At 63.0% G+C, this 922,746-nt stretch carries 814 protein-coding genes, 3 tRNA genes, 6 pseudogenes and 2 riboswitches (1 of these 825 only partly in view); of the genes and pseudogenes, 379 read left to right on the top strand and 444 right to left on the bottom strand.

Going from position 1 to position 922,746, the window contains the following annotated elements; translation table 11 throughout:
- Positions 1–1,742: the 3' portion of a putative bifunctional diguanylate cyclase/phosphodiesterase gene (locus tag JG746_RS24685; RefSeq protein ID WP_202355098.1), read on the top strand. The gene continues 400 nt to the left of window position 1, outside the view; only the last 1,742 of its 2,142 coding nucleotides appear in the window; the start codon falls outside the window, past its left edge; its stop codon occupies positions 1,740–1,742.
- A 12-nt stretch (positions 1,743–1,754) separates the two neighbouring features.
- On the opposite strand, the gene JG746_RS24690 is transcribed toward JG746_RS24685, so the two are convergent.
- Positions 1,755–2,645, bottom strand: a complete 891-nt coding sequence (locus tag JG746_RS24690) for a fatty acid desaturase family protein (protein WP_202355099.1) — start codon at positions 2,643–2,645, stop codon at positions 1,755–1,757.
- A 112-nt stretch (positions 2,646–2,757) separates the two neighbouring features.
- On the opposite strand from JG746_RS24690, the gene JG746_RS24695 reads away from it, so the two are divergent.
- On the top strand, positions 2,758–3,675 hold the full coding sequence (locus tag JG746_RS24695; RefSeq protein ID WP_202355100.1) for a LysR substrate-binding domain-containing protein: 918 nt from the start codon (positions 2,758–2,760) through the stop codon (positions 3,673–3,675).
- A 12-nt stretch (positions 3,676–3,687) separates the two neighbouring features.
- Here JG746_RS24695 and JG746_RS24700 read toward each other — a convergent pair whose 3' ends face one another.
- The 8 genes from JG746_RS24700 to JG746_RS24735 all read right to left on the bottom strand — a co-directional run bounded on the left by JG746_RS24700 (position 3,688) and on the right by JG746_RS24735 (position 13,213).
- The gene (locus tag JG746_RS24700) at positions 3,688–3,960 is read right to left on the bottom strand and encodes a DUF3303 domain-containing protein (protein WP_202355101.1); all 273 of its coding nucleotides are present in this window, start codon (positions 3,958–3,960) and stop codon (positions 3,688–3,690) included.
- Between the two features lie 18 nt (positions 3,961–3,978).
- The gene (locus JG746_RS24705) at positions 3,979–5,445 is read right to left on the bottom strand and encodes a RimK family protein (protein ID WP_202355102.1); all 1,467 of its coding nucleotides are present in this window, start codon (positions 5,443–5,445) and stop codon (positions 3,979–3,981) included.
- Positions 5,442–6,548 carry a GNAT family N-acetyltransferase/peptidase C39 family protein gene (locus tag JG746_RS24710; RefSeq protein ID WP_202355103.1) on the bottom strand — a complete coding sequence of 369 codons (1,107 nt, stop codon included), beginning with the start codon at positions 6,546–6,548 and terminating at the stop codon, positions 5,442–5,444. Before JG746_RS24710 ends, JG746_RS24705 begins: the two co-directional genes overlap by 4 nt.
- A 206-nt stretch (positions 6,549–6,754) precedes the next feature.
- Positions 6,755–7,546 carry an anti-sigma factor family protein gene (locus JG746_RS24715; RefSeq protein ID WP_202355104.1) on the bottom strand — a complete coding sequence of 264 codons (792 nt, stop codon included), beginning with the start codon at positions 7,544–7,546 and terminating at the stop codon, positions 6,755–6,757.
- Positions 7,543–8,061: an RNA polymerase sigma factor gene (locus tag JG746_RS24720; protein ID WP_202355105.1), complete on the bottom strand. Its 519-nt coding sequence runs from the start codon at positions 8,059–8,061 to the stop codon at positions 7,543–7,545. Before JG746_RS24720 ends, JG746_RS24715 begins: the two co-directional genes overlap by 4 nt.
- Positions 8,062–8,235: 174 nt before the next feature.
- The gene (locus tag JG746_RS24725) at positions 8,236–10,971 is read right to left on the bottom strand and encodes a DUF2339 domain-containing protein (protein ID WP_202355106.1); all 2,736 of its coding nucleotides are present in this window, start codon (positions 10,969–10,971) and stop codon (positions 8,236–8,238) included.
- A 192-nt stretch (positions 10,972–11,163) separates the two neighbouring features.
- On the bottom strand, positions 11,164–11,925 hold the full coding sequence (gene recO, locus JG746_RS24730; RefSeq protein ID WP_202355107.1) for a DNA repair protein RecO: 762 nt from the start codon (positions 11,923–11,925) through the stop codon (positions 11,164–11,166).
- A gap of 136 nt (positions 11,926–12,061) precedes the next feature.
- On the bottom strand, positions 12,062–13,213 hold the full coding sequence (locus JG746_RS24735; protein ID WP_202355108.1) for a porin: 1,152 nt from the start codon (positions 13,211–13,213) through the stop codon (positions 12,062–12,064).
- Positions 13,214–13,496: 283 nt separating this feature from the next.
- Here JG746_RS24735 and JG746_RS24740 point away from each other — a divergent pair, with 283 nt between their 5' ends.
- Together JG746_RS24740 and JG746_RS24745 are read left to right on the top strand one after the other, a co-directional pair.
- Positions 13,497–13,784, top strand: coding sequence for a hypothetical protein (locus JG746_RS24740; RefSeq protein ID WP_202355109.1), 288 nt, complete (start codon positions 13,497–13,499; stop codon positions 13,782–13,784).
- 141 nt (positions 13,785–13,925) lie between these two features.
- Positions 13,926–14,717 carry a CPBP family intramembrane glutamic endopeptidase gene (locus JG746_RS24745; protein WP_202355110.1) on the top strand — a complete coding sequence of 264 codons (792 nt, stop codon included), beginning with the start codon at positions 13,926–13,928 and terminating at the stop codon, positions 14,715–14,717.
- Positions 14,718–14,785: 68 nt separating this feature from the next.
- Here the strand turns inward: JG746_RS24745 and era are convergent, their stop codons facing one another.
- The 9 genes from era to rpoZ form a co-directional block, all read right to left on the bottom strand.
- Positions 14,786–15,718, bottom strand: coding sequence for a GTPase Era (gene era / locus JG746_RS24750; RefSeq protein ID WP_202355111.1), 933 nt, complete (start codon positions 15,716–15,718; stop codon positions 14,786–14,788).
- Positions 15,703–16,416, bottom strand: coding sequence for a ribonuclease III (gene rnc / locus JG746_RS24755; RefSeq protein WP_202355112.1), 714 nt, complete (start codon positions 16,414–16,416; stop codon positions 15,703–15,705). The genes era and rnc overlap by 16 nt, the downstream gene beginning before the upstream one ends.
- 2 nt (positions 16,417–16,418) lie before the next feature.
- Positions 16,419–17,168, bottom strand: coding sequence for a signal peptidase I (gene lepB, locus JG746_RS24760; RefSeq protein WP_010915103.1), 750 nt, complete (start codon positions 17,166–17,168; stop codon positions 16,419–16,421).
- Between the two features lie 78 nt (positions 17,169–17,246).
- Complete coding sequence (acpS, locus tag JG746_RS24765; RefSeq protein ID WP_202355113.1) at positions 17,247–17,660, bottom strand: holo-ACP synthase; 414 nt, start codon at positions 17,658–17,660, stop codon at positions 17,247–17,249.
- The gene (locus tag JG746_RS24770; protein WP_202355114.1) at positions 17,657–18,256 is read right to left on the bottom strand and encodes a DUF2062 domain-containing protein; all 600 of its coding nucleotides are present in this window, start codon (positions 18,254–18,256) and stop codon (positions 17,657–17,659) included. The genes acpS and JG746_RS24770 overlap by 4 nt, the downstream gene beginning before the upstream one ends.
- A 261-nt stretch (positions 18,257–18,517) precedes the next feature.
- Positions 18,518–18,898, bottom strand: a complete 381-nt coding sequence (locus tag JG746_RS24775; RefSeq protein ID WP_202355115.1) for a VOC family protein — start codon at positions 18,896–18,898, stop codon at positions 18,518–18,520.
- A 13-nt stretch (positions 18,899–18,911) separates the two neighbouring features.
- The gene (gene pyrE / locus JG746_RS24780; RefSeq protein ID WP_202355116.1) at positions 18,912–19,490 is read right to left on the bottom strand and encodes an orotate phosphoribosyltransferase; all 579 of its coding nucleotides are present in this window, start codon (positions 19,488–19,490) and stop codon (positions 18,912–18,914) included.
- Between the two features lie 67 nt (positions 19,491–19,557).
- Positions 19,558–21,786, bottom strand: a complete 2,229-nt coding sequence (locus tag JG746_RS24785; RefSeq protein WP_202355117.1) for a RelA/SpoT family protein — start codon at positions 21,784–21,786, stop codon at positions 19,558–19,560.
- 128 nt (positions 21,787–21,914) lie between these two features.
- Positions 21,915–22,316 carry a DNA-directed RNA polymerase subunit omega gene (gene rpoZ, locus JG746_RS24790; RefSeq protein ID WP_056563448.1) on the bottom strand — a complete coding sequence of 134 codons (402 nt, stop codon included), beginning with the start codon at positions 22,314–22,316 and terminating at the stop codon, positions 21,915–21,917.
- Between the two features lie 315 nt (positions 22,317–22,631).
- Here rpoZ and JG746_RS24795 point away from each other — a divergent pair, with 315 nt between their 5' ends.
- Both JG746_RS24795 and JG746_RS24800 read left to right on the top strand, forming a co-directional pair.
- Positions 22,632–23,213 carry a LabA-like NYN domain-containing protein gene (locus JG746_RS24795; protein WP_010915096.1) on the top strand — a complete coding sequence of 194 codons (582 nt, stop codon included), beginning with the start codon at positions 22,632–22,634 and terminating at the stop codon, positions 23,211–23,213.
- A gap of 11 nt (positions 23,214–23,224) precedes the next feature.
- Positions 23,225–23,881, top strand: coding sequence for a uracil-DNA glycosylase (locus JG746_RS24800; protein ID WP_202355118.1), 657 nt, complete (start codon positions 23,225–23,227; stop codon positions 23,879–23,881).
- Positions 23,882–23,887: 6 nt separating this feature from the next.
- Here the strand turns inward: JG746_RS24800 and JG746_RS24805 are convergent, their stop codons facing one another.
- A complete protein-coding gene (locus JG746_RS24805; protein WP_202355119.1) occupies positions 23,888–24,901 on the bottom strand; it encodes a zinc-binding alcohol dehydrogenase family protein in 1,014 nt (337 codons plus the stop codon).
- Between the two features lie 110 nt (positions 24,902–25,011).
- Here JG746_RS24805 and JG746_RS24810 point away from each other — a divergent pair, with 110 nt between their 5' ends.
- Positions 25,012–25,374 carry a winged helix-turn-helix transcriptional regulator gene (locus JG746_RS24810; protein ID WP_202359457.1) on the top strand — a complete coding sequence of 121 codons (363 nt, stop codon included), beginning with the start codon at positions 25,012–25,014 and terminating at the stop codon, positions 25,372–25,374.
- A gap of 136 nt (positions 25,375–25,510) precedes the next feature.
- Here the strand turns inward: JG746_RS24810 and JG746_RS24815 are convergent, their stop codons facing one another.
- The 3 genes from JG746_RS24815 to dapA all read right to left on the bottom strand — a co-directional run bounded on the left by JG746_RS24815 (position 25,511) and on the right by dapA (position 27,689).
- Positions 25,511–26,221: a glycoside hydrolase family 25 protein gene (locus JG746_RS24815; protein ID WP_202355120.1), complete on the bottom strand. Its 711-nt coding sequence runs from the start codon at positions 26,219–26,221 to the stop codon at positions 25,511–25,513.
- 81 nt (positions 26,222–26,302) lie between these two features.
- A complete protein-coding gene (smpB, locus tag JG746_RS24820; RefSeq protein ID WP_006202221.1) occupies positions 26,303–26,782 on the bottom strand; it encodes an SsrA-binding protein SmpB in 480 nt (159 codons plus the stop codon).
- Between the two features lie 25 nt (positions 26,783–26,807).
- Complete coding sequence (gene dapA, locus JG746_RS24825) at positions 26,808–27,689, bottom strand: 4-hydroxy-tetrahydrodipicolinate synthase (protein ID WP_202359458.1); 882 nt, start codon at positions 27,687–27,689, stop codon at positions 26,808–26,810.
- Between the two features lie 349 nt (positions 27,690–28,038).
- Here dapA and JG746_RS24830 point away from each other — a divergent pair, with 349 nt between their 5' ends.
- Both JG746_RS24830 and JG746_RS24835 read left to right on the top strand, forming a co-directional pair.
- Positions 28,039–30,069 (top strand): lytic transglycosylase domain-containing protein, encoded by a 2,031-nt coding sequence (locus JG746_RS24830; RefSeq protein ID WP_202355121.1) that lies wholly within the window; start codon positions 28,039–28,041, stop codon positions 30,067–30,069.
- Positions 30,070–30,322: 253 nt separating this feature from the next.
- Complete coding sequence (locus JG746_RS24835; protein ID WP_202355122.1) at positions 30,323–31,222, top strand: alpha/beta fold hydrolase; 900 nt, start codon at positions 30,323–30,325, stop codon at positions 31,220–31,222.
- Positions 31,223–31,280: 58 nt separating this feature from the next.
- Here JG746_RS24835 and JG746_RS24840 read toward each other — a convergent pair whose 3' ends face one another.
- Positions 31,281–32,357, bottom strand: a complete 1,077-nt coding sequence (locus tag JG746_RS24840; RefSeq protein WP_202355123.1) for a tyrosine-type recombinase/integrase — start codon at positions 32,355–32,357, stop codon at positions 31,281–31,283.
- A gap of 241 nt (positions 32,358–32,598) precedes the next feature.
- Positions 32,599–33,747 (bottom strand): porin, encoded by a 1,149-nt coding sequence (locus JG746_RS24845; protein ID WP_202355124.1) that lies wholly within the window; start codon positions 33,745–33,747, stop codon positions 32,599–32,601.
- A 451-nt stretch (positions 33,748–34,198) separates the two neighbouring features.
- Between JG746_RS24845 and JG746_RS24850 the strand changes: the two genes are divergently transcribed.
- Positions 34,199–34,289, top strand: a tRNA-Ser gene (locus JG746_RS24850).
- 293 nt (positions 34,290–34,582) lie between these two features.
- Positions 34,583–35,773 (top strand): porin, encoded by a 1,191-nt coding sequence (locus JG746_RS24855; protein WP_064985030.1) that lies wholly within the window; start codon positions 34,583–34,585, stop codon positions 35,771–35,773.
- Between the two features lie 193 nt (positions 35,774–35,966).
- Here the strand turns inward: JG746_RS24855 and JG746_RS24860 are convergent, their stop codons facing one another.
- A complete protein-coding gene (locus JG746_RS24860) occupies positions 35,967–37,631 on the bottom strand; it encodes a tetratricopeptide repeat-containing sulfotransferase family protein (RefSeq protein WP_202355125.1) in 1,665 nt (554 codons plus the stop codon).
- A gap of 695 nt (positions 37,632–38,326) precedes the next feature.
- Positions 38,327–40,006 carry a tetratricopeptide repeat-containing sulfotransferase family protein gene (locus JG746_RS24865; RefSeq protein ID WP_202355126.1) on the bottom strand — a complete coding sequence of 560 codons (1,680 nt, stop codon included), beginning with the start codon at positions 40,004–40,006 and terminating at the stop codon, positions 38,327–38,329.
- Positions 40,007–40,126: 120 nt separating this feature from the next.
- Between JG746_RS24865 and JG746_RS24870 the strand changes: the two genes are divergently transcribed.
- Complete coding sequence (locus tag JG746_RS24870; protein ID WP_202355127.1) at positions 40,127–41,239, top strand: pyridoxal phosphate-dependent aminotransferase; 1,113 nt, start codon at positions 40,127–40,129, stop codon at positions 41,237–41,239.
- 98 nt (positions 41,240–41,337) lie between these two features.
- Here JG746_RS24870 and JG746_RS24875 read toward each other — a convergent pair whose 3' ends face one another.
- Entirely contained in the window at positions 41,338–41,904 is a 567-nt protein-coding gene (locus JG746_RS24875; RefSeq protein ID WP_244730436.1) for a MarR family winged helix-turn-helix transcriptional regulator, read from the bottom strand.
- A gap of 142 nt (positions 41,905–42,046) precedes the next feature.
- On the opposite strand from JG746_RS24875, the gene JG746_RS24880 reads away from it, so the two are divergent.
- The 3 genes from JG746_RS24880 (at position 42,047) to JG746_RS24890 (ending at position 44,290) form a co-directional block, all read left to right on the top strand.
- Positions 42,047–42,331, top strand: a complete 285-nt coding sequence (locus JG746_RS24880; RefSeq protein ID WP_202355128.1) for an acylphosphatase — start codon at positions 42,047–42,049, stop codon at positions 42,329–42,331.
- Between the two features lie 81 nt (positions 42,332–42,412).
- Positions 42,413–43,072, top strand: a complete 660-nt coding sequence (locus tag JG746_RS24885; RefSeq protein ID WP_202355129.1) for a TetR/AcrR family transcriptional regulator — start codon at positions 42,413–42,415, stop codon at positions 43,070–43,072.
- Between the two features lie 54 nt (positions 43,073–43,126).
- A complete protein-coding gene (locus JG746_RS24890; protein ID WP_202355130.1) occupies positions 43,127–44,290 on the top strand; it encodes an isovaleryl-CoA dehydrogenase in 1,164 nt (387 codons plus the stop codon).
- Positions 44,291–44,307: 17 nt separating this feature from the next.
- Here the strand turns inward: JG746_RS24890 and JG746_RS24895 are convergent, their stop codons facing one another.
- A complete protein-coding gene (locus JG746_RS24895; RefSeq protein WP_202355131.1) occupies positions 44,308–44,700 on the bottom strand; it encodes a hypothetical protein in 393 nt (130 codons plus the stop codon).
- Here JG746_RS24895 and JG746_RS24900 point away from each other — a divergent pair.
- From JG746_RS24900 to JG746_RS24920, 5 genes are all read left to right on the top strand, one after another.
- Positions 44,699–44,875 (top strand): hypothetical protein, encoded by a 177-nt coding sequence (locus JG746_RS24900; protein WP_202355132.1) that lies wholly within the window; start codon positions 44,699–44,701, stop codon positions 44,873–44,875. The genes JG746_RS24895 and JG746_RS24900 overlap by 2 nt on opposite strands.
- Before the next feature lie 83 nt (positions 44,876–44,958).
- Positions 44,959–46,566: a carboxyl transferase domain-containing protein gene (locus JG746_RS24905; RefSeq protein WP_202355133.1), complete on the top strand. Its 1,608-nt coding sequence runs from the start codon at positions 44,959–44,961 to the stop codon at positions 46,564–46,566.
- Position 46,567: 1 nt separating this feature from the next.
- A complete protein-coding gene (locus tag JG746_RS24910) occupies positions 46,568–47,098 on the top strand; it encodes an O-acetyl-ADP-ribose deacetylase (protein WP_202355134.1) in 531 nt (176 codons plus the stop codon).
- Between the two features lie 129 nt (positions 47,099–47,227).
- The gene (locus JG746_RS24915) at positions 47,228–47,596 is read left to right on the top strand and encodes a hypothetical protein (protein ID WP_202355135.1); all 369 of its coding nucleotides are present in this window, start codon (positions 47,228–47,230) and stop codon (positions 47,594–47,596) included.
- 175 nt (positions 47,597–47,771) lie between these two features.
- Positions 47,772–49,754, top strand: a complete 1,983-nt coding sequence (locus tag JG746_RS24920) for an acetyl/propionyl/methylcrotonyl-CoA carboxylase subunit alpha (RefSeq protein WP_202355136.1) — start codon at positions 47,772–47,774, stop codon at positions 49,752–49,754.
- 78 nt (positions 49,755–49,832) lie between these two features.
- On the opposite strand, the gene JG746_RS24925 is transcribed toward JG746_RS24920, so the two are convergent.
- Both JG746_RS24925 and JG746_RS24930 read right to left on the bottom strand, forming a co-directional pair.
- Positions 49,833–50,954, bottom strand: a complete 1,122-nt coding sequence (locus JG746_RS24925; protein WP_027046653.1) for a branched-chain amino acid ABC transporter substrate-binding protein — start codon at positions 50,952–50,954, stop codon at positions 49,833–49,835.
- A gap of 437 nt (positions 50,955–51,391) precedes the next feature.
- The gene (locus tag JG746_RS24930) at positions 51,392–51,658 is read right to left on the bottom strand and encodes a sel1 repeat family protein (RefSeq protein WP_202355137.1); all 267 of its coding nucleotides are present in this window, start codon (positions 51,656–51,658) and stop codon (positions 51,392–51,394) included.
- 438 nt (positions 51,659–52,096) lie between these two features.
- Between JG746_RS24930 and JG746_RS24935 the strand changes: the two genes are divergently transcribed.
- From JG746_RS24935 to JG746_RS24945, 3 genes are all read left to right on the top strand, one after another.
- Complete coding sequence (locus JG746_RS24935; RefSeq protein WP_202355138.1) at positions 52,097–52,438, top strand: DUF2147 domain-containing protein; 342 nt, start codon at positions 52,097–52,099, stop codon at positions 52,436–52,438.
- 53 nt (positions 52,439–52,491) lie between these two features.
- Positions 52,492–54,015, top strand: coding sequence for a recombinase family protein (locus JG746_RS24940; protein WP_202355139.1), 1,524 nt, complete (start codon positions 52,492–52,494; stop codon positions 54,013–54,015).
- A gap of 576 nt (positions 54,016–54,591) precedes the next feature.
- Positions 54,592–55,248, top strand: coding sequence for a hypothetical protein (locus JG746_RS24945; RefSeq protein ID WP_202355140.1), 657 nt, complete (start codon positions 54,592–54,594; stop codon positions 55,246–55,248).
- Positions 55,249–55,624: 376 nt separating this feature from the next.
- On the opposite strand, the gene JG746_RS24950 is transcribed toward JG746_RS24945, so the two are convergent.
- Positions 55,625–56,041, bottom strand: a complete 417-nt coding sequence (locus JG746_RS24950; protein WP_202359564.1) for a hypothetical protein — start codon at positions 56,039–56,041, stop codon at positions 55,625–55,627.
- Positions 56,042–56,245: 204 nt separating this feature from the next.
- Between JG746_RS24950 and JG746_RS24955 the strand changes: the two genes are divergently transcribed.
- From JG746_RS24955 to JG746_RS25005, 11 genes are all read left to right on the top strand, one after another.
- Positions 56,246–58,081: a type I restriction-modification system subunit M gene (locus JG746_RS24955; RefSeq protein WP_202355141.1), complete on the top strand. Its 1,836-nt coding sequence runs from the start codon at positions 56,246–56,248 to the stop codon at positions 58,079–58,081.
- The gene (locus JG746_RS24960) at positions 58,078–59,352 is read left to right on the top strand and encodes a restriction endonuclease subunit S (protein WP_202355142.1); all 1,275 of its coding nucleotides are present in this window, start codon (positions 58,078–58,080) and stop codon (positions 59,350–59,352) included. The genes JG746_RS24955 and JG746_RS24960 overlap by 4 nt, the downstream gene beginning before the upstream one ends.
- On the top strand, positions 59,349–60,263 hold the full coding sequence (locus JG746_RS24965) for a GIY-YIG nuclease family protein (RefSeq protein WP_202355143.1): 915 nt from the start codon (positions 59,349–59,351) through the stop codon (positions 60,261–60,263). Before JG746_RS24960 ends, JG746_RS24965 begins: the two co-directional genes overlap by 4 nt.
- Positions 60,260–63,391 carry a type I restriction endonuclease subunit R gene (locus JG746_RS24970; RefSeq protein WP_202355144.1) on the top strand — a complete coding sequence of 1,044 codons (3,132 nt, stop codon included), beginning with the start codon at positions 60,260–60,262 and terminating at the stop codon, positions 63,389–63,391. The genes JG746_RS24965 and JG746_RS24970 overlap by 4 nt, the downstream gene beginning before the upstream one ends.
- Entirely contained in the window at positions 63,378–63,983 is a 606-nt protein-coding gene (locus tag JG746_RS24975; RefSeq protein WP_202355145.1) for a hypothetical protein, read from the top strand. Before JG746_RS24970 ends, JG746_RS24975 begins: the two co-directional genes overlap by 14 nt.
- Before the next feature lie 81 nt (positions 63,984–64,064).
- Positions 64,065–64,646, top strand: coding sequence for a hypothetical protein (locus JG746_RS24980; protein WP_202355146.1), 582 nt, complete (start codon positions 64,065–64,067; stop codon positions 64,644–64,646).
- Positions 64,647–64,657: 11 nt separating this feature from the next.
- Complete coding sequence (locus JG746_RS24985) at positions 64,658–65,398, top strand: DUF4145 domain-containing protein (RefSeq protein WP_202355147.1); 741 nt, start codon at positions 64,658–64,660, stop codon at positions 65,396–65,398.
- Between the two features lie 436 nt (positions 65,399–65,834).
- Positions 65,835–65,990, top strand: a complete 156-nt coding sequence (locus tag JG746_RS24990; protein WP_202355148.1) for a hypothetical protein — start codon at positions 65,835–65,837, stop codon at positions 65,988–65,990.
- A gap of 41 nt (positions 65,991–66,031) precedes the next feature.
- Entirely contained in the window at positions 66,032–66,226 is a 195-nt protein-coding gene (locus tag JG746_RS24995) for a hypothetical protein (RefSeq protein WP_202355149.1), read from the top strand.
- Positions 66,227–66,342: 116 nt separating this feature from the next.
- Positions 66,343–67,806 (top strand): AMP nucleosidase, encoded by a 1,464-nt coding sequence (locus JG746_RS25000; RefSeq protein ID WP_244730437.1) that lies wholly within the window; start codon positions 66,343–66,345, stop codon positions 67,804–67,806.
- A gap of 112 nt (positions 67,807–67,918) precedes the next feature.
- Complete coding sequence (locus JG746_RS25005) at positions 67,919–68,950, top strand: endonuclease/exonuclease/phosphatase family protein (protein WP_446721218.1); 1,032 nt, start codon at positions 67,919–67,921, stop codon at positions 68,948–68,950.
- 52 nt (positions 68,951–69,002) lie between these two features.
- On the opposite strand, the gene JG746_RS25010 is transcribed toward JG746_RS25005, so the two are convergent.
- Both JG746_RS25010 and JG746_RS25015 read right to left on the bottom strand, forming a co-directional pair.
- Positions 69,003–69,599: a DUF922 domain-containing Zn-dependent protease gene (locus JG746_RS25010; RefSeq protein WP_202355151.1), complete on the bottom strand. Its 597-nt coding sequence runs from the start codon at positions 69,597–69,599 to the stop codon at positions 69,003–69,005.
- Between the two features lie 135 nt (positions 69,600–69,734).
- A complete protein-coding gene (locus tag JG746_RS25015) occupies positions 69,735–71,414 on the bottom strand; it encodes an electron transfer flavoprotein-ubiquinone oxidoreductase (protein WP_202355152.1) in 1,680 nt (559 codons plus the stop codon).
- A 219-nt stretch (positions 71,415–71,633) separates the two neighbouring features.
- On the opposite strand from JG746_RS25015, the gene JG746_RS25020 reads away from it, so the two are divergent.
- The 3 genes from JG746_RS25020 to JG746_RS25030 are packed head-to-tail and all read left to right on the top strand — an operon-like array spanning position 71,634 to position 74,071.
- The gene (locus JG746_RS25020) at positions 71,634–72,278 is read left to right on the top strand and encodes a hypothetical protein (protein WP_202355153.1); all 645 of its coding nucleotides are present in this window, start codon (positions 71,634–71,636) and stop codon (positions 72,276–72,278) included.
- 51 nt (positions 72,279–72,329) lie between these two features.
- Positions 72,330–73,205 carry a uracil-DNA glycosylase gene (locus tag JG746_RS25025; RefSeq protein ID WP_202355154.1) on the top strand — a complete coding sequence of 292 codons (876 nt, stop codon included), beginning with the start codon at positions 72,330–72,332 and terminating at the stop codon, positions 73,203–73,205.
- Positions 73,206–73,258: 53 nt separating this feature from the next.
- A complete protein-coding gene (locus JG746_RS25030; RefSeq protein WP_202355155.1) occupies positions 73,259–74,071 on the top strand; it encodes a helix-turn-helix domain-containing protein in 813 nt (270 codons plus the stop codon).
- Here the strand turns inward: JG746_RS25030 and JG746_RS25035 are convergent, their stop codons facing one another.
- Both JG746_RS25035 and JG746_RS25040 read right to left on the bottom strand, forming a co-directional pair.
- Positions 74,072–75,031: a DMT family transporter gene (locus JG746_RS25035; protein WP_202355156.1), complete on the bottom strand. Its 960-nt coding sequence runs from the start codon at positions 75,029–75,031 to the stop codon at positions 74,072–74,074. It abuts the gene before it with no gap.
- Positions 75,028–77,334 (bottom strand): xanthine dehydrogenase family protein molybdopterin-binding subunit, encoded by a 2,307-nt coding sequence (locus JG746_RS25040; protein ID WP_202355157.1) that lies wholly within the window; start codon positions 77,332–77,334, stop codon positions 75,028–75,030. Before JG746_RS25040 ends, JG746_RS25035 begins: the two co-directional genes overlap by 4 nt.
- A gap of 152 nt (positions 77,335–77,486) precedes the next feature.
- Between JG746_RS25040 and pepN the strand changes: the two genes are divergently transcribed.
- A complete protein-coding gene (gene pepN, locus JG746_RS25045; protein WP_202355158.1) occupies positions 77,487–80,132 on the top strand; it encodes an aminopeptidase N in 2,646 nt (881 codons plus the stop codon).
- Between the two features lie 196 nt (positions 80,133–80,328).
- Positions 80,329–82,650, top strand: coding sequence for a PAS domain-containing sensor histidine kinase (locus JG746_RS25050; RefSeq protein ID WP_202355159.1), 2,322 nt, complete (start codon positions 80,329–80,331; stop codon positions 82,648–82,650).
- Positions 82,651–82,696: 46 nt separating this feature from the next.
- Here the strand turns inward: JG746_RS25050 and JG746_RS25055 are convergent, their stop codons facing one another.
- The 20 genes from JG746_RS25055 to JG746_RS25150 form a co-directional block, all read right to left on the bottom strand.
- Positions 82,697–83,167, bottom strand: a complete 471-nt coding sequence (locus JG746_RS25055; protein ID WP_202355160.1) for a hypothetical protein — start codon at positions 83,165–83,167, stop codon at positions 82,697–82,699.
- Positions 83,168–83,215: 48 nt separating this feature from the next.
- Positions 83,216–86,161, bottom strand: a complete 2,946-nt coding sequence (locus JG746_RS25060) for a bifunctional [glutamine synthetase] adenylyltransferase/[glutamine synthetase]-adenylyl-L-tyrosine phosphorylase (RefSeq protein ID WP_202355161.1) — start codon at positions 86,159–86,161, stop codon at positions 83,216–83,218.
- Positions 86,161–87,639, bottom strand: coding sequence for a sensor histidine kinase (locus JG746_RS25065; protein WP_202355162.1), 1,479 nt, complete (start codon positions 87,637–87,639; stop codon positions 86,161–86,163). The genes JG746_RS25060 and JG746_RS25065 overlap by 1 nt, the downstream gene beginning before the upstream one ends.
- Before the next feature lie 92 nt (positions 87,640–87,731).
- Entirely contained in the window at positions 87,732–88,406 is a 675-nt protein-coding gene (locus tag JG746_RS25070) for a response regulator transcription factor (RefSeq protein ID WP_027041628.1), read from the bottom strand.
- 355 nt (positions 88,407–88,761) lie between these two features.
- Entirely contained in the window at positions 88,762–90,312 is a 1,551-nt protein-coding gene (locus tag JG746_RS25075; protein ID WP_202355163.1) for a Do family serine endopeptidase, read from the bottom strand.
- A gap of 133 nt (positions 90,313–90,445) precedes the next feature.
- Positions 90,446–90,913, bottom strand: coding sequence for a cytochrome c-type biogenesis protein (locus JG746_RS25080; protein ID WP_202355164.1), 468 nt, complete (start codon positions 90,911–90,913; stop codon positions 90,446–90,448).
- Positions 90,910–92,901, bottom strand: coding sequence for a heme lyase CcmF/NrfE family subunit (locus tag JG746_RS25085; protein WP_202355165.1), 1,992 nt, complete (start codon positions 92,899–92,901; stop codon positions 90,910–90,912). The genes JG746_RS25080 and JG746_RS25085 overlap by 4 nt, the downstream gene beginning before the upstream one ends.
- Positions 92,902–92,939: 38 nt before the next feature.
- The gene (ccmE, locus tag JG746_RS25090) at positions 92,940–93,383 is read right to left on the bottom strand and encodes a cytochrome c maturation protein CcmE (protein WP_199642776.1); all 444 of its coding nucleotides are present in this window, start codon (positions 93,381–93,383) and stop codon (positions 92,940–92,942) included.
- A 2-nt stretch (positions 93,384–93,385) separates the two neighbouring features.
- Complete coding sequence (ccmI, locus tag JG746_RS25095) at positions 93,386–94,525, bottom strand: c-type cytochrome biogenesis protein CcmI (RefSeq protein ID WP_202355166.1); 1,140 nt, start codon at positions 94,523–94,525, stop codon at positions 93,386–93,388.
- Between the two features lie 118 nt (positions 94,526–94,643).
- Positions 94,644–95,081, bottom strand: a complete 438-nt coding sequence (locus JG746_RS25100) for a hypothetical protein (RefSeq protein ID WP_202355167.1) — start codon at positions 95,079–95,081, stop codon at positions 94,644–94,646.
- 187 nt (positions 95,082–95,268) lie between these two features.
- Positions 95,269–96,639: an ATP-binding protein gene (locus tag JG746_RS25105; protein ID WP_202359461.1), complete on the bottom strand. Its 1,371-nt coding sequence runs from the start codon at positions 96,637–96,639 to the stop codon at positions 95,269–95,271.
- A 40-nt stretch (positions 96,640–96,679) separates the two neighbouring features.
- On the bottom strand, positions 96,680–97,345 hold the full coding sequence (locus JG746_RS25110) for a response regulator transcription factor (protein ID WP_019857144.1): 666 nt from the start codon (positions 97,343–97,345) through the stop codon (positions 96,680–96,682).
- Positions 97,346–97,416: 71 nt separating this feature from the next.
- A complete protein-coding gene (locus tag JG746_RS25115) occupies positions 97,417–97,716 on the bottom strand; it encodes a hypothetical protein (RefSeq protein ID WP_202355168.1) in 300 nt (99 codons plus the stop codon).
- A gap of 171 nt (positions 97,717–97,887) precedes the next feature.
- Positions 97,888–98,295, bottom strand: a complete 408-nt coding sequence (locus JG746_RS25120; protein ID WP_202355169.1) for a DUF3168 domain-containing protein — start codon at positions 98,293–98,295, stop codon at positions 97,888–97,890.
- Positions 98,296–98,502: 207 nt separating this feature from the next.
- Positions 98,503–99,225, bottom strand: coding sequence for an SDR family NAD(P)-dependent oxidoreductase (locus JG746_RS25125; RefSeq protein ID WP_202355170.1), 723 nt, complete (start codon positions 99,223–99,225; stop codon positions 98,503–98,505).
- A 93-nt stretch (positions 99,226–99,318) separates the two neighbouring features.
- Positions 99,319–100,125 (bottom strand): ABC transporter permease, encoded by an 807-nt coding sequence (locus JG746_RS25130; RefSeq protein ID WP_202355171.1) that lies wholly within the window; start codon positions 100,123–100,125, stop codon positions 99,319–99,321.
- Entirely contained in the window at positions 100,125–100,958 is an 834-nt protein-coding gene (locus JG746_RS25135; RefSeq protein WP_202355172.1) for an ABC transporter permease, read from the bottom strand. The genes JG746_RS25130 and JG746_RS25135 overlap by 1 nt, the downstream gene beginning before the upstream one ends.
- A gap of 20 nt (positions 100,959–100,978) precedes the next feature.
- Entirely contained in the window at positions 100,979–102,091 is a 1,113-nt protein-coding gene (locus JG746_RS25140; protein ID WP_202355173.1) for an ABC transporter substrate-binding protein, read from the bottom strand.
- Between the two features lie 68 nt (positions 102,092–102,159).
- On the bottom strand, positions 102,160–103,254 hold the full coding sequence (locus JG746_RS25145) for an ABC transporter ATP-binding protein (RefSeq protein WP_202355174.1): 1,095 nt from the start codon (positions 103,252–103,254) through the stop codon (positions 102,160–102,162).
- Between the two features lie 136 nt (positions 103,255–103,390).
- A complete protein-coding gene (locus JG746_RS25150) occupies positions 103,391–104,278 on the bottom strand; it encodes a LysR substrate-binding domain-containing protein (protein WP_038645582.1) in 888 nt (295 codons plus the stop codon).
- A 75-nt stretch (positions 104,279–104,353) separates the two neighbouring features.
- Between JG746_RS25150 and JG746_RS25155 the strand changes: the two genes are divergently transcribed.
- The 5 genes from JG746_RS25155 to JG746_RS25175 all read left to right on the top strand — a co-directional run bounded on the left by JG746_RS25155 (position 104,354) and on the right by JG746_RS25175 (position 110,550).
- The gene (locus tag JG746_RS25155; protein WP_202355175.1) at positions 104,354–105,940 is read left to right on the top strand and encodes an amidohydrolase; all 1,587 of its coding nucleotides are present in this window, start codon (positions 104,354–104,356) and stop codon (positions 105,938–105,940) included.
- 40 nt (positions 105,941–105,980) lie between these two features.
- Entirely contained in the window at positions 105,981–106,913 is a 933-nt protein-coding gene (locus JG746_RS25160) for a dimethylarginine dimethylaminohydrolase family protein (RefSeq protein ID WP_202355176.1), read from the top strand.
- A 225-nt stretch (positions 106,914–107,138) separates the two neighbouring features.
- Positions 107,139–109,292, top strand: a complete 2,154-nt coding sequence (locus JG746_RS25165) for a transglycosylase domain-containing protein (protein WP_202355177.1) — start codon at positions 107,139–107,141, stop codon at positions 109,290–109,292.
- 111 nt (positions 109,293–109,403) lie between these two features.
- Positions 109,404–109,988: a DUF1214 domain-containing protein gene (locus JG746_RS25170; protein WP_202355178.1), complete on the top strand. Its 585-nt coding sequence runs from the start codon at positions 109,404–109,406 to the stop codon at positions 109,986–109,988.
- The gene (locus JG746_RS25175) at positions 109,981–110,550 is read left to right on the top strand and encodes a DUF1254 domain-containing protein (protein ID WP_202355179.1); all 570 of its coding nucleotides are present in this window, start codon (positions 109,981–109,983) and stop codon (positions 110,548–110,550) included. Before JG746_RS25170 ends, JG746_RS25175 begins: the two co-directional genes overlap by 8 nt.
- Positions 110,551–110,659: 109 nt before the next feature.
- Here JG746_RS25175 and JG746_RS25180 read toward each other — a convergent pair whose 3' ends face one another.
- The gene (locus JG746_RS25180) at positions 110,660–110,845 is read right to left on the bottom strand and encodes a hypothetical protein (RefSeq protein ID WP_244730439.1); all 186 of its coding nucleotides are present in this window, start codon (positions 110,843–110,845) and stop codon (positions 110,660–110,662) included.
- Positions 110,846–111,055: 210 nt separating this feature from the next.
- Here JG746_RS25180 and JG746_RS25185 point away from each other — a divergent pair, with 210 nt between their 5' ends.
- Entirely contained in the window at positions 111,056–112,090 is a 1,035-nt protein-coding gene (locus tag JG746_RS25185; RefSeq protein WP_202355181.1) for a hypothetical protein, read from the top strand.
- Here JG746_RS25185 and JG746_RS25190 read toward each other — a convergent pair.
- From JG746_RS25190 to JG746_RS25200, 3 genes are all read right to left on the bottom strand, one after another.
- Positions 112,068–112,415: a DUF1491 family protein gene (locus JG746_RS25190; RefSeq protein WP_202355182.1), complete on the bottom strand. Its 348-nt coding sequence runs from the start codon at positions 112,413–112,415 to the stop codon at positions 112,068–112,070. The two genes, JG746_RS25185 and JG746_RS25190, sit on opposite strands and share 23 nt — an antisense overlap.
- Positions 112,416–112,483: 68 nt before the next feature.
- A complete protein-coding gene (locus JG746_RS25195; protein WP_202355183.1) occupies positions 112,484–113,296 on the bottom strand; it encodes a peptidoglycan-binding domain-containing protein in 813 nt (270 codons plus the stop codon).
- The gene (locus JG746_RS25200) at positions 113,271–115,034 is read right to left on the bottom strand and encodes a sensor histidine kinase (RefSeq protein ID WP_202359462.1); all 1,764 of its coding nucleotides are present in this window, start codon (positions 115,032–115,034) and stop codon (positions 113,271–113,273) included. Before JG746_RS25200 ends, JG746_RS25195 begins: the two co-directional genes overlap by 26 nt.
- A gap of 531 nt (positions 115,035–115,565) precedes the next feature.
- Here JG746_RS25200 and JG746_RS25205 point away from each other — a divergent pair.
- The gene (locus tag JG746_RS25205; protein ID WP_095791376.1) at positions 115,566–115,916 is read left to right on the top strand and encodes a DUF5330 domain-containing protein; all 351 of its coding nucleotides are present in this window, start codon (positions 115,566–115,568) and stop codon (positions 115,914–115,916) included.
- A 100-nt stretch (positions 115,917–116,016) separates the two neighbouring features.
- A complete protein-coding gene (locus tag JG746_RS25210) occupies positions 116,017–116,445 on the top strand; it encodes a SufE family protein (RefSeq protein ID WP_095770788.1) in 429 nt (142 codons plus the stop codon).
- A gap of 90 nt (positions 116,446–116,535) precedes the next feature.
- On the opposite strand, the gene JG746_RS25215 is transcribed toward JG746_RS25210, so the two are convergent.
- Together JG746_RS25215 and JG746_RS25220 are read right to left on the bottom strand one after the other, a co-directional pair.
- A complete protein-coding gene (locus JG746_RS25215) occupies positions 116,536–116,961 on the bottom strand; it encodes a MucR family transcriptional regulator (RefSeq protein ID WP_202355184.1) in 426 nt (141 codons plus the stop codon).
- A 445-nt stretch (positions 116,962–117,406) separates the two neighbouring features.
- On the bottom strand, positions 117,407–117,775 hold the full coding sequence (locus JG746_RS25220) for an SH3 domain-containing protein (protein WP_202355185.1): 369 nt from the start codon (positions 117,773–117,775) through the stop codon (positions 117,407–117,409).
- Positions 117,776–117,890: 115 nt separating this feature from the next.
- Here JG746_RS25220 and JG746_RS25225 point away from each other — a divergent pair, with 115 nt between their 5' ends.
- The 3 genes from JG746_RS25225 (at position 117,891) to JG746_RS25235 (ending at position 121,179) form a co-directional block, all read left to right on the top strand.
- Complete coding sequence (locus JG746_RS25225) at positions 117,891–120,014, top strand: S9 family peptidase (RefSeq protein ID WP_202355186.1); 2,124 nt, start codon at positions 117,891–117,893, stop codon at positions 120,012–120,014.
- On the top strand, positions 120,011–120,637 hold the full coding sequence (locus JG746_RS25230; RefSeq protein WP_202355187.1) for a LysE family translocator: 627 nt from the start codon (positions 120,011–120,013) through the stop codon (positions 120,635–120,637). The genes JG746_RS25225 and JG746_RS25230 overlap by 4 nt, the downstream gene beginning before the upstream one ends.
- A 152-nt stretch (positions 120,638–120,789) precedes the next feature.
- On the top strand, positions 120,790–121,179 hold the full coding sequence (locus JG746_RS25235; protein WP_202355188.1) for an SET domain-containing protein: 390 nt from the start codon (positions 120,790–120,792) through the stop codon (positions 121,177–121,179).
- 135 nt (positions 121,180–121,314) lie between these two features.
- Here the strand turns inward: JG746_RS25235 and JG746_RS25240 are convergent, their stop codons facing one another.
- From JG746_RS25240 to JG746_RS25255, 4 genes are all read right to left on the bottom strand, one after another.
- Positions 121,315–122,262 (bottom strand): cytochrome c, encoded by a 948-nt coding sequence (locus JG746_RS25240; RefSeq protein ID WP_202359463.1) that lies wholly within the window; start codon positions 122,260–122,262, stop codon positions 121,315–121,317.
- A 9-nt stretch (positions 122,263–122,271) separates the two neighbouring features.
- Positions 122,272–122,709, bottom strand: a complete 438-nt coding sequence (locus JG746_RS25245) for a c-type cytochrome (protein WP_202355189.1) — start codon at positions 122,707–122,709, stop codon at positions 122,272–122,274.
- A 160-nt stretch (positions 122,710–122,869) separates the two neighbouring features.
- Positions 122,870–123,469, bottom strand: coding sequence for a superoxide dismutase (locus JG746_RS25250; RefSeq protein WP_095786539.1), 600 nt, complete (start codon positions 123,467–123,469; stop codon positions 122,870–122,872).
- A 177-nt stretch (positions 123,470–123,646) separates the two neighbouring features.
- Positions 123,647–124,528 (bottom strand): branched-chain amino acid aminotransferase, encoded by an 882-nt coding sequence (locus JG746_RS25255; protein WP_202355190.1) that lies wholly within the window; start codon positions 124,526–124,528, stop codon positions 123,647–123,649.
- Between the two features lie 153 nt (positions 124,529–124,681).
- Between JG746_RS25255 and JG746_RS25260 the strand changes: the two genes are divergently transcribed.
- Together JG746_RS25260 and JG746_RS25265 are read left to right on the top strand one after the other, a co-directional pair.
- A complete protein-coding gene (locus JG746_RS25260; RefSeq protein WP_202355191.1) occupies positions 124,682–125,341 on the top strand; it encodes a haloacid dehalogenase type II in 660 nt (219 codons plus the stop codon).
- Between the two features lie 175 nt (positions 125,342–125,516).
- Complete coding sequence (locus JG746_RS25265; protein ID WP_202355192.1) at positions 125,517–126,350, top strand: L,D-transpeptidase; 834 nt, start codon at positions 125,517–125,519, stop codon at positions 126,348–126,350.
- Between the two features lie 85 nt (positions 126,351–126,435).
- Here JG746_RS25265 and JG746_RS25270 read toward each other — a convergent pair whose 3' ends face one another.
- The 7 genes from JG746_RS25270 to JG746_RS25300 form a co-directional block, all read right to left on the bottom strand.
- Positions 126,436–127,248 (bottom strand): 3-methyl-2-oxobutanoate hydroxymethyltransferase, encoded by an 813-nt coding sequence (locus tag JG746_RS25270; RefSeq protein ID WP_202355193.1) that lies wholly within the window; start codon positions 127,246–127,248, stop codon positions 126,436–126,438.
- 10 nt (positions 127,249–127,258) lie between these two features.
- On the bottom strand, positions 127,259–128,041 hold the full coding sequence (locus JG746_RS25275) for a hydroxypyruvate isomerase family protein (RefSeq protein WP_202355194.1): 783 nt from the start codon (positions 128,039–128,041) through the stop codon (positions 127,259–127,261).
- A 1-nt stretch (position 128,042) separates the two neighbouring features.
- Positions 128,043–128,354: a MocE family 2Fe-2S type ferredoxin gene (locus JG746_RS25280; RefSeq protein WP_202355195.1), complete on the bottom strand. Its 312-nt coding sequence runs from the start codon at positions 128,352–128,354 to the stop codon at positions 128,043–128,045.
- A gap of 106 nt (positions 128,355–128,460) precedes the next feature.
- On the bottom strand, positions 128,461–129,285 hold the full coding sequence (locus JG746_RS25285; RefSeq protein WP_202355196.1) for an ATP-binding cassette domain-containing protein: 825 nt from the start codon (positions 129,283–129,285) through the stop codon (positions 128,461–128,463).
- Complete coding sequence (locus tag JG746_RS25290) at positions 129,285–130,286, bottom strand: ABC transporter permease (protein ID WP_202359464.1); 1,002 nt, start codon at positions 130,284–130,286, stop codon at positions 129,285–129,287. The genes JG746_RS25285 and JG746_RS25290 overlap by 1 nt, the downstream gene beginning before the upstream one ends.
- Positions 130,287–130,533: 247 nt before the next feature.
- Complete coding sequence (locus tag JG746_RS25295; protein ID WP_202355197.1) at positions 130,534–131,514, bottom strand: sugar ABC transporter substrate-binding protein; 981 nt, start codon at positions 131,512–131,514, stop codon at positions 130,534–130,536.
- A 107-nt stretch (positions 131,515–131,621) separates the two neighbouring features.
- Positions 131,622–132,629, bottom strand: coding sequence for a sterol desaturase family protein (locus JG746_RS25300; RefSeq protein WP_202355198.1), 1,008 nt, complete (start codon positions 132,627–132,629; stop codon positions 131,622–131,624).
- A 267-nt stretch (positions 132,630–132,896) separates the two neighbouring features.
- Between JG746_RS25300 and JG746_RS25305 the strand changes: the two genes are divergently transcribed.
- Positions 132,897–133,934, top strand: a complete 1,038-nt coding sequence (locus JG746_RS25305; protein WP_202355199.1) for a LacI family DNA-binding transcriptional regulator — start codon at positions 132,897–132,899, stop codon at positions 133,932–133,934.
- A gap of 32 nt (positions 133,935–133,966) precedes the next feature.
- Here JG746_RS25305 and JG746_RS25310 read toward each other — a convergent pair whose 3' ends face one another.
- Positions 133,967–135,514 (bottom strand): helicase HerA-like C-terminal domain-containing protein, encoded by a 1,548-nt coding sequence (locus JG746_RS25310; protein ID WP_202355200.1) that lies wholly within the window; start codon positions 135,512–135,514, stop codon positions 133,967–133,969.
- Between the two features lie 308 nt (positions 135,515–135,822).
- On the opposite strand from JG746_RS25310, the gene JG746_RS25315 reads away from it, so the two are divergent.
- Complete coding sequence (locus JG746_RS25315) at positions 135,823–137,265, top strand: methylmalonyl-CoA mutase subunit beta (RefSeq protein WP_202355201.1); 1,443 nt, start codon at positions 135,823–135,825, stop codon at positions 137,263–137,265.
- On the top strand, positions 137,262–139,382 hold the full coding sequence (scpA, locus tag JG746_RS25320; protein WP_202355202.1) for a methylmalonyl-CoA mutase: 2,121 nt from the start codon (positions 137,262–137,264) through the stop codon (positions 139,380–139,382). Before JG746_RS25315 ends, scpA begins: the two co-directional genes overlap by 4 nt.
- A 299-nt stretch (positions 139,383–139,681) precedes the next feature.
- On the opposite strand, the gene greA is transcribed toward scpA, so the two are convergent.
- Positions 139,682–140,155, bottom strand: coding sequence for a transcription elongation factor GreA (gene greA, locus JG746_RS25325; RefSeq protein WP_202355203.1), 474 nt, complete (start codon positions 140,153–140,155; stop codon positions 139,682–139,684).
- Between the two features lie 120 nt (positions 140,156–140,275).
- Here greA and JG746_RS25330 point away from each other — a divergent pair, with 120 nt between their 5' ends.
- Positions 140,276–141,652: a TIGR03808 family TAT-translocated repetitive protein gene (locus tag JG746_RS25330; RefSeq protein WP_202355204.1), complete on the top strand. Its 1,377-nt coding sequence runs from the start codon at positions 140,276–140,278 to the stop codon at positions 141,650–141,652.
- Here JG746_RS25330 and JG746_RS25335 read toward each other — a convergent pair.
- Positions 141,645–142,649 (bottom strand): asparaginase, encoded by a 1,005-nt coding sequence (locus tag JG746_RS25335; protein ID WP_202355205.1) that lies wholly within the window; start codon positions 142,647–142,649, stop codon positions 141,645–141,647. The two genes, JG746_RS25330 and JG746_RS25335, sit on opposite strands and share 8 nt — an antisense overlap.
- Before the next feature lie 25 nt (positions 142,650–142,674).
- Entirely contained in the window at positions 142,675–143,841 is a 1,167-nt protein-coding gene (locus JG746_RS25340; RefSeq protein WP_202355206.1) for an acetyl-CoA acetyltransferase, read from the bottom strand.
- Between the two features lie 200 nt (positions 143,842–144,041).
- Here JG746_RS25340 and betI point away from each other — a divergent pair, with 200 nt between their 5' ends.
- The 5 genes from betI (at position 144,042) to betB (ending at position 150,347) form a co-directional block, all read left to right on the top strand.
- Entirely contained in the window at positions 144,042–144,632 is a 591-nt protein-coding gene (gene betI / locus JG746_RS25345) for a choline-binding transcriptional repressor BetI (protein ID WP_202355207.1), read from the top strand.
- Positions 144,629–146,158 carry a choline-sulfatase gene (gene betC, locus JG746_RS25350; protein ID WP_202355208.1) on the top strand — a complete coding sequence of 510 codons (1,530 nt, stop codon included), beginning with the start codon at positions 144,629–144,631 and terminating at the stop codon, positions 146,156–146,158. The genes betI and betC overlap by 4 nt, the downstream gene beginning before the upstream one ends.
- On the top strand, positions 146,158–147,159 hold the full coding sequence (locus JG746_RS25355; protein WP_446721079.1) for a threonine/serine dehydratase: 1,002 nt from the start codon (positions 146,158–146,160) through the stop codon (positions 147,157–147,159). The genes betC and JG746_RS25355 overlap by 1 nt, the downstream gene beginning before the upstream one ends.
- Positions 147,152–148,804, top strand: a complete 1,653-nt coding sequence (betA, locus tag JG746_RS25360) for a choline dehydrogenase (protein ID WP_202355210.1) — start codon at positions 147,152–147,154, stop codon at positions 148,802–148,804. The genes JG746_RS25355 and betA overlap by 8 nt, the downstream gene beginning before the upstream one ends.
- A 79-nt stretch (positions 148,805–148,883) precedes the next feature.
- Positions 148,884–150,347 carry a betaine-aldehyde dehydrogenase gene (betB, locus tag JG746_RS25365; RefSeq protein ID WP_202355211.1) on the top strand — a complete coding sequence of 488 codons (1,464 nt, stop codon included), beginning with the start codon at positions 148,884–148,886 and terminating at the stop codon, positions 150,345–150,347.
- 7 nt (positions 150,348–150,354) lie between these two features.
- Here the strand turns inward: betB and JG746_RS25370 are convergent, their stop codons facing one another.
- Positions 150,355–152,595: an AGE family epimerase/isomerase gene (locus tag JG746_RS25370; protein WP_202355212.1), complete on the bottom strand. Its 2,241-nt coding sequence runs from the start codon at positions 152,593–152,595 to the stop codon at positions 150,355–150,357.
- 190 nt (positions 152,596–152,785) lie between these two features.
- Between JG746_RS25370 and JG746_RS25375 the strand changes: the two genes are divergently transcribed.
- Positions 152,786–152,862, top strand: a tRNA-Pro gene (locus JG746_RS25375).
- Between the two features lie 151 nt (positions 152,863–153,013).
- On the opposite strand, the gene JG746_RS25380 is transcribed toward JG746_RS25375, so the two are convergent.
- A complete protein-coding gene (locus JG746_RS25380; protein WP_202355213.1) occupies positions 153,014–153,229 on the bottom strand; it encodes a hypothetical protein in 216 nt (71 codons plus the stop codon).
- 43 nt (positions 153,230–153,272) lie between these two features.
- On the opposite strand from JG746_RS25380, the gene JG746_RS25385 reads away from it, so the two are divergent.
- Both JG746_RS25385 and JG746_RS25390 read left to right on the top strand, forming a co-directional pair.
- The gene (locus JG746_RS25385; RefSeq protein ID WP_202355214.1) at positions 153,273–153,470 is read left to right on the top strand and encodes a hypothetical protein; all 198 of its coding nucleotides are present in this window, start codon (positions 153,273–153,275) and stop codon (positions 153,468–153,470) included.
- A 125-nt stretch (positions 153,471–153,595) separates the two neighbouring features.
- Complete coding sequence (locus JG746_RS25390) at positions 153,596–153,907, top strand: hypothetical protein (protein ID WP_202355215.1); 312 nt, start codon at positions 153,596–153,598, stop codon at positions 153,905–153,907.
- Positions 153,908–154,039: 132 nt separating this feature from the next.
- Here the strand turns inward: JG746_RS25390 and JG746_RS37760 are convergent, their stop codons facing one another.
- Positions 154,040–154,321, bottom strand: a complete 282-nt coding sequence (locus JG746_RS37760; RefSeq protein WP_202355216.1) for a hypothetical protein — start codon at positions 154,319–154,321, stop codon at positions 154,040–154,042.
- A 613-nt stretch (positions 154,322–154,934) separates the two neighbouring features.
- On the opposite strand from JG746_RS37760, the gene JG746_RS25400 reads away from it, so the two are divergent.
- The 3 genes from JG746_RS25400 to JG746_RS25410 all read left to right on the top strand — a co-directional run bounded on the left by JG746_RS25400 (position 154,935) and on the right by JG746_RS25410 (position 156,256).
- The gene (locus JG746_RS25400; protein WP_202359465.1) at positions 154,935–155,150 is read left to right on the top strand and encodes a hypothetical protein; all 216 of its coding nucleotides are present in this window, start codon (positions 154,935–154,937) and stop codon (positions 155,148–155,150) included.
- A gap of 4 nt (positions 155,151–155,154) precedes the next feature.
- Positions 155,155–155,589 carry a hypothetical protein gene (locus tag JG746_RS25405; protein WP_202355217.1) on the top strand — a complete coding sequence of 145 codons (435 nt, stop codon included), beginning with the start codon at positions 155,155–155,157 and terminating at the stop codon, positions 155,587–155,589.
- Positions 155,590–155,911: 322 nt separating this feature from the next.
- Entirely contained in the window at positions 155,912–156,256 is a 345-nt protein-coding gene (locus JG746_RS25410; RefSeq protein ID WP_202355218.1) for a hypothetical protein, read from the top strand.
- Between the two features lie 31 nt (positions 156,257–156,287).
- Here JG746_RS25410 and JG746_RS25415 read toward each other — a convergent pair whose 3' ends face one another.
- The 4 genes from JG746_RS25415 to JG746_RS25430 form a co-directional block, all read right to left on the bottom strand.
- Entirely contained in the window at positions 156,288–157,907 is a 1,620-nt protein-coding gene (locus JG746_RS25415) for an ABC transporter ATP-binding protein (RefSeq protein ID WP_202355219.1), read from the bottom strand.
- 14 nt (positions 157,908–157,921) lie between these two features.
- Complete coding sequence (locus tag JG746_RS25420; RefSeq protein ID WP_202355220.1) at positions 157,922–159,043, bottom strand: ABC transporter permease; 1,122 nt, start codon at positions 159,041–159,043, stop codon at positions 157,922–157,924.
- Positions 159,036–159,959, bottom strand: a complete 924-nt coding sequence (locus JG746_RS25425; protein WP_202355221.1) for an ABC transporter permease subunit — start codon at positions 159,957–159,959, stop codon at positions 159,036–159,038. Before JG746_RS25425 ends, JG746_RS25420 begins: the two co-directional genes overlap by 8 nt.
- Before the next feature lie 162 nt (positions 159,960–160,121).
- Positions 160,122–161,714 (bottom strand): peptide ABC transporter substrate-binding protein, encoded by a 1,593-nt coding sequence (locus JG746_RS25430; RefSeq protein ID WP_202355222.1) that lies wholly within the window; start codon positions 161,712–161,714, stop codon positions 160,122–160,124.
- A 283-nt stretch (positions 161,715–161,997) separates the two neighbouring features.
- Between JG746_RS25430 and JG746_RS25435 the strand changes: the two genes are divergently transcribed.
- Positions 161,998–162,444 carry a TadE/TadG family type IV pilus assembly protein gene (locus tag JG746_RS25435; protein ID WP_202355223.1) on the top strand — a complete coding sequence of 149 codons (447 nt, stop codon included), beginning with the start codon at positions 161,998–162,000 and terminating at the stop codon, positions 162,442–162,444.
- Positions 162,445–164,214: a TadG family pilus assembly protein gene (locus JG746_RS25440; RefSeq protein WP_202355224.1), complete on the top strand. Its 1,770-nt coding sequence runs from the start codon at positions 162,445–162,447 to the stop codon at positions 164,212–164,214.
- A 48-nt stretch (positions 164,215–164,262) separates the two neighbouring features.
- Here the strand turns inward: JG746_RS25440 and bglA are convergent, their stop codons facing one another.
- The 10 genes from bglA to JG746_RS25490 form a co-directional block, all read right to left on the bottom strand.
- Positions 164,263–165,897: a beta-galactosidase BglA gene (gene bglA, locus JG746_RS25445; protein WP_202355225.1), complete on the bottom strand. Its 1,635-nt coding sequence runs from the start codon at positions 165,895–165,897 to the stop codon at positions 164,263–164,265.
- Complete coding sequence (gene glgX, locus JG746_RS25450) at positions 165,897–167,951, bottom strand: glycogen debranching protein GlgX (RefSeq protein WP_202355226.1); 2,055 nt, start codon at positions 167,949–167,951, stop codon at positions 165,897–165,899. Before glgX ends, bglA begins: the two co-directional genes overlap by 1 nt.
- Positions 167,952–168,108: 157 nt before the next feature.
- Entirely contained in the window at positions 168,109–169,737 is a 1,629-nt protein-coding gene (locus JG746_RS25455) for an alpha-D-glucose phosphate-specific phosphoglucomutase (RefSeq protein WP_202355227.1), read from the bottom strand.
- 3 nt (positions 169,738–169,740) lie between these two features.
- The gene (gene glgA / locus JG746_RS25460; RefSeq protein ID WP_202355228.1) at positions 169,741–171,186 is read right to left on the bottom strand and encodes a glycogen synthase GlgA; all 1,446 of its coding nucleotides are present in this window, start codon (positions 171,184–171,186) and stop codon (positions 169,741–169,743) included.
- 83 nt (positions 171,187–171,269) lie between these two features.
- Complete coding sequence (gene glgC / locus JG746_RS25465; protein ID WP_202355229.1) at positions 171,270–172,535, bottom strand: glucose-1-phosphate adenylyltransferase; 1,266 nt, start codon at positions 172,533–172,535, stop codon at positions 171,270–171,272.
- A 19-nt stretch (positions 172,536–172,554) separates the two neighbouring features.
- Positions 172,555–174,789 (bottom strand): 1,4-alpha-glucan branching protein GlgB, encoded by a 2,235-nt coding sequence (gene glgB / locus JG746_RS25470; RefSeq protein WP_202355230.1) that lies wholly within the window; start codon positions 174,787–174,789, stop codon positions 172,555–172,557.
- A gap of 106 nt (positions 174,790–174,895) precedes the next feature.
- Positions 174,896–177,364, bottom strand: coding sequence for a glycogen/starch/alpha-glucan phosphorylase (locus JG746_RS25475; RefSeq protein WP_202355231.1), 2,469 nt, complete (start codon positions 177,362–177,364; stop codon positions 174,896–174,898).
- A gap of 131 nt (positions 177,365–177,495) precedes the next feature.
- Positions 177,496–178,299: an ATP-binding cassette domain-containing protein gene (locus JG746_RS25480; protein WP_244730442.1), complete on the bottom strand. Its 804-nt coding sequence runs from the start codon at positions 178,297–178,299 to the stop codon at positions 177,496–177,498.
- Positions 178,275–179,336 (bottom strand): ABC transporter permease, encoded by a 1,062-nt coding sequence (locus tag JG746_RS25485; RefSeq protein ID WP_019857056.1) that lies wholly within the window; start codon positions 179,334–179,336, stop codon positions 178,275–178,277. The genes JG746_RS25480 and JG746_RS25485 overlap by 25 nt, the downstream gene beginning before the upstream one ends.
- 161 nt (positions 179,337–179,497) lie before the next feature.
- Positions 179,498–180,475, bottom strand: coding sequence for a sugar ABC transporter substrate-binding protein (locus JG746_RS25490; protein ID WP_167448946.1), 978 nt, complete (start codon positions 180,473–180,475; stop codon positions 179,498–179,500).
- Positions 180,476–180,744: 269 nt separating this feature from the next.
- Here JG746_RS25490 and JG746_RS25495 point away from each other — a divergent pair, with 269 nt between their 5' ends.
- The 4 genes from JG746_RS25495 (at position 180,745) to JG746_RS25510 (ending at position 184,743) form a co-directional block, all read left to right on the top strand.
- The gene (locus JG746_RS25495) at positions 180,745–181,971 is read left to right on the top strand and encodes an ROK family transcriptional regulator (RefSeq protein ID WP_202355232.1); all 1,227 of its coding nucleotides are present in this window, start codon (positions 180,745–180,747) and stop codon (positions 181,969–181,971) included.
- Positions 181,972–182,418, top strand: coding sequence for an RbsD/FucU family protein (locus JG746_RS25500; protein WP_202355233.1), 447 nt, complete (start codon positions 181,972–181,974; stop codon positions 182,416–182,418).
- The gene (locus tag JG746_RS25505) at positions 182,415–183,338 is read left to right on the top strand and encodes a carbohydrate kinase family protein (protein ID WP_202355234.1); all 924 of its coding nucleotides are present in this window, start codon (positions 182,415–182,417) and stop codon (positions 183,336–183,338) included. Before JG746_RS25500 ends, JG746_RS25505 begins: the two co-directional genes overlap by 4 nt.
- A gap of 262 nt (positions 183,339–183,600) precedes the next feature.
- Complete coding sequence (locus tag JG746_RS25510; protein WP_202355235.1) at positions 183,601–184,743, top strand: DegT/DnrJ/EryC1/StrS family aminotransferase; 1,143 nt, start codon at positions 183,601–183,603, stop codon at positions 184,741–184,743.
- A 14-nt stretch (positions 184,744–184,757) separates the two neighbouring features.
- Here the strand turns inward: JG746_RS25510 and cysQ are convergent, their stop codons facing one another.
- The 3 genes from cysQ to cysD are packed head-to-tail and all read right to left on the bottom strand — an operon-like array spanning position 184,758 to position 188,411.
- Positions 184,758–185,555 carry a 3'(2'),5'-bisphosphate nucleotidase CysQ gene (gene cysQ / locus JG746_RS25515; RefSeq protein WP_202359467.1) on the bottom strand — a complete coding sequence of 266 codons (798 nt, stop codon included), beginning with the start codon at positions 185,553–185,555 and terminating at the stop codon, positions 184,758–184,760.
- Between the two features lie 10 nt (positions 185,556–185,565).
- Positions 185,566–187,503: a sulfate adenylyltransferase subunit CysN gene (gene cysN / locus JG746_RS25520; RefSeq protein ID WP_202355236.1), complete on the bottom strand. Its 1,938-nt coding sequence runs from the start codon at positions 187,501–187,503 to the stop codon at positions 185,566–185,568.
- A gap of 2 nt (positions 187,504–187,505) precedes the next feature.
- On the bottom strand, positions 187,506–188,411 hold the full coding sequence (gene cysD, locus JG746_RS25525) for a sulfate adenylyltransferase subunit CysD (protein WP_202355237.1): 906 nt from the start codon (positions 188,409–188,411) through the stop codon (positions 187,506–187,508).
- Between the two features lie 39 nt (positions 188,412–188,450).
- Here cysD and JG746_RS25530 point away from each other — a divergent pair, with 39 nt between their 5' ends.
- From JG746_RS25530 to JG746_RS25540, 3 genes are read left to right on the top strand one after another with little or no spacing between them, the layout of a single operon-like run.
- The gene (locus tag JG746_RS25530; RefSeq protein ID WP_202355238.1) at positions 188,451–188,906 is read left to right on the top strand and encodes a hypothetical protein; all 456 of its coding nucleotides are present in this window, start codon (positions 188,451–188,453) and stop codon (positions 188,904–188,906) included.
- On the top strand, positions 188,903–190,255 hold the full coding sequence (locus JG746_RS25535; protein WP_244730444.1) for an O-antigen ligase family protein: 1,353 nt from the start codon (positions 188,903–188,905) through the stop codon (positions 190,253–190,255). Before JG746_RS25530 ends, JG746_RS25535 begins: the two co-directional genes overlap by 4 nt.
- A gap of 17 nt (positions 190,256–190,272) precedes the next feature.
- On the top strand, positions 190,273–191,223 hold the full coding sequence (locus JG746_RS25540) for a UDP-glucose 4-epimerase family protein (protein ID WP_202355239.1): 951 nt from the start codon (positions 190,273–190,275) through the stop codon (positions 191,221–191,223).
- On the opposite strand, the gene JG746_RS25545 is transcribed toward JG746_RS25540, so the two are convergent.
- The 9 genes from JG746_RS25545 to JG746_RS25580 form a co-directional block, all read right to left on the bottom strand.
- Positions 191,205–191,741 carry a sugar transferase gene (locus tag JG746_RS25545; protein ID WP_202359469.1) on the bottom strand — a complete coding sequence of 179 codons (537 nt, stop codon included), beginning with the start codon at positions 191,739–191,741 and terminating at the stop codon, positions 191,205–191,207. The two genes, JG746_RS25540 and JG746_RS25545, sit on opposite strands and share 19 nt — an antisense overlap.
- An 11-nt stretch (positions 191,742–191,752) precedes the next feature.
- Positions 191,753–193,741: a nucleoside-diphosphate sugar epimerase/dehydratase gene (locus tag JG746_RS25550; protein WP_202355240.1), complete on the bottom strand. Its 1,989-nt coding sequence runs from the start codon at positions 193,739–193,741 to the stop codon at positions 191,753–191,755.
- 192 nt (positions 193,742–193,933) lie between these two features.
- Positions 193,934–196,393 (bottom strand): glycosyltransferase family 4 protein, encoded by a 2,460-nt coding sequence (locus tag JG746_RS25555; protein WP_202355241.1) that lies wholly within the window; start codon positions 196,391–196,393, stop codon positions 193,934–193,936.
- A 205-nt stretch (positions 196,394–196,598) separates the two neighbouring features.
- Positions 196,599–197,345: an FkbM family methyltransferase gene (locus JG746_RS25560; RefSeq protein WP_202355242.1), complete on the bottom strand. Its 747-nt coding sequence runs from the start codon at positions 197,343–197,345 to the stop codon at positions 196,599–196,601.
- Positions 197,285–197,569 (bottom strand): FkbM family methyltransferase, encoded by a 285-nt coding sequence (locus tag JG746_RS37850; RefSeq protein WP_446721081.1) that lies wholly within the window; start codon positions 197,567–197,569, stop codon positions 197,285–197,287. The genes JG746_RS25560 and JG746_RS37850 overlap by 61 nt, the downstream gene beginning before the upstream one ends.
- A 105-nt stretch (positions 197,570–197,674) precedes the next feature.
- Positions 197,675–200,917 carry a glycosyltransferase gene (locus JG746_RS25565; RefSeq protein ID WP_202355243.1) on the bottom strand — a complete coding sequence of 1,081 codons (3,243 nt, stop codon included), beginning with the start codon at positions 200,915–200,917 and terminating at the stop codon, positions 197,675–197,677.
- Between the two features lie 390 nt (positions 200,918–201,307).
- Entirely contained in the window at positions 201,308–203,650 is a 2,343-nt protein-coding gene (locus tag JG746_RS25570; protein WP_202355244.1) for an FkbM family methyltransferase, read from the bottom strand.
- A gap of 237 nt (positions 203,651–203,887) precedes the next feature.
- On the bottom strand, positions 203,888–204,628 hold the full coding sequence (locus JG746_RS25575; protein ID WP_202355245.1) for an ABC transporter ATP-binding protein: 741 nt from the start codon (positions 204,626–204,628) through the stop codon (positions 203,888–203,890).
- 8 nt (positions 204,629–204,636) lie between these two features.
- On the bottom strand, positions 204,637–205,446 hold the full coding sequence (locus JG746_RS25580; RefSeq protein WP_202355246.1) for an ABC transporter permease: 810 nt from the start codon (positions 205,444–205,446) through the stop codon (positions 204,637–204,639).
- A 373-nt stretch (positions 205,447–205,819) separates the two neighbouring features.
- On the opposite strand from JG746_RS25580, the gene JG746_RS25585 reads away from it, so the two are divergent.
- From JG746_RS25585 to JG746_RS25600, 4 genes are all read left to right on the top strand, one after another.
- Positions 205,820–206,938 (top strand): glycosyltransferase family 4 protein, encoded by a 1,119-nt coding sequence (locus tag JG746_RS25585; protein WP_202355247.1) that lies wholly within the window; start codon positions 205,820–205,822, stop codon positions 206,936–206,938.
- Position 206,939: 1 nt separating this feature from the next.
- Complete coding sequence (locus JG746_RS25590; protein WP_202355248.1) at positions 206,940–208,049, top strand: glycosyltransferase; 1,110 nt, start codon at positions 206,940–206,942, stop codon at positions 208,047–208,049.
- 225 nt (positions 208,050–208,274) lie between these two features.
- Positions 208,275–210,587: a glycosyltransferase gene (locus JG746_RS25595; protein WP_202355249.1), complete on the top strand. Its 2,313-nt coding sequence runs from the start codon at positions 208,275–208,277 to the stop codon at positions 210,585–210,587.
- A gap of 110 nt (positions 210,588–210,697) precedes the next feature.
- Positions 210,698–211,762, top strand: coding sequence for a glycosyltransferase (locus JG746_RS25600; RefSeq protein WP_202355250.1), 1,065 nt, complete (start codon positions 210,698–210,700; stop codon positions 211,760–211,762).
- On the opposite strand, the gene JG746_RS25605 is transcribed toward JG746_RS25600, so the two are convergent.
- Positions 211,759–213,432 carry an FkbM family methyltransferase gene (locus tag JG746_RS25605; protein WP_202355251.1) on the bottom strand — a complete coding sequence of 558 codons (1,674 nt, stop codon included), beginning with the start codon at positions 213,430–213,432 and terminating at the stop codon, positions 211,759–211,761. The genes JG746_RS25600 and JG746_RS25605 overlap by 4 nt on opposite strands.
- Before the next feature lie 350 nt (positions 213,433–213,782).
- On the opposite strand from JG746_RS25605, the gene JG746_RS25610 reads away from it, so the two are divergent.
- Positions 213,783–215,351 (top strand): glycosyltransferase, encoded by a 1,569-nt coding sequence (locus JG746_RS25610; protein ID WP_202355252.1) that lies wholly within the window; start codon positions 213,783–213,785, stop codon positions 215,349–215,351.
- Between the two features lie 36 nt (positions 215,352–215,387).
- Here JG746_RS25610 and JG746_RS25615 read toward each other — a convergent pair whose 3' ends face one another.
- From JG746_RS25615 to JG746_RS25685, 15 genes are all read right to left on the bottom strand, one after another.
- Complete coding sequence (locus tag JG746_RS25615; protein WP_202355253.1) at positions 215,388–216,173, bottom strand: hypothetical protein; 786 nt, start codon at positions 216,171–216,173, stop codon at positions 215,388–215,390.
- A 226-nt stretch (positions 216,174–216,399) separates the two neighbouring features.
- Positions 216,400–217,140, bottom strand: coding sequence for an ABC transporter ATP-binding protein (locus tag JG746_RS25620; protein ID WP_202355254.1), 741 nt, complete (start codon positions 217,138–217,140; stop codon positions 216,400–216,402).
- Between the two features lie 8 nt (positions 217,141–217,148).
- On the bottom strand, positions 217,149–217,958 hold the full coding sequence (locus JG746_RS25625; RefSeq protein WP_202355246.1) for an ABC transporter permease: 810 nt from the start codon (positions 217,956–217,958) through the stop codon (positions 217,149–217,151).
- Between the two features lie 141 nt (positions 217,959–218,099).
- Complete coding sequence (locus JG746_RS25630; RefSeq protein ID WP_202355255.1) at positions 218,100–218,789, bottom strand: hypothetical protein; 690 nt, start codon at positions 218,787–218,789, stop codon at positions 218,100–218,102.
- Positions 218,790–218,879: 90 nt separating this feature from the next.
- Entirely contained in the window at positions 218,880–220,124 is a 1,245-nt protein-coding gene (locus JG746_RS25635) for a class I SAM-dependent methyltransferase (RefSeq protein ID WP_202355256.1), read from the bottom strand.
- A gap of 48 nt (positions 220,125–220,172) precedes the next feature.
- Positions 220,173–221,129: an NAD-dependent epimerase/dehydratase family protein gene (locus JG746_RS25640; protein ID WP_202355257.1), complete on the bottom strand. Its 957-nt coding sequence runs from the start codon at positions 221,127–221,129 to the stop codon at positions 220,173–220,175.
- 21 nt (positions 221,130–221,150) lie between these two features.
- Positions 221,151–222,140 (bottom strand): GDP-mannose 4,6-dehydratase, encoded by a 990-nt coding sequence (gene gmd, locus JG746_RS25645; protein ID WP_202355258.1) that lies wholly within the window; start codon positions 222,138–222,140, stop codon positions 221,151–221,153.
- Between the two features lie 109 nt (positions 222,141–222,249).
- Positions 222,250–223,665, bottom strand: a complete 1,416-nt coding sequence (locus tag JG746_RS25650; RefSeq protein WP_202355259.1) for a mannose-1-phosphate guanylyltransferase/mannose-6-phosphate isomerase — start codon at positions 223,663–223,665, stop codon at positions 222,250–222,252.
- Positions 223,666–223,668: 3 nt separating this feature from the next.
- Positions 223,669–225,096 carry a phosphomannomutase gene (locus JG746_RS25655; protein WP_244730445.1) on the bottom strand — a complete coding sequence of 476 codons (1,428 nt, stop codon included), beginning with the start codon at positions 225,094–225,096 and terminating at the stop codon, positions 223,669–223,671.
- A gap of 429 nt (positions 225,097–225,525) precedes the next feature.
- Positions 225,526–226,422, bottom strand: coding sequence for a dTDP-4-dehydrorhamnose reductase (rfbD, locus tag JG746_RS25660; RefSeq protein WP_202355261.1), 897 nt, complete (start codon positions 226,420–226,422; stop codon positions 225,526–225,528).
- Complete coding sequence (rfbB, locus tag JG746_RS25665) at positions 226,419–227,489, bottom strand: dTDP-glucose 4,6-dehydratase (RefSeq protein ID WP_202355262.1); 1,071 nt, start codon at positions 227,487–227,489, stop codon at positions 226,419–226,421. The genes rfbD and rfbB overlap by 4 nt, the downstream gene beginning before the upstream one ends.
- A 19-nt stretch (positions 227,490–227,508) precedes the next feature.
- Entirely contained in the window at positions 227,509–228,060 is a 552-nt protein-coding gene (gene rfbC / locus JG746_RS25670; RefSeq protein ID WP_202355263.1) for a dTDP-4-dehydrorhamnose 3,5-epimerase, read from the bottom strand.
- Positions 228,061–228,063: 3 nt separating this feature from the next.
- Positions 228,064–228,945: a glucose-1-phosphate thymidylyltransferase RfbA gene (rfbA, locus tag JG746_RS25675; protein ID WP_202355264.1), complete on the bottom strand. Its 882-nt coding sequence runs from the start codon at positions 228,943–228,945 to the stop codon at positions 228,064–228,066.
- Between the two features lie 84 nt (positions 228,946–229,029).
- Entirely contained in the window at positions 229,030–230,064 is a 1,035-nt protein-coding gene (locus tag JG746_RS25680) for an NAD-dependent epimerase (RefSeq protein WP_202355265.1), read from the bottom strand.
- A gap of 64 nt (positions 230,065–230,128) precedes the next feature.
- A complete protein-coding gene (locus JG746_RS25685; protein ID WP_202355266.1) occupies positions 230,129–230,719 on the bottom strand; it encodes a biotin transporter BioY in 591 nt (196 codons plus the stop codon).
- A gap of 115 nt (positions 230,720–230,834) precedes the next feature.
- Between JG746_RS25685 and JG746_RS25690 the strand changes: the two genes are divergently transcribed.
- The gene (locus JG746_RS25690; protein ID WP_202355267.1) at positions 230,835–231,743 is read left to right on the top strand and encodes an MBL fold metallo-hydrolase; all 909 of its coding nucleotides are present in this window, start codon (positions 230,835–230,837) and stop codon (positions 231,741–231,743) included.
- A gap of 18 nt (positions 231,744–231,761) precedes the next feature.
- Here JG746_RS25690 and JG746_RS25695 read toward each other — a convergent pair whose 3' ends face one another.
- Positions 231,762–232,547 carry a DUF1499 domain-containing protein gene (locus JG746_RS25695; RefSeq protein ID WP_202355268.1) on the bottom strand — a complete coding sequence of 262 codons (786 nt, stop codon included), beginning with the start codon at positions 232,545–232,547 and terminating at the stop codon, positions 231,762–231,764.
- An 80-nt stretch (positions 232,548–232,627) separates the two neighbouring features.
- A complete protein-coding gene (locus tag JG746_RS25700; RefSeq protein ID WP_202355269.1) occupies positions 232,628–234,256 on the bottom strand; it encodes a fatty-acid--CoA ligase in 1,629 nt (542 codons plus the stop codon).
- A 323-nt stretch (positions 234,257–234,579) separates the two neighbouring features.
- Between JG746_RS25700 and JG746_RS25705 the strand changes: the two genes are divergently transcribed.
- Both JG746_RS25705 and JG746_RS25710 read left to right on the top strand, forming a co-directional pair.
- Positions 234,580–234,936 carry a hypothetical protein gene (locus JG746_RS25705; RefSeq protein WP_010914922.1) on the top strand — a complete coding sequence of 119 codons (357 nt, stop codon included), beginning with the start codon at positions 234,580–234,582 and terminating at the stop codon, positions 234,934–234,936.
- Positions 234,937–235,067: 131 nt separating this feature from the next.
- Entirely contained in the window at positions 235,068–235,457 is a 390-nt protein-coding gene (locus JG746_RS25710) for a DUF427 domain-containing protein (protein WP_202355270.1), read from the top strand.
- Between the two features lie 34 nt (positions 235,458–235,491).
- Here JG746_RS25710 and JG746_RS25715 read toward each other — a convergent pair whose 3' ends face one another.
- Both JG746_RS25715 and ppdK read right to left on the bottom strand, forming a co-directional pair.
- Complete coding sequence (locus tag JG746_RS25715) at positions 235,492–236,232, bottom strand: polysaccharide deacetylase family protein (RefSeq protein ID WP_202355271.1); 741 nt, start codon at positions 236,230–236,232, stop codon at positions 235,492–235,494.
- 169 nt (positions 236,233–236,401) lie between these two features.
- Positions 236,402–239,080, bottom strand: coding sequence for a pyruvate, phosphate dikinase (gene ppdK, locus JG746_RS25720; protein WP_202355272.1), 2,679 nt, complete (start codon positions 239,078–239,080; stop codon positions 236,402–236,404).
- Between the two features lie 226 nt (positions 239,081–239,306).
- On the opposite strand from ppdK, the gene JG746_RS25725 reads away from it, so the two are divergent.
- Together JG746_RS25725 and JG746_RS25730 are read left to right on the top strand one after the other, a co-directional pair.
- A complete protein-coding gene (locus tag JG746_RS25725) occupies positions 239,307–239,651 on the top strand; it encodes a VOC family protein (RefSeq protein ID WP_202355273.1) in 345 nt (114 codons plus the stop codon).
- 127 nt (positions 239,652–239,778) lie between these two features.
- Positions 239,779–239,853: transfer RNA gene (locus JG746_RS25730), tRNA-Gln, on the top strand.
- 58 nt (positions 239,854–239,911) lie between these two features.
- On the opposite strand, the gene JG746_RS25735 is transcribed toward JG746_RS25730, so the two are convergent.
- Positions 239,912–240,613 (bottom strand): WbqC family protein, encoded by a 702-nt coding sequence (locus JG746_RS25735; RefSeq protein ID WP_202355274.1) that lies wholly within the window; start codon positions 240,611–240,613, stop codon positions 239,912–239,914.
- Between the two features lie 56 nt (positions 240,614–240,669).
- The gene (gene rffA, locus JG746_RS25740) at positions 240,670–241,848 is read right to left on the bottom strand and encodes a dTDP-4-amino-4,6-dideoxygalactose transaminase (RefSeq protein WP_202355275.1); all 1,179 of its coding nucleotides are present in this window, start codon (positions 241,846–241,848) and stop codon (positions 240,670–240,672) included.
- A gap of 248 nt (positions 241,849–242,096) precedes the next feature.
- Here rffA and JG746_RS25745 point away from each other — a divergent pair, with 248 nt between their 5' ends.
- Positions 242,097–243,101, top strand: coding sequence for a glycosyltransferase family 2 protein (locus JG746_RS25745; RefSeq protein WP_202355276.1), 1,005 nt, complete (start codon positions 242,097–242,099; stop codon positions 243,099–243,101).
- On the opposite strand, the gene JG746_RS25750 is transcribed toward JG746_RS25745, so the two are convergent.
- Complete coding sequence (locus tag JG746_RS25750; RefSeq protein WP_202355277.1) at positions 243,069–244,169, bottom strand: class I SAM-dependent methyltransferase; 1,101 nt, start codon at positions 244,167–244,169, stop codon at positions 243,069–243,071. The genes JG746_RS25745 and JG746_RS25750 overlap by 33 nt on opposite strands.
- On the opposite strand from JG746_RS25750, the gene JG746_RS25755 reads away from it, so the two are divergent.
- From JG746_RS25755 to JG746_RS25770, 4 genes are all read left to right on the top strand, one after another.
- The gene (locus JG746_RS25755; RefSeq protein WP_244730446.1) at positions 244,138–244,821 is read left to right on the top strand and encodes a methyltransferase domain-containing protein; all 684 of its coding nucleotides are present in this window, start codon (positions 244,138–244,140) and stop codon (positions 244,819–244,821) included. The two genes, JG746_RS25750 and JG746_RS25755, sit on opposite strands and share 32 nt — an antisense overlap.
- Entirely contained in the window at positions 244,818–245,483 is a 666-nt protein-coding gene (locus tag JG746_RS25760) for an acetyltransferase (protein WP_202355278.1), read from the top strand. Before JG746_RS25755 ends, JG746_RS25760 begins: the two co-directional genes overlap by 4 nt.
- Positions 245,480–246,406 (top strand): hypothetical protein, encoded by a 927-nt coding sequence (locus JG746_RS25765; protein ID WP_202355279.1) that lies wholly within the window; start codon positions 245,480–245,482, stop codon positions 246,404–246,406. The genes JG746_RS25760 and JG746_RS25765 overlap by 4 nt, the downstream gene beginning before the upstream one ends.
- Positions 246,407–246,775: 369 nt before the next feature.
- The gene (locus JG746_RS25770) at positions 246,776–247,531 is read left to right on the top strand and encodes a class I SAM-dependent methyltransferase (protein WP_244730447.1); all 756 of its coding nucleotides are present in this window, start codon (positions 246,776–246,778) and stop codon (positions 247,529–247,531) included.
- Between the two features lie 84 nt (positions 247,532–247,615).
- Here JG746_RS25770 and JG746_RS25775 read toward each other — a convergent pair whose 3' ends face one another.
- Positions 247,616–247,942: an EamA family transporter gene (locus JG746_RS25775; protein ID WP_202355281.1), complete on the bottom strand. Its 327-nt coding sequence runs from the start codon at positions 247,940–247,942 to the stop codon at positions 247,616–247,618.
- Positions 247,943–248,263: 321 nt separating this feature from the next.
- Between JG746_RS25775 and JG746_RS25780 the strand changes: the two genes are divergently transcribed.
- Positions 248,264–250,348 (top strand): hypothetical protein, encoded by a 2,085-nt coding sequence (locus JG746_RS25780; RefSeq protein ID WP_202355282.1) that lies wholly within the window; start codon positions 248,264–248,266, stop codon positions 250,346–250,348.
- 19 nt (positions 250,349–250,367) lie between these two features.
- On the opposite strand, the gene JG746_RS25785 is transcribed toward JG746_RS25780, so the two are convergent.
- Both JG746_RS25785 and JG746_RS25790 read right to left on the bottom strand, forming a co-directional pair.
- Positions 250,368–251,183 carry a phytanoyl-CoA dioxygenase family protein gene (locus tag JG746_RS25785; protein ID WP_202355283.1) on the bottom strand — a complete coding sequence of 272 codons (816 nt, stop codon included), beginning with the start codon at positions 251,181–251,183 and terminating at the stop codon, positions 250,368–250,370.
- Entirely contained in the window at positions 251,180–252,181 is a 1,002-nt protein-coding gene (locus JG746_RS25790; protein ID WP_202355284.1) for a class I SAM-dependent methyltransferase, read from the bottom strand. Before JG746_RS25790 ends, JG746_RS25785 begins: the two co-directional genes overlap by 4 nt.
- A gap of 396 nt (positions 252,182–252,577) precedes the next feature.
- On the opposite strand from JG746_RS25790, the gene JG746_RS25795 reads away from it, so the two are divergent.
- Positions 252,578–252,946, top strand: coding sequence for a hypothetical protein (locus JG746_RS25795; protein WP_202355285.1), 369 nt, complete (start codon positions 252,578–252,580; stop codon positions 252,944–252,946).
- Positions 252,947–252,995: 49 nt separating this feature from the next.
- Here JG746_RS25795 and smc read toward each other — a convergent pair whose 3' ends face one another.
- From smc to JG746_RS25810, 3 genes are all read right to left on the bottom strand, one after another.
- Positions 252,996–256,454 carry a chromosome segregation protein SMC gene (gene smc / locus JG746_RS25800; protein WP_202355286.1) on the bottom strand — a complete coding sequence of 1,153 codons (3,459 nt, stop codon included), beginning with the start codon at positions 256,452–256,454 and terminating at the stop codon, positions 252,996–252,998.
- Positions 256,455–256,514: 60 nt separating this feature from the next.
- Positions 256,515–257,258: a DsbA family protein gene (locus tag JG746_RS25805; protein WP_202355287.1), complete on the bottom strand. Its 744-nt coding sequence runs from the start codon at positions 257,256–257,258 to the stop codon at positions 256,515–256,517.
- Between the two features lie 154 nt (positions 257,259–257,412).
- Entirely contained in the window at positions 257,413–257,922 is a 510-nt protein-coding gene (locus tag JG746_RS25810) for a DUF721 domain-containing protein (RefSeq protein WP_202359471.1), read from the bottom strand.
- Positions 257,923–258,037: 115 nt separating this feature from the next.
- Between JG746_RS25810 and mutY the strand changes: the two genes are divergently transcribed.
- Both mutY and JG746_RS25820 read left to right on the top strand, forming a co-directional pair.
- A complete protein-coding gene (gene mutY, locus JG746_RS25815) occupies positions 258,038–259,111 on the top strand; it encodes an A/G-specific adenine glycosylase (protein WP_446721084.1) in 1,074 nt (357 codons plus the stop codon).
- Positions 259,112–259,121: 10 nt separating this feature from the next.
- Entirely contained in the window at positions 259,122–259,760 is a 639-nt protein-coding gene (locus JG746_RS25820; protein WP_202355289.1) for an HAD family hydrolase, read from the top strand.
- A 40-nt stretch (positions 259,761–259,800) separates the two neighbouring features.
- On the opposite strand, the gene JG746_RS25825 is transcribed toward JG746_RS25820, so the two are convergent.
- Entirely contained in the window at positions 259,801–260,934 is a 1,134-nt protein-coding gene (locus JG746_RS25825; RefSeq protein WP_202355290.1) for a site-specific DNA-methyltransferase, read from the bottom strand.
- Between the two features lie 176 nt (positions 260,935–261,110).
- On the opposite strand from JG746_RS25825, the gene JG746_RS25830 reads away from it, so the two are divergent.
- Positions 261,111–261,800, top strand: a complete 690-nt coding sequence (locus tag JG746_RS25830; protein WP_202355291.1) for an HAD family hydrolase — start codon at positions 261,111–261,113, stop codon at positions 261,798–261,800.
- A gap of 40 nt (positions 261,801–261,840) precedes the next feature.
- Here the strand turns inward: JG746_RS25830 and JG746_RS25835 are convergent, their stop codons facing one another.
- Complete coding sequence (locus JG746_RS25835) at positions 261,841–262,602, bottom strand: hypothetical protein (protein WP_202355292.1); 762 nt, start codon at positions 262,600–262,602, stop codon at positions 261,841–261,843.
- A 130-nt stretch (positions 262,603–262,732) separates the two neighbouring features.
- On the opposite strand from JG746_RS25835, the gene thrC reads away from it, so the two are divergent.
- From thrC to JG746_RS25855, 4 genes are read left to right on the top strand one after another with little or no spacing between them, the layout of a single operon-like run.
- Positions 262,733–264,130 carry a threonine synthase gene (thrC, locus tag JG746_RS25840; protein ID WP_202355293.1) on the top strand — a complete coding sequence of 466 codons (1,398 nt, stop codon included), beginning with the start codon at positions 262,733–262,735 and terminating at the stop codon, positions 264,128–264,130.
- A gap of 14 nt (positions 264,131–264,144) precedes the next feature.
- Positions 264,145–265,437: a M16 family metallopeptidase gene (locus tag JG746_RS25845; RefSeq protein WP_202355294.1), complete on the top strand. Its 1,293-nt coding sequence runs from the start codon at positions 264,145–264,147 to the stop codon at positions 265,435–265,437.
- A 14-nt stretch (positions 265,438–265,451) separates the two neighbouring features.
- Positions 265,452–266,048 carry a GNAT family N-acetyltransferase gene (locus JG746_RS25850; RefSeq protein WP_202355295.1) on the top strand — a complete coding sequence of 199 codons (597 nt, stop codon included), beginning with the start codon at positions 265,452–265,454 and terminating at the stop codon, positions 266,046–266,048.
- A gap of 3 nt (positions 266,049–266,051) precedes the next feature.
- Positions 266,052–268,940, top strand: coding sequence for an EAL domain-containing protein (locus JG746_RS25855; RefSeq protein ID WP_019857005.1), 2,889 nt, complete (start codon positions 266,052–266,054; stop codon positions 268,938–268,940).
- Between the two features lie 24 nt (positions 268,941–268,964).
- On the opposite strand, the gene JG746_RS25860 is transcribed toward JG746_RS25855, so the two are convergent.
- Entirely contained in the window at positions 268,965–269,573 is a 609-nt protein-coding gene (locus tag JG746_RS25860; RefSeq protein ID WP_027046619.1) for a YqgE/AlgH family protein, read from the bottom strand.
- Positions 269,574–269,743: 170 nt separating this feature from the next.
- On the opposite strand from JG746_RS25860, the gene JG746_RS25865 reads away from it, so the two are divergent.
- The 3 genes from JG746_RS25865 to JG746_RS25875 all read left to right on the top strand — a co-directional run bounded on the left by JG746_RS25865 (position 269,744) and on the right by JG746_RS25875 (position 271,685).
- Entirely contained in the window at positions 269,744–270,550 is an 807-nt protein-coding gene (locus tag JG746_RS25865; RefSeq protein ID WP_202355296.1) for a protein-disulfide reductase DsbD domain-containing protein, read from the top strand.
- 83 nt (positions 270,551–270,633) lie between these two features.
- On the top strand, positions 270,634–271,116 hold the full coding sequence (locus tag JG746_RS25870; RefSeq protein WP_202355297.1) for a peroxiredoxin: 483 nt from the start codon (positions 270,634–270,636) through the stop codon (positions 271,114–271,116).
- Between the two features lie 92 nt (positions 271,117–271,208).
- The gene (locus tag JG746_RS25875) at positions 271,209–271,685 is read left to right on the top strand and encodes a DUF2938 domain-containing protein (RefSeq protein ID WP_202355298.1); all 477 of its coding nucleotides are present in this window, start codon (positions 271,209–271,211) and stop codon (positions 271,683–271,685) included.
- 4 nt (positions 271,686–271,689) lie between these two features.
- Here JG746_RS25875 and JG746_RS25880 read toward each other — a convergent pair whose 3' ends face one another.
- The 13 genes from JG746_RS25880 to coxB form a co-directional block, all read right to left on the bottom strand.
- Positions 271,690–272,274, bottom strand: coding sequence for a histidine phosphatase family protein (locus JG746_RS25880; protein ID WP_202355299.1), 585 nt, complete (start codon positions 272,272–272,274; stop codon positions 271,690–271,692).
- Positions 272,275–272,313: 39 nt separating this feature from the next.
- Positions 272,314–272,847: a ribonuclease HI gene (gene rnhA / locus JG746_RS25885; protein WP_202355300.1), complete on the bottom strand. Its 534-nt coding sequence runs from the start codon at positions 272,845–272,847 to the stop codon at positions 272,314–272,316.
- Positions 272,844–273,821, bottom strand: a complete 978-nt coding sequence (locus JG746_RS25890) for a homoserine kinase (protein WP_202355301.1) — start codon at positions 273,819–273,821, stop codon at positions 272,844–272,846. Before JG746_RS25890 ends, rnhA begins: the two co-directional genes overlap by 4 nt.
- A 5-nt stretch (positions 273,822–273,826) precedes the next feature.
- Positions 273,827–274,837, bottom strand: coding sequence for a 4-hydroxy-3-methylbut-2-enyl diphosphate reductase (gene ispH / locus JG746_RS25895; RefSeq protein ID WP_202355302.1), 1,011 nt, complete (start codon positions 274,835–274,837; stop codon positions 273,827–273,829).
- A 106-nt stretch (positions 274,838–274,943) separates the two neighbouring features.
- On the bottom strand, positions 274,944–275,699 hold the full coding sequence (locus JG746_RS25900) for an SURF1 family protein (RefSeq protein ID WP_202355303.1): 756 nt from the start codon (positions 275,697–275,699) through the stop codon (positions 274,944–274,946).
- Complete coding sequence (locus JG746_RS25905) at positions 275,696–276,082, bottom strand: DUF983 domain-containing protein (protein WP_095771026.1); 387 nt, start codon at positions 276,080–276,082, stop codon at positions 275,696–275,698. Before JG746_RS25905 ends, JG746_RS25900 begins: the two co-directional genes overlap by 4 nt.
- Positions 276,083–276,103: 21 nt before the next feature.
- The gene (locus JG746_RS25910; protein WP_202355304.1) at positions 276,104–276,595 is read right to left on the bottom strand and encodes a L,D-transpeptidase family protein; all 492 of its coding nucleotides are present in this window, start codon (positions 276,593–276,595) and stop codon (positions 276,104–276,106) included.
- Between the two features lie 92 nt (positions 276,596–276,687).
- A complete protein-coding gene (locus tag JG746_RS25915) occupies positions 276,688–277,566 on the bottom strand; it encodes a cytochrome c oxidase subunit 3 (RefSeq protein ID WP_202355305.1) in 879 nt (292 codons plus the stop codon).
- Between the two features lies 1 nt (position 277,567).
- Complete coding sequence (locus tag JG746_RS25920) at positions 277,568–278,200, bottom strand: cytochrome c oxidase assembly protein (protein WP_202355306.1); 633 nt, start codon at positions 278,198–278,200, stop codon at positions 277,568–277,570.
- Entirely contained in the window at positions 278,200–278,358 is a 159-nt protein-coding gene (locus JG746_RS25925; protein WP_202359565.1) for a hypothetical protein, read from the bottom strand. The genes JG746_RS25920 and JG746_RS25925 overlap by 1 nt, the downstream gene beginning before the upstream one ends.
- Positions 278,359–278,360: 2 nt before the next feature.
- A complete protein-coding gene (locus JG746_RS25930) occupies positions 278,361–279,305 on the bottom strand; it encodes a heme o synthase (protein ID WP_202355307.1) in 945 nt (314 codons plus the stop codon).
- A 74-nt stretch (positions 279,306–279,379) separates the two neighbouring features.
- Positions 279,380–281,032: a cytochrome c oxidase subunit I gene (gene ctaD / locus JG746_RS25935; protein WP_202355308.1), complete on the bottom strand. Its 1,653-nt coding sequence runs from the start codon at positions 281,030–281,032 to the stop codon at positions 279,380–279,382.
- A gap of 38 nt (positions 281,033–281,070) precedes the next feature.
- Positions 281,071–281,955 carry a cytochrome c oxidase subunit II gene (gene coxB, locus JG746_RS25940; protein WP_244730448.1) on the bottom strand — a complete coding sequence of 295 codons (885 nt, stop codon included), beginning with the start codon at positions 281,953–281,955 and terminating at the stop codon, positions 281,071–281,073.
- A gap of 376 nt (positions 281,956–282,331) precedes the next feature.
- Between coxB and JG746_RS25945 the strand changes: the two genes are divergently transcribed.
- From JG746_RS25945 to JG746_RS25965, 5 genes and pseudogenes are all read left to right on the top strand, one after another.
- Positions 282,332–282,892 (top strand): invasion associated locus B family protein, encoded by a 561-nt coding sequence (locus tag JG746_RS25945; RefSeq protein ID WP_202355310.1) that lies wholly within the window; start codon positions 282,332–282,334, stop codon positions 282,890–282,892.
- Between the two features lie 74 nt (positions 282,893–282,966).
- Complete coding sequence (locus tag JG746_RS25950) at positions 282,967–283,434, top strand: YbjN domain-containing protein (protein ID WP_202355311.1); 468 nt, start codon at positions 282,967–282,969, stop codon at positions 283,432–283,434.
- Positions 283,435–283,552: 118 nt separating this feature from the next.
- Complete coding sequence (gene tldD, locus JG746_RS25955; protein ID WP_183457445.1) at positions 283,553–284,965, top strand: metalloprotease TldD; 1,413 nt, start codon at positions 283,553–283,555, stop codon at positions 284,963–284,965.
- A 26-nt stretch (positions 284,966–284,991) separates the two neighbouring features.
- Positions 284,992–285,265: pseudogene (locus JG746_RS25960) on the top strand (AbrB/MazE/SpoVT family DNA-binding domain-containing protein).
- A 147-nt stretch (positions 285,266–285,412) separates the two neighbouring features.
- Positions 285,413–286,174 carry a transglutaminase-like cysteine peptidase gene (locus tag JG746_RS25965; protein ID WP_446721219.1) on the top strand — a complete coding sequence of 254 codons (762 nt, stop codon included), beginning with the start codon at positions 285,413–285,415 and terminating at the stop codon, positions 286,172–286,174.
- Positions 286,175–286,384: 210 nt separating this feature from the next.
- On the opposite strand, the gene JG746_RS25970 is transcribed toward JG746_RS25965, so the two are convergent.
- The 4 genes from JG746_RS25970 to JG746_RS25985 form a co-directional block, all read right to left on the bottom strand.
- A complete protein-coding gene (locus JG746_RS25970; protein WP_202355312.1) occupies positions 286,385–286,666 on the bottom strand; it encodes a hypothetical protein in 282 nt (93 codons plus the stop codon).
- A 136-nt stretch (positions 286,667–286,802) separates the two neighbouring features.
- A complete protein-coding gene (locus JG746_RS25975; RefSeq protein ID WP_202355313.1) occupies positions 286,803–289,361 on the bottom strand; it encodes a caspase family protein in 2,559 nt (852 codons plus the stop codon).
- 141 nt (positions 289,362–289,502) lie between these two features.
- Positions 289,503–290,741 (bottom strand): class I SAM-dependent RNA methyltransferase, encoded by a 1,239-nt coding sequence (locus JG746_RS25980; protein ID WP_202355314.1) that lies wholly within the window; start codon positions 290,739–290,741, stop codon positions 289,503–289,505.
- A complete protein-coding gene (locus JG746_RS25985; RefSeq protein ID WP_202355315.1) occupies positions 290,738–291,502 on the bottom strand; it encodes a TlyA family RNA methyltransferase in 765 nt (254 codons plus the stop codon). The genes JG746_RS25980 and JG746_RS25985 overlap by 4 nt, the downstream gene beginning before the upstream one ends.
- A 162-nt stretch (positions 291,503–291,664) precedes the next feature.
- On the opposite strand from JG746_RS25985, the gene JG746_RS25990 reads away from it, so the two are divergent.
- Positions 291,665–292,066, top strand: coding sequence for a GFA family protein (locus tag JG746_RS25990; protein ID WP_202355316.1), 402 nt, complete (start codon positions 291,665–291,667; stop codon positions 292,064–292,066).
- Here the strand turns inward: JG746_RS25990 and JG746_RS25995 are convergent.
- The 6 genes from JG746_RS25995 to JG746_RS26020 all read right to left on the bottom strand — a co-directional run bounded on the left by JG746_RS25995 (position 292,063) and on the right by JG746_RS26020 (position 297,110).
- Positions 292,063–292,356, bottom strand: coding sequence for a hypothetical protein (locus JG746_RS25995; protein ID WP_202355317.1), 294 nt, complete (start codon positions 292,354–292,356; stop codon positions 292,063–292,065). The two genes, JG746_RS25990 and JG746_RS25995, sit on opposite strands and share 4 nt — an antisense overlap.
- 148 nt (positions 292,357–292,504) lie before the next feature.
- Positions 292,505–294,418 (bottom strand): 1-deoxy-D-xylulose-5-phosphate synthase, encoded by a 1,914-nt coding sequence (dxs, locus tag JG746_RS26000; protein ID WP_202355318.1) that lies wholly within the window; start codon positions 294,416–294,418, stop codon positions 292,505–292,507.
- Between the two features lie 183 nt (positions 294,419–294,601).
- Positions 294,602–295,522 carry a pirin family protein gene (locus tag JG746_RS26005; RefSeq protein WP_202355319.1) on the bottom strand — a complete coding sequence of 307 codons (921 nt, stop codon included), beginning with the start codon at positions 295,520–295,522 and terminating at the stop codon, positions 294,602–294,604.
- Positions 295,523–295,562: 40 nt separating this feature from the next.
- Positions 295,563–295,829 carry a DUF2277 domain-containing protein gene (locus tag JG746_RS26010; RefSeq protein ID WP_202355320.1) on the bottom strand — a complete coding sequence of 89 codons (267 nt, stop codon included), beginning with the start codon at positions 295,827–295,829 and terminating at the stop codon, positions 295,563–295,565.
- A gap of 99 nt (positions 295,830–295,928) precedes the next feature.
- On the bottom strand, positions 295,929–296,180 hold the full coding sequence (locus JG746_RS26015; protein WP_013532792.1) for an exodeoxyribonuclease VII small subunit: 252 nt from the start codon (positions 296,178–296,180) through the stop codon (positions 295,929–295,931).
- Between the two features lie 3 nt (positions 296,181–296,183).
- Entirely contained in the window at positions 296,184–297,110 is a 927-nt protein-coding gene (locus tag JG746_RS26020) for a histone deacetylase family protein (RefSeq protein ID WP_202355321.1), read from the bottom strand.
- 164 nt (positions 297,111–297,274) lie between these two features.
- A riboswitch (cobalamin riboswitch) is annotated at positions 297,275–297,468 on the top strand.
- A gap of 94 nt (positions 297,469–297,562) precedes the next feature.
- Here JG746_RS26020 and bluB point away from each other — a divergent pair.
- Positions 297,563–298,147 (top strand): annotated as a pseudogene (bluB, locus tag JG746_RS37250) (5,6-dimethylbenzimidazole synthase); the annotation flags it as partial.
- Positions 298,148–298,263: 116 nt separating this feature from the next.
- Here the strand turns inward: bluB and JG746_RS26030 are convergent.
- Both JG746_RS26030 and JG746_RS26035 read right to left on the bottom strand, forming a co-directional pair.
- A complete protein-coding gene (locus JG746_RS26030; protein ID WP_244730449.1) occupies positions 298,264–299,247 on the bottom strand; it encodes a hypothetical protein in 984 nt (327 codons plus the stop codon).
- A gap of 96 nt (positions 299,248–299,343) precedes the next feature.
- A complete protein-coding gene (locus tag JG746_RS26035) occupies positions 299,344–299,952 on the bottom strand; it encodes a TetR/AcrR family transcriptional regulator (protein ID WP_202355322.1) in 609 nt (202 codons plus the stop codon).
- 120 nt (positions 299,953–300,072) lie between these two features.
- On the opposite strand from JG746_RS26035, the gene JG746_RS26040 reads away from it, so the two are divergent.
- On the top strand, positions 300,073–301,296 hold the full coding sequence (locus JG746_RS26040; protein WP_202355323.1) for an MFS transporter: 1,224 nt from the start codon (positions 300,073–300,075) through the stop codon (positions 301,294–301,296).
- Between the two features lie 60 nt (positions 301,297–301,356).
- On the opposite strand, the gene ribB is transcribed toward JG746_RS26040, so the two are convergent.
- The gene (gene ribB / locus JG746_RS26045) at positions 301,357–302,457 is read right to left on the bottom strand and encodes a 3,4-dihydroxy-2-butanone-4-phosphate synthase (RefSeq protein ID WP_010914867.1); all 1,101 of its coding nucleotides are present in this window, start codon (positions 302,455–302,457) and stop codon (positions 301,357–301,359) included.
- A 101-nt stretch (positions 302,458–302,558) separates the two neighbouring features.
- Positions 302,559–303,677 (bottom strand): chorismate synthase, encoded by a 1,119-nt coding sequence (aroC, locus tag JG746_RS26050; RefSeq protein ID WP_202355324.1) that lies wholly within the window; start codon positions 303,675–303,677, stop codon positions 302,559–302,561.
- Between the two features lie 184 nt (positions 303,678–303,861).
- On the opposite strand from aroC, the gene JG746_RS26055 reads away from it, so the two are divergent.
- A complete protein-coding gene (locus tag JG746_RS26055) occupies positions 303,862–304,122 on the top strand; it encodes a DUF1344 domain-containing protein (protein WP_095771047.1) in 261 nt (86 codons plus the stop codon).
- Between the two features lie 27 nt (positions 304,123–304,149).
- Here the strand turns inward: JG746_RS26055 and JG746_RS26060 are convergent, their stop codons facing one another.
- From JG746_RS26060 to JG746_RS26075, 4 genes are all read right to left on the bottom strand, one after another.
- Positions 304,150–304,737, bottom strand: a complete 588-nt coding sequence (locus tag JG746_RS26060) for a histidine phosphatase family protein (RefSeq protein WP_202355325.1) — start codon at positions 304,735–304,737, stop codon at positions 304,150–304,152.
- A 51-nt stretch (positions 304,738–304,788) separates the two neighbouring features.
- Positions 304,789–305,607, bottom strand: a complete 819-nt coding sequence (fabI, locus tag JG746_RS26065; protein WP_202355326.1) for an enoyl-ACP reductase FabI — start codon at positions 305,605–305,607, stop codon at positions 304,789–304,791.
- 105 nt (positions 305,608–305,712) lie between these two features.
- The gene (locus JG746_RS26070) at positions 305,713–306,636 is read right to left on the bottom strand and encodes a DnaJ C-terminal domain-containing protein (protein WP_202355327.1); all 924 of its coding nucleotides are present in this window, start codon (positions 306,634–306,636) and stop codon (positions 305,713–305,715) included.
- 99 nt (positions 306,637–306,735) lie between these two features.
- On the bottom strand, positions 306,736–307,197 hold the full coding sequence (locus tag JG746_RS26075; protein ID WP_199644985.1) for an RT0821/Lpp0805 family surface protein: 462 nt from the start codon (positions 307,195–307,197) through the stop codon (positions 306,736–306,738).
- A gap of 40 nt (positions 307,198–307,237) precedes the next feature.
- On the opposite strand from JG746_RS26075, the gene pdxH reads away from it, so the two are divergent.
- Complete coding sequence (pdxH, locus tag JG746_RS26080; protein ID WP_202355328.1) at positions 307,238–307,855, top strand: pyridoxamine 5'-phosphate oxidase; 618 nt, start codon at positions 307,238–307,240, stop codon at positions 307,853–307,855.
- Positions 307,856–307,867: 12 nt separating this feature from the next.
- Here the strand turns inward: pdxH and JG746_RS26085 are convergent, their stop codons facing one another.
- Positions 307,868–308,620: a crotonase/enoyl-CoA hydratase family protein gene (locus tag JG746_RS26085; RefSeq protein WP_202355329.1), complete on the bottom strand. Its 753-nt coding sequence runs from the start codon at positions 308,618–308,620 to the stop codon at positions 307,868–307,870.
- A 31-nt stretch (positions 308,621–308,651) separates the two neighbouring features.
- Complete coding sequence (locus tag JG746_RS26090; RefSeq protein WP_202355330.1) at positions 308,652–310,421, bottom strand: acyl-CoA dehydrogenase; 1,770 nt, start codon at positions 310,419–310,421, stop codon at positions 308,652–308,654.
- A gap of 212 nt (positions 310,422–310,633) precedes the next feature.
- On the opposite strand from JG746_RS26090, the gene JG746_RS26095 reads away from it, so the two are divergent.
- Together JG746_RS26095 and JG746_RS26100 are read left to right on the top strand one after the other, a co-directional pair.
- A complete protein-coding gene (locus JG746_RS26095) occupies positions 310,634–310,870 on the top strand; it encodes a hypothetical protein (protein WP_202355331.1) in 237 nt (78 codons plus the stop codon).
- 129 nt (positions 310,871–310,999) lie between these two features.
- Positions 311,000–312,112 carry a glycoside hydrolase family 25 protein gene (locus tag JG746_RS26100; RefSeq protein WP_202359474.1) on the top strand — a complete coding sequence of 371 codons (1,113 nt, stop codon included), beginning with the start codon at positions 311,000–311,002 and terminating at the stop codon, positions 312,110–312,112.
- A gap of 9 nt (positions 312,113–312,121) precedes the next feature.
- Here JG746_RS26100 and purD read toward each other — a convergent pair whose 3' ends face one another.
- Positions 312,122–313,399 (bottom strand): phosphoribosylamine--glycine ligase, encoded by a 1,278-nt coding sequence (gene purD / locus JG746_RS26105; RefSeq protein WP_202355332.1) that lies wholly within the window; start codon positions 313,397–313,399, stop codon positions 312,122–312,124.
- A gap of 155 nt (positions 313,400–313,554) precedes the next feature.
- Complete coding sequence (locus JG746_RS26110; protein WP_202355333.1) at positions 313,555–314,376, bottom strand: phytanoyl-CoA dioxygenase family protein; 822 nt, start codon at positions 314,374–314,376, stop codon at positions 313,555–313,557.
- An 89-nt stretch (positions 314,377–314,465) separates the two neighbouring features.
- Between JG746_RS26110 and JG746_RS26115 the strand changes: the two genes are divergently transcribed.
- Positions 314,466–315,377, top strand: a complete 912-nt coding sequence (locus JG746_RS26115) for a LysR family transcriptional regulator (RefSeq protein WP_202355334.1) — start codon at positions 314,466–314,468, stop codon at positions 315,375–315,377.
- Positions 315,378–315,445: 68 nt separating this feature from the next.
- Entirely contained in the window at positions 315,446–316,429 is a 984-nt protein-coding gene (gene ubiA, locus JG746_RS26120) for a 4-hydroxybenzoate octaprenyltransferase (RefSeq protein ID WP_202355335.1), read from the top strand.
- Between the two features lie 256 nt (positions 316,430–316,685).
- Here the strand turns inward: ubiA and JG746_RS26125 are convergent, their stop codons facing one another.
- The 3 genes from JG746_RS26125 to JG746_RS26135 form a co-directional block, all read right to left on the bottom strand.
- Positions 316,686–317,252 carry a DUF6101 family protein gene (locus JG746_RS26125; RefSeq protein WP_010914851.1) on the bottom strand — a complete coding sequence of 189 codons (567 nt, stop codon included), beginning with the start codon at positions 317,250–317,252 and terminating at the stop codon, positions 316,686–316,688.
- 184 nt (positions 317,253–317,436) lie between these two features.
- Positions 317,437–318,867 carry an FAD-binding oxidoreductase gene (locus JG746_RS26130; RefSeq protein WP_202355336.1) on the bottom strand — a complete coding sequence of 477 codons (1,431 nt, stop codon included), beginning with the start codon at positions 318,865–318,867 and terminating at the stop codon, positions 317,437–317,439.
- Positions 318,868–318,876: 9 nt separating this feature from the next.
- Complete coding sequence (locus JG746_RS26135) at positions 318,877–319,851, bottom strand: L-threonylcarbamoyladenylate synthase (protein WP_202355337.1); 975 nt, start codon at positions 319,849–319,851, stop codon at positions 318,877–318,879.
- Positions 319,852–320,067: 216 nt separating this feature from the next.
- On the opposite strand from JG746_RS26135, the gene JG746_RS26140 reads away from it, so the two are divergent.
- Both JG746_RS26140 and JG746_RS26145 read left to right on the top strand, forming a co-directional pair.
- Positions 320,068–320,475, top strand: a complete 408-nt coding sequence (locus tag JG746_RS26140; protein WP_202355338.1) for a hypothetical protein — start codon at positions 320,068–320,070, stop codon at positions 320,473–320,475.
- A gap of 175 nt (positions 320,476–320,650) precedes the next feature.
- Positions 320,651–321,040 (top strand): hypothetical protein, encoded by a 390-nt coding sequence (locus JG746_RS26145; protein WP_202355339.1) that lies wholly within the window; start codon positions 320,651–320,653, stop codon positions 321,038–321,040.
- A gap of 73 nt (positions 321,041–321,113) precedes the next feature.
- Here the strand turns inward: JG746_RS26145 and JG746_RS26150 are convergent, their stop codons facing one another.
- Together JG746_RS26150 and glyS are read right to left on the bottom strand one after the other, a co-directional pair.
- On the bottom strand, positions 321,114–321,452 hold the full coding sequence (locus tag JG746_RS26150) for an ATPase (RefSeq protein WP_202355340.1): 339 nt from the start codon (positions 321,450–321,452) through the stop codon (positions 321,114–321,116).
- A gap of 197 nt (positions 321,453–321,649) precedes the next feature.
- Entirely contained in the window at positions 321,650–323,806 is a 2,157-nt protein-coding gene (gene glyS, locus JG746_RS26155; RefSeq protein ID WP_202355341.1) for a glycine--tRNA ligase subunit beta, read from the bottom strand.
- Positions 323,807–323,995: 189 nt separating this feature from the next.
- Here glyS and JG746_RS26160 point away from each other — a divergent pair, with 189 nt between their 5' ends.
- A complete protein-coding gene (locus JG746_RS26160; protein ID WP_202355342.1) occupies positions 323,996–324,175 on the top strand; it encodes a hypothetical protein in 180 nt (59 codons plus the stop codon).
- Here the strand turns inward: JG746_RS26160 and JG746_RS26165 are convergent.
- Entirely contained in the window at positions 324,172–325,116 is a 945-nt protein-coding gene (locus JG746_RS26165) for a glycine--tRNA ligase subunit alpha (RefSeq protein ID WP_202355343.1), read from the bottom strand. The two genes, JG746_RS26160 and JG746_RS26165, sit on opposite strands and share 4 nt — an antisense overlap.
- A 267-nt stretch (positions 325,117–325,383) precedes the next feature.
- Between JG746_RS26165 and JG746_RS26170 the strand changes: the two genes are divergently transcribed.
- A complete protein-coding gene (locus JG746_RS26170) occupies positions 325,384–325,845 on the top strand; it encodes a GNAT family N-acetyltransferase (protein ID WP_202355344.1) in 462 nt (153 codons plus the stop codon).
- Between the two features lie 63 nt (positions 325,846–325,908).
- On the opposite strand, the gene JG746_RS26175 is transcribed toward JG746_RS26170, so the two are convergent.
- From JG746_RS26175 to JG746_RS26195, 5 genes are all read right to left on the bottom strand, one after another.
- The gene (locus JG746_RS26175; protein ID WP_202355345.1) at positions 325,909–327,684 is read right to left on the bottom strand and encodes a tetratricopeptide repeat protein; all 1,776 of its coding nucleotides are present in this window, start codon (positions 327,682–327,684) and stop codon (positions 325,909–325,911) included.
- Positions 327,685–327,867: 183 nt separating this feature from the next.
- Complete coding sequence (locus JG746_RS26180) at positions 327,868–328,305, bottom strand: DUF1284 domain-containing protein (RefSeq protein WP_202355346.1); 438 nt, start codon at positions 328,303–328,305, stop codon at positions 327,868–327,870.
- Entirely contained in the window at positions 328,302–328,895 is a 594-nt protein-coding gene (locus JG746_RS26185; RefSeq protein ID WP_202355347.1) for a biotin transporter BioY, read from the bottom strand. The genes JG746_RS26180 and JG746_RS26185 overlap by 4 nt, the downstream gene beginning before the upstream one ends.
- 192 nt (positions 328,896–329,087) lie before the next feature.
- The gene (locus tag JG746_RS26190; protein ID WP_202355348.1) at positions 329,088–329,756 is read right to left on the bottom strand and encodes a GntR family transcriptional regulator; all 669 of its coding nucleotides are present in this window, start codon (positions 329,754–329,756) and stop codon (positions 329,088–329,090) included.
- A 108-nt stretch (positions 329,757–329,864) separates the two neighbouring features.
- Positions 329,865–330,881 (bottom strand): polyprenyl synthetase family protein, encoded by a 1,017-nt coding sequence (locus JG746_RS26195; protein ID WP_019856937.1) that lies wholly within the window; start codon positions 330,879–330,881, stop codon positions 329,865–329,867.
- Between the two features lie 201 nt (positions 330,882–331,082).
- On the opposite strand from JG746_RS26195, the gene JG746_RS26200 reads away from it, so the two are divergent.
- From JG746_RS26200 to JG746_RS26230, 7 genes are all read left to right on the top strand, one after another.
- The gene (locus tag JG746_RS26200) at positions 331,083–331,307 is read left to right on the top strand and encodes a putative signal transducing protein (protein WP_202355349.1); all 225 of its coding nucleotides are present in this window, start codon (positions 331,083–331,085) and stop codon (positions 331,305–331,307) included.
- Entirely contained in the window at positions 331,307–332,122 is an 816-nt protein-coding gene (locus JG746_RS26205; protein ID WP_202355350.1) for a tRNA1(Val) (adenine(37)-N6)-methyltransferase, read from the top strand. Before JG746_RS26200 ends, JG746_RS26205 begins: the two co-directional genes overlap by 1 nt.
- A gap of 80 nt (positions 332,123–332,202) precedes the next feature.
- A complete protein-coding gene (locus JG746_RS26210) occupies positions 332,203–333,063 on the top strand; it encodes a S49 family peptidase (RefSeq protein ID WP_202355351.1) in 861 nt (286 codons plus the stop codon).
- 140 nt (positions 333,064–333,203) lie between these two features.
- Positions 333,204–333,389 (top strand): membrane protein, encoded by a 186-nt coding sequence (locus tag JG746_RS26215; protein WP_013896713.1) that lies wholly within the window; start codon positions 333,204–333,206, stop codon positions 333,387–333,389.
- Positions 333,390–333,415: 26 nt separating this feature from the next.
- Positions 333,416–334,303: a 4-(cytidine 5'-diphospho)-2-C-methyl-D-erythritol kinase gene (locus JG746_RS26220; protein WP_202355352.1), complete on the top strand. Its 888-nt coding sequence runs from the start codon at positions 333,416–333,418 to the stop codon at positions 334,301–334,303.
- A 1-nt stretch (position 334,304) separates the two neighbouring features.
- Complete coding sequence (moaB, locus tag JG746_RS26225) at positions 334,305–334,859, top strand: molybdenum cofactor biosynthesis protein B (protein ID WP_202355353.1); 555 nt, start codon at positions 334,305–334,307, stop codon at positions 334,857–334,859.
- Positions 334,860–334,974: 115 nt separating this feature from the next.
- Positions 334,975–335,436, top strand: a complete 462-nt coding sequence (locus JG746_RS26230) for a GFA family protein (protein WP_202355354.1) — start codon at positions 334,975–334,977, stop codon at positions 335,434–335,436.
- Here the strand turns inward: JG746_RS26230 and JG746_RS26235 are convergent.
- Positions 335,426–336,400: a hypothetical protein gene (locus JG746_RS26235; protein WP_202355355.1), complete on the bottom strand. Its 975-nt coding sequence runs from the start codon at positions 336,398–336,400 to the stop codon at positions 335,426–335,428. The two genes, JG746_RS26230 and JG746_RS26235, sit on opposite strands and share 11 nt — an antisense overlap.
- Before the next feature lie 143 nt (positions 336,401–336,543).
- On the bottom strand, positions 336,544–337,071 hold the full coding sequence (locus JG746_RS26240; protein ID WP_202355356.1) for a glycosyltransferase: 528 nt from the start codon (positions 337,069–337,071) through the stop codon (positions 336,544–336,546).
- Between the two features lie 150 nt (positions 337,072–337,221).
- Between JG746_RS26240 and JG746_RS26245 the strand changes: the two genes are divergently transcribed.
- A complete protein-coding gene (locus JG746_RS26245) occupies positions 337,222–338,376 on the top strand; it encodes a PA0069 family radical SAM protein (RefSeq protein WP_202359475.1) in 1,155 nt (384 codons plus the stop codon).
- A gap of 153 nt (positions 338,377–338,529) precedes the next feature.
- Positions 338,530–339,225: a ribonuclease HII gene (locus JG746_RS26250; RefSeq protein ID WP_202355357.1), complete on the top strand. Its 696-nt coding sequence runs from the start codon at positions 338,530–338,532 to the stop codon at positions 339,223–339,225.
- A gap of 338 nt (positions 339,226–339,563) precedes the next feature.
- Here the strand turns inward: JG746_RS26250 and JG746_RS26255 are convergent, their stop codons facing one another.
- The 7 genes from JG746_RS26255 to JG746_RS26285 form a co-directional block, all read right to left on the bottom strand.
- The gene (locus tag JG746_RS26255; RefSeq protein WP_019856926.1) at positions 339,564–340,055 is read right to left on the bottom strand and encodes a F0F1 ATP synthase subunit B; all 492 of its coding nucleotides are present in this window, start codon (positions 340,053–340,055) and stop codon (positions 339,564–339,566) included.
- Between the two features lie 10 nt (positions 340,056–340,065).
- Positions 340,066–340,662 carry a F0F1 ATP synthase subunit B gene (locus tag JG746_RS26260; RefSeq protein ID WP_202355358.1) on the bottom strand — a complete coding sequence of 199 codons (597 nt, stop codon included), beginning with the start codon at positions 340,660–340,662 and terminating at the stop codon, positions 340,066–340,068.
- A gap of 67 nt (positions 340,663–340,729) precedes the next feature.
- Positions 340,730–340,954: a F0F1 ATP synthase subunit C gene (locus JG746_RS26265; RefSeq protein ID WP_013896722.1), complete on the bottom strand. Its 225-nt coding sequence runs from the start codon at positions 340,952–340,954 to the stop codon at positions 340,730–340,732.
- Between the two features lie 84 nt (positions 340,955–341,038).
- The gene (locus JG746_RS26270; protein WP_019856924.1) at positions 341,039–341,797 is read right to left on the bottom strand and encodes a F0F1 ATP synthase subunit A; all 759 of its coding nucleotides are present in this window, start codon (positions 341,795–341,797) and stop codon (positions 341,039–341,041) included.
- Positions 341,798–341,881: 84 nt separating this feature from the next.
- Positions 341,882–342,289: an AtpZ/AtpI family protein gene (locus tag JG746_RS26275; protein WP_202355359.1), complete on the bottom strand. Its 408-nt coding sequence runs from the start codon at positions 342,287–342,289 to the stop codon at positions 341,882–341,884.
- Positions 342,290–342,545: 256 nt separating this feature from the next.
- On the bottom strand, positions 342,546–343,730 hold the full coding sequence (locus JG746_RS26280; RefSeq protein ID WP_202355360.1) for a cell wall hydrolase: 1,185 nt from the start codon (positions 343,728–343,730) through the stop codon (positions 342,546–342,548).
- Positions 343,731–343,874: 144 nt separating this feature from the next.
- Positions 343,875–345,167, bottom strand: a complete 1,293-nt coding sequence (locus tag JG746_RS26285) for an MFS transporter (RefSeq protein WP_202355361.1) — start codon at positions 345,165–345,167, stop codon at positions 343,875–343,877.
- Positions 345,168–345,286: 119 nt separating this feature from the next.
- Between JG746_RS26285 and JG746_RS26290 the strand changes: the two genes are divergently transcribed.
- Positions 345,287–346,204 (top strand): LysR substrate-binding domain-containing protein, encoded by a 918-nt coding sequence (locus JG746_RS26290; RefSeq protein WP_202355362.1) that lies wholly within the window; start codon positions 345,287–345,289, stop codon positions 346,202–346,204.
- 18 nt (positions 346,205–346,222) lie between these two features.
- On the opposite strand, the gene der is transcribed toward JG746_RS26290, so the two are convergent.
- Both der and JG746_RS26300 read right to left on the bottom strand, forming a co-directional pair.
- Positions 346,223–347,662, bottom strand: coding sequence for a ribosome biogenesis GTPase Der (gene der, locus JG746_RS26295; protein WP_202355363.1), 1,440 nt, complete (start codon positions 347,660–347,662; stop codon positions 346,223–346,225).
- 63 nt (positions 347,663–347,725) lie between these two features.
- A complete protein-coding gene (locus tag JG746_RS26300; protein WP_202355364.1) occupies positions 347,726–348,391 on the bottom strand; it encodes a tetratricopeptide repeat protein in 666 nt (221 codons plus the stop codon).
- Positions 348,392–348,654: 263 nt separating this feature from the next.
- On the opposite strand from JG746_RS26300, the gene JG746_RS26305 reads away from it, so the two are divergent.
- Complete coding sequence (locus JG746_RS26305; protein WP_202355365.1) at positions 348,655–349,656, top strand: polysaccharide deacetylase family protein; 1,002 nt, start codon at positions 348,655–348,657, stop codon at positions 349,654–349,656.
- A gap of 30 nt (positions 349,657–349,686) precedes the next feature.
- Here JG746_RS26305 and sbmA read toward each other — a convergent pair whose 3' ends face one another.
- From sbmA to JG746_RS26320, 3 genes are all read right to left on the bottom strand, one after another.
- The gene (gene sbmA / locus JG746_RS26310; RefSeq protein WP_202355366.1) at positions 349,687–350,946 is read right to left on the bottom strand and encodes a peptide antibiotic transporter SbmA; all 1,260 of its coding nucleotides are present in this window, start codon (positions 350,944–350,946) and stop codon (positions 349,687–349,689) included.
- Positions 350,947–351,060: 114 nt separating this feature from the next.
- The gene (locus JG746_RS26315) at positions 351,061–352,221 is read right to left on the bottom strand and encodes a YbfB/YjiJ family MFS transporter (protein WP_202355367.1); all 1,161 of its coding nucleotides are present in this window, start codon (positions 352,219–352,221) and stop codon (positions 351,061–351,063) included.
- A 116-nt stretch (positions 352,222–352,337) separates the two neighbouring features.
- Positions 352,338–352,562: a hypothetical protein gene (locus JG746_RS26320; protein WP_202355368.1), complete on the bottom strand. Its 225-nt coding sequence runs from the start codon at positions 352,560–352,562 to the stop codon at positions 352,338–352,340.
- 96 nt (positions 352,563–352,658) lie between these two features.
- Here JG746_RS26320 and JG746_RS26325 point away from each other — a divergent pair, with 96 nt between their 5' ends.
- The 3 genes from JG746_RS26325 to JG746_RS26335 all read left to right on the top strand — a co-directional run bounded on the left by JG746_RS26325 (position 352,659) and on the right by JG746_RS26335 (position 355,292).
- Positions 352,659–353,573 (top strand): LysR substrate-binding domain-containing protein, encoded by a 915-nt coding sequence (locus tag JG746_RS26325; RefSeq protein WP_202355369.1) that lies wholly within the window; start codon positions 352,659–352,661, stop codon positions 353,571–353,573.
- An 85-nt stretch (positions 353,574–353,658) separates the two neighbouring features.
- Positions 353,659–354,915 carry an aminopeptidase gene (locus JG746_RS26330; RefSeq protein WP_202355370.1) on the top strand — a complete coding sequence of 419 codons (1,257 nt, stop codon included), beginning with the start codon at positions 353,659–353,661 and terminating at the stop codon, positions 354,913–354,915.
- A 23-nt stretch (positions 354,916–354,938) separates the two neighbouring features.
- Positions 354,939–355,292 (top strand): DUF488 domain-containing protein, encoded by a 354-nt coding sequence (locus JG746_RS26335; protein ID WP_202355371.1) that lies wholly within the window; start codon positions 354,939–354,941, stop codon positions 355,290–355,292.
- Positions 355,293–355,392: 100 nt separating this feature from the next.
- Here JG746_RS26335 and JG746_RS26340 read toward each other — a convergent pair whose 3' ends face one another.
- Positions 355,393–355,743 carry an ArsC family reductase gene (locus JG746_RS26340; RefSeq protein ID WP_202355372.1) on the bottom strand — a complete coding sequence of 117 codons (351 nt, stop codon included), beginning with the start codon at positions 355,741–355,743 and terminating at the stop codon, positions 355,393–355,395.
- Positions 355,744–355,912: 169 nt separating this feature from the next.
- Between JG746_RS26340 and JG746_RS26345 the strand changes: the two genes are divergently transcribed.
- Both JG746_RS26345 and JG746_RS26350 read left to right on the top strand, forming a co-directional pair.
- Positions 355,913–356,269 carry an ArsR/SmtB family transcription factor gene (locus JG746_RS26345; protein ID WP_202355373.1) on the top strand — a complete coding sequence of 119 codons (357 nt, stop codon included), beginning with the start codon at positions 355,913–355,915 and terminating at the stop codon, positions 356,267–356,269.
- The gene (locus JG746_RS26350; protein WP_202355374.1) at positions 356,266–356,745 is read left to right on the top strand and encodes an SRPBCC family protein; all 480 of its coding nucleotides are present in this window, start codon (positions 356,266–356,268) and stop codon (positions 356,743–356,745) included. The genes JG746_RS26345 and JG746_RS26350 overlap by 4 nt, the downstream gene beginning before the upstream one ends.
- Positions 356,746–356,842: 97 nt before the next feature.
- Here the strand turns inward: JG746_RS26350 and JG746_RS26355 are convergent, their stop codons facing one another.
- Positions 356,843–357,196 (bottom strand): SnoaL-like domain-containing protein, encoded by a 354-nt coding sequence (locus JG746_RS26355; protein WP_202355375.1) that lies wholly within the window; start codon positions 357,194–357,196, stop codon positions 356,843–356,845.
- A gap of 185 nt (positions 357,197–357,381) precedes the next feature.
- Here JG746_RS26355 and JG746_RS26360 point away from each other — a divergent pair, with 185 nt between their 5' ends.
- Positions 357,382–358,086 (top strand): SOS response-associated peptidase, encoded by a 705-nt coding sequence (locus tag JG746_RS26360; protein WP_202355376.1) that lies wholly within the window; start codon positions 357,382–357,384, stop codon positions 358,084–358,086.
- 457 nt (positions 358,087–358,543) lie between these two features.
- Here JG746_RS26360 and JG746_RS26365 read toward each other — a convergent pair whose 3' ends face one another.
- From JG746_RS26365 to JG746_RS26390, 6 genes are all read right to left on the bottom strand, one after another.
- On the bottom strand, positions 358,544–359,629 hold the full coding sequence (locus tag JG746_RS26365) for an ABC transporter ATP-binding protein (RefSeq protein ID WP_202355377.1): 1,086 nt from the start codon (positions 359,627–359,629) through the stop codon (positions 358,544–358,546).
- On the bottom strand, positions 359,619–360,227 hold the full coding sequence (locus tag JG746_RS26370) for a cupin domain-containing protein (RefSeq protein WP_202355378.1): 609 nt from the start codon (positions 360,225–360,227) through the stop codon (positions 359,619–359,621). The genes JG746_RS26365 and JG746_RS26370 overlap by 11 nt, the downstream gene beginning before the upstream one ends.
- Positions 360,228–360,527: 300 nt before the next feature.
- Entirely contained in the window at positions 360,528–361,598 is a 1,071-nt protein-coding gene (locus JG746_RS26375) for an ABC transporter substrate-binding protein (RefSeq protein ID WP_202355379.1), read from the bottom strand.
- A gap of 26 nt (positions 361,599–361,624) precedes the next feature.
- The gene (locus tag JG746_RS26380) at positions 361,625–362,446 is read right to left on the bottom strand and encodes an ABC transporter permease (RefSeq protein WP_202355380.1); all 822 of its coding nucleotides are present in this window, start codon (positions 362,444–362,446) and stop codon (positions 361,625–361,627) included.
- Positions 362,443–363,327 carry an ABC transporter permease gene (locus JG746_RS26385; RefSeq protein ID WP_202355381.1) on the bottom strand — a complete coding sequence of 295 codons (885 nt, stop codon included), beginning with the start codon at positions 363,325–363,327 and terminating at the stop codon, positions 362,443–362,445. The genes JG746_RS26380 and JG746_RS26385 overlap by 4 nt, the downstream gene beginning before the upstream one ends.
- Positions 363,328–363,527: 200 nt before the next feature.
- Positions 363,528–364,466 carry an SMP-30/gluconolactonase/LRE family protein gene (locus JG746_RS26390; protein ID WP_244730450.1) on the bottom strand — a complete coding sequence of 313 codons (939 nt, stop codon included), beginning with the start codon at positions 364,464–364,466 and terminating at the stop codon, positions 363,528–363,530.
- Between the two features lie 72 nt (positions 364,467–364,538).
- Between JG746_RS26390 and JG746_RS26395 the strand changes: the two genes are divergently transcribed.
- From JG746_RS26395 to JG746_RS26460, 14 genes are all read left to right on the top strand, one after another.
- Entirely contained in the window at positions 364,539–365,261 is a 723-nt protein-coding gene (locus JG746_RS26395; protein ID WP_202355382.1) for a FadR/GntR family transcriptional regulator, read from the top strand.
- A complete protein-coding gene (locus JG746_RS26400) occupies positions 365,258–366,460 on the top strand; it encodes a mandelate racemase/muconate lactonizing enzyme family protein (RefSeq protein ID WP_202355383.1) in 1,203 nt (400 codons plus the stop codon). Before JG746_RS26395 ends, JG746_RS26400 begins: the two co-directional genes overlap by 4 nt.
- 25 nt (positions 366,461–366,485) lie before the next feature.
- On the top strand, positions 366,486–367,463 hold the full coding sequence (locus tag JG746_RS26405) for a sugar ABC transporter substrate-binding protein (protein WP_202355384.1): 978 nt from the start codon (positions 366,486–366,488) through the stop codon (positions 367,461–367,463).
- 78 nt (positions 367,464–367,541) lie between these two features.
- Positions 367,542–368,519 carry an ABC transporter permease gene (locus JG746_RS26410; RefSeq protein ID WP_202355385.1) on the top strand — a complete coding sequence of 326 codons (978 nt, stop codon included), beginning with the start codon at positions 367,542–367,544 and terminating at the stop codon, positions 368,517–368,519.
- 3 nt (positions 368,520–368,522) lie between these two features.
- Complete coding sequence (locus JG746_RS26415; protein ID WP_202355386.1) at positions 368,523–369,254, top strand: ATP-binding cassette domain-containing protein; 732 nt, start codon at positions 368,523–368,525, stop codon at positions 369,252–369,254.
- A gap of 15 nt (positions 369,255–369,269) precedes the next feature.
- Positions 369,270–370,025, top strand: coding sequence for an SDR family oxidoreductase (locus tag JG746_RS26420; protein WP_202355387.1), 756 nt, complete (start codon positions 369,270–369,272; stop codon positions 370,023–370,025).
- Between the two features lie 16 nt (positions 370,026–370,041).
- Positions 370,042–370,911, top strand: a complete 870-nt coding sequence (locus JG746_RS26425; RefSeq protein WP_244730452.1) for an aldose 1-epimerase — start codon at positions 370,042–370,044, stop codon at positions 370,909–370,911.
- 160 nt (positions 370,912–371,071) lie between these two features.
- The gene (locus JG746_RS26430) at positions 371,072–372,229 is read left to right on the top strand and encodes a fumarylacetoacetate hydrolase family protein (RefSeq protein WP_202355389.1); all 1,158 of its coding nucleotides are present in this window, start codon (positions 371,072–371,074) and stop codon (positions 372,227–372,229) included.
- A gap of 103 nt (positions 372,230–372,332) precedes the next feature.
- Positions 372,333–373,862, top strand: a complete 1,530-nt coding sequence (locus JG746_RS26435) for a sugar ABC transporter ATP-binding protein (protein WP_202355390.1) — start codon at positions 372,333–372,335, stop codon at positions 373,860–373,862.
- On the top strand, positions 373,859–374,893 hold the full coding sequence (locus JG746_RS26440; protein ID WP_202355391.1) for an ABC transporter permease: 1,035 nt from the start codon (positions 373,859–373,861) through the stop codon (positions 374,891–374,893). The genes JG746_RS26435 and JG746_RS26440 overlap by 4 nt, the downstream gene beginning before the upstream one ends.
- A 224-nt stretch (positions 374,894–375,117) precedes the next feature.
- Positions 375,118–376,053 (top strand): substrate-binding domain-containing protein, encoded by a 936-nt coding sequence (locus JG746_RS26445; protein WP_202355392.1) that lies wholly within the window; start codon positions 375,118–375,120, stop codon positions 376,051–376,053.
- A gap of 119 nt (positions 376,054–376,172) precedes the next feature.
- Complete coding sequence (locus JG746_RS26450; protein ID WP_202355393.1) at positions 376,173–377,159, top strand: ABC transporter permease; 987 nt, start codon at positions 376,173–376,175, stop codon at positions 377,157–377,159.
- Positions 377,160–377,162: 3 nt separating this feature from the next.
- Positions 377,163–377,954, top strand: coding sequence for an ATP-binding cassette domain-containing protein (locus JG746_RS26455; RefSeq protein ID WP_202355394.1), 792 nt, complete (start codon positions 377,163–377,165; stop codon positions 377,952–377,954).
- Positions 377,955–378,096: 142 nt separating this feature from the next.
- A complete protein-coding gene (locus tag JG746_RS26460) occupies positions 378,097–379,119 on the top strand; it encodes a LacI family DNA-binding transcriptional regulator (RefSeq protein ID WP_202355395.1) in 1,023 nt (340 codons plus the stop codon).
- Positions 379,120–379,453: 334 nt separating this feature from the next.
- On the opposite strand, the gene JG746_RS26465 is transcribed toward JG746_RS26460, so the two are convergent.
- Positions 379,454–380,044 (bottom strand): TetR/AcrR family transcriptional regulator, encoded by a 591-nt coding sequence (locus JG746_RS26465; RefSeq protein ID WP_202355396.1) that lies wholly within the window; start codon positions 380,042–380,044, stop codon positions 379,454–379,456.
- 244 nt (positions 380,045–380,288) lie between these two features.
- On the opposite strand from JG746_RS26465, the gene JG746_RS26470 reads away from it, so the two are divergent.
- Genes JG746_RS26470 through JG746_RS26480 form a run of 3 tightly spaced genes read left to right on the top strand, consistent with a single transcriptional unit; the run spans position 380,289 to position 384,880 of the window.
- Complete coding sequence (locus JG746_RS26470) at positions 380,289–380,540, top strand: hypothetical protein (RefSeq protein WP_202355397.1); 252 nt, start codon at positions 380,289–380,291, stop codon at positions 380,538–380,540.
- Complete coding sequence (locus JG746_RS26475) at positions 380,525–383,710, top strand: efflux RND transporter permease subunit (protein WP_202355398.1); 3,186 nt, start codon at positions 380,525–380,527, stop codon at positions 383,708–383,710. Before JG746_RS26470 ends, JG746_RS26475 begins: the two co-directional genes overlap by 16 nt.
- A 15-nt stretch (positions 383,711–383,725) precedes the next feature.
- Positions 383,726–384,880, top strand: a complete 1,155-nt coding sequence (locus tag JG746_RS26480; protein ID WP_202355399.1) for an efflux RND transporter periplasmic adaptor subunit — start codon at positions 383,726–383,728, stop codon at positions 384,878–384,880.
- Between the two features lie 38 nt (positions 384,881–384,918).
- On the opposite strand, the gene JG746_RS26485 is transcribed toward JG746_RS26480, so the two are convergent.
- On the bottom strand, positions 384,919–385,833 hold the full coding sequence (locus JG746_RS26485) for a LysR substrate-binding domain-containing protein (RefSeq protein WP_202355400.1): 915 nt from the start codon (positions 385,831–385,833) through the stop codon (positions 384,919–384,921).
- 101 nt (positions 385,834–385,934) lie between these two features.
- Here JG746_RS26485 and JG746_RS26490 point away from each other — a divergent pair, with 101 nt between their 5' ends.
- From JG746_RS26490 to JG746_RS26525, 8 genes are all read left to right on the top strand, one after another.
- Complete coding sequence (locus JG746_RS26490) at positions 385,935–386,723, top strand: HalD/BesD family halogenase (protein WP_202355401.1); 789 nt, start codon at positions 385,935–385,937, stop codon at positions 386,721–386,723.
- Positions 386,724–386,841: 118 nt separating this feature from the next.
- Positions 386,842–387,534 carry a GntR family transcriptional regulator gene (locus tag JG746_RS26495; RefSeq protein ID WP_202359477.1) on the top strand — a complete coding sequence of 231 codons (693 nt, stop codon included), beginning with the start codon at positions 386,842–386,844 and terminating at the stop codon, positions 387,532–387,534.
- A 37-nt stretch (positions 387,535–387,571) separates the two neighbouring features.
- A complete protein-coding gene (locus tag JG746_RS26500; protein ID WP_202355402.1) occupies positions 387,572–388,678 on the top strand; it encodes a mandelate racemase/muconate lactonizing enzyme family protein in 1,107 nt (368 codons plus the stop codon).
- 1 nt (position 388,679) lies between these two features.
- Positions 388,680–389,864, top strand: a complete 1,185-nt coding sequence (locus JG746_RS26505) for a mandelate racemase/muconate lactonizing enzyme family protein (protein WP_202355403.1) — start codon at positions 388,680–388,682, stop codon at positions 389,862–389,864.
- Positions 389,865–390,123: 259 nt separating this feature from the next.
- Positions 390,124–391,788, top strand: coding sequence for an ABC transporter substrate-binding protein (locus JG746_RS26510; RefSeq protein ID WP_202355404.1), 1,665 nt, complete (start codon positions 390,124–390,126; stop codon positions 391,786–391,788).
- A 70-nt stretch (positions 391,789–391,858) separates the two neighbouring features.
- The gene (locus JG746_RS26515) at positions 391,859–392,812 is read left to right on the top strand and encodes an ABC transporter permease (RefSeq protein WP_202359478.1); all 954 of its coding nucleotides are present in this window, start codon (positions 391,859–391,861) and stop codon (positions 392,810–392,812) included.
- Positions 392,809–393,687, top strand: a complete 879-nt coding sequence (locus JG746_RS26520) for an ABC transporter permease (protein WP_019856877.1) — start codon at positions 392,809–392,811, stop codon at positions 393,685–393,687. The genes JG746_RS26515 and JG746_RS26520 overlap by 4 nt, the downstream gene beginning before the upstream one ends.
- A complete protein-coding gene (locus JG746_RS26525; protein ID WP_202355405.1) occupies positions 393,680–395,737 on the top strand; it encodes a dipeptide ABC transporter ATP-binding protein in 2,058 nt (685 codons plus the stop codon). Before JG746_RS26520 ends, JG746_RS26525 begins: the two co-directional genes overlap by 8 nt.
- 18 nt (positions 395,738–395,755) lie before the next feature.
- On the opposite strand, the pseudogene JG746_RS26530 reads toward JG746_RS26525, so the two are convergent.
- Positions 395,756–396,657: pseudogene (locus JG746_RS26530) on the bottom strand (LysR family transcriptional regulator).
- 117 nt (positions 396,658–396,774) lie between these two features.
- Between JG746_RS26530 and JG746_RS26535 the strand changes: the two are divergent.
- From JG746_RS26535 to JG746_RS26560, 6 genes and pseudogenes are all read left to right on the top strand, one after another.
- Positions 396,775–398,430, top strand: coding sequence for an ABC transporter substrate-binding protein (locus tag JG746_RS26535; protein ID WP_202355406.1), 1,656 nt, complete (start codon positions 396,775–396,777; stop codon positions 398,428–398,430).
- 175 nt (positions 398,431–398,605) lie between these two features.
- The gene (locus tag JG746_RS26540) at positions 398,606–399,475 is read left to right on the top strand and encodes a DUF427 domain-containing protein (protein ID WP_202355407.1); all 870 of its coding nucleotides are present in this window, start codon (positions 398,606–398,608) and stop codon (positions 399,473–399,475) included.
- A 91-nt stretch (positions 399,476–399,566) separates the two neighbouring features.
- Positions 399,567–400,331, top strand: coding sequence for an SDR family oxidoreductase (locus tag JG746_RS26545; protein WP_202355408.1), 765 nt, complete (start codon positions 399,567–399,569; stop codon positions 400,329–400,331).
- A 421-nt stretch (positions 400,332–400,752) separates the two neighbouring features.
- Positions 400,753–401,727 (top strand): annotated as a pseudogene (locus JG746_RS26550) (ABC transporter substrate-binding protein).
- 77 nt (positions 401,728–401,804) lie between these two features.
- Positions 401,805–402,878 carry a quaternary amine ABC transporter ATP-binding protein gene (locus JG746_RS26555; RefSeq protein WP_202355409.1) on the top strand — a complete coding sequence of 358 codons (1,074 nt, stop codon included), beginning with the start codon at positions 401,805–401,807 and terminating at the stop codon, positions 402,876–402,878.
- Positions 402,875–404,854, top strand: coding sequence for an ABC transporter permease (locus JG746_RS26560; RefSeq protein WP_202355410.1), 1,980 nt, complete (start codon positions 402,875–402,877; stop codon positions 404,852–404,854). Before JG746_RS26555 ends, JG746_RS26560 begins: the two co-directional genes overlap by 4 nt.
- A gap of 19 nt (positions 404,855–404,873) precedes the next feature.
- Here the strand turns inward: JG746_RS26560 and JG746_RS26565 are convergent, their stop codons facing one another.
- A complete protein-coding gene (locus JG746_RS26565) occupies positions 404,874–406,232 on the bottom strand; it encodes an NAD(P)-binding domain-containing protein (RefSeq protein ID WP_202355411.1) in 1,359 nt (452 codons plus the stop codon).
- 262 nt (positions 406,233–406,494) lie between these two features.
- Between JG746_RS26565 and JG746_RS26570 the strand changes: the two genes are divergently transcribed.
- Positions 406,495–407,208, top strand: a complete 714-nt coding sequence (locus JG746_RS26570) for a helix-turn-helix domain-containing protein (RefSeq protein ID WP_202355412.1) — start codon at positions 406,495–406,497, stop codon at positions 407,206–407,208.
- Between the two features lie 154 nt (positions 407,209–407,362).
- Here JG746_RS26570 and JG746_RS26575 read toward each other — a convergent pair whose 3' ends face one another.
- Genes JG746_RS26575 through JG746_RS26590 form a run of 4 tightly spaced genes read right to left on the bottom strand, consistent with a single transcriptional unit; the run spans position 407,363 to position 411,146 of the window.
- Positions 407,363–408,403, bottom strand: a complete 1,041-nt coding sequence (locus JG746_RS26575) for a heme-dependent oxidative N-demethylase family protein (protein WP_202355413.1) — start codon at positions 408,401–408,403, stop codon at positions 407,363–407,365.
- Between the two features lie 9 nt (positions 408,404–408,412).
- Positions 408,413–409,378, bottom strand: a complete 966-nt coding sequence (locus tag JG746_RS26580) for a PDR/VanB family oxidoreductase (protein WP_202355414.1) — start codon at positions 409,376–409,378, stop codon at positions 408,413–408,415.
- Positions 409,375–409,971 carry a dimethylamine monooxygenase subunit DmmA family protein gene (locus tag JG746_RS26585; protein WP_202355415.1) on the bottom strand — a complete coding sequence of 199 codons (597 nt, stop codon included), beginning with the start codon at positions 409,969–409,971 and terminating at the stop codon, positions 409,375–409,377. Before JG746_RS26585 ends, JG746_RS26580 begins: the two co-directional genes overlap by 4 nt.
- A 41-nt stretch (positions 409,972–410,012) precedes the next feature.
- Positions 410,013–411,146, bottom strand: a complete 1,134-nt coding sequence (locus JG746_RS26590) for an aminomethyltransferase family protein (protein ID WP_202355416.1) — start codon at positions 411,144–411,146, stop codon at positions 410,013–410,015.
- Positions 411,147–411,432: 286 nt separating this feature from the next.
- Here JG746_RS26590 and JG746_RS26595 point away from each other — a divergent pair, with 286 nt between their 5' ends.
- The 16 genes from JG746_RS26595 (at position 411,433) to JG746_RS26670 (ending at position 428,932) form a co-directional block, all read left to right on the top strand.
- Positions 411,433–411,720 (top strand): hypothetical protein, encoded by a 288-nt coding sequence (locus JG746_RS26595; protein WP_202355417.1) that lies wholly within the window; start codon positions 411,433–411,435, stop codon positions 411,718–411,720.
- 12 nt (positions 411,721–411,732) lie between these two features.
- Positions 411,733–412,110 carry a hypothetical protein gene (locus JG746_RS26600; protein ID WP_202355418.1) on the top strand — a complete coding sequence of 126 codons (378 nt, stop codon included), beginning with the start codon at positions 411,733–411,735 and terminating at the stop codon, positions 412,108–412,110.
- 23 nt (positions 412,111–412,133) lie between these two features.
- Positions 412,134–412,295 (top strand): hypothetical protein, encoded by a 162-nt coding sequence (locus tag JG746_RS26605; RefSeq protein ID WP_202355419.1) that lies wholly within the window; start codon positions 412,134–412,136, stop codon positions 412,293–412,295.
- A 14-nt stretch (positions 412,296–412,309) separates the two neighbouring features.
- Entirely contained in the window at positions 412,310–413,704 is a 1,395-nt protein-coding gene (locus JG746_RS26610; RefSeq protein WP_202355420.1) for an APC family permease, read from the top strand.
- Between the two features lie 45 nt (positions 413,705–413,749).
- A complete protein-coding gene (locus tag JG746_RS26615; RefSeq protein WP_202355421.1) occupies positions 413,750–414,439 on the top strand; it encodes a hypothetical protein in 690 nt (229 codons plus the stop codon).
- Positions 414,436–414,765, top strand: coding sequence for a hypothetical protein (locus JG746_RS26620; protein WP_202355422.1), 330 nt, complete (start codon positions 414,436–414,438; stop codon positions 414,763–414,765). Before JG746_RS26615 ends, JG746_RS26620 begins: the two co-directional genes overlap by 4 nt.
- 85 nt (positions 414,766–414,850) lie before the next feature.
- Complete coding sequence (locus JG746_RS26625; RefSeq protein WP_202355423.1) at positions 414,851–415,747, top strand: class II glutamine amidotransferase; 897 nt, start codon at positions 414,851–414,853, stop codon at positions 415,745–415,747.
- A 4-nt stretch (positions 415,748–415,751) separates the two neighbouring features.
- Entirely contained in the window at positions 415,752–416,483 is a 732-nt protein-coding gene (locus JG746_RS26630; protein ID WP_202355424.1) for a GltB/FmdC/FwdC-like GXGXG domain-containing protein, read from the top strand.
- Between the two features lie 6 nt (positions 416,484–416,489).
- On the top strand, positions 416,490–417,818 hold the full coding sequence (locus JG746_RS26635) for an FMN-binding glutamate synthase family protein (RefSeq protein WP_202355425.1): 1,329 nt from the start codon (positions 416,490–416,492) through the stop codon (positions 417,816–417,818).
- 33 nt (positions 417,819–417,851) lie between these two features.
- Positions 417,852–419,159: a type III glutamate--ammonia ligase gene (gene glnT, locus JG746_RS26640; RefSeq protein ID WP_115143675.1), complete on the top strand. Its 1,308-nt coding sequence runs from the start codon at positions 417,852–417,854 to the stop codon at positions 419,157–419,159.
- Between the two features lie 36 nt (positions 419,160–419,195).
- On the top strand, positions 419,196–420,449 hold the full coding sequence (locus JG746_RS26645) for a sarcosine oxidase subunit beta family protein (protein ID WP_202355426.1): 1,254 nt from the start codon (positions 419,196–419,198) through the stop codon (positions 420,447–420,449).
- Positions 420,450–420,465: 16 nt separating this feature from the next.
- The gene (locus JG746_RS26650; protein ID WP_202355427.1) at positions 420,466–420,741 is read left to right on the top strand and encodes a sarcosine oxidase subunit delta; all 276 of its coding nucleotides are present in this window, start codon (positions 420,466–420,468) and stop codon (positions 420,739–420,741) included.
- Positions 420,741–423,722: a sarcosine oxidase subunit alpha gene (locus JG746_RS26655; protein WP_202355428.1), complete on the top strand. Its 2,982-nt coding sequence runs from the start codon at positions 420,741–420,743 to the stop codon at positions 423,720–423,722. The genes JG746_RS26650 and JG746_RS26655 overlap by 1 nt, the downstream gene beginning before the upstream one ends.
- Positions 423,715–424,338, top strand: coding sequence for a sarcosine oxidase subunit gamma (locus JG746_RS26660; RefSeq protein ID WP_202355429.1), 624 nt, complete (start codon positions 423,715–423,717; stop codon positions 424,336–424,338). The genes JG746_RS26655 and JG746_RS26660 overlap by 8 nt, the downstream gene beginning before the upstream one ends.
- 261 nt (positions 424,339–424,599) lie before the next feature.
- Entirely contained in the window at positions 424,600–426,969 is a 2,370-nt protein-coding gene (locus JG746_RS26665; protein ID WP_202355430.1) for a DUF1989 domain-containing protein, read from the top strand.
- 253 nt (positions 426,970–427,222) lie between these two features.
- A complete protein-coding gene (locus tag JG746_RS26670) occupies positions 427,223–428,932 on the top strand; it encodes an APC family permease (protein WP_202355431.1) in 1,710 nt (569 codons plus the stop codon).
- A gap of 62 nt (positions 428,933–428,994) precedes the next feature.
- Here the strand turns inward: JG746_RS26670 and JG746_RS26675 are convergent, their stop codons facing one another.
- The 5 genes from JG746_RS26675 to JG746_RS26695 form a co-directional block, all read right to left on the bottom strand.
- Complete coding sequence (locus tag JG746_RS26675; protein WP_202355432.1) at positions 428,995–430,350, bottom strand: LLM class flavin-dependent oxidoreductase; 1,356 nt, start codon at positions 430,348–430,350, stop codon at positions 428,995–428,997.
- A gap of 190 nt (positions 430,351–430,540) precedes the next feature.
- On the bottom strand, positions 430,541–433,681 hold the full coding sequence (locus JG746_RS26680) for an efflux RND transporter permease subunit (RefSeq protein ID WP_202355433.1): 3,141 nt from the start codon (positions 433,679–433,681) through the stop codon (positions 430,541–430,543).
- 238 nt (positions 433,682–433,919) lie between these two features.
- Positions 433,920–435,062, bottom strand: a complete 1,143-nt coding sequence (locus JG746_RS26685; protein ID WP_202355434.1) for an efflux RND transporter periplasmic adaptor subunit — start codon at positions 435,060–435,062, stop codon at positions 433,920–433,922.
- A 48-nt stretch (positions 435,063–435,110) separates the two neighbouring features.
- On the bottom strand, positions 435,111–435,716 hold the full coding sequence (locus JG746_RS26690; RefSeq protein ID WP_202355435.1) for a TetR family transcriptional regulator: 606 nt from the start codon (positions 435,714–435,716) through the stop codon (positions 435,111–435,113).
- Positions 435,717–436,096: 380 nt separating this feature from the next.
- Positions 436,097–437,737 (bottom strand): acyl-CoA synthetase, encoded by a 1,641-nt coding sequence (locus JG746_RS26695; RefSeq protein WP_202355436.1) that lies wholly within the window; start codon positions 437,735–437,737, stop codon positions 436,097–436,099.
- Positions 437,738–437,940: 203 nt separating this feature from the next.
- On the opposite strand from JG746_RS26695, the gene JG746_RS26700 reads away from it, so the two are divergent.
- The 4 genes from JG746_RS26700 to JG746_RS26715 all read left to right on the top strand — a co-directional run bounded on the left by JG746_RS26700 (position 437,941) and on the right by JG746_RS26715 (position 441,638).
- Positions 437,941–438,906, top strand: coding sequence for a sugar-binding transcriptional regulator (locus tag JG746_RS26700; RefSeq protein WP_202355437.1), 966 nt, complete (start codon positions 437,941–437,943; stop codon positions 438,904–438,906).
- 87 nt (positions 438,907–438,993) lie between these two features.
- Positions 438,994–441,048, top strand: coding sequence for a bifunctional aldolase/short-chain dehydrogenase (locus JG746_RS26705; RefSeq protein ID WP_202355438.1), 2,055 nt, complete (start codon positions 438,994–438,996; stop codon positions 441,046–441,048).
- A 57-nt stretch (positions 441,049–441,105) separates the two neighbouring features.
- Positions 441,106–441,363, top strand: a complete 258-nt coding sequence (locus JG746_RS26710; RefSeq protein WP_202355439.1) for a type II toxin-antitoxin system RelB/DinJ family antitoxin — start codon at positions 441,106–441,108, stop codon at positions 441,361–441,363.
- A 2-nt stretch (positions 441,364–441,365) separates the two neighbouring features.
- Complete coding sequence (locus JG746_RS26715; protein WP_202355440.1) at positions 441,366–441,638, top strand: type II toxin-antitoxin system YafQ family toxin; 273 nt, start codon at positions 441,366–441,368, stop codon at positions 441,636–441,638.
- Positions 441,639–441,721: 83 nt separating this feature from the next.
- Here JG746_RS26715 and JG746_RS26720 read toward each other — a convergent pair whose 3' ends face one another.
- The 3 genes from JG746_RS26720 to JG746_RS26730 form a co-directional block, all read right to left on the bottom strand.
- Positions 441,722–442,774, bottom strand: a complete 1,053-nt coding sequence (locus JG746_RS26720) for a substrate-binding domain-containing protein (protein WP_202355441.1) — start codon at positions 442,772–442,774, stop codon at positions 441,722–441,724.
- Positions 442,775–442,821: 47 nt separating this feature from the next.
- On the bottom strand, positions 442,822–443,817 hold the full coding sequence (locus JG746_RS26725; RefSeq protein ID WP_096455690.1) for an ABC transporter permease: 996 nt from the start codon (positions 443,815–443,817) through the stop codon (positions 442,822–442,824).
- Between the two features lie 81 nt (positions 443,818–443,898).
- Entirely contained in the window at positions 443,899–445,410 is a 1,512-nt protein-coding gene (locus JG746_RS26730; protein WP_202355442.1) for a sugar ABC transporter ATP-binding protein, read from the bottom strand.
- Between the two features lie 137 nt (positions 445,411–445,547).
- On the opposite strand from JG746_RS26730, the gene mtnK reads away from it, so the two are divergent.
- Together mtnK and mtnA are read left to right on the top strand one after the other, a co-directional pair.
- The gene (gene mtnK, locus JG746_RS26735; RefSeq protein WP_202355443.1) at positions 445,548–446,819 is read left to right on the top strand and encodes an S-methyl-5-thioribose kinase; all 1,272 of its coding nucleotides are present in this window, start codon (positions 445,548–445,550) and stop codon (positions 446,817–446,819) included.
- Positions 446,816–447,910, top strand: a complete 1,095-nt coding sequence (gene mtnA, locus JG746_RS26740) for an S-methyl-5-thioribose-1-phosphate isomerase (RefSeq protein ID WP_202355444.1) — start codon at positions 446,816–446,818, stop codon at positions 447,908–447,910. Before mtnK ends, mtnA begins: the two co-directional genes overlap by 4 nt.
- Before the next feature lie 12 nt (positions 447,911–447,922).
- Here mtnA and JG746_RS26745 read toward each other — a convergent pair whose 3' ends face one another.
- Complete coding sequence (locus tag JG746_RS26745) at positions 447,923–448,462, bottom strand: Lrp/AsnC family transcriptional regulator (protein ID WP_202355445.1); 540 nt, start codon at positions 448,460–448,462, stop codon at positions 447,923–447,925.
- Between the two features lie 48 nt (positions 448,463–448,510).
- On the opposite strand from JG746_RS26745, the gene JG746_RS26750 reads away from it, so the two are divergent.
- From JG746_RS26750 to dhaL, 4 genes are all read left to right on the top strand, one after another.
- Entirely contained in the window at positions 448,511–449,686 is a 1,176-nt protein-coding gene (locus JG746_RS26750; RefSeq protein WP_202355446.1) for an MFS transporter, read from the top strand.
- 100 nt (positions 449,687–449,786) lie between these two features.
- A riboswitch (FMN riboswitch) is annotated at positions 449,787–449,929 on the top strand.
- A 78-nt stretch (positions 449,930–450,007) separates the two neighbouring features.
- Positions 450,008–450,481: a 6,7-dimethyl-8-ribityllumazine synthase gene (locus JG746_RS26755; protein ID WP_202355447.1), complete on the top strand. Its 474-nt coding sequence runs from the start codon at positions 450,008–450,010 to the stop codon at positions 450,479–450,481.
- 69 nt (positions 450,482–450,550) lie between these two features.
- A complete protein-coding gene (locus tag JG746_RS26760) occupies positions 450,551–451,564 on the top strand; it encodes a dihydroxyacetone kinase subunit DhaK (protein ID WP_202355448.1) in 1,014 nt (337 codons plus the stop codon).
- Positions 451,565–451,579: 15 nt separating this feature from the next.
- Positions 451,580–452,215: a dihydroxyacetone kinase subunit DhaL gene (gene dhaL / locus JG746_RS26765; protein WP_202355449.1), complete on the top strand. Its 636-nt coding sequence runs from the start codon at positions 451,580–451,582 to the stop codon at positions 452,213–452,215.
- On the opposite strand, the gene derI is transcribed toward dhaL, so the two are convergent.
- From derI to JG746_RS26780, 3 genes are read right to left on the bottom strand one after another with little or no spacing between them, the layout of a single operon-like run.
- The gene (gene derI / locus JG746_RS26770; protein WP_202355450.1) at positions 452,212–452,652 is read right to left on the bottom strand and encodes a D-erythrulose-4-phosphate isomerase; all 441 of its coding nucleotides are present in this window, start codon (positions 452,650–452,652) and stop codon (positions 452,212–452,214) included. The genes dhaL and derI overlap by 4 nt on opposite strands.
- 28 nt (positions 452,653–452,680) lie before the next feature.
- On the bottom strand, positions 452,681–453,439 hold the full coding sequence (locus JG746_RS26775) for a triose-phosphate isomerase (protein ID WP_202355451.1): 759 nt from the start codon (positions 453,437–453,439) through the stop codon (positions 452,681–452,683).
- Between the two features lie 48 nt (positions 453,440–453,487).
- Positions 453,488–454,258 carry a DeoR/GlpR family DNA-binding transcription regulator gene (locus JG746_RS26780; protein WP_202355452.1) on the bottom strand — a complete coding sequence of 257 codons (771 nt, stop codon included), beginning with the start codon at positions 454,256–454,258 and terminating at the stop codon, positions 453,488–453,490.
- Positions 454,259–454,533: 275 nt separating this feature from the next.
- On the opposite strand from JG746_RS26780, the gene fba reads away from it, so the two are divergent.
- Positions 454,534–455,598 carry a class II fructose-bisphosphate aldolase gene (gene fba, locus JG746_RS26785; RefSeq protein WP_202355453.1) on the top strand — a complete coding sequence of 355 codons (1,065 nt, stop codon included), beginning with the start codon at positions 454,534–454,536 and terminating at the stop codon, positions 455,596–455,598.
- A 66-nt stretch (positions 455,599–455,664) separates the two neighbouring features.
- Here fba and JG746_RS26790 read toward each other — a convergent pair whose 3' ends face one another.
- The 17 genes from JG746_RS26790 to ftsZ form a co-directional block, all read right to left on the bottom strand.
- Complete coding sequence (locus JG746_RS26790) at positions 455,665–456,603, bottom strand: sugar phosphate isomerase/epimerase family protein (RefSeq protein ID WP_202355454.1); 939 nt, start codon at positions 456,601–456,603, stop codon at positions 455,665–455,667.
- A 46-nt stretch (positions 456,604–456,649) separates the two neighbouring features.
- Positions 456,650–457,738 (bottom strand): class II aldolase, encoded by a 1,089-nt coding sequence (locus JG746_RS26795; protein ID WP_244730454.1) that lies wholly within the window; start codon positions 457,736–457,738, stop codon positions 456,650–456,652.
- Positions 457,708–459,225, bottom strand: a complete 1,518-nt coding sequence (locus JG746_RS26800) for a glycerol-3-phosphate dehydrogenase (protein ID WP_202355455.1) — start codon at positions 459,223–459,225, stop codon at positions 457,708–457,710. The genes JG746_RS26795 and JG746_RS26800 overlap by 31 nt, the downstream gene beginning before the upstream one ends.
- A gap of 45 nt (positions 459,226–459,270) precedes the next feature.
- Positions 459,271–460,311 (bottom strand): 2-hydroxyacid dehydrogenase, encoded by a 1,041-nt coding sequence (locus JG746_RS26805; RefSeq protein WP_202355456.1) that lies wholly within the window; start codon positions 460,309–460,311, stop codon positions 459,271–459,273.
- Positions 460,312–460,321: 10 nt separating this feature from the next.
- Positions 460,322–461,875 (bottom strand): FGGY-family carbohydrate kinase, encoded by a 1,554-nt coding sequence (locus JG746_RS26810; RefSeq protein ID WP_202355457.1) that lies wholly within the window; start codon positions 461,873–461,875, stop codon positions 460,322–460,324.
- Positions 461,875–462,999, bottom strand: a complete 1,125-nt coding sequence (locus tag JG746_RS26815; RefSeq protein ID WP_202355458.1) for an ABC transporter ATP-binding protein — start codon at positions 462,997–462,999, stop codon at positions 461,875–461,877. Before JG746_RS26815 ends, JG746_RS26810 begins: the two co-directional genes overlap by 1 nt.
- Positions 462,996–464,114, bottom strand: coding sequence for an ABC transporter ATP-binding protein (locus tag JG746_RS26820; RefSeq protein ID WP_202355459.1), 1,119 nt, complete (start codon positions 464,112–464,114; stop codon positions 462,996–462,998). The genes JG746_RS26815 and JG746_RS26820 overlap by 4 nt, the downstream gene beginning before the upstream one ends.
- A gap of 2 nt (positions 464,115–464,116) precedes the next feature.
- Positions 464,117–464,974: a carbohydrate ABC transporter permease gene (locus JG746_RS26825; protein WP_019856823.1), complete on the bottom strand. Its 858-nt coding sequence runs from the start codon at positions 464,972–464,974 to the stop codon at positions 464,117–464,119.
- A gap of 9 nt (positions 464,975–464,983) precedes the next feature.
- On the bottom strand, positions 464,984–465,907 hold the full coding sequence (locus tag JG746_RS26830; RefSeq protein ID WP_023777019.1) for a carbohydrate ABC transporter permease: 924 nt from the start codon (positions 465,905–465,907) through the stop codon (positions 464,984–464,986).
- A 158-nt stretch (positions 465,908–466,065) separates the two neighbouring features.
- Positions 466,066–467,511, bottom strand: a complete 1,446-nt coding sequence (locus tag JG746_RS26835) for an ABC transporter substrate-binding protein (protein ID WP_202355460.1) — start codon at positions 467,509–467,511, stop codon at positions 466,066–466,068.
- A gap of 45 nt (positions 467,512–467,556) precedes the next feature.
- Positions 467,557–468,531, bottom strand: a complete 975-nt coding sequence (locus JG746_RS26840; protein ID WP_095198847.1) for a sugar-binding transcriptional regulator — start codon at positions 468,529–468,531, stop codon at positions 467,557–467,559.
- Between the two features lie 232 nt (positions 468,532–468,763).
- Positions 468,764–469,999, bottom strand: coding sequence for a VWA domain-containing protein (locus JG746_RS26845; RefSeq protein WP_202355461.1), 1,236 nt, complete (start codon positions 469,997–469,999; stop codon positions 468,764–468,766).
- Complete coding sequence (locus JG746_RS26850) at positions 469,992–472,235, bottom strand: DUF5682 family protein (RefSeq protein WP_202355462.1); 2,244 nt, start codon at positions 472,233–472,235, stop codon at positions 469,992–469,994. The genes JG746_RS26845 and JG746_RS26850 overlap by 8 nt, the downstream gene beginning before the upstream one ends.
- Before the next feature lie 4 nt (positions 472,236–472,239).
- Positions 472,240–473,319: an ATP-binding protein gene (locus JG746_RS26855; RefSeq protein ID WP_202355463.1), complete on the bottom strand. Its 1,080-nt coding sequence runs from the start codon at positions 473,317–473,319 to the stop codon at positions 472,240–472,242.
- A 31-nt stretch (positions 473,320–473,350) separates the two neighbouring features.
- Complete coding sequence (locus JG746_RS26860; protein WP_202355464.1) at positions 473,351–474,778, bottom strand: DUF5691 domain-containing protein; 1,428 nt, start codon at positions 474,776–474,778, stop codon at positions 473,351–473,353.
- Positions 474,775–476,160 carry an SWIM zinc finger family protein gene (locus JG746_RS26865; RefSeq protein ID WP_244730456.1) on the bottom strand — a complete coding sequence of 462 codons (1,386 nt, stop codon included), beginning with the start codon at positions 476,158–476,160 and terminating at the stop codon, positions 474,775–474,777. Before JG746_RS26865 ends, JG746_RS26860 begins: the two co-directional genes overlap by 4 nt.
- 205 nt (positions 476,161–476,365) lie before the next feature.
- Positions 476,366–477,397 carry a cell division protein FtsZ gene (gene ftsZ, locus JG746_RS26870; protein WP_202355466.1) on the bottom strand — a complete coding sequence of 344 codons (1,032 nt, stop codon included), beginning with the start codon at positions 477,395–477,397 and terminating at the stop codon, positions 476,366–476,368.
- Positions 477,398–477,784: 387 nt separating this feature from the next.
- Here ftsZ and JG746_RS26875 point away from each other — a divergent pair, with 387 nt between their 5' ends.
- Together JG746_RS26875 and JG746_RS26880 are read left to right on the top strand one after the other, a co-directional pair.
- Positions 477,785–478,483 (top strand): GntR family transcriptional regulator, encoded by a 699-nt coding sequence (locus tag JG746_RS26875; RefSeq protein WP_202355467.1) that lies wholly within the window; start codon positions 477,785–477,787, stop codon positions 478,481–478,483.
- Positions 478,484–478,770: 287 nt separating this feature from the next.
- The gene (locus JG746_RS26880) at positions 478,771–480,126 is read left to right on the top strand and encodes a glutamine synthetase family protein (RefSeq protein WP_202355468.1); all 1,356 of its coding nucleotides are present in this window, start codon (positions 478,771–478,773) and stop codon (positions 480,124–480,126) included.
- Positions 480,127–480,130: 4 nt separating this feature from the next.
- On the opposite strand, the gene JG746_RS26885 is transcribed toward JG746_RS26880, so the two are convergent.
- Entirely contained in the window at positions 480,131–480,991 is an 861-nt protein-coding gene (locus JG746_RS26885; protein WP_202355469.1) for a MurR/RpiR family transcriptional regulator, read from the bottom strand.
- 164 nt (positions 480,992–481,155) lie between these two features.
- Here JG746_RS26885 and murA point away from each other — a divergent pair, with 164 nt between their 5' ends.
- The 9 genes from murA to JG746_RS26930 all read left to right on the top strand — a co-directional run bounded on the left by murA (position 481,156) and on the right by JG746_RS26930 (position 491,971).
- Entirely contained in the window at positions 481,156–482,412 is a 1,257-nt protein-coding gene (gene murA, locus JG746_RS26890) for a UDP-N-acetylglucosamine 1-carboxyvinyltransferase (protein ID WP_202355470.1), read from the top strand.
- Positions 482,409–483,293: an N-acetylglucosamine kinase gene (locus tag JG746_RS26895; RefSeq protein ID WP_202355471.1), complete on the top strand. Its 885-nt coding sequence runs from the start codon at positions 482,409–482,411 to the stop codon at positions 483,291–483,293. Before murA ends, JG746_RS26895 begins: the two co-directional genes overlap by 4 nt.
- Positions 483,294–483,453: 160 nt before the next feature.
- A complete protein-coding gene (gene murQ, locus JG746_RS26900) occupies positions 483,454–484,377 on the top strand; it encodes an N-acetylmuramic acid 6-phosphate etherase (protein WP_202355472.1) in 924 nt (307 codons plus the stop codon).
- A 148-nt stretch (positions 484,378–484,525) separates the two neighbouring features.
- Complete coding sequence (locus JG746_RS26905) at positions 484,526–486,043, top strand: ABC transporter substrate-binding protein (RefSeq protein WP_202355473.1); 1,518 nt, start codon at positions 484,526–484,528, stop codon at positions 486,041–486,043.
- 33 nt (positions 486,044–486,076) lie between these two features.
- Positions 486,077–487,036: an ABC transporter permease gene (locus tag JG746_RS26910; protein WP_202355474.1), complete on the top strand. Its 960-nt coding sequence runs from the start codon at positions 486,077–486,079 to the stop codon at positions 487,034–487,036.
- Positions 487,036–487,875: an ABC transporter permease gene (locus tag JG746_RS26915; protein WP_202355475.1), complete on the top strand. Its 840-nt coding sequence runs from the start codon at positions 487,036–487,038 to the stop codon at positions 487,873–487,875. The genes JG746_RS26910 and JG746_RS26915 overlap by 1 nt, the downstream gene beginning before the upstream one ends.
- Positions 487,872–489,620 (top strand): ABC transporter ATP-binding protein, encoded by a 1,749-nt coding sequence (locus tag JG746_RS26920; RefSeq protein WP_202355476.1) that lies wholly within the window; start codon positions 487,872–487,874, stop codon positions 489,618–489,620. Before JG746_RS26915 ends, JG746_RS26920 begins: the two co-directional genes overlap by 4 nt.
- Positions 489,621–489,840: 220 nt before the next feature.
- Positions 489,841–490,845: a serine hydrolase domain-containing protein gene (locus JG746_RS26925; RefSeq protein WP_202355477.1), complete on the top strand. Its 1,005-nt coding sequence runs from the start codon at positions 489,841–489,843 to the stop codon at positions 490,843–490,845.
- 10 nt (positions 490,846–490,855) lie between these two features.
- Positions 490,856–491,971, top strand: coding sequence for an anhydro-N-acetylmuramic acid kinase (locus JG746_RS26930; RefSeq protein WP_202355478.1), 1,116 nt, complete (start codon positions 490,856–490,858; stop codon positions 491,969–491,971).
- Positions 491,972–492,068: 97 nt separating this feature from the next.
- Here JG746_RS26930 and JG746_RS26935 read toward each other — a convergent pair whose 3' ends face one another.
- From JG746_RS26935 to JG746_RS26945, 3 genes are all read right to left on the bottom strand, one after another.
- Positions 492,069–492,491: a GNAT family N-acetyltransferase gene (locus JG746_RS26935; RefSeq protein ID WP_202355479.1), complete on the bottom strand. Its 423-nt coding sequence runs from the start codon at positions 492,489–492,491 to the stop codon at positions 492,069–492,071.
- Positions 492,492–492,558: 67 nt separating this feature from the next.
- Entirely contained in the window at positions 492,559–493,944 is a 1,386-nt protein-coding gene (locus JG746_RS26940; RefSeq protein ID WP_202355480.1) for a sigma-54-dependent transcriptional regulator, read from the bottom strand.
- Positions 493,941–495,761 carry a sensor histidine kinase gene (locus JG746_RS26945; protein ID WP_202355481.1) on the bottom strand — a complete coding sequence of 607 codons (1,821 nt, stop codon included), beginning with the start codon at positions 495,759–495,761 and terminating at the stop codon, positions 493,941–493,943. Before JG746_RS26945 ends, JG746_RS26940 begins: the two co-directional genes overlap by 4 nt.
- A 299-nt stretch (positions 495,762–496,060) precedes the next feature.
- On the opposite strand from JG746_RS26945, the gene JG746_RS26950 reads away from it, so the two are divergent.
- The gene (locus JG746_RS26950; RefSeq protein ID WP_202355482.1) at positions 496,061–497,389 is read left to right on the top strand and encodes a dicarboxylate/amino acid:cation symporter; all 1,329 of its coding nucleotides are present in this window, start codon (positions 496,061–496,063) and stop codon (positions 497,387–497,389) included.
- Between the two features lie 65 nt (positions 497,390–497,454).
- On the opposite strand, the gene JG746_RS26955 is transcribed toward JG746_RS26950, so the two are convergent.
- The 12 genes from JG746_RS26955 to JG746_RS27010 form a co-directional block, all read right to left on the bottom strand.
- Positions 497,455–498,474 (bottom strand): ROK family protein, encoded by a 1,020-nt coding sequence (locus JG746_RS26955; protein ID WP_202355483.1) that lies wholly within the window; start codon positions 498,472–498,474, stop codon positions 497,455–497,457.
- The gene (locus JG746_RS26960; RefSeq protein ID WP_202355484.1) at positions 498,471–499,193 is read right to left on the bottom strand and encodes a ribulose-phosphate 3-epimerase; all 723 of its coding nucleotides are present in this window, start codon (positions 499,191–499,193) and stop codon (positions 498,471–498,473) included. The genes JG746_RS26955 and JG746_RS26960 overlap by 4 nt, the downstream gene beginning before the upstream one ends.
- Positions 499,190–500,023 carry an alpha/beta fold hydrolase gene (locus tag JG746_RS26965; protein ID WP_202355485.1) on the bottom strand — a complete coding sequence of 278 codons (834 nt, stop codon included), beginning with the start codon at positions 500,021–500,023 and terminating at the stop codon, positions 499,190–499,192. The genes JG746_RS26960 and JG746_RS26965 overlap by 4 nt, the downstream gene beginning before the upstream one ends.
- The gene (locus JG746_RS26970) at positions 500,023–500,841 is read right to left on the bottom strand and encodes a sugar phosphate isomerase/epimerase family protein (protein ID WP_202355486.1); all 819 of its coding nucleotides are present in this window, start codon (positions 500,839–500,841) and stop codon (positions 500,023–500,025) included. Before JG746_RS26970 ends, JG746_RS26965 begins: the two co-directional genes overlap by 1 nt.
- Positions 500,841–501,917 carry a Gfo/Idh/MocA family protein gene (locus JG746_RS26975; RefSeq protein WP_202355487.1) on the bottom strand — a complete coding sequence of 359 codons (1,077 nt, stop codon included), beginning with the start codon at positions 501,915–501,917 and terminating at the stop codon, positions 500,841–500,843. The genes JG746_RS26970 and JG746_RS26975 overlap by 1 nt, the downstream gene beginning before the upstream one ends.
- Positions 501,918–501,928: 11 nt before the next feature.
- A complete protein-coding gene (locus tag JG746_RS26980; protein WP_202355488.1) occupies positions 501,929–502,750 on the bottom strand; it encodes a sugar phosphate isomerase/epimerase family protein in 822 nt (273 codons plus the stop codon).
- A gap of 53 nt (positions 502,751–502,803) precedes the next feature.
- Entirely contained in the window at positions 502,804–503,646 is an 843-nt protein-coding gene (locus JG746_RS26985) for a carbohydrate ABC transporter permease (protein ID WP_202355489.1), read from the bottom strand.
- 5 nt (positions 503,647–503,651) lie between these two features.
- Entirely contained in the window at positions 503,652–504,548 is an 897-nt protein-coding gene (locus JG746_RS26990) for a carbohydrate ABC transporter permease (RefSeq protein WP_202355490.1), read from the bottom strand.
- Positions 504,549–504,687: 139 nt separating this feature from the next.
- On the bottom strand, positions 504,688–505,935 hold the full coding sequence (locus tag JG746_RS26995) for an ABC transporter substrate-binding protein (protein ID WP_202355491.1): 1,248 nt from the start codon (positions 505,933–505,935) through the stop codon (positions 504,688–504,690).
- 125 nt (positions 505,936–506,060) lie between these two features.
- A complete protein-coding gene (locus JG746_RS27000) occupies positions 506,061–507,206 on the bottom strand; it encodes an ABC transporter ATP-binding protein (protein WP_202355492.1) in 1,146 nt (381 codons plus the stop codon).
- An 89-nt stretch (positions 507,207–507,295) separates the two neighbouring features.
- Positions 507,296–508,246, bottom strand: a complete 951-nt coding sequence (locus tag JG746_RS27005) for a PfkB family carbohydrate kinase (RefSeq protein ID WP_202355493.1) — start codon at positions 508,244–508,246, stop codon at positions 507,296–507,298.
- Between the two features lie 3 nt (positions 508,247–508,249).
- Complete coding sequence (locus JG746_RS27010) at positions 508,250–509,050, bottom strand: class I fructose-bisphosphate aldolase (RefSeq protein ID WP_023756676.1); 801 nt, start codon at positions 509,048–509,050, stop codon at positions 508,250–508,252.
- Positions 509,051–509,211: 161 nt separating this feature from the next.
- Between JG746_RS27010 and JG746_RS27015 the strand changes: the two genes are divergently transcribed.
- The 3 genes from JG746_RS27015 to JG746_RS27025 all read left to right on the top strand — a co-directional run bounded on the left by JG746_RS27015 (position 509,212) and on the right by JG746_RS27025 (position 512,440).
- Positions 509,212–509,973 carry a DeoR/GlpR family DNA-binding transcription regulator gene (locus JG746_RS27015; protein WP_202355494.1) on the top strand — a complete coding sequence of 254 codons (762 nt, stop codon included), beginning with the start codon at positions 509,212–509,214 and terminating at the stop codon, positions 509,971–509,973.
- A gap of 267 nt (positions 509,974–510,240) precedes the next feature.
- Positions 510,241–511,389 (top strand): Gfo/Idh/MocA family protein, encoded by a 1,149-nt coding sequence (locus JG746_RS27020; RefSeq protein WP_202355495.1) that lies wholly within the window; start codon positions 510,241–510,243, stop codon positions 511,387–511,389.
- 100 nt (positions 511,390–511,489) lie between these two features.
- Positions 511,490–512,440 carry an alpha/beta hydrolase gene (locus tag JG746_RS27025; protein ID WP_202355496.1) on the top strand — a complete coding sequence of 317 codons (951 nt, stop codon included), beginning with the start codon at positions 511,490–511,492 and terminating at the stop codon, positions 512,438–512,440.
- Here the strand turns inward: JG746_RS27025 and JG746_RS27030 are convergent.
- The gene (locus tag JG746_RS27030) at positions 512,428–513,462 is read right to left on the bottom strand and encodes a LacI family DNA-binding transcriptional regulator (protein ID WP_202355497.1); all 1,035 of its coding nucleotides are present in this window, start codon (positions 513,460–513,462) and stop codon (positions 512,428–512,430) included. The two genes, JG746_RS27025 and JG746_RS27030, sit on opposite strands and share 13 nt — an antisense overlap.
- Before the next feature lie 263 nt (positions 513,463–513,725).
- Here JG746_RS27030 and JG746_RS27035 point away from each other — a divergent pair, with 263 nt between their 5' ends.
- Together JG746_RS27035 and JG746_RS27040 are read left to right on the top strand one after the other, a co-directional pair.
- Positions 513,726–514,679: a tagatose kinase gene (locus JG746_RS27035; protein WP_202355498.1), complete on the top strand. Its 954-nt coding sequence runs from the start codon at positions 513,726–513,728 to the stop codon at positions 514,677–514,679.
- Entirely contained in the window at positions 514,676–515,959 is a 1,284-nt protein-coding gene (locus tag JG746_RS27040) for a D-tagatose-bisphosphate aldolase, class II, non-catalytic subunit (RefSeq protein WP_202355499.1), read from the top strand. Before JG746_RS27035 ends, JG746_RS27040 begins: the two co-directional genes overlap by 4 nt.
- Before the next feature lie 50 nt (positions 515,960–516,009).
- Here the strand turns inward: JG746_RS27040 and JG746_RS27045 are convergent, their stop codons facing one another.
- Genes JG746_RS27045 through JG746_RS27075 form a run of 7 tightly spaced genes read right to left on the bottom strand, consistent with a single transcriptional unit; the run spans position 516,010 to position 522,323 of the window.
- Complete coding sequence (locus JG746_RS27045) at positions 516,010–516,801, bottom strand: sugar isomerase domain-containing protein (RefSeq protein ID WP_202355500.1); 792 nt, start codon at positions 516,799–516,801, stop codon at positions 516,010–516,012.
- Positions 516,802–516,836: 35 nt separating this feature from the next.
- Positions 516,837–517,607 (bottom strand): GntR family transcriptional regulator, encoded by a 771-nt coding sequence (locus JG746_RS27050; protein WP_202355501.1) that lies wholly within the window; start codon positions 517,605–517,607, stop codon positions 516,837–516,839.
- Complete coding sequence (locus JG746_RS27055) at positions 517,604–518,479, bottom strand: ROK family protein (RefSeq protein WP_202355502.1); 876 nt, start codon at positions 518,477–518,479, stop codon at positions 517,604–517,606. Before JG746_RS27055 ends, JG746_RS27050 begins: the two co-directional genes overlap by 4 nt.
- A complete protein-coding gene (locus JG746_RS27060) occupies positions 518,476–519,216 on the bottom strand; it encodes a PIG-L deacetylase family protein (RefSeq protein WP_202355503.1) in 741 nt (246 codons plus the stop codon). Before JG746_RS27060 ends, JG746_RS27055 begins: the two co-directional genes overlap by 4 nt.
- Positions 519,213–520,070 carry a carbohydrate ABC transporter permease gene (locus tag JG746_RS27065; RefSeq protein ID WP_202355504.1) on the bottom strand — a complete coding sequence of 286 codons (858 nt, stop codon included), beginning with the start codon at positions 520,068–520,070 and terminating at the stop codon, positions 519,213–519,215. Before JG746_RS27065 ends, JG746_RS27060 begins: the two co-directional genes overlap by 4 nt.
- A complete protein-coding gene (locus tag JG746_RS27070; RefSeq protein ID WP_202355505.1) occupies positions 520,067–520,999 on the bottom strand; it encodes a carbohydrate ABC transporter permease in 933 nt (310 codons plus the stop codon). The genes JG746_RS27065 and JG746_RS27070 overlap by 4 nt, the downstream gene beginning before the upstream one ends.
- Positions 521,000–521,051: 52 nt before the next feature.
- Positions 521,052–522,323 (bottom strand): extracellular solute-binding protein, encoded by a 1,272-nt coding sequence (locus JG746_RS27075; RefSeq protein WP_202355506.1) that lies wholly within the window; start codon positions 522,321–522,323, stop codon positions 521,052–521,054.
- Between the two features lie 322 nt (positions 522,324–522,645).
- Between JG746_RS27075 and JG746_RS27080 the strand changes: the two genes are divergently transcribed.
- Genes JG746_RS27080 through JG746_RS27090 form a run of 3 tightly spaced genes read left to right on the top strand, consistent with a single transcriptional unit; the run spans position 522,646 to position 525,688 of the window.
- Complete coding sequence (locus JG746_RS27080) at positions 522,646–523,938, top strand: ABC transporter substrate-binding protein (protein WP_202355507.1); 1,293 nt, start codon at positions 522,646–522,648, stop codon at positions 523,936–523,938.
- Positions 523,938–524,828, top strand: coding sequence for a carbohydrate ABC transporter permease (locus JG746_RS27085; RefSeq protein ID WP_202355508.1), 891 nt, complete (start codon positions 523,938–523,940; stop codon positions 524,826–524,828). The genes JG746_RS27080 and JG746_RS27085 overlap by 1 nt, the downstream gene beginning before the upstream one ends.
- Positions 524,825–525,688: a carbohydrate ABC transporter permease gene (locus JG746_RS27090; RefSeq protein ID WP_202355509.1), complete on the top strand. Its 864-nt coding sequence runs from the start codon at positions 524,825–524,827 to the stop codon at positions 525,686–525,688. Before JG746_RS27085 ends, JG746_RS27090 begins: the two co-directional genes overlap by 4 nt.
- Before the next feature lie 5 nt (positions 525,689–525,693).
- On the opposite strand, the gene pobA is transcribed toward JG746_RS27090, so the two are convergent.
- The 6 genes from pobA to pcaD are packed head-to-tail and all read right to left on the bottom strand — an operon-like array spanning position 525,694 to position 530,506.
- On the bottom strand, positions 525,694–526,866 hold the full coding sequence (pobA, locus tag JG746_RS27095) for a 4-hydroxybenzoate 3-monooxygenase (RefSeq protein WP_202355510.1): 1,173 nt from the start codon (positions 526,864–526,866) through the stop codon (positions 525,694–525,696).
- Positions 526,866–527,918, bottom strand: a complete 1,053-nt coding sequence (locus tag JG746_RS27100) for a 3-carboxy-cis,cis-muconate cycloisomerase (RefSeq protein WP_202355511.1) — start codon at positions 527,916–527,918, stop codon at positions 526,866–526,868. Before JG746_RS27100 ends, pobA begins: the two co-directional genes overlap by 1 nt.
- A 19-nt stretch (positions 527,919–527,937) precedes the next feature.
- Positions 527,938–528,552, bottom strand: a complete 615-nt coding sequence (pcaG, locus tag JG746_RS27105; protein ID WP_202355512.1) for a protocatechuate 3,4-dioxygenase subunit alpha — start codon at positions 528,550–528,552, stop codon at positions 527,938–527,940.
- The gene (pcaH, locus tag JG746_RS27110; protein WP_202355513.1) at positions 528,552–529,307 is read right to left on the bottom strand and encodes a protocatechuate 3,4-dioxygenase subunit beta; all 756 of its coding nucleotides are present in this window, start codon (positions 529,305–529,307) and stop codon (positions 528,552–528,554) included. Before pcaH ends, pcaG begins: the two co-directional genes overlap by 1 nt.
- Positions 529,297–529,704, bottom strand: a complete 408-nt coding sequence (gene pcaC, locus JG746_RS27115) for a 4-carboxymuconolactone decarboxylase (RefSeq protein WP_202355514.1) — start codon at positions 529,702–529,704, stop codon at positions 529,297–529,299. Before pcaC ends, pcaH begins: the two co-directional genes overlap by 11 nt.
- Positions 529,697–530,506 (bottom strand): 3-oxoadipate enol-lactonase, encoded by an 810-nt coding sequence (pcaD, locus tag JG746_RS27120; RefSeq protein WP_202355515.1) that lies wholly within the window; start codon positions 530,504–530,506, stop codon positions 529,697–529,699. The genes pcaC and pcaD overlap by 8 nt, the downstream gene beginning before the upstream one ends.
- A gap of 93 nt (positions 530,507–530,599) precedes the next feature.
- Here pcaD and pcaQ point away from each other — a divergent pair, with 93 nt between their 5' ends.
- From pcaQ to JG746_RS27160, 8 genes are all read left to right on the top strand, one after another.
- Positions 530,600–531,517 carry a pca operon transcription factor PcaQ gene (gene pcaQ, locus JG746_RS27125; RefSeq protein ID WP_202355516.1) on the top strand — a complete coding sequence of 306 codons (918 nt, stop codon included), beginning with the start codon at positions 530,600–530,602 and terminating at the stop codon, positions 531,515–531,517.
- 141 nt (positions 531,518–531,658) lie between these two features.
- Positions 531,659–532,975 carry an ABC transporter substrate-binding protein gene (locus tag JG746_RS27130; protein ID WP_202355517.1) on the top strand — a complete coding sequence of 439 codons (1,317 nt, stop codon included), beginning with the start codon at positions 531,659–531,661 and terminating at the stop codon, positions 532,973–532,975.
- Positions 532,976–532,996: 21 nt separating this feature from the next.
- Positions 532,997–533,740, top strand: a complete 744-nt coding sequence (locus JG746_RS27135) for an ABC transporter ATP-binding protein (RefSeq protein ID WP_202359480.1) — start codon at positions 532,997–532,999, stop codon at positions 533,738–533,740.
- Positions 533,737–534,465, top strand: coding sequence for an ABC transporter ATP-binding protein (locus tag JG746_RS27140; protein WP_202355518.1), 729 nt, complete (start codon positions 533,737–533,739; stop codon positions 534,463–534,465). The genes JG746_RS27135 and JG746_RS27140 overlap by 4 nt, the downstream gene beginning before the upstream one ends.
- Positions 534,462–535,358 (top strand): branched-chain amino acid ABC transporter permease, encoded by an 897-nt coding sequence (locus JG746_RS27145; RefSeq protein WP_202355519.1) that lies wholly within the window; start codon positions 534,462–534,464, stop codon positions 535,356–535,358. The genes JG746_RS27140 and JG746_RS27145 overlap by 4 nt, the downstream gene beginning before the upstream one ends.
- Positions 535,355–536,419: a branched-chain amino acid ABC transporter permease gene (locus tag JG746_RS27150; RefSeq protein ID WP_202355520.1), complete on the top strand. Its 1,065-nt coding sequence runs from the start codon at positions 535,355–535,357 to the stop codon at positions 536,417–536,419. Before JG746_RS27145 ends, JG746_RS27150 begins: the two co-directional genes overlap by 4 nt.
- A 2-nt stretch (positions 536,420–536,421) precedes the next feature.
- Positions 536,422–537,207 (top strand): coniferyl-alcohol dehydrogenase, encoded by a 786-nt coding sequence (locus tag JG746_RS27155; RefSeq protein ID WP_202359481.1) that lies wholly within the window; start codon positions 536,422–536,424, stop codon positions 537,205–537,207.
- Between the two features lie 33 nt (positions 537,208–537,240).
- On the top strand, positions 537,241–538,686 hold the full coding sequence (locus JG746_RS27160) for an aldehyde dehydrogenase (protein WP_202355521.1): 1,446 nt from the start codon (positions 537,241–537,243) through the stop codon (positions 538,684–538,686).
- A 33-nt stretch (positions 538,687–538,719) separates the two neighbouring features.
- Here the strand turns inward: JG746_RS27160 and JG746_RS27165 are convergent, their stop codons facing one another.
- The gene (locus tag JG746_RS27165; protein ID WP_202355522.1) at positions 538,720–539,646 is read right to left on the bottom strand and encodes an aldose 1-epimerase; all 927 of its coding nucleotides are present in this window, start codon (positions 539,644–539,646) and stop codon (positions 538,720–538,722) included.
- 61 nt (positions 539,647–539,707) lie between these two features.
- Between JG746_RS27165 and JG746_RS27170 the strand changes: the two genes are divergently transcribed.
- The 8 genes from JG746_RS27170 to JG746_RS27205 all read left to right on the top strand — a co-directional run bounded on the left by JG746_RS27170 (position 539,708) and on the right by JG746_RS27205 (position 547,970).
- Positions 539,708–540,499, top strand: coding sequence for a FadR/GntR family transcriptional regulator (locus tag JG746_RS27170; protein WP_202355523.1), 792 nt, complete (start codon positions 539,708–539,710; stop codon positions 540,497–540,499).
- Positions 540,496–542,223 carry an IlvD/Edd family dehydratase gene (locus JG746_RS27175; RefSeq protein WP_202355524.1) on the top strand — a complete coding sequence of 576 codons (1,728 nt, stop codon included), beginning with the start codon at positions 540,496–540,498 and terminating at the stop codon, positions 542,221–542,223. Before JG746_RS27170 ends, JG746_RS27175 begins: the two co-directional genes overlap by 4 nt.
- A gap of 11 nt (positions 542,224–542,234) precedes the next feature.
- Positions 542,235–543,014, top strand: coding sequence for an SDR family NAD(P)-dependent oxidoreductase (locus JG746_RS27180; RefSeq protein WP_202355525.1), 780 nt, complete (start codon positions 542,235–542,237; stop codon positions 543,012–543,014).
- A gap of 32 nt (positions 543,015–543,046) precedes the next feature.
- Complete coding sequence (gene araD1 / locus JG746_RS27185) at positions 543,047–544,045, top strand: AraD1 family protein (RefSeq protein WP_202355526.1); 999 nt, start codon at positions 543,047–543,049, stop codon at positions 544,043–544,045.
- Positions 544,046–544,097: 52 nt separating this feature from the next.
- On the top strand, positions 544,098–545,123 hold the full coding sequence (locus tag JG746_RS27190) for an ABC transporter substrate-binding protein (RefSeq protein ID WP_202355527.1): 1,026 nt from the start codon (positions 544,098–544,100) through the stop codon (positions 545,121–545,123).
- 77 nt (positions 545,124–545,200) lie between these two features.
- A complete protein-coding gene (locus JG746_RS27195; RefSeq protein ID WP_202355528.1) occupies positions 545,201–546,304 on the top strand; it encodes an ABC transporter ATP-binding protein in 1,104 nt (367 codons plus the stop codon).
- Positions 546,301–547,173, top strand: a complete 873-nt coding sequence (locus JG746_RS27200) for an ABC transporter permease (protein WP_202355529.1) — start codon at positions 546,301–546,303, stop codon at positions 547,171–547,173. Before JG746_RS27195 ends, JG746_RS27200 begins: the two co-directional genes overlap by 4 nt.
- Positions 547,170–547,970, top strand: a complete 801-nt coding sequence (locus JG746_RS27205) for an ABC transporter permease (RefSeq protein WP_202355530.1) — start codon at positions 547,170–547,172, stop codon at positions 547,968–547,970. The genes JG746_RS27200 and JG746_RS27205 overlap by 4 nt, the downstream gene beginning before the upstream one ends.
- A 24-nt stretch (positions 547,971–547,994) precedes the next feature.
- Here JG746_RS27205 and JG746_RS27210 read toward each other — a convergent pair whose 3' ends face one another.
- From JG746_RS27210 to JG746_RS27240, 7 genes are all read right to left on the bottom strand, one after another.
- The gene (locus tag JG746_RS27210; protein ID WP_202355531.1) at positions 547,995–549,392 is read right to left on the bottom strand and encodes an FAD-binding oxidoreductase; all 1,398 of its coding nucleotides are present in this window, start codon (positions 549,390–549,392) and stop codon (positions 547,995–547,997) included.
- A 206-nt stretch (positions 549,393–549,598) separates the two neighbouring features.
- Positions 549,599–550,858 (bottom strand): ABC transporter substrate-binding protein, encoded by a 1,260-nt coding sequence (locus JG746_RS27215; RefSeq protein WP_202355532.1) that lies wholly within the window; start codon positions 550,856–550,858, stop codon positions 549,599–549,601.
- Between the two features lie 49 nt (positions 550,859–550,907).
- Entirely contained in the window at positions 550,908–551,339 is a 432-nt protein-coding gene (locus JG746_RS27220; RefSeq protein WP_202355533.1) for a hypothetical protein, read from the bottom strand.
- Positions 551,336–552,391 (bottom strand): aldo/keto reductase, encoded by a 1,056-nt coding sequence (locus JG746_RS27225; protein ID WP_202355534.1) that lies wholly within the window; start codon positions 552,389–552,391, stop codon positions 551,336–551,338. Before JG746_RS27225 ends, JG746_RS27220 begins: the two co-directional genes overlap by 4 nt.
- Positions 552,388–552,741 (bottom strand): TIGR04076 family protein, encoded by a 354-nt coding sequence (locus JG746_RS27230; protein ID WP_202355535.1) that lies wholly within the window; start codon positions 552,739–552,741, stop codon positions 552,388–552,390. The genes JG746_RS27225 and JG746_RS27230 overlap by 4 nt, the downstream gene beginning before the upstream one ends.
- Before the next feature lies 1 nt (position 552,742).
- Positions 552,743–553,231 carry a DUF3830 family protein gene (locus JG746_RS27235; protein WP_202355536.1) on the bottom strand — a complete coding sequence of 163 codons (489 nt, stop codon included), beginning with the start codon at positions 553,229–553,231 and terminating at the stop codon, positions 552,743–552,745.
- Complete coding sequence (locus JG746_RS27240; RefSeq protein WP_202355537.1) at positions 553,228–553,956, bottom strand: GntR family transcriptional regulator; 729 nt, start codon at positions 553,954–553,956, stop codon at positions 553,228–553,230. Before JG746_RS27240 ends, JG746_RS27235 begins: the two co-directional genes overlap by 4 nt.
- Positions 553,957–554,080: 124 nt before the next feature.
- Here JG746_RS27240 and JG746_RS27245 point away from each other — a divergent pair, with 124 nt between their 5' ends.
- Genes JG746_RS27245 through JG746_RS27265 form a run of 5 tightly spaced genes read left to right on the top strand, consistent with a single transcriptional unit; the run spans position 554,081 to position 558,810 of the window.
- Entirely contained in the window at positions 554,081–554,881 is an 801-nt protein-coding gene (locus JG746_RS27245; protein WP_202355538.1) for an ABC transporter ATP-binding protein, read from the top strand.
- Entirely contained in the window at positions 554,878–555,627 is a 750-nt protein-coding gene (locus tag JG746_RS27250; protein WP_202355539.1) for a branched-chain amino acid ABC transporter ATP-binding protein, read from the top strand. The genes JG746_RS27245 and JG746_RS27250 overlap by 4 nt, the downstream gene beginning before the upstream one ends.
- Positions 555,624–556,532, top strand: a complete 909-nt coding sequence (locus JG746_RS27255) for a branched-chain amino acid ABC transporter permease (RefSeq protein ID WP_202355540.1) — start codon at positions 555,624–555,626, stop codon at positions 556,530–556,532. Before JG746_RS27250 ends, JG746_RS27255 begins: the two co-directional genes overlap by 4 nt.
- Complete coding sequence (locus JG746_RS27260; RefSeq protein ID WP_202355541.1) at positions 556,529–557,509, top strand: branched-chain amino acid ABC transporter permease; 981 nt, start codon at positions 556,529–556,531, stop codon at positions 557,507–557,509. The genes JG746_RS27255 and JG746_RS27260 overlap by 4 nt, the downstream gene beginning before the upstream one ends.
- On the top strand, positions 557,506–558,810 hold the full coding sequence (locus JG746_RS27265; protein WP_202355542.1) for an NAD(P)/FAD-dependent oxidoreductase: 1,305 nt from the start codon (positions 557,506–557,508) through the stop codon (positions 558,808–558,810). Before JG746_RS27260 ends, JG746_RS27265 begins: the two co-directional genes overlap by 4 nt.
- 24 nt (positions 558,811–558,834) lie before the next feature.
- Here the strand turns inward: JG746_RS27265 and JG746_RS27270 are convergent, their stop codons facing one another.
- From JG746_RS27270 to JG746_RS27285, 4 genes are read right to left on the bottom strand one after another with little or no spacing between them, the layout of a single operon-like run.
- Complete coding sequence (locus JG746_RS27270; RefSeq protein WP_202355543.1) at positions 558,835–559,491, bottom strand: GntR family transcriptional regulator; 657 nt, start codon at positions 559,489–559,491, stop codon at positions 558,835–558,837.
- A gap of 12 nt (positions 559,492–559,503) precedes the next feature.
- Positions 559,504–560,820 carry an aspartate aminotransferase family protein gene (locus JG746_RS27275; RefSeq protein WP_202355544.1) on the bottom strand — a complete coding sequence of 439 codons (1,317 nt, stop codon included), beginning with the start codon at positions 560,818–560,820 and terminating at the stop codon, positions 559,504–559,506.
- A complete protein-coding gene (locus JG746_RS27280; RefSeq protein WP_202355545.1) occupies positions 560,821–561,879 on the bottom strand; it encodes a phosphotransferase in 1,059 nt (352 codons plus the stop codon). It lies immediately after the preceding gene.
- Complete coding sequence (locus JG746_RS27285) at positions 561,876–563,177, bottom strand: ArgE/DapE family deacylase (RefSeq protein WP_202355546.1); 1,302 nt, start codon at positions 563,175–563,177, stop codon at positions 561,876–561,878. Before JG746_RS27285 ends, JG746_RS27280 begins: the two co-directional genes overlap by 4 nt.
- Positions 563,178–563,354: 177 nt before the next feature.
- Between JG746_RS27285 and JG746_RS27290 the strand changes: the two genes are divergently transcribed.
- The 8 genes from JG746_RS27290 (at position 563,355) to JG746_RS27325 (ending at position 572,419) form a co-directional block, all read left to right on the top strand.
- The gene (locus JG746_RS27290; protein WP_202355547.1) at positions 563,355–564,002 is read left to right on the top strand and encodes a GNAT family N-acetyltransferase; all 648 of its coding nucleotides are present in this window, start codon (positions 563,355–563,357) and stop codon (positions 564,000–564,002) included.
- Positions 563,999–566,713 carry a LuxR C-terminal-related transcriptional regulator gene (locus JG746_RS27295; protein ID WP_202355548.1) on the top strand — a complete coding sequence of 905 codons (2,715 nt, stop codon included), beginning with the start codon at positions 563,999–564,001 and terminating at the stop codon, positions 566,711–566,713. The genes JG746_RS27290 and JG746_RS27295 overlap by 4 nt, the downstream gene beginning before the upstream one ends.
- An 84-nt stretch (positions 566,714–566,797) precedes the next feature.
- Positions 566,798–567,919: a class II histone deacetylase gene (locus tag JG746_RS27300; protein ID WP_202355549.1), complete on the top strand. Its 1,122-nt coding sequence runs from the start codon at positions 566,798–566,800 to the stop codon at positions 567,917–567,919.
- Positions 567,909–568,781, top strand: coding sequence for an urea ABC transporter permease subunit UrtB (gene urtB, locus JG746_RS27305; RefSeq protein WP_244730459.1), 873 nt, complete (start codon positions 567,909–567,911; stop codon positions 568,779–568,781). The genes JG746_RS27300 and urtB overlap by 11 nt, the downstream gene beginning before the upstream one ends.
- Positions 568,778–569,764, top strand: coding sequence for a branched-chain amino acid ABC transporter permease (locus JG746_RS27310; RefSeq protein WP_202355550.1), 987 nt, complete (start codon positions 568,778–568,780; stop codon positions 569,762–569,764). Before urtB ends, JG746_RS27310 begins: the two co-directional genes overlap by 4 nt.
- Positions 569,761–570,465: an ATP-binding cassette domain-containing protein gene (locus JG746_RS27315; RefSeq protein ID WP_202355551.1), complete on the top strand. Its 705-nt coding sequence runs from the start codon at positions 569,761–569,763 to the stop codon at positions 570,463–570,465. Before JG746_RS27310 ends, JG746_RS27315 begins: the two co-directional genes overlap by 4 nt.
- A 2-nt stretch (positions 570,466–570,467) precedes the next feature.
- Positions 570,468–571,169 (top strand): ABC transporter ATP-binding protein, encoded by a 702-nt coding sequence (locus JG746_RS27320; RefSeq protein ID WP_202355552.1) that lies wholly within the window; start codon positions 570,468–570,470, stop codon positions 571,167–571,169.
- An 80-nt stretch (positions 571,170–571,249) separates the two neighbouring features.
- A complete protein-coding gene (locus JG746_RS27325; RefSeq protein WP_202355553.1) occupies positions 571,250–572,419 on the top strand; it encodes a substrate-binding protein in 1,170 nt (389 codons plus the stop codon).
- A 44-nt stretch (positions 572,420–572,463) separates the two neighbouring features.
- On the opposite strand, the gene JG746_RS27330 is transcribed toward JG746_RS27325, so the two are convergent.
- Both JG746_RS27330 and JG746_RS27335 read right to left on the bottom strand, forming a co-directional pair.
- Positions 572,464–574,110 carry an acetolactate synthase large subunit gene (locus JG746_RS27330; protein ID WP_202355554.1) on the bottom strand — a complete coding sequence of 549 codons (1,647 nt, stop codon included), beginning with the start codon at positions 574,108–574,110 and terminating at the stop codon, positions 572,464–572,466.
- Between the two features lie 89 nt (positions 574,111–574,199).
- Entirely contained in the window at positions 574,200–575,102 is a 903-nt protein-coding gene (locus JG746_RS27335) for a LysR family transcriptional regulator (protein WP_202355555.1), read from the bottom strand.
- 102 nt (positions 575,103–575,204) lie between these two features.
- On the opposite strand from JG746_RS27335, the gene JG746_RS27340 reads away from it, so the two are divergent.
- From JG746_RS27340 to JG746_RS27365, 6 genes are all read left to right on the top strand, one after another.
- A complete protein-coding gene (locus JG746_RS27340) occupies positions 575,205–576,194 on the top strand; it encodes a zinc-dependent alcohol dehydrogenase family protein (RefSeq protein WP_202355556.1) in 990 nt (329 codons plus the stop codon).
- A 234-nt stretch (positions 576,195–576,428) separates the two neighbouring features.
- Positions 576,429–576,728 (top strand): TFIIB-type zinc ribbon-containing protein, encoded by a 300-nt coding sequence (locus JG746_RS27345; RefSeq protein ID WP_202355557.1) that lies wholly within the window; start codon positions 576,429–576,431, stop codon positions 576,726–576,728.
- Between the two features lie 78 nt (positions 576,729–576,806).
- Positions 576,807–577,793: a Tim44 domain-containing protein gene (locus tag JG746_RS27350; protein WP_202355558.1), complete on the top strand. Its 987-nt coding sequence runs from the start codon at positions 576,807–576,809 to the stop codon at positions 577,791–577,793.
- A 358-nt stretch (positions 577,794–578,151) separates the two neighbouring features.
- Entirely contained in the window at positions 578,152–578,703 is a 552-nt protein-coding gene (locus tag JG746_RS27355; RefSeq protein WP_202355559.1) for a MaoC family dehydratase, read from the top strand.
- A gap of 2 nt (positions 578,704–578,705) precedes the next feature.
- Complete coding sequence (locus tag JG746_RS27360) at positions 578,706–579,866, top strand: CaiB/BaiF CoA transferase family protein (RefSeq protein ID WP_202355560.1); 1,161 nt, start codon at positions 578,706–578,708, stop codon at positions 579,864–579,866.
- Between the two features lie 14 nt (positions 579,867–579,880).
- Positions 579,881–581,023, top strand: coding sequence for an extracellular solute-binding protein (locus tag JG746_RS27365; RefSeq protein WP_202359483.1), 1,143 nt, complete (start codon positions 579,881–579,883; stop codon positions 581,021–581,023).
- Positions 581,024–581,085: 62 nt separating this feature from the next.
- Here the strand turns inward: JG746_RS27365 and JG746_RS27370 are convergent, their stop codons facing one another.
- Entirely contained in the window at positions 581,086–581,925 is an 840-nt protein-coding gene (locus JG746_RS27370; protein ID WP_202355561.1) for an amidohydrolase family protein, read from the bottom strand.
- Positions 581,926–581,990: 65 nt separating this feature from the next.
- Positions 581,991–582,776, bottom strand: a complete 786-nt coding sequence (locus JG746_RS27375; protein WP_202355562.1) for an IclR family transcriptional regulator — start codon at positions 582,774–582,776, stop codon at positions 581,991–581,993.
- A 169-nt stretch (positions 582,777–582,945) separates the two neighbouring features.
- Between JG746_RS27375 and JG746_RS27380 the strand changes: the two genes are divergently transcribed.
- The 8 genes from JG746_RS27380 (at position 582,946) to JG746_RS27415 (ending at position 590,184) form a co-directional block, all read left to right on the top strand.
- Positions 582,946–584,265: an ABC transporter substrate-binding protein gene (locus tag JG746_RS27380; RefSeq protein ID WP_202355563.1), complete on the top strand. Its 1,320-nt coding sequence runs from the start codon at positions 582,946–582,948 to the stop codon at positions 584,263–584,265.
- An 84-nt stretch (positions 584,266–584,349) separates the two neighbouring features.
- Positions 584,350–585,246, top strand: coding sequence for a carbohydrate ABC transporter permease (locus JG746_RS27385; RefSeq protein ID WP_202355564.1), 897 nt, complete (start codon positions 584,350–584,352; stop codon positions 585,244–585,246).
- Positions 585,246–586,112, top strand: a complete 867-nt coding sequence (locus JG746_RS27390; protein ID WP_202355565.1) for a carbohydrate ABC transporter permease — start codon at positions 585,246–585,248, stop codon at positions 586,110–586,112. The genes JG746_RS27385 and JG746_RS27390 overlap by 1 nt, the downstream gene beginning before the upstream one ends.
- Positions 586,113–586,116: 4 nt before the next feature.
- Complete coding sequence (locus JG746_RS27395) at positions 586,117–587,214, top strand: ABC transporter ATP-binding protein (protein WP_202355566.1); 1,098 nt, start codon at positions 586,117–586,119, stop codon at positions 587,212–587,214.
- Between the two features lie 3 nt (positions 587,215–587,217).
- Complete coding sequence (locus JG746_RS27400) at positions 587,218–588,330, top strand: mandelate racemase/muconate lactonizing enzyme family protein (RefSeq protein WP_202355567.1); 1,113 nt, start codon at positions 587,218–587,220, stop codon at positions 588,328–588,330.
- Between the two features lie 9 nt (positions 588,331–588,339).
- Positions 588,340–588,669, top strand: a complete 330-nt coding sequence (locus tag JG746_RS27405) for an L-rhamnose mutarotase (RefSeq protein WP_202355568.1) — start codon at positions 588,340–588,342, stop codon at positions 588,667–588,669.
- Complete coding sequence (locus JG746_RS27410; RefSeq protein WP_202355569.1) at positions 588,662–589,738, top strand: Gfo/Idh/MocA family protein; 1,077 nt, start codon at positions 588,662–588,664, stop codon at positions 589,736–589,738. Before JG746_RS27405 ends, JG746_RS27410 begins: the two co-directional genes overlap by 8 nt.
- Positions 589,735–590,184 carry a MaoC/PaaZ C-terminal domain-containing protein gene (locus tag JG746_RS27415; RefSeq protein ID WP_202359484.1) on the top strand — a complete coding sequence of 150 codons (450 nt, stop codon included), beginning with the start codon at positions 589,735–589,737 and terminating at the stop codon, positions 590,182–590,184. The genes JG746_RS27410 and JG746_RS27415 overlap by 4 nt, the downstream gene beginning before the upstream one ends.
- A gap of 11 nt (positions 590,185–590,195) precedes the next feature.
- Here the strand turns inward: JG746_RS27415 and JG746_RS27420 are convergent, their stop codons facing one another.
- The 9 genes from JG746_RS27420 to JG746_RS27460 all read right to left on the bottom strand — a co-directional run bounded on the left by JG746_RS27420 (position 590,196) and on the right by JG746_RS27460 (position 600,927).
- The gene (locus JG746_RS27420) at positions 590,196–590,993 is read right to left on the bottom strand and encodes an ABC transporter permease subunit (RefSeq protein ID WP_202355570.1); all 798 of its coding nucleotides are present in this window, start codon (positions 590,991–590,993) and stop codon (positions 590,196–590,198) included.
- A gap of 2 nt (positions 590,994–590,995) precedes the next feature.
- The gene (locus tag JG746_RS27425; protein WP_202355571.1) at positions 590,996–591,853 is read right to left on the bottom strand and encodes a 2-aminoethylphosphonate ABC transporter permease subunit; all 858 of its coding nucleotides are present in this window, start codon (positions 591,851–591,853) and stop codon (positions 590,996–590,998) included.
- A complete protein-coding gene (locus JG746_RS27430) occupies positions 591,846–592,991 on the bottom strand; it encodes an ABC transporter ATP-binding protein (RefSeq protein ID WP_202355572.1) in 1,146 nt (381 codons plus the stop codon). The genes JG746_RS27425 and JG746_RS27430 overlap by 8 nt, the downstream gene beginning before the upstream one ends.
- 32 nt (positions 592,992–593,023) lie before the next feature.
- Positions 593,024–594,055, bottom strand: a complete 1,032-nt coding sequence (locus tag JG746_RS27435) for a 2-aminoethylphosphonate ABC transporter substrate-binding protein (RefSeq protein ID WP_202355573.1) — start codon at positions 594,053–594,055, stop codon at positions 593,024–593,026.
- Between the two features lie 254 nt (positions 594,056–594,309).
- Positions 594,310–595,323: an NAD(P)-dependent oxidoreductase gene (locus JG746_RS27440; protein WP_244730461.1), complete on the bottom strand. Its 1,014-nt coding sequence runs from the start codon at positions 595,321–595,323 to the stop codon at positions 594,310–594,312.
- Entirely contained in the window at positions 595,323–596,681 is a 1,359-nt protein-coding gene (gene pbfA, locus JG746_RS27445; RefSeq protein WP_202355574.1) for a (R)-1-hydroxy-2-aminoethylphosphonate ammonia-lyase, read from the bottom strand. Before pbfA ends, JG746_RS27440 begins: the two co-directional genes overlap by 1 nt.
- A gap of 71 nt (positions 596,682–596,752) precedes the next feature.
- Positions 596,753–598,210 carry a phosphonoacetaldehyde dehydrogenase gene (gene phnY / locus JG746_RS27450; protein WP_202355575.1) on the bottom strand — a complete coding sequence of 486 codons (1,458 nt, stop codon included), beginning with the start codon at positions 598,208–598,210 and terminating at the stop codon, positions 596,753–596,755.
- Positions 598,211–598,444: 234 nt separating this feature from the next.
- Positions 598,445–599,701, bottom strand: coding sequence for a phosphonoacetate hydrolase (gene phnA, locus JG746_RS27455; RefSeq protein ID WP_202355576.1), 1,257 nt, complete (start codon positions 599,699–599,701; stop codon positions 598,445–598,447).
- Positions 599,702–599,727: 26 nt separating this feature from the next.
- Entirely contained in the window at positions 599,728–600,927 is a 1,200-nt protein-coding gene (locus tag JG746_RS27460) for a 2-aminoethylphosphonate--pyruvate transaminase (RefSeq protein WP_202355577.1), read from the bottom strand.
- 267 nt (positions 600,928–601,194) lie between these two features.
- On the opposite strand from JG746_RS27460, the gene JG746_RS27465 reads away from it, so the two are divergent.
- Entirely contained in the window at positions 601,195–602,064 is an 870-nt protein-coding gene (locus JG746_RS27465) for a LysR substrate-binding domain-containing protein (protein ID WP_202355578.1), read from the top strand.
- A 6-nt stretch (positions 602,065–602,070) separates the two neighbouring features.
- On the opposite strand, the gene JG746_RS27470 is transcribed toward JG746_RS27465, so the two are convergent.
- The 13 genes from JG746_RS27470 to ehuR all read right to left on the bottom strand — a co-directional run bounded on the left by JG746_RS27470 (position 602,071) and on the right by ehuR (position 616,613).
- Positions 602,071–604,545: a GcvT family protein gene (locus tag JG746_RS27470; RefSeq protein WP_202355579.1), complete on the bottom strand. Its 2,475-nt coding sequence runs from the start codon at positions 604,543–604,545 to the stop codon at positions 602,071–602,073.
- 81 nt (positions 604,546–604,626) lie between these two features.
- Positions 604,627–605,415 (bottom strand): DeoR/GlpR family DNA-binding transcription regulator, encoded by a 789-nt coding sequence (locus JG746_RS27475; RefSeq protein ID WP_202355580.1) that lies wholly within the window; start codon positions 605,413–605,415, stop codon positions 604,627–604,629.
- A gap of 68 nt (positions 605,416–605,483) precedes the next feature.
- Positions 605,484–606,605 (bottom strand): acyltransferase family protein, encoded by a 1,122-nt coding sequence (locus tag JG746_RS27480; protein WP_202355581.1) that lies wholly within the window; start codon positions 606,603–606,605, stop codon positions 605,484–605,486.
- A gap of 211 nt (positions 606,606–606,816) precedes the next feature.
- Complete coding sequence (gene doeB, locus JG746_RS27485) at positions 606,817–607,818, bottom strand: N(2)-acetyl-L-2,4-diaminobutanoate deacetylase DoeB (protein WP_202355582.1); 1,002 nt, start codon at positions 607,816–607,818, stop codon at positions 606,817–606,819.
- Between the two features lie 5 nt (positions 607,819–607,823).
- On the bottom strand, positions 607,824–609,002 hold the full coding sequence (gene doeA / locus JG746_RS27490) for an ectoine hydrolase DoeA (RefSeq protein ID WP_202355583.1): 1,179 nt from the start codon (positions 609,000–609,002) through the stop codon (positions 607,824–607,826).
- Between the two features lie 88 nt (positions 609,003–609,090).
- Complete coding sequence (locus tag JG746_RS27495) at positions 609,091–610,083, bottom strand: cyclodeaminase (RefSeq protein ID WP_202355584.1); 993 nt, start codon at positions 610,081–610,083, stop codon at positions 609,091–609,093.
- On the bottom strand, positions 610,080–611,066 hold the full coding sequence (gene eutB, locus JG746_RS27500) for a hydroxyectoine utilization dehydratase EutB (protein WP_202355585.1): 987 nt from the start codon (positions 611,064–611,066) through the stop codon (positions 610,080–610,082). The genes JG746_RS27495 and eutB overlap by 4 nt, the downstream gene beginning before the upstream one ends.
- 5 nt (positions 611,067–611,071) lie before the next feature.
- Entirely contained in the window at positions 611,072–611,851 is a 780-nt protein-coding gene (gene eutA, locus JG746_RS27505) for an ectoine utilization protein EutA (RefSeq protein ID WP_202355586.1), read from the bottom strand.
- Positions 611,852–611,854: 3 nt separating this feature from the next.
- Positions 611,855–612,514 (bottom strand): ectoine/hydroxyectoine ABC transporter permease subunit EhuD, encoded by a 660-nt coding sequence (gene ehuD, locus JG746_RS27510; protein WP_202355587.1) that lies wholly within the window; start codon positions 612,512–612,514, stop codon positions 611,855–611,857.
- On the bottom strand, positions 612,514–613,173 hold the full coding sequence (ehuC, locus tag JG746_RS27515; protein WP_202355588.1) for an ectoine/hydroxyectoine ABC transporter permease subunit EhuC: 660 nt from the start codon (positions 613,171–613,173) through the stop codon (positions 612,514–612,516). Before ehuC ends, ehuD begins: the two co-directional genes overlap by 1 nt.
- Positions 613,174–613,386: 213 nt before the next feature.
- Complete coding sequence (gene ehuB / locus JG746_RS27520; protein ID WP_202355589.1) at positions 613,387–614,238, bottom strand: ectoine/hydroxyectoine ABC transporter substrate-binding protein EhuB; 852 nt, start codon at positions 614,236–614,238, stop codon at positions 613,387–613,389.
- A 64-nt stretch (positions 614,239–614,302) separates the two neighbouring features.
- On the bottom strand, positions 614,303–615,088 hold the full coding sequence (gene ehuA, locus JG746_RS27525; RefSeq protein WP_274609310.1) for an ectoine/hydroxyectoine ABC transporter ATP-binding protein EhuA: 786 nt from the start codon (positions 615,086–615,088) through the stop codon (positions 614,303–614,305).
- 139 nt (positions 615,089–615,227) lie between these two features.
- Entirely contained in the window at positions 615,228–616,613 is a 1,386-nt protein-coding gene (ehuR, locus tag JG746_RS27530) for a MocR-like ectoine utilization transcription factor EhuR (RefSeq protein ID WP_202355590.1), read from the bottom strand.
- A gap of 83 nt (positions 616,614–616,696) precedes the next feature.
- Between ehuR and JG746_RS27535 the strand changes: the two genes are divergently transcribed.
- From JG746_RS27535 to JG746_RS27555, 5 genes are all read left to right on the top strand, one after another.
- A complete protein-coding gene (locus JG746_RS27535) occupies positions 616,697–617,188 on the top strand; it encodes an Lrp/AsnC family transcriptional regulator (RefSeq protein WP_202355591.1) in 492 nt (163 codons plus the stop codon).
- A 129-nt stretch (positions 617,189–617,317) separates the two neighbouring features.
- Complete coding sequence (locus JG746_RS27540; RefSeq protein ID WP_202355592.1) at positions 617,318–618,811, top strand: NAD-dependent succinate-semialdehyde dehydrogenase; 1,494 nt, start codon at positions 617,318–617,320, stop codon at positions 618,809–618,811.
- 33 nt (positions 618,812–618,844) lie between these two features.
- Complete coding sequence (locus JG746_RS27545; RefSeq protein WP_202355593.1) at positions 618,845–620,224, top strand: aspartate aminotransferase family protein; 1,380 nt, start codon at positions 618,845–618,847, stop codon at positions 620,222–620,224.
- A gap of 8 nt (positions 620,225–620,232) precedes the next feature.
- Positions 620,233–621,336 (top strand): alcohol dehydrogenase family protein, encoded by a 1,104-nt coding sequence (locus JG746_RS27550; protein ID WP_202355594.1) that lies wholly within the window; start codon positions 620,233–620,235, stop codon positions 621,334–621,336.
- A gap of 139 nt (positions 621,337–621,475) precedes the next feature.
- Positions 621,476–622,972 (top strand): HAL/PAL/TAL family ammonia-lyase, encoded by a 1,497-nt coding sequence (locus JG746_RS27555; protein WP_202355595.1) that lies wholly within the window; start codon positions 621,476–621,478, stop codon positions 622,970–622,972.
- A 39-nt stretch (positions 622,973–623,011) separates the two neighbouring features.
- Here the strand turns inward: JG746_RS27555 and JG746_RS27560 are convergent, their stop codons facing one another.
- On the bottom strand, positions 623,012–624,451 hold the full coding sequence (locus JG746_RS27560; protein ID WP_202355596.1) for an NAD(P)-dependent oxidoreductase: 1,440 nt from the start codon (positions 624,449–624,451) through the stop codon (positions 623,012–623,014).
- 215 nt (positions 624,452–624,666) lie between these two features.
- Entirely contained in the window at positions 624,667–626,013 is a 1,347-nt protein-coding gene (locus JG746_RS27565; protein WP_202355597.1) for an NAD(P)/FAD-dependent oxidoreductase, read from the bottom strand.
- Between the two features lie 319 nt (positions 626,014–626,332).
- Here JG746_RS27565 and JG746_RS27570 point away from each other — a divergent pair, with 319 nt between their 5' ends.
- Both JG746_RS27570 and JG746_RS27575 read left to right on the top strand, forming a co-directional pair.
- Positions 626,333–628,216: an ABC transporter ATP-binding protein gene (locus JG746_RS27570; RefSeq protein ID WP_446721100.1), complete on the top strand. Its 1,884-nt coding sequence runs from the start codon at positions 626,333–626,335 to the stop codon at positions 628,214–628,216.
- Positions 628,216–630,108, top strand: a complete 1,893-nt coding sequence (locus tag JG746_RS27575) for an ABC transporter ATP-binding protein (protein ID WP_202355599.1) — start codon at positions 628,216–628,218, stop codon at positions 630,106–630,108. Before JG746_RS27570 ends, JG746_RS27575 begins: the two co-directional genes overlap by 1 nt.
- 187 nt (positions 630,109–630,295) lie before the next feature.
- Here the strand turns inward: JG746_RS27575 and JG746_RS27580 are convergent, their stop codons facing one another.
- From JG746_RS27580 to JG746_RS27615, 8 genes are all read right to left on the bottom strand, one after another.
- Complete coding sequence (locus JG746_RS27580) at positions 630,296–631,078, bottom strand: ABC transporter ATP-binding protein (RefSeq protein ID WP_183456902.1); 783 nt, start codon at positions 631,076–631,078, stop codon at positions 630,296–630,298.
- Positions 631,079–631,088: 10 nt separating this feature from the next.
- Positions 631,089–631,856 carry an ABC transporter permease gene (locus tag JG746_RS27585; protein ID WP_202355600.1) on the bottom strand — a complete coding sequence of 256 codons (768 nt, stop codon included), beginning with the start codon at positions 631,854–631,856 and terminating at the stop codon, positions 631,089–631,091.
- Between the two features lie 124 nt (positions 631,857–631,980).
- The gene (locus JG746_RS27590; RefSeq protein WP_202359487.1) at positions 631,981–632,988 is read right to left on the bottom strand and encodes an ABC transporter substrate-binding protein; all 1,008 of its coding nucleotides are present in this window, start codon (positions 632,986–632,988) and stop codon (positions 631,981–631,983) included.
- A 214-nt stretch (positions 632,989–633,202) separates the two neighbouring features.
- Positions 633,203–634,501, bottom strand: a complete 1,299-nt coding sequence (locus JG746_RS27595) for a hypothetical protein (protein ID WP_202355601.1) — start codon at positions 634,499–634,501, stop codon at positions 633,203–633,205.
- Between the two features lie 109 nt (positions 634,502–634,610).
- On the bottom strand, positions 634,611–635,342 hold the full coding sequence (hutC, locus tag JG746_RS27600) for a histidine utilization repressor (protein ID WP_202355602.1): 732 nt from the start codon (positions 635,340–635,342) through the stop codon (positions 634,611–634,613).
- Between the two features lie 31 nt (positions 635,343–635,373).
- A complete protein-coding gene (locus tag JG746_RS27605; RefSeq protein WP_202359488.1) occupies positions 635,374–636,399 on the bottom strand; it encodes a zinc-dependent alcohol dehydrogenase in 1,026 nt (341 codons plus the stop codon).
- 15 nt (positions 636,400–636,414) lie between these two features.
- Complete coding sequence (hisD, locus tag JG746_RS27610) at positions 636,415–637,737, bottom strand: histidinol dehydrogenase (protein WP_202355603.1); 1,323 nt, start codon at positions 637,735–637,737, stop codon at positions 636,415–636,417.
- A 79-nt stretch (positions 637,738–637,816) separates the two neighbouring features.
- Positions 637,817–638,590, bottom strand: coding sequence for an SDR family NAD(P)-dependent oxidoreductase (locus JG746_RS27615; protein WP_202355604.1), 774 nt, complete (start codon positions 638,588–638,590; stop codon positions 637,817–637,819).
- Positions 638,591–638,817: 227 nt separating this feature from the next.
- Between JG746_RS27615 and JG746_RS27620 the strand changes: the two genes are divergently transcribed.
- Together JG746_RS27620 and JG746_RS27625 are read left to right on the top strand one after the other, a co-directional pair.
- Entirely contained in the window at positions 638,818–639,921 is a 1,104-nt protein-coding gene (locus tag JG746_RS27620; protein WP_244730463.1) for a histidinol-phosphate transaminase, read from the top strand.
- Positions 639,922–640,084: 163 nt separating this feature from the next.
- A complete protein-coding gene (locus tag JG746_RS27625; RefSeq protein WP_202359489.1) occupies positions 640,085–641,368 on the top strand; it encodes an NAD(P)/FAD-dependent oxidoreductase in 1,284 nt (427 codons plus the stop codon).
- Positions 641,369–641,395: 27 nt separating this feature from the next.
- On the opposite strand, the gene JG746_RS27630 is transcribed toward JG746_RS27625, so the two are convergent.
- Positions 641,396–642,202 carry an SDR family NAD(P)-dependent oxidoreductase gene (locus tag JG746_RS27630; RefSeq protein ID WP_202355606.1) on the bottom strand — a complete coding sequence of 269 codons (807 nt, stop codon included), beginning with the start codon at positions 642,200–642,202 and terminating at the stop codon, positions 641,396–641,398.
- Complete coding sequence (locus JG746_RS27635; protein WP_202355607.1) at positions 642,199–643,053, bottom strand: NAD-dependent epimerase/dehydratase family protein; 855 nt, start codon at positions 643,051–643,053, stop codon at positions 642,199–642,201. The genes JG746_RS27630 and JG746_RS27635 overlap by 4 nt, the downstream gene beginning before the upstream one ends.
- Before the next feature lie 235 nt (positions 643,054–643,288).
- On the opposite strand from JG746_RS27635, the gene JG746_RS27640 reads away from it, so the two are divergent.
- The 3 genes from JG746_RS27640 to JG746_RS27650 are packed head-to-tail and all read left to right on the top strand — an operon-like array spanning position 643,289 to position 645,760.
- Positions 643,289–643,933, top strand: a complete 645-nt coding sequence (locus JG746_RS27640) for a cysteine hydrolase family protein (protein WP_202355608.1) — start codon at positions 643,289–643,291, stop codon at positions 643,931–643,933.
- A gap of 44 nt (positions 643,934–643,977) precedes the next feature.
- A complete protein-coding gene (locus tag JG746_RS27645; RefSeq protein WP_202355609.1) occupies positions 643,978–644,526 on the top strand; it encodes a MarR family winged helix-turn-helix transcriptional regulator in 549 nt (182 codons plus the stop codon).
- A gap of 40 nt (positions 644,527–644,566) precedes the next feature.
- Entirely contained in the window at positions 644,567–645,760 is a 1,194-nt protein-coding gene (locus tag JG746_RS27650) for an amidohydrolase family protein (RefSeq protein WP_202355610.1), read from the top strand.
- Between the two features lie 15 nt (positions 645,761–645,775).
- Here the strand turns inward: JG746_RS27650 and JG746_RS27655 are convergent, their stop codons facing one another.
- Positions 645,776–646,360 carry an amino acid synthesis family protein gene (locus JG746_RS27655; RefSeq protein WP_202355611.1) on the bottom strand — a complete coding sequence of 195 codons (585 nt, stop codon included), beginning with the start codon at positions 646,358–646,360 and terminating at the stop codon, positions 645,776–645,778.
- Positions 646,357–646,941 (bottom strand): amino acid synthesis family protein, encoded by a 585-nt coding sequence (locus JG746_RS27660; RefSeq protein WP_202355612.1) that lies wholly within the window; start codon positions 646,939–646,941, stop codon positions 646,357–646,359. The genes JG746_RS27655 and JG746_RS27660 overlap by 4 nt, the downstream gene beginning before the upstream one ends.
- A 255-nt stretch (positions 646,942–647,196) precedes the next feature.
- On the opposite strand from JG746_RS27660, the gene JG746_RS27665 reads away from it, so the two are divergent.
- The 6 genes from JG746_RS27665 to JG746_RS27690 all read left to right on the top strand — a co-directional run bounded on the left by JG746_RS27665 (position 647,197) and on the right by JG746_RS27690 (position 653,837).
- Positions 647,197–648,201: a BMP family lipoprotein gene (locus tag JG746_RS27665; RefSeq protein WP_202355613.1), complete on the top strand. Its 1,005-nt coding sequence runs from the start codon at positions 647,197–647,199 to the stop codon at positions 648,199–648,201.
- A gap of 139 nt (positions 648,202–648,340) precedes the next feature.
- Complete coding sequence (locus JG746_RS27670) at positions 648,341–649,861, top strand: ABC transporter ATP-binding protein (protein WP_202355614.1); 1,521 nt, start codon at positions 648,341–648,343, stop codon at positions 649,859–649,861.
- The gene (locus JG746_RS27675) at positions 649,858–650,898 is read left to right on the top strand and encodes an ABC transporter permease (protein WP_202355615.1); all 1,041 of its coding nucleotides are present in this window, start codon (positions 649,858–649,860) and stop codon (positions 650,896–650,898) included. Before JG746_RS27670 ends, JG746_RS27675 begins: the two co-directional genes overlap by 4 nt.
- The gene (locus JG746_RS27680; RefSeq protein WP_202355616.1) at positions 650,886–651,869 is read left to right on the top strand and encodes an ABC transporter permease; all 984 of its coding nucleotides are present in this window, start codon (positions 650,886–650,888) and stop codon (positions 651,867–651,869) included. The genes JG746_RS27675 and JG746_RS27680 overlap by 13 nt, the downstream gene beginning before the upstream one ends.
- 13 nt (positions 651,870–651,882) lie before the next feature.
- Positions 651,883–652,893 carry a nucleoside hydrolase gene (locus JG746_RS27685; protein WP_202355617.1) on the top strand — a complete coding sequence of 337 codons (1,011 nt, stop codon included), beginning with the start codon at positions 651,883–651,885 and terminating at the stop codon, positions 652,891–652,893.
- 11 nt (positions 652,894–652,904) lie between these two features.
- Positions 652,905–653,837 carry a nucleoside hydrolase gene (locus JG746_RS27690; protein WP_202355618.1) on the top strand — a complete coding sequence of 311 codons (933 nt, stop codon included), beginning with the start codon at positions 652,905–652,907 and terminating at the stop codon, positions 653,835–653,837.
- Between the two features lie 24 nt (positions 653,838–653,861).
- On the opposite strand, the gene fghA is transcribed toward JG746_RS27690, so the two are convergent.
- Together fghA and JG746_RS27700 are read right to left on the bottom strand one after the other, a co-directional pair.
- The gene (gene fghA, locus JG746_RS27695) at positions 653,862–654,716 is read right to left on the bottom strand and encodes an S-formylglutathione hydrolase (RefSeq protein ID WP_202355619.1); all 855 of its coding nucleotides are present in this window, start codon (positions 654,714–654,716) and stop codon (positions 653,862–653,864) included.
- A gap of 71 nt (positions 654,717–654,787) precedes the next feature.
- Positions 654,788–656,857, bottom strand: coding sequence for an oxidoreductase (locus JG746_RS27700; protein WP_202355620.1), 2,070 nt, complete (start codon positions 656,855–656,857; stop codon positions 654,788–654,790).
- Between the two features lie 273 nt (positions 656,858–657,130).
- On the opposite strand from JG746_RS27700, the gene argE reads away from it, so the two are divergent.
- On the top strand, positions 657,131–658,297 hold the full coding sequence (gene argE / locus JG746_RS27705) for an acetylornithine deacetylase (RefSeq protein WP_202355621.1): 1,167 nt from the start codon (positions 657,131–657,133) through the stop codon (positions 658,295–658,297).
- On the opposite strand, the gene JG746_RS27710 is transcribed toward argE, so the two are convergent.
- The 9 genes from JG746_RS27710 to JG746_RS27750 all read right to left on the bottom strand — a co-directional run bounded on the left by JG746_RS27710 (position 658,285) and on the right by JG746_RS27750 (position 667,910).
- Positions 658,285–659,229, bottom strand: a complete 945-nt coding sequence (locus JG746_RS27710; protein ID WP_202355622.1) for a LysR family transcriptional regulator — start codon at positions 659,227–659,229, stop codon at positions 658,285–658,287. The two genes, argE and JG746_RS27710, sit on opposite strands and share 13 nt — an antisense overlap.
- 50 nt (positions 659,230–659,279) lie before the next feature.
- Positions 659,280–660,770 (bottom strand): aldehyde dehydrogenase, encoded by a 1,491-nt coding sequence (locus tag JG746_RS27715; RefSeq protein WP_202355623.1) that lies wholly within the window; start codon positions 660,768–660,770, stop codon positions 659,280–659,282.
- Between the two features lie 41 nt (positions 660,771–660,811).
- Positions 660,812–661,486 (bottom strand): DUF1028 domain-containing protein, encoded by a 675-nt coding sequence (locus JG746_RS27720; RefSeq protein ID WP_202355624.1) that lies wholly within the window; start codon positions 661,484–661,486, stop codon positions 660,812–660,814.
- Positions 661,487–661,491: 5 nt separating this feature from the next.
- Positions 661,492–661,908, bottom strand: coding sequence for a RidA family protein (locus tag JG746_RS27725; RefSeq protein WP_095775926.1), 417 nt, complete (start codon positions 661,906–661,908; stop codon positions 661,492–661,494).
- Between the two features lie 142 nt (positions 661,909–662,050).
- Positions 662,051–663,325: a flavin-containing monooxygenase gene (locus tag JG746_RS27730; RefSeq protein WP_202355625.1), complete on the bottom strand. Its 1,275-nt coding sequence runs from the start codon at positions 663,323–663,325 to the stop codon at positions 662,051–662,053.
- A gap of 147 nt (positions 663,326–663,472) precedes the next feature.
- Positions 663,473–665,077 (bottom strand): GMC family oxidoreductase N-terminal domain-containing protein, encoded by a 1,605-nt coding sequence (locus JG746_RS27735; protein WP_202359490.1) that lies wholly within the window; start codon positions 665,075–665,077, stop codon positions 663,473–663,475.
- 62 nt (positions 665,078–665,139) lie between these two features.
- Positions 665,140–665,943, bottom strand: a complete 804-nt coding sequence (locus tag JG746_RS27740; protein WP_202355626.1) for an ABC transporter ATP-binding protein — start codon at positions 665,941–665,943, stop codon at positions 665,140–665,142.
- Between the two features lie 13 nt (positions 665,944–665,956).
- On the bottom strand, positions 665,957–666,769 hold the full coding sequence (locus JG746_RS27745) for an ABC transporter permease (protein WP_244730469.1): 813 nt from the start codon (positions 666,767–666,769) through the stop codon (positions 665,957–665,959).
- A 151-nt stretch (positions 666,770–666,920) separates the two neighbouring features.
- A complete protein-coding gene (locus JG746_RS27750; protein WP_202355628.1) occupies positions 666,921–667,910 on the bottom strand; it encodes an ABC transporter substrate-binding protein in 990 nt (329 codons plus the stop codon).
- Between the two features lie 313 nt (positions 667,911–668,223).
- On the opposite strand from JG746_RS27750, the gene JG746_RS27755 reads away from it, so the two are divergent.
- Positions 668,224–668,757: a peptide deformylase gene (locus tag JG746_RS27755; RefSeq protein ID WP_202355629.1), complete on the top strand. Its 534-nt coding sequence runs from the start codon at positions 668,224–668,226 to the stop codon at positions 668,755–668,757.
- A 99-nt stretch (positions 668,758–668,856) separates the two neighbouring features.
- Here JG746_RS27755 and JG746_RS27760 read toward each other — a convergent pair whose 3' ends face one another.
- The 13 genes from JG746_RS27760 to JG746_RS27820 form a co-directional block, all read right to left on the bottom strand.
- A complete protein-coding gene (locus JG746_RS27760; RefSeq protein ID WP_202355630.1) occupies positions 668,857–670,476 on the bottom strand; it encodes a GMC family oxidoreductase in 1,620 nt (539 codons plus the stop codon).
- On the bottom strand, positions 670,473–671,987 hold the full coding sequence (locus JG746_RS27765) for an FGGY-family carbohydrate kinase (protein WP_202355631.1): 1,515 nt from the start codon (positions 671,985–671,987) through the stop codon (positions 670,473–670,475). Before JG746_RS27765 ends, JG746_RS27760 begins: the two co-directional genes overlap by 4 nt.
- A 22-nt stretch (positions 671,988–672,009) precedes the next feature.
- Entirely contained in the window at positions 672,010–672,852 is an 843-nt protein-coding gene (locus JG746_RS27770; protein ID WP_202355632.1) for a class I fructose-bisphosphate aldolase, read from the bottom strand.
- Entirely contained in the window at positions 672,843–674,534 is a 1,692-nt protein-coding gene (locus JG746_RS27775; protein ID WP_202355633.1) for a glycerol-3-phosphate dehydrogenase/oxidase, read from the bottom strand. Before JG746_RS27775 ends, JG746_RS27770 begins: the two co-directional genes overlap by 10 nt.
- A 19-nt stretch (positions 674,535–674,553) precedes the next feature.
- Positions 674,554–675,549: an aldo/keto reductase gene (locus JG746_RS27780; protein ID WP_202355634.1), complete on the bottom strand. Its 996-nt coding sequence runs from the start codon at positions 675,547–675,549 to the stop codon at positions 674,554–674,556.
- The gene (locus tag JG746_RS27785; protein ID WP_202355635.1) at positions 675,546–676,526 is read right to left on the bottom strand and encodes a sugar-binding transcriptional regulator; all 981 of its coding nucleotides are present in this window, start codon (positions 676,524–676,526) and stop codon (positions 675,546–675,548) included. Before JG746_RS27785 ends, JG746_RS27780 begins: the two co-directional genes overlap by 4 nt.
- 24 nt (positions 676,527–676,550) lie before the next feature.
- Complete coding sequence (locus JG746_RS27790) at positions 676,551–677,537, bottom strand: ABC transporter permease (RefSeq protein WP_202355636.1); 987 nt, start codon at positions 677,535–677,537, stop codon at positions 676,551–676,553.
- Positions 677,538–677,556: 19 nt separating this feature from the next.
- A complete protein-coding gene (locus JG746_RS27795; RefSeq protein ID WP_202355637.1) occupies positions 677,557–679,092 on the bottom strand; it encodes a sugar ABC transporter ATP-binding protein in 1,536 nt (511 codons plus the stop codon).
- Positions 679,093–679,184: 92 nt separating this feature from the next.
- The gene (locus tag JG746_RS27800) at positions 679,185–680,216 is read right to left on the bottom strand and encodes a substrate-binding domain-containing protein (RefSeq protein WP_202355638.1); all 1,032 of its coding nucleotides are present in this window, start codon (positions 680,214–680,216) and stop codon (positions 679,185–679,187) included.
- Positions 680,217–680,561: 345 nt separating this feature from the next.
- Positions 680,562–681,584, bottom strand: a complete 1,023-nt coding sequence (locus JG746_RS27805; RefSeq protein WP_202359491.1) for a zinc-binding alcohol dehydrogenase family protein — start codon at positions 681,582–681,584, stop codon at positions 680,562–680,564.
- Positions 681,585–681,683: 99 nt separating this feature from the next.
- A complete protein-coding gene (locus tag JG746_RS27810; protein WP_446721220.1) occupies positions 681,684–682,550 on the bottom strand; it encodes a sugar ABC transporter substrate-binding protein in 867 nt (288 codons plus the stop codon).
- A gap of 141 nt (positions 682,551–682,691) precedes the next feature.
- Positions 682,692–683,477 (bottom strand): ATP-binding cassette domain-containing protein, encoded by a 786-nt coding sequence (locus JG746_RS27815; RefSeq protein ID WP_202355640.1) that lies wholly within the window; start codon positions 683,475–683,477, stop codon positions 682,692–682,694.
- A complete protein-coding gene (locus tag JG746_RS27820) occupies positions 683,474–684,526 on the bottom strand; it encodes an ABC transporter permease (protein ID WP_244730471.1) in 1,053 nt (350 codons plus the stop codon). The genes JG746_RS27815 and JG746_RS27820 overlap by 4 nt, the downstream gene beginning before the upstream one ends.
- 166 nt (positions 684,527–684,692) lie before the next feature.
- On the opposite strand from JG746_RS27820, the gene JG746_RS27825 reads away from it, so the two are divergent.
- Positions 684,693–685,589: a GntR family transcriptional regulator gene (locus JG746_RS27825; RefSeq protein WP_202359493.1), complete on the top strand. Its 897-nt coding sequence runs from the start codon at positions 684,693–684,695 to the stop codon at positions 685,587–685,589.
- 103 nt (positions 685,590–685,692) lie between these two features.
- Here the strand turns inward: JG746_RS27825 and JG746_RS27830 are convergent, their stop codons facing one another.
- On the bottom strand, positions 685,693–686,394 hold the full coding sequence (locus tag JG746_RS27830) for a GntR family transcriptional regulator (RefSeq protein ID WP_244730473.1): 702 nt from the start codon (positions 686,392–686,394) through the stop codon (positions 685,693–685,695).
- Between the two features lie 353 nt (positions 686,395–686,747).
- Here JG746_RS27830 and JG746_RS27835 point away from each other — a divergent pair, with 353 nt between their 5' ends.
- The 5 genes from JG746_RS27835 to JG746_RS27855 all read left to right on the top strand — a co-directional run bounded on the left by JG746_RS27835 (position 686,748) and on the right by JG746_RS27855 (position 692,102).
- Positions 686,748–687,908 carry a mandelate racemase/muconate lactonizing enzyme family protein gene (locus tag JG746_RS27835; RefSeq protein ID WP_202355641.1) on the top strand — a complete coding sequence of 387 codons (1,161 nt, stop codon included), beginning with the start codon at positions 686,748–686,750 and terminating at the stop codon, positions 687,906–687,908.
- 38 nt (positions 687,909–687,946) lie between these two features.
- On the top strand, positions 687,947–689,212 hold the full coding sequence (locus JG746_RS27840) for an ABC transporter substrate-binding protein (protein WP_244730474.1): 1,266 nt from the start codon (positions 687,947–687,949) through the stop codon (positions 689,210–689,212).
- Positions 689,213–689,275: 63 nt separating this feature from the next.
- Positions 689,276–690,202 carry a carbohydrate ABC transporter permease gene (locus tag JG746_RS27845; RefSeq protein WP_244730475.1) on the top strand — a complete coding sequence of 309 codons (927 nt, stop codon included), beginning with the start codon at positions 689,276–689,278 and terminating at the stop codon, positions 690,200–690,202.
- A 61-nt stretch (positions 690,203–690,263) separates the two neighbouring features.
- Entirely contained in the window at positions 690,264–691,043 is a 780-nt protein-coding gene (locus JG746_RS27850) for a carbohydrate ABC transporter permease (protein WP_244730476.1), read from the top strand.
- 3 nt (positions 691,044–691,046) lie between these two features.
- Complete coding sequence (locus JG746_RS27855; RefSeq protein ID WP_202355642.1) at positions 691,047–692,102, top strand: ABC transporter ATP-binding protein; 1,056 nt, start codon at positions 691,047–691,049, stop codon at positions 692,100–692,102.
- Positions 692,103–692,115: 13 nt separating this feature from the next.
- On the opposite strand, the pseudogene JG746_RS37260 reads toward JG746_RS27855, so the two are convergent.
- A pseudogene (locus JG746_RS37260) lies at positions 692,116–692,279 on the bottom strand (protease); the annotation flags it as partial.
- A gap of 466 nt (positions 692,280–692,745) precedes the next feature.
- Between JG746_RS37260 and JG746_RS27860 the strand changes: the two are divergent.
- Both JG746_RS27860 and JG746_RS27865 read left to right on the top strand, forming a co-directional pair.
- A complete protein-coding gene (locus JG746_RS27860; protein WP_244730477.1) occupies positions 692,746–694,284 on the top strand; it encodes a DJ-1/PfpI family protein in 1,539 nt (512 codons plus the stop codon).
- Positions 694,285–694,633: 349 nt separating this feature from the next.
- A complete protein-coding gene (locus JG746_RS27865; RefSeq protein WP_202355643.1) occupies positions 694,634–695,581 on the top strand; it encodes a helix-turn-helix domain-containing protein in 948 nt (315 codons plus the stop codon).
- A gap of 156 nt (positions 695,582–695,737) precedes the next feature.
- Here JG746_RS27865 and JG746_RS27870 read toward each other — a convergent pair whose 3' ends face one another.
- The 10 genes from JG746_RS27870 to JG746_RS27915 all read right to left on the bottom strand — a co-directional run bounded on the left by JG746_RS27870 (position 695,738) and on the right by JG746_RS27915 (position 704,245).
- Positions 695,738–696,691 carry a branched-chain amino acid ABC transporter permease gene (locus tag JG746_RS27870; RefSeq protein ID WP_202355644.1) on the bottom strand — a complete coding sequence of 318 codons (954 nt, stop codon included), beginning with the start codon at positions 696,689–696,691 and terminating at the stop codon, positions 695,738–695,740.
- A 53-nt stretch (positions 696,692–696,744) separates the two neighbouring features.
- A complete protein-coding gene (locus tag JG746_RS27875) occupies positions 696,745–697,641 on the bottom strand; it encodes a branched-chain amino acid ABC transporter permease (RefSeq protein WP_202355645.1) in 897 nt (298 codons plus the stop codon).
- Positions 697,638–698,345, bottom strand: coding sequence for an ABC transporter ATP-binding protein (locus tag JG746_RS27880; protein WP_446721103.1), 708 nt, complete (start codon positions 698,343–698,345; stop codon positions 697,638–697,640). The genes JG746_RS27875 and JG746_RS27880 overlap by 4 nt, the downstream gene beginning before the upstream one ends.
- A gap of 1 nt (position 698,346) precedes the next feature.
- Positions 698,347–699,084, bottom strand: coding sequence for an ABC transporter ATP-binding protein (locus tag JG746_RS27885; protein WP_096448716.1), 738 nt, complete (start codon positions 699,082–699,084; stop codon positions 698,347–698,349).
- A 99-nt stretch (positions 699,085–699,183) separates the two neighbouring features.
- Positions 699,184–700,392, bottom strand: coding sequence for an amino acid ABC transporter substrate-binding protein (locus JG746_RS27890; RefSeq protein WP_202355647.1), 1,209 nt, complete (start codon positions 700,390–700,392; stop codon positions 699,184–699,186).
- A 56-nt stretch (positions 700,393–700,448) separates the two neighbouring features.
- A complete protein-coding gene (locus JG746_RS27895) occupies positions 700,449–700,838 on the bottom strand; it encodes a nuclear transport factor 2 family protein (RefSeq protein WP_202355648.1) in 390 nt (129 codons plus the stop codon).
- Positions 700,839–700,856: 18 nt separating this feature from the next.
- On the bottom strand, positions 700,857–701,651 hold the full coding sequence (locus JG746_RS27900) for a MoaF C-terminal domain-containing protein (protein WP_202355649.1): 795 nt from the start codon (positions 701,649–701,651) through the stop codon (positions 700,857–700,859).
- Positions 701,652–701,684: 33 nt separating this feature from the next.
- On the bottom strand, positions 701,685–702,473 hold the full coding sequence (locus JG746_RS27905) for an SDR family NAD(P)-dependent oxidoreductase (protein ID WP_202355650.1): 789 nt from the start codon (positions 702,471–702,473) through the stop codon (positions 701,685–701,687).
- Positions 702,474–702,722: 249 nt separating this feature from the next.
- Positions 702,723–703,304 (bottom strand): YceI family protein, encoded by a 582-nt coding sequence (locus JG746_RS27910; RefSeq protein ID WP_244730478.1) that lies wholly within the window; start codon positions 703,302–703,304, stop codon positions 702,723–702,725.
- A gap of 41 nt (positions 703,305–703,345) precedes the next feature.
- On the bottom strand, positions 703,346–704,245 hold the full coding sequence (locus JG746_RS27915; RefSeq protein WP_202355652.1) for a hypothetical protein: 900 nt from the start codon (positions 704,243–704,245) through the stop codon (positions 703,346–703,348).
- A 208-nt stretch (positions 704,246–704,453) separates the two neighbouring features.
- Between JG746_RS27915 and JG746_RS27920 the strand changes: the two genes are divergently transcribed.
- Complete coding sequence (locus JG746_RS27920; RefSeq protein WP_202355653.1) at positions 704,454–705,956, top strand: aldehyde dehydrogenase family protein; 1,503 nt, start codon at positions 704,454–704,456, stop codon at positions 705,954–705,956.
- Position 705,957: 1 nt separating this feature from the next.
- Positions 705,958–707,544: a GMC family oxidoreductase gene (locus JG746_RS27925; protein ID WP_202355654.1), complete on the top strand. Its 1,587-nt coding sequence runs from the start codon at positions 705,958–705,960 to the stop codon at positions 707,542–707,544.
- A 649-nt stretch (positions 707,545–708,193) separates the two neighbouring features.
- On the opposite strand, the gene tssH is transcribed toward JG746_RS27925, so the two are convergent.
- Complete coding sequence (gene tssH, locus JG746_RS27930) at positions 708,194–711,031, bottom strand: type VI secretion system ATPase TssH (protein ID WP_202355655.1); 2,838 nt, start codon at positions 711,029–711,031, stop codon at positions 708,194–708,196.
- A 331-nt stretch (positions 711,032–711,362) separates the two neighbouring features.
- On the opposite strand from tssH, the gene tssA reads away from it, so the two are divergent.
- The 17 genes from tssA (at position 711,363) to JG746_RS28015 (ending at position 731,614) form a co-directional block, all read left to right on the top strand.
- Positions 711,363–712,538, top strand: coding sequence for a type VI secretion system protein TssA (tssA, locus tag JG746_RS27935; protein WP_202355656.1), 1,176 nt, complete (start codon positions 711,363–711,365; stop codon positions 712,536–712,538).
- Between the two features lie 5 nt (positions 712,539–712,543).
- Positions 712,544–713,080, top strand: a complete 537-nt coding sequence (tssB, locus tag JG746_RS27940; protein ID WP_202355657.1) for a type VI secretion system contractile sheath small subunit — start codon at positions 712,544–712,546, stop codon at positions 713,078–713,080.
- Between the two features lie 3 nt (positions 713,081–713,083).
- The gene (gene tssC, locus JG746_RS27945; protein ID WP_010910844.1) at positions 713,084–714,589 is read left to right on the top strand and encodes a type VI secretion system contractile sheath large subunit; all 1,506 of its coding nucleotides are present in this window, start codon (positions 713,084–713,086) and stop codon (positions 714,587–714,589) included.
- A gap of 82 nt (positions 714,590–714,671) precedes the next feature.
- Complete coding sequence (locus JG746_RS27950; protein WP_023780776.1) at positions 714,672–715,121, top strand: Hcp family type VI secretion system effector; 450 nt, start codon at positions 714,672–714,674, stop codon at positions 715,119–715,121.
- Positions 715,108–715,860 (top strand): type VI secretion system baseplate subunit TssE, encoded by a 753-nt coding sequence (gene tssE / locus JG746_RS27955; RefSeq protein ID WP_202355658.1) that lies wholly within the window; start codon positions 715,108–715,110, stop codon positions 715,858–715,860. Before JG746_RS27950 ends, tssE begins: the two co-directional genes overlap by 14 nt.
- 1 nt (position 715,861) lies before the next feature.
- Positions 715,862–717,736: a type VI secretion system baseplate subunit TssF gene (gene tssF, locus JG746_RS27960; protein ID WP_202355659.1), complete on the top strand. Its 1,875-nt coding sequence runs from the start codon at positions 715,862–715,864 to the stop codon at positions 717,734–717,736.
- The gene (gene tssG / locus JG746_RS27965) at positions 717,700–718,767 is read left to right on the top strand and encodes a type VI secretion system baseplate subunit TssG (protein ID WP_202355660.1); all 1,068 of its coding nucleotides are present in this window, start codon (positions 717,700–717,702) and stop codon (positions 718,765–718,767) included. The genes tssF and tssG overlap by 37 nt, the downstream gene beginning before the upstream one ends.
- Entirely contained in the window at positions 718,764–720,221 is a 1,458-nt protein-coding gene (tagH, locus tag JG746_RS27970) for a type VI secretion system-associated FHA domain protein TagH (protein ID WP_202355661.1), read from the top strand. The genes tssG and tagH (JG746_RS27970) overlap by 4 nt, the downstream gene beginning before the upstream one ends.
- 3 nt (positions 720,222–720,224) lie before the next feature.
- The gene (tssJ, locus tag JG746_RS27975) at positions 720,225–720,677 is read left to right on the top strand and encodes a type VI secretion system lipoprotein TssJ (protein WP_202355662.1); all 453 of its coding nucleotides are present in this window, start codon (positions 720,225–720,227) and stop codon (positions 720,675–720,677) included.
- 39 nt (positions 720,678–720,716) lie between these two features.
- Complete coding sequence (gene tssK / locus JG746_RS27980) at positions 720,717–722,051, top strand: type VI secretion system baseplate subunit TssK (protein ID WP_202355663.1); 1,335 nt, start codon at positions 720,717–720,719, stop codon at positions 722,049–722,051.
- Between the two features lie 4 nt (positions 722,052–722,055).
- A complete protein-coding gene (tssL, locus tag JG746_RS27985; RefSeq protein ID WP_202355664.1) occupies positions 722,056–723,384 on the top strand; it encodes a type VI secretion system protein TssL, long form in 1,329 nt (442 codons plus the stop codon).
- Position 723,385: 1 nt separating this feature from the next.
- Complete coding sequence (gene tssM, locus JG746_RS27990; protein WP_202355665.1) at positions 723,386–726,928, top strand: type VI secretion system membrane subunit TssM; 3,543 nt, start codon at positions 723,386–723,388, stop codon at positions 726,926–726,928.
- Positions 726,910–727,452: a type VI secretion system-associated protein TagF gene (gene tagF, locus JG746_RS27995; RefSeq protein ID WP_202355666.1), complete on the top strand. Its 543-nt coding sequence runs from the start codon at positions 726,910–726,912 to the stop codon at positions 727,450–727,452. The genes tssM (JG746_RS27990) and tagF overlap by 19 nt, the downstream gene beginning before the upstream one ends.
- Entirely contained in the window at positions 727,452–728,558 is a 1,107-nt protein-coding gene (locus JG746_RS28000; protein ID WP_202355667.1) for a DUF2169 family type VI secretion system accessory protein, read from the top strand. Before tagF ends, JG746_RS28000 begins: the two co-directional genes overlap by 1 nt.
- On the top strand, positions 728,559–729,572 hold the full coding sequence (locus JG746_RS28005; RefSeq protein WP_202355668.1) for a beta-ketoacyl synthase N-terminal-like domain-containing protein: 1,014 nt from the start codon (positions 728,559–728,561) through the stop codon (positions 729,570–729,572).
- On the top strand, positions 729,569–730,570 hold the full coding sequence (locus JG746_RS28010) for a DUF4150 domain-containing protein (protein ID WP_202355669.1): 1,002 nt from the start codon (positions 729,569–729,571) through the stop codon (positions 730,568–730,570). The genes JG746_RS28005 and JG746_RS28010 overlap by 4 nt, the downstream gene beginning before the upstream one ends.
- Positions 730,571–730,633: 63 nt before the next feature.
- A complete protein-coding gene (locus tag JG746_RS28015; protein WP_202355670.1) occupies positions 730,634–731,614 on the top strand; it encodes a hypothetical protein in 981 nt (326 codons plus the stop codon).
- 29 nt (positions 731,615–731,643) lie between these two features.
- Here JG746_RS28015 and JG746_RS28020 read toward each other — a convergent pair whose 3' ends face one another.
- The 3 genes from JG746_RS28020 to tssI are packed head-to-tail and all read right to left on the bottom strand — an operon-like array spanning position 731,644 to position 734,769.
- Complete coding sequence (locus JG746_RS28020) at positions 731,644–731,994, bottom strand: hypothetical protein (protein ID WP_202355671.1); 351 nt, start codon at positions 731,992–731,994, stop codon at positions 731,644–731,646.
- Complete coding sequence (locus JG746_RS28025; protein ID WP_140775179.1) at positions 731,994–732,431, bottom strand: DUF6484 domain-containing protein; 438 nt, start codon at positions 732,429–732,431, stop codon at positions 731,994–731,996. The genes JG746_RS28020 and JG746_RS28025 overlap by 1 nt, the downstream gene beginning before the upstream one ends.
- A 10-nt stretch (positions 732,432–732,441) precedes the next feature.
- On the bottom strand, positions 732,442–734,769 hold the full coding sequence (tssI, locus tag JG746_RS28030) for a type VI secretion system Vgr family protein (protein ID WP_202355672.1): 2,328 nt from the start codon (positions 734,767–734,769) through the stop codon (positions 732,442–732,444).
- A gap of 246 nt (positions 734,770–735,015) precedes the next feature.
- On the opposite strand from tssI, the gene tagH (JG746_RS28035) reads away from it, so the two are divergent.
- The 8 genes from tagH (JG746_RS28035) (at position 735,016) to JG746_RS28070 (ending at position 749,358) form a co-directional block, all read left to right on the top strand.
- Positions 735,016–736,089, top strand: coding sequence for a type VI secretion system-associated FHA domain protein TagH (gene tagH, locus JG746_RS28035; protein ID WP_202355673.1), 1,074 nt, complete (start codon positions 735,016–735,018; stop codon positions 736,087–736,089).
- A 283-nt stretch (positions 736,090–736,372) separates the two neighbouring features.
- Positions 736,373–737,887, top strand: a complete 1,515-nt coding sequence (tssL, locus tag JG746_RS28040; RefSeq protein ID WP_202355674.1) for a type VI secretion system protein TssL, long form — start codon at positions 736,373–736,375, stop codon at positions 737,885–737,887.
- On the top strand, positions 737,887–741,414 hold the full coding sequence (gene tssM / locus JG746_RS28045; RefSeq protein WP_202355675.1) for a type VI secretion system membrane subunit TssM: 3,528 nt from the start codon (positions 737,887–737,889) through the stop codon (positions 741,412–741,414). The genes tssL (JG746_RS28040) and tssM (JG746_RS28045) overlap by 1 nt, the downstream gene beginning before the upstream one ends.
- Before the next feature lie 135 nt (positions 741,415–741,549).
- Positions 741,550–742,329, top strand: coding sequence for a PP2C family protein-serine/threonine phosphatase (locus tag JG746_RS28050; protein ID WP_202355676.1), 780 nt, complete (start codon positions 741,550–741,552; stop codon positions 742,327–742,329).
- On the top strand, positions 742,326–744,875 hold the full coding sequence (locus JG746_RS28055) for a serine/threonine-protein kinase (RefSeq protein ID WP_202355677.1): 2,550 nt from the start codon (positions 742,326–742,328) through the stop codon (positions 744,873–744,875). Before JG746_RS28050 ends, JG746_RS28055 begins: the two co-directional genes overlap by 4 nt.
- Before the next feature lie 12 nt (positions 744,876–744,887).
- Positions 744,888–745,388 carry a DUF1036 domain-containing protein gene (locus tag JG746_RS28060; RefSeq protein WP_202355678.1) on the top strand — a complete coding sequence of 167 codons (501 nt, stop codon included), beginning with the start codon at positions 744,888–744,890 and terminating at the stop codon, positions 745,386–745,388.
- The gene (locus JG746_RS28065; RefSeq protein WP_202355679.1) at positions 745,385–747,817 is read left to right on the top strand and encodes a M23 family metallopeptidase; all 2,433 of its coding nucleotides are present in this window, start codon (positions 745,385–745,387) and stop codon (positions 747,815–747,817) included. The genes JG746_RS28060 and JG746_RS28065 overlap by 4 nt, the downstream gene beginning before the upstream one ends.
- Positions 747,818–748,038: 221 nt before the next feature.
- The gene (locus JG746_RS28070) at positions 748,039–749,358 is read left to right on the top strand and encodes a caspase family protein (RefSeq protein WP_202355680.1); all 1,320 of its coding nucleotides are present in this window, start codon (positions 748,039–748,041) and stop codon (positions 749,356–749,358) included.
- Positions 749,359–749,450: 92 nt separating this feature from the next.
- On the opposite strand, the gene JG746_RS28075 is transcribed toward JG746_RS28070, so the two are convergent.
- Positions 749,451–749,954: an OmpA family protein gene (locus tag JG746_RS28075; protein WP_202355681.1), complete on the bottom strand. Its 504-nt coding sequence runs from the start codon at positions 749,952–749,954 to the stop codon at positions 749,451–749,453.
- Between the two features lie 290 nt (positions 749,955–750,244).
- Here JG746_RS28075 and JG746_RS28080 point away from each other — a divergent pair, with 290 nt between their 5' ends.
- Positions 750,245–750,712: a DUF6931 family protein gene (locus tag JG746_RS28080; RefSeq protein WP_244730482.1), complete on the top strand. Its 468-nt coding sequence runs from the start codon at positions 750,245–750,247 to the stop codon at positions 750,710–750,712.
- A 54-nt stretch (positions 750,713–750,766) separates the two neighbouring features.
- Here the strand turns inward: JG746_RS28080 and JG746_RS28085 are convergent, their stop codons facing one another.
- The 5 genes from JG746_RS28085 to JG746_RS28105 all read right to left on the bottom strand — a co-directional run bounded on the left by JG746_RS28085 (position 750,767) and on the right by JG746_RS28105 (position 771,721).
- On the bottom strand, positions 750,767–751,972 hold the full coding sequence (locus JG746_RS28085; RefSeq protein WP_244730484.1) for a caspase family protein: 1,206 nt from the start codon (positions 751,970–751,972) through the stop codon (positions 750,767–750,769).
- Positions 751,973–752,012: 40 nt separating this feature from the next.
- Entirely contained in the window at positions 752,013–753,113 is a 1,101-nt protein-coding gene (locus JG746_RS28090) for an OmpA family protein (protein WP_202355683.1), read from the bottom strand.
- A 528-nt stretch (positions 753,114–753,641) separates the two neighbouring features.
- The gene (locus JG746_RS28095; RefSeq protein WP_202355684.1) at positions 753,642–754,979 is read right to left on the bottom strand and encodes an HlyD family type I secretion periplasmic adaptor subunit; all 1,338 of its coding nucleotides are present in this window, start codon (positions 754,977–754,979) and stop codon (positions 753,642–753,644) included.
- Positions 754,980–754,998: 19 nt separating this feature from the next.
- A complete protein-coding gene (locus JG746_RS28100) occupies positions 754,999–756,693 on the bottom strand; it encodes a type I secretion system permease/ATPase (RefSeq protein ID WP_202355685.1) in 1,695 nt (564 codons plus the stop codon).
- Positions 756,694–756,757: 64 nt separating this feature from the next.
- Positions 756,758–771,721: a beta strand repeat-containing protein gene (locus JG746_RS28105; RefSeq protein WP_202355686.1), complete on the bottom strand. Its 14,964-nt coding sequence runs from the start codon at positions 771,719–771,721 to the stop codon at positions 756,758–756,760.
- Between the two features lie 1,322 nt (positions 771,722–773,043).
- Between JG746_RS28105 and JG746_RS28110 the strand changes: the two genes are divergently transcribed.
- Positions 773,044–773,949 (top strand): LysR family transcriptional regulator, encoded by a 906-nt coding sequence (locus JG746_RS28110; RefSeq protein WP_202355687.1) that lies wholly within the window; start codon positions 773,044–773,046, stop codon positions 773,947–773,949.
- On the opposite strand, the gene JG746_RS28115 is transcribed toward JG746_RS28110, so the two are convergent.
- The 5 genes from JG746_RS28115 to JG746_RS28135 all read right to left on the bottom strand — a co-directional run bounded on the left by JG746_RS28115 (position 773,933) and on the right by JG746_RS28135 (position 779,538).
- On the bottom strand, positions 773,933–774,637 hold the full coding sequence (locus tag JG746_RS28115) for a peroxiredoxin-like family protein (protein ID WP_202355688.1): 705 nt from the start codon (positions 774,635–774,637) through the stop codon (positions 773,933–773,935). The genes JG746_RS28110 and JG746_RS28115 overlap by 17 nt on opposite strands.
- 140 nt (positions 774,638–774,777) lie before the next feature.
- Complete coding sequence (locus tag JG746_RS28120) at positions 774,778–776,124, bottom strand: dihydrolipoyl dehydrogenase family protein (protein ID WP_202355689.1); 1,347 nt, start codon at positions 776,122–776,124, stop codon at positions 774,778–774,780.
- A gap of 18 nt (positions 776,125–776,142) precedes the next feature.
- The gene (locus tag JG746_RS28125) at positions 776,143–777,537 is read right to left on the bottom strand and encodes an NAD(P)/FAD-dependent oxidoreductase (RefSeq protein WP_244730486.1); all 1,395 of its coding nucleotides are present in this window, start codon (positions 777,535–777,537) and stop codon (positions 776,143–776,145) included.
- 34 nt (positions 777,538–777,571) lie between these two features.
- Positions 777,572–778,729 (bottom strand): patatin-like phospholipase family protein, encoded by a 1,158-nt coding sequence (locus JG746_RS28130; RefSeq protein ID WP_244730488.1) that lies wholly within the window; start codon positions 778,727–778,729, stop codon positions 777,572–777,574.
- Between the two features lie 26 nt (positions 778,730–778,755).
- A complete protein-coding gene (locus JG746_RS28135) occupies positions 778,756–779,538 on the bottom strand; it encodes a 3-hydroxybutyrate dehydrogenase (protein WP_202355690.1) in 783 nt (260 codons plus the stop codon).
- 118 nt (positions 779,539–779,656) lie between these two features.
- On the opposite strand from JG746_RS28135, the gene JG746_RS28140 reads away from it, so the two are divergent.
- A complete protein-coding gene (locus tag JG746_RS28140; protein WP_244730490.1) occupies positions 779,657–780,718 on the top strand; it encodes a LysR family transcriptional regulator in 1,062 nt (353 codons plus the stop codon).
- 65 nt (positions 780,719–780,783) lie between these two features.
- Here JG746_RS28140 and JG746_RS28145 read toward each other — a convergent pair whose 3' ends face one another.
- The 6 genes from JG746_RS28145 to JG746_RS28170 all read right to left on the bottom strand — a co-directional run bounded on the left by JG746_RS28145 (position 780,784) and on the right by JG746_RS28170 (position 785,163).
- Positions 780,784–781,248, bottom strand: a complete 465-nt coding sequence (locus JG746_RS28145; protein ID WP_202355691.1) for a DUF302 domain-containing protein — start codon at positions 781,246–781,248, stop codon at positions 780,784–780,786.
- Positions 781,249–781,291: 43 nt separating this feature from the next.
- Positions 781,292–782,494, bottom strand: coding sequence for an MFS transporter (locus JG746_RS28150; protein ID WP_202355692.1), 1,203 nt, complete (start codon positions 782,492–782,494; stop codon positions 781,292–781,294).
- A 92-nt stretch (positions 782,495–782,586) separates the two neighbouring features.
- Complete coding sequence (locus JG746_RS28155; RefSeq protein WP_202355693.1) at positions 782,587–783,087, bottom strand: cupin; 501 nt, start codon at positions 783,085–783,087, stop codon at positions 782,587–782,589.
- Positions 783,088–783,275: 188 nt separating this feature from the next.
- A complete protein-coding gene (locus tag JG746_RS28160; protein ID WP_202355694.1) occupies positions 783,276–784,190 on the bottom strand; it encodes a LysR family transcriptional regulator in 915 nt (304 codons plus the stop codon).
- A gap of 228 nt (positions 784,191–784,418) precedes the next feature.
- Entirely contained in the window at positions 784,419–784,694 is a 276-nt protein-coding gene (locus tag JG746_RS28165) for a hypothetical protein (protein ID WP_027169812.1), read from the bottom strand.
- Positions 784,695–784,887: 193 nt separating this feature from the next.
- Positions 784,888–785,163: a hypothetical protein gene (locus tag JG746_RS28170; RefSeq protein ID WP_202355695.1), complete on the bottom strand. Its 276-nt coding sequence runs from the start codon at positions 785,161–785,163 to the stop codon at positions 784,888–784,890.
- 233 nt (positions 785,164–785,396) lie between these two features.
- Here JG746_RS28170 and JG746_RS28175 point away from each other — a divergent pair, with 233 nt between their 5' ends.
- The 6 genes from JG746_RS28175 to JG746_RS28200 all read left to right on the top strand — a co-directional run bounded on the left by JG746_RS28175 (position 785,397) and on the right by JG746_RS28200 (position 789,816).
- Positions 785,397–786,248 (top strand): patatin-like phospholipase family protein, encoded by an 852-nt coding sequence (locus JG746_RS28175; RefSeq protein WP_202355696.1) that lies wholly within the window; start codon positions 785,397–785,399, stop codon positions 786,246–786,248.
- Positions 786,249–786,479: 231 nt separating this feature from the next.
- Complete coding sequence (locus JG746_RS28180) at positions 786,480–786,749, top strand: BufA1 family periplasmic bufferin-type metallophore (RefSeq protein WP_202355697.1); 270 nt, start codon at positions 786,480–786,482, stop codon at positions 786,747–786,749.
- Between the two features lie 41 nt (positions 786,750–786,790).
- The gene (bufB, locus tag JG746_RS28185; RefSeq protein ID WP_202355698.1) at positions 786,791–787,822 is read left to right on the top strand and encodes an MNIO family bufferin maturase; all 1,032 of its coding nucleotides are present in this window, start codon (positions 786,791–786,793) and stop codon (positions 787,820–787,822) included.
- Between the two features lie 16 nt (positions 787,823–787,838).
- Positions 787,839–788,594 (top strand): HvfC/BufC N-terminal domain-containing protein, encoded by a 756-nt coding sequence (locus tag JG746_RS28190; protein WP_244730492.1) that lies wholly within the window; start codon positions 787,839–787,841, stop codon positions 788,592–788,594.
- A gap of 11 nt (positions 788,595–788,605) precedes the next feature.
- The gene (locus JG746_RS28195) at positions 788,606–789,082 is read left to right on the top strand and encodes a DoxX family protein (protein ID WP_202355700.1); all 477 of its coding nucleotides are present in this window, start codon (positions 788,606–788,608) and stop codon (positions 789,080–789,082) included.
- Positions 789,079–789,816 carry an NAD(P)H-dependent oxidoreductase gene (locus JG746_RS28200; RefSeq protein WP_202355701.1) on the top strand — a complete coding sequence of 246 codons (738 nt, stop codon included), beginning with the start codon at positions 789,079–789,081 and terminating at the stop codon, positions 789,814–789,816. The genes JG746_RS28195 and JG746_RS28200 overlap by 4 nt, the downstream gene beginning before the upstream one ends.
- 65 nt (positions 789,817–789,881) lie before the next feature.
- Here JG746_RS28200 and JG746_RS28205 read toward each other — a convergent pair whose 3' ends face one another.
- Entirely contained in the window at positions 789,882–790,790 is a 909-nt protein-coding gene (locus tag JG746_RS28205; protein WP_202355702.1) for a LysR family transcriptional regulator, read from the bottom strand.
- Positions 790,791–790,956: 166 nt separating this feature from the next.
- On the opposite strand from JG746_RS28205, the gene JG746_RS28210 reads away from it, so the two are divergent.
- Both JG746_RS28210 and JG746_RS28215 read left to right on the top strand, forming a co-directional pair.
- Positions 790,957–792,033 (top strand): class I SAM-dependent methyltransferase, encoded by a 1,077-nt coding sequence (locus JG746_RS28210; protein WP_202355703.1) that lies wholly within the window; start codon positions 790,957–790,959, stop codon positions 792,031–792,033.
- 30 nt (positions 792,034–792,063) lie between these two features.
- On the top strand, positions 792,064–792,363 hold the full coding sequence (locus tag JG746_RS28215; RefSeq protein WP_202355704.1) for a putative quinol monooxygenase: 300 nt from the start codon (positions 792,064–792,066) through the stop codon (positions 792,361–792,363).
- A gap of 589 nt (positions 792,364–792,952) precedes the next feature.
- Here JG746_RS28215 and JG746_RS37855 read toward each other — a convergent pair.
- Positions 792,953–793,141, bottom strand: a complete 189-nt coding sequence (locus tag JG746_RS37855) for an SLOG domain-containing protein (protein WP_202355705.1) — start codon at positions 793,139–793,141, stop codon at positions 792,953–792,955.
- A 273-nt stretch (positions 793,142–793,414) separates the two neighbouring features.
- On the opposite strand from JG746_RS37855, the gene JG746_RS28225 reads away from it, so the two are divergent.
- From JG746_RS28225 to apnL, 7 genes are all read left to right on the top strand, one after another.
- The gene (locus JG746_RS28225) at positions 793,415–794,242 is read left to right on the top strand and encodes a phosphogluconate dehydrogenase C-terminal domain-containing protein (protein WP_202355706.1); all 828 of its coding nucleotides are present in this window, start codon (positions 793,415–793,417) and stop codon (positions 794,240–794,242) included.
- A 304-nt stretch (positions 794,243–794,546) separates the two neighbouring features.
- Positions 794,547–795,488: a D-ribose ABC transporter substrate-binding protein gene (locus JG746_RS28230; protein ID WP_202355707.1), complete on the top strand. Its 942-nt coding sequence runs from the start codon at positions 794,547–794,549 to the stop codon at positions 795,486–795,488.
- 78 nt (positions 795,489–795,566) lie between these two features.
- Positions 795,567–796,232 carry a DUF2291 family protein gene (locus JG746_RS28235; RefSeq protein ID WP_202355708.1) on the top strand — a complete coding sequence of 222 codons (666 nt, stop codon included), beginning with the start codon at positions 795,567–795,569 and terminating at the stop codon, positions 796,230–796,232.
- Positions 796,229–797,788: a sugar ABC transporter ATP-binding protein gene (locus JG746_RS28240; protein ID WP_202355709.1), complete on the top strand. Its 1,560-nt coding sequence runs from the start codon at positions 796,229–796,231 to the stop codon at positions 797,786–797,788. Before JG746_RS28235 ends, JG746_RS28240 begins: the two co-directional genes overlap by 4 nt.
- Positions 797,788–798,852, top strand: coding sequence for an ABC transporter permease (locus JG746_RS28245; RefSeq protein WP_202355710.1), 1,065 nt, complete (start codon positions 797,788–797,790; stop codon positions 798,850–798,852). Before JG746_RS28240 ends, JG746_RS28245 begins: the two co-directional genes overlap by 1 nt.
- 2 nt (positions 798,853–798,854) lie before the next feature.
- Positions 798,855–799,889, top strand: a complete 1,035-nt coding sequence (locus JG746_RS28250) for a Gfo/Idh/MocA family protein (protein WP_202355711.1) — start codon at positions 798,855–798,857, stop codon at positions 799,887–799,889.
- Positions 799,886–801,724 (top strand): D-apionate lactonase, encoded by a 1,839-nt coding sequence (gene apnL / locus JG746_RS28255; protein WP_202355712.1) that lies wholly within the window; start codon positions 799,886–799,888, stop codon positions 801,722–801,724. The genes JG746_RS28250 and apnL overlap by 4 nt, the downstream gene beginning before the upstream one ends.
- A gap of 2 nt (positions 801,725–801,726) precedes the next feature.
- Here the strand turns inward: apnL and JG746_RS28260 are convergent, their stop codons facing one another.
- A complete protein-coding gene (locus tag JG746_RS28260) occupies positions 801,727–802,440 on the bottom strand; it encodes a transcriptional regulator NanR (RefSeq protein ID WP_202355713.1) in 714 nt (237 codons plus the stop codon).
- Between the two features lie 183 nt (positions 802,441–802,623).
- On the opposite strand from JG746_RS28260, the gene oiaX reads away from it, so the two are divergent.
- Positions 802,624–803,874 carry a 3-oxo-isoapionate-4-phosphate decarboxylase OiaX gene (gene oiaX, locus JG746_RS28265; protein WP_202355714.1) on the top strand — a complete coding sequence of 417 codons (1,251 nt, stop codon included), beginning with the start codon at positions 802,624–802,626 and terminating at the stop codon, positions 803,872–803,874.
- Between the two features lie 8 nt (positions 803,875–803,882).
- Positions 803,883–805,208, top strand: a complete 1,326-nt coding sequence (locus JG746_RS28270; protein WP_202359503.1) for a four-carbon acid sugar kinase family protein — start codon at positions 803,883–803,885, stop codon at positions 805,206–805,208.
- Positions 805,209–805,460: 252 nt separating this feature from the next.
- Here JG746_RS28270 and JG746_RS28275 read toward each other — a convergent pair whose 3' ends face one another.
- From JG746_RS28275 to JG746_RS37860, 7 genes and pseudogenes are all read right to left on the bottom strand, one after another.
- Complete coding sequence (locus JG746_RS28275; protein WP_202355715.1) at positions 805,461–806,525, bottom strand: ABC transporter ATP-binding protein; 1,065 nt, start codon at positions 806,523–806,525, stop codon at positions 805,461–805,463.
- Positions 806,526–806,541: 16 nt separating this feature from the next.
- The gene (locus tag JG746_RS28280) at positions 806,542–808,059 is read right to left on the bottom strand and encodes a DUF5060 domain-containing protein (RefSeq protein WP_202355716.1); all 1,518 of its coding nucleotides are present in this window, start codon (positions 808,057–808,059) and stop codon (positions 806,542–806,544) included.
- 18 nt (positions 808,060–808,077) lie between these two features.
- Positions 808,078–808,944, bottom strand: coding sequence for a carbohydrate ABC transporter permease (locus tag JG746_RS28285; RefSeq protein WP_202355717.1), 867 nt, complete (start codon positions 808,942–808,944; stop codon positions 808,078–808,080).
- The gene (locus tag JG746_RS28290) at positions 808,941–809,894 is read right to left on the bottom strand and encodes a carbohydrate ABC transporter permease (RefSeq protein ID WP_202355718.1); all 954 of its coding nucleotides are present in this window, start codon (positions 809,892–809,894) and stop codon (positions 808,941–808,943) included. Before JG746_RS28290 ends, JG746_RS28285 begins: the two co-directional genes overlap by 4 nt.
- An 85-nt stretch (positions 809,895–809,979) precedes the next feature.
- On the bottom strand, positions 809,980–811,224 hold the full coding sequence (locus tag JG746_RS28295) for an ABC transporter substrate-binding protein (RefSeq protein ID WP_202355719.1): 1,245 nt from the start codon (positions 811,222–811,224) through the stop codon (positions 809,980–809,982).
- 457 nt (positions 811,225–811,681) lie between these two features.
- The gene (locus JG746_RS28300; protein ID WP_244730494.1) at positions 811,682–812,647 is read right to left on the bottom strand and encodes an ROK family protein; all 966 of its coding nucleotides are present in this window, start codon (positions 812,645–812,647) and stop codon (positions 811,682–811,684) included.
- Between the two features lie 111 nt (positions 812,648–812,758).
- Positions 812,759–812,887, bottom strand: a pseudogene (locus JG746_RS37860) (hypothetical protein); the annotation flags it as partial.
- 157 nt (positions 812,888–813,044) lie between these two features.
- Here JG746_RS37860 and JG746_RS28305 point away from each other — a divergent pair.
- From JG746_RS28305 to JG746_RS28335, 7 genes are all read left to right on the top strand, one after another.
- Positions 813,045–814,298 carry an ABC transporter substrate-binding protein gene (locus JG746_RS28305; RefSeq protein WP_244730496.1) on the top strand — a complete coding sequence of 418 codons (1,254 nt, stop codon included), beginning with the start codon at positions 813,045–813,047 and terminating at the stop codon, positions 814,296–814,298.
- Between the two features lie 65 nt (positions 814,299–814,363).
- Positions 814,364–815,299: a carbohydrate ABC transporter permease gene (locus JG746_RS28310; protein ID WP_202355722.1), complete on the top strand. Its 936-nt coding sequence runs from the start codon at positions 814,364–814,366 to the stop codon at positions 815,297–815,299.
- Positions 815,292–816,197, top strand: coding sequence for a carbohydrate ABC transporter permease (locus JG746_RS28315; protein ID WP_202355723.1), 906 nt, complete (start codon positions 815,292–815,294; stop codon positions 816,195–816,197). Before JG746_RS28310 ends, JG746_RS28315 begins: the two co-directional genes overlap by 8 nt.
- A 52-nt stretch (positions 816,198–816,249) precedes the next feature.
- Positions 816,250–817,356 (top strand): ABC transporter ATP-binding protein, encoded by a 1,107-nt coding sequence (locus tag JG746_RS28320; RefSeq protein ID WP_202355724.1) that lies wholly within the window; start codon positions 816,250–816,252, stop codon positions 817,354–817,356.
- Between the two features lie 30 nt (positions 817,357–817,386).
- Entirely contained in the window at positions 817,387–818,154 is a 768-nt protein-coding gene (locus tag JG746_RS28325) for an SDR family NAD(P)-dependent oxidoreductase (RefSeq protein ID WP_202355725.1), read from the top strand.
- Between the two features lie 26 nt (positions 818,155–818,180).
- The gene (locus tag JG746_RS28330) at positions 818,181–819,179 is read left to right on the top strand and encodes a sugar phosphate isomerase/epimerase family protein (RefSeq protein WP_202355726.1); all 999 of its coding nucleotides are present in this window, start codon (positions 818,181–818,183) and stop codon (positions 819,177–819,179) included.
- Complete coding sequence (locus tag JG746_RS28335; protein WP_202355727.1) at positions 819,179–819,991, top strand: SDR family NAD(P)-dependent oxidoreductase; 813 nt, start codon at positions 819,179–819,181, stop codon at positions 819,989–819,991. Before JG746_RS28330 ends, JG746_RS28335 begins: the two co-directional genes overlap by 1 nt.
- A gap of 742 nt (positions 819,992–820,733) precedes the next feature.
- On the opposite strand, the gene JG746_RS28340 is transcribed toward JG746_RS28335, so the two are convergent.
- From JG746_RS28340 to JG746_RS28350, 3 genes are all read right to left on the bottom strand, one after another.
- Positions 820,734–821,618, bottom strand: coding sequence for a carbohydrate ABC transporter permease (locus JG746_RS28340; protein ID WP_202355728.1), 885 nt, complete (start codon positions 821,616–821,618; stop codon positions 820,734–820,736).
- Positions 821,608–822,540: a carbohydrate ABC transporter permease gene (locus JG746_RS28345; protein WP_202359504.1), complete on the bottom strand. Its 933-nt coding sequence runs from the start codon at positions 822,538–822,540 to the stop codon at positions 821,608–821,610. The genes JG746_RS28340 and JG746_RS28345 overlap by 11 nt, the downstream gene beginning before the upstream one ends.
- A gap of 139 nt (positions 822,541–822,679) precedes the next feature.
- Entirely contained in the window at positions 822,680–823,849 is a 1,170-nt protein-coding gene (locus JG746_RS28350; protein ID WP_202355729.1) for an ABC transporter substrate-binding protein, read from the bottom strand.
- A gap of 547 nt (positions 823,850–824,396) precedes the next feature.
- Between JG746_RS28350 and JG746_RS28355 the strand changes: the two genes are divergently transcribed.
- Both JG746_RS28355 and JG746_RS28360 read left to right on the top strand, forming a co-directional pair.
- Positions 824,397–825,407, top strand: a complete 1,011-nt coding sequence (locus JG746_RS28355; RefSeq protein WP_202355730.1) for a Gfo/Idh/MocA family protein — start codon at positions 824,397–824,399, stop codon at positions 825,405–825,407.
- A gap of 17 nt (positions 825,408–825,424) precedes the next feature.
- The gene (locus JG746_RS28360; protein WP_202355731.1) at positions 825,425–825,844 is read left to right on the top strand and encodes a GlcG/HbpS family heme-binding protein; all 420 of its coding nucleotides are present in this window, start codon (positions 825,425–825,427) and stop codon (positions 825,842–825,844) included.
- Between the two features lie 28 nt (positions 825,845–825,872).
- On the opposite strand, the gene otnC is transcribed toward JG746_RS28360, so the two are convergent.
- From otnC to JG746_RS28390, 6 genes are read right to left on the bottom strand one after another with little or no spacing between them, the layout of a single operon-like run.
- Positions 825,873–826,511 carry a 3-oxo-tetronate 4-phosphate decarboxylase gene (gene otnC, locus JG746_RS28365; RefSeq protein ID WP_202355732.1) on the bottom strand — a complete coding sequence of 213 codons (639 nt, stop codon included), beginning with the start codon at positions 826,509–826,511 and terminating at the stop codon, positions 825,873–825,875.
- Positions 826,508–827,779, bottom strand: a complete 1,272-nt coding sequence (gene otnK, locus JG746_RS28370; protein WP_202355733.1) for a 3-oxo-tetronate kinase — start codon at positions 827,777–827,779, stop codon at positions 826,508–826,510. Before otnK ends, otnC begins: the two co-directional genes overlap by 4 nt.
- Positions 827,780–827,831: 52 nt before the next feature.
- Positions 827,832–828,932, bottom strand: a complete 1,101-nt coding sequence (locus tag JG746_RS28375; RefSeq protein ID WP_202355734.1) for a threonine aldolase family protein — start codon at positions 828,930–828,932, stop codon at positions 827,832–827,834.
- A gap of 5 nt (positions 828,933–828,937) precedes the next feature.
- A complete protein-coding gene (locus tag JG746_RS28380) occupies positions 828,938–829,594 on the bottom strand; it encodes an aspartate/glutamate racemase family protein (RefSeq protein ID WP_202355735.1) in 657 nt (218 codons plus the stop codon).
- A 26-nt stretch (positions 829,595–829,620) separates the two neighbouring features.
- Positions 829,621–831,309: a GMC family oxidoreductase gene (locus JG746_RS28385; protein ID WP_202355736.1), complete on the bottom strand. Its 1,689-nt coding sequence runs from the start codon at positions 831,307–831,309 to the stop codon at positions 829,621–829,623.
- Positions 831,302–832,798, bottom strand: a complete 1,497-nt coding sequence (locus JG746_RS28390; RefSeq protein WP_202355737.1) for an aldehyde dehydrogenase family protein — start codon at positions 832,796–832,798, stop codon at positions 831,302–831,304. The genes JG746_RS28385 and JG746_RS28390 overlap by 8 nt, the downstream gene beginning before the upstream one ends.
- A 484-nt stretch (positions 832,799–833,282) precedes the next feature.
- Here JG746_RS28390 and JG746_RS28395 point away from each other — a divergent pair, with 484 nt between their 5' ends.
- Together JG746_RS28395 and JG746_RS28400 are read left to right on the top strand one after the other, a co-directional pair.
- Positions 833,283–835,373, top strand: coding sequence for a hydantoinase/oxoprolinase family protein (locus JG746_RS28395; protein WP_244730497.1), 2,091 nt, complete (start codon positions 833,283–833,285; stop codon positions 835,371–835,373).
- Positions 835,373–837,031 carry a hydantoinase B/oxoprolinase family protein gene (locus tag JG746_RS28400; protein ID WP_244730498.1) on the top strand — a complete coding sequence of 553 codons (1,659 nt, stop codon included), beginning with the start codon at positions 835,373–835,375 and terminating at the stop codon, positions 837,029–837,031. The genes JG746_RS28395 and JG746_RS28400 overlap by 1 nt, the downstream gene beginning before the upstream one ends.
- A gap of 77 nt (positions 837,032–837,108) precedes the next feature.
- Here the strand turns inward: JG746_RS28400 and JG746_RS28405 are convergent, their stop codons facing one another.
- The gene (locus JG746_RS28405; protein WP_202355739.1) at positions 837,109–837,816 is read right to left on the bottom strand and encodes a cytochrome b561 domain-containing protein; all 708 of its coding nucleotides are present in this window, start codon (positions 837,814–837,816) and stop codon (positions 837,109–837,111) included.
- 347 nt (positions 837,817–838,163) lie between these two features.
- Between JG746_RS28405 and JG746_RS28410 the strand changes: the two genes are divergently transcribed.
- The 3 genes from JG746_RS28410 to JG746_RS28420 all read left to right on the top strand — a co-directional run bounded on the left by JG746_RS28410 (position 838,164) and on the right by JG746_RS28420 (position 841,261).
- A complete protein-coding gene (locus tag JG746_RS28410; protein WP_202355740.1) occupies positions 838,164–838,919 on the top strand; it encodes a FadR/GntR family transcriptional regulator in 756 nt (251 codons plus the stop codon).
- Positions 838,920–839,064: 145 nt separating this feature from the next.
- On the top strand, positions 839,065–840,165 hold the full coding sequence (locus JG746_RS28415; RefSeq protein ID WP_202355741.1) for an ABC transporter ATP-binding protein: 1,101 nt from the start codon (positions 839,065–839,067) through the stop codon (positions 840,163–840,165).
- Positions 840,166–840,262: 97 nt separating this feature from the next.
- On the top strand, positions 840,263–841,261 hold the full coding sequence (locus tag JG746_RS28420) for a Gfo/Idh/MocA family protein (RefSeq protein WP_202355742.1): 999 nt from the start codon (positions 840,263–840,265) through the stop codon (positions 841,259–841,261).
- 107 nt (positions 841,262–841,368) lie between these two features.
- Here the strand turns inward: JG746_RS28420 and JG746_RS28425 are convergent, their stop codons facing one another.
- Complete coding sequence (locus JG746_RS28425) at positions 841,369–842,250, bottom strand: MBL fold metallo-hydrolase (RefSeq protein WP_202355743.1); 882 nt, start codon at positions 842,248–842,250, stop codon at positions 841,369–841,371.
- Positions 842,251–842,340: 90 nt separating this feature from the next.
- Complete coding sequence (locus JG746_RS28430; protein WP_202355744.1) at positions 842,341–842,964, bottom strand: FMN-dependent NADH-azoreductase; 624 nt, start codon at positions 842,962–842,964, stop codon at positions 842,341–842,343.
- Between the two features lie 122 nt (positions 842,965–843,086).
- Between JG746_RS28430 and JG746_RS28435 the strand changes: the two genes are divergently transcribed.
- Positions 843,087–844,043, top strand: coding sequence for a LysR family transcriptional regulator (locus JG746_RS28435; RefSeq protein ID WP_202355745.1), 957 nt, complete (start codon positions 843,087–843,089; stop codon positions 844,041–844,043).
- Between the two features lie 26 nt (positions 844,044–844,069).
- Here the strand turns inward: JG746_RS28435 and JG746_RS28440 are convergent, their stop codons facing one another.
- Positions 844,070–844,666, bottom strand: coding sequence for a TetR/AcrR family transcriptional regulator (locus JG746_RS28440; RefSeq protein ID WP_202355746.1), 597 nt, complete (start codon positions 844,664–844,666; stop codon positions 844,070–844,072).
- A 102-nt stretch (positions 844,667–844,768) separates the two neighbouring features.
- On the opposite strand from JG746_RS28440, the gene JG746_RS28445 reads away from it, so the two are divergent.
- The 10 genes from JG746_RS28445 (at position 844,769) to JG746_RS28490 (ending at position 855,341) form a co-directional block, all read left to right on the top strand.
- On the top strand, positions 844,769–845,059 hold the full coding sequence (locus JG746_RS28445; RefSeq protein ID WP_202355747.1) for a DUF1330 domain-containing protein: 291 nt from the start codon (positions 844,769–844,771) through the stop codon (positions 845,057–845,059).
- A 170-nt stretch (positions 845,060–845,229) separates the two neighbouring features.
- On the top strand, positions 845,230–845,967 hold the full coding sequence (locus JG746_RS28450) for an alpha/beta fold hydrolase (RefSeq protein ID WP_244730499.1): 738 nt from the start codon (positions 845,230–845,232) through the stop codon (positions 845,965–845,967).
- Between the two features lie 579 nt (positions 845,968–846,546).
- On the top strand, positions 846,547–847,605 hold the full coding sequence (locus JG746_RS28455; protein WP_202355749.1) for a substrate-binding domain-containing protein: 1,059 nt from the start codon (positions 846,547–846,549) through the stop codon (positions 847,603–847,605).
- 107 nt (positions 847,606–847,712) lie between these two features.
- Positions 847,713–849,203 carry a sugar ABC transporter ATP-binding protein gene (locus tag JG746_RS28460; RefSeq protein WP_202355750.1) on the top strand — a complete coding sequence of 497 codons (1,491 nt, stop codon included), beginning with the start codon at positions 847,713–847,715 and terminating at the stop codon, positions 849,201–849,203.
- A gap of 1 nt (position 849,204) precedes the next feature.
- Positions 849,205–850,152 (top strand): ABC transporter permease, encoded by a 948-nt coding sequence (locus tag JG746_RS28465; protein WP_202355751.1) that lies wholly within the window; start codon positions 849,205–849,207, stop codon positions 850,150–850,152.
- Positions 850,149–851,123, top strand: coding sequence for an ABC transporter permease (locus JG746_RS28470; RefSeq protein ID WP_244730500.1), 975 nt, complete (start codon positions 850,149–850,151; stop codon positions 851,121–851,123). The genes JG746_RS28465 and JG746_RS28470 overlap by 4 nt, the downstream gene beginning before the upstream one ends.
- A 161-nt stretch (positions 851,124–851,284) precedes the next feature.
- Entirely contained in the window at positions 851,285–852,454 is a 1,170-nt protein-coding gene (locus tag JG746_RS28475) for an MFS transporter (protein ID WP_202355752.1), read from the top strand.
- Between the two features lie 195 nt (positions 852,455–852,649).
- Complete coding sequence (locus JG746_RS28480; protein ID WP_202355753.1) at positions 852,650–852,865, top strand: hypothetical protein; 216 nt, start codon at positions 852,650–852,652, stop codon at positions 852,863–852,865.
- 151 nt (positions 852,866–853,016) lie between these two features.
- On the top strand, positions 853,017–854,162 hold the full coding sequence (gene alr / locus JG746_RS28485) for an alanine racemase (protein WP_202355754.1): 1,146 nt from the start codon (positions 853,017–853,019) through the stop codon (positions 854,160–854,162).
- Positions 854,163–854,312: 150 nt separating this feature from the next.
- Complete coding sequence (locus JG746_RS28490) at positions 854,313–855,341, top strand: Ldh family oxidoreductase (RefSeq protein ID WP_202355755.1); 1,029 nt, start codon at positions 854,313–854,315, stop codon at positions 855,339–855,341.
- Between the two features lie 64 nt (positions 855,342–855,405).
- Here JG746_RS28490 and JG746_RS37695 read toward each other — a convergent pair whose 3' ends face one another.
- The 12 genes from JG746_RS37695 to JG746_RS28545 all read right to left on the bottom strand — a co-directional run bounded on the left by JG746_RS37695 (position 855,406) and on the right by JG746_RS28545 (position 870,648).
- Positions 855,406–855,537: a hypothetical protein gene (locus JG746_RS37695; RefSeq protein ID WP_274609311.1), complete on the bottom strand. Its 132-nt coding sequence runs from the start codon at positions 855,535–855,537 to the stop codon at positions 855,406–855,408.
- Between the two features lie 22 nt (positions 855,538–855,559).
- Positions 855,560–856,396, bottom strand: a complete 837-nt coding sequence (locus tag JG746_RS28495; protein ID WP_202355756.1) for an inositol monophosphatase family protein — start codon at positions 856,394–856,396, stop codon at positions 855,560–855,562.
- Positions 856,396–859,347, bottom strand: a complete 2,952-nt coding sequence (locus JG746_RS28500; protein WP_202355757.1) for an NAD(P)-dependent oxidoreductase — start codon at positions 859,345–859,347, stop codon at positions 856,396–856,398. The genes JG746_RS28495 and JG746_RS28500 overlap by 1 nt, the downstream gene beginning before the upstream one ends.
- 103 nt (positions 859,348–859,450) lie before the next feature.
- A complete protein-coding gene (locus tag JG746_RS28505; RefSeq protein ID WP_202355758.1) occupies positions 859,451–860,944 on the bottom strand; it encodes an aldehyde dehydrogenase in 1,494 nt (497 codons plus the stop codon).
- A 35-nt stretch (positions 860,945–860,979) separates the two neighbouring features.
- Positions 860,980–862,011: a proline racemase family protein gene (locus tag JG746_RS28510; protein ID WP_202355759.1), complete on the bottom strand. Its 1,032-nt coding sequence runs from the start codon at positions 862,009–862,011 to the stop codon at positions 860,980–860,982.
- A gap of 134 nt (positions 862,012–862,145) precedes the next feature.
- Complete coding sequence (locus tag JG746_RS28515; RefSeq protein WP_202355760.1) at positions 862,146–863,024, bottom strand: dihydrodipicolinate synthase family protein; 879 nt, start codon at positions 863,022–863,024, stop codon at positions 862,146–862,148.
- 210 nt (positions 863,025–863,234) lie between these two features.
- A complete protein-coding gene (locus tag JG746_RS28520) occupies positions 863,235–864,869 on the bottom strand; it encodes a choline dehydrogenase (protein WP_202355761.1) in 1,635 nt (544 codons plus the stop codon).
- A gap of 20 nt (positions 864,870–864,889) precedes the next feature.
- Positions 864,890–866,377, bottom strand: a complete 1,488-nt coding sequence (locus JG746_RS28525) for an aldehyde dehydrogenase family protein (protein ID WP_202355762.1) — start codon at positions 866,375–866,377, stop codon at positions 864,890–864,892.
- A gap of 16 nt (positions 866,378–866,393) precedes the next feature.
- Positions 866,394–867,461, bottom strand: coding sequence for an ABC transporter ATP-binding protein (locus JG746_RS28530; RefSeq protein WP_202355763.1), 1,068 nt, complete (start codon positions 867,459–867,461; stop codon positions 866,394–866,396).
- 10 nt (positions 867,462–867,471) lie between these two features.
- Complete coding sequence (locus JG746_RS28535) at positions 867,472–868,314, bottom strand: carbohydrate ABC transporter permease (RefSeq protein ID WP_202355764.1); 843 nt, start codon at positions 868,312–868,314, stop codon at positions 867,472–867,474.
- Positions 868,314–869,309: a carbohydrate ABC transporter permease gene (locus tag JG746_RS28540; RefSeq protein ID WP_202355765.1), complete on the bottom strand. Its 996-nt coding sequence runs from the start codon at positions 869,307–869,309 to the stop codon at positions 868,314–868,316. The genes JG746_RS28535 and JG746_RS28540 overlap by 1 nt, the downstream gene beginning before the upstream one ends.
- A gap of 37 nt (positions 869,310–869,346) precedes the next feature.
- Positions 869,347–870,648 (bottom strand): ABC transporter substrate-binding protein, encoded by a 1,302-nt coding sequence (locus JG746_RS28545; RefSeq protein WP_202355766.1) that lies wholly within the window; start codon positions 870,646–870,648, stop codon positions 869,347–869,349.
- A 270-nt stretch (positions 870,649–870,918) separates the two neighbouring features.
- Between JG746_RS28545 and JG746_RS28550 the strand changes: the two genes are divergently transcribed.
- Both JG746_RS28550 and JG746_RS28555 read left to right on the top strand, forming a co-directional pair.
- Complete coding sequence (locus JG746_RS28550; RefSeq protein ID WP_202355767.1) at positions 870,919–871,941, top strand: LacI family DNA-binding transcriptional regulator; 1,023 nt, start codon at positions 870,919–870,921, stop codon at positions 871,939–871,941.
- A gap of 48 nt (positions 871,942–871,989) precedes the next feature.
- Positions 871,990–872,655: an HAD family hydrolase gene (locus tag JG746_RS28555; RefSeq protein WP_202355768.1), complete on the top strand. Its 666-nt coding sequence runs from the start codon at positions 871,990–871,992 to the stop codon at positions 872,653–872,655.
- Positions 872,656–872,747: 92 nt separating this feature from the next.
- Here the strand turns inward: JG746_RS28555 and JG746_RS28560 are convergent, their stop codons facing one another.
- Positions 872,748–873,653 (bottom strand): GntR family transcriptional regulator, encoded by a 906-nt coding sequence (locus JG746_RS28560; protein WP_202355769.1) that lies wholly within the window; start codon positions 873,651–873,653, stop codon positions 872,748–872,750.
- 283 nt (positions 873,654–873,936) lie between these two features.
- On the opposite strand from JG746_RS28560, the gene JG746_RS28565 reads away from it, so the two are divergent.
- The 4 genes from JG746_RS28565 (at position 873,937) to JG746_RS28580 (ending at position 877,835) form a co-directional block, all read left to right on the top strand.
- The gene (locus JG746_RS28565) at positions 873,937–874,869 is read left to right on the top strand and encodes an ABC transporter permease subunit (RefSeq protein ID WP_202359507.1); all 933 of its coding nucleotides are present in this window, start codon (positions 873,937–873,939) and stop codon (positions 874,867–874,869) included.
- On the top strand, positions 874,866–875,654 hold the full coding sequence (locus JG746_RS28570) for an ATP-binding cassette domain-containing protein (RefSeq protein WP_202355770.1): 789 nt from the start codon (positions 874,866–874,868) through the stop codon (positions 875,652–875,654). Before JG746_RS28565 ends, JG746_RS28570 begins: the two co-directional genes overlap by 4 nt.
- Before the next feature lie 85 nt (positions 875,655–875,739).
- Complete coding sequence (locus tag JG746_RS28575) at positions 875,740–876,660, top strand: sugar ABC transporter substrate-binding protein (protein WP_202355771.1); 921 nt, start codon at positions 875,740–875,742, stop codon at positions 876,658–876,660.
- A gap of 149 nt (positions 876,661–876,809) precedes the next feature.
- The gene (locus JG746_RS28580) at positions 876,810–877,835 is read left to right on the top strand and encodes a zinc-binding alcohol dehydrogenase family protein (protein WP_202355772.1); all 1,026 of its coding nucleotides are present in this window, start codon (positions 876,810–876,812) and stop codon (positions 877,833–877,835) included.
- Between the two features lie 77 nt (positions 877,836–877,912).
- Here the strand turns inward: JG746_RS28580 and JG746_RS28585 are convergent, their stop codons facing one another.
- The 4 genes from JG746_RS28585 to JG746_RS28600 all read right to left on the bottom strand — a co-directional run bounded on the left by JG746_RS28585 (position 877,913) and on the right by JG746_RS28600 (position 882,503).
- On the bottom strand, positions 877,913–879,322 hold the full coding sequence (locus JG746_RS28585; protein WP_244730503.1) for an FAD-binding oxidoreductase: 1,410 nt from the start codon (positions 879,320–879,322) through the stop codon (positions 877,913–877,915).
- A gap of 78 nt (positions 879,323–879,400) precedes the next feature.
- A complete protein-coding gene (locus tag JG746_RS28590; RefSeq protein WP_202355773.1) occupies positions 879,401–880,273 on the bottom strand; it encodes a carbohydrate ABC transporter permease in 873 nt (290 codons plus the stop codon).
- Positions 880,263–881,159 (bottom strand): carbohydrate ABC transporter permease, encoded by an 897-nt coding sequence (locus JG746_RS28595; RefSeq protein ID WP_244730505.1) that lies wholly within the window; start codon positions 881,157–881,159, stop codon positions 880,263–880,265. The genes JG746_RS28590 and JG746_RS28595 overlap by 11 nt, the downstream gene beginning before the upstream one ends.
- A gap of 90 nt (positions 881,160–881,249) precedes the next feature.
- On the bottom strand, positions 881,250–882,503 hold the full coding sequence (locus tag JG746_RS28600) for an ABC transporter substrate-binding protein (protein WP_244730507.1): 1,254 nt from the start codon (positions 882,501–882,503) through the stop codon (positions 881,250–881,252).
- 391 nt (positions 882,504–882,894) lie between these two features.
- Between JG746_RS28600 and JG746_RS28605 the strand changes: the two genes are divergently transcribed.
- Positions 882,895–883,767 carry a dihydrodipicolinate synthase family protein gene (locus tag JG746_RS28605; RefSeq protein ID WP_202355774.1) on the top strand — a complete coding sequence of 291 codons (873 nt, stop codon included), beginning with the start codon at positions 882,895–882,897 and terminating at the stop codon, positions 883,765–883,767.
- Between the two features lie 98 nt (positions 883,768–883,865).
- Here JG746_RS28605 and JG746_RS28610 read toward each other — a convergent pair whose 3' ends face one another.
- From JG746_RS28610 to JG746_RS28650, 9 genes are all read right to left on the bottom strand, one after another.
- Positions 883,866–884,675, bottom strand: a complete 810-nt coding sequence (locus JG746_RS28610; RefSeq protein WP_244730509.1) for an IclR family transcriptional regulator — start codon at positions 884,673–884,675, stop codon at positions 883,866–883,868.
- 302 nt (positions 884,676–884,977) lie between these two features.
- Positions 884,978–886,390: an aspartate ammonia-lyase gene (locus JG746_RS28615; protein WP_202355776.1), complete on the bottom strand. Its 1,413-nt coding sequence runs from the start codon at positions 886,388–886,390 to the stop codon at positions 884,978–884,980.
- Between the two features lie 193 nt (positions 886,391–886,583).
- Entirely contained in the window at positions 886,584–888,080 is a 1,497-nt protein-coding gene (locus tag JG746_RS28620) for a GMC oxidoreductase (protein ID WP_202355777.1), read from the bottom strand.
- A 9-nt stretch (positions 888,081–888,089) separates the two neighbouring features.
- Positions 888,090–889,190, bottom strand: a complete 1,101-nt coding sequence (locus JG746_RS28625) for an ABC transporter ATP-binding protein (protein WP_202355778.1) — start codon at positions 889,188–889,190, stop codon at positions 888,090–888,092.
- Between the two features lie 4 nt (positions 889,191–889,194).
- On the bottom strand, positions 889,195–890,073 hold the full coding sequence (locus tag JG746_RS28630; RefSeq protein ID WP_202355779.1) for a carbohydrate ABC transporter permease: 879 nt from the start codon (positions 890,071–890,073) through the stop codon (positions 889,195–889,197).
- Positions 890,063–890,959, bottom strand: coding sequence for a carbohydrate ABC transporter permease (locus JG746_RS28635; RefSeq protein WP_202355780.1), 897 nt, complete (start codon positions 890,957–890,959; stop codon positions 890,063–890,065). Before JG746_RS28635 ends, JG746_RS28630 begins: the two co-directional genes overlap by 11 nt.
- 90 nt (positions 890,960–891,049) lie before the next feature.
- Positions 891,050–892,303: an ABC transporter substrate-binding protein gene (locus tag JG746_RS28640; protein WP_202355781.1), complete on the bottom strand. Its 1,254-nt coding sequence runs from the start codon at positions 892,301–892,303 to the stop codon at positions 891,050–891,052.
- 64 nt (positions 892,304–892,367) lie between these two features.
- Positions 892,368–893,678 (bottom strand): histidinol dehydrogenase, encoded by a 1,311-nt coding sequence (gene hisD / locus JG746_RS28645; RefSeq protein WP_202355782.1) that lies wholly within the window; start codon positions 893,676–893,678, stop codon positions 892,368–892,370.
- 100 nt (positions 893,679–893,778) lie between these two features.
- Positions 893,779–895,581, bottom strand: a complete 1,803-nt coding sequence (locus JG746_RS28650; protein ID WP_202355783.1) for a thiamine pyrophosphate-binding protein — start codon at positions 895,579–895,581, stop codon at positions 893,779–893,781.
- 372 nt (positions 895,582–895,953) lie between these two features.
- Between JG746_RS28650 and JG746_RS28655 the strand changes: the two genes are divergently transcribed.
- Complete coding sequence (locus JG746_RS28655; protein ID WP_202355784.1) at positions 895,954–896,829, top strand: sugar phosphate isomerase/epimerase family protein; 876 nt, start codon at positions 895,954–895,956, stop codon at positions 896,827–896,829.
- A gap of 41 nt (positions 896,830–896,870) precedes the next feature.
- Here the strand turns inward: JG746_RS28655 and JG746_RS28660 are convergent, their stop codons facing one another.
- Positions 896,871–897,626 carry a DeoR/GlpR family DNA-binding transcription regulator gene (locus JG746_RS28660; protein WP_244730919.1) on the bottom strand — a complete coding sequence of 252 codons (756 nt, stop codon included), beginning with the start codon at positions 897,624–897,626 and terminating at the stop codon, positions 896,871–896,873.
- Positions 897,627–898,207: 581 nt separating this feature from the next.
- Between JG746_RS28660 and JG746_RS28665 the strand changes: the two genes are divergently transcribed.
- From JG746_RS28665 to hisN, 3 genes are all read left to right on the top strand, one after another.
- Positions 898,208–899,326: a Gfo/Idh/MocA family protein gene (locus JG746_RS28665; RefSeq protein WP_274609334.1), complete on the top strand. Its 1,119-nt coding sequence runs from the start codon at positions 898,208–898,210 to the stop codon at positions 899,324–899,326.
- Positions 899,327–899,468: 142 nt separating this feature from the next.
- Positions 899,469–900,494: a glycoside hydrolase family 3 protein gene (locus tag JG746_RS28670; protein ID WP_202355787.1), complete on the top strand. Its 1,026-nt coding sequence runs from the start codon at positions 899,469–899,471 to the stop codon at positions 900,492–900,494.
- A 149-nt stretch (positions 900,495–900,643) separates the two neighbouring features.
- Complete coding sequence (hisN, locus tag JG746_RS28675; RefSeq protein WP_202355788.1) at positions 900,644–901,435, top strand: histidinol-phosphatase; 792 nt, start codon at positions 900,644–900,646, stop codon at positions 901,433–901,435.
- A 262-nt stretch (positions 901,436–901,697) separates the two neighbouring features.
- Here hisN and JG746_RS28680 read toward each other — a convergent pair whose 3' ends face one another.
- From JG746_RS28680 to JG746_RS28690, 3 genes are read right to left on the bottom strand one after another with little or no spacing between them, the layout of a single operon-like run.
- A complete protein-coding gene (locus JG746_RS28680) occupies positions 901,698–902,489 on the bottom strand; it encodes an ABC transporter permease (RefSeq protein ID WP_244730512.1) in 792 nt (263 codons plus the stop codon).
- Positions 902,486–903,382 carry an ABC transporter permease gene (locus tag JG746_RS28685; protein WP_202355789.1) on the bottom strand — a complete coding sequence of 299 codons (897 nt, stop codon included), beginning with the start codon at positions 903,380–903,382 and terminating at the stop codon, positions 902,486–902,488. Before JG746_RS28685 ends, JG746_RS28680 begins: the two co-directional genes overlap by 4 nt.
- Positions 903,364–904,446, bottom strand: coding sequence for an ABC transporter ATP-binding protein (locus JG746_RS28690; protein ID WP_244730513.1), 1,083 nt, complete (start codon positions 904,444–904,446; stop codon positions 903,364–903,366). The genes JG746_RS28685 and JG746_RS28690 overlap by 19 nt, the downstream gene beginning before the upstream one ends.
- Before the next feature lie 410 nt (positions 904,447–904,856).
- Between JG746_RS28690 and JG746_RS28695 the strand changes: the two genes are divergently transcribed.
- Both JG746_RS28695 and JG746_RS28700 read left to right on the top strand, forming a co-directional pair.
- Complete coding sequence (locus tag JG746_RS28695; protein WP_202355791.1) at positions 904,857–905,900, top strand: extracellular solute-binding protein; 1,044 nt, start codon at positions 904,857–904,859, stop codon at positions 905,898–905,900.
- An 82-nt stretch (positions 905,901–905,982) separates the two neighbouring features.
- Positions 905,983–906,654 (top strand): SGNH/GDSL hydrolase family protein, encoded by a 672-nt coding sequence (locus tag JG746_RS28700; RefSeq protein ID WP_244730514.1) that lies wholly within the window; start codon positions 905,983–905,985, stop codon positions 906,652–906,654.
- A gap of 130 nt (positions 906,655–906,784) precedes the next feature.
- Here JG746_RS28700 and JG746_RS28705 read toward each other — a convergent pair whose 3' ends face one another.
- The gene (locus JG746_RS28705) at positions 906,785–907,498 is read right to left on the bottom strand and encodes a FadR/GntR family transcriptional regulator (RefSeq protein ID WP_202355793.1); all 714 of its coding nucleotides are present in this window, start codon (positions 907,496–907,498) and stop codon (positions 906,785–906,787) included.
- Between the two features lie 223 nt (positions 907,499–907,721).
- Here JG746_RS28705 and JG746_RS28710 point away from each other — a divergent pair, with 223 nt between their 5' ends.
- From JG746_RS28710 to JG746_RS28730, 5 genes are all read left to right on the top strand, one after another.
- On the top strand, positions 907,722–908,630 hold the full coding sequence (locus tag JG746_RS28710; RefSeq protein ID WP_202355794.1) for an ABC transporter substrate-binding protein: 909 nt from the start codon (positions 907,722–907,724) through the stop codon (positions 908,628–908,630).
- A 68-nt stretch (positions 908,631–908,698) separates the two neighbouring features.
- Positions 908,699–909,379, top strand: coding sequence for an amino acid ABC transporter permease (locus tag JG746_RS28715; protein WP_202355795.1), 681 nt, complete (start codon positions 908,699–908,701; stop codon positions 909,377–909,379).
- On the top strand, positions 909,376–910,131 hold the full coding sequence (locus JG746_RS28720; protein WP_202355796.1) for an amino acid ABC transporter ATP-binding protein: 756 nt from the start codon (positions 909,376–909,378) through the stop codon (positions 910,129–910,131). The genes JG746_RS28715 and JG746_RS28720 overlap by 4 nt, the downstream gene beginning before the upstream one ends.
- 48 nt (positions 910,132–910,179) lie before the next feature.
- Entirely contained in the window at positions 910,180–911,103 is a 924-nt protein-coding gene (locus tag JG746_RS28725; RefSeq protein WP_202355797.1) for a dihydrodipicolinate synthase family protein, read from the top strand.
- Positions 911,104–911,262: 159 nt separating this feature from the next.
- Positions 911,263–912,264 (top strand): glycoside hydrolase family 3 N-terminal domain-containing protein, encoded by a 1,002-nt coding sequence (locus tag JG746_RS28730; protein WP_244730515.1) that lies wholly within the window; start codon positions 911,263–911,265, stop codon positions 912,262–912,264.
- Between the two features lie 218 nt (positions 912,265–912,482).
- Here JG746_RS28730 and JG746_RS28735 read toward each other — a convergent pair whose 3' ends face one another.
- From JG746_RS28735 to JG746_RS28775, 9 genes are all read right to left on the bottom strand, one after another.
- Complete coding sequence (locus tag JG746_RS28735) at positions 912,483–913,712, bottom strand: metal-dependent hydrolase family protein (RefSeq protein WP_202355798.1); 1,230 nt, start codon at positions 913,710–913,712, stop codon at positions 912,483–912,485.
- A 34-nt stretch (positions 913,713–913,746) separates the two neighbouring features.
- Positions 913,747–914,496 carry an SDR family NAD(P)-dependent oxidoreductase gene (locus tag JG746_RS28740; protein WP_202355799.1) on the bottom strand — a complete coding sequence of 250 codons (750 nt, stop codon included), beginning with the start codon at positions 914,494–914,496 and terminating at the stop codon, positions 913,747–913,749.
- Positions 914,493–915,635 carry a M24 family metallopeptidase gene (locus JG746_RS28745; protein ID WP_202355800.1) on the bottom strand — a complete coding sequence of 381 codons (1,143 nt, stop codon included), beginning with the start codon at positions 915,633–915,635 and terminating at the stop codon, positions 914,493–914,495. Before JG746_RS28745 ends, JG746_RS28740 begins: the two co-directional genes overlap by 4 nt.
- On the bottom strand, positions 915,632–916,891 hold the full coding sequence (locus JG746_RS28750; RefSeq protein WP_202355801.1) for an acyl-CoA dehydrogenase family protein: 1,260 nt from the start codon (positions 916,889–916,891) through the stop codon (positions 915,632–915,634). Before JG746_RS28750 ends, JG746_RS28745 begins: the two co-directional genes overlap by 4 nt.
- Before the next feature lie 54 nt (positions 916,892–916,945).
- Complete coding sequence (locus JG746_RS28755; protein ID WP_202355802.1) at positions 916,946–917,422, bottom strand: heme-binding protein; 477 nt, start codon at positions 917,420–917,422, stop codon at positions 916,946–916,948.
- Between the two features lie 192 nt (positions 917,423–917,614).
- Entirely contained in the window at positions 917,615–919,213 is a 1,599-nt protein-coding gene (locus JG746_RS28760) for a GMC family oxidoreductase (RefSeq protein ID WP_202355803.1), read from the bottom strand.
- A 79-nt stretch (positions 919,214–919,292) separates the two neighbouring features.
- Complete coding sequence (locus tag JG746_RS28765) at positions 919,293–920,177, bottom strand: carbohydrate ABC transporter permease (RefSeq protein WP_202355804.1); 885 nt, start codon at positions 920,175–920,177, stop codon at positions 919,293–919,295.
- Positions 920,164–921,180 carry a carbohydrate ABC transporter permease gene (locus tag JG746_RS28770; protein WP_244730516.1) on the bottom strand — a complete coding sequence of 339 codons (1,017 nt, stop codon included), beginning with the start codon at positions 921,178–921,180 and terminating at the stop codon, positions 920,164–920,166. The genes JG746_RS28765 and JG746_RS28770 overlap by 14 nt, the downstream gene beginning before the upstream one ends.
- A 31-nt stretch (positions 921,181–921,211) precedes the next feature.
- Positions 921,212–922,483, bottom strand: coding sequence for an ABC transporter substrate-binding protein (locus tag JG746_RS28775; RefSeq protein WP_202355805.1), 1,272 nt, complete (start codon positions 922,481–922,483; stop codon positions 921,212–921,214).
- Positions 922,484–922,746: the final 263 nt, after the last annotated feature.

Genomic DNA, 922,746 nt, shown 5'->3' on the forward strand with positions numbered 1-922,746 from the left:
TGGCCGTGGGCGGCTGGGTCTCGATCTACGAGGACATCACCGAACAGCGGCGCGCCGAGCAGGACCTCAAGGAGCAGCATCGCCGTTTCGACGCAGCGCTCGCCAACATGTCGCAAGGCCTGCTGATGTACGACGCCGACGGCAAGATGATCGTACGCAACCGGCGTTTTCTGGAGCTCTACAAGGTCACCGCGGCGGACTTTCCGCTCGGAACGACGCATCGCGACGCACTCGAAAAACTGCTGGAACTCGGCATCTATCAGCAGATCGACGTCGACAGCGAAGTTGCCAAGACCGAAGCCTGCCTGGTGGCGGCGAAAATGCATTCGGCCTATCGCTATCTTACCGACGGCAGGACGGTTCTGGTCACACGCCAGCCGATGAGCGGCGGCGGCTGGGTGGTGACCTTCGATGATGTCACCGAACGTCGACGCACCGAAGAGCGCATGATCCATCTTGCGCATCACGACACGCTGACCGGACTGCCCAACCGCTCGATGTTTCGCGAACGGCTCGACCTGGCGCTGGAAGATGCGGCGGCACCGCCTCTGGCGATCTTCTCGCTCGACCTCGACCGCTTCAAGGCCGTCAACGACACCTGGGGACATCCCGCCGGCGACTGGCTCCTGAAAAGCGTGGCCGAGCGGCTGCAGCGCTGCCTGAGTAATGAGACAGATGTCGTCGCCCGCTTCGGCGGCGACGAGTTCGTCGTCATGCAGTTCAACTCCAGGGGCATCGCCGATGCTGAAAAACTGGCGAAGCGCATCGTCGAGGCCATCGCAAGACCGTTTCGCGACAAGAGCCGGGATATGCATATCGGCATCAGCCTGGGCATTGCCGTATTCCCTGAAGACGGCAAGGACGCCGATACGCTGCTGAAAAACGCCGATACGGCGCTCTATCGGGCGAAGAGCGAAGGGAGAAACCTCTATCGCTTCTTCGAGCCCGCGATGGACGCCATCGTGCAGGCCCGGCGGGCGCTCGAAGTCGACCTCGACGCGGCGCTGCCGCGCCAGGAGTTCGATCTCGATTTCCAGCCCATCATGAACATCGCCTCCGGTGAGATCATCGGCGCCGAGGCCTTGATGCGCTGGCATTCGCCGGCGCGCGGCACCGTCGCGCCTGACACGTTCATTCCGGTCGCCGAAGAAACCGGGCTGATCGTGCCGCTCGGCGAATGGGCGCTGAGAAAGGCCTGCGCAGCGGCAGCCAGCTGGCCTCCCGGTTTGCGCATCGCGGTCAATGTCTCGGCCGTGCAGCTCAAAAACGGCGGGTTTGCCCGCAGCGTCATATCGGCCCTGGCCTTTTCAGGTGTGCCGGCCGCACAGCTGGAACTGGAAATCACCGAAACCGTGTTGATGGACGAGAGCAAGGCCGTGCTGAAGACGCTGCGGCAGTTGCGCGATCTCGGCATCCGCATCGCGCTGGATGATTTCGGCACCGGCTATTCCTCGCTCGGCTATCTCAGGAGTTTCCCGGTCGACAAGATCAAGATCGATCGCTCCTTCATCCATGACATGGGCAATCGCGACACGGCGGCGATCGTGCGCACCATCATCGGGCTCGGCAACGAGCTTGGCGTTGTCGTCACCGCCGAGGGCGTCGAGACCGAGGTGCAACTCGACATGCTGCGCGACAATGGCTGTGCCGAGGCGCAGGGCTATCTGATCGGCGTGCCGTCGAAGGCGGCGGACATCCAGCGCCTGCTGAAGTCGCGCGCCCTGCACAGCCAAACTGGCTGATGGCATCGGCGGTCAGTTCAGCGTTGCCAGATATTTCTCGTGGAAGCTGACATAGCCGGGCTCGACCACCTTCAGGTGCCGTTCGATCAGCGCGTGAAACTGCGGCAGCTGATGGAACGGCACGCCGGGATAGGCATGATGCTCGGCATGGAACGGCATGTTCCAGGCCAGCTTGCGCACCAGCCAATTGGTCAGCGTGGTTCTTGTATTCTCCAGCATATTGGCCACGAACGGACAGCGGCCGTGCTCGGCCAGCAGATAGAGGCGCAAAAAGGGCTGACCGAGCAGAGCCGGAATGATCCAGACATAGACAAGCACAGTGAGCCGGAAATAGACGGCGAGCAGAATGACGACGGCATAGAAGGCGATCATGGCGCGCGCTTCGGCCCGCACCTTGGGTCGGCCTTTCGGCGGCACATAGCTTTCCTGGCCGCCGCCAACTGCATTGGCGTAGAGCGTCTTGAGATGGCCCCACCACAGCGGGATGCCGGACACATGCACGAGATATTGCCGCAGCGTTTCCGGTTTGGGAAAGGCCAGTTCCGGATCGTTCTCGGGATCCTGGGTGAAGCGGTGATGGGCGAAATGGAAATAGCGGAACCAGTCGGCCGGCAGCGCGAGCGCCAGGCTGCATACCCGCGCCACGACGTCATTCAACCACTGTGTCTCGAAGGCCGTGCGATGAACCGTCTCGTGCAGCAGCGTGAACAGGAAGACGATCAGGATACCTTGGGGCAGCATCAGCAGCGGCCAGAATGGCACCCTGGCCGCAATCAGCGATCCGATGATCGCAATCGCACCCCAATGGGCGCCGAGCTGAGCGAGACCCGCAACGTCGGATTTGGCGGTCAGGCGATTGCGCTCTTCCGGGGTCAGTGACGCGATTATATCGCGATGGTCCATCGGCTTCGATCCAGGCTGGCGATTTGGCGAGCCCACTCTAGTCGATGAAAAAGCTTTCCAAAAACGACGATTCCTGCAATTTGGATAAGTTCATCTTATCTATCTGGCGACTATGGTCACATCTCCATCGCTGAAAGGACTTCAGGCCTTCGAGGCTGCGGCGCGCACGGGCAGCTTTGCCGCGGCGGCGGAAGAGCTTTCGGTCTCGGCGGCGGCTGTCAGCCAGCTTATCCGCACCGTCGAGGAACAGATGGGGCGCAAGCTGTTCCACCGGGTCAACCGCAAGGTTGTCCTCACCGAGGCCGGCGTGGAAATGCTGCCACGGTTGACCATGGCCTTCCAGGAAATCGGCAGCGTCTCGCGCGAATTGGGCGGCGATGCCTTCCGCCCGCGCCTGGTGGTATCGGTGCCACCTTCGATGGCGATGGGCTGGCTTTCGCAGCGCCTCGCCGGCTTCGTCGCAAGCCACGGCGCCGCAGACATATCGCTGCGCGGCGATGACGACCCGGTGCCGTTCGACCGTGAGCTGATCGATATCAGGCTCTCCTACGGTCCGCATTATCGCGAGCACCCGACCGAGGACATCGCCCGGGACGCCGTCTATCCCGTCTGCGCGCCAAAACTTGCCAGCAGGATCAAGGCTGACGGCGGTCCACTCGCAGGGCTGCCGCTGATCCACACCGATTGGGGACCGACCGGCGCCTCGTTTCCGTCCTGGCGAAACTGGCTCGAGGCGGAAGGCGTCCAGCCCGGCCGGGCGGCGCAGCGCGGCCTGTCGGCCAACTCGTCGCGCGCCGCCCTCGACCTCGCCATTTCGGGGCTGGGCGTGGCGCTGGCGCAAGGGGTCTATTGTGCCGAAGCGGTGGAGGACGGCAGGCTGGTCCGGCCCGCTGCCAGGGCGATCGCGCTGCGCCAGCCCTATTGCCTGACCATTCCCGAACGCAGCGCCAGGCGCGATGTCGTGGCGGCGTTCCGCGATTGGATGACCGAGGAATGCCGGCGCGCCGTGGGCGCGCCGGCGCTGACCTGACGATGGCGATGGTCAGAGGTGCCCGCTCAAGGCCGCCACCATGTCCTTGCTCGTCGCCACCGGAACAATCTCGAACTCGACCAGATCAGCCCATTCGATCACCCAGCGCTGCAGGAGCGTGACGTCGTCCGTCTCCACCAGCAGGAAGCAGCGGCTCATATCCGCGGCGATCCAGCTGTGGTGCACGACCAGCTCATCCGGCTTCAGGCGGCCCCGATCGCGGAAGCGACGGTAGATATCCTTGCGGTCGCAGCCGGTGAAATCCTCGATCACGATGAACTGCATGTTTTCCCCTTGGCTGAACTACTGTCGCCCCGGCCGGTCGAGCCGCTCCAGGAACCACTGCGTCAGCCGCACCCAGACCTCGTCCTTCTCGCCGGAGTCCTCCCAGCCGTGGTCGAGATTCGGGTTGTCGTTGACCTCGATGACGAAGACGCCGTCCTTGGTCTCCTTGAGGTCGACGCCGTAAAGGCCGTCGCCGATGCAGCGTGCCGCCTTGACCGCGGTCTCGACGACATGCGGCGGCGTCTCCTTCAGCGTGAAGGTCTTGATGCCGCCCTGGTCGGGCTTGCCATTGGCCTTGTGGTTGACGATCTGCCAGTGCTTCTTGGCCATCAGATAGTGCACGGCAAACAGCGGCTGGCCGCCGAGCACGCCGACGCGCCAGTCATATTCGGTCGGAATGAATTTCTGCGCGATGAGGAGGTCGGAATCTTCCAGCCACTCGGTCGCAAGCCGTGTCAGTTCCTCGAGATTCTCGCATTTCTTGACGCCGCGCGAGAAGGACGAATCCGGGATCTTCAGCACCAGCGGGAAACCCAGTGTCTGCGCGGCCAGTTCGAAATCGGAGGTGCCGGCGATCATCACGGTCGGCGGCACCGGCACCTTGTTGTAGGCCATCAGCTCGTTGAGATAGACCTTGTTGGTGCAACGGATCATCGACAGCGGATCGTCGATGACGGGCATGCCTTCCTGCTGGGCGCGGCGGGCGAAACGATAGGTGTGGTTGGAGATCGAGGTGGTCTCGCGAATGAACAGCGCATCGTAGTTGGCGAGCTTGGCGAGATCCTTTTTGGTGATGGGCTCGATTTCGACCCCCATCTTTTCGGCGATCTTGGCCCAGTAGCGCAGCGACGAGATTTCCGACGGCGGCAGTTCCTCATGCGGATCGACCAGCGTGGCGAAGGTGTAGCGCGCCGGCGTGCGCCCCTTGGTGTCGCGCCACTCGCGGTTGGTGTAGGTCTCCAGGCACTGGATGAAGTTTTTTTCCTCATCCTCGGTCATGCGCGCCAGCGGATGGAAGCCGATCTTGCGGATCGAAGCCCATTCGGCGCTGTCCTTGATATGGACCTCGAGCGCCGGCGCCCGGAACCAGTCGAACAACAGCTTGGCGAAGCGGTCCCACACCTTGGAGGGGCCGATGCCGAAGAAGATGCAGACCTTGGCCGGAAAGGCGCCGCCGAGGTCCTTGCGGCATTTGTTGAGCGCCAGTTCCAGTTCCGGCAGCGCATGCTCGTAGAGCTTGCGTTCCGACAGGTCGATCATCGTCTCGACGGTCGGGATGACCTTGTGGCCGCGCGAGCTCGCCAGCAGCGAGGCGTAGTAGCCGCGGCTCTGGTAGCCGTAATTGTTCGACAGGTTGATGACCTTCGGCCGCTGGCCACGAAACAGCGAAGGATGCGCGAGATAGTCGCGGTTGGTGATGATCTTATGCGGTGTCGCCACCTGGTCGAGATCGCTCTGCCGGCCGGTAAGGATGACCCAGGTCATTTTGTGTCGCGCTTCCCCAGAGTGATGGCGGCACGCAGTCCGTCGCGGCCGAACTGCGCCATGTTCATGAAGATGCCGTAGGGCACGGGAATGTTGGCGGCATCAAGGATGGTTTCCTGCCTCTCGTCCTCGACCCAGGGATCGTGGATCAGAATATGATCGCCGTCATCGCCGATGGCCAGCACCCAATGCGGCACCTTCTTGCCGAACATCAGGAAGCCGCTGATCAGCACCAGCACCAGTTTTCCCGCGGCGATGGCGGTTTTGATGTCGTCGATGGTGAACGGGCGATAATTCACCGGGATGCCATATTGTTCCGCGCGGCGGCGAAAGTCGACCTGGGCCAGTTCCATCACCCGGCGCTTGTCCTCGCTGCGCACCGACTGCAGGAACAGTGCGCCGTAGAAGGAAACGAAGATCTCCGCCGCGAGGCCGCTTTCATACCCGGAAACAGCCAGGCCGAATGGTTCGCAGCCGCCCGGCCCCGACATCATGAAGACGGTCGTCGCCTCGCGCCAGAGGCGAATTTCCATCACCGGATCGGGCACGAAATCCCGGTCGAAATTCGCCATGGCCATCATCAGGCAGCACGGGCCGCAGGTGAATTCGCAGGTCTGCTGGTAGAACGGCACTCTTGTGGCCACCGGAAGGTCGCCGCGCAGGGTTTTCTCATAACGAAGCGCGGTCGCACCGTCCTCGTAATAGCCCGGCTCGCGGCCAATCTTGCGGTAGCCGGCCTGCTCGTAGATGCGGATGGCCCGGCCGTTGTCCTCGCGCACTTCCAGACGCAGCATCATGCGGTCGTGCTCGAAGGCCGCCTCCTCAGCCGCCGTCAAAAGCTGGCGCCCGATGCCGAGCGCGCCGAAAAAAGGACCGACGGCTATGGAGTAGAGCCGCGCCACGCCACTGCCCTTGCGAAACAGCACGATCGCGTAGCCGGCGACGCGGCCATCGACTTCGGCGACCAGCGTCTCGGCGGTCTCGCGCTCGATGAACAGGCGAAAGGAGCGACGGGAGATGCGATCGCTCGAGAAAACGGCTTTCTCGATGGCGGCGAGATCATCGACGTCAGACGCGCGGGCCGTACGGATCTCGGCAGGCATGCGACTTGAGAAAACCTCGATTGCGTTGCGGAAACGGCCCGGTCAAAAGCGTCGCAAACACCGGCCGAAGCGCCGGTATTCATCAAGCGCTATCGCTCCTTGATTAGGGCCGAATTGTGACAGTTTCCGCGGCGGCAAGGAAGCCCGCGAGCTTTGAACAGGATCGCTGTTTTGACGGACCACCGGCCGCGAATAATCGCGGCCGCTCAGCTTGCGAGGCCAGCCAGAAGCTGGCCATAGGCACTCTTGGCCACGGCCGCCAATTGCTCGCGCGGCAGCGAGCCGACGACGGCGCAGCCATAGCCCTTGTCCAGCCAGTAGACCGCCTGCGGACCGTCCTGCGCCGAAGCATAGATGCCCTTGGCGTTCTCCGTTGATTCCGCGGTGACGAAGAGCGATACGCGCTCACCCTTGTCGTCCTCGTAGAGCAGCATCGCGGCCTTGCTGTCGCCGGCGGGCAGCAACCGGCCGCCAATCAGTTGGAAGCCGTTCGCGGTCAGGTCCGGCGCCACCAGCTTCAGCCCGACTCTATTGGACAGCCAGGTCTGCAAATGATCCTTGTCGCTGGCCGGCACTTCCACAGCATGCCGCTTCTCGGCGGCGTAGATGACATGGGCGGCAATCGCCTGTTCGGCAAGCCGATCCTCCGCCGGATCCTCCTGTGCGGTGCCGTCGATGCCGGCAAAATAACCGCCAAAACCGCCCGTGGCCAAAAGCACGGCCGCTGCGGCGGCAAGCCACCAGCGCGAGCGCGGCGCCGCAGCCTTAACGGGCGCCTCGCCGAGCACCACCTTGCGCAAGCGCGCGGGAACAGGCTCATCCGGCACGCCGGCAAAGGCCGAGCGCAATGCCTCCCGGTCGGCTGTGAAGCGGGCGCTCCTGGCCCTCATCTCGGGGTTGGCGTCGAGCCAGGCATCATAGGCGGCACGCTCGTCGGCCGGCAGTTCGCCGTCGAGCGCCATGTGGATGTCACGTTCTGAAAAATCGCGGCGGATCATTTCTCGACGATCCTTATGGCGCGGCGGCGCGCCGTGTCATCCAGCAAGCCGCGCAGTTCCTCACGTCCGCGTGCGATGCGCGACATCAGCGTGCCGGCGGGCACGCCCAGCATGTTGGCGGCCTCGGCATAGGAGAAGCCTTCGATGGCGACCAGGACAAGGGCCGCGCGGCGATCGGGGCTGATCGCATGCAGCGCGTCGATGATCTCACGCGAGGCGATGCCCTCCAGCTGCTCGGCTGGCTGGGCAACCGCCTCGCCTGCTTCCAGGGGCAGCATCGCCGCTTCGCCGCGACGGTTCACCTTGCGCATCTGGTCGATGAACAAATGATGCATGATCGTAAACAGCCACCTCCTGGGGCTTTCTCCCGTCTGCCAGTTGTCGAGCCGCATCAGTGCGCGCTCGAGGCAGTCCTGAACGAGGTCGTCGGCAGAATCGCGGTCGCGCAACAGCGAGCGTGCGTAGCGGCGCAGGCGCGGTATTTCGCCGAGGATTGCTGCCTTCTTTTCGTCCATGACCGCTGGTTCTGAAATCGCCCTTATTGAACCCGATTCAACGCGCCTTCCGAGCGCGACGCAAGCGGCCAGCGCGAAGCGGTCCGCCGCCCCGGTCACCCAAGCAATGAGATAACGAGAGGATTGGTCAAATTATTCCCGACCAGACTGAAATCTTGTTGTTCTTGCTTGCCTTTATCCGTTTTCCCTCGCCGCCCTCGTCAAAAGCCGCTGGTAGAACAGCCCGATGCCGATCAGCACCGCACCGAGGCCGATGAATGACAGCGCCCTGAGCACGCCTTCCAGCTCCGACATGTCGAAGAGGAAGACCTTCAGCACGGCGATCGCTATCAACGCGGCCGAGGCAATGCGCAGCACCTGCGACTTCAGCCAGACGCCGGCGGTGAGCAGCGCCACGCCGATCACCAGCCAGAGCGCCGAATAGGAGTAGGTCTCCAACTGGCCAAGCCCGCTCCACAGGCCGATGAACTCGCCCTTGAACAGGCGCCTGACCGACAGAGTGGCATAGGCAAAGGCAAGCAGCGCCGCGACCAGTGCCAGCATTGCCGAATACCATTTTGGCCGCTTGCCTCTGACATAGAGCGCCAGTCCGCCGGCGGCGATGGCCGGCAGGAGATAGGCAAGGAACAACAGGTTGAAGACCGGGATTCGGCCGGTCGATTCGTCCGTAAACAGCGGATTGAGCACCACGAAATGCCGGATGACGATCAAGGCGACCGAAACCACGCCCACCGCCATCGAACCATAGCGCAGCACCGAACTTGGCGAGCGCATGTCGATGGCGACAAGGATGGCGCCGGCACCGATGGCGATCAGCGTGTAGATCGCCTGCTCGGCGAGCGTCATCGGACCAGTGTCGATGACGCCGCCATGCATGGCGTGGCGCACCAGCATGGCAAGTGTCAGCAGCGCAAACAGCGCCGCCGCCGCTTCCATGACGAGGCGCGGCCGGCCATTGGTGGTGCGGGCGAGCTGCCAGGCGGCGAAGCCGAAGGCGAGCGCCGGAACGCCATAGCCCGGGAGGAGCCAGTTGAACAACGGTGTCGTCGACAGGAACTCGGCGCCGACGATGGTCGGATCGAAGGCGACACGGCCAAGCACGGCGATCACGGCACCAACCGAAATCCAGCCAAGCACGGGATAAGAGCGCCAGCGCGTGGCCAGCGCCGGCACGATGACTGCCGCACCGAGCAGAATGGTGGTCCAGCCGGAGTTGAAAGCCATGTGCAGCATCAAAAGGCCGGCGAGCGCCGCACCGCTGAGGGCAAACGACACGGCCACCCCGCCCTTGAGCGGCGGCTCTTCGGCGCGCGCGATCCACTCGCCGCCGGCGGCGAAAACCATGACCAGCAGCGCGGCGACGGCGGCATAGACAAAGTCGCGGTCGAGATTGCCGAAGGTGAACCAGAGCGCCAGCAGGATGACCAGCGGCACGGCGACACCCCATGCCGCCCAAGAGGCGGATCGCGGCCGGGACGACGCCGCGAACTTGCGGGCGCCCCACAGGCCCGCGCCGATGAAGACGAGGCCGAGTGCGATGCCGATGCGCAAGGTCAAGGCATTGGACGTGGCCACGGGCAAGCCATCGACACCGAGAGCACCGGCCGAAAAGTCGGACGCGATCGAAGCTGGCGGGATGATGCCGAGATAGATCATGACCGTCGCCAGTCCGGCGGCATAAAGCAGCGGCAGCGCCAGCGGGCGATAGAGCGCGACGGCCACCATTACGGCCAGGATCGCGGCGCCATGCAAGGCGTAGCCGGCCGTGGCGAAGGCCGGGTCGACCGACAGGCCCAGCGCCGAGAAGGCAACGAACAGGCCAGGCACGATGGACGGCCAGTCGAAGACCCTGGCGGTTTCGTCGCGATGGCCGCCGAGCCAGACCAAAGCGAGCGCAGCCAGGGTGACGGCGTCGATGAACAAGATGGCAGACAGGTTCGCGCCCGGCGCGTCGCTCATGTAGAGGATTGTCCAGATGCCGGTGCCGAAAAAGGCCGCCGCCATCAGCGCCTTCCAGTCGCGCATGCGAGCGATGACGCCGGTGGCGGCGAGCACGATGGCGAGATAGCCGAACAGCGCCCAGGGGTTGGGCGCCTGCGAGGCGATCAGCACCGGCGTCACCATGGCGCCAACCAGACCGATGCCGGCCAGCGCCTGGCCATGGACCAGGGCGGCCGCGATCGTCGCCACGCCGATGGCACCGAGCAACGTGAAGGCAAGCGCCGCGCCGATGAAGCCGTAAATTCCATGCGCGGCATAGACGGTGCCGAACAGGATGAAGGCACCAGCCGCCGTCAGGATCGCCGGAATATAGGCACCGGCAACGCCTTGCACGGGCACCTTGAACCCGGTGCGGCGAATGAACTCGCCGCCGGCGACCAGCACCAGCCCGAGTACCGCCGCCATGGTAAGCCGCACGCCGGGGCCGAAAATGCCCGCCTCGATGGTGTAGCGGATCAGGAACAGGCCACCCAGCGCCAGCGCGATACCGCCGACCCAGACCGCCCAGCGGGTGCCGAGCGCAGTTTCGATGTCCGGCTTGCCGGGAGTCTTGGGGGCCGCAACCGGCTCGGCAGGTTCTGCTGCCTTGGGAGCCTCGACCGCGGACCAGGGGCCGGACACAGCCTCGCCGGCCGGAGCTTCCGTTTCTGTAGCCGGCGCCTGCGCGACCGGTTCGCTCACCGTTGGCGAGGCGATATCGGCCGCTGCCGCAGCGAAAGGCGCCGCTTCCGCCTTGCCATCGGCCGCCATCTGTTCTGCCGGCTTGGCTGCCGGCGGCACCGCGCCTGAAAGGACGAGACTGCGCAGCGCGCCAAGCTCACGCTCGACAAGGCCGATGCGGCTCTGCTGACGCGAAATGATGACGAACAAGGCGATGATGGCGACAAGGCCGATCAGGCTTTCAAACATGGCGGTTCCCCCAAACCAGGCCAGTTTTCACTGACGTTTTATCTCACTGACATCCAAATACGGCGGCTAAACGGCTGAAAAACTCGGCGTGCCGCCAGACTGGCGGCTGGAAATATCGAACATGTCTTGGCACCGAAAGCCAAGTGCTTGGCTCCAAACGACGAACCCAGCGTGAATAAGGTTCGACCTCTCTCATGCGGCATTGTCTCCGGCAATGGCCTTGCGCGTCGCGTGATGCTTGCGCAAGGCGGCGAGGAAGCCGGCGCGAGCATCGGGCTGTTCGATGGCACGCGGCTCGTAGACGTGGCGGGTAAAGAAGAAACCGGTGAGCCGGAAGGCATCCTCGATCGCGGCCGGATCTCCGCGCAGGCCGGAGCCGCGCTGCAAAAAGGCCGGCAGCGCCAGCATCTTGTCGCGCCATGGCAAGCCTGCTTCGCGCGACACCGCGCGGCCCGACTTCGGCGAGACATAGGCCAGATCCTGCCTCGTGCCGGTGGCGGCGCATTGGCTGAGATCGAGGCCGAAACCGAGTTCATCGAGGATCAGGAGCTCGAAGCGCGCCACCAGTTCGCCGGCGGCATCGGCATCGTCGAGATGGATGATCATCACGGAAAGTGCCTCGTAGAGGCCGCCATGGGCGTCACGCTCTGGCAAGAGGCGCAAATGCGCGGCCATGGTCTGCAGGCCGTAGACGGCGACGGCGCTGTCCATCAGCCTGGCGGCATTCATTTCGATCGCCTCGGCCTGGAACGTGCCGAGATGCTCGTCAAGCCGGGCCCGCCACAACAGGTCGACGCGATTGCCGGGTTGGAGAACGGGCTGCTGCTTGCGCGAGCGACCGCCGCGCACGAGACCGAGATGGCGGCCATGCGCGCGGGTCATCACCTCGAGGATGGCGCTGGTTTCGCCATGCTTGCGGGTGCCGAGAATGATTCCCTCGTCGCGCCATTCCATGCCTTGAGCTTTTCACCGATCGGGTGGCGAAATCAAGGTATGGGCCTGGCGCCTGGGCCGGCCCTCGCACCAACGCACAAAAAAAACCGCCCGCAGCAATATGCTGCGGGCGGCCTGGTAAGGGTCAGTCGATCGATTAGAAGTTGCGCTGGAAGCGGACGATGCCGCCGACGCTGTCCTTCTTGTTGGCCTTGCTCCAGTTGCCGTAGAGGGACGGGTTGCCGTAGTTGCCGTAGTGATCCCAGTCGACTTCGGTCGTGATCGTGAAGCCGGGGACGATGGTATAAGCGACGTTCGCAGCCAGGGCGTAGTTCTTGTCGTCGTCAGCAGATGCCTGGACGTTGAACGCCGTCTTGTCGTTGAACTTGTAGGTGCCGCCGCCCCAGACGGCCCAATTGCCGCCCCAAGGCTTGTACTGGCCACGGCCTTTGGAGAAGTCGCGGAGATTATCGTCAGTGCCATAGCCGCCCATGACGAAAAGGGTCAGTTCCTTGGTGACGTTGACATCCAAGCGAACCTTGCCGGCCACTTCCTCATAGTTGCTGTCATAGGCAACAACACCGGTGATCGCACCCCAGTCACCCTTGTACTTCAAGCCACCGACGACATGCGGAACGTAGCTGTCGATCGTATCGCTGATGCCCGAAGCATCGGTGCCTTCTTCGAGCGAGACGACGCCCGAGAAGCCGCTGCCGGCGTCAAAATAGTAGCTGATAAGGTTTGTGTCCTTGATACCATACGGGATGATGGTGTCCTGGATGACATTGCCGGCGTAGCCGATGAACGAGTCATACGTCGTCTCGTCCTTACCGACGCGCAGACCACCGAGCTGGATCCAGGCGAAGTTCAGCGTTACCGCCTTGTTGACAGCCTGCCAGTCAGTGGCGCCGCCGGTATAGTCACCAGACTTGTTGCCGAACTGGAAGCGGGTCTCGGTGAAGGTCTTCAACGTGCCGAGCTCGGTTTCCTGACCGGTGTAAGTCCTCAGCGCGAAGCGCATGTTCTTGTAGTAGGTGTCGTGTCTACCGTCGCCCATGTGATCGGCAACGTTGTTGACGCCATCCAGCGTGCCGGCATCGCCGACGCCAATGTCATAGCGGAGATAGCCGCCGATGCGCAGGCAGGTCTCGGTGCCCGGGATGTAGAAGTAGCCGGCGCCGTAGACGTCGCAGATCTTGACGTATTCGGCCGGTTCCGGTTCGGCGACGACGACAGCGTCCGCGGCGCGAGCGCCGGACACCGCGATCATTGCCGCGGCTGAGCCGAGAAGGAGGCTCTTGATGTTCATTTTCTGACCTCTCCAGTCATAGTTTAAAATGGCTTCGGATTTGTGGCTGGCGGCTATTTTTTGCTGCCTCAACTCACACGAAAAGGCGCGCACCGCGTCCCCTTTTCGCGGCGAACATACCCATCAAGCTTCCGCCTTCAATGACAGTTTTAGAAATAACGGCGATTCTGCGAACAGTTTTATGCTGTGTTGCACAAATAACACTGGAATTGGCACAATCGGCACAACGTCATAAAATAAATATATATGCCGAAAATTTCTCGGCTAACTATATTTTCAAGGCATGAAATTTCGCCATAGCCATTCAAAAAGTCACTATATTCTCTACTCTTCAAAGATATCCTTATTATTTTTGGCGGAAAAGGCCATGGCAATTCATCGTCTGTTGCGGGCGCATCGGCGCTGCGAGGATGCCCGCAGCCGATCGGCTTTGCCGGGGCAAGCCAAAAACCGCATGGAATGTTGCCGCATCGATGATTGGGTGACGGAGCCGACCGGGCACGACGCAAAACAGAATCGGCCCACCATAAAATCGGAAATCCTTCAGAAAGCGCTCGGGATTCTTGGCTGAAAAGGCGCCAAAAATGGCGGGTCGGCCGAATTGGTCGACACGGCCTGCTGAACAATTCGGCTGGCTCGTTTCCAGAGGCAAATCGACCGATCGGGCAGTCCGGCGACCTCTCATAAATCCTGCCCGCTGAAAGGACCTGAGATGACTTCCCTGTTGAGCCTGGTGCGAAGGCACCAGCTGACCGCCTTCTTTTCCTTGACGATTGGCCTGACCTGGCTGGCCTTCATTCCATTCTATTTGTCGAATGGTGACAGCATTCCCTGGTTCACCTTCGGTCCGATGGTTTCCGGCTTTGTCGTCGCGGCTGTCTCCGGCGGCTGGAGTTCGGTCAAGGCCATCCTCAATGCAATGGTGAGGTGGCGGGTTCGTCCGATATGGTACGTGGTGGCGTTCGGCCTGCCGTTCGCAACGCAGTTGGCCTCCATCCTGATCAATCCGCTGTTTGGCGCCGGGGCACCGGCCTGGAGCAACATCCCGGCTCTCTCCGAGATGCTGCCGATCATCGCGCTCTATGCCGTCTTCAGCGGCCCGCTCGGCGAAGAGCCGGGGTGGCGCGGTTTTGCGACGCCACGTCTGCTTGCCAGTCAGCCGGCACTCACCGGCAGCCTGATTCTCGGCGTGATCTGGGCCATCTGGCATTTTCCGCTCGGCCTTGTCGGCGACCTCAGCTTGTACAGCACCATCAACGTCGTACTGGCGGGCGTCGTGTTCACCTGGCTCTATCAGAACACCGGCAGCGTGCTTCTCGCCATCATCATGCACGTCACGCACCAGAACAGCGTCCGCTTCCTGGGCAAGGTGTTCACCGGCGGTGACTATGTGCAGCAGCAGTGGATCGCCGTGGCGATCTGGGCAATCATCGCGGTCGCCATCGTCGTCTATTACGGAGCGGAGAGCTTCGCCCGGCGGCGGATGGCTGCGCTCGCCGCCTGAGCCATGTGCTGGATTCGCCGATCACGCCCGATGCTTGTGATCGGCGAGCACCAAAACGGTGAACTATCCTAGTGGGGAAACTCCAGCCCCATCTCGCGATAGCGCTCGGGATCGTCGCCCCAGTTCTCGCGCACCTTGACGAACAGGAACAGGTGCACCTTCTGCTCGAGGATGCCCGCGATCTCCATGCGCGCCGCCTGGCCGATGGCGCGGATGGTTTCGCCCTTGTGGCCGAGCACGATCTTCTTCTGGCTGTCGCGCTCGACATAGATGGTCTGGTCGATGCGTACCGAGCCATCCGGCTTCTCTTCCCATTTCTCGGTTTCGATATGCGAGGAATAGGGCAGTTCCTGATGCAGCCGCAGATAGAGTTTTTCGCGGGTGATCTCGGCCGCCAGTTGGCGCATCGGCAGGTCGGAAATCTGGTCTTCCGGATAGTACCAGGGGCCGGCCGGCAGCGCCTGCGCCAGATATTCGAGCAGGTCCTTGCAGCCGGAACCGGTCAGTGCGGAAACCATGAAGGTGCGCTTGAACGGCACTCTTTCATTGGCTGCCGCGGACAGGGCCAGAAGCGTCTCGTGCTTGACCCGATCGACCTTGTTGAGGATCAGCGCCATCGGCTGGCGCACATCCTTCAGCCGTTCGAGGATGGCGTCGGCGTCGCCCCTGATGCCACGCTCGGCATCGATCAGCAGCAGCACGATATCGGCATCCTTGGCGCCGCCCCAGGCGGTGGTCACCATCGCGGTGTCGAGGCGCCGCTTGGGCTTGAAGATGCCGGGCGTGTCGACGAAGACGATCTGCGCATTGTCATGCGTGGCGATGCCGCGCACGATGGCACGGGTCGTCTGCACCTTATGGGTGACGATCGACACCTTGGCGCCGACCAATTGGTTGACCAGCGTCGACTTGCCGGCGTTCGGCGCACCAATCAGCGCGACGAAGCCGGAATGCGTGGCGGGGGTTTCTGCAGTTTCAATATCGGTCATGCCGCGTTCCATACACCTTCGCGCAGCAGAAGGGCAGCCGCGGCTGCCTGCTCCGCTTCACGTTTGGAACGGCCGCTGCCGGTCGCCGGCTGAAATGCGCCAACCTTGACGCTGACGGTGAACAACGGATCGTGGTCCGGCCCCTCGCGGCTGTCGATCTGGTAGGCCGGAACGGCACTCGCCGCCTGATGCGCCCATTCCTGCAATTCGGTCTTGGCGTCGCGGCGCGCCGCGCCGGAAGCCTGCGAACGCGGCTGCCAATATTTGTGGATGAAGGCGCGCGCCGCCTCCAGCCCGCCGTCGAGATAGAGCACGGCGATCAGCGATTCCAACGCGTCGGCGCGCAGATTGACGCGCTTGCGCCCCTCGAGCCCGCGCACATCCGATCCGGCGCGGATCAGGTCCGGCAGCCCGATATGTTCGGCGATCTCGGAAAGCGCCTCGGCATTGACCAGCGCATTGAGCCGCAGCGACAACTCGCCTTCGGCCGCATCGGGAAACGCGGCCAGCAACATGTCGGCAACGACCAGGCCGAGAACCCGGTCGCCGAGAAATTCAAAACGCTCGTAGTCGGTGCCGGCATTGGCGCCGCGGGCGCTGGCATGGGTGAGCGCACGCTGCAGGCGCTGGCGGTCGGCAAAGGCATGGCCCGTGCGTTCCACAAGCGCTTCGGCGAGCGCATCGGCGGTCAGCCGCTTCGCCGCTGCCATCCCTAGTTGACGAAATGGAACAGGCGCGAAACGCGCATCAGCGACGGCCATTTCCAGATTTCGAGGGGGCTTGCCTTGCCGGCGATCGAGAAGAAGACAAGGTTGGCGCGGCCAACCAGGTTCTCTGCGGGAACATAGCCGACGGTGAACCGGCTGTCGGCGGAATTGTCCCGGTTGTCGCCCATCATGAAATAATGGCCTGGCGGCACGTCGAATTCACGCGTGTTGTCGCCGATCGAATTTGGATTGAGGTCGAGCGTGTCGTAGCTGACGCCGTTGGGCAGCGTTTCGCGATAGACGTCGATCGGCTGAGGCATTTCGGTGATGTCGGGATTGTCGATCTGGCCGGTCTTGACGCGCGGCACGCCGACGCCGTTGATGAAGAGCTGGCCGTTCTTCATCTGGATCTTGTCGCCGGGAAGGCCGACCACGCGCTTGATGTAGTCAACGGACGGATCCGGCGGGAACTTGAACACCACGACGTCGCCGCGCTTGGGCTCGGAGCCCCAGATGCGGCCCGAGAAGAGGTCAGGTCCGAAAGGCAGCGAATAGCGCGAATAGCCGTAGGACCATTTGGTGACGAACAGATAGTCGCCTTCCAGAAGCGTCGGCCGCATCGATCCCGACGGGATCGAAAAGGGCTGGAACAACAGCGTGCGGATGACCAGGGCGAGCAAAAGCGCCTGGACGATGACGCTGACGGTTTCGCCAAGCCCGCCGGATTTCTTCTGGGATTTTTCAGCCACGCTCATGTCGTCCTCGATTGTGCGTTGGATGGTATAGAGTCTCGGCGCGCGCTGGGCAACGTCAATGCCGGTCGTCAGATGCAATCAATGTGGCGCTTCTTCGACGGGTAACGCCTCGATGATCACAAAGGCTTGAGCAAGCGGAAAATCATCCGTGATAGTGAGGTGGATCGCCGCCCGATGCCCTGGGGGCAGGATATTTTGCAGTCTAATCAGCGCACCGCCGGTCAGCGCCATGGTCGGCGCGCCGCTGGGTAAGTTGACGACGCCCATGTCGCGCCAGAAGACACCTTGCGCCAGACCGGTGCCCAGCGCCTTGGCGCAGGCCTCCTTGGCGGCGAAGCGCTTGGCGTAGGAAGCGGCGCGGGCACGGCGGTTCTCCGAACGCGCCTGTTCGAGCTCGGTGTAGATTCTCTCAACGAAACGCCGGCCATGACGCTCCAACGATTTCTCGATGCGCCTGATGTCGATCAGATCGCTGCCGATGCCGATGATCATCGTGCGGCGGAACCGATGCTTGGACCCGGATGGGCCGACTTCTCGCGACGGCTTGCGCGCTCGGCCAGCCGCTTGCGCCTCTGCTCGCGGAAAACATTCATGCCCCAGCGCGTGATACCGTAGAACACTAGACCGAACACCAGCCCGAGCGGCACCGCGCCGATCAGCATGGGCTCCAACACCGGATGCCAAAGTTTCGCGAAGGAAAGCGTGTGCAGCATCTCGCCCAGATGCGCCGGCGGACCATGTGCCGGCAGGCGATCGTGCAGGATGAGCTTGCCGGTTTCCCAGGATGCGCCCCACAGAATGGGAAAGGTCAGCGGATTGCCGAAGAAAACAGCGCCCAGTGCCGCCGCCACCAGATTGCCGGCGATCACCCAGCACAGAACGGCGGCGATGATGAAATGGAAGCCAACGGGAAAGAACGAAGCGAAGACACCAGCCGCGACCCCGGCGGCCACCGCATGCGGCGTGGCCTTCAGACGCAGGATGCGTTTCGAGAAATACTGAAGCGAGCGCGAAAACGAACGGCGCGGCCACAGATAGGTGCGCACCCGTTCGAAAAGGCCATCAGGCTTGCGACGTCGAAAAAGCACTCTGTTCCCGTTCCACGGCTCTCGCGCCGGCAATATCTGCCGAATGTGAGATGTATCATCTTGCGCTAAACGATCGCCCAATGGCAATCGCAACGTTGATATAGCGACGCACTTCCGGAAGAACAACCGAACACCGTCTGTGCGGCGCCTACATGTTTCCGTCCTTTCGGCATAGGCAGTCCTCGGTTCGAACATTGGACAATCGCGGCGAATTTATGGAGCCGGCAGTTGCTTCGCCGAAGGGCACGGCCTTGCTGACGGCTAAGACCGGTATTCGCTGACCTCGACCAAATTGTCGTCCGGGTCGCGGAAATAGACAGACATCATTAGGCCCCGCGCCCCAATGCGTTCGACCGGTCCCAGCTCGAGCACAACGCCATTGGCGTCGAGACGGGCACGGATTTCGTCGAGCGGCCGTTCGGTGATCAAGCAGAAATCACCTGACCCTGGCGTCGGCACCTTCGCCTTCGGCTCAAAAGTGCGGCGGACTTCGTGGACATTGATCTTCTGGTTGCCAAAAGCCAGCGCCGTCGGTCGGCCCGGCGTATCGATGCGCTCAAAGCCCAGCACGCGCTGGTAAAAGGCGCAGGTCGCTTCGAGCGACGCCACCGTCAGCACGAAATGATCGATACCGACGATCATCTCGCCCTCCTCGCTAGATATTGCGACTGCCGGGCTTGATCGCCGGTATCGCGGCAAGCTCCGGCGGCAGCCGATCCGGCGGATAGGCCGGAACCTCGTATTCGGCGAGCGCGATCAGCGGTACGCCGACATGGGTCTTGCCGGCTGAGCGATCGATGATGCAGGCGGCCGCCACCACCTCGGCGCCAAGCTCGCGCAGGCATTCAATGGTTTCGCGGATCGACAGGCCGGTGGTGACTATGTCCTCGACGATAACGACGCGCGCGCCCCTGGCGATCTCGAAGCGGCGCAGGCGGAACTCGCCCCCTTCCCGCTCGACCCAGATCGCCGGCACGCCGAGATGGCGCGAGGTCTCGTAAGCCGGGATCAGGCCGCCGATCGCCGGGCCGACGACATAGTCGATCTTTCCCGGCACCGCGGCGCGGATCTTCTCGGCCAGCGCCTTGCACAGGCGTTCGGTCTTGTCGGCATGCATGAACACCCGTGCCTTCTGCAGGAAGACCGGGCTGCGCAGGCCGGACGTCAGGATGAAATGCCCCTCCAGAACAGCACCCGCCTCGCGGAAAATGCCCAGCACTTCATCGGTCTTCATCTGCGTCCCTTTTTTGATTGACCATGATCTTGTCCGAAAACCGGTTCCCACTTTTCGGGATCATGGTCTAGCCATTGACGCGCCGTGCGTCGCTGACGCTCGAATTGTCCTTGAGCTGCGACAGCAGCCGGTTGAGATGCTTCAGATCCCAGACTTCGAGATCGATCAGCATTTCGGTGAAGTCGGGCGCCGTGCGCACCATCGACAGCGTATGGATGTTGGCGTCGTTGGACGCTACGACCTGGGCAATGTCGGCGAGCGACCCCGGCGCGTTGATGGCGGTAACCGAGACACGCGCCGGAAAGCGCTCCTTGGTGCGCTCGTCAATGTCCCAGCGCACGTCGATCCAGCGCTCGGGCTGGTCGTCGAAGGCCTGCAGCGCCGGCGACTGGATCGGATAGATGGTGATGCCGGTGCCCGGCTGGACGATGCCGACGATGCGGTCGCCAGGCACAGCACCTTCCGGCGCGAAGCGCACCGGCAGGTCGCCGCGCACGCCGCGGATCGGCACGGCGCCGTCGCGCGGCTCGTCCTTGTCCTTGCGCGCGGCACGTCCTGGAATCTGGAACAGCATGCCGGCGGCATTGCGGATCTTCGACCAGCCTTCCTCGCGCTGCTTGGGCGCTGCCGGCGTGACACGCTCGTCCTTGTAGTCGGGGAAGACCGCCTTCATGACGTCGGTGGAGGCCAGTTCGCCACGGCCGACCGACGCCAGCACGTCCTCTATGTCCTTGCGCGCCAGCCGGTGCAGCACCGGTTTCAGGCTTTCCTTGGTGAAGGTCTTGCCGGCCCGTTCGAAGGCGCGTTCGAGAATACGTGCGCCGAGACCCGAATACTGCTTGCGGATGGCGTTCTTGGTGGCACGGCGGATGGCGGCGCGCGCCTTGCCGGTGACGACGACCGATTCCCACGCCGCCGGCGGCACTTGCGCCTTGGAGCGGATGATCTCGACCTCATCGCCATTCTTCAACTCCGTCATCAGCGGCATGATGCGGCCATTGACCTTGGCGCCGACGCAGGTGTCGCCGACATCGGTGTGCACCGCATAGGCGAAATCGATGGGCGTGGCGCCGCGCGGCAAGGCAATCAGCATGCCTTTCGGCGTGAAGCAGAATACCTGGTCCTGGAACAGTTCAAGCTTGGTGTTTTCGAGGAAATCCTCAGGATTGTCACCTTCGGCGAGCTGCTCGATGGTACGCCGCAGCCAGGCATAGGCATTGGTCTCCTTCGAGATCGCATGGGCCGCGCCATTCGTCTTGCCGCCCGTGTCCTTGTAGATCGAGTGGGCCGCGACGCCGTATTCGGCGATCTTGTTCATCTCGCGGGTGCGGATCTGCAGCTCGACGCGCTGGCGCGAGGGGCCGACGATGGTGGTGTGGATCGAGCGGTAGTCGTTCTGCTTCGGCGTCGAGATGTAGTCCTTGAAACGGCCGGGCACCATCGACCATGTGGTGTGGATGGCGCCGAGCGCGCGATAGCAGTCCTCGACCGTATCGACGACGACGCGGAAGCCGAAAATGTCGGACAGTTGCTCGAATGACAGCGCCTTGGCCTCCATCTTACGGAACACCGACCAGGGCTTCTTCTGGCGGCTTTTGACGCCGGCGTTGATGGCATGCTTTTCAAACAGCGCCGATAGCGCCTTTTCAATGTCGGTCAGCACGCCCTTGTTGCGCTCGAATATCTCGGCAAGCCGCGCGGTGACGGCGCGGTACGCTTCCGGATTGATGTAGCGGAAGGCGATTTCCTCCAGCTCCTCGCGCATGCCTTGCATGCCCATGCGCCCGGCCAGCGGCGCATAGATGTCCATCGTCTCCTCGGCGATGCGCAGGCGCTTGGCCTCCGGCATGTGGTCGAGGGTGCGCATGTTGTGCAGGCGGTCGGCGAGCTTGACCAGCAGCACGCGAACATCTTCCGAGATCGCCAGCAGCAGCTTGCGCAGGTTTTCCGCCTGCTCGGCCTTCTTGGAGACGAGATCGAGCTTCTTCAGCTTGGTCAGGCCCTCGACCAGCTTGCCCATTTCTGGGCCGAACAAATCATCGATCTCGGCCCGCGTCGCCGTGGTGTCCTCGATGGTGTCGTGCAGCAAAGCGACAGCGATCGTCGCCTCGTCCATATGCATTTCGGTGAGGATGGCGGCGACTTCGAGCGGATGCGAGAAATAGGGATCGCCGGAAGCGCGCTTCTGGTGGCCATGCTTCTGCATGGCATAGACATAGGCTTTGTTGAGCAACGCCTCGTTGACGTCAGGCTTGTAGCGCTGGACGCGCTCGACAAGCTCATACTGACGCATCATGGGCGGAATCTCTCAGCGATGAAATGAATCATGCGCCGCACTGCTGTACGGCGCATGTCATAGATAGCCACGAAACTGCCGGGACGGAAGTGCCGGAAACGTGTTCCAGGCAGGTCCAGAAAACTCTCTTAGTAGTCGTCGCTCTTTTCCGGCGGCACCAGACCTTCGATGCCGGCCAGAAGATCTTCCTCGGTCATGCGATCGAAGGTGATGTTGTCCTCGGCATCGTCGGTTTCGGCGGCCGCGACAGCGCCACCGGTCTGATCGGCGATCACCTCGCCATCGGCCTCGGGCTCGTCAACCTCGACATGCTTCTGCAGCGAATGGATCAGATCTTCCTTGAGGTCGTCGGGCGACAGCGTCTCGTCGGCGATCTCGCGCAGTGCGATGACCGGGTTCTTGTCATTGTCGCGAGGAACGGTGATCTGCGCGCCCTGGCTGATCTGGCGAGCACGGTGGCCGGCCAAAAGCACCAGCTCGAAGCGGTTGTCGACCTTGTCGATGCAATCTTCAACGGTTACGCGGGCCATGGACTGCCCCTTTCATGCCTGGATTTGATGGAAAACAGGCGCGGTCCATAACCCGAACGCCGCCAAAATACAAGCATCATGCCAAAGTCGGCACTGCAGGACACGCAATCCTGCGGTCGAACGCCCGATTGAAGCAAACGCCGTCGCGTCCTATGCCGCGATCACAATTGCTTGCATTGCTCCATCACGCCTTGGATTGCCACCAAACTGGCGCTATCTCGGATGGACAGGTCAGCCGGTTTATTATGAGCCTGACCGATAGTCGCTACCGCATTTCGTTTAGACGGCCGCATTTTTCGAAAAGGAATATTTTCCATGTTCGACCCTCGTGAAAAAATCGCCCTGTTCATCGACGGCGCCAATCTCTACGCCACCTCGCGCGCGCTTGGCTTCGACATCGACTATCGCAAGCTCTTGTCGAGTTTCCAGAAGCGCGGCTATCTCCTGCGCGCCTATTATTACACGGCGCTGGTCGAGGATCAGGAATACTCCTCGATCCGCCCGCTGATCGACTGGCTCGACTACAACGGCTTCAAGGTGGTGACCAAGCCCGCCAAGGAGTTCACCGACTCGACCGGCCGCCGCAAGATCAAGGGCAATATGGACATCGAACTGACGGTCGATGCGCTGGAACTCGCCGATGTCGTCGACCACTATGTCATCTTTTCCGGCGACGGCGACTTCCGCACCCTGGTCGAGGCGCTGCAGCGGCGCGGCCGCAAGGTGTCGATCGTCTCGACCATGGCCTCGCAGCCGCCGATGATCTCGGACGATCTGCGCCGCCAAGCCGATCATTTCATCGACCTGACGACGCTGAAGAACGAAGTCGGCCGCGATCCGTCGGAGCGGCCCGTGCGCCGGCCCGAACCGGCTGAAGTCGACGAGGACGACTACTGAGGCCGGTAACCTTGACCGCCCTCCCCACTTCCGAACCAAGCCGCAACTGCCCGCTCTGCCCGCGGCTGCATGATTTTATTGCTGAGTGGCGGCAGCGCGAACCGTCCTGGTTCAACGCGCCGGTGCCGACCTTCCTGCCGCCGCAGGGCGAGGACGCCGTCCAGCTTCTGATCGTCGGGCTGGCGCCCGGACTGCGTGGCGCCAACCGCACCGGCCGCCCCTTCACCGGCGACTATGCCGGCGACCTGCTCTACTCGACGCTGATCGCGCACGGCTTCGCGCGCGGTGAGTTCAAGGCGCGGCCCGATGACGGGCTGGAGCTTGTCGGCACCGCGATCACCAACGCGGTGCGCTGCGTGCCACCGGAGAACAAGCCCGTCGGCGCCGAAATCTCGACCTGCCGGACATTCCTGGTGCCGACGATCGCCCGCTTCCCAAACCTGCGCGCCGTGCTGGCACTGGGGTCGATCGCCCACCAGTCGACGGTGCGCGCGCTCGGCGGGCGCGTCGCCGCCTATCCGTTCAAGCATGGCGGGCAACTGCCGGCCGGCGGCATCACGCTGTTTTCCAGCTATCACTGCTCGCGCTACAACACCAACACCGGTGTCTTGACGGAAGAAATGTTCGTCAACGTGTTCGGCGAGATCGCGGCGTTCCTGCGGAAATAACGCCAGTCAGAACCCTTCCAGCACGATCTTGCCCTTGGCCTTGCCGGTCTCGATCAGCGCATGGGCGCGCTTCAGATTGGCGGCATTGATCCGACCGAAGGTTTCGCCCAACGTGGTGCGGATGGTGCCGGCGTCGACAAGGCGCGACAACTCGTTCAGATACTCGCCCTGTGCGGCCATGTCCTGCGTCTCGAACAGCGAGCGGGTGAACATCAGCTCCCAATGGACCGAAACGCTCTTGCGCTTGAAAGGATTGATGTCGAGCGTCTGGGGATCGTCGATCAAGCCGAACCGGCCTTGCGGTGCGATCAATTCAGCGATCTCGGCCAGATGCTTGTCAGTGTTGGTTGTCGAGAAGACGAAGGCTGGCGCGCCGATGCCGAGTGCCGTGACCTCGCTGCTGAGCGGCTTGGAATGATCGATGACATGATGGGCGCCAAGCCCAACCACCCAGTCGCGTGTTTCCGGCCTCGATGCGGTGGCAATCACCGTCAGATCGGTCAGTTGGCGCGCAAGCTGGACCGCGATCGAGCCGACGCCCCCGGCGCCGCCGATGATAAGGATGGCATTCGCGGCACCCGTGACAGGCTTCCTCGCGTCAAGACGGTCGAACAGCGCCTCAAAGGCGGTGATCGCCGTCAGCGGCAACGCGGCTGCCTGCGCATAGTCGAGCGAGCCGGGCTTGCGGCCGACGAGGCGCTCATCGACGAGGTGAAACTCGGCATTGGTGCCTTGCGGCGCGAGCGCTCCGGAATAGAAGACGTCGTCCCCAGCCTTGAACAGGCGGGCATCCGGCCCCGCTGCAGCGACCCGGCCGGCTGCGTCCCAACCAAGCACCCGCCAGCTCCCGGCTTCGGGTTTGGCACTTCGCCTTATCTTGGTGTCAACCGGATTGACCGAGATCGCCTTTATCTCGACCAGCAGTTGACGGCCTTTCGGCTCCGGCTTGGGCAGGTCGATGTCGACGAGGGAGGCCTCATCGGTGATGGGAGCTGGGATTTGATAGCCGACGGCGCGCATCTCGATCTCCGCGATTGCTGTTGAGCTTTGTCTGGGGCAGAGATGCGGATTATGTGCGCGAAGCGCAAGAATGCACATATAAAGCACATAGTGTCGAAAAGGATACCGTCATGCCGCGCATTCGCCATGAACGATTCGATTGCAGCCCCGGCTGCACCGTGGAGGGAACGCTGCGCTATATCGACGGAAAGTGGAAAGGCGTCGTGCTCTACCATCTGTTCGAGGGGACGTTGCGCTTCAACGAGATCCGCCGGCGCATTCCGAACTGCACGCAGCGCATGCTGACCAACCAGCTGCGCGAACTGGAAGCCGATGGGCTGATCGCCCGCAAAATCTATCCGGAAGTGCCGCCGAAGGTGGAATACAGCCTGACACCGCGCGGCAGGAGCCTGGAACCAGTGATCACAGCGTTGAAGGCGTGGGGCGATGCGAATGTGACGCTTGTACCAGAGGTGTCCCAGGCCGCTGCTTGAAGCGGTGGCAAGACACGCGGCCAGGGCAGTTTGGCGAGACGGCCAACAGCCGGATCATCAATATCTGCAACGGCATAGCCCGATTTGTGAAGAAACCGATTCGGACGTGTGGCCAGATCGCTTCGGCCGGAAGACCTCAATGCGCTGATGCAAGCAGCGCCGCCAATTTCTCCGGCCCGCCCTGCAAAACGTTCAAGTCGACGTCACCCACAATGCCGTCCACACGCCCCCTGTTGTGATATTGCCAATAGACCCAGTCCTGGCGGTCCGGTTCCATCAGCAGCGAGCGGAGCCAGAGCGGGCGAGTAGCGATCCGCCCGGCATAGGCGGTCTCTGCCTCATCGGTCAGGTAGACGATCGCCGTCTTGCCGAACGCCGCTTCGACGGGTCCGAGGAAAGCTTGGAGCTCGGCATTCAACTGTTCGGGCGACGGACGCTGCGGACAGTTGCCGCCGAACTCGACATCGACGACCGGCGGCAGCAGGGGCTGATCGTGCGGGACGACCGAGATGAAATTCTTCGCCTGGTCGGCGCCGGGCCGGCAGAAGGTGAAGAAATGATAGGCGCCGACGGCGATGCCGGCCGCGCGGGCCTCACGCAGATTGGCGGCAAAGGCTTTGTCGACATGATCGCCGCCTTCGGTCGCCTTGATGACGGCGAAGGCGACATCGTCAGCGGCAACGCGCCGCCAGTCGATCTGGCCCTGATGATGGGAAACGTCGATGCCTCTGACCGGATATTTGCCACGGTCGGGAGAATAGGTGTGGAAGTAGAAGAAGCCACCGGCCACGACCAGCGCTGCAAAAACCAGGCAGACCGATCCCCACAGGATGATCCGGTTTTTCAAGGTGGTCCCCTCTGGTATTTGCAGGCTCGGCTGTACGAAACCTGAAGCCAACAGCAGGCTTTTCTAGGGCGATCGCCCTTCTCAGCCGCGTTCCTTCAACAGCCGGCCCTTCTCACGCGACCAATCGCGCTGCTTCTCGGTCTCGCGTTTGTCGTGCAGCTTCTTGCCGCGGCCGACGGCGAGCAAGAGCTTGGCGCGGCCCTGGTCGTTGAAATAGATTTTCAGCGGCACCAGGGTCATGCCTTCGCGGTCGACGCTCTGCGACAGCTTGGCCATCTCGCGCTTGTTGAGCAGGAGTTTGCGGCGCCGCCTGGGTTCGTGGTTGAAGCGGTTGGCCTGCAGATATTCGGGCAGATAGGAATTGATCAGCCAGATCTCGCCGCCTTCGACCGAGGCATAGCTGTCCTGGATATTGGCCTGGCCCTGGCGCAGCGACTTGACCTCGGTGCCGGTCAGCACCAGGCCGGCCTCGATCGTGTCGAGCACCTCATAGGAAAACCGCGCCTTGCGGTTTTCCGCAACGGTCTTGTTGTTGGGATCGGCTTTTCTGACTTGATTCATGATGTGGAGAGGTGGCGCCTCATCCTCAATTAATCAAGCCGGCGTGCTTCATGGCCGCATCGATCTTCGCCGCGGTCGCTTCCTCGACCGTGACAAGCGGCGACCGCAGCACGTTCTCGACCTTGCCCAGCTTCGACAGCGCGTATTTGGCGCCGGACACGCCAGGTTCGAGGAAGATCGCCTTGTGCAAGGGCAAGAGACGGTCTTGCAACTCAAGCGCCTTGGCGCTGTCGCCGGACAGCGTCGCCTCCTGGAATTCGGCGCACAGCCGCGGCGCGACATTCGAGGTCACCGAAATGCAGCCAACACCGCCATGGGCGTTGAAGCCGAGCGCCGAGGCATCCTCGCCGGAAAGCTGGATGAAATCCTTGCCGCAGGTCATGCGCTGCTCGGACACACGCTCGACCTTGCCGGTTGCGTCCTTGACGCCGACGATGTTCTTGAAGTCGTGCGCCAGCCGGCCCATCGTCTCCGGCATCATGTCGATCACCGAGCGCGGCGGGATGTTGTAGATGATGATCGGCAGCTTCGTCGCCCTGGCGACGGCGGCGAAATGCTCGTAGAGGCCGCGCTGCGTCGGCTTATTGTAATAGGGCGTGACGACCAGGGCGGCATCGGCGCCGGCCTTTTCGGCATATTGCACGAGGCCGACGGCTTCGGCAGTGTTGTTGGAGCCGGCACCGGCGACGACCGGAGCGCGGCCCTTGGCCACCTCGATGCAGACCTTGACGACATGGCGATGCTCATCATGCGACAGGGTCGGCGACTCGCCGGTCGTGCCCACCGGAACCAGGCCCGTCGTGCCTTCCGCGAGTTGCCATTCGACGAATGCGCGAAAGGCTTTCTCGTCGAAACGCCCGCTCTTTTCGAACGGTGTCACGAGCGCAGTAAGCGAGCCTCTCAGCATGTCGTCCAACTCCTTGGGACTTCCTTGTTTATGCATGCCGTCATCCCAAAACCGGTATCCACTTTTGGGCGACATGCATCTTTGGTCTATGCATGCCGTTGTCCCAAAACCGGTATCCACTTTTGGGCGACATGCATTGGTGTTTTGTCGTGCGCGCCTTCTAACCGAAAGCGAAGCGGCGCACCATAGTCTCGACATGGTTGCGCGGCAAGCATTGCCATGGTGCCAGCGAGCGCAATTCGAACGGCCTCGATAACTCTTTGTTTACGAGCCGTTCACGACCTAAGTTTAGGCTTCGAGGCATCTTCGCCTGCTGGTAGAATGCTGGACTAGGGAAAGACACGAGATCATGCCGACCCGTCGGCCCCACCTCTTCGCGCTGCTTGGAGCCGTCGCCGCGCTGATGCCCGGCGTGGCGATCAGCGGCAGCGTGGATGCGCGGGTCACCTCGGCGATCCCAATCCAGAGCCCGCAGGATAGTGGGCAGCAGGCCCCCTCACCCAGCGTCGCGCTGTTGAAAACGGGGCTCGACTCACTGGCCGCCGGCGATATTCCCGGGGCCCGTGGCGTGCGCGATGCGCTTCCCGCTCAATCGCTCGACCAGCACATACTGGCTTGGGCGATCGCGCTTTACGGTGGCGACAAGGTTCCGAGCGGCGACATCGCCGCTGCCGCGAAGATGCTGCCCAACTGGCCGGGCACAATTGCCTTGCGCAAGAACAGCGAGCGGGCGCTCTACCGGGAGAACCCCGCTCCCGACATCGTCATTGCGGCATTCGACGGCAGCCAGCCGCAGACATTCGAAGGCGTCATGGTTCTCGCCCGCGCCTATGTGGCGACGGGCAACGTCAAGGCGGCGCGCTCGGTGCTGTCGCCGTTCTGGCGCACCACCATCCTGGAAGCCAAGGACGAGACGGCGCTGATCAAGGAATTCGGCAGTCTGATCCCTGCCGCCGACCACCGTTTTCGCCTGGACCGCATGTTCTATGCCGACCGGGTGAATTCCGCGCTGCGCATTGCCGGCCTTGCCGGCGCCCAGCAGTTTGCCGAGGCCTGGGCCGCGGCCGACAGAGGCGACAAGAATGCGCTGAAACTGCTGAAGGCGGTCCCGGCGGCCCAGCGTTCTGCCGGCTACTTCTTCGCGCAGGCCGAATATATGCGCAAGCAGGATGACTTTGGCGGCGCCGCGGCCGTAGTCATGAAGGCGCCGACGGACCGCGAGGCTCTGGTCGATCCGGATGCCTGGTGGGTCGAGCGCCGGGTGCTGTCGCGCGAACTGGTCGACGAGGGCGACATGAAGACGGCGTACAGGATTGTCGCCACGCATGCCGCCGAAAGTGCCGCCAATGCAGCCGAAGCCGAGTTCCATGCCGGCTGGTATGCGCTGCGAGGCCTGAATGATCCCAAGCTTGCCGCGACGCATTTTGCGCGCATCGCCGACCTTGCCCAGGGGCCGATGACCCTGTCGCGCGCCTATTACTGGCTTGGCCGGGCGGCGGAAGTCGGCGGCCCGGGCAATGCCAAGGACTATTTTGGGCGCGCCGCCACTTACGGCACGACTTTCTATGGCCAGCTCGCCGCCGAACGTGTCGGAAGGCAGGCGCTCAACATCGTCTATCCCACGCCAAGTGCCGCCGACCGGCAGAATTTTGCCGGCCGCGAGGCTGTCAGCGCCATCAAGCGGCTGCAGGAGGCAGGCTATGACCGCTATGCCGAAACGCTCTATCGCGACCTCGCCGGGCAGCTGACCAGCCCAGGCGAACTGGCGCTGCTCGCCGTCCTTGCCGAAAAGCAGGACAATCATTTCATGGCGCTGAAGGTCGGCAAGATCGCCGGCGCGCGCGGCATCGATGTCGGCGCACTGTCGCACCCGCTCGGCGTCATCCCTGATTCGGCCAATATTTCCGGCTCGGGCAAGGCGCTGGCCTATGCAATTGCCCGCCAGGAGAGCGAATTCAACATCGGCGCCGTATCCAGCGCCGGCGCGCGCGGGCTACTTCAGCTGATGCCGGGAACCGCCAAGCAACTGGCGAAGAAGGCCGGGTTGCAGTTTTCTCAAGCGCGGCTGACCACCGACGCAGGCTACAATGCCACGCTCGGTTCGGCCTTCCTTGGCGAGCAGCTCGACCGCTTCAACGGCTCCTATGTGCTGACCTTTGCCGGCTACAATGCCGGACCCAATCGGGCCAGCCAGTGGGTGGCGAAATATGGCGACCCGCGCGGCAAGGACATCGATGCGGTGGTCGACTGGATCGAACGAATTCCCTACACGGAAACAAGAAGTTACGTACAGCGTGTGATGGAGAATTACGAAGTCTACAAGATGCGTATTTCCGGCAAATACGACATCGTCGGCGACCTGGTGAACGGGCGCAGTTGAGGCCTTTCTGTCCCTCTCCGCTTGTCGGAGAAGGTGTCGCCAAGGCGACGGATGGGGGCCATGGAACACCACCGCCTCTCTCCGTCCCCCACCTCTCATCCGTCTCGGCGCGGCGCGCCGATCCTCTGCCTTGGGCAAGTCACGCGCCTCGCCCGCCCTTCAGCCCCCACAAGGGAGTACGAAAGGCCTTCATTTGACGCTCCCCGCCCTCGCCTGTAGCAGTCAGGCAAGCAGCGGAAGGAATCGTGTCCAGATGTCGAACACCGAAGGCTTTTCCGATTTCTTCTACGCCGCGCCAGATGGGCTGAGACTTCATGCGCGCGTGTATGGCGATGCTAATTCCGGGCGCTGGCCGGTCGTCTGCCTGCCCGGTCTGACCCGCAACGCGCGGGATTTTCATGAGCTGGCGCTCTATCTTTCGACACGATCCCCGGCATCACGCAAGGTGGTCGCCTTCGACTATCGCGGACGCGGCCGGTCAGCCTACGATCCCGATGTCAGCCACTACAATGTCGGCGTCGAGGCCGGCGATGTCCTTGCCGGGCTGACCGCACTCGGCATCGAGGAGGCCGCTTTCATCGGCACTTCGCGTGGCGGGCTGATCATCCATGTGCTTGGCGCGCTGCGGCCGGCCGTGCTGAAAGCCATTGTTCTCAACGACATAGGCCCGGCGATCGAAACGGCCGGCCTCGCCCACATCCAGTCCTATCTCGAACGCGCCCCGACGCCGAAAACCTTCATCGAGGCCTTGGATGCCCAGCGCAGCGTTCACGCCAAGGATTTTCCCGCACTTACAGACGCCGACTGGACTCGGATGGTGGGCGCGCTCTACCGCGAGACGGATCAAGGGCTGTTGCCGGATTTTGATCCGAAACTGGCCGACACGGTCGCCGGTCTCGACCTGTCACAACCATTGCCGGCGCTGTGGCCGCAGTTCGAGGCGCTGGCGGGCATTCCCTTGCTCACCATCCGCGGCGCCAATTCGAAATTGCTGTCGGCTGAAACCATGGATGGGATGCGAAAGCGCCATCCGATGATGGAAGCGATCACGGTCGAGGGCCAGGGCCACGCGCCATTCCTCGAAACGGGCAGCTTGCCCGGCGATATAGCGACCTTCCTTGATAGGGCTCAGCGCAGACATCAAACAAAGTAAGCCCTAAGGCCAGATCTGGTCTTAGGGTCGTCATGACAGTATATGCAGGTCTTACGAACTATTTGGCTTTCGAGCTTTTCCCTGACGCTTTTGCTGGCTTGGCCGCCCCCGCCTCGCCTGTCTTGCCCCGCTTTGGCGTCGAAGCCGCGGTCAATGGAGACGAGAACAACGAGCTTTCGGTGTCGTGCGGCGACGCTTCGCTTCGCGGCGTTTCCAGCACCACAACGCAGCCGTCGAGATCATTGGTCGCCAGATGCGCGTAGCGCATGGTCATCGACAAGGTCTGATGGCCGAGCCACATCTGCACGCGCCTGATGTCTATGCCGCCCTGGACAAGACGTGAAGCACAGGTGTGGCGCAATATGTGCGGTACCACCTGATCGTCGGCGCCAAGACCGACTTCAGCCTTCGCCTCGTTCCAGATGGCACGATATTGCGCCTGGCTGAGCTTGGTGAACGGCCCCTTGGGCCGGCGGCCCTCGGTGGGGGGCAGCTTGATGACTTCCTTGACCCGCTCCGTCATCGGAATCGTGCGGCTGCGGCCGGATTTGGTGATCCAGAAGGAGACGCGATGTTCCTGGATGTCGTTCCAGATCAGTCCGAGCGCCTCGCCGAGACGGCATCCAGTGTCGACCAGGAAGACGGAAAGCCTGTAGGCATCCTCGCTGCGGCTTCTGATGGCAGCGAACAGCCTTGCCTCTTCCTCCCTCTCGAGGAAGCGAATCCGTCCCGCCCGCTCCTTCTGTCGGCGGAACTCGGGCAGGCTGTGGATATCTCCCATCTTGTAAGCCTTGCGCAGCAGTTTGCTGAGGGCAGCAATCTTTCGATTGATGGTTGCGTTGCTGTTGCCGCGCTGGCGCAAGGTGCCGATAAGGTTATCAAGGGTACTTTGGTCAAAGGCGCTGAAATGCTCCCCTAGGAGGATTTCGTCTATTTCGCCAATGAAAGAGCTGACATTGTATTTATGCCGCCCATCATCCCACAGTATGTCTCGATAGGCTGAAAAAAGCTCTCGGACTCGGTACGACTTTACTTCTCTTATCTTGTTGTAGGTGTATTTGATCTTTGAATTCTGAGAAGAAAACATCGAAAACGGATCTGAGGGACTAGCCTCCTGGATCGCTTCGTTGGTCATAATTCGTCACACCCCCGAGTGGATAGATCAGCCCTATCCGCTTGGAAGCGTCCTTTCAAGAGATTTTAATCACGCGGTTGTGACCTCATCCGCCCATCTGCGAATCCCACGAAATCACTCTGCGGACCTGTTCAGCTACCGATTCCCCCTCTTCCTTCGTTTGCGTTGACCCAGTCACGAAACAAAAACAGCCCGGGCGTTTGTGCGCCCGGGCTGGATTTCACCTGTAAGGAACCAGCCCTTAGAACGAGCGCTGGAAGCGGAGCATACCGCCGATGCCATCGAACTTGGAGTGATAGTCGCTGTTCGAAGCATTGATGTAGTCAACTTCGCCGGTGATGGTGAAGCCGGGAACGATGTCGTAGGCAACGTTGGCTGCGAGGCCAAACTTCTTGCCTTCGTCATACGACGCCTGCACGTTGAACGAGGTCTTCTCGTTGAACTTGTAGCTGCCGCCACCCCAAATGGCCCAGTTGCCATCCCAGAGCTTGAAGAAGTTGTGCCCAGACGGGTTCGGCTGGAAGCCGCCAACGTTGAAGTCCTCAGAGCCGTAACCGCCCATGACGAACAGCGACAGTTCGTTGGTGGCATTCACATCCAAGCGGACCTTGCCGGAAAATTCTCCGAAGTTGCTGTCATAGGCCGCAACACCGGTAATGGCGCCCCAACCCTGCGTCCACTTCACACCGCCGACGACATGCGGAACATAGCTGTCGATGGTGTAGCTACCCGAGCCCTCTTCCAACGAAACCACGGCCGAAAAGCCGTTGCCAGCGTCGAAATAGTACTGAACGACATTGGTGTCGAACGAGCCGTAAGGAACAAGCGTGTCTTGAATGACGTTGCCAGCGTAGCCGATGAACGTATCGAAGGCCGACTCGTCCTTACCGACGCGGAGACCACCAAGCTGGATCCAGGCGAAGTTCAGCGAAACGCCCTTGTTGTAAGCGAAGTTGTCAGGGCCGGCACCAAGAGTAGTGCCATCGATAGAGTAGGAGTGACCGAAGCCGCCCTGATTGCCAAAGTTGAAGCGGGTCTCGGTGTAGGTCTTCAAGGTGCCGAGTTCGGTTTCCTGACCGGTCCAGGTCTTCAGCGCGAAGCGGGCATTCTTCTGAAAGGTTTGGTTGACGCTGCCGTCCTGCTTATCAGTGGTCGACGCACCATCAAACGATTCGTCATCACCCACGCCGATGTCGTAACGGACATAGCCGCCGATGCGCAGGCAGGTTTCGGTGCCGGGGATGTAGAAGTAGCCAGCGCCGTAGACGTCGCAAATCTTGACGTATTCAGCGGGTTCCGGCTCGGCGACGACGACGGCGTCGGCGGCGCGCGCACCGGAAACTGCGATCAGGGCCGCAGCGGAGCCGAGAAGAAGGCTCTTGATGTTCATTTTCTGACCTCCAGTCAAAAGTTAAAAAACGGGTCTGGGTATTCTTTGCTGAAGGACAGCGTTCCCTGCCCCATCCCCACTACCGAAAAAGATGCGCACCGCGCCGCTCCTTCGAATTCGACATTACCCATGAGGCGGCGGCGTTCAACCACGATCGTACCGGCGAAAGGGCTGTTCGGCTGCTATCCCCCAGCGTTGTTGCACAAATGACACGATTTGGCCTCACTCAGAAAGCTCTCGTTAACCATCGGGGCTGCCGCAACCGCCTATTTCCAACCGAATCCGGCAACCGGCTGACGGAATCAAGGCAAGGCCGCGAGTCATTGGCCAGGGATTTGCCGCAGAACCGCCCAACCTGGGAAAGGCGTGGTTCGGTTCGCCTGATATTTTTCCATATAATGACGCGGGCTTGTTGATTGTGCCGGCGCTTTTCTTTATCCAGCGGCGCAACGGAGAGGTGGCCGAGTGGTCGAAGGCGCTCCCCTGCTAAGGGAGTAGAGGTCAAAAGCTTCTCGTGGGTTCGAATCCCATCCTCTCCGCCACCTTGCTTCGCACTGCGCGCTTCGAATCACATCAACCAGGCTGTTTAACGTCGACCAAGTCTCATCTGGCTGTCGCCTTGAAGGCGTGTGTTACCGTCGAAACCGAGACCAATGCACGGCAGTTGGGGCGGTATTTGACGACCGGACAAACGAGACTTTTGCGAGCAAGCGATTTTGGCGAACTGCGTCCCACCGACGGCCCAGGATGCTATCTATCTGAGATAAAAAGAAAAACGGCCATTCGATCCGTTTTTCGCCGACCTGTACTCCCGATTCTGACTGGAGGTCAGAAAATGAACATCAAGAGCCTTCTTCTCGGCTCCGCTGCGGCCCTGATCGCAGTTTCCGGTGCGCGCGCCGCCGACGCCGTCGTCGTCGCCGAGCCGGAACCCGCTGAATACGTCAAGATTTGCGACGTCTACGGCGCTGGCTACTTCTACATCCCCGGCACCGAAACCTGCCTGCGCATCGGCGGCTATGTCCGCGAAGACATCGGCGTCGGCGATGCCGGCTCGTTCGATGGCGTCAATCACGTCACGGATCACATGCACGGCGACGACAACTCGACGTACTGGAAAAACACTCGCTTCACGCTGAAGACCTGGACCGGTCAGGAAACCGAACTCGGTACGTTGAAGACCTACACCGAGTATCGCATGAACTTCGGCAACAACTACGGCGACTATGGCAGCTCAACGCTCGCGGGCGGAACTGAGCCAAATCCCAACGCCGGCACCGCCGGCTGGCGGGCTGGCAACAAGAGCAGCGCCCTTGAATTCGCCTGGATCCAGCTCGGCGGTCTGCGCGTCGGTGCTGACGAATCGGCCTTCGATACGTTCATCGGCTACGCCGGCAACGTCATCAACGACACGATCGTCCCCTATGGCGGTTTCCAGACCAACGTCATCCAGTACTACTTCGACGCCGGCAATGGCCTGTCGGCCGTGGTCTCGCTCGAAGAAGGCTCAGGTTCCGATACAATCGACAGCTATGTTCCGCATGTCGTCGGCGGCTTGAAGTGGACGCAGGGCTGGGGCGCCATCACGGGCGTTGTCGCCTATGACAGCAACTACGAAGAAGTCGCCGGCAAGGTTCGCCTGGACGTCAACGTGTCCAACGAACTGTCGCTGTTCGCCATGGTCGGCTACGGTTCGGACAACAACCTCAACGACCCAACCAATAACATCGACGCGCTCGGCCGCGGCTTCTACAAGCTGTGGGGCGGCAACTGGGCAGTGTGGGGCGGCGGCACCTACAAGTTCAACGAGAAGACCTCGTTCAACCTTCAGGCCTCGTATGACGACTGGAAAGACATCGGCCTCGCGGCGAACGTCGCCTACACCGTCGTTCCCGGCTTCACGATCACAGCGGAAGCCGACTGGCAGCGTGTTGGCCAGGGCGCCATCGACAACGACTCGGTTTGGGTCAGCGCGACCAAGAAGAACAACGTTGGCGGCATCCTCCGCTTCCAGCGCGACTTCTAACAGATTTCGCCTCGTCGAAATCGAAACCCGGCGGGCAACCGCCGGGTTTTTTCATGGGGCACATCAAAAATCCAGACCTACTGCCACCAGACTGGGTGCCTGTTCCTGTGAAGGTTTGCGGGCGTCTAGCGACTCAGCCGGTAGACAGCTCCATCACATGGTCGCGTGACCCTGGGAGAGCTTTCGTGCAGGATCAGACCCCAGCCAAATCGCCCAACGCATCGACCAGCGGCTGGATTGCGCTTCCATAAGCCTTCCAGCGATTGACGGACGAGGTGTAGATCGGCTGCCGAACCTGCCAGCGGCTGAACGTGTTCACCGAACCGCCCTTGTCAAAGAATCGCAAGCAGGCGTCGTCCCAGGGCAGGCCCAGATGGTCTATCAGGCGGCGAGATTGCCTTTCCTGATCGGCGACCATGTCCTCATAGCGGTTTTGCAGGATCTGCCCGGGAAAAACCGTATCCCAATGACGCATCAGCCGGTCGTACTCGCGGTAGTACAGTCCGAGCGTGTGAAGATCGGCGGTATAGCTATTGTCCTCGTTGAAACTCAGGAAATAGCATGAAAGGCAATTGTCGATGGCGTCGCGGCGGCAGTGAATGATGCGCGCCTTGGGGAACAGGAGCCTTATCAAGCCGACTAGCTCGAAATTATGAGGCAACTTGTCGACGATTCGTGAAGCTTCCGGCGATTTTTGCCTGATGTGGGCGAGATATTCTTCAGCCAGGGACTTCGACTGATCGACCGTCATGTCCAGGATCGATCTGCGCAATTCCTCCGGCGAGCGTGTTTTGGGCGCGAGCCTGTTGGTGATACGCCGCAGCTTTGTCAGCTCGCCGGCGCCATAAGCATCGGGGTGGCTGGCCAAGATCTGCTCGGTCAAGGTAGTGCCCGAACGCGGCATGCCAAGCACGAAGACGGGCACTTCGGATGAACTGCCATGTCCGGCCTTGGCGGCCAGCATCTGCGGACTGAACAGTTCGATCATGAAATCGATGCTGCGGCGATAGGCTTCCAGGTCAAAGCGGGGGACTGAGCGTTTTGCCTGCCGGAGGTGGTCCATTGCCTCGTCATAGCGTCTGAGATCGTTGAGCACCTTGCCCGCCGCATGATGGAGCTGCTGTATGCTTTTCTTATCAAGCGCCGGATTTCTTAGCTCAGCCAGGATTGATTTGAGTTCGGCCGGCTCTTCCGTGAATTTTCGGATGCTGACCAGGCCGTTGTAAGCAGCCGCGACATCCTGGCGACGGCTGATCGCTTCCTTCATATGGGTTGTCGCCTCGTCCATTCGGCCGAGGCTCACAAGCGCATTGGCCAGCCCCATTTGGATAGCGGGACGGGCGCCGTCGATCTTGAGCGCTTTCCGATAGAGTGGCACCGCGATATCGGCCTTGCCGAATTCAGTATAGGCGCGGCCCAGCGCGCAAAGCGCCTCGACCCAGTCGGCTTTCAGCTCGCAGGCACGTTCAAAATGCTTGATTGAACCGGAGTGCTCGCCGACTTTCGAATAGGTTTCACCCAACGCCAGATGGTAGTGTGGGTTTTGAGGCGCTGCTTCCACCGCCCGCTCAAAACACCGGATGGCCATCTCGTCGTCCAGGCCGAGCGCAAACGTTCCCAAGAGATACAAGGCGAGAGGGTGTCGCGGGGCATGAGCCAATACGCGCTGACACAGTGCCTCCGCCTCCAGCAACCGATTTGCCCGATTAAGTTCGACGGCCTGCCTGAGCAGTGCATCATCGGCCTGCGCTTGGGATAGCGTGCTTGCCTTCGGTTGGGCGATTTTCGGCTGCGATTTTTTCGGTCCGGACGGAGTTTTCAGATGCCTCGACCAGGCGGGCGGCAGACGATTGTTCATGGTCCTTCGCTAGCAAAAAAGGCCAACCAAATCTATAATTCTAAGCCCATTCGAAGCTTTTTTAGGTACCCAACCTTACAGGCTAGCGGCGAAGAATTCAGTCAAGAGTCGCATCGTCCGCTCAGGCGAGGCAGCGAGTTCACTCTTGCTGCATTGGCAGGACGGATTTGGCTTCGGCAATTTAGGTTTCATAGCCGGGCCAGCTTTCAGGCGCTGGCAACCAAGTTGGCAGCGGACGATTGTCATGTTGTTTCCAGCAAGAAGCCGTTGAGGAACGTTAGATGCGCTCCTGCAAGCAAAGCAAATTCGGACGCCGCCTCTGCCAAGTGCCTGCTCGCAACTCGATCCGTACGAACCCTTCCGACGTGTGGATTAGGCCGCAGGCCTTCCGCGACCGCATCGATGCTATCGCTGTCGCGGGGATGCAAAGGAGATTCCTCAACAAGACTAAAGCACGGCCGCTCGAAGCGTTCAGACACTCGAACAGGCGTTAAGCATCCTGTTTTTTGGTTGCCTGCCAGAAAATCGGTCCACGAAATTCACAACGACTATGGGCGAGATAATTTAAAGAAAACGCGACTGTCTATTCTCAAACATTTCGTAAAAGAAACTAGGCAATGAAGATCCAAAGTCCCAAGTTTCACCGTAAGATTGAGGGGGTAATGGCATTCTCGCCACATCGCCCGCTATTGAGGTCAAACGTCAGCCAAGTCGCCTAAGGCTTCGATCAACGGCTGGATCTTGCCTTCATAGTTCTTCCACCGCTTAACGGACGACGAGTAAATGGGCTGGCGGACCTGCCAGTGGCTAAGTGTTTTGACGGACCCCTCTTTTTCAAAGAAGCGGAGACATGCGTTATCCCAGGCTAACCCAAGGTGATTTATCAGACGCCGAGACTGCCCTTCCTGATCCGCAATAAGATCTTCATAACTATTATCGAATATTCTCCCTGGCATAATAGACTTCCAATGACACATGAGACGATGATACTCACGGTAATAAAGTCCAAGGGTCGTGAGGTCCGATGTATAAGTATGAGTACCCTTCAGGCTCGATACAAAGCACGACAAGCAACTGTCAATTGGGCTTCGCCTACAATGAACTATGCGAGCGTTGGGAAAAAGAATACCAATGAGCCCTATTATTTCAAAATTGTGCGGCATCTTATCAACAATTCGAGATGCGAGCGGCGAATAAATTCGCAAGTTGGATAGATATTCTTCAGCGAAAATCTGAGATCGCTCGGCGGTCATCAATTTGACCATTTGTCCAAAAGCTGGTCCCAACTCCATCTTCAAATTTGTGGAGACAGCAATTCGGCCCAGTTTGGTGAGTTCTCCGGCGCTGTGTACGTCTGGATGGCTTGAGCAGATTTGCTCAGTCAAGGTTGTGCCAGAGCGCGGCATCCCGAGCACAAATACAGGCACCTCAGATGGATCGCCATATCCGGCCTTGGTCGCTAGCAACTCCGTATCGAACAAGGCGATCATGGAATCGACCCACCTGCGGTAGGACTCAATGTCACAAGTTTGAGCCCTGAACCCCTTTGCTTTCAGGTAATGCTCTATCGCTTCGTCATAACGCTCAAGATCGTTCAAAACCTTGCCCGCGGCCTGATGGAGGTTATATGCTTCGTCCGCTGAGTTGGGCGAATTGCTAAGTTCGGTTAAAATGGAATCGAGCTCCGGCGGCGCGGTCGAAAATCTTCGAATGTTCACAAGAGCCATGTAGGCAGCGGACACGTTTTCGCGCCGGGCGATTGTTTCTTCCAAATATGCTGTCGCCTCCTCCATTCTTCCCAAATCTATCAGAATACGCGCCAATCCTATTCGGACCAGGGGGTGATCTCGGTTTAGCTCAAGCGCTTTTTGGTAGACTGGCAAAGCCATCTCGCCCTTGTCAAAATCGACATAGGCCCGCCCTAAAGCACACAGGGCTTCGACCATATCGGGCTTTAATTCACAGGCTCGCTGCAAATGCGCTATCGCCGGCAAATAATCACCGAGTTTCAAATAGCATTCGCCCAATGTGAATTGAAAGTATGGATTACCGGGCATTTCAGAGCACGCCTGGCTCAGGTATTCCAGGGCCAACTCGTCATCAAAATTCAGCCCTATCGTGCCAAGTACATACAGAGCTAACGCATGGTTGGGTTTTCTTGTCAGAATGCGGTGGCATAATTCCTCAGCCTCCGGCAATCGGTTGGCCCTCTGCAACTCTATGGCCCGACGCAGCAGCGTGTCATCGTCCTGCGCGCCTGACATTTTAGGCATCGGCGACGGTGTTGGCAGGCCGGTTTTCATAGACCCGGCCTTTTTGGGCAGGATTTGGACCTTAAGATGCCTGGACCAGGCGGGCGGCAGACGATTGTTCATCGTCCTTCGCTAGCAAAAAGGGGTGACGGAATCCAGGGTTACGGCTGGAAGCCGCGGGGTGCTTGCACGGCCAGCCCGGCCACGCTAGCAAGAAGTCCCTTTTTGAAGCGAGCTCCCACCATGCGTCAGCGCCCTGCCCTCTCGCCGATCATTGCAGCCCTCCCGTCGACCGTGCCTTTTGTCGGCCCGGAAGCGCAGGAGCGCGAGCGCGGGCGGGCTTTTCGCGCCCGTATCGGCGCCAATGAAAGCAGCTTTGGCCCGTCGCCGCGCGTCATTGCCCGCATGGAGCAGGTCGCACGCGACCAGTGGATGTATTGCGATCCCGATAACTACGAGCTGAAGGTGGCGGCGGCCGCGCATCACGACGTGGCGGTCGAGAATGTCGTTGTCGGCGAAGGCATCGATGGCCTGCTCAGCCTGGTGGCGCGTATGTATGTGGCGCCTGGTGATGCGGTGGTCACCTCGCTCGGCGCCTATCCGACCTTCAACTTCCATGTTGCCGGTGTCGGCGGGCGGCTGGTGACCGTCCCTTACGAGAACGACCGCGAAAGCCTGGACGGTCTGCTGGCGGCCGTCGTCAAGGAGAAGGCGCCACTGGTCTATCTGTCCAACCCGGACAATCCGATGGGCAGTTGGTGGGAAGCTGACGAGGTGATCCGCTTCATCGAAGCGCTGCCGGCGACCACCATGCTGGTGCTCGACGAGGCCTATGGCGAATTGGGGCCGGCCTCGGCCCTGCCGCCGATCGATATCTCGCGGCCGAATGTCATACGCATGCGCACCTTTTCAAAAGCTTATGGGCTTGCAGGGATACGCTGCGGCTATGCGGTGGCGGAGGTCCAGGTGATCCGCGACTTCGAGAAGATCCGCAACCACTACGGCGTCAGCCGCATGGCGCAGATCGCCGGCCTCGAGGCGCTTGCCGATCAGGCCTATCTCGAGACGGTGGTGGCGCGGGTGGCCGCCGGGCGCCAGCGCATCGCTGATATCGCCGGGCAGAACGGGTTGAAGCCGCTGGCCTCGGCGACCAATTTCGTCACCATCGATTGCGGCCACGATGGTGCCTTCGCGCTGAAAGTGCTGCAGGGGCTGTTGTCGCGCGACGTCTTCATCCGCAAGCCGATGGCGCCAGGGCTCGACCGCTGCATCCGCGTCAGCGTCGGCCTCGACCACGAACTGGATATTTTCGCCGAGGAATTGCCCGGCGCGCTGGCGGCGGCGCGAGGGAATTAATGCATGTCGCCCAAAAGTGACCTCGGTTTCGGGAGAACGACATGCATAAAACAAGGACCTAAAGCGCGTCGCATGAATCCGTTTCGATGTGACGCGCTTTAGGCAATTTCGTTGCGTTCGGATGCCGGTGCTCCGCCCAGCAGATGCCTGACGCGCGTCAGCATACCCGACAACTCGGCGGCTTCCTCGTCGCCAAGGTCCGCGGTCAGGCGAGCAAGATCGCGATCCGCGGCCGCCTGGAGCGCGGCAAGCGCGACTTCACCGCGCGTGCTGAGCGAGAGGACGCGACGGCGCAGGGACCCAGGTCCGGCACGCGTTTCGATCAGGCCGGCGGCAGAGAATTTTCGAAGGATTCTCATGACATAGGCTGGGTCAAGCTGGAGTTCCCCGGCAATGTCGGACGCTGCTGGTCCGAAATCGATTTGAAACGCCCTTGCCAGAAAGCCTGCCTTGCCAGGGGCGGTGGCAATGTGGCCGGATCGACGAGCCAATTCGAACAGCACCCGCGCCTCGGTCAGCGTATAGGCGCTGTGCGTCAAGGTCTCGTCGAGCAGCCCAATCAGACCGGTGTAGAACCGGTTGAAACATCTGAGATCGCTGACCAAGTCACTCCGATTGGCTGGCATGTGACGCGCCTTCCCTGAGATTCCATATTGCTGGATCATTGCGTAAAAGTTGACCAAGTCAACTATTTATTGGATCCAGTCATCCATCTTGCAAAACAAACCTCGGCTGCTGTTCGATAGTCCCCTCAAACCAGTTGCCTTCGCCCGATCCTGCGCCAGACTCCATGCAAGGGAGCACGCGATGAACAATCGGAAAAGGGCAGTGCAGGCCCGCGTCCATGGCAGGGTGCAAGGCGTCGGCTACAGGATCTGGGCGAGAGGCGAAGCTGCGGGGCTTGGGCTGATGGGCTGGGTGCGCAACGAAAGAGACGGCTCGGTCACGGCATGGCTTGCCGGCGCCGACGCGGCGGTTTCGGCCATGATCGAACGGCTTCGGCAAGGCCCGGCGGGTGCTTCAGTCTCGCGGGTCGATGTCGAGGAGATCGAGACCTGGACCGCGCCTGGAGACTTCAGGATTGTCGCGTAGGCGGATGCGCGTCTGAGTTAGTTTGCCGCCCTTGAATTAATTGAACGTTCGTTTTATTATCTCCGCGTTAATGAGGCGATCATGGCGCGCACCACAGGATCCGACGGCGAACGAACCGAGGCGGCAGTCCGCGAAGCGGCGGTCAACCTGATCGCACGTTACGGCTACGAGGCGATGTCGATGCGCCAGCTGGCGGCCGAGGTCGGCGTGCAGGCGGCCGCGCTCTACCGCTATTTCCCGACCAAGGAAGACCTGCTGTTCACGCTGATGCGCGAGCACATGGAGGGGCTTCGGGAGGCTTGGGGACACGCGAGGCCAACCGGTGCAGATCCGGCGGAGCAGCTTGCGGCCTATGTGCGCAACCACATCGCTTTTCACATCGAGCGCCGGCACGCCACGCATGTGTCGAACATGGAACTGCGCAGCCTGTCGCCCGACAGGCTGACACAGATCCTGCGCATGCGCACGGCCTACGAAAAGGAGCTGCGCACCATCCTGCGCGACGGTGCCGACGCTGGCGCCTTCAGCATAGAGGACACCGGCCTGACGGCCATGGCGCTGATCCAGATGATGACCGGCGTCATCGTCTGGTTCCGGCCTGGCGAGCGGCTTTCGGTCCCTGAAGTAACGGCGACATATCTTTCAATGACAATGCGGCTCGTCGGCGCGAAGATCGCTGACAGCGCCGCGCGTCCATCGGACGCGCAAAGGACGCTGTCCCACTTCAATTTTCGCGCATGATCCTTTCCGAAAATCGAAGTCGATTTTCGGGGTCATGCGGCACGGAGGAGAAACATGTACACGAACACGCTCAGCTTCGGGCATGACGAGGACATCGAGGCGCTGCGGGACCTGGTGCGCCGCTTCGCCCAGGACAGGATCGCGCCGATCGCCGGCGATATCGATCGCCAGAACGAATTTCCGGCGCATCTGTGGCGCGAGATCGGCGCGCTCGGCCTGCTCGGCATCACCGCCGACCCCGATTTCGGCGGCAGCGGCATGGGCTATCTTGCCCATGTGATTGCGGTGGAAGAAATTTCCCGCGCCTCGGCTTCGGTCGGCCTCTCCTACGGCGCCCACTCCAACCTCTGCGTCAACCAGATCAACCGCTGGGCGACGCCGGCGCAGAAGGAAAAATTCCTGCCGCAACTGTGTTCGGGCGAGCACGTCGGCGCGCTGGCCATGTCGGAATCCGGCGCCGGCTCGGACGTCGTCTCGCTCAAGCTGCGCGCTGAAAAGCGCAATGACCGCTACGTGCTCAACGGCACCAAGATGTGGATCACCAACGGCCCGGACGCCGATACGCTGGTCGTCTATGCCAAGACCGATCCGGAGCGCAAATCACGCGGCATCACCGCCTTCATCGTCGAGAAGGCGATGAAGGGGTTTTCCGTCGCGCAGAAACTCGACAAGCTGGGCATGCGCGGCTCCAACACCGGGGAGCTGGTGTTCGAGAATGTCGAGGTGCCGTTCGACAATGTGCTGCATGAGGAGGGACGCGGCGTCGAAGTGCTGATGTCGGGCCTCGACTATGAGCGCACCGTGCTCGCTGGCGGCCCGATCGGCCTGATGGCGGCTTGCCTCGACGTGGCGATCCCATACGTTCACGAACGCAAGCAGTTCGGTCAGCCGATCGGCGAGTTCCAGCTGGTGCAAGGCAAGCTTGCCGACATGTACACGGTGATGAGCGCCGCACGCGCCTATGTCTACGCCGTTGCCGCCGCCTGCGATCGCGGCCAGACCACACGCAAGGATGCTGCCGGCTGCGTGCTGTTCGCGGCTGAAAAAGCAACTCAGATGGCGTTGGACGCCATCCAACTTCTGGGCGGCAACGGCTATATCAACGACTATCCGACCGGCCGGCTGCTGCGCGACGCCAAACTTTACGAGATCGGCGCCGGCACCAGCGAGATCCGGCGCTGGTTGATCGGGCGCGAGATCATGGCGGAGGGGGCGTGATGTCCCCCTCCACCATTTCAGCCGAATGCGTTGGGCAGATCATCGGTTGGCTTGGCAACGATCTGGTGCGCGTCGCGCCACAGAACCTCGCGTTGGCGCGCCGACGTGATCGAACGCACCGGCAAACCACCCTCCTCGATCAGCCACGCGCAGTAGCGTGCACGGCTGATCGCTTCCTTGGCATCCGGTTCAAACCAGCAGATGCCCCAGATCGGGTTGCGTCGCTTGAAATGCCGGCCAACTCGGCCAGGAAGCGGCAAGTGCTGATTGAACCAGTCGAACTGGCCCTGCAGTTCGCCATGAATCCAGTCCGGGCAGCCGGTATGATGCAGATACCAGGACGCATGGAAGAAGCCTGTCTCCACCCGGCTGTCCGGGTGGATCAGCGGTGTTACGAACCGCACATACATGATGACACCCGCGGTGATCGCTCACACCGCGTTCCTTTTGCTCAAATTCGGGATGCAGAAGACCGCCCTTCGGCGGCGTCAGGCCATGGCCGAAGGGAGACGTCTGGTGAAATGCACAATCATGCTTTTCATCGTTGCCTCCGAGGAGTGTCAGTTGCAGGAGACCGCCGTGTAGCGAACGGCACCCACGACGGTCGGACGCGGGCTGATACAATGGTCGAGCTGAAGCATCAAGGGATTTGAGGAAGCGACAACACGATGGCTACGCTGCAAACCCAGATCTCCCCCTCCTCCGAAACCTTTCGCGCCAATGCCGAACGCATGCGCGCACTAGTCACCGACATTGCCGAAAAGGCCGCGACCGTCGAGCGCGGCGGCTCGGAGGAGGCGCGCGAGCGCCACATCTCGCGCGGCAAGCTGTTGCCGCGCGAGCGCCTGGCGCAATTGCTCGACACCGGCTCGTCCTTCCTGGAAATCGGTCAGTTCGCGGCATGGTCGATGTATGGCGAGGAGATTTCCGCGGCCGGCCTCATTGCCGGTATCGGCCGCGTCGAAGGCGCCGAGGTCATGGTCGTCGTCAACGATGCCACGGTGAAGGGCGGCACCTATTATCCGCTGACGGTGAAAAAGCATCTGCGGGCGCAGGAGATCGCGCTGCAGAACAATCTGCCCTGCATCTACCTGGTCGACAGCGGCGGCGCCAACCTGCCCAACCAGGACGAGGTGTTTCCCGACCGCGAGCATTTCGGCCGCATCTTCTACAATCAGGCCAACATGTCGGCCGCCGGCATCCCGCAGATCGCCTGCGTTATGGGGTCCTGCACCGCCGGCGGCGCCTATGTCCCGGCGATGTCGGACGAGACGATCATGGTGCGCAACCAGGCGACGATCTTTCTCGGCGGCCCACCGCTGGTAAAGGCGGCCACCGGTGAGGACGTCAGCGCCGAGGATCTGGGCGGCGCGGATGTGCATACGCGGCTTTCCGGCGTTGCCGATCATTATGCGATGGACGACGAGCATGCGCTCGCCATCTGCCGACGCATCGTCAAAAACCTGAATCGTAACAAGACTGTAAGCCTGAACTTACAGAGATCGATTCCGCCGCTTCATCCGGCGGATGAACTCTACGGCGTCGTGCCGACTGATCTGCGCCAGCCCTACGATGTGCGCGAGGTTATCGCGCGTCTTGTCGACGGCTCCGAATTCGACGAGTTCAAGCAGAACTACGGGACGACGCTGATCACCGGTTTTGCCCATCTCCACGGCATGCCGGTGGGCATCATCGCCAACAATGGCGTGCTGTTTTCCGAAAGCGCGCTGAAGGGCGCGCATTTCATCGAGCTGTGCTGCCAGCGCGGGATCCCGCTGGTCTTCCTGCAGAACATCACGGGCTTCATGGTCGGCCGGAAATATGAGGCCGGCGGCATCGCCAAGGACGGCGCCAAGCTGGTGATGGCGGTTGCCACCGCCAGGGTGCCGAAGGTGACCGTCATCATCGGCGGTTCGTTCGGCGCCGGCAATTACGGCATGTGCGGCCGCGCCTATTCCCCACGCTTCCTGTGGATGTGGCCGAACGCCCGCATCTCGGTGATGGGCGGCGAACAGGCGGCAACCGTGCTTGCCATGGTCAAGCGCGAGGGCATCGAGCGCAAAGGTGGCGAATGGAGCGCCGAGGAGGAGGCGAAATTCAAGAAGCCGATCCTGATGAAATACGAGCATGAGGGCCATCCGCTCTACTCGTCCGCCCGCCTCTGGGATGACGGCATCATCGATCCGGCGAAGACGCGCGAGGTGCTGGCGCTGAGCCTGTCCGCCGCGCTCAATGCCGAGATCGAGGAGACGCGCTTCGGCGTGTTCAGGATGTGAGATGAGCAGGGCGCTGGACAGGATCCGCATCCACACCGGCGACATTACGAAGCTGGATGTCGACGCCATCGTCAATGCCGCCAATTCGTCGCTGCTTGGCGGCGGCGGGGTCGATGGCGCCATCCATCGCGCCGCCGGCCGCGAGCTCGAGTTCGAATGCCGGATGCTGGACGGATGCAAGGTCGGCGACGCCAAGATCACCAAGGGTTACAAACTGCCGGCTCGGCACATCATCCACACGGTCGGGCCGGTCTGGCAAGGCGGCGGCAAGGGCGAAGCCGAATTGCTGGCGTCATGCTATCGCAGGTCGCTGGAACTCGCGGCCGCCCATGATTGCCGTTCGGTGGCGTTTCCCGCGATCTCGACCGGTGTTTACCGCTACCCGAAAGATGAGGCGGCCGAAATCGCTGTCAGCACGATCTGCATGATCGTCGAAGACAAAACCATACCCGAAACCGTCATCTTCTGCTGCTTCGACGAGCATATGGCGGAACTATACCGGCGAGCCGTTGCTGTGCTCCGGAAAGGTTGAATTGTATGGACCAATCGATTCATCAGCACAGGCGAACTCGGGCCCCCGACAAGGAACTGGCGGCGAGGACAAATATTCGCTACTGCTTGCCCCGCGCAATGCAATGGGGACAATGTGGACAGGGTGGAAATGAAACTGAAATATTTCCGGCGGACAGCTGCGTCGATACTTGCAGGATTACTAATATTAACGACAGCCGGCGCCAGCCAGGCGGGATCGCTCGCAGGAAGCAAGGGAGACGTGCGTTTTCCGCCGACCCTGGGCACGGGCGAATGCAACGTTGCCTACAAGGGCTACGTCGCGGCGAGCGGTCATTCGGCCTACGCCACAACCTTTTATTCGCGCGTCGTCGACCTCTACATCATCTGCGGGACGAAGCTCAACGCACCGTCCCAGAAGGCCGCGGAAGAGATCGCGCTGCGCAACTGCCAGGCCGGCTTGACGCGTTGGAAGCTCAAGACCGCGAGTGGCGGCTGCGCGATCTCGGCATCGAAATAGGCAAGTGCGCTTCGCTCGCAGAGCACTCCCTTGGTAAGGGAATGCTCTGCATCAAGTGCCGAACTGCAAGGCAGCATCCGGCGAAGGGAACGCCTGCCCGTATAGGTTTGCGGGACGGCGGGAGCGCGAAGGGACGCCTGGGGCGCTTTCATCAAGCCCGGGCTACGGAGGCTCCATGTTCAGCAAAATCCTGATCGCCAATCGGGGCGAGATCGCCTGCCGTGTCATCCGCACGGCCCGCAAGCTCGGCGTGCACACCGTCGCCGTCTATTCGGACGCCGACGCGAAAGCTCTGCATGTCGAGATGGCCGACGAGGCCGTTCATATCGGCCCCTCGCCCGTCGGTGAGAGCTACCTGCGCGGCGACAGGATTGTCGCGGCGGCGCTTTCGACGGGGGCGCAGGCCATCCATCCCGGTTACGGCTTCCTGTCGGAAAACCCTGATTTCGTCGACCAGGTGGTTGCGGCGGGGCTCACCTTCATCGGCCCGCCGGCGGCCTCGATCCGCGCCATGGGGCTGAAGGATGCCGCCAAGCGGCTCATGGAGAAAGCCGGTGTTCCCGTCGTTCCGGGCTATCATGGCGAGGCGCAGGAGATCGTGCTGCTTGCGTCCAAGGCACGCGAGATCGGCTATCCCGTCCTGATCAAGGCGCGGGCCGGCGGCGGCGGCAAGGGCATGCGGCGCGTCGAGCATCCCGATGATTTCTCCGAGGCGCTATCAGGCGCGCGGCGCGAGGCAAAGGCGGCTTTCGGCGACGACCGTGTGCTTGTCGAAAAATATGTCGACAAGCCGCGACATATCGAAGTGCAGGTGTTCGGCGACAATTTCGGCAATGCCGTTCATCTCTATGAGCGCGACTGCTCGGCGCAGCGCCGCCACCAGAAGGTGATCGAGGAGGCACCCGCCCCCGGCATGACGCCGGCGCTGCGCAAGGCGATGACGGAGGCGGCGGTGAAGGCCGCCAAGGCGATCAATTATTCCGGCGCCGGCACCATCGAGTTCATCGTCGATGCCTCGCAAGGGCTGAAGGCCGACCGCTTCTGGTTCATGGAAATGAACACCCGCCTGCAGGTCGAGCATCCCGTCACCGAGATGGTCACCGGCACCGACCTGGTCGAGTGGCAGTTGCGGGTCGCCAGCGGCGAAAGGCTGCCGAAGACGCAGGGCGAGATCACGCTTGCCGGCCATGCCTTCGAGGCGCGCATCTATGCCGAGGATGCGGCAAAGGGGTTCCTGCCCGCAACGGGCACGCTGCACCATCTGAGGTTCCCTGAAGCAGCCCCCGAAGATGCCACGATGCGCGTCGAGACCGGCGTGCGGGCCGGCGATGCCATCTCCCCCTATTACGATCCGATGATCGCCAAGCTGGTCATCCATGCAAAGGACAGGCAAGCGGCGCTGGAAGCGCTCGGTGTGGCGCTGTCGCAGACCGAAATTGCTGGTTCCACCGTCAACACCGGCTTTCTTGCCGCTCTTGCCGCCGATCCCGACTTTTGCGCCGGTGACGTCGACACCGGCCTGATCGGCCGGCATCAGGCGGCATTGACCGAGGTCGCGCCGCCGAGCGGCGAAATTATCTCGGCAGCCGCCCTTGCCGCCTCCGGTGCACAAGCTTTGCCACCATCGAACGACCCATGGTCGTCGCTGTCCGGCTACGCGCATTTCCACGGCGTGGCCCGGCGCACGCGGCTGAAGTTCGGCGAGACCGATATTCTGGCAAAGGTTTCAGCGCGGCCGGATGGGCGCTTCCAGGTGGCGCTCGATGCGCCCTATGACAGCGCCAATTCGCATGATTTCCGCGCCGCTCCCCGCCTCGCCCGCTGGCCTGGCCACATCACTGTGTTCGAAGGCGCCGTCGGCTACACATTCACGGTACCGGACCCGTTGGCACGCAGCGATGACGCGGCAGCCGCCTCCGGCAGCCTGCGCGCGCCGATGCCGGGTCTGGTGAAGCTGGTGCGCGTGGCCAAGGGCGACGCGGTGATCAAGGGCCAGCCGCTGCTGATCCTCGAGGCGATGAAGATGGAGCACACCATTGCCGCCCCGCATGACGGGGTGGTTGCCGAGATCGCCGTGGAAGGTGCGCAGGTTACCGACGGAACGGTGCTTGTGCGGTTCGTCGAGGAACAGAGCGCTCCGACCGCCGCCGCAGGCTGACAAACGGAGCGCATCGCGGACCGCAAAGCAAAATGGCCGGGGCGAACCCCGGCCATTTCTCTGGATCATCGCGTCAGGTTACTGCGCGATCGGCGCGTACTTGCCGTCATGCCACTGGTTGATGTCGTAGCTGGCATTCTTGAGGTCGCCCTTCTCGTCGAAGGTGACGTCGCCGACAACCGTGCTGATCGGCGTGCCGTTCTTCAACGCTTCGGCGACCTTGGCCGGATCGTCGCTGCCGGCGCGCTTGATGCCTTCGGCGAAGGCCTGGACCACGGCGTAGGAGAAAAGCGTGAAGCCTTCCGGCACGAAGCCGCCGGCCTTGATCTTCTCCACCGCAGCCTTGGCTTCCGGCTTTGCCTGCGGGTCCGACGGGAAGACGAACATGGTGCCTTCGCCAGCCGGGCCGGCAACCTGCCAGAATTCCGGCGAGGCGATGGAATCCGGCATGATCAGCTGGAACTTCAGGTTCTGCTCAGCCGACTGACGCAGGATCAGCCCGGCCTCAGGGTGGTAGCCGCCGAAATAGACGACGTCGGCCTTGAGATCCTTCAGCTTGGTGACGAGCGCCGAATAGTCCTTCTCGCCGGGATTGATGGCGTCATAGTAGACTTCCTTGAGGCCGCCCGTGTTCATGGTCGCCCTGACGGCATCAGCCACGCCCTGCCCGTAGGCGCTCTTGTCGTGCAAGATGACGACGTTCTTGCCGGCATACTTCTTGGCGATCCACGGACCGATGAAGGCGCCCTGTGCATCGTCACGCGTGTAGAGGCGCATGATGGTCGGCCAGCCGGCCTTGGCGGCCGCGTCGGTCAGCACCGGGTTCGAGGACGCCGGGCTCATCATCAGCGCGCCGGCTTCGGCATAGACGGCCGAGGCCGGAATGCTCGAGCCGGAGCAGGCATGGCCGTCAATGAACTTGACGCCGTTGGCGACGATGCGGTTGGCGACCGACACGGCCTGTTTGGGATCGCACTGGTCGTCCTCGATGTCGAGCTTGATCATCGAGCCGTTGACGCCGCCGGCGGCGTTGATGGCGTCGGCGGCGGCCTGTGCACCCTGCTTGAACTGGTCGCCGATGGTGGCGAGCTGTCCGGTCATCGGGCCGACCACCGAAACGGTGATGTCGTCGGCGAATGCGACCGGCGCACTCATCATCAGGCCGAAAATGGCCGCGCTCAAAATACTCATTTTTTTCATGGCAATAGAACTCCTCCACTCACGCGCGGCCGCCCCGGCCGCGCTTCTTCCAGAGAGGCGGGACAATTTCATCCTTCATTGGGCCTGTCTAGGCGCATTTGGCGCCGCTCGATTGGGCCTGTGAGCCCTCATCCACGCAAAAAAGCCACGCCAGCCTTGTTTCGGCCGGTCGTGGCTTTTTGCCTATCGGGCTGTTTCCCCAGCGCCCCCGCGCCGCGAACCCAACGTGGCCTTCCCTGTCTTCCCTGCCATGACCTTGTCCGAAAACCGGATTTCCAGGTTTCGGATCATGGTCCATCGTACGGGTTGGGCCGGTGCGGCCTGCCGCATTCTTGTCGTTGATGGCCTGTGGCCTGGCTGTCTGCGCAGCCTTATCCCTGTTTTGGCCCGACCGTCTTGGAGCGGTCTTGGCCGGAGCGTCCCCGTCTGCCGGAAATCTAGTGCATGGTCATCCATTCGCGGGCTTCGCGCAGCGCCTTGGCGATCTCGACCTTCGACATGGCGGCCGACAGTTCCGAGCGCAGTTCCGCGGCACGGGCCGAGCCCTTGATGGCGGCGATGTTGAACCATTTGTGGGCGGCAACGACGTCGGTCTCGCAATCGCGGCCGGTCGCATACATCATGCCCAGTTCGAAAAGGATGTCGGCCTGGGCAGTTGTCCCCATGGCGCCGAAACCTGCTTCAAGCATTTCAAAACGTGCCATTTTAGTCCCCTGTCTGGCTCCCGAGAGCTGCCTCCGTTCGTCTTGTCCGGGCCGCTCTTTCGATGCTTCCGAGAATGCCGATCAGGCTTGAATCCGTCGTTAAATGGCGTGCTTAATTTGAAGAAAACAAAGCTAAAACAAGAGGTAAACGCTGAAATTCGTTAAGGATACGAAGCCAGCAATTCAGCCGATTTTCGTCAAATTTGACGAAAATTCTCGGAGCCTCGATCAACACTCCGCTAACCACGGGAAACAAACAGGACACGCCGGTCGTTTTTCTTTCCTCGCCCACAGAGCCAATTCAGGCGGCTTCAAAATGCCGAAATCTTCCCTAGCGGCACCGCTTTTGTTTTGCCGGGAGCTGGATTAGCTTACGTTTGCGTAAGCGGCAGACCGGCGAGGCGGAGAATTCGGCCGGCTATCCAAAGGGAGCAAGACATGTTTCGAAAAGTGAGCCTGGCTCTTGCAGCCACATTGATCATGGTGGGGACGGCATGGGCCGATCCGATCGAAGGCAGCTGGAAGACGCAATCCGGCGAGACCGCAAGCATCGCCGGCAGCGGCTCGTTTTCCATAACGCTCAAGACAGGCAAGCATGCCGGCAAGACGATCGGCTCGCTCAAGCCGGCCGGCGACAACAAATATGCCGGCAGCATCACCGACCCGGCAAACGACAAGACCTATTCCGGCAAGGCGACGTTGTCGGGCACTTCGCTCAAGATGAGCGGCTGCGTGCTTGGCGGACTGATCTGCAAGAGCCAGACCTGGCATAGACTTTAATTCTGCAGAGTGCTATCGGGCGGTTTCCATACACGAACGGAGACCGCCCACCCATGCTACAGCCGCGAGACCTCAAGGGCCGCAACGCGATTTCCTATGCTCGCTGGTCATCCGGCAAGCAGGCCCAAGGCGACAGCCTTGCCCGACAGACCAAGAATGCCGAGACCTTCTGTTCTACGTTCGGCCTAATCCTTGACAGGCAATTGGTCGATGACGGTGTATCTGCCTTCAAAGGTGGCAACCTGGACCTGGAGGCGAGCCTTGGGACGTTCATTGCAGATGTGAAGGCGGGGGTTATCCCTAGTGATACCGTTCTCCTACTAGAGAACCTCGACCGCTTCTCGCGCATTCATCCTATGGATGCCCAGCCCGTCCTGTCCGAACTCCTCAAGACCGGCCTCACCTTGGTGACACTGCAAGACCAGAGGGTCCACACCTATACCGACTACCGCGCCAACTTCGCCAGCCTCATGATGTCTCTCATGTCCATGCAGGCTGCGTACGAGTACAGCGCCAAGCTGTCCCATCGGGTGGGCGAAGCATGGAGCCGCAAGGCCGAGAAGGCGCGGGCAGCTGTCGCAAGTGGCGGGACAAGGATCAAGGTTGCAAAGGTCCCCTTCTGGATTGACCGCGAAACGAACGAGCTCAATGGGCGAGCCGATGACGCGCGGCTGATCTTCGAGCTTGCGAAGGAAGGGCACGGGCAGCAGACCATCACACAGATGCTCAACACGCGCGGCATCCCCTCTCCCTCAGGGAAGACATGGGCTCAAGCCGTTGTAGGTGAAGTCCTCCGCTCTCCAGCCGCCTATGGGTGCCTTGTCCTTAAGGGCGAAGAAGTCCCCGGCTATTTCCCGACGCTGATCAGTGAGACCGAATGGCTGGCCACCCGGCAACGCACCAAGGCTCGGCGTCACAGTAGACAGGTGGGGCGCACGTCGAACCTGTTTTCCCGCATGGTCCACTGCGGACACTGCGGCTCTCCGATGGTCCTCACGTCTTCCAAGAAGGGCGGGATGTCGTGGGGCTATTTCACCTGCACGGGGAAGACGTTCAAGCGCACGGAATGCACCGCGCCTAACTGGCGCTATGACCAGTTCGAGCAAGAGATGATTGACCGCATTGGGTTCCTGGCAGTTCCTATACCGCAGGACCAGACAGGCCCCGATCTCTCAAGGGAACTTGAGGAAACCATAGGTGCCCTCGAGGCCAAGCGCGAGAACGCCCTTGCTGGTGCCCTCGACGCTGAAACCGCCGAAACTCGCAAGGCCTTCTCGGGGAAGGCCGATGAACTTACCCGCCAGATCGAGGCCAAGCGCCGGGAGATAGTAGTCATCCGTGAGAATGACGCGAGATACCGTGAGAGCGCGGCGGCTGTCGTGGACTTTGAAATGGATCAGGAGGAGATCAAGCGGCTGGCTGAGGAGGACCGGAAGGGAGCTCAAGGGCTCATCTCCAGCCTCGTACAGCGCATCGATCTTGAGAGCGACAGCAAGACCCTCAGGCGGGCGGTTGTCACCATGCGAAGCGGCTACAGCCACTCCCTTGTTTTCGACAGCACCGGAGAACCGGGCTGATCACAGCCTCATATGGAGTATAGAGACGGCGCATTAGCGACATCTAATTTCCTGCCATAATGTACATAGAACGCGCGCTCCTATCGGGCAGCGGCTGATTAGCTACTCATACTGCACATAGAAGCGCCCCGCCCTTAAGGTCAGATAAGAAAATTATTGCTCAACCCCTCCCGCAAAGAGGGGGTGGTTAGAACAAAATAATTACCCGCTCACATGGTACATAGAACGGGAAAATCTTCCTTTCCTTCTCTCCCGCAATATCCCTCCATACTGTACATAGAAACTCCTGCTATTGGGCGACTGCTGCCTCGCTGCGGAAATCGCCACGAGGGCACCCAGCGCCCCAAGGACACCCAAGACCTCAGGTCGACTGGTTCACCCGCCGCCACTCGGTCGATGCACTCAAGAACTTTGGGACGGCAAGGACGCATAGCGGCTCCTTGCGTCACCCGCGCCACCTGTAGCGCCGCCACGGCTTACCGCCCTCTGCTCCTCTCCTATACCCGCCCAACGCCAGACCTTCCCCAGAGACCTCCCTGTGCCCCCTGCGGCCAGAAAGAAAGGCATTCCATCACCATGACCATGCATAACAATCCCACGCCCGCCTTCGAGGGATGGATCAGGCAACAGATGTTGGCCGCTGTTGCCCGAGGCGGTCGGCCATTCACCGCCGCACAGGTGATAGCCGAGAGCCGCCGCTTCAAAGGCGGGTTCGATCGACCTCTCCTTGCTCGCGGAGAAATCCTCAACCCGGTCACTGGCGAGATCGTCACCGACTGCCTGTCACTCTCGAAGGCCCTTGATGTCCTTCGGGAGCGCCACGGGATCGATACCACCGTCCGAAAGCTGATTACCATGCTGGGACGCAAGAAACTCGTCGAGTTCCGCCTTGCCTGGCGCATGGTGCCCATGGCGACCGACCCTACCGCAAGGAAACCGGAGTATCGGCACGAAGCAATAGCCACCAGAACAGCGATGGACGACGGCCTCCTTATATCCATCGACTACGGACGGAACGGCGAGAAGTGGGTGCGGACCTTGGCGACCCCCGATGGACTTGCGTTTCTCGCCGGGCTCCTGAAGGCACCGGCGGGAGCCGTCAAGAAACCCAAGGCTCGGGATACTGTGCGGGCATTCCTGGCCGGAGGCAGAACGCAGGCCGAGATCGTTCAACTGAGTGGCATGTCCAAGCAGGTGGTCTCGTACCACGCAAAGTCCATTAGCAATCTCTAAGTCAAAAAAATCGGTCGTCGCTATACTATAGACGAGAGGTAACTGGCGTCCCTGTCAGACCCCATAAAGGAGATCACTGGCGGTACCAGTCGGTAAGCCCATGGCTGGAGACGGCTTCGCCGTTCATTGGATAACCGACCGTGCTGCCAGCTTCGCTGCGGAGACAAGATTGATGGTCATCACTGATAATCATTTCTTTTGTCTCACCTGAGCAACAGCTTCAGGACCGTCAGGACGCTCTATCGGTACGGGCGAAGCCCGTCTCTGCGATAGCCTACCTGACGATAACCTGAAGCTCGTGTCTCTGACTGCTTGAACCCCCCTGCGTCCTTGCTCCCACCTTTTTTGCTGGGTGGAGAGCGCCACGCTGGGCCACTCAGTACGCTCTACAGTTCGTATAGATGCCCGTACTTATGCACCTCACCTGGTTACCGCCAGGACGCGCGATAGGCGTCACCTGCGGAATGCCCATCTGGGGATACCGCATAGCAGTCGCGGCAGCCATTGCCTGATTGTTCGCGGCTAAAGTCGCAGCTTGCTGTTGCGCGATCATCTGCTCCTGCATTCGCATCTGCTGGTACATCATAAGCTGCTGATCTGTCATCGCATCGCGATAACCTGTCTGCTGAGCTTTTGCGTTCAGGCACATGACTCTGGTTGGAGAAATTGACTGCACACGGACACAGCTTTCGTCCCCGGCCATGTAGTAGGCGCCATTGTAAAAATTCGGAGCGGGGCTGGTCGCGCACCCCGTAAATAAAATCATGCTCAAAAGAGCCCAGCTGCGTCTCAAGATTTCAGTCCCCCGTGTCTGTGTAGTCAGGGTAGTAGTGCAGCCCGGATAGACGTGTTCTTAAATTGCGTTGTGCCAGCGATTGACGCAGCGGCAGGTACCTCAAGTCAACCCTCTGGTCCCGTGGAAGACCTCTGCATTGCCGTTGCCATTTGTTGACCTCTCGGCTTTAGTCTCCACGAACTGATTTGGGGGGCTCAACAATTGAACCAGCAGGCACTTTCGGCGTTCATCTGGTCCGTGGCTGATCTCCTCAGGGGCGACTACAAGCAGGCCGACTACGGCAAGGTCATTCTCCCCTTTACCGTGCTGCGGCGTCTGGACTGCGTGCTTGAGGCGACCAAGGAAGCCGTGCTGGCCGAACATGCCGCAAAGGTTGCCCAAGGCATGAACCCCGAGCCCTTCGTTCTGCGCAAGGCCGGGCAGACCTTCTACAACACCTCAAAGCTCGACATGCGCAAGCTGATGGGCGATCAGGACAACATCGCCCAAAACCTCTTCGCCTACATCCAGGCCTTCTCGCCCGATGTGCGCGACGTCTTCGAGCGGTTCGAGTTCGCGGTACAGGTGGAGCGGCTGACCAAGGCCGGGCTGCTCTATCAGGTCACCGAGAAATTCGCCCGCATCGACCTGCATCCCGGCAAGGTCGACAACCACCAGATGGGGCTGATCTTCGAGGAACTGATCCGCAAGTTCTCGGAACTCTCCAACGAGACCGCCGGTGAGCATTTCACGCCGCGCGAGGTCATCAGGCTGATGGTGAACCTGCTGTTCGTCGAGGACGATGACATCCTGTCGAGGCCCGGCGTGGTGCGCACGATCTACGATCCGACCGCTGGCACCGGCGGGATGCTGTCGGTGGCCGGTGAACATCTGGTCGAACACAACGACAAGGCCTCACTGGTCATGTACGGGCAGGAACTGAACCCGGAGGCCTACGCCATCTGCAAGGCCGACATGCTGATCAAGGGGCAGGATGTCGCCAACATCGTTTTCGGCAACACGCTCTCCGACGATGGCCATCAGCAAGAGAAATTCGACTACATGCTGTCCAATCCGCCCTTCGGCGTGGAATGGAAGAAGGTCGAGAAGGAAGTCCGCCGCGAGGCCGAGCAGCAGGGCTTCAATGGCCGTTTCGGTCCCGGCCTGCCGAGGGTCTCCGACGGGTCCCTGCTGTTCCTGCTGCATCTCCTTTCCAAGATGCGCCCTGCTGTCGACGGCGGCAGCCGCTTCGGCATCGTGCTGAACGGCTCGCCGTTGTTCACCGGCGGGGCTGGCAGCGGCGAGAGCGAGATCAGGCGCTACGTGCTGGAGAACGATCTGGTCGAGGCCATCGTGGCCCTTCCCACCGACATGTTCTACAACACCGGCATCTCCACCTATGTGTGGGTGCTGTCCAACCGCAAGCCAGCGCATCGCAAGGGCAAGGTGCAGCTCATCGACGCCTCCAGCTTCTGGCGCAAGATGCGCAAAAGCCTCGGCTCCAAGCGCAAGGAGATGGGCGACGACGACATCGCCACCGTCACGAAACTGTTCGGCGGCTTCCACGAGGCCCGTCTTGCAACTGTGCAGGATGCCGACGGCAAGGAAGTGGCGCGAAAGGTGGTGCTTGAGGGCGAGCAGCCTCCTCAGGCTGCCGAGGGCGGCAAGGTCAAGCTCGCGCCGCTGTCGCTGGTCTTCCCCAACGAGGCGTTCGGTTACCGCACCATCACCGTCGAGCGCCCCTTGCGTGACGACAAGGGCCGGGTGGTTCTTGGCGAGCGCGGCAAAAACAAGGGCAAGCCGCAGGCCGACAGTGCCTTGAGGGACACCGAGAACGTGCCGCTGGCAGAGGACGTGGAGGCCTATTTCCGGCGCGAGGTTGTGCCCCATGCCGGGGATGCATGGATCGACCACGAGAAGACCAGGGTCGGCTACGAGATACCCTTCAACCGGCATTTCTACGTCTTCGAGCCGCCGCGCCCATTGGCCGAGATCGACGCCGATCTGAAGCAGGTCACCGACCGCATCATGCGGATGATCGGGGAACTGTCGGCATGACCGGCAATTGGACAGAGACCCGGCTACGCTTCGCGGTCCAACTCAATCCTTCCAAGTCCGAGTTACAAGGAGTTACGGAGGAAACCGAGGTCACGTTCCTCCCCATGGAAGCCATAAGTGAAGATGGCTCAATTCGTCTCGATGCTACTCGACCGCTGAGCGACGTCCAGTCGGGCTACAGCTATTTCCGTGATGGTGATGTGACCATAGCGAAGATCACGCCCTGCTTTGAGAATGGCAAGGGAGCTCTCATGCATGGTCTTCTGGGCGGCGTCGGGTTCGGCACTACAGAGTTGATCGTGGCGCGGCCAAGAGCCAACGTCGCTGATGGCGCGTTCCTGTACTGGCTGTTCTCCTCACCGGACTTCCGCCGTTCCGGCGAAGGGTCGATGTACGGTGCCGGGGGCCAGAAGCGCGTACCGGATGACTTCGTACGAGACTTCCGGGTCGCCCTTCCGTCCCTCCCCGAGCAAACCGCCATTGCCGCGTTCCTCGACCGCGAGACAGGCAAGATCGATGCGCTGGTGGAGGAGCAGAAACGGCTGATTGAGCTGCTCAAGGAGAAGCGTCAGGCCGTCATTTCCCACGCAGTCGCCAAGGGGCTGAACCCCAATGTCCAGATGAAGGCCTCTGGCGTCGAATGGCTGGGCGACGTGCCGGAGCATTGGGAGGTCGTGTCCTTAGGAGCCCTTTTCCGGTTTGTGAAGCGTCAGAACGGCGACGAATACGAGGTGTTGTCGGTCTATCGAGATCATGGGGTCATCCCAAAGGCGTCTCGAGACGACAACATCAACAAGACGCCCGAGGACCTCTCAAAGTATCAGACGGTACTACCGGGTGACCTTGTAGTGAACAAAATGAAAGCCTGGCAGGGGTCGCTTGGCGTATCGAAACACACGGGCATCACCAGCCCCGACTACGCAGTGTTTGCTCCTCTCCACACTGCGGCGAGTGATTACCTGAACCTGATGCTTCGTTGCAGTCTGCTGCCCAGCATATATCGATCTATCTCGAACGGCATTCGACCTGATCAATGGCGTGTCGAACCCGACAAGCTCAAGGAACTCAAGGTCCCTCTTCCGCCCCGAAGCGAGCAAGATGCTATAGCCCACCACTTAGTTGCCTCGGTCGGTAGGTGGCACGAACTGAGCGATAACGCGGAGAAAGGCATCCTCCTTCTACAGGAGCGTCGTTCCGCACTCATCTCTGCCGCCGTCACTGGCAAGATCGACATTCAAGAAAAGGCTCAACCCGACGTGGAGGCGGCATGACCAGTCGTCCAGAAGGTCGCTCGCTCGAACTCTACTTCATCGACGGCAGGCCGGATGGCATGCTTACCGCCGAGGTCTTCAACTGGACCGGCCACATCCTTATGGCTCCCCGCACCCAGATCGGCACGGCGTTGGCACGGAGGGAAGCTCGACACGCGGGCGCTTACATTCTCTTGGGGGAACAGGGCGGCAAGCCGACGGCCTATATCGGTGAGGGTGACGACATTGGTCAGCGTATCAAGAACCATGACATCAATAAGGATTGGTGGACCAGCGTCGTATTGATCACATCGGCAGCTAACAATCTTCACAAAGCCCACGCGCAATACCTCGAAGCCCGACTGGTTGAAGTTGCCCGCACCGTTGGACGAGTGTCGCTGGACAACGGCAATAACCCAGCCCGACCGACCCTTTCGGAGGCGGCCACGTCGAATATGGAGGGCTTCCTCGACTATCTGTTCATGGTGCTACCCGCGCTACGCGTGGACATGTTCCTGGAGAATACGAGGCCACAGAGAAACGTCGGTGCGACAACCCCGACAGCTGCTACGCCCGTGTTTGAGCTGACAAGTCCCAAGCACGGCCTTCACGCAACGGCCCGCCTGGAAGGGGGCGAGTTCATCGTAGACGCGGGTTCACAGGCTCGCACGGACTGGGAGAGTGCCCGGGATGAACACACGTATGGACGACTACATGCTGAACTCGTCGACGCAGGTGTCCTAATCCTCGATGGATCACATCGAAGGTTCGCAGAAAGCTATGCCTTCAGGAGCCCGAGCGCCGCTGCTGCCGTAGTCTTTGGGCGGCCAGCCAATGGTCAAGTCGAATGGAAGATGAAGGGCACGTCCACGACGTACAAAGATTGGGAAGCACGGCAGATCGGGAGTGCATCGCCCGGAGAACCCGGATGAGCCTACACAAGGAGATCAGCTTCGAGGCCGAAATCTGCGCTCACCTTGCCGCCAACGGCTGGCTCTATGCCGACGGCGATGCCGCCGCCTATGACCGGACCCGAGCGCTGCTTCCCGCCGATGTGGTGGCGTGGGTCAAGGCCAGCCAGCCGAACGCCTGGGACACGCTGAGCAAATCCCATGGCGCAGCGTCGGAAGCGACGCTGCTCGACCGTATCCGAAAGCAGCTCGACGAACGCGGGACGCTCGACGTGTTGCGCCACGGCGTCGAGATGATCGGCCTCAGGGCGCCCCTGGCGCTCGCCCAGTTCAAGCCAGCCCTGGCGATGAATGCCGACATCCTCGCCCGCTATCAGGCCAACCGGCTGCGCGTCGTACGGCAGGTGCGCTATTCCCTTGCCAACCAGAACGCCATCGATCTCGTGCTGTTTCTCAACGGGCTGCCGGTCACCACCGTCGAACTCAAGACGGACTTCACACAATCGGTCACCGACGCGGTGGACCAGTATAGGTTCGACCGCCTCCCGAACCCCAAGGGCCAGAGCCCCGAACCACTGTTGAGCTTCCCGAGCGGGGCTCTGGTTCACTTCGCTGTCAGCAACGCGGAAGTGATGATGACAACAAGTCTTGAAGGCCCGCAGACGCGCTTCCTGCCCTTCAACAAAGGCAATGGCGGGGGCAAGGGAAACCCGCCGAACGCCGAGGGACACCCGACGGCTTACCTATGGGAGGACATCTGGCAGCGGGGCTCGTGGCTGGAAATCCTCGGGCGCTACATGGTGGCCGAGCGGGACACGAAGAAAAAGATCAAGGGCATCATCTTCCCGCGCTTCCACCAACTCGACGCAACACGCAAGCTACGCGCCTCGGTGCTGGCCGAAGGGGCTGGCGGCAAGTACCTGATCCAGCACTCGGCTGGTTCCGGCAAGACCAACTCCATCGCGTGGACCGCGCACTTCCTAGCCGATCTTCACAACGAGAAGCATCAGAAGGTCTTCGACACGGTTCTGGTGGTGTCCGACCGCAACGTCATCGATACGCAGTTGCAGGAGGCGATCTTCAACTTCGAGCGGACTACCGGCGTCGTCGTCACCATCAAGAGCGACAGCGGCGCTAAAAGCGGGCAACTGGCGGACGCGCTGGCTGGCGGCAAGAAGATTGTCGTCTGCACCATCCAGACCTTCCCCTTTGCGCTCAAGGCCGTGCAGGAACTGGCGGCATCGCAGGGCAAACGGTTCGCGGTCATCGCCGATGAAGCGCACTCGAGCCAGACCGGCGAGGCGGCGGCCAAGCTGAAGGCCGTGCTTTCCCCCGAGGAGCTTGCCGATCTCGGTGACGGCGGAGAGATTAGCTCCGAGGACATTCTCGCCGCCCAGATGGCTGCCCGGGCAAGCGACAAAGGGATCACCTATGTTGCCTTTACCGCCACGCCCAAGGCGAAGACCCTTGAGCTGTTTGGCCGTCGCCGCTTTCCAGATCAGGCTGCAAGCGAGACAAACCTGCCAGCGGCCTTCCACGTTTATTCCATGCGACAAGCGATTGAGGAGGGTTTCATCCTCGATGTGCTGCTTAACTACACGCCCTACAGCCTTGCCTTCAAACTTGCCCATGATGGTAAGGAGATTGACGACACCGAGGTCGAGCGCAGCGCTGCAGTCAAGTCCCTAATGCGCTGGGTGCGGCTCCACGACTACAACATCAGCCAAAAGGTTCAGGTGGTGGTCGAGCACTACCGGTCGCTGGTACAGCCACTGCTCGACGGCAAGGCCAAGGCGATGGTGGTGGTGGGCAGCCGTATCGAGGCCGTGCGGTGGCAACTCGCCATCAACAAATACATCAAGGAGAAAGGATACAAGCTGGGGACGCTGGTGGCGTTCTCGGGCGAGGTCAACGATCAGGCGAGCGGACCAGACCCGTTCAGCGAAACGAGCAAGGAACTCAACCCCGGCCTAAACGGACGCGACATCCGCGAAGCCTTCAAGCTGCCGGAGTATCACATCCTGCTGGTGGCCAATAAATTCCAGACCGGGTTCGATCAGCCCCTGTTGTGCGGCATGTATGTCGACCGGCGGCTGGCGGGCATCCAGGCCGTGCAGACGCTCTCGCGGCTCAACCGGGCGCACCCCGGCAAGGACACGACCTATGTCCTCGACTTCGTCAACAGCAGCGACGACATCCTCAAGGCGTTCCAGACTTACTACGAGACCGCCTCGCTGGAGAATGTGACCGACCCCAATCTCGTCTTCGACCTGCGGGCCAAGCTGGACGCCTTGGGGTACTACGACGATTTCGAGGTCGAGCGAGTGGTCAAGGTCGAGTTAGACCCGACATCAAAGCAGGGCGACCTCGTCGCCGCCATCACGCCTGTCACCGACCGGCTCTTGCGATCCTACCGGGACGCACAGGAGCTCTTGCGGATAGCTCGGTCGAAAGATGATACCAAAGCGGCCAAGGACGCTCAGGACACGATGGATGCGCTCGTGCTGTTCCGTGCTGACATGGGGGCGTTCGTGCGCCTTTATGCGTTCTTGTCTCAGATATTCGACTACGGCAACACCGCTATCGAAAGCCGCCATATCTTCTTCCGCCGCCTCATCCCTTTGCTGGAGTTCGGGCGCGAGCGGCAGGAGATCGATGTTTCCGGGCTGGTGCTGACCCACCACAAGCTGGCCGACAAGGGGAAGCGTACGCTGGTGCTGGGCGGGGAAAGCGAAAAACTCCAGCCGATCATTGAAACCGGCTCAGGCTCTATTCAGGAGAAGCAGAAGGCGTTGCTGGCAGAGATCGTCGCCAAGCTCAATGACTTGTTTCAGGGCGATGTGACCGATGATGATCAGCTTATCTACGTCAACAACGTCATCAAGGGCAAACTGATGGAGTCTGACACGCTCGCCCAGCAAGCCGCCAACAACACCAAAGAGCAGTTCGCGAACTCACCTGACCTGTCAAAGGCGATCCTCGACGCCATCATCGACGCCTTCGAGGCGCACACGACGATGAGCAAGCAGGCGCTGGACTCTGCAAAAATTCGCGAGGGTCTCAAGGATGTGCTTCTGGGACCGGGGCAACTGTGGGAAGATCTAAGGGACGCGCGGGAGAGCAGAGAGGCCAATCATGTTCAGCGATAAATGGTCTCCTACTCTCGCACTCACCGCTTTGGTATTCGCGGTTATTCAGTGGACCATTTCGCTACGGGCAGCGAAGCGAAAGCGCGACAGCGAACTTACTAACTGGGGCGGCGAAGTTATCCGTCTTATGGCTGAACTTGAGACGCTCTGCCATCCTATCGTGAAGGGGAGCAGTCTCGACCGGGTTGCTGTGGAGCGGCTCAGCTACCATGCGAGCGCGTTAGTCGACAAAGGTCGACTCTTCTTCCCTAACGTAAAAAGCAAATGGCGCACGCGCGGCGATGGTACAAGAACAAAAATCCTCGATGAAGTTCTGCGAGCTTGTTACGCGGCGCGACACTTGGCTGCGTATGGAAGCGGCCCGAACGACAGGCTGCATCGCGAACAGGTCTGGGCAATGCGCAAACGCTTTGTCGAACTTCTCCAGAAACAGGTGGGACCCACTCTTCTGAAAGTCGGGAAAGATGATGTTGGTCAGCATGTCGAGATGGATCCAGCGTTGTGGATAGACCATCGAAGAAAACTCGTATTGCCCGTTGACGCAGACGGCACGAAGCCGATCGATCCGGCCATCCGAGGGATAGCGTTGTAAATGGGAAAAGGTGGGTATCTCGGCGGCAGTACTGTAGTAGGTGGGTTTGGTTGGTCCTCCTTTGACCCTGCAAGTGGAAGGATGGCAAAAGGCAAGGCCATGCCAAAAAAGCAGTCGCCTCAGAAGGCGAAGGCTCAGTCTACGAGGAAAAAAGCGTCGGTTGAGCCGCCAAAGAAGATGGCTCAGAAGGAAAACCGGCAGCCTAACATCAACCTGTTTCGGCGGATATATCTTGAGGCTATCATCGACGCGGCGCTTCGAGCCATGGCCGCGCCTTTGCCACCGAAGCGCGCTCGTGAACAACTGAACGCGGAAACCCTGTTGGCTGGTGGTCCTGTCCGATGGGCGAAGGCCCAGCCCGAGTATCAGGTCACGTTAGAGCGGAAACAGCAGAGACTTGCCAGCAAGGCCCAAGCTCCTCTGGAGCAAGAGGGCAATGCCTCCGTGGTGAAGAAACGCATCTGGACGCTGGACGCCCCTCCCAAGGGATCGCGGCAGCGGCCGGTAGTTGAGGTCAACCGAGCCTCCGTCCAGTCTCTGTGTGAGGAACGGGCGCGACTTAGCACCGCTCTTGCTGCTGCCGAGGCCGACATCCGCAGGCATAGAGAGGCTATTGCCGAAATTGACCGGCGACTTGCGACGGCAAGCTCAAACCGAAGGTAGGACGGGACCCAATGGCTACGCTACCAGGAACACAGACCACTCAAATCACGAGTGGACTTCGGGACGCTCCCGTTGAAGGCGACTATACGCCAAAGTTCAGGAAGACGAAGTTCAAATGCCCACGCTGCCCGGTGATCGCCGCACAGACGTGGACGGTCCCTTACAAGAAGGAGCACAAGCAATTCAATCAGAAGTTAGTGGCTCTCGACGAGCAGATTTCAGACTTAGGGATTTCACAGTGCGTGGCATGTGGAGGTCGTTCACTCTGGTTCGAAGGAACCTTGGTATACCCGAGCCAGTCGGGCGATCATCCGATACCGCAAGATCTTCCTCCTCAGCTTCAAAAGGATTTCGAGGAGGCTGCAGCGGTCGCTGCGGCTAGTCCCAGGGCAGCGGCGGCTTTGCTTCGCATGTGCATCGAAGGCCTTTGCAAGTTTGCCGCCCAGAAAGACAACTTCAACGATGCGGTTTATGAACTGGAAAAGCAGGGCGTTCCAACGCAGATAACCGTAGCTATGGATGTCGTAAGAATGACTGGCAACGAGGCCCTACATGCTTCACGCCTGTACGGGACGGACGACGCGACGACGGTGTCGATTTTGTTCCGTCTCGCCAACTCCATTGTTCAATGGGCGATCACTGACAAGAAACAGCTTGAAGGATTAGTTGCGGAGATCGGCTCTGAGCGGTTCGCAAAGAACGCTGCAGCTAGGCAGAGGAACGCCGAGAAGGCCGCTCGTGCGGGAAGCTGACTGATCGGTTGCGGACCTTTCTGAGAAAAATTCGTATCCCCGAATGTTAGAGAGGTGTAGCCTCAGTCCCCCCGTGGGGGCGGCTGTAGTACCTAATGTCCACCTATACGACGATACCTTTAATCCGCACCAAATCACCGGCCCGAACTCGCTTTCCAGCTATGCGTCCAGCACATTCCGTAAAATAAAAGCTAAGTCTGGCACAAGCTCTGATCGACCCTATCCTTGTGATCTGACGACGGGGCCCAGCAGGCCCCGTTTTCGTTTTAGCGGCACGTCGAGCCCTGGCGCGCTCGCCCTGCCGGCTGTGGCCGCTTAGTTCCCGGCACCCGCTCAGATCCCGTCAATCAATTTGAACCGCAGATGAACGCCGGCATCAGAGCCGGTTCAGAGGCGTTGGGGCATTCTCCGCCGTGTTGAAGGAGACACGACCCCAATGCTTGCTCGCCGCTTTACCATCGTCTGCCTGCTGATGAGCCTGTTTGGAATGTTCTTCGCCATCCTCGTCGCCGAAGCGGGCCGTTCTCCCCGCTCCTGGGACGAAGCCAACAGACTATGCCGTCTCGCCTGCCCGACCAACCTTCGCCACTGAAACAAAGAAACCCGGACCTCGAAAAGAAAAGCTCAGAGATCATGACCCGCATCGCCGCCAACACCCTGAAGACCCTTCGGCTCCTGCCGCGGGCGGTGCTTATCCTGATGCTCCTGGCTGCTCCGGTCCTGGCGGTGCCGATGATGCGCGCCGATGCCGGCTCGACGATAGAGGCGCCGGCCCTGAGGAAGTCCGGCGTGGGTTTCGTGCTGCTGGTCAGCCTGCAGAGGGGATAAAGAAAAATGGCGCTTTGAGCGCCTTCGGCAGCGAGCCCCCTCCCAACCGCTCGTGCAAGTCTCTATATTGAGCCATGGAAAAGCGAATCTACCCCCAAGCCATCGAATCTGTCGTCATGCCGGAGCCTTTTGGCCGGCAAAGCTTTGACAACGCCGAAAAGGCCGTTGCCGCACTGCAGCTGCTTTACGACCGCAACACCAAGTTCCTGCGCGACGCCTTCGCGGCCCTGGCGGCCGACGGCGGCGACAGCAGCAGGCGCTACCGCGCCTTCTACCCCGAGATCGGCGTCACCACGAGTTCGTTCACCCAGGTCGACTCGCGCCAGGCCTACGGCCACATGCCAACGCCCGGCCATTTCGCCACCACGATCACGCAGCCGCAGCTGTTCGAGCGCTATCTGATAGAACAGCTGCGCCTGATCATGCGCAACCACGGTGTCGCGGTCACAGTTTCGGAATCGACCACGCCCATTCCGCTGCATTTCGCCTTCCTGGAGGGAACCTACGTCGACGGCGCCGCCGCGGAGCGCATCAAGCGGCCGATCCGCGACCTGTTCGACGTGCCTGATCTCGACGGCACCGACGACCAGATCGCCAACGGCACGTTCGAAGTGGCCTTCGGCGAACCGAGACCGCTGGCCCCGTTCACGGCGCAACGCATCGACTATTCGCTGCACCGCATGACCCACTACACGGCGACCAGCCCGCAGCATTTCCAGAACTTCGTGCTGTTCACCAACTACCAGTTCTACATCGACGAATTCGTCGCCCGCGCCCGAGACCTGATGGAGAAGGGCGGCGGCGGTTACACGGAATTCGTCGAGCCAGGCAACGTCGTGACCAGAGCCGGACAGAGCGCACCGAGCGAAGGCGTTGGACCGCAGCGCCTGCCGCAGATGCCGGCCTATCACCTGAAGAAGCCGAATCATGGCGGCATCACCATGGTCAACATCGGCGTCGGTCCTTCGAACGCCAAGACGATCACCGACCACGTAGCCGTGCTGAGGCCGCATGCCTGGGTGATGCTTGGCCATTGCGCCGGACTGCGCAACACCCAGGCGCTCGGCGACTACGTGCTGGCGCATGCTTATGTGCGCGAAGATCACGTGCTGGACGACGACCTTCCGGTCTGGGTGCCGATCCCGCCGCTGGCGGAGATTCAGGTGGCGCTGCAGGAGGCGGTCGCCGAAGTCACCGGCCTGTCAGGCTATGATCTGAAGCGCATCATGCGCACCGGCACCGTCGCCACCATCGACAACCGCAACTGGGAACTGCGCGACCAGCGCGGGCCTGTGCAGCGCCTGTCGCAGTCGCGCGCCATCGCGCTCGACATGGAATCGGCGACGATCGCCGCCAATGGCTTCCGCTTCCGCGTGCCCTACGGCACGCTGCTATGCGTTTCCGACAAGCCGCTGCATGGCGAGTTGAAACTGCCTGGCATGGCGACCGAATTCTACAAGCGCCAGGTGGCGCAGCACCTGACCATCGGCATCAGGGCGATGGAGAAGCTGGCCGAGATGCCCATGGAGCGGCTGCATTCACGCAAGCTCCGGAGCTTTTCGGAAACGGCGTTCCAGTAGGGCGGCCGCGACGCCTCGGCGAGGCAAATCGCCATCTTGCCCAGGACGCATTTTGGCCGATAAGCAGATGGAACGGATCGTCAGGCGGCATTCGGCAGACACGACCTCGATGATGACAGGCGCGCGCTTGAAAATGACGGCTGGGTTGGCATTCCTGGCAATGACGGCATTGTCGGCTGCGCTGTTGGCCGGGTTCTTCGGCACCCTGCATCCGGCTTTCGATTCCTTCTCGCATTTCCGCATGCACTTCAGCGTGCTCATGGCGCTTCTGGCACTGCCGCTGCTTGCCAGTTCGTTTCGGCTGCAAGCGGCGGCGGGGTTGCTGTTTGCCATCGCCTGCCTGGTCACGACGGCAAGCGCCCTGCCGAGGCTTTGGCCGCAGGCGGCGGCCGCCAAACCCGCCGACCAGATCGTCTACAGCCTGCTGCAGATGAATTTGCGCTTCAACAACCCGACACCGAAGAAAGTGCTCTCGCTGATCGGCCGCACCAATCCGGACGTGATCACCCTCGACGAGGTGTCGCAGATGTGGACGACAGAGCTTGGCACCATCACCAGTGCCTATCCCTACCGTATCCTGTGCCCTTACCCGAACGGGGCGTTCGGGGTGGCGTTGCTCTCCCGCCGGCCCTTCATGGCCGGCACGAAACCCAGTTGCGAGCCGCGCGGCGCGATGGCAACCGCCACCATCGACTTCGGCGGGATCGACGTCGATGTGGCCGCGATCCATTTGAGCTGGCCGTGGCCGAAGGAACAATACTGGCAGATCGGCGAACTGTCGCAGACATTGGCCGGGCTGGGCGAGACCGCGATCATGGCTGGCGATTGCAACGCCGCGCCGTGGAGCGCGGCGGTGCGTCGGGTCGCGGCTCTCGGCGGGCTGACACTTATGCCTTCGGCTGGCCCGACCTGGATCCACCGGACACTACCCGACGTCCTGCGCCGCTATGCGGGCCTGCCGATCGATCAGGTGTTCAGCAAGGGTGGCTTGACCATCCTGTCTTCGCAGCGGCTGGAGGACACCGGCTCCGACCATCTGCCGGTGCTGGTCGAGTTCACGCTACGCCCAGACGACAAGCAGCATGAGAATGACCACGCCACAGCGCTCGCGGCGAGCGACTTGTCGGCCAAGCCGCACGGCTGAATCCAATTCTTGTTTTAGTGCAATTCCGGACGGAAAACCGTTTTGCCCTGGTTCACGGTTTTCCGGTCAAGGCAGCGATCAGATGTTCGACATGGCCGCCATTGCTGTGTTCGCGCCGATCGAAGGCGTTTTGTTTGGCCTCATATTCGGCATAGACAGCCCGGATGCGCAGTTGCGCTTCGCGGCGCGCCTTGGAGCAGGACGGATCGTTTGCGATCCGCAGGCCGGTTATCGACTTCTCCGTGGCGCGCATCATCTGCCTGGCGATGCGCCCATGTGTTTCCTCATGGGCGCGAACACCTGCGAAAAACGCGTTCCAGCGTCTCTTCAGCGCCGGCGTCGCGGGGGAGGCAAGGCGCGGGAACGTATAGGAGAGATTGAGCGTGCCGTTGGCCCGCTGCACTCGGCAAAAGCCGTTGGCCTCACGGGCGTTGAGGTTCCAGTCGACGGTATAGGCCGTGGTGGCGATGGCATGCGTCATGAAGCCGTGCCTGGGGCCTTTGCTGTCCATCGCATCGACGAGAGCGGCCCCTGAGCTTCCCGTGACGTCGTAGGTCCGCGTCTGGACCACTGCCCTGGTGCCGGCCGAGGCCTCCTGCGCACAGAGCGCCCCGATGGCGACGAGGCATTTCAGAACTGTCCGGCGCATCGGCCTTCTCCCTATTCCTGGAGAAGGAACCATAGACCGGTGGCCGTTTCAACGGTCCTGCCGGCCTGCATGCCCACGCAGCCGGCCCCCGCCCGCATTTTTGCCGCCGAGTCCGAAACCGCCGGCGGCGCGACGTCACATACCCTGGTAGACCGGGCCCTCGCCGCCTTGCGGCGGCACCCAGTTGATGTTCTGGTTGGGATCCTTGATGTCGCAGGTCTTGCAGTGCACGCAGTTCTGCGCGTTGATGACGAAGCGCACATCCTTTGCCGCCGGATCGGCGGCGGCATTGCCGTCCTTGTCGACCCATTCGTAGACGCCGGCCGGGCAATAGCGTGTCGAAGGCCCTGCAAAGACATCGTGCTCGGACCGCTTCTGCAGTTCCATATCACCGACCAGCAGGTGGACCGGCTCGTTCTCTTCGTGATTGGTGTTGGACAGGAACACCGAGGACAGGCGATCGAAGGTCAGCACGCCATCAGGCTTCGGATAGGCGATCTTCTTGTGCTGGGCGGCCGGCTCGAGCGCGGCATAGTCGGCCTTGCCGTGCTTCAGAGTGCCGAAGGGCGAGATGCCGAACAGCGTGTTCAGCCACATGTCGAGGCCGCCGAGGCCGACGCCGACGATGGTGCCGAAGCGCGACCAGAGCGGCTTGACGTTGCGCACCTTCTTCAAATCCTTGCCGATGTCGGTCGCACGCCATGCTTCCTCGTACGAAGTGAGTTCGTCATTGGCGCGGCCGGCGCCGATCGCCTCGGCGACATGGTCGGCCGCCAGCATGCCCGACAGCACGGCATTGTGAGAGCCCTTGATGCGCGGCACGTTGACGAAGCCGGCAGCGCAACCCATCAGCGCGCCGCCGGGGAAGGACAGTTTCGGCACCGACTGCCAGCCGCCCTCGGTGATCGCGCGCGCGCCATAGCCGAGCCGCTTGGCGCCCTCGAATGTTCCCGCGATCGCCGGATGGGTCTTGAAACGCTGGAATTCCTCGAAGGGCGACAGATACGGGTTCTTGTAGTTGAGGTGGAGGACGAAGCCGACCGCCACCTGGTTGTCCTCGAGATGGTAGAGGAAGGAGCCGCCGCCGGTCTTCATGTCGAGCGGCCAGCCGAAGGAATGCTGAACCAGGCCCGGCCGGTGGTTCTCCGGCTTGACCTGCCAGAGTTCCTTGAGTCCGATGCCGTATTTGCCGGGCTCGCGGCCGTCAGAGAGTTTGTATCTGGCGATCAACTGCTTGGCGAGCGAGCCGCGCGCGCCTTCGCCGATCAGCACATATTTGCCCATCAGCGCCATGCCCGGCGCAAAGCCCGGCCCATGCGTGCCATCCTTCTCGACGCCCATGTCGCCGGTGACGACGCCGGTGACGGCGCCCTCTTCATTGTAGAGCAGGCCGGCGGCGGCAAAGCCCGGATAGATCTCGACGCCGAGCGCCTCGGCCTTGCCAGCCAGCCAGCGGCAGACATTGCCGAGCGAGACGATGTAGTTGCCGTGATTGTTCATCAGCGGCGGCATCAATATGTTGGGCAGGCGGAACGAGCCGGCGGGGCCGAGCACCAGGAAATGATCCGCCGTGACCGGCGTCTTGAAAGGATGGCCCTCCTCCTCGCGCCAACCGGGCAGCAGCCGGTCGATGCCGATGGGATCGACGACGGCGCCGGAGAGGATATGGGCGCCGACCTCGCCGCCCTTTTCCAGCACGACGACGGAAAGCTCGGGATTGACCTGCTTGAGGCGGATGGCGGCGGCAAGGCCGGCCGGACCGGCGCCGACGATGACCACGTCGAATTCCATGCTTTCGCGTTCGATATCGCTCATCAACCCCTCCGCACTGGCTTGCCGCTGTTGCGTATCTTGCTGGCTCCTGCGCTGCATAGCGCATCAATTGGCGACAGGAAACCGGCGCAGACGTGACAATGCGGATTTGGCCAAAAAGTCGCGCATCTTGCGGCAGGACAGCCATTTGCGCCTGATAAGACCGGCCCGCCTTGCTTTTTTAATTGTTCGGCGGCTTGCTTATCGGCCATACTTCCCGCCATGCGCTTTCCTGGGCCAGCGGGCTTTTCTTCGACGCGCTTTGTTTTCCCGCCCGGCCGGGCCTGCCGGGCGATTCTTCCGGCCCTTCTGATGTTGGCATCGGGGCACGCCGCCGCGGACGAGGTCAAGGTCTGGGCGACGGGCGCCTACTCCTTCTCCGACGAGCTTGGCGGCTTCCGCATCACCGGAGCCTCCGGCATCGGAACCAAGGACGATCCGCTGGTCATCACCGAGGAGCTGAATTCGGCAACACCCGTGACGCTGACCATCCGCACGACAAAGCCGATCGAGACATTCGGCAAGGCGGGCGAATTCGCCAATGGCATCATGTATATGCGCATCAACGTGCTCAACAACAGCGGCCAGGCCTGGATCGAATTCCAGTTCGAGCTTCAGGAGATACTGGATCAGCCGAGTGTGTTTGGTGATGGGCTGTCTTTCGACCAGCGCAACAAGACACCGGACAATATCTGGTCGAGCAATTTCGCCGATTTCGACCGCGACTTCGAACCCTATGACCGGCTGCTGTTCAAGAACGGCAAGGTCGACCCGCTGAAGACCGTCAGCTTCGAGTTCCTGATGACGGATTACACGCCACGCTGGACCTTTTATCTGGTGCAGGATCCGCGCATCCCGACGGGATAGGGCAAGCCGCCGGTCTTGCAAATTTCGGCCATGGGGACGAATGTGCGCGCCATGACTGCCGCCTCCCCCAACAGCCCGACCGATATTGCCGACATCCTGGCCTTCTATGCCAGCGCCGGTGTCGATGAGGCGTTGGAAGACGCCCCGGTGAACCGCTTCGCCGAGGCGGCGCCGAAGCCTGTCGAACGCGCACCGGCACCAGTGGCGCCCGCTCGCGAGGACACGGCGCCCGAACGGCCAGCGGCACCGCCCGGGCTGGATGCAAGCAAGGTGCCGGATGCGCCACCGGCGCGTTCATCGGTCGCCGCGGTGCCAGACGAAGCCCAGGCGGCGCTCGCGCGCCAGCTGGCGACGACGGCAACGACCCTGGACGAGTTGCGCCAGCACATGGCTGCCTTCGACGGCTGCAATCTCAAGGCCACCGCCAAGAACCTGGTGTTCGCCGACGGCAACCCGGAGGCCGCGGTGATGCTGGTGGGCGAAGCGCCGGGCCGCGACGAGGACATTGAGGGGCTGCCCTTCGTCGGCCGTTCGGGGCGGCTGCTCGATCGCATGCTGGCCGCGATCGGGCTCGACCGCACCTCGGTCTACATTGCCAACGTCATCCCGTGGCGGCCGCCGGGCAACCGCACGCCGACGCCGCACGAGACGGAAATCTGCAGGCCGTTCATCGAGCGGCAGATCGAACTGGTCAATCCCAAGGTGTTGATCAATCTCGGTGGACCATCGGCCAAGACGTTGCTCAACACCTCGGAAGGCATTTTGCGGCTGCGCGGCAACTGGCGTGTCCACACGACCGCCTCCGGCATCGCCATTCCAGCCATGCCGACGCTGCATCCGGCCTATCTCCTGCGAACGCCCGCTCACAAGAAGCTGGCGTGGCGGGATTTTCTCGAGGTAAAGGCGAAGCTGCGGACGCTCTCCTAGCGATAACCTCGGAGGTAATTGAAATCGCTGTGCCGCCGCCTTAATCCTGACCCATGACATCAGCCCAAACCTCCGCCGGCAGTCTCATCCGCGAATGGCGCACGCGCCGCCGCATGTCCCAGCTCGACCTCGCCACGGAAGCCGAAATCTCGCAGCGGCATCTAAGCTTTGTCGAGAGCGGGCGCGCCGCGCCGTCGCGCGACATGGTGCTGCATCTGGCGGAGCAGCTTTCGATCCCGCTGAGGCAACGCAACCAGCTGCTGCTGGCCGCAGGTTTCGCGCCGAGCTTCAGCGAACGGCCGCTCGGCGACACGACCTTGGCACCGGCGATGGCGGCGGTCGAGATTGTGCTCAAAGGACATGAGCCCTTCCCGGCGCTGGCGGTGGACCGGCACTGGAACCTGGTTTCAGCAAACGCCGCGATCGCTCCTTTCCTTGCCGATGTCAGCGAGGCTTCGCTGCTGGCACCACCGGTCAACGTGCTTCGCCTTTCCCTGCATCCCGGCGGCATCGCACCGCGCATCGTCAACCTCGCGGAATGGCGCACGCACCTGCTTGAGCGTCTCAAGCACCAGAACGATGCCAGCGGCGACCCGGTGCTGGTCGAACTGGAGCGCGAGCTGCGAACCTATCCGTCCGGGCTGAAGGGCAGCAGGCCAACACCGGTCGAGCCCAATGCCATCGTGCATCCGCTTCGGCTTGCCCATGGCGATCAGGTGCTATCGTTCATCAGCACCATCACCGTCTTCGGCACGCCGCTCGACGTGACCTTGTCGGAACTGGCGATCGAATCTTTCTTTCCGGCCGACGAGCAGACCCGCGCGGTGCTGGTGCGGCTGGCCAAGGAGCGGTCGGAACGGTCCTGATCAGCCTTGAGGCAGTGTTACCTTGCGCGTTCGCGTGCGCTCCAGGCCCAGTTGCCGCTCGCGCCAGATGATGAAGATGCCGGCGGCTACCACGATCGCACCGCCAAGCAGCGTGTTGAGCGAGGTCACGTCGGAGAAAATGAAATAGCCGACGACGACGCCGAGGATCATCGAGGTGTATTCGAACGGCGCCACTACCGAGGCCTCGGCATGGCGGTAGGCCGAGGTCATCAGGATCTGGCCAAGGCCGCCGCAGAAGCCGGCCATGATGAGCAGCGCCGCTTGCGCCGGCGCCAGAGCTTGCCAGCCGAAAGGCAGCGTCAGCAGCGAGAGCACGCTCGCCGTCGACGAGAACCATAACACGATGGTCGCCGTCTTCTCCGTCTGCACGAGATTGCGCACGAGCAGCATGGCGACAGCCGAGATCGCCGCCGCCACCAGCGCGGCCATCACGCCCAGCACCTCCTGGTCGTCGAGCGCTTCATCCGAGTTGAGCAGGGTCAGTTCCGGCCAGGAAATGACGAGCACGCCAATGAGACCGACGGCGACAGCGCTCCAGCGATAGATACGGATCGACTCGCCAAGGAAGATCGAGGAGAACACCACGACCAGCAGCGGCTGTGCGTAGTTCAAGGTGATCGCCTCCGGCAGCGGCAGCCTGGTGAGCGCGAAGAAGCCAAGCCCCATGGCGCCGACGCCGACAACGCCGCGCGCGACATGGTTGAAGGGACGTTTGGTGACGAATGCCGTCGCCAGCTGTCCCTTCAACGCCAGGAAGGCAATGATCGGAAAGATGGCGAAGAAGGAGCGGAAGAAGACGATCTGTCCCGCCGGCACGTCGCCGGCCGCCTTGATGCAGGTTTGCATGCCGACAAAAACCGCGACGGACACGATCTTGAGGGCGATGCCCCTCAGCGTGCCGTGGCCGGCCGTCGTTCCTGGTTCCACCCCTGACGTCACGCTGGCGATACGCTCCTGATCGCGGCCCAGATGCGCGCCGGCGTCGCCGGCATCTCGATATGCCTGATGCCATAGGCGCGCCACAGCGCGTCGGTGACGGCGTTGAGCGCCGCCGGTGTCGAGCCGATCGTGCCGGCCTCGCCGGCGCCCTTGATGCCCAGCGCATTGGTGGTCGAAGGCACGTTCCGGGTCTCGAAATGGAAGAACGGGACATTGTCGGCGCGCGGCATGGCGTAGTCCATGAAGCTCGCCGTCAAGAGTTGCCCATCATCGCCATGGATGGTGTTCTCGGTCAGCGCCTGACCGATGCCTTGCACGACGCCGCCATGCACCTGGCCGGCAAGCAGGATCGGATTAACGGTGACGCCGAAATCGTCGACGATGGTGTAACGGACAATCTCGGTCGCGCCGGTATCGGGATCGATCTCGACCTCGCATATATGGGTGCCGTTCGGATAGGTGCACTCGTCCTGCACGAACTCACCGAACCCCTTGAGGTCATCAGGCGTCTTCGCAGCCTTGGCGATGCTCGAGAAATCGATGCTCCTGTCGGTGCCGACGATACGGGCAACGCCATCGAACAGTTCGATATCGCCGGCCGAGGCCTCAAGCTCGTCGGCGGCGATGCGCTTGATCTTGTTGGCCAGATCCTCGCCCGCGCGGGACGCCGATACACCCCCCAGCGGAATGGAGCGCGAGCCGCCGGTGCCGCCGCCCGCCTTCAATTCGTCGGTGTCGCCCTGGCGGACATGGACCTTGTCGATGTCGAGATTGAGTTTTTCCGACAGGAACTGCGCATAGGCGGTGGCATGCCCCTGGCCGTTGGTCTGGGTGCCGATCTTCAACGTCACCGTGCCGTCGCCATTGAGCTCGACAAAGGCCGGTTCGGAGCCCGGAAAGGCGCAGGCCTCGATATAGGTCGCCATGCCGATGCCGCGGATCTTGCCGCCGGTCTTGGACTGTTCCAGCCGCCGCGGGAACGCCTTCCACTCAGACCGTTCGATGGCACGGTCCATATGCCCTTCGAATTCGCCATTGTCGTAGAGCCGGCCGGTCTGCGTGCGGTAGGGAAACTGCGCGGGCCGGATGAAGTTGCGGCGGCGGATTTCTTCGACAGGCAGGCCGAGATCATGCGCGCAGGCATCGACCAGCTTCTCCAACAGGAACGCCGCCTCGGGACGCCCGGCGCCGCGATAGGCGTCGACCGGGCAAGTGTTGGTGTAGAGGCCGGTCACCGAGACATCGAGCGCCCTGATATCATAGACGCCGGTCGACATGGTGATGCCGACATAGGGAATGAAAGGGCCATATTGCGAGACATAGGCGCCGATATTGGCGAGCAGCTCGACCCTCATGCCAAGAAAGCGCCCATCCTTGTCGAGCGCCATCTCGGCCGTCACCGCGTTGTCGCGGCCCTGCGCGTCGGTGAGGAAATGTTCGGTGCGGTCGCCGGCCCACTTCACCGGGCGGCCAAGCCGCTTCGCCGCCTCGAGCACCAGCGGATATTCGCGGTAAACGAAGCTCTTCGGCCCGAAACCGCCGCCGACATCGGGCGTGATGACGCGCAGCTGGTCCTTCTTGATCTTGAACACGCTGGCCAGGATATACTGCATGGAATGCACGCCCTGCGACCCGGTGGTCAGCACGAAGCGGTCTTCCCCGGCATTCCATTCGCCGATCGCCGAGCGCGGCTCCATATAGTTGCAGACGAGCCGGTTGTTGATGAATTCGATGCGGGTGACGTGAGCGGCCCCGGCGAAAGCCGCGTCCGTCTTTTTCCTATCGCCCATATGATAGGTGAAGGCGCGGTTGGAGCCGAGTTCCGGCCAGACCAGCGGCGTGCCTTCGGCAAGCGCCGTCGCGGTGCCGGAGGCGGCGTCCTCGCCGTCATAATCGACCTCGATCAGTTCGGCGGCATCCTGCGCCAAGGCACGGCTGTCGGCGACGACAAAGGCAACCGCATCGCCGACATAGTTGACGCGGTCCCGGCACAGGATAGGAATGTCGCGCGTCGGCGCTTTGGTGCCGTCCGGCTGTGCCTGCATGACGCCAGACTTGAGATCGCGCAGATGGGGGAGATCCTTGCCGGTCAGCACCAGATGGACGCCGGGTGCCGTCTTCGCCGCGTCGATCGAGCCGATGGTGAAGCTCGCCTTGGCGATCGGCGAGCGCAGGACATAGCCGTGCAGGACGCCGGCCGGCTGGATATCATCGGTATAGCGGCCCAGCCCCTGGATGAAGGCGGCATCCTCGCGCCGCAGCACGGAAGCGCCCATGCCGAATTTCGGTGTGACGACGGTCATGACTGCCTCGCGCGGATGTGGAGAAGGAATGCCTGAAATAGGCATCGGCCGAGTTTTGTCGAGGGACCATTTCGTGTAAAGAGCGCGGACTTCAAATTTCTTGGACCAGCGGGAATTCCGCGTCCAAAGCAATCGACAGGAAAAACAACGGAATGCGCACGGACACCGGCCAGGTCTTCAAGCTCGAAGACTATCGCCCCAACGACTATCTCATTCCGCAGACCAACCTCACCTTCCGCCTTTCGCCCGAGGCCACGATCGTCACCGCGACACTGACGGTCGAACGTCGCGACGGCGTAGCCGCGACCGCGCCATTGGTGCTCGACGGCGACGGGCTGACGCTCAAGCGCATCGAGATCGACGGCAAGAAGGCAAAACCGGCAGACCTTCTGGTGACGCCTGACCAGCTCACTATTCTCATGCCGCCGGCCGCGCGCCGCTTCCAGCTGCTGATCGAGACCGAACTGGCCCCTGCGGTCAACGAGGCCCTGATGGGTCTCTATCGCTCGAACAACGTCTATTGCACGCAATGCGAGGCCGAGGGCTTTCGCCGCATCACCTATTTCCTCGATCGCCCCGACATCCTGTCCGTCTACACGGTGCGGATCGAGGCGCTGCGCGACGAGGCACCGCTGCTCCTGTCCAATGGCAATCCGGGAGACAAGGGCGACGTCGGCGACGGTTGGCACTATGCCGTCTGGCATGACCCCTTCCCCAAGCCGTCCTACCTGTTCGCGCTGGTGGCCGGCAATCTCGGCCAGGTCGCCGACAGTTTCGTCACGATGTCGGGCCGCGAGGTCGAACTCGGCATCTATGTCGAGCGCGGCAAGGAGAAGCTGGCCGGCTACGCCATGGACGCCCTGAAGCGGTCGATGCGATGGGACGAGGAGGCGTTTGGCCGCGAATACGACCTCGACGTCTTCAACATCGTTGCCGTGTCCGACTTCAACATGGGGGCGATGGAGAACAAGGGGCTCAACATCTTCAACGACAAATATGTGCTGGCCGACCAGGAGACGGCGACGGACGCCGATTTCGCCAATATCGAGGCGATCATCGCGCATGAGTATTTCCACAATTGGACAGGCAACAGAATCACTTGCCGCGACTGGTTCCAGCTTTGCCTGAAGGAAGGCCTGACGGTCTTCCGCGACCATGAATTCTCCGCCGACCAGCGCTCGCGCGCGGTCAAGCGCATCGCTGAGGTGCGTACGCTGCGCGCCCACCAGTTTCCCGAGGACCAAGGCCCGCTGGCGCACCCGGTGCGGCCGCGCCGCTACCGCGAGATCAACAATTTCTACACGGCGACGGTCTACGAAAAGGGTTCCGAAGTGGTGCGCATGATCCGCACCATTCTGGGGGCAGATGCCTTCCGCGCCGGCATGGACCTGTATTTCGACCGGCATGACGGCGAAGCGGCGACCATTGAGGATTTCATCAAGGTGTTCGAGGATGCCTCGGGCCGCGACCTGTCGCAGTTCGCGCTCTGGTATCATCAGGCAGGCACGCCCAATCTGACCGTGAGTTCGACGCACAATGCGGCTGCCCAGGAATTCACGCTCGAAATCGAGCAGTCGGTGCCGCCGACCCCCTCCGAAAGCCGCAAGCGGCTGATGCATATTCCGCTCGCCTTCGGGCTGATCGGCGCCGGCGGCAAGCCTGTCGCGTATAGCGGCGTCGAGGGCGCCAGCGTCGAGGACGGCGTCATCCATCTGCGCAAGCGCCGCCACATGGTGCGGTTCTCGGGTGTTGCGGAACGTCCGGCGGTGTCGCTCAACCGCGGCTTTTCGGCGCCGGTGACGCTGTCGGTCGAGCAGAAGGCCGACGACCAGTTCTTCCTCGCCCGCCATGACAGTGATGCCTTCTCGCGCTGGCAGGCGTTCAACACGCTGCTTACCGATGCGCTGATCGCTGCCTTCCGTGAGTTTCTTGGCGGCAAGCAGCCGGTCTTCGCGACACGGCTTGTCGAACTCGCCGGCAGCATCGCCGCCGATGAGATGCTGGAACCTGCCTATCGGGCGCTGGCGCTGGCACTGCCCGGCGATGCCGACATCGCCCGCGACATCGGCAGGAATATCGACCCCGACGCCATTCACGCGGCCCGCGAGGCGCTGGCGCTGGCAATCGCCACCGCCAATGGCGCGGCATTTTCCAGCCTCTACCACAGCCTCGCGGACAAGGCTGCGTTCAGCCCGGATGCGGCCAGCGCGGGACGACGCGCCTTGCGCAACATTTTGCTGGATTATCTCTCGCTGCTGCCGGGCGGAGCAGCATTGGCGGCCGGGCATTTCCAGTCCGCCACCAACATGACCGACCGCGCGTCCGCCCTTGCCGTGCTTGCGTATCGCCACCATGGTTCGCCGGAGGCAAACAAGGCGCTGGCGGCTTTCGAGAAAAAGTACGCGTCCGACCCGCTGGTCATGGACAAATGGTTCCAGATCCAGGCCGGCGTGCCGGGACCGCAGGCTGTGGCCACGGTTCGGGCGCTAACCGCTCATGCGGCCTTCTCGATGGCCAATCCAAACCGGGTGCGCTCACTGATCGGCACATTCTCCAGCGCCAACCAGACGGGCTTCCACCGCGCCGATGGCGAAGGCTACCGGTTTTTCGCGCAGACGGTGCTCAAGGTCGAAAAGCGCAACCCGCAAGTGGCGGCAAGGCTGGCGACGGCACTGCGGTCGTGGCGCTCGCTCGAACCGGGCCGGCAGGCCAAGGCCCGGGAAGCGCTGCTTTCGATCGCCAGCGCCGAAAACCTGTCGGCGGATCTGCGCGATATCGTCGAGCGCACGCTGGCCTAGGCACCCTTGCCTTCTCCCATGCGGGGAGAAGGCCCGAGCCGTCGCGCCTCCAAAACCGATTATTTTAGTCGATTTTTAATCTTTTTTCGCCGGGCCACTGGACAAGGCGAATCACGTTTGATTCTTTACTGACGATTCGGAAGTGCGGCGTTTGCCGGATCACAAAGCAGCATAGGCAATTCGGGGAGTGCCATTTATGGCGAAGGCGGACGCGTGGGGCGCGCCCGGTGGGATGGTTTTTGCGCGTCGCGAGACGCGCAGCGACGGCCTTGCCGGGAATACGCGGCTCATTGCCGAACCGGCCTACAAGCGGCTCCTGGCCGCCGAACCGCTGCTGCGCCGTTCGATACCGGCCCTCATCATCATCTTCCTGCTCGTCATCGCGGCGCTTCGCGTGCTGTCGCTGATGAACGAACGCGACGATGTCGAGCGCGACGCCAAGGCGATCCTGACGCTGGCGGCGGGCCAATTGGCCAGTTCTCTGGCCACCACCTCGGACACGGTGCCCGGTGCCGTCCAGGACCTGCTGGAGACCACCAGCCGGCAGGGCGCGATGGGCCGCAGCCATGTGCTCGTCATCACCGACAGCGCCTTCCGGATCACCGCGGTGACGCCGCGCTCGATGCCGTGGCAAGGCCATTCGCTCGACGGCCTCGTCCAGGGCGGCCAACCGTTGTTCATGTTTGGCGACCGCGCCGGCGTCATGGAGGTCAATATCGGCGGCCGGGACTGGTACGCCGCGGTCAGCGTTGCCAAGGATCGGAAGGGAGCTGCGGCAGCGCTGGTGCCGCAAGAAGCCGTGTTCGACACATGGCGCAAGACCGTCTCGCTGAACGTCACCCTGTTCGTGCTGACGGCCGGCGTGCTGATCATCATCCTCTACGCCTATTTCGGGCAGGCGGCGCGCGCCCAGGCGGCCGACCGCATCTATCTCGAAGCGCATCAGCGCATTGACATGGCGCTGGTGCGCGGCCGCTGCGGCCTGTGGGACTGGGACATGGTGCGCGGCAAGATGTACTGGTCGCGTTCCATGTACGACATGCTGGGCTACGAGCCCTGCGAGACGATGCTGTCCTTCGGCGAGGTCGACGAGATCATCCATCCCGAAGACGGCGACCTGTTCGAGCTCGCCAACAGAATTGTCGCCCGCGAGATCGACCATATCGACCAGGTGTTCCGGATGCGGCATGCCGATGGCCAATGGGTGTGGATGCGCGCCCGTGCGCAGGTCATGGATCCGGAAGCGCCGGAAATCCAGCTAATCGGAATCGCCGTCGACGTCACCGAACAGCGCCATCTGGCCCTGCGTTCGGAGGCGGCCGATCTTCGGCTGAGGACCGCGATCGAGAACATCAACGAATCCTTCGTGCTGTGGGATTCGGCGCAGCGGCTGATCATGTGCAACTCCAAATACCAGCAGGACAACGGGCTGTCGGATCGCGACGTGATGCCGGGTGTGACTCGCGCTTCGCTGGAAGAGCGGATGCTGGCCTTCGCTTCCGAGCGCCGGCTTGCCAACACCAATGGTCCGCAAGGCGGCGCCACTTTCGAGCGGCAGCTGTCCGACGGCCGCTGGCTGCAGGTCAATGAACTGAGGACCCGGGATGGCGGCATCGTCTCGGTCGGCTCCGACATCACCCAGATCAAGCTGCACCAGGAGAAGCTGGTCGACAGCGAGCGGCGGCTGATGGCGACGATCCATGACCTGAGCCTCGCCCGCCGGGCCGAAGAGGAACGGTCGCGCGAACTCGTAGACCTCAACCGCAAATACATGAAGGAAACCGAGCGCGCCGAGGCGGCGAACCGGGCCAAATCCGAATTCCTGGCCAACATGTCGCATGAATTGCGCACGCCGCTGAACGCCATCATAGGCTTCTCCGAACTGATGGAACAGGGGCTGTTCGGGCCGCTGGGCTCGTCGCGCTACGAGGAGTATGCCACCGACATCAACAGCAGCGGCAAATACCTGCTCGGCGTCATCAACGACATTCTCGACATGTCCAAGATCGAGGCCGGCCAGTTCTCGCTGGACCAGGAGCAGATCGACCTCGGTCCGCTGATCAGCGAGACGGTGCGCGTCGTGTCGCTGCAGGCCGCGCAGAAGGCGATCACCGTGGAAACACGCATCGCCGACGCGCTGACGCTGATCGCCGATCGCCGGGCGATCAAGCAGATCGTCATCAACCTCCTGTCCAACGCGGTCAAGTTCACTGGCCAGGGCGGCCGCATATCGGTCAGGGCCCGCAACACATCGGGCGCGCTGATACTGACCATCGAGGACAATGGCTGCGGCATCCCGAAAGAAGCGCTCGGCAAGCTCGGCCGCCCCTTCGAACAGGTGCAGAACCAGTTCTCCAAGAACCACGCCGGATCAGGCCTTGGCCTTGCCATCTCACGCTCGCTGGCCGAGCTCCAGGGCGGCGCGCTGAAGATCCGTTCGACCGAGGGCGTCGGCACGATCGTGTCCGTGCGCATTCCGGTGAAGAAGGCGCCTCCGGCGGTCAAGGCCGCCGCCTGAGCAAGCAGGCTCCGGGCGATGTCGCCGGAGCCTTGGTCAAACAATCTTATTGGACGCTGCCGTCGTCATCCGATTGGCGGTGATGACCAAAGCGATGGCCCTTCGGCAGTTCGCTCTTCTCGATCTTGCCGTCATTGTTCTTGTCGAGCATGGCGAACACCTTCTTCTCACGGCCGGTAATGTCGTCCGCGGTCAGCGTGCCGTCGCCCTTGGTGTCGTAGCGGGCGATGATGCGCCTGGCCATCCGCTCGAAGCGCGCCTTCTCCAGCGCGTCGGCGAGTTGGGCGACGGTCAGCTTGCCGCCATTGTCGGCCACGAGCTTCTTCAGCCGCGCGTTCATGGCGTCGGAAAACTGGTCGAAGGTGATGGCACCGTTTGAATCGCTCATCGCCTTGTCCAGGCGGGCCATCATGCCGTGGCGCATTTTGGCGCTGGCATTGTTTTCGGCATAGGCGGTGGTGCCGACAGCGCCGGCGAGCGCTGCGAAGGCAAGGGCAAGCTTGGTTGACTTTCTCATGGTCTTCTCCTGTTGCATCGTCACCCCCGATGCGGCCGGACAACCGTTTCACGGTCGTCCGGTACGAAACAAAAGATCAAAGTCCTTTCTGACCTTTTGCGACGTCTCCTTGAGATGTGCTTCCAGCACACCGAAATCCGGCAGGTCGGTAACCGCCAGAAGCAGATCCGAAAGCCCCGGCGGAACGTCGTCGCGCTCGAACGGGCCGGTGAGGCACAGCCGGGTCATCTGGGTCAGCGCCAAATAGAGTGCGAAGGCGGCACCAAGCTCCTGCCTGATCCCGGCATCGGCGAAGCCAGGCGCGAGGCGGGACAGGATCTCGGCCGTACCGGTGACACGCGGCCCGGCCTCGACCTGCCCGGTGATGACGGCGACCTGGGCGATGAATTCGAGATCGATCAGCCCGCCAGGGATCAACTTGATGTCCCAGAGGTCACGCGGGGGCTTTTCCTTCTCGATCATAGCCCGCATGTCCGCGGCCTCGGTCTTCACCTTTGCCGCGTCGCGCGGCTGGCCAAGGACGGCGGCAACTTCCGCTTCGACCTCGGCGCACAGACCGGCATCGCCGCCAATGGCGCGCGCCCGCGACAACGCCATGTGTTCCCAGGTCCAGGCCTCCTGGCGTTGGTATTTCTTGAAGGCGTCGATGTGGGTGGCCACCGGCCCCTTGTTGCCGGATGGCCGCAGCCGCAGATCGAGTTCGTAGAGCACCCCTTCCGCCGTCGGCGCCGATACGGCCGAGATCAGCCGCTGCGTCATGCGGGTGTAGTAGTGGGAAGGCGCCAGCGGCTTGTCGCCGTCGGAGTCCTCGGCGTCCGCGTCATGATCGTAGAGCAGGATGAGGTCGACATCCGATCCCGCGGTCAATTCGCGGCTGCCGAGCTTGCCCATGCCGAGCAGTGAAACCACGCCGCCGGCAATCGTGCCGTGGCGCGCCGCGAATTCGGCGGTCACCGCTTGCAACGCCGCCTCGATGGTGAGATCGGCGAGATCAGAAAAGGCCCGGCCGGCCCGGGCCGGATCGATCGAACCGGCAAGCAGCCGGACGCCGATCAGGAACTTTTGCTCCGAGGCAAAGATGCGCAGCCGGTCTAGCACCTCCTCAAAGGCCCTGTCGCCTTCAAGGAAAGCCGAGAGCCGCGCCGAGAGATAGGCGCGGTCGGGCAGTTCGGTGAGAAGCGCTGGGTCGAGCAGGCCGTCGAAAACATGCGGCCGGCGCGTGATGATCGCCGCCAGCCGGGGCGCAGCACCCATGATCGTCGCTATCAGCTTGAGCAGCGCGGGGTTCGACTGCAGCAGCGAGAACAGCTGGATGCCGGCCGGCAGACCGGCGAGGAATTCGTCGAAACGGATCAAGGCTTCGTCCGCCCGGCGCGTTTGGCCGAAGGCCTTGAGCAGCGCCGGCGTCAACTCCGTCAGCCGCTCGCGTGCTTCCGCCGACCGGGTGACGCGATAGCGGCCGAAATGCCAGCCGCGGATGACCCGGCAGATGTCGCTCGGCCGCTGGAAACCGAGACCCTGCAAGGTCTGCAGCGTGTTGGGGTCGTCGACATCGCCGGTGAAGACCAGATTGCCGATGCCCGCCGAAAGCTCCGGGGCAGTCTCGAACAGTGCCGCGTAATGGCGCTCGACCTGCTGCAGCGAGGCGCGGAACGCCAGGGAGAACGCCGCCGCATCGGCGAAGCCCAGCATATGGGCGATCCGCTCCAGCCCTTCATCGTCCTCCGGCAGCGTATGCGTCTGCTCGTCAGCCACCATCTGAACGGCATGCTCGACGCGGCGCAGAAACCAGTATTGGCGGGCAAGTGCGTCACGCGCATCAGCGGTGATCCAGCCACGCGCGGCGAGCTGGCCGAGCATCGGCACGGTTTCGCGGCCGCGCAGTTCCGGGAAGCGGCCGCCGGCGATGAGCTGCTGGGTCTGGACGAAGAACTCGATCTCGCGAATGCCGCCGCGACCGAGCTTGACGTTGTGGCCCTTCACGGCGATCTCGCCATGGCCTTTGTGCGCGTGGATCTGGCGCTTGATCGAATGGACGTCGGCAATCGCCGCGTAGTCCATGTATTTGCGCCAGATATAGGGCTGGAGTTCCCTAAGGAACGCAGCACCCGCAGCGAGATCGCCGGCCACCGGGCGCGCCTTGATCATCGCCGCACGTTCCCAGTTCTGGCCGCGCGCTTCGTAATAGCGCAGCGCCGCCTCGACCGGGATCGCCAGTGGCGTCGAACCGGGATCGGGGCGCAGCCTGAGATCGGTGCGGAAGACATAGCCGTGCTCGGTGCGGTCCTGCAGAATGCGCACCAGGCGGCGCGTTAGCCGCGAAAACAGTTCGGTGGCGTCGAGCGGATCGACGACGGCCGGCGCTTCCGGATCGAAGAAGACGACAAGATCGATGTCGGAGGAGAAATTCAGCTCATGCGCGCCGAGTTTGCCCATGCCGAGCAGGATCCAGCCCGATGGCCGCGACGGGTTGTCGAGATCCGGCAGTTTGAGCTTGCCCTGGCCATGCGCGTCGCGCAGCAGGAAGTCGACGGCCGCGCGGGTGCAGGCATCGGCAAGGTCACTCAGCCGCCGCACCGTCAGCGATGTTTGCGCCTCACCGGCAAGATCGGCCAGCGCGATCAGGAAATGCGCCTCGGCCTTGCACTGGCGCAGCTCCATCATCAGGCTGGATTCGGAGATCGTCCCGGCCAGCGGCGCCTGGTCGATCGCGGCGGTGATCGCTTCCAGGCGCGCCTCGACCGGCTGGTCGAAAAGAGCATCCAGGATCCGGGGCCGGCGACGCGCCGTGTCGCGCAAAAACGGCGAGAGGTCGAAGACGGCAGCCAGGAAATCCTGGCCCTCCCCCTTGCCGGCCAGGAATTTGGCCAGCCGCGCCAGCCCTTCTTCACGTGCCGCGGTGGCGATCTCGGCCAGTTCCTGGCGCGCCCGACCTTCGTCGAGAGGGACAAGCCCGAGCGCCGGTTTCAGCAACCAGTCCGCAACCGCAGCCATCAGTGATCCTCCCGTGTGGGGAAACTCATGACCACGGATAGTCCCGGATTGCCAGGCAAGAGATCAAGCCGTCCATAGTGGAAGGTCATGACCGCCTTGGCGAGGCTGAGGCCAAGGCCGGAGCCCGGCTGCGAACGGCTCTTCTCCAGCCGCACGAAACGTTCGGTCGCCCGGGCCCGATCGGCATCGTCCGGAATGCCCTGGCCGTTGTCGGCGACGCAAAGCCTGATCTCGCCATGCGTCCGCTCGAGCGTCACACGAACCGCCGGCTTGGACGTTGAGTCCGTCGAATATTTGATCGCATTGTCGACGATGTTGGACAGCGCCTGGCCGATCAACTCGCGGTTGCCGTCGACGAGAAAAGCCCCATTCACCTCGGCTTCGAGCGAAACGCCGGCCTCTTCCGCCACCGGCTCGTAGAGCTCGACGACATCACGCACGGCCGCCGCCAGGTCGACGCGGTTGGTGTGTTCGGAAGAATATCCGGCCTCCAGCCGGGAGATCATCAGGATGGCGTTGAAGGTCTTTATCAGCTGGTCGGACTCGGCGATGGTGCCTTCGAGCGCCTGACGGTAATCGGCAGGCTTGTGCTTGCCAGAAAGTGTCGCTTCGGCGCGGTTGCGCAGCCGGGTCAATGGCGTCTTCAGGTCATGCGCGATGTTGTCGGAAACCTGCTTGAGGCCTTCGTTGAGCGTGGCGATCCTGGCCAGCATGGAATTGAGGTTTTCCGAAAGCCGGTCGAACTCGTCACCGGCGCCGGTCACCGGCAGCCGCCCCGAGAGATCACCACCCATGATGCGACGGCTGGCCTCCGACACGCTGTCGATGCGCTTCAGCGCGGCACGGCCGACAAAGAACCAGATGAGCAGTCCGCCGAGCCCCATCATCCCGAGCGCCAGCATCAGCGCGCGGCGTATGACGGCGCGAAAGCGCTCCGGTTCGCCAAGATCGCGGCCGACCAGCATGATCATCTGGTTGGGCAGACGAAGCACCAGCGCAATGGCGTTGTGACCCTTCTCGCCTTCGGTCTGCACCGTGTTCTCGCCGGTCGAAGGCGGCGGCGTCTGGTCGGATGTTCCGCTGCGAAGGCGATCAAGCTCGCCTTCGCCAAAGCGCTTGTAGGAGAACGGCTCGGTCGTCCAACCCTCCGTGTCGATCACCCCCGGTTCGAGGCTCTGCACGTTGCCGGTCAGGATCTGGCCATTGGCATCGGCGATGAGATAGAGGTTGGCACCAGGCTGACGGGAGCGGTTTTCGACCACGCGCACCAGCACGGGCAGGCCACCGCGCTGATAGGCGCGGGCGAGGCCCAGCACTTCATCGTTGATGGTCTCCTGCGTCTGCGCCGTCAGCATGCGGGCCGACAGCGACGTCATGTAGAAGACAAGCAGCACGGCGCAGAGCGCGAAGAGCAGAAGGTAAAGCGCCGAAAGCCGAGCTGCCGTCGTCCTCATGATGGCCGGCACGGAAAGAGCCATGCTGTCGCCTAGCTCTTTGTTGGAGCATGATCTCTGGACAAACGGAAACCGTTTGCCCGAGAAAACCGGTTCCCACTTTTCGGGATCATGCTCTAGCCGCCCTTCAGCATGTAGCCGGCGCCGCGAACCGTATGCAGGATCGGCTTGTCGAAGCCTTTTTCGATCTTGCCGCGCAGCCGCGAGACGTGGACATCGATGACATTGGTCTGCGGATCGAAATGATAGTCCCAGACATTTTCGAGCAGCATGGTGCGCGTCACCACCTGGCCGGCGTGGCGCATCAAATATTCGAGCAGGCGGAATTCGCGCGGCTGCAATGTGATCTCACGCGCCGCCCGGCGGACCGAATGCGACAGCCTGTCGAGTTCAAGGTCGCCAACCCGGTAGACGGTCTCGGCCTCCTTGGCGCTGGCGCGGCGGTTCAACACCTCGACGCGGGCCAGAAGTTCGGAGAACGCATAGGGCTTGGTCAGATAATCGTCGCCGCCGGCGCGCAGGCCGGTGACCCTGTCATCGACCTCGCCCAACGCCGACAAGATCAGCACCGGCGTCGTGTTGCCCCGGGAGCGAAGGCCGGCAATGACCGACAGGCCGTCGCGGCGCGGCATCATCCGGTCGATGACCATCACATCATAGTCGCCGGCGTCGGCCAGCGCGAAACCGGTTTCGCCGTCACCGGCGACATGCGCGGTATGACCAGCCTCGGCGAAGGCTTTCTGCAGATAATCGGCAGCCTCGCGATCGTCTTCTATGACGAGAATCTTCATCGGTCCGTTATACGCGATTTCGCTGGAAGGTTGAGTAGCCGGCATCTGCATTTTAGCCTTTGCCAAAGCGCATCGCGATCAAGATGATCGAGACCGCGCGCGATAAAATCTTATTCTATGGCCGTTTTCATCCCGGACATGTCTGTCCGGGGCAGGATTGTGCAATTGCCACCCGATCCTCCAGGCCAAGGCCCGAGGGAATGTTCCGGGCGGCTTCCAAAATGTGCGGCAGCGGGCGATGGGAGGCCCGCTGCCGCTGGAGGAGAGCACGATGACTGACTAACGTACCCGGCTCCATGCTTTCCCATGCGGCGGCTCGGGGGTGTTTGATACCGCCGCATCGGAAAAGTCGTTGTCAGCCCTTGGCGACCGGCAGCGCGACGAAACGATTGTTGTTGTCGCGGGTGATCTGCATCAGTACCGCCTTGCGGCCGGCCTTCACCGCGTCGGTCATCGCCTTGGTGACGTCCTCGGTGCCGTTCACTTCGTTCGAATTGACCGCGGTGATGATGTCGCCCGGCTGGATGCCGCGATCTGCGGCCTCGCTGTCGGGATCGACGTCGGTCACCACAAGACCCTTGCCGTTTTCGGACTTGGTGACGGTGAGGCCGAGATCGGCCAGTGTGTCGGGCTTTGCCGGCGTGGCGGGCTGCTGTTGCTGGTTGTTCGAAGCCTGCTTGTCGCTGGCCGGCAGCTTGCCGAGATCGACCTTGATCGTCTGGCTCTTGCCGTCGCGCCAGACTGTGACGTCGACCGACTTGCCGGGCGAATAGGCGCCGATCAGGCGGGCGAGTTCCTTCGGCGAAGCGACGTCCTTGCCTTCGACCTGGGTGATGACGTCACCGGCCGTGATCCCAGCCTTCTTGCCGGGGCCATCATCCTGGGCGCTCGACACCAGCGCGCCATTGTTGGACTTCAGACCAAGCGATTCGGCGATGTCGGATGTGACCGGCTGGATTTCGACGCCGAGCCAGCCGCGCTGCACCGCGCCGCTCTTCATCAGGTCCTCGACAACCTGCTTGGCGGTCGAGGCAGGAATGTCGAAGGCGATACCGACACTGCCACCCGAAGGCGAGAAGATCGCCGTGTTGATGCCGACAACCTGACCGTTGAGGTTGAAGGTCGGGCCGCCCGAATTGCCGCGGTTGACCGACGCGTCGATCTGGAGGAAATCGTCGTAGGGGCCGGCGCCGATGTCACGGCCGCGCGCCGATACGATGCCGGCGGTGACGGTGCCGCCGAGGCCGAACGGATTGCCGACAGCCACAACCCAGTCGCCGACGCGAACCTTGGAATCATCGGCGAAATCGACATAGGTGAACTTGCCGCCGCCTTCGACCTTGAGCACGGCGAGATCGGTGCGCGGATCGGTACCGACCAGCTTGGCGTCGAGTTCCTTGCCGTCATTGGTCACCACGGTGAAGGCGGTGCCTTCTTCGACGACGTGGTTGTTGGTGACGAGGTAGCCGTCCTCGGAGATGAAGAAGCCGGAGCCCTGTGCCACCGGGCGCGGCTCGTCATTGCTGCGGTCGCGGTGACCGAAGCGGCGATGGCCGTCATCATTCTGGCCGCCCTGATCGCCAAAGCCGCGGAACTCCTTGAAGAAGCGGCGCAGCTGCGGATTGTTGGGAAGATTGTTGAAGCCGTCCTGGTCATCGGAGCCATCGTCGGCGGTCGGCTGGATCTTGGCCTTCACCTTGACGCTGACCACGGCCGGCGAAACGCGCTCGACGACATCGGCGAAGCCTTGCACCTGCGGCGCCTCGACACGTACGGCATCGGCCAGGACGGGGCTGGTTCCGCTGGTCAGCGCGCCAACGCCGATCACGCCGGCAACGGCGACGGAAGCGGCGGCAGCCAGGAGACGCTTGCGGGTGCGGGAATATGAATTGGGGGCAATATTCATGGGTCTCTTATCCTCTTTCAAAGGGACGCTGCTTGATCGGCATCCTCGGGGAGAGAGAATTAGAGAGGCGCACATTACAGCGCCATTTCCGACACATGAAACTTTGGTAATGTTGGCGGCGCGGTCGTGGCCGTCAGTCGCGGCGAAGAATGGCGTCCAATGCCGCCTGCTCGTCGGGAGATAGCGATTTTGTCGCCAGCGTCCGGCGCGACCGCGCGGTCAGCACAATGAAAACGCCTCCGACCAGCAGCAACAGCACGGGCGTGCCCCAAAGCAGCGCGTTGCGCAGATCGAAGCGCGGCTTCAGCAGCACGAACTCGCCGTAGCGCGAAACGACATAGTCCATGACCTGCTGGTCCGTGTCGCCGGCGACGAGGCGCTGGCGCACCAGGATGCGCAGGTCGCGGGCGAGGTCGGCATCGGACTCGTCGATCGACTGGTTCTGGCAGACCATGCAGCGCAGGCCCTCCGACAGGGCCCGCGCCCGCGCTTCGAGCGCCGGATCGGCCAGCATCTCGTCGGGCTTCACCGCCATTGCCGTGCCGGCAAAGCCGAGCGCCAGCATCAGGACAAGCAGCGCGGCGGACAACCTTGCCTTCATGGCAGGGCCGCGGGCGCCACGGCGCTCGCCTGCTTGCGCCGGCGCGAGGGCGCGCCGACACGCAGGCGCCTGTCCATCAGCGACATGGCAGCGCCCGCCATCATCACCAGCCCGCCGCCCCAGATCAGCGTCACCAGCGGTTTCCACCACAGGCGCACCACGACCGAGCCGTCCTTGGCTTCGTCGCCAAGCGAAATGTAGAGCTGGGAAAAACCGAGGGTCTTGATACCGGACTCCGTCGTCGTCGTCTGCCGCACCGGAAAGAAGCGCTTGGCGGAACTGATTTCGCCGACAGCATTGCCGCTGACGCCGATCAGTTCGAAGCGGCCACGATCCTCGCTGTAGTTTGGCCCCTGCGCCGGATAAAGCCCGACGAAACGCAGCGTATGGCCTGACAGTTCCACGGTCTCGCCAGCGCGCATGGACAGGATCTTCTCGGTGCCGAAGGAGAGCGTGGCGACGATGCCGAGCAAGGTCAGGCCGAGGCCGAGATGAGCCAATGCCGTGCCGAAGACCGAGCGTGGCAGGCCGGCGAAGCGCCGGACCATAACGGCCGGCGCAACCGATCCGACGCCGGACTTGACGGCAAGGTCGGTAAGCGCGCCAGCGACCAGCCAGACAGCCAGGCCGATGCCGAGGGCAGCGAACACCGAGGCGCCATCGATAAACAGGCCGGTGACCAGCATTGCCGCCAGCGCCACCGCGAAGGCCGCCATCAGGCGCTGCGACGCGGCGATGATGTCACCGCGCTTCCAGGCCAGCAGCGGACCGAACGGCACGAGGACCAGAAGCGGCAACATCAATGGGCCGAAGGTCAGATCGAAGAACGGCGCCCCGACCGAGATCTTGTCGCCGGTCAGCGCCTCCAGCGCCAGCGGATAGAGCGTGCCGACGAGCACGGTGGCGGTCGCCGTGGTCAGGAACAGATTGTTGAGGACGAGTGCGCCTTCACGCGAGATGGGGTGGAACAGGCCGCCGGCCGTCAACCGCGAAGCGCGCAGCGCAAAGAGCGCCAGCGAGCCGCCGATGAACAGCGTCAGGATGCACAGGATGAAGACGCCGCGCGCCGGGTCGGTGGCAAAGGCATGCACCGAGGTGAGCACACCCGAGCGCACCAGGAAGGTGCCGAGCAGCGACAGCGAAAAGGTCAGAATGGCGAGCAGCAGCGTCCAGATCTTCAACGCCGAGCGCTTTTCCATGACGATGGCCGAATGCAGCAGCGCGGTGCCCGCCAGCCACGGCATGAAGGAAGCGTTCTCGACCGGATCCCAGAACCAGAAGCCGCCCCAGCCGAGCTCGTAATAGGCCCAGTAGGATCCCATGGCGATGCCGCCGGTGAGGAACATCCAGGCGACCAGCGTCCATGGCCGCACCCAGCGCGCCCAGGAGGCGTCGATGCGCCCCTCGATCAAGGCGGCGACCGAGAAGGAGAAGCAGATCGAGAAGCCGACATAGCCGAGATAGAGCAGCGGCGGATGAATGGCGAGGCCGAGATCCTGCAGGACCGGGTTGAGATCGCGGCCTTCGATCGGCGCCGGATTGAGCCGGATGAAAGGATTGGACGTCGCCAGGATGAACAGAAAGAAGGCGGCGCCGATGGCGCCCTGCACCGCCAGCACATTGGCGCGCAGCGTCGCCGGCAAATTGGAGCCGAAAGCCGCGACAAGCGCACCGAAGAAGGTCAGGATCAGCACCCAGAGCAGCATCGAGCCTTCGTGGTTGCCCCAGGTTCCGGTGATCTTGTAGATCATCGGCTGCAGCGAATGCGAGTTTTCCCAGACGCTCGCCACCGAGAAATCGGAGCTCGCATAGGCGCTCGCCAGGGCGGCAAAGGACAGCGCCGTCAGGGCGAAGCCGGTTATCGCGACAGGACCGCCGACAGCCATCAGACGCTGGTTGTCGAGGCGCGCGCCGAACAGCGGCACGATCGTCTGCACCAGCGAAAGCGCGAACGCCAGGACCAGCGCGAAATGTCCGGTTTCAACCATGGTTGTTCCCGAAATCCACGTTTGCTCTCCCGCCAGAGTTACTCACTTTTGCTCTCCTGCCAGACACCCTTGGCCTTCAGCCCGTCGGCCACTTCTTTGGGCATATAGCGCTCATCATGCTTGGCCAGCACGCTGTCGGCAACGAATATGCCATCCGGGCCGAAACTGCCCTCGGTGATGACGCCCTGCTCCTCGCGAAAGAGGTCGGGCAGGATGCCGGTATAGGTGACTTTGACCGATTTGTGCGTGTCGGTGACGGAGAAGGCGACCGTCGCGCCCTGCCCGCGCTGGATGGTGCCTTTTTCAACCAAACCGCCGAGTCTGATGCGCTGGCCGGGCTGGACACTCGCCGTGGTGAGGTCGGCCGGCATGTAGAAATAGGAGGCCTTCTGACCGAGCGCATAGAAGGTCAGCCCGGTGGCGGCGCCCAGGAAAGCCAAGCCACCCACGATCACCGACAACCGTTTCTGCTTGCGCGTCATGTCTACTCCGTCGCCGTCAGGCCGAGCGAGGCGGCAAAGGCGGTGAATTTCTTGGCTTCGTCGCTGCCGGCGCCAAAGACGGCGATGGCGCGCCCCAGCGCCTCGCGCGCCTGATCGGCCTTGCCCAGCACGACATAGGAACGAACGAGCCGCATCCATCCTTCCGGGTCACGCGGATTTTGCCGCAGTTTTTCATCGAGGCCGGCGACCATGGTGTTGATCATGGCTTCACGATCCTGCGGTGACAGGGAGGACGCGGCGTCGACATCAGCGGCATCGGGACCTTTCGCTGGCGCGCCGGACGCGACTTCGGGGCTGGCTGACTTTGCCAGCGCCTGTTCGACGGCGGCGCGCCAGGGCGAATCCGGCGGCAATGTGCCCAGCATTGCCTGCCAGGCCGCCGCGGCTTCCTTGTTTCGTCCTTCCTGCGCCAGGGCCATGGCCAGATAGAAGCTGGCTTTGGCATTGGCAGGATCGAGCTTCAACGCCGCCTCGAAGGCATCCTGGGCGTCGGCGGAAACTATACCGCCCGCGGCACCGGCAATCGCCTCGCCGAGGCCAGCCTGGCGAACGGCGCTGTCGCCGTCGAGGCGGATGGCGTTACGGTACGCGGCCGCCGCGTCGGAAAAGCGCTGCATGCGCAGATAGACCGGGGCCAGCACATCCCATCCCCTGCCGTCGGACGGGTTGGCGGCAAGGTGGGCCTCGGCCCGCGCCACCAATTCGTCGACGGAACTGTCGGCCGGGTTCTTGGCCAGCCTTTCGCTGAGCGGCTGCGCCGGCAGGTCAGGCGAGCCGATCTGGCTGTAGACACCCCAACTGACAAGCGGCACCGCCAGCACGGCGACGGTCGCGACAAGCCGTGCCGTGACCGAGGCCTGCCTGGCCGATGCCTCGCCGGCCGTATCGGCACCGTCGAGGCGAAGGATGCGGCGCGCGATCTCGGCGCGCGCCTCGGCCGCTTCCGCCGGCTGGATCAAGCCGCGGCCGGCGTCGCGGTCAAGCTCGGACAATTGATCGCGATAGACTTCCAGATCATGATCGCCGCTCGACGACGCGCCCCTGGCTCCTGCGGCCAGCGGCAGCAGCACCGCAAGGCTCGCGCCGAGCGTCAATATTGCGGCTATGACCCAGAACAGCATGGTTCTTCCAATAACGACAGAGCCCTGCCCTGCCAACACAAGCATCCTGCGACGCTTTGACGGTCAGCGCGCCGAAAGTCCTTGATCGACATCAACCGGCCTGAGCCCGAGCTGGATATCAGGTCAGCGGCGTCCAGCTGCCATCGGCGTTGCGGCAAGCGGTTCCGCGCGCCGTCACCCCGGCTCCGCCGGTGAACACCGTCTGCGTGTACTGGCGGCAGTCCTGCGAACCGACGCGGTAGGGCTGGGCCGGAACGACCTCGCCATAATGCGAAGCCTGATCGCCCTTCCATGCCACCTTCTGGCCGCTCGTCGTATACTCGAGCGCCTTGTACTCGGCCTCAAGCGCGCTGCGCTTCTCGGCATCGCTGAGGCCATTACCGATCGAGCCGCCGATGAGGCCGCCATCCATCGCCGAAATGATCGACTTGGTGACCTTGCCGCTTGTCGGAAGCGTCGAGGCAGGTGTCGGCGCGAGCGTTGGGCCCTTGCCGCTCAAGGTGGAGCAGCCGGAGACGGCCAGCAATGCGGAAACAAGCGCGACGCGAATCTTCATGCCAACAACCGGTTTTCTTGAGTTGGAGCCTGCCATGGATGCGCCGGGGGCCGCGTCATCGGAGAAGTAGGCGTGGCCATAGTATTGATATTTGTCGGAAATTTGGCCGCTGCCGGCCGGCTCAAAATCAATCGATATGCCGCCATAACATGGGTCGTCCACAACTGTCGATTGGCCTGGGAAAGCGTCACTGAAGGCTCCGCAAGCGTACCACTGCCTTCAATCCGCCCAGGCCGGACCGTTCGAGCGCGAGAACGCCTCCATACTCGTTGACGAGGTCGGCGACAATGGCCAGCCCCAGACCTGTTCCCGGTTTTGTCTCGTCCAGGCGCCTTCCACGCTTCAGCGCATCGCGTGCCTTGTCCTCGGGAATGCCGGGACCGTCGTCGTCGATGCTGATCTCGAAGAGATTGTCGTCCTTGCCGGCGAGGGGCGCCACAGTGACCGAAACCGCGCTTTTTGCCCATTTCATCGCGTTTTCGAGAAGATTGCCGAGCAGTTCCTCGAGGTCCTCGCGCTCGCCGGCGAAGACGATTTCGGTGGCCGGCAGGGTCAGCGACAGGCTGGTCTGCGGGTTGAGCTTCTGCAACACCCGCACCATGCGCTGGACCAGCGGCGCCACCGGCGTGCGGTAGACGACGCTGTCCCGCTGCGCCGCGACGCGGGCGCGCTGCAGATAATGGTCGACCTGCTTCTGCATCGAGGCGGCCTGCTCGGCGATCAATTGTCCCTTGGCGCCGCCAAGGGCGCGGCCTTCGTTGAGCAGCACCGCCAGCGGCGTCTTCAGCGAATGGGCGAGATTGCCGACCTGGGTCCGCGAGCGCTCGACGATGCGTTTGTTGTTTTCGATCAAGGCATTGGTCTCGTTGGCCAACGGCTCGATCTCGGCTGGAAAGCGGCCGTCGAGCCGCTGCGCGGTGCCTTCGCGCACCATGGCAAGGGCGTTGCGCACCCGGCGCAGCGGCTGCAGGCCGAGCAGGATGGCAATGGCGTTGATGGCGATCATGCCGACGCCGAACAGGCTGAGATAGGTCAGCAGGCGGCGCTGGAAGGTGGCGATCTCCTGTTCGAGTTCGCTTTGGTTGCCCATCACGCGAAAACGCGCGGCGCGGTTCTTGGCATCGAGCACGAATTCGCTCTCGAACACTTCGAGTTGCTCGCCGTCGATGCCTTCGGCCGAATAGCTGCGCTGGAAGCTGGCGTTGAAGGGCACCTCGGCGACGCTTGGCGACGGGATCTTGCTCGTCATCGACGACGAATGAAGGTCGCCATGCACGCCTTCCGAGGCCGGCTCGACCGACCAGTACCAGCCCGAATTCGGCTCAGAGAAGCGGAGGTCGCCAAGGTCGGGAGCGCCGGTGAGCGCTCCCGTGTCGGAAATGCCGATGGACCCGATCAGGTTGAACAGATGTGCCGAAAGCAGGCTGTCGAAGCCGCGCTCGCTGGCCTGGCGGTAGAGCGTGGTGATCAGGGTGAAAATGACGACAAGGGTCAGGATCGCCCACACGGTGGAAAAGGCGATGACGCGGAACGTCAGCGAACGCGGCCACAAACGCAGCGAAAGCGGCGCCCTTGCGGTTGGTTTGAGCGGTTCCGAGTTACGCCTCCGGCTCGCGCATGCGGTAGCCCATGCCACGCACGGTTTCGATCATGTCGATGCCCATCTTCTTGCGCAGCCGCCCGACAAACACCTCGATGGTGTTGGAATCGCGATCGAAATCCTGGTCGTAGAGATGCTCGACCAGTTCGGTGCGCGAGACCACCTCGCCCATATGGTGCATCAAATAGGCAAGCAGGCGGAATTCGTGAGAGGTCAGCTTCAGCGGCACGCCGTCGACATCGGCCTTCGAGGCCTTGGTGTCGAGGCGCAGCGGCCCGCAGGTGAGTTCCGACGAGGCATGGCCGGCGGCACGGCGGATCAGCGCCCTCAGCCGCGCCAGCACCTCCTCGATGTGGAAAGGCTTGGTGACATAGTCGTCGGCGCCCGCATCGATGCCGGAGACCTTGTCGCTCCACCGGTCGCGCGCCGTCAGGATCAGCACCGGCATCTTGCGGCCGCCGCGGCGCCAGCGCTCGACCACGCTGATGCCGTCCATCTGCGGCAGGCCGATGTCGAGCACGACGGCGTCGTAAGGTTCGGTGTCGCCGAGGAAATGGCCCTCCTCGCCGTCAAAGGCACGGTCGACGACATAGCCGGCGTCGACCAGCGCGTCCGCTATCTGCCGGTTGAGATCCTTGTCATCCTCGACGACGAGTACGCGCATGCGGAGATCGATACCTTTTGAAGGACTTGTTCAGATATAGGCCGATTCCGGCGGCCTGGGAAACGGGCGGGTCAGTCTTGCGGAACGACGATCTCGGAACGGCGCGGACGCTGACCGTCCTTGCCAGGGACCAGCACGACGATGACGCAGACCGGCTGGCCACCGCGTGTCGACTGCGAGGCCTTGGCCAGTGTCCCGCCATTCTGCTCGGCCACCTGCTGGCCGATCGCGTAGCAGTCGGATGCGGCCAGGATGATCGGGCTGGACTGGTCGGGCGCGATCATCGGCGTCGCCATCGCTTGCGACGCGAACAGCCCGGCGGCACAGAGCGCCAGGGTCGCGGTTCGAAAGTGGGAGCGAAGCGTTTTCATGGTCAGCGTTGTAACGCATCGGTGCTGAACGTGAAATGAACGGTGATCGATGCACAACCCATGCCCGCTACCCCCTGAACGCGAGACGACCGGCCGTGATTTCGACGCCCCAACCCGACGAAATTCCGGGGACGCCAGTGTAGACTCCGTTTCGGTCGGATTGAAAGCGCGTCAGGCATTTTCCTGCGTCAGCGCGCGAAACCGCAGCAGCCCGTGATGCACGAGGAGATCCTCGTCGTAACGGGCCTCCTCGAACTCAAGCGACAGCCGCGTTTTGCCGCGCGGGCCGACCACCAGTGCGGTGTTGGCAAGGCGGGCCTTGATGGCGGCCATGATGGCAAGGGTTTCGTCTTCACCGTGAGCTTTCGACCAGACATGGAGCGTAATCAACTGATCGTCGTTGTTCTCGGCGCCGGTGTCCCAGTCAAAGGCGCTGGTCTGACCAAAAGTCACGTAGGGAAAAGCGGCATTTTCGGTCGCCCGTTCGAGCAGCCCGGCGCCACCAAGCAGCGCGGACAGCGACTTATCGCTTTTGAGCCTTAGAAAAAGTGCCTGCAGCAAATCGCCGGGCGCGGTCATTTTGTCGTCCCCCTCCCTGTCACGCCTTCAAGCCATTCGCCGTACTGGCAAATTCGCACTTAGCGTAACCCAACTCGACAAGCCTGCGCCATACCGCATGATTCGTCTCGGCGATCATGATCGCCGATGATCTCGAAAATACGACCCTGTTATGAACAGATTGCCATGCCGGGCTGCCCCCCGCTTGAGGTCGGTGGGCGTATCCTGTCAGTATCGAGCCCGGCCGCCCGACATGTCGAAGACAGCGCCGGTGTTGAATGCGCTGGCATCCGAGCAAAGCCAGACCACGAGCGCCGCGACCTCGTTCGGATCGCCGAGCCGCTTCAGCGGACTTGCCGATATCATCGCGTCCACGGTCTCATTGCCGAGATCGCGGATAAGGCGCGTATCGATCGGACCCGGAGCGATGCAGTTGACGCGAATATCGGTGTCGCTGACCTCACGCGACAGCGCCTTGGTAAAGGCGATGACACCGGCGCTGGCGGCGGAATAGGCCGCAAGGCTCGGCAGTCCCTCTTTGCCGGCAAGGGATCCCATGTTGACAATACGACCCTTGCCCGCTCGTCGCATAAGGGGGAGCACCCGATGCGTTACTTCGAACGTGCCAAGGAGGTTGACCTGCAGGATTCGCTGCCATTCCACCGGTTCGAATTCCTCGAACGGCTTGTAGCTACCCAGCCACCCCGCATTGTTGATGAGAATGTCGACCCCGACTTCGCCCATGGCGGTCAGCGCCTGCATGACGCTATCGCGTTTCGTCACGTCCACTGAAAGAGAGCGTGTGCCTTCAAGCTCGACGGGCTCAATATCCCAGATCCAGACGTCCGCTCCACTCAACGCCAGCTTCTGGGCTACCGCTCGGCCGATACCACGGGCGCCGCCTGTGACGATGGCTGTCCGGCCCGTAAAATCATACGTCACCGACACCATCACCTCCATGAAACGCCAGTGCTTGGTATATTTTGCGCCGCGTCGTGGGTGAAGTCGAGGAGACAGGCGAAGCTCGGCCGCGCCTCGGTTTGTCTAGTGCCCGGCGCGCTGCCTGGTGACCACACTGCGCACCGCCAGCACCAGCACCGTGATGATGATCAGGATCACCGAGAGTGCAGCGATCGCCGGGTCGATGTTGTCGCGCAGGCCCATCCACATCAGGCGCGGCAGCGTGATGGCGTTGACCGAGGTGATGAACAGGGTAACGCCGATCTCTTCCCAGGACAGCACGAAGGACAAAAGCGCTGCCGTGACGATGCCGAACTTGATGTTGGGCATGATGACGCGGGTGGCGCGCTCCCAGACGGTTGCGCCGAGCCCCCTCGCCGCCAGGTCAATCCGCCGGTCGAGCTGGCTGAGCGAGACCAGGATCAGCACGGTTGCGAAAGGCACCGTCATGACCGAATGGGCCATGGCAACGCCGAGCCAGGTGTCGTAGCCGAAGAACGAACTGAAGCCCGAGATCGAGGTCAGCAGGAAGTAGAGCGTGATTGCCGAGACCACCGGCGGCACCACCATCGGCAGCAGCACGAAACCGACGAGCGCTGCGGTGAACCGGGGCTGGAACATCCAGACGCCGAGGCTGAAGCAGAGCGCCAGGACGGTGGAGATCGCGCTGCTGACTACGCCGATCCGGATCGACAGCAGGATCGACTGGAGCCAGCGCGGATCCTCGATCAGCGAGCGATAGTGGCGCAGCGAAAGTTCACCCGATGGCATGGCCAGCATGCGGCTCGGTGTCAGCGACACCGGAATGACGGCAAGCAGCGGCATCAGCAGGAACAGCGCCACCAGTGCGGCGAGGATCAGCGAGACGGGCCCGGGGCGATAGGTCGGCATCAGATCAACTGCTTGGGTTTGACGTAGCGGAACAGCAGGGCCATCAGCGCGCCGACGAACAGCACCAGCACGACGCTGATCGCCGCCCCCAGCCCCCAGTCCGGGCTCTGGAATATCCTGAGGTAGATCAGCTCGGCGATCATGACGCTGCGGCCGCCGCCAAGGATCGCCGGTGTGACGAAGAAGCCAAGCGAAAAGACGAAGACGATCAGCGCCGAGCCGATGATGCCGGAGCGGGTCATCGGCACGAACACCGTCCAGAAGGTGCGCATGCGGCTGGAGCCGAGCCCGCGCGCCGCGAGCAGCACGCGGTCGTCGAGGCTGCGCATGGCCGATGCCAGCGGGAAGACCGCGAAAGGAATGAGGAAATGCGTCATGCCGATGACGACGCCGAGTTCGTTGCGCACCAGCGTCAGCGGTTCGGAGATGAAGCCTAACGATTGCAGCCAGGTGTTGATCAGGCCGCGATTTGACAAAAGCGCCACCCAACCGAAGGCGCGCGTCAGCACCGAGATCCAGAACGGCACCAGGATGCAGAATTCGGCGATAAGGCGCTGCGCCGGGCTGCCGCGCACCCAGACGACCGTGATGGCATAGGCGGCGGCGACGGATACAACCGTGACGATCGCCGCGATGCGCAGCGTGCGGATGAACACCGACTGGACCAGATCGTCGGTAAGCAAGGCATTGTATTGGCCAAGTCCCGGCGTCGGCAGGGTGAAACTCCATTTCACCACGCCGAGAAACGGCCAGGCATAGGCGAGCACAAGGAACAGGAGCAGCGGCGCCATCAACAGCGCCGCGCCCATCCTGTCGGAGAGAACGCCTCTCATCTCAGATCAGCATCCAGCTCTCAGGCGGAGATGATCTTGGTGTATTCGTCGAGTGCGGCGCCGTAGTTCTTGGCGTACCACTCCATGTCCAGCGCGATCTGCTTCTTCATGTTTTCGGGATCGACCGGGTTGATTCGCTTCTTGTCGGCCGGGATCAGCGCGTCGGCCGCTGGATTGGCCGGGCCCTGGCCGAGCTTGTCGAACATGACGAGCTGCTTTTGCGGGTCCTGTGCGCTTGCGATGAACTTCATCGCCGCGTCCTTGCCGCCGGGGTTGTTCTTGAGCACGGCCAGCGCGCCGGGCGAGATCAGGCCCTGGTCCCAGATGAACTTGATCTTGCCGCCGGAATCCTGCTCGATCAGCGAAGCGCGGGTCGACCAGACGATGGCCATCGAGGCTTCGCCATTGAGCAGCACGCTCTGGCTCTCGGCGCCGCCACCCCAGTAGGCGACGACGTTTTCCTTGAAGGCGGCGATCTTGTCGTGGGCTCGCTTCAGGTCGAGCGGATAGAGCGAAGCCGGCGCGATGCCATCGGCCAAAAGCGCCGCTTCCCAGCTCGACACGCCCCATTTGTAGAGCGAACGCTTGCCGGGGAACTTCTTCACGTCGAAGAAGTCGGCCATGCCGGTCGGGGCATCCTTGCCGTATTTCTCGGAATCATAGGCGATGACATAGGAGAAGAAATAAGTCGAAGCCGCATACTCCCAGCCGAAGCCGGGCCGCATCTTCGTCTTGTCGACGATCTTGTAGTCGATCGGCTCGAGCGCGCCCTGGGCGCCGAGCGTGATCGCCGAAAACGGGTCGACGTCGACCAGATCCCAGGTCGGCGCACCGCTCTTGAACTGCGCCGAGATGGCGCCTTCGGTCGGGCCGGAGCCGTCCATCTTGACGGTGATGCCGGTGTCCTTGGTGAAGGCCTGGCCGTAGGCCGCATCATAGGCGGTGATGGCGTCGCCGCCCCAATTGACCAGCACGAGTTCCTTGGCCTGGGCAAAGGCACCGGTCGAGCGCAGCAGCATCGGTGTGCCGGCGAGCACGAGCGCTGCCAGCTGCGTGAACTGGCGGCGTGAAATCTCGCCGCGTCTGGTCCTTTCGGACAGCGTTTCGATGGCGTTTTTCTTGGTGTCGTTCATGTCAGTTCCCCTTTGTTTTCGTTGATTTCAGTCCGCAAGCCGGTGCGATAGGCCAGCCGCGCCGGTGTTCAATGTCCTCCGTGCGGGAGGAGGAAACCCTTTTCCGCCGGCCAGGTCAGCCAGACGGAATTGCCTTTGCTTAGTGCCGCGGCCGCGACTTCGTTCGGCACCGACACGGTTACTTTGGCGCCTTGTCGCGTCGTCAAATCAAGCTTGGTCGCGGAACCCATATAGGTCGAAGCGATGGCGGTCGCGGCAATGCCGTTCTCACCGACCATCGCCTCTCGCGCGATCGACATATGTTCGGGCCGGATCGCCAGGATCGCGTCACCACTGACTTTCTCGGCCTTGCAGTGCATGTTGACGGCGCGGTCCTCGCAGAGGCCCGTCGAGCCATTGTCGGCGGGCTTGACCCCCTTCAGCGGCAACATGTTGATCTCGCCAAGAAATTCGGCGACGAAGCGGTTATCCGGCCGGTCGTAGACTTCGTCCGGCGCGCCGACCTGCAGCAGTTTGCCGTGGTTGAAGATGGCGACGCGCGAGGACAGCGCCAGCGCCTCGCTCTGGTCGTGGGTGACGAAGACGAAGGTGGTGCCGGTTTCCTGGTGCAGGCGCTTCATCTCGGCCTGCATCTGGCCCCGCAGGCTCTTGTCCAGCGCCGAGAACGGCTCGTCGAGCAGAAGCACGCCCGGTTCGAACACCAGCGCGCGGGCAAGTGCCACGCGTTGCTGCTGGCCGCCGGAGAGCTGCGAGGGCAATTTCTTCTCGTGGCCGACCAGGCCGACGCGCTCGATCATTTCGCCAACGCGCTTCTTGATGTCGGCGGCCGATTTCTTGCGCACCTTGAGCGGGAAAGCAATGTTGGCCTCGACGCTCATATGCGGGAACAACGCATAGCCCTGGAACACCATGCCGGCGGCACGCTGCTCGGCCGGGCGGTCGGTGATGTCGGTGCCGTCGCTGAAAAGCTTGCCTTCGGTCGGCTGCACGAAGCCGGCCAGAATCATCAGGAAGGTGGTCTTGCCCGAGCCGGAGGGCCCGAGCAGCGTCAGGAACTCGCCGCGGCCGATATTGAGCGACAGATTGTCCAACGCACGGAACGAGCCAAAGCTCTTGCCGATTCCAATTGCCTTGATCTCTGCGGCCCGGCCGGGTTGCTGCATCCTGCCTCTTCCTCAGTGTCTGGTGAAATCGTAGGCAGGCTGGCGGCTCACCGCAACCGAATAGTTTTCGCCTGATCAGCAAATTTGATTCACGTCTGGGAGTTGGGACGCACCAAATCTCCGCCTCGAGGGGAGATTAAAGTCTGCTCTCCGATAGCTTCGCCCTGAGCCAGTCGCTGAAGGCGTTGAGCACGGGATGGCCGGCCTTGGCGTGTTCGAAGACCAGGAAATAGGAGCGTGGCGAGGGCACGGACGCTTCAAACGGCTTGACCAGCCGGCCCTCGCTCAGTGCCCGGCGGCCGGTCAGCTCGTCGCCCATGGCAATTCCCTGGCCGGCGACCGCCGCCGAGAAGACGAGGTTCATGTCGGAAAAGAAGATACCGCCTTCGGTATCGGGATTCTCCACCTTGGACAGCGCCAGCCAGCGCGCCCAGTCCTCGGTGTCGGAGAGATGCAGCAGGTTGGCGCGCAGGACGTCCGCCGGTTTGGAAAAGCCGCCGACCTTGTTGAGCAATGTCGGGCTGCAGAGCGGCGTGAAGTGGACTTCACAGAGCAGCTCCACCGCCCGGTTCGGCCAATTGCCGACGCCGAAGGCGATGAAGGCGTCGGCGTCCGGATTCGAGACGTCGTCGAGCCGGCGCGGCGTCAGCACCGAGAGCGCCACATCGGGGTACATCTGCTGGAACTCGCCGATATGGGTGCACAGGAACATGGAGGCGAAGCCGGGCGGGCAGGAGATGGCGAAGGAGCCGCCGACGCCGGCGCCGTTCGTCTGCGCTCCCGCGTCGCCAAGCACTGTCAGCGCCTTCCTGACATCGGCTGCGTAGCGCTGGCCGCGCGGCGTCAGCGCCACGCCCTTGCCGATGCGCTGCAGCAGATCGAAGCCCAGATCGCGTTCGAGCAGGCGCAACTGGTGGCTCACCGCGCTGCGCGTGAGATGCAGTTCGTCGGCGGCACGCCAGACGCTGCCATGCCTGGCGAAACTGTCGAGCGCGCGCAGCGCCTGTGTGGAGGGAATTCTCAAGAGGTGAACCGAATTTGCACGAACCGGGAAAACATATCACTTTTTGGCGAGCCGCTTCACTGCTTTCTTGGATGCATGGACAAACCGTTGACAACATCAGTGCAAGAGACGGCCCTTGCCTGCCTCGACGGCATCCAGCCGCTGCTGTCGGCGTGGACGCGCACCATCTTCGATTTCGGCGAGACCGCCTGGCGCGAATACCAGTCCGCGGCCTGGTACGTGGAGCGACTGAAGCGTGAAGGCTTTGCCGTCGAGGAAGGTTCCGGCGGCATGCCGACGGCGTTCTGTGCCCACTGGACGAACGGCGCCGGGCCGACGATCGGCATGTATGCCGAGTACGACGCCGTGCCCGGCAACTGCCAGGATGCGGCAACGGTGAAGCAGCCGCGGCCCGGTCTTGGCGTCGAGGCCGGCGGCCACACCGATCCGCATTCGGGGCTCGGCATGGCCAGCCTCGGCGGCCTGCTGGCCACCAAGGCGGCGATGCAGCGCCACGGCATTCCAGGCACGCTGCGCTTTACCGGCGAGCCGGCCGAGAAGGTGCGCGGCTCGAAGCCGATCCATGCGGCCAAAGGCTATTACGACGGCCTTGCCGGCATAATTTCCTTCCATCCCTTCTACATGCTGCCGCTCTGCAACACGGCGCGCTGGGACACGCATTGCGGTGCCGCCTACGCCATGATCTACCGCTTTGTGTGCGACGAACCCGAAAACTGGGTTCGCGCAGGTGACGGCGCACCGATCCCGCAGGCGCATTCGGCGGTCCGCGCGCCCGGCGCCAACGACGCGCTGATGACGATGTACATGGCCTCCAAGGCGCTGCGCGATTCGATGCTGCCGCATCAGGGCGGCTGGTCGATCAGCGAGGCGATCCTGACGGCGGGCCAGGCGACCGCCGACAATCTGCCGGCGGGGCTCGCCGAGATCCAGTACATGATCCGCGTGCCGACCATCGGCATGGCCGAGCAGGTGACAGCCGTACTCGACCGCAATGCGGCGGCTGCCGCCGCGATCAGCGGCTGCCGATACGAACGTCACTGGGTGTCGAAGTCGCGGCCGGGGCTGGCCAATCACGCCATGGCCGAGATCGCCTATGAGGCGCTGTCGACGGTCGGGCCGCCCCGATGGAACGAGGCAGCCAGGGCGATCGGCCGTGACATCCAGGTCAATGCCGGTGGCACGGCAACCGAGAATCCGTTCATCGACGAACTGGAGCGGCTGATTTCGCCAAAGGACGCGGAAGCGATCCTGCGCCGCGACCTGCCGCCTTCGCAGTTGAATTCGACCTCCGACGACTATACCGACATGAGCTGGCATGCGCCGACCGCGCGCTTTTATGTCGCCCGTCCGGCGCTGCGCTCGGCGGATGGCCACGCCTATCCCTCCTGGGTGATGAATGCTCTGGGCGGCATTTCCGCCACCATCGACCCGATGGTCATCTGCGCGGCCAAGACCGTCGCGCTGGCGGCGCTGCGGCTGCTCGAGGACGGGAAAGCCCGCGAGGCGGCGATGGACGAGTTCACCGCCCGCGCCGGCGGCGGCGTTGGCGGCACGAACTGGATCGCGCCGCTCTGCGACTACGAACCGCCGATCAACTTCCGCTGGCCGGAATATGTCACCACCGCACGCGGCCGCGACTGGTGGATCCCGCACAATGCATGACCCGAGCAACTCTTGAGAACAAGCTTACGAGGAGAACCGCATGACCGTTCATGATCGCATCGTCGCCGAGCCGTTTTCGCTGCAGCGCCGCAATCCGGCCGGCGGCACCAAGCCGCTGACGTCATGGGGCTTCGCCAACGAGACCGACGTCTTGACCGATGTGCTGCTCGGATCGCCGAATTTCCTGCGGCATCTGTCGACCAGTTCGCTGTCGCGCAAGCATCTGCGCGAAGCGCCCTGCAATGTCCAGATCGCGCAGGCGCAGCACAAGGACCTGGTCGCCGCCTATGAGCATTTCGGCGTCAACATCCACTGGCACGAACCGACACCGGAACTGCCGATGCAGGTCTATTCCCGCGATTCCAGCGTCATGACGCCCTACGGCGCCTTCATCACCGCCATGGCCAATTGGTGGCGGCGCGGCGAGAACTACGCGGCCATCCGCACCTATGAAAAACTCGGTATCCCGATCTACGACATGGTCACTGCAGGCACGTTCGAAGGCGGCGACTTCAATGTCATCGAAGAAGGCGTGGTGCTGATCGGCTGCGGCGGCGCCCGCACGCAGGAAGAAGGCGCCCGCCAGGTCCAGTCCTGGTTCGAGAAAGAGGGCTGGGAAACGCGGCTCGCCTTTATCGACGAATATTACGTCCATATCGACCTGATGGTGGTGCCGATCGCCGAAAAACTCACGGCCGTTTGCCTCGCCTGCACCGAACCCGGCATCGTCGACTGGCTGAAGGGCAAGGGCCACGAGATCATCGACGTGCCCTTCCAGGACACGATGGCGCTCGGTTGCAACTTCATGTCGCTGGGCAAGGACAGGGTGATCGCGCCAACCTCGAGCCAGACGCTCATCGGTCAGCTCAAGGCGCGCGGCTTCGAGGTCGCTGCCGTCGACATGAGCGAGATCTCCAAGACCGGCGGCGGCATCCACTGCATGGCGCAGGCGCTGAAGCGCGAGCCGGCCTGAACCGCCCAGGCCGCCTCTCATATCAGTCTCCCCGCCTGCGGTGACCGGGCGGGGGACTATCGGTTGCGACCGCTCCCCTGCCCCTTGCGCCAACAAACCTTTCAGCTGTGTCTTCGCTGCCCTTGTGAGCATCCCCAAAATGGATGAATAGTCGGGACAGGGCGCCGCCCTGAAATTGCCGGCTTGCGGTTTTCAGGTCACGCCACAGCCGAGCCGGGTTTTTGAATGGTCAGCCCTGAACCGCGCAAGAGAAGAGGTCCGATCGCGTCGCGCCTTCTGGCGCTGGACGCCTGGCTCGATTCCTCGCTCTACGAAATCGGGTTCAAGGCGCGGCAATTCTGGGAAGCCGCGACCATCTTCTCGCGGCGCTTTCGCCTGAAAGGCTGGCGGCGCGGCATCATCGAGATTTTGAGCGAAGGTTTCACGCTCGGCGCCGGCGGCTTCGTGGTGATGTTGGCGCTGGCCATTCCGGCTTTCCAGGATACCGCCGGCGACTGGCGGGCCCAAGGCGATTTCGCCGTCACCTTCCTCGACCGCTACGGCAACGAGATCGGCCAGCGCGGCATCATCCAGCGCGATTCGGTGCCGGTCGACGAGATGCCCGACCACGTCATCAAGGCGGTGCTTGCGACCGAGGACCGGCGTTTCTTCGATCACTACGGCATCGACGTGCTCGGCCTGTCGCGCGCGATCTTCGAGAATGTGCGGGCGAACTCCGTCGTCCAGGGCGGCTCAAGCATCACCCAGCAATTGGCCAAGAACCTGTTCCTGACCAATGAGCGCACCTTCGAGCGCAAGATCAAGGAAGCCTTCCTGTCGCTGTGGCTCGAAGCCAATCTGTCGAAGAAGGAAATCCTGCAGCTCTATCTCGACCGCGCCTATATGGGCGGCGGCACGTTCGGCATCGAGGCGGCGGCGGACTTCTATTTCGGCAAGAGCGTCAAGGACCTTAACCTCGCCGAGGCGGCGATGCTGGCCGGCCTGTTCAAGGCGCCGACCAAATACGCGCCCCATATCAACCTGCCGGCGGCGCGCGCACGCGCCAATGTGGTGCTGTCTAACCTCGTCGATTCCGGCTTCATGACGGAAGGCCAGGTGCTGCAGGCAAGGCTGCATCCGGCCGACGTCGTCGACCGCGGCGAACAGAAGAGCCCCGATTATTTCCTCGATTGGGCCTTCGATGAGGTCAAGAAGATCGCCAAGCCCGGCCAGCATTCGCTGGTTGCCCATACCACCTTCGACGCCAACATCCAGAAGGCGGCGGAAGAGTCCGTCGAGTTCCACCTGCGCCAGTTCGGCAAGGAGTACAACGTCACCGAGGGTGCTGTGGTGGTCATCGAGACCAATGGCGCGGTCCGCGCCATCGTCGGCGGCCGCGACTACGGCGCCAGCCAGTTCAACCGCGCGACCAAGGCGCTGCGCCAGACCGGCTCGTCCTTCAAGCCCTATGTCTACGCCACGGCGATGGAACACGGCTTTACGCCCAATTCGATCATTTCCGGCGGGCCGATCAGCTGGGGCAACTGGTCGCCGCACAATTACAGCGGCGAATCAGCCGGCAACATCACGCTGATCATGGCGATGGCCAAGTCGATCAACACCGTGCCGGTGCGGCTGGCCAAGGACCACCTCGGCATCGCGCCGATCAAGGCGATGGCCGAGGCGATGGGCGTGGAATCGCCGCTCGAGGCGCACAAGACAATGGTGCTCGGCACGTCGGGCATGACCGTGATGGACCAGGCGACGGGCTACAGCGTGTTCGCCCAGAACGGCTTCGTCGGCTCCCGGCACGGCATCACCCAGCTCGTCACCCGCACCGGTGACGTTGTGTATGACTGGACAAAGGACGCGACGCCGCCGCACCGGGTGCTGTCCGAGCAAGCGCTGAAATCCATGAACACCATGCTGGCGGCCGTGCCGGTGATGGGCACCGCGCGGCGGGCGCAAATCCCCAACATCGTCGTAGCCGGCAAGACCGGCACGACCCAATCCTATCGCGACGCCTGGTTCGTCGGCTTCACCGGCAACTACACGGCGGCCGTGTGGCTGGGCAACGACGATTTCACCCCGACCAAGAACATGACGGGTGGATCGCTGCCGGCGATGGTTTGGCAGCGCCTGATGGTCTATGCGCACCAGAACATCGACCTGAAGCCGATCCCCGGCATCGACAAGCCGTTCGTTGACGAGGACACCGCAGCCAAGGCCGCGGAAGCCCAGAAGAAGAGCGAGGAGCAAGCCGCGGCCGACGCGGCGGCCGAACGCCCGGCGGTGCTGTCCAGCCGGACCACGCAGACACTGAGGGACATGACGCAGCTGTTCCAGTCGGCACCCAAAATCGACGCCCCCGCCTCGCCCGAAACGCTTTCAGCGCTGTGAGTTCGGCCTCGGCGCGGGCCGGGCCAACAGGCAAATCCATCACGCCCGCTTGCCACAAGGCCCCGCGCCGCGATATCCCCGAACGGCAATCCTTCGCGCACGCGGCCCTTCATGCTCAAGAACGCCTTCCTGATGCTGCTTTCGCTTGCCATAGCCATTGGCGGCGGCGGCGCCAGCGTCTGGTATGCGCTGAAGATCCAGGATGGCGTCGGCGCGATCCGCATCGGCCAATGGACCGCCTTCCCCGATATCGGCACGCCGGCCGCCGACCCCTATTCCAAGGCCCGCGTGGCGCGCGAGGGCGTGCTTGCGCTCGGCCGCGCCGAGGGCCTGTCCTTCGTCGCGGAAACTGACGCTGCGGGCGACCAGCTCAAGCGGGAATGCAGCTACAGGATAGAGGGCGGATTTCCGACCGCCCGCTTCTGGACGCTCTATGCCGCGGACCAATCGCTCGGCGTCGTCGAGACCGGCAAGCCGCGACTTGCAGCCCTTCAGTCCTATGAGGTGCTGCGCCAGGCGGACAATTCGGTGATCATCTCGGTCGGGCATCACCCGATGTCCGGCAATTGGCTGCTGACAGACGGTTCCGGACGGATGTATTTCGTCCTGACCTTCTACGACACGCCGATCGCAAGCAGCACCGGCCTGTCGGATGTTTCGCTGCCCAGGATCGTGAAGGCCGGCTGCGATGCGTAATGTCCTGGCCGCACTGCGCCGTCTTTTTCACGCCGTGCTGCTCGGCCTTGTCGGCGCCGGAATCGTGCACATCGTGGTGCTGCTCCTGGTGCCGGAATTTTCCGAACGCGACGCCTGGTCGCGACTGTCCATGGCATCCGATCTCTACCGGATGAACCGGCTCGATGCCGAGGCGGGCGGCGCGCCGGTGGTGAAATCGGTCGACCCGCTGTTCTACGCCACGGCCTGCCGGTTCGATCTCGAGGAAGGCATGGTCCGGATCAAGGCGCCAGGGAACGTCCCCTTCTGGTCGGTGTCGGTCTATGACCGCAACGGCCACAACATCTATTCCTTCAACGACCATACGGCGACCGACGGCAAGCTCGATGCCGTGGTGCTGACGCCGGCGCAGATGATCGATGTGCGCAAGGACTTGCCGGAGGATCTGCAGGGAGCGATCTTCGTCGAAGCGCCAATCGACGAGGGTATCTTCGTCATCCGCAGCTTCGTGCCGGACGACAGCTGGAAGCCGATCGTGTCGCGTTTTCTCGATCAGAGTTCCTGCGAGCTACAGGAATTCTAGACTCTTTGTCTTTGACGCAATTTCAGACGGAAAACCGCTTCACACTTTTCCTGAAATTGCTCTTGGTCAAAGGCCCGAGGCCGATAACCCGACGGACCAGACCAAGGCTTCAGTGGTGAGGCACCGGTGTCCGTGGCGATCCCGGCTTGTCGGGCCCGGCAGGCCGCGCTTCGCCGGTGGCGGACCGCTCATAGCGGATGCCGGGAAAGATGATCACCGCCGCCGGTATTTCGGTGGTTTGCTTGGTTCGATTGGTCGGTGCCGCACGCGGCACGAAAGACAGTACCATGCCCATGATTCGCGCATTCCTCTCGGTTTCCCCGGAGCACAACGCAACGCCTCCAAATATCATTAAGGCAGGCAGAGGGTTAACGGAGCGCTAACGGATCACCGCTAACTTGATCTTTGTCTTGAGGTCAGGAGGTTCTGACCGGGGCAATCGCGAAACCGACACAGTCCCGGTTGAGCGTGATCAAGGCTGTGTGTCGAGTATCGGGTATCCTTCGTGTCATCTTCGGACTTCAGGCAAATCGCGATACGAACGGAATCGGGCAAGGCCGAAAGGCTGTTCCGCGCCGCGGTGTCGGCGTTCTGCTCGCTGACCCGCCCATCGCGCCGCGAGATCGGCCAGCTCGAAGACCTGACGCTGCCGCTGTTTGACGATGTGTCCGTCGAATCGCGACGATACGTGGCCGCCGCCCTTTCCGAATGCGAATACGCGCCCGCGGCACTCGTGCGCCGCCTGTGCGAGGAACCGGTCGACATTGCCGCGCCGCTGCTGATCCGCTCGCGCGCCGTCAGCGATATCGACCTGATCGCGCTGATCGGCCGCCACGGCCTGCCGCATGCGCGCGCCATAGCGCGCCGCAAGGACCTGAACCCGACCATTGCCGACCTGATCAGGGCGCTCGAACGGCCGACACTGGTGCGGGTGCGGGAAGCGGACGTGCAAGCCCCCACGGCGCCAGCCGCGATCACCGCAAATGCGGAAATGGCCGGAGAGAGCGCGACGAACCAACAGTCTCCCGGCATTGCCGCCGAGAATGCGCGGCGCAGGCTGCGCTCCATGATGCGCACCGGCGACGAAGCATCGGCGGCGAAGGTCGATGCGTTCCCCGGCTCGGATACCTATGTCAAACTGCGCGAGACGGCGCTGACGGGAAACGCCGCTTTCTTCCAGACCGCGCTTGCGGATGCTCTCGACATTGATTTCTCGACCGCGCGCTCGCTGACCGCCAGCCAGAACTATGCCTCATTGCTCGCGGCGCTGCGCTCGCTCGACTTCAGCGAAGACAGGGCCTTCCTGATCACGGTCGCCATCTACCCCGGCCTGTTCCCGCATCCGCAGGCCATTCGCACCTATCTCGACCGCTACCGCCTGCTGCATCGCGACGTGGCTCTGGACAGGGTGCGAGGATGGAAGGCCGAGGCCCTTTCCAGGATGGTTCGTGACGCCTCGCCCGCAAACAGCGACAGCCGCAAGGCATCGAACAGCGACGAAGCCGCGGCTCCCGCCCTCAGGGCGTCTTCACGGAAATAAGCTCCTCGACGGGAACGGTGCCGGCCTCGATCTCGACCACCCAGATGTCGGGATCGAATTTCTTTTCCTTTTCAAGACGGGCATCGAGCATGGCCGGATCATCACCGGCGGCGAGAAGGCTGAAAAAGCGGTCGTCGGGCTTTGCCGAATCATAGCTTGTCTGCGGCGCCGGCCCGTAGAGGGCGACGTCACCCAACCTGCCCCGCGTCAGCACGAAAACAGCACCGGCCTCGGTCGCGCCACGGTTGACCACCGCGGCAAAGCCGCCGGCGCTGAAAACCCGGCGCACCAGGGCAGAAACCCACAAATCCGATGTGACGCGCATGAAAACTCCGCAAACCGTGCGGGCTATCTAGCGATATTTCCGCCGCTCGGCGAGCCGTCGCTTCCCGATCAGTTGGTCAGGCCGATTTCGCGCATCTTGACGTAGACGATCTCGTCGGGTTCGCCGGTCTGCGGCAGGCCGAACAGCGACTGGAATTCCTTGATCGCCGCCTTGGTGCGCGCACCGACGACACCATCCAGCTGCATGTCGTCATTGCCGAACGCCTTGAGCCCGGCCTGGATCTTGACGATGCGGGGGTCGGGTCCCTGGGTCGGGCCGGCATCCGCCTGCCCGGCAGTCGTCTGCCCGGAATTTGTCTGCCCGGAACTTGTCTGCAAGGAAACCGGAACGGCGGCCTGCGTATCCGGCCGCGGCTGCGGTCTGGGCACGGAGGCGGTCTTCGGCGTTGCGCCAAGCTGATCGAGCAGAAGCGCATCGATCTCACCGGAAGCGTTGAGACCGACCTTCTGCTGGTAGGCCTGGATGGCCTTGCGCGTGTTGGGGCCGGAAATGCCGTCGACCGTGCCGGAATAGAAGTCGAGATCCTTCAATATGCCTTGCACCTGCTCGACCACCGGATCGCCCTTCATCGGGGCGGGCGCCGCATTGGGCCGCACGATGTTGATCGTCGTCTCCGGCTCATCGGAGGTGGTGTGCGGAAAACCCTGGAAATGCCGGGTGGCGAAGAACGCCCCGGCATGCGGGAAAGGCTGATACCACAGCGCATTCGCCGAGACATAGAACAGCGTCACCAGGAATGCCGTCGATCCGCCCACCAGGACGGGGTTGCGCGAAATCATCCCGCCGACGGCCATTGCGCCGTCCTGGAAGGCGTTGCCGCGGCGTTTGACCGCCTTAGGCTGTTTTGCGGAGCGAGCCATTTCTGTCCCCTTTCGCCCTCGTCACCGGCATCGTCAGCACCCCCGCCTCGTTCGCCGGGCGCCCCTTCGGCCCGTTGACCGGCAGGCTGATGGTCACCGTGGTGCCCTCGCCCGGCATGCTTTCGATCGACATGGTGCCTTCGTGCAGCGCCACCAGCCCCTTCACAAGTGACAGGCCAAGGCCGGTCCCCTCGAAACGGCGCGTATAGTCGTTCTGGATCTGCGTGAAGGGCTTGCCGAGATTGGCGAACTCCTCCTCGGCGATGCCGATGCCGGTGTCCCTGACCCAGAAATGCAGGCGCGAACCGATGCGCTTGGCGCCGACGACGACATCGCCGCCGTCAGGCGTGAACTTGATGGCATTGGAGACGAGATTGATCAGGATCTGCTGCACGGCGCGGCGATCGGCATTGATGTCGCCGGCGTCGGGAGCGATCTGCGTCTGCAGGTCGATGTTCTTGGCCTGCGCCTGCAGCCGCATCATCGACTGGCACATGTCGACGGCTTCCATGAACCGGAACGGCTCCGGGTCCGCCGTGTAGGCGCCCGCTTCGATCCTCGATACGTCGAGTATGGATGTCACGACGGCCAGAAGATGCTGGCCGGAATCCCGCACCAGAGTGACATATTCCTTCTGGCGCGGATCCTTGAAGGCGCCGAACATCTCGTGCAGCAGCATGTCCGAAAAGCCGATGATCGCGTTCAGCGGCGTGCGCAGTTCATGGCTGACCACCGCCAGGAACCGGCCTTTGGCCACTTCCGCGGCTGCCGCCGTCTCATTGGCCTGCGCGAGTTCCTCACGCAGCCGGGCCGTCTCGTCATTTTCGCGCAGCACCAGCGTGAAGACATCGCTCTGCTCCTCGCCACGCAGCAGTTCGAGCAGGAACGGCCGGTAGTTGTCGGCCATCGAGCGACTGTCATTTTGGCGCATGTCATTCTGGCCATTGCCGTTCTGGGGCAGCCTGACGCGCAGTTCCAGGCGGCGCGAGGCCGCACCATCGCGCATGTCCGCCAGGGCGCTGAGATAGGAGACACGGTCCGACAGATGGACACGGTCGAAGAAGCCGGTTCCGGAAAGCAGTTCCGGCGGCAATTTCAAAAGCGTGCGCGCCCTGGCGGACGCATCGAGCACCTCGCCGTGGCGGGCGACCCGCAGGATCACCGCATCGATGATGTCTTCCAGCCGGTCGCCGGTCTCGTGCGTATCGGCCGCACCGCTGCTGTCGCGAAACGCCGACAGGCGCGGGATCAGCGTCAGCGCCCAGGCCAGCGGCACCAGCCAATGCCAGGCCGCGATCTGCGCGCCCGCGAAGGGCAGGAAGGCCGCTGCCAGAGGCTGAAGGACAATGGCGGCAATGGCCGAGACCGCTCCCCACAGGGCCGCGCGCCGCGAAGCGCCGATCCACCAGGCTTCGAAGGGCAGCGCCACGGCAAGCATGGCGACGGGAGAGCTCAACCCGCCGGCGGCGGCGATGAGGCCGCCAAGGGCAACAGCCGCCATCGCCAAGGCGATTGGGGCGGCCGCGGCCATCTTGCCGGTCGCCGCCACCAGCAAGGCGACGAACCAGCACAGACCGAAGGCAGCGAAAATGGCGGCCATGGTCACAGCGGCGCCCATGCCTGACGTGACCAGCGTGACCGCGGCACCGGCGGCAAAGAATGGCGCCGCCAGCATGACGCCGATGAAACGGCGCTGGCGCTCGCGGCCGCTCTGCCCAAGAATGGAGGGATGGACCATACGTTCGCAACCGGCGGCAATCGCGCCAGGCAATTCAGCGTATCTGGCCTTGATCGGCATCAACTCAACGCACTCGCACTCATCGTGAACAGCTCTGCTTTTGCAGATTGTTTTGGTTGGCTCCGAAACTCTCATCCAGCGTTTAAGGAATGGATAAGGCAGGGCCGACCAAAGCCCGGCCTGTGGCAAATATCGGGATGCTTGCTGCCGAAAACCCGGGCAAATGCCGCCATAGTAAATGGAGGGTTATCTGCGAACGCTTGCCGTCAGTGGATCATGGATTGGGAGAGACCCGAGCGAATTCCAGGAAATTTCAATGGAAACAACCAAATAGATGGTTATCAAGAGGTAACGAAAATCGTCCCGATATGAAACAAATCCATGGCAAAACGCTTCGTTTCGAATTTGCCTAAAATTTGAGGAAAATTGTCGCTGTGCACGCAAGCCGTCCTTTGTGCCTGTGTGCCAACATCCTGCCCATAAAAGAGGTCATGCCATGATGCATGATCCGGTCACGACGAGAGGCAAGGCATGTTCTTCCTGATAAGAATGGCTTTCTGGTTTTCACTGGTGCTTTTGGCGCTGCCGCTGAGTGTCGGTTCCGACGAGCCGGGGCAGGAAAGCGTCGGGCCGATCCAGGCCCTGTTCGCGGCACGTGACGCGGTGGGCGACATTGCCGGCATCTGCGAGCGCAAGCCCGATGTCTGTGAGACCGGCAAGTCGGCGATGCACACCATCACCGCCCGCGCCAAGGAAACCGCCAAGATCGCGGCCGCCATGCTGGACGACAAGTCCACCGGCCCCGACACTTCGACAATGACGGGCAGCGTGGCGGAAGAGATCGTCCTGCCCGAGACCGTCAACCTGCCGGTCAAGAATTAAGCCGTCTCGACGGCGCACCGCGGGCAGTCTGCCCTCTCGACGCCCGCGGTGTCCTTGTTTTTTCCGTGACGCGGGGCTGCCGCGTGACTATATCCGGGTCATGACGACCACGATCCAGACGATCCGCGACGACTTCTCCTTCCTTGACGAATGGGAGGACCGCTATCGCTACGTCATCGAGCTCGGCGAGGCGCTGCCGCCCTTTCCTGATGAAGAGCGCAATGCCGCCAACAAGGTGCCGGGTTGCGTCAGCCAGGTCTGGCTGACCACCGAACAAGGACCGGGCAGCGATCCGGTCATCACCTTCACGGGGGATTCGGACGCCCATATCGTGCGCGGGCTGGTCGCGATCATGCTGGCGCTGTTTTCCGGAAGGACGGCCAGCGAAATCCAGAAAACCGATGCGGAAGCGACGCTGAAGGCACTCGGCCTGGACGAGCATCTGTCGCCGCAGCGCGCCAATGGCCTGCGCTCGATGGTCAAGCGCATCAAGCGCGATGCCGAGATGGCGCTCAAGCAGACCGCCTGACGCCGCTCCGGTCAGCCGGCAATCCTGTTCCCAAAATCAAACGGCGCCCGAAGGCGCCGTCAATGTCGGTTCGACCTGGCGAAGCAGCGATTACCGCGCCTTGCGCTTGCGGCCGAGGCCCATCTTCTTGGCGAGCTGCGAGCGAGCTGCCGCATAGTTCGGAGCAACCATCGGATAGCTCGGGTCGAGATTCCACTTTTCGCGGTACTGGTCCGGCGTCAGATCATAGTGGGTCATCAGGTGACGCTTGAGCGACTTGAACTTCTTGCCGTCTTCAAGACAGACAATGTAGTCGTCATGAACCGAACGCTTCGGGTTGACAGCCGGCTTCTGCTTGTCGGCAGGAGGCAGTTCGGCGGTTCCGCCCACGCGCCCGAGAGCGGCATGGACATCGGATATGAGGCTCGGCAATTCGCCGACCGGCACCGGGTTGTTGCTGACATAGGCGGCCACCACATCGGCGGTCAGCTCGATCAGCGCATCGTTGTTTCTGGAAGGTGTTTCGACAATATCCATGGTTTTCAGGCCCCAACAAGAGTTACGTCGATATGCCCTTTTTTACAGGCAGGGCATCGCACGAATTTTGAGCAGATAGAGTTTCCACGATTCGTGTCGCGGGCACATCAATGCGACCATGGAGCAAGTAAGTCAATTCGCCCTTTGCATAATATTTAGGAAAGTTGATCAACTATTCGCCAAACAGCTTCAATCTTTCGTGCATCACGTAATTTTTCGATATTTCTCTCGCCAAACCGACATCGCCTGACGTTACGTCAGCTGATCGTTACATTCGCGATAACTCACAAAACAAGTGTCAATGCTCTGCTTTGCTTTGCCAGGACGCCGTCAATCTTGGTTGTTCACATCTGTCCACAAAACCGCAGGTTGCCGCTCAATCTTTTTGCGGACAACCAGGCGGCATGTCCCGCCGGCGGCATCACGATTGATCGACGGCCGATGATCAATACGGGGTGATGTACTTGCCATAGGCCCAGCCGGTGACGAACTCACCGTTCTTGGCCGGGTCGTGCCAGACTTCGCACCAGCGAAAGCGAACCGTCTGCCGTTGCTTCCATGCCGGTTGACTGGCGATGTCGAGCAGGTTGACGCCGCCGGTACATCGTCCGGTCATCTGCAGGACCGTCCCGTTCGGGTATGCGGCCTGCTTCTGGGATGTGGCGGACGGATATTTGCGCAAGTTGAGCGTGTCGCCGAACGGTACATTGGCCACTTGCCAAGCCGCGAATACGGTCGCATGAGACTGGCCGGCAAAGACCAGAGCCAGCGAAGCAACGGCGAAGGCTGCTGCAATCCGAGATCGAATAGTCATCATCTTTCCTCCCGGCCCATTCTCATGGAGCCGACATCACCTCTAGGTGCGGCCCTTGAACCCACCCTGATCGGCGTGTTCATTCATCATTCAAGAAGTTCCCAAGCGAGACGCAATGACCAAGACTTCCCGATTTCCGATCGCCAGCCCGCCGACGCCGCAGAAGCGGCCGGTCTTCGACACGCATCACGGCATCACGCGAACCGATGAATATGCCTGGCTGCGGGCCGACAACTGGCAGGAGATGTTTCGGGATCCCTCCTTGCTCGATGCGGGCATCCGCGCCGAACTCGAAGCCGAGAATGCCTATCAGTCGAAGCTGATGGCCGACACATCGGACCTGCGGAAGCAGCTTTTCAAGGAGATGAAGGGCCGCATCAAGGAAGACGATTCCTCGGTTCCGATGAAGGACGGGCCTTACGCCTATGGGTCTTCCTTCAAGCTCGGCGGCGAGCAGCCACGCTATTTCCGCATGCCGCGCGACGGCGGAAGCGAGCAGATCCTGCTCGACGGCGACCTCGAGGCGGAAGGCAAGGCCTATTTCCGGCTCGGCGGCGTCGACCATTCGGCCGATCACCGCAAGCTGTTGTGGGCCTTCGACGACAAGGGCTCCGAGTTCTACACGCTGCGCGTTCGCGACCTTGCCGATGGCAATGAACTCGCGGACCAGATTCCCGCCACAGGCGGCTCGGGCGTGTGGGACGCAGGCAATGACGGGTTTTTCTACACGCGTCTCGACCCCAATCACCGGCCCTCGAAGGTGCTGTTCCACGCGCTTGGACAGGACCCTGAGACCGACCGCCTGATCTATGAGGAAACCGATCCCGGCTTCTTCATGAATGTCGACGGCACCCGCGACAACCAATGGATCATGATCGGCATCAACGATCACGAGACCTCGGAATATCGCCTGTTGAGCGCCAGCGATCCGTTTGCCGAACCCAGGCTGGTTTCAGCACGCGAGACCGGCCTTCAATATGAGCTGGAGGAAGGCGGCGACATCTTCTTCATCCTGACCAATGCGGACGGCGCCAAGGACTTCAAGATCATGACGGCGCCGGCAGGCGATCCGGTCCGCGCCAACTGGCGGGAACTGGTGCCGCATGAACCGGGCCGGCTGATCCTGTCGGTGATCGGCTTCAAGGACCATATGGTCCGGCTTGAGCGCAAGGAGGGCCTGCCGCGCATCGTCGTGCGCGACCGCGCCAGCGGCGAAGAGCATCTCCTGTCTCTCGATGAGGAGGCTTTTTCGCTCGGCCTGTCGGGCTCCTATGAATACGACACCGAGATCATGCGCTTTTCCTATTCGTCGATGACGACGCCGGCGCAGGTGTTCGACTACAATATGCGCACCCGCGAGCGGGTCTTGCTCAAGACCCAGGAGGTGCCATCCGGTCATGATGCGGACCACTATGTCACCAGACGACTGATGGCGCCCGCCGCCGATGGCGAACTGGTGCCGATCTCGCTTCTGCATCATCGCGACACGCCGCTCGATGGATCGGCACCTTGCCTGCTTTACGGCTACGGCTCCTACGGCATCACCGTGCCGGCGGCCTTCAACACCAACTGCCTGTCGCTGGTCGACCGCGGCTTCGTCTACGCCATCGCCCATGTCCGCGGTGGCAAGGACAAGGGCTACGGCTGGTACGATGACGGCAAGCGGGCGCACAAGATGAACACCTTCACGGATTTCATCGCCTGCGCGCGCCATCTCGTTGCCGAGCGTTATTCCGCGCATGACCGCATGGTCGCGCAAGGCGGTTCGGCCGGCGGCATGCTGATGGGCGCCATTGCCAACATGGCGCCGGACTGCTTTGGCGGCATCGTCGCCGAGGTTCCCTTCGTCGACGTGCTCACCACCATGCTCGACGCGACCCTGCCGCTGACGCCGCCGGAATGGCCGGAATGGGGCAATCCGATCGCGTCGGCCGACGACTACCGGACCATCGCAGCCTACTCGCCCTACGATAATGTCGCGGCCCTCGACTATCCGCCGATCCTGGCGCTCGCTGGTCTCACCGATCCGCGCGTCACCTATTGGGAACCGGCCAAATGGGTGGCGCGCTTGCGCGACCGCAAGAGCGGTGACAATCCGGTGCTGTTCAAGATCAACATGGATTCCGGCCATGCCGGCGCGTCTGGCCGGTTCTCACGCCTGGAAGAGATCGCTTATACTTATTCCTTCGCGCTGAAGGTGACGGGAAAGGCGCAGCTTGTCGAGGAGACCCTTAAATGATCGATCTGTCCACGTTGATTGCCTATATCGCCGTCGTGCTCGGCTTTGTCTTTATCCCGGGTCCGGCCACGCTGTTGACGATCGCCCGGGCAACGAGTTCTGGAACGAAGGTCGGGATTGCGACCGGCGCCGGGATCGCGGCCGGCGACATATTTCACACCGTCATGGCGATGGTCGGCATCTCGGCGATCATCGCCACGTCGGCGACGCTGTTCAGCATCGTAAAATATATCGGCGCGGCCTACCTCGTTTACCTTGGCATTCGCGCCATCATCGAGAAAACGCCGACCGAACCCTCGGCCGGCGCGCTCGCCATCTCCGCCGGCAAGGCGTTTCGGCAGGCCGTCCTGACCGAAGTGCTCAATCCCAAGACCGCGCTGTTTTTCCTGGCCTTCCTGCCTCAGTTCGTGCGGCCCGAAAACGGCACGGTGATGCTTCAGTTGGCCGTATTGGGCATTGTCTTCGTCGTGCTCGGTCTTTTCAGCACGGTCGTCTTTGCCGTGAGCGCCGGCCGCCTGGGCTCTTTCCTGCGCCGAAATCAGACCGTGATGAAATGGCAGGGCAAGGTTGTCGGCGGCATCTACTGCGCCCTGGGCGTCCGCCTGGCCTTGCAGCAACGCTGAGGGCTCGGGACAGCACGTTCACTTTTGGATTTGGCGATCATGACTTTTTGAATTCCGCATTGCTCATTTCCACTCGCAATTGCGACAGTCGCGCGTTACCCAAGGCACGGCTTTCCCGGGCGATGAAGCCCGTACTCGCACAAGGGTCCATTATGCTGCTCGTCGACGTCTATCTCGACAAATCGCCGATCCAGGGCATCGGCGTCTTTGCCAAGCACCACATCCCCAAGGGTGCGCTGATCTGGAAGCTCGACCCCCGCTTCGACCGGATCATCGACGTCGAGACCTATGAGGGCGAAACCGGGCCGGTGAAAAGCTATCTTGACCGCTATTCCTACCCGGACCGGCGCGATCCGGCCTACATCGTCTTCGAAGCCGACGACGCCCGCTACATGAACCATGACGACGAGCCGAATTGCGATGTCTCCTCGCCCGAGGAAACCTTTGCGCTGCGCGACATCGCACCCGGGGAAGAACTGACCTGCAACTACAATCATTTCTTCGAGACGGGCTTCGACTTCCTCGGCGACCGGCACCTCTAGAGCCTTTCACCGTTTCATGGAAACGGTGAACCACTCTAACTCTTTGTTTTGCCGCAATTCCCAAGGGAAAGCGCGCTATACGCTTTTCCCGGGAAAACCGCTCACACTTTTCCTGGATTTGCCAAAAGGCGGAATTCAGCTTGCCGGTTTGCGGGCCGGATAACCGTTGGGGTGCGGCGGTACGGCCTTGAGATAGGCGGCGATCGCGGCGCGGTCCCCTGCTGTCAGCTCGGCCATATTGCGCTGCACGTCGACCATCGCGCCGCCGACGGAATCGAAATTGGGTGTGAAACCGGTTTCGAGGTAGTTGGCTATGTCGGCTTCCGACCAGTTGGCGATGCCGCCCTTGCCCGATGTGATGTTGGGCACGACGCCTGGGCCTTCTGCTGCCACGGCACCCGCCAGCCACTCGCCTTTCTTCATCCCGCCGGCGAAGTCGCGCGGCGTGTGGCACTCGCCGCAATGGCCCGGCCCCTCGACCAGATAGCGGCCAGCCACCACCGGATCGGGCGCGCCATCGGCCAAGGCAACAATAGGCTGGTCGGCAAGGTAAAGGCGCTTCCACAGGCCGATGCCACGCCTGATGTTGAACGGGAACGCCAGCGAATTGTCCGGCGCCTTGCCGGCGACAGCGGGCAACGTCTTCAGGAAGGCATAGAGATCGGCAATATCCGACGGCTTCATGCGGGCGTAGGAGCCATAGGGGAAGGCCGGATAGAAATGCTGGCCGGATGGTGAAACACCCTTGAGCATGGCATTGGCGAGATCCTCGACCGACCACGCACCGATGCCGTCCTTGGGGTCTTGCGAAATGTTGGGCGGAACAAAGGTGCCAAACTGCGTCTTGAGTTGGAGGCCGCCGACCAGTTGAAGCCGGGCATCGCCCTGCGAACCCGGCTTGGCGTGGCAGGACGAGCAGCCGCCAGCATAGAAAATGCGTTTGCCCTTGGTCGCGTCGCCCGGCCCAAGCTGCGCCAGCGCCGCGGCATCGAGCCTGACCGGCGCCGACAGCAGCCAACCAGCGGCCGCGCCAGCGCCACCCAGGATGAGGGTCGCGCCGACGAGCTTCTTCAGCCATGCCATGTCAGGCAATCAGCTTTTCTTGATCCTGTAGCCCTGATGGCAGGTGCCGCAGTCCGAACCGATGGCGCCGACCTGCGCCTTCAGCGCGTCGACATCAGCGGGAGCCGCCGCGACGGCGGCCTTAACGTTGGCCAGATACTTGTCCTCGGCGGCCTTGAAGCCGGCCGTGTCTTCCCAGATTTTCGGCCCCGCCGTGGTGTCGCCGGCATCGCTGCCTTTCGGGAACAAGGTATCGACATCGAACTTTTCAGCATTCGCCTGCAGCGCCTGCAACTGCGTCAGCACGGCAGCGGCATCAAAGGAGTCCTCGCCCTTGGCGACCTTCGCCAAACCGCCGACGATCTTTCCACGCTCCTTCATCAGAGCCTGCCGGTCGAGGACCGGATCGGCAAAGGCCGCCGAACCGGCGAAGGCGAGCATTGAGATGGCGATGACAAGCTTTCTCATTCATTTGGCTCCGTGATGAAGGTATTTGGGACACGACGTTAACGATGCGGCGGACGGAATATTCCCTCTCCTCGGATGGTTTTTTCCGGGCCTTCGCAGCCACCGATATCGGCACAGAAAAGAAAAAGCCCCGGGATTGCCGGGGCCTTCTGATGATCGATTACTTCGCCTTTTCGTAGAGTTCCAGCACATGATCCCAGTTGATCAGGCTGTCGACGAAGGCCTCGAGATATTTCGGCCGCGCGTTGCGATAGTCGATGTAGTAGGAGTGCTCCCAGACGTCGACGCCGAGGATCGGCGAGGCGCCATGGACGAGCGGGTTTTCGCCATTCGGGGTCTTCGAGATCGCCAGCTTGCCGTCCTTGACGGAAACCCAGGCCCAGCCCGAACCGAACTGCGTCGTGCCGGCGGCGATGAAATCGGCCTTGAACTTGTCGTAGCCGCCGAGATCGCTGTCGAAAGCCTTCTGCAGCGCGCCCGGCAGCTTGTTGCCGCCGCCGCCCTTCTTCATCCACTTCCAGAAATGGATGTGGTTGTAATGCTGCGCGGCATTGTTGAAGAGACCGGCATTCTTGCCGAACGACTGCTTGACCACCTCTTCGACCGACAGATCACCCATTCCGGCCTCGGCGGCCAGCTTGTTGCCGTTGTCGACATAGGCCTTGTGGTGCTTGTCGTGGTGATACTCCAGCGTCTCTTTCGACATGTAAGGCTGCAAAGCCTCATAGTCGTAAGGCAGAGCGGGCAATTCAAAAGCCATGGGTAGTACTCCCTCGTGGAAAAATCCGGTGTCGATACCGGACTAACATAGGACTGGATTGAGCTGGAACAACTCCGGAAGTGAAGCGCCGGTTCCCTTTCTAAGCGGGTTCCGGAAAACTGTCACACGGTTTTCCTGGGGTGAAGCGCGCAGCGACAAAAAGGCCGAACCGACGCCTCAGCCGGCCGATGCCGACGAATGCGCCCAGTCCCAATAAAGCTCGCGCGCCTTCTTGGCCACCGGTCCGGGTTGCAGATTGCGATCCTCGATGCGGGTGACCGGCACCACCTTGGAATGGTTCCCGGTCGAGAATATTTCGTCCGCTTCGAGGAAATCGCGCACCGACAGCGTCTTTTCCGTCGTCTTGAAGCCATACTCGCCCAGCAGCGTCATCGTGCGCGAACGTGTAATGCCGGACAGGAAGGTGCCGTTCGGCGCCGGCGTCAGCACGTGGCCATCCTTGACCAGGAAGATGTTGGAGCTTCCCGTCTCGGCGACGTTGCCCAGCATGTCCAGCACCAGCGCATTGTCGAAGCCGCGCATCTTGGCTTCGAGGATGGCGCGGCCATTGTTGGGATAGAGGCAGCCGGCCTTGGCGTTGGTCGGCATGGTCTCGATCGTCGGGCGCCGGAACGGCGACACCGTCACCGAAAAGCCGGTCGGCGAAATCATCGGCGATTCATAGAGGCAGAGGCAAAAACGGGTCGAAGCGGGATCGGCCGGCACGCCCATGTAGCCGCCATGCTCTGCCCAGTACATCGGCCTGACATAGACCGCGGTCTTGCCATCGAACTTCTTCAATCCGTCCCAGGTCAGCCCGACGATCTGTTCAGGCGACATGTTCGGCTTGAGGCCGAGCGCGATCGCCGAGGCATTGACCCGCCTGGCATGCAGGTCGAGGTCGGGCGCCACGCCCTCGAACCAGCGCGCTCCGTCGAAGACGCTGGTGCCAAGCCACATGGCGTGGCTGCGCGGACCCAGAATTGCGACATTGCCCTCGTACCAGTCGCCGTCGACGAAAGTCCATGTCGCGGATTGCGCCGCTGCCGCCAGTGTCATCGCGTTGTCCCGTTCCGATCAATCTTGTGTGACAACATTGGATGATGCTTGGCCGTGGCCGTCAACCGGCATCGGGGAGTTTTGTTGAGGCCAGCGGTGGTGCGATGCAATCAAGGCTTGCACCTTGCCCCGCCTCGCCTCAAAACTGTCGCCATGCAATACGCCGCCTATGTTTTCGACGCCTACGGCACGCTGTTCGACGTGCACGCCGCCGTGCGCCGCCATGCCGACCAGATCGGTCCGGAGGGCCAGTTGCTGTCCGAGATCTGGCGCGCCAAGCAGCTCGAATATTCCTGGGTGCGCACGCTGATGGGCGCCTATGCGGACTTCTGGCAGCTGACCGAACAGGCGCTCGACTTCGCCTTGCGCAAGGTCCCCTCCGCCGATCCCGGCCTCAGGACAAAACTGCTGGAAGCCTACTGGCGGCTGGATTGCTACCCGGAAGTGCCGGCCGTGCTGAAGGCGCTCAAGGCGTCAGGAGCCAGGCTGGCGATCCTCTCCAACGGCTCGCCCGAGATGCTGGAAGCGGCGGTCAAATCCGCGGCGCTCGACCAGGTTCTGGACGACATCTATTCGGTCGATACGGTGCGGCGCTTCAAGACCGATCCGGCGGTCTACGACATGGTCGCCACAGGCTGGCGCCTCTATCCCGGCGCTGTGTCCTTCCAGTCCTCCAATCGCTGGGACATTGCGGGCGCCACCAAATTCGGCTTCCGCACGGTGTGGATCAACCGCTCCAACCAACCCGAGGAATACCGGGACTTTCCGCCGGCCCTGATCCTGCCGACCCTCGAAGCCCTGGTCACCGCCTGAGCTGTCGACCTGTGGCCCTGGCGCCACAGTTGCGGCGCAGTCACAGCTTCGCCTTTGTTTGTCCACGTTCGGGCCAGAATCGGAACCGCCTATCGCCCCAGGTGTTGTCAGGCACCTGCAACGGTCGTCGGCGTATTGACGCTTTGTTGCGATTTGAGTCCTAAAGAAGGCAGCCATGTCCACAACCGAAATCGAATCCTATCGCCTGAGCCGTCGCGGCTTTCTCAACGCCGCAGCATTGGGCGCCGCATCGATCGCGGTTTCCGCATGCGCGACCACCGGGCCGGGACCGGTGGAGCCACCGCCGCCGACCTATGTCGAGCCCCCGCTTGCCGATTATGCGTCGATGTACGCGGCCGTCAGCGATGGCGGATTCGACCTCCCGCCCATCCCCTTCGACAGGATCGATCCGCAGTTCCTGCGCCAGATCGTTCCCGACCCGACCGGTCAGAAGCCGGGAACGATCGTCGTCGATACGACGGGCCATTTCCTCTATCTGGTTCGTCCGGGCGGCCAGGCGATCCGCTATGGCGTAGGTCTCGGCCGGGCCGGCTTCGAATGGTCGGGCGACGCTGTCGTACAGTGGAAGCAGAAATGGCCAAAATGGACGCCGCCGGATGAAATGATCGCCCGGCAGCCGGAATTGAAGCCATACAGCGCCGACAATGGCGGCATGCCCGGCGGGCTGAAGAACCCGCTCGGCGCCCGCGCGCTCTATCTCTTCCAGGGCAATGTGGACACGCTTTACCGCCTGCACGGCTCGCCGGAATGGAAGTCGATCGGCAAGTCGGTCTCATCCGGCTGCGTTCGCCTGATGAACCAGGACATCATCGACCTATACGACCGCGTGCCGTCGAAAACCCCCGTCATCGTGACCAGCGACGCCAGCCAGCCGATGGCGGCGGCGGCAGCGACGGCGAACCGCAAGGCCATCCCGATCGACGCCGGCGTGCCGGACGGATCGGTGCTGCTCGGCCCGGTCAAGGCGGTCACGAACGCGATCTTCTGAGCTTGTCGGGGGAGCGACGGCCAGCCGTCGCTCCTTTCATGCATGCCGGTGCCCACAGCCTGCGATTTCGGGGCCGGGGCATCCGTCAGAGGCCAAGCGGAGCCCTGAACGCCGCCAGCTCTTCGTCGGCGATCGCGACGACATGCTGCGGCTCGGGGTAGGCGCCCGTCTGCACGTCTGAGATGAACTCGCGATAGGCGGCGATGCGTTCCCGCTGCAGCCGCTCATACTCGGCGGCGAAGTTGCGGTAAGTCTTGGCGTGGCGCGGCTTGTGGCCTGAGGTGTGGCCAAGCACGTCCTCGCTGAACAGGTACTGCGCATCGGCATGCGGTCCGGCGCCCATGCCAAGCATGATCATCGGCGTGCTCTTGGTGATCAGTTCGGCAATCCGGTCCGGCACCACTTCCAGCTCGGCGCCGAAGCAACCGATGGTTTCAAGGCGCTTGACGTGGTCCCACACCGCACGCGCGCTCTCGGCCGTCCTGCCGACGGCCTTGAAGCCGCCGGTCCAGGTGCATTGCGAGGGGATCAGGCCGACATGGGCGACGACCGGCACGGCGTTGTCACAGAGCGTCTTCTGGATGTCGAGCGAGGCGGCACAGTAGAAGCAGTCGCCGCCGATGCGCATGAAGTGGTAGGCGGTTTTCAGATAGTCCGCCGCCGTGACCAGGTTGCCTGCGGGACCGTAGGGAAGCCCTACCTGCACGAAGCAGCGGCCGGCGGCCTCGCGCATCTCAGGAGAGAAGAAGCGGCCCTCGATCGAAAGCATGTCGACGCCGGCCGCGTCGGCCGCGGCCGCTTCTTCGAGCGAGGTGACGTAGAGCATGGAGATCTTTTGCCCGCGGCTCTTCATGGCTCGGATGTCGGCGACGGTGGGCCGGCTGTTCTTGGTGACCATTGTTTTTCCCTCAGACGGTGAAAGTTTCGCGAAAGGCCTGCAGGGCCACTTCAGGGGCACCGGAGGCGAATGCCTCCATGCCGACCGGCCCGCGATAGCCCATGTCCGTCAGCGCATGGGCAATGCCCCGGTAATTGATCTCGCCGCTGCCAGGCTCCATGCGTCCGGGCACGTCGGCCACCTGGACCTCGCCGATCCATGGCAGGCAGGCGCGGCACAGTTCAATCAGATTTCCTTCGCCGATCTGCGCATGGTAGAGGTCGAGATTGAGGCGCAGACCCGGCCGGTTGACGCTTGATACCAAGGCAAGCGTATCCTCGGCGCGCCCGAACGGCACGCCGGGATGGTCGACCGGCAGGTTCAGATTCTCCAGCGTGAAGGTCACGCCTTCCGCCTCGGCAAGGTCGGCAATGCGGTTCAGCGTGTCGCGCGCCTTGAGCCACATGGCGCCGGTGACGGTCTCGCATGGTGTGACCGGAAGGCCGCGATCGCCGAGCCCCGTCCCGTGCAGATTGAGCCGAGCGACGCCGAGGCGCTTGCCGACCGCGGCCGTCTCCTTCGCCGTCTTCAACAGCTCGGCCGCACCCTCATCATCGGCCAGCCTGCCGCGGAGATAGCCGTTCATGATCGAGAAGGTGGCGCCGGATCTTTCCAACATTGCGAGGTCATGCTCGGGCCAGTTCCACAGGCCCACCTGAAAACCCATTTCGGTGAGGCGCTTGACGCGCCATTCCATCGGCCTGTCGCGCCACAGCATCTCGGCGCAGGCGGCAAGCGTAAACGTATCGGACATGTCAGACCTCGATGTACACGCGGCCGTCCTCGACCTTGGTGGCGTAGGTTTTCAGGTTCACGCAGACCGGTGCGCGCAGCGCTTCGCCGGTCCGGTAATCGAACACGCCGCTGTGTTTCGGGCATTCGATCCGGTGTTCCATGACCAGCCCGTCGCTCAGATGCACCTTCTCATGCGTGCACAGCCCGTCGGTGCAGAAAAAGGCATCGTCGGGACTGCGGTAGATGGCGAATGTCCGGCCCTCGTGATCGAAGCGGATGACGTCCTCTTCGTCGATGTCATCGGTCGCGCACGCATCAATCCATTTTGCCATAGCCACTCTGCCGTCTGTTCTTTGGTTGGTCGAAAAGGCGGCCAGCGGGATTTCCGCCGGCCGTACAGGAAGATGCCCGGGAGGAGGAGATGGGCGTCTTCACTGGTCACGCATGGGTCGCGCCCTGCGGCGCATGCCCATCGTCAGCCGCCGAGAAGCTCTCGATCTCGGCTTCCAACTCCGCCATCTGCTCGCCTCCCGCCATAAGGTCGGTGATCGCCTCGCGGCTTTTCTCGCCCTTGCGGAAGTCGGCGGCCTTGGCGCCCCTGATGAGGACGGCGAAGTGGTCGCCGACGGTGAGCGCATGGACGACATTGTGGGTGATGAAGATCACAGCGATGCCCTTGCGCCGAGCCTGGAGCACAATGCGCAGTACATGCGCCGCCTCCTTGACGCCAAGCGCCGCGGTCGGTTCGTCGAGGATCAGCACGCTCGCGCCGAAATGCACGGCGCGTGCGATCGCCAGCGCCTGGCGTTCGCCACCCGACAATCCGCCGACGAGGCGATCGCCGTCGTCGATGCGGGTGATGCCGAGCTGGCGCATCTCGGTGACGGCGATCTCATTGGCCCGCTTGCGGTCATAGATGGTGAGCGGCCCCCAGCGCCGCGTCGGTTCCGCGCCGACGAAGAAAGAGCGGCCGATGCTCATCAGCGGGAACGTGCCGCCGAACTGGTGAACGGTGGCGATGCCATGGTCGCTGGCGTCGCGGGGGCTGTCGAAGGCGACGGATCTGCCGTCCATTTCCATCGTGCCCGATGTTGGCCTGTGGACGCCGGAGAGGATCTTGATCAGCGTCGACTTGCCGGCGCCATTGTCGCCGAGCAGGCACAGCACCTCGCCTCGGTTGACCTCGAGCGAGATGTCGTGGAGCACGTCGATCGGGCCGAACGACTTGTTGATTCCAGTCAGCCTGAGCAGGGGCGTCGTCATCAGCGGACCCTCGATTTGGTGCGCGGCGCGTAGGTGAGCGCCATGGTGCGGAAGGTGTTGTTCATCAACACGGCGGCGAGCAGCAGGACGCCGATGATCAGGCTCGCCCAGTTGGCGTCGAAGCCGGTGTAGAAAATGCCCTGGTTGACGATGGCGAAGGTCAGCGTGCCCAAAACGATGCCGACCACCGAACCGTAGCCCCCGGTGAGCAGCACGCCGCCGATGACCACCGCGATGATCGAGTTGAAGATGAAGGACTGCCCGGCGGCCACCTGGGCGCTGTTGTAGAGGATCGCCTGCGACATGCCGACGAAGGAAGCGCACAGGCCGCTGCTCATGAACAGCGCGATGGTCACCCGGTCGGTCGGGATGCCGGCATTGCGGGCGCTCACCGCGTCGCCGCCCATGGCCAGGATCCAGTTGCCGAAGCGCGAGAAATTCAGGATGAAGCCGACGATCAGGATGGCGGCGATCCACCAGAACAGCGTCACCTCGAACTTGCCGCCCAGATAGTCGCCGAACAGAAGCTTGGCAGTGGGGCCGCTCTTCAGCGCGACGCTGGTGCTGCCGGACAGGATGACCGAGAGGCCGAGCGTCAGGCCGGCCAATGCGAACAGCGTGGCGAGCGTAACGACGAAGGACGGCACCTTGGTGCGGATCACCAGCACGCCGTTGATGAAGCCGACGGCCAGCCCAAGGCCGAGCGCGGCGAGTATGCCGACGATGATCGGCAGGCCGTAATGGCCCGACAGGATGGCGATGGTCATCGAGCTAGCGGGAACCATCGAACCGACGGAGAGATCGAGATGCCCGGCGATCATCAGCAGCCCGATGGGAAGCGCGATGATGCCGAGTTCGGAGGCGACGTTGAGCCAGCTCGCCGCCCCCCCGGCCGACATGAAATTGGCGCCGCCGAAGATCGAGAAAAAGACCAGAACGGCGACCATGCCGATCAGCGAGCCGACTTCGGGGCGCCGCACCAGGCTGCCGATCGAGGGCATCGAAGAATGCTGAGGGGGTGGCGCGGTGGCCGTCGCGGATTGGGCTTGGGATGTCATCGAAATGTCCCTGGCGTTGTGGCTTGAAACGCGGCTCCCCTTCTCCCCTTGTGGGAGAAGGTGTCGCCGAAGGCGACGGTTGAGGGGTGTTCCAGCTTTGCGGTGACAGCATCCCGTCACGCACCCCTCAACCGTCTCGGTGCTACGCGCCGATCCACCTTCTCCCACAAGGGGAGAAGGCCAAGTGGCGCTAGCGAGCGCCGGCCGCGGCACCGGCCATTGTCGCGTCGACATTGGCGGCGTCGACGATCCCCGGTCCGGTCAGCACCGGTCTGGTCGGCAGGTCGAGCCCGTAATTGACGAAGCCGTTCAGCAGCGAGACCGCGAGATAGCCCTGCAGATAGGGCTGCTGGTCGACAGCGAACATCTGCGTGCCGGTCTTGATGCGCTGCAGGCCGGTCTCATCCATGTCGAAGGAAGCGAGCTTGACCTTGTCGCCGGCATTGGCCTGGCTGATGGCGTTGGCGGCGCTGTTGGCGTCGCCGGCGCTGATGGTGATGACGCCGTCGATGGTGTTGTCCTTCAGCACGGCGGCCTTGATCGCCTCGGCGACCGCGGTCGGATTGCCGAAACTGGACGAGGGCAACGGCAACTGGCTGGACTTGCCGCCACTCTTGGCGATGGCGTCGGCAATGCCCTTGCAGCGGTCTTCGGTGTTGGTGGCACCTGGCAAGGTGTTGACGCACAGAACGTTCTTGGCGCCATGGCTGCCGTAATAGGTGCCGCCACCGAGGCCCGCTGCATATTCTTCATTGCCGACATAGTTCATGGCGCCGAGGCGCTTGGCCGCGTCCATGCCCCCGGAATTGTAGATGATGAGCGGCACGCCGGCGGCAACGACTTCCTTGAAGGCGTCGTCCATCGCCTCCGGCACCCAGTCGGGGCCGACAATGGCGCTCGGCTTCTGGCTGAGCGCGGTGCGGATCAGCTTGGCCGCATCCGGACCGAGATTGTCGTAATTCTGCGGACCGAGCCAGGTCACGGAGCCGCCGGTCAGCTCGGCGACCTTGCCGGCATCGTCGGCACCCTTCTTGACCTTCGACCAGAACGGGTCGTCCGCCTTGCCGCCAATGACGAAGATCTTCGCCCCATCAGCCATGGCCGACGTGGCCGATGTCGCTGCCGCGCCCGCAAGCATGATCGCCGTCAGCAGTTTCGTGATCGTTTTCATTTCATTCCTCCCGGTTGCCGTCGTCAGACGGGTTAGAAAAACAGCTTCGTCGTTCCATGCGCGCCTCTCTCCCGATTGCGCGTCACGAATGCCTGACCCGGCGTTGCTCACGCCCTGGCGTTCATGCGTTCCTTCTTTTTCTGGAAGCGGGCGTCCATCATGGCTTCGCCCTCCCTGGTGCCGTCGTGCCAGGTGCCGAACCATCTATCGAGCGGGATCAGCCCGTCGCCGCCATAGTTCACCTCGAAATATTTGTGGTGCAGATAATGCGTATAGGCATGGCTGTTGACGGCCGTGTCCTCGGTCACCTCCAGCTTGTCGAAGCCGAGATGGCCATTGACGGCGCCGAAGCCGGCGACATGCAGCTGGAACAGCGCGACGATCGGATTGGACGGAATGATCAGGTGCCAGAAGGCGACCGCGTGATAGAGGAACCCTTCCACCGGATGCATCGACAGTGACGACCAGGGCGATGGGTTGATCGAATTGTGGTGGACCGAATGGATCCAGCGATAGAGCGGTCCCCAGTGGATCAGGCGGTGGATGAAGAAGAAATGCACCTCGTGGATGGCCGGCGCGATCAGCACCAGTGCGGCGAGGTAGACCGGATGATCCTGCCAACCGACCCACGGCGCGTAGCCATTGGCAAAGCACCAGAGGAAGATGACCTCAACCACTGTCCATAGCGGAATGGTGATAAAGAACGAGCGCAGGAAGTTGTCGAGGTTCTGGCTCTGGAACCAGAAGACGTCGGAGGGCGCATCGGCGGGGAACTTGTGGTTGTATTTGAAGCGCGTCGCCTGGGCGCGCTTGATGTAGTAGCGCAGCTCGAAGATGCCGTAGAAGACAAGGATCGCGGCGGCATTGACGGCATAGAGCCATAGCGCCCAGCCCCAGCCGATGGTCTTCATCGTCTCGACGCCAGGAACGATATAGAACCAGTAGAGCAGTGCCGTGGCCATGTGGAAGGCATTCCACGGCCAGATATAGCCGGGCAGCCACGCCAGGATTTTCGGCAGCCTGGGCGGCCAGTTCCACAAGGGCGCCCCCTCGATGCGTCCGTTCGGCTTCCAGTCGCCGCGCTTGTCGCGTACGCCGTATTTGAGATCGTCCATGCAATTCCTCCCGCGCCATGCCTGGGGATGGCCCGCACGCGCGCTGCCTCACACCGCTTGAGGCGGTGAGCGAGAAGCTGTCTGCGCTGTTTTGCTGCTATCCCTGGGCTGGCGGTGCTTCCGCCTTGCTTGCTTCCCGGAGATAAACATCTTGATCCAAAATGAATCAAGAATAGAATTTTTGTTCCAAATTGATTGTTTCATTCATATCAATCTCACTCGGACAATGATATTTTTGTATCAAATGCGACAGGCTGATGAGATAAAATGGATCAGGGCAAGCGGCCAACGATCAAGGATGTAGCCGCCGAGGCGAATGTTTCGGTGGCCACCGTCAATCGCGTGCTGAGCGGCTCGGGCGCCGTCCGCCAGGGCATGCGCGAGCGCGTCCGGCTGGCGGCCGAGCAGATCGGTTTTTACGGCATGGGCGCGTTGCGCAGCCGCGTGGCGGCCGCCCGCCCGCGCTACCGGTTCGGTTTCCTGCTGCACCAGCCCGGCCGCGCCTTTTACCGCAATATGGCCGAGGCGCTGCGCCTGGCAACCGAAACGATGCCCGACTGCGAGATAGAGCTGCGCACGGAATTTCTGGACGACCTGTCACCGCAGAACGTCGCCTCGCGGATGCTGGCGCTCGGCGCCGAATGCGATGCCGTCGGCGTCGTTGCAGCGGTGCATCCTCTCGTCACCCAGGCGGTGGACACATTGCATCTCCGCAACGTGCCGGTGTTTGCGCTGATCTCGCAGATCTCGGCGACCGGGCATGTGCGCTACATCGGACTGGACAATTGGAAGGTTGGGCGCACCGCGGCCTGGGTGTTCGAGCATGTCTGCCGTGCGCCCGGCAAGCTCGGCATCCTCGTCGGTAACCACCGCTATCGCTGCCAAGAGATGAACGAGAGCGGCTTTCGCTCCTATTTCCGCGAGCACGCCCCTGGCTTCACGCTGCTCGAACCGCTGCTGACCTTCGAATCCAGCGCCATTGCGCAGGAGATGACCGAGAAGCTGCTGAACGAAAATCCGGATCTGTCCGGACTTTATGTCGCCGGCGGCGGCATCACCGGCGCCATCACCGCGCTCCGCTCCACCGGCCGCGCCGGAAGCCTCGTCGTTGTCGGCTACGAGCTGATGGAGTCGACCCGCCCGGCGCTGCTCGACGGCACGCTGACCTTCATCATCTCGCACCCCCTCGCCCGCATCGCGCAAGAGACCCTGGCGGGCATGATTCGCGCTGTCTCAGCACCGAACGAAAGCGGGAGTTTTACAAACATCCTGCCCTTCGAGATTTACACCCGCGAAAACATTTAGCCGGCAGCGCCAGACACGCTGTCGGCCTGGGCTTAGCGCCCCCGCGCGAGACTCCCCAAAATCCCACGCACGATGGCGCGTCCGACCGACGAGCCGACCGAGCGCACCACCGACTTGATCGCGGCCTCGGCCACAGTCTGGCGATTGGACGGGCGTGGCGCCGGCGCGCGGCGACCGCCGGACTGCGGTGCGGGATCGTCATTGCCGAAGCCCGGAATGGTCCAGCGCGAGCCGCCGGTGCCAGCCTGCTGCGCCTGCGCTTCGGCGTCCTGCGCGTCCTTGGCCTTTTTCTGCAGGATCTCGAAGGCCGATTCGCGGTCGATGACTTGGTCGTACTGGCCAATGACAGGGCTTTCCGCGATCAGCTTTTGCCGCTCCGCGGGGGTTATGGGTCCAAGCCGCGAGGATGGCGGTCGGATCAGCGTGCGCTGCACCATGGACGGCACGCCCTTGGCTTCCAGCGTCGAGACCAGCGCCTCGCCGGTGGCGAGCTGGGTGATTGTGGTGGCACAGTCGAAATCGGGGTTGGGACGGAAGGTTTCCGCCGCCGTCCGAACCGCCTGCTGCTCGCGCGGCGTGTAGGCACGCAGCGCATGCTGGACGCGGTTGCCGAGCTGTGCCAGCACCTTCTCGGGGATATCCAGCGGGTTCTGCGTGACGAAATAGACGCCGACGCCTTTCGAGCGGATCAGACGGACCACCTGCTCGACGCGGTCGACCAGCACTTTCGGCGCCTCGTCGAACAAAAGATGCGCCTCGTCGAAGAAGAACACCAGCTTCGGCTGGTCAGGATCTCCCACTTCGGGCAGTTCCTCGAACAGCTCCGACATCAGCCAGAGCAGGAAGGTCGCGTAGAGCCGCGGATTCATCATCAGCTTGTCGGCGGCCAGCACGCTGACGGCGCCCCGGCCGTCACGCGTGGTGCGCATGATGTCGGAGATGCGCAAGGCCGGCTCGCCGAAGAAGTTGGCCGCGCCCTGCTGCTCCAGCACCAGCAGCGTGCGCTGGATGGCGCCCACCGATGGCTTGGTGACATTGCCGTAGCGGGCGCTGATCTCTTCGGCGCGCTCGGCGATGTTGGCAAGCAGCGCCTGCAGGTCCTTGAGGTCGAGAAGCAGCAGACCCTCTTCATCGGCGATGCGGAAGGCAATGTTCATGATGCCCTCCTGCGCGTCGGTCAGGTTCATCAGCCGCGACAGGAGCAGCGGGCCCATTTCCGAGATTGTCGCGCGGATGGGATGCCCCTGCTCGCCGAACAGGTCCCAGAAGATGACGGGAAATTCCTGGAAGTCGTAGGGGTCGAGCTTGACCTGCGCGGCCCGCTTGACCAGGAAATCCTGCGCCGTACCCATCATGGCGATGCCCGACAGGTCGCCCTTGATGTCGGCGCAGAACACCGGAACGCCGGCATTCGAAAACCCTTCGGCCAGGATCTGCAAGGTGACGGTCTTGCCGGTGCCGGTGGCGCCGGTCACCAGGCCATGGCGATTCCCGTATTGCAGCAGAAGCTGTTCGGGGCGCTGATAGCTGTCGTCGGGCTTGCGGCTGGCGCCGATGAAAATACTGGTGTCGTCAGCCATATCAAGGGTCTCCGCAAACTGATGTGTCAAAAGCCAGCCTTTGCCCGAAGGTATAGTGAGGCTGGCGCACAGCGACAATGCCCCATTGTCCGGAGCGGAGCCAATCGCCCCAATCAGGCCTATCGTCGAGATCGGATTTTGGAACTTGCGGATTTTGCTGGTGTTTGGCAATCGTTCATGGTTCGTCCATGCAAGCCGACCTATATCTGGTGGATCGAATTCAGACCCGGGATGCGCATTGCGATAACCGACCGGGAACCGTAGACTGAACCGCCCGGCTGGTGCGGCCATATGAACGAGGAAGATGGATGGGCGCCGGAGCCTTGACCAAGGATGTTGAACCAGCGGGCGCCGAGCGCCAGCGATGGCTGGCCCTGGCTGAAAAGGCACTGGCCGGCGCATCCTTCGAGGAAAAGCTGGTCTCGCACACCGACGACGCCATCCGCATCGAGCCCCTCTATGACCGCGCGACGGGAGCCGAACCGCTCGTGCGCGCGAATCCCCGATCGTCCTGGATCGTCAGCCAACGCGTCGACGACCCTGATGTCGATCGCGCCAAGGCCCAGGTTCTGGACGATATCGCGCAGGGCGCAACGGGCCTGTCGCTTGTCTTCGAAGGGGCACCGAACGCATTCGGCTACGGCCTGCCGAGAACCGCGCAGGCGCTGGAAACGGTGCTGGAGGGCGTGCCCCTCAACCGCATCCAGATCCGCATCGACACCCACCCCTGGAGCCGCCCCATGGCCGACTGGCTAGTGGCGTTCCTGAGCAAGCGCCGCTCCGATCCGGCAAAACTCAACCTGTCCTTCGGCATCGATCCGGCGGCGATCCTTGCCGGCACCGGCCGGCTGCGCATGTCGATCGAGGCGCTGCAGGAATCGATGCCGCAATCGCTGGCGCATTTCTTCTCGATGGGCGTTCCCGGCGTGCTTCTGGAGGCGGACGGTCGCGTCTTCCACAATGCCGGCGCCACGGAGGTGCAGGAGCTCGGCATCATGCTGGCCTCGGCGGTATCGTATCTGAGAATGTTCGAGAAGGCGCGGCAGCCGCTGGTCTATGCCGCCCCGCATATCGGCTTCGCGCTCAGCGTCGACCAGGACCAGTTCCTGTCGATGGCCAAGGTGCGGGCGTTGCGCAGGCTGTGGGCACGCGTGCAGGAGACCTGCTCGATCCCCAACTCCACGGCCAACATCCATGCCGAGACATCATTCCGCATGATGACGGCGCTGGATCCCGAAACCAATATCTTGCGCACGACGATCGGCTGTTTCGCCGCGGCAGCGGGCGGAGCCGATTCGATCTCCATCCTGCCGCACACGATCGCGCACGGCCTGCCGGCGCCTTTTGCCCGCCGCGTCGCGCGCAACGCGCAACTGATCATGGCCCATGAAAGCCACGTCGATCACGTCGCCGATCCCGCCTATGGCTCCGGCGCGGTCGAAGCGCTGACATCAGACCTTTGCGAGGCCGCCTGGGCGGAGTTGCAGGCGATCGAGGCCGAAGGAGGCGTATTGTCGAGCCTTCGGGACGGACACATCCAAAAGCGTGTTCGCGAAGCCGCCGCCCGGCGCGACGCTGCCTTCAAGGCCGGTGAGCGGGCCATTATCGGCACCACGCTCTATCCGCAGAAGAGCGAGCGCCCGGTTGAGACGCTGGATGCGGAGCAGCGGCCTGAATTCACCGAAGGTGTCGTGCTGTGCGAAGCGCTGTCTCCGGTCCGCATCGACCAATCCATCGGGGCCGCTTCTTGATCCCGGATTTCAGTCAAATCGGTTGGGCGCCGCCGCGCCGCGCACCTGTCGAGGTCAAGGGGCAGCGGACGACGCCGGAAGGCCTTATCGTCAAGCATCTCTACAATCAGGGCGACCTCAAGGGCTTGTCGCATCTCGACACCTATCCGGGCCTGCCGCCCTTCGTGCGCGGCCCCTACCCGACCATGTATGTCCAGCAGCCGTGGACGATCCGGCAATATGCCGGCTTCTCCACGGCCGAGGAATCCAACGCCTTTTACCGGCGCAATCTTGCCGCCGGCCAGAAAGGCCTGTCGGTCGCCTTCGATCTCGCCACGCATCGCGGCTATGACAGCGACCATCCGCGCGTTGCCGGCGATGTCGGCATGGCGGGGGTAGCCATCGATTCCATCCTCGACATGCGTCAGCTGTTCGACGGCATTCCGCTCGGCGACATGACGGTGTCGATGACGATGAACGGCGCGGTGTTGCCGATCATGGCGCTTTACATCGTCGCGGCGGAAGAACAGGGCGTTGCCCAGAAGGACCTGGCCGGCACCATTCAGAACGACATTCTGAAGGAGTTCATGGTCCGCAACACCTACATCTATCCGCCAAAGCCCTCGATGCGGATCGTGTCGGACATCTTCTCCTACACGTCGAAGAACATGCCGAAGTTCAATTCGATATCGATCTCCGGCTACCACATGCAGGAGGCCGGTGCGACGGCCGACCTGGAGCTCGCCTATACGATCGCCGACGGCATCGAATATGCGCGCGCCGGTGTCGCGGCGGGTCTCGACATCGACCGCTTCGCGCCACGCCTGTCCTTCTTCTGGGCGATCGGCATGAACTTCTTCATGGAAGTGGCCAAGCTCAGGGCCGCGCGGCTGCTGTGGGCGACGCTGATGAAGAAGAATTTTGCACCGAAGGACGAGCGCTCGCTGTCGCTGCGCACCCATTGCCAGACGTCCGGCTGGTCGCTGACGGCGCAGGACCCGTACAACAACATCATCCGCACCATGATCGAGGCGATGGCCGCGACGCAGGGCCATACCCAGTCGCTGCACACCAACTCTTTCGACGAGGCGATGGCGCTGCCGACCGACCATTCAGCGCGCATCGCCCGCAACACGCAGCTCATCCTGCAGAAGGAATCCGGCACCACGCGCATCATCGACCCGTGGGGCGGCTCGGCCTATCTCGAACGGCTGACGCATGACCTGGCGGCGCGCGCGCTGAGCCACATCGAGGAAGTCGAGGCTCTCGGCGGCATGGCGGCCGCTACCGAACAAGGCATTCCGAAGCTGCGCATCGAGGAAGCCGCGGCGCGCACGCAGGCACGCATCGATTCCGGCGAACAGATGCTGGTCGGGGTCAATGCGCATCGCCCCGAGAACGACATCGAGGTCGATGTGCTGAAGATCGACAATGCCGAGGTCAGGGCCCGGCAATTGTCAAAGCTGCAACGGCTGAAGGGCACGCGCGATGTCGGTGCCGTTGAGAGCGCGCTCGATGCGCTGACCCGCGCCGCGCAAGGCAATGAGAACCTCTTGGAGTTCGCCATCCGCGCCGCGCGGGCCAATGCCACGGTCGGCGAGATTTCGTTTGCACTCGAAAGGGCCTTTGGCCGGCACGTCGCCACGGTGCAGACCATTTCCGGCGTTTACCGCAAGGCGCTTGGCGACAGTCCCGTAGTCGACGGGCTGCAGGACAAACTCGCAGCTTTCGAGAAGAAAAACGGCGGCAAGCCGCGCATTCTCGTCGCCAAGATGGGACAGGACGGCCACGACCGTGGCCAGAAGGTGATCGCCACCGCCTTCGCCGATCTCGGCTTCGATGTCACCGTCGGCGCGATGTTCCAGACACCGGAAGAGATCGCCAAGCTGGCGGTCCAGCATGACGTCCACATCATCGGCGCCTCGTCGCTGGCCGCAGGACACCTCACGCTGATCCCGGAATTGCGCGATGCACTGAAAAAGCTCGGTCGCGGCGACATGCTGATCGTCGCCGGTGGCGTCATCCCGCCGCAGGACTACGACGCGGTGCTGAAAGCCGGCGCGGCGGAAATTTTTCCGCCAGGGACGGTTATTCCGGAGGCGGCGGACCGGTTGATGGACCGGCTCCTGGCGGGCTGAGCGAAACATTCCGTATTGCTGGAAAAGGTTGTGCCACAATGGCGGACGCAACCAAGGGCAACAGCAGTGAAGACTCTCGTCCACAAGCTCGACGACGGATCAGGAGCCGTGATCTTGCCACGGGAAGTGCTCGACAGCCTGAAGCTGGAATTGGGCGATCAACTCAGATTATCGAAACCGATGGCGGCGTCGTCCTAAGACCCATGGAGAGTAACGACGTCGAACGGCAGATGCGCGCTGCTCGCGATGTCATGGACAAATATGAGGTCGCTTTGCAAAGGCTGGCCAAGTAAACGAAATCAGCTATCCGACAGCTTGACGATTTCCCATTCCTTGCCGTTGACTGCGGCCACGTCACCGACCTTCTTGCCGAACAGGGCGACCGCCATCGGCGAAACATGCGAAATGCTTCCTTTGGTGGGATCGGCCTCGTCCTCGCCGACGATCTTCCAGTGCACCTTCTTGCCGTCATCGCCTTCCAGCGTGACACCCATGCCGAAGCGGACGACGTCGCTGCCGGGCTCGGGCACGGACAGTTCGGCGTTTTCCCGCCGCGCGGTCCAGTAGCGCAGGTCGCGCGACACGACCGCGATGCGTTCGCGGTCGGCCTTCCTCTCGGCTTTCGCCAGGATGTCACGCAGATCGGCCAGATTCTCCTCGATCTGCGCCAGGCCACGCTCTGTCACCAGGTTGCGGTGCGGGCTGATCGGCCGCTCGCCGACGCCGGCGATGGCGTTTTCGCTGTCTTCTTCGCGGGTAAAAGCTCTGCTCATAGCCTGAACCTAGGCCTCGAATGGCTGCTCGACAAGTCATTGTCGATAGCTCGCGAAGAGGAATGGAACATCTGGCACGATTCCTGCGGTCTCAGCATTGAACACCGGGATTCTGTGCCAATGTTGAACAGACGAACACTGCTGACCGGGACCGCCGGCTTTGCCGTCATAGGCCTGGCGCCTGGCAAGGCTGCCGCCGCCAGCCTGACCGGGATCGAGAAAGCCTCGATGCGCGGCTCGATCAATGCCACCGAACTTGGCGTGCAGCCCGGCACATTCGACGACCAGAGCAAGGCCTTCGCCAAGCTGCTGCGCGACGCAAACAGCCGCGACATACCGGTGTTCCTGCCGGCAGGCACCTATGTGGTTTCCAATCTCTCGCTGCCCAGCCGCGTGCGCCTTTCCGGCGTGCCGGGGGCAACGCGCATCGTCTATGGCGGCGACGGCCATCTCTTCATGGCCGAACAGGCCGATCATATCGAATTGAGCGGGCTGGTCTTCGACGGTTCGAACCGCTCGATGGGCGACTATGCGCAAGGGCTGCTCGACCTGCGCCGGGTCGGCCATCTCGTCGTCGACAATTGCCAGATAACCGGCAGCGGCAAGAACGGACTGGCGCTGGAACACGCCGCAGGCCGCATCGAACGTTCGGACATATCGGGCGCGGCGGACGCCGGCATCTATTCAGTCGAGGCGGCTGGACTGGCGATATCAGGCAACACGGTGTCCGACTGCGCCAGTGGCGGCATTCTGGTGCACCGCTGGCAGGCTGCTGAAGACGGCACGATGGTGACCGGCAACCGGGTCGAACGCATCGGCGCGCGCAGCGGCGGAACCGGCCAGAACGGCAATGGCATCAACGCCTTCCGCGCCGGCAACGTCATCATTTCGGGCAATGTCGTCTCGGATTGCGCTTTCTCGGCGATCCGCGCCAACAGTTCCAGCAATCTGCAGATTTCCGGCAACACCTGCTCACGTTCGGGCGAGACCGCGGTCTATTCCGAATTCTCATTCGAGGGTGCGGTCATCAGCAACAACATCGTCGACGGCGCGGCCAACGGCATCTCGATCGTCAACTTCAATGAAGGCGGCCGCATGGGCGTCTGCTCCGGCAACATCGTGCGCAACCTGTCGACCAGCGGGCCCTACCCCGCTGACCCGCCCGGCTTCGGCGTCGGCATCGGCGTCGAGGCAGACACCATCGCCTCCAACAACGTCATCGAGAACGCGCCGCTCTACGGCATGTCGATCGGCTGGGGACCGTATCTGCGCAATGTCGTGGCGACCGGCAACATCATCCGCAAGGCCGGCACCGGCATCGTCGTCAGCGTGGTCGAGGGTGCCGGCACGGCCGTCATCTCCGACAATGTCATCGACGGCGCGTTGAAGGGCGCCGTCATCGGCCAACGCTGGGCCGAGCCGGTGACGGCTGACCTCACCCAGTTAAGCAGCAGCGGTTTTGCCCATCTGACGGTTGAGCGCAACCGCGTCAGTTGAGGGCGGCCGTCGGCCTCAGCGAGCCTACCTTGGCGCCGATCCGGCTTTTGATCGGCGCGTTTGCCTGTTCGACGACCTTCGCCGCCAGGGCCTCGTCCGCGCGCAGCAGCTTGGCGAGCACGGCAGCAACCATGGCTTCACTGGCGCGGCCGGCGCCATCATCGCATTTGATCGCGATGCCGAGGCCAAGTTCAGGTATCGCGCTGCAGTGGACACCTTCGGCGCCGCCTTTCGCAAAGATCCGGCCCGGGGCTGCTTCCATCAGGGCGACGTCTTCGCGGCCGGTGCCGGCGACGAAGAAGGGCTCGGCCATGCAGGCGGCGAGCAGCCGCTTTGCCGCCTTGGCCCGCTCGGGGCCGAAACCATTTGCCGTGGCCATGCGGGCAAAGCCCAGCGCGAAGCTCCTGAGCGGCACCGCATACGTCGGGATCGAGCAACCGTCGATCGCCCGCTCATCGGCGCCATGGACAGCACCGGTGACCGACTGCATGGCATCGCGCACCATCTCCTGCAGCGCGTGCCCCGCCTCGACGTAACCATGGTGCGCAATGCCGGAATGCACGCAGGTGCAGAGGAAACCGGAATGCTTGCCGGAGCAATTGTTATGCAGCGGGTTGGGGGAACCGCCGGCGCGGGCAAGTGCGATCTCGGCGTCATGACTGGACGGCCAATGCGCGCCGCATTCAAGGGCTGACCCGTCGAGCCCGGCCCTGGCCAGCATGGACCGCGCCAGTTCGACATGCGCCGGTTCACCCGAATGAGAGGCGCAGGCCAGCGCCAGTTCGCGGTTGCCGAAGCCATAGGCATCCGCAGCACCCGTTTCGATCAGCGGCAGCGCCTGGATCGCCTTCACCGCCGAGCGCGGGAACACCGGTCTCAAAGTGTCGCCGATCTCCAGGACCGCCTTGCCGTCGGCATCGAAGACCGCGACGGCACCGCGATGCGCGCTCTCGACGATCGCGCCGCGCAGAACCTCGATCAGAACCGGATTTGTCATATCGCCTCCCGTAAATGCGGGCGGTTTACCTGATCCGGTCGAGAATGGAAACGTAGTTGGCGACCGCAGCGCCACCCATGTTGAAGATGCCGCCAAGCTTCGCGCCCGGCACCTGGATGCCGCCGGCTTCGCCGACCAGCTGCATGGCGGTCAAGACATGCATGGAGACGCCGGTGGCGCCGATCGGGTGGCCCTTGGCCTTCAGCCCGCCGGAGGGATTGACCGGCAAGCGGCCGTCCTTCCCCGTCGTGCCGTCCAACGCCAGCCTGGCGCCCTCGCCGGGCTTGGCCAGCCCCATCGCCTCGTACTCGATCAGCTCGGCAATGGTGAAGCAGTCATGCGTCTCGACGAAGGAGAGATCGTCGAGCGTCACGCCGGCGTTCTTCAGTGCGCGGGTCCAGGCCTGTTCGCAGCCTTCGAAGGAAAGGATATCGCGCTTCGACATTGGCAGGAAATCCTGCACATGTTCGTTGGCGCGGAAGGCGACGGCGCGGCGCATCTTCAGCGCGGTTGCCGTGTCGGCAAGGATAAGGGCGGCGGCGCCGTCCGAGACCAGCGAGCAGTCGGTGCGCTTCAGCGGGCCGGCCACGAAGGGGTTCTTTTCGCTCTCCTGGCGGCAGAATTCATAGCCGAAATCCTTGCGCATCTGCGCATAGGGATTGTCGACGCCGTTCTTGTGGTTCTTGGCGGCGATCATGGCGAGCGCATCGGACTGGTCGCCATAGCGCTGGAAATAGGCCTGCGCGATCTTGCCGAAGACGCCGGCAAAACCGGCCGGTGTCTCGCCGTCTTCAGGCAAATAGGACGCTTTCAGCAGGTTCTTGCCGATCTCGGGTCCGGGCGTCGTCGTCATCTGCTCGGCGCCGACCACCAGCACGATGCGGGCAGCGTTGGCGTCGATGGCTCGGATGCCTTGCCGGACCGCCGCCGAACCCGTGGCGCAGGCGTTCTCGACGCGCGTCGCCGGCTTGAAGCGCAGCCGGTCGTCGGCCTGAAGCACCAGGCTCGCTGTGAAATCCTGCGCCGAAAAGCCGGCGTTGAAATGGCCAAGCACGATCTCGTCGACCTCGTCGGGGCCGATGCCGGCATGATCGAGCGCATCCGTCGCGACCTTGACGATGAGGTTTTCGAGCGTCTCGCCTTCGAGCTTGCCGAAGCGCGAATGCGCCCAGCCGACTATGCATGCGGTCATGGCAATCTCCATCCGTGGCGCCAGCCTAGCATATCGGGCTCATGGCGCACTTCGCCTTTATTGTTCAAATATAAACATTCTCGCCCAAAGCGTGAAGAGCCGGAACAAGACAATCGCTTGGTACAGGTCGAACTCACGTCGATTTTTTGTTGATTGACCCGTCAATAAAAAATAATCTCCGCGCCAAAATCGGGAACAGCATGCCGAAAGTTGGAATGGAGCCACTGCGCCGCAAGGCGCTTATCGACGCGACGATCTCGGCGATCGGCGAGCGCGGCTCGCTTGACGTGACCATGTCCGAGATCGCCGGGCGCGCCGGGGTCTCCTCGGCCCTTGCCCATCACTATTTCGGCGCAAAGGACGAATTGCTGTTCGCGACGATGCGGTACATCCTCGCCGAACTGACCATCGACATGCGCCGCGCCCTGCAATCGGCCACATCGCCGCGCGAACGCGTTTCGGCCGTGGTCGCCGTCAACTTCTCCGACATCCAGTTCCAGGCCGAAACCATCGCCGCCTGGCTCGCCTTCTATGTCGATGCGCAGAAATCATCGGCTTTGCGCCGGCTGCTCAAGGTCTATGCGCGGCGGCTGCATTCGAACCTGATGAGCGGGCTGACCGGCATACTGTCCCGGACCGAGGCCGACCGCGCCGCCGAAGCGACGGCGGCGATGATCGACGGGCTCTACATCAGGCGTGCGCTGAAGGACGGCGTGCCCAACGCCGCGACCGCGATCGCGCTGGTCGAGGACTATCTCGAAACCAAACTCGGCGGGCGGCAAAAACAGTGACAGCGAAGCGACCCAATTTCCTGATCGTCATGGTCGATCAGCTCAACGGGACTCTTTTTCCCGATGGGCCGGCGGCGTTTCTGCATGCGCCGCATCTGAAAGCATTGGCCAAACGTTCGGCTCGTTTCAAGAACAACTACACGGCCTCACCGCTCTGCGCGCCGGGCCGCGCCTCGTTCATGAGCGGCCAGTTGCCGTCGCGCACCGAGGTCTATGACAACGCGGCCGAATTCGCTTCGTCGATCCCGACCTTTGCCCATCATCTGCGCGCCGACGGCTACCACACCGTGCTGTCGGGCAAGATGCATTTCGTCGGGCCGGACCAGTTGCATGGCTTCGAGGAGCGGCTGACCACCGACATCTACCCGGCCGATTTCGGCTGGACGCCGGACTACCGCAAGCCCGACGAGCGCATCGACTGGTGGTATCACAATCTAGGCTCGGTGACCGGCGCCGGCGTCGCCGAGATCTCGAACCAGATGGAATATGACGACGAGGTTGCCTTCCACGCGGTGCAGAAACTCTACGACTTCGCCCGCGTCTCCGACGATGCCGCGCACCGGCCCTGGTGCCTGACCGTCTCCTTCACCCATCCGCACGACCCCTATGTGGCGCGGCGGCAGTACTGGGATCTCTACGAGGATTGCCCGGCAATCGAGCCGGAGATCGGCTTTATTCCGTACGACGGCCAGGACCCGCATTCGCAGCGGCTCTACAGGGCTTCCGACTACGACAGTTTCGACATCACGGCCGAACAGATCCGCCGCTCGCGGCGCGGCTATTTCGCCAACATCTCCTATCTCGACGACAAGGTCGGCGAGCTGCTGTCGGTGCTCGAGCGCACGCGCATGCTCGACGACACGGTCATCCTGTTCTGCTCGGATCACGGCGACATGCTCGGCGAGCGCGGCCTGTGGTTCAAAATGTGCTTCTTCGAAGGCTCGGCGCGGGTGCCGCTGATGATCGCCGGCAAGGGCGTGCCGGCCGGCCTGATCGAGGCGCCGGTGTCCAATCTCGACGTGACGCCGACGCTGTGCGATCTCGCCGGCATCGACATGAGCGCGATCGCGCCCTGGACCGACGGCCAGTCGCTAACGCCGCTGCTGAATGGGAAGCCACGCAGCGCGCCGGTGCTGATGGAATATGCGGCCGAAGGCTCCAACGCACCTTTGGTGGCGATCCGCGACGGCCACTACAAGTTCGTCCATTGCGAGATCGATCCGCCGCAACTTTACGACATCGAAGCCGACCCGCATGAGTTGAGCAATCTCGCCGCCGATCCGGCGCATGCCGATCTGGTGGCGGCTTTCCTGGCAAAGGTCCGCGCGCGCTGGGACATGGCGGCCTTCGATGCCGCCGTGCGCGCCAGCCAGGCGCGGCGTTGGGTGGTCTATCCGGCGCTGCGCAACGGCACGCACTACCCCTGGGAGTTCCAGCCGCTGCAGAAGGCCTCGGAACGCTACATGCGCAACCACATGGATCTCAACGTGCTCGAAGAGCAGAAACGGTTCCCGCGAGGCGAATGATGACAGACCTTCTCGTTCCCTCGCTGGCCCACCTCAAACAGGCCTATGCCGTCACCTCCAGGGCGACGCAGGTCACACCGCTATTGGAGTCGACGGCTCTCGCCAGGGAGACCGGCGCGGCCCGCGTCTTCATCAAGCCGGAATCGCTGCAGTGGGCAGGTTCCTTCAAGATACGCGGCGCCTATTGGCGCCTGAAGCGGCTGTCGGCCGACGAGGCGAAGAAGGGCGTCGTCGCCTACTCCTCCGGCAATTTCGCGCAAGGACTGGCTGCCGCCGGCCAGGCGCTCGGCATTCCCGTCACGATCGTCATGCCGATCGATGCGCCGGCGGCCAAGCGCGACGCGACCGCGGGCTACGGCGCGCGCGTCGTGCTGACCGACCATGGCGAGCGCGCGCGTGAAGAGGTCGCCGCCGCCAAGGCGCGCGAGATCGCTCAGACGGAAGGGCTTGCCCTGCTGCATCCTTTCGACGATCCGGAGATCGTCGCCGGCCAGGCGGGCGCCGGCCTCGAAGCACTCGACCAGCTCGAGGCCAAGGATGCCAGCGCGGACCTTTTGTTCTGCTCGGTCGGCGGCGGCGGGTTGATCGGCGGCGTTTCGCTCGCCTTCCACTACCTGTCGCCGGCCACCGAGATCATCGGTGTCGAGCCGGAAGGCTTCAATGGCATGGGATCGTCATTGGCGCATGGCAGCATCGAGACGATGCCGATCGGCCCGAAGTCGATCTGCGACGGGCTGATGTCGCGGCGGCCGGGCGACGCGCCGTTCGCGGCGGTCAAGACCGCTGGCGTTCGCGGCATCACCGTCAACGATCAATCTGTGCGCAGCGCCATGCGGATCGCCTTCGAGCGGATGAAGCTGGTGCTGGAGCCGTCAGGGGCTGCGTCGCTGGCGGCGCTGCTTGGCGGCAAAGTGGATGTGGCGGGAAAGACCGTCCTTGTTGTGGCAACCGGCGGCAACGTCTCGCTCGCCGATTTTATGGCGCATATGAACCATGCTTGAAGCGGATTTTGTCATCATCGGCTCCGGCTCGGCCGGCTCGGCCATGGCCTATCGCCTGTCGGAGGACGGCAAGCATTCGGTCATCGTCATCGAATTCGGCGGCAGCGATATCGGGCCGCTGATCCAGATGCCGTCGGCGCTGTCGATCCCGCTCAATATGAGCCTCTACGATTGGGGCTTTGCCAGCGAGCCGGAGCCGCATCTCGGCGGCCGCGTGCTGGCGACGCCGCGCGGCAAGGTCATCGGCGGCTCGTCCTCGATCAACGGCATGGTCTATGTGCGCGGCCATGCCCGCGACTTCGACCACTGGGCCGAAGAAGGTGCGACGGGTTGGGGCTTTGCCGACGTGCTCCCCTACTTCAAGCGCATGGAGGACAATGACGGCGGCGAGGATGGCTGGCGCGGGCATGGTGGCCCGCTGCGTGTACAGCGCGGCTCGCGCAAGAATCCGCTCTACGGCGCCTTCGTGGAAGCGGGCCGCCAGGCCGGGTTCGAACTGACCGACGACTACAACGGCTCCAAGCAGGAAGGCTTTGGGCCGATGGAACAGACCATCCGTGGCGGCCGCCGCTGGTCGGCGGCATCAGCCTATCTGAAGCCGGCGCTCAAGCGGAAAAACGTTAGCTTGGTCAAGGGCTTTGCCCGTCGGGTGATCATCGAGAATCAACGCGCGGTCGGCGTCGAAATCGAAGCTCACAAACAGATTCAGGTCGTTAAGGCGCGACGTGAGGTGATCGTCGCCGCGTCCTCGATCAATTCACCCAAGATCCTGATGCTGTCGGGCATCGGACCGGCCGAACATTTGCGCGAAAACGGCATTGCCGTGATCGCCGACCGGCCCGGCGTCGGCCGCAATCTGCAGGATCATATGGAGCTCTATATCCAGCAGGAATCCACCAAGCCGATCACGCTGAACTCAGTGCTCAACCCATTCTCGAAAGCGCTGATCGGTGCGCAGTGGCTGTTCTTCAAGTCCGGCCTCGGCGCCACCAACCATTTCGAGGCCGCCGCCTTCGTCCGCTCACGCGCCGGTGTCGATTATCCCGACATTCAGTACCATTTCATTCCGGCGGCGGTGCGCTATGACGGCAAGGCGGCGGCCAAGTCGCATGGCTTCCAGGCGCATGTCGGGCCGATGCGCTCGAAGTCGCGCGGCTCGGTGACGCTGCGCTCGCCGGATCCGAAAGCCAAGCCGGTGATCCGCTTCAACTACATGTCGCATCCGGACGATTGGACAGAGTTCCGCCACTGCATCCGGCTGACCCGCGAAATCTTCGGTCAGTCGGCCTTCGATGCCTATCGCGGCCAGGAGATCTCGCCGGGCAGCCATGTGCAATCGGACGACGATCTCGACGTCTTCATCCGCGACCATGCCGAGAGCGCCTACCACCCCTGCGGCACCTGCAAGATGGGTCGCGCCGATGATCTGATGAGCGTCGTCGACCCGGAATGCCGGGTGATCGGCGTCGACGGGCTGCGGGTCGCCGATTCCTCGATCTTCCCGCGCGTCACCAACGGCAACCTCAACGCGCCATCGATCATGACCGGCGAGAAGGCATCCGACCACATCCTTGGCCGCACGCCGCTGGCGCCGTCCAACCAGGAACCATGGATCAATCCGCGCTGGCAGACCTCGGACAGATAGCGCATGATCCACGCGACAAATCGAGCTGCCCGATAGATTGAGCCGCCCATTTGGGCGCCGGACCACTTGGAGACCTCCCATGCGCGCCCAGCCCACGGCATCGCACTATGTCAACGGACGCTATATCGACGACGAGCAAGGGGCGCCGCTGCCGGTCATCTACCCGGCCACCGGCGAGACCATCGCCATGCTGCGTTCGGCGACGCCGAACGTGCTGGAGCTCGCCATCGAGGCCGCACGCGCCGCGCAGCCGGCCTGGGCGCGGCTGAAGCCGGTCGAGCGCGGCCGCATCCTGCGCCGCGCCGCCGACATTCTGCGCGCGCGCAACGCCGACCTCGCGCGCATCGAGACGCTCGACACCGGCAAGGCGATCCAGGAGACGCTGGTGGCGGACGCGCCGTCGGCCGCGGACTGCCTTGAATATTTCGGCGGCGCGGTTGCTGCCTATAATGGCGAGGCCGTCGATCTCGGCGGGCCTTTTGCTTACACGCGGCGCGAGGCGCTCGGCGTCTGCGTCGGCATCGGCGCCTGGAACTATCCGATCCAGATCGCCGGCTGGAAGTCGGCGCCGGCGCTCGCCATGGGCAACGCCATGGTATTCAAGCCGTCGGAGAACACGCCGCTGTCAGCACTGGCACTGGCCGAAATCTATAGCGAGGCCGGCCTGCCCGACGGGTTGTTCAACGTCGTGCAGGGCTATGGCGATGTTGGCGCAGGCCTGGTTGGCCATGATGTCGTCGCCAAGGTTTCGGTGACCGGCTCGGTGCCGACCGGGCGCAAGGTGTTGTCGCTTGCCGGTTCGAAGATGAAGCACGCGACGATGGAACTAGGCGGCAAGTCGCCGCTGATCGTCTTCGATGACGCCGACATCGAGAACGCCATCGGCGGCGCCATGCTCGGCAATTTCTACTCGACCGGCCAGATCTGCTCCAACGGCACACGGGTCTTCGTGCAGAGCGGCATTCACGAACGCTTTGTCGACCGTCTGATCGAGCGGACCAAGAAAATCCGCATCGGCGATCCGCTCGACCCCGAGACCCAGATGGGGCCGCTGGTGTCGAAGGCGCAGCATGAGAAGGTGGTCGGCTATATCGGGATCGGCAAGCAGGATGGGGCTGTTCTGGCCTGCGGCGGCAATGTGCCGTCGCTGCAAGGTTTTGACGGCGGTTTCTTCGTCGAGCCGACGGTGTTCACCGGTGTCACCGACAATATGCGCATCGCCCGCGAGGAGATTTTCGGACCGGTCATGAGCGTGCTGAAATTCGACGGTGAGGACGAGGTGATCGACCGCGCCAACGACACCGAGTTCGGCCTTGCCGCCGGTGTCTTCACCCGCGACCTGCCGCGCGCCCACCGCGTCATCGCTGAATTGCAGGCCGGCACCTGCTGGATCAATGCCTACAATCTGACGCCGGTGGAAATCCCATTCGGCGGCTTCAAGCAGTCCGGCATCGGCCGCGAGAACTCGCTCGCGGCACTCGCGCTCTACTCGCAACTGAAGTCGATCTACGTCGAGACCGGCGACGTGGCGAGCCCGTATTGATCCGGGCTTAGGCCGCCTTCTCCGCCGTCCCATCCAGATACTGCGTCAGCGCGCAGACCAGGTGGTAGAAGATGCTGGCCGGCACGTCGGTCGCCAGCGAACGGCCACGCTCGTCGATGCGGTCGATCCAGAGGCCGAGCGGGGCCGGGTCGATGTGCCAGCGGAACAGCCTGCCGACACGTTCCTCGATCTCCGGCTTGAGATCGGGGCCGCCCGAACCATCCAGCGCAATCGCCGCCTTGACCGCTTCGGCCTGCGGCCAGCTGCGCGAGATCAGGTCCAGCGGCAGGCCCTGCCGGGAGACGGCGCCATAGGCAAGGCCGGTGGCGCGGTTGAGGCCATTGGCGATGGCCGAGGCATAGAGTTTCCTGGCGAAGCCGTTCAACTCGGCCTGGCCGCTGCGTCCGGCGAAATCGACCAGCAGTGACGCCCATTCGAAGTGATGGCCGGGCTCGGTCCATGCGCCCTTGTCGCCGGCTGACGGCTTCCATTCATCATCGAAATATTCACCCAGCGTCCAGCTTTCCCGGTCGAAGAAATGGCTGCGGAAGAGATCGATGATGCGTGCCGCGCGGCGCAGATGGGCGCGCTCGCCGGTTGCCTGATGCCAGGCCAGGAAGGCTTCGAGCAGATGCATATGCGGGTTGGAGCGCCGCTCGCCCTCGCCGTCCGACGTTTCGAGGAAGCCGGTCATGCGGTGATCCTCGAGATGGGCATCAAGGAAGGCGAAGGTTTCCTCGCCAAGCCGCAAGGCATCGGGATTGCCCGACATGTGCGCATGCGCAAGCGCCAGCAGCACGCAGGAATGATCGTAGGCGTCCTCGGTGGCGTCGGCGACGGAGCCGTCGACATGCAAGGTGCGCACCCAGCCGCCCTTGTCGGTGCGGCCGTTCCTGACCATGAACTCGATGCCGTGGCTGATCAGCCGGTCGGCCGGGCCATCCCAGCCGCGCGCGCTGGCGACCGCGAAGGCATAGACCTGCCTGGCCATTGTACGCATGCGCTTGGGCTTCATCAGCGGCGCGCGATCAAAGCCCAACGCCTCATGGAAACCGCCATGGCGCTCGTCGACACCTGATGTCGACCACAGCGGCAAGGTCTCCTGGAACAGCCAGTGGTGCACACGCCGCCGCCAGGCGCCGCTTTCGATGACACGATCATGCGCCGGCGTGAACCTGGTTTCCAGGCGACCGGATTTCTCGAGTTGCTCGACCACCTTCTTGACATGCTGGCTGTGGCTGACCGGCGCGACGAAAGTGGCATCGGCGGTCGAGACGATGGCGACATCCTTCATCCCGATCGCCGACAGCAGGCGGCCGTCGCTGCGGATGTAGGAGTTCTCGCAATCGATGGCGACGACATCGCCGATGACGACATTGCCCTGGTCGTCGGCCGGGCCGACATCGAGCAGCGATTGCCAGGAGCCGAGATCGTTCCAGCGGAAGTTGGCCGGCACCATGGCAATGCCTTGCGCCCGTTCCATGATGGCATAGTCGATCGATATCGAGGGGATGGCCTCATAGAATTCCAGCGGCATATAGAGGCCGGACAGGTCCGAAGTCGCCGCCTTGTAGGCGACTTCGGTGGCCCGCCAGATGTCGGGCTCGAAAGCGGCGAAGGCGTCACGCATCGCAGCGGCGCGAAACAAGAAGATGCCGGTGTTCCAGTAAAAGCTTTGCGCCTTGAGATAGCCCTGCGCGGTGGCGAGGTCCGGCTTTTCGACGAAGCGCGTGACGTCGAAAATACCGTCCTGCGCGTCTGCCACCTCGATATAGCCATAGCCGGTTTCGGGTTGAGTCGGCTTGATGCCGAACACCACGAGCCGGCCGGCATGTGCCGCCTCGGCGCCGGCCTCGACGCCCTGCCAGAATTGTCCCGCGGTCGATATTTCGTGGTCTGACGGCACGACAAGGACCAGGCTGTCACCGAATTCGGACAAAGTGCGCAGCGTTGCCAGTGCGATCGCGGCGGCGGTGTTGCGCCCTGTGGGCTCGAACAATGGACCACCACCGGCGAGATCGAGACCGGCCAAGTCGGCATGGACGCGGTCGGCATGGCGCTCGGAGGCGATCAGGAAGATCGGCGTTTCGCCGGCCGGCCTTGCCGTCAGCCGGCGCAAGGTCTTGGCCAGCATGGAGCCATCGCCCGAAAAATCGTGAAACTGCTTGGGATTATCCTCTCGCGACAACGGCCATAGCCGCGAGCCGACGCCGCCGCTCATGACAAAACTGACGATGCGCTGGCTCATTCGGGTCTCATGCGCAGAAGGCTGTGGTGGCCGGTAGCTAGCACACATGCGCTCAGCGGTGTTAGTCCGATCGGGTGTGCGCTGCGATCCCAGCCAGACGTCTGGCGAAGGCTGATGAAATGCGACAGAAGTGCTGCCATTGCCGCTTGCAGGAATGAAGCATGGCGGCTATAAGCCCGCCGACTGGTCACGGAGTGTAGCGCAGCCTGGTAGCGCACCTCGTTCGGGACGAGGGGGTCGCAGGTTCAAATCCTGCCACTCCGACCAGAAAAACAGATACCTGGATATCTGTGTCTCCCGACACCCACAAAAAACGCGATATCCGGGACATGCCGATCCTCGGCAACCGGTCCCGTTGAGCGCCAACGCGCTACGCCAGTGAGTTTATTGGAAACGTCGACGACGTAGCGGCTGTCGGTCATTGCTCGTGAATTTTCATCCGTCGGGCGGCATTCAACAACGCCGCGCCGTCTGTCTCGATTCTGTCGACAAGTTCGCTTGCCTGGTCCGCGCTGATGCCTGTTTCATTGGACAGGAACCAGACGCGAAAGCTCCTGTCTTCAGGCGGAACAGAAGCAATGAACTTCTCGGCATCGTTTCGGTCTTCTCCAGATGGCCTGCGGCGCTTTCGCATTGTCCGCTTCGGCTGGTCACCTTCCGATAGAGGGTCAGCTGGCATGACTCAGCCGCGCCTACCGCAGACCGAAGAAGCTCAATATCGCTATGACGATGACCACCGCTCCGACGAGCCAAATGATGTTGTTCATGATCTTTCTCCTGTTGCCTGGAAAGCCCGCGCCTCTGGCGGAGGAACGTGGGCCGACCAACCCTTCCCGGCTGATCCTCAGCAGACACCAAGCGATGGTGCCGGCTGAGAGGAGAACTATTAGGCGAACCTAATGTTCCATCCATCAGCAAGATCGGGCAATGGCCCCGTGATTGCTTTTATATTAGCTATAGCGCATGTTTCCCGAGAGAATGGCAGAACGCCGGGGCCACTATGGAACGACTGGCTTTCACAGCAGCGGTATTCGCGTTTGCCTGCCATTGCGCGCCCTCCCACGCGGACGACGAGCGATCATGCCAAATCATGGCGACGGCGGCCCAGCTTTCAGGGAAGACCAACTGTAGAGACGGCGATATCGCCATCGTCTACGGCATGACCGCCAAAGACTTGCCGGACGCAATAGTACGATATTGCGATTTTTGGGCGCAGATCGTCGTGCTGCCCGACGCCGGCGCGACCGATGCATCGAGCCACTTCGTTCTTTGCAAATTCCACCAGCGTGAGGCCGCCCCCTCTCAGCCTTAGGCGATGCCGGATCGTCCGTCCTTCGACTTCCCGTACGCTTCCCTATCGTCCTTGAAAAACCCGGAACCAAAGGCCCCAGCGGCAGTTATCCAACGAAAGGCTAATCAAGGTAACGGAGAAATTGCAATGAAATCAATGATCATGTGCGCTTTGGCGATTTCGATCGGATTGCCGGCTGTCGCTTCGGCGGCAGAGACCGTAATCATCAAGACCCACCATCGCCACCACAGCAACGTCAAGATCATCAATGAGGACGGTCAGCGCCTGCATCATCGCCACCACGGTACGATGGCTTTTTACGATCACGGCCGCCGGTACCATCGCCACCACGGTACGGTCGCTTTCTACGATCACGGCCGCCGCCACCATCGCCCTGATGCTGTCGTTATTACGAACTCGGTGTCCAAGCACCATCATCGCCGCCCTATGGTAATCGAGAACAACGATTATTGATCGACCGACCGAAGGCCCGGTTCGTTTGCAGCCGGGCCTTCTGCAAGAAATCTGAACCATCGCGGGTGATCTGGCGTGCCGAGACAAGGCATTATCAAATGCGATGCCCCCGAAATAGATCGCGGAATCTCGCCACGTTGGCTGGAAAGCTGGCTAGGGCTTGCAGATATTCAGGGTTCGCCCGCCACGCGGGCGCGGCGGGCGAACCCTATCGGCGCAGGAAGGGACGTAGCTACGCCAATCTGCCAATATTCGTACTCTCGGATGGTCAGCCAAAGGCTATTGCGATTGCAATCAATGTGATGGGCATGGCGAAGATCACCGCAAGCAACCAGCGCGCTTGACCAACACTCTTGTCCATCAGCTTCCTCCCGAACGTGTAGCGGACAACGGCTACGAACGGCGGCCGTTCCTTGCAGAACCACGGGCAAGACCATTGCATCTTGCGGCCAGACAAAGGTCCGATGCGCCACCAGACCGAGGTCCGACCAGGGAACGTTTGCGCTTCGACGCTGTTCGATTGGCTGGGCGCGAGGACGATCAGACGAGGAAGCGAAACTGAATGAACGTCACCATGTCCAACAGTGAGGCCATACAATCCGATTTCTTGGGGGAGCGCGTGGCTGACCTCAAGGCCAGGATGAAGCAGGCCCGGATCACCATGAGCGAAATGAAGACCTTCCAAAAGGTCGCGGCCACGCTGGTCGACGGGCGGGGAAGCATTGATGGCGACGACTTGATCGCCGCGTCCTTCGTTGCCGATGGGTTGGTTGACGAGAAACCGCTCTGAGACCATGCGGACAATCAGCAAGCTTTTTGATTCCCACGCCGAAGCCGCCAGGGTTGCTGGAGAACTGGTTGCGGTCGGTGTTCCTCGCGTTCAGATCGCCATTATCGGACCCTACAAGGACGAACTGGCAGTTCTAAGGTCTCCGAGTGTCATCCTCTGTGCCGTCGGTGCGGCATTGGCGTGCATGAGCGCCTTGGTCGTCCACGCGGCCAGTTCCCTTCCGGCCGGACTGCCGGCAACAGCACTGGCTTGCGCGGTCTGCGGCGGCGGTGCCGGCGGGCTGCTCGGTGCCTTCATGACCGCGGCGGCAAAGCCGGATAAACGGAGCGTCGCCGATGGCATCGTCTTGGTGACGGCGCATGTCGATGAAAATGCAACCGACATCGCCCGAGCAGTGCTCGGCGGCCGTACTCCCACCGCAATCGCCGAAGCAGCCTGAATTCCAGGAAAGCTGAACGATGGCGCCGCACGAGGGCTGGTGTCGCAAACAGCGCGAACCGCCGAGGTGGCGCCGTCGGCCAAGGATGGACGAGGGGCCGCTCCGGCGTCAGCCGAGGCGGCCCCTCTTCGTTTCCAGTGATTGCATTTGGACACTCGACGCACACCAACTTCGAGTGGCCGAGAACGTTCCCATATTGGCTGGCCGCCGTCGGCCCATGCCCAGGGGTTCTTCGCGAGCGCAATCTTTGACGAAATAATCGTCGGCTCCAGATAGTTCGATGGATATGATGGGGCCAGTGAAACGGTGAGCCGGTGTGGACATGAATTCGATCTCGACGACGACCTCGACACCGGTTTTTGTGATTGTGGTGCTTCTCGTTGCCGGCTGCTCGTCGATCGGCAGGACCGCCGATCCGGCGAAGTACGAGAGCATGAGCTGTGTCGAGCTCAATGGAGCGCTGGGTGAGAACGCCGGCGAAATCTCTCAGACAGCCATTACCCGCGGCAAGGTGGCCAACACCAGTGTTCCGCGCTGGCTGCTTGGCGGCTCGCGGGTGAAGGCCGCCGTCGCCAACCGTGAAACAGCCAGGATCGACCGGCTGAAACAGCAGCAGGATGCCATTGCCGCCGTGCGGGAGCGCAAATGCCCGAGATCAGCCGGCTGAGCGGACGGGCGTCCTCACCTGAAGCGCCGTCTCACGCGCTCAGCCGAAAGCGCGTGACATCGATCGCGGCAGCCATCAGCGTCTGCGTGTAAACGTGCTGCGGATTGCTGAAGATCGCCTCGGTCGGCCCCTGCTCGACGATCTTGCCCTGCTTCATGACGATGATGTAGTCCGCCATGGCGCGCACGACCGAGAGATCGTGGCTGATGAAGAGGTAGGACAGTTCATGGTCCGCCTGCAGCTTGCGCAGCAGTTCGACGATCTGTTTCTGCACCGAGCGATCGAGCGCCGAGGTCGGCTCGTCCAGCACGACCATCTTGGGCTTCAGGATCATGGCGCGGGCAATGGCGATGCGTTGCCGCTGGCCGCCGGAGAATTCGTGCGGGTAGCGGTTGCGGGCGTTGGGGTCGAGGCCGACCTCGAGCAAGGCCTCGACCGCGCGCTGGTCGCGCTGCTTGCCCGAAAGATTGGGCTCGTGCACCAGCAGACCTTCGGTGATGACCTGGCCGACGGTCATGCGTGGCGACAGCGAGCCGAACGGATCCTGGAAGACGAGCTGCATCTGGCGCCGCAGCGGCCGCATCGCCTGCCGGTCGGCGGTGGAAATGTCGCGATCGCCGAACCGGATCAAGCCATCGCTCGGCAGCAGCCGCAACAGAGCGCGGCCGAGCGTCGATTTGCCCGAGCCGGATTCGCCGACAATGCCGATGGTCTGGTTGCGCTGCAGCCGGATCGAAATGTCGTCGACGGCGCGCAGCATCAGCGGCTCGCCGGCCAGAAACCCGCCGCCGATCCTGAACGTGACCTCGACATTCCTGCCTTCCAGCACCACCGGGGCATTGACGGGCGGCGCCGCCTTGCTTCCCGTCGGCTCGGCCGCCAGCAGCATCTTGGTGTAAGCGTGCTGCGGGTTGGCGAAGATCGCTCCCGCCTCGCCCTCCTCGACCACCTCGCCCTGGCGCATGACATAGACCCGGTCGGCGAAGCGCCGGACGATGCCAAGATCGTGGGTGATGAAGACGATCGCCATGCCGAGCTTGCGCTGCAATTCGGCGAGCAGCATCAGGATCTGCGCCTGGATGGTCACGTCGAGCGCCGTGGTCGGCTCGTCGGCGATCAGGATGTCCGGGTCGTTGGCGAGCGCCATGGCGATCATCACACGCTGGCGCTGGCCGCCGGACATTTCGTGCGGGTAGGATTTCATCCGCCGCTCCGGATCGGGAATGTGCACCAGACGCAAGAGCTTGAGTGCCTCTTCGCGTGCCTCGGCGGCATTCAGGCCGCGATGCCGGCGGATCGGTTCGATCAGCTGATTGCCGATCGAATAGAGCGGATCGAGCGAGGTCATCGGCTCCTGGAAGATCATGCTGATCTTGGCGCCACGCACCTTGTTCAGGTCGGATTTGCTTAGGGTCAGCAGGTTGCGGCCGCGATAGTCGACGCTGCCCGTGGCCTCGCCGTTCGAGGCGAGCAGGCTCATCGCCGCCATCATGGTCTGGCTCTTGCCGGAGCCGGATTCGCCGACCACGGCAACGGTCTCGCCCGCATTGACGTGGATGTTGATGCCCTTCACCGCTTCGACGGCGCCGTCGAGCGTGCGGAAGCGGACGCGCAGGTCCTTGACGCTGAGGATCGTTTCGGGCGTGGCCATGACGGTCCCCATCTTTACCGGTCTCTCGGGTCGAGTGCGTCGCGCAGGCCGTCGCCGACGAAGTTCAAGGCAAACAGCGTCGAGACGAGGAAGAAGGCGGGAAACAGCAGCAGCCAGTTGGCGGTGCCGATGTTCTTGGCGCCGACCGAGATCAGCACGCCCCAGCTGGTCATCGGCTCCTGCACGCCGAGGCCGAGGAACGACAGAAAGCTCTCCAGGATGATGACCTGCGGCACCAGCAGCGTCATGTAGATCACCACCGGACCGAGCAGATTGGGGATGACATGGCGCAGCAGGATGCCGCGCTGGCCGACGCCCATGGCTTCCGCCGCCTGGACATATTCCTGGCGGCGGATCGATAGCGCCTGGCCGCGCACGATGCGCGCCATGTCGAGCCATAGCACTGCCCCGACCGCCAGGAACATCAGCACGAAGTTGCGGCCGAAGAACACCACCAGCATGATGACGAAGAAGATGAACGGCAAGGAGTAGAGCACATCGACGATGCGCATCATCACCTCGTCGATCTTGCCGCCGGAGAAACCCGCGGCGGCGCCGTAGATGACGCCAATCACCACCGCGACGACACCGGCAAGCAGGCCGATGGCCAGCGAGATGCGCCCGGCCATCAGCGTGCGCGACAGCAGATCGCGGCCGGTGTTGTCGGTGCCGAACAGAAAATATTGCTGCTTGACCGACGCGCTCATCGTTGCTTCGAGGCCGTCGGCGGACTTGTCGACGATCTTGGTGTCATCAAAGGCGTCGGATCGGTCGAGGTAGCGGATATTGCGGTCATCGATCGGCTTGGTCGACTTGACCGTGACGAAGACCTGATCGCCCTCCTGGTGCCATTCCTTGATATCGACCCGCATGCGCTTGATCGCATCATTGAGCGCGGACTCGATCATGTCGGGCTTCGGATAGGCCATCAGGCTTGGCGGCATGCGCACATAGTCGGCATAGATGGTCGTGTACTGATGCGGCACGAACCAGGGGCCAAACACGCTGACGAGCCCGATCAAAGCGAGGTAGTAGAGGCTGAACATGGCGGCGCGGTTGGCCTTGAGGCGCGCCCAGGCATCGCCCCACAGCGAGCGGCCGACAATAGCGGGAGCAGTGGCTGCGATGTCAGTCATAGCGAACCCTCGGGTCGACGACCGCGTACATGACGTCGACGATCAGGTTGAAGACGATGGTGAAGATCGCGATCACCACCACCGTCCCCATCACCAGCGTGTAGTCACGGTTGAGTGCCGCATCGACGAAATAGCGGCCGACGCCGGGAATGGAGAAGATCGTCTCGACGATAACGGAGCCGGTCAAAAGGGCCGCCGCCGCCGGGCCGGTGAACGAAACGATCGGCAGGATGGCGCCACGCAAGGCGTGCTTGACCACCACAGACCAATCGGAAAGGCCGAGCGCACGGGTCGTGCGTATGTGATGGGAGCGCAACGATTCGATCATCGAGCCGCGCATCAGGCGGGCGACGATGGCGATCTGCGGCAAGGCAAGCGTCAGCACCGGGCCGACCTTGTTGATGAAGGCGCCGTCGCCCCAGCCGCCGATCGGCAGAAGCTTCCAGGTCAGCCCGAAAAGCAGCTGGATCACCGGCGCGATGACGAAGGTGGGGATGGTGCTGCCGGCCGTCGCCAGCGCAATCACCGTATAGTCGCCAAGCTTGTTCTGGTTGAGCGCGGCAATGGTGCCGAGCACGGAACCGAGCAGCAGCGCCAGGATCAGCGCCGAGGCGCCGAGCTGGACGGAAATGGGCAGGCCCTTGGCAAACAGTTCGGTGACGGTGAAATCCGGCATGTTGTAGCTCGGACCGAAATTGCCGCGCAGCAGATTGCCGAGATAGTGGACATATTGCAGCCAGAGCGGATCGTTGAGGCCGAACTGGGCCTCAAGGTTGGCCTTGATCTCGGGGCTCAGCCCCCGCTCCTGGTTGAATGGCCCGCCTGGCGCGACGCGCATCAGGAAGAACGCCATCGTCACGATGACGAACAGCGTCGGTATGGCGGTTAAAAGCCGCCGGAATACGTATCGCAGCATCGGTGCCCCACTTGATCCGGAACACGCCTGTCCGATTGGACCATTGTGCTCCAGCCTTCAAATCTTCGCACCGGATTTTCCGAAAATCGATTGCGCTTCCCGGCCGATGCGATGGCAAACCAGCACCGCCGCGCACGAAGTGCGCGGCGGCTTGGCCAGGGATCAATCCTTGCTGACGAAACGCGACGGATGGACATCCATCACATTGTCGACGAAGCCATGCAGCTTCGAGGACACGATGTCGTGGTAGCTGTAGTAGAGCAGCGGGATCTGGCCGACGTCGTCGACGAGAATGCGCTCGGCCTCGGAGAGCTCCTTCATGCGCTCCTCTGGCTTGCCGCCGGCGGCGGCTGCCTTGTCCATGGCCGCTTCGTAGGCCGGGCTGTTGTAGTTCGAGTAGTTGTTGCCGCTCGCCTTGCGCGAGATGCCAAGGAAGGTTTCCGGGTCCTTGTAGTCGGCGATCCAGGCGGCACGCGCCACGTCATAGTCACCCTTCTGCTCAAGGAAGGAATAGTGGGTCTTGGTGTCGGTGTTGAGCAGCGTGACGTCGACGCCGAGCGGCTTCAGCTGCTCCTGGATGGCCACAGCGGTGTTCTTGTGGTTCTCCGAGGTGTTGTAGCGGATTTCCATCTTCAGCGGATGCTCGGGCGTATAGCCAAGCTTCTCGAGGATCTTCTTGGCGGCGTCCTCACGGTCGATCTGCGGCATGTCGGCGTATTTGGCCATTGCCGGCGTGTAGCCCTCGATGCCGGGAGGCACCATCGAATAGCCGGGCAGCATCGAGTTCTGCCAGACCTTTTCGGCGATGAAGTCGCGGTCGATCGCCATCGAGATGGCGTTGCGCAGTTCAGGATTGTTCCATGGCGCCTTATCGGTCTTGATCGCGTAATAATAGGTGCCGAGATACGGGCCGACATGGATCTGGGCGCCGAACTTGGTCTTGAGGTCGGCGAGCTGTTCGGTCGGCAGGTCGTCATAGCTGTCGAGTTCGCCGGCCTCGAAGCGCTTCATCGCCGATGAGCGGTCTTCGGTCGGGATGTAGTTGACCACGTCGAACTTGACGGTCGCGGCGTCCCAGAATTTCGGATTCTTGACCAGCTTCATGTGGTCGTTGGGAACCCATTCGGCCAGCGTATAGGCGCCGTTCGAGACGAGGTTGCCGGGCTTGATCCAGTCCGCGCCGAGCTTCTCGATCGAAGCCTTGCTGACCGGATAGGTCGCCTGATGGGTCAGCATCTCCAGGAAATAGGGGGTGGGCGCCTTCAGCGTCACCTCGAGGGTGTTGGCGTCGACCGCCTTGACGCCCATGTCCTCGGGCTTGCCTTTCTTGGTGTTGACGTCCTCGGCGCCCTTCACCGGATACAGCATCGAGGCGTATTCGGCGCCGGTCGCCGGGTCCTCCAGCCGATGGAAGGCGTAGACGAAGTCGTCCGCCGTCACCGGGCTGCCGTCCGACCACATGCCGTCCTTGCGCAGCTTGAAGGTGTAGACGGTGCCGTCATCCGATACCGTCCAGCTTTCGGCGGCACCCGGAATGAGGTTTGCCTTCTCGTCCTGCATGACCAGTCCCTGGAACAGGTCGCGCAGCACATTGGCTTCATAGACTGTCGAGGTCTTGTGCGGGTCGACCGATTCCGATTCAGCCGCGGTGCCCCGGTTGTAGACACTCTCGGCGAACGCCGGCGAGTAGAATGCGCCGGCGGCTACCGCCATGGTGGTGGCGAATACCGTCGCCTTCAGCATGTTTTTCAGCATGAAGTTCTCCCTGTCGGCGCTGCCGTTGGCGCGCCTTTAAGTGTTGACGCCCCGGAACCGATGCCTGGTTCCTTCGAGCGCGCCGCCGGTTCCCTCCGGCAGCTGGTGGCAGGAGACTAGACAGGAGGTAAGCTCTTTTCAACCGAGTACTGATTGACCCTAAGTCAATCCCTAGAATCGAAGAAGCAACTGCTAATTTAGAGCGACGTTTTCAATCGCAGGCATCCTCAGGTTGTACCCTGAGTTTTCGCTTTCTGCATGCGAACTTTGGCATGCTGGTATCATGGTTCAGAACCTCATTTCCAGGCTCCGAAGGCGCGCGTTCCGAACAGACAATTCGGGAACTTCAGCGGTCGAGTTCGCTCTGCTATCGCCGATCTTTATCCTTCTTCTGCTCGGGATGGTTGCGTACGGTATCTATTTTGGCGCCGCCAGCTCGGTCCAGCAGATCGCGGCGGATGCCGCGCGGACGGCCATAGCCGGGTTGAACCAGACCGAACGGCAGACGCTCGTCGCCGCCTTCCTCACCAACAATGCCGGCGGTTACCCCTTCGTGGACGCCAGCAAACTGACCTACCAGGCCAATGACAGCGTGGCCGACGGCAGCCAGTTCGTGGTGTCGATCTCCTACGATGCGCGCAACCTGCCGATCTGGAATCTCTTCCCGGGCATAGCCTTGCCGGCGACCACCATCAAGCGTCAGTCAACGATCAGGGTCGGGGGTATTTGAATGCTGCAGCGTGCGGGCAAGGGCATCGGCCGGCTTGCACGGTCGATGGTGGGGGACAGGAAGGCCAATTTCGCCGTCATGACCGCGCTGAGCGCGCCGGTCGCGCTGGCGCTGGCGGCGGTGGCCATCGATGAAGCATCCATCTACACCGAGCGCCGGCAAGCCCAGGCGATGGTCGACCTGGCGGCGATCACTGCCGCCTCGAACATCAACAATGTCAACACGGCGGTCGTCACCACGCTTACCGACAACGGCATGCCGGGAGTCGTCGTTCAAGCCTCGGGCCAGACCATTGCCCCGGCTGTCGGAAAGACGGTGGTGACGGTCACGCAAGGCCGATATGCCTCATCGACCACCAATGTCACCCAGCGCTTCCAGCCGGGCGTGACCCCCTACAATGCGGTGCGTGTGACGCTGGCGAAAATCCCCGCCCGCTATTTCGCGAGTTCGCTCATCCCCACTCCGGTCATCGGCACCCAGGCCACGGCCAGCATGACGCCGCAGGCGACATTCTCGGTGGGGTCGAGACTGCTCAGCGTCAATGGCGGCATCCTCAATGCTCTGCTGAGCGGGCTGCTGGGCGGCAATATCTCGCTCAGTGTCATGGACTATAACGGGCTGATCTCGGCCGATGTCAGCGTGCTGTCCTTCATCAGTGCCCTCGCCACACAATTGAACATCACGGCTGGCACCTATTCGGACGTGCTGGCCTCGAAAGCGACCGTCGGTCAGATCGCCACCGCCATGGCCAACGTCCCTGGCCTCGGCAACACGGCCAAGGTCGCCCTGCAGACCATCGCCTCCAAGTCGACCAGCACGGTCAAGATCCCGCTTAGCAGCCTTGTCGATCTCGGTTCCGTCGGCAGCCTGGGGCTCGGGCAACAGCCTTCCGGCCTCGGCGTCGACGCAAGCGCCATGGGAATGCTGACCGCCGCCGCCGTGCTCGCCAACGGCACCAACCAGGCTGCGGTCGATCTCGGCGCCACCATTCCGGGACTGCTCTCGACCAAGCTCAACATCGCCATCGGGCAGCCGGCGCAATCCTCGCCCTGGCTGGCGGTCGATGGCATCGGCACTGTCGTGCGGACTGCCCAGACGCGCATCAAACTGACGGCCTCCGTCGGTGTCGGCACGCCCGGCCTCGGTGGTGGCATCAGCCTGCTCGCCGTCAATCTGCCGCTCAATGTCGAAGTCGCCTATGCCGAAGCCAAGCTGACCGACATCACCTGCCCGACAGGGCCTTCCAGCATCAGCGTTTCCATCGCCGCACGCCCGGGTGTTGCCCAGCTGAATCTGGCCAACAGCAACAATCCCTCCGGCTTCGCCGATTTCAGCCAGCCGCAGACGTTCACCGATGCCGACATCGCCGATGTGAGCCTGCATCTGCTGCTGCTCAACATCCCGCTGATCCAGGTGATGGGGTTGGCCGCGACCGCTATCACCAACAACAGCCCGCAGACCTTGACCTTCAACGCGACCGACATCGCCAACAAGACGGTGAAAACCGTTTCGACGCGCAACATCTCGCAGTCGCTCACCACATCGCTGGTCAACAACCTGTCGCTTTCGGTCGGTGTGCTTGGTCTCGGTATCGATCTCACCGCCCTGCTCGGAACGGTCAAACCCGCGGTGGTGACGCTGCTCAACGGTGTAACGGCGCCCGTCGACGACTTGCTCTACAATGTGCTGTCGGCCCTGGGTGTCGGTGTTGGCCAGGCCGATGTGCGTGTCACCGGAGCGACCTGCGGACGGGCTGTGCTCGTTCAGTAAGTTCTGTGGCCAGGCGGTTGCCTGGCCGAGGCGCGGTCGAACCGCCAGTCATTCGAGCCGACCAAGGAAGCAACCGAGAGCCGGCAGCGAGAGCGCTTCTTCCCCGACAGCGACGGTGCCACCCAAGACAGCAGCAACCGCTCCGACATCCCTTGGCAACGGCCAGTCCACCGGCTCTCCGGCGAAATTGAAGACGCAGAGCAGTCTCTGCCCGCCGCCTTCGCGGATGAAGGCGAGCACGTCGCCTTCGGCGTCGAGAAAGCGGATCGAACCGCTGACCAGTGCTGGATGGCGCCTGCGCAAGTCGAGCGTCGACCGGTAGGCGGACAGCACCGATTGGTCGTTGCCGTTCTGGACATCGGCGGCGCGGGCGCGATGGCTGGCCGGGACCGGCAGCCACGGCTTGCCCGTCGAGAAACCCGCATTGTCGGCGCCGGCCTCCCAGACCATCGGGGTGCGGCAGCCATCCCTGCCCTTCACGCCGGGCCAGAAGCGGATGCCGACGGGGTCGCGCAGATCCTCATAGGCAAGCTCCGCCTCCTCCAGGCCAAGCTCCTCACCCTGATAGAGGCAGATCGAGCCGCGCAGGCAGGCGAGCAACATGATCGAGAATCTGGCCACCGCGTCGGCATCGCCGTCAGGCCCTGTCCAGCGGCTGACATGGCGCACCACGTCGTGATTGGAAAACGCCCAGCAGACCCAGCCATCGGCAACTGCATTTTCGAAGGCCTCGACGCAGCCGCGCACATGCGCCGCCGAAAACTGCGGACCGAGCAGATCGAAAGTGTAGCACATCTGCAGCTTGTCACCGCCGGCGGTGTAGGCGGCCAGCGTCCGCAGCGAGCGGCCCTCATCGCCGATTTCGCCGACGGCCGCGCGACCCTCATACTCATCCAGCAATGCCCGGAAACGCTGGAGAAAATTCAGGTTTTCCGGCTGCGTCTTGTCGAACAGATGCTCCTGGTAGAGGTAGGTGTTGGTCTCGCCATTGGTGCCGGCGACGCTCGACGCCAGAGGCGGATTGCTGCGCAGCCAGCGGTCGTGGACATAGTAGTTGACCGTATCGAGCCGGAAACCGTCGACGCCACGCTCCAGCCAGAAGCGCACTGTGTCCAGCAGGGCGTCCTGGACCTCCGGATTGTGAAAATTCAGGTCGGGCTGCGAGGCGAGGAAATTGTGCATGTAATATTGCCGGCGGGTCGAATCCCACTCCCAGGCCGGCCCACCGAAGACGGACAGCCAGTTGTTGGGCGCGTTGCCGTCGGGTTTCGTATCGGCCCAAACGTACCAGTCGGCCTTAGGGTTGTCGCGGCTGGTCCGGCTCTCGACGAACCATTCGTGCTTGTCAGATGAGTGCGACAGGACCTGGTCGATGATGACCTTCAGGCCCAACCGATGCGCCTCGGCGACCAAGGCATCAAAGTCCTCCAGAGTGCCGAACATCGGATCGACGGCGCGATAATCCGACACGTCGTAGCCCATGTCGGCCATCGGCGACTTGAAGAAGGGCGACAGCCAGACGGCGTCGACGCCGAGCGAGGCGATGTGAGCAAGCCGGGTCGTGATCCCCTTTAGATCGCCGCTGCCGTTGCCGGTCGTGTCCTGGAAGGAGCGCGGATAGACCTGGTAGATGACGCAGCCGCGCCACCATTCGGCCCCCTGCCCCGCATTGTTGTCGGCCATCACGAACCCTTCCCGGCGCGGCGGCCTGTTACGGCCTGGCGCGAACTCATTTTTTTCGCATCGGATTGCCCGAAAACCGGTTGCGACTTTTCGATCCGATGCTCTGTCATCAAATGGACGCTGCGGCCCGGCAGCGGCCGCGCAAGGTCGATCGCCTGCGTTTCGATCGCCGGCTGCCACCGAAGGCCTTCCCGATCGGGCAAGGTGAAGACGCATTGGCGACGATCGCCGTTGACGATGACGGCAAGCCGGCCGCCGGCATCGCCGAGCAGCATGACGAGGCGATGCCGCGCTGGGTCGTTCCAATCCGCCTCGGCAAGCGGCATGCCGGTCTCGGTCAACCAGGCGACGTCGGGGATGCCATCGGCCGGTTCTCCCGTGAGGAAATGCGTGTCGGCCAAGGCCGGAATGGTGCGGCGAAGCCTGCCGAGCGCCGATGCGTAGCGCTCCAGCGCCTGGTCGCGGCCAGCCCAGTCGAGCCAGGTGATGGCATTGTCCTGCGCGTAGGCGTTGTTGTTGCCCTTCTGGGTGCGGCCGAATTCATCGCCGGCGGTCAGCATGATTGTGCCGCGCGAGGCAAACAGCGTGGCAAGCAGCGCGCATTGATCGTCGAAGCGCGCCTTGGCGATCGCCGCGCTGTCAGTCTCGCCCTCGGCGCCATTGTTCCAGGACAGATTGTCGTTATGGCCGTCGCGGTTCTGCTCGCCATTGGCTGCGTTGTGCTTGCGCTCATAGGCGACGATATCGGCCAGCGTCATGCCGTCATGGGCGGCGATGAAGTTGACCGTGCGGCTGGCCGGCTGGCCGGCCTTGCCAAAAATATCGGATGAGCCGGCAAGCCGGGTCGCCAGCGCTCCAATCGCGCCGGCATCGCCACGCCAGAAGCGCCTGGCATCGTCGCGATAGCGGTCGTTCCATTCGAGGAAGCGCGGCGGGAAGTTGCCGAGCTGATAGCCGTCAGGGCCGATATCCCAGGGCTCGGCGATCAACACGCGATCGGCAAGCACCGAATCCCCCGCGATTGCCTTGAGCAAGGGTGCCGCAGGATCGAACACACCGCCGACGCGGCCCAGCACCGGCGCCAGATCGAAGCGGAAGCCGTCGACGCCAGCATGACGGACAAAGTGGCGGAGCGTGTCGAGCACGATGTCGCGCACCGCCGGATGGTCGCAGGCGACGGTGTTGCCGGTGCCGGTGTCATTGACCAGCCTGCCGTCCGGCTGGTGCCGGTAGTAGGCCTGGTTGTCGAGCCCGCGCAGCGACAGCGTCGGCCCCAGCCGATCGCTTTCGCCGGTGTGATTGAAGACGAGGTCGAGGATGGTGCCGATGCCGGCCTTGCGCAGCGCCGTCACGGTGTCACGCAATTCCTCGAGGCCGCCGGGCGCCAGACGCGGGTCGAGCGCCATGAAGGTGACGGGGTTGTAGCCCCAGGCATTGCTCAGGCCCAGCGGCGGCAGGTGCCGCTCGTCGATCGAGGCCGTCACCGGCATCAGTTCGACGGCTGATACGCCGAGCCCTTGCAGGTGATCGATGATTGCGGGGTGGGCGAGCGCCGCGATGGTACCACGCTGCCGTTCGGGAATGTCCGGATGCAGCTTGGTGAAGGCGCGCACCGGCACCTCGTAGACCAGGCCGCCCGGACGGAACAGCGGCGGGAGGATAGGCACAGCCTCGGGCAAGGCCTTCGCCACGGCCTTCGGCATCAGCGGCGCGGTGTCGGCGCCCTCGTTGCGCCGCGCGGCGAGTCGCCAGTGGTAGGCATAGGGCCGGTCGATTTCGACGGCATAGGGATCGGTGAGCAGCTTGTCGGGGTCGAACCACAACCCGCGATCGGGCGCATAGTCGCCATCAGCGCGAAAGCCATACCGCGTGCCGGCGGCGAGGCCGGGGACCAAGAGCGCATGCACACCCTCGCCTTCCGGTCGCAGTTCCAGCCGGTCGAGTTCGTGGTTTCCCTGCCCGTCGAAGATCGACACCCGGAGGCGACGGGCCGACGAGGACCAGGCGGCGAAGCGGATGCCTTCTGGGGTGACGGTGGCGCCGAGTTGGATCATGGGTGCGTACCCCACCCTCCCCCTTGTGGGGAGGGTCGCGAACGAAGTGAGCGGGGTGGGGGGCGGCGCAGGGAAAGCGCTTTACGAGCACCCCCACCCCGATCCGCTGCGCGGATCGACCCTCCCCACAAGGGGGAGGGTAAAATCAGCACCACCCTCAAGTAATCACGCTCGGCTTGTTGCGGCCGGTGTGGCTCTTGATGCCGGCAATGTCGTCGGCGGCGGCGATGAGGTCGGCAAGGGCTGCCTGGGTGTCGAGATCGTGCCTGGCCTTGTCCGGCTCGTAGCGCTCGATATAGACGCGCAGCGTGGCACCCGACGTGCCGGTGCCGGAAAGCCGGAAGACGACGCGCGAACCGCCTTCGAACAGGATCCTGATGCCCTGGTGCTCGCTGGTCGAACCATCGACCGGGTCGTGATAGGCGAAATCGTCGGCCTTGACGATCTTCAGGCCGCGCACGCTGGTGCCGGGCAGCGAACCGAGCTTGGCCCTGAGTTCGTCGACCAGCGCATTGGCGCGGTCGCTCTCGACCTCCTCATAGTCATGACGCGAATAGTAGTTGCGCCCATAGGCCGCCCAGTGCTCGGTGACCACCTGCTTGCAGCTTTCCCCGCGCGCGGCGAGGATGTTGAGCCACAACAGCACCGCCCACAGGCCGTCCTTTTCGCGCACATGGTTGGAACCGGTCCCGGCGCTCTCCTCGCCGCAGATCGTCGCCATGCCGGCATCGAGCAGATTGCCGAAGAACTTCCAGCCGGTCGGCGTCTCGTAGATGCCGATGCCGAGTTTTTCGGCGACGCGGTCGGCCGCACCACTGGTCGGCATCGAACGGGCGATGCCCTTCAGCCCGGCCTTGTAGCCGGGCGCCAGGCGGGCATTGGCGGCAAGCATCGCCACCGAATCCGACGGGGTGACGAAAATGCCCTTGCCGATGATCAGATTGCGGTCGCCGTCGCCGTCGGAAGCGGCGCCAAAATCCGGCGCGTCCGGCCCCATCATCTCGTCATAGAGATGTTTGGCGTGCACCAGGTTCGGATCGGGATGATGGCCGCCGAAATCCGGCAGCGGCTTGAAGTTACGGCAGGTGCCGCTGGGTGCGCCAAGTCGGTTCTCGAGGATCTCCTTGGCATAGGGACCGGTCACCGCATGCATGGCGTCGAAGCGCATGCGGAACCCCGATTTGAACAGTTTGCGCAGCGCGTCGAAATCGAACAGGCTTTCCATCAGCTCGGCATAGTCGGCGACCGGATCGATGATCTCGACCGTCATGCCGGCGGCCTTCACCGTACCGATCGTATCGATGTCGATCGGATCGATGTCCGATGTCTTGAAGCTCGAAATCGCCTTGGTCTTGGCGAAGATGGCGTCGGTGAGCTTTTCCGGCGCCGGGCCGCCATTGCCGGCATTGTACTTGATGCCGAAATCCTCATGCGGGCCGCCGGGATTGTGGCTGGCCGACAGGATGATGCCGCCGAAGGTCTTGTATTTGCGGATGACATGCGAGGCGGCCGGCGTCGACAATATGCCGCCCTGCCCGACCATGACCTTGCCGAAGCCGTTGGCGGCGGCCATGGCGATGGCCTTCTGGATGACCTCGCGGTTGTAGAAGCGGCCGTCGCCGCCGATCACCAGCGTCTTGCCCTGGAAGCCGTCGAGCGCGTCGAAGATCGACTGGATGAAGTTCTCGGCATAGTGCTCCTGCTGGAACACGGGCACCTTCTTGCGCAGGCCAGACGTGCCGGGCTTCTGGTCTGAATAGGGCTTGGTGGGGACGGTCCGTATCATGCTTCAGGCAACCCTTTTCGAAAGCAGCAGGCGATAGAGTTCAAGATATTTTTCCGCGCTCTTGTCCCATGACACATCGGCCTTCATGCCCTGGCGCTGGATGGTCTCGAAGGAAGCGGGATCGGCGTAGGCATCGGCCAGGCGGCGTATGGCGTGCAGCATCGCGCCGCCATTGTTGGGAGCGAACTGGAACCCTGTCGCGACGCCGGCCGCCATCGCCGCTTCGTTGGCGTCGACGATGGTGTCGGCGAGGCCGCCGGTGCGGGCGACCACCGGCACGCAGCCATAGCGCAGGCCGTAAAGCTGCGTCAGTCCGCAGGGTTCGAAGCGTGACGGGATGATGATGGCGTCGCAGCCGCCCTGCATGGTGTGCGACAGCCCCTCATCATAGCCGATGACCACGCCGATGCGGCCACGGTGGCGTGCGGCCGCGGCAAGCAGTGCGCCTTCGAGGCCGGCATCGCCCGAGCCCAGTATGGCCAGCCGCGCGCCGGTCGCGACGATGCCGTCGATGACCGTCGCCAAAATGTCCATGCCCTTCTGCCAGGTCAGCCGGCTGATGACGCAGACGATCGGGGCGTCATCGCGGTCGAGGCCGAAACGCTCCTCAACGGCTGCCCTGTTCGGCGCCCGCGCCTTGAGCGTGGCGGCCGTATAGTTCGACACCAGATGCTTGTCCGTCTCCGGATCCCAGATGGCGGTGTCGATGCCGTTGACGATGCCGTAGAGGTCGCTGGAGCGCATGTTGATCAGGCCGTCGAGGCCCATGCCGAATTCCGGCGAGCGGATCTCCTGCGCATAGGAGGGGCTCACCGTGGTGATCGCCCAGGCGGCCTGCAGACCGGCCTTGAGGAAGCCGACGCCGCCGTAATATTCGACGCCGTCGAGCGCCATCGCCACCGCCGGCAGGCCGAGCTCGCCGAAGATGCCGGCGCCAAACTGGCCCTGGAAGGCGAGATTGTGGACGGTCATCATCGACGGCGTGCCGACCGCCTTGCCGTAGCGCATATAGGCCAGCGTCATCGCCGACTGCCAGTCATGGGCATGGACGATGTCGGGCAGGTAGCCCGAGATGGCACCGCCTGCGATATCGGCGCCGGCCTGGCTCAGCGCCGCGAAGCGCCGCCAATTGTCCGGCCAGTCCGCGCCCGAAGCATTGCCGTAGGGACCGCCGGGACGGTCGAACAGATGCGGCGCGTCGAGCACGAACAGGTCAAGCCCGGCGATCTGCACGGCATGGATCGAAGCCTTGCCGCCCTGCAGCAGCGGATATTGGTAGACAGCCTTCTTTTTCTTGAAGGCGTCCATCACCACGGGAAAGCCTGGAATGAGCGTGCGCATGGTCACGCCCTTGGCCGCGAGCGCGACGGGCAGCGCACCGGTCACGTCGGCAAGCCCGCCGGTCTTGATCAGCGGGAATATCTCGGGCGTGACCGACAGAACCTGCATGCGTCTATCCCGATCCTGTCCAATTCTTCGTTTCCAGGCAACTCCCGGACGGAAAACCGTTTCGCACTTTTCCTGGAACTGCTCTAGAGCCCGAGTTTGTTGATCATGTCCTGCGTGATCAGGCAGATGCCTTTCTCCGAAACGCGGAAGCGCTTGGCGTCGAGAGCGGGATCCTCGCCGACGACCAGCCCCTCCGGTATCCTTACACCGTGGTCGATGACGACGCGCTTCAACTTTGCGTTCCGGCCGACATGAACGTCGGGCAGCATGACAACCTCTTCCAGCGTCGAATAGGAATTGATGCGCGCGCCGGTGAAGATCAGGCTCTTCTTCAGCGAAGCGCCGGAGACGATGCAATCGCCCGAGACCAGGGAGGAGACGGCCGAGCCGCGCCGGCCATCCTCGTCATGGACGAATTTTGCCGGCGGCTTCAACTCGGCATAGGTCCAGATCGGCCAGTCGCGGTCGTAGAGGTCGAGCTCCGGCGTGATGTCGGTCAGGTCGATATTGGCTTCCCAATAGGCATCGACCGTTCCGACATCGCGCCAATAGGCTTCGTTCTCGGCGGTCGAGCGCACGCAGGACTTGGTGAAACGGTGCGCGATCGCCTTACCATGCTGGACGATATAGGGAATGATATCCTTGCCGAAGTCGCGGCTCGAGCCCGGCTCGGCGGCGTCGCGGCGCAGCTGCTCCATCAGGAACTTGGTCTTGAAGACGTAGATGCCCATCGAGGCCAGGGCGAAGTCCGGGTTGCCCGGAATGCCGGGCGGATCGGCGGGCTTTTCGACGAAGGCGATGATGTTGTCCTTGGCATCGACATGCATGACGCCGAAGCCGGTGGCTTCCATGCGCGGCACTTCGAGGCAGCCGACGGTGACGTCGGCATTGGCGTCGACATGCTGACGCAGCATCATCTCGTAGTCCATCTTGTAGATGTGGTCGCCGGCGAGGATGACCATGTATTCGGGGCCATAGGCCTCGATGATGTCGATGTTCTGGTAGACGGCGTCGGCCGTGCCTTCATACCATTGCGTTTCCGAGACGCGCTGGCTGGCCGGCAGGATGTCGAAGCTCTCGTTTCGTTCCGGCCGCAGGAAGTTCCAGCCGCGCTGCAGGTGGCGGATCAGCGAATGCGCCTTGTATTGCGTGGCGACGCCGAGGCGGCGAATGCCGGAGTTGAGCGCGTTGGAGAGCGCGAAGTCGATGATGCGCGTCTTGCCGCCAAAATAGACCGCCGGCTTGGCGCGGCGGTCGGTCAGTTCCTTGAGGCGGCTGCCACGGCCGCCGGCCAGTACATAGGCCATGGCATCGCGCGCCAGCGGCTGGGTCCGTTTCAAGTCTGCCATTTCTACCCTCCCAAGTTACTCAAGTCTCGCCCTGTTCGTCGGCCTCGGCGACGAGTTCGAGCATGATCGTCGACAGCGGCGGCAAAAGCATCGTTGCCGAGATGCTCTTGCCTTCCGCCCTTGCCTCGACCATGCCGCCATTGCCCATGCCGGAACCGCCATATTCGGATGCGTCGGTGTTGATGATCTCGCGCCACTTGCCGGCCTTCGGCAGCGGCACGCGATAATTGTCGCGCGGCACCGGCGTGAAATTGGAGATGACAGCCACCGGGCTGCCGCCCGGCGCGTTGCGCACCCAGGCGAAAACCGAATTCTGGCTGTCATCGACGATCAGCCAGGAAAACCCTTCCGGCTCGCAGTCGCGGCCATGCAGCGCCGGGCGCGAACGATAGAGATAGTTGAGATCGCGCACCGTCTGCCAGACACCGCGATGCGGTCGGAAATCGAGCAGGTTCCAGTCGAGCGCGCGCGCCTCGCTCCATTCGCGGCGCTGCGCGAATTCCTGCCCCATGAACAGGAGCTTCTTGCCGGGATAGCCCCACATGAAGCCGTAATAGGCCCGCAAGGTCGCGAACTTTTGCCAGTCGTCGCCGGCCATCTTGCCTAGCAGCGTGCCTTTGCCGTGCACGACCTCGTCATGCGAGAGCGGCAGCACGAAATTCTCTGAGAAGGCGTAGGTCAGCCCAAAGGTCAGGTCGTTGTGATGGTGCTTGCGGAAAATCGGCTCCTTGGCAAAATACTCCAGCGTGTCGTGCATGAAGCCCATGTTCCACTTGAAGCCGAAGCCGAGCCCGCCTTCATGCACCGGCGCCGAGACCTTCGGCCATGAGGTCGATTCCTCGGCGATGGTCATGACGCCCGGATGGTGACCGTAGACTTCCTTGTTCATTTTCTGCAGGAAAGAGACCGCCTCGAGGTTCTCGCGGCCGCCCTTCTCATTGGGAATCCACTCGCCGGCCTTGCGCGAATAGTCGAGGTAGAGCATCGAGGCGACCGCATCGACGCGCAAACCGTCGACATGGTATTTTTCGGCCCAGAACAGCGCGTTGTTGACCAGGAACGACACCACCTCGCGGCGGCCGAAATTGTAGATCGCGGTGTTCCAGTCGGGATGAAAACCCTTGCGCGGATCGGCATGTTCGTAGAGCGCGGTGCCGTCGAAATGGGCCAGGCCATGCGCGTCGACCGGGAAATGCGCCGGCACCCAATCGAGGATGACGCCGACGCCGGCGCGGTGCGCGCCATCGACGAAACGGGCAAACCCGTCGGGATCGCCGAAGCGGGCCGAGGGCGCATAAAGGCCGGTCGTCTGATAGCCCCAGGACGGGTCATAGGGATGCTCGGAGATCGGCATGAACTCGATGTGGGTGAAGCCGGTCTCGACGACGTAAGGGATCAGCCGGTCGGCCATTTCGTCCCATGACAGGAAGGTACCGTCGTCGCGAAGCTGCCAGGACCCGGCGTGGACTTCGTAGATGGAGATCGCTTCGCGGCGGTGATCGGCATTGCGCCAGAAATTGCGGTGCGCTTCGTCGCCCCATTCATGCGCCGGCGGCACGGCAACGACCGAAGCCGTGGCCGGGCGGAGTTCGGATTTGAACGCAAACGGATCGGCCTTCAGCGGCAGCCTGACGCCATCGGGCCCGATGATCTCGTATTTGTAGGGCCGCCCGGCACCGATGTCGGGCACGAACAGCTCCCAGATGCCGGTGTCGCGGCGATCGCGCATCGTGTGGCGGCGGCCATCCCAGTCGTTGAAATCACCGACCACCGAGACGCGCCGCGCATTGGGAGCCCAGACGGCGAAATGCACGCCGGTGGCGCCCTCATGATCGATGACATGCGCGCCAATCTTGTCGAACAGCCTGAGGTGCGACCCCTCGGCGATATAGTAGTCGTCCATCGGCCCGAGCACCGGACCGAACGAATAGGGATCGGTCAGCCACCAGTCGCCGCCGGCGTTCCTGGCGTGATAGCGCAGCGGCTGGCGCTTCTTGATCGACAATTTGCCTTCGAAGAAGCCCGCGTCGTCCCGCCTCGACAACGCGCCGGCCTCGAGGCCCGTCAGCGTATAGGCGGTGACAGTCTCGGCATGCGGAACGAAGCAGCGGGCAAACAGGCCTTTGCCGACCTCATGGACACCAAGGATCGCGAACGGATCTCCGTGCGTACCGGCGACAATTGCCGCAACATCGCTGGCTGGCGCCAGTCCGTCCGGCCCGCTTGTCGCAGCGGTCGCGCGCGGCTTCCTCATCAGGCAGTGTCCCTCCCAGGGCACCAGGTGTCTATTTCTGGCTATGCGGGTTGGCATTCAACCCACGTCACCGGGACCACATTGTTCGTGGCCTCATGCAATCACATCAGGCAGGCACGTTCCAGATTTCTTTCGCGTATTGACGGATGGTGCGGTCGGACGAGAACCAGCCGACGCGCGCGACATTGCGGATTGCCCTGGCATACCAGTCCGGGCTGTTGCGCCAGACAGCGTCTACATCGCGCTGGGCGGCGGCGTAGGTGTCGAAATCGGCGGCGACCATGAACCAGTCGCTGTCATAGAGGCCGTTGATCAGGTCGCGGTAGCGATTGGGATCGTCGGGCGAGAAGACACCCGAGGAAACCGCCGCGACCGCCTGCGCCAGTTCGGAAGAGCCCTCGATCACGGCGCGGGGGTTGTAGCCATTGTTGCGCCGCTCGGCGACCTCGGCCGTGGTCAGGCCGAAGATGAAGATGTTGTCGTCGCCGACGCATTCCTTGATCTCGACATTGGCGCCGTCGAGCGTGCCTATGGTCAGCGCGCCGTTGAGCGCGAACTTCATGTTGCCCGTGCCCGACGCTTCCATGCCGGCGGTTGAGATCTGCTCGGACAGGTCGGCGGCGGGCATCAGCACCTCGGCCAGGCTGACATTGTAGTTCGGCACGAACACCACCTTCAGCAGGCCGCGCACCGCCGGATCGCGGTTGATGACCTTGGCGACGTCATTGGCGAGTTTGATGATCAGCTTGGCGTTGTGGTAGCTGGGCGCCGCCTTGCCGCCGAAGAATTTCACGCGCGGCATCCAGTCACGTTCGGGGTGCGAGCGGATCTGATCGTAGAGTGCGATCGCCTCAAGGATGTTGAGGAGCTGGCGCTTGTATTCGTGGATGCGCTTGACCTGGATGTCGAACAGCGCCGACGGGTCGACCTTGATGCCGAGCCGGTCGGCGACGAGATTGGCCAGCCGCGCCTTGTTCTGGCGCTTGACCCCGGCGAACTTCTCCCGGAACGCACTGTCGTCGGCAAAGTTGTCGAGCCCTTTGATGGCGTCGATGTCATCGAGAAAACGATCGCCGATCGCCTCGCGGGCGAGCGAGGTCAGCCCGGGATTGCACTGGATCAGCCAGCGTCGCGGCGTGATGCCGTTAGTCTTGTTGTTGATGCGATCGGGATAGAGCTTGTGCAGGTCGGCGAACACCGTTTCCTTCATCAGCTCGGTGTGCAGCGCCGACACACCATTGATCGAGTGCGAGCCGACAAAGGCCAGATTGCCCATGCGCACGCGGCGGTCGCCATTTTCCTGGATCAACGAAATGCGGCTGATCTGCTCGCCCGAGAACTGGTCGGTGGCGCGCGCCTCCAGCAGCACCTGCGCGTTGATGGCGTAGACGATCTGCATATGACGCGGCAGAAGCCGCTCGAACAGCGGCACCGGCCAGCTTTCCAGCGCCTCGGGAAGAAGCGTGTGGTTGGTGTAGCCGAAGGTGCGCTTGGTGATGCTCCAGGCGAGGTCGAAGTCCATGCCGTGGACATCCATCAACAGCCGCATCAGCTCCGGCACGGCGATCGCCGGGTGGGTGTCGTTGAGGTGGATTGCCGCCTTGTCGGGCAGCGACTTCAGGTCGCCATACTGGCTGAGGTGACGCTGCACGATGTCCTGCAGCGATGCGGTCGAGAAGAAGTACTCCTGCCGCAGCCTGAGCTCCTGCCCGGCCATGTGGGAATCGGCGGGGTAAAGCACGCGCGACAACGCGTCCGCCTTGTTGCTTTCGGCGAGCGCGCCGATGTGGTCACCGGCATTGAACTTGTCGAGCAGGATCGGATCGACCGGCATGCCAGACCACAGCCGCAGCGTGTTGACGCGGTTGCCCCGCCAGCCAACGACAGGCGTGTCGTAGGCGACAGCCAGGACATGTTCGGTCGGCTTCCAGACGTGGCGCTCGAGCCGACCGTCCTTTGACGTGATGGACTCCACCGAGCCGCCGAAGCCGACTTCGAAGGAGCGCTCGCGCCGTTCGAACTCCCAGGGGTTGCCGTGATCGAGCCAGGTTTCGGGCAGTTCGACCTGCCAGCCGTCATGGATCTCCTGGCGGAACATGCCGTTGGCGTAGCGGATGCCATAGCCGTGTGCCGGAATGTCGACGGTCGCCATGCTTTCCATGAAGCAGGCTGCGAGCCGGCCGAGGCCGCCATTGCCGAGCGCGGCATCGGGTTCGAGCGCGGCGATCAGATCGAGGTCGACGCCGAGCGACGACAGCGCCTCGCGCATATTGTCCATCAGGCCAAGATTGGAGAAGGCGTCGCGCATCAGGCGGCCGATGAGGAACTCCAACGACAGATAGTAGACGCGCTTTTCCTGCTGGTCGTAGGCCTCTTTGGTTGCCTGCATCCAGCGATCGACGATGCGGTCGCGCACGACCTTGATCGAGGCGGTCAGCCAGTCGTACTGGGTCGCAACGGTGGTGTCCTTGCCGACCCGGTATTTGAGGGCCACCAAGACTTCCCTTGCGAGCGTCTTCGGATCAGGATTTTCGAGCAGGGGCGGAAGGGTTTCGGATGTCATTGCGCGCGTCATGCTGCCTCTCGTGCGGTTGCAACGATCATACCGGCTTTCACCATTCATCCCAGCCTATGTTACTGCATTGCAGCATATATTCAATCGATTTAGATGAACGTGCTCCGGCTTACCCTGCGGCAATTTGACAATCAGGCGGCGAGCGCCGCCTCAGGAGGCGCCTTGGCGCCGGTCATGAAGGCGACGGCATCGGACATCGTATATTGCTTGGGATCGATGACTGCGAGGCGACGGCCGAGGCGATGGATGTGAACACGGTCGGCCACCTCGAAGACATGCGGCATGTTGTGCGAGATCAGCACGATCGGCAGGCCGCGTTTTTTCACGTCGAGGATCAGTTCGAGCACACGGCGGCTCTCCTTGACGCCAAGGGCCGCCGTCGGCTCGTCCATGATCACCACGCGGCTGCCGAAGGCCGCGGCGCGCGCCACCGCCACGCCCTGGCGCTGGCCGCCCGAGAGCGTCTCCACCGCCTGGCCGATGTTCTGGATGGTCATCAGGCCGAGTTCGGTGAGCTTGTCGCGGGCGCGCTTTTCCATGGCCGGGCGGTCAAGCATGCGCAGCCACTGGCCGAGGAAACCGGGTTTGCGGATCTCGCGGCCGAGGAACATGTTGTCGGCGATCGACAGGGCCGGCGAAAGCGCGAGGTTCTGGTAGACGGTTTCGATACCGGCTTCGCGGGCTTCCATCGGCGACTTGAAGGCAACGGTCTTGCCTTCAAGCCGGATTTCGCCCTCGTCGGGCACGACAGCGCCTGAAATCGCCTTGATGAGCGACGACTTGCCGGCGCCATTGTCACCGATGACGGCGAGGATTTCGCCGGGATAGAGGTCGAAGTCGGCATTGTCGAGCGCGGTGACGCGGCCGTAGCGCTTGACCAGGCCACGCGCGGTGAGAATGGGCTCCTGGGTCATGCCGAAACCTTTCTGATCCATTGGTCGACCGCCACGGCGCCGATGATCAGCACGCCGGTGAGCAGAACTTTCCATTGCGGGTCGGCGCCCAGCATGTTGAGGCCCATGGAGACGACGCCGACGATCATCGCGCCGAACAGCGTGCCCAGGATCGAGCCGCGCCCGCCGAAGAGGGAAATACCGCCGATCACCGTCGCGGTGATGGCTTGCAGATTGTAGTCGGTGACGGCCGCCGACGGCGAGATCGACCCGTTGCGGCCGATGGAGACCCAGGCGGCGAAAGCGGCGATCAGCCCGGCAAGCGTGTAGACCGTCACCAGCACCTTCTTGGTCTGGATGCCCGACAGTTTGGCCGCCTCCTGGTCGTCGCCGACGGCGTAGACATGGCGGCCCCAGGCGGTGTGGTTGAGCACGTACCAAAGCAGCAGCACCAGCGCGACCATGGCGATGACGCCGAGCGTCAGCACCGCGGTGCCGACCTTGAAGCTCAGGGCGAACAGATGCAGCAGCGGCGCCTGGGTGTCGACGTCGGTGTCGCGGATTGTTTCATTGGCCGAATAGATGAAGTTCGTGGCCATGACGATGTTCCAGGTGCCCAGCGTCACGATGAAAGGCGGCAGCTTCATGTAGGCGACCAGCAGCCCGTTGAGCAGCCCGCAGGCAGCACCGGCGGCTAGCCCGAGCGCCACGGCAACCACGCTCGGCAAGCCGTAACTGACGGCGCAATTGCCCATGATCACGGCTGAAATGACCATGATGACGCCGATCGACAAGTCGATGCCGGCGGTCAGGATGACAAGTGTCTGCGCAGCACCCAGAATGCCGACGATGGCGATCTGCTGCAGGATCAGCGTCAGCGTGTAGGACGAGAAGAACCGCCCGCCAATGGTGATGCCGAAGATGATGATCGACAGGACCAGCACGATCAGCGGCACCGCCGCCGGCGTCGAATGCAGGAAGTGCTGGACGCGCCTGACTGCCGATTTGTGTTCGTCGAACGCGGCAACGCTGGTGTCGCTGCCCGAGAGAACCTTCTCGAATTCCTGAGCTTGAGCCATGTTTCCTCCCCGTGAGGTGTCAGCCTAGCGCCGACGCCCGTCCACGCCTTTCCGGTCTGTTGCCGGGATTGTTCGCGGTCACGCGACCCATCGTCCACCCGAAGCGGCCGGGGATCAAGCCCCCGACCGCTCGAGTTCGATAATTGCCGGTCAGACCAGCATCAGCCCCAGCACTTGGCGAGGCCTTCCTTGGTGTCGATGGACTTCACGCCGTTGGCCGGCTTGTCGGTCACCAGGTTGACGCCGGTGTCGAAGAAGTTCTTGCCTTCGGTCGGCTTCGGCTTGGTTCCGTCCTTGGCGAAGGCGGCAATCGCCTCGATGCCGAGCGCTGCCATCTGCAGCGGGTACTGCTGCGACGTTGCGCCGATCACACCTTCGGTCACCGACTTCACGCCGGGGCAGCCGCCGTCGACGGAGACGATCAGCACCTGCTTTTCAAGGCCGACGGCCTTGAGCGCCTGGTAGGCGCCGACGGCAGCCGGCTCGTTGATGGTGTGGATGACGTTGATGGTGTTGTCCTTCTGCAGAAGGTTCTCCATCGCCTTGCGGCCACCCTCTTCATTGCCATTGGTGACGTCGTGGCCGACGATGCGCGGATCGGTTTCGTCGCCGATCTTGTTGGGGTCCTTCACGTCGATGCCGTAGCCCATCATGAAGCCCTGGTCGCGCAGCACGTCGACGGTCGGCTGCGACGGCGTCAGGTCGAGGAAGCCGATCTTGGCGTCCTTGGCCTTGTCGCCGAGAGTGGCGGCGGCCCAGGCGCCGATCAGCTTGCCGGCCTCGAGATTGTCGGTGGCGAAGGTCGCATCGGCCGCGTCGATCGGGTCTAGCGGCGTGTCGAGCGCGATCACCAGCAGGCCGGCGTCACGCGCCTTCTTGACGGTCGGCACGATGCCCTTGGTGTCGGATGCGGTGATCAGGATACCCTTGGCGCCGTCGGCGATGCAGCTTTCGATCGCGGCCACCTGGCTCTCGCTGTCGCCGTCGATCTTGCCGGCATAGGTCTTGAGGTCGACGCCGAGTTCCTTGGCCTTGGCGGTCGCGCCTTCCTTCATCTTGACGAAGAAGGGGTTGGTGTCGGTCTTGGTGATCAGGCAAGCGCCGACGCCGGCCGCGGAAGCCGATGATGCAAACGCCATCACGCCCAGGGCGGCCGCTGCAAACACGGTCGATTTCAACAATTTTGTATTGGTCACGATCTTCCTCCCAGTGGAACCATTCCGGATGCCGGCCACCGGCATCTACGGTGCATCCTACGAAATTTCTCCCAGCGTGGACGCCCCCTCAACAGACACCAGACCGAAGGCGCTGTCAATAATTAAATCACTCTTATTTATTATTGACAGCCTTGCGTCGTTCACTCATTCTGGCCCAAAAGCATTGAGGGGAAACGACGGGAGGAACTAGGGTGGAGACCGCCACTGCGAGGCACGGTTCGCCCGAAGCGAATGACAGCCTGATTCACCGCGGCACCAACCAGAGCGGCATGCGCGATCACAACGAGCGGCTGGTGCTCTCGCTGGTGCGTCAGCATGGCAGCCTGGCGAAATCCGACATCGCCCGCATGACCGGACTTTCGGCGCAGACGGTTTCGGTCATCATGCGCGAACTGGAGGAAGAAGGCCTGCTCGTGCGCCAGGCGCCGCTGCGCGGCAAGATCGGCCAGCCCTCCATCCCTATGGCGCTCAATCCGGAAGGCGCCTTCTTCATCGGACTCAAGATCGGCCGCCGCAGCGCGGAACTGGTGCTGATCGATTTTCTTGGGCACGTGCGCTCGATGCTGCAGCACTCCTATCGCTATCCGGCACCGCGCGAGACGGTTGAATTCGTCACATCGGGCATGAAGAAGATGCGCGACGAACTGACGCCGGCGCAGGACAAGCGCATCGCCGGCCTCGGCATCGCCATGCCGTTCGAACTGTGGAACTGGGCCGACACCGCAGGTGCGCCGCGCGATGTCATGGACGAGTGGCGCCACCGCGACATCAGGTCCGACATCCAGGCGCAATGCGATTTTCCGGTTTATCTGCAGAACGACGCCACTTCGGCCTGCGGCGCCGAGCTCGTTTTCGGCCAGGCGGGCGGCGCGCGCGACTTCGTCTATTTCTATATCGGCGCCTTCGCCGGCGGCGGCATTGTGCTCAACGGCCGGCTGTTCGGCGGCCCGACCGGCAATGCCGGCGCGCTCGGCTCGATGCCGGTGCCCGGACCGGACGGCAAGCCGACCCAGCTGATCGATGTGGCGTCGATCGCCATGCTGGAAAAAGCGCTCAATGCCCGAGGCGTCGAGGCCTCGCACCTATGGACCTCACCCGAGGACTGGGGCGAGATCGGCGCCGAGCTCGACGATTGGATCGCCAGCGCTTCGCAGGCTCTCGCCTATGCCATCGTCGCCGCATCCTCGGTCATCGATTTCGAGGCGGCGGTGGTCGACGGCTGGATGCCGCAGGCGGTGCGCCGCCGGCTGGTCGATGCCATTGTCGCCGCCATCGCCACAATCGATGGCGAAGGCCTGAAACTTCCCACCGTTCGCGAAGGAACCGTCGGCATCCACGCCCGGGCGCTCGGCGGCGCCAGCCTGCCGCTTTCCGAACGCTTCCTGATTGGCTCGACGACGATTTCCAGGAGCGCCTGAATGCTGATCGGAATCCCGGCGCTGCTCGGTCCGGACCTGCTGGCGACACTGCGCGCCATGGGCCATGGCGACGAGATCGCCCTTGTCGACGGAAACTATCCGGCAGAGGAGCAGGCAAGGCGCCTGGTCCGGGCCGACGGCCATCATCTTATCCCTGTGCTCGATGCGATCCTGAGCGTGCTGCCGGTCGACGACGCCGTTCCGGAAGCCCTGTTTCGCGCCTCGGTCAAAGGCAATCCCTCGATTGCCGATCCGGTCCATCACGAGATCGAGGCGATCTGCGCCAGGCGCGCGCCGGGCCGCAAGGTGGTTGCGCTGGCCGGCGCCGACTTCTATGCACGGGTCAAATCGGCGCATGCCATCGTCGCGACAAGCGAGCCCAGGCTTTACGCCAACATCATCATCCGCAAGGGCGTGATCTATCCGCCGGAGACCAAGACGCCATGATCCTCTGCTGCGGCGAAGCCCTGATCGACATGCTGCCGCGCATCACGACGCAAGGTGAGCCGGCCTTTGCCCCCTATGTCGGCGGCGCGGTGTTCAACACGGCCATCGCGCTTGGCCGATTGGGCGCGCCGGCCGGCTTCTTTTCGGGCCTGTCGTCGGATCTTTTCGGTGGCCAATTCAGGGACGCGCTGGGCGCAAGCAAGGTCAGCTCCACCTATGCCCATACCTCGCCCAGGCCGACCACGCTCGCCTTCGTGCGGCTGACCAATGGTCAGGCGACCTACACGTTCTACGACGAGAACACCGCGGGGCGCATGCTGACGATCGATGACCTGCCGTCGCTCGGCAACGAGATCGAGGCCATGCTGTTCGGCGCCATCAGCCTGATCTCGGAGCCAGCAGGCGGGGCCTATGAAGAGTTCATGCGGCGCGAGCATGCAAGCCGCGTCATGATGCTCGACCCCAACATCCGGCCGAACTTCATCCCGGACAAGGCCAAGCACCTCAGGCGCATCCGCGAGATGATGGCGATGGCCGACATCGTGAAACTGTCTGACGAAGACCTCCATTGGTTCGGCGAAGCCGGCTCGCATGAGGATGTCATCCGCAACTGGCTCGACCGCGGACCCAAGCTGATCGTCGTGACCCATGGCAGCGAAGGCGCCGTCGGTTACACCAAGGACCACACCGTCACCGTGATGCCGCAAAAGGTCGAGGTAGTCGACACGGTCGGTGCTGGCGACACGTTCAACGCCGGCATCCTCGCCTCGCTGCATGAACAAGGCCTGCTGACGAAGGCGGCCATCGGCGACCTTACGCAAGACGCCATCCGCAAGGCATTGGCGCTTGGCGCCAAGGCAGCGGCGGTGACCGTGTCACGCGCCGGCGCAAATCCGCCGTGGCGGCATGAAATCGCCTGAGCAGTGCTCACCTTAAGTTGAGCCAGCCGATCACTTTATGTTTCGCGGGGCCGCCCGGCGGGACTATAAGGGCGCAAACGCGCCCGACGAAGCCCGGATTTCCGGCATCTTGCTCATATACGCAGGAAATCGGAGGTAACAGACTGCGATATCCAGGCAATTGGCTGCCTTGGCTGTCCGGCTTTCTCGGCAAGCACAACTCTGGTACCAGCGGGCCGTTATCTGGCTAGACCGCCTGGTTAAAATCGTTTTTGAGGCTGACATGCAGTTCATCGATCTTGGCGCGCAGCGCGAACGCATCCGCGACCGGCTGAAGGCCGCGATCGACCATGTCGTCGAGGACGGCCGCTACATCCTGGGTCCGCAGGTCGCGGAGTTCGAGAAGAAACTCGCCGCCTATATCGGCACCAAGCATGTGGTGGCCTGCGCCAACGGCACCGATGCGCTGCTGCTGCCGCTGTTTGCCGCCGGCATCGGCCCGGGCGACGCGGTGTTCGTGCCGAGCTTCACCTTTGCCGCCACCGCCGAAGTGGTGGCACTGGCCAAGGCGGAACCCGTCTTCGTCGATGTCGACCCGGTGACCTACAACATCGATATCGCCAGCCTCGAGGCGGCCATCGCCATGATCAAGAAGGAAGGCCGGCTGCGGCCGAAGGCGATCATCCCGGTCGACCTGTTCGGCCTCGCCGCCGACTATGATGCGATCATGGCGATCGCCAGCCGCGAAGGCCTGTTGGTGATCGAGGACGCCGCCCAGTCCATGGGCGGGTCGCTTGACGGCAAAATGTGCGGTGCGTTCGCCCATGTCGGCTCGACCAGCTTCTATCCTGCCAAGCCGCTTGGCTGCTACGGCGATGGCGGCGCGATGTTCACCAATGACGACGAGATGGCCGACAAGCTCAGATCCTTCGCCTTCCACGGCAAGGGCGAGACGCAATATGACAATGTCCGCGTCGGCATCAATTCGCGGCTCGACACGCTGCAGGCCGCGATCCTTATCGAAAAGCTTGCCATTCTCGAAGACGAGATGGTGGCGCGCCAGGTGGTGGCAAACCGCTATGCCGAAGGGCTTGGCGATATCGTCACGGCGGCCCGCAACCTCGACGGCAGCCGCTCGGCCTGGGCGCAGTACGCCATCGAGACGCCCAAGCGCGACGGCCTGAAGGCGCACCTGAGCGAAAAGGGCATTCCGTCCGTCATCTACTACGTCAAGCCGCTGCATGCACAGGTCGCCTACAGCGACTACCCGCGCACGCCGACCGGTCTTGCCGTCTCGGAGGACTTGCCCAAGCGCATCCTGTGCCTGCCGATGCACCCCTATCTCAGCGAAGCCGACCAGGACCAGATCATCGAGACGATCCGCAACTATATCGGCTCGAACTCGGCGCAGGCCGCAGCGGAGTAAAAGGCAGCAGCAAGTCAGGCTGGGCTGCCGCCGGCCCCTGCCCTGCCACTGGCGATGAAATGCGGGTTGGCGAAATCCTCGTCATCGGCCTGGTCACGTTTGCCGTAGGCCAGGGGCTTGCCGTCCAGCGTGCGTGTCGTGCCGCCCGCCGCGCGCAGTACCGCGTCGCCGGCTGCGGTGTCCCATTCCATGGTCCGGCCGAAGCGCGGATAGACATCCGCCTCGGCGCTGGCCAGAAGGCAGAATTTCAGGGAAGACCCAACGGAAACGATCTCAGCTGCGCCGAGGTCGCGAATATAGGCTTCGGTTTCGGGTGTGTTGTGGGAGCGGCTGGCAACCACGGCCAGCGGCGATGCGGCCCTTCTCACCGAAATCGGCCGGCGTCCGACGATCTGATAGTCGCCATTGATTTCCAGCGCTTCCGCGCTGCCCGGCCGTCCCGAAAAGAAGCGGCCGGTGCAAGGTGCGAAGACGACGCCGACTTCCGGCACGCCATGGCGGACAAGCGCGATGTTGACGGTAAAGTCGGTGCGGCGATTGACGAATTCCTTGGTGCCGTCGAGCGGGTCGATGAGGAAGAAAGTGTCGCCGAGATCGGTCGGCATGATCCCTGCCGCCGTTTCCTCTTCGGCCACGCAGGGGATGTCGGGAAATGCGGCGCGCAAGCCGGCAAGGATGATCTTCTCGCTCTCGCGGTCCGCCTCGGTCACCGGCGAGGCGTCTGATTTCCGGTCTACGGCGCAGCCGGCGTGGAACACGCGCATGACCTCGCGCCCGGCCGCCAGGGCCAGTCGCTCGAAGGTGTCGAGCATCGACCTGTCGTCAGATACCGCCGCCATTGTCATATTGGTCTTCGGCAATGTCACGCTCGTTCAGCCAGTGTTCCAGGGCATCTACCATCTCTTCGGCCGATTTGCCGAGCGTCTTGAGATGGATCTCCGGTTTTTCCGGCGCTTCGTAAGGCGAATCGACACCGGTGAAGTTCTTGATCTCGCCATTCAGCGCGCGCGCGTAGAGCCCCTTCGGATCACGCCTGGCGCACTCCTCGAAAGGCGTGTCGACAAACACCTCGATGAACTCGCCATCGGCCATCAGTTCGCGCGCCATGCGCCGTTCGGCGCTGAACGGCGAAATGAACGAGACAATGACGATCAACCCGGCATCGGCCATCAGCTTGGCCACTTCAGCGACGCGGCGGATGTTCTCGACGCGGTCGGCATCGGTGAAGCCGAGATCGCGGTTGAGCCCGTGACGGACATTGTCGCCATCCAGGATATAGGTGTGGCGGCCGGTGGCGAACAGCTTCTTCTCGAACAGATTGGCGATGGTCGACTTGCCGGAGCCGGAAAGCCCGGTGAACCAGAACACGGCAGGCCGCTGGTTCTTCATGTCGGCGCGGACGCGCTTGCCGACATCGAGCGATTGCCAATGGATGTTCTCGGCACGACGCAGCGAGTGCACGATCATGCCCGCGCCGACGGTGGCGTTCGAGATGCGATCGATCAGGATGAAGGCGCCGGTGGTGCGATTTTCGGCGAAGGGATCGAAGGCGATCGGCGCCCGTGTCGAGATGTTGCAGATGCCGACTTCATTCATTTCAAGCGACTTGGCCGCCTCATGGGCGAAGTCATTGACATTGATGCGGTATTTCAGGTCGGTGACGGTGGCGCTGGTCTGGTCGGTTTCAGTGCGCAGGATGTAGGAGCGGCCCGGCAGCAGCGCATGCTCGTCAAACCAGACGATGTTGGCGGCGAACTGATCGGCGACCTGCGGCCTGGCCGCCGGCGAAACCAGCATATTGCCTCTGGAGACCTCGACCTCGTCGTCGAGAACAAGCGTGATGGCCTGTCCGGCCACCGCCTGTTTGAGATCGCCGCCATGGGCGACGATACGTTTGACATGCGAGGACTTGCCGGATTTGGCGACGACGACCTCGTCGCCTTGCGCAACGGCGCCTGACGCGATCGTGCCGGCAAAGCCGCGGAAGTCGAGATTGGGGCGGTTGACGTACTGCACCGGGAAACGGAACGGCTGCTCGACCGCAGCCTCTTCGACCGAAACGGTCTCGAGGTGCTCGATCAGCGTCGGCCCGGAATACCACGGCATGTTCTGCGAGCGGCCGCTGACATTGTCGCCGTAGCGGGCCGACATCGGGATCGGCACGATGGTCTGGAAGCCGAGATCGCGCGAGAACTGCCCGTAGTCCTCGACGATCCGGTCGAAGACCGCCTGGTCGAAATCGACGAGATCGATCTTGTTGACGGCCAGCACGATGTGACGGATGCCGAGCAGCGAGGCAATGATCGAATGACGCCTGGTCTGGCGCAGCACCCCTTGCCTTGCATCGATAAGCACGATCGCCAGGTCGGCTGTCGAAGCCCCTGTCGCCATGTTGCGCGTATACTGTTCGTGGCCGGGCGTGTCGGCGACGATGAACTTGCGCTTCGGCGTGGCGAAGAAGCGGTAGGCGACGTCGATGGTGATGCCTTGCTCGCGCTCGGCCTCGAGACCGTCGACCAGCAGCGCGAAATCGATGTCATCGCCGGTCGTGCCGTGCTTGCGCGAATCGCGTTCGAGCGCGGCGAGCTGATCCTCGAAGATCTGCTTGGTATCGGACAAGAGGCGGCCGATAAGCGTCGACTTGCCGTCATCGACGGAACCGCAGGTCAGGAAGCGCAGCAGCGACTTCTTCTCCTGCGCGGCCAGGTAGTCGCGGACGCTGTCGGTGGGGGCGAGGCTTTTTGCCATGATGTGACGCATGGTCAGAAATACCCCTCGCGCTTCTTCTTTTCCATGGAGCCTGCCTCGTCACGGTCGATGAGGCGGCCCTGCCGCTCGGAAGTGCGCGCGGTCAGCATCTCGCCGACGATGGCTTCGAGCGTGTCGGCATCGGACTCAATCGCGCCGGTGAGCGGATAGCAGCCAAGCGTGCGGAACCGCACCAGCCGGTTCTCCACCGTCTCGCCGGGACGCAGTTTCATGCGCTCGTCGTCCTTGAGGATCAGCATCCCGTCGCGTTCCACCACCGGCCGTTCCTTGGCGAAATAGAGCGGCACGATAGGGATGTTCTCCTGCAGGATGTACTGCCAGATATCGAGCTCGGTCCAGTTCGACAGCGGGAAGACGCGGATCGATTCACCCGATGCGATGCGGGTGTTGAATATCTTCCACATTTCGGGGCGCTGGTTCTTCGGATCCCACACATGCTGGGCGTTGCGGAACGAGAATATTCGCTCCTTGGCGCGCGACTTCTCCTCGTCGCGGCGGGCGCCGCCAAAGGCGGCATCGAAACCGTATTTGTCGAGCGCCTGGCGCAGCGCCACGGTCTTCATGACATGGGTGTGGGTGTTCGAGCCGTGGTCGAACGGATTGATGTTGTCGCGCACACCGTCTTCATTGACATGGACCAAGAGGTCGAAGCCGAGTTTTTGCGCCATCTGATCGCGAAAAGCGATCATTTCACGAAATTTCCAGGTGGTGTCGACATGAAGAAACGGGAACGGCGGCTTGGCGGGATAGAACGCTTTCATCGCCAGATGCATCAGCACGGATGAATCCTTGCCGACCGAATAGAGCATGACCGGCTTGGCGAAGGCGGCCGCAACCTCGCGGAAAATGTGGATGGACTCGGCTTCAAGCCGCTGCAGGTGCGTAAGCGCAATTGTCATGGACTGTAAGCGTTCTCTCGTGCCTTGCGACAGAAGACCTTGCGTCAAATCATCGAGCTTTGTGCCCGGTTTCAAGCTTCGCTTCTGGACAAAGTGTTTCTTGCGGGCGTTCTAGCAGATCGGCGCACGGCAGAACAATGCAAGACGAGCCCGGCACCGGTCAGTTCGGGAATGATTTTTCCATGCTTTTGGCAGAACCCGGAAATTTCTGTTCGCGAAGCTTGCAACCAGGAAAATGCTGGGAAAAAATTGCCCGGCAGGCCATCACAACAAACGCTTCTTGAGCCCCTCCCCATCGTTGGGCATGGGCAACCGATTTTAGGCGACGACAAGCTCCGCCGCACTATCGAAAAGACAGCCCAGCCGCTATACAACCTGCGGAAGCGGGCAAGATGCGTCATCAGGCATGGGCAAATTTCAACGCGAGCACATTCGGTTCCGTCGAACTGGATGTGCCGCATAGAGCTACTCGAGAATAGCGAGCCCGAAACTTGACCCGGCTTTCGTCTGCAAGACTGCAACTCACGCCTTCGCGGATCAATATCTACTTTTCCACCCTTTGCTTCTTTTTCCCACCGGTTCTGGGGTCGGTGGTCAGCTTCGTGTTCAATGGTGGTGCCCTGTGGTCCGTCCTGCTGATCGCCTTCAGGAAAAGACGCTTCAACATCGACCCGGCGATGATGGCGATGACGATCGCGATCTATGCCTATTGCGCGGCCAATCTGGTGGCGTCCCTTGTCAACAACGCGATCGCCAGGGATGCGCTGCACCTGATCCCGCTCGTGACCTTCCTGTTTTTCCCCATCTCCTATTCGACCTGGAGCATTACGCACAAGACAACGCTGGTGCGTATCATCGTGCTGAGCAGCATGGCGGCCTGTTTTGTCGCGCTGCTTCTGGCGATCTTCCAGCAACATTGGCTTGGTATCCGCGCCGAGGGTGGGGCTGGAAATGCAATCGTGTTTGCGGAGGTGCTCTGCCTTGCCGTGATGGTCTGCGTGGCCGGCGCCCTGTCGGATATCGCGAGACATCGGATCGCCCTCATTTGCGCGGCAATTGGCGGGACGATCGCCATCATCTACTCCGGCAGCCGCATTGTCTGGGTGGCAGTGCTGATTGCCGGTGTCGCCGTTCTGCTGATCAACCAGCATAGGCTGAAAGGGAGGAACGCCATTCGCTTGCTGGTGCTGTTGCTGGCGGCTGGCGCCGTGATCGCGGCTGTCGGCTTCCAGACAATATCCGGGCGTGTCGACTTCATGCGTTCCGACCTGGACGCGCTCGCCACCAATGGCGACCACACGACGCCTATCGGATTGCGATTCGCCGTGTGGGATATCGGCCTGAAGGCGTTTCGCGAGATGCCTTTGTTCGGACACGGAGTGGGGGCCACCCAGACCTTGATAAAACAGGGCTTCCGCGATCAGTTCGGGATGGATGCAGGCTTCAATCATTTCCATAACGGCTTTCTCACCGCCCTGGTGCAGGCGGGTCTCCTGGGTGCCGTGACGCTGGCGGCGATCTTTGTCGTTGCCGCCAGGAATGCCGCCGTGGTTTTGCGAAACAGCGCCGATCCGATCGAGCGCTTTGGCGCTACAATGATTGTCGTCGTGGTGATCACCTATCTCACGTCCGGGATGACAGGCATCCTGATTGGTCACGACATTCTGGACTCTGTGCTGATGGTCTTCCTGGTGTCGGGAACGTATCTCGCCTCGGGCCGTCAGGCTCCGCTGCCACAGGACCAGGCGCTTGCGCCCGAGACGAAAGAGCGAGTGCTGCCGCCTGTGACGGAAGACGCCCTTCTTCCAGCAATGGAAGACCGGGCGCTTCGATCCACCCGATAGCAGTCTGGGCAAGACCAATGAAAGTCCTGGTCACAGGCGCGACAGGCTTCATCGGCCGTCAGGTAGTCAATCGGCTTCGCGCGGCGGGTGCCGAGCTTCGCCTCGCGTCCCGCTACCCGCAGAGGCTAGGTCCGGGACATGACGCCATGCAAATGCCCGGTTTCGACGCGCCGACGGCTGCCTTCCTGGCGCTTGTCAGGGGTGTTACGGATGTCGTTCACTGCGCGGGCCTGAACAATGATGAAGGCGACGCCACCGAAGCCGATTTTCAGGCGGCCAATGCGGAATTGAGCACAAGGCTGGCGCAAGCGGCTGCCGAACAGGCAAGCGGACGGTTCATCCAGCTCTCCTCGATCCGCGCCGTGATCGGCGCGCGCGTCAGCGCAACGATCGACGAGGACACGATCCCCGATCCGCAATGCGCCTATGGGCGTTCGAAGCGCGACGCAGAGATCAGGGTTCTGGACGCCTATGCGTCGCGTGGCCGTTCCGACGCCACCGCATTGCGGCTGCCGCCGGTCTACGGAACCGGCATGAAAGGAAACCTGGCGACGCTGATGCGCCTGGCCGATACGGGCCTGCCGCTGCCGACAGGCGCGCTGACGGGAACCCGCTCGCTGCTGTCGTCGCAATCGACGGCAGACGCGGTGTGGCACCTGCTCAGCCATTCGGAACCGTTGCGCCCGATCTATTTTGCCAGTGATGTGCCGCCGGTCTCGATCGCCGACATTGTCGGCGCCTTTCGCAGCGGTTTCGGACGGCCGGCGCGCCTGATGGCCGTGCCGGCCGGGCCGCTGCGGGCAGCCGCGATCCTCCTGGGCAAGCGGACGTCCTGGGACAGCCTGACCGCGACACAGATATGCGCCCCTTCCCTTCTCGTATCCGAAGGCTGGCTGCCGGAAACCGGCACGCTGGAACGGCTGGCCGAGATAGCGCGGCTCAGAGATGTTCAACCGCCATTGCGGTAGAGCGTGCCAAACAGGATGCGAAGGTCGAGCCAGAACGACGCCGCCTTGAGATAGGCGGCATCCGTTTCAGCCAGCAGCCGAGGGTTCGACATGTCGATGCCCCTGATCTGCGCCATGCCGGTAATGCCCGGACGTGCCGCCAAAACCCCCAGCCGCCTGCGACGCTCGATCAGCTCCGTCTGTGTCGGCAGGCAAGGGCGCGGCCCGACCAGGCTCATCTCGCCGCGCAGAACATTCCAGAATTGCGGCAGCTCATCGAGCTTGAACTTCCGCAAGGTCCGTCCAACCGCGGTCACGGCATTCGCCGGCGCCTCGTGCGAGGGCAAGGACGGCGTTCCCTGCACCATCGTCCGCAATTTGTGGCAGCGAAACAACACACCATCGCGACCGACTCGCGTCTGCGAAAAAATCACCGGACCGGGCGACGATGCCCGCACCGCAACGACGCAGAGCAACAGAACAGGGGACGTCACCAACAACAGCAGGGCCGTCGCGACGAGATCGAAGGCTCGCTTCAGCTGCAACGTATCTAACCTGCTTGCCCGACAGTTCTCGAGCCAGTTTCCTGCGGCATCTCGGGCGCTGGTGGCTCCGGCTGATGGAGTTGCGCCAACACCCCGAGGGCGGAGGCCTTGTCCTGGTTCTTCATTGCCGCCTGCAGCGCGGCCAGCCCGGCCTGAACCGTCGGCCACGCCACCACATCGGTTCTCAGGCCGAAGATCTTGGCGATGTCGAGCGTGACGATCTCTTCATTGGCCCCTTGAAGCGTCTCATGCAGCTTTTCACCCGGCCTGATGCCGGTGAAGCGGATCGGGATATCGGCATAGGGCGTCTTGCCGGCCATGCGGATCATGGTTTCGGCGACTTCGAGAATCGGCACGGGTTTGCCCATATCCAGCATGTAGATGGCATAGTCGTCCTTGCCTTCACGAGACTGTGCGTCGGCGGCCGCCATGATGACGAGGTCGACGGCTTCCGCCACCGTCATGAAATAACGGGTCATGCGTCGATCGGTAATCGTGACCGGACCGCCGGCCTCGATCTGTGCCTGGAAGATGGTCGCCACCGAACCATTGGAGCCAAACACGTTGCCGAACCGCACGGCTATGAACTTGGTGCCGGAACGGCGCCCGTCCGGCGCGATTGCGTGGCTTTCGTGCAGGGCGCTGACAAGCTGCTCGGCGGCTCTCTTGGTGATGCCAAGCACCGAGGTCGGATCCACGGCCTTGTCGCTCGATATCAGCAGGAACTGTGGAACCCCACATTTGGCGGCAACCTCAGCGCAGACAAGCGTGCCGAAAACATTGGTCTGGATGGCCGATTCCCAGTTCTCCTCGAGCAGCGGGACGTGCTTCAGCGCGGCGGCATGAAAGATGATGTCCGGTTTGAATTCCGTGACGACACGGGTCATCTGGCGACGGTCCGCGACATCGACAATGCGGACCTTCAGGCGATCATGGTCCTTCTCGTCGACATACTGGCTCAACTGGAAGATGCCGAACTCGGAATTGTCAGCGACCAGCACCGCCCCTGCCCCCAGCTCCAGCGACCGCTTGACCAGCGTGCGGCCGATGGATCCGGCGCCTCCCGTCACCAGGACGCGCTTGCCGCCGACGAAGGCACCAATACGGGCGATATCGGACGGCACCGTCGGGCGGCGCAGAATCGTTTCCATCTCGACTTCGTCGAGAACGATCTTTCCCTCCTGCCCGAGCTGTGAAAGCCTCGAGAACTGCAGGACGGCTATGCCGCCATGCCGGGCGACACGCACAAGCTCGGAATACTCCTCGATCTCATGCTCGACGCCGCTGCCGAAAATAAGCAGGTCGATGCTCTTGGTGCCGGCGGCGTAGTCCTCCAGGACATCGATCAGGCGTGGCCTGGAAGCGACCACGGGAACACCTTGAATCCGGGTGCCCAACGGCGCGCCGCGCTCTGTCGCCATGATGCCGGCGATGGAATAGTCGGCCGGCTCTGCCGTGCGCGTGAAGCGAATGATCAGGTCGGCCTCGCCAAGCCGACCGACGAACAGCGCCCGCCTGGCCTGCACTTCATCGGCCTTTTGGGTGAGGATGCCCCAGCTCGCGCCGTCGCGAAGAAATCGGTAGAAAAGCCGAGGCGCCGATATGATGGTGAAGGAAACGAGGAAGAAGACGATGAATTGGCGCTCGTTGAGACCAGCCACAGGCTGGAAGAAACGAGACGTCAGCGAAAGAGTATAAAGCACGACCGTCAGAATCGCACAGCTCTTCAGAATGTTGAAAAAGTCCGGGGTCGAGGCAAAGCGCCAGATCGTGGTGTAGAGACCGCAATATCTGAACAGCAGGTGACTGATAAGAACGATCCCGACCCAGGTGAAGAGGCCTTCGTTGGAGAACGCATCGAACGAAAGATTTGACCTGGAAAGGACGAGACTAAGCGCCACCGCAACCAGAACCATGGCCATATCCTGGACCATGATGATCGCCCGCCGCATCTCCGGCCGACTTCCGGACACGGCTTTTACATAGGAAGTCATTGGCCAGTACTACACTCCAGGCGAAGGATTCGAACAGTACAACCTAGCGCGATCGAATGACATCCCCTCATCGATCGCTCGTTTCGAAGTTCTAGCCCTCAGCCCCCGCTGCAATCACCGCATAGCGTGGAGTTGCGGCCATCGCCAGAGTTTTTTTGATTTCCGGTTGGGCAGGCCCTTGGGCGACATGCATCAAGACCTGAACAGCTCAAACAATCCGCGCTTGAAGTTGTCATAGGCGAATTTCCGGGACGAAAGGGCTCTGGCGTCCTCCTGCCGGCGCACTGCAGCGGGGCGATCCGCGAGGATCGACACAACCCGATCGGCGAATCCCTCGCAGTCGCCGACATCGACCAAATCCAGGGAGGCCGATGCATCCCCCAGTTCCAAGGTAATGAGAGGAATGTCGGTGGCAACCACCGGCACGCCCAAATGCAGCGCCTCGGTGATCTGCGTTGGGAAGTTCCCTTCCATTTCAGATGTAAACAGCAGGCACAGCGCGTTCTTGTACAGATATCCGAGCTCGGCGTCGGTCAGCTCCGAAAGCGAAATCAGATGCTCCTCGGCTCCGGCCGCCGACTTGCCTGTCAAAGGCGTGGTCAAAATCCCGGTCAGTTGATCCTTGCTTCCGGCCGCCTTCAGCCGCTCGTTTACGATCGCCACGGTCTTCGCGAAATCCACGAGCCGCTTTGAAGGCCGGTTCCTGGTGGGATAAAATACGTAGTGCGCCGGCAGCGCTCCAATCCGGTCAAGGGATTCGGCGATACTTGAACCGTCGTTCAGGAACGGCAAGGGAATGTGGGCGATGGTCTCAGGCCGCGGGGCCAAGACGGTCTGAGGCAAATAGGACGCGGTGAACGCGGAGTTCGTCAGGATGCGGCGCGCCTTCGCGACCATCTTTTGACCGATCATGGCGGTTTGCTGCGTGGCCCCCATCTCGGCCGAATCCTTGTAGAAATGGGGCATATAGTCGGGAAGATAGAGAACGACGTTCTTGCCTTTCAGACGGGAAAGCTCGGGGAACATGTAGTAGTGCGGTATCAGAACATGATCGATGCCGGCGTCCGCGTTGATCACGTCGACATATCTTTCATGCGGAGCGGCATCACTCGCGAGCTTGACACTCGTCAATCGAAGTTGCGCCCTGCGGAGGGCCTTGAAGGCTCCAATGACCGCCGTCGATGCCAAAGCGCGCGGTACCCGCTTGAAATCCCTTGCAAGGTAGAGGGTCTTCAGATGATCGATGTTGGCTGAGAATGGCCGTGTCGATGCGATCCGGTTAAGGCGGTCGATTGCCGTCCCGCCACCAGCCATCTCGTCGTCGATCACCATGATTTTCAGATCGGGCCCGGCAGCGGGCGCGAGAAAGCCTCGAATGCGGCCGATGTCATCCTTACGACTCGTGACGACGATCTTGAAACCAAGGTCGGAGAGCGCACGAATGATCTGGCGGACAACGCGCGCGATCCCCTCCGCGCAGTGGTATTCGCCGTTGTGATGCACCACCAACGGTCCAAAGCCATGGAAGGCAACGAGCACCGTTTCGCCCGTCGGCGCCTTCCCCGTCGGCGTCGGCACACGGATCGGCCCGGACGCCGGATTTTCGCCAGGTTCGCCCAATGTCTTCATCATGGCCTCGTCGAACAGGGGCCAGACATGCTCCGGCTGATAGAGCTTCCGCACCTCTGTCTGGCTGTCGATGATGTCGTGCGCAAGCGAGCCATCGCCATTCCTCAGTTGCTCCGACCGCCGCACCAGATCTTCAATGCTGCCGACCCGACCGGGCGCCCCGGCAGGGAAGTAGCGCGAAAGCAGGGACCCATCCTTGAACAGCACCGGGCCGCCGAGCGTCATGTACTCTATCGGCGGCAGATAGCAAACGGTCGGCTCTTCATAATGATAGGCAAAGCCGCGCATCTGCGCCAACCGCCTGAGGAACTCCGGTCGCTCGACCGTGCCGATCACCTGGTCGTCGCGGACGGCCACCTTCTGCGCGCCAAAAATCCTGTAGCCTTCCGATGGGAAAGACCTCTTCAGGAGACGGTAGTTGTCCCGGTAGTAGGAAATGTCCATCGCCCGCGGGCAGAGCAATCCGATTTCCGGCGTCGATACGCCGCCAGCCCAGGTGTCCCGAAGGTCGACGACATCCTGCGCGACGCAATAGGGAACAACCATCATGCGCGATCGTAGCCAGTCGTCCTCTATGGCGGCCACTTTTCCGGAATGCGGCATGAACCAGAAATCGGCCCGCTCCGTGACGAGCGACAATCCACCCAAAGTGATGAGATCATTCGACAGGACGGAAGGCTGGCCATAGGTGCGGTAGATGACACTGCCATGATACGCTTTCAGGAAACGCACCAACCAAAGCGCATTGATCGTGACGATGGCGGCGTCAAAATAGGTGTTGAGAACCTCCGCTGCCTCCTGCGGAATCTCGTCGTAAAAGAAGTTGGTTTTTGCCAGGATCTCCTGGGCTTCCTTCGGCAGGCTTGAGTCTGGTGGAGTCCAATCGTAGATAGCGGATTGATCGTAGATATCGCTCAGATAGGGCGGATTGTACACTTCGTAGCCGAGAGCCCGCAGGCGAGGAAGCTCAGTCTGCGTGAGCACTTTGTGCGTACCCAGCCAAAAGACTCGTTTCTTCCTCATCCACCTTTTCCGACTCTTGAGGACGGTCTGGTATTGTAGGGCGTCATTGATTGTCAAACATGGTCCCCTCGACGACTGACGACTTTGGGACTGGCGGAAATTTGCAGATCGCAACGCCTCTAAATCAATGAGATGGAATATGACGCCCGGACAAACGGTACCCGATTGTCCGGCAAAACCGCTTCACACTTTTCATCATCATGCCCTAGCGTCCTGCCAGCCACCTGACGGCGCGCATAGAAAATCGCAGCGGCTCCGTGATGCGCCAGGAGGTTGAGGCATAGATCGTAGCGAGCCTGCCTTCCAGTGCATGTCTGGCGTGCCTTTCCGACTCCAGGGCGGATTCCGCGCCCCGTTGCTGAACCTCGAGCGAGGATTTCGCGTTTTGCTCCTCAGCCAGGCGTACTTCCAACGCGGCTCTGTCGTTGCGTTCCTCCGTCAGTTGTTGACGAAGGACGTCGATCTCGACATTCGCGTTGCGACAGAGCCAAGACGTATTGCTAGCCACGAACGCGTCGAAATAATTGGGGCCAACACCAAATTTCGACCTGAGCTCGGCGTGCGAATGGCTCAGATAAAATCTATTCAGACCGTCGAAATAGACAAACCAGTAGCCAAGATCCAGTAGTTCCGACTCCCAATTGTCGTGGTTCTGCTCCTGTGAATTTGGCTTGGTGCTCTCGACGACCACGACCCACGGTCGAGCCGTCGCGGGGAGCCAGCTTTTCATAACCTGTCTTTCCATGCCCTCGACATCGATCTTCATCCAGTGAATGTCTCGATCGCCGTGGCGCGATAGAATTGCCGAAAGCGGTTGGGACGCAACCGATACCGACCTTACTTTGAACCCGTCGCTCTCGTGCTTTCTGGCAATCTCCTCATCGCCTGTGCTCATGCCGGTGTTGGGGATATCGAAGAACGCGATTTCGCCGTCCTGCAGAGCGACAGCCACCTGAACACCTCTTCGTCAGGTCGCGCGGCACGGAGTTTTTCCGCATAATTGGCACTTGGCTCGACATGAATGCCCCGCCAGCCCCGCTCGTAAAATGCAAGGCTTACGGAATCGACGACTGGATCTTGAGCGCCGATGTCGATGTAGAACCCGCGCTCAACATGCTCCAGTGCACGCCAGAGGATGACGTCCTCAAAATTTTGGGCATAAGACGTGATCGGCATCGTCTACAACTTCTCCGCATTTATGCCCTGCAGTGACGGACCGCGGTCCGCGAGGGGTATTCTCTGCATCAGAAAATGCGTTCTGTTCGTCACCCCGCCTCCAGCTCAAGGGTGTTGAATCTGAAAGGCGCTGAACAACTCGGAAGGCGGCATGCCGGCCGCCGGATGGCCGACTTCGTGGGCTTTAACATAAATGCGGTGCATTTCGGGTACGTAGGCATCGATCTCCGGTAGATGCTTCAATCGCATCAATACCCGTGCGGCATTGAAATAGGGACTGTTGTTGGCCCGGTCATTCTCGAAGATGTCCTTCCACATCATGGCGACAAGCCACAGCCGATTGGCCCGGCGCCGGTCGACTGCGCCCTGGTCTGCACCGTTGCGCTCCGCGAGATCCCAGGCACGCGGCAGTTGCTCAAGATCAAACAGCGTGCCGTAGTCTACCCAAGACACGTTCGAATTCACGACGAGTGACGGGTCCCCGATCCAATAGGCGGGTTCGTCCGGCATAAAGTTCAGCACGTAGTAGGAGGTTGGTATGCACGTCAGCATTGAGGAGAAGGGGCGACCTACCGTTTGTTGACAATAAGATCGCATGGCATGGTCGCGCCGATACACATGGGAGTAGATGGCAGTATAGAAATTCTCGTTTTTGGCAGCGAGTTCCTTCACCGTCGACAGTTCATCCGGCCCGGCCGGCTCCAGCACATTGTAGGCGTTGAGGAAGCCTTCGAGGTCAGTGATCCCTAGTGGATTCGCTTCCGATGTATAGCCGTAGTTGAGGTAGACGAGGCCGATGCCGGGGTGACGGTGCAGGACGTCCAACACCGTTGCTATGCAACCGGCTCGCGTCAGGTCGTCGTCGCCAATGATCCATACATACTCACCCCTGGCGCGCTGCGCTGTCACGGCCAGGTTGCCGAGCATTCCGACGTTCTTGGCATTTCGGTGGAAACGGAAATTCGGTCGGTCAAAGAAAGCGCTGACGACATCGGGAGTGTTGTCTTGCGAGGCGTTGTCCACAACGAGCACTTCAAGGTCTTCTCGCTCACCCGAAATTTGCGAGTAGATATTCGCAAGATTGCGCGTCAACCAGCCGGCGCGATTGTAGGTGCTGAGACAGATGGACAGCCTGGGGCGCCGGGCTAATTTGAGCGGGGACGTAGAGGCGTCCTGTCGTGGTTTGCCCAGCGGCCGCCGCACGTCGCCGAGCCGATCAGCGGCTAATTCCTCACACAGCGTTTGGGCATAGTCTGCCCAGGCGCGGACGGGTCTCGCCACAGCCTCCTCGCTGAGGGCCTCGCGCCATGCCGGCCGGATCATACGCACCAGCCCGTCGAACAAGCTGTTCCCGCTCTCGAATCCGACATTAATTGTGCCGGACTCCGGTTCGACATCGGCATGGCCGCCAACAATACAGGGCACCCCTTTCCAAAGGGCATCCAGCACATCTGGCTCGTCCACGCCAAACTTCCCCGCGTGAAGTACGAAATCGGCTTCCGCAAGGACGCTCTCCCGCTCCAGCCGGTCGCGCAAGTGGAGCGTAACCGGAGATCCTTTGTCCAGCACACCGGCCGTTTCAGGCCTCAAGGGATCGAAAATGGTGATGTCGAGCAAAGTGCCTGTCTGGCGCATGGCCTTGTCAGCCACATCGAGGATCCTCGTAAGAATTACTGGTTGGTCCGCCGGGACCCACATGACGCATTTCACCGCGCCCGCACCTGCCTTCCGGGGCCTGACGCCGCGCCGGATGCCGAGCCTTTCGGTCGGTCCTTCCAGGATCTTGAAGCGATCCTCGAGAGTGTGGACCTTGCCCCGCCAAGACAGCAGGCATCGGTACAAGTGCTCGTATCTGTCTGCCGAAAGCGCCAGAATCTTGTCCGCCCGCACCAGCCCCTCATAGGCCGACCATTCGATCTCCGAGAGCGTCCGGCTCATCGAGCGGTTCTCGTCTCCCAAGATGACTGCAAGCCGAAGCCCTCGGGCAGCCATGGAGGAGACTGCATCCTTGAGATCGCCTGTCGTGGCGTCTGCGGCGGCAAGTACCCATTGCGGGGCGTCGGCCGCCGACGGGTCGACCCAATCGCTCCACGCAATGGCTTCTCCGCCGCCGACAGGTTCGGCGGCCTCCAGTTTGCTGATGGCCGCATTCCATTTGACCGGAACGAGCCGAATTCCCATCTCGGCCAGAGTTTGCGCGAGTGCTTGTGCAAAGGCCAACCGAGGCGGAGAGGCGAGCGGGGGAATCCAGTAATACAAGGCATTGATGCGGCGAGCCGCGTCCGACGTCCGACGTAAAACCCCTCTTGTGAGCCGGACATAGTCCGACCAAGCGACGACATTCGAGCGGCCTTCCGCTGCGGGCGGCACGATGGTCTCGATTACAGGTCCCCAATCGGCGAAATGGTGCTGCGTGAAGATGGTGACAAGGTCATCAGCGGCTTCGCGAGATACTGGCAGCACGACATCAGCGAGGAGGAGTGCCTGCAGGTACGCCTCATGGGCCTGAGCTTCGCCTTGCTGGTTCTCTGGCCGGCGCAAGGCATCGGCGCCCTCGAAGATGAAGGCCGTACGCAAGCCGAGGCGATGCGCCTCCATAACAACATCGACGCCTACGAGATCCGTCGTCCCGGGGGCCGGATGCAAAGCCGCAGGCACCAAAAGCCAGCCTCCGCCGGAGCAGGAGGATGGGTCAAGAACCAACTCGTTCGATTGTGACGCGCCATCGATGTCGGTCGGGTGCAGTTTCCTCGATACGGTGCTCCAGACTATCGGGCGAACGTGGCCGCGTGCGGCCCAGGCCGTGCGCAGATGACGGAGACGTTCACTGGCAGGCTCGCTTAGCTGTTCATGCACCCCCAGGAGCAGAAAGACGTCATCGACATTGGCTCTTTTGCCGCGAGGCGCGACGACCTCCATGGGAATGCCAACACGAGATCGAGAAGGCCACACGATTTGCCCCGGCTTAACCGAGACGTCAGACGCGCGTGTGCCATTGTCGGCAGCATCCTGCGTCCCACGACGCAAGGCGTTCTGCGCGATCTGGTCTCGGCCGCGGCGAGTCTGGCGGAAGACATGCCGGATCAAGGGTGCCCGAAGGAGCCGCATCCGCCAAGCGAGTCCTGGCATCCCCGGGATGTCCACGCCGCGCTTTCGGGCCTCAGGCGATCTGGCAATGCCTAGAAGCACCACCCCTCGAAATTCGCCATGCTGGAGCCGGGACAGATTGTCTGCGGCCCCGCCTGCGTCGGGTGCCCTCCCCAGGACAGTCTCGTAGGCAGCGCGAATAAAGGCTTGATCATCCGATTCGGCGAGGATTTCGGCCGCCGTGCGAACCTTAAGTGTCATTCTCATCGCACTCCTTGATTTCCGCTGCCGCTCTGAACAAAGGAGCGGGCACCGGCGGCGAGATCCTATCCATCATAGTCAGCAAGAAGCTTGATGTGCATGAAGTTTCCCAACTCCAGCAGCGCGCGCACAGCCTGCCGGTCGAAGACTGCACCTTGCCCGCTTATATCGGCTTGGCGGTGTTGACCGCCTTCAGCGTTGCCGAAAAGGAGCGGCGATCCCTGGTATTCGCAACATCCGCTTGCGTGGCAATCTGCAGGAGCGGATTTGGCTCGTGTTGGACATGGGCAGGGTCAGCGAGGCACTTCAACTTGGTCTCCATGACGCGTATCCGATCGAAAAATTCCCCCTTGGGCAGGAAGCCGATATATCTGCCAGAAGCAACAATCTCTAGGCATGCCAGCGCCCGGGATCGCGGCGGATTGCCTCAATCATCCCCATGAGAATCGCTCCTTGATTCTTGAAATCGTGCGCATTCCGCCATTCCAGGGCAGCGCTACGCACCGACCGGCATTGCTGGGTATCGTGTTCCAGGTGACCGAGCGTCTCCGCGATGCCTTTTGCGATGTCGCCCGGTGAGACGCCCGGCATACGGAAAACAGCGTCCCCAAGTTCGTCGAAGATGGGAATCGGAGTGACCAATAGAGGACTGCCTGATGCCAGACTAAACCGAGCTGCTGCGCTGGCTGCCTCGCCGGTCGCCTGATAGGAATTCACGATCAGGTCCGCCTCTTGCAGCAGAAGCAGACACTGCTCATCCGACAGATAGTCCGTGCGGAGGTCGACCAGGCCCTCCAGGTCGAATTGGTGGATTGTTCTTCGGACCTTTTCCACCTCATCCTCCGAAACGCTGGCAGGATATTGCGCGTTCAGCATCAGCAGGCGCATGGAAACCCCTTGCTTAACCAGAATTCCGATGGCTTCGACCAGTTCGGGAAGCCCTTTCCCAGGCAGGCAGAAACCAAAGGAGGCGATGAGCGTGCCGTCCCGACTCTGTCGCGCTCTGGCCGGGCGATCCGCGCCGGCGATGACGCCCAGGGGAAAGAGCGTCACGTTGTCGATCAAGCCCATAGCCTCCAGTCGTGCCACATCGGCGGGAGCATGAGCGAGCAGGCGATGGCATTTCCTGAGGCCGGAGATCAGGCTGGCCAGTTGAAGGTTCGGATCGTCCTTCGAATGATCGACCGTAGAGTGGAGCTCCATGATCACCACAATTCCGCGTGCGACTGCTTCCTCGATAAATGCTGCGAGTTCGGTGTGGTTGTAGAAGCCATAATTGAAGTGGATGACCAACGCACCAACCTCGGCCTGCTCCAAATCATCGAGTATGGCAGACAGGCCATTCACGCCCTTGCCGAGCGACCATATCCTGCGGCAGTTTTCCGCGTCGGGCCGGGTGCGAGGCTCCTGGTGCGCGGCATAGACAACCACATTCTCTTGCGGCAAGCCGTCGATTAGATGCGCAGCCGCAGCGGCTATGCCGCATTTGACGTTCCACGTCGTGACCCATCCTACCTTGCGATGACGGCTCACCGATCTTGAGGCGGGACGTCCGGCCCTTTTGCTGAAAACATCGCGCTCGACCGATTTGAGCAGACTGAGCTTACCCGCCAAGTTCTTCAGGCGCTCTACAGTTGGCGGTGCCATCCCCATTTCCTGCAAGGCGAGTCCCGCTCGGCCACGCATAAGTTCCCGTGCGGCACGGATTGGACCTGTCAGCCGCCACGATGTACTGGCGTGCAATTGAGCCAATCGCGCTTTGATCTCGCCGGCGTGTATGGCTGCGCGCGTTTCCGCCTGCGCCCTGCGGGTCTCCGCATCTGCCGCGCGCGCCTGCGCTTCTGTCATACGTGCTTCTGCCTCAACTGAGCGCGCTTGTGCCTGCGCTATCTCTGCCTCTGCCTCTGCTGCGCGGGTTTCCGCCTGCGTCGCACGTGCCTCTGCCTCGGTGACGCGCCTGTCCGCCAACGCGACTGTCTGTCCTGCACGCGCTTCCGCCTCCCCGGCACGCCTTTCGGCGCCGACGATCCTGTTGAGATGCTCCGCGTCGGTCGCGCGGATAAAGTCGTCGAATATATTCGGCGGCGCCGCGAACGATGGCGCCAATTCGTCCCAGAGTTCCGCAGCAATGTAGAATCTGTTCAAACCGTCGAACCACACGAACCGGTAGTTTGCGGCCAAAAGTAGCGGCTCCCAAATCGCATGATTCTGTTCTTGCGAATTTGGCTTCGTCGCCTCGACCAAGACGATCCAAGGTCGATGGTTTGTGAAATCTGCTCCGGCCAAGACATCGCGCTCAGCCCCTTCAACGTCGATTTTCAGGAAATGGATATCTGCTGGAGCATACTCGGCGCAGATAGAAGCCAATGTCCGCGACGGAACCTCGTGTTCCCGGATCTCGTATCCGGCCAAACGATGCTGTTCGGCGATGACCCGGTCCATGGTCGACATGCCGGTGCCGACCACCTCGAAGAAAGGCACCTTCCCTGCACTGGCGCCGGCCGCGACAGCCAAAGTCACGTCGCGGGGGCGCGCGCCGGCGATGCGCGCGACATAGGGTGGATTGGCCTCGATATTGATCCCACGCCAGCCATGGTCGCTGAAGGCCCGCGTAACAGAGTATTCGTCCGGATGCGCGGCGCCCACATCAATCCAGAATCCTTGCGGGATATGCTTGAGAGCCCGCCAAAGCATAACATCTTCAAAATTCTGAGCGTATGAAATGAAGGTCAAAGGAAGTACCGTTGTGTCCGAATCTCGATTGGTAGCCAGCTCGGCTTAGTGTCAGGCGCAGTCTCTCGGCCCCCTAAGCGAGCGGTGCGAAGAGCGGGGTAGGCGAGCCGAGTCGGATTTGCTTTAGCGTACCGTCTCATCCATCGCGCCGTTGGCTGGGCTTCAGCCTACACATACATAAGGGCCTGCGATTGGCATCGTCTACAACCTCGTTGCATTTATTCTTGGTTCAAACACTCAACCGAAATAGGCAGGCAGGACCTCATCTGTAGGGCCGTCCATGCGCACACGGCCGTGTTCCATCCACAGGATGCGGTTGCAATTCTTTCGCAGCAGATCGCACGAATGGCTGGCAAGGACGAGGATCTTGGTCGTCTCCACGATCTCGCGCAGCCGCCGGTCGGCCTTGTGCTTGAAGTCCTCGTCGCCGGTCGAAAGCCATTCGTCCATCACCAGGATCTCCGGCCGGATCGCCGTCGACGTCGAGAACGCCAGGCGAAGCTGCATGCCCGACGAATAGGTCCGGAACGGCATATCAAGAAAATCGCCCAGTCCGGTGAACTCGGCGATCTCATCGAATTGCTCGCGCAATTCATTCGGCCGCATGCCCATCATCGCCGCCCGCAGCCTGATGTTCTCGCGCCCCGTTGCTTCCGGGTCGATGCCCAGGGAGATGTTGATCAGCGATACGCATTCGCCCTGGATCACCGCCGAGCCGCTCGTCGGCCTGTAGATGCCCGACAGCACGCGCAGCAGTGTCGTCTTGCCGGAGCCGTTGTGGCCGACGAGGCCGATGCGGTCCCCCTCGTTCACCGAAAAGCTCACATCCTCCAGTCCGCGCACGATGACATGGCCATCGACCCGACGGTCGATCGCGCCGCCCGTGGCCACACTCAGCACCCTGTTCTTGAGGGACCGGCTTGCTGCGTTGAAGACCGGAAATTCGACCGAGACGCCGGTCGGTATGATGGAAGCCATAGCAGGGATCATAGCCAATAGGGGATGCGATGACGATAACGGCCAAACAGCAACAGGGCGGCCGCCCAGCCAACGATCGCAAACACGATGCACGTCATCCAGCTCGTCGCCGACGCGAACTCGCCCAGCAGCGGGTCGCGCACGACACTGAGGAGGTGGTAGAAGGGATTGAGCTCCAGCAACAACCTTGAAATGCCCTCGGGCAGCGTTCGCGTCATCCACATGACCGGGGTCAGGTACATGACGACCTGCAGGAGGTTCTGCATCACCTGCGTCATGTCGCGGTAGCGCGCGCACAGCACCGCCACGATCAGCATGATCCAGAGCAGATTGAGCGACAAAATGACAAAGCCGGGCAGCGCCAGGAAAACCTGCCAAGTCGGCATGCGCCCGACAGCCAGCAGGACCAACGGGTAGATGAGAATGTTGTGGCCGAAAATGATGGCGTTGCGGTAGAGCACGCGCAACACATGGGTGAACAGCGGCATGCGCACCTGCAGGATGATGCCCTCGGCTCCGACAAAGGCCGTACATCCCTCGTTGATCGACGACGCAATGAACCCCCAGAAGATCAGGCTGACGCAGATATAGGGCAGATATTCCTGCATCGGCGTGCGAAAGAGCGTGCCGAAGACGAGCCCGAGCGCACCGATCAGGACGCCCATGTTGATGGTCAGCCAGAACGCGCCGACCCGCGAGCGCCGATAGCGCTGGGCCACATCCTGCCAACTGAACGTCGTGGCAAGGTGGTGTTTCTTCAGCGAAGAACTTATGTCGGCGAAGGCCTCTTCGAGGACGCCTGTCTTGGTCGGCAGCATATGTCGAGATGTCCCGATCGCGTGTTCTGCCCAGGCCCGGCGGTGTGCGACGGCTTCGATACATGATTGCCGTGTGCGCTTCAAGTTCATGAATGTCGAAGTCAAACCGATTGGGCAATGCGCAATTCGCGACGAAATCACGACGTGGGCCCTCCAGCCAGATGCGTTGGGGTCCTCGTCACCATGGCTCGCATTACACCTGGCGTACAAGATCCGCGCGTGTCGCAGCCATGTTGCAATGGAGTTCAACTCTGCTATGCGGAAGGAAGTCTCGCGCCAGGCATGAAATGTCGGGATCAATGCGGAAACCTGATATCACCACTGAAGTGCCCGCTATCTGCACCGCACGCAGTTCATTGTACCCAGATCGTAAATGAAAATCGGAATCGACGCACGCAACCTTGTGCCTGGCCTCACGGGTATCGGAAGATATGTCGTCGAGATGACGCGGGCGCTCGTCGCAGCCGAGCATCGACCGATTCTCTATCTCCCCGAACCGCCGGCCAAGGGGCTTGGCGAACTCGTTGGGGCCGATATGCGTGTCGCGGCTTTCCCAGGCGCTGCCGCTCGCATGATCTGGTCGCAAACGGCGCTGCCGCTCGCCGCGGTCAACGACGCGGTCGATGTCTTTTGGGGACCGGCACACCGGCTTCCCTTCCGTCTGCCAGCGCCGATGCCGCGGGTGGTCACGATTCACGATCTGGTTTGGGCCCATGCGCCTGAAACCATGCGTTGGCAGACATGGGCGGCGGAGCGCGCCTTTGTGGGAGCCGCGGTGCGCCGGGCTGACGCTATTGTCGTGGACTCGAATTCAACGGAAGGCGCGCTCAGGAAGAGATACCCCGGCCTGGAAGCTCCAGTGACAACGATCTATCCCGGCCACACCCGCCTCTTGCCAGGCGACATCGCGGCCGCGCGCGCGCGTTTTGGAATTGACCGGCCCTATCTGCTGTTTGTGGGGACCCTTGAGCCCCGCAAGAATCTGGTTCGCCTTTTGCAGGCCTGGGCCGGCCTTGACCCAGTGGTCCGTTCCGGGCATCTGCTGGTTATCGCCGGTGGGCAGGGTTGGCACCTCGGCGATCTCCGGTCTCGCCTGGCGGATCTCGGCATTTCCGACCAGGTGCGGCTTACCGGATATCTGGATGACACCGATCTGGCATCGCTTTATGCTGGAGCCCGGGCCCTTACCATGCCGTCGCTCTATGAAGGGTTCGGCTTGCCCATTCTGGAGGCAAATGGTTTTGGGGTACCGGTTCTGACCTCCAACGTCTCTTCAATGCCCGAAGTTGCCGGCGAAGGCGCCATGCTGGTCGATCCGCTGTCCGTCAGCGACCTCGCCGCAAGACTGCACCAACTGCTTGCCGACGATCGGGATCTTGCGCGACAAGCCGCGATCGCCAGGGCCAATGCCGCGCGTTTCGACTGGCACCTCAGCGCAAGGCGCTTGGTCGAGGTTTTCGACAAGGCCATTGCCAAGCGGAAAAGCCGCTGACATGCGCGTCCTTCACTTTTTCAAGACTTACTGGCCCGACACGTTCGGCGGCATGGAACGAGCAATCCATGCAATCGCATGTGGAACATCGAAACTGGGTGTCGAGCCAACGGTGCTCTCGCTCAGCCGCAAGCCGGAGGAGAACAGCGTCTTCTTCGATGGGCATTGGGCCTACAAGGCACACCTCGATCTGGAAATCGCTTCGACGGGTTTTTCGCTCGGGGCCTTCAAGCGCTTCGGCGAACTGGCGTCGCAAGTCGATGTGATTCACTATCATTTTCCCTGGCCCTTCATGGACCTGGTTCATTTCGGCATGCGGGTGCGAAAGCCAACCGTGGTCACCTATCAGTCTGACATAGTCAAGCAGAGCACATTGCTGCAGATTTATCGTCCGCTGATGCACCTCTTCCTCGACAGCGTTGATCGCATTGTCGTCGCGTCCCCCAACTATCTGGAAACGAGCACGGTCCTGCGAGGACAGCGTGCCAAGACAATCGTCATTCCGAACGGCCTGGATGTGAAGACTTATCCGGTCCCCTCCGAAGCACGGCTGCAACAATGGCGTGCGCGGTTTCCCGGCAAATTCTTCCTGTTCACCGGCGTGCTGCGTTACTACAAGGGTCTGCATGTGCTGATCGAGGCGGCACGCCTGAGCGGCTATCCGGTCGTTATTGTCGGCTCAGGTCCGATGGAGCAGGCCCTGCACGAGCAAGCTGACCGGCTGTCGAACGTGCATTTTGTCGGCGCACTGGACGAAGAGGACAAGACAGCACTTCTGACCCTGTGCAGCGGGGTCGTCTTCCCGTCCCATCTGCGCTCCGAGGCTTTTGGATTGTCTCTCGTCGAAGCTGCCATGTTCCGCAAACCCATGATCTCCTGCGAGATCGGCACCGGCACGAGCTTCATCAACCTGGACAAGGTGACGGGATTGGTCGTCCCGCCCGCCAATGCGCAAGCCTTCGCCGCAGCCATGGCACGAATATGGACGGACACGGACATGGCTCAACGCTTCGGCCAAAACGCAGCTGAGCGATACGAGAGCCTGTTCACGTCCGAGAAAATGGCGACCTCTTATATGAATCTCTACCAGGATCTCGTCGGCAATATCTAACACTCCTCGGCAGCATCCAATAAACCTCAAGTCACCACGCCTTCCACGTCAGGCGACCCAAGCAACGGCCACGATTCACCTCGACATTTATATTAATAAAGACTAACCATCGAATCGACTCCTGGACGGGCTCTTCCCATGGACGTGATATCCCAGGTCCTTTTCGCTTGTCATTCTCCGTTTGCAGCGAGTAGGAAATGGACTACGATTGCGCTGGGTTGCGGCATGGACAACTGCGAAATTGTATTCGATCTGAGATGCCTGCAAGATCCTTCTTACAGGGATCGCGGTGTCGGCAAGCTGTCGGCCAATCTGGTCAGAGCCGTTGGCCTCCTTCGGGGAAGAATCGGAGTATCGACTCTCGGGCTGGTTGATCCCGCCCTGCCACCGCTCGAGGATCGTTTCCGTCATCTCGTCGATCGGGTTCGTAGCAACGCCTATCTGGACGTCAAGGGAAGTTCGACAGTGTTTTTCGAACTGTCCCCTATGACCCACGATCCGTTCTTCCTGGGTCGCATCGTGAACGACCCGGATATTCTCAAGCTCGCGATTGTCTACGACTTCATCCCGCTCATGAAGCCGGAACGATACCTGCCGACGGCTTCCAACCGCCTCGACTATCACACCCAACTCATTTGGCTTTCTCGCTACGACCATTTCTTTCCCATCTCGCAGCATACATCCGATGAGCTTCGGCGCCTTCTTGGCGTGAACCCGTTGCGCATTACGAAGACCGGGGCGCCGATAGATAGCGCTTTCGAGCGCGCCGGCACTTCCAGGCGGCAGGAGGCATTTTTCGGGCGCTATGTCCTTGCCTGCGGCGGGGCCGAGCCTCGAAAGAACGTCGAGTGCCCTATTCTCGCCCATGCCGGAAGCAGCGTGATGCAAGAGGCCGGCATTCGGCTCGTGGTCACTGGGAACTACCCGCCGGTTTGGCAGGCAATCTTGCGCGATCTGCACACCGGAAATGGCGGCAGGCCCGAGCTTCTTGTTTTCCCGGGTTTTGTCGACGAGGATGAACTCGTATCGATCTACCGGGGCGCGCTTTGCACGGTCGTTGCAACGCATATGGAGGGGTTCTCGATTCCGGTCGTTGAGGCGATGGCGGCGGGCTCGCCGGTAATCGCGTCTTCCATCCCCGCTCACAAGGAACTGATCGGGCGCGACGATTTGATGTTTTCTCCAGACAGCGCGCAGGAACTCAGAAAGAAGCTCGAGGCGCTTATCGTCGATCAAACGGAACGCACCGAAGTCATCCAGGATCAGTCGACACGGTGGCAACGATTTCGGGCTGACAAAATCGCGGCTCAATTCTGGTCGACGGTGGGTGACTTGGTTACGCTTCGTCAGCCCAAGCGCGCAGGCATCCTCAGAGGCGCGCGACCACAAATCGCATTCCTCAGCCCGATACCGCCCGACCGGTCCGGAGTCGCTGATTATTCGGCCGCAACGATCCGCGAACTCGGCAAATTGGCTGATGTCCATGTCTTCTCAAAACACGCGCCTGTGACCACACCTGAGGGAGCAGCATCGGCGCAGCGGATCACCACCCTTCCCTGCTTGTCTTCGGGCTTTGATCGAGTGGTCGGGGTGATGGGAAACTCGAATTTTCATCTGGAGGTGTTTCAGATGCTTGAACGGTATGGCGGAGCTTGTATCGAGCACGACAATCGCCTGCTCGGCTTCTACGCAAGCCTCCTGGGTTCGTCGCGCACCCGGGCGGTTGCGGAGGGTGAGCTTGGGCGACCTGTGAGCGACGAGGAGATCGGTTCCTGGCTGCAAGACGAATCGAGGCTGCGAGCAACATTTCTCGGCGAAATCGCCGAATGGGCTTCGCCCATGTTCGTCCATTCGCGCGTGACGGCTAAAATCGTTCAGGACCGCTTTTCCAAAATGGCGATCTATCTGCCCTTTTCAATCTATCGGCAGTGGGAGACCGATCCGACCAATCAAAGACTAAAATCGGCGGCCAGGCTGAGGGCCGGCATCGCCAAAAAAGAATTTGCAATCGTATCGCTTGGCTATGTCCATTCCAACAAGGCGGCCGAGGAATGCATTTGGGCTGTTGACCTCCTGCGAAGCTGGAGCATTCCCGCGAAACTGTATTTTATTGGCGGATTTGCGTCGGATGAAAGCCCGTTCAGGAATTTGGTCTCCAGCCTTGGGCTGACAGATCATGTGGTGTTCTCGTCGAGCTTCGTCGATGAGGCGCAATACCGAGATTATCTGCTCGCAGCCGACGCCGCGGTTCAGTTGAGAACCCACTTCTTCGGAGGCTTGTCCGGCGCGCTGCTCGACTGTATCGCCGTTGGGCTGCCCACCGTTGCAAACGAGGATTTGGCGCTGGCAATGGAGGGGCCGACATATCTCGCTACCGTGCCCGATCATCCGAGCCCGGTTCTCATCGCGGAAGCGCTGGCCAAGATCAGCCAGCAAGACGCCAATCGATCTCAATTTGACGAGGCGCGGCGAGAATACTGCGAAGTTCATAGTTTCAAAAGCTACGCGCGGCAGCTGTGCGGGGGACTTGGATTCTGAGACCGTCGCCAATCGCCAAAGACCGGAAGAGAAGAGCATTGCCGCGAGCCCCAATCTTTGTCGATCTGACCGAGTTGACGAGCCATCCGTTGCGCACGGGGATCCAGCGGGTGGAGCGCGCGATCTTGCGCCGTTGGAACGGCCCACGGCCACTCGTCCCGTGTCGGTTCGACCCGGAGAAATTGGTTTTCTGCGCGCTCCCGGACGAAGTGGCGGAAACACTCACCGGCGACGGCAAGCACTCTGTCGATGAAGAAAGAGAACGACTTCTGCCTTACCTCCTGAAGGGCACCCCGATTTCATCGACCGATCTCAAAGCCGGCCTGCACAATCCCGAGGTGTTTTTCGATCTGCAACGAGCCGAAGCGTATCGGGCCCTGTGCCATGAGGGCGCCGCCTCGGTCAGTTGGCTGGTGTACGATTTCCTGCCGTTTCTTCATCCGCAGGATTGGGAGCCGCGCACGACAGGGCGACTGATGCACTATGTGCGTGCGCTTCGCGACGTGCCGCGCGCTGCCTTTATCAGTGAACAGACCCGTCGCGAGTACGTACATCGCGTCATACGAAAGGTTGGCCACGCAGGTCCGGCGATTCCACTTGGGGGCGACGGTGTTGCGGTGCCCAGGCAGGCATTTGATGCCCAAAAGCGAATGTTCACATATGTCGGGACAATCGAGCCAAGAAAAAACGTCGCCGATATTCTTGAGGCGTTTGAGCTGCTTTGGCAGCAAGATATCGACGTCGAATTGACCGTCATTGGTCGGATAGAAAGCCGCTCGACACGCGAGCCAGCGATCCTGGAGCGTCTCAAGGCCGAACCACGGTTCAGATATCTGGGTCACGCAAGCGATGATGCGATCAGGCAAAGTCTGCAAAAGACCAGGGCAACCCTGTTCGTCAGTTCACTGGAGGGTTTTGGCATTCCGCCCTATGAAAGCCTGGCAAGTGGCATCCCAGTCATTGCATCGGCGAACCTGCCAAGTCTCGATGTTCTGCCGCCAGGCGGCCGTGTCATCCTCGACGAGATAAGCTCCACGGCGATAGCCGATGCAGTGCGTAAACTGCTTGATGATCCGTTCGCGGAAAGGCTTTGGGATGAGGTGACGAGACTGCGGATACCGACTTGGGACGAGTTTGTGCAGACGCTCGCATCGTGGCTGCACGACGCAGGTTAGCGCTCCCTCGGCGGGTTCGACGCGATGGTCAGCGCCAGCGCTTCCAAGCTCCTCACGAGCTGCGCCTGCTCCTGACGCAATGCCTGGATGTCATCCGAGCGCGCATGATTTTCCAAGCTCATCGCAAGCTGCGCCTGCTCCTGACGCAATGCCTGGATGTCATCCGAGCGCGCATGATTTTCCAAGCTCATCGCAAGCTGAGCCTGCTCGTGACGCAGCACCTCAATCTCATTCGAGCGCGCGTGATGAAGGCCCTCATATGAGCGATCGAGCTTCTCGTGGACGGGTTGCAACAGAAATGTTCGGATCCGCCACATGACCGGACGCGCGAAAGGCCTGAAAAGAAGCTTGTAGACACCGAGAGCGCTCTTCTTCACGGTTGACCGTAGGCGACCTGGAGCAGGGCTGGAGGGTGGCTCAAAGCTAGCCGGCGAAACCATGGAACTCTCCATAGGAGTGATGTTAGTCGTGTTGCCACGCCCATTCTCATCGTAAAGCTCAAGGACGAGGCGATCGTAACGTGCGGCAAGAGAGGCTGCGGAAGCAAGTGAACGACGTTCCTGCTCCAGTTGTTCGGACAGGGCATCAACATGGGCAGTTAGACGCCTGCCCTCCTCCTCCGCCCGCTCGCGTTCTTGCTCCAGTTGCTTGTACTGGGCTGCCGCCTGGTCTGTCAGGCGCTGGCTTTCAGCCTCGGCTTGCCGCTGTTGTTGTTCCAGTTGCGCAGACAGGGCATCCGCCTGGGCTGTCAGGCGCTTGCGTTCGGCCTCCGCCTGCTTTTGTTCCCGCGCAAGGCGTTTGGACAGAGCCGCCGCGTGGCCTGTCAGACGCTGGCTTTCAGCCTCCGCCCGACCGATCGCCGCCGTGAGCTCAGCCAATCGGCTTTCAATTTCCGCGTTCTTTTGGCGTTGAGCTTCGGATGCTGCGGAAAATCGATCTCGTTGCGCAATGATCTCACTGCGTTCAGTCTTCAGCTGCTCCACGGTTACGCTTGAATGCCATTGTCCGAATGTCACATGGCCATCGAGAACGTTTACTGGCACCTGGAAGTGGCGAAGCAGCTCTTTGCTCTCTGCCCTCACATAAAAGACGTTGATACCATCGAAGTACGCACGCAAGAACCCGCTCGCGAGCAAGGTAGGCTCCCAATTCTGATTGACGAGCTCGTTCGACCACGGCGCCGTTGCTTCTATCACCAGCACCAGCGGGCGAATGGAGCTCCAGTCTGTCGCTCGAATGATTGCAGCTTCCGACCCTTCCGCATCGATCTTGAGAAAGTTGATTTCTCGTCCGGAGGCATGCCGGGCGACGAGACTGTCCAGCGTCACAGCCCGAACTCGAACTATCTGCCCTTCGCCGTCGGCCATACCAGGCCCGTCGGCCACCTTTGACATGCCAGGATCGGATTGATTCTCGACGAAATCAACCTGCCCCTCCTGGTCTGTGACCACGGCCCTGACATTTGTGTCGCGCGGTCGTTCCCGCACCAACTCGTCGAAAACCGCTCCCGGTTCAACGTTTATGCCGGACCACCCTCGATCGTAGAAGGTTTTGGTGACGGATCCGATGGTTGGATGATAGGCACCGATGTCGATATAGAAACCGGTCGCGGCATCCTTGAAAACGCGCTCGAGCAAAACGTCTTCACAATTTTGGGCGTAGCTGATCATAGCGGTCGCTGCCGGTGGGGGCGTTGCGTAAGCGCCCATGGTTTTTCCGTACATTTCATTCGAATCGAAAAAAGCCCCATTGATCCCGCAGCCTCCCTTTCTAGCTCAGCTGAAGCCATTTGACATTAATGGGAAACTGAGATGTACGGCAGTGACCCCGTATACCTCCAGTACAGTTCCTGGCCGGATCAATCTGGCCAGATTTCTCACCTCAATTCATGCGCGGTTTCGCGATCTGAAACGCGCCATAGCCGGGCAGCAATTTCCTGTCATATCGTCGACAAGTTATAGAGTTGGCGCATGTGCCGTGAACCGCCCTGGACAGTTCCTCCTAAGGAGCCTGCCTAACCATGACCTTCGAACAGCCGCTGACGGTCCTGATCGCCAACATTTATCTGACGGGCCGTTCGGGAACCGAGATCGTCACCCGGGAGGTCGCCTTCGCCCTCATGCGCGCCGGGCACAGACCGATCGTCTATGCGCCCGGCCTGGGACCGATCGCGGAAGAGATCCGGGCCCGTGGCATACCTGTCACCGACGACATCTCGACCATCGCCGCGGACATTGACATCATCCACGGCAACCACACCCAGGTTACCGCGATCGCCGCCGCGCGCTTCCCGAATGCCGCGGCACTCTATTTCGCACATGATTTCGTCGCCTGGCACAGCGCTCCACCGCTGCTCGCCAGCATCCGCAAATATGTTGCCGTCGACGACACGGTTGCCGAGCGGCTGCAGTTCGAGGCCGGCATTCCGGCCGACCGCATCGTTACACTGCTCAACGCTGTCGACACCGATCGTTTCCTGCCCGGGCCGCCGTTGCCGGAGCATCCGCGCCGAGCGCTGGCCTTCGCCAAGAACACGCAGCATTTGCACGCAGTGCGCGCCGCCTGCGCGGAGCGCGGCATCGAACTGGATGTGATCGGAGCGTCCATCGGCGGCATTGTGAGCGAACCCGAAACCCTGCTGCCGCAATACGACCTCGTCTTCGCGTCGGCGCTAAGCGCCCTTGAAGCCATGGCATGCGGACGCGCGGTCATCGTTTGTGACGGCCGCGGCCTTGCCGGAATGGCTCGTTCCGACACCTGGGATGGATGGCGGCGGCGCAACTTCGGGCTGCGGGTGCTGCAGGAGCGCCTGTCGCACGAGGCAATTGCAGCCGAGATCGACCGCTACGATGCCTTCGACGCGGCGGAAATCTCAAGGAGAACCCGCCAAGAGGCCAGCATGTCAAAATGGCTGGACGCTTGCCTCTCACTCTATGGCGACGCAATCAGCCAACACCGCGCCACACCTGTCGATAAGGACGAATTGAACCTTTCGCTGGCGCGTCACATGCAGGTCTGGCTGCCGAAGCCCGGGCCGATATGGCCGTGGATGACTGAGCGCGAGGATCTGTTGGCGCAGTTGGCTCGTATGCGGGCGGAAGTGGAGCGGGTCGAACTCGAGCCAGCCGGGCTGGAACCAGTCGAGGTGAGCAAGGTTTTGTCCTTGGCCCAGGTCGACGATCCCGAAAGATTTGTGCGCCTGACAGGGTTCTCCGCGCTTGAGCACTGGGGAGCCTGGACAGACGGCGACCTTGCGATGGTCGAGATCAAAAAATCCGCCGCGGCCGCGCCGACCTCGCTAAGACTGGGTTTGGTGCCTTTCCTCCATGAGAAGCACCCGAAACTCGTCGCCGAGCTTTTCATCAACGGAATATGGATTGAACGGCGGGTGTTTGGACCGATCGATTCTGGTGCGCCGCTTTTCCTTCAGCAGGACTGGCAAGTGACGTTGCCGCCCGAAACTGCGCGGGCACGGCGTCTCACTGTTGGCCTGAGGATCGAGAATCCGGCAAGCCCACGGCAGGTGGGCCTGTCGGACGACCAAAGGCGGCTTGGATTGGGGCTGTGCCTGATCGAACTTGGCGAATGAGGTTCTGATCTCTGGTCAGGAATGCTCGACCGGGACTCAAGTCGCCAGGTGCCTGGCCAACGGCTCGACATGGTCCCTGAAGCGAAGCACCGTCTTGTAGTAGCCGCTTTTCACGCGTTCCGTTCCCCAATGCTCATAGGCCGGCGGCTGCTCGGAACATTCTGAAATGTCCATGCCGTAGTCGACCGGGGTGAGGCGCTCCACACTGAAGCTCGTAAGACCATGCGCCGCGCGCAGACGGTCGGCTTCCTCGGTCAATTCCGGATACTTGTCGACAGCCCTGAGCTTGCGGTCGAATGCTTTGGCGTCGAGATGAAGTTCTATCCCCTCTCGGGTCGCGGTTTGGCGACTCAGTGCGGCCGACTCGAGCGGAAATTCGAGATTGGGCAGATCGCGACCATCCCGGTCGTGCAGCCGCGCCAACGCAGCATTGACGAGCAGCCGACAAACGTCATGTCCCGGATTGAAGCCCTCGACCGCGTCGGCGGCGACATACTCGATCGCCTCGCCGGCGAGAACCGCGGCCATTTCGTCAACGAGTGCTCTGAACATCTCCACGTCACCGTCCAGGATGGCCCGGTAGAGATCCCGATCCGCCATCCTGCCGAAGAACGATGCCGCCGGACGCGCACCGGCGCCGGCCAGCACTTCGGCCGTGCGATCGAGCCGGCCGGCGTCGAGATGGCCTGAACCGTCCGTCAGCACCATGACCAGAGGCCTGCTGGTCTCCATCCAATGGTGGACCCGCAATTCATGACCGGGATGGGCAACGACCAGCGCCGCCTTTTTGCCGCGCCACCAGCTTTGGTCGCTGCTAGCCATGCGTGCGCCTCGAGGCCATCGGATGCATTATCGCAAGCCTGGGTGCCGATTGGCGCAGGTTTCCCGCTGCGGGCTCGAGATGGGCGCATTCCGTGCGGGCACTGCCTGAATCTCCGTTATTTCTCCGTACATCTCATTCGAATCGTACGAGTTCCAGCGACCGCATGAATATTGATTGTTATTGTCGATCCTAGCCGGGATCGTTCTACCTGCATTCGAAAAACTATCAACCGAAATAGGCAGGCAGGACCTCATCTGTAGGGCCGTCCATGCGCACACGGCCGTGTTCCATCCACAGGATGCGGTTGCAATTCTTTCGCAACAGATCGCGCGAATGGCTGGCAAGGACGAGGATCTTGGTCGTCTCCACGATCTCGCGCAGCCGCCGGTCGGCCTTGTGCTTGAAGTCCTCGTCGCCGGTCGAAAGCCATTCGTCCATCACCAGGATCTCCGGCCGGATCGCCGTCGACGTCGAGAACGCCAGGCGAAGCTGCATGCCCGACGAATAGGTCCGGAACGGCATATCAAGAAAATCGCCCAGTCCGGTGAACTCGGCGATCTCATCGAATTGCTCGCGCAATTCATTCGGCCGCATGCCCATCATCGCCGCCCGCAGCCTGATGTTCTCGCGCCCCGTTGCTTCCGGGTCGATGCCCAGGGAGATGTTGATCAGCGATACGCATTCGCCCTGGATCACCGCCGAGCCGCTCGTCGGCCTGTAGATGCCCGACAGCACGCGCAGCAGTGTCGTCTTGCCGGAGCCGTTGTGGCCGACGAGGCCGATGCGGTCCCCCTCGTTCACCGAAAAGCTCACATCCTCCAGTCCGCGCACGATGACATGGCCATCGACCCGACGGTCGATCGCGCCGCCCGTGGCCACACTCAGCACCCTGTTCTTGAGGGACCGGCTTGCTGCGTTGAAGACCGGAAATTCGACCGAGACGCCGGTCGGTATGATGGAAGCCATAGCAGGGATCATAGCCAATAGGGGATGCGATGACGATAACGGCCAAACAGCAACAGGGCGGCCGCCCAGCCAACGATCGCAAACACGATGCACGTCATCCAGCTCGTCGCCGACGCGAACTCGCCCAGCAGCGGGTCGCGCACGACACTGAGGAGGTGGTAGAAGGGATTGAGCTCCAGCAACAACCTTGAAATGCCCTCGGGCAGCGTTCGCGTCATCCACATGACCGGGGTCAGGTACATGACGACCTGCAGGAGGTTCTGCATCACCTGCGTCATGTCGCGGTAGCGCGCGCACAGCACCGCCACGATCAGCATGATCCAGAGCAGATTGAGCGACAAAATGACAAAGCCGGGCAGCGCCAGGAAAACCTGCCAAGTCGGCATGCGCCCGACAGCCAGCAGGACCAACGGGTAGATGAGAATGTTGTGGCCGAAAATGATGGCGTTGCGGTAGAGCACGCGCAACACATGGGTGAACAGCGGCATGCGCACCTGCAGGATGATGCCCTCGGCTCCGACAAAGGCCGTACATCCCTCGTTGATCGACGACGCAATGAACCCCCAGAAGATCAGGCTGACGCAGATATAGGGCAGATATTCCTGCATCGGCGTGCGAAAGAGCGTGCCGAAGACGAGCCCGAGCGCACCGATCAGGACGCCCATGTTGATGGTCAGCCAGAACGCGCCGACCCGCGAGCGCCGATAGCGCTGGGCCACATCCTGCCAACTGAACGTCGTGGCAAGGTGGTGTTTCTTCAGCGAAGAACTTATGTCGGCGAAGGCCTCTTCGAGGACGCCTGTCTTGGTCGGCAGCATATGTCGAGATGTCCCGATCGCGTGTTCTGCCCAGGCCCGGCGGTGTGCGACGGCTTCGATACATGATTGCCGTGTGCGCTTCAAGTTCATGAATGTCGAAGTCAATTCGGTAGAGCAAAGTACGTTTGACGCAACAGTTGCCTAAGAGTGTTGTCCGGGGCGTATGAGATTGCCGTTGCCGTCTAGCCATGGCGCCAATCTATTTCGGATATACGCCAAAACCTCCGGTCTCGTATCGAACTTGCTGCGATCTGAAATATGCCGACGATGAAAAAAAGTCTCCTCGTCGTAGTAAGTCCACCCACCCTCTACCACCTTGCGTTTCTTGTCCTCGACCTCTTTCAACAGGTCCGAGACGCGGCGTTTGCTGAAATTGCGACAATCCTTCATCCATTCGACCGGACTGTAGTCGGGACAGGCATAGCGGCCAATTTTCCAGGTTGAGCGAAGTCTTCGGCCCTCAATTTCGTCTAGACTGATGACGAGTGAATGCGCGGCAATGCGTTCATAGAGGCGCATCCATGGCAGCATCACCGTGTCGATGACTTGCGTGGGTTCTCCACCGAATGTGTTTAGCCAGGAGAGAACCGCGATTTCGGGCTTTCTGATGGTGCAGATCGATTTTATGGAGCCATTCTGGAGCAAAGAGAGCAGTTCATCATCTGCGTCATGCGCCTTATAGATGGCGTGATTGGTCTCGCCAGATGTGAACTGTGCACGCCTGTCAGAAGTCACCGAGGCAACATCGCCTCGCCGGGACAGAGCTTGCTTGACTACATTGAAGGAATAGGTGGAACCGCTACGAGGCATCCCAGCGATGAAGATCAGCATTTGTGCAATCCATTTGGAGCGTTCGGGCTAGGTCAGTCGTTCAAAATACTCCTCATCGAAACATGACAAACTACCGCGCTGGCCCCTTCCCTATATGATCTCTATCTCGGGGAACGGGAAAATAAACCTGCCGCCGTCGGCGAGATATTCGCGTTCACGACGCAAGATACCGTCCTTGAAATGCCACGGCAGGACCAGGAAATAGTCCGGCTTCATCGCTCGCGCTTCGGTTTCAGATATGATCGGTATGTGCGTCCCGGGGGTCATGCGGCCGAACTTTTCCGGATTGACTTCGGCGATGGCCGGGATCTCGGCTTGCGTGAAGTTGCAGAATTGCAGGACGACATTGCCCTTGGTCGACGCGCCGTAGCCCAGCACCTTCTTGCCGTCGGCTACGAGTGTCCTGATAAGACGCGACAGGTCGTCCTTGTGCCGGAACACGCGCTCCTCGAAGTCGCGAAAAGGCCGCGGCGTGGACAGTCCCATGCGGTCTTCCTGTTGCAGCAACCAATCGATGACCGGTTGATCGGCTTTGAGACTCGTGTTGCCCTTGTGGGTAGCCGTGACCGCGAAGCTGCCGCCGTTGATGTTGTTCATGACGACGTTGACGACCTTCAGACCAGCCGCCTCCAATATCTTGGCCACAACTCCGAGGGAATAATACTCGATATGCTCATGGCAAATCGTGTCATAGGAGTTGAGTCGAAGCATGGACGGCATGTAGCTTTGTTCGAAATGCCAGATGCCGTCCTCGGCAAGGACCTCGGCCACCTGGCGCGCAAAGGCGATCGGATCTTCAAGATCATAGAACATCGCAATGGATGTCACGATCTTGGCCCGCTTTTGCGAGATGCTCCGATAGGCTTCGGCCGAGAAAAAGTCGGGCACCAGCTTTACATCGTCCGGATAATACTGCGCGAACTTGCGGCCCGTCGGATCGATGCCTATGCGCGTCAACCCCGCGGTCGAATAGGCCTTGAGGGTCGTGCAGTCGTTGCTCCCGATGTCGAGAACGACGTCACCGCCACGTGGCGAGGCGAGCCTCTCCAGGAAGCGAACCTTGTGCGTCAGATGATCGACCATCGACTGGTTGAGGCCCGAGCGATAGCCGTAATTGTCGCCGTACATTTCGCTCGGCTCATAGGAATGCCTCAGCTGCAGAAGTCCGCTGGAGGCAGACCAGACCAGTTCGAGCGGCCCTCTGGTCACTGGTTCGGACGCCGATTTGGGAAACACTCCGGTGAGTGCCTGCTCACCGAGATTGAGCACGGAGACGAGATCCTTGTCCTTGCCGACACGGCAGGTCTCGATGGCGTGATACCTTACCTCGTTCATGAATTCTGACTCTCAATTTGTTGGTGAAAGGGCATTGATTGCAGTTCTCTACGCTTGGGCTACTCGTGCGCGGCAATCCTTCAGAACCGCGGCAAGGGCCTCCTCGAACGGATGCTCGGGCATCCAGCCAAGACGCATTCGGGCGCGAGCTGCATCCCCCACAATGCACGGCAAATCACTCGGCCGCAGCCGCAGCGGATCTTGTTCGGTGACGATCTTGACACTGCTTCGCGCCAGGAGCTGCTCCAAAATATCTCCCATCCGCCATGAAATGCCAGATGCGACATTGAAGATGGTGTTCGGTGCGAGACCATCGCTGTTCAGGGCGACGCGCGCATAGGCACTGGCGACATCCCGCGCGTCCAGGAAATCCCGCTCCGCGTCAAGATTGCCGACGCGGATGACCGGCGGAGCCAGGCCTGCTTCAATCCGCGCGATCTGCATGGCGAAGGCAGGAACGGCAAATGCCTCGGTTTGCCCTGGCCCCGTGTGGTTGAAGGGGCGCATTCGAATGCATTTAAGGCCGTGACGGGAAAGCGCACCCAAGGCGAGGTCGGCCGCGGCCTTGGTCACCGCATAGTCATCCATCGGCGCAAGCAGTGCATTTTCGTCAACCGGCCGGCCGGCTTTCGCGGTCTCGCCATAAACCAGACCCGATCCGACATAGATCAACCAACAGTCCGGCGCCTCGTCGAGAATGGCGTGGGCCACGTTGAGCGCGCCCTGGACGTGGATGCGCCAGGTGTTCTCGGGATCGGCCTGGGCGGCGCCAAGGGCGGCGACGGCCGCCAGATGGACAAGGTGCGTCGGCTTGTGACGAGCGATAGCCTCACGAACAGCCGCCCTGTCCGTCACGTCGAGCGCTTCGACCTGACCGAATACGGGATGCGGCCCTCCATCCTTGGAGGTCGCAACAACCGTTGTGTCGCGACCGCAGATGCGGCGCAACGCTTCATGGACATAGGGACCGACAAAGCCCCGCGCTCCCGTGATCAAAACCCGCATGCCGACCTCGCTAACCGCGCCTCAAAGGTGTCGGTCACGTCTTACACGCTCAAGATCGGCTTCGACCATCTCAATCACGAGTTCCTTGAGGCTGGTCTTTGCCTCCCAGCCCAATTTCTCTTTGGCCTTGGTCGGGTTGCCATGCAGAACTTCGACTTCCGCGGGTCGCAGGAAGCGTTCGTCGATGGAAATGTGGTCCTCCATATTGATACCGGCATGATCGAAGGCCAGTTTGCAAAACTCCCGAACGGAGACGGTCTTGCCCGTCGCGACCACATAGTCGCTTGCCGTGTCCTGCTGCACCATCAGCCACATGGCTTCCACATAGTCACGCGCGTGGCCCCAGTCGCGCTTGGCGTCCAGATTGCCGAGCGCCACCTTTTCCTGCAACCCAAGCTTAATGCGCGCGACGGCGTCGGTAATCTTGCGGGTGACGAATTCGATGCCGCGCAGGGGCGATTCATGATTGAAGAGAATGCCGCTCGACGCGTGGAGCCCAAAGCTCTCGCGGTAATTGACCGTCATCCAATGTGCATAGAGCTTGGCCGCGGCATAGGGAGAGCGCGGATAGAAAGGGGTCTTTTCCGACTGGATCGGTTCCTGGATCAGCCCGAACATCTCCGAAGAGGATGCCTGGTAGAAACGGGTTTCGGGACACACTATCCGCACCGCTTCCAGCACGTTGGCCGCGCCAATGCCCGTCACGTTGCCGGTCAAAAGCGGCTGTTGCCAGGACGATTTGACGAAAGATTGCGCGGCAAGATTGTAGACTTCGGCCGGACGAACGTCCTGAAGCACCCGGATGAGGCCGGAGAGATCCGTCAGATTGCCATCGTGGAGTACGATCTTGTCCGCGATTCCAAGCCATTTCAGCCGCGAACCGACCACATCGGCCGAGGCACTGCGCCGCAAAAGGCCGTGGACCTCGTACCCCTTCTCAAGCAGGAACTTCGAGAGATAGGCCCCATCCTGACCGGTCACGCCAGTGATAAACGCTACTTTGGAATTCATGATGAACCTGTCTCTACTTTCTTGATCGCCAATTCAGGAATGCAAACCGTCTGCCCGAAAACGCTAAACGTACCCAATGTGCAGACGTGCCTGATGGGTCGTCCTCAGGTTAGGCGCGGCCATAAACATCATCGAACCGCACAATATCGTCTTCGCCAAGATATTCCCCGCTTTGCACTTCGATCATGACCAGCGGAAGAATGCCGGGATTTTCGAGGCGGTGCTTGTGGCCGCAAGGGATATAGGTGGACTGGTTGGTCGCCAGCAGGATCTCACTCTGGCCATTGACGACCTTCGCGGTCCCGCTCACCACGACCCAGTGCTCGGAGCGGTGATGATGCGCCTGAAGGCTAAGGCGCGCGTTCGGCTTAACCTCAATCCGCTTGATCTTGAAACGCGGCCCCTCCTCCAGGACGGTGTAGGTACCCCACGGGCGATGCACGGTGCGATGCACGGTCGCCGCCTCGTGACCCTCCAGCTTGAGGCGATTGTAGAGGTCCTTGACTTCCTGCGCCTTGTCCTTGTGGGCGATAAGAAGCGCATCCGGCGTGTCGACGATCAACAGATCCGAAACGCCAACGAGACCCACAAGCCGGTCTTCGCTGTGCACGTAACAGTTCGTCACATCATGGAGCATCGTTTCGCCGGTCGTGCGGTTGCCGCTGTCGTCGGCTGGAACAAGCTTCGAAAGAACGTTCCATGAGCCGATGTCGGACCAATCGAAGCTGCAGGGAACGAAACCCACATTCCTTGCTTTCTCCATGACAGCATAGTCGATGGACACGGCAGGAACGGCCGCGAAACCATCCTTGTCAATCTCGACGGTGACGCGGTCCGCGGCATCGCTTGTCCTGGCTTTCTCCAGCGCCGTGCGCGCATTGGACAACACGTCCGGACACAGTTCCTGCATCGCGGCGATCATGGAGCGGGCAGCAAAACAGAACATGCCCGAATTCCAGAAAAAACGGCCGCTGGCGATGAATTGAGCCGCTCGTTCCGCATTCGGCTTTTCCACGAACCGAAGGACCGTGTCCCCCTCGGCCTCGATATAGCCAAATCCGGTTTCAGGGCTCTCGGCCTTCATGCCAAATGTCACGATCCGTCCCGTGGACGCGATCGCGGCCGCCTTTGCCACGGCCGCGCCAAAGCTGACTTCGTCCAGGATCAGGTGATCCGCGGGCAGCACAACCAGAACCGCGTCTGGATTGTCGCGCGCGACCTGCAACGCTGCAAGCGCGATCGCGGCCGCCGTGTCACGACCGAAAGGTTCCAGCAGGAACGTGTTCTTTACCCCTGGCGCCGCCACCTCCGCATATTCGTCAGCCGTCAGGAACAGCAGATCGCGGTTGGTGACCGTCACAATCTGCTCAACGCCGGCAAGACCGGCTGCGCGGGCGTAGGTCCGGCGAATAAGGGTTCCCCCTCCCGGCAAGGGAATAAAGGGCTTGGGGTGCAACGCACGCGAAATAGGCCAGAGGCGGGAACCGACACCGCCACTTATGATGACAGGAACGATATTGGTCAAACTTCAGCTTTCCAGGATTTGAGTTCGGCTGAGGTCAAGACCCCAACCGAGCAATTCGTGTGCACGGGATTCTGTCTTAGCCTCGATATAGCACCGCAATTCTGGCGCGTTGCCTGACGCACGGAAGTGAACGACCTCTCCGTTGCCGGCGGTGATACGCACGCCGTCGCGATTGTCAATATCGGCGACGCCCCCGAGAATCTCGAAAAGAGCGCCGGCATAGGCGGTATCCGTCGACAATTTCTTGAGGAAAGACGCGCTGTCTTCCGCCGACACGCCTTCAAGCCGGCCGCTATCCGCGGCGAGGAACCCGAAACCAGCGGCGATCTCGGCGAGCGGGCGACCTGTCGCAGCAATCGTCGACAGCGCACACAGAATTGGCAACAGCGAATCCCGGGTCAGCAAGGCTGTGAGCGTGCGGCCATCCTTCTCGACGGACGAACCCAGAAGAACGCCGCCATTGGCTTCGAAGCCCACGACGCATTTTGCCCCTTGAGCAAGGGCCGTGCCGATGCCTTCGATCACATAGGGCGAGCCTATGCGTGTGCGCATCACGGTTGCGAAATGCCCGCAGCGCTCCAGGGCGGAATTGGAACTGACTGGCGTCACGATGCAGTCGGCATCGAGAAAACGCGCCGTGATCGCGCCGATCAGGTCGCCGCGCACAAAACTGCCATGCGCATCCGCCACAAGTGGCCGGTCGCCATCGCCATCGGCGGACACGATGGCGTCGAACGGCTCAGCCGCCGCCCAGTCCTTGAGAAGCACAAGATCTTCCTGCCTGAGCGCTTCGGTATCCACCGGAATGAAATGCGAGGACCTGCCCAAGGGCACCGCCTCAGCTCCCAGCGCCCGAAGGATATCGACAAGGACATCCCTTGCCACGGACGAATGCTGATAGACGCCGACGCGCACACCATTCAGGCTACCCGGCTGAAAGAAGCCAAGAAAATGATCCCGGTAACCTGCGGACGGATCCGAGCCCGGCTGTACCGGCTCAACGGATGGCTGCGACCGGTCGGCTCTCTGCAAGCCTGCGTGGATTGCCACAATTTCAAGCTCATCGCGCTTGTCGATCTCGCCGTCCGCCCGGTAGAATTTGAGCCCGTTCCTGTCGTCGGGGATGTGACTGCCGGTCACCATGATCGCCGGGGCATTCTTAGCCCCGGCATAAAGCGCCAGTGCCGGTGTCGGCAAGGCTCCGCAATCGACCGCCACCAGACCGGCTTCGGCGATCGCGGCATGGACAATCCCTGCAATGTCGGGGCTGGATGAGCGAAGGTCACGCCCTACGAGAATCTTGTCGCCCTCGTTCAACACACCACGCCCCACAAGCATGCGTGCGAACGCGATCGTATACGTGCGCGCCGGTGGCCCTCTGAGCTCACTGACGAGACCGCGCAACCCGCTGGTGCCGAACTTCAAAGTCACGGATTGCCACCTTTTTCCGGGAATCCGGCCCTGGCACAGACTGCGGCAAGGCCCCTCACCTGTCGCAGCCCGCGACAGCATGAAAGTTGGCGAGCGAGGTCGGACAGCGCGCCACTATAGATCAAGGCCGGCGACCTGATCTCTGTATAAGGGCAGTTTTTGCTTAGAGCCCGCTAATATTATTGGGTACAGCGCGTTCTCATTGCCTCGAGCAAGGATGATCCCTTTCAAGAAGCTCTCCGTGAATTGCCAAGCCCCCACCTGACACCCAAGTTGCCCGTGCTTAGGTTTCGCGCAATGGCTTGTCAATCTCGGACGCCGGACCGCACCCAATTTCAACAACGCCGTGGAATTCAGGCAACCTCGACGATGACAACCCTGCGGACCAAGCCTACGGTGTTTCAGGCAAACCGAATAACGGCTGGAATCTCAAGCGACCTGCTGACCATCCACGATGCGGCGCACGACCCTCTCGGTGGATTGTCGCCATTCCGGCGCGCTCCATCCGAATACGGACGCGAATTTCGCGCTCGACAGCCGCGAATTGGCGGGGCGGCGTGCCTTGGTCGGATAGTCCTTGGTCGCGATATCCCGCACCTGCGCCCACGGACCGCCAGCCGCCCGGCTGGTGTCGAGGATATGACGGGCAAAGCCGCTCCAGTTCGTCTCGCCTGTGCCGGCCAGATGATAGGTGCCGAAGGCAGCAAAGCTCCTCTCGCGATGCAGCATCGTCGCCGCATGCAGGACGGCATCGGCGATATCGAGCGCGCAGGTGGGATTTCCCCATTGATCGGCCACCACTGAAATCTCGTTGCGGTCGGCAGCCAGCCGCAGCATGGTTTTGACGAAATTCCTGCCGAACGGGCTGTAAACCCAGGCGGTGCGCAGGATCAGGTGGCGCGGGCCGGCGGCAGCCACCGCCAGTTCGCCAGCGAGCTTAGAGGCTCCATAAACGCCAAGGGGGGCCGTCGTGTCGGTCTCGACATAGGCGCGAGACCCGCTGCCGTCGAAGACGTAATCGGTCGAAAGATGAATGATTGGAACACCGAGCCGCGCCGCCGCTTCAGCCACCTTGCCGGCGCCGGTTGCGTTAACGGCAAAAGCGATGTCGGGCTCGTCCTCGGCCTGGTCCACGGCGGTGTATGCGGCGGCCGACACGACAATATCCGGCTTGCCGGCCGCAATGGCGTCGATGACGGCTTCGGGTCTTGCGAGGTCGAGATCCGGACGGCCAATGGCGACCACCTCCACGCCAGCATGCGCCTGGCCGGCCTCCAAAAGACTTGCCGCGACCTGGCCGTCGCGTCCGGTGACGAGGAGCCTCACGCGCCGGCCTTGCGCGCTTCGCCCAGCCGTTCACCGGCGTAGCGCTGTTCGCGGATCGGCCCCCACCACCATTTGTTGTCGAGGAACCAGTCCACGGTTCTGGTCAGGCCGCTGTCGAAGTTCTCGCTCGGCGCCCAGCCGAGCTCGCGGCCGATCTTGGAGGCATCGATGGCGTAACGGCGATCGTGGCCGGGGCGGTCGGTTACGAAGGAGATCAGCTCGCGATAGCGCTTGCCGCCGGCCCGGGGACGCCTGGCGTCGAGCAGGTCGCAGATCGTCTCGACGACGGCAAGGTTCGTCCGTTCCGAATTGCCGCCGACATTGTAGCTTTCGCCCGGCGTGCCCTTGGTGGCGACCAGTTCCAGCGCCCGCGCGTGATCCTCGACGAACAGCCAATCGCGCACATTGGCGCCGGCGCCGTAGACCGGCAGCGGCTTTTCGTCGAGCGCGTTGAGGATGACGAGCGGGATCAGTTTTTCGGGGAAATGATAGGGGCCGTAATTGTTCGAACAGTTGGAGAGCACGACCGGCAGGCCATAGGTCTCGTGCCAGGCGCGGACCAGATGATCCGAGGCTGCCTTGGAGGCGGAATAGGGCGAGGATGGCGCGTAAGGCGTCTCCTCGACGAACATGCCGCCGTCGAAAGGCAGATCGCCGAACACCTCGTCGGTGGAGACATGGTGGAAACGGAACCGGCTTTTCCTGTCGTCGGCAAGGCCGCGCCAGTATTCGAGCGCCGCATTGAGGATCCGGTAGGTGCCGACGATGTTGGTCTCGATGAAGGCGCCGGGCCCGTCGATCGAACGGTCGACATGGCTCTCGGCGGCAAGGTTCATGACGATGTCGATATCGTCGCGGCGCAGGAGATCAAGCACCGCCCTCTCGTCGCAGATATCGGCATGGGCGAAACGATAATTATGCGCATTCTCGATTTGCCGCAGCGAAGCCAGATTGCCGGCATAGGTAAGCTTGTCGAGATTGGTCACCCGATAGGCCGGATTGGCGCACAAATGCCGGCACACCGCCGAACCGATGAAACCAGCCCCGCCTGTCACCAGAAAATTCATGCCGCTATCCTCATGCCCATCAGGCAAACACGTCCGCTTCGGCCAGCATCGGCGCCTTGAGGTCCTTGTCCGAAAGCTGGAACCCGCCAGTCACTGAAGGCCATTCGATGCCGATGTCGGGATCATCGAAGCGGACAGACCGATCGTGCTCGGGCGAATAGGTATCGGTGACCTTATAGAGGACCTCGGTGTCGGGCACGAGCGTCACAAAGCCATGCGCGAACCCCTTTGGCACCAGAATCTGATTGCCCTTTTCGGCCGAAATCTCGTGAGCGACCCACCTCCCGAAGGTTTTCGATCCTCGGCGGATATCAACAGCGACGTCGAGGACGCTGCCGCGAATGACGCGCAGCAGCTTGTCCTGGGCTCGCGGCGCGAGTTGATAGTGAAGCCCTCGCAAGACGCCTGCCGCGGCGGAATAGGAGTGGTTGTCCTGCACGAAAACCAGGTCGATGCCTGCCTGCGAAAACCGCTCGGCATTGTAGGTTTCCACGAAGAAGCCGCGTGCATCGCCATGTCGCTTGGGCACGATTTCGAGCACGCCTTCCAGACCGAGGGACCTGATCTCCAACGCTCAGCCCTCTGACAGATCGGCGACGCGCCGCCGCAGATAGGCGGCATATTCGTTTTTGCCCAACCGGGTCGCGCGTTGCAGCACTTGTTCCGCCGTCAGCCAGCCCTGCTCGAAGGCGATCTCCTCGGGGCAAGCGACCTTGATGCCTTGCCGATGTTCGATCGTGCGCACAAAGGAAGACGCGTCGTTGAGGCTGTCATGGGTCCCTGTGTCGAGCCAGGCATAGCCGCGCCCCAATCGGTGCACCTGCAGCAGGCCGCGATCTAGATAGGCATTGTTGACCGCCGTGATCTCGAGTTCGCCGCGGGCCGAAGGCCGGATGGCCGAGGCGATGTCGACGACACTGTTGTCGTAGAAATACAGCCCGGTGACGGCCCAATTGGATTTTGGCTTTTGCGGCTTTTCCTCGATCGTCAGCGCGGTTCCGGTGGCCTTGTCGAAGGACACCACGCCGTAGCGTTCCGGATCGTCGACACGATAGGCGAACACCGATGCGCCGGTGTCGCGCGCGGCGGCGATGCGGCAAAGCTGCGACAGCCCGTCGCCGAAATAGATGTTGTCGCCCAGGATCATCGACACGCTGTCCTTGCCGATGAAGTCGCGGCCGATGATGAAGGCTTCAGCAAGCCCATTGGGGTGCGGCTGCTCCGCATAGGAGATATCCAGCCCAAACTCCGATCCGTCGCCGAGCAATTCACGGAAGACGGGCAGATCGCGCGGTGTCGAAATGACCAGGATTTCCCTGATATCCGCGAGCATCAGCACGCTCAGCGGATAATAGATCATCGGCTTGTCGTATACCGGAAGAATCTGTTTGGAGACCGCCAACGTCAGCGGATAAAGGCGCGTTCCACTGCCTCCGGCAAGGATGATTCCTTTCAAGAAGATCTCCCCGGCATGCTCAAATCCCCTCCGCAGCAACGGGTAGCCATACTACACCTGGAAAAAGCTGCTGCCAGCGCCCGCTTATATCCTGGAGTCGTTACTAAAATACGCCTGGTACCACTCGACGAACCGCCCCACCCCTTCCGACACGGATGTGCCGGGGCGATAGCCGACGGCATCTTGCAGAGCTGAGGTGTCGGCGAAAGTGTCCGGCACGTCGCCGGCCTGCAGCGGCAAGAGCTCGATGATGGCCTTGCGGCCAAGCGCGCTTTCCAGCGCCTCGACATAGGCGGTCAGCTTCACCGGATTGTTGTTGCCGATGTTGAAGATGCGCCAGGGCGCGCTGCTGGTTGCCGGATCCGGATGGCCGGAATCCCAGGCGGGATTACCGGCGGCAGGGCTATCGCTGGTCCGGATCACACCTTCGGCGATGTCATCGACATAGGTGAAGTCGCGCGTGTGGTTGCCGTTGTTGAACAGCTTGATCGGTTCGCCAGCCAGGATGCTCCTGGTGAACAGGAACAGCGCCATGTCGGGACGCCCCCAGGGGCCGTACACGGTGAAGAAGCGCAGCCCGGTGGTCGGCAGCCCGAACAGATGGCTGTAGCTGTGCGCCATCAGTTCGTTGGCGCGCTTGGTCGCGGCATAGAACTGCAGCGGATGATCCGCCGGGCGATGCTCGGAAAACGGCATGTCGGTGTTGGCGCCGTAAACGCTCGAGGTGCTGGCATAGGTCAGGTGCGCTATGCCGCCGCCGCGGCAGGCTTCCAATATGTTGGTGAAAGCGATGATGTTGCTTTCGACATAGGCGCGCGGGTTTTCCAGGCTGTAGCGCACCCCGGCCTGGGCTGCGAGGTGGATCACCCGGTCGAAACCATGATCGGCAAAGCAGCCATCCACGGTTCCTCTGTCGGCAAGATCGCCGTGGATGAAATGATAGCCGGAATTGATGCTTCGGCTGGCCTCGGCAAGCAGCCGCAACCGCGCCTGCTTGATCGCCGGATCATAGTAATCGTTGACGCTGTCGATGCCGACGACCTCGTCGCCACGCTCCAGGAGCCGCCTGGCGACATGATAGCCTATGAAGCCGGCGGCGCCGGTGACCAGAACCTTCATCGGAAGCGTCCGTCCTCGGGAATGGATCCCTGACGTCTATGGTACGCCAAGCTTCCTGCAGAGATCAGGAGCGCTTCAGCAGCGACCAGACGGCCGGCACAAGGCTGGCTGCGAGCGCAACCTTGATCAGGTCGCCGACGATGAACGGCACGACGCCGAACTGCCAGGACTTTTCCGGGCCGATCAGCAGCGCCAGCCAGGCAAAGGCCATCGCCATCATCACCACTTCAGCAACCAGCATCGCATTGAAAAGCTTGATCGGGTGGCGATCCCAGCCGCGATCCGCGGCCCAGCCGACAATCGCCGCCATGACGACAAAACCCGCGAGATAGCCACCCGTCGGGCCGACCATGTAGGCAAGGCCGATGCCCTTCTCAGGCGTGCCCTGGAAGACCGGGAAGCCCATCGCGCCTTCCGCCATGTAGAGCAGCAGCGTGGCGACGCCGAGTCGCAGGCCGAAGGCGGCGGCGATCAGCAGGACGGCGAGCGTCTGCATGGAGAGGTCGACGGGGCCCAGCACGACCTTGGTCTTGGCCGACAGGGTCAGCAACAGTGTTCCGGCGATCGCCAGGAAAAACTGTGTTGCCAGTCGCGCCGCGCCTTCCTGCGGCAAAGCCAAAGAAACAAGCGGGCGCATCGTCGTTGCAGTTGCCATGGTCTTCCCCAATCCGATCTGTCGCGATCCGATAATCGCGGTCTCAGCGTTTTCCTATATTGGCTTGCGTGCTATGCGGCAATCGGTTTTGCCGTTCCGGGAGCAATGTGCCGATATGGCGCTCAAATTCGATACCAGCTTCGATCCGCACTACGGCCAGGGCGTGAACGTGGCACCGGACGTGCAGCGCGTCACCGTCCGGAACCCCAGCCCCTTCACCTTTCATGGCACCAACAGCTATGTCGTCGGGCGCGACACGCTGGCGGTGATCGATCCCGGGCCGGAAGACGAGGCGCATCTTCAGACCTTGCTCGGCGTGATCGCCGGCAGGCCGGTCAGCCATATCTTCGTCAGCCATACGCATCGCGACCATTCCCCGCTGGCGGCCCGGCTGAAGGAAAGCACCGGCGCGTTGCTGATGGCGGAAGGGCCGCACCGGCCGGCAAGGCCGCTGCATATCGGCGAGACCAATGCGCTCGACGCCAGCGCCGACACCGCCTTCGCTCCCGACATCGCACTGCCGGACGGTGCGCTGGTCGCCGGCGACGGCTGGATGATCCGCACGGTCCTGACCCCCGGCCACACCGCCAATCATGCGGTGTTCGCGCTGGAAGGAACCGGCATCCTGTTTTCGGCAGATCATGTCATGGCGTGGGCGACGTCGATTGTCGCGCCGCCGGACGGGGCGATGGCCGACTACATGGCATCGCTGGACCGGCTGATCGAGCGCGACGACCGCCTGCTGCTTCCTGGCCATGGCGGGCCGGTGACGAAGCCGCGCGCTTTCATGCGCGGACTGAAGACCCATCGCAAGATGCGCGAGCGGGCCATATTGGAGCGGCTCCGAGCCGGGGACCGGACGGTTCCCGATATGGTCAAGGCAATCTACAGGGATACCGATCCCCGGCTGCATGGCGCCGCGGGACTGTCGGTGCTTGCCCATCTCGAGGACCTGGTGGCGCGCGGCACGGTATCGACCGACGCCGCCCCCGCCATCGACGGCATTTTCACGCCGGCCCCGTAGGCCTGCCGGCCCAGGCTCCTATTCGGCCGGCGCCGCTCCGACCTGGCCGGCGACTTCCTGATCCAGTTCCGCCAGGAAGTCGGTGATGCGCTGGGCATTGTCGCCGAGGTCGTAGCGGCCGTAACGCGAAGCCGACCGCATGTCGACGATGACGCTGTCGCCATCGTCCGTCACGCGGATCGCCACATCGGCGGGAAGGCCGAGCACGAAGCCCTTGGCGACAGCGGTGATGGTCACGTCGCTTTGCCCGGCAAGGTCGGGATAGGGTTCGGAAAGATCCCAGCTGCGCCGGTCGAGAACGGTTTCGACGGCATTGACGATGGTCTCGAATGGCAGGTCATAGCTGCGCGCGGTGACCAACGGATAGCTGTCGGCCTGCAACCTCTGTTCGCCTGGCGTAGATGGGGACAGCACATTCATGTCCTTTGTGCGCTCGCTGACGTCGAGCGCGGGCGGCTCGTCGAAATCGGTCGAGATGTCCCGGAGCGGCGGATAGATCGTCGCCCAGTAGGCGGCGACGCCATAGGGGACCAGCACCAGCAGTGCCAGCAAGGCGCCGACGGTCAGGTCGCGGCCGCCCCGGTCACCGAACTTCCACAGTCTCGAAAAGGCAAAGGCGGCGAACAGCAGCGCCAGCGCCGCCAGCAGCGCGACGATGCCGAGCACCCACAGGAACACCGGCGTTTCGACGAGATCGAAGCGGTGGCCGACGAAGTCGGTCAGCAGAAGCACCATTGAAAATGCGGCCGTGCGCCGCGACCAGCCGGCAGCCTTCGACGTTCGCCGTTCGGGAATGCTAACCATTGTTCTCTGCGTTGCCCCAACCCGGACGGAGGTTTAGTGAATTTTCGCGACGGCTTGAAGCCGAAACACGCAACATCCCCTTAATCCGTCGGCAAGCGGTAGTCCCTGAACTGCTGGCGCAAGGTGATCTTCTGGATCTTGCCGGTGGCGGTATGCGGTATTTCGCCGACGAAGGCGACATCGTCGGGCATCCACCACTTGGCCACCTTGCCATCCATGAAACCGAGAATATCCGCCTTGGTCGGCTCCTTGCCCGGCTTGGCGACGACGATTAGCAAGGGCCGCTCGCCCCATTTCGAATGATGGACGCCGATGGCCGCGGCTTCCGCCACGTCCGGATGGCCGACGGCCAGATTCTCGAGGTCGATGGTCGAAATCCATTCGCCGCCGGACTTGATGACGTCCTTGGCCCGATCGGTGATCTGCATGTAGCCGCCGGCGTCGATGTGGGCGACATCTCCCGTGTCGAACCAGCCGTCCTCGTCGAATTGTTCCACCCCGGCGCCACCATAATAGGCTCGAGCGACGGCCGGCCCGCGCACTTTCAGGCGGCCAAAGGTCTTGCCGTCCCAGGGTTGCGGATTGTTCTCGTCATCAGTCACCTTCATTTCGACGCCGAAGGGCGGAAAGCCCTGCTTCTGCTTGACATCGAGCCGGGCCTCGCCCTCGAGAGCGGCGTATTCCGGCTTCAAGGTGCACAGCGTGCCCAGCGGCGACATTTCGGTCATGCCCCAGGCATGGATGACCTGGACGTCGTAATTGTCCTGGAACTTCGTCATGATCGCACGCGGGCAGGACGAGCCGCCGATGACGACCTTGTTCAGGTAGGGAAGCTTCTTGCCGGTCTCCTCCAGATATTGCAGCAGCATCATCCAGACGGTCGGCACGGCGGCACTGAAGGTCACTTTCTCGGTGTCGAGCAATTCATAGATCGAGGCGCCGTCCATCTTGCAGCCGGGCATGACCAGCTTGGCGCCGATCATCGGCCCGCTCTGGCCAAGGCCCCAGGCATTGGCATGGAACATCGGCACCACCGGCAGGATCGTGTCGCGCGACGACAGGCCCATCGCGTCGGGCATGGCGGCGATCATGGCGTGCAGCACGTTCGAGCGGTGGCTGTAGACAACGCCTTTGGGATCGCCCGTGGTGCCCGATGTGTAGCACATGCCGGCGGCGGTTCCCTCGTCGAAGGTCTTCCAGGCGAAATCGCCATCGACCTCGCCAAGCCACTCCTCATAGGCGACGGCATTGGGCAAGGTCGTCTGCGGCATGTGCGCCTTGTCGGTCAGCACGATCACCTTTTTCAGCGATTTGACGGCGCCGGCGATCTTCTCGAGCAACGGTATGAAGGTAAGATCGACGAAGACGGCCTTGTCCTCGGCATGGTTCATGATCCAGACGATCTGCTCTGGAAACAGGCGCGGATTGAGCGTGTGATAGATGGCGCCGACCCCCATGATGCCGTACCAGGCCTCGAGGTGGCGCGCCGTGTTCCAGGCGAGCGTGGCGATGCGGTCGCCCAACCCATAGCCGTCCCGCTCCAGCCGCTGGGCGACCTTGAGAGAACGACGATGGATGTCGGCATAGGTGGTACGCTCGATCGGGCCCTCGATCGAGCGCGACACGATCTCGCGCACCCCGTGCTGCCGTTCGGCGTTGTCGATAAGCTTGTGGCACAGCAGCGGCCATTCCTGCATCAGCCCCAGCATCCGGTTCCTCCTCCCTCGCGCATTTTGCGTCGTAGCTTTGGCGCATTGTGAAGCGAACCGGCCGATTGTCCAGTCACCCGCTTGCGTGGGACACGAATTTCAGGGCGCGCGCCGCGACGGCAAGCGGTTGAATTCTGGCGTGTTTTGGATTTTGGACTGCACGGCATTCGTGCCAGCGAAGTGGCAGGAGGGTCAAACCCGCCACAGGCGCGACGGTGTCCCATAGCACGAAATGACTAGGAAATCCGCCACAATCCGGCCATCGTCGGCGTTAAGCTTCGTTAACGGGTAAAGGGGGCGATTGGCGACTGAAAGAGGTTCGCATGGACACGCAGCTCGACGACAAAGCCCTTGAGAGTACACTTGCCGAAAGCCTGGCCGATCTGGTGCCGGACGAAAAGACTGTTTCCGAAGACGAATTTGTTGAAGTTGTCGGCGGCGCGCTCGAAGCGGTCGGCGGCACGCTGCTGTTCAAGATGTGCGTCCAGAACGAAGGGGAAGGCCAGCACGTCGCGGCCGCATCCGTCGGCGCTGGAGGCAATCGCCAGTTCCTGCTGCTCACCTTGCCGACCGGCGGCGGCTCGCTGAAAGTCGAGACCGTTTCGAGGAGCAGCAACCCGGTGGCCGGCATCGCAGCCGCCTATGCCGGACTGATGGACGCATTCAAGACCGCCGCCTGAGACGCGGCTGTCATTAGAAGCGCTGCAGCGCCACGCCTCGGCGATTGGCGCGCCGGTTTTCGTGATGCGAACGGACCTTGCGCAACAGCTGTGCCCGCCACACTTTAAGGGGCCAGGCAAGGAGAACCAGCATGGACAAGATCGCCAACCCGGCACCCGGCTTCCAGCGCAACCCCGACAAGATCATCACCATCGAACCCTATGTCGGCACCGTTACGGTGCGCGCCGGCGATACGGTCATCGCGCTGTCCACCAAGGCCAAGGTGCTGAGCGAAGCGCCCTATTCTCCTGTCTTCTACATTCCGTTCGCCGACATCGATTTCGCCAAACTCAGCAGCACGCAGCACTCGACCCATTGCCCCTACAAGGGCGATGCCAGCTATTGGAGCGTGGTGCCTGCCGGCGAAACCGGTCAGAATGCGATGTGGGCCTACGAGCGGCCTTTCGACGAGATGACCGAAATCCGCGACCACGGCGCGTTCTACGCCAGCAAGGTGACAGTCGAAGCCACGCCGGGTTGAGCAGCAGGGTCAGTTCCAGGGCGTCCCTGCGGGATCAGTCGGTGGTGCCGTGATTGCCGGTGCCGTCGGCGTCGTCGAGGCGCACGAAGGTCATGCCCTTGTCCTTGAGCGCCAGCAGGCCTTGCACCACGCCCTCGCCGGCGGCATGGGTCGGCTGGTTTATGTGGGCGATGATGACGTCGCCGTCCTTAGCCGCCGCGATGCGCCTGGCGGCTTCCTTGGCGCCCAGCAGCGAGCCGCCATCGCCATTGATCGAGAAGCCGGCAATCTTGAAGCCGAGCTTGCGGATCATCGCGATCGCCGAAGGGCTGTATTCGGCGGTGGCGCCGCGGAACCATTTCGGCGCCGGCTGACCGGTCCTGGCAAGCGCCGCGGCCCCCGACTCGACCTCGGCCAGCACGGCATCCGGGCTGCCGGCGCTCTTTATGCCATAGATCCTCTGCGGCGTGTCGACCGCCGGAATGTGGCGGCCGCCGTGATTTTCCAGTTCGAAAAGATCGGGATGCGCCCGCATGATCTCGACGGCCGCGGTATTTCGCTTCAGCCAGATTCCGGTGACGAAAATGGTGGCCGGGATCTTGTTTTCCACCAGCGCCGAGAGGATGCGCGTATCGGTGTGTCCGTCACAGGCATCAAGCGTCAGCGCAACGCGACCCGCTCCGCTTGCCGCTGGCTTGATGTGCAGCGTGGGTTCGACCAGCGGCGCTGCATGAGCGCTGGGTGCAGCCGCCAGCGACATGGCGATCATGCAGAGATGTCTTTGCAGCAGACGCATCAAACCCGAATTCCCGATTGGCGATTTCAAGCCGGTATCCAAAGCCCCGCATGAAGGCGGAAATCGGGACGATGGATAGCAGAAAAATGCTCGGCGCGGCAATTTGACTGCCCGCCGCTGCTCAGACAGCGCGTTCCCGCTTCATCTCAGTGACAGGCTTCACCTGCAGCTATCCGCGCCCGGTTTTCGCCAGTTGCACCGCGGCCTGCGCCGCCGCCAGCCTGGCGATCGGCACGCGATAGGGCGAGCACGACACGTAGTCGAGCCCGACTTCCTCGCAGAAGCGGATCGATGCCGGGTCGCCGCCATGCTCGCCGCAGATGCCGAGCTTGATGTCCGGCCGCGTCGCCCTGCCCTTTTGCGCGGCCATGCGCACCAGTTCGCCGACGCCATCGATGTCGAGCGAGACGAAGGGATCCTGCTCGATGATGCCTTTCTGGCGGTAGGTCTCCAGGAACGAGGCCGCATCGTCGCGCGAGATGCCGAACGTGGTCTGGGTGAGATCGTTGGTGCCGAAGGAGAAGAACTCGGCGGATTCGGCGATCACATGGGCACGGATCGCCGCGCGTGGCAGTTCGATCATCGTGCCGGTGAGGTAATCGATCTTGACGCCGCTCTCTTCCATGACGCTCTTGGCGACCGCATCGATGCGCGCCTTCACATAGTCGAGTTCCTTCACCAGGCCAACCAGCGGCACCATAATCTCGGGCACTACCAACGCACCGGCTTTCTGACCGGCTACTACAGCCGCCTCGAAAATGGCGCGCGCCTGCATCTCGGCGATCTCGGGATAGGAGACGGCGAGACGGCAGCCGCGATGGCCGAGCATCGGGTTGAATTCGTGCAGGGCCTCGGTGCGCTGCCTGAGCTTGTCGGGCGATACATTCATGACGGCCGCGACCTCGGCGATTTCGGCCTCGGTCTTGGGCAGGAATTCGTGCAGCGGCGGATCGAGCAGGCGGATCGTCACCGGCAAGCCGGCCATGATCTCGAACAGTTCCAGGAAATCCGAGCGCTGCATGGGCAGAAGCTTCGCGAGGGCGGCGCGCCGGTCCTTTTCGGTATCGGCCAGGATCATCTCGCGCATGGCGACGATGCGGGCGCCGTCGAAGAACATGTGCTCGGTGCGGCAAAGCCCGATGCCCTCGGCGCCGAAAGAGCGCGCCATGCGGGCATCGAGCGGGGTTTCAGCGTTGGTGCGCACCTTCATGCGGCGCACGGCGTCGGCCCATTCCATGATGGCGGCGAAATCACCGGACAGTTCAGGCTGCAGCATCGCCACGGCGCCCTTCAGCACCTGGCCGTTGCCGCCGTCGATGGTGATGATGTCGCCCTTGCGGAAGGTCTGCCCCATCGAGAGCAGCGTGCCGGCCTTGTAGTCGACGCGCAGCGAGCCGGCGCCCGACACGCAAGGCTTGCCCATGCCGCGCGCGACGACTGCGGCATGGCTGGTCATGCCGCCGCGCGTGGTCAGGATGCCCTCGGCCGCATGCATGCCGTGGATGTCCTCGGGGCTGGTCTCGATGCGCACCAGGATCGCCTTGCGGCCCTGGGCTTTCAGATCCTCGGCCTCACCGGAGGAAAAGACAATCTCGCCGGTGGCAGCGCCAGGCGACGCCGGCAGGCCGACGCCGATGACATCGCGCGCGGCCTTCGGGTCGATGGTCGGGTGCAGCAATTGGTCGAGCGAGGCCGGATCGATGCGGGCGACGGCTTCCTCCTTCGTGATCAGGCCGTCCCTTGCCATTTCGACGGCAATCTTCAGCGCCGCCTTGGCGGTGCGCTTGCCCGACCGGGTCTGCAGCATCCACAACTTGCCGCGCTCGATGGTGAATTCGAGGTCCTGCATGTCGCGATAGTGCTTTTCCAGACTGTCGGAGATGGTGACGAAGGACTGGAAGGCATCCGGCATCAGCTTCTGCAGCGACGGCTTGTCGGAGCCCGCGGCGATACGGGCGGCCTCGGTGATGTTCTGCGGCGTGCGGATGCCGGCGACGACATCCTCGCCCTGCGCGTTCACCAGGAACTCGCCATAGAGCTGCTTTTCGCCGGTCGACGGGTTGCGCGTGAAGGCAACGCCGGTGGCCGATGTCTCGCCCATATTGCCGAACACCATGGCCTGGACGTTGACCGCCGTGCCCCAGCTTTCGGGAATGTCGTGCAGGCGCCGATAGGTGATGGCGCGGTTGTTCATCCAGCTCGAGAACACCGCGCCGATGGCGCCCCAGAGCTGCTCCTGCGGATCCTGCGGGAACGGCCTGCCGAGTTCTTCCTCGACCTTGGCCTTGTAGAGCGCGATCACGCCTTGCCATTCGATGGCCGTCAGCTCGGTGTCGAGCTCGTGGCCGAGGCTGGCCTTCTGGTCTTCGAGGATCTCCTCGAACACCTCGTGGTCGAGGCCCATGACGACATCGGAATACATCTGGATGAAGCGGCGGTAGCTGTCATAGGCAAAGCGCGCATCGCCGGAATCGGTGGCCAGCGCCTCGACCGTCTCGTCGTTGAGGCCAAGATTGAGCACGGTGTCCATCATGCCCGGCATCGAGGCGCGGGCTCCGGAGCGCACCGACACCAAGAGCAGCTTCGACGGATCGCCGAACCGGCGGCCGGTCAGCCGGCCGATCTGATCGAGCGCGACCGCGACATCGGCTTCCAACCCCGCCGGATAGGCGCGGCCATTGGCATAGTAGGCATTGCAGACCTCGGTGGTGATGGTGAAGCCCGGCGGCACCGGCAGGCCCAGGCTGCACATCTCGGCCAGGTTGGCGCCCTTGCCGCCCAGCAGATTCTTGTCGCCGGCACGGCCTTCCGCCGCACCGTCGCCAAAGGTGAAAACCCATTTGGTCATGCTTTGCTCTCCGGTTGCAGGAGATTGGAAAGATTGGCGAAACGGAAAGTTCCACCCTGGTCCGACTTTGGAGCGATATGATGCTGCAGTGCGAAAGGCAAGCGCCCGGCGGAGCCGTCCCGCCGCTACAATCGATTAAGAAAAAGCCCTGCCCGGGCATGCGGCAAAAAGACTTGCCACCTCACGGTCAGATGACTAGAACATAAAGGGAACGAAGAGGTGTCCCATGAAACTGACCGGAAAAATCGACTATCTCGAAATGCCGGCGACCGGCGGCACGCTCGATCGGCTGAAGGCTTTCTACAGTTCAGCCTTTGCCTGGTCCTTCACCGACTACGGACCGACCTATTCGGCCTTTGCCGAGGGCCTGGATGGCGGTTTTCAGGCCGATGCCGCGGAAGCACCGGCCAAGCCGCTGCCCGTGCTCTATAGCGACGACCTCGAGGAAACGCTGAGCGCCGTCGAAAGTGCGGGCGGCACGATCGTCAAGCCGATCTTCCCGTTTCCCGGCGGCCGGCGCTTCCACTTCGTCGATCCGGCCGGCAATGAACTGGCTGTCTGGGGTGAGTAGCCCGCTCGAATGCGATCCGGCGGCGTTGTGGATTGCTCGATTTGGGCATTCCCGCCATCGCTCATAAGCATTGTGCTTTTCGGCCGCTCTGCTAAGAACGCGCCGCACAAGCGACTCTGACGGCTATTGGGGCGTCGCCAAGTGGTAAGGCATCGGTTTTTGGTACCGACATTCCCAGGTTCGAATCCTGGCGCCCCAGCCAATCAATGACTGTGTATCAAAGCTAATAACTTACTAAATTTTCGATCAGGGCGCCGGAACTAGGCTCTCTTGGCAACGAACCGCATGAACTGAGGCGATTGCTTTCCGCAGTTGAACAGCAGATCGAGGATCGACACCTGGTGTATGAACCCCGTCCAGAGCTGGGGATAGGTAGGATAACCCTCATAGTCGAACCATTCGAGATCGATGCCCTTGAGCTCGAAGACCTCGGGCACGATGTAGTCTTTCGCCGACGGCCCCGAAACGTAGACCGTCCCTCCCGCCTGGGTGCAGATGTCAGCCAACCGCTCGGTTTTGGCACCGTTGAGCTGGTACGCGCTGGATGAGGTGATGGCCGTGGTGATCCCCAGATAACCGCATATTGCCGCGAGAAAGCAGCGGTTCAGCTCCGATATATGCGTGTAGTGGCTGATATAGAGCGGCTCCAGCCATTCAGCTATTTCCGAGAAACAGCTTGCCCGGCGGTAGTTCTGCTGCAGCTGCCGCCAGTGCGATTGAGCCCAGTCGGCGCCGTCTATCTCGGTCTCGAGGATCTTCTGAAGGTATTTTCCCTTGGTCACGACAGGCACGGTCAGCCATTGCGCGCCGGCGGGCGTCTTGATCTTGTTGCGATTGCGCCAGTCGCGCCGTGTAAATTGCATGTCGTCGTAGAGGATGAACTCGTCGACCGATGCGATGAGGTCGAAATATCCCTTCCACGGGATATAATTCGACTGGAGAATGGCCACACGTTTCGTCATCTGCCCGCAGCTTCACTCACCCAAGAATCCCTGGAACAGCCCAACGTCCTTGCTGTTCAGTGGTGACCGGCGCCAAGCACCGCGGCCACGCCCTCCTGGGCGGCGAGACTGAGCCCATACCATAGCGGCAGCCTGATCAGCCGCGCGGCGGCTTCGGTGGTGACCCGCAGGTCGCCGTGTGTTCTGCAATAGCGTCGGCCGGCAGGCGCGTCGTGCAGCGGAACATAGTGGAAAATGGCGTCGATACCGTTTTCGCGAAGACGGGCCAGCACGCCACGCCTGTCAACGCCCTCAGGCAACAGCACGTAGTAGAGATGTGCATTGTGTTCGCATTCGGCCGGGACAATCGGGCGACGAAGCAGCCCGGCCTGCTCCAGCGGCGCCAGCAACTCGTGATAGCGGTCCCATACCCGCAAGCGCTCGGCGGTAATCGATTCGGCATCTTCGAGCTGGGCGAGCAGGAATGCCGCCAGCAAATCGCTGGGAAGATAGGAGGAGCCGACGTCCTGCCAGGTGTATTTGTCCACCTCGCCGCGGAAGAACCGGCTGCGGTCGGTTCCCTTTTCACGGATGATCTCGGCCCGTTGGCTGAGCTCGGGGTCATTGATCAGCAGCGCCCCGCCCTCACCCGAAATCAGGTTCTTGGTCTCGTGGAAGCTCAGCGTCCCCAGATCGCCGAGACTGCCGAGCGGCCGCCCCTTGTAGCGTGACATCGCACCCTGGGCGGCATCTTCGACGACCTCGAGGCCGTGCCGGCGCGCTATATCAAGAATGGTGTCCATCTCGCAGGCCACGCCGGCGTAGTGGACCACCACGATCGCCCGTGTCCTCGGGGTAATCGCGGCCTCTATCAGGCGCTCGTCGAGATTGAGCGTATCTTCCCTTATGTCGACGAATACGGGTACGCCGCCCCGCAGCACAAACGCGTTTGCCGTCGATGTGAAGGTGTAGGACGGCATGATGATTTCGTCGCCGGGAGCGATATCCAGGAGGAGAGCCGACATCTCCAGCGCCGCCGTGCATGAATGGGTCAGAAGCGCCTTGGCACACCCGACATGCTCCTCGATCCAGGCATGGCAGCGCTTGGTGAACGCCCCGTCACCGGACATGTGCTGGGCGACCCGCGCCTCCGCGATGTAGAGCATCTCCCGCCCGGTCAAGTGCAGGCGATTGAATGCAACAGGCAGCGACCCTGCAGTCCGCAAAGGCTTGTTCAAAGAATCGGACACTGTCATCCCCTGTCAAACGGCGCTACTGGTAGAGCCGAAAGAAAGTACCTCCTGCACTTCAACCGGGACAGTTCCATTAATTGCCGGCTTGAGCAAGCCAACTTGGGAAATTGGGCGCTAGAACATCCGATCCGGGTGCCGAGGGCGTAGAACGAAGGAAGCCAGGTTGACGGTGTTGCTTTTCCTGGGGCAACGATAGCTGAAATGAGACGTCGGGAGGAAGCGCCCGGCGCAGCAACGGACCTATTCCCCTCATGAAGCTTTCCGTCGTCAGCACGCTCTACAAGTCAGAGCCCCATATCGCCGAGTTTTGCGACCGGGTCTCTGCCGCCGCGCGCCGCCTGGTCGGGGACGACTTCGAGATCATCCTCGTCAATGACGGCTCTCCCGATGGCAGCCTGGATCTGGCCGTCGCGCGCAGCGCGATTGACCGGCACGTGACCGTTATCGACCTGTCGCGGAACTTCGGCCACCACAAGGCGATCATGACCGGGCTGGCGCATGCCAAGGGCGATCGGGTGTTCCTCATCGACAGCGATCTCGAGGAAGAGCCCGAGTGGCTGCTGCCCTTTGCCGACCAGATGTCGGACCGTAAGCTCGATGTGGTCTATGGGGTGCAGGAATCTCGCCGTGGCGGCTCATTTGAACGATGGACCGGTGCGATATTCTTCTCAGTCAATGACTGGCTGAGCGACTTCCATCTGCCGCGCAATCTGGTGATCGCGCGGCTCATGACGCGCGCCTACGTCGCCGCGCTCGTCAGCCACCAGGATCACGAGTTTATCATCGCCCATCTGTTCCAGCTGACCGGTTTCCGGCAAGATTCACAACTCGTCGTCAAGCACGCTTTGTCGCCAACGACATATTCGATCAGCCGCCGCATTCAAATGGCGATTCGCTATTTGATGACGACGTCAACCAAAATTCTTTACCTGATACTGTATTTCGGGTTAACCATTTCAATTCTATCCGTTCTTACTATGGCTTTTTATCTTATAAGATATGCAGTCCACGGCATAGGCGTTAGCGGGTTTACTTCCATAATCATTTCGATTTGGTTCTTTGGCGGCATGACGATGCTTGTCCTTGGCCTTCTCAGCGTCTACATCGCCAACATACTGTCCGAAACCAAACGCCGTCCGTACACGATCATCCGAGATATCCATCGCGGCGGCGCGACGGGCATCGAGGGGCAAGCCGATGGTGTTGCCACTGCGGAAGACCGGTCATCCCTCAGGTCGGAGAGGGCTCGCGACTAGCTGGTCGTCGGCGCCATCACACGGGGCATTTTGCACGGCCCTGCCAAGTGCTTTTTCCAGCCAGGCGACCACGGATATCCCCTCGGTCGCCGCCGCATCCAGCACCTGGTCGCGCAATTCAGGCGAAACGCCCTCCAATTTGCCGAAGTAGCGGGTTCGGTGCGATCCACCCCGTCGCCCGGGGAATGTGACGTCGAGATCGAGCGGCGGCTCTCCCTGGCCGTTCACGAAGCTTATCAGATAGAAGGATCCGCCGAGGATCCACCGGCAGGCAACCTGCCGCGCGGCGACCGGAATACAGTCCAGCGGCGCGCGATGGCGAAACAGGGGATTGGAGTTTTCCAGGATCTTGGCGAATTCGCTGTTTTCCAACCAGGGCGCGATTCCTTCGTCGCCAACCACGACCCGCCCGTTCGGCCTCACGACACGGTTGATTTCCGCCAAAGCTTGCCTGTGGTCGGGGAACAGGTTGAAGCCGCCGAAATGAAAGGCAGCATCGAAAAACCCGTCCGCGAAAGGCAAATGCATCACATCGGCGCAGAACAATTGCAGGCGCGAGGTGTCCTTTCCCGCACGGCGCAGGCGATCCTGGCCCGTCAGAAGCATTTCGAGGGACAGGTCGCCGGCAAACACGTCAATGGGCATATCGAGCAGATGGATGGTGTCGCGGCAGGTCCCGCAACCAATCTCAAGCACCCTGCTGTCCGGCCGAAGCTCGAGTTCAGCAAACATGTCCCTGCGCGTTTGCTCCTCGTCAGCAAGCAGGGTGGCGAACATTGCCGCGATGCCGCGATCATATTCGCTTGCCCGGTCGCGGTAATAGGCCTGGCTCTCGGAGGAGGCCTGCACCTGGCCGGAGCGGATGAGCAGTTGCGGAATGCCTTCGATCAGGGGATAGCGCTCATCCGGCCCGCCCAGCAAAGCGGAGCCGTCCGGCGCCTTTGTCAGCGGCTGCCTTGTCGAAGGGGAAGCAAAGCCCGATGCCCGTATCATTCGCGGCTCTGTCCACTTACTATCAATCAGGATATACGATTCTGTGCGCGACAACCCACCGATGGTTATGCCCATGACGTCTATTGACGCCCCGGCAACAGACAAGAGCGGGGCAATGTTGCTTGAAGTCGCCCGCTACTACGGCGACAAGGTGCAAGCGCACGGCCCCAGCCCCAAGGGCGTGGATTGGAATACGGAAGAAGGCCAGATCCTTCGCTTCAGACAATTGGCATCGTTGATCGACCTGCCGGGCGACTTCACGGTCAACGATCTGGGGTGCGGCTACGGCGCCTTGCTGCCGTTCCTCACCGATCGCTTTCCCGGCGTGCGATACTATGGCTGCGATGTGGCTGCAGAGATGATCGAAGCCGCGGCCGCACTCTTTGGTAACAATCCCCAGGCACAATTCGCCGTCGGATCCGTGCCGGCGCAGACTGCCGATTTCGGCTTCGCGAGCGGTATCTTCAACGTCAGGCTGACACGCCCGGACGATCAATGGGCAGCCTATCTGGAGGCAACGCTGGATGTTCTCCATGCCACCAGCCGGCGTGGCTTCGCCTTCAATTGCCTTACCTCCTATTCGGATCCGGACAAGAGAAGAGCCGATCTCTTCTATGCCGATCCAACGCGGCTTTTCGACATCTGCAAGAGAAAATACACGCAGCGCGTGGCACTGCTGCACGACTACGGTCTCTATGAATTCACCATCCTGGTCAGGAAGTCATGAAGCGGCCCATCGTCATATTCGGAGCAGGCGATATCGCTGAACTCGCCCACTACTATTTCACGCACGATTCCTCTTACGAGGTCGTCGCCTTCACTGTGGACAGTGCATTCCTGACCCAGGACCGGCTGGCGGGTCTTCCTGTCGTGCCCTTCGAGACGTTGACCCGGGACTATCCGCCGAGCAGCCATGGTGCGTTCGTGGCGCTCAGCTACAGCAAATTGAATGAGCTTCGCCGCGAAAAATATCTGGCGCTCAAGGCATTGGGCTACGATTTCGTGAGCTATATCAGTTCCAGGGCCACCGTCCTCAATGACGGCAAGATCGGCGAAAACTGCTTCATTCTCGAGCACAATGTCATTCAGCCTTTCGCATCGATCGGCAACAATGTGACACTGTGGAGCGGCAATCACATCGGGCACCACTCCCGCATTGCCGATCATTGCTTTCTTGCCTCGCATATCGTGGTCTCGGGCGGGGTCGATATCGGCGAGGCCTGCTTCCTGGGTGTCAACGCGACGCTGCGCGATCATATCCGTGTGGGCGAGCGGTGCGTGATCGGCGCAGGAGCGTTAATCCTGGCGGATGCGGAGCCCGACGGCGTCTATCTCGGCAACGCGACGGAGCGGTCGAAAGTGCCGAGTTCGCGGCTGAGAAAGATATGACGCGATCCCGTTTCAAGCGCGCCGGGTTGGTATGCCGGCCGGGCGGCTCGCCGTGGGAGCGGTCGCATTGCCAGAACCCCTTTGCCCAGAGGCTGGGCAACGAAAAATACCGCATTCATTTCGCAAGTCGTGATGACAGCAATCGCTCGCGTGGCGGCTGGGCCGAGGTCACCGCGACCGCCGACGGATTGACCCAGACCGTCCGCTCGGAGGGCCCATCGCTCGATATTGGCCAACCGGGGACATTCGATGATTCCGGCGCCATGCCCGGCTGTCTCGTCGAACACGAAGGCCGCTTGTTGCTCTACTATACGGGATGGTCGCTCACCCGCACGGTGCCATTCACCTTCTCCATCGGGATCGCGGAATCACGCGACGGAGGCCGTCATTTCGATCGCCTGTCCGAAGCGCCGGTGCTCGGCCGGAACCACTACGACCCCCTGCTTGCCGGCGCGCCCTGGGTGCTCGTCGAAGACGGCAATTTCCGTATGTGGTATGTGTCGGGACTGCGGTGGGAGGTCGACCCGGAAGGGAAGACTGCTCCGATCCACTACTACACCGTCAAACACGCGACGAGCCGCGACGGCATGAATTGGACGACCAACGAGCATGTCTGCCTGCCTTTCCATGAAGGAGAGCACGCCATCGCCCGACCGGTCGTCCAGAAGACCGATGCCGGCTACGACATGCTCTATTGCGCAAGGCGTTTGGGCGAAACGTACCGCGTGTACCGCGCCACATCCGTCGACGGGATTCACTGGGAGCGCGACAGGGTGCCACTGCTCGACACCAGCGCCAGCGGATGGGATTGCGAGATGGTCTGCTACGCCAGCCTGCTGCACACGGCCAAGGCCAGCTTCCTGCTCTACAACGGCAATGGTTATGGGAGGGATGGGGTCGGTGTCGCCATCCTGGAATCGTGACGGTCTACGATGCCGCGTTCGCGGCTCAGAGGGATATGACCCGGTGCGACGGGAGAGAAGCTCGGCCGCGTGTTCTGCTCGACCGGTGATACCGAGCGCGCATGGCACATACCGATCGCCAAGCGTGTTTCGGGCGCAGCGCGGCGCTCGCGTACCGGCCATGCCGTCGTTGACCGCTGCAGGTTCTATAACCGCAATGGGCACGGGAAGACCGGGGTCGGCCGGGCCGTTCTGGTCTAGCAGGGCTAGAGCGGACACATGATCGTTTGTCCGCGCTGCAGTCTGCACCAGGCGTCCCAAGACGCATTCTGTCCGGGCTGCGGGTTTGCCCCAGCCAGCCAGGACGGCTTCCCCGCCTGGGCACCCGAAATGGCAGACGAAGGCGGCGGGTTCCACGAGAGCTTCTTTCCCGAACTCGCCAGGCTCGAGGCGGGAAATTTCTGGTTCGAGGCCCGCAATGCCATCATCGTTCGCACGCTGCGGCGGTTCTTTCCGCAGTTCCGGTCGTTCCTCGAGATCGGCTGCGGCACGGGCTTTGTGCTGAGCGGCATCGCCCACGCGTTTCCCGACGTTCGGCTGGTCGGGACTGAAATCTTCATTGCAGGGCTGCCCTTTGCCGCCGCCCGCGTGCCGTCGGCAAGCTTTGCCCAGATGGACGCAAGGCGACTGCCCTATACCGCGGAATTCGATGTGGTCGGTGCGTTCGACGTGATCGAGCACATCGAGGAAGATGTCGACGCATTGAAGAACCTGAAACGCGCGGTGAAGCCTGGAGGCGGCGTGATCATTTCAGTGCCGCAGCACAAATGGCTGTGGAGTGAGATCGACAAGCAGTCGTTTCACTTCCGGCGTTACGAAAGGCGGGAACTGCATGAAAAGATCGAAGGCGTGGGACTTGAGATCGTCTACAGCACGTCGTTCGTATCGCTTCTGCTGCCGCTGATGTTCCTGTCACGGCGGCGCAAGAGCGAGAGCCCGGAGTTGGACGCCGGCAGGGAATTGCGCCTTGGACGGGCCACAAATGCCTCTTTGCGGGCCGTGATGCGCTTCGAAAGCCTGATCCTGGCGACGGGCCTTACCTTTCCCGTCGGCGGATCCCGGCTGGTGGTGGCAAGGCGCCCGTGACTGCTGCGGCAAAGGCGGCGCTTCGCGTATCACCGCACCCGACAAAGTGGCCTTTTGGGTTTCCCGCCGGCTTCGGTGCGCACCTTATGGCAACCGGGTCGCGGCCAGCATCACACCGAGGACAATCAAGCCATTGCCCGCAAGGGACTGCCAGCTGAACCGTTCGTGCAGGAACACGATCGAACCGGCGAAAATCAGGGGATAGGACAAGGCTGCAAACGGGAAGGCCACCGAGAGGGGAATTCTCGATACCCCTGCGTACCAGAAAAGACTGGAGGCCACGAGGCCAAGGCCGCCTATCCAAACCTTCCAGTCGGCGAGCAGGCCAAGCAGATAGGGCCAGCCCGCCTCAAAGCTGAACGGCACCGTCCCATGTTCAGTCAGGCGAGACTTGATGATGATTTGGGCCATGGTAAGCAAAATAACGGCCGCAACAATGAGGGCAACGCCGGTGGCACGGTTATCCAGTTTGCTTCTCCATTCGCTCGAATCGCCGGCGCTTTGGCGTTTTGGACTGTATCATGCCAACTGTCCGTTTGGGCTGCGTTGCCGCTGCAAGCGCGGGGCACCCTCGGGCAACCTCTCCATCCGGCAAGAACCGTTGTTGATACCAGCTTGGATTGTCCCGCGCAGGTTGACAAAGGCGAAGCCAAACGGTCCATCTAGGCCGGTTGTCGTGTCCGGCCCCGATTTCGAGCGGTGTGCACGATTCAAGGGGAGCTCAACCGAACCATGGCAATCCAGGAGCAGTCCCGGACAATTCTGGCTGAGCAGAATCTGCCGGCAGAGGACTTGTCCAAAGTGGGGTCCTCTTGGTTTCCCGCGGCTGTATTAATTCTGGCGATCAATTTCTGCTTCCTCGTATTCTACGTTTTCGTAAAATACAAAGGCCTTTTTCACTCCGACAGCGCGATGAAGGTTTTGCTGGCGCGAGAAATCGTCAGCAGTGGAAACTTCTTCCCACCGGGTTGGTATTATGGAAACAACGACATTGTCGTTGTTTTTGGCCATCTCTTCATCATACCGATCCTGGCTTTTCTTCCTGCCGGTTTCACAGCCCATGCGATCTCGGGCCTTGTCACATCGATACTCGTGCTGCACAGCGTCTGGCTGGCTGCCGGCCTGGCGCCGATCGGCAGAACACGGCGGACGCTGATAACAGCATCGGTAGCGGCGGGAATGTCCGGAGTCTTGGCCGAAAATCTCTACGGACAGGCGTCATACGGCACAATTCTCTACATGTCGCTGTATTCGATATACTGCCTCGTGCGGTTGATGAGAGAGAAATCGGCGAAGAACGTCGTCATATGGAGCGTTCTGCTGTGTGCGCTGATCACGGCCGAGTTTTGGGGTAATCCTCAGCGCGCGATCGTTACCGTAGGGATGCCGCTCATCGTCGCCACGCTGTGGTCCATCCACAGGCTGGGACTGCATCCCGCAGGTGTGGGGCGAGCATCCCTTGTGGGCGCGGCCGCTTCGATGTGCGCAGCGATAGGTGGCGGAAGCATCCTCTATGGAGTGACCTTTGCTCATGTAAACAATGCCGCGCGCGCCGCGTCCTCCGTCAAATGGCTGCCATACGATGCGATCGTCAGCAACCTTGCGGTCCTGGGCAAGGCGGTGCTGGCGGTTTTCGGCGGATCTCCGCCCGGAGACAGCGGACTTCTGACCGTGATCGGCCTCTACGGCGCCCTACGGTTGATTGTCGCGGTCATATTGGTGGCGTTGATCGTGCGTTCGGTGGCAACATCGGCGAGGCCGGGCGACGAGGTCAGGCCGCTGGCCATCTTTGGATCGGTGGCGCTTCTGCTGGTGTGCTTTCTGCAAGTGGCAACGACCATTCCGGACCTTTCCGATCCGATCGGCAGTTCCCGTTACCTGGTACCGTCGCTCGTCACGATGACCATCGTGGCGTTGGCCACACCTCTCGACATGCGACTGAGGCCCATCGAGTTCCTCAGCGTGGTGGTCGTTTTTGCCGGATTGCTGACAAGTGCTTACCCGGCTTTTGTCAGGTCGGATGCGTGGTCGCCTTTGACCTCGGGGCAGCGGAAATCCCCTGCCGTCAATTTTTCGGACTTGGCGCGCTACCTCCAAGCCAATGGGCTGAACTATGGCTACGCCACCTATTGGAACGCCGGCACGGTCAGCGTGTTGTCCGACGAACATGTCCTGGTTCGGCAGATCACGCTGGACGGCGCTTTGCCAATGCCCTTGCGTTTCCTGTCAGCGGACCGCTGGTACAATACCGAGACCTGGAAGGGCGAAACATTTCTTCTCCTGACACAGGATGAAGCCAACAAGGTCGACTGGAAACTGCTGGCGGAACTTGGCTTGCCGATTTCGCGGAAACTTCAATTCGGCAATCTCGGCATCTTTGTATTCGCAGACAACATTGCCACCAAGGTCGCGGGCTGGGACGTTGAATTCAAGCGGCCGACAACATTTCATGCCGATGCCGGCGCGCTTACCCAGGTGGGTTCACTGGAGCAACACGGAGGTGAGAAGGTGCTGGTGGCGCCCTCGAAATCGCCGGGTGCGCTGTACTATGGGCCATTTGTGAAGGTCGTTCCCGGCACGTATCGCCTCACCTTTGACGTCGAAGCCGGCAGCAATCCGGCTGCCACGCTGCGCCTTGACGCGGCCACGTCGCCGGACGGCATGGTCCTGGCGCAGAAAGACCTGACGGAAAGTCGTGGACCCCAACAGCTGCTCTTCTCGCTCGACCACACATCGATCATGGAATTTCGCGTCTGGGCTCTGGGCAATGGCGAGGTGACGTTCAAATCGGTCACCATCGAGCGCACAAGTCCGTAGCGATGGAAGCTCGTAGAATCTACTTCTTCGCTCGCGCGCTGAACCACGCGTCCACCGAGCGATACTCGTCCAGACCGAATCCCAGAATCTTCTTCTGATCCGCGCTCAATCCCGGGAAATCGGACAAGATCGACGGCAAATGAAGCTGCTGCCGCAGCATCGGGATGGTGAAGACGTGGTTCACGCCGCGCCGGTTCCTGTCGGTGTGGTTGGTCGATCCGGCATGGTAGAGCATGCAGTCCAGAATGATGAATGTCCCCCGCGGCACGGTTACCTGGGACTGACGCCGACGCACCGTCTCGTCCGAGGGAAAATCCTCGCGATGATGGCTGGCGGGTATGACCCGGGTGGCGCCATTTTCGGCCGTGAAATCGTCAAGCGCGAAAAGGGCGTTTATGGCAAGCGGCCGTGAACTGACGAAGTGCTGGTAGGGGAGATCGCGATGAAAGGACGCCTGGCCGTACTTGCTCCCATTGGCACGATTGATCAGCCCATTGACCTGATTGAGGATGTAGTAGCCACCGAGCATCCTTGAGAGCATTTGCGCCAGGCGCTCATTGAAGGCGATGGCCATGAACGCCGGAGCATATTTGGGAAGGACGCGGATCGTGTCGCGCTCGCCGATCGTCGAAAGGTCGTAGCCGGCGCTTGCGGCTTGCTCGGCGTATTCCACTTCAGCAGCGTCAAAGTCACTGGACAAAGCGTCCAACTGCTCGCCCGTCAACCCTGCGTCGAGCGTCGTATAGCCGGTGAGCCGGAGATCCTCGATCAGGACATCGATGTCGTCGCGTACGACCGCGGTTTCCTTGACCCCGTAGCGATCGATCTCGGTCACAGCTGCTCCTTGAGAAGGCTGGAAAAGAGGTAGGGATGGACGATCTGTGCGCCGCTGCTCCGAAACTTTCCGGCCACCACCGGCCAGCTTCGCGGATTGACAGCGGCCACCATGATAGTCTGGGGATGCGTGGAAGCATACTCGTCGGCTCTCAGCCACGGCCGGCCGTCGAGAGTTGTCGCGAGTGGCTCGTCCGTCAGGAATGCTTCGGCTCCCTTGACAAGCCGAGGAGCATAGGCCCGCAGCAGATTCCGGAACTCCCCGGCTCCAAAGATCGCGTAGGGCCTGTTGTCCAGCCACTCTGACGCGCCGGCATCAATTTCCGACCAACCCTTCAGGAAATCCGATCGCGCCTGCGCCAGTGACAGGTACCGGAGAGTCCCGGGATCCTGCGGTGCGCTCGTGCTGGGTTTCAAGAGGGTCAGTCGAAAGCCCTTTTGCTGTCCACGCAGCGCAATGCTTCCAATGACCTGCAGTCCTGCTGCCGCAGCGACCATCCGCAGCGACGGTTCGGAGAAACTCGAGACATGATCGAGGAACAACAGCTCCGTGTCGGCACTATCACCGTCCGGGCAGATCACCACCACGTGGCCTTTATCCGAGAGGGCCTGGCTCGACACGGAAAGGAAGGCCTGCGGGCTGAGAGCGTGCTCAAGGACGTTCACCGAAAGGCAGAGGTCGTACCGCCCGGCAATCGCACCGAGGGCCTCTTCGGCATAGCCCTGCCGGATTGTCGCGCGCGCGTGATCCCGACGCTGCGCTGCAGCGACCAATTGAGATGCCGCCTCGAAGCCCAGCGCTTCCGTCAATTGCCATCGCCGCGCCAGCTCTTCGAGCAGGGCACCGGTCCCCGCCCCGAACTCGACGACGTTTCGGGGGCGAAGAGCATGGCCGAACAGCGCGACCGCGGCTTCGTCCATGCAACCGGCATAGGCTTCGGCTCGGGCGGCATCGGCGGCCGGGTCAACCAGGCCGAGATTGTATCCGTCGCTGTACACAGCATCCCGATCTTCAGGCTTCAGTGGGGTGAGATGAAAGCCATGCCCGCATCTCAGGCATGAGGCCTTCTCAAGGGGGCGGCTGAGAATTGTGCCATCGCTCGTCATGGAAAGCGATGGATGGGGTAGCGCCAGCCTCATCGGTGCGCCGGCCCCGCAAGCAGGACAAACGGATTCACTCAAACTGTCGCCCCTCCGCCAATTCCATATTCGGCCAATGGCCATGCGGCGTAAATCCCCCAACGCGCCTCGAGGTCTCGCCCTGCCCGCGCGGGCGAAGGTTCGTTGCTTTTCTGGCCATGCGATGCAATCGTGGCGCTCTGCGCTGCCCTGCTTCGTGCATAGGAACCACCGGCAGGCTTCGACCTTGGCGGTCGAAATCATTGTTGGATCATAATGACATCCTGTTCAGCCGTCTTATGGGCCGCCTTCATCGTCACGCTCGTTGCGGTTCTGGTGCTCGCCCTTTTGCCCGTGCCCGAGCTTCAGGAATTCGGGCTCGACATCGGTTTCGACAATGACAAGCTCAATCATGCCAGCGCATTCGCCACCCTGGCTGTTCTTGGCGGTCTTGGGTGGCCCGGGCGCAAGGTCAGGCTGGCCATTTTCCTGGCTCTGGTCGGGGCGGTGATCGAGGTCCTTCAGGGCACCCCGCTGATTGACCGCGACCTCGACGTGTTCGATTGGGTTGCCGATTGCATCGGCACAGCGTGCGGCCTCGCGGTGGCGATGTGTGTAAACTGGGTCATGCACCGCAAGGGCTGATGGCCAATCGCACCCTGCCCTATGGGCTGGAAGCGCCAACCCGAACGCTTCAGCTCGCCTCGCGCATCGCCTCGGCGGCCTGCAGGTCGACCGAAACGAGCTGGCTGACGCCCTGCTCGGCCATCGTCACGCCGAACAGCCGGTCCATGCGCGCCATGGTGATCGGGTTGTGGGTGATTATGACGAAGCGCGTCTCTGTGGTCTTGGCCATCTCGTCCATGAGATTGCAGAAGCGTTCGACATTGTGATCGTCGAGCGGCGCGTCGACTTCGTCGAGCACGCAGATCGGCGCCGGGTTGGTCAGGAAGACGGCAAAGATCAGCGACATCGCCGTCAGCGCCTGCTCGCCGCCGGACAGCAGCGTCATGGTCTGCGGCTTCTTGCCGGGCGGACGGGCCAGGATTTCGAGCCCCGCCTCGAGCGGATCGTCGGATTCGATCAGCTGCAATTCCGCCGTGCCGCCACCGAACAGATGCGAGAACAGCCGCTGGAAGTGGCTGTTGACGACATCGAAGGCGGCGAGCAGCCGCTCGCGGCCTTCGCGGTTGAGGCTCTGGATCGCTTGCCTGAGCTTACGGATCGCCTCGATGATGTCCTCGCGCTCGGAGACGATGGTCTCCAGCCGGTCGGAGAGCTCCTTCTGCTCTTCCTCGGCGCGCAGATTGACGGCGCCGAGCCGTTCGCGCTCGATCTTCAGCCGGTCGAGCTGGCGTTCGATCTCGGCCATTTCGGGCATCGGGTCGTCGGCTTCCAGGCCGGTATGGCGGATAACCAGATGCGGCGGCGTGTTCAGCGTTTCCTGGATGCGCGCTTCGACCTCAAGCCGGCGCTCGTCGGCCGCCGTCAGTCTTTCCTCGGCGCGGGCACGGGTCTCGCGCGCCTCGGCCAGCGACTGGATGGCTGATGTGGCCCCCTTGTCCAGTTCGGCCTGCCGGTTTTCCGCTTCCTGCAGCCGGTCGGCGGCCGCCTTGCGCAAGGTCTCGGCCTCGGTGAGCTGCGACAGCAGCGCGCGGCGCTTCGCGTCGATCTCGTCGGGCGCATCGGCCAGCCGTTCGCGCTCGGCCTCGGCCTCGGCCTTGCGTTCACCGAGCGAGGCGATCTGCGTCGAGGCGTTTTCGGCGCGGACCAGCCAGTTGCTGCGCTCGGCGCCGATGGCATCGAGCCGGCGCGTGCGCGCCTCGGCCTCACGCCGCAGCCCTTCATGGACGGCACGCGCATCGGCAAGCGTGGCGCGATCGCGCGAGACATTGGCCGAGGACTGTTCAAGCTGCAATTGCAGGTCGCCGAGATCGGGCGCGTCCTGCAGCAGCATTTCGGCCTCGACGAAAGCCGCCGAGGTTTCCTCATGGCTGTCGACGATGCGCGCGCGGGCCTCATCTAGCGCCGCGCGCCGGCTCGCCAGTTCGCCGCCGGCCTTTTCGGCCTCGGCCAGCGCATTGCGGGCGGCGTCCAGCCGGTGCTGGGCGTCGCGCCCGGCCTGGCGCATGTTGCGTTCGGCCTCGCTTGCGTGGCGAAGCGCCTGCTCGGCCTGCGCCAGCGCCTCCTCGGCGTGACGCAGCACAAGTGTCGCCTGCACCGCTTCGGCATCAAGTTCGGCAAGCCGGTTCTTCTGCGCCAGCCTTTGCGCCGCGGCCGTCGGTGCATCGGCGCTGGCGGTCAGGCCGTCCCAGCGCCACAATGCGCCTTCACGGCTGACCAGCCGCTGGCCGGGTGCGAGCAGCGCCTGCAGCCGGCGGCCGTCGGCGGCCTCGACAATGCCGATCTGCGCAAGGCGGCGGGCGAGCTGCGCCGGGGCACGCACCACGCTGGCAAGGCTCTTGATGCCTTCCGGCAGGGCGGCGTCGCCGGGCTGGATCTGGCTCTCGCCCCAATGCGCGGGCGCGCTGCGGTCAAGCGGCACGTCGAGATCTTCGCCAAGGGCCGCACCCAGCGCCGTCTCGAAGCCGCGCTCGACGCTGATCTGCTCCAGCACCGAAGGAAAGAGATCGCCGCTGGCGGCATTGAGGATCTTGGCCAGGGTGCGTGCTTCGGTCTCGATCCGCGCCAGTTCGGCCCTGGCGTCCTGAAGCGGCGGGCGGGCAGCGCTTTCGGCGGCTCGGGCATCGATGACCGACTGCTCGGCCTGCGCCACGGCGGCCTCGGATTCTTCCAGAAGCGCCATGGCCTGTTCGACAAGTATCCGCTTCTCGGCCGGGTCCGGCAGGCCGGCGACCTTGGAGAGAATATCCGACAATTCGCGATCGACCTCGGCGAGCTGGCGTGCGAAGCGGTCGCGGCGCTCGGCGGTTTCGCGCAAGGTGCGTTCAATCTGGTGGCGCGACGCGGCGGCTTCGGCCCGTTCGGCGGTCAGCGCGGCGAGCCTGGCTTCGCTTTGCGCAAGCGTCGATGCCGCCTGTTCGAACGCCGCGCGCGTGGTGGCCTCGCGCTCGGCCGCACCGGCGTTCTCGGAATTGAGCGTGGCTTCTTCGGTGCGCAGGCGTTCGAGAACATCGGCATTGTCGCGCACCATCCGCTCCTCGCGGGCGATGTCGCCGTCGAGCTGCTGCAAGCGGCGCTCGATTTCAGCCTGGCGGTTGCGGATGCGCCCGGCCTCCTCCTCGATCTGCGACCTGGCGATCGACAGGCGCTGGAAGGCGGCCGCGGCGGCGGCTTCCGCGTCGCGCAGATCGGGCAGGCGATGAGCACTGATGCCCTGTTCCTTGGCCGCGTTCATCTGCGCGGCGGCGCGATCGCCGACCAGTGCCGTGGCAACAGCCAGCGCGGAACGTGCCTCGCCTTCCTGCGTCTTGGCCAATGTCCAGCGCAAATGCAGCAATGTCGCTTCGGCCTTGCGGATATCGGCCGACAGGTTCTTGAACCGCGAGGCCTGGCGCGCCTGGCGCTTCAGGCTTTCGATCTGGCCTTCCAGTTCGCCGACGACGTCGTCGAGGCGTTCCAAATTCTGTTCGGCCGCCTTCAGCCGAAGTTCCGCCTCGTGGCGGCGGGTGTGCAGGCCGGAAATGCCGGCCGCCTCTTCGAGCAGGGCGCGGCGCGCCTGCGGCTTGGCCTGGATCAGTTCGCCGATACGGCCCTGCCCGACCATCGAGGGAGAGCGCGCGCCGGTCGACTGGTCGGCGAACAGAAGCTGCACATCCTTGGCGCGCGCTTCCTTGCCGTTGATGCGGTAGAGCGAGCCAGCCTCGCGCTCGATGCGGCGCGACACCTGCAACTCGTCGGCGTCGTTGAAGGCCGCGGGCGCCGAACGGTCACTGTTATCGAGGAAAAGCGTGACTTCGGCGGTGTTGCGGGCGGGCCGCGTGCCTGAACCGGAAAAGATGACGTCGTCCATGCCGGACGCGCGCATGTTCTTGTAGGAGCTTTCGCCCATCACCCAGCGCAACGCCTCGACAAGGTTCGACTTGCCGCAGCCGTTCGGCCCGACAATACCGGTCAGGCCGCGTTCGATGACGAACTCGCCGGGCTCGACGAAAGACTTGAAACCAAGGAGGCGGAGGCGCGAAAATTTCATTCACGCCGCCCCATAGAGATGGGCACGCCGAAGCGCTGCCGCCTCAGCGCTGAGCTGATGTCAGAGCAGAGGGTCGATGATGGCCGACATTTCCTCAATCGACATCGCCCCTTTGTAGGTCTTACCGTTGATGAAGAAGGTCGGTGTCGAGTCGACCTTGAATTCATTGGCGCCGCGCTTCTGGACCGATCTCACATCGTCCAGAAGTTTCTGGTCCGTCAAGCAGGCCTCGAAGGACTCCTGTGTAAAACCGGCGAGCTTCGAGATTTGCAGCAGCGCATCCTTGGTGTTCGACACGCCAACCCAGTTCGCCTGCTGCCGGAACAGAACGTCGACCATCGGGAAATAGTTATCCTTGGCGCAGCGCGCCAGCATGAAACCGGCTTCCGCACTCGGGTCGAACGGGAATTCGCGCAGGATATAGCGCGCCTTGCCGGTGTCGATGTACTTCGTCTTCAGGTCCGGGAAGGTGGTTTCGGCGAAATGCGCGCAATGCGGGCAGGTCATCGAGGCGTATTCGACGATGGTGACCTTGGCGTCATCCTTGCCGAGCTGCTTGTCGGGCAGTGCGCCGGGCTTCAGCAGTTCCGCCATGTCGACATTGCCCTGGGACTCGGGAACCTTGGCGGCAGCCGGCGTGGCCGGCTTTGCGGGAGTGGCCGGATCCGCGGGCTTCACATCCGCCGCCTTGGCCTGTTCGCCGGAGTCGCTGCATGCGGCGAGCAGAGCCACCGCCGGAATGGCGGCCAGCGAAGACAGGACGTTTCTGCGAGACAGACTTTTGCCGAACGGAGGACGGTTCATACGAATCACCTGACAAGGGTTGAATTTTGCAATGCAAAGGCACGAAAAGGCGAGAGTTGGCGCGAATTAAGGCATCTCCATCCCCAATCCAATCGTGAAACCTGACAGAGGCGATCACGAATGCGAGATGTTGGCGACAAATCAATGACTGTCTTCAAGGGGTTTTTGACTTCCTTTCACCCAAAATGGTTGCGCCAAGCCTTTCCAGCGAGGCGCGCAGACCGTCATCCTCGATCCGTCCGACCGTAGTGGACAATCTGGTTTGCTCCGCCGCCGTCAAGGGCCTGAAGGTCGGTTTAGGCCGTCCTTTCTCCGCCGTCACCGGTTTTTGCACGATCCTGATGCGGCCTATTGCCGTAAAGCCGAGGAAAGCGTTGACCCGGTTGATGATCTCGCCGGTCTCGTGCTGCAAATGAAGGGCGGCCATGCCTTCGCAAGCAATGACCAGCACCGCCGGCTCGAACGGATCATCCTCATGCAGCCGGCGCGGCCACTGGATCTTTTCGGGACGCGAGCGGCTGGCCAGGCGCGGGCCGGCGATCTCTTCCCAAGACTGGACGAGACCAATCGAGATGCCTGCGCGTTTGCGCAGCACCGGATCGAGGATTTTGGTGGCGAGATCGCTCACCGGGACGGGATTGCCGTAGGGCGTTCTCCCTGCCATGTACGTTCTCCAGCCACGACCCCAGCAGATTACCGGCCAGGCCAATACACGATCAATGGCACCAGCAGACCCGACCCGCAAGGCCCAGACACGCAAGGCCCAAAAATCCAGGGCAATGCCGGACGACACTGCGTCGCGCCTGCTCGCCTGGTACGATGTGCATCATCGCGAGCTGCCGTGGCGCGTGAGCCCGCGCGAGCATGCCCGCGGCGTGCGGCCCGACCCCTACCGCATCTGGCTGTCCGAAGTCATGCTGCAGCAGACCACCGTCGAAGCGGTGAAATCCTATTTCCGCGCCTTTGTCGAAAAATGGCCCGATGTCGAAGCGCTGGCCGCCGCGCCGACCGAGGACGTTATGAAGGCCTGGGCGGGGCTCGGCTATTACTCCCGCGCCCGCAATCTCAAGGCCTGCGCCGATCTGGTGGCGGCGCGCGGCGGCCGGTTCCCCGACACCGAGGCCGGTTTGAGGGACCTGCCCGGCATCGGCGCCTACACTTCGGCGGCGATCACCGCGATCGCTTTCGACCGCCCCGCCGCCGTGGTCGACGGCAATGTCGAACGCGTCATATCGAGGCTTTTTTCGATCACGACGCCGCTCAGCGAAGCCAAGCCCGAGATCCGCGCCCATGTCGAGGCCATGGTGCCGGCGGCAAGGCCGGGCGATTTCGCCCAGGCGATGATGGACCTCGGCGCCACGATCTGCACGCCGCGTCGGCCGCGCTGCATGCTGTGCCCGCTGCGCGAGGGCTGCAGCGCCGTCGTTTCAGGCGATCCGGAAAATTTCCCGGTGCGGCTGCCCAAAGCCGACAAGCCGCAGCGGCGCGGCGCTGCTTTCGTCGCGGTGCGTTCGGACGGCGCCATCCTTCTGCGCAAACGGCCCGAAAAAGGTCTGCTCGGCGGCATGACCGAGGTGCCGACAACGGCCTGGACGGCGCGGGTGGACGGCGCCACCACGCACGCGGCTGCGCCCTTTCCCGGCGACTGGCGGCGCGCCGGCACGATCACGCATGTCTTCACTCATTTCGCGCTCGAACTCGAAGTCTTTCACGCCCACATCAAAGGTGATGCGCCGGCCGGGCATTTCTGGTCGCACGCCCACGAGATTTCCGGGGAGGCCCTGCCCACTGTCATGAAAAAGGCAATCGAGGCTGCGATACCCGGCGCGACGAAAAAGCAACGCCCGCATTGAAAGAGGCTTCATGACCGAGATCCGCCACATCGTTTTCGACATCGGCCGCGTGTTGATCCACTACGACCCGAACATTCCGTTCAGCCGCCTCATCCCCGATACCGAAGAGAGAAAGTGGTTCTTCGACAACGTCTGCACGCATGACTGGAACATCGAGCAGGATCGCGGCCGGACATGGGAAGAGGCAGAGGCGCTGCTGATTGCGGACTATCCCGACCATGCGGAAAACATCCGCAATTTCCGCCGCCTCTGGCACGACATGGTACCGCACGCCTATGATGACAGCGTCGCCATCATGCTCGGCCTGATCGAAAGCGGCCACGATGTGACCATGCTGACCAATTTTGCCTCCGACACGCTTGCCGAAGCACGCAAACGCTTCGATTTCCTCAATCGCCCACGTGGGGTGACCATCTCCGGCGAGATTGGCCTGATCAAACCGGACCGCGAAATTTACGACCACCACGTGGCTGCGTTCGGGCTCGAACCATCGGCGACACTGTTCATCGATGACAGCCAGAAGAATGTCGACGGCGCCAAGGCCGCGGGCTGGCATGCCGTGCTGTTCACCGATGCCAGGACGCTTCAAGCGGATCTTGAACGCTTCGGAATCGAGGCGCGATCTGAATCGCTTGCGGCGATCCGCTGAGATTCTGATTCAACGCGATGCGTGACAGTTCGGGCGGGGGTCAGCCCCCTGCCCGCTCCATGCCGAGACGGGCGATGCGGCGCAGTTCGTCGATCGGGGTCAGCCCGCCGCTGCGCTCATAGTGCCAGAAGGTCCAGCCATTGCAGGCGTCCAGGCCCTGCACCTCGGCGCCGATCTTGTGGATCGAGCCGGCGCTGTCGCCGATCGCCACCGTGCCGTCGGCGCGCACCTTGGCCGCCCAGCGCTTCTTGGCGTCGTAAAGCGTCGCGCCAGGCGTCACTAAGCCGGTGTCGATCAGGCTGACGAAGGCAACGCGCGGCTCGGCACGCTTGCCGGTCAATACCGTCAAATCGGCATCCTCCAGCGGCCGCACCGCATCGATGCGCTCGTTGGCGGCGTCGATATAGGCCTGCTCGCGCTCGATGCCGACGAAATGACGGCCGAGGCGTTTGGCGACCGCACCGGTCGTGCCTGAGCCGAAGAAGGGATCGAGCACGATGTCGCCCGGCTTGGTCGAGGCCATCATGATGCGGGCGAGCAGCGCTTCCGGCTTCTGTGTCGGGTGCAGCTTGTCGCCATTTTCGTTCTTCAGCCGCTCGCCACCGGTGCAGATCGGGAACAGCCAGTCCGAACGCATCTGGATGTCGTCGTTCGATGCCTTCAGCGCCTCATAATTGAAGGTGTAACCCTTGCCCTTCTGGTCGCGGGAAGCCCAGATCATCGTCTCATGCGCGTTCTGGAAACGCCGGCCGCGGAAATTCGGCATCGGATTGGTCTTGCGCCAGACCACGTCGTTGAGGATCCAGAAGCCCAGATCCTGCATCTTGGCGCCGACCCGGAAGATGTTGTGATAGGAGCCGATGACCCAGATGGTGCCGTTGGGCTTCAGCACGCGGCGCGCCGCCAAAAGCCAGGCGCGGGTGAAGGCATCGTAGGCTTCGAAATTCTCGAACTGGTCCCAGTGATCGTCGACCGCGTCGACCTTGGACTGGTCGGGCCGGTGCAGGTCGCCGTCGAGCTGCAGATTGTAGGGCGGATCGGCGAAAATGACGTCGACCGATTTTTCCGGCAGGCGGTCGAGGGCCGCGACGCAGTCGCCCTTGAGGATCGTGTCCAGCCATTCGGATTGCTGGGGAGCGTGGGACAACTCGTGGAGAAGACGCACGGCAGACATTTTTACACCCAAGGCACGCGTTACTGTTTACTCCCCGTTATGGTTACCGATCAGCGTAAATATTCGGTGAAGGCTCGCGGACAGGCCTGCCAGGTTTGCGAAGGCCGGGCCATTGGTGTATGCCGCGCCGCCCGAGGCCCTCAAGGCCGCCTCACCCTCACTTTGTCCGGATCGCCATGCCCCAGCCAGACCTTGTCATCTTCGATTGCGACGGCGTGCTCGTCGATTCCGAAATCATCGCCGCGCGGATCGAGGCCGAGTTGATAACGCTCGCCGGATATGAAATCTCGGCCGAGGAGATTGCCGAGAGCTATGCGGGCCTGACGTTCAAGGACATCCTTCTGCGGATCGAGGAGAAGTCCAAAATCCCGTTCCAGGCGTCGCTGATCGACCGCGCCGAAGAGCTCGTCGACCGCAAGCTGCGCAGCGACGTGCGCGCCATCGACGGCGTCCGCGAAGCAGTCGCCTCGGTCACCACGCAGCGCTGCATCTGCTCCAACTCACGCTCGGAGCGGATAGAATTCATGCTGGAGAAGGTGCATCTGCTGCCGTTCTTCGCCGGCCGCATCTTCTCGGCGCTGGAAATACCGAGCAAAAAGACCAAGCCGGCGCCGGACGTGTTCCTGCTCGCGGCGGAAAAGCTCGGCGCGAACCCAGCGAACACTTTCGTTATCGAGGATTCCGTGCACGGCGTCACCGGCGCCAGGGCAGCCGGTATGCGGGTGATCGGCTTCACCGGCGCCAGCCACAGCTATCCCGGCCACGCCGACGCGCTGACCGAGGCCGGCGCCGAAACGGTGATCCGCCGCTGGGCAGAGCTGAAAAGCGTGATCGCGGCGCTGTCGGAATGGTCAGCCGACGCCTGAGGCGCGCGCCGAGCTGAGCGCACGCTATGCCGATGACCGCTCAGTTCGTCGCCGCGGCCTTCTTCCTGCGGGTCTTCTTCGGCTTGTCGGTCGTCGCCTTCGGCGCGGTTTCATCATAGCCGGCATAGGCCTGATAATCCTGCGCCGTCGGCGCCGGCACCACGATATTGGAATCGGTGAAGACGAACTGGGTGGCGACCGACGGATCGGTGACCTGAACCTGATACTGGTGGATCTGCGAGTAGAGCACGTCTGTGCCGTGCATCACCGCGGTGCGGATCGGCATGGTGATGGTGCCGGGCGAGAACTTCGGTCCCGGCACGATCTTGCCGGCGACCGCGATCTTCATCGTCAGTTGTCCGTCGGCGCGGCTGCAATCGCGGGTCACGTCGGCAATCGAGGCCTGATAGATGATCCTCTGAGAATCGTCGGGTGCGGCCGCAGCGGCGGCGGCGTCGGCAGCGGCCTGTGCCTGTGCCTCCTGCGCCTGCTGGTCGGCTTCGGCCTGGTTCCTCGGCTTGCGCATGGGCTTGGACTTCGGCTTCGGCTTCTGGACGTCCTTGGAGTAGGTGTTGAAGAAGGCCGTGCCGTCGCGCACCGTCACGCGCGGGCAATAGGCATTCAACTGGCTGGCCAGAATCTTGGGATCCTGCGGAGGTGGCGGCGCGGCTGGATCCTTCTTGCCGCCCAAGCCGAGGTTCAGGATGCCATTGTCGCCCGATTGGCAGCCGGCGGCGGCGAGCATAAAGCCAGTGAGCGCAAGACCCGCCAAAAAGCGGCCACTTGATGTACGAAACGCCATGAAACTCCCACTTCCCTCTCGTAAAGCTGGTGACGTATATCAACGGCGCGGCAAAAATGCGACTGGAGCCGGCACAGAAATTAACCACCTTGTGGTGAACGGAAAAGCCAAGCGGCAACGGGACTGAGACATGCAATATGTGAGTACGCGCGGGGAAGCACCCGCGCTTGGATTTTCCGATGCCGTGCTGGCGGGGCTGGCGCGCGATGGCGGGCTTTACGTGCCGCGCGAATGGCCGCAGTTTTCGGCTTCAGAGATCCGCGCCATGCGCGGCCTTGCCTATCCCGACCTCGCCATCCGCGTGCTGTCGCCGTTCCTTGGCGGCGAAATCCCGGCGCCGGTCTTCGAACGCCTGGTGCGTGAAGCCTATGCCACCTTCCGGCATGAGGCCGTCTGCCCGCTGGTGCAGACCGGCTCCAACACTTTTGTCCTCGAACTTTTCCATGGGCCTACGCTGGCGTTCAAGGACGTGGCGATGCAGCTGCTCGCCCGGCTGATGGACCATGTGCTTGCCGAACGCGACCAGCATGCCACCATCGTCGGCGCCACGTCAGGCGACACAGGCGGTGCTGCGATCGACGCCTTTGCCGGGCGCAGCCGCACCGACATCTTCATCCTGTTCCCGCATGGCCGTGTCTCGCCGGTGCAGCAGCGACAGATGACGACGTCGAAGGCTGAAAACGTCCACGCGATGGCGATCGAAGGCAATTTCGACGACTGCCAGGGCCTGCTTAAGGACATGTTCAACGACCACGCCTTCCGTGACAGGGTGGCGCTGTCAGGGGTCAATTCGATCAACTGGGCCCGCATCATGGCCCAGATCGTCTATTATTTCTCCTCGGCCCTGTCGCTCGGCGCGCCGGACAGGCCGGTGTCCTTCACCGTGCCGACCGGCAATTTCGGCGATATCTTCGCCGGCTATGCCGCCAAGAAGATGGGCCTGCCGATCGAACGGCTGGTCATCGCCACCAACGACAACGACATATTGGCGCGCACCTTCGCCACCGGCGAATACCGCACCAAGGGTGTCTTTGCGACCACCTCGCCATCGATGGACATCCAGGTGTCGTCGAATTTCGAACGCCTGCTGTTCGAAGCCTCCAACCGCGACGCGGCGACCGTGCGGCGTTACATGGACGGCCTGAAGCAGTCCGGCGCCTTCACCATAGAAGCCGGCGAAATCAATGGGATGCGCTCCGAATTCGATGCCGGCCGCGCCACCATGGACGAGGTCGCCGCCACCATCCGCTCGACGCTCGCGGCCAGCAACTACCTGCTCGATCCGCATACCGCCGCGGCCATGCATGTCGCGGCCGGCAAGGCATCGGGCGCCGTGCCGATGGTGGTGCTGGGCACTGCCCATCCGGCAAAATTCCCGGGCGCCGTCGAGGCCGCCAGCGGTGTCTCACCCGCCCTGCCCGCATGGCTAGGCGGATTGATGACATTTGAGGAAAAATACACGGTACTTCCATCCGACCTGAAAATGGTGGAAGATTACGTCAGCCGCCGCGCGCGGGCGGCGCGTTAGGGAGTACGAACCATATGGGTGTTGAGGTAAGCCGTCTGTCGAACGGCCTGACAGTCGCCACCGAAACCCTTCCAAGTATCGAATCGGTTGCTCTTGGTGCCTGGGTCAAGTCGGGTGCCCGCAATGAACGTGACGACGAGCATGGCATGGCCCATCTGCTCGAGCACATGGCGTTCAAGGGCACGAAGCGGCGAAGCGCCTTCGAAATCGCCTCGGAAATCGAGGATGTCGGAGGCGAGATCAACGCCGCCACGAGCGTCGAGACCACCTCCTACTACGCCAGGGTGCTCAGCGATGACGTGCCGCTGGCCGTCGACATCCTTGCCGACATCCTGCAGGAGTCCGAATTCGACCCGCAGGAGCTCGAGCGCGAGCAGCACGTCATCCTGCAGGAGATCGGCGCTGCGCACGATACGCCAGACGACATTGTCTTCGACCGTTTCACCGAGACGGCCTTTCGCCACCAGACCATCGGCCGCTCGATCCTGGGCACGCCGGAAACCGTCAAATCCTTCACGTCCAAGCAGTTGCACGATTTCATCGAACGCCAATATGGCGCCGAGCGGATGGTGATCGTGGCTGCCGGTGACATCAAGCACGACAATTTCGTGCGCGAGGTGGAGAAGCAGCTCGGCGGCTTCCGCAGCAAGGCCGACAGCACCATCCCGCAATATGCGCAATATGTCGGTGGCGATTTCCGCGAGGACCGCGACCTGATGGACGCGCAGATCGTGCTGGGCTTCGAGGGCCGCGCCTACCATGTGCGCGACTTCTACGCCTCGCAGGTGCTGTCGATGATCCTCGGCGGCGGCATGTCGTCGCGCCTGTTCCAGGAAGTCCGCGAGAAACGCGGCCTGTGCTACTCGGTCTATGCCTTCCACTGGGGCTTTTCAGACACCGGCATTTTCGGCGTCCACGCCGCGACGGGCCAGAGCGACATCGCCGAACTCGTACCTGTCATCATCGACGAGTTGCAGAAGGCCGGCGAGAACATCCTGCAGGAAGAACTCGATCGCGCGCGTGCGCAGTATCGCGCCGGGCTGATCATGTCCGCCGAAAGCCCGGCCAGCCGCGCCTCGCAGATCGCAAGGCAATTGCTTTTGTTCGGCAGGCCGATCGCCAAGGAGGAATTGATGGAGCGCCTGTCGGCGCTGACGGTCGAACGGCTGACCGACCTGTCGTCGCGGATGTTCTCGACCAAGCCGACGCTTACCGCTGTCGGGCCCGTGGGTACGCTGGCACCATATGAGGCGATCCTCGATTCGCTTCCGGGCACGCAGACCACGGCCCGCAGGCTCGCCGTCTAAGTCCCCCAGGCGTCGTGTTCGCGCTCCCTTTCTTTCGCCGTGACCTGCCGGCGCTGAAGGGCAATCTCGTCACGTTGCGCGTGCCATACACCAACGACTATCGGGAATGGTCGGTGCTGCGCGGCGAAAGCCGGGCCTTCCTGGAGCCATGGGAGCCGCGCTGGACCCCCGACGAGCTCGACCGCACGGCATGGCGCCTGCGCATCAGCCGTTATCGCGAAGATTATGCGCAGGGAACCGCGATCGCCTTCTTCATCTTCGAGAAGTCGAGCGGCAAGCTGGCCGGCGGCATCACGCTCGGCAACATACGCCACGGTGTCTCCCAAAGCGGCCATGTCGGCTACTGGATCGGCGAGCGCTTCGGTGGCCGCGGGCTGATGACCGACGCGGTCAAGGTGGTGGCTCGCTTCGCCTTCGATACGCTGAGGTTGCACCGGATCGAGGCGGCCTGTATTCCCGACAACATCCGGTCGATCCGCGTGCTTGAAAAAGCCGGATTCCGGCGCGAAGGACTGTTACGATCCTATCTCAGGATCAACGGCATCTGGCAGGACCACTATCTCTACGCCCGGATCGCGGACGATCCGCTGGACGCAGGAACGAAGGACTGATTTTTGACGAATTTCCTGCGAAACGGGCCGCTGTTCGCCTTTGTCCTCGCGGCAATCCTGACGCTGTGCGCGGCTTCGTCGGCCTTTGCCGTCGAACCGATCAAGATTGCCCGCGACGATGTCGCGCTCGACCTGTCGCGCGCCTTCGAGATCTACCGCAACCAGGGTGAGAACTTTCAGGTGTCGACCGCGCCCGGGCCGGACGGCATCGTGCGGCGCATCGAGGTCGAGGCCAATGACGCACGCTCGACCGGCGACTGGGCGGTGTTCGCGCTGGCCAACACCACCGACCAGCAGCTCGACAGGCTGATCGTGGCGCCGCATTTCCGGCTGGTCAATTCCGGCATCTTCTGGCCCGATCTCGGCGCCACCCGTATTGCAGCTATCACGCCCAGCGAGGGCTTCGCGCTCGACCGCCAGACCAGCCCCGACGCCGACGTGTTCCGGGTGACGCTGAACCCGGGAACGGTGATCACCTTCATCGCCGAACTTGCCTCGCCCAAGCTGCCGCAGGTCTATCTGTGGGAGCCGGAAGCCTATAAGGACTCGGTCAACTCCTACACGCTGTTTCGCGGCATCGTCATCGGCATTGCAGGCCTTCTGGCGCTGTTCCTGACCATCCTCTTCGTCGTCAAGGGAACCTCGATGTTCCCGGCGACCGCGGCCCTTGCCTGGGCGGTGCTTGCCTATATCTGCGTCGATTTCGGCTTCCTCAACAAGGTCATCGAGATTTCGCCCGGCAATGAGCAGATGTGGCGGGCGGGAACGGAGGTGGCGCTTGCAGCGACATTCGTGGTCTTCCTGTTCGCCTATCTCAACCTCAACCGCTGGCATGGCCATTTCAGCTATGGCGCGCTGGTCTGGATCCTCGGGCTGGTGCTGATTGCGGGCGTCGCCATCGTCGATCCGGCGGTAGCCGCCGGCATCGCCCGCATCTCCTTTGCGGCAACAGCTTTGACCGGGCTGGGCCTGATCATCTTCCTCGGGATACGCGGCTATGACCGCGCTATCATGCTGGTGCCCAGTTGGGTCATGGTGCTGTTGTGGCTATGCGGGTCGTGGATGGCGATCACCGGCATGCTCGACAACGACATCGCCCAGCCGGCGCTCGGCGGCGGGCTGATCCTGATCATCCTGCTCATCGGCTTCACCGTCATGCAGCACGCCTTTGCCGGCGGCGCGCTGCATCAGGGGCTGTTCTCCGACCTCGAACGCCAGGCGCTGGCGGTTGCCGGGTCGGGCGACACGGTGTGGGACTGGGACGTGCTGCGCGACCGCGTCGTCACCAAGCCCGATGTCAGCATTCAGCTCGGCCTGGCGCCCAACAGTCTTGGGGGTGCGGCGCGCAACTGGCTGCCGGTGCTGCATGCCGACGACCGCGACACGTTCCGCACGACGCTCGACGTGGTGCTGGAGCACCGGCGCGGCCGGGTGGCGCAGAATTTCCGCCTGCGCGGCGCCGACGGGCACTATCACTGGTTCGCCTTGCGGGCGCGGCCGGTCATCGGATCGGACGGCGAGGTCATACGCTGCGTCGGCACCATGGTCGACGTCACAGAGCAGAAGAAGTCCGAGGAACGGCTGCTGCACGACGCCGTGCACGACAATCTGACCGGCCTGCCGAACCGCGAATTGTTCATGAACCGGCTGGAAGCGATCATCTCGATCGCCCGCACCGAAGAGAAGGTGCGCCCGACCGTCTTCGTCATCGACATCGACCGCTTCAAGCAGGTCAATGACGGGCTCGGCATCTCGGCCGGCGACACCATCCTGCTGACCATCGCGCGCCGCCTGCACCGGTTGCTCAAGCCGAAGGATTCGCTGTCGCGCTTTGCCGGCGACCAGTTCGCGCTGATGCTGTTGTCCGAACAGGACCCTGCCCGCATCGCCGGCGTGGCGGACGCCATCAAGCATGCGATCAACAACCCGATCACCTTCGCCAAGCGCGAGATCGTGCTGACCGCCTCGATCGGCCTGATCACCTGGACCTCGGCGCAGACCTCGGCCGAGGACATGGTCAAGGACGCCGAGCTTGCCATGCATCAGGCCAAGCGTTTCGGCGGCGACAGGATCGAGCCGTTCCGCCCGGCCTTCCGCACCGTCGGCACCGACCGGCTGCAGTTCGAATCCGACTTGCGGCGCGCCATCGAGCGGCGCGAATTCACCCTTGCCTACCAGCCGATCGTTCGGCTGGAGGACGGCAGCGTCGCCGGCTTCGAAGCCCTGCTGCGCTGGGACCATCCGCGCCGCGGTATGATCCCGCCGGCGGATTTCATCCCGGTCGCCGAAAGCTGCGGGCTGATCGTGCAGCTTGGGCTGTTCGCCATGCAGCAGGCAGCCGAGGACCTGGCCGGATGGCAAAAGCAGATCGGCGATGCGCCGCTGTCGGTCTCGGTCAATCTGTCCAGCCGCCAGTTGATCCGCCGCGACCTGGTCAGCGATGTCCGCTCGGTCATTGCGCGGGCCAATCTGAAGCCGCGCTGTTTCCGGCTCGAGCTCACCGAGTCCCTGGTCATGGACAATCCCGAGCAGACGGCGCACGTGCTGACCAAGCTGAAGCAGCTCGGCATCGGCCTGTCGCTGGACGATTTCGGCACGGGCTATTCCTCGCTCGCCTACCTGACGCGGTTCCCATTCGACACGATCAAGATCGACAAGAGCTTTGTCGACGACAGCACGCCGAAGCGCGCCGTGCTGCTCAAATCCATGGTCAACATGGCGCATGAGCTCGGCCTGTCGGTGGTCGCCGAGGGCATCTCGGACGAACGCGATGCGCTGGAACTGCGCCAGATGGGCTGCGAATATGTGCAGAGCTTCATGTTCGGCGCGCCGATGCCGGGCGACCAGGTGCTGAAGACGCTGAAGGAACAGTATCCGCTGACGCAGGCTTAGAGGCCTCTGCGCCGGCGTTATGGGTCAGGCGTGCCCGGCAGCCAGGCTCAAATGCGCCAGATCGATGCCGATCGAGGCGAGGATGCGGTCGTATTTGCGCTCGATGTCGGCGTCGAAGAGAAGCTCGGGACTGGCCGGGCAGGTCAGCCAGCCATTCTCGGCGATCTCGGTTTCCAGCTGGCCGGCGCCCCAGCCGGAATAGCCGAGCGCCATCAGCGCGTGACGCGGGCCGCGGCCCGACGATATGGCGCGCAAAATGTCGACCGTCGCGGTCAGGCAGATATCGTCGGAAACGGTCAGCGACGATTCCACGCGGTAATCGCCCGAATGCAGGACGAAGCCGCGGCTGCGATCGACAGGCCCGCCATTGCGCACGACGAAATCGCGGGCCTGCGCCGGCAGGCGGATCGCCTCCTGCTCGTTCATGATGCCGAGTTGCACCAGAAGGTCGGGAAACAGCATCTGCTGTGTCTGGTTGATGATCAGGCCCATCGCGCCTTCGTCGCTGTGCGCGCAGATGTAGATGACCGAGCGCGTGAAACGATCGTCCTTCATGCCGGGCATGGCAATCAGGAACTGATCATCGAGAAAGCCGCGTCCAGCAGCCGTCTTCTTGTGGCGCAACAAATCCATGACAGGGAAGGTACCGTGTTTCCCCGACGCCGAAAAGATGCGCCGCGCCTGATTCGACCAAAGCCCATGATGCCAGGCCGTCATGGCTTGCCCGCGAGGTCACGCAAATATGATATCAACAAAGCCCTGAGAACATAGCGCGGCCACGAACGGACGATCAAATCACCGCCATGCAAAGCTTGAAAATCCTGCTGCTCGGCGCCGCCATCGGATCGGCGAGCGCTCTCCCCGCCTCCGCCTCCTCGTCAGCCTGGTATAACAGCGAAGGCGGCAAGGTGCGGCTGGTGACATCAGGCAAGCCCGACGAGGCCGGCCGCATCCAGGGCGTTCTCGACATCGCGCTCAAGCCGGGCTGGAAGACCTATTGGCGTGATCCGGGCGACGCCGGTGTGCCGCCGCAGCTCGGTGTTTCGGCCAGCACCAATATTGCCGATGCCACAATCTCGTTTCCGGCACCCCAACGCCACGACGATGGTTATGGCAAATGGGCAGGCTATAATTATCCCGTCTCTCTGCCGGTGGTGTTCACGCTGTCGGAAGCGAAGGATCCGGCCGTCATTGACGCCGACGTCTTCCTCGGCATTTGCGAAACGATCTGCATACCGGTGCAGACGCGGTTGACGGTCGACCCCGGTTCCGACCCCGATAATGCGGACGATGCAGCCCTGGTGAAGGCGAGTTTCGCGGCGTTGCCGGCGCCCGCGAGATCGGATTTCGGCATCAACGTCCTGCCGGGCGATCACGAGACGCTGGTTGTCGAGGCGAGTTTTCCTGGTGCCTCCGAGGCGGCGGATTTCTTCGTCGCCGGCGAGCGCGACTACATGTTCGGCGCCCCTTCCCGCAGCGAGAAGGACGGCAAGCTGATCTTCACCGTGCCGATCCTCGACCGCCCTTCGACGACGCCGACGGATGGCGGGCTTCACTACACGCTGACGAGTTCGACGGGCGCGGTCGAAGGGCTGTTGCCTTTCCCTTGATCCAGTCTGCCCGAACGGTTGCAGGACGCCGCTGAGTTCGCTACGCAAGCATGCATCCTTCCCATTCCCCAAGCGAGGAACTCATGACCATTTCCGTTGGCGACAAGCTGCCCGAGGTGACCTTCAAGACGATGACCGCCGACGGCGCCAAGGCGATCACCTCGGCCGAGATTTTCCCGGGCAAGAAAGTGGTTCTGTTCGGTGTTCCCGGCGCCTTCACGCCGACCTGCAGCAACAACCATCTGCCCGGCTATCTCGAAAACCATGACGCCATCCTGGCCCGCGGCGTCGACACCATCGCCGTCGTTTCGGTCAACGACGTTCATGTCATGGGCGCCTGGGCGCACTTCACCGGCGGCGAAGGCAAGATCCTGTTCCTCGCCGACGGCAGTGGTGATTTCGCCAAGGCGGTCGGGCTCGACAACGACCTCTCCGCAGCCGGCATGGGCCTGCGCTCCAAGCGGTTTTCGATGATCGTCGACGACGGCAAGGTCACCGCGCTCAATGTCGAGACCAAGCCCGGAGTAGACGAGTCCGGCGCGGCTCACATTCTCGGGCAGCTCTGAGCTTCAACGGTCGCATCGGGCGAGGCGGCACGGCCGGCCTTGCCCGATAACCGCTTGTATTCCAGAACTGCCGGCTTTCGGGGGATCCAACGATGTTTGACATCTTCTGGCGCGCTGTCGTGATCGGCATCGGCGCCACGGTGCTGATGGATCTCTGGGCGATGGTGCTTCACAAGGCGTTCGGCCAGCCACGGCCGAACTGGGGACCGGTCGGCCGCTGGGTCTGGCACCTTGGAGACAAGGTCTTTCACGATGATATCGGCGAGGCGGAGCCTTACGCGCATGAAATGGCGCTGGGCTGGGCGTTTCACTATTTCGTCGGCATCGTCTACGGCATCATCCTGGTCGCGCTGGCCGGAACCGGCTGGCTCGCCGCGCCGACCTTCCTGCCGGCCTTCATCCTCGGCATCGTCACCGTCGGCGCCGGCTGGTTCCTGCTGGCGCCGGGCATGGGTGCGGGATGGGCAGCCTCGAAGCGGCCCAATCCGATGCAGATCCGCGCGCTCAACCTGGTCTCGCACACGGTCTTCGCGCTCGGGCTTTGGGGCACCGCGCTGCTGATCCGTTGAGGGTTTAGACCTGCTCCAGCCTGTCGATCGGCCGCCATCCATGGATGACGCGGCGGGCGCCGATATCATAGGCAAAATAGTTGCCGCCGCCTGCCGGTTGGTCCGCTTCGCGGCTGATTTTCTGCCCGCTGAGAGACAGCAGCAGGAGCGTTCCCACGCCTCCATGGCCGACAAAGGCCATGTCTCCGGTCCCGCCCTCATCAAGCACGGCCTCGACCTCGCTCACAATGCGTTGCTGCGCATCGCTGGCGCGCTCCCACCCCCGAATGCTCTTGTGCGGACTGGCGAAGAACTGGTCGGCGACCGCTTCGAACTCCGGCGGCGGCAGGAAGCCGGTCGCGGACCGGTCGTTCTCATGCATCCGTTCCCTCACCTCGACCGCAAGGCCGAGATGGCGTGCCAGGATTTCGCCCGTTTCTATCGCCTTGCGCTCACCCGACGAAACGATGCGCCGGATCGATCCGACCCATGGCTGATCGAGCATGGCGACAGCCCTCGCCCGTCCGATATCGGACAGCCCCCATTCCGGCACGGGAATGGCGGCATCGATCCGCACCTGGGGATGCGTGACATAGTAGAGGATCGGCACGATCGAGATTCCTGGCTGAAGCGGACCGGCCGCGGGAACTCAATAGCTCTGGGTCGAACGACGCGCCTTCGTAGCCAATGGCTGCTTTGCCTGGACATCCGGCTTCGGCGCTGAAACCGCCGGCTTGAAAGAGCCCTTCTTGAACGGCGCCATACCTTCCCGCGCGAGCTCGTCGGCGCGCTCGTTCTCGGTGTGGCCGGCATGGCCCTTGACCCAGTTCCAGGTGACCTTGTGGCGCCGGTTGGCTTCATCCAGCGCCTGCCACAGTTCGCCGTTCTTGACCGGCTTCTTGTCGGCGGTCTTCCAGCCGTTCTTCTTCCAGCCATGGATCCACTTGGAAATGCCGTCCATGACATATTTGCTGTCGGTGTGCAGCTCGACCGTGCAAGGCTCCTTCAGCGCATTCAGCGCCGAGATGGCGGCCAGCAGCTCCATGCGGTTGTTGGTCGTTTCAGCCTCGCCACCTGAAAGCTCCCTGGTGGTGCCGTTGAAGCGCAGGATGGCGCCCCAGCCGCCAGGGCCAGGATTGCCCGAACAGGCACCGTCGGTGAAGATTTCAACCTGTTTGCTCATGATACCCCGTATTCGGCCAATCCATATTCCGAAGCCGATTTGATTGCCCGATGGAACCGCATCCGCCTGATATATTCAGTCGGGTCGCGCTTCATCACCAAGCCGCCATCGGGAACGGTCAACCAGTCGTAGAGCCGGGTCAGCATGAAACGCAACGCCGAACCGCGCGACAGCATCGGCAGCGCCGCCTTTTCCTCTGCGCTCAGCGGGCGCACGCTCTGATAGCCGGCGAGCAGTGCCTTGCCCTTGGTGAGGTTGAAGGAGAAATCCTTCTCGAAACACCAGGCGTTGAGGCAGGTGGCGACATCATAGGCATAGAGGTCGTCGCAAGCGAAATAGAAGTCGATCAGGCCGGAGAGTTTTTCGCCGAGGAAGAAGACATTGTCCGGAAACAGATCGGCATGGATAATGCCTGCCGGAAGGCCCTTCGGCCAGTTGCGCTCGAAATCGGCGAAGTCGGCATCGACCTCGGCCGCCAGGCCCGGCTCGACCTCGTCGGCGCGGTTGCGGGCCGCGTTCCAAAGCTTGCGCCAGCCGTCGATGGCGAGCGCATTCGGACGGTTCATCGGAAAATCGGCCCCGGCCAGATGCAAGGCGGCCAGCGCCTTGCCGACCTCGGCGCAATGCGTCGCCGTCGGCCGCCGCAGCGAAAGCCCTTCGAGGAAGGTGATGATGACCGCCGGCCTGCCGGCCAGCGTGCCGATGACGCTGCCGTCATGCGCGGTCACCGGCAGCGGGCAGGACACGCCCTTGTTGGCGAGATGGCCCATCAGCCCGAGAAAGAACGGCAGATCCGCCTTGTCGACGCGCTTCTCATAGAGCGTCAGGATGTAGGAGCCGCTGGAGGTGTGCAGCAGGAAGTTGGAGTTCTCCGTACCTTCGGCTATGCCCTTGTAGGACAGGAGTTCGCCAACCGGATAGTGCTTCAGGAAAGCGCCGAGTTCGCCCTCCGCAACGTCGGTGTAGACCGCCATGTGCCTTACGCGGCCCCATTGACGAAGGCCATGTCGGCCGGCGTCAGTTCGACATCGCGCAGTACCCGCATGACCGGAAAATCCTCTGTTTCGGTGGCTGTGATGGCGAGGTCGATGGTGACATCGAAGCGTTGTCGGAACGCGTCGATGATCTCGTCGACGATGATCTCCGGCGCCGAAGCCCCCGCCGACAGGCCGAGCGTCGAAATATTGCCGATGTCATTCCACGGAATCTCGGCTGCGCGCTGCACGAGAAGCGACATCGTGGCGCCGGCACGCTCCGCCACTTCGACAAGGCGTCGCGAATTGGAGGAGTTGGGGGCGCCGACGATCAGATAGAGATCGGCGCCCGGGGCGGTGTCCTTGACCGCTTCCTGGCGGTTGGTGGTGGCGTAGCAGATCGATTCAGCCGCAGGCGCCTGCAGATCGGGAAAGCGGTCCTTCAGCGCACGGATGATGCCGGCAGTGTCCTCGACCGACAATGTGGTCTGGGTGACGAAGCCAAGCGCCTTCGGATCGGCGGGCACGAGCTTCGCGGCATCTGCTTCGGTCTCGACCAGCGTGACCGCGCCCTCAGGCAATTGCCCCATCGTGCCGATCACCTCGGGGTGTCCGGCATGGCCGATCAACAGCACATGGCGGCCAAGCCGCTGATGGCGCATCGCCTGCTTGTGGACCTTGGAGACCAGCGGACAGGTGGCGTCGAGATAGAAGAGGTTGCGCGCCTGGGCATCCGCCGGCACCGATTTCGGCACGCCATGCGCCGAGAAGACGACCGGCGACTGCCGGTGCTCGGCCGGGATCTCGGAGAGTTCCTCTATGAAGACGGCGCCAAGGCTTTGCAGCCCTTCGACAACGTAACGGTTGTGCACGATCTCGTGGCGGACATAGACCGGCGCGCCGTATTTCTTGAGCGCCAGCACGACGATCTGGATGGCGCGGTCGACGCCGGCGCAGAAACCCCGCGGCTGGCAGAGCCGGATCGTCAGCGGAGGCTTGTTGGTTGTCTGAAGCATTAAATCCTGGCCGGTTCGTCAGCGCCGAAATGAGGTGCCTACCCCTGTTCTGTCAAGAGCGGGCCCTGTCAAGGGTATCGATGGAAAGGAAGTGCGCTGCTTGCGTTCATTCCTCTTTCGCGGGACGGCGAAGCCGCAGGATGAGCACGGCGGCGAGTGCCGCTGCAAGTCCGTACCAGGTCATCGCATACTGCAGATGGCTGTTCGGCAGGTCGATGATGGTGACGCCGCCGACCGGCAGACCGCCGGGATTGGGCGTCTTGTCGGCATCGATGAAGATCGGCACCAGGGTGAACCCGGCTGGCAGGCCGGCACTTGCTGCCATGACGTCGCGGTCCTTCCAGTAGAAGATGTTCTTGGCCACGTCATTGTCGGGAAGCATCATCGACGGCTTTGCCGGCAGCGGATTGCGGGCAAGCCCGGTGATGGTAACCTTGCCTGTCACCTGCCCCTTGGCGCGCTTGGCGGGGTCTTTCAGATCATAGGGTATGAAACCACGATTGATCAGCACGAAGCGGCCATCGTCGAGCGCAAGCGGCGTGTAGACGTTGAAGCCGGCGTCACCATCCCAGGTCGCATAGAAATGCCGTTCGCCCGAATGCAGGAACGTGCCGGAGACGGTGACCGGCGTGTAGTCGACGTCGCCGGTCGAGGCGAATTGCTTCTCGACCTCGGCCAGCGGCTGCGGCGCCGAATGGGTGCGCTGGTCGATGGTCTGCAGGAGACCTTCCTTCCAGTGCAGGCGCTGGACCTGCCAGGTGCCGAGCGCCAGCAGGATCAAAAGCAGCACCAGGCCAAGACCGAGCAGCAATGCCGATCGTGGCCGCGAACGGCCGGTACTTTTGACGGATGCCTCGCTCATTCGCCGCGGTCCAGCCGGCCTTCAGCCGCCTTGTTGGCATATTGGAGAGTGAGCAGCACGCCCTTGATCAGCCGCAGCGCCGTCAGGCACAGCACCAGGGCCAGCGGGATCCAGACCAGCAGATGGAGCCAGAGCGGCGGGCTCAGCGTCACCTCGACCCAGAGCGCCAGGCCGACGATGATGAAGCCGATGATCAGGATGACGAAGACCGCCGGTCCGTCGCCGGCATCGGCGAAGGAATAGTCGAGGCCGCAATTGACGCAGCGTTTGCCGACGGTGAGGAAGCCCGAAAACAGCCGCCCTTCGCCGCAGCGCGGGCAGCGGCCGTGCAGGCCGGCCGATATCGGTTCGATCGGAGGCCAGATCGCCTTGTCTTCACTCATGGGTAGGGCCGCCACTCATCGCTATTGCTCGATCTCGATCGGTGTCCCATCGGCCACCATTGCCCAGATTTCGTCCATGTCGGAGTCCGTAACGGCAATGCAGCCGTCAGTCCAGTCGACCAATTGAAGCAGCCAGCCCCACCAGCCGAACCCATTCGGCTGGCCGTGGATCATGATCATGCCACCGGCGTCGATATTGCGCGCCTTTGCCGCCGCCAGATCGTCGGCATTGGGATACGAAATATGGATCGATCTGTGCGCGATGCTGTTGGGGTTGCGCCAGTCGAGCATATAGCGCCCCTCTGGCGTGCGCTGGTCGCCCTCCTGGTGCTTGTGGCCGACGGGATTTCCGCCAAGCGCGATGCCGTAGCTGCGCAGGACCTTGCCGTCACCGATCAGTTCCAGCCGCCGCTCCGCCTTGTGGACACGCACCAGATCGACCTTCTCGGCCCCCAGAGCCGGGAAAGCCAGGAGGATGAAGGCGCAGATCGCCCAGGGAATTGTCAGCCGCATCGGCAATCGATCGGCAATCATTGCGCCGAAAAGAAGAAGGCGGCCACGTCACCGCGGCCGCCTTCATGAAAATCGAAATGCTAAGGACCGGATCAGTGGCCTTCAATCACCGCGCCGACCGATCCCCAGACATAGATCGAGGCGAACAGGAACAGCCAGACCACGTCGACGAAGTGCCAGTACCAGGCGGCGGCCTCGAAGCCGAAATGCTGCTTGGGCGTGAAATCGCCCTTCATCGCCCGGATCAGGCAGACCAGCAGGAAGATGGTGCCGATGATGACATGGAACCCATGGAAGCCGGTCGCCATGAAGAAGGTGGCGCCGTAGATGGAATCCTTGAAGCCGAACGGAGCGTGCATGTACTCATAGGCCTGGACCATGGTGAACAGCATGCCGAGGCCGACGGTCAGCACCAGGCCGTTGATCAGGCCCTTGCGGTCGCCATGGATGAGCGAATGGTGCGCCCAGGTGACCGTGGTGCCCGACAGCAGCAGGATGATGGTGTTGTAAAGCGGCAGGTGGAAGGGATCGAGAACTTCCATGCCCTTCGGCGGCCAGACACCACCGGTAAATGTGTGGCGCGCGTAGTTCTGCACCTCGCCGGCAAAAAGGCTGGCGTCGAAATAGGCCCAGAACCAGGCGACGAAGAACATCACCTCCGAGGCGATGAACATGATCATGCCGTAGCGCAGATGCAGCGACACGACCCGCGTGTGATGTCCCTCATGCGCTTCCTTGATCGTGTCCGACCACCAGGCGAACATGGTGTAGAGGACGATCACCAGGCCGATGAAGAACAGCCACGGGTTGGCGATGTTGTAGCCGAAGATCGGGAAGGAGCCGCCCTTCAAATACTCCATGAGGCAGACGCCGCCGAAGGCCATGACGAGTGCGCCTACCGATCCCAGGAAAGGCCACGGGCTTGGGTCGACGAGATGATAGTCGTGATGTTTTGCGTGCGCGTCTGCCATATCAACCCCCGAGATTTGCTTCGGTATCTGAAACTGTCTTGCTGGTGCCCTGGACCGGCTCCGAAGAGGCAACCGGCTTGTTCTTCTCGACCGGGAACATCGTATAGGACAGCGTGATCGTCTTCACGTCCTTCAGTTCCGGCACATTCACGATATCGGGGTCCACATAGAACAGGACCGGCATGTCCAGCGTCTCGCCAGGCTTCAGCGACGTATCGGTGAAGCAGAAACACTCGACTTTGTTGAAGTAGGGCCCCGCCAGTTCCGGCTGCACGTTGAAGGTGGCGCGGCCGGTGACGGGGCGATCGAACTTGTTGGTCGCCTGATAATGCGCCTGCACCGTCTCGCCGATCTTCATGGTCATCGAGCGCTGGACCGGCTGGAACTCCCACGGTACGCCGGCGATGTTGGCGTCGAAGCGCACGGTGATCTCGCGGTCGAGCACGCGGCCGGCATATTGCTTCTCGACACGTTGCGTCGTGCCGCCATAACCGGTCGCCTGGCAGAACATCTTGTAGAGCGGCACGGCTGCATAGGCCATGCCGATCATGCCCGTGAAGAAGGCAAGGCAGACAGCCGCGACGACGCGGTTGCTGTTTTTGCCGACCGGCTTCTTGGACATCTCGACGCTCATCACATCGTGCCCAGATTGTGGCCGAACTTGACGATCGTGGCGATGTAGAAAATAACGACCAGCACCGCCAGCGCCACGCCTATGGCGATGGATCGGCTGCGCTGGGCCTTCCTCTGGCGATCGGTCAAGGTGACCGTCTCAAGCTTTTCCTCGACCATGATCATGCTCCACCCATGGCAAGCGCGCGTTCGACGACGCTGTCGGCCAGGTAGGCAGCGAAGATGGCGAAGAGATAAAGCAGCGAATAGGCAAACAGCGCCTTGGCCGGCTTCATGACGCGGTCGTCGTCGGCCATGCGGAGCACTTTCCACGCATACCAGACAAAGCCGAGCCCGAGCAGCATGGCGGCCACGCCATAGAAGGGCGTGGTGTAGCCGAGCAGCCATGGCGCCACGCCGACCGGGGCCAGCACCAGCGCATAGGCGAAAATCTGACGGCGGGTCGACGCCTGGCCGGCGACATTGGGCATCATCGGGATGCCGGCGCGCTCATAGTCTCCGGACTTGAACAGCGCGAGCGCCCAGAAATGCGGCGGTGTCCACAGAAAGATGATCAGGAACAGGACGATGCTTTCGAGGCTGACCGATCCGGTCACCGCGGCCCAGCCGATCACCGGAGGAATGGCACCGGCCGCGCCGCCAATGACGATGTTCTGCGGCGTCCAGCGCTTCAGCCACATCGTGTAGACGACGGCATAGAAGAAGATGGTGAATGCCAGCAGCGTCGCGGACAGCCAATTGACCAGCACGCCAAGCGTCATCACCGACAGCACCGACAGCACCAGGCCGAAGCTCAGCGCCTCGTGCGGCTGGATGCGGCCGGACGGCACCGGGCGGCTTGCTGTCCTGGTCATCACCGCGTCGATGTCAGCGTCGTACCACATGTTGAGCGCGCCCGAGGCGCCTGCACCGATGGCGATAGACAGGATGGCGATCACCGCCAGCAGCGGGTTGATGGTAACCGGTGCGGCGACCAGCCCGACAAAGGCCGTGAACACCACCAGCGACATGACGCGCGGCTTCAGCAGGGCGAAGAAATCGCCCGCCGTCGCTTCCGACATGCGGAAGCCCGCTTCGTCAATGCTGGTTTCGTCAACTAGGGCCATGCGTACTCGGTCCATCATTCCGTTGGCCAAAACCGCCGGCGAACCGGCGGTTTCGTATTCGGGCGGGTGCCGCCTTACTTGATCTTCGGCAGCTGCTCCCACTGGTGGAACGGCGGCGGCGAAGGCAGCTGCCATTCGAGCGTGGTGGCGCCCTCGCCCCACGGGTTGGCACCGGCGATCCGCTTCTTCTGGAAGGCTTCGAACACGCCGTAGAGGAAGATCAGGACGCCGACGGCGGAGATGTAGGAGCCGATCGACGACACGTAGTTCCAGCCGGCAAACGCGTCCGGATAGTCGATGGTACGGCGCGGCATGCCGGCGAGGCCGAGGAAATGCTGCGGGAAGAAGATCAGGTTGACGCCCACGAAGGTGACCCAGAAGTGGGTGTTGGCGATGACGGGCGAGTACATGTAGCCGGTCATCTTGGGGAACCAGTAGTACCAGCCGGCGAAGATCGCGAACACCGCACCCAGCGACAGCACATAGTGGAAGTGGGCGATGACGAAATAGGTGTCATGCAGCGAGCGGTCGAGGCCGGCATTGGCCAGCTGGACGCCGGTGACGCCACCGATGGTGAACAGGAAGATGAAGCCCAGCGCCCACAGCATCGGCGTCTTGAACGAGATCGACCCGCCCCACATCGTCGCGATCCAGGAGAAGATCTTCACGCCCGTCGGCACCGCGATGACCATGGTTGCGAAAACGAAGTAGCGCTGCGTGTCGAGCGACAGGCCGGTCGTGTACATGTGGTGCGCCCAGACGATGAAGCCAACGGCGCCGATCGCGACCATGGCGTAGGCCATGCCGAGATAACCGAACACCGGCTTCTTCGAGAAGGTCGAGACGATGTGGCTGATGATGCCGAAGCCCGGCAGGATCAGGATGTAGACTTCCGGATGGCCGAAGAACCAGAACAGGTGCTGGAACAGCAGGGGATCGCCGCCGCCATCAGGCGCGAAGAAAGTGGTGCCGAAATTGCGGTCGGTGAGCAGCATCGTGATGCCGCCGGCCAGGACCGGCAGGGACAACAGCAGCAGGAAGGCGGTGACCAGCACCGACCAGGCGAACAGCGGCATCTTGTGCAGCGTCATGCCCGGAGCACGCATGTTGAAGATGGTGGTGATGAAGTTGATGGCGCCGAGGATCGACGAGGCACCGGCGATGTGGATCGACAGGATCGCCAGATCCATGGCAGGCCCGGGCTGACCCGAGGTCGACAACGGCGGATAGAGCGTCCAGCCACCACCGACACCGTAAGCGCCCGGCGCGCTCGGCACGAACATCGAGGTCAGCAGCAGGATGAAGGCCGGCGGCAGCAGCCAGAAGGAGATGTTGTTCATGCGCGGGAACGCCATGTCGGGCGCGCCGATCATGATCGGCACCATCCAGTTGGCGAAGCCGCCGATCAGGGCCGGCATGACCATGAAGAAGATCATGATCAGCGCATGCGCGGTGGCGAAGGCATTGTACATGCTCTTGCCGCCGTCGACCGCGGCGTCGCCGTTCATGCCGTAGACCATCTGCGCCAGACCGCTGAAGATCTGGATGCCGGGCTCCTGCAACTCCATGCGGATGGCAACCGACAGGGCGCCGCCGATGATGCCGGCCATGATCGCGAAGATCAGGTAGAGCGTGCCGATGTCCTTGTGGTTGGTCGAATAGACCCAGCGCACCCAGCCATGATAAGGCTTGTGGTCGTGGCTGTCGTGAGCTGCAGCGTCTGCCATGTTCCGCTCCGTTCCCTAAATCTTGCTAACCCGCGGCATCAATTGCCGGCGGCCGCTACCTTGTTCTGGCCATCGACCTCGGCCATCAGCGTCTTGTTGGCGCCGGGCAGATCGGTCTTGGCCGCAGCCAGCCAGGTCTTGAACTGCGCGTCGGAGACGACGCGAATGGCGATCGGCATGAAGGCGTGGTCCTTGCCGCAAAGCTGCGAGCACTGGCCGTAAAAGATGCCTTCCTTCTCCGCCTTGAACCAGGTCTCGTTGGTGCGCCCCGGAATGGCGTCGATCTTGATGCCGAAGGACGGCATGGCGAAGGAGTGGATCACGTCGGTCGCGGTGACGAGCACGCGCGTCATCGTGTTGACCGGCACCACCAGTTCATTGTCGACGGCGAGCAGGCGCGGATAGACCTTGCGATCCTCCTTGCCGGCCTTGGCGCGATCACCATCCTGGAGGATGGCCGAATTGAAGGAGAGCGTGCTGTCGGTCTGGTATTCGTAGTCCCAGTTCCACTGATTGCCGGTCGCCTTGACGGTCAGCTTGGCTTCTTCCGGCGGCGTGTACTGCGCGGTCAGGAGCTGGAACGAGGGGATGGCGAGGCAGAGCAGGATCACGACAGGACCGACGGTCCAGATCACCTCGATCAGCGTGTTGTGGCTGGTCTTGGAGGGAACCGGGTTTGCGCTCGCGCGGAACCTGACGATGCAGTAGGCGAGGAGAAGCAGCACCAGAATGGTGATCGGGACGATGAACCACATCGTGTAGTTTCCGAACCATTCGATCTGCCGCATCATGTCGGTCGCCGGCGCCTGGAAAGTCGTCTCCCACGCCACGGGCTGGTCGGCATGGGCGGACGTGCCGGCGAAAAGCGCGGTGGCAGCCCCAGCACTGGCTAGAAACTTGGCGTCTGCTAGGAAATTTCTCATCGCCCTCTTCGTCTCCCAGTTCCTCGCGGCCGTGCCAACGAGAATAACGAACAATGCCGGGACGGGAATCCCGACAGTCTCAAGGTGGTTCAAACCATACTCTTTTTCCCTCCGCAAGAAAGGAGCGGAGGAAACTGTGCGGCATTTTTGCGCGCAGGCTGAGATGGCTCTTGTGGGGCAGCGTCCATGGCGGCGAATCGCCTATGTTCGACAGGCAACCCGCCTCACACCGGCGACGTGCGCGAAGCGTCGTAATTCAGGCGAATTTGGTAGGGAAAAGCGCTGTATTGCCTGTTTCAGGACAGTTCGGCAGCGGTCTCGTCCTTTACTTGGCATAAGCGCGGCTTAAAGTGCCGTGATTCGCAATGGAGCCGTCATGAACTCTTGGCTTTCGGAACTGGGGCATACGAGACCGGGGCTTTCGAGCAGCCTGGTCAGGGCCATGTTTCTTGCCGCTTTATCCGCGGCCGGTCTGTTCGTCGCCGGTCAAGCCAATGCCGCCCAGCCAAGCGGCACGGTGCGCTCGACGCATGGCGCCTGGTCGATCATCTGTGACACGCCGGCGGGCGCCACCTCCGAACAATGCGTGATGATGCAGAATGTCGTCGCCGAGGATCGTCCGGAGATGGGGCTGTCGGTGGTCGTGCTGCGCACCGCCGACAACAAGGCCGAGATCCTGCGCGTGCTGGCGCCGCTCGGCGTGCTTTTGCCGAACGGGCTCGGCCTCAATGTCGACGGCAAGGACATCGGCCGCGCCTATTTCGTGCGCTGCTTCCAGGACGGCTGCTATGCCGAGGTCATCCTCGAAAAGCCGCTGCTCGACACGCTGAAGACCGGCACGTCGGCGACATTCATCGTCTTCCAGACGCCGGAAGAAGGCATCGGCATTCCTGTCGACCTCAAGGGTTTTGCCGACGGCTTCGCCGCCCTTCCCTGACGGCCAGGCGCTTGCGAAAAACCTGACCCTGACGCAGAATTCCCATGGGATGGGGTTTGGCGGTGGGGGTCATCATGCGTTCGTTTTCCTTGCTTTTCTCCGCAGGTCTGATTTTTACCGGCGCCGGTTCCGTTGCCTGGGCTGAAGATACCGAAATCATCACGGCGCCTGATCCGGCGGCAATTCTCGAAATCGCCAAGGGTTACGGTTCCGCCAAGCTGGACAAGGACGATGGCGGCGACCCGATGGTCTCCGGCCGGCTCGAAGGCATGAAGTACGTGATCTACTTCTATGGTTGCGAAAACCACGAGAAGTGCAAATCGATCCAGTTTTCCTCGGGCTACACCGATGCCTTCACGGCCGAGCAGGCCAATGCGTGGAACAAGAAGTACCGCTGGGTGAAGGCGTTTTCCGGCGACGGTTCCAACTTCAAGATGGATGTCTCCTTCATCGGCGGCATCACCAAGGCCAATCTCGAGGAACAATTCTCGAACTGGGATTCGATGACCACCAACATCAAGGATTTCATCAACCAGAAGTGACGCCGGCGGTCTGTCGGCGAAGCGCATTTGCCCTTGCGGCGCGTCGGGACGATTGTCTCGGCGCGGCTTCGCGCCTACATCGGGGGAAACAAGCTCTCTTCCGACGAATGGATGCGCCATGAACAGCCTGATCGGCCAATTCGATATTTCCGACGATCGCATCAAGCAGATCGTTGCCGACACCATCAACGGCGCCGACGACGGCGAACTGTTTCTCGAATACAGCGAGAGCGAGGCGCTGATGTTCGACAATGGCCGGCTGAAGACCGCCAATTTCAACACCGACCAGGGCTTTGGCCTGCGTGCCGTCGCCGGTGAGGCCAGCGGCTACGCCCATTCGAGCGACTTGTCCGAGGCCTCGCTGCTGCGCGCCGCGGCTGCCGTTTCGACCGTCAAGGGCGGCTATTCCGGTACGCTTGCCGCCGCGCCCGCTCGCACCAACCGCCATCTCTACGGCGACGAGAACCCGATCCCCTCGCCTTCCTTCGAGGCCAAGGCAAAGCTGCTGCAGGAAATCGATGCCTGGCTGCGCGCCGAGGATCCACGTGTGCGCCAGGTGACGGCCTCGCTCGCGGCGTCCTGGCAGCATGTCGAGATCGTGCGCGCCGACGGCCAGGTGGTGCGCGATATCAGGCCGCTGGTCCGCATTAACGTCTCCGTCGTGGTCGGCGACGGCGACCGCCAGGAAAGCGGCTCCTACGGCATGGGCGGACGCAAGGCGTTCGGCGACTTCCTGATCGAGGACAGCTGGAAGCACGCCGCCAAGGAAGCGCTGAGGCAGGCGCTGGTCAATCTCGAGGCCATCCCCGCCCCCGCAGGCACCTTCGACATCGTGCTGTCCAGCGGCTGGCCGGGCGTCATGCTGCACGAGGCCGTCGGGCACGGGCTGGAAGGCGACTTCAACCGCAAGAAGACCTCGGCCTTCGCCGGCCTGCTGGGCCAGCAGGTCGCCGCCAAGGGCGTCACTGTCGTCGACGACGGCACCATCCCCGAGCGGCGCGGCTCGCTCACCGTTGATGATGAAGGCACGCCTTCGGCCCGCAACGTGCTGATCGAGGACGGCAAGCTGGTCGGCTACATGCAGGACCGGCAGAACGCACGGCTGATGGGCATGAAAGCAACCGGCAACGGAAGGCGCGAAGGCTATGCGCACCAGCCGATGCCGCGCATGACCAACACCTACATGACTTCAGGCGACATGGAGCCGGACGAGATCATCGCCTCGGTCAAGAACGGCATTTACGCCGTCTCCTTCGGCGGCGGCCAGGTGGACATCACCTCGGGCAAATTCGTGTTCGGCTGCACCGAGGCCTACATGATCGAGAACGGCAAGGTGACGCAACCGATCAAGGGCGCCATGCTGATCGGCAACGGGCCCGACGCCATGCACCGCGTCTCGATGGTCGGCAACGACATGAAGCTCGACAACGGCATCGGCATGTGCGGCAAGGCCGGACAGGGCGTGCCGGTCGGCGTCGGCCAGCCGCATCTCAGGATGAACCAGATGACGGTGGGCGGCACCAGGGTTTGATCGAGACTGCATCGAGGTAAGCTCTGATGGCTAGCTCCGAAAAACCCATCACCACTGTCTCGACCGAGGGGCAAGTGGTCCTGCCCAGCGCGATCCGCAAGCGCAGGAAATGGGGCGTTGGTACCCACCTGGAGGTCGAAGATACGCCGGAGGGCGTTCTTTTGAAGCAAGCAACTCCCTTCGCCGCAACCCGGCCTCAAGACGTCTTTGGTTCCCTGCCCCACAGCTGCAGGCCGAAGACGCGAGGAGATGGACGGCGGCGTTCTCGCCGAGGCACGGCGGCGGCAAGCCAGCGATTGATACCAATGTCGTCTTTCGGTGCCTGGCAAGCCGCTGGGTTTGGGGATGTGAAAGAAGCATAGCGCGATGACGGCTTGGCGGAGTGCGTCACCCCGCGTTGCGTGCCCCGAACACGAACATGTTAACGCCTTCTTAAATGTTTAATTGATCGCGCACGATCGCCACATTAGCTTTGATCGATCCTCTCGTGCGATGGTGTTGCCAGTGCTGCGTTCCCTCGGCGTCCTGACTTCCTCGTTCCTGCTTGGCTGTGTTTCGCTGATTGGCGCAACGTCGCTGGATGTCAGTTCGGCGTCAGCGCAATCCACCTTGCCCCAGCAGCCGGCATTGTTCGGGAAGACGCAATCGTCCTCGGATGCCTCACGCTTTGCCGCGGTTGGCGGCCCCACCAGCATTCCCTACGGGTGGGTCGATTTCTGTCATCGCCGGCCAAAAGAGTGCAAGGTGCCCGCTCTACCGGCCGTCAGCGTCAAGCTGACGGCGCAGAACCTGCGCACCCTGAAGCGGATAAACCAGAAGGCGAACAGTTCCATCAAGCCCGTCAGCAATTTCGACCACTGGGGCACGATGGCCGACCACTGGGACTACCCGGTCGACGGCAAGGGCGACTGCAAGATCTACGCGCTCTACAAGCGCAAGCTTCTTCAGGAGGCCGGATTCCCCCGGCAGGCACTGCTGATGACCGTGGTCCACGACCTCGACAATGAAGGACACACCATCCTGACGGTGAAGACCGACAAGGGCGACCTGGTTCTCGACAATCTGGTCGACGAAATCCGGCCCTGGAACGCGACCGGCTACTACTTCGTCAAACGCCAGTCGCAGCAGAACCCGAATATCTGGGTGTCGATCAACCGGCGGGGCGGTACGCCGAAGACCCTCACCAACGTTGCCAAGCTCGTGGACTGAGCGACCTTTCAGGCCGCAGTGGTGCAGGCGCCGCGGATGGCCGGTGCCTTTCCAGCGCTCGGGATGGAATATTCGGCGACCGTGTCATGCGCCCTTGACCGAGCCCAAAGAACCCGGCTTCAGAGCAGAACCCTATTCATGTTTTCCGGAACTGCCGCCAGCCTCCCCCGGCGGGGAAGGCTGGCAACGATAGCCGGGAACAGGCGCTGATCAGGTGGCCTTGCCACCGTTCTTCTTGCAGTCCGCCCGGAATTTCTCGCGTGCCTTGCCGTGCAGCTTCTGGGCATCGGCGAGTGCCGAACATTGCTTCGAAATCGCGGTTTTCTCTGGCGTCATGACAGTCGTCTTTGCCTTTTTCGCGGGAGCGGCGACCGGGGCTGTGGTGGTGGTGGCGGGCGCCGTGGTGGCTGCCGCTGTGGTCGCTGCCGTGGCAGCTCCCGTCGCAATGAACCCGGCCACGGCGATGGATGTCAGAACGCTTGCAATCCGCATTGTGGTTACTCCCTTGGGCGCCCCACCCAATATGGACTCGTAACAGCGCGCCAAAGCGGCGCGCAATCTTGGCCTTGGGCAACCACGAAGTTGTGATGGCATCGTGTGTCGCGCGGCATCTTCGCGGTCCCACACGCTATTTCTTGCAAGCGGGCTCATTGGGGTGCCCGCAAGACGGCTTCTTGCCGGCCGGCGGCTGCGGCGGCCTTGGTTGTGCCTGCCGCTGCACCTGCTGCTTCGGCTGGGCATGGAACTCCGGCCTCTGCGGCTTGGGCTGACCCAGCACCTTCAGCTGAGGGTTGCCATTGCTGACTTTGAATTTCTGCTGGACATTGCCGCCACCGCTTCCGTTGGCAGCAAACTTGTGGAATTTGGGACCGTTGCCGTCGCCCATGGGCCCATTGCCTTGCCCATTGGCCTGGCCGAAGCCCTGATTGTGAAGTTTCTTGAGCTTGCCGTTGGGCGGGTTCTGGCCTGAATTCTGGCCATTGGCCGCCGATGGGTTGTTCACGCCATTCGCCGCTGGCGTGCCGTTGGCGCCCGGGATCTTGCGCAACTTGGCATCCTTGCCGGTCTTGCCGATACCATTCTGGGCCTGCCCGTCACCCTGGCCATTGGCGCCGTTTTGTCCATTCACCGCCGGGTTGCCGGTCACGGCGTTTCCACTTACCGTGGCCTGCTTGTTCAGGAGCTTCGTGGAGTTGTTCTTTGGCAGATTTGGGTTGTTGGGCAGGTTCTGTCCATTCAGCACCGGCTTGCCATTGACGAGCGGCAGCACCTTGCCGTCGGCACCGGGCAAGGCATGACCTGTCAGCTTGTCGGCGGGCAATGTCTTCGATAGCGGCGTGACACCGCCCGGCTGCTGGCCACCCTGCCCGGGCTTCTGCGGGAGGCCGCCCGGGTTCTGCTTAGGCAGGTTCGGGGTGTTGGGCAGGTTCTGTCCATTCAGCACCGGCTTGCCATTGACGAGCGGCAGCACCTTGCCGTCGGCGCCGGGCAAGGCATGACCTGTCAGCTTGTCGGCGGGCAATGTCTTCGATGGCGGCGTGACACCGCCCGGCTGCTGGCCACCCTGCCCCGGCTTCAGCGGGAGGCCACCCGGGTTCTGCTTGGACAGCACGGTTTCCTTTTTCTGCAGGAAGGCCGGCAACGCCACCTTCGTTGCCAGCGCGGCCGCACCCAGGCCCACGGCGCCAGCAGTCAGCTTCTGACCGGTGGTGAGGCCACCGCCCTGGTTATTGTTCTCGTTGATCGTCGTGTTGTTGACGATGGTGGTGTTGTGGATGTTGTTGAAGATGACGTCGTTCGGTGGCGGGAGGATGTCATGCGGCGGGTTCACCCAGGCCGGCACAGGCACGAAGACGGGCGTCGGCAGCAGGAAGATGCCGGCAGGCGGCGGCGGTGGCGGCAGTTCGATGAAGTCGCGCGGCCGTGGCGGCAGGAAGATCACCGTCACGGGCGGCGGTGGTGCGAAATCGAATTCCGGGTCGTCGAAATAGAGCACGGGCCGGTCGACATAGACGATCTCATCGGGTGGTGGCGGCGGCACGTCGTAGGCGTAGACCGCAAAACCCTGCGGCGGTTCGAGCGCGGCATCGAAATGTTCTAGCCGGCGGCGGGCATCCCAGGCGTGCGGGCCATGCGGATAGCGATCGAGATAGGACCAGTAGGCTTCGGGCGTGTCCCTCAGCCAGGTCTGGCGCCAGGTGATCGCCTCGCGCCGCGCCGCCAGGATGGCGCGCACGCGCCTGGCCAGGGGATCGTGGGGATAGGCGACCAGAAAGTCCTCGTAGCCGCGCATCGTGTCGCGATCGAGAGCGGCGATATAGGCGTCATGCGCGTCGAAGTCGCGGATTTCCTTGGTCCGCATCGTGCGGATCTCGGCGGATGAAACCTGCGGCGGCGGGGCATCCGGGCCACGGTCGAAGAAGAGGAAGGGCTGCGTGATCTTCGACTCGTCCCAGGGCAGTTCCGCGCCTTGCGTCACCTCGTTGACGCGCAGGCGCGTGCGATCGAACACATCGCCCAGTTGCAAGCCGCCATCCCTGATCATCTCGGCGAGCGCCTGCGCATAAGCGCCATAAGGACCCTTGCCGTCCGGCGCGACCGTGCCGGGGGCGGCGTTGAAGGCGATCAGCATGTTCGGGTCTGGATCGACCAGCGCAAGGCCGCCGGCCAGCGGCTGGTTCGACCTGGCGAAGGAATTTGGCCGGGCCGCGTCGAGCACGACGATGTTGACCTTGGTCGGCAGTGCTGCAAGCGGCTTGGTGAGGTCGGAGACCCGCACAGCGGCCATCGGAACGTCGGCGGCGTTGGCGATCTGCGCATCGACGGGCACGAAATAGTTCTCACCCTCGAACTGCAGGCCCTGGCCGGCCAGATAGACGAACACTACCGCGTCGGGACCGGCAGCCGTGACCTTGGCGAGGAAATCGCGATAGGCGCCACGCAGCGATTCCTGGTCAACATCGCGCGCGCCGACCACGTCGAACCCCGCCGCCTGCAATGTCTGGGCGATGAGGCCAGCGTCGTTGGCGGGCGTCGCCAGCGCGCCCGAGGGGTAGGCGGCGTTGCCGATGACGAAGGCGAGACGTTTTTGGCTCTGCGCCAGCGCCAGGGCTGTCGGCCCGAACGCGAAAATGGAGAGGGCAAGGAAAAAAGCGAGGAGTTTCGAGACCGTCCGCATTACGATCATCCGTCAGGTGAGAGTGCCGATGTTTCCGCCCCGGCCGGACTAGGCCGGGGCAAAAAGGCGGCTTTGCGGCGTCAATCCGGCCGCTTTGGGCCGGGAGAGGCTGAAGTGCCCGGTCTCAACCAAACGTGATCATCAGCCGGCTCAGCCGCGCCTTTTTCTCGGCTTTTCCAGCAGGGCGACCGCTTCGACATGGGGTGACCACAGGAACTGGTCGATCGGCGTCACGCCTTTCAGTTTATAGCCGCCGTCGATGAGGATGCGCAGGTCGCGCGCCAGCGTCACCGGATTGCAGGACACTGCGGCGACGAAGGGAACATCCGAGCGGGCGATCTGCTTGGACTGGTCCTCGGCACCCGCGCGCGGCGGATCAAAGACTAGTCCATCAAAGGCGTTCAACTCCTTGAACGTCAGCGGCCGGCGGAACAGGTCGCGGCGTTCGGCCGTCACCCGCTTCAAACCGGTCGCGAAACGTGCCGCCCGATCGAGCGCGGCGAGGGCCGCGGCATCGCCTTCCACCGCGTGCACTTCCGACTTCTCGGCCAGCCGCAAGGCAAAGCTGCCGCAACCGGCGAAAAGATCGGCGACCTTCTTGGCGCGCTTCAGATGTCCACCGACAATGTCGGCCATGGTCCGTTCGGCAGCCTCGGTCGCCTGCAGGAAGGCGCCGGGCGGCACGGCGACCGCAACGCTGCCGAACATCACCACGGGCTTGCGCGGTTCGATGATGATCTCGTCATCGATGGACAGCCTGGCAAAGCCCTGCGCCAGGACGAAATTGGAAGCGATGCGGCGCTGGTGTTCGCCGAGCTTGCCGGACTCATGCACCGCGACATCGAGGCCGGAGCCCGTCGCGGTGACGGCCATGCGGAACGATTTGGTGGTTGCGCATATCAAGTCTGCCAGCGCCCGCAACCGGTCGAGTGCCGCGACGATCTCGGGCAGCGAGATCGGGCATTCGGAGATGGAAATGATTTCCGGCGACAGATGACGGTTGAAACCGAGCAGCATGCCCGTCTCGCTGCGCCGGGCGGTGAGAACGACACGGCGGCGCGTGTGCGGCGCGCAGGCGACCAGCGCGTCGATGCCGCAATCAATGCCCTTCAGCGCGTGCACCACCTTGTCGCGTTTCCACTGGTGATAGGCTTCGGCCTCGAAATGCTGGAGGGCGCAGCCGCCGCATTCGGTGAAATGGCGGCAGGCGGGTTCGATGCGCAGCGGCGAGGCCTCCAGCACCGCCATCAGCGTGGCGCGATCCCGTTCGCGTGCGGCGGTGACGATCTCGCCAGGCAGGGTGAAGGGAATGAACAGGTCGCCGCTTTCGGTTTCGGCGATGCCGTCGCCCTGGGCGCCAAGTTTTTTGATGGTGAAGCGCGCGCTCATCGATCCTTGATCCCACCGAGCAGGAATTCGCGATTGCCGTCGCCGCCTTCGATCGGCGACAGGTGCAGGCCGAGCGAGCGCCAGCCGGGAACGGCGTCCAGCCAGTCCTGCAGCAGGCCGGCGACACGGGCGGCATCGAAGGGGTCTTTCAACAGCCCGCCTTTGCCGATCGCCTCACGCCCCGCCTCGAACTGCGGTTTGACCAGAAAGACCGCGGCAGCACCAGGCCTCGCAATGGCGAGCGCCGGCGGCAGCGCCAGTTTGAGCGAGATGAAGCTGACGTCGGAGACAATGAACCCCGGAACACGGCCGGCAAGATCGGCGATGGTGAGATCGCGGGCGTTCAGGCCCTCGATGACCGTCACACGCGGGTCCTTGCCGATATCGGGATGCATCTGGCCGTGCCCAACATCGATCGCGGTGACATGGGCAGCACCACGCTCCAGCAGCACCTGGGTGAACCCGCCGGTCGAGGCGCCGATGTCGAGCGCTTCGCGACCAGCCGGATCGAGGCTGAAGTGATCGAGCCCGCCGATGAGCTTAAGCGCCGCGCGCGAGACATAGCCTTGCGCCGGATCGTCGATGGCAACAAGGCATTGCGGTGAAACGTTCTGGCCGGGCTTGCGGGCAACGGTGCCGTCAACCGTCACCGTGCCGCGTTCGACCGCGTCGCGGGCACGCGAGCGGCTGGCAAACAGGCCGCGCTGGACGAGCAGGTCGTCGAGCCGCTGGCGGGTGTTGGCTGGCAGAGGCAAGTTCATCGGCCTTCATGGCGAAAGCCGGCAGCGAAGGCAAGGACATTGGGGCGGACGAAGGAAAGAGCGGCGAAAGCATTGGGCCGCGTGGCGGCTTGCGTGCATCGCATCGGGTCCGCAAAATGGGTAATAGGAGAACCTTCATCGTCGCAACTCGGGGGAGAACGAATGCTGACGGGAACCTGCCACTGCGGCGCAGCCCACTGGACGCTGGAAGGCGATCCCGGGCCGGTGACAGCTTGCAACTGCACGCTTTGCCGTCGCTATGGCACGCTCTGGGCCTATGACTATGTCAATGAGCGCATTCACGTTTCGGGGCTGACGGGCAGCTATACGCGCGCCGGAAAGGATGCGCCTTCGCTCGAAATCCTGTTCTGCCCGACCTGCGCCTGCGTGCTCGCTTGGCGCGGCCTGCGCGCCGGCACCTCCGGCCGAACGCGCATCGCCGTCAACGTCAGGCTGGCGCCGCCCGAGGCCGTCGCCGATCTGCCGATCGACCATTTCGACGGTCTCGACACTTTTGACGACCTGCCCCGCGACGGGCGTTGCGTGCGCGATATGTGGTTCTAGAAGATGGTCCGCGACACCTGGCGCTCGACGGCCGGAGACAAACCGTCGTCCCGATCCCCCGATGCCTGCACGGCAGGATGCTCGGTGGCGATGACGGGCGGCGTAACGGGATCCGGCAGGACCACGAGCTGCGGCACCTGCCTGTAAGAAAAGCCACCGCGGATATCACCCATCTTGCTGGCGACGATGCCCAGCGCCGCCTTTTCGAGATTGCGGTCATAGCGCGTCTCGGCGGCGGCGGGTGCAGCGATCATGGTCAGAAAAGCCACGCCGCATAGAAGCGTCTTCATTGTTTTTGTCTCCCTGCCTGACGCCGGTCTAGCAGGGTGCCGTTGAAAAACGGCCAAGGGATACGGTAAGCAAAACGCCAAACGGCAGTGTTAACAATGCGTTACAAAATCAAGACGGCAAACTGATTCAAGCGCTTGAGGTTTTGAATCAGGCACGCTGGGCGCGGGCCGTATGACCGAGCGCGGTGAAAACGGTGCGTACGATGCCGGCGGCGTCGAGCCCTGCATCGGCATACATCTTTTCCGGCTTGGCGTGGTCGGCGAACACGTCGGGCAGCACCAGCGGGCGCACCTTCAGGCCGCTTTCCAGCAGTCCCTCATGAGCGAGGAACTGCAGCACGTGGCTGGCGAAGCCGCCAATGGCGCCCTCCTCCACTGTGACCAGAACCTCGTGCGAGCGGGCGAGCCGGCGGATCAGATCCTCGTCGAGCGGCTTGGCGAAGCGGGCATCGGCAACGGTGGTGGAAAGCCCCGCCGCGCCGAGTTCCTCGGCTGCGATCAGGCAATCCTGCAGGCGCGTGCCGAAGGACAGCAGCGCCACCTTGGTGCCTTCCCTGACGATGCGGCCCTTGCCGAGTTCGAGAACCGAACCGCGCTCCGGCATGTCGACGCCGACGCCATTGCCGCGCGGATAGCGGAAGGCAATCGGGCCGCCATCATAGCTTGCCGCGGTGCGCACCATGTGGCGCAGTTCCGCCTCGTCGGCCGCCGCCATCACGACGAAGCCCGGCAGGCTCGCCAGGAAGGTGGTGTCGAACGCGCCGCAATGGGTGGCGCCATCGGCGCCGACGAAACCGGCGCGATCGATGGGGAAACGCACCGGCAATCTCTGGATCGCGACATCGTGGACGACCTGGTCATAGGCGCGCTGCAGGAAGGTCGAATAGATCGCGGCGAACGGCTTGTAGCCTTCCGTCGCAAGGCCGGCGGCGAACGTCACCGCGTGCTGTTCGGCAATGCCGACATCGAAGGTCCTTGACGGGAACACTTCGCCGAACAGGTCCAGCCCGGTGCCGCTCGGCATGGCGGCGGTGACGGCGACGATGCGGTCATCCTCGCGGGCTTCCCTGATCAGGCTTTCGGCAAACACCTTGGTGTAGGCCGGTGCGTTGGCCGGCGCCTTGGCCTGCGCGCCGGTGATGACGTCGAACTTGTTGACGCCGTGATATTTGTCGGCGGCGGCTTCCGCCGGCGCGTAGCCCTTGCCCTTCTGAGTGACGACATGGATCAGCACCGGGCCTTCGCCATTGTCGCGGACGTTCTTCAGCACCGGGATCAGATGCTCGAGATTGTGACCGTCGATCGGGCCGATGTGGTAGAAGCCGAGCTCCTCGAACAGCGTGCCGCCGGTGACATAGCCACGTGCATGCTCGACCGCTCTTGTGATCGCGCGGTCGGCGCGCTTGCCGAGATAGGATGTCAGCTTCTTGCCGAAGTCGCGCAGGCCGGCATAGGCCTTGCCCGAGGCCAGACGCGCCAGATAGGCGCTCATGGCGCCGGTGGGCGGCGCGATCGACATGTCGTTGTCGTTGAGGATGACGATGAGCCGGGCATCGAGCGCGCCGGCATTGTTCATCGCCTCATAAGCCATGCCGGCCGACATGGCGCCGTCGCCGATGACGGCGATGACGTTGTTGCGGCCGCCGGAGAGGTCGCGGGCGGCGGCCATGCCGAGGCCGGCGGAGATCGATGTCGAGGAGTGCGCGGCGCCGAAGGGATCGTATTCGCTCTCGGCGCGGCGGGTGAAACCGGACAGACCGCCTTCCTGGCGCAATGTGCGGATGCGGTCGCGGCGGCCGGTCAGGATCTTGTGCGGATAGGCCTGGTGGCCGACATCCCAGATCAGCCGGTCGTCAGGGGTGTTGAAGACATAGTGCAGCGCCACCGTCAGTTCGACCACGCCAAGCCCGGCGCCGAGATGGCCACCGGTGCGGGATACCGCGTCGACCAATTCGAGGCGAAGCTCGGACGCCAGTTGCGGCAGTTCGCTCTCGTCAAGCGCGCGCAAATCCGCCGGGATGCGGACCTTGTCGAGAAGCGGCGTATGCGGCGTTGCGTTCACGGTGCTCAGGCTTTCTGTTCAACGGCGGGATAGGCCGCCGGCCTGCGAAAGTAAATGCGTGTCTGTGACGCGGGTCTGCTCCCAAAAGGACAGCGCGTCGAAACAGTCTATGCCCGCGCTTTCAAGCCCTTGTTTTCATGCATATTGTGGTCCCGAAACCGGGCCGCTTTTGGGCGATATTCCTTAGTTTTCCGGCAGTGGGATGAACTCTTCCTCATCTCCAGGAACGATATCGAAGCGGCCCGTCTTCCATTCCTGCTTGGCCTGCTCGATGCGTTCCTTCGACGAGGAGACGAAATTCCACCAGATGTAGCGCTGCGAGCCGAGCGAGGCGCCGCCGAACAGCATGAAATGCGCACCGGTTTGCGACGATACGATGATCTCGTCACCGGGCCGGAACACCAGCAGCCGTTCGGCCGGAAAGACGTCGCCCGAAATCGCGACCTCGCCTTCCAGCGTGTAGATGGCGCGTTCTTCCGCATCGGCCGGGATCTTTATGCTGGCGCCGGGCGCCAGCCTGAGGTCGGCGTAGAGCGTCTCGGTATCGGCCCGCACCGGGGAGCGCAGTCCCTGGAAATCACCAATGACGATGCGGCCGCGGACGCCTTCGGCATCGATCTCGGGCAGCCGCAAGGCGGCGGTGTTCTCGAACACAGGCGCCACTTCCTCCTTGCCATCGGGCAGTGCCAGCCATGTCTGCAGGCCGGAGACCGACATCGGCGCGCCGCGCAATTCCTCCGGCGTGCGCTCGGAATGCACGATGCCGCGGCCGGCGGTCATCAAATTCACGTCGCCGGGCTGGATCACCATTTCGGTGCCCAGGGAATCGCGATGCCTGATCTTGCCGTCGAACAGATAGGTTACCGTCGACAGGCCGATATGCGGGTGGGGACGGACGTCGAGCGCCTGGCCCGCCCGCAGGATTGCCGGCCCCATGCGGTCGAAGAAGATGAACGGCCCGACCAGACGCCTCCTGGCGGTCGGCAAAGCGCGACGGACCTCAAAGCCGCCAATGTCCTTGGCGTTCGGGATAACCATCAGCTCGATCTGATCGCTGGCAAAGGCGTCGCCGGCTTCAGGGTCTTTCCCCGGGAAGAAGCTCATGAACTCTCCTTGTCAGCGCGCGATGGCCATTTTGGCGGCATCAGGCGAAGCGGATCGCCGCCTTTGCCCGCAATTTGGCCGCCACCTCTTCACGATTGCGCGGATGCTGGTTGGTTTCGAGTGAATCAAGAAGTTCGCGCGCCGATGCCGCGATGGCTTCGACGGCGAGATCGAACGCATGCTGGTTCTGTTTCGACGGCCGTGTCGTTCCGCTCAGCTTGCGGACGAACTGAAGGGCAGCGTCGCGGACTTCGTCATTGGTTGCGGGCGGGTCAAAATTGAACAGGGTCTTGATGTTTCTGCACATCGTTTCCGTATCTCCTATTGTCCTGGAGCCGTTTCAATCGGGACGAGCTTAATCCTCAGCCATGATCGTGTCCAAAAACCGGTAAGGCAAGACCGCCATTCAATCCGCGTCGAGCGGCTCGGTTCCGACCGGCTTGCCGTCGCGCGACAGCCTGATCTTCTCGACCTTGTCCTCGGCGGCCTTCAGCAGCCGGTCGCAATGCGCCTTCAGCGCCTCGCCGCGCTCGTAGATGCGGATCGACTGGTCGAGCGGTACGTCGCCGCGCTCCAGATCATCGACGATCTTCTCCAGCGCGTCGAGCGCCTGTTCGAAGCTCATCGCCTTGACGTCTTCGTTGGTTTCACCAGCCATCATTCACCCTTTCATCAGTCGCCCGACATGGGCGGCGACCGAAAATGCCAGTCCCTGCAGATCGTAGCCGCCCTCGAGCAGGCTGACGAGCCGGTTGCCGCTGTGGCGCGCGGCGCGCTGCATCAGCTGGCCGGTCGCCCAGTCGAAATCGTCCTCGGTCAGGTTGATCTCGGCCAGCGGGTCGCGGTGATGCGCGTCGAACCCGGCCGAGATGATGATCAGATCGGGCGCGAAATTGTCGAGCGCCGGCAGCACGCGCGACAGGAAAGCATCGCGAAACACCTCGCCGCCGGTCCGTGGCGCCAAGGGCGCGTTGACGATGTTGCCGACGCCGGTCTCGCTCTTCGCGCCGGTGCCGGGATAGAGCGGCATCTGGTGCGTCGAGCAATAGAGCACCGAGGGATCGTCCCAGAAGATATCCTGGGTGCCATTGCCGTGATGGACGTCCCAGTCGACGACCGCGACGCGCTCGGCGCCATGCTTCTTCTGCGCATAGCGGGCCGCGATCGCCGCCGTGTTGAAGAAGCAGAAACCCATCGCGGTGGTCTTTTCGGCATGGTGACCGGGCGGGCGGGCGGCGACGAAGACATTGTCGGCGCGGCCTGCAAAGACATCGTCGACGGCGGCGTTGGCGGCGCCGATCGCGGTGATCACCGCCTGCCAGCTCTTCGGGCTGGCGGTGGTGTCGGCATCGATACGGGCAAGGCCCTCTTCGGGGATTGCGGCGCGCACGCGGGCGACGAAATCGGCGGGGTGCGCGTAGAGGATGGTGGCCTCGTCGCCTTCCGGCGCCTTGACGCGATCAAGCGCGGCAAAGGCCTCGTCGTCGAGCACGCGCTCGATGGCGCGCAAGCGATCCGGCCGCTCGGGGTGACCGGGCGGCGTGATGTGATCCAGGAAGATCGGATGGGTGTAGAGACGAGTGGCCATGCCCCCTATCTAGTGCCCCGGCGCCGCGATGGCCATGCATTGCGGCTTGATGACTGGGGAAAATCGCGCCTGCGTCCATTGGCGTCGCTACGGGGATTGGCGCCGCCAAGGCTTCGGCGTAAGGTCGCAGCCACTGCCTGGTGCCCGCCAGTCTGTTTGTTTAGTCGCATTCTGCGACGCCGAGTGATTCCACTTGGCTGCAAATGCTCTGGCGGGAGAATCGGGAACACGGTTGAATTCCGTGGCGTGCCCAACGCTGTGAGGGGGACCGCGCCGGTAAATGCCACTGTCGATGACGGGAAGGCACCGGACGTGGGTTGATCCCGAGCCAGAAGACCGGCCTGGCAGGCATCGTCATCCGCATGGTCAGGCGGCTGGCATTGATTGCAATCGCAAGGGGACAAGCGATGCCGAAAACCATGACCGCTCCTATGGGCGACGGATTTGACCAGATGGCACGCGATGCGGTCTACCGCGCCATGTTCACGCGGCGCGATGTGCGCAGCCATTTCCTGCCCACAGGGCTCGACGACGAGGTGTTGGCAAGGCTGCTGCTTGCCGCCCATCATGCACCGTCGGTCGGCTTCATGCAGCCGTGGAATTTCATCGTCATCCGCGATGCCGCGCGACGGGCTGATGTGCGCGACCTGTTCCTGGCCGCGCGCGAACAGGAACTGCCCGAAATCGATGCGGAAAGACAGGGGCTCTACCGCAAGCTCAAGCTCGAGGGCATCTGCGAAAGCGCCCTCAACATCTGCATCACCTGCAACCGCCGGCGCTCGCAGGGTTCGCCGCTGGGGCGCTGGCACAATCCGGAGATGGATCTCTACAGCACGGTCTGCGCGGTGCAGAATTTCTGGCTGGCGGCGCGCGCCGAAGGCGTCGGCGTCGGCTGGGTCAGTATCATCGAGCCACAGGCGCTGAAAAGCCTGCTGTCCATTCCGGAGCACGTGACGCCGATCGCCTATCTCTGCGTCGGCCGGGTTTCCGAGTTCGCGCCCAAACCCGACCTTGAAACGCATGGCTGGGGCCGGCGGCTGCCGCTGCCCGAACTGATCATGAGCGAGACGTTTTGCGGGCAAGGCGAGGCATCGCTCAAGTCAGCGGTGGCACACCTAAACACCGCCGCCTGCGCGCCCGCATGTGCCCCCGATCAACGCGTTGCGCCGGCCGTGCCCCAGCGCGAGCCGCCAAAGGAGGCCAATGCCTTGTCCTTCAGTTCCCTGAACTTCGACGACGCCTCGGCCAGCCTGATGTCCCAGGCCGGATCGGGCACCTGGCCGGCGATGGTCTTGAAATAGACCTGCATCAGGCAGGCGATTGCGAAGGGTTCGATGAAGGCCGCCTTGAAGGCCCAGGCGAAAACGATGGCGAGCACGAAGGCCCAGCCGGCGAGTTGTCCGGGCATCATGAAGAGAATGGCGCCGGCCGGGGCCAGCATCAAAAGGAAGATCACGAAGGACACGCCCCACATGATGACCGCCAGCCAGACGGCGTTCTTCACCATGGTCTTGCCGTTCTGGGCGTAGAGCACGACGCCTTGCCTGGCGGTTTCGAAGGGCGAGGACGAATTGATGCGGATGTTGTAGCCGAGGATGATCTCGTCGACATAGGTCAGCGACAGGCGGATCACCGTGTTGATGAAGGAGACCAGGCCGCTCAAGCCAGGTATGGGCAGGAAGGCGGCGATGCCGCCGAGCAGGCCGGTGATGGCGCGGATGGCGCCCTTGACCAGCTGGTCGACGACGAAAAGGATGTTGGCCTCGGCGAAACGCTCGGTCACGACCTGCCTGGCATAGGCGATCTGGTTCTGGCCATCGGGCACATCCCGGCCGTCGATCAGATGGACCATGACGGCGATATGGCCGGCCTTGACGACGTAGAGGATGTATTCGCGGATCCAGTAGACGGCGATCGAAACCACGCCGAAGCCGACCACGCCGCCCCACAGGGCAAAGGACATCGGCCCGTCGGGATCCGTGGAGATATGGCCGACGCCATAGCCGACCGACGCGCCGGTGCCGGTCGCCACGATGTAGGCCAGCGTGATGCCGAAATAGACGATCATGCGAAAGACAATGAAAGGCCAGGTCCGCATCATGATGGACACCGACCTGCCGATATCGAAATCCCACATGTCCCGAATCTCCCCTCCAGAGATGGCTGGGGAGGATGCGCTCAACCCGGGGATTGTCAATCGCGGGCGGTGGACAGCGGCGCGCGCAAAGGGGATTTAGCTCTGCTGCGAAGCCGGTTTTCTGAGCAGTCCCTCGAGCAGTTGCTTGAACGCTGCAACCACCATCTTAGACGTCGCTTCGGGGTCGTTCGAATTGGCGATCCGCTGCGCCGCCTGGCTGCTCGCCCCATTGATCAGCCGCGCGGCGGTCTCGGGGTCGACGTCCGGGACGACTACCCCTTCCCCCTGCAGCGCGGTCAGATGATCGGTCATTGAACCAACGCAGGCATTGGCATTCGACCAAAGTGCTGGATCACCCAGCACGGCCGGACCGTCGCGGAACATGATGCGCTGGATTTCCGGCTCGAGCGCCATTTCGATATAGGTCGTGCACTCGTCGACGAAATGCTGCCAGCGGTTCGGCGCTCGCGACGCGACCTCATTCACCCGGGCCGCCATCTCGCCGTCGATTTCGGCTATAACCGCCTGCAGCAGGCCCTTCTTGTCGCCGAAGTGATGATAGAGCGCGCCGCGCGTCAGCCCGGCGGATGCGGTGAAATCATCCATCGACGCCTCGGCATAACCGATCGTGCCAAAGGCCTGGCGGGCCGCGGCGATCAGCTTTGCACGCGTTTCGGCGATCATTTCCTTGCGGGGTCTGTGCATTTCCGCCTGGTCCTATTCACATACGTTTCGTATGCCAATTGACATACGCCGCGTATGCTCTATCTATTTCTCATACGCTTCGTATGTAATTGTCAAACCGGCCTTTGTCGAGGAACCATCATGCAAAACCCCTATTCGGAAATTTTCCGCGCCCCAGGAGCCAAGGGATTTGCAGCCGCCGGCTTCATGGCGCGCCTGCCGATCGCCATGGCGCCGATCGGCATCGTGGCGATGCTGTCGCAGACGCGCGGCGAATACTGGCTGGCGGGCGCCGTCTCGGCGACATTCGCGCTGGCCAACGCATTCCTGGCGCCGCAGATATCAAGACTGGTCGACCGCCTTGGCCAGACACGGATCGTCGTGCCCACGACAATCGTCTCCGTGCTCGCCTTCATCACGCTGGTTGCGGCCGCCAATCAGGACTGGCCGGTCTGGACGCTGTTCGTGTCGGCGCTGCTGGCGGCGGCCATGCCCAGCATGCCGGCCATGGTGCGCGCGCGCTGGACCGAGCTTTTCCGGGGACGGCCCGAGATGAACACCGCCTTCGCCTTCGAATCGGCGGCGGATGAGCTGGTCTATATCGCCGGCGCATCGCTGTCGGTCGGCCTGAGCGCCGCCCTGTTTCCGGAGGCGGGCATGCTGGCGAGCACGCTGTTCCTTGCCCTGGGCTCGACGGCCTTCATCCTGCAGCGATCGACCGAACCGCAAGTGCGAGCGGTGGACCATGGCTCGAGCGGCTCGGCGATCCGCCTGCGGCCAGTGCAGATCATCACCTTTGCCCTGATCTTCATCGGCGCCACCTTCGCAACGACCGAAGTGAGCACCGTGGCCATCACCAAGGAGCTTGGCCAGCCCGGCGCCGCCAGCCTCGTCATCGGTGTCTACGCGCTGGGGTCGTTCGTGCTCGGCATCATTGTCGGCGCACTCAACCTGCAGGCACCGCTGCAGCGCCAACTCGCCATCGCGGTCGCCCTGGTTGCGCTCGGCACGCTGCTGCCGCTCACCGCCGGCAGCGTGCCGCTTCTGGCGCTGACTGTCTTCCTCAGCGGCGTGGCGATCTCGCCGACCTTCATCACGGCCTTTGGCCTGATCGAGCGGCATGTGCCTGAAGCGATGCTGACCGAAGGCATCACCTGGGTGACCACCGGGATCGGCATCGGCATGGCGCTGGGCTCCTTCGCCGCCGGCGCGGTGGTGGATGCGTTCGGCGCGCAGAACGGGTTCTGGGTCTCCGTGGCATCAGGCACGATCGCGCTGGCCACCGTGCTCGCCGGCCAGCGCGTCCTGGCCACCCATAGATGCGAGCTGGACGGGTGCGAAGCCGCCGCCGTTCCGGCAGAGTGACAGCCAGGAGATGTGCAATTGAGATGAGGCCGACCGGCCTCATCTCAATATCGACATATCCTAGAGTATCTCGGTCTTGGCGATGTGGATGCCAAAGCCTTCGAGGCCGACATAATGGCGCTCGCGCGAGGCGATCAGGTTGATCGAGGAAATGCCGAGATCCTTCAGTATCTGCGCGCCGAGGCCGATTTCGCGCCATTCGTTCTCGCGGCGGCGGGCCTCTTCGTGATCTTCGCGGTCGCCGCTCAGCGGGCGCTTGCGCTCCTGGTGCGCGACGCCGACGGAGCCCTCCCTGAGATAGACGATGACGCCACGCTTGCGTTCGCCCATCGCCTTCATGATGCCGTCCAGCCGATGGCTGGTGCCGAAGACATCGGTCACTACATCCTCGGAATGCAGCCGCACCGGCACCTCCTCGCCATCGCGGATGTCGCCGAAGACGACAGCGACGTGATGCATCGTGTCCCAGGGCAGCGTGTAGGTGAAGACCTGCGCCTTGCCGCCGAGCGTGTCGATATCGGAGCATGCGACGCGCTCGACCAGCGTCTCCTTGCGCTGGCGGTAGGCGATGAGGTCGGCGACCGACACCTGCTTCAGGCCATGCTCTTCGGCGAAAGCCTGCACCTGAGGGCCGCGCTTGACGGTGCCGTCGTCATTGACCAGTTCGGAAATGACCCCGATCGGCGGCAGGCCGGCGAGCTTGCAGAGATCGACCGCCGCTTCGGTATGGCCCGAACGCATCAGGACGCCGCCCTCGCGCGCGATCAGCGGGAAGATGTGACCGGGACGGACGAAATCGGAAGCGCCGACATTGCCATTGGCAAGGTTGCGCACGGTGAGCGTGCGGTCGTCGGCCGAAATGCCTGTCGTCGTGCCATGCTTGAAATCGACGCTGACGGTGAAAGCGGTGGTGTGGGCTGAATCATTGTCGGCGACCATCGGCTGCAAATTGAGCCGCTTGGCTTCCTCGCGCGGCATCGGCGTGCAGACGATGCCGGAGGTGTTGCGCACGATGAAGGCCATCTTTTCCGGCGTGCAGTGGACGGCGGCGACGATCAGGTCGCCCTCGTTCTCGCGCCCGTCATCATCCATGACGACGACGATCTCGCCGCGTTCGAAAGCGCGGATGGCTTCGACAATCTTCTTCTGGTCGTAAGGCATGGACGCTCGCTTTGCTCGCAGGGCAGTAGGGGAATAGGGCAGTAAGGCAGTAGGGGAAAGCAAAAATTTGGCTGTCTGGGCGCTGGGCGTAGCATGCCGCCCTACCGCCCTACTGCCCTACTCCCCTGGCCCGTCTGTCCCCTATGCCGCAAATAGTGGTCGGCAATCGCGCAGGCAACCATGGCCTCGCCGATCGGCACGGCGCGGATGCCGACGCAGGGGTCGTGCCGGCCCTTGGTCATCACCTCGACGTCGTTGCCATCCTTGTCGATCGACTTTCGCGGCGTCAGGATCGACGATGTCGGCTTGACGGCGAAGCGCGCAATGATCGCCTGGCCGGTCGAGATGCCGCCAAGGATGCCGCCGGCATTGTTGGACAGGAACACCGGCTTGCCGTCATTGCCGATGCGCATCTCGTCGGCATTCTGTTCGCCGGTGATGCGCGCGGCCTCGAAGCCATTGCCGATCTCGACGCCCTTGACGGCGTTGATCGACATCAGCCCCGACGCAATGTCCTGGTCGAGCTTGGCATAGATCGGCGCGCCAAGCCCCGGCGGAACGCCGTCGGCGACGATCTCGATCACAGCGCCGACCGAGGAGCCTGACTTGCGGATGCCGTCGAGATACTGGGCGAAGACGGGAACGGAAGCGGGATCGGGCGTGAAGAACGGATTTTCGGCGTCGCCGATGAAATTCCAGTTCCAGTTGGCGCGGTCGATCGATTTTTCGCCCATCGACACCAGCGCGCCGCGCACCACCATGCCCGGCACCACTTTGCGCGCCAAGGCACCCGCCGCTACCCGTGCCGCCGTCTCGCGGGCCGAGGAACGGCCGCCGCCGCGATAGTCGCGTATGCCGTATTTGACGTCATAGGTGTAGTCGGCATGGCCCGGCCGGTACTGGCGGGCGATCTCGCCATAATCCTTCGAGCGCTGGTCGACATTCTCGATCAGCATCGAGACCGGCGTGCCGGTGGTGATCATCGTCTCGCCGTCCTCGTCGAGGACGAAACCCGACAGCACCTTCACCTCGTCCGGCTCGCGGCGCTGCGTGACGAAGCGCGACTGTCCCGGCCGGCGCTTGTCCAGTTCTGCCTGGATTTCGTCGCGCGTGAAGCGGATGCCGGGCGGACAGCCGTCGACCACGCAGCCAAGCGCTGCGCCATGGCTTTCGCCCCAGGTGGTGACGCGGAAAAGGTGGCCGAACGTGTTGTGAGACATGGAAAAGTGCCCTGCCCGGCAGCGGAGCCGGTTGAAGCCTGCCTTCTATTGGCGTTTTTTGCGGTGGTCAAACTGTCATCCCCGCCGTTTAAGTTTTGACACATTCGGCTGGTTTCTGCTTTCTTCCATCCGCCGTTGAGGATCCGCCGCCACAGTGCCGGCGCAATGACCAAAGAGGACGATCATGCGTACCCTGATTGGCGCTGTTGCCGCCGCCCTGCTCTATTCCACCGCCGCCTTTGCCGGACAGACCGAAGGCCTGATCAAGAAGATCGACAAGGACGCGCTGACCCTGACGCTGGACGACGGCAAATCCTACAAGCTGAACGCCGAAACGGATCTCGACTCGCTGAAGCCGGGCATGGACATCGTCATCGCCTACGACGTGACCAATGGCGAGAATGTCGTGACCGATATGCAGCTGCCTGACAGCGACACGAACTAGGGAATATTTGTTCCGCCCCAGGCCGGCCTAAAGCCATTCCAGGCTCTGGCCTTCGAGTTTGAGCACGCGATCATGCGGTATCTCCAGGTTCGCGGCCTCGTCCTCGGCCATGTCGAGCACGATGCGGAACAGGGTGCGCATGACGCCGCCATGCGTTACGCAGACCGTCTTGCGATCGATCTCGTCGAAGCAGGGTTTCACCCGTTCGAGCAGCATCTGGTAGCTCTCCGCCCCCTCGCCGGGTGGCTGAAAATTCCATTTGTCCAGTGCGCGGGACCGACTTGCCCCGGGAGACTGCGTCTCGAGCTCGGCAAAGGTAAAGCTCTGCCAGTCGCCGAAATTGACCTCGATCAGCCTGACATCGGTTCGATAGGCCAGCGGATCGAGCTTCATCGCGGCGCGGATACGTTCCATCGTTTCGCGCGTCCGCCGCATCGGGCTGGCGACGAAATCGAAATCCTCGGGATCACCGACAAGTTGGGCCAGCCGACGCCCGTTTCCGGTCGCCTGCTCGCGGCCAAGGGCATTGAGGTCGGTGTCGGCTTGGCCCTGAAGCCGGAATTCGGCGTTCCACGCGGTCTGGCCGTGGCGCACGATATAAACCAGCGGGTACATCAGGTCTTCCGGAGGTCGGGCCAGGGCCTGGGCGGAGGATGAACGGAGGGGCTATTCCTTGACGGTCGAAATGTCAGGCGCGTCGACCGCCTTCATGCCGACCACGTGATAGCCGGAATCGACATGGTGCACTTCACCGGTGACGCCACGCGACAGGTCGGACAGGAAATAGACGCCGGAATCGCCGACCTCTTCCTGCGTGACCGTCTGCTTCAGCGGCGAATTGTATTCGTTCCACTTCAGTATGTAGCGGAAGTCGCCAATACCCGAGGCGGCCAGCGTCTTGATCGGGCCGGCGGAGATGGCGTTGACGCGGATCTTCTTGCCGCCGAGATCGACGGCGAGGTAACGCACGCTGGCTTCGAGCGCGGCCTTGGCGACACCCATGACGTTGTAGTGCGGCATCACCTTCTCGGCGCCATAATAGGTCAGCGTCAGCAGCGAGCCGCCATCGGTCATCAGCGCCTCGGCGCGCTTGGCGATGGTGGTGAAGGAAAACACCGAAATGTCCATGGTGCGCAGGAAATTGTCGCGCGTCGTCTCGACGTAGCGGCCGGTCAGCTCGTCCTTGTCGGAGAAAGCGATGGCGTGGACGAGGAAGTCGAGCTTGCCCCAGTGCCTGGCGACATTGGCGAAGACTTCGTCGAGGCTCGCCGGATCGGTGACATCGCAATGGCCGGCGACAAAGGCGCCCAGTTCAGCCGCCAACGGCTCGACGCGCTTCTTGAACGCCTCGCCCTGATAGGTCAGCGCGATCTCGGCGCCATGGTCGACGCATGCCTTGGCAATGCCATAGGCAATCGACCTGTTGTTCGCGACGCCAAGAATAAGGCCGCGCTTGCCGGCCATCAGGCCCTGTCCACCCGCCATGTGAGCGCTCTCCGCAAGGTTTGTGCTTTGTGGAGTGCCTATCGCACAGGCACACAGCCCCTTCAAGCGCTCAAACCGGACAGTTCGGGGGACAAGAGCGCTGGATCAGCCTTTTTGACCACGCATCAACGCTTCGAGAGCGCTGTCGCCGCCCTCCGGCAGCATGATGCGGACATGGGCGTAGAGGTCGCCATGGCCGCCGGCCTTTTCCGGCAGACCCCTGCCCTTGAGCCGCAGCACCTTGTCCGAACTCGACCAGGCGGGAACGTTGACCGCGAGCCTGCCGGTCGGCGTCTCGACCGGCACCTTGGCGCCCAGCACCGCATCCGCCAGCGATACCGGCAGATCGGCATGCAGGTCGCGGCCCTCGATGCGGTAGCGCGGATGCCGGCGGATATGGATCTTGACCAGCGCGTCGCCGGGCTGGCCCGGCCCCTGCTCGCCCTGCCCCTTCAACCGGATGGTCTGGCCATCCTCGACAAAGGCCGGCAGTTTGACCGCCACCTTGCGGCCATCCGGGAACATCGCCGTCACCTTTTCGGCGGTGGCCGCTTCCTCGATGGTGACGTCGAGCGTGACGTTCAGATCGGCCGCCGTCGCCGGCTGGCGGCGGTCGCCAGCGCCGCGCGCGCCGGAAAAGGCGTCGCCGAAAATCTGGCTGAAAATATCGCTGTTGCCGTCGAACGGATCGCCGCCCGGGCGCCCCGAACGGAATTCGAATCGCGAACCGCCGGCCCCTTGCTGGCGGCGAAACCCGGCAAAGGGGTCGCCGCCACCGGCGGCACCCTCAAAACCCTGGAAGCGCGGCTTGCCGTCGGCGTCGATCTCGCCGCGATCGAAAGCGGCACGATTCTTCTCGTCGCCGACGATCTCATAGGCCTGGTTGGCCGCGGCAAAACGGTCCTTCGCCTTGGGATCATTCGGATTCTGGTCCGGATGATGTTTCTTGGCGAGTTTCCGGTACGCCGATTTTATGTCCTTGGCCGATGCGTTCTTTGCAACGCCCAGGACCTCATACGGGTCGCGCATGCTTCCTGCCCTGGAAATGAGTTGAGTCCATACTTGCCCCCTATATGCGCTCGCATAGGAAGAAATTCCAGTAGCGGAGCGTCATATCAAAGGCGGAAATTAGAGCGCCTTGAAGCCCTGCATGCGCCAGCCGCCGGCGCTGGCCAGGCAGAGTTCGCCCTCGAACATGGCAACGCCGTCGAAACTTTCGCGCGAAGCCTTGAAGCGGCGGCAGGTCTGGCCCCTGTCCTTCAATTCCGCCAGTTCGGTGATGGAGCCGCGAGAGCCGGTGCCGGCATTCGCCCACGGCACGGCCTGGCCGCCAAGCTGCTCGATGTCGGCGGACGACACCGCGTTGCCGATCGTCGTCTGGTCTGAGTCGCGATCCGAATCGGCCGGCACCGATGAAGCCTGCGTGCTGCTGGTCAGGATCGAGCGGTCGACTTCGGCTTTTTCCAGGCTGAAGCCACCCGCGCCGCAGGCGGCAAGCGGCAAGGCCGCCGCCACGATCGCCGCTTTCGCGCTGGCCGAAGCGATAACGCCCCATTGCCTGCTGTCAAAAGCTTGCGCGATACGCGACAATCGGCAACCTCCCTGATCTCGTGACAATTTGAGAAAAACTATGAGTGACACAGAGTTAACAACCGGTGACTTTACCGAAGCGGCCGAGCCGTTTCGCCTTTTTGCCGCATGGCTTGATGACGCCACCAAGAGTGAGATCAACGATGCCAACGGCGTGGCGCTGGCGACCGTTGACGCCGAAGGCATGCCGGATGTGCGGATGGTGCTGCTGAAGGGGTTCGATGAAGGCGGCTTTGTTTTCTACACGAATTTCGAGAGCGCGAAGGGCCAGGAGATTCTTGGCAGCATGAAGGCGGCGATGTGTTTCCACTGGAAATCGCTACGCCGCCAGGTGCGGATTCGCGGCCCGGTGGAGATCGTCAGCGACGCCGAAGCCGACGCCTACTACGCGACGCGCCCACGCGGCAGCCGCATCGGCGCGTGGGCGTCGAAGCAGTCCCGGCCGCTGGAAAGCCGCTTTGCGCTGGAGAAGGCTGTCGCCGAATACACGGCGCGATACGCCATCGGCGAGATCCCGCGGCCGAAACACTGGTCGGGGTTCCGCATCGTGCCGAGGACGATCGAGTTCTGGCACGACCGTCCGTTCCGGCTGCACGATCGGGTGGTTTTTTCCCGTAACGCGAAAGGCGGCTGGGACAAGGCGCGGCTTTATCCCTGAAAGGGCAAGGCCTCAGCTCTTCTTCCTGGTCATGAATGCGGTGAGCGCGGCGCGCGCCTCGTCCGACTTCAGTCGCTCGCGGAAATGTTCGCTTTCCTCGCCGATGCGGGCGACGAGGTCGTCGCGCGAGCCGCGCATCAGGTCGCGCGCGATCTTCAGCGCCTGCGGCGGCTTGGCGGCGATCTGGCCGGCGGCGGCGAGCACCGAGGCCTCCAGCGCGGCCTCCTCGACCACCTCATAGATCAGGCCGGCGGCCTTGGCGCGTTCGGCGGAAAAACCCTCGCCGAGACCGAGCAGCGCAAAGGCGCCCTGCTGCCCCAGAATGCGCGGCGCCAGCAGGCTCGATCCCGCCTCGGGCACCAGGCCGAGGTCGACGAAAGGCGTCCTGAACACGGTGCGCGGCGTGGCGAAGGTCAGGTCGCAATGCAGGTTGATCGTCGTGCCGATGCCGACCGCGATGCCGTCGACGCCGGAGACGATGGGCTTTTCGACGCTGGCCAGCGCCATCAGGAAATCCCAGACCTCCGTGCCGCCATCGCCGCCGGTGGCGACAACCATGAAATCGGCAAGGTCATTGCCGGAGGAGAAGGCGCCGGGCACGCCTAGGACGACGTGGACGCGGATTGCCGGATCGGCGTCGCCCTCGGCAAGCGCCGCCGACATCTTTGCGTACATGGCGCGTGTCAGCGCGTTCTTCTTGTCCGGGCGGTTCACGCGGATGATCTGGATGGCGCCCTGGCGCTCGACGAGGATATGGTCTGTCACGGTCTTTTTCCCTGGTGAGCGCTGTGAGAATTCAAGCTGATATCAGCGTCTTGCCGGCGGCAGCGAGGCTCTCCGCGCCGTCGATGACGCGTTCCTTCAAAGTGCGTGCCTCGCCGAGCAGGTTTTCGGCGAAGAACCGGCACAGCGCGATCCGGCCCTGGTCGGCGAGCGCGCCGCGCGCCAGATAGGCGCCGCCGGCGGCAAGCGAGATCAGCCTGAGATACGGCGTCGCTCCCGCCAGCGCCTCCTCCATCCGGCCGTCGGCCGACAGTTTCTGCAGGAAGCGCGTCGCCTGCGTCAGATCGCTGAGTGCAGCATCAAGCGCATCGGCGGTGCGGCCGAAACCCTGCAGGTTGGAAGTGCGCACGGCATTGGCGACGGCGGCCAGTTCGCCGATGAAGCCATGGACATGTTCGCCGCCGCCGAGCGGCAGCTTGCGGGTCACCAGGTCGATCGCCTGGATGCCGTTGGTGCCCTCGTAGATCGGCGCGATGCGCGCGTCGCGGTAGAAGGCCGCCGCGCCCGTCTCCTCGATGAAGCCCATGCCGCCATGCACCTGCACACCGAGCGAAGCCACTTCGACGCCGACATCGGTCGAAAATGCCTTGGCGAGCGGCGTCAAAAGATTGGCGCGGTCGCGCCAATGCGCTGCCTCGTCACCGTCCGAGACCCGGGCCATGTCGATGGCGTGGGCGCAGGAATAGCTGATCGCCCGTGCCGTCTGCGTCAGCGCCTTCATGGTCAGGAGATTGCGCTGCACGTCGGGGTGATGGACGATTGGTGCCATGCCGGCGCCGGCATAATCCGCCGCCTTGCCCTGGCGGCGCTCATTGGCATAGGCCATCGCCTTCTGCGTCGCGGCTTCCGCGACCGCGACGCCCTGCATGCCGACGCAAAGCCGCGCATTGTTCATCATGGTGAACATGCAGGCGAGGCCCTTGTTCTCCTCGCCGATCAGCCAGCCAACGGCGCCGGGCCTGGCGCCCTGGAACCCGTCGCCATAGATCATGGTGCAGGTCGGCGAGGCATGGATGCCGAGCTTGTGCTCGAGGCCGGAACAGAACACGTCGTTGCGGCCGCCGAGCGAGCCATCATCGTTGACGAAGAATTTCGGCACCAGGAACAGCGAGATGCCGCGCGTGCCGGCCGGTGCGTCCGGCAGCCGCGCCAGCACCAGATGGATGATGTTGTCGGTGAAATCGTGCTCGCCATAGGTGATGAATATCTTCTGGCCGAAGATGCGATAGGTGCCGTCGCCGGCGGGCTCGGCGCGCGAACGCAAGGCGGCGAGATCCGAGCCCGCCTGCGGTTCGGTCAGGTTCATCGTGCCCATCCACTCGCCGGAGACGAGCTTTGCCAGATATTTCGCCTTGAGCGCCTCGGAGGCATGCTTGTCGAGCGCTTCCACCGCGCCCATGGTCAGCGTCGGGCCAATGCCGAAGGCCATGGCGGCGGAGTTCCACATTTCGAGCGCCGCGACGCCCAGCATGGTCGGCAGCGCCTGGCCGCCATAGTCTTCAGGGCCGGACAGCGCGTTCCAGCCGCCATCGATCCAGCGGCGATAGAGGTCCTTCCAGCCGGGCGGCGTGTTGACGGCGGCGTCTTTCAGCACGGCACCGTGTTCGTCGCCGATCTTGTAGAGGGGCGCCACCTCCTCGGTGGCGAAACGGCCGGCCTCGCCAAGGACGGCATCGACCAGATCCTCAACGAGATCGCCGAATGTGCCGGCATCGAGAGCGGATTTCATACCCGCCACATGCTTCAGCGTGAACGCGATATCCTCGACCGGTGCCCGATACATGCCGCTCGATCCTCCTGATGCATCGGCCTCGCCAACCTAGAGCCGGTGCGGCCGTAAAACCATCCGCCTTTGGGCGGTCTCCCGGTTTCTTTTTACGTAAACGTCAAACTTTGTCACGTGGATTTTGCAATCGCGCCGGCCTGTATTAAATTCAACGGACGCCGTATCAAGCCGACCCCCGACAGACCAGAACCAGCCGACCGGAACCGCCCATGCTCGCCAGACCCGACGCCTATCGCTGCATCGAATGCGGCTTGCCCTACCGCGCGACGGGATTCTGGCATCACGGCGGCCAGTTGGAGCACGGCGCGGCCTACTGGTCGGATCGCGGCATATTGTGCTCGCCGCAATGCTCGCTCGCCCACCACCGCAAGCGCGTCGCCGAAGGCACGCTCCAGCAAGAGCCCGCGCCCGACCCGTTCGAATTCCAGCCGTTCAGCCGGCGCTAGCCCTACGCCCCTGCATAGAGAAGCATTCCTTAACCATAGCGGTTCACCATCGGTGTTTGATCAACGGGGACCCCCTGTTTGAAAACGCCGGCGCATCTTCTTCGCCGCTCAGCGATCGCTCTTGCGGCGATGATGGCGCTGATATCGGCGGCAACGGCCTCGGACTTCTCCGAGCCATGGAAGAACGCCGACCGCGCTCTGGTCATCGACGCCTACGAGTACAATCCCATCGACTGGGGGCAGCTTGCCACCGACAAGCGCATCGCCGCCTTCATCAACAAGGCCTCCGACGGCATGCCGCCGCCCTATTTCTGTTTCGGCAGCGACACCGACGTGAAGCTGTGCAAGGCGCTGTGGAAGCGCCATGCGGTGACGCGCGAACTGTTCCAGACGCGCCGGGTCGTGGCCAAGGCGCTCGGCATGAAATGGGGGGCCTATCATCTTGCCCGGCCCGGCAATCCGGTCGAGCAGGCCAATAATTTCCTCGATTTCGCCGATCCCGCGCCGGACGATCTCATGGCGCTCGACATCGAAGGCATCGATCCCTCGCAATGGATGTCGCTTGACGATGCGGAGGAGTTCGTGCGCCAGGTGCACCGGCGCGTCGGCCGTTTCCCGGTGCTCTACACCAACGGCAAGACCGCGCAGTACATCGCCGACAATCGTTACAAATACCGGCTCCTGTCGCGGCTGCCGCTTTGGTACGCACGCTACAAACCTGATATCGACGTGCATTTCCCGATGGGCAACTGGCAGGGCTACGCGCTCTGGCAATTTTCGGCGCAGGCCAATTGCGGCCGCTTCCGTTGCCCCTACAGGGTTGCCGGCACGCCCAACAATATCGACGTCAACGTCGTGCCGACGGATGCCGCTACGCTGCGCCAGCAATGGCCCTTTGGCGGGCTGATCGACGTGCCATCCGACTATCTTGCCAGCGTGCCGGTGCCGCTCTCGCGCGAAGCCGCGCTCGCCGGCAAGACCACCCTCATTTACGCCGATGTGGCAACGCCGCCGACCTTCGAGGAAATGGTCTCGGTGCTCGGCTCGCGCTGGTCGAAATTCCGCGAGGGGTTCCACATGCCGGTCGTGAAGACGGTGCCGCGCAGGCCGGGTTTCGGCATCGTCCAATATGTCGCCTGGAAGCGGACCGGACAACGCTCACCCGAGCAGTTGAACGCAGCCTTCGCCGCGGCCGACCCGGTCAGCACCGGTTCGACCGAAATCGATCGCGGTCAGCCGTAAACCGAAATCTCAGCTCGCCCTCTCGCGCGCCACGGCCTGCCAGCCGATGTCGCGGCGGCAGAAGCCATCCGGCCAGTCGATCCGGTCGAGCGCGGCATAGGCCCGCTTCTGCGCCTCGCCGACCGTGGTCCCGGTCGCCGTCACATTGAGGACACGGCCGCCATTGGCGACCAGCGCGCCGCCATTGATGGCGGTGCCGGCGTGGAAGATCTGGACGCCGTCGCCAGCCGCGTCCTCGACGCCGCGGATGACCGAGCCTTTTTCCGGCGTGCCGGGATAGCCCCGCGCCGCCATCACCACGGTGAGCGCCGCCTCGTCGCGCCAGCGTATGGACGTGTGCGCCAGCTGACCGTCGACGGCGGCATTGAGCAGCACAAGCAGGTCGTCCTTCAGCCGCATCATCAGCACCTGGCATTCCGGATCGCCGAAGCGGGTGTTGTATTCGATCAGCTTCGGCCCCTTGTCCGTGATCATCAGCCCGGCGAAAAGGATGCCGGCGAAAGGCGCGCCAAGCTCGGCCATGCCGCGCATGGTCGGTTCGACGATCTCGCGCATGGTGCGCTCGACCATCTCCGGCGTCATCACCGGAGCCGGCGAATAGGCGCCCATGCCGCCGGTGTTGGGGCCGGTGTCGCCGTCGCCTACACGCTTGTGGTCCTGCGCGGTGCCGAAGGGCAGCGCTGTGGTGCCGTCGCAAAGGCAGAAGAAACTCGCCTCCTCGCCAGTCATGAATTCCTCGACCACCACCTCCGCGCCGGCAGCGCCGAAGGAACCCTCGAAACAGGCATCGAGGGCCGCCCTCGCCTCGTCCAGGGTCATTGCGACGGTGACACCCTTGCCGGCGGCGAGCCCATCGGCCTTGATGACGATCGGCGCGCCCGTCTTTTCGACATAGGCCTTGGCCGAGGCCAGATCGTTGAAACGGCCATAGGCGGCGGTGGGGATGTCGTATCGGGCGCAGAGGTCCTTGGTGAAACCCTTCGACCCTTCTAGCCGCGCGGCGGCCTTCGAAGGGCCGAAGACGCGGATGTTTTCAGCGCGCAGATCGTCCGCGATGCCGGCGACCAGCGGCCCTTCCGGACCGACCACGACGAGGTCGATCTTTTTCTCGCGGCAGAAGGCGGCGACGGCGGCGTGATCCGCAACGTCCAGCTTTACCAGTTCAGCCTCGGCGCCGATGCCGGGATTGCCGGGAGCCGCGTAGAGCTTGGTCAGCAGCGGCGAGGCGGCGATCTTCCAGGCAAGCGCATGTTCGCGGCCGCCGGAGCCCAGAAGAAGAACGTTCATGGCCACCTCTTGATGCAAACCCTGGAGAGCACCCGCTATTGCTCTCCGGGCGACGGGTCAAGGCATCAGGGTGTTTTGATCCGAATTGCGCACGGGAACGTTATCCAGCAGAAAATCGGCGGCGGCCATCGCCGCCGATTTTCTGGCAATTCGACTCAGCCGGGAAAAACGACTGGGAACCAGTCCTCACGCAGTTTCTGGCCCGGCTGCATGCCATGGCCGTGATAGGGCGGCGAGGTGCGGCCCGGCCGCTCGACATAATGGGCATCGTCGCCGACCCAGCGCAGCGACAGCGCCCGGCGCCGGGCCGCTGTCAGATTGCCGCGCGCGCCGTGCGCGGTGCGGAAATCGAACAGGATGGCGTCGCCCGGCTCCATCTCCCATTCAAGCACCTTCATCGACGGATCGTTGTCGGGATCGGGCACCGGCAGGTAGTCGCCCTCACCGGCATAAAAATTGCTGTCGTCGAGCCAGCGCACCGGCAGGATCATCTTGTCCCATTTGTGCGAGCCGGCGATCAGGCGCAGCGTCGCCTCCTTCACCGGATCGATGGGGATCCAGAAACTGACCGTCTGCTGGCCATCGACGAAATAATAGGGGATGTCCTGATGCCAGGGCGTCGGCTTCTGCGTGCCCGGCTCCTTGACCAGCACATGATCGTGGAAGAACTGCGCGGTGCGCGACTGCATCACCGCCGCCGCCAGTTCGGCGGCCGGCGACTTCCGCACCACCTCGACGAATTCGGGAATGCGCTCCCAGTTGCAGTAATCGTCGAAGAAACTGCCACGGCCATTGGCGATGTCGGACGCGGTGGCGCTGCGGTTCTGCATATTGCGCTCGATGCCGGCGGCAATCGTATCGACCCAGCCCTTGAAGGCGCCGCGGATGCAGACGGCGCCGTCACGCTGGTAGTCGGCAATGGTGTCCGCATCGATCAGGCCGGTGTCGATGGCGCGGGCGGCAGTCAGGGAAGCCATGGCGTTCTCCTCTTGGGATGAACCGACTATCGCAACATCAATTCATTCAGTAAAATAATAACTTCTCATCTGACACATAGAACAAAACTATGAACCTCACCCTCACTCAACTGCGCTACCTGGTCGCCGTCGCCCGCCACGGCAGCGTAACCAGCGCGGCCAAAACTCTGAACATCTCCCAGCCCTCGATTTCGGTGGCGATCGACGCGATCGAAAAGAATTTCGGCCAGAAACTGTTCGTGCGCCAGCGCGGAAGCGGCGTTTCGCTGACCTCCTTCGGCCGCGTCGTCGTGGCCAAGGCAAAACAGGTTCTTGCCGAGACGGATGAGTTGATGAGCCTGGGCTCGGGCAATTCAGCTGTCGGCGGCGAGCTGGTGCTTGGATGTTTCGAGGATCTGGCGCCGTATTTCGCGCCGGGTCTCATCCGCGCTTTCTCCGAACGCCATCCAAATGTCGATGTCATCGTTCGCGACGAGACGTTCGAGACGCTCGGGCGGCGTCTGGCGGATGCCGCCCTCGATCTCGGCCTCAGCTACGATCTCGGCCTGCCCGCGCATTTCGCTCGCATCCTGCTGCACGAGTTGCGGCCGCATGCGCTGTTGCCGGCCGGCCATAAGCTGGCTGACCACGCCGAGGTCAGCCTGGCGGACCTGGCCGCCTATCCGCTGATCACGACGGACCAACCGCAAAGCTGGCAGCACATGCTCGACCTGTTCCGCAGCCGCGGCCTCTCGCCGGTGGCCGACAGGGCGACAAGTTCGTTCGAACTCCAGCGCAGCATGGTGGCGAATGGTTTTGGTGTCGCCGTCAGCTACACCCGCCCGCAAGGCGACCGCAGCTATGACGGCCTGCCCTTGATCTGCAAGCCGCTGTCGGATCCGCTGCCGATGCAGCGCATCATCCTCACCTATGACACACACCAGCGCGTGTCGAATGCGGTATTGGCATTCGTCGAGACGGCGAAGGTCTGGTTTTCGACACGCGACATCTTCGCGTCGTGACAGGTTGACGGCCGCCCGTCGCCCGCTTCCCGCTTGACGGTTTCCGCGGCTGCTGCCACTCCATAGGTATGGAAACCATCCAGTCGAAAGCGGCCCAAGGCCGTGTTGCCGATGCGCCGAACGGCCATTGGGTCTACCGTGTGCTGCCGCGCGCGGTTTGGCCTTATGCGCAGCTTGCGCGATGGGACAGGCCTATCGGCTGGCAGTTGCTTTTGTGGCCGTGCTGGTGGTCGGCAGCACTTGCCGCGAGCGCCTATCCGCGTCCCGGCGACCCGCTGCTCTCGCTGCTGCCGGCGCCATTGTATCTCGTGCTGTTCCTGGTCGGCGCCATCGCCATGCGCGGAGCCGGCTGCACCTACAACGACATCGTCGACGAGAACATCGACAACCAGGTGGAGCGCACCCGCTCGCGCCCGCTGCCGTCGGGCCAGACCACGCGCCGGCGGGCCTGGGTGTTTCTTGTCCTGCAGGCCCTGGTCGGCCTTGTCGTGCTCCTGCAGTTCAACAGCTTCGCCATCCTGCTCGGCATCTGCTCGCTGGTGGTCGTGGCCATCTATCCATTCATGAAGCGGATAACCAACTGGCCGCAACTGTTTCTCGGCCTTGCCTTTTCCTGGGGCGCGCTGATGGGATGGGCGGTCGAGTTCGGCGATCTCGATGGCCCCGCCATCATGCTCTATATCGGCTCGATCCTGTGGGTGATCGGCTACGACACGATCTATGCGCATCAGGACAAGGAAGACGACGCCATTGTCGGCGTGCGCTCGACGGCGCGGCTGTTCGGCGACAACACCAAATCGTGGCTGGCCGGGCTTTACGGCGGCACGCTGATCTGCTTCGCCATCGCCTTCGCCTCGGCGCAGGCGCCGGTGGTGGCGCTCGCCGGATTGATCGCCGCCGGCGCCCATATGGCCCGGCAGATCGCCGTGCTGGATATCAACGATCCGGACCAATGCCTGCGGCTGTTCCGGTCGAACAACCAGGTCGGCTGGCTGATCTTCCTCGGCCTGATCGGCGGCGCAGTATGGGTGGCGCTGAAGCCGCTGGTGTAGTCTTCCTTCTCCCCGTCACTATACGGGGAGAAGGTGGCGGGCAGCCGGATGAGGGGCAGCACCAACCGTGAAGCGAGGTTCAGCGGCGAACCAGCGCACACTCAATTAGGTCTTAAGATGGTGGCCGAACACTTAGGTCAGCGCCGCCCCTCATCGCCCTGCCGGGCGTTCGTCACTCGAAAAGCCAAGCAGTTGGCTTTTCGTCCGCTTCGCGGACCGCTCCTCAACTCCCCGTATAGTGACGTGGAGAAGAAGGCTAATCGCGCGAAATGATCTCCTGGCCGTCGATGACCAGCCTGAGACCGAGGTTGCCGGCCCTGCGGCGGGCAAGGAAGCGCGGACGGCGCGTATTGGAAACGCGGCCCTTGCGGCGATCCTGCGGCGGCAGCGTCTTGATGGCGGCGCCGAGCGATTCTTCCAGCGTGCGGGCGACGCCGTCCGATTCGATCAACAGCATCGGCAGGCGGTAGGCATCGGCCCAGGCGCGCCAGTCGGCGGCGACATCGTCGAGATCGTCGGCCACCAGCAGCGGCACCGACAGCATCGGATCATTGTGCAGGAGTTCCAGGGTCACCGTGACATTGCCCTCCGGATCCTCCATTGCGCGGGCGGCAACGCCGCGGAACGCATTGGCCGGAAGGGCGATGATCGCCGGCACGCCGCTCATCTCGAGCATGCGGCGGATCACGGCGCCACGGTGGTCGATGGTGAACGTCACGTCGCCATAATCGTCGCGCGTGGCGTAGCTGACCATCTGGGGCAGTCGGAATGGGTCGAGGCGCATGTTGCGTCCCGCCCAGACTGGCTTCAGTCCGGTGTTCATAGAGTGCCTTCCTGTCTGTCTCCTGAGAGCCGGTGTCCGGTTCTCTCCGGGCCAGTTTTCCCGGCCTCGTTATGGGGAAACAGTAGCGTGGGGTCCTTACCGCCGCGCTTAAGAAAGTCGGTTAAATTTTGCTGATCTCAGGGATGGTTATCGGAATGCCACTGACCACTAGATGTTGAAAGGATCAGATAACCTTACCGGGATTCATGATGCCGGCGGGGTCGAAGGCAGCTTTCACCCGGCGCATCAGATCGATGGCCATCGGCGGCGCGGTGGCGATCAGTTCGTCGCGCTTCAGCTGGCCGATGCCATGCTCGGCCGAGATCGAGCCGTGGAAGGAGCGCACGACATCGTGCACGGCCTGGTTCATGGGATGGTAGAGGGCGAGAAACGCCTCGTCGTCGCCATCGACGGGCCGCGAGATGTTATAGTGGAGGTTGCCGTCGCCCATATGGCCGAAGCAGACCACGCGGGCACCGGCACTGACCGACGCCACCGCGCCGGCCGCCTCTTCGATGAAGCGCGGGATCGATGCGATCGGCACCGAAATGTCGTGCTTGATCGAAGCGCCCTCCGGCTTCTGGCATTCGGGCAGCGTCTCGCGGAAATTCCAGAAAGCGTCGCCCTGGGCAAGGCTTGCCGCGACCACCGCATCGCCAACGATGCCTTGCTCGAGACCATCCGCCAGCACCTCTTCGATCAGCGCCCGGCCGTCGTCTTCCGAGCGGCCGGAGGAAACCTGCATCAAGACATACCAGGGCCAGTCATCGGCCAGCGGCCGCACGACACCTTGACCATGGCTCAGCGTGAAATCGTAGGGTCTCTTGCCGATCAGTTCGAAGGCGGTGAGCGAAGCGCCGGCGCGGTCCATCGCGAGGCTGAACAGCGACAGTGCCGCTTCGGCAGACGACAGGCCGACGAACGCGACCTCGCGCCCCTTCGGCTTCGGGAACAGTTTCAGCACGGCGGCGGTGATGACCCCGAGTGTGCCTTCGGCACCGACGAACAGGTCCTTCAGATCGTAGCCGGTGTTGTCCTTCTTCAGCTTGCGCAGGTCGTCGAACACCTCGCCCGTCGGCAGCACCACCTCGACGCCGAGACAGAGTTCACGCGCATTGCCGTAGGCCAGCACGCCGGTGCCGCCAGCGTTGGAAGACAGGTTGCCGCCGATCTGGCAGGAGCCTTGTGCTGCGAGCGACAGCGGAAACAGCCGGTCGGCGGCATCGGCCGCTTCCTGCAGCGTCTGCAGGATGACGCCGGCCTCCGCCGTTACCGTATTGGACAGGACGTCGATTTCGCGGACGCGGTTCAGCCGCGACAGCGACAGGATGATCTCGCGGCCGGACTTGTCCGGCACCTGGGCGCCGACCAGCCCGGTGTTGCCGCTTTGCGGCACGACCGGCGTTCCCGTCTCGGTCGCCAGCCGCATGATGCGGCTGACCTCGTCGACACTGCCCGGCCGCAGCACCAGCGACGTCGCGCCGTGCCAGAGCCCGCGCCGCTCGACGAGGTAAGGCGCGATGTCCTGCTCGTCGCGCAGCGCGTATTTGTCGCCGACTATGGCCGCGAAGCGGTCGATGATAGCGGGGTCGAGTGTCGTTGCGATTTCGGTCATGCGGGAAAACTACGGTGTGGGCTGTGCGTTGTCACGGGGGGCGGCTGCACGCGAGAGCCGGTCGTTGATGGCTTCCCCCAGCCCAACGAACGGAATGGTCTCCACTGCGATGGTGCGCGCGCCGCTGCGATCGAGTTCCTGCATGTAGGCGAAAAGATTGCTCGCCGCTTCGCGCAGGTCACCAGACGCGGACAGGTTCAGGAAGGCTGCCGCATGGCGCCAGCCTTCGGCCCGCTGGCCGCCGAAGCCGAGCAACGCTTCGCCCTCGCCGACCCTTCCGGCATTGAGCCGCATGGCGGCACCCGGCGCATAGTGCGAGGCAAGCATGCCCGGCGCCTCGACGCCCGCCCCTCCACCGCGCAACAGCTCCATACCGATCGCCGCCTCGATCTCCTCGGCGGCAATGCCACCGGGCCGGAGCAGGCGCAGCCTTTCCCCTTCGGCCTTGACGATGGTCGATTCCAGCCCGACAGGCGTCGCGCCGCCATCGACCACCAGCTTGATGCGCACGCCAAGATCGGCCGCCACCGCTTGCGCCGTCGTCGCGCTGATCCTGCCGGAGGAATTGGCGCTGGGCGCGGCAAGCGGGCGGCCAAGTTTTGCGATGAGGTCGCCGCCAAAACCCCTCGGCATGCGCAAGGCGATCGTGTCGAGCCCGGCCGTGACCAGCGGATGGATGCCGTTGCCAGGCCGCTGCGGCAGCACCAGGGTCAGCGGACCCGGCCAGAACGCCTGTGCCAGTTTCTTCGACAGCGGATCGAACACGGCGATGCGCTCGGCCATCGCCATGTCGGCGACATGGGCGATCAGCGGGTTGAAGCGCGGCCGCCCCTTGGCTTCGAAGATGCGCGCCACGCCAATCCCGTTGGTGGCGTCGCCGGCAAGCCCGTAGACGGTCTCGGTCGGGATGGCGACGACATCGCCGCCCTCGAGCAAAGCCAGCGCCCGCTCCAACGCCTCGCCGACGGCAAGTATCTCAGCCACTCTCGTCACCTCGCAGATGCCGGCTGCGTAGTACGATGGCGGCTGTTGGGCAAGCGGCAGTTCGGCAAGAGAGGGTCTTGGCGATTTATCAATCCCTAAAATGCTATGTTTGTGGGAAAGCCGGCATCAATTCCGGCCTGCTATTGAGCAGCTTCTGGGCAAAGGGGAGCTATATCAGTGTCTGTGCGCGTATTGCTGGGAATGACTCTGGCCACGATGGCCAGCGGAGCTCAGGCCTCGTCGCTGGTCTTTCCCGGCGCGCCGGCCGCGACGCCCTCCATCCTGACCCTGAAGACAGCCGACATCAAGGCAAGCGATGTGGTGTCCGTAGTCGCGCTCGGCGAGCCCGACGTCACCTACGAGAAGGTGGCGGCTATCCCCGACGCGTCCGAGGCGCGGCACGGCTTCATGTCAAGCCCGATGATCATTCGCGGCGGCGTCGTCGGCGGCGACTTCTCGACACCGGCGCAAGCCAAGGCGCCAGCCGCGACCACCGCCGCCGCTCCCGCTCCCGCTCCGGCCCAGGCAACCGCCTCGGCGGCTCCGGCGTCGGGCACGCAGAAGAAGCCTGCCGCACCGGCAGCCGCATCGCCGCCCGTTCCCGGGGTCGGCAAGGTCAAGTAGCGGCCACGAATTGCTGGGCTGGCCGGATCGTTGACAGCTTGACGGCGCCCTGCGCACCATTGCCGAGCGAGTTCGTCCTGGCGTATCTGGCCGCTGGATGCCGCCGCCTGAATTTGGTCAAGCGATCGAGGCAAAAGACGGCAGACGAGCTTCGTCGTTTCAAAGGGGGTTGATCATGAGACTATCCAAGACCGTTACCGTGGCCGGGCTTTTGCTGGCATCGCTGTTGGGCGCCGGCGCAGCGCAAGCCGATGACATGCTTGGGTCCTATGTCGCGCGCATTTCCGATCGGGATCATCAGGCGAGCGACGGCTACGCGTTGGACAGCGCCGCGCAGATGGTGCGGCAGGACCGCGCCAACTGGCACAAATTCCATCGCCGCGACAGCGACGATGAGGGTGATGCCTGGTTCAGGACCAACGACCAGCGCGCTGACCTGCAGCGCATGTTGGAGCGCCCCGGCGCGATGAGTTCGTCAACCAAGCGCGCCATCGTCAATGGCGAACCGCTGATCCAGGTCGACGTCTACGAAAACAGCGTGCGCGTCAGCATCCTGGAGAACTGACAAGCGTCCGGGAAGATGAACAAAAAGGGCGGCGCCGATGCGCCGCCCCCTCTTCTCGACAGAACCGAAAATCTCAGGCCGCTTCTTCCTTGTCGTCGTCGTTTTCCTCGGACTCGTCGTCTTCGGATTCTTCTTCGCCCTCGTCGCCTTCGGCCTTCACGGCTTCATCGGCGTCGTCCTCGTCCTCATCTTCGTCTTCATCTTCATCGCCCGAGAGCGTGGCGGCTTCAGCGCCGTCTTCGTCGGACTCTTCGCCGTCTTCGTCGTCGCCTTCTTCTTCGTCATCAGACAGATCAGCGGCTTCGACAGCCGTGGCAGCGGCATGATCGAGGGCGGTTTCGGAAGCGGATTCAAGCGCCTCGGCGGCGGCCGAGGTTTCTTCAGTCACTTCGATGTCGTGATCGGAATTCATGGAAGCCTCCGTTGGGTTGGGGAACATGTCCCTTTTGCCACGGAGAGATCATCGTCATATGACTGTAAGCCGGCTCGAACGGCCGGCTCGCAGATATTTTTCCTGGGCCTGCGGCTCTTTTGTCTGGGCATGATCTCAGGACAAACGGAAACCGTTTGTCCGAGAAAACCGGTGCCCACTTTTCGGGATCATGCTGCTCAACCGGCGATTTTCGAGAAATCCGCGACCTGACCCGTGGCCGCGCGGATGCGCGTGAGGAGCGCCAGACGGTTGGCACGTACGGACAAGTCCTCATCATTCACGAGAACACCTTCAAAGAATGAATCAACGGGTTCGCGCAACGCGCTAAGCGCCAGCATGGCGGCGGAAAAGTCTTCGTTTTGAATCGCTTCGCCGGCTTGCTTCTCGGCCTGATTCACCGCAGCAAACAGCGATTTCTCGGCATTCTCCTTGAACAAAGCCGGCTCAACGGTCTCGGCGACCGCCGTTTTCTTCTTCTCCTCGGCAGCCAGGATGTTGGCCGCACGCTTGGTGCCGGCAAGCAGGTTCTTGCCATCCTCTGTGTCGAGGAAGGAGCCGAGCGCTTCCACGCGGCGCACGATCTGCAGCAGGTCGTCGGACTGCGGCGTGATGACGGCGTCGATGAGATCGTGGCGGGCGCCCTGGTCGCGAAGGTAGACCTTCAGGCGATCGTGGAAGAACGCCAGGAGGTCTCGTATCTGGTCCGCGCCACTGCCTGCGTAGCGCGCGCCGGCGCTCGCGAAGAGCGAAGACAGCCGCAATTGAATTCGGTCTTCAACCAGGATTCTGACTACACCGAGCGCAGCGCGACGCAGCGCATACGGATCCTTCGACCCCGTCGGCTTTTCATCGATGGCCCAGAAGCCGACCAGCGTATCCAGCTTGTCGGCAAGCGCGACGGCGACCGAAACCGGATCGCTCGGCACATAATCGGACGGGCCTTGCGGCTTGTAATGTTCCTCGATGGCCGCGGCCACGGATGGGTGTTCGCCCTGGAGCAACGCATATTTGCGGCCCATGGCGCCCTGCAGTTCCGGAAACTCGCCGACGACTTCAGTGGTGAGATCGGCCTTGGCGAGAACGGCGGCGCGAGCGGCGAGCGTCGGGTCAGCACCGACGGTCGGCGCCAGTTCCTCGGCGAGCCGCCTGATCCGCCCCACCCGCTCGCCCTGCGTGCCTAGCTTGGCGTGGAAGGTGACGCCGAGATGGTCGAGGCGGGCCATGCGCTGGTCGAGCGGCTTTTTCAGATCGAGCCCGAACTTCTTCGCCGATGCGTCAAGTTCGCCGAGATCGGGCAGATCGCCCTGGTCGGTCGTCCAAAAATAGAGCGCGTCGGACAGACGGGCGCGCACCACCTTGCCGTTGCCGTGCGCGATCTCCCTGCCGCCGTCCCTGGCCTCGATGTTGGAGGTGAGGATGAAGCGGTTGGAAAGCGCCTCGCCTTCCCCTTGCGGGCGCGTGACAAAGCACTTCTGGTTGGCGCGGATGGTCAGGCGGATCACTTCGGCCGGAATGGCCAGGAAATCCTGCTCGAACTCGCCCATCAGCACGACAGGCCATTCGACCAGGCCTGATACCTCTTCAAGCAAGCCTTCGTCCTCGACCAGATCGAGCCCGTTGGCGAAAGCGAGGTTGCGGGCATCGGCAAGGATGATCTCCTTGCGCCGGTCGGCGTCGAGCACGACCTTGGCCGCCTCCAGCTTGCTCACATAGTCGTCGAAGCGGCGCACGGTGATTTCGCCCGGCGCCATGAAACGGTGGCCGTAAGTGGTGTTGCCGGAGCGAATGCCGTCGATCTCGAAATCGACCACGACAGGCTCCTCGGTCTCCGGGCCGAAGGTGCACAGGATCGATTGCAGCGGTCGCACCCATCGCAGCGAGCCCGGCTTGGCCGAGGCCGGCCCCCAGCGCATCGATTTCGGCCAGGGGAAATTGCGGATGATGCCCGGCACAAGGTCGGCGATGATCTCTTCGGCCGCCCTGCCCGGCTTCGAAATATGGGCAACATAGAAGTCGCCCTTCTTCGGGTCGGAATGGACGTGCGCCTCGGCGACCGAGGACAGCCCTGCCTTGCGCAGGAACCCCTGGACCGCTTGCTCGGGCGCCGTCGTCGACGGCCCCTTGATCTCTTCGCGTATATCCTTCGAGCGCGCCGTCACGCCCCTGATGTCGAGCGTCAGGCGCCGCGGCGTCCAGTATTCGCGCGCCGCCTCATAGGTCAGACCCGCCTCGACCAGACCGTCGGTCAGCATCTTCTTGAGATCACCCGCCGCCTTGCGCTGCATGCGCGCGGGGATTTCCTCGGAGCGAAGTTCTAGAAGCAGGTCAGGCATATGGAGGCTCACGCAGCAATGGTGAGCGCGGCATAGCAACTCGGCTGGCCGCTGTCACCCTTTCCAGAAATTTTGGCCGCCCTGTCGGGACAAGGCGATCCGGCCCGTCCTTGGATCAAAGATTCCCATGAACCGAACGCAGCGCTGAAGCGACCCACGCTCAGGCAGGAAACTATTGGCTGAACGACCATGAAAACGGCATCCAGACTTGTGCAGATCCTCGCGCTCAGCGCCTGCTTCACCGCGCAGGTCCATGGCGCCTTCTCAATGCCGGGCGTGCGGCAAGCGCTAAGGACCATCGACGGTGCCAGCAGCCAGAACGCGCTGCCAGTCAGTTCAGCCGCCATATTCCTGACGGCAGTTGGCTAGGCAGCCAAACCACCGGCCTGCGTCTTCAAAAACGCCTCGCCGCAGGCTTTCGCCAGATTACGCACGCGCAGGATGTAGCTTTGCCGCTCGGTGACCGAGATGACGCCGCGCGCGTCGAGCAGGTTGAAGACATGGCTGGCCTTGATGCACTGGTCGTAGGCCGGGAAGACCATCTTGTGCATCGGCAGATTGTCGTTCGACGCCGGCGCGCCGGCCTCGAGCAGCGCCTTGCACTCGGCTTCGGCATCTTCGAAATGCCTGAGCAGCATCGCCGTGTTGGCGTATTCGAAATTGTGGCGCGAATATTCCTGCTCGGCCTGCAGGAAGACATCGCCATAGGTCACCTTGTCGGCGCCCTCGCGGCCGTTGAAGTTGAGGTCGTAGACATTGTCGACGCCCTGCACATACATGGCTAGCCGCTCCAGCCCGTAGGTCAGTTCGCCCGCCACCGGCGCGCATTCGATGCCGCAGACCTGCTGGAAATAGGTGAATTGCGAGACTTCCATGCCGTCGCACCAGCATTCCCAGCCAAGCCCCCAGGCGCCGAGCGTCGGGCTTTCCCAGTCGTCCTCGACGAAGCGGATGTCATGCAGCAGCGGGTCGACGCCGATCGCCTGAAGCGAGCCGAGATAGAGCTCCTGCAGGTTCGGCGGGTTCGGCTTCAGGATCACCTGGTACTGGTAATAATGCTGCAGCCGGTTCGGGTTCTCGCCATAGCGGCCATCCTTGGGGCGGCGCGAAGGCTGGACATAAGCGGCGTTCCAGCGCTTCGGCCCGAGCGCGCGTAGCGTCGTTGCCGGATGAAACGTGCCGGCGCCGACCTCCATGTCGTAGGGCTGGAGGATGACGCAACCATAGGCCGCCCAGTAATTGTGCAAGGTCAGGATCAGCCCCTGGAACGAGCGGCTGGGGTGCATATGGGCGGGAATTTCAATCGTCACGGGTGGCCTCGACAGCAAAGGCTAGAGCCTGTCCATTGAGCATGATCTTTCCGAAAACCGGTACCCACTTTTCGGGATCATGCTCTTGCCGGCACGTCCTAGAGACACGGCGGCGAAGCGTCAAGCAAGGGGCGCGCCCGATGCGAGCCGCCATGAGTATGCCGCGCGGTGTTGAAGGCTTTGCCGAGGACTGGCCTATTGCCGGCCTCGGGAGCCTGGGTTCTGTTTCGTCCCCTATAGCCCACAGCAACGACGACAGGTCCAGCCATGCCCAGTTCCATCATCGTCCGCCCGGTCACGCGGCAGGATTTCGACCGGTGGCTGCCGCTCTGGGATGGCTACAACGCGTTTTATGGCCGCTCGGGCGAGACGGCGCTGGCAAGCGAGATCACCGCGATGACATGGTCGCGCTTCTTCGACGCCTACGAACCGGTCCATGCGCTGGTGGCCGAAAGCGAGGGACAGCTCCTCGGCCTCGTGCACTATCTCTTTCATCGCAGCACGACGGCGATCGCGCCGAACTGCTATTTGCAGGATCTTTTCACCACCCAGGCTTCGCGTGGAAAAGGCATCGGCCGGGCGCTGATCGAAGGCGTCTACGAGCGCGCCCAAGCCGCCGGCTCAGGCCGGGTGTACTGGCTGACGCACGAAACCAACCAAACCGCCATGAAGCTCTATGATAAGATCGGCGAGCGCTCCGGCTTCGTCGTCTATCGCAAACTGTTCTGAGGACGCCACTCCAAACAAAACGGGGCCCTGAAAAGAGCCCCGTTCGTATTCACATAGCAGATCTCACCCCTTCGGGGCGGGGACCGGCTCCGGCTTGACCTTGGGGGTCTCCTGCGCCGTGTTGGACTCGATCGGCGGCAGGCCCTTCATCAGCTTCTGCTGCAAGGTGGCCAGCACATCGGGATCGGGCTTCAGGTCGCGGGCCTGGTTCCACTGGAAGGTGGCTTCCAGCTTGCGGCCGACGCGCCAGTAGGCGTCGCCGAGATGGTCGTTGAGAACCGGATCTTCCGGCTTCAGCGATACGGCGCGCTCCATCTCGCGCACCGCGTCATCGAAGCGGCCGAGACGGAAATACGCCCAGCCCAGAGAATCGACGATGTAACCATCGCTGGGCCTGAGATCGACGGCCTTTTGGATCATCGCCAGGCCTTCCTTCAGGTTGGTGTTCATGTCGACCCAGGAATAGCCGAGATAGTTCAGCACCTGCGGCTGGTCCGGCTGCAGTTCCAGCGCCTTACGGAAATTCGGCTCGGCCTTCGGCCATTCCTTCAGCCGCTCATAGGCGATGCCGCGCTGGTAGAAGATGTTCCAGTTGGCCGCGGTCGGCGTCTTCAGCACTTCGACGGCCTTGTCGTAGAGATTGGCGGCCGAGCGGAAATCCTCCTTCGAGGAATAGACCCCGCCAAGCGCCAGATAGGCGCGCATGTCGTTGGGATGAGCCTCGACGAAGGCCTTCAGATGGGTGATCGCCTCTTCATGGCGGTCGAGATCGGCAAGGTTGAGGCCAAGCTGCAGGTCTGAAAGCTCCTTCAGCGGCGACGAATCGGGGATGCGGCGATAGAGCGCGATGGCCCCCTCGCCGTCCTTCAGCTGTTCAGCGACGGCAGCAAGTTGCACGAGAGCCGCGTCGCTGTCGGGCCGCAGTGCCAGCGCATATTGCAGGTAAAGGCGAACGAACGGCTCGCCGCCGCCCCGGTTGAGCGCGGTGGCGAGATCGAGCAGGATTTCGGAAGCACCGTCGGAGGGACCGGAAACGAAGGGCGCGATCTTGTCGCCCTTGCTGATCCTGTCACGCAAAGCGACGATTTCGAGCTTGCCCGGCGAAAACGCCTCGGCCTGGTCGAGCACCGAGATCGCCTTGGCCTTGTCGCCCTTGCGGGCCAGGAACGAGGCATAGGCCTGGGCATTGCGCATCCAGGTTTCGGGCGCGGCACCGCCGGCGGCGGTATCCTGCATGGTCGCGGCGTAGATCGCCTCGGCCTTGTCGGGCATGTTGGAGGCATCGGCGACCAGGGCGCGGTGGAAGGATTTGAACAGGCCGAACCAGTCCGGTCCTTGCAGCTTGTCGATCGAAGCCATTGCATCGCTTGCGTGGCCAGCCCCCTGTTCAGCCCAGCCCGACATCACGCCGGAGATCAGCCTGTCGAGGTCGGATTCCAGCGACAGCTTGAGCCAGTACTGCGCCTTGGTGAAATCCTTCTTGTGGAAGGAATCGACCGCCAGCGCCAGGCGCGAGAAGCGCTCGACATCGGGCACTTCCTTGAGTTTGTCGGCATAGACCAGGGATTCGTCGAATCGGCCCTGCGCGATCAGCGACAGCATCAGGCTCTGCTGCAGGCCGGTGTCGCTCGGATCGAAGGCCAGGGCCTGCTTGTAGTAGGCGATGGCGCTGTCGAGGTCGTTGTCGCCTTCGGCGATCCGGGCTGCCAGATAGGCGCCAGAGAACGACGAGATCTTGACCGGTTCGGTGGATTGCTTGGCATAGGCCGGCAGAGCCGAAATCGCCATGCCCGTCACAATTGCCAGCCTTGTCAGCCAGCGCGCACGTCCTTGCTGCATCGTATCCCTTTCAGCCAGGCGCCATCTCCGCGTCAGCGGGATCGACGTAGACTCGATCTTTCCGGGCAAAGCATGGCCTTTTTGGGGTCGCGCTTCAATCCGCCTGAAATTCACAATCGGGTCAGCCGATTAACAAACCATGGCTGGAGTGGATTTTCGACCGAGGAAAGGCCGGCGTCAAGGTCAGCGCGGCACGACGGATCGCTGCACCTTCGTCTCGGCAAAGCCGCCGGCCGCTATCGCGCCGCACAGCTCGTTCCATTCGCAGCCGCCGCAAGCCTTCCGTACGCCACCAACGGAAAACGCCTGCCGCAGCCGCGCCAGGATTGCCGCGTCGAGATCGACGCGGACGCCGGGCTGGATTGGCAGGGCCAGCAGATCCGCGACATCGCGCGCGGCAAGCCGGTCCCGTTCGATGACGCTCTCGTTGAAACAATGCGGTTCCGGCCCATCGAGCAACGGCGCGCACACATCGTCCGGACCGGAGACGAGGAGGATGTCCTCGCCCCGGCTCAGGCGCTCCGCGACCGCATCATAATTGGCGGTGAAAGCGGGGCTGTATCCCTTGCCCACATAGGTGAGCAGGCAAAGGAGATGATGGGCGCGCAGCCTGATCGTCACGGATTGGCCGGCTTTGCCTTGCCGCGGGGGAGCGCCATCAGTGTCGCGGCACCAAGCGCCGACTTCAGCAAGCCGCCGACGATGAATGGCAGGAAGCCGTAGGTAATGGCTTGTTCGGCGCCGATCATGACGGCAAGCCATGCCGTGCCGAGCACCAGGCAGGCAAGATTGCCGAGCAGCATGGCGCCAAAGGCAAGCACCACCCTGTTGCCGTTCCAGCCGCGTTCGGCCAGCCAGCCGACGAGCGCGCCGACAACCGGGAAGGCGAAGAGATAACCGCCGGTCGGCCCGACGAAATAGGACGCACCGGCCGCGCCGCCGGCCAGAACCGGAAAGCCGACCGCACCTTCGACCAGCCATGCGGCGATGGTGACCGAGCCAAGGCGCCAGCCATAGAGCGCGCCGATCAGCGTCACGGCAAAGGTCTGCATGGTGATGGGAACCGGCGCCATCGGCACTTCGATGTAGGAGGACAGCGCCAGGAACAGCGTGCCGAGCACGACGGCGCCGACCTGCCAGGCGAGCGAGCGATCCTGCAGCCGGAGCGGGCTGAAGGACGGCTTGCTGGACGTGAATGCGATATCGGTCATAGGGATCCCTTCGGTCGATTTTAAATTATAGATAATTTCTGCTTTCGATCTATTATCGAATCCATATTTCTCGCGACATAGCAAGCCCTCCCACGTCAAAGGCCGTCCGAACTGCGTCGCGACGTGCTTCAGATCGTTGCTTCATGCATGTCGTGCGCCCAAAATCGGAGGGCCATTTCCGGGCGACAGATATCAGCCAACGATCGCGAACGCTTCACGCGTCGCGCCGGACGCGGTCTTGACCGGCTTGCGGCCGATCCATTGGACATGCCGCCCGAGCGTTGCCGCGGCCGATTCGGTGTTTCCCTGCCGCAAGGCGGTCAGGATTGCCCGATGATCCTGGTCGGTGCGCGTTTCCCACTCCGAGCGCCATGCCGCGAACAGGAAGCGGGCGCTGGCGGCATGCAGATCGTCGATGGTGGCGAGCAGGCGCGGCATGCTGCATGGCGCCAGGATCAGCCGGTGGAAGGCGCGGTTGGCTTCCTCCCAGGATCGGACGTCGCGGGATTTGTCGCCGGCCTTGGTCGCCTCCTCGGCAAGATCGAGAATGGCTGACGTCAGATGCGGCGCGGCATGGCGCAGCGCCAGCACTTCGAGCGCGGCCCGCATTTCGGCAACCTCCTTGACCTCGCCGAGATCAAAAGCCGCGACACGCACGCCGCGGCGCGGCTCGCTGACGGCTAGGCCTTGCGCCTCCAGGCGGCGGAAGGCCTCGCGCACCGGAACATGGCTGGTGTTGAATTCCTCGGCGACGTGATCCTGGCGCAGCCGCGCTCCAGGCTCGATCGCGCCTGAGATGATGCGGTCCGCCAGCGCCTTGCTGATGCGCACCGCGATGGTGTCGTCCGTGCCCTTTGCCATGTTTTATAGATAATTTGCGGCAAGGCAGCTTGTCGAGGCGGCGGGTGGTGTTCGCCAACGTTCTCCCCAGTACAAAGCGAGGGAAAACTCCGACAAAGGTCGGCCTGCTCAGTTCACCCGGCTGATGCAGAAATCGATGACGTCGATCAGCGCCGATTTCTGCGGCGTTTCTTCCAGCGGCGCCAGCGCGTCGCGGGCGATCTCGCCGAAATGCCGGGCGCGGCCGATCGTGTCGGCGATGGCGCCGTGGCGGGTCATCAGGCCGATCGCCTTTTCCAGGCCGGCATCGTCGACGACATTGTCCTCGATGGCGCGCTTCCAGAAGGTGCGCTCGGCCTTGGTGCCGCGCCGGTAGGCGAGGATGACCGGCAAGGTCACCTTGCCCTCGCGGAAATCGTCACCGACATTCTTGCCCAGATCCTTGCTGGTGCCGCCATAGTCCAGCGCATCGTCGATAAGCTGGAAGGCAAGGCCGAGGTTCATGCCGTAGGAGCGCAGTGCGGCGCGATCATTGCGCGTCGCCTGGGCGATGACCGGCCCGACCTCGGCGGCCGCCGAAAAAAGGGCCGCGGTCTTGGCCTTGATGACCGCAAAGTGCTCGTCCTCGGTGGTTTCGAGGTTCTTGGCGGCGGCAAGCTGCATGACCTCGCCCTCGGCGATGATCGAGGCGGCGCTCGACAGGATGTCGAGCGCTTCGAGCGAGCCGACATCGACCATCATGCGGAAGGCCTGGCCGAGCAGGAAATCGCCGACCAGCACGCTCGCCTGGTTGCCCCAGATCATGCGGGCGGTCTTCTTGCCGCGGCGCATGCCGCTCTCGTCGACGACGTCGTCGTGCAGCAAAGTCGCGGTGTGCATGAACTCGACCGAGGTGGCGAGCTTGACATGACCTTCGCCGGCATAGCCAAACATCTGCGCGGCGGCGAGCGTCAGCATCGGCCTGAGCCGTTTGCCGCCTGACGAGATCAAATGGTTGGCGACTTCCGGGATCATCTCGACGTCGGAGCCGGCCTTGGACAGGATCAATTCGTTGACGCGTCCCATATCGGCCGCCGTCAGATCGATCAGATCCTTGATGGAGGCGGGTTCCCGCTTCCCGTTTTCGATGTTGAGAACGACACCCACGACAATCACTCCCGTCTTGTTATAACGCGTGCGACGGCACCCTTAATCCCGATACGGACTCTAGGGCGGCGGACACGGCCACGGCAAGTGGCGAATTGGCGCGGCGTTGGTGACAGGCTGTTAACCGGCGCGGGGGCCGAGGCTCCGCCACGGAAATCCCTGCCCGTTTACATCAATGGCGCAAACTGCGAGTTTCATGCGATGATAGAGCTTGTCCGCACCAACGATGCCGTGATCATCTCCTTCGTCGAATCGCTGATGCGCGACGCCGGCATCGCCTGCTTTGTCGCCGATCAGAATATGAGCATTCTCGAAGGGTCGATCGGTCTTTTGCAGAAGCGCGTCATGGTCGACGCCGACCAGGCCGATGCCGCTCGTCGCATCCTCAGGGATGCCGGCATCGCCAACGAGATCCGCACAGAATAATGTCGGCCGCGCCAGCCGCCCCTGCCCTCGACACCCTTGGCCCGGACACGCCGGCCCATACGGTCGATGCCTTCCATCGCGGCCGGTTCTGGCTCGTGCAGCCCAAGCATGGCGGCCATCGCGCCGGCATGGATGCGATGATGCTGGCGGCGTCGGTGCCGTCCGTCTTTTCCGGACGTCTCGCCGACTTCGGCGCCGGCGCCGGTGCTGCCGGCCTGGCGGTGCTGTCGCGCTGCCCGGCCGCCAGGGCCGTTCTGGTCGAACGCGCGCCCGAAATGGCCGCCTTCGCATCGGCCACCCTTGCTCACCCCGGCAATGCGCATCTCAGCGATCGTGCCTCCGTGCTCGTCGCCGACGTCACGGCCTCAGGCCAGGCCCGGGTGGCGACAGGTCTGGCCGACAACGACTTCGACTATGTCATCATGAATCCGCCCTTCAACGCAGCCAGGGACCGCGCCACGCCGGACAGGCTGCGAAAGGAAGCCCATGTCATGGAGGACGGGCTGTTTGAAAGCTGGATCCGCAGCGCGGCGGCGGTGGTCAGGCCGCGTGGCGGGCTTGCCGTCATCGCGCGGCCCGAACAGCTCGGCGCTATTCTCGATGCGATGTCAGGCCGTTTCGGTGATGCCGAGATGCTGGCCGTGCACCCTCGCCCCGACGCGGCGGCGATCCGCATTGTCGTGCGGGCAGCGCTCGGTGCGCGCGGAAAACTTGCCATCCGCCCGCCTTTGATGCTTCACGCGCAATCGGGCAACGGCCCCGACGAGCGCAGCGAAATGATTGCCAACGGTCTCGCCTCGCTGTTTGGAGATTGAGCTATTCCTGGCCGCCGCATTGCCGTTGGCCGGGAAATCCCTACATGCCTGCAACGCAATCGACCGGAGACCGCGCCCTCGTGAAACGCCTTTTCAACCGCCTGCTGCCGAAATCATGGCGCTCCACCGTCGTCACCATTCCGGTCATCCGGCTGCACGGCACGATCATGTCGGGCGGCCAGTTCCGGCAGAACCTGTCGCTGGCCTCCACCGCAGGCCTCATCGAGAAGGCATTTTCCTTCGACGCGCCGGCGGTTGCCATTTCGATCAATTCGCCCGGCGGGTCGCCAGTACAGTCGCGGCTGATCTTCAAGCGCATCCGCGACCTGGCGGTTGAAAAGAACAAGAAGGTGCTGGTCTTCGTCGAGGATGTCGCCGCCTCGGGCGGCTACATGATCGCGGTTGCCGGCGACGAGATTTTTGCCGATCCGTCCTCCATCGTTGGCTCCATCGGCGTGGTTTCGGCCTCGTTCGGTTTCCCGGAACTGATGAAGAAGATCGGGGTCGAGCGCCGTGTCCACACCGCCGGCCAGAACAAGGCGGTGCTCGATCCGTTCAAGCCCGAGAAGAAGGAAGACGTCGAGCGGCTGAAGGCACTGCAGCTCGAGGTGCATGAAACCTTCATCGATCTCGTCAAGGAACGGCGCGGCACGAAGCTGAAGGACGATCCGGACATGTTCACCGGCCTGTTCTGGACGGGCAAAAAGGGGCTGGAGCTCGGCCTCGTCGATGCGCTCGGCGACATGCGCACGGTGCTGAAGACCCGGTTCGGGGCGAAGACCCAGCTGAGATTGGTCACGGCGCCACGCGGTTTCCTCAGCCGCTTTGGCCTGTTCGGCTCCAGCAAGGGCTTTTCAGCGCCCGATATCGCCGCCGCTGCCGCCAGCGGCGTCATGGATGCGGCGGAAGAGCGCGCGCTGTGGGCTCGCTTCGGGCTTTGAAAACCGCGCAAAACCGTTTAGCATGAGGGTTTGAAGTCCTATGCATGCCGTTTTCCCAAAACCGGACACAGTTTTGGGCGACACGCATTGACCGACCCGACCGGCCGCCTTCGCCGGCCCAGCGTGGTAGGAGTTGTGACATGCCGCAGATCATTTTCTTCACCGTCGTTGGCGTCGCCGCCTATTTCGGCTATCGCACCTTCGTGCGCGAGGCCGAGCGCGTGACCGCCAAGGTGCGGCGCACCGAAAAGCAGGCGGCCAATGGCGCGATGGGCACGCTGGTCAAGGATCCGAAGACCGGCGAATATCGGCTGGCCAAGGACTGAGCATCATCCCCCTTACGACTGACGCCGTGGACACCGAGATCGGTTCGCGCACCTGGCACGCGCATGCCAAGATCAATCTGGCGCTGCACGTCACCGGCAGGCGCCCTGACGGCTATCACCTCATCGACAGCCTGGCGGTGTTCACGCGCTTTGGCGACCGGGTCGAGGTCGCGCTCGCCGACAGCGACGATTTTGTCGTGTCCGGCCGCTACGCGGCGGCGGTTCCCCTCGACGCCGGCAATCTTGTGCTCAAGGCGCGCGATGCTTTGCGGCGGGAGGCCGGCCCTTCGCGGACCCCGCCTGTCTCGATAAAGTTGGAAAAGAACCTGCCGGTCGCCTCCGGCGTCGGCGGCGGGTCGAGCGACGCGGCGGCCGTGCTGCGCGGACTGGCGCGGACATGGGCCTTGGACATGGATGACGCCGAGCTGGCGCGGATCGGTCTCTCGCTTGGCGCCGACGTGCCGATGTGCCTGGCGGCAAAGCCTCTGGTGGCGCGCGGCATTGGTGACGAGCTGTCGATGGTGCCGGACTTTTCGGCGCTGGGACTGGTGCTGGTCAATCCTGGCACGCCGGTCTTGACGGCGGATGTCTTCGCGGCCCTGTCCAGCCGCGACAACGAGCCCCTGCCGCCGCTGCCGCGCAGCATCGATTTTCACAGCCTGCGCAACTGGCTGGAGGTCACCCGCAACGATCTCGAACCGGCCGCACTCGCGCTGCAGCCCGCCATAGGCCGGGCGCTTTCGTGGCTCGATAAGGCCGGGTCGGGGTTTTCACGCATGTCGGGATCGGGCGCGACCTGTTTCGGCCTGTTCGAGACCGGCAATGTCGCCAAGCGCGCGGCGGCCGAGATCCGCGGCCGCCAGCCCGGCTGGTTCGTCGCGGCGACGCGCAGCATGTCCTCGGAGGCTGAGTGAGATGGCTGGGATCAACGAGAGCCGTTCGTTCGTTCCGGTGCGCATCGCGGTGCTGACGGTTTCCGACACGCGCGGCCTTGCCGACGACAAATCCGGCCAGACGCTGGCCGACCGCATCACCGAGGCCGGCCACATCCTGGCCGCCCGCGATATCGTCACCGATGACCGTGACAAGATCCGCGACACGGTTCTGGCGTGGTCTCGGGACAAGAACATCGATGTCGTCATCACCACCGGCGGCACCGGCTTCACCGGGCGCGACGTGACGCCGGAGGCGCTAGAGCCGATTTTCGAAAAGCGCATGGACGGCTTTTCCGAAGTGTTCCACCGCATCTCCTATGACAAGATCGGCACCTCGACAATCCAGAGCCGGGCGACCGGCGGCGTCGTCAACGCCACCTTCGTCTTCGTGCTGCCGGGCTCGCCCGGCGCCTGCAAGGACGCCTGGGACGGCATCCTCAGGGCGCAGCTCGATTACCGCCACATGCCCTGCAACTTCGTTGAGATCATGCCGCGCCTGGACGAACATCTGCGGCGCGGGAAGTCGGCTCCGTAAAAGCCGAGGGCAAGCCCCGGTTTCACGCCGTGTTTGGCAGGTTGAACGGCGTCTGCGCCTTCGAAACGCCATTCCAAACCGGATGCCGGAGAAAGTACCTTCTCGTGGAAGGGCTATGGCCGACCACGACGGGGACGATGCGATGAACGAGCATGCCGGCGGATGCCATTGCGGCAACATACGCCTTCGATTTTCAACCAGACTCGATCCTTCGCAAATCGAAGTCCGCGCCTGCCAATGTTCGTTCTGCATCAAGCATGGCTCGCGCGCCGTCGCCGATCCCGACGGCAGGCTGACCGTCTCGGTCGGGGACGAAGCCCGATTGCACAGATACCGGTTCGGCCTGCGTACAGCCGACTATTTGATCTGCCGGGACTGTGGCGTCTACGTCGCGGCGGTCACCAACGATGACGGGGATCCAAGGGCGATCATCATCGTCAATGCCCTGGACGACCGGTTGCAGTTCAGCCGCGAACCGGTCGCCGGGGACTATGATGCCGAGAGCAGAGAAAGCCGCATTGCCCGGCGACAGGCGCGCTGGACGCCGGTGGAGATCCGGCCCGCCTTTACCGGATGACCGGCTCGCCATGGAAGCGTCGGCGAGAGGGGCGTGAGACGCCGAAGCCGACTTCCATCATGAGGCGCGGGGTGCGCGCCGGCACCGTGCCCATGTGGAAGCCGAACGGGTCCTCGACGAAGCCGAGGCCGGCTTCGCCGGTCAGCGTCACCGGGCTTTGCTCGCCATAGACGTCCAGCACCTCCTGGGCGGGATGGCCGACCAATAGCGTGAGCTGATGCTTGATGGCGCGGCGCTTGTGGCTGCCCCTGACATAGACATGCGGACCGGTGTCGGCGTCGACAGGCTTGAGGTAGAAGAAGAATTTCAACATGCGCCAGTCGTCGAGGTCGAAATGATACTTGCCGAGCGAGGCAAGGTTCTTGTCAGCGTCCGAGGCTTCGCCGGTCGGAAAGCTCCACCAGACGCGTGTCGTGATCAGTTTGGCCTGGCCGCCGAGATAGTGCGCGGCAATGTCGAGAAGCAGCGGATCGCGCTGTATGGCGAGTGCGGCCGGGCAGTCGAGGATGCGTTCGAAATAGTGTCCGCTGAGCAGCGAGCGGCCCAGGCGTTTCTCGGCCTGCGCATGTTCGCCCGGCATGAATTCGAGACGCCGGTCGAAATTGCCGAAGCAAGGTGTGCGCCACGCAAAATTCGCGATCTCTTCATGGATGTCCGATGGCAGGACCAGGCCTGAGAACAGGCCGTCGGAACGCAGTGCATCGACAACCGACGCCCGCTCGACACCGGAAAACATCGTGTCCCCGACATTGTCGGCGGGGCGGGCGCGTTTTGCGCCCAGCCAATGCATCCGGCGCCCAGCCATAGTGCGCGCCAGCATGAACATAGGCAACCAGGCGGGGTTTTCGCGCAAGTCCTTGAGGTAGGTCGGAATGCGCACGGCGATGCGCCGCAGCAGGCTGCCATTGCGCGCAATGGCCTCGAGACTGGCGGCACCGGATTTATCTGACGTTGAAAGGGTCATCGGGTCCTCGTCCATGAGGGTGACACCGATGCCGCATCGGTGCCCACCACTCGCATGACCCAACCCAATTCACCCGCTTCGAACGGAAGCTAATCTCACGTCAGATTTTGTGCAATGCACAATAAGCAGAGCAGATGCAAAAATCACTTCGGCGCGCGGTGCTGCTGCTTCGGCGGCGCCACCCAGATCTCGGCCTCGAGCTTCTTTGTCGCCAGGCCGCGCGCCAGCGCCTCGGCGCTGCCGGCGCTCTTTGACAGCGATGCGGCCTGGCGCTTGCTGATCACCAGCCCGTCGGCGAGCGCACGATTTCCCGAAAAGACCCGGGCCAGGAACGGCGTGCGGCTGCCGCGCGCGCGCGAAAACCGCGCCGCCATGGTTTGCCTAGCCGTGTGGGCGACGACCGCTTCGATCCAGCCTTCCACCAGCCGCGCGCCCGGCTCCAGCAGCAGCAGCCAGTCACCCTTGGCCTGCCTGATCCCGGCGGCAATGCCGCCGCTCGCCACATAGTGGCAGCCGGCATGCTCGGCGACATGATGCGTCTGGTCGGTGGAGCCGGCGTCGCACACGACGACCTCGCGCACCACGCCCTCCACCGCGCCACCAATCAGCGAGGCGAGCGTGCGGGCGAGAGCCTCCTCGTCATTGCGCGTTTCGATGAGAACACTGAGCATGTTTAGCCGAATAGCGGAAAGCCGCGCACAGCGCCAGTTTTTGCAGCGCAACATAAAAAGTTCTTGCTTTGTTCTCATTCGCCAAATAGGAATAATTTCATGAACAGAGCGATTCGACACAACATGGACAGTCCCTGGGAGCGGGCCAAGATGGAACCGATCGTGCGAGCCGACATTGCAGCTTTCGGAGCAGGACGAGCCGAAATGGCCAATGCGATGATCGAGCAGAGCGGCATGCGCATCCGTCCGGACCGCAACCGCGGCCGATCGGCGGGCATCAATCCGTCCGGCCGCTTCGAGCCGATCAGCCGGCATGTCTTCGACGATGGCTGGAGTTCGCTGGAGGAGCTGCCGCCGTTCAAGACCGAGGTGCAGGTGGAAAAGCCGCGCACCATCATCACCCGCAACGAATCGCCCGACATTTCCTTCGACCGGTCGATCAACCCGTACCGCGGCTGCGAACATGGCTGCGTCTATTGCTTCGCGCGACCGACACACGCATTCATGGGCCTGTCGCCGGGGCTGGATTTCGAATCCAAGCTGTTTGCCAAGCCGGATGCGGCGCGGTTGCTCTACAAGGAACTGTCGAAGGACGGCTACCAGCCGCGCACCATCGCCATCGGCACCAACACCGATCCCTACCAGCCGATCGAAAAACAGTACCGCATCATGCGCGAGATCCTCGAAGTGCTGGAAGCGCGCGGCCATCCGGTCGGCATCGTCACCAAATCGGCTCTGGTGACGCGCGACATCGACATCCTGTCTCGCATGGCCGAACGCGGACTGGCCAAGGTGGCGCTGTCGGTGACGACGATGGACCGCATGCTGGCCAGGACGATGGAGCCCCGCGCGTCGACGCCGACCAAGCGGCTGGAGGCGATCCGGCAGCTCTCGGATGCCGGCATTCCGGCTTCGGTCATGGTGGCGCCGATCATCCCCGGCCTCACCGACCAGGAGATGGAGCGGATCCTCGATTCGGCATACGCCGCCGGTGCGCGCGAGGCGGGCTACGTCGTGCTGCGCCTGCCGCTGGAGGTCAGTCCGATCTTCAAGGACTGGCTGCTGCGCCACTATCCCGACCGCTACCGCCACGTGATGTCGCTGATCCGGTCGATGCGCGACGGCAAGGACTACGATTCGGAATGGGGCAAGCGCATGAGGGGCGCCGGTCCCTACGCCTGGCAGATCGGCCGGCGCTTCGAGATCACCGCCAAACGACTCGGCCTCAATGCCGAACGGCGCACGCTGCGCACCGACCAGTTCGTCGCTGCCGGAAAAGACCAGGAGCAGCTGATGCTGCTCTGAAATTGCAATTCGCCGCGGCGGTTTGACCTGCCACGGCGCACAAAATCCCGTCCGGCCCGCCCCGGCCTGCAGACGGTGCCCTCCCGGTCCGGCGCCCCACCCGACCCGGAGGGACTTGCGGAGAATCGGAGCCGATGCGAACCTCGCCGCAACATGGCTCGCGCGCGTTCCGATTCTCCGCTTCTCTTCGAAATCGTCGAGAAACCCGATTTCTCCTTCGAGACGAAGGCGATGGCTGACGGCCTGTGGCCGGTGGCCGGGATGGACGAGGCCGGCCGCGGACCGCTGGCCGGACCTGTGGTCGCCGCGGCGGTCGTGCTCGACCCCGCCAACATCCCCGAAGGCCTAGATGATTCCAAACGGCTCAGCCACTTGCAGCGCGAAGCGTTGTTCCTGCGCATTCTCGGCTCGGCGCAGGCGGTTTCGATGGCCTCGATCAGCGCCGAAGGCATCGACGGCAGCAACATCCTGAAGGCGAGCCTCGAGGCAATGCGCCGCGCTCTGGTCGGGCTGTCGGTTCGGCCAAAGCTCGCGCTTGCCGACGGCCGCGACGTGCCGCCAGGGTTGCCATGCGACGGCCGCGCGCTGATCAAGGGCGACCAGCGCTCGCAGTCCATCGCCGCCGCCTCCATCGTCGCCAAGGTGATGCGCGACCGCATGATGTGCGGCTGCGGCAGCCACCACGACCGCTACGGCTTCGAAGTCCATATGGGCTACGCTACCGCACGCCACCGCACGGCGATCGAGACGCATGGCCCGGTCGCAAGACTGCACCGCGTGTCGTTCGCGCCATTCAGGCTGGGCGGTGCGGAAGTGGCTGAGGAAGAGAGCTTCGACGGCCTGGATTGAGATTGGCGAGCAATGACAGCTGCTCTCCCCCTTGTGGGATCCCAGTGAGGGAGATGTCCGGCACGCCAGAGGGGGGGGGCGCTGTCCCGCCGGCGTATCGATCGATGCCTCGACTTTCTGAACATGCCCAGCCAGAGGCAACCAAGGCCGGCATTCCTTCACGCCCCCTCTGCCCTGCCGGGCGTTCGTCGCTCGGAAAGCCAAGCAGTTGGCTTTCCGTCCGCTGCGCGGTCCGCTCCTCAACCCCCAACGGGGGGAAGTTGGCAGCTTCAGCGCACCGCCAACAAAAAAGCCGCCAGGTTGCCCGGGCGGCTTTTTGATTTCCAAATGTTGCGGGCTCAGTTCAGCTTGGCCTTCACATCAGCGAGCGAAGCCTTGAACAGGTCGGCTCCAGCCTTGACGTCGACCTTGGCGGCGAGCAGCGCGCGGGCGGCTTCGACGGCGATGTCGACGGCGCTGGCGCGCACCTCGGCGACCGCATCACGCTCGGCCTGACCGATCTTCTGCTCGGCAAGCGCGGTGCGCCTGGCGACGTAGTCCTCGGTCTTCTTGTGCGCTTCGGTGGCGAGCATTTCGGCTTCGCGCTTGGCGGCCGCGACGATGTCGGCAGCCTCCTGCTCGGCTTCCTTGCGCTTCTTCTTGTACTGGCCAAGCAACTGCTGGGCCTCGTCACGCAGCTTGCGTGCCTCGTCGAGCTCGCTGCTGATCCTGGCGGCGCGGGCGTCGAGCGCCTTGGCGATCAGGCCGGGCACCTTGATGTAGATGGCGACGCCCAGGAAGATGATCAGGGCAATCGTGGCCCAGAGCGTTGCGAGAGATGTAGCGTCCATGATGCGCTCCTCACCGGGCCACGGATTTGACCGCGGCCGCGATCTCGGCCTTGCTGGCCTTGCCGCCGACCAGGGCCTCGACGATCGCCGAAGCGGTGTCCTCGGCAATGCTGCCGACTTCCTTCATGGCGTTGGCCTTGATGGAAGAAATGCGCGCCTCGGCCTCGCCAAGCTTCTCGTCGAGAGCGGATTCGATCTTCTTGCGTGCGGTCTCGGCTTCCGCCTTGGCCGCTTCGGCGGCCTGCTGGCCGATCGAGTTGGCGTTCTTCTTGGCTTCGGCCAGTTCCTGCTCGTAAGCAGCAACGGCGGCGTCGGCCTCGCCCTTCAACTTCGACGCCTGATCGAGATCCTGGCTGATGCGATCGTTGCGAACATCGATGATGCCACCGACGCGCGGCACCACGACCCGCTTCAGGAAGAGGTAGAACAGCCCGAAAGTGATCGCCAGCCACAGAAGCTGCGACGGGAAGGTCGCAGGATCGAACGGCGGAAATGCGCCATGCGCCTCAGGCACGCCGGTGGCGGAGTGCGTGTCGCCTCCGGTCGCGGCATGGCTGGTATCGGCTGCTGGCGCGGACTCTTGCGCGAAGGCAGATGTCACGAACATGGACTATCCCCAGATATCAGGCCCGCCGCTCGCGCGGCCGGCCTGTCCAATCTTCCCAAAGCCTGGCTCAGCCGAACAGGGCCAGCAGCGCGATGAGAAGCGAGAAGATGCCCAGAGCTTCGGTCACGGCGAAGCCGAAGATCAGGCGGCCGAACTGGCCATCAGCAGCCGACGGGTTGCGCAGCGCGCCCGAGAGGTAGCTGCCGAAGATGTTGCCCAGGCCAATGCCCGCGCCACCCATGCCCAGGCAAGCGATGCCGGCGCCGATGTACTTTGCTGCTTCTGCGTCCATTTGTTCAACTCCTTTGGATCTGAAATTCCGTTGGTATTCCATCCGGCGCCAATGTTGGAAACCTTGGGCCGAAAACTCTTAGACCTAGTGCCCGGGATGCAGGGCGTCGTTGAGATACATGCAGGTCAACACCGCGAAGACGTAGGCCTGCAGGAAGGCGACCAGCAATTCAAGCGCCGTCAGCGCCACCGCCATGGCCAGCGGCAGGACCGAGCCCGCGACGCCGACCGCGCCCAGCGCCGAGAGGCTGACGACGAAGCCAGAAAACACCTTCAGCGTGATGTGGCCGGCGAGCATGTTGGCGAACAGACGAACCGAGAGGCTGACCGGGCGCGAGACGAAGGAGATGACTTCGATCAGCACCACCAGCGGCAGCAGGAACACCGGCACACCATGCGGCACGAACAGTTTCAGGAAACCAAGACCATGCTTCATGAAGCCGTAGACCACCACGGTTCCGATCACCAGGGCGGCGAGGCCGAAGGTGACGATGATGTGGCTGGTGACAGTAAAGAAATAGGGGAACAGGCCGAGCAGGTTGGCGACAAGCACGAACATGAACAGCGAGAACACGAAGGGGAAGAACTTCATGCCCTGCGTGCCGGCTGCATCGCGCAACATGTTGCCGACGAATTCATAGGCCATTTCGGAGATCGACTGCAGCCGGCCGGGAACCAGGCTGCGGCTCGACGTCGTCAGGAACAGGAACGCGGCGGCGACAACAACGGTCGCGACCATGAACAGTGCCGAATTCGTGAAGGACAGGTCGTAGCCGCCGATGTTAATCGGAACCAGCTTGATGATATGGAACTGGTGGATCGGATCGACCTTGTCAGCTGCCACGTTCTAACCCCGTCAATGCCGCGTACGGCCAAATTACCATTGCCGCGTAAGGGCGGCTATTTCCAAATGCCGCCTGAAAGGCGGTCATTTCCTGTCATCCCGGCCAGAGCGCGATTTATCGCCCTGTCCGAATTCTGCCACAACGCCTGCCGAACGCATGACATTGAGCACGCCGGCGCCAAAACCAAGCAGCAGGAAAACGATCAGACCCCACGGCGATGTCCCCGCCATACGGTCGATGATCCAGCCGATGCCGGCGCCCACCACCACGCCAGCGATAAATTCACTGGAGAGTTTGACCGCCTGGCCATAACCGGCCGCACTGCCCGCTTTCGCGTCGTCTTTCCCCTCGAGCCGGTTCGGCAGCCTTGTCGCAAGCGATGCTTCAAGTTCACGCCGACGTCGCTCAAGATCGTCGTCACGGATGCCGGATTCATGCTGCTTGCCGCGGCCGGTTTCTCCGGTTCCGTCTGGCCCATTCTTGTCGGCCATCGCAACCCCCCTGCCCGGTCAGACCGTCACCGTCCGTCCGCTTCTAAAGTCGCCGGCAACATAGTTAGAGGGTTTGCGCCCGTCAAGCCACGGGCGGAAGATCATTGCCATGTATTTTAGGCAATAAAATCAAGTAATTAGAGAGGTGCGACATCGTGCCCGCCGCCATGATGGGGATGCGCTGCGCGAATCCCCCCGGCAATGGCTCCCCGATCGAGCCCGTGGCTGGTGGAAAAGACCATCGGCGGGCGAGCCCTCAGCTCCAGCCGCCACCATAGGTGCGGTAGAAGATATGCAGGCCGATCTTGGTCATCTTCTGCATCGTGCGCGCCCAGCCCGGATGGACATATTGGGCGTAGTAGTGGGTCGACGATCCGACCTCGGGGATGAAGATCTTGCCGGCCGTGACGGCCATGGCAATGTCCTGCGCGGTCTTGTAGGCCGCCGGGCTGTCGATGCGTTTCTTCCTGCCGTCGCAAGCGAAGGAGAATTGGCAACGGTTGAACCAGCTGTCGTTCTGGTAGACGACACCGCAGATCGAATTGGGATAGGCGGGGTTGCGGACGCGGTTGAGGATGACCTGGGCAACGGCCGCCTGGCCGCGCACGGATTCGCTCCGCGCCTCGAAATAGATGCCATTGGCCAGGCACTTTTGCTCGGGCTTGGAGAAGACGCTGGCCGGCAGCGGGTTCTGGATCCACCAATGGTCACCCTTGGCCATCGGTGGAATGAAGCGGCCGCTGTTGGGCTGCTCGTCCTGCAGCAGAGCCTCGAAGGGCGAGGCCTTGGCGTAGTCCGGCTCGGATTGCGCATAGGCCGTCGCCAGCACATCGGGATGATCGTTGTTGACCAAAGCGGCAAGCATGGCCGGCACGCCGGGATCCGGCTTCTTTTCCTCACGCGCATGGAATTCCGCGGCGATCTGGATTTCCTTGCCTTTGATCTGCGGCTTGGCGAAAGCCATCTTGAGGTCGCCGTCCATGCTCGGCCGCATCAGGGAGGAGGTGCGCTGGAAGATCGAACCGGCGTTGAAGTTCTTTGGCGGCGCGACGGGAGACACCTGGACGATGCGACCCTTCTTGTCGGCGCGCACCACGCGATCCTCGTCGGGTGAGCCGCTGACCTTGCCACCCTTGCCGCGAAACGAGACGTTGCCGACGCCGGCCAGGTGAATACCCGATCCGGAGATCGAGCCGGTGACGTCGGAATCGACGAAGGGCATCTCGGCGGCATGGGTCGAACCGGCGACGGATCTCTCGACATAGGAATTCCAGCGCGCGGTCGGCGATTCGAGGCCGGACACAAGGCTGGTCATGTCCTGGTAGGCGGCAACGGTCGGGAAGCCGATCCAGATGCCGAGGCCGATGATGAAAGGAGACACAAAACTGCGTTTCTTCTCACCGGCGGCGGCAGCAAGCCGCTTCAACACGCGTCGATGCACGGAACTCTCTCCAGGAACGCTACTGACCCCACTGGAGAGCAAAATGATGCATTAACCTTGATGGGACGTTAACGGGATCGATCGGGTTTTCTCAGTCGGCTCAAGGTCGTGGTTTGGAAGTCGGGCGGTTTTGCGGCCGGGCGTTCAGGCCGGCCGCAGGAAGATCGGCCAGGCGATCAGCGCGCAGATGGCGGCCGACAGCCATACGGCGGGCCAGGACCAGAGATGCAGCAGCCCGGGAATGGCCACCGGCACAAGGAAGAAGCCGACGAAGACAAAGGTGTTGGCCAGGCTGAGCGCGGTTCCGACATGGCCGGCGCCGGCAAGCGTGGCAAGCTCGGTATAGGCGACGCCGTGCCAGGCGGACACCGAGATGCCCGCGACAATCAGCACCAGGGGAAGCACAGCGATCGGGAAGGACTGGTCGCCCGGCATTGCGGGACTGGCCAGGACCAGCAGCCAAAGCACCACAAAGGCCGACCCGCTGAGCGCACTGCACCAGCGCAGAAACTGGCGGCGATTGCCATGGCGGTCGGTGAAGCGGCCGCTCCAGACGCGCATCACCATGGCGCCGGTCTGCACCGCGGCGAGGCTCGTGCTGATCGCTGCCGTCCCCAGCCCGGCGAAGTCGTGCAGGAACACCGACGCGAAGGTGAGCACCGCCACCTGCGGGAAGCAGAGCAGGCCGATGGCGGTCGCGATGCGCCAGACCTCGATGTTGCGCAGCGGCGCCGGTCCGGCCACGGCGGACGCAGCGACGTGGCCCGCCGTCGGCGGTTCGTGCAGCCAACGCCAGGCGAACAGCGCGGAGAGTGCGGAGGCGCCCGCCAGCAGCCCGAACACCGCGGAAAAGCCGAAAGCCAAGGCGAGCGAAGGTAGGACCAGCGCGCCGAGGCCGCCGCCGAGCGGCACCGCCGTTTGCCTTATGCTCATGGCAAAGCCGCGCTCGTTTTCCCGAAACCAGCCCATGATGGCGCGGCCGCTCGAGCCGTTGACGCTGCCGCCAAGCAGACCGGTGACGAGCAGGCTTGCCGACAGGAGCGCGACATCGGGAATGCCCGACCTTGTCGGCACGACGAGCATGGCCATGGCAAGAAGCCAGGCGGCCGTCGCACCAAGCCCGATCAGCAGCACGCGGCGATCGCCCCAGCGATCGGTAAGCAGGCCCCAGGGCAATTCGCTGAGCGCAACGCCCAGGCCGAGGACGCCGAGCGCGACGCCAAGCTCGGCATTGCTCAGATGATAGCCCTGGCGAAGCACCACCGCCGTAGCCGGTATGCCGGAGAAGGTGGCCGAGAAACTGGCGTTGGCGGCAACACCGATGCCAAGGACCTTCCAGCGGTGGCCGGGACTGAATACCCTCTCGGCAGGACCGCCAGCCCTGTCCTTCAGGATTTGTGTTGGCTGTGGGTCGGTGCAGTCGACAATGGCGGACATCGTTTCATTCCCGTTGTGGTCCAGTCGCCTGGACCTTGACGGCATCTCCCTAGCGCCATAACTTCATCCTTAAAATCAGGAAGTTTTTGACTATCACTCCTGAAAAACAGGACATTCTGATGCAACGCGTAAACTTCGACCTCGATGTTCTGCGCAGTTTCGTCACCGGTATGGAGCTCGGCAGCTTTGCCAAGGCCGCCGACCGGTTGGGCCGCTCGACCTCGGCGGTCAGCGCGCAATTGAAGAAGCTGGAAGACCAGGCAGCGACGCCGATCTTCCGCAAATCGGGGCGCGGGCTGGCCTTGACGGAGGCCGGCGAGACCATGCTCGGCTATGCGCGGCGATTGCTCGAACTGAACGACGAGGCCGCGGCGGCGATCCATGATGTCGAACTGGAAGGCTGGGTGCGGCTTGGCCTGCAGGAGGATTTTGGCGAGGCGGTGCTGCCCGACGTGCTCGGCCGTTTCGCCCGCGCCCACCCCAAGGTCAAGATCGAGGCCAGGATCGCGCGCAGCCACGACCTTGCCGAAAGGGTGATGTCAGGCAGCCTCGACATCGCGCTCGCCTGGCACAGCGGCCAGACGCTGCCCTACAGCGAGCATGTCGCGGATGTTCCCATGCGCTGGATCGGCCCGGCAAAGCGGATCGAGACCAGCCTGCGCGACGGCGAACCGCTGCCGCTGGTGGCGCTCGAAGCGCCATGCCTTTTGCGGACGGTGGCGACGGAAACACTCGACCGCGCCGGCCTGTCCTGGCGCATAGCCTTCTCCAGCCCGAGCCTTGGCGGCATCTGGGCGGCCGTGGCTGCGGGACTTGGGCTGACGATCCGCACCGATATCGGTCTGCCGGCCAGCGTCAGCGCGATGACGCCGGAGATCGCCGTTTTGCCGGCGCTGCCCAAGATGGCGCTCTTTCTGCATCGCCGGGATGCCGAACCCGAGCCGGTGGCGTCTCGCCTGGGAGACATATTGCTGGAAGCGGCGCGACAGGCCTTGCCGGGCAATGCCCGGACTGCCGGCTTGCGTGCGGTCGCCTGATCAGACGAGCGCTAACGCTTAGCCGCGCTTCTTAGACCGGCCGGCAAACGGATTGTCCGAGGTGCGTAGCGCGATGCGGATCGGCACGCCCGGCATGTCGAAGGCTTCGCGCAGGCTGTTGGAGAGATAGCGCACATAGGATTGCGGCATCGCATCCGGACGCGAGCACTGGACCACGAAACCCGGCGGTCGGGTCTTGGCCTGCGTGACGTATTTGACCTTCAGCCGGCGCCCAGCGACGGCGGGCGGCGGATGATGCGCGAGGATGGCTTCCAGCCAGCGGTTGAGCTTGCCGGTCGAGACGCGGCTGTTCCACACCTTGTGCGTCTTGAGCACCGCATCCATCAACTTGTCGAGGCCGCGCCCGGTCTCGGCCGAGACCGGCACGGCCTGGATGCCGCGCACCTGCGGCAGCAGCCGCTCGGTCTTCTCGCGCAGTTCCGCCAGAAGCTCCTGCGGATGATCGATCAGGTCCCATTTGTTGAAGGCGATCACCGGCGCCCTGCCCTCGCGGATGATCAAATCGGCGATCTGCAGGTCCTGCTTCTCGAAAGGAATGGTGGCGTCGAGCACGATAATGACGATCTCGGCGAAACGGATGGCGCGCAAGCCGTCCTGCACCGACATCACTTCGAGCTTTTCGTGAATCCTGGCCTTGCGGCGCATGCCGGCCGTGTCGAACAGTTTCAGCCGACGGCCATGCCAATCCCAGTCGACCGAGATCGAATCGCGGGTGATGCCGGCTTCCGGCCCGGTCAGCAGCCGCTCCTCGCCGATCAGCGCGTTGATCAGCGTCGACTTGCCGGCGTTCGGGCGGCCGACGACAGCGATGCGCATCGGCTTGGTGTCATCATACGAATGCACGTCCTCGGCATCAGGATCGGCAATGTCCTCGCCGATCAGCACCTCGGTGGTGGCGATCTCGTCGTCTTCGCCGTCTTCGTCCTCACCGAAGGCGCGCGCCTCGCCAAGGGCTGCGATCACCGCATCGCGCAGATCGGGCATGCCCTGGCCATGTTCGGCGGAAACCGGGATCGGCTCGCCAAGGCCCAGTTCCCAGGCTTCCAGCATGCCGCCCTGCGCGCCCTTGGCCTCGGCCTTGTTGGCGACCAGCACGACCGGCTTGCCGGACCTGCGCACGATTTCGGCGAAGGTCCTGTCGTCCGGCAGCAGACCGGACTTGGCGTCGATGGTAAAGAAGATCAGGTCGGCTTCGCGGATGGCGATCTCGGTCTGCGCCCGCATGCGGCCGGGCAAGGTCGAGGCACCCGCGTCCTCGAAACCGGCTGTGTCGATGACGTCGAAATGCAGGTCGTAAAGCTTGGCGGCATGGACGCGACGGTCGCGGGTGACGCCCGGCGTGTCGTCGACAAGCGCCAGCTTCCTTCCCACCAGCCGATTGAAAAGGGTCGATTTGCCGACGTTAGGTCTGCCGATAATGGCGACTTTGAAGGTCATACGGTCCTACAATCATGCATGTCGTTGTCCCAAAACCGCTGCACACTTTTGGGCGACATGCATTTACGAGGCATTGCCCGAGCCGCGGATCAGCTCGGACATCAGCGTTGCCCGCTCGCGGGTGTTGCGCGGGGCACCGTCATCGGCGGCGATCTGGTCGAACAGCTTCAGCGCGTCCTGCGTCTTGCCTTCCTTCCAGGCGGCAAGGCCGAGCGCCTCGCGCGCCGTGTGGCGCAACGTGTTTGTGTCCGATGTCAACGCCTCGACGCGGCTGGAGACGTCGGCGAAGGAACCGTGATCGACGAGCAGCAGGGCTGCCCTGAGCCGCGCCATGTCGCGAATGCCCTGGGGGATGGCGGTGTCGGCGGCGACATCGTCGAAATCCTTGACGGCGGCATTGGTGTCGCCCTTGCTCGCCTTGACGGTGGCGGCGCGCATGCGGGCAAGCAGCGGGTAGGCGCCGTAGCCGTCCTTCTCGAGCTGGTCGAGCGCGGCCAGCGCTTCGTCATTCTTGCCGTCATTGGCAAGCTTCAGCGCCTGCGAGAAGGCATCGCCGGAGCGGTTGGCGCGCGTCTCGTCCCAATAGCGATAGCCGACGAAGGCAGCGGTGCCGAGCACCACGAGGATCGCGATGCCGAGCAAGGCCGGGCCGAAACGGTCCCACAGCTTCTGCGCCTGCTCGCGACGCATCTCGTCATTGACTTCACGGATAAAACTGTCGTCGGACATCAATCAAAACCACTTTTGCCCCGGGCCGGGGCGGTTCATGAGCCCGCGTTTTAGCGAAATTTTGTCGGCATGGAAGGGGTTCGGCCGGAAAATCGCCCATTCCCCCCGGGTCAAACAGATGTTTGTCCGGGGCAAGCCGATGTTTGCCCCCGGGGCAAGCCGATGTTTGCCTCCGGGGCAGACCGGCAAAAAACCCAATCGCACCCACGCCACATTTCGGGAATAGCCGGCTTTGTGACCGCCCGGAGCCTGTAAGTTTGCCGATGCCTAGTTTGTCCCGCGTTGCCGCGTTCGCGCTTGCCTCCCTCGCCTCTGCCGGCGCGGCCGTGGCCGATCCGCCCGCGCCGCCAATCCAGGCAAAGCCGAAGCAGGTGGTGATCATCTCGTTCGACAGCGCCCGCGACATTTCGCAGTGGAAGCGCAGCCGGGCGCTGGCGCAGCGCACCGGCGCGCATTTCACCTATTTTCTCTCCTGCGTCTTCCTGCTGTCGCCGGAGACGCGCAAGGAATACACCGCGCCCGGCAAAACGGCGGGCAAATCCAACATCGGCTTTGCCGCTTCCAAGCAGGAAGTGGCCGAACGGCTAGAGCAGATCGGCCTTGCCGCGCATGAAGGCCACGACATCGCCAGCCACGCCTGCGGCCATTTCGACGGCAAGGACTGGAGCAAGGCCGACTGGCTGACCGAATTCGCCTCGTTCGAGCACATTCTCGAGAATGCCTATGCGATCAACGGCATTGCGCCCGAACCCGATGGCTGGCGCGATTTCACCCGGCATGCCGTGATCGGTTTTCGCGCGCCCTATCTGTCGGCAAGCAAGTCGCTCTATGAAGCGCTGCCGGCCGCCGGCTACCAGTTCGACGCCAGCAGCGTCTCGCAAGGCCCCGCCCAGCCGCCGACCGCCGGCGGCATCACCCGCTTTTCACTGCCGCAGATCCCGGAAGGGCCGAAATCGCGGCCGGTGATCGCCATGGACTACAATCTCTATGTCAGGCATTCCGGCGGCTTCGAGCGGCCGAGCAAGGCCGGCGAATTCGCCGACCGGGCCTATCAGGCTTTCCGCGCCGCCTTCGACGCGCAGTATCAGGGCAAGCGCATCCCGCTGGAACTCGGCTTCCACTTCACGCTGATGAATGAAGGCGCCTATTGGAACGCGCTGGAGCGCTTCGCCGGCGAGGTCTGCGTCAAATCCGATGTCGAATGCATCAGTTTTCGCGATTATGTTTCGCGACAGGCTCAGAAACAGGCCTCGGTTGGCGGCTGAGCCGCCAACGCGCTTCGCATCAAACCCTTACTATGCCGGATCTTCGGCGCCCTGCCTTGCCAGATAGCGCTGGTCGATATCGGGCAGCGGCTCGCCCAGCAGCGTCGCCTCGAAGGCGCGCAGGCGCTTGTGGACCGATTGCAGTTCGACAATGGTCGACCACGAGGTCAGCAGGAACTGCAGCGAACCCGTCACCTTGCCGAAGGCATTCGAGATCTGGTTCAGCGCGCCGAACGTTATCTTGTGCGCGACCAGCGACGGACCCAGGATCAGCAGCGAGAAGATGTTGTCGGCTTGCAGGTAGGTGTACCGGACGACGTTGAAATAGATGTAGTGGAAATAGAGCCTGAAATAATTGTGGCGGACATTGGCGAACAACTCGGCGGTGGTGGCGGGCTGTGCACGGTCCGCATGATCCTCACCGTAAACCAGCTCCTTGCGGTAGGCGGCTTCGACGCGCTGGTTGCGGAACTGCAACCCCGGAAGTTTCAGGCCGGCAATCATCACCGAGATCGTTCCGAACAGACACCAGGCAAGTGCCGCGACCACCAAAGGCTGCGGGATCGCGCCGATGATCGGCAACTCGCTGATATGAGCCTGCAGTTGGATCATCACCGGCAGGAAGGCGATCAGGGTCATGATCGACTGGACGAAGCTGGAGCCGAGATCTTCCATGATCTGCGAGAACCGCATCGTGTCTTCCTGGATACGCTGCGAGGCGCCCTCGATATGGCGCAGCCTGGACCAGTTTTCGATGAAGTAGTTGTTCATCGCCGTGCGCCAGCGGAATATCCAGTGGCTGACGATGAAGGCATTGACCACCTGCACATTCATGCCGACCAGCGCCAGCCAGGAAAAGTCGGCCAGCCCGGTATAAAATTCGCCGTTGGTCGATTTTCCGGTGCCTGACATCAGGCCTTGCACGTAGTCGAAGAAAGGCCCGTACCAGGCGTTTACGGCGACGCTGACCTGCACATTGAAATAGATGAAGAACAGGATCACCGCCGTCATCAGGATCGACCAGCGCTGCCACGGGTGCGGCGAATACCAACTCCAGAATGCGTAGAAGATGGCCACGCAGGCCACGAAGTAGATGTAGAACCAGAGAAACGGCTTCGACACCAGCACGGCGATGCCGATGATCGGCGGCGCGTCGGCGGCGGCGGCCGGCAGGCCGAAAAAGGCGCCCAGTTGCTCGCCACCGAAAAACCAGAACAGGATTGCCGCAAGGCTCCAGATGGCGGCCGAAGAGAAAAAGAGCTTCGGCTGCGGAAAGAAGGATACGAACACTGTGGCGAATTCCTTGCTCGATGGGCAAATCAGCTGACTTCGGCGGGCATAAAGTCACACATTAGGGGGAAAGAAAATGCCTGCCCGACACCCGGCGCAGAGCAAGACCACAAATCATGGCGATTTTGGCGCGGCCGACCATGTGATGACGCCGGAGACCACCAGCATGGCCGCGGCGACGATCGAAGCGAGGAAGAAATCGCCCGACATCTGCGCCAGAAGGCCGGCGGCGATCGGGCCGATGATCTGGCCAAGGCCGAACGACGCCGTCATCGAGGCAAAGATGCGCCGGGGCGCCTGTGGCGCCTGCTGGCGGGCGGCCTGCAGGCCAAGCGCGGTGATGGCGATGAAGGTGCCGCCAAGCAGCAGACCGCCAAGCAGTGGTCCCGGATATCCGCCAAGGGCCACGCTGGCGGTGACGCCGATCACCTCTATGAAACATGCCAGCGCATAGGCGGCATGGAGCCCGATCCGCCCAGCGATCTTCTGCCAGAGCCAGGTCGAGGGAAAACCGGCAAGACCAGCGACCAACCAGACCATGGCCTCGAAAACGCGGCTGCCGCCGCCCTGGCGAACGATGGCGACCAGGAACGTCGCCGTCACCACATAGCCAAAGCCGAACAGGCCGTAGGCGATGATGATCTTCATCAGCGACCGGTCTTTCGGCAGGGCCGGCTCACGGACGGCTTGACCATTGGCGAGCGGGCCTTCGTTCGCCAGAAGCGCCACAGCCGCGAAACCACAAGCCGAAATCGCCGCCGACCACAACCAGCCCGCGGCCCAGCCGGCGTGCTCGGTCACCAGCACCGCCATCATCGCCGCGGAGATCGCGATACCGAGACCAACACCGCCGAAATGCCATGCCTGCAGGTCGCCACGACCAGCGGCATTGATATGGCTGAAAACGATGCTGGCCATGAACACCATGACGAAAGCGCTGGCCAGGCCGGCCAGAAAGCGGATGACGAGAAAGGCGACCATGGCGTCGGTCAACCCCATCAACGCCGCAAGGATGGTGCTGGCGCCAAGTCCAGTGAGCATCAGCAGACGCTCGCGGCCCTGCGCCCAGCCGCCCGCCGCCGCAAACGCGCCGACGAGGTAGCCGAGATAATTGGCCGACGCGATCCATCCGGCATTGGCCGGCGACAGATGCAGTTCTTCCATCATGCCGGGCAGGATCGGCGTGTAGACGAAGCGGCCGATGCCCATGGCCACCGCCATCGCAATCATGCCGGCGACGGTGAAGCGCAGCGCTGTTGAGGTGGCGGATCTCATTGCAGCGCACAATAAATGCGGGGGTCGCTGAAACAATCCGCTATCTGTTGGGCCAGCGGAGCGCAGAGACCCGCGACAGGTTCGACTTATACTGGAACCGAAGGCGCCTGCTCGGCTCAGCAGCGCCCGCCGAAACCGGCATGCAATGAAGCCGTCTCGTACACCGTTCGCCGCGCCGTCAGCCTGAACGGCACGTCGCCAAGCTCACGTTCCGACATGGTGTTCAGCACGGGATGCGACAGCGGATCGGTCAGCCATGTCTGCGTATCGCCCTGCGCGCGCGGCCCGAACGGCGCGTCGATGGCAAACAGAACCTTCAGCGATGACAACAGCCTTAACATTTACGGCTCCTTGAGCTTGGCTCACGTCGATAAAGTCTGCCGTTCCCTTGCGTCTTTCAATTGAGATTTCAGCCGGATCGGTTTAGAAAATCTCAAATGGCCATGCTCAACCGCGTCCATCTCAACGGCCTTCGCGCCGTCGAAACCGTTGCCCGTCTCGGCTCGCTTGCGGCGGCGGCGGCCGAGCTCGACGTTTCCGTCAGTGCCGTCAGCCAGCAGATAAGCCGCACTGAAAAGCAGCTCGGCCAGGCACTGTTCGAGCGCACGGCGAGCGGTCTGGTGCTGACCGAATTCGGCTCTGTCTTCGCGACCCGTCTTGGGGCCGGATTTCGCGAGCTTGCCCAGGCCGTGGCGCTGGCCGACGAAGCGACCCAATGCACATTGGTTGTCTCGGCGGCACCGGCCTTCGCTTCGAAATGGCTGTTGCCCAGGCTATCGCGTCACTTCGACCGGCACCCCAATGTGCTGCTGCGCATCGACGCGTCGGTGCGGCTGGCCAATCTCGATCGTTCCGACATCGATATCGCCATCCGCCTTGGCGACGGCAAATGGCCAGGCGGGCAAGCGGAACTGCTCCTGGCACAGGAAATCTTCCCGGTCTGCGCGCCTGACATCGCCGGAAAACTGAAAACGGTCGAGGACCTTGCCCAGACCTGCGCCATCACCGACGAGCGGGCGATGATCAACTGGGAGAGCTGGTTCGCGGCCGCCGGTATTGCGCCCGTCACCTTCCAGAAAGGCGCGCGCTTCACCGATCCGATGCTGTGCCTGGAGTCGGCGATTGCCGGCCATGGCGTGATGCTGGGCTGGCAATTGCTGACAGCAGATGCGCTGGCCGACGGGCGGCTGGTGGCACCGTTCGGCATCCGCGCGCAAAGCGGGCTCGGCTACTGGCTGGTGACCGCGTCTACCAAGGCCGAAAGTCGCAAGGTCCGGGACTTCAAGGCCTGGATCAAGGAAGAGATCGCGGCGACGATGGCGCAGTTCGGATCGCTCGAAAGCGCGGCCTAGGCCTGGCCCACCGCAAAGCTGGTGGAAAGGATCGCGGCAGCGGTCTATGTATGGGTCAGACCCCCACATCATGGCAGGCAGGATCATGACCACACATTCACGCGGCGTCTCCGCAACGATCGACCCGGTGAAGCTCGACAGGCTGGCGGAGGTCGCCATCAAGGTTGGACTGCAATTGCAGCCCGGACAGGATCTGGTGCTGACCTCGTCGATCGCCGCCCTGCCGCTGACCAGGCGCATCGTCGAGCACGCCTACAAGGCCGGCGCCGGGCTGGTGACGCCGATCTTCAACGATGACGAGATGACGCTGGCGCGCTACCGCTTCGGCGTCGACGCCAGCTTCGACCGCGCCGCCGGCTGGCTCTATGAAGGCATGGCGAAGGCCTTTTCCAACAATGCGGCGCGGCTTGCCGTGCGCGGCGAGGACCCGTCACTGTTGTCGGCGCAGGATCCCGCGAAAGTGGCGCGCGCCAACAAGGCGAACTCGATGGCCTACCAGCCGGCGCTGGAAAAGATCACCGGCTTCGACATCAATTGGAACATTGTCGCCTATCCCGATCTGGCCTGGGCCAAGCAGGTCTTCCCGGACGACGCCGACGATGTCGCGGTGGCCAAGCTCGCCGATGCCATTTTCGCCGCCTCGCGGGTCGACGTGGAAGACCCGATCGGCAACTGGACCGCGCACAATGCCGCGCTGCGCGGCCGCACCGAATGGCTGAACGGCCACAATTTCCACGCACTGCACTTCACCGGACCGGGCACCGACCTGACGGTCGGGCTGGCCGACGGCCATGAATGGATGGGCGGCGCCTCGACCGCCAAGAACGGCATCACCTGCAATCCCAACATCCCGACCGAGGAGGTCTTCACCACGCCGCACTCCAGGCGCGTCGAGGGTCATGTCTCCTCGACCAAGCCGCTGTCCTACCAGGGCACGCTGATCGACGAGATTTCGGTACGGTTCGAGGAAGGCAGGATCGTCGACGCCAAGGCGTCGAAGGGCGAGGATGTGCTGAAGAAGGTGCTCGACACCGACGAGGGCGCGCGCCGTCTTGGCGAAGTGGCGCTGGTGCCGCATTCCTCGCCGATCTCGGCCAGCGGCCTATTGTTCTTCAACACGCTGTTCGACGAAAATGCCGCCTGCCATATCGCGCTCGGCCAGTGCTATTCGAAATGCTTCGTCGACGGCGCCTCGCTCAGCCAGGACGAGATCGCCGCGCGCGGCGGCAACAAAAGTTTCATCCACATCGACTGGATGATCGGCTCGGACAAGATCGACATTGACGGCGTGAACAAGGACGGCAGCCGCGTGCCGGTGATGCGCAAGGGCGAGTGGGCCTGAGGGTTTCGGCAAAGGGAGGTCGAATGGCTTTCGACCTGATGGTCAAGCGGATTTACGAGCCGCCCGCACCCGATGACGGGCAGCGGGTGCTGGTGGATCGTATCTGGCCGCGCGGCGTCAGCAAGGAAGAGGCCGCACTGGCACTGTGGCTAAAAGAGATCGCTCCGAGCGACGAGTTGCGAAAATGGTTCGGGCACGAGGCTGCGCGCTGGACGGAGTTTCAGAAGCGGTACTGCGCGGAGTTGGACGGGAATGGCGAGGCGGTGGCGCAACTGCGCGGCTTTCTCCACCACGGCAAGGTGACGCTACTCTACGGAGCCCATGATGAGGCGCACAACAATGCGGTGGCGCTGGCGGGGTATTTGCGCGCGGGTTGAGGCGCTCGGAACTTTGGCAAGCAGGCGGGACAGCGCCCCCCTCTGTCCTGCCGGACATCTCCCCTACGGGGAGGAGATCGGACGTCACGACGCTTTCCGCCTACTTCCCTACCGCCTGCTCATAAGCCTCCGGCTTGAAGCCGACCAGAACCCGATCGCCGACTTCGAGCACCGGCCGCTTGACCATCGTCGGCTTGACCAGCATCAACGCCTTGGCCTTCTTTTCGTCGAGGCCCTGCTTGTCCTTGTCCGCCAGTTCGCGAAACGTCGTGCTCGCCTTGTTGAGCAACTTTTCCCAGCCGACCTTGCCGACCCAGCCATCCAGCCGCTTGGCGTCCAGCCCCTCCGCGCGGAAATCGTGAAACCGATAGGGCACATCATGGCTCTCCAGCCAGACGCGCGCCTTCTTGACCGTGTCGCAAGTGGTGATGCCGTAGATCGTAATCGTCAAAGCGCGCTTTCCTTGGGCTGACAGTCGAATCCCTCCCACAGCCTAAAACAGCCCTTCCCGCTTTGCCAGCGCCCAGGCCCGCAACCGCGGAATTTTCGGGCTTGCCAATACTAAGGAATTTTCCTAAGTATTTTCCAAACCACTTTTGGCAACGCCTCGGGACCGACCAATGACAAGCCTCCAGACTGCCAATTCGAGTCCTCCACCGATCGACGGCATTTTCCGCGCGCTTGCCGACCCGACCCGGCGGCGCGTCGTCGAGCGGCTGAACAGGAGCCCTGCCTCGGTCAGCGAACTGGCGCAGCCTTTCGGGATGGCGCTGCCCTCCTTCATCGAGCATCTCAAGGTGCTGGAAGGCTGCGGGCTGGTGCGATCGGAAAAGATCGGCCGAACCCGGACCTACCAACTGGCGCCCGAGCCGCTGCAGCTCGCCGAGAACTGGCTGGCCGAACAGCGGACACTGTGGGAGCGCCGCCTCGACCAGTTCGACGCCTATGTGATGACCCTCAAGGAGCAGGAAAAATGAGCTATCCCTTCAAGCCGGATCCCAGGCTGGACCTTGTGCTGGAGCGCGTCGTCGATGCGCCGCGCGAATTGCTGTGGCGAGCCTGGACGAAGCCGGAGCATGTCAAGCAATGGTTCACCCCCAAGCCGTGGCTGATCACCGATTGCGAGATCGATCTCAAGCCGGGCGGGCTGTTCCGCACACGCATGCAGTCGCCCGACGGCAAGGAGGTGAACGACCGCCATTGCTGCTATCTCGACATCGTGCCGAACGAGCGGCTGGTGTGGACGGATGCGCTGCTCCCGGGCTACCGGCCGTCAGGCGAGCCCTTCATTACCGCGGTCATTTCCCTCCAGCCGGATGGGCGCGGCACGCGCTACACCGCCACCGCCATCCACCGCGACGAGGCGACCCGCAACAACCATGAAGAGATGGGTTTCTTCGACGGCTGGGGCACGGTGGCCGATCAGCTAGCCGCTTATGTGAAGACGATTTAATCTCTCGCATGGCGGCCAGGACACCGTCCCGGCCGCCATGCTTGTTTCTCGATGCCGTGGCGAAGAGCCGCCTGCGAAGCCGGAGGTATATCCAGCCTCAATAGTAAAAGCGCTCTTCGGTGATCCTGCCGTTCTTGATGGTGTACAGGCCGACCTCGTCCATGGTGACACGCTGGCCGGTGGCCTTGGGCGTGATGTCGAACGTGAAGCGCACGGCGAACTGATCGCCATTGACATAAGGGCCCTCGACCGAGCCACCATGGACTTCGTGGTTCTCTTGCCACCATTGGCTTTTCTGCCTGAGGGCCTCCTTGCCATGGCTGACGGCCATCGGCCCCTCCATGGCTTCGTAACTGGCAATATCGTCGGCATTGTATTTCTCGGCGGCACCGTTGTGATCGCCCTGCTTGAGGAGCTCGGTGAAGTCCTTGGCAATGTCCGTGATGGTCATGTGTTCCTCCTGTTCTGACGCACTGCAATTAGGGAATAGCCTGCCTGTCTGCCACCGGTGCCCACATGACAGCTGACAAGGCGTGTCAGGACGATCGATATAGCGTGGCTCTGTGACGTCGAAATGCGGGGGCACGGGCAGCGGCCTCGGTTGCGGACACAGGCCAATTCCGCAATGCTAGGTGCATGTGCAACCTCTACAACATCACCACGACGCAAGAGGCGATCCGCCAATGGACGCGCGCCTTGCGCGATATCAGCGGCAACCTTGAACCTTCCGTTGACATCTATCCCAATCAGCCTGGCCCGGTCGTTCGCAACACGGCAGACGGGAAGCGTGAGCTGGCGAAACTGCTTTGGGGATTGCCGACGCCTCAAGAGCGTATGAAAGGCAAGGCCGACTACGGCACAACCAACGTTCGCAATCCGCAATACTCGCACTGGCAACAATTTGTCGGTGTCGAGAACAGATGCGTCGTGCCGGTCACCAGTTTTGCCGAACCCAGCCCGACACCGGGCGACAAGGACCCGGAAACAGGCATCCAGCGCAATTACTGGTTTGCCCGTGACGAAAGCCGGCCGCTGTTCTTCTTCGCCGGCTTCTGGACCCATTGGCAGGGTGTTCGAAAGGTCAAGGACGGACCTGGGGACTTCGAGTTGTTTGCCTTCATGACAACCAAGCCCAATGCCCTCATCGCTCCGATCCATGAGAAGGCCATGCCGGTAATCCTGACCACGTCGGAGGAGACGGAGGCCTGGCTGACAGCACCCTGGGCAGAAGCACGGCATTTGCAGCGAACAGCGCCAGACGACGCGTTGGTGATCGTTGAGAAGCCAGCCACGCAAATCAAGTTTCCGCAGCAGGCACCGGCCCAAGGGTCTCTTTTCTAGGCTGAGGGGATAGCCGCGTTCCTCACTCTTCGTCTCGCCATATCACACGGCGAACCATGCGGATTTCGACAAGGCGTCTGACACGAATTTTCAAGCGCTCAGCGGCACTCGGCAAAATTATGTCGGCATCAAGCTCGCGAAGCTTGCAGCGTTCGCACCGCATATGCCGCTCGACATCCCAAAAGGGAATGTCGCCGACAAGCTTGGCTAGATCGCCGGGCAGATAGTGCCGGGTGATATTGCAGTGCCGGCATCGGACGCGAATAAGTTGCCCCACCTCGTGCGCGAGGCATAGGGTTTGCACATTTCGGCGCGGTCGGGTGCTCATTTCCGGCATCAACTAATTTAGGAATGTCTTCCTAGATTAGTCAATTCCTACTTAACTCCATGGTCGTTTGTTAACAGTCGATCAGACCTGCCTGCGCGCCACCGTGCGGCCACCTTGCGAAGGTGAAGGCTAGCTCGCCAGCATGGGGCAGTTGGCGCCACGGCGCAGGCTGATATGCGCCACGTCGCCCACGCTGAATTGAAAACCCTCGGCCTGGCGCGGCGCATCGATGACAACCGGCAACCCCTGCCCCAGTTCGGCATGCAGCCGCAAGGTACGGCCGTGGAAGACGATGCTGTTGACGCGCGCTGGCGCCGTGCCGGGCGCGGCCTCGGTGGCCGCCAGCAGATCCTCCGGACGCACGCCGATGGTGCGCATCTCGCCTTCGCCGGGTGATTGGCCGGTTTCAGAAACGGCCTCCAGCGGCAAGGCGCCGGCAGCGAAGCGCAAACGATCGCCATCGCGACCCACAAAGCGCGATTGCAGGAGATTCATGGTGCCGATGAAGCTCGCCACGAACGTCGTGGCGGGCCGGTCATAGAGCGTCGCCGGCGGGGCGATCTGCTCGATGCGGCCCTTGTTCATCACGACGATGCGGTCGGAAATCGACAGGGCCTCGGTCTGATCGTGGGTGACCATGACGAATGTGGTGCCAAGCCGCGATTGCAGCCGCTTCAGCTCGACCTGCATCTGTTCGCGCAGATGCGCGTCGAGCGCCGACAGCGGTTCGTCGAGCAAGAGCACGCGCGGCTCGCAGACGATGGCGCGAGCAAGTGCCACGCGCTGACGCTGGCCGCCCGAGAGTTCCAAGACACGGGCGCGAAGCTTGTCGGCGAGACCGACCATGTCGAGGGCTTCACCGACCCGCTTTGCCTGCTCGGCACCGGTGAGTTTGCGCAGCGACAGGCCGAAGCCGACATTTTCGGCGACGTCCATATGCGGAAACAGCGCGTAGTCCTGGAACACGGTGTTGACCGGCCGGTCGAAGGGCCGAAGCGCGGTGATATCGCGGCCGTCGAGCAAGACCTTGCCGCTCGACGGGCTTTCGAAGCCGGCGATGACGCGCAGGCTGGTGGTCTTGCCACAGCCGGACGGTCCGAGCAGCGTGATGAATTCGCCGCTGACGATGTCGAGATCGACGGCATCGAGCCCGACGATGCCGCCTGGAAAAATCTTCGAGACCGACTGCAACCGGACAAGTGGATCAGGCGCCATCGCGAACCTCGGAGGGCTTCGTGGTGTTGACCCAGAGGATCTGGCATTGCTCGGCGCCGGGATTGCGGAAGGCATGCAGAAGCGTGCTCTTGAAGGCAAAGCTGTCGCCGGTCTTCAAGCCATATTTTGTCGAATCCACCACCAGCTCGACCTCGCCCGAAAGCACGTAGCCGAATTCGTGGCCGGCATGGGCATAGGCTTCCGCCGTGCCGCCGTCGGCCTCCACCGTCACCAGCATGCCGGTGAGCGTCGCGCCCGGCGGCGACAGCAGTGCCTTGGCGATGCCTTCGGACTTCACCGGGATGGAGCGCCGCTTGTCGGAGCGCACGCAGTAGAGATCGTTGACGGCCTCGTCGCCATCGGCGATCAGCGCCGAAGGCTCGATGTCGAGGGCGGCGGCGAGCGGCCAGATCACCTTGACGCGCAGCGAGGACATGCCGCGCTCGATCTGACTCAGCGCACCGATCGACACACCTGCCCTGGCCGCCAGTTCGGCCAGCGACAGGCGGCGCTCGAGCCGCAGCGCCCGCACGCGCCGGCCGACACGGATGTCGGCATCGTCCCTGGGTTTCTCGGCGGCCTCGTCAAGCATGTCCATGCATCGGTCCTTGTTGCGGTCTCTGGGGCCAGCACCTGACAATGGCCAGCCTCGGGATTGAATTCGCATTTTATCGGGCGTCGGCGCCGCCCCTCATCCGCCTGCCGGCACCTTCTCCCCGTATAGTGACGGGGAGGAGGAGGCTGGCCGCACCCTCGGCGCCTTTCTTACGACGTTGATGATTGGCGAAATCGGCGATGAGAGCGCCCCTCTCCCCGTCACCATATAGGGAGAGGATGCTGGCAGGCAGGGGAGGGGCAGCGCAAACCTCGACAATCAGTCATCCAATACAGCTGAAGCTCACCCGCCGGCCTTCACCTTCTCGAACATCTTGGCCACATCGTCGTTCTGCTTCATCGGTCCGGTGAAGATGGTGCTCTTCAGCATCACTTCGGGATCAGACGGCAGTTGCAACTTCTCCAGTTCATCCTTCGCCACGCCGGCGAAGGCGGTGCTGAGCGAACTGCCATAGCCATAGGACTGGATCAGGAATTTGCCCGAATCGGCATCCAGCCGGCTGTTGATGAAATCATAGGCGAGATCGACATTCTTGGCGTCCTTGAGCATGACGAAGCCGCAGGCCCAGGTCAGCATGCCTTCTTTCGGCTTCATGAACTCGACCGGCACGCCCTGCTTCTTCAGCGAGGTGGCCGATGCATTCCAGGTCATGGCGGCGACCAGCTGGCCGCTGGCCAGCGCCTGTTCGACCGAGGTCATGTCGGTGGTGTAGCTCGACAGCAGCGGGCGCTGCTCGCGCAGTTTTGCCGCGACCTTCTCCATCTGCTCAGACGTCATGTCGAACGGATTGACGCCAGCCAGAAGCGCGGCGACGATCGGCGTATCATGCACGGCGTCGATGGTCGCCATGCGGCCGGCATATTGCTTGTCCCAGAGCAGGTTCCAGCTCGCTTCCGGATTCTTCACCAGATCGGTGCGGTAGAGGATGGACGTGTTGCCCCAGTCCCACGGCACCATCCACACCTTGCCGTCGCCGGCCTGCAGATCGGGCAGGTTCTTGAACACCGGGAAGATCGAATCCCAGTTCTTGATGCGCTTGGTGTCGATCGGCTGCAGCAGGCCTTCCTTGTTCCAGCGCGCCACCTTGTCGTAGCAGGGATGCGCGATGTCAGGACGGAAGCCGGCCTTGACCTTGGTGAAGGCATCGTCGTCGTCGCCGAAGATCGAAGCCTCGACGCCATCGGGGTGCGCGGCAAGGAAGCTCTTGTTGAAGTCGGGCAATTCGTAGCCCGACCAGGTGAAATATTGCAGCTTTTCGGCGGCCAGCGCCACGCTCGACGACAAGGCGAGCGCCAATGCGGCGAGGCCGGCGCGGGCCTTTTGTCCGACTATCGATTTCAGGTGGAAGGTCATTTCTGTTCTCCTCTTCTTTGTTATGGTCAGGCTGGATTGCGGCGCGCGGCGCCGAGCCCGCGATGGCGCAGGATCTCGGCGGTGCCGGCGATGATGAAGGACACGACCAGGATCACTGTCCCCAGCGCCATGACGGTCGGCAGCGAGCGGGGAAAGCGCAGCTGGCTCCAGATATAGAGCGGCAGGGTCGGCTCGGTTCCCGCAAGGAAGAAGACGACGATGAATTCGTCGAAGGAAATCAGGAAGGCGAGCATGAAGGCCGACAGCACGGCCGGCAGGCTGAGCGGCAGCATGACGCGCCGGAACGTCGTCCAGTCGGAGGCGCCGAGGTCGAGCGCCGCCTCTCGAACCGTTTTCGGGATAGCGGCGAAACGGCTGCGCATGACGACCACGGTCGTCGGCAACGCCACCAGTATGTGGCCGAGCACGATGGCGACGCGCGAGGGCCCGAGGCCGATCAGGTTGACCAGGATCAAGAGCGATATGCCGACGATGACGCCGGGAATGAGGATCGGCAGCCTTGCTATGGCGCTGATCGTGGCGGCCAGCGGCGAGCGGCCATAGAGGTCCATGTAGGACACGGTGATGCCGCACAGCGTGGCGCCGGAAGCGGCGATGGCGCCGATGACGAGGCTGTTCAGGAGCGCGCCCGACAACGCCGGATTGCCGTAGAGCGTCAGATACCATTGCAACGTAAAACCCTGCAGCGGAAACGCTGCCTGGATGGAATCGTTGAAGGAAAACAGCGGGATCAGCAGGACCGGCAGATAGAGAAAGACCAGATAGGCAAGCACGTAGAGGCCGAGCCAGCTGCCATCCCGTTTCGTGCCGGCGCGGTTCGCTTTCATGGGCGGCTGCCAAATCTGTGGTCGGCGCCGCGCGCGACAAGCACCACGGCGAGAATGACCAGCATGACGCAGACCGAAAGGGCCGCGCCGAACGGCCAGTCATTTGCCTTGCCGAACTGCGACTGGATCAGCGTGCCGATCATGGTACTGGCCGGGCCGCCGACCATGGCCGGCGTGACATAGTCGCCAACGGTCGGCACGAAGACGACGAGCGCGGCGGCCAATACCCCCGGCATGGAGTTCGGCAGCACGACGCGACGGAATGCGGTGAACGGGCGCGCGCCGAGGTCGGAGGCGGCCTCGAGCAGCGATTTGGGGATGGTGTCCAGCGCGACATAGATCGGCAGGATGGCGAAGGGCGCGTAGGCATGCGCAAGCGTGACGACCACCGCGGCCGGCGTGTTGAGAAAGGCCAGCGTCGGCTCAGACCAGATGCCGCTTTCAATCAGCGCCGAGTTCAGGACGCCGTTATAGGCGAGCACGATCTTCCAGGCGAAGACGCGCAGGAGATAGCTGGTCCAGAACGGCAGCGTCACCAGGAAGAGCAGCAGGCTGCGCCGCCGCCCGGCGTGGAAGGCGAGATAGTAGGCGACGGGATAGGCGGTGACGACGGTCGCCAGCGTCACCAGGCCGGCAATGACCAGCGAGCGCAGCGTCACCGTCCAGTAGAGCGGATCGGTGGCCACGGTGACGAAGTTCCCGACGGTCAGCCCGACGCCGAGCAGCGAGCCGTCATTGCCACGGAAGGCGAGGAACAGCACCAGCCCAAGCGCGAACAGGATCAGCAGGAAGGTGACCAGCGCACCGGGCAGCAGCATGGCGAGCCGGAAGCCCGATGAAGACCGGGCCTCTGGCGCTTGTGCTGCAACGAAGGCCGACATCGACCTGCCCACCGAGATTTTGAAATTGGCTAAGACTTTTTCATATTCATGAAACTGTCAAGCGGAATCCGGCTTTCCTGAATTGGACGCAATCAACGTTCCAGCGACTGCGGGAACGTTTGGGCCTTGCCCGGAATGGTCGAAAAGGCGGTAGCCGGCCTGGCAAGCCTGCCGTTCTCCGCCGCGTTGGTCGGGTCGTCTCATCCGAATCGTTTGGTCGGGGCGCCTCGAACGCCTACGCGCACCGCGAACAGCCCGCCCTCCTGCGGGTTCGCCCGCAAATGACTCTCGCTCATGGTAAACCGCGCCGAGGTGACGAAGAGGGTGTCGAAATTCTCGCCGCCGAAGGCACAGCTCGTCGGCCAGCTGCAGGGCAGCTCCACCACTCTGTCCAGAACCCCGTCAGGTGAAATGCGAACCAGGCAGCCGCCGCCCGCAACGCGACAGTTCCAGACGTAGCCCTCCGCATCCATGCACGACCCGTCCGGCAGGCCGCGAGGAAAACCCGAAAAGAAAGGACGCCTGTCGGTTATTCGCGACCGCACCCTGTCCCAGTGGTAGCGAAAGATCTGGTTCTTCGTCGTGTCCGCCGTGATGAACGTATCATCCGCCGCCCAGACCATCGTGTTGGTGATGCCGAAGCGATCGGTACTGAGCGCCTCGACAGTGCCGGCTGTGTCGACACGATAGATCCGCCCCGCATCTCGCGAAATATCGCGCGCAAGATCGTCTGCGCCGATGTTGTTTTCCATCGTGCCGACCCAGAACGAGCCGTCCGGGGCGACCACGCCCTCATTCAAGCGTGTGTCAGGGCTGTCCGGTTCGATCGTCGCGATCGTCCTGAAGCTCTCTCCAAAATCCCACAGCGCCACGTCCTTTCGCAGCCCGACGATCGCGCCGCCGTCCCGGCGCAGGCCAATCGAGGTTGCGAGGTCCGGGGTCCGCCAGCTCTGATGATCGCGAGTAGCCGGATCGAACCGGTGAATGCGCCGCCCGATGATGTCCACCCAGATCAGTGCCTTCCTGTTCTCGTCCCAGAGCAGGCTCTCACCGACGATATCCCTGGCATTACACACCAAGCTCGGCTGTTTTTTTTTCGCTATCCACTGCCCTTCCCCTCCCAGCTGTCGCGCGGTCAATCGCTATTGACAGACAAGATTTCATAAAGCTATAGGCATTTCAAGAAAACATGTCATACAGGTTTAGGGCAAATGGTAAGCGATCGCAGCATAGAGCCTGACGAGACGAATCCCGGGCTGGTGAGTGCCGCCATTCAGGCCATCACCCAACACATCCGCGTCGAAGGCCTTGGCCCCGGCGACCTCTTGCCCAGTGAAGCCGACATGACCCGCAAGCTCAGTGTCTCGCGCACAGTGGTGCGGGAGGCGTTTCGATCGTTGTCGGCGATGCGTCTCATCGACATGAGCGCCGGCCGGCGTGCCAGCGTCGCCAAGCTCGACATTGGCGCCATGTCGATGGTGATTGAGCACGGCGTCACCACCGAACAGATCAGCGTCCAGCAGGTTTATGATGTGCGCCGCACCATCGAAATGCGCACGGTGGCGCTCGCCGCACTCCGGCGGACCGATGCGGAGGCGGCTGAAATACAGAAATGCGCGCAGCTGATGCGCGAGAATTACCGTACGCCCGAGATCGTCATGGAGTACGACATCGCATTCCATGAGGCGATCGCGCAGGCCTCCCACAACCCGGTGTTTTCGTTGATCATCAACGCCTTCAGCGGTGTCACGCGACGCACCTGGGTGATCGGCTGGCGTACGCGCGCCACCGAGGAAGAGCAGATCAAGATGATCGAGGGGCACGCGGATATTGCCCGGGCGATCGTCGCTGGGAACCCGCAACTTGCCGCCGAACATATGGCCGCGCATTTCGACAAGAGCGTCAAGGCATTGATCGACGCGGGGATCGCATGAAAATCCGCTCGATCGAGACCATCCGCATCGAAGAACGACCCAATCTACTCTGGGTCGAGGTGCATACGGACGAGGGCGTCACCGGCCTCGGCGAAACCTTTTTCCTGGCCCGCACGGTCGAGGAATACATCCACGAATATGTCGCGCCACGCGTCATCGGCCGCGATCCACTGCAGATCGATCTGCTTTCCGCAGATCTGGTTGGCTATCTCGGTTTCCGCTCAAGCGGGGTCGAAGTGCGCGGCAATTCCGCCTTCGACATCGCGCTCTGGGACATTTTCGGCAAGGCGATGAACCAGCCGATCGCGCAGCTTCTGGGAGGCTTTTCGCGGCAGTCCATCCGCACCTACAACACCTGCGCCGGCACCGAATACATCAAGGACGGCAAGGGACAGACCACCGCGAATTATGGTCTCGGCACAAGGCAAGGTTACGACGACCTGAACGGGTTTCTCCACCGCGCCGACGAATTGGCGGCGGAGCTGCTCGAGGACGGTATCACGGCCATGAAGATCTGGCCTTTCGACCATGCCGCAGAGAAAAGCCGGGGGCTAGACATTAGCGCCGGCGATCTCAAAGCCGCGCTGCAGCCCTTCGAGAAGATCCGCAAAGCCGTCGGCGACAAGATCGACATCATGGTCGAGTTCCACTCCATGTGGCAGCTCCTGCCCGCGATCAAGATCGCCAAGGCGCTCGGACCTTATGGCACCTACTGGCATGAGGATCCCATCCGCATGGACAGCCTCGCCGATCTCAAGCGCTATGAGGCCGCGAGCCCGGCGCCGATCTCGGCGTCGGAAACCTTGGGCAGTCGCTGGGCGTTCCGCGACCTTCTGGAGACGGGCGCCGCGGGCATCGTCATGCTGGACATTTCCTGGTGTGGCGGACTTTCCGAGGCACGCAAGATCGCAGCGATGGCGGAGGCCTGGCATCTGCCGGTCGCCCCGCACGACTGCACCGGGCCGGTGGTGCTGGCGGCGTCCACGCATTTGTCGCTCAACGCGCCCAACGCCCTCGTCCAGGAGAGTGTGCGGGCATTTTACAGGACCTGGTATCGCGACCTCGTGACCGCGCTGCCGGAAGTCAAGGACGGCATGATCACCGTGCCGCCTGGTCCCGGCCTCGGGCTGGAGCTCAATCCCGACCTCGGTCGGGCCTACACCGTCCATCGCCGGGTCTCCGACAAGACGGACATCTGAAGCACACTCAACGGGAGGAATAGAAATGAAACGACTGACTGCAACGCTTTTGCTCGCCACGACCCTGCTTGCCGGGCCTTCCGTCGCCAGTGCCGACGGGCTCAACATCGTCTTTACGCACCATTCGTCGGCCTCGAACACCTTCTGGCAGGCGGTGAAGAAGGGCTTTGACGATGCCTGCGGCAAGGTCGTGGCCAAGTGCAACATGATCTTCACCCAGACCGAAGGCTCGGTCGAACAGCAACTCGCCAACATGCGCGCCGCGCTTGCGGCCAAGCCGGATGCCCTGCTGACCTCGATTGTGGACAACAAGGCGTTCGACGACGTCATCAAGGAGGCGCGGGACGCCGGTGTGTTGGTGATTGCCGTCAATGTCGATGACACCGAAGGCGCCAAGGGCAATGCACGGCAGGCCTTCATCGGGCAAGGTTTCAAGCCGGCGGGCTATTCGCTCGGCAAAGCGATTTCCGAGAGCTTCCCGAAAGAGGGGCCGATCAAGGTTCTGGTCGGCATTTCCGCACCCGGCCAGAACTGGTCAGAAAGCCGCGGCGCGGGCGTCATGCAGTTCCTGGAAGAGTACAAGGCGGCCCACCCCGACCGCCAGGTTTCATGGGAGCGGATCGACAGCGGAACGGATCTTGCGATCACGTCCGATCGTGTCGGCGCCTATCTCAACGCGCATCCCGACACCACGGCCTATTTCGACACCGGCTTCTGGTGCGCGGGCGTTGCGCGCTCGCTGCAGGACCGCGGCGTCGCGCCGGGCAAGGTCCTGCTTGGCGGCTTCGATCTGGTGCCGGAAGTCCTGCAGCAGATGCAGAAGGGCTACGTCCAGGCTCTGGTGGATCAACAGCCCTACATGCAGGGCTTCATGCCCGTCATGGAAGCCTACCTGAACAAGAAGGTCGGTCTGGCCCCCTCCGACATCGATACGGGTCAAGGCATCGTACGCCCGGATCAGGCCGATGCGATCATGACGCTTTCCTCGCAAGGTCTGCGTTAAGCCCACACCCGCCATGTGTTCACCCGGCGGTCCGCGCACTGCCGGGTGGTCCCTTGCCTCGAATTCCTGGAGCCTGCCTTGAAACGCCTCTTCAAGACCTATCTGGAAAAGCCGGAACTGGCGGGACTGATCCTGCTGGTGCTTCTGGTGGTGATTTTCGAGATCCGCTCGGATGGCGTGTTCCTCAATCAGGATAACCTTCGCGGCATCCTCGGCATTCTGCCGGAAACGGGCCTCGTCGCCATCGGCGTCACGATCTTGATGATCAGCGGCGAGTTCGACCTGTCGGTTGGATCGGTGTTCGCGCTGATGCCGATGTGCATGGCGGTCCTCATGGTCGAAGGGCTGCCCTTCCCCCTTGCCTTGCTGGCCGGGCTTGTCGTCTGCGCGGTGATCGGATTTATCAACGGCTATGTGACGATCTGGTTCGAGATCCCGAGCTTTATCACCACGCTCGGCATGCTTTTCATCGCCCGGTCCCTGACGATCGTCGTCTCGGGCGGGTTTCCACCCTTGCTTCCCGCCGATCTGCCGAACTGGCTGTTCACCTCGTTCGTCGGCCCCGGCAACATGTTCCGCATGTCGTTCCTGTGGTTTGCGGGAATTGCGCTGCTGACATCCCTGATGCTTTCCAGAACCAATTTCGGCAACTGGATAAAGGCCACCGGCGGCTTCCACCCGGCTGCCGCCTCGATGGGCATCCCGACCGCGAGGGTAAAACTCGCATGCTTCGTGCTTTGCTCGATGCTGTCGGGTTTCGCCGGCATGCTGCAAGTGCTGAGGCTGGGCTCCCCCTTGCCTTCCATCGGCGAAGGTCTGGAACTCCAGGCGGTCGCCTCAGCGGTGATCGGCGGCGCTTCGCTCGCAGGCGGCATCGGCACGGTCGCCGGCGGCATCATCGGCACAATCCTCATCCGCATCATCGACAACGGGCTGGTGCTCTCGAATGTCGACGCGAACTGGTTCAAATTCGCGATCGGCTTCCTGACCATTTTCGCCGTCGTCGCCAATGCCTGGATGCGCAAACGCGCCAAGGCGATCAAGATGGAGGGCTGAGCCATGGAAGACGCAATCATCTCCGTGCGCAATCTTCACAAATGGTATTCCGGCGTCCATGCGTTGAAGGGGGTGAGCCTCGACCTGAAGCGCGGCGAGGCGCTCGGGCTGGTCGGCGACAACGGTGCCGGCAAATCGACGCTCATCAACATCCTGTCCGGCGTCCATACCGCTGACGAAGGCGAGATCCTGGTCGAAGGCAGACCGGTGCGGATCGCGAGGCCGCGCGATGCGATGAACCTCGGCATCGAGACCATCTACCAGTACAATTCTATGGTTCCCACCATGTCGATCGCCAGGAACCTGTTTATCGGCCGCGAACCGACGCTGTTTTCCTTATTCGGCGTCGGCATCCTGGATCAAAAGAAGATGGGCAGCGAGAGCATCAAGGCGATCGCCAATGTCGACCTGCATCTGCGCTCGCCCGACGCGCTGGTCGGTGAATTGTCAGGCGGCCAGCGGCAGGGTGTCGCCATCGCGCGCGCCATGCATTTCAAATCGAAGGTGATGATCCTCGACGAACCGACCAATCACCTTTCGGTCAAGGAGACCAGCAAGGTCATCGGCTTCGTGCGTGGACTGAAGGCGCAAGGGGTGACCGGCGTTTTCATCAGCCACAACATGCATCACGTCTTTGATTGCTGTGATCGCGTGGTCGCGATGGCGCGCGGCGAGGTCGTGCTCGACAAGCGCATCGAGGAGACCTCCATCGATGAAGTCCACAACGTGCTTTGAGGAGCGGGAACGGTGATGACGAACCTTTCCGGTAAAGGAGTGCTCCTGACGGGTGGTCTCGGTTCGCTGGGCCGCGCCCAGGCTGCCGCGCTTGCCCGCGCCGGCGCGCGCGTGCTGTTGCTTGACCGGCCGGAGAATGCCGAAGGGCCTGGAATCGCCGCGGAGCTGGCGGCGGCAAACAAGGGTACGATCGTCTATGTCGGTTGCGACTTGAACCAGCTGGCTGAAACCGAGGCAGCGGTTAGGGCGCTCGCCGACGCAGAAGGCACGATCGACATTCTGATCAACAACGCCGCGCTCATCATCAACCGTCCGTTCGAGGAATTCTCGCTTGGCGAGTACGAGGACCAGATCCGTGTGAATTCATCGGCTGCCTTCGCGCTGGCACGCGCCTGCGCCCCCGGCATGAAGAAGAAGGGCTGGGGCAGGATCGTCAACTTCTGCTCGGTGACGCTGAACGGCCGCTGGGAGGGCTACGTGCCCTATGTGGCCTCGAAGGGCGCCATGCTGGGACTGACCAAGTCGCTGGCGCGGGAATTGGGGCCACACGGCATCACCGTGAACGCGGTGTCGCCCGGCGCTGTCGTTTCCGAGGCAGAGGAGCGCGTCTTCGGAGAACGGCTCGAGGAATACAGTGACTGGATCCTCGCCAACCAAAGCCTTAAGCGGCGAATCGAGCCGCAGCATATCGCCGATTTGGTGCTATTCCTCGTCTCCCCGGCCGCGGACATGATCAGCGGTCAGAACATCAACATCGATGGCGGATGGTAGCCGTGGCGGCCTTTCGATGACCAACGACGATGAGATCGAACTTGCCGATGGGCGTGCAAGCCTCGTGGTGCGCCCCCGCGAGGGCGCCGCCATCATGCGCTACGACGCAATCCGACCCGGCCGAGCCCCCACGCCTCTCCTTGAGCCGTCGAGAGGCTTGCTGAAGTTCGGGTCGCAACTGCTGATCCCCTGGTCAAACCGCATTTCCGGTGGCGGCTTCGAGTTTGACGGGCGCTTCCATGCGATAGAGCCCAATGTCGAAGGCGAGGCGTTCCCGCTCCACGGCGACGCATTTCAAAGGCCGTGGCGGTTGACGAGGCGAACCCGCACCGAAATGGAGCTGGTCCTGGAGGATGGAGCGATCGGGCCTTACCGCTACCGTGCGAGCGTCCGCTATGCATTGGAGGATGGCGCGCTGTCCGCAGCGCTGACTGTCGAGAACCGAGCCGACATACGCCTGCCCTACGGGCTCGGTCTCCACCCCTGGTTTCCGCGCCGCCCGCGCACTTTGCTGCAAGCATCGGCGCATAGTGTCTGGCTGGAGGACGAACGACACCTACCGACGGGGGTGGTGCCGCTGTCCTCCCGGCCGGAATGGGATTTTTCGCAAGCCGCGCCGCTTCCCGGCGCCTGGGTCAACAATGCCTTCGAAGGTTGGAACGGGCACGCCTCGATCATCCAGCCGGATGACGCTATCGTCGTCACGGTCGAGGCATCGCCCTCGCTGAATGTCTTCGTCCTCTACTCGCCGGCACGAGACGCCGATTTCTTCTGCTTCGAACCCGTTTCACATGTGGTGGACGCCCATCACGGCAGCGGCCTGACCACGCTGGAAAAAGGCGCATCGACAAGCGCGCATTTGCGGTTACGTTGGGGCGAACTGTAGCGCCAAATCGGGAGTCGCGAAGCGGTGCGGCGACATGGTGGCAAGGACCTTTTCCGTTGATCGCCTGTCGCCTGGCACATGCTGCTTCAGGGCGTGTCGGCTTGAAGAGGCCATGCGCACCTCATAACATCGACCCATCCCGCGTAATGACGAGAGTGCAATGACAAACATGACGTTTCTGCCTGACGATGGCGTCTTTCTCGGCCGCGCTCGATCACCGGCTTCGCCCCATCCCCTGATCGTCACGGTGCGCGACGGCACCGTCCTCGACATCACGTCAAGCGTGGCGCCGACCGTGCGGGACGTCTGCGAGATGGCCGATCCGGCAGGGCATGTGCGCTCGGCCAAGGGCAAGCCGATCGGCGCGCTCGACGACATCGCGGCCAACGGTTTCGAGGCCAGGCGCGATCCGGCAAGACCCTATCTGCTCTCCCCGGTCGACCTGCAGGCGGTCAAGGCGTCGGGCGTGACCTTCGTCGTCAGCCTGCTCGAACGGGTGATCGAGGAACAGGCGCGCGGCTCGGCGGAAAAGGCCGACGCCATTCGTGCCGACATTGCCGGGCTGATCGGCCACGATCTGTCGAAGCTCAAGCCCGGTTCGCCTGAGGCGATGGAGATCAAGGCCAAGCTGATCGCGCGCGGTGCCTGGTCGCAATATCTGGAAGTGGGCATCGGCCCCGACGCCGAGATCTTCACCAAATGCCAGCCCATGGCCTCGGTAGGCTTCGGTGCCGATGTCGGCCTGCACCCGGTGTCGACCTGGAACAATCCGGAGCCGGAGATCGCCATGATCGCCGCCTCGAGCGGCAGGATCGTCGGCGCCACCATCGGCAACGACGTCAATCTGCGCGACGTCGAAGGCCGCTCCGCGCTGCTGCTCGGCAAGGCCAAGGACAACAATGCCTCCGCGTCGCTTGGCCCTTTCATCCGCCTGTTCGACGACACCTTCTCGATCGAAGACGTGAAGCGGGCCGTGGTGCGCCTGAAGGTCGAGGGCGAGGATGGCTTCTCGCTGGAGGGTGCAAGCTCGATGGCCGAGATCAGCCGTTCGCCGGAAGAGCTGGTTGCCGCCGCCATGGGCCCGCACCACCAGTATCCGGACGGGCTGGCGCTCTATCTCGGCACCATGTTCGTGCCATCGAAGGACCGTGGCGAAAAGGGCAAGGGGTTTACCCACAAGGTCGGCGACATCGTCACCATCTCGTCGGAAAAATTCGGCGCGCTGGTCAACCGGGTGCGGCTGTCGCCCGATTGCCCGCACTGGACCTACGGCGCCAGCCATCTCATGCGCGACCTGGCGAAGGCCGATCTCATCTAGAATCTGTCCAGAACGGCCGCAATCAACACAATTTTATGCAAAACCCGGATGACGGCGGACACAATCCGCTTCAAGATCGCGGTGCGGTCGGGGGGCCGTTCCGATGTCCGATTCGCCGATCCTGTTCGTGCGCAACGTCGCCAGGCGCTTTGGCGGCACGGTCGTGCTCGACGACATGAGCCTTATGGTCGAGCGCGGTTCGATCCACGCGCTGGTCGGCGAAAGCGGCGCCGGCAAGTCGACACTGACAAAGATGCTGGCGGGCATTGTCCGGCCCGACCGTGGCACCATCGAATTTGACAGCAAGATCGCGACGATCGACAGCCCCAACGCGGCGCGCAAGCTAGGCATTGGCGTGGTCCTTCAACAGCCGGGGCAGTTTCGCGAGCGCCCGGTGCTGGCCAATCTGTTCGTCAACCGCGAGCCGCTCCACAACGGGCTGATCTCGCGGCGCGAAATGGAGGCACGCAGCCGCGAGCTGCTTCGCCAGCTTGGCCTCGATGTCGATGTCCATGCGCCACTCGGCGATCTCGCGCCTGGTGAACGGCAGCTGGTCGCGATCGCCCGCGCGCTGTTGGAAAATCCGAGGCTGCTCCTTCTTGACGACCCGAATTCGGCGCTCGACCAGCGTCAGAGCGAGCGGCTGTTCGCCGTGCTGCGAGCGCTGAAAGCCAGGGGCATGAGCATGCTCTACGCGTCGAACCGGCTGGGGGACGCCCTTGCCATCGCCGATCAGCTGACGGTGATCCGCAACGGCCGCGACGTGCTGTCAAAGGCGCGGCAGGAGCTGACGGCGTCCGAGGAAGCGATGATCGGCCAGTTGCGCCAGTCGCTGTTCCCACTGCCGCTCAGGGTCCTGCCGACGCTTGCCGGCACGCTGCGGCCGCAGATCACCGTCGATGGGCTCGGCGGCGGCAGTCTGTCCGAGGTCAGCCTCACGGCCCGCACCGGCGAGATCCTCGGGCTTGCCGGTTCCGGAGCGCGGGACCTGCTTGCCTTGTTGTTCGGGCTGCGCAAGCCGCGCCAGGGCAAGGCGCGTTTTCCCGACGGCGACGGCTTGCCTAGGACCCGGACGGAAGCGGCGCGGCGCAATATATGCATGATTTCAGGTGAGCGCGGCAACGGGTTGATGCCGGAAAAATCCATCGCCTTCAACATGGCGAATGTCGTCGTCGGCGCACGCGACTGGGGGTCGCGCTGGTATTCGCCCAAGGCGGCGCTCGGCCGCGCCACGCGGCAGATCGAGGCACTGCGCATCAGGAGCGCGCCGGAAATGCCGGCGGGCTCGCTTTCGGCCGGTTGCCAGCAGAAGGTGATCATCGCCAAATGGCTGGAAATCGGCCCGCAAGTGGTGCTGCTCGACGAGCCCGCCCGCGGCATCGACATCGGCAGCAAGCAGGAGATCTACGCGCTGATCCGCCAGATGGCGGCCGGCGGCTGCATCGTGCTGCTGCATTCCAACGAACTGTCCGAGTTGACAGGGCTCTGCGATCGCATCCTGGCCTTCCACAAGGGCAGGCTGGCCGGCGAAATCGCCGGCGACGACATGGATGCGGGCAGGCTTCTGAAGCTGATCATTTCGGGCAAGCCCGCGGACGAAAACCGCCGGAGCAATCGGGAGAGCGCTGCATGACCAGGACCGAGACCGTGCCGCCGCTTGCCGGCTCGGTGAACCATAAGACCAGACGCAGCATCCGGCTGCCGGCCGAGACCGGTGCTGTCGTTGCGCTCGCCGTGCTGGTCGCACTGCTTGGCTGGCTGAACCCCTCCTTCCTCGAACCGGCCAATCTGCTCTCGGTGCTGGGCCAGGCCGCCCTGCCCGGCATTCTGGCGATCGGCATGGTGTTCGTGCTCTCGGCCCGCGAGATCGACCTTTCGGCGGGTGCTGTGTTCCATCTCACGGCGGCCTTCGCGGCCTTGCTGATGCTTGCCGGAATGGACCCCTGGCTTGCCTGTCTGGCGGGTGTCGCGGCGGGCGCTTGCCTTGGGCTGATCAACGGCCTGCTGGCGATCGTACTGCGCCTGCCGGCTCTGCTGGTAACGCTCGGCACATGGTGGATGACCCAGGGCCTGTCGCTGGTCGCCGGCAAGGGACAGACAGTCGTGCCGCCGGGCACGGACAGCGGCTTCTTCACGACACTGTCGGGCAAGGCGTTCTTGATGGTGCCGGCGACGGCCATCGTCTTTGTCTTGCTGGTGCCCGTAATGCATGCCGTGCTTCACCGCACGCGCTTCGGTTACCGGGTCCAGGCCGTGGGCAGCAATCCGCAGGCTGCCGCCTATGCCGGCATTCCAACCTCCAAGGTACGGCTGCTGACACTGGTGCTGATGGGCGCGATGGCGGGGCTGGCCGGGGTGATCCATGTCGGCGCGCATGGCGCCATTGCCCCCGGCGAGGGCAGCAATTTCACGTTGCTGGCGATCGCAGCGGCCATCATCGGCGGCACATCGCTTTCGGGCGGCCATGGCAGCGTCATCGGCGCCGCGATCGGCATGGTGGTCCTCCAGCTTATCCTCAGCGCCATGAGCATGCTTGGCGTTGATGCCGTGTGGAGCACATTTGCCGCCGGCGCCCTGGTCGTGCTTGCCCTTGCGGTCGACCGACTGGTCAAGCTGTGGCGCAGCCAGCGCGCCCGACACGATCATCACAATCCGCCCGGCTGAGCCTCGCCGCCAATCATCCGGGGTCCCGAAAAAATCACCTCGACTGATGCAATCTGATGGGACCGTTGATGGCGCCGCGTCGGGCGCCAACTACATCTGCAGATGGAGGCTTGCCATACGTCGAAAAAGGGAATGCTCTGAGGCATCCGAGCGGCGCTGGCAAAGACGCAAATCCGGCCGAAGCCGGAACAGGGACGGATCATCTTCAACCGGGAGGAAATCAAATGCTGAAAAGACTGAGACTTGTGCTCTACGGCCTGCTGGTCGCGCTGACGGTCATTCCGGCAGCCGCGCAGGCCAAGACCTTCTACTGGATTTCGCATGGCGGCCCCGCCGATCCGGTCTGGACCTACTTCCTGGCCGGAGCCAAGCAATGGGCCAAGGACACCGGCAACACCGTCAACACCTCGTTCCACAATGGCGACGTCGCCTCCCAGCAGGAAGCGGTTCGCGCCGCCCTCTCGGCCAAGGCCGACGGCATCGTCACCACCAGCCCCGATCCGGGCAGCCTCGTCGAGATCGTCAAGGAAGCCCGCGCCGCCAACATCCCGATCATCAACTTCAACACGCCCGATCCAAAAGCCAATTTCAACGCCTATGTCGGCGGCGACAACGTCACCTTCGGCAAGCACTGGGCGCAGTATCTGGTCGACAAGGGCCTGGTGAAGAAGGGCGACTTCGTCTGGATGCCGGTCGAGATCCCCGGCGCCACCTATGGCGTCCAGGAAGAGGAAGGCATCAAGAGCGTCTTCGGACCGCTCGGCATCACCTATGAAGTGACCGAGGCGACGCTCGACCAGGCCGAGGTGATCAACCGCATGGTCGACTACCTCACCGCCCACAAGGGCAAGGTCAAGGCCATCATCGGGCTGGGCGACCTGGTCACCGGCTCGATCAAGCGGGTGTTCGACCAGGTCGGCGTCAAGCCGGGCGAAATCCCCGTCGTCGGCTGGGGCAATTCGCTCGACACTACCCAGGAAGTGCTGAACGGCTACGTCAATGCCGGCCAGTGGCAGGATCCGCAGGCGACCAGCTATGTCGCGCTGTCGCTCGCCAACATGGCGGCGTCAGGCATTCCTCCGGGCTTCAACGTCATCACCGGCGCGCTCTATGAGAAGGACACCGCCGCCGTCTACGACAAGATCCTGTCCGGCAAATAAACCGCGATCCTGACGCCGCGCGCATCTGGCGCGCGGCGCCAGATATCTTTCTGCGCCGCGACCTGTCCATCGGAGGCGGTGGAGATCGCGGCCCGTTCCAACCATGTCGCGGGTTCCCAGTGGAAAATCATTCGCTTGTCCAACGCCTGATTGCGCGGCCTGAATTCGGTCCCTTCGTGCTGCTCGTCGTCGAGATCGGCGTTTTCTGGGGCTTCAATCACGACTTCCTATCGCCGCAGAACATTTCCAACACGCTGGCCTTCACGGTCGAGCTCGGCCTGATCGCGCTGGCGATGACCTTGCTGATGACGTCAGGCGAATTCGACCTGTCCGTCGGCTCCCTGTTCGGCTTCTCGCCGGTGCTGATGTGGACGCTGTTCAACAGCGGCGTCACCTCGCTGGAAATGGGCTTCGTCGCCGCGCTGGTGGTTGCCGCCTTGATCGGCCTGGTCAATGGCTGGTTCGTCACGCAGCTCAAGATCCCATCCTTCCTGGTGACGCTCGGCATGCTGCTCGTGGTACGCGGCAGCGCCCTTTTCATCACCGACGGTTTCCCGCAGCGCACCTGGAGCGCGGAAGGCAGCTGGCTGGCCGAAGCGCTGGTCGGTGACTTCTTCATCGGGCCGTTCCGCATCTACATGTCGCTGTTCTGGTTCATCGCCGCGGCGATCGCGCTCGGCTACGTGCTGACGCAAAGCCGAACCGGCAACTGGATCCAGGCGGCGGGCGGCAATCCCAACGCGGCGCGCGCCCGCGGCGTCAATGTCAACCGCGTCAAGATCGGGCTGTTCGTGCTGTCGTCGCTCATGGCTTCGCTGGCCGGCGTCATCTCCTCGCTGCGCACCTCGGCCGCCAACCCCAACAGCGGCACCGGCTACGAGCTCGAAGTCATCGCCATGGTGGTGATCGGCGGCACGGCGCTGACCGGCGGGCGCGGCACCATCATCGGCACCGTGCTCGGCATCCTGATCCTGCGCGTGATGCGCAACGGCATCGTGCTGATCGGCGTGCCGGGACTTGCCTACAACATCTTCATCGGCGCGATCATCCTTGGCATGATGGCGCTCCATTCATGGCTGGAACGCCGGCATCAGGCGGGGACTTGAACCATGGCCGAGCCATTGATCCGCATGCAGAACATCCGCAAGTCCTACGGCCGCGTGCAGGCGTTGGAGGATGCCAATTTCCATGTCAACGAGCGCGAGATCGTCGGCCTGCTCGGCGACAATGGCGCCGGCAAGTCGACGCTGATCAAGGTCCTGTCGGGCGCGGTGCCGCTGACCAGCGGCGACATCTTTATCCGCGGCAAGAAGGTCACCTTGCGCAGCACCAGCGACGCCATCGCGCAGGGCATCGAAACGATCTACCAGGATTCCGCGCTGGTCACGCAACTGTCGATCGCCCGCAATCTGTTCCTCGGACGCGAGCCGATCAAGCCGCCGCGTTTCCTCAACCGCATGGACCAGGAGGCGATGAACAATGTCGCCCGCGACCTGCTCAAACAGGTCGGCATCTCGAAGAACATTCCGCCGACGACGCCAATCGGCTCGCTGTCAGGCGGCGAGCGCCAGGCGGTGGCGATCGCGCGCGCCATGCATTTCGACAGCGACCTGATCATCCTCGACGAGCCGACCAACAATCTCGGCGTCGCCGAGACGCAAGGCGTGCTGAGCTTCGTGCGCAGCGCCCGCGATTCCGGCCATTCCTGCATCTTCATCGCGCACAACATCCATCACGTCTTCCAGGTGGTCGACCGCATCGTCGTCATGCGCCGGGGCAAGGTGGTCGCCGACGACATCGACCCGAAGAAGACAACCGTGACGGAAGTCGAACGGATCATCACCGGCATGTCGGACAAGGAAATCCGCGAGGCCATCGCCGACGGCAAACCGTCGCACTGAGGACGGCCGCCTTGTCGAAGCAGCCGAACGCTTGTCGCGGTGATGGGTGTCGATCGCCCTCCCCTCGGATCGCATCGGCTGGCAAATCGCGAGCCAAATCACGTGTCTGGCGCACGATCGCATCGGCGCATAGGGTTGCGGCATGAAGGCCACCGTCTCCGATATCGCCAGGAATTGCGGGCTCTCGACCGCGACGGTCGACAGGGTGCTCAACAACAGGCCCGGCGCCAGCGCCGCCAACCGGCAGCGCGTGATGGAGGCCGCCAAGCAGCTCGGCTATTTGCCGGTCGCCGACCAGGTGACGCTTCCATCCAGACCCGCAAACCTCGAATTCTTCCTGCCGATCGGCAGCAACGCCTTCATGCAGGATCTGGCAAGGCACATCGAGGACTATGCATCGCGCCTGCCGCTGGTCGCCTCCTGCCGGATCCATAGCCTCGCCGGCATCTCACCGAACGCGCTGCAGAGCGCGGTGGAAAACCTGTCGCTGAGGGCCAATGGCGTCGGCGTCATCGCCATCGACCATCCGCGAACCCGCAACATCCTGCGCGACATCGTCGAGGCCGGCATCCGCCTGGTGACGCTGGTGTCCGACATTCCGGCCGCTCCCCGCTCGGCCTATGTCGGCATCGACAACCGGGTGGCGGGGCGAACGGCGGCGCTTTTGATGGGTCGTTTCCTCGGCGGCCGCGAAGGCCATCTGGCGATGGTCGTCGGCTCGCGCTCCTATCGCGGCCATGAGGAGCGTGAGATGGGTTTTCGGTCAGTGCTCGGCGAAGAGTTTCCCAACCTCACCGTGACCAGCGCCGTCGAGATCAATGACGAGCCGGATGCCAGCTACGCCGAGACCATGAAGGCGTTGCACAACGAACCCGAACTGCTCGGCATTTATTGCGTCGGGGCCGGGCGCTCCGGCGTCGCGAGAGCCATCCTGGAAGCCAGGCCCAACCGCAAGCCGGTGTTCATCTGCCACGACCTGACGAAGGAGACACGCGGCTACCTCGTCGACGACCTCGCCGACGTCGTCATCGACCAGAACGCTAGGCTGATCGCCGAACAGTCGGTCATCCGCCTGCTCGGCTCCATCGCCTCATCGGCGCCCTATCTGACCCGCAAATTCATCGAGCCGCGCCTGATTTTCAGGGAAAACGTGCCGGTGCAGTAGGCGGGGACGCCTCGGAAAAGCCAGTTTCCCGGATTTGTCTGATAATTGACACGGCAAATCTGCACAGCTGCTATGCACAATTCATTGTTGCCGAATCATTGGGCAGCTCGTAGGTTCTGGTCGTCGGCCATCTACTCCTCCCAGATGCGATGCCGACGCTGAATGGGGTGCACCTCCTCCCGCGCCACATTCGAAATCGAGCCCGCTGCCACCTCCTCCCGGCAGCGGGCTTTTTTCGTTCAGACGGGAGGAATTACAGCGCCGCCCGCGCCAAAGGGCGCCGGGCATGGCCTCGGTCATACAACCGGCAAAGCGCCAACAAGCGTGGCGGATATCAACCGGCGGCGGCGCCCCGGAAGGAGGCGATCAGCCCTTCGGCCATGCGCACGAACTGTGTGCTTGGGCCTTCAGCGCCCACGGTCTGCACGCTGACACGAGCGCCCTCGAACAGCAGCGACAGCGTATCGGCAAGCAGTTCGGCCTGACCGATGCCCGCGCCCCGGCATAGCGCCACCAGGCGTTCGCGCTGGGCTTCCTTGAGCTCCTTGATCACCAGCCTCGCCGGATGGTCCGGCTCGGTCAACTCAGCGGCGGCATTGGCCATATCGCAGCCGCGGCCGTCGGCATTGAGCATGGCAGCCGCCTTGCGCACCCAGGCATGCAGTTGCGCGAGCTTGTCGCCGGGAAACTCGGCCTCGAAAGCGTCCCACATGGCGCCGGCCTTGGCCGCATTGGCGCGCAGGCACTCGACGATCAGTTCGTCCTTGGATTCGAAGTGACGATAGAGCGTCATCTTGTTCGTGCCGGCAGCTTCGGTGATGGCGTCGACGCCGACGCCCTTGATGCCGTGCTTGTGGAACATGTCGCGTGCCGTCTCCAGGATCCGATCCCGGGGACGAGAGCGCTCCACGACGCCGTCTGTCATCATGATCTCCTTTCGTTTCCAAAAAACCCTCGGCCACCTCTTGACTAGGGTGTTACCGGTCTGTAACTTCCAGAATGTTACTTACTGGTAACACCTATGTCGCCCGTCGTCAATAACAAGGCCGTGAACTGGTCCTGCCAGATGAGACGGACGAGAAACTGCCAATCATGCGGCTCCGGCCGGTGAGGAAATGAAAAACGGTTCGCGAGCATGGGCTGCGCACCGACAGACAAGGAGCCGGCCAATGCCACAGCGCCGCGATCTTACCATAGATGAGGCCGTCCGGGATCCGATGATCCGGCTGGTCATGAAGGCAGATGGGGTCGACCCCCGCGCTTTCGAGAAGATGCTTCGCTCGCTTGCCGATGGGCAGCGTCATGAGGTGCCGTTGCTGCGTTCACGGGAAGCCTCCCGTGACGGGCACGGCCAGTTGTCCAGACTTGCCAGCGCCTTCGGGCGGGCAACAGCAGCCGGCGAGGCATGTGTGTCGTGGTAAACTTCTTCATTCACCGTCCGATCTTCGCCTCGGCGATTGCCATCATCATGGTGCTCGCCGGGACGATTTGTTATTTCCTGCTGCCGGTTTCGCAGTTTCCCGACATCACGCCGCCCCAGGTCGTGGTCAGCGCCCACTATCCGGGCGCCAGCGCGCAGGTCGTGGCCGACACGGTGACGACGCCGCTGGAGCAGCAGATCAACGGCGTGCAAGGGATGACCTACATGTCGTCGACGAGCTCCAATGACGGCTCGTCGACCATCACCATCACCTTCGATGTCGGCTACTCGCTGAGCACCGCCGCCGTCGACGTCCAGAACCGCGTCAGCCAAGCGGCATCGTCGCTGCCGGCGATCGTCAACCAGGGCGGCGTGACGATCAAGAAGCAGAACCCGAACTTCGTGCTGATCGTCAACCTCACCTCGCCCGACAAGTCCGTCGATCCGGTGGCACTGTCGAACCTTGCCTATCTGCAGGTCGTCGATCCGCTGAAGCGGCTGCAGGGCGTCGGCGACGTTCAGATTTTCGGCGAGCGGCGCTATTCGATGCGCATCTGGCTCGACCCGGACAAGCTCGCCAACCTGGGCATCACCGCGGTCGACGTGCAGAACGCCATATCAGAGCAGAACGTCCAGGTTGCGGCCGGCAAGATCGGTCAGTCGCCGGCGCCTGCCGGTACCGCTTTTGAGATGCAGGTCAGCGCCGTCGGGCGCCTGAGCGACCCGAAGGAGTTCGGCGACATCGTGGTGCGCGCCAATACCGACACCGGCTCGCTGGTGCGGCTACGTGACGTTGCGCGTATCGAGCTCGGCGCGCTGCAATATTCGTCCTCGGCCTTCTTCGGCAAGGACCCGACGGTCGTGCTCGCCGTCTACCAGATGCCCGGTTCCAACGCGCTCGACCTTCAGCAGCGTGTCAAGGACAAGATGCAGGAGTTGTCGTCCCGTTTCCCGAAGGGCGTCTCCTATGCCATGCACTACGACACGACGCGCTTCGTCTCGGCGTCGATGCATGACGTGCTGATCACGCTCGGCGAAGCCCTGGTGCTGGTCGTCGCCGTGGTGTTCATCTTCCTGCAGAGCTGGCGCACGACGATCATTCCGACCATCGCCATTCCGGTGTCGCTGGTGGCGACATTGGTCGTCATGGAGATGATGGGCTTCTCGCTCAACATGCTCTCTCTGCTCGGCATGGTGCTGGCGATCGGCCTTGTCGTCGACGACGCCATCGTGGTGGTCGAGAATGTCGAACGACAGCTCGAGGCCGGGTTGAAACCACTGGCCGCGACCAAGGCCGCCATGGCCGAAGTCACCGGCCCGATCATCGCCACCACCGCCGTGCTGATGGCGGTGTTCGTGCCAGTCGCCTTCATTCCCGGCGTTTCCGGCAAGCTCTACAACCAGTTCGCACTGACGGTGGCGATTTCAGTCGGCATTTCCGCCTTCAATTCGCTGACGCTCAGCCCCGCACTCAGCGCCGCCTTCCTGCGCCATCGCGGCGAGACGCAGTTCATCCTGTTCCGCTGGTTCAATACCGGTTTCGACAGGTTGTCGCATGCCTACGCCCATGGCGTGCGCATTCTCATCCGCTTGCGCTGGATCATGCTCGGCCTGTTCGCGGCCGGCCTGGTCGCCACCTATTTCGTCTGGCAGAAACTGCCCTCGACCTTCCTTCCGGTCGAGGACCAGGGCTATTTCTTCGTCGTCATCCAGTTGCCCGACGGCGCCTCGCTCGAGCGCACCGACGCGGTGGCCCAGAAGGCGCGCGACATCCTGCAGGCAACGCCCGGCGTCGACATTGTCGGCTCGATCAGCGGCCTGAACTTCCTGACCAGTGCGGCGCAGTCGAACTCGGCGGTCGAGTTCGCCATCCTGAAGCCCTGGGAGGAGCGTACTCCCGACCAGAGCGCATCGAAGCTCGTCGCCGACGTGCGCGGCAAGCTGTTGCAGATACCGGAGGCCTTCGCGCTTTCCTTCGATCCGCCCTCGATCCCGGGTATCGGCACCACGGGCGGCTTCGAATTCGTCGTCGAGGATCTCACCGGTCGCGGCAGCACGGCCCTCAACGACGCGACGCAAGCCGTGATCGCCGAGGCACGCAAGCAGCCGGAAATCAATCCGCAGCAGCTGTTCTCGCCGTTCTCGACGTCGACGCCGCAGTTCAACTACGACCTCGACCGCAGCAAGGCGAAGCTCCTCGGGCTCAATTTGCCCGACGTCTTCAACACTCTGCAGATCTATCTCGGCTCACTCTACGTGAACGACTTCAACCTGTTCGGCCGCACCTTCCGGGTGACCATCCAGGCCGACAAGGATGCACGTGCGGGCGCCGCCGACATTTCGCGGCTCTATGTGCGCAACGCCTCGGGCGGCATGGTGCCGCTCTCGACGCTGGGCAAGCTCGTGCCCTTCGTCGGGCCGGAGACCGTGCCGCACTACAACAACAACGCGTCGGCCTCGATCAATGGCGGCGCCGCGCCGGGCTTCTCCTCAGGCCAGGCCGTCGCTGCCATGGAACGGGCGGCTGCCACCGCCTTGCCCAGGGATTTCGGTTTCGAATGGACCGGCATCACCTTCCAGGAGCTCAAGGCAGGATCGATCGCGTCCGTCGTCTTCGGCCTCGCCATCGTCTTCGTCTTCCTGATCCTGGCGGCGCAGTATGAAAGCTGGGCGATGCCGTTCATGGTGCTGCTGGCGGTGCCATTGGCCCTGTTCGGCGCGTTCGCGGCCCTGTGGATGCGCGGCATGCAGATCGACGTCTACTCGCAGATCGGTTTCGTCATGCTGATCGGCCTGGCGGCGAAGAACGCCATCCTGATCGTCGAGTTCGCCAGACGGCGGCGCGAGGAAGGCTTGAGCATCGTCGAGGCGGCAATGGAAGCCGCGCGGCTGAGACTCCGGCCGATCCTGATGACGGCCTTCGCCTTCATCCTCGGCGTGCTGCCGCTGATGTTCGCAACCGGCGCCGGCGCGGCAAGCCGCCAGTCGATCGGTACCACCGTGTTTGGCGGCATGGTCGCCGCGACCATCCTGTCGCTGGTGTTCGTGCCGGTCTTCTACGCGGTCATCGAACAGTTGCGGGAGCGCCGCGAAAGCGGCGAACCCGCCTCCAAGCATACTGAACCAACTGCCGAACCCGCCTTCCCTCCCCTGGCGGAAGCGGCCGAATAAGATTGGAGAAATATTATGCGTAAATGGAAAATTGCGTTGGGAACGGCGGTCGCGCTGGGCGCGATCTCGGTGGCAAGCGTCCACCTGCTCGACATGGGCAACCTGAGGCTGAGCGCCGGCACGGCCGGGGCGGCGACACCGGCTCCGGCGGCATTCGTCATGCCGGTGCCGGTGGCAAATGTCGTCAAGAAGACGATCCCGATCTATCTCGACTATGCCGCCCGCATCGAGCCGATCCGCAGCATCACACTGCAGGCCCGCGTGCCCGGCTATCTGCAGGAACAGACGGCGCAGGATGGCGCGGATGTGCGGCAAGGCGACCTTCTCTACAAGATCTCGCCTGACGACTTCCAGGCCGCGCTCGACCAGGCGAAAGCCCAGGTCCAGCGCGATACGGCGACGCTAGACTATGCCCGGTCCAATCTCGGCCGCGGCACCGAGCTCGCCAAGAGCGGTTACCTGGACAAGGACAGCTTCGACCAGCGCACCAGCACCTTGCGCGAAGCGCAGGCATCGCTGGCACTCAACCAGGCGGCCGTGCGCACGGCGGAGCTCAATTTGAGCTACGCCGAGATCCATGCGCCGTTCACCGGGCGCCTGGGCCGCAACCAGGCTTCGGTCGGAACGCTGGTCAGCGTTGCCGGCACGGTGCTCAACACGCTTGTGCAGCTCGACCCCATCTACGTCACCTTCAATCCGAGCGAGACGGATCTGGCCGAGATCGAGCAGGCCCGCGCGGCCGGCCCGATCGATGTCGAGGTGCTGTTGCCGGGTGAGACTGAGAGCAGCCAGAAGGGCGAACTCACCTTCATCGACAACACGGTCGACCATTCGACCGGCACAATCACCGCACGCGCCACCATCGGCAACGCGAAGTTCACGCTGATGCCTGGCCAGTATGTCCGCGTGCGGCTGCATATCAGGCAGCAGCCCGACGCGCTGATGGTGCCGCAGACGGCGCTGGGTTCGAGCCAGCTCGGCAAATATCTCTATGTCGTCGGCAAGGGCAATACGGTCGACCAGCGGCTGGTCTCGCTCGGCCCGACCAGCGGCGACCTCGTCGCTATCTTGAGCGGCGTCTCGGAAGGCGACCAGGTGATCACAGGCAATCTGCAGAAGATCGGACCCGGAATGCCGATCTCGCCACTGCCACAGAAACCGGCCACCTGACACCCCCGCAGGCCCGGTTTCCGCGCGGCGCCCTCGAACTACCCACGGGTCGAGGGCGCCGTATTCACAAGCAGGCCGACAAGAGCGGCCACATCGGCGCGGTCGGCCTTGGCCGGCGGCATGAAGGCGCAATAGGGATGACCGAGACGCACCGAGACCGATGACAGCGCGATCAGGCGACCGGCCTCCAGATCGGCCTGCGCCATTACACGCTGGCCGAGCGCAATGCCCAGACCCAGCCTCGCCGAGGCGATCGCCAGGCTGGAAAGGCCGACACGCCGCCCATGCGACGGGTCTGGGGAACGGCTGGCGCCGCATGCCGCGAACCAGTCGGCCCAGCTCGGGTGCGAGGCATAGTTCGGCCCCCAGTTGGTGTGGATGAACAGGCTCTCATGCAGCTCCGTGAGACCCGGATCGCCATTGCCGTGCCGTTGCCAGAACTCGGGTGCGCAGACCGGCAGCACATCGTCATGGACGAGGCGCACCATCCGCAGGCCAGGATAGTGATAGTCGCCATAGGAGATGCGCAGATCGACATTTTGGCGCATCAGGTCGATCGGATCGTCCTCCGCGCGTACGTCGATCGCCATTTGTGGGTAGGCATCAAGCAGTTCGGCCAGCCGCGGCGCCAGCCACAGCTCCGCCAGCGAAAACGGCACGCTGACGACAAGCCGTGTCCTCAGGCCGCCCTCCAGCATGCGCTGGCCGATGGCGGCGATGTCGCCCAAGGCGCGCGCGGTCTGCGGATAGATGGCGTGACCGGCATCGGTAAGCGTGATGCGGTTGCCGGTGCGCACGAAGAGCTGCTTGCCGAACCAGGTTTCGAGATTGCGGATCTGCTGGCTGACCGCCGCGGAGGACACGCCAAGCTCGCTCGCGGCCAAAGTGAAGCTGCCGGCGCGGGCGGCGACCTCGAAGGCCTTGATCGCGTTCAGCGGCGGCAGTTTTTCCATGCCTGGCTCCATAAGTTTTTCTTGAGCAATCCTAATAATTTTCCCCGTTGAGAGAAAGAATTTTTTGCGGTCATCTGTGCCCAACCGATGGAGCACGCGACATGAAAGACATTCTCGATCTCGACCGCTATCCGCTCGACCGTGAAGGCAGCGCCGAATGGAAGCGACTCGTCGAACAGTCGATCGAAGCCCTCAGGGCCGACGGCATGTTCAATCTCGAGGGTTTTCTGAGGCCCGGTGTCGCCGAACAGGCGGTGCGGGAAATCAAGCCGGTCATGGACACGCAGTCCCATGTGCACAAGCGCATGCACAACATCTACTTCAAGCCCAGCATTCCCGAACTCGCGCCCGACCATCCGGCCCTGCGCAAGGTCGAAACCATCAGTCACACCGTCTGTGCCGACCAGATCCCGGGCAGCACGGTTCTGGCAATCTATGAATACGAACCGCTGGTGCGCTTCCTCGCGGCTACGATGGGCAAGGCAAAACTGCATGTCATGCAGGATCCGCTGGCCCGCACCAATGTCATGGCCTATCGCTCTGGCGAGGCTCTGAACTGGCATTTCGACCGCTCGGAATTCACCACGACGCTGCTTTTGCAGCAGTCGCAACGTGGCGGCGACCTCGAATACCGCACCGATCTCAGGTCGGATGACGACCCCAATTATGAGGGCGTCGCCAGGCTGCTCGAAGGGCGTGATCCCGACGCAAAGATCCTGCGCATGAAGCCGGGTACGCTCAATGTCTTCCGCGGCAAGAACACCGCGCACCGCGTCACCACGGTCGAAGGCGAGCGAGAGCGCATGATAGCGGTGTTTTCCTATTACGAGCAACCTGGCGTGATGTTCAGCGCCGAGGAGCGCTTCGGCTTCTACGGCCGGGCAGCCTGAGCCCCCGAACCGCATCCCGATCGGAAATGCGGGTGACGGCGAAAAATCCGAAAAGCCATCTTGTTAGATTGTCGACAATCTGATTGTCTTGTCTTCTGTTCCTCGCTGGAGTGGCCAGATAGTGAAGACGGATTTCAGCCCGATTGCCGATACGACGCGTCGCGCCGAAATCGTTGCGCTGCTGCGGCGCGCGATCCTGACCGGGCAACTGCAACCAGGCCAGAAGCTCAACGAGCTCAGGATCTCCGAACAGATGCGGGTCAGCCGCGCGCCATTGCGCGAGGCCATGCGCGAGCTGGTGCAGGAAGGCATCCTGACCAGCATTCCCTATGCCGGCACCTTCGTCATCAATGTCACCGCCAAGGACATAGACGATGCCTATTCGCTCAACCAGGTGCTGGACGAGTTCGCCATCGAACGGACATGGCCGCAGCGTGACCAGCGTTTCTTCGATGAGCTTGACCGGCGCCACGAAGCGGTGAAGCAGGCGACACGCAACCTCGACACCACAAGGCAGATCGAAACGGCGCTGCAGCTGCATGGCCTGATCTATGAATGGGCCGACAATTCAGTGCTGCTGGAAACCTGGCAGCGGCTGACCAGCCGGCTGCAGATGTATTTCGCGCTGCACCAGCATGCGCGCAACGAACCAGTGCCGGCCGAAGACGTCCATGAGACTTACGTGCACCTGATGAAGGGCGCCGATATGCGCGCTGCCCAGCGCCATGCACGCGAACATATCCACCTCGATTTCGAACAGCTGCTTTCCTACGCACGCAGCCTCGAACAGCGTCCGTCAAAGGGCGCCTGACCCATTCCCCAGACAGTGTAGCCAGCGGACAGACAGCGTGCAGATCAAATCCATCAAAGCCTACCATGTGGTGCAGCCCTTCTTGGATGGCCCCTACCGCATGTCCAAGGGGCGCCAGGCCGACGCCTTCGACGCGGTGATCGTCGCCATCAGCGCCGACAGCGGCCTGACCGGCTGGGGAGAAATGGCGCCGCTCGGCAATTTCTATTCGGCCGCGTTTCCGGCGGGAGCACGCGCGGGCGTGCCGGAAATCGCGCCGCATCTCATCGGCCACGATCCGCGCGGCCTGGCCAGCATCGGCCGGCTGATGGACACGGTGTTCAAGGGCCATCCCTACATCAAATCGGCGCTCGACATGGCCTGCTGGGATCTCGCCGCGCGCGCCGCCGATGTGCCGCTGGTGACCATGCTGGGCGGCCGCGAGAGCGATATGGCGGAGACCTACCGGGTGGTCACCCACGGCACGCTCGATCAGATGGCGGCACTGGCAAAAAGGATCATCGCAGAGGGTTGTCGCCGTCTGCAGGTCAAGGTCGGCGGCAATGTGCACGACGACATCGAGCGGGTAACGACCGTCGCCTCGGCCGTGCCGAAAGGCACGGTGATTTTCTGCGACGCCAATGCCGGCTGGACACCCTATCAGGCGCGGCAGTTCGCTGATGCCACACGTGGCATCGACTACACGTTCGAGCAGCCCTGCACGACGATCGAGGAGAACATGTCGGTGCGTCGCATGCTCGACAAGCCGATGGTGCTCGACGAATCCGTCATCTCGCTCGAGGCAATGCTGGAAATCCATCGCCTGGGCGCGGCCGACGGCTTGACGCTGAAGATCTCGCGGCTGGGCGGCGTGACCAGGACGCGCCAGATCCGCGACGTTGCCGTCGATCTTGGCTTCATGATCACTGTCGAGGACACTGGCGGCGCCGAGATCGACACGGCGGCGATGGCACATCTATCGCTGTCCACGCCGCAAGAACGCCGGCTGCATGCCATTGCCTTTCATGAATGGGTGACGGTGCGCACGGCCTTCAACGCCCCGCCGGTCACTGGCAGCCACATGGGCGTTCCAGACGGGCCTGGTCTCGGCATCGACGTGGATCCGAGCCTGCTCGGCAAGCCGTTCTTTGAAATCGGCGGCTGAGATGAAAATCCGCAGCATCATGGCAACGCCGATCAATCTTCGTCTCGAAGCGCCCTATGGCTGGGTGTTCGGCGAACTCGACGGGTTTTCGCAGACCATTGTCGAGGTCGAGACCGAGGATGGACTGATCGGCCTCGGCGAAGCGCCGACGCCGGCGGCAGCCACAATCATCAGCGATGTATTGGCCCCGCGTCTGGTCGGGCGCGATGCCCTCGACATCGCCGGCGCCGAACATGTCTGCCTGCCCTACTGGACCGGCGTGCAGTCGATCAACGACCGCACCCGCATCATGGCCTTCGGCGCGATCGAGATGGCGCTGTGGGACCTGCGCGGCAAGGCGTGGAAGCAGCCGCTCTACCAGCTGCTCGGCGGCGCCGTGCGCAAGGACATCCCGTTCACCGACTATTTCTCGCTGCGCGGCGACGGGCCCAAGGTGAAAGGCGAGACGACGCCTGAAGAAGTCGCCGATTATTGCGTCGAGCTGCACGAGACGCATGGCACGACCTTCTTCGAAGGCAAGTTCTCGACCGAGAACCCGAAAATCTCGCTGAGAATGGTCGAGCTGATCCGCGAAAAGCTTGGCGACGAGGCGATGATCCGCATCGATTCCAACCAGGCCTATTCGCTGGCGACGGCGCGGCGGCTGGCGCGGCCGCTGGAAGAGCTCGGCGTGCGCAACTGGGAGGATCCGGTGGCGACGATCGAGGAGATGCGGCAGTTGCGGCAGCATTGCTCGATCCCGTTCTCGACCCACAACATCGACATAGCACGCGCCATGGACCTCAAGGTTCCCGACGCCTTCGTCGGCAATCCGACGGCGCATGGCGGCATCGGCCGCCTCACGCGTTTCGTCGGCGCCTGCGAGCACGCCGGCGTCGATTTCTGGTGCTACAGCGGCGACAGCGGCATCGGCAGCGCGGCCTATCTGCATCTGTGCGCGGCGCTCGGCTGGATCCGGGAGCCGAACCAGTCGCTGTTTCGCATGCAGCCCATGGACATCACCGAGGAAGGCCCATTCTCGCCCAGGAACAATGTCGTGCGCGTGCCGGAAGGCCCCGGTCTCGGCGTCACCTTGTCGCGGAAAAACCTCGCGGCCTGCCATCGCGATTTCGTCGAGAACGGCCCGTGCAACAAATATCACGACCCGGCAAAGCCCGGCACATATCGCCGCCTGCCGCTGAACTAGGAGAACGAGAAGGAAAGGAGACTAGCCGACAACAAGGGTCCGCCGATGTGGATCGCCACGGCAGGACCTGACAGGTGAAAGCATGGCCTCAAGAAAATCTGACCCATGCGCCGCAAGGACCGGATGGACCAGAAAAGACAGCATGCTACAGTCCCGGTCGACCGACTTCGTTGACGACCGGGACGGGAGAACTCCTCGGAATTACGTCAACCGGACGTGCATTCTTCAGCCATAAGAAACAGGGGAAAGGGTTAAACCCATGAGCAAGAACTACCGCATTCTCGACCTGATCCGGCGCAACCGCTCGCCGCTCGAAAACCATCTCATCGATGGTCTCGTCGACGGCCGCGTCAGCCGCCGCGACTTCATTCGCCACGGCAGCCTGCTCGGCCTGTCGCTACCGCTTCTGGGCGGTATCACCACGGCCGCCGGATTCGGCGGCATGCCGTCGCTGGCGCGCGCCGCCGGCGCAGCCGGCGCCACCATCCGCGTCGCCAGCAGCGTGCCGGCAGCGGCCATCGACCCGGTCACCATTGCGGATGCCGGCGGCCTATTGGTCATGCAGCAGGTTGCCGAGTTCCTCTGCGTCGACGGCCCCGACCTGGTGCTCAAGCCGGCACTGGCCGAAAGCTGGAAGCCGAACGACACCGGCACGGTGTGGACCTTCAAGCTGCGCAAGGGCGTGAAATTCCACTCGGGCGGCGAAATGAAAGCCGATGACGTGGTGGCCAGCATCGATCGCCTTGCCGACCCGGCAAACTCGTCCAACGCGCTGTCGGTGTTCACCGGCATCCTGCAGAAAGGCGCCACCAAGAAGATCGACGACTACACGGTGGAATTCCATCTCGACGCGCCGAACGGCAACTTCCCCTACATGGTGTCGTCGGACAACTACAACGCGGTCATCATCCCGGCGAGCTACAAGGGCGACTACGAGAAGAGCTTCGACGGCACCGGACCGTTCAAGATCGAGAAATACACGGCCAAGGTCGGTGCGTCCTTCGTCCGCAACGACGACTATTGGGGCGAAAAGGCGCTGCCGGATCGTACCGAGTTCACCTTCTTCACCGATGTGCAGCCGATGATCCTGGCATTGCAGGGTGGGCAGGTCGACATCATCAACCAGATGCCCGTGCTGTCGGGCGTCGCGCTGCTCAACGATCCGAGCGTCGACATCATCAGTTTGAAGTCGTCGGCGCATCAGCAACTGCACATGCGCTGCGACGACGGCCCGTTGAAGGATGCGCGCGTGCGCCGCGCCATTGCGCTGTGCCTCGATCGCGAAAAGCTGGCCGCCGGTCTGATGAAGGGACGCTCGGCGCTCGGCAATGACAGCCCGTTCGCCGCAGTCTACCCGTCGACCGATACGAGCATCCCACAGCGCAAGCAGGACATCGCCCAGGCCAAGCAGCTGATGGAAGCCGCCGGCGTCGCTCAGGGCTTCAAGGTGACGCTGACCACCGAGCGCTATCTCGAAATCCCTGAATATGCCCAGCTCATCCAGAACTGGGTCAAGGAGATCGGTGTCGAGCTCGAACTCAACATCCTCGACCAGGGCGCTTATTACGGCGACGCCGTGTTCGGCAAATCGAACTGGCTGGATTCGGTGATGGGTATCACCGATTACGGTCACCGGGGCGTGCCGAATGTCTATCTCGCCGCCCCGCTGAAGAGCGACGGCACCTGGAACGCCGCACACTTCAAGAACAAGGACTATGACGCGCTGGCGGCGAGCTACATCGGCGCGCTCGATCTCGAGGCGCAGAAGGCCGACGCCGGCAAGATCCAGAAGCTGCTGCTCGAGGAAACGCCTGTCATCTTCGGCTATTTCTACGACTACCTGACGGCGACGGCGAAAGGCGTGGCCGGCGTGCAGCCGACCGCCATGTCGCAGCTGTTCCTCGAAAAGGCCTCGAAGGCGTAAGCAAAAGGGAAAGCCAATCCTCTAATAGCCAGCTCCCACTTGGGAGCTGGCTCCACAAGGAGTCTTAGCCATTCTCTCCTTCTTCGCCCGGCGTGTTTCCCTGTCGCTCGTGACGCTGTTCCTGCTGAGCATCATGGTGTTCCTGGGCGGCCAGGTACTGCCCGGCAATGTCGGGCGCGCGATCCTGGGGCCGTTTGCCGACCAGCGCGCGGTCGACGCGCTCAATCACACGTTGGGCGTCGATCGCCCGCTGCTCACCCAGTATGCGACCTGGATCTGGAATTTTATCCGGGGCGACATGGGCACGTCCTACATCTTCCGCTCGCCGGTGGCGCCGTTCGTCATCGATGCCTTGGGCAATTCGATGAAGCTGGCCGCCGTCGCCTTCGTGCTGGTGGTGCCGATCGGCATTCTGGGCGGCGTGGTGGCCGCGCTCAACCTCAACCGCCCGCTCGACCGCATCATCAGCCTGGGCGGCCTGTCGGTGACGGTGCTGCCGGAATTCGTCACCGGCATCATCCTGATCCTGATCTTCGGCGTGTGGCTGCGCTGGCTGCCGATCTCGGCGGCATGGCCGAAGGATGCCGGCTTCTTCACCCAGCTTTACTATTTGATCCTGCCCGCCTTGCCGCTGTTCCTAGTGCTGTTCGGCTATATCGCGCGCATGGCGCGCTCCGGCATGATCGAGGCGCTCGACTCCGACTATACGCGAACGGCGGTGCTCAAGGGCCTGCCCTGGCGCACCGTGATCTGGCGCCATGTGCTGCGCAATGCGCTGCTGCCGACCATCACCGTCATCGCCACCCAGACCGGCTATCTCATCGGCGGCCTGGTGGTGATCGAGACGCTGTTCCGCTACCAGGGCATCGGCTCGCTGATCTTCACCGCCGCGCGCGGCAAGGACTTTCCGATGCTGGAATCCGGCATCCTCACCATCGGCATCGTCTATGCGGTGGCGACATTGATCGCCGACTTCCTCTATTCCGTGCTCAATCCGCGCATCCGCCTGGGGTCAGACCAATGAGCGCCGTCCAGACCACCTCTCCTCCGCAAGACGACACGCGCCGGCGCAGCCCGATGGCGGAAGTCTTCTTCTCGCTCATGCGCTCGCGGACCTTCCTTGTCGGCCTCCTCATCGTGCTGTTCTGGGTCGCCTGCGCGCTGTTCGGCGAGCATTTCGCACCTTACGACCCGCTTGCCGACGACATCATCAACGCGCTGGCGCCGCCTTCGTCCGAGCACTGGTTCGGCACCGACCAGATCGGCCGCGACGTCTTCTCGCGCGTGATCGTCGGCTCGCGCGACATCCTCACCGTCGCGCCGCTGGCGACGCTGCTCGCGACGGTCGCCGGCACAGCACTCGGCCTGCTCACCGGCTATTTCCGTGGCATTGTCGACGATGTCGTCAGCCGCATCCTGGAAGCCTTCATGGCCATCCCCGTGGTCATTGTCGCACTGCTCGCCATCGTTGCGCTCGGCACCTCCAAGGCGACCGTCATCGTCGTCATTGGGCTGAGTTTCGCGCCGATCATCGCCCGCACCGTGCGCTCGGCGGTGCTGGCCGAGCGCGAACTCGACTATGTCGCCGCCGCGCAGCTCAGGCACGAGAGCGCCTTCCATACGATGTTCGTAGAAATCCTGCCCAACGTCATTCCGCCGATACTGGTCGAGACCACCGTGCGGCTTGGCTACGCCATCTTCGCGGTCGCTACCCTCTCCTTCATGGGTTTCGGCATCCAGCCGCCCTCGCCCGACTGGGGGCTTTCGATCTCCTCGAATTACGGCATGATCGGCGGCGGCTTCTGGTGGACGGTGCTGTTCGATGCACTCGCCATCGCCTCGCTGGTGATCGGTGTCAACCTTGTGGCCGACGGCGTTCATGGAGCGCTCAATGACTAATTCCGCCCCGACTAAGTCCGCAAAGGCTGGAAACGCCCTCGAACTCAGCGATCTGTCGGTCGCCTACCGGGTGGCCGGGCGCAACCGCGCCGTGCTGCGCAATCTCAGCCTCAACATCAGGCAAGGCGAGGCCTATGGGCTGGTCGGCGAATCCGGCTGCGGCAAATCCACCGTGGCGCTCACCGTCGTGCGCTATTTACCGAGGAACGGCTCGATATCGGGCGGCGCCATCTCGCTCGACGGCCAGGATGTCATGAAGCTCGATGCCGAATCGCTCAGGCGCGCGCGGGCCGAGAGCGTCTCGATGGTCTATCAGGATCCCGGCAAGGCGCTGAACCCGTCGATCCGTATCGGCCGGCAACTGACAGAGATCTTCGAGCTTGGCGGCATAACGGGCCAGGCGGCGACCGATCGGGCGATTGCCATGCTGAACCGAGTGCGTATCTCCGATCCGCCAAGCGTCATGCAGCGCTATCCGCACCAGCTCTCCGGCGGCATGCAGCAGCGCGTGGCGATCGCCATGGCCCTGGCCAACGATCCCTCGATGCTCATCCTCGACGAGCCGACCACCGGGCTTGATGCGACGGTGGAAGCCGAGGTGCTCGACCTCATCGCGCAGCTCAGGCAAGAGTTGTCGGCCTCGATCCTGTTCATCAGCCACAACCTCGCCGTCGTCTCCAACATGTGCGACCGGGTCGGCGTGCTCTATGCCGGCATGCTGGTCGAGGAAGGGCCGACGGATGTCGTGTTCAACGATCCGCGCCATCCCTATACGGTCGCACTCCTGCGCTGCCTGCCACGCGGCGGCCAGCGCAAGGACCAGGGCCGGCTCGACACGATTCCGGGCTTCCTGCCCGGCATAGGCGCCGACATCAAGGGTTGCGCCTTTGCTGACCGCTGTGCGCTCGCCGACGACCGCTGCCGCACCGAATTGCCGCCGCTCTACGATTTGAGCGACGAGCGCGGCAAGCGCCTTTCGCGCTGCTTCCATCACGACAAGGCGCAAGCCCTGCCGCGCGCCACGCCGAGCGATGTTGCGACAGCGCCCAAGCCGGCAGCCGCGCCGGTGCTGCGCGTCGCCGGGCTGAACAAGACCTATGCCAGCCATGGCCATCCCCTGCGCGCCGTCAAGGATGTCTCGCTTGATCTGCGGCCTGGCGAGACGCTCGGGCTGGTCGGCGAATCCGGCAGCGGTAAGACGACCTTCGCCAGGCTGCTGCTCGGCCTTGTGCCGCCCGATGACGGCGGCACCATCGAGCTCGAGGGCAAGGCGCTGGCGCCGAAGCTGGAGAACCGTGGCGACGACCAGGTCAAGGCGATGCAGATCGTCTTCCAGAACCCGGACTCCGCGCTCAACCGCTCGCATTCGATCCGCCACATCCTCGGCCGCGCCTTGAAGCGGCTGGCCGGCCTTTCCGGCAAGGCGCAGGAAGCGCGCCTCGACGATCTCGTCCGCTCGGTGCGCCTGACCGACCGGCATCTGGCCGTCAAGCCGCGCCAGCTCTCGGGCGGCCTGAAGCAGCGCGTCGCCATTGCACGCGCCTTCGCCGGCGATCCGCGCATCGTCGTCTGCGACGAGCCGACCTCGGCGCTCGACGTCTCGGTCCAGGCGGCGATCCTCAACCTGCTCGCCGACCTGCAATCCAAGGAAGACGTCAGCTACATCTTCATCTCGCACGATCTTGGCGTGGTGCGGTACCTCTCCGACAAGATCGCCGTGCTTTATCTCGGCCGCATCATGGAGATCGGGCCATCGGAGGAAGTCTTCTCCGGGCCGCATCATCCCTATACCGAAGCGCTGCTGTCGGCCGTGCCCAAGCTCGACCAGACCGAGACGGCGCGCATCCGGCTCGACGGCGAGATCCCCAGCGCCACCAACCCGCCCCCCGGCTGCGTCTTCAACACACGCTGCCCGCGCAAGATCGGCCCGATCTGCGAGCAGCAGGAGCCGCCGCTGGCCGAGGCCCAGCCCGGCCACTCGATCCGCTGCCACATCCCCTACCCGGAACTGGCCAGGCTGCAGAAGGCGGCCGTGATTGAGCCGGCATAACAAGGCATCGCCGTCCGGCTACCTCAGGCCGGCCATGCCCAGGGAACGGTCGCCCTCCGAGAAACCCTGTTCGCTGGTCCAGTCCCTGGCCAGCGAGCGCAAGCCCGTCAGCGCGACGTCGAGCACGTCAGACGAGACGGGATTCGAGGGATAGGCAAGATAGATCGGCCGCTGGAACACCGGCGCGTTGTCGATGCGCCGCATCTCGCCGCGCTCGATATGGCCGCTGACGGCGCTGAGCGGCAGATAGGCAGCCGCTTGCTGTGACAGCACATGCTGCAGGCCGATGAAAACCAGGCCTGCTGAAATGGCCGGCTTGACCATGCCGGCAAAGGCGCGGTCGTGCTCGATGCGGAATTCGAGCCCCCAGTCCATCAGTATGTAGTTTTCGGTCCACGGCCTGGCCTGCGCCGCATGCTGGACGAGCACCACCTGATCGACGGCCAGCGTCTCATAGACGATGCCGGGATGCGGGCGCGGCAGATAGAGGATGCAGATGTCGAGCAGGCCTTCCGCCAGTTGGTCGATCGCCAGATCCGGGAAACTGCCCTCGAGCCGCAGCGCCACGTTCGGCCGCTTGGCGCGCATCCACTCGACCCATGGCGAGGTGATGCGGTCCCACAGATAGGCGGGAGCGGTCAGCCGCAGCAGGCTCTCATAGCCATCGGGAACGGCGATGTCCTGCCGCGACTGCTCCCAGGTGCGGGTGATGGAGGAGGCGTGCGGCAGGAACTGCCGGCCGGCCGGGTCAGCGTGACGCCGTCGCGGTCGCGCACGAAAAGCCGGCGCCCCAACTGCTCCTCCAGCCCCCTGATCCGCGCGCTGACGGTCGACTGCGCAAGGTTGAGCCGGCCGGCCGCGACGGTGAAGCTGCCATGTTCGGCAACCTCCAGGAAGCTGCGCAGGTTCTCGGTATCCATGGCTTGCACCTTGCATCGAAAATTTCGATGACCCCTATCAAAAAATATCGCTTTCCGGTTGCGGTCAACAATGACCTAAATGGCCGATCCCCCCAAAGGCAAGCGAGGAATGCAGCCATGCCAAGGCATTTCATGACGATCGACGCCGCTCGCAAAAACCTGACGGCAATCGAAAATTTCGCTGTCGACGAATTGCTGGCCGGCAGGCTCGACCGCCGCGATTTCCTGCGCCATGGCAGCGTGCTCGGCCTTTCCCTGCCGTTCCTGGGCGGCCTTGTCGCCGCTGCCGGCCTCGGCACGCAAAAGGCCCGCGCCGAAGGCAAGCCCGGCGGTACGGTGCGCGCGGGCGTGGCGACGCCCGGCGGCGCCATCGATCCCGTGACCTACTATGACAGCGGCAGCTACCAGCTGGTCTTCCAGACCGCCGAATTCCTCTGCATCACGCAGCCGGACCTCACCTTGAAGCCGGTGCTGGCGGAAAGCTGGTCGCCCAACGCGGACGGCAGTGTCTGGACCTTCAAGCTGCGCAAGGGCGTGAAATTCCACAATGGCGAGGACTTCAAGGCTGACGACGTGGTGGCGACCTTCGATCGCCTCGCCGACTCGAACGGAGCCTCGAATGCGCTTTCGGTGTTCAAGGGCCTGCTGTCCAAGGGCGGCACGCAGAAGGTCGACGACCACACCGTCGCCTTCCATCTCGATGCGCCGAACGGCAGCTTTCCCTATTCTGTGTCGATCGACAACTACAACGCCGTCATCCTGCCGGCGAGCTACAAGGGCGACTACGAAAAGACCTTCGAGGGCACCGGACCATTCCGGCTGGAGAGCTACACGCCGAAGGTCGGCGCGACCTTCGTGCGCAATCCCGATTATTGGGGCGAAAAAGCGCTGCCCGACCGGCTCGAATTCAAGTTCTACGGCGATGTGCAGCCGCGTATCCTGGCGCTGCAGGCCGGCGAGGTCGACGTCCTCGACGCCGTGCCGCTCGACGTCAGCCAGGTGGTGCTGAACAGCCCCGACATCACGGTGCTGCGCGTCGCCTCGACCGCGCACCGCCAGCTGCACATGCGCTGCGACACCGGCCCGTTCACCGATAAGCGCGTGCGCCAGGCGCTGGCGCTCGGCATCGACCGCTCCAAGCTGGTCGACGGCCTGTGCCGCGGCATGGCGGCGACCGGCAATGACAGCCCGTTCGCCCCGGCCTTCCCCGCCAGCGACAAATCGGTGCCGCAGCGCGTCCAGGACATCGCCAAGGCCAAGCAACTCATGGAGGCGGCCGGCCTTGCGAGCGGCTTCGACATCACCCTGACGACGCTGCGCTATTCCGACATTCCGGGCTACGCGCAACTGTTCCAGAATTTCGCCAAGGAGATCGGCGCCCGTATCGCGCTCAACATCGAGGACCAGGACAAATATTACGGCAAGGCGGTGTTCGGCCAGTCGGACTGGCTGGACAGCCCGTTGGGGATCACCGACTACGCGCACCGCAGCGTGCCGAATGTCTTCCTGAAAAGCCCGCTGGTCAGCGACGGCCCGTGGAACGCGGCGCATTTCAAGAACCCCGCCTATGACGGCATGGTCACCTCCTACCTCAAGGCGCTCGACATCGGTGCGCAGCGCGCGGCGGCCTCCGACATCCAGAAGCTGCTGCTCGACGAGACGCCGGTCATTTTCAGCTATTTCCCGGACCTGCTGGTGCCGGTGCGCAAGAATGTCAGCGGCCTGCCGCCGATCGCCGCCGGCCTGCTGCTCGACCGCGTGTCGCTGGGATAGGGGCTGGATTGGACAATTCCACTTTTCGGGCGGTGGGGCGATCCACTTGCCGGGCTGCGAAGAGCGATGGGGGGCCATCGTTCGAGCCGCTCGATGCAAGGGAAACCCGCCGCCCGAAAACCCTCTCCGGCACCACAGTTCAATCCAGGTTCATCTCGCTGTGCGCCGACGCTCGATGACAAAACAAAAGAAACGGGAGACTACCATTCGCAAGCTTCATTTGCGCGGTCGCGGACCGCATTTCCCCCTGCTCGACACCATCGTGCAATACGAGTTCGAGCCGGGCTATGTCGCCTTCACCATGCCGATGCAGAAACGGCTGCGCGTGCAGGTGGGATCGATGATCGTCGCCGACACGACCAGGGCGCTGGTGCTCTACGAGAGCGACCATCTGCCGGTCTACTACTTCCCGATCAGCGATGTGCGCGAAGAATTCCTGCTGCCGAGCACGACGACGACCGAAAGCCCGTTCAAGGGCGTCGCCACGCACTATTCGCTGAACACCGGCATCACGCTGGTCGAGGATGCCGCATGGCGCTATGTCGATCCGATCAAGGGATCGCCTGACCTGTCGGACTACATGTCCTTCTATTGGCCCAAGATGACGCACTGGTATGAGGAGGACGAAGAGATTTTCGTCCACGCCCGCGACCCTTTCCGCCGGGTCGACTGCCTGCCCTCCTCGCGGCGGGTGCAGGTCATCCTCGACGGCGAGCAGGTCGCCGATTCACGCCGTGGCGTCTTCCTGTTCGAGACCGGCCATCCGGTGCGCCACTATCTGCCGATCTCCGACACGCGCCTCGATATGTTCGCACCCAGCCGATACATTTCGCGCTGCCCCTACAAGGGCATCTCCAACTACTATCACGTGACCACGCCCAAGAAGCGGCACGAGAACCTCGTCTGGTACTATCCCGAGCCGGTGCACGAGGCCGAGCGCATCAAGGGCCTGGTCTGCTTCCATCACGAACTGGTCGACAAGATCTTGGTCGATGGCGTTGAAATCCCGAAGGAATTCACGGCCGCCTCGAGCGGTTACTTCTGAGCATCGCCGCTCCCTTGATCGGCTCGCGCGCTGAGCGCTTGATCGAACCATAGCGTAGCGCATACCCTCCCTGCTTCAGGGAGGGCTATCGATGGATCTTTTCAAGCTGGACGGCAATGTCGCACTGGTCACTGGTGCCGGCAGTGGCATTGGCCAGGCGATCGCAATCGGATTGGCCGAGGCGGGAGCCGACGTCGCCTGTTTCGGTCATGCATCGAAAGGCGGGCTGGAAGAAACCGCGCACCAAATCGCGGCGCTTGGCCGCAAGGCTTTGGTGCTGACCGGAACAGTCACCTCGCAGAGCGATCTGGCGGCGGCAATCGACCGCGTCGAGGCCGAACTCGGTGCGTTGACCGTCGCCGTCAACAATGCCGGCATCGCCGGTTCGGAACCGGCCGAGACCTTGTCGCTCGAGACATGGCAGAAGGTGCACGAGGTCAACGTCGCCGGCGTGTTTCTGTCCTGTCAGGCCGAGGCCCGCAAGATGCTGGCGCGTCGCAAAGGCTCGATCATCAACATCGCCTCGATGTCCGGCACCATCGTCAATCGCGGATTGACGCAAGCGCACTACAACTCCTCGAAAGCCGCCGTCATCCACATGTCGAAGAGCCTTGCCATGGAGTGGGCTGATCGCGGACTGCGCGTCAATGTCGTCAGTCCCGGCTACACGCTGACGCCGATGAACAAGCGGCCCGAAGTGGCGGAGGAGATCAAGATCTTCAAGCGCGACACGCCGATGGGGCGCATGGCCGCGCCGGAGGAAATGGTCGGGCCGACGGTGTTCCTGGCCAGCCGCGCATCGAGCTTCGTCACCGGCCTCGACCTGATCGTCGATGGCGGCTACGTCTGCTGGTAGGACCGCATCGCGCGGAACTTTGCCTGCAGTCTGAATTTGTGCATCCGCGAAGCGTTAGTCGTTGCGCGAGATGAACGTTGGTATATATAATTTCACCCTATGAAACGGGTTGGCGAGAAGGGGCTTGCCATGCCGACAGCCGAGATCATGGGACCTTGATGGCTCGCACCTTGCAGGGCGCCGCAAGACTGACAATTGATCCGCAGACGATCGCTCCATCAGCGGTCTGTCGGCAGCCATGACGCGGGCGGCATATTCCCTCCTCACGAGAATTGAGCACCAACTTGCCTGCGCCGGCCAACGCCAGCGCGACAATTTCGGCGCCGACGGCCTTGCGCAGCGAACAACCTATCCAACACAATCAAGAAAAGCCGCAAGAAGGGAACGACCGATAACCGTCACAGCTTGAAGGAGAACAAGCATGTCACTTCGCAGTCGAGTTTCGAAACTATCGATGGGCGCCGTCGCGCTCGCGACATTAAGCCTGCTGACACCTTCCGCCCAAGCCGCCGCGCCGGAATCCAACGACCCGATCAAGATCGCGCTGTTCGACTGGACCAGCGTCAATCTCAACGCCAAGATCCTTGGCGGCATCCTGGAAAAGCTCGGCTATACCGTCGAATATCCGACCGCCGATTACCTCTCCAGCCTGACCACCGGCCTCACCAATGGCGACCTCGATGTCGGGCTGGAATTCTGGGACACCACTGCCGGCGAAGCGATGAAAGCCTCCGACGCCACCGGCCAGACCGAACGGCTGGGCAAGCTCGGCCCGAAGGCCAAGTAGGAATGGTGGTTTCCCGAATACATGAAGGAGAAATGCCCTGGCCTGCCCAATTGGGAAGCGCTGAAGGATCCGAAATGCGCGGAGGCTTTTTCGACGGCGGAGACCGCACCGAAGGGACGCTATCTCGGCGGCCCGGTGACCTGGGAAGGCTTTGACGACGAGCGCGTCGCGGCGCTGAAACTGCCCTTCACCGTCATCCATGCCGGCACCGATGCGGCGATGTTCGCCGAGCTGGACTCAGCCTACCAGCGCAAGGCGCCGATCATGCTGTGGATCTATTCGCCGCACTGGGCGCCAGCCAAGTACAAGGGCGAATGGGTGCAATTCCCCGAATACACGCCCGAGTGCTACAACGACCCGAAATGGGGCACCAACCCCGACGCCAAATATGATTGCGGCAAGCCGCATGGCGAGATCTGGAAATATGCCTGGAACGGCATGAAGGACAAATGGCCGGTCGCGTACAAGGTGGCCAAGGCCTACACGATCGACACCGACGAACTCAACAAGATGAGCGGCGATGTCGACCTCAACGGCAAGACGCCGGAAGAGGTCGCCGCCGCCTGGATCGCCGCGCACGAGGCCGACTGGAAAGCCTGGGCGCAGTGATCGTTCCGACTGGAAAAACGGGGCCCGGCCGTTGATCGGCCGGGTCTCAAGTCTTGATGTTCCAGAAGGACGATTGGATGACGACTGAACAGGGATCGGCCCAGCCGGGCACGGGTAGCCGTCCGGTCAAACTTGCCTGCCGCAATGTCTGGAAGCTGTTCGGGGCGAATGCGGCCAGTTTCATCCGCGAGCGCGACGGCAAGGCCAGCATGGCCGATGTCACTGCTGCCGGGCTGGTCGGTGCGGTGCGCGCCGTCGACCTCGAAATCCGCCAGGGCGAGATCTTCATCATCATGGGCCTGTCGGGCTCCGGCAAATCGACGCTGGTACGCTGCATGTCGCGGCTGGTCGAGCCGAGCCACGGCAAGGTCGAGTTCGAAGGCAAGGACCTGCTCAAGATTTCCGATGCGGCACTGATCGAACTCAGGCGCCATCGCATGGGCATGGTGTTCCAGAATTTCGCGCTGCTGCCGCATCTCAACGTGCTCGACAACATCGCCTTTCCCTTAAGCATCCAGGGGCAGGACCGGGCAACGCGCGAGGCGCGCGCCCGCGAGGTCATCGAACTTGTCGGCTTGCGCGGCCGCGAGCATTTCTATCCGCGCGAATTGTCCGGCGGCCAGCAGCAGCGGGTCGGCATCGCCCGCAGCCTCGCGACAAAACCGGAAATCTGGTTCCTCGACGAGCCGTTCTCGGCGCTCGATCCGCTGATCCGCCGCGAGATGCAGGATGAGTTGATGCGGCTGCAGACCATGCTGCACAAGACCATCGTCTTCATCACCCATGATTTCGACGAGGCGATAAGGCTCGCCGACCGCATCGCCATCATGAAGGATGGCGAGGTCATCCAGATCGGCACCCCGGAGGAACTGGTGATCAACCCGGCGACCGACTATGTCGCCGAATTCACCCGCGACGTCGACCGCGCCAAGGTGATTTCCGCGCGCAGCCTGATGCGCGCCTGCGATGGGTCGGAGCATGGCGGCACGGTTTCACCGGATGCCAAGATCGCCAGCTTCTCGGCCAGCATCGTTTCCGCCGGCAAGCCGTTCGCGGTGGTCAACGGAACCGGCAAGCCGATCGGTGAAGTGACGCCGCAAGCGGTGATCGATCTGCTGGCCGGCATCGAACGCGCGAGGGCCGGCGCATGACGGTGACGGCAAGCGCCAGCGAGCCAAGGCCACCGCTTCAGCGTTGGCTGCTTGTCTGGGCGCTTGCCCTTGCCGCCGTGCTCGTCATGTTCCTGCTGCAGGACATGGTCCCCTGGGCTGTCGACTATCCGGAGAGCGCCGTCGTGCCGGTCGCCGACTGGGTCAGTGCGCTGATGGGCTGGATCAAATCGAACCTGTCGTGGTTGACGCGCTCGATCACCGCGGTGCTCGGCGTGCCGCTCGATTTCGCGCTCAATCTGTTGGCCAAGAATTTCAAGATCGGCCACGGCGCGGACGCCTATGTCCTGCCGCGCCTGTCCTGGGTCGGGGTGTGCGCTGTCGCCTTCCTCGCCGGCCATGCCGTGGGCTGTCGCAAACTCTGCCTGCTGGTCGGCGGCTGTTTCCTCTACATCGCTCTGTTCGGCCAATGGACCAGCGCCATGCTGACGCTGGCGCTGATCTCGATCGCCGTGCCGTTCTGCATCGTCACCGGGCTGTTCGCCGGCATCTGGGCCTGGCGCAAGCCGTGGGCGGAAAGGCTGATCGTCTCCCCTGCCCTCGACCTGATGCAGACGATCCCGACCTTCGCCTATCTGATCCCGATGCTGCTCCTGTTCGGCAACAGCCCGGTGTCCGCAATGATCGCCACCGCCATCTTCGCCACGCCGCCGATGGTGCGGGCGACGATGCTGGGCCTGACGCGGGTGCCGCTGGAGATCGGCGAGTTCAGCGACATGGCCGGCTGCACGGCGCGGCAGAAACTGTGGCGGGTGCTGCTGCCCTCTGCGCGGCCGACGCTGATGGTCGGCGTCAACCAGGTGATCATGCTGGCGTTGAACATGGTCATCATCGCCTCGATGATCGGCGCCGGCGGCCTCGGCTATGACGTGCTCCTGGCGCTGCGCGCGCTGAAGGTCGGCGAAGCCATGGAAGCCGGTCTCGCCATCGTCGCGCTGGCCATCGCGCTCGACCGGCTGAGCCAGGCCATCGCGCACAAACAGGCAAAGGGCCACGTTCATCAGGCAGTGCGCTCCGGCTTCTGGCGGCGCTACCCCAATCTGACGTTGGCCATCGCCATCCTTGCCGTCACCACGCTGCTCGGGCTGTTCGTGCCGGCCTTCGCGGCGGTGCCGAAGGTCATCACCTTCACCACCGCGCCCCTTTGGAAGGCGGCGGTGAACTGGGTGACGATCAACTTCTTCGATGCGATCGAAGCCTTTCGCGTGGCGCTGATCCTCAATGTGCTCAACCCGGTGCGCGCCTTCTGCGAAGGCTTTCCGTGGCTGGGCGCGGTGTTCCTGCTCGGCCTTGCCGGCTATCAGCTTTCGGGCCTCCGCCTCGCGGCGCTGGTCGCCGCGCTGACCGCCTTCTGCGCCATCACTGGGCTGTGGGAAAAAACCATGGCGACGGTCTATCTCTGCGGCATCTCGGCCTTCATCGCCTGCCTGATCGGCATCCCGATCGGACTGATGGCGGCGCGCAGCGACCGTTTCGAGAAGATCGTCACGCCGATCATCGACACGCTGCAGGTGCTGCCGTCCTTCTGCTTCATCATTCCGGTGGTGATGCTGTTCCGCGTCGGCGATGTCACCGCCATGATCGCGACGATCGCCTTCGCCGTGGTGCCGGCGATCCGCTACACCAATCACGGCATCAGGCAGGTGCCGCCGGCGCTGATCGAGGCGGCCAAGGTGTCGGGCTGCACGCCGCGCCAGACCTTCTTCCGGGTGCAATTGCCGCTGGCGCTCCCCGAAATCATGCTCGGCGTCAACCAGACCATCCTGATGGCGCTGGCGATGATCATCATCTGCGCCATGGTCGGCACGCGCGACCTCGGCCAGGAGGTGTTCATCGCGCTGTCCAAGGCCGATTCCGGCCGCGGCATCGTCGCGGGCCTGGCCATCGCCTTCATCGGCATCGTCGCCGACCGGCTGTTCAACGCCTGGACGGCGAAGGCTCGGGCAAGGCTGGGATAGGCAGGACGATGCGCCGCGGCTATTCCGCCGCGACGCCCTTCACCTCGAGATAGCTCTCCATGGAATCGTCCAGCGCCTGCAGCCAGGGTGTATGGTGCAGCGGCGCCATGGTGCCGGTCATCAGTGAACGGTAGGCGTGGTCGCGGAAGCTCATAATGTCTTCCGCCTTGTGGTGTTCCCACTCCATGAAGGTCTGGTTGACCGCCTCGACGTCGAAGCCGGGATAGTCGGTCTGGTCCATCAATTCCTTGGTGTAGTCGCCCTGGAACCAGATCATCTGCTCGGCGTCTTCCAGCGTTTCCTCACGCGCCCGCCACTTGGCGCCGTGCGCGGCCATCGCCTCGGCGGAGGGCAGCTTGATGCGGCCCATGATGACATCGCGGGCAAACCAGGCCTGCGCGTCAAACATGTTGAAGGTGTAGAACTGGTCCTGCATGCCGATATAGGAGAGCTTCGGGTTCTTCTCCCAGACGACGCCTTCATAGAGGTCGAGCGGCCACATGCGGTTGGCGGTCTTGAGCTTGAGGTCGTCGGTGAGGAACGGGAAGGAATGCAGATAGCCGGTGCACAGGATGATGGCGTCGACATCCTTGGTGGTGCCGTCCTTGAAGTGGGCGGTCTTGCCGACGACCTTCTGCAGCAGCGGCACCTCTTTCCAGTTCTCCGGCCATTTGAAGCCCATCGGCTTCGAGCGATAGCTGGAGGTGATGGATTTGGCGCCGTATTTGTAGCATTGCGAGCCGATATCCTCGGCCGAATAGGAGCGGCCGATGATCAGGATGTCCTTGCCCTTGAACTCCATCGCGTCGCGGAAATCATGGCTGTGCAGGATGCGGCCGTTGAAGGTCGAAAAGCCCTCGAAATAGGGCACGTTGGGGACCGAGAAATGCCCGGAGGCGACGACGACATTGTCGAACTCTTCGGAATAGGTGACGTCGTTGGTGCGGTCATGCGCGGTGACGGTGAATTTCTGGGTCTCGTCCGAGAAGGTGACCATGCGCACCGGGCTGTTGAAGCGCACCCATTTGCGCAGGCCCGATTTCTCGACGCGGCCCTTGATGTAATCCCACAGCACGGCACGCGGCGGATAGGAACCGATCGGCCGGCCGAAATGCTCCTCGAACGTGTAGTCGGCGAATTCCAGGCATTCCTTCGGGCCGTTCGACCACAGGTAGCGGTACATCGAGCCGTGCACGGGATCGCCATGCTCGTCGAGGCCGGTGCGCCAGGTGTAGTTCCACAGGCCGCCCCAATCCGACTGCTTTTCGAAGCAGACGATCTCGGGAATGTCCGCGCCCTTGTCTTGCGCCGACTTGAAGGCCCTGAGCTGTGCCAGGCCGGACGGTCCGGCGCCGATGACGGCAACACGAGTTTTCATTTGCAGGGCCTCCTCATTTTTGATTTCCCCAGCGAAACAAATTTCACTGACAGTGACACTAATTGGCCCTTCGGTGCTGTCAACAGACATCTGCAGGAACGGCGTTTGCCCGCAACGGATTCCCAGTGAAAAACCTTCGCTCGCGGAATTCATCGGATCGGCGGATCGAACTTAAGACGGCTTGCCGACACCGCCGCGCTGCTGTATCGCCAGCTGACATGTTCACCTTGAGTGAAATAAATCCGCGAAGTCCGGGGGCGACATGGCGAAAGACAGTTCCAAGACCGGGTTTGCCGGCGCCAAGCCGAAGCCCCAGCCAAAGGTTTCGGCCGATGGAAAAACCATCCGGGCGCCGCTGACGCAGAATCCACACGCCATTCGCGACACACGCGAGAAAGTGCTGGAGGTGGCGATCGGCCGCGAGGTGCGGGCATTCCGCAAGAAGCTCGGCATCACCGTCGCCGATCTCGCCGTCGCCACCGACATTTCGCTCGGCATGCTGTCGAAGATCGAGAACGGCATCACCTCGCCGTCGCTGACCACGCTGCAGGCGCTGTCGCGGGCACTCGGCGTTCCCGTCACCGCCTTCTTCCGCCGCTTCGAGGAGGAACGCAGCGCCGTTTTCGTCAAGGCCGGCGAAGGCCTCGATGTCGAGCGCCGCGGCACGCGCGCCGGCCACCAGTACAATCTGCTCGGCCATATCGGTTCCAACACCAGCGGCGTCGTCGTCGAGCCCTATCTGATCACGCTGACCGAGGATTCGGATGTGTTCCCGACCTTCCAGCATGAGGGCATGGAGTTCCTCTACATGCTGGAAGGCGAAGTCGTTTACCGGCACGGCAGCAATCTCTACCCGATGAAGCCCGGCGACAGCCTGTTCTTCGACGCCGACGCCCCGCATGGGCCGGAGCAACTGACGAAACTGCCGATGCGGTATTTGTCGATTATTTGCTATCCGCAGAACAGCGCTGGGTAAGGTGTATTGCAATTCAGGTGAGGCCGGCCTGCAAATGGCGGCTTCCTGCGCTTCCGGTGCTCACGTACGAAAAGTACGCTCCGCTCCGGTTCTCGGAAGCCACCATTTTCGACTCGGCCTGACCTGAATATCAATACACCTTAGTCTGGACACCTTAGTCCGGCCCGAAACCGGGTGAAGTTGGGCTGCCGTCGTCCAGCTTCGACAGCCACTCCACTAAGGTGGGCCGGTACCGTGTCAGGCCCTTGTAGGTGGCGAGTTCCTCCGGCAAATCGCGGATGACGCGGTGCAGGCGGCGTGCCCATTTCGGCTGCGTCACCAGCTCGTCCATCTTGATCAGATAGCAGCGGATCGGGAAGACGATGCCGTTCGAGCGCGGCAGCCGCCAGAAGCTTTGCAATTCGACGCGCAGATGCACCTTGTCGCCGACATTCTCCGGCGTCACCGTGGTGCGGTCCGGTCCCCATTTGTGGTAATTTTCCGGGCTGGTGTCGAGGCGCGGATTGATGGTCATCGTCCAGTTCAGGCGCCGCGCCGGCTTGCCTTGCTGGATGTTGGTGAGGAATTTCAGCGCCCGCGTGAAAATGCCCTTCTCATGCGCCAGCGGCACCGGCGCGTGCCACTCAAAGAAATTCATGCCGATGTCGAAATCGAGCGACCAGTCGGCCTGGGTGGTGACCATGCCGGCATCCATCCACAGATTGCCGTCGCGCTGGTCGAGGATGCAGAAATCGCCCTGGCTCTGGCGTGTGATGTATTCCATCGGACCGTAAGGCAGTGTCGAGGTGTCGCCGAAGGTGAAGGTGTCGTCGATGCCGAGCGGCCGGTTGATCCAGCGCCAGCGGTCGCCGTCACGCGTCAGCGTGAAATGCTCGGGATAGCCCAGCGCCTGCTGTTCCATCAGCAATTCAAGCAGGTCCCAGCCGGCCAGCGTCATGTGCGGCAGCGACTGGCAGCGCAACGGATCCTCGGCCAACACCAAAGCGCGATCCTGCATCTCGGCGACATAGTGCTCGTCGACGTCGATCAGGTTTTCCAGCACGCTGCCCTTGGGCCCGACGACATGCGGCTCGATGTTGACCGCATACATGTAGGCGTCTTCATGGAACGGGAACGGGAACCGCCTGATGTGCTCCGGGCTGTTCCTGAAGGTGAAATCGTCGCGAAACGTTTCCTTGCGAAAGGTGATGCCCAAGCTCGCCTCCTATCTTTCCAAGACCAACGATTTGCCCTCGAAGCGCGATACGCACGGCATGATCTTGCAGCCGGAGCGATGGTCTTCCTCGCTCAGCCAGTGGTCGTTGTGGATGAACTTGCCATCGTAGGAGATGACGTTGGTCTCGCACTGGCCGCAGACGCCGCCGCGGCAGAGATAGGGCGGATCGACGCCGGCCGCCTCGATGGCTTCCAGCAGGCTCTGCTGCTCGTCGACCCGGATCGTCTTGCCGCTGACAGCAAGCGTCACATCGAAAGGCAGGCCGGGTTGGGGTGCCGCGAAATGCTCGAAATGCACGGCCTCCGACGGCCAGCCCAAGGCGGCCGCGCGGTCGCGCACCCAGTTGATCATGCCGGCGGGGCCGCAGACGTAGAGATGCGTACCGAGCGGCTGCGTCGACAGCAAGCGGTCGAGATCGATGCGCTCGTCCAGGTCGTCATGATAGAGCCTGATGCGCCTGTCGTAACGCTCCCGCAGCACGTCGGCATAGGTGCCGAGCGAGGCGGTGCGGCAGGTGTAATGCAGTTCGAAATTGCCGCCCTCCCCCGCCAGTTGCGCGGTCTGCGCCATGAACGGCGTGATGCCGATGCCGCCGGCCAGCATCAGATGCTTCTTCGCCCTGAGATCGAGCGAGAACAGATTGACGGGGTAGCTGATCACCATCTCCAGGCCCGGCTTGACGGACCTGTGCATGAACAGCGAGCCGCCGCGTCCGACATCGTCGCGACGCACCGAGATGGTGTATTCGCGCGTGTCGAGCGGCGAGCCCATCAGCGAATAGGGATTGAGCCTTGTGCGGTCGCCGTCGCGCATCTCGACCACGACATGGGCGCCGCCGGAAAAGGTCGGCAACAGCTCACCGTCGCGCCGGCGGAAATGGAAGCGGGTGACCAGTTCGTTGACCGGGACGACATCGCTGACCACGACATCGAGTTTTGTGGTGCCGGTGCTCATGGGAAGGCCTCCTCGATTGGAGGAATCTCCGAGCGATCCTCGGCGTTGATGCAGACACCCTGGAAAGCCGCCAGCCGCCGCGAATAGTGATCGCGCACCAGAAGCAGCAGGCCGCAATGCGAACAGGTGGCCGGCTGCGTCGTCACGTTCTCAGTGATGCCCTTGCAGTGCACGCATTGCATGCGCCGCGCCAGTGAGCCGCGATGCTCGGTCTGCATGGAGGTGTGGTCGATGCCGGCTTCAAGCGCCACCTGCATGGCCTGGCCGATCAGGCCCTCGGTGCCGGCAAGGTAGAGGCGCAGGCCCATATGTGCGTTGCTCAACGTCTGCTTGAGGCGTGGCAGCAGGCTGGCGAAGGATGGCGCCTGATGGAACTGCGCCGGCTTCAGCGCTTCGAGGGCGGTGACATGCTTGCCGTCGGGGCCCGGGATGAAGACGATTTCGGCGCCGTCGAAAAAGCCGGCCGGCGCTCTTGCGGCCATGTCTGTAATGGCGAGCGCACCTTCGGCATCGGCGATGAAAAGATGGTGTTTGCCGGGCTGCGGAGAGAGCGTTCCGTAGACCGGCCGACTGATGATGCTTTTGGCTGCCATTTAAGTCTTCGTGCCTCGAACCCCTCGCTGTTGATTATGCCTCAACCTTTCGCCGTGCGCTTGGTCTTCTTGGGATCGTCGAACGGCAATGGCTGCGCCGTCGCCTTGATCGCCCCGCTCTTGTTGCGGATTTCGAGCTTGGTGTCCTTGACCGCGGAGTCGACGTCGAGGCGGGCGATGCCCATCGATTTCTTGACCAGCGGCGAATACATGGCGCAGGTCACCACGCCGACCTTTTTGCCGTCGCGATAGACCGGCGCACCCTCGTCGGCCGGCTCCTTGCCGTCGAGCAGCACGCCATAGATCTTGAAGCGCTCCTTGCCCTTCAGCCGGTAGTGCTCTTCGGCGCCGCGAAAACCTGTCTTGCCGGGACTGACGGTGAAGTCGAGGCCGAGCTCCCACAGCGTGTCGCCGGGGCCTTCGTTCTCGAACGGATACTTTTGGGAATTATCGTAGGGATAGAACAGCAGGTAGCTTTCGACGCGCAGCATGTCGAGCGTGGTGAAGCGGCAGGGAATGATGCCGGCGCTCTTGCCCTCGTCGAGGATCCTGTCCCAGATCGTGCCGGCATCCTGGCCACGGCAGAAGATCTCGTAGCCACGCTCGCCGGTATAGCCGGTGCGCGAGATCATGACGGGGAACCCGAAGAGCTGGGTCTGCATGTGATGGAAATAGTTTAGGTCGCGGATCCCCGGCACATGCTTGGCGAGATAGTCGACTGACGTCGGCCCTTGCAGCGACAGATCATGCAGATTGTCGTCGAAGCGCAGCGAGACATCCCTGCCCATCGCGGCGCGCTGCAATTCCTCATGGCCGGTGCCCGAACCATGCACGACCATCCAGCTGTTCGGGCCGGTGCGGTAGAGGATGCAATCGTCGGTGAATTTTCCCGCCTCGTTCAGCATGCAGGCATAGGCCGACTTGCCGGGGTAGATCTTTTCCACGTCGCGCGTGGTGGCGAGGTCGATGAGGTGCGAGGCGTGCGGCCCTGTGATGTGCACCTTCTTCAGGCCCGACACATCCATCAGCCCGGCCTTGGTGCGGATGGCGATGTACTCTTCGTCAGCGTCCTTGTCGTAGGTCCAGGCGGTGCCCATGCCGCTCCAGTCTTCGAGCTTCGAACCCAGCGCGCGATGGCGATCCGCCAGGGTCGAAAATCTCCAGGATGCCGTCATCCGATCGTCCTCCGTTCAAAAATCCATTGTTCCCTGCTCCTTGGCGCGGAGGCCGGAGCTTTGGGTTGAATATTGACCGCAAACGCGCGAGAGCCGCAATCCCCTGAAAGCAAATAATTTCATTGTCAGGCAAAATTGGTCGCCCCAAGCAAACGGTTAACTCTACGTAAATTCGCCTTGACAATTGCCGTAAACGGCCTGAATTTATGAAAAAAATTTCACTCTCTTGAAAGAGGGCGGCGCGCGGCGGATTCGGAGCCGAACGTCGGAAAAAAGGGGAAAACCGATGTCAGACCTGCAGCAGCGCATCGAGGCGCTGTATCGCTCCGACTTGCGCGGATCCGCGTTGCTGATCATCTGCCTGTGGGCGACGATCCTCTTCGTCCTCTTCATGACATGGCCGTACATTCCCGACAGCGGCATCAAGGCCGTCGTCGCGATTGCCGCCGCCGCCGTGCTGATCTTCAACACCGCAGCGATCCTGGCGATGGTCAAACACTACAAGGAAGACAAGGACTTCATCTACGGGCTCGACATCAAGAATGCCGACGCGGCCCGCAATCGCAATACCTGAGGGGTCAAGAACATGCCGCGCTATACGCCGCCGGAGCAGAGCAAGGCCGGCCAGGTTTTCGATATCGTCGTCGTGGTGGTCGCCATCTTCGTGGCGCTGTGGCTGCCGTTGAAGCTCGGCCTTGCCGGAGCCGCCAAATCCATCGACGCGCTCGATGCCAAGACCTGGGAAGCGCTTGGCCAGAACCCGACCATGGCCGCAATCTGGGAGAAGCTCGGCTACACGCCCGAGACCGCGCATGACGTCATCCAGAACCGCTTCCACTATGTCATCGACTGGCCGACGCTGATCATCATGGCGGCGGTGCTGATCGGCTATTTCGTCTTCCTGTTCCGCGCATCCGACCGCGAATACCGCGACGTCATCAACGAAAAATTCGACGACAAGTAAGAGTTTGGACGGGGGACACGATCATGTGGATGGCACTCTCTTACGCATGCTGGGGCATCTCGGTCTTGCTCGCGCTGTGGATGCTCTACGACTGGTTCAAGGTCGATACGACCTATTCCGAGGACGTCCTGACCTCGTCGCGTGAAGGCGAACTTGAAGCCGTTTCCGAAAAACACCGGATCTGAGTGGGGATTGAACAATGACGACCGCACTTGAACCGGCAATTCACGGCGACAGGGTCTCACTCCTGCGGGTGCTCGGCCCGGCCCATGTCTGGGCGCTCGGCGTCGGCATCGTTCTGGTCGGTGAATTCACCGGCTGGAATTTTTCCGCCGACAAGGGCGGCGCTCTGGCGGCACTCATCGTCTGCTGGGTCGTCGGGTTGCTCTACACCTCAGTCGCCATGATTGATTCCGAGGTGACATCGACGGTAGCCGCCGCCGGCGGCCAGTACGCACAGGCCAAGCACATTGTCGGGCCGCTGATGGCGTTCAACGTCGCGCTGTTCCTGGTGTTTGCCTACACGATGCTGGAGGTCTCAGACGCCATCCTGCTCGGCGACACCATCGTCGCCAAGGCCGGCGTCGAAGGGCTCACCCACAATTCCTTCATCGCCGCCACCATCGTGGTTCTGGCGTGGCTCAATTATCGCGGCGTGCTGATGACGCTCAACGTCAACTTCGTCATCACGGCAATCGCCTATATCTCGATCGTCATCCTGTTCTTCTCGGTCAGCCCGTGGACGCAAGGCGCGGTGCTCAAGCTCAATGAGCTGGTCACGCCCGGCAATGCGCTGCCCTATGGCTGGATCGGCGTCATCGCCGCCTTCCAGTTCGGCATCTGGTACTATCTCGGCATCGAAGGCACCACGCAGGCGGCCGAGGAAGTGCGCTCGCCGGCCCGCTCCCTGCCCTATGGCACCATGGCCGGTATGATTACACTGCTGATCGCCGCCGCCATGACCTGGTATGTCTGCGCCTCGCTGATGCCCTGGGAATATCTCGGCATCACCTATTATCCGCTGTGGGACGCCGGCAAGCTGACGGGCAGCCCGTTGCTGGAAAACCTTCTGTTCATCGCCACGCTGCTGGCAGCGCTGGCATCGGCGAATGGCTGCATCAACGATGCGGCGCGCGCCTGGTTTTCGCTCGGCCGCGACCGCTATCTGCCGAGCTGGTTCTCGGCGGTGCATCCGAAATACCGCACGCCCTATCGCTCGATCCTGTTCCTGCTGCCGATCGCGCTGGCCTTCGCCTTCATCGCCGACCTCAACCAGGCGATCACCTTCTCGATCCTGTCGGGCGTACTGCAATACACCTTCATGAGCATCAACATCATGATGTTCCGCAAGAAGTGGCCGCTCGGCTCGATCCGCCGCGGCTACACGCACCCCTTCCATCCGCTGCCGGCGATCGTGCTGTTCTGCCTGTGCGTGGTGACCTTCTTTGCGATCTTCCTCGGTTACGGCTCGCAGCTGATTGCCATGGTCGCCTTCTACTTCCTGATCTCGCTGTGGTTCCATTTCTACCGCTACCGCTATGTGCGCCGCGGCGACCAGTTCACCATGCCGTGGCCGAAACCGCAGGGCTATTGATGGGAGACGGCCCGTCCGGATGCCGGATGGGCCAGGCATGATAAAATGTCCGAAGTGACATCAGCACTGCTCGCCGGGGCGATTGTCCTGGCTCTCGCCCTTCACCTCACGTGGCTGGCGCGCCGCAGCCGCAACAGGGCATTGGCGGCGCTCGCCGCCGACGAAGCCAGCATTCGCGCCGTCATCGCCGACGCCGCCGATGTTTCGGACGGCACCGCCGGCGTCGTCACCTGGGAAGGATCGTGGAACGGCCAGCGTGTTCAGTTGCGTACCATCGTCGATACGCTGGCGACGCGAAAGCTCCCGGCCCGTTGGCTCAGCGTCTCGATCACCGAGAAGGTGGCCGTGCCAGCCACCTTCGACATGATGATGCGGCCGGGCTCGCCGACGACCTTCTCCAATTTCGACCATCTCCAGCATACGCTGCCCAAGGCTCCGGGATTTCCGGCCGAGGCGGTGCTGCGGACCGACCGCCGCGGCACGCGTTTCCCGCAAGGCACCATCGCCGAACATCTGGAACCGTTTTCGGAAGGACGCGCCAAGGAACTGCTGATCACGCCAAACGGGGTGCGCATCGTCTGGCTGCTGGCCGAGGCCGAACGGGCGCGCTACGGCGTTTTCCGGCAGGCCGCGTTCGGTGACACGCAGATCGATCCGGCGCTGATCGAGCGGCTGCTCACCTCTCTTTCGGCGCTGCGCGATGCCATCAACAAAAGCGAACGGCAAGCCGCATGACCAGTTCGAGCCCACAGCCGACGCCGGTGAACCCCTATCTCGTCCTGGGCTCGGCAATCGTACTGCCGGGTAGCGGCCATGTCATTCTGGGTGTGCCGGTGCGGGGCTTGCAGTTTCTGTTCTTCATGGTGATCCTGGCCTGGGTGACCGCCAAGATCGCGCCGTCCGACGCCAGCTTCATCGGCCGCCATGCCGGCGGCTTCCTGATCTATGCGCTGTCTGTTCTGGACGCCTACAAGCTGGCCCGCATCCGCCATGCGCTATGGGTCCACAATGCCGCGCGGGACAGCGACAATTCACAAGGCGGCATCACGCCGCATACGTAACTACAGGAAAATTTTTTTCATATGATTGAATTCGAGCACCGCATTCGGTACATCATCTCTTAGCTACAAACGCCGGGAGGCTGACATGTGTGGAATTGTCGGACTGTTTTTGAAGGACAAGTCGCTGGAGCCGAAGCTCGGCGAGATGCTGTCGGAGATGCTGGTGTCACTCAGCGATCGCGGCCCCGACAGCGCTGGCATCGCCATTTATGGCGCGCCTTCCAAGAATGAAGCCAAAATCACCATTCAGTCGGCGAAACCCACGCGCGATTTTCGCGACCTCGATATCGAGCTTGCCAAGGCCATCGGCGCACCTGTGAGCATTGCGGTGAAGTCGACTCATGCCGTCGTCAGGACCGCGCCGGCCAAGATCGACGAAACCCGCGAGGCGATCCAGGCGTTGCGTCCCGACATCCGCATCATGGGCGCGGGCGACGTGGTCGAGATCTACAAAGAAGTCGGCCTGCCGGAAGCGGTGGTCGATCGCTTCGATCTGCGCAAGATGACCGGCACGCATGGCATCGGCCACACCCGCATGGCGACGGAATCGGCGGTGACGACGATGGGCGCGCATCCCTTCTCGACCGGCGCCGACCAGTGCCTGGTGCACAATGGCTCGCTGTCGAACCACAACAATGTTCGCCGCGAGCTGATCCGCGAAGGCATGAAATTCGAGACCGAGAACGACACCGAGGTCGCAGCCGCCTACCTCTCCTCGCAGATGGCGCATGGCAAAAATCTCGGCGAGGCGCTGGAAGGCACGCTCTCCGACCTCGACGGCTTCTTCACCTTCGTCGTCGGCACCAAGAACGGTTTTGGCGTGGTGCGCGATCCGATCGCCTGCAAGCCCGCCGTGATGGCCGAGACCGACCAGTATGTCGCCTTCGGTTCGGAGTATCGCGCGCTGACCAAACTGCCCGGCATAGACAATGCGAGGGTCTGGGAACCGGAACCCGCAACCGTCTATTTCTGGGAGCATTGAGTTCATGCCGGCAACCAAACTTTCCAAGGCGGCGACGCAGGACCAAGCCTCGCGGATCTTCGATCTCGATGTGTCGTCGCTGCGCGAGCTTAACCAGGCGCTGCACAATCTGACGCCCGGTTCGAACGAAACGGCGTGGGAAGTGCTGCACCCGAAGGGCAGCCATTCGGTCGCCGTCGGCGTCGACCAGCCCGTAAGCATCGATGTGCGCGGCAGCGTCGGCTACTACTGCGGCGGCATGAATTCCGGCAGCACCATTACCGTGCACGGTTCGGCCGGCCCTGGCGTCGGCGAGAACATGATGTCGGGCGCTATCATCGTCAAAGGCGACGCCAGCCAGTATGCCGGCGCCACCGGCAAGGGTGGCCTGCTGGTCATCGAGGGCAACGCCTCGTCGCGCTGCGGCATTTCGATGAAGGGCATCGACATCGTCGTGCACGGCAATATCGGCCACATGTCGGCCTTCATGGCGCAGTCCGGCAACCTCGTGGTGCTGGGCAACGCCGGCGATGCGCTGGGCGATTCCATCTATGAAGCGCGGTTGTTCGTGCGCGGCAAGGTCGACAGCCTGGGTGCGGACTGCATCGCCAAGGAGATGCGGCCCGAGCATCTGGAATTGCTGCAGGGCCTGCTTGACCGCGCCGGCGTCACCGGCGTCAAGCCGTCGGAGTTCAAGCGCTACGGTTCGGCGCGCACGCTCTACAATTTCAATATCGACAACGCCGACGCGTATTGAGGCAGCATGACCTATCGCAACCCGCCGACGACGCCGCGCAAATCCGCGACCTTCGACGACTACACGCTTTCCGAAATCCGCCGCGCCGCGGCGACCGGCATCTATGACATCAGGGGCGCCGGCGCCAAGCGCAAGCTGCCGCATTTCGACGACCTGCTGTTCCTCGGCGCCTCGATCTCGCGCTATCCGCTCGAGGGCTACCGCGAGCGCTGCGACACATCGGTGGTGCTCGGCTCGCGCCATGCCAAGAAGCCGATCGAGCTGAAGATCCCGATCACCATCGCCGGCATGAGCTTCGGTTCGCTGTCCGGCCCGGCCAAGGAAGCGCTCGGGCGCGGCGCGACGCTGTCGGGCACCTCGACCACGACGGGCGATGGCGGCATGACCGAGGAAGAGCGCGGCCATTCCAAGCAACTGGTCTACCAATATCTGCCCTCGCGCTACGGCATGAATTTGCGCGATCTGCGCCGCGCCGATGCCATCGAGGTGGTCGTCGGCCAAGGCGCCAAGCCCGGCGGCGGCGGCATGCTGCTTGGCCAGAAGATTTCCGACCGTGTCGCCGAGATGCGCACGCTGCCGAAAGGCATCGACCAGCGCTCCGCCTCGCGTCACCCCGACTGGACCGGCCCGGACGATCTCGAGATCAAGATCCTCGAACTGCGCGAAATCACCGACTGGGAGAAGCCGATCTACGTCAAGGTCGGCGGCGCCCGTCCCTATTACGACACCGCGCTTGCGGTGAAGGCCGGCGCCGATGTCGTCGTCGTCGACGGCATGCAGGGCGGCACGGCGGCAACGCAGGAAGTGTTCATCGAGAATGTCGGCCAACCGACGCTCGCCTGCATCCGCCCGGCGGTGCAGGCGCTGCAGGATCTCGGCATGCACCGCAAGGTGCAGCTGATCGTCTCGGGCGGCATCCGCAACGGCGCCGATGTCGCAAAGGCGCTGGCCCTCGGTGTCGACGCGGTTTCCATCGGCACGGCCGCCCTCGTCGCTCTCGGCGACAACGATCCCCGCTGGGAGGCGGAGTACAACGAGCTCGGCACAACGGCCGGCGCCTATGATGACTGGCATGAGGGTCGCGACCCCGCCGGCATCACCACGCAGGACCCGGAGTTGATGAAGCGGGTCGACCCGATCGCTGCCGGACGGCGGCTGGCCAACTATCTCAAGGTGATGACGCTCGAGGCGCAGACGATTGCCCGCGCCTGCGGCAAGAACAGCCTGCACAATCTCGAGCCCGAGGATCTCGTCGCGCTCACCATCGAAGCCGCCGCCATGGCCGGCGTGCCGCTCGCCGGCACCAACTGGATACCGGGGAAGAACGGCTTCTAAGACAGCATCCAAAATACCAAGCGAGGAACTATAATGGGGAACGATCTCGCCGCTTTCGCCAAAAAGAACGGCGTCAAATATTTCATGATTTCCTACACCGACCTGTTCGGTGGCCAGCGTGCCAAGCTGGTGCCGGCGCAGGCAATCGCCGATATGCAGAAGGACGGCGCAGGCTTTGCCGGTTTCGCCACCTGGCTGGACCTGACGCCGGCGCATCCCGACATGCTGGCGGTGCCGGATCCGGACTCCGTCATCCAGTTGCCATGGAAGAAGGAGGTGGCCTGGGTCGCCGCCAACTGTGTCATGGACGACAAGGAAGTCGACCAGACGCCGCGCAACACGCTGCGGCGGCTGATCGCGGAGGCCGCCGGCGATGGCATGCATGTCAAGACCGGCGTCGAGGCCGAATTCTTCCTGATCTCGCCCGACGGCAGCGTCATCTCAGACCAATACGACACCGCCTCAAAGCCCTGCTACGACCAGCAGGCGGTGATGCGCCGCTACGACGTCATCGCCGAGATCTGCGACCACATGCTGGCGCTCGGCTGGGGCCCCTACCAGAACGACCATGAGGACGCCAACGGCCAGTTCGAGATGAACTGGGCCTTCGACGACGTGCTCGCCACCGCCGACAAGCACTCCTTCTTCAAGTTCATGGTCAAGTCGGTGGCGGAGAAGCATGGTCTGCGCGCCACCTTCATGCCGAAGCCGTTCCAGGGCCTGACCGGCAATGGCTGCCATGCCCATATCTCGGTATGGGACAAGGCAGGCAAGACCAACGTCTTCGCCGACAATTCGATGGAACTCGGCCTGTCGGCCAAGGGCAAGAATTTCCTCGGCGGCATCATGAAGCATGCCTCGGCCCTGGCCGCGATCACCAACCCGACGGTCAATTCCTACAAGCGCATCAACGCGCCGCGCACGATTTCGGGCGCCACCTGGGCGCCGAACACGGTGACATGGACCGGCAACAACCGCACCCATATGGTGCGTGTGCCCGGCCCCGGCCGCTTCGAACTGCGCCTGCCCGACGGCGCCGCAAACCCTTATCTCTTGCAGGCCGTGATCATTGCCGCCGGTCTCGACGGCATCCGCTCCAAGGCCGATCCCGGCAAGCGCTACGACATCGACATGTACCAGCACGGCCATACGGTGAAGGGCGCGCCGAAACTGCCGCTCAACCTGCTCGACGCGCTGCGCGAGTTCGACAAGGACAAATCGCTCAAGGCGGCGCTGGGTGAGGAATTCTCGTCGGCCTACCTAAAGCTGAAGCACCAGGAATGGAATTCCTATGCTTCGCACTTCACGCAATGGGAGCGCGACCACACGCTGGACATCTGATGTCCTGCGTGGGGCGAGCGACCTCGGAATGAACTGATGAAATACTCGATCTTCTCGCTCGCCCGCGCTGCCCTTTCCGGCCACAAGAACTGGCAGCGCACCTGGCGCGACGCCACGCCGAAGGATCGCTACGATGTGGTGATCATCGGCGGCGGCGGCCATGGCCTGGCCACCGCCTGGTTCCTCGCCAGCGAATACGGCATCAAAAATGTCGCCGTGCTGGAAAAGGGCTGGATCGGCTCCGGCAATGCCGGCCGCAACACCACCATCATCCGCTCCAATTACGGCCTGCCCGGCAATACCGGCTTCTACGAATTGTCGATGAAGCTGTGGGAGCGGATGGAGCAGGACCTCAACTACAATGCGATGGTCAGCCAGCGCGGCGTCATCAACCTCTACCATTCCGACGCGCAGCGCGACGCCTATGCGCGGCGCGGCAACACCATGCGCATCAACGGCATCGATGCCGAACTGCTGGACCTCGCGGCGGTGAAGAAGATGATGCCGTTCCTGAATTACGACAATGCACGCTTTCCGGTGCAAGGCGGTCTGTTGCAGCGGCGCGGCGGCACGGCGCGGCACGATGCCGTTGTCTGGGGCTATGCCCATGCGGCGAGCGGGCTCGGCGTCGACATCATCCAGAATTGCGAGGTGACCGGCTTTGTCAGGGACGCCAACGGCAAGGTGACCGGTGTCGAGACCTCGCGCGGCAGGATCGGCGCCGGCAAGGTCGGCATGGCGGTGGCCGGCTCTTCCTCGCGCGTCGCTGCCATGGCCGGCCTGCGCCTGCCGATCGAAAGCCATGTGCTGCAGGCCTTCGTCTCCGAGGCGATCAAGCCGCTGATCCCCGGCGTGATGACCTTCGGCGCCGGGCATTTCTATGTCAGCCAGTCCGACAAGGGCGGGCTGGTCTTCGGCGGCGACATTGACGGCTACAATTCCTATGCCCAGCGCGGCAATCTGCCTGTCATGGAGGATGTCTGCGAGGGCGGCATGGCGCTGATGCCGATGATCGGCCGCGTGCGGCTTTTGCGCCAGTGGGGCGGCATCATGGACATGTCGATGGACGGTTCGCCGATCATCGACAAGACGCCGGTCGACGGGCTCTATCTCAATGCCGGCTGGTGCTATGGCGGCTTCAAGGCAACGCCGGGATCCGGCTTCGTCTTTGCCCATCTGCTGGCCCGCGACACGCCGCATGAAGAGGCCGCACGGTTCCGCCTCGACCGCTTCCGGACCGGCGCCATGATCGACGAAAAGGGCCAAGGCGCCCAACCCAACCTGCACTGAGGGCGGCCGGAAAACCATGCGCATTGTCTGTCCCTTCTGCGGCGAGCGCGAACTCGGCGAGTTCACCTATCTCGGCGACGCCAAACCGGTGCGGCCGGCGGCGGATGCCGGTGAGGATGCCGTCTACGACTATGTCTATCTGCGCGACAACATAGCCGGCGTGATGAGTGAGAACTGGTATCATGGCGGCGGCTGCCGGGCGTGGCTGAAGGTCACCCGCAACACGCTGACGCATGAGATTTCGGCGGTCGAACCGGCGGCCGGCGCCGGCGCGGCAAAGGTTGGTGCGTGATGGCCGGCGCGCAGACGAACCGGCTGGACAAGGGCGGTCTCATCGACCGCACGGCGCCGCTGAATTTCCGCTTCGACGGCAAGAGCTTTTCCGGTTTCCAGGGCGACACGCTGGCGTCGGCGCTCGTCGCCAATGGCGTCAAGCTGGTCGGCCGCTCGTTCAAATATCATCGCCCGCGCGGCATCCTGACCGCTGGCTCGGAAGAGCCCAACGCGCTGGTCGAATTGCGCACCGGCGCCCGGCGTGAGCCGAACACCAAGGCGACGACAGCGGAGCTTTATGAAGGGCTCGAGGCCGCCAGCCAGAACCGTTGGCCGTCGCTCGCCTTCGACGTGATGTCGGTCAACCAGCTGTTCGCGCCGATCTTCGTCGCCGGCTTCTACTACAAGACCTTCATGTGGCCGGCGAAGTTCTGGGAAGCGATCTACGAACCGGCGATCCGCCGCGCCGCAGGTCTTGGCCGCGCTTCAGGCGTTGCCGATCCCGACCACTACGACAAGGCCTGGGCGCATTGCGATGTGCTGATCGCCGGCTCCGGTCCGGCCGGTCTGGCGGCAGCATTGGCCGCCGGCCGCAGGGGCGCCCGCGTCATTGTCTGCGAGGAAGATTTCACGCTTGGCGGCCGCCTGCTGTCGGATGGCGGCACGGTCGATGGCTTGCCGGCCGCCGAATGGTTGTCGCGGACATTGACTGAGCTGACGGCAATGCCCGATGTCCGCATCATGACCCGCACGACGCTGTTCGGCGTCTATGACGGCGGCACCTATGGCGCGCTGGAGCGGGTCAACGACCACCTGCCCTCGCCGCCCGAGCACCAGGTGCGCCAGCGGCTGTGGCGGATCGTGGCCAGGCGCTGCGTGGTCGCGGCCGGCGCGCTCGAGCGGCCGATTGTCTTTGCCGGCAACGACACGCCCGGCGTGATGATGGCCTCGGCGATGCGGACCTATGTCGCGCGCTATGCCGCCGCTCCGGCAAAACGCATCGCGCTGTTCACCAACAATGAGGATGGCTGGCGCACGGTCGAAACCGCACTCGGCGCCGGACTGCAGATCGCCGCGGTGATCGACGCGCGGCCGGACGTTTCGCCGGCACATCGCTCGCTGGCGTCCAAGAACGGCTTCACGGTGCTGCATGGCTCCGTTAGCGGCGTCGACGGCGGCAAGGACGGTATCAGGAAAATCGCGGTGTCGCTCACCGGCGGCGCGCGCGCCGAAGTGGAGGCCGACGGGCTTGCCGTTTCCGGCGGCTGGAATCCGGCGGTCGGGCTCACCTCCTATCATCGCGGCCGGCCGAAATGGCGCGACGACATCGCCGCCTTCGTGCCCGACGGCGCGCCTCCCGGCATGGTCGCGGCGGGTGCGGCGAATGGAGCCTTCGGCCTCGGCGCCTGCCTGGCCGAGGGCTTCGCAGCCGGTGCGGCAGCCGCGCGGGATGTCGGGCGCAACGGCACGGTCGGCTCAGCGCCGGTCGCCGATGACGAGGCTTTCTCGCTCAACCCGCTCTGGCACGTCGCCGGCAAGGGCAAGGCCTTTGTCGACTACCAGCACGATGTCACCGCCTCCGACATCGAACTTGCACAGCGCGAAGGTTTTGAATCGGTCGAGCATCTGAAGCGTTACACCACGCTCGGCATGGCGACCGACCAGGGCAAGACGTCGAATGTCGCCGGCCTCGCCATCATGGCGGCCGTAACCGGGAAATCCATTCCCGAGACCGGCACGACGATCTACCGGCCACCTTACGTGCCCGTCGCCATCGGTACCTTTGCCGGCCATCATCGCGACGAGACGTTCCATGCGACGCGGCTGACGCCCTCGCATCATTGGGCCGCCGAACAGGGCGCGATCTTCGTCGACACCGGACTCTGGAAACGCGCGCAGTGGTACCCCCGCGCGGGCGAGAAGGACTGGCTGGAATCGGTGACGCGCGAAGTCAAGGCCGTGAGAAGCGGTGTCGGCTTCTGCGATGTCTCGACGCTCGGCAAGATCGACGTGCATGGCCCGGATGCCGGCGCCTTCCTCGACCGCGTCTATATCAACACCTTCTCCAACCTTGCCGTCGGCAAGGCCCGCTACGGGCTGATGCTGCGCGAGGACGGCATCGTCTATGATGACGGCACGACGTCGCGGCTGGCCGAGGACCACTATTTCCTGACCACCACCACGGCCAAGGCCGGACTGGTGATGCAGCATCTCGAATTCTGCCGGCAGGTGCTGTTTCCCGAGCTCGACGTGCAGCTGACCTCGGTCTCCGACCAGTGGGCGCAATTCTCGATCGCTGGCCCCAAGACCCGCGATCTGCTGAAGGAGATCGTCGATCCGGCGGAGGACCTTTCCAACGACGGGTTTCCGTTCATGGGCGCGCGCGAAGTCGCCTTGCGCGGCGGCATCAGGGCGCGGCTGTTCCGCATCTCCTTCTCCGGCGAGATGGCATTCGAGATTTCCGTGCCGGCACGCCATGGCGAGGCGATGGCGCGCAATCTGATGCTGGCCGGCGCGCCGTTCGGCGTCACGCCTTACGGCACCGAAGCGCTCGGCGTGATGCGCATTGAAAAGGGCCATATCGCCGGACCGGAATTGAGCGGCACGACGACGGCCGCCGATCTCGGCCTCGGCAAGATGATGTCGACCAAGAAAGACTTCATCGGCCGCGTCATGGCCGGCCGTGAGGCGCTGGTGGCGCCGAACCGGCAGGTCGTGGTCGGCGTCAAGCCGACGGACAGAGTGCGCCGCCTGCGCTCGGGCGCGCACATTATACCGAAAGGGCAGACACCCGGGCCAGGCAACGACCAGGGCTATGTCACCTCGGTCTGCTTCTCGCCGACAGCGGACCAGTGGATCGGGCTGGCGCTGGTCGAGCGCGGCCGCGAACGCATCGGTGAGATCGTCCATGCGCATGACCCGATACGCGGCGAGGATTATGACGTCGAACTCTGCAATCCCGTCTTCTACGATCCGGATGGGGGGCGCCAGCGTGGCTGAGTTTTTCTGGGACGTTCGCAGCCCGCTCGATCGCTCGCTTGTCGCCGGGTCTTATGGCGCGGCTGGTGAAGCCGGCGTGGCGCTGACTGAGATCCGCAATTTTGAGTTGGTGCAAGTGATGGCGCGGCGCGGCAAGGCGGCGGAGCTGGCCACGGCTGCGATGGGCCGGTTCGGCGTTGCGCCTCCAGAAACGCCGAAGGCGGTGCAGACTTCCGGTGCCGCGCTGATCTGGTCGGGACCGGATCAATTTTTTGTCCTGTCGAAGGGTGGCAAGCACTTGATTGGGGCGCTTGCTCCTTCCTTTGCCGGTTCGGCTTCGCTCTCCGACCAGTCGCATGCGCGGGTGCTGATCAGCGTTTCCGGCGTCAAGGCGCGGGCGATGTTGGCCAAGCTGTCGTCGATCGATCTGTATGCCGATGTGTTCGCGATTGGCGCGGCTGCCGCGACCTCGATGGATCACACCAGCGTCACGCTGTGGCGGAGCGCTGATCGAGATGGATTGGCCGTGTTCAACGTTCTGGTGTTCGCGACTTTTGCGGAGAGCCTTTGGCATACGATGCTGGATTCGGCGGCGGAGTATGGTGTGGCGATCAGCCATTCAGAGAATTTCGCGTAGCGCTTGTGAGCGCCCTTCCTCCTCCCTTGTGAGAGAAGCTGGATCGGCGCACAGCGACGAGACAGATGAGGGGTGTTCCAGCGAAGTGAGACGTTCACTTTCCCTGGAGCACCCCCAATCCGTCGCCTTCTGCGACACCTTCTCCCACAAGGGGAGAAGGGGGAGCTTACATCACCCCCGCCTTGCCAAACGCAACCGTGCTGCTATTCTTGCTGCTAAAATAATTTCACACACAGGCAAACTTCGAACCGCAAGGCTGAGATGAGCCAGTTACCCTACCCCACGGTCACAGCCGGACCGCCGCGTCCGAGCCTCATCCTGAGGCCCGGCCAGATCGCGCTGCCGCCCGGCATGGAACGCTATACGGTCCAGGGCAATGGCGCGGTGCTGATCGAGGTCGAGGCCGGCGACACGATCACGGTGCGCAATGTCGAGGGTGGCCAGGCCTGCGAGCTGCTGGCCTGGGACAACACAGGCGCCACCGATCCCGGCATCTTAGGCGAAAAGTCCAACAGCAATGCCGCCGGCATCAAGGCGTTGCTCGCCGAGGGCGATGACAGTCTCGCGACCCTGCGGCGTGGGCTGGCGCGCCGGCAGGTGCCACTCGACCAGGCAAAGGCCGTGCGCGTGTTCGGCGCCACCACGCCGGCCGGAACGGAACAGAGTTTCACGGTCGTGCGCGATGGCTCGATGATCATCGCCGCGCCCGGCGGGCCGATGCTGGTCGATGGCCACGACACGGCGACACCGCTTACCGTCATCGTGCGGCGCGCCACGGTGCGCCTGAAATCGAAGTCGCAATTGGCCGATCCCTTCGCCGATCCGGTGCTCGACCTGCGCGTCCATTCGGCGACGGCGGAATCCTATTTCGTCAAGGCCGGCGACTATCTGCAGATCATCGACGTCGACGGCCGCCAGTGCACCGACTTCCAGTGCTTTTCGGCGCGCAAGCTGGACAGAGGCCTCGACCATCCGCTCGACGTGACGACGACGCGGACGTTGATGGGGTCGAGCTACCCGATGCCCGGCCTGCATTCGAAATATTACGACCAGGACATGGAGCCGCTGGTCGAGGTGGTGCAGGACACATGCGGCAGGCATGATGCTTTCGCATTGGCCTGCGCCGCCAAATATTACGACGATATCGGCTATCCCGGCCACACCAACTGCTCGGAGAATTTCAACGGCGCCCTGGCCGGCAAGGGCGTCACTCCCCGCGCCGGCTGGATGGCGATCAACTTCTTCTTCAACACGGCGATCGATGCGCATGGCGTGATGGTGTCCGACGAGCCATGGTCGCGAGCTGGCGACTATGTGCTGTTGCGCGCGCTGACCGACATCGTCTGCGTTTCCTCCGCCTGCCCCGACGACACGACGCCGGCCAATGGCTGGGACCTCACCGACATCCATGTGCGGACCTATTCCGGCCAGCACAAATTCTCGCGAGCGATCGCCAGACGCATGACGCCCGATTCGGAACCGAAAATGACCCGCGAGACCGCCTTCCATTCGTCCTTCGCCAAGCACACCCGCAACTTCGCCGAGTACAGGGGCTACTGGCTGGCCAATTCCTTCGCCAAGGACGGACCGATCGCCGAATACTGGGCCTGCCGGCAGGATGCGGTGATCATGGACCTGTCGCCGCTCAGAAAATTCGAGGTCACCGGCCCGGATTCCGAAGCGCTGCTGCAATACACGCTGACCCGCGACGTCAAGAAACTCGGCGTCGGCCAGGTCGTCTACTCGGCCATGTGCTACGAGCATGGCGGCATGATCGACGACGGCACGTTGCTCAGGCTCGGCAAGGACAATTTCCGCTGGGTCGGCGGCGACGATCTGTCCGGCGAATGGCTGCGCGAGACGGCCAGGAAGCTTGGGCTCAACGTATTGGTGCGCTCGTCGACCGACCAGATGCACAATGTCGCCGTGCAAGGCCCGAAGAGCCGCGACATCCTGAGAGAGGTGATCTGGACCTCGCCGCTGCAGCCGTCGATCGACGAGCTCGAATGGTTCCGCTTCGCGGTTGCCCGCATCGGCGGCGGCAATGGCATCCCGATCGTCGTCTCGCGCACCGGCTATACGGGCGAGCTCGGCTACGAGATCTGGTGTCATCCGCGCGACGCCGAGAAGGTGTTCGACGCGATCTGGGAGGCCGGCCAGCCGCATGGGCTGAAACCGATGGGCCTGCAGGCGCTCGACATGGTGCGCATCGAGGCCGGACTGATCTTCGCCGGTTACGAATTTTCCGACCAGACCGACCCGTTCGAGGCCGGCATCGGCTTCACCGTGCCGCTGAAGAGCAAGACCGACGATTTCATCGGCCGCGAGGCGCTGATCCGGCGCAAGGAAAACCCGCAGAACAAACTGGTCGGGCTCGACATCGACAGCAATGTCGATGTCGGCCATGGTGACTGTGTCCATGTCGGCCGCGCTCAGATCGGCGTGGTCACATCGGGTACGCGCTCGCCGGTGCTCGGCAAGAACATCGCGCTGGCCAGGCTCGACGTCACCCATGCGGCCACCGGTACGGAGGTCGAGATCGGCAAGCTCGACGGCCACGCCAAGCGGCTGCCGGCACGCGTCGTCGCCTTCGCCCATTACGATCCGCAAAAGACCAGACCGCGCTCCTGACTGCTGCTTTCCAGGCCGGCAAACCGCGCGCCGGTGGCGCCGCGAGGCGTATTGTTGCATGCGCGCGCAAGCGTGATGTGTACGGCGTCACAAAACGCTTGACGTGAAAGCGCGCCGGATCAATCTTCACTCCTAAGAAAAAAATACGACTGAGTGGAAACACCGGAGTCGTACGATCAAGTGCCGGGGAGCAAGCTTCGCAAAGCCGAGGCATCGCTGGCGGGGAACACGAGAAAAAGGGGAAGTCACTGACATGAGCACCATAAGCACGGCCCTCGAGCAGCCTGCCGAAAGCAAGCTGCTCAGGCATATCGACTGGCGCGGCGCCTTCTGGGTGGCGAGCGGCGTTCCGGCGCTGGTCCTGTTTTCGATCGGCGGCATCGCCGGCACGACCGGGACGCTGGCCTTCCTGATCTGGACGGTGTCCATGATCATGGGTTTCCTGCAATCCTTCACCTATGCCGAGATCGCCGGCCTGTTCCCGAACAAGTCGGGCGGCGCCTCGATCTATGGCGCCACCGCCTGGCTACGCTACTCCAAGTTCATCGCGCCGCTATCGGTGTGGTGCAACTGGTTCGCCTGGTCGCCGGTGCTGTCGCTCGGCTGCTCGATCGCCGCCGCCTACATCCTCAACGCGCTGGCGCCGGTGCCGCTGTTCACCGAGACCTCACCTGATGTCGTCGCCTATATAGCGGCGCATGCCGGAACGGCGCCCGCCGACGCCATCACGGCAGTGACCGCTGCCGCGACACCGGCGATCCGCAACTGGACGCTCTACAGCCACACGCTGGGGCCGGTCTCCTTCACGCTCAACGCCACCTTCTTCATCGGCGCAGTGCTGATGCTGATCATCTTCTCGATCCAGCATCGCGGCATCCTCGGCACGGCCAATGTGCAGAAATATATCGGCCTGCTGGTCATCATCCCGATGCTGATCGTCGGCGTCGTGCCGATCTTCACCGGGCAGATCAATTGGGCCAATTTCTCGCCGCTGGTGCCGCTGGCCGCCGCCTATGCGCCGGATCCAGGCGCCTGGAACATCGCCGGCTGGACGCTGGTGCTCGGCGGCATGTTCATCGCCGCCTGGTCGACCTACGGTTTCGAGACCGCCGTCTGCTACACGTCCGAGTTCAAGAATCCCGGCACGGATACCTTCAAGGCGATCTTCTATTCCGGCCTGCTTTGCATGCTTCTGTTCATCCTGGTGCCCTTCACCTTCCAGGGCGTGCTGGGTCTCAACGGCATGCTGGCGACACCGATCGTCGACGGCTCGGGCGTCGCCGACGCGCTGGCCGGCATGGTCGGCGGCGGCAAGATCATCCACAGCCTCCTGGTGATGCTGATGATCCTGGCGCTGGTGCTGTGCATCATGACGGCGATGGCCGGCTCCTCGCGCACGCTCTACCAGGGCTCGGTCGACGGCTGGCTGCCGCGCTATCTCAGCCACGTCAACGAGCATGGCGCGCCGACGCGGGCCATGTGGACCGACCTCTGCTTCAACCTGATCGTGCTGGCCATCGCCTCGGCCGACGCGACGAGCTTCTTCTTCATCCTCGCCGTGTCGAACTGCGGCTACATCATCTTCAACTTCCTCAACCTCAATGCCGGCTGGATCCATCGCATCGACAACGGCCATATAGCGCGACCGTGGAAAGCACCGACCTGGCTGCTCGGGATCGGGGCGATCTTCGCCTATGTCAACGCTATCTTCATGGGCGCCGGCGCCAAGGTGTGGAACCCGATGGCACTGTGGGCCGGGCTGATCACCGCGGCGCTGATCATCCCCGTCTTCTGCTTCCGCCACTACATCCAGGACAAGGGCAAATTCCCTGACCACATGCTGGCCGATCTCGGCATGACGGGGGCTGACCTGTCGGTGAAGAAAGCGGGCATGCTGCCCTATCTGACGCTGGTCGCCGGCGTGGCGGTGATGCTGATCGCCAACTGGTACTTTGTCATCTGACACCGCCAACCGATAAAAACGGGCGCGCTTCGGCGCGCCCGTTCCTTTTTTGCGCTGAGACGTCAACCGGACTTGCGAATGCCTGCTTCGGAGCCATCGAAGAACCGGTTGGGCGGCCGCTTCAGGCCGAGATTCTCGCGCAGCGTCGATCCCTCATACTGCCGCCTGAAGATGCCGCGCCGCTGCAGCTCGGGCACCACCTTCTCGACGAAATCGTCGAGCCCGGCGGGCAGATAGGGGAACATGATGTTGAAGCCGTCCGATCCCTCGCTGACCAGCCATTCCTCCATCTCGTCGGCGATGGTTTGCGGCGTGCCGACGAAAGCCAGGCCGGAATAGCCGCCCAGCCTCTGGGCAAGCTGGCGCACCGTCAGATTTTCGTTACGGGCGAGCTCGATGACGCGCTCGCGGCTGCTCTTCGAGGCATTGGTCTCCGGTATTTCAGGCAAGGGTGCATCGGGATCGAAGGCCGACGCGTCATGCCCAAGCGCGATCGACAGCGAGGCAATGCCGCTCTCGTAATAGACCAGGCTGTCGAGCTTCGCCCGCTTGGCCCGCGCTTCCTCGACACTGTCGCCGACAATGACGAAGGCACCGGGCAGGATCTTGATGTCGTCGCGCGAACGGCCGAGTTTTTGAGCCCTGCCCTTGACGTCGGCAAAGAAGCGCTGCCCGGCGGCCAGATCGCCATGGGCGGCGAAAATCACCTCGGCCGTCTCAGCGGCCAGTTGCCGCCCGGCCTCCGAGGCACCGGCCTGGACGATGACCGGCCAGCCCTGCACGGGACGCGCAATGTTGAGCGGCCCGCGCACCGAGAGGTGCTCGCCCTTATGATCCAGCACATGCAGCTTGGTCGGATCGAAATAGAGCCCGCTTTCGGCGTCGCGGATGAAGGCATCGTCGGCAAAACTGTCCCACAGGCCGGTCACGACATCGTAGAATTCCCGTGCCCGGTGATAGCGCTCGTCATGCTCGACATGTTCGTCCAGCCCGAAATTCAGCGCCGCGTCGGGGTTGGACGTCGTGACGATGTTCCAGCCGGCGCGCCCGCCGCTGATATGGTCGAGCGACGCGAAGCGCCGCGCAATGTGATAAGGCGCATCGAAGGTCGTCGACGCTGTGGCGACCAGGCCGATATGATCGGTGACGGCGGCCAGCGCCGACAAGAGCGTGAACGGCTCGAACGACGTCACCGTATGGCTGCGCCGCAGCGCCTCGACCGGCATGTTGAGCACGGCCAGATGGTCGGCCATGAAGAAGGCGTCGAACTTCGCCGCCTCCAGCGTCTGCGCGAAGCGCTTCAGATGCGCGAAGTTGAAATTGGCGTCGGGATAGGCGCCGGGATAGCGCCAGGCGCCGGTGTGCAAGCTGACCGGGCGCATGAAGGCGCCAAGCCGCAATTGCCGTTTTTCTGTCATGGGAAGACACCTTGATGAAGACGAGCGTTGCCGCTCCGGTGTCGCTCAGCATGGAACCGCTTTGCAGCCCTGGGAAGGAATTCTGTTTTGCGAAACCGGCAGCGGGGAGCATTTTCATCGGCGTGACGGATCAAGCCGTCACGCCGCATCATCCGCCATCGCCGACGGCGGATGATGCAATGAAGCCACTCTATTCCGCGGCCAGGGCCAGTTGCGGCCGCTCGGTCGCCAACTCTGGTTCGGGCGCCTGCTCATTGTTCACCACCTTCTTCGGCTCGTGGCCGAAGAACAGCGCGTAGCCGGCCGGCAGAACCAGGATGGTCAGCACGGTGGCGACCACGATGCCGCCCATCATGGCGTAGGCGAGAGGGCCCCAGAACACGGCGCGCGAGATAGGGATCAGCGCCAGAACCGCCGTCATGGCCGTCAGCACGATCGGCCGGAAACGGCGTACGGCCGAGCCGATGATGGCTTCCGAGCGTTCCATGCCCCTGGCGATGTCCTGGTCGATCTGGTCGACCAGGATGATCGAGTTGCGCATGATGATGCCGAGCAGCGCGATGACGCCGAGAATGGCGACGAAGCCAAACGGCGCACCGCTGATCAAAAGCGCGGCGGCGGCCCCGATGATGCCGAGCGGTCCGGTGGCCAGCACCAGCATCGCCTTGCCGAAGTTCTGCAGCTGGATCATCAGAAGCACGACGATGATCGCCAGCATGATCGGCGCCTTGGCGGCGATCGACGCCTGGCTTTCGGCCGAATCCTCGGCACCGCCCTGGATCTCGATCTTGTAGCCGGGCGCCAGGCCGTCACGCAGGCCCTGCATGTCCTTGTACATCTTGGTGACGACATCGTTGGACTGCACGCTATCGGGCAGGGTTGCCCGCACGCTGATGGTCGGCAGACGGTCGCGGCGCCATTCGATGCCTTGCTCCAGCACCGGCACCACCTTGGCCACCTGCGACAGCGGCACGAAGCCGCCGAAATCGGTCGGGATATAGACCGAGTCGACCGAAGACAGCAGGCTGCGGCTGGCGTCCGGCTCGCGGGCGACGATGGAGACCGTCTCCTCGCCATCGCGGAAGTCGTCGAGCGGCGCGCCGGCCATGGTCGCCTGCAGCATCTGGCGGATGCGCTGCGAGGTGACGCCGAGCGCCCGGGCGCGATCCTGGTCTATGACCAGCTTCATTGCCGGCACCGGTTCGAGCCAGTCGTCATGTACGGCGCCCAGCAGCGGATCCTCGCGGAACTTCGCCTTCACCTGGTCGGCGATGCGGCGCACCTCCTGACGATCCGGACCCATGACACGCATCTGTACGGGCCAGCCGGTCGGCGGTCCGAGGAACAGGCGATCGACCTTGGCCCGGATCGAGGGGAAATCCTCGGCCAGAACCGTGCGCAGCTTGACGATCAGCCGCTCGCGCGCCGGCTCGTCATTGGCCATCACCAGCATCTGGGCGAAGTTCGGGTTGCGCAGCTGCTGGTCGAGCGGCAGGAAGAAGCGCGGCGCGCCCTCGCCGATATAGGTGGCGATGAAGCGCTTGTCCTTGTCGTCCATCATCTTGGCTTCCAGCGCCTTGGCCTGCGTTTCGACCTCCTTGATGCTGGTGCCTTCCGGCAGCCAGAGGTCGACCAGGATTTCCGGCCGCGACGATTGCGGGAAGAAGTTCTGCGGGATGAACTGGAACGCCCACAGGCTGGTGCCGAAAGTCACCAGCGTCATGACCAGCACGATGATGCGGTGACGCACGGCCCAGCCGACGGTCGAGCGCAGCCGGCGGTAGAAGCGTGTGTCGAAGACGTCATGATGGCTGCCGGCATGCTTGCGCTGCTTGAGGATCATGTTGCCGAGCCACGGCGTGAAATAGACCGCGACGAACCACGAGACGATCAGTGCGATGCCGACGACATAGAACAGGGTGCGCACATATTCACCCGCGGTGGAGGCGGCAAAGCCGACCGGGATGAAGCCGGCGGTGGTAATGAGCGTGCCGGTCAGCATCGGGAAGGCGGTCGACGTATAGGCGAAGCTCGCGGCCTCGATCTTGACCAGCCCCTCCTCCAGCTTGCGCTCCATCATCTCGACAACGATCATGGCGTCGTCGACGAGCAGGCCGAGCGCGATGATCAGGGCGCCCAGCGAAATGCGCTGCAGGTCGATGCCGAGCTCGTACATGATGGCGAAGGTGGCGGCCAGAACCAGCGGAATGGCGATGGCTATGACCAGGCCCGAACGCCAGCCGATCGACAGGAACGAGACGACAAGCACGATCAGCAGCGCTTCGCCGAGCGCATGCATGAACTCGGCCACGGCATCCGTGACGACGCCCGGCTGATCGGAAATCTGGTCGACCGACACGCCATAGGGCAGCGCCTCCTCGAAGCGCTTGTAGGTCGCCTCGACATCCTTGCCGACATCGGTGACCTTGAAGCCCTTGGCCATGACGACGCCAAGCTGCACGCTGTCATGACCGTTGAAGCGGTATTTGCGCTGGAAGGGATCTTCGAGCCCGGAGGTGACGGTGGCGATGTCGCCGAGACGGGTCACCTGCCCGCCGGCACGCAGGCGCAATTCCCTGATATCGGCGGCCTTGGTGACGTCGCCTTCGACGGAGATGCGCACCGAATTGACGCCGGTGTCGACGGCGCCGGCCGGATCGACATTGTTCTGGCCCTTGATCGCGTTCTGCAGGTCAGGCAGCGTCAGGCCGCGCTCGGCCAACGCCTTGGACGAGACGTCGATATAGAGCTTTTCCGGCTGGTCGCCGATGATGACGGCCTTCTCGACGCCGGGCGTCGTCAACAGCATGTCGCGCGCCTGGATGGCGAACTTCTTCAGCTCCGGATAGGAGAAGCCATCACCGCTGATCGAATGCAGGGTGATGAAGGTGTCGCCGAATTCGTCGTTGAAATAGGGACCGAGCAGGCCTTGCGGCAGGTCGCCTGAGATGTCGCCGACTTTCTTGCGTACCTGATAGAAGGCGTCCGAGACCTCGGCGGCGTTTGTATCGCCCTTGATCTGCACGGTGATGATGGCGCTGCCGGCGCGGGTGAAGGAACGCACGAAATCGAGATGCGGCGTCTCCTGCAGCTTGCGCTCGATCTTGTTGACGACCTGGTCTTCCATCTCCTGGATGGAGGAGCCTGGCCAGATCGCCTGCACGACCATGACGCGGAAGGTGAAATCCGGGTCTTCCTTCTGGCCCATGCGCATCAGGCCGAGCGCACCGGCGATGATGATCAGCCCGAACAGGAAGCGCGCGATGGAGGGATGGCCGATGGCCCAGCGCGACAGGTTGAAGGGCCGCTTTTCTTCAGTGGAATTGGTCATCGGTACTCGTCCACTTTGTCTGCCGGCGCCTGGGGCCTCGAAGAAGCGCGGCGCGCGGAACGAAATCATCTGCGTTCGATCTGGCTTCCGGGCGGCGAGGCTTTCCGAGCGGAGAGACACTCATCGCGGTGGGACGCTAGGTCGATGCGGGGGTACATCGGCCGTGACGTCTCAGCCTTCGGGCGCACGCCGCCCGGAAACCTGCGGCCGCGGGAACGCGCGGCCGACCTGTCTGTCCTCAGCGCAGCCGGCTGGCGTCGTCGCCCTCGGCCGAGGCTGATTGCTGCGCCACACCGCCGGCGAGCTTGACCTTGAGATTCTCGGTCATGAACTGGGTGCCGGCGGCGACCACGATATCGCCGGGCTTCAATCCCTCGGCGACGCGCACACCATCGGCGGCGAACTTGGCAACCTTCACCGGACGGGCATGAACGGTGTCGGCGCCCCGATCGACGGTCCAGACGATCGACTGGCTGTCTTTCTCAGCCAACGCGCTCAAGGGGATCGAAACCAGCTGCTTCTCGTTGGCGGCCGAGGCCTCGATATTGGCGGTCATGCCGAGAAGCACGCGTGCATCGTTGGGCAGGCTGACACGGACGGCGAAGGTGCGCGACTGCGGGTCGGCACTGCCGGCGACTTCGCGGACCTTGCCGTCGAGCGTCAGCGTGCTGTCGGACCAGAAGCCGGCCTTGACGAGCTTACCGGGCTTGAATTCGGCGATCTCCATTTCGGGCACCGCGATCAGCACTTCCTTTTCGCCGTCGACCGCGACAGTGACCACGGGCGTGCCGGAGCCGACCACCTGGCCGACATCGGCATTGACCGCGGTGACGATGCCATCCCGGTCGGCCTTGAGGTCGGTATAGCCGACCTGGTTCTTGGCCTGATCAAGCGACGAGCGGGCGGAGTCGCGCGTGGCGACCGCCTGGTCATGGGCCAGCGTCGCCTGTTCGAGCTGCGATTTCGGTGCGAAGTTTTTGGTAAAAAGTTGCTCGGCGCGCTTGCGCGTGAGCTCCGTCGTCTCGACCTGCCGTTCGGCGGCATCGAGCGCGGCCTGCGCGCTCTTGACCGACAGGTCATAGTCGGTGGGATCAATGCGGGCGAGCACGTCGCCCGGCGCCACATGCTGACCGATGTCGACCAGACGCTCGGTGATCTTGCCGTTGACGCGGAAAGCCAGGGCGCTTTCGGTGCGAGCCCGCACGGACCCCGAGTAGGAGAGCATGCGGGTGTCATGCGCCTGGGCGATCTCGACGACCTTGACCGGGCGGATGATCTCCTTGACCTCGGCCTTCTCCTGGCTGCAGCCGGCAAGCACGAGCCCTGCAACGATCAGGCCCGCAACCGGCAGCCGACGGATGATGGAGTTGGACAAAGACATCGTGGTACTCCCGACTGGAGACGGACTGTCGACACCGGCGACCGGCGGCTATTTCAAGGCTCTGATGGCGTAGTCGATAAGTTCGTCGGGCATTGCCCGGTTGGTCTTGGCAAGGCACTGCGCCACCATCTGCGGATGGCAGAGAATGACGGTGGCGGCGCCGAAGCAGCGCGACGCCACTTCGTGATCCTGCTGCCTGAACTCGCCGGTCTCGACGCCCTCGCGGATCACCTCGGCGAACAGGTCGTGGATGCTGTTGACGTGCTTGTCGATGACGCCCCAGTCGCGCTCGAGCGCGACAATGACCATCTCATGGACCTTCTGCTCGTCGAGCATGGTCTCCAGCGTCATCTTGTATTGCGCATGGATGTAGCGCCGCAGCCGCTCCTCGGCGCTGATCGGCAGATGCATGATCTCGTAAGCCATCTTGTAGCTGGCGCCGAGCATGCGGCCGCAGACCGCCTGATGGATTTCGACCTTGGAGGCGAAGAAACGGTAGATATTGGCCGGCGACATGCCGAGCTCGCGGGCAATGTCGGCAACATTGGTCTTGCCGTAGCCGTAGTGCCGGAACAGGCGCTCCGCGCAGTCGAGAATGCGCGTCACATTCTCCTGTTTGGCGGCATCGGCCACGATGTTGGCGGCTTCGGACATGGCTCTTTCGTTTGACAAGTGACGAATTTCGATTTTCGTCAGTCGTAAATTGAAGGAGGCGCGATGTCAACGCGAAATCGACGTACGCGTATAGTTGGTGACAGATGGTGACAGTGGGCGAGCACGACAAGCGGTGCCCGCGATTGGCGGCAAACCTCATGAGTTCGTCATCCTAGGGCGAAGCAAGGAGCGAAGCGACCCGGCGCAGGCCCCCGGGGACCCATTCCGGCACTCTGGTCAAAGAATGTGGTTACTCAATGGTTTACGCCTCTAAGCGGTAAACCATTCTCGACCGCTGGAGCACGGGCGCGAGGTCGTGGCATGGATCCCAGGGTTTCCGCGACGTCGCTTCGCGACTGCTCCACCCAAGGATGACGAAGTTAGGTACGCTTCGCCATTTCCCGCAGCCGGAACTTTTGGATCTTGCCTGTCGACGTCTTCGGGATCTCCGCAAAAATCACCGCCTTCGGCACCTTGAACCGGGCAAGCAGCGCGCGGCAGTGCTCGATGATCTCGGCCTCGCTCGCCGCCTTGCCGGGCTTCAGCTCGACATAGGCAACCGGCACCTCGCCCCATTTGTCGTCCGCGCGGGCGACCACGCCACAGGATGCAACCGAGGGGTGTTTGTAGAGTGCATCCTCGACCTCGATCGAGGAAATATTCTCGCCGCCCGAGATGATGATGTCCTTGGAACGGTCCTTGAGCTGGATGTAGCCGTCTGGATGCATGACGCCGAGATCGCCGGAATGGAACCAGCCGCCGGCGAAGGCTTCGTCGCTCGCCTTGCGGTTCTTGAGATAGCCCTTCATGACGATGTTGCCGCGGAACATGACCTCACCGATGGTTTCGCCGTCGGCCGGCGTCGCCTGCATCGTTTCGGGGTCCATGACGGTCAGGCCCTCGAGCGCGGCGTAGCGCACGCCCTGCCTGGCCTTCTTGGCGCTGCGCTCGCCCTTTGCGAGACTGTCCCATTCGCCGTGCCATTCGTTGACCACCGCCGGGCCATAGGTCTCGGTCAGGCCGTAGAGATGGGTGACGGCAAAGCCGGCATCGGCCATGCCCGACAGCACGGCTTCCGGCGGCGGCGCCGCCGCGGTGTTGAAGGTCACCGTCTGCGCGAACGCGCGCTTGTCCTCATCCCTGGCATTGATCAGCACCGACATGACGACCGGCGCGCCGCAGAGATGGGTGACGCCGTGATCGGCGATGGCGTCGTAGATCGGCTTCGGCCGCACCCAGCGCAGGCAGACATGAGTGCCGGCCTGCACTGCGAGCGTCCACGGAAAACACCAGCCATTGCAGTGGAACATCGGCAGCGTCCAGAGATAGACGGCATGCTTGGCCATGCCGGCATGGATGGTGTTGGTGTAGGCCATCAGGGCGGCACCACGATGGTGATAGACGACGCCCTTGGGATTGCCCGTCGTGCCGGAGGTGTAGTTGAGCGAGATGGCGTCCCATTCGTCGTCGGGCATCGACCAGGCGAAATCCTCATCGCCGCCTGCGACAAAATCCTCATAGTCGAGCGTGCCGATCCGCTCCCCCTTCGGATAGGGTGCATCGGCGGCGTAGTCGGGATCGTCATAGTCGATGACCAGCGGCTTGACCTTGGCCAGATCGAGCGCCTGCCGGACGACGCCGGAGAATTCGCGGTCGACGATCAGCACCCTGGTCTCGGCGTGGTCGAGCTGGAAGGCGATGACCGCGGCGTCGAGGCGGGTGTTGAGCGAGTGCAGCACCGCCTTGGTCATCGGCACGCCGAAATGCGCCTCCAGCATTGGCGGCGTGTTGGACAGCATCACAGTGACGGTGTCGCCCTTGCCGATGCCGCGCTTGTGCAGCGCCGAGGCAAGCTTCAGCGAGCGGCGCCAGAAATCGCGGTAGCTGATGCGCTGGCGCCCGTGGACGATGGCGATGTGGTCGGGATAGGTCCTTGCCGCGCGCTCCTGATAGGTGAGCGGCGTCAGCGGCTGGTGGTTGGCCGCGTTCCTGTCGAGATCCTGTTCGTAAGGATTGCCCATCCCGTCCTCCCCAAAGTCCTTTTCGAACTTTCTAACCTTAGCACTCTCGTCAGGCCATCCCCCTGAATGGCCGAAAATGCTAATGCTATCCAGGCTTTGTAGAACGACCATCCCGGTTGCGTTCTGTTTAGAGGCGATCGCACTCGCGCATCCGAATTTGACTTTTGTCGAGAGCCGTGACTATTGTCAGCCAAGGAGACGGCATGGCGATCCGACCGGCAGAACAGATCATTCACAAAGCCGCGTGGCTCTATTACGCGCATGGCCTGCGGCAAGACCAGGTTGCAAGCCAGCTTAACATTTCGCGCGCTTCGGTGGCCATGTATCTGCGTAAGGCGCGCGAGACCGGCATCGTCAACATCTCGACCTCGACCCAGCTGTTCACCGACGATGTGATGGCGCGCAGGCTCGAGGACGCCTTGAAACTCGACGCGGTCTGGATCGCGCCGGAGAATGGCCATATCCCTGACCCCTCGACCGACATCGCCGTGCTGGCGGCAAGCGTCTTTCTCGAACTGGTCAAGAAGGGCGATCGCATCGGCGTCGCCTGGGGCCGCACTGTCTACATGATCGCCGACATCATGTCCTATGCCGACCTGCAGGACGTCACGGTGGTGCAGCTCTGCGGCAATCTCGGTGCGCCCTACTCCTACCGGCCCGACCAATGCACGATGGAGATCGCGCGCCGGCTCAATGCCAAGGGGCTTAATTTCTATGCGCCGCTGGTGCTGTCGACGGAAGAGCTGGCGCGGGCGCTGCGCGCCGAGCCGGTGATCCGTGAGCAGCTGGCCGGCATCAGCGATTGCAATCTCGCACTTTTTTCCGTCGGCACGGTCGATGCCGACAGCCATGTCGTCAAATGCGGCGCGCTGAACCCGGACGAGATGGCCGCGCTGCGCGGGATAGGCGCCGCCGGCGTGATCGCCGGACAGATCATCGACGCCATGGGCGAGGCGCTCGACTGCAGCTACAACCGCCGGGTCATTTCGGCTGAACTCGCTTCGCTCCGCGCCATCGAAAAACGCCTGATGGTGGTGCAGGAGGACAGCAAGTTCGAGCCCCTGCTCGCAGCGCTCGCCGGTGGGCTTTGCACGCATCTGGTGGTCGGCGCGCATATGGCGCAGCGGCTGCTCGATCATGCCGGAGCGGCACCACAAAAAGCATCCTGAAAAAGCAACCTTTCGCCGGCGCATTGTCATCAAGGCGTCGCGGCATTCCTGTTTCACCACCCAAGACAGCAACTGGACGAAGCGAACATGAAGAATCTGTGGAACGACGACGCGGCCGAGAAACTCGTTGCCGACTATGCCAAGAAAGGCGTCGGCCGCGACCTCGCGCTGCGCGTCTACACGACGCGGCTCTTGGGCGGCGTGCCGCAGCTGGTCCTGCATGGCGGCGGCAACACCTCCTGCAAGATCAAGGCGACCGACCTTGTCGGCGATGAATGGGATGTGCTCTGCGTCAAGGGCAGCGGCTGGGACATGGCCGTCATCGAGCCGCAGGGCCTGCCGGCGGTGAAGATGGGCGCCCTGCTCAAGGCCCGCGCGCTGGACAGGCTCGCCGACGAGGACATGGTGGCGCTGCAGCGGGCGAACCTCATCGACCCCTCCTCGCCCAACCCCTCGGTCGAGACACTGCTGCATGCCTTCCTGCCGCACAAATTCGTCGACCACACCCATTCAACCGCCATCCTGGCCATTGTCGACCAGGAAGACTCGAAGCCGCTGGTGAAGACGGTGTTCGGCACCAAGATGGGTTATGTGCCCTACATCATGCCGGGCTTCGACCTCGCCAAGGCGGCGGCCGATGTGTTCGATGCCGATCCGACCGTTGAGGGCCTGATCCTAGACAAGCACGGCATCTTCACCTTCGGCGACGATGCCAAACAGGCCTACGACCGGATGATCCACTATGTGAACGTCGCCGAGGAGTATGTCGCCAGGAATGCCAAGCCGAAGGCCGCCAAGGCGGTGCTGCCGGCAAAGCTCGCGACGCCGGCGTCCATCGCGCCGATGCTGCGCGGCGCCGTTGCGGTGGCGCGTGGTGAAGGCCGCTTCGACCGCATGATCTCTGATTTCCGCACTTCGGACGCGATCGTCGATTTCATCAATTCGGCAGCGATCGCCGACTATGCGGGACGCGGCGTGTCGACGCCGGATCTGTCGATCCGCATCAAGACCGGACCGATGGCGGTGCCGGCGCCCGATGCCGACAAGGCCGGCGACTACAAGGCCGTCATCAAGAGCCATGTCGACGCCTTCGCCAAGGAGTATCGCGCCTATTTCGAGACCAATGACGCGCTCGACGATGTCAAGCGCACCATGCTCGATCCGATGCCGCGGCTGACGCTGGTGCCGGGGCTCGGCATGTTCGGCCACGGCCGCACGCTGAAGGATGCCAGGATCGCCTCCGATGTCGGCGAAATGTGGATCGAGGCGGTGCGCGGCGCCGAAGCGGTCGGCCGGTTCCATCCGCTGTCCAAGGCCGATCTGTTCCCGCTGGAATACTGGTCGCTCGAACAGGCCAAGCTCGCCTCCAGCAAGCCGAAGCCGCTGACCGGCCAGGTGGTGCTGATCACCGGCGGCGCCGGCGCGATTGGTGCTGCGACGGCAAAGCTGTTCGCCGACAATGGCGCCCATGCCGTCGTCGTCGACCTCGATGGCGACAAGGCCGCCGATGCCGCCAAGAAGGCTGGCAACAATTCGATCGGCGTTGCCGCCGACATTACCGACCCGGCCCAGGTGCGGGCCGCCTTCGACAAAGCGGTCGCCGTCTTCGGCGGCGTCGACATTCTGGTCTCCAATGCAGGTGCGGCCTGGGAAGGCCGCATCGGCGAGCTTGACGACGCGCTGCTGCGCAAGAGTTTCGAGCTCAATTTCTTCGCCCATCAGTCGGTGGCGCAGAACGCCGTGCGCATCATGCTGGAACAGGGCACCGGCGGCGTGCTGTTGTTCAACACCTCCAAGCAGGCGGTCAATCCAGGTCCGAAATTCGGCGCCTATGGCGTGCCGAAGGCGGCGACTTTGTTCCTGTCCAGGCAATACGCGCTCGACTATGGCGCGCATGGCATCCGTTCGAACGCCGTCAACGCCGACCGCATCCGTTCGGGGCTCTTGACCGACGCCATGATCGCCAGCCGCTCGGGCGCACGGGGAGTGTCGGAGAAGGAATACATGTCCGGCAATCTGCTAGGCCAGGAAGTGACGGCGCAGGACGTCGCGCAGGCCTTCCTGCACCACGCGCTGGCCGAACGCACGACCGCCGATGTGACGACAGTGGACGGCGGCAACATCGCGGCAGCGCTGCGGTAGGCTTGTAAGAACTGTCCGCTGTAGCTACATTGTGGCTCAACGCAAGGGAGTTACGATATGGCTACAGATGCAGTGGTCCGCGCTCGGATCGACGCCGCGACGAAGGATCAGGCAACGGAAGCTTTGGCGGCCATGGGCTTGTCGGTCTCCGATGCCATTCGCCTGCTCCTGGTGCGCGTGGCCGCCGACAAGGAATTTCCTTTCCCGGTGAAAGTGCCTAACGCAACCACGCGAAAGGCCATGGCCGAATTGGAAAAAGGCAAAGGCAAGCGCTTCGCCTCGGCTGATGAATTGTTCAAGGATCTGGGGCTCTAGGAATGCCAGCGCCCATTCATTCCGGGCAATTTCGTCGGGATGTGAAGCGTATGGAAAAGCGTGGCAAGAACCTTGGGAAATTGCGCGATCTGCTAGGCCTGCTGATCGCCGGGCATGAACTGCCGCCGACGTACAAAGATCATCCTCTGAAAGGCGACTGGAAGGGCTTTCGAGACGCGCATATCGAACCGGACTGGCTCCTGATCTACCGCGTTGTCGGCGATGAATTGCAGCTTGCCCGTACCGGTTCACATTCCGACCTGTTCAACGAGTGAACTCCACGGAATAGCCGCCCACAGCGATCTGCTGCGGGCGGCTCTCGATGCGTGCCATTCGACACGCCGTAAAGTGCCGAAAGCTACTTCGCGTTCGGGTTCGGCATCCAGGCCGGCATGGCGACATCGGCATGGGCGAACTGCGGCAGCTTGGCCGACAGGTCTTCCATGTTCTTGATGTCCTTGTCGATCAGCTCCTTCTGGGTGATAAGCGTCGGCGGCACGATGACGTTGTGGCCGGGGTCTTCACCGGCCAGCAGCTGCGCCAGAGCGCGCACCGAGACCTGGCCGACGACGGCCGGGTTGGTGGCGGCGGTCGCCGCCCAGGCGCTGTCGGGCTCGCGCATCGCTGAGATGTCCGATGTCGAGATGTCGGCCGAATAGATCTTGATGCCCTTGTTCAGGCCGGCCTCGTCGACGGCGATCTTCACGCCCTTGGCGAATTCGTCATAGGGGGCGAACATCACCTTGATATCGGGATGGGCCGACAGCACCGAGCGCGCCTGGTTGGCGACGGAGTTGGCGATCGGGTTGTCGAGCGTGCCGAACATCGCGACTTCCTTGATGCCCGCATATTTCTTCTTCACGTCGACCCAGGTCTCGTTGCGCCGATCGAGCGGCGCGATGCCGGCGACATAGACATAGCCGGCGTTCCAGCTCTCGCCGTTGTCCTTCACCGCCTGCTCGAGCGCGAGGCGGGCAAGGTCCTTGTCCGACTGTTCGATCTGCGGAATTTTCGGGTTTTCGACATTGACGTCGAAGGCCACGACCTTGATGCCGGCGTCAACCGCGCGCTGCGCGGCGTCCTTCATCGATTCCGTCAGGCCGTGCTGGATGATGATGCCCTGCACGCCAAGCGCGATGGCCTGGTCGACCATGTCGGACTGGAGCGCGGCATCCTGGCGGCTGTCGAGCACGCGCAGGTCGATGCCGAGCGCCTTCGACTGTGACTCGACGCCCGAAAGGTAGGCCTGGAAGAAGTCGCCGGTCGAGAGATAGCGCACCAGTGCGATCTTGACGCCAGGCTTGTCGAACGGCGCCGGCTTGTCCGCGGCAAAAGCCGGAACCTGCATCAGCATGGTTGCGCCGGCCAGTCCGAGCGCCACCTTCCCCAGAAGTCGTCTTGTGATGTTCACCTTGTTTTCCTCCACTCTTGTTGAACCCAAAATCCTGTCCGGTCGGACTACCCCCTGCCCCTGCCCGAAAGGGCAAAGGTGAAGACAAGGGCGACGACCAGAACCACGCCCTTGACGAAATCCTGCGTGTAGTAAGGCGCGTTCATCATCGTCAGGCCTTGCAGCAGGATGCCGACGAACAGCGCGCCGACGGCGGTACCGAAGGCGTTCGGCTTGGCGGCGCCCAGCACCGCGTAGCCGATCAGCGCCGCAGCAACCGCATCGAGCAGCAGATTATTACCCGAGGCGATGTCGCCGCGTCCAAGCCGGGCCGCGAGCAAAATGCCGCCGATCGAGGCAAAAACTCCTGAAATAACGTAGGCCCAGATCTTGTATGCCTTGACAGGCGCACCGGCGAGTTCGGCGGCGCGCTCATTGGAGCCGACCGCATACATCATGCGGCCGAAGCGGGTGTATTCGAGGAAGAACCAGATCAGCACGGCCAGCACCAGCAGCACGACCACCGACACCGGAATGAGGTTCGGGATGAAGAAGTCGAAGCGGTGGCGGCCAAGCGCCAGGAAGGCGTCGCCGAATTTGCCGTTGGCGACCGAACCGTCCGGCATGGTCATGCCGGTGGCGATCGATCGGCCCTCGGTCGGGATGCGCTGCAGGCCGACCAGCAGGAACATCATGCCGAGCGTCGCCAAGAGATCGGGCACGCGCATATAGACGATCAGCCAGCCGTTGATCAGGCCGACTACGGCACCGATGAGCAGGCAGACGACGACCGCGACGACGGCGTTCTGCTCCAGCACCACCATGACATAGGCCGCCGCCATCATGGCGGATGTGGCGACCGAGCCGATCGACAGGTCGAAGCCGCCGACAACCAGAGTGGCTGTGACGCCCAGCGCCAGCACGCCGGTGATGGCCACCGACTGGAAGATGAAGACGGCACTTTGCGGCGAGACGAAACCGTCGGCGGCGATCGCGAAATAGGCGACCAGCCCGAACAACAGGACGATAAAGCCATAGCGGATGGCGTAGTCGCGCAGCGTCATTCAGCGCACCCGCGCGACGCGACCATTCTTGCCCAACTCAAACCCATAGTCTCTCCATTCCAATTCTACCCGCCGCCACGCTCAGGCAGCGCTGTGCAGCGGTCCGCCGGCAACCTCCGCCAACAGTCGATCGAGATCGACTTCGGCGTTGCGGTGTTCACCGACGATTGTGTGTTCCGACATCACCAGGATGCGGTCGGCCGTCTCCAGCGCCTCGTCGAGTTCGGTGACGAACAAGAGCGTCGCGCGGCCATTGGCGCTTGCCCTCAGCTTGGCGGCGATGTCGCGCCTGGCCGAGATGTCTACGCCCTGAAACGGCTCGTCGAGGATGAACAGCGCGGCATTCTGCGCCATCCAGCGGGCGACCATGACCTTCTGCTGGTTGCCGCCGGACAGGGCCGACATCTCGTCCTTCTCGGAGCGGCAGACGATGGAGAGTTCTTCGATCTGCCGGCGCGCAGTGGCGCGTTCGAGGCGGCGCTTGAGCACCCCCAGGCTAGACATCCGCTTGAGGAATGGCAGGCTGACATTGCGCTCGATGTTGAAGCCGCCGACGATGCCGCTGGTGGCGCGATCCTTGGCGACGAGGAACACGCCGGCGGCGATCGCGTCACCGGCCGAACGCGGCGCATAGGGCTTGCCGTTCATCGTCATGGTGCCGGCGAGCGGCTTGCGCACGCCGAACAGCGTTTCGGCAAGTGCCGTCTTGCCGACGCCGACGAGGCCGGTGATGGCGACGACCTCGCCATCGCCAAGCGTCAGCGAAATCGGCCTGGCGCCCTGCCCGATGCGCAGGCCTTCGACGGTCAGGACCGGTTTGGCGGAACTCCTGGCAACGATCTGGTCGAGATGGATCTTGCGGCCGAGCATGGCGTTGACCGCGCCTTCATAGTCGAGCGGCTTGGTGTCGAAGACACCGGAAATGACGCCGTCACGCATCGAGACGATGCGATCGGCAAGCCGCCTGATGTCCGACATACGATGCGAGATGTAGAGGATCGCCACGCCCTGCTCGCGCAGCCGGTCGACCAGCGCGAACAGCCGGTCGGCCTCGGCGCTGGAGAGCGAGGAGGTCGGCTCGTCGAGGATCAGCACTTTCGGCTGATGCGCCAGTGCACGCGCGATCGCCACCATCTGGCGATCGGCCAGCGAAAGGTCGTTGACGCGAGCCTTGAGATCGATGGCCAGACCCATGCGGTCGGCGACGGCCTTGGCCTCGCGGCGCACGCGGGCCGGATTGAACAGGGTCGGCACGCCCCGGCCGCTCAGCCGGTCAAGCGTGAGGTTGGTGGCGACGTCGAGGTCGGCGACGACACCGTCATTGATGTTCTGATGCACGGTGACGACGCCGGCGCGGATCGCTTCCGCCGGCGTGTTCGGCGCAAAGTCCTGGTCCGCGAGACTCATCGTGCCGCCGCCGCGCTCGTAGACGCCGCTGATGATCTTGACGAGGGTGGATTTGCCGGCGCCATTGGCGCCCATCAGCACGGTGACTTCGCCGGAATGCAGCTCGAGCGAGATGCCGCCTAGCACCTCGTTGCGGCCAAAGGATTTCCTCAGTCCCTCTACACGGAACACGGCATTGCCGACCATGCGTTCCTCCCTGACCATGACGCTATGGGCTACATCGGCAATTGTCAACACGATTGACAATTGCCAGATCGCTTCCTAGCTTGGCCCCGCCGTCAAGGCTCCCTTATGATCGGAGCACACAGGCGGGAGGGACACGAATGACCGGGAAATTGCCGTTCGAAGCACTGTCGGCGGAGACGCTTGCAACGCGCCTCGGCACGAACGAGGCGCTGTGCGCCAGGATCGGCAGGGACACGACACACTGGAAAGTCCGCGAGGTCGGCGACGGCAATCTGAACCTGGTGTTCATCGTCGAAGGCGCCAGCGGCGCGGCCGTGGTCAAGCAGGCCCTGCCCTATGTCCGCCTGGTCGGCGACAGTTGGCCACTGCCGCTGAAGCGCTCCTTCTTCGAGTATCACGCGCTGACAAGGCAAGAGGCGCGCGCGCCGGGCTCCGTGCCTGCGATCTATCATTTCGATGAAGGCCAGGCGCTGATCATCATGGAGTATCTGGCGCCGCCGCACGTCATTCTCAGGCGCGCCCTGATCGAGGGACGCCAGTTGCCCAACATCGCCAGGGACATCGGCCTGTTCATGGCCCGAACCCTGTTTCGCGGTTCCGACCTGTCGATGGTGACCAAGGATCGCAAGGCCGATCTGGCGCTGTTCGCCGACAATGTCGAGCTCTGCGACATCACCGAGAACCTGGTGTTTTCCGATCCCTATTTCGACGCCAAGATGAACCGGCATACGCCGCAGCTCGACAGCGTCGTTGCCGAACTGCGCGCAGACCGCGACCTCAAGGTCGAGGCGCAACGGCTGAAGCACATTTTCGCGGCCAATGCCGAGACGCTGCTGCATGGCGATCTGCATTCCGGCTCGATCATGGTCACCGACAGTGAGACCCGGATGATCGATCCGGAGTTCGCTTTCTACGGCCCGATGGCCTTCGATGTCGGAATGCTGCTCGCCAATTTCTGGATGTCGTTCTTCTCGCAGCGCGGCCATGAGGAGAAGGGCAAGCGCGACGCCATGCGCGCCTATCTGCTTGGGGTGACCGCTGAGACGTGGGCGGTGTTCCGCGCCGAATTCTCGCATCTGTGGCGCAGCGAGCGCACCGGCATGCTGTACCAAAAAAGCCTGTTCGAGGATCAGGGCGACAGGCTGGGCGCGGAACAGGCGCTTGACCATGTGCTGCACCAGATCTGGACCGATCTGCTCGGCTTTGCCGGCATCGAGGTGCACAGGCGCATCCTCGGCCTCGCCCACAATGCCGATTTCGAGACCATCGCCGATGAAGAGCTTCGCGCCAGTTATGAGGCGAAGGCGCTCAAATTCGGCCGCCACATCGCCGTCAACCGGCGCCAGATACACAGCATCGACGAGGTCAACACCCTGGCCGCGCTGATCGAACAGGAGAGCAGCATTTGAACGTCGGCGACCGCCACTACCGCACCATCTGGCTGAGCGACGACGGGCGTTCGGTCGAGATCATCGACCAGCGCTGGCTGCCGCATGATTTTCGCATCGAGACGATCGGCTCGGTTGCCGGCATCGCCACCGCCATCCGCGACATGTGGGTGCGCGGTGCGCCGCTGATCGGCGTCACCGCGGCCTATGGCGTCGCCATGCAGATGGCGGACGATCCTTCCGACGAAGCGCTTGATGGCGTGTGGGAAACGCTGCACGAGACGCGCCCGACGGCGATCAACCTGCGCTGGGCGCTCGACGAGATGCGGCGCTTCCTCAAGCCGCTTGCACCGCAACAGCGCGCCACTGCCGCCTATCGGCGCGCCAGGGAGATCGCCGACGAGGATGTCGGGCTGAACCGCGCCATCGGCGAGAACGGCCTTGCCATCATCAAGGCGATCGCGGCGCGTAAAGAACCTGGCGAGACGGTCAATATCCTCACCCATTGCAATGCCGGCTGGCTGGCGACCGTCGACTACGGCACCGCCACCGCGCCGATCTATCTGGCGACCGAAGCCGGCATCCCGGTCCACGTCTATGTCGACGAGACGCGGCCGCGCAACCAGGGCGCCCAGCTCACCGCCTGGGAGATGGCCGGCCACGGCGTGCCGCACACGCTGATCGTCGACAATGCCGGCGGCCATCTGATGCAGCGCGGCGCGATCGACATGGTCATCGTCGGCACCGACCGCACCACCGCCGACGGCGATGTCTGCAACAAGATCGGCACCTATCTGAAGGCGCTCGCCGCCGCCGACAATGACGTGCCGTTCTATGTCGCGCTGCCCTCGCCGACCATCGACTGGACGGTGCATGACGGGCTCCAGGAGATCCCGATCGAGCAGCGCTCGGCCGACGAGGTCTCGCTGGTGTGGGGCAAGACCGCCAGCGGCGAGATCGCCCAGGTGCGCATCTCGCCCGAAGCGACGCCGGCCGCGAACCCGGCCTTCGATGTGACCCCTGCACGACTGGTGACCGGACTGATCACCGAACGCGGCATCGCCAAGGCCTCGCGCGAGGGCCTGAAGGCGATGTTCCCCGAGAGGGGATAGTGCCGGAGCCGGCTAATAGAGCGGCTTGCTCATGTGACCCGGCGTCGGCCATTTGTCGGTAACGCCGGGCTGCACCGGACGCTCGAGATAGGTCGACAGCACCACATAGCTGCGCGTCGAGGTGACACCAGCCGTTTCGTACAGGCGCGAGAGCAGGCCTTCCAGCGCCCGCGTATCTTCCGTGCGGACCTTCAGCAACACGCAGGTGTCGCCGGCGACGGTGTGGATCTCCTCGACTTCTGGATATTGCGAAACCGCCATCAGCTCCGGGGTCTTGCCCCAGCCCCTGGTGTCGATATGCACGAAGGCGAGCAGCGGCTTCTTCACCGCCTTGGGATCGATGATCGCCGAGGTCGCGCGAATGGCGCCGCTGCGCCTCAGGCGCTTGACCCGTTCATGCGCCGCGGGCGGCGAAAGGCCGACGCGATCACCGAGTTCGGCATAGCTGACCGTGGCGTCGTCGACGAGAACGCCTAATATTTTTCGGTCAATTGCATCGACATCGCGAGGCGCTGGCGTGTTCCGCAGAATGCCATCTGTTTCTTCATCCATATCGACAATCCCGATTGCGACGGAATTTAATACGGCCATTATGGTGATATGTCGAACAGCAATCAAGCCACCGCCCTGCCCGTCGATGCCAGGCCGCCGATCCCGGCGCTGGCCTATCTGTTGACCGGATGCATCGCCGTGATCGGCTCGAATTCGCTGGTGCTCGGGCCTATAGCCCCGGCCGTGGCCTTGTCCTTCGAAAGCAGCGTCCCGACCGTCATGGTCGCGGCCGCCGCCTTTGGCCTCGGCACCTCGGCGAGCGCCCTGTTCCTGGCCCGCTACATCGACCGGCTCGGCGCCCGCCGGATGCTGCAAGGGGCATTGCTGTTGCTGGCCATTGCTCTCGCTGCCAGCGCCGCCGCACCGATCCTGATCATGCTGGTCGCGGCCCAGCTCGTCGCCGGCATCGCCGCCGGCGTCGCCATGCCGGCGATCTATGCCAGTTCGGCGGCGATCGCGCCGCCCGGCCGCGAAAGCGGCACCATCGGCGTCGTGCTGACCGGATGGACGCTCAGCATGGTGGCCGGCGTTTCGCTCTCGGCCGTGCTCGCCGATCTGGTGCATTGGCGCGCCGTCTTCGCCGCCGTCGCGGTGCTTGCACTGCTGGCGCTGGCCAGCCTCACCATGACGTCGCTGAGCGATGTCAGGAAGAGCGGCCCTGCACCCACGCCGCTGGCGGCGCTCGGCATTCCCGGCATTGTGCCGCTTCTCATCGCCTGCGCCGCCTTCATGACCGCCTTCTACGGTGTCTATGGCTATCTCGGCGACCACCTTCACAGCGGGCTAGGCAAATCAGTGAGCGCCAATGGCTGGGCAGCGCTCGCCTATGGTATCGGCTTCGGCACGGCTGCTCTCCTCGACGGCGTGATCGACCGGCTTGGCGCGCGTCGCGTCATGCCGTTCGCCTATCTTCTTGTCGCCGCCGTCTATGTCGCCATTGCCGCGACGAGCGACAGTTTCGGCCTGACGCTGGCCATGGTGGCAGTGTGGGGACTTGCCAATCATTTCGGACTGAATGTCCTGGTGATGCGCCTCTCGGCGCTGGATCCCTCGCGGCGCGGCACGATCATGGGCCTGAACAGTTCGGTGACCTATCTTGCGGTCTTTATCGGCACCACCGGCTTCGGGCCGATCTATTCCAGCTTCGGCTTTGCCACCTGCGCGATGGTTGCGGCGCTGCTGATGCTGGTTGCCGCAGCGGCGGCGGCCTGGCGCACGCGATAAAGCGTCCTATCGCGCAATTGCTCCAGTCGACAGAACGTGATTGGCCACCGGCCTGTCGCCTGGTTGACAGCGGCGGCCCTGCCCTTCCATACAGAGCCGTTAATGTTCTCAGGGCGGGGTGAAAATCCCCACCGGCGGTAAGGGTCTCGACCCAAGCCCGCGAGCGCTTTCCAATTGGAAAGGTCAGCAGATCCGGTGTGATTCCGGGGCCGACGGTTACAGTCCGGATAAAAGAGAACGAAACGGAAAACCGACCGCTCCGGCGGGCCGGATTTCCGTATCGTGCGTCCTGATTCTGGTTCGAAACGGAAGGATGGACCCATGAATCAGCATTCCCACAAAGACTATGAAACTGTTCGCATCGCCGTTATCCGCGCGCGCTGGCATGCGGATATCGTCGACCAGTGCGTCAACGCGTTCGAGGCGGAGATGGCCGAGATCGGAGGCGGCCGCTTCGCCGTCGATGTCTTCGACGTGCCCGGCGCCTACGAGATCCCGCTGCACGCCAAGGCCCTGGCCGAGACCGGCCGCTATGCCGCGATCCTCGGCACGGCTTTCGTCGTCAATGGCGGCATCTACCGGCATGAGTTCGTCGCCAGCGCCGTCATCGACGGCATGATGAACGTCCAGCTGTCGACCGGCGTGCCGGTGCTTTCGGCGGTGCTGACGCCGCACAATTACCACGACAGCGCCGAGCACCATCGCTTCTTCTTCGAGCACTTCACCGTCAAGGGCAAGGAAGCGGCCAAGGCTTGCGTGGAGATTCTCGCCGCGCGGGAAAAGATCGCGGCATGAAATCTTCCCGGCCGGGTGGAAATCGCGATAACACCCGGTAGTATTTGCGAAATACCGAGTTCGGGGAGGATGCCGGTGCAGACCAAGAAGATCATCAATGACGGCAACCGCGCCGTCGACGAAATGCTCGAAGGGATCCTGGCCGCGCATCCTCGCCATCTCAGGAGCGTGGACGGCAGCCCGCGCTCGATCATCGCCCGCGACGGGCCGCGGCCCGGCAAGGTCGGGCTGGTGATCGGCGGCGGCTCCGGCCATGAGCCGACCTTTCTCGGCTTTGTCGGCAAGGGGCTGGCGGACGCGGCGGCCATCGGCAACGTCTTTGCCTCGCCGCCGCCCGATCCGATCCTCGAATGCGCCAAGGCGGTCAGCGGCGGTGCCGGTGTCTTGTTCATGTACGGCAACTATGCCGGCGACGTGATGAATTTCGACATGGCGGCCGAGATGGCAGCGATGGACGACATCGAGGTGCGCACGGTGCTGACCACCGACGACGTCGCCTCGGCGCCGCGCGATCAGCGGCAGAAGCGCCGCGGCGTCGCCGGCAATTTCTTCATCTTCAAGGCGGCTGGTGCGGCCTGCGACCGGATGCTCTCACTGGACGAGGTCGAACGCATCGCGCGCAAGGCCAACGACCACACCTTCACCATGGGCGTGGCGCTGTCGCCCTGCTCGCTGCCGCAGACGCGGCGGCCGAATTTCGAGATCGGCGCGGACGAAATGGAGATCGGCATGGGCATCCATGGCGAACCCGGCATCGCCCGCGGCAAGCTCGGGAGCGCCGACGAAATCACCGACGAGATGCTGGACAAGATTTTTGCCGAGATGGCGCCGAAGCGCGGCGACAAGGTCGCGGTGCTGGTCAACTCACTCGGCTCGACGCCGCTGATGGAGCTCTACATCATGAACCGCCGGGTCAAGCAGCGGCTCGATGACATCGGCGTTTCCATCCACGCGACCTGGGTCGGCAATTACTGCACGTCGCTGGAAATGGCCGGCGCCTCGGTGACCCTTTTCCATCTCGACGCGGAAATGCAGACCATGCTCGACCACCCCTGCGACTGTGCCATGTTCCGTGCCGGCTGACGAAAGAGCGTTCCCGTGACCATCGACACCGCTGACTTGAAAAGAATGTTCGATACGATCGCGGTGGCGGTCGAGGCCGACAAGGACCGGCTCTGCCAGCTCGACGGCGTCATTGGCGACGCCGATCACGGCATCGCCATGGCGCTCGGCTTCAACGCCGTGCGCGATGCGCTGGCCTCGCTCGACCTTGCGGCGACCGAGCCGACGGCGCTGCTCAACACGGCGGCGAAATCGTTCCTCAATGCCGTCGGCGCTTCCTCGGGCCCGCTCTACGCCACGGCCTTCATGCGCGCCGCCGCCGCCGTCAAGGGCAAGGCGACGCTGGCGGACGCGGACTTCACCGCCCTGTTCCAGGCCATGGCACAAGGCATCAAGGATCGCGGCAAGGCGGAACCGGGCGAAAAGACGATGGTCGATGCCTGGCAACCGGCGGCCGAAGCGGCCGCCGCGGCCAGTGTCGCCGGCAAGACCCTGGCCGAGAGCCTCGGGGCAGCCCTTGCCGCCGCCCAGTCTGGTGCGGAAGCGACCAAGGACATGATCGCCGCCAAGGGCCGCTCCTCGCGGCTCGGCGAGCGATCACTCGGGCACATGGACCCGGGCGCAGCATCGGCCGTCACAGTGATCGGCGCGATACGAGACAGTCTCGCTTAGCCCTTGGCCGCGTCTAGCCTGTTGATCGCCTGGACATTGCCGGCCGAGGGGCCTTGTTCGTCGAACTCGGAGGCGAGCCACGTATCGACGATCGCCTTGGCCAGTTCCGGGCCGATGACGCGGGCGCCCATGGTGATGATCTGCGCGTTGTTGGATTTCGCCGCGCGTTCGGCCGAATAGGTGTCATGGGTGAGCGCGGCGCGGATGCCCGGCACCTTGTTGGCCGAGATCGAGACGCCGATGCCGGTGCCGCAGAACAGGATGCCGCGATCGTTCTCGCCGTCGATGATGGTCTGGGCGAGTTTCTGCGACAGGTCGGCATAGTAGCCGGCCTGGCTGAGATCGCTGACCGTCAGGCCGGATTTGGTGGCGAGATGCGCGGCGATGACATCGAGCAGCGGCTTGCCGGCGCTGTCGGCTCCAATGGCTATTTTCATGCTTCTGACCCTTTCGTGTTCGGATGATTCAGATCGCCGCCGAGGTGCGGCTGAGAATGTCGATGTAACCGTCCGCCTGCCAGGCGGAGCGGCCGATGAAGAGGCCGTCTATATTGGCCTGGCCAATCAGTTCGGCGGCATTGCCAGGATTGACGCTGCCGCCATAGAGCACCGGCGGCACCGACGGCAGCAGGCCACCAGCCACCATCTTGATCAACGCCTGCTGTTTGTCGGCATAGTCGGCGCTGGCCGGAATGCCCTTGTCGCCGATCGCCCAGACCGGCTCGTAGGCGAACAGGATTCTTGCGCCCCTCGCCTCGCCTTCGAGGAATTGCAGCGCGCCCTCGACCTGGGCACTCAGCACGACATCGGCTTGCCCGCTTTCGCGCTCGGCCAGTGTCTCGCCGACACAGATCAACGGGATCAGACCGTGCTTCACGGCGGCCGCCGTCTTCAGGCCAACCGTGCGGTCGTTCTCGCCAAAATGCTCGCGCCGTTCGCTGTGGCCGAGTTCGACCAGATCGAGCCCGCAATCCCTCAGCATTGGCGGAGAGATTTCGCCGGTCCAGGCGCCGGCATCTGCCCAATGCATGTTCTGGGCACCGACCTTGACGCGCGTCGACGACAGCACCTGCTTGACCTCGCGCACCGCCGTGAAGGGCGGGATGACGAAGGGCTGGATGCGGTCATCGAAACCGGGAATGAAGCCGGCCAGGCGCTCCGCGAAATCCAGCGCCTCGACGAGCGTCTTGTTCATCTTCCAGCTTGTACCGACCCAGTAGACCACGCGTACTGCTCCCTAACTTTGTTGATCACGGTCCGCCGATTTCAGGCATCATGATCCCTTGTCGACCACCGTCAGCGAAACGCCGGCGGCATCCAGCGCCGCGCGCACGCCCGGCTCGGGCGTGCGGCCGGTGAAGACCGTGTCGAATGCGCTGAGATCGGTGAGAAAATGCAGCGCCGTGCGGCCGAACTTGCCATGATCGACCAGCAGATATTTGCGGGTCGCCGCCGCCATCATCAGCCGCTTGGCCTGTACCACCTCCTGGTCCTGGTGGAAGGCGGAAGCGCCATGGATGGCCGAGGACGACAGGAAGGCGACGTCGGCGCGCAGCGATTTGAGCGAAGCCTCGGCCAGCAGGCCGAAGAAGCCGTGGAACTTCTTGCTGTACTGGCCGCCGAGCGCGATCAGGTTGATGCCGCCGGCGCCGGCGAGCTCCTGGATGACGGCCAGATTGTTGGAGATCACCGTCAGCGGCCGCAGGTCGGCGAGATGGCGCGCGATACCGCCCGCCGTCGAGCCGTCGTCGATGATCACCGTCTGGCCGGGTTCGATCATGGCCACGGCGGCCGCGGCCAGACGCTGCTTTTCCTCCGTCGCCTGCTTTTGCCGGTAGCGAAAATCGCTTTCGAACAGGCTGCTCGGCTGGATCGAGGCGCCACCGCGCACCTTGCGCAGGAAACCGCTTTCCTCGAGATCGTCGAGGTCGCGGTGCACGGTCATCTTCGAGACGCCAAAGCGCAAGGCGAGGTCGTCGACGCCGGCCTGACCGGCGTCCATCAGAAACTCCATGATGCCTTGACGCCTGACGTCGCTCTTCATTGCCGCTGACCGCCAAACGCCGAAGCGTGGCTCCTTGATCCAACTTCTGAATGTAACAGCTTCTATCGCAAAAGTATCATAAATTTTGTGATAATGGGATAATTCTCTGGGATATTCCGTCGACCTCGATCGCAGCGCTGTAACAAGAATTGCGGCCGGGACGGTCTGTCACGGTTGCGGTTGCGCGGAAATCCGGCCAGAAGCATCGGTGGGCTGGACGATGCGCGGACGGTCCGCAACCACCAGGTTTGAAACCAGATACGGGAGACTATTCGTTGGCTCGCATCACACTGAGACAATTGCTCGATCACGCCGCCGAATACGGCTATGGCGTACCGGCCTTCAACATGAACAACATGGAACAGGGCCTCGCCATCATGGAGGCGGCGGAAGAGACCAAATCGCCAGTCATCCTGCAGGCAAGCCGCGGTGCGCGCGCCTATGCCAATGACGTGGTGCTGGCCAAGCTGATCGACGCGCTGGTCGAGATCCACCCCGACATCCCGGTCTGCATGCATCTCGACCATGGCAACAACGAAGCCACCTGCGTCACCGCGATCCAGTACGGCTTCACCTCGGTGATGATGGACGGCTCGCTCAAGGAAGACGGCAAGTCGCCGGCCGACTACGCCTATAATTCCGGCATCACCAAGCGCGTCGTCGACATGGCGCATTGGGGCGGCGTGTCAGTCGAAGGCGAGATCGGCGTGCTCGGTTCGCTGGAGAGCGGCGGCGGCGAGCAGGAAGACGGCCACGGCGTCGAAGGCGCGATCAGCCACGACCAGCTTCTGACCGATCCGGAACAGGCGGTGCAGTTCGTCAAGGACACCCATGTCGACGCGCTTGCGGTGGCCATGGGCACCAGCCACGGCGCCTATAAATTCTCGCGCAAGCCCGACGGCGCGGTGCTGGCGATGAACGTCATCGAGGATATCCATCGCCGCCTGCCGAACATGCATCTGGTCATGCACGGCTCGTCCTCGGTGCCGGAGGAACTGCAGGAGATCATCAACAGATATGGCGGCCAGATGAAGCCGACCTGGGGCGTGCCGGTGGAAGAGATCCAGCGCGGCATCAAGCATGGCGTGCGCAAGATCAACATCGACACCGACAACCGCATGGCGCTGACCGGCGCGATCCGCAAGGTGCTGACCGAGAACCCCAGCGAGTTCGACCCGCGCAAATATCTGACGCCGGCCATGGCGGCGATGCGCAAGCTCTGCAAGGAGCGCTTCGAGCAGTTCGGCACCGCCGGCAATGCGCCGAAGATCAAGCCGCTGCCGGTCTCGGAGATGGCCAAGCGCTACAAGTCGGGCAGCCTCGACCCGAAGTTCGGCTGAATTTCCAGCGACTTCAATCTGAAGAGCTCAACGGGCAGGAGCCGCATCGGCCCCTGCCCGTTTTTATCAGGCCTTTGGCAGAAGACCGGACCTGCCGGTCTCGATGAACGGCGCCCAGTAGTCGACGGACTCGCGGATCATCGCGACGACCTGATGGTCAACCGGTTCGCGCTCACGGAACGATAGCTCGAGGCAGATTTCGTTGTCTGTGCCGCCGCCGCGCCGCACCGTCTCCAGCAGCTTTTCCGGGGTGATGCGGCCGTCCTTGTTGTAGGCCGACGTGAACGGCCAGTGGCCGCCCTTGTTCATCGACGATTGCTTGATGTGGATGATCGGCGATTTCCTGGGAAAGGCCTCGGCCCAGGCATAGGGATCGATGTCGGCGGGATTGCTCGAGGTGACGTCGCCATGGTCGATGTCGACCATCATCTCCAGCGGAATGGCCATGCCGGCGGCGTCGATCGCGCCTTGCAGCAGCCGGCAGTTCTCGATTGTGTGGCCGAATTCGCGGCCGACCGACATCGGCTCCCAGAACAGGTAGGTCAGGCCGGCCGCCCTGGCGTGCTCTGCGACCTCGCGCCAGCAGTCCAGCGCGATATCGAACAGCCGCTCGCGGCGCTCGAGGTCGTCAAAGTCACGATGGGTGAAGATGGCGAATTGCGTGCCCATGCCGCCGGCGCCAAGCTCTGCCGCAATGTCGGCAAAGGTCTTGAACCAGTCGACATAGTAGCGGCGCACGTCGGCATCGGGGTGGCCGAAATGATTGAGCCGGCCGTAGGGGCCGGTCATGCCGGAGGTGACACGCACGCCAGTGCGGGCGAGCGCGCCGCGAAACAGGCGGACGAATTTGACGATCGTCGCGGCGGGCCAGCCGGGATTGACGAACTCATGCGTGAGCTGCACGTCCCTTATGCCGATGTCGTAAGCAATCGTGTCGATCAGGTCGTCCGGATCGGCAAAGCGATTGACCAGCGGATTGGTGTTGAGGGAAAGCGTGAAAGCCAAGGCCGCTATCCCTCCCGTGACCACGGCTCGATGGAGCGGAATGCCGTCATTGCAGCGTCGCCCCCTCGCGGTTGAGCTGCTGCCGGTATTTCTCGGCGTCCCAGTTCAAGAGCTCGGCATTCTCATTCGGGCTGAGATAGTTGACGCGCGCCGTTCCATCGACGCGCGCGATGACATCAGCCAGGCAGCGCGCCATCGCTTCGGCGCCGGCATTGGCGTCCCGGCGCATCAGCACGCCCTTGCCGGGAAAGAGAATGGACGTCGGTGTGGCTCCAGTGCGGGCAACGACCGCCGCCGCGTCCTCGCCGGGACCGGCGATCACCGAGCCGACGCCAAGGAAGATCACATGATCCGGGTAGAGGCTGCCAGAGGCGGCGATGCGGCAACTGGCGAGATCGGTCGCGACGGCATGCGCGGCCGCCGATGCCGGCAGCCGGTAATCGCTGCCGGCGGCCAGCCTCAGCAGCGCGTCGAGATCGGGTTCTGGAGCCGGGCGCGGCGGCCGCGCGAGCAGCCCGGTCACCCGTTGCAGCAGCAAGGCTGCTTCGCCGACCGTGTCGGCGGCGACCACCAGCCCGTGATTGCCAAGCACGAGCACATTGGTCGCGGGCCTCAGCCGCTCGGCGATCGCCTGCGCCAGCGGCAGGCCAGGCCGGCGATAGGGCACGAAGGCCCAGTCGAGGCCGCGCAGGCGCTCCTCCAGCAAGGCTTCGGCATTGGCCTGCACGGCGATCGAGATCGTCTCGACACAATGGACGTGGACCACGATCTTCTGCGGCAGCAGTGCGTGCACCGTCGTCTCGATGGAGGGCCGCAACTGGCGGGGGTTGAGGTCGGCCAACGTGAACTGCCCGGCCGTCTCGGCCGCCGGGCTGCGATGCGCCACGGCATCCAGCAACGGCGCCAGCGCGACCGGCACCATGATCTCGTCGTCGCGCGCATTCTTCAACCAGGTGCCGGAGGCCTTTATCCACAGCACGCCGGCCTGCTTGATGGAGGTGTTGCCGCCGGCGCCCTGGACCAGCAGCGGATCGGCGCCGATGCTGGCGGACAAGGAACGCAGCATGCAGAATTCGCTGTGATGGTTGTCGCCCGAATGCGCCATCAGCCTGCCCTCGCCAGCCGGTTCGCGCACCAATGCTCGAAGGCCGCCCTCTCCTCGGCGGACAGATGCAGGCCATGCTTGGTGCGCCGCTCGAGAATGTCGGCCGATGTAACCGCCCATTCCCGGTCGAAGAGATAGCTGGCCTCGCGCTCGAAGAAATCCTTGCCGAAGCAGCGGCCGAGCTCATCAAGCGAACGGGCCCCACCAACCAAAGCCCGTGTCCTGGTGCCGTAGAGCCGGCCGTAGTGCTTCAGCAGGGATGCCGGCATCCAGGGATATTCGCCTGCGAGATTGCCGAGAAATTGTTCGAAATCGGCATTGGCGATGTCGCCACCGGGCAGATGCGCCTTCGCGGTCCAGGGCTTGCCCATATGGGGAAAGAACGGCGCGATCCTGTCCAGCGCATGCTCGGCCAGCTTGCGGAAAGTGGTGATCTTGCCGCCGAAGACGGAGAGCAGCGGGGCCTGCGCGTCCGGCGCGTCGAGCTCGAAAATATAGTCGCGGGTCACAGCGCTTGGGTTGTCGGCATTGTCGTCATAGAGCGGCCTGACGCCGGAGAAGGAATAGACGACATCGCCGCGCGCCAAACCGCGCTTGAAATAGCGGTTCACCACCCTGATCAGGTAATCGATCTCGCTCTCATCCGCCGCCACGTCCTCGGGCCGGCCGTCATAAGGAATGTCGGTGGTGCCGATCAGCGCCAGATCGTTCTGATAGGGATTGATGAAGATCACACGCTTGTCGCTGTTCTGGATGAGATAGGCTTGGCGCCCTTCCCAGAATTTCGGCACGACGATGTGGCTACCCTTGACCAGGCGCACATTGCGGCTGGAGTTCTGGCCGGCAACGCGGTTGACGATGTCGTTGACCCAGGGGCCGGCGGCATTGATCAGCGCCCGCGCCCGAACCACCGTCCTGATGCTCGTCCTGCCGTCCTGCATCTCGACAACCCACAGGCCGTTCTCGCGGCGGGCGGCGGTGCAGACGGTGCGGGTGAAAACCCTTGCTCCCCGCTCGGCGGCGTCGAGCGCGTTGATGACGACGAGGCGGGCATCGTCGACCCAGCAGTCGGAGTATTCGAAGCCGCGCCGGAAGGCGTCCTTGATCGGCGCGCCCTCCGGCGCGGTGCGCAGGTCGAGCGTGCGTGTCGCCGGCAGCCGCTTGCGTCCGCCGAGATGGTCGTAGAGGAACAGGCCGAGCCGCACCAGCCAGGCCGGCCGGTCGTCCGGGCTGTGCGGCAGCACGAAGCGCATCGGCCAGATGATGTGGGGTGCTGATTCCAACAGCACCTCGCGTTCGATCAGCGCCTCGCGCACCAGGCGGAATTCGTAATATTCGAGGTAGCGCAAGCCGCCATGGACGAGCTTGCCGGAGCGAGAGCTGGTGCCTTCGGCGAGATCGTCCTTTTCGCACAGGATCACGGAAAGGCCGCGGCCCGCCGCGTCGCGCGCGATGCCGGCGCCATTGACGCCGCCGCCTATGACGAAGAGGTCGACGATTTCAAGGCCGCCGTTCATCTCGCCATGGCCTCGATGCCGGTTTGATGCGTCATGGCGACCACCTCAGCACGGATTGACCGGAGGGAGGCCGGCGAGGTAGCGGCGTACCTCTTCGGCGGCCTGTTCGGCCGCATAGGTGACGGTGCGCACCGAAGCGCCGGCGATGTGCGGCGTCAGCGTCACGTTGGGAAGCAGCAGCAAGGGCCAGTCCGACGGCACCGGCTCGATCGCGAACGTCTCCAGCATGGCGCTGGCGATTTGGCCTGAAACCAGCGCCTCGTAAAGAGCGTCATAGTCGACCAGTGGCCCGCGCGCCGTGTTGATGAGAATGACGCCCGGTTTCATCCGCGCGATGGTGTCCCTGCCGATCAGGCCGCGCGTCTCCTCGGTCACCCGGGGATGCAGCGTGACGACGTCGGAGCGGACGAGGAGATTGTCCAGCGAGACGAGTTCGACGCCGGCATTGCGATCCTCGGCGCTCAACTGCACATAGGGGTCGCAAACCAGGACGCGGCAGCCGAAGGCGCGCAGCAGGCGCACCACCTTCGTGCCGATATTGCCATAGCCGATAACGCCGACGGTCATTTCACTGAGCTCGCGGCCGGTGCGGTCGGCACGGTAGAGGTCGCCGCGCCATTCGCCCTTGCGCAAGGCCTCGTGGCCGACACGGATCAGCCGCGTCTCGGCCAGGATGGCGCCGATGGTGAATTCGGCGACGGCGGTGGCGTTGCGGCCGGGCACGTTGACCACGGTGATGCCGTGCGCCCTGGCGGCGGGCATATCGATGTTGATCGGGCCGCCACGCGAAACCGCGACCAGCTTGAGATCAGGCAGGCGCCGCATCATGGCCTCCGACAGGGGCGCCAACTGGGTGACAAGGATTTCGGCGTCGCCGATGAAATCGACGACTTCGTCGGGATGGCCGAAATACTCCTTGACCTTGTCGAGCCCCAACGCCGGATTGCCGAATTCCATCGGCTCGTCGGGCCATGCCGTCTGCAATGTCCTGATGTCGAAGTCGCCAGTGGCAACCTTCTCGATTTCGGCGCGGAACACCTGCGGGAGCATGAAGTTGTCGCCAATGATCGCTATTTTCTTACCCATACTCAACTTCTCAATTTGCCTGCGATGCCGCCATTGCGCGCCAGACCGGCCGCAGCGCCTGGTGTGCCAACATGTAGGACGGGGTCATCTTGTCGTATATCGCGGCGAGGCTGCGGTCGCTCGGCTCGGCCTCGCCGAGCAACGGCGTCACCCATTCGCCGACGCATTCGTCCATTGATTTGTAAAGGCCGACGCTGACCGCGGCGATCATCGCCGCGCCCGCCGCGCCCGCCTCCTCGCGCGCGCTGGTGCGAATGTCAGCACCCAGCGCCGCACCCAAGATCTTGCGCAGCGCCGGGCTTCTGGCGGCGCCGCCGGTCAGGCGGACTTCGCGCGGCAACGGTCCCATGGCGGCGTAACAGTCGCGCGCGGCGAACGCCAGGCCCTCGAAGACGGCGCGGACAAGGTCAGCATAGCCGTGCCGCGAGGAAATGCCGACGAAGCCGGCCCTGGCATTGGCATCGACGAACGGCCCCCGCTCACCCGCTTCCGACACATAGGGCTGATAGAGCAGCGAGGCGGGCTGCGCGGCCGCGATCCAGGCATCGACCAGCGTGATCATCTCGCCATTGCTGCGTGTGAGGCCTTGCGAGGCGAGGATACCTGACGCGAGCCCCAGCACCCAGTCGATGTTGAGCGTCGCCGCCATGTTGGACTGCATCTGCGCGAACACGCCGGGCGCCGGCATCGCCATCGTATAACCGGTCGCCGCTTCGTTGAGCTGCACGTCGTCAGGAGTCTCAGCGAGCCGCATGTGCATCCCGGTGGAGCCGATGATCGAGCAGCCGGGCTTGCGCTGGCGATCGAGCAGGCCGGCGCCGAGCGCGGTGCAGACGACGTCGACATAACCGAGCACGACCGGCGTGCCGGCCAGCATGCCGGTGGCGTCGGCCGCCGCCGGCGACAGACCGGTGCTGTGTCTGGTGCCGTCGACGATCGGCGGCAGCAAGTGCCGGAGATCGGTGACGCCGAGCACGTCGAGCACCTCGTCGCTATAGTCGCGGGTGTGGAAATCGCCGAAGGTGAAGGTGCCCTCGGACGGATCGGTGGCGCGTTCACCGGTGAGCTTGAAATAGAGCCAGTCCTTGCAGTGGAAGGCGGTTGCCGCCTTGCCGAGCATTGCGGGCATGGCGCGCTTCATGAAGACGAATTGCGAACCCTGCTGGCAGGCGGCGAGGCCGCTGCCGGTCTTTTCGAAGCGGAGCCGGTCCTCGGGCCGCGCACGGATCTCCTCGACGACGCCGGCCGCGCGCGCGTCGAGCCAGAGCCAGCCCTTGGCCACCGGCTCACCCTTGGCGTCGATCAGCCAGGTGCCGTCGCCTTGCCCGGTGACCGCGATCGCCACCGTCCGGCTGGCGAGATCGGGCACCTTGTCGGCAAGCTGGCGCAGGGTCGTGGCGGCATCGCTCCATGTGCGCGCCAGATCCTGTTCGGCGCCGCCGCCCGGCAGCGTCTCATAATGGTTCGGGAGAGCCGCGGCGGCAATCTGCCGGCCCTTTATGTCGAAGGCGATGGATTTGATGACGGAGGTTCCGGCATCGATGCCGATCAGTATGTCACGCATCAGGCGAGCTCCATGCCGTGCGAGATCGCCTTGCCGCTGGCCTGGTCGAAGACATGCAGGTTTTTCGGATCGATGCTGACATTGATCGGCGCACCGAGATCGAGGCGGGTGCGGTCATGTTCGACCAGGACCAGCGAACCGCCGGCGAAGTCCGCAGCGATATGGGTCTGGTCGCCGAGCCATTGGTTGGCCGAAACCCTGGCGGGAACACCCTCCTTCGATCGCCGGACCGCATAGGGCCTGATACCGATGACGACCCGCTCGCGGCTGAGCAGTTGGTCACGAACCGGCGCGCTGAAGGCGTCCTTGTCGTAATCAAGCGACAGGCCGTCGGGCAGCTTGAGATTGATGCGGCCTGCGGTCGCGCCGACATAGGCCTCGAAGACATTCATCGGCGGCTCGCCGACGAAGGTGCCGGTGAACAGGTTCGCCGGGCGCTCCTTGATCCGGTCCGGCGTGTCGAACTGCTGCAGCACGCCGCCTTCCATCACCGCGATGCGGTCCGCAAGCGCGTTGGCCTCGGTCTGGTCGTGGGTGACCAGGATCGCGGTCAGGCCGCGCTCCTTGATGAAATGCTTGATGCGGCCGCGCAGCACGGCGCGCAGCTGCGGTTCGAGCTGCCCCATCGGCTCGTCCAGCAGATGCAAATCGGCCTCGCGGATCAGCGCCCGGCCAAGGCTGGCGCGCTGCTGCTGGCCGCCCGAGATGGAGCTGGGATAACGCTCCAATATATCTTCGATCTCGAGCAACTTGGCGATGCTGGCGACCTTGGCGTCGACCTCGCTCTTCGGCAGCCTTGCCGCCTTGAGCGCGAAGGCCATGTTCTCACGCACGGTCAGCGGCGGGTAAAGCGAATAGCCCTCGAAGGCCATCGCCACATTGCGCCTGACCGGCGGCAGCGTGTGAACCTGGCGGCCGCCGACCGAGATAGCGCCGCGCGAGACCTCTTCGAAACCAGCAATCATGCGCAGCGTCGAGGTCTTGCCGCAGCCGGACGAACCAAGCAGGGCGACGATCTCGCCCTTGGTGATTTCCATGGTCAGGTTCTTGACCGCGTGGACGCCGCGATCGATCGGGCCATAGAACTTGTCGACACCGGATATGGTGAGTGCGCTTTGGCTCATGCCGCTTCTCCATTGCGCAAGGCGACGACGTTCTTCGAACCGATGCGGTCGCCGCTGGCGTGATCGAACAGCAAGGCGCTCTTGCCGTCGACGGCGATATGGGCCTTGCCCTCGCTGCGGCCCGGTGTTCCGGCCGGGCGCGAGACCAGGATTTCGCGGCCGCGCACGGTGCGCACCAGCGTGACGATCTTTTCGTTGAGCGGCGTTTCGGCCTCGACCGTCACCGGAATGGCGCCGGGCACGCCTTCCTCGACGAAGCTCAACGCTTCGGGCCGCAGGCCGATCACGCAATCGCGGCCGACGGCCGTCTCATGGGCACCGGCGAGATGGACCTGGACATTCGACAGGCCGACATAAATCCCCCTGCTATCCCGCGCAGGCTTGACGTCGAGCAGGTTGATGGTGGGGTCGCCGAACAGCCTTGCGATCTCGATATTGGCCGGCTCGCGATAGATCTGCTCTGGCGTGCCGAGCTGTCTTATGACGCCTTGCGACATGACGGCGATGCGATCGCCGAGCGCCATAGCTTCCTTGTAGTCCTGGGTGACGTAGACGACGGTGGCGCCGCGATCGGCGAGCAGACGCGGCAGTTCGAGCCGCATCTCGAAGCGCAGCTTGGCGTCGACATTGCGCAAGGGATCGTCGAGCAGCAGAAGCGGCGGCGAGCCGACCAGCGCTCGCGCAAGTGCTGTACGCTGCTTCTGGCCGTTGGAGAGCGCGCGCGGCTTGTGCGAGAGCACATGGGCGATCTTCAGCAGCTTGGCGACGCTCTCTACGCCGGCCTTGATCGCGCCCGGCGAGGAACGCTTGGCCTCCAGCGGCGTGGCGATATTGTCGAAGGCGGTCATATGCGGAAACAGCGCGAAATTCTGGAAGGCCATGCCGACGCCACGGAATTCGGCGTCGACATCGGTCATGTCGTCGCCGCCGATGAAGATCTTGCCCTCATCCGGATCGATGACGCCGGCAACCAGCCTGAGCAGCACCGTCTTGCCGGCGCCGGACGGACCGAACAGAACGAGGGTTTCGCCATCGGCGACCGTCAAGGACAGATTGTCGAGGACGGTCTGGCTCTTGTAGCGCTTGACGATGTTTTTGAGTTCGAGGCTGGCCATGTCTATCCTTTCACCGCGCCAAGCGAGAGGCCTTCGACGAGATAGCGCTGCGCATAGAGGGCGAGCGCCAGCGTCGGCGTGATCGAGAGCACGATGGCCGCCGAGATCTGGCCGTACTGGATGCCCGAGGAGGTAATGAAGGCGAGCGCGCCGACCGTCACCGGCTGCTTGTCGGCCGAGGCCAGCACCAGGGCGAAAACGAAATTGTTCCAGGCGAAGATGAAGGCGAGCAGGCCGGCGGCGGCGATGCCGGGTCCGGCGAGCGGCAGCGCGATCTTGCGGAAGGTGGCGAACCAGGAATGGCCGCCGATGCGGTAGGCATATTCGATGTCGGCCGGGATATCCTCGAAATAGCCGCGCACGATCCACAGGATCAGCGGCAGGCAGATCAGCTGGTAGACCCAGATCAGGCCGATATAGGTGTTGGCGAGCCCGAGCTTCTGGAAATAAAGGGTGAGCGGCAGCAGCACCAGCAGCGCCGGCGCGAACTTGAAGGACAGCAGCGTGAAGGCGATGTCCTCCGAGCCACGGAATTTGTGCCGCGCGAAGGCGTAGGCCGCCGGCACGCCGAGCAGCAGCGAGACCGCCACCGAAGTCACCGACAGGAACACCGAATTCCCGAGATTGCGCATGAAGGCGATGTCGAGCGTGCCGGCGGCGGTCATCAGCTTGCCGGTGATCAGCGCCGTGTAGTTGGCGAGCGTCGGCTCGAAGATCAGCTGCGGCGGAATGCGCAGGATGGTCTCGTTGGTCTGGAACGACATCATGAAGATCCAGACGATCGGGAACATGAAGAAGATCACGACCAGCGTCAGCGCGATGCCGCGCAGGATGCGTTCGAGAAGCGAGGTGTGTTCCATCCCGGCCTCCTATGCCTGGCCACGGGCGCGTTCGCGCAGCCTGAGCCAGTTCTTGATGAAGATGTTGGAGAGAAAATAGGTGATTGCCCACAGGATGATCATCAGCGCCGCCGAGCGGCCGACATTGGTCGACTGGAAGAAGTTGAGATAGGCCTCGACCTGGAAGACGGTCAGCGTATCGCCCGGCCCGCCTTGGGTCATCGCATAGATGATGTCGAACTGCTGGATGGAATCGAGCAGGCGGAACAAAGTCGCCGTCAGGATGTAGGGCGTCAGCATCGGCAGCGTGATGCGGAAGAAGACGAAGCTTCGCGGCACGCCATCGAGTGCGGCCGCCTCGAAGGGCTGCGTCGGCAGGCTGCGCAGTCCGGCGAGCAGCAAGATCATGATGAAGGGCGTGTAGACCCAGATGTCGACGAGCACGACGGTGAACAGCGCCGTCGAGGGCGACGACGCCCAGCGGAAATCCTGCAGCCCGATCAGGCTGGCAAGATAGCTCAGCACGCCGAAGCCGGGATTGGTCATCAGTTTCCACATGAGCGCCGCAAGCGCGGGCGCCGTCATCAGCGGCATCAACAGCATGATCGAGATGAAATTGTTCAGCGTCGAGCGCTTCTGCAGCAGCAAGGCGATGGCGAGGCCGAGAAGCAGTTCCAGCACGACGGTGGTGCCGGCATAGAGCAGCGACACCTTGAGCGTGTTCCAGAATTTCGGATCGGTGAAGAAGGAGATGTAGTTGTCGCCCCAGTTGAACTGCCGCGCCCAGGGTTGGCTCAGCCGGTAGCGCTGGAAGGAATAGACGACCGAGGTCAGGAACGGGATCAGGATGCCGATGCAGACGAGCAAGGCCGGCAGGCTGAGCACATAGGGCAGCACCCTCTTGCTGATCCTGAAGCCGGATGGCTTGGGCCTTTGCGATACCACCGCAGTCATCGAGTTGCTCCGTTGTCGCTGTCGCTTCGCCCTGCCGGCCGCCCAAGGGAGCAAGGCGACCGGTCGGGCGAAATAGCGGTCGCCTTCCGGCACCCGCATCGCAAACGTGAAAGGTGTGACGAGGGCCGGCCCGCCAGGCAGGCCGGCCCCGTTGCGACTTAACCGAGACCGGCTTCCTTGAGCTGGCCGTTGATGCTTTCGGCAAGCTTGTCGAGGCCCTCGTCGACCGGCACTTCCTTGGCCACCATCTTCTGCAGCGTCGCCGCCCATTCGGTGGTGAGGTCGAAGAACAGCGGCTGCGCCGTGAACTTGATCGAGGCGCCGGGCGCCGAGGCGTCGAACATCTCGACATAACCGGGATAGCTCTTGTTCAGCTTTTCGCGGAACATCTCGTCCTTCCACACCGACTGGCGGACCGGATTGACGAAGTCCATCTTGGTCGCGCCGAACAGCCCATGCTCCGGCCCGGAGGCCCATTGCATGAAGTACCAGGTGGCGTCCTTGTCCTTGGAGAAATTGGACATTGCCAGCGACCAGATCCAGATGTTGGGGGTCGCCGCCTTGGCTGCCGGATTGGCCTTGAAGCTTGCGAAGGCGAGCTTGCCGGCCATCTTGTTGTCGCCGCCATTCATGAAGTAGCCGAGGATATCGGCGTCGAAGATCATCGCCGAGGCGCCGGCGCCGAGATCGGTACCGACCTGATACCAGGTATAGGTCGACCAGTCCTTGGGGCCGCTCTCCTGGATCATCTGCACCCACTGCTTGTGGAAGGCCTTGGATTCGGCGGTGTTCATGGCCGCCGACAATTTACCGTCGGCCGACACGTTGAGGTCCTTCTGGTCGAAATTGGCGTAGGCCGACAGGAAGCCGGGATGGATCGTCGCCCAGGAGCGCGAGCCACGCACGCCAATGCCGTAGACGCCGCCACCGACATCCTTGGTGAGCTTGGCCGCGGCAGCAACCATCTCATCCATGTTGCCAGGAATGGTGACGCCGGCCTTGTCGAACATCGCCTTGTTGTAGGTGATGTTGTTCTGTTCGAAGCCCCACGGAATGCACCACTGCTTGGCATCTTCCGAACCCAGCGCGCCGCCCGGCTTGCCATTCCAGGCACAGGAATTCTTCACGCCGGGCAGGAAATCGTCCCAGGCATAGTTCGGGTTGGTCTTGGCCGGATCCTTGATCCATTCGTTGAGGTCGGTGATCCAGCCGGCGGGACCATAGGTCCAGGTCATGTAGGCGCCGGTCATGAACGCGTCGTATTCTGGCGAGCTTGCCGAAAGGGCCGCCGTGACCTTGTCGAAATAGACGTCTTCCGGGAACACGTCATAGACGACATTCATGCCCGTCAGCTTCTTGAAGTTTTCCAGATCGGCGATCATCGCATCGGCATAGGGATGCTTGTTGAGCAGGAGCTTGATGGTCTTGCCCTTGTGCGCCTGCCAGTCGAAGTCCGCGGCGAGCGCGCGGCTCTGCCCCAGATTGAGCAGCGTGCCGGCTGTGCCGGCGGCAAGGCCCATGGCACCGAGGCCCTTTATCAGCCCGCGACGGTCAACTTGTCCGCGCAGGAAGGCGTCAATGAGGTCTTTCTCTTTCTCATGCATTTCGTCTTCTCCTCCACAGGGTAGTTTCAACTAAAACGTTGCCGGCTACCCGACCGGCGTCTCTTCCACGAGGGATCGCGCCGTCCGCTCGTCTGTTATCAGGCCCTTGAGATAGCGGCCCTCCAGCACCGACTTGATGGCGCGAACCTTGATCTTGCCGCCGGCGACGGCGACGATCCGGCGGCTGGCAATGTCCTCACGCGTCAAGGCCAGCGCCCGGTCGGAAACGGTCGTCGCCACCGCCTTGCCGGCCTCGTCGAAGAAATGGCCGAGCAATTCGCCGACGCCTCCGTTGCGGCGGATCTCCTCCATCTCGCCCTTTTCGATCATGCCGGTGGCAACCAGCGACGCCTCGCGTTCGGCGGTGCCGATACCGGCAAACAGCAGGTCGGCGGAGCGCGCGAGATCGAAGACCTCGCTGATGCCCTTCTGGCCGAGCAGGACGGTCCGGTCCTCCGCCGTGTTGGCGAACATCGGCACCGGCATGACATAGGCTTCGGCGCCGGTGCGTTCGGCGAGCCGATGAATAACATCGTGCGGGTTGGCCGAGAATTTGCGCGTCAGGCCGCCAAGCAGCGAGACGAAGCGGATCTTGTCGGTCGAGGTGCGCGGCAGATATTCCACGCAAGCGGCAAGCGTGCGGCCATGGCCGACACCGATCAGCGCCTCCTCGCCGCGCTCGATCTCGCGCTTGAGGAACTGCGCGCCGGCAATGCCGAGCGCCTTGAGCGGCAGATCCTCGGAATCGAAGTCCGGAACCACCTCGCAATAGTCGAGGCCGTAGCGGCGGGACAGTTCGTCCTCGAGCTCGACGCATTCGGAGACTTCGCCGTCGATATAGACCTTCACCAGCCCTTCCTGATTGGCCTTGGTGATGAGGCGATGGGCCTTGAGGCTGGTCAGTCCCAGCCGCTTGGCGACCTCGGACTGGGTCAGGCCGCCGGCATAATGAAGCCAGGCGGCACGCGTCGCCATGCTGGTTTCGTCGTCGCGCAGGAGACCGTTGCCGAACCCTACCATTTCCACCCTTTGATATTTTTATCAGTTGCTGCAAAATTTTTCACAACGAGCGATCGGAGTCAAGCAACCCCTGTGCAAATCGCGACATGGCGACCGAAGCGGGCTTCGGCCGGCCGTCTGGCGATGTCGGTGAATGGCGATACGAGCAGCCCTCTCCGGCGTGCAGATCAGCATCGCCGGCTGTTTGAGTATGTTTGGGATTGCCGCTCGATGACGCCGAGTTGAGCGCGACTTAGGCGTCAGCCGCCGGGTTGGCGTCCTCGGCGCGAACCAGCTTGATATCGGCGCTTGCCGCCCATGCGCCGACATCTTCCCGTCGCAAGGCCGCAGCCATCATGTCGGGAAACAGGTCCGGCGTGCAGGCGAAGACGGGGATGCCTAGTGCTGCCACGGAGCCCGCCATCTTCGGGTCATAGCCCGGCCTGCCCTGGTCGGTCAGCGCCAGCAGCACCACGACATTGACGCCCAAGCGGACAAGCGCCGCCAGCCGCTGCAGCAATTCCTGGCCGTTGCCGCCCTCATAGAGGTCGGTGATCAACACCATATGCGACTTGGTCGGCCGTTCGATACGGTCGGCGCAATAGGCGACGGCCTGGTTGATGTCGGTGCCGCCGCCAAGCTGCACGCCGAACAGGACCTCGACCGGATCGCTGAGTTCCTCGGTCAGGTCGACGATCGCCGTATCGAAGCAGACGAGCTTGGTCCGCACCACCGGCAAGGACGCCATCACGGCGGCGAAGATCGAGGCGTAGATCACCGAACTTGCCATCGACCCCGACTGGTCGACGCACAGCACCACCTCATCCAGATCGACCAGCCTGCGCTGCTTGCGCATGAAGCCGACCAGCTTTTCCGGCACGATCGTCTTGTGCTCGGCCTGGTAGTGGCGAAGGTTGGCCGTGATGGTGCGCGGCCAGTCGATGTCGCGCTGGCGCGGGCGGTTGGTGCGCTGCGACCGGTCGAGCGCGCCACGGATCGCCTCGGCGGTCTTCTGCTCCAGCCGCTGCATCAGCTTGGCGACGATATCGGCGATGATGTTGCGTGCGATATCCTTGGTCTTGGCCGGCATGACCGAGCGCAGCGAGATCAGGTCGGCGACGAGATTGACGTCGGCCTCGATCGCCTTGAGGAATTCCGGCTCCATCAGCATCTGCTTCAGATTGAGCCGCTCGAAGGCATCCTTCTGGACGATCTGCACGACCTGCGCGGGAAAGAACGACCTGATATCGCCCATCCACTGCGCCACTTTCGGCGCCGAGCGGCCGAGCCCGCCGCGCCGCTTGCGCGGATCGGCCGCCGCATCGCCGGCCCCATCGCCGTAGAGTGCATCTAGCGCCGCCGACAGCCGCTTGTCATTGTCGGACAACGCCGACGAAGATTCGTCATCCGCGCCGATCGCCAGGCGCCAGCGACGCTCCCGGTCGTCGCCGGCTGGCGCCGTTTCGCCGATATCGACGTCGTCATCCATTGCCGTTCCCACCCATCAGCAACGGTCCAAGCCGCTCAAGATGCCGGCGCCAGGCCTCATCGCCATTTGGCGTCGGCGTCAGCCCGGCAGGCAGGCGCCTGACACGGCCAAGTACGGCTTCGATCAGCCGCCGCCGCTCCATCGAATCCAGATGCGAAAACACCCGGCGCAGCAGCGGCAGATGCGCGATGAAGGCGTCCTCGTCGAGGGATTTGAGCCAGGCATCGACCGCGCCGCGCAGGCTTTCATCATAGATCAGCCTTTGACCGGCGGCGCTGAAGAAACCCTCGAAGAACCCAGCCGCTTCGGCGACTGGCGTGCCCGGCGACAGGCGCCGCTCGATCAGGCCCGCAGCGGCTTCGGCGGACAGGTGCCCGGCTTCGTAAAGCAGATGCGCGGCACAGCCCGCCACGAGTGCGGTCGATCGCGATCCGTCCAGCACCGCCGCCAATCCGTTGCGCCAGGCGTCCAGAACGTCCTGTTCCGGCTCGACCAGCTTTATCGCCTCATCCGCCTTGCGCATCGCGCCGACCAGCGCCGATGAGGCCTGGTTATCGAGGTCGCGCGCGGCGTAGGGCAGCGCGATGCCGCCTTCGATGATCAACCGCTCCAGCAGGCCGGACAGCCGGGCCGTTTCCGTCTTCCGAGCTTCGCCATAGCGGATGATGTCGGCGAGCGGCGGCACGGACGCCAGGATTTCCAGGCATTCGCTGCTGCGCGCCGCGCGTTCCTCCAGTGCCGCCAGGCCGGCCGTCGAGGCCTCCGACAAATTGGCCGTGATGGCGCCCTGGACCAGTGCCGCCAATGCGTCGAGCGATGTCGACGCGCCGATCATCTGGATCAGCCTGCCGTTGGCGGCCTTTTCGATGGTCGGCCCATGGACCAGGTTCTCGACCAGACGAACGGCATATTCCGGCTCCCATGAAAGGGTCCAGCGCTCACGAAACGTGCCGCGGCTGCGGCCGCTGTCGGTGAGCTTACCCCATTGCACGCCAAGCACGTTCAAGCGGTGCAGCAAAGTCGACCGGAACAGCCCGCTGTCGCTGCGCAGGTCGACCGACAATTCGCGCTCCAGCGCCTCGGGCTTCAGCCGCGCCGCCTTCTGGTTGCGTTGCAGATCCTCGATCAGCGGCGCCAGTGGAGTGTCGGGCGGAATTTCACCGACATCGGCGCCCAGCAGCAGTTCGGCTTCGACGAGTGCCCACAGCACCGCTTCGCCGTTGAACAAAGCGGCGATCGCGGCATCGCGCAATTCCTCGAAGCCGGGCTTTGGCCGCTCGCGGATCGCGGCCAGCGCGCGGGCCAGCCTTTCGGCCTCGATCAGCGAGGCGGTCGAGACCATGTGCCCCTTGGCCCGCAGCACCGCCGCGATCATGGCGAGCCACAGGGTCGCGGCGTCGTGCCGGCCCCGCGTGCGCCACAGATGTTTGCACCAGCCCGGTGCCACGACACCGGCGCCATAACCAAAACCGAGCGCCAGGCGCGGGCCGGTCCATGGCGCCCAGGTCATCGTGGCCTTGCGCCGGGCAAGCCCTTTCAGGATGGCCTGGTCCTCTTTGAGCGGACGTGTCGCCTGCAGTGCCGGCACATGGAAGGCGCCACAGACGACGGCGATCGGTCCGTCGAATTCCTTACGTGCGGCCGCGATTTCAAGCCGCATATGCGCTTCGCGCTTTGCCTCGAATTCTGCAAGCGGACCTTCGCCCTCGCGCAGCGTCGTCATTGCGTCAGCTATTGCCGCGAAGATCGGGCCGGGCTCAGGGTTTTGCTCGATGATGTCGGCCCACCAGCTCTCGCCATCCTCATAGCCGGCGGCCTGCGCCAGCGTGCCGATCGGGTCGCGCAGATGCGGCGCCGTCTCAGCCTCGACAGGGACTTCCGTTCCATCGGCTTTTTCCGCGGCCTCAACCGACGCTACCCGCGCCGAAGACGGCAGGTCGATGAAGCGCACTGCCGCCTTGTTGGCGACGGCCCAGAGCGTGGCCTGATACTCCGGCGAGAACTCGGCAAAGGGCCAGAAGCTGGTCGAGGCCGGATCGTCCTCAGGATAGCACAGCAGTGCCACAGGCGGCTGCATTTCGGGACGGGCGAGCAATGGCAGCAGCGCCGACGCGTCGGCCGGTCCCTCGATCAGCACAGCGACCGGTTTCAACTCCTGCAAGGCCTGCATCAGGCTGTCGGCGGAGCCGGGCCCGTGATGGCGTATGCCGAAATAGGAAACGTCGCTAAGCGCCATGGCGTCAGATCGCGGCGTTCAAGGCAGCGTAATAGCCGGCGTAGTCCGGCCGCTTCTTGAGCACGGTTTCCAGATATTCCTCCAGCACCAGCTTGTCCTGCACGGGATCCTTGACGATCGCTCCGACGAGGCTGGCGGCCAGGCCTTCAGCGCCGAGCTTGCCGCTGTCGAACCAGGCCGCCTGGCTGAGCCCGCCGACCATGGTGGCGATGGCTTCGGCCGTGGACAGCGACCCGGAGGGCGTCTTCAGTGTCACCTTGCCGTCCGCCGTTGCACCTGAACGCAACTCGCGGAAAATGGTCAGCACGCGGGCGATCTCCTCGCCGACATTCTTCGGCACCGGCAGGTCGAGACCGCCGGCCATCTCGCCAACGCGCTTGGAGACGATCGCCACCTCCTCCGCCATGTCTTCGGGCAAGGGCAGCACGACGACATTGAAGCGGCGCTTCAGCGCCGAGGACAATTCGTTGACGCCCTTGTCGCGGTTGTTGGCGGTGGCGATGATGTTGAAGCCGCGCTGCGCGTAGATCGAGGTGTTGAGCTCGGGGATCGGCATCATCTTTTCGGACAGCACGGTGATCAGCGTGTCCTGCACATCAGAACCCATGCGCGTCAGCTCCTCGAGGCGGCAGAGCTTGCCGTCCTGCATGGCGCGGTAGAGCGGCGTCGGCACCAGCGCCTCCTGGCTCGGGCCTTTGGCCAGAAGCTGCGCGTAGTTCCAGCCATAGCGGATCTGGTTCTCGTCGGTGCCGGCCGTGCACTGCACAATCAGCGTCGAGTCGCCCATGATGGCGGCGGCGAGATGCTCCGACACCCAGGATTTGGCGGTGCCGGGAACACCGAGCAGCAACAGCGCGCGGTCGGTGGCAAGCGTCGCCACGGCGGTCTCCATCAATCGGCGGCGGCCGACATATTTGGGCGTGATCAGCGTGCCGTCGTCAGCCTTTCCGCCGAGGAGATAGGTCAGCACCGCCTTTGGCGACAGGCTCCAGCCGGCGGGCCTTTGCCGGTCGTCATTGCGCGCGAGCGCCTGCAATTCGCCGGCGTAGGCCTGCTCGACCGGAAGACGGATGGCTGCGTTCATTTGCTGTTCTCCGCATGGATCATGTGTTGGTTCAAGGCCCGGCCAGGGATGCGTTGAGGCGCAGAAGAGCGAGCGAAGGCGCTGCCGGCGCCATGCCGGCCGCGACGACATCGCCGATCAATTTTTCCGCCGCCTCCGCGGTGGCGAGAAAGCCCAGCGTTTCCAGAAGCTGGTCGACGCCACGCTTCACGGCGTCATCGTTGCCCGCGACAGCGGTGCGCAGTGCCGGCAGCGTCTTGCCGTTGGTCAGGTCGGCCCAGTCCAGCCAGCCTGCTTCGACGCCCTCGGCCAGACTGAGCGCGCCAAGATATTGCGTGTCCTTCAGGATCACCCTGATCAGGACGCGTTGCCTGCGACTGTCCAGACGCGGCATCAAATGCAGGACGAAAAGCGCCGGCTTGCCACCCTCGGCGACAAGCGTGTCGGCCATGTGCGTGACCGCCGCATCGCTGCCCGACGCTGCGACCATGCGGGCTACAAGGATATCGACATTGTTGTCGGCGCCGAACTGCCATGCGCCGATGAAGTCGGATTCGGTGACGCCGAAACGCGCGGCAAGGTCGACCAAATTGCAGGTTTCGAACAGTTCAGCGCGGCGCCGTTCCTGCGCCGGGGATTTCAGCTTTGCCGGCGTGTAGGTGGTGCGGCGGCGGATGAAGCCGGATTTGCCTTCCGCGATGAAGGCGGCGAGTTCGGATATCGGATCTTCCGGCCCGCCATCGCCTGGCTGGCCATGCTGCCCCAACCGCGCCAGCAGCCGGCCGGCGAGTTCGCGGACCTTGCCCGAGCGATCGGTAGACAGGCTTTTCAGGAAGGGCACGTCATCGGGTCCCAGGCCGAAATGCATGAGTGCGATGAGCGCAAGCCTGACCTCCGCCGGCTCGGTTGATCCCCTGGTCTCGATCAACTGCCGGGCGACAGCCGGCGCGGTGCGGCGCATATCGGCCAGCGCAGTGCGGCGCGCGGCGGGATAGAATTCGTCCCAATTCTGCGACGTCAGTTGCTCCCGGCTCGTGTGTTTTTCGCCATCCACGCCAGCCTGCCAATCGATCCAGGGCGCGTAGACATCCGGGCTGGTCTGATCCGACGCGGCGGGCATCCAGTCCATCGGATGCAGCACGAAGCCGCGGCTGGCGACGACGGCCACCACGCGCGACTTGCTCCTTGCGTCGGCAGCCTGTTTCAGCGCCGCCCGCAAAAGCGGCCGCAACCGCTCGGGCAGCATCGGCAGGGCAAGTTCAGGCAGCGGCGGGCGACGCTTCAGCGTCTTCGGCGCTGCCGGCCGCAAGGCGATTTCGAGGGCTTGCGCGGCGATCGCCAGCAATCGGCGCTCACGCTCGTCGGGGTTGGCACCGGCGGCGATGTCCTTCCAGGCGGCCGGAGCCAGGTCAAAGCTGGTTCCGCCGGTGATCCAGCAATCGCGCATGGTCGCCAGACCCGTCTGCTCGATCTCGTTCACGACAGGTCAAGCCTCCCGAAGCCGCTTTGCGCCGCCAGAAGATGAAGCCGGCTGCCGCTCCAGAGCGCTGCCGTTGCCGCGAGGTCGAGACCAAGCAATGTCGGACTGACGGCATCGGCGATCGGCAGGGCGATGCCGTGCGGATCATCGGCGGATTGCCACCAGGCATCGCCGCGATCGTCGAGCAGGATCGCGCCGGGCGGCAGCATGACCGGACTATCGGTGAGCCAGGGGGCTGTGTCCTGGTGGGCGACATGGGCCGCCAGCGGATCGGCTACGTCAAAGCCGAAATCCGGCCATTGCGCTGACGACACATCGCCCTTGCGCTCCACTACCAGCGCCCGTAGCGGCTGACGCGCCGGATAAAAGACCAGCCTTGCATCGAAGCGATCACCCGACGTGAAGGCGTTCGACCGGCGGCCGGCAGAGGCGGGGAAATAGTCGAGCAGCAGAGCAAATTGCGGGGCGGCGCTGTTCAGATCGAGCAGCCAGGTCGAATGGCTGACAAGGCCGTCGCGGCGCGTCTCGATCTTCTCGCCAAGCACCTCCCAGACGCTTTCGACCTGGATCGCCTCGGGATTAGCCAGAACCTGCTCGCGGCTTTCCGAGGTTGACACCAGCCGTCTCAGTTCGGCATCGTCAGGCGTCGAGCGCCAGGCCTTGGCCAGCAGCACGAGCTTGCCGAGTTCGCGGATCGCCGCGTCCGGCCGCTCCTCGTTGCGCAGCCCCATCAGCCGTGACGGAATCTCGTCGATGCGGCCGGCGAGCGCCGTCGCCTTCATGTCGACCAGCCGTGCTGCAATGCGGCGGCACCGATCGCTGCTGTTGTCGACAAAACCGGCGAGACCAAGCCGCAACTGATCCGATATCCATTGATCGAGTTCGTCCAAAGCCGCCGAGACCGAGGACCGCGTATCCTCGGCGCGTTTGCGCTGCGCGGCTTCGCGGCGCTCGATCGCGGCTGCGTCCTCGACAACGGTGCTCTCTTCCTCGCGCGAGGCCTCGCCGATGCTCTTGCCGGCCACGCCGGGCGCCGGTGCGGCCGGCTGTGACGTGGTCTTCCGGCGACGGCCGAGCCAGTCGTTCACCCATTCCGGCGTCGAGCCGGCGGCGGTGAAACTCGCCGGCGCAGTGGCGGCGATCCACATCAGCGCCAATGTGTGCTTGCAGGGGAACTTTCGGGACGGACAGGTGCATTTGTAGCCGTGGTCGCCGGTGTCGACGACGACGCGATAGGGGCTGGAGCCGGAGCCCTGGCACTCGCCCCAGATAAGCGCCAACTGTTCGTTCTTTTCGAGCCTTGGCCAGTTCGATTGCCTGGTCAACTTGGAGGCCGCGCTCAACGACGCCTGGTCGGGCGCGAGCGCTTCGATGGTCTTCAAGTCAAATTCCAAGCCGCGCTTCCCGTCGCTCGAACGAATTCCGGTTGCCAGTATAGATGGCCCGATGTGACGGATTCTTGTAGCAGCAGAGGGATAGAGGTCGATACAGCGGGCTGCAATAGTTGCGCCGGCCGATCTGGCCCGCAGGCAGACAGCTGCTTTTCAGCGCTGTCTCCCGGGAGAATGCTTGTGCGACGGATATGCCTTACTGCAGCGTCCGCAACGGTGACTGAACAGCGCGGTCATGCGCGATGCCGGCATCGGCGTCGGCGATCGCCCTATCGAGGCCGGTCGCCACCACCGAGACCCTGAAACGGCCTTCCATGCTCTTGTCGAAGATGGCGCCGACGATGATGTCGGCATCCTCGTAGACCTCCTCGCGGATACGGGTGGCGGCCTCGTCGACCTCGAACAGGGTCATGTCGCGTCCGCCCGAAATCGAGACCAGCACGCCCTTGGCGCCCTTCATCGACACTTCGTCGAGCAGCGGGTTGGCGATCGCGGCTTCCGCCGCCTTCATCGCCCGGCTTTCGCCTGACGCCTCGCCGGTTCCCATCATGGCGCGGCCCATGCCGCGCATCACCGATTTGACGTCGGCGAAGTCGAGATTGATCAGGCCTTCCTTGACGATGAGATCGGTGATGCAGCTGACACCGGAATAAAGCACCCGATCGGCAATGACGAAGGCGTCGGCGAAGGTGGTCTTGGCATCGGCGATGCGGAACAGGTTCTGGTTCGGGATGACGATCACCGTGTCGGCGGCCTCGCGCAGCCGCTCGATGCCTTCCTCGGCCATCTGCATGCGGCGCCGGCCCTCGAAGGTGAAGGGCTTGGTGACGACGCCGACCGTCAGGATGCCGGCCTTGCGCGCCGCCTGCGCGATGACCGGGGCAGCGCCAGTTCCCGTGCCGCCGCCCATGCCGGCGGTGACGAAACACATATGCGTGCCGGCCAGATGGTCCATGATCTCGTCGAGCGATTCCTCGGCCGCGGCCCGGCCGATCTCGGGCAGCGAGCCGGCGCCAAGGCCTTCCGTGACATGCGCGCCAAGCTGGATCAGCCGTGTCGCCTTCGACATGGTCAGCGCCTGGGCATCGGTGTTGGCGGCGATGAATTCGGTTCCCTGAAGCTGTTCCGCGATCATGTTGTTGATGGCGTTGCCGCCACCGCCACCGACGCCGATAACGGTGATCTTGGGCCTCATCTCGGAGATTTCCGGCTTCTTGAACTCGGCCATGCCTGCTTCTCCTTCGTCAAATTCGCGCGCTTCACGACCCACAAGCAGACTGCCTCCAGGACATTGCAATCGAGCGGCATGACGCGAATCAGTCCGTTCGGATGGGTGTCCCAAAAAGCCAGAGAGCGGCCGGACGTGCAAGTGCGTGGAAGGTCAAGATTTGTGATCGCGATATTGCAGACGGCAACGGAGGTGCCGCGCGCCTGCATCTTTGCCACGCGACCTGCCCTTGGCCGCATTGTTAACAGCTTGCCGCATAACGATTGAGGCGTCTATCATGTGCCGATATATCGACTTCGGTGTCCCGCCGTCCTCGGCCGATCAGGATCAACCGCGGCTGTTGTCGTCAGGCCATATCTCAGAACGAATGAAGTAGCGCCCCCGCCAATGGCCGACAGAACACAATTCGGGTTGAGCGCCATCGACAGCGTGCCCCTGCATGAAAAGGTCTATCTGGAGCTCGTCCGGGCGCTGATGTCGGGCCAGTTCACGCCCGGCCAGAAGTTGACGTCACGCAAGCTTGCCAAGGAACTCGGCACCAGCGACATGCCGGTGCGCAGCGCCTTCATGCGGCTGCAGGCGCTGCGGGCGCTGAGCCCGATGCCGAACGGCAGTGTCGAGGTGCCGGTCATTTCGGCCGAACGATTTTCGCAATTGACCGCCGTGCGCACGATCCTGGAAGGCTCGGCGACCGAACTCGCGACAAAGCGCATCAACGGCAACAATCTGCGCACGATCCGGCGCCACAGCAGCGAATTGACCCTGGCGGCGCGCGAGGGCGACATCGACGATTATCTCAGGAAGAACTACGCCTTCAAATTCTCGATCTATCGCCATTGCGGCAACGAGCAAATGATCTTCCTGATCGAGACCGTATGGATGCAGGTCGGCCCCTTCCTCCGGAACCTCGCCATGGGGTTCGAGGACGATCTCGCCTCGATCCTCGACATCGATTATCATGAGGAAGTCGTCGCCGCGATCGAGGCGCAGGACGCGGCGCGCGCCCGCGAGGCCATCGTGCGCGACATCGAAGAAGGCGCCGCGCACATCTTGCGGCAGGCCAGATTTCCGGGCGCAGGGCGCTAGGATCGCCGGACGATAGGCGCTCGACCCAAAGACCGATCGTGCCTGCCCGGCGGCGAAGCCGGCTTGCCGAATGCCCCTTGGCTTTCCGCCTTCTTGCCTCTATGTTGCGATCGCAGATCGCACAATTGGTTTTGAAATGCCTCCCGACATCCCAGCTAGTGACTTGAAAAAATAAGGAAAAATATCCGGCATCAACCGGATAGGCTTTCCGAAAACTCACAAGCATTTTTATCAGGGATGGTGCAGCCGGCAGGGCTCGGGCACCTTCGAAAACCAGAGGTTTCAAATTGAGCGATGCAATTGCGGACGTTCTGAGCTGGCTTGAAAGCAGAAGCGACATACAAAGCCTGAGGGCGGCGGTGTGCGACCTCAACGGCGTCATGCGGGGAAAACGCATTCCCGTGGAGCAGGCCCGCAAGGCGCTGGAAGGCAAGCTGCGCATGCCCTATTCGCTGATCGGGCTCGACATCTGGGGCGAGGACATCGAAGGCAACAGTCTGGTTTTCTCGACCGGCGATGCCGACGGGCTCTGCCAATGGACGGGACGCGGCATCCTGCCGGTGGACTGGACAGCGCATCCGACGGCACTTGTCCCGCTCTGGCTCGCCGACGAAAGCGGCGCGCCCTATCTCGGCGATCCCCGGCGGGCGCTCGCCCGCATCCTCGACCGCTACAAGGCGCTCGGCCTGACCCCGGTCGCGGCGACGGAACTCGAATTCTATCTGGTCGATCCGCAATCGCAGCGGCCGGTCGGGCCGGTGTCACCGGTCACCGGACGGCGTCTGGATTCCGACGCGGCGCTGTCGATCGACGAGATCGACGATTTCGAGGCCTTCATCCATGACGTCTACGACGCCTGCCGGGCGCAAGGCATTCCCGTCGACACGGCGATTGCCGAAAACGGGGTCGGCCAGTTCGAGATCAATCTGAACCATGTCGCCGACGCGCTGCGGGCGGCCGACGATGCGGTGCTGTTCAAGCGCACGGTGAAGGGCATTGCCCGCAAGCACGGCTTTGCCGCCTGCTTCATGGCAAAACCCTACGGCGACCGGGCCGGCAACGGCTTCCACGTCCATTTCAGCCTGGTAGACGCCGAAGGCCGCAATGTGTTCGACGACGGCACCGACCAGGGCTCGCAAACCATGCGCCACGCCGTCGGCGGGCTGCTGGCGGCGATGGCCGAGAGCACGCTGGTGTTCGCGCCGCACTACAATTCCTACCGCAGGCTTCGCCCGCGCTCCTATGCGCCGACTGCGGTCGCCTGGGGCTACGAGAACCGCATGGTCGCGATCCGCATTCCCGGCGGCCCGACCGGGGCGCGCCGCATCGAGCATCGCGTGTCGGGCGCGGACGCCAATCCCTATCTGGTGCTTGCCGCCATACTGGGCGCGGCCCTGATCGGCATCGAAAGGCAGATGTCGCCGGGCGATCCGATCGGGAACGATGGCCAGGGCGTCGTGCCGGCCAAGCTGCCGCCGGACTGGGCCTCGGCAATCGCCACCTTCGAGAGCGGCACGCATGTGGCGGAGATCTTTCCGGCGATCCTGCGCGACTCCTTCATCGCCTGCAAACGCCAGGAGTTGAACACTTTCGCGCTCAACGTCAGCGACTTCGAGATCGAGACCTATCTCGAAAGCGTCTAGGCTCTTACGAGGACCGCTCGGCCTTCAGCACCGACACCGCCATCTCGCTGTTGTGGACATAGTCGTTGGCGTCCGGCTGCCTCTGCACCAAAAGGATGAACAGCAGATCGGTCAGCGTCAGCTGCGCGTCGCGCGCGGTGATGGATGAGGAGCGCGCACGCTCCTCATCCGCGATGGTGTAGAGGCGGATGTCGGCGACCCGGCTCAATGGATTGTCGTGCAGGCCGGTGACGGCGATCACCATCGCGCCGCGCTTGGCGGCGAGCTCGGCGATGCGCAAGGTTTCGATGCTGGCGCCGGAATAGGAGAGCGCGAACAGCACGTCGCCGGGCCCGAGCGTCGCGGCATTGGCCATCTGGATGTGGCTGTCGCTGTCATGCAGCACGTTGCGGCCGAGCTTCATCAGCTTGTAGGAGAAATCGCGCGCCACCAGCGAGGAGGCGCCGACGCCGACCAGATGGATGCGGCGCGCGCCGTCCAGCAGCTCCAGTGTGCGGCCGATGATGCGCTCGGTGTTGGCGGCGACGGTCTGCTGCATCGACAAAAGCTTGCTGCCGATCAGCTTCTTCAGGATGACCGGATAGGTGTCGCCGACCTCGATCGAACCGTGGATAACGCCGGCCGGCACCTGCCAGTCCTGCGCCTTGGCCTCGCTGACGGCGAGCTTGAGCTCCTGATAGCTGGCATAGCCGAGTTTCTGGCTGAACTTGACGACACTCGACTGGCTGCGGCCGATCTCGGCGGCAAGGGCCGCCGTCGACAGGCGCAGCATCCGGTCGGGATTGTCGACGATGTACTGGCCGATCTCGCGATCGCTGGGCGCCATGCCGTCGAGCTTCGCATGGATCTGCTTGAGAACGGACATGAACCCTCTGGAGCGCTTCGATGCTTTGAGGAATAAATTATTCCAATTTCGATTGACAGCCAAGAACGCAGAATTAATTCTCGAACTGGCCCGGTTCGGGAATCGAATGGCTCTCCCGGAGAGACCGGACCGCCGCCCGGCTTTCGCCACACAAGGGTTCAGCCATGGACAGATTGCGGATCGTCGGCGGACGAAGACTGGAAGGCGCGGTCACCATATCCGGCGCCAAGAACGCTGCCTTGCCGCAGATCGCAGCCGCCCTGCTCAGCCCCTACCCGCTCGAATTGAGCAATCTGCCCGCCGTGACGGACGTCGAGAACATGCTGGGTGTGGTGCGGCTTCACGGCGCTGAGGTGACGCGGTCGGCGCATGCCGCGACGATCGACACCAGTGCCGCCGTTTCGAAGGAAACGTCCTATGACACGGTCCGAAAAATGCGCGCGACCGTGCTCGTTCTGGCGCCGTTGCTGGCGCGGTTCGGCCATGCCCGGGTTTCACTGCCCGGCGGCTGCGCGATCGGCGCGCGGCCGGTCGACATGCATGTCGCCGCCCTCGCCGCACTTGGCGCCAGGATCGCCATCGAGAATGGTTTGATCGTCGCCTCGGCGCCGAACGGGCTGACCGGGACGCGCATCGTGCTCAGTTCGCCATCGGTCGGGGCAACGGAAACCGCCATGATGGCGGCGACCACGGCCAGGGGCGAAACCGAGATCCTCAACGCGGCGCGCGAGCCGGAAGTGGCCGATCTCGCCGCTTGCCTCAATGCCATGGGCGCGCGCATCGAGGGCGCCGGCACGCATCGCATCCTGATCGCCGGCGACACCGGCTGGCATGCGGCCCGGCACGACATCATCCCGGACCGCATCGAAGCCGGCACCTATGCGATTGCCGCGGCGATCACCGGCGGCCAGCTCGAGCTCACCCATGCCCGGCTCGAGCACATGGCCTCGGTGGTGCAATTGCTGGAGGCCACCGGCGTCAGCGTCTGGCCCGGCGACCGTGGCCTGATCGTTTCACGCGACCGGCCGCTCAAGGCCGCCGATCTCACCACCGAACCCTATCCGGGTTTTCCGACCGATCTGCAGGCGCAGTTCATGGCGCTGATGTGTTGCGCCGAGGGTGCGTCGCTGCTGCGTGAAACCATCTTCGAGAACCGCTTCATGCATGTGCCCGAACTTATGCGGCTCGGCGCCAACATCAAGCTGCAGGGCACCATGGCCTTGGTGCGCGGCGGCGAGAAACTGCATGGCGCGCAGGTGATGGCCACCGACCTGCGCGCTTCGGTGTCGCTGGTGCTGGCGGCACTGGTCAGCGAGGGCGAGACGATCATCAACCGCGTCTATCATCTCGATCGCGGCTATGAGCAGCTGGACCGAAAGCTGCGCCTTTGCGGTGCCGACATCGAGCGGCTGAGCCCATGAGCGGCCCGGACTATTTTCTCGGCGTCGACGGCGGCGGCACCGGCTGCCGGGCTCGTATCGAAGACGCGCAAGGCAACGTGCTGGGACAAGGCCTGTCCGGCCCGGCGACGACCCGGCTCGGCATCGACGCGGCCTGGGCCTCGATTGCCAAAGCCTTTGGCGCGGCGATCGACGAGACCGGGTTCGGGCCGGCCGAGGCCGCTCGGATACGCGCCGGCATCGGTCTTGCGGGTATCGGCCGCAAGGGCGCGCTGGAGGCGTTGCGTGCGATCGCGCATCCCTTTGCCAGCATCGATTTCGTCAGCGATGGCGTCGGCGCCTGCCTTGGTGCGCATTCCGGCCAGGACGGCGCCATCGTCATAGCCGGCACGGGCTCGATCGGCCTCGGCTTCGCCGAAGGCCGCGACCTGCGCGTTGGCGGCTACGGTTTTCCGATCTCGGACGAAGGCAGCGGCGCCGATCTTGGCCTGAAAGCCATGCAACTGGCGCTGCGCGCCCATGACGACCGGCACGAGCGGTCGGCGCTGCTGGCGGAGGTGATGCAGCGCTTCGAGGATGATCCGATGGAAGCGGTTGCCTGGATGGACCGTGCCAGCGCCACGGATTACGCCGCCCTGGCGCCGATGGTGATGCGCCATGCCGACCAGGGCGATCCGGCCGGGCGACGCATTGTGCAAAGTGCCGCCGAGCAGATCGACACGCTGGTGCGGGTGCTGTTCGAAAAAGGCGCGCCGCGCGTGACCTTGCTTGGCGGCCTCGCCAGCCCGCTCGAACCCTGGCTTTCGCCCGATGTCCGGCGCCGGCTGAAGCCCGCGGACGGCGACGCCGTTTCCGGCGCGATCATCCTCGCCAAGCGGTCGCTCTGCGTCCGGCAGGCCTAGCGAAGCTAGGAATAAAATATTCCAATATCCTGTTGACGATACGAATATCCAATTCTAAAAAGTTAACAAAGAAAGATTGCGATGACGTATCCAACGTCCGTGCGCCCTGGCGCGTCGGGCCATGTCGGACGCAGGCAGAAGAATTTTTGAAAGCACTGGAATGACCGAGCAAGGGTTGATGTCCGAACTGGACCTGCTGGTTTCCGAAGGCCGCAACCCGCGGACGATGGATATCGACCTGCTGCCGACCATCGATGTGCTGCGCAAGATCAATGACGAGGACAGGCTTGTCCCGGCTGCCGTCGAAAAGGTGCTGCCGGAAATCGCGGCTGCGGTCGACCGCATCGTGCTTGCCTTCCAGAAAGGCGCGCGCCTCATCTATATCGGCGCCGGCACCAGCGGGCGGCTCGGCGTACTCGACGCCTCGGAATGTCCTCCCACCTTCGGCGTGCCCGAGGACATGGTGATCGGCCTGATCGCCGGCGGCCCGGACGCCTTGGTGCAGTCGACGGAAGGCGCCGAGGACGACCCGAAAATGGGCGCCAAGGCGTTGCAGGAGATCGGGCTAACACCAGACGACGTCGTGGTCGGCATCGCGGTCAGCGGGCGCACGCCTTACGTCATCGGCGGACTGAAATATGCCAGGCAAGTCGGCGCCACAACAGTCGCCCTGTCGTGCAATCCGGCATCGACAATTGCCGGCATCGCCGATATCGCCATCTCGCCGGTCGTTGGCCCGGAAGTGCTCACCGGCTCGACGAGGCTCAAGTCCGGAACCGCGCAGAAGCTGGTGCTCAACATGCTGACCACGGCTTCGATGATCCGCATCGGCAAGAGTTTTCAGAATCTGATGGTCGACCTCAACCCGTCCAACAAGAAGCTGGTGGCGAGGGCAACCAGGATCGTCATGCAGACCACCGGCTGTTCCGCGCAGCAGGCCAGGCAGGCACTCCACCAGACAAGCAACGACGTGAAGCTGGCGATCCTGGTGACGATCACCGGCCTCGATACCGAGACGGCACGAGCCGCCCTCGGCAAGGCCGGCGGTTTCCTGCGAAAGGCAATCAGCGACCGGATGGCATGAAGCCGCGTGAGACAAGACGGCAAGAGGCCGCTTTAGACAAGACGGCGCGAAGCCGCATAGACTGGGCCGATACTCCGAAGCATGTGTGCCTTGGAAGCGGTCGGCGGAAACTGCAAGGCATCAAGTCAAATCATAATGGGAGACGAAAATGACAAGGCATCTCACAAGATCATTGCTGTCGGGCATCACGGTTGCCGCGATGCTCGGTATTGCGACGGTTTCGACGCAGGCGGCAACACTGCACATGGCCTGGTCGCAGGACGCAACCGGGCTTGACCCGCACAAGCAGACGGCCTTTTCGTCGCTGCGGCTCCTGGAACTGATCTATGAGCCGCTGGTGCGGGTCGACGCCAGCCTGCAGATCATCCCGGCAATCGCCACATCCTGGGAGTTCTCCAAGGATGGCAAGGAGTTGACCTTCAAGCTCGATCCCAAAGCGAAATTCCAGGACGGCACGGCGGTCACCTCCGCCGACGTCAAGGCGTCGTTCGAGCGCATTCTCGACGAGAAGACGGGCGCGGCCGCCCGCGCCAATTTCCTGTCCATCGCCGGCATCGAAACGCCGGATGCGGCGACCGTCGTGTTCCATCTGTCGCAGCCCGACGTGCCGATCCTGACGGCGATGAGCGACGTCAACGCGGCCATCGTTCCGGCAGCTGAAATCAAGGCCGGGTCGGTCGGCACCAAGGCGCTCGGCTCCGGCCCGTTCAAGCTCGACAAATGGGATCCCAACGCCAAGGAGGTGCTGAGCGCCAACAAGGACTGGGCCGGCGGCGCGACCGGCGTCGACGGCATCGAGATCAGTGTGCTGCCGGACGAGGCGGCGATCCTGGCCGCCATGCGCACCAAGCAGATCGATTTCGCCCTGCTCAACGATCCGCTGGTCGCCACGCTGGTGCCGAAAGAGGCCAGCCTGCAATTGAACCGCGTGCCGGTGCTCGCCTACCACGTGCTGCAGCTCAACCCATCGCGCAAGCCGATGACCGAGCTCCAGGTGCGCCAGGCGATCTCCTGCGCCATCGACCGGCAGGAGGTGCTGGACACCGCCTCGCTCGGCGAAGGCAAGGTCACCGGACCGCTGACCATACCGGCGCTGGCGACCGATCCGAGCCAGCTGTTCTGCTACAAGCGCGATGTCGAAAAGGCCAAGAAGCTGATGGCCGAGGCCGGCTTTGCCGACGGCCTTTCGGCGACCGTGATCGGCGCCACCGGCGAGCCGCCGACGGCGGCGGCGGAGGCGCAGGTCATCCAGTCGCAGTTGGCTGAAATCGGCGTCAAGCTCGACATCAAGATGATGGAGCTCAACGTCTATGTCGATGCCTGGCTGAAGGGTGATTTCGATATGGCGATCGCGCTCAATGGCGGCCGCGCCGACCCCTACACCATGTACAACCGCTACTGGACCAAGGCCGGCAATCTGCAGAAGGTGGCCAACTACATCGACGACACGCTGGACAGCCAGATGCAGCAGGGCCGCGCCGAGACCGACCCGACCAAACGCAAGGCGATCTTCGCCGAATTCGAAAAGCATCTCGCCGAGATGTCGCCGTGGATCTGGCTCTACACGTCCTACAGCTACACGGCCCAGCAGAAGAACATCGCCGGCTTCGTGCCGACGCCGACCGGCACGCTGTTCAGCCTGAGCAAGGTTACCATCCAGCAGTAGCGCTTCGGGCATTGGGCGAGAGGACTTCTTCGCGTGAACTATCTGATGCGACGACTGGCGACGTTTCCTCTCGTCCTGCTTGGCGTGTCCATCCTGGTCTTCGTCGCGATCCGGATGGTGCCGGGCGATTCGATCACGGCAATGCTCGGCACCGAGGCCGGCCTGCTGACGCCGGCACAGCGGGATTCGCTCGCCGCCTATTTCGGCATCGACCAGCCCTGGTTCGTCCAGTACTGGCGCTGGATCGGCGGCATCCTGCACGGCAATTTCGGTATCTCGGTTACCTATGGCAGGCCGGTGCTCGACGTCATTCTCGAACGTTTCCCGCTGACGCTCGAGCTGGCTCTGCTGTCGATGATCATCGCGCTTGCGGTCGGCATGCCGGCCGGCATCTATGCCGCCACGCACAACGAAAAACCGTCCGATCTCGTCGTGCGCATCGTCGCCATGATCGGCCAATCGACGCCGAGCTTCGTGCTCGGCCTGTTGATCATCTACACGCTGTCGGCCGGCTTCGGCGTGCTGCCGGCGATGGGTGAATTCGCCCCGCTGTGGCAGGATCCCTTGCGCAATCTCAGCCAGTTGATCCTGCCCGCCATCACGCTGGGCTTTGCTTTCGCCGCCTCGGTCACGCGCATATCGCGTTCGGCGATGCTCGACGTACTGAGCGACGACTATGTGCGCACCGCGCGCAGCAAGGGCGCGTCGGCGCGCAGCGTCATCTGGCGGCATGCCTTGCCCAACGCGCTGATCCCGGTGGTGACGCTGAGCGGCATCGAGTTCGGCTATCTCCTGGGCGGCGCCGTCATCGTCGAGCAGATCTATGCCTTGCCCGGCCTCGGACGCATGGTGTTGGACGCCATCCTGCAGCGCGACTACGCGCTGGTGCAGGGCGCCGTGCTGTTCATCGCCTTCAACTTCATGATCGTCAATCTCCTGGTCGACCTCGCTTATGTCGGGCTCGATCCGCGCATCCGGCTGGGAGAGCAGTGATGCACATCCTGCGCGCCATCTTCGGCCATGGCAGCGGCCGCATCGGCGGCGTCATCGTTGGCGTCTATCTGCTCATCGCCATCCTCGGCCTGGTCGGGCTAACGCCGCACAACCCGATCACGCAGTTCCGCATTGACCGGCTGCACGCACCCAACGGTGCCTACTGGATGGGCACCGATTTGTTCGGCCGCGACGTGGCCAGCCGGCTGATGGCGGGCATCGGCCAGTCCTTCACGGTCGCCTTCTTCTCGGTGGCCTTCGCCACCCTTGCCGGCACCGTGCTCGGGCTGGCGGCGGCCTGGCTCGGACGCCGCTGGGACGGCGTGGTGATGCGCATCATGGATGTGCTGCTGGCCTTTCCGGCCATCCTGCTGGCGCTGCTTATCGTCACCGTCGCCGGGCCGGGCACATGGACCAGCGTTATCGCCATCGGCATCGTCTACACGCCGATCTTCACGCGCGTGGTGCGCGGCCCTGCTTTGTCGCTCAAGGCGCGCGAATTCGTCGACGCAGCGCGCACCTTCGGCAGCAGTTCGAGCTACATCGTCACGCGCCATCTGCTACTCAACCTGGTGGCGCCGTTGACCGTGCAGGTGACGCTGGCGCTGGCCTGGGCGCTGCTCACCGAAGCCGGTCTGAGTTTCCTAGGCCTCGGCACGCAGCCGCCCGCCGCCTCGCTCGGCCTGATGCTGAGCGACAGCCGCAATCTGATGGAAACCGCGCCCTGGCTGATGATCTTCCCGGGACTGACCATCATGATCAGCATCCTCGGCTTCAACCTGCTGGGTGATGCCTTGCGCGATATCCTCGACCCGAGGATGCGGAGGGCGCCGGCATGACACCACTGCTGTCCGTCCACGATCTGCGTGTCGGCTTCGGCCGCGACCGCCAAGCCAATGAGGTGGTGCGCGGCGTCAGCTTCGACCTCGCCGATGGCGAGACACTGGCCATTGTCGGCGAAAGCGGCTCGGGCAAATCAGTCACCGCGCTGTCGATCAACCGGTTGATCGATTTCGGCGGCGGCCGCATCACCGGCGGCTCGATGCAGTTGAAGCGGGCCGATGGGACCATCTTCGACCTGATGGGCGCCACTGAACCTCAGCTGCGCGGCATTCGCGGCGCCGAGATCGGCATGATCTTCCAGGAGCCGATGACCTCGCTCAACCCGGTGCTGACCATCGGTTCGCAGATCGAGGAATCCTTCCGCCTGCATCGCGGCTTGACCGGCCGCCAGGCCACGGCGGCAGCCAGGGATGCGCTCGACCGCGTGCGCATTCCCGATGCCGCAAGGCGGCTGAAATACACGCCCAACCAGCTCTCGGGCGGCATGCTGCAAAGAGTGATGATCGCCATCGCGCTCGCCTGCAACCCACGCCTGCTGATCGCCGACGAGCCGACGACGGCGCTCGACGTCACCGTGCAGGCGCAGATCATGGCGCTGCTTGCCGAGTTGAAGCGCGAGACCGGCATGTCAATGATTTTCATCACCCACGATATAGGCCTGGTTGCCGGCATCGCCGACAAGGTGATGGTGATGCAGAACGGCCAGGCCGTGGAGCAGGGCGAACTGAACCAGATCCTCGACAAGCCGCAGCACCCCTACACCCAGCATCTGCTGCAGGACGTGCCGCATTTCGCCAGGGGAAGCGCCGCGCGTCTCGACGGCCAGCGCGACAAGGGTGAAAGTAAAGAACCGGCCTTGAAGGTCGACGGACTGGTGGTGCGCTTTCCTCTCAAAAGCAATTTCTTCAGCCGCGCCACCGGCGCGGTGCATGCCGTCGACGGCGTCGATTTCGACCTGATGCCGGGCGAGACCTTGGCCATCGTCGGCGAAAGCGGCTCGGGCAAATCGACGACCGCGAAGGCGATCCTTGGACTGGTGCGCTCGACACGTGGCAGCTTCTCGGTCGGCGCTCGAAAAGCCTCCGCCGAGCGCAGCGCCAAGCCCGTGCAGATGGTGTTCCAGAACCCCTATGCCTCGCTCAATCCCAGGCTGACCATCGAGAGCATCCTGGCCGAGCCGGTGATCGCCAACGGCGGCCGGGTGAATGCAGAAACACGCGCCAGGATGGCGAGCCTGCTGGAACGCGTCGGCCTGCCCAGCAATAGCCTGGAGCGCTATCCGCATGAATTTTCCGGCGGCCAGCGGCAAAGGCTGTGCATTGCCCGCGCGCTAATGCTCAACCCTTCCGTGGTCGTGCTCGATGAGGCGGTGTCGGCGCTCGACGTTTCGGTGCAGGCCAAGGTGCTGGAGCTGCTGGTCGACCTGCAGCGCGAATTCGGGCTGGCCTATCTCTTCATCTCGCACGACATGGCGGTGGTCGAGCGGATCGCGCATCGCATCGCCGTCATCTATGCCGGCCAGATCGTCGAAATCGGCGACGCGGCCTCGGTGCTGTCGAAACCGAAGCATTCCTATACGAAGAAACTGATCGCCGCGGTTCCGACCATCGACCGTCGGCGCGAGCATTTCGAGATCGACACACGCCAGGTGCCCTCGCTTGTGCGCCCGCAGGGGTTCGAGCCGGCGCCGGCGCGGTGGGAGCAGTTTGGCGGGGATCATATGGTGAGGGTGGAAGGGTGATGGCCCTGGGATATCCGAGGTTGGCGGGACAGCGCCCACCTCTGCCCTGCCGGGCATCTCCCCCACGAGGGGGGAGATCGGCAGCTTTGACCTTCCGCCCGCCTTCTAACGCAGAAGGTTGGCGAAAGCGGCGGCCGCATCCAATCTCCCCCCTCGTGGGGGAGATGGCCGGCAGGGCAGAGGTGGGCGCCAAGCGCCAATTTTCGAGTGGAGGCTGCCCTTGACCAACCTCGCCCCGCTCTTCGACCGAGCGTTCCAACCGCTCGAAGCCGCTGTATCCACCAAGCGCATTCCCGGCGGCGTGCTCGGCATTGTCGACAGCAGTGGCCAGCGCTTCATCAAGGCAATCGGCTCGGCGCAACTCGTGCCCAAGCAGCGACCGATGACCGCCGAGACCTGGTTCGACCTGGCGTCCCTGACCAAGGTCATCTTGACCACGCCGCGCATCCTGGCGCTGGCGGAGGGTGGCGTCATCGATCTCGATGCGCCGCTGATCTCGGTGCTTCCGGACCTTCGCCAATATGATGCAGGGGCCTGGGAGCGGAAGGTGACGTTCCGCCAGTGCCTCGGCCACCAGACGCCCTTCCCCGCCGTCGAACCGATCTACACTTACGGACGCGACCCCGACCTGCTGCGCGCCTTCATCCTGCAGCGCGAATGGCGAGCGCGGGAGCCGGTCTACTCCGACATCAATTTCATCCTGCTCGGCTTTGCGCTCGAGCGGCTGTCGGGCAAGACCATCCGCGACAAGGATCCCGGCCCCGGATTTGCCTGGTCCACGGAGCCGGATGCCGCCGCGGCGACCGAGGACTGCACCTGGCGTCATCGCGTGCTCTCCGGCGAGGTCCATGACGACAATTGCTCGGCACTGCACGGCGCCGGTCATGCCGGTCTGTTCGGGACAGCCGCTTCGGTGCTGGATTTCGCGCAGGGGCTTCTGGACGGCAGCGGTGCTTCCGAACGGTCGATCGCTCTCATGCGCGCCCCCTTGTCCGCCACCCGCACCCATGGCTGGGAACGGCCATACGAGGGCTGGTCCGGCGGCGCACGGTGCAGCCCCGGAACCATCGGCCATACCGGCTTTACCGGCACCGGTCTGTGGATCGACTTCGACAGGGGCCAGGCCTGGACCTTGCTCACCAACCGGATCCATCCGACACGTCATTTCGACAGCGGAATCGTTCAGCTTCGGCAAGCGGTCGGCGATCTCGTCAATGGACTTTAGGAGCTACATGATGGAACCAATCTGGGCCGTTGGCCTGATGACCGGCACCGTGCTTGACGGCAATATCGACGTCGCGCTGATCAAGACCGATGGCGAGCGCATCGACGATTTCGGCACCTACCGGCTGATGCCCTATCCCCAATCGATCCGCTCGCTGCTGGAAGAGACGCTGACGGCGGCGAGAGCCTGGAATTTTGTCGGGCCGGAACCGGCGATCTTCCGCAAGGCCGAGGAGGCGCTGACGCGCGCCCAGTCGGCGGCGGTCAAGGAACTCGTCGAAGGCTATGGCATGACGATGGCCGATATCGGCGTCGTCGGCTTTCACGGCCAGACGGTGCTGCATCGCGCGCCGCAGGTCGGACGGCTCGGCCAGACGCGGCAATTGGGCGACGGCGAGCTGATGCACAGCATACTGGGCACCAAGGTCGCCTATGATTTCCGCTCGGCCGACATGCGCGCCGGCGGGCAAGGCGCGCCCCTGGCCGCCGCCTATCACACCGCGCTGATGCGCAGTGCTGGCGCCAGTGGCGAAGTCGCCGTGCTCAATCTTGGCGGTGTCGCCAACGTCACCTGGTGGGACGGCGCCGACAATGTCGTTGCCTTCGACACCGGCCCGGCCAACGCGCCGCTCAACGATTTCATCAAGTCGAAGGGCCTCGGCGACATGGACCGCGACGGCGCGCTTGGCCGTGCCGGAACGGTCGACGAGGCAAGGCTCGCCAAGCTGTTGCAGCATCCTTATCTCAGCAAGCCCTACCCCAAGTCGTTGGACCGTTTCGACTTCGGCGCAGCCATGGCTGACGGCCTCAACGCCGAGGATGGTGCCGCCCTGCTCACCGCCTTCACCGCCGGCGCCGTCGGCAAGGCGCTCGACCTCTTGCCGCACCGGCCGAAGAAATTGGTTGTCAGCGGCGGCGGTCGTCACAACCCGACGATGATGGCCATGCTGGCCAGCCGCGCCGGCGTCGAAGTGGTGCAGGCCGAAAGCCTCGGCTGGAGCGGCGACGCGGTGGAAGCCGAGTGTTTTGCCTTCCTCGCCGTGCGCGTCCTGCGCGGCCTGCCGATCAGCTTTCCAAGCACCACCGGCGCGCCGCAGCCGATGCGCGGCGGAAAGCTGGCGGGATAGAGCGTTTCACCGTTTCACGGAAACGGTGAAACGCTCTATCCCCTTGTTCCAACGCAATTCCGGACGGAAAACCGATCACACTTTTCCTGGAATTGCTCTAAGCCAGCCTCTTCTGCAGGAAGATGCGGCTGCGGCCGACGGGGAAATCGGCCAGCGTGCCGAAGGGCTGATAGCCCTGGCGCTGGTAGACCTTGGCGGCGTTTGGATTGAAGGTGTCGATCCAGGCGTTGTTGCAGCCGCGCGCCATCGCTTCCTGCTCGGCCGCGTCCAGCATCTTGCCTGCCATGTGCTGGCCGCGCAGCCCTTCATCGACCCACAGCCATTGCACGTAGAGCCAGCCCCAGGCGGTGTAGCCCGAAATCCCTGCAACGACCGCACCGTTCTCGTCGCGTACGAACACAGCCAAGGCCTTTCTTTCGGACGCACCGACATCGCCGTCGTTGAATGCCGTCAGCCGTTCGGCGAGAAAGGCGAGTTCATCAGGCAAGGGGTTGGCCGTCGTTTCGAGGGTCGTGTGCATGGCTCTTTCCGGAATGCTCGGCTGGATGGGATGAAGCGTTACGAAGCGCAACGCCCTGGCGCAATGTCTATGTCTGCTCGCGAACAGGGTGCGGATCGCCGCCGTTGCGGAATTCGGATGCGGCAATACCGTAGCGCTTGAGCTTGTCGTAAAACGTCTTGCGCGGCACGCCGAGCGCGTCGATGGCGCCGCGCACATCGCCGCCATGCTCGCGCAGCGCATCGCGGATGAGTTGCGCCTCATAGTGGCCGACACGTTCGGGCAAGGAAGCCGCCGGCTCCGCCGATTGCGGGGAAACCGCCCTCGTCTCGTCCTCCGGGCCAAGACCAAGCGCGACCCGATCGGCGAAATGCGCGAGCTCGCGCACATTGCCCGGCCAGGCATGCGACTGGAGATGGTCGCTGACCGCGGCATTCACCTTGGCCACGGGCCGGCCGAAGCGTTCCGCCGCCTTGCCGAGGAAATGCCCGAACAGCATCGGGATGTCGCCGCGCCGCTCGCGCAGCGGCGGAATGCGCAACGTCACCACGTTGAGGCGGAAATACAGATCCTCGCGGAAATCGCCGCGCTGGTCCGGCCGGCCGAGATCGACCTTGGTTGCCGCCACGACCCGCAAATCGATGCGCCGGATCTCGTTGGAGCCAAGCGGCGTGAGGCTGCGTGTCTCCAGCACGCGCAGCAACTTGACCTGCAGGGCGGGCGGCATGGATTCGATCTCGTCGAGGAACAGCGTGCCGCCGCTGGAATGCTCGACACGGCCGATCCGCCGCCGCTGCGCGCCGGTGAAGGCGCCGGCCTCGTGGCCGAACAGTTCGCTTTCGATCACGGTCTCCGGCAAGGCGCCGCAGTTCAACGCCACGAAGGGTTTGGCCCGCCGCCGGCCCCATCGATGCAGGAGATCGGCCACCACTTCCTTGCCGGTTCCGGTCTCGCCTTCCACCAGCACGTCGACATCCATGTCGGCGATCTGCCGCAAGGTCTCGCGCAGGCGGCGGATGGCGGGCGCCTCGCCGATCAGCGGCAGGCCGTCGGCGGCCAGTGCCGCGGCTTCGCGCAGCCGCCGGTTCTCCATGACCAGCCGCCGTTTCTCGCTCGCCCGTTTGAGCGCCTCGACAAGGCGGTCACCGGCATAGGGTTTTGGAATGAAATCGTAGACGCCGTCCTTCAGCGCGGCCACCGCGAGGTCGACATCGCCATGCCCGGTGACCAGGATCACCGGTATGTCGGCGTCGATCGCCTTGATGCGGTCGAACAGCTGTAGCCCGTTCATGCCCGGCATGCGGATGTCGCTGACGACCACGCCGTCGAAATCCCTGTCGACGACGGCAAGTGCGGCTTCGGCGGCATCGCGCGCGACGACCGCAAAGCCGGCAAGCTCGAGCAATTGCGTGGTGGCGTGCAGCAGGTCGGCATCATCGTCGACGAGCGCGACCCGCCCTGATCCCTCGTTCATTCAATTCGCCTCAAATCGATGGTGAAGGACGCGCCCTTGGCGCTGTCGGGGTCGAGCCGCAAGGTGCCGCCCAATTCCTGGGCGATCTCCTGCGAGATCACCAGCCCGAGGCCGAGCCCTTTCTCCTTGGTGGTCTGGAACGGCATGAACAGATTGCCGGCCGCTTCCGGCCCGAGGCCGGGACCGTTGTCGCGCACCGAAATCAGCACCCTGTCGTCGCGCTCCGCGAGGTCGATCTCGATGCGGGGATCGGGCTGGTCCTTCATGGCGTCCAGAGCGTTCTGCAACAGGTTGACGAGGATCTGCTCCAATCGGATGCGGCTCGCCATCACCACCGGCGAGCCGGTGCCGCGCGGCTTGACGATGGTGACACCGGAATCGCGGATGCGGCCGGAGAGCAGCGACAGCGCCCCGTCGATCGCCTCGCGCACCGGCAGGGGCGAGGCGGCGACACCGGGCCGGCGGGCGAAGGTGCGCAGCGTATTGGTGATGGCGCCGATGCGCTCGGTCATCGAGACGATCGAGGTCAGATTGCCGCTTGCCGGTTCGGTCTTGCCGGTTTCGAGGAAGCGGCCGGCATTTTCGGCATAGGTGCGGATCGCGGCGACCGGCTGGTTGATCTCATGCGCCACGCCGGCGGCGATCTGGCCGAGGATGGACAGCCGGTTGGCCTGGGCGAGATCGTCGCGTAGCCGGCGGACCTTGGCCTCGGCATTCTCGCGCTCGGCGATTTCACCGGCGAGAGCGGTGTTGGAGCGTGTCAGTTCCGCCGTTCGTGTGCTGACCCGGCTTTCCAGCTCGGCATTCATGCGCGCCAGCGCCTCCTGGCGCAGACGTCGGGTGCGCCGCCGCCTGGTGAATACGTAGGCCAGCAGGCCGGTCAGCAGCAGCCCGAGCAGCGTCGTCAGCCGCGCCGTGTTGGCGGCGGACGAGAGGGCGGCGTCGGCGGGCGTCAGCAGCCAGAGGCGCCAGCCGGGGACCGCACCGGGCAGGTCCTGCACCACCTCGACGAACTGGCGCGGTTTTCCCGAGCTGTCGATCGTCGCCAGGCCGTCGCCGGCGCCGCGCCGTATCGGCAGCGGTTCGAAGGCGGCGTCGGTCAACTGGAGCTGCTCATGGGCAGCGGCGGCATCTTCAGCCGAGAGCGGCGCCAGCGCATGAAACCGCCATTTGGGCTCACTGGTGGCCAGCACCACGCCGCGTTCGTCGGTGACGAAAACAAGAAAACCGCTGGAACGCCAATTGGCTTCGACGCCGTCGAGTTCGACCTTCAGCACCGCGACGCCCAGCGGCTTGCCGTTGTCGTCGACGCGGCTCGAAAGATAGAGACCCGGCCGGCCGCTGATCGTGCCGAGCCCATACTGGCTGGCCGAACCCTTCACCATCGCCTCGTTGAAATAGTGGCGGAAATTATAGTCGATGCCGACAAAGCTCGTCGGCTCTCCGGCATTGCTGGCCGATATGGCGATGCCTGCCGTGTCAATGACATAGATGGCGGACGCCGAGGCATCTCCAGCGATCGCCTTGAGCTTGTCGTTGAGGGCCGCTTCCTGCATTTTTCCGGCCCGCCGCAGCGCCCCGCGCACCGCATCGTCGCGGGCCAGCACCAACGGCACCAGGCGCTGCTTCTCGATTTCGCCGGTGAGCGTTCCCGCCGCCAGCGGCAAAGCGGCAAGCGCTGCGTCGCGCAGATCGTCGGCCGCCTGACTGGAGGCGATGCGCCCGGCAATGGCGATCGCACCCGCAAGGATCGCAAGCGCGATAACAACGACAAGCCATCGGCCATCGCGCAGCCGCGCCGCCGCCTCGCGCAGCAAGTCGCGATCGGCAAACCCTGCGGGACCGCTATCGGCGCTTGCTTGCGGCGTCTGCCCTCTCCCTTTTTTCTCGCGGCCTCGCCGCCACTCTAATGCGAAATTCCGCCCAGGCAAACGTTGCCTGTGCGGAAATCCGCACAGGCATTTACCGCCGGCCCTGGCAGAATGGCCGAAATGCGCGGATTCCGGGCTTTCCCCGAACTGGCACAGCGCTTGCAAAACTCTTTCCAGCGGCGGGCGACCGGAGCGCCGCGATGGGAGAAGTCACGCAGTCCGTCCATCCGGCCAGGGAGAGTTCGATGCACATCGCAGACCAATCAGGCGCGGCCGCCGCGCAGCGCAAGCCCCTCTATGCCCAACTCTACGTGCAGGTGCTGGTGGCGATCACCGTCGGCATCCTGCTCGGCCACTACTACCCGTCGATCGGCGAAAGCATGAAGCCGCTCGGTGACGCCTTCATCAAGCTGGTCAAGATGATCATCGCCCCGGTCATCTTCCTGACGGTGGCGACCGGCATCGCCGGCATGAGCGACCTGCAGAAGGTCGGCCGCGTCGCCGGCAAGGCGATGCTCTACTTCCTCACCTTCTCGACGCTGGCGCTGATCATCGGCCTTGTCGTGGCCAATGTCGTGCAGCCAGGCGCCGGCTTCAACATCGACCCGGCAACGCTCGATGCCTCGACGGTCAACACCTATGCCGCCAAGGCGCATGACCAGTCGGTCACCGGCTTCCTGATGAACATCATCCCCGGCACGATCGTCGGCGCCTTCGCCGATGGCGACATCTTGCAGGTGCTGTTCTTCTCGGTGCTGTTCGGCGTCGCGCTGGCGCTGGTCGGCGACAAGGGCGCGCCGGTGTTCAACTTCCTGCAGGCGCTGATGGCGCCGATGTTCAAGCTGGTCAGCGTGCTGATGAAGGCCGCCCCCATAGGCGCGTTCGGGGCCATGGCCTTCACCATCGGCAAATACGGCATCGGCTCGGTCATCAACCTCGCCATGCTGGTCGGCACCTTCTACGCGACGTCGCTGCTGTTCGTGTTCGTCGTGCTGGGCGCGGTCTGCCGCTACAATGGGTTCTCCATCCTGGCGCTGCTACGCTACATCAAGGAAGAGCTGCTTCTGGTGCTGGGCACCTCCTCGTCGGAAGCGGCGCTCCCCTCGCTGATGGAGAAGATGGAGAAGGCCGGCGCCAAGCGCTCGGTGGTCGGTCTGGTCATCCCGACCGGCTATTCCTTCAACCTCGACGGCACCAACATCTACATGACGCTGGCCGCGCTGTTCATCGCCCAGGCGACGAACATCCACCTGTCGATGGGCGACCAGATCCTGCTGCTGCTGGTGGCGATGCTTTCGTCCAAGGGCGCCGCCGGCATCACCGGCGCCGGCTTCATCACGCTGGCCGCGACGCTTTCGGTGGTGCCTTCGGTGCCGGTCGCCGGCATGGCACTGATCCTCGGCGTCGACCGCTTCATGTCGGAATGCCGGGCGCTGACCAACTTCGTCGGCAATGCCGTCGCCACGCTGGTCGTCGCGCGCTGGGAAGGCGAACTCGACGAGGCAAAGCTGGCGAGAGCCCTGGCGGGCACGGCCGACGACAGCCTGCCGGCGGACATCGTTCCCGCCGAATAGGTCGCGCAGCCGCACACCAAATGGCCGGAGGCATCGCTGCCTCCGGCCATTTTCATGATGGCGTGTCAGCCATTGAAGTCCCGCCTCACTTCCGGAAACGTGCTTGGACCGACAGGCATGCGGGCGGCCAGGCTGCCGTCGTCGAACAGGACAAGGCTGGCGGCGCCGACCAGGCCGGCATGGCGGCCGAGCTGCGCCTGGACGACCGGCACGTCGCGATAGGCGCGCATGGCGCGCTGGCGGATGGTCGCCTCGATGACCGGATGCATCAGGTCGAGACCATTGGCGATGCCGCCGCCGACGACCAGCACGTCAGGCGAATAGAGATGCAGCAAATTGGTGAAGCCGACGCCCAGCCAGCGCGCCTCCTCTTCGAGCAGAGCCATGGCGAGGTCGTCCTGCAGCCTTGCTGCCTCAACCACGTGGCGCCCGGTGACCTCGGCGTTGGCCGAGAGGCGGCGCAGTGTCGAGCCGTCGAAGGCTGACGTCGCAGCATTGGCGCGGCGGCCAAGCGCGGTTCCCGAGGCGATGGCCTCGAAGCAGCCGACGACGCCGCATACGCAACGCTCGCCTTCGTTGGTGATGGTCATATGGCCGATCTCGGCGGCGAGGCCGCGGCGGCCATGCAGGATGCGTCCATCGGCAACGACACCGCCGCCAATACCAGTGGAAACCGTGACGAAGACCAGCGAGCGAGCGCCATGGCCGGCACCAAAGCGCCACTCGCCAAGTGCGGCCGCATTGGCGTCGTTCTCCAGCCGCACCGGCAGGCCGAGCCGGCGCTCGAGAATGTCGGCCAACGGCACGTCCTGCCAGCCGGCCAGCGTCGGCGGTCCGACGGCGATGCCGGCCAACGGATCGAGCGGGCCTGGCGCGCCGACGCCGACGCCGACAATGGCGAGGCCCGGCGCCTCGGCATGAACGGTCGCGGCCAGCGCCTCGATCTGGCCGATCACCACGTCGGGTCCGGCCTGCGCCTGTGTCGGCACGGCGGCGAAGGCCAGGATCTTGCCGTCGCGGTCGACCAGCGCGGCACGAAGCTCGGTGCCGCCAAGATCGATCGCGAGGGCGGCTTCCGTGCTCATGCCGCGACCTTCAGCCCATGCAGCCAGCTGATGCGGCCGGCGAGATCCTTGTCGCCGAAGGCGAGCGAACCCAGAACCACGGTTTCGGCGCCGGCGGCACGCAGCAGCGGCACGGTCTCGTGGCGGATGCCGCCGTCGGCGGCAAGCACGACGGCCTGCTCGCGGCCGGCCTCCCGTAGGATGGCGCGGGCCGCGCCCAGCCTGTCGCAGGCTTTCTCCGACAGGCCCTGGCCCTTGACGCCGATCGCGGTGCCCAGCAGCGTGACGAAGGCGACCTCGGAGACGAAAGGTTTTACCGCCTCGACCGGCGTCTCAAGCCTCAGCACCACGCCGGCCTCGGCGCCGAGTTCACGTGCCAGCCGCACGGCGCGCAACCCCGCTTCACCGTTCTCGGCATGGACGCTGATCATGTCGGCGCCGGCCTCTATGAACTGGCGCGTCTGCGCCTCGACGATTCCGGCATCGACCATCAGATGGACATGGATGGGCTTGGCCGTCAGCCCGGCGATGCGGGCGACGAGATCGGGAAAGAACAGGAAGGACGGAGCGAAATGGCCATCCGCCACATCGATATGATGCAGATCGACATGGGGCTCGATACGCCTGAGGTCGCTCTCGAAATTGGCGAGATTGGCCGACCAGAGCGAGAATTCGGCGATCAAGCGATCGCGCGGCAATGCAGCGATGGCGGCCGGGCCTGACAGGGGTTTTGACGTCATGATGGGTCCTGGTTGTTGAAATTTCTGTCGAGAAAGCCACCGATGGCGGCGCGGATTTCAGCGAAATGGCGATCCTTGTCGGTGGCTTTCGGCGTCACCTCGGCGAAAGCCGCATTGGGGATGGTCCCGGCGAGTTCGCGGGCGATCGCCAGGGGGTGGACGAGATCGATGCCGCTGCCGACGACCAGCGCGGGGATTGCGAGCTTGGCAGCCTCGGTCTGCGTCACGCCAGGCCCGTCATTGGCGATCGCCTGCATGACCTCGGCAAAGATGGCTGCGTTCTCGCGCGCGAAAAAGCCGAGCAGCGAGGCAAGATTATCCGGCGCTTCAGCGCGAAAACGGGCCGATGTCGCAGAGGACGCAAAGGCATCGCGGGCCTCAGCCAATGGCAGCCGGCGGATGAGATCGGCCACCTCCGTGTAAGGGCGCATGTTCTGCGGCGCCGCATCGAAGGCCCAGGCGGGACGCACCAGCGCCAAACCAAGCACGCGGTCCGGGTGGCGGGCGGCAAGCCGCAATGCGATGGCCGCGCCCATCGAAATGCCGCCGGCGACGAAACGGTCGAGGCCGGCCGCATCGGCGGTGGCCAGCACATCGTCGGCGAACATGGCGATCGAGAACGGACGCTTGCCGCCCGCGCCTGAGCCGCCCTGCGCGCGGCATTCGACGGTCAGCCGGCGATATGACGGACTGTCAGGAAAATTCTGCGCCACCTGGGCAGCATCGCCGCCGAGACCATGCTGGAAGACGACGGGAAGCCTGCCCTGCCCCGTGTCGAAGACATGAAGGGCGGCATCGTCGCGCAGCAGGATCGCTGGCGCGGCGCTCATCAGAGCAGTCCCTGCAGGAAAGCGGCGACATCGGGCGCCTCTTCGGCCGACAGCCCATGGGTGACGAGCGCACCGTCGAAGCCCACGGCTTTCAGCCGCGCGACGAAATCCGGGAAATCGACGATGCCTTGTCCCGCGGCGGCGAAGCGGCCGTTGCCATACCGGTCCTTGGCGTGTGCCATGGCGATGTGGCCTGCGGCCTCGTCGATCGCGGCGGCGACGATGGCGCGCGCTTCGTGCGACGTTGCGTGTTCGAACAGGTTCGCCGGATCGAGCACGATCTTCAGTCGCTTCGAGCGCATGTCGGCGATCAGGCGTGTCGCATCCCTGGCCGAGGTGACGATGTTGGCTTGCTCGGGCTCGATGCAGAGATCGATGCCGGCATCCTCGGCCAGCGCCAGCGCCTTGCCCATTTCGGCGGCCATGTCACACCAGGCGGAAGGCGTGGCATTTTCGGGATGATAGGCCCATTGATCGGCGATGTTGCGCGAGCCGGTGCAGAGCGTGACCAGCGGGATGCCGAGGGATGCCGCCGTCTCGATGACGACGCCAAGGCGCCGCAGGCCATCGTCGCGCGCGGTCTTGTCCGGATGCGCCATGTTGTAGGTGCCCGAGAGGGCTGCAAGCGAGACGCCCGATGACTGCGCGGCAGCGCGGATGGAAGCGATGGCATCTGCAGGCACGGCATCTGGCATCGACGGCAGGCCGGCGCAAGCGAGATTGAACTGCGTCGTCTCATATCCCGTCTGCCTCACCGCGGCCAGCACGGCGGCGGGGTCGGCGCCCGCAAATGTCTTGGCGAAGATGCCGAGGCGCATCAGACCGCACCCGAAACCGACGCGAGTTCGACCCGCTCGCCGGTCTCGACCGAGCGGGCAATCGCCACCATGGCGCGGATCGAGGCGATGCCGTCCTCGACATTGGCGCCGCGCATCGGCGTGCCGTTCAGCACCGTATCGGCAAGACCTTCCAGCTGACGGCGGAAGAAATGGCCGTCGGCGCCAAGCGGCTTGCGCGAGGTCGCGTCCTTTTCATGAAAAATATCGACTTCGCTGGCGCGGAAGTACCAAGGGTTGAAGGTCTTGGCGATGACCGAGCCGTTCTCGCCATAGAGCTGAAACCCTTCGTGCCAGTCCATACGCACGGCCACCGTCAGATCGAGATGGCCGAGCGCGCCGCTGGCGAATTCGGTTTCGACGAACCAGCAATAGGCGCCGAAGCGCTCGTTGAGACGCGCGCGCACGGCGGTTATTTCGCCGCAGAGGAAACGCGCGGTGTCGACGAGATGCGAGCCGTGCGCCAGCATGAAATATTGCCTGAGATCCGCCTTCGGATTGCCCGAAGGTTTCCTCGCCAGCTTGCTGGTGACGGGCAGCGGCTGCACGGCATCGGTGTTGGTGTAGCGGTGCGTGGAATCGCAGTACCAGGCCTTCAGCGCCAGCACCTCGCCCATCTCGTCGCGGACGAAGTCGCGGGCTGCCTCCAGCGCCGGATCGAAGCGCTTCATGTGGCCGACCTGCAGCACCTTGCCCGAACGCTTCACCGCCGCGGCCAGTGCCTCGCCCTCCTCTACCGAAGTGCCGATCGGCTTTTCGCAGAGCACATGCTTGCCGGCATCGAGCGCCTTGATCGACATCGGCACGTGATAGGCGTCCGACGTCGCGACGATCACCGCCTCCAGTTCGGGATCGGCGAGCATGGCGTCATAGTCGGCATACATTTTTTGCGGCTCATAGGTGGCGCCCATGCGGGCGAGCAGATCGGGCGCCGCGTCGCAGATGGCGTAGAGATCGGCATTGCCTGATTTGGCGCAGGATTCCAGATGCGCGAACTGCGCGATCGGGCCGCAGCCGAGCACACCGACTCTCAGGCGTCTGTCTTGTTTCTTGATCATCGTCTCGTTCTTCAGGCGCCGTAGCTGCGCATTGTCTGGCGGTTGGTTTTCACCGCGCCGGCGGGATCGGCGGCGGCCGTTTCGGATTCCTCTTCCAACACCAGCCAGCCATTGAAGCGCGGCGCGGTGTTTGCGATCTCGATAACCGCCGGAGTGTCGCAGACCCCCTCGCCCAGCATCGCCCAGGTGCCGTTGGCGTCGGCGTCCTTCAGATGGATATAGCGGATGCGGTCGCGATAGGTGCGCAGCGTGTCGGCCATGTCCTTGTGGCCGCGCAATATGTGTCCGGTGTCCGGCACCCAGCCGACCAGATCGGGGTCCAGCAAGGCAAAGATCCTGTCGTAGTCGGCGCGGTCGAACAGCAGCGTGTTGTGATGCGAACTCGGATGCACCGCGACCTGGACGCCGGCCTTGCGGCCGAGCTCGCCTGCCTTGTTGTAAACCTCGGCGGCAATTGCGAACTTGTCGCCGCGGGGCCCGTCGGACACCACGGTTGCCGACCCCATCGACACCAGCGCGCCGGGAAAGGCGGAAGCGAAATCGATCCAGCGCTGCGCCGCCTTGAGGTCGGCGCCGATCTGATCCTTCAGCGTGAAGCCGCTTTTCGAGCCGAAGGCGAAGGAGACAAGCGTCAGGCCTGACGATTTCAGCGCGGTGGCGAACTCGGTGGGTTTGTCAGCGTAGCGGCCGATCATCGTGTCGGTGATCTCGATGCCGGCATAGCCGCCATCGCCGATCGCCTTCAGCAGATCGTCGGGGCCGCCGGTGAACCGGTCTCCCAGCATTTCCCAGGTGAAGGTCTGGCAGCCGACTTTGAGGTCTTTCACGTTCATCCTTTCATTCCTTGATACCGCTTATCACTTGGTGCCGCCGTGGGATGGACATACTACTTGACCGAGCCTGCGGTCATGCCGGCGAGGAAGTACCTCTGGGCAACGAGGTAGATGAGCAAAAGCGGCAGCGAGCCGAGCACGCTCATCGCCATCATCTGGTTCCATTCGAAGGCGTGCTGCCCCATCAACAGCTGGATGCCGATCGGGACGGTGCGCATCGAGGTCGACTTCGTCAGCGTGAGTGCGAAGAGGAACTCGTTCCAGCACAGCAGGAAGGTGTAGACCGACGTCGCCACGATGCCGGGCAGAGAGATCGGGACGATCACCCGCCAGAGCGCTGTCCAACTGGTGCCGCCATCGACCGCCACGGCTTCATCGAGATCGCGGGGCAAGGTGTTCAGATATCCCGTCATCAGCAGGATCGCATACGGCAGTGTAAACACCAGGTAAGTCAGGATCAGTGCGACGTAGGTATCGAAGATGCCGTATGAGACGACGAGCCCGAAGAAGGGGATCAAAAGCGTGATCGGCGGAATCGTCTGCGTGCTGATGATGAGTGTGTTCAGGCTGCCCTTGCCGCGGAAATTGAAGCGGCTGAACCCGTAGGCCGCCAGCAAGGCGATCAGTACCGTCAGCACGGTCACCGCTCCGGCCACGAAATAGCTGTTGAAGAAGAAGCGCAGCTTTACCGGGTCGCCAAGGATGGCTGCATAGGCTTCCAGCGTGAAGGCCTTTGGCAGGATGGTTGGTGGCAGGGCAAAGATTTCGGTATTCGATTTGAACGAACTGCTCAGCATCCAGTAGATCGGGAATGCCGCGAAGAACAGCCCCGCGGCAAGCGCCACATGCAGCGCGACGGTGATCAGCCTGTCTTTCGGCGTATGCCTTTTCCTCATGGTGACTACCGAGCCTTTTGATAGCGAATGTAGAACAGCGTCAGGCCGAGAGAGATCAGCAGGATGACCACGGCGCTCGCCGAAGCCTGCGACAGGTTGTAGCTCGAAAACGCCAGCTTGTACGTGTAGGTGCTCAGCACCTCGGTCGAGTAGATCGGACCGCCGCCCGTCGTTATCCAGATCAATGGAAAGACCTGCATGGTCCAGATGAAGTCGAGCAGCGAGATGGAGATGATGATCGGCATCAGCTGCGGTATGGTGATGAAAATCAGCTTCTGATAGGCCTTCGCCCCGTCGATGTCGGCGGCCTCGTAGAAATCCTTGGGAATGCCCTGCAAGCCCGCGAGCAGGCTGACCATGAAGAGCGGATAACCAGCCCAGATATTGGCGAAGGTGACGGCGTGCAGCGCGGTCTCGGGCGAGGAAAACCATTCGATCTTGGAGCCGATGATGCCCAATTGCATGAGCATGCTGTTCACCACGCCATTCGGCTCGAGCAGGAGGCGCCAGATCACCGCGATGATGACCGCGGTGAACAGCCAGGGCAGTATGTAGAGCACGCGCAGAATATTGCGCAGCGTCGGGTTGATGCGGTCGCTGTTCAGCATGAGCGCGAAGATCATGCCGATGGTCATGTGGAAAACGACACTCATGCATGTGAAGTAGAGCGTGTGCCACAGCGAGGCCCAGAACACCGGGTCGTCGAAGATCGCCTGGTAATGTTTCAGTCCGGCAAAGGATGGGTCGCGACGCAGCACCGCGCTGTTCTGGAACGAATAGCCAATCACCGTCACCATCGGCAGCAGCATCAGAAGCCCGATTATGAGCAGCGAGGGCGACAGATAGAGGTAGGGTGCGACCGCTCGTTTCAGCTTGTGGTGGGAGCGCTTTTGCCGGGTCATGTGCCAACCTTGGGATACGCCTTCAAGAGAAGGTAAGCTTCAAAAACAGGTCCATCTCAAATTGCCGATCCGTTGTTGCCGGGTGGCCTGCCCGAAGCCAGGCCACCCGAACGAAGATAGCAAATAGGAAACAGGCCGATCAGAATTTCGCCATCCAGCCCTTCTGAGCGGCGGCGGCGGCTTGTTCCGGAGACTGCTCGCCGGCGAGCATCTTCTGGGCTTGCACGTCGAATTGAGTCATCAGGTCTTCAGCCACCGGCAGGCCCGTGAACTCATTGGCGAGATAACCGGTCTTGAAGATTTCGAAAGCCTTGCCGAAAGCCTTGTCCGAGGTCACGAAATCGGGCTTGGCGTTGACGTTGCCCGGGAAGGCGTTGGCAAGCGATACGAGCTTGGCGTTCACCTTCTCGCTCATCAGATATTGGACGAGTTTCCAGGCCTCTTCCTGATGTTTCGAGCTCGCGGAGATGCCGATGCCCCAGGAGGCATAGGGAAGGCCGCGCTTGCCCGTATAACCCTCCACGACCGGGACCGGGATGAGGTCGAACTTCAGATTGGGATTGCGCTTGCGGATGAGGTTCACATGCGCGAGCGAGTCGATCATCATGCCGACGCGGTCGTTGACGAATTCCTCGACCTTTTCCTGCTCGGTCTTGGTGGCGATGCCGGGCGAGATGGTGCCCGCGTCATTAAGCGATTTGACGAAGGTGAGCATGTCCACCACCGGTTTGCCCTCGAGAGCGGGCTTGCCATCCGCCATCATCGACTGACCCGATGCCCAGACCCACGACATCATGTCGTTCTGGACGCCGGACGGCGTTTGCAGCGACAGCGGCAGGACCCAGCCATACTGGTTCTTGTCGGCGTGCGTCATCTTCTTGGCGGCTTCGAGAAACTCCGCACGGGTCGACGGCAGCTTGGTCACGCCTGCCTTGGCGGCGAGGTCCAGATTGACGAAGACAGGATAGACGAAGGAAGCGACGGGAAACATCACCGCCTTGCCGTCCACCTTGATGATGTCGGCGACCTGGGCTTTGTCGAACTTGCTCGCATCCATCATCGGGTTCATGTCGGCGAGCGCACCCTGCGCGTTCAGATTGTTCACCCAGGCGCCGTCGAGGCCGACCACGTCGCTGAGCGTTCCGGTTGCGGCGCCAACCGAGATCTGGTCTCGCGTGGTCGCATAGGGACCGCTGACCAGCGTCACCTTGATGCCGGGATTGGCGGCCTCGAAATCGTCCATGATTTTCCGCAAGGAGCCTGCGGGCAATTCAGGCTCCCACCATTGGGTGAATTCCAGCGTCGTATCCGCCATGGCGGCGGTTGCGCCAAGCAACCATGCTGCCGCGGCTATTTTCAGCATCGCGGGCTTTATCCGAAACGTCATTTTTCTCTCCTCCTTCTATAGGATCGACCGCACAATGCAGCCGATCGCCTGCTTCATTCAGAAGTCTTCTTCCTCGTACTTTCGCAGGCGCCTCGCTCCCGCCTGCGGGCTCTGCCCACAATTCTTCAGATCGCCAGATGCGTTTCGGGATCGAAGAAATGGAGCTTGGTATCATCCAGGGCCAACCGGATTTCCGAACCGGAGCGGACTGCGCTGTCCGGTTCGAATCTCGCCACCGCATTCGACGTCAGGCCGAAATCCTGCACCGCGTCGGGGTCGCCGGAGTCCACCCGGATGGCGTCGATGTTCAGATGGACGATATGTTCCGACCCGAGTTCTTCGATCGAGGTCACCCTTGCCGGTATCGTCTGATACTTGCGGCCGGATTCGAGGCTGCTGTCATAGAGATCCTCCGGCCGTATCCCGAACACGACCTTGCGCCCCGCATACGACTTCAAACCCGGCCTGCGCACGAAGGCTGCATCCTGCAGCCGGATGGAAAAGGCACCGGACATCAGTTCGCCGCCCGTCATGGTCGCCTCGAAAAGGTTCATCGAGGGAGAACCGATAAAGCCTGCAACGAAGGCGTTCACCGGCGATTCGTAGAGCCTTTTGGGTGTATCGACCTGCTGCAGCACGCCGCCCTTCAGCACGGCGACCCTGTCCCCCATCGTCATCGCTTCGGTCTGATCGTGGGTCACATATATGGTTGTCACGCCGAGCTGCTTTTGCAGGCGAGTGATTTCGGCGCGCATTTGCACGCGCAGCTTCGCGTCCAGATTGGAAAGCGGTTCGTCCATGAGAAAGGCGGCCGGCTCGCGCACCATGGCGCGGCCCATGGCAACGCGCTGACGCTGTCCGCCTGAAAGGGTCGCGGGTTTGCTGTCCAGCAGAGACGTCAGCTGAAGGGTTTTGGCGATCTCGTCCACGCGCTTCCTGCGCTCGGCCTTCGGCTTGCCTGCCAGGCGCATCGAAAAGGCGATGTTTTCGAACACCGTCATATGCGGGTAGAGCGCGTAGCTCTGGAAGACCATCGCAATGTCGCGGTCCTTGGGCGGCATGTCGACGACGTCGACGCCGCCGATCCGAAGGCTGCCGCTGGTGACGTCCTCCAATCCCGCGATCATTCGCAACGCGGTGGATTTGCCACAGCCGGACGGCCCGACGAGAATCAAGAACTCGCCGTCCTCGACCGACAGGTTCAATTGGTCGATTGCGTGAAAATTGTTCCCGTAGGTCTTGCAGATATTCTCAAGAACGACTTCTGCCATATTCCTCCCTCCACAAGTCTAAGCCACTGATTTTTATGGTTATCCTCGGCTTGTGTTCACCTGTGAGATATTTGCTCGGATAGTTCGGGCTATGTGCCGGCATCGAGTTGCGCATGTTTCAGTTCGACTGCCGACGGCGCGTTCGTCGACGCCAGCAGTTCCGTGACCTGGTCGGCGGTCGGAAGCGCCTCGCGCCCGCCACGCCCCGTTATCGAAAGGGCCGCCGCCGCGGCAGCGAATGCTACCCGGCCTGCGGTGTCGGTTCCGCGCGTCAATGCATGGGCGTAGGCGCCATGAAAGCAGTCACCGGCGCCGGTCGAGTCGACCACGACAACCCGGTGCGGGGGCAAGTGCCAAAGCCCTGTCTCATCGCGTCCGCGATAGTATACGCCCCTGCCGCCATCGGTCAGAACCACGGCGGACCGCGACGGCGACCACAATGCATCGAGTATCTCGGCGGGCGATCCGCGCCCCGTGGCGGTCCGCGCAAAGCCGAGTGGAAGAATGAGATGGTCGCAGAGCGCGATCAGCCGCTCCGTGGCTGGGCCGCTGCTCCATTCAATATCGCCGAGGATCGCAAGGCCGAGATCGCGTGCCCGAGCCACGACATCCAGCGACCCGACGCCGTAACTGTCGACGATCAGGACGGTCGCGCGGCTGAGGACTTCGTCGGGAAAGTCCGGCGCGGTGCCCAGCATCGCTTCGTCGTCATACGCGATGAACCGCTCTCCGTCCGAGCCGACCGTGATACGTGAGCGCACCGGGCGCGCGTGCGGGTGGCGGGGCGCGAATGCGGTTTCAACACCGCTCTCAATGAGATCACACAGCACGGCGTCGTCGGCGGCATTGCCCAGCCATCCGACGAACCCGGCGCTTCCGCCGAGCCGCGCGACGGCGGCAAGGGCCGTCGCGACATTTCCGCCGAAAGCCCGGGCACTTTGCAGAACCTTCCCCTTGCCCGCCGACAACGGCTGATCGACATAGACGATGTCGTCGATCGCAATCGCGCCGAAGCCGAGGATTGAAGGGACGGTGGGCATCGTTCAGGCACCCGCCTTCGCCAAGGCGTCTTGCGCCGAAAGGCCGTCATGGATGACGCCCCGGAAGGCAATCGCTGCCTTTTCCGGATCGCCGTGTCCCCAGAGATTGCGGCCCACCACAGCACCGCGCGCGCCGGCACGGATGGCGTCCGCCGTCTGCTGAAGGGCGCCGAGCAGCGTATCGGTCTTCGGACCACCGGCAATCACAACCGGCACCGGGCAGGTTCGAACGGTCTCTCGAAACGACTCGAAATCGCCGGTGTAGCCGATCTTGATCACGTCGACGCCGGACTCGTAGCCGATGCGTGCCGCATAGGCGATCTCGTCGGGGGTGAAGACGATTTTTGCCCCGTCGGTGAAATCGCGAGGGTAGATATGCGCCACCACCGGCATGCCGTAGCGGGCCGCCGCATTCACCGAATCGGTCAGCCAGCGAATGTATTTGCCCTCGGTCGCGCCGCGCACCGGAATGGCCACGGCCAAGGCATCGGCGCCAGCGCGCACCGCATCCTCGGGCGTTGCAATCAGTTCACTGATGCGATCGTCCGGGGTGAAGCAGCCGGCCTGGATCACCAGGGAAGCCTTGCCCGCATATTGCGGCCACAGATGGCGCGCGGTGCCTGGCTGGATGCTGACGTAGTCGGGCTTGCCCACCATGACGCGGGCAAGCGCGCCCGGCAGGTCGGCAAGACCGCCTTTGCGCACGTCGCCATAGCCGACAAAGTGGTCGACCGCGCCGCCGAAAAGATTCCCCGACGGATGTGAGAAGAGGCGCGCAAGGCGCACTTTGGTTCCGAGGCTCATGAGTCCAAAATTCTCCAATCGATTGATTTCAAAATCCTGGATCTAGTGTTTGCGAAAGAAAGGATAAATGCAATCTTTCGAAATCTTTCGAATTCGCGTATTTTTGGCCGAGTGAACCGAGGCCAGGGCGATCGCCTGGCGCATGGAGCAAGGACAGGGCAATGTTGTCAGAGCAGAGACGCCAAGCGATCCTGGGTGAAGTGCAACGCAGCGGACAGGTCCGCATCAAGGACCTGTCAGACGATTTTGGCGTGTCGGAAGTCACGGTGCGCTCCGACCTCGAGATACTGGACCGCAAGGGACTGCTGACGAAGACGCGTGGAGGGGCCGTGACCCGGACCACGGATTCGACCACGGCCGCGTTCGCCCGGCGGATGCAAACGAATCTCGATGCAAAGAAACGCATCGCCCGGGCAGCGATAGAACTGTTCGAGGACAACCAATCGGTCATCTTCGACGGCGGCTCGACTCTGATGCAGGTTGCCATGCTGTTACCGCCGCTCAGCAATGTCGTGGTCGCGGCCACGGCAATGAATATCGTGCAGCATCTGATGCATCGGCCCGGCCTCGACGTTCACATGATCGGTGGCCGGGTCTATCCGGACACGGTGAGCACGCTGATCACCGATGCCGACACGGCTCTCGGCGGCTTGGTGGCGCATCAGGTCTTTGTCGGAGCGCATGCGATTGACTCCTCACTGGATGTGGTCGACGTGAACGAAGACATGGCGCGAACGAAGCGAAACCTCGTGCGCATGGCCCGGCGCGTTGTCCTCCTTGCGGATTCGAGCAAATGGGGCGTCAGCGGGACTTCCAAGGCATTTTCGCTGTCGAGCGTCGATGTCGTGATCACCGACGATGGCCTGTCCGGCCCGATACGCAGCCAGCTTGATAGGACCGGGGCCAAGGTGATCTACGCCTGACCCCGTCGCGGTCCCTGATCGCGGCGGAAATATCCAATGCGCACATGACCCATGGGATTTGCATCGGCGCCCGGCCGTTTTTTCATGTCTGTCATTTTCTCCTCCCAGGGCTGGCAGCCTCCCGATTTCGCGCCAGCATTTCCGCATGGTCTATAAAAATTTTACGCGCGTCAACATTTAAAATGTTGTATAGCGCTTTTCCAGAATGATCCGTTGCGGCGCAGCGGATCCGGCAGAACATGAGCATGTTGGGAGGACCAATCGAAAATGCAGGCAAAATCACAGGAAAAGCTTGGTATCGGCGTCATCGGATGCGGCAACATCTCGATGACCTACCTGCGCAATGCCGCCCTTTTCGGCGGCATGGAGCTGCGTGCCTGCGCCGATATCTCCGCCGACATGGCGGCGTTGCGGGCCAAGGAATATGGCATCCGGGCGCTCGGCGTCGATGCGCTGCTTTCCGACCCCGAGATCGATCTCGTCCTCAACCTGACCATTCCGGCGGCGCATTTCGACATTTCGTTTTCAGCCCTTTCGGCGGGAAAGCACGTCTTCACCGAAAAGCCGCTGGCGACGTCGGCCAGCGACGGGCGCCGCCTGGTGGCGGAAGCGACCAAGCGCGGGGTGCTGCTCGGCTCGGCGCCCGATACGTTCCTCGGTGCCGCCGGACGGCGCGCGCGCCGCCTGATGGATGAGGGCGCCATCGGCCGCCCGGTTACCGGCACCGCCTTCATGATGGGGCGCGGCATGGAGCACTGGCACCCGAACCCGCAATTCTACTACCAGCCGGGCGGCGGCCCGGTGTTCGACATGGGCCCCTATTACCTGACCATGCTGGTCAACCTGCTTGGTCCCGTCGCCCGTGTCATGGCGATGGCGACGCGTGGTCAGGAGGAGCGCCTGATCACGGCCGAGGGGCCGTTCAAGAACACCACATTCAAGGTCGGCACGCCGACCAACGTGCTGTCGTTGCTCGAATTCCGCTCGGGCGCCACCGTCACCTTCGGCGCCTCATGGGACGTCTTCAAGCACTCCAACCATCCGATCGAACTGCACGGCACGGAAGGCTCGCTGCGCCTGCCCGATCCCGACACGTTCGGCGGCACCGTCTCGCTGTCCGAACGTGGCGCGGAGTGGAAGGATTTCGCCAGCGAAGGCGACCTCTACGGCGCCCGCAACTGGCCCTACGCCGCGCCCGACCGCGCCAATTACCGCATGCTCGGCGTCGCCGATCTGGTGCGCTCGCTGGAGACTGGTGCGGCGCCTCGCGCCTCCGGCAATCTGGCGCTGCATGTGCTGGAGATCATGGAGGCGATCCTGCGTTCGGGCGAAACGCAAAGTTCCGTCGCCATCATCGGTGATGTCGTCCGGCCGGCGCTGTTGACCGAGGACGAGGCAAGCAGCCTGCTCGCCTAGGTACTTTTTGTCTTCACGCAATTCCCAAGGGAAAACGCATGCGCTTTCCCGGGAAAACCGCTGTACACTTTTCCTGGAATTGCCTTCGATGGAGATAGCGATGACGCTCGATCCTGATGCTTTGCGCGCCCTTGAAATCGGCCATGCAGCCGGTGGCGAGCCCTTCGAAAACGGCAGTGTCGCGGCGGCTCGGGTTGCCTACAACGCTTCGTTCCCGACACAGCAGGGCGAGCACGAGCCGGTGGCCGCGACCTCGCACCAAGAGATCGGCGGGCCGAATGGCCCGGTCACGATCCGTATCCATCGCGGCATCGGCGCGCCGCGGGCCGGCGCGCGCGCCGTGCTCTATCTGCATGGCGGCGGCTGGGTCATTGGCAATCTCAATTCGCATGACGAGATCTGCCGTTGGCTGGCCAATCTGAGCAACGCCGTCGTGGTCTGCGCCGATTACCGGCTGGCGCCGGAGCACAAATTTCCGGCGGGGCTCGAGGATTGCATGGCATCGCTCCGCTTCATGGCGGAGAACGCCGGCGAACTGGGCATCGATCCGGCCCGTATCGCCGTCGCCGGTGACAGCGCCGGCGGCAACCTTGCCGCCGTCCTGGCGCTGCTCGCCCGCGACGGGCTGACGCCGCCGCTTGCCGCGCAGATCCTGATCTATCCCAACACCGATGCCCGCCAGACCGCGGACAGCTACCGGCGTTTCGGCGACGGCTTCGGGCTCACCGCCGCCACCATGGCCTGGTTCCGCGACCATTATGTACGCACACCGGACGACATCACGGACTGGCGCGTCTCGCCGCTGCTGGCGTCAAGCCTCGCCGACGCCGCGCCGGCGTTTGTCGTGACCGCCGGCCATGACATCCTTGCCGATGAAGGCACGGCCTATGCCGAGCGCCTGCGGACCGACGGCGTGCCGCTGGTGCTGCGGCCCTGGCCAGGCCAGATCCACGGCTTCGTCTCGATGGGGCGCAACATTCTGGCAGCGCGGCAAGCGGTGAGCGAGGCGGCGGCCTGGCTGCAATTGCAGACGCGCATTCAGGCCGACTGACGCATCACCAGCGTCGCGCCAAGCTTGACGTTGCGCGCCAGGCCCTGGCCGGGCGTGTCAGCCTCATCCAGCAAAGCCAGCAGGATCTCGACGCTGCGTCCGGCCATGGCGGCAAAATCCTGCGCCATGGTGGTCAGTGCCGGGCAGGTGTAACGGCTCAGCGGATGATCGTCATGGGCGGCGACACGGAAATCGCAATCGGGCCGGCGGCCGATCTTCAGCCCGCGCGAAAAGGCCGCTGCCATGACGCCGAAAGCGAGACGGTCATTGGCACAGAGAAGCGTGCGCGCCGGCAGGCCGCCTGTCTCGAGCGTCCTGTCCATCCATTCATGACCGATGCGCTCGAAATCCCAGCTGTAGTCGCCCGCCGCCTTGAGCACGACGGGTTCCAGACCGGTAGCCCGCATCGTGTCGATATAGCTCTGCAGGCGCTCGCCCGAATTGTGGTTGACGTGCGGGATGTCGACATAGACCGGCGGTTCGCCGGACCGGCAGAGATAGTCGACGATGGTTGACGTGCTCTGGTGGTTGTCGTTGCCGACGAAAGGTGTGTCGCCCTCGATGTAGGTGTCGAAATAGACGATCGGAATGTCCTCGCTCATCCGCTCGAAGACGCCGGGTTCGGAAACCAACCCCAGCGGAGCGATGATGGCGCCCGCGACCTTCAGCGACATCAGCGTCTTGACCGATTCCGCCTCCAGCTTCGGCGACCCATGCGAGGAGATGACGATCGGCCAGAAACCTTCGTCGCGGCAGCGCAATTCGATGCGGCTGACCATTTCGGCATAGAACGGATCGGTGATCGTCGGCACGACAATGCCGACATTGCGGGTGCGCTTGCGGTTGAGATTGCGCGCGAAAACGTTCGGCTGATAGTCCGAGGATCGCAGCGCCGCCTCGATGCGCGCCCGCGTCGCCGGCTTCACACTGGCCGGATCGTCGAAATATTTCGACAGCGTCGGCCGCGACACGCCGGACGCCCTGGCGAAATCGTCCATCGTGCGGTGGGTCTTCTCCGCCATCGATATGTCCAGCCCCCTTGCCCTTGCCCGCGCCCGCCAACCTTCCCGGTCGGGCCAGAATCAGTCTTGCGGCCATCGCCGTGAGGCAGCATTGCTTGACCGAATTTGTTCAGTCAAATTTTCGCGTTTCCAGTACAACGCAAAAGAGTTGCGCGCGTCAAATTATTTATTGACGCTCCAAAAGCCGCGACTTAGGCTTTAAACACGGAGATTTAGAAAGGCGCCAGGCAATCGGGCGCCGCGCATCCGGCATTGGTGAGGACATGAAGAAACTGGTTTGCGCCGGCGAGATCCTGGTCGAGATCATGGCCGAGCGGATCGGCCAGAGTTTCCTCGCCCCCGGCCCGCTGGTCGGCCCGTTTCCCTCCGGCGCGCCGGCGATCTTCATCGACCAGGCGGCACGGCTCGGCCAGCCGGCGGGCCTGATCGCGGCGGTCGGCGACGACGATTTCGGCCATTTGAACATCGAGCGCCTGCGCGCCGACGGCGCCGACATCTCGGCCATCAAGGTCCACAGGGGCGCCGCCACGGGCACGGCCTTCGTCACCTATGAGACGGATGGCAGCCGGCATTTCGTCTACAACATCAAGCAGAGCGCCGCAGGCCTGATCGAGATCGGCGTCGAGGCACGCGCGCTGCTCGCCGGCGCCGATCATTTTCACGTGATGGGCACCTCCCTATTCTCACCCGAGGTGATCGAGGTGGCTCGCGAAGGGATCGAAACGGTCAAGGCGCGCGGCGGCACGGTGTCCTTCGACCCCAACATCCGCAAGGAGATGCTCGATCTGCCGGGGCTGCGCGACGCACTGCACTTCGTGCTGTCGAGGACCGATGTCTTCCTGCCGAGCGGACCGGAACTGTTCATCTTCGCCAGGGCGACCGACGAAGAGACCGCGGTGCGTGAAATGCTGGATCGCGGCATTTCCACGGTGGTCGTCAAGAAAGGCGCGCAAGGCGCCGTTCATTACGACCGGACCGGACGCATTACGTCGCCCGGCTTCGTCGTCGAGGAAATCGATCCGACCGGCGCCGGCGACTGTTTTGCGGCGGCCTTCGTCTCCTTCTGGCTGCGCGGAGAAGCACCTGAGAGGGCGCTGCGCATCGCCAATGGCTGCGGCGCACTGGCGGTGACCAAGAAGGGGCCGATGGAGGGCATCGCCTCGCTTGCCACGGTCGAGGCCTTCCTCGCGGCCGCCAAGACCGGAGCACCGGCATGAGCAAGGCGACGGACAGGCTTGCCGCCATCGCGACGCGCCGGGCGGCAGGCGAACGCAGCGGCATCGCGTCGATCTGCTCGGCCCATCCGCTGGTCATCGAGGCGGCGCTGCGTCATGGCAAGACGCGCGGCGCCGACGTGCTGATCGAAGCCACCTGCAACCAGGTGAACCATGAAGGCGGCTATACCGGCATGACGCCTACGGATTTCCGCCGCTTCGTCGAGACGATCGCCGGCAAGGTCGGCTTTTCCCTCGACAGGCTGGTGCTTGGCGGCGACCATCTCGGCCCCAATCCGTGGAAGCACTTGCCGGCGCCGGAGGCCATGACCAAGGCTTCGCGCATGGTCGATGCCTATGCCGAAGCCGGTTTCACCAAGATCCATCTCGATGCCAGCATGGGCTGCGCCGGCGAAGGTGCCGCACCGCCCGATGCGACAATCGCCGCGCGCGCCGCCGAACTGGCCGCGGTGGCGGAGGCTGCCGCCGAACGAGTCGGCGGCACCAAACCGGTCTATGTCATCGGTACGGAAGTGCCGGTTCCGGGCGGCGCTTTGGAAGCGATGGACCATCTGGCGGTGACGACCCCGGAGGCCGCGCGCGAAACCGTGCGTATCCATCGCGATGCTTTCAGCCGGCGAGGCCTCGACCAGGCCTTTTCACGGGCGCTCGGCGTCGTCGTGCAGCCGGGCGTCGAATTCGGCAATGCCGAGGTGATCGCCTACCGGCCTGAGCAAGCCCGCGCATTGGCCGGAACGTTGCGGGACCTGCCGCAATTCGTATTCGAGGCGCATTCGACCGACTACCAGCCGGTCTCGGCCCTGACCGCGCTGGTCGACGACGGCTTCGCCATCCTCAAGGTCGGGCCGTGGCTGACTTTCGCGCTACGCGAAGCACTCTATGGGCTGAGCCACATCGCCGACATTCTGGCTCCCGACCCGGCGCGCGAAAGCCTGCCGGCGGTGATGGAGCGCGTCATGCTGGCGGCGCCGGGCAATTGGAAGAACTACTATCACGGCTCCGAAGCCGAACAGCGGATCGAACGCCATTTCTCCTACAGCGACCGCATCCGCTATTACTGGCCGGCGCCGGCGGCGCGGCAGGCAACGGAGGCGCTGATGCATGCGCTGTGTGACCGCGACATCCCCCTACCCCTGATCAGCCAGTATCTCGGCCGCCTCGACGGCGCGGTGGCGAACGGGTCCGTGGCACCAAAAGCCGGGGAGTTGCTGATCGCCGGCGTCACGGAAGTTCTCGACATCTACGCCAGCGCCACCGGCTGAATTGAGGCCGGAAATTGGGAGGCGCACATGGCACCTCCCAATTCCGCATATCACTCGCCGCGCATCGTCGCCTGGAAGGTCGGCAGGTGTTTCTTCTGCGCTTCCAGCATGCGTTCGCGGTAGACGCCGTAGATGACGTCGGTGTCGTGCAGGGTCACACCGGCGATGGTCGGCGAGGCGAAGACCGGCAGCTCGATGCCGCGCTTGGCGAGCTGCTCGGCGGTGCGGGCGATCAGTTCATGCGCCAGGATCATGGCGAGCACGGTCGACGAGCCGGAGACCGGCCGGCTCCAGCCTTCGACAGGGACAATCGCGTCCTCGATCGGCGAGCAGGTGTCGATGACGAGGTCCGCGGCATCGGCCAGCCGCTTGCCGGAAGAGTGCGTCGCGGGTTTGTCCAAATTGTTCTTGCTGGTCACCGCGACGACGAAGATGCCGCGTTTCTTGGCATAGAGCGCGGTGTCGATGCCGGAGGAATTGCGGCCGCTGTGACCGAAGATGATGATCGAGTCGCCCTTGTTGAGCGGCTGGTGGTCGAGGAATTTCTCGGCGTATTTTTCCGTCCGCTCCAGCCACAAGAGTTCGCGCACGCCGCCGGCGCCGAGCACGTTGTGCCACATGACGCGCGGGTCGGTCAGCGGGTTGAAACCGACATAGCTGCCATAGCGCGGGAACACTTCCTGCACCGGCAGCACCGAATGGCCCGACCCGTAGAGATGGACCAGCCCGCCGCCTTCGAGCGAGTCGGCAAAGCGGCTGGCGGCCTGGCCGAAGGCCTCTTCATTGGCTTTCGCCGCCTGGTCGATGAGGGCGGAGAGACGGTGGATGTAGAGATCGGACACTTGGGTACTCCTGTTATGTGTCGGCTTGGAAAGGATCAGCTTCTGGGGGCTGACGGGACGCGCCCGGCGCGCAGCGTCGAACGGATTTCGTAGCGGTCGCCCCGCATGATCGAGACGGTGAATTCGAACGGACCGCGCTCGTCGGTGGTGATGCGCTCGACGACGAAGGCAGGGCTGCCCACGGGCAGGTCGAGCAGTTCGGCGTCCGCCGCGCCGACCGCGCCGACGCGGTAATTCTCGCGCGCGGCCACCGGCACGATGCCGTAGTGGCGCTCCAGCGCCTCGTAGAGCGAACCCTGCAGCAGGCCGGCGTCGAGGAAGCCCGGCACGCGCACGGCCGACAGCTGTGCCGTCTGGATGCCGATCGGTTCGTTGTTGCCGAGCCTCAGCCGCCGGATGCGCACCACCGGATCGCCTTCCTCGATCTCCAGCGCGCCGGCGGCGGCGGCATTGGCCGTGGTCAGGCTGCAGTCGAGCAGGCGTGAGCCGGCGACCACGCCCATATTGCCCATCTCCTGGGTGAAGCTGGTCAGTTCACGGGTGCCGGCGACCAGCGTGGTCGAGCGCACGAAGGTGCCACGGCCATGTTCGCGCCGCAGCAGCCCGGCCTCCTCGAGATTACGCAGAGCATGGCGCAAGGTGATGCGGCTCACCCCGAACAAAGCGCACAGCCTGTCCTCGGCCGGGATCTGGTCGCCCGTCGCCCATTCGCCGCTCTTGACGATGGCGCGGATCGCTTCCTCGACCTGATACCAGAGCGGCTCCGGCCTCCTGCGGTCCGGCTGCTGAAAGCTCGCTTCGCTCATCGCACCTGCCTCCACCCTCCCCCCACGCGGCCGGCCAGCGCCGCGCCGACTAGTCCCGCCCCCGGACCGAACTGGCCGGGCTGGATCTCGATGCCACGCAAATGCCCAGGCAACTGACGGCGCAGTGCCGCCAGCATCGGCGGCCGCATCACGTCCAGCGCCTCGGCCAGCCCGCCCGAAATCAGCACCGCCTGCGGGTCGAGCAGCGCCACCGTGCCGGCAAGCGCCGTGCCGAGCTGACGCGCCGGCACTTCAAGCAAGGTCTGCGCGGCCAGTTCACCGGCGCGGGCAGCGGCGATAAGCTGCCGGCTGTCGGCAAGCCCGATCTGGCCGGCAAGCGCATCGAGCGCCCGGCCGGAAGCGACGCGTTCCAGCCAGCCGCTGCGCTCCCCACCATGGTCCTTGATGTCGGCGCAGGCCCAGCCGAACGAGCAGGCGCCGCCATGCGCACCGGCAACGATGCCGCCATTGGCCAGCACCGCCGAGCCGATGCCGGTGCCGATCGCCAGCAGGATGGCGTCCGACATGCCCTTGGCGCTGCCTTCAACAGCTTCAGCCAGCAACGCGATCTGCGCGTCATTGCCAAGCGCGATGCGCAGGTCCGGAAACAGCGCCTGGAGATCGACGCCATCGAGAAATGGCAGGTTCGGAATCCAGCGGCAGACCGAGCCCTCGACCAGCCCCGGCACGGCGATGCCAAGCGCCTCGACCGAGCCGGCTTCCGCGCACAGTGCGTTGATGCGGGCGACAAAAGCGTCGAGGCTTGCCGGTGCCGGCTCGCGGCTCAGCACCTTCAACGCGCCGATGTCGCCGGTCGAGATGGCGGCGCGCAGATTGGTGCCGCCGAGATCGATGGCCAGAACGCGCGTCATCGGGCTGACCCTTTGCCGAAGGGTGGCGAAAACAGGCCGCTGCCGGCATTCCAGGAATGCGAGGCGGCAGCGAAAGCCTGGGCGTGGCGCGTGCCGCGCAGGCAGCCGCGCAGCCGGTAGAGCGCGCTGTAATAGTCGACATAGGGAAAGCTGCTCAGGCCTCGAGCCAGCTCGTATTCCTTGACCGCCTCGCTCCAGGCCTCGAAACCGTCGCTGACATCGACAAGATGTTCCGGGCGGAAGCCTTCATCGTCCTCCCAGTTCTCGCCGAACAAAAGCAGTTGGGGCGTGTGTGCGGCATGGTCGCTGGCAATGGTCGGCAGGGCGGCGAAGAAGATGCCGGTTTGTGTGAGATGCGCGGCGGCACGATGATCCTTGTGCCAGCTGCCGTGCCAATGGGTGATGACGATCTCGGGCTTCAGCTCGCGAATGACGTCGCAGACTTCGAGCGCCGTCTCATCGTTGGAAGGCAGGAAGGCATCGCGCAGGCCAAGGCTGCGCGAGGTGACGCCGAGCCGCGCGGCCGCCCTGCCCGCTTCCTCCTCCTTTTGCACGCAATAGTGCTGGGGGATCAGGCAGGGGTGGCCCTGTTCGCCCATGGTCAGGTGCAGGAAGGTCACCGTGGCCCCGCGCTTGACGGCGGCGGCGGCCAGCGGCCCGGCGATCACCTCGGCATCGAAGGCGTGTGCGCCGACCACCAGGATGGAGCGCGCGGCGTAGATCCTGTCCTCGATCATTTCATGCCTCCCCCGGCGCCGACGCCTTCGCGAATCTGGCGCGCCAGCAGACAATACATGATCAGGATGGGCGCCATGGAGATCGCCAGCGAGGCGAACACCAGGCCCCAATCGGTACGGAACTGGCCGACGAAGACGCTGATTGCCAGCGGCACGGTCTTGTAGCGGTCGTCGAAGATGAAGATCAGCGGGAAGAAGAAATCGTTCCACACGGCGATTGCCGTGAAGATGGCGACGATCGACACCGCCGGCTTCACCATCGGCAGGATGATCTGGAACAGGATGCGGACCTCGCCGGCGCCGTCCATACGCGCCGCCTCGTCGAGTTCGGAGGGCAGGACGCGCATGAAATTGGCGAAGATGAAGACGGCAAAGGGAATGCGGATCGCCGAATAGACCAGGATCAGTCCGGTCAGTGAATCCAAAAGCCCGAAATTGCGCATCAGCGTGAACAGTTCGACCGAGGCCAGCCGGATCGGCAGCATGATACCGGACAGGAACAGGCCGAGCATGACAGCATTCCAGCCGAGCCGGTAGCGGCTGAGCGGATAGGCAGCCATCGCCGAGACGACGATGGTGAGGATGACCGCGCCGCCGGTTACGATCAGGCTGTTGATGAAATTGTGGCCAAGATCGGCGCGCGTCCAGGCGTTGACGAAATTGTCGAGAGCCCAGCTCTGCGGCAGGCCAAGCCGGTTGTCGTAGATCTCCGCCGTGGTCTTGAAGCAGGAGACAACGAGGATATAGAGCGGCAAAAGCACGGCGGCCGTCCACACGGCGAGCACCGTCCAGCCCGGCAGCCGCGCCAGCTGCCGCGAGATCACAGGCCCGCCTGAAATCGCCAGTGCGCTCATAACTGCACCGTGTGGCGGTCAAAGAAGCGCAGCATCAGCAGCGTGCCGGTGCTGAGGATCAGGAACAGCATGGTGCCGAGCGCCAGCGCCAGCCCGATATCGGTGATGCCGACAGCGCCTTCCGCGCCGAAGGCCAGCCGGTAGAAATAGGTCACCAGCGTGTCGGTCGAATAGCTCGGATTGCCCTGCACGCCCTGCATCACATAGACGATGTCGAACTGGTTGAAGGTGTTGATGAAGGACAAAGTCGTCAGCGTGCCCAGCGCCGGCATCAGAAGGGGCAACGCGATCGAGAACAGCATGCGCGCATTGCCGGCGCCGTCGAGTTTCGCCGCCTCGAAGATCTGGCCGGATATTTGCCTGAGACCCGCAGTGTAGATCAGCACCGGCAGGCCCATCCAGTTCCAGGCATCGACGGCGATCAGCATGCCAAGTGCGGTATGGCTGTTGCCGAGTACGGTGAGACTGCCCTGGTGCAGGCCGAGCCCGTTGAACGCCCATTCGACGACGCCGCCCGGCGCCAAAAGCAGCCGCCACAGCGCGCCGACGATGACCGGGCTCAGCACCGCCGGGAAGAAAAACACCGACTGGAAGAAGGCGGCCCCCCGGTCGCGCAGGAACAGCAGCCAGGCGAACAAAAGCCCGATGCCGTTCTGGAAGACCATGATGCCGAAGAACCAGGCGGTGTTGTGCCACAGCGCGCCGTAGAGCCGCGCGCCGCTCGGGAAAACAAACAGCCGCGAAAAATTCGACAGGCCGGCGAATTCGACCATGCGCAGCCCCTTCCAGACGAAGAAGCTGCCCCACAACGACATCGCCAGGGGATAGAGAACGAACAGGGCGTAGACCGCCAGCGCCGGCAGGATGAACAGCACGGCCATGCGCTGCTGCGTGCGCTTCAGGCTGCTTGTGCGGCGAAGGTTGCTCATGCGCTGTTTGTGCCCGGTGAGAGGCCGGCCGCGATGCGGCCGGCCTGGCTCCTTACTGTTTCGGCTTGAACCAGGTGGCGACGGCGGCCTGCATGTCTGCCGCCAGCTTCTCCGGCGCGATGTTGCCTTCGACCATGTCGATGATCTCCGACTGCAGCACGGAGGATGCCGTCGGCGACTGCCAGCGGAAGCCGACCAGCGTCAGATAGGGCGTCGAATTCTTCGACATCGCCATCATCTGAGCCAGCACCGGATCCTTGACCGTGACATCGGCGCGGGCCGGCGGCCAGCCAAGTTCGTCAGCGAACATCTGCGCGAATTCGGCCGAGGCCATGAAGCCCAGCACCTTGGTCGCGGCTTCCTTGTTCACACTTTCGGAGACGAGCCCGTAGGAGCCGTCTGAAAAAGCCGAGGTGTAGAGCTTTGCTCCGGCATCGTCGGCCGGGAACGGAAAGATCGAGAATTTCAGCTTGGGGTTCTGCGCCTTAAAGCTGCCGTTCTCGAAAGAGCCGCCGAGGAACATCGCCGCCTTGCCGCCGATGAATTGCTGCGTGGCGGTGGTGTAGTCGATGCCGGCGAAGCCGTCGGGGAAATAGGGTTTCAAATCGGCGAAGCGCTTCAGTGCCGCGACATAGCGCGGATCCTCGAAGGTCGCCTTGCCGGTCATCATCTCGTCGTAGAAGTCAGGACCATAGACGGTCGGGCCGATGACACCGACGCCGATCTCCAGCTCCCAGGCCGAGCCATTGGCGCCGCCGGTGGCGATCGGGGTGATGCCGGCCGCCTTCAACTTCTCGCAGGCGGCGACGAAATCCTTGTAGGTCTTGGGGATTTCGATGCCCTGGGCGGCGAAAATATCCTGATTGTAGAAGACGCCCATCATCGGCACCGAATAGGGCACGCCATAGAGCTTGCCGTCGGTGCGGCCGCGCGCGCCGCCAAGCGCGGCATCCGCCATGTTCTTCAGCTCCGGCACGCTGTCGTCGAGCACGTCGAGATAGCCGGCGTCGACGAAGGGCTGCAATTCGCCATAGGCCTTAAGCTGGGCGATATCAGGCCCGCGGCCGCCGCGCAGCGCGGTGCTCAGCCGGTTCTGGTAGTCGGCGTCAGGCGTGAACTGGATGTTGACCTTGATGCCGGGGTTCTTGGCCTCGAAGGCATCGAAGATGCGGCGCATCGCGGCCTCGTCCTCGGTGCGCCAGCTCCATAGCGTCACCGTCCCGTCGGCCTTTGCCGGGAGGGTCGTGAAGACGCCGGCGCAGGCGGCGGCAAGGCCACCAATCAGGCCAAGGGCGGCGCGCCGGTGAAGTGAAAGCATGCTCATTGCCAGTCTCCCATTGTTTCTGTCCTTGGCGTCTCGCGACATTTCGATGCCGCGAGAGAGTCATTCGCTCGGCCAAGTCATTATAACGACATAGCATCATTCGCAAGAGGTCTGGCCGACCTTCGGGATGGCGCTGTCAAGGAATATCTGGCGGCTCGACGCAGACAATATGTTGTTTTTAAAAGATAAAATCGTGAGATTCGGTAACGCGAAGAAATCTGAAACCGGTCAACACCAAGCTTTTTCGCCGACAGGCCCTTGCGCCGTTGCCTGAACTTGTCATAACGTCATCGTGATCGATGGACCGAGGGGAGGATGAGGAATGTCGTTTGCCTGGACTTCGAAACTGGCGCTGGCCGCGGGGCTGGCCATCCTGCCCGCCACGGGCTGGGCGCAATCGGTCAACATCTCCTATCTGACGCACTGGTCGCCGGAGACGGTCGCGCTGCTGGAAGCGGCGGCGAAGGACTATGCCAAGACCAATCCGGACGTCAGCGTCACCGTGCGCGCCGTTCCCTTCGGCGATCTCCTGACCACGCTGCGCTCGCAAGGCGGCGGCGCGGACGGGCCGACGATCGGCGGCATCTACGATCTGTGGCTGCCGGAACTCGCCCGCGACAAGCTGGTCGCGCCCGCTCCCGAAGCGGTGGCCAGCGAGGTCAAGGCCTCATGGCCTGCGGGCGTCACCAGCGCCGCCTCTGTCGGCGGCACGCTCTACGGCATTCCCAACGAGATCGACGTCTATGCGCTGAACTACAACAAGGCGCTGTTCAAGCAGGCCGGCATCGCCGCGCCGCCCAAGACCTGGGACGAGTTCAAGGACGCGGCCAAGAAGCTGACCAACAAGGAGGCCGGCCAGCAGGGCTTCGGCATGATCAACAGTTGGGCGGCCGGTGTCGTCCACCCCTTCGCCTCGCTGCTGGTGTCCAATGGCGGCGATCTCGTCAAGGACGGCAAGCCCGCGCTGGACAGCCCGCAGGCCACGCAGACCTTCCAGCTCTATGAGGACCTGATCAAGTCGGGTGCCAGCGTGCCGGCCATGGCGACAGCGGATGCCAACACCACCGGCCCGTTCCTGGATAATTTCGTCTCCGGCAAGACCGGCATGATCATCATGGCCAATTGGTGGGAAAGCGCGCTGAAGACCGGCATGGGCGACAAGTTCGCCGACATCGCCACGGCCCCCATCCCCGTCGGCCCGAGCGGCGACAAGCCGCATTCGATCTCCTATTCCTGGATGACGGTGGTCAACGCCAATGCCGGTGCTGCCGAGCAGAAGGCGGCGTGGGACTTCCTCGCCTGGCTGAACAATCCAAAGTCCGGCAAGAACGGCGCCTCGGCGATGTCCGACATCTTGATGTCGATGGGCATCCTGCCCTCGCGCCTGTCCGATATCGAGGCGCACAAGGACAAGCTTGGCTCGGAATTCCTCTCCGGCTACGTCAGCGTGCTCACGGATGCCAAGCCGTTCCCGGTGGTGCCGGGCGGGCAGGAATTCTCGGAATCGCTGCAGCAGACGATCGAGGCGTTGCAGTATGGCCAGGTCTCGGCCAAGGATGCGCAGGCGACGGCGCAGGCCGACGCCACATCGATCCTGGAGCGCGCCGCCAAATAATGATCCAGAGGTACCGTGCCTCGGCGGGCATCATGCTTGCGCCCGCCGTGACGCTGATCGGCATCTTCATCCTTTTGCCGATGCTGCTCACCGTCTGGCTGTCCTTCCAGGACTGGTCGACGCAGACGCCGTTTTCCAGCGCCAGCTTCATCGGGCTCGACAATTTCCGCGAGATCTTTGGCGCCTCCTCGGTCGGGCGTGATTTCAAGGGCGCGCTCACCAACACCGCCATCTACACCGCGCTCTCCGTCATCCTCATCCTGCCGCTGTCGGTGGCCTTCGGCCTGATGGTCTACCAGCATGACGTGGCCGGCGGTACGGCGCTGCGAACGGTGCTGTTTTCCACCTACATGGTGCCGATGATCGCGGTGGCGCTGGTCTGGTCGAAACTCTATTCGCCCAGCGAAGGGCCACTCAACCAGATGCTCGGCCTGGTCGGCATCGGCCCGCAGCCCTTTTTGTCGTCGCCGCGCTCGGCGTTGGTCTCGATCGTCTTCCTCAATGTCTGGCAGCAGGTCGGCTATTTCACCGTGCTGGCGATCGCCGGGCTGACGCAGATCCCCGGCAGCCTTTACGAGGCAGCGAAGCTCGACGGCGCCAACCGATTCGAACAGTTCCGCTTCATCACGCTGCCGCTGATGCGGCGCACGCTTTTGTTCAGTGCCGTCATCGCCATCATCAACGCCGTGCAGGTGTTCGAGCCGGTGGCGCTGATCACGCAAGGCGGGCCGGTTGGCGCGACCAACGTGCTCACCTACCACATTCGGCGCGTCGGCATCGAACGCGCGCAGGGCGGGCTGGGTTCGGCCATGGCTGTCATGCTGATGCTGTCGCTGATCGTCGTGGTCTGCGCGCTGTTTGCTCTCGCCAACCGGAAGGATCAGGAATGAGCGGGGGATCGTCCAGCCGGCTGTCGCGCAAGCGCCCGTCGGGCCGCAAGGCGCTGCTGGCGACGCTGATGCTGCTGGTCGCCGTGGCCTCGGCCTTCCCGCTGGTGTGGATGGTGCTGTCGAGCCTGAAAACGCCGGCCGAAAGCATGCAGGTGCCGCCGGTGTGGATACCGCATACGCCGAGCCTCGACGCCTATGAAAAAGTTTCCGGCGTGGTCAATGTCGGCCGCTCGATGTGGAATTCCCTGGTCATCGCCTCGATCACCACCGCCGGCATCCTGATCACGAGCATGATGGCCGGCTATGCTTTCGCCAAATACCATTTCCCCGCCAAATCGCTGCTGTTTTCGGTGCTGATCGCCACCATGTTCCTGCCGCCGATCGTGACGCTGATCCCGCTCTACCGCCTGGTGGGCTCGATCGGCCTCAACGCCAGCCTCGCCGGCATCATCGTGCCCAACCTCGCCAATGCCTTCGGCATCTTCCTGATGCGCCAGTTCATTTCAGGCGTGCCCGACGATCTGATCGACGCCGCGCGCATGGACGGCGCTTCGGAACTGCTGATCCTGTTCAAGATCGTGGCGCCCAGCGTTGCGCCGGCCATCGCCGCGCTGGCGCTGTTCGCCTTCGTCTATCACTGGAACAGCTATCTCTGGCCGCTGACGGTCCTGCAGGGCAATGCCGACGCCTATCCGATCGTGATCAGCCTCAGCCGCCTGCTCAGCTACAACAGGGGCGCGGTGAACACCGGCCTGGTGATGGCCGGCGCGACACTGGCCGTGCTGCCGCCGCTCATCCTCTTCGTCCTGCTGCAACGCTTCTTCGTCGATTCCATCGTCGGCTCGGCCATCAAGGGATAGCTGCTTCAGTACGGCAGTCCGACATAATTCTCGGCGAGTGCGGTCGACGCCGCCTGCGAGTGCACGAGATAGTCGAGTTCGGCCTCCTGGATGCGCTGGCCGAAGTCGCCCGTGTCGGGAAAGCGATGCAGCATGGTGGTCATCCACCAGGAAAAGCGCACCGCCTTCCACACGCGCGCCAGCGCCTTTTGCGAATAGGCCTCGATGCCAGCTTGCGACTTCTCCAGGTAGAACTCGCGCAAGCCGGCGAAGAGATAGCGCACGTCGCTGGCGGCGAGGTTGAGGCCCTTGGCGCCGGTGGGCGGCACGATGTGGGCGGCGTCGCCGACCAGGAACAGTCGACCGAAGCGCATCGGCTCGGCAACGAAGGAGCGCAGCGGCGCGATCGACTTTTCGAAGGACGGCCCGGTGGTGACACTGGCCGCGGTCTGTTCCGGCAAGCGGCGGCGCAACTCGTCCCAGAAGCGGTCATCGGACCATGCCTCGACGCGATCGTCCTGCGGGCACTGCACATAGTAGCGGCTGCGGTGCGTCGAACGCATCGAGCAAAGCGCGAAGCCTCGCTCGTGATTGGCGTAGACCAGTTCGTGATCGGCCGGCGGCACTTCGGCCAGCACGCCGAGCCAACCGAACGGATACTGCCGCTCGAAGGTTTTCAGCGCAGCACTCGGCACCGATCTGCGGCTGACGCCGTGATAGCCGTCGCAGCCGGCGATGAAGTCGCAATCGACGCGATGGCTGATGCCGTCCTTGTCGTAGGTGACGAACGGTGCGACGCCATCGAAATCATGCAGCGCGACATTTGCGGCCTCATAGACCGTGACGAGGCTAGCCGCCTCGCGCTTGTCCATCAGATCATGCGTCACTTCGGTCTGGCCATAGACGGTGACATGCTTGCCGCCGGTGAGCGCGGCGAGATCGATGCGGTGCAGGCGTCCGTCGAAAGCCAGTGAAATGCCGGAATGCGGCAGGCCTTCGGCATGCAGCCTTGCGGCAACACCAGCATCTTCCAGCAATTCGACCGTGCCCTGTTCGAGCACCCCTGCCCGCACGCGGCCAAGCACATGCTCGCGGCTCGAGCGTTCGAGAATGACCGTCTCGACGCCGATGCCGGCCAGAAGCTGCCCATGCAGCAGGCCGGAGGGTCCGGAGCCGATAATGGCGACCTGCGTGCGCATCAGTGACCGAGGCTTTCGACCTGCGCGGCCAGTTCGGCGGCAAGGCGCAGGGATGCGGCGGTGGCAACGACAATCTGCGGCAGCAGCAGCCATTCCAGCGTCCAGGCCGCGCCCGAACGCTCCTGCTCATGCAGCAGCGCCTGATGCATGCCGGAAAGCTGCGTGGCGTTGAAGCGGGCCAGCGCCACCAGCGCCTCGGCCTTCACCGGGTTCTGCTTGTGCGGCATGGCCGACGAGCCGCCACCGCCGGAAAGCGCGATGTCGGCGCCACCCTGCGCCATCAGCGCAATGTCCTGGCCGAACTTGCCGAGGCTGCCGGTCAGCAGCGACAGCCAGCCCGCGAAATCGGCGAGCGCATCGCGTTGGCTGTGCCATTGCGGTGCGTCGGCAAGGCCGAGTTTTGCGGCAAGCGCGGCGCGCACCGCCGGCCCCTTGTCGCCAAGCTTTTCCAGCGTGCCGGCAGCGCCCCCGAACTGAACCACCAGCAGGCGCCTCGCCTGTTCCGACAATCTCTCCTGATGCCGCTTCAGCGGTGCTCGCCAGGCGGTCACGCGATCGGCCACTCTGATCGGGATCGCTGGCTGCATCCGGGTCATCCCGGTCAGAGCCCTGCTCCCGAAGCGCTCCTCCAGCGAGGCAAGGCGCAAAATCGTCTCGGTCAGCAACAGGCCGAGATGCTCGAGGATCGATTTCAGCCGCAGCACCAGGCTCGTATCGATCACGTCCTGGCTGGTCGCACCGAGATGAACGAAGCCGCCATGTGGTTCGCCGACCGCCGCCCTGATCTGGCGCACCAGTTCCGGCACCATGACGCCGTCCCTGGCGACGGCGGTCCGCAGCAAGGCGGTGTCCGGCCGGAACGAGCCGAGCACCGCCGCGATCGCCGTTGCCGCGTCTCCGGCGATGATCCCGCTCTCGGCCTCGGCTTCCGCCAGTGCGCGCTCGAACGCCAGCGCCGCCGCGATCTCCGCCTCGACGGAAAAGAGCCTCGACGCTTCCTCGTCGCCGAGAAGAGCGGAAAGCAGAGGATGGTCGAAGGGCGATACGGTCATGTCCTGTTCTTCCTGACCATCAGCTGTCGAAGAAGACCGTTTCCTTCTCCCCCTGGAGATGGACGTCGAAGACATAGGTGTCGCCGTGGCGCTCGGCGATCAGCGTCGGCACGCGAACGCGATGCTCGATGCGCGCCAGGATCGGATCCTCGCCATTGGCTTTTTCCTCGTCGGAAAAATAGAGTCGTGTGTGCAGGCCGAGATTGATGCCGCGCGCGACGATCCACAGCGTGATGTGCGGCGCCATCAGGCGACCATCCCGGAACGGCACGCGGCCGGGCTTGATCGTCTCGAAGGCACAGACGCCCGTGTCCATGTCGGTCGGGCAGCGGCCCCAGCCGAAGAAGTTCGGATCGGCCGCGCCGCGCAATTCGGCCGGCGAATTGTAGAGCCCGTCGGCGTCCGCCTGCCAGATCTCGATCAGCGCATCCTTGAGCGGCGTGCCGGTGCCGTCGAGCACGCGGATATTGAGAGCGATGCGCTCGCCCCTGGTTTTGTCGTTGACCATGGTCGAGCCAAGATCACTCTCATAGACGCCGCTGATGCCGCAGAAATTCGGCGTCAGCCCGATATGGACGTACGGCCCGGCTGTCTGCGAAGGGCTCTCCTTGAGCCTGTCGAGCGACTGGCTCATCAATTGCCCTCCAGCCGGTTTTCGAACAGTGACGAACGGCGGCCGCGCAGCACGATGTCGAACCTGTAGGCGAGCGCATCCATCGGAATGGTCGCCTGCGTGTCGAGGACGGCTGTCAGCGCCTCGATGGCCGCCTTGTCGGCGATACCGCGCACGATCGGGCATTTCCAGATCAGCGGGTCGCCCTCGAAGTACATCTGCGTGATCAGGCGCTGGGCAAAGCCATGGCCGAAAACCGAGAAATGGATGTGCGCCGGGCGCCAGTCATTGGGTCCGTTCGGCCAGGGATAGGGCCCGGGCTTGACGGTGCGAAAGGCGTAGAAGCCATCCTCACCTGTAATGGTGCGGCCGCAGCCGCCGAAATTCGGATCGAGCGGTGCCAGATAGCCATCCTTCTTGTGACGGTAGCGGCCGCCGGCATTGGCCTGCCAGAATTCGAGGAGCACGCCGGGAACGCCAACCCCGCGCTCATCGAGCACCCGCCCATGGACGATGATGCGCTCGCCGATGGCGCTCTCGCCGGGCCTGGCGAAATTGTGGATCAGGTCGGCGTCGAGTTCTCCCAGCATGGCATGGCCGAAAACCGGTCCGGCAATTTCCGACAGCGTGTTGTCGAAGGACAGAAGTGCCTTTTGCGGCGAGCGCAGCACCGAACTTTTGTAGCCCGGCGTCAGCGCCGGCGGATGCCATGTCCGGTCGCGCTGGAAGAAAGCGCCGGTCTCGGGCCTCCGGTTCGAGCCGGACTCAGCGGGCATTGTCGGCTCCGTCCATTTCCGAAAACAGGTCCTTGGCTATTCTGAAGGCACGGTTGGCGGCCGGCACGCCGGCATAGATGGCGACATGCAGGAACGCCTCGCAGATATCGTCGCGCGTCGCGCCGGTGTTGGCGGTGGCGCGCACATGCAGGGCGACCTCCTCATCATGGCCGAGTGCGGCCAGCAGCGCCAGCGTGACGATCGAGCGCTCGCGCTTGCTGAGGCCCGGCCGTGCCCACACCGTTCCCCAGGCGGCCTCGGTGATCAGTTCCTGGAAGGGCTGATCGAAATCGGTGGCAGCGATCTCGGCCCGATCGACATGCCGATCGCCGAGCACCGCGCGGCGCACCGCGAGACCAGTGCGATACCTGGCTGCGTTGCCGGGGACTTCATCCATGGTTTTGTGCTCCAGAGGCAAGCGACGCGACAAATTCGCGGATCAGGGCGACCAGCGCTTCAGGCTGTTCGACGCAAGGGATATGTCCGGCGTCGCGGATGATCTCGAAACGCGAACCGGGGATAAGGGCGGCCAGCGAGCGGACGAGAGGAGGAGGCGTCGAGCCATCCCGCTCACCGACGACGCAGAGCGTCGGCACCGAGATGCGGCGCGCCGCGTCGGTGAAATCGGCGTCGCGGATAGCGGCGCAGGTTCCGAGGTAGCCGGCGGGTGCTTGCCGCGTCATCATGTTCCAGTAGCCGTCCAGCTCGGCCACCCGCGCGGTGTGGAAGGCCGGAGTGAACCACAGTTTGAGCACGCTATCGGCAATGGCCTGGATGCCTTTGCGCTCGACGACCGCGATGCGGGTGTTCCAGCTCTCATTCGTGCCGATCTTGTGGGCCGTGTCGCACAGGATCAAGGCCTCGACGATCCCGGGGCGCCTGGCATAGAGGGCTTGTGCGATCATGCCGCCGACCGAGAGGCCGCACAGCACCACCTTCTTCCACCCGAAATGATCGATGAGGCCCGAGAGATCGTCGACATGATCGTCGATCGACTTGATGTCGCCGATGTCGGACAGCCCGTGGCCGCGCTTGTCATAGACCAGCAAGGACATTTCGCCATCAAGTGCGGCGACAACATCGTCCCAGATCCGGAAATCGGTGCCCAGCGAATTGATGAATATGATCGCGCACGCATTGCCGGTCGCCTTGACGTGGCGATGATGCAGCGTGATGCCGCCGATGGTGACGAATGGCACGATTTCGATCCTCCTCCCCCACATTGCACAAGGCATTTGGTTCGGTAAAATGATATTTTTCGCCATTCCATTAACTCAGGGGTTATCAAATCCATGGCCGAAAGCCGCATCCGCTTCCGTCACCTGCAGGCATTCCTGGAAGTCGCGCGGCAAGGCAGCGTGGCCCGCGCCGCCGACTTCCTGCATGTCAGTGCGCCTGCGGTGACCAAGACGTTGCGTGAGTTGGAGGAGGCGCTCGGTGTCGCCGTCGTCGAACGTGACGGGCGCGGCATTCGCGTCACAAGGCTCGGCGAGATCTTCCTCGGCCATGCCGGCTCGGCGATTACGGCGTTCAAGCGCGGCGTCGATTCCGTTCGCCAGGACGGCGCCATCAATCGCCATCCGATCCGCATCGGTGCGCTGCCGACCGTGTCGGCCAAAGTCATGCCGCAGGCCATCAGCCTGTTCCTCGGGGAAAATACCGGGGCGGCTATCAAGATCGTCACCGGCGAGAACGCCGTGCTGCTCGAGCAATTGCGTACCGGCGCGCTCGATCTGGTCGTCGGGCGGCTGGCGGCGCCCGAAAACATGACCGGCTTCTTCTTCGAGCATCTCTATTCCGAACAGGTGCTGTTCGTTGTGCGCGCCGGACACCCCCTGCTCGAACCGGGAGCGGATATCTTCGCACGGCTCGACGAATTCCCGGTGCTGATGCCGACCCGGGAATCCGTCATACGCCCCTTCGTCGATCGCCTGTTCATCACCAATGGCATGACCGCGCCGGCGACCGAGATCGAAACCGTCTCGGACTCTTTCGGCCGCTCCTTCATGCGGCAGAGCAATGCGGTGTGGATCATCTCTGCAGGGGTCGTCGCCAACGAAATCGCCAGTGGCGCCTTCGTCGCCCTGCCGGTCGACACCGAGGAAACCAAGGGGCCGGTCGGCTTGACGATGCGGACGGATACGGCGCCCTCGCCCGCCTTCACAATCCTGCTGCAAACCATTCGCGAGGCGGCAAGGCCGGGCAAGTGAGGCGTCGGACCGTTCGGGCCGGGCTGCATCCTCTTCAGAAATTCGCTAACCCCAGGGTTAATGAAATACCGCAAAATATCATTTTACCGAACCAAAACGCTGGTGCACTGTGCCGATGGAGGACTACAGAGGGAGGAATGCATGACCTACGTTAGCGGTAGCAGATCCAGTATTCGTGGCGTGTCGCGGCGCCAGTTCATCGCCACCTCGATCGCCGGCGGCGCGGCACTCGCGCTCGGCGGCAGCAAGGCCTTCGCCCAGGCAGCCGGCACGCTCAAGGTCGGCTTCGTCAGCCCGCGCACCGGGCCGCTGGCCGGCTTCGGCCAGACCGACGGCTATGTGCTCGACCTTGCCCGCAAGGCACTCGCCGGCGGCCTCGAGATCGGCGGCAAGAAGTATAGCGTCGAAATCCTCGACCAGGACACGCAGTCCGATCCTTCCCGCGCGGGCCAGCTCGCCAAGGACCTGATCAACAATCAGGCCATCGACCTGATGCTGGCGGTGTCGACGCCGGAGGTGATCAATCCGGTGGCCGACGCCTGCGAGGCCGCGGGGGTGCCCTGCCTGTCGACCGTCATGCCGTGGGAAGCCTGGTATTTCGGCCGCGGCGCCAAGCCCGGCGCGCCCTCGCCGTTCAAGTGGACCTATCATTTCGGCTTCGGCGTCGGCGAATTCTTCAAGGCCTATATCTCGCAATGGAACCTGATCGAGACCAACAAGAAGGTCGGCGTCATGTATCCCAACGACGCCGACGGCAACGCCATCCGCGCCAATCTGGCGCCGCTCTTGGCCAAGCAGGGTTTCACCATCGTCGATCCCGGCGCCTATGAAACCGGCACCACGGACTATTCCTCCCAGATCGCGCTGTTCAAGCAGGAAGGCGTCGAGATCTTCAACTCCTTCCCGATCCCGCCGGACTTCGCCGCCTTCTGGCGCCAGGCGGCACAGCAGGGGCTGATCAAGCAGATCAAGATCGCCCAGGTCGCCAAGACCGGCCTGTTCCCCTCCGACATCGAGGCGCTCGGCGATCTCGGCATGAAGATTTCGAGCGCCGCCTACTGGCACAAGGCGTTCCCCTATAAATCGCCTCTCACCGGCGTTTCGGGCACCGAGCTCGCCGACGGCTACGAGGCGGCAAGCGGCAAGCAGTGGACACAGCAGCTCGGCGCCTCGATGTCGCTGCTCGACGCCGGCTTCGAAGCGCTGAAGGCGAGCTCCGACGCCAAGGACAAGGCGGCGGTAGCCAAGGCGCTGAGCACGCTGAAGACCGAGACCATGATCGGCAAGGTCGATTTCACCAGCGGCCCTGTCGCCAATGTCTCGCCCGGTCCGATCATCGGCACGCAATGGGTGGCCGCCAAGGAAGGCAGCAAATTCCCGCTCGACTATGTCGTGACCGAGAACGCCACCGACCCGAAGGTGCCTGTCGAAGCCAAGCTTCTGCCTTACAACGGCTGATGGACCGCTGACGAGGATCGCCTGGTGACCCATCCGCAACAACAGGCTGTTCTCACCGCTGCCGGTATCCACAAGCGCTTCGGCGCGCTTGTGGTGCTGGATGCGGTCGACTTCACCATGTCGGCCGACGAAGCGGTCGGCATTGTCGGCCCGAACGGCGCCGGCAAGACGACGCTGCTCAGCGTGCTCGCGGGTGCCTTTCCACCGAGCTCAGGCACGGTCCGCTTCAAGGGTGGTGACGTGACGGCGCTGCCGGCGACGCAGCGCTGCCGGCTTGGGCTGGTGCGCACGCACCAGGTGCCCAAACCATTCAGCGGCATGACCACATTCGAGAATGTCTTCGTCGCCGCCTCGCATGGCGCCGGCCTTGCCCGCGATGAAGCCTATGAAGAGGCGCTCGGCTCGCTGAAACTGTGCGGCATGCTCGGTGTCGCCAACCGCCGCGCCGAAACGCTCGGCCTGCTCGACCGCAAGCGGCTGGAACTGGCGCGCGCGCTTGCGGCAAGGCCGACGCTGCTGTTGCTCGACGAGATCGGCGGCGGCCTGACCGACGGCGAGGCCGGCGAGCTTGTCGACACGATCAAGGAATTGCGCCGGCGCAAGATCGGCATCGTGTGGATCGAGCACATCGTCCATATCCTGCTGCAGGTCGCCGAGCGGCTGATCTGCATGGACGCTGGGAAAATCATCGCCGACGGCGATCCGCAGGCCGTCATGGCCGATCCGGAGGTCGTGCGCGCCTATCTCGGCGGAGGCCCGAAATGAGCCTGTTGTCGGTCGAGGATCTCGTTGTGCGGCATGGCCTCTTACAGGCGGTGCGCGGCGTGAGCTTCACTGTCGAGCGCGGCGAGACTTTGGCGCTGGTCGGCGCCAACGGCGCTGGCAAGACAACGCTGCTCAGGGCAATCGCCGGCGCGCATCAGCCGGCCGCCGGGCGCGTGCTGCTGGACGGAGCCGATCTCACCAGCGTGCCGTCGCACAGGCGCGTCGGCATGGGCATCGCCCTGGTGCCGGAGGGGCGAAAGCTCTTCGTGCAGATGACGGTCGAGGAAAACCTTCTGCTCGGCAGGACAGCCGGCCGGACGGGCGACTGGAGCGTCGACAAGGTACTGGAGATGTTTCCGAACCTGAAGCCGCGCCGGCACGCCAAGACCGGCCATCTCTCGGGCGGCGAGCAGCAGGCGACGGCGATCGGCCGCGCGCTGATGAGCAACCCGGACGTGCTTTTGCTCGATGAGGTTTCGCTCGGCCTGTCGCCGCTGATCGTCGACCGTGTCTATGCGGCCCTGCAGGGGTTGATCGCTTCCGGCACGACCATCATCCTGGTCGAACAGGATCTCAACCGAGCGCTGTCGGTTTCCGACAGGGTGATCTGCATGCTGGAAGGTCGCATCGCGCTCGAAGGGCCGAGCAAGGCAGTGTCGCGCGACGATGTGACGAAGGCCTATTTCGGCCTGCACCGGAAAAGCCCCGGGAGCGTTCCGGCATGAGCAATCAGATCATCCAAGGCGTTCTTCTCGGCGGCTACTACGCGCTGATCGCCTGCGGCCTGTCCTTCATGTTTTCGGTGATGCGCATCATCAACCTCGCGCATGGCAGCCTTGCCGTGTTCGCCGCCTTTGCCCTGTGGTGGCTGGCCTCACGGTTCCATATCTCGCCGTTCATCGGCCTGCTCATCGTGCTGCCGCTGATGGCGGCGATCGGCTGGGCGCTGCAGCGCTTCCTGCTCGAGCGCAGCGCGCGCGGCGGTGCGCTGCTGCCGATCCTGACCACGTTTGGCCTCGCCATCGTCATCGACAACATGCTGTTCGAGCAGTTCGGCGCGGACACGCGTTCGCTGGCGCCCTATATCGGCAGCCTGTCCTATGATTCCTGGGAGTGGCCGGGCAGCATCTATGTCGGCAAGCTAGCCGTGATCATGTTCGCCACCGCCGTGATCCTGCTCGGCGGGCTGCAACTGTTCCTCACCCGCACAAGGCTTGGCCGCTCGATCCGTGCCACCTCGGAAGATCCCGACACAGCCGGCCTGGTCGGCGTCGACGCGCGCCGCGCCAATGCTATCGCTGCCGCTATCGCCATGGTGACGGTCGGCCTTGCCGGCGCTTTCCTGGGCATGCGCGCCACCTTCGATCCCTATGCCGGCGCGCCGCAATTGCTGTTCGCCTTCGAAGCGGCGGTTATCGGCGGCGCCGGTTCGCTGTGGGGCACGCTGATCGGCGGCATCGTGCTGGCGCTGGCGCAGACGCTCGGCGCGCAGGTGCATCCGCAAGGCTTTCTGATCGGCGGCCATGCCGTGTTCCTGGTCGTGCTGTTCGTGCGGCTTTCGACCTCCGGCCTCGGCCTGCGCGGCCTGTTGCGTCTGCCTTCCCGGAGCGCGTCATGAGCGCCGTCTCCTCCTCACCGGTCATCGAGCGCGGCACGACGGCGTCGCGGATCGCGGCGATTGCGGTCGCCGTCATCATCGCGCTGCTTGCTTTCGCCCCACAGGTCCTCTCGGCCGGCGCGGTCGACCGCATGACGGCATTGTTCATCTATGTGATCCTGGCGGCGATGTGGAACGCGCTTGCCGGCTTTGGCGGCCTGGTCTCCGTCGGCCAGCAAGTGTTCTTCGGGCTCGGCGCCTATTTCGCCATCCGGTTGGCCGATGTCGGCCTCAACCCCTTTGCCGCGCTTTTCGTCTCGGCGATCGTTGTCGGCGCGGTCTCCTGGCCGCTGTCGCTGTTCATGCTGCGGCTGAGAAACGGCGAGTTCGCCATCGGCATGTGGGTGATCGCGGCGCTGACGCATCTCCTGGTCAATCTCGACCGGCTGGTGCAAGGCGAGACCGGGACGTCGCTGATCTCGCTCAATGTCTACGATGCCGGCACCCGACGGACTGTTATCTACTGGCTGGCGCTGGCGTCGATGACCGCGCTGCTTGCCATTCTGTTCGGCCTGCTGCGCGGCAGCACGGGTGCCGCCATCCGCGCCATCCGCGACAATGAGGATGCCGCCGCCTCGGTCGGCGTGCGCGTCACCGGCACGAAGCGGCTTTTGTTCGTGCTTGCCGCCTTCGGCATCGGCATTGCCGGGGCGCTGTGGCTGGCGACCTCCATCACCTTCCAGCCGAAGACCTACTTCAACGTTCAGTGGACCGCCTACATGATCTTCATGGTGCTGGTCGGCGGCATCGGCACGTTCGAGGGCGCCATTCTCGGTGCACTGGTGTTCTTCCTCATCGAGACCTGGTTCGGCGGCACCGGCGTCTGGTATCTGGTCGGCCTCGGCGCCACGGCGGTGCTGTTCTCGCTGTTCCTGCCGCGCGGCCTGTGGGGGACGATCGAGGAGCGCTTTGGCTTGCGGCTGCTGCCGGTCGGCTACCGCGTCAGGCTTCTGGCCACCGCTGTCGACGGCGACGCGACACCCTCGCCACAACAATCCACGACATCTCGGGAGAAAGCATGACCATGCTTTTCGGCAAGACGATCCTCATCACCGGCGTCGCTTCCGGCATTGGCGCGCGCACGGCGGAACTTGCCGGCCAGCTTGGCGCCGATGTCATTGGCGTCGATGTGCGCGAGCCGGCGGCAGCGGTGGGCAGTTTCGTCAAGGCCGATATCTCGTCGAAGGCCGGCGTCGACGAACTGGTCGCACGCCTGCCGCAGCGCATCGATGCGCTCTGCAATGTCGCCGGCCTTTCCGGCAACACCGGCGCGGCAGCGACGCTGGCCGTCAATTTCTACGGCCTGCGGGCACTTTCGGAGGCATTGGCGCCAAAACTTCGTGAAGGCGGCGCCGTCGTCAACGTCGCCTCTATCGCCGGCTATGGCTGGCGCGCCAATCTTAACCGTGCGGCCTCGATGGTCGGCATCGAGGGTTTTCCCGATGTCGCTGAGGTGGTCGCCAATCACGCGGTCAAGAACGAGGAAGGCTATCCCGTCTCGAAGGAACTGCTGTTGCTGTGGACCTTTCGCGCGGCGCACCAGGACCTGTTCAAACGCCGTGGCATTCGCGTCAATGCGGTGAGCCCGGGACCGGTCGAGACGCCGATCCTGAAGCAGTTCCGCACCGTGCTTGGCGATGCCCGCGTCGACAGCGACATTGCCAGGGTCGGACGGGCCGGCACATCCGGCGACATAGCGCCTGTCGTACTGTTCCTGTGTTCGGACGGCGCGCGCTGGGTCAACGGCGCCAATGTGCCGGTCGACGGCGGCCTCGAAGCATCTATCAACGCCGAAGTGCTCGGCTTCTAATCACGAAGCTCCACCGGAGCGAGGGAGACAATCATGGATATCGGACTTCTGATCGACGGCGACAAAAGGGATGCGTCCGGCTCGGCCTCTTATGAGCGCATGGACCCGTTCACCGGCAAACTGGCAACGCGCGCCGCGGCGGCGAGCGTCGCCGACGCCAATGCCGCTGTGGAAGCCGCGGCCGCGGCCTTTACGACCTGGTCGAAGACCGGGCCTGGCGAACGCCGCGCCCTGCTGTCCAAGGCGGCAGATGTGATGGCCTCCAAGGTCGGCGAATTCACCAGGCTGATGATGGAAGAGACCGGGGCCACCGGTCCCTGGGCCGGCTTCAACGTGATGCTGGCGGCCAACATGCTGCGCGAGGCGGCGGCGATGACGACGCAGATTTCGGGAGAGATCATCCCCTCCGACAAGCCGGGGACGCTGGCCATGGCGATCCGCCAGCCGGCCGGCGTGTGTCTCGGCATCGCGCCGTGGAATGCGCCGGTCATTCTCGGTACCCGCGCCATCGCCATGCCGATCGCCTGTGGCAACACCGTGGTGCTGAAGGCCTCGGAAATGTGCCCGGGCACGCACCGGCTGATCGGCCAGGTGCTGGTCGAGGCCGGCCTGCCCAAGGGCGTCATCAATGTCGTCACCAACGACCCCAGGGATGCCGCTGCGATCGTCGAGGCGCTGGTCGCGCATCCCTCGGTCAAGCGCGTCAACTTCACCGGCTCGACCAAGGTCGGCCGCATCATCGCCGAGCTCGCCGGCCGGCACCTGAAGCCGGCACTGCTTGAACTCGGCGGCAAGGCGCCGCTGCTGGTGCTCGACGATGCCGACATCGACGCGGCGGTCAATGCCGCCACCTTCGGCGCCTTCATGCATCAGGGCCAGATCTGCATGTCGACCGAGCGGCTGATCGTCGACGAGAAGGTCGCCGACGAATTCGTTTCCAAGCTCGCGGCCCGCGCCTCGCAGCTGCCGGCGGGCGATCCGCGCGGCCATGTGGTGCTAGGCTCGCTGATCAGCAGCCAGGCGGCCGACAAGATGGAGGAGCTCGTGGCCGATGCTGTCGCCAAGGGCGCCAGGCTTGTCGCCGGCGGCAAGCGCACTGGCACCGTTGTCGAGGCAACGCTGCTCGATCATGTCACGCCGGCCATGCGCGTCTATGCCGAAGAATCCTTCGGGCCGGTCAAACCGGTCATCCGGGTGAAAGGCGAGGACGAGGCCGTGCGTGTCGCCAACGATACGGAATACGGCCTGTCGTCGGCCGTGTTCAGCCGCGACATCAAGCGAGCCATGGCGGTCGCCGCGCGCATCGAGGCCGGCATCTGTCACATCAATGGCCCGACGGTTGGTGACGAGGCGCAGATGCCGTTCGGCGGCGTCAAGGGCTCGGGCTACGGCCGCTTCGGCGGCAAGGCCTCGATCGCCGAATTCACCGATCTGCGCTGGGTGACGATCGAGGATCCCGGCCAGCACTATCCGTTCTGAGCCGACCCTCGCTGCGGGCATCGATAGCAAAGGTCAAACGGCCAGGGACGGCGTGAAGCGAACGCTGGCGGATCGCATCAGACCGGGCGCCAGCACGATGCAGCCAGTGTCGATACGGCCGCCGGCGCGGTTGAAGGCATCCGTGATGTTGCTGACCGGCTCGACGCAAAAGAACGGCTCGCCTGGCGGCGTGTAGAGGACGAGGAAATCGAGCGGCGCCTCGGCCTCGATGTCCAGCCGACGCCCCTGCTCCGGCCAGGTGATCCGGGCACGGCGCGCCCATCCGGTGAAGACCGTGTCGAAGTCCGCTTCCGATACGTCAAAGCCGATGGACGGGTCGGCTCCAGCTGGCGGCAGGACGTGCCTGACGGGCAGGACCTCCCCATCGATTTCCCACATGCCCGACACCGGCGCCTGGACATGCGTCCACGGCGTCGACGGGAAATAGGGATGGAGGCCGAAGCCGACCGGCATCGGCGCGTCCGACAGGTTGCGCACTGTCACGGTTATGCAAAGCATGCCGTCGGCCAGCGTGACCTCTTGCTCGGCCTCATAGCTCCATGGCCAGGAATCGGCGGCGTGGCGATAGCGCAGGACGATCGTGCTCGCTTCATGCCTGACAACCGCCCACGGGCTGCGCCAGCCATGGCCATGCTCATGGTGCGGGTCCTCGGGTCTGCTGGGGAGCTGGACGGTACGTCCAGCGAACTCGAAGCGGCCACCCCTTATGCGGTTGGAATAGGGAACGAGCGGGAAGCAGGCCATGGCGCCGGCATCGCGGCCGCTGATCGCCGCCGGATCCGCCGGGCGTAACCAATCCACAGCGGCGCCATCTTGCCACCATCGATACGACGCCAGCGCGCCGCCGGCGGCCGGAGCAATGTCGACTGTCGCGATGCCGTCGCTGATCGAGACCAGTTCCGAGTGCTGCGCGGCAATGGCAGCAAAATTCTTTGTCATCGGCGCTCCCCCGTCCCTTGACTCCAATAACCACGGCATTAAGACATATCATATGAATAGTATGAAGAATAAGAAATCTTTTAGCACGGCGCGCACGTCGCGGGTTGCCGTGGCGGTTTCCAGCGGCTCCACCGCGCTGCACGCGACCGTCGTCGAGCAGATCGGCCTGCGCATCGTGCAAGGCGACTTCCTGCCCGGCGAGGCGCTGCCCAATGCCGACGATTCCAGCGTGATGCTGGGGGTCAGCCGTACGGTGCTGCGCGAGGCCATCAAGGTGCTGGCCGGCAAGGGGCTGGTCGAATCGCGGCCAAAGACCGGCACACGCGTGCGCCCGCGCTCCGACTGGAATTTCCTCGATCCGGACGTGCTATCCTGGCGCTACGCCGGCGGCGTCAGCGCCGATGATGTCCGTGCGCTGTTCGAACTGCGCCGCGCCATCGAGCCCATGTCCGCCGCGTTGGCCGCCCAGCGCGCCACCCCGGCACAGATTGCCGAGATCCATGCTGCACTGGCCGAAATGGAAGCGGTGAGCGATGACGGCGACCGCTTCGCCAAGCCCGATCTGGTGTTCCACCAGACCATCCTGCGCATGACCGGCAATGAGCTGATCGGCTCGCTGGCGGCACTGGTTGAAACCGCACTGGTGATGAGCTTTCGCCTCTCCAACGACAATCCGGAGGGCCAGCGCCACTCCTTGCCGCTGCATCGCGAGGTGGCCGAGAAGATCGCTGCCGGCGACGCGGCCGGCGCGCAAAAGGCCCTGCTGGTGCTCATCGACAATGCCGAGGACGACGTGCGCCGCAGCGTCGAGAACCGCAACAAACGCCGCACCGACCGGGGCCAGCAATCGTGACCGAGACCAAACGCAAACTGCGGTCCGAAGCCTGGTTCGGCGGTGAAGGCAAGAACGCCTTCATGCACCGCAGCTGGATGAAGAACCAGGGCATCCCAGCCGACGCCTTTGACGGCCGCCCGGTGATCGGCATCTGCAACACCTGGTCGGAGCTGACGCCGTGCAATGCGCATCTCCGCGCCCTGGCCGATCACGTCAAGCGCGGCGTCTACGAGGCCGGCGGCCTGCCGCTGGAATTCCCTGTCATGTCGCTGGGCGAGAGCAACATGCGCCCCACCGCCATGTTGTTCCGCAATCTGGTCAGCATGGATGTCGAGGAATCTATCCGCGGCAATCCGATCGACGGCGTTATCCTGCTGGTGGGCTGTGACAAGACCACGCCGGCGCTTCTGATGGGGGCCGCCTCTTGCAATTTGCCGACCATCACCGTCTCCGGCGGGCCGATGCTCAACGGCAAGTTCCGTGGACAGGATATCGGCTCGGGCACCCATGTGTGGAAGTTTGCCGAGGAAGTGAAGGCCGGCCGCATGCCGGTCGCCGACTTCCTCGCCGCAGAACAGGGCCAGAGCCGGTCGGCCGGCAGTTGCATGACCATGGGCACGGCCTCGACCATGGCCAGCATGGTTGAAGCGCTCGGCATCGGCATGCCGGACAACGCCGCGATCCCTGCGGTGGATTCGCGCCGTGGCGTGCTCGCCCAGCTGGCCGGACGCCAGATCGTCGATCTGGTCCACCGGGACGTGAAAATTTCGGACATTCTTACAAGGCAGGCGTTCGAGAACGCCATCCGCGTCAATGGCGCGATCGGCGGCTCGACCAATGCGGTCCTGCATCTGATCGCCATCGCCAACCGCGTCGGTATCGATCTCAGCCTCGACGACTGGGACCGTCTTGGCCGCGACGTTCCAACCATTGTCGACCTGATGCCGTCAGGCCGGTTCCTGATGGAAGATTTCTACTATGCCGGGGGGCTGGCTGCGGTCATGGCGTCGCTTGATGAAGTGGGGCTTCTTCATCGCGACGTCATGACCGTCAGCGACAAGACGATCGGCGAATTGATCGACGGCGCGCCGAACTACAACCGCGAGGTCATCCGGCCGCTGAGCGAGCCGCTGACCGAGCAAGGCGGCATCTCGATCCTGCGCGGCAATCTGGCGCCCAATGGCGCCGTCATCAAGCCTTCGGCGGCAACACCCGAACTGATGCAGCATCGCGGCAAGGCCGTCGTCTTCGAGAACATCGAGCATTACTACGCCCGCATCGACGATCCGGATCTGGATATCGATGCCTCCTCGGTGATGGTGCTGAAGAATTGCGGGCCGCGCGGCTATCCCGGCATGGCAGAGGTCGGCAATATGCCGCTGCCGGCGAAACTGCTCAAGCAGGGTGTCTCCGACATGGTGCGCATCTCGGATGCGCGCATGAGCGGCACCGCCTACGGCACGGTGGTGCTGCATGTCGCGCCGGAGGCCGCGGCCGGTGGCGCGCTGGCCCTGGTGCGCGACGGCGATCTTATCGAGCTCGATGTCGCCGGCCGCCGGCTTGAGCTGCTGGTGTCGGATGAAGAGCTGGCGATCCGCCGCCGCGACTGGAAGCCGCCGGCGCCGCCCGAAGGCGGCTACCAGAGCCTCTATGTCGAGCGCGTGCTGCAGGCCGACAAGGGCTGCGATTTCGACTTCCTCGTCGGCCGGCGCGATGCCGGCATTCCCCGGCATTCCCACTAGAGAGGCGCGCGATGACGGATGAGATCGGCAGCTACGCGACCTACCCGAGCCTCAAGGGCCGCAGCGTCTTCATCACCGGCGGCGGCAGCGGCATCGGCGAAAGCCTCGTGCGCCATTTCTGCGCGCAAGGCAGCCGCGTCGCCTTCGTCGATCTGGCGGAGGAGCCTTCCAGGCGCCTGGTCGAGACGATCGGGGCCGAAGGACACTCCGCGCCGCTGTTCATTCCGTGCGATCTGCGCGATGTCGAGCAGCTGCAGGCGGCAACCGTGCAAGCGATGCAGCACAATGGCCCGATCCAGGTGCTGTGCAACAATGCCGGCAACGATGACCGCCATCAGACCAAGGACGTGACGGTCGCCTACTGGGACGACCGCATGGCGGTCAATCTGCGCCACCAGTTCTTCGCCGCGCAGGCGGTGCGTCCGCAGATGAGCGCGCTGGGCGGTGGCTCGATCATCAATTTCGGTTCCATCACCTGGATGGTCGGCGATCCCGATTGTCCGGCCTATGTCACCGCGAAGGCCGCTGTCTACGGCATGACACGGGCGCTGGCCCGCGAACTCGGCCCCGAGCGCATCCGTGTCAACTGCATGGTGCCGGGCTGGGTGATGACCGAGCGCCAGATGCGCCTGTGGCTCAATCCGGCGGGTGAACGCCAGATCGCCGAGAGGCAGTGCCTGCCCGACCGGCTGCAACCCTCCGATATCGCGCGCATGGCGCTGTTCCTCGCCGCCGACGACAGCCTGATGTGCACGAGCCAGCAGTTCATCGTCGATGCGGGCTGGGTGTGACCCGTACAGCTCCAAGGGAAGAAGGGTATTTCATGCGTCTTGTTCAGTACAGAATGCCGGATGGCAGCAGGGGGGTCGGCCGTGTCTCCAAGGATGGCGATCATCTGCACCCGCTCACGGGAACGAGCACCGTGCTGGAGTTGGCGGAAGCCGCGATCGCGCGCGGCCTTTCCATTGCGGCGCTCGTCGAGGAGCGCACGACGGCCGAGCAGATCGACTATGACCAGTTGCTGAGCGATGGCCGCGTGCTCGCTCCCGTCGACCACCCGGAGCCGGCGCGCTTCCTGGTTACCGGGACCGGCCTGACCCATACCGGAAGTGCCGCCGCACGCAACCAGATGCATGTTCTGACCCATGGCGACGGTGCCGAGGAATCGGATTCGCTGAAAATCTTCCGCATGGGCCTGGAGGGCGGCAAGCCTGGCGCTGGCAGGATCGGCATCCAGCCCGAGTGGTTCTTCAAAGGCGTCGGCACCTGCGTTGTGCCGCCCGGCGCCGAGCTGCCGATGCCGGCATTCGCGAAAGCCGGAGCGGAGGAAGCCGAGATCGTCGGGCTTTACCTCAATGGCCCGGACGGCCATCCCTATCGCATCGGCTACGCGCTCGGAAACGAATACTCCGACCACGTGACGGAGGGCGAGAACTACCTCTACCTCGCTCACTCCAAGTTGCGCTCCTGTTCGATCGGACCCGAGCTGCTGATCGGCGACCTGCCCGAAGAGGTTCGGGGCCAGTCCAGCATCCTGCGCGACGGCACTGTCATCTGGGAGCAGGAGTTCCTGTCTGGCGAAGCGCACATGTCACACTCGATCGCCAATCTCGAACACTTCCACTTCCGCTACCCGATGCACCGAAGGGCGGGCGACCTGCACGCCTATTTCTTCGGCGCGGCGGTGATGAGTTACGCCTCCGGCATCAAGACAGCTTCCGGCGACGAGTACGAAATCCAGGCACAGGCATTCGGCAAGCCGCTGCGCAACCGGATGGTGGCGGTGCCGGACGAGGGACTGGTCACCGTCACCCAGTTGTGACGGCAGAGGTCCGGAAATTACGGTCCACCAGAACGACAATGGGAGATTAAAAATGGGACTGAAGAAAGCGTTTCTAAGACTGGCGACAATCGGGCTCGGCATCGGCCTGATGACATCGGCGGCACTGGCCGCGAACCTGCGGGTGCTTGCGTGGGACGGCTATGCCGACGCGGACTGGGTGAAGGATTTCACCGCCGCCACCGGCATCGGCGTCGATGTCGTCTTCATCGGCAGCGATGACGAGATCTGGGCCAAGATCAAGGGCAGCGAAGGCCAGGATTTCGACGTCTTCGCCGTCAACACCGCCCAGCTGCAGCGATACATCAAGGCCGATCTGGTGTCGCCCATCGACATCACCAAGCTGCCCAACCAGAAAGAGGTTCTGCCGCGCTTCCGCGATCTGTCTCAGGTCAGCGGCGACACCAAGGACGGCAAGGTCTACGGCATTCCGTTCTGCTTCGATTCCATCGGCCTGATCTACGACACCGACAAGGTCAAGCCGGCGCCGACGTCGATGTCGGTGCTGTGGGACCCGGCCTATAAGGGCAAGGTCCTGGCCTACGACAATGGCGAGCACAATTTCTCGTTCACCGCGCTGACGCTAGGCTACAAGGATCCGTTCAACCTCGACGCCGGGCAGATGGCGGCGGTCAAGGCCAAGCTCGTCGAACTCAAGCGCAATGTGCTGAGCTTCTACACCACCGCCGACGAGGCGCAGCAGATCTACCAGAACAATGACGTTGCCCTGATCTGGGCCAATTACGGCCAGCAGCAGGTCAAGGCGCTGCAGAAGATCGGCGCCCATGTCGCCTACGTCAATCCGAGTGAAGGCGCTCTGGCCTGGCTCGACAACTGGGTGATCTCCAAGGGCGTGCGCGACAATGCGGCGGCCGAGAAATGGATCGACTTCATGCTGACGAAGAAGGTCAGCGGCGAGCTTTCCGAGCGTACCGGCTTCGGCAACACCGTGGTGGAGTCGAGCAGCGCCGGCAGCAACGACAAGCTGGTCTGGCTGAACAATGTCGAGGACCCGCTGAAGCGGTCGGACATGTGGAACGAGATCAAGGCGACGCCCTGATCCTATCCGCAGCCCGATCTGGAAGGACCCGGCGGTCCGGACGTTCCGGACCGCCGCAGCGCATGCGAGACCATATCATGAACCAGAACACCGACCTGCTGACGCTGCGGTCCGTCTCGAAATCCTACGGCACGGTTCCCGTTCTGCACGACATCGACCTGTCCATCCGGGATGGCGAGTTCCTGACCGTTCTTGGACCGTCCGGTTCAGGCAAGACCACCGTCTTGCGGCTGATCGGCGGGCTGGAGCCGCTGACCGCGGGCGAGATCCACCTCGACGGCCAGGACATCAGCCGCATGCCGATCAACAAGCGGCCGTTCAACACCGTGTTCCAGGACTATGCGCTGTTCCCGCATATGACCGTTTCCGGCAATGTCGGCTATGGGCTCTCGGTGCGCCATGTCAAGCGCAAGGAAATCGCGCGCCGCGTGGCGGAGGCCCTCGAGCTGGTGCAGCTCGGGCGCTTCGCCGACCGTTTTCCGGCGCAGCTTTCCGGCGGTCAGCGCCAGCGTGTCGCGCTCGCCCGCGCGCTGATCTGCCAGCCGCGCCTGATCCTGCTCGACGAACCGCTCGCCGCGCTCGATCTGGAGCTGCGCCGGCAGATGCAGGAATTCCTGAAATCCATCCAGCGCGAGATCAAGACCACTTTCCTGTTCGTCACCCACGACCAGGAGGAAGCCATCGGCATGGCCGACCGGATCTGCGTCATGCAGGCCGGCCATATCCGCCAGCTCGGCACGCCGCACGAGCTTTACTATAAGCCGAATTGCGAGTTCGTGGCGCGCTTCTTCGGCGAGAACAATCTGGTCGCCGGAAAGCTCGGTCCTGTCCAGGGTGATCAACGGACGATCGAGACGGCACTTGGGCGGCTTGTTTGTTCGATCAGCAACCAACCGCATCTGAAGGCCGCAGCGGATGGCGCCGGCGCCTTCGCGGCGTTCCGTCCCGAGGCCTTGCATCTTGCGGATGCTACGGACTGCGGCAACCGCTTTTCCGGCAGCATCGCCGACCTCGCCTTTGCCGGCTCGTCCACCATCGCGACCATCACGGCGGGGGCGGACACTGCCGCGCAACGCCTGCGGCTGCGCATGCCGAGCCGGATCGACGGCAGCGCGCTGAAATCCGGCGAGACGGTTTCGCTTTCGTTTGCGCCGCATGAAGGCCATCTGGTGCTGGCATGAGCGCGGCCGGCTCGATATCTTCCGCCGAACGGCGCTTCTCGCTGCTGGTGACGGTGCTGGCTTTCGCCCTGCCGGTGATCTTCGTCCTGGTGCCGCTGGCGATCTTCCTGGTCTACAGTTTCTTCAGCGTCGACCAGGGCACGATCGTCTACACGCCGACGCTCGGCAACTATGTCAGGTTCTTCACCGATCCGATCTTCCTGCCGGTGTTCTGGAACACCATCGTGCTGTGTGTGTCGGTCGCCGTCATCTGCATCCTGCTTGCCTACCCCGCCGCCTATTTCCTGACGACGCTGAGGGGGCGGTGGCGTTACGCCCTGCTGATGCTGCTTCTGGTGCCGCTGTTGATGAGCTACGTCATCAAGATCTATGCGATCCGCAGCATCCTTGGCCTCAACGGCTTCCTCAACAAGGCACTGGTGGCAATCGGCATCCTGCACGAGCCGTCGACGCTCTTCGTGTTCAACATGAACGCCATCCTGTTGACGCTAAGCCTGCTTTTGATCCCCTTCGCCATCCTGCCGATCTTCCTGTCGCTGGAGCGGATACCGCAGACCTTGCTGCGTGCCTCCGACGATCTTGGCGCCAGCGGCCTGCAGACGTTCCTGCGCATCACCTTGCCGCTCAGCCTGCCCGGCGTCGCCTCGGCGGCGAGCTTCGTCTTCGTGCTGGCGATCGGCGATTTCCTGACGCCGCAAATGGTCGGCGGGATCAGCGGCTTCACCTTCGGCCGCATCCTCTACAGTCAGTTCGGCACGGCCTATAACTGGCCGTTCGGCGCGGCACTCTCGGTGGCGCTGGCGATCGTGGTGATCTGCGCCATCCTGGTCGGCGAACGGTCCGGTCGCAACCGGGGAACGTCGCTATGAACGCGCTGCCCCGCCCCTCCACAATCTTCCTGGCAGCGATCACGACGCTCGTCGCGGTGCTACTCTACAGCCCGCTGTTCGTGCCGATCGTGTCGTCGTTCTTCGCGATTTCGCATGGCAATGTCGACTGGTCTTCGCCCACGCTTTCGACCTATGTCGCGCTGGCCGAAAACCACGATATCCTGGCTGCCTTGCGCACCACGCTGATCGTCGGCATCTGCACCGTCATCCTGTCGGTGGTCAGCGGAACGCTGCTGGCGCTCTATTATCACGGCCGCCGCTCCGGGCGCTCGATCCTGCAGTTCATCATCTTCCTGCCGTTCCTGATGCCGCCGATCATCAGCGGCCTGGCGCTGCTGATCTTCTTCCGCGAGATCGGCCTCGAACGCTCACTGCTGACGGTCGTCATCGGCCATACGGTCTTCGTGCTGGCGATCGTCTACCGCACCGTGCTGATGCGGCTGCAGTCTATGAGCCGCACGCTGGTCGAGGCGTCCTACGATCTCGGCGCCACCGGCTGGCAGACCTTCTGGCGCATCATCCTGCCGAACCTGTCGAGCGCCATGGTCGGCGGCGCCATCCTGGCCTTCGCCCTGTCGTTCGACGAGACGATGATCACCATCCTGGTCACCGGCACGCAAAGCACGCTGCCCGTCCGGCTGTGGGCCATGATGCGGCTTGGCTTCTCGCCCGACATCAATGCGCTGGTGGCGCTGATCCTGATGTTCACCGTGCTGCTGTGCGTGCTCGCCGCCCGTTTCCTGATCCCCAGGCAGATGGCAACGGAGCGAAGCTGAGTGCCGGCTACAGGCCGACGCTTATCATCGGGCAGCTGGATCGAGGTCGAAGACACGTCCCGGATTGAGGATGTTCTTCGGGTCGAGCGCCGTCTTCAGCCGCCGCATCGTGGCGATTTCGGCGTCGCTGCGCACCAGATGCAGCCACTGCTTCTTGTCGAGGCCGATGCCATGCTCGGCCGAAACGCCGCCTCCCGCCGCCGCAACGCCGCGATAGACGATGCCGTACGCGGCCGCCGGATCCGCCGTCAGAACCTGATAGTGCAGATTGCCGTCGCCGAGATGACCGAAGACATAGATGTCGGCGCCGGGGTCGACGGCATGGATGGCGGCGTCGGCTTCCTGCAGGAACGCGCCCATGCGCGCCAGCGGGATGCTGATGTCGACGCCGATCAGGCCTTTGATCGAAAACAGCACGCGATTGGCGTCCTCCCGCACGTCCCAGAGCGCCCGGAATTCACGCGGCGACTGCGAGACGACGACATCGTCGACCACGCCGTCCTCGACCGCCTGCATCAGGACTTCGGCGAAGCGCTCACTATCGCGCTCGGGCTCGCTGCCCTGGATTTCGGCCAGCACATAGACGGGTGAGCCAACCGGCAACGGTGCCGGCATCGCCATGCTGGCCGCCATGACGTCATAGAGCGGCGCGAAATTCACCTCATAAGCGGACAATAACGGGCCGAGCCTTTGCCGCAGCAGCCCAAGCAAGGCGATCGCCGCATCGAGCGAAGCGAGCGCGCAGAAGGCGTTCACCTCGGAGGCCGGCTTTGGATGCAGCCTAAGCGCGGCGCGGGTGACGACGCCAAGCGTCCCTTCCGCGCCGATGAAGAGCTGGCCAAGGTCGTAGCCTGAATTGTCCTTGGGCAGGCCTTTCAGCGAGGTCAGCACGCTGCCGTCGGCCAGCACGGCCTCCAGCCCCAGCACCTGCGCGCGGTACATGCCGTAGCGCAGCACGCGGATGCCGCCGGCATTGGTGGCAATGTTGCCGCCGACCGTGGCCGAACCGCGCGCGCCGATATCGACGCCGAACATCAGCCCGGCGCCGTCGGCCGCCTCCTGCACCGCCTGCAGCGTCGCGCCGGCTTCGGCGACGATGGTGGCGGCTTGAGTGTCCGGCACGGCGAGGCCGCTCATGCGCTCCAGCGACAGCACGATCTCGCCCGGCTGGACACGCGTGCCACCGGCCAGCCCGGTGCGTCCGCCCTGGATGACGACCGGCTGGCCGACAGCGTTGCAGCCAGCGAGCGCTGCCGCTACACCAATAGTATCGCGCGGACGCAGCACCACTTCGGGCAGCACGCCAAGTTTGCCGTCGGGATCGTCGCGATAGCGCTGGTCGACATCGGAGCCGGCAAGCACACCGCCCGCGCCCAGCCGATCGCCAAGGGCAGAGAGAAGCCGTTGCGTTTCGGGCGACATCGGCTCACGCGCCTGCGTGGTGAAGCGCGTCGTCCAGCGACCGGATGGGCCGATGAGTATTTCCGTCCGACACGCTCGCCATCCTTCAATTGCAGCCAGCCGATCCTATTCGGGATCGCCTGTCGTGCAAGCGATATCGCCTGCCCCGGGTGACACCGGCATCAATCACGGCAAGACGCGGTTGATGCCGGCGTCATTGTGCCTGCTTACTGAAGCTTGGCCTGCAGCGCGTTGACGTCGTCGGTGGTCATTTCGCCGTCCGTGGTCACCTTGCCGTCGATGATCTTCCACAGCCGGAATGGACCGGTGATGTCGCCAAATTTGTCGAAGGCGACCGGACCGATGACGCCTTCGTAGCGGATCGGCTTGCCGTCCTTGATCAGGCCGAGCGCCTTGGCGAATTCCTCCTTGCCGGCAAAGATCGGCGTGCCGGCCGGATCGACCGCCTTATACATGGCGTCCTTGATCTTGGCCGGATCCTCGGAGCCGGCAATGGCGATGGCGAGGCCAACGATGGCGCCGGCATCATAGGAACGGTCGGCTGCCGGGTTCGACGGTTCGATGCCGGAGAACGCCTTGTAATTCTTGGTGAAATACTCGGTCGATGCGGTCGGGCTGGTTCCCGACGACGTGCCATAGGCGTCCTTCAGATAGTCGGCGCCGACGGACTCGATGAAGTCAGGGCTGTTCATGCCGTCATTGAGCAGGAATTTCTGCACGCCGCCCTGCGAAATCCAGGTGCGGGCGACGGTTGCGCCGTCGACCGGCGTGCTGACCAGATAGAGGCCGTCCGGCTCGCCGGCCATTGCAGCCGTGACTTCCGAGGCATAGCTCGACTGCTTCTCGTTGTAGGGCGTGTCGGAGACGATGGTGCCGCCGAGCGCTTTGTAGGCGCGCGAGAATTCGGCCACCATGTTGACGCCGAAATCGTTGTTGACGTGGATGATCGACAGTTTCTTGAAGCCCTTGTCGATGGCGTATTTGGCGGCGGCCACACCTTGCAGCGCATCGGACGTGATGGTGCGGAAGAAGATGCCGTTGGTCTTGCCGTCGCGGCCGAGCGCGGTCAGCGTCGGCGAGGAGGACGCCGGCGAGACCTGGACGATCTTGGCAGGTGCTGTGACCGAGGTCAGGATCGGGATCGACACCGACGAGATGATGCCGCCGATGATGACCGGCACCTTCTTGACCTGCACCAGCTGGGTCGCGGCGTCGACGGCAATGTTGCCCTGGCTCTGGCTGTCGCGCGTATCGGTCACCAGATCGCAGCCGCGCACGCCGCCGGCGTCGTTGATATCGCGAAAAGCCATTTCGACCGACTTGGCGCCGGCCTGGCCGTATTCGCCGGCCGGACCGGTCAGCTCCATGACGAGGCCGACGGTGATCTTGCAATCGGCAGCCTGCGCGGCACCCGCCATCGTGACGAGAGCAAGCGCGGTGGTGAGTTGGAGTATCGTCTTTCTCATTGTTGTTCCCCTTTCGTTACTCGACACTAATTTGATCTCTGGAGCCTGTTCAGCGTTCCGGCACCTGCAGCCAGGTTTCATGCAGGTGTCGCCATTCGACGCCGTTGGGCGCCGATGAACTGGTGGTGAAGACAGCGCTCGACTGGCGGCGGCTGTGCTTGCCGCCGCGCAACTGCGCCTCCACGTAAAGGACGACGATGGAGTCCTCGGTTTGCCAACCGGGCCTGATATCCTCGATCGAAATGGCAAAGCCTTCGTCGCATGTGGCGCGGCTTGAGCGGACATGATCAATCACGGCGTCACGGTCCAGGATCTGGCCGCTCGGAGCGATCAGGGTCAAGCCTTCGCCCATGGCACGCTCGAATCGCGAGAAATCCACCATGTCGGCACGCGCGGCGACGAACCAGTCCACGAAGAAGCGATGCAGGCCGACGACCTCGGCGCTGGCCTGCGAAAACAGCGTGGGGTTGCCGGCGCTCATGTGCGGCCTGCGTTCAAATTGTAGTGCATGATCGAGCCGTGGCGGCCATGCCGGTCGCGCTCCAGCGTATAGACGTCGCCCAGGGGACCTTGGCTTTGCGCGATCACGGCTGCGATCTTCGCGTGGTCGTCGGCATCGAGTGCGACGTCCATGATCTTTGCATTGGCCAATGCGTGAGCCTGGTTACGGGCGCCGACGATGACAGCCGCCACTTGGCGCTGTTCCAGCACCCAGGCGCTGGCGATGGTGGCGATGTCGACGCCGTGGCGGTCGCCAATGGCCTTCAGTGCCTGCAGCAGTTGCTGGAACAGGTCCCAGCCGCCGAAATCGTCGATGATCAACTTGTATTTGACCAGCGAGCGGTTTTCGAGCGGCGTCGCGGGTTCGGCGACCCCAAGCCATCTGTCGCTGAGGAAGCCGCCGGCCACCGAACCATAGCAGAGGAAGGAGACGCCGTTTGTCTTCGCAAGCGCTGCGAGCTTGTGTGCTGGCCGCTGATCGAGCACCGAATACTGCAGTTGCTGGCTGACCAGCGGAATGCCGGCGGCGAGGATTTCGGCGAGCCGCGGCGTGTCGAAATTGGTGGTGCCGAGATTGCGCACCTTGCCCTCGCGCCGAAGCTCGTCGAGCCAGCCCATCGCCTCGACATAGCGAGGCTGGTCATAGTCCCACCAATGGAACTGCACGAGATCGAGCCGCTCCGTCTTCAGCCTGCGCAGCGACTGATCGACGATGCCCCTGATGTAATCCCGGCTGATCGTGGCCAGCCTTTCGAGGTCGGGCACCAGTTTGGTGTGCACCTTCATTCTTGCGGCAATGTCGAGGCCGCGCGCGCTGGCCAGGCGCAGGCGCGCGGCGCCGATCAGTTCCTCGACGCCGGTGTAGATGTCGGCGCAATCATAGGTCCAGATGCCGGCATCGAAAGTGGCGATCAGGTCGGTCACCGCTTGGTTGCGGTCGATGGCGCCATGGCCGCCGGCAAGCTGCCAGCCGCCGCGAATGACGCGCGAGATGGTGTAGCCGGGGCCGAGTTCGAAAGTCTTGGCGGTCATCCCTTGTCATTCTCCTTCGGCAGCGGCACGGCCGTGGTCTCGGCATGGCTGAACCGCCGTTTGCCGGTCCTGACGATCCTGAGCCGGCTGGCGCAGTTGGGGTCGGGACAAGCGATCTCGGCATCCGAGGTCATCCAGTCATTGGCGTCGGTGGGGCGCTGCTTTGCCGCCAGCAGCGGCAGCACAGCGGCGAGCGAGTAGATCGAGAAGCCCTGCCCTGCTGGCATCGACAGCATCTCGCCCTTCAGCTCGAAATAGTCGCCGGCCCTGGCGCCGCAATAGATCGGCTTGCCCTCGGGGACGACCGCCTCGACGCGAAGGTCGAAGAGTTCGAAACTGTCGTCGGCCATGTCAGGCCTCCACCAGGCTGAAGGTGACATCGCAGGCGCCGTTGCGGCGGATTACGCCACAGGCGGCGGCGAACTGCTCACGCTCCTGCGGCAGCACCTGCGCCACCACGCTGCCGGCCAGCCAACCGATCGGGAACAAAAGCCGCGCGCCTTGCCCGTAGTACAGGCCGATGTCGAAAATGGCATTAGGGTTGCCGCCCCACATGCGCGGCGGCACATAGGACAGCACGATGTCGCCCGGCTGCGGGGTCAGCGTCGCGTTCTCCGCCGGCAACGGTTTGGCGAAGGACCGGCCTTCGAGATCCACCGATGGAACCGGGCAGGAAATTTCTGGCCCGGTCCACATGGCATGGATGCCGGGGACCACGCGTGGCGTGGCGAGGTAGGTCTGGAGAAAGGCAGCGTTTTCCGGAGCCTTTTCGGGCAGCAGCAGCGCCGTCACGGAAAGCTTCGAGCGCGGCTCGGTGATCCTGATGGCGGGCGTTGTCATGTCAGGTCTTTCGTGGACTGGAGCTTGTCGCGCAGGAAGGCAAAGGGTCGGCTGATATCGGCCACCAGCGCCTCGCGCGCCGCTTGCGCATCCTGCTTGGCGAGAGCCGCGACGATGCTGCGGTGATAGTGCGCGGTGTCCACCTCGCCGGCGTCGGAAAAGGCGTAGATGGCGACGCGGATGCAGGGGCCCGATTGCAGCCACAGGCTTTCGATCATAGGGATCAGCACGGCCGAACCGCAGCAGCGGTAGATCTCGAAATGGAAGCTCTGGTTGAGCGTCGCTTCGCGGTCGATATCCTTCTTGTGCTTGAGGGCCCGCATCTCGTCCCACTCGCCGAGCATGGCTTCAATCGAAGCGATCTGGCGCGGGTTCATGCGCGTGGCGGCAAGCGCGATCGCTTCGCCTTCGATGAGTGAGCGGGCGCGCAGAAGGTCATCGATACGCTCCAGCGTGATCGGCGGCACGCGCACCGAGCGGTTGGGCAGCGCCTCCAGCGCCTTTTCCGTGATCAGCCGGCCGAGCGCTTCGCGCACCGGCATGGTCGAGGTGACCAGCGCATCGGCAAGGCCACGGATGGTCAGCACCTGGTTCGGTTCGAAAAGCCCGCCAATCAGAGCGCGGCGCAACTCGGAATAGACGCGATCCTGAACGGTCTCGCGGCCGACCGGCGTGAGCTGGGCTGCGATCGTTTCGTTGTTTCGCTCGATGGCAGCCTTCTGCATTCCCGGCTTTTGCCCCGTTTTCGGCTTGCGGATGAAATTAAAGCCGAATAGCGTGATCAAAGCAAGTGTGATCACAAATCAAAAATCAGGAGGCGACAACGATCGTCTTCGGCCAGAGGGTTTGATGAGCGAGGCAACCGAACGGCAGGGGAAGGAGACCCGTGCGCCGGTTCTGACGGCAAGGAATGTCGTCAGGCGGTTCGGCGGCCTTGTTGCTGTCAACGATGTGTCGTTTGACGTCAAAGCAGGCGAAATCCTCGGCCTGATCGGGCCGAACGGCGCCGGCAAGACGACGATGTTCGACCTGCTTGCCGGCAGCCTGTTGCCGACCAGCGGCGATATCCTGCTCAACGGCGTGCGCGTCTCGGGCGAAGCCGCGCATCTGCGCATCGGCCGTGGCCTCGGCCGCACCTTCCAGATCCCGCGCCCGCTGCCCAATCTGACGCTGATCGAAAACATCATGCTGGCGGCACAGGGCCAGGCCGGCGAAAAGCTGCTGGCCAACTTCGTCACACCGTGGCGGGTGGCGGCTCAGGAAAAAGCGGCCAGGGCAAAGGCGCTCGACCTGCTGGAACTGGTCACCCTCACGCATCTCGCACATCAGCCCGCGCGCGTGCTTTCCGGCGGCCAGCGCAAGCTGCTCGAACTCGCCCGCGTCATGATGGCCGACCCGGCGATCATCCTGCTCGACGAACCGGCGGCGGGCGTCAACGCGACGCTTCTGGAAGTCATCATCGACCGCATCCGCGACATCAATGCGCGCGGCATCACCTTCCTGCTGATCGAGCACAATATCGACATGGTGACGCGGCTCTGCCACCGCGTGCTGGTCATGGCGAGCGGCCAATTGCTCAGCGAAGGCACGGCGGAAGAAGTCGCCCGCGACCCGCGCGTCATCGAAGCCTATCTCGGGGGCACGGCATGAGCGAAACCGTCCTCGATGTCCGTGATCTCGAAGCCGGCTACGAGCCGGGTGTGCCAATCGTGCGCGGCGCTTCGATCACCGTCGGCAAGGGCGAGATCGTCGTCGTGCTCGGCCCCAACGGGGCCGGCAAATCGAGTTTCATCAAGGCGATCGCCGGTCTCGTCCCGATCACCGGCGGCACGGTGTTTTTGGACGGTAAGGACATTACCGCCGCACCCGCCCACACCATGGTACGGCTTGGCCTGGCCTTCGTGCCGCAGACCGAAAACATCTTTCCGCTGATGTCGGTCGAAGACAATCTGAAAGTCGCCTGCGGAATCCTCGAGCGGCGTGAAATCCCTGCGCGTATCGACGAGATGTATGCGGCCTTCCCAGATCTCGTGCGCCAGCGCCGCACCGCCGCCGGCAATCTGTCGGGCGGACAGCGGCAGATGCTCGCGGTCGCCCGCGCCTTGATTGTCCATCCCAAGGTTCTGGTGCTCGACGAACCGTCAGCCGGGCTGTCGCCGAAATTCGTGTCGATGGTGTTCGAGATGCTGGCCGGCATCCGCAAATCCGGCGTCACCATCCTCTTGGTCGAGCAGAACGCCAAGGCGGCACTGGCCATCGGCGACCGCGCCTATGTGCTGGTCGAGGGCAAGGACCGGCACGAAGGCGTCGCTTCCGAACTGTGGAACGACCCGGTCGTCGCCGAGCTGTATCTTGGCCAACGCCCTTCTCGCGCCGGCAAGGGAGGCGCGGCATGAGCCTGCAATTTGTCGTCGACGGGTTGCTGACGGGGTCGATGATCGGCCTTGGCGCGATTGGCGTGACGCTGACCTATTCGATCCTGCGCTTCTCGAATTTTGCCCATGGCGACTTCATGGCCTGGGGCACCTATGCGACTTTGGCCGTGGTCAGCGCCATCGGCGCCACCTTCGGCAAGGTAGCACCCATCGCGCCGCTATCCTTCGGCTGGCCGCTCCTGGTTGCGATGGTCGTCGGCATGGCCTTCACCGCCCTGCTGGCGCTGCTGCTCGACAGAGTGCTGTTTTCGCGGCTGCGTTCGCAAGGCCAGGCGATCATTGTGGTGATGGCGAGCTTCGGTGCGTCCATGGCGCTGCGCAGCCTGCTCGAATTCACCTTCACTTCGCGTCCGACCTATTTCAGCCGGGCGATCCAGATCGCCATGCCGGTCGGTTTCGGCATCCGCATCACGCCCGACCAGATCGCGCTTCTGCTGCTGACCGCGGTGCTTGTGCTCGGCGTGCATCTGTTGATGACGCGCACGCAGACCGGCCGCGCCATGCAGGCGCTGAGCCAGAACGCGGCACTGGCCCGTATCGTCGGCATCGACGTCGCCAGCGTCGTGCGCGTCACCTGGGTCATCGGCGGCGCGCTTGCCTGCGTCGCCGGCGTGATGATCGGCATCCTCGTGCAGATCCGCCCGTTCATGGGCTTCGACATGCTGTTGCCGATGTTCGCCGCAGCCATCCTGGGCGGCATCGGCAGCATTCCGGGCGCAGTGCTCGGCGGCCTGATCATCGGGCTGGCCGAAGCCGGCGCGGTGCAGCTGATCGGCGCCGAATGGCGCGCCGCCGTCTCCTTCATCATCCTGATGGCGGTGCTGTTCGTGCGGCCGATCGGCCTTTTCGGAGTTCGGGAAAGATGATCGATCTCATCGGCTACGGCGCCTTTTTCCTGACCACCGCGCTGATCTTCTCGCTGGTCACGCTCGGGCTCAATCTGCAGTGGGGGCTGACCGGCCTGTTCAATGTCGGCCTCGCCGGCTTCGTCGCCATCGGCGCCTATACCTCCGCGCTGCTGACCACGCCTGACGATGCCGCGCGGCTCGGTGGCTTCGGCCTGCCGATCCTTGTCGGCTGGCTCGGCGCCATGATCGTCGGCGGCATTGCCGCTGCGCTCACCGGCATGGCGACACTGCGGCTCAGGTCCGACTATCTGGCGATCACCACCTTCGGCGTTGCCGTGGTCGTGCAACTCGTCGCACTCAACGCACAGAAGCTGACCGGCGGGCCGTTCGGCATCGGCTTCATCCCACGCCCTTTCGGCAGCCTTGCCGAGACGCCGCTGCTGTTCAACCTGTCGAACCTCGCCGTCGTCTGCGCGGTGACGCTAGTTGTCTTTTTCGCTTTGGAGCATCTGTCGCGCAGCCCCTGGGGACGCGTGCTGAAGGCCTTGCGCGAGGATGAGCGGGCGGCGATCTCGCTCGGCAAAAGCGCGCGCTTCTACCGCGTCCAGGCCTTTGCCGTCGGCGGCGCCATCATGGCACTGGCCGGGGCACTGCAGGCGCATTTCACCGGCTTCATCGCGCCGGACAATTATCTGCCGATCCTGACCTTTCAGGTCTGGGTGATGCTGATCGTCGGTGGCTCGGGCAGCAATCTTGGCGCGGTCATCGGCAGCATCCTGGTCTGGGGAATCTGGGCCGGATCGGGGACACTGACCAGCGTGCTTTTCGCGCCCGAGCAGCAGGCGCGCGCGGCCTCGCTGCAGATCGTCGCCATCGGCGTCATGCTCTGCGTCATCCTGCTGATCCGGCCGAACGGGCTGTTCGGCGACAGGCTACAGCGGCTACGCGGCAAGCGGGCGAAACTGGCTGCGGGCGAAAGCGGCTCCGATTCATGAATGCCCTCGGTCGAGACGGGACGCATGGCGCTTCGCTCTGGCACGCCGTCAGCCGCAACCGCCGGGAACGGCCGGCGCTGCAAGGCGGGCTGGATGTCGATCTGGCCATCGTCGGCGCTGGATTTTCCGGCCTGTCGACCGCGCTGCACGCCGCCGAAAAAGGCATCTCGGTCGCCGTCCTCGAAGCCGAAATCATCGCCTGGGGCGCGACCGGGAGGAATGCCGGTTTCGTCGTGCCGAACTTCGCCAAGATGGATCCCGACAACATCCTTGCGCATCTCGGCCCCGAGCGTGGCGAACGCCTGATCGACTTTGCCGCCGGCAGCGCCGACCTGGTCTTCGGCCTTATCAAACGGCACGGCATCGACTGCGACGCCGTGCAAAACGGCTGGATCCAGCCGGCGCATTCGCCGGCAGCGTTCGAGAAGGTCAAATCGCGTGCCGGGCAATGGGCGCGGCGCGGCCGGCCTGCCGTTATTCTGGATCGGCAACAGGTCGAGGCGCTGACAGGGGCGCGCGGCTATGTCGGTGGCTGGATGGACCGTTCGGGTGGCGTGCTCAATCCGGTCGCCTATGCGAACGGACTGGCCGATGCGGCGGAGAAGGCCGGCGCGCGCCTCTTTGAGCAAACGCGCGTCACCTCGGTCGATCGCGTGGCCGATGGCTGGTCGCTGAAAACGCCGTCGGGCTCGGTGCGTGCCGGCAAGGTGCTGATCGCCACCAACGCCCATGGCGGGTCGCTCAATCCGCTGCTGCAACGAAGCTATTTTCCGCTGAAGATCTTCCAGATCGCGACCGAGCCTTTGCCGCGTGAAGTGCGGGCGCGTCTGCTTCCCGGCGGGCAAGGCGTCGGCGACACCAGGCGCAATCTCTTCACCTTCCGCTTCGATGCCGACAACCGGCTGATCAGCGGCGGCATGCACATTCTGGGCGCCGGCGCCGACACGCGCGTGCCGCAGACGATCTGGCGGCGGCTGGCCAGGCATCTCGACCTGCCGGACCTGCCGCCGCTGGCCCATGGCTGGTCGGGAATGGCTGCCGTGGAACCGGATTTCCTGCCGCACCTGCTGGACCTCGGGCCGGGGCTGATCGCCGGCCGCGCCTGCAACGGGCGCGGCATTGCCATGACGACGGCGATGGGCAAGGTGTTGGCCGACTGGGCTGCGGGAATCGAGGCTCGTGATTTGCCGCTGCCGTTCGCACCGCCGGCGCCGATCCCCTTCCATGCGGTGCTGCGGCACGCGCCCAACATGCTGCTCGGCTGGAGCATGCTGCGCGACCGGCTGGACGAGACCGGATAAAACGATCCCTTCTGGTCGCGCGGATCAGGCCGTCATGCGCAGATTTTCGGAAAGAACCGCGGCTGCCACGGCGATGTCCTGTTCAAGAGAGATCCGCACAGCCGGGCCATTGCGCTGCTCCAACGCGGCAACAATCCGACGATGCGCATCGTTCGACAGCGGAATGTAGCGATCGGCCTGCATCAGAAGCTTGAGATAAGGCCCGACGCGGCCCCAGAGGTCGCGGATCATGTTCAACAGGATCGGCGCGCCGGCATGCTGGTAGATGGCGAAGTGAAACGCCTCGTTCAGCGAGAGATAGGTCCTGGCATCGCCGGCTTCGATGGCGCGCTGCATGCCGGCGAGCGTCGTCTGGATCTCGACCAATCCGCTTTCGCTCATCCGCAACGCGGCCATCTCGCCCGCCAGTCCTTCGACGGCGATGCGGATCTGAGTCAGTTCCTCGAAGGCAGGGACGGATAGCAGCGGCACGATTATCGAGCGGTTGTTCTGCATCTCGAGCAGCCGCTCGGCGACCAGCCTTTGCAGCGCCTCGCGGATCGGCGTCGTCGAAATGCCGAAGGTCTCAGCAAGTTTGCGGATGACAAGCGTCTGGCCCGGGCTGAAACCGCCTGAAATCAACTCCTGCTTGAGCGCGCCATAGGCGCGGTCGTTGAGGGTTTGATGTTCGAGCTTCAGCATGCGCGGTCCAGATCACCAGTTCGACAATGCGCGATCGAGCGTCTCGGCCAGTTGCTCGGCATTGTCCCTGGCGAAGGGCAGCGGCGGCCTGATCTTCAGCACGTTGCCGCGCGGACCGCAGGACGAGATCAGCACGCCGCCCTCGCGCATGGCTTCGACTACAGAAGATGTCTTGCTCGCGGCCAGCGCCTCGTCGCCATCGGCCGTCAGCTCGACGCCGAAATAGAGGCCGTTGTGCCTGACGTCACCGACCATGCGGTGCCGGGTCTGCAAATTGCGCAGCAACTCAGCTGTATAGGCGCCGACCATGCGTGCGTTCTCGATCAGTCCTTCGCCTTCGATCACCTCCAGAACTGCGATGCCGACGGCGGCGGCGACCGGGTTGCCGCCGAAAGTGTTGAAATAACCGGTGTTGGAGCCGAAGGACGAGACAAGCCGCGGCCGCACCAGCACCGCGCCCATCGGATGGCCGTCGCCGATCGGCTTGCCCATGGTGACGATATCGGGCTCGAGGCCGTAATTGGCAAAACCCCACATGCCCTGGCCGAGCCGGCCGAAGCCGGACTGAACCTCATCGGCAATGACGATGCCACCGGCCTTCCTGACGTGATCCGCCGCCTCGCGCATGACAGCCGCATCGGGGAAGAAAATACCGTCGCTGGAAAAGGCCGAGTCGAGCAGCAGTGCCGCCGGGCGGATATTTTGCGCACGCATGTCCTCGATGGCGGCGGCGACATTCTTGGCGAAGTCATGCGCGGCGCGGCCATGGTCGCGGAACGTGTCGGGCGCTGCCACGGTGCGGTGGTGCACGGGCACGCCCTTGGCGCCGACCGCCGCCGGCGACAGCTGCGCGGTGGCGATCGTGGCGCCGTGATAGGCGAAGTCGGTGATGATGACGCCGGTGTTGCCGGTGGAATGCTGCGCGATGCGGATGGCGAGGTCGTTGGCCTCGCTGCCGGTGCAGGTGAACATGGCGTGGCCGAGATGGGACGGAACGGTACCAAGCAGCTTTTCCGCGTAGTCGAGGATGATCTCGCTCAGATAGCGCGTGTGCGTGTTGAGCGTGGCGGCCTGCCCCGACAGCGCCTCGACGACGCGTGGATGGCAGTGGCCGACCGAAGCGACATTGTTGTAGGCGTCGAGGAATTTGCGACCGCCCGCATCGTAGAGCCAGACACCGCTGCCGCGCACCAGATGGATCGGGTTACGGTAGAAGGCGCGGTAGGTTGGCCCAAGCAGCCTGGCGCGGCGTTCGAGCAGCGCGCGATCCTGTGCCGAAGCGTCGGTCTCTGTAAAGGCGTTTGTGGGTGAGGACTGAGACACGGGCATCTACTCCGGATTGGAATGGTCGAGAAAATAGCGGCGGGCCTCCGCCGACGACAGCCCATCGAGCCGTTCGAGCGAAGTCCAGACCTCGGTGATGAGGCGCAGCACATAGTCGCGCTTGGCCGGAAAGCGTTCCGCCTGCCAGCTGGCGATGTTGGCGATGAGCGCGAGGCGAGCGCGGATCAGATCGAAAAGGATGCCAATCTCCTCGGCCTCGAGCGGCTGCACCGACTGATAGCCGGCGACGAAACGCGCGGCCGGTGCCAGCGGGTGCCCCTCCGCCGGCCAGCGGTAGACGGCGCCGATGGCGAGGTCGCAGATCAGCGGCGAATGGATCATGTCGCCGAAATCGAGGATGCCGCTGACCACCTCCGGCCGCGAGGCGTCCATTACCACATTGTAGGAGTTCATGTCGTTGTGGACGATCTGCGCGCGCAGGCTCGGGATGACCGGCGCCGCATGCTCCTCGAAAGCGTCGATGACGCGCTCGACCATGGCCCGGTGGCCGGCATCGGCGATATGCGCCATCATCGGCCGCGTCTTGGCGACCTTGCGGATATCCCAGAGCAGGTCGCTGCCGGCCGCCGGATGGAAGAAGCCGCGCAGTGCCCGGCCAAGGCGGGCGAGGAAAATGCCGAGATTGCGATCCTGCGCCGCCGATGTGGGCGAACGCGACAGCAACTGGCCGGGCAGATAGGTGACCAGCCGGATGATGCGCGGCGCCGATCCGCCGACGCCCACCGTGAACTGCGCTTCGCCCGCAAGGCTCTTGCGCACCGAAGGAACCGGCAAGGTCGGGTCGACCGCAAGGATATGGTGGAGCGCCTTGTTCTGGAAATCGGTGAAGCCGGCCTCTTCCGCCGGGTGGGAGACCTTGAGGACGAACTCGCCCTCGCCGTCGGTCTGAATGTGGAAATTGTGGTCGCGTTCCCCCGGCAGCGGGCGCGCGCTGCCGGTCAGTCCATAGTGCCGGCGCAAGATGGCGAGCGCGTCGGCAATCGAGACATCGGGCGCGTCCTCGGCCAGCGTTTCGCCGAAAGCGTCAGTCACGGCTGCGTTCATGCGCTCGCCTCCGGACCGATGGGCTCTAGACCGCACCAGTCGGCGATGAACAGCGCGATGGTCTGGGTGACCTTGCGCACCGAATCCAGATCGACGGCCTCGTCATAGCCATGCGGCATGCGGCAGATCGGGCCATAGACGATCGCCGGCGTGTCGGCATAGAGGCCGAAGAAGCGCGCATCGGTGGTCGCCGAGGTGACGTGTTCCGTCAGCGGCTCGCCCCACACGGCGACATGGCTGCGGCGCAGCACGGCTTCCATCTCGTCGGCGCCCTCCAGGACATAGCCCTCGGCCATGAAGCCGTTGTAGCTCATCTTGGGCGGGCGATTGGCCAGGAAAGGATCGGCACGCGCCGCATCGGCGATGCAGGCTTCGAGTTCGGCCCTGGCGTCCTCGAGCTTCTGGCCGGGATAGGTCGCGACCCGCATCTCGAAGACGCAGCGCGCCGGAACGCTCGACGTCCATTCGCCGCCTTCGATCTTGCCGAGGTTGAAGCGGATCGGATGCGGATGATCGCAGAAATGCTTGTCGTCGACCTTGCGCGCATTCCAGACGATTTCGAGCTGCTTCAGCGCCTGGATGATGAGAAAGGCCTTTTCGATGGCGTTGGCGCCGGCCGAGAAAGCGCCCGACGCATGCTGCGGATCGCCGTCGACCTCGACCCTGAACCAGATCGGCCCGACCTGCGCCCGCATCAAGCGCGGTTCCAAGGGCTCGGGAATCAAGGCGGCGTCGGCGCGGTAGCCGCGTTGCAGGCAGGCGAGCGCGCCATTGCCGGTGCATTCCTCCTCGACCACCGACTGGAGGTAGACATTCGCGGCCGGCTGATAGCCGAGGCCGCGCAAGGCGGCGAGCGCATAGAGACAGGCCGACAGGCCGGCCTTCATGTCGCCGGCGCCGCGGCCATGCATCCAGCCATCCTCGATGGCCGGGTCGTAGGGATCGCGCACCCAGCGGTCGAGCGGCCCCGTCGGCACCACATCGATATGGCCGTTGAGGATCAGCGAGCGGCCGGTAGCGTTCCGTGGCGTGTGGGTGGCAACGACGTTGAAGGCGTCGTCGTAGGAGACGGCAACCGGCGAAAACCCCGGCAGGTCGCGGATCGCGTCGACATCGACACGCCACATGTCGACCGCATAACCGTCGGCCTGATAGGCGGCCGCCATGAAGGATTGCGCGGCGTGCTCCTCGCCGCGCTGGGAAGGAAAGCGCACGAGGTCGGCCAGGAATGCAACTTGCCGCGCGAAGCCGTCATCGACCGCGCGCAAAATGGCTTCGTCGGCAATCCGCTCAGGCATGATATTCCGCTTTCCCGTGAATGGTGTATCATATCTCATATACCATCTTAGGGAAAGGCGAAGAGACAGGTCGGGCCAAAACGATGGCCCAACCCGGGAAGCTCTTGGCAGGCGGGCTCGGAGTTGGCATCAGCTTCCTGCATGCCGGCGCAACTGCATGGCAGAGATCGAGGACAAATGCTGGTCACCGAAGGCCCATTGCCGGATGAAATCACCGATCTCACGTCCGGCTACCGGCGCGTGCCGGCCGGCAAGATCGTCAATGCGGTGACGTGGATGGAATCGCGCGCCCCGATGCGGGGTCTCGCCCAGCCCTTGGCAATGACCCGGATCACCAAGCCTGACGGCGCCGCCTACCGCGCGATCTTCCTCGAGATCGGCGCTCCCTGGCTGTGGGACCGCGCTGCCGAAATGTCGGATGCCGAAGTCGCCGCGCACTTCGCCGACCCGCGCCAGCATCTCTATTACGGCCATGATGAAAGCAGCCGCCATGTCGGCATGGTCGAATTCCGCGTGGCCGATGACAATGAGATCGAGATCACCTATTTCGGCCTGTTCCCGGCCTTGACCGGCCGGGGTCTCGGCAAGCGGCTGATGGCCGGTGCGCTCGACCAGGCATGGCGCCTCGACCCTGGCCGCATCTGGCTGCACACCAGCAGCATCGATCATCACAGCGTCATCGGTTTCTACCGGGCTTGCGGGTTCGAGCCCTATGCGGCCGGTTTCGAAATCACCGACGATCCGCGGATCAAGGGAACCCTGCCGCGCGATGCAGCCCCGCAAATCCCGTTGATCGAAACGGAATGGGTGCCCGGCGCCAGATGAGACCGTCTTCGCAACCGGCCGGCCAGGCATCGCCCCACCATCGCCGGTGGGTGCGGCGCGAGAGCATCCTGTCGAGGTTGGAGCGGCATGTCGATACGCGCATCGTTTTGTTCGCCGCGCCCGCCGGCTTCGGCAAGTCGACGACGATGGCGCAGTGGGCAGCTGAGGTCGCGCGCCACGGCCGGTTGACCGCATGGCTGTCCTGCGAGGCGACGGACAATGACGAAGGCGCCTTCCTGTCGCATCTGGTGGGAGCGCTGCGCCATCTGGTCCAGAACCCGGCCGAACTCGACCTCGCCTTCCAGTCGAGCCCGATCCCGCAGCTCGACGTGGTGCTCGCAGCACTGGTGGCGGGTCTTGCAGCGCGCGACGCCGAGATCACCCTGTTCTTCGACGACTACCACGTCATCGAAGCGCCGGCGGTCAAGCGGTTCATGGAGCGGCTGACGCGGCAGGCGCTTGCCAACGTCGCCTTCGTCATCGGTTCGCGCAACCTGCCCGACCTGCAACTCGGCAAGCTCAGGGTGCTTGGCGACGTCTTCGAAATCGGCGCGGACGATCTGCGCTTCGCTTCCTCCGAAGCCGAAGCCTTCTTCAACGATAAATTGGGCCTCAGCGTCAGCAGCGGCACCGTCGAGACCTTGTGCTCGCGGACCGAAGGCTGGGCCGCCGGCCTGCAGCTCGCCTCGCTGTCGCTCAGTGCCGCGCATGCTCCGGAAACAGTCATCGGCAATTTCACCGGCGCCAACCGCAACGTCGCCGATTTCCTGATGGGCGAAGTCTTCCTGGGGCTGCCGCCGGCGCTGGCGAAATTCCTGCTCCACAGTTCGATCTTCGAGCGCTTCAGCGCCGAGGCGTGCCGGGCGGTCTTGCGCGCGGCGGACGCCGAGGCCGACATCACCGAGATCGAGACCCGCAACCTGTTCCTGGTGCCGCTCGATGAGGAGCGGCGCTGGTTCCGCTATCATCACCTGTTCCACGACTTCCTCAGCCGCGAAATGGAACGGCGCGAGCCGGAGATGATCGCGCCGCTACATCTGGCCGCGGCCGAATGGTTCGGCGAGCGCAAGATGCTGACCGAGGCGATCGGGCATGCGCTCGCCGCCGGCGACCAGGCCCGCGCGGCGGTGTTCGTCGAGAACAATGCGCTCGAACTCATCGCCCAGTGTCAATTGCTTTACGTCAGGCAGTTGCTGGCACTGCTGCCGAGGAACCTGGTCGATCAGCGCATCCGGTTGCAACTCGTCGTGCTGTGGCTGGCAGTGCACTCAAGCCAGCCCGAGATCGCCCAGCAGACGCTGGCCAATGCGCGCAAGCTGGTTGAGACCGGGCCGGCCGACGGCAAGGATCCGGGCACGCTGACCGGCACCACGATCGAGGCCGAAATCGCCGTCCTCGATGCCGCCGTGCACAGCACGCTGGAGCAGTTCGAGGACGCGCGGGACACAGCACTTGCCGCCCTGCGCATCATCGCGCCCGACGCCTGGTTCATGGAAGGCGCGACGGCCAATGTCATCGGTTACAATCTCTACGCGCTTGGCGACCTCGAGGGTGCGCGGGCGGCAGCGGAGGCGGCGCGCAAGGCGCATGAGCGAAGCGGCAGCCTACTCGGCGTCACCATCGCCAATTGCTACATGGCCGTGATCGAGCGCTCGGCCGGCCGCCTGCCCGCGGCGGAACGGCTGCTGCGCAATACGATTATCGAGGCGAGGACGCGGATCGGCGCGAACTCCTATGCCGAGGCACTGGCCGGAACGCTGCTCGCCGAACTCGCCTATGAGACCAACGCATCCGGCGAGGCGCTGACGCTTGTCGAGAATCTCGGACCGCTGATCGAGGGCGCCGCGGTCATCGTCTATCCCCTGGCCAGCGTGCCGACCTATGCCCGCGTGCTGCAGCTGACCGGTCGCGCAGACCAAGCGCTCGACATGCTGGAGCGCGTCTACCAGCGCGTGCGCGGTTCCGTCTACCGCCGCCTCGCGTCGGTGCTGGTGCATGACCGCATCCGGCTGCTCATCGATCAGAACCGCGTCGCCGAGGCACGCGCCCTGCTCGACGAGCATCGCCGCGAAAGCGCCGAGACCGCCCCCACCGTCGCCAACGAATTCGAGTTCTTCGCCGAAGGCCGGCTGCTGACGGCGGAAAAATCCTACGCAGCTGCCGCGGCGCTTTTCGACGCGCTGCTGGAGCGGACCAAAAGCAGCGGACGCATGCGCCGCCACATACTGGCGCTGATCCTGCGCGCCAAGAGCGCCAGGAATGACCAGCGCGAGGCCGACCGCCATCTTCTCGAAGGGCTGCGCCTTGCCCAGCCTTCCGGCTTCATCCGCTCCTTCGTCGACGAGGGCAGGCCTGTCGTCGAAGGATTGATGCGGCTGCGCGCGGCGCAGGCGAAGAGCGACCCGTCCCTGTCGGCCTATGCAACGCGCATCATCGATGCCGCGCAGACCATGCCTGTGGCGATGCGGAAGCAGGCGGCACCGGCAGCGGAAAAGGAACAACTCACCCAGCGCGAGACCGAACTGCTGCGCTGCCTGTCGGAAGGCATGTCCAACAGGGATATCGCGTTTGCGCTGTCGGTGAGCGAAACGACGGTGAAATGGCATTTGAAGAACATTTTCGGCAAGCTCTCGGTATCGAACCGCGTCCAGGCCGTGCGCGCCGCGCAGGCCGCCGCGAACCTCCGTCCCCCTCCGAAAGGAGGGGCATAGGCATCTGGAACAACCCCCTCTTTCGGGTCGGGCCATGGGATCGTTAGCCTGCTAGCCTCCTCTGGATTGCAGAGGACGCTGCTTATGGCGACAGGTTACGTTTTTCACGAACAGCTGATGTGGCATGACACCGGCCCCAGTGCCGACATGATGCCTCCCGGCCGTTTCGTGGAACCCGGCCGGCACCTGGAATCGCCCGGTTCGAAGCGCCGGCTGAACAACCTCATCCAGGTCAGCGGCCTGGCGCGCCATCTGGTGCCGATCCTTGCCGAGCCGGTGACGGTCGAGGATCTGCTACGCGTGCACACGCAGCGCCATGTTGACGACATCAGGATGCTCAGCGAACGCGGCACCGGCTTCGCCGGCCCGCAGGCGCCGATCGGCCTCAACAGTTTCGACATTGCCCTTTTGTCGGCCGGCACCACCTATGCCGCGATGCGCGCGGTGCTGACTGGCCGCGTCGACAACGCCTATGCGCTGGCGCGGCCACCGGGGCACCATGCCGAGCCCGACCAGGCGATGGGCAACTGCCTGTTCTCCAACATCGGCGTTGCTGTGCGACGGCTCCAGCATGAGGGCCTGCTTGGCCGCGCGGCGATCGTCGACTGGGACGTGCATCACGGCAACGGCACCGAGACGGTGTTTTATTCCGATCCGTCGGTGCTGACCATTTCCCTGCACCAGGACAATCTCTATCCGACCGGGCGCGGCGCGCTGGCCGACAATGGCAAGGGCGAAGGGGAAGGCTACAACATCAACATCCCGCTGCCGGCCGGTAGCGGCACCGGCGCCTATGAGGCGACCTTCGATCGCGTCGTCGCTCCGGCGCTGCGCGCCTACAAGCCCGACCTTGTGATCGTCGCTTCCGGTTTCGATGCGTCGGGCTTCGATCCGCTCGGCCGCATGATGCTCAACAGCGAATGCTTCCGGCGCCTCGCCGCCCGCATGGTGGCGCTGGCTGCCGAGACTTCCAACGGACGGCTGATGATGACCCATGAAGGCGGCTACTCCGAAGGCTATGTGCCATTCTGCGGCCATGCCGTCATCGAGACGCTGGCCAACCATCGCACCGAAGTGGTCGATCCGCTGTCGGACCATATCGACGAATGGGCCGGCCAGGCCTTGCAGCCGCATCAGGCTGCGGTGATCGACGCCGCCGAAGGCCTCCTCGCGGGCCTGCGCCAACGCCTCGCAAGTGCTGCCTGACACGATGGATTTTGTCGTCACCACACTCCTCAACGCGCTGACGCTGATCAGCATCCTGATGCTGGTCGGGCTCGGGCTGGCGATCAGCTTCGGCCTGATGAACGTGACCAATCTGGCGCATGGCGAGTTCGTCACCGTCGGCGCCTTCGCGGTCTATTTCGTCCAGAGCGTCGGCGGCTCGTTCTGGCTGGGGCTGGCCGCCGCTCCGATTGCCGGAGCCATAGTCGGCTGCATCCTGGAATTCGCCATCATCCGCCACCTCTATTCGCGGCCGGTCTCGACCGTGCTCGCCACCTGGGGCGTCAGCCTGATCCTGCAGCAAGGGCTGGAACTGACCTTCGGCCTCGGCGCCAAGCCGGTGACGCCGCCGATCGAGGGCACGCTCGATCTGTTCTTCACCGCCTATCCGGCCTACCGGCTGATCCTGATCGCGATTGCCATGCTGACCTTGCTCGGCGTCGTGCTTTTGATCAGCCGGACCTCCTTCGGGCTCGACATCCGCACCGTCATCCAGAACCGCGAAATGGCCGAGGGCGTCGGCATCAACACGCGGCGCACCTATGCCATCGCCTTCACCTTCGGCGCGGCCATTGCCGGGCTCGCCGGCGGCCTGGTCGCGCCGCTGGCGATCGTGCTGCCGCAGATGGGCGTGAACTATCTCGCCAACGCCTTCTTCGTCGTCATTGTCGGCGGCGTCGGCTCGATCGGCGGCCTCGTCGCCGGCAGCGTCTTCGTCGGCGGGCTGACCAGCGTGCTCAACTACCAGATCTCGCCATCGCTGGCGCAAGCGATCGTGCTGCTGGCGGCCATCGTCGCCGTGCGGCTGCGGCCCAACGGCCTGTTCAACGGAGCGTCGCGATGATCGCCCGCGACCGCAACTGGCTGCTGATCTTCGCCGTCTGCGTGGCGCTCGCGGTTCTCTATCCGCTCTTCGCCGACGGCTATCAGTTGACGGTGATCCGCGACGCGCTGATCTTCGGCCTGTTTGCCGCAAGCCTCGACTTCTTCTGGGGCCGCACCGGCATCCTGTGCTTCGGCCACGCCGCCTTCTTCGGCATTGGCGGCTACATCATGGCGCTGGTCACGCTCAACGACGCCATCCCCTTCGGCAGCCTGCTCGGCATCATGGGCGCGGTGGCCGGCGCGGCTTTTGTCGCCGCCATCATCGGCTACTTCCTGTTCTTCGGCGGCATCCGCGGCAGCTATTTCACCATCGTGACGCTCGCCATGGGCGTCATCTGCCAGCAGGCCGCCGTCTCCTGGAGCTCGGTCACCGGCGGCGACAGTGGCCTGATCGGCATCCCGCCGATCGAATTCGATATCGGCGGAATGCATGTCGATCTCAGCCAGGATCTGCCTTCCTACATCTTCGTTGCGTCCATCGTCGCGGTGGTCGTGCTGGCGCTGTGGTCGATCAGTCGCGGCCGCTGGGGCACGGTGCTGACCGCCATCCAGGACAATGAAGTCCGGGCGGCAGCGCTTGGCCACAATGCGCCGCTGCGGCTGCTCGTCACTTTCGTCCTGTCCGCCGCGATCGCCGGGCTTGCCGGGGCGCTCTATGTCTGCATGGCCGGGCTGGTGGCGCCCGATTTGTCCGGGCTGCTGCTGTCGACGGAAGTCATCGTCTGGGTGGCGGTCGGCGGGCGCGGCACGCTGCTTGGTCCAGTGCTGGGCGCCATCGCCATCCAGCGCGCGCAGCAGACCATCTCAAGCTTCAACCCGAGCCTGTGGCCGCTGCTGCTCGGCTGCGTCTTCGTCATCATCGTCTTCGTGCTGCCCGACGGCATCCTGTCGATCTATGCGCGGCTGAAGAGCCTGTTCAAAGGCCGGAGGCGCGCGCTATGAGCGATGTGCTGCTCCAGGCCGAGAATGTCGGCATCCGCTTTGGCGGGCTGCAGGCGCTGGAAGGGTTGAACCTGACGGTGTGCGACAGGGAGCTCTGCTGCATCATCGGGCCGAACGGCGCCGGCAAGAGCACCTTCCTCAACCTTTTGACCGGCACGCTGCGCCCGACCAGCGGCAGCGTGCGTTTCCTCGGCCACGACATTGCCGGCCTGCCGCTGCACCGCATCGCCCGGCTCGGCATTGCCCGAAAATTCCAGATTCCGTCGGTCTTTCCGAGCCTCTCGGTCGAGGACAATCTCAAGGTCGCACGGTGGGGCGCCCCCTCCCCGGCTCGTCCGGTCGGCGAACTGCTTGACCTCGTCGCGCTTGGCAGCCGCGCCGCCACTCTGGCCGGCGAACTCGCGCATGGCCAGAAGCAATGGCTGGAGATCGGCATGGCGCTGGCGATCGAGCCAAGGCTGCTTTTGCTCGACGAACCGACCGCCGGCATGACACCGCAGGAAACGCTGGCGACAGCCGAGATGCTGCTGCGGCTCAAGGGCGAGTTCTCGATCGTGGCGGTCGAGCACGACATCCGCTTCGTACGGGCGCTGAACTGCGAGACGCTGGTGCTGCATCAGGGACGCCGGCTGCGCAGCGGTCCTTTCCACGACATCGAGACCGACGAAATGGTCCGCGACGTCTATCTGGGGAGGCGCTGACCATGCTGCGGACATTGGCGGTCTCGGCAGGCTACGGCCTGCTCCCGGTGCTGAACGGTATCGACCTCAGCGTGGCGTCAGGCGAAGTCGTCGGCCTGCTCGGCCGCAACGGCGCCGGCAAGACGACACTGCTGCGCGTCATCGCCGGCGGCCTGAAGGCAAGCGGCGGCGCGGTGGTTCTCGGCGACCAGGACCTTACCAACGCGCCGGCCTTCCGCCGCGCGCGAGCCGGCATCGCGCATGTGCCGCAGGGGCGCGGCATCTTCAACCAGCTGACCGTGCGGCAGAACCTCGAAGTCGGCACGCGCGCCGCCCGGGACCGTGGCGACGGCGGCATTCCTGACGACATCTTCGGCTATTTTCCGATCCTGCGCGAACGCGAAGCGCAAATCGCCGGTACGCTGTCGGGCGGCCAGCAGCAGATGCTGGCGATCGGCCGTGCGCTGTGCGGCCTGCCGTCGGTGCTGCTGCTCGACGAGCCCTCGGAAGGCATCCAGCCGAACATCGTGCAGTCGATCGCCGAGCTGGTGCCGCGCATCGCGCGCGAGCGCGGCATCGCGATCGTTCTGGTCGAGCAGAATCTCGATCTCGTTCTCAAGGCGGCGGACCGCTGCCTGGTGATGGAGAAGGGCAGGACCGTGCACGAAGGCACGCCGGAGGCGTTCGCCGACGAGAGCCTGCTGAAGGATTTGTTGGCCCTATAGGCGCGCCCTAAGCGCGCCTGGGACCTGTTGACTTTGTAAGGCGTGCATGGGGCGCGCCTGGACTGGAAGGGAACATAACAATGATAAGCAGAAGAACGATCCTCAAATCCGGCGGCGCTGCCGCCGCCTTCGCCATGGTCGGCGCGCCGTCGATCCTGCGCGCCGCCGACACCGTCAAGGTCGGCCTGTCGATCCCGATCACCGGATTGCAGGCGATCCTCGGCGAGACGCTGCTCAACTGCTACAAGCTCGCCGCCGCCGAACTCAACGCCGCCAACGGCATTGGCGGCCGCCAGGTCGAACTGTTCATCGAGGACAACCAGACCACGACCAAGGGCTCGATCGACAAGGCGCGCAAGCTCCTCAACGAGGACAAGGTCGACGTGATCATGGGCACGATCATTTCGCCCGAGCGCAGCGCGACGCTGTCGGTGACCTCGAAGGCCAAGAAGCTTTTCTTCTACCCGACCAATTTCGAAGGCGGCGAATGCAATCGCTACTTCGTCGCCACCGGGCCGATCCCGATGCAGCAGGTCGACCCGATGATGCCGTGGGTGGCCGAGAATCTCGGTAAGACGATCTATGTCATGGCCTCCGACTATGCCTGGCCGCAAAAGATGACCGAGGCGATCACGGCGGCCTATGAGAAGGCCGGCGGCAAGATCATCGGCGCCGACTACTATCCATTCGGCACCACGGATTTCGGCCCTGCCTTCCAGAAGATCAAGTCGCTGAAGCCCGATGTCGTCTGGTCGATGGTGGTCGGCAACGACGCCGTCACGCAGCTCAAGCAGTATCGCTCCTTCGACATCAAGCAGCCGCTGATCGCGCCGCTCGACGAGGTCTTCAACAAGGACGCGCTGCCGCCCGGCGTTGCCGCCGGCACCTACGCGCCGCAGCCCTACTGGATGGCGCTCGACAATCCGGTCAACAAGAAGTTCATCGCCAGCTTCCGCGAAAAGTTTGGTCAGGAAAAGATGGTCAACGGCATCGGCGAGGCCGGCTATAACGGCCTGCATCTCTACGCACTGGCCGCCGAGAAGGCCGGATCGTTGAAGGACGACGATGTGCTCAAGGCGCTGCCGACCATCGAGTTCGACGCCCCGCAAGGCAAGATCCGCGTCGATGCCTCCAACAACCACACGCTCTGCCATTCCTATGTCGGCAAGGCGGCGGCGGACGGCATCAGCTACGAAATCGCCAAGGATTTCGGCACCATCGCGCCGGTCACGCCCTACTGCAAAGTGTAGGCCCTCGCACACAACCAATCCTGACGGCGGCTTTGTCGCTGCCGTCAGGCCTTCACCGGCGCCGGCAGCCGCTCGCGCAATTCGTCGACGAGCACCCTGGTGTTTTCGGAATAGTCGATCGGCACGACGACGAGATGCACGCCGCCGCCAGCAAAAGCCTGTTCCAGCGCTGGCCGCAAGTCGGCGATCTCCGCAATCCTGGTCCCTTTGGCGCCATAGGCTTCGGCATACTTGACGAAGTCGGGATTGCCGAAGGTCATGCCGAAATCCGGGAATTCGTCGACCGCCTGCTTCCAGCGGATCATGCCATAGGCGTGGTCTTCCAGCAGCAGGACGACGAGGTTGAGCTTGAGCCTGACGGCGGTCTCCAGTTCCTGGCTGTTCATCATGAAGCCGCCGTCACCGCAAATGGCCATGACACGGCGCTGGGGATAGAGCAGTGACGCCATCATCGCCGACGGCAGGCCGGCGCCCATCGTGGCCAGCGCATTGTCGAGCAGCAGCGTGTTCGCCATGCGCGTGCGGTAGTTGCGGGCGAACCAGATCTTGTACATGCCGTTGTCGAGGGCGAGGATCCCGTCCGCCGGCATCACGGTGCGCACGTCGTGCACGATGCGCTGCGGCGTGAAGCGATCTTCGGTGGCGCGCGCTGCGATCCGGCTCAAGATGCCCTCCCTGAGCGGCAGCAAGGCCTGCGCGTTGGGGATCTTGCCCTTGACACGGTCGGCCAGCAGCGCCAGCGAAGGGCCGAGGTCGCCGACGATTTCGGCTTGCGGGAAATAGACCTGCTCGACATCGGCCGTTTGATAGCCGACATGGATGACCTTGGGCCCGTTGGCGCCCATGATGAAGGGCGGTTTCTCGACCGTGTCGTGGCCGATGGTGATGATCAGATCGGCCTGTTCGATGGCTTCGTGCACATAGTCGCGCTCCGAGAGCGCCGCCGTTCCCATGTAGAGCTCGGTTCCGCCAGGCACGGTGCCCTTGCCCATCTGCGTGGTGAAATAGGGAATTTGCGTGCGCAGCACGAACTGGGCGACATCGGGGGTCACGCGCGGCCGCGACGCCGCCGCGCCGAACATCAGCAGCGGACGCTTGGCCTCCATGATCATGCGGGCGGCGCGGTCGAGCGCAGCGGCGCTGGCCGTGGGCAGGTCGACCGGATGCGTCGGCACCAGCGCGACCGGTTCGCACTCCGCCGCCGCAATGTCTTCCGGCAATTCCAGATGCACGGGTCCGGGCCGCTCTTCCTGGGCAACGCGGAAGGCCTCGCGCACCAGCGACGGGATCATTTTCGGCGAGACGATCTGGCGCGACAGCTTGGTCAGCGGCTTCATCGCCGCGACGATGTCGACGATCTGGAAGCGCGCCTGCCGCGATGACAAGATGCCCTTCTGGCCGGTGATCATGATCATCGGCATCGCGCCGAGCAGTGCGTAGGCCGAGCCGGTCGTCAGGTTGAGCGCGCCGGGGCCGAGCGTGGTGATGCACACGCCTGCCTTGCCGGTCAGCCTGCCATAAGTGGCGGCCATGAAGGCGGCCGCCTGCTCGTGGCGGGTCAGGATCAGCTGGATCGACGAGCGGCGGATGGATTCGACGATGTCCAGGTTTTCCTCGCCCGGAATGCCAAAGATCCGGTCGACCCCTTCATTCTCGAGGGCCGCGACGAACAGATCCGAACCTTTGGTCATGAACCGCCTCTCCTGCAATGCGTACGTTCCGCCCTCATATGCCATTGGAAAGCGGCGCCTCAAAGAGCGCAAGCCTGCTCTGTTGGCAATCAGCCCATCAGTTTCGGCAAGTCGGCCGCCAGCGCATCGACGGCGAGCCGGACCTTGAGCGGCAGATGCGGCGTCCGCAGCCACAGCGCATGGCAGTCGTAGGGATAGCGCGGCTGGTCCGGCAACAGCGCGACCAGCGCACCGGCCTTGATGCGCTCGCGGACCAGCCACCAGGGCAGCCACGCCAGCCCCATGCCTTCGACCGCTGCGTCGGCGATGGCATCGAGATCGTCGAGCCGCAGCCGGCCGCTGGGCATGATCTCCTGTGCGGCTTGCCCTTCACGGGGAAACAGCCAGGGCTGAACGGCCTGGCCGAGTCGGCGGTAGACAATGGCCTGATAATTGGCGAGGTCATCGATCCGCCGCGGTTCGCCATGAATTCCGAGATAGGAGGGCGCGGCGCAGACGACCATGTCCTGCCGCGCAACACGCCGCGCGATCACGCCAACCTTGTCGTCCAGATCACCGGTTCGGATCGCGAGATCATAACCGTCCTCGGCGAGATCGGCGAAGCGGTCGCTGAGCGACAGGTCGAGCTCCAGCATCGGATACTGTCGCGCCAGCTTCAGCAGTACGGGGGTGACGCAGTGACGGCCGAAATGCGCCGGCATGGTCACCCGCAGTCTGCCTCTCGGTTCGGCAAACTGGTCGGCGGCGAGTGCATCGGCGGCTTCCGCCTCGGCCAGCACGATGCGGCAGCGCTCGTAGTAGGCGCGGCCGAAATCGGTCAGGCTCTGCCGGCGCGTGGTGCGGTTGATGAGGCGCACGCCGAGCCGTTCTTCGAGAAGCCGGACATGTTTGCCAACCATCGGTCCGGACAGGTCGAGCGCGACCGCCGCGGCGGCGAACGAGCCGAGGTCGACCGCCTTGACGAACACGGCCATGCTCTCGAGCCGATCCATATTCGAAACCTCTGGTTTCTACTGCTTTATCCCTACGTCCATTTATCCATGAATCCTTTGACTGCATAGCTCATTCGGTTCAGATAATTTGGAGTAGACCGAATGACACGTGTAGTTCGCTTTCACCGGCATGGTGGCCCCGAGGTTCTGTGCATCGAGGATATCGACCCTCCCCCACCTGGTCCGGGCGAGGTTCAGATCCGCGTCAAGGCACTCGGCCTCAATCGTGCCGAGGCGCTGCTGCGTGCGGGTATCTATATCGAGACGCCCGCCCTCCCCTCCGGGCTTGGCCTTGAGGCGGCGGGCGTTATCGAGGCAACAGGCGAAGATGTAACGGGTTTGGCGCCGGGCGACGCTGTCAGCGTCATCCCGCCGCAATCGATGGTGCGCTGGCCGGCCTATGGCGAGATGGTCACCTATCCCGCCACGCTCATCGCCAAGCATCCGCCATCGCTCGACTGGCAGACGGCGGCGGCTGTCTGGATGCAATATCTCACCGCCTATGGCGCGCTGATCGACATCGCCAGACTGCGTGGCGGAGATGCCGTCGTCATCACCGCAGCCTCAAGCAGCGTCGGGCTCGCGGCGATCCAGATCGCCAACAGCGTCGGCGCGACAGCGATCGCGGTGACGAGAACATCGGCCAAGAAACAGGCCTTGCTCGGTGCCGGAGCGGCGCATGTTGTCGTCCTGGCCGAAGAGGATCTCGCCGCAACGCTGAGCGAGATCGCGGGACCGCAAGGCGTGCGCGTCGTGCTCGATGCAATCGGCGGCCCGATCTTCGAGCCGCTGACGGCGGCGATGTCAAAGGGCGGCATTCTCATCGAATATGGCGGGCTCAGCCGCGAGCCGACGCCGTTCCCTCTGGCTGCCGTCCTGGGCAAGACGCTGACGCTGCGTGGCTACCTCGTCCACGAGATCACCGGCGATCCAGAGAAGCTGGAAGCCGCCAAGGCGTTCATCCTCGAAGGCCTGGAGACGGGCACGCTGCGGCCGATCATCGACAGGAGCTTTGCCTTCGACCAGATCGTCGAGGCGCATCGATATCTCGAATCGAACGAGCAGTTCGGCAAGATCGTGGTGACGATCTGAGATCGTGGTGACGATCTGAGATCGTGGTGACGATCTGAACAACGGCGACGGCGAACAAATCATTCCTGCCGTCAATATCGCCCTTGAAGGCCCGGCTGCGCATTCCTAACTGTCTGGTGCGGGCCGGGCCCCTCTGACGATCGCTTCTGGTGATTGTGATGTCGGACCGCTTCAACGGGCCCGTTTCCACCCTTTTGGTCAAGCGGGCTCAATCCTTTCGGTTTGGAGCCCCGTATGACATCTTCCCTTCTTGGTCTGGTTTGCCCTTCCTGCCGCGTCGCCCTCACAATGAGCGAACGCCAGGGTATCGAGATCGATTATTGTCCGCAGTGCCGTGGCGTCTGGCTTGATCGAGGCGAACTCGACAAGATCATCGAGCGGTCCGGCAGGGAGGCATCGCCCGCGCCGCAGCCACAGCCGGCAGCCTTCTCGCAGCCGCAACATGCCCATGGCCGCGATGACGATTATTCGCGCTCGCAGGGCCACCGTTATCCAAAGCGGAAGAAATCGTTCTTCGAAGAATTGTTCGATTGACCCCGTAGCGCCGCCCGCTGCGCGAGCCGGCGTTTGCTGAAAGCTTCTAAAAATCACACCGATAAAGGTTCATCTCCGATGATGTCTCGCACCAGCCGATTTGCAGCCCTGTTTGCAGGACTGTTCCTCGCATTCTCCATGGTCGCGATCGATCATGCCGAGGCTCGGCGCGGCGGCAGTTTCGGCAGCCGCGGCACGCGCACATTCCAGTCTGCGCCGCCGACCAGGACCGCGCCGGCGCCGACCGCTCCGGTCGAGCGTTCGATGACGCCCAACACCGGTGTGAACTCTGCCGCCCGGCAGCCGCAGGCCGGCCCGCAAAGACCCGGTTTCATGAGCGGCTTCGGCGGCACGATGATGCGCGGCCTGCTGATCGGCGGCTTGATCGGCCTGCTCGTGGGCCAAGGGTTCGGCGGCCTGGCCGGCATGTTCGGCTTCCTGCTTCAGGCCCTGCTCATCGGTGGCGCGATCATGCTGGCCATCCGCTTCTTCCGCTCGCAATCCGCGCGTGGCCCAGCGCCCGCGCTCGCTGGTGCCGGCAATGCCCAGGCGTCGCGATTTGAGAACCGCGGAACGTCACAGCCGCAGACTGCGGGCTCGTTCACGATCCCCGGCTTTGGCGGTGGTTCGGGCGGAGGCTCTCCGGCCGATGTCTCCGAGGAGATCACGCTGGCTCAGACCGATCTCGCCGCCTTCCAGCAGTTGCTGACCGACGTCCAGGAAGCATTCGGGCGCGAAGACCATGCCGCGCTCCGCCGGGCGACGACGCCCGAAATGGTGTCCTATTTCTCGGAAGAGCTGGCCGACAATGCCCAGAAAGGCCTCAGGAACGAGGTCTCCGACATCACTCTGCTGCAGGCCGACATCGCCGAAAGCTGGCGCGAGGACGACCGCGACTACGCCACGGCCGCGTTGCGCTATGAGTCTCGCGACGTGATGCGTGAACGGGCCAGCGGCAAGGTCGTCGAGGGTGACCAAGACCGTCCGACAGAGACGACCGAGTTGTGGACGTTCACGCGTCAGAATGGCTCGAACTGGAAGCTCTCGGCAATCCAACAGGCCTGAGACCAGGCCAGTTTGTCCGAGGGGTCGCAGGCGCCCCAGCGCACGATCCTGACGCACATCGGCGTGCCGATTTCGACGGCGCGTCCGTAGTTTCCGCGCGCCGAGAATAAGGCGCCTCCCGGTTCAGACTGCCGACAAGACCAGACAGGCGCTGCGCAGGATTTCCTCTCCTGCCCGGCCGCGCTTGAGCGCGCCAGGCTGCCAAAAATTTCGGCTGTCGTCGCTTGCAACGTAAACCCATATGTGAAAATACTATTTACAAAAGAAGATTGGCGGGAGGAGACGTCTTGCATTCAGGCGCTTCGAGGCGTGTTCCAACGATTGCTGGGGAACTCCTGCGAGATCGCTGGAGCCAGCCATGAGCGACTTCGCGCCGACCGTCGGTGTCGCCTCGACACACCCCAAGAACATGCCTGAGGCGCACGCCGCGCTGCCGGTGTGGAACGCCGAAAACTGGTTCTACGAGGACTGGCCGGTCGGCCAGAAAATCCGTTCGTTGCGGCGCACGATGGCCGAGGGCGACAGCCACCTCTTCAACACGCTGGTGCTGGACATCCACCCCTATGTGCAGGACCAGATGTTCGCCGAAAGCGAAGGCATTTTCGGCAAGCGGTTGATCGCCGGCGCGTTCGTCTTTTCGGCGGGGCTGGGGCTGGTCGCCACCAACTGCGTCAACGCCTTTTCCTATGGCTACGACAAGCTCCGCTTCATCAAGCCTGTCTTCATCGGCGACACGATCTATTCGATCCGCTCCAACCTCGACAAGAAGCCGCGCTACAAGGAGATGGGGCTGATCCGCGCCAGCTACGAGGTGTTCAAGGGCGAAGGCGAGCTGGTTTTGTATTGCGAGCATTTGCAGACGGTGAAGTACCGCAACCCGGCCGAGTTCGTCGGCAAGACGGAGAAATGAAGATGCCGGCTTTGGCCGAATTGCCGCTTGCCGGCCTGACCGTCGTCGACATGAGCCAGTTCCTGTCCGGGCCCTACTGCTCGCTGCGGCTGCTCGATCTCGGCGCGCGCGTCATCAAGATCGAGCGCCCGGATGGCGGCGACCTGTCGCGCCGGCTCTATCTCAGCGACACCGAGATCGGCGGCGATTCCACCATTTTCCACGCCATCAACCGCGCCAAGGAAAGCTTTGCCATCGACCTCAAGAACGAGGCCGATCTCGACGCGCTGCGCGGGCTTCTGGCCAAGGCCGACGTGCTGATCCAGAATTTCCGCCCGGGCGTCATCGAGCGGCTGGGCCTCGATTATGAGGCTGTCCGCAAAATCAACCCGCGGCTCGTCTACGCGTCGATCAGCGGCTATGGCGAGGACGGGCCATGGGTCAAGCGGCCGGGCCAGGATCTGCTGGCGCAATCCCGCTCCGGCGTGATGTGGCTGAATGGCGACGAGGACCAGGGACCGGTGCCATTTGGGCTCGCCATCGGCGACATGCTGGCCGGTGCTGCCTGCGCGCAAGGCATTCTGGCGGCACTGGTGCGGCGCGGCATCACCGGCCAGGGCAGCCATATCGAAACCAGCCTGCTGGAAGCGCTGGTCGACTTCCAGTTCGAGGTGCTGACCACGCATCTCAATGACGGCCGCCGCTTGCCCAGGCGCTCCAGCTTCCGCAGCGCACATGCCTATCTCTCGGCGCCCTATGGCGTCTACCCGGCCAAGGACGGCTACCTCGCCATCGCCATGACGCCGATCCCCAAACTGGCCGACCTGCTGTCCCTCGACGAACTGGCGCCTTACCGCGACGAACCGGCGTCGTGGTTCACCGCGCGCGACGACATCAAGGCGATCATCGCGCAAAGGATCGCCAGCAAGACGATCGATGAGTGGCTCGATATTCTCGAACCGGCCGACATCTGGTGCGCCAAGGTGCTGACCTGGCCGGAAATGCTGGCCAGCGAAGGTTTTCAGTCACTCGACATGCTGCAGACGGTGACGCGCGAGGACGATGTCTCGATCCTCACCACCAGGTCGCCGCTCAGGGTCGACGGGATCAGGGCCAAGGTCGATCGCGCAGCACCACGCATCGGCGAGCACAGTGCCGCGATCCGCGCGGAGTTCGGCCTTTGACCAGGCTCAAGGGCATGACCTGGAGCCATCCGCGCGGCTACGATCCCATGGTCGCCTGCTCGTCGCTGTGGGAGCAGAAGACCGGCGTCGCCATTGAATGGGACAAGCGCTCGCTGCAGGATTTCGAATCCTTCCCGGTCGAGGAACTGGCGCGCGCCTATGACCTGATCGTCATCGACCACCCGCATGTCGGCCAGATCACGGCGGAAAGCTGCCTCGCGCCGCTCGATGTCGCCGGCCGCGAGGCGGAGCGCGCAGCGCTAGCCTCAGGCAGCGTCGGCCAGTCCTATCCAAGCTACGCCTGGCAAGGGCGGCAATGGGCGTTTCCGATCGATGCGGCCAGCCAGGTCCAAGCCTGGCGGCCGGATGCGCTCGATGCGCCGCCGGCGCGCTGGAGCGAGGTGCTCGATCTCGCCCGGCAGGGCCGTGTGCTGTTGCCATTGCGGCCGCCGCATGTGCTGATGGTGTTCTACACGCTGGCCGGCAATCTCGGTCATCCCTGCGCCACCGACCCGTCCCGTGATCTCATCGATATCGCGACCGGCAGTCAGGTCTTCGAAGCGATGCGCGAGGTCGCCGCCCTGGTCGAACCAGCCTGTTTCGAGATGGATCCGATTGCGGTTTCCGAACGCATGGCGGCGGCCGATTCCAAGATCGTCTGCGCACCGCTGATCTATGGCTACGTCTCCTATGGAATATCAGGATTTCGTGCCCACCGGCTGGCCTTTACCGACATAGCGGCCGTCGGTTCCAACGGCCCAATCGGTTCGGCGCTCGGCGGCACGGGCATAGCGGTGTCGGCCTTTTCCAAAGCCCGGGATGCGGCGGTCGACTTTGCCTACTGGGTCGCCAGTGGTGAAATCCAGCGCGGTCCCTATGCCGCCGCCGGCGGACAGCCGGGTCATGCCGCCGGCTGGGAAGACCAGACCGTCAACGCCGCGACCGGCAATTTCTATCGCGACACGCGCGCGACGCTGGAGGGTGCATGGGTGCGGCCGCGCCATGACGGCTACATGGCGTTCCAGCAGGCAGCGTCCGACCGCCTTCTTTCCGGCATCACCGGCAGGCACAAACCCGCCCAGGTCGTTGCCGACCTCATCAGCCTGTTCCGAGGGAGTGCCACGCAGGTGTCCTGCGCTGCCGGCGGAGGAGCCTGAACGAAAGCGAACGGCGGAGAACGTCTGGGGCTATGCCCCAGCGAGATACCGAGGCAATCCAACTATTCCAGCCGCCACAGCATGCGGGCATTGCCCGACAGCAACCTGTCGCGCTCCGCGATGCTGCAGCCGGAAAGCAGCGCGTGGGTCGCGGCAACCCAGGTCGACAGGCCGCCGCCAAGCGTGCAGACCGGCCAGTCGCTGCCCCAGACGACACGGTCCCAGCCGAATGCGGCGATGGTGTGCTCGACATAGGGCCGCAGCGTCGCGACAGTCCAGCTGCCGGGATCGGCATAGGCGACGATACCGGAAATCTTGGCCATGACGTTCGGGCGGCGCGCGATCTCGCTCATGTGCTCGCGCCAGGGATGCTCGCCCTTGCCCTTGATGTCGGGAACGCCGCAATGATCGAGGATGAACTGGACGTCGGGCGCAAGGTCCGCCAGCGCAATCGCCTTGGGAATCTGGTGCGGCAGCACGACGAGGTCGAAGGTCAGCCCGGTGCCGCCAAGCTGCTTGATGTTGTCGCGAAACACCGCGCTTTCGGACAGATCGTCCGGCACGACATGGAGCACGCGGCGGAAGCCCTTGACGAAAGGCGTTGCCCGCTGCCGTTCGAGATAGGCCGGAAAGTCCGCATCTTCCGGCCGGCAGGACGCGATCGCCCCCACCAGCATGCTGCCAGCCTGCCGCGACAGACCTTCGACCCGTGCGGTCTCGGCTTCGATGTCGGCCGGATCGACATCGACCTCCATATGCAGCACGCGCTCGACGCCGACGCGCTGCGCCTCGGTGGCGTATTCCTCATAGGAGAAATCGCGGTTGAGCGGCGGCACGCCGGCAAGCCAAGGATAGTGCAAGGCCGAGCGATCGATGAGATGCAGATGGGTGTCGATGATCACTGGAGTTCCTCTCAATTGTCTTTGTCAAATCATCTCACGGAGGAATTCTTCATTCAAATAAGAATTTACGCTGCCGAGCCCACTGCCGACCCAGCCAAGTGCGACAGCTTCTCGCAGGTTGCCAGCAACAGTTCGATGGTCCTGGTAATGTCGGGCGCGGATGGAGCGTTGACCACGGTGATGTAGGGGATCGACAGCGCGGCGAGCGCCTTGCCGTCGGAACTGCGCACCGGCGCCGACAGGTTGAAGACGCCGGCGGTCTGCATCGAGGCCATCATCTCGTAGCCACGGTCGCGTATCTGGTCGAGCCGCGTGAAGAACTCGGTCGACTGCGCCGTCTTGTCGGTGCTGCGGACGTGTTCGGAAATCATCATCTGCCGCTCTTCCTGCGAGCGGAACGCAAGCAGCACATGGCCTGAACCGGTGTCGAACAGGCTGATGTGGGAGCCGACGCGGATCGAGATCCCCCAGTAGTTCGGCGCCTCCTGCTGGGCGATAACGACGGCGGAACCACGATCAAAAACAACGAGTTGGTTGGCCTGCTGCGAAGTCTCGGCAAGCTCGCGCATCAACGGCGTGGCGTAGGAAACCAGCCGCCGGACGGGAGCGTGCAATTGCGCCAGGCCGAAAAGCTTGAGCGTCAACGAGTAGCGGTCGCCGTCAAGCCTGGTGACATAGCCGCGCCGCACCAGCCGGTCGAGCATGCGGTAGAACTCATTGGGGCTACGGTCGAGTTTCTTGGCGATTTCGGCCTGTGTCAGGCCACCGTCGACGCCGGCCAGCAGTTCAAGGATGTCGAGCCCCTTGTCGAGCGCCGGCGCGCGATAGCGCTCGTCTTCGCTGTCGTCCATGGGGCATTTCTCCAGTGAAATCGATTCTTCATATACGCATAAATGGAGCCGGCGGAAACAAATTTCGCCTTGACGTATCTATGAATGTTTTGTTTGTATATGAATGTCGCGCTCTTGCCACACGGACAACGTTGCGGTCGCCGCCAGGCGTCCCTAGGGAGGAAACCAAATGAACAGACTGCTTTCCGGCGTGTGCGCCGGTGCATTGGTGCTTGCGTCAGGTGCAGGCACGGCCCTTGCCGGCGACCTGCCTGGCAAGTTTGAAGGCGTCACCGTCGACGTGAAGCTGATCGGCGGCCAGCAATATGAAAAGCTCTATGAGCGCATTCCCGAATGGGAGAAGGCGACCGGCGCCAAGGTCAACATCCTGACCAAGAAGAATGGCTTCGACATCGACAAGGAGCTCAAATCCGATATCGCCTCGGGCAGCACCAACTGGTGCGTCGGCTGGAACCACTCGTCCTTCGCGCCGCAATATACGGGCCTCTACACAGACCTCAGCAAATTGCTGCCCAAGGAAGAGATCGATGCCTTCGTGCCATCGACGATCAAGGCGGCAACCATCGACGGCAAGCTCGAAATGCTGCCGCGCGCGCAGTTCGACGTCTCGGCGCTCTACTACCAGAAGAGCCTCTACGAGAACGCCGACAACAAGGCCAAGTTCAAGGCCAAATACGGCTATGACCTGGTGCCGCCGGACAGCTGGAAGGAAGTCACCGACCAGGCCGAGTTCTTCGCCAACCCGCCCAATTTCTACGGCACGCAGTTCGCCGGCAAGGAAGAGGCGATCAACGGCCGCTTCTACGAAATGGTGGTCGCCGAAGGCGGCGAGTACCTCGACAAGGACGGCAAGCCGGTCTTCAATTCCGAGGCCGGCATCCGGGCGCTCGACTGGTTCGTCAATCTCTACAAGGCCAAGGCCGTGCCGGCCGGAACCACCAACTATCTCTGGGACGATCTCGGCCAGGGCTTTGCCTCGGGCACCGTCGCCATCAATCTGGACTGGCCGGGCTGGGCTGGGTTCTTCAACGATCCGAAGTCGTCGAAGGTGGCGGGCAATGTCGGTGTGAAGGTCGCGCCGAAGGGCTCTTCTGGCAAGCGCACCGGCTGGTCCGGTTTCCACGGTTTCTCGGTGACCGAGAACTGCCCGAACAAGGAGGCCGCGGCTTCGCTGGTGTGGTGGCTGACCAATGAGGACAGTCAGAAGCTCGAGGCCGCCGCAGGCCCGCTGCCGACCCGCACGGCGGTGTGGGACTGGGACCTGAAGCAGGCCGAAAACGATCCCTACAAGAAGGAGGTTCTCTCCGCCTTCCAGGAAGAAGCCAAGCACGCCTTCGCCGTGCCGCAGACGCCTGAGTGGATCGAAATTTCGAACGCCGTCTATCCGGAACTTCAGGCGGCGATCCTCGGCGACAAGACCTCGAAGCAGGCACTGGATGAAGCGGCCGCCAAGGCGACGCAGATCCTGCAGGACGCCGGCAAGCTCTAGAACCGTCTCCCAAGGCTGCCTCCCCCATCAGGAATGGGGGAGGCAATCGCGTCTTGTCGCAATGCAAACACCCACAGGATTCTGATGAAGGGCTTCAAGCCATCGGCGCCGTTCCTGCTGCTGCTTCCAGCCATCATCGTGCTGGCGGCGGTCGTCGTCGTGCCGCTGCTTCTGTCGCTCTATTCCAGCTTCACGCCGTTCCGCCTGACCAAGCCCGAAACGTTCTTCATCTTCGTCGGTTTCCGGAACTATCTCTCGATCCTGGCCAACAGCGATTTCTGGTGGGCGTTCGGCCGCACGGTGCTGCTGCTGACCATCGCGCTCAACCTCGAAATGCTGCTTGGCCTTGGCCTTGCCATGCTGGTCGAGAAGGCGACGCGCGGCCAGCGCATCCTGCGCACGCTGATGATGTTTCCGATGATGTTCTCGCCGATCCTCGTCGGCTTCCAGTTCAAGTTCATGTTCAACGACAATATCGGCCTGGTGAACAACGCCCTGCAGTCGCTAGGGCTCACGCAGGACGCCATCCCGTGGCTGATCGAGGGCCATCTCGCCTTCATCGCCATCTCGATCGCCGAGATCTGGTCGTCGACCGCGATCTTCGCCATCCTGATCCTGGCCGGCCTGCTCGCCATGCCCAAGGAGCCTATCGAGGCGGCGCGCGTCGACGGCTGCACGCCCTGGCAGACGTTCCGTTATGTGACGTGGCCGTTCGTCATGCCGTTCGCCTACATCGCCATGACCATCCGCTCGCTCGACGTCGCGCGCGCCTATGACATCGTCAAGATCATGACCGATGGCGGACCGGCGGGCCGCACCGAGCTGTTGTGGACGCTGGTGGCGCGCACCGCCTACAGCGACGGGCGCATGGGCATGGCCAATGCCATGGCCTATTTCTCGATCCTGCTGTCGATCGCCTTCACCGTCTATTTCTTCAACAAGCTCGCCGCGGCGCGCACGCAGATCGGTGCGGAGTGGTGATGGACGAGAATTCTTCCGCCCGCCTCAAGCGCCGGCTGCTGAGCATCGTCCATCGCGTCGGCCTGTTCCTGGCGATGCTGACCATCTGCCTGCCCGGCCTCTGGATCGTGCTGTCGTCGCTGCGGCCGACCGTGGAGATCATGGCCAAGCCGCCGGTGTGGATTCCTCAGGAGATTTCCTTCGACGCTTATATCGCGATGTTCTCGGGCATCGGCAAAGGCGGCATCCCCGTCATCGAATATTTCCGCAACTCGCTGATCATCTCGGTCACCTCGACGGTCATCGCGGTGGCCATCGGCATGGCCGGCGGCTATGCCTTCGCGCGCTATCGCTTCCGTGGCAAATCGAGCGTCTTCCTCGGCCTGATGCTGACGCGCACGGTGCCGGGCATCGCGCTGTCGCTGCCGCTGTTCTTCCTCTATGTGCGGCTTGGCATCATCGACACGCATTTCGGGCTGATCCTCGCCTATGTCGCGCTCAACGTGCCGTTCACCATCTGGCTGATTGACGGCTTCTTCCGCCAGGTGCCGAAGGACCTCGCGGAGGCCGCGCAGATCGATGGCTGCACGCGCTGGCAGGCGTTCTGGCAGGTCGAGTTCCCCCTCGCCGGGCCTGGCATCGCATCCGCCGCCATCTTTGCCTTCCTGACCTGCTGGAACGAATTCGCGCTGGCTTCGCAGCTAACCCGCTCGGTCAGCGCCAAGACGTTGCCGGTCGGCCTGCTCGACTACACGGCCGAATTCACCATCGACTGGCGCGGCATGTGCGCGCTCGCCGTGGTGATGATCATCCCGGCGCTCACCCTCACCTACATCGTCCAGAAACACCTTGTCGGCGGCCTGACCTCCGGCGCGGTGAAAGGCTGATCCCATGGCAACGGTTTCCCTCAAAAAGCTGACGAAGCGCTACGGCAATATCGGGATCGTGCACGGCATCGATCTCGACATCGCCGACCGCGAATTCATCGCGCTGGTCGGCCCGTCCGGCTGCGGCAAGTCGACGACTTTGCGCATGATCGCCGGGTTGGAGGAAATCAGCGCCGGCTCGATCGAGATCGGCGGGCGCGTCGTCAACGATCTGCCGCCGCGCTCGCGCAACATCTCGATGGTGTTCCAGTCCTATGCGCTCTACCCGCATATGACCGTGCGCGAGAATCTCGGCTTCTCCTTGAAGATCGCCGGAGCGGCCAAGGAAGAGATGGACCGCCGCGTCGCCGAGGCCTCGGCGATTCTGGGCCTCGACACGCTGCTCGACCGCCGCCCGTCGCAACTGTCGGGCGGCCAGCGCCAGCGCGTCGCCATGGGCCGCGCCATCGTGCGCGATCCCGACGTGTTCCTGTTCGACGAGCCGCTCTCCAACCTCGACGCCAAGCTCAGAACGCAGATGCGCACCGAAATCAAGAAGCTCCATGCCAAGGTGCAGTCGACGGTGATCTACGTTACCCATGACCAGGTCGAGGCGATGACGCTGGCCGACCGTATCGTCATCATGCGCGATGGCCATATCGAACAGGTCGGCACGCCCGACGAGGTCTTCCGGCGCCCGGCGACGCGCTTCGTCGCCGGCTTCATCGGCTCGCCGCCCATGAACCTGCACGAAGCGACGGTCGATGACGGCCAGCTGGTTTTTTCCAGCGGCGAGAAACTGCCTTTGCCCGCCCAGTTCAAGGCCAATGTCGCCGCCGGCGACAAAGTCGTGTTCGGTCTGCGGCCTGACGATATCTATCCGACCGGGCACGGCATCAGTTCCGGCAGCGCCGCCGACGTTCACCAGATCGAGCTGCCGATCACCGTCACCGAGCCGCTCGGCAACGAGACACTGGTGTTCGTCGAGTTCAATGGCACCGACTGGGTGTCGCGCATGCTGAACCCGAGGCCGCTGCGGTCGGGCGAGCGGGTGGCGATGAGCCTCGACCTGTCGCAGGCGCATCTGTTTGCCGCCGGGACCGGAAAGACATTGCGGAGCTGACCGATGGCCAGGATCGAGAAAATCGAACTGCGGATGGTGGACCTTGTGCCCAAGGTCAAGCGCACGGACGCCATCCAGAGTTTCGTCAGCCAGGAAACGCCTATCGTCACGATCACCGATTCCGACGGCGCGGTCGGCACCGGCTACAGCTACACGATCGGCACCGGCGGTTCGTCGGTGATGCGGCTCTTGTCCGACCATCTGGCGCCGCGACTGATCGGCCGCGACCCCGACATGATCGAGGCGATCTGGCACGATCTCGAATTCGCAACGCATGCGACGACGATCGGCCCCATCACGGCAATCGCGATCGCTGCGATAGACACGGCGCTTTGGGATCTGAGGGCGAGGAAGCAGAAGCTGCCGCTGTGGAAGCTGGCCGGCGGCGCCAAGGACCGCTGCCCGCTCTACACCACCGAAGGCGGCTGGCTGCACATCGAGACGGCCGCACTTGTAGACGACGCACTGGCCGCCAAGGCCAAGGGATTTCGCGGCTCGAAGGTGAAGATCGGCAGGCCGCACGGGTCGGAGGATCTCGCCCGCCTGTCGGCGGTGCGCAAGGCGGTGGGCGACGGCTACGAGATCATGACCGACGCCAATCAGGGGTTTTCGGTCGACGAGGCGATCCGGCGCGCGGCGCGGCTGCGCGACCTCGACCTCGCCTGGATCGAGGAACCGCTGCCGGCCGACGACATTGACGGCCATGTCAGGTTGTCCCACTCGACGCCGACGCCGATCGCCATTGGCGAGTCGCTCTATTCGATGCGCCATTTCCGCGAATACATGCAGAAAGGCGCCTGCTCGATCGTCCAGGTCGATGTCGGCCGCATCGGCGGAATCACGCCATGGCTCAAGATCGCCCATGCGGCGGAGGCCTTCGACATTCCGGTCTGCCCGCATTTCCTGATGGAGCTGCATGTCAGCTTGACCTGCGCGGTTCAGAACGGCAGGTATGTCGAGTACATTCCGCAACTCGACCAGTTGACCGGCAAGCATATGCGCATCGAGGATGGGCATGCGCTGGCGCCCGACGAACATGGCATCGGCATCGACTGGGACTGGGATGCGGTCAAGGCCATGAGCATCGCCGAATTCACCACGGCGATCACCAAATAGGAGTCGGATATGCAGCGAATGGGCATGGTGCTGGGGTTGAAGCCGGAAAAGGTCGAGGAGTATGTCCGCCTGCATGCCGCCGTCTGGCCCGACGTGCTGACCATGATCTCGGCCTGCAACATCAAGAATTATTCGATCTATCTGAAGCGGCCGGAGAACCTGCTGTTTTCCTATTTCGAATATCACGGCACCGACTATGCGGCCGACATGGCCAAGATGGCCGCCGACCCGAAGACGCAGGAATGGTGGGCGGTCTGCATACCTTGTCAGGAGCCGCTCACGACCCGCAAGGAGGGCGAATGGTGGGCCAGCATGGACGAGGTCTTCCACTATGACTGAGGGCGGTTTCGACCCCGCCTCACTCGTCCAGTCCTGGCCAAAACCTTCAAAACCCCGTCCGATCGTCACTTTCGGTGCCGGGTCGATCGTCGGCGACGCGCATTTTCCCGCCTACCGCAAAGCGGACTTTCCGATTGCCGGTCTTTATGATCCGGACCAGGCCAAGGCGAAGATGCTGGCCGAGAAATGGGGCGTGACGGCGTTCCGCTCCATCGACGAAGCCACGGCGGTCAAGGATGCGATCTTCGACCTGGCAACGCCTCCGGGACGGCACGCCGAGATCCTGAAATCTCTGCCGGACGGTGCGGTCGCATTGATCCAGAAGCCGATGGGCAACTATCTCGGCGAGGCAACCGAAATCCTCGAAATCTGCCGCGCCAAGGAACTCAAGGCAGCAGTCAATTTCCAGTTGCGCTTCGCGCCGATGATGCTGGGGCTCAAGGATGCCATCGCCAAGGGCTGGCTCGGCGAGGTCGTCGATTTCGACGCCTGGCTGGCGCTGTCGACGCCGTGGGAATTGTGGGAGTTCCTGCTCAAGGCGCCGCGCGTCGAGATCGCCATGCACTCGATCCACTATCTCGACCTCATCAGGCAATTGCTCGGCGATCCCAAGGGCGTCCACGCCAAGACGCTCGGCCATCCCAATCACAAGGTGGCGCAGACGCGCACCAGCGCCATTCTCGACTATGGCGACACCGTGCGCTGCGCGCTGTCGATTAACCACGACCACAAGTTCGGCCGCCGGCACCAGGCCTGCGAGTTCCGCATCTGCGGCACGGAGGGGGCGGCCTATCTCAAGCTCGGCCTCAACCTCGACTATCCCCGGGGCGAACCGGACATATTGGAAATCCATCCGAAGGGCGGAACGGACTGGATTGCCGTACCGCTCGCCGGCGAGTGGTTCCCCGACGCTTTCGTCGGGCGCATGGCCAATGTACAGCGCTTCGCCACCGGCGAGGACGATGCGCTGGTCAGTTCGGTCGAGGACGCCTGGAACACCATGGCGCTGGTGGAAGCCGCCTATAGATCGAGCGCAGCGCCGGCGACACCGATCGCGGAAAGACCCTGATGGAACAGATCACCTATTTCGAGGACTACGAGATCGGCTCTTCGCGGCTGACCAGCGGCCGCACCATCACCGAGACCGACTTCATCGTCCATGCCGGCCACACCGGCGATTTCTTCCCGCACCACATGGACGCCGAGTACATGAAGACGACGCCGTTCGGCCAGCGCATCGCGCATGGCACACTGGTGTTCTCGGTCGGGGTCGGCTTGACAGCGAGCATCATCAACCCTGTCGCCTTCTCCTATGGCTATGACCGGCTGCGCTTCGTCAAGCCGGTGTTCATCGGCGACACGATCCGCACACGCACCACCATCACGGCCAAGGAAGACGATCCCAAGCGGCCGGCTTCGGGACGCGTGATCGAGCGCTGCGAGGTGATCAACCAGCGCGGCGAGGTCGTGCTCGCGGCCGACCACATCTACATCGTCGAACGCAAGCCGGCCTAACGAAGTCCGCGCTAAGCGCCGGTGGCGCGCTTGGTGATGCGCTCCAGTCCGAGCAGCAGGACCAGCGTCGCCGCCACCAGAATCATTGTGAGTGCGGCACCGGCAAAGATGTCGCCGCGATCGGTGAGGCTGAAGATCGACACCGGCAGCGTCACCCAGCCCGGCGGATAGACCATAACCGTGGCGCCAAGTTCGCCCATCGACAGCGCGAAGCTCAGGCCGAAGGCGGCGACCAGATAGGGGGCGAGCAAGGGCAGCGTGACATGCCAGAGCCGGTAGGCCGGCCGCGCGCCGAGGCTCGACGCCACCTGATCGAAATCGGGCGATAGCCGCGCCAGACCTGCCGAGACATTGCCGAAGGTGAAGGCCGAAATCAGCACGAAATGCGCGATCATGACGATCGCGATCGTACCGTTGAGCAGCAGCGGCGGATGGCTGAAGGCAACCAGCAGGCCAAGGCCGACGGACACGGACGGGACGGCACTGGGGATGAAGAAAAGCAGGCCTAGCAGGCGCTTCAAGGCAGGTCCTTGCAGGCGAAGGGACAGGGCCGCCCATGCGCCGCTGACCAGCGCCAGCGCGCTGGCCAGGAAGCCGGTGATGAGGCTCGCCTTGACCGAATTCCATGCAGCGCCGCGGATAACATCGGCGTAGTGCTCCGTCGTCAGGCCGTTCGGCAGCACGCCGTTCCACTGGTCGGCGAGGCTGGACAACAGGATGACCGCCAACGGCGCCAGGAACAAGACGCCGAAGATCAGCGCGAACATTACCCACAGCACGATGCGACCAGGGCGCGACCAGACCAGCATGGCTAGACTCCCAGCCGGCCGGCGGCGAAGCGATAGAGGCCGAACAGGCCAAGCGACAGCGCGATGTTGACCACGGCGATGATGCAGGCGACCTGGTAGGCCGATTCCTGGATCGCCTTGCCGTAGATCAGCAGCGGCAGCGTGATGACGCCCTTGGCGCCGATGAACAGCACGATGCCGAATTCATTGACGGTCAACAGCAGGCAGAGGCTGCCACCGGCGACGAGTGCGGGAATTGCCGCCGGCAGGATGACCTGGCGCACGATGCGGAAAGGCCGTGCGCCGAGCACGCTTGCCGCTTCGATCTGGCCACGGTCGACGAGCGAGAAGGCAGCAAGAAGCGGCCTCAGGATGAAGGGCGTGTAGACGGTGACTTCAGCCAGCACCACGCCCCATGTCGAATAGAGGAAATCGACGGGCGGCAGCGGCAGCGAGAAGGCCTCCATCAGCCCGGTGTTGAGCATGCCGGCGGAGCCGTAGAGGAAGGTGAAGGCAAGCGTCACCAGGAAGGTCGGCAGCGCGATGAAGGTGTCGATCAGCCGGGCGATGAAACCGCTGCCGGGGAACGGCACGAAGGCGAGGATCAGCGCCAACACGAGGCCGACGATCAGACACCCGGCCGTTGCCGCCACCGAGATCGTCACCGTGTTGATCAGCGCGTTGAGGAAGAAGCGCGAATGCAGCACGCGAAAAATCTCGGCGGCATTGGCGACGCCACTATCATCAAGGAAGGCCTGCCGGGCGATCAGCGCCAGGGGATAGAAGAACAGCAGCGCCAACAGGGCCGCAGGGGGCACGATCCAGAACTTGCCGGGTTCGCGCCTGACCGCCGGCGCGCGAAGGGCGACGGCCTCAGACACCGGAATCTTCCGGAAGCAGCGAGGTGTCGGCCGGCGCGAAGAACAGCGGAACCCTGGCGCCGGGTTCGGGCAAGGCGATCGGCAATTTCGTCGCCGAGACGCGCACCGGCGTGCCGTCGACATCGAGCACGAGGTGGGTGAGTTCGCCCTGCCAGTGCACTTCCTGCAACGTGCCGACGATGCGGTTGATGTGCTCGTTGTCGGCGGTCAGGCTCAGGTGCTGCGGCCTGATACAAAGCAGGCTTTTGTCGCCTTCCTTCTCGTCACGGCCGGCACCGGTGAGCACCGCGTCGCCATGCCTTGCCGTGGCAAAGCCTTTCGACCCGGCAGGCTCGGCGACCGTCACCGGCAGAAGATTGGCGCGGCCAAGGAATTCGGCGGTGAAGCGGTTCGGCGGGCGGCGGTAGAGTTCCGTCGTCGGCCCGTGCGAACAGACCCTGCCGTCACGCATGATGGCGATCTTGTCGGCGAGCGTCAGCGCCTCTGTCTGGTCGTGGGTGACGTAGAGGATCGTCAGGCCCGGCAGGCTGCGGTGCAAGCGGGCGATTTCCTCGACCATGTTGCGGCGGATCTGCGCGTCGAGCGCCGACAGCGGCTCGTCGAGCAGCAGCACGCGCGGCCGCACGGCAAGCGCGCGGGCAATCGCGACGCGCTGCTGCTGGCCGCCCGAAAGCTCTCTGGGATAACGCCGGGCAAAAGTCGCCATGCCGACGGTGCCGAGCGCATCCTTGACCCGCTCGGCGATCAGCGCCTTGTCGGCGCCCTGCGCACGCAGGCCGAAAGCCACGTTGTCTTCAACCCGCATGTGCGGAAACAGCGCGTAGTTCTGCACCACCATGCCTAGGCCTCGCTCGTAAGGCGGCAGATCGGTGACGTCGGTGGCGCCGATGCGGATGCGGCCGCTTGCCGGCCGCACGAAGCCGGCAACAGCCCGCAAGGCGGTGGTCTTGCCGGAGCCGGAGGGGCCAATCATCGCCAGGATTTCACCCGGCGCGATGTCCAGGGTCAGCGGATGCAGGACGACATGCGCGCCATAGGCGACGCTGACCTTGTCGAAGTGGACATTGGAGCCGGCGCCGCGAATTTTCGCGGCGTCGATGTCCATGACACTGGTACCAGTAAAGGCGACGGCCGACATGGCTTGGTCCTCCGGATTTCTGCCCTCGGGTGTCAGCTTCCGGTCGCCTCGTTCCACTTCTTGACGTAGTCGGGAAGCTTGGTCAGCGCTTCGTCCCAATTCGGCGACCAGATGGTCAGGCCCTTCATCGCCTCCTGCAGCTTGGCGAAGTTGGCGTCGGACGGCGTCACGTCCTTGCGGGCGGGCACGCCGATGGCAATCGAGCTGACCGTCGACTGCGCTTCCTTGGACAACAGGAAATCGATGAGTTTCTTGCCGTTGTCGGCGTTGGGCGCGCCGGTGACCAGGCCGATTTCATAGGGCAGCGCGAAGGTGGAGCGCACGCCGTCAGGACCCGCCGGCCAGAACACCTTGATGTTGGGATTGCCGGCCATCTGCGACATGTTCATCTGCAGATCGCCGTTGGCGACGTGCAATTCGCCCTTGTTGACCAACGCGGTCAGCTTGCCGGTCGAGGCGGATGGGCCGACATTGTTGTCCTGCAGCTTCTTCATGAACTCGAAGCCGGCATCCTCGCCGCCGAAGGCATGGATGATCTGCAACATGACGGCAGTGCCGTCGCCAGCCTGGCCGGGCGTCGAATACTGGATCTTGCCCTTGAATTTGGGATCGAGCAGGTCGTTGTAGCTCTTCGGCGCTTCCGACAGCACGGCGCTGTTGTAGATGAAGTTCATGTAGTTGTTGACGACAGGCCGGTACTTGTCGGTGCCGCCGTCGATCTGGTCGGCGCCTTGCGGCTTGTAGTCCTGCAGCAGGCCGTCGGCGGCGGCGCGCTGGACGAAGGGCGGCAGCGTCACCAGCACGTCGGCCTGCGGGTTCGACTTTTCCTTGGCGACACGCTCGACGACACCGCCGGAGCCGGCCTCGATATACTGCACGGTGATGCCAGTGGCCTTGGTGAAGGCGGCGAATTCGGTCTCGTACCAACTGCCGTTGCCGTCATGCAGGCCGTCGGCGGAATAGATGGTGACGACGCCGTCGGCGAAAGCTGGTGAGACGAGAGCCGACGACGCCAGGAGCGACGCAGCGAAGGCCATGGCGATGGTGAGATTGCGCGATTTCATGGATCAGTTCCCCTGTGATTGTTGGCACATTCTGCGATGCACTATGACCAACCGGCTTCGGTCTCTGGCGGACGTTGAGCCGACTGGATGTCGTCGTTGTGCCAACTCTGGGGACTGATGATCGATAAGTAAAATCTATTTATTTTATGACAGGCAAATTTCTTCTGATGTTTGTCATGGAACTGTCGCATAGATGTTGCGGGCGCGGCCGTTCCCTTGCGAAAGGCGTCTATCCAATTGAAAAATAGAGACTATCAGGTGAAGGAAACGCCCGAGGTCTGCGCCCGCAAACGCGCATCATGCGAGCGAATGGTCACGAGCCGACCGTCAAGAATCTCGACGCAACGCGCGAGCGTGTCTTCCTCGAGCCGGCGCATCGCCTCATGCGTAAAGAAGGTGAGATGCGGAAACAGGATTACATCGTCACGGCCAAACAGCGCGCTCATCGGATGGCCTGATCTGGCCAGCGGTTCGACCGAATAGACGTCGAGCCCGGCGCCGCCGATCCGGCCTGCCACGATCGCCTCGACAACGGCCGCCTCGTCAATCAGCGCGCCGCGCGAGACATTGATAATGATCGCGGTGGGCTTCAGGCACGCGAGCTCGGCCTTGCCGATCAGGCCGCGAGTCTTGTCGTTGAGCACGCAATGGAGGGAAACGAAATCACAGGCGCGCAACATGGACCGGAGGTCGTCAACCTTCTCGATGCCGGCGGCATGCATGGTCGCGGCATCGACACCAGGATCGAAGCCGAGCACACGTGCGTGAAACCCCTGGCCGGCCATGCGCGCCATGCTGCGGCCGATCTTGCCGCAGCCGACGAGCCCAAGCGTGGCGCCTGATATGTCGTGCCCCAGCCAGCGCTGCGCGGGCCAGACCCAGCCGTCCCGGGCCACCGCCGCGGTGATCGCCGGCAGCCGCCTGGCGAGTGCGATCATCAGGGCGAAGGCGCCTTCGGCGACGGTTTCCTCCGCATATTCGGGCACATTGACGACGGGAATGCCGCGCCGCATCGCGGCCGGAATATCGATGGCATCGATGCCGACGCCGTATTTGACGATGCCCTTCAATTTCGGCGCCGCGTCGATGACCCGTGCCGTGATCGGCGTGTAGCACATGAGAAGCAGATCGGCGTCGGCAACGGCGTGCATCAGATCCGCCTCGGCAATGCCATCGGGCAGCGTCACCAGTTCGACGCCCCTAGTCCGCAAGCCGGCATCGATGCCGGGGCATTCAAGCTCCTGGTCGGTACGAACGGCCTTCATCATCAGGCCGCGAGCACCGCAACCTCGACAATGTCGAGGGCGCGGTCGAGATCGGTCTTCGAAATGACCAGCGGCGGCGACAGCGTCAGCACATTGCCATGGCTGACCTTGAAGCTCAGGCCCTGCTCCAGGCACGCGTAAAAGACTCGCTCGGCAAGGTCCCGCGCGGGCTGGCGTGAAGCGCGATCCTCGACGAGTTCGACGCCGACCATCAGCCCCCTGCCCCTGACGTCGCCGACATGGGACGAGCGGTTCATCAGGTCCTGCATGCGTCCGAGCATGTGCCGGCCGAGTTCGGCCGCGCGCTCGACCAGCCCTTCCTCCAGGATGATGTCGATCGTCGTCAGGGCGGCGCGCGCCGTCACCGGGTTCTTTTCGTGGGTGTAGTGACCGATGGCGAAGCCGCCTGTCACGTCGAGGTCGCGGCGGGCAATGACGGCGGCGATCGGCAGGATGCCACCGCCCAGCGATTTGCCGAGGACGACGATGTCGGGTGTCACGCCATCATGTTCGTGGGCGAAGAATTTGCCGGTCTTGCCAAGGCCGGTCGGAATCTCGTCGAAGATCAGCAGCGTGCCATGCCGGTCGCATGCTTCACGCACCCGCTTCCAGAAGCCGGGCGGCGGCGGATTGGGCGTCGCCCGCATCGGTTCGGCGACGACCGCCGCCACATCCTGCTCGCGGCCGAGCACATAGGCGATCATGTTGGCACAGGCGAGCCCGGACGCTTCCAGGGAATTGTGGCCGTAGGGGCAGCGATAGCCGTCCCAGGGCGCGACATGCTCGGTGCCCGTCATCATCGGGCCAGCAATATGCGAGCGGAAGGTCGCTTCGCCGCCGACGCTTGCGGCACCAAATCCGGCGCCGTGAAACGCATCCCAGAACGACACCGTCTTGAAGCGGCCGGTCGCGGCGCGCGCGATCTTCAGCGCCACTTCGATGGCATCCGAGCCGCCTGTCGTGAACAGCACCTTGCCGAGATCGCCGGGCGCCAGTGCCGTCAGTTTCTCCGCCAGTTCCACGGCGGGTTCGCAAGTGAAGCGGCGTGGCGCAAAACAGAGGTCGTCGAGCTGCTTCTTGATCGCCGCCACCAATCTGGGATGGCCATAGCCGAGGTGATGCACGCTGTTGCCGTGGAAATCCATGAAGCGGCGACCGGCGGTGTCCTCGATCCAAATGCCTTCAGCCTTGGCAATCGTCGAAAGGCAAGGGCTGGACAGGCTCTGGTGCATGAAGGCGGCCGCGTCGCGGTCGAGCAGGCCGCGGATGCGGGGATCGTCCTGGCCGGCGTCCCACCGTCCGCGGGCCGCCGTCGTGTTGGAATCGCCCTCGGTATGCACAAGTTCTTTGATCGCGGCCATCACCGTCTCCGAAACGCGAATGAGGGAGCGTCGGCCGCTCCCTCGTAATCCTGCCAGTCATTGCTGCCCGATCACGACCAGGGCAGCGAGAAGGTCTTCACATTGGTGTAGCTCTTCATCGCCTCGATGACGCCTTCCTTGTAGCCATTGCCCGAATCCTTGATGCCGCCGAAGGGCGACATCTCGATGCGGTAGCCCGGCACTTCCCAGATGTTGACCGTGCCGACCTGGAGGCCGGCGATGTATTTCTGCATGCGGGGAAAGGAGTTGGTGCAGACGCCCGACGACAGGCCGAAGGCGGTCGAGTTGGACAGTGCGATCAGCGCGTCGTCGTCATCCGGCGCACGCACGATCGGGATGATCGGCCCGAAGGTCTCTTCCATCACCAGTTCGGATGTGTGCGGCACGCGATCGACGACGATCGGCGGCAGAAGGGCGCCCTTACGGCCCGGATTGTAGAGGATTTCGGCGCCTTGCTCGCCGGCCATGTGAACACGGGCCTCGAACAGGGCCGCCGCCTTCTCGTGCACGACGGTGCCGAGGTCGGTAGAGCGATCCATCGGGTCGCCGAAGCGGATCTTTTTCGCTCGTTCCAACACCAGCGGGACGAAGCGGTCTGCGACACTTTCCTGAACGAGGATGCGCTTGACCGCGGTGCAGCGCTGGCCGGAGTTTTTCGTCGCTCCGGCCACTGCCAGGTCCGCCGCCTTTGCCAGATCCTCGTCCGACAAATCGTTGAGGATGATCAGCGGATCGTTGCCGCCGAGTTCCAGCACCTGACGCTTATAGCCGGCGGTGCGGGCGATCATCTTGCCAACCGGCACGCCGCCGGTGAAGGTGATCAGGTCGATGTTCTCGTTGGTGATCATCTCGTTGCCGATATCGGCCGGCCAGCCGGTCACCACCGACAGCATTTCGGGCGGCAGGCCGGCTTCGTAGAGAATGTCGGCCAGAAGCAGCGCCGTCATCGGCGTCAGTTCGGTCGGCTTGACCACCACACAATTGTTGGTGGCGATCGCCGGCGCCACCTTGTGCGAGACCATGTTGAGCGGGTGGTTGAACGGCGTGATCGCCGAGATCGCCTTCAGCGGCTCGCGGGTGGTGAAGATCTTGCGCGCCTTGCCGTGCGGGGTGAGATCGCAGGAGAATATCTGGCCGTCATCCTGGATGCACATCTGCGCCGACAGCGTGAACACGTCATAGGCGCGGCCGACCTCATAGAGCGAATCGGCCTTGGAGATGCCAAGTTCGAGCGTGATGAGGTCGGAGATCTCTTCCCGGCGCGACGCCAATGCCTCGGCGGTGCGAAACAGGATCTGCTGGCGCTCATAGCGCGTCAGCTTCGATTTGTAGCCGGCGGCGATCTCGAAGGCCTGTCGCGCATGCTCGGCGCGGCCTGCCGGCACGGTGCCGATAACGGTGTCGTTCCAGGGATAACGCACCTCGACGACGCCATCGGCATCGATCTTCTTGCCGGCGATACGCATCGGCTCGTGGCGAACTTTGATGGCAGGGTCAAGCTTGGTCATGGTCTCTGCTCCAGCAGACTCTGGGATACGTCGCGGCGGAGGATCGCCCCCACTCCGGCCCTTCGGGCCACCTCTCCCCAGATCGACGGGGGAGAGGAAATCAGGCGAGGTCGGCGCTCCAATGTTGACGGGCTAAGCCCCGGCTGGATCTGGCGCCTTTCCTCTCCCCCGTCGATCGGGGGAGAGGTGCCGAGCGAAGCTCGGCGGAGTGGGGGTCGACAATCACGCTCGACATCACGCCAGCGCCGCCGCCATCGTGGCGTAGTAGAAGGCGTCGAAATTGCGCAGTGTCGGCTCGTTCGGCAGATCGGGCAGCACGCGGTTGACGATGAACGGCACCTCCTGCTCGGTGAGCCCGCCATGCGAGCGCAGTGGCTCGTTGAGGGCGGCCAGATCATGGCGATGCTCCGAGGTGCCGATCGTCTTGTTTTCGGTCGAGATCAGCACGATGTCGCCGATACGGTCGGCAGGAAGCTCGAAACGCTCGCAAGCCGTCGGGCTGTCGACGACCAGCATGATGCCGTCGACCTTCGCCAGCCGCGCCATGATGCCAGCCTGGTCGGCACCATCAGGCAGATAGGCGGTGGCGAAAGAGCCGAGCGCGCCGTGATGCACGACATAGGGGTCGGTGATCGGCAGGATGACGCGCGCGGCGTCCTTGCCCAGCCACTCGTCGAGCAGGTCCTGGACATAGACGACGTCGGGCGAACCATCCGCCTTGTGCTTGGGCTTCATGCCATGGTCGGCGGTAACGACGATGGCCGCGCCCAGCGCGTCGAGTTCGGTCAGATACTTGTCGAACATTTCGTAGAAAGCGTTGGCCTGTGGCACGCCCGGCGCATATTTGTGCTGCACATAGTCGGTGGTCGTCAGATACATGATGTCGGGGCGGAACTCCTTGAGCAGTTGCACGCCGGCCGCGAAGACAAATTCCGACAGCTCCGCCGAATAGACCTCCGGCACCGGCAGCCCAAAGTGCTTCGACGCATTGTCGATGCCATGCTCGGCCCTGGTTGTGGTGTCGGATTTTTCCGCCGAGAAGCACAGCGCACGGCCTTCGTCGAAGGCAAGACCCTTGCCAAGCAGCGCCCGCAGCTTGTCCTTGGCGGTGACCACGGCCACCTTGGCGCCGGCATCGTAGAAGGCCTGGAAAATGGTCGGCGCGCGCAGGAAACGCGGGTCGTTCATCATCACTTCCTTGCCGGTCTCGCGCTCGTAGAGGTAGTTGCCGCAAATGCCGTGCACCGACGGCGGACGACCAGTGGCGATCGACAGATTGTTGGGATTGGTGAAGCTTGGAATGACCGAGTGCGCAAAACGCACCGTGCCCTTCTGCTTGATCCTGGCCAAAGCCGGCATCAGCCCGGCATGAATAGCCTCGTCGAGATAGGCCGGCTCGCAGCCGTCAAGGCAGATGGCGATGGCCGGCACGCGCGGCCAGGCGTAGGTGCGGCCGTTGACGGCGACGTTGATGGGAGACATCTGGTTCATCGGAATTCCTTCGAAATGGTGCCGCTTCAGGCGGCGAGTTTGGCGCGTTCGGCGATTGCCGCGGCTGGCGGAGCGGCGGTATCGACGCCCATCTCTTGCAGCGAGGAAGCCGCCGCCTCGACGACGCGGCGCATGACATGTTCGTCCATCTGGCCGATGCAGCCGACGCGGAAGGAATCCACGACCGTCAGCTTGCCGGGATAGATGATGAAACCCTTGTCCTTCATCAGCTCGTAGAAGCGGTCGAAGGCGAAATTGGCATGGGCCGGGTTGAAGAAGGTGACGATGATCGGCGACAGCCAGCGATCCCTAAGCAGCGTTTCAAAGCCGAGGTCGCGCATGCCGGCTACCATGACGTCGCGGTTCCTGGTGTAGCGGGCGCCACGGCCGGCGACGCCGCCTTCGGCCTCGTGCTGGCGCAGTGCCTCGAGAAAGGCGGCGACGACATGGGTCGGCGGCGTGTAGCGCCACTGGCCGGTCTTGTTCATATGCGCCCACTGGGCATGGACATCGAGCGACAGCGAATGGCTGCGGCCCTTGGCAGCTTCCAGTTCGCTCTTGCGGGCGATGATGAAGCCGAAGCCCGGCACGCCCTCGATGCATTTGTTGGCCGAGGAAACCATTGCCTCGTAGCGGATCTCGTTGACGTCGAGCGCGATGGCGCCGAAGGCACTCATGGAATCGACCAGCAGCTTGCGGCCCTTGGCATGGACGGCTTCGGCAATCTCGGCGACCGGGTTGAGGATGCCGGAGCTGGTCTCGCAATGGATGGCGATCGCATGCGTGATGGCCGGGTCGGCCTCGAGAGCGGCCGCCACCTCGTCACCGCGCGGCGGCAGATAATCACCCTTGTCGATCAGCGTATAGGCGCGACCGAGATACTGCATGGTCTGCGCGGCGCGCAGACCATAGGCGCCGTTGGCCAGCACCAGCACCTTGCCGTCCCTGGGCACGAACGAACCCAGCATCGCCTCGACGCAGAAGGAGCCGCTGCCCTGCATCGGCACGCAGTCGAACTCGTCCTTCGCGTCCCCGGTCAGCGCCAGCAGGCGGCGGCGCATGTCTGATGTCATGGCACGGAAATCGCCGTCCCACGATCCCCAGTCGCGCAGCATGGCCTGCTTGACCTGATAGGCCGTGGTGAGCGGACCCGGCGTCAGCAGATAGGGCTCGCCCAGCGCCGGACTGGCCAGCGGCTCCGCGGCAAACTTCGTCTCGGCGCGCATGGTGTCCTCCGACAGATCGCTGCTTTGATGTGGCTTTATTCTTGGCCGGAACGACATATTTGTAAAATCGTTATTTTGTATCGAAGTATCGATTTCTGCGATGGTAGAGTGAACCACCCGGCGCAAATTGCATCTCGGTCATGACACGGTTGTGAAGCCGGATAAGTTCACCTGTTTAGCATAAGCTAAATCGTTCGTTTCCACCTTCAGGAAATCTGGCCTTATGATAACTTGCCTCACCATTCCGCGTCTCGAAGGTGAAAAAGAATGCGCTACGTTCAGCTGCGGGCCTTTCATCAGGTGGCAATCTCAGGCGGTTTTTCGCGGGCCGCCGAAGCGCTGTTCCTGACCCAGCCGGCCATATCGGACCAGGTGCGCAAGCTGGAGGAAGAGTATGATGTGCTGCTGTTCAACCGCAACAAGAAGCAGGTCACGCTCACCCATTCGGGCCAGAAGCTGCTCGAGATAACCCACCGTATGTTCGACACCGAGCAGCAGGCGCTCGAGCTTCTGACCGAGTCACGCGCGCTGCGCTCCGGCACGCTGCGCATCGTTGCGGATGCCGCGCATCATCTGCTGCATATCCTCGGCAGCTTCCGTGCCCGCTACCCAGGCGTGCAGGTTTCGGTGCGCGCCGGCAACACCGAGACGGTGATCAGCAGCCTGTACAGTTACGACGCCGATATCGGCGTGCTGGGCGAGGTGCCGGCCGGGCGCGACTTCGAGGTGCTGAAACTGAACTCGACGCCGATCATCGCCTTCGCTTCCATCGACCATCCGCTGTCGGGCAAGAAATCGCTGACGCTGAAGCAGCTCGCGCAGGAATCGCTGGTCATGCGGGAACGCGGCTCGAAGACGCGTCAGAAACTCGAAGACCTGGCTGCGGCGTCGAAAGTCGAATTGAGGCCAGTGATCGAAGCCGAAGGCCGCGAGGCCGTGCGAGAAATCGTCGCCTCGGGCGCCGGCATCGGCTTTGTGTCGGCGGCCGAATTCGGCCAGGATTCGCGTCTGGTGCCGATCGCCATCGATGCACCCGAGACGCTGATGGACGAGGCGCTGATCTGCCTGCGCGAACGCAGCGGCGGCAAGCTGGTGCGCGCCTTTCTCGACATGGCACGGTCGATGTCGACGGATTGAGCGTCTCTACGCAGCCGCCCTCACCACGACCGCGTCGGCCTTCACGCGCTCCGACTTCGGATCATAGGGGCTGCGCAAATGCGCCGTCGCGGCATGGCGAAGGCCGGCGAGGTCGATCTCGAAGCGGCCGCCGGTGAGGAACGCGGCATCGACGCCGACTTCATTCCCGATCAGCCCGAGCGCCACCGAGCGTCCCAACGTGTGACCATAGGCTGCCGAGCGGACTTCGCCGACCGGTTTGCCGTCGCGCAGGATCAGTTCGCCGCCCCAAAGCATCGGTTCGGCATCGTCGAGCGTGAGCAGCACGATGCGCTTGGTCGGCGCTGACGACTTTGCCGCGACCAGCGCGTCACGGCCGATGAAGCCGCCCGGCTTGTCCATGGCGACAGCGAAGCCAAGCCCGGCCTGCCAGGGGTTGATATCCGGCGTCAATTCCCGGCCCCAGGCGCGAAAACCCTTTTCGATGCGCAAGGCGTCGAGCGCGTAATAGCCGGCGTCCAGGAGACCGAACTCACGACCCGCCTCGTGCAGCGCCTCGTAGACGCCGACGGCGAATTCGGTCGGCACGATCAGCTCCCAGCCAAGCTCGCCGACATAGGTCATGCGGTTGGCATAGGCGGTGGCGTAGCCGATATCGATCTCGCGAATGGTGCCGAAGGGGAAGCCGGCATTGGAGAGATCCGCCGAGGTCAATTTGCCGAGCAGATCGCGCGAGCGCGGCCCCATCACAGCCAGCACCGCATAAGAGGAAGTGACGTCGGTCAGGACGGCATGGGCCTCGGTCGGGATGTTCTTGACGATCCAGTCAGCGTCGTGGACCGCCTGCGCGGACCCGGTGACGATGAGGAATTTTTCCGCGCCGATTCGCATCACGGTGAGATCGCTTTCATGGCCGCCGCGCGCATTGAGAACGCCCGTATACACCGACGTGCCGACCGGCACATCGACATTGCCGGCGCAGATGCGGTTGAGCACGGCGCAGGCGTCGCGGCCCTGGACGAGGAGCTTGGCGAAGGAGGTCTGGTCGAAGATGGCGACGGCTTCGCGCGTCGCCCTCATCTCGCGCCGCACCGCCTCGTGCCAGTTCTGGCGGCCGAAGGCATAGTCGTTCTCGGCTTTCTCTCCTGCGGCCGCGAACCAGTTGGCGCGTTCCCAGCCCATTTTCGAACCGAAACAGGCGCCCTTGGCGGCGAGCCGATCATAGAGCGGCGAGCGGCGGAATGGCCGTGCGGTGTCGAGTTCGCGGTTCGGCCATGGCATGGCGTAGTGCAGGCCGAGCGTCTCCTTGACCCGGTCATGCAGCCAGCGCGGATTGTTGTTGAAGGCGGCGAAGCGCCTGATGTCGACCGGCCACAAATCCATGGTCGGCGCGCCATTGACGATCCATTCGGCCAGCGCCCTGCCCGCGCCGCCGGCGCTGGCGATGCCCATCGAGTTGAAGCCGGCGCCGACATAGAAATTCTTCAGCTCCGGCGCCTCGCCGAGGATGAAATTGTTGTCAGGCGTGAAGCTCTCGGGGCCGTTGTAGAATTTCTTGACCTCGGCCTCAGCCAATTGCGGCACGCGGACAAGGGCGTTTTCCATCAGGATCTCGAACTGGTCCCAATCGTCGGGCAGCAGCGCGAACTCGAAGTTTTCCGGAATGCCATTCATGCCCCATGGCTTGGCATGCGGCTCGAAGCCACCCATGACCAGGCCGCCGACCTCTTCCTTGAAGTAGATGAAACCGTCAGGGTCGCGCATCACCGGCAGATCCGGGTGCACGCCATCGATCCGGCCGGTGACGATGTACATGTGCTCGGCCGAATGCAGTGGCACCGACACGCCGCACATCAAACCGACCTTGCGCGCCCATTGGCCGGCGCAGTTGACGACAATCTCGGCGGCGACGTTGCCGCGATCAGTCTCGACGCCGCAGGCGACGCCATTTTTCACCGTGATGCCGGTAACCTTCACTCGTTCGAAAATCTTCGCACCGCGGTTGCGCGCGCCCTTTGCCAGCGATTGCGTGAGGTCTGTCGGGTTGGCTTTGCCGTCTCCCGGCAGCCAAACGGCACCGACCAGATCGTTCGTTGCCATCACGGGCCAGAGATCGCCGGCCTCCCTGGGCGAGATGACGTCGATCTCGACGCCTTGAGCGCGCGCCGATGCAGCCGTGCGCTTCAGCACCGTCATGCGGTCGGCCGTGCGCGCCACCGACAGCGAGCCGCAATTCTTCCAGCCGGTGGCGAGCCCGGTCTCGGCCTCCAGCTCGCCATAGAGCTGCGTCGAATATCGGATCAGGCTGGTCATGTTGGCATGGCTGCGCAGCTGCCCGACAAGGCCGGCAGCGTGCCAGGTGGTGCCGCCACTGAGTTGTCCCTGTTCGAGCAGCACGACATCGGTCCAGCCGAGCTTGGTCAGATGATAGGCGACAGAGCAGCCGATGATGCCGCCGCCGACAATGACGACGCGTGCCTGGGTGGGAAATTCATGTGCCATGAGTGTTCCGCCATTTGAAGGGATGGCGGACACTAACACAGGAAAACCAAATATCAACTCAAAAAGTCACAAAATATCACATCAAGTCGCAACGATGAGTTCAGGACCTTTCCGCAGAAGCGCCTCGACAAGGGCGGGTTCAGGACTGGCGTCGACGATCACCCCGGTGGCCCGTTCGAAATTCGGAATCCTGAGCGGCGTCAGCTTGCCGAACTTGCTGCTGTCGAGCACGAAATAGGCCTTGCCGGCGAGCGCGATCATGCGGCCGCGCTGCTCGGCCCCGGCGCGGGTGAAGTCCGTGACCTCGCCATCGGGCGACAGGGCGCCGCCGCCGAGAAAGGCGATGTCGACGCGAAAGCGGGCCATCGCATCCAGCGTGTCGATGCCGGAAGCCGCCTCCTCGCCTGGATCGATCTCGCCGCCCAGCATATGCACGCGCATGCCGGGGACATGGCACAGATGCAGCGCGATCTTCAGGCTGGCGGTGCAGATGGTGAGATCGCGCAGGTCCGTCATCGCCTGCGCGACGGCCATTGTGGTGGTGCCGGAATCGAGAAAGACCACCATCCCATCCCTCACCAGATCAACGGCAGCCCTGCCGATCGCCGCCTTGCCACCGGCGTTTTCCTGGCTGCGCAGGCTCATCGCCGGTTCGCTCGGCTCGAACCGGGCAGCACCGCCATGCACGATGCCGAGCCTGCCCTGGTCCGAAAGCAGCTTCAGGTCACGACGGATGGTTTCGCGCGAGACATCGAAGAACTCGGCCAGTTCGGCGACGCTGACCGAACCCTGGGCGCTCAGCCGCCTGAAAATTTCATCGTGGCGACGCGGAGCAAGGGCGCGTGCCGGCAGGCGGCTGACGGGAGACATGGCGATTCCTCATGCCGAGAATTGATGTTGCAATATGTGGCAGTGAACCTACGTACAAGCAACCGGACCTAGGCTGCCGTGGCCGGCCTATCCTTGAACAGGATCGGATCAGCAGCAGCCGGCTCCGCATATCGTATACGCAAGCGCAAGAATGGCGCTTCGATGCAGGTGTAGCTGAGATAGCCGATCGGGATGGTCGCCAGAAAGCACAGCAAGGACCAGAGGCAGGCAATGTAGAGATTGCTTATGTCCATGACGTTCGTGTTGATGAACGCCGCCAACTGCATGACGAAGAACAGGTGCAGGAGGTAGATCGAATAGCTGTAAGCCCCCGCCTTCTCCAGCATCTTGAAGGGCAGGCCTGCTCGCTGCCTCGGGAAGCTGGTGTCGTAATAAGCGATCCCAAACGAATAGGCCGCCGCCTCCACCGTTGGCAGGATGATCCATATCCAATGCGGCGAGGGATAGCGCTCAAGTTGGTAAAATCCTCCCGCAGCATCCAACCACCAGAAGAATCCCGAAAAGGCCAGCAGAACGGCCAGCGCGAGCCAGTGCCGGCCCTTCGCATGGGCGCGGAGATGGAAGGCAAGGATGCCGGCGAGGAATTGATCGGCATGGCCAATAATGGTCCAGGCCGCCACGGACTGCACCTCGCCGAGCTGCACGTAAAGCGCCCACCTCAGCAGAATGGCTGCCGTGATGAACAGCAAGGGTGCGAACAGGAAGCGTGCGGACGCCATCAGCAGGAACGGCAGCAAGATGTAGAAGTGGGCTTCCACGGTTATCGACCAACCGCCATTCGGGAGGGTGGGAAAGATCAGCCCCTTCCCGACGTCGGTGAGATACGCACCCAGGGGCTGGCCCGCCGCATATCTGCGGCCAGCCTCGATGGCTATCACGGCCAGCAGGAGCGGAAGCAGCCTCAGCGCCCGGTTGGCGAAAAAGGGCAGATAGCTGACCCGTTTCCCATCAAGAAGCTTGGCGAACAGGTAGCCGGAGAGCGTCATGAACAATGCAACGCCGGTGTACCCTTCATCCAGAAGGCTGAAGATGGGCAGAGCCGGCACGAAATCGTAAGGCACCGGCCCCTGCGGAGACTGGTGGAGGAAATGCCAGGTGAAGACCAGGAAAGCCGCAAGGCCACGAACATGGTCCAGCGCCGGATAGTGTTCTCCAGTCGAAGATCTCATGATTCAGACCAGGCGCCCGGCGTTCAACGATCATCGCCATGTCGCGCAGTCCAATGCCCGCAACGATGGCAGCAGAGCGAGGGTCCGCTTGCCGAGCCTAGTTTGTCTGCCTCTCGTTAATTTAAACTTCCATCCGATGCAGAAAATCCGGCGCGGCCAGCCGCAACTGCCAGAGACCGCGCCGCATATGCCTGGACGCAGCCGCCTTCGATCAATCGACCTCCACGGCCACCACCGCCGCGCAGTCCCCAGCCTTGACCAGGCCAGGAAAATGCCGCGCCGCCAGCATGCCCGACATTTTTGCCCGGATCTCTTGCGGGGCAATGCCGGTGCGGCCGGTGGAATGGATGCGCGCCAGCACCACGCCCGTTTCGACTGGCTCGCCGAGATCGACCATGGTTTCGATCATGCCGTCCTCCTCGGCGAAGGAAAAGCAGTCGCCTGACGGCATGTCCAGCCATTGCGTTCTGCCCTTCTCGACCGCGCCGGCAACGATGCCTGCATGACGAAGCACGTTGAGAATGCCGCGCCGTGCTATCCGCACCGTTTGCGCGCGCGAGGTGCCGCCGCCGCCAAGCTCGGTGCTGACGAAGACCTTGCCCATTTCCTCGGCCGCCGTGTCGTACATGCCAACGGAATCGATCTCGATCATGCGCATCGAGAACGGTGCGGAGAATGCCGCGACAGCATCGAAGGCTTTCTGCTCCAGCGCCTTGTCAGGCAGAGTGTGGGCAGCACAGAACGGGACGAAATCCAGCGTCTTTCCCCCGGAGTGGAAGTCGAAGACGATGTCGGCGCGAGGCAGCAATTCGCGCTGGAAATAGTCGGCGATCTTTTCCGTCACCGTGCCATCCGGCCGGCCGGGAAAGCTGCGGTTCATGTTGCCCTTGTCGATCGGCGAGGTGCGGGTACCGGCGCGGAAGGCGGGATAGTTCATCGCCGGCACGATGATCACCGTGCCGTTGACGTCCTTCGGATCGAGCGTGCGGGCAATGTCGTAGAGCGCCAGCGGCCCTTCATATTCGTCGCCATGATTGCCGCCGGAAAGCAGCGCGGTTGGGCCCTTGCCGTTGCGGATGACACAGATCGGGATCATCACCGACCCCCAGGCCGAGTCATCGCGGCTGTAAGGCAAGCGCAGGAAACCATGCTGGACGCCGTCACGATCGAAATCGACGGTCGGCGCGATCGGCGACGGGCGGAGGCTGGACATCGGGCTCAATTCTTCACCACCAGTTTGCGCGGTACATTGGCCAGGCACTCTACACCGGTTTCGGTGATCAGGATGGACTCGGTGATCTCCAGCCCCATCGTCTCCAGCCACAGGCCGGTCATGAAGTGGAAGGTCATTCCGGGCTTGAGTTCTGTGCGGTCGCCGGGGCGCAGGCTCATCGTGCGCTCGCCCCAGTCCGGCGGATAGGACAGCCCGATCGAGTAGCCGGTGCGGTTGTCCTTGACGATGCCGTATTTCTTCAAGACGGCAAAGAAGGCATTGGCGATGTCCTCGCAGGCGTTGCCGGGCTTTGCAGCGGCAAGCCCCGCCTCCATGCCTTCCAGTGTCGCCTTCTCGGCATCGAGGAATTCCTGCGTCGGCTTGCCGAGAAAGACGGTGCGCGACAGCGGGCAGTGGTAGCGGTTGTAGCAGCCGGCGATCTCGAAGAAGGTGCCCTCGCCCCGCTTCATCGGCTGGTCGTCCCAGGTCAGATGCGGCGCCGAGGCATCAGCGCCGGACGGCAGCAGCGGCACGATCGCCGGATAGTCGCCGCCAATGCCGTCGACGCCGCGCGTGCCGGCATCATAGATCTCGGCGACGAGATCGCATTTGCGCATGCCGACCTCTATTCTGTCGACGATGCGCTGGTGCATGGCTTCGACGATGCGGGCGGCCTTGCGCATATAGTCGATCTCGGTCGGGCTCTTCACCGCGCGCTGCCAGTTGACCAGGGCGGTGGCATCGACGAAGCGGGCGTTGGGCAGATGCTTCTGCAGCGACGCGAACGCAGCGGCCGAGAACCAGTAATTGTCCATCTCGACGCCGATGGTGAGCTTGCCCCAGCCGCGATCGATGAGCACGCTGGACAGGAAATCCATCGGATGGCGCTCGGTCGACTGCACGTAATGATCGGCGTAGCCGACGATGTTGTCATGCGCGAGATAGGCGGTACGCTTGGCGCCGTTGGCGTCCTGGCCGCGGCCGTACCAGACGGGCTCGCCCGATGGCGGCACGATGACCGCCTGGTGCACATAGAAGGACCAGCCATCATAACCGGTGAGCCAGGCCATGTTGGAGGGGTCGCTGATCACAAGGAGATCGACGCCCTTGGCCTCCATCGCCTGCCGCGTCTTGGCGAGGCGATCCGCAAATTCGCCGCGCGAGAATTTCAGGTTTGGTTGCATTGTTCTTGGTCCTCGTTTGTTGGGCCTTGGAGCATGATCTGGTCGGAAAACCGGTTACCCCTTTCCGGATCATGCTTTGCGGCCAGCATCAGCTTTCAAAAATGGTTCCGGCATTGGTTGCCCGTGCGCGATCGCGCGCGAGCGTGGCAATCGCGGTGTCCTGCACACCCGTACCGGTGAGGTCGGCGATGGTGATGTCGCTGGCCGAGCGTCGGCCGTGTTTTGTGCCGGCGATGATCTGGCCGAGCTCGGTCACCTCGGCATCGGCCGCCATTACGCCGGCCGCGATGGCATGATGCAGTTCGCCCAGGCGCCGCGTCTGGCGCGCGCTGTCGGCGACATAGAGGTCGGCCATGCGCAGGATGGCGGGGGCAATCTCGTTCTTGTGTTCGGCGTCCGAGCCCATGGCGGTTATGTGCTGGCCGGCGGCGACGAAGCCTGCCTTGATCAGTGGCTCGATCGAAGGCGTGGTGGTGACGATGATGTCGGCGCCGGCGACGGCATTCGCCGCGTCTGATACGGCGCGCACGACAATGCCCAGTTCTTCGCGCAAGCGGGCAGCGGTGGCTTCGGCCTTGGCGGCGTCGCGCGCCCAGATGCGTGCTTCCGCGATCGGCCTGACAAGACGCAGTGCTTCCAATTGCAGACCTGCCTGCAAACCGGCGCCGAAGATCGCGGCCACGGTGGAGTCCTCGCGCGACAGATGCTTCGCCGCGACCGCGCCAGCCGCGGCGGTGCGGACATCGGTGAGGTAGCCATTGTCGAGCAGCAGCGCCTCGACCACACCGGTCCTTGCCGAAAGCAGCACCATCATGCCGCCACCGCTTGGCAGGCCGAGCTTGGGATTGTCGAAGAAGCCGGAGCTGATCTTCACGGCGAAGCCGTCAATACCAGGCACATAAGCGGATTTCACGTCGACCTCGCCGCGATGCTCGGGAATATCGAGGCGCAGGATCGGCGGCATCGCCACCGGCAGCGTTGCCAGCGCGCGGAACGCGTTCTCGGCGCAAGCGACGGCATCGAGATCGAGCTTCACGATCTTGCGTAGCTCGGCCTCGGTGAGGATCGTCATACGGCTCATGCGGCGCGCTCCCCGATTGCCTCGCCGCAGACGATCCCGCGGTGCGCATTCATGTCGATGTTGCGGCCGGAGAGCAGTACAACCACCGGCCCGTTCGTCCTGACCTTGCCGGCGAGCAGTGCCCCGATGCCGACCGCGCCGGCGCCCTCGACGATCTCGCGCTCCTGCGCATAGGCGTGGCGGATGCCGGCGGCGATCTCGTCCTCGCTGAGCAGGATGACGTCGTCGAGCAGGTCGCGGCACATGGCGAAGGTCAGCCTGTTGTCGAGCCCGATGCCGCCGCCGAGCGAATCCGCCAGCGTCGGCAGTTCCTCCACGGCGACAGGCCTGCCGGCGTCGAGGCTTGCTTTCATCGCAGCGCCACGCGCCATCGAAACGCCGATGACTTTTGTCCTGGGGTTGATCCCTTTGACGGCCGCGGCCACGCCGGAGGCCAGGCCGCCGCCGGAAAGCTGCACCAGGGCGAGACCGGCATGCGGGACCTGCTCGATCATCTCCAGCCCGAGCGTGCCTTGCCCGGCGATGATGGCGGGATGGTCGAAGGGCGGCAGCATCACCAGGCCCTCATCAGCCACCAGCCGCTCGGCCTCCTGCTGGGCGTCGTCCTGGCTGTTGCCGACAATGCGAACCTCAGCGCCGAGCCGGCGGATTTCGTCCAGCTTGTTCTGGGGGACCAGCCGCGACATGCAGATCACCGCGCGCATACCTTCGAGCTTCGCCGCATGCGCCAGTGCCCGGCCGTGATTGCCGGTCGAGGCCGCGACGACCCCGCGCGCTTTTTCTTCCGGGCTGAGCGAAGCGACGGCGTTCGAGGCGCCACGCAGCTTGAAGCTACCGGTGGTCTGGCGCTGCTCGAGCTTGAGGTGAACGGGAACACCGAGACGCTCGGAAAGGCTCGGAGACAAAACGGCCGGCGTGCGCTCGACCTTGCCGGCAATGCGGTCGCGAGCTGTGCGGATATCGCCAAGGGAGACGGTTGCCATGGTCATCAATCGCGCGGCAGCGACAGTGTCATCAGACGGCCGAATTCGGGACGCGGCGTCTCATCGCCACACAGCCGCAGGCAGTTCCAGGCGCTGGCCTGGTTGCTGGTCACGACGGGGCGGCCGATTGCCTGTTCCATCCCTGTGACGGCAAGCGCTCCGCGCAGCGCCGTACAGGACACGAACAGGGCGTCGGCCTGTGGGTGGGTCGTCTGGCGCGCGAGATCGACAAGGGTTGCCGGGGGGATTCGCGCCATCTCGCGGTCGTCCTCGAAGGCGAGACAGGTGAAGCTGGCGATCTCAAAACCACGCGCGGCGAAGTAGGCCGCCATCGGCCTGGACGTTTCGACCGTGTAAGGGGTGAGGATGCTGATCCGGCGCACGCCGAAAGCGTTCAGCCCGCGCACGCCGGCCATTGGCGGCGTGACCACGGGCACGCCTGGCTTGGTGGCCTGGACCGCCACCTCGATCTCGGCATCGCCGATCACCACCGAGGCCGAGGTGCAGGAGTAACAGATCGCATCGAGTTTCTCGTCGGGCAGGATGAGCGCCGCGCCCGCCGTCAGCGCCGGCTGCATCTTGCGCAGGTTTTCCGGCGTCGTCGGATTGGCATAGGGAATGCGCGCGACATAGACACCGATGCTTTCGCTCGCCACCATGCGGCGAAAGTCGGGCTCGCTGGTGTGATCCGTGGCCAGGATGATCAGACCGACGCGCTTGTCGAGCGGACGATCATCGAGCGATGGGCGCTTCGGATGGACCTTGATTTCGGGCAAGGGTTTCATCGGCTATCTCTCGATCTTGCCGTAACGGCGTTCCAGCCAGCGCAGCAGCACGACCGAACAAAGGCTGATGGCGAGGAAGAAGGCGCCGACCAGTGTGATCGGCTCGATGTAGCGATAGTAGGTGTTGGCGACGCTCTTCGCCTGGTTCATCAGCTCCAGCACGGTGATCGCCGAGAGCAGCGGCGTCTCCTTGAACATGGCGATGAAATAGTTGGCCAGCGCCGGGATCATCGGCGGAATCGCCTGCGGGATGATGATGTGCGTCCAGGTCTGCCGGGCAGAGAGATTGCAAGCCTTGGCGGCCTCCCACTGGCCACGCGGCACATTGTCGATGCCGGCGCGGTAGACTTCCGCCGTGTAGGTGCCGTAGTGCAGCCCAAGTCCGATGACGCCGGCGACGAGCGGCGGAAGCAGGATGCCGATGTCGGGCAGCACATAGAAGATGAAATAGAGCTGCACCAGAAGCGGTGTGCCCCGAATGAATTCGGCGCCCCAGCCGACGGTGCGCGACAGCGCCTTGTTGGGCGAGCGGCGCGCCAGTGCAATGCCGAGCCCGACAATTGCCGCCAGCACCGAGCCGAGCAGCGTCGCCAGGATGGTGATCTTCACCCCCTGGATCAGCGTCGGCAGGATCTGCCGGACAAAATCCCAATCCCATTCCATCAGGCGCGCACCCCGTCCAGGCCGCGCGCCATGCGGCGCTCCAGCGAGCGCACACCCCATGAAATGAGCAGCGCCAGGATGAAATAGATGACCAGGATGGTGGTGAACGGCACCATGGTGTTGCCGGTCTGGGCGCGCACCACCTGCGCCTGGAAGGTCAGGTCGGCAAGCGAGATCAGCGAGACCACCGAGGTCGCCTTGAGCAGTTCGATGGCGTTGTTGCCGAAGGTCGGCAGCATCACCAGAAAGGCCTGCGGCAGGATGACGTGGCGCAGGCCCTGCCAGCGGCCGAGATTGAGGGCGATGCAGGCCTCATGCTGTTCGCGGCCGATCGACTGCACGGCGCCGCGCACCACTTCGGCGGCATAGGCGCCGACATTCAGGCCCAGCGCCAGCACGCCGGCCTGCAGCGGGGTCAGTTCGAGGCCGATCAGCGGCAGCACGAAATAGGCGAAGAACAGCTGCACGAAGATCGAGGTGCCGCGGAAGAATTCGATATAGGCTGTGGCGAGCGCCCGCAGCAGAAAGAAGCGTGACAGCCGCCCCATGCCGGCCAGAAAAGCCATGATCAGGGCAAGCACCGACCCCATCAGCGTCAGCTCGATGGTGACAAGCGCTCCCTGCAATATCAGGCCTAGATAGCCGGACCACTGGGTCATGTAGATTCCAACGTTTGATCTTGGTCCCTTCTCCCCGTTTCACGGGGAGTTGAGGAGCGGTCCGCGTAGCGGGCGAAAAGCCAATTGCTTGGCTTTTCGAGCGACGAAAGCCGGCAGGCAGATGAGGGGCAGCGAGAACTTATGAAGGTATGCGCCGCCCCTCATCCGCCCCTTCGGGGCACCTTCTCCCCGTGAACGGGGAGAAGGCAAAAGTCATTTCGCCGAGCAGAGCTTGTCGCGTGTCGTCGACATGGCGGCGGCGGCCGAGAAACCGTATGGCTCGATGATCTTGGCAAATTCGCCCGACTTCTTCATCTTGGCGAGCTCGACGTCGAAGGCGTCGCGCAGCGCTTCGTCGCCCTTCTTGAAGGCGGCGCCGTCGCAATAGACCGGGGCGCCCTGCACCGGTGCGATGACTTCGAGGTTCGGGTCATTGGCCTTCTTCATCAGATCGTTGATCGACAGGACAGGCAGCGAATAGGCGTCGATGCGGCCGTCCTGCACCATCTTCAGGCCGCTCTGGCCGTCCGGCACGACGATGACGCGTTCGCGCGGCACGCCGGCGTTGAGCGCCAGCTTCTCCTCGGTGCCGCCGCCGGGCGCGCCGATGGTGGCCGACGTGTCCTTGGCGACGTCCTCGTAGCTCTTGAAACCCTTCGGATTGCCCTTCTTAACCAGCATCGCCTCGGCGTCGCAAAGCACCGGTTCGGAATAGGCGACAGCCGCGCAACGCTCGGGCTTCATGAACAGGCCGGCGGTGACGACGTCGAAGCGGCCGGCCTTCAAGCCGGGGATCATGGCGCCATATTCCGAGATCGAGGCGACGATGTCGCCGACGCCGAGCCGCTTGAAGATCTCGCGCGCCACATCGGGCGCCGCGCCCGAAACCTTGCCGTCGGCGGCGACCGCCGTGTAGGGCGGCTCATTGGCGATGGCGACACGGGCGAAGCCTTGCGACTTCAGCTGCTCGAGCTTGCTGTCCTCGGCCGAGCCCGGGATCGAGGCGGCCAGAACCGTCGTCAGTGCCACGCCGGCGACGCCGGCCAGAATGCCAAGTTTCTTCATTGTTCCCAACTCCTTGTTTCTTGTCTTGGTTTGTCTGGGGCGTTCTTCCGCCCCCGCAAAGCGGTCAGACGCGATGTCCGGCCGCGATGATCTTCTTCAGGAAGCCTTGCGTGCGCTCCTGCTTGGGATTGCGGAAAATCTCGTCGGGTTTGCCTTCCTCGACGATCTTGCCGCGATCGAAGAACAGCACCCGGTCGGCAAAGTCGTGGGCAAACCCCATCTCGTGGGTGACCAGAAGCATGGTCATGTCGGTCTCGGCGCAAAGCCGCCACAGGACGTTGAGCACCTCCTCGACCAGTTCCGGATCGAGCGCCGACGTCACCTCGTCGAACAGCATGATTTTCGGCTGCAGAGCGAGTGCGCGGGCGATCGCCACGCGCTGCTTCTGGCCGCCGGACAGTTGCGCCGGCATCGCCTTGGCCTTGTCGGCCATGCCGACCATGTCGAGCAGTTCCATCGCCCGCTTTTCGGCGGCGGCGCGCGGCGTGCCCTTGGTCAGCATCGGCGCCAGCGTCACATTGTCGATGACGCTCTTGTGCGGAAACAGGTTGAACAGCTGAAAGACCATGCCGATTTTCTGGCGCATCCGCGCCAGATGCCGCTCGTCGGCGGGCAACAGCTGGCCGTTGCGCTCCATATGGTAGAGGTGCTCGCCCTCGATCTGGATGTGGCCGCCGTCGATGCGCTCCAACGTCATCAGGATGCGCAGGATCGTCGTCTTGCCCGAGCCGGACGGACCGATCAGCGCCAGCTTCTCGCGCGGCATGACTTGCATCGACAGGCCGTCGAGCACTTTGAACGAGCCAAAGCTCTTCGAGATGGCATCGACCTTGATGATGGGTGCGGACAAATGAATTTCCCCGTGCTGGAGAAGCCTGTGCCCTTAACGATGCGGAACGCGCCAAATCATGTCAATTGGGAAAATAATATCATGACAATATTTCCCATTCCGCACAATTGTTGAGCAATCGGGGCCAAGGAGTGCGCCGCTAGATGGCAAGCAGCAGATGCTCGGGATCGCCAAGCAAGAGCTTGGTGACAACGCCGAGGCCGGCGCGCAGTTCCCCTTCGGTGGTCGAGCCCAGCGAGATGCGCACCGCCGGATGCCAGGGCGCATCCGAAATGCGGAAGGATGTGCCGGGTGCAATCGCCACGCCCTGCAGCCGGGCCTGCGCGACAAAGCCCTCCTCGGCGCGGTCGTCGGGCAGTTGCAGCCAGACATGCAGCCCGTCGCGCCGGGCGCGGTAGTCGATCCCTGCAAGCACTTGCGCCGCGATGTCCTGCCGCCGCCGAAGAGCGGTGCGCTGCCAGCGCACCAGGTCCATCGCGGTACCGTCGGTCACCCATTTGGTGGCGATCTCGGCCACCAGCGGCGTCGCCATCCAGTTGGAAACCAGGTGCCGGTTGGCGACAGCGGCGACATAGCGGTCGGGCGCGGCGAGGTAGCCGATGCGCAGGCCGGGCACGGTGATCTTGGTGAAAGAGGTGACGTAGAGCGTGCGTTCCGGCGCGAAAGCCGAGACCGGCGGCGGCCGGTCCTCGACCAACGGCCCCAGCACATCGTTCTCGATGATGGCGATGTCGTGCTTGCGTGCAACCGCGGCGATCTCCTCGCGCCGCCGTGCATCCATCAGCGTCGCCGTCGGGTTGATCACCGAGGGCTGCACGAACACCGCGCGGATGTCGGAAAGCCGGCAGGCCTCGTCCAGCGCCTCCGGGATCAGGCCATTGTCATCGATCGGCAGGCCTTGGAGGTTGAAGCCCAGATAGCGCGCCAGCGGCACCAGCGTGTGGTGGCCGATCGCCTCGGTGGCGACGGTCGATCCCGGCGGCGCCACGCTCATCAGCGCTACCGTCATGCCGGCGGTGGCGCCATTGGTCAGGCTGATGTTCTGCGCGGAAGCATCGAGCCCGCACAGTTTCAGCCATTCGACCGCCACGGCGCGATGGCGGGGAAACACCATGTTGGGCCGGAAGGACAGGGCCGAACTCGACGGCAGGTTTTCTGCCAGCCAGCCCAGCGCCTGCTTCAGCCGCTCTAGATGCATCGGCTCGCAGACCGGCTTCAGGATGGAGAGGTCGATGACCTCGCCAAGACGCTCCGGCAGATAGGGCGGTTCCGGCTCGCGGCGCTGCGTCTGGACGAAGCTGCCGCGGCCGATCTCACCCGAAATCAGGCCGCGCCGGATCAATTCCTCATAGGCGCGGCTGACCGTCTGCACCGATAGCTTGAGGTCGTCGGCCAGCCGTCGATGCGTTGGCAGCCGCGCGCCATTGGCCAAACGCCCGTCATGGATGGCGCGCGCGAACTGGTCGGCCAGCGATTGATAGGCCGGCCGCCTTATGAGCGCGGGATCGGGTTGCCACAATGTCATGACTTATTAGAGATCGAAATCAGTGCAATTGACAATCGAAATAATGCGCCATCATGGTACTGTTGACGAAAAAGTGGGCCCTGATGACTGCTGCGAAACTCGACGCCATCGACCTCAAAATCCTCGACGCCATCCAGCGCGACGGGCGCATCACCAAGCTGGCGCTGGCCGAACAGGTCGGGCTGTCGCCGACGCCGTGCTGGATGCGGCTGCGCAAGCTGGAGAAGGCCGGCATCGTTTCGGGCTATCACGCAAGGATCGCCATGCGCGTCGTGGCGCCGGTTGCCACCGTGCTGATGGAGGTGACGCTGGCCAGCCACCGCCAGGCCGATTTCGACCGCTTCGAGCGCGTCATCCGCGACATTCCCGAGATCGTCGCCTGCTGGTCGGTGGGCGGCGGCGTCGATTATGTGCTCAAAGTGATGGCGCGCGACATCGATGCCTATCAGCGGCTGGTCGACAGCCTGCTCGAGCGCGAGATCGGCATCGACCGCTACTTCACCTACATCGTGACCAAGACGGTGAAGGAAGAGATCGCGCTTCCCATCTCCGAGTTGCTGCCGGCGTCGCCGTAATGCCGGAGAGATCGTCTGCCGAGACGGCACAATAGAGAGAATCTCTCTCCTTCAGGGCACCCAAACAGCCTCTCTGTCCGCGCATGGCGGATACTCTCCGGCATCAGACCAAACCGGGAGGCTTCGACCATGTCCGCGCATTTCGCCCGCTCGCATCGCCATGAGGCGCTCGACCGCCTCGCCGACCGCCGGCTGCTGCGCGAACTCGCCTATGTCGACGGCCACTGGACGGCCAGCGAGGCGGCCGAAAGTTTTGAGGTCACCGATCCGGCGACGGGAAGCACGGTCGCCTTCATTGCCGCGCTGGACGCGCGGCAAACGACAAAAGCGATCGATGCCGCCGCCCGCGCCTTCCCGACCTGGCGATCGCTGCTGCCTCAAGAGCGCTCGAAAATTCTGCGAAAATGGTTCGAGCTGATCATCGCCGCGAAAGACGACCTCGCTTTGCTGATGACGCTGGAACAGGGCAAGCCGCTGCCGGAATCGCTGGGCGAAATCGATTATGCCGCCTCCTTCGTCGAATGGTACGCGGAGGAAGCCAAACGCCTGAACGCCGAGAGCGTCACCAGCCATCTGCCCAACGCTGAAATGATGGTGCGGCGCGAGCCGCTCGGCGTCGTCGGCATCGTCACGCCGTGGAATTTTCCGTCGGCCATGTTGACCCGAAAGGCGGCCGCCGCCCTTGCCGCCGGCTGCTCCATCGTCGCGCACCCGTCCTCGGAAACGCCGCTGTCGGCGCTGGCACTGGCCGAGCTTGGCGAGCGCGCCGGCTTGCCGCCCGGCGTCTTCAACATCGTCACCGGCAAGGCCGCGACGATCGTCGGGCGCATGTGCGAGGACCCACGCGTCCGCGCGATGAGCTTTACCGGCTCGACGGAGATCGGCCGGCTGATCGCCGCGCAGAGTGCCCCGACGATGAAGCGCTTGGTCATGGAGCTTGGCGGCCACGCCCCGCTGATCGTGTTTGCCGATGCGGATCTCTACAAAGCGGTCAGTATCGCCATAGACGCCAAATTCGCGACATCAGGCCAGGATTGCCTCGCCGCCAACCGCATCTACGTCCAGCGGCCGATCTACGACCGCTTCTGCGCCGCCTTTGCCAAGCGCATCGAGGCATTGCGGACCGGCAACGGCCTTGACGACAAGACTGACATCGGGCCGCTGATGCATGAGCGCGCCGTCCAGAAAGTCGAGGAGCAGGTCGCCGATGCCATAGCCCAAGGCGCGCGATGCCTTGTCGGCGGCAAGCGGCACCCGACCGGGCCGCTGTTCTACCAGCCGACGCTGCTGGCCGACGTTTCCGACGCGGCGCTGATCATGCGCGAGGAGACTTTTGGACCGGTCGCCGCGGTGACGCCGTTCGACGGCGAGGACGAGGTGATCGCCCGCGCCAACGCCACCGAATATGGCCTGATCGCCTATGTCGTGACCGAAAACGGCGCCCGCCAGCAGCGCCTGGGCCGCGCGCTCGACTATGGAATGATCGCCATCAACCGGGTGAAGATCACCGGCGCGCCGATCCCGTTCGGCGGCGTCAAGCAGTCCGGCATCGGCCGCGAGGGCTCGCGCCATGGGCTCGAAGCGTTCACCGATCTCAAGTATCTCTGCCTGGACGTCGCATAAGCTCGCCCCGGCCACATCTCAAGGAGTAGAAAAATGCTCGACCAGTCCAACGAACTCGCCGCCTGGGATCGCGACCACTTCTTCCATCCCTCGACGCATATGGGCACGCACGCGCGGGGTGAATCCCCGACCCGCATCATGGCCGGCGGTGAAGGCGTCACCGTCTGGGACAACAATGGCAGGAAGAGCATCGATGCCTTTGCCGGCCTCTATTGCGTCAATGTCGGCTATGGCCGCCAGAAGATCGCTGATGCCATCGCCACCCAGGCGAAGAACCTTGCCTACTATCACGCCTATGTCGGCCACGGCACCGAGGCTTCGATCACGTTGGCCAAGATGATCATCGACCGCGCGCCCAAGGGCATGTCGAGGGTCTATTTCGGCCTCTCCGGCTCGGACGCCAACGAGACCAACATCAAGCTGATCTGGTACTACAACAATGTGCTGGGCCGGCCGGAGAAGAAGAAGATCATCTCGCGCTGGCGCGGCTACCACGGCTCGGGCGTGATGACCGGATCGCTGACCGGGCTCGACCTCTTCCACAACGCCTTCGACCTGCCGCGCGAGCCGATTCTGCATACCGAGGCGCCCTACTATTTCCGCCGCGCAGACCGCTCAATGAGCGAGGAGCAGTTCTCGCAACACTGCGCCGAGAAGCTTGAGGAGATGATCCTGGCCGAAGGCCCCGAAACCGTCGCCGCCTTCATCGGCGAGCCGATCCTCGGCACGGGCGGCATCGTGCCGCCGCCCGCCGGCTATTGGGAGAAGATCCAGGCGGTGCTGAACAAGTATGACGTGCTGCTGGTCGCCGACGAGGTGGTGACGGGCTTTGGCCGGCTGGGCACCATGTTCGGCTCCGACCATTACGGCATCAAGCCGGACCTGATCACCATCGCCAAGGGCCTTACCTCGGCCTATGCGCCGCTGTCGGGTGTCATCGTCGCCGACAAGGTCTGGCAGGTGCTGGTGCAGGGATCCGACAAGCTCGGCTCGCTCGGCCATGGCTGGACCTATTCGGCGCATCCGATTTGCGTTGCCGCCGGCGTCGCCAATCTCGAACTGATCGACGAGATGGATCTGGTGACCAATGCCCGTGAGACCGGCGCCTATTTCCGTGCTGAGCTCGCCACGGCCGTCGGCAGCCACAAGAACGTCGGCGACGTGCGCGGCGACGGCATGCTGGCGGCGGTCGAGTTCGTCGCCGACAAGGACGACCGGGTGTTCTTCGACGCTTCGCAGAAGATCGGGCCGCAAGTGGCGACAGCGCTGGCCGCCAGCGGCGTCATCGGCCGCGCCATGCCGCAGGGCGACATTCTGGGATTCGCGCCGCCGCTCTGCCTGACCCGCGAGGAAGCCGACATCGTTGTTTCGAAGACGGCGGATGCGGTGAAAAGCGTGTTCGCCAATCTTTGAGATCGACGATGAATGCCATGACCAGAACCGTCCCCGCCACCATGGCCGCCGTGCTGCTTACCGGGCACGGCGGACCGGAAAAGCTCGTCTACCGCACCGATGTGAAAGTGCCTTCGCCCGCACCTGGTGAAGTGCTGGTCAAGGTCAGCGCTTGCGGCATGAACAACACCGATGTCTGGGTGCGCCAGGGCGCCTATGGCACGGAAGAGGATGCGGCCGCCGTGTCGACCTGGCGGCGGCAGGGAAACACGCTTGTTTTCCCACGCATCCAGGGCACCGACACGGTTGGCCACATCGTTGCCGTCGGTGACGGCGTTTCGCCGGACCGAATCAGCGAACGGGTGATGGTCGATTTCTCCATCTACAACCGAGACGACGATTCACTCGCCGACATCGACTATATGGGCCATGGCCGCGACGGCGGTTATGCCGAGTACCAGACCGTGCCGGCTGAGAATGCGCATGTCGTCGACACGGATATGAGCGACGTCGAGCTCGCCACCTTCTGCTGCGCCTATCTGACCGGCGAACAGATGCTGGAACGCGCTGGCTTGAAGGCTGGCGAGCGCGTGCTGGTCACCGGCGCCTCGGGCGGCGTCGGCTCCGGCATCGTGCAACTGGCGCGGGCGCGCGGCGCCATTCCCTATGCCGTGGTCGGCAAGGGCAAGGAACAGGCGGTGCTCGACATCGGCGCCGAGGCCGTCATCACCCGTGGCGTCGCCGACCTGCCGCAGGCGGTGATCGAAGCGACCAACGGCCAGCCGATCGACGTGGTGGCCGACCTCGTCGGCGGCGCGATCTTCAACGACCTGCTGCGTATTCTCAGGCCCGAAGGCCGCTACACCACCGCCGGCGCGATCGCCGGTCCGGTCGTCCAGCTCGATCTCAGAACCATGTATCTCAAGCAACTGCAACTGCATGGCTCGAGCCAGGGCACGCGCGCGGATTTCCGCCGCATCGTCGGCTACATCGAGGCGAAGAAGATCCGGCCGCTGGTCGGCGGCGTCTACAAGCTCTCCGATTTTCATCGCGCGCAAGCGGACTTCGTCGCCAAGGATTTTGTCGGCAAGCTGGTTGTGGTGCCCGACGCCATCGCCGAGCGGCCGGCATAGTTTCCTGACCCTCGCTCTGGCCGCCGTCTCGCCTCTGCCCCAATGGGAATGGCTTGCAGTCGCGTCTGCGAGCCGTCACAAACGGCGACGCCCGTTGTAATGCTGGTCCGGGCATCTGGTCACAGGATACAGGCGAGACATGACAGCCCGGATAGTATTGCTCGATGCCAAGCCGCTCGGCGTGGCTGACGTCGCCGAGATCGCACGGCGCAATGCCCGGCTGATGCTGGGCGAGGAGGCAATGCGCCGCATCCGGGCAAGCCGCGCCCTGATCGAGCATCTCACCGGACTTGGCAGACCGATGTACGGCGTCACCACGGGCCTCGGCGCCTGTGTCGACACGCCGCTCGCGCAGGCCGACCTGATCGCCTTCCAGCACAGCGTGCCGCTCAGCCACAGCATGGGCATCGGACCGGCGCTGCCTACAGAGGCGGTGCGGGCACTGATGACCGCGCGCATCTCGGGCATGGCCGCCGGCGGCACCGGCACCTCCGAACGCGTGGTCCTGGGCCTCGTCGCGGCGCTCAATGCCGGTGTGCATCCGGTGATCCCGACCTGGGGTTCGATCGGCGCGGCCGACCTTGCCCATCTCGGCCATATGGCGCGGTCGCTGCGCGGCGATGGCGAAGCGGAGTTCCAGGGCAGGATCATGCCCTCCGTCGAAGCGCTTGCTCTCGCCGGGCTCGAGCCGCTCGACCTGCGCGAAAAGGACGGCCATGCCATCATCGTCGCCAACAGCCTGTCGACTGGAACGGCATGCCTGTGCCTCGAGGACGTCGCCCATCTCATCGACTGGGCGCTAGCTGCCGTGGCGCTCAACTACGAGGCGTTTCGCTCTTCCCTCACCGCAATCGACGAGGATGCGCTGGCTGCGCGGCCGGCCTTCGGCCAGCGCGAGATCGGAGCCCGGCTGCGCGCCGAGTTGGCGGGCAGCGGTCTGTGGCAGGACAAGGCGGCGCGTCGTCTGCAGGATCCGCTCAGCTATCGCTGCGTGCCGCAGGTCTGGGGCGGCCTGCTCAATGCGTTCGAACGGGCGCGGCTGGCGACAGAGATCGAACTGACCCATTCCGGCGACAATCCCGTCATCCTGGCGGAAGGCGAACGGGTGATTTCCAACGGCAATTTCGACCTGACGGCAATGACGCTGGCCTGGGAGCAGCTCGGCCAGGCGCTGGCGCATTGCGCGGTCGGAACGGCCAACCGCTGCATGAAGCTGATGTCGCCGATAACAGCGGAACTGCCGCGTTTCCTGTCGGCGAGAGGCGGCAGCCGCCAAGGCTATGCGGAACTGCAGAAACCATTGTCGGCGCTGGAAGCCGAGATCCGGCACCTGGCCAATCCGATGTCGCTCAGCCCGCTCGCCGTTTCAGACGGTATCGAGGACCAGTCGTCGATGGCGCCACGCGTGGTGGCCAAGACCGCCGAGATCATCGAGCGCATGCGCTATCTCGTGGCGATGGAGCTGATCTTCGCCGCCACCGGCGTGGAGTTGCGCGGCGTCGTCGACAGCATGGGCGAAGGGCCGCAGCGCACCTTCGCCGCCGTGCGCGCGCTGGTCAGCCCGCTCGACGACGACCGCGAGATGAGCACCGACATGACGCGGATGGCGCGAATCGTGGCCGGCCCCCGGTGCTGAGCCAGCGCCCCCTCCGCCTGCTCCAGCGCCAGGTCGAGCCTATTGGTAAGGACCTCTGAGGTTCAGGCCCTCCGCCAGAAGGCAGAAGCGGTCGATCAGCCGGACGAGTTCTTGGCCCTGTTCGGCTACGACCTTGCCGCGTTCTGCTGGCGGCGTGTCCGCCAAAGCCTTCCACAACCGGCTTTGCCGATCGCAGAGATCCGCCAGTTCGGAGCATTCGCTGGCGGTCAATTTAAGAAGGTGATCCGCCGTCACCGGCCCGATGCCTGGGGGCGTCGTCGCCCCCAGGGAAAGATAATCCGCAGGCACGGTGCCCTTGGCATTGCTCACCGATTTGCGGCAGATGACGTCGAACAGCTGGTCGACTGCCTGTTTGGCGCCGGCGACACGTGAGGGATGGTCCGTATCGGCAGCGGCGTGCGGCAGAAGTTCGAGTTTGTCGCCATGCTTTTCGACGAGGTCGAGATAGGGCAGCATCGGGCCTGAAAGAGCGCCGGTCGAGACATTCCTGAACAGATCGGCGTCGATAGCGGCGTGGCGCACCTGCCCGGCATCGAGGGCGTCGCCGAGCGCCGCAACGTCGACAAGCTCGCCGCGATCGTAGTTGACCAGCACCGCGCCCTTGTTCATGCGAGACAGGACATGCTTGCCGATGAGCCCGGCATTGGCGTAGCGGCCGGTCTGCGCATCCTGCTTGCCGAGGCCGACATGGACGCTGAGCACATCGGCGCCTTCTGCCGCATCGATAAGGTCTGGCGCGAAGGCAAAGCCCTCCGCTTCGATCCAGTCGCGGTGCCGTGGCCTTGCATGGATCACCACGCGCATGCCGAAGGCACGGGCGAGCTTGGCCACCTCCCTGCCGATATTGCCGTAGCCGATGATCGCGATCGTCTTGCCTTCGAGTTTCTCGGTCGGGAAATCACGCAATTCCCTGCCGGTGTCGAAAGCGCCGCGCGCCACCCGGTCGTGAAGCAAGCCGACCGGGAGATCCGGCAGCACTTTCAGGATCGCCTTCATCACCATCTGCGCCGTCGCGCGGCTGTTGATGCCCGGCGTGTTCATCAGCACAGCGGTGCCGCCCTCGCCGCTGCCGCCGCCCCAGGAACGAGAACCCATATTGCCGGTGCCGGCGCCGATCCGCACACCGGCCAGCGCAAAGGCCGTCTCGGCGGGCAGGAAGGTCGCGGCCGCGATGACGGCGTCATAGCGCCCGTCGCCAGCGGCTTGGATCAGCTCGTCGCTTGTGCTGAGATCCGGCTGGTAGAAGAAATGCACCCGGCCACGTTCGAGGCCTGTTTTGTCGCCAAGTGCGGACAGGTGGAAGCGGCCGCCCTTGGCCTCGATATGCGCGCGCACCTCGCTCGGGTCAGGTTTGCCGTCGGGTCCGAAGCGCAGGCCGACCAGATCGCAGATCAGCACGGCGTAGACGCTTTGCGGGTCGATCGGCTCCAAGGCCTGTGCGCTGGTGTTTGCGGTCACGTCGTTTCCCCCATGCAAGGCCTGCTGCGACACCAAGGAGGTGTCCTGAACAATCAGAACCTATCCGCCCGGAAGGGCGTCAGATCGATCACAGGCGGCAAACCGGCGGCAAGTTGCGACACGATCTTGCCGGTGACGGCGTCGCCAATGAGGCCCTGATGGCCATGGCCGAAAGCATAGATGATGTTTTGGCCCGTGACGCCGGACAGCCCGATCTAGAGGCTGGGTCCCAGCTTGATCAGGCTGCCGTCGCTGAAGCGGGATTGACGGAACCTGCGAAGATCATGTCCGATCTCGTTTCCCTGGACGAGGTCGGACACGACGCGGCCCATGCCGGGCCCGATGCCGAAGCCGTGGCCGCTCATCCCGGTGGCGATAACGAGCCCCGGAATTTCGGCGGCACGATCAACGACCGGCACTACATCCGGCATCGCATCGATCATGCCCGCCCAGCTTGCCTTGATCGGCACCGTCTTGAACTGCGGGAACAGCGCGGTGAATTCGCGGTCGATATCGCGCAGCGCCGAGGCTTTGGGGGCGGGATTGAGGATGCGCATCCGTTCGAACGGGCTCTCCTCGTCCGCGTGCCATTTGCGTGGCGTTGACCAGCCGTCCGGAAACCCTCGCGGTGCCGCTGGCAGATAGTGGGTGCCAAAAGGATTGGCCATCAGAGCGGGAACATATTTGCGCGCGTGGCGAAAAGCGTCAGGCCCGATATACAGCTGATTGGAGCCTCCGGATGCCAGCGTGTAGCCGCCATCCTGCCTGCGCCGGAACGCAATATGGTCGTCGGCGACGGCACCCGCATGGATATCGGGCATGGGTCCGGTCGCGGCGACGGTCGCCCTGACGCTGAGCTGCGGAATGGAAACGCCGTGCGCGCGCAGGAACAGCGACGTCCAGGCACCACTTGCCACGACAGCGTTCGAGGTGGCGATACGGCCCTGCTCGGTCCAGACCCCGCTGATGCGTCCGGCCGATAAGTCGAGCATGCGCGCCGCACAATTCTCGATAATCGTGACGCCCTCACGGGCGGCCAGGCGGGCAAGTGCCGGCACCGCGACCCAGGGCTCGGCGCGCATGTCCGATGGGGTGGTCATTGCGCCCTTGAAAGAGCGCGACATGGCCGGGATAAACTTGGCTGTCTCTGCCTGGTCGAGCAGACGCGTGTCGACGCCGTGGCTCTTGGCTACTTCCAAGAACTTGGCGAAGCCGGCCATCTCCTTGTCCGTTCGCGCAAGATAGGTAACGCCGGTCTGCTTCAGTCCGATGTCCTCGCCGCACTCCTCGGCCAGTTGCCGCCAGAGGCGTTGCGCTTCGATGACAACCGGCAGTTCATCGGCATCGCGACCCTGCTGCCGGATCCACCCCCAGTTCCGCGACGACTGCTCGCCGGCGATGCGGCCCTTCTCCAGCAATGTCACCGAAATGTTGCGCCGCGCCAGGAACAGGGCCGTGGTGACGCCGATGACGCCGCCGCCGATGACCACAACCTCGCAAGCCTTCGGCAGCGGCGCCTGAAACTGGATCGGCATGGCCTCGGTGAAGGGAAAACTTGTCAAGGAAGACTGACCTCTTGCTAAAGCCGCGCCAGCCCGCGCTGCCTGACCGGCGCTTGCGTGGACTGTCGGCGCTGCGTGACAGAACTGATAGTCCGTCGAGGCTGGGTCTCGCTGGAGAATCTGCGCGTCAAAGCCACAAAATTGTTTAGGCCAGTGGATGTCGCATCGGCGCCATGACATGAATTTGAGGGCAAGGCGGCGAACGCCGGCATCGCCCGTCAGGCACAGTGCGATGGCGCCATTGGCCCCTTGAAGGGCCAAGCCGGACACGCGTAACATCACGCGATCAGAACTGAGTCTGCTTCATTCGTCCGGGCTAATGTCCGGATTGGACTGGATATTTTCCTTGCCTACGGATGCAACCAGCAGCGCGGCGAAGCGCGGCAAATCGTTTGCCCATGTGGCGGAAGCCTCCTGGGGCAAGGGCCTCAGCACCTTGCTGCGTATCGTGCGCATGACGCTGCGCCATCCCTGGCAGGTCGCCATCACCCTGATCTCGACCTTCATCGCCGCGACGCTGCAGCTTTTCATCCCACGCCTGCTGGGACGCGCCATCGACCAGGCGCAAGGCGTGATGGCTGCCAATGGAGGCACTGTCGCGGAACAGGCACTATGGCACACGGCGCTGACGCTGCTGGTCGTCAGCGTCCTGCGCGGTCTCTTCACCATGGCGCAAAATTACTATGGCGAGGCCGTCGGCCACCGGACCGGCTATGAATTGCGGCTGGCCTTCTACGAAAAGATCCAGCGCCTGAGTTTTTCCTACCACGACAAGGTCCATACCGGCGATCTGATCACGCTCGGGCTGCTCGATCTCGATGGCGTGCGCATGTTCTTTTCCACCGGCATATTGCGCGTGGTGCTGCTCGGCGTGCTGATCGGCGTCGGCGCCTATCTGTTGATCAGCACTGATCTCGTGCTCGGGCTGCTCAGCCTGAGCTTCGTGCCATTCGTCGCCTGGCGCTCCTCGGTGACCCAGCTCAGGCTGCGCAGCACCTGGCTGACGCTGCAGGAGCGGCTGTCCGTGCTGAGCCGGGTGATGGACGAAAATCTCGGCGGCATCCGCGTCGTGCGCGCCTTCGCGGCGCAGCGGCATGAGCTCAAAAAATTCGACCGCGCCAAGCAGGCTGCGCTGGAGCTGGCCAATGAGCGCGTCGACATCCGCGTCTCCAACACCAGCGCCATGAATTTTTCCTTCCTGGCGGCGATGGGGCTGGTGCTGTGGTTCGGCGGCCAGAAGGTGATCGCGGGCCAGATCAGTGTCGGTACATTGGCGCAGTTCCTCACCTTCATGACCATCCTGCAGATGCCGGTGCGCCAGCTCGGCCTGATGGTCAACTCGTTCGCGCGCGCCTCGACCTGCGGCACGCGGCTGTTCGAACTGCTCGACGCTGAACTCGACATCGAGGACGCACCCGATGCCAGGGATCTCGTCATCACCGAGGGCGTGCTGCGCTTCGACAATGTCGGCTTCCGCTATGAAGGCGCGGGCGGCCGCCCGACCCTGTCCGGCATCTCCTTCGAGGCGAGGCCCGGCGAGACGATCGGCATTGTCGGCCCGCCCGGCAGCGGCAAGTCGACCATCGCGCATCTGATCCCGCGCTTCTACGATGTCACCTCCGGCGCGATCACCATCGACGGCCAGGACATACGCAAGGTCACGCTGCAATCGCTGCGCAAGGTGGTGGGCGTGGTGCAACAGGACGCGTTTCTGTTCACCACCTCGATCGAGAACAACATCGCCTATGGCAATCCCTGGGCGCGCGAGACCCGCATCGGCCAGGCCGCCGAGTATGCGCAGCTGCACAACTACATTATCGGGCTTCCGGCCGGTTACACCACGGTCGTCGGCGAGCGCGGCGCGTCGCTTTCCGGTGGGCAGCGGCAGCGCCTGACCATCGCGCGCAGCCTGATGCTGCGGCCATCGGTTCTGGTCTTCGACGATTCCACCGCGGCCATCGATGCCGGCACCGAACAGCGCATCCGTGCGGCGATGAAGCGCTTCGCCAAGGATCGCGTCACGCTGATCATCTCGCACCGGCTGAGTTCGCTGATGCATGCCGACCAGATCCTGTTCGTCGAGGGCGGCCGCATCGTCGAGCGCGGCACGCATGAGGAACTGCTGGCGCTGGGTGGGCGCTACCGTGCGCTCTACGACCTGCAGGTGCGGCCGGATGATGACCGACTCGAGGGAGCCGCGTGATGTCGACGCCGGACGACGACGAGAAGGACGACAAGAGCGGGCGGCCGACCAAGGCGGTCGTCGGCTCGCACCGCGACGAGGAAGAGGTTTTCGGCAAGGTCTACGATCCGCGCATCGTCAGGCGCATCTGGAGCTTCGTCAGGCCCTATCAGGGCCGGATCTTCATTTCGGTGGCGGCGGTGCTGGTGTTCACGCTGACGCAGCTGGCGATCCCGCTGGTCATCCGCTACGCCATCGACCACGGCATGGCACCTGGCAGGCTCGACCGCTCGGTGATGATCTCCGCGATCGTCACCTTCACCGTGATCATCCTCATCAACTACGCCGCCAGCCATGTGCAGGAAAGCGTCGTCGGCAAGGTGGCGGAGAACGTGCTCTCCGACCTGCGCCGCGCCATGTTCAGCCATCTGCAGCGCGTGTCGCTCAGCTTCATGGACAAGACCGAGGTCGGCCGGCTGATGTCGCGCCTGCAGGGCGACGTCAATTCGATGCAGGAATTTCTCGAGACATCGGTGATGTCGGTGGGCGATATCGTGCTTCTGTTCGGCATCGTCACAGTGCTGCTTTGGCTCGATTTCCGGCTCGGGCTGCTGACGTTGTCGACCATGCCGATGCTGTTCATCGTGCGGCTGTTCTGGCTGCCGCGCGCCAAGGTCGCCTTCATGGCCGCGCACGAGACCAACTCCATCGCCAACGGGGCGCTCGCTGAGGGCATCCATGGCGTGCGCACGGTGCAGAGCCTGGAGCGCCAGCACGTCAATTTCGACCTCTATGACGAGAAGGTGCTGGCCAACCTCAACGCCCATCTGCGGTCGGCGAAATATGCGCAGGTGATGGTGCCGATCGTCGACACGCTGACCGGCATCGCCATGGCGACGGTCATCGTCGTCGGCGGCTCGATGGTGCTGTCGCACAGCCTCGACGTCGGCGTCATGGTGGCGTTCCTGTTCTACATCCAGCGCTTCTTCGACCCGATCCGCTCGCTCACCATGCAGTACAGCGTCATGCAGCGCGCCATGGCGTCAGGCCAGCGGATCTCCGAAGTGCTCGACGTGCCGGTGGATGTCAGCGGCAAGGACAATGCGGTGACGCTGTCGCGCGACACGGACGGCTCGGTCGAGTTCAGGAACGTGACCTTCGGCTACCGGCCGAACCAGCCGGTGCTGAAGAACATCTCCTTTCGCGTCAATCCGGGCGAGACCGTCGCCCTTGTCGGCCCGACCGGGTCGGGCAAGTCGAGCTCGATGGCGCTGGTGCACCGCTTCTACGATGTCTGGTCGGGCGAGGTCCTGGTCGGCGGGCACGACGTGCGCGACCTGACGCAGGATTCGCTCGGCGACCAGGTGGCCATGGTGCTGCAGGAGCCGTTCCTGTTCTCCGGCACGGTGCTGGAAAACATCCGCTACCACAAGACAGCAGCCAGCCGCAAAGAAGTGGTGCGCGCGGCACAGGCCGTCGGCGCGCACGACTTCATCGAGCAGCTACCCGATGGCTACGACACCGAACTCGAGCAGCGCGGCGGCAACCTTTCGCTCGGCCAGCGCCAGCTGATCAGTTTTGCGCGGGCGCTGGTGGCCGACGCCAAGATCCTTGTGCTCGACGAGGCCACGGCCAGCATCGATTCCTACACCGAGATGCTGATCCAGAAGGCGCTGATCACCTTGCTGGAGGGCCGCACCGGCCTGGTCATCGCCCACCGGCTCGCCACCATTCGCGGCGCCGACCGCATCATCGTGCTGCAGAATGGCGAGATCGTCGAAAGCGGCAACCACGAACAGCTTATGCAGAGGAAAGGCCTCTACGCGCGCCTCTACAACATGAACTACGCTTCGTTCGACGACATTTCCGAGGAAGAGATGGGACTGGACGCGGCGGTCGGCAAAGCGACGTGAGGGGTGCCGGTAGGGGTTCGAACCGCCCCTGCCCTCCCGAGAAGACTTTTGCGAGATCCCTTGGCGCGGCCGCTGACCAGCACGCTGTCCTCGGCACGCAGATACAGAAATCCGGGAATCGAGATCAGCGGGATGATCGCGGTCAGCATGGCTCCCACTGGGTCAGCAACAGTTGAGTGCCCCGGGGCTACGCCATTTCGGGACGTCTTGACGCTTCGCGGATCGCCTTGTGCACGCCGCGCTGCAGATCCATGAAGGCCGGGGTTTCCATCACCTCTTCCCGGCGCGGCCGCTCGATGTCGACATTGAAGGTCTGCATGATGCGCCCCGGGCCTATCCCCATGACGACGATGCGGTCCGACAGGTAGACCGCCTCCTCCACATCATGCGTGACGAACAGGACGGTCAGCCGGTGTTCCTCCCAGATCTGGGTCAGCAGTTCCTGCATCTGGTGCCGGGTCAAGGCATCGAGCGCGCCGAAGGGCTCGTCCATCAGCAGCATCTTGGGCCGATAGGACAGGGCACGCGCAATGGCGACGCGCTGTTTCATGCCGCCCGACAGTTCGGACGGATAGCGATCGGCGCTTTGCGAAAGCTTGACGAGGTCGAGGTGCTCGAGCGCGATCTCGCGGCAGGCCGTGCGATCGTAACCGGCGGCCTTGAGGGCGAACTCGATGTTCTGCCGCGCCGTCAGCCAGGGAAGCAACGTGTAGGACTGGAAGACGACGCCACGATCGAGACCCGGCTGCAGGATCGGCGCGCCATCGATGCTGAGATCGCCGGCATCGAAATCCTGCAGTCCGGCGACGATCGACAAGAGCGTGCTCTTCCCGCAGCCCGACGTGCCGACAAGGGAGACGAATTCGTTGTCGGCAAGATCGAGGTTGATGTCGCGCAGCACCTGCGTGCGCCGCTCGCCCGTGCCGAAACTCTTGTCGAGACCGGCGATGCGCAATTTGGGAACGGTCATCGGCGGTTCCTCATTGCGAATGGCCATCCTGCCGGAACAGCACCTTTTCCAGAGCCTTCATGACCTGGTCGGTGATGAGGCCGAGCACGCCGAGCAGCAGGATGTAGCCGATGATGGTGTTGGTCTGGAAATAGCGCTGCGACACGGTGATGCGATAGCCCAGGCCGGATGTCGCCGCGACAAGTTCGGCCAGCACCAGCCAGGTCCAGGCCCAGCCGAGGCTGATGCGCAGCGTATCCCAGATGCCGGGCAAGGCGCTGGGTACGACGATGCGCGTCAGGATCTTGCGGTCCGGCAGGCCGAGCGTGCGGCCAAGGCCGATGAAATCGGCGGGAACCCGTTTCACATTGTCCATGATCATCAGCACCTGCTGGAAGAAGGTGCCGATGAAGATGATCAGGAATTTCTGCGTGTCACCGGTGCCGGCCCACAGGATGGAAAGCGGCACGAAAGCGACGACCGGCATGTAGCGGATAAAATCGACCAGCGGCTCGATGGCCGCCTCCCAGGAGCGGAAGCTGCCGATCAGCACGCCGATCGGGATCGACAGGGCCGAGGCGATGAGGAAGCCGACGGAAATGCGGTACGCCGAGGCAGTCAGGTCCACCCACAGCGTGCCGTCCGCAGCGAGCTTGGCGATCTGGGTCGCGACGCTGCCCGGCGACGGCAGGAAGATGGGCTTCACCCATTCGAGCCCGGTCGCCGCCCACCAGGCAAGGCCAAGCCCGACAAAGACGGCCACAGCGATCATCAGGAAGCGCGACCTGGCTATGGGCACGCCGATCCCCGAGGATCGGCGGCGCGTTGCCTGTTTCGTGGCCGCCTTTGGCGCGGGATGACCCAAGCCGGTTTTCGCGGGAGGCTCCGCGGGCATCTGCGTTACCACCGCGATCCGGCCTTTGTCATTGCGCCGCCTTGACGAAGGATGGGTCGATCATCTGCTCCGGCGTCACGTCCGCCTGCAGCAGCTTGGCGTTTTTGGCGGCCGCCTCGACATCGGCGAAAGTCTTGGTGGTAAAATCGCCGGTGAGCGCTGTCTTGTTTTCGGCGAGCGAGTAGTAACGCACGCCGTCGAAAGCGGTGTTGAGGTCCTTGACGTCGGAGCCGACCGCCTTGGCGATGATGGCGCGGCCCCCGGGCGTATCTGATTTGTAATCCTTGAGCGCTGCGTCCCAGCTCTTGATCATCGCCAGCACTTGGCCCGGCCGCGACTTGATCACCTCGTCACGCACCACCAGCACGTCGCTGATCAGGCCGGGATCCTCGCCGGCGGAAAACAGCAGCTTGACGTCCTTGTTCTGCGCCATGGCGACGGTGAGGTATGGTTCGTAGGTGACCGCGACCGGCACCTGACCCGCGATCAGCGCGCCGCCGGCGTCGGACGCCGGCATCGGAACGGCTTTCACATCGTCGATCGACATGCCGTTCTTGGCGAGCGCGTATTTGAGCAGGATGTCGCTCGTCGTGCCTTCCTCGAAAGCAACCTGCTTGCCCTTGAGGTCGGCGATGGAGGTGACGTCCTTGCCGGCGATGATGGCGTCAGCCGTCATCGAGACATCGAGCAGCAGCACGATCTTCACCGGCAGGCCGGCCGCCACCATGCCCATCGCCGTGTGGGTCGCGATGTTGGCGGCATCGAGCTGGCCGCTTGCGAGCGCCGCGTTGATGTCCTTGTCCTCGGCGAAATTCACGATCTGGACGTCCGGCAAGCCGTTTGCCTTGAACAGGCCCTTGGCATCGGCGACGTGCCACTGGCCGTAGCCAAGCCAGGGTTCGATGCCGATCTTGAACGGTCCGGCCTCGGGCGTGGTGGGAATGGCCGCGTCGGCCGCGCGGGCCGCGGGCGCGGCAGCGAGCCCAATGGCGGCGGCCATCATGAGCGCACGAAATTGTCCTGCTAGGTTACGCATCATCTAGTTCCCCTTGATGATCAGACCGCTTTTTTACCCAGGCATCCGGTCTGGTGAGACTGCGGGTTTCCGCTCTTGCGGCACTGTGCCTCGGCGTCTTGCCCACCACTTCATGGTTGAAGTGCAGGGATATTTCAGCGTCAGCGGAAGCGGATGTCAAGGCTAAAATACATACATGCATATACAAGTTGGCATGACTCCGTTTCCCCTGAGATCAGGCGCGTCCGGCCGCCCTTTCAGGATCGATGAAGTCGAGGAAATCCGTCACCCGATCGGCCCCCGCATCGGGTTCGCTGCCGACCATGACGGCGACTGAAAAGGCGATGAGAGAAGAGACCGGCGTGTGGCTGCGCGCGCCGGCCCGCAGATTCATGACCAGGGTCGGCGACAGGAAAAGCCCCGAGCGCAGAACCGCCCGCCAGTCTGCCGGCAGCATGCCGCGTCGGTTCAGTTCGCGCAGCAAGGGCTGCCACAAAGCGCTCGCCTTGACCTGCAGCAGGTCGCGACGGACCGCGCTCAAATCCCAGTCCGTGTCGACATGGAGCATATTTCCTTCCAGCCGCGCCTGCGCGCGAAAACTCTCCGTCGCGCTGGCCGGATCGTAGAGCCAGAATGGGTGGGCGAAGATGTTGTGGAAGGTCGCCTTCACCTCGGCCAGCAGCGTCGGGATGTGCGAGCCGGCAAAGGCCGGATCGAAGAAGGAGAGTTCCGCCTTCCCTGCCTTTTCGGTGTACCAGACATTGGCATTGTGGGCGTCGCCATGGGCGACCACGCCGCCAGCATCGGCAAGCCGATCCGGCCGCAAGCGCGCGGCCGCGGCGTCGAAAAGCTCGCCGATGCTGCTGGCGTAAGGCCGGCCGTTGATGACGAATTTCAGCCGGGAGAACCGATCCCAGTCGAGTTCCACGCCGGGAAAGATAAACGGCTTGCCGATATAGAAATCGGCCAGCCTGCCGCCCGGCGACAAACGCGTATCGGCGTCGATCAGCCGTTCATGGAACAGCCGGTGGATCGGCTCAGCCGAGACCTCCGCGACGGTCACCGGATGCAGCGTCCCGAGATAGACCTCGAGCAGCCTGGCGGACAGGTCGCGCTCGGCAAGAACCGCCTCGCGCCGCTTGCCGGCATTGTCCTCGCAATCCAGCGCGAACAGCACATCCGAAAATCGCGGATCGGTGCGGCGGCGATAGACAAGGATCTGCTCGCCGGGCTGGGCCGACATATGGACGGGCTGGTCGACCGGCAGGCCGGCAAGCGACAGGATCTCGGCTCGATAATACTCGCCGGTCATGCCCTCTTCGCGTTCCTCCTGATGGAACTTGAAGAAGTAGGCCTGGCCGTCGCTGTCGAAGAAACCATTCAGCGAATTCAGGCTGTATTTGTCGACATTGATGCGGACGTTATTGGCGGTCATGCCGAACAGATCGCCCAGCAAGGCCGCCAGCGCACGCTGCGCCTCGGCGACATCGTGCTGCGCCAGAGCGCGAATCCCAGCCGTGCGGCTCTGTGTCATCGGTCGCCCCTTTCGACCAATCCGTTCATCAAGGGTGAAAGCGCCTTTATCAATACATGTATATACATCTGTAGGAAAACCTCTGCGAGTTACCGTCGCCCTGTTGGCATCAGTTGGTCTTCGTGGGGGAATACCGGCTGCCGAGCGAATAGCGGCTGCCGGCATAGGTCAGCTTGCTGATGGTGGCGACGACCGCGCCAGTCCATGTGCGGCGGTGCAGAAACAGGCAGCAGCTGCCGAGATCGATGTTGAGATGCCGCGCCGTCTCGGCGTCGGCCGGGATGGCGGAAATGATGTGCTCGACCTCGGTCACCGGGGTCTTCTGCATGAGGTAGTCGTAAGTCGCCGTCTTCGAAAAATCCTGCTTGTCATAGTCGGGGATCAGGCTCGGATTGACGAAGCGCTCTTCCAATTGCACCGGCAGATCGTTCTCGAAATTGACGACGACCGAGTGATAGATCGAGACGCGCTTCGGGAACTCGAAGGACAAAGCGAGCTCCTTGGTCGGCATGATCGTTTCCAGCACGAGGACTTCGGAGCGATGCCTGTTGCCGCGCTCAATAATCTCGGCGGCGATGTTGTTGATCTCGATCAGGGTCGATTGCGGCCGAGGCGGCGCGATGAACGTGCCGACACCTTGCAGCCGGATCAGGAACCCCGCCGCGGTCAGTTCCCGCAAGGCCCGGTGGACCGTCATGCGCGAGACACCCAGCGAAACCACCAGCTCGTTCTCGGACGGCAGCTTGCGATCCTTGCCCCACCGGCCCGTTCCGATGTTGGTCAGGATGTAGTCCTTCACCTTCTCGTAAAGGGGGCTCGCCGTGTCGGGCAAATCGATCATGTCAAAATCCTTTCCGGCAATTTAGCGAAAATCACGCCGGCTCAACAGGTTGCCGCATGCGGATGATTGTTTTCAAGCCATCGCTTTGCCCCGCCAACAGCCGCTCATAGGCGGCCGGAATGTCGTCGAGATTGATCTCGCGATCGATCAGGGCCAGCAGCGGTTCGCTCAATTCACCCAGCATCCGCACCGCGTCAGGCAGTTCGTCGGCGAAGGCATGGCACCCCAGCAGCGCGATCTCGCGTTCGACCAGAAGGTTGGGGTCGATGTCGAGACGGCCATGGAAGATGCCGACCATCGCCACCGCGCTGCCGGAATCGAGAACGCCGAGCAACTGGGTGAATGCAGCAATGCTACCGGTCGCCTCGACGGCCGCCAGCAGTTGGGCATTGTCGGTCGCAGCGGCAATCGCAGCGCGGTCGAGGTCGACGCTTGTTGCGCCAGTCACCCGCGCCACGCGGGCAGAGCGCGCCTCGTTGCGGTCGGTGACAAGCACCGTGCCAGGGAAAGTCCGGGAGAGCAGCAGCGCGGCGAGACCACCGATCGGCCCGCAGCCGACGACAAGCACCGAACCTGCCGTCTTCGGTAGACGCCGCACCGCGTGCAGTGCCACCGCGAGCGGCTCGGCCATCGCCGCGACCCGCTCGTCAAGTGCTGCATCGACGACATGCAGCAGACGCGCGGGCAACACCGCCTGTTCAGCAAAGCCGCCGTCGCAGACTTCGCCGACGAAGCCCAGCGAAGCGCAGAGATGGCGCCTGCCGGCACGGCATTGCGCGCACTCGCCACACCAGAAACGGGAATCGGCGACCACCCTGTCGCCGACGGCGATGGTCCCGACGCCCTCGCCCACCGCGATCACCGTCCCGGTCAGCTCGTGGCCGGCCGTCGAGGGCGACCGGCTTATCCATTGGCCGGTGCGGAAATTGTGCAGGTCCGAACCGCAAATGCCGGCGGCGTCGACCCTGAGCTTCACCCAGCCGGCATCCGGAATGCCTGGCGGGGCAACGTCCTCCACCCGCAGATCGCCGGGTCCATAAAGCCGTGCCGCCTTCATCGCCATCGTCTCCGTTCAACCGGCGAGATAGCGGTCGCGGATTTCCGAGACCGCATTTTCGTGCGAGCTGAAGCCCTCGTAACGGGCGAGCCTGCGGGCATGTTTCGCCAGTTCCGGATAGGCGGCCGAGGTGACATAGCCGACCGACGAGCGCTTGACGAAATCCGTCACCGAAAGCGGCCCATAGGTCCGCGCCCAGCGGCTGGTCGGCAGCACGGCATTGGGCCCAAGGACGAAGTTGGCAAGCGTCACCGGCGTGTGCGGTCCCATCAGGATCTCGGCCGCCTCGGTGATGTGTCCAAGATGCGCGAACGGCTCCTTCGACAGGATTTCCAGATGTTCGGGCGCATAGTCGTTGATAAAGCGGTAGCTGTCTTCCAGCGACGCGGTCAGCACGATGCCGCCGCGCTTTCCGGTCAGCACCGCGCGCGAAAATTCCACGCGCTGTTCGGTCATCCGTGACCAGTGTTGCGGGAGTGCGGCGAGTGCTGCCTCGGCGACCTTGCGGCTGTGTGTCACCAGATAGGCCGAGGAATCCGGTCCGTGCTCGGCCTCGATCAAAAGATCAAGCGCGGCAAGGCCACCATCGACACTGTCATCGGCAAAGATGATGGCTTCCGACGGACCGGCCGGGAGACCGGTGTTGATGATCGAGGACAGCACACTTTTGGCCGCAACCACCCATGGGCTGCCGGGGCCGACGATCTTGAGCGCCGGCTTCACCGTTTCGGTGCCGTAGGCGACGGCGGCGACGGCCTGGGCGCCGCCGCATTTGTAGACAGTGTGCACGCCGGCGAGGCGCGCGGCGACCAGCGTCGCCGCATCCACCGAACCGTCCGATGTCGGCGGCGTCACGATCGCGATCTGCGGCACGCCGGCAATGACGGCCGGAACCGAGGTCATCATCGTCACCGACGGAAAGGCGCCCTTGCCGCGCGGCACGTAGAGCGCGACCGAGGCGATCGGCGTGTATCGGTCGCCGGCATAGGCGCCCGGCCGGACTTCCTTGAGCCACATCGTTTCGGGCTTCTGCTCCTCATGGAAGCGCCGGATGTTGTCGATGCCGAAGCCGATGCTTTCCACGACATCCTTCTCGACCCTGTCGAAGGCCGCCTCGAACTCGGCTTCCGAGACTTTCAGCCCGCCTTCGGCGACATTGGCCTTGTCGAGTTCCCTGGCAAAGCGGACCAGCGCGGCGTCGCCCTCATCCTTCACGGCCTGGATGATCGGGCGGACCTTTTCGACGAAATCCGACAGATCGCCCTCGGCGCGTTTCAGCAAGCCGGCTCGCTGGTTGGCGTCGAGCGATGACAGATCGTGGAAGCTGATGTCGGACATGGATATTCCTCTTTGTTGGAACGTAATGTGCCGGCCGGTCACATTGCGGAAGACTTTGATTTCGAGCCTGTGGCGAGCCTCAAATCGATGCCAGGAACCCGCCATCCACCGGAATGGACTGGCCGGTGATGTAAGCCGCCGCATCCGAGGCAAGGAAGACGGCGACGCCGTGCAGGTCACCGAGATCGCCGAAACGGTGCTGCGGGATCTTGGCGAGCATGGACTGCTGCCATGCCTCGTCGCTGTAGAACACATCGGTCATCGCCGTCCTGAAGTAACCCGGGGCGATGGCGTTGACCCTGATGCCAAGCCCCGCCCACTCCGCCGCCAGCGCCCGTGTCATGCCGAGCAGGCCAGACTTCGACGAGCCGTAGGGCACAGCGGTGGGAATGCCGACTTCCGACGTCAGCGAGCAGAGATTGATGATGGCGCCGCCACGCCCCGCGTCGCGCATCTGGCTTGCCGCGGCCTGGGCGCAGAAGAACGCCCCCTTGAGATTGGTGTCGACGATCCGGTCCCACAGCGCCTCGTCGACGTCGAGCGAGGGCCTGACCTCTTCCATTCCGGCATTGTTGACGAGGATGTCGAGACCGCCAAGCAGGCCGGCTGCCTCGGCGGTGGCTGTCCGGCAGCGGCCGACATCGGTGACGTCGAGGGCAATCGCATGCGCAACACCGCCGGCGGCACGGATCGCCGCTGTCGTCTCCTCCAGCGACGCCAGGCTACGCGCGGTGATCGCGACGTCGGCGCCGGCCGCGCTTAGCGCCTCGGCGATGCTGCGGCCGATGCCGCGGCTGGCGCCGGTGACAAGCGCCTTCCTGCCGGCAAGATCGAACAGAGAAGCATTGCGCATGTGATCCTCCTTGCCGGTGCCGAGCTTCCTCTTCCACGGCGAGACTATCAGATCAAGTTACATATACAAGCATATACAAACCGTTTCGGCTACGCTACTCCTCAACAAAATTCGCGGCACCGGCGTGCCTGTCGGTGACCTGGCGCGCCCGTGGACGATGCAGCGAAACCCGGTGTTTGAGAACCCGGTCGATGACGGGAGTCGACCGGCAGCAGAGGAGCCCGCCCGTGTCGAAAGCCGCAAATATAGTCCGAACCGAAGTCATGCGCCTGTCGCCTTACAATTCCGGGCTGACCATCGCCGAGGTCATGCAGCGATATGCTCCAGCCAGGATCGCCAAGCTGGGCTCGAATGAAAACCCGCTTGGTCCGAGCCCGACGCTCGCCACGATGATGCAGGCCGGCGCCGAGATGTTCCGGCTCTATCCAGACCCCGCCGGACGCGCACTGCGCCAGGCGATCGCCGCCAAATATGAATTCAGCGAGGATCAAATCATCCTCGGCAATGGGTCGGAGGACCTTCTTTCCGTTATCAGCCGTGCCGTGTTGCGGCCTGGCGATACAGTCGCCACGCTCTATCCGTCGTTTCCGTTGCACGAGGACTACGCGACGCTGATGGGCGCGAGCATCAACCGTGTCGCCGTCAATGACGATCTTACCATCAATGTCGACGCCCTGATCGAGGCGGTGCACGAGCGCCCGCGCATGCTGCTGTTCTCCAACCCGACGAACCCGGTCGGCAGTTGGCTGTCCGCCGGCGATTTATCGAGGGTTCTGGACGCGGTTAGCGACGAGACGCTGATTGTCGTCGACGAAGCCTATGCCGAATATGCCGAGGGCGACGACTATGCCTCGGCGTTGCCTGACCTCGGCAAACGCGACCAGCCCTGGATCGTGCTGCGGACATTTTCCAAGGCGTTCGGACTTGCCGGATTGCGGATCGGCTTCGGCATCGTCGGTGACCCGGAATTGCGCGGGCTGCTCGACAGGGTGCGCACGCCCTTCAACGCCAATGGCATGGCGCAGGCGGCCGCGCTGGCGGCGCTGGCCGACGAGGAACACCTTGCAAGGGTCGTCGCGCTGGCCAAGGCGGAAAGAACAAGTGTCGAGAATTTCCTCAGGAGCAAGGGCGTCGAAGTTGCCGCTTCGCGAGGCAATTTCCTGTTCTTCAACTGCCGGCAAAATGCCAGCACGTTCGCCGAGGGCCTGTTGCGCGAAGGCGTCATCGTAAAACCCTGGAAGCAGGACGGTTTTGACAGCTACGTGCGCGTCAGCATCGGCTCGCCTGCGGAGAACGACCACTTCATGGCGGCGCTGTCGCAGCAGTTGTGATTTCCCGAAAGCCATGCTGAATTGACTGGTGCGCCCGGCACGATATTCGAGGGTCTGCCGTTCCCTCTTGAGTTTCTCGCAGGTGGTACATCGCCTTTCGTCCAATGCTTCCACCCAGCCTCTCTGACCTGCGTCCCTATCGGTCACTTTGACGATGTCCAATATGCTCGAAAGCAGCCCACCCCGGAGCCTCTACCGCGAAACGGCCGGGGGCACCGGCAAATACCCCGCCCTTGCCGGCGCGCAGCGGGCAAGGGTCGCCATTGTCGGCGGCGGCTTCACCGGCCTTTCCACCGCTCTGCACCTGGCGGAAGCCGGCGACGACGTTGCCGTGCTCGAAGCCCAACAGCCGGGTTGGGGCGCTTCGGGCAGGAATGGCGGCCAGGTCAATCCCGGCCTCAAATACGATCCCGACACGATCGAAGCGATGTACGGCCCTGAGCTCGGGCCGCGGATGATCGATTTCTCCTATGGCGCGCCGGATTTCACCTATGGCTTGATCAAGCGCCTGTCGATCGCCTGCGATGCGCGGCAGAACGGCACCATACGCGCGGCGATCCGGCCGAAGCCGGAAGCCGCGGTGCGGGCCACGGCCGCGCAATGCGAGCGGAGGGGAATGCCGGTCAGCGTGCTGGACGCGCAGGCGATGGCGGCGCGTACCGGAACGGACAGATACATAGCCGGCCTGTTCGACGCCCGTGGCGGTGACCTCCACCCCCTGAAATACAGCCTTGGCCTGGCAGAAGCCGCGCGGAGCGCCGGCGCGCGGATATTCGGCGGCAGCGAAGTCGTCGCGCTGAAGCGGGAGGCTGGCCGATGGGTCCTCAAAACCGCGAACGGCTCTGTCAGCGCCGAGAAGGTGCTTGTCGCGACCAACGGTTACACCGGCTCCCTGTGGCCAGGCCTGGAGCGGTCGCTGGTTCCGGTGTTCAGCGCGATCGCGGCGACCGAGCCGCTTCCGCCGGCGGCCGCGGGCCAAATTCTCCCCGACAGGCCCGTCCTCTACGAAGCCGGCAACATCACGGTGTACTACCGTGTCGACGCCGAGAGGCGTCTTCTCATGGGCGGCCGGGGACCGATGAAGCCCATCGGCGACGCGTCCGCCATCCGCTACCTCACCGACTATGCGCTGCGGCTGTGGCCGGCGCTCGAGGGAATACGCTGGACGCATGGCTGGAACGGCCGGGTTGCGATCACCAAGGACCATCTTCTGCACATCCACGAGCCGGAAGACGGCGTGCTGATCTGCCTTGGCTACAATGGCCGTGGCATCGCCATGGCCTCGGCGATGGGCGCTGCCCTGGCGCAACGCCTGCGCGGCGACGAGACGTCGCCGTTCCCCATGCCGATATCGCCGCTCAAGCCAATCCGGTTTCACCGCTTCTGGCCTATCGGGGTGAAAGCGGCGATCCTTTCGGGGCGGCTGAAGGACCGTTTCGGCCTCTGACGCGAAGGGCTCGCCCGGCCTGTTCTCTTATCGATATTTCGGAAACGTGTTGCCGGCCGGCGCGTTGGCCCAGCTCTGCAAGGTCTGGCCGCCGTCGATCAGCCAGTCGACGCCGGTGACGTGCCTTGCCTCATCCGAGGCGAGGAAGGCCACGGCGGCCGCGACATCGTCCGGCTGGCCGACGCGGCGCAGCGGGATGCGGTCGGCGAAATGCTGGACGCTGCTCTTGAAATCGCCGTCGCCGGAGGCCGGCACGCCGAGCGTCGTCTCGATCACACCGGGGCAGATGGCATTGACGCGGATGCCATAGGGCGCGGCATCGAGTGCGGCGACCCGCGTCAGCCCGACCACGCCATGCTTCGAGGCGACATAGCCGGCACCGCCGGTAAGCACATCCCAGCCCGCCATGGACGATCCCATATTGACGATCGAGCCGCCAGTCCCGGCCTTGATCATCGCTTGGAGCGACGCCTGCAGGACGAGGAAGATGCCGCGCAGATTGATGCGAATGATGGTGTCCCAATCCTCGACAGGCAATTCGTGCACGGGAGCAACGACGCCGGAAATGCCGGCATTGTTGAAGACCACATCGAGCCCGCCCAATGTCTCGACTGTGGTTTCGACGGCGCCGCGCACATCCGTCTCGTTGGTGACGTCGGCTTCGATGGCGATGGTGTTGTCGCCGAGAGAGCCAGCGAGTTCCCGGGCGGCAGCCCCGTTGCGATCGACGATGGCGACCCGCGCGCCCTCATCGAGGAAGCGCCGGACCGCGGCGCTGCCGATGGCGCCGGCGCCGCCGGTGACAAGAATCCTCTTCTGGTCGAACCGCTTCATCCCTCGGTCTCCGGCTTTGGGTAGGAACGCCATGAATGCTCCGGCGCGAAGCCGAGCGTCTGGCGCGCATGGACCGTGTCCAGCACGGAGCTGAAGCCAGCGATCGGCCGGGACAGTGCGACGCCTGGATAGGCGCGGCGCACCAGCGCCTCGGTCTCCTCCTCTATGAAGGTGTCGGCGGCGCTGAGCAGGACGCGCAGATGACCGTCGCCTTGCCATTCCATTGCCCGCAGGAAACCCTGCCCGGCGTCGCGCGCGTCGAGATAGGCCCACAGGTCGCGGGCGCTGTCGGCGGTGGCGCGGCGCGGGCCGACGCCGGCGAAGAAGGATTGCGGGGTCTGTATCCAGGGCATGCGGATGCTGACCGCCGAGAAGGCGCCGCGGCGCACCGCCGCGTCGACGATTTCCTCACCCAGCCATTTCGACAGGCCGTACGGATCCTGCGCGCCGACCGGGTGGTTCATGTCGACCGGCAGGTAGGGCGGAATGACCGTCTTCTCGAAGAAAGGATAGCCGAAGACGCTGAAGGACGAGGCATAGACGAAGCGCCCGATACCGGCCATGGCAGCAGCCTCGACGACATTGTAGGCGGTCGCGACATTGGTGTTGAACACCTCGCCGCCGGCACGCCCGGTCGGCCGCGGAATGGCCGCGACATGCACGACGGCATCGCAATCGCGCACCAACTGCAGGGTCGACCCAAGATCCGTCAGGTCGGCGGTGGCGTGCCGCCATGCACCCCCGGGCGGCGCCACGGTATCGATGCCCAGCACATCATAGCCGGCGGCAAGCAGAGCCTCCGCCACATGACGGCCAAGCAGGCCACTGGCGCCGGTGACGATCGTCTTCATATCACGGCCCTCGGCTCGGTAAGTTCAACGGCTCGAATATCATTGATGGTCATACAAATCGAGCACATGGTTGCCACCCCTTGTCAAGGCCATATCGCGCCGGACAAATAGCGCATACGCTTCTCGCAGCGGCGTGCGCAAGCCCGCTGACTACTGCTTAGCGCCGGACGGGATTGACTTGGCACCCGCCAGGGTTTTTTGTATGAGCATCAACGATCGACCAAAGGAGTCCGCCATGGCCGTGGACGTTTTTTCCTCACATCGGCACGATGACGCGATGCGCCTTGATCCGAAGCGTGCAGCCATTGTCGTCATCGACATGGTCAACGAATTCTGCAAACCGGGCGGGGCCATGGTGCTGCCTGGATATGAGACGCTGGTCGGGCCGCAACTGGCCGTCATCGAGGCGGCGCGCGCAGGCGGCGTGCCGGTGATCTGGGTTCACGACGCGCACCGGCCGGGCATGCGCCGCGAGCGCGAATGGGTGAAGCGTACGCCACACTGCCTGGAAGGCAGCTGGGGACCGGAGATCATCGAAGATCTTGGCGCCCGCGATGACGAGATCCACGTCATCAAGCGGCGCTATTCGGCCTTCTTCCAGACCGACCTCGACCTGACACTGAAGGACATGCAGATCGACCAGTTGGTCATCTTCGGCGTGGTCACCAACATCTGCGTGCGATCGACTGTCCACGACGCGTTTTTCCAGGGCTATGAAGTGGTGGTGCCGAGCGATTGCTGCGCGGCGACCGGACCGCGCGAACAGGAAAGCTCGCTCTACGATATAGCGACGCATTTCGGCGTGGTCAGCGATTCGGCTGATGTCGTCGCGGCGCTTCGCGATGGGGCGTCGCTGCAACCGATCGAAGTCGCGGCTTGAACCATTCAGGGCCCGGCGTGCGACACAGGCAACAGGAGTCCGGTTTGACGACCGAAAAGAAATCCAAGAAAAGCGCGACGGCGAAGCAGCCGGACGGCAATGCGGAACCATTGAGCCGCGAGCAGGTGCTGGAGCGCTACGCCGAGACCGGATACGCGTTGGACCTGCACCCGGCGCATATCATCCGCAAGGCACATCAGCGCGCGACGCTGCGTTTCCAGCAGGTCATGGCCGGCGAGGACCTGTCGCCGACCCAGTTCGCGGCCCTTGCCACGATCCTCAAGCATGGCGAGGTCTCGCAGAACCATCTCGGCCGGCTGACGGCGATGGATCCGTCGACCATCAGCATCGTCATGCGCAAGCTGCTCAAGCACGGGCTGATCACGCGCAGCGCTTCCGACACCGACCAGCGCCTGTCGATGATCGCGCTGACCGAAAAAGGCACCGAATACACGCTCGAGCGGCTCGCGCGCAGCGTGGAGGTCGGACGCCGCTTTCTGTCGCCGCTGTCACCCGCCGAGCAGACGACGCTGCTGCGCCTGCTCAAGCGCATCAATGACGACGATCCATCGAATGGCGACGGCGGCAAGTAAGCCGCGCCAAGACCTTCCAGATCAGCAGAAATGAGAACCAATGCCCTCCGACCCCAAGTCGTCTGCCAACACGCTCGTCATCCGCAATATCGGACTGCTGCTGAGCGGTGACCTCGGCCAGCCGATCCTGGATGCCGATACCATCGCCGTGGCGGAGGGACGCATTACGGGCATTGGCAAGGCAGGCGACGTCGACGGCGGCGATGCGGCGACGATCATCGATGCGATGGGCTGCGCTGTGGCGCCGGGGCTCATCGACAACCATGTCCATCCGGTAGCCGGCGACTGGACGCCGCGGCAGAACCAGATCGGCTGGATGGATTCGACCGTGCATGGCGGCGTCACGTCGATCATTTCGGCGGGTGAGGTCCACACGCCGGGCCGGCCGCGCGACCTGGTCGGGCTGAAGGCGTTGGCGATCGCGGCGCAGCGGACTTTTTCCAACTTCCGGCCCAACGGCATGAAGATCCTGGCCGGCGCCCCCATCCTGGAACACGGCCTGGTCGAGGATGACTTCCGGTACCTCGCCGAAGCCGGCGTGACACTCATCGGCGAGGTCGGACTTGGCGGCGTCAAGGATGGTCCGACCGGCCGGCAGATGATCGCCTGGGCGCGCAAATACGGCATGACCTCGATGACCCATACGGGCGGCCCTTCCCTGCCCGGCTCCGGCCGCATCGGCGCCGATGTGGTGCTGGAGGTCGACGCCGACATCGTCGCCCACGTCAATGGCGGACCGACGGCACTTCCCGAAGCCGAGATCCGGCAGATCTGCGAAAACGGCTCGCGTGCGCTGGAAATCGTCCATAACGGCAATCTGCGCACCGGCTTGTTCGTGCTCGACCTGGCCAGGCAGCGCGGCGAGCTTTCACGCGTCATCCTCGGCACCGACAGCCCGGCCGGGTCCGGCGTGCAGCCGCTCGGCATCCTGAGGACGCTGACCATGCTGGCGTCGCTGGGCGGCATTGCGCCGGAAGTGGCGTTCTGTCTCGCCAGCGGCAACACGGCGCGCGTGCGCGGCCTGACCGACCGTGGCATCATCGACGTCGGCCGCGCCGCCGACCTGATCTTCATCGATCAGGCGATCGGCGGCGCCGGTGACGGACTGCTTGACAGTGTCTCGCTTGGCAATCTGCCGGGCATCGGCATGGTCGTCATCGACGGCGAGGTGCGGACCGGCCGCAGCCGCAACACCCCGCCGGCCATGCGCGTGCCGGAGGTCAGGGCCGCGTAGCGGCCTTCGCTGGCATCAGCTCACACCGTCGACCCCGACGATACTTTCCTTGGTCAACCCGCCGACGCGCGCGTGCGGCCTGCCGGAATCGGTGACGGCGATGGCGACGACGATCTCGTCGGCGCGCGGCGCATCGGGGACACGGACCTCCATGCCGTCGAAATGGCTGCGCACCTTCGCCGCATCCTTGTGGCCGAGCGGAATGTCGAGCGGCACGCCGAGGCCGCCGCGCTTCTTCGACGAGGGAATGAGCGCGGCGCCCTTGCCCAGCACATCGCGGAACGGCGCGCCGAGCTTTGGATGAAGGATGGCGGCGGCATGTTCGAGTTCGCCGTCGGCGCCGACCGCGGCGGCCTTGCCGAAGCTCTCGACCTGATCGCCGGCAATGCCAAGCGCCGCCACCGCCCGCCTGGGCAGGATGTCGCCCAGGGCTTCGCCGATATCGACCAGCACCGACAGATTCTCGGCAAACACGCCGGCATAAGGGTTGCGGATCACCGCGATGGCCGCGGCACGCCGAGTCGGCGGGTCGACGGGGCGGCCGCCTTCGATCCGGGTTTCCTCGACGATGTTGATGATGCGGCGGATTTCCGCGCTCATCGCAATCCGTCCTCGCCCTTGATGTCGGCCGCCGCCAGGCCGCCGACCCGCGCATGGATGCGCGGGCCGGTCGTCATCGCCAGGATGACCGCCATCTCGTCGCTGCGCGGCGCATCGCCAACGCCGATCTCGATCGCGTCGAAATGGCTGCGCACATAGGAAGCGTTGATGTGGGTGATCGGAATGTCGATGCGCGTTCCAGGAGCCCCGACCTTCTTGGTCGAGGGTACGATAGCCCTGGCGTTGCCGAGCAGCTCGCGCATCGCATAGCCACCCGGATTGTGCCAGAGCGCGCCATGTTCAAGCTCGCCGGCGGCACCGACGATGGCTCCCTTGCCATAGCCTTCGACAGCGGCGACGCCACCGCCCATGGCATCGATCAAGCGCCGCGCCATTTCCAGGCCGAGCGGCTTCAGATCTTCCATGAAGCCAGTGATCTCCTCGACGTAACGTCCGGCAAAGGGATTGGCGATGACGGCGACGATCGCGCCCCGCTTGAGCGGATGTGCCGCGGGCGGCCCGCCTTCATGGAAGACCTCTTCGACCTGGACCAGAAATTTCCTGACCACCACAGCTGGCATTGCGCGTATCCTTCGTCCCGTCATTCATGAAAACTCGTTAGAGTATCAACAATTATGCATCACCGATATTTGTCAAGCACCGCGGTAAGAGGATGCCAATGACAGGCCCGGAAAACTGCATCGGATGACGATTGACAGCCTGTCGGGCCGCTCCTAAACTCATATGACCATCAACGAAATTGCCAGCATTCCGGCGGTGTGTGAGGATGGTCAAGGCGTGGCTTCAAAAGCTGAAAAAAGCTGAAGGGGAATGACATGAAAAGGGCGCTCAAGAGTTTATTTCTGGCCGGCACGATGCTGGCCGTTTCGTTGGGGTCGGCCGCCGCACAGGCCAAGGTTTCGGTGGCCGCCATCTCAGGATATTTCGCACAGGGCTTTGGCGTTTCGATCGTCAACGGCCTCAACAAGGCCAAGGCCGATTTCGGCATCGACCTCAAGCTGGTCGACACCGGCAATCGCGCCTTGGACTATGAGGAGCAGTTCGAGAACCTCGCCAAGGGCAAGCAATACGACCTCATCTTCGTCATGGGCTGGGAGCTGGTGGATTCGCTGCAGAAGGTCAGCAAGAAATATCCCGACCAGCGCTTCGTCTTCATCGATGGCGTGCTCGACAATCCCAAAATGATCTATGCCAACTTCGCCGAGGAACAGGGCTCCTTCGTCGCCGGCGCGCTCGCCAGCATGATCGAGGCCAAGGGCAGTGAATTTCCCAAGATCGGCGACGGCAAGGCAATCGGCTTCGTCGGCGGCCGCGACATCCCGGTGATCCGCAATTTCCTTGGCGGCTATGAGCAGGGCGCCAAATACGCCGCGCCCGATGTGAAGGTGAACTCCGTCTTCGCCGGCACCTTCGATGACCCGGCCAAGGGCAGCGAGCTCGCCCAGGCGCTGTACGGCCAGGGCTCCGACATTGTCTACAACGTCGCCGGCCCGACCGGTGAAGGCGTGATGCAGGCCAGTGCGGCCGCCGACAAATATTCGATCGGCGTCGATATCGACATGTGCGGCACGGCTCCCGGAAATGTGCTCGGCAGCATGCTGAAGCGCGGCGACATCGCCGTCTATACGCTGATCAAGGATGAGGTCGGGGGAAACAAGGTCACAGCCGGCACCCGCACCTTCGACCTTGCATCGGGCGGCGTCGAGTTCAAGGTCTGCGACGACATCGCGCCGAAGATCCCGGCCGACGTGACCACCAAGCTCGACGAGATCAAGAAGGGCATCCTCGACGGCAAGATCGTGATCGCCAAGGCGAAATAGGCAACCGCGCATCCCTCCCAAGAAAGCGCTACGCTGATCCGCCGCGGCCTGCCGCGGTGGATCAGCGTCCAGTCTGCCAATCTGCGAGAGCATCGTGTCGAACGCGCCGGGGTCCCCGACCCTCCACAGCACAGTAGCGATGGCCGTCGAATTGACAGGCATCACCAAGCGCTTTGGCGCCTTCATCGCCAATGACGGCATCGATCTTGCCGTGCGCCGGGGTGAGATCCACGCCATCATCGGCGAGAACGGCGCCGGCAAGACGACGCTAATGAACATCCTTTTCGGCCTGCTGCAGCCGGACGAAGGCTCGATCCGACTGAATGGCGAGGCGACGGTGGTCGCCGACCCGGCCGCCGCCATCAAGGCTGGGCTTGGCATGGTGCACCAGCATTTCAAGCTGGTGCCTTCGCTGTCGGTCGCCGACAATGTCTTTCTCGGCATGGAAATCCGGCGTCATGGATTGATCGACCACGCCGCGCAGATCGCACGCACGCAGGAACTGTCGAAGCGTTTCGGGCTGCATGTCGATCCGACCGAGCGCGTCGGGCTGCTGTCCGTCGGCATCGAGCAGCGCATCGAAATCCTGAAAGTCCTGGTGCGTGGCGCCCGCACCATCATCCTCGACGAGCCGACCGCCGTGCTGACGCCGCAGGAAAGCCGCGAACTGTTCCAGACGCTGCGCAGCTTCGTGGCCGAGGGCATGACGGTGATCTTCATCTCTCACCATCTGGAAGAGGTGATGGAGGTGTCCGACACGGTGACGGTGCTGCGCAACGGCAAGAAGGTGGCGACCCGCCCGACATCGGAACTCAATAGGGATGAGCTGGTGCGCATGATGGTCGGCCGCGAGGTCAGTTTCGACCGGCGGCCGCGCGCGGCGCTTGACGGCGACATCGTGCTGGATGTCAGGGATCTCTGGGCGCGCGACGATCGCCGGCTGCCGGCCGTTCGTGGCGCCAGCTTTGTCGTCCGTTCCGGCGAGGTGGTGGGCATTGCGGGTGTCGCCGGCAATGGGCAGACGGAACTGGCCGAAGTGCTTTCGGGCCTGCGGCCGGCAAGCCATGGCGAGGCCCGGCTGAAAGGCCAGGACCTCACCACGCTCATCCCCGCCGCGATCCGTGAGGCCGGACTTGCCCATGTTCCGGGCGACCGTATGGTGCGCGGCGTCGATCGCAATGCATCGATCGCGGCAAACACGCTGATGGGCCGCCAGCACAGCGCGCCGTGGAGCCGCAACGGCGTGCTCGACTGGAAGGCGATTGCCGCAAATGCCGCAGCGCTGATCAAGAGCTTCGACATTCGCGCGCAAGGAGCGGGCGATGCCGTCAAGCGGCTTTCCGGGGGCAACATCCAGAAGGTGGTGCTGGCGCGCGAATTCACCAATGGCGCCGACTTCCTGCTGATCGACCAGCCGACGCGCGGCGTCGACATCGGCGCCCAGGAGGCCATCCATGACGAGATCATGCGCCAGCGCGCGGCGGGCCGGGCGATCCTCTTGATTTCCGTGCAGCTCGACGAGTTGGCGGCGCTCGCCGACCGCATCCTGGTGATGTTCAATGGGCGGATCATGGGCGAAGTCGCCGGCGACGATGCCGATGAAGACCGGATCGGCATGATGATGGCGGGCGTGTCGCCGCAGCTGGAGCCCGCACGATGAGCGACCGTTTGCGCGCCTTTTCCGGCCAGATCATCGCCGTGGGCGTCGCCTTGCTCTTGGGGGCGATCATCATCCTCCTGGTCGGCGAAAGTCCGATCCATGTCTTGATGACGCTGCTGCGCGGCGCCTTTGGCGATCAGGAAAAGATTGCCGGCACGCTGCTGCAGACGACGCCGATCCTGATCTGCGGCGTCGCCGCCTGCATCGGCCTGCGCGGCGGCATGTTCAATGTCGGCATCGAGGGCCAGCTGTTCCTCGGCGGTTTCGCCGCCGCCTGGGTCGGCTTCACCTTTTCCCTGCCCGCTGGCATCCATATGCTGGCGGCGCTGGCACTCGCGGTCGTCGCGGGCGCGGCCTGGGTTGCCATCCCCGCCTTTTTCCGCGCCCGCTACAACACCAACGAGGTCGTCTCGACGATCCTGTCGAACTACATCGCGGTGCTGCTCACCTCCTACTTCACCATCTTCCTGTTCAAACGGCCCGGCGGCTGGTCGGAGACGCCGCCGATCCTGGCGACGGCCTATCTGCCCGAGATTTTTTCCTTCTCGCGGCTGAACTGGGGGCTGTTCATCGGCCTGGCGCTGGCGGTCGGCGTCGCGCTGATCTTCCGCTACACCAGCTGGGGCTATGGTGTGACCATGGTCGGCTCGGCGCCGAAATTCGCCGAATATGGCGGCGTCAACGTGAAGCGGCAGGGCTTTGTCGTGCTGCTGCTTTCAGGTGCCGTCGGCGGCCTCGCCGGCGGCGTCGAGACGCTCGGCGTGCATCACCGCTTCATGGAGGGCTTTGCTCCAGGCTTCGGCTTCGACGGGCTGATCGCCGCCCTGCTCGCCAATGGCTCACCGGTCGCCACCATCGTCACGGCGCTGTTCTTCGGCGCGCTTCGCAGCGGGTCGCTGCTGCTCGAGGTCGACACCAGCGCCTCGCGCGAAATCATCACCGTCATCCAGGCGCTGATCATCCTCAGCGTATCGGCGCAGGTTCTGATCAAACGCCGCGGCGACAGCCAGGCGGGGGAGCGGCGATGGAAATTCTAGACAAGCTCATCAACGTCGCGCTGATCGCCGCGACCCTTCGCACCACCGCGCCGATCCTCTTGGTGGCGCTCGGCGGGTCGTTCACCACCAAGGCCGGCATCTTCAACATCGGCCTCGAGGGGCAGATGCTGGCCGGCGCCTTCTTCGCCGTCATCGGCTCGATCTGGACGGGTTCGGCATTCGCGGGCGTCGCCTGCGGTGTCGCCGCGGCACTTGCCTTCGCGCTGGCGTTTGCCGTGCTTGTGGTGACGTTCCGGGCTAATGAGGTGGTCGTCGGGCTGGCGCTCAACATCCTTGCCGGCGGCATGACGATCTCGCTGATGAAAGCGATTTTCGGCACGCGCGGATCGATCGTCGGTCACGGCATTGTCGGCCTGCCCAAGGTGCAGATACCAGGCGCCCAGGCGCTGCTCGGCTCGTGGGCGCCGCTGATCTCAGGGTTCACGCCGATCGTCTATGTCGCGTTCATCGCGGTGCCGCTGCTGGTGCTGTTCTACAACCGCACCCGGCTCGGCCTCTACATCCGCGTCGTCGGCGAAAAGCCCGAAGCTGCGGAAGCACTCGGCATTTCGATCACCCGCGTCCGCTACATCGCCTCGCTATTGTGCGGATTGCTGGCGGGGTTGGCCGGCGCGCATCTGTCCCTCGGCTACATCACCATGTTCACCGAGAACATGTCCTCGGGCCGCGGTTTCATGGCGGTGGCCATCCTGATCTTCTCCAATGGCGATCCGCTGAAGGTGCTGGCCGGCTGCCTGCTGTTCGGCTTCGCCGATGCCTTCTCGCTGCGCCTGCAGACCTTCGGTTTCCCGTCCTATCTGGTGCTCACCGTGCCCTATGTCGTCGCGCTGACGGCGCTGTTCGCACTGTCCTACCGGGCACGGCCGAAAATCATCAAGGAGACGCTGGCCTCGATGCAGAAACTTCTGTCGGTGGACAGGAACAGCGCCCCGGTCGACAAAAATCCCTAGTGAAGGAACTCTCATGGAACGCATAATCCTCGACGTGGATTCTGCCGGCGACGACATTCTCGCCGTGCTGTTTGCCGCGGCGAACCCGAATATCCGGCTCGAAGGCGTCACCACCGTCACCGGTGCCGCAGGCCCGATCGAACAGGTCACCAATGTCGTGCTCAACACGCTGACGCTGGCCGGGCGCGACGACATTCCGGTCCATGCCGGCGCCTGGCGGCCGATCGTCGGCAACGCCAAGGCCGACATGGAAGCGCCGGTGCATTTCGAGAAGCGGCTCGTTGCCCGCTTCGGCGACCGGCTGAAGAAATTCAACCCGCCGGCGCCGCCTCCCTCCCGCCCGGCAACGCCGGGACACGCGGTCGATTTCACCATCGAGACGGTCATGGCCAATCCCGGCGAGATCACGCTGGTGACGACGGGGCCGCTGACCAATGCAGCGATGGCGCTGCTGCAGGAGCCGCGCCTGACGGGCGCGTTGAAGCGGCTCTTGGTGCTTGGCGGCAACTTCCAGACACCGGGCAACATCACACCGCTGTCGGAGTACAACATCTGGGCCGATCCGGAGGCTTCGCGCATCGTGCTCAACGCCGATGTCGAGAAGATCCTGGTGCCGCTCGACATCTGCGAGGACAACCGCGTCGCCGCTTCGATGCTGACGCGCGACGATATCGCCGACATGCAGGCCGTTGCCCGCAAGAACGCCGTCTTCGACATGATCGCCGACAGTTTTCCGATCTACATCGACATCTGGCGCGAGTTCTTCGACCTCGTCGGCTTCCCGATGGACGACGTCATCACCGTGGCGCTGGCCTTCGACCCCAGCCTTGCCACCATGACCGAGCCGCTCTTCGTCGATGTCGTGCTGGATGGGCGTCTGGCACGCGGCCAGACGGTTGCCCATCGCGGCCGCCAATTGCTGCCCGGCGGCGGGCCGAAGACCACGCGCATCTGCACCGATCTCGACGGCCGCCGCTTCCTGAACATCTTCAAGCAAACCATCGCGCGCTACGAAGCCGCGTGAGGACCGACAAAATGACCATTGCAACACCCATCCTGTTCGACTGCGACCCCGGCCATGACGACGCGATCGCGCTGGTCATGGCGCATCGCTCGCTGGCCATCGAATTGCTCGGCGTCACCACCACCTGCGGCAACGCCGAGGTCGAGAAGACGACGGCCAATGCGCTGCGCATCCTTGAATATATCGGTGCCGGCGACGTGCCGGTCGCGCAAGGCTGTCACCGTCCGCTGGCGCGGCCGCTGGTGCTCGGCACCGCCGACGGTCCGAGCGGCCTCGAAGGCTCGCCCTATCTGCCACAGGCGACGATCAAGCCGGTCGACCAGCACGCCGTCGATTTCCTGGCCGACAAGCTGCGCGCCGCGCCCGAACCGATCCTGGTCGTCGCCACCGGTCCGCTGTCCAATATCGGCCTGATGATCCTCAAGCATCGCGACGTGCTGCCCAAGATCAAGGAATTGATCTGGATGGGCGGCGTCTTCTACCGCAAGAGCGAGATCATCACGCCGACGGAGTTCAACGCTTTCTGCGACCCGGAAGCGCTGAAGATCGTGCTGGACAGCGGCGTGCCGATCCTGATGGTCGGGCTCGACGTCACCATGCAGGTGCTGATCGAGGCGCCGCAATATGCCGAGCTCGCCACCATCGAAACGCCGCTCGGCAAGCTCGTCAACGACTGGCTGCTGTTCTACGAGAAGCTGCACCGCAACTCGATGGGTGTCGGCGGCGCCATGCACGATCCGTTGGCGCTGGCGCTGGCAATCGATCCGACATTGGTGCGCACCCGTCCGGCCCATATCGGCGTCGATCTCACAGGCACCTATGCGTTCGGCGCGACAGTCGCCGATTTCTGGGGCGAGCGCGGCGAGAACGACAATGCGCGTATCGCCCACGAAGTCGACGCGGACCGTTTCTTCAAGCTGATGTTCGACCTGTTGCGGGATTAGGCCCGCTCGGGACAATCCCTTGGTTCAGCGTGGATCGGACAATCTCTGGGCATGCCATTTCAGATGGTCGTCCATGAATGTCGAAATGAAGAAATACGAGTGGTCGTAGCCGTCCTGCATGCGCAGCGTCAGCGCAATGCCGGCCTTGGCGCAGGCCGCTTCCAGCAGCCACGGCCTCAGCCCGTCCTTGAGAAAGCCGTCCGACGTTCCCTGATCGACGAAAAGTTCCGGGAAGCGGTGGCCATCCTCGATGAGCAAGGTGGCATCGTAGCCCCGCCATGACGCCTCGTCCGCGCCGAGATATTTTTCGAGGGCGGGCCGCGACCAGCCGGCGGTGCTCGGCTGCACGATCGGCGCGAAGGCCGAGCAGCTTTTGAAGCGCTCGGGATTCTTGAGCGCGATCGTCAACGCCCCATGCCAGCCCATCGAGTGGCCGAAGATCGCCTGGCGCGTCATATCGGCCGGAAATTCCTGGGCGATCAACGCCGGCAATTCCTCGGTGACATAGGAATACATGCGGTAGTTCTTGGCGTAGGGCGCTTGCGTTGCCTCGACATAGAAGCCGGCGCCGCAGCCGAACTGCCAATTGTCCTTCTCGTCGGGAACATCGGCGCCGCGCGGGCTGGTGTCGGGACAGACGACGATCAGGCCAAGCTCGGCGGCCATGCGCCTGTACTCGCCCTTGTCCATGACATTGGCATGGGTGCAGGTCAGGCCGGAGAGGTACCATACGACAGGGCAAGGCTTTTCACCGGCCTGCGGCGGCACGAATACGGCGAATGTCATGTCGCAGGAGCAGGCATCCGAAGCATGGGAATAGACGCCCTGCACGCCGCCATGCGACTTGGCCGTGGAGATGGTCTTCATCCGGTCCGACATGTTCTTCTCCGCCATCGGCAAACGTCACGGCCGCCTGTCTAAGGACCACGGTTGCCAGGCGCAAGTCCCGCCTATTCCGCCGCCAGGGCCGTCACCTCCCGCCGGAACGGCAGCGCATCGCCGATATCGTCTTCGTCCAGTTCACGTGCGAAGCGGTGGCCGGCATAGGTTGCCCAAGCGATCGGCCCCGGCGCCTCGGCATCGCCGATGACCTTGATCGAACTGATACCATTGTCGGCCCATTCGTCGCGCCGCGCTTTCAGGTCACGCCAGACCTGATCGTCCTGCTGGCGCGACGTCACCAGCACCACGGCGTCGGCGGCAATGTCGCGTTCCGCACCAGAATAGGCACAGGCGGTGGCGACGCCACCTTGTACGATGCGCGTCACGGTCCGGTTGAGCACGATCTCGACGCCGAGCCCGGCCAGACGGCGGTGGATGGCGCCCTGCTCCAGCGTGTTGCGGGTCCAGTCCGAGACATAGGCGGACGGCGTCACCAGCGTTACCTTCGCGCCCTGACGCGCCATCAGCTCAGCCAGAACGCCGCCCATAAAGTAGTGGTCGTCGTCGAACAGCACGACATTGCCGGTCGGCACGTTTCCAGCCATCAGATCGTCCGGCGTGTAGACCGGCATGGCCGGGTCGATCGGCATCGGCACGACATGGGCGCGCGCCACGCCGTCGCGGCGCCATGTCGAGCCGGTGGCAAGCGCGATGTTCTGAAAACCGAAGGCCAGTATGTCCTGCGCCGACAACCGGCTATCGAAATAGATGTCGACATTGGACATCTGGCTGAGCTGGTACTGGCGATAGTCACGCACGCGGCCCCAGGCCGACAGGCCCGGCAAGCGGCATTCGCGCGCGACGCGGCCGCCAAGTTCTGTGCCGGCCTCGGCAATGGCCACCTGGTAGCCGCGCAAGCCGAGCGCACGGGCGGCCTCCAGCCCGGCGGGGCCGGCGCCGACGATCAGCACGCTGTCGCTGTCGCCCTTGGCCTGCATGCGTTCGGGATGCCAGCCCTTGCGCCACTCCTCCATGAAGGTCGGGTTCTGCGTGCAGCGCGAGATCGACATGGTCATGTCACCGGTGATGCAGATGTTGCAGCCGATGCATTCGCGGATGTCCTCGATGCGCCCCTCCTCCACCTTCTTCGGCAGGAAGGGATCGGCGATCGACGGGCGGGCGCAGCCGATGAAATCGAGCGTGCCGGATTTGATCATCCTGACCATCACATCCGGCGAGGTGAAGCGGCCGACGCCGACGACCGGCTTCGAGGTCAACGTCTTGATGCCGGACACCAGGCTTTCCTGCGCGGCCTCTTCCTTGAAGCGCGACGGTCCCGAGCAATCCTCCCAGGCGCCATGCGCCAGATCCCAGAGGTCGGGCAATTCGGCATGCATCTCGATCATGTCGCGGACTTCGGAATTGGCGAAGCCGAGCTCGCCGATCATTTCGTCCAACGACAGCCGCAGCGTCAGGCCACAGGTGTCACCGATGGCATCCCTGCCCTCCTCGATCAGCTCGCGCATCAGCCGCGAGCGATTTTCCAGCGAGCCGCCATATTCGTCGCTGCGCTGGTTGGTGGCGGTGGACAGGAAGTGCTGGATGATGCCGAAGCCGTGCGCGCCGTAGAGGCAGACCAGATCAAAGCCCGCCAGCTTGGCGCGTTTGAAGGCGTTGCGGTGCCAGCGCCTGAGGTCGCGTATATCCTCTCTGTCCATGGCGCGGGCCTGAACCGGATCGTTGGTGAAGGTGCGGATGGGCAGAGCCGACGGCCCGCGCGGCACTTCCTTGGTGTAGAGGTTCGGGCCGTTGATGCCGGAATAGGCAAGCTGAATACCGGCCAGCGCGCCATGCTGGTGCATGGCCTTGGCCATCTTCGCCAGCGCCGGGATGTCGGCGTCGTCCCATAGCCTGAGCTCGATGAAGGGCGTGATCTCCGAAGTATGGTGCATCTCGGTCTGCTCGGTGAAGATGACGCCCCAGCCGCCTTCCGACTTGATGCGCCGCATCTCGGCCGCGGCGGAAGGATCGCGATAGCCGCCGCCATTGCAATGCGGCACCTGGTAGAAGCGGTTCTTCGCGGTCACCGGACCGATCTTCACGGGCTCGAACAGAATGTCGTAGCGTGGATCACGCATGGTGCTTCCTTCCTGCCAGCGTCGCATCTCGGCATGCGCGGCGATGGTTTTGGCGCAAGCCGGTCCGCCCCGTGGGTAGATGCCTTGAACCTACTCATAAGTTGCGACGCGTGCCGGAAAACTACAGATTTCTTCTGTGCCGATTAGGACGCGCCTAATCAGCCCTCGCCGCCTGGATTAGCATCCGGCAAATCCCGGCTGAGCCAAATGCGACTTCAAGGCCGTGGTCGCGCGATGCTAGATAGCGTGCACGGCCAATGAGACGCGAGACGCATGGACAGCATCCAGATCCTTGAAAAGCTGATCGGCTTTCCGACAGTCAGCCGCGACTCGAACCTCGACCTCGTCAGCTACGTGACGGACCTGCTTTCGGCACAGGGCATTGCCTGCCAGATCATCCGCAGCGCGGACGGCCATAAGGCCAACCTGTTCGCCACCATCGGACCGGCCGACGCTCCCGGCGTCATGCTGTCCGGTCACACCGACGTCGTTCCCATCGAAGGGCAGGACTGGACGCTACCGCCTTTCGAGATAACCGCACGCAACGGCAGGCTATACGGCCGTGGTGCTGCCGACATGAAGGGTTTCGTCGCCTGCGCGCTTGCCGCCTGTCTTAAGGCCGCGAAAATGAGCCTGCAAACGCCCTTGCATCTGGCGCTTTCCTATGACGAGGAGATCGGCTGCATCGGTGTGCACAGCCTGATCGACATGTTGCGTACGGCGCCGCACCGGCCATTGCTGTGCATCGTCGGCGAGCCGACCAATATGCAGGTGGCGACCGGCCACAAGGGCAAGCTCGCGGCACGCGCCGTCTGCAAGGGACGGGAAGGCCATTCGGCACTCGCTCCCCTGGCGCTCAACGCCATTCATCTCGGCTGCGACTTCGTCTCCGCATTGCGCCGGGAACAGGACCGGCTGGCCAGCGATGGCGCGCGCGACGGCGACTATGACATTCCCTACACGACCGTCCATGTCGGCAAGATCAACGCCGGCGTGGCGCTCAACATCGTGCCGAACCTGTGCCAGCTCGACTTCGAGATCCGCAATGTCGCGGCCGACAATCCCGACCAAATCCTCGACGGGCTGCGCGCGGAGGCGCAGCGCATCGCCGCTGCTGTTTCAGCGATCGCGCCGGAAGCCGCCATCGACATCGAGATCACCAACACCTATCCGGGGCTGGACACGCCGGCGAATTCGCAGGCCGTCGCCTTCGTCAAGTCGCTGACCGGCGCCAACGACACGATCAAGGTTGCCTTCGGCACCGAAGGCGGATTGTTCAGCCGCGACCTCGGCACGCCGACCATCGTGTGCGGACCCGGATCGATGGCACAGGGACACAGGCCGGACGAATTCGTCAGTGTCGAACAGTTGCGCCGCTGCGACGACATGCTGGAAAACCTGTTGCGGCGGCTTGCCGATCACCGGCTTCAGGCAATGTGACTGACCACCCGGCCGCTGCCGAACACACCCTGTTCGACGACGAAACGGCGGCAGTGGTCGATGAAGGCCTGCACCGTCTGCGTGCGGTGCTCGGCGTTGGGCAAGGCAACCCCCATGGTCAGAGGCCGCAAATCCCCCGCCAGCGGCACGAAGACCAGCGGCTTGCCGTCCGGCGCCAGCGTGTTGAGCGGCCGCATGTTGGCGATGCCATAGCCGAAGCCGTTCGCGACCATCGACCGCATCACCGCGATGTCGCCGGTGCGCTCGGCAATGTTCGGCCGGATGCCGCGCATCTGGAAGGCCGAGAGAAAATATTCGCGGCTGTATGGCAGGTCGAGCAGCACCATCGGCTCGTCGGCCAGCTCTTCCGTCGTGATCGAAGCCTTGCCGGCGAAGCGGTGCCCCTGCGGCAGCATGACATAGGCCGGCACCAGCATCAGCGGTTCGAACGTCGTGTCCTGCGACAGTTCGAGATCGTAGGTCAGCGCCGCGTCGATTTCGCCGCGCTGCAGCATTTCGAGTAATTGACCCTGGTTGCGTTCGAACTGCCGGAACCGCACGTCGGGATAGGCGCGCTCGAACTTCATGCGCAGCGTCGGCATGACGATCTGCGCGAAGGTCAGCAGGCATCCGACCGCCAGCGGTCCGCGCACCTTCTCGGCGATGTCGCCGGCGATATCGTGCAGGGCGTCGGCGTCGGCCAGCAGCCTGGCGGCCTCCTTCAGGAAAACCCGCCCGCCAGCCGTGAGCGACAGGCCATGCGAATGCTTGCGGACAAAAAGCTGGACGCCGAATTCGGCCTCCAGTTGCGCGATCGACGCCGAGATCGAAGGCGGCGAAACATTGACCTGCTCGGCCGCCTTGGTAATGGAGCCGGCTTCGCCGACAGCGACGAAATATTCCAATTGTCTCAGGGTGAAGCGTAGCGGCATGGGCTTCTATGTTGCCGGTTTGGGCGCCGCGATCAAGCGCCCGCGCGGCTTCAGTACTTGATCCATGTCGTTTTCAGCGCGGTGTACTTGTCCAGCGCATGCAGCGACAGGTCGCGGCCGAAGCCGGATTGCTTGACGCCGCCGAATGGCGTCATCGGGCTCAACGCATCGACCGTATTGACGGAAACCGTGCCGGCGCGCAGCCGGCCGGCAACGCGGTGCGCGCGCGAAAGACTGTCGGTCCACAGCGAGGCGGCCAGCCCGTACGGGCTGTCATTGGCGATGCGGATGGCCTCCTCCTCATCGTCGAAGGCGATGACCGAAAGCACGGGCCCGAATATCTCGTCCCTGGCAATCGGATCGTCATGGGCGACATTGTCGAAGATGGTCGGCTGGATGAAGCTGCCGCGGCCGTTGACCGTGACGCGATCGCCGCCGGCGACCAGGCGCGCGGTCTTCTTGCCGGCCTCGACGAAGCGCATGACGTTGGCGGCGTGGCGGGCATCGACCATGGCGCCCATTTTCGAGGCCGGGTCGAGCGGATCGCCGGGCTGGGTGGCCGCCGCGCGCGCAACCAGCTTCTCTACGAAGACATCCCTGATGGAGCGTTCGACGAGCAGGCGCGAATTGGCCGAACACACTTCGCCCTGGTTGAAGAAGATCCCAAACGCTGCCATGTCGGCCGCCGCAGCGAGATCGCCGCAATCGGCGAAGACGAGGTTCGGGCTCTTGCCGCCCGTTTCGAGCCAGACCTGCTTCATGTTCGACTGACCCGAATATTGCAGGAACATTTTGCCGACCGCAGTCGATCCGGTGAAGGCAAGGCAATCGACATCCATATGGCGGCCGAGCGCCTGTCCGGCCGTCTCGCCAAGGCCAGGCACGACATTGAGCACGCCGGCGGGCAGGCCCGCCTCCATGGCGAGTTCCGCCAGCCTGAGCGCCGAGAAAGGCGACTGCTCCGCCGGCTTCAGCACCACCGAATTGCCCGCGGCAAGCGCGGGCGCACATTTCCAGGTCGCCATGTCGAGCGGGAAATTCCATGGCACCACGGCACCGACCACGCCGAGCGGCTCGCGGCGTACCAGCACCAGATCGCCGCCGCCGGTCGGCGCCACTTCGTCATAGATCTTGTCGATGGCCTCGCCATACCACTGGAAGATCGCCGCCGAGCCAGGGACGTCGACGGTCGCTGCATCCGTGACCAGCTTGCCCATGTCGAGCGACTCCAACAGGGCAAGCTCCTGCAGGTTTTCGCGCAGCAGTTTTGCCAGCCGCAGCAGCACCTCCTTGCGGTGCGCCGGGCTCGTGCGCGACCAGACACCGGCCTCGAAACTGCGGCGCGCCGCGGCAACGGCCAGATCGATGTCTTCCTCGCCGCATGACGCCACCTCGGCCAGCGTTTCGCCGGTGGCCGGATTGATGCTGGCGAAGGTTCGGCCCGAACGCGCGGCAACCGTCTTGCCGTCGATGAACGCCTTGTCGCGAAAACGGATCGCCGATGCCTTGCCGATCCAGTCCTTGTGACTGAGTTCGCTCATGCGGATGCCTCCCCCCTGTATGCCGGCTGCTTGCGTGCCGGCTACTCGTCGCCCGGCACGCCGTAGCTCGGCGCGTCAGACGGATTGATCGCGCGGGTCACATAGGCATCGAGCTGCGGCTTGTAGCGGTCCCACAAGGCCGCCAGCTCCTCGATCGGGCAGTTGTCGGTCCAGTCGCAGCGCAGGTCCGCGACCGGCCAGGCGACCTCGCGCACCAGCTTCAGTCCGGCCGAATGGACCGGGCCTGCCTCGCCCCCCGCTTTCAGCGCGGCGCGCATGGTGGCGATCAGGCGGTCGCCGAGATGCCCTTCCGAGGCCAGGAAGGCCTCGACCATGGCCTGCGGCACGCCGTCGTGAGCCAGCATGTTGCCGCCGCAGGCGACATTGTCCGAGCGCGCTTCCGCCCAGATGCCGAGCGCCTTGGGTCCGGAATGGATCGCCGTCGTCCCGGCGGCATCGACAGCCAGCACCTGCCGGTATTCGCTGTAGGCGCCGGTGCGCTTCAGGATGGCGACCGCCTCGGCGGCCGAGGCGCCGCGCGCCAGCAACTCAAGCCCCCTCGTGCCGAGCGTCGGATCGGTGACGTTCTGGCTGGCGACCGCCCCTACGCCCGCCTGCGCGTAGGCGCAGCGCGCCGCCACCGCCGGTGAGGAAGACGACACCGCGACGCCGAACATGCCCGTGCGGCTGCACCGCGCGACGATCGAGAAGGTCATGGCGCTCAGTCCGGAATGACGGCGGTACCGTCGATCTCGACCAGCCAGTCCGGCCGCGCCAGCGCCGACACGACGAGGCCGGTCGAAACCGGATGCACGCCTTTGATGTACTCGCCCATGGTGCGGTAGACCGCCTCGCGATGGCGCACGTCGGTGATGTAGACCACCACCTTGACCAGATGCTCCATGGTGCCGCCGCACTCCTCGATGAGTTGCCTGATGTTCTGCATCACCTTGTGCGTCTGCTCGGCCGGATCGTGGCTGCCGATATTCTTGGCGGTGTCGAGATCCTGCGGGCACTGGCCGCGCAGATAGACCGTGCGGCCGCCTCGCGTGACGACCGCCTGGCACAGATCATTGTCGAGCTTCTGCTCGGGATAGGTGTCCTTGGTGTTGAACTTGCGGATTCTCGTATGCGCCATGCTGGTCTCCATCAAATCGGGCTAGAGCGTTTCGCCGTTTCACGGAAACGGCAAACCGCTCTATCTTTTTGTTTTTACGCAATTCCGGACGGAAAACCGCTCACACTTTTCCTGGAATTGCTCTGGCAGTCGTCAGCTCTGGTCAGGCGTCCACTGTCTCGCGCCGTGCTGCAGCGTGATAGGCCAGATATTTGCGCTGAGTGGAAATGCGGTCCGCGACATGCTTGGCATCGTGCCAGACACCCCAGATGAAACTCGACCCTCTTCGCGATTGCCAAGGCAATCCCAGGAAGTAGATCCCGGGCTCGGTCGAGACGCCGCGCTGATGCCTCGGCCGGCCCTTCTCGTCAAAGGCATCGACCTTCAGCCAGCTGTAATCGATGGCAAAGCCTGTCGCCCAGATGATCGCCGCTATCCCGGCGCCGGCCAGATCGAGCTCGCGAAGCGGGTTGGCCAGGCAGTCCGGATCCGGGTCGATCCGACGGGCCGCGGGCTCCTCCGGAAGGTCGAGCCCGTTGCGCGCGACATAGGCGTCGGCCTCGTCGAGCAGCGACATCAGGTTGGCGTCACCGCGGGCAATGTTCTTCGCCAGATCGGGCGCGAAGGTCAGCACACCGTCCTGATATGTCTTGGTCATGCCGACCAGGGTAAGCCCCTGCGCGGCCAGCCGACGGAAATCAATGGTCTCGCCGCCACGCGCGCCGCTCACCGCGATGGTGACATGTTCCGTGCCAGGCCCCGGGGTTTCGAGGTCCCATTTGCCGAGAACGCCAAGCCACCAGCAGAAATCGCGCCCGCGATAAGCGCGCGGCGGGCGGTCGTGTGGGCCGACCGAGAGGTAGACGCGCCGGCCCGAGCGCTGAAGCTCATCGGCGATCTGCACGCCCGACGATCCCGCCCCGACCACCAGCACCGCGCCCTTCGGCAACTGCCCGGGATTGCGGTACGCGCTGGAATGAATCTGCAGGAGATCTGCATTTGCAGGGACAAGGGCGGGGATGACGGGGACCTGGAAAGGCCCGGTCGCCGCCACGATGCTGTTGGCCTCGATCACCCCGTCCGACGTCTCGACGCGGAACCCGGGCCGCCCGACATTTCTTTGCGCGAGCTTGACCTCGACGCCGCAGCGGATCGGCGCCTTGATCTGCCTTGCATAGGCAGCGAAATAGTCGGCAACCTCCTCCTTGGAGGGAAAGCCGTCAGGGCCCGTCTCGGGAAATTCCATGCCCGGGAAGCGGTCATGCCAGGCCGGGCCATTGGCAACGAGCGAGTCCCACCGCTGCGAGCGCCAGCGCTCGGCGATCCGGCCACGCTCAAGAACGAGATGCGGCACGCCGCATTTGCTCAGATGCTCGGACATAGCCACCCCCGCCTGGCCACCGCCGACGACAAGCGTGTCTATTTTTTCCACCGACATTTCTGCGTCCTTTCCCCCCAAAGAGTTTCCGCGGATGCGAGGAGCTCAGATCGCTGGTGTACTGGAGGGACTGATTAGCGAAAATTACGATTTCATGTGGCAGTGGTTAGCTTGTCCCTAAACGCCAGGAGACGAGCCAACGCGAGACTACGACAGCATCGCCCTGGCTGCTTTTTCGCCGATCATCATGGACGGCGCATTGGTGTTGCCGCCGATCAGCGTCGGCATGATCGAGGCGTCCGCCACCCGCAGATTGTCGAAGCCGCGCACCTTCAGGCCGGCGGGATCGACCACCGCCATGGCGTCGGTGCCCATCTTGGCCGTGCCGACCGGATGATAGACGGTGAGCGCCTCGGCGCGCAGATAGGCGAGGATCTCGTCATCGGAGACGACATCGGGTCCCGGCAGGATTTCCGGTCCGCGAATAGCGGCAAAGACCGGCGAAGCCAGAATGGAACGCGCGACCTTGATGCCCTCGACCAGGGTCAAGGCATCCTGGCCGTCACTGAAGAAGCGGTGATCAATCAGCACGTTGCGGCGGGTGCCGTCGTGCTCGAGCGTGATTTCGCCGACGCTTCCGGGCCTGAGCACGCAGATGTGCACGGCATAGCCATGGCCATATTCGACGAGCCGGCCGCGATGGCTACGGTAGCCCGGGACAAAGTGGAATTGGACATCGGGAATATCGCCGGCATATTTCGTGCTGGCGAAGCCGCCGGCCTCGACATAGTTGGTCGTCAGCATGCCCTTGCGCCGGGCGAAATACTGAAAGGGCGCGGCCAGCATCGCCGGCAGGTTGGCGAGCGACAGGCCGAGCGTCCTGGTGCTGTTCGACCGCACGGTGATCATGCCGTCGACATGGTCGCGCAAATTCTTGCCGACGCCGGGCACGTTCATCACCGGCTCTATCCCGGCCGCCTTCAGCTCTTCGGCCGGGCCGATGCCGGAAGCAAGCAGGATGCGCGGCGATCCGATCGCGCCGGCGCTGAGCACCACCTCGGCGCGGCATGACAGCCTTTGGGCTGCTCCGTCCCTGGTCACATTGACGCCGGTGACGCGCCCGTTTTCGATCGCCAGATCAAGCACCTCGACGCCTGACAGGACCTGCAGGTTCGGGCGGCCGAGGACCGGCCGGACGAAGGCCGAATAGGCCGAGAAGCGCTCACCCTTGTCCTGGGTGACGTTGTAGATGCCGAGGCCGAGTTGGCCATCTCCGTTGAAGTCGCGGTTTTCGGGCAGGCCCACGTCTCGGCCCGCCTCGACCCACAGGCGGGATACGGCGTTGGGGTCGCGTGGATTGTCGACCAGCAGTTCACCGTCGAAGCCGTGATAGGCCGGGTTCTGCGACAGGAGATTGCGCTCCAGTTTCTTAAACACCGGCAAGACATCGGCATAGGACCACCCAGCGCAGCCAAGTGCCGCCCACTCGTCGTAGTCTTGCGCTGCGCCGCGGATATAGACCATCGAATTGATCGAACTCGACCCGCCGAGAAGCTTGCCCCGGTTGACCGGTATGCGGCGGTTGTCGAGCAGCGGCTGCGGCACGCCCTTGTAGCCGTAGTCGAACTTCGGATTGCCGTAGAGCGAGAGGATGCCGGCCGGCACGCGCACCCTTGTGCGGTCGTCGCTGCCGCCGGCCTCGATCAAGCAGACACTGCTAGCGGGGTCGGCGCTCAGCCTGTTGGCCAGGACACAACCGGCCGAGCCCGCGCCGATGACGATATAGTCGAATTCCGCGGCCGCGATGCTCATGCCGGTTTTCGTTTCATGCATGTCGTCTTCCCAAAACCGAGGTCACTTTTGGGCGACATGCATTAGTGCTCGTCGTCTTCGTCGTTCTTCAAGAGTTCAAGGATTTCCCGCTTCATGGTGATGAAGTTCGGCTCCATGACCAGGTCCATGCTGCGCGGACGCGAGAAGCCGACGCGGATTTCCTTCTTGATCTGGCCGGGCCGGCCGGACATGACGAGCACCCGATCCGCCAGCAGGATCGCCTCGTCAATGTCGTGGGTGACGAAGAGGACGGTTTTCTTGGAATGGTCCCAGATCCGCAAGAGAAGCTTCTGCATGGAGTGGCGGGTCTGGCTGTCGAGCGCGCCGAAAGGTTCGTCCATCAGCAGCACCTGCGGATCGTTGGCGAGCGCACGTGCGATCGCCACGCGCTGCTTCATGCCGCCCGACAGCTGCGAGGGATAATGGTTGGCGAATTTCGCTAGGCCGACCTCATGCAGGAAATGCTCGACGATGGCCTTGCGCTCGGCCGCCGACATGCCTTTCCGCTTCGGGCCGTATTCGACGTTCTGCGCCACGGTGAGCCAGGGAAACAGCGTATAGGCCTGAAACACCATGCCGCGATCGGGGCCTGGCTCGGTGACCGGCTTGCCGCCCACGGAGATCATGCCGCCGGTGCGCTCCTCCAGACCGGCAATGAGATAGAGCAGGCTCGACTTGCCGCAGCCGGATGGGCCGACGATCACGCAGAACTCATTGGGCACGACATGGAACGAGATGCCGTCCAGCGCCAGCACCGCATTGTCGCCCGTGCCATAGCGCAGGGCCACATTGTCGATGGCGATGTCGGAGCTCTTCGGTTTTGTCGCGAGTGTCACGGCATCCATGTCAGCGAACTCCTCAATTGGCCCAGGGAGCGACGAGGCGGCGGATGCCCCGGAACAGTTGGTCGGTGCAAAGACCAAGGATACCGATCAGGGCGATGGCCATGAAGATGACGTCGACCTGGAAGCCGCGCATGGCCTTGAGCGAGATGTAGCCAAGCCCGCTGCGCGCGGCGACGAGTTCGGCGACGACGAGATAGGTCCAGGCCCAGCCCATGGTGACGCGCAGCACGTCGAGCACGTTGGGAAGCGTGGCCGGAAAGACGATATGGAAGACCGTGTCGCTGCGTTTCGTGCCGAGCGTGTAGGCGGCATTGACCAGGTCGCGCTGAACGCTGCGGGCGCTGTCGGCGATCATCACCAGTTGCTGGAAGAAGATGCCGAAGATGATGACGGCCACGCGCTGCTCGATGCCGATGCCGATCCAGAGGATGAAAAGCGGCACGAAGGATGTCACCGGCAGATAGCGGATGAAATTGACGAGCGGATCGAGCGCGGCCTGGACGATGCGGTAGGTGCCCATCGTCAAGCCGAGCGGCACCGCCACGATGCTCGAAAGGACGAAACCGATCAGCACCACCTGGACGCTGGCCAGCACGTGCTCCCACAACGATCCGTCAAGCGCCATCCTGATGGTGGTGGACAAGACGGATTCCGGGCGCGGCAGGAACATTTCCTTGACCGCTCCGGAATAGGTCAAGGCGAACCAGCCGCCAATGACCGCGACCCAGACCAGGACGCTGAGCGTGATGGAGAGAGGACGCGACACAGCCTGGAAAGGCGTGGCGACAGCTTTCCAGGCGGATCGACCGGGCTGATTTTTATCCACGCTCGTGGTCACGATATGGCTGATGGGAGATGTTGCATTCGGTGCCAGTGTCACAGAAAAACCCTTTGGGCTGGATGGACCGCAGGCGCGAGGCTCGGCCCACGGTCCAGCGATCTCACTTTACAAGGTGAGATCACTTCGCAAGGCCAGATCACTTTGCAAGGAAGGATGGATCGACGAGGTCGTCGAATTTGATGTCCATCTTGAGCTTGCCGAAGCCGCCCCAGACATCGCCACCGAGCTTGATCAGCTTGCCGGATTCGCCACTCTCGCCACCGGCGAAAAATTCTGCGTTGCGGTCCTTGCCGTAGAAGTTCACGCCCGCGGCGGAAGAGGCGAAGTCCTTCGGATCCTTGAGCCAGCCGCCGACGCCCTTGGCCATCACTTCATAGGCCTTCTCGGGATTTTCCTTGATGAACTCGTTGGCCTTGTAGAGCCCCTTCACCAGCGCTTCGACATCCCCGGGGTTCTTGGTGATGTAATCGCAGTTCAGCGCCACCACGTCGACGATCAGGCCGGGCGTCTTCGAGGAGTCGATCAGCACCTGGCCCTTGTTTTCCTTCTTGGCCAGCGTCAGATGCGGCTCCCAGGTGACGGCAACGGGAATGCGGTCGGCCATGAAGGCGGCGGCGGCGTCATCCGCGGTCATATTGGTGACCTTCACGTCGGCCTGGCTGAGACCGGCCTGCTTGAGCAGGATGTTGAACCAGAACTGCGACACCGAGCCCTCGTTCAGTCCGACTTCCATGCCCTTGAGGTCGGCGACGCTCTTGACGCTGCTCGGCGCCAGCACGCCGTCGCCGCCATGGCTGTCGTCCAAGGCATAGACCGATTTGAAGCAGACGTCCTTCGAACGGTACTTCATGATTTCGTCGATGGTCGAGGCGCTGCCGTCGAGTTCGCCGGCGGCGACGGCCGCCATGTACATCGACGCCTCCTCGATGATTTCGAGCGAGACATCGAGGCCGCCTTCCTTGAAGTAGCCCATGTCGCGCGCAAGGAAGAGCGGGCCGTATCCGACCCAGGTCGTCATGCCCAGCTTCAAGCTGCCGGCTTCGGCGTGGAGGCTCACCGAAAGCGCGCTCAGCGCAATGCCGGCCGCCAGTGCGGTACGGCGAAACTTCGAGATCATTGTCGTCATCACGTTCCCCTGTCTTTTTTCTGAGGTCAGGCGCTGCCCGCGCCAAAACAACCCGCTTCGGACGCATCGCCGAAGGCTGCCGCCTGACGTTCTTTTTGTTCTCTTTCAGCCGGCGGAGGGAACAAAGCACGCTGTGTGCGATGCACAAATAATGATTTTCGATAATTCTGCTTAGGCTGGGCCTAACCAGGGCCGGCGGAGGCGGACCGCCATGGCCGGGCTTGCCTGCAGTTGCGCAGCCCCCGCCAGCCGGTCAAAATCGAGATAAGGTTGACGGCTTGGCCTTTGCGATTGCCGAACGCGGGAGCGAGATATGACGATACGGCCAATCGTGAGATTTCCCGACCTTCGCCTGCGCTCCCTCGCCGAGCCCATATCGGTCTTTGACGAAGACCTGCGCCGGCTTGCCGGCGATCTCACCGATACAATGCGCGCCGCTCCAGGGATCGGCATCACCGCCCCTCACATCGGCATCCTGAAGCGGCTGGTCGTCCTCGAACTGTCGCCGGCGTCAGGCCCACGCAGCTACGTCAACCCCGTCATTCTCTGGGCATCGAGCGAAATGATCCGCCATGTCGAGGGCAGCGTGTCCATGCCAGGGGCTACCGAGGAGATCGAACGGCATGCGCGCGTCCGTGTCGGCTACCAGACCCTGGATGGCGACGAAGCTGTCGAGGAGGCCGAGGGCCTGCTCGCTGTCTGCCACCAGCACGAGATCGACCAGCTCAACGGTCTGTTCTGGATCGAGCGGCTGTCCCGCCTGAGGCGGGAGCGTCTTGTCAAACGATACCAGAAACAACAGCGGGGCTCGCCGCAAAGCTCTTCAAATGCACTCATGAAATCTTGAAGAGCGTACCGTAGCCTGAGATGCTTCGGGATTGAAGCCGTGCGCCCGATCAATATCGGCGGCTTCGGCATCCGCGGGACGCCGCAGATGGCCGCGGCATTATTGGCGCGGATCCTGCAGGATCATCTCCGATGCCTTCTCGGCGATCATGACGACGGGAGAGTTGGTGTTGCCCGAGACGATTGTCGGCATGATCGAGGCATCGACCACGCGCAGTCCGGCAAGCCCGTGAACGCGCAGGCGATCGTCGACCACCGCCATCGAGTCCGGACCCATCTTGCAGGTACCGACGGGGTGGAAGATCGTCGTGCCGATATCGCCGGCCTTGCGGATGAGATCTTCGTCGCTGTCATATTGCGTGCCGGGCAGCATCTCTTCGGGCGCAAAGCGTGCCACGGCCCGTGCCTTCATCAGGGTGCGGACATGGCGTAGCGAAGCGACCGCGACGCTACGATCTCCCGTGGTGGAGAGATAGTTCGGCCGGATCTTGGTCGCCTCGCGCGGCTCGGACGATGCCATATGCACGGTGCCCCGGCTTTCCGGGCGCAGATTGCAGACCGACACGGTGACCGCCGGAAAGCGATGCAGCGGCTCGCCCAGACGGTCGGTGCTCAGCGGTTGCACATGATATTCGAGATCGGGCGTCTCGAGACGCGGATCGCTCCTGGCGAAGATACCGAGCTGGCTCGGCGCCATCGACAGCGGCCCGCTGCGTTTGAGCGCATATTCGACGCCCATCGCCGCGCGGCTGATCAGATTGTGATAGCGCTGGTTGAGCGTCGCAGCATTGGCGACCTTGAAGACCGTGCGTATCTGCAGATGGTCCTGCAGGTTTTCGCCGACGCCCGGCAAGGCGTGACGAACCTCCACGCCGATGCTCGAAAGCAGATCAGGGCGCCCCACCCCTGACAGTTCGAGGATCTTCGGCGAGTTGATGGCGCCGGCGGCAAGGATCGTCTGCCCGGCGCTGACCCTGTGCAAGCGGTCACCCTGGCGGAAGACCAATCCGGTGACGCGCCGGCCGTCGAATTCGAGCCGTTCCGTTTCCGCCCCGATCACCACGCGCAGGTTCTTGCGCGCCGCAATGCCGCGCAAAAACGCCTTGGACGTGTTCCAGCGCACGCCCTGCCGCTGGTTGACCTCGAAATAGCCCGAGCCTTCATTGGTGCCGGTGTTGAAATCGTCGGTGCGGGGAATGCCGAGTTCCTCGGCGGCGTCCCGGAACGCGTCGAGGATCGGCCAGGACAGACGCTGGCGTTCGACCCGCCACTCGCCGCCGCTGCCGTGCATGGCGCTCTTGCCGCCATGATAGTCTTCCGACTTGCGGAAGTACGGCAGCACATCGTCCCAGCCCCAGTCGACATTGCCGGCCTGCCGCCAGCCCTCATAGTCGGCGGCCTGGCCGCGCATGTAGATCATGCCGTTGATCGACGAACAGCCGCCCAGCACCTTGCCGCGCGGATAGTTGAGGCTGCGTCCGTTGAGACCGGCCTCCGGCTCGGTCTTCATCATCCAGTCGGTGCGCGGGTTGCCCATGCAGAAGAGGTAGCCGATCGGGATATCGACCCAGTGATAGCGATCGCTGCCGCCGGCTTCGAGCAGCAGCACCCGATTGCGCGGATCGGCCGACAGCCGGTTGGCGAGTACGCAGCCGGCGGAGCCGGCACCGACGATGACGTAGTCGTAATCGCCGAATGGAGATGATGAAGTTTCGCTCACGTGCGCGCCTGCCGTGCGGCGATGCGCTCCCACATCGGAATCATCGCCTGGTTGATCTCGCCATACAGGCGATACCGTCCTGCGTAGGCCTCGGCAACCGCAACGTTGGGCGCGAAGTGGCGGGCGGCGGCCGTCATGGCGGCAGCGCCGGCGCTGTAGTCCGCGAAGATGCCAACGCCGGTGCCGGCCGCTATCGCCGCCCCCAGAGCGCCGGTCTCACGGCTGCGCGCCACGGTTACGGGCACGCCAAGCACATCGGCGAAGATCTGCGGCCAGACGCTGCTGCGCGAGCCGCCGCCGGACAGCACCACGCTGTCGAAGTCGGCGCCGGCCTTGTGCAAAGTCTCGACATGGCGCCTGTGCTCGAAGGCGACGCCCTCGAACAGCGCGCGCAGCAGATGCGCTCTGCCGTGCCAGCCGGCGATACCGTAGAAGCCGGCACGCGCATGGCCATTCTGCTGCGAGCCGTAGAGGAAGGGATGATAGATCGGGATGTCACCGTCAGGATCGACGGACGCGACGAGCTCGCTGCACAATTCGAACGGCGATTTGTCCGCCTCGCCGTCATGTTCGAGGAATTCGCGAACGATCCATTCCAGATTGGCGGCCGAGGTGGCGCTGGATTCGATCGCCAGATAGCGCCGGCGATCGAAAGTCGACAGCATGAAGATCGAAGGGTCGCGGATCGGCTCGTCGGTGATGACCTGGTTGATGCTCCAGGTTCCAGCGATGACCGAGGCGGCACCGGTCCTGGTCACGCCGGAGCCGACCGCGCTGGCGACGACGTCGAACAGCCCGGCCACCACGGGCGTGCCGGCACGCAGCCCGGTCAACGCTGCCACCTCCGCGCTGACATGCCCGGCAATGTCGGCCGATTCCAGCACCGGCGGCAAAAGGTCGATGCAGTCACCGAGCCCATAGGCGGCAAGCAGGTCCGGCTCGTAGCGGCGGTCCTGCATCTGCAGCAGGCCGCAGCCCGACATGTCGGAGGTATCGCTGCAGCGTGCGCCCGTCAGCCGATTGACGACGAAATCCTTGCACAGGAACACCGTGCCGATGCTGGCGAAAAGTGCCGGTGAAAAGCGCTTGAGCCAGGCAAGCAAGGTCGGTGTCTGCGCCGCCCATGGCCGCTGCAGGCAGTGCGCATAGGTGCGGTCGCCGACATTTTGTTCAGCCCATTCGGCGACAATGCCGACGGCGCGGGTGTCGAGCGACTGGATGCCGATCAGCGGCGCGCCCGCGCGATCGAGCGCATAGAGCCCGTTGCCATGGCCGGCGCAGCCGATGGCGACGATCTCGCCGGCATCGATGCCGGCTTCGGCTATGCATTGGCCGATGACCGAAACCGCGTTGCGCCAGAGTTCGTCGAGGTCGCGCTCGACATGGCCGGGCTTCGGCATGGATGAGCGGCCATCGCGGGCGGCGAGCGCCAGCTCGCGTCCCGACAGGTCGAACAGGATGGCCTTGATGACGGTGTTGCCGGCGTCCAGACCGAGAATGTAACTTGCCATTGGCGCCTCCCGATGCCGCGACCTATGCCTGGTTGTACAGGTCCCAGGCGACGGCGCCATCGGCATCGTCATGAATGATCGCCATCAGCCCGCGCACGACGGCGCTCGGGTTGGCGTGCTGGTAGATGTTGCGGCCATAGACCATGCCGAGCGCGCCTTGCGCCATCAATGCGGCGGACTTGTCGAACACCGCGCGCAAATCTTCCTTGCCGCCGCCGCGCACCAGCACCGGACAGCGCGCGGCCTCGACGACACGGTGGAAATCGTTGGGATCGGTCGTCGGATCGGCCTTGATGATGTCGGCGCCCATCTCGCGCGCCAGCCGGGTCAAGGTGACGATCTTCTCGGCATCGCCATCGACCATGTAGCCGCCATGCTCGGCGACCGGCAGCATGGCCAGCGGCTCGATCATCAGCGGCAGGCCGTATTTCTCGCAATCGGCGCGCACACGGGCGATGTTCTGCACGCATTGCCTGAACAGGTCCGGCTCGTCGGGCAGCATGAACAGATTGACCACGACGCAGGCCGCATCCATCTCGATGGCGCCGAGAAGAGGCTCGGCTTCGTTCTGCAGCACGGCCCACATCGCCCGATGGCGTATCTTGTTGTACGGATTGCCCATATCGATGCGCATGACCAGCGCCGGCTTGTCCCTGCCCGGTACGGCCTGCAGCAGATCGGCCTGGCCATAGTTCATCTGGATGGCGTCGGGGCCGGCCTTGACCAGTTGGTTGACCACGCCGGCCATGTCTTCGAGGCCGGCCAGGAAGCTCGGCTCGTTGCAGACGCCATGATCGATGGCCACGTCGAGGCAGCGGCCGCCGCCGAACAGCCGGTTCATGCGGACTTTCTTGTTTACGCGCATAGGGCGCTCCTTTGATGCGTCTTGAGGTCGATGCCATGCCGGTCTGCCAGCAAGGCGAGGAAGGTCGAGCATTCGGCGGCGGCCTCGCCGGCGCTCCAGCCCTTGTGCGCCGCCAGCATGTCGAGAACGGCGTTGATGAGGTCGAAGCTGAGCTCACCCGAAATGGCGATGGTGGTGCGGCGCAGGAACAGGTCGGCGAGGCACTCGACCTGCTCATGCTCGATGATGTGCCGGATTTCGCCCGCCGAATAATCCGACCGCGGCAGCATCTGTTCGGCTGCCGAGTGCGCAACGATTTTCCCGGCCGATGTGCCGTAGCGCTGCAGAAGCATCCATGCGCGCTCGACCGGCAGGCCGTGTTCAAGGGCGAATGACGCGCACCAGCTTTCCGGATCGGCCGGATAGTCGCGGCCACCACCGATGGCCATGTCCTGCGTGCCCACACTGCGTTCGAGCCCGAGGCGCTCCAGCACACTGTCGGCCGCCAATGCGCCGAACGAACGAAACGTCGTCCACTTGCCGCCGATCATGCAGAGCGTGGCCGGCAGATGTCCGTTCGCCTCGACGAATTCGCAAAAATGGTCGCGCGGGATGCGGCTCGTGAAACTGTCCTCGCTGGCCGGCAAGGGGCGCACGCCGGAAAAGCGGAACACGATCTGGTCCTCGGTGATCCTGATCGAGGGAAAGACGAAGGCAAGGGACTGGAGGATGTAGCGCTGCTCATCCTCCTCGCAGCGAACCTGGTCCGGATCGTCGACGCGGATATCGGTCGAGCCGACCAGCACCTTGCCGAGATAGGGAAACAGGATGCAGATGCGGCCATCCTCATTCTCGTAGTAGACCATGTGGCCGCCAAGCGCCTCGAGCAGTTCGCTGCTGTCGACGATAAGGTGTGAGCCCTTGGTGCCGCCCATCATCGTTGGCGCCGAGGCACCGATCGCCTTGTTGGTGAGGTCGATCCAGCCGCCGGTTGCGTTGACGACCAGCTGCGCCCGCACCGGCAATTGCTCGCCCGTCAGTGTGTCGGTGACGACCAGTCCGTTGCCGGTCGATGTGACCAGCGCATAGTTCAAGGCGCGCGCGCCGCTGGCGGTGGCATCGAGCAGCATCTCCAGGCCGAGGCGCTCGGGCCGGCTCACCCAGGCGTCGTAATAGGTGGCCGAATTGCGGATCGCCGGATTGATCGCCGGCCACGTCTTCAGCGTCTCGGCGCGTCCCCTGAACCTGTGCGTCGGCATCAGGCGCCGCGCGGCGGTGAACAGGTCATACATGGCAAGTCCGGTCTTGATGACGAGCGCGCCGCGCCGGCTGGGCCTCCGCGTCAGCCCGAGGAAACGCACCGCGCCATTGGCGAGACCGGAGAAGATATCGAAGATCGGCACCGTCGTCGGCAGTGGCGCCACATAGTGCGGCGCGTTCTTCAACAGCCGATCCCGTTCCAGCAGCGATTCACGCACCAGCTTGAACTCGCCGTTTTCGAGATAGCGCAGGCCGCCATGAACCATGCGCGAAAGCGCGGCACTGGCGCCGCTGCAATAGTCGCCCTTCTCCGCCAGCACGACATCGACGCCTTGCAAAGCCAGTTCGCGAAAGACGCTGATGCCGTTGATGCCGCCACCGATGACGAGCACGGCAATGTCCGGCCGGTCGCGCAGACCTGCAAGTGTATGGCTACGGTTCATCGGGGTTCTTGCCTTTTGCTCAGGCATCCATCGCGGTGAGGTGCGCGGCGGCCGCGGCGTCGATGGCCGCAAGCTCGTCTGCTTCGAGCGTGATCTCGCCGGCCCGCGCATTGTCGAGCGCCTGTTCGGGATTGCGCGCGCCGCAAAGGGCGAAAGTGACGCCGGGCTGGGCAAGCGTCCAGGCGATGACGATCTGGGCCATCGACGCCTGGTGGCGTTCGGCGATCGGGGCGATGGCCCCCTTCAGCTTTGCCACCTTTTGCCGGTTGTCCATGGAGAAGCGCGGATTGTCCTTGCGCTGGTCATCGCCGCTGAAGGTGCGCGCCGGATCGACCGTGCCGGTGAGGAGACCCAGCGCCAGCGACGAATAGCTGAGGGTGGCGATGCCGTGCCTGCGGGTGATCGGCAGCAGGCTCGCCTCGATGTCGCGGTCGATAATCGAATAGCGCTCCTGGATCGCATCGAGCTGGCCGGCGTCTATATAGCCGCCGAGATCCTCGGCGCTGATATTGCTGGCGCCGATGGCGCGGATCTTGCCGGCCTCCTTGAGCTTCTCCAGCGCCGCCATCGTCTCGGCGATCGGTGTCGTCGGGTCCTGCCAATGGGTGATGTAGAGGTCGATATGATCGGAGCCGAGACGCCGCAGGCTCTGCTCGACCTCATAGGCGATGCCGTCGGCGCCGAGGTAGCGATGCACCGGCTTGCCGTCCTGGTCGAAGAAATGGCCGCCCTTGCCGGAATGCCAGTTCAATCCGCATTTGGTCGCGATCACCACCTTGTCGCGCTTGCCCTTGATGGCGGCGCCGACGATCGCCTCGCTGCGGCCAAGGCCGTAGGCGGGTGCGGTGTCGATCAGGCTGACGCCGGCGTCGATCGAGGCCTCGATCGCCCGCACCGACTCCTTCTCGTCGGTGCCACCCCACATCCATCCGCCAATTGCCCAGGTACCCAGGCCCACAGCCGACGCCGATATGCCGGACTTGCCGATCTGCCGCTGGATCTGTCGAGAATTCATGCTGCCTCCTGTTTGGCCAGCTCGAGGATGTGGAGCCCGGTGGCCTCGTCCGTGACGATGGTGTCGAGATGGTTTCCGCGCATGGCGGCGAGGATCGGCGCGACCTTGCTCAGTCCACTGGCGATGCCGATCGAGCGCGGGATGGTGGCAAACTCGTCAAGCGTCAGCGAGACCAGCGACCGGTTGAGCGAGTAGTTGCAGAGCTTGCCCCGGCGATCGATGAGATGGGCCAGCAACTCGCCCGTCGCCCCTGACTTCTCGATCGCCTGGCGGTCGGCATTCGAGGAGGGATGCAGGTCGTAGTAGCTGGAATCGTCGGTCAGGATCGAGCCGACACCCACCACCGCGACATCGGCCTCGCGCGCCTTGCGAAACACGTCGGCGACCGAGCTGATGCCCATCAGCATCTCGCGCTGCTGCGCGGTATCGGCAAACAGCGGCGCATGGATCTGGTAGGCGCGGCCGCCGAGCTTGTCGGCCATCAGCGAGGCAACGTGGTTGACGTCGGTATAGTGCTTGCCCTGCACCAGCCCGGTGGCGGGGATGATCTCGACGTCGTAGCGGCGCCCCGGCTTGAGACCGGCGACCAGCGCGCTGACGCCCTTGCCGCCGGTGATCGAAATGGTGTCGCCGTCCTTGATGGTGTCGAGCAGCAGCCCCGCCGCCGCCTCGCCGACCCGCTGCAGCGCCGTGTGCGGATTTTCGGAGACCGATGGCACCACCATCGCCCGTTCGATGCCACCCAGCGCCACCAGCCGCGCCTCGAGTTCAACCAGATGATCGATCGGCGACTTGATCTTGATCTCGACGAGGCCAAGCTGATGGCCTCGCTTGATCAGACGGTTGACGGTGGCGTGCGAGATGCCGAGTTCCACGGCGATCTCGGCCTGGGTCTTGCCTTCGACATAGTGCAGGACAAGCGCCTGGTGCATCTGGCGGACAGCGGCGATGTCGTCGCGGGTGTTGGGAGGGGCCATGGTGTTGCTTCGGTGCGTTTGAGGTCAGGACTTCTTGCGGTGCAGGAAGTGATCGATCGATACGGCAGCGAGCAAGATGCATCCCTTGATCATGTCCTGCCAATAGACCGAGATATCGAGCAGGATGAGCGAGCTTGTCACCACCGAAAGCAGCGCCATGCCGAGGATCGCCCCGAAGATGGTGCCCGAGCCGCCATTGAGCGAGGCGCCGCCGATGACGGCGGCCGCGATTATGTTGAGCTCCATGCCGGCGCCGAAGGTCGGCGTCGCCGCGCCGAAGCGCGCCATGTAGATGACCCCGGCCAACCCCGCGAGGGTGGAGCACAGCACCGTGACCCAGAACTTCACCTGCTTGGTCCTGATGCCCGAGAACTGCGCGGCCTTCTCGTTGGAGCCGGTGTAGAAGACCTTTCGGAAGGCCGTGGCGCGGCGCAGCAGGAAGTCGAAGATCGCCACCACGACGACGAAGATCATGATGACATAGGGGATGTTGTTGAAACTGCCCTGGCCGATCGCCTTGAAGGAAGGCGGCAAGGTGAACAGCGACAGCGGCGTGCCCTTTGTGACGACCAGGCACATGCCGCGCACAATGACCATGGCCGCGAGCGATGTGATGAAATGGTTGAGACCTATCACGGTGACGAAGAAGCCCATGGCCGCGCCGATCAGCGCGCTGACGCCGATGCCGATCAGGCTTGCCGTCCAGGGGTCGAGGCCGGCAAGGAACAGCGCACCGGAGACCACCATCGAGAAGCACACGACCGAGCCGACGGAAAGGTCGATACCGCCGACGATGAGCAGGATGGTCATGCCGACGACGACGATGCCTTCGATGGAGAAGCTCATCAGCATGGCGCGGAAATTGCCCCATGTCAGGAAGTGCGGCGAGGCAAAGCTCATGGCGATGCACAGCGCCAGGATGATGACGATCAGCCCGGCTTCGCGCAGCGATGCGAGGCGGGCGAAATTGATGCGGCGCGCGGCACCGGCGGCCTTGATCTCGGCGTGCACGAGCGCTTCTCCTGATTCCCTAGGCGACATTCTGGGCTTGCCTTTGCATTGAACTGTCCTTGACGCCCGAGGCGAGCATGATGATGGCTTCCTCGCCGAGTTCGCCGGCGCCAAGTTCGCCGGCGATCCTGCCTTCGCGCACGACCATGACGCGGTCGCACAGGCCGATCAGTTCCGGCAGTTCCGACGAGATGACGACGACGCCGACACCGCTGTCGGCGAGCTGGCGCAACAGCCTGTGGATCTCGACCTTGGCGCCAACATCGATGCCGCGCGTCGGCTCGTCCATGATGATGACCTTGGGGCTGACGGATAGCTGCTTGGCGATGGCGACCTTCTGCTGGTTGCCGCCGCTCAGTGTCGAAACGGCGGCCTCGATACCAGCCATGCGCACACCGAGCCTGCCGGTCAGGTCCCGCGCCTGACGATCCTCGGCCTTGCGGTCGAGCAGGCCGAGCGGCCCCGTCAGCCTGGCGAGGTCGAGCGCCGAGATGTTCTGGGCGATCGGCAGATCGAGGAACACGCCGGAACCTTTGCGGTCCTCCGAGAGATAGACCAGCCCCGCCTTGACCGCATCGCCATAGCCGCGCGGACGCAGTGGCTTTCCGTCGAGCGCGACGGTTCCTGCCGTCATCGACCTCAAGCCGCAGATCGTTTGCGCGATCTCGCTGCGGCCGGCCCCGATCAGGCCGCCTATGCCGAGGATCTCGCCGGCGCGAAGCTGCAGATCGACTTCGGCGAAGCGGCGGCCATCGGAAAGGCCCTCGACCGAAAGCAGCAAGCGCCCAGGCTGTTTCGGCGCCAGCTTGTCAGGGTAGAGCTGGGTGATTTCGCGGCCGACCATCTTGCGCACCACGTCATCGGGCGAAACGGCGGCGATCGGGTCGGTCGCGACGTAGCGGCCATCGCGAAAGACGGTGACGCGGTCGCACAGCGAGAAGATCTCGGCCATGCGGTGGCTGATATAGACCACTGAGATGCCGCGCTCCTTGAGCCCGCGCACGATCGAAAACAGGCGCTGTGCCTCGCTCTCGGTCAATGCCGCCGTCGGCTCGTCGAGCATCAACACCTTGCAGTCGAGCGTCAGCGCCTTGGCGATCTCGACGAGCTGCTGGTTGGAAATGGAGAGGTCGGCGACCTTGGTGCGCACCGGAATGGGCGCAAGCAGGTCCATGACCTTCTGGGCATCGGCGTAGAGCTTCTGGAAATTCATCAGCGGCGCGCGCCGGCTGTTGATCGCGGCCATGTAGATATTTTCGGCGACCGTCGCGTCCTGGCAGAGCGCGATCTCCTGATGGACGAGTGCGATGCCGAGGCGTTGGGCGGCCGCGGGCGACGGGATCGAAACCCGCTCGCCATCGATCAGAATGTCGCCCTCGTCAGGCTGCAGCACACCGGCGATCATGTTCATCAGCGTCGACTTGCCAGCGCCATTCTCACCGCACAGCGCGTGGATCTCGCCGCGCCGCAGCTCGAACTGCACGTCGCTCAGCGCCTTGACCGGGCCAAATGCCTTGGACAGGCCGCGGATTTCAAGGATGGGCGCCTGGGTCACGCCATGCTCCTGCGATGAACCTGGAGGGGAGGAAGGAGGCCGAAGCCTCCTTCCCGATTGGTCCGGCCGGAGCCGGAGATCAGGGATCGAGATTATTCCTCGATGCCCTTGGTGCCGCGACGCTTGAGGTACTTGTCCCAGTAGAAGTCGTCGGCATTGTCCTTGGAGACGATGGAGAAGCCATTGTCGACGAAGGGCACGCTCATCGGGTTGAAGCCCGAGCGCTTGGCGTCGTTCATCGGGTCGATCAGGCCGGGATGCTTGGCCATCCACAACAGCATGAAGCCCATATAGCCCTGCATGCCCTGGTTCGGATTGACCGAGCCGAAGATCTCGCCGGCCTTGATCATGTCGAGTATCTTGGCGTTGACGTCGGCGAGCATGACGCGGATCTTGCCGCCGCCTTCCTTGGCGGCCTGGGCGGCGCCGATGGCGGAGTTGGCCTCCGGCATGAACACCGCACCGAGGTCGGGATGCGCCTGCGCCAGGCTCAGCACCGCCTGGTAGGCCTTGGTCGGATCCTGGTTCGAAGCGGCGCGGCCGACGAGCTTCATGTCGGGCCATTTGGCTTCCATGCGGGCGACGAAGGCGTTGACGCGCTTGTCGTGATTGTCCTGGCCCGGATTCTCCAGCACGGCATACTCGCCCTTGCCGTCCATCGCCTTGGCAACGGCGTCGGCGGCATAGGTGCCTTCGGCGATGTTGTCGGAGGTGATGTAGGAGACGCGCTTGGAATTCGGCGAGTCGGCGGCAAAGGTCACCACGGCGGTGCCCTGCTCGATGGCGCGGTTGATCGGCTCGATGAACGGGTCGGAGTTCATCGGGTGCACCAATATGCCGGCCGGCTTCTGCGCCAGCGCCTGGTCGAAGGTGGCGATCTGCTTGTTGACGTCGTATTCCGGCGTACCCGTATAAGCGGTCTCGCAGCCGAACTGCTGGCCGGCCTGCTTGAACATTTCATAGACCGGGAACCAGTATTCGACGCCCGAGACCATGACGTTCATGACGTATTTTTCACCCGGCTCGCATTTGAACGGGTTGGGGGTTTCGGCGCGTGCCAGCATCGGCCCAAAGCAGGTCGATGCAGCCGCCGCGATTGCGAGCGTGCTCAGAAATTTGCGCAAGTTTCCTCCCTTGGCCGAAGCCATCCTCAATGACCGTCGCAGACGCCCTGCGAGCGCTGCCGTATGGATTTGATGAAGCCGACCTTCCTCCGAAAGCCGACGAACGGGACATTACAGCCCCGGTGCGATCTGTCAATATAATTCACATAATGAAATATATTTCAGTCGTGAACAGCAACGACCAGGATCAGACCCGCGGCGTCCAGCGCATCGCGCACGAACAGAGGTGCGCGCCTGAAGAGGCGGCTCGTGGCAAGCTGAAGGGGTGGCTTCCCTGGTCATCGATCTTCCCCGCTCATGATGGCCCCCAGGGGCAGTGGCAAGGCATGATCGTGTCTGCGAAAGTCAGCTCGATCCCGCTACGTCGATAACGGCCTTGATGAGACCCGACTTCTGCCGCGCCCATATCGCGATGTCGCGGGGGCTGTGACGCAGGGTCGTGCGGTGCGTGACGAGCTGATCAATTGGTATTTTTCCAGCGCGGATCGAGGCAATGACGTGCTGGAAATCGCTGTGCGTCGCGTTGCGGCTGCCGATCAGCATCATTTCCCGCTTGTGGAATTCTGGATCGGAGAAGGTGATGTCGCCCTGCACAACGCTGACCATCACCATGACGCCGCCATGGGCAACATAGGCAAAGGCGGACTGCATCGAACGGCTGTTCCCGGTTGCGTCGAAGACGACGTCGAAGCCGGTTTTGGCGGTTCGCTCCGCTATCGTCTCGACGATCGATCCCTTCGAACCATCGATTACCAGGAAACCCAGTTGCGCCGCGAAGGCAAGCCGCTCGGTATCGACGTCCATGACGGTCACGCTCTGTCGCGCTATCCGCGCGAAAAGCGCTGTGCCGAGGCCGATTGGTCCGGCGCCGACAACCAGGGCGCGATTGCCCGGACCCGCCATGGACCTGCGGACCGCGTGAGCACCGATGGCCAGAAACTCGACCGTGGCCGCCTCGACCAGCGACAGGCCGGTCGCTGGCATCAAGTTCTGCGCCGGCACGAGGATCTGCTCGCTCATGGCGCCGTCGCGGTGCACGCCAAGCACCTCGATGGCGACGCAGCAGTTCGGCTTGCCCTGGCGACAAGCGGAACACTTTGCGCAGGCAAGATAGGGATTGATGAGAACTTGCTCTCCGACCGCCATGTCCCCTGCCGCGTTGATTGCCGCTATTGTTCCTGAAAACTCATGGCCCATGACACGGGGATAGGCGAGGAAAGGATGCTTGCCCTCGAAGATGTGGTAGTCGGTTCCGCAAATGCCGACATGGGCGACGTTGACCAGTGCCCAGCCTTCCGGCGGACTGCCTGGCGCCGGCCGCTCTTCGAACAACAGCCTGCCGGGCTCGGCGCAGCGGACGATCTTGATGGTGGGATCCATGGTGCAGTTCCCCCCTTTGCTAACGTGATTTTCGAAGTCGGCAGCAGGAAGCAGTCCGGCGGAGCGATCCTCCGGACTGCTGGTGGATCATTCGAAGTCCTTGACGTTCTTCAGCGTCACCAGGCCGGCGCCGGTGTCGACATTGGCTTCGACGGTTTCCCCGTGGATCGCCTTGACGACAGTGTCGATGCCAAGCTCGCCCATTTTTGCGGGGAACTGTGCAACGCTGGCGTCTTCCGCACCGGACTTGATCGCTTCGATCTCACCACAGCAGGCGTCGAAGCCGACCAGGATGATCTTGTCGTTGGCAATGCCAGCATTGCTGATCGACTTGACGGCTCCCGGGATTGGCGGGCCGCAGGCCGAGTAGATAGCCTTGAGATCGGGATTGGCGGTCAGGATGTCCTCCGTTACCGAGGTGCCGAGTTCGAGCGTGCAGTTGGTGGCCCCCTTGCCGACGACGTCGACCTTGACGTCGCCAAGCCCCTCCATCATGCCGGTCACCCGGTCATCCAGCGCCGGGACACCGGGCACCCCTTGCAGGATTCCGATCTTGTCGCCGCTCTTCAGCACGGTCTTCAGGTACTCTCCGGCGATCTTGCCGCCATTGAGGTTGTTGGTCGAAACCAGCGCCGTCTGGCCTTTCCAGTTGGGGATGCTGTTGTCGACGAGAACGACCTTGATGCCGGCCGCGACGGCCTTGTCCAGCGCCGGCGCAACGGTCGGATCGACCGGGGTGATCGCCAGCCCCTTGACGCCTTGCGTGATCATGGACTCGATCAGCGCGATCTGGCCTTCGATGTCGGTGGCAGCCTGGCCCTGGCCGGTGACCAGCTCGATTTCGGGATGAGCGGCCGCGTATTTCTTGGCGGCATCCTCCATGGTCGAGTAGAACGGCACCGGGAATTTGGTGATCAGGCCGACCTTGATCTTGTCGGCGGCCGAAGCCGGCATCGCAAACGCAACGGCGATCGCCAGCCCTGCGAAGAGTTTTCGGTTCATTGGCATTCCATTCCTCCCTTGGATTGAGGCGTCTTCCGGCGGAAGTCGCTTCAGCTATTTGCGGACCGCAAAAGTCCCCAAATTTCGAGCGAGTCAGGCTCCAACGATCATGGAGACCAGCTCCTGCTTGTTGTCCTTGGTCGGCACCAGTTCGCCGACCTTGCGGCCTTGGCGAAGCACCACGGCGCGGTCGGCAAGTTCGGTGACATGTTCCATGTTGTGGGTGATCAGGATGACGGCATTGCCCTGGTCGCGCAGCGTCGCGACCAGGTTGAGCACTTGCCGCGATTCACGCAGGCCAAGTGCCGCGGTGGGCTCGTCCAGGATCACGACCTTGCGGGCGAATACGGTCGACCGGGCCACCGCAATGGCTTGCCTTTGTCCACCCGACATCATGGCGACGACGGCGTCCAGCCGCGGCAAGGTGACCTTGAGGTTCGCCAGCAGAACGCGGGTCTCGGCGTCCATTCTGCGCTGTTGAAGAAATCGCAGGCCGCGCGGGAGCCATCGCGGTGCGGCCAACTCGCGACCGGCGAAAAAGTTCTGTCCCGGCGTCAGATTGTCGAACAGCGCCAGATCCTGGTAGACGGTCTCGATGCCGGCGAAACGCGCGTCCGCAGGGGAGCGTATCTGCGTCAGCGCACCGTCCAGAAGGATCGCGCCGGCATCGAGTTGGTGCACCCCGCTGATGCATTTGGTGAGCGTCGACTTTCCAGCGCCGTTGTCACCAAGGAGCCCGAGGATCTCGCCGCGTCGAACCTCGATGCTGACATCGTCGAGCGCCACAACCGAGCCGAAACGCTTGGTGGCGCCGCGCACCGCCAGTACGGGATGTTCCGCGTCGGCTGCATGATCGAGGCTGGCCGGAGCGGCGCTCATGATTGCCTCCCGGCCTGCATGACCCGCACACGCCCTTCGAGGTAGTTGCGCAGCACGTCGGACTCGACCGCGATGACGATGACCACGCCGATGACGATAAGCTGGAAGAAGACGTTGACGTTGAGCAGGTTGAGCGCGTTGCGGATGACGCCGATCATGATGGCGCCGATCAAGGCATGGCCAAGATGGCCGCGGCCGCCGAGAAAGCTGGCACCGCCGATGATCACCGCCGCGATCGTATCGAGTTCGAGCAGATTGCCGAAGAGCGGCGAACCGGCGTCGGTGCGTCCGGCAAGGATGACAGCGCCGATGCCGGCGCACAGCCCCGAGATCACATAGACCGAAACCAGGACCCAGGACACGGGAATGCCCATGCGCAAGGCAGCGTCGGGCCGGCCGCCGACGGCATAGATCCAGCGCCCCCAGACCATCGTCTTGGCCATGACGAAAAGGACCGCGGCAACGCCGGCAACGACAAAGACCGATCCCGGCAGGCCCCAGACCGCCTCGCGGCCAAGCGCGTCGATCGAATCCGGCATGCCAGGAATGGCGCGGCCGTCAGCCAGTTGCAGCGCCAGTCCCTTGGCGATGCTCAATGTAGCCAGCGTGATGATGAAGGGATGCGGCAGCCGGCCGAAGACGTAGAAGAGCCCGTTGATGGCGCCGATCGCGGCACCGCAGCCAACCATCACCGCGATCACCACGAAGGCGGGAGCGCCGGCATGAAAGCTCAGCGCGCCGACAACGGAAGCCAGCGCAACGTTCGAGCCGACGGAGAGATCGATCCCGCGTGTCAGGATGACCAGATGCTGTCCCATCGCCACCACCGAGATGACGGCGGTCTGGGCGAGGATGTTGCTGAGGTTGCGCCCCGTCAGGAAATAGGGCGACAGGAAACTGAGAACGGCAATCAGCATCACCAGTATGACGACCGGACCGGCGCTCAGCAGGGCCAGGCCTAGCGCGAGGCCGGGAACGCCTTCCTGTTTCTTCGGTGCTCGCAATGCGGCCTCGCCGACAGTGATGTCGGTGTTTCCCGTTTCAGGCAAAAGTTCCCCTCCCCGCCGGGGCTTTTGTCAGCCTCGTCGTCAAAAACTTCTTCTGTATTTCAGCTTCCTCTTATCGATAAAAAACAACCCCCGTGACTTGGTCAAGTTGTTTTTTATGGATAAAGTTCATGATAAAAGAACAAGGTGTTGCTTTGAGGACGATCCGATGCGAACCGACACTGTCTACAAGAAGGCTTTCAACCGCGTCGCCAGTATGCTGCGCGAAGGACAATTGGCCGGCGAGCTCCCTTCCGAAAATGAACTTAGACGGAGGATGGGCGTTAGCCGCACGACCGTGCGAAAGATTCTGGGAGAACTTGTCCAGCGCGACCTCATCGCCGAGCGCGGCGGCGTCCGGAAGACAGGCCGCGCGGTCGAGGACAGCGACTACTATCCCGACGCCGAAACCACGTCCCGGGCCAAGCATGTCGAACAGCAGTTCATGGAGTGGATGCTGCGGGGTGACACAAGGCCTGGCACCAGCATCAACGAGCTCGAACTCGCGCGGCAGTTCGGTGTCGCGACCAACGGAATTCGCGAGTTCCTCATTCGATTCAGCCGCTTTGGGCTGCTGGAGAAAAGGCCGAATACCGGCTGGCTTTTCAAGGGCTTTACGGAAGATTTCGCCCTTGAGCTGTTCGAGATCCGGGTGATGTTCGAACTGCGCTCGGCGCATCTGTTTTCACTGCAACCCGACAATTCTTCCCTGTGGGAGAAACTTGCCGCGCTCAAGGTTGCGCATACCGAATTGCTGAAACAGATTGAAAGCCGTTACCACGACTTTTCCGGCCTCGACAACCGGTTTCACCGGCTCATAAACGAGGCGTCGCCGAACCGCTTCATCGACGATTTCTATGATATCATCAGCTTCATTTTTCACTATCACTATCAGTGGAACAAGCAGGACGAAAAGCAGCGCAACCAGGCGGCGATCCTTGAGCATCTCGCCTATATCGATGCGCTGGAGAGCCGCGATCCCGACCGAATTGAGCGGGCCTGCCGCGCGCATCTGGCTTCGGCGAGAGCAACGCTGATGCGTTCGCTGATCGGGTTTGACGAATGACGGAAATCGACGCGCCGCAGGCAGGGAATCGACGCGCCCCTTCGGAGTGCGCCGGGACAAAGGCTTCAGGCGTCGCGGATTTCCGTTCCCGGCGCCATCGGGCTCAATACCCGTAGTAAAGGCCGAGACCTCGCTGCAGGGCCGAAGCCAGATGTGCCTGCATCGCCACCGCGGCCGCCTCCGGGTCGCGTGCCTTGCAAGCCAGGATGACCTGCATGTGCTCGCGCAGGGATTGCAGCACGAGAGGCACGGTGACTTTTCTGTCCAGCCGTATCAAACGAACGTAGTTGTGCAGCCGTTTGTAGGAACTCTCGATCAGGGGGTTGTTCAGGCTGGCAACGATGGAGTGGTGCAGCAAGGTCTCGAGTTCCTCGAGGTCGGCTCTGACATGGTCGGTGAGCCCGCCGCGCTCGATCTCTTCGATGGTTGCCAGATGTCGTCGTTCCAGTTCCGCCAGTTCCGCCTCTTCGGCGGTCTGCGCGTAAACACCTGTCGCCGCCCGTTCTAAAATGCTGCGAAACTGATAGGTCGCCCTGGTCAATTCGAACCCGGGTTTGACGAACTGGATGCCCGACCGTGAGTGGATGATGACGATTCCCTCAGCCTCGAGCAGCTTGAGCGCATCGCGTAGCGGCGCTACCGGGATATCGAGCATTTTGACGAGATCGCCTTGCGACAGGAAAGCTCCCGCAGGGATCTTCCGCTCAAACAGCGTTTCGAGAATTCGCGTGTAGGCGCGGTCGCCAAGGCGCTGACCCGACGCCGCCCCGTCGTTCCCATCGGGCATCCCTTCGCGCTCAGCCACCTTCTCTCGTCTCCTCGCGCCTGAAATATCTAAACCAACCTCTGGAATATTACAGAGCATGCCCATCTTAGAATATCGCCTTGCCCATTATCAATTCGCTTGTGACCGACCATGAATGACGGGAGTGGGATCGTGCAGCACCCCGGGATTTGGAGGTATTGAATACCCGCTCGAGATAGAAAGGCGCTGACACGCGCTCCACGACAGATCCAGAATTCACGCGCAAGCGCGTTCGCCAAGACGTTGTCCGCCGTACTGGCGCGCCTGCCGCACTGCTCTTTTGCGCCTGGCCACTTGCCTCTTTGCGATATCTGAAATATCTAACGCTTTTTCTGACATATCAGAGACCTCATATGCGCATTGAAGAGTATCGCATCACCCGCTTTCAATTCGCTCGCGACCGGACTATAGGCGACAGCCAGGTGCGCATTGACACCGCGCATGTCGCCGCGCTTGAACTGATAAGCGAGAACGGCCAGGTCGGGCTGGGCTTTGTCCAGAGCCTGTTCCATCCGCTGCCGGAGCAAGCGGAGATCGTTCGGGTTTTCGAAGAGGAGGCCTGGCCCAATCTTGTCGGGCAATCGCCTTTGGCGCTGGTGCATCGGGTCCAGCGACCTCGCGGCGGAAACAGGCGCGCCTTCGGCCTGCCTTTCGAGGAAGCCCTCCAGGTTGCGTTGTGGGATCTGAGTGCCAAGCAGGCCGGCCTGCCGTTGCACGACCTTCTGGGAAGCCGGCGCAAGCGCGTAAGAGCCTATGCGTCAGGTCTCGATTTCCACCTTCGCGACGATGAGTTCCAAGCCTTTTTTGCCCATGCCGATGCCCTCGGCTACCGCGCGTTCAAGATCAAGGTGGGGCATCCCGATTTCGATTGGGATATGTCCCGGCTGGAGCTGTTGAAAAAGACAGTGCGGCCCGGCTCGTCGATCATGGTTGATGCCAACGAGGCCTGGGGGGCCAAGGAGGCGTCGGTAAAACTGCATAAAATTCATAGCCTTGGTTATGATCTCCTCTGGGTTGAGGATCCTATTCTGCGGCACGACTTCGACGGCCTTCGCAGCCTCAAGGCGGCAACGCCCTGGACCATGATCAATTCAGGCGAATATCTCGATGCCGCCGGCAAACGCCTTTTGATGCAGGCCGGCGCCACCGACATGCTGAATGTTCATGGGCAGGTGACGGACGTGATGAGGATCGGCTGGCTGGCGGCTGAACTCGGCGTTCCGGTGACGCTTGGCAACACGTTTCTGGAGATCGGCGTGCACATGGCGTGCGCGCTGCCCGAAGTGGAGTGGCTCGAGTACTCGTTCCAGAACTTCGATCACCTGGTTGAGCAGCCAATCGAAATTCGTGACGGCTGGATTTATGCGCCGGATCGACCGGGTCATGGGCTGGTCCTGTCGGAGACCGCGCGCCGGGATTGGGCGCGCCCCGAAATCCTGTCGCGCGAACAGCTTGGTGACGCGCCCGCCAACCCGCGGGTTGGTGGAGGCCTCAAAGATCGCGGCGCGCGCTGATTGAGCAAAAGCCTGGTAGACAAAAAGGGAGGAACAACGTGCAGAAACTGCAGATAGTGACCGCCATCGCGGCGATGATGATGGCCTCGCCCGTGCTGGCGCAGGAGATCACCGTATGGGACGTCAACGTGGACGATGCCGCCCACGCGACATACTACGATCATGCGAAGGCCGCATTCGAGGCCGCACACCCGGGAGCAACTCTCAACCTCCTGTCGCAGCCGGACGCCGAGTATTACACCTTGCTGGGTACGGCGCTCGCTTCAAAAGCCGGCCCAGACGTCATCTGGGCCAATGGCGGCGCCCAGGCCAAGGCCTTGATCGGCGGGCTGATCCCGCTCAACGACAAGCTGCCGGACCTGATCTCGAAGCTTGTTGGCAAGTCGGCCTTCACTGGACCTGACGGCAAGCTGTACTTCATCCCGACGACGCTGCAGGGCCACGTCGTCTACTACAACAAGGCGCTCTACAAGGCCGCCGGCCTCGATCCGGAGAAGCCGCCGACGACATGGGCCGAACTGACCAAGGTCTGCGACGCCTTCAAGGCGAAGGGCAAGCCCGCCTGCTTCATGATGGCCAACAAGGAAGGTTACAACGCTGAATTCTTCCTGTCGGAAGCCGCGAACCAGTCGTTGACCGCGCAGCAGCAGGCCGATTGGCTGGCCGGTAAACTCCATTGGTCGGATCCGCCGATCAAGGCGATCCTGCAGGCCTGGGTCGATACCGCCAAGAACGGCTGGTATCAGGAGGGCGGTAACTCGCAGACCATGTTCATGGACGAGTTCGCCCTCTTCGAGCAAGGTGTCGGGGCCAATGTGATGGGGCTACTCTCCAACGTCGCGCACTGGAAGCAGTTCGAAAAGAACATGGGTGTCGACAAGGTCGGCGTCTATCCTATGCCCTCGCCGACCGTTGCCGCAGACCAGCACGAAGGCGCTCCCGGCGTGCCGCTTGATGGCGGCGTCGGCTATGGCGTCAACAAGGACTCCCCCAACATCGAACTCGCGGTCGACGCGGTGCGTATCCTCGCTTCGCCGGAGGTCCTGTCTTACCTGGTCAACGACACCGGTTCGGTGCCGGCGAACACCGAAGTCAATACCTCCGGTATCGACAGCCCCGGTCTCAAGCAGATCATGGGCTGGCTTGCGACCAGGGCCGTTCCGACCACGCACGCGAATTCCTCGGCGGCGGAGCTCGACGAATGGCACCGCCAGAGCCAGCTTCTGTACAACGGCGAAACCTCCGTGGACCAGGCAGCGGCCGCGCTGGACAAGGTCCAGGCCGAAGCCAAGCCGCAGAAGTAGTCCTTTCAGGAACGAGTGGGAGCGCGACCATGCGCCCCCACCTCCAAGCTCAGTGACCAGTGCATGACCGCCAATTCGTTACGCCAGATGGGCCAAGCCGCGCCGACCCGTTCCCGCCGAGGTCGGGGCCGCCGAGCAGAGGCGCGCGTCGCACTGCTGTTCCTGCTTCCGGCAATCCTGCTTGTTCTGGTGTTCCGCATTTTCCCGCTGTTCTGGGGTTTTGCCATCTCCCTGACCAGCGCGACGTCGACCGACCCTGGCCAGTTCATCGGCGCGGGCAACTATCTACGGGCGCTGGACGATCCGAATTTCCGTTCCGCCATGGCGAACGCCGTCGTGGTGCTGCTTTCGGTCCCGATCTTTGTGACCATTCCGATGCTGCTGGCGATCCTGATCCACCAGGGCGTGCCGGGACGCACGTTTTTTCGCTCCGTCTATTTCTTTCCGGCCATTCTCTCGAGCGTCATCATCGGTTCGATCTTCAGCGTGGTGCTGAGCTTCAACGGCAATCTCAACGCATTGCTGAACCTCGCGGGCATAGGGGGCGTGGACTGGCTGGGGCACTCCGCGACCGCCCTTCCGGTGACACTCGCGATCCAGTGCTGGTCGACCTTTGGCATGGGGGTGCTGATCTTCCTTGCCGGCCTGTCGACCGTTTCCAAGGACATGGTCGAGGCGGCCCGTCTCGACGGCGCCAAGATGTGGCAGATCTGGTGGCATGTCATCATCCCGGAGCTTCGCCCGATCATCGAGTTCTCGACGGTGATTACCACCATCGGCCTGCTGACCTCGATGTTCGGCCTGATCTACGTGCTGACGGGCGGGGGACCCGGAACGTCGACGACGGTGCCCGAATATCTCATCTGGGCCGCACAAGGCAGGCTGAACCGGCCCGCTTATGCCGCGGCCATCTCGATGGTCCTGTTCTTCATGACCAGCATCCTGGCCTGGTTGCAGATTCGCATCCTGTCACGCAACGCAAACATCTGAGGGCATGGTGTCAGGCGCAGGAAAACGACAGAGGCTGGCGCTGAGGATTGCGGCGGTCCCGATGGGGCTACTGGCGCTCAGTTGCCTCTATCCGATCTTTTTCGCGGTCAACAACGCGTTCAAGACCCGTGACGATTACATGCGCGACCGCTTCGGGTTGGCCACGCAGCCCACGCTCGACAATTTCGTCCAGGCCTGGACCCGCGCGCACCTCAACGAATACTTTCTCAATTCCGTGATTGCGACGCTCGGGGCGGTCATCCTGTTGATGGTCGTGTCATCCATGGCCGGCTTTGCCCTGGCGTCGCTGCGCTTTCCCTATCGGCGCTTCCTGTTCGCGGTAATCCTGTCGTCGCTGATGATCCCCGTGCAAGTCGTTCTCGTGCCCTTCATGCGCACCATGCTTGCCCTGAACCTCGTCAACACGCACATCGGACTCATCCTGTCATACACCGCATTTTTCCTGCCTTTCTCGGTCTACATGATGACGGCGTTCTATTCGGGGCTGCCGCGCGAGCTGATCGAGGCGGCACGGATCGACGGCGCGAAGCTGCTGCAGGTCTGGTGGCATGTGATGCTGCCCCTGGGCATGCCGGCGTTGGTGACGCTGGCCATCCTCAACACCCTCAGCTGCTGGAACGACATTCTGATTTCCCTTCTGGTCATGCAGAAGCACCGCACCCTCATGGTGGGGATTTCGGCCCTCAAGGGCCAGTACTCGGACCAGATACCCCTGTTTACGGCGGGCATCGTCATCGCGGCGGCCCCGATCGTCGTTCTATACATCCTGTTCCAGCGGCGAATTGTTTCGGGCATCGCCGTGGGCGCAGTGAAAGGTTAGTCGATGGCGCGCGTGGAACTGAAACATGTCAGCAAGAGCTTTGGATCGACGAAAGTCATCCACGATGTCTCGATGTCGATCGAAGAGGGTGAGTTCGCCGTGTTCGTGGGGCCTTCGGGCTGCGGAAAGTCGACGCTGCTGAGGATGATTGCCGGGCTCGAAGAGACGAGCGAGGGCGAAATCTTCATCGGCGGCGATGACGTGACCGACGAGGAGCCTGCCGACCGGGGTGTGTCGATGGTGTTCCAGTCTTACGCGCTCTATCCGCACATGACGGTAGCGGACAATATGAGCTTCGGCCTTCGGATGGCGCACCGCCCGAAGGCGGAGATAAAAGACAAGGTTGGACGCGCCGCCAAGATCCTGCAGCTCGAGGAGTATCTGGAACGCAAGCCCGCCCAGCTCTCGGGAGGACAGCGCCAGCGGGTGGCTATAGGACGTGCGATCGTGCGCGACCCGAAGGTGTTCCTCTTCGACGAGCCGCTCAGCAACCTCGACGCCGAGCTGCGGGTGCAGATGCGCGTGGAACTTGCCAAGCTCCACCGGGTTCTTGGCAACACCATGATCTATGTGACGCACGACCAGACTGAAGCGCTGACCATGGCGGACCGGATCGTTGTTTTGCGCAGTGGGCGCATCGAGCAGATCGGCACGCCCGACAGCCTCTATCAAGATCCCGACAACGCGTTCGTCGCGGGCTTCATAGGCTCCCCCCGGATGAACTTTCTAAAGGCGACGGCGCAGGCGGGCGGCCGTCTCGCGGTTGGCGGCAGGGAGGTGGACAGCCCGGTGCGGACCACGCTCGAGCCGGGACGGAAACTGCAGCTGGGCTTAAGGCCCGAGCACCTCGACCAGAACGAGGGCATCGGCCTTGAGGCGAGCGTAGAATTTGTCGAATCGATGGGCTCCACATCCTTCGTCCACGCCACGCTGGCGAGCGGCGAGACCATCATCGCGGAGCGGCGGTCCTCGCAGCCAAGGGCCGGCGACAAGATCACCCTGCATTTCGCGCTTGCCTCGGCCCGGCTCTTCGGAGACGACGGAGAACGCATCCGGTGAGCGTTCGCGCTCCGACATAGGCTTCCGTCGGCGACAGGTTGATATAGGTGCCGCCGGCGAGTGTCACTTCCGGCTCGCATGCCCCCCGGCCCCGACCTTCTTGCCGCGCACGACACCGTCGACCGCGATCAGCATCTGGACGCCATGGCGGATCGTGAAGATCGGCTTTTTGGTCTGAGACCATGACACCTGAACTGAGGGGAACGATCCCCGCTGGCGGCAAAGCCCGGCGAAATGATCGGCCTCCACATGCGCGAAAAACGGCGGCCGGCCGCGTTCGGGGAATGTTGCAGGACGACGATCGGAGTCAGATCATCCAGACGGCTGTACTAAGCCATTGATTTTGTTATCTCTACTTTTCGGTTTTTGTCTTGCCACAATAGAATCAATTCACAGACAAATAGGTTAGCCGAGCAGGCAAATGGATGGCTTCAGGACATGGGTGGCTGTGCCATGGCCAAAACGGAGGGTGGGGGGATGATCGCTTTCAAACGCGATACGAGCGGCCTTTATCTGGCTGAGATCCCTGCCAACGCCCGCGTCGTCTTCCTGTCCCCAGGATCAGTCGCGCACCGACCCGACCTTCGATCTGACCGCCCAGGGCTGGATCGATCCTGGCCAGCTTGGCTACATCGCCTTCTTCGTGCCGTCGGCAACACGCGACTGGGCCGCTTTCGAGGTCGGCGTCCGCAAGGCCTTCGCTGCCAATGTCGGCACGCAGATCGGCTGGTTCCCCGAGCCGCTGAGCATCGCGTCGGTTCTGGTCTCGATCACCGGACAAGGTACGTCGTCACCAACCGTTGCGGAATCCTTCTCGCTGACATTCCGGCAAAGCGTGACGTTCCAGGTCCAGCCGGATTTGTTCGAACTGTCGACGACGGTGCTGTTCGAGGACGCGTCCAACAGTCTGCAGATCGCCAACAGCCCGCCGGCCACGCTGCTCTTGACGGCGACGCCGCCCGCCGGCGCCACCGTCACGTTTCAGTCGCAAGCGCCATTCACGAGCCTGGCGCTTTCCGGGCCGTTCGCCGGCACCGCCAGCACGGCGTTTGAACTGGCCATCGCCGACCTCGTCCAGTTCGAAGCCGGCATGATGTATTTCAGCCCGCCGGTCGATGGCGGGCTGGTCAATGCCTTGAGCTATCCGGTTTTTCGCGGCGCCGGCGGTTCGACGACGCCATTCGGCTTCAACGTGACGCTCGACGTGCTCGGCCCGCTCGATGCGGCGCGCAGCTTCTTCCAGTTCACCGATCCGCTGGTCGGCTCGACTTTTGTCACCACCAATGGAAAGCCGTTCGCCCTTGCCACCGTCAACACCGGCGATATCGTCACGGCGAGCCGTCTCATCTTCCGGCCGGCCGCAGCAGTCGCCGAGCGAACAGCGCTATTACTATCTGACGCCGGCGGGACAGTTCGGCCTGGCGCCCGACACCAGCATCAACAAGGCCACGGCCACGACATCAGAAACCGTGCAGATGCTGTGCGGCGTCACCGGCACCGAGTTCATGACCGTCAATGTCGGCCAGACACCGGACAAACTCGAGTTCGTGCCGGCCCAGCCGGCGTATCGCATCCAGCCTGCGCAAGATTCGCCAACCAATCCCGCCTTTCTCGACGCCACCGCGACAACCTCGTGGCGCAGCTTGTCTCCGCGCAAGGCACTTACGTATCGCAGCCGGAGCGCGCGCCGCTCTACAAGCAGCCGGACAGTTCGGCCGCGATGCTTGCCGGCGCGGCGCTGGACATATTGTGGGTGCCAGGTGGTGATCCCGATGCGCTCGCAAGGATCATGAGCGACCCGGCATCGCCCTATCTCGCCTACCTGCGCAAGGTCGAGAAACATGCCAAATGGGTCTGTTCGGTCTGCGAGGGTGCGCTGTTGCTGGCCCGGGCCGGACTGCTCGACGGTCACAGGGCGACGACGCATTGGGCATTCGTCGATTGCCTGCGCCGCTTTCAGGCAATCAAGGTGGCGAGGGGTCACCCGCGTTTTGTCGAGTCAGGCAACCGGCTGACCGGAGGCGGCATATCGTCGGGCCTTGACGAAGCGCTGCACCTCATCGCCCGACTTTTCGACGACAAGACTGCTGCCGATGTCCAGACAACGACCCAGTATTTTCCAGTGCCTCCGGTTGCCTGCAAAGTTCCGTCCAGGACACCGACATGCATGGTCCACTGGTGATCAGGCATTCGCCGTTGGAATCCTGCTAGACGAGCAGACTGACGAACGAACGGTTCCAAGATCGTGCGCCCTGTTCGAAGCTCGACCGCGAGTTCGACCGGAAGGAAATCGGCGCGCCTTTCTCCTGAGGCGAATGGAGGTTGGCGGGAGACCTCTGCCTGGTGGCCGACATTGAGGTACCTGATAAGGGGGAGGCAGCAATGCGGACAAATCTGTTCGTTTGGGCCGATGAGTCAACGTCGTTGCGGCCGCGATGATTAGCATGTTAACTTCTTTCGCAATTGCATGGGCGCGCCAGTGCGCCTCAATCCCACGACAAGATGGGAGCGAAGCGAAAATGGAGGAGACTATGACAGCCCATCACGTGAGCGTCGCTGACGGCGAGGCTTTTCTGTCCGCATCGCGGATGCTGTTCGGCCCGATCACCCAGCGTTTCTCGCGCGGTGAGGCGCCGTCGCTGCCGAAGCTGGTTTCGGTGCATCTCGGCTCCTGCCGGCTATCCGAGATCAAGGCCAGGTCGCATCTGGTCATCAGCGATCGCACCATCTGGCGCAGCTTCGATCCGGACGCAATCAAGATCCTGATGCAGCTCAGCGGTCGCAGCCGCTTCGAGCAGCGGCAGGTGGCGGTCGATCTCGGCCCCCGCGCGGCAATCATCTATGACCCGATGCGCAGCTACTCGCTACAGAACCTGTCGGATGTCGACCAGCTTATCCTGCAGGTGCCGCGCTCCACCTTTGGCGACGAGACGCTGGCGCGGCTCTCAGCGCCGGTGCCATTGCCCGGGGACGACGACAGCCTCACCCATATCGTTTCCGGTCTGATGCAGATGGCGATCGGCACCGCGCATAAGCTCGATGAGGCGGGCTGTCGCCGTGTCGGGGAAAGCCTGATCCAGCTCGTCAATGGACTGATTCAGGCAAAGCCGATGGCGCCGGAATTCCGCCGCTCGCCGCTGGAAGCGCTTCGCGAACGCATCGTCGCCTTTATCGACGCAAACCTGGCGCGCTCGAACCTGTCGGCCGAGGACATAGCCCGCCACATGGGCTGCTCGCGGCGCTACCTGCACCGCGCCTTCGAAGGCGAAGGCGCCACACTGGAGCGCTTCGTCTGGGATAGGCGGCTCGAGCGCAGCAAGGAGGAGTTGCTCTCTCCCGCCCGCGCATCAGCATCGATCTCAGAAATCGCGTTTGCGTGCGGGTTCAATTCCAGCGCGCATTTCTCGCGTGCATTCAAGAGCAAGTATGACGTGGCGCCCCGAGAGTTGAGGGAGAGGGTGGGCATGGTTGTGCATTAGGGATGGGCGGCGAGCCGCAAGGTTTGCGGAGACCTCACCCTGTTTGCGCCAATACGAGGCATGACCCATCACGCACCATCAGTCGGTTTTTGAGTTCTTTCAGTCCAGACTGGCAGCTTTTAGGCCCGACAATGCGCGTCGCATAGTGCTCTACCCTCAGGCCGCCCGCGCGCTGCCCGCAAAGCTCCGCATCAACCCCTTCGGCAGGAACAGCATCGCCAGGATAATGGTCAGGCCCGAGATGACCGGATGGTAGTCGGGCACGACAATGCGCGCGAGGTCGAACACCGCATACATGACGAAGGCGCCGAGGATCGGGCCGAGCAGCGTGCCGGTGCCGCCGACCACGGTCATCATCAGCGGCAACAGCATCCAGTCGAGGTCGAAGACGGAGTCCGGGCCGACATGGAAGATGTAATAGGTGTAGAGGCTGCCGGCGATGCCGGCGATGAAGGCGCTGCCGGCGAAGGCGGCGACCTTGACCCTGAGCACATCGATGCCGTTGGCCGACGCCGCCATCTCGTCGTCGCGCACGGCGATCAGCGCCAGGCCGTAGCGCGAGCGCATCAGCAAGTGGATGGCGAGTGCCGTGCCCACCATCAGGCCGAGCCCGACCAGATAGTGCGGCAACAGCGTGTCGAACGTGCCAGCGGGCGCGACGACGCCGAAGGCGCCGCCGGTGAAGTCGCCTCCATTGATGAACATCACCTTGACGATCTCGCCGAAGCCGAGCGTACCCAGCGCGAAATAGTCGCCGCGCAATTTTGACAGCAGCGGCAGGCCGATGATGATGGCGGCCACCGCCGCGACCAAGCCGCCCAACACCATCGTCACCGGGTCGAAATAGTAGATGCGCGGATAGGCGTCATAGAGCGAAGCCCAGAGATAGTTGCCGCTCCACAGGATGGCGGTGGCGTAGGCGCCAAGCCCGAAGAAGGCATGGTTGCCCAGGCTGATCTGGCCGCCAAAACCGGCGACCAGGTTCCAGCCTTGCGCCATGATGGCGTAGATGAAGACGAAGAACAGGAAGGAGAAGGCGTAAGCGTCGATCGCGCCGGGCAGCAGCGGCAACAGGGCGAGCGCCGCGACGACGGCAATGGCGATCCCCATCTTGGCTTGCTTGTTCCGGGCTTGTTTCGGCAAGGCTTGCTTCAACATGGCGCTCAAGCCTTCTTGTAGGGCCGGCTGAACAGGCCTTCCGGCTTGAACATCAGCACCGCCAGGAACACCCCGTAGGCGATGGCGTTGGTCCAGCCACCGCTGATGAAATACTGCACATAGGCCTCGATCAGGCCAAGGATGATGCCGCCGGCCAGCGCGCCTGCTACATTGCCTATGCCACCCAGCGCCAGCGCCACCAGCGCCTTGAGGCTGAAGATGAAACCGGCGAACGGGTTGAACGGGAAGGTGGTCGCCACCGCCACACCGGCCGCGCCTGCCAGCGCAATGCCGATAGCGAAGGCGATGGCGTTGACGCGGTGCGGACTGATGCCCATCAGCGTCGCCGCTTCCATGTCCTCGGAGGCAGCGCGCACCGCCTTGCCGACAATCGTCTTGCGCAGGAACAGCACCACCAGCCCGGTGCCGGCAAGCGCGATGAGAAAGCCCATCGAGCGCGTGAAGGAGGTGCGCACGCCCAATATCTCTATGCCGCTCGCCGTGTAGGAGGTGACGACCGCAGCGGTGTTGCCGCCCCACACCACCGTCATCAGGTTCTGGATCAGGAACATCAGGCCGACCGCGATCAAGAGCGAGATGTTGCGGTCCTCTTCGGCTGCCGCGCGGCGGAACAGGCCCTGATAGACCACCCAGCCGACGCCGAGCCCGACTGGCACGACGATCAGCAGCGACAGGAACGGGTCGATGCCGAGCCCATAGAACAGCGCCCGCACGAAATAGGCGGCGAGGATGATCATGGCGCCCTGCGCCAGGAAGATCAGCCGCATGGTGCCGAAGATGAGGCTCAAGCCCACGGCGGCGACGCCGTACATTGCGCCGCCCAGCGCGCCGTTGAGCGACAGCTGCAGCAAGATTTCGGGAGGCGGGAGGTTGGCCATCATTGCACCTCCAACACGCCCATATAGGCCTTCTGGATTTCGGGGTCAGCGATGAGTTCGGCGCCGGTGCCTTGCATGGCGAGTTCGCCCGTCTTCAGCACGAAGCCATAGTCGGCCACCTTCAGCGCCTGATGGATGTTCTGCTCAACCAGGAGGATGGTGACGCCCTGTTTGTGCAGCGTCTCGATCAGCGCGAACATCTGCTGCACCACAATGGGGCTGAGGCCCAGCGACGGCTCGTCGAGGATGAGCAGCGACGGATCCGACATGGTGGCGCGCGCGATCGCCAGCATCTGCTGCTCGCCGCCGGAGAGCGAGCCGGCCTTCTGCCCTGCCCGCTCCTTCAGCCGCGGAAACAGCGTGTAGGCCTTTTCCAGCGACTGTTTGAAGTGCTTGCGCACCTTGGGCTGGAAGGCGCCGAGCTCGAGATTCTCCAGCACCGTCATCTGCCGGAACAGGCCGCGCCCCTCCGGCACATGCGCGATGCCCATGCCGGCGATCTCCTCCGGAGCCTTGCCGGCCAACGGCACGCCCGCGAGAAAGACCTCGCCGCGCTTCGGCTTCAGCAGGCCGGAGACGGTCTTCAAAAGCGTCGTCTTGCCGGCGCCATTGGCGCCGACGATTGCCACGATCGTGCCGGGGTCGACATGGATCGACACGCCCCACAGAGCGCCGACGTCGCCATAGGCGACTTCCAGGTTTTTCACGTCAAGCAGCCGGTTCGCCAAGATAGGCCTCGATCACTTTGCGGTTGGCGACGATTTCGCGTGGAGTGCCGTCGGCGATCTTCTCGCCGTGGTCGAGCACGATCACCCGGCTACAGACTTTCATGATGGCGTCGACCTTGTGCTCCACCCACAGGATCGAGACGCCCCGCTCGCTGCGCACACGGCGGATGACATCGACCATGCGCTGGATCTCGGTCGGGTTCAGCCCCGCCATCGGCTCGTCGAGCAGTAGCAGCGCCGGGCTGGAGGCGACGGCCCGCGCGATTTCCAGCAGGCGCCGGTCGGACAGCGTCATATGCGCGGTGCGGACATCGCGTTTTGCGGTCAGCCCCACCAGTTCGAGTGCTTCCTCTGCGGCGGCCGTCGCGTGCTTCACACGCCCGCCCGCGCCATAGACCGCACCGACCATGATGTTCTCGAAGGCGGTCATGGTGAGGAACGTGCGCACCAGCTGGAAGGTGCGCGCAATGCCCAGCCTGCAGATGCGGTGCGGTGCCGTGCCGGTGATGTCCTGGCCACGGAAGCGGATACGCCCTTGCGTCGGCGTGTAGAGCGCGGTGATCAGGTTGAACAGCGTCGACTTGCCGGCGCCATTGGGACCGATCAGCCCGATCAGTTCGTTAGCGCCGACGGCGATGTCGATGTTGTTGAGCACGACAAGCCCGCCGAACCGCTTCTGGACCGCCTCGAGGCGAAGCAGGGTTTCGTCAGGCTGCATCGTGTCTCCGTTTCTCCAGTTGTCAGATGCTTGATATCGCGGCGGGCGCCTGGCTTCGCAAATCAGACGCCCGCCTCCGCTGCCGCCGTTTTCAATCGCTCAGCGCTTGTCCCAGGCCGGCGCCGGCTTGTAGGTCCAGTTGCCGTCCGGGAAGATCAGCTGATGCTTGCCTTGCCACCATTGCGTGGCGACGCTGGGGATCAGCGCAAAGCCGGTCTGGTCGAATTTGAGATCGCCGACCACCGTGTCCTTGAACTCCTGGCCGAAGATCGCGTCGTGGATCGCGCCGGCATCGGTCGAGCCCGCCTTCTCGATCGCCTGCGCCAGCACCTGCGCATTGGCGTAGAAGGCGCCGACGGTGACGGAGTCCTTCTTGAACTCGGCCTCATAGCGGTCGCCGAGCTCCTTGGCGCCGTGGTAGGGATAGCTCGACGACCAGAAGCCGTCGGTCAGGATGTAGTCGGAATCCGCCCCGAGTGCTTCGTGGAACTCGCCCGTCCAGGTGCCTTTCCAGCCATGCAGGTAAGGCACGGAGAAGCCGAGCTCCTTCATCTGGCGTAGCAGCGTCACCGTATCGGCCGGCGAGCCGAACACCAGCATGGCATCGACATTGGCGGCCTTGAGCTTGGTGATCAGCGCCGAATAGTCGGTGGCGCCGATCGCCCAGGGATCGTCGACGGCAAAGGTGTAGCCGTATTTCTTGGCCGCCGCCTCGAAGGCGCCGCCAAAGCCCTTGCCGTCGGGCGAATCCTCGGAGACCAGCGCCGGGTTCTTCGGCTTCTCATTGGCCGGCAGCTTGTCCCAGATCTCGAACGGTACTTCGGCGCCCGGCCCCGGATGGAAGAAGAACAAGGCGGAGTATTTCAGCTTCAGCGGCTGCCATTCGAACGGAAAGGCCGTCGTGATCATGTAGAATTTTTTATACTTCTCGGCGACGATGGCGCCGGCAATGTTCATCGGCCCCGAATGGGTCGACAGCAGCGCATCGACCTTCTGCACCTTGATCAGGTTTTCCAGCGCCGACGCCACCTTGCCTTCCGAGCTTTCGTCGTCGGCGACGACGAGGCGCACCGGCAGCTTCTTGCCGGCCGACTTCACCATGATGCCGCCGGCCTTGTTGATGTCGGCCACCGCTTGCTCATAGGCCCATTTCTGTTCCTTGCCGTCACCGGCCAGCGGCCCGGTCAAGGAGATCGGCGCGCCGATGACGATCTCGGTGTCGCCGGCATTCGCCAGGCTGGTGTCGCCAAGCGCAATCGCGCTTGTCAGGGCCAGGCCCGCCAGCATAGCCTTCAGACTGTTTCCCATTTCATCCTCCCAGGTTTTTCGATCGGGCGGACACGGTCGTGCCCGGCCGCATGCCCTCAGACCGTCGCTGCCGCGACCAGGCTGGTGTCGGTGAACTGCTCGAAACTGAGCGCCTTGCCGTCCTCCATCTCCCAGACATGGACGACGCGCGCCGACATCGGCTTGCCGGTCTTTTTGTGGACACCCGAATAGGTACCGATGCCGACGATGGTGGTGCCGCCATCGACGAGCTTTTCGAGCTTCAGGGCGTAGCCGTCCCACTCCTCGCCGATGCGCTTGAAGACGCCTTCGATGATGGCGTCGGGGCCGACATAGGTGCCGGCATAGGGAAAGCCGGCCATCTCGGTCCAGGCGGTGCGGCTGGTGACCGGCGCCATCATCGCCGCCAAATCCTTGGCGTCGGAGCCGGCATAGTGCGCCTTGATCGCTTCGTAATTCTTATTCATGGCATTCCCCCCACTCGGTCAGACCGGCGCCTTGTCCTTGTCGTAGGCGGTTCTCGATTTCTTCTCGATACGGGCGCCGGCCGGCTTGTTCTCGATCTTGCCCTGGCTGGTCACGCCGAGGAATTTCCCCGTCGAGCGCATGACGTCCCAATTGTAGAAGAACAGCGAAGCGACCGGGATGATGAACTCGCGGAAGCCGAACACATATTGGTTCTCGGCGAACTTCCAGGTCGTCGCCAGGTCGACATCGCCATGGCCGCGCTGGATGCCGACGAGGTTCTGCCAGGCATAGCGCTCGGAAGAGAGATAGATGTGCTCGTAGACGTGATTGGGGCTGTATGTGTAGTGCGCGGTAAGCCCGATCAGGTCGCGGGTCGGTGCCGGCGCGATGCCGCCAGGCGCCACGCTGGGATCGCCAAGCACGCCGGCCGACCAGGTCTGCGCCACGCGCGGCTCGCCGGGCGCCTCGCCGGCTTCACGCACCCGTTCGCGCACCGACAGCACGCGGCGCGTGCTGGTGTTGACGATGAAGGCCTCGTCTTCCGTTGGCCGAGCCGAGAAGATCATGTTGATGAAGAACACGTTGGAGGCGACTTCCAGCGCCTCGTACCAGTCGGCGCCCGCCTCGCTGCCTTCGCTCCACGCCACCGTGTCGAGCGATGTGAAGGCGAGGTCGATGGTGCGGCCGGTGTCGAGCGTGACCTTGAAGGTCTGGCCGCGCAGCGCATCCGTTGTCGCCAGCCGGTTGGTGGCGATGCCGGCGGCGAAATCGTCAAAATGCTTCCAATCCGCCGGTCTGTTCTGGTCGGTCATCGCACTCTCCACATCAATCGACAAAGGCCCCAATCAATCCACGAAAGCCAACGTCGGCAGGTCGACAACGGTGGCGCCGCCATCGACCGTCAGGATCGATCCGTTCATCATCGCCGCCTCGCTCGAGGCGACGAAGCAGATGACGTTGGACACTTCTTCCGGTGCCGCCGGCCGGCCAAGCGGTACGTCCTTGGTGACCAGCCGGTAGGCCTCCTCGATCGAGCCAAGCCCGTGCTTCTCGACGATCACCTCCATCTGCTCGTCGGCCATGTCGGTCGACACCCAGCCCGGGCAGATGATGTTGGTGCGCACGCCCTTGCGGCCATAGTCGCGCGCCAGCGATTTGCCGAAGCCGATGCAAGCATGTTTCATGGTGACATAACCGGCCGCGTCTGGCCCAGCGAACAGGCCGGCGATCGAGGCGACAACGACGATATTGCCCTTTTGCGCAATGAGATCCGGCAGGCATTCGCGGGCGCAGACGAAGGCGGTGTCGAGATTGGTCCGCATCGCCAGGCTCCAGGTCTCGTCGCTCATCGAAATGGTCGGGCCGACGCCATGGCCGCCGGCATTGGCGACAAGGATATCGACCGGTCCGATCTTGTCGTGGACCTCGGCGAGTGCGGCGCGCACCGCTTGCGGATCGGCTGCATCGCCCTGCACCACCAGCCCGCCAATGTCTTTGGTCACGGCTTCCAGCGGCTCGCGCCGCCGGCCCATCAGCACCACTCTGGCGCCGTCCGCCGCCATGCGCCTGGCGACCGCCGCACCGATGCCGGTGCCGCCGCCGGTGATGAAGGCCGTCTTTCCCGAAAATCGCATGGTTCCATCCCGATTGCTGAGCGCGCCGGCTGAGCGCCGATCTTCGCTGGGGATAGTGCGGCATCCCCGATTTCTCGTCTTGTCCGAGCGGGAACTTTGTTTTGACTGAGCGCGCACTTCGCGCCTTCCTGGCGGAGTGCCGCGCGACCTTTCGATCGCGCGGCGCCCGCCACACCCCCGCAAGAGCAATTCCAGGAAAAGTGTGAAGCGGTTTTCCGTCCGGAATTGCGTCAAGGCAAAGAGGTCGGCCTATTTCTTGACTGCCTCGAGATCGATGACGATGTCGACATCCGGGCCGAGGCCGAAGCCGGCGGCGGCCTTGGCCATCGGGAAGTCGGCGGTGCTGACCTTGCCGGTGGCGGTGAACGCCGCCTTGGTCAGCGTCGCATCCCAGGGCGCCGGCGCTTCGTTGACCAGCGTCACGTCGAGCGTGATCTCCTTGGACACACCGCTGATGGTGAGGTTGCCGGTGACCTTGCCGGTCTTGTCGCTGACCTTCTCGACCTTGGTGCTTTCAAACGAGATCGCCGGGAATTCGGCGGCGTTGAAGAAGTCAGGGCCTTTCAGATCGCTGTCGCGCTGGTCATAGGCGGTGTCCACCGAGCTGACATCGAGCTCGGCCTTGACGCTGCTCTTCGACGGATCGGCCTTGTCCATCACGATGGCCCCCTTCACCGCGTCGAACTGGCCATGCGCGGTGCCATAGATGCCATGCTTGATGGTGAAGGTGACCCAGGCGTGCTGGCCGTCGATCTCGTAATTCTCGGCATAAGCAGCCGATGCGAAGGCGCACATCGAGGCTAAGGCAAGTGCGGCCGTCAGTTTTCTCATTGTCACATCAGTCTCCCCATTCTTGGTTGTCATTCCCTGGCTCAGGAAAAGCCAAGCGCGGCTCCATGCGGCGCAAACAGGAGCGCCGTCAGGATCGCCAGTATCGCCGGGATGGCGATCAGCAGACCGGCAACCAGCGGCCGCAACGGCCGGGCGTCGGGAACAAAGCCCCGCAGCGGGCCGGGCACGAGCACAGCCACGGCGAGCGGCAAGGGCGAAAGCATGAGCGCGACCGGGTTCGCCTTCGGCGCCAGCAACGCCACCTGGATCAGCACCGTGGTGGCGGCAAAGACGAGGATCACCTCGGTGCCCTTGCTCCAGGCAGTGGCCGACCCGCCACGCATCACGGCGATATACTGGACGAGACACCAGCCGCCGCCGAGCGCGGCGAGCGATCCCAGCAATTGCCCGGTGACAATCGAGGCGCCGAGCACAGAGATGATGGCGCCGGCCGCGCACATCGCGAGCATCGCCGCCGGCATCAGGAACGGCTCCTCGGCCGGAGGCGACGACGAAGTGCGCAACGACAACAGCAGCGCTGCGCCGGCGATTGCCAGCAGGCTGGCGATAAGGGCCGCCATCATCTGCAGGTCGAGTGCACCGCCGGCGATACGGCGCCAGCCGAGCCACAGCAGCGCGGCCGCAAGGGCGGCGGCGACAAGATTGCCCGCGACGTCAGCGCCGAGCAGGCGCTCGGGCAACAAGCCCGCGACAATCCCGGCAAAGCCGAGATAGATCAGCTTCTGGCTGGCGGCGACCGGCGGCACCACCGGCGGGCCAAGCGTGTCCCAGTAGAAGAACAGCAGCAGGGCGGCCGCCACCAGCGAAAGCACGGGCGAGGACGGCGGCAGGGCAAGCCGCGCCAGCAGCGCCATCACCGCGCCGAGCACAAAGGGCAGTGCCGCCGTGGTGACCATCGGATTGCCCAGCAATGCGCTCAATGGCCGACACCTCTTTGACACCTGGCAGGCTCGCGCAAAACGCGCGGCGTGATGCGACCTTGATCTTGGCCAACCGATCGCGAAGCGTCTTGTCCGAGCGGGAACTTTGTTTTGACTGAGAGCGCACTCGTGCCGCTTCGGCTTGAAGCTGGTCGATAGGCTCCATAACCCTCGGCACAACTTTTCATCAGCAATCGAGGAGGATGGCGTGAACGAGAGAATTGTGCCGCCGATCAGCGCCGCCGCTGCCGCTTTCCTGGCGCGTTCGCATCGGCCCTTCATCGATGGCCGTTTCGTCGACGGGCTTTCCGGCGAAGGCCTCGCTGTCGATGACTCCGCCTCCGGCGAGATCGTCGCCCGCGTCCCCGAAAGCGGCCCCGAGCTTGTTGACCAGGCGGTGCGCGCGGCACGTGCCGCGCTTGAAGGGCCCTGGGCCTCGATGCGGCCGGTCGACCGCCAGAAGCTGATGCTGAAGCTCGCCGATGCAGTCGAGGCCGACGCCGATCTTCTCGCTGAAATCGAAAGCATCGAGAACGGCAAATCGCTCGGCGTCGCCCGCATGCTGAGCGCCGGCGGCACCGTCGACTGGCTGCGCTACTATGCCGGCTGGGCGACCAAGATCGAGGGCTCGACCTTCCAGGTCTCCATTCCCGTGCCGCCCGGCGCCAGGCACCAGGCGATGACGGTGATGGAACCGGTCGGCGTCGTCGGCGCCATCGTGCCGTGGAATTTCCCGCTGCTGATCGGCATGTGGAAGATCGCGCCGGCGCTGGCCTGCGGCTGCACCGTGGTGCTGAAGCCGCCGCAGGAAACCCCGCTCGGCCTGCTGAGGCTCGCCGAACTGATCGAAGTGGTCGGCTTCCCACCCGGCGTCGTCAACATCGTCACTGGCAGCGGCGCGATCACCGGCGAAGCGCTGATCCGCCATCCCGGCATCGACAAGCTGACCTTCACCGGCTCGACTGAGGTGGGCAAACGCGTCGGCCACGCCGCGGTCGACCGCGTCGCCCGCTTCACGCTGGAGCTGGGCTCGAAATCGCCGATGATCCTGCTCGCCGACATGGAGGAAGGCATCGAGCCGCTGGTTGCCGGCCTCGGCATGTTCTTCAACCAGGGCCAGGTCTGCACCGCGGCCTCGCGGCTGCTCATCGAAAAATCCATGTACGACCGCACGCTGTCGCGGCTGGCCGAGATCGCCGACAGCATGACGCTGGGGGCCGGCCGAGACGCTGGGGCTGAGATCAACCCGCTTGTCTCGGCCAAGCATCGAAAAAGCGTCGAGGGCTTTGTCGAGCGTGGCCTCGCCGCCGGCGGCGAGCGTATCAGCGGCGCGCGGGCGGTGCCGGCCAGGGGTCACTATGTGGCGCCGACCATCCTGCACAATGTCCGGCCCGACATGGAGATCGTGCGCGAGGAGGTGTTCGGGCCGGTGGTAGCGGCGATGCCGGTCGCCGATCTCGACGAGGCGATCCGTATCGCCAACGACACGCGCTACGGCCTGTCGGCCTCGATCTGGACCCGCGACATGGGCAAGGCAATGACCGCCATCCACGGCCTCAAGGCCGGCACGGTGTGGGTCAATTCGCACAACACGCTCGACCCTGCGGCACCCTTCGGCGGCTTCAAGCAGTCCGGCATCGGCCGCGAGCATGGCCGCGCCGCGATCGACGGCTATCTCGAGACCAAGACCGTCATCATGCGCTACGCCTGACATGAGTGATGCGTACGACTATATCATCGCCGGCGCCGGTTCGGCCGGCTGCACGCTGGCCAACCGGCTGGTCAATGCGGGCAAGCGCGTGCTGGTGGTCGAGGCCGGCCCGGCCGACAACACACGCCTCATCGACATGCCCGCCACCTTCGCCAAGGTGATCGGCACGGCGCGCAGTTGGATCTACGAATCCGAGCCTGAACCCAGCGTCGGTGGACGCCGATTGCCGATCCCGCAAGGACGCACGCTGGGCGGCGGCTCGTCGATTAACGCCATGCTCTACATCAGAGGCCAGCCGCAGGATTATGATGGCTGGCGCGACCTTGGCTGCGACGGCTGGGGCTGGGACGAGGTGCTGCCGGTGTTCCGGCGGCTGGAGCGCAATGAGCGCCTTGCCGGCGAGCGCCACGGCACCAAGGGACCATTGCCGGTCTCCGACCCGCGCCACCGCCATCCACTGTCATTGGCCTTTGTGCAAGCCGCGCAGCAGGCAGGCTACCGTTACAATGACGACTTCAACGGCGTCGCGCAGGAAGGCGTCGGCTTCTACCAGACGACGACCGCCAATGGCGAACGGCAGTCGGCGGCAAAGGTGTTCCTGCGGCCGCTGGCCGGCAACGCCAACCTCACCGTGGTCACCGATGCACTGGTCACCGGCGTCACCTTGGAAAACGGCGCGGCAAGCGGCCTGGCCTACACCTCCTCGGACGGGCACAACCACGCGGCGACGGCAAAGGCAGAAGTGATCCTCGCCGCCGGTGCACTGGCGACGCCCAAGCTGATGATGCTGTCAGGCCTGGGGCCGGCCGAACACCTGGCCGGGCTTGGCATTCCCGTCATCCGCGACATGCCCGCGGTCGGTTGCGACCTGCAGGACCACGTCGCCGCTCCCGTCTATGCGCTGACGCGCCAGCCGATCTCGCTGCTCGGGCAGGACGGTGGCCTAAAGGCGCTGCGCCACGGCCTGCAGTACCTGATGTTCCGCACCGGCCTGCTCACCTCCAACGTCGTCGAGAGCGGGGGCTTCTTCGACACTGATGGCGACGGCCGGCCCGATATCCAGTTCCACGTCCTGCCGGTGATGATCGAAAGCGCAGAACACGGCTCGATCGAGCGTCACGGCATGGAGTTGAACCCTTGTGTGCTGAGGCCGAAATCGCGCGGCTCGGTGCAGTTGCGCTCGCGCAATGCAAGCGATCCGATCCGCTTCACCACCGGCTTCCTCTCGCATGCCGACGATCTCGCTCTGCTGCTTGCCGGCATGAAGGTTGCGCGGACCATCCTGCGCCAGCCGGCGCTGCGTGAGGTCGTTGCCGAAGAGCTCGCGCCCGGCAATGCCGATGATCTCGGCGACGCGGCAATCGTCGACCACATCATCAGCCACGCCAAGACGGTCTACCATCCTTGCGGCACCTGCCGAATGGGAACAGATGGCCAGGCGGTGGTTGATCCGCAGCTTCGCGTGCGTGGCGTGCCGCGCCTGCGTGTCGCGGATGCTTCTATCATGCCGAGGCTGACCAGCGGCAACACCAACGCGCCGGCGATCATGATCGGCGACCGCTGCGCCGATTTTATTCTCGGCCAATGATGCGCGGGCGAGACTCCGGCCGGGTCAGCCTTTGGAACAAATTGCTGCGCGGCTGCATACACGCCGTATGGGCCAGTATCGGGCAACGACGCTTCTGCCGACGGTGCTGATCGCTAGCCATTCCCCGAATTCGCCAAACTCTTTGACGTATTCTCGGCGACGATCGAGCAGGCCTGAATTATTCCCACTCGATTATCCAATCGGCATATAACTCATTGAAGTCACTGCCAAATGTCTTTCAACGCCACGCAAACTCCGACATCAAAACCGTCAAAAAGTTACGCATTTGATTTCAAAGGGAAAATCGCAGCAAAAAATGTTTTGAGGTTTCACCAACTATCGAGACCAATCGGCGATTTTTTGCACTTTATGGCGTTCGACGGCGCGCCCCAGCCGTCTCGAAAATTACCATCATCGATGGAACCAGAGCATTTATTCGTTGCAAAATCAATGGTCATGGTGGCCCGGAAAGTGCCTTAAAGTCCTTGATTTCATTGAGTTTTTCGTGGACCAAAATCAGACATTTTCCCGTATCGTTCCGTATCGTCCCGCAGTGCCTTTTACCAGTGCCTGTACGCTGAAGATTGGCCTAACCAGTCACAGGAATGCGTTTTGATCATTGCGAAGACACGAACGGCCCCAACGAGCTCTATTCGAAAGAGTAGGTAAATCCTTCCGACGAGGCACCGACGGTGACTTTCGTCATCTTCTTGCCCTCCAGCGAGCGATTGAGCACGCCGCGGCTGAGTTCGGGCAACAGCGTGTTGGTGAGGATGGCGTCGATCATGCGTCCGCCGGATTCGATCTCGGTGCAGCGCGCCTTGACCATGTCCATGACACCGTCGCCGATCACCAGCTCGGCATCGTTGGTTGCCTTGAGGCGCCGCGCGATCTTGCCGAACTGGTGCCTGGTGATCGCCTCGATCATCGCGTCCGAGAGCGGATAGTAAGGGATTGTCACCACGCGGCCGAGGAAAGCGGCCGGAAACACTTTCAGCAGCGGAGCGCGCAAGGCGGTGTCCAGGTCGTCCATGCCGGTGCGCAAGGCGCCGTTCTTCGTTCGGTCCATGATAACTTCGGAGCCGACATTCGAGGTGAGCAGGATCAGCGTGTTCTTGAAGTCGATCCGGCGGCCTTCGCTGTCATCCATCATGCCCTTGTCGAAGACCTGGAAGAAGATCTCGTGCACGTCCGGATGCGCCTTCTCGACCTCGTCGAGCAGGATGACCGAATAGGGCTTGCGCCGCACGGCCTCGGTCAGGATGCCGCCCTTGCCATAGCCGACGTAGCCGGGTGGCGCGCCCTTCAGCGTCGAGACCGTGTGCGCCTCCTGGAATTCGGACATGTTGATCGAAATCAGGTTCTGCTCGCCGCCATAGAGCGTTTCGGCAAGCGCCAGGGCCGTCTCGGTCTTGCCCACGCCCGAGGGGCCGCAAAGCAGGAACACGCCGACCGGCTTCTCCGGCGCGCCGAGGCCGGCGCGGCTGGTCTGCACACGTCTCGCGATCATCTCCATCGCATGGTCTTGACCGACGACACGCTCGGACAAGGTGGCGGCCAGTTTGAGCGCCTTCTCGGTCTGGCTGGACAGCATCCGTCCCGTCGGGATGCCGGTCCAGTCCTGGACAACGGCGGCCACGGCATTGCGATCGACCGACGGCAGGATCAGCGGGGTCTCGCCTTGCGCCTCGGCAAGTTCCGCCATCAATTCGCGCAGTCGCGCCAGATCGGCGGCGGAATCCGGCGCAGCGACAGGCTCGTGCGCGGCGACGGCCTCCGTCTTTGCCGCCTTTGCTTTCCCGGACTTGGTCTTCGAGCCCTTGGGTTCAGCCGTCTCGGGTTCCGGCGTTTTGGCCTCGGCTGCCTTCCCTTCATGCACCTCGGCAGCAGGCACGGCGGCAGCCTCGCCCGCAGCAGCTTCCCCGTCCTCCACCGCGTCAAGCGGCATGCCCTCGCCACGGAGTTTGGCGCGCAGGTCGAGAATCTCGGCGACCAGCGCCTTTTCCCGATCCCAGCGCGCCTGCGCTGCCGCAAGCGCGGTCTCGGTTTCCGCCAACCCGGCCTCCACGCGAGCCTGTCTGTCGGCCACTTCGATGCCGATCGCCGCCTCGCGGCCAATGATGCCTTCCTCGACCTCGAGCGCCTGGCGCCGGCGCAGAATGTCCTCGACCTCGGCCGGCGTGGCGTGCTGCGAGACGGCGACGCGGGCGCACGCGGTGTCGAGGAGGCTGACCGCCTTGTCCGGCAGTTGCCTGGCCGGAATGTAGCGGTGCGAGAGCGAAACGGCGGCCTCTATCGCCTCGTCAAGGATCTGCACCTTGTGGTGCTGCTCAAGAACACCGGCGACACCGCGTAACATCAGCACGGCCACCGTTTCGGAAGGCTCGTCGATCTTGACCACCTGGAACCGACGGGTCAGCGCCGGATCCTTCTCGATATGTTGCTTGTACTCGGCCCAGGTCGTGGCGGCGATGGTGCGAAGCTCGCCGCGCGCGAGCGCGGGCTTGAGGAGATTGGCCGCATCGCCGGTTCCCGCCGCGCCGCCGGCGCCGATCAGCGTGTGCGCCTCGTCGATGAAGAGGATGATCGGCGTCTCCGACGCCTGGACCTCGTCGATGACGGCCTTCAGCCGCTTTTCGAACTCGCCCTTGACACTGGCGCCGGCCTGCATCAGCCCGACATCGAGCATGCGTACGCTGACATTCTGAAGCGTCGGCGGCACGTCGCCCTGGGCGATGCGCAAGGCAAAGCCCTCGACGACCGCCGTCTTGCCGACACCCGCCTCGCCGGTCAAGATCGGGTTGTTTTGCCGGCGCCGCATCAGGATATCGACAATCTGGCGGATTTCAGGATCGCGGCCGACGACCGGATCGATCTTGCCGTCGCGGGCACGCTGGGTCAGGTCGGTGGCATATTTGGCGAGTGCCGAATCCCCGCCCGGGCCGCGTTTCATCGGTGTTTCGGCCGCAGCAGCGGCCGGAGGGGAGCCGGCTTCGAGCGAGCCCTCGGTGACGTCGGCGAAGCGGGCAATGACCCCGTCCGCGTCGATCTTGTCGAATTCGGTGCTGATTTTCGAAACCAGCCCTTCCAGCGCAGGTGTCTTCAGGCAGGCGAGAAGAATGTGCGCGCTGCGCACCTCCTCGACACCGAATTCCAGCGTGGCCAGGCTCCAGCCTTCCTGTATGGCGTGAAAGATGTGATCGGAGAATTCCTCCACCGAGGTCGCGCCGTAGGGCAGCTTGTCGATGGCGCGGGTCATATCGGCCGTCAGCCGGCTGGCATCCAGCCCGGCGTCGGCGACGATCATCTGCACGTCCGAGCGCTCGGACAGCACCAGTTGCTGGACGAAATGGACGAGCTCGACATAGGGGTTGCCGCGCAGCTTGGCCGTGTCCGCGGCGGCCTTGAAGGCGCGCATCCCCGTGGGATTGAGCTTTGCAACGAGTTCCTTGCGCTTGAAACTCTGCGACGATCGGCGCTGTTCCATTTGAACCTGCCCCCGAAATCTGCTGCCCCTACCCTGCCATAGAAGCGGCTGCTTGACAAAGCCGTGTGCCGAACAAGGCCTTCCGGCCCGGTTCGGGCGGCACCTCGTGGTTACACAAGCCCTGCAAACTCCTGCAAGAAACCCGGATTGCGGTCCGAACCACGCGAGCCATTTCACAGACGCGGCCCGCCAATCGCGCTATGGGTTTGGTTGAAAGACTATGGGAGCATTCAGCTTCTGTTAGTTTTTGAAGAAGTGCTCAATTGTCGTGGCATGGCACCGATGATAACGTTGCGTCACTTGGGTCACAGGGCCCTTGCTGGGGGTAGGTGTGATTGATCTCGCACTCTGGCTGAAGCCTCTGGACGGTGCGAACCCGTCGGGAGAGGATTTACGCAACGACCCGGCTTTTCATGAGCTGGAGCGGCTCACGGAAGCCCAGCTCAAGGTCGTGCACGACGGTGGCAACAAGGCTTCGCAGTCAACCAGCTCGGTCGACTGGGCGGCCGTCCTCGAAAAATCGGAAGAATTGCGGTCGCGCGGCCGGGATTTGCGCCTTCTGGTCATCGTCGCGCGCGCGCTGGCCAATGAAGAGAAGCTCGCCGGCCTTACCCAGGGGCTGACCCTGATCGCAAGGACTTTCGACCAGTATTGGGACACCATGCATCCGGCTTTGCGCACGAGTGCCACGCCCCGCGACGCGGCGCTGCGGCGTATCAATGCGCTGCTTGACCTCCAGAACGGCCAGGAAGGCCTGCTGGCGAACCTCAGGCAGACCGTTTTCTTCTCGCCGCGCGCCATCGGGCCGATCAGCGGGCGGGACCTGGAGCAGGCAGCGCTCGACGAGCGCATCATGCTCCAGGAAGCTGCCTCCGGCCTGGGAACCGCCGAAAAGGCGGCGCTGACGGCCGCCCACAACCAGCTGCTGAACCGGGTGCGCACGGGATGCGCGGCGCAGATCGATCAGGGCGCCGACGCTGTCACGACACTTTTGGCCGATGCGCGCGCCGCGATTGATGCGCTGGAGGCGGTGGATACCGCGCTCAATGCCCGTATCGACGGCAACGGTGCGGCGGTTCCCGATTTGAAGAAGTTCCTGCAGCGCTTGCTGACGACGCTGGAGCGGAATTCCAGCGCCGCCGCCACGGCCAACGGCGCGGCAAAGCCTGCCCCGCAGCCGGCTCAACCAGCATCGACGCCCACCCAAAACGGACATGGAGCCGAGACGATGGCAAGTGTGGCAAGCTCTGTGGAACCCGGCGCCGGCCTGCCTGACCGGATCACCTCGCGCGACGAGGTCGTCCAATGCCTCGATCTCGTGGTCGCCTTCTATGACCGCACCGAACCGTCCAGCCCTATCCCGCATCTCGCCCGGCGCGTGCGCAGGATGGTGCACATGGATTTTGTGGAACTGATGGAAGATCTCGCCCCGTCGGGGCTGAAGGAATTCCGGCTGCTTGCCGGTGTCGCCGATCCCAAGAAGCCGGCCCAGAAGGATGAAAGGTAACGAGCATGCCAGCAGAGAGCAAAGCCAAGGTCATCGAAAGAAACCGCGCCCCGCGCGTGCAGATCGCCTACGACGTCGAAACCTACGGCAGCCCCACGACGATCGAGTTGCCGTTCGTCATGGCTGTCATGGCCGACCTTTCGGGCGCCTCGCAGACCAAGGAAGCGTCGAAGTCGGTTCTGGACCGCAGTTTCGTCGAAACCGACGCCAATCGCTTCCCCAAATTCATGGAAGCGATGGGACCGCGCGTGAAGGCGCGTGTGAAGAACACCTTGCCGCAAGCCGAAGGCGCCGAGCGGGACGAGGAATTGGCGATCGATCTCACCTTCTCCAAAATGGGTGATTTCGCGCCCGACAAGATCGCCGAGCAGGTGCCGCAACTGGCCGAGATCCTCAAGATGCGGCGTCAACTCGAGGAACTGCTGGGCTTCATGGATGGCCGGGTCGACGCCGAAAAGCGCATCGCGCAGCTTCTGAACAACGAGCCGCTGCTGAGCAAGATCGCCACCCAGGCGATTTCCGACGGCAAAGGCGAGGAGTAAGTCATGGCCGAACAGCAAAAGACCGCAGCCGCCACCGCCGAGGCCGAAGCCATCGATCTTGGCGAATTCAGCGGCCTCCTTGAAAAGGATTTCAAGGTCAAGAAGGACGACAGCGAGAAACTGCAGCAGTTGGTGCGCAACCTGGCGCTGGCCGCTCAATCCCGTTCCGAGACGACGACCATCTCGTCCAACGCGATCAAGTCGATCAAGTCGCTGATCGCGGGGATCGACAAGATGCTCACGACGCAGGTCAACGAAATCCTGCATGCCCCGGAAGTGCGGGAGATGGAAGGCACCTGGCGAGGCCTTTGGTATCTCATCAACAACACCGAGACGGATACCAAGCTGAAGATCCGGGTGATGAACATCTCCAAGGAGCAGTTGGCCGACACGCTTGAAGACTATGAAGGCCAGATGTGGGACCAGAGCCCGATCTTCAAGAAAGTCTACACGGACGAGTATTCGATGCTGGGCGGTGAGCCGATCGGCTGCATCATCGGCGCCTACGAGTTCTCCAACCATCCGCGTGACGTCGGCCTGCTGCGCAACATCTCGGGTGTCTGTGCCTCCGCGCATACGCCATTCATCGCGGCCGCCTCGCCGCGGCTGTTCCGCATGGACAGCTGGCAGGAACTGCCGAACCCGCAGGACCTGCAGATGATCGTGAACAACCCGGCCTATGCCTCATGGCAGTCGCTGCGCGAAAGCGAGGACGCCCGCTATATCGGGCTCACCATGCCGCGCGTGCTGGCGCGCCTGCCCTACGGCTCGGAAACGGTCCCGGTGAAGGGTTTCACCTTCGAGGAAGAGGTGGGCGGCGACCACAACAAATATGTCTGGATGAATGCCGCCTTCCCGATGGGCGTCAACATCAACCGCAGCCACAAGCTCTATGGCTGGGGAACGCAGATCCGCGGCGTCGAGAACGGCGGCACGGTGCTCAACCTGCCGGTGCACGCTTTCCCGACCGACGACGGTTCGATCGCAATGAAATGCCCGACCGAAGTCGCCATCGACGACCGGCGCGAGGCGGAACTGGCGAAGCTCGGCCTGATGCCGATCTTGCACCGCAAGAACACCGATCTCGCGGCCTTCATCGGCGCGCACTCGCTCCAGGATGACGAGACGCGCGCCGGGCGTCTGGTCGACCCCGACGCCCAGTCGAACGAACGGCTGAGCGCCAACCTGCCCTACCTCTTCCCGGTGTCGCGTTTCGCGCATTACCTCAAGGCGATCGCGCGCGACAAGATCGGATCGTTCAAGGAACGCACCGATATGGAGATCTGGTTGACCGAATGGATCAACCGGTACGTGCTGGCCAATCCGGCCTTCGCCGACGACAAGGCGCGGGCCAAGCGGCCGCTTGCCGCGGCCGAGGTTCAGGTCGACAGCGTCGAAGGCCGGCCCGGTTACTACAATGCCCGTTTCTACCTGCGTCCCCACTACCAGCTGGAAGGCATCAATGCCTCCCTCCGGCTGGTATCGGAACTGCCGTCGGTGAAGGGGTGAAGTCGCAGCGAAGTCATCTTGTTTCGTTTAAAAGCGGTGGAGAAAGACAATGCCGACCACAGAGAGAAGCGATGCTCCTTCGATGAAGATCGATGGTTTTCTGAAAGTTCCGGACATCAAGGGCCCGAGCAAGCGCGACGGCCATGAAGACGAGATCGAAGTGCATGGCGTCGACTACAAGATGATCGCGCCCTACGACCCGAATTCGCTGTCGCGACGTGGCCGCGTGTCGATGGGAATGATCAAGTTCATCAAGCACTACGACAAGTCGTCGCCATACCTGAAGAAGGCGCTGTTCGAGAACAAGGCGCTTGACGAGGTGGTGTTCTCGGCACGTCGCACCATCGACGGCGAGACCAGCGACTATCTGGTCGTGACGCTCACCGACGCCTCGGTCATGGAATACGATATGCGGCAGGCCCCCGACGAGGCCGACCTCATCGAGGAAGAAGTCAGCTTCGCCTACAAGAAGATCAAGTTCGTCTACGACAAGGACGACGAGATCGAAATGGACGTCTATGTCGGCAAGTGAGGCCAAGCGGCCTGCCGCCAAGTCGCAGCTTGCCGGCAGTTCGCGGACAAAACGCGAGGCGGTCCAGCCTTCGCTCTGGGACCGCCTTGTCAACGACTTGCCGGGGCTGGCGTCGGAGATCGACGGGCTGCGCCGCCTGCTGGATGAAGAACTCGGCGCCGAACGCGTCGAGGCTCTTCTTGCCGGCAGCGCGCGCGCCATCGATACCGACGCCGAACTCACGCCTGAGCAGAAACGGCGCCTGCACCGGCTGGTCTTCCAGACCGAGCATCGCGCCGAGATCGAAAGCCGCGGCGTGGTGGTTTCGGCACGCGTGCTGAGAGAAGCCGTGCGGCGCGACATCGAGGCGCTGTTCAATACCGAGCGCTTCGAATCCGTACCGATGCTCTCCGATGCCGAACACGAGCAGCCCCTGGAAGAACTGCCGTCGCTGGCTGACTTTCCGGAGGTGCGCCGCAGCGTGGTCAATTATGGCGTTCCGTCCTTTTCCGGCCGCTCCTCGCGGGATTTCGACCGCGATGCGCTGGCGCGCGAAATCCGCGCGGTGCTTGCCACCTTCGAGCCGCGCCTGAAGGAGAGCGCCACGACCGTCAACGTCACGCTCGGAGACAAAACCGTCGGCCTCAAGATCGAGATCGACGCGGTGCTGATCATGGCCCCGACACCGGAGCGTATGCGGCTGCGCACCACGATCAATCTCGACAACGGCCTGGCACGAACAGAATTCCGGGAGACCTGAGATGGATCGGGTCTTCGTGGAGTATTACGAAGAAGAACTGACCCATATCCGGGCGTTGGCCGCGGAATTCGCCGACATGCATCCGGCGGTCGCCCGCAATCTTTCCCTCGACACTGTCCCATGCCCCGATCCTTATGTGGAACGGCTGCTCGACGGCGTGGCCTTCCTGGCCGCACGCACCCGCCTGAAGGTCGACGCGGAGCGCTCGCGCTTCTCGCGCGCCGTGCTCGATGTGCTTTACCCCGATCTGGTAACGCCGGCGCCGGCGACGGCGATGGCTGTGCTGAAACCCGGCCAGCAGGTGCAGTCGATGATTGCCGGTCACGCCGTCGCACGCGGCACACGGCTGGTCTCCGGCCTCAATCCAGGGCTTTCGACGCGTTCGACCTTCACCACCGCGCAGGAGGTCACGCTGTGGCCGATTGCTATCACCTCGGTCAGCTATTTCCAGGATCGCAGCGCGCTCGCCGCCGCTGGAATCGCGCCGATCGGCGGCGCGCGCGGCGACGCGGCGTTTCGCGTCACCCTCGCCCGGACGGGAAAGGGCAAGCTCAGTGAACTGTCGCTCGACCGTCTCGACCTCTATCTCGCCGGGCGTGCCAGGGCGCCCCTGCTTTTCGATGCAATCTTCGGCGCCTGCTCGGCTGTCGGCGCACGGGCGGAAGGCAAGACCAACCCGCTGACAGCGCTGCCCGAGCCCGAAATGATCGGCATCCGCGACGACGAAGCGCTGATGCCGCGCACCCGTCCGACCTTCGAAGGATATCGGCTGCTGCGCGAATATTTCATGATCCCGGAGCGCTTCCACTATGTGCGGGTCGCCGGCCTCCAGCCGGTGGTGCGCAAGTGCGATGCGGGAATCGAGATCATCTTCCTGTTCCGGCGTCCGGTGCCCGAACTCGCCGATGTGACGGTTGCCGACTTCGAACTGTTCGTGACACCGGTCATCAATCTCTTCGAACGCGAATGCAACGTCATCGAGATCGATCCGCGCAGAACGCGTCAGGTGCTGCACGCCGACCGCACCCGGGCGCGGGATTTCGAGATCTTCCGGGTCACCCGGGTCGAGGACGCCGACGCCGAGAGCGGCGAGGCGACAATTCCCGAATTGTTCAGCCTGGGGCAGAACCGCGGCAGCGGCTGGGTCTATTCGACCGAGCGACGTCCGCGCCGCGCCACCGAAGACGAGCGGCGCGAGGGCCTGACCCGCACCTCCTACACGGGCGACGATGTCTTTATCGCCGTCTCGCGGCCGGCAGGAAGTTTCCCGAACCGGCCGCTCAAGCGTCTTGACATCACGGCGCTGTGCACCAATCGCGACCTGCCGATCCTGGACGACACACCGACGCTGACGCTGGAGACGGCCGATCCGGTCGAAGCGGTGCGCCTGCTTGGAGCGCTGCGGGCGCCGCAGCCGGCAATTCCGGCGTCCCTCCCGGCCAGCGCGGCAGGCGAATCCCGCGCCGACAATCTCGCCTGGCGGCTGGTGGCGCAGCTCTCTCTCAACTTCCTCAGCCTTGCCCAGGAAGGCCGTGGCGTCGATCCGCTGCATGCCTTGCTCGACCTTTATGCCGATCGGGGCGATCCCAGCCTCGCTCGCAACGTGCATTCGATCGTGCGCATCGATTCACGGCCGGTGATCGAGCGGCTCCAGATCGACGGGCCAATGTGTTTCGGACGCGGCACTGAGGTGACATTGCATGTCGACCAGTCCGTGCTGGCGGGGCAAAGTTCGCTGCTGCTTTCGGCCCTGCTTTCACGGCTGTTCGCCCGCCATGCAGGGATAAACGGATTTGTGCGAACCCGCACGCGGTTGCTGCAGAAGCAGGAGGATGTGCCATGGCCGATGACGCCCGGCAATCGCTACCTGATCTAAAGGAGCCCGCGACGGTTGCGGCCGAACCGTTGCTGGAGAGCTCCGACTTTTTCGAACTGCTGCGGCGCCTGGAGCAGCGCGGTGGATTGTTCGGCCATTCCGGAACCGCCGACCGCGAGCCGGCGAGACTTGGCCAGCATGTACGGCTGAGCTTCTCGGCCCGCGATGTCGTCAAGCTCCAGGACGCCGGGGAGAAGGCCGTCGCGCGGGTGACCGTCGCCAATCTCGGGCTGCTCGGACCGGAAGGACCGATGCCACTGCATCTGACACGCTGGGTGCTCGACCGGCTGTCGCAGCGCTGGTTCACCGGGGCCGATGCTGAGCAGACCAGCGACACGACGTTCGTCGATTTCATCAACATCCTGCAGCACCGCATGATAGCCCTTTACTATCGCGCCTGGGCCGACGCGCATCCGGCGGTGCAGGTCGAACGATCCGTCGGCGGGCGGGTTCGCGCCATGCTGGAGGCAATGACCGGGATCGGCCTCCCCGGCACGCAGGATCCCGAACTCGACACCGTACGGCTGCGACAGGCCGGATCGCTCGCCAGCCAGGTCGACGGCGTGGAGCGGCTGACGCTGTTTCTCGCCACCGCCTTCAAGGTGCCGGTGCAGATCAAGGAATTCGTCGCCGCCTGGATCACCATTCCGGCGGCACTGCAGACACGTGTCGGCAAGGCTTATGCCGGGCTCGGACGCGGCGCGACGATCGGGCCGCGGGTCTTCAGCCGCCAAAGCAGGATCGAATTGCGCGTCGGTCCGCTGAGCCTCGACGACTTCAGGTCGTTCCTGCCCGGCGAACGGCGTCTTGGCCTGTTCAAGAAGGCGGTGCGCGACATGATCGGCGAGACGCTCGACGTCGATTTGCGCATCGTGCTCGCGCGCGACGCCGTGCCCCCGCCACGGGTCGGAACCGTCCAGCTTGGCCGGACGGCCTGGCTGGCGCGTCCCGTCGAAAAGGGTGACGCCGACGATCTCAGGCTGCACACCATTGTCGGCTGGCGGCCGCAAATGGCGGAGGCGGCCGCATGAGCCTGCTGCTGACGCTCGAACAAGGCCCGCGCTCGCAAGTGGTCAGGCAGACCCGGCTGGACGAGGGCGAATTGGTGATCGGGCGCAGCGCCGATGCCGGCTGGCAGATCGACGACCCGGACATGTTCGTCTCGCGCGCGCATTGCAAGATCAGCGGCGGCCGGGATGGCTATTTCATCACGGACACGTCGAGCAGCGGATTGTTCGTCGATGACTCCGACAGCCCACTGGGACCTGGCAGGTCGTTGCGGCTGCAGAGCGGCATGCGGCTGCGCATGGGCGACTATGTGATCCATGTCGAGGTTCAATCCAAAGCGGCCCGGACGTCGGTTGGCCCAGCCCCGCTCGCGAGCTCCACGCCTGCGTGGTCATCGCCGGGAGCGCGGGCGCCTGCCAGCATCGGCGGCGACGACTTCTTCTCGGCCAAGGTCGAGGAAGAACCGCGCCCGCCACGCCCGGCGGACCTGCCGAACCCGTTCGAACAGCCTGTCCCCGGGGCTTATGATCGCGCATCGAACCAACGCAGTTCGCCTGCCTTTGACGATCCGTTCAGCCTCGACCCGGTGGCGACGTCGCAATCCAGTGATATCGCTGCTCCAGGTGGTCAGCCGGATCCGTTCGGGTTCGGCGAAATGCCTTCGCGCAACGATGCGTCCGGGCATGCGGCAAAGCCGGCCAGCTTCGATGACGATTTCAGCTTCGGGCCGGCCGCCGCTCCGCCTCTCGCCAACGGCGCCGACCCGGCGGGACGTGTGCAGCATCCGGCTGAAAAGCCGCGCGCCGGGCATCCCTGGGATGCGCCGGTGCAGGCGGCCGAGCCCCCGCCGCGCCGCGCCGCGCCGACGCCCAGGCCGGCGCGCCTGGCGCAGCCCGCACCCAGCGACATGGCGCTTCGTGCAGCGTTCCTGCGCGGCATGGGCGTCGAGGAGGCCGATTTTCCCGGCCGCGATCCGATCGCCGAAATGGAAAAATTCGGGCGCGAATACCGGCTGATGCTGGATGGCTTGATGCAGCTTCTGCGCAAGCGCGCCGAGGAGAAGGGAAGCGCGCGCGTCGCCCAGACGGTGGTCGGCGCTTCCGAGGTCAACCCGCTCAAATTCCTGCCGACGGCGGAGGATGTCATCGTCACCATCATCTCGGAACGCAGTCCGGGCTTTCTCTCCGGCGAGGCGGCGATCGACGATGCGGTAAAGGATCTTGCACAGCATCACGTACGCGCCTGGCGAGGCGTTCAGGCTGCGCTTCGGCGCATGATCGACCGTTTCGATCCGGCCGCGATCGAGGAAGAGCTCAAGTCCAATTCCGCCATCGGCAATCTGCTCTCCGGCGGACGTAACGCCAAGCTGTGGGAGCTCTACCAGAAACGCCATCGCGACATCGCCCAGAGCGCGGAATCGAGCTTCCTTGGCGAGATCGGCGCAGACTTCAGGAACGCATATGAAGAGGAGGAGTAGGACATGATCGACAGACGCGAATTCGTCGTTGCCCTCGGCGCTACGGGGCTGCTTGCGGCTTGCCAGAGCGGCCCGCCGAAACCATCGGTTATCACGGTCAACGTGACCGGAGGCGCCGGCATGAATCCAGGACCGGGCGGCGGCGACAGGCCGGTGACGGTACTGGTGATGCGGCTTGCCAGCACCGGCAAGTTCAACTCGGCCGACTATTTCGCGCTGCAGGGCGACGCGGGCTCGGCGCTCGGTGCCGATCTCATCGGCTCCGACACGATCTCGGTCGCGCCAGGCAAGACGGCGGCCAAGACCATCACGGTGGAGCCGAACGCCGCGGCGCTCGGCTTCGTGGCGCTGATCCGCGAGCCGGGCGGACGCAACTGGCGCACGACCAAATCGGTATCGCCAGGCTCGAAATTCACCATCAACGTCAGCCTCGGCAAAGGCGGCATTTCCGCCTAGCGACAGGGCTGGAGATGGTTGTGTGCAGAAAGTAGTGGCATGAGCGATGCAAACAGGGTGCTGTGGTCGGAGGGTCTGTTTCTCAGGACCCAGCACTTCCAGCAGCAGGATCGGTTCTTCGAGGGCATGGTGCGCGGCGCATTGCAGGCCGGCCAGCTCCATACTTTCGGCTTCCAGCAACTGACCCTCGACCAGTCGCTGCTCGACGCCGGCCAGGTCTCGATCGTGTCCGCCCGGGGCATTTTCCCGGACGGCACGCCTTTCGCCATCCCGGAACTGATGGATGCGCCGAAGCCGTTGCCGGTCACGGCCGACACCGGCGCCGGGCCGGTGCTGGTCGCATTGCCGCTAGAGCCACCCGGTGGCGTCGGATTCGATCCGGCGCATGCGGCATCGACGGGCGCGCGCTACCACGGCAAGATCGTTTCGGTGCGCGACGCCGTCCAGAGCGGCGCCGATCCGGAAGAGATCGAGATCGCCCGGCCGCAAGCCGCCCTGCTCGCGCCCGGCAAATCGGTCGGCGGTTATACCGCCTTGCCGATCGTCGACATAAAGGGTGTGCGCGCCGACGGCGGCATCTCGCTCGATGAGACGTTCCTGCCGCCGACGCTGATCACCGGCGCGGTTCACTGGTACCGGCAATTGCTGCAGGAGGTCGTCACCGGCCTCGACCAGATCGCCGAAGCGCATGGCAAGATGGTGATGGGCGGTGCCGGCCGCAGCGTCGAAGACCTTTTGATGCTGCACCTCGCCAATGCCGCTCGCCCGCGGCTCGCCCATATGCTCGCGCAGGATGTCTTTCATCCGGCCGAACTCTATCTCGAACTGGCCGGTTTGGCCGGCGAGATGGCTACCTACGGCTCGAGCTCGCGGCGGCTCGGCGAATTGCCGGCCTACGACCACATGGCGCCCGGCCCCGCCTATATGGCGCTGGCCGACGCCTTGCGTTCGCTCATCCTGAGCCTGCGCTACATCGAGCCGAAATCGCGCGCGCTGCCGGTCATGCGGCATGCGACCAATGTCTGGAAAGTGCGCATCGACAACCCGAAGCTCCTGGTCGCCAGCCGCATCGTCATCCGCGTCGGATCGGAACTGTCGGAAGACGCGCTGCGCAAGATCTTCGTCAACCAGGCGACAGTCGGCTCCGCTGACCAGTTCGAAGGTCTTTGGAAGTCGCGCCTGCCGGGCATACCGCTGAAACCGCTTCATTCGCAGCCACGCGAGATTCCCTATGATGGCGACCGGCTGTGCCTGGAGCTTGACCAGAAGAGCGAGCATTGGGCCTCGTTGCTCGACGCCCCCGGCTTCGTCATCGGCGTTTCCGGTGTCCTGCCGAGCGAGCCGCAGGTCGACTGCTACTCAGTGAACAGGTGAGGCCATGAGCCGGGATGATCCTTTCGGACTGTCGGAGGATCGCGAACGCACACGCATCAGGCTGGCGGGCGCCGCGCCTCGGCCGATGGCGCCACTGGCACCAGGCGCGCCGGTCAAAAGGGCGCGCGCCCATCCCAACACGCTCATCAACATCTTCGCGCCACTGCTCGAATTCGCGCCCGAGCTCGAAAGCGCGCTGGCGCCGGAGAACCCGGAAGCGATGCGCACGCGCCTGCTCGACGAATTGGTTCAGGCGCGCGACGCCGCGATGGCAGCGGGCTCCTCCATGGAGCGCGCCGACCAGGCGGCCTGGGCCGTGGCGGCGTTGCTCGATGACCTCGCGCTGAACACGCCGTGGGGCGGCGCCAGCGCCTGGCCGCGCCAGCCGCTGGTGGTCATGCTGCGTGGCGACGTCGATGCCGGCACCCAGTTTTTCACCCGCCTTGACGAGCTGGAGCGCCATCCCAACCGCGACCGCGAAATGCTGGAGCTTCAGTATTACTGCCTGGCGCTCGGCTTCCGCGGCAAGTATCGGGTGCCCGGCCGCGCCGGCGACCGCTCGCTCAATGCCGTACGCGTGGCGGCGGCGCGCTTCCTGCGCAATGCCGACGCCGAGGACGCGCCGCTGTCGCCGAACTGGAAAGGCGTGATCGCTTCCGACGAGCCGCAGCGCTTCATCGTTCCGATCTGGGTGATGGCGCTTGCCGCCATTGTCGTCGCCGCTGTCGTTTATATCGGCCTGTCGATGGGCTTGAGCAGCCAGGCGGTCGAACTCTCCGCCCTCGTGCGCACGCTGCCGCCGGCCTCGCGCGCGGACGTTGCCCGCGCCGCGCCCAAGCAGGATGCGCCCGCACCTGAACCGCCGCAGCCAGTCGATTTCGCTCTGCTGCCCGCGTTCAAGGCCGGAGCGCCCGCGGGCCTCAAGGGCGCGCTCAGCGGCACCGAGAGCGTCTCGCTGGCCAAGCTGATCGTCCAGTCCTCCAACCCGGAGCTCTTCCAATCTTCGCGGCCGACACTGTCGCAAGGCTATGAGCCTCTGATCGAGTCGATCGCCAAGGTGATCCTCGCCAATCAGGAGCTGATCGGAAACATCACGATCGTCGGCCATACCGACAATGTACGCCTGCAACGGTCCAATCCGCTGGCGAGCAATCAGCGGCTCTCGGAGGCACGCGCCCAAACCATAGCGGACCTCCTGGTGCAGGCCGGCGTGCCACGGGAGCGCATCCAGTCCGAAGGCCGCGCCGACACCGATCCGGTGGCCGACAACTCGACGCGCGAGGGCCGCGCGCTCAACCGGCGCGTCGAGGTCCTGGTCGAGAAGAGGCTGTGAGATGTTCATCCTGCGCTTCCTCTGGGCGGTCATCACCTCGCGCTTTCTCTGGACCCTGATCGGCATTGCGCTGCTTTCGCTTTTGATCTGGGTGTTCGGCCCGATCGTCCAGGTCGGCCCGTACGCGCCCTTCGAATCCGACAATGTTCGCATCGCCATCATCGCGGGGCTGATCATCCTGTGGCTGATCTGGCTGATCATCGCGCAACGGCGCGCGATCCGCGCCAACCGCATGTTCGTCGCCGAGATCGCGGCACCCGTGGCCGAAAAGCAGCTCACCCCCGGCGAGGAGAGCGTTGCAGCCGTCGGTGCCAAGTTCGGCGAGGTGATGGCCGAGCTCAAGCGGCGCAAGCTCGGCGGACGGAAGTTCCTGCGCGAGATGCCGTGGTATGTGATCGTCGGGCCTCCGGCCACCGGCAAGACCACTGCGTTACGCCAGTCGGGCCTCAATTTTCCAATCGACCTGACCGACGATCTGCAGGGTGTCGGCGGCACGCGCAACTGCGACTGGTTTTTCTCCGAGAACGCGGTGCTGATCGACACGGCGGGCCGCTACGTCCAGCAGGAGAGCCAGCCGGACGTCGATGCCGTGGAATGGCTGGGCTTCCTGGACCTTCTGAAAAAGCATCGGGGTCGCCGCGCGCTCAACGGCGTCATTGTCGCGCTGTCGATCGATGCGCTCTCGGACGGCGACGAAGCGATCAAGGCGCACGGCCGCAAGATCCGCCGCCGGCTGGCGGAGCTCAACGATCGGCTGGAGATCCGTCTGCCTGTCTACCTGATGCTGACGAAAGCCGACCTGATCAAAGGGTTCGAAGCCTTCTTCGGCGGCTTGTCGACAAGCGCGCGCGAGCAGGTGTGGGGAACCACCTTTGCGCTGGATGCCCGCGTCAACGCCGGCATGATCCAGGCGGAGCTGGCCAGGCTCGGCACCGAGCTGGAGCGAAGGTTGGTGCCGCGCCTTGAAGACGAGGAAAAGCTTGGCTCGCGCGCCGAGATCTTTCGCTTTCCGGCGCAGTTGGCGAGCCTCTGCGGGCCGATCCAGGTGCTGATCGAGGCCATGTTCGGCGAAAGCCGCTACGAGGAAGCCGCGTGGCTGCGTGGCCTTTATCTGACATCGGCGACACAGGAAGGCGCCCCCATCGACCGCCTGACGGCGGCGTTGTCATCTTCCTTCGGGCTGCCGCCGCGCCGCGCCATGCCGGCGGCGCGCGTCGAGAAGCGCAGCTTCTTCCTCAGGAACCTTCTCACCGAAGTGATCTTCAAGGAGGCCGGCCTCGGCACATTCGATCCGCTGGCGCAGCGCCGCCGCGCCTGGATCTGGCGCGGGGCCGCGGCCGCCTGTGCGCTCGCGGCCTTGCTGGCCGGCGGGCTGTTCACCTGGTCCTACCTCGACAACCGCAATGCGATCACCGAACAGGCCGGCCAGTTCGAAGCCCTGCAAGAGCCGCTCACCCAGGTCGCCGCCATCCCAGCCGCGGTCGAGCAGCCGACCATGGATGGCGCGCTGGCGGCGATGGACGCGGTGGCGGCCTCCCGAACGCCGCCACCGGACGCCGCCCATAACCTGCTCGGCCCGACCGCTTCGCCGGAGCTGGTGCGCGCGCAGACCGATACCTACGACCATGCGCTGCGCAACGTGCTCGAGCCGCATATGGTCGCCCTGCTCGAGGCCACGATGTGGCGGCAGATCCGCGATCCGGATTTCATGCTCGGCGCGCTGAAGACCTACCGGATGATGACCGGCCTGTCGCAGATGGACACCGATTTCGTCCAGAACTGGTGGGTGAACAGCCTGCCGCAATTCGCGCCGGCTCCGCCTTTCCCCACGGCCGACGCCGAAGAGCATCAAATCGCCGCCATCCGCCGCATGGCCGTCGACGACAGCTACATCACCCCGGACAAGGCACTGGTGGCGGAGGCGCTGAAGACCGTATGCACGATCTCGCTGCCGGAGCGCGCCTACAAGCAGCTCCTGGCCGACCCGGAGGTAGCAGCCGTCAAGGAATGGGTGCCGGCCAATTTCGCCGGGCCGAACGGCGCCAAGGTGTTCGCGCGCCGCTCCGACAAGACGTTGCGGGTCGGTGTCCCCGGCCCCTACACCTATGCGGGTTTCCACGACGCGATCCTCGACCGGGTCGAGGATGTCGCGGGACAGGCGGCCCTCGATCGCGCGGTGTTTGCCGGCGGCTGCTCGGAGAACTCGGAGACGTCGGTTTCGGCGCTCTCGCAGGATATCTTGAAGCTCTACTACGACGACTATATCGCCCAGTGGGACTCTTTTCTGCGTGACATGCGGCTTGCGCCGCTTACCGATCTCAACATCGCCAGTGAAAACCTCAAGGATCTTTCCAGCGCCGACTCCGCGCTGAAGCGCCTGTTGACGGCAGTGGTGCAGGAGACCGACCTCATCCGCTCCGACGAGGCGCCGGCCGACGACAAAAGTGGCGCCGCCGCCAAGACCGGCTCCAAGCTGCTCAGCAAACTCGGCAAGCTGGGCAAGGTGGTGACCTCGGGCGCCAAGCTCCTGCCGCGCGCCGGCTCCGCCAACCAGGTGGACATGACCGGCAGCCTGGTCGCCGAGCATTTCAAGCCTCTCAAAGGCACCATCGCCCAGGTCGACGGCCAGCCGCCGGCGCTCGACGCCGCTGTCGTGGCGCTGACGGCGCTGTCGAATGTGCTGCAGACGGTGACCGCCAATCCCGACCCGCAGGATGCCATCAAGAAGCAGGGCGGCCTCGCCGAACTGACGGGCGCGGTCGCCAGGCAGGCGCAGATCCTGCCTTCGCCGATCAACGAGTGGCTGGGCGGCATCGCCGGCGACACCAGCGGCCTGTCGCAGAAGGCCGTCACCAACGAGCTCAACGCCATCTGGCGGGCCGACATACTGCCCTTCTGCCAGGCAGCGCTCAACAACCGCTATCCGTTCAGCCCGGACAGCGCGGTCGATGTCAATGTGCGCGATTTTCAACGTCTGTTCGGACCGACCGGCCTGATCGATGCCTTCACCAACGACCATTTGATCAACTATGTCGACACCGCCAGCGAGCCATGGAAATGGCGTGCCGATTTCGGCCTCGACCCAGCCGCGCTCGCAGCGTTCGAGCAGGCGAGGCATATCCGCGACGATCTGTTTCCGGGCGGCACCGGCCCGGTGATGAACTTCACGCTGGAGCCCAAGGACCTCTCCCCCAACGTGACGCGTGTCACGCTCAACCTCGATGGCCAGAGCCTCGTCTACTACAACAACGCAACCAGACCGCAGCCGATGACGTGGCCCGGCAAGGATGGCACCGGAGTGATCTCGCTCGCCTTCCAGCCGGTCGACGGCTCACCCGAAGTGATGCTCAACGAGACCGGCAGTTGGGCGTGGCTCAGAATGCTGCGCGGCGGCCGCTTCGCCGCGACCAAGCTCAGCGATGTCTACAGCCTGCGGCTCGGCACGAAGGGGATGTGGGCCGATTTCGAACTCAAAGCCGCCAGCGTCGAGAACCCCTACACGCTCGAAATGTTCAAGAAGTTCACATGTCCGCCGCAGATCTGATCGTGCCCGGCTTCTATGGCAAGATGCCCGCCACCGGCGATTTCGTGGCCCGGCGGCTGCCGGCGGATTTCGTGCGCTCTTGGGACCGCTGGCTGGCGCAGCACATCGTGCCGCTGTTCGGGGTGGAAACCTGGCCCCAGAGCAAGGCGTTGCGTTTCCTCAGTGGGCCTGGCTCCTTCGGCGCCTCGGCCGGCATCGTACTGCAAAGCGCCGACAGGGTTGGCCGGCAATTTCCATTGAGCGTCGTCGCAAGGCTCCCGGAGGCGCCTCTTAAGCTGGCTTTTGCGGACGCATGGTTCGAAAGCATCGAAAAGGCCGCCTTCGCCGCGCAACGGGGCGAGATGACGCCGGACGAACTCGACGCGGCGTTGGCCGCCCTGCCCGTTCCGCTTATCGATGGCGAGGACGATCTCATCGACGCGTTCGTGGCGTGGACGGCGCATACGGATATTTTCGACGTCGATCCGCGGGCGCCGCAGCCGACCTTGGAGCAGATCCTCGCCGCAAGCTGGGAGACCAGCTGATGCAGATCTGGGACCAGATGGGCTATCCGCATCAGTTCACCATGGGCATGGATAAGGCCGGCCATCAGTGGATCGTGGTCGTGGTCAAGGGCACTTTCGATTTTCCCACCACGCCCGGCGGACTGGTGCAGAAATCGACCGAGCAGGTGCCATTGGTCATGGCCGACACCCAGACCGGCGTGCCGGGCTATTCGGCGACGCTGTGGGAGACCGATTTTGCCTTCCGCAAGCCGCGCTGCGATGTGGTCGCCAATGGCTTCGCCTATGCACCGGGTGGGCGCCCGGCCGAGCGGGTACCGGTCGGCATCAAGGTTGGAAATTGGTCAAAACTGTTCGAGGTCGTCGGCGACCGGGAATGGCGCTCCATCGGTCCGGTCTTTACCGCCACGTCGCCGCAACCCTTCCTGAAACTGCCCATCTCCTATGACGTTGCCTGGGGTGGCGTCGACAGGCTGGATCCAGAAGACAAGCTTCCCGCCAGCTATAAGTACAACCCGGTCGGAACCGGATGGTCGCGCACCAGGAACCAGCGTCTGGTCCCAGGCCTGCGGCTGCCCAACACGCAGGCGGTCGGCGAGGAAGTGCGCTCACCCTTTGGCGACTACAGGCCGATGAGTTTCGGGCCGATGGGGCGCGGCTGGCCGGGACGCATCGAATATGGCGGCACCTACGACCAGAACTGGATCGACAATATTTTTCCGTTCCTGCCGCCGGATTTCGATGAACGTTATTTCCAGATGGCGCCGCCGGACCAGCAGATCGACCATCCGCGAGGCGGCGAGGATGTGGTGCTGGTCAATCTGACGCCGGCAGGCAAGGAAAGCTTCCGCATGCCAACGACAGCGTTGCCGCTGACGCTGTTCAAAGGTCGCGAAAAGGCGTTCGTGGGCGAGCTTCTGCCGGATACGGTGCTGTTCGATCCGGAGAGGCGGCGGTTTTCGCTGGTCTGGCGGGTGCAGCAGCGCCTCCAGCGCACGCTCCTCGATTTTTCAGAATGCTGGATCGGGCCGCCGACACCCGGCATGCAACGCGCCTATGCCAAGCGCAAACGCTACATCCGCAAGTTCAACACTCCGCTTCGCGATGACGAAGAGGAGGCCGCATGAATGAACGCTGACCTCGACATCGTCTCGGCGGGCATGGTGACGGCAGTCGGCCTCGACGCGCCATCAAGTTGCGCAGCGATGCGCGCGCGTCTCGACGGTTTCCAGGAAACGCGTTTCCTTGGCGCCGCCGGCGAGTGGCTGATCGGTGCGCCCGTCCCGCTGCCGCGCAACTGGATGGGCGCAAAGCGCCTTGCCCATATGGCCGCCGCGGCGATTGTCGAAGCGTTCGAAGCGAAGCCCGAGGCCCGGGGCAGGACGGCCCTGGTTCTTTGCCTGGCCGAGGAGGACCGTCCCGGGCGTCCGGCGCCTGACAGCCGAAACCTGCTTAGCCAGATCGAGCAAATCACGGAAATCGTCGGTCCCATTGCCTCGCGCGTCGTCGCGCATGGCCGCCCGTCCGGCCACGTTGCGTTGGAGGCGGCCCGCCGCCTGCTCGCCTCCAATGCGGCTCCTTTTGTGATAATTGTCGGGGTGGACAGCTATCTGACCTCCCAGACCGTTAACCACTATCTCGCCCGTGAGCGGTTGCTCACGCCAAAAAACTCGAACGGCTTCATTCCGGGGGAGGCCGCTGCGGCGATTCTCTGCGCGCGCACGGGCGGCACCATGCACCTCACGGGGCTCGGCCTGGCACGGGAGGAAGCTCATATTTACAACGAGACGGATCTTCCCTTCCGAGGGCAAGCGATGACAACGGCTTACAAGGAAGCGTTTGCCGGGTCAGGGTGCCTCCACTCGGATATCACTCTCAAGATGGGAGATTTCGTCGGCGAGACATACTGGTTCCAGCAATCTGCCCTTGCCATGCTGCGCACACAACGCGAGCACTCGCAGGTGCGGCCAATATGGGCGCTGGGCGCGAGCCTGGGGAATGTCGGGGCGGCCGCTGTCCCGGTGATGCTGGGGTGGGCGCTGTCGGCGATACAACGCGGCTACGCGCCATCGGGGCCGATCCTGATCGAGGCCTCGGGCGATGACGGCGCATGCGGCGCTGCCGTGGTGGAGGCAAGATGACTGTCTACGCGAACGGGCGAGAGATTTCGGCAGAGGCGCAAGGCTGCAAGGTCATTGCGGATTTCCCCGACACATGTTTCACCCCGCCCGAGAATCCGGCGACCCCGCCGGGCGTGCCCGTCCCGTACCCTGATTTCGGGTTCGACTCCGATCTGACGTCGGGTAGCGGAACCGTGAAGATCGGCAACAAGCCTATCAGCCAGGAAAACAGCAGCTACTACAGCAAATGCAGCGGCGACGAGGCCGGGGCGGCGGCCAAAAAAGGCATAATCACCTCAAAAAATACCGGCAAGGTCTACGCACACGGCTGGTCGTCGGACGTCAAGGTCGAGAGCAAGGGTGTCGTTCGGCTTGGCGACATGGCCACCAGCAATCACGGGACCGATCCCGGCGATGCGCCCCCAATGGTGATCGTCGGAAAGCCGGCATTCGGCATTCCTGGCGATGAAGACTGCATGGTCGGCAGCTTCGAGGACATTCACGAAAAGTGTAACGCCAAAAAGGACCCTACCGATCCTTTGGCCAAGCCAGGTTCACAAGGTGTGGCTCACCAGGCTCACCATATCGTTCCGGACCGCTGTTTTCGCGTCAACAGCGAAGATCGAATGGCGAACCCGCCGTTTCCCAGCAGGGATCAGGGCATTTGCATCTGCATCCCTCGCGTGAACCACTCGGCGGCTCGGCCGCCGAGTGGCGAAGACGTCACCGTGCACCATCACCTGGACAATGCTTTGACCGAACTCGGCGAGGACGTCGCAACAAGAGCCAACCCGCGCGGCGTCGAGAAAGTGGAAAAAATAAGAAAGCAATGTTTGGATGCTCTTGCCGAACTGGTCGATGATCCGGTGTCCGCGGACTGCTACCAAGTGGCATGTGAAAAGGTGACCGAGCAAACACAGCCAATCAAGGACAAGTATGCTCGAGCGGAGAAGAGCTCCAGCAATATGAGTCCTGCCGCCAAGGGCGTGCTGAACAGGCAGCATCTGCCAACAGCATGAGATCGATGCCAAGGGAGTGTTGAGCGACCGATGAGGCGAAAACCAGAGATAACAGGAGGTGTCGTGAGCGTGGACAGGACCCTTTACATCCTGTTCAAAGCGATACCGGGCGAAGACGATGACCGGCTCGTCGCCTCCGGTCGGGTTGCCGATGGTTCGGTTGTGCTTCGGCCTCGAGAGGAGGTCGCGGACCTGATCTCTTTCACGGCCCTGCAGCCGCCCTTCGAAGCCCAGGCCGTTGGACTGACTGGAGAGGGCGAGGTGGTGTATTTTTTCGAAGCCGTCAGTCAACGCGAGCAGATACCCGGAGCCGGTTTCGCCTCCGAGAATGCGATGAAGCTCGGCCGCATGACAAAGATACTGCAGATCGGCAATCGACTGTTGGCGCTCGGCTATGGCGGGCAAGTCTACATGCGGACGCCTTCGGAGGGCTGGAGATTTCTCGCAGGCCCGAAAGGCAGCGATGACGGGTCGACAAACCTGGTCTACTTCTGCGCCGTCGCGCACAAAGGCCGGCTGTATTTTGGTGGAACGGAGACGAAGCGGTTCAGGAGCACGGCGGAGATTGACGCTGCGAGCCAAGCCGGCGATGGCCGGCGTCTCGCGCGTGCCATCCTGGCGGCGAAGGTACCGGACAAAGCTGTGGTCGGGGCATACGACGGTTCATGGAGCCAGGTGGATTTTGATCATCCCGGAACTGTCGTCGAGATGCTGGAGGCAGGCAAATCCATCGAGATTTTCACAACCAATGGGCGCATTGTCTCGACACCCGATTTTCAGGAATTCAACGACGCATTCGCATTCGGCAAGAAGAAGTCGTTTTGGGATATAAAAAGAACGGAGCAAGCGATCCTTGTGTATTTCGACGGCACACTTTTCCGGTGGACCGGCGAGATGGAGCCGTTCGAACCGCCGCTGCCTGGCGTTGACGAAAGTTTCATAAACGTTTCGAGCTATGCCGGATTCCTGGCGGCGTTCGCCCCGCATCAAATCTACACGCTGGATGAAGACGATTGGGGCGAAGTTACTTACACCTTGTCGTAAGTGGCGGCGGGAAGGTCGTATAAAACTCTTCAGATATCGGCCGCCGGCAACTTGGCGGCCAGGTATTTGCGCACCTGGTCGAGGTTCAACTGCTTGAGAGGGAGAGGACTGGTCGCCTCCAGCATCCGGACCACAAAAAGCTCTCCAGCTTCCGAAAATTCGTCGAAACGCTCCTTTGCGATACGCTTGCCTTCGACACCCGCAACACGCAGCCCAAGCAGATGTGCTTCCAGCCGCTCTATGAGCCGCTCCACGTGCTCCTCGTCCATCTCGGGGTTTTCGCCGGGATGCAGCAGATGGTGGTCGTAGACCGTCCAGAGGAAGGCCGCCATTTCCGCGTGCTGACGTACGATATGTTCGAGTATCGGCGGCTTTGGCATCAGTTCAGATTCACGGAGCCGCCACGGATACGGTTGGAGGCGCTGGCGTGGCTGACCAGGTTGGTGCCTCGTATGGTGAGATGGCCATCCTTTTCCATAATGATGACCGACTTACCGCACCTCAGCTCAAGCCGCTCGCTCGAACTGATTTTCACCGTTTCACCGTCGCGCACGACATGACTGTTGTCCCGGCTGTTTGTCTGTCGTTTTGCGGGGTCGACAATACGCCCCACGATCAGCGGTTTCAGCGGATTGGCATTTTCGAACAGCAGTGCGACTTCTGACCCGATCATGTCGGACGACAGTTCGGTCAGACTTCGCGCCTGCAGGGCCACCTCCTCCCGATTTCCGGGAAACACCACGAGTGGCGCACCTTGGTCGAACCCAAGCAGCAAGCCAATCACCACTCCATCGATCCGTTCGTCAATATCGCTCATGGGTGCGTCCTCAGTTCTGCTTTATCTCCGAGCCTTTCATGATGATGTCGCTCGAAGCATTGACGTCTATCTTTCCTGAACCCTTGATGGTGATGTCTTTGCCCTTGATGGTGATCGTCCCATCCTTTTTCATGATAATTTCGGCACTTCCTGTTTTGATCGTGACCGACTCCTTGGCCTCGATGGTCAGGTTCTTGCCGACCACGATGCCCGCGTCCTCGCCGACCTGGATAAGGCTCTTTTTCCCGACCTTGAGCTCGTGCGCCCCATTGACCTGAGTTGAGGCATCCTCGCCGACCTTGATGATATGCGTTTTGCCGATTTGCGTGTTCTGGGCCCCGCCGATCTTGACGCCCTGATCGGACCCGATCTCAATGCCTTGGCTTGATCCGACGTTCCAACTGTCCGACGCGCCGATATCGTGGCTCTGGCTGATGCCGACCGTGACCGAGCGGGCGGCGCCAATCGTGTTGGTCTGAACGCCGCCTACGGTTCGGGTCTCGGCGGCGCCCACCGTGTCGATGCGTGCCGCGCCCACGGTGACCGTCTGAACCAGTCCCACGGTCTGCGAATGGTTGGCGTCGATGTTTTCGGTCGAATTGGCGACGACGTGGATCGTCTCGTTCGCCATCACCGTCAGCGAGCGGTTCGCGCCCACCGTCTCCGTGTCGTTGCTGCCGATGTTCGTCGTCTGGTCGACGCCGATCTTGACCGTCTTGTTGTTGCCGACGTCTTCATCGAGGTTATGGCCGACGGAATGCTTGGCGTCATGGTCGATGCGGTCGGACTGGTCGTGCTGCACCGTCTTATTGCGGTCGTGCTTGATCAGCAGATGATGGTCCTTCTGCGCCTGGAAATTGACCAGTTCGGAACCAGCCTTGTCCTCGAACATCAGCTCGTTGTAACCGCCGCCGCCTTTCGAGGAATTGGACTTCCAGCCCGATTGCGTGGCGTTGGCCGGCAGCGCATAAGGCGGCATCTCGGAGGCATTGTAGACCCGGCCGGTGATGATCGGCAGGTCCGGATCGCCCTCGATGAAATCGACGATGACCTCCTGGCCGATGCGCGGGATCTGGATGAAGCCCCAGCCGCTGCCGGCCCAGGTCTGCGACACGCGCACGAAGCAGGACGAGTTCTGGTCCTTCTTGCCGAGGCGGTCCCAGTGGAACTGCACCTTCACCCGCGCGTATTTGTCCGTGAATATCTCCTCTCCCGAAGGGCCGACCACCGTTGCCGTCTGCGGGCCGCGCATGATCGGTCTTGGCGTGATGCGCGGAGGCCGATAGGGCAATTTCGTCGGCGCCACGCCCAGCACTACCTTGAAATTCTCGATGTGGGCCTCGTTCTGGGTCCGGTAGCCCGGATCGAACAGCCGGTATTCGGCGCTCACAACCAGATATTCCGTGTTCTGGTCGTCGCGCGGAAAGCTTTCGAGCGTGAACTTGCAGCCGGAAAAAAGGCCGCGCACCGTACCCACGGCGGTGTTGCGCTGATGCTCGGCCTGGAGTTCCTCGCGGCGGACCCCCGCGATCGTGTCGCCGCGCCCGACATCGAGATGCGCTCCGGGCTGGCGGTAGTTTTCGCCCGAAGCTTCCTTGTGGCCGAAGGGCTGGGCGGACTTCGCCATCAGATCGGCGCCCGGCTTCTCGAAATCATAGTCCGTATGGGCGTAGGCGCCTGGCCGCACCGCACTGCCCGGAATCCATTCGGTGATGTATTCGACGTCGCGTCGCGAGCCATAGCCCTCGGAATTGTAAAGCACCTTGTCGTAGCCTGGAGCCGGCTTCAGCTTGCTCATCGCATCGCACAGAACCAGCGTGTGCTTGTCCTCGTCATGCTCGAAGAAATAGAAAATACCTTCGTGCTCGAACAACCGCTGCACGAAATCGAGATCACTCTCGTCATACTGGACACAGTATTCGCGCGATGGGTAGGAGCCCTGCAGCCGCTTCTCGAACTTTGCGATGCCGTATTTGGAAAAGATCTTTTCGACGATCTCCACAGCGGTCATGTTCTGGAAAATGCGGCAGTCGGTGGTGTTGCCGAGAAACCAGAGCCATGGCCTGACGGTGGCCTCGTAATAGGCCAGCCGGTCCTCCACGCGCGTAAGCTTGAAATCCGACACCAGGCCGCTGAACCAGCGCTTTGGATCGGCTTCACCTTCGACCGAAACGACGCCGCCCAGCATCTTCAGCGGATCGACGTCACGGCTCTTGCTGACGAACCCGACAGTATAGGCAAAACTTCGGCTGATCTCATCACGACCGACGAGATGGGTGAAGGTCAGCACGTCGGCGCCAACCGGCGTGTGTACAACCGTGGCACGTTCGTTCGGCATGGGTCGTGCCCCTCCTGGACGCCGCCGCCAATGTGATGGACTGAAGCTCCCGCTCCGGAAACCGCATCACGGTCGGGAGGTCTTCGAATTCACCGCATCGGACCGCCGCAAGCGTAGCATATGTTTGATGGAGGCCAAACAGAAGCAATGTCTAAACCGTGGCGTGCATTCAAGTGAACGCACCTCTCCCACTGCGATGGCAAGATGCTAGAATGTCTAGGATTTCAGCTTTGCCAGTGGCGTCGAATGTTCATTTCGCTTCAGATCAGCAATGTTGACAGCTTGCCGCCAGGCATCGCGGCGAGCTATGCCGCGCGCGACCGCAGCTTCGAGATCGGGCGCGAAAATTGCGACTGGACGCTGTCCGATCCCGACAAGGTCATCTCGGGCCGGCATTGCGAAGTCCGCTATCAGGCGGGCTCGTTCTGGCTTCATGACGTCTCGCGCAACGGCACTTTCGTCAACGGTTCCAGCCAGCGCATGAAGGCGCCGCATCGGCTGACCCAAGGCGACCGGTTGCTGATCGGCCGTTATGTCGTCGCCGTTTCGGTCGACGAAGAGCGCGTCGCCACCGGATATCCGCAAACCAGGACCGGTTCGACGCAACGCGAGTTGCCGCCCTCGACGGGAACGCCGCTGGAACCCGGCAGCGCATTGTTCCACAATCCGGCGGAGCAGCGCCCGGCCGAAGTCATGCCGGTGTCTTCGGCGCGGCAGCCCAGCCCGAATGTCCCGGCCAGGCAGCCAGGGGAAGCGGACGGTCTACTGCGCGATATCGCCAGGGCGGCCGGCCTGTCGCCGGAGCTGCTGCAGTCGCGCGACCCGCATGACGTCGCTGCCGAGATCGGCGCGGTGTTGAGAACTACGGTCGAGCAACTGTCCCTGCTGCTCAAGGCGCGCGCCGCCGCCAAGGTGCTCGCCAAGAGCGCGCACCGCACGATGATCGGCGCCGAGGACAACAACCCGCTGAAATTCGTGCCGGGCACCGACGACATACTCGAAATCATGTTTGCCAGGCGCAGGGCCGGCTATCTCGATGCCAGGCATAGTATCGAGGATGCGTTCCGCGACCTGAAGACCCACGAAATCGCGACCTACGCCGCCATGCAGGCCGCGCTCTCGCGGCTGCTCGACGACCTGTCGCCGGAGGCGATCGCCAAAAGAATCCCGCCCGCGTCCTTTTCGTCCAGGAAAAGCCAGGCCTGGGATGCGCTCGTCGCAACGTGGCGGACGATGGAGGACAGGCACGAAAACGGCATGCTGGATGTCTTCCTCGCCTATTTCGCCGAAGCCTACGCCAAGGCCGACAAGCAGAAATAGCCGCGCTCGTCGGCAACGCCCTTACGGGCTGTGTGAGGGACCCCGTGGAAGAAGCTGCTTCCTTGATCATCCTGCTTCCCGGTTTCAATCGGCTTCCGGTCCGACTAGGATAGCGCATGGGTGCTTGCCTGGCTGGCAGAGCGGCGTGGCTTGGGGCGTGTGCAGGAATGTCATGTTTCGGCAAGATCAGTCTTTCCATTCGGCTTGCTGTTGATACCCGGCCTGGTACGCGCAGCTCACCCCGCCTGGAAGATGCCCCTGCCCCCTCGACGGTCGCGCGCCGATGAGCTCGAAGGACGATCCCTCCGAGCCGCCGGACAAAACCGTCATCCGCGCGCCACGGCCAAGGCAAAAGCCGCGCGCGGCTCCCGACAGTTCCGCTGCTCCCTCACCCACCAGGGAATCGACGGTGTTCGACCCCGGCCTCGGCCGGCAGATGCCCCCCGGCTGGTCGTCCGGGACCGTGGTCTTTCAGGGGGCCGGCCAAGGAGCTGGGCCTGAAGCGGCGCCGGCGTTGCAGCAGGACGCCTTGCTCAACGCCACCGCTGGCGTGAAGTATGCCGCGACAAATCCTATCCTTGCCGCCGCGGCTCCCCTGCTCATGCTGTTCGGCCAGCTGCGGCTGATACCGGTCGAACGGCAGGCCGCGGCCCTGGCGGAGCATATCACGGACGCCCTCGAGACCTTCGACCATGCCATCGCCAAAGCCGGCATCGGGGAAGAAGACGCACGGATCGCGAAATTTGCGCTTTGCGAAACCGCCGACGATTTGGTCGGCAACCTGCCCTGGACGAACAAGGAAACCTGGCTTGAGCACAGCCTGGTGGCGCAGTTCTTCCACACACGACCGACAGGCACCGGCTTCTACGAAGCGCTGAACAACCTCCTCGCCAGGCCTGACGCGCATTACGACCTGCTCGAATTGATGCATGCCTGCCTGTCGCTGGGGTTCGAGGGCCAGTATCGCGGATTGTCGGGCGAACGCAACGCGCTCGAGCGCGTCCGGCGCGACGTCTACGACACGCTGCGCTATTTCAGGCCGCGCGCCGCCGAGGACATTTCGCCCCGGTGGCAAGGCATGGCGGCGGCAATGGCCAGGCCAGGGGGGCGGCTGCCTCTGTGGGCGATCGCAGCCGCCGCGGCGACCCTGGTGACGGCGGCCTTTTTCGGGCTGCGGATCCTGATCACCGATGAAGGCGATGCAACCGCCGGCGCGCTGCTGGCGCTCAATCCTTCCACCCCGGTTACCATTGAACGCGCCAGCGTGGCGGCGCCCGCCGAACCGGTGCAAGCCAAACCGCCGCCACCCGCTCCCCCGCAAACCACGCAGATCGACCGCATCCGCGCCGCACTCGCCCGGGAGATCGCCGCCGGCGGACTGAACGTCGGCACGAAGGGCGACTTCATCGTTGTCGAGATCAGCAACCAGCTTCTGTTCGCATCCGGCCAGGCTGAGTTGAAGGCGCAGTTCCAGCCGATCGCGGCCGATATCGCCACGGCGCTCGACGCCGAATCCGGACCGGTCAGGATCGTCGGCCACACCGACAATGTGAAGCCGAAGAAGTCGAGCGCGTTCAAATCGAATTTCGATCTCTCAGTCGCCCGCGCGAAAGCCGTGCAGGCGATGATCGCCACGCAATTGAAGGATCCATCGCGCCTGAGCGTGGACGGCAAGGGCGAAGACGAGCCCATCGCCGACAACGGGACGGCGGAAGGCCGCGCCAGGAACCGCCGCGTCGACGTGATGATCCCGAAACAGGAGACCTTGCAGATCGGCTCGGCGGAGAACGGCAACTGATGCGCTGGGGGCTGCGGATATTCAGCGTGTTTGCGCTCGCCGGCTTCTCGGCCGCCGTCTGGTATGCCGGACCGCTGATCCGCTTCGCCGATACCCGCCCGCTTGGATCCGTGTGGCTCAGGGCGCTCATCATCGGGGTGACGGTGGCCGTGTTGGCGTTGTTCTATGGCATCGGCTTCTGGCAAAGGCGCAAGGCGCAAAAGGCGCTCGAGGCGGCCATCGTGCGCAGCGACGAGCGCAACGACGATGCACAGGTGCTCGAAGCGCGTATGAGCGAGGCCATCGCGACGCTGAAGCGGACCAGCGGCAAGCGCAACTTCCTCTATGATATTCCCTGGTACATCATCATCGGCCCGCCAGGCGCCGGCAAGACGACGGCTCTCGTCAACTCCGGGCTGAAGTTTCCGCTTGCGGGCTCCGGCAATGCCCAGCCGGTGGCCGGCGTCGGCGGCACGCGGTCATGCGACTGGTGGTTTACCGATGAGGCGGTGCTGATCGACACGGCCGGCCGCTACACGACGCAGGAATCGGACCGCGAGCGCGACAAGGCAAGCTGGCTTGCCTTCCTCGGATTGCTCAAGAAAAACCGCGTAAGGCAACCGATCAACGGCCTGATCCTGGCCATCAGCCTCGCCGATCTCATTGGCCTCGACGACCAGCATATCGAGGCGCATGTCACCGAGATAAGAAGCCGTCTGCGCGAATTGCACGAGACGCTGAAGATCCAGTTTCCCGTCTATCTGCTTTTCACCAAGGCCGATCTCGTCTCCGGCTTCATGGATTATTTCGGTCAATTCGACGAAACCCGCAGGCGCAAGGTGTGGGGCGCGACGTTCCAGACCGCCGATCGCACGAGGAACATGGCCGGCGAGGCGCCAGCCGAATTCGACGGGCTGGCGAAGCGCTTGGCGGAGGAAGTCGTCGATCGCCTGCAGGAAGAGGCCGACCCGGTGGCGCGCATTGCCATCTTCGGCTTCCCGGCTCAGTTCGGTGCCCTGGGGAACCGGATAACGCATTTCATCGCCAGCCTGTTCGATACGTCTCGATCGCATGTCAATGTCAGCCTGCGGGGCCTCTATTTCTCTTCCGGTACTCAGGAAGGAACACCGTTCGATCAGGTGCTGGGCGCAATCGGCCGCAGCTTCGGCAGCACCTCGCAGGCGCATCTTTCCGGCACCGGCAAGAGCTTCTTCCTGCATGATCTGCTGACCCATGTGATCTTCCCGGAATCGGGCTGGGTATCCTTCGACCGGGCGGCCGAACGGCGCGCCAGGCTTGCGAGATTTGGCGGCCTCGCCGCCATTGCGCTGGCGGCCCTGGCGGCTCTCGGCGTGCTTGGCCTCAGCTTCTTCGCCAACAAATCGCTGATCGCCTCCACCAGGCAGGCGATGGCACAGTATCGCGACAGCGCCGAGCCGCTGCTCAAGAGCACGACGGTGACCGACGTCGACCTGGAAAACGTCATCGGCCCGCTCGACCAGTTGCGCAACCTGCCGGCCGGCTTCGAGAACGGCGACCAGGCAAAGCCGATCGAGGAGACGTTCGGGCTCAGCCAGCGCGAGAGGCTGTTGTCGGCCTCCAGGACCGCCTACCGGCAAGCGCTCGAGCGGACATTCCGCTCCCGGCTCCTGGTGCAGGCCGAGCGCACCATCCAGGCCAAAATGGCCGATCCCATCGCGCTCTACGAACCGCTGAAGATCTACCTGATGCTGGGCGGCAAGGCTCCGAAGGTCGATGACGAGTTGATTGTCTCCTGGATGAGGCAGGATTGGGAAGAGAACCGCTATCCCGGCGAGAACAACCGCGAGGGCCGCGCCCAACTCGAAAAGCATCTGCGCGCCATGCTCGCCCTCGACGACGCCTACGATCCCGTCTTTGAGCTCAACCAGCCGCTGATCGAAGCCGCGCAACGCTCGCTTGGGCGCATGAGCCTTGCCGACCGCGCTTCGGCGCTGATCAAGTCGGCGGTCTACGCCGCAAGGCTGGAAGACCTTTCCGTCGCCGCGAAAGCCGGCCCTGAGGCGCAGCTCCTGTTCGAACGCATGGACGGCAGCGACCTCGCCGATCTCAACGTTCCCGGACTTTACACGCGCGCCGGCTTCAACCGCTTCTTCCTGCCGCAGCTCTCACGCATCGCGCAAATGCTCGTCAACGACCAGTGGGTGCTCGGCGGGGGCGGCGAACAGGGCGGCATCGACCAGGACCTGCCCAAGCTCGGCCCCGAACTGATCGACCGCTACGGCAAGGAATTCTCCTCCGCATGGAACCGCGTACTCGACCAGCTGAAGTTCAAGCCGCTGCTCAAGGACAAGCCGCAGTATCTCGCGCTTTCCGCCCTCGCCGCGCCGGACTCGCCTCTCGATCAGCTGTTCACGGCGATCGCCGATGAGACTGCATTGACGAAGCAGGACACCACGGCCGAGGCCGGCAGCACGGCGCAAGAGGACCCCGCCAGCATGGCCAAAGGCCTGGCGCGCATCGGCCTGCAGATCGCCGGCGGCAAGTCGCAGAGCCGGGCCGGATTGGATTCGGCTGTCGCGCAGAATGCCGGCACGGGGGTCGAGGCGCAGTTTCGATCGTTCCAGGCCCTGGTCAGCGGCGCCAGTGGACGGCGGCCGCTGGATGCGCTGACGCGGAATTTCCGCGACATATTTCAAAGCCTGAAGCTTTCGGCCGATGTCCCTTCACAGACCGAACGCGTCAATGCCAACCTGCAGTTGCAGATCTCCACGATGCGTGCCAATGCCTCGCGCCTTCCCAAGCCGCTCGCGCGCATGGTCAATGCGGCGGCGGACGAGTTCGAAGGCAATGTCGCCGAAGCCTCGGTGGCCAACCTCAACCAGAGCCTCGACCAGACGGTCACACGAGCCTGCGAGGAGGCGGTCAACGGTCGCTATCCCTTCGCCGGTGACGGCACGGAAGAGATCTCGATGGCGGATTTCGCCAGGCTCTTCGCGCCGGGCGGGCTGATGGACCGCTTCTTCGCGCAGAACCTTGCGCCGCTGATCGACATGACCGGCCAGGAATGGACCTGGAGACAGGATGCCCGCTCCAGCCGCGACCTGGCGAAGTCGACCTTGAAATCATTTCAGGCGGCCGCCGAAATCCGCAGCGCCTTCTTCCCTTCCGGCGGCTCGGTGCCGTCGGTTTCGATCACCATCACGCCTTTTTCGCTGAACAGCGACGCAGACAGCGCGGTTCTCAACATCGACGGCCAGACCGTCCAGAGCAGTCAGGCCGGAAGCGCGCCAAGCACCGTGACCTGGCCGAACGGCACGGCCTCCGGTGCCGCCAGCCTCAGCCTGTTGCCGGAAATGCCAGGCCGCGACTCCGCCCTCAAATTCGAAGGACCGTGGGCCCTGAAGCGTCTGTTGGACAAGGCGACCATCATCGCCAACGGCGCCAACACCGAAGCCCGTTTCGTGATCGGCGGACGAGACGTCGCCTACACGATGCAGGCCGGACCGGGGGCCAATCCCTTCCTGCTACCGGCCCTGTCGGGCTTCAGCTGTCCGAAGGCGTTCTGACATGGCTGTGTTCCAGCGCACCGCCGGCCACGGTCCTCATTTCGGTACTCTAATGTATGCGCTTGTGGCAAAGTGGCCCGGGCATGCTGTCCATGCTTGGTCACAGAGGACGCTCGCGAAGCGCTTGGTGGCAAATTGAGCACCGTCGCCCTTCCCATCGAAAGTTTCGGCGTGAGCCACAAGGGCTGCGTGCGCGACCACAACGAGGACAACTACCTGATAGAGCCGCAGACGGGGCTCTGGGTGGTGGCCGATGGCATGGGCGGGCACGAGGCCGGCGAGGTCGCGTCGGCCAGCATCGTCGATCATCTGGCCACGATCGGCATTGCCAGCTCGGCGCCGGACCTTCGCGCGCGCTTCGAGGACCGGCTGAGCCGCGCCAATTCCGAGATCCGCGACATCTCGCGATCGCGCGGCATCACCATCGGCTCCACCTTCGCGGCCTTGCTTGCCATGGACGGACGCTTCGCTGGCCTGTGGGCCGGCGACAGCCGCATCTATCTGGTCCGCAACGGCGCGATCTTTCAGGTCTCGAAGGATCACACCGAGGTCCAGGAACTGCTGGACCGCGGCATGATCAGCGCGGAGGAAGCGCTCAACTGGCCGCGCCGCCACGTCATCACCCATGCCGTCGGCGTCAGCGATGAGCTCGAGATCGATTTCCAGCAGGGCGAGCTGATGCCGGGGGATGTTTTCGTTCTGAGCACCGACGGACTGACGGCGCATGTCAGCGACGCCGAGATCGAAGCCGCCGTGAAATCCGCAACGCCGCAGGCGGCGTGCCGAAGCCTGCTGGAGACGGTGCTGGCGCGCGGCGGAACCGACAATGTGACCATCGTACTCGTGAAGATCGGCGGCGGGCGCAACGGTGCGCTCCATTCGGATCGGTCCGGAGCGGAGAGCCTGGCGAGATGAGCGACGACGACAAGACCCGCATATCGACGAACGACACCTATGCCGGCGTCGGCACGCAGCTCAGCGGCATTTACGAACTGGACGAGAGGATCGCCTCCGGCGGCATGGGAGAAGTCTATCGCGGCCACAACATCCAGACCGGCGACCATGTGGCGATCAAGATCGTACTGCCCGAATTCGCCCGCGATCAGACGATCCTGTCGCTGTTCCGCAAGGAGGCGTCGATCCTCAACCATCTGTCGCATGACGCGGTGGTGCGCTATCACGTCTTCACCATCGATCCGAGGATCGGCCGCCCCTATCTGGCGATGGAGTTCGTGGACGGCCAGTCGCTGTTCGACGTGATGCGTCGCGGGCCGATGCCGGCGGAAGAAGTGCGGCGGCTTTGCCATCGCCTGACGTCGGGGCTCGCCGCCGTGCATCGGGCGGGCGCGGTTCACCGCGACCTCTCGCCGGACAACATCATCCTGCCTGGCGGGCAGGTGGAAGCCGCCAAGATCATCGATTTCGGCATCGCCCGGTCGGCGGCCGTAGGCGGTGAAACGCTGATCGGCGGCAAGTTCGCCGGCAAATACAATTACGTCTCGCCCGAACAGCTCGGCCTCTATGGCGGCGAGGTCAGCGAGCAGTCCGATATCTACAGCCTCGGACTGGTGCTCGCCGCGGCGTTGCGCGGAAAGCCGCTCGATATGAGCGGCTCGCAGTACGAGGTGATCGAGAAACGCCGGACCGTGCCGGACCTGTCTGACATCGACCCCGATTTCCAGGAGCTCATTGGCGCGATGCTGCAGCCGGATCCGCGCGATCGGCCGGCCAGCATGGCCGAGATCGCCAGGGCAACGCGCGGCGAGGATGTCGAGGTGACATTGCCGCCGGCATCGTATGGTCCGCGTGACCGCTCGGGCCTGCCGCGCGCCGGCTGGACGGCGCTGACCGAGCCCGGGCCGCAGCCTTCGACGCCCGCCGGCGAAAAGCCCTTTGTTGAACATGTGCGGCCGGCGCACCTGTCACAACCGCGGCCTGCGCCGGCGCCCGCGCCGGTCAGCACGCCCGTGCCGGCCGCGGCGCGAAAATCGTCGCGGATGCCGGCTGTCGCCGGCGGCCTCGTGACGCTGGCGGTCCTGTTGGGGGGCGGCCTTTACTTCAGCGGGATCCTGGCGCCGCCGCCGGCCGAAGAGAAACTCAAACCGTTGACACCGAAGCCGGCGCCCAAACCCGTTGTGGAGGCCCCCGGGCCGGTGGCTCAAACGCCGCAGCCGGAAGCTCAGCCGCCGGTGCAGCCGGCGGAGAACCAGGCGGACGCCGCGGGCGAACAGAAACCGGAGCCGGCCAAGCCCACCGAAATCCCCACGCCGACCCCCGGGCCCGCGGTGGCGCCGGCAACAGAAGCCCGGCAACCCGCCGAGCAGGCGCCGGCAGCGCCACCCGTCGAGAAGCCGGCGCCGCCTGCGGCCCAGCCCGATTTGACGGCCAACAATCAGGCGCAAGTGCCTCCGGTCGAGATCAAGCCTGCCCAAACGCCGGCGCCAAAGGCCGAGGAAAATACGAATCCGCCGAAGACGTCCGCGCCAGGCCAGGCGGAGGCAGAACCGGCGCAGGAGGCAAACCCGCCGGCGACAAAACCCAGCGCAACGGACATCATCGATATCATTTCCAAGTTGACCAAGCCGGAGGCTTCCTCGCCGCCGGCCTCGGAGAGCCAGTTGCCGGCGCAGCCGACCAGCCCGCCGGCCAAACCGGCATCCTCGGCGCCGGCCGCCAGCCAGCCGACGCCATCAACCTCGCCATCGGAGCCGACACAGACAGCCCAGCCGTCCCAGCAACCGCAGCCGCCGGCAGCCAAGCCGCCCGAAAATACCGAGGTCGCGATCAATGTGCCCAAGCCGGCGGTACCGCCGGCGAAGCCGGTCGACGAGACCGCGCAACGCGCTTCATGGGTGCGCGACTTCAGCGGTGGCGACTGTTTCTATGCGTCCCTGACATCGCAAACCGGCAGCGCCGTCGCCATCGAAGGCTTCGCAACAGCCGTGCGGCCCTTCGAGCAGATGCTCAATGATTTTCGCTCGAGGTTCCATCTCGAGCCGGACATCAACGTCCGCCTCATCGAGCAGCCGCAGTGTGAAGTGACCAACTTCCTGCGCGTCCTTGACCGGAACCAGGTGGACAGTCCGCAACTCGTTCTCGACCGGACATCGGTGCCGGATGGCGCGCCGATCAGCGGCACGCTGACAACGCATGGCGGGCTGGTCTCCAACGTCATGCTGATCGACCACAAGGGCATCGCCTTCAACCTCGATGACCGCATCGTGGCGCAGACCGACAAGGCGATCTTCAACATTCCGATCGGTCTGGCCGCCGCCGACAAGGCGGCCGGCAAGGCGCTGCCGCAGATCATGCTGGTGATCACCGGGCCGAAGGACATCCAGGCAGCGATGTTCTCGAGACCGACACCGGTCGCCGAGCTTTTGCCAAAGATCATCGAGGAGATTGGCGCCGACGGCTCGCGGTTCTCCGCCACCGCCAAGTATTTCCGGCTCGGCGGATAGATATGAACGCCGATGGACCTTCGCCCCTCGCATCCATTTTGCCGGCCCTCGTCACGCACAAAGCGTAGCTGGTTCCGATTGTTGCCGGACTTCCGCGGCCGCCTGGCATCTTGCGCGCTGTTCGGCGCGGCGCTGCTCGTTGTCCTCTCGACCAACAGGGCGCATGCCGAATTCACCGTCTGCAACCAGACGCTCGACGTCGTCAACCTCGCCGTCGGACAGAAGGTCGACAATGCCGACCAGACCGACGGCTGGTGGACCATCGGCGCCAACCAGTGCGTGAACGTCATCCGCGAGGAACTGGCCAACCGCTACATCTACCTCTACGCGACCGACGTGTTCGGCCATGCGATCCTCAACGGATCGACCGAGATGTGCGTTGATCGGCGCCGCTTCTCCATCCGTGGCATCGACGAGTGCTGGCAGCGCGGTCATATCGCGGCGCGTTTCGTCGAGGTCGATACGCTGGAGCAGGTGCGCTGGACGTATTTCCTGACCGGAAACAGCCCGTGACGCACAGCATCGACACGAGCTTCAAACGGAAGAAACTGGCGCGCCTGGCCGAGCGCAGACGCAAACTCTGGCGTCGCGTTGTTGCCGGCGTCGCCACGCTCGCCGTCATCGCGATCGCCACCGGCTTCTACCTTACCAGGGACAACTGGTCGTTCGGCGACGAGGATGAGGAGTTGCATCCCGTCGAAGGCATGGAAGACGTGCCGCCCGACGCCTCGGTCTATGTGCCTGCCATCATCGACCTTGCCGGTGACCCGATGTGGATCACGCTGGCGCCCGATGCGGACGCCGCCACGAAGGGCCACACGGTTGCGCGCCCGGCCGAACTCGACAGTTCCGGGGCCTCGCCGCAGATCGAAATTCTTTCCGATGTGATGCTGAGCGCCAGCGAGAAGTTCATGACGACGATCCCGTCGACGCAGGAGGATTTTGCCTTCTTCAAGGCGCAGCGGCAGACTGCACCGAAGCCTTCGACCGCAGCCCCGGACGATCAGCAATCGACCTCCCCCGCACCGGCCGCGGCGCCCGGCGACCAGGCTGGCGATCTGGCGAACGACCTGCAGGCGCCGCCGGACGCGGGCGAACCCTCCGCCGGTTCGGCGCCCAAAGCCGACGCGGACGACCCCGAGGCCGGCTGGGGCGAGACCATCGACCAGGGCGAGGCAGCGCTCCCGGCCTTCAAGAAAACCCCGATCGAGAACAACACCACCGTAGCGACCGTCACCAGCGAATATCAGCGCTTCGCGGCGACGGAGGACACTTTCGTGAAAATCCTCAACGACCGCAGCCTGGACAGCGTGGTGCTCGATGCGCATTTCTCAGCCGACGATGCCAGGCTTGCGGGCGAAGCGCTGAAAGCGCTGTTCGGGCGCGATGGGCTCGAGGCCGGTTTCGTGGTCGCCATGCGCGGCTTCCGGCCGAACCGGGAGACGACGGCGATGTCGCTGATGCAGGTCTCGGTCTACGCCAGGAACGTCTATGTCGGTACGCTGACGCGCAACGCGGCGGGCGCCTTCGTTTCAGGCGTCGACCCCTGGGTTCGCGAGGACCTCTTCAATTATTCCGGTGCCTCGGACCAGGGCGGGCCCAAGCGGCAGTACCGGCTGCTCGACGCAATCTACTCGACCGCGGCACGCAACAAGGTGCCGACAAGCGTGATCGGCGAAGCGATCATGTACCTGTCGAGGGGACAGGATCTCGACGCTTTCGCCAGCGAGGACCAGCGCCTGGTGATGATCTACTCGCAGACGCCGCGCGGCCAGGGCGAGATCTCCGGACGGGTACTTTACGTCGGCGTCCTGGGCAAGGACAAGAACCTCGACTGCTTCGTCTTCCTGCAAAGCGACGGCCAGTATGCCTGCGTGACCGGCGATGATCAGGTTCGTTCGCTGAGCGTCACCAACGGCATGGTCACGCCGGTCGCAGGCGTGATGACGTCGACCTTCGGCCCGCGCAAGCATCCGATCCTCGGCACGGTTCGGATCCACAAGGGCGTCGACTGGGCGGCTCCGGTCGGGACGCCGGTCATGGCCGCTTTCGACGGCGAGATTTCCTTCCAGGGCGATGGCGGCAGCTATGGCAATCTGGTGAAGATCACGCATGCCAACGGTCGCGAGACGCGCTACGCGCATATGCAAAAATTCGCCATCGCCAGCGGCATCGGCACCAAGGTCAAGGCCGGCGACGTCATCGGCTATATCGGCACAACGGGGCTTTCGACCGGCCCGCATCTGCATTTCGAGCTCTACGAGAACGGCGAGGCGATCGACCCGCTGGGCACAGTCACCGCGGTCGCCACCGCCGTTTCCATCAGTTCCGGGCCCGGCGATTCCGCGGTCGAGACCCTGACCGACCGGATCGTCCATGTCGAAAGCGGCGGCAGCGCCCGCGCCAAGAACCCCAACTCGTCGGCAACCGGCGCCGGCCAGTTCATCACCAAGACCTGGATCCGGATGATGAACACCTATCGCCCCGACCTTGCCCGGTCGCTGTCGACCGCCGACCTGCTCGCGCTTCGCTATGACGCGACGCTGTCGCGCGAAATGGTGCGCAACCTGGCGCGCGAAGGGGAGGCTTATCTGCGCGCCCGCGGCCACCAGATCACTGCCGGTCGCCTGTATCTTTGCCATTTCCTTGGCATGGAGGGGGCGCATCAGGTGCTGGCGGCGCCGGGTTCGTCGCAATTGAGCGCCGTTCTGGGCGCAGCCGTCATCCAGGCCAACCCGTTCCTGACCGGCAAGACCGTCGGCTACGTCATCGATTGGGCCGAGCGGAAAATGGGGCAGAAAGCGCCGCGCATGGTGACCGATCAGACCCAGCCGGCGACTACCACGACCGAGGTCCGCCAGACGTCGCCGGAGTTCGAGAAGTACAAGCAGGCGATAACCGCGCTGCTCAATTCAATCCAGGAGACACTTGAGCCGGGCTAGTGATCGTCCCGGCTCAAAGCGGCACGACGATCGCCTGGTCGATCGGTTTTGACCCTGACGACTGGCGTATCGGCAAATATTTGCAGCGGCCAGGGTACTTCCGGTGAACCTAAACCGCCGTCGGGGCGACATAAGCCTGAGAGCCATTTTGGCTGAAGCGACTTTGTCGCTGAGCATGCGCAGAGATCAATAGCGTGCCCCGATGAGCGGAGGGCTGATCCATGAAATCGTTTGCCATCCTTTTGAGCGGACTTGTCCTTTCCATCCTTGCCGCCTTCGGTGTCCAGGCCGCAACAGCCGAGGGTAAGCGTGTCGCGCTGGTCATCGGCAACAGCAAATATGTCAACGCCGTTGCCTTGCCCAACCCGGCGAACGATGCCCACCTAATTGCGTCGACGCTACGCAAGGCCGGCTTCGAAGTGATCGAGGGCGTCGACCAGGACAATGCCGGCATGCATGGCTTGATCAGCAAATTCACCGAAGAATCCTACAACGCCGACCTTGCGGTCATCTTCTACGCCGGCCACGGCATGCAGGTCGACGGCAAGAACTATCTCATACCGGTCGATGCCGATCTGACCTCGCCCGCCTATCTCAAGACCCGCACGGTTCAGATCGACGAATTCATGGCGGCGCTGCCTGCCGATCCCGCCGTCGGCGTCATCATCCTCGATGCCTGCCGCGACAATCCGCTGGGTCGTACCCTGGCTGCGGCTCTGCCCAAGAGCCGCTCGCTTGGCGCCGGCCTCGCGCCGGCGGATGCAAAGGCAGACGGTATCGGCTCCGGCGGTGTCCTGATTGCTTATGCAACGGATCCCGGCGCGATCGCTTTCGACGGCGACGGCGTCGACAGCCCCTACTCGCTGGCGTTGGCCAGGCACCTGACAGAACCAGGCGTCGAGATCCAGAGCGCGCTGACGCGCGTGCGCGGCGACGTGACGGAGGCCACGCAGGGCCGGCAGCGGCCGTGGCACAATGCATCGCTTGGGCGCGAGGTCTTCCTCGGCAAGCCAGCGGCACAAGCAGCCCCGCCCGCCGCAGCGCCGGTGGCCGACGCCGGCAAGACGGCGGCAGCGCCCGCCCCCGTGGCCAGCGAGCCGCCCTCCTGGGAGGTCGAGCAGCGCCTTTGGGACGAGGCTTCGAAGAAGAATGCCATTCCCTACTACGAGGCCTACCTCGACCAGTTCCCGAACGGTAGTTTCGCCACGGTGGCGAAGCTCAACATCGACCAGTTGAAGGACCCGACGGTGGGTAAGCAAGTCGCAGCGCTCGACACGAACGCAAATCCAGGCTCGGCCGTTCGTACCTCGGCCGCCGACCAGGTTCGCACCGCACCACCGAAAAAACAGGTCATACAGAAGACCCGCACGTTGAAACCGGTGGCGCAGCGGAAACCTCGAAGACAGCAGATCGTCGAGCGCCGGCGCAACAGGGAGATTGTGATGCGCGACGAGCCGCGACGGAGAGACACCAATGACTTTCTGACCAAGGCGCTGATTTTCGGCAGCGGCGTCGTGATCGGCGGCGCGATGAGATATTGATCATAGCCAGTCAAAGGGAACCCGCGTTGGACGAGTTCCCTTTTGCCGCTAGAGCAATTCCACGAAAAGCATATCGGCCTGGCGGCGACCGCCTACTCGGTCCTGATGCGCATTTCCACCCGCCGGTTGACCGGATCGTAAGGGTTGGCGACCCGCGGGTGCGACTTGCCAAGGCCGATCGCTTCGAGCCGCGCCGATTCAACGCCGTTCGCTTCGAGGAAAGCCGCCACCGACTGGGCCCGCCGCTGCGACAGATCCTGGTTGTAGCGATCCGGGCCGGTCGCATCGGTATGACCTTCTACGACAAAGCTGAACGTGCTCAGCCGATTGTCCTTCAGCGCCTTGGCGAACTCGTCGAGCTCGGCGCGCGCCGTCTGGTCGAGTTGCGCGGAATCAAGGGCGAAATTGATCATCATGTCGAGACCGGTCTTCTGTTGAGCCGAGCCAGTCTTCTCGGCCTTGCTCTTGCACTCTTCCTCCGTGCCGACGCAGATGCCGCGCGCGGCACCCAGATTGCCGGTCTGTCCGGCGAAGAACTTGACGATGTCTTCCGATTTCTGAAGCGGATCGGCGAAGGCGTGCGCTGAAAGAAGCATGGCCGCCAATGCCAAGGCTGAACTGCCCCATCGCATGACCGTCACTCCTGTCTGAGAGTATCTCGCTGGCGCCTATCATACCAAATCGGGAAGCGGTTGTCTGTGAACAAACGCATGCCGCCCGTGGCGCTCGTGGCCGCCACCTGCCGGCAACTGGCGCTTGACCAGCGCCCGGCCACAGGCTTGAGTGCTGTTCTGATGGCTCTTGGGGTGTAGCAGCCATGGCCAATGAACTCGGATACAGAACGGCAAGGGATCTGTTTCTTGCTTGTCCCGCCATCGCCAGGGACATGAAATCGCTGGCCACCGGCCAGCCGCCGCTTGATTTTTGCCGGACCCTGCTTGCCGGGCGCGTGCCGGAAGAAGCCGTCACGTTCTGTGCCTACCTCCTGCCCGAGCGAGCCGCCGTCTGGTGGGGACATGAATGCCTGAGCCATCTCGCCGAGCTGCTCGCGGACCGAGATCTCGAATTGCTGGCGCTTGTCCACGACCGCGTCGGCGAACCGGACAATCCTCACCATCAGGCAGTCTTGAGCAAGTCCCTGGACCTGCCGCCGGCGACGCCGGCCGCCTGGATCGCCCTGGCAGCGGTATGGCGCGACCCGACCCTCGATATGGTGGCGACCGGATTTCCTGCCGCCCATGCCGTCAATGCCGGAATCCTGGCCGGGCTGGCCCGCGCCTCGCTGGCGGACCGGTTTGCCGTGCTTTCGGCCTTCGTCGAAATGGGCATCCAGATGGCGGAGATGGAGGCGTAACGGCATTCGCGGATCCCCTGCGCGCCGTCCGCCATCGCCTGCATCAGGCCGGCATCATTGGCAGCCGCCTTGCGCCCATCTGGCCAGCGCGACCTTGAAGCGGGTACCGAGCGGATGCTGCAGGCGCAGGACCGAGACGTCGTTGGCGGCGAAATTCTTCGCCTGCTCGCAAAGCCGGGCCTCATTCCACTCATGGCAGGTGTCGCAGTGCTTGCCTTGCCAGACCGATTTGTCGAGGCCTTCCACCGGACTGAAAAGCGGTTCGCTCTTGATCAGTTGGGCGATGCTCTTGCCGTCGATCGCCGGGTCGCCGAACTTGACGGGGCGATCGAAAAGGATGGGACCGTCGCTAGCCAGCTTCGGGATTTTCGCACGCAGGGCATCAAGCGCAAGCTGGTCGGCATTCTGGCCTGACGAAGCGCCGGTGTTGCGCGTGTCTGAGCCGGCTTCGGCTTGCGGGGTGCTCGCTTCGCCGACGATCAGCGGCGCATTGAGATCGACGTTGTGCAGGACAACCTCGGTGGTCAAGGAGACATTGATCCAGGGGCGTTGCTTGCCGGCGGTCGCCTTGAAGACGTCGCTGGTCACCCTGTTCATCGCCTCGGTGATGGAGACATTGGATTCCCCAATGTGCTGAAGCAATGCCGTCGTGAAGGGCGAGTGGTCGCCGGATCCGTCATAGGCGAGCTGGTTGGGACTGGCGGCGAAGGCGACGAGCGTTCCGGCGCCGCCGTTCTCGATCGGAATTTCCGCAAGGCCGCTGCTTGCACCCTTGATGCCGGCGGTCTTTGCCAGCACGTCGGCCAGGGGATTGTCCCGGCACGCGTCCAGGAACACCAGCCTTATGCTCGTCTCGCGGGACATCTGGCGCAAGATGAAATCGACCGACACGGCCTCGAAGTCGAGCGAGGTCTCGTCCTCGAGCGCGGCATCCACCGGAAGCAGATAGTTCTTGCCCGAAACCTGCAGGCCATGGCCGGCATAGAAGAAGAGCGCCACATCGGCGCCGCGCACCTGCTTGGCGAACTGGGCGACCGTGGTCTGTGTCTGCTGCTTGGTGAGGTCGAAGCCGGAGACCACCTCGAACCCAAGGTCCTGCAGGCGCTCGGCCATCGCCTGGGCATCGCGTGCGGGATTGGCGAGCGGCGCGGCGTGCTGATATTGCGAGTTGCCGAGAACCAGCGCGATACGGCGCTCGGCGCTGGCGGCCGTCAAAGTCAAAAGCAGGACAAGCGCGACAAGGCCGGCGCCGCGAAGCAAGACTGCGCAAGACGCGATTGTCCGGGAGCCCACCCCGACCTCAGTTCGCGAGTTTCGTGGCGGAGAATTCGATCCGCCGGTTGAGCGCCTTGTTCTTCGGCGTATCGTTGGCGGCGACCGGGCTCTCCTCGCCATGGCCGGCGGCACTGATCTGCTGACGCGGCACGCCATCGGCGACCAACGCTTCGGCAACCGCCTGCGCGCGCCGTTCGGAGAGCGCCTTGTTTGCCTCGGGCGAGCCGTCCGAATCCGTGTAGCCGGACACCTCCACCTTCAGGGTCGGGCATTTGCCGACCACACCTTCGACTTCGGCGAGCAGCGGACGGCTCTTGGCGTCGAGCCGGGCGCTGGCCGGGCGAAAATAGATGGCGCCGGTGCGCGACAACACGGCAAACCGGTTGAGGCATTCCTCGTCGCTGAAATTGGCTTTGGCGGCATCGGTGGCCACGGGACCGACATCGGCGGTCCCGGCGGCGACCGTCTTCACCGCGGCCGGCTTGCTGCCGTCGGCGACAAAGACGAAGTCGAAAGAAACCGAGGCGGTGGGCACGATGTTCGTCACATTGGCTGCCTGCTGCAGCTTGTCGACGTTCGGCAGCAGGCCGAAGTCCTCGACATGCACCGCGACGGGAGCCTCTGACGCCACAGAAACCTGAGTGTCGCTGATCATGGTGACGACGACGCTCGCTTCCAGATCCTTGTCGACGCCATGCAGGCTAAGCCGGAACGGCAAGGTAGCCTTGATCCGGCGTTTGGCCGGCAAGTCGGCAAAGGCGGCCGGGTCGACCTTCGCCGTCAGTTCGGCCGTGGGAAACTTGAATGTCTCGAAGAACAGGAAGCGCATGCGCACATTGCGCAGGTCGACGCCCGTGTCGACGGAATTGAGATCGAAGCTGACCTTGGCATCACCCGCGGCGCTGAGCGTGCCGGTGATATTCCTGATCTTGTTGGTCTCGACGATCGTGTTCTTCTTGACCGACTGATAGGTGAGCACCGAGGCGTCAGGGTCGAGCGTCCAGTTCGGCGCGGCGTTGGCGGCGTGCGGTCCGAAGACCAGCAAGCCCAGCAGCGCGGCAAGCACCAATCCCAGGGCTGCTGCCTTCGCCCGCACTTTTCGACAGAATGCGACGCCTTCGAACATGGAACGCCCCCGCCAGGACAACCTATCTCGATACCGCAGGAGACGAGAGCATAGTGCACTTGTCCTTGCTTGGCGAGCGGTTCGAGTCAGCCTCGACAAGTGACGCCAGCCTGCCGTGCGCGGGCGAAATGCCTGCTTGGTCATGTCTCGCACTGGGAACAATGCTCGACGAGCTTCGTCGATCGCGAAAAGGCGCTCATGGAACAGGGCGGCGGCCGTCACGCGCACCGGAATCCGACGCGCCGTCCGTCAGAAAGCTACGCTTTTGATTATAAAGGGAAAATCGCCGCAAGAAATATTTTGGGGTTTCACCAACTACCGGGACCATTCGGACGATTTTGCACCCTTGCGGTGTTCCACGGCGCGGTCAAGCGGCCTCGAAAAGCACCGTCAGCCCCTCATCGTCAGCACGTCAACGCCTACAGCCCGGCGGGGCTGGTCTTGTCTAGATGGACGTCCGGCCCCGGCGCGTGCCCGTTACAGGCCTGACATCGAAACTCGGGCATCGCCAATCGATTGTCGATGTCGTTATTTCTGGCGAAACGCGGAGTGGAACGACACAACCAGCGGGCCCAGAATGTAGTCGAGTGCTGTGCGTTCCTCGGTAACGATCATGACGGACGCCGGCATGCCCGGATAAAGAGCAATCTGTGGGGCTGAGGCCAATTCCACCGGATCGACCGCCACGTCGGCAAGATAGTAAGGAAACCCGGTCTTGCTGTCGGTGATTCGATCCGCCGAGATGCGGGTGACGCGTCCATGGATTATGGGTATCGAACGCTGCTTGTAGGATGTAAAACGAACTTCGGCGGCCATGTCGGGTCGCAGGTTTGATATATCCTCGACGCGAACCTGCGCCTGGACGATCAGCGAATTCTCGGTCGGAACGATGTCGAGAATGGTCTGGCCCGGCGCCACGATCGCACCGATCGAGAAGACACTGAGATCCATCACCTGGCCATCGTAAGGCGCGCGCACTTCGGCCCGGTCCACGGCAGCCTGGGCGGCAAACATCTTGGGCACGAGGTCGGCAAGGTTCGATTGCGTATCGATCAGCATGGCCGACAGTTTGGCCCGGCGCTCATTGGTCAATTGCGCGATCTGGCTCTCGAGTTCGGCCTTGCTCTGCTGACTGCCGCCGATTGCGCCGAGGTTGTCGTCGATCAGGCCCTGCAGGTCCGAGGCGGACCTTTCCAGTTCCAGGATGCGCGGGCGGGTCGTCAATCCGGCCTTGAGCAGCTTCGACAGGCTGGCCTTCTCGTCGATCGTCGATTGCAGCTGGGCCTGGTAGGATTCAACCCGAGATTGCTTGCCCCGTATCTGCTCCTCGAGTTCGGCAATGCGCCGCTCGAGTATCTGTTTGGCGCCGGCCATCGAGGCACGCTGGCTTTCCAGATCGGCGATCTGGTTTGCCATTGCATCGTTGAGATAGTCCTCGTGCTCTTTGAGAATGTCTTTGGGAAAGGCAACCACCTCGCTGCCGTCCAGTTCGGCCCGGATCCTGGCATCGGTTGCGCGCAACAGTGCATATTGCTGTGCATAGAGGTTGAACTCGGACCGAACCCTGGTGTCGTCCAGCTTCAGCATGATGTCGCCCTTCCTGACGACGTCGCCATCCTTGACGCGGATCTCCTTCACCGTACCACCGTCGAAGTGCTGTACGCTTTTTCGATTGCCTTCCACCTTGACGATGGCGTCGGCGAGCACGGCGCCGTTCAGCGGAGCAAAGGCCGCCCAGCCGCCGAAAATGCCGAAGAAGGCCAATACGATCAGCAGACCGACATAGACCGGCAACCGAATCGAATCCGGGGCCAGGATACCGGCCTCGCCAGGCAGGCTTCGGTAGGTAAGAACGCCGTCGCTCATCGATCTCTCCGGCCACAGCTCATTGGGTCGCCACCGCGATGGGAGCCGCGCGCTGGTTGAGCAGCGCCACGATCTCGTTTCTCATCCCGAAGGCCTCGACGGCGCCATCGCGCAACAGAAGGATCTTGTCGACATTCGCCAAGGTAGAAGGCCGGTGCGAGACAATGATCACCGTGCTGCCGCGGCGCTTCAGCTCAATTGCGCAGTCGCTCAGCGCGCGATCGCCATCGGCGTCGAGATTGGAGCTGGGCTCGTCTAGAATGATCAGTTTCGGCATTCCGAATACCGCCCTGGCAAGAGCGATCCGTTGCCGGTATCCTCCTGAAAGAACTGCGCCGCCTTCGCCGATCTGGGTCTCGTAACCCTGCGGCAGTCGAATGATCATCTCGTGCACGCCGGCGAGCCGCGCGGCCTCAATCACCTCCTGGTCGACATTGGTCTTGAAGCGGCCGATGTTGGCGGCGACGGTATCGGAGAAGAGTTCGATATCCTGCGGCAAGTAGCCGATGTGGTCGCCCAGCGCGTCGTGCCCCCATTGCGACAGGTCGGCCCCATCCAGCCTGACGGTCCCGCGGCTGGGTTGCATGACGCCCGCGAGATGACGCGCCAGCGTCGACTTGCCCGCGCCCGAAGGGCCGACGATTCCCAGAGCCTCGCCTGCCTCCAGCCGGAACGATACGTCCCGGAGAAGCACTTTCTGCTGGCTGGCGATCGCAAAGCTGACCTGCTCGACCGAGATCTTGCCGCTGGGCTTCGGCAGGTTGAACGATCTTTCGTCGCGCGCACGTCCGTCGACCAGCTTCTCGACCCTCGTCAATGCCGCTCGCGCAAGGACCAGGCTGCGCCAGAGCCCGACGATCTGTTCCACAGGCTGCAGCCCCCGACCGAGCAAGAGGCTCGCCGCGAACATGGTGCCGCCGGTAATCTGCCGTTCAATGACCAGATAGGCGCCGAGGCCGAGGATCAGCGACTGCATGGTGAGCCGCAGGAACCGGATAAGGCCCGACATCAACGCGGCACGATCGCTTGCCTCCGCCTGGCGCCGCAGCGCCAGGTTGCGGTCGCGCCCCCAGCGGCGGATGAGACCGTCGATCATCCCCATGGCGCGAACGACTTCCGCGTTCCTGAGGCTCATCTCGGTAAAGTTATAGTTGTTCGTCGCCAGCTCGTTTGCCTGCTTCAGCGGCGAGCGCACGAGATACTCGTTGAGCACCGCCATGGCGATCAAAAGCAATGAGCAGCCCAATGCGAAGAAGCCGAGCCACGGATGCAGCAGGAAGATGATACCGATGTAGATGGGCGACCATGGCAGGTCGAACAGGGCGTGGATGCCGCTGCCGGTGATGACTTGCCTGAACGTGTCGAAGTCGCGGATAGGCTGGCTCGGCGAGGAGCCGGGCGATGGGGTTTCGACCGACGCGGCGAGGATCTTTGCCGACAGCAGCCGGTCGAGCCGCGCGCTGGCACGCGTCAGGATCCAGGCGCGCATCAGATCGAGGCCGGCCAACGAAAGAAAGGCGGCCAGCAACACCAGGGTCAGCATCACCAGCGTGGTTTCGCTGCCGCTGGTGACGACCCGGTCGTAGATCTGCAGCATGTAGAGTGGGGAGGCCAGGTAGAGCAGGTTGATCGCGAGGCTGAATGCTGCCGCAACCAAGAAATAGCGGCGGCATGCCCGAAGCGCATCCTTCACAATTCGAGACCTGCTATCCAATTCCAGAACCCCACTCGTTACTCGTCAGGCCAGGGGAGCCGCCGCTGCCGGCGGCTCTTTTCACTCACATCACCAAGTCGCTTGAAACCGCCCCGCTGCCGATACCCGTCAGCGTGAATTCCGCCGGATTGTACGAAACGACGGTATGGCCCTGGCCATCATCGGCAAGCTTGAAGGCGGTCGCATCATAGCTGCCGACCAGATGCAACGCGGCGCCGTGAGTGCCATCCGAAACGGTCAGCGTTCCGCCGCTGCCATCCTGGTTTGCCTGATAAACGGCCGTCGTTCCCGCACCGAACAAGATATCGTGGAGATCCAGCCTGTCATCATTGGTAATGCCGCCGATCCGGCCGCTATAATCGAAGGAATCGTCGAGTTGCAGCGTGCCGGCAGCATCGTGTCCGAAGATGACGTCCGTCGACGAGGCGCCGCCGAACTCGAGCTTCGACAGATTGCCGATCGTGGCATCGCCGTCGCCCGTGACCTGGCCGTGGATGACGATGTTGCCGCCATTGGCCCAGAGCATGCCTGAATTCGCCAGGCCGCCGGTGATCGTCAGACCGCCGGAACCCGTTGCTTCCAGCGTTCCGGAGTTGATGGCGACGCTGCCCCCGGTATCGATGACCAGCGCGTTCGAGCCGGAGGCGCTGATGGTCCCCCTGTTGTCGAGGCTGAGCATGCCGCCGCCCAGCTGGCCGGCGCCGGAGATCGTGTTGTCGACATTGACGAGAGTGACGTCCGGCCCGGTGCCGGAGATGATGTTGGTGGCGCTGTCGGATAGCAGGATCTGCCCGCCACCCTGCAGGGTCACGCCATGCTGGATGACCTGCAGCAGCGTATCGCCGCCGGTCGAGTCGAGCGAGATGAGGCCGCTGTTGTTGATTATGCCGCTCAGCGGCAGCAGAGCGCCGTCGCCGATCGTCATGGTGCCGGAGTTGTTGACTACCGGTGTCTGGTCGAAGACGAAATTGCTTCCAGTCAGCGCGCTCGAGTGCACGCCGTCCAGCGTGATCGACTGTCCGTCGCCGAGCGTTATCACTGCATTGCCATTGGCATCGTCGGCGATATGCGTCTGGAGGTCGGCAAAGTCGGCCAATCCGTTGTAGCCGATAAGGTCAATCTGATCGGCCGCCGCGTCGAAATTGTGCACCGTGTCGGCGCCGATCGGCTGCGAGAAGACGAAGAGATCGTTGCCGTGGGAGCCGGTCAGCACGTCGTCGCCGGACCAGGCAAAGATCGGCGAACCCGGCGCGTAGGCCTCGACATTGTCGGCGATCGACGCAGTGCCCACGGTGCCGTCGGCGTTGGTCCAGGTCATCTGGACATCGAGCACGGCTGCCCCGGTAAAACTGGCCGGTGTGGTGACGGTCAGCGCATGCAGGTCGCTGGTCTGTGTCGTCCAGCTTCCGTCAGCGTTATGAGTTGCACCATCGATGGTCCAGCCCGAAGGCACGTCCTTCACCGTGACGGTGATGAGCGCACCTTCATGTGATGGATCGGTCAGGGCGAGATTGATGGGCTCGCCGGACGTGCCGGCGGGAGCCGTGAATTTTGTGCTGCTCCCGCCCCCACCGTTGGTTTTGAACGTGACACTATCCACGGCCGTGGCGGAATTGTGCGCTGTGCTGCTGTCGGTGACGACTGCGCTTATCTGATGGACAGAGTTGCTGACCAGGAACGGAGCCGGTCCGTCATCAAAGGTATGAACATAGTTGCCGCTCACCAATCCAGCAGCCAGCTCTGCAGCAGTCATGGTATAGATGAGAACGGGCGCGGCGCCGTTGATGCTGTCATACAATTGGACGCTCTGGATACCGCTGGCATCCGTCGCATGGACAGTGAAGGTGGACTGTTGCTGGCTTGAGCTCAGCGCGTGACTGATCGAAACGCTCGGAGGCGTGACATCGCTTCCCGTTACGTTGATCGTCGCCGTGGCCGTGCCGGTGTCCGTCCCACCATTGGCCGTGCCATCACCATCCACCAATGTATAGGTGACGGTCTTGGCGATCGTGGCGCTTGTCGCGTTCGAATAGAGGATGTGATCGGCAAGGGCCTGCGCGGCCGCAGGGGTGGCGTTGGCATTGAACGTTACGACCAGGTTCGACCCGTTCGTGCCGCCGGTGAAGGTACCGATGATCGTGCCAGCATAGGTGACATTGCTGCCGGTGACGCCGATTTGGCCGGCGCCGACACCCTGGTTCTGGATCGTCAACTGGTCCGCTGACGTACCGTTTGCCGTAAACGCGACAGTCAACGAGCCTCCGTTGAAATCGGCGGAGTCGATGTCCACTATCGTCCCTGAAGGAGCGATGGCGGTGGCGGCGGACCCGGTCGTGTAGCTCAGGGTTGTTGAGAGCCCAGCTGAAGCGCCATTCAGATCCACTACCGGCGCGTCATTGGTGCCGTGGATGGTGACGGTGATGAGCTGCGAGGTGCCGTCAGCAGTCGCAACCGTGATGCTGTCGGTGTAGTCGGTGCCGCCCACGAACTCGTCATGGGCTGTGTTCATGGCGTAGGTCCAGTGACCCGTAGCGTCGATCGAGAACGTGCCGTAGCCGTTGCTGCCGGCCACGTTGGTCTGCGTCACGAAGGCGTTCGAGCTGTCTGGATCGGTGGCAACCAGGGTGCCGCCGGTGTTCTGCGCCGCATTGGTCTCGGTCAGTGCGGTCGTGCTCGTGCCGGAGATCACCGCGGCGTCGTTGGTGCCGTTGATGGTGACGGTCACCACCTGGGGCGTGCCGTCGATGGTGGTCACGGTGAAGGTGTCGGTGAGATGCTGGCCGACATTGAGGGCCTGGACCGCCGCATTGTTGTTGTTGAGCGTAAAGGTCCAGATACCACCCGTGGTCATCTGGTAGGTACCGTAGCCATTATCACTCGCGGCTCCGGCCGCGACTGCCTGGAACGTATTGGGCGTGTTGTCGACGTCGGTGTCTGTCAGCGCACCGCTGGCGGTCGGCGTCCCCGGGATGGCGTTGCCGACGCCGCCGGCCTCGACGACCGTGCCTGTAACGACACCGGAGATCACCGCGGCGTCGTTGGTGCCGTTGATGGTGACGGTCACCACCTGGGGCGTGCCGTCGATGGTGGTCACGGTGAAGGTGTCGGTGAGATGCTGGCCGACATTGAGCGCCTGGACCGCCGCATTGTTGTTGTTGAGCGTGAAGGTCCAGACACCACCCGTGGTCATCTGGTAGGTGCCGTAGCCATTGTCGCTTGCGGCTCCGGCCGCGACCGCCTGGAACGTATTGGGCGTGTTGTCGACGTCGGTGTCTGTCAGCGCACCGCTGGCGGTCGGCGTCCCCGGGATGGCGTTGCCGACGCCGCCGGCCTCGATGACCGTGCCTGTAACGACACCCGAAATCACCGCGGCATCGTTGGTGCCGTTGATCGTGACGGTCACCACCTGGGGCGTGCCGTCGATGGTGGTCACGGTGAAGGTGTCGGTCAGGTGCTGGCCGACGTTCAGAGCCTGTACCGTGGCATTGTTGTTGTTGAGCGTGAAGGTCCAGACACCACCCGTGGTCATCTGGTAGGTACCGTAGCCATGATCACTCGCGGCTCCGGCCGCGACCGCCTGGAACGTATTGGGCGAGTTGTCGACGTCGGTGTCTGTCAGCGCACCGCTGGCGGTCGGGGTGCCGGGAATGGCGTTGGCCACGCCGCCGGCTTCGGTCACGCTGCCGCTCGTGGTGCCGGAGATGACGGCCGCGTCATTGGTGCCGTGGATGGTGACGGTCACCACCTGGGCGGTGCCGTCGGCGGTCAGAGCGGTGAAGGTGTCGGTGGTGCTGTCGCCGACATTGAGCGCCTGAACCGTGGCGTTGCTGTTGTCGAGCGTGTAGGTCCACTGGCCGTCGCTGTCGAGCTGATAGGTGCCGAGACCGCCGGTGCTGGCCGTTCCGGCGGCCGCCGTCTGCCAGGTGTCGGGCGTGTTGTCGACGTCGCTGTCGTTGAGATCGCCGCTGGCGGTCGGGGTGCCGGGAATGGCGTTGGCCACGCCGCCGGCTTCGGTCACGCTGCCGCTCGTGGTGCCGGAGATGACGGCCGCGTCATTGGTGCCGTGGATGGTGACGGTCACCACCTGGGCGGTGCCGTCGGCGGTCAGAGCGGTGAAGGTGTCGGTGGTGCTGTCGCCGACATTGAGCGCCTGAACCGTGGCGTTGTTGTTGTCGAGCGTGTAGGTCCACTGGCCGTCGCTGTCGAGCTGATAGGTGCCGAGACCGCCGGTGCTGGCCGTTCCGGCGGCCGCCGTCTGCCAGGTGTCGGGCGTGTTGTCGACGTCGCTGTCGTTGAGATCGCCGCTGGCGGTCGGGGTGCCGGGAATGGCGTTGGCCACGCCGCCGGCTTCGGTCACGCTGCCGCTCGTGGTGCCGGAGATGACGGCCGCGTCATTGGTGCCGTGGATGGTGACGGTCACCACCTGGGCGGTGCCGTCGGCGGTCAGAGCGGTGAAGGTGTCGGTGGTGCTGTCGCCGACATTGAGCGCCTGAACCGTGGCGTTGCTGTTGTCGAGCGTGTAGGTCCACTGGCCGTCGCTGTCGAGCTGATAGGTGCCGAGACCGCCGGTGCTGGCCGTTCCGGCGGCCGCCGTCTGCCAGGTGTCGGGCGTGTTGTCGACGTCGCTGTCGTTGAGATCGCCGCTGGCGGTCGGGGTGCCGGGAATGGCGTTGGCCACGCCGCCGGCTTCGGTCACGCTGCCGCTCGTGGTGCCGGAGATGACGGCCGCGTCATTGGTGCCGTGGATGGTGACGGTCACCACCTGGGCGGTGCCGTCGGCGGTCAGAGCGGTGAAGGTGTCGGTGGTGCTGTCGCCGACATTGAGCGCCTGAACCGTGGCGTTGCTGTTGTCGAGCGTGTAGGTCCACTGGCCGTCGCTGTCGAGCTGATAGGTGCCGAGACCGCCGGTGCTGGCCGTTCCGGCGGCCGCCGTCTGCCAGGTGTCGGGCGTGTTGTCGACGTCGCTGTCGTTGAGATCGCCGCTGGCGGTCGGGGTGCCGGGAATGGCGTTGGCCACGCCGCCGGCTTCGGTCACGCTGCCGCTCGTGGTGCCGGAGATGACGGCCGCGTCATTGGTGCCGTGGATGGTGACGGTCACCACCTGGGCGGTGCCGTCGGCGGTCAGAGCGGTGAAGGTGTCGGTGGTGCTGTCGCCGACATTGAGCGCCTGAACCGTGGCGTTGTTGTTGTCGAGCGTGTAGGTCCACTGGCCGTCGCTGTCGAGCTGATAGGTGCCGAGACCGCCGGTGCTGGCCGTTCCGGCGGCCGCCGTCTGCCAGGTGTCGGGCGTGTTGTCGACGTCGCTGTCGTTGAGATCGCCGCTGGCGGTCGGGGTGCCGGGAATGGCGTTGGCCACGCCGCCGGCTTCGGTCACGCTGCCGCTCGTGGTGCCGGAGATGACGGCCGCATCATTGGTGCCGTGGATGGTGACGGTCACCACCTGGGCGGTGCCGTCGGCGGTCAGAGCGGTGAAGGTGTCGGTGGTGCTGTCGCCGACATTGAGCGCCTGAACCGTGGCGTTGCTGTTGTCGAGCGTGTAGGTCCACTGGCCGTCGCTGTCGAGCTGATAGGTGCCGAGACCGCCGGTGCTGGCCGTTCCGGCGGCCGCCGTCTGCCAGGTGTCGGGCGTGTTGTCGACGTCGCTGTCGTTGAGATCGCCGCTGGCGGTCGGGGTGCCGGGAATGGCGTTGGCCACGCCGCCGGCTTCGGTCACGCTGCCGCTCGTGGTGCCGGAGATGACGGCCGCGTCATTGGTGCCGTGGATGGTGACGGTCACCACCTGGGCGGTGCCGTCGGCGGTCAGAGCGGTGAAGGTGTCGGTGGTGCTGTCGCCGACATTGAGCGCCTGAACCGTGGCGTTGTTGTTGTCGAGCGTGTAGGTCCACTGGCCGTCGCTGTCGAGCTGATAGGTGCCGAGACCGCCGGTGCTGGCCGTTCCGGCGGCCGCCGTCTGCCAGGTGTCGGGCGTGTTGTCGACGTCGCTGTCGTTGAGATCGCCGCTGGCGGTCGGGGTGCCGGGAATGGCGTTGGCCACGCCGCCGGCTTCGGTCACGCTGCCGCTCGTGGTGCCGGAGATGACGGCCGCGTCATTGGTGCCGTGGATGGTGACGGTCACCACCTGGGCGGTGCCGTCGGCGGTCAGAGCGGTGAAGGTGTCGGTGGTGCTGTCGCCGACATTGAGCGCCTGAACCGTGGCGTTGTTGTTGTCGAGCGTGTAGGTCCACTGGCCGTCGCTGTCGAGCTGATAGGTGCCGAGACCGCCGGTGCTGGCCGTTCCGGCGGCCGCCGTCTGCCAGGTGTCGGGCGTGTTGTCGACGTCGCTGTCGTTGAGATCGCCGCTGGCGGTCGGGGTGCCGGGAATGGCGTTGGCCACGCCGCCGGCTTCGGTCACGCTGCCGCTCGTGGTGCCGGAGATGACGGCCGCGTCATTGGTGCCGTGGATGGTGACGGTCACCACCTGGGCGGTGCCGTCGGCGGTCAGAGCGGTGAAGGTGTCGGTGGTGCTGTCGCCGACATTGAGCGCCTGAACCGTGGCGTTGCTGTTGTCGAGCGTGTAGGTCCACTGGCCGTCGCTGTCGAGCTGATAGGTGCCGAGACCGCCGGTGCTGGCCGTTCCGGCGGCCGCCGTCTGCCAGGTGTCGGGCGTGTTGTCGACGTCGCTGTCGTTGAGATCGCCGCTGGCGGTCGGGGTGCCGGGAATGGCGTTGGCCACGCCGCCGGCTTCGGTCACGCTGCCGCTCGTGGTGCCGGAGATGACGGCCGCGTCATTGGTGCCGTGGATGGTGACGGTCACCACCTGGGCGGTGCCGTCGGCGGTCAGAGCGGTGAAGGTGTCGGTGGTGCTGTCGCCGACATTGAGCGCCTGAACCGTGGCGTTGTTGTTGTCGAGCGTGTAGGTCCACTGGCCGTCGCTGTCGAGCTGATAGGTGCCGAGACCGCCGGTGCTGGCCGTTCCGGCGGCCGCCGTCTGCCAGGTGTCGGGCGTGTTGTCGACGTCGCTGTCGTTGAGATCGCCGCTGGCGGTCGGGGTGCCGGGAATGGCGTTGGCCACGCCGCCGGCTTCGGTCACGCTGCCGCTCGTGGTGCCGGAGATGACGGCCGCATCATTGGTGCCGTGGATGGTGACGGTCACCACCTGGGCGGTGCCGTCGGCGGTCAGAGCGGTGAAGGTGTCGGTGGTGCTGTCGCCGACATTGAGCGCCTGAACCGTGGCGTTGCTGTTGTCGAGCGTGTAGGTCCACTGGCCGTCGCTGTCGAGCTGATAGGTGCCGAGACCGCCGGTGCTGGCCGTTCCGGCGGCCGCCGTCTGCCAGGTGTCGGGCGTGTTGTCGACGTCGCTGTCGTTGAGATCGCCGCTGGCGGTCGGGGTGCCGGGAATGGCGTTGGCCACGCCGCCGGCTTCGGTCACGCTGCCGCTCGTGGTGCCGGAGATGACGGCCGCGTCATTGGTGCCGTGGATGGTGACGGTCACCACCTGGGCGGTGCCGTCGGCGGTCAGAGCGGTGAAGGTGTCGGTGGTGCTGTCGCCGACATTGAGCGCCTGAACCGTGGCGTTGCTGTTGTCGAGCGTGTAGGTCCACTGGCCGTCGCTGTCGAGCTGATAGGTGCCGAGACCGCCGGTGCTGGCCGTTCCGGCGGCCGCCGTCTGCCAGGTGTCGGGCGTGTTGTCGACGTCGCTGTCGTTGAGATCGCCGCTGGCGGTCGGGGTGCCGGGAATGGCGTTGGCCACGCCGCCGGCTTCGGTCACGCTGCCGCTCGTGGTGCCGGAGATGACGGCCGCGTCATTGGTGCCGTGGATGGTGACGGTCACCACCTGGGCGGTGCCGTCGGCGGTCAGAGCGGTGAAGGTGTCGGTGGTGCTGTCGCCGACATTGAGCGCCTGAACCGTGGCGTTGTTGTTGTCGAGCGTGTAGGTCCACTGGCCGTCGCTGTCGAGCTGATAGGTGCCGAGACCGCCGGTGCTGGCCGTTCCGGCGGCCGCCGTCTGCCAGGTGTCGGGCGTGTTGTCGACGTCGCTGTCGTTGAGATCGCCGCTGGCGGTCGGGGTGCCGGGAATGGCGTTGGCCACGCCGCCGGCTTCGGTCACGCTGCCGCTCGTGGTGCCGGAGATGACGGCCGCGTCATTGGTGCCGTGGATGGTGACGGTCACCACCTGGGCGGTGCCGTCGGCGGTCAGAGCGGTGAAGGTGTCGGTGGTGCTGTCGCCGACATTGAGCGCCTGAACCGTGGCGTTGTTGTTGTCGAGCGTGTAGGTCCACTGGCCGTCGCTGTCGAGCTGATAGGTGCCGAGACCGCCGGTGCTGGCCGTTCCGGCGGCCGCCGTCTGCCAGGTGTCGGGCGTGTTGTCGACGTCGCTGTCGTTGAGATCGCCGCTGGCGGTCGGGGTGCCGGGAATGGCGTTGGCCACGCCGCCGGCTTCGGTCACGCTGCCGCTCGTGGTGCCGGAGATGACGGCCGCGTCATTGGTGCCGTGGATGGTGACGGTCACCACCTGGGCGGTGCCGTCGGCGGTCAGAGCGGTGAAGGTGTCGGTGGTGCTGTCGCCGACATTGAGCGCCTGAACCGTGGCGTTGCTGTTGTCGAGCGTGTAGGTCCACTGGCCGTCGCTGTCGAGCTGATAGGTGCCGAGACCGCCGGTGCTGGCCGTTCCGGCGGCCGCCGTCTGCCAGGTGTCGGGCGTGTTGTCGACGTCGCTGTCGTTGAGATCGCCGCTGGCGGTCGGGGTGCCGGGAATGGCGTTGGCCACGCCGCCGGCTTCGGTCACGCTGCCGCTCGTGGTGCCGGAGATGACGGCCGCGTCATTGGTGCCGTGGATGGTGACGGTCACCACCTGGGCGGTGCCGTCGGCGGTCAGAGCGGTGAAGGTGTCGGTGGTGCTGTCGCCGACATTGAGCGCCTGAACCGTGGCGTTGCTGTTGTCGAGCGTGTAGGTCCACTGGCCGTCGCTGTCGAGCTGATAGGTGCCGAGACCGCCGGTGCTGGCCGTTCCGGCGGCCGCCGTCTGCCAGGTGTCGGGCGTGTTGTCGACGTCGCTGTCGTTGAGATCGCCGCTGGCGGTCGGGGTGCCGGGAATGGCGTTGGCCACGCCGCCGGCTTCGGTCACGCTGCCGCTCGTGGTGCCGGAGATGACGGCCGCGTCATTGGTGCCGTGGATGGTGACGGTCACCACCTGGGCGGTGCCGTCGGCGGTCAGAGCGGTGAAGGTGTCGGTGGTGCTGTCGCCGACATTGAGCGCCTGAACCGTGGCGTTGTTGTTGTCGAGCGTGTAGGTCCACTGGCCGTCGCTGTCGAGCTGATAGGTGCCGAGACCGCCGGTGCTGGCCGTTCCGGCGGCCGCCGTCTGCCAGGTGTCGGGCGTGTTGTCGACGTCGCTGTCGTTGAGATCGCCGCTGGCGGTCGGGGTGCCGGGAATGGCGTTGGCCACGCCGCCGGCTTCGGTCACGCTGCCGCTCGTGGTGCCGGAGATGACGGCCGCATCATTGGTGCCGTGGATGGTGACGGTCACCACCTGGGCGGTGCCGTCGGCGGTCAGAGCGGTGAAGGTGTCGGTGGTGCTGTCGCCGACATTGAGCGCCTGAACCGTGGCGTTGTTGTTGTCGAGCGTGTAGGTCCACTGGCCGTCGCTGTCGAGCTGATAGGTGCCGAGACCGCCGGTGCTGGCCGTTCCGGCGGCCGCCGTCTGCCAGGTGTCGGGCGTGTTGTCGACGTCGCTGTCGTTGAGATCGCCGCTGGCGGTCGGGGTGCCGGGAATGGCGTTGGCCACGCCGCCGGCTTCGGTCACGCTGCCGCTCGTGGTGCCGGAGATGACGGCCGCGTCATTGGTGCCGTGGATGGTGACGGTCACCACCTGGGCGGTGCCGTCGGCGGTCAGAGCGGTGAAGGTGTCGGTGGTGCTGTCGCCGACATTGAGCGCCTGAACCGTGGCGTTGCTGTTGTCGAGCGTGTAGGTCCACTGGCCGTCGCTGTCGAGCTGATAGGTGCCGAGACCGCCGGTGCTGGCCGTTCCGGCGGCCGCCGTCTGCCAGGTGTCGGGCGTGTTGTCGACGTCGCTGTCGTTGAGATCGCCGCTGGCGGTCGGGGTGCCGGGAATGGCGTTGGCCACGCCGCCGGCTTCGGTCACGCTGCCGCTCGTGGTGCCGGAGATGACGGCCGCGTCATTGGTGCCGTGGATGGTGACGGTCACCACCTGGGCGGTGCCGTCGGCGGTCAGAGCGGTGAAGGTGTCGGTGGTGCCGTCGCCGACATTGAGCGCCTGAACCGTGGCGTTGCTGTTGTCGAGCGTGTAGGTCCACTGGCCGTCGCTGTCGAGCTGATAGGTGCCGAGACCGCCGGTGCTGGCCGTTCCGGCGGCCGCCGTCTGCCAGGTGTCGGGCGTGTTGTCGACGTCGCTGTCGTTGAGATCGCCGCTGGCGGTCGGGGTGCCGGGAATGGCGTTGGCCACGCCGCCGGCTTCGGTCACGCTGCCGCTCGTGGTGCCGGAGATGACGGCCGCGTCATTGGTGCCGTGGATGGTGACGGTCACCACCTGGGCGGTGCCGTCGGCGGTCAGAGCGGTGAAGGTGTCGGTGGTGCTGTCGCCGACATTGAGCGCCTGAACCGTGGCGTTGTTGTTGTCGAGCGTGTAGGTCCACTGGCCGTCGCTGTCGAGCTGATAGGTGCCGAGACCGCCGGTGCTGGCCGTTCCGGCGGCCGCCGTCTGCCAGGTGTCGGGCGTGTTGTCGACGTCGCTGTCGTTGAGATCGCCGCTGGCGGTCGGGGTGCCGGGAATGGCGTTGGCCACGCCGCCGGCTTCGGTCACGCTGCCGCTCGTGGTGCCGGAGATGACGGCCGCATCATTGGTGCCGTGGATGGTGACGGTCACCACCTGGGCGGTGCCGTCGGCGGTCAGAGCGGTGAAGGTGTCGGTGGTGCCGTCGCCGACATTGAGCGCCTGAACCGTGGCGTTGCTGTTGTCGAGCGTGTAGGTCCACTGGCCGTCGCTGTCGAGCTGATAGGTGCCGAGACCGCCGGTGCTGGCCGTTCCGGCGGCCGCCGTCTGCCAGGTGTCGGGCGTGTTGTCGACGTCGCTGTCGTTGAGATCGCCGCTGGCGGTCGGGGTGCCGGGAATGGCGTTGGCCACGCCGCCGGCTTCGGTCACGCTGCCGCTCGTGGTGCCGGAGATGACGGCCGCGTCATTGGTGCCGTGGATGGTGACGGTCACCACCTGGGCGGTGCCGTCGGCGGTCAGAGCGGTGAAGGTGTCGGTGGTGCTGTCGCCGACATTGAGCGCCTGAACCGTGGCGTTGCTGTTGTCGAGCGTGTAGGTCCACTGGCCGTCGCTGTCGAGCTGATAGGTGCCGAGACCGCCGGTGCTGGCCGTTCCGGCGGCCGCCGTCTGCCAGGTGTCGGGCGTGTTGTCGACGTCGCTGTCGTTGAGATCGCCGCTGGCGGTCGGGGTGCCGGGAATGGCGTTGGCCACGCCGCCGGCTTCGGTCACGCTGCCGCTCGTGGTGCCGGAGATGACGGCCGCGTCATTGGTGCCGTGGATGGTGACGGTCACCACCTGGGCGGTGCCGTCGGCGGTCAGAGCGGTGAAGGTGTCGGTGGTGCTGTCGCCGACATTGAGCGCCTGAACCGTGGCGTTGTTGTTGTCGAGCGTGTAGGTCCACTGGCCGTCGCTGTCGAGCTGATAGGTGCCGAGACCGCCGGTGCTGGCCGTTCCGGCGGCCGCCGTCTGCCAGGTGTCGGGCGTGTTGTCGACGTCGCTGTCGTTGAGATCGCCGCTGGCGGTCGGGGTGCCGGGAATGGCGTTGGCCACGCCGCCGGCTTCGGTCACGCTGCCGCTCGTGGTGCCGGAGATGACGGCCGCATCATTGGTGCCGTGGATGGTGACGGTCACCACCTGGGCGGTGCCGTCGGCGGTCAGAGCGGTGAAGGTGTCGGTGGTGCTGTCGCCGACATTGAGCGCCTGAACCGTGGCGTTGTTGTTGTCGAGCGTGTAGGTCCACTGGCCGTCGCTGTCGAGCTGATAGGTGCCGAGACCGCCGGTGCTGGCCGTTCCGGCGGCCGCCGTCTGCCAGGTGTCGGGCGTGTTGTCGACGTCGCTGTCGTTGAGATCGCCGCTGGCGGTCGGGGTGCCGGGAATGGCGTTGGCCACGCCGCCGGCTTCGGTCACGCTGCCGCTCGTGGTGCCGGAGATGACGGCCGCATCATTGGTGCCGTGGATGGTGACGGTCACCACCTGGGCGGTGCCGTCGGCGGTCAGAGCGGTGAAGGTGTCGGTGGTGCTGTCGCCGACATTGAGCGCCTGAACCGTGGCGTTGCTGTTGTCGAGCGTGTAGGTCCACTGGCCGTCGCTGTCGAGCTGATAGGTGCCGAGACCGCCGGTGCTGGCCGTTCCGGCGGCCGCCGTCTGCCAGGTGTCGGGCGTGTTGTCGACGTCGCTGTCGTTGAGATCGCCGCTGGCGGTCGGGGTGCCGGGAATGGCGTTGGCCACGCCGCCGGCTTCGGTCACGCTGCCGCTCGTGGTGCCGGAGATGACGGCCGCGTCATTGGTGCCGTGGATGGTGACGGTCACCACCTGGGCGGTGCCGTCGGCGGTCAGAGCGGTGAAGGTGTCGGTGGTGCTGTCGCCGACATTGAGCGCCTGAACCGTGGCGTTGCTGTTGTCGAGCGTGTAGGTCCACTGGCCGTCGCTGTCGAGCTGATAGGTGCCGAGACCGCCGGTGCTGGCCGTTCCGGCGGCCGCCGTCTGCCAGGTGTCGGGCGTGTTGTCGACGTCGCTGTCGTTGAGATCGCCGCTGGCGGTCGGGGTGCCGGGAATGGCGTTGGCCACGCCGCCGGCTTCGGTCACGCTGCCGCTCGTGGTGCCGGAGATGACGGCCGCATCATTGGTGCCGTGGATGGTGACGGTCACCACCTGGGCGGTGCCGTCGGCGGTCAGAGCGGTGAAGGTGTCGGTGGTGCTGTCGCCGACATTGAGCGCCTGAACCGTGGCGTTGCTGTTGTCGAGCGTGTAGGTCCACTGGCCGTCGCTGTCGAGCTGATAGGTGCCGAGACCGCCGGTGCTGGCCGTTCCGGCGGCCGCCGTCTGCCAGGTGTCGGGCGTGTTGTCGACGTCGCTGTCGTTGAGATCGCTGCTGGCGGTCGGGGTGCCGGGAATGGCGTTGGCCACGCCGCCGGCTTCGGTCACGCTGCCGCTCGTGGTGCCGGAGATGACGGCCGCATCATTGGTGCCGTGGATGGTGACGGTCACCACCTGGGCGGTGCCGTCCAGTGTGTGGACGGTAAAGGTCTCAGTGAGATGCTGGCCGACATTGAGGGCCTGAACCGTGGCATTGTTGTTGTTGAGCGTGAAGGTCCAGACACCACCCGTGGTCATCTGGTAGGTGCCGTAGCCATTATCACTCGCGGCTCCGGCCGCGACCGCCTGGAACGTATTGGGCGTGTTGTCGGCGTCGGTGTCGGTCAGCGTGCCGCTCGCCGTCGGCGTCCCGGCAATGGCGTTGCCCACGCCGCCGGCCTCGACGACCGTGCCGCTCGAGGTGCCGGAGATCACGGCAGCGTCGTTGGTGCCCTGGATCGTGACGGTCACCACCTGGGGCGTGCCGTCGATGGTGGTCACGGTGAAGGTGTCGGTCAGCGTGCCGCCGACATTGAGCGCCTGGACGGCGGCCTTGCCGTTGTCGAGCGTGTAGGTCCACACGCCACCGGCCGTCATTTCAAAGGTGCCGTAGCCATGGTCGGTGGCCGCCCCGGCGCCAACCCCCGTGAAGGCGTTGGGCGTGTTGTCGACGTCGGTGTCGGTCAGCGTGCCGCTCGCCGTCGGCGTCCCGGCAATGGCGTTGCCCACGCCGCCGGCCTCGACGACCGTGCCGCTCGAGGTGCCGGAGATCACGGCAGCGTCGTTGGTGCCCTGGATGGTGACGGTGACAACCTGCGCAGTGCCATCCTGTGTGTGGACGGTAAAGGTCTCAGTGAGGTTCTGGCCGACGTTAAGGGCCTGCACTGCCGCATTGTTGTTGTTGAGCGTAAAGGTCCAGACACCCCCCGCGGTCATCTGGTAGGTCCCGTAGCCGTGATCGCCCGCGGTTCCAGCCGCGACCGCCTGGAACGTATTGGGCGTGTTGTCGACGTCGGTGTCGGTCAGCGTGCCGCTCACCGTCGGCGTCCCGGCAATGGCATTGGCCACGCCGCCGGCCTCGATGACCGTGCCGCTTGAGGTGCCGGAGATCACCGCGGCATCGTTGGTGCCCTGGATCGTGACGGTGACAACCTGCGCAGTGCCATCCTGTGTGTGGACGGTAAAGGTCTCAGTGAGGTTCTGGCCGACGTTAAGGGCCTGCACTGCCGCATTGTTGTTGTTGAGCGTAAAGGTCCAGACACCCCCCGCGGTCATCTGGTAGGTCCCGTAGCCGTGATCGCCCGCGGTTCCAGCCGCGACCGCCTGGAACGTATTGGGCGTGTTGTCGACGTCGGTGTCGGTCAGCGTGCCGCTCACCGTCGGCGTCCCGGCAATGGCATTGGCCACGCCGCCGGCCTCGATGACCGTGCCGCTGATCGTGCCAGTAATGACGGCCGCGTCATTGGTGCCGGCGAATTGCACCGTAGCGGTTGCCCAACTGAGCGTTCCATTGCCGAGTTGGATCGAGTAGATGAAGGTGTCAGTTAGATATTGTCCCGCATTCAAGCCCTGCAGCTGCGCCTTGAAAGCGGCTGACAAGGTCGCCGCATCGTATCCCACGCGTCCGTCGGCCGTGATCCAAATCTTTGCGCCGTTTAAACTTGTGTCGGGGCTGATACCTTCAGTGCGCCCCAAATCCTGAGTCAACAAATCACCGGCGACATATCCACCCATCGCGCCTGACGTGTTGATACCGTTATCGACCGACCAGAGGGTCTTGGCGTTTCCGCCGAGATCGTTGGACATTACATTCAGGATTAGGACACCTGTGGTGTCTTCCGAATAAGTGAACAGGTCATCCTTCGCCTGCGGTGTATTGGAGAACGACGTCGTTGTGCCGCCGGCACCGGTGACCTGAGTAGCCATTTTCAACCCCCCTTATTTGTATAAAAACAGATGCCCAACCATCTGCTTCATTGACAGTACTGAACGGCCGGCTGCTTCCAGCCGAAGAACAGTCGTGCGAATCCGGGCAGGTAATGAATTGTCGCCGTCATCCAGACACACCGCCGCGCTTAGAACAGCCGCCTAAGCTGGCTATTCCCGGACGGATATTGACTCGATGCTGGTCGGCCCGGCGACACTGGTCGTCGCGCTGCGTTCCCTACCCAAGTTACATCGTCCAACTCGTGGTTATTGGCCACGAACTTTAGACGCCCCTTATATTAGGAGATTATTAACTCTCATTACGGGGAAGGGTCAACATCCAACTTGGCGGAACAGTTAATAGTTGAACATAGGGCCACAGCCGCCCGGATCGGGCGGCGGAGATCGATCGAGCGCACGCCGGATACAAGCCTGGCGGGGTGGAACGTGGAGGAGCGTGATGAGGACCCGCCTGCGCCCGGAAGTTTCATGCTCTTACCCACGGACATCGCTCCAAGGATGACGAGGCGCGGAACAGATCCGCCTTTGGGCACACCGTTCTACGCTGTGCCTCTCTCTTTTTGAGAGGTCTTTGTTTTGAGAGGTCTTTGATTCATAAGAGCCATGGGTGCAGATCGGGCTTGCCTGATCTGATATGGAGAAGGCGAGTTCAGCGAAAGTGAGATACGGATACGAAAACAATTTTCGATAGCGAAAGTCGTCACCGAAACTACGCTACCGCCGCCGTTTCCATGCTTCATTCCCACTCGATTGTTCACGGCTCTGTTAACGCATTGAATTTACTTAAGAAAATGTTTTTGAGCCCGAATACTACCGACCTGCGGGCCGTCAAATAGCTACGCTTTTGATTTCGTTGTAGAATTTCTCGTGACGTCCATCGGCGCAAGAACCGCCCGTCAAAACGAACCAACGACAAGGTCGATCTGAAACGGAGGACCATGGTCCACTCATCACGACGACAAGCCATCTAGCTCGACCGCCTCCGTTCCTTCAAGGTTAGGTGATCGCGCATTCTCATGTCGCACCCGATCGGATGATCGCGGAGTTCACGAAGGCGCTGACGACGCATTATGTCGATTGCGGATCATTCGTGCGCTTACTCATGACATCAAGCCGGGAGCGCTTCTTTCGACCCTTCGCGATCATCGACTTGATCTGGCCCAAAGCAGACCTTGACTAGCCATGCTGCATAGCGTTCAGCGCCATTGACGTTGCCACGCTTTGCCGAAGCGGCTGCAATGCGCTAGCCTGCAAACATGCGAAGTCGCTGATAGATCATTTCGCTGAGGGGGCGAAAATTCATGGAGATGCAGCAGGTCCGCTATTTCCTGGCCCTGTCCAGCACGCTTAATTTCACCAGAGCAGCCGAAGAGTGCAACGTTACCCAACCTGCGCTCACGCGTGCCATCAAGACGCTGGAGGAGGAGTTGGGAGGCGAACTCCTCCGGCGCGAGCGCCAGCATTCGCACCTTACCGAACTCGGTCGGCGCATGCTTCCCCTGCTGCAGCAATGCTACGATGCCGCCACTTCCGCCAAGTCACTCGCCAAGGCCGTGCAAAGCAGCGACGTGGCGCCTCTTAACGTCACGATTTCCAACAGTGTCAACATTGCGCTTCTGGTGTCGCCCTTTACGGAGCTTTTCCGGGCCTATCCCGGGGTGCATCTCAAGATCAACCGGGGCTCGCCGACCGCTGTCGTCGAGGCCCTCAAGAACGGCGAGGTCGAGCTCGCCGTTGCCGGGCCCCTGGGCCAGGCCTGGGACCGGCTCGACACATGGCCGCTTTTCCAGGAGGGCATTGAACTCGTCGTCAATTCGGATCATCCGCTTGCCCGTCGCAACGAGGCAGATGTCGCACTGAGCCAGCTGGTCGGGGAGCCCGTGCTCAGCCGGATCGATTGGGAAACCAGCGAGGAACTGTCCCGCTGCCTCGCCGCGAAGGGCCTGACGCCTCGCACCGCCCATGAAGTCGAAACGGACCACGATCTGCTGGCATTGCTGGAGGCCAACGCCGGTGTGGGCTTCGTCTCCGTGACGGCGCCACGGACGCCGAATATCCGCAGGCTCAAGCTGCGGGACGTCGATATCTCTCGGGTCGTCGCCGTCTACGCGGTCGCCGGCCGACATCGCTCGCCCGTGGCCACGACGCTGCTCAACCTGCTGCGGTCGACCGACTGGTCTTCTTTCGGCGTCAGCGAGCCCGCTTGAGCGCCGCGATCAGGTCGTCGATGTCCATCCGCCGACGGTAGTCGGGATCGACGAAACGATCCGTGATGATCCCGTCGGTTCCAACTATGAAGGTGGCGGGGATCGGCAGGAACCAACTGGCATTGCCCTGGTAGTTTGGAAGATCATAGGCAACACCCATCAACCGCTCCATCTCGGCCCCGATCCAGATCGCAAGGTTGAGGGACAGGGCGTAGCCATTGTCCATATCCGTCAGGAAGGGGAACGTGGCCCCGACCGCAGCCTTCATCGCCTTCGCGAATCTGCGTCGCTCGGGCATGATCGCGACGACCTGGCCGCCCAGCGCTGCAATCTCCTGCTGAGCCTCGACGATGCCAATCGCATTCAAGCGGCAATAGGGGCACCAATGCCCGCGCTGAAAGGTGACGACAGCGGGGCCTTGTAGAAGGATCTCGGCCAGGCCAACCAGTCTGCCCTCGTCGTCAGGCAGCAGGAACCCGGGCATGACATCGCCAGGAGCCGGCGCCATAGCTCCAGCCCCCTGTTGTTCCAGTCGTCCCACCAGGCGGTCCACGGCGTCGGCGAAATCCGCGTTCAAGCGGCGCACCGCCGCGGCAATCACCGCCAGCCGCTCGTTCAGGGACGCATCGAGTTCAATGGCAGCCTGGACGGCCTGTTCAAATGTCATTGCCTGGTCGTCGACGGCCATTTCTGCACTTTCATGGACTGCGTGCACCCTACCATTGGAGCCCCTCGGTGAGGGCTATGCATTCCTTGCATCGTTTCGATGCCCAAGATGCATCGGAAGGTGCCGCGTTCGTATTCTGTTCGCAGCCTCGTCTCGGTTCGTTACATCATGTTCCTGATATCCGACGAGAAGGTCGGGAAGCCGTAGACCGTGTCGGATAATTGCGATGCCGTGATGCCGTGTTTCATGGCAAGTGCGAACAGATGGATCAGCTCTTCCCCGGCATGACCCACGATGTGAGCGCCAACGATCCTGTCGGTGGTCTCCTCGACGATGATCTTCGACCACGACACTGTCTCGCCATAGGTCCTCGCGGACAGCCAGCCACGCATGTCGTTGACATGGACCTTTACGCCAAACCCTTGCTCCTTCGCCTTGGCCTCGGTCAGCCCGACGCCGGCCAAGGCGGGGACTGTGTAGAGCGCGGATGGTATCTGGCCATAGTCCGGCCGGTGTCTCGGTCCGTCGACGATATTGCGGCCAACGATACCACCCTCGTAAGTCGCGACAGGTGAAAGCTGCGGCGAATTCCACACCGCGTCGCCGCAGACATAGACGTCAGGGTTCGACCGCGAGCGCAGATGATCGTCGATCTCGATGCGGCCTTCACGATGCACGATGACGCCGGCGCCAAGATCGAGCCGCTCGACATTGGCCACGCGTCCGGCGCAATTCACAACTCTGTCCGCGTCCACGGTGCATTCCGCGCCATCGGCGACAAAGGCGACGCGCAACCGTCCGTCGATCTTCTCGATCGTCCTGACCCAGGCCAAGGTGCGGACATGCATGCCTATTCGCTCGCTTTCGCCAAGGATCCGAGCGACGGCATCGGCATCGAATGCCGCCAGCAGATGCGGCAGCGCCTCCAGAATGGTCACATCAACACCGGCGCGCGCATAGACCTGGCCCAGTTCGAAAGCGATGACACCGCCGCCAATGAAGACAACAGCTCCGGGCAGCTCCGGGTCGCCTAGAACATCGTCCGAGGTCGTCAGATGCTCGGCGCCCGGGATAGGCAGCGAGCGCGGCTTCGAACCGGTGGCGATGACGATGTTCCTCGCCTCTAGTTTTCGTCCATCGACACGGATGGCGTTGCCGCCAATGAAGGCGGCCTCGCCGAAGATAACGTCGACGCCACGTCTGGCCATCAATTGCGACAGCCGGGCCGGAATGTCCCTGACAATGTCCTTTTCCCGTTCAATCAGGGCTCGCCAGTCAAGCCTCGGCGCACCGACAGTGATCGCATGCTTATCGGCTCGTTCGATCTCATCCAGCGCATGGGACGCGGCGACGAGCACTTTCTTTGGCGTGCAGCCGCGGTTGGGGCATGTGCCGCCGAGGTCGCGGGCTTCGATCATGGCGACGGAGAGACCTGCAGCACGCGTCGCCACCGTCACCCCCATTCCGGCATTGCCGCCGCCAAGGATCACCACATCATACTTTTCCATCGCACCGCCTCCGCCGTGCTAGTGAAGCTTGATCCGAGGCCTGGCGCGCCTGGCTATCGTCTCGCCGATCGCAGCCAGAGCGGTCCTGGCAAGGCCATGCACAGCCCTGAGATGCATCTTGTGGAGCGAGCGATAGACGACCCTTGCAAGCAGGCCTTCGATCTTCAGCCCGCCTATCAGGCTGCCGAACGCACCATAGTCGGCCAGCGAGACAAGCGAACCATAGTCACGGTAGCGGAATGCCGGCACGGCCTGTCCCGCGAGACGCGCGGCAACCACCCTCACCAGATGATCGGCCTGCTGGTGAGCTGTCTGGGCGCGCGGCGGCAGGGCGTTGTCATGACCCGGCAGGACGCAGTTCGCGCAATCCCCGATCGCGAACACATTCTCGTCTCCGACAGCCCGCAAGGTCTCGTCCACCATCAGGCGGTTGATGCGATCTGTCTGAAGACCATCGAGCCCTTTCAGGAAATCCGGCGCCTTGATCCCGGCCGCCCAGACGACGAGCTCCGCCGGCACGAACAGTTTCCCACCGAGCCTGATGCCGTCTTCCCTCACCTCGCTGACTCTGATGCCGCACCGTATCTGGACGCCGAGCTTGACGAGCAAACGTGCGGAAGCCTGCGCGATGTGCTCCGGCAAGGCCGGAAGGATCCGTGGCCCCGCTTCAACGATGGTGATGCGGATCAGTCTCTCGAAGTCGATGTTGTCGAGATTGTGCGAAGCAATCTCCCGCATCGACTTGTGCAGTTCCGCGGCCAGTTCGACACCGGTGGCGCCGGCGCCGACGATGACGCAATGGAGCTGGCCGGGCGAAAGCTGCTCATATTGAGCGTTGGCACGCAGGCACGCGTCTATCATGCGTTTGTTGAAACGGGCGGCCTGCTCCGCCGTATCGAGCGAAATGGCGTGGCGCGCGGCGCCCGCCGTGCCGAAATCGTTGCTGACGCTGCCGACAGCCATGACCAGCGTGTCGTAGCCCAGCACGCGCGGTGGGATAACCTGCCGGCCGTCATCGTCGAAGCTGGGCGCAACAAAGACCTGGCGTTTGGCACGGTCGATTCCGACGACCTCGCCAATGCGGTACCGGTAGCCGTGCCGGCTGGCATGGGCGATGTACTCGACAGCGTCATGCGATGCGTTCAGCGCGCCGGATGCCACCTCATGCAGCAACGGCTTCCAGATATGGGTGCGGTTGCGGTCGACGAGCGTGACGGAAAGCCGCCGCTTGCCGAACTTGCGGCCGAGACGCGCCGCCAATTCCAGCCCGCCCGCGCCGCCGCCGACGATGACCACGCGATGCAGCGACGTGTCCGCATGGGAAGGCGTCTCTGGAATCGCGCGGAAAAGAGCCGCGTCGTTGGCAAGCACCGCCTCGGGGACGAGCCGCATGCCGGGCGTGATGATCTGCATCGATATTCTCCATCGTTTCCGAGGCGTTGGACCGTCATTCCTGCGATTCGTGGATCACGATGCCTTGCAGCATGTCGACCTCGCACTCCCACGGCTTTTCCGAGAGCACGCGCTGGCCATGTTCGTATCCCGCCTGCCAGCGCGTTCTGATTCCGGCGCGCGTGAAGTCGATGTCCTTGGTGTGGTCCTCGCCATCCAGGCGTGGCGAAAGCAGTCGAACGAGATGCATGACAGAGGGACAGCCGTAGGATGCGAGTTCCCTGAACATCGGATCATCACGCCGTTCCTCGGGAACCAGCTTTCCCATTTCGCGCACGACGTGGCGCAGGCGATGCAGTTGCTCCTGGCGGGCAACGTGGCTTCGGCCGCGGCTGGCGTATTGGAGATCCTTCTGCCGTCCCATGACCTGCCAGATCGATTTCGGCTCGGTCGCGCGCGGCTGCCACATGTTGACGGCAAAGATCAGCGCGTCGCGCCGCGGACGCTCGTCCAGCACCACCTCGATGGGCGTGTTCGAATAGATGCCGCCATCCCAGTAGGGCTCGCCGTCGATGCAGACTGCCGGGAAGGCCGGCGGCAAGGCGCCCGACGCCATGATGTGCGCCGCCGACAACGGCATAAGGCTGCTATCGAAATACTTGAGCTCGCTGGTGTTGACGTTGACCGCACCGACCGTCAGTCGCGTATGGCGCTGGTTGAGGCAATCGAAATTGATCAGGTTTTCCAGGGTCCGCCTGAGAGGATCCGTGGTGTAGTAGGAGGCATTCTCCACACCCACTTCGCGATTGACCCCGAACATGGCGCTTGGGTTCGGTTCGAAGAACCCCGGTATGCCGCGCATCACCGTGCCCATATTGGCAAAGATGTTGCTCGGAACCATCATCCGGAAGAACTCGTCGAGCGGGCTGCTGCGGCTGACGCCGTCCCAAAACTCGCGCAGCCTCGGCAGGCGGTCCTGCGGTTCATTTCCGGCGATCAGTGCCGCGTTGATGGCGCCGATCGACGTGCCGATGACCCAGTCGGGTTCGATCCCGCCCTCGACGAGCGCCTGGTAGACGCCTGCCTGATAGGCGCCGAGGGCGCCGCCGCCCTGCAACACCAATACGGTCTGTCGCTTGGCCGAACCGTCGGCCATTAGGACGGCCTCCGGCACGGGTTCCGACGCCGAGGGATTTCGAGAGATCTTGTTCATGGCGTTTGCGTTCCTCCTTGCCGGTTTCAGTGGGCGGTCCAGCCGCCTTCGATCGGCATGATGGCGCCGGTGATCGAGGCCGCATCGTCCGAGGCCAGGAACAGGCAGAGCGACGCAACCTGCTGGACCGTCACGAACTGCTTGGTCGGCTGTGCGGCCAGGAGCACATCCTTGATCACCTGCTGTTCGGTGATCCCGCGCGCCCTGGCCGTGTCCGGTATCTGCTTTTCCACCAGCGGGGTGAGCACATATCCGGGGCAGACCGCGTTGACCGTGATCCCCTGCTCTGCCACTTCCAGTGCCACCGTCTTGGTCAGGCCGGCGACGCCGTGCTTGGCGGCGACATAGGCGGATTTGTATGGCGAGGCGACGAGGGCGTGGGCCGAGGCGACATTGATGATGCGGCCCCATTTGCGCTGCTTCATCGCCTGCAGGGCGCGCCGGATCGTGTAGAACGACGACATCAGATCGATCGCCACGACGGCCTCCCACTTCTCGATCGGGAACTCGTCGATCGGCGCCACATGCTGGATGCCGGCATTGTTGACCAGGATGTCGATGGCCCCGAACTCGGCGATGGCCTTGTCCATCATGGCGGTGATCGCGCCGCCCTTGCTCATGTCCGCATTGTCGTAACGAACGGTCACCTCGTTGTCGGCGGCCAGCCTCGCCCGCAGCCGTTCGATCTCTTCGGCATCGCCGAAGCCGTTGAGAACGATGTTGCAACCCCTGGCCGCGAAGGCCTCGGCAATGCCTTGGCCGATGCCGCTGGTCGAGCCTGTTATCAGCGCCGTCTTTCCTCTGAGCATCGTCGTTTCCTTGTGTTGAAGTCCGGCAGAACCACTCTGCATCCGCTGCGGGCAACGGGTTTGCGCGCCCAGGTCAGAAATCCTGATCAAGTATGGCGAGCAGCCCGAAGCAGCGGAAATGCCGTTGAGACATGGATTCGATAGCCGACGGTCTGACCGATGCGACGGCGATGTAGACCTGCAGGCCGGGTTGTTTGACGTTGGGGCAGCTAGTAAGATTGGGCCGCAAAACGGCCGTGCCGTATGCTCGCCCGTTGAGGGAGTTGCCGTGGAGATCAGCCAGGTCAGATATTTCTTGGCCGTTGCCAAGGAGCTGAATTTCACCAGGGCTGCCGAGCAGTGCAACGTCACGCAGCCGGCGCTGTCGCGCGCAATCAAGCTGCTCGAAGATGAATTTGGCGGGGCGCTTTTCCACCGCGAGCGGCGCTTCACCCATCTGACCGAGCTCGGCCGCTTGGTCGAGACCTATCTCGAGGGTGTTTTCGAGAACTCGCGCCAGGCAAAGCAGATTGCCGAGCAGTATGTGCATCTGAAAAAGACGCCGCTCAGGGTTGGCATCATGAGCACGATCGCTCCGGATGAGATCATCGAGCTCATCTCGTCCGTCCGCACCCATCACCCGGGCGTAGAGCTGCATCTTTGCGATGCCGACGCGCCGAGCTTGCGCCGACGACTTCTGGAGGGTGATCTCGAAGCCGCTATCTACGCATTGCCTTCGAACATACCCGACGAAGAAGTGCACTCATTGCCGCTTTTCCGCGAGCAGATGGTGATGGCCGTCCATCTGACCCACCGCCTCGCCAACCAGCGTAGCGTGCAAGTGAAAGACATGAGCAATGAAAGCTACATACACCGCAACAATTGTGAATTTGCCGGCTATGCCGATGCCATCCTCGCCGAACAGGGCGTCACCGTCAGCCCGGTCTACTGGAGCGATCGTGACGACTGGACGCTGGCGATGATCGCCGCCGGGCTTGGCTTCGGTTTCATGCCCGAACATACCGCCAAGCACCCGGGCGTGGTGCCCTTGCCGATCACCGACCCGGAATTCTGGCGCGAGGTCAATCTCGTCACCGTGCGTGGCCGCCGGCATTCGCCGGCGGTTGGCGCCCTGGTGCGCGAGGCCACGCAGAAGCGGTGGTTCGGCGAACGGGCGAAGGCGTTATCCGCGGCCGAGTAGCCTCGTCGCGTGAGGCAGGCTGCCTCGCATGCACGGGCGGCGGATCTCCTTCACCTCATCCGCACTCAGTTCTTTTTGATCGTCGAGGTCACGGACTGGATGACTTCGGTCGCCATCTTGAACTGGGCCTCGCGGTCGGTGATGCCATGCCGCTTGGCGATCCAGGCAAAATCACTGTAGGCGGCATAAACCGTTCCATCCGCGGTCTGGTAGACCAGGACGCGGACGGGCCAGTCGAGACCGGCCTCGGGATTGGAGGTGATGAAGGTCGTGCCGAGCGCCGGATTGCCGAACATCACCAGCCGCGACGGCTTCACGTCGTTGCCAGCGTCCTTGCCGAGCTTTGCCTGGTCGATGACGCCGAAGAACTTTATGCCCTTCTTGAAGACATCCTTCTTGATGCGGGCGACGGTCTCCGCGACGGAGTAGTCGCTCTTTACGGTGACGACACCATCCGAAGCGGCCGCCGGGACGACGACGGCCATCAGCACGGCGGCGCCGGCAATCATGGTCTTCACGTAGCTGTTCATGTCAGTCTCCTTTGTTGGATTTGCCTGGTTTGGTCTTCAAATCTCAGGTCTTTGGCGTTTGCAGCACGCGCGCCACCGCGATGGCGCAAGCCAGGACCGCGGCGAGCACGGCCACACATGCGGTCCAGCCGATCCGGTCGTAGACCTGTCCGATGACAAAGCTGCCGGCGAGCCCGCCCGCATAGTAGGAGGCGAGATAGATGCCGCTAGCGGCGGCGCGATCATGCGACGCGGTCCGGCTGACATGCCCGGTGGCGATTGCCTGCGCCAGGAAGGTGCCGATGGCGACCAGCGCCATTCCTGAAAGCACCACCGGCAGGCTGCTCGCCAGAAGCAGGAGCAAACCCAGGATGGCCAACGCAAGTGTTGCCCCTATCCCGATCCTTGGCCCGAGCCTCGCGGCAACCCGCCCGGCGAGCGGGGTGGTCAGCATGGAGGGCAGGAAGACGAAATACACCAGTCCGAGCGCCATCGGCGACAGCGAAAGCGGCGCGGCGACGAGCTGGAAGTTCACATAGGTGAAGGTGCCGATGAAGACGAAGAGTATCAGGAAGCCGATGGTGAAACAGGCACGCAGCTCGATGTTCATCAACGGCCCTTTCCAGGCGGTGCGGGCCGGCTCGCTCCTGGCGTCAGCGCGCATCATTGCCGATGTCTTCTGCAGGGTGAGCCAGACAAGGGCCGCGCCGATCAGATTGAGAGCGGCGAATGTCAGGAAGTTGGTGGATATGCCAAACGTGTCGGCGACGGCGGCCGACATCAGCCGTCCGAAGAAATTGCTGGCGACGTTGCCGGTCACATAGGCCGCAAGTGCGCCGGTCGTCTGCCGCGCGGAAAAATGCTCGGCGAGATAGGCCATTGTCAGGGTGAACGCGGTCGACATGCACAAGCCCTGGACGACGCGCAGCAGGGCAAAGATCACGATGCTGTTGGTGAGCGACAAAAGCGTTGTCGGTATCGCCAGCACCGCAAGGCTGATCCAGATGCCATTGCGGCGATCGATACCGCGCCCGAAAAGAGCCACGGCAATGCCGGCCACCGCCATGCCGAACGTGCTGGCATTGACGGCGAAGCCCGTGGTCGCTCGACTGACGCCGAATTTGATCACCAGCGAAGGCAGGATGGCCTGGGTGGCGAACAGATCGACAAGCGTCAGAAACGCGATCAGCGCTATCAGGCCGAAGCGCCAGCTGTCCGCGGCAACCATGCGAAGCCGCGCTGGTCCAGTGTGTTCGCTTGTCGTCATGGCAGGAAGCTCCCGTTGCGCACGTCCCCGGGCGATCACCCGAGGACGCGCTTTCAGATGCCGGTCATGAAAAGATCGCTCGAGAACGACGTTCACATCATGTGATCGTCGTGCATCGCAGGCGGCAGAACGTCGGCGGAATAAAGCACGGCCGGAACCTTGCCGTTGTTCTTCCACCAATGGGCGAGTTGGCCGAATTCGGCCGTCACGTCGCCGGCCGTATGTTCGATGCCGACCTTGCAGGTGCTGCGGTATTCGGTGATCGAGCCCTCGACGATCAGGATATTGGCGGGGCGGACATTGTGCTCATGCCACGGAACGACGCCGCCGGGCTGAACGACGAGCTTGCGCAGGCGCAGCATGTTGCCTTTCCAGGCCTCGCCCTTGCTGCTCAGATCGATCGCCGAGAGAACCGTGTCGACAACGCCGACCGGCTTGCTGGGATGCTCCTGGATGTCTGTCGTGGCCGCCTGGCCGGCAGGGCAGTCGCCGGCAAAAGCCGGGGCCACGGACAACGCAGCGGTCGCGGTAAGCAGTCCGAGTGTCAGCGCCAGATTCAGCGACGCCCGCGATGCAATAGTCTTGGAAGCCATGTTATTTCTCCTTTGTCAGTGCCCAATCGCACAGGCGGGGCATGGGAGGAGAGTGACGGCAGCCTCGAAGAAAGAGAAATGCTGACTGGCTCTTAAATCGATACCTGAAAACTATGGTGGGACATCACGACGCGCGAAAGTGCGCGCGAGATTCTGTCGCGCAACGCAGGAGTTTATTTGATTTTTATTCAGGCCGCGGTCTTGCGGATTGCTTGAGCCAGGGCGCTCTCCGGCCAGCCATGCGCCTTGACGCTGTTGACGAAGGCAGATGCCGCCGGCGAGAATCTGCGCCCCGCCACGACCACCAGAGACACTTCCCGCCAGACCTCCGGATCGATGACAGGCCGGACCTGCAAGCCCGGGATCACCGCGCTGAACTCGGGGATGAAGCAAATCCCGAGACCTCCTGAAACCATGTTCTGGATCCAGTCCTCACGCTCGCTTGCATAGGAGATCCTGAGCTTGACGCCACGGTCGTTGCACAGACCTGCGAGATGATCGCGATACTCGCAGTTCAGCCGCCTCAGGTAATTCTCGCCGTCGAGTTCGGAGATGGCGACATTGTCGTTGCGGGCCAGCCTATGGCCGTTTGGAAAGGCCAGGACGAAGCGCTCGCGATAGAGCGGCGTGACATCGAACCGTTCCGGAAAACTGTCGCTTGACGCCATAATGGCGACGTCGATTTCACCGGATTCGAGCAGTTGCGAAAGCGAGGCGGGCACACCTTCCACCAGCTGCAACTGGATGCCTTGCTGGCGCCTGTTGAAATCGGCCAGCAGGCCGGTGAAGCGGCGCGGACCGATGGTGCACATGACGCCAACCTTGAGGTTGGCATTTTCCAGGCACAGGAATCTCGATGCCTCCTGCCGCACTCCGGTCAGTTCGTCGAGGATCTGCTGAAACCGGGGGCGCAGCAGCGCGCCCAGGTCGGTCAGGTGTGTCAGGTTTCGTTCGCGGCGAAACAGCAGGCCGCCGACCTCCTCCTCGAGCTGCTGGATAGCGCGCGACAGCGCCGGCTGAGTGACGTTGCACTTTTCGCCGGCGCGCGTGAAGTTTCGCGTCTCGCACACGGCCAGGAAGTAGCGGATGTGATGAATGTCCATGCCGATTTGTCCCGAATTGCAAACGAGGCCTTCGTAGCTTCGGAGCGTGCAGCAAAGCTTGTCCCGGCGCCAATGCACTGCCGCTATAAAGTCGATAGCGGTCCGTCATGGGACGACAATCGCGCGTGGCGGGTTTGTGTGGGCGTGGGACTTCGCCGAAATGATGATGGCGAGCAAGCTGCTCGCCATCATCATGGTCCCGATGTTGCCCGGGACGGCCGGAACAGCTTAGTTGGCGCCGCCGAGCGCCTGCAGGTTGGCGCAGAATTCGGCGTGCGGCTTGCTCATCGCCGCATCCTGGCATTCCTTCATCATCGCGCCCTGCTTGTCCTTCGCCATTGCGTCCCAGGCGGCCTTGAACTCGGCCTTGGGCTTCATCGTCTTCATGCTGGCGTCGGTGAAGAAGGGCTGCATGTTGGACGGTTCGTCGAGCGCGCCGGCGAACGAAACGCCGCTCAAGACGGAAAGTGCAAAAGCGCCGAGGCAGATAGCTTTGATATTCATGGTAGGATCCTTCTCTGGAGTTGAGCAATCGTCCCATCGACGACCGCGGTAATGATCGGCAGCAATTTAAACCTCTGTGGTTCCTCCTTGCCGAGATGGACTTTGCTGCAACCGGCCGCCAACTTGCCAATGCCATCTGCGTATGGAGTTTATGCCGGTTCTGCATCCAGACGTTGATGGCCTGGACTTGCGGCTAGTTGGCGCCACCCAGCGCCAGCACGTTTGCGCAGAACGGCGCATGGGCCTTGCTCATCGCCGGGTCGTTGCAAGCCTTCTTCATTGCGTGCCGATCTCGCTTTGGCGTGGCACGCCACGCCTTCTTGAACTCAGCCATCGGCTTCATCGTCTTCATCCCGGCATCTTTGTAGAACGACGGGAAAGATGCCAGGTCGCTGAGGGGATCGGCGGACGCGCCTCCCGCAAGAACACCGAGAGCAATAGCCCCCAGATACAAGGTTCGTATTTTCATGACCCGCTCCCTTTAGCTGTTGAACGATCGCCCACACGACAGTCGCGGGGCCTGGTCAGGGCGACCAACCACGTTGGTTCGCCTGGCTGGCAGAATCGTGCGACGCGCGCGCGATTGCAGCCAATGCAATCTGCCTATGGAGTTCATGCCACCTTGGCATTTCGCCGACAGAAGAAGTTGCGGCAGTCTTTCCATCAAACGCCCAGCATGGCGTTTTGGGATGGAGACTGAAAATGCATATCCAGACCGGAACCGAGACCGACCAAGCCGTCATTGCAAGACCTGCAGTGGATGACCGGCAGGTCGTGGACATTGTCCTGGCCAGCGACGCGCACGGCGCCTTCGTCTGGGGCGTCCTCGACCGCTTGCTTGACGAACCCAGCCTTTCCATCGGCAACATCACCGCGTCCGGCTTCGGCGCGATGGAGGCCGCGGTTCTGGCCTATGGCCTGGCGCTGGGCGGCCGGCGCGGCGCGCGGACCGCGCTCGCCAACTTCTGGCGACGCGTCAGCCATGCATCGATGTTTACCGCCGATGCGGCAAGTCCGCTGCGATCGATCCTGGAGCAGTCGATCGATATTGCGGTGATCCGCAGCAAGGGCGGCCCGCTGCAACTGAGCATCCTGGCCTCCAATGCCCGCACCGATGCGGTGAAGATCTTCGCCGGCGATCAGGTGTCGATCGACGCGATCCTGGCGGCCGCCACGATCCCGTTCCTCTTCCCGGCCGTCGAGATCGACGGCGAAACCTATTGGGGCGACGGCGACCTTTCGGCTTCGCTGGCCCTGCCGTCGGATACCAGCCATCGACTGCTGGTCACCGGCAAGCCTGCACTGTTCATGACGCCGTGCGCGGATCGTCGCCCCGCCGCCACTCCTTGTGCGATGAAGTGCGCCCCAACCCACGCCATCTTCGACAGCCAACACCGTGCCGGCGCGGCCCTGTTCACGAGGCCCTGGACCGACTGGGGTGAGCTGACCGACATGCGTGACCGGGGACGCGAACGTGCCGGGGACTGGCTTTTCGCCGAGCACTCCGTCGCAGACGAATGCTCGGCCGCCGACGGCGAGAACCGATACATCTAGGCGCCTCCTTCCCGCCTAGCCGCGCCTGCTTCGCAGACTCCCGAACGCAGGCGCCAAGCCCTCCGGTGCCCCCGCCGGAGGGCTTTTTGCGTGCGGCCTCTTCAACATAGTGGCCGCGTATCAAATCCATGCCGAGACAGCATTTCAGCTCGCCATCCGGATCGGGGACACTGCTTGCAGACAGGTCGCAAGGCCAGTCTTTCCCTCGGAACGCAAACAGGAGACACGACCGTGATCAACACCAGGACCCTTATCGGATCGGCCCTCGCGGCCGCCACTTCGCTCGCCGCCACGGCGGCCTATAGCGGCCCCGCCGCCAAGCCCAGTTTCTCGTTCGAGAAATGCTACGGCGTTGTCAAAACCGGCCAGAATGACTGTCAGACGGCGACGCATTCCTGTGCCGGCACCGCCACCGCCGACAACCAGCCGGATTCCTGGCTCTACGTGCCCGCCGGCAGCTGCGCCAAGATCGCCGGCGGCAGCGACAAGCCGAAAGCCTGAACCATCCGGACTTCCAGCCACCCCTTGAAAGGAGCCGACCGATGCCCCGTGCGTTTCAACCCCTCGCGATTCCCGCATCGGCGGGCATCGGTCTTCGCTCCCCACACATCGGTGAAATGCTGACCCGAAGGCCTTCCGCTGGCTGGCTCGAGGTTCATGCCGAGAATTACATGGGAGACGGCGCCGGCGTCGAAGCGCTGGAACGGTTGCGCCAGACCTATCCGCTGTCGGTGCACGGTGTCGGCCTGTCGCTGGGCAGCGCGCGAGGAGTGGATCGCGATCATCTGGAGCGGCTGCGCAGAGTCTGCGAGCGCTTCCAGCCCGATCTCGTTTCCGAGCATCTTGCCTGGAGCGTCGCCGACGGCGCCTACCTCAACGATCTCTTGCCGCTGCGCTATGACGAAGAGGCGCTGGCGATCGTGGCGCGCAATGTCGCGACCGTCCAGGACAGGCTGAAGCGCCAGGTGCTTATCGAGAATCTGTCCGCCTATGTCGCCTTTACCGACTCGTCGATGAACGAGGCCGAGTTCCTGAGCGAACTGGTGGTGCGGACGGGCTGCGGTCTGCTGCTGGACGTCAACAATGTCCAGGTCTCGGCGCATAATCTGCAATATGACGCCAAGGCCTTCATCGATGCGCTGCCGGCCGATGCCATCGGCGAGATCCATCTCGCCGGGCATGCGCTCAATCAGGTTGGGGCCGACACCGTGCTCATCGACGATCATGGCTCGCGTGTGCCGCCGGTCGTCTGGAGCCTCTACCAGCATGCCATAGGCCGGCTCGGGCCACGCCCTACCCTGATCGAATGGGACACCGATGTCCCCGTTCTCGATGTGCTGCTTGGCGAAGCCATGTGGGCCGACATGCTCAGCGCTTCGATCATGTTCGACCGCAAGCGGACCGCGAGACAGACGGCGGCGGCCAAACCCCAGCCACAGTCCACACTCGTTTCCATCGAAGCCGAGGCGAGGACAGGCATGCCGGTGCTTGCGGCATTTGCCGTCGCCAGGGCCGGACCGGCCGTGCCGTTGGCATTGCCACCAATACAGGGAGGATATCATGCTGCCGCTTGAACACCTGCAGACCACCATGGCGCGCTCGGTGCTGGCCATTGAGCCTTTGGCCACGGCGAAAATTCTGACCGCCGGCAAGGCCGATCCGCTGGCGCGCCTGCGCATCTACCAGAACAACACCCGCAGTTCGCTCACCGCGGTTCTGATGGCGGTGTTTCCCGTCACCGTGCGCCTGGTCGACGAACGCTTCTTCCGTTTCGTGGCGAGCGAGTTCATTCGACGTCATCCGCCGGTGGAGTCGCGGCTGGCGCGCTACGGCGCCGGCTTCCCGCGCTTCCTGAAAACGATCGACACGCTTACCGATATGCCTATCGTCGCCGAAACGGCGCGGCTCGAATGGGCCATTGCCGAGGCACTCGACGCGGCCTCGCTACCGCCTCGGACCCTGGCGGAATTCGACAATACCGATCTGGGGCCATCGCCAGATGTCCTGTTGCAGCCTTCGCTGCGATTGATTGTCTCGCACTGGTCGATCCTGTCGGTGTGGACAGCGCATCAGCAGGACGCAGTCATCGACCAGCACAGCGCCTGGACGAGGCGACCCGAACGCGTGGCGTTGTGGCGTGCGGGCGACAGCGTCCGGCTGGTTCTGCTCGATCGCGCGAACTTCGCCTTCCGGCATTCCCTGAAGCACGGTCTTGGGCTGGAGCACGCAACAAGCCGTGCCCTCGCCCTCGATCCGGCGTTCGATCTCGTGGCCGCACTCATGCGCCTGTTCGATGACGGGCTCGTCACAAACCTGCGCATCGCCGCACATCCCCGCTCGAACTGATGGAGACAATCATGACCGCATTTTCAGATCATTCCTCGACCAGCCCCGCCGGCTTCGTCGGCTTCTACCGGCGTATCATGCAGCTGCCAGAGCGCATTCCATTTTCGCTGGTTCAGCTCGCGGTCCGTGTCGCGGTCGCCCATGTCTTCTGGCAATCCGCACAGTCGAAGCTGGCATCCTGGCCGGTGACGCTGCAGCTCTTCGCCAATGAATACAATCTGCCGTTCATCGATCCGTCGATCGCGGCGCCGCTCGCAACGGCCGCAGAACTTACCGGCTCGGTCCTGATCTTCCTCGGATTGTTCTCACGTCTCGCGGCCCTGATGCTGCTCGGCGTCGTCTCTGTCATCCAGATCTTTGTCTATCCCGAGAACTGGGCGGAGCACCTGCTGTGGGTGTCTTTGCTGCTTCTCGTGCTGACACGGGGCGCCGGTGTGCTCTCGCTCGACTACGTCGCGGCGCGGGCTCTCACGGCGTCTGGAAAATGAGCATTTCGACCCAGTGGAAAAGCCCGGTGCGCATCTTTATCGTTCACGCCCACCCCGAGCCCAACAGCTTCAACGGCGCCCTGACCCGCGCGGGGCAAGCGGCGTTGTCCGGGGCGGGACACGAGGTCGTTGTCTCCGATCTCTACGCCATGGGCTTCAATCCGGTATCGGATCGTCGCAACTTCACGACGGCGAGCGACGCGAGCTACTACCACCAGCAATCAGAGGAGGCGAACGCGGCTGCCCATAACGGGTTCTCGCCGGACATCCAGGCCGAGATGGACAAACTCTTCTGGTGCGACGCCTTGATCCTGCAGTTTCCGCTCTGGTGGTTCGGGCTGCCGGCAATCCTCAAGGGCTGGGTCGACCGAGTGTTCGCGTCGGGTGGCCGCATCTACGGCGGCGGCAAATGGTATGATCGCGGTGTCTTCGCAGGGAAGCTCGCGATGTGTTCCGTCACAATTGGCGGCCCGCCTCCGATCTATTCGAGCGGCGGACTAAACGGCCCAATCGCGGAGATCCTGTTCCCAATCAACCACGGGATGCTCTACTTTGTCGGCTTCACCGTGATCGAGCCCTTCCTCGTGCATGCACCAGCGCGCATTGGCCACAGCGAGCGCCAGGAGTGGCTCGTTCGATACCGCGAACGCGTCCTCGGCCTCGTTCGTGCCCCGACGATTGCTTATCCGAAGCTCGCAGACTTTGACGACACCTATGTCTTGAAATCGATATGAAAGAGGCCTGGCGCTGTTCGCCAGGACAGAGGACCGCGCGCTGGCCACAGCCGCAGGAGATTAGTCTAAAGGCTGAGTGGGTCCTTGGCGTCCGGCGCCATCCGCCAATCATACTCCATGACCGCCTTGACGAATGCGGAGATAGCGGGCGACGGCGAGCGCTCCGCGACGGACACCAGCGACACTTCGCGCACGATCTCGGGGTCGACGACCAGCCGGTGGCAGACGCCGGGCTGGCTGGCCGAGAATTCCGCGATGAAGCAGACGCCCATGCCGGCCGCGACCATGGCCAGGATCCAGTCCTCGCGCTCACTGCGATAGGCGCTTCTTATCTCGAAGCCGAGATCCTTGCAGAGCTCGTCGATGTGGTTGCCGTACTCGCAATTGATGCGCTCCAGATAGGGCTCGCTGCGCACATCCGTCAGCTGAAGCGTGTTTCGGGTCTCGAAAGGATGACCGGTCGAGAAGGCGAGGCCGAAGCGTTCCATATAGACGGGCTCAGCCTTCAGCCGGTGGTCGAAGGGCTCTGGCCGTGCCAGCAGAGCGATGTCCAGCTTGCCCTTCAGCAGCAGATCAGTGAGGTGGTCGGCGGCGCCCTCGATCACGGTCACCTCGATGCCGGGATAGCGTTCGCGAAAGGCGTTGAGGAAACCGATGAAGCGCAGCGGGCCGATGGTGCACATTACGCCCAGCGTCACCGGCGCCGTCTCGAGCGACAGGAAGCTCCTGGCAGTGCGCTTGGCGTGCTCCGAGCGCTGCGCGATCTCGTCGAGGTGACTGCGCATCAGCAAGCCGAAATCGCTGAGCTGGACATGGCCCTTGTCGCGATGGAAGAGGAGGCCGCCGAGTTCCGCTTCAAGCTTCTGGATGGCGCGCGTGAGCGCAGGCTGGGTGACGTGCACGAGGTCGGCCGCGCGACGGAAGTTGAGGGTCTGGCAGGCGGCCAGGAAGTAGCGAATCTCGTGCATTTCCATGACACATCCCCGCTGATGCCCGGCATGCATCGCCGCAATCAGAAATCAGCATTATCGACGGCTCCTATCCTTAGGTAAACTTTCTCCGCTGTCCATGGCGAGGCCCGGCGGGAGCAGGATTGTCGCCCTTGGCGAGTGTTTGGGATCGAGCTGGAGGAGAAAGCCGATGCTGGAGCGCAACAAGGACAATCAGCCCGATCAGGAAAAACTGGAGGCGCTGCTGGGAAGGATGGTCGGCGATCTTGGCGCCATCACCACAGGGGCCGCTGTGCTGCTGGGAGACAGGCTTGGCCTGTTCTCGGCGATGAGCGAAGGCGGCAGGATGACCGCCGGACAGCTTGCCAAAAGGACGGGCACGCAGGAACGGCTGGTCCGCGAATGGCTCTCGGCACAGGCGGCGGCAGGTTATGTCGAATATGACGAGGCCGGCGACAGCTTCTACCTCAGCCCCGAACAGGAACAGGTTTTCGTCAATGAGGACAGCCCGGCCTTCATGGCCGGCGCGTTCGAGGTTGTCTCGACGCTGTGGCTCGACGAGGAGAAGGTCAGGCAGGCCTTTCGCTCCGGCAAGGGGCTCGGCTGGCACGATCACAGCGCGTGCCTGTTCCGCGGCACGGAACGCTTCTTCCGGCCGGGCTACAATGCCAATCTGATCGGCTCTTGGCTGCCGGCTCTCGACGGGGTGGTCGAGAAGCTGGAGCGGGGCATAGACGTCGCCGATGTCGGCTGCGGCCATGGCGCCTCGACCGTGCTGATGGCGAAGGCATTCCCGAACTCACGCTTCACCGGCTTCGACTATCACGCCCCGTCGATCGAACGCGCCCGCGCCGTGGCAAAAGAAACCGGCGTCGCCGGCAACACCCGCTTCGAGGTGGCGCAGGCCAAGGATTTCCCTGGCACCTATGACCTTGTCGCCTTCTTTGACTGCCTGCACGACATGGGCGATCCGGAAGGCGCGGCCAAACATGTGCACAAGGCGCTTAAGCCGGACGGCACCTGGATGATCGTCGAGCCCTTCGCGAATGATAAGCTTTCCGCGAACCTCAATCCGGTCGGCCGCATCTACTACGCCGCATCGACCTTCATCTGCACGCCGGCCTCGCTGTCGCAGGAGGTTGGACTGGGGCTCGGCGCGCAGGCCGGCGAGGCAAGGCTGCGCAAGGTGGTGTCGGGCGGCGGGTTCAAGCGGTTTCGCCGAGCCACCGAGACACCGTTCAACATGGTCCTCGAGGCTCGCCCTTAGGGTTCATTGTGCAAACAATTGGAGGAAGGCATGACTGCTTACAACGTCGTTCGGTTCCGTACCAAGCCCGGCAAGGAACAGGCGTTCATCGATGCGCACAAGAAGGCGACCCTCGACGTCAAGGGTTTCCGTAAAGGTGTGCTCATCAAGACCGGCGACCGGACATTCTGCGTCGTTGGCGAGTGGAACGACATGGACAGCCTCGCGGCGGCACGGCCGCAAATGATCGGCCTTCTGGATACGATGCGCGACATGCTGGAGGATCTCGGCGGCGACCTCGGCGTGACCGATCCCGTCTCGGGAACGGTCGTTGCCGACTTCGCTACCTGAGGGCCGAGCTGCGGGCTTTGCGTGCACACTGCTCGACCAGGGCGGCGAGTCAAAAAAAGGTTGGCGGTCAAGTCGGCCGGAATGACAAGCGGTGCGAAGGAGATCCGCCTTTGTGCACGCCGTTCTACGCTGTAGCCCTCTCCCTTTTTGAAAAATCTTTCCTTCATAGGGGACGTGGCGCAGATCAGACACCAGGACCGTCAAAAAGTTGCGTTTTAAAGGGAAAATCGCCGCAAAAAGGTATTTTGACGTTTCACCGACTATCGGGACACCTTACTGCGTCCGACGGCGTCCCCAAGCCGTCTCGAAAAGTGCCGTCACCGCTTCAACTAGCGCATTTTTCGGCGCAAAATCAATGGTCATGGCGGGCCCGGAGGATATATTAAAATCTTTGATTTTATTGAGTTTTTCGTGAGCCAAACTCAGAAATCTTCCCGTATCGTTCCGCATGGTCCCGTGTCGCCATAAGGTCACTTTAGCCTAACCTCCTTTGAGAATGTTCGGAGCCATGCTCCAGAACGGCCGTCATGGGGCCGTTAGCGGTCTGCCCGCCTATCGATCACGGATGGCCATAAGCTGCCATTCGCCTCTAAGTTCGTAGGTCACCAGAACCGCTCCTCCTCACGGAAATGCCGAGGTGCCCGTGGAACAGCGCGACGAAATCGCGTTGATCCCGAAGCCGGATGGCCTTGTCTAGCTTGGCTGCTACGTCGAGGCACGCTCCCCCGATAGAGGTCGCCGGGGTGACTTTCTCATGCGGCTGACGTTGCCTGAACATCTCGTATTTCGCGCGATTCCGTCCATGCCACCGATGAAGACCGCCGCGCTGAACTCGGGTTCCTTGAACATATGACGAACCGCTCCACGACTTTGTCTCGGGCGGTTGCAGACGACAAGCGGAGGTCCGGCATTACGGCTCACCGTGCCAGCAGGCGTTTACCTACCGAGCCAGGCGACAATTCCACTTGCCAAATTATGGTAGAGTGATCATACCAGTATATAAGATGATGATCGCGCGGTGATCGCCCAGAATTCAAGGGAGCAAGGCCAGATGACAACGATTGCGCTGTTTGGTGCGGGCGGGAAAATGGGCTACCGGCTGTCGACCAATTTTCGCGGATCGGGCTACACGATCCGCCATGTCGAGATCAGCGAGGCGGGCAAGGAGCGGTTGAAAACCGGTCTGGGCTTCGACGCGGTCGGCGTCGATGAGGCACTCAAGGGCGCCGAGGTCGTGATCCTGGCGGTGCCGGACACGCATATCGGCAAGGTCGCCGCCAGCATCGAAAGCAAGCTTGCGTCAGGCACGATGGTGATCGTGCTCGACGCGGCGGCCCCTTTCGCCGGTCACCTGCCCGATCGTCCCGACCTTACCTATTTCGTGACCCATCCCTGCCATCCGCCGATCTTCAACGACGAGACCGACATGGCCGCCAAGAAGGACTTCTTCGGCGGCGTCAAGGCCAAGCAGCATTTCGTCAGCGCCCTGATGCAAGGGCCGGAGGAAGACTACGCCAAGGGTGAGAAGATCGCCCAGATCATCTGGGCGCCGGTGATGCGCTCGCACCGGGTCACCGTCGAGCATATGGCGTTGCTGGAGCCTGGCCTTTCGGAGACAGTGTGCGCTTCGCTGCTCGTCGTCATGAAGGAAGCACTCGATGAGGTCGTGGCGCGCGGAGTCGACCGGCAGGCCGCACTCGATTTCCTGCTCGGTCACATGAATGTGCTCGGCGCCGTCATCTTCGGTGAGACCAAGGGCGTGTTTTCCGATGCCTGCAACAAGGCCATCGAATTCGGCAAGCCGGTACTGATGCGCGACGACTGGAAGCGCGTCTTCGAGCCGGAGGAAATCGCCGCCAGCATCCAGCGCATTACGTGAGTGGGCGCGCCTTCCTCCACCGTACCAAGACGTGCGGTTAGATACAGATCATCTGAATTAGTGATTGACTCATCATACCAGTTGGCTAAGCTGTAAACGCACTCGGATTGATCGTTCTTTGCGGGGACAAAGATATCGAAGCGAGCGGAGGATGGCGGGGAGCGGGCGCGAAAATCGGTTCGGTCGAAAAGCCTGCAAACGGCTGCCGATCGAGGCGGCGTGCGCCGCTGCACTGCCTAACGAATTCAAATGGAGACAGAGGCCTCGACTGGTCGAGGCCCGTGTTTTTTAAAGGGAGGACTTCATGAAACTTACTCGCAGAATGACGCTTGCGGCTTTCGCCGGCGTACTGGCACTCGGCACGGCGGCGCCGGCCTTCGCGGCCGACTTGATCGCCATCATCACCCCCTCGCACGACAATCCGTTCTTCAAGGCGGAAGCCGTCGGCGCCGAGGCAAAGGCCAAGGAGCTCGGCTACGAGGCGCTGGTGCTGGTGCATGACGACGACGCCAACAAGCAATCCGAACTGATTGACACCGCGATCGGCCGCGGCGCCAAGGCGATCATCCTAGACAATGCCGGCGCCGACGCCACCGTCGCCGCGGTGCAGAAGGCCAAGGACGCCGGCATCCCCTCCTTCCTGATCGACCGCGAGATCAACGCCACCGGCGTTGCCGTGGCGCAGATCGTATCAAACAACTACCAGGGCGCCCAGCTTGGCGCCCAGGAATTCGTCAAGCTGATGGGCGAGAAGGGCAACTTCGTCGAACTGGTCGGCAAGGAATCCGACACCAATGCCGGCATTCGCTCCAAGGGCTATCATGACGTCATCGACGACTATCCGGACCTGAAGATGGTGGCGCAGCAGTCGGCCAACTGGAGCCAGACCGAAGCCTATTCCAAGATGGAATCGATCCTGCAGGCCAATCCCGACATCAAGGGCGTGATCTCCGGCAACGACACGATGGCGATGGGTGCCTATGCGGCGCTCGCAGCCGCGAACCGCAAGGATGTCATCGTCGTCGGCTTCGACGGCTCCAACGACGTGCGCGACTCCATCACCTCGGGCGGCATCAAGGCGACGGTGCTGCAGCCTGCCTATGCCCAGGCGCAGATGGCCGTCGAGCAGGCCAACGACTTCATCAAGAACAAGAAGTCGCCCGAGAAGGAAAAGCAGCTGATGGACTGCGTGCTCATCAATGGCGACAATGCCGCGAAGCTGGAAACCTTCGCGCTGAAGAACTGAGCCGGCGCAACGCAAACAGCGAGGGGCGAACCCAGGGTTCGTCCCTCGCCGCCATTTCAATGGGAAGCTTTGACCGCCATGCTCAGTAAGCCGATCGGGCCGATTAAGGCAACTTGGCCGATACTCGCGCTTGTCGCCGGCATCGGCCTCAGCGCCTGCAAGATCCTGCCGACGCCATCGGCGCAAGGCGGCGCAGGCAACGTATCCGGCTTCAATGCGGACAAGATGGTCGAGGAAATCTGGGCCTCGAAGGTCATCCCCCATTTGCAAGAGAAGGCCGGGCCATTTGCCGAGGTCCATGCTCTGGCGAAGACCGACCAGGCGGCGGCCGGCGCCAAATACGGCAATCCCAAGAAGCAGGCGAATTCGCCATGGACCTTCGCGGTGCGCGTCGAAGGCAAGATCATCGCCGCCAACACCCAGTCGCGCGCGGCAACGATGGACATCGACGTCGACGGCGACGGCAAGGCGGATGCGCGCGTGCAGATCGGGCCAGCGATGCGTGGAACCGCACTGCGAGACAGCCTCGATTTCGTCCAGTTCAACGATTTCACCAACCAGATCGACTTCGCCCAGTTCGGCAAAGCGTTCAACGCCTATGCCGACAAGACCGTGCTGTCCAAGCTGCCGCGCGAAGCGCTGGAGGGCCGCACCGCCAAGGTGCTCGGCGCCTACACCATCGAAGGCGGCCAGGACCTGCCATTGGTGACACCGGCGGAGGCCGAGATCGGGCCAAAGCCATGACCACGGCACTTGATCATGACGTCATCCTGAAGCTGGAAGACGTCTCGAAAGTCTATGCCGGCACAATCGCCGTCAAGCAGGCCAATTTCGAGGTGCGTAAAGGCGCCGTCAATGTGCTCGTCGGCGAAAACGGCGCCGGCAAATCGACGCTGATGAAGATCATCGCCGGCGTCGAACAGCCGACGGCCGGGCGCATCCTGCTCGACGGAAACGAGATTTCCTTCTCCTCGTCAGCCGATGCGATGAACCGCGGCATCGGCATGGTGTTCCAGGAGCTGAACCTGTTCGGCAACATGACAGTCGCCGAGAATATTTTCGCCACCCGCGAGATCACCAACCGGTTTCGCAAGATCGACCGCAAGGAGCAGGAGCGGCGGGCCGGCGAATTCCTCGATCGGCTCGAAGCCGGTATCCGCCCGGACATGCTGGTCGAGGATTTGCGCATCGGCCAGCAGCAACTGGTCGAGATCGCCAAGGCTGTCTCGCTCGACGCGCGCGTCCTGATCATGGACGAGCCGACGTCAGCGCTGAGTGCGACGGAAGTCGAGATCCTTTTCAAGGTGATCGCCGACCTCAAGGCGCGCGGCGTGGCGATCGTCTACATCTCGCACCGGTTGGAGGAGCTGATCCGCATCGGCGACTACATCACCGTGCTGCGTGATGGCCGCATCACCGGCCAGGAGGAAGTGAAGAAGGTCGACACGCAATGGATCGTGCGGCAGATGATCGGCTCGGACGCCAAGGATTTCGCCAAGGCCGACGGCCATGTTCCAGGCGAGGAGATCTTCCGCGCCGAGGACATCTGCCTGCCGCGCGTCACCGGCGGACTCGCGGTCGACCATGTCTCGCTGTCGCTGCGCGCCGGAGAGATTTTGGGCATTTACGGCCTGATGGGCGCGGGGCGCAGCGAGCTGTTCGACTGCATCATGGGCCGCCACGGCCATGCCAGCGGCAAGATCTTCATCGACGGAAAACAGATCAGGGAACGCGATACGACGCGGCGCATACGGCGCGGGCTGGCGCTCATTCCGGAAGACCGTCAACGCGAAGGCCTGGTGTCGATCCTCTCGGTCGCCAGCAATCTGACGCTGGCGAGCCTGTCGCGCTTCGTGCGCCTGTTCCATATCCGTGGCGGCGCCGAGCGGCAGGCTGTCAGGCAGATGGTGCGGGAACTTTCGATCAAGGTCGCCGATCCGACGCAGGAAGTCTCCTCGCTGTCCGGCGGCAACCAGCAGAAGGTGGTGATCGGCAAGGCGCTGCTCACCGGGCCGAAGGTGCTTTTGATGGACGAACCGAGCCGCGGCATCGATGTCGGCGCCAAGGCCGACGTCTTCCGCACCATGCGCAAGCTGTCGCGCGATGGGCTCGGCATCCTCTTCGCCACGTCCGACCTCGACGAAGTGATGGCGCTGTCCGACCGGATCGCGGTGATGAGCAATGGCAAACTGACCGGCATGTTCGACCGCGCCGAAGCGAGCGAAGCCGCGATCGTCGCCGCATCGGCGCTCGGCCACGGACCCGCGCATCTTGCCCCCGCATATGGAAAGCAAAGCTGATGACTGACATTCCGGCCAGGGCGGCTCACTCTTCGGCCTCCAGCGGCTCCGCGCTGCTGACGCTGATGAAGCTCAGGACCTTCATCGCGCTGATCGCCGTGCTGGTGTTCTTCTCCATCGCGGCGCCGAACTTCCTCTCGGCCGCCAATCTGATCCTGATGGCCAAGCATGTGGCGCTCAACGCCTTCCTCGCCATGGGCATGACCTTTGTCATCATCACCGGCGGCATCGACCTGTCGGTCGGCTCGATCGTCGGCCTGTGCGGCATGGTGGCCGGCTATCTCGTGCTCAACGGCATCGACCTGCAGATCGGTTACACCATCTATTTCAACGTGGTGGAGATTGCATTGATCACCCTGGCGGTCGGCATATTGATCGGCGCCGTCAACGGACTGCTGATCACCAGGCTCAACGTCGCGCCCTTCATCGCCACGCTCGGCGTGCTTTACGTGGCGCGCGGCCTGGCGCTGCTGTCATCCGACGGCCGCACCTTCCCCAACCTTGTCGGCAAGCCGGAACTCGGCACCACCGGTTTCGGCTTCCTCGGCGCGGGCCGGCTCGTCGGTCTGCCCGTCTCGATCTGGATCCTGGTCGTGGTGGCGCTGGGCGCGGCCTATCTCGCCCGGTACACGCCGCTCGGCCGCCACATCTTCGCCGTCGGCGGCAATGAGCGCGCGGCACGCATCTCCGGCGTGCGCGTCAACATGGTCAAGATGTTCGTCTACATGTTCTCCGGCTTCTGCGCGGCGATCGTCGGCCTGATCATCTCGTCGGAGCTGATGGCCTCGCATCCGGCGACGGGCGAGAGCTTCGAACTGAATGCGATCGCCGCGGCGGTGCTTGGCGGCACCTCGATGTCGGGCGGTCGCGGCACGATCGGCGGCACTATCGTCGGCGCCTTCGTCATCGGCATCCTGTCGGATGGGCTGGTGATGATGGGCGTGAGCTCCTTCTGGCAGATGGTGATCAAGGGTCTGGTCATCATCGTCGCCGTCGTCGTCGACCAGGCGCAGCGCCGGCTTCAGCAGCGTGTCACCCTGATGCAGATGGCAAGGGCGGGTTGATCATGGGGAATTTGAGCGGAGCGCTGATCGGCTGCGGCTTCTTCGCCGTCAACCAGATGCATGCCTGGCGCGACATAGAGGGCGCCTCGATCGTCGCCATCTGCGACCGCGATCCGGAACGGCTCAGGATCGTCGGCGACCAGTTCGGCGTGGCGCGGCGCTACACCGATGCCGAGGCATTGTTTTCGGCCGAGACGCTCGACTTCGTCGATATCGCCACCACCGTCGGTAGCCATCGACCACTGGTCGAGATGGCCGCCGCCCACCGCGTCCCGGTGATCTGCCAGAAACCCTTCGCGCCGACGCTGGCCGACGCCAAGGCGATGGTCGCGGCCTGCGCCAAGGCCGGCGTGCCGCTGATGGTTCACGAGAATTTCCGCTGGCAGTCGCCCATCCAGGCGGTGCGCGCCGTGCTCGACAGCGGGGCGATCGGCACGCCTTTCTTCGGGCGTATCTCCTTCCGCTCCGCCTATGACGTGTTTTCAGGTCAGCCCTATCTGGCGACGGGAAAGCGCTTCATTATCGAGGATCTCGGCATCCACATCCTCGACATCGCGCGTTTTCTGCTGGGTGACGTGTCGAGCCTCACCGCCCGCACCGCGCGCATCAACCCGGCCATCGCCGGCGAGGATGTCGCCACCATGCTGATGGATCACAAGAGCGGCGCCACTTCGGTGGTCGATTGCAGCTACGCGACCCGGCTTGCGGCAGAGCCGTTTCCCGAAACGCTGATCGAGATCGACGGAAGCGACGGCACGCTCCGGCTGGCGCAGGGTTACCAGCTGACCGTCACCGGCAAGAGCGGCACAACGGTCAGGGATATCTCGCCGCCGCTTCTGCCCTGGGCCTCGCGGCCATGGCACAACATCCATGAAAGCGTGCTGGCGATCCAGCGGCACTGGGTCGACTGCCTTGCATCCGGCAAGGAGCCGGCGACCTCGGGCGCAGACAACCTCAAGACATTCGCGCTGGTCGAGGCCGCCTATGCCGGCGCCGTAAGCCGGCAACCGGTGCAGATCGACGACCTGCTGAAATGACCTGGGATCGCTTCCTCCTCAGCGGTACACAGGCGGCGGAGACCGAACCGGTCCGACTGACCGCGGGTGCCCTCAGCGCCGATTTCGTCAACGGCAATCTGCGCACCATCCGCCACGGCGGCACGGAGGTGCTGCGTGCCGTCGCCTACATCGTGCGGGACCGCGACTGGGGCACCTACGAGCCAGTGCTGACAGATCTGACCATCGACCAGGGCGCCCATGCCTTCTCCGTCACCTACACGGCGAGTTGCACGGGGCCGGGCGGAAGCCGTCTCGCCTTCCGCGCCGTCATCAAAGGCTCCTCTGATGGTCGTCTGGTCTTCGATGTCAGCGCCCTGCCCGAAAGCGATTTCGAGACCAGCCGTTGCGGCTTCTGCGTCCTGCATCCGATCGCCGGCCTCGCCGGCAGCCCGGTGACGGTGGAGCACACTGACGGCAGCGTGGTGGCGACGAAACTGCCAGACCTGATCGACCCCTGGCAGCCTTTCAAGGATTTACGCGCCATCACGCATCAAGTGCGACCCGGCGTCACCGCCGAATGCCGCATGGAAGGCGACGTCTTTGAAATGGAAGACCAGCGCAACTGGTCCGACGCCTCCTACAAGACCTATGTGCGGCCGCTGGCACTGCCTTGGCCCTATATGTTGCCGGCCGGCGAGACCAACCGCCAAACGATCAGCCTGCGCATTGCCGGCGACGGCACGATGCCGGCTGTCGCTGCAGGATCCGGCCCGGTCCGTGTGACGCTCGGCGAGTCCGGTCCGGTGCTGCCGGATGTCGGGGTGATCATCTATCCCGGCGGTGTCGAGACAGCGCTGGCGAAACTCGCCACCCTGTCGGCGCTCGGCCCGCAGCAACTGCTGTTTCACTACGATCCGACGCGCGGCCATGGGCTCGATGCCTTGCGCTCTTTCGCCCGGCTCGCCGCCGCTTGTCCCGCCCGCACAACACTCGAATGTGTGGTGGCGTGCACCGGCGATCTCGATGCCGAACTCGCACAGGTCGCCGGGCTGGTGCGCCAGGCGAGCCTGCGGCTCGATGCCATCGCGGTTTCGCCTTCGGTCGACCGCCAGTCGACGCCGCCGGGCAGTGCCTGGCCGCCCTGCCCGCCGCTGGAAGACGTCTATGCCGCGGCGCGCCGCGCCTTTCCCGATATCCGTCTCGGCGGCGGCATGTTCAGCTATTTCACCGAGCTCAACCGCAAGCGCGTTCCGGCCGGGCTGCTCGATTTCGTCAGCCACTGCACCTGCCCGATCGTGCACGCCGCCGACGATCTCAGCGTCATGCAGTCGCTCGAGGCGTTGCCGTTCATCACCCGCTCGGCGCGGGCGATCTTCGGCGACAAGCCCTACCGGATCGGGCCTTCAACCATTGCCATGCGGCAGAACCCCTATGGCGGCGCGACCAAGGACAATCCGCAGGGACAGCGCATCGCCATGGCGAGCCGCGATCCGCGCCACAACGGCGTGTTCGCCGCCGCCTGGACCATCGGCTATGCCGCGCGCATCGCGCCGGCGGGGCTGGAGATGCTGACGCTGTCCGGCTTCACCGGGCCGTTCGGCGTGCTGGCGGCATCCGGTGAACCTGCCGCCGAAGGATCACCGCGGCCGATCTTCCAGGCCATCAAGGCGCTTTGCGAGCTGGCTGGTCTTACCCATGTGTCCGCCAAGACAAGCGACGAGACGCGGATTGCGGCACTGGCCGGCCGCTCCGCCTCCGGCGAGACCATTGGGTGGCTGGCAAACCTGACGGCGGACAATGTCGCCGTCGATGCCTCCGCGCTTGGCCAGGGCCATCTCGTGATGGCGCCCTATGCCATTACCCGGATCGGCTAGGCCTACTTATCGGAATTCATCACATAGAGCGCGCGCGAGCGTTCGAGATGCTTGATCATCGCCTTCTCGGCGCCATCGGCATCCTTCTTCTCGATGCGGCCGATTATCTCTTCGTGCTCCGTCAGCGTGAACTGTTCCTTGCCGGTCCAGATCAGCATTTCGGTGTGATACTCCTTCAGCCAGCCGAGCATCGCCTCGCTGACAGCGACATAGATCGGGTTGCCCGATATCGTCGCGATCTGGGTGTGGAATTTCATGTCGGCGGAAATGAAGGCTTCGGAATCGCCGCGCGCGGCACGCTGCTCGGCGACGGTTGCCTTGAGCCGCTGCACGTCCTCGACTGTGGCCTTCTCGGCAGCTTCCCTGACCATGCCACGCTCGAAGAAGATACGCGCGGTCTTGAGGTGCTCGAGCGTGTCCTTCGACGACGACAGGATGATCTTGGCCGCGCCGTCGACCTGTTTGATGATCGACTTGGCGGTGAGCTGCAGCACCTTGGCCCGCTCGCCATGCGAGATGGCGACAAGGCCCATATTGCTCAGCGCCTGCATCGCCTCGCGGATCGCCGGGCGGCCGACTTCGAAACGCTCCATCAATTCACGCTCCGACGGCATGTCGTCGCCCGGCATCAACTCGCCGCTGGTGATCAGGCGCTTCAGCCGCAAGAAGACCTCGTCGGAAAGCTTGCGTCGGACAATCGGTTCCGAACGGTTCATCGTGGCGATCACTCCCTTGACCCGGCCCTATCTAACACCGCCGCCACAATTCGCGGAAATGCCGGCTCTCGACCTCGCAAAACCTTCCGGCCCGGATATGTCTTGCAATACTTATGTACTCATTATACCAGATTTCAGACACCGGTGAACCTTTTTCGAACGCCTGGGCTTGAGACAGCGGACATGATCACCCTCACCTATCGCATCGAAACGCCTGAAAGCATCGAGGCCCTGGCGGCCAAGATCGCCAGCGATCAGTCGACCGGCACCTTCGTCGCGCTGCCCGGCGAAACAGAGGAACTGAAGGCCCGGGTGGCGGCGCGCGTCCTGGCGATCCGGCATCTACCCGACGCCGTGCAGCCCTCCATTCCGGAAGCCGGCAATGGACCATTCAAGCGCGCCGATGTCGACATCGCCTTTCCCTTCGACGCTATCGGCACCGACCTCTCAGCGCTGATGACCATCGCCATCGGCGGCACCTATTCCATCAAGGGCCTGTCGGGCATCCGCATCGTCGACATGAAGCTGCCTGATGACTATCGCGGCGCCCATCCCGGCCCGCAGTTCGGCGTCGCCGGCAGCCGCAAGCTGACCGGCGTCGAGGGACGCCCGATCATCGGCACCATCGTCAAGCCCGCGCTGGGCTTGCGGCCACCCCAGACGGCCGCGATGGTGGGCGAACTGATCGAGGCCGGTGTCGATTTCATCAAGGACGACGAAAAGCTGATGAGCCCGATCTATTCGCCGCTGGCCGAGCGGGTGAAAACGATCATGCCGCTGATCCTCGACCATGAGCAGAAGACCGGCAGGAAGGTGATGTATGCCTTCGGCATCTCGCATGCCGATCCCGACGAGATGATGCGCAACCACGATCTGGTGGCGGAGGCCGGCGGCAATTGCGCGGTGATCAACATCAACTCCATCGGCTTCGGCGGCATGGCCTACTTGAGAAAGCGCTCCAGCCTGGTGCTGCACGCCCATCGCAACGGCTGGGACATCCTCACCCGCCACCCCGGCCTCGGCATGGATTTCAAGGTGTGGCAGCAGTTCTGGCGATTGCTCGGCGTCGACCAGTTCCAGATCAACGGCATCGCTTCAAAATATTGGGAGCCGGATGCATCCTTCATCGAATCCTTCAAGGCAGTGACGACGCCGATCTTTTCGCCTGATGATTGCGCGCTGCCGGTCGCAGGGTCCGGCCAGTGGGGCGGGCAGGCGCCCGAGACCTACGAACGAACCGGCCGCACGGTCGACCTGCTCTATCTCTGCGGCGGTGGCATCGTCAGCCATCCGGATGGGCCAGGCGCCGGCGTGCGCGCCGTCCAGCAGGCCTGGCAGGCCGCTGTCGAAGGCATCCCGCTGGCGGACTATGCCCGCAGCCATGCCGAGCTCGCGCGCTCGATCGAAAAGTTCGGCGACGGTAAGGCAGCGTGAGCGCGGTCATGCAGAACCTGCTGCTTAGCTACTATGGCGACGACCTCACTGGCTCGACCGATGTCATGGAGGCACTCGAGCTTGGCGGCGTGCCTACCGTGCTGTTCATGCGCCAACCCGACCAGCACCTGCTGTCGCGGTTTGCGCAGTGCCGTGCGGTGGGACTGGCTGGCACGAGCCGCAGCGAGACGCCGCAATGGATGGACGAAAACCTGGCACCGGCCTTCAAATGGCTAAAAACCCTCGAAGCGACGGTTTGCCACTACAAGATCTGCTCGACCTTCGATTCCAGCCCGGCGATCGGCAGCATCGGACGCGCCATCGAGATCGGCCGGCGCGTCTTCGACCAGAAGAGCGTGCCGTTGGTTGTCGGAGCACCTCAGCTCAAACGCTACACGGCGTTCGGAAACCTCTTCGCGGCGTTTCGCGGCACCTATTTCCGTATCGACCGCCATCCCGTCATGAGCCGGCATCCGGTGACGCCGATGAAGGAGGCCGACCTGCTCGTCCACCTCCATCGCCAGACCGATCTCGGTTCCGGCCTTGTCGACCTGGCGGCGCTGCAGGCGGATGGCCTTTCGCAAACGGTCGACCAGGCCTTGCAGGACAAGGAGATCGTCCTGTTCGACGTCGAAAGCCGCCAGACGCAGACGCGCGTCGGCGAGCAGATCTGGCGGATTTGCGAACAAGGCCATGGTTTCGTCGTCGGATCCTCGGGCGTCGAATATGCACTGCTCGCCGAATGGGCCGGCAAAGGCATCGCCGCAGGGCACGCGTCCTTCGTGCCGCCCGGTCCGGTGGACCGGCTCGCCGTGGTCTCGGGCAGTGTGTCGCCAACCACCGAGAAGCAGATCCGCTTCGCGCTCGCCAATGGATTCGACGGCGTCCAGATGGATGCCATGCAGCTGGTTTCGGACGGCGCCGGGGGGGCAATCGAGCGCGCCGTCGCGAGCGGCCTGGCGAGCCTGGCAGCAGGGCGCAGCGTCATCCTCTACACCGCCCTCGGTCCGCAGGCCGACCGCAGTGCCGAGATCGACCATATCGAAGGCGCTCGTAACCGGCTTGGCCGGGCGCTCGGCGACATTCTGCGCCGGCTGGTCCTCGAGCAAAAACTCGGGCGCGCTGTGATCGCAGGCGGCGACACCTCCAGCCACGCGCTGGGACAGTTGTCCATCGATGCGCTGACCGTGCGCATGCCGCTGCCGCAATCACCGGGTTCACCGCTCTGCATTGCCCACGGCGGTGAGGTGGACGGCCTCGAAATCGCGCTGAAGGGCGGCCAGGTCGGAACCGATCGCTATTTTAGCGCCATTCGCGACGGCCTCGGAGGTTGACGGGATTACCTAGCGGCAAATGACTTCATCAGCTAAACGGCGGCGCGCGTCGCGGCCTGCAAAAACGCGAAAGCGCCGTGTGGTCAGCGCCGTGAATGTCGCGCACGACGTTTGTCACTACCCCGGCAACGCTGGCGACCTCGACCGCAACTGTCAGCACCTCATCCCAGAAGCCCGCGACGCGACGACGGGCATGCTGGCGCGTGGCTGGCAGAACCACCCCTTCCCGGACGGGCTTATCGCAAACATCAATCAGATACGGCTTCCCGACGCCGGGTCGAAGAAATGTACGGCTGACTTTCGTACGGAAAGCATGACGATCTCATCCGGCTTCAAAGTGACGCGTTCGCGCAGCACGCAGACGAGTTCGTGGCCCGCCATTTCGGCCGAAAGATGCGTCTCGGCGCCCGTCGGCTCGACGACGATCACCTTCGCCGCGGCACCGGTTTCGCTATCGATATGAATGTCCTCCGGACGCACGCCCAGCACGAGGCGCCGCCCTGCGGCGGTGGCGGGAATGGCTGACAGCGGGATGATTGATCCGTCGTCCAGTTCGAGGCCGGGATGCGGATCATCGCGCACTGTTCCTTCGACGAAATTCATCGCCGGCGATCCGAGGAAGCCGGCGACGAACATGTTTACCGGCCGATCGTAGAGCTCGAGCGGGCTTCCGACCTGCTCGATCCTGCCGCCATTGAGCACCACGATCTTGTCGGCCATCGTCATCGCCTCGATCTGATCATGGGTGACGTAGACGATGGTCGATTTAAGCCGCTGGTGCAGCGCCTTGATCTCGGATCGCATCTGCACGCGCAGCTTGGCATCAAGGTTCGACAGCGGTTCGTCGAACAGGAACACCTTGGGATCGCGCACGATGGCCCGGCCCATGGCGACGCGTTGGCGCTGGCCGCCGGACAGCTGGCGCGGATAGCGTGCGAGCAGCGGCTGCAGCCCCAGGATCGATGCCGCCGTGTCTACCTTTTCCTTGATCTCGGCTTTCTTGGCGCCGGCAAGTTCGAGGGCGAAACCCATATTCTGCGCGACGGTCATCTGCGGATAGAGCGCATAGTTCTGGAACACCATGGCGATGTCCCGTTCCTTTGGCTGAAGATGGTTGACCACCCGCTCGCCGATCGAAATCTCGCCCCCCGAGATGGTTTCGAGCCCGGCTATCATGCGCAGCAGGGTCGATTTTCCGCAACCCGAAGGGCCGACGAGGATGACGAACTCGCCATCTTCGATGTCGACGCTGACCCCATGGATCACGGGGGTCGCGCCATAGGACTTCTTCACGTCGGCGATCTGGACAGAAGACATCTCGTAACCCCGTTTTCTAGCGCCGCGGCCTGACGCGGATGGCTTGATAGGGCTTGCCGGGCAACTCGACCCCGAAAGCCGCGTCCGCCTTGCCCCCACGCACGACCGAGCCATGGCGTGTCGGATGCGGTATCGGCGCCGGCACTTTCGTGGCCGGCGTCACCGTCATGGCCCATGTGTCGATGATGTCGATGTCGTAGTGGCCATCCTGCAGCGGTAGGCCGGAGGACCAGACGACCGGCTGATGCTCGCCAAGATAGATGTAACGAAGCTTGCCGTCGCTGGCGCCGGAGACGCGGCTCCAGGGCCATTCGGTGTTGTGGCCCATCGGCTCCAACCCGCTGCTGACGTCCTCTTCGATGACGTCGCGCAGGAAGCCGATCCGCTTCCACGCCTCGCCGTAGAGCCGGCCGCCCTTGGCCCACCAGATCAGATCCTGGGGGTGCATGTAGGTTTCGCCGTGCCCGGCATAACCGCCGCGCATGACGGTGAGCCAGAACCTGTGCACCAACTCCTCGGCCGTGATGTTGCCCCACGGCTGGATGATGTTGCCTTCATATTCGGGCTCGTCGTTGACGACCGGCTTGCCATAGGCTTCTCGCCATTCGGGTGTTCGTTTCACGTCCCAGTTCTGGATGCAGACATGGCTGACCCACGGTTTGCGATGGTCGAAATTCATCGACTGCTCGCCATTGTGGATGGATTTCAGATGTTGGTAGGGGTCATTCTCCTCAAGGATATGGAAGTAGCGGTCCCACTGCGCCATCGGCTTGGTATCGAGCAGGAAATCGTATTCGTTCGCCAGCGACCACCAGACGTTGCGATAAGCCGCGAGCCGTGCCGCGAGGTAGGCGACGTAGCGGAAATCCTGAGCCGCGCTCATGTCGGCGTAGCCCCACCGATCATAGGGATGGAAGATGATGATGTCGGCCTCGATGCCGAGATTACGCAGTGCCCCCACCTGCGTCTCAAGGTGGCGGAAGGCGACCCGATTCGGCCGGTCGAAATCCTCCTTGCCGTCCGCCCCTGTCTCGAAAATCGAATGCAGCGCCGGATTGGTATTGTAGGGATAGTCCTTTGGGAAGACACCCATGCGCAGCTTGTTGAAGCGCGCTTTCTTCAACGTTGCCAGCGTCTCGGCCTGCATCTCGAGCGGCTGGTGCGTCCAGGCATAGCAAGTGGTTCCGAACGGGAAGTAGGGTGTGCCGTCGGCGTAGGCGAAATGGAATTTGTTGCGCACGCGCACCGGGCCATGGTTGCCCGCCGCCGGCGCCACCGCCTCGAAGGCACCGGTATTGCCTGCCAGCAACGGGCTGTTGGACTGCGTGACGTAGCTCCAGCTGCCTTCATTGTCCGGCATGAAACGGATGCGGTAAGTGCCGTCGCCATCGTAAAAGCCCGGGACCGCGATGCTGCGGTTGGCTTGCGAAAAGCTGGCGGACAACTCGATCTCGACAAAGGGATTGCCATCCGCAGGCCCCTTCAGTTCGATCTCGAACATGTCCCATTTCTCGACTGTCGTGCCGTCGGTCATCCGTGGTTCCTTGCGTTGCTATTCCTTGACCGCGCCCGACGTCAGCCCCGAGACGAAGTAGCGCTGGAAGATGAGGTAGACGATCGCCGCCGGCAGCACCGTCATGACGATCGCCGCGTTGAGTTGGCCGTAGTCGCGGGCGAACTGGCTCTGGAACGACATCAGGCCGAGCGGCAACGTCCAGCGGTCCGGATCCTGCAGGATGACCAGCGCCATGGCGAACTCGTTCCAGGTGGCGACGAAGTCGAGGATCAGCAGCGCCGCAAGCACCGGCAGCGACACCGGCAGGAAGATGCGCCTGAACACGGTGAAATGCGACGCACCGTCGATAAGCGCCGCCTCGCTCAGTTCCTTCGGCACGTCCCTGAAGAAACTGTGCAGGATGAAGACCTGGTAGGGGACGCCGAAGGCGAGATAGGGCAAGATGATGCCGACATAGGTGTTGATCAGCCCGAAGCTGTTCACCTGTTTGAAGATCGGCGCCAGCATCACCTGGAACGGGATCATCGTGCCAAACACGATGGCGAGGAAGACCACTTTGTGTCCCCAGATCTGGATGCGGCTCAGCGAATAGGCGGCCATGGCCGATATCATCAGCCCGAGCGGCACCTTGATGAGGGTGATGATGGTGCTGTTGACAACCGTCGTGCCGAAATCGCCGCGCCGCCAGGCATTGGTAAAATTCTCCCAGGCGAGGCTGGTGGGCGGCGCGAATGCGCCGGTCCCCATTACCGTGGCGTTCGATTTCAGCGACGTGAAGATGATGAAGACGAATGGAGCGATCCAGACCATGGCGACGATGATCAGCGCGATCCACAATGCCACCAGCAGCGGATCCACCCGCTCCGCGCCGGCCTGTCGAAAGGGGCTGGCGACGCCACTCATTGATACGCCTCCTGCCGCTTCAGCGTCCAGCGCAGATAGGGGATGACGATGGCAACGGTGATGAGCAAGAGCACGACGGAGATGGCGCTGCCACGACCGAAGTCACCGAGTTGCATGGCCTGCGTATAGGCCCACATAGCGAGCATCTGCGTCGATTGTGCCGGGCCGCCGCCGGTCATGCCGTAGACGATGTCGAAGGCTTTCAGCGAGTTGATCAGCGACAGGATCAGGACGATGGTGATAGTGGGCCTCAGCGCTGGAAGCGTCACATAGCGGAACAGCTGGAAGCGTCCTGCGCCATCGATGCGGGCGGCTTCGATCAGCGTCTGCGAGACGCCTTGCAGCCCGGCCAGGAACAACACCATCGAGAAGCCCGCGACCTCCCAGACATAGCCGATGAAGACCGAATAGAGCGCGATATTGCGGTCGCCCAGCCAATCCTGGATCAGGTTGGGCCATCCGGCTGCGGAGAGCAAACTGTTGAACAACCCGAAGAAGGGGTCGAACATCCAGCGCCACATGGTTGCCACCGCGATCGGTGCGATGATCACGGGCATGTAGAACAGGGCGCGCAGCGGCGATCGGCCAGGGATGTTCTGGTTCAGGCCGAGCGCCAACCCAAAGCCGATCAGCGGCGGGAAGATTACCGACAGGAAAGTCCAGATCAGCGTGTTCTTGAAGGCGACCCAGAACACCGGATCGTCGGCGAGCACGTAGCGGTAGTTGTCGAGCCCCACCCAATGCTTGTCGGCGTTCAGTCCATTCCATTTCATGAAGCTGAGCTGGATGACGTCGATCATCGGATAGAAGGCAAAGACTGCGTAGGCCAGCACCGCGGGCGCCAACAGCATCAGTCCCTGCAAGGTCGGATCCTGCAGTTTCCGGCGAAGCTGGCCTGACCGGGCAGGCATTCGCGCATGGCGATCGGCGGCGGAAATGTTCACGGCCATGTATCGTCCCAGGAGCGGTGCAGGAGAATCGGCTGGCCGGCCCCGGCCTGCGGCTTGTCGGGGCCGGCCATCGCGAGGTTCAATATCAGCTGCGATTGCCGATGAATTTCTGCAACTCGGCGGCTGCCGCCTTGGGATCGAGATTGTCGCTTGCTACCTCGTTGATCACCCGGAAGTATTCGGTGGTGACGTCGAGCGGAAAAGCCTGGTCGCCATTGACGAACGTCGCGGGGAACTTGCCAAAGATCTCGATCCATTTCTGGTCGAGCGGTTCTGTGCTCGTGTATTTGACGTTCTTGTTGACCGAGATCGAACCGAAATCGCCTAGGTGCTTTTGCTGCACGTCGGTGGATTCAAGATAGTTCAGGAATTTGGCGGCGATGTCGGGAACTTTGCTCTTGGTCGAAATGTAGTTGTACTCGGCGAAGCCGTAGAGGCGGTCAGTACCGGTCGGGAACGGGAACAGGCCAAAATCCGCGGTGCGGTTTTCGCCCTTGAGCTGCCCCACCAGCCAGTCGCCTTCAAGCATCATGGCGGCTCGACCGCCGAGGAAGAGATTGAACGACTGCGCCTGATCGATCCCCATGAACGGCTTCAGCGTGTAATTCGATGTCCATTTGTGGAATTCCTCGAATGAGGCCGTGGCGCAGGCCTCGTCGGCCCAACTCACCTGCATGCTCATCAGACGGTCATGCTTGTCGACGCCGCATTTGGTTTCCAGGATCATGTCCATGAGACGCATGACGTGCCAGTTGACGGTCCCGCCAAATGTGATCGCCGGGATGCCGGCGGCTTTCAGCTTCTCGGCGTCCGCGACAAGTTCATCATAGGTCGCGGGGGCCGTGGTAATACCGGCCTTCTCGAACAGCGCCTTGTTGTAATAAAGCGCCTCGCCGTGGAATGTGTAGGGCACGCCGTGCCTGCCACCCTCATACTGCTTGGAGAAGGAAAGCGCCGGCGAGAGCAGTTCGTCGTCCCATTTGTATTCCGAGTAGTATTTGTCGAGCGGCAGGCTGAGCCCCGCCTTGACGAATTCGCCGCCAAGGCCAAGACCGCCCCACATGAAATAGATGTCCGGTCCCTGGTCGGAACCTGAGGCGACCCGTAGCGCCGACTTGTGTTCATCGGTGCCGCGGCCTTCCACCTTGATGGTGACACCAGGATTGGCAGCCTCGAATTCCTTGACGATGTCAGCCCATGCCTTGTTGGCGGAATCATTGGCGAAGGTCAGGGTCCAAACCTTGACTTCTTGCGCCGACGCTTCACCCGCGACCACCATGGCGATGGCACCCAAAAGCGCTACGCGCCGAAGTTTCCTTGACGTTTGCATAGTCTCCTCCCTTGACCGTGTACTCGCATCCGCCGAACCCTGGTCAACCTTAGCGGCAGCCATCATCATGTCAACTGGTATGATGAGATGAAGAGCGGGAGGATGCTTGCGGGTGATCAAAACTGCCTTCCAGGTCAGCAGCCTGGGCGGGCAGCAACGTGCCCAATCCGCCAACGATCAGCACCTTGCGAGGGCGTCGATCCACTTCATGTTGGCGAAGGTTCGTATCGTCTCATAGGTCGAGGAAAACGAGGCAGCTGCGCGCCACCTCGTCCAGCCCGGCTTGGGAATCATCGCCCGTGCCCGTGCGCACCGGAAAATTGCTTCTGAAACCTAAGACGCTCATGAAGAGAGCGTCCGCCATTTGGTGGATACGGCTTCATCGCCAAGGAGATCTGGCGCATGCGCAAGCCCGGAGGCTCTTCAACCCCCCGCAGTCGCGACTTGACCCAGCCGATCAGCCGAGCGAGAGTTCCTTCGTCTGGTGTCTCAGTACGAGGCCGACCGCGCCCAGCAACGCATCGTTCTCGGTGTGCTTGCCAACGATTATCCGCGTGCGCAGGGCCGGAGCGACATCGCGGGACTTGATGAGCGTGTGGCGTTCATAGGACGCGATCAGCGGCGTCAACAGAATGTCACCCGCCAACGCCATCTGGCCCCCGATGATGATGAGCGGCGGGTTGAGCACCGAGCCGATCAAGCCGAGACCCCGGCCGGCAATCTCGGCGGTATCCTCGATCATCCGCAACGCCCTGACGTCGCCCTCCTTGGCCATCATAATGACATCGTCCATGGTGACCTGCCGCCGCACAACACGCGAAATCTGTTCCAGTGGCCGGGCAAAACTCGCATAGAGCTCCAGGCATCCGCGATTGCCGCACCGACAAAGATCGCCGCCGGGATCGATGCTGATGTGCCCGAATTCGCCGGCACCGCCGGCAATGCCCGTCACCAGCTGGCCATGCTGGACAATGGCGCCACCAACCCCCAGATCGATCTTGAACAGCACGAAATCGTCTTGGCCGATGGCCGCACCCCACATCAGCTCGGCAATGGCCGAGCAGTTGCTCTCGTTGTCGGCGAAGATCGGCCGCTCCAGGACGGGTCCAAACACATCTCGTATGTTGACGCCAGCCCATGTTGGAACGATGCTCGCGCGCAGGACCACTCCATCGCGACTGACAGGACCAGAGACGGAAATCCCAACCCCCAGGAGTCCCGCCATCGGCAGACCATTTTCTTCGTAAGATTGGGCAATTGCCGATTTGGCCATCTGGGCCGCCTGCTGCGGTTGGTAGTCCAGTGCCATGGGGATAGTTTGTTCGGCAATGACGGAATGTGAGACATCGGCGACGATCAGCCTTATCTGCTGAAGCCCCAGATGAATTCCGACGCAGGTGCCCGCTGTCGGATTGAGCGTCACGGCCGCGGCCGGCCTGCCAATGGCTCTGATCCCCTCGTGGCTGGTCGGGGCTTCGATTACCATGCCCGATTTTCTCAAGCCATTGAGCGCGGTTGAGACCGTCGAGCGCGCCAGACCGGTGACACGTGCGATCTGCGACGCCGAGAGGGCGCCGCGCTCACTCAGGCAACGCACAATCATGCTCTCCGGCGATGCGGGCGGCCTGTCGATCAGCCAGGTTCTAAGCGAAGGTTTTGTCATGGACCAACATAAACATCGTTGACTGATAGCTCCAATATGTCATCTTGGAAAGAACTTGAGATTAACGCATCTCGCCGGCGGCGGCTTCAAACCGCGGCCATAAGCGGTCGATACGAACCGTGCAACACCATATGGGAGTGAAACTATGAAATGCATCATGACCGCCCTCGCGGCCGCCGTTGCGTGCACCTTTGCCGCCGGGGCAGCCTTCGCCGAGCCCAAGACGAACCTGCTGCATCAATGGGCGACTGGATCGGACGCGCAGGCGATCGCCAAGCTCGGCGAGATGTTCACCGCCAAGGGCGGCAAATGGGAACAGACCTCGATCGCCGGTCACACGGCCAATACGCTGGCCAAGCTGCGTGCCGACGTGATCGCCGGCAATGCCCCGCCCGCCGTGCAGCTGAAAGGTCCGGAAATCGCCGAGTGGAACAAGACCGGCATGACCGCTGATCTCGACGAACTGGCGGCTTCGGAAGGATGGGAAAAAGTGGTCGCGCCGGAATTGCTTCCGGTGATGAAGCCGACCGGCAAATGGGTCGCCGCCCCCATGAACATCCACCGCATCAACTGGCTGTGGGCCTCGCCGAAGGTCATGCAGGCCGCCGGCGTGACGGAAATGCCCAAGACCTGGGCCGAGTTCAATGCGGCCTGCGACAAGATCGTCGCGTCCGGCAAGATCTGCATCTCGCATTCGACCGCCGACTGGACGGATTCGACGGTGTTCGAGGTCGTGCTCTACGGCCAGGATATCGATCTCTACCGCAAGGCCTTCGTCGAGGGCGATGTCGAATCCATGCGCAGCCCGGGGATGGTCAAGGCCTTCCAGCAGATGCGCCTGATGACGACCAAGTACATGGATCCGGGCATGGTTGGCCGCGACTGGGATTCGATGTCGGCGCTCGTGGGCAAGGGCGACGCGGCTTTCCACATCATGGGCGACTGGACGATCGGCCTGCTGACCGCCGCCGGCTTTAAGGAAGGCACCGACTATGTCTGCGCCCAGGCGCCGACCGATTGGGGCAAACCCGGCTTCATCCTCAACTCGGACTCGGTCGTGTTCTTCAAGCAAAAGGACCAGGATTACATCGACGGCCAGAAGCTGCTTGCCAGCCTGATCCTGTCGCCCGACTTCCAGACGGTCTTCAACCAGGCCAAGGGCTCGATTCCCGCACGCCTGGATATCGATCTGTCGAAGGGCTTCAATCCGTGCCAGCAGCTCTCGCAGAAGGATCTCCAGGCTTCGATCAAGGACGGCACGCTGGTCCGCTCGATGGCGCACAACATGACCATCCCGCAGAAGATGCGCGGCGCGATCATGGACTCCATTACCGAGTTCGTAGCGACGCCCGACATGTCACCGGAGGACGGCGCCAATGCGATGGCCGACGCGGCCGAAGCACAGAAGTAGACAGGAACGGCCGGGCGCAGTTTCTATCCGCACCCGGCCATCCTCCATCCAGTTCCGCGCCGCAAATGTCAAATCACGACCTGATCCTGTCGACCCCGGCGCCCGCCCGCCCCTGGCGCGAGCGGCTGGGCTCCGCGATGCCCTTGCTGGTGCTCGGCCCCTCGCTTGTGGCGAGCTTCGTCTACGTTTTCGTGTTCACCGGCTGGACGCTCTACATCTCGCTCTCCAACTCCTCGCTGCTCCCGACCTACGGCTTCGTCGGTCTGGACAACTACGCGTCACTCTGGGCGAACCGGCGCTGGAACATCGCTTACACCAACCTCTTTCTCTTCAGCGGTTTCTACATCGTCGGTTCGATGGCCGTGGGGCTGCTGCTGGCGATCCTGATCGACCAGCGTGTGCGCGGCGAAGCGGTCTGGCGCACGATCTTCCTCTATCCGCTGGCCGTCTCCTTCATCGTCACCGGCACGGTCTGGAGTTGGCTCTATAACCCGACCGACGGTATCCAGGCGATGGTGCGCGGATTGGGCTGGACGAATTTCAGCTTCGCGCTCGCCAGCGACCGACACTATGCAATCTATGCGGTGATCATCACCGGTGTCTGGCAGGCCTCGGGCTTTGCCATGGCACTGTTCCTGGCGGGTCTGCGTTCGGTCGATTCGGACCTCGTCAAGGCCGCGCAGATCGACGGCGCATCGACCTTCCGCATCTATCGCAAAGTGCTTCTGCCAACGATTGCGCCGATCTTCCTGGCGGTCGCCGTCATCCAGATCCAGTTCGCCATCAAGACCTTCGACCTCGTGGCGGCCCTCACGAAAGGAGGCCCGGGTATCTCGACCACGTTCCCTGCCATCTACGTCTATGACCTGATGTTCCAACGCGGCCAGATCGGCGAAGGCGCCGCGGCGGCCATCATGATGCTTGCCGCTCTTGCCGTGGTGCTGGTGCCCTATTCGTTCTGGGTGGTCTGGCGCCGGCGCAAGGAGGCCGGCCATGGCTGACGTCTCGCTGGACCAGGTGCAGGATCATCACGCTGCCACAGTTGCGGCGCGCAGGCATTTCCTCACCCGCTTCGTCATCTATGGGCTGCTGGTTATCTTCGCGGCGATCTACCTGGTCCCGTTGTTGGTCGTGGTGCTGAATTCATTCCGCGACCAGCAAGAGATCGCGCGCAACGGGTTGATCTCGCTGCCACGGAGCTTCCGCCTTGAAGCCTGGGGCCAGGCCTGGAGCACCTATTGCATCGGCGGCACCTGCGAGGGCATGCAGCGCAACTTCTACAACTCTCTGAAAATGACGATCCCGGCGACGATCATCTCGACGGCGGTCGGCGCGATGAACGGTTACATCCTGTCGAAATGGCGCTTCAAGGGTTCGGAAGCGCTGTTCACCTGCATGCTCCTCGGCGTCTTCATTCCGGGCCAGATTTCGTTGATGCCCTGGGCGTTCATCCTCGGCAATCTGGGCCTCAGCAATTCGACCTACGGGCTCATCGTCATACATGTCATCCAGGGCATTTCGTTCACCACGCTGTTCTGCCGCAACTACTACGTCAGCATCCCCGACGATCTGATCAAGGCGGCACGCATCGATGGCGCAGGCTTCTGGCGCATCTTCCGCAAGATCATTCTCCCGCTCTCCTCACCGATCCTGATCGTCACGGTGATCTGGCAGTTCACCGGCATCTGGAACGAATATCTGTTCGGTGTCGTCTTCACCTCCGGGCAGCAACAGCCGATCACGGCCGCACTCGTGGCGCTGACGGCAAGCGGCACGAATGTACGCGCCTACGATGTCATGAGCGCCGCCGTGCTGATCGGCGCGCTGCCGCCGCTGCTGATCTATCTCTTCGGTGGCAAGTATTTCGTCCGCGGCCTGACCCAGGGTGCGATCAAGTGACGGGAGCCTATCTGATGTCGCCGACGGCCCCGACCGCCAAGAAAGGCATCGCATGTCGACATTGACCATCCGATCCCTGCGCAAGAACTACGGCGCGGTCGAGGTGCTGAAGGGCATCGATCTCGAGGCGCAGAACGGTGAGTTTATCGCGCTGGTCGGACCGTCCGGCTGCGGCAAGTCCACATTGCTCGCGATGATCGCCGGACTGGAAACCGTAACCTCCGGCGAGATCCGCATCGACGGCCGGCTGGTCAATTCGGTTGCACCGAAGGACCGCGACATCGCCATGGTGTTCCAGTCCTACGCGCTTTACCCGACGATGACGGTGCGCGAGAACATCACCTTCGGCATGGAAAGCCGCCGCGTACCGAAGCCGCAACAGGACGAGGCGGTCAAACGGGTTGCTGCGTTCCTGCAGATCGAACCGTTGCTTGGGCGCAAACCCGGACAGCTTTCGGGCGGCCAGCGCCAGCGCGTCGCGATGGGCCGGGCGCTGGTGCGTGATCCGAAACTGTTCCTGTTCGACGAGCCGCTCTCCAATCTCGACGCCAAGCTGCGCGTCGACATGCGTACCGAAATCAAGAAACTGCATCACCGCGTCGGCAAGACGACGGTTTACGTCACCCACGATCAGGTCGAGGCAATGACGCTCGCCTCGCGCATCGCCGTAATGCATCAGGGATCGGTCCAGCAATTCGATGAGCCGGCCACGATCTACAACCGTCCGGCCAACATGTTCGTCGCGGGCTTCATGGGATCGCCGGCGATGAATTTTCTGCCGGCCGAACTGAGCGAGGAAGGCGGTCGCCCTGGCGTTGCCTTGCAGGCCGCCAACGGCAAGACGGCCGTCCTGCCGATCGTCCAGACCCTTCCATCCAATACGCCGCGACAGCTCGTGCTTGGCATCCGGCCGGAGCACATCTACCGGTTTGATCCCGATCTTCAGCGTCGCAAGCCAAGCATCGCGCAAATCGATGCCGTGGTCGAACTGGTCGAGCCGACGGGTGCGGAGACCATGGCCGTTCTGCGCCTGGGCGCCAAGGAGATCACCGGTCGTTTCGATCCCGACGGTACGCCTCGGATGGGTGAGACGGTGACCCTCGGCATCGACATGGCGCGTGCGTGCCTGTTCGACCCGACGACCCAACGCCTGATCTGACCCAACGCCTGATCTGAAGAGAGTTCGCATTTGCCCTTTGCCACCTATCCGAGCCTGGCCGACCGTGTCGTGCTGATTACCGGCGGCGCGTCTGGCATCGGCGCCGATACGGTTCGCGCCTTCACCGCCAATGGCGCACGCGTCGCGTTTCTCGATCTGCAGCAGGAGGCCGGCGAAGAGCTCGCGCGAGAACTCGGCGCCACGGCAGCGCACCCGCCGCTGTTCATGCGCTGCGACGTGACCGATATTGCCGCCCTCCAGGCTGCGATCGGCACGGTGCGCGACCGCCTCGGACCTGTCGCGGTGCTGGTCAACAACGCCGCCGACGACAATCGCCACCCGGTTATCGACGTGACGCAGGCGTACTGGGACCACGCCCAGGACGTGAACCTCAGGCACCACTTCTTTGCCGCCCAGGCCGTGCATCCGCACATGAAGGAACTGGGCTTTGGTTCGATCGTCAATTTTTCCTCGATCGCCTGGCGTTTCGGCGCGGCGGACATGGCGCCCTATGCGACGGCCAAGGCTGCAGTGGTCGGATTGACATTCGCGCTGGCGCGGGCGTTTGGTCCCGACAACATCCGCGTCAATGCCATCGAGCCGGGCGCCGTCATCACCGACCGGCAACGGCGGCTTTGGTACAAGACGCAGGCGTCGATCGACCAGGTGGTGCAGCGCCAGATGATCCGCCGGGTTCTGCTGGGCGAGGAGATCGCGCGTACGGTGCTGTTCCTCGCCGCCGACGATAGCCGCATGATCACCAAGCAGTCGATCACCGTGGATGCCGGTCTGCGATGACCCCAGCCCCATCAAAGGATCGCTCCATGCTCCAGGTCGGCCTGAACCCCTACGGTCTGACCTATCATCTCGGCCTCCAGGCCCGCGGCACGCCACGCGCCAATCCCAAGCCGGCAGGGCTGGAAGGTTTCATCGCGCTTGCGACCGAACTTGGCGCGCGGGTGCTGGAGATCTGGGTGCCATGGCTGACGGAGCTTTCCGACGACGCGGTGATCGCGCTGCGCGAAAGGCTTGCAGGCCTTGGGATCACACCGATCGTCAGCGGCGGCCTTCTGGTGGGCGAACCGCTCGACGCGGCATTTCGAGCCGCTCGCCTGCTGAGGGTGAAAATCATCCGAACCGCGCTGACGCCGGTTCTGTGTGGCGACCGCAACGCCGCCGGCGAGAAATGGGGCGAGTTCGCCGGCACCATTCGAGACAGATTGAAGGAATGGGGCCCCCGCGCGATTGCCGAGGGCCATGTGCTTGCGATCGAAAACCACCAGGACTTCACCAGCCAGGAACTCGTCGATTTCTGCGCGCTCGGCGGCGAAGGCATCGGCGTCACTTTTGACACCGGCAACACATTCCCTGTCGGCGAAGCGCCGCTCGATTTTGCGCGGCGGATCGCACCTTATGTCCGCCATGTCCACCTCAAGGACTACCGCGTGCAATTCACGACCGAAGGCTACAGGCTGATCCGTTGTGCCATCGGCGATGGCGCAGTGCCGTTTGCCCAGCTGTTCGCAGTTCTTGCCGAACATCACGATCGCATGACCGCCGTTCTGGAACCAGGCGCATTGGAGGCGAGGCATGTCCGCTTTCTCAGCGACGACTGGTGGCACGGCTATCCGCCGAAAACGGCGCGCGAATTTGCCGCCTGCCTGCGGGCCGCGCAGCGCAATCGCCTACCCGACGACGCTGACTACCGTACCCCTTGGGAGCGCGAAGACGACGGTTCCCTCGTTTCCTATGAGCTCGACATGATCCGGCGCAGCGCCGCCAACATGCGCAACCTTGGTTTGATGAAAGTGGAGAAGATCTGATGGCGACACGTGAACTCGATGGATTGACCGCCTTCGTCACCGGCTCCGGTCGTGGCCTTGGTCGCGTGATGGCCGAGCGCCTGGCGGAACTCGGCGCCAATGTCGCGATCCATGACATGGATGAAACAGCACCGGCCAAATATGGCGAGTTCGCCAATCTCGGCGAGGTGGTCGAGCGCCTGAAGCGGCATGGCACGAGGGTCACTTCGGTAACCGGAAACATTGGCGACCAGAAGGCAGTGGCCGAGATGAAGCGCAAGATCGAGGCCGATCTCGGTGACGTGCATGTGCTTGTCAATTGTGCCGGCGGCGACATCGGCGCCAAGGGCGGCAAGCCGACCCCCAACAACGCCCTCGACATCGAACTGGAAGACATCCGCGTGCTCACGGAGAACAATCTGATCGGCACGATGCTGGTCTGCCAGGCTTTCGTGCCGCCAATGAAGCAGCGCGGCGGCGGTTCCGTCATCAACATCGCGTCGGCGGCAGCACATCTCGGCGTCTCACCCGAGGTCGTCTACTCGACGTTGAAGGCCGCGGTCGTACATTACACGCGCTGTCTCGCCAAAGAACTGATTGACGATGGCGTGCGTGTCAATGCGGTCAGCCCCGGCGCCACCAAGACGGCCCGGTTCCAGGCGACCCGAGTGGTAGATCCCACGCGCATGGATTCGAGCAAGAAATCGCTGAACCGCTATGCGGAGCCGGAAGAAATCGCCGAGGCAGTGGCCTTTCTCGCCGGTCCGCGCGCGCGCTTCATCAACGGCCAGGTCATCCGCGTCGATGGCGGTTTCACTATCTTCCCAGGCTAAATGGTCGCTGTTTGGCGATGTCCGCTGTCGAAGGGACGCGGCCGCAGATTGACGTATGTTCGGCGGCGTCTGAGTGGTCCCGTCATTCCCACTCAATTGTTTTTAACCCAGCTAGGTCTTTGATCTAGCTGGGTTTTTTCTTGTTTGCGACGCACAACGCCGCCCTATGGACCGTCAAAAAGTTACGCTTTTGATTTTAAACGGAAAATCGCCGCAAAAAATATTTTGAGGTTTCATCAACTATCGGGGCCAATCGGACAATTTCCTCATCCCACGGCACCCGACTGCGGGTCTAAGCCATCCCGAAAAGTACCGTCACCACCCTAAATAGCGCATTTTCCGATCGCAAGCGCAATACTTTGGTAGGCCGGGAGGACGTCTCTCGCACGCTTCGACAATTGAAACCTGGGGCATCGAAGGGCGACCGCCGGTTGACGAGTTCAATCGCGCCCTGTCAGTGATAGTAAATATCCAGGCGATTGCAGTCCCTGACCGACATAGCGATATCCCAGGCGATTTTCGCTCGCGTTCCGGCAGAGCGTCGCGCCACTGCCTGAGCCCGCGTCTGAGCCCTCGCAGAACCCCATTTGTCCACCAAGCGCGTCGCTATCGCTTGCACGTTGGTCTCGTACAAAAGGTATTGCTGTAGGTCGCGCAATTTGATGCTAGGCCTCACACCCAAGCTCCATTTCAACAACTTCCAGGCTCCATGCCTAGCCGCGACCACCGACCAGTCCTCTCGTTATCCCTTGATCGAACCGGCCATGAGACCGCGCAGGAAGTATCTGCCCGCGAAGACATATATCGCCAAAGTAGGCAGCGCGGTCATGACCACGGAAGCCATATCGACGTTGTAGGCTTTGACGCCCGTCGTCGTGTTCACGACATTGTTTAGCGCCACCGTGACCGGAACATTTTCACCAGACGTAAAGGTCGTCCCGAAAATGAAATCGTTCCAGATGTTGGTGAACTGCCAGATGATCGACACGACGAAACAGGGTATCGAAATCGGCAGGATGACGCGCCAGAGGGTCTGATAGAAACCGGCGCCGTCGACCCGCGCCGCCTTAACCAGATCCGACGGCAGCGAAAGGAAAAAATTCCGGAAGAACAAGGTGGTGAAAGGGATGCCGTAAACCACGTGGACCATTATGAGTCCGACCATGGTGTTGGCGACGCCGATAGCGCCCAGGGTTCGCGCCATCGGAATCAGGATGATCTGGAATGGAATGAACACGCCGAACAGCAGGATTGCGAAAATCAGATCCGCGCCGCGGAATTTCCACTGCGTCAGTGCGTAGCCATTGATCGCTCCAACCGCCGTGGAAATCGCCACGGAAGGAACGATCATCGCCACGGAGTTGATAAAGAAGTCCCTGAGGCCCGCGCAGCGCAATCCTATGCAGGCCTCGGACCACGCCTGGCGCCAAGGCTCAAAGGTAACACGCTGCGGAAGCGACAGGATCGATCCGTTGCGGATATCGTCAAGGTCCTTCACCGAAGTCAGGACCACGACCAGCAGCGGCATAAGATAGACGGCTGCGAAGAGGATGAGGCAAACATAGATGAAGATGCGGGCGACTTGATGCGACGCGCCGCGCTGCAGAATGATGGCATCAGCGCTCATTGCGGTTGTTCCTGATGTCGATATAGAGATAGGGAACGACGATAGCGGCCACGGTCATGAGGATCATGATGGCGCTCGCGGCACCCACCGCCATTTGATCACGCCCGAATGTCTGCGTGTACATGAAGGTCGCTGGCAGATTGGTGCTGTTTCCAGGGCCGCCTGACGTCAGTGCGACGACGAGGTCGAAGCTCTTCACGGCTTGTTGCATCAGGATGACGCCCACGGTCATGAAGGTCGGTCCAAGCTGAGGTATGATGATGCGCCGATAGATTTGCGTCGCCCCTGCCCCGTCGAGCCTTGCAGCTTTGACAAGATCCTCATCGATGCCGCGCAACGCCGCCAGAAACAGGGCCATTACAAAGCCCGAAGACTGCCACACACCGGCGATGACCAGGGTGTAGATCGCGTATTCGGTATTGACCAGCCAGTCGAACCTGAAGCTTTCCCAGCCCCACATATGGAGCATACGCTCCAATCCGAGACCTGGATTGAGGATCCACTTCCAAGCCGTCCCTGTGACGATAAAGGACAATGCCATCGGGTAGAGATAGACGGTCCTGAGGAAGCCTTCCGCGCGGATTTTCTGGTCGATCAGGATCGCCAGAGCGAGGCCGATTGCCGTCGAGAAACCAATGAACAGAAAGCCGAATATGAAGATGTTGGACACAGCGATCTGCCATATCGGGTTAGACCAGAGACGACCGTACTGGGCCAATCCGACAAAGCTGTAGTTGGGCAGCATTTTGGACGCAGTAAGCGAGATCACGCCGGTCCAAACCATGAAGCCGTAGATGACAACCAGCACGATTACCACCGATGGAGCCAGCGCCAGTTGAGATGCGTTCTTGGCCAGCCACAGCCGAAGATCGGACTTTGGCTCGCTATGGTCGGCGAGAGCGCCGGCATCGGGAAAACTCATCGCCACGGTATGGCCTTTCTGCATGTTCCGGATAGCGTCCCCGCGGTGCGGCGAGCGGGCATGCGGCGCGATCTGCGAAGTCGTTGAGGCAGCGCCCCCGAAACTCCGGTTCGGGGGCGCTGCCTCGGCTCGAATGCTGTTACTCGGCCGACTTCAACCCGGCCACGAGCTGATCGATCGCCTGCTGCGAGGTCATCGTGGGCGTTTCGAAGAAGGTCGAGACCACATCGAGGAAGACGCCGGTCTTGGTGGCTCCTGTCGCAGCATTGTGCGTAAGCGACGGCAGCGACGTGTTCGTCTTCTGTGCCTCGGCGCGATCGGCATAAGCCGCTTTGCCGCAGAAATCGAACTTGTCCATCGAAACGTCCACACGGGACGGGATCGACCCCTTCTTGATGTTGAAAGCCTCCTGGAAATCCTTGTCGAGAATCGCGGACGCCATCTCGATCTGGCCCTTGACGCGGTTTTCATCCTTCGTCGTGAAGAAGCCGAAATTGTCGGTAAGCCAGACATAGTCGCCCTTGGTGCCGGGCGCCGGCGAGCAGCCATAGTCGACATTCGGCTCCATCTTGGCGAGCGACAATTCGCCCTTTGCCCAATCGCCCATGATCTGCATGCCGGCTTCGCCCTTGATCACCATCTGGGTCGCCAGGTTCCAGTCGCGGCCGGGGTAGTTCTTGTCGACGAATTTGTTCATGACGCGAAGCTGGTCGAACACCTTGACCATCGTTTCGCTCTTGATCGCTTCCTGATCCTGCTCAATCAGCGCCTTGCGGTAGAAGTCAGCACCGCCCAGGCCAAGCACAACGTTCTCGAACAGATCGGCTTCCTGCCAAGGCTGGCCGCCAAGCGCCAATGGCGTCACGCCTGCGGCCAGCAGCTTCTCGGAGACCTGATTGAATTCGTCCCAGGTGGTTGGCGGCTGGACGCCGGCCTTGTCGAAAACCTTCTTGTTGTACCAGAGCCAGTTCGACCGATGGACATTGACCGGCACAGCGACGGACTTGCCGTTGTACGATATGAGCGGCACCAGCTCCGGAGCGATGATCTTGGCCCAGTCCTCTTTTTTGGCCAGGTCGCTGAGATCGGTAAGCACACCCTCTGCAGCCCAGGCCTGAACCTGCTGCGCATGCATCTGCGCAGCTGACGGCGCGGTATCGGACGCGATACGCGCACGCAGGACCTGCACCATGTTCATTCCGGTACCCCCGGCAACCGGAGAATCCGACCATGAGACGCCGCGCTTCTCGAGCAACTGTTTCAATACGTCCAGACCTGCCGCCTCGCTGCCGCTGGTCCAGTAGTGCATGACTTCAACATTTTCTCCCCCAGCAAGCGACATCGTTGAGGATGCCGACAACATGATAGAAGCAATGACAAGACTACGTGTGATCATCTGAATTCCCCTGTTTAGTTTTCTGACAATTTTCGATCAAATCAATCCATTCAGCGCCTGCAGCAGACGACATTGTGTTTCGTCGATACAGGAATTGCCGATCGGGATGTTTGCAGTTCTAGCCCGACTTTCTATCGGCTCGGTCAATGTGCTCGCATCGCACCAGCGAGCCGCACCCTCCAGTTGGCGACAAATGTCTGACCATGATGTGTATATTTTACATATCTGTCAACAATTGTGGCTCACCAAAATAGCCTCAGGCGCAAATTTTTGGCGACGGACAGCACATAAAGCCCATTAACATGCTGAAAATTATGAGATAACGCCAGAATCTTGATTTCCTGGGTCGCCTGTTTTCTGTGAGGCTTGTTGACAAATCAATCCGTTGTCAGACAATTGCGTAGGCGAGCCACGACACAGAGCTGCGGCTCGGCGGAAAATCAACAGGAAAGGAAACAGGATGGCCGATACCGTTGTCTGGGGCCTGATCGGCGCAAGCACGATCGCACGCGAGTGGATGGTGGATTCCATCAGGAAACATCCGTCCGGGAAGGTAAAGGCGATTGTCAGTTCGGATTTGGACAGGGCCAAGGCCTTCGCCAGCGATAAGGCTATTGCCGCCAGCTATGCGTCAGTCGAGTCCATGCTTGCGGACCCTGAGATAACCGCCGTCTATATAAGCACGACCAACGAGCGGCACGTGCCGGACGCCTTGGCCGCAATTGAGGCTGGCAAGCACGTGCTGTGCGAGAAACCCTTGGCCCTTGAGATCGCGGATGCCCAGAAGATCGTGGATGCGGCTCAAGATAAGGGAGTCGTTCTGGCGACCAACCACCATCTTCGAAACATGGAGAGCCACCGAGCCATCAAGAGCCTGATCGACCAAGGCGCGATTGGAAATGTGAATTCGATCCGCGTCTTCCACGCTGGGGAACTTCCAGACAGCCTGAAGACCTGGCGACTGCACGACAAGGCTGCTGGCGGTGGCGTGATCTATGACATTACCGTTCACAACGGAGACCTGCTTCGTTTTTACCTTGGCGCCAACCCAATCAGGATAGCGGCCATCGCCGCGACTTCGGGAGCAGGCCCGAAACGCATCGAGGACAGCGTGATGTCTGTCTGGGAATTTCCGGGCGACATCCTCGTGCAATGCCATGACAGCTTTGTTGTCGGTCACGGACCGCGTGGCGTGGAAGTTCATGGCAGCAAGGGCAGCATCCTGGGCATCGACGTCATGTCCCAAGCGCCCGGCGGCCGTGTGATCCTGCGCACGAAGGACGGCGACCGCGAAATTCCACTGGAACTGAAAGTGACCTATGACAGGGGCATCTCCGATTTCATCGCGGCCATCCAAAACAGCGGCAAACCCTCCTCGTCTGGCGACGATGGCGTCTGGAGCCTGAAGCTGGCAAAGGCGGTAGCCGAATCGGCAGCGACGGGACGAACGATTTCGATAGAACAGACCTGAATCTGGGTGACCGCATCATGCTGACCATTTCTACACTTGGCCACGCCGACGCGGAGCGCGCCGTCAGGGTGATCTCTGATTCAATCCTGGCCGATGGCAAATGCGCAGTCATCGCCGTGGTGGATCAGCAGGGTGAATTGATCGCCCTGTCTCGCCTCGACGGTGCACCCTATCCATCCATCCTGATTGCAGCCAATAAGGCATGGACCGCCGCACGCGAGCGCCGGCCCTCGATGGATGTCGGGCAGGCAGCAAGAGCGCCGGGCGCGGGCTTTGACATGGGTTCCTATGGCGACAGCCGTTACACCGGCTTTGGCGGCGGACTTCCTGTCATTATCGATGGAAAGGTGGTCGGGGCCGTCGCCGTCAGCGGTCTTTCCACGCAGGAAGACATCGATCTGGCCAAAACGGGAGTGGACGCCATCTTGCAGGGCTGATTGCGCTGCCAGCTGCAGCCATCGTCCACTACGGCTTTCCAAAGACCGTCCCCAGTTCCTCGACCTGGGCGTCGGTAAGATAACGCAACTTCATCGATCGCAGCACGATGAGCAGTTTGGCCGTCTCTTCCAGCTCTTCGGCGGCGAATACTGCGGATTCCAGATCCCTACCCGCGACGACAGGCCCATGATTGGCGAGCAGGACGGCGGCATATTTCCCCCCCAGATCATCGATCAACTTGCCTGCCTTTTGGTCGCCGGGCCTGACATAGGGAAGAATCGGGACCTGCCCGACCCTCATGATGACGTAAGGCGTCAGCGGAGGAATACAATCGTCGGCGTCGACATCGGCCAGGCACGAGAGCGCCGTGCAGTAGGTCGAATGGAGATGGACGACTGCGCCAGTCGCCGGCCGGCTTTCGTAAAAGGCGCGGTGCAGGAAGACCTCCTTTGACGGTTTGTCGCCGGATATGTGGCGCCCATCCCGGCCGATCTTGGAAATCCTGTCTGCGTCGAGGGATCCCAGCGAAGAATTGGTAGGAGTGATGAGAATGCCGTCTTCCACCGCGCAGGAAATGTTCCCCGCCGACCCGACGGAAAACCCGCGGTCGAAAAGCGACTTTGACAGCCTGACAATGTTGGCCCGAACCTGTTCTTCGCTAGTCATCGTCCCGCCATTCGTTGAAGTGCCTTGGAAAAGAAGTCGCGCGATCCGAAGTTGCCGGATTTTAGCGCGAGCGCCATGGAAACCGGCGCTGCCACGGAAAGCACAGGCACGCCTGGATCGATTTCCATGCCAATCGCGACGCTCTCGACTGCCAGCGCGCTGACGACCGCACCGGAGGTTTCACCGCCAGCGACGACCAGCCGCCTGACCCCGGAATCGACGAGGTCGCGGGCGGCATCGGCAAACAATCGATCCAGTCTATCGGCGACCGCCCGCCGACCGTACCGGGCTTGCGCCGCTTCCACGTCGGCCGGCGTTGCGGATGAGTAGGCGATGGGCTCGCGCCCTATATTTGCCAAGGTGAATGCCACGATATCCCGCTTGGTCATCGTGCCGGCCATCACGTCGTCGACCGCTACAGCGAGACCGGGATGCGACTGAAGGTGGAAGTCGATCTGGCCGCGCGTCGCGGTGGAGCAACTGCCGGCAAGGATCGCCTCGGGACCGTCGACGCTCGACTTCTCGGGCAGCGCGCCCGAAGCCTTTTCCTGTGCTATGAAATTGGCGGGCAGGCCGAGGGCTATACCCGATCCGCCGGTTACAAACGGGCTGTCCCGGACGGCGGCGCCTATCGCAAGCAAATCCGCATCGTCGATAGCGTCGACGATCGCCAGCACCTCTCCGCTTGTCGCCGACGCCCTGAGCGCATGCGCGACCGCGTCTCCGCCCGCCTTGACCGCAGGCCAGGCGATATGACCAACCGGGCTTGCGCACTGTTGCTGGAGCCAACGTCTCAGGTCCGGATCGGTCATCGGGTTCAAGGGATGATGCTGCATGCCCGATTCATGAAGAAGCCGACCTCCGACAAACAGATGGCCCTGATAGACTGTTCTGCCAGCTGTCGGAAACGCAGGACAGGCGACGACGCCCCTGACGGCAAGCGCCTCTGCGATCGCCTCGGCGACCGGCCCTATGTTGCCCTCCGGCGTGGAATCGAAGGTAGAGCAGTATTTGAACACGAACTGCTCACATCCCTGTTTCCGCAACCACGCAACGGCCGCCAACGACTGATCGATAGCCTCCTTGGTCGGGACGGATCTGGTCTTCAGCGAAATGACGCCGGCCTCGATGTCGGGCTTGGCATCCCGCACCGGAACGCCGAGAAATTGGGACGTCTTGAGCCCGCCCTGGCCGGGAAGGCCCTTGGCGATCGTGTTGGCGATATCGCTCGCGCCGGTAAAATCGTCGGCGATGACACCCAGAAGCATGAGGTACTCCGCGAGACCGAAATTCGTGAAATGGAGGCAGCGATGCCCGCTTCTAGTAAATCGCGTCCACGCCGGCTTTGTTCACGCCAGACGACTGTCGACCTCGCGCCGAGCCGCAAGACTTGGCGATGAGGTCGGAGGCCACTAGAGCGTCGCGCTGTGTAACCTCCCGGTGCGTCAGGAGGCGCAAGCGCCCTTCCTTTACCGGCGAGATGCGCAAGCCGCTTTCGAGCAATTCGGAATGCAGGTAGTCCACGTCGAACTCACTTTGGGGCAGATTGACGAACACGATGTTGGTATCGACGGCGGATGGATCGACATCCAGGCCCGCGTCCCTCAATCGTGTGGCCAGAAGTTTTGCGTTCTGGTGATCTTCCGCGAGGCGATCTACCATCGTTCGCAGTGCGACCCGCCCGGCCGCGGCTATCACCCCAGCCTGACGCATGCCACCCCCAAGAATCTGCCGCCAACGCCGGGTCTGCTCGATGATCTCGGAACTCGCAGCAACGACCGCACCGAGCGGGCAACTCAAGCCCTTGCACAGGCAGAATGTGGTCGTGTCGACAGGCTGAACGAAATCGCTGACCGGTCTGCCAAGGGATATGGCGGCATTGAAGATTCGCGCACCATCGAGATGGACATTAAGGCCGCTCTCATGGGCGATGCCAGCCAGAACCGCGAGATCCTCCGGGCTCATCACCCTGCCGCCAGCCGCATTGTGAGTGTTTTCCAGGCACAGCAAGCTTGCAGGTGCGCTCAGCCGCGACTGCCCCACAGCGATCGCGTCCGCGAGCGCCGTCGGGGAGATCATGCCGCCTATTCCCTGGATGGGGCGTGGTGTCAGACCGGCAATCGTCGACGGCCACCCGCTTTCCTTGATGTGGATATGCGCGGCCGCCTCCAGGATGATCGAGGTTCCGCGTGGCGCCAGCGCCATGGCTGATACGACGTTTCCCATCGTGCCGCTGATCACCAGCATCGCACTCTCGACCCCGAGCAGATCCGCGACTTCCGCCTCGAAGTCGAGCACGGTCGGATCGTCGCGGAAGAAATCGTCCCCGAGCTCGGCGCGCGACATCGCCTCGATCATTTCGGGGGTCGGAGTGGTGACCGTGTCGCTGCGCAAGTCGATCATTTTATTGGAAGCCTTCATGTTGTCTAAGCTCCCCATGCGCCGCCGGGCTCGAGATCCCGGAGCGCACCGATGAACCCGATGCGGGGACTGGTCAGGATCGGAACCTCGGTCTTGCCGACGAGGGGCAATGCGGCAGCCATCGAGGCCTGTGCCAGCACAACCACGTCGGCGTCGAGAGTGGCTGCGGCGATGCCCTGCGCCACCGCGTCGAGATAAGAATCGATGTTGCCGCTCAGAAAAAGCTGTCTCGCTCTGTCGAGCACGACGGAATCGATATCGGGCTGACGGCCTGCGACCCTGGCTTCCGCCTCGATAAGCGCAGCGGTCGGAGCAATCGTGGTGCCGAGCGTCGCCAGGACCAGAATGCGGCTCGCAGTCCTGACGCTTTCGCGAGCCATGGGCCGGTCGATGCGCAACACAGGCTTGCCCGACGTCGAGTTGGCGACATCGGCGGCTGCCCCGATCGTGGAGCAGGTGCAAATCACGGCATCGGCCCCCAGCCGGAACTCAGCCAGCATGGCTTCGGCGGCAGCGGCTATGATTTCGGGCGTAGCGCTGCCGCACTCGATCGCGGACTTCAGTAGATCCTCCCGCACCGTATGCTTCAGCGCTATTCCCGCGCCGAACTCCGTCGCAAGGCCGTCGAACACCGCGACCAGCGCAGGCGCGGTGTGAAACATATGAAGGATCAAGGGGCGGGATTGGCTCACAGTCGCCCTCTCAATCCACGCTGACGGAGTACCTGAGCAGCGTGTCCGATTTCTATCGACGGCTGTGTCGTCTGTTCCCGCCTTCCCAGGATGGCATCCGCGCCGCGCTCTCCGATCATGATGGAGGGGGCATTGGTATTGCCGCTGACAAGCGTCGGCATGATCGACGCGTCTATGACCCGCAGGGCGTCGACGCCACGCACCTTCAGGTCCTTATCAACGACCGCCATATCGTCGCTTCCCATCTTGCAGGTACCTGCCGGATGGAAATCGGTCTTGGACCATTGCCTTATGTATTCGGTGATTTGCTGGTCTGAGCGCACATCTTTGCCGGGCAGATGCTCCGCCTTGTAAAGTCTGGTGAAACTCGGCTGCGACAGGATTTCCCGCGCCAGCTTGAAGCCTTCGATGCTGTGGCGCAGATCATTCGGATTGGACAGGAAATCCGGGTCAATAAGCGGATCGTCCATGGGATCTGTCGATGCCAGCGTCACCTGGCCGCGGCTCTCCGGGCGAAGATAGGCGGTGTTCAATGTCATGCCATGCCCGGCAACGCGCACGCGGCCATGATCGATTACATAGGCCGGCAGGAAATGCATCTGGATGTCGGGCCAGCCATTGTCGCCTGTTGTGCTGACAAATGCGCCGCCCTCGCACACATTGCTGGTGAGCGGGCCGGTTCCAAACATCAGGAACTGCAGGCCGTGCCAGGCGGCCATCGGGCCCCGGTCATGACCGTTGTAAGACGCGCGCTCCTTCAGGCTGACGCAGCAATATACATCCATGTGGTCCTGGAGGTTTTTGCCAACACCTGGAAGGTCAATGACCGTCTCCACGCCTATGTGGCGCAGTTCCGAAGCAGGTCCAATCCCTGAAAGCAGCAGTAGTTTCGGCGAATTGATCGCGCCGGCGGAAACGATTATCTCACTGCCGGCTCGAACAATCGCGGCGCGGTTTGAACCTGGCGCGAGATAGGTGACTGACCGTGCCCTGCCATGCTCAACGTCAATCCTGGTGACCCGCGTTTCCGTCACCACGGTCAGGTTTGGCCGTGACAGGTTTGGGTAGATGAAGGCGGCTGCCGTGCTGCTGCGGCGAACGGCCCGCTGCGTCACCTGATAGTAGCCGACGCCATACTGATCGCGCCCATTGAAATCCGGGTTGTGATTGAACCCCGCCTCCTGGGCCGCGCGGACGAATTTCCGTGTCAGATCTATGGGCAGGCGCTGGTCCGAAACCCCCATCGGCCCATTGGTGCCGTGGAAGGCGTCGGCAAACCGCTCATTATCTTCCGAGCGGCGGAAATAGGGCAGCAGATCGTCATAGCCCCAGCCTTCGTTACCCTGCTCAAGCCAGGAATCGTAGTCTTTCCGGTTGCCTCTGATGTACACCATCGAGTTGACCGAACTGCCGCCGCCGAGGAGCTTGCCTTGCGGAAACAGAAGCTTCCGGTTGTTGAGGTGCTTCTGCGGAACCGTTGACCATTCCCAGCGAACCTTGTTGCCTTGCAAGCGGGAATAACCGGCCGGCCAGCGCACCAGCGGGGTATCGTTCCTGGCGCCGGCTTCCAGCAGCAGCACCGTCACGTCAGGATTTTCGCTCAGGCGGGAGGCAACGACACAGCCGGCCGATCCGCCGCCGACAACGATGTAGTCATATTCGGGCTTGATCGTCGTGTCAGGCATTGGGAGCCTCAATCGCCTGTCCAATCCAGCGCCGGGAATAGCCGCCGCTGCGTATCTGGACTGTTTTAATATCTGTGAATTCCTCGACGCCAAGCTTGCCGACTTCACGACCGATGCCGCTTTCGCCCACACCGCCGAAAGGAAGCTCGGCGGGGCCGTCGAGATAGGTGTTGACCCATACTGTGCCAGCGTTGAGCGATTGCACTGCCTTCATCGCGTGCGACACATTTCCGGTCCAGATGCCGGCGGACAGGCCGTAGACGGACTCGTTTGCCAAAGCGATTGCATCCGCCAGTGTCTCGAATTCGAGGATCGATACGACCGGCCCGAAAATCTCTTCTCGCGCTATGCGCATATGCGGTCGCACGCCGGTGAAGACCGTAGGGTCGATGAAATACCCGCCATTCTCTTCGCGATGTGTGCCGCCCAGCGCCAGTGTCGCGCCCTCTGCCTTGCCGACGGCGATGTAGTCGACGATCTTGTTGTACTGATCCTTGTTGATGATCGGGCCGAGCAGCATGCCGTCAGCCTGCGTATCACCCACTGTCACTCGCGCGGCGCAATCGACGAATTTCCGCGTGAATTCCGCCGCGATGGAGGACTGGAGCAGAAGTCTGCTGCCCTGGTTGCAGGATTGACCTGCATTGAGAAATGCTCCGTGCAAAGCGGCATCCAGCGCATCGTCCAGATCGGCATCCGCCATAACGATGTGCGCGTTCTTTCCACCCAATTCCAACGACACCTTTTTCATGCCGTCAGCACCGACACGCATGGCATGCTTGCCCACTTTGGTGGAGCCGGTAAACGAGATCATGTCGATGCCGGGATGATGCAAGAGCAGATCCCCACAGGTCGCACCAGACCCGGCGACGATGTTGAGGACGCCGTCCGGCAGGCCCGCCTCTTGGAGGATTTCGCCGAGCAGCAAAGTCGTCGCGCTGGTCAGTTCGCTTGGCTTGACCACCGCGGCGCAGCCGGCGGCAAGCGCGAATGGCAATTTCTGGCTGATGATCAGAAACGGGAAGTTCCAAGGCGTGATGATGGCGGCGACACCGAGCGGCGCACGCACGGTCGCCGCAAAATAACAGTCGCCGAGCTGGCCAAAACTATCGCCTGTGATGGAGCGCGCCTGCGTTGCCGCATAGTCCCAAAGCATGGAAGAGCGCTCTATCTCGACGCGGGCCTGCTTTGCGGGCTTGCCGCTTTCAGCCATTTCGAAAAAAGCCAGTTCATCCGCACGACGCCAGATGATATCGGCCGCTCTCGCGAGCACTGCCGAACGCTCGGCTCCGGTCGCACCGGCCCATTTCGTCCTGAACGCTTTTTTTGCGGACAAAACCGCCATGTCGACATCGGCTTCCGTAGAATCGCGAAATCGCGAGACCAGAGTGCCATTGCTTGGATTGCGCCGCTCGATTTCGGGCCCTGACGCCTGACGCCAGCTTCCATCTATCCAGTTGCCGAAATTTCTTGTCGTCGTAAATGTCATGTCAATTTCCGAAACAATTCAGAATTCCTTTCGGCCCAGATTTCCCAGGGCCTGACCCCGTAGACTTGCGACCGGAACGAACGCGCCATCCGGCGATTCCCGGCATGTCGCGCACACCTTGGACAATGCTGCCCGTAGAATTGCGAAGCCGCACTCCCGGCGCCTTACCCCCGACGCGCCAGGCGCGCTGAGTTAAGAGCCGGCCACATCAACAGTCATTTTATTTTACATATTTGTCAATTAGAATTCTGTTTGTCATGCGAAATTCGTCGAGAGAATCCCAGGAGAAAGCAAAAAATTCTGGCTACAAGATATCGCTGCTTTCGAATAATATGAACGATTTCAATGTAATAGCATAAAAGCACAAGGACTTTCGCCTTTCCACGGCGACGTCCTCGTCGGGGCAGATACCGGATTGACATAGCCATCTTAGTCAGACAAACTACCTTCAACTCCGTTCCCAAGGTAGGCCATGAACACGCAAATGAACCGTGTGTCCGTCGACATCGGCGGTACCTTCACAGATGTCGTGCTGGAAATAGCCGGCGAACGCTCTTCCACTAAAGTGCTGACGACGAAGCGGGCACCTGAGGAAGCGGTGCTGGAAGGAGTTGAAAGTCTCCTGGGGCAGAAAGGCCTGTCATTCGCAGATCTCGATCTCTTCCTGCACGGCACGACGTTGGCGACGAACGCCATCATCGAACGGCGCGGGGCGAACACTGCGCTTGTGACCACCGACGGCTTTCGCGATACGATCGAGATCGGCTCTGAAAGTCGCCACGACCAATACGATATTTTTATCAAGAAGCCTCAGCCCCTTGTCGGCAGGAAACACCGGTTCGTCATAGGAGAGCGTGTCGCCGCCGATGGTTCGGTACTGAAACCGTTGCCTGAGGATCAGGTGGCAGAACTCGGCAAAACACTCAAAACCGCAGGCATCGAAAGTGTTGCCATCTCGTTCATCCACGCATACGCGAACCCGGCACACGAGCTCAAGGTCCGGGAAGTCCTGTCGGCAGCCTTGCCGGACGTGACTTTCTCGCTGTCCTGCGAAGTCTGTCCGGAAGTTCGGGAGTATGAGCGCACCTCGACCACTGTGGCCAACGCCTATATCCGCCCGATCATGGCCGGCTATCTCGGCCGTCTCAAGACGGAACTTGCCCGTCGTGGGCTGCGCGCTCCCCTGCTGCTGATGACGTCGGGCGGCGGGCTGACGACCGTCGACCAAGCGGCAGCATTCCCGATACGCCTTGTTGAATCAGGCCCCGCCGGCGGCGCCATTCTTGCTTCCAAGATCGCCGGCGACTGCGGTCTGAAGGAAATCGTGTCCTTCGACATGGGCGGCACCACCGCAAAGCTTTGCCTGATCGACAACGGCACACCCCTCAAGTCCCGCAGCTTCGAGGTCGACCGCACCGAACGGTTCCTGAGAGGCAGCGGCCTTCCGGTTCGCATTCCGGTCATCGAAATGGTCGAAATCGGCGCCGGCGGCGGTTCCATTGCCCAAGTCGACAGCCTTGGTCGCCTGACCGTGGGGCCGGAAAGTGCGTCGTCGGAACCAGGTCCGGCTTGCTACAACCGCGGCGGCAATCGCCCCACGGTCACGGACGCCGATCTGGTTCTTGGCCGCATCGACGCCACGAATTTCGCCGGCGGTAAGGTCGGCCTGCGCCGCGACCTCTCTGAAAAGGCGCTGGGCGACCATGTCGGCTCTCCGTTGTCCCTAAAATCGGTGGTCGCAGCCTCGGCCGTGGCAGCCATCGTCGAGGAAAACATGTCGAACGCCAGCCGCGTGCACGCGGCGGAGCACGGCAAGGACCTGCGCAAGCGCGCCATGATCGCATTCGGTGGTGCTGCGCCGATGCATGCAGCCCAGCTTGCCCGTAAGCTCGGCCTGGAAAAGGTCATCGTGCCGATAGGCGCGGGCGTCGGATCAGCCATCGGTTTCCTGGAGGCGCCGCTGGCCTATGAGATCGTGCGAAGCCGCCACAGTCGTCTTGCCGACGTGAACGACGGCGTCATCCACGACCTCATCTTGCAAATGCAAGCCGAATCCATGTCCGTTGTCGAGCCGGCGGCAAACGGGCGCCCGGTCGAAATACGCACGTCGGCATTTCTGCGCTATGTCGGTCAGGGCCACGAGCTGGAAGTCGACCTGCCGCTCGATACATCGGCCAACATCGATCCCACCAAGCTGCGCCAGCGTTTTGAAGAGCACTACAGCGCAGTGTTTGGACGCTTCCTCGAGAATCACGCAATCGAGATTCTGACCTGGGCGGTCACCGCGACGGCGCACCAGCCTTTGCGTGAGACTGTGAAGGAAGTTCGACCAATGAGCGCCAAACCAAAGCCGAGCGGCTGGACGGATTTTGTCGATTTCGACGGCAAATCGGTCAAGGCGCCGGTCTATCTGCGCGCCAATCTTTGCAGCGGCCATTCCATCGCCGGCCCCGCGGTCATCACAGAACCCGAGACCAACACGGTCGTGCCTGCGCATTTTGAAGTGGCGATCGACCGGCTGGGTCATCTTGAACTTACCAACACCGCCATCGGCGTCGCGGCGGCCGCGGAATAATGGAGACTTCCATGCAACAGACTGACCGGCCGATGCCCGCTATCGAGGAGATCGAATTCCAGATCATGTGGAATCGCTTGATCGCGGTCGTCGAGGAACAGGCCCAGGCGCTCCGGCGCACAGCCTTCTGCCCAATCGTGCGAGAGTCCGGAGATCTATCCGCCGGCTTCTTTCACCCGGATGGGCGGATGATCGCGCAGGCGGTGACCGGTACGCCAGGCCACGTCAACACAATGGCAGCATCGGTTCGTCACTTCCTGGCGCGGTTTCCCGCGTCGTCCATGAAGGATGGCGACGTCTACATTACCAACGACCCATGGCTTGGCACCGGCCATTTGCATGACTTCGTCGCCGTCACGCCAGCTTTCTTTGCAGGGTCGATGGTGGGACTATTCGCTTCCACCTGCCACTTCATGGATGTGGGCGGCATCGGCTTCGGACCTGACGGCCGTGACGTCTTCGAGGAGGGATTTTATGTTCCTCCCATGAAGATGATCGCCGAGGGGAAGCGCGACGAAACGTTGATAACGCTTGCGCGAAGCAATTCGCGCTATCCCGCCGAAATGGAAGGCGACCTCATGTCCCTTGCCGCCTGCAATGCGATCGGGGTGGGCCGTTTGCGCGAGATGTTGCGCGAATTTCCGCTGGGCGATCTCACGCCGCTCTGCGACCAGATCGTCAGCCGCTCACGCGAAGCAGCCATTGCGGCGATCGCGGGCCTGCCGGCCGGAACAACCACTGCGGAAATGATGATCGACGGTTACGACAAACCGGTTGCTTTGGTTGCCTCGACAACCATTTCCAACGATTTGATCAAAATTGACTTCACGGGCACCTCGGGCCTTTCGGCACGTGGCATAAACGTGCCGTTGAGCTACGCACAAGCCTATTCCACATACGCGATCGCCTGCGCGCTCTTTCCCCAGGTGCCCAACAATTCGGGGTCGCTGTCGGTGGTAGAGGTCACCGCGCCAAAAGACACGATCGTCAACGCGCAGCGCCCTGCCCCGGTCTCTTCACGGCATGTGATCGGCCAAATGCTTCCGGACGTCGTCTACGGCTGCCTGGCTCAGATCGTACCTGACAAGGTGCTGGCCGAGGGTGCATCCTCGCTCTGGAACCTCATCCTCGAGGACGCACATGACGCCTGCTTGACCCAAGGCATCGGGCACACTGCGAGGTTCTCGGCACTGTCGGTCCAGACAGGGGGAACCGGCGCCCGCCCCAATGACGACGGGCTAAGCGCCACCGCCTTTCCGAGCGGCGTTTCGGGCGTGCCGATCGAGATATTGGAGACCATGACGCCGCTGGTGTTCTGGCGCAAGGAATTGCGCGCCGGAAGCGGCGGACAGGGCCGCTTCCGGGGCGGGCTCGGCCAGACCATCGAGATCGGCCACCGCGACAACCATCCGTTCTACATCTATGCCGCACTTGATCGGATCGAACACATGGCGCGAGGGCGGTTTGGTGGCGAACAGGGCGGCGCAGGCTATGTTGGGCTGAAATCGGGACCGCGGCTGCGCGGCAAGGGCAAGCAACTCGTACCAGCAGGCGATACGCTTGTCGTCCAGACACCCGGCGGCGGTGGATATGGCCCGGCCGGCGAACGCGACAGCGCCAGAATTGAGGCCGATCGCATCAACCAGCTCGACAACTGAAAACGGGCAGTCTTCCGTTTCATGTTCCGTAGCCGGCAGGTCGTGCTGACCAAACCGGCAAACGACGATAGCCACGGCTATCTCCGAGACATTTCTTCTATTCTTTTCTCGTTGAATGGGTGATGTGCGCCCGTGCCGAAATTCGACATATAGGTGTCGTGGCGATAACCGCGCGCCTCAAGGACGACAGCGATCAGTGTGTAGAGCACGGCAAGAAGCGCCAGAACCACTCCTACGCCATGCACCCAAAATTGTGAAAGCCCAGTGGCGACCGCGGCCAACGCGCACGCAATCGTCAGCCAGCCGGCCGTCTTGTGATAGGCTTCAAACCAACGCCGTCGTGCCGTCATGTCATAGTGATCGCCGTGCGGAGCAGGAGGCTCGTTAGTCGCTGAAGCTGCCGGATTACGGACGCCGTGCGAGCCGCGGAACCAGGCGCTGACGATCTGCAAAACGCCAAAGACCACTGTCGCGATGCCGAATACGGAGTGAAGGGTGGCGCTGAAACCTCCGCTGGCAGCAACGGCGATAACACCACCGACAATGCTGGCCATGGCAAGCACCGACAAGCCGACGCGGTGCATGGTGAACCAGAAAAGCTTACGACCAAGCCTCGGGCTTCCTTTCGGGATGCCGATCAGCGACGGCGCCGGTTTGCCAAAACGCGTCAGCAGCAGGACGGCCGGCACCAGCACGATCCAGATCGTGAACATCAGCCACGCGTGATAAATCCAGTGCGGGGTCGTCCCAAATACCTCGTCATAAAGCGATTGCAGCAGGTTCATCAGGGAAAGTCCTCATGTTGACCGTATTCGCGTCGAATCGCAGTCGCGGTTGCGGCAACACGAATGCGCCCGCCGGCCATTGCCTCGTCCCGACTCAGGATTGCCTGGCATTCGTGCACGAGCGAGTGCCCCCCGCCCTGCACAATGCTGTGCCAAACGCAGATTCTCCAGGTCAGGCCTCTGGCAATGCGTGCCGACGGGCGGTTTTCTGCAAGCTGGTGCAGAGGGAGGACTCACACCACGCTCAACATCGAACAAAAATGACAATGTCTGACTTTAAAGCACAAATCAAGCTTGAAATCTGACAAATGACGTGTAGATTTACAAATATGTAATGAGGCACTGGGATGGCTTACGCCCAAAGGACGAAACTTTCGGAACGACTCTACGAGACGATGAGGCAACTCGTCGACAGCGGGCAATGGTCCGAGGGAACGCGCATCCCGACCGAGATGGAGCTTGCCGAACAGCATGGGGTGTCCCGGCCGGTGGTACGCGAAGCCCTTATCCGGCTGCGCAATGAAGGCATTATCAACTCGAAGCGGGGTTCAGGCAGTTTCGTCCTGAATGGCTCCGAAGCGCCTACAAAAGGTTTCCGCCCCATCGAGAACGTCGCCGATCTGATCCATGCATTCGAGTTCCGGCTCACGATCGAATGCGACGCGGCGGCCGTGGCTGCCCTTCGCCGCCGTGACGAGGACATGGATGTCATCATCGCGGCACACAATGCTTTCGAGGAAGGCATGAGCGATGAGGCCTTTGGCGATCTCGACCTGGATTTTCATATCGCGGTCGCGCAGGCTTCGCAGAACTCCATGTACGCCAGCACAATGTCCATGCTGCACAAGCAGATCGTTTTCGGCATGCGGTTGATTGGTCAGTTCACGAACGCCGCGACCCAGACCCGGCTGGAAGTGGTTCGCGTCGAACATGCACCGATCGTCGATGCTATCGCAGCCAAAGAGCCGCTTCTGGCTTACGAGGCGATGTTCAACCATTTGACCTTGTCCCGGCGCAGACTGCTGGGCTTCGATGCCGTTCTCGACTGGAAGAGATCCGGACCGACCGTTCTGATCAACAAGATGGGAGGGCCTGACAGCTAATCCCGCTCTCGGCCGCAAGCGTCACCCTCGAATTCTGGTCCAATCGGCTGCCATACCCGAACCGTGCTCCAAGCGGAGTGCGAAGCCTTTGTTTTGTCGTTGCCACCCGTTCACAGGGCCAGTTGCCCGTACACAAGGTATGTCGATGTCATCCCTCGCCCTCAACCAGATCAACAAATTCTATGGCCCGAACCTGGCGGTGCTGAAGGACATCAACCTGGAAATAGATTCCGGCGAGTTTCTCGTCCTGCTTGGCCCTTCCGGCTGCGGCAAGTCCACATTGCTGCATGCGATAGCAGGTCTTCATGGAGTTACCTCGGGCGAGATCAAACTGAATGATAGGGTGATCAATGATTTGCCCTGCCAGCACCGCGACATCGCAATGGTGTTTCAGTCCTATGCGCTCTATCCATCGATGACCGTGCGACAGAACATCTCGTTCCCGCTGGAAATGCGGAAAGTGTCCAGCGAGAAACGTGCGGAGGCCGTACAGGGGGTCGCCAAGCTTTTGCAAATCGAGCACCTGCTGGACCGCAAACCGTCGCAGTTGTCGGGGGGACAGCGTCAGCGCGTTGCCATCGGGCGTGCCCTTGTCCGCGAACCCAGCATCTTCCTGTTCGATGAACCTCTTTCCAATCTCGACGCGCTGCTCCGGGTGGAGATGCGAACTGAATTGAAGAAGCTGCATCAGCGGATGGGCAAGACCACCGTCTACGTCACCCATGACCAAATCGAAGCGATGACGCTGGCAACGCGCATTGCAATTCTGGACAAAGGCGCGCTCCAGCAGGTCGGGACGCCCAACGAGGTATATGACAGGCCCGCCAACACATTTGTCGCTACCTTTATCGGCGCGCCGCGCATAAACCTGATTGATGGCAGCGTGGTCAAGTCCGGCAGCAGCCTGACGGCAAGGTTTGGCGACGCACCGGACAGGATACCGGTGCCCGCGGCGTTGGCCACGCCTCTTTCGCGAGCGGCCCCTGCCTGCACCTTTGGCATCCGCCCCGAGAACTTCTCCACCGTTGCGGGAAGCCCTGGCGAGAACGATGTCGATATCGACGTCGTCATCGAGTTGATCGAGCCCACTGGTTCAGACGACGTCATCATCTTCAAATTCGCCGGCGCCGAGCTGACGGCGCGGCTGCGTGCCGGTTCGATCCTCGGACTTGGCCCGACCCGGCTGCGCCTGAACACCACGAAACTAGTCGCCTTCGACAGGCAAACCGGCAGCCGGATCGGCTGACCGCGACCGGAGTTTTCTCTCCATTCTGCAGTCCGGACGCTCTCCGGTGTCAGCGTGGATCCCCTCTATGACCATGAATTCCAGCAGGAAGAAATCGATGAGCAAAATTTACAAATGGGGATTGATCGGCGCCAGCCGGATTGCGGAGGAGTGGCTGATACCGGCCATCAACGGCGATCCGAACAGTGAGGTCGCTGCAGTGTTCTCCTCCGACACGGCCCGTGGACGCGCCTACGCGGAGCGAAACGGTATCCCCCAAGTCTACGACACAATCGAAGCGCTGCTTCGCTCGGATGTCGACGCCGTCTACATAAGCAACACCAATGAGAAGCATGCTCCCGACGCGATTGCGGCAATCGTGGCTGGCAAACATGTGCTCGGCGAAAAGCCGATGGCAATGACGGTCGCCGAGGCGGAAGCCATGATTTCGGCCGCCGAAACGCACAAGCGCGTTTTAGGTATTAATCACCATCTGCGTAACATGGCGACCCACATCAGGCTCCACGACTTGGTGAAGAATGGGGAGCTGGGCACGCTGGTCGCGGCCCGCATGACGTTCGGTGTGCTGCTTCCGGTCGCCAATCGCGGCTGGAGAACAGATTCCGTGACCGCCGGAGCGGGCGTGTTCTTCGACCTTACCGTGCATGACGCAGACCTTTTGCACTACATCCTGGGTACGGAAGCGCAGGAGGTCGTCGCGATGACAGCCAACAATGGAATAACGTCGAAGGAAGTCGAGGATACGGTCGCGATCGTCGCGCGAATGAAGACCGGCACCATTGTTCAGATCACCGAGAGCTTTGCCATCGATCACGCTAGAACGACGGTTGAGCTCTTTGGCACCAAGGGTTCCGTGTTTGCGGACGACGTTCTGCTCCAGCGTGGTGGCGGACGTGTGTTTGTGCGCAGGAATGGCGAACAGGTCGAAGAGCAGATCGATCATGTGAACGCCTACGACAAGGTTGTCCGCGACTTCAATGCAGCCATGGCCGGCAAAGGCTCGCCAACGGTGACAGGCCACGACGGTTTGCAATCCTTGAAATTTGCCGTGGCCGCACGCGAAGCGGCCAGGACTGGCCGCTCGGTGCAGATATGAGGTTCAAGGGATCACGGCTGGCGACTCGTCGAACTTTCGACGACGGACGTCCGCTTACTTTGCAGGGCGGGGAATCCAAAATCATTAGGACGAGGCAATAGGACGCGCTATTTCCTGTACATCGCAGCGACCGAACGCTCAAGCGCAAATCCGAACCCCGCATCAGGGTGGTCCTTGAGAAGTGCGGCTTTCAGCTCGTCGGCGGATTTGCTTACCGCCAAGGCCTTTTCCCAGCTGTCGAGATAGGATCGTGTATAGGCAAATATCGACGCGTCTGAACGGCTATCCGGCTTGCGATGGCCCGGAATGACGGTTTTCGCACCGATGGCCTCCAGTTTTCTCGTGCTGTCGCGCCACTTGCCGATCTGGTCAGGGCTTGTGTTTTCTTCCAGCCAGAGATGCGTGTCGGTGTATCCGACATCGGCCGCGATGAGGGTGTTCAGCGAGGGAATGTGGACGGGTGTCACGAATTCCGTGTCGCCATGCATGGGGTCCAGGATTTCGATGCGCTCGCCTTCCAGCAGCAGATGATCCTTGGTCAAGGCATCGGGCACGATGAGCTTGTCCGGGAAAACGCCCTTCGGCGCCTGTGCGGCCAGGGCCTTCAGGGTCGGTGCGGACGCTTTGTTGATCATCCCAAGCACTGCCGGATGGGTGACAGGCTTTGCGTCCGGGAAGCGATCCAGCAACACCGACAGGCCGAGAAGATGGTCCGGATGGTAGTGGGTGATCAGGATGGTGGTGACCTTTTTCCCGGTCGCCTGGATGACATCGGCAAGCGCCTTGGCATTGGCTACCGTGAACTGCGCATCGACGACGATTGCCGATTTCTCGCCGACGATGACGGTGCTGTCGACCATCACGCCTGCTTCATCGGCCGTGAACACCTTTGTGTCGGCGGCAGCAGCGAGCGAAAGCCTGCCTGCCATCGCCGTTGCGGTGCCGGCTGCACCGAGTGCCAGAAGATTTCGTCTGTTGAGAATGAACATGGATCTGTCTCCGCGTTGCTGGCGGCATTGCTTCGCCCACCAGTCAGGATTTCCAGGAGTTGGTTGCATCGATGAGGGTTGCGAAGTCCTTTAGGCCGCTATCTTGGTCACAAGCGGAGATACGGCCTTGAGAGCACCATCCATGGAACTCCTTCGGGCATCCTCGCCGCGCGACATGTTTTCCGCGCGGATGAAATCGAGATCCTTGATGCCCATGAAGCCGAAAGCCGTCTTGAGGTAGCCCTCCTGGAAGTCCATGGGGGCCATGGGGCCGGAAAGATAGGAACCTCCGCGGGTCGAAACGATCACGACCTTTTTGCCGCCAACGAGACCAATCGGCCCCGTATCGGTGTACCGGAAGGTTTTACCGGGCTGGATGACGCGATCGAGCCAGGCCTTCAGCTGGCTGGCAACCGAGAAGTTGTACATCGGCGCGCCGACGACAAGCACATCGCTGGCGATCAGCTCGTTCACCAGTTGATCCGATCGCGCGTGCTCTCGGCGCGTCGCCTCATCGGCTACGTTGAAAGCGAGCGGTCTGAAACCCGCCCCGATCGGTCCGTCCAAGTGCGGGATCGCCTCCTCCACCAGGTCATGATACGTCACCCGCGCGCCGGGATGCTGGTTGAGCAAGTTCGTCACGATGGCTTTGGTGAGTGTGCGAGAGGCGGACCCGTCTCTCAGGATGCTCGAGTCGAGATGAAGGATTTGCATGACACATTGGCTCCGTTGAAGTGTGTGAGCCATACTTATGCTCGCCCGTCGGTGTTGCGCCAGCGGGGTAAATGGCACAGATTGTTCTACTGATGAGACAATCAAATGCCCGGAGATCGAAGGTGGAAGACCTCAACGAATTGACGATGTTCGCCTCGGTGGCGCGTCACGGCAGCTTTTCGTCGGCGGCCCTTGCCCTGGGCATACCCAAGTCGCGCATCAGCCGACGCATTGCAGCCCTGGAGGCCCGCATCGGCGTTCGGCTGCTGCAGCGATCGACCCGCTCGGTCAATCTCACATCCGTGGGGCAGGAATTCCTCAAGCACTGCAATGAAATGATCGATGCCGCACGCATGGCCTTCGAGGTGGCCGATCACGCCGGCGAGGCGCCGGCGGGGCGCCTGCGGGTAAGCTGCCCGGTTGGCATTGCTCATATTTTCGTTGCGCCCGTCCTTTGGAAGTTCATGCGGGCCCATCCCGCTGTAAGGGTCGACCTCGAGCTTACAAACAGGCGAGTCGATGTTATCGCGGAAGGCTTTGACATTGCCTTGCGGGTTCGCTCGACCATCGATGATTCCCAGTTGATGATCAGGCGGTTGGGAACCAGCGAGCAGTGGCTCGTGGCGAGCCCCGAGTTCGTTTCATCTTGTGGACCTTTCAATGCGCTCCAATCACTTAGACTTCAGCGAGGGCTTGGTCCGGCGGGGGTGAGAGGCGAACGAAGCCTGTGGCACATCACGGCGCCCGATGGGCAAGCCATCGACATCGAATATGTCCCGATCTTGGCCACGGATGATATCCATATGCTCGGCCAGGCCGCTCTGGCGGGAATGGGCATCGCTCAACTGCCACGCAACCTGTGTGGTGATGCGGTCCGCAGAGGCCGACTGGTCAGGCTGTTGGCCGACCACACTTTGCCCGCGCATCAACTCCACGCCATATTCCCGTCCCGGCGCGGACTTGTGCCGGCCGTCCGCGCCCTACTCGATTTCCTCGGCCACGAATTGCCGCTGCTGACCGCCCGGATCGAGGACGGCTACGCTACGGGCTCCAACGATAGTGGTTCGCTGACTTTGTGAAGCTTGGCTCGCCAACAGCAGCCAGTTCAGGTTTTTGGCGGGAGCAATCCCAGTCCCCGAAGCGTCGTTTCGCTGAGCAGCCATAGATCGTCCTCGTCCCGGACGACTTTCGAGAGAACATTCAAACCGATCATCAGGTTTTGCAGCGCCAGCGCCAATACACGTACATCGGCATTGCCGTCGATTTCACCATGTTCACGGGCGGCAGTCATCAGTTCTTCGATACGGCTGGTCGAACCGGCGGCCAACCTGGCGAGCATAGGCGCTGGTCCATCCGTGGACGGGCAAAGCTCGCTGATGGAATTTACAATGATGCATCCGCGTCCTTCCGGATCGGCTGTGCGAACACGACAAATGTTGCGCACGACCTCATGCAAGACAGGCAAGACGGGGCCTTTGACCTCGCCATACAAAGGCGCGTCCGGTGCCGTCAAAGAATAGCGGGCGATGATTTCCGCGAAAAACGCCTCGCGTGATCCGAACGCATTGTAAAAACTCGATCGGGAGATGCCGAGACGCTCGGACAGAGCCTTTACCGAGGCCTGTTCGTACCCGCCGGTCCTGATCGCCTCCGTGGCGATGTCCAGTGCCTCGTTGCGGTCAAACTTGCTGGGTCGTGCCAACTCCCACCTCTCGATCTTGTGTTTTGTACATATGTGGACAAAACAGCTGGAATGCCATATCGGCCGAACGTCTATGAATGATTTTCACATCAGGAGATGAAAATGACTGCACTCGTTCTTGTCCAGGTTCGCCCGAAGGCAGGTGATAAGCTGGCTCAGTACTCGGCTGCCTCCGCGCCCACGATCGCCGCTTTTGGAGGCGAATTTATCCATCGTGGCAAGTTGCATGAGGTCCTTGCGGGTGCCGACACCGCTCCTGGCCTCGGGATTATCCGCTTTGCCGACGTAAAGGCCGCCAAGGACTGGTTCGCGTCACCGGAATACCAGGCCATCGTGCCGTTGCGCGACGAGGCAGCGGATATGAGCTTCATCCTTTACGAGACCGCCGGCTGATTCCCCAAGCCATAGAGTTTTCTCCCACCGACCAATCCGCGTAGCGCGGACCCAAGGAAGGATCGTTTATGCCTACAGCAAGTGCATATCCAGAGATTGTCGAGACCCAAGGAAGGTCGAGAGGCGGCCAACTGCTGAGAAGCATAGTAGGCGGTGTCCTGGCCCTGGCATTGACCATCGCGGTCATGCTTTTGCCGATCACCGCACGGGCTGCCGACACATCGCATGTTCGAAACATCGTGCTGGTGCATGGCGCCTTTGCGGACGGATCGAGTTGGTCGGACATCATCCCGTTACTGGAAGCCAAGGGCTATCACGTCACTGCCGTGCAGAACCCTTTGACATCGCTTGCCGATGACGTTGCCGCGACACGCCGCGTTCTGGAGCGACAGAAGGGTGACGTACTGCTCGTCGGTCATTCATGGGCTGGCGCCGTCGTGACCGAGGCCGGCAATGCCCCAAATGTAAAGGGCATCGTCTATCTGTCCGCGCTTGTTCCCGACAGCAGCGAATCGGTCGCGGAATTGCTTCAGAAGCGCAATGCGCCCATGGACGGCATGGCGCCGGATGCCAACGGTCTTATCTGGCTGGACGATCCAATGGCCTACGCCCACGTCATGGCCGGCGACGTCGCTGCGAAGCGAGTTGCTCTTCTGGCGGCTGCCGAGCAGCCGATAGCAGCCAAGAGTTTCGGGGAAAAGGTCCAGCAAGCTGCTTGGCAGAACAGGCCCACCTGGTATCTCGTTACCCAGGGCGACAACGCAGTTCCCACGCCGGTGCAAAAATGGCTCGCCGACCATATTGGAGCTAAAACCGGGACCATCAAATCCAGTCACATGTCGATGGTGTCCCACCCTTCCTTTGTCGCAGACTTCATCGCGAAAGCGGGTAAAGATGCCTTGAAGTAGCCAACAACGGCCTGTAATGGCGGCTTCCTCGAACATGCCCGGGCATGTTCGAGGAAGTGTTTCTACACGCCGGGAACCGCTACAACGAATTGCAGGTGGTCTGACAACGCCAGCATCTGGTCGCTGTCAATTTTCCTTGATGCGCTCCTTCCAGCGCCGCTTATATGGCATAGTCGAGTGCCGCGTGCTCAGCGGGCCTCAATACACCCTCCTTGCGTGCTTCGGGGCACCTTATTCGCCAAACTTGGCGCTGCGAGAGAAATCGCGCATTGACCTAGTGATTTCGAATTCCCGGAGTCGGTCCAATCCCGCTCGACTCCGAATGCATCATGAGCACGTCGGCGCGGCCGGATGAAGAAATGGCCAGGGACTTGCGGCGGCGCGTGATGCGACATCTCATGGCATTCCTAAAGCTTGTCTTCTCGAAATGACGTTTCTTGTGCTTCAAATCGCGAATGCAAAGCTTTGCTTGCGAAATCGCCCTTTAGCCCCGCCGATGTAAAATAGTGAGGTGGGGGAGATCAGCGCGCAGCGGCGCTTGCCGCCCACCTCTGCAATAGTTGATCTGAGGGGATTTAAATGAGATCGATTGATATTCGACCATACTTTAAAGCGGCCGTCGTGGCTTCTGTAATGCTGGCTGGCAACATCCTCGCCGCAAATGCGGACGCGCTCAAAATTGGCGTCTCGAACGCATATGTCGATACTTGGCGGTCGCAACTTCTTGATACGCTGAACAAAGCCAACAAGCCGTTCGTCGAAAAGGGCATCACTGAAGACCTGATCGTCCAGAGTGGCGCCACAAACGTTCAGGGTCAAATCGGCCAAATCCGCTCTCTCATCAACGCTGGCGTCAATGTCCTGTTCGTTATCCCCTCCTCGGAAACAGCGCTGAATCCTGTGCTTCAGGAGGCGGTGGACGCTGGTGTCCAGGTCTTCTCCATCACACAAGCTGTTACCTCGCCGAAGGTTTACGGTGTCATGGTAGACCAGAGCAAATGGGCTACCGGCCACGCCCAATGGCTTGCCGATACTCTTGGCGGCAAGGGAGATATCGTCCTCTTGAACGGTTTGGCAGGAGCTCCGGCAAACGAGCAGCGCGTTCGCACCATCGCTGAATTCCTGAAGGGCTATCCGGAACTCAAGGTTCTCAACACCGCCAATGGCGATTGGGATGTGGTCAAGGCGCAGCAGGTCATGTCGAGCGTCTTTGCTGCGCAACCGAAGATCGATGGCATCTGGGTCTCCGGGGCGATGTCCGAAGGTGTGTTGCGCGCGCTGGTTTCCGCCAATCCGGAAAAGTGGCCAGCCGTGACCGGCGACACGAACCTCGGCTATTTGCGTCTGTGGAAGAAGGCGCTGGAAAAGCAGCCCAGTTTCCGCTCGGTCGGTGTATTTGATCCTCCTGGCATTGAAGCAACCGCCGCGCTCAAGATCGCAATCAAGCTTGCCGAGGGCCGCAAATTCAAAGACGGCGTCCTTGAAGGTGAAAATCACAACTTCATTTTCGTGAAGGATCCAGCTCCTATGGGCGCCGACAAGCTGGATGCCGTCCTTGCCGAGAACAAGGACCGTCCCGACAGCTTCTTCCTTGATTACGAAATGCCTGACGCCGATATCGAGGCGCTCTTCAAGTAAATCATCCCGCATTTCGCCCGAGCGGGGGGGACACGAAGGCCCCCCGCTTGGAACTTCTCGGACTCAAAAGCGGTGCTCGCGGCCGGCCGCTAGGGATGGAATCTACCGTGAACTCGCCATCGCTCGTTGCTGAAGCAGTATCAAAGAGATTCGGTCCGACCCAGGCGTTGGACAACGTCTCGGTCGTATTCGAGCCTGGGTCGGTCCATGCCCTCATGGGCGCCAACGGTTCAGGCAAATCGACCTTGACCAAAGTGCTGGTCGGCCTGGTCAGGCCGGACCACGGCGAGGTCCGCTATGACGTTGGGACTTCTGGCGGCGTCGAGGATCGTCACTCGGCCGTGGCCGCCGTCTTTCAAGAGACCAGTCTGATCCCCGATATGACCGTCGAGGAGAATGTCTGGCTGACGCGCGAACCCAAGAAATTTTGGGGCGTGGATCGAAAATTGCTTCGCCAAAGAACCGAAGAGATCGTCGATATCTTCTCCGATGTCGCTCCCACTATCCACCCTACAACTTTGGTGAGCGACCTCGGACCCGACGCCCGCCAAATTGTCGAGTTGATGAAGGCGCTGTCGCAATCGCCTCGATACATTATTCTCGATGAGGCGACTGCCAGTCTGGACGCGCGCCAGGCCGCGCGTGTTGCCGAACTGGTGCGCAAATGGCGCGAACAGGGCCGTTCCGTCATCCTGGTCACCCACCGCATGCCGGAGGCATTGGCGCTTGCGGATACGATAAGCGTCTTGCGAAACGGCAAGCTGGTGACCACCGAGCCGCGCGCCTTCGTCGATGAACAGCGCATCGTCGATCTGATGGTCGCCTCACATCGCCGCCCTTCGATTGCAACGAAAGTCAGCAAGGACATTGCGGTCGACGCTTCAAGTCTGAGCGCGACTATCGACGTCGGCAAAAGAGGCAAAGCCTTTGGGTTAACCGTCCGCAAGGGAGAGATCGTCGGATTGGCGGGCCTTCAGGGACAGGGGCAGTCGCGCGTGCTTCGCGGGCTGTTCTCAGGGGGCACTGGGATCCATGATGTTCAGATCGACGGGCGCAGAGCAGAGATCTCCCATCCCTCCGGTGCGGTGAAACTTGGCATCGCTTTGGTGCCAGGCGACCGAAACACCGACGGGCTCTTCGGTCCGCTCCCGGTCTCAGAGAACATAATGATTTCGTCTTGGCGCCAACATGGGCGCTTTGGCTGGCTCAACCTCAAGAGCGCCATGGCGGTGGTTCAGCAAACCATCAAGGATTTGAAGCTTAAAACCGCCTCGCCTGACGTGTCTGTTCGCACGCTTTCCGGGGGCAACGCTCAGAAGGCCGTCCTGGCGCGCTGGCTCGCAACAAAGCCGCAATACCTGTTGCTCGACGACCCCACGAAGGGCGTGGACGTCGGCGCTCGAGCAGACTTCTACGACGCACTCTACAGGGCCAAGGACCAATCCGTCGGAATCCTCGTCTATTCCAGCGACGAGCATGAACTGGAAATTCTCTGCGATCGCGTTCTGGTCATGCATGAGGGGGAATTGGTGACGGCCCTCGAGGGCGCCGACATAGAGGCCGAAAAGATAGCCCGCGCCGGCATCATGGGGGTTTAGGATGCACAATTTGCTACTCGCAAATCGCCGCAAACCGGACTGGGCCGTCAGCGTCTTGGTATTGACGCTAAGCACAGTCGTTCTGTGGCTGCTGCTGCCAGGGTTCTTCCGAGCAGCGAACGTCGCCTCCGAAATCCGGACTTCGTTGCCGACGCTGTGCCTAGCGATGGGACAGATGATTATCGTGTCGGCTCGAGGTATAGATCTGTCACTTGGAGCGCTTTTGTCCCTCGCATCGTCGGTGATGGTCTGGCTCTTCGGATCCGATCCGACCTGGCAAGTCAGTGTCGTCGCCATCTCGGCGGGTATTGGCGTTGCCGTCGCCGGCGGAGCGACGAACGGGCTGCTGGTAGCTTACTTCCGCGTCCAGCCGGTTATCGCCACCTTTGCCACATCATTCGTCTGGGCCGGACTTGCCCTGTGGGCCTTGCCGCAGCCAGGCGGGGTTGTACCGGAAGGACTTTCATCCTCGCTACGCGTCGGCGCTTGGGCGCCGCTCGTGGTAATCCTGGCAATCGGGGCGGTATGGCTGCAATTCAGCCGATCGTCGAGATACCGAGGCTTGCTGGCAGTAGGTGGAGAACCGGTCGCAGCCACCAATAGTGGCTTGAACCTCGGACTTGTCCAGTTCTGGACTTACGTTGCGGCCGGATTGCTGACTGGGATTTCTGCCGTGCTCCTGTCTGCCGACATCTCTTCTGGCGATCCGCTCATTGGTGCATCGCTGACCCTGCCAACCATCGTGGCCGTCGTTATCGGTGGCACCAAGTTGACCGGCGGCAATGCCACCTATGTCGGAACAGTTGCCGGCATCCTGCTTTTGATCGTCCTCCGAAACATCGTGTTCGCAGTCGGCCTCCCTTACGAATGGCAGCCATTGATCGACAGCGTGCTCATTCTAGCCATGCTCGCCGTTGGCGCCATCCTGAACCTGCGGAGGAAGAAATGAGCATGGGCGGCGTGGCGCGAGCCAATACGGCCGGATTGATAAGACGCATTGCAAGTCCGATCGCAATCGTTCTAGCGGTCACCGTTCTCATGCTCGCGATAGGCGAAACTATGCGGCCAGGCTTTGCCCAACCTTCGCAATTGGTATCCCTCCTGAGGATCGCGGCATTTCTCGGATTTATCGGCGCTGGCCAAACCCTCGTAATACTGAGTGGGAACGAAGGCATCGATCTTTCTGTCGGTTCTATCGTCACCATGAGCGCGATCATCGTTTTCGGCCTCAACGGCACTCTGGGGCTGCCGATGGCGATCTCCGCTGCACTCGTAGCCGGAGCGGTCGTCGGCTTTATCAATGGGGTCGGTGTGGCAACTCTTGGACTGCAGCCGCTAATGATGACCCTCGGCATGGCCGGCGTCGTGAAAGGTTCGGTTCTAGTGCTCACTGGTGGTCGTCCGGAAGGTTCGGAGAACCAGAGCCTAACCGCATTCGTGACGGAACCCTGGATCGCCGGCGTCCCTGGCACCGTGCTTTTGTGGCTCCTGCTCGGTATCGCCATGCATCTGTTGCTGTCGCGCACCGCATGGGGAAAGTCGGTTTACGCGGTCGGAGCGAATTCGAGAGCCGCAAAGTTGGCTGGCCTGCGCACCAAGGCCGGCACGATCGCGGTTTACGTCTGCTCAGGCATGTTGGCGGCAGTGGGAGGCATTGTGCTGCTTGGTTACACTGGTTCGGTCTTCATCAACCTTGGCGAACCCTACACGCTGCCCTCTATAGCGGCCGTGGTTATCGGTGGGACGCTGCTCTCAGGGGGCATCGGTTCCTATTGGGGTACGATGGCTGGCGCGTTGATGCTGACGGTCCTGCAGAGTTTTCTCATCATGTTGGGCCTACCGGAGTTTGCTCGGCAGATCGCCTACGGCGTGATGCTTGCAGCGGTTCTCAGCGTGTATTCAAAGCTCTCGCCTACATAAACGAGGCCGGCAGGCACGCGATGGCAGGCCAGCTAATGCAACATGCCCCACAATTCTCCGAAGGCGGACGTAGAGCTATCGTTTTCGGATTTGTTGACCGGACCCGGCATGCCGTCGGGTGACATTGACCGAGGCGCAAGGCGCCGCTGGAGAACCAATCCGTGTTAGAAATTCCAAAGCGCTTCGCAGGTCAACCTGCCTGGCCCTCAATAGACGACCGCAAGAGCCGCACCGCGATCTTTTCCATCTTCTTCCTGCATGGCTGCACCTTCGGTACCTGGTCTTCACTTGTGCCGACAATCAAGGCGCGCCTCTCGATACCAGACAGTCAATTCGGCTGGTCGCTGTTCATGATTGTCGTGGGCTCACTCTTCGCCATGCTGGCGAGCCGGATTCTCATCAAGCGTTTCGGCAGCAAACAAGTTGTTCGAGTGTCGGCGCCCCTTCTTCTGGCGACGGTCGTGCTTGCCTCGTTCACGAATGTCCCAACCCTGTTCCCCCTAGTCCTGCTGATGCTGGGACTTGCGGGCAATTTCATGGACGTCGCCATGAACGCGCAGGCGGTCGAGGCAGAGCGCTTATCCCAAAAAGCCCTTATGTCCACTTTCCACGCTATGTGGAGCCTTGGCGGGCTTACAGGTGCTGCCTCTGGGGGCCTGCTTGTCAAATTTGCGGGGAGTTCGTTGGGTGCGCTGATAGCTGCGCTACTGCTCTCGATTCTCTTCGTGGCAAACCAGAGCAAGCTTCTTGCGGCAAGGCCAAGTGACGGCGCTACGGCAGCCCGGCCGATCAGTCCAAAGTGGCTGCTAATTGTTGCAGGCCTGCTTGCCGGTGTGTGCATGGCGACAGACGCAGCGGTGCGTGACTGGGGCCCCCTTTACCTTACTGGCCATTTTGCGCTCGATTTCAGCTTCTCGGGACTTGGCTACGCGGCGTTCGCAAGCTCGATGGCGATCTGCCGACTGGCTGGCGATCGCGTCAGAACGTTCGTGGGCGAGAAGCAACTTCTTGCAATCTCGACAGGCCTCGTGATCGTCGGTCTCTCGATTGTCGCCTTTGCCAAGACCGTGCCTATGGCGCTATTCGGGTTTGTCCTGTTGGGCGTCGGCGTATCTAATATCTTTCCCACACTGTTGAGCATGGCGGGACGACGCGGTGACGCATCAAGCATAGTGGCGGTCTTCGCCACGGGTTACATAGTTGCCCTGGCGGCTGCGCCCAGCTTCGGGATCCTCGCCGAGGCAACCGCCTTATCCAATATTTACCTGCTGCTGGCCGCTATGTTCTTGCTTGCTGGAACGGCTTTCGTCCGCGTCGCCAGTCGCTTCTGAATTGTGGAAATCCCTCCCACTCGATCGGTGGCGGCTCTTAGGCAAGGGGCTCTCCTCAGACCTACTCAGGGCAAAGGTATGTTTTGATTGAGCCGACCATATATCGTCCAAAACCCATTGACAGCTGAATGTAAACGTTTACAAACGAAATGCGACGCAGTCGGCACTTGGCGGCTCGTCATCGAGAGGCATTAAATGAAAACCCCTCAAGTGCGCGCCATACAAATCCACACGCCCAATGTGTTCCGGCAGATAGCGAGACTTTGCACCGCTCTTCTCGCGCTTCTAATCTTTGCAGAGCTTAGCCCGACCGTGATGGCGATGCTGGCCGACCAAAGTGTTCAGCGCGGCATGATCGCCCAGGCGCAGGCCGAGGCGGCCGAGCATTATCTGTCGATCCTGCTGAACTAAATCAAAGCTCGCTTCGATCCGGTGACGTGCCCGTCGAACGCGATTGCCCTTAGCAAACGTATGACAGGCGGCACGCACCAACCAGATGTGGCTCCAAAAGGCGATAGCCTTTGAATTGTGTAAACGTTTGCTAACAAACCTGGAGGCGCGAGTGCATCTCGATACGATCGGAAGCCATCCCTCGTCCTTTCAAGGCGGAATTCAGGGTCTGATCAATCAGGCTGAGATGATCGTCGACCTTGAGGCAGTGCGGGAAAATTACAGGCGACTGAGCGTCATGGCGGGCGGGGCCGATTGCGCTGCCGTCGTCAAGGGCGACGCCTACGGCCATGGCATGATCCCGTGCGCGCTGGCGCTAGGCAAAGCAGGCGCCAACACCTTTTTCGTGGCAACGGCCAATGACGGCGTGGCGCTACGGGCTGCTCTCCACGAAGAAGAGATTTGCGTGCTCGGCGGCTTTCTGCCCGAGGAAAGGGAGGCATTCGTCGGGGCGAACCTGGTGCCGGTGCTCAACAGTCGCAACCAGATCGAGGAATGGGAAAAGGTTGCCGGCCGGCTGGAGCGTCCTCTCGCCTCGATCATCCATTTCGACACGGGGATGAACCGCCTCGGACTGCTGGCCGATGACGTCGCGTGGCTGCGCCAGAACTTGCCGTTGCTGTCGCGGATCCCGCCGATCCTCTACATGTCGCACCTTTCGGCAGCCGACGACCTCGATTTCGACAGGTGCGAATTCCAGCGCGGGGCTTTCTTGAGCGCGGTGAGCGGGCTTCCTATCGCGAAAATGTCGCTGGCCAATTCGGCTGGCACCTATCTGGGCGCGGACTACGCGTTCGACATGGTCCGGCCCGGCAAGGCCACGTTCGGGATAAACCCGCTGACAGGGCGCCCAAACCCCATGGTGCAACCGGCCCGCGTCGTCGCGCCGATCATTCAGGTCAAGACGATGAAGCGCGGTGCCCCTGTCGGCTATAGCTCAACTTACCGCCTGACCGAGCAAGCCAAGATCGCGACGGTCGCGATCGGATACGCGAACGGCTATTCCAGGGCCGGCTCAAGCCGCGCTACGGTCTCCGTTGCGGGTTTTGCCGCCCAGGTTGTCGGACGCGTTTCCATGGACCTGCTGACCGTCGACGTTTCGGGGGTTCCCGACTGGGCGCTGGTACCTGGAAGTCCGGTCGAAATCCTCGGGCCCCATGTTCGTGACCACGATCTGGCGAAGGCCTGCGGAACGATCGAGCATGAAGTCTTGATTTCACTCGGCCATGGCTGTGCGCGGCGTTACGTCAACGAATAGCGCGTGCCATGGCATTGGGTGCTGAAGCAGAGGCCCGCCCCCAGCCTACGTTCGGCACTCTGCCGCCAACGGCATTACAATGCGGCCGTTGGCGGCCCAATCGGCGAGCCACGCACGAGGCGCGCTGCTCTATTGAAGCGCGTGATTGTCATGACCGCATCGTTATCGCATGAGCCAGCCATTTATCGCCGCCTGCCCGAGCTCATCGCCATGCTGGAAGCCATCCTGCTGCGCCACGGGACGTCCGACAGCGTCGCCCGAGTCCTGGCGACGAACTGCGCGAGCGCCGAACGCGACGGCTCGCGCAGCCATGGCCTATTCCGGATGGCGGGCTATGTGAGCAATCTCAAGAGCGGCTTCGTCGACGGTCGTGCCGTCCCGCAAATCCAGGACGCAGGAGCCGCCTTCCTTCGCGCCGACGCCGGCAATGGCTATGCCAGACCAGCGCTGGAGGCGGCCATGCCGCAAGCGATCGACAAGACGCGATCGGCCGGCGCCTGTGTGCTCGCCATCGGAAATGCCCATCATAACGGCCCGCTCTGGCTGGATGTCGAGCCATTCGCGGAGGCAGGGCTGGTCGCGCTCAGCGTCGTCAACAGCGTCACTTATGTCGTCCCTCATGGCGGCCACAAGCGGCTCTACGGAACCAATCCGATGGCCTTCGCCGTGCCGCGCGCCGATGGCCAGGTTCTCCTGTTCGACCAGGCAACGGCAGCAATGGCTCATGGCGAAGTGAGGGTTGCGGCGCGTGAAAACGCGGTGCTTCCCGATGGGATAGGCCTGGACGGCTCGGGCCTGCCAACCACGAGCCCGCAGGCGATACTTGACGGGGGTGCACTGCTGCCTTTCGGCGGACACAAGGGGTCCTCCATCGCAATGATGATCGACATCCTTGGCGGGGCGCTGACAGGCAGCAACTTCTCCCATCAGGTCAATTCGTCGGCCTATCCCGGGGCCGACTCCGCTCATACCGGCCAAACCATCATCCTGATCGACCCGACGAAAGGAAATGGCTCCCTGAGAATGTTCACAGAGAGGATCGAGGTATTGGTCGAGGCGATGGCCGAAGCCGGGCAGACGCGACTTCCAGGCGAACGCAGGCTTGCTGCCCGCAAATTGGCGGCAGAGCGCGGCATCGCCATCGAGGCCGAGACATGGAAACAATTACAGGCCCTTTGACAGACGCAAGGCGCGAATGCGTGATTGGATCGAGGGCGTCAACGCTGGGCGGCGACACTTCGCTTCAACGGGTTACCCAGACCAGAAGGTACATGGCCGCTGTCGCGACCACCATCCAAAACCAGCCCCAGAAACGGGCTCGTCGTTCGGCGGCGTTATCCTCGTCCTTTCGCTCGATCTCGTTCTTGCTGTCCATGTCAAGATTCCACGGCAGGGGTTCAGATGTCGTTGAGCATCCGCAACGCAGCCTCATGCAGGACGGCATTTGCCGAGGCCAGAACGTTGCCACCCCGCTCCGGGCGGCCGCCGTCGAAGCGGCTGACGACACCCCCGGCAGCCTCAATGAGCGGAATAAGCGCAACGATGTCATAGGCTGTCAGGGCGAGTTCGACGCAAATATCGATTTGGCCGGCGGCAAGCATGGCGAACGCGTAGCCATCGCCGCCGTAGCGGGTGAATTTGACCGACGACGCGAGCCGGGCAAAGCCACGGCCCGGACGGCGCGCGAACGGCTCGGGAGAGATCGTATGACAAATAGCGTCGGAAAGAAGTTCAGTGCCGCTTGTCCTCAATACGGTCTCGCCACGGGCTGAATGGCAGATCGATTTCGAACCATCGGACCAGAAGGATTCCCCGATATGAGGCTGGTTCATCATTCCCATTGCGGCGCGGCCATCGACAGTGAGGCCAATCAGCGATCCCCAAACCGGAAGCCCGCATAGGTAGGATCTCATCCCGTTGATCGGGTCGACCACCCATTTGACCGGCCCCGATCCCGACTGGCCGAATTGCTCGCCCAGTATTGCGTGCATCGGATACTCGGCCGATATGATACCGCGGATGGCTCTTTCAGCATTGCGTTCGGTCTCCGTGACCTGATCGTATCGAAGGCTTGGCTTGACCTCGGCTTCGGCCGCCAACCTGTTGCGAAAACTCGGCATCGTCTCGAGAGCAGCCGCATCCGCGAGTTGTCGAAAAAACTCTATGGTGGGGAACAGGTCGCCGTCCTGTCGGGAAGCACGACTGAGCTTGGGGAGCGAGGATTGCCTGGCCATCAGAAGCCGCTCTGCTGGAAGAGGCTGTTGAGCCGCGCGGCTGACTTTGCCAGCTGATCGCCATGGCTTGAGAGGATTTCCTTGCGGGCTTCTTCCGTCCCTGCAGACGACAGTGCGCCGTAGATGGCGGCGAGCCTTTCGCTCAAGCGCCGGCCCTCCTCCAAAGTCGTGCGATCGGCCATGATTTCGCTGAGCCTGCCAGCCGAGGGCTTGCCGATGCCAGCCACCGTGCAAGGCCCACCGTCGACATACCCAACCGGAAGCTCGCCCTTCCGGTTGACGACCCGGCGGCCAAGAATCGCATTGAGTATCTGGTCAACAGCCTGCTTCGCCCCCGCCACGCGAGACGGGTGGTCGGTGTCAGCAGCCGCGTGGGGCAGAAGCTCGAGCCTGCCAGGGAATCGGAGAGCGAGGTCGCGATACGGAACCATCGGGCCGACAAACGAGGAGGTCTGGCCGTCGAAGAAAATATCGGCGTCGACCGCAACGTGGCGGACCTTTCCGGTTTCCAGCGCGGCGGCCAGCGCCGCAGCATCGACGATCTCGCCGCGATCGTAGTTGATGACCACCGCCCCGTCGTTGAGAAGCGAGAGTATCTCGCCGTTGATCAACCCGACATTTGCGAAGCGTCCCTCTGCCTTGTTGAATGCGCCCAGGCCGGTGTGAGGGCTGATGAAATCAGCGCCGCGCGCGGCATCTTCAAGGGTCGGCGCGTATCTGAACCCCTCGGCCTCGATCCACTCGCGATGCCCGGGACGGGCGTGCACGCAAATGCGCATGCGCAGCGCCTTGCAAAGCTTCGCCAGTTCGCTGCCGATGTTTCCATATCCAATGATGGCGACCTTCTTGCCTTCGATCTTCTCGGTCGGGAAATCGCGCAGATTCCTGCCGGTGTCGAAGTGTCCGTCGATCACCCGTTGATGCAACTCATCAACCGGGAGATCCGGAACGACTTTGAGCATCGCCTTCAGTGCCATCTGTGCAGTGGCCCGGCTGTTGAAGCTTGGCGTATTCATCAAAGGAGCCACGCCGCCGCCATTTGGACCGCCCCACGATGACGATTGCATGTTGCCCGTACCTGCACCAATGCGCACGCCGCCCTCGCTGAAGACCGCGCCTTGCGGAATGACCGTCGCCGCCGCAATCACGGCGTCGTACTGGCCCTTTTCTGTCTGTCGCAGGATATGGGCCTCGACACTGAGGTCGGGCTGATAGGAAAAATGGACGCGGCCCGGTTCAAGGCTTTCCCGGCAGATCGGGCCGACATGGAAAACCCCGCCCCTTGCCTCGATATGGGCTTGCACCTCGCTGTGGTCGGGCGTCTTGTCCGGCCCGAACTTCAATCCGATCAAGTCGGCGATGAGAACGGTGTAGGACCGGCCGGCGTCATCTCCACGGCCACGGTCGTCGACCTCGAATTGCTCGTCGGATGGCTCTCCAAGCCTGGCCAGTTCTTCATCAATGACCGCAGCTTTCGCCCTAAGATAAGCATATTGCAGATTTTCCAACAGGGCGACGACATCATCGGGCGCGCGGACACCACCGATCCATGCGCGATAATCGCCCGGCGAGCCAGGAAATGCGTTGACATAGCGGGCCACATCAAGCCCGGCCTCGTGACGGCCATCCGGGTAGGTTATCCCTTCGTAGCCAAGGAGCTGCTTCGAGCGCGCAATGATACGCGCGTGGAGGCCAGAGCCGTCCAAAGCTGGATCAACTACCTTCAACAGGGTCACTGCGGCGCCTCGACGTTCGGGGTCGGTGACACAGAGCCGAAATAGCGCGCTGCGTGCCACCCAACCGTCGATCGCATCCCGATTGGCCGTTGAGCGGCGGTTCACGTCTTCGACGCGACCCAGGCGTCGCTCGGACCGCAGCAGGCCGAACGTTGTCTCGGCGAATGCCAGTGCGGAATAAGTGTTGATCACTCCGCCCAGCATCCTATCGGCTTGGGGGTCGTATATCGGGCCAGCGGCAACACTCCGCTCTCCACTCAGGGGGCGTCTGGCGTCCACCGGCACCGCGATCTTGAGCTGGCGCGGTATGGCCCAGGACGGATCGCGCTGATTGCGTTCGATCAAGCGCAGCGCCGCCGGAGTGAACGTCGCGACAAAATAGCCGGAGACGCCGCCGATGGCCTTCTGGAACGGCATGAACATGCAAGTCCTGGCCACCAGTTCGCGCACCAGGTGATCTGCCCATGGCATCGCCCCGAGCAGCGATGTCGCGTCGAGCACAGCGTGATGGTTTTCAGGATCGCTCCTCAGCCATTCGAGGAGATTAGCGATGTCCTGCGAAGTATAGGTCGTCGCACCGGTCGTCTCATGACCAACGCCAACAACTATCTGGATGCCCATGCCGCGCAGACTATCCGGCGACGGCATTGTTCCTTCCTCGGTAGCGAAACGAATGCGCCGCTCATCGCCCCGTTTGGAATAGCGATGCAGCTCGAGAAGCTGAGCGCCCCAAGACTGCCTGAAGAACCCGCCGGAAGCAGCAGCAGCCGTCTCGGGCGCCGCGGTGTCGACATAGACCCTTTGTCTGTCGTCGCTGGCGTTCATTAAATGCATGAGGCAGGCCGTGAAGCCGCTGTGGCCGCCGCCCAGGCCGACCGCCATCTGGTTCGTCTTCGGGAAGCCGAAATAGCGATGGATTTCGCGCATCATGTCGAGCAGGATTTTGTCAGCCGGATAGCCGCGATGCATGCTGCGGCCGATCTGCGCGGTCGTGAACGGGCCGATATCGTTGCCCCTGTCGTCAAGCTTGCGGTAGTTGCTCTCGAGCCAGGCGTCGAACTCGAAACGCAGCAGGCGCGCGTCGACCTCGTCCAGGGTGAGATCGGTGATAGGGCCGACGCCGAAGAACGGGTTGGCGGTTCGCCGCGGTTTGCCGGCTGCCGTCAAACGCAAGGCGCTCAGCCGTTCTTCCCTCAACACTGCAATGGATGTCATTGACTTCCCTCAGAACCGACAGGGCGCCCGCGAGCCCGCGGGCACGCCGATATCCCGCGAAGGGCTGATGGCCGGGCCTAGAGGGGCCGGGCCACCGCGTGGATCAGCGCAGCTGGATCCAGATGGCCTTAGTCTCGGTGTACTGCTCGTGCGCTGCCAGGCCCTTGTCCTTGCCGCCGAAGCCCGATTCCTTGTATCCGCCGAAGGGCACGGCGAAGTCGCCTTCCGAATAGCAGTTTACGGAGACGGTACCGGCGCGGATCGACTTGGCGACGCGATGCGCCGTGTTGAGATTGTCGGTGTAGAGCGATGCGGCCAGGCCGTAGTTGGTGTCGTTCGCAATGCGAACCGCTTCGGCCTCGTCCTTGAACGAGATCACCGAAAGGACAGGCCCGAAGATCTCATCACGGGCAATCTGCATCGTGTTGGAGACGCCGTCAAAGATCGTCGGCTCAACGAAGCTACCACCTGTTTCGGCCAGCACACGATTCCCACCCAACGCGACCTTGGCGCCTTCATTGCGTCCGGTCTCAATGTAGGACAAGACCTTGGCGAGGTGATCCTCTTCGATCATCGCGCCGATGCGCGTCGAGCGCTCGAGCGGGTCCCCGACCGTCCAAGACTCGAACGCCGGCTTCAGCTCATCAAGGAGGCGGTCCTTGACGCTTTCATGGACGATGAGGCGGGAGCCGGCAGAGCAGTTCTCGCCCTGGCAAAAAAGAATGCCCGTCGCGACATTCTCGACGATCGGCGCTAAGTTCTTCACGTCGCTCATCACGATTGCCGGGCTCTTGCCGCCGCACTCGAGGATGATCCTTTTCATGTTGGAATCGGCCGAGTATTTCAGGAAGAGCCGGCCGACCTCGCCAGAGCCAGTGAAACTCACGCAGTCGATATCCCTGTGCAGGCCGATCGCCTGCCCGGCAGTCGGTCCCAGACCCGGGACGACATTGAAAACGCCGTCCGGAATGCCTGCCTCGGATGCCAGCGCCGCGAGCCTGATCAACGACAGAGACGTCTGCTCGGCCGGCTTCAGGACGAGAGAATTCCCCCCCGCCAGGGCGGGCGCCAACTTCCACATCGCGACGAACAGCGGGAAGTTCCAGGGAATGACGCCGCCAACCACGCCGATCGGCTCGCGCACGATCATCGAGACGACGTCGCGCGGCGCCGGCGACATCTGATCATATATCTTGTCCGTCGCCTCCGCATGCCAGCGCAGCGTCTCGACGGAGTCGGGCAGATCGACACTGATGGAATCGTTGATCGGCTTGCCGCAATCGAGCGTCTCGATCAGCGCGAGTTCGGCGCTGTGTTTCTCGATCAGATCCGCAAAGTGCAGCAGGATCTTCTTGCGCTCCCGCGGCGGCATGCCCGACCAGCTGCCGGCCTCGAAACTGCGGCGTGCGGCCCTGACCGCAACGTCGACGTCCGCAGCGCCGCCGGCGGCGACATTGGCTAGAAGCTTGCCGGTGGCAGGATTGACGGTTTCGAACGTCTCCCCCGATTTTGCCGCCACATAGGCACCGTCAATAAAGGCCCGTGTTTCGAATTTCAGCTTTTCGGCTTGGGCGTGGAAGTCTGCGTGCACGTTCATCTTGAACTCCTGCAAATGGCATTGAAAGATATTGGTCAGGCACCAGGCCAGGTATCGGAGAGTGTGTAGCCCTTCGGAAACGGATCGCTGGGGTCGAGCACGAACTGATGGAAGCCGGTGATCCAGGCCCGTCCGGTGATGGCGACAGACACGGCGTCGAGATCTCCGACCCGGCTCCTCGCGAATATCTCGCCGACGAATTTTGTGCCGATGATCGACTCATGGACGAACTGTTCGCCGGCAGCGACTTCACCGCGTTCATGGAGCAGCGCCAATCGTGCACAGGTACCGGTCCCGCAAGGCGAGCGGTCCAGTCTGCCTGGTGAGACGATGACCCCATTCCTGGATGTCTTGATCCCGTCGCTTAACCCGAGCGGACCGGCAAAAAGCGTCTGGTTGATTGTGTGTATCTCTGGATTCTCAGGATGCACGGATGGCAGTTGCTCGGCCGCCGCTCGCTTGATTTTTTCGCCGACGTCCGAAAGATCGCGCGCTTCGGACGGCTCGATCTCGAAGCCGCAGTCCCTGGCATCGACGATCACATAGATCATCCCCCCGTAGGAAACGTCGACGCGAAGCGAGCCTATGCCTTCGACCTCGATCGTCCGGTCCCGGTGCATGACAAAAGACGGCTGGTTCCTGAACTTGACGCTTTCGCACTTTCCGTGCCGGCACCATGCTTCGACCTCAATAAGACCGGCCGGCGCCTCGAGCGTCAGCTTGGTGACGGGCTCCTGCATCGGGATGATTCCGGTCTCCAGGAGCACGGTCACGGTGCATATCGTGTTCGTGCCCGACATCGGCGGATAGGAGGCCGGTTCGATGATGACGAAACCCATCTGGGCGTCAGGGTGGGACGATGGCAGCACCAGGTTGGTGCAAAGCGTGACCTTGCCGCGGGGCTCATGCAGGAGAAAGGCTCGCAGGTCGTCGCCTTTGGTCTCCAGCCATCGTGCCTTCTCGAACATGGTCTTGCCCGGAACATCGATGACACCGCCTGTAATGACGTCGTTCGGCTCGCCCTCGGCGTGGGCGCCCACAACGTTGATCATCCTCGACAACCGCATTCCTCAATCCTCTCTGCCGGGCCGGCCCTGAAATCGTGCAATCCGATGCTGGACAAGGAAAAACGAATATCCAGGACCAGTTGCAGCAGCCGGATCCCCCGGGGTAACGAAGCCCCGGGGACGACCGGATCGCGTCAGGCAGCTGCCGCTGCAAGCGCCTTGTCAACCAGCTTAACCTCCTCCGCGGTCAAGGGGAGCACCGGGAGCCGACACTCACCGACAGGACGACCCGTCTTGGTGCTTGCTGCCTTGGCGACTGGATTGAAGGGGGCGGTCCAGAGCAACAGCGACAAGGGACGCAGCTTGAGCCACAGGGCTGTCGCTTCGGCCAGGTTCTTGCTCTGAACGAGATCGTAGAGCCGCACGAGCTGCTGCGGAACAGCGTTGCCGGAGCCGGTGAAAACACCCGGCGCGCCGCTCAGCAGGCTGTAGAAATTCAGATAGTCGCAGCCATTGAACACCTTCGCACCCTGGGCCGAAAGCTGGTCGATGCGCATCATATTGGACGTGCTGTCCTTGATGTACTTGACGGTGTCGATCTCGCTGAAACGCTTGTAGACATCAGGCGTGATGTCGAAGCCGGTGTACTGAGGAATATTGTAGACCATGATCGGGGTGTTTACGGCGCTGGATATCTGTTCGTAGTGGTAGCGAACCCCTGGCTCGCCCGGCCCCTCGAAGAAGGGCGGCAGGATAAGCAATGTGTCGGCGCCGGCGTCGCGAGCATGCTTCGAATTTTCGATGGCGTCTTCAGTGCGCAACGCGGATGTCTGGACGATCAGCTTGGCGCGGCCGCTGATGCGCTTGCCGGCAACCTCCGCGATACGCCGCTTCTCGCTTTCAGTCAGAAACGGGAACTCACCCGTCCCGCCATTGACCGCTATGATGTGAATGCCCGCATCGATCAGCGAATCGATGTTTGCGCCTAGAGCGCCCTCATCGAGGGCCACGCCATTGTCTTTGAATGGCGTGCAGATCGGCACGCAGATTCCTTTTAGTTCACTCACGTCCATGCTCCTTTTTCGAGATCGGATTAATTCGGGATTTCAACGAAGACCGTGGTCAGAAACGGCGACCCCAGCTGCAGCTTCAAGCATAAATTTGTCGATATACTGCCTTATCTGCAGTTTTTCCGTAGTAATATTTCTCTCCATGTGTTTTTATTTATGTAATCGTTTTCATAATAGATATCAAGCATCCTCGACATTGTACCCTGACTGTCTTCAGGCGGTGTGGTACGGCTGCGGATCCGCAGGCAACACGACCCGGCCTCGGATGGCGTCCGCCACCTTCTCCGCCATCATGATAACCGGCGCATTGAGATTGCCGCTGACGATCTCGGGCATGATGGAGGCATCGACAACTCTGAGACCCTCTATGCCGTGCACTTTTGCGTCCTTGTCGACGACGGCGTCGTCGCCCTCGCCCATTCGGCAGGTGCAGCACGGGTGGTAGTTCGTGCCGGCAACGCCGCGCAGCCAGTTGGCGATGTCATCGTCGGTCGCAACGGAGGGCCCAGGCATTTCTTCAACGCCCCGGAATTCGTCCCAGGCCTGCTGACGGACCACGTTGCGAATTGCCTTCACGGCCTGGACCGCCTGCACCATGTCGTCGGGATGCTGCAGATAGTTGAAGACGAATTTTGGCGCGGCAGCCGGATCTGCCGAGTCCACCCAGACGCGCCCTTCGCTTTTGGGACGCATGAGGCTGAGGAAGTACTGAAAGCCGTTCTCAAGCTTGACGTTGCCATGCTGGAATTCACCCAGCATCGGGACGAACTCGAACTGGACATTGGGTACGGCCTCTTCGTCTCGCGTGCGCATAAACGTACCCACCTCGAAGAAATTCGTCGCACCGAGCCCCTTCTTGAACAGCAGCCACTGAAGGCCAATCTTGGCCTTACCAAAGGTGGACAAGTCCTTTGCGGCCGAGACGTCCTTGGTCGCGCGATACATGACCGGCGCCGCGACGTGATCCTTCAGTCCGCGGCCGACACCCGGCAGATGATGCTTCACAGCTATGCCGGCATTCTTGAGATCCTCGGCCGGCCCGATGCCGGAGAGAAGCAACAGTTGCGGCGAGTTCAGGGCGCCGCCGCACAGAATCGTCTCACGCTCCGGCTCAAACTGCTGAGCGCCGGATTTCGTGGTAACCGCAACTCTTACGACGCGCTTGTTGCTCGTCTCTATGCCCGTGACCCTTGCGCCGGTCAGCACGGTGAGATTGGGTTTGCGGGGTTGCGCATGGATATAGCCCTGCGAGGTGCTCCAGCGGATGCCGTCATGGACGTTGCGCTGGGTTATGTGAACACCTTCCTGCTGATACGCATTGTGGTCGGCAACATGCTTCAGCCCGCTTTCAACTCCGGCGTTGAGGAAGGCGTGATAGAGGGGATTTTCGGCCTTGCAGGTTTCGATCTGCATCGGCCCTGCCCCGCCGCGATAAGCGTTCGCTCCCTTGTCGAATGTCTCGGCTTTCTTGAAGTAAGGCAGGCATTCGGCATACGACCAGCCGCCTGCTCCGATGCCTGCCCAATTGTCATAGTCCCAGGGATTGCCGCGGACCCAATTCATGCCATTGATAGAGGACGAGCCGCCCAGCACGCGCCCCCTCGCCTCGTGAACGATCCGTCCCTGCAAATATGGTTCCGGCTCCGAATTGTAGAACCAGTTGAAGCGGTCGTTCATCAGCGGGAAGCCGAGCGCCGCCGGCATGCGGATGTAGATATGCTGATCCGAAGGCCCTGCTTCCAAAAGAAGAACAGTCGTGGAGGGGTCTTCGGCGAGGCGAGAAGCGATCACCGAACCTGCCGAGCCGGAGCCGATGACGATATAGTCGAACGTCTTCTTGTCTACCACCGAAGGTCACTCCTTACGTGTCAGTTCGCCAGGGTGTGCGGCAATGCCTGCTGACGTTGTCCCAGCTTGATGAAGGTCGACTTCACCTCGGTGAACTCGAGCAATCCGTCCTGACCATTTTCACGACCGATCCCGCTTTCCTTGAATCCTCCGAATGGCAGCTGAACAGCAGTCTCGAGAAAGGTGTTGACGTACACCGTCCCGCTGCGGAGTTCGCGTGAAACGCGGATCGCTTTGTCTATGTCCTTCGTCCAGACACCATTGCCGAGGCCATAGTTCGTGTCGTTGGCAAGGGCGATTGCCTCATCCACGCTGGCAAAACGGGTGACAGCCAGCACCGGCCCGAAAATCTCTTCGCGAAAGATCGTCATATCCGGGGTGACATCGGAAAAGATCGTGGGGGCAACATAGAAGCCCTTGCCCAGCCCGTTGTCCGTGACACGCTTGCCACCGAGCAAAAGTGTAGCGCCCTCGTCTATGCCGCTCTGGATGTAGGATAGCACCTGTTCCATGTGCTTTTCATGGATCAGCGCTCCGACGTCCGCTTTTTCATCCGTCGGCAGGCCGAGGCGGATCTTCTTCGAGCGCTCGACCAACTTTTCCAGGAAGCTATCCGCGACGCTGTCCTCGACCAGCAGCCTGGTACCTTGAACGCATTCCTCACCTTGGTTGAGGACATAGCCAAGCAGGATGCCATCCAGCGCGGCGTCGATATCGGCATCGGCGAAAACGATGTTCGCCGCCTTGCCGCCCAGTTCGAGGCCAACGCGTTTGACCTGCTCGGCGGCGCGCTGTGCGATCCTGATGCCGACCGCCGTCGATCCGGTAAACGAGATCATGTCGACCTTTCGATGCCCGGTCAGCATTTCGCCGACGGTGCGGCCGGAACCGGTGACCACATTGATAACACCGTCTGGAATGCCCGCTTCTTTTGCCAGCCTGGCGATTTCCAGCGTCGACCCTGAGGTCAGCTCGGACGGCTTGATCACAACCGTACAGCCTGCAGCGAGCGCGAAGGGCAGCTTCTGGAACAGCGTGACCAGGGGGAAGTTCCAAGGCGTTATCATTCCGATCACGCCGCGCGGCTCACGGGTCACAAGGCCGAGATTTGCGTCCCCGATATTGGAGACCAGGTCACCCGGGATTTGCCATGCAAGTGCTGCAGCGTAGCGCGCAAGCTCGATCGACCACTCGACCTCGGCCTTGGCAAAGCGGATCGGCTTGCCAACTTCCTCGGCTTCAATCAGGGCAAGCCTGTCGATCTCACGGGTCAGCAGATCCACCCAGCGCCCGAGGGCCTTGGCCCTTTCGGCGCCGGGAATGGCTGACCACACGGATCGGTTATCGAAGGCCTTTCGGGCACCTTCGATCGCGGCGTTGACGGCGTTCTCGTCGCTCTGCGCGAACCGCGCAAGCAGTTCGCCATGGGCCGGTGACTTGCGTTCCACCTTGCGATCGCACTTCGCCCAGGCGCCATCGATCCAGTTCTCGTATTCGCGCACGTCCATCAGCTCACTTCCCCGATCAGTTACGCGCGACGAGCCGGCTCTTGCCGGGTGTTACGGCCACGCCGACAACGTCGCCGATCTTGGCTTCGGTGCGATCTGTCACGACGATGAACTTGTGACCACCGCAGTCGACGTAGACATTGGTTGTCTGTCCCAGTGGCTCCACGAAGTCGACATTTGCCGAGGCTGCGCCTTCAAGTCCGTCGCGCACGATCATGAGATGCTCGGGTCGAACGCCGACATAGAATTGTCCCTGGGCGTCGGCAAAGCTGCTGGCCCTGTCGGCCACCTCGCCAGACAGACTGTCGGCGAATGGCTGCACGGAAGCGGCGATTCCCTTCTTGCCGTCAAAGTGGGCAGGGAACAGGTTCATGGGAGGCGACCCGATGAAATCGGCAACGAACTCGGTCCTCGGCCTGTCATAGATTTCGAGCGGAGTGGCGACCTGGACCATGTCGCCACGGCGCATGACGGCGATCCTGTCGGCCATCGACATGGCTTCGATCTGATCGTGGGTCACGTAGACGGTGGTGATGCCGAGGCTCGTCACGAGTTTCTTGATCTCGGTGCGCATTGTGGCTCGCAACTTGGCATCGAGATTCGAGAGAGGCTCGTCCATCAGGAAGACACGGGGGTTGCGAACCAAGGCCCGCGCCAGGGATACGCGCTGCCTCTGCCCACCGGAGATCTGCCCCGGTTTGCGGTCCAGATACTCGGCAATTCCCAGTTTCTCCGCAGTCTCCTGCACCTTCTTTTTGCGCTCGCCCTCGGCAATCTTGCGCACCTTCAGCGGGAACTCGATGTTCTGGAATACCGACAGGTGCGGATAAAGTCCGTAGTCCTGGAACGCCATCGCGATGTCGCGGTGGCGCGGTTCCTCGTAGGTCACGTCGCGGCCATTGATCTTTATCTGGCCGTCACTGGGGAGTTCCAGTCCGGCGATCATCCGCAAGGTGGTGGTCTTGCCGCAGCCGGAGGGGCCAAGCATAACGAAGAACTCGCCGTCCTTGATGTCGACCGAGACGCCGTTGACGGCGGTAAAGGCGCCAAAGCGCTTGTATACGGATTTGACTTCGATACCCATTATCTCTTCCTCATCCCTTCACGGCGCCGAGGGTCAAACCCCTGACCAAGTATTTTTGCATCAGCAGCACGAGCACGACGACGGGCAACGACATCAGCACGCCCGCGGCCGATCCCAAGCCCCACGAGATGGCCTTGGCCTTGATCGAGCTCGCCGCGATGACGGGCAAGGTGCGCGCTTCCGACGAGGTCAGGATGCTTGCGAGCAGGAATTCGTTCCAGGCGAACATGAAGATGATCACCATGGTCGCCGCGAGACCCGGCAAAAGCAGAGGCAAGGTTACGCGCCAGAAGCACTCGAACCGGCTGCAGCCATCGATCAGCGCGGCCTCTTCGATCGACTGTGGAATTTCCTGGATGAAGACGCGCATCACCCAGACCACAAACGGCAAGCCATTCAGCGTGTAGACGGCGATCAACAGCCATGGCGTGTCGAAGATGCCGAGTTGCTTGGCAATGATGAACAGCGGAATGACGCTGACCATAGGCGGCAACATGCGGATCGACAGCACCTCGAAGGCAATGAAGTTCTTGTTCTTCACGTCAAATCGGGCCAGTCCATAGGCAGCGAGCGTGCCTGCGATCATTGCAAACAGCGTGGCCAGGCAGACGATGAAGGCACTGTTGATCAACGCATCCATCGCATTCAGTTCGGTGAATAGCTTGCGAAAGCTCTCCAGTGTCGGCGAAAATATCCATTTCGGCGGATAGGCCGATATGTCGACATCCGACTTGAGCGAAGAAAGCGTCATCCAGACGATGGGAAAGGCGAAGAAGGCGGTCGCGATCAGGGCCAGCAGATAGTAGCCGATACCGCTGAAGAGCGATCCACGCGGCGCGGTCGAACTCGACATCAGCGTGCCTCCTTTTCGTTCACCATGCGCATGAAGCCGGTGTACTTCACGAAGATGAGCACCACGGCCAGGATGATCAGCAACGTAAGCCAGGACAGTGCGGCGCCGTATCCGAGATTGAAGAAACGGAAATTCACGCGCGCCAGATAGACGCTGAGCAGATCGGTGGCGAAGTCGGGGCCGCCCCGGGTGATGATGTAGACCGTGTCGTAGGTTCGGATGGCGTCGACGATCCGCAGCAGACTTGCGATGACGATTACCGGCTTAAGCATCGGAAGCGTGACCATGAAGAAGGTCTGAACAGGCGAGGCGCCGTCAATTGCCGCTGCCTCGAAGGGACTCTTCGGCAGCGCCGACAGGCCGGCAAAGATGATGAGGAACATGAACGGCGTCCATTGCCAGACGTCGACCAGCACCATGGAAGCCATGGCGCTGACTTTTTCGCCAGCCCACGGCTGCGGCGGGATACCCGCGAGGCTGAGCACGTAGTTGAGCACGCCGAGATCAGGCATCATCATGATGCGCCAGGTGATGCCGACCGCGATCGGCGTGATCAGCATCGGGACGATTATGATGGTCCTGAGAACAGTGAAGCCTCTGAGCCTGAGGTTGAAGAGCAGTGCGAGCAGAATGGCCAACGTAAGGGACAGTCCGACCGAGAGCACCGTGAACAGCAGCGTCAGTAGGATTGAATGCAGAAACTGGGCGTCGGTGAGCGCATCCGCATAGTTGCCGAGACCGACAAATCCCTGAAACTTGTCCGGATCCGCCGGTCTATAGCCGGTAATGCTCATGTAGAGGGAGTGGAGGAGTGGAAACAGGCCGACAACAGTCATGATGATCATGGTCGGCGCAAGCAGGACCACGCCCGTATAGCGCTCCCCGGCGCGCTGGGCGCGGTCGCTTGCGATTGGCAAACTCTCTAGGCTGACTGTCATGGTTCCTTGCTCTCCAGGGCGCACGCGGGAATCGGCCCGCGGCGCGTTCCTGTTCAACGAACGTCGGGGTACCCGACGCGCCGGTGCGGCGACTTCAGCCCTTGACGAGCTTGGCCACTCGATCAACGGCATCGACCATGGCAGTCTTGGGGGTCTTTCGCCCTGTCACGCCCGCGAGGACCTCCTCGTAGATTGCCCGCTGCACTTCCACGGCGTTGGTGAGGCGGTACGGCGGGATAGCGATCGGCTGAGTACCGCGGGTCTTGAAATCCTCAAAGACGTGAAGTCCGGGGATCTTCTTGATCATCTCGGGATTTTCCAGATCCGGCTTGTAGCAAATCGACGTTTCGCCAGCTTCCGAGAAATATTTGTAGCCACCATCGGCAAGCCAGGCCAGGAACTTGTAGCCCTCGGCCTGCTTCTTGCTCGCGGCATTCAACACCACGGTCCAGCCACCAATCATCGACTGCTGGAACTTCTCCGTGGGTGCCACCGCGTAGCCAAACTTGCCGGCGTGCGGTCCAGTCTCAATTCCGGAGAGCGCGTCCGACCAGGATATGATCATGGCCGCCGTACCTTGGCCGATCGCAGACTGACCTTCAGGATAGTCGAACCCGGACACGCCCTGCGGGCAATACTGCAAGACCTCTTTCAGCCTCTCGATGGCATGCTCGCCCTGCCCTTCCGAATTGAAGACGGGTTCATTGGCATCGTTGAAGCAACCGTCATCCGTGGGCGCCAGCTTCGTCATACCCATGACACGAGTCATCCAGTCGCCGGACATGTGGGCGTCCTGCCCTCCCAGACACAGCGTGTTTCCGGCCACATCCGAACTGTGCAGCTTTTTGGCGGCCGCGACATACTCGTCCCAGGTGACAGGCACCTTGTCGATGCCAGCCTTCTCGAACAGGTCCCGGCGGTAGATGAACACGGGAATTGTCATGGCAAGCGGCAGGCCGTAGTGCTTGCCCTGATAGATCGAGTACTGAAGCGATCCTTCGGTGACGTTGCCATAGTTGATGTCGGGAAGGCCCGGGGTCGCGGCCTTGATGTCCTCCATCGTGGGCGCCCACTTGTTGCGCTGCGGCTGGCGAACCCAGAGGCTGTCGGTGGTGATGATATCGAACGTCTCCGACCCCTGCGAGAGTTCGATCAGCATTTTTTCGTAGTGGGACTCATAGGGATTGGACTCCCCTGTGATCTTTGCGCCCGTATAGGCCTTCGCCACCTGGTCAGTCAGTGCCCCTGCCCACACCGAGTTGCTGTTGAGGATGTTGAGCGTCACCTCCTCCGCATAGGCCGACGAAGCGCGATACGCTGCCATTGCCGCGGCAAGACCGGCGGAAGCCTTCAAAAAGTTGCGACGGGAAAAGGGCAGTCTGATCGGGGCTGTCACGTGTTGCTCCTCCTGTTTTCATGCAAGGCGAAACGAGTACGCCTTAGCGTTCCCAAACCGTGTAAACGTTTTCATTTTTACGACCTGATACCCCCTTGTCAAGCGGCAACCCTGAAAAATGAAAACGATTTCATCCCAAGGCGCTTTAAGACTTGTCAAGCCGTGCGAAGTCGAAGACAAAAGGCTGAAGATCGATGAAACCAACGATCATGGTGGCGGCGTATGCCCGGTAAAAAGACGAAACAGCCAAGGCTCAGGAAACGAGCGGGCGTGTTCGATGTCGCCCGGGAGGCGGGCGTATCCGTCGCGACAGTGTCGAGAGCCTTCAATCTGCCGGATGTGGTCAGCGAGGATGTGCGGCGGCGCGTGCTGGCGACCGCGCAACGCCTCGGCTACGCCGCCAACCCCGCCGCCAAGGCGCTTCGCTCGCGCAAGACACACATTGTCGGGGCGGCTATTCCGACGCTCGACTATGCCATCTTTGCAAAGATGATCAATCACTTCCAGGATGCGTTCGCCCAGCATGGCTACATCACGATTGTCGCCACGACAGGTTTCGAGCACGCCAACGTGTTCGAGAAGATCAAGACGCTGGTCGATCGGGGAGCCGAAGCGCTGCTGCTGGTTGGCGCGATAGAGGACCCGGCATTGGTGCGCTATCTGAAGGAGCCGCATATTCCGGTCGTCACGACCTACTCCTATATCCCCGAGGAGATCGTGCCCTGCATCGGTTTCGACAACTACGCCGCTACCCAGAGCGCGATGGAATATCTCGCGGATCTTGGCCACAGACGTTTTGCCATGATCGCCGGCAGTCCGAAGGGGAGCGATCGTCAGCGCACCCGAATTGCCGCCTATAGGGATTTCATAGGGGAAAGAAAGCTGGAGGGCGAGGAGAACATCATCATTCGCGACTTCACCATCCGCGACGGCGCCGAAGCGATGCGCGCCCTGCTGGATAAATATCCCGACACAACCGCATTGGTTTGCAATACCGACGTGGTCGCCTTCGGCGCCCTTAGCGAAAGCCGCCGGCTTGGTATTCGCATTCCCCAGGATATCTCCGTCGTGGGGTTCGACGACGCGGAGTATGCCGCACAGTTGGACCCGCCGTTGACAACGATCGCCGTGCCCGCCGAAGAAATGGGGCGCCTGAGCGCCGAGATGCTCCACATGTCGCTTTCGACAGGAGATTCTCCTCGCTTTGTGCGACTGGACTCTCATCTGATCGTGAGAAAATCGGCTTGCCCCCCGCGAGGCCTGAAGCAACTGCGCCTCGCGAGCGCCGTGTAGCCCATCGGCTCGGCTGCCTCGGAAACGGCGTGACAAAGAGGTAAGGCGTTGCTGCCCCATAAGACATTTCTTCCGATCCGCCCTGCGGCGATAATTTTCGATTTCGACGGCGTCATTCTGGATTCGGCCGAGATCAAGGCTCAGGCTTTTGCAGAGATTTATTCAGAGCACGGCGAAGAATGGGCTGCTTTTATCCTCGACTATCAGCGCATGCATGGAGGCGTATCGCGCCGGGAAAAGTTCAAACATTTTGACAAAACGATACTCGGCCAGGAGCCGACCGAGGAAAGGCTTTCTTTCCTTTCCCAAAGGTTCACGGATATCGTCTTCAAGAAGGTACTTTCCGCACCTTTCATTCCCGGGGCCAGATCGCTGCTGGATGCGGCTCGCGATCACTCTCGGCTTTTTGTCGTCTCGGGTACGCCACAGGAAGAGCTTGTCGAGATCGTCCGACAACGTGCCCTGGATTCCTATTTCGAAATTGTCATCGGCGCGCCCACCAAAAAGCATGATGCTTTCACCCGGATCCTTGCCTTGGGCCTAACCCGGGAAACGGTGGTGGCTGTCGGCGATTCCATCACCGAATGTTCGGCGGCGCTAGAACTGGGAATACCGTTCCTGGGAATCCGCAACGGCCCATCGCCCACGAATTTCCCGGAAGGAGTCCTGCCCCTTCCCGACCTGACTGATGCTACCCGACTGCTTGGATTTTGAAGCCCACTCACACGCCTTCGTCGCTCCCTACACGTCGAACATGCGCTCGTTCGACAGTGAACAGCTGCGCTTGAGCCGATAAGCATTTCACCTCAGCCAGTGCCGCCGCCCGACGCTACAAGGGATCGCAAGAGCGTTTGCTTGGCTGATGCCAGATGCGCATTGGCAGCCATTTCCACGCGCATCACATCGCGGCTCAACAGCGCATCGATATAGGCTAGGTGCTCGATCAAGGCCGCGTGGTTGCGCTGCTTCTCGTCGCGCTTGTTCCATTGATAGTGGTAGTGAAAAATGAAGGTTATGATCTCGTAGAAGTCATTGATGAAGCGGTTTGGAGAAGCCTCGTTGATGAGGCGATGGAACCGGTTGTCGAGGCTGGAAAAATCGTGGAACCGGTGCTCGATCTCGCCAAGCAAATCGAGGTGCGCTCGCTTCAGTGCCTCCAGCTTGCCCCAGAGCGGAGCGTGGTCTGGCTGCCTGGCGAAAAACCGCGCTGACCGCAGTTCGAACATCACCCGAATCTCGAACAGCTCAAGTGCGAAATCCTCTGTGAAGCCCTCGAATATCCATCCCGAGTTCGGTCGCTTCCCGAGCAAGCCGAAACGGCCGAAGCGGATCAGGAATTCGCGAATTCCGTTGGTCGCCACGCCGAACTGCCGTGCGAGGTCCAACACGTTTATCAATGTTCCAGGCTTGGTGTCGCCACGCAGCATCCATTCCATGAACTGCTGCTCGATGTGAAGGTTTCTCGGCATCGTCTCAATGTCGGGAAAGTAGTCGATGGGCTGGATCCGCCTGTCTTCGGGCCGTGACCTTTCGGCACCAACGACAACGCCGCGATCAACCAGTTCCTTGAGCACCTTGCGGATGGTCGTGCGGCTGACGCACAGTCTTCGCCTCAGCTCATTCTCCGACGGCAACGGATCTTCGATATCCCCCCGGACCATAAGATCGAGCGTGCGGTTAAAACTCTTTTTGAAGACGGTGTCGGTTTTCATGAAGGCCAATCCTCCCCGGGGCTTGTCCTTTTTGGTGAATTTTTATCCATAAAAAACAACTTGCGTGGTCGCGGATAGTATTGTTTTTTATCGATAAGAGGAAGAGCGAAATACAAAAGCCAATATTTAGGTCGGAGTGCAGGTCACTCCCGACGGCGGGGGTTATTTGCCAAATCTAGCGAATAAACGTGAAGAACATATCGTCGGTGGCGTGGCCGGCGCCCACGACACGCGCACAAGCACGTTATCGATCGGCCTTGCCATTTTGAATTTCGGACCTGCGCTGATCCTTGTGTTACTGATCGCCGTATTGAGCTTGTCGTCTCCTTACTTTCTCACCACGCGCAACATCAGCAACATTCTCGCGCAGACCGCCGTGATCTCGGTTGTCGCCATGGGGCAGCAACTGGTGATCCTGACGCGCGGCATCGACCTGTCCGTCGGCTCGAATCTTGCCCTGGCGTCGGTGCTGGGCGCCCTGGCATTCCACGCGGGAGCGTCAGCCTCGCTGGTGATCGCGGTGATGATCGCGTCCGGTGCCGCCGTCGGCGCAATCAATGGCGGCTTCTACGTCTTCGGCCGCCTGCCGCATCCATTCATCATCACGCTTGCCACCTTGAGCATAGCCAAGGGCGTGGCGCTGCAGCTTGCCGACGGCCGCGCCATTCCGGGCATGCCACCGGCGATCAGCGCGCTCGGCACCGATGCGCTCGGTGGGCTGCCGGGCTCGGTCTTCGTGGTGCTGGCTGTCGCCGCAGTCTTCTTCGTGGTGACCCGCACGATGGTCTGGGGCCGCTGGATCTACGCCGTGGGCGGCCGGCCGGATGCCGCGTTGCGCATGGGCATTCCGGTATCCTGGGTGCTGGTCTCGACCTATGTCGTGTCGGGCACCTGCGCGGGTATCGGAGCAGTGATCCTGGCCGGCCGGACCGACGCGGGTTCGCCGCTGTTCGGCAACCTGCTCGAGCTCGACACGATCGCCGCCGTCATCATCGGCGGAGCGAGCTTTCTGGGCGGGCGCGGACATCTGGGCAACGCGCTGATCGGCGCCCTGATGATCGGCGTCATCCGCAATGCGCTCAACCTGCTCAACGTCAACATCTTCTTCCAGCTGATCGTTATCGGCGTGGTCATCGTGATCGCCGTCGAATGCGACGTTCTGCGAAATTATCTCGAAGGGCGCGTTCGGGTGATGCAGGCGGGAAAGCACTCATGAGCACGAACTCCGCCACCGCTCACGAGCACGCCGGCGATCTCGGCAGCCCGGTCCTTTCTGTACAAGGGGCAACCAAAAGGTTCGGCTCGGTCCTGGCCCTCAGCGATATCGACATCTCGGTGAGGCGCGGAGAAATCCTCTGCCTTCTCGGCGACAATGGCGCCGGCAAGTCGACCCTGATCAAGTGTATCAGCGGCGTGCATCGCCTGGACTCGGGCTCGATCGTGCTCGACGGCCAGGTCACGCCGATCCGTTCGCCAGCCGACGCGCGCACTGCAGGCATCGAAACCGTCTACCAGGACCTGGCGCTCTTCGACAATTTGACACCGGCGCAGAACTTCTTTGCCGGCCGCGAGATCGCGGCGCCGCAATGGCTGCCGCGCGGACTGCGCTTCCTGAGCCAGCGCCGGATGGATGCCGAGACCAAGTCTCTGCTCGCCAACCTCAAAGTGACCTTGCCCAGGAACGATGCCGTTGTCGCGATGATGTCCGGTGGTCAGCGACAGGCGATCGCGGTGGCGCGATCGACGGTTTTCGCCCGCAAGGTGGTTATCCTGGACGAGCCTACGGCGGCGCTCGGCCTGCGCGAATCCCGGCAGGTCCTGGATCTGGTGGCGAGGCTGCGAGACCAGGGCAACGCCGTCATCCTGATCACCCACAACATGGAACATGTCATCGAACTGGCGGACCGGGCCATCGTGCTCCGGCAGGGGCGCAAGGTCGGCGAACTGGTGCCTACCGCCGACAACAAGCAGCAGCTGGTCGCCATGATCGTCGGGGCCTGACAGCAGGTTTTGCAGGCTGCAGGGGCAGTCCGCAAATGAGGGGTCACCCTTCCTTCGGAGGGGGCCCAAAAAGGAGGAAACGAGCATGAAATTGCAAGCAGGAGTTTTGGGCGGGCTGGCGATCGCATTGGCGTTCGCGATGCCGTCCCATGCGGCCGACAAGATCAAGGTCGGCCTGATCACCAAGTTCCCCGTCCCCTTCTATTCGACGATGGAAGAGGCCGCCAAGAAATATGCGGCCGCTCATCCCGAGGTTGAGCTGGTCACCGGACAGGGACAGGCGGCGACTGACATCGAAGGGCAGATCTCGTTGATCGAGTCCATGATCACCCAAGGCGTCAAGGGCCTGGCCATCACGCCTGTCGATCCTACAGTGGCGCCGGCCCTCGACAAGGCCGTGGCGGCCGGCATCAAGGTGGTGCTGGTCGACAACAGCATACCGAACTGGAAGGGATCGAGCGCGCTTGTCTCCACCAACAATCTCAACGGCGGCAAGATCGCAGGCGAATACCTCAAAACGGTTCTCAAGGCGGGCGACAAGATCGGCATCCTGCAAGGCGTGCCGGGCGTGCCCGCGCTCGACGATCGCGTCACCGGCATGATGGAAGGTCTCGGCGACCTCAAGGTGGAGGTGGTGGGCAAGGGAGCGACCAACTGCACCCTGGAACTGGGAACGTCGGTCGCGGAGGACATTCTCACCGCCAATCCCGACCTGAAGGCGATCTACGCCGCTTGCGGACCGCCCATCCCGGGCGCGGCGAAGGCAATCGCCAATGCCGGAATCGCCAACGACAAGTTCATCCTCGTCGGCTTCGATGCGTGCTGCGGGGAAATCGAGGCGATCAAGTCGGGAGCGGAAGACGCCAGCGTCGCCCAGTTCCCTGCCAAGATGGGTGAACTCGGCATCGACACCGTGGTCAAGGCGATACGCGGTGAGAAGGTCGAAGCCAATGTCGACACTGGCGCAGGTTTGGTGACGCTCGCCAACGTCAAGGACTTCGAATAGGCGAGCCTTTGCCCGGCGGCCCGCGCCAGCGGCCGCCGGGAGGTCTCGACCCAGTGGCGGAGACTGCCCTTTCGCTCCGGCGAGCCGGCGCGAACAGACGGCGCCGCAATCGGCCCTCCACGCCCCCTTGCACTCGGAGTTTCCTCGCCATGAAAGCCGTCGTTTGTCTTGCGCCTGGCGAGCTGGTTCTCAGGGATCTGGCCTGGCCCGCGTCGCCACCGCCCGGCTGGGCATTGCTGAGCGTGAGCCACGTCGGGATATGCGGCACCGACTATCACATCTTCGAGGGCAAGCACCCCTTTCTGACTTATCCGCGCGTGATGGGCCACGAGGTTTCCGCCACGGTGGCGGCCGCCGGCGAAGGTGTCGACCTGGCAACCGGCCAGGCGGTAATCGTCAACCCCTATCTGGCCTGCGGCCGCTGCATTGCTTGCCGTCAGGACAAGCCAAACTGCTGTGTGGCCATCGAGGTGCTGGGTGTCCACCGCGATGGCGCCATGTGCGAGCAGATCCTGGTCCCCGCAGCCAATCTCTATCCCACCAAAGGGCTTTCCCTTGGTGATGCCGCGGCGGTCGAATTCCTGGCCATCGGCGCTCATGCGGTTCGCCGATCCGCGGCCGGCAAGGGCAAGCGGACCCTGGTCATTGGCGCCGGTCCCATCGGTCTCGGCACAGCCCTGTTCGCCGGAATAGCGGGCCAAGAGGTCACGATCCTCGACATCGATCGTGAAAGGCTGGACTTCGCCGAGCAAGGCCTGGGGTTCGCAGTCGTCGACGGCTCTCTGGCGACAGCCGCCGAAGCGCTTGGAACCCGTACCGCCGGCGAGGCTTTCGACGTTGTCTTTGACGCCACCGGAAACAGCGCGTCGATCCGGGGCGCCTTCGCACATGTGGCGCATGGCGGCGTGCTGGTCATGGTCAGCGTGGTAAAAGACGAGATCTCCTTCTCGGATCCCGAGTTCCACAAGCGCGAGATGACGCTGATCGGCAGCCGCAACGCCGCCAGGACGGACTTCGACCAGGTGGTCGCCTCAATCCGGAACGGCGCCATACCGATTGCCAAACTCGTCACGCATCGCACGACACTGGCAGACAGCCCGCGTGACATCGCTCATTGGGCACACCGGAAATCAGGATTGATCAAGGCTGTCATTGCCGTTCATAGCGACGGCTGACTTCGTAACGGCCGTCAATTGTCGGCATGCGGCGCCGTCGCATGTAACTCCTGTTGCAAGACATCCCGTCGCCAGGATCAAGACGTTTTTGGGGGATACAATCCGGGAATGAGTTTGCCGGGATTCATGATGCCGTTCGGGTCAAAAAGACCCTTGATAGCGCGCATGACGTCCAGGGCAGATCCATGTTCCGCTTCCATATATCTGAGTTTGCCCAATCCTATGCCGTGTTCCCCCGAGCAGGTCCCTTCCATTGCCAAGGCGCGATAGGCCAATCGGGAACTGATGCCGCTCGCGATCTCGTATTCTTCCTGGCTATCCGGATCGATGACCAGACCAAGGTGGAAGTTCCCGTCGCCCGCATGTCCGTTGAGACACACAAAGAACGGGGCCTTTTCGATATCGGCCTTTGTATCCACGACACATTCGGTCAGCCGGGAGATTGGCACGCAAGCATCCGTCGGCATCACCTTCGCGCCGGGCCGGCTGGCCAACAACGCATTGTGCATTCGGTGGCGCGCGCGCCATAGCACCGCCCGGCTCTCCTGATCCCTGGCCCAACGAAACTCGCCTCCGCCCATTTCGGCGGATATCGCCCCGACAATGGCTATTTGTTCGGCAACGGCTTGGGGCGCGCCCGCGAATTCGAAAAATAAGGTAGGCCGTATTTCATAGTTGAGTTTGAAGTACTCGACGCATGCCCGCATGGCGGGCTCGTCCATCAGTTCCGCTCGCGCAATCGGCAAACCCAGCTGAATTATCTGGGTCACGGTTTCGACCGCGGCCTTCAGCGAAGGATAGCCGCACACGGCCGCGACGGTCTCTTCTGGGACGCCATGCACGCGGATGGTGAGTTGCGTGATTACGCCGAGAGTGCCTTCCGAGCCGATGAAGAGCTTGGTCAGGTCGTAGCCTGTCGACGATTTTCGAGCCCGGCTCCCCGTCTTGATGACCCGGCCATCGGGCAATACCACACGCAAGGACAGCACGTTCTCGCGGATTGTGCCGTAGCGCACGGCATTGGTGCCGGACGCACGCGTCGCCGCCATCCCGCCTATCGTTGCCTCCGCGCCGGGATCGATCGGGAAAAACAGCCCCAGATCCTTCAGATGCCTATCCAGTGCCTGTCGCGTGACGCCCGGTTCGATGACCACGTCCAAATCGTCAGGATGCACGGCGAGTATTCGATTCATGCGGCTGACATCCAGGCTGACGCCGCCGTGGACGGCGCTCAAATGCCCTTCCAGCGACGTTCCCGCGCCGAAGGGAATGACCGCTACCCCATGGGCATTGGCGCTCTTGAGGATCGCCGCGACCTCCGTTTCGCTCTCGGCAAAACAGACGGCGTCTGGTGCGTCCACCGCGTGGAACCCCTCCCCGCCGCAGTGCTGCCGCCTGAGCACCGAGTTGGTCGTAAAGCGGTCGCCAAGCAGCTTTGCGACCTCGTGGACAAAGGCAATCGGCAGCGAACGCTTCGACACTGACATTGGAGATCCCATCGACTGTGAATGTTTGTCCTGGCTCATGTGACGGGGTTGGAGCGGCCGGCCGGCTTGCTCGCGCGATTATCCCTTGACCGCGCCGGCCGTGAGGCCCCGGACGAAATACCGTCCGGACAGGACATAAACGATCAGCGTGGGAAGCGCGGCAATCAGTGCCGCCGCCATGTCTACGTTGTATTGCTTGCGCCCAAGGGTCACGTTCACGACGTTGTTCAACGCGACGGTGATCGGTGAACTGCCACCGGCGGAAAACGACACACCAAACAGGAAATCGTTCCATATCGACGTGAACTGCCAGATGCAGCAGACGACCGCGATAGGAATGGCCGTAGGCAGGGCGATGCTGAAGAATATTCTGAAGAAGCCGGCGCCGTCGACCAACGCCGCCTTGGTCAACTCATCCGGGAACGAGACAAAATAGTTCCTGAAAAACATTGTCGTGAATGCGATGCCATAGACCGAGTGCACCAGTATGAGGCCGGCGGTGGATCCTGATAGCCGCAGCATCCCAAGCACCCGCGCGATAGGGAGCAACACGGCCTGCAGCGGGAGGAAGCACCCGAACAACATGAAGGCGAAAAACAGATCCGCTCCGCGAAATTTCCACTTCGTCAGGGTATAGCCATTGATGGCGCCGATAGCGGTGGACACGAAGACCGCGGGGATGGTGATAATCAGCGAGTTCAGAAAGAACGGCGAAAGCCCGACACAGTTGGTGCCGATGCAAGCCGTGCTCCACGCCTTCGACCACGCTTCAAACGTTATCTGTTTCGGCAGCCCGATAAGCGAGCCGGAATAGATCTCGTCCAACGGCTTGAAGGATGTGATCAACATGACCCAGAGCGGCACCAGGTAGAGCGTGGCCAGAACAGCCAGGCACCCATACACAAACAGCCTGCCGCCGTAGCGCTCGAGCCTGCGCATTTTAGTGATCATTGCTGGGTTTCCGAAGTTCGGTGTAGAGATAAGGGACCATGATCGCCACCACCGCGGCCAGCATCATCATTGCGCTGGCTGCGCCGACCGCCATCTGGTTCCTTTCGAACGTTGCCGAAAACATGAACATTGACGGCATCTCCGTCGCTCCGCCGGGCCCTCCATTCGTCAGGGCGAACGTCAGGTCGAACGTTTTGATAGCGATCTGCCCAAGCAGGACGATCACGCTGAGAAACGCCGGGCGCAGCATCGGCACGACAACGCTGACATAGATACGGGCCTGCGAAGCCCCCTCCATCTGAGCGGCTTTTATTATAGAGTTGTCGATGCCTCTGAGGCCGGCGAGAAAGATGGCCATCGCAAAGCCGGATGACTGCCATACCGCGGCGATGACGACGGTGTAGAGAGCGTATTTAGGGTTCACCAGCCAGTCGAAGGTGAAGGAGGTCCAACCCCAGTCACGAACCATTTTCTGAAGACCGAGGCCAGGGTTGAGGACCCACTTCCAGGCGACGCCAGAAACGATGAAGGAGAGCGCCATCGGATATAGAAAGACGGTCCTGAGAAAGCCCTCGGCCCGGATCCGCTGATCGAGGAGAATGGCGATAAAGAGGCCAAAGACGGTGGCGATTGAAAGGTAGAGTGCCGAGAAGACAAACAGGTTCTCGACGGCTACGTGCCATCTGGGAGTCGACCAAAGGCGAACAAACTGCTCCAGACCTACGAAGTCGTAGATCGGCATCACTTTGGACGAGCTGAGCGATATACTGGCAGTCCACGCGATGAAGCCGTAAATCGCGATGAGGATAATCACGCCGCTCGGCGCCAGCACGATCTTAGGCAACTGTGCAGCGAAATATCGCTTGATCTCAAACATTCTGGTCATTCGGTCTCCCCGGATCCGCCAAGGCAAATCATGCTCGGCAGCAGCCCGCCGGAAGGCCAACAATGGCCTTCCGGTCTTCGTCGATGGCGCTTAGCGCGCGTTGTTGATTTCGTCGGCGAGGAGCGTCACCGCGTCCTGGGCGCTCATGTCCGACACGAAGAACTTCGCCGCGACTTCCTTGAAAATCGAGGCGAACTGAGGTTCCGCGGCATAGCCGCCGGACAGCGTTCCCAGGAACGACTTGTGCTCGATCGAAGCCTTCAGGTCCACGGCAGCCTGCTTGGCGCAGTCGTCGAATTTCGACATGTCGACATCGAGCCGAGGCGGGATGGAGCCCTTGATCAAGTTGAACTTGATCTGCACCTCCGGATCGAGAAGCACCTTGACCAGTTCGTCCTGCGCGGCACGCAGGCTCGGATCGGTGGTTTCGAACATGGAGAACGAGTCCATCGCCCAAAGGAAATTCGGCGTCGACGTTGGGGTTGGGAAACAGAGGAAGTCGACACCGGGCTTCAGGTTCTTGGCCAGGAATTCGCCCTTTGCCCAATCGCCCATGACCTGCATGCCGGCCTTGCCGCTCGCAACCATCTCCGTTGCCACCGCCCAGTCACGGCCCACGAAATTGTCGTCGACCAGGCCTCTAACCTGGCGGAGCTTTTCGAACACCTTGACCATCTGCGGGCTGCGAATGGCCTTGTCGTCCACCTTGAGAGCGACTTGCGTGTAGAATTCGGGTCCATTCAAATCCACGATCAGGCTATCGAAGATTTTGGCGATCTGCCAAGGCTCGTCGCTGGCCGCCAGGGGGATGATCCCGGCCTTGCGGAGTTTCTCGCCGGACGCGATGAGTTCGTCCCAGGTCTTGGGAACTGAAACGCCGGCCGTGTCGAAAGCCTTTTTGTTGGCCCAGATCCAGTTGGAACGAAGCAAATCGATCGGCACCTCAACCCACTTGCCGTCAGGGGCCGCCAGACGCCTGTAGTCGGCCGGCAGCGACTGAACGCCGCCGCTGGCGGTCTCCAGATCGGTCAGGTCCCTCAGAACACCTTCCTTGGCCCAGGTGGCGGCGTCGTAGCCCAGCATCTGCATTGCACCAGGCGGATTGCCGGCGACGATACGAGCACGCAGCGACTGCGCCGCGTTGGCGCCGTTCGCTCCGCCTATGGCGGTGTCCTTCCAGACGACGCCGCGCTTTTCCAGTTCTTGCTTGATCGTGTTGACGGCGGCCACCTCGCTGTCAGACACCCAGTGGTGGATGACCTCGATCGACTTATCCTCAGCGTGGGCCGTCGCAGAAATCATGCCGCACATGGCCGCGCCCAGTAACAAAGACCGACTACGCATTTGCTCTCCCCAACTATCTCCGAATTGCGATGAGTACAGACCGCTTAGAACCTGTGTCCCGCGCCTGCCCCGGTAGGCTCGCCACGTAGGTTTTCCGCCTACCGGTACAGAGGTTCATACAACGGAACAGAGCCAGCAATTGCGCACCCGGTAAGAAACTGACGCTATGTGATGCACATAACCGCGGTTACTGCGAAACACCGGGATTTCCAACAAGTTCGCTCATCGAAATTCCTCTTGACAAAGGCTTTAAGGCGGAGCGATTTTGCGATAGTTGATATACTGTTTCATTGAATGAAACGATAGGCGCGGTCGCCCAAGCATATCATCGACACCGGGGCCGAGTGGTCCCGCTGGTTTCACAACGATCCCTCTCAGCAGGAACTGCAAAATGGTTGAACCACTAAGGCGCGAAGAAGTCAGAGGCGTCATTACACCGATCGTGACGCCGTTTAATCGCGATGAGACAATCGATATCGCATGCTTTGAACGCGAACTTTCGTTCATGGAAGCATCCGGCATAAAGGTGATCATCATTGGCGGCAGCACCGGATCCGGAAACGAGCTGAACGCCGAGGAGTTGGCGTCCTTGATCCGCACCGCGACGAGCAAGAGCAATCTGCGCGTCATCGCCGGCATCATCCCCGATACGACCAGGGACGCCATTCACCGGTCTCTGCTTGCGAAAGAGGCGGGCGCCGCCGCGCTGCTGCTCTGTCCACCGACCTACAACGGCATGACAGACGAGTCGGCGCTCGCCTTTATAACGGATGTCGCTGCCGCTGCCGGTTTGCCAATCGTCTTTTACGACCACTTCAACTACGCAGTCGATCTCTTGAAGACGATCGCTCGGCTGCGTGAAGTCATTGCGATCAAATGTGTATTCCAGAACATAGGGGAGCTTGTGCAGACTGTCGGCGAGCACGTGACGGTAGCTGCCGGCTATGACCCGATCACACTTGCAGGCTATGTGATGGGCGCGGAGGCTTCGATCTGCGGCGTTCACGCGGTATTGCCGAAGCAGAATGTCGACATCTATAGGGCGTTCAAGGACGGCGATATCGCGGAAGCCATGCAGTTGACAAAATCCATCGGCCCGATTTGCCGAGAAGTCAGTCAGTCAACCAATTTTCCCACCCGCATAAAATACGCCATCAGCCTGCTTGGCCGAGATGTCGGGACACCCATCCGCCCGTTGGACCGGATTGGCGAAACTGATAAAGCGGCCATCGAGGGCGCTCTCAAGGTCGCCGGATTGCTCTAGAGGATTTCCTCGCCGGGGTCGTCTCACCTTCTATGTCGAGGTAGGCGATCCCGCGCTATATATTGGGGCGATCTTTCGCTCTCAATGGCGTCCCATGCTCAAACGCCGTGGCCGGAATCCCTTCTGCCGGCGAATCCAATCGCTCGCGACAGTTGCGCAGTAGCCTCGACCAGATAAGCCCCCACGGACGGAATCGCATCGTCGACAACGCGGGTCGTCGGACCGGAGATGCTGATTGCTCCAATCGGGCGACCGGAGGCATCGAATATGGCTGCCCCGACACATCTGCTGCCGATCGTTGCCTCTTCATTGTCCACGGCGTAACCCAGTTCGACGATCTCGGGCAATTCGGCCAAAACCTTGGCTGCACTGGTCAATGTCCGCGGCGTAAAACGGTCAAAACTGCATCGCTGCAGCAACCTGTTGGCTTCGTCGCGATCGAGCCATGCCAATATGCTTTTGGACAGGGACGATGCATGCCAGGGGTTGACCGAACCAACCGCTCCGCCCTGCCTCAGCATCTGTGTTGTCTCGATGCTGTCCACGACCACGACTTCCTGGCGAACAAGTAGTGCCAGGTTGATGGTTTCATTGAAGTGTTCATACAATTTCTGCAGATAAGGGCGAGCAACGGCGCGAATGTCACGGCGGTGCAAAGCCTTTTGCCCCAACATAAAAAGATCGATACCCAACGTGTAGCCGTTCCCGTCCACACGCTCGATGACCCCATGGCCGACCAGGCTTGCGAGATATCGCAACGTCGTTGGTTTACCGAGGTCAACCTCCCTGGCGATCGCGGATAAAGACAGTGGCCCTTCCGCCTTCTCCAGGACGCGCAGTATCGCCATTGTCCGATCAACAGCGTCGAAACGGACTCTCTCGGCCAGGTTCTGTGATGGTTCTGTCAACTCGCCAACTCCAAATGAGCGCATGGGCAGAGGCTGGCAAAATCGGCCAGAGCCTACGCTAGCAAGCGCTCAATCAGAGATATTCAGTGGTGACGCGGTCCGCTGCTCCAATGCCCGGGACGGGGCACCTCGACAGTGGTGCAGCGACTCGTATTTTACACCTGCTGAACAACGATATCACTCACCAAAACGGTGAGCAACAACCGAACGAAGTTCCGCGATCTGCTGTACGCCAAGCGGCGTGCAGGATGTCAGCCTTTAGCCGCCCTATTGGCTACGGCGCCGGACCAGCCGTTGCGCCTTCAAGCCGAGGCGTTCGAGAGACCCGCGAACTCAGCACTGTTGCCGAAGATCTGCTCGATCTGTTCGGGGAGCAGAACACCCTCGTCTTCAACGACCTGGCGCAAATTTCTCTTGCCTGCCAAGGCGCGCTTCGACAGTTCCGCAGCCTTGCTGTAGCCGATGAGTTTCGCCAACGGCGTGGCCAAGGCAAGGGATTGGTCCAGCAGGGCTTTGCAGCGATCCTCGTCGACTTCGATCCCGTCGACGCAGCGCTCTTTGAAAATCCGCATTCCTCTCGTCAACAGCCGCATGGACTGCAGGATGTTCAAGACGATCACCGGCTCCATCGCATTCAACTGAAGCTGCCCGGCGCTTGCGGCGAGCGTTACGGCAAGATCATTCCCAATGACCTGGAAACTGAGCTGATTCATCATCTCCGGAATGACAGGGTTAATCTTGCCCGGCATGATGGAAGAGCCGGCCTGTACCGGCGGCAGGCGAATCTCCCCGAGGCCGCCGAGCGGTCCGCTGCTCAGGAGGCGCAGATCGTTGCAGATCTTGGTCAGCTTGACCGCAATGCGCTTCAGCATACCTGAAAAAGACACAAAACCGCCGGTGTCGGATGTCGCCTCGATAAAGTTGCGCGCGGCGATAAGCTGGATCCCGGATATCTGCGACAGATGACGGCAAACGATGCCGGGGAACTCGCGGGGCACGTTGATCGACGTGCCGATCGCCGAGCCGCCGAGGTTGATTTCCAGCAACAATCTCGATGCCGATTGAAGCTGGATGATGTCCTCGTCGATGAGTTCGGCAAAGGCCCCGAACTCCTGCCCGACTGTCATCGGAACGGCATCTTGAAGCTGAGTTCTGCCGACCTTCAGGGCATTTGCGTGCTGCAGCGCTTTCGCGCGGAAGGCCTCACGCAAGCCGACCTGTGCGGATACCAGCCCCTCGCAGGCTCGCAACACCGTCAGCCGGATTGCGGTCGGATACACATCGTTGGTCGACTGGGAGAGGTTCACGTCGTCATTGGGGTGCAGTCTCGTATAGTCGCCAACGGCTGCGCCGAGCTTGAGCAAGGCTAGGTTCGTTACAACCTCATTGACGTTCATGTTGGTGGACGTGCCGGCACCGCCCTGCATCATGTCGACGGGAAAATTCTCTTCGATCGCCCGAAGCCCGATGAGCTCGTCACAGGCATATGAGATGGCCTGTGTCTTTTCGGGCGAGAGCAGTCCGAGTTCCATGTTCGCCTGGCCGGCGGCCTTTTTCACCATGGCCATCGACTGGATGAGCTCGGGGAAATCCCTCAGGCGCAGCCCCGATACGTCGAAGTTCTGCTCCGCTCGTCGGGTGTGCACCCCGTAGAGCACATTGCCAGGGATAGCGAGCGGTCCAATCAGGTCGGATTCGATGCGTTCGACAAACATGGTTGCTTCCTCTCTCAGGACAGGGTTCGGCGCCACGCACCGCCCCATCGCTCGCCTCTGGACCCGATCGGCCTGACGGGGCCGCCGAAAGTCTCCGACCCGAGCCTCTGCGGGCTACGACGCGCAGGTTCTCGGCGTCCCACCACAGGACTCGCCTTCAGCGGCGTCCTCTCTGCCGCGGGAGATGACACCGTCACCCTTGCCTGATGGCGGCGCCAGCCTTGATGGCGAGGGCAGCGACGGTCAGTGCGGGGTTAACGGCCGCTGATGTGGGAAGTACCGAAGCGTCGGTCACGTAGAGGTTTGAGATTTCGTGCGAACGGCAATCTGTCGACACGACCGACGTCTGCGGATCGTTTCCAAGTCTGGCGGTGCCGCACTGGTGCGACGTCGTCTTCCTGCCGAAGGTTCGGGTGAGCACGATGGGGAAGCCGGCCTTGCGCATGACGTGACGCGTCTTGCGGATAAGGGTCTCGTGCGCCTGCATGTTGCTGCGCACCCAATGCATGACGATGCGGCCATCGCTGACCGTGACGCGGCTGTCGGGATTGGGCAGGTCCTCGCTGGTCAGGAACCAGCCATAGCAATTGCGGGCTATCAGCCCGGCCACCCAGCGCGGCAGCAATGGTGCGTTGGCCTTCAGGATATTTCCCGTAATGTGTCCAAGTAACTGGACGTTTCCAAGCGGAAATCCGGTCTCCGGGTCGGCATTGTAGAAGTCGTTGAACGCAAGCGTCTTCTGGTAAACCGATGTGTTGGCGGATAGCGGATCGATCGCCAGCATGGCGGTGGTGTTGTGGTTCATGAAATTGCGGCCGAGTTGGTCGGACCCATTGGCCAGCCCGCGCGGGTGGGCGGCATTGGCGGACCGCAAGAGCAGCGCCGCGGTTTGGACCGCTCCGGCCGCAACGGCAAACACGCCTGCGCTTATGCGTTGCTCAACGCCATCCTTCACAAACACCGCGGCAATCACCTGCTGGCCGGCCGGATCAGTCTCCAGACGCAAGACATTGGCGCCAGTCAGGATACTGACGTTGCCGTGCCTGAGAGCCGCCGCCAGCGGGCCGGCCTCGGCATCGATCTTGCCGGACCCGGTATTGGGAAACGCGTCCCATCCGGTCTTGGCGCGGCGAAGCCATTCATCGATGTCGATAGCCAAAGGAAGACTGGAGGGGTGCACGCCTGCCTTGTTCAGGCGAGCGCGCACAGCGGCGATCGCGGGCTCGTCCTGAACCGGGGGAAAGCGGTAGGGGCTCGCACGAGGCGGCTCGGTCGGGTCCTGCGAGGCATCGCCGCGCACCTTGAAGATCGCCTCGGCCCGCTCGTACCAGGGCTCGAGTTCGTTATAGGTGATCGGCCACCCCGGCGAAGCACCGTCCATGTGTTGGCGAGGCGAGAAATCCTCCAGTCTGTAGCGGTACAAGACCGCGCCAAAGAATTTGGAATTGCCGCCGACATAGTAATAATTGCCTGGCAGGAAGGTCTCGCCGTCGGTGCCAACCCACTCTTCCGTCGAACGGTAGAAACCCTTGAGGAATATCGCTTTGTCATCGCGCGCCTCGGGGGTATCCCGAAGGTGCTCGCCACGTTCCAGAATTACGATACGCCTGCCGCTATCGGCAAGGCTGTAGGCCAGGGACGCGCCCCCAATCCCTGACCCGATGATGACGATATCTGCTGTCTGATCCAAGTCGGCGCCTCAATCTATGCGTTGTTCGGTCTCGGCATCGAACAGCACGATCTTGGCGGTATCGACTGCAAGGGTCGCGGGCGTGCGGGCTGAGACGGCCCGTGGTGGCACGCGCGCCGTGACCTCGACGCCGCCTGCCTGGAACAGCGCAAGCGTGTCGGGTCCGGTTGGCTCGACAACGTCGATGTTCACTGACAATTTCTGCGCGGACTGCGCGCCGGCGACGCTGAACAGTTCAGGCCGAATGCCGACGAGTATGCCGCGGCCGGCGTATTTCGCGGCCGCTTGCGAAGAGACTGGGATTCCGGCGAGCTGAGCCGACGCCACGCCAGGGATGTCGATGATAGCGACCGCGCGCCCCTCCGTTACCTCGAGCTTCGCCGGGATGATGTTCATGGATGGCGAGCCAACGAACTTGGCCACGTAGACGTTCGCCGGCCGGTCGTAGACCGACTGCGGATCGTCGAGGTGCTGGACCACGCCGTCCTTCATCACCGCGACGCGCGTCGCGAGCGTCATCGCCTCGATCTGGTCGTGGGTGACATAGACGATGGTGGTTCCCAAGCGCGCGTGGAGGCGCTTGATCTCCGTGCGCATGTCGACGCGCAACTTGGCATCCAAGTTGGAGAGAGGTTCGTCGAACAGGAACAGCTTGGGTTGGCGCACGATCGCGCGCCCCATCGCCACGCGCTGGCGCTGGCCGCCGGAAAGTTGCGACGGCTTCCTGTCCAGAAGATGCGTCATCTGCAGCAGATCGGCCGCGGTCTTCACGGCTTTGTCGCGCTCGGCCTGCGACACTCCGCGTATCTTCATGCCGAACTCGATGTTCTGGCGCACCGTCATCGTGGGGTACAGCGCGTAGGACTGGAACACCATCGCGATATCCCTGTCTTTCGGCGAGAGGTCGTTGACCACCTTGCCGGCGATGCGGATTTCTCCGCCGGATATCTCTTCCAGGCCAGCGATCATGTTGAGCAGCGTTGACTTGCCGCAGCCCGAAGGTCCGAGCAGTACGAGGAAGTCGCCGGTGCCGATGGAGATGCTCACCTCCTTCAGGACTTCGAGGTCACCATAGAGCTTGCGGGCACGATCGATTTCGAGAGTTGACATAGGATCAGCCTTTCACGGCGCCGGCGGTAAGGCCGCGCACGAAATATCGTCCAGCGACGACGTAGACAAAAAGGGTCGGCAGCGCGGCGATCATGGCGGCAGCCATGTCGACGTTGTATTCCTTGCGTCCCATCGAGACGTTGACGATGTTGTTGAGGGCTACGGTGATGGGGGCATTTTCGCCGGCGGTGAACGAGGCACCGAACAGGTAGTCGTTCCAGATCTGGGTGAACTGCCAGATGCAGGACACGACAATGATCGGCAGGGCCGCCGGCAGCATGATCGACACGAAGATCCGGATGAAGCCGGCACCGTCGATCTTCGCCGCCCTGACCAGTTCATCGGGAATGCTGACGAAATAGTTGCGAAAGAAGAGCGTCGTGAACGCGATGCCGTAGACCGTGTGAACCAGAACGAGCCCTGGCAGAGACCCGGCGAGACCAAGGATTCCCAAAGTTTGTGCCATGGGAAGAATCACGGCCTGAAAAGGCAGGAAGCAACCGAACAACAGCAGCCCGAAAATCACGTTGGAGCCGGGGAAGCGCCATTTGGTAATGACATAGCCGTTGATCGCGCCGATGCCGGTCGACATGATCACGGCCGGGATCGTCAGCAGCAGCGAGTTGATGAAATAGGGCTTCAGTCCCTTGCAGGCGGTTCCGTTGCAAGCCTCCGACCACGCGGTGCGCCAGGCGTCAAAGGTAATTTGCTGCGGCAGGCCGATGAAGGAGCCGGCATAGATCTCATCAAGATGTTTCACCGAGGTGGTGATCATCACCCAGAGCGGCATCAGGTAGAACGCAGCCATGAAGAACAGACTGCCGTAGATGACGGCGCGGCCGATACGATGCTGTCGACGGAAGGAGGCGGCATTATTGGCCATCGCGGGACTCCTTCAGCTCTGAATAGAGATACGGAACGATGATCGCGGCGACCGTCATCAGCATCATCATCGCACTGGCTGCGCCAACCCCCATCTGGTCGCGCCGGAAGGTGGCGGAGTACATGAAGGTGGAAGGCATTTCGGTCGCGGAGCCGGGGCCGGTGTTGGTTAGCGCCAGAATGAGATCGAAGCTCTTGATTGCGATATAGCTGAGCAGAACGATCACGCTCAGGAAGGCGGGGCGCAGCATCGGCACGACGATTGTCCGATAGATCCGCGGCAGGCTTGCGCCTTCGATCTGTGCAGCCTTGATGACCGAATTGTCGATGCCGCGCAGTCCGGCCAGGAAGATCGCCATGGCGAAGCCGGTCGATTGCCAGACGGCGGCAATCACCACGCAATAGATCGCGAAAGTCGGCTGTGCGATCCAGTCGAACACGAAGCTGGTCCAGCCCAGATCATTGACGACTTTCTGCACGCCCAGAGCGGGGTTGAGAATCCACTTCCAGGCGGTGCCGGTGACGATGAAGGACAACGCCATCGGGTAGAGAAAAATCGCCCGCAATGTGCCTTCAACGCGGATCTTCTGATCGAGAAGGATTGCCATCAACAGTCCGAGGCCGGTGGTCAGTGCCAGGAACAGTGTTGAAAAGACGAACAGATTGAAGACCGCCGTGTGCCAGCGCGGCGTCGACCACAGACGGACATACTGGTTCAGGCCGACGAAATCGTATTTCGGTACGATCATGGAAGACGAGAGCGAAATCCAACCCGTCCAGCAGATGAACAGGTAGACCGCAACCAGCACAACCAAAAGGCTGGGCGCCAGCACCAGCCGTGGCAACCAATTCTCGATACGGTTCGATAAAGGGGTGGATCTGCTCATCGGCTTGCCCTCAGGTTGGGTCAATGGAGCTGCGAGAAAGGCGCTGCCGGGACCTCATGGGAGGCATTGCCCCGGCAGCGAACGCACGCCTCAGCGTGCGTTGTTGATCCCGTCGACCAGGGATTTGACCGCGTCTTCGGCGCTCATATCGGTGACGAAGAACTTGCCGACGACGTCCTGGAACACGCCGGAGAAACGCGGCTCGACAGCAAAGCCGTCGGTGAGCGATCCGTAGATGGCGTTGTTCTTGATGGCAGCGACGCGGTCCGAAAAGCTGCGCTTGGCGCAGTCGTCAAAATCGTCCATCGCCACATCCAGACGAGCCGGGATCGAGCCCTTGATCAGATTGAACTTCTTCTGCACTTCTGGGTCCATGATCGCTTCCGCGACGGCATCCTGCCCTTTTTCGATATCGGCATTCTTGATCTTGAAGCCGCCGAATGTATCGAACACGAACTTGTAGTTCGGCGTGGCGGTCGGCGTCGGGAAGCACAGGAAATCGACGCCCGGCTTCATCCCCTTGGCAAGGAATTCACCCTTCGCCCAGTCGCCCATGATCTGCATGCCCGCCTGGCCGTTGGCGACGAGGTTGGTCGCAGCCGCCCAGTCACGGCCGGTGAAGCCGGCGTCATGCAATCCACGCACCTTGCCCAGCAGTTCAAACGTCTTGATCATTTCCGGGCTGGACAGCGCGGTTTCATCCAGATCGATGGCGGCTTTCTTGTAGAAATCCGGGCCGTTCACGTCGATGAGCATGGATTCGAACAGCTCTTCGATCTGCCAGCTCTCGTCGCTCATCGCGATCGGCGTAACACCAATCGCCTTCAGCTTTTCCGCACTCGCGATCAGCTCGTCCCAGCTTGTGGGAATGGCGATCCCGGCCTTGTCGAAGACGGCCTTGTTCGCCCAGACCCAGTTCTGGCGATGCATGTTGATCGGGGTCGAGAAGAAGGTGTCGTCCTGCTGCAGGAATTGCAGCATGACCGGCGGAAGGGCGGCTTTCCAGCCGTTCTTGGCATACAGGTCATTCAGCGAACGCAGCACGCCTTCCTTGGCCCAGCCCAGGCCTTCGAAGCCGAGGAACTGCATCACCGCAGGAGGATTGCCGGCGGCGACACGAGTGCGCAGCGCCTGCTGGGCATTGGCGCCATTGGCGCCACCAACCGCGCTATCCTGCCACTCGAAGCCCATGGTCTTGAGCTTGTCGGTAATCACCTTCAGCGCTCCGACCTCGCTCGCCGAGGTCCAGACATGCAGGCCTTCGATTTTGGTTTGTGCCATTGCCTGGCCTGCAAAGGGCAGTCCAAGCGCGGCGGCGAGCAGCATTCTCTTGAGTTTGGTCATCGTCATTCCCCTTTTGAGGTTAAAATGCCCGGTCGCATTTTCGCTGTTATCGGGCGGGTTGGAGTCAGCTTGGATCGGCCGGCATGGCATAGCCGACGTTCTTTCTGCCGTAGCGGCGCACCCGGATGTTGGCTTGTTCGGCGTGTCCGGCGAACCCTTCCATCAGGCACAGACGCGAGCCGTACTCTCCGATGAGGGCCGAGGCCTCGTCGGTCAGGATGCGCTGATAGGTGCAGGTCTTTAGGAACTTTCCGACCCAGAGCCCGCCGGTGTAGCGGGCGGCCTTGTTGGTCGGCAGTGTATGGTTGGTGCCGATGACCTTGTCGCCAAACGACACGTTGGTGCGGGCACCGAGAAACAGCGCGCCGTAGTTCTTCATCTTCTCAAGGAAGTAGTCCGGATCACGCGTCATGACCTGGACATGCTCCGAGGCGATGCGATCGGCCTCGGCCACCATTTCGTCGATCGTATCGCACAAAATGATCTCGCCGAAATCCTCCCAGGCCTTGGCTGCCACAGCCGCGGTCGGCAGGATTTTGAGCAGACGCTCGATTTCATCCAGCGTGTCTCGAGCAAGTTTCTCCGAGTTGGTAATCAGCAAAGCGGGAGAGTTGATGCCATGCTCGGCCTGGCCAAGCAGATCCGTGGCCACGATCTCACCGTCGACACTGTCGTCGGCAATCACCAGCGTCTCGGTCGGACCGGCGAAGAGGTCGATGCCGACCTTGCCGAACAGCAGCCGTTTGGCTTCTGCGACGTAGGCATTGCCCGGGCCGGCAAGGATATCGACGGGTGCGATCGTCTCGGTGCCGTAGGCCATTGCGGCGATCGCCTGGACGCCGCCTAGGCAGTAGATTTCGTCGGCACCGGCGAGGGCCTGTGCGGCGACAATCTTGTCGGCGATCTTGCCCTGAAACGGAGGGGCGCAAGTTATGACGCGCTCACAGCCAGCCACTCGGGCAGTCAAGACGGTCATGTGGGCGGACGCGAGCAGCGGATATTTGCCGCCCGGAACATAGCATCCGACATTCTGGATCGGGACGTTCTTGTGGCCCAGAACCACCCCCGGCAGCGTTTCGATCTCCAGATCAAGAAGGGTCGCACGCTGGGCTTCGGCGAACCTGCGCACCTGGTCCTGCGCGAAATCGAGATCCTCGCGTTCGCGCTTGGTCAACGCGTTGATGCATCCGTCGATCTCGGCTTTGGTCAGGCGATAGTCATCCCTGTCGAACTTGTCGAAGCGGACGGACAATTCACGCACCGCCTTGTCGCCGCCCTTCTCGACCTGGGCCAGTAAAGCCTGAACCGTCGCGGTGATTGCCGGCTGACCATCGTCTGCGACATTGCCTCGGGCGGACTTGACGCTGCGTATCATGACAATAACTCTTCGTTCGCGAGCGCGTAGGCGCCGCATCCTCAACGAAATAGGTGGCGAAATTCGAGGGCGGGGCCGGCCCGCCCTCGCGTCGATCCTGCTAGAGGTGCTGCTCGCGTGCGCGCATCTCGGCGTATCCGGCCTGTTCCTTTTCATAGTAGGCCGGCGACGGGAAATCCCACCAGCCGGTCGCGAACGGTCCTGCCGCGTCGCGCGAGACAATGACCTCGACAAGAGCCGGGCCACCGCATTCCAAGGCTGCCTTCAAGCTGCTTTCGAGGTCTTCATCCTTCTCGACTTTCCAGGCCTCGAGCCCGAATGCGCGGGCGGAGGCCGTGATGTCGGCAGAGTAAGGCTGGCCGTTGCCGGAGTGATGGGTAAATTCGGAAGCGATGTGGCGACCCATGAACTTGCGCTGGCCACCGCGGATCGACATGTAGCCCGAGTTGTTCAACACGAGGAACACCACATTGATGCCGTTCATCACGGCAGTGCCCATTTCGGGCAGCGACATCATAAAGTCGCCGTCGCCAACGATCGCCACGACCTGACGATCCGGGCATGCAAGCTTGGCACCCAACGCGGCCGGGACCGCCCATCCCATCGGCGAATAGGAGCCGGAGGTCAGATGGGTGCGCGGCTCGTAGACCGGGAAGCTTTGCTTCACCGAACCCTGGGTGTTACCCGAACCGACAACCACGATACCATTGCGGTCCAGGACCTTGCGCAGAGCAACCAGCGGGCGCTGCGACGTGAAAGGCGTTTCGCGGCTGTTCTCGCGCGGCGACACCAGGGCGACCCAGTCAGCCTTCGCCTTCTGGACGTCGGCCAGGAATTTCTCGCGCTTCGCCAGGGCCTTCTTGGCATCGGCCTCGGACAGCAAGGCCAGGATTGCCTCCAACGCCACCTTTGCGTCGGCAACGATGCCAACCTCGGTCGGATAGGTTTTGCCGATCTCGCGCGGGTCCAGATCGATGTGGATCAGCTTGCCCGGGGGAATCGAGAACGAAACGCCCTTGGCGTAGGACGAGGCCGACCAATCCGTGAAGCGGCAGCCTACCGAGATTACGACGTCGGCGGACGCGGTGATCTTGTTGCCGCATGTCGTGCCGGTCTGACCGACCGCGCCGACGAAGAGCTCATGATCTTCCGAGATGGCGCCCTTGCCGTTCCAGGTGATCGAAACCGCCGCGCCGAGACGCTCGGCCAACCGCGTCAATTCGTTCGAAGCGTTGGCTGTGATGGCGCCGCCACCGGCGACGATGACCGGCCGTTCGGCGTTCAACAGAAGCTTTACGGCCGCCTCGATCGCGCTCGGATCCGGGTAGGCCACACCGATCGGCAGACGCTTGTCCAGCGGATGGATGCTCACATCCGCCGCTTCGACCTGCACGTCCATCGGCACTTCGACATGCACGGGACCCGGACGGCCGGTCAGCATCTCGTTGAAGGCGCGATGCATGATGGTCGGCAGAACCTGGACGGACTGCGCCTGCCAGGCGCGCTTGGTTACCTGCTCAGTGATGCGCGCAAAGGCGTTGTCCTGCTGGCGCTCTATCTCCTGCATCGTGCCGTGACCATGCATGTAGGTCTGTGGCGAACCCGAGACATAGAACAAGGAAGTCGAGTCGCAATAGGCTGTGGCAAGCCCTATGATCGTATTGGTAGCGCCGGGTCCGACCGACGTCGAACATGCCATGGGCTTGCCGCTGGCGCGGAAATAGCCGTCCGCCATGTGAACGGCGCTCTGTTCATGCATGACCTGGATAAAGGGCAGTTGCGAGCCTTCCTCTAGAAAAGCATCGAACAGTGCCCAGATGCCATGTCCAGGCACGCCAGCCACATATTCGACGCCATATTCCTTGAGCGCTCTTGCGACGATCTGCCCACCGGTCAGTTTCATTGTTCGACCCTCTTATCTTTTTGGCTGACGAGGCGGTTGCGAGATATGCTCCTCGTCCATGCTCTTATTAAGCAGCCATGGAAGGCCCAGCGACAAGTTCGCAGGGTAGGTTTATTCGAAGCAATGTGACGCGCTAGCAGAGAAGATTTGCGACAGTAGGGGTTGACCGCTTCCAGCCGCCGGCGAGCGAAATATGCCGGGACTGGCTTCTGCCAAGCGCAACACCTGTCCGGGTTCCAGGAGATCTTCGACGCGATATAACGCGATAAGTGCTGCATATCGCGCAAGAATTCGCACTGCCGCGCAATTCCGCCTCAACAAGGCGTATGGCTTGCTTGCTGGCAATGTCAACCACTTATGACGGACGAGGCCATGTCCAAGCGCAACCAGATTGTCCTGCATGCACTCGTGGCGCGATACGGCACGCTGGCGCTTGACCTCGATATCGCCCAGCAGATCGGTTTCGATGGGCTGGAAGCCTCTGGCGCCAAGATCCGTGCTTTCCTGGACGCAGGTTTCAGTCCCCAGGAATTGCGGCGACTTGTCGGCGACACTTTCATTCCAGGAATTGGATTTCTCCTCGACGTGGAACGCCACGGCGACGCGCGAAAGGACTTGCTGAAAGACGCGGAAGCTTTGACGGACCTTGCCTCGGCGGTTGGATCAAAGGGCATTCAGGTCATTACGGGTCCAATCAGTCTCGAGGCTCTCGATCCCAGCAGCGTTATCCGGCGACCCGATCTCTACCGGGGCGTGGTTGGCCTGCCTATAGAGGAGCAGATCGACATCACGGCGTCTGGATTGGCCGCAGTCGCCGACATTGCCGCCCAGCGCAATCTGGTTATCTATCATGAAGCGCTGTCCTGGACGCCGCTCAACACGCTGGAAAGGCAGCTTCGCACCATCAGGAAAGCAGCGCGCGACAACATACGCCTCGTCGTCGACTTCTGGCACTGTTACACCTCAGGCGACGGCCCCGAGCAAATCTCGCGATTGGACAAGGATTTGATTTACGGCGTGCATATCTGCGACTCGCTGCCGTTTGCAGGCGGAGTACCAAACGAGCCAGTGTTGCGCGACGTGGAAACAGGCAAAGGCGCCCTAAACCTCAAAGATTGGGTGTCTGCCGTGAAGTCTACCGGCTACGACGACTGGTGGAGCTGCGAGTTGTTCTGCAACAAGCAGCATCAGATGAACAGCTACGACGTCGCTCGCGATCTCAAAACCCTCATGCAGAATCTTGTTTAAGGTCCTTAAGTCGTCGATCGCCAAGGCTTCGATTTGACCGCTTATGCGCGGTGGATCACCGTGCCCTGCTTGCCAAACAATTCGACGGTCTCGGCAGGCAACTGGGCCCCGACCACCAAATGGTCGATGGTTCCAGGTCCCGAAACTTGAAAAGGCGCTACTCTCGACATCCCATCGGCGGCAGCAAAAACCACCCGAGCGGCGCTTCGCCTGCACATCATTCTTTTGATTTCAGCCTCGGCAAGGTCGAATGCGGTCAAGCCGACGGAAGCATCTATGGCACAATCGGTGGCAAAGAAGAGATCGGCATGGAACTGCTCCAACTGCGAAAGGCAGACGGGCCCAAAAGAGCATCCTTTGTCTCGGTCGTACAGGCCGCCCAACAGAACCACGCGCGCTTGGCGATGCCCTGCCAATGCCGTCGCGACAGCCGGAGCGTTCGTCACAACCGTCAAGTCCATGTCACGGGGCAGAGCGGCAGCGCATGCAACGCTTAGGGCTGCTTGATCCATCAGGATCACTGCGCCTGGCTGCACGAGATTGGTTGCGGCAGCAGCCAGCGCCGCGAGATCGGTGGCGGAGATTTTCAACCGCCCGCCTCCCGTGCCGGCCGCCGATGATCTGGCCAGCGCTCCGCCGTAGACCCTGCGACAAAACCCGGCCTTGGCAAGATCGCGAAGATCGCGGCGCACGGTGTCTTCCGACACACGGAATTCGAGGGCCAACGCGTTGGCCAGAACCTTGCCTTGTTTCGCCAATCTATCGCGTATGATCGCCTGGCGCTCTTCCGAAATCATCACCCAAACCTCCCAAGCAGATCATGGGCAGCTTCTATTTCCGTCCTCATGGCTAGCGGATATAACTCTCAAGAGAGCCTGGCGACAATGTCATCATGAGCCGGCACCGCCAGTCCAGCCAGGGCGCTGTTCGTCGTTCATATGGTCGATAAGTCTCACCTGCCGCTCACCGACGCAATTTCGCACAGTCATCATTCCTGACGCATTTGGACGTTCATTTTCGATGTCGGAAATGAGGGAAAGCTGGTCGTGGAGGCCTCCGAGATATCCTATCCACCAGACCAACCCAGGCTGCCGTGACCGCTTACGAGGTGCACATATCATCGCGCCCGAGCGGCGCTCAACTGGAGCCTGGACTGGGTGTTCCGATGGACAGCGATTAAGGTGCATCGCGTCACTGTGCGTCACAGATTGAAGCCCTGCGAACTTGTCGCTCGATCTGGGCAAGTGGAAGGTATTCTGGACCGTTCTTCAGCACAGCCGCTGTCGAATAGGACGAGTACAACATCCGTCTCCGACCGGGACCACCTATGAGCCTTCTAACGAATGACATCCCCCGCAAACGTCGTCTTCGCGCCGGAATGGTGGGAGGCGGTCGTGGTTCATTCTTTGCAAGCCGCCACCGAACTGCCATGCGGCTCACCAATCGTTTCGACCTGGTAGCTGGCGCCTTTTCGTCCGACCCGCAGACTTGCCTTGAAGCGGGCGAGGCGCTTGGTGTAGCTGCGGACCGCAACTACCTCAGTTTCCATGACATGGCGGCCTTGGAAGCAGCGCGCGACGATGCGATCGAAGTCGCGATCATCGTCACGCCCAACCATCTGCATTTCGAACCGTGCAAGGCGTTCCTCGAAGCGGGTATTCCCGTCATCTGCGAAAAGCCATTGGTCCATTCGTCGGAGCAGGCGCGCGAGCTTCAGCGGATAGCGGCGGCAAACGACACGTTCTTTGCCGTGACATACACCTATACAGGCTATCCCATGGTCCGAGACGCCCGCGCTCGTATCCGCGCGGGCGAGATCGGGCAGGTTCGCTTCATGCACGTGGAGTATCTGCTCGAATGGCTGGTCAACGACCCGTCGAAATTGGGCAAGGGCGGGATATGGCGCGGCGACCCGGCAAAGGCGGGACCGACGGGCGCGCTGGGGGATATCGGCACTCACGCTTTCAATATCGTCGAGTTTGTGTCCGGGCTCCGATGCACAGCACTCAGCGCCAATCTGATGCGAACTGTCGACTCTTTCGGGTTGGACGACACTGACTTGATCCAGCTGGAATTCGAGGGCAACGCCAACGGCGTCTTGTGGTCCTCCTTTGCCGCTCCTGGCCATCGCAACGGCCTGCGCTTCAAGATCGTCGGCTCCAAAGCCACCATGGAATGGCGGCAGGAGGCACCGGAAACGCTCAGTGTCTTCCGTCTTGGCCAGGGCGACCTCACCTATCGTCGCGGAAACGGCGACGTGTCGGCCGACGCGAAAATGGCGACCAGCCTGCCGGCCGGCTCTCCCGAAGGCTATCTCGAGGCGCTCGCTGTGTTGTACAGCGACTACGCCACGGCGCTCGAGGCAGGCCCTAACTGGCGAGAAGCTCTGCAGGTGCCGGTTCCCGACATCTACGAAGGGTTGAGGGGCGTTCTGCTTTCTGAGATCAGCGTCACGTCTTCAGCGTCGAAATCCTGGGTTCCATTCCCAAGTTCGTAAAGCAGACAAGGGTCAATGATTGGGTTCCGGTTGGCACGCTGACCGCACATGCCCCCCATCTCCGCCTCATTCCTCCCGGGCTGCGCGGTTTTTGCATCGAACCAGTCGCTTTTAGAGCCAAAACAAATCAGGACTGACCAAAATGGACGACCTCTCCCGCGACGCCTATGCTGTACTGCTGCCCGCTTTTGACAAGGTTGAGTTCACTGAGGCGTCGACGTCTTTCTTCAATGCCGGCGGCGTCGCTTCCCTTCTCGGATCTACACGCGAGGAATATGTGGCGCGTCGCATGTCGGCGGCCAGGCAGCAATCGGAAACACCGCAGCTTCTCATGGACTACCACGACCGCGCGCGGGCTCTCGCAGGCGACGTGCTGATCGCAATCGATTACGAACTGGGAGGGGTGCACCGCCTCCATGCCCTCGGACCCCAACTTCCTCATCCGCGCGAAGTTCTGGAGATGAAGGAGACGGAGATCGAGCATTTTGGAATTGAGGCCGCTCGCGCGGCCAAGTCCTGTGGCATCAACTTTTTCCTGGCGCCCGTCGTCGACCTGGTGACCGGAAGCAACCCGTGGCTGCGTGACAGAACCTTTTCCGTGGATGCCGACTTCGTCAGCCGCGCCGCGTCCGCATTCATCAGAGGCGTTCAAAGCCAAGGGCTTGCGGCAACAGCAAAGCACTTTCCCGGGCATCCCCATGTGCCTGAAGACCCGCACGACAGTGCGACTGTGACGATCACTGCCTCGCTGGACGAGCTCAAACCCAATCTGAAGTGCTTCGACGCGGCCATTGCGGCAGGTGTACGTGCCATCATGACAGGCCCCATACCGGTCGATGCGATCGATCCGGACGAGCCTTCGTCGACATCCGCAAAGGTGGTCGCGATGCTTCGCGGCGCTCACAGATTCCAGGGCCTGATCGTCTCTGACGATCTCGATCTCCCCGGGACGTTGCGCGGCCGCACGGTTCCGGAAGCCGCGGTGGCGTCGCTCAAAGCCGGCGTCGACCTACTCCTGTTGGCGGGCGGACCGCAGGTTGATGAGGTGGCGCGCAGTATCATCGCCAGTGTCCGCGCCGGCAAACTCGAACGAGACGTCGTTGCCCGTGCGGCGAGCGCAGTGCGTCTGCTGGCTGCGGATTCTGATCGGTCCATGCAGGCGGTCTGAGGACCGACCGGTCTAAACCCGCCAGCCTGTGCTGGATGCAATTGCCGGGCGCCTGTTCTACACAGGCAAGACGGCGCGCTTCAAAGTTGGAACTCGATCCGGCGATTGACCCAGGTGGCGGCCGCATCGACTAGTTGGAGATGGAACCCATGTCAAAGCTCCCGGACTCGTCCTTCCTGCACCATCTGGCTGATTTGGCGGATGCCGAGACCCTGCCCCGCTATCTGGTCGACCTCGCCGTAGAGACGAAGGTGAAGGCCGGTTACAGGTTCGATCCGGTAACAGAGGCAGATCGCGAGGCCGAGATCGCGTTGCGCGCCGCCATAGTCAAAGAGTTTCCGGACCACGCGGTACTCGGCGAGGAATTCGGTGAGACGGGCGGCGGCAGCGACTGGCGATGGGTGCTCGATCCCGTTGACGGAACGCGTCCTTTCATCTGCGGCATCCCGGTCTGGGGGACGCTTATCGGTCTAACCAATCGCGGCCACGCCGAGATGGGGATGCTCAGCCAGCCCTATATCGGCGAACGGTTCTGGGCGGACGCAACGGGCGCATGGCGCCAGCGCGCCGGCGAGCGCAAGGCGCTCAAGACGCGCGACATCGACGATCTGTCAAACGCCATTCTCCACACCAATTCGCCCGAGCACTTTCATGGCGATCTCAAGGCTGGTTTCGAACGCCTAAACAGCGCGGTAAAGATGACCCGGTATGGCGGCGAATGCTACGCCTTCGCCATGCTGGCGGCGGGTCGGATCGATCTGTCGCTTGAGCCGTCTTTGCAGCCCTACGACATTGTCGCCCTTATCCCGATCATTGAGAAGGCAGGCGGAGTCGTCACCCGCATCGACGGTGGCCGCGCCGAAGAGGGAGGGCCGGTCCTGGCCTCGGCCACGCCTGCGCTGCATCGCTTGGCGCTGAATGAGCTTGTCCATAACGCCTAGGCCAAAACAGGTCGTGTCCGTACCGGCAACTGTTTGCCGCCATTCGGTACCAGCAAGGCTCTGGACGGCTTGGAATGTGACAGCGATCGCGGTCCCACTCCATTTGATGCCGCACGCCGGGGCGGTTTGCAGGTCCTGTCCAGCGAGCAATTGAAGCGCGATGGCGCGCTATATTCCAAAGCTTTGGCGCGTGACCTTAACTCGCGCGGCCGTGTCGACGTGACTGGGTCCCTGGATACCACAGCGCGGCGAATAGAGTCCTCTAGGCAGGCGCCCTCGAGGCTGCCGGAGCAAAGAGCCTGATGAGAAAATAGGCCAAGATCGTACTGACCGCCAAAATGTAGACGACCAAGGCGCTTATCGAGGGCGAAAACCCAAGACGCATCATCCCCCACAACCGAACTGGGAACGTGTTTTGGCCGCCCGTCAGCAGCAAAGTGACGATCGTTTCGTCGAAAGACAGCGCGAAGCACAAAACAAACGAAGCCAACAGAGCAGGCTTGAGATTGGGCAGAACGACCCACCAGAAGGTCTGAAGCCGGCTGGCCCCGAGATCGAGCGAAGCCTCGACCAGCGAAGCGCCCATCTCACGCAGCCGAGTCACAATCGTCCGGTATGCAATCGCAAGCAAGATTACGACGTGACCAGTCAACACCGTCAGGAGAGATCTCGGCACGTCTGTCTCACGGAAGAATATGAGAAGAGAAAGCCCGGTGATGATCGGCGGCATCACGAAGGGCAGGAAGATCAGGAATTCAATGAACTTTCTGCCAAAGCCCGTCGAGGGAGCACAGTAAAGCGCAAGACCGGTGCTTATGGCCAGGGCGATGGTTGAAGCCACAATCCCAACGACCAACGTAAGCCTAAGCGCATCGAGAATCTCACTGTTGATGCTTCTGAACGCCTCTATCGAAGCCTGGTCCCATTGGAATACGCCGCCGCGGATAGGGATGAAGGCCGTTGCGATAGCCATCAAAATCGGGAGGAACAACATGGTCAGGATGAGACCAGTGACCAGGCCGAGGAAGATGATGGTGGCAGGTGCAGGCTTCAAAACGTGACCTTTCCGGGCGGGCGGATCCTAGTGGCCAAGGCGAGCGCAATCGTTACGATCAGCATCATCAAAGTCGAAAGCGCCGCTCCGAAAGGCCAGTTGAAGCCGAGACCGAACTGGCTGAAAATAATGCGTCCGAGGGTAAATCCGTTTGGGCCGCCCACCAGTTCCGGTGTGATGAAATCGCCGATCGCAAGCACAAAGGTGAAGGTCAGCGAAACCGCCACTCCCGACAGACTCAGCGGAAAGATTACCGTCCAAAAGATTCTTGTACGACTGGCGCCGAGGTCAGCCGCCGCTTCGACGAGGCTCTTCGGGATCCGATCCAAGGACAGGAAAATCGGAAAGACCGCGAACGGCAGCAGCACTGAGGTAAGTGTGAGAAACACGCCATAGTAGCTCAACGTAAAGAATTCGAGAGGCTGAGAGACAATGCCGGAAGCGACCAGGAAGTGGTTGATGACGCCGTTGGTGCCCAGCAGGTTCCTGATCGTATAGATCTTTATGACATAGCTCATGAGAAGCGGCGCCGCGAACGCCACCATAAGCAATGGACGCCGCTTCGGGCTCAGGATTTTTATCAGATAAGCTGCAGGGTAGCCGAACAACGTGCATATAACGGCGGTCGCGACACCAATCACAAGGGTCCGGCCGATGACCATGCGCACCGTCGAGTCAGCGAATATCCTGATGTAGCTTGAGAGATTGAAATCGAGCACAACTGTCGAGGCTTCGACACGTCCGAAACTAATGACAAAAAAGATGCAGAACGGCCCGAGTATCAAAATTATCGGCAGTACATAGGCGGCAGCAATCAGACCTTTGATGAGGAAAATCTCGCTTGAAAAGCCCAGTTGCGAGGTCCTCGTGGCATTCACTTGCGGATGACCCACGTCTCTTCCCTCTTCCACGAGACGGACACGCCAGCGCCGGGTTCCAGTGATGTAGCCAGTTGGCTGCTCAACTGTTTGATGTGGATGACCGCACCAGGTGATTTTGCGGACTCGACTTCGATAACGGATAGCGGTCCAACAAAGGAAACCGATCTGACGATTGCAATCGGCTCGGAACCCTCGGCCGGCGCGAGAGCTACGTTTTCGGGCCGCACAGCAATGATGACGGGGGCACCGACGTTGAACTGCGTTTCACGATCCCGCGTGGCTAGAGCTGAGCCGAAAGGTGTCTGCACGGTCAGGCCGTCGAGTCCAACCGCTGTCACATGGGCATCGATCAGATTGTTGTCGCCAAAGAAATCCGCCACATAAGGATTTCTCGGGCGATAATATACCTCACCCGGCTGTCCTACCTGGACGATCTCGCCGTGATCCATGATGCAAATCCGGTCGGCAAGGCCGATGGCCTCCTCCTGGTCATGCGTGATGAACAGGAACGAAGTCTGGATTTCTCGTTGTATCGACTTCAGAAACGTCTGCATCTGATGGCGAAGGCCGGCATCCAGGGCTGCAAGCGGCTCGTCGAGCAAAACCAGTCGTGGTTTGCAAATGAGGGCGCGGGCAAGTGCCACGCGTTGGCGTTGTCCGCCCGACATTTGCGCGGGATATCGCTTGCCAAGATGGCCAAGCCCGACCAGATCGAGTGTCTGCGCGACCAGCTTTTTGGCCTCATCGGCTGCCATGCCTTTGACACGAAGACCGTAGCCGACATTCGCGTCAACGGTCATGTGCGGGAAAAGCGCATAGTCCTGGAAAACGGTGTTGAACGGTCTGCGGTTGACCGGAATGCCATTGATGCGTGACCCATTCAGCAGGATGTCACCACTGCTGGGTTCGACGAAGCCCCCTATCATACGAAGGATGGTGGTTTTACCGGAGCCGCTCGGTCCGACAACCACGAGGAACTCGTTCTGGCCTATCTGCAGGTTCACCTCACGCAGAACCGTATGGCTGCCATAGGTCTTGCCGATGTTCCTCAACTCGATGAGAGGCACATCGTTCATCGAACTTTTCCTGTTCGGCCTGTCAGCGGGTCGCGGCGTCATTAACATCAACGGGTCTCTGTCTGCGCGTCCAGTCACGTCGAAAAGTTACCTATACGATGTGCATGCAGAATGCAATACTCCTCGGTTGGTTCGACTTACCTGCACCTCTCCCAAATCTAAAGCAGTTTCCTCCTCGCTCCTCCGCGGCGTTCCCCCACTGAAAGGCATGACCATTCTGCCTCTCTCGGAAATGTGATGAACGGACTGTCGAGCGCCAATCCGGACAATCAGCAGGCTCTTGACTCCCAGGATTGAAGACTGCACTCTGCATACACTATAACAGAGTTTGAATCCTAGGCGGAGGGCCTGGCAATAGCTTTCAGGCCAACTGAGCGTCGATTTCCAAATCAAATCCAGAGGAGACAAGAATGCACGTTAAACTCATCAGTCAGATCGGGAAGCTGCTGGCCGTGTCGTCAGTGGCCGCGCTGGCATGGGCCGCGCCGGCAAGCGCCTCAGGCAAGCTGCGCATCCTGACGTGGGACGGCTATGCCGATAAGGATTGGGTCGCGCAGTTCGAGAAAGACAATGACGCGACCGTTGAAGTCGTTTTTGCCGGATCCAACGACGAAATGTGGGCCAAGATCCAGGGCAGCCAAGGAAAAGATTTTGACATCTTCGCCACGGCCGCTGCCGGCATGCAGAGATATTATGAGGCAGGGCTGCTCCAGCCAATCGACCTGTCGAAGATTCCGAACCATGCCGGGCAGTTGCCTCAGTTCCAGGATCTTTCCAAGATCGGCGGCGCCGTGCACGACGGGAAAACCTATCTCATTCCCTATGCCTTCAGCCCGATGACGCTGATCTATGACCCCGCAAAGGTGAATCCTGCTCCCACATCATGGTCCGTAATGTGGGATCCTCAGTACAAAGGCAAGGTGTTGCTCTATGACGACGGCGAAAGTGCCTTCGCAACCGCGGCGATCATGGACGGAGCGCAAACGCCCTTTCACCTGACTGACCAGCAGTTCAAGGACGCCCTGCCGAAACTCGTGGACCTGAAGCACAATTCCGCAAGCTTCTACACATTCGTCCAGGACTCGGTTCAGCTGGCGCAAAACAATGACGCGCCGATCATCTTTGGCGCTTACGCGGAGCAGCAGATCAAGGCCTTGTCCGCCGGCGGCCTCAATTACAAGCAAGCCTATCCGAAGGAGGGCGTGATCGCTTGGGTCGATACCTGGGCGGTCACGAGCGGTGCCAAGGGCGAGTCCTACGACCTGGCTTTGAAGTGGATCAATTTCGTGATCAGCAAGAAAATCGCTGCCGAGCTGACCGAGAAATCCGGCTACGCCAATTCGGTTACATCGACGGATTCCATCCCGGCCGGCACCAAGATCTTCTGGATGCAGCCGGATGAAGATCCCACCAAGCGAACCGACCTCTGGAACCAGGTCAAGGCGACGCCGTGACGTTGACTGGTCGCATCCTTCGTGATGTGACCAGGTTTCCCGGAGCGAACACCTGCCGCCGTAGCAAGAGGCCCAACCACCGATGACAAGAGTGCGACGAATTCTGTGCTACGGTGACAGCAACACGCATGGATCAGCTCCTGCGAAGAGCTGGTTCGATAGCCGGCGATTTGATGAAACGACACGATGGCCCAGCGTGATGGCGGAAGCCTTGGGGAAAGGCTTCCTTGTCATCGAGGAGGGTCTGCCCGGTCGCACGACAACGCATGACGATCCCATCGAGGGTGCTTCGCGCAACGGACTCACCTACCTCAAACCTTGCATCGACAGCCATCGACCTTTGGACGCCGTCGTGCTGATGCTCGGCACCAACGATTTGAAAAGCCGGTTCAGCCTGACGCCAGAAGACATTGCTCGTGGCTTGTTTGCGCTGCTTGAGTACATCGTCTCCAGCAATGCCAGCTATCCCGGCTCCAACCCTGCTGTCTTCGTCGTCGCGCCAGCCCCGATCGACGAGGTGGGCTTCCTGGGAGAGATCTTTTCCGGTGGCGCAGCCAAGTCACGCCTGCTCGCTGGAAAGTACCGTGAAATCGCGGCGCATTTCGGAGCGCATTTCATCAACGCCGGCGAGGTTGTCGGCGTGAGTCCGGTGGATGGCGTTCACCTTGAACCTGAGCAGCATATCACTCTCGCAGCGGTAATCGCCAACAGGTTGCGGACGGCCTTGAATGCCGAGCCAGTCGCGGCGCGATAATTCTCCTCGGATTGCGAGCCCTGATGAATATTTCTCGGCAGCTAACTGATCCGGGGCCGGCGAGTGCGCGATGCATAACAATGGTCCGCATCACGCCGACATGATCAAGTTGGGCACGCCGGAAACCGATCTACGGAGTGTCGGTCTGTATGATGTGCACGGCCCGCCCAGCCTTGAGGTGCTCCGACATCATTTCTGCAGCTGCTCTGCCGTCTCGTTTGGCTAAAGCATCCGCTATCCGTGAGTGCTGTTCGGCCAGCAAAGGCAGATCACCAGCCGACACCCTCTTCCACCAGTCACCCAGCGCGGAACTTGACAGGCCTTTTAATATGGCGAACGCTGGCAAGTTACCACTTGCACGAGCTAAGATGAAATGAAATTCTTTGTCCAGGTCCAAAAATGATCGGACATCGATCTGCGAACGATGCGCAAGATCCATACCGTCCCGTAGTTCGAGCAGCCGCTCAAGATCTTTACTTGATATCTTGTTTGCACCCAACTCCGCAACGAAACACTCTAGCGCCCACCGAACATCATAGAGCTGTTCCGTCAACTCGCGGCCCCGCCCTTCTTGCCTGAACGCATCTTGAACGAGCGGATGGAGCACATTCCAGTCGCCGCTTTCCCGAACCAAGGCACGCTTTCCGTGCCGCACGGTGATCAGCCCGACTGCGCCGAGGACCTGAATTGCCTCACGCACGACGGCCTTGCTGACGTCCCTTTCATTGACAAGTTCGATCTCCGCCGGAATGGTTTCTCCCGGCAGAAGTCGCCCGGACACTATCTCGGCCGCCAGGTGGAGTACCACCTGCTCACTTAACTTTGACTTTGCAGAAATTTTCATTTCGCAATCTCCCTCATCCTGGGCGACGGATCGCCGGGACAACGTTTGCGACTCTCGTTCAAACGGCCGATTGTCTTCAGATATCTGATATCATCTATCACAAGGCTGTGAGAGCCACAACGCCGTGGTACCCGTGCGCCCGCGTTGACCAGATATAAGATACCTGATATCTGATATCTGTTCTGCCGCTTGGTTGCGGGAACTTTTGGAGTTGGAGGGACCTATGAGTTCAAAAAAAAATGAATCATCCTTACAGACAAACCGCCGCGGCCTGCTTGGCGCCGGCGCCATGTTGGCCGTCGGGTCTTTGGCATTGTCTGCTCGACGTTCGAGTGCGGCCGAGGCAGCCGCATTCGATCCTTCCTTCGAAGGGTTTATCTTGAACGACAAGATTCAAGACGACTCCCTCGTTCGGATTCAGCAGGCCGGCGTTCTGCGTGTCGGGATATCCGATGATCCCCCGTATTCCTTTGTTGACCAATCTACGGGGCAATACTCGGGAATTGAGGCCGATATCGTTCAGTACATCATGAAGATGCTCAAAATTCCGCAGTATAAGGTCGACACAGTCTCATTCGACGGTCTCATACCGGGCCTTCTCGCAAGTCGCTACGACATTATCGGCGACTCGATGCACTACACTGCACAGCGGGCGAAGGTGGTGGATTTCAGCTTTCCGACGTATTTCTATGCCGAATGGCTGATGGTGCCCAAGGGCAGTCCACAGGAGGGGGCGACATCCATTGATTCCCTGGGCGGACGAACAATTGGCAGCCAGTTGGGCAACGATTATTCCGAATGGCTTAAGGCGACGCCCGGTGTTGTCTACAAGGGCTACAAAATGCCCGAGGATATGATTAACGACCTCCGCGCCGGGCGAATTGACGGCATCATTTTCGACCTGCCGATCCTGGCTGTTCTTGCAAAAAAGCATCCCGAATATGGTCTCGTGCTGGCGCCCAATTATAAGCCGCGGACTTTCAAGAATCCCGCTCATTACAGTCGTCATATCTTCCGAAAGGAAGACGTGCAGTTCAGGGAAGCTTGGTCTCGGGCGCTCCAGTGGATGCAAATGAACGGCAAGATATCGGAGATATTGGATCGCTACGGCTTGGCCGAGTACAGCAATTAAGCAGTTAGTCGCGGCCGCTGGAGCTTGGTGGCTCCGGCGGCCACTCCGAACGGACATAGGGGAGCAACATGCTCGACTATCTGCGTAGTCTTTATGAATTCTTGCCACCATTACTTAACGGCGCCGCACTAACGGTCTTGGTTTCGGTCGTATCATATGTGCTCGCCCTTTTCGTCGGTCTGGCAGTCGGCTTGGCACGGCTTTCCAAATTTTGGCCAGTGCGGCTTTTGGCGGGCGTTTATGTTCAATTCATTCGCGGAACGCCGCTTATTCTTCATATATTCGTTATATATTATGTCTTGCCGTTTTCCGGGATAGTTTTCTCTCCATTCGTCGCCGGTGTACTGGGGCTGACTATTAACTGCGGCGCCTACATGGCGGAGGTGTTCCGCGCCGGCATCATCGCCGTCCCCAGGGGTCAGCGCGAAGCCGCGATGTCGATTGGCATGTCGAATTATAAGATGATGACGATCATCATACTTCCGCAAGCGATAAAGATAGTCATACCGCCATTTGGAAATTTTTTTGTTGGGATATTTAAAGACTCTGCGATGCTATCCGTCATAACCATGAACGAATTACTGTTTACAGGAGAGCAATTGGCCGCCGCAACCTACAGAAATTTTGAAATTTTTGCTATGGTTGGCCTGATATATTTCGCGATAAGTTACCCAGCAGCCATGATCGTTGCTTTGGTCGAGAAGAAGATGGATTTGAATCAGCCGACCGGCGGAGCCTTGTCCAGATGATCGAGATAACGTCGCTTCATAAACATTTTGGCCCCCTGCACGTACTAAAGGGGATCGATATATCGGTCGAGAAGGGAAAGGTTTGCGCGATTATTGGTCCCAGCGGGTCGGGAAAATCCACGCTGCTCAGATGCGTCAATTATCTCGAAACGTACGATGAGGGTCTTGTCACGGTTGATGGTGATCTTGTAGGGCGCCGCTTGGTCGGTGGTCGAGCAATTGCCGACAGGGCTGACAATATCCAGCATGTCCGCAAAAAAATGGGAATGGTGTTCCAGCAATTCAATTTGTTTCCTCATCTTACCGCACTTCAAAACGTCGCAGCGGGACCTGTCCATGTGCTTGGTGTCGACAAGGTCAGCGCCAACAAAGCTGCGTTGGAGCTGCTGGCTAGAGTGGGGCTGAGCGACAAGGCAGGCAGCTACCCGCAGGCCCTGTCCGGCGGGCAGCAACAGCGTGTAGCGATTGCGCGGTCGCTCGCGATGCAGCCGAAGATCATGTTGTTTGATGAAGCCACGTCGGCGCTTGATCCAGAATTGGTCGGAGAGGTCCTCGCTGTAATTCGCCAGTTGGCAGATCAGGGCATGACAATGATGCTTGTGACGCATGAGATAAGCTTTGCTCGAGAGGTTGCCGACCAGATCGTATTCATGGCGGAAGGTGTAGTCGTGGAAAGGGGGGCGCCCGCGCAGGTGCTCGAGTCCCCATCAACCGAGAGGACCCGGAGCTTTCTGCAGCGATTTCGCACATAGGTGAGTGCGGCCGCAGGAGCCCTGACGAACGTAGGAAATGTGAGCCCAATGACAAAGAAATCGGTAATTTCTGGAATCATCACCGCAATGCTTACTCCATTCAGAGACAATGACGTTGTTGACTACGACGCAGTGGCCGGAATAGTGGAGCGACAAATCGGTGCTGGCGCAGGGGGCATACTGGTTGCGGGAAGCACTGGCGAGTTTTTCACGCTCTCCAATGCTGAGCGCCGATCGCTTCTTGAAATCACCACCAACGTATCCGGTGGCAGATTGCCGATTATCGCCAATTCGAGCGCTCCGAGCACCCGCGAGACAGTTCAGTTGAGTCAACATGCCCAGCAAGGTGGGGCCGTTGCCACCCTGGTCATGCCTTGGTCCTATGAGCCAATGCCGGAGCAGGCGTTGATCAAACTCTATGAGGACGTGGCTTCCTCGATTGATATTCCCGTGGTCATCTACGACGCGCCTGTTGCCACCCGGCTGCACCTGACAACGGAACAGAGGGTTCGGCTGGGTGAAATTCCAGGTGTTGATTTCATCAAGCTTGGAAGCCCCAACTTCGTGGACTACTGGGACTTGCTGCAGACAAAGGATAGGAAGATCGAACTGGTGAGTGCGTGCGATACGCTTACCTTTTCGAACCTTGCCGCTGGTTCACCAGGCGTGATTTCCGGAGCCCCAAACATCTTTCCGGAGCTTTGGGTCGCGCTCTTCAATATGATCAATGTCGAGGGCGATGTTCGAGCCGCCAGAACGATCTGGGATGTACTCTGGCCAATTTGCCACTTCCTCGATCGGAACCCTTATGTTTCGACGCTGAAGGCAGCGGCCGCTCATCTTGGCAACGGTCTTGGTGAGGTCCGTCGACCGCTGCTGCCCTTGCCGGAGGACGCCGTCATGCAGTTGGGCCAAACCCTGGACGCGGTCGCAAACGCGGCCCACCAACTCGCGCTGCCGACCGCGGCTTAGCCATCGCCGCGCCGAAACGCTTTCGAAGCCCTCGGCGGCGACGAGAGCCAATGCCGCTACTATCATTTGTTTGCCTGCAACACCGCGCCGGCTATTACGACGACGATTGATGCCGGTCACTTAGGCGACCGGCTACATACCCTGAAAAAGGAGCTCACCTTGAACGACACCCTGTTGCGCGACGCGCATGCCGTATTTTTACCCGCGTTCGATAATTGGGATTTCGGAAAAGTTATGCACCCGTTCATCGCCAACGGGGGCTGCTCGATCCTAATTGGCGAGTCTCGGCATGAGTACGTTCAGCGCAAAATGAGCGCGGCTCGCCTTCGCTCGGAATCTACCTCGCAGTTCAAAAACCACATCGACGCTCTGAGGGCACAGGCCGGGAAGTTGATCGTGGCTGTTGACCAGGAGTTGGGCGGGATTCGCCGCTTGGAAGGCCTGGCTTCGGATTTCCCCTCTCTCTCATTGGCACAAGCACTTAGCGACCCGGAACTTGAGGCCAGGTGCTTTGAGAGCGCCAGGTCGGCGCAGGAACTCGGGGTCAGTATGTTTCTCGCCCCTATCGTGGACACCGTGGACGGCGAGAACGCGTGGCTCAACGGCCGAACGATGAGCTCGGACGTCAATACGACAGCTCGAATGGGTGCGGCATTTGTCCGGGGCGTTCAGCGCGCGGGTATCACGGCAATCACCAAACACTTCCCCGGCTTCAATCATATGGATGCCGATCCCGCGCTAACCGATGTGGCACTGGCCACCGAGCTTGACCGCATAATAAGCAATGCCGCGACCTTCAAGGCGGCTATCGCCGCGGGAACAAAGGGGGTTATGGTTGGACCAGCGCCAGTTATTGCGCTCGACTCCGAGAACGCGGCCTGCGTTTCCAAACCTGTTGTCGATTTGCTGCGCAATACTTTCCAGTTCAAAGGGTTGATCGTCAGCGATGATCTGGATGCCCCTGCAACGATGCGAGGCAACAGTCTCCTGGACACGGCGATAAAATCGCTCAATGCCGGCGTGGACTTGCTCCTGGTGGCCGGGGGCGAGCATCTGCAGGATTTGTGCTTAGGCGTACTGAAAGCGACGCAGAATGGAATATTGTCGCCCGACCGGCTGCATGACGCGGCGCAAAGAGTAAGGGCTCATGCGACAACATAGTGATCCCACACCGGCTAGCTTTTGCTTTGGTGAGCGACCAGTTTGCACGACCGCAGATCGGACCTGACCGATGTTTGGTAACGGCCGCAACCGGTGAAGGAAGACTTCAAAAACGGTCTTAGCTCTTGCCAAACCGGCCGTGAGCAGAGTGATCCGTGGGGGCCGCCATTTCAGCGAATATCGCTGCGGTGACAGTCCGATGAAAGCGATGTGTCCCGTCAGATGTCGCGCTTGTGAACGTAGCCGTCCTTGATAGTAACCCGGATACCACTTCCATCTTCCTGGAACACACCAATATCGTCGAGGGGATTTCCGTCGACGATCAGGATATCTGCGAAGGCGCCCGGTATGAGTTCCCCGAGCTTGCCCTCTTGCCGCACGATTTCGGCATTCACTATCGTGGCCGAATGCAAGGTCTGCGCCGGCGTCTCGACCGCCGAACGGATCTTGAACTCTTGCAGCTGGTAGTGGTGCATGACACCTTCCAGATCGGTGCCAAAACCAAGCTTCACACCGGCGTCGCGGCAGATTTTTACCGCCTCGACGCCGCGGCGCAGCATCATCTTGACCTGTTCGACGATGTGCGCAGGCGTGCTTAGTTGATCGGCGTAGAAGATGCTTGCCTCAAACGTCGCAAGCGTCGGCACCACATACGCGTTCTTTTCGGAAACCAGGCGGGCGGTGTCCTTGTCAATAAGGTTGGCATGCTCGATGGTGCGCACACCTGCCTCAAGCGCTCGGCGGATGACGTCAACGCCATAACAATGCGCCATGACATAGGTGCCGAAATCGGCAGCTTCCTGCACTGCGACCCGTTGCTCTTCCAGTGAAAAATGCGGTGAATAGATCGAGGACTTGCCCGAATTGCCGCCGCCAGCCATCAGCTTGATCTGGTGAGCGCCTGCCGCGATCTCCTCGCGCACGGCGCGGCGGACAGCATCGACCCCATCGACGACGCGGCTGATATTGCGCGTGCTACGGCAGTGCGGGCAGCCTTGCTCATGCTCGGTGCGGACACGGAAATCCCCCAAGCCGCCCGTTACGGCGAGCGCCAATCCGGGAACAAAAAGACGTGGACCGGGAAACAGATTCAGTCGCGTTGCTTCCGCGAGCGCCGCATCCGCGCCCCCCGAATCCCGCACGGTGGTGAACCCACGCCGCAGATAACCGGCAAGGATTTTTGAGGCGTGCGCAGCAACGAGGTAAGGCGCGGTGTTGGCCAGAGTGACCTGATTGTTGACGTGGGCCATCGCATGAACGTGTGCGTCGATCAGGCCAGGCATCACAACGCGGCCACCGGCATCGATTTTCACCGTGTCGTGTGGGGCCTCGACCGATCCGGCGATCTCGACGATCTTTTGACCTTCGATCCTGATCTGCTGACCCGAACGCAACTTCGCTTCTCGAGGATCGAGGACGGTGGCGTTGATGATTACGATATCACTCATGGCTGTTCCTGTAGGTTTGCCGGGCATCCGCCGATCAGCGTGCGGGCCCTTTGATCAGCGACTCTCCGCCGTCGACCACGACTGCCTGGCCGGTCATGAATCGCGCATCCTCCGAAAGGATGAATCGTACGATGGCACCGAACTCCCCGACGGTGCCCATGCGATGCAAAGGCACGAGTTCAGGAACTTTCTGCAGAAAAGACTCGCGACCGCCAAACATCTCCCAGACCGGAGCATTGAAGGGTGTATCCACCCAACCCGGGCAGAGGGCATTAACGCGGATGTTGTCGCCGGCATATTCAAGCGCGAGTTGCCGGGTCATCGTCAGCAATGCCGATTTCGATACGATATAGGGGAGCGAACCCTTGGCCACCATGATGGATGCCGCAGAGGCTGTGAACAGCAGGCTGCCGCCGCCAGCCTCACGCAGCCGGGGAAGAGCGGCGCGCGCCAGAACCGCATTGGCCCGCACATTGAGCGCGAAGCTCAAGTCGAATGCTTGAAGTTCCATGCTCTCGACCGTGCCGACATGGCAAATGCCGGCATTGTTCCAAACAGCGTCGAGGCCACCCAGATGCTCGCCGGCCTTGGCTACGACCGAGCCGATTTGATCGTCGTCAGCAATGTCGATCGTCAGCACCAACTCGGCGCCCAGATCGTGCGGCGCCTCTTTTCTGTCCGCCATGACGACCCGCGCGCCCACAGCGGCGAGAGCGCGAACTCCTGCCTCGCCCATACCGCTGGATCCGCCGATGACGAGAACACGCTGTCCCTGAAGGCTCATCTTACGGCAATCTCCCGTGGCGTTTGGGTCAGGCGCACAGGGCCATTTTCGGTGACCAGAACCGTTTCGCTGAAAGGCATGCCTTCAGAATAATGGATGACGTGAAACACCATGTTGGGCTCCAGCGCCCACGTTTCGTTTGGCATGAATATCCGGGTGTGGTCGGAGGTGCGCGGTACGGCGTGATAGCCAAGCGTATAGGCCGAGACCTGCGGATAAGTCTTCTTCAGGCCTTCGCGAAGCATTGTCTCCCGGGCAACACGGTCGATTTCGCCGGAAATCGCGCCGGGGACCATCGCGGCAATGAACTCGTCCTGAATCTGAACGATGCGGTCGGCTATCCTTCGGTGACGGTCAGAGACATGTCCAACCGCCATCGGACGCGCGATCCGGCCGGAATAGCCGTTGACTTGCGGCACCGCCTCAATGAAGTAGAGCTCGCCGGCCTGCATGATCCGTTCACCCAACCGGCCATGCATATTGGCGACCGTGCTGCCGTAACCGAACACGGCAACGCGACCATTATCCGCACCCAGCTTGATTGCCTCGCGGTATGTGGCGATGGCCGGCTCGCGCTCCGATCGGCCAACGGAGATGGCATCGGTCCCGGCCTGGACGGCCGCGTCAGCTATGGCGCAGGCGCGGCGCAAAGCCTCAATTTCGGCCGGCGATTTGATCAGCCGATGTTCCCAGATGACCTTGCCGAAATCCACAAACGTCAGCCCTGGCATTTCAGCCTGAATACGCTCGTATCTTTGGATCGTGAGGAAGTGGCTGTCGGTCTCGACAGCCAGCACTGGTTCGCCGCTATCGCGTATCAACCGTGCCAAAAGGGCGATTTCGTCCTCGTGGTCATCGAAGGTGACAAAGGCGTCCGCCGCAGCCTGACGCCTCGCTCCGACCTGATCGGCCGAGCGGACCAAAAGCGTCACGGCTCCCGAGGGCGAGATCAAGGCCGCCTGATAGCGGGCTCCAGAGTGGCTGTAGCCTGTCAGATAAGCCAAGCTGTCGATCTGGTCCACGAGCAGCAAACCAGCGCCGCGAGCGGTCACCTCCGAAAGGACACGTGCCACCCGCCCACGGAATTCGGCACGATCGAAGGGCAGTAATGACTGTACCCCGCCGGCGCCAGAGGTCATGCCGCGTCCCGGTCGAAATGGAAGCCAAGATCGGCCCAGGTCTTGCGCTCGCTGGGCTGGAGCCGCCGGCCATATTTCGCCTTGGGGAAATAATCGCGCGAAAGCTCAGTTTTGGCGACCGTCTTCATGATCATGCTTTCGCGCGTGTGAAGCGTGGCGACACGCGCATCACGCATCAGGCGCGGGATGCTGCTCCAACGAAACACAGCTCGGGTCCCGACGATCTCGAAGGCCTTGGTCGAAACCATGCCCACGGTTGTCTTGGCCATATGAAGGCCCATGAGGGTCGCGTGCGCGGCCTCGCCCCACATTTTCTGATCGTAGAGATGCTGCGCATACCACAGCTGCGACCGCGTCGCGGCGATGGCTGAAGCCATTTCGCCGAGGGAATACATGTTGGTGTCGTCCTGCTGAAGAAAGGGCCGAGTCGCTACGACGTCCCTCACCTCCTCGTAGATCCCCTGCGCGGAGCCAAGCGAATGCGCCGCGTAGGCAAGTTCGAACGTGTAGGGGTGGGTCTGATTGAAATCACCAGGTTCGCCAAGGACGTTTTTCCAAGGGATGGAGACGTTGGTGAATTTGGCGCCGCCAGACAGCGATGCGCGAATGCCGGTCGCCTCTTCCCAGCCTGCGACGAATTCGACGCCCGGGTTTGGCAACTCGATCACAAAGACGCTGGCTCCGACATCGGGGTCGTCCGTCCCAGGTGCCAATGCCCAGAACAGAAGGTATTTCGATGCCGCGCCGCCGCTGGTGAAACCCTTGAAGCCATTGGCGAGGAAGCCGCCTTCGGTCGGCGTCAGATCCGATGCGAACGAAATCTTGCCATCCTTATGCGGAACCACTTGTGAACGGCCGGGCTGCACCTCGCTGCCAACCGACGCCACGCCGACCCCGTTCTGCGCCACGTCGCCCAGGATGCGCCGTTTCTGCTCCTCGTTGGCGAGCCCGGCCACCAACCCGAAGCAGTGATACTGGTTCTGGATGATCCAGCCGGTGCTCCCACAGGCCGACGCGAAGATTTCGACCACGGCATGGCAAAGATTGCTGAAGCCGGCATCCTCATCGGCATAGCCGCCATATTCTTTTGGAATGCCGAGCTTCAGAAAACCGCCATCGACCATGTCGCGCCAGTTTTCGTGCGGCCAGCCCCCCGCCTCGTCAACCTGCCTTGCCCGCTTGGCGAAGACCTCCTTGAGAGCTCTGGCTTTCTCGATCCATTGCGCACCTTCGGGGGTCGTCTTGAACGGGTACATTCCTTCTTCCTTCCTGGGTAGGCGAACAATAGTGCATGCAGTATGCAATCTTCATCACTTCTCGTCAATGGCCTTCTGATATGTTTCAAGCGCTCGAACGACCAACCGATGGTCATCGATCGAGGCCAGGCCGGCGCATCCAATTGCGCCAACCAGCGTCGAACCAATACGGATTGGCACGGCGCCCCCGCAAAGCACGTACCGGGCTGGGTCAAGCGCACGCTCTTGAGCAAAATCAGGTTCTACCCGGGCTTGGAGCTCGAGCTGCATAGACGCCTTGCCAAAGCGGCGTACTGCCGCGAATTTCCTTTCTATCCAATGCTGATAGTCGGCGCTGGTACCAGGCGTGGCGGCACGCAGGATTATCTGCTCGCCGAGGTCGACGCCGATAGCCACCGTCAAATCCTCGCTTTCGGCCAGCGCAAGCAAGGTCTTGCCTAGCCTGAGCGCGTCGGCCTGGCCGAACACGGTGAAGACAAGCCTGCGGGTCTCTTGCTCGATCTGATCGATCTGGTCACGGATAGCTTGCAACGGTGTCTCTCCTTAAATCGGAATTGTATGCAGCACTGAGCCTACGCCCGCATGATGGAGGAGGGACAAACGCCCCTCGCCCCGAAACAGATCGGCGTTGTTTATCGTGGTATTTCAGTCATCTATGCCGGCCGGGACTTCGGATTGGTCGAGACATGTGTTGTGCGGCCCTCTGCTCCGGACCGCATGCAGTTAACTCTCGCCGAGGACCAGCGCTGCTGCCTTCTCACCGATCATCATAGTGGGCGCATTGGTGTTTCCAGTCGTGACCACCGGCATTACGGACGCATCGGCAACCCGCAAGCCGTCAATGCCGATGACCCGCAATTGCGGGTCGACCACGGCCATCTCATCGGTTCCCATTTTGCAGGTGCCGGATGGGTGATATTCGCTCAAAAGGTTCCTTCGGTTATAGGCCTGGATGGCGTTGTCGGATCTGATATGCAGACCTGGATCGATTTCTTCGCCGGTGAAGTCTCGAAATGCATTCTGGGCATTGATTTCACGAACCAGGCGCAAGCCCTCGGTCAGGGCCCCGACGTCGGCGGGATCGGCGAGAAAATTGTGCTGGATTGTCGGCGGCTGCAACGGATCAGTGGATCGCAGCCAAAGCGAGCCACGAGATTTCGGCCGCATCAAGCCAAATTGCAGCGCGTAGGCGTTGAATGTTCCGACCTCGCCCTTAGGCGATTTCAAGTTGCGGCTAACGGGATAGAATTGCACCTGCAGGTCCGGCCGTTGCTGTGCGGGACTGCTTCGCAGGAAGGCCTGCACCGACATTGGGAAAACCGCAATCGGACCCGTTCGCCTGAAGACGTACTCTGCTGCCGCCTTGAGGCCACGAACCGGATTCTTCAACGAATAGTAAGTCAACGGCTTTGTGCAGGCGAACTGGGCGAAACTGCCGCAATGATCCTGCAAGTTCTGGCCGACGCCGGGAAGGTCGGCGGTCGGACGGACGCCGACGGCCTGTAACCGATCCGCAGGGCCTATACCCGCCAGCATCAGAAGGTGCGGCGACATGTATGCTCCGGCACACAGGATCGTCTCGCCGGCTGCGACAGAGTGGTCGACGCCGTGGCGGACATATCGCACTCCGCTGCAGCGCTTGTCCTGCAGGATCAGGCCAGTGACATGCGCATCCGTGATGACGGTCAGGTTCTTGCGGCCGCGGATCGGCTGGAGGTAGCCGTGCGCGGCGGAGCAGCGAACGCCGCGCCTTGAGTCAATATTGTATTGAACCCAATCGAAACCTTCATGATCGCCGGTGTTGTAGTCGTCGACCACCGGCATACCCATCTCGCGACCAGCTTCGAGAAACGCTTCGAACAAAGGCGTGCGATAACTTCCATAGCTGACGGCAATAGGCCCGAATGACCCACGGTCCTGCGATGAAGGTCCTTGCCAGGTCTCCATTCGTTTGAAGTAGGGCAGGACGCTGTCCCAGCCCCAGCCGGTGGCGCCGGCGCGCTCCCAGTCGTTGAAGTCCTCTGCGTGCCCTCGCACAAAGATCATGCCGTTGATCGCAGATGACCCGCCAAGCACCTTGCCGCGCGGAAGGTTGAGGCGCCGGTTATCGGCGCCCGCCTCGGGCTCACTCACCAGTTTCCAATCGAGCTTGCTTCCGACCGTGTAGTTCACCCCAATTGGAATCCGGATCAGGGGATTGCGGTCCCGTGGACCAGCTTCGAGCAGAAGAACCTTGGTCGCAGGGTCGGCGCTGAGCCTGTTGGCCAGCACGCAGCCGGCGGATCCGGCGCCCACGATGATAAAGTCATAATTTGCGGTCACGGACATTTCCTGTGGGATGCGAACCTGGCAGATGGCTGGGTCCAGACGATCATGATTTGGCTCACCAGTCCTGGCCGCTTCAACCCTTGATGGATCCAGCGGCCAGCCCGCGCAGGAAGTAGCGCCCGGCAAAGACATAGACCAGCAGAGTCGGCAGGGCAGTCAGGAATACCGCAGCCATGTTGACGTTGTATTGCTTCGTTCCAGTCGTCGATGCGACCATGTTGTACAGACCGACCGTCACCGGAGAGGTCAGGCCGGACGTGTAGGTCGTGGCTAGAAGATAATCGTTCCAGATGTGCGTAAACTGCCAGATGACCGACACAACAATCGTCGGAATGGCAATCGGAAGCACGATCCGGCGGAAAATCTGGAGGAATCCGGCACCATCCATCCTGGCAGCGCTGACGATCTCGTGCGGAACGGTGACGAAGAAGTTGCGAAAGAACAGGGTTGTGAACGCAATGCCGTAGATGACGTGCACTAGAACGAGCCCCACCACGCTGTTTGCGATACCGAGAGAACCCATCACATAGGCTAGAGGGATCAAAACGATCTGCAACGGTATGAACACGCCGAAAAGCAGGAAGGCGAAGACCCAATTGTGCCCGGGGAACTTGAAATGGGTCAGCGCGAAGCCGTTGATCGCACCGATCGGCGTCGACAAAATGACCGCGGGCACGACCATGGCGACCGAATTCAGAAAATAGGGCGCCAGCCCGTTGCAGCTCGTGCCGATGCAAGCATTGAACATCGCGTCGCGCCAGGGCTGTAGTGTGGGAGACGCAGGCAGGTCGATCATCGTGCCGCTGCGGAGTTCCTCAAGAGATTTTAGCGACGTCAGCACAACCACCAAAAGCGGAAAGATGTAGATCACCGCCATGAACAGCAGCGCACCATAAATAATGACTCGCGTTGCCCGGTGCGCAAGACCGGTTCCAAGCACCACGTCATGCGTGCTCATTGGAGCCCTTCCGGGTCGAAGCGTAGAGATAGGGTATGACGATTGCCAGGATTGTCATGAAGATCATCACCGCACTGGCTGCTCCGACACCAAGTTGCGATCGCTCGAAAGTCTGCTTGTACATGAAGGTCGCGGGCAACTGGGTGTTGTTGGCTGGCCCGCCATTCGTCAGCGCTATCACCAGGTCGAAGGTTCGCAAGGCTTGCTGTACAAGCACAACCGCGACAGTCACGAATGTCGGCCCCAGGAGCGGGATGATTATGCGACGATAGATCGATAGACCTCCCGCCCCGTCCAGCCGCGCCGCCTTGATCAGATCTTCGTCTATTCCTCGCAAGCCGGCGAGGAAGAGCGCCATAACGAAGCCAGATGCCTGCCACACACCGGCTAGCACAACTGTGTAAAGGGCGAAGCGCGGGTTGACGAGCCAGTCGAAACGGAAGCTCTCCCATCCCCACATGTGCATGACGCGTTCTATGCCGAGACCTGGGTTTAGGATCCACTTCCAAGCAGTCCCGGTAACGACGAAGGACAGAGCCATCGGATAGAGATAGATGAGACGCAAAGCGCCTTCAGCACGTATTCTTTGGTCGAGCAGGATGGCGAGAAAGAGACCGACGACGGTTGTGATCAAGATGTAGAGAAACGTAAACACCACGATATTTTTGGCCGACTGGATCCAGACCGGATTTGACCATAAATTATAGTATTGCCTCAAGCCGACCCAGTGATAGTCGGGCAACATGCCGGATGCGCTGAAAGATATATATGCTGTCCAAATCATGAAGCCGTAGACGAAAATCGACGCGATCGCGATCGAGGGCGCCAAGGCAATCTGCGACGCGTATCTGCCCAGAAACGCGCGCGCACTGCCGCTTACCAAACTCGGACGCGCAGTAAAGGATTCGGACTTGAGCGATAGCAATTCCATCCGCCTTGCCGCCAACCGTTGCTTTAGATTCCTGACCTGCAGCGCACCGCAAATCGTTTCCTGCTGGAACAATCCACGGTGCGGCAGTATGGGGACGCCCCTACTATTCCGAGATTGACTTCAGTCCGCTCGCGAGTTGATCCACGGCGGCCTGGGACGTCATCGACGGCTGCTCGAAGAAGGTCGAGACGACATCCATGAAGACGCCGCTCTTGGCCGGGCTCCAGGCCTCGAAGTGTGAGATCGCAGGAAAGGCCTGGCCTAGCGATGCCGCATCTTTTTGGGCCTTGAAGGAGGCTTGGGCGCAGAAATCGAGCGCATCGGCGTTTACATCGGTGCGCGCCGGCGTCGCCCCCTTCTTCAGGTTGAAGGCTAGCTGCACTTTGGGATCGAAAACAACCTCGGCCAATGCGTCTTGCGCGGCCTTAACCGCAGCGTCCTTGTTCTTGAAGAAAACAAAGGCAGTGGAAACGCTGAGATAGGTCTGGGCATTGCCGGGAGGCGGCGCGCAGCCATAATCGATATTCGGCTTCAGATTGGCCAGCACCATCTCGCCCTTAACATAATCGCCGAGCACCTGCATGCCAGCTTCGCCGGTCATGACCATCTTGGCGGCTATGTTCCAGTCACGTCCCGGATAGTTCGGATCGACATACTTGTTCATGTTGCGAAATTCATCGAAGACCTTGATCATCGTGTCGCTTTTCAAGGCCTCCTCGTTCTGCTCCACGATGGCCTTGCGGTAGAAATCGGGACCGCCAACAGCGACAAGCACGGTCTCGAAGAGTGTCGCCTCCTGCCAGTTGACGCCGCCTATCGCCAAGGGGATCACTCCAGCGGCCTTCAGCTTGTCCGCTACCGCATGGAACTCATCGAGCGTGGCGGGCGGCTGCAGACCCAACTTATCGAACACCTTCTTGTTGTACCAAAGCCAGTTGGTGCGCTCGATGGTGGTGGGCACGCCATAAAAGGCGCCGTTAAGCTTCAGGTGGGGGATCAGCCCCTTGGACATGACATTGTCCCAGTCGCCCTTTGTTGCCACCGCCGACAAATCAGCCAGCGCGCCCTGATCCACCCACTGCTTGACTTCATTCGAGTGCATCAAGACCGCATTCGGCGGGGAGCCTGCGGTGACGCGAGAGCGCAGCACCTGGTTGAGGGTATCGGTACCAGTCGCAGGCAAGTCGACCCACGAATAGCCATTTGCGGTAAACGCGTCCTTGATGGTGCCAATGGCCGCTGCTTCGGAACCGCTGGTGAAGAAATGCAGAACTTCCAGCTTCTTTTCCTGCGCGTAACTCGCCGTAGTGGCGGCTACGAACATCGTTGCGGCCAGAAGGGTCCGCACTACGCTTTTCTGCTTCCCATTGATCATTGCCAATCCCCTTTTAGCTTTGAGCGAAGGCCGTACGCTCACACAAAGTGGCTACAGCATTCAGACGACACTTGAGGACAAAGGGACCGAGGTTGTCAAGTCCCCGGGTGGATTGTCACGAACCACGAGCATCGTCTTACGACAAAAATGCTTGCATATCGGGCGAATATCCCGGTTTTTGCCTTTTCTGCCGGCACCACGACCTCACAACCCTATTGGCAACCCGGGCATTCTCCTGTACTGAGTTCAGTATTCACTTTCGG

Origin of the sequence: Mesorhizobium sp. 113-3-3, assembly GCF_016756495.1 — a bacterium.
Classification (GTDB): Bacteria; Pseudomonadota; Alphaproteobacteria; order Rhizobiales; family Rhizobiaceae; genus Mesorhizobium.

What these genes read in the sequence shown, in the direction of transcription:
- JG746_RS24690 (WP_202355099.1), bottom strand. Translation starts at nt 2,645, where the DNA reads ATGGACCATCGCGATATAATCGCGTCACTGACCCCGGAAGAGCGCAAT.
- JG746_RS24695 (WP_202355100.1), top strand. Translation starts at nt 2,758, where the DNA reads ATGGTCACATCTCCATCGCTGAAAGGACTTCAGGCCTTCGAGGCTGCG.
- JG746_RS24700 (WP_202355101.1), bottom strand. Translation starts at nt 3,960, where the DNA reads ATGCAGTTCATCGTGATCGAGGATTTCACCGGCTGCGACCGCAAGGAT.
- JG746_RS24705 (WP_202355102.1), bottom strand. Translation starts at nt 5,445, where the DNA reads ATGACCTGGGTCATCCTTACCGGCCGGCAGAGCGATCTCGACCAGGTG.
- JG746_RS24710 (WP_202355103.1), bottom strand. Translation starts at nt 6,548, where the DNA reads ATGCCTGCCGAGATCCGTACGGCCCGCGCGTCTGACGTCGATGATCTC.
- JG746_RS24715 (WP_202355104.1), bottom strand. Translation starts at nt 7,546, where the DNA reads ATGATCCGCCGCGATTTTTCAGAACGTGACATCCACATGGCGCTCGAC.
- JG746_RS24720 (WP_202355105.1), bottom strand. Translation starts at nt 8,061, where the DNA reads ATGGACGAAAAGAAGGCAGCAATCCTCGGCGAAATACCGCGCCTGCGC.
- JG746_RS24725 (WP_202355106.1), bottom strand. Translation starts at nt 10,971, where the DNA reads ATGTTTGAAAGCCTGATCGGCCTTGTCGCCATCATCGCCTTGTTCGTC.
- recO (WP_202355107.1), bottom strand. Translation starts at nt 11,925, where the DNA reads ATGGAATGGCGCGACGAGGGAATCATTCTCGGCACCCGCAAGCATGGC.
- JG746_RS24735 (WP_202355108.1), bottom strand. Translation starts at nt 13,213, where the DNA reads ATGAACATCAAGAGCCTCCTTCTCGGCTCAGCCGCGGCAATGATCGCG.
- JG746_RS24740 (WP_202355109.1), top strand. Translation starts at nt 13,497, where the DNA reads ATGAAATTTCGCCATAGCCATTCAAAAAGTCACTATATTCTCTACTCT.
- JG746_RS24745 (WP_202355110.1), top strand. Translation starts at nt 13,926, where the DNA reads ATGACTTCCCTGTTGAGCCTGGTGCGAAGGCACCAGCTGACCGCCTTC.
- era (WP_202355111.1), bottom strand. Translation starts at nt 15,718, where the DNA reads ATGGAACGCGGCATGACCGATATTGAAACTGCAGAAACCCCCGCCACG.
- rnc (WP_202355112.1), bottom strand. Translation starts at nt 16,416, where the DNA reads ATGGCAGCGGCGAAGCGGCTGACCGCCGATGCGCTCGCCGAAGCGCTT.
- lepB (WP_010915103.1), bottom strand. Translation starts at nt 17,168, where the DNA reads ATGAGCGTGGCTGAAAAATCCCAGAAGAAATCCGGCGGGCTTGGCGAA.
- acpS (WP_202355113.1), bottom strand. Translation starts at nt 17,660, where the DNA reads ATGATCATCGGCATCGGCAGCGATCTGATCGACATCAGGCGCATCGAG.
- JG746_RS24775 (WP_202355115.1), bottom strand. Translation starts at nt 18,898, where the DNA reads ATGATCGTCGGTATCGATCATTTCGTGCTGACGGTGGCGTCGCTCGAA.
- pyrE (WP_202355116.1), bottom strand. Translation starts at nt 19,490, where the DNA reads ATGAAGACCGATGAAGTGCTGGGCATTTTCCGCGAGGCGGGTGCTGTT.
- JG746_RS24785 (WP_202355117.1), bottom strand. Translation starts at nt 21,786, where the DNA reads ATGATGCGTCAGTATGAGCTTGTCGAGCGCGTCCAGCGCTACAAGCCT.
- rpoZ (WP_056563448.1), bottom strand. Translation starts at nt 22,316, where the DNA reads ATGGCCCGCGTAACCGTTGAAGATTGCATCGACAAGGTCGACAACCGC.
- JG746_RS24795 (WP_010915096.1), top strand. Translation starts at nt 22,632, where the DNA reads ATGTTCGACCCTCGTGAAAAAATCGCCCTGTTCATCGACGGCGCCAAT.
- JG746_RS24805 (WP_202355119.1), bottom strand. Translation starts at nt 24,901, where the DNA reads ATGCGCGCCGTCGGCTATCAAATCCCAGCTCCCATCACCGATGAGGCC.
- JG746_RS24810 (WP_202359457.1), top strand. Translation starts at nt 25,012, where the DNA reads ATGCCGCGCATTCGCCATGAACGATTCGATTGCAGCCCCGGCTGCACC.
- smpB (WP_006202221.1), bottom strand. Translation starts at nt 26,782, where the DNA reads ATGAATCAAGTCAGAAAAGCCGATCCCAACAACAAGACCGTTGCGGAA.
- dapA (WP_202359458.1), bottom strand. Translation starts at nt 27,689, where the DNA reads ATGCTGAGAGGCTCGCTTACTGCGCTCGTGACACCGTTCGAAAAGAGC.
- JG746_RS24830 (WP_202355121.1), top strand. Translation starts at nt 28,039, where the DNA reads ATGCCGACCCGTCGGCCCCACCTCTTCGCGCTGCTTGGAGCCGTCGCC.
- JG746_RS24835 (WP_202355122.1), top strand. Translation starts at nt 30,323, where the DNA reads ATGTCGAACACCGAAGGCTTTTCCGATTTCTTCTACGCCGCGCCAGAT.
- JG746_RS24840 (WP_202355123.1), bottom strand. Translation starts at nt 32,357, where the DNA reads ATGACCAACGAAGCGATCCAGGAGGCTAGTCCCTCAGATCCGTTTTCG.
- JG746_RS24845 (WP_202355124.1), bottom strand. Translation starts at nt 33,747, where the DNA reads ATGAACATCAAGAGCCTTCTTCTCGGCTCCGCTGCGGCCCTGATCGCA.
- JG746_RS24855 (WP_064985030.1), top strand. Translation starts at nt 34,583, where the DNA reads ATGAACATCAAGAGCCTTCTTCTCGGCTCCGCTGCGGCCCTGATCGCA.
- JG746_RS24860 (WP_202355125.1), bottom strand. Translation starts at nt 37,631, where the DNA reads ATGAACAATCGTCTGCCGCCCGCCTGGTCGAGGCATCTGAAAACTCCG.
- JG746_RS24865 (WP_202355126.1), bottom strand. Translation starts at nt 40,006, where the DNA reads ATGAACAATCGTCTGCCGCCCGCCTGGTCCAGGCATCTTAAGGTCCAA.
- JG746_RS24870 (WP_202355127.1), top strand. Translation starts at nt 40,127, where the DNA reads ATGCGTCAGCGCCCTGCCCTCTCGCCGATCATTGCAGCCCTCCCGTCG.
- JG746_RS24875 (WP_244730436.1), bottom strand. Translation starts at nt 41,904, where the DNA reads ATGATCCAGCAATATGGAATCTCAGGGAAGGCGCGTCACATGCCAGCC.
- JG746_RS24880 (WP_202355128.1), top strand. Translation starts at nt 42,047, where the DNA reads ATGAACAATCGGAAAAGGGCAGTGCAGGCCCGCGTCCATGGCAGGGTG.
- JG746_RS24885 (WP_202355129.1), top strand. Translation starts at nt 42,413, where the DNA reads ATGGCGCGCACCACAGGATCCGACGGCGAACGAACCGAGGCGGCAGTC.
- JG746_RS24890 (WP_202355130.1), top strand. Translation starts at nt 43,127, where the DNA reads ATGTACACGAACACGCTCAGCTTCGGGCATGACGAGGACATCGAGGCG.
- JG746_RS24900 (WP_202355132.1), top strand. Translation starts at nt 44,699, where the DNA reads ATGATGACACCCGCGGTGATCGCTCACACCGCGTTCCTTTTGCTCAAA.
- JG746_RS24895 (WP_202355131.1), bottom strand. Translation starts at nt 44,700, where the DNA reads ATGTATGTGCGGTTCGTAACACCGCTGATCCACCCGGACAGCCGGGTG.
- JG746_RS24905 (WP_202355133.1), top strand. Translation starts at nt 44,959, where the DNA reads ATGGCTACGCTGCAAACCCAGATCTCCCCCTCCTCCGAAACCTTTCGC.
- JG746_RS24910 (WP_202355134.1), top strand. Translation starts at nt 46,568, where the DNA reads ATGAGCAGGGCGCTGGACAGGATCCGCATCCACACCGGCGACATTACG.
- JG746_RS24915 (WP_202355135.1), top strand. Translation starts at nt 47,228, where the DNA reads ATGAAACTGAAATATTTCCGGCGGACAGCTGCGTCGATACTTGCAGGA.
- JG746_RS24920 (WP_202355136.1), top strand. Translation starts at nt 47,772, where the DNA reads ATGTTCAGCAAAATCCTGATCGCCAATCGGGGCGAGATCGCCTGCCGT.
- JG746_RS24925 (WP_027046653.1), bottom strand. Translation starts at nt 50,954, where the DNA reads ATGAAAAAAATGAGTATTTTGAGCGCGGCCATTTTCGGCCTGATGATG.
- JG746_RS24930 (WP_202355137.1), bottom strand. Translation starts at nt 51,658, where the DNA reads ATGGCACGTTTTGAAATGCTTGAAGCAGGTTTCGGCGCCATGGGGACA.
- JG746_RS24935 (WP_202355138.1), top strand. Translation starts at nt 52,097, where the DNA reads ATGTTTCGAAAAGTGAGCCTGGCTCTTGCAGCCACATTGATCATGGTG.
- JG746_RS24940 (WP_202355139.1), top strand. Translation starts at nt 52,492, where the DNA reads ATGCTACAGCCGCGAGACCTCAAGGGCCGCAACGCGATTTCCTATGCT.
- JG746_RS24945 (WP_202355140.1), top strand. Translation starts at nt 54,592, where the DNA reads ATGACCATGCATAACAATCCCACGCCCGCCTTCGAGGGATGGATCAGG.
- JG746_RS24960 (WP_202355142.1), top strand. Translation starts at nt 58,078, where the DNA reads ATGACCGGCAATTGGACAGAGACCCGGCTACGCTTCGCGGTCCAACTC.
- JG746_RS24965 (WP_202355143.1), top strand. Translation starts at nt 59,349, where the DNA reads ATGACCAGTCGTCCAGAAGGTCGCTCGCTCGAACTCTACTTCATCGAC.
- JG746_RS24970 (WP_202355144.1), top strand. Translation starts at nt 60,260, where the DNA reads ATGAGCCTACACAAGGAGATCAGCTTCGAGGCCGAAATCTGCGCTCAC.
- JG746_RS24975 (WP_202355145.1), top strand. Translation starts at nt 63,378, where the DNA reads ATGTTCAGCGATAAATGGTCTCCTACTCTCGCACTCACCGCTTTGGTA.
- JG746_RS24980 (WP_202355146.1), top strand. Translation starts at nt 64,065, where the DNA reads ATGGCAAAAGGCAAGGCCATGCCAAAAAAGCAGTCGCCTCAGAAGGCG.
- JG746_RS24985 (WP_202355147.1), top strand. Translation starts at nt 64,658, where the DNA reads ATGGCTACGCTACCAGGAACACAGACCACTCAAATCACGAGTGGACTT.
- JG746_RS24990 (WP_202355148.1), top strand. Translation starts at nt 65,835, where the DNA reads ATGCTTGCTCGCCGCTTTACCATCGTCTGCCTGCTGATGAGCCTGTTT.
- JG746_RS24995 (WP_202355149.1), top strand. Translation starts at nt 66,032, where the DNA reads ATGACCCGCATCGCCGCCAACACCCTGAAGACCCTTCGGCTCCTGCCG.
- JG746_RS25000 (WP_244730437.1), top strand. Translation starts at nt 66,343, where the DNA reads ATGCCGGAGCCTTTTGGCCGGCAAAGCTTTGACAACGCCGAAAAGGCC.
- JG746_RS25005 (WP_446721218.1), top strand. Translation starts at nt 67,919, where the DNA reads ATGACAGGCGCGCGCTTGAAAATGACGGCTGGGTTGGCATTCCTGGCA.
- JG746_RS25010 (WP_202355151.1), bottom strand. Translation starts at nt 69,599, where the DNA reads ATGCGCCGGACAGTTCTGAAATGCCTCGTCGCCATCGGGGCGCTCTGT.
- JG746_RS25015 (WP_202355152.1), bottom strand. Translation starts at nt 71,414, where the DNA reads ATGAGCGATATCGAACGCGAAAGCATGGAATTCGACGTGGTCATCGTC.
- JG746_RS25020 (WP_202355153.1), top strand. Translation starts at nt 71,634, where the DNA reads ATGCGCTTTCCTGGGCCAGCGGGCTTTTCTTCGACGCGCTTTGTTTTC.
- JG746_RS25025 (WP_202355154.1), top strand. Translation starts at nt 72,330, where the DNA reads ATGACTGCCGCCTCCCCCAACAGCCCGACCGATATTGCCGACATCCTG.
- JG746_RS25030 (WP_202355155.1), top strand. Translation starts at nt 73,259, where the DNA reads ATGACATCAGCCCAAACCTCCGCCGGCAGTCTCATCCGCGAATGGCGC.
- JG746_RS25040 (WP_202355157.1), bottom strand. Translation starts at nt 77,334, where the DNA reads ATGACCGTCGTCACACCGAAATTCGGCATGGGCGCTTCCGTGCTGCGG.
- pepN (WP_202355158.1), top strand. Translation starts at nt 77,487, where the DNA reads ATGCGCACGGACACCGGCCAGGTCTTCAAGCTCGAAGACTATCGCCCC.
- JG746_RS25050 (WP_202355159.1), top strand. Translation starts at nt 80,329, where the DNA reads ATGGCGAAGGCGGACGCGTGGGGCGCGCCCGGTGGGATGGTTTTTGCG.
- JG746_RS25055 (WP_202355160.1), bottom strand. Translation starts at nt 83,167, where the DNA reads ATGAGAAAGTCAACCAAGCTTGCCCTTGCCTTCGCAGCGCTCGCCGGC.
- JG746_RS25060 (WP_202355161.1), bottom strand. Translation starts at nt 86,161, where the DNA reads ATGGCTGCGGTTGCGGACTGGTTGCTGAAACCGGCGCTCGGGCTTGTC.
- JG746_RS25065 (WP_202355162.1), bottom strand. Translation starts at nt 87,639, where the DNA reads ATGGCTCTTTCCGTGCCGGCCATCATGAGGACGACGGCAGCTCGGCTT.
- JG746_RS25070 (WP_027041628.1), bottom strand. Translation starts at nt 88,406, where the DNA reads ATGAAGATTCTCGTCATAGAAGACGATCGCGAGGCTGCCGATTATCTG.
- JG746_RS25075 (WP_202355163.1), bottom strand. Translation starts at nt 90,312, where the DNA reads ATGAATATTGCCCCCAATTCATATTCCCGCACCCGCAAGCGTCTCCTG.
- JG746_RS25080 (WP_202355164.1), bottom strand. Translation starts at nt 90,913, where the DNA reads ATGAAGGCAAGGTTGTCCGCCGCGCTGCTTGTCCTGATGCTGGCGCTC.
- JG746_RS25085 (WP_202355165.1), bottom strand. Translation starts at nt 92,901, where the DNA reads ATGGTTGAAACCGGACATTTCGCGCTGGTCCTGGCGTTCGCGCTTTCG.
- ccmE (WP_199642776.1), bottom strand. Translation starts at nt 93,383, where the DNA reads ATGACGCGCAAGCAGAAACGGTTGTCGGTGATCGTGGGTGGCTTGGCT.
- ccmI (WP_202355166.1), bottom strand. Translation starts at nt 94,525, where the DNA reads ATGCTGTTCTGGGTCATAGCCGCAATATTGACGCTCGGCGCGAGCCTT.
- JG746_RS25100 (WP_202355167.1), bottom strand. Translation starts at nt 95,081, where the DNA reads ATGAAGATTCGCGTCGCGCTTGTTTCCGCATTGCTGGCCGTCTCCGGC.
- JG746_RS25110 (WP_019857144.1), bottom strand. Translation starts at nt 97,345, where the DNA reads ATGCGCGTACTCGTCGTCGAGGATGACAAGGATCTCAACCGGCAGATA.
- JG746_RS25115 (WP_202355168.1), bottom strand. Translation starts at nt 97,716, where the DNA reads ATGAAAACGCTTCGCTCCCACTTTCGAACCGCGACCCTGGCGCTCTGT.
- JG746_RS25120 (WP_202355169.1), bottom strand. Translation starts at nt 98,295, where the DNA reads ATGACCGCGCCCGGCGATTTGCTGCAGGCACTTTTTCTAAGGCTCAAA.
- JG746_RS25125 (WP_202355170.1), bottom strand. Translation starts at nt 99,225, where the DNA reads ATGGTGTCGGTGACGTATGATTTTACGGGCCGGACAGCCATCGTCACA.
- JG746_RS25130 (WP_202355171.1), bottom strand. Translation starts at nt 100,125, where the DNA reads ATGCCGACCTATCGCCCCGGGCCCGTCTCGCTGATCCTCGCCGCACTG.
- JG746_RS25135 (WP_202355172.1), bottom strand. Translation starts at nt 100,958, where the DNA reads ATGAGAGGCGTTCTCTCCGACAGGATGGGCGCGGCGCTGTTGATGGCG.
- JG746_RS25140 (WP_202355173.1), bottom strand. Translation starts at nt 102,091, where the DNA reads ATGAACGACACCAAGAAAAACGCCATCGAAACGCTGTCCGAAAGGACC.
- JG746_RS25145 (WP_202355174.1), bottom strand. Translation starts at nt 103,254, where the DNA reads ATGCAGCAACCCGGCCGGGCCGCAGAGATCAAGGCAATTGGAATCGGC.
- JG746_RS25155 (WP_202355175.1), top strand. Translation starts at nt 104,354, where the DNA reads ATGGACAAACCGTTGACAACATCAGTGCAAGAGACGGCCCTTGCCTGC.
- JG746_RS25160 (WP_202355176.1), top strand. Translation starts at nt 105,981, where the DNA reads ATGACCGTTCATGATCGCATCGTCGCCGAGCCGTTTTCGCTGCAGCGC.
- JG746_RS25165 (WP_202355177.1), top strand. Translation starts at nt 107,139, where the DNA reads ATGGTCAGCCCTGAACCGCGCAAGAGAAGAGGTCCGATCGCGTCGCGC.
- JG746_RS25170 (WP_202355178.1), top strand. Translation starts at nt 109,404, where the DNA reads ATGCTCAAGAACGCCTTCCTGATGCTGCTTTCGCTTGCCATAGCCATT.
- JG746_RS25175 (WP_202355179.1), top strand. Translation starts at nt 109,981, where the DNA reads ATGCGTAATGTCCTGGCCGCACTGCGCCGTCTTTTTCACGCCGTGCTG.
- JG746_RS25180 (WP_244730439.1), bottom strand. Translation starts at nt 110,845, where the DNA reads ATGGGCATGGTACTGTCTTTCGTGCCGCGTGCGGCACCGACCAATCGA.
- JG746_RS25190 (WP_202355182.1), bottom strand. Translation starts at nt 112,415, where the DNA reads ATGCGCGTCACATCGGATTTGTGGGTTTCTGCCCTGGTGCGCCGGGTT.
- JG746_RS25195 (WP_202355183.1), bottom strand. Translation starts at nt 113,296, where the DNA reads ATGGCTCGCTCCGCAAAACAGCCTAAGGCGGTCAAACGCCGCGGCAAC.
- JG746_RS25200 (WP_202359462.1), bottom strand. Translation starts at nt 115,034, where the DNA reads ATGGTCCATCCCTCCATTCTTGGGCAGAGCGGCCGCGAGCGCCAGCGC.
- JG746_RS25205 (WP_095791376.1), top strand. Translation starts at nt 115,566, where the DNA reads ATGTTCTTCCTGATAAGAATGGCTTTCTGGTTTTCACTGGTGCTTTTG.
- JG746_RS25210 (WP_095770788.1), top strand. Translation starts at nt 116,017, where the DNA reads ATGACGACCACGATCCAGACGATCCGCGACGACTTCTCCTTCCTTGAC.
- JG746_RS25215 (WP_202355184.1), bottom strand. Translation starts at nt 116,961, where the DNA reads ATGGATATTGTCGAAACACCTTCCAGAAACAACGATGCGCTGATCGAG.
- JG746_RS25220 (WP_202355185.1), bottom strand. Translation starts at nt 117,775, where the DNA reads ATGACTATTCGATCTCGGATTGCAGCAGCCTTCGCCGTTGCTTCGCTG.
- JG746_RS25225 (WP_202355186.1), top strand. Translation starts at nt 117,891, where the DNA reads ATGACCAAGACTTCCCGATTTCCGATCGCCAGCCCGCCGACGCCGCAG.
- JG746_RS25230 (WP_202355187.1), top strand. Translation starts at nt 120,011, where the DNA reads ATGATCGATCTGTCCACGTTGATTGCCTATATCGCCGTCGTGCTCGGC.
- JG746_RS25235 (WP_202355188.1), top strand. Translation starts at nt 120,790, where the DNA reads ATGCTGCTCGTCGACGTCTATCTCGACAAATCGCCGATCCAGGGCATC.
- JG746_RS25240 (WP_202359463.1), bottom strand. Translation starts at nt 122,262, where the DNA reads ATGGCATGGCTGAAGAAGCTCGTCGGCGCGACCCTCATCCTGGGTGGC.
- JG746_RS25245 (WP_202355189.1), bottom strand. Translation starts at nt 122,709, where the DNA reads ATGAGAAAGCTTGTCATCGCCATCTCAATGCTCGCCTTCGCCGGTTCG.
- JG746_RS25250 (WP_095786539.1), bottom strand. Translation starts at nt 123,469, where the DNA reads ATGGCTTTTGAATTGCCCGCTCTGCCTTACGACTATGAGGCTTTGCAG.
- JG746_RS25255 (WP_202355190.1), bottom strand. Translation starts at nt 124,528, where the DNA reads ATGACACTGGCGGCAGCGGCGCAATCCGCGACATGGACTTTCGTCGAC.
- JG746_RS25260 (WP_202355191.1), top strand. Translation starts at nt 124,682, where the DNA reads ATGCAATACGCCGCCTATGTTTTCGACGCCTACGGCACGCTGTTCGAC.
- JG746_RS25265 (WP_202355192.1), top strand. Translation starts at nt 125,517, where the DNA reads ATGTCCACAACCGAAATCGAATCCTATCGCCTGAGCCGTCGCGGCTTT.
- JG746_RS25270 (WP_202355193.1), bottom strand. Translation starts at nt 127,248, where the DNA reads ATGGTCACCAAGAACAGCCGGCCCACCGTCGCCGACATCCGAGCCATG.
- JG746_RS25275 (WP_202355194.1), bottom strand. Translation starts at nt 128,041, where the DNA reads ATGTCCGATACGTTTACGCTTGCCGCCTGCGCCGAGATGCTGTGGCGC.
- JG746_RS25280 (WP_202355195.1), bottom strand. Translation starts at nt 128,354, where the DNA reads ATGGCAAAATGGATTGATGCGTGCGCGACCGATGACATCGACGAAGAG.
- JG746_RS25285 (WP_202355196.1), bottom strand. Translation starts at nt 129,285, where the DNA reads ATGACGACGCCCCTGCTCAGGCTGACTGGAATCAACAAGTCGTTCGGC.
- JG746_RS25290 (WP_202359464.1), bottom strand. Translation starts at nt 130,286, where the DNA reads ATGCCCTCGATCGGCAGCCTGGTGCGGCGCCCCGAAGTCGGCTCGCTG.
- JG746_RS25295 (WP_202355197.1), bottom strand. Translation starts at nt 131,514, where the DNA reads ATGAAAACGATCACGAAACTGCTGACGGCGATCATGCTTGCGGGCGCG.
- JG746_RS25300 (WP_202355198.1), bottom strand. Translation starts at nt 132,629, where the DNA reads ATGGACGATCTCAAATACGGCGTACGCGACAAGCGCGGCGACTGGAAG.
- JG746_RS25305 (WP_202355199.1), top strand. Translation starts at nt 132,897, where the DNA reads ATGGATCAGGGCAAGCGGCCAACGATCAAGGATGTAGCCGCCGAGGCG.
- JG746_RS25310 (WP_202355200.1), bottom strand. Translation starts at nt 135,514, where the DNA reads ATGGCTGACGACACCAGTATTTTCATCGGCGCCAGCCGCAAGCCCGAC.
- JG746_RS25315 (WP_202355201.1), top strand. Translation starts at nt 135,823, where the DNA reads ATGGGCGCCGGAGCCTTGACCAAGGATGTTGAACCAGCGGGCGCCGAG.
- greA (WP_202355203.1), bottom strand. Translation starts at nt 140,155, where the DNA reads ATGAGCAGAGCTTTTACCCGCGAAGAAGACAGCGAAAACGCCATCGCC.
- JG746_RS25330 (WP_202355204.1), top strand. Translation starts at nt 140,276, where the DNA reads ATGTTGAACAGACGAACACTGCTGACCGGGACCGCCGGCTTTGCCGTC.
- JG746_RS25335 (WP_202355205.1), bottom strand. Translation starts at nt 142,649, where the DNA reads ATGACAAATCCGGTTCTGATCGAGGTTCTGCGCGGCGCGATCGTCGAG.
- JG746_RS25340 (WP_202355206.1), bottom strand. Translation starts at nt 143,841, where the DNA reads ATGACCGCATGCATAGTCGGCTGGGCGCATTCGCGCTTCGGCAAGCTC.
- betI (WP_202355207.1), top strand. Translation starts at nt 144,042, where the DNA reads ATGCCGAAAGTTGGAATGGAGCCACTGCGCCGCAAGGCGCTTATCGAC.
- JG746_RS25355 (WP_446721079.1), top strand. Translation starts at nt 146,158, where the DNA reads ATGACAGACCTTCTCGTTCCCTCGCTGGCCCACCTCAAACAGGCCTAT.
- betA (WP_202355210.1), top strand. Translation starts at nt 147,152, where the DNA reads ATGCTTGAAGCGGATTTTGTCATCATCGGCTCCGGCTCGGCCGGCTCG.
- betB (WP_202355211.1), top strand. Translation starts at nt 148,884, where the DNA reads ATGCGCGCCCAGCCCACGGCATCGCACTATGTCAACGGACGCTATATC.
- JG746_RS25370 (WP_202355212.1), bottom strand. Translation starts at nt 152,595, where the DNA reads ATGAGCCAGCGCATCGTCAGTTTTGTCATGAGCGGCGGCGTCGGCTCG.
- JG746_RS25380 (WP_202355213.1), bottom strand. Translation starts at nt 153,229, where the DNA reads ATGCGAAAGCGCCGCAGGCCATCTGGAGAAGACCGAAACGATGCCGAG.
- JG746_RS25385 (WP_202355214.1), top strand. Translation starts at nt 153,273, where the DNA reads ATGACTCAGCCGCGCCTACCGCAGACCGAAGAAGCTCAATATCGCTAT.
- JG746_RS25390 (WP_202355215.1), top strand. Translation starts at nt 153,596, where the DNA reads ATGGAACGACTGGCTTTCACAGCAGCGGTATTCGCGTTTGCCTGCCAT.
- JG746_RS37760 (WP_202355216.1), bottom strand. Translation starts at nt 154,321, where the DNA reads ATGGTGCTTGGACACCGAGTTCGTAATAACGACAGCATCAGGGCGATG.
- JG746_RS25400 (WP_202359465.1), top strand. Translation starts at nt 154,935, where the DNA reads ATGTCCAACAGTGAGGCCATACAATCCGATTTCTTGGGGGAGCGCGTG.
- JG746_RS25405 (WP_202355217.1), top strand. Translation starts at nt 155,155, where the DNA reads ATGCGGACAATCAGCAAGCTTTTTGATTCCCACGCCGAAGCCGCCAGG.
- JG746_RS25410 (WP_202355218.1), top strand. Translation starts at nt 155,912, where the DNA reads ATGAATTCGATCTCGACGACGACCTCGACACCGGTTTTTGTGATTGTG.
- JG746_RS25415 (WP_202355219.1), bottom strand. Translation starts at nt 157,907, where the DNA reads ATGGCCACGCCCGAAACGATCCTCAGCGTCAAGGACCTGCGCGTCCGC.
- JG746_RS25420 (WP_202355220.1), bottom strand. Translation starts at nt 159,043, where the DNA reads ATGACTGACATCGCAGCCACTGCTCCCGCTATTGTCGGCCGCTCGCTG.
- JG746_RS25425 (WP_202355221.1), bottom strand. Translation starts at nt 159,959, where the DNA reads ATGCTGCGATACGTATTCCGGCGGCTTTTAACCGCCATACCGACGCTG.
- JG746_RS25430 (WP_202355222.1), bottom strand. Translation starts at nt 161,714, where the DNA reads ATGCTGAAAAACATGCTGAAGGCGACGGTATTCGCCACCACCATGGCG.
- JG746_RS25435 (WP_202355223.1), top strand. Translation starts at nt 161,998, where the DNA reads ATGGTTCAGAACCTCATTTCCAGGCTCCGAAGGCGCGCGTTCCGAACA.
- JG746_RS25440 (WP_202355224.1), top strand. Translation starts at nt 162,445, where the DNA reads ATGCTGCAGCGTGCGGGCAAGGGCATCGGCCGGCTTGCACGGTCGATG.
- bglA (WP_202355225.1), bottom strand. Translation starts at nt 165,897, where the DNA reads ATGGCCGACAACAATGCGGGGCAGGGGGCCGAATGGTGGCGCGGCTGC.
- glgX (WP_202355226.1), bottom strand. Translation starts at nt 167,951, where the DNA reads ATGATCCAACTCGGCGCCACCGTCACCCCAGAAGGCATCCGCTTCGCC.
- JG746_RS25455 (WP_202355227.1), bottom strand. Translation starts at nt 169,737, where the DNA reads ATGATACGGACCGTCCCCACCAAGCCCTATTCAGACCAGAAGCCCGGC.
- glgA (WP_202355228.1), bottom strand. Translation starts at nt 171,186, where the DNA reads ATGCAGGTTCTGTCGGTCACGCCCGAGATATTCCCGCTGATCAAGACC.
- glgC (WP_202355229.1), bottom strand. Translation starts at nt 172,535, where the DNA reads ATGGCAGACTTGAAACGGACCCAGCCGCTGGCGCGCGATGCCATGGCC.
- glgB (WP_202355230.1), bottom strand. Translation starts at nt 174,789, where the DNA reads ATGAGGAAGCCGCGCGCGACCGCTGCGACAAGCGGGCCGGACGGACTG.
- JG746_RS25475 (WP_202355231.1), bottom strand. Translation starts at nt 177,364, where the DNA reads ATGACGCGCGCAATGACATCCGAAACCCTTCCGCCCCTGCTCGAAAAT.
- JG746_RS25480 (WP_244730442.1), bottom strand. Translation starts at nt 178,299, where the DNA reads ATGGATCAGAAAGGTTTCGGCATGACCCAGGAGCCCATTCTCACCGCG.
- JG746_RS25485 (WP_019857056.1), bottom strand. Translation starts at nt 179,336, where the DNA reads ATGGCTCAAGCTCAGGAATTCGAGAAGGTTCTCTCGGGCAGCGACACC.
- JG746_RS25490 (WP_167448946.1), bottom strand. Translation starts at nt 180,475, where the DNA reads ATGGCGTTTGCATCATCGGCTTCCGCGGCCGGCGTCGGCGCTTGCCTG.
- JG746_RS25500 (WP_202355233.1), top strand. Translation starts at nt 181,972, where the DNA reads ATGCTGATCGGAATCCCGGCGCTGCTCGGTCCGGACCTGCTGGCGACA.
- JG746_RS25505 (WP_202355234.1), top strand. Translation starts at nt 182,415, where the DNA reads ATGATCCTCTGCTGCGGCGAAGCCCTGATCGACATGCTGCCGCGCATC.
- JG746_RS25510 (WP_202355235.1), top strand. Translation starts at nt 183,601, where the DNA reads ATGCAGTTCATCGATCTTGGCGCGCAGCGCGAACGCATCCGCGACCGG.
- cysQ (WP_202359467.1), bottom strand. Translation starts at nt 185,555, where the DNA reads ATGCTCGACACCTTCGAGCGACTGGCCCTGGCGGCCGGGCGCGAGGTC.
- cysN (WP_202355236.1), bottom strand. Translation starts at nt 187,503, where the DNA reads ATGCGTCACATCATGGCAAAAAGCCTCGCCCCCACCGACAGCGTCCGC.
- cysD (WP_202355237.1), bottom strand. Translation starts at nt 188,411, where the DNA reads ATGACAATTGCGCTTACGCACCTGCAGCGGCTTGAAGCCGAGTCCATC.
- JG746_RS25540 (WP_202355239.1), top strand. Translation starts at nt 190,273, where the DNA reads ATGAAAGTCCTGGTCACAGGCGCGACAGGCTTCATCGGCCGTCAGGTA.
- JG746_RS25550 (WP_202355240.1), bottom strand. Translation starts at nt 193,741, where the DNA reads ATGACTTCCTATGTAAAAGCCGTGTCCGGAAGTCGGCCGGAGATGCGG.
- JG746_RS25555 (WP_202355241.1), bottom strand. Translation starts at nt 196,393, where the DNA reads ATGAGGAAGAAACGAGTCTTTTGGCTGGGTACGCACAAAGTGCTCACG.
- JG746_RS37850 (WP_446721081.1), bottom strand. Translation starts at nt 197,569, where the DNA reads ATGCCGATCACGTCTTATGCCCAAAATTTTGAGGACGTCATCCTCTGG.
- JG746_RS25565 (WP_202355243.1), bottom strand. Translation starts at nt 200,917, where the DNA reads ATGACACTTAAGGTTCGCACGGCGGCCGAAATCCTCGCCGAATCGGAT.
- JG746_RS25575 (WP_202355245.1), bottom strand. Translation starts at nt 204,628, where the DNA reads ATGGCTTCCATCATACCGACCGGCGTCTCGGTCGAATTTCCGGTCTTC.
- JG746_RS25580 (WP_202355246.1), bottom strand. Translation starts at nt 205,446, where the DNA reads ATGCTGCCGACCAAGACAGGCGTCCTCGAAGAGGCCTTCGCCGACATA.
- JG746_RS25585 (WP_202355247.1), top strand. Translation starts at nt 205,820, where the DNA reads ATGAAAATCGGAATCGACGCACGCAACCTTGTGCCTGGCCTCACGGGT.
- JG746_RS25590 (WP_202355248.1), top strand. Translation starts at nt 206,940, where the DNA reads ATGCGCGTCCTTCACTTTTTCAAGACTTACTGGCCCGACACGTTCGGC.
- JG746_RS25595 (WP_202355249.1), top strand. Translation starts at nt 208,275, where the DNA reads ATGGACAACTGCGAAATTGTATTCGATCTGAGATGCCTGCAAGATCCT.
- JG746_RS25605 (WP_202355251.1), bottom strand. Translation starts at nt 213,432, where the DNA reads ATGATCAGCTACGCCCAAAATTGTGAAGACGTTTTGCTCGAGCGCGTT.
- JG746_RS25610 (WP_202355252.1), top strand. Translation starts at nt 213,783, where the DNA reads ATGACCTTCGAACAGCCGCTGACGGTCCTGATCGCCAACATTTATCTG.
- JG746_RS25615 (WP_202355253.1), bottom strand. Translation starts at nt 216,173, where the DNA reads ATGGCTAGCAGCGACCAAAGCTGGTGGCGCGGCAAAAAGGCGGCGCTG.
- JG746_RS25620 (WP_202355254.1), bottom strand. Translation starts at nt 217,140, where the DNA reads ATGGCTTCCATCATACCGACCGGCGTCTCGGTCGAATTTCCGGTCTTC.
- JG746_RS25625 (WP_202355246.1), bottom strand. Translation starts at nt 217,958, where the DNA reads ATGCTGCCGACCAAGACAGGCGTCCTCGAAGAGGCCTTCGCCGACATA.
- JG746_RS25630 (WP_202355255.1), bottom strand. Translation starts at nt 218,789, where the DNA reads ATGCTGATCTTCATCGCTGGGATGCCTCGTAGCGGTTCCACCTATTCC.
- JG746_RS25635 (WP_202355256.1), bottom strand. Translation starts at nt 220,124, where the DNA reads ATGAACGAGGTAAGGTATCACGCCATCGAGACCTGCCGTGTCGGCAAG.
- JG746_RS25640 (WP_202355257.1), bottom strand. Translation starts at nt 221,129, where the DNA reads ATGCGGGTTTTGATCACGGGAGCGCGGGGCTTTGTCGGTCCCTATGTC.
- gmd (WP_202355258.1), bottom strand. Translation starts at nt 222,140, where the DNA reads ATGAATTCCAAAGTAGCGTTTATCACTGGCGTGACCGGTCAGGATGGG.
- rfbB (WP_202355262.1), bottom strand. Translation starts at nt 227,489, where the DNA reads ATGAATTTTCTGGTGACAGGCGGGGCTGGTTTCATCGGTTCGGCGGTG.
- JG746_RS25680 (WP_202355265.1), bottom strand. Translation starts at nt 230,064, where the DNA reads ATGAAGGTTCTGGTCACCGGCGCCGCCGGCTTCATAGGCTATCATGTC.
- JG746_RS25685 (WP_202355266.1), bottom strand. Translation starts at nt 230,719, where the DNA reads ATGGCAACTGCAACGACGATGCGCCCGCTTGTTTCTTTGGCTTTGCCG.
- JG746_RS25690 (WP_202355267.1), top strand. Translation starts at nt 230,835, where the DNA reads ATGGCGCTCAAATTCGATACCAGCTTCGATCCGCACTACGGCCAGGGC.
- JG746_RS25695 (WP_202355268.1), bottom strand. Translation starts at nt 232,547, where the DNA reads ATGGTTAGCATTCCCGAACGGCGAACGTCGAAGGCTGCCGGCTGGTCG.
- JG746_RS25700 (WP_202355269.1), bottom strand. Translation starts at nt 234,256, where the DNA reads ATGCTGGGGCTGATGCAGGAATGGCCGCTGCTGTGCCACAAGCTTATC.
- JG746_RS25705 (WP_010914922.1), top strand. Translation starts at nt 234,580, where the DNA reads ATGGACACGCAGCTCGACGACAAAGCCCTTGAGAGTACACTTGCCGAA.
- JG746_RS25710 (WP_202355270.1), top strand. Translation starts at nt 235,068, where the DNA reads ATGGACAAGATCGCCAACCCGGCACCCGGCTTCCAGCGCAACCCCGAC.
- JG746_RS25715 (WP_202355271.1), bottom strand. Translation starts at nt 236,232, where the DNA reads ATGCGTCTGCTGCAAAGACATCTCTGCATGATCGCCATGTCGCTGGCG.
- ppdK (WP_202355272.1), bottom strand. Translation starts at nt 239,080, where the DNA reads ATGACCAAATGGGTTTTCACCTTTGGCGACGGTGCGGCGGAAGGCCGT.
- JG746_RS25725 (WP_202355273.1), top strand. Translation starts at nt 239,307, where the DNA reads ATGAAACTGACCGGAAAAATCGACTATCTCGAAATGCCGGCGACCGGC.
- JG746_RS25735 (WP_202355274.1), bottom strand. Translation starts at nt 240,613, where the DNA reads ATGACGAAACGTGTGGCCATTCTCCAGTCGAATTATATCCCGTGGAAG.
- rffA (WP_202355275.1), bottom strand. Translation starts at nt 241,848, where the DNA reads ATGACAGTGTCCGATTCTTTGAACAAGCCTTTGCGGACTGCAGGGTCG.
- JG746_RS25745 (WP_202355276.1), top strand. Translation starts at nt 242,097, where the DNA reads ATGAAGCTTTCCGTCGTCAGCACGCTCTACAAGTCAGAGCCCCATATC.
- JG746_RS25750 (WP_202355277.1), bottom strand. Translation starts at nt 244,169, where the DNA reads ATGGGCATAACCATCGGTGGGTTGTCGCGCACAGAATCGTATATCCTG.
- JG746_RS25760 (WP_202355278.1), top strand. Translation starts at nt 244,818, where the DNA reads ATGAAGCGGCCCATCGTCATATTCGGAGCAGGCGATATCGCTGAACTC.
- JG746_RS25765 (WP_202355279.1), top strand. Translation starts at nt 245,480, where the DNA reads ATGACGCGATCCCGTTTCAAGCGCGCCGGGTTGGTATGCCGGCCGGGC.
- JG746_RS25770 (WP_244730447.1), top strand. Translation starts at nt 246,776, where the DNA reads ATGGCAGACGAAGGCGGCGGGTTCCACGAGAGCTTCTTTCCCGAACTC.
- JG746_RS25775 (WP_202355281.1), bottom strand. Translation starts at nt 247,942, where the DNA reads ATGGCCCAAATCATCATCAAGTCTCGCCTGACTGAACATGGGACGGTG.
- JG746_RS25780 (WP_202355282.1), top strand. Translation starts at nt 248,264, where the DNA reads ATGGCAATCCAGGAGCAGTCCCGGACAATTCTGGCTGAGCAGAATCTG.
- JG746_RS25795 (WP_202355285.1), top strand. Translation starts at nt 252,578, where the DNA reads ATGACATCCTGTTCAGCCGTCTTATGGGCCGCCTTCATCGTCACGCTC.
- smc (WP_202355286.1), bottom strand. Translation starts at nt 256,454, where the DNA reads ATGAAATTTTCGCGCCTCCGCCTCCTTGGTTTCAAGTCTTTCGTCGAG.
- JG746_RS25805 (WP_202355287.1), bottom strand. Translation starts at nt 257,258, where the DNA reads ATGAACCGTCCTCCGTTCGGCAAAAGTCTGTCTCGCAGAAACGTCCTG.
- JG746_RS25810 (WP_202359471.1), bottom strand. Translation starts at nt 257,922, where the DNA reads ATGGCAGGGAGAACGCCCTACGGCAATCCCGTCCCGGTGAGCGATCTC.
- mutY (WP_446721084.1), top strand. Translation starts at nt 258,038, where the DNA reads ATGCCGGACGACACTGCGTCGCGCCTGCTCGCCTGGTACGATGTGCAT.
- JG746_RS25820 (WP_202355289.1), top strand. Translation starts at nt 259,122, where the DNA reads ATGACCGAGATCCGCCACATCGTTTTCGACATCGGCCGCGTGTTGATC.
- JG746_RS25825 (WP_202355290.1), bottom strand. Translation starts at nt 260,934, where the DNA reads ATGTCTGCCGTGCGTCTTCTCCACGAGTTGTCCCACGCTCCCCAGCAA.
- JG746_RS25830 (WP_202355291.1), top strand. Translation starts at nt 261,111, where the DNA reads ATGCCCCAGCCAGACCTTGTCATCTTCGATTGCGACGGCGTGCTCGTC.
- JG746_RS25835 (WP_202355292.1), bottom strand. Translation starts at nt 262,602, where the DNA reads ATGGCGTTTCGTACATCAAGTGGCCGCTTTTTGGCGGGTCTTGCGCTC.
- thrC (WP_202355293.1), top strand. Translation starts at nt 262,733, where the DNA reads ATGCAATATGTGAGTACGCGCGGGGAAGCACCCGCGCTTGGATTTTCC.
- JG746_RS25845 (WP_202355294.1), top strand. Translation starts at nt 264,145, where the DNA reads ATGGGTGTTGAGGTAAGCCGTCTGTCGAACGGCCTGACAGTCGCCACC.
- JG746_RS25860 (WP_027046619.1), bottom strand. Translation starts at nt 269,573, where the DNA reads ATGGATTTGTTGCGCCACAAGAAGACGGCTGCTGGACGCGGCTTTCTC.
- JG746_RS25865 (WP_202355296.1), top strand. Translation starts at nt 269,744, where the DNA reads ATGCAAAGCTTGAAAATCCTGCTGCTCGGCGCCGCCATCGGATCGGCG.
- JG746_RS25870 (WP_202355297.1), top strand. Translation starts at nt 270,634, where the DNA reads ATGACCATTTCCGTTGGCGACAAGCTGCCCGAGGTGACCTTCAAGACG.
- JG746_RS25875 (WP_202355298.1), top strand. Translation starts at nt 271,209, where the DNA reads ATGTTTGACATCTTCTGGCGCGCTGTCGTGATCGGCATCGGCGCCACG.
- rnhA (WP_202355300.1), bottom strand. Translation starts at nt 272,847, where the DNA reads ATGAGCAAACAGGTTGAAATCTTCACCGACGGTGCCTGTTCGGGCAAT.
- JG746_RS25890 (WP_202355301.1), bottom strand. Translation starts at nt 273,821, where the DNA reads ATGGCGGTCTACACCGACGTTGCGGAGGGCGAACTCGGCGCTTTCCTG.
- ispH (WP_202355302.1), bottom strand. Translation starts at nt 274,837, where the DNA reads ATGCTTCAGACAACCAACAAGCCTCCGCTGACGATCCGGCTCTGCCAG.
- JG746_RS25900 (WP_202355303.1), bottom strand. Translation starts at nt 275,699, where the DNA reads ATGAGCGAGGCATCCGTCAAAAGTACCGGCCGTTCGCGGCCACGATCG.
- JG746_RS25905 (WP_095771026.1), bottom strand. Translation starts at nt 276,082, where the DNA reads ATGAGTGAAGACAAGGCGATCTGGCCTCCGATCGAACCGATATCGGCC.
- JG746_RS25910 (WP_202355304.1), bottom strand. Translation starts at nt 276,595, where the DNA reads ATGCGGCTGACAATTCCCTGGGCGATCTGCGCCTTCATCCTCCTGGCT.
- JG746_RS25915 (WP_202355305.1), bottom strand. Translation starts at nt 277,566, where the DNA reads ATGGCAGACGCGCACGCAAAACATCACGACTATCATCTCGTCGACCCA.
- JG746_RS25920 (WP_202355306.1), bottom strand. Translation starts at nt 278,200, where the DNA reads ATGAGCGTCGAGATGTCCAAGAAGCCGGTCGGCAAAAACAGCAACCGC.
- JG746_RS25925 (WP_202359565.1), bottom strand. Translation starts at nt 278,358, where the DNA reads ATGGTCGAGGAAAAGCTTGAGACGGTCACCTTGACCGATCGCCAGAGG.
- JG746_RS25930 (WP_202355307.1), bottom strand. Translation starts at nt 279,305, where the DNA reads ATGGCCCTAGTTGACGAAACCAGCATTGACGAAGCGGGCTTCCGCATG.
- ctaD (WP_202355308.1), bottom strand. Translation starts at nt 281,032, where the DNA reads ATGGCAGACGCTGCAGCTCACGACAGCCACGACCACAAGCCTTATCAT.
- coxB (WP_244730448.1), bottom strand. Translation starts at nt 281,955, where the DNA reads ATGAGAAATTTCCTAGCAGACGCCAAGTTTCTAGCCAGTGCTGGGGCT.
- JG746_RS25945 (WP_202355310.1), top strand. Translation starts at nt 282,332, where the DNA reads ATGAACTCTTGGCTTTCGGAACTGGGGCATACGAGACCGGGGCTTTCG.
- JG746_RS25950 (WP_202355311.1), top strand. Translation starts at nt 282,967, where the DNA reads ATGCGTTCGTTTTCCTTGCTTTTCTCCGCAGGTCTGATTTTTACCGGC.
- tldD (WP_183457445.1), top strand. Translation starts at nt 283,553, where the DNA reads ATGAACAGCCTGATCGGCCAATTCGATATTTCCGACGATCGCATCAAG.
- JG746_RS25970 (WP_202355312.1), bottom strand. Translation starts at nt 286,666, where the DNA reads ATGCGGATTGCAAGCGTTCTGACATCCATCGCCGTGGCCGGGTTCATT.
- JG746_RS25975 (WP_202355313.1), bottom strand. Translation starts at nt 289,361, where the DNA reads ATGATCGTAATGCGGACGGTCTCGAAACTCCTCGCTTTTTTCCTTGCC.
- JG746_RS25980 (WP_202355314.1), bottom strand. Translation starts at nt 290,741, where the DNA reads ATGAGCGCGCGCTTCACCATCAAAAAACTTGGCGCCCAGGGCGACGGC.
- JG746_RS25985 (WP_202355315.1), bottom strand. Translation starts at nt 291,502, where the DNA reads ATGAACTTGCCTCTGCCAGCCAACACCCGCCAGCGGCTCGACGACCTG.
- JG746_RS25990 (WP_202355316.1), top strand. Translation starts at nt 291,665, where the DNA reads ATGCTGACGGGAACCTGCCACTGCGGCGCAGCCCACTGGACGCTGGAA.
- JG746_RS25995 (WP_202355317.1), bottom strand. Translation starts at nt 292,356, where the DNA reads ATGAAGACGCTTCTATGCGGCGTGGCTTTTCTGACCATGATCGCTGCA.
- JG746_RS26005 (WP_202355319.1), bottom strand. Translation starts at nt 295,522, where the DNA reads ATGAGCTTCTTCCCGGGGAAAGACCCTGAAGCCGGCGACGCCTTTGCC.
- JG746_RS26010 (WP_202355320.1), bottom strand. Translation starts at nt 295,829, where the DNA reads ATGTGCAGAAACATCAAGACCCTGTTCAATTTTGACCCGCCCGCAACC.
- JG746_RS26015 (WP_013532792.1), bottom strand. Translation starts at nt 296,180, where the DNA reads ATGGCTGGTGAAACCAACGAAGACGTCAAGGCGATGAGCTTCGAACAG.
- JG746_RS26020 (WP_202355321.1), bottom strand. Translation starts at nt 297,110, where the DNA reads ATGGCCACTCGTCTCTACACCCATCCGATCTTCCTGGATCACATCACG.
- JG746_RS26030 (WP_244730449.1), bottom strand. Translation starts at nt 299,247, where the DNA reads ATGTGGGATTTCGATATCGGCAGGTCGGTGTCCATCATGATGCGGACC.
- JG746_RS26035 (WP_202355322.1), bottom strand. Translation starts at nt 299,952, where the DNA reads ATGCACAGACCCCGCAAGGAAATGATCGCCGAAACGCGTGCAAAGCTG.
- JG746_RS26040 (WP_202355323.1), top strand. Translation starts at nt 300,073, where the DNA reads ATGCAAAACCCCTATTCGGAAATTTTCCGCGCCCCAGGAGCCAAGGGA.
- ribB (WP_010914867.1), bottom strand. Translation starts at nt 302,457, where the DNA reads ATGCCTTACGACCAGAAGAAGATTGTCGAAGCCATCCGCGCTTTCGAA.
- aroC (WP_202355324.1), bottom strand. Translation starts at nt 303,677, where the DNA reads ATGTCTCACAACACGTTCGGCCACCTTTTCCGCGTCACCACCTGGGGC.
- JG746_RS26055 (WP_095771047.1), top strand. Translation starts at nt 303,862, where the DNA reads ATGCGTACCCTGATTGGCGCTGTTGCCGCCGCCCTGCTCTATTCCACC.
- JG746_RS26060 (WP_202355325.1), bottom strand. Translation starts at nt 304,737, where the DNA reads ATGTACCCGCTGGTTTATATCGTGCGCCACGGCCAGACCGCGTGGAAC.
- fabI (WP_202355326.1), bottom strand. Translation starts at nt 305,607, where the DNA reads ATGGCGGGTGGACAGGGCCTGATGGCCGGCAAGCGCGGCCTTATTCTT.
- JG746_RS26070 (WP_202355327.1), bottom strand. Translation starts at nt 306,636, where the DNA reads ATGCGCGACCCGTATGAGGTCCTGGGCGTTGCAAAGAACGCATCGGCC.
- pdxH (WP_202355328.1), top strand. Translation starts at nt 307,238, where the DNA reads ATGAGTGACACAGAGTTAACAACCGGTGACTTTACCGAAGCGGCCGAG.
- JG746_RS26090 (WP_202355330.1), bottom strand. Translation starts at nt 310,421, where the DNA reads ATGTATCGGGCACCGGTCGAGGATATCGCGTTCACGCTGAAGCATGTG.
- JG746_RS26095 (WP_202355331.1), top strand. Translation starts at nt 310,634, where the DNA reads ATGCTCGCCAGACCCGACGCCTATCGCTGCATCGAATGCGGCTTGCCC.
- JG746_RS26100 (WP_202359474.1), top strand. Translation starts at nt 311,000, where the DNA reads ATGATGGCGCTGATATCGGCGGCAACGGCCTCGGACTTCTCCGAGCCA.
- purD (WP_202355332.1), bottom strand. Translation starts at nt 313,399, where the DNA reads ATGAACGTTCTTCTTCTGGGCTCCGGCGGCCGCGAACATGCGCTTGCC.
- JG746_RS26110 (WP_202355333.1), bottom strand. Translation starts at nt 314,376, where the DNA reads ATGGCTTCCCTGACTGCCGCCCGCGCCATCGACACCGGCCTGATCGAT.
- JG746_RS26115 (WP_202355334.1), top strand. Translation starts at nt 314,466, where the DNA reads ATGAACCTCACCCTCACTCAACTGCGCTACCTGGTCGCCGTCGCCCGC.
- ubiA (WP_202355335.1), top strand. Translation starts at nt 315,446, where the DNA reads ATGGAAACCATCCAGTCGAAAGCGGCCCAAGGCCGTGTTGCCGATGCG.
- JG746_RS26125 (WP_010914851.1), bottom strand. Translation starts at nt 317,252, where the DNA reads ATGAACACCGGACTGAAGCCAGTCTGGGCGGGACGCAACATGCGCCTC.
- JG746_RS26130 (WP_202355336.1), bottom strand. Translation starts at nt 318,867, where the DNA reads ATGACCGAAATCGCAACGACACTCGACCCCGCTATCATCGACCGCTTC.
- JG746_RS26140 (WP_202355338.1), top strand. Translation starts at nt 320,068, where the DNA reads ATGGCCAGCGGAGCTCAGGCCTCGTCGCTGGTCTTTCCCGGCGCGCCG.
- JG746_RS26145 (WP_202355339.1), top strand. Translation starts at nt 320,651, where the DNA reads ATGAGACTATCCAAGACCGTTACCGTGGCCGGGCTTTTGCTGGCATCG.
- JG746_RS26150 (WP_202355340.1), bottom strand. Translation starts at nt 321,452, where the DNA reads ATGAATTCCGATCACGACATCGAAGTGACTGAAGAAACCTCGGCCGCC.
- glyS (WP_202355341.1), bottom strand. Translation starts at nt 323,806, where the DNA reads ATGCCTGACCTGCTTCTAGAACTTCGCTCCGAGGAAATCCCCGCGCGC.
- JG746_RS26160 (WP_202355342.1), top strand. Translation starts at nt 323,996, where the DNA reads ATGAAAACGGCATCCAGACTTGTGCAGATCCTCGCGCTCAGCGCCTGC.
- JG746_RS26170 (WP_202355344.1), top strand. Translation starts at nt 325,384, where the DNA reads ATGCCCAGTTCCATCATCGTCCGCCCGGTCACGCGGCAGGATTTCGAC.
- JG746_RS26175 (WP_202355345.1), bottom strand. Translation starts at nt 327,684, where the DNA reads ATGCAGCAAGGACGTGCGCGCTGGCTGACAAGGCTGGCAATTGTGACG.
- JG746_RS26185 (WP_202355347.1), bottom strand. Translation starts at nt 328,895, where the DNA reads ATGACCGATATCGCATTCACGTCCAGCAAGCCGTCCTTCAGCCCGCTC.
- JG746_RS26190 (WP_202355348.1), bottom strand. Translation starts at nt 329,756, where the DNA reads ATGGCAAAGGGCACGGACGACACCATCGCGGTGCGCATCAGCAAGGCG.
- JG746_RS26200 (WP_202355349.1), top strand. Translation starts at nt 331,083, where the DNA reads ATGATAGAGCTTGTCCGCACCAACGATGCCGTGATCATCTCCTTCGTC.
- JG746_RS26205 (WP_202355350.1), top strand. Translation starts at nt 331,307, where the DNA reads ATGTCGGCCGCGCCAGCCGCCCCTGCCCTCGACACCCTTGGCCCGGAC.
- JG746_RS26215 (WP_013896713.1), top strand. Translation starts at nt 333,204, where the DNA reads ATGCCGCAGATCATTTTCTTCACCGTCGTTGGCGTCGCCGCCTATTTC.
- moaB (WP_202355353.1), top strand. Translation starts at nt 334,305, where the DNA reads ATGGCTGGGATCAACGAGAGCCGTTCGTTCGTTCCGGTGCGCATCGCG.
- JG746_RS26230 (WP_202355354.1), top strand. Translation starts at nt 334,975, where the DNA reads ATGGCCGACCACGACGGGGACGATGCGATGAACGAGCATGCCGGCGGA.
- JG746_RS26235 (WP_202355355.1), bottom strand. Translation starts at nt 336,400, where the DNA reads ATGACCCTTTCAACGTCAGATAAATCCGGTGCCGCCAGTCTCGAGGCC.
- JG746_RS26240 (WP_202355356.1), bottom strand. Translation starts at nt 337,071, where the DNA reads ATGCTCAGTGTTCTCATCGAAACGCGCAATGACGAGGAGGCTCTCGCC.
- JG746_RS26245 (WP_202359475.1), top strand. Translation starts at nt 337,222, where the DNA reads ATGGAACCGATCGTGCGAGCCGACATTGCAGCTTTCGGAGCAGGACGA.
- JG746_RS26250 (WP_202355357.1), top strand. Translation starts at nt 338,530, where the DNA reads ATGGCTCGCGCGCGTTCCGATTCTCCGCTTCTCTTCGAAATCGTCGAG.
- JG746_RS26255 (WP_019856926.1), bottom strand. Translation starts at nt 340,055, where the DNA reads ATGGACGCTACATCTCTCGCAACGCTCTGGGCCACGATTGCCCTGATC.
- JG746_RS26260 (WP_202355358.1), bottom strand. Translation starts at nt 340,662, where the DNA reads ATGTTCGTGACATCTGCCTTCGCGCAAGAGTCCGCGCCAGCAGCCGAT.
- JG746_RS26265 (WP_013896722.1), bottom strand. Translation starts at nt 340,954, where the DNA reads ATGGACGCAGAAGCAGCAAAGTACATCGGCGCCGGCATCGCTTGCCTG.
- JG746_RS26275 (WP_202355359.1), bottom strand. Translation starts at nt 342,289, where the DNA reads ATGGCCGACAAGAATGGGCCAGACGGAACCGGAGAAACCGGCCGCGGC.
- JG746_RS26285 (WP_202355361.1), bottom strand. Translation starts at nt 345,167, where the DNA reads ATGTCCGCCATTGTCGACTGCACCGACCCACAGCCAACACAAATCCTG.
- JG746_RS26290 (WP_202355362.1), top strand. Translation starts at nt 345,287, where the DNA reads ATGCAACGCGTAAACTTCGACCTCGATGTTCTGCGCAGTTTCGTCACC.
- der (WP_202355363.1), bottom strand. Translation starts at nt 347,662, where the DNA reads ATGACCTTCAAAGTCGCCATTATCGGCAGACCTAACGTCGGCAAATCG.
- JG746_RS26300 (WP_202355364.1), bottom strand. Translation starts at nt 348,391, where the DNA reads ATGTCCGACGACAGTTTTATCCGTGAAGTCAATGACGAGATGCGTCGC.
- JG746_RS26305 (WP_202355365.1), top strand. Translation starts at nt 348,655, where the DNA reads ATGCCTAGTTTGTCCCGCGTTGCCGCGTTCGCGCTTGCCTCCCTCGCC.
- JG746_RS26315 (WP_202355367.1), bottom strand. Translation starts at nt 352,221, where the DNA reads ATGAGATCCGCCACCTCAACAGCGCTGCGCTTCACCGTCGCCGGCATG.
- JG746_RS26320 (WP_202355368.1), bottom strand. Translation starts at nt 352,562, where the DNA reads ATGTTAAGGCTGTTGTCATCGCTGAAGGTTCTGTTTGCCATCGACGCG.
- JG746_RS26325 (WP_202355369.1), top strand. Translation starts at nt 352,659, where the DNA reads ATGGCCATGCTCAACCGCGTCCATCTCAACGGCCTTCGCGCCGTCGAA.
- JG746_RS26330 (WP_202355370.1), top strand. Translation starts at nt 353,659, where the DNA reads ATGACCACACATTCACGCGGCGTCTCCGCAACGATCGACCCGGTGAAG.
- JG746_RS26335 (WP_202355371.1), top strand. Translation starts at nt 354,939, where the DNA reads ATGGCTTTCGACCTGATGGTCAAGCGGATTTACGAGCCGCCCGCACCC.
- JG746_RS26345 (WP_202355373.1), top strand. Translation starts at nt 355,913, where the DNA reads ATGACAAGCCTCCAGACTGCCAATTCGAGTCCTCCACCGATCGACGGC.
- JG746_RS26350 (WP_202355374.1), top strand. Translation starts at nt 356,266, where the DNA reads ATGAGCTATCCCTTCAAGCCGGATCCCAGGCTGGACCTTGTGCTGGAG.
- JG746_RS26355 (WP_202355375.1), bottom strand. Translation starts at nt 357,196, where the DNA reads ATGACCATCACGGACATTGCCAAGGACTTCACCGAGCTCCTCAAGCAG.
- JG746_RS26360 (WP_202355376.1), top strand. Translation starts at nt 357,382, where the DNA reads ATGTGCAACCTCTACAACATCACCACGACGCAAGAGGCGATCCGCCAA.
- JG746_RS26365 (WP_202355377.1), bottom strand. Translation starts at nt 359,629, where the DNA reads ATGGCGCCTGATCCACTTGTCCGGTTGCAGTCGGTCTCGAAGATTTTT.
- JG746_RS26370 (WP_202355378.1), bottom strand. Translation starts at nt 360,227, where the DNA reads ATGGACATGCTTGACGAGGCCGCCGAGAAACCCAGGGACGATGCCGAC.
- JG746_RS26375 (WP_202355379.1), bottom strand. Translation starts at nt 361,598, where the DNA reads ATGACCTTCCACCTGAAATCGATAGTCGGACAAAAGGCCCGCGCCGGC.
- JG746_RS26380 (WP_202355380.1), bottom strand. Translation starts at nt 362,446, where the DNA reads ATGAAAGCGAACCGCGCCGGCACGAAACGGGATGGCAGCTGGCTCGGC.
- JG746_RS26385 (WP_202355381.1), bottom strand. Translation starts at nt 363,327, where the DNA reads ATGTCGGCCTTCGTTGCAGCACAAGCGCCAGAGGCCCGGTCTTCATCG.
- JG746_RS26395 (WP_202355382.1), top strand. Translation starts at nt 364,539, where the DNA reads ATGGTAAGCGATCGCAGCATAGAGCCTGACGAGACGAATCCCGGGCTG.
- JG746_RS26400 (WP_202355383.1), top strand. Translation starts at nt 365,258, where the DNA reads ATGAAAATCCGCTCGATCGAGACCATCCGCATCGAAGAACGACCCAAT.
- JG746_RS26405 (WP_202355384.1), top strand. Translation starts at nt 366,486, where the DNA reads ATGAAACGACTGACTGCAACGCTTTTGCTCGCCACGACCCTGCTTGCC.
- JG746_RS26415 (WP_202355386.1), top strand. Translation starts at nt 368,523, where the DNA reads ATGGAAGACGCAATCATCTCCGTGCGCAATCTTCACAAATGGTATTCC.
- JG746_RS26420 (WP_202355387.1), top strand. Translation starts at nt 369,270, where the DNA reads ATGACGAACCTTTCCGGTAAAGGAGTGCTCCTGACGGGTGGTCTCGGT.
- JG746_RS26425 (WP_244730452.1), top strand. Translation starts at nt 370,042, where the DNA reads ATGACCAACGACGATGAGATCGAACTTGCCGATGGGCGTGCAAGCCTC.
- JG746_RS26430 (WP_202355389.1), top strand. Translation starts at nt 371,072, where the DNA reads ATGACAAACATGACGTTTCTGCCTGACGATGGCGTCTTTCTCGGCCGC.
- JG746_RS26435 (WP_202355390.1), top strand. Translation starts at nt 372,333, where the DNA reads ATGTCCGATTCGCCGATCCTGTTCGTGCGCAACGTCGCCAGGCGCTTT.
- JG746_RS26440 (WP_202355391.1), top strand. Translation starts at nt 373,859, where the DNA reads ATGACCAGGACCGAGACCGTGCCGCCGCTTGCCGGCTCGGTGAACCAT.
- JG746_RS26445 (WP_202355392.1), top strand. Translation starts at nt 375,118, where the DNA reads ATGCTGAAAAGACTGAGACTTGTGCTCTACGGCCTGCTGGTCGCGCTG.
- JG746_RS26455 (WP_202355394.1), top strand. Translation starts at nt 377,163, where the DNA reads ATGGCCGAGCCATTGATCCGCATGCAGAACATCCGCAAGTCCTACGGC.
- JG746_RS26460 (WP_202355395.1), top strand. Translation starts at nt 378,097, where the DNA reads ATGAAGGCCACCGTCTCCGATATCGCCAGGAATTGCGGGCTCTCGACC.
- JG746_RS26465 (WP_202355396.1), bottom strand. Translation starts at nt 380,044, where the DNA reads ATGACAGACGGCGTCGTGGAGCGCTCTCGTCCCCGGGATCGGATCCTG.
- JG746_RS26470 (WP_202355397.1), top strand. Translation starts at nt 380,289, where the DNA reads ATGCCACAGCGCCGCGATCTTACCATAGATGAGGCCGTCCGGGATCCG.
- JG746_RS26475 (WP_202355398.1), top strand. Translation starts at nt 380,525, where the DNA reads ATGTGTGTCGTGGTAAACTTCTTCATTCACCGTCCGATCTTCGCCTCG.
- JG746_RS26480 (WP_202355399.1), top strand. Translation starts at nt 383,726, where the DNA reads ATGCGTAAATGGAAAATTGCGTTGGGAACGGCGGTCGCGCTGGGCGCG.
- JG746_RS26485 (WP_202355400.1), bottom strand. Translation starts at nt 385,833, where the DNA reads ATGGAAAAACTGCCGCCGCTGAACGCGATCAAGGCCTTCGAGGTCGCC.
- JG746_RS26490 (WP_202355401.1), top strand. Translation starts at nt 385,935, where the DNA reads ATGAAAGACATTCTCGATCTCGACCGCTATCCGCTCGACCGTGAAGGC.
- JG746_RS26505 (WP_202355403.1), top strand. Translation starts at nt 388,680, where the DNA reads ATGAAAATCCGCAGCATCATGGCAACGCCGATCAATCTTCGTCTCGAA.
- JG746_RS26510 (WP_202355404.1), top strand. Translation starts at nt 390,124, where the DNA reads ATGAGCAAGAACTACCGCATTCTCGACCTGATCCGGCGCAACCGCTCG.
- JG746_RS26520 (WP_019856877.1), top strand. Translation starts at nt 392,809, where the DNA reads ATGAGCGCCGTCCAGACCACCTCTCCTCCGCAAGACGACACGCGCCGG.
- JG746_RS26525 (WP_202355405.1), top strand. Translation starts at nt 393,680, where the DNA reads ATGACTAATTCCGCCCCGACTAAGTCCGCAAAGGCTGGAAACGCCCTC.
- JG746_RS26535 (WP_202355406.1), top strand. Translation starts at nt 396,775, where the DNA reads ATGCCAAGGCATTTCATGACGATCGACGCCGCTCGCAAAAACCTGACG.
- JG746_RS26540 (WP_202355407.1), top strand. Translation starts at nt 398,606, where the DNA reads ATGACAAAACAAAAGAAACGGGAGACTACCATTCGCAAGCTTCATTTG.
- JG746_RS26545 (WP_202355408.1), top strand. Translation starts at nt 399,567, where the DNA reads ATGGATCTTTTCAAGCTGGACGGCAATGTCGCACTGGTCACTGGTGCC.
- JG746_RS26555 (WP_202355409.1), top strand. Translation starts at nt 401,805, where the DNA reads ATGACGACTGAACAGGGATCGGCCCAGCCGGGCACGGGTAGCCGTCCG.
- JG746_RS26560 (WP_202355410.1), top strand. Translation starts at nt 402,875, where the DNA reads ATGACGGTGACGGCAAGCGCCAGCGAGCCAAGGCCACCGCTTCAGCGT.
- JG746_RS26565 (WP_202355411.1), bottom strand. Translation starts at nt 406,232, where the DNA reads ATGAAAACTCGTGTTGCCGTCATCGGCGCCGGACCGTCCGGCCTGGCA.
- JG746_RS26570 (WP_202355412.1), top strand. Translation starts at nt 406,495, where the DNA reads ATGGCGAAAGACAGTTCCAAGACCGGGTTTGCCGGCGCCAAGCCGAAG.
- JG746_RS26580 (WP_202355414.1), bottom strand. Translation starts at nt 409,378, where the DNA reads ATGAGCACCGGCACCACAAAACTCGATGTCGTGGTCAGCGATGTCGTC.
- JG746_RS26585 (WP_202355415.1), bottom strand. Translation starts at nt 409,971, where the DNA reads ATGGCAGCCAAAAGCATCATCAGTCGGCCGGTCTACGGAACGCTCTCT.
- JG746_RS26590 (WP_202355416.1), bottom strand. Translation starts at nt 411,146, where the DNA reads ATGACGGCATCCTGGAGATTTTCGACCCTGGCGGATCGCCATCGCGCG.
- JG746_RS26595 (WP_202355417.1), top strand. Translation starts at nt 411,433, where the DNA reads ATGTCAGACCTGCAGCAGCGCATCGAGGCGCTGTATCGCTCCGACTTG.
- JG746_RS26600 (WP_202355418.1), top strand. Translation starts at nt 411,733, where the DNA reads ATGCCGCGCTATACGCCGCCGGAGCAGAGCAAGGCCGGCCAGGTTTTC.
- JG746_RS26605 (WP_202355419.1), top strand. Translation starts at nt 412,134, where the DNA reads ATGTGGATGGCACTCTCTTACGCATGCTGGGGCATCTCGGTCTTGCTC.
- JG746_RS26610 (WP_202355420.1), top strand. Translation starts at nt 412,310, where the DNA reads ATGACGACCGCACTTGAACCGGCAATTCACGGCGACAGGGTCTCACTC.
- JG746_RS26615 (WP_202355421.1), top strand. Translation starts at nt 413,750, where the DNA reads ATGTCCGAAGTGACATCAGCACTGCTCGCCGGGGCGATTGTCCTGGCT.
- JG746_RS26620 (WP_202355422.1), top strand. Translation starts at nt 414,436, where the DNA reads ATGACCAGTTCGAGCCCACAGCCGACGCCGGTGAACCCCTATCTCGTC.
- JG746_RS26625 (WP_202355423.1), top strand. Translation starts at nt 414,851, where the DNA reads ATGTGTGGAATTGTCGGACTGTTTTTGAAGGACAAGTCGCTGGAGCCG.
- JG746_RS26630 (WP_202355424.1), top strand. Translation starts at nt 415,752, where the DNA reads ATGCCGGCAACCAAACTTTCCAAGGCGGCGACGCAGGACCAAGCCTCG.
- JG746_RS26635 (WP_202355425.1), top strand. Translation starts at nt 416,490, where the DNA reads ATGACCTATCGCAACCCGCCGACGACGCCGCGCAAATCCGCGACCTTC.
- glnT (WP_115143675.1), top strand. Translation starts at nt 417,852, where the DNA reads ATGGGGAACGATCTCGCCGCTTTCGCCAAAAAGAACGGCGTCAAATAT.
- JG746_RS26645 (WP_202355426.1), top strand. Translation starts at nt 419,196, where the DNA reads ATGAAATACTCGATCTTCTCGCTCGCCCGCGCTGCCCTTTCCGGCCAC.
- JG746_RS26650 (WP_202355427.1), top strand. Translation starts at nt 420,466, where the DNA reads ATGCGCATTGTCTGTCCCTTCTGCGGCGAGCGCGAACTCGGCGAGTTC.
- JG746_RS26655 (WP_202355428.1), top strand. Translation starts at nt 420,741, where the DNA reads ATGGCCGGCGCGCAGACGAACCGGCTGGACAAGGGCGGTCTCATCGAC.
- JG746_RS26665 (WP_202355430.1), top strand. Translation starts at nt 424,600, where the DNA reads ATGAGCCAGTTACCCTACCCCACGGTCACAGCCGGACCGCCGCGTCCG.
- JG746_RS26670 (WP_202355431.1), top strand. Translation starts at nt 427,223, where the DNA reads ATGAGCACCATAAGCACGGCCCTCGAGCAGCCTGCCGAAAGCAAGCTG.
- JG746_RS26675 (WP_202355432.1), bottom strand. Translation starts at nt 430,350, where the DNA reads ATGACAGAAAAACGGCAATTGCGGCTTGGCGCCTTCATGCGCCCGGTC.
- JG746_RS26680 (WP_202355433.1), bottom strand. Translation starts at nt 433,681, where the DNA reads ATGACCAATTCCACTGAAGAAAAGCGGCCCTTCAACCTGTCGCGCTGG.
- JG746_RS26685 (WP_202355434.1), bottom strand. Translation starts at nt 435,062, where the DNA reads ATGTCTTTGTCCAACTCCATCATCCGTCGGCTGCCGGTTGCGGGCCTG.
- JG746_RS26690 (WP_202355435.1), bottom strand. Translation starts at nt 435,716, where the DNA reads ATGTCCGAAGCCGCCAACATCGTGGCCGATGCCGCCAAACAGGAGAAT.
- JG746_RS26695 (WP_202355436.1), bottom strand. Translation starts at nt 437,737, where the DNA reads ATGGGCAATCCTTACGAACAGGATCTCGACAGGAACGCGGCCAACCAC.
- JG746_RS26700 (WP_202355437.1), top strand. Translation starts at nt 437,941, where the DNA reads ATGGCGATCCGACCGGCAGAACAGATCATTCACAAAGCCGCGTGGCTC.
- JG746_RS26705 (WP_202355438.1), top strand. Translation starts at nt 438,994, where the DNA reads ATGAAGAATCTGTGGAACGACGACGCGGCCGAGAAACTCGTTGCCGAC.
- JG746_RS26710 (WP_202355439.1), top strand. Translation starts at nt 441,106, where the DNA reads ATGGCTACAGATGCAGTGGTCCGCGCTCGGATCGACGCCGCGACGAAG.
- JG746_RS26715 (WP_202355440.1), top strand. Translation starts at nt 441,366, where the DNA reads ATGCCAGCGCCCATTCATTCCGGGCAATTTCGTCGGGATGTGAAGCGT.
- JG746_RS26725 (WP_096455690.1), bottom strand. Translation starts at nt 443,817, where the DNA reads ATGACGCTGCGCGACTACGCCATCCGCTATGGCTTTATCGTCCTGTTG.
- JG746_RS26730 (WP_202355442.1), bottom strand. Translation starts at nt 445,410, where the DNA reads ATGGTCGGCAATGCCGTGTTCCGTGTAGAGGGACTGAGGAAATCCTTT.
- mtnK (WP_202355443.1), top strand. Translation starts at nt 445,548, where the DNA reads ATGACCGGGAAATTGCCGTTCGAAGCACTGTCGGCGGAGACGCTTGCA.
- JG746_RS26745 (WP_202355445.1), bottom strand. Translation starts at nt 448,462, where the DNA reads ATGGATGAAGAAACAGATGGCATTCTGCGGAACACGCCAGCGCCTCGC.
- JG746_RS26750 (WP_202355446.1), top strand. Translation starts at nt 448,511, where the DNA reads ATGTCGAACAGCAATCAAGCCACCGCCCTGCCCGTCGATGCCAGGCCG.
- JG746_RS26755 (WP_202355447.1), top strand. Translation starts at nt 450,008, where the DNA reads ATGAATCAGCATTCCCACAAAGACTATGAAACTGTTCGCATCGCCGTT.
- JG746_RS26760 (WP_202355448.1), top strand. Translation starts at nt 450,551, where the DNA reads ATGCCGGTGCAGACCAAGAAGATCATCAATGACGGCAACCGCGCCGTC.
- derI (WP_202355450.1), bottom strand. Translation starts at nt 452,652, where the DNA reads ATGAAAATAGCCATTGGAGCCGACAGCGCCGGCAAGCCGCTGCTCGAT.
- JG746_RS26780 (WP_202355452.1), bottom strand. Translation starts at nt 454,258, where the DNA reads ATGAAGAGCGACGTCAGGCGTCAAGGCATCATGGAGTTTCTGATGGAC.
- JG746_RS26800 (WP_202355455.1), bottom strand. Translation starts at nt 459,225, where the DNA reads ATGAACGGCGGCCTTGAAATCGTCGACCTCTTCGTCATAGGCGGCGGC.
- JG746_RS26805 (WP_202355456.1), bottom strand. Translation starts at nt 460,311, where the DNA reads ATGGGTAAGAAAATAGCGATCATTGGCGACAACTTCATGCTCCCGCAG.
- JG746_RS26810 (WP_202355457.1), bottom strand. Translation starts at nt 461,875, where the DNA reads ATGCGTGACATACTGATCGGCATCGATGCCGGAACCTCCGTCATCAAA.
- JG746_RS26815 (WP_202355458.1), bottom strand. Translation starts at nt 462,999, where the DNA reads ATGAGCCAAAGCGCACTCACCATATCCGGTGTCGACAAGTTCTATGGC.
- JG746_RS26820 (WP_202355459.1), bottom strand. Translation starts at nt 464,114, where the DNA reads ATGGCCAGCCTCGAACTCAAAAACATCGTCAAGCGCTACAAGAGCCAG.
- JG746_RS26825 (WP_019856823.1), bottom strand. Translation starts at nt 464,974, where the DNA reads ATGGAACACACCTCGCTTCTCGAACGCATCCTGCGCGGCATCGCGCTG.
- JG746_RS26830 (WP_023777019.1), bottom strand. Translation starts at nt 465,907, where the DNA reads ATGACTGCGGTGGTATCGCAAAGGCCCAAGCCATCCGGCTTCAGGATC.
- JG746_RS26835 (WP_202355460.1), bottom strand. Translation starts at nt 467,511, where the DNA reads ATGCATGAGAAAGAGAAAGACCTCATTGACGCCTTCCTGCGCGGACAA.
- JG746_RS26840 (WP_095198847.1), bottom strand. Translation starts at nt 468,531, where the DNA reads ATGGTAGGGTTCGGCAACGGTCTCCTGCGCGACGACGAAACCAGCATG.
- JG746_RS26845 (WP_202355461.1), bottom strand. Translation starts at nt 469,999, where the DNA reads ATGGATGACGACGTCGATATCGGCGAAACGGCGCCAGCCGGCGACGAC.
- JG746_RS26850 (WP_202355462.1), bottom strand. Translation starts at nt 472,235, where the DNA reads ATGGCGCTTAGCGACGTTTCCTATTTCGGCATACGCCATCACGGGCCC.
- JG746_RS26855 (WP_202355463.1), bottom strand. Translation starts at nt 473,319, where the DNA reads ATGAACGCAGCCATCCGTCTTCCGGTCGAGCAGGCCTACGCCGGCGAA.
- ftsZ (WP_202355466.1), bottom strand. Translation starts at nt 477,397, where the DNA reads ATGGCCGAGTTCAAGAAGCCGGAAATCTCCGAGATGAGGCCCAAGATC.
- JG746_RS26875 (WP_202355467.1), top strand. Translation starts at nt 477,785, where the DNA reads ATGGCCGACAGAACACAATTCGGGTTGAGCGCCATCGACAGCGTGCCC.
- JG746_RS26885 (WP_202355469.1), bottom strand. Translation starts at nt 480,991, where the DNA reads ATGTCCGTTCTCAAGCAGATCCATGCGAAGCTCGACGGCATGGCGCCC.
- murA (WP_202355470.1), top strand. Translation starts at nt 481,156, where the DNA reads ATGGACAGATTGCGGATCGTCGGCGGACGAAGACTGGAAGGCGCGGTC.
- JG746_RS26895 (WP_202355471.1), top strand. Translation starts at nt 482,409, where the DNA reads ATGAGCGGCCCGGACTATTTTCTCGGCGTCGACGGCGGCGGCACCGGC.
- murQ (WP_202355472.1), top strand. Translation starts at nt 483,454, where the DNA reads ATGACCGAGCAAGGGTTGATGTCCGAACTGGACCTGCTGGTTTCCGAA.
- JG746_RS26905 (WP_202355473.1), top strand. Translation starts at nt 484,526, where the DNA reads ATGACAAGGCATCTCACAAGATCATTGCTGTCGGGCATCACGGTTGCC.
- JG746_RS26915 (WP_202355475.1), top strand. Translation starts at nt 487,036, where the DNA reads ATGCACATCCTGCGCGCCATCTTCGGCCATGGCAGCGGCCGCATCGGC.
- JG746_RS26920 (WP_202355476.1), top strand. Translation starts at nt 487,872, where the DNA reads ATGACACCACTGCTGTCCGTCCACGATCTGCGTGTCGGCTTCGGCCGC.
- JG746_RS26930 (WP_202355478.1), top strand. Translation starts at nt 490,856, where the DNA reads ATGGAACCAATCTGGGCCGTTGGCCTGATGACCGGCACCGTGCTTGAC.
- JG746_RS26935 (WP_202355479.1), bottom strand. Translation starts at nt 492,491, where the DNA reads ATGCACACGACCCTCGAAACGACGGCCAACCCCTTGCCTGATGAACTC.
- JG746_RS26940 (WP_202355480.1), bottom strand. Translation starts at nt 493,944, where the DNA reads ATGAACGAGGGATCAGGGCGGGTCGCGCTCGTCGACGATGATGCCGAC.
- JG746_RS26950 (WP_202355482.1), top strand. Translation starts at nt 496,061, where the DNA reads ATGCACATCGCAGACCAATCAGGCGCGGCCGCCGCGCAGCGCAAGCCC.
- JG746_RS26955 (WP_202355483.1), bottom strand. Translation starts at nt 498,474, where the DNA reads ATGAGCACGGAAGCCGCCCTCGCGATCGATCTTGGCGGCACCGAGCTT.
- JG746_RS26960 (WP_202355484.1), bottom strand. Translation starts at nt 499,193, where the DNA reads ATGACGTCAAAACCCCTGTCAGGCCCGGCCGCCATCGCTGCATTGCCG.
- JG746_RS26965 (WP_202355485.1), bottom strand. Translation starts at nt 500,023, where the DNA reads ATGAGCGCCGCGCCAGCGATCCTGCTGCGCGACGATGCCGCCCTTCAT.
- JG746_RS26970 (WP_202355486.1), bottom strand. Translation starts at nt 500,841, where the DNA reads ATGCGCCTCGGCATCTTCGCCAAGACATTTGCGGGCGCCGACCCCGCC.
- JG746_RS26975 (WP_202355487.1), bottom strand. Translation starts at nt 501,917, where the DNA reads ATGATCAAGAAACAAGACAGACGCCTGAGAGTCGGTGTGCTCGGCTGC.
- JG746_RS26980 (WP_202355488.1), bottom strand. Translation starts at nt 502,750, where the DNA reads ATGAACGTGAAAGACCTCAAAGTCGGCTGCCAGACCTTCACCTGGGAA.
- JG746_RS26985 (WP_202355489.1), bottom strand. Translation starts at nt 503,646, where the DNA reads ATGAGGAAAAGGCATACGCCGAAAGACAGGCTGATCACCGTCGCGCTG.
- JG746_RS26990 (WP_202355490.1), bottom strand. Translation starts at nt 504,548, where the DNA reads ATGACCCGGCAAAAGCGCTCCCACCACAAGCTGAAACGAGCGGTCGCA.
- JG746_RS26995 (WP_202355491.1), bottom strand. Translation starts at nt 505,935, where the DNA reads ATGACGTTTCGGATAAAGCCCGCGATGCTGAAAATAGCCGCGGCAGCA.
- JG746_RS27000 (WP_202355492.1), bottom strand. Translation starts at nt 507,206, where the DNA reads ATGGCAGAAGTCGTTCTTGAGAATATCTGCAAGACCTACGGGAACAAT.
- JG746_RS27005 (WP_202355493.1), bottom strand. Translation starts at nt 508,246, where the DNA reads ATGCCCACCGTCCCTTCAATCCTCGGCTTCGGCGCGATTGCGATCGAC.
- JG746_RS27010 (WP_023756676.1), bottom strand. Translation starts at nt 509,050, where the DNA reads ATGAGCCTCGGAACCAAAGTGCGCCTTGCGCGCCTCTTCTCACATCCG.
- JG746_RS27015 (WP_202355494.1), top strand. Translation starts at nt 509,212, where the DNA reads ATGTTGTCAGAGCAGAGACGCCAAGCGATCCTGGGTGAAGTGCAACGC.
- JG746_RS27020 (WP_202355495.1), top strand. Translation starts at nt 510,241, where the DNA reads ATGCAGGCAAAATCACAGGAAAAGCTTGGTATCGGCGTCATCGGATGC.
- JG746_RS27025 (WP_202355496.1), top strand. Translation starts at nt 511,490, where the DNA reads ATGACGCTCGATCCTGATGCTTTGCGCGCCCTTGAAATCGGCCATGCA.
- JG746_RS27030 (WP_202355497.1), bottom strand. Translation starts at nt 513,462, where the DNA reads ATGGCGGAGAAGACCCACCGCACGATGGACGATTTCGCCAGGGCGTCC.
- JG746_RS27035 (WP_202355498.1), top strand. Translation starts at nt 513,726, where the DNA reads ATGAAGAAACTGGTTTGCGCCGGCGAGATCCTGGTCGAGATCATGGCC.
- JG746_RS27040 (WP_202355499.1), top strand. Translation starts at nt 514,676, where the DNA reads ATGAGCAAGGCGACGGACAGGCTTGCCGCCATCGCGACGCGCCGGGCG.
- JG746_RS27050 (WP_202355501.1), bottom strand. Translation starts at nt 517,607, where the DNA reads ATGAGCGAAGCGAGCTTTCAGCAGCCGGACCGCAGGAGGCCGGAGCCG.
- JG746_RS27055 (WP_202355502.1), bottom strand. Translation starts at nt 518,479, where the DNA reads ATGACGCGCGTTCTGGCCATCGATCTCGGCGGCACCAATCTGCGCGCC.
- JG746_RS27060 (WP_202355503.1), bottom strand. Translation starts at nt 519,216, where the DNA reads ATGATCGAGGACAGGATCTACGCCGCGCGCTCCATCCTGGTGGTCGGC.
- JG746_RS27065 (WP_202355504.1), bottom strand. Translation starts at nt 520,070, where the DNA reads ATGAGCGCACTGGCGATTTCAGGCGGGCCTGTGATCTCGCGGCAGCTG.
- JG746_RS27070 (WP_202355505.1), bottom strand. Translation starts at nt 520,999, where the DNA reads ATGAGCAACCTTCGCCGCACAAGCAGCCTGAAGCGCACGCAGCAGCGC.
- JG746_RS27075 (WP_202355506.1), bottom strand. Translation starts at nt 522,323, where the DNA reads ATGAGCATGCTTTCACTTCACCGGCGCGCCGCCCTTGGCCTGATTGGT.
- JG746_RS27080 (WP_202355507.1), top strand. Translation starts at nt 522,646, where the DNA reads ATGTCGTTTGCCTGGACTTCGAAACTGGCGCTGGCCGCGGGGCTGGCC.
- JG746_RS27085 (WP_202355508.1), top strand. Translation starts at nt 523,938, where the DNA reads ATGATCCAGAGGTACCGTGCCTCGGCGGGCATCATGCTTGCGCCCGCC.
- JG746_RS27090 (WP_202355509.1), top strand. Translation starts at nt 524,825, where the DNA reads ATGAGCGGGGGATCGTCCAGCCGGCTGTCGCGCAAGCGCCCGTCGGGC.
- pobA (WP_202355510.1), bottom strand. Translation starts at nt 526,866, where the DNA reads ATGCGCACGCAGGTCGCCATTATCGGCTCCGGACCCTCCGGCCTGCTG.
- JG746_RS27100 (WP_202355511.1), bottom strand. Translation starts at nt 527,918, where the DNA reads ATGACCGTATCGCCCTTCGACCATCCTCTGCTTTCCGCTCTTCTCGGC.
- pcaG (WP_202355512.1), bottom strand. Translation starts at nt 528,552, where the DNA reads ATGAGCCAGTCGCTCGACAGGCTCAAGGAGAGCCCTTCGCAGACAGCC.
- pcaH (WP_202355513.1), bottom strand. Translation starts at nt 529,307, where the DNA reads ATGCCCGCTGAGTCCGGCTCGAACCGGAGGCCCGAGACCGGCGCTTTC.
- pcaC (WP_202355514.1), bottom strand. Translation starts at nt 529,704, where the DNA reads ATGGATGAAGTCCCCGGCAACGCAGCCAGGTATCGCACTGGTCTCGCG.
- pcaQ (WP_202355516.1), top strand. Translation starts at nt 530,600, where the DNA reads ATGGCCGAAAGCCGCATCCGCTTCCGTCACCTGCAGGCATTCCTGGAA.
- JG746_RS27130 (WP_202355517.1), top strand. Translation starts at nt 531,659, where the DNA reads ATGACCTACGTTAGCGGTAGCAGATCCAGTATTCGTGGCGTGTCGCGG.
- JG746_RS27140 (WP_202355518.1), top strand. Translation starts at nt 533,737, where the DNA reads ATGAGCCTGTTGTCGGTCGAGGATCTCGTTGTGCGGCATGGCCTCTTA.
- JG746_RS27145 (WP_202355519.1), top strand. Translation starts at nt 534,462, where the DNA reads ATGAGCAATCAGATCATCCAAGGCGTTCTTCTCGGCGGCTACTACGCG.
- JG746_RS27150 (WP_202355520.1), top strand. Translation starts at nt 535,355, where the DNA reads ATGAGCGCCGTCTCCTCCTCACCGGTCATCGAGCGCGGCACGACGGCG.
- JG746_RS27155 (WP_202359481.1), top strand. Translation starts at nt 536,422, where the DNA reads ATGCTTTTCGGCAAGACGATCCTCATCACCGGCGTCGCTTCCGGCATT.
- JG746_RS27160 (WP_202355521.1), top strand. Translation starts at nt 537,241, where the DNA reads ATGGATATCGGACTTCTGATCGACGGCGACAAAAGGGATGCGTCCGGC.
- JG746_RS27165 (WP_202355522.1), bottom strand. Translation starts at nt 539,646, where the DNA reads ATGACAAAGAATTTTGCTGCCATTGCCGCGCAGCACTCGGAACTGGTC.
- JG746_RS27170 (WP_202355523.1), top strand. Translation starts at nt 539,708, where the DNA reads ATGAAGAATAAGAAATCTTTTAGCACGGCGCGCACGTCGCGGGTTGCC.
- JG746_RS27180 (WP_202355525.1), top strand. Translation starts at nt 542,235, where the DNA reads ATGACGGATGAGATCGGCAGCTACGCGACCTACCCGAGCCTCAAGGGC.
- araD1 (WP_202355526.1), top strand. Translation starts at nt 543,047, where the DNA reads ATGCGTCTTGTTCAGTACAGAATGCCGGATGGCAGCAGGGGGGTCGGC.
- JG746_RS27190 (WP_202355527.1), top strand. Translation starts at nt 544,098, where the DNA reads ATGGGACTGAAGAAAGCGTTTCTAAGACTGGCGACAATCGGGCTCGGC.
- JG746_RS27195 (WP_202355528.1), top strand. Translation starts at nt 545,201, where the DNA reads ATGAACCAGAACACCGACCTGCTGACGCTGCGGTCCGTCTCGAAATCC.
- JG746_RS27200 (WP_202355529.1), top strand. Translation starts at nt 546,301, where the DNA reads ATGAGCGCGGCCGGCTCGATATCTTCCGCCGAACGGCGCTTCTCGCTG.
- JG746_RS27205 (WP_202355530.1), top strand. Translation starts at nt 547,170, where the DNA reads ATGAACGCGCTGCCCCGCCCCTCCACAATCTTCCTGGCAGCGATCACG.
- JG746_RS27210 (WP_202355531.1), bottom strand. Translation starts at nt 549,392, where the DNA reads ATGTCGCCCGAAACGCAACGGCTTCTCTCTGCCCTTGGCGATCGGCTG.
- JG746_RS27215 (WP_202355532.1), bottom strand. Translation starts at nt 550,858, where the DNA reads ATGAGAAAGACGATACTCCAACTCACCACCGCGCTTGCTCTCGTCACG.
- JG746_RS27220 (WP_202355533.1), bottom strand. Translation starts at nt 551,339, where the DNA reads ATGAGCGCCGGCAACCCCACGCTGTTTTCGCAGGCCAGCGCCGAGGTC.
- JG746_RS27225 (WP_202355534.1), bottom strand. Translation starts at nt 552,391, where the DNA reads ATGACCGCCAAGACTTTCGAACTCGGCCCCGGCTACACCATCTCGCGC.
- JG746_RS27230 (WP_202355535.1), bottom strand. Translation starts at nt 552,741, where the DNA reads ATGGCCGACGACAGTTTCGAACTCTTCGACCTTCGCGTCGAGGCGGTC.
- JG746_RS27235 (WP_202355536.1), bottom strand. Translation starts at nt 553,231, where the DNA reads ATGACAACGCCCGCCATCAGGATCACCGAGCCGCGCTCGAAGCTTTCC.
- JG746_RS27240 (WP_202355537.1), bottom strand. Translation starts at nt 553,956, where the DNA reads ATGCAGAAGGCTGCCATCGAGCGAAACAACGAAACGATCGCAGCCCAG.
- JG746_RS27245 (WP_202355538.1), top strand. Translation starts at nt 554,081, where the DNA reads ATGAGCGAGGCAACCGAACGGCAGGGGAAGGAGACCCGTGCGCCGGTT.
- JG746_RS27250 (WP_202355539.1), top strand. Translation starts at nt 554,878, where the DNA reads ATGAGCGAAACCGTCCTCGATGTCCGTGATCTCGAAGCCGGCTACGAG.
- JG746_RS27255 (WP_202355540.1), top strand. Translation starts at nt 555,624, where the DNA reads ATGAGCCTGCAATTTGTCGTCGACGGGTTGCTGACGGGGTCGATGATC.
- JG746_RS27260 (WP_202355541.1), top strand. Translation starts at nt 556,529, where the DNA reads ATGATCGATCTCATCGGCTACGGCGCCTTTTTCCTGACCACCGCGCTG.
- JG746_RS27265 (WP_202355542.1), top strand. Translation starts at nt 557,506, where the DNA reads ATGAATGCCCTCGGTCGAGACGGGACGCATGGCGCTTCGCTCTGGCAC.
- JG746_RS27270 (WP_202355543.1), bottom strand. Translation starts at nt 559,491, where the DNA reads ATGCTGAAGCTCGAACATCAAACCCTCAACGACCGCGCCTATGGCGCG.
- JG746_RS27275 (WP_202355544.1), bottom strand. Translation starts at nt 560,820, where the DNA reads ATGCCCGTGTCTCAGTCCTCACCCACAAACGCCTTTACAGAGACCGAC.
- JG746_RS27280 (WP_202355545.1), bottom strand. Translation starts at nt 561,879, where the DNA reads ATGAACGCAGCCGTGACTGACGCTTTCGGCGAAACGCTGGCCGAGGAC.
- JG746_RS27285 (WP_202355546.1), bottom strand. Translation starts at nt 563,177, where the DNA reads ATGCCTGAGCGGATTGCCGACGAAGCCATTTTGCGCGCGGTCGATGAC.
- JG746_RS27290 (WP_202355547.1), top strand. Translation starts at nt 563,355, where the DNA reads ATGCTGGTCACCGAAGGCCCATTGCCGGATGAAATCACCGATCTCACG.
- JG746_RS27295 (WP_202355548.1), top strand. Translation starts at nt 563,999, where the DNA reads ATGAGACCGTCTTCGCAACCGGCCGGCCAGGCATCGCCCCACCATCGC.
- JG746_RS27300 (WP_202355549.1), top strand. Translation starts at nt 566,798, where the DNA reads ATGGCGACAGGTTACGTTTTTCACGAACAGCTGATGTGGCATGACACC.
- JG746_RS27310 (WP_202355550.1), top strand. Translation starts at nt 568,778, where the DNA reads ATGATCGCCCGCGACCGCAACTGGCTGCTGATCTTCGCCGTCTGCGTG.
- JG746_RS27315 (WP_202355551.1), top strand. Translation starts at nt 569,761, where the DNA reads ATGAGCGATGTGCTGCTCCAGGCCGAGAATGTCGGCATCCGCTTTGGC.
- JG746_RS27320 (WP_202355552.1), top strand. Translation starts at nt 570,468, where the DNA reads ATGCTGCGGACATTGGCGGTCTCGGCAGGCTACGGCCTGCTCCCGGTG.
- JG746_RS27325 (WP_202355553.1), top strand. Translation starts at nt 571,250, where the DNA reads ATGATAAGCAGAAGAACGATCCTCAAATCCGGCGGCGCTGCCGCCGCC.
- JG746_RS27330 (WP_202355554.1), bottom strand. Translation starts at nt 574,110, where the DNA reads ATGACCAAAGGTTCGGATCTGTTCGTCGCGGCCCTCGAGAATGAAGGG.
- JG746_RS27335 (WP_202355555.1), bottom strand. Translation starts at nt 575,102, where the DNA reads ATGGATCGGCTCGAGAGCATGGCCGTGTTCGTCAAGGCGGTCGACCTC.
- JG746_RS27340 (WP_202355556.1), top strand. Translation starts at nt 575,205, where the DNA reads ATGACACGTGTAGTTCGCTTTCACCGGCATGGTGGCCCCGAGGTTCTG.
- JG746_RS27345 (WP_202355557.1), top strand. Translation starts at nt 576,429, where the DNA reads ATGACATCTTCCCTTCTTGGTCTGGTTTGCCCTTCCTGCCGCGTCGCC.
- JG746_RS27350 (WP_202355558.1), top strand. Translation starts at nt 576,807, where the DNA reads ATGATGTCTCGCACCAGCCGATTTGCAGCCCTGTTTGCAGGACTGTTC.
- JG746_RS27355 (WP_202355559.1), top strand. Translation starts at nt 578,152, where the DNA reads ATGAGCGACTTCGCGCCGACCGTCGGTGTCGCCTCGACACACCCCAAG.
- JG746_RS27360 (WP_202355560.1), top strand. Translation starts at nt 578,706, where the DNA reads ATGCCGGCTTTGGCCGAATTGCCGCTTGCCGGCCTGACCGTCGTCGAC.
- JG746_RS27365 (WP_202359483.1), top strand. Translation starts at nt 579,881, where the DNA reads ATGACCTGGAGCCATCCGCGCGGCTACGATCCCATGGTCGCCTGCTCG.
- JG746_RS27375 (WP_202355562.1), bottom strand. Translation starts at nt 582,776, where the DNA reads ATGGACGACAGCGAAGACGAGCGCTATCGCGCGCCGGCGCTCGACAAG.
- JG746_RS27380 (WP_202355563.1), top strand. Translation starts at nt 582,946, where the DNA reads ATGAACAGACTGCTTTCCGGCGTGTGCGCCGGTGCATTGGTGCTTGCG.
- JG746_RS27385 (WP_202355564.1), top strand. Translation starts at nt 584,350, where the DNA reads ATGAAGGGCTTCAAGCCATCGGCGCCGTTCCTGCTGCTGCTTCCAGCC.
- JG746_RS27390 (WP_202355565.1), top strand. Translation starts at nt 585,246, where the DNA reads ATGGACGAGAATTCTTCCGCCCGCCTCAAGCGCCGGCTGCTGAGCATC.
- JG746_RS27395 (WP_202355566.1), top strand. Translation starts at nt 586,117, where the DNA reads ATGGCAACGGTTTCCCTCAAAAAGCTGACGAAGCGCTACGGCAATATC.
- JG746_RS27400 (WP_202355567.1), top strand. Translation starts at nt 587,218, where the DNA reads ATGGCCAGGATCGAGAAAATCGAACTGCGGATGGTGGACCTTGTGCCC.
- JG746_RS27405 (WP_202355568.1), top strand. Translation starts at nt 588,340, where the DNA reads ATGCAGCGAATGGGCATGGTGCTGGGGTTGAAGCCGGAAAAGGTCGAG.
- JG746_RS27410 (WP_202355569.1), top strand. Translation starts at nt 588,662, where the DNA reads ATGACTGAGGGCGGTTTCGACCCCGCCTCACTCGTCCAGTCCTGGCCA.
- JG746_RS27420 (WP_202355570.1), bottom strand. Translation starts at nt 590,993, where the DNA reads ATGCTGGTCTGGTCGCGCCCTGGTCGCATCGTGCTGTGGGTAATGTTC.
- JG746_RS27430 (WP_202355572.1), bottom strand. Translation starts at nt 592,991, where the DNA reads ATGTCGGCCGTCGCCTTTACTGGTACCAGTGTCATGGACATCGACGCC.
- JG746_RS27435 (WP_202355573.1), bottom strand. Translation starts at nt 594,055, where the DNA reads ATGAAATCGCGCAATCTCACCATCGCCATGGCCTTCGCTGCGTCGCTC.
- JG746_RS27440 (WP_244730461.1), bottom strand. Translation starts at nt 595,323, where the DNA reads ATGATGAAGGCCGTTCGTACCGACCAGGAGCTTGAATGCCCCGGCATC.
- pbfA (WP_202355574.1), bottom strand. Translation starts at nt 596,681, where the DNA reads ATGGCCGCGATCAAAGAACTTGTGCATACCGAGGGCGATTCCAACACG.
- phnY (WP_202355575.1), bottom strand. Translation starts at nt 598,210, where the DNA reads ATGACCAAGCTTGACCCTGCCATCAAAGTTCGCCACGAGCCGATGCGT.
- phnA (WP_202355576.1), bottom strand. Translation starts at nt 599,701, where the DNA reads ATGAACCAGATGTCTCCCATCAACGTCGCCGTCAACGGCCGCACCTAC.
- JG746_RS27460 (WP_202355577.1), bottom strand. Translation starts at nt 600,927, where the DNA reads ATGCGCGCCGAGACGAAGTTTGCCGCGGAGCCGCTGGCCAGTCCGGCG.
- JG746_RS27465 (WP_202355578.1), top strand. Translation starts at nt 601,195, where the DNA reads ATGCGCTACGTTCAGCTGCGGGCCTTTCATCAGGTGGCAATCTCAGGC.
- JG746_RS27470 (WP_202355579.1), bottom strand. Translation starts at nt 604,545, where the DNA reads ATGGCACATGAATTTCCCACCCAGGCACGCGTCGTCATTGTCGGCGGC.
- JG746_RS27475 (WP_202355580.1), bottom strand. Translation starts at nt 605,415, where the DNA reads ATGTCTCCCGTCAGCCGCCTGCCGGCACGCGCCCTTGCTCCGCGTCGC.
- JG746_RS27480 (WP_202355581.1), bottom strand. Translation starts at nt 606,605, where the DNA reads ATGAGATCTTCGACTGGAGAACACTATCCGGCGCTGGACCATGTTCGT.
- doeB (WP_202355582.1), bottom strand. Translation starts at nt 607,818, where the DNA reads ATGTCCAGCCTCCGCCCGTCGCCGATCGCGCCGACCGTCGATTTCGAT.
- doeA (WP_202355583.1), bottom strand. Translation starts at nt 609,002, where the DNA reads ATGCAACCAAACCTGAAATTCTCGCGCGGCGAATTTGCGGATCGCCTC.
- JG746_RS27495 (WP_202355584.1), bottom strand. Translation starts at nt 610,083, where the DNA reads ATGAGCCGTATGACGATCCTCACCGAGGCCGAGCTACGCAAGATCGTG.
- eutB (WP_202355585.1), bottom strand. Translation starts at nt 611,066, where the DNA reads ATGGCAACCGTCTCCCTTGGCGATATCCGCACAGCTCGCGACCGCATT.
- eutA (WP_202355586.1), bottom strand. Translation starts at nt 611,851, where the DNA reads ATGAAACCCTTGCCCGAAATCAAGGTCCATCCGAAGCGCCCATCGCTC.
- ehuD (WP_202355587.1), bottom strand. Translation starts at nt 612,514, where the DNA reads ATGGAATGGGATTGGGATTTTGTCCGGCAGATCCTGCCGACGCTGATC.
- ehuC (WP_202355588.1), bottom strand. Translation starts at nt 613,173, where the DNA reads ATGACCCAGTGGTCCGGCTATCTAGGCCTGATATTGCAGGGAGCGCTT.
- ehuB (WP_202355589.1), bottom strand. Translation starts at nt 614,238, where the DNA reads ATGAAGAAACTTGGCATTCTGGCCGGCGTCGCCGGCGTGGCACTGACG.
- ehuR (WP_202355590.1), bottom strand. Translation starts at nt 616,613, where the DNA reads ATGACATTGTGGCAACCCGATCCCGCGCTCATAAGGCGGCCGGCCTAT.
- JG746_RS27535 (WP_202355591.1), top strand. Translation starts at nt 616,697, where the DNA reads ATGACTGCTGCGAAACTCGACGCCATCGACCTCAAAATCCTCGACGCC.
- JG746_RS27540 (WP_202355592.1), top strand. Translation starts at nt 617,318, where the DNA reads ATGTCCGCGCATTTCGCCCGCTCGCATCGCCATGAGGCGCTCGACCGC.
- JG746_RS27545 (WP_202355593.1), top strand. Translation starts at nt 618,845, where the DNA reads ATGCTCGACCAGTCCAACGAACTCGCCGCCTGGGATCGCGACCACTTC.
- JG746_RS27550 (WP_202355594.1), top strand. Translation starts at nt 620,233, where the DNA reads ATGAATGCCATGACCAGAACCGTCCCCGCCACCATGGCCGCCGTGCTG.
- JG746_RS27555 (WP_202355595.1), top strand. Translation starts at nt 621,476, where the DNA reads ATGACAGCCCGGATAGTATTGCTCGATGCCAAGCCGCTCGGCGTGGCT.
- JG746_RS27570 (WP_446721100.1), top strand. Translation starts at nt 626,333, where the DNA reads ATGTCCGGATTGGACTGGATATTTTCCTTGCCTACGGATGCAACCAGC.
- JG746_RS27575 (WP_202355599.1), top strand. Translation starts at nt 628,216, where the DNA reads ATGTCGACGCCGGACGACGACGAGAAGGACGACAAGAGCGGGCGGCCG.
- JG746_RS27580 (WP_183456902.1), bottom strand. Translation starts at nt 631,078, where the DNA reads ATGACCGTTCCCAAATTGCGCATCGCCGGTCTCGACAAGAGTTTCGGC.
- JG746_RS27590 (WP_202359487.1), bottom strand. Translation starts at nt 632,988, where the DNA reads ATGCGTAACCTAGCAGGACAATTTCGTGCGCTCATGATGGCCGCCGCC.
- JG746_RS27595 (WP_202355601.1), bottom strand. Translation starts at nt 634,501, where the DNA reads ATGACACAGAGCCGCACGGCTGGGATTCGCGCTCTGGCGCAGCACGAT.
- hutC (WP_202355602.1), bottom strand. Translation starts at nt 635,342, where the DNA reads ATGATCGATTTGCCCGACACGGCGAGCCCCCTTTACGAGAAGGTGAAG.
- JG746_RS27605 (WP_202359488.1), bottom strand. Translation starts at nt 636,399, where the DNA reads ATGAAGGCGGCACGGCTTTATGGACCCGGCGATCTGCGGGTGGAGGAC.
- hisD (WP_202355603.1), bottom strand. Translation starts at nt 637,737, where the DNA reads ATGTCCGACATCAGCTTCCACGATCTGTCATCGCTCGACGCCAACCAG.
- JG746_RS27615 (WP_202355604.1), bottom strand. Translation starts at nt 638,590, where the DNA reads ATGCGCAATGCTTCTCTGTTCGATCTTGCCGGCAGGAAGGCGCTTGTC.
- JG746_RS27625 (WP_202359489.1), top strand. Translation starts at nt 640,085, where the DNA reads ATGCTCGAAAGCAGCCCACCCCGGAGCCTCTACCGCGAAACGGCCGGG.
- JG746_RS27630 (WP_202355606.1), bottom strand. Translation starts at nt 642,202, where the DNA reads ATGAAGCGGTTCGACCAGAAGAGGATTCTTGTCACCGGCGGCGCCGGC.
- JG746_RS27635 (WP_202355607.1), bottom strand. Translation starts at nt 643,053, where the DNA reads ATGAAGACGATCGTCACCGGCGCCAGTGGCCTGCTTGGCCGTCATGTG.
- JG746_RS27640 (WP_202355608.1), top strand. Translation starts at nt 643,289, where the DNA reads ATGGCCGTGGACGTTTTTTCCTCACATCGGCACGATGACGCGATGCGC.
- JG746_RS27650 (WP_202355610.1), top strand. Translation starts at nt 644,567, where the DNA reads ATGCCCTCCGACCCCAAGTCGTCTGCCAACACGCTCGTCATCCGCAAT.
- JG746_RS27655 (WP_202355611.1), bottom strand. Translation starts at nt 646,360, where the DNA reads ATGAGCGCGGAAATCCGCCGCATCATCAACATCGTCGAGGAAACCCGG.
- JG746_RS27660 (WP_202355612.1), bottom strand. Translation starts at nt 646,941, where the DNA reads ATGCCAGCTGTGGTGGTCAGGAAATTTCTGGTCCAGGTCGAAGAGGTC.
- JG746_RS27665 (WP_202355613.1), top strand. Translation starts at nt 647,197, where the DNA reads ATGAAAAGGGCGCTCAAGAGTTTATTTCTGGCCGGCACGATGCTGGCC.
- JG746_RS27670 (WP_202355614.1), top strand. Translation starts at nt 648,341, where the DNA reads ATGGCCGTCGAATTGACAGGCATCACCAAGCGCTTTGGCGCCTTCATC.
- JG746_RS27675 (WP_202355615.1), top strand. Translation starts at nt 649,858, where the DNA reads ATGAGCGACCGTTTGCGCGCCTTTTCCGGCCAGATCATCGCCGTGGGC.
- JG746_RS27680 (WP_202355616.1), top strand. Translation starts at nt 650,886, where the DNA reads ATGGAAATTCTAGACAAGCTCATCAACGTCGCGCTGATCGCCGCGACC.
- JG746_RS27685 (WP_202355617.1), top strand. Translation starts at nt 651,883, where the DNA reads ATGGAACGCATAATCCTCGACGTGGATTCTGCCGGCGACGACATTCTC.
- JG746_RS27690 (WP_202355618.1), top strand. Translation starts at nt 652,905, where the DNA reads ATGACCATTGCAACACCCATCCTGTTCGACTGCGACCCCGGCCATGAC.
- fghA (WP_202355619.1), bottom strand. Translation starts at nt 654,716, where the DNA reads ATGTCGGACCGGATGAAGACCATCTCCACGGCCAAGTCGCATGGCGGC.
- JG746_RS27700 (WP_202355620.1), bottom strand. Translation starts at nt 656,857, where the DNA reads ATGCGTGATCCACGCTACGACATTCTGTTCGAGCCCGTGAAGATCGGT.
- argE (WP_202355621.1), top strand. Translation starts at nt 657,131, where the DNA reads ATGGACAGCATCCAGATCCTTGAAAAGCTGATCGGCTTTCCGACAGTC.
- JG746_RS27710 (WP_202355622.1), bottom strand. Translation starts at nt 659,229, where the DNA reads ATGCCGCTACGCTTCACCCTGAGACAATTGGAATATTTCGTCGCTGTC.
- JG746_RS27715 (WP_202355623.1), bottom strand. Translation starts at nt 660,770, where the DNA reads ATGAGCGAACTCAGTCACAAGGACTGGATCGGCAAGGCATCGGCGATC.
- JG746_RS27720 (WP_202355624.1), bottom strand. Translation starts at nt 661,486, where the DNA reads ATGACCTTCTCGATCGTCGCGCGGTGCAGCCGCACGGGCATGTTCGGC.
- JG746_RS27725 (WP_095775926.1), bottom strand. Translation starts at nt 661,908, where the DNA reads ATGGCGCATACGAGAATCCGCAAGTTCAACACCAAGGACACCTATCCC.
- JG746_RS27730 (WP_202355625.1), bottom strand. Translation starts at nt 663,325, where the DNA reads ATGTCGGTGGAAAAAATAGACACGCTTGTCGTCGGCGGTGGCCAGGCG.
- JG746_RS27735 (WP_202359490.1), bottom strand. Translation starts at nt 665,077, where the DNA reads ATGAGCATCGCGGCCGCGGAATTCGACTATATCGTCATCGGCGCGGGC.
- JG746_RS27740 (WP_202355626.1), bottom strand. Translation starts at nt 665,943, where the DNA reads ATGGATGCCGTGACACTCGCGACAAAACCGAAGAGCTCCGACATCGCC.
- JG746_RS27750 (WP_202355628.1), bottom strand. Translation starts at nt 667,910, where the DNA reads ATGACGACAATGATCTCGAAGTTTCGCCGTACCGCACTGGCGGCCGGC.
- JG746_RS27755 (WP_202355629.1), top strand. Translation starts at nt 668,224, where the DNA reads ATGACGATACGGCCAATCGTGAGATTTCCCGACCTTCGCCTGCGCTCC.
- JG746_RS27765 (WP_202355631.1), bottom strand. Translation starts at nt 671,987, where the DNA reads ATGGCAAGTTACATTCTCGGTCTGGACGCCGGCAACACCGTCATCAAG.
- JG746_RS27770 (WP_202355632.1), bottom strand. Translation starts at nt 672,852, where the DNA reads ATGCGCGTAAACAAGAAAGTCCGCATGAACCGGCTGTTCGGCGGCGGC.
- JG746_RS27775 (WP_202355633.1), bottom strand. Translation starts at nt 674,534, where the DNA reads ATGAACCGTAGCCATACACTTGCAGGTCTGCGCGACCGGCCGGACATT.
- JG746_RS27780 (WP_202355634.1), bottom strand. Translation starts at nt 675,549, where the DNA reads ATGAATTCTCGACAGATCCAGCGGCAGATCGGCAAGTCCGGCATATCG.
- JG746_RS27785 (WP_202355635.1), bottom strand. Translation starts at nt 676,526, where the DNA reads ATGGCCCCTCCCAACACCCGCGACGACATCGCCGCTGTCCGCCAGATG.
- JG746_RS27810 (WP_446721220.1), bottom strand. Translation starts at nt 682,550, where the DNA reads ATGCCGGCTTCGGCCGCCGACAAGATCAAGGTCGGCCTGATCACCAAA.
- JG746_RS27815 (WP_202355640.1), bottom strand. Translation starts at nt 683,477, where the DNA reads ATGAGCGCCGCTCCGGCCAGCCTCGATCATGCAGCCGACGCGGAACAT.
- JG746_RS27825 (WP_202359493.1), top strand. Translation starts at nt 684,693, where the DNA reads ATGCGAACCGACACTGTCTACAAGAAGGCTTTCAACCGCGTCGCCAGT.
- JG746_RS27835 (WP_202355641.1), top strand. Translation starts at nt 686,748, where the DNA reads ATGCGCATTGAAGAGTATCGCATCACCCGCTTTCAATTCGCTCGCGAC.
- JG746_RS27845 (WP_244730475.1), top strand. Translation starts at nt 689,276, where the DNA reads ATGACCGCCAATTCGTTACGCCAGATGGGCCAAGCCGCGCCGACCCGT.
- JG746_RS27850 (WP_244730476.1), top strand. Translation starts at nt 690,264, where the DNA reads ATGGGGCTACTGGCGCTCAGTTGCCTCTATCCGATCTTTTTCGCGGTC.
- JG746_RS27855 (WP_202355642.1), top strand. Translation starts at nt 691,047, where the DNA reads ATGGCGCGCGTGGAACTGAAACATGTCAGCAAGAGCTTTGGATCGACG.
- JG746_RS27865 (WP_202355643.1), top strand. Translation starts at nt 694,634, where the DNA reads ATGACAGCCCATCACGTGAGCGTCGCTGACGGCGAGGCTTTTCTGTCC.
- JG746_RS27870 (WP_202355644.1), bottom strand. Translation starts at nt 696,691, where the DNA reads ATGGGGATCGCCATTGCCGTCGTCGCGGCGCTCGCCCTGTTGCCGCTG.
- JG746_RS27875 (WP_202355645.1), bottom strand. Translation starts at nt 697,641, where the DNA reads ATGATGGCCAACCTCCCGCCTCCCGAAATCTTGCTGCAGCTGTCGCTC.
- JG746_RS27885 (WP_096448716.1), bottom strand. Translation starts at nt 699,084, where the DNA reads ATGCAGCCTGACGAAACCCTGCTTCGCCTCGAGGCGGTCCAGAAGCGG.
- JG746_RS27890 (WP_202355647.1), bottom strand. Translation starts at nt 700,392, where the DNA reads ATGGGAAACAGTCTGAAGGCTATGCTGGCGGGCCTGGCCCTGACAAGC.
- JG746_RS27895 (WP_202355648.1), bottom strand. Translation starts at nt 700,838, where the DNA reads ATGAATAAGAATTACGAAGCGATCAAGGCGCACTATGCCGGCTCCGAC.
- JG746_RS27900 (WP_202355649.1), bottom strand. Translation starts at nt 701,651, where the DNA reads ATGACCGACCAGAACAGACCGGCGGATTGGAAGCATTTTGACGATTTC.
- JG746_RS27905 (WP_202355650.1), bottom strand. Translation starts at nt 702,473, where the DNA reads ATGCGATTTTCGGGAAAGACGGCCTTCATCACCGGCGGCGGCACCGGC.
- JG746_RS27910 (WP_244730478.1), bottom strand. Translation starts at nt 703,304, where the DNA reads ATGAGAAAACTGACGGCCGCACTTGCCTTAGCCTCGATGTGCGCCTTC.
- JG746_RS27925 (WP_202355654.1), top strand. Translation starts at nt 705,958, where the DNA reads ATGAGTGATGCGTACGACTATATCATCGCCGGCGCCGGTTCGGCCGGC.
- tssH (WP_202355655.1), bottom strand. Translation starts at nt 711,031, where the DNA reads ATGGAACAGCGCCGATCGTCGCAGAGTTTCAAGCGCAAGGAACTCGTT.
- tssB (WP_202355657.1), top strand. Translation starts at nt 712,544, where the DNA reads ATGCCAGCAGAGAGCAAAGCCAAGGTCATCGAAAGAAACCGCGCCCCG.
- tssC (WP_010910844.1), top strand. Translation starts at nt 713,084, where the DNA reads ATGGCCGAACAGCAAAAGACCGCAGCCGCCACCGCCGAGGCCGAAGCC.
- JG746_RS27950 (WP_023780776.1), top strand. Translation starts at nt 714,672, where the DNA reads ATGAAGATCGATGGTTTTCTGAAAGTTCCGGACATCAAGGGCCCGAGC.
- tssE (WP_202355658.1), top strand. Translation starts at nt 715,108, where the DNA reads ATGTCGGCAAGTGAGGCCAAGCGGCCTGCCGCCAAGTCGCAGCTTGCC.
- tssF (WP_202355659.1), top strand. Translation starts at nt 715,862, where the DNA reads ATGGATCGGGTCTTCGTGGAGTATTACGAAGAAGAACTGACCCATATC.
- tssG (WP_202355660.1), top strand. Translation starts at nt 717,700, where the DNA reads ATGGCCGATGACGCCCGGCAATCGCTACCTGATCTAAAGGAGCCCGCG.
- tagH (WP_202355661.1), top strand. Translation starts at nt 718,764, where the DNA reads ATGAGCCTGCTGCTGACGCTCGAACAAGGCCCGCGCTCGCAAGTGGTC.
- tssJ (WP_202355662.1), top strand. Translation starts at nt 720,225, where the DNA reads ATGATCGACAGACGCGAATTCGTCGTTGCCCTCGGCGCTACGGGGCTG.
- tssK (WP_202355663.1), top strand. Translation starts at nt 720,717, where the DNA reads ATGAGCGATGCAAACAGGGTGCTGTGGTCGGAGGGTCTGTTTCTCAGG.
- tssL (WP_202355664.1), top strand. Translation starts at nt 722,056, where the DNA reads ATGAGCCGGGATGATCCTTTCGGACTGTCGGAGGATCGCGAACGCACA.
- tssM (WP_202355665.1), top strand. Translation starts at nt 723,386, where the DNA reads ATGTTCATCCTGCGCTTCCTCTGGGCGGTCATCACCTCGCGCTTTCTC.
- tagF (WP_202355666.1), top strand. Translation starts at nt 726,910, where the DNA reads ATGTCCGCCGCAGATCTGATCGTGCCCGGCTTCTATGGCAAGATGCCC.
- JG746_RS28000 (WP_202355667.1), top strand. Translation starts at nt 727,452, where the DNA reads ATGCAGATCTGGGACCAGATGGGCTATCCGCATCAGTTCACCATGGGC.
- JG746_RS28005 (WP_202355668.1), top strand. Translation starts at nt 728,559, where the DNA reads ATGAACGCTGACCTCGACATCGTCTCGGCGGGCATGGTGACGGCAGTC.
- JG746_RS28010 (WP_202355669.1), top strand. Translation starts at nt 729,569, where the DNA reads ATGACTGTCTACGCGAACGGGCGAGAGATTTCGGCAGAGGCGCAAGGC.
- JG746_RS28020 (WP_202355671.1), bottom strand. Translation starts at nt 731,994, where the DNA reads ATGCCAAAGCCGCCGATACTCGAACATATCGTACGTCAGCACGCGGAA.
- JG746_RS28025 (WP_140775179.1), bottom strand. Translation starts at nt 732,431, where the DNA reads ATGAGCGATATTGACGAACGGATCGATGGAGTGGTGATTGGCTTGCTG.
- tssI (WP_202355672.1), bottom strand. Translation starts at nt 734,769, where the DNA reads ATGCCGAACGAACGTGCCACGGTTGTACACACGCCGGTTGGCGCCGAC.
- tagH (WP_202355673.1), top strand. Translation starts at nt 735,016, where the DNA reads ATGTTCATTTCGCTTCAGATCAGCAATGTTGACAGCTTGCCGCCAGGC.
- tssL (WP_202355674.1), top strand. Translation starts at nt 736,373, where the DNA reads ATGAGCTCGAAGGACGATCCCTCCGAGCCGCCGGACAAAACCGTCATC.
- tssM (WP_202355675.1), top strand. Translation starts at nt 737,887, where the DNA reads ATGCGCTGGGGGCTGCGGATATTCAGCGTGTTTGCGCTCGCCGGCTTC.
- JG746_RS28055 (WP_202355677.1), top strand. Translation starts at nt 742,326, where the DNA reads ATGAGCGACGACGACAAGACCCGCATATCGACGAACGACACCTATGCC.
- JG746_RS28060 (WP_202355678.1), top strand. Translation starts at nt 744,888, where the DNA reads ATGGACCTTCGCCCCTCGCATCCATTTTGCCGGCCCTCGTCACGCACA.
- JG746_RS28070 (WP_202355680.1), top strand. Translation starts at nt 748,039, where the DNA reads ATGAAATCGTTTGCCATCCTTTTGAGCGGACTTGTCCTTTCCATCCTT.
- JG746_RS28075 (WP_202355681.1), bottom strand. Translation starts at nt 749,954, where the DNA reads ATGCTTCTTTCAGCGCACGCCTTCGCCGATCCGCTTCAGAAATCGGAA.
- JG746_RS28080 (WP_244730482.1), top strand. Translation starts at nt 750,245, where the DNA reads ATGAAATCGCTGGCCACCGGCCAGCCGCCGCTTGATTTTTGCCGGACC.
- JG746_RS28090 (WP_202355683.1), bottom strand. Translation starts at nt 753,113, where the DNA reads ATGTTCGAAGGCGTCGCATTCTGTCGAAAAGTGCGGGCGAAGGCAGCA.
- JG746_RS28095 (WP_202355684.1), bottom strand. Translation starts at nt 754,979, where the DNA reads ATGAGCGACGGCGTTCTTACCTACCGAAGCCTGCCTGGCGAGGCCGGT.
- JG746_RS28105 (WP_202355686.1), bottom strand. Translation starts at nt 771,721, where the DNA reads ATGGCTACTCAGGTCACCGGTGCCGGCGGCACAACGACGTCGTTCTCC.
- JG746_RS28110 (WP_202355687.1), top strand. Translation starts at nt 773,044, where the DNA reads ATGGAGATGCAGCAGGTCCGCTATTTCCTGGCCCTGTCCAGCACGCTT.
- JG746_RS28115 (WP_202355688.1), bottom strand. Translation starts at nt 774,637, where the DNA reads ATGGCCGTCGACGACCAGGCAATGACATTTGAACAGGCCGTCCAGGCT.
- JG746_RS28120 (WP_202355689.1), bottom strand. Translation starts at nt 776,124, where the DNA reads ATGGAAAAGTATGATGTGGTGATCCTTGGCGGCGGCAATGCCGGAATG.
- JG746_RS28125 (WP_244730486.1), bottom strand. Translation starts at nt 777,537, where the DNA reads ATGCAGATCATCACGCCCGGCATGCGGCTCGTCCCCGAGGCGGTGCTT.
- JG746_RS28130 (WP_244730488.1), bottom strand. Translation starts at nt 778,729, where the DNA reads ATGAACAAGATCTCTCGAAATCCCTCGGCGTCGGAACCCGTGCCGGAG.
- JG746_RS28135 (WP_202355690.1), bottom strand. Translation starts at nt 779,538, where the DNA reads ATGCTCAGAGGAAAGACGGCGCTGATAACAGGCTCGACCAGCGGCATC.
- JG746_RS28140 (WP_244730490.1), top strand. Translation starts at nt 779,657, where the DNA reads ATGCCGTTGAGACATGGATTCGATAGCCGACGGTCTGACCGATGCGAC.
- JG746_RS28145 (WP_202355691.1), bottom strand. Translation starts at nt 781,248, where the DNA reads ATGAACAGCTACGTGAAGACCATGATTGCCGGCGCCGCCGTGCTGATG.
- JG746_RS28150 (WP_202355692.1), bottom strand. Translation starts at nt 782,494, where the DNA reads ATGACGACAAGCGAACACACTGGACCAGCGCGGCTTCGCATGGTTGCC.
- JG746_RS28155 (WP_202355693.1), bottom strand. Translation starts at nt 783,087, where the DNA reads ATGGCTTCCAAGACTATTGCATCGCGGGCGTCGCTGAATCTGGCGCTG.
- JG746_RS28160 (WP_202355694.1), bottom strand. Translation starts at nt 784,190, where the DNA reads ATGGACATTCATCACATCCGCTACTTCCTGGCCGTGTGCGAGACGCGA.
- JG746_RS28165 (WP_027169812.1), bottom strand. Translation starts at nt 784,694, where the DNA reads ATGAATATCAAAGCTATCTGCCTCGGCGCTTTTGCACTTTCCGTCTTG.
- JG746_RS28170 (WP_202355695.1), bottom strand. Translation starts at nt 785,163, where the DNA reads ATGAAAATACGAACCTTGTATCTGGGGGCTATTGCTCTCGGTGTTCTT.
- JG746_RS28175 (WP_202355696.1), top strand. Translation starts at nt 785,397, where the DNA reads ATGCATATCCAGACCGGAACCGAGACCGACCAAGCCGTCATTGCAAGA.
- bufB (WP_202355698.1), top strand. Translation starts at nt 786,791, where the DNA reads ATGCCCCGTGCGTTTCAACCCCTCGCGATTCCCGCATCGGCGGGCATC.
- JG746_RS28190 (WP_244730492.1), top strand. Translation starts at nt 787,839, where the DNA reads ATGGCGCGCTCGGTGCTGGCCATTGAGCCTTTGGCCACGGCGAAAATT.
- JG746_RS28195 (WP_202355700.1), top strand. Translation starts at nt 788,606, where the DNA reads ATGACCGCATTTTCAGATCATTCCTCGACCAGCCCCGCCGGCTTCGTC.
- JG746_RS28200 (WP_202355701.1), top strand. Translation starts at nt 789,079, where the DNA reads ATGAGCATTTCGACCCAGTGGAAAAGCCCGGTGCGCATCTTTATCGTT.
- JG746_RS28205 (WP_202355702.1), bottom strand. Translation starts at nt 790,790, where the DNA reads ATGGAAATGCACGAGATTCGCTACTTCCTGGCCGCCTGCCAGACCCTC.
- JG746_RS28210 (WP_202355703.1), top strand. Translation starts at nt 790,957, where the DNA reads ATGCTGGAGCGCAACAAGGACAATCAGCCCGATCAGGAAAAACTGGAG.
- JG746_RS28215 (WP_202355704.1), top strand. Translation starts at nt 792,064, where the DNA reads ATGACTGCTTACAACGTCGTTCGGTTCCGTACCAAGCCCGGCAAGGAA.
- JG746_RS37855 (WP_202355705.1), bottom strand. Translation starts at nt 793,141, where the DNA reads ATGTTCAGGCAACGTCAGCCGCATGAGAAAGTCACCCCGGCGACCTCT.
- JG746_RS28225 (WP_202355706.1), top strand. Translation starts at nt 793,415, where the DNA reads ATGACAACGATTGCGCTGTTTGGTGCGGGCGGGAAAATGGGCTACCGG.
- JG746_RS28230 (WP_202355707.1), top strand. Translation starts at nt 794,547, where the DNA reads ATGAAACTTACTCGCAGAATGACGCTTGCGGCTTTCGCCGGCGTACTG.
- JG746_RS28235 (WP_202355708.1), top strand. Translation starts at nt 795,567, where the DNA reads ATGCTCAGTAAGCCGATCGGGCCGATTAAGGCAACTTGGCCGATACTC.
- JG746_RS28240 (WP_202355709.1), top strand. Translation starts at nt 796,229, where the DNA reads ATGACCACGGCACTTGATCATGACGTCATCCTGAAGCTGGAAGACGTC.
- JG746_RS28245 (WP_202355710.1), top strand. Translation starts at nt 797,788, where the DNA reads ATGACTGACATTCCGGCCAGGGCGGCTCACTCTTCGGCCTCCAGCGGC.
- JG746_RS28250 (WP_202355711.1), top strand. Translation starts at nt 798,855, where the DNA reads ATGGGGAATTTGAGCGGAGCGCTGATCGGCTGCGGCTTCTTCGCCGTC.
- apnL (WP_202355712.1), top strand. Translation starts at nt 799,886, where the DNA reads ATGACCTGGGATCGCTTCCTCCTCAGCGGTACACAGGCGGCGGAGACC.
- JG746_RS28260 (WP_202355713.1), bottom strand. Translation starts at nt 802,440, where the DNA reads ATGAACCGTTCGGAACCGATTGTCCGACGCAAGCTTTCCGACGAGGTC.
- oiaX (WP_202355714.1), top strand. Translation starts at nt 802,624, where the DNA reads ATGATCACCCTCACCTATCGCATCGAAACGCCTGAAAGCATCGAGGCC.
- JG746_RS28270 (WP_202359503.1), top strand. Translation starts at nt 803,883, where the DNA reads ATGCAGAACCTGCTGCTTAGCTACTATGGCGACGACCTCACTGGCTCG.
- JG746_RS28275 (WP_202355715.1), bottom strand. Translation starts at nt 806,525, where the DNA reads ATGTCTTCTGTCCAGATCGCCGACGTGAAGAAGTCCTATGGCGCGACC.
- JG746_RS28280 (WP_202355716.1), bottom strand. Translation starts at nt 808,059, where the DNA reads ATGACCGACGGCACGACAGTCGAGAAATGGGACATGTTCGAGATCGAA.
- JG746_RS28285 (WP_202355717.1), bottom strand. Translation starts at nt 808,944, where the DNA reads ATGAGTGGCGTCGCCAGCCCCTTTCGACAGGCCGGCGCGGAGCGGGTG.
- JG746_RS28290 (WP_202355718.1), bottom strand. Translation starts at nt 809,894, where the DNA reads ATGGCCGTGAACATTTCCGCCGCCGATCGCCATGCGCGAATGCCTGCC.
- JG746_RS28295 (WP_202355719.1), bottom strand. Translation starts at nt 811,224, where the DNA reads ATGCAAACGTCAAGGAAACTTCGGCGCGTAGCGCTTTTGGGTGCCATC.
- JG746_RS28305 (WP_244730496.1), top strand. Translation starts at nt 813,045, where the DNA reads ATGACCGCCCTCGCGGCCGCCGTTGCGTGCACCTTTGCCGCCGGGGCA.
- JG746_RS28310 (WP_202355722.1), top strand. Translation starts at nt 814,364, where the DNA reads ATGTCAAATCACGACCTGATCCTGTCGACCCCGGCGCCCGCCCGCCCC.
- JG746_RS28315 (WP_202355723.1), top strand. Translation starts at nt 815,292, where the DNA reads ATGGCTGACGTCTCGCTGGACCAGGTGCAGGATCATCACGCTGCCACA.
- JG746_RS28320 (WP_202355724.1), top strand. Translation starts at nt 816,250, where the DNA reads ATGTCGACATTGACCATCCGATCCCTGCGCAAGAACTACGGCGCGGTC.
- JG746_RS28330 (WP_202355726.1), top strand. Translation starts at nt 818,181, where the DNA reads ATGCTCCAGGTCGGCCTGAACCCCTACGGTCTGACCTATCATCTCGGC.
- JG746_RS28335 (WP_202355727.1), top strand. Translation starts at nt 819,179, where the DNA reads ATGGCGACACGTGAACTCGATGGATTGACCGCCTTCGTCACCGGCTCC.
- JG746_RS28340 (WP_202355728.1), bottom strand. Translation starts at nt 821,618, where the DNA reads ATGAGCGCTGATGCCATCATTCTGCAGCGCGGCGCGTCGCATCAAGTC.
- JG746_RS28345 (WP_202359504.1), bottom strand. Translation starts at nt 822,540, where the DNA reads ATGAGTTTTCCCGATGCCGGCGCTCTCGCCGACCATAGCGAGCCAAAG.
- JG746_RS28350 (WP_202355729.1), bottom strand. Translation starts at nt 823,849, where the DNA reads ATGCACTACTGGACCAGCGGCAGCGAGGCGGCAGGTCTGGACGTATTG.
- JG746_RS28355 (WP_202355730.1), top strand. Translation starts at nt 824,397, where the DNA reads ATGGCCGATACCGTTGTCTGGGGCCTGATCGGCGCAAGCACGATCGCA.
- JG746_RS28360 (WP_202355731.1), top strand. Translation starts at nt 825,425, where the DNA reads ATGCTGACCATTTCTACACTTGGCCACGCCGACGCGGAGCGCGCCGTC.
- otnC (WP_202355732.1), bottom strand. Translation starts at nt 826,511, where the DNA reads ATGACTAGCGAAGAACAGGTTCGGGCCAACATTGTCAGGCTGTCAAAG.
- otnK (WP_202355733.1), bottom strand. Translation starts at nt 827,779, where the DNA reads ATGCTTCTGGGTGTCATCGCCGACGATTTTACCGGCGCGAGCGATATC.
- JG746_RS28375 (WP_202355734.1), bottom strand. Translation starts at nt 828,932, where the DNA reads ATGAAGGCTTCCAATAAAATGATCGACTTGCGCAGCGACACGGTCACC.
- JG746_RS28380 (WP_202355735.1), bottom strand. Translation starts at nt 829,594, where the DNA reads ATGTTTCACACCGCGCCTGCGCTGGTCGCGGTGTTCGACGGCCTTGCG.
- JG746_RS28385 (WP_202355736.1), bottom strand. Translation starts at nt 831,309, where the DNA reads ATGCCTGACACGACGATCAAGCCCGAATATGACTACATCGTTGTCGGC.
- JG746_RS28390 (WP_202355737.1), bottom strand. Translation starts at nt 832,798, where the DNA reads ATGACATTTACGACGACAAGAAATTTCGGCAACTGGATAGATGGAAGC.
- JG746_RS28395 (WP_244730497.1), top strand. Translation starts at nt 833,283, where the DNA reads ATGAACCGTGTGTCCGTCGACATCGGCGGTACCTTCACAGATGTCGTG.
- JG746_RS28400 (WP_244730498.1), top strand. Translation starts at nt 835,373, where the DNA reads ATGGAGACTTCCATGCAACAGACTGACCGGCCGATGCCCGCTATCGAG.
- JG746_RS28405 (WP_202355739.1), bottom strand. Translation starts at nt 837,816, where the DNA reads ATGAACCTGCTGCAATCGCTTTATGACGAGGTATTTGGGACGACCCCG.
- JG746_RS28410 (WP_202355740.1), top strand. Translation starts at nt 838,164, where the DNA reads ATGGCTTACGCCCAAAGGACGAAACTTTCGGAACGACTCTACGAGACG.
- JG746_RS28415 (WP_202355741.1), top strand. Translation starts at nt 839,065, where the DNA reads ATGTCATCCCTCGCCCTCAACCAGATCAACAAATTCTATGGCCCGAAC.
- JG746_RS28420 (WP_202355742.1), top strand. Translation starts at nt 840,263, where the DNA reads ATGAGCAAAATTTACAAATGGGGATTGATCGGCGCCAGCCGGATTGCG.
- JG746_RS28425 (WP_202355743.1), bottom strand. Translation starts at nt 842,250, where the DNA reads ATGTTCATTCTCAACAGACGAAATCTTCTGGCACTCGGTGCAGCCGGC.
- JG746_RS28430 (WP_202355744.1), bottom strand. Translation starts at nt 842,964, where the DNA reads ATGCAAATCCTTCATCTCGACTCGAGCATCCTGAGAGACGGGTCCGCC.
- JG746_RS28445 (WP_202355747.1), top strand. Translation starts at nt 844,769, where the DNA reads ATGACTGCACTCGTTCTTGTCCAGGTTCGCCCGAAGGCAGGTGATAAG.
- JG746_RS28455 (WP_202355749.1), top strand. Translation starts at nt 846,547, where the DNA reads ATGAGATCGATTGATATTCGACCATACTTTAAAGCGGCCGTCGTGGCT.
- JG746_RS28465 (WP_202355751.1), top strand. Translation starts at nt 849,205, where the DNA reads ATGCACAATTTGCTACTCGCAAATCGCCGCAAACCGGACTGGGCCGTC.
- JG746_RS28470 (WP_244730500.1), top strand. Translation starts at nt 850,149, where the DNA reads ATGAGCATGGGCGGCGTGGCGCGAGCCAATACGGCCGGATTGATAAGA.
- JG746_RS28480 (WP_202355753.1), top strand. Translation starts at nt 852,650, where the DNA reads ATGAAAACCCCTCAAGTGCGCGCCATACAAATCCACACGCCCAATGTG.
- JG746_RS28490 (WP_202355755.1), top strand. Translation starts at nt 854,313, where the DNA reads ATGACCGCATCGTTATCGCATGAGCCAGCCATTTATCGCCGCCTGCCC.
- JG746_RS37695 (WP_274609311.1), bottom strand. Translation starts at nt 855,537, where the DNA reads ATGGACAGCAAGAACGAGATCGAGCGAAAGGACGAGGATAACGCCGCC.
- JG746_RS28495 (WP_202355756.1), bottom strand. Translation starts at nt 856,396, where the DNA reads ATGGCCAGGCAATCCTCGCTCCCCAAGCTCAGTCGTGCTTCCCGACAG.
- JG746_RS28500 (WP_202355757.1), bottom strand. Translation starts at nt 859,347, where the DNA reads ATGACATCCATTGCAGTGTTGAGGGAAGAACGGCTGAGCGCCTTGCGT.
- JG746_RS28505 (WP_202355758.1), bottom strand. Translation starts at nt 860,944, where the DNA reads ATGAACGTGCACGCAGACTTCCACGCCCAAGCCGAAAAGCTGAAATTC.
- JG746_RS28510 (WP_202355759.1), bottom strand. Translation starts at nt 862,011, where the DNA reads ATGCGGTTGTCGAGGATGATCAACGTTGTGGGCGCCCACGCCGAGGGC.
- JG746_RS28515 (WP_202355760.1), bottom strand. Translation starts at nt 863,024, where the DNA reads ATGGACGTGAGTGAACTAAAAGGAATCTGCGTGCCGATCTGCACGCCA.
- JG746_RS28525 (WP_202355762.1), bottom strand. Translation starts at nt 866,377, where the DNA reads ATGGACGTGCGCGAATACGAGAACTGGATCGATGGCGCCTGGGCGAAG.
- JG746_RS28530 (WP_202355763.1), bottom strand. Translation starts at nt 867,461, where the DNA reads ATGGGTATCGAAGTCAAATCCGTATACAAGCGCTTTGGCGCCTTTACC.
- JG746_RS28535 (WP_202355764.1), bottom strand. Translation starts at nt 868,314, where the DNA reads ATGTCGAGTTCGACCGCGCCGCGTGGATCGCTCTTCAGCGGTATCGGC.
- JG746_RS28560 (WP_202355769.1), bottom strand. Translation starts at nt 873,653, where the DNA reads ATGAAAACCGACACCGTCTTCAAAAAGAGTTTTAACCGCACGCTCGAT.
- JG746_RS28570 (WP_202355770.1), top strand. Translation starts at nt 874,866, where the DNA reads ATGAGCACGAACTCCGCCACCGCTCACGAGCACGCCGGCGATCTCGGC.
- JG746_RS28575 (WP_202355771.1), top strand. Translation starts at nt 875,740, where the DNA reads ATGAAATTGCAAGCAGGAGTTTTGGGCGGGCTGGCGATCGCATTGGCG.
- JG746_RS28580 (WP_202355772.1), top strand. Translation starts at nt 876,810, where the DNA reads ATGAAAGCCGTCGTTTGTCTTGCGCCTGGCGAGCTGGTTCTCAGGGAT.
- JG746_RS28585 (WP_244730503.1), bottom strand. Translation starts at nt 879,322, where the DNA reads ATGTCAGTGTCGAAGCGTTCGCTGCCGATTGCCTTTGTCCACGAGGTC.
- JG746_RS28590 (WP_202355773.1), bottom strand. Translation starts at nt 880,273, where the DNA reads ATGATCACTAAAATGCGCAGGCTCGAGCGCTACGGCGGCAGGCTGTTT.
- JG746_RS28595 (WP_244730505.1), bottom strand. Translation starts at nt 881,159, where the DNA reads ATGACCAGAATGTTTGAGATCAAGCGATATTTCGCTGCACAGTTGCCT.
- JG746_RS28600 (WP_244730507.1), bottom strand. Translation starts at nt 882,503, where the DNA reads ATGCGTAGTCGGTCTTTGTTACTGGGCGCGGCCATGTGCGGCATGATT.
- JG746_RS28605 (WP_202355774.1), top strand. Translation starts at nt 882,895, where the DNA reads ATGGTTGAACCACTAAGGCGCGAAGAAGTCAGAGGCGTCATTACACCG.
- JG746_RS28615 (WP_202355776.1), bottom strand. Translation starts at nt 886,390, where the DNA reads ATGTTTGTCGAACGCATCGAATCCGACCTGATTGGACCGCTCGCTATC.
- JG746_RS28625 (WP_202355778.1), bottom strand. Translation starts at nt 889,190, where the DNA reads ATGTCAACTCTCGAAATCGATCGTGCCCGCAAGCTCTATGGTGACCTC.
- JG746_RS28630 (WP_202355779.1), bottom strand. Translation starts at nt 890,073, where the DNA reads ATGGCCAATAATGCCGCCTCCTTCCGTCGACAGCATCGTATCGGCCGC.
- JG746_RS28635 (WP_202355780.1), bottom strand. Translation starts at nt 890,959, where the DNA reads ATGAGCAGATCCACCCCTTTATCGAACCGTATCGAGAATTGGTTGCCA.
- JG746_RS28640 (WP_202355781.1), bottom strand. Translation starts at nt 892,303, where the DNA reads ATGACCAAACTCAAGAGAATGCTGCTCGCCGCCGCGCTTGGACTGCCC.
- hisD (WP_202355782.1), bottom strand. Translation starts at nt 893,678, where the DNA reads ATGATACGCAGCGTCAAGTCCGCCCGAGGCAATGTCGCAGACGATGGT.
- JG746_RS28650 (WP_202355783.1), bottom strand. Translation starts at nt 895,581, where the DNA reads ATGAAACTGACCGGTGGGCAGATCGTCGCAAGAGCGCTCAAGGAATAT.
- JG746_RS28655 (WP_202355784.1), top strand. Translation starts at nt 895,954, where the DNA reads ATGTCCAAGCGCAACCAGATTGTCCTGCATGCACTCGTGGCGCGATAC.
- JG746_RS28660 (WP_244730919.1), bottom strand. Translation starts at nt 897,626, where the DNA reads ATGATTTCGGAAGAGCGCCAGGCGATCATACGCGATAGATTGGCGAAA.
- JG746_RS28665 (WP_274609334.1), top strand. Translation starts at nt 898,208, where the DNA reads ATGGTGGGAGGCGGTCGTGGTTCATTCTTTGCAAGCCGCCACCGAACT.
- JG746_RS28670 (WP_202355787.1), top strand. Translation starts at nt 899,469, where the DNA reads ATGGACGACCTCTCCCGCGACGCCTATGCTGTACTGCTGCCCGCTTTT.
- hisN (WP_202355788.1), top strand. Translation starts at nt 900,644, where the DNA reads ATGTCAAAGCTCCCGGACTCGTCCTTCCTGCACCATCTGGCTGATTTG.
- JG746_RS28690 (WP_244730513.1), bottom strand. Translation starts at nt 904,446, where the DNA reads ATGAACGATGTGCCTCTCATCGAGTTGAGGAACATCGGCAAGACCTAT.
- JG746_RS28695 (WP_202355791.1), top strand. Translation starts at nt 904,857, where the DNA reads ATGCACGTTAAACTCATCAGTCAGATCGGGAAGCTGCTGGCCGTGTCG.
- JG746_RS28700 (WP_244730514.1), top strand. Translation starts at nt 905,983, where the DNA reads ATGACAAGAGTGCGACGAATTCTGTGCTACGGTGACAGCAACACGCAT.
- JG746_RS28705 (WP_202355793.1), bottom strand. Translation starts at nt 907,498, where the DNA reads ATGAAAATTTCTGCAAAGTCAAAGTTAAGTGAGCAGGTGGTACTCCAC.
- JG746_RS28710 (WP_202355794.1), top strand. Translation starts at nt 907,722, where the DNA reads ATGAGTTCAAAAAAAAATGAATCATCCTTACAGACAAACCGCCGCGGC.
- JG746_RS28715 (WP_202355795.1), top strand. Translation starts at nt 908,699, where the DNA reads ATGCTCGACTATCTGCGTAGTCTTTATGAATTCTTGCCACCATTACTT.
- JG746_RS28720 (WP_202355796.1), top strand. Translation starts at nt 909,376, where the DNA reads ATGATCGAGATAACGTCGCTTCATAAACATTTTGGCCCCCTGCACGTA.
- JG746_RS28725 (WP_202355797.1), top strand. Translation starts at nt 910,180, where the DNA reads ATGACAAAGAAATCGGTAATTTCTGGAATCATCACCGCAATGCTTACT.
- JG746_RS28735 (WP_202355798.1), bottom strand. Translation starts at nt 913,712, where the DNA reads ATGAGTGATATCGTAATCATCAACGCCACCGTCCTCGATCCTCGAGAA.
- JG746_RS28740 (WP_202355799.1), bottom strand. Translation starts at nt 914,496, where the DNA reads ATGAGCCTTCAGGGACAGCGTGTTCTCGTCATCGGCGGATCCAGCGGT.
- JG746_RS28745 (WP_202355800.1), bottom strand. Translation starts at nt 915,635, where the DNA reads ATGACCTCTGGCGCCGGCGGGGTACAGTCATTACTGCCCTTCGATCGT.
- JG746_RS28750 (WP_202355801.1), bottom strand. Translation starts at nt 916,891, where the DNA reads ATGTACCCGTTCAAGACGACCCCCGAAGGTGCGCAATGGATCGAGAAA.
- JG746_RS28765 (WP_202355804.1), bottom strand. Translation starts at nt 920,177, where the DNA reads ATGAGCACGCATGACGTGGTGCTTGGAACCGGTCTTGCGCACCGGGCA.
- JG746_RS28775 (WP_202355805.1), bottom strand. Translation starts at nt 922,483, where the DNA reads ATGATCAATGGGAAGCAGAAAAGCGTAGTGCGGACCCTTCTGGCCGCA.